Genomic DNA, 897,174 nt, shown 5'->3' with positions numbered 1-897,174 from the left:
CGAAGAACACATTGGCGACCATCGCCGTGCCCATCATCGCCCCGATATGCATATACGTCGCACGCGCATTGAACACGCGGTCGAGCAATATCGCCGCGACGAGCAGGAAGGCGAACCAGACGATTCCGAGCAGCCGGTTGTTCCTGCCCAGTGGCGAGCGGCACAGCAGATCGTAGAACAGCCAGCCGACCGCCAGCGCGGCCAGGCCGATGGCAATCGCCTCGGCGGGGCTGAGCGCTGCCTTGGCCGGATCGATCAGATAACTCTGCGCGCCGACATAATAGACCAGCACCAGCAGCGAGAAGCCGCTGATCCAGGTGAAATAGGCCTCCCATTTGAACCAGTGCAGGCGATCCGGCATCTGGCTCGGCGCGACCTGGTATTTCTGGTTGTGGTAGAAACCGCCGCCATGGACCGACCAGAGTTCGCCCGAGGCCTCGCCTTGCGCGGGCGGCGTCAGGTGATTGTCGAGCCAGACGAAATAGAAGGACGACCCGATCCAGGCGATGCCCGCCGTCAGATGCAGCCATCTGATCGCCAGGTTGAGCCATTCGGCGAGGTCGATCGTCATGGTCTCAGCTGCCCCGATAGGTTGAATAGCCATAGGGCGAGACGAGCAGCGGTACATGATAATGCCCGCCATCCGCCGCGATGCCGAAATCGACCACCACATCATCGAGAAAGGGCGGATCGGGCAGCGCGACGCCAAGGCCACGGAAATAATCGGCGACGGAAAAGCGGATCGCGTAGCGCCCCGCTACAAGGCCCTCGCGCATCAGCTCCGGGCAGCGGCCGTCCGCATTGGTCGTGCCGCGCGCGATCTCGCCATGCGGCCCGGTCAGCGCCAGGCTCAGCCCGGCGGCGGGCCTGCCGTGCATGGTATCGAGCACATGGGTGGAAAGACTGTTCATGCCATGTCCTTGAGGCGGAGGCGCACGATCTGGCCGATCTCGGCGATGGCAGTGGCGATCTCGGTCTCGCGGTCATTGCCCAGCCGCTGCTCCATCGCCGCGAGGATGCCGGCCTTGTCGGTCAGCCGCACGCAGAGGATGAAGGGGAAGCCGAAGCGCGCGCCGTACGCAGCGTTGAGGGCGTGGAAGCGATCGAACTCCTCTTGTGTCAGGCGGTCCAGACCCGCCGAGGCCTGTTCGGCGGCTGATTCCGCGGTGAGCGTCCGGTCGATCGCTGCCTTGCCGGCCAGTTCGGGGTGGGCGCGGATCAGCTTGAGCTGTTCCTCGGCCGTCGCCTCATGCACCACCGCCATCAGCCCGGCATGGACGTCGCCGAGCGGCAGTCGGGCGGCGGCACGCATCACCACCCAGGGGCTATGCTCGAACAGTCCCCCATAGTGGCGGATAAAGGCATCGGGATCGGTCTCGTCGATCATGACGTCGTCCCTTCGATCGAGACATGCGCTGAGACGATCTTCCAGCCATCAGCGCCCTTCACCCAGGCCTGGCTCTGGCGGCCGCGCCTGTCGCTACCTTCCCGGAAGAATTCGGCATTGGCGGTGGCGAAGCTGTCGCCATAGGTCGTGATCGCGACGCGGCCGAGCCGGCGCTGCGGCGATCCGCCCCGGCCCTTGCGGAATTCCCTGATCTCGTCCGCGCCGTAGAGCACTTCGCCCACGCCGTAGCGGATCGTGGTCGGCGCATCGGCGAACAACCGGTCCATCGCCGGGATATCGTCCGCCATCAACGCGCGTTCGTATTCGTGGAACGCGGCGGTCACTTCGGCCAGGATGCGGGGATCGTCGATCGTCATGCCGGGTACAGTTCGAGCCAGTGGCGGGCGATGTCGATGCGGCGCGCGACCCAGGCGTCGCCGCTTTCCAGCACATGATCGAGGAACTGCGCGACCGCGATGGCGCGACCGGGGCGGCCGGCGATGCGGCCGTGCAGGCCGACGGACATCATCCGACCGCCTTCCGCGCGGAGCTGCTCATAGGTGTCGACGAGGTAGCGGAAGAACTGCACACCCTCGGTGAAGCCGTTGAGCGCGACCATCTTCATGTCGTTGGCGTCGAGCGAATAGGGGACGATCAGCTGCGGCTTGCCGTGCCGGCGGTCGTAATAGGGCAGGTCATCGGCATAGCTGTCGGCATCGTAGAGGAAGCCACCTTCCTCGGTGACCAGCCGCGCGGTGTTGGGCGAGGTGCGGCCCTGGTACCAGCCGAGCGGGCGGGTGCCGGTCAGGCGGGTATGGAGATCGATGGCCCTGGTGATGTGCTCGCGTTCGATCTCTTCGGCGACATATTGATAATCGATCCAGCGATAGCCGTGACTGGCGATTTCCCAGTCGGCCAGGGCCATCGCCTCGACCGCGGCGGGGTTCATCTCCATCGCCGAGGCGACGCCGAACACGGTGATCGGGATCCGGCGCTCGGTGAACAGCCGATGGAGGCGCCAGAAGCCGGCCCTCGAGCCATATTCGTAGAGGCTTTCCATCGCCATCGCACGCGCCGGGTGGCTTTGCGCGCCGACCATGTCGGAGAGGAAGGCCTCGGAACCCTTGTCGCCGTTGAGGACGCTGTTCTCGCCGCCTTCCTCGTAGTTGAGCACGATCTGGACGGCGACGCGGGCGTTGTTGGGCCAGCGCGGGTTGGGCGGGGTCGGGCCGTAGCCGATGAGGTCGCGGGGAGCGGTCATGCGGAGCGGCACCAATTTCCCTCTCCCAGCGGGAGAGGGAGGGAGCCGCGAAGCGGCGGAAGGGTGAGGGTGATCATCCGGACGAGCGCTATCATTCACCCTCACCCTTCCCATGCCTCCGGCATGGGCCCCTTCCCTCTCCCGCTGGGAGAGGGAGATCGATGGCCCCCCTCACCGCCAGACCTCCAGCGCCGCATCCACGCCAGCGCCCGGCAGTGTCGCAAATCCTTCCGCCCGCAGCACCGCCTCCAGCGCACCCAGCGTGATCGCCACCTTATGCTTCATCGCATTGTAGCCCATCGCCCCGATCCGCCAGATCCTGCCCTGGAGCGGCCCGAACGCCGCGCCGATCTCGATCTCGAAATCCTCGCGCATGCGTCGCCGCACCGCTTCGCCGTCGACGCCTTCGGGCACAAATATACCGGTGACGTTGGTCATGCGGTGCGCGTCGTCGCCGAACACGGTCAGCCCCATCGCCCGCGCGCCGGCCACCACCGAAGCACCCGCGAGGCGATGCCGCGCGAACCGTGCCTCGAGCCCCTCGCCCAGCACCACGCGCGCGCATTCGCGGGCGCCGTAGAGCATGGTGGTCGCCTCGGTATGATGGTTGAGGCGTTTTTCGCTCCAATAGTCCATCACCATGGCGAGATCGAAATAATTGGAGCCGATCCGCGCACCGGAGCCGTTGGTGATGTCGTCGCGGACGATGCCCTTTTCGACATGGCGACGCGACGCGATATGCTCCGCCGCGCGGTCTGATATCGTGATCGGGGCCGAGCCCGAAGGCCCGCCCAGGCATTTCTGCAACCCGCCGGTGACCACATCGACGCCCCAGGCATCGGCCTCGATCGCCATGCCGCCGATCGTCGCGGTCGCATCGACATAGGAAAGCGCGCCCGCCGCACGGCACAGGGCGCCGAGCCCGGCGAGCGGCTGCGCCATGGTGGTGGAGGTGTCGCCATGCACCGCGGCCACGACCTTCGGCCCGGTCCGTTCGATCGCGGCGGCGATCGCCTCCATCGGCACCACTTCGCCCCAGGGCGCGTCGACCGTCTCTATAGTGCCGCCGATGCGTTCGACGATTTCGCGCAGCAGCAGCCCGAAGCGGCCGAAATTGACGATCAGGACGGTGTCGCCGGGCGCGATCAGGCTGACCAGAGCGGCCTCGATCGCGGCGCGCGCGGTGCCGTCGACCAGGAAGGTCCAGGGATTCTCGGTCCCGAAGATCGGACGGTAGAGCGCCATGACCTGATTCATATAGGCCGTCATCTCCGGGTCGAACTGGCCGAGCAGGTCAGCCGACATCGCGCGCAGCACGCGCGGATGGGCATTGACCGGACCGGGGCCCATCAGCAGCCGCTGCGGCGGATCGATCTCTCCGAAAAGGTCAGGCGTCAAAACTGTCTCCCAAGAAGCGTTCGCCGAGCCGGTCGATGAAGCCGAGCATCACCCGCCGCGCGATCTCCGCGTCAGCCGGATCAACGCTTTCTGCCGGGTTGTGGCTGATGCCGCCCGCGCAACGGACGAACAGCATAGCGGTCGGGCAGAGCGATGCCATCACCATCGCATCATGCCCCGCCCCGCTGGCGAGGCGGCGTTCCGGCTGCCCCTCTGCCGCCATGGCGTCGGACAGCAGATCCATCAGCGTCGCGTCACAGGGGCTCGCGGGCAGATCATGGACGCGGTCAGCCGAGACCGCGATCTTTCGCCGGGCGCCGATCGCCTCGATCTCGGCGAGAATCGCGCCCGCGACCGCGTCGCGGGCGGCCGGATCGAGCGCGCGAATGTCGATCGAGAAGGCGACATCGCCGGGGATGACGTTGACCGCGCCGGGCCTCGCCTCGAGCCGGCCAACCGTCGCAACGAGATCGGACGTTCCGCCGCTGCCGAGCCGCTCGATCGCCAGGACCATTTCCGACGCCGCCGCCAGCGCATCGCGGCGCAGGCCCATGGAGGTGGTGCCGGCATGACCCGCCACGCCTTCGACCCGGACATTATAGCGACGTTGCGAGGCGATGCCGGTGACCACGCCCACTGCAAGGCCGCCCGCCTCCAATGACGGGCCCTGTTCGATATGCGCCTCGAGATAGGCGATGACGGAGCCTCGGGCGCGTACGGCCCCACCAACACCGTTCGTGTCGAGCGTAGTCGAGACACAGGTTTCCCGACTTCGCTCGACACGAATGGGAGGAGCGTAAGCTCTCAATGCCTCTATAATCGACACGCCATCGCTGTCCGTTACGTCGAGCGCCTGCGGATCGAACGTCCCCGCCACCGCCCGGCTGGTCAGCATCGGGGCGGGGAAGCGCGAGCCTTCCTCGTCGCCGAACGCAATCACGTCGATCGCGAAAGGCAGGCGCCGGCCCGCCGCGTTCAGCGCGGCCACGCATTCGATGCCCAGCATCACGCCGAGCGGCCCGTCATAAGGGCCGGCATCACGCACGCTGTCGAGATGGCTGCCGATCAGCAATGCGGGGGCGCCGGGGGTCGTGCCTTCATAACGACCGATGAGATTGGTCGCGGCGTCGAGGCGGACGGCCATGCCTGCCTCAGCCATCCAGCCCGCGACCGCCTTCTGCGCGGCCGCGAAGGCGGGCGACAGCCAGGCGCGGAACAGGCCACCCTCCATATCGCTGAACGGCGCGACGCCCAGCGCGTCGCAGCGTTCCACCGCCCGCTGCCCGCTGCTCACCATGCCGACACCTGCCCGTCGCTGCGCGGATCGGTCGCGCCCTCCAGCATGCCGTCGGCATGGCGGACGATCGCGCCGGCATGGCCCATGGTCGCGGTGAAGGCCGGCATCAGCTCGACCTGATGGCCCGCGGCGACAAGGTCCTCGTACAGATCGGGCGCGAAGCGATCCTCGATCTTGAGCGTGGTGCTGTCATCGCCCCAGGTCCGCCCGAGCAGCCAGCGCGGGCGGCTGATCGCTTCCTGCAGGCCGATGCCGTAACGGGCATAGCGCGTGAAGATCGCCGCCTGAGTCTGCGGCTGCCCTTCCCCGCCCATCGTGCCATAGGCCATCACGCGCCCGTCGTCGAAACGCGCCAGCGCGGGGTTGAGCGTATGGAAGGGTTTGCGCCCCGGCCGCAGCGCGTTCCAGCCCTGCTCCGTCAGGCGGAAGCTGCTGCCCCGATTCTGCCAGGTGATGCCGGTCCCGGGCAGGACCAGGCCCGACCCGAATTCGAAATAGGTACTCTGGATCGCGCTGACGACGCGCCCCTCGGCATCGGCCACGCCGAACCAGCAGGTATCGCCTGCCGAGGCCGGCTGCGGCCAGGGCAGTGCGCGGGTGAGGTCGATCCGGGCCGCCAGCCGATCGAGCCCGGCCGGGTCATCGAGCAACGCCTGTGGATCGATCTCCATATAGGCAGGGTCGCCGACGTGCCGGTCGCGGATCAGAAAGGCCTGCTTGGTCGCCTCGACCAGGCCATGGACATGGTCGAACCCCTCAGCCCCGGCGGCATGGAGCCGGTCGAACAAAGCGAGGATCAGCAGCGAGGCGAGACCCTGGGTGGGCGGCGCGGTGTTGAACAGCCGCGCGCCCGCGATCGGCACGCTCAGCGGCGCGGGCCGGGTGGCGCGGTGCGCGGCGAGGTCGATCGCCGAAACAGGACTGCCGAGCCGGCCGAGATCAGCGGCGATCGATCGGGCCAGACCGCCCTCGTAGAAGCTTCCCAGGCCGTCGCGCGCCAGTATCGTCAGGGTCGCGGCGAGCTGGGGCTGGCGCAATATCTCGCCTTCGACCAGCGGCCGCCCCTGAGGCTCGAACGTTGCCGCCCAGGCGCCCGGCTGGTCGCGCAGTTCCGCGCCCTTGGCCGCGGCGATCTCCGCCCCGCCGCGCGTCACCGCGACACCGAATTCGGCATGGTGAATAGCATCGCGCAGCAGCCGCGCGAGCGGCAGACTGCCCCCGCTCGAGTCGAGCGCCGCCGCCCAGCCGGAGATCGTGCCGGCCACGGTATTGGCGGCGAGCGGCCCGCGCCAGGGGATCACCTCATGCCCGTTATAGAAGCCAAGGTTGGCGGCTACCGCTGCCCCGCCGCATGCATTGATCGCGTGCGTCCGCCCGTCGGGCTCGGCGATCAGCCAGAAGCCGTCGCCGCCGATGCCGGTCATGTGCGGATAGACCACCGCGAGGCACGCCGCGACCGCGACCGTCGCCTCGACCGCGTTGCCGCCATCCTGCAGCACGCCGAGCCCGGCCTGTGCCGCCAGATGATGGGGCGCGGTCACCATGCCGCGCAGGCTTCTCACTTCGTTACGCATCACGACGGCAACATGAACCTGTAATCATCCGGCCGCCAGCCATGCGAAGCGCAGGATGAACAGCGCCGCGAGTACCAGCAGCAACCAGTCGGTCTTCGTGATCTTGCCGCGCAGCAGCTTCAGCACGGCATGCGCGGTGATACCGAAGGCGAGGCCGTTGGCGATCGAGAAGGTCAACGGGATCAGCGCGACGGTCAGGAAGGCGGGGATCGCCACTTCCGGATCGTCCCACGCCACCTCGGCGAGCGGCATCATCATCAGCGCGCCGACCAGGATCAGCGCCGGCGCAGTGGCCGCGGCTGGAATGAGCTGGGCATAGGGCGCGACGAACATGGCTGCGAGGAACAACAAGCCGGTCACCACCGCCGTCAGCCCGGTGCGGCCGCCCGCCTCGACGCCCGCCGCGCTTTCGACATAGGAGGTGACGGTGCTGGTGCCGGCCAGCGCACCGATCATCGTCGCGATCGCATCGGTGAACAGCATGCGGTTGAGCCGGGGGATGCTGCCGTCGGGCGCGACCAGGCCGGCGCGCTTGGTCACGGCGACGAGCGTGCCGATATTGTCGAACAGGTCGACGAACAGGAACACGAACAGGATTTCGATCACGCCGAGGCCGTGCCTGCCATCGGCGCCGAACACGCCGCCGAGATCGAGCTTGAACGCCGTCTCGGTCAGCGCCTCGAACGAATAGGGCTGGGGCGTGAAGGTGACGAGGCCGAAGACCCAGCCGATCAGCGTGGTCGCGACGATGCCGATCAGCACCGCGCCGCGCACCCGCCAGACGCTGAGCACCGCGATCGTTACCAGCCCTATCAGCGCCAGCGCCGCGCTGGGCGCGTGGAGATCGCCGAGGGCAACGCTGGTCGCCGGATTGTTGACGACGATGCCGGCGTTCTTCAGCCCGATGAAACCGATGAACAGGCCGATACCGCCGGCGACGGCCGCGAGCAGGTGCGGCGGGATCGCGGCGAGGATCATCTGGCGGATGCCCGCCGCGGTGAGCAGCAGGAAGACCACGCCCGATATCAGCACGCAGCCGAGCGCGACGGGCCAGGGCACACCCATGCCCTGCACCACGGTGAAGCTGAAATAGGCGTTCAATCCCATGCCCGGCGCGAGCGCGAGCGGCACATTGGCGAAGCAACCCATCAGAATGCTGGCGACACCCGCGGCAAAACAGGTCGCCGCCGCCACCGCGGCGATCGGCATACCCGCCGCGCCGAGGATCGCCGGGTTGACGACGATGATATAGGCCATGGTGAGGAAAGTAGTGGCGCCGGCCAGCACCTCGGTCCGCACCGTCGTGCCGCGTTCGGCAAGCTCGAACCAGGCGGCGAGCCGTCCCGTCCTCTGCGTTTCCTCGGTCGTCGACATTGGCGGTCCCCCGGCTGCCCCAGATCCGCTCCCGTCCTTCCGGTCGGTGCCGGATCGGCCACGAGCATAGCGCGACTTTACGCGAGCGGAAGAGGGTTCAGGCGGGCGGGCTGAACCCGGTCAGGCCCTCCGCCTCGAGCCGCTCCGCCAGGGCGAACAAAGCGCCTTCGCGACCGGGCACGCCGACGAGTTGCAGCCCGAGCGGCAACCGGCCCGGCCGGCGCAGCGGCACCGCGATCACTGGCAGGCCGATGAAGCTGAGCGGCTGAGTCAGCCGGCCGAGATGGGCGCGGGCGGGCACGCGGGCGCCTTCGACGGTGATGAAAGGATCGTCGATGCGCGGTGCGACGTCGTCGACACAGGGTGCGATCAGTGCGTCGTGGCGTTCGAACAGGGCGTGTACGGCGGCGCGGAAGGTCTCGCGAAAGGCCTGGGCCGTCAGATAGTGCGGTGCGGGGAGCATCGCGCCGGCGATCAGCCGGTCGCGAGTTGCAGGGTCGAAGTCGAGCGGGCAGCGGCGCAATTCGGGCAGATGCCGCGCGCCGCCCTCGGCCGCGGTCATCAGAAAGGCGGCGGAACGGGCGCGGTCGACCTCGGGGAACTCGACGCGTTCCAGCCCGCCGAGATGCGCGTCCACCGCGTCGATCGCCGCTGTCAGCTCGGGCGCGATGGTGCGGTCGAACCAGCCGCCGAGCCGGGCGATGCGGGTTCCGGTCGCGCCACTGACGCCACCGAGAACTTCCCATACCAGCTTCAGGTCGGCGATCGAGGTGGCGAAGGGGCCGATATCGTCGAAGCTGTCGACGAACGGGTAGACGCCCTGCATCGGCAGGCTGCCATGCGCCGGCTTGAGTCCGTACAGCCCGCACAAGGCGGCCGGCACGCGGATCGACCCGTTGGTGTCGGACCCGAGCGTCAGCGGCAGCATGCCGCTCGCCACCGCCGCCGCCGATCCGCCGGACGATCCGCCGGCGAGACGATCCGTGTCGTGCGGGTTGCGCGTGGTGCCGAAGGCCGCGTTGACCGTCGCGAAGCCGTAAGCGAACTCGTCCATGTTGAGCGTCGCGACCAGCACCGCGCCTGCCGTGCGCAGGCGCACGATCGCTTCGGCATCGGCTTTCGCCGGCGGCGCATTGCGCAACATCGCCGCGCCCGCGGTAGTCGGCAGGCCGGCGACGTCGAACAGGTCCTTGACCCCGTAGGGCACGCCCGCCAGCGGCCCGGGATCGCCCCCAGCCGCGACGATCGCATCGACCGCCCGCGCCTCGACCAGCGCGCGTTCGTCGAGCAGCCGCGTTACCGCACCGATCGCCCCGTCGCGTTCGTGGATGCGTGCGATTGCCTCTTCCGCGACCGATACGGCCGATCGATGACCGCTGCGCACGGCCTGGGCGATAGCGAGGATGCTCTCAGTCATTGGACTGCTCGACCAGCTTCACATGCCCGGCCAGGACATCCAGGTTCGTCCGGACACCCGGCAGGCATTCCGGCGGGATATCGAGATCGAGCAGTGCGCGCGCCATCTCGACGATTGCTGTGTCGGTAAGGGGGGTATCGTCCATCGGGCCAGCTTACGGCCAATCTCCATCGGACGATATGCGGCTTTGCGGCCCCCTCACCTCCGGCGTCACCCCGGACTTGTTCCGGGGTCCATCGTGCCGCGAACGAAACGCCGGCGGCGCTTGCGGAAACATGGATGCCGGAACAAGTCCGGCATGACGAAGATGGGAATGTGGTCGCGCTCCACCACGCAAACCCATTGCGGCGTTTCGCCGATCGCGCGACACGGGCTGATGCTGAAACGTTTCCTCGTCATCTTCGAGCCGTTCATCCTGATGTTGATCGGCACGGTCGTGCTCGCCTCGATCCTGCCGCCGCGCGGCGCGGGCGTGCCGCTGTTCGGCGCCATCGCGGACATCGCGATCGTGCTGCTGTTCTTCCTCCACGGCGCCAAGCTGTCGCGCGAGGCAGTGCTGGCGGGGATGAGCAACTGGCGGCTTCACCTCGCCGTGTTCGCCGCGACCTACATTCTGTTCCCGCTGCTGGGGCTGGGCGTCGCGGCCCTGCCCTTCCTGACGCCGCCGGTCGCGATGGGCATGCTGTTCCTGACCTTGCTGCCCTCGACCGTGCAATCGTCGATCGCCTTCACCGCGATCGCGCGGGGCAATGTCGCGGCGGCGGTGTGCAGCGCGTCGATCTCCAACATCCTCGGTATCGTGCTGACCCCGGCGCTGACCGCGGTGCTGATCCATTCGAGCGGCAGCGCGGGCGTATCCTTGTCCTCGGTCGAATCGATCGTCGTCCAGCTCTTGCTGCCCTTCGTCGCCGGGCACCTGCTGCGGCCCTGGATCGGGGCCTTCGTGACGCGCCAGAAAAAGCTGCTGACCATCGTCGATCGCGGATCGATCCTGCTGGTCGTCTATACCGCGTTCGGCGCGGCGGTGGTCGACGGCATCTGGCACCGGCTCTCGGCGGAGGAGCTCGCCGTGATCCTCGCGGTCTGCGCGGTGCTGCTCGCGCTGGTGCTGCTCGCCACCTGGGGCGCGGGAAAGCTGATGGGCCTCAGCCGCGAGGACTCGATCGTACTGCTGTTCTGCGGGTCGAAGAAGAGCCTGGTGTCGGGCGTACCGATGGCCGGCGTGCTGTTCGCGCCCGCGCAGGTCGGCCTGGTCATCCTGCCGCTGATGCTGTTCCACCAGCTCCAGCTAATCGCCTGCGCGGTGATCGCGCGGCGATATGCGGACGATCCCGTACCTTTAGCAGCGCGGCAGGATGATTGAATCGATCGCCTGCGCCACGCCGTCCGCGTCGTTCGCGCCGGTGACGAAATCCGCCTTGGCGCGCACTGCTTCAGGCCCCTGCCCCATCGCGATCGACAGACCGGCACGGGCGAACATCGCCAGGTCGTTGCCCTGGTCGCCGAGCACTGCGGTCTGCGCGAGCGATGCGCCCAGCGCCTCGGCAAGGAGCGACACGCCGTCGCCCTTGTTGGCGGCAAGCGCCGTCACGTCGAGATAATAGGTCTGGGATTGCACCACGGTCGCCCGCGTGCCGAACGCCGCTGCCGCCCGTTCGGCCAGCGCACCGAGCAAGGCGGGATCGTCGCTGACGAAGGTGAGCTTGTCGGCCCGGTCGTACAAAGCGGCGAAGTCGGCGACGATCACCGGCGCCTGGTTCGACGAGACCCGCTCGGAATCGACATGGTGCCCCTGGTCGGTGCTGGCGTACCAGAGGTCGTCGGCGAACACCCAGATATCGACCGCCGCATCGCCGACCAGATCGAACACACCGCGAACCACGTCGGGGTCGATGCGGTGCTGCTCGATCACGGTGCCGTCGCGGCGGAAGATGGTGCCGCCGTTGAACGCGCCCATCACGTCATCGATCGCGAGCGCGTCGGCGATCGGCATCATGCCGGATCGCGGCCGGGCGCTGATGATGGTGAAGCCCACTCCGGCATCGCGCAGCCGGCCGACCGCCGCGATGGTCCCGGGAGTCAGTTTCTTCTGCTTGTCGACCAGGGTGCCGTCGAGATCGGAAACGACCAGCCGGATTGTTTCGCTCGGTCCGTTGCCCACTATTGGGGCATCTCGACATGGCCGCCGAACCCGAAGCGCATCGCCGACAGCAGCTTGTCGCCGAACGTATGATCGACCCGGCTGCGATAGCGCGCGAACAGGGCGGCGCTGAGCACGTTGACCGGCACCGCTTCCTCCATCGCCGCTTCGATCGTCCAATGGCCCTCGCCCGAATCGGCGACCTTGCCGGAATATTTGTCGAGCTGCTGATCCTCGGCGAGCGCCGAGGCGGACAGGTCGAGCAGCCAGGACGAGATCACGCTGCCGCGCCGCCATACTTCGGCGATGTCGGTCAGGTTGAGATCGAAGCGCTCGTCCTCGGGCAGCTTGTCCGAAGACTTGCCGGCGAGGATGTCGAAGCCCTCGGCATAGGCCTGCATCAGGCCGTATTCGATGCCGTTATGGACCATCTTCACGAAATGGCCCGAGCCGGGAGGGCCGGCATGGATATAGCCCTGCTCGGCGCGCGGATCCTCGCTCTTGTCGCCGCGATTGGGCGTGCGCGGGATCGTGCCGAGGCCCGGCGCCAGCGCGGCGAGGATCGGATCGAGCAGGTCGACAGCCTCCTTGTCGCCGCCGACCATCATGCAATAGCCGCGCTCCAGCCCCCAGACCCCGCCCGAGGTGCCGACATCGACATAGCGGATCTGCTTTTCCGCGAGTGCCTTGGCGCGGCGGATATCGTCCTTGTAGAAGCTGTTACCGCCATCGATGACGATGTCGCCGGGCTTCGCGAAACCGGCGATCGTCGCGATCGTATCCTCGGTAGGCGCGCCGGCGGGCAGCATCACCCAGAAGATCGCCGGGCTGGCGAGCTTGGCGTGCATGTCCTCGAGCGAGTCGGCACCGACAGCGCCGTCCTCGACCAGTTCGGCGATCGCCTCGGGCGAGCGGTCATAGGCGACCGTTTCGTGCCCGGCACGCATCAGCCGCCGCGCGATGTTGCCCCCCATCCGGCCGAGGCCGATCAGTCCGATACGCATGGCAATCTCCGGATGGGTCGTTGTGGACAGGTCTTGGATCAGTTCGCGGGTTCGGGATGCTTGGCGCCGATTGCCCCGAGCAGATCGTCGAACGCCTTGGAGAAGGACGCAACGCCTTCCTCGACCAGGGTATCCGTCACCCCGGTCAAATCGAGTCCGAGCCGCTCCGCCTCGGCGAGCGTGTGGCGGGCGCCGTCGACATCGGCCGTCAGCGTCTCGGCGGCAGTGCCGTGGTCGCGGAACGCATCCATCGTCTTGGGCGGCACGGTGTTGACCGTGTCCTTGCCGATCAGGGTGTCGAGATAGAGCGTGTCGGGATAATCCGGGTTCTTGGTGCCGGTCGATGCCCAGAGCAGCCGCTGCGGCATCGCGCCCCTGGCGGCGAGCGCCTGCCAGCGATCCGAGGCGATGAATTCCTCATACCAGGCATAAGCGAGCTTGGCATTGGCGATCGCGACCTTGCCGCGCACCGCCTTGAGCGCGTCGGATTCGGCATCGCCGTCCTTGACGCGCGCATCGATCTTGTCGTCGATCTTGCTGTCGATGCGGCTGACGAAGAAGCTGGCGACGCTGGCGATCCCGTCGACCGGCTCGCCGCGCGACGCCCGGTCCTCGAGGCCGTCGACATAGGCAAGCGCGACCGCCTTGTACGCCTCGATCGAGAAGAGCAACGTCACGTTGACGTTGATCCCGGCATCGATCGTCGCGGCGATCGCGGGCACGCCAGCGGGCGTGCCCGGGATCTTGATCATCAGGTTCGGCCGGTCGACCGCCGCCCACAGCTTCTTCGCTTCCGCGATGGTGCCGTCGGTGTCGTTGGCGAGATAGGGCGAAACTTCGAGGCTGACATAGCCATCCTTGCCGCCGAGCCGGTCATAGACCGGGCGCAGCGTATCGGCCGCGGCCTGGATGTCCTGGATGGCGAGATGCTCGTAGCGCTGCATCGCCGGCGCGCCGGGATGGTCGCGGTCGAACGCGGCGAGCGCAGCATCATAGGCGTCGCCGTGCCCCATCGCCTTTTCGAAGATCGACGGGTTGGAGGTGACGCCAGTCAGCCCGTCCTCGTCGACCAGCTTCTGCAAGCCCCCCTCGGCGAGGAACTTGCGGTCGACGAAATCGAGCCAGACGGCCTGGCCCAGGGCGGCGAGATCGTTGAGACGGCCCATGATCAATCCTTTCCGAGCAATGCGCGGGCGACCTTGACGACATTGTCGACGGTGAACCCGAATTTGTCCTGCAGCTTCGCGATCGGGGCGGAGGCACCGAAGGTCGACATGGTCACCGTCTTGCCGTCGAGCCCGACATACCGGTCCCAGCCGATCTCGCCGCCCATCTCGATCGCGATGCGGGCGGTGACGGCCTTGGGCAGGACCGATTCCTTATAGGCCTGATCCTGCAGTTCGTAGCGATACCAGCTCGGCATCGACACCACGCGAGAGCGGACGCCCTGTGCCGTTAGCGCCTCATGCGCCGCGACCGCCAGCGAGACCTCGCTGCCGGTGGCGATCAGGATCACCTCGGGGTCGGCGTCGCCGGCGAGAACATAGGCGCCCTTCATCAGCCCTTCGGCCGAAGCATATTTGGTGCGGTCGAGCGTCGGCAATGCCTGGCGCGACAGGACCAGGGTGGTCGGGCGATGCTTGTGCTCGAGCGCGGCGCGCCAGGCCCAGGCGGTCTCGTTCGCGTCGCCCGGGCGGATCGTGTCGAGGCCGGGAATCGCGCGCAAGGTCGCGAGATGCTCGATCGGCTGATGCGTCGGGCCGTCCTCGCCCACGCCGATCGAGTCATGCGTGAAGACGAAGATCGAGGGCAGTTCCATGATCGCGGCAAGGCGGATCGGCGGACGCATATAATCGGCGAAGACCATGAAGGTGGAGCCGTAGGAGCGCAGGTGCGACAGCGCCATGCCGTTGACCACGGCACCCATGCCATGCTCGCGCACGCCGAAATGGAAGTTGGAGCCGCCATAATTATCGGCCTCGAACGACGCCTTGCCCTTCACGTCGGTCTTGGTCGAAGGCGCGAGATCGGCCGAGCCGCCGATCAGGAACGGCACGCGGTTGGCAATGGCGTTGAGCACCTTGCCGCCCGCGTCACGCGAGGCCACGCCCTTTTCGTCCGCGTCGAACACCGGGATATCGGCATCCCAGCCTTCGGGCAGATCGCCCTTGAGCAGCAGGTCGAGTTCCGCGGCCAGATCCGCATTGTCCTTGCGATACTCGGCGAAATTCGCCTCCCATGCCTCGCGCAAAGGACGGCCGCGATCGGCGATCGACTTCTCGAATGCCTCGGCGACGCCGTCGGGCACCAGGAATTGTGCGTCCTCGGGCCAGCCATAGGCCAGCTTGGTTGCCTTGATATTGTCGGCGCCAAGCGGCTCGCCATGCGCCTTTTCGGTGCCGGCGCGCGGGGAACCCCAACCGATGATCGAATGCACGACGATGAAGGTCGGGCGGTCGTTGGTCGCCTTGAAGCTGGCGAACGCGTCGGTCAGCGCGCCGATATCATTGGCGTCGTCGACATGGATGACGTTCCAGCCATAGGCCTGGAAGCGCATGCCGACATCCTCGTCGAACGCGAGCGCGGTGTCGCCTTCGATGCTGATGTGATTGCTGTCGTAGATCCAGCACAGATTGGAGAGCTTGAGGTGGCCGGCGAGCGAGGCGGCCTCGGCCGAGACGCCCTCCATCATGTCGCCATCGCCGCACAGCGTGTAGACGTCATGGTCGAACAGGTCGAAGCCAGGCTTGTTGTAGCGCGCGGCGAGCCAGCGCTCGGCGATCGCCATGCCGACCGAATTGCCGCAGCCCGCGCCGAGCGGGCCGGTCGTGGTCTCGACACCGGTAGTGTGGCGATATTCGGGATGGCCGGGCGTCTTGGAGCCGAGCTGGCGGAAATTCTCGATGTCCTCGAGGCTGACCGCAAGATTGCCGGTGAGCTTGCCGTCGCGGTCGATCTCCTTGACGCCGGCGAGATGCAGCAGCGCGTAGAGCAGCATCGAGGCATGGCCGACCGAGAGAACGAAGCGGTCGCGATTGGGCCAGTCGGGCTTGTCCGGATCGGTGCGCAGGAATTGCGACCAGAGCGTGTGGCCGACGGGCGCGAGCGCCATCGGCGTGCCGGGGTGTCCCGAATTGGCCTTTTGCACTGCATCCATCGCGAGCGTGCGGATCGTGTCGATCGCCAGGCGTTCCGGCGAGCCGTCCTCGTGGAGGCCGTTGGCGGGCGAGCCGCCCTCGTGAGGGCCCTTGGCGGGTGCGCTGGCCGTGGCGGCATCGGACATGAGAGAAACTCGCTTTCTATCGGACAGTCGAGCGCTGTCCGTCGCTGGTGGTTGCCTTATCTTTCGAGCCGGATCACGCGGCCGCCCCCGCCGATATAGGCGCAATCCACCTCGTCAAGGAAAAGGCCATGCCCCAGAACGCCGGGGATCGCGGAAAGCCCCATGGCCAGGGCGCAAGGATCGGGCATTTCAGCGAAAAAACAGTCGATGATGATATTGTCCTGATCGGACAGCGCGACGCGCACACTCGTCTTCGCGCCGAGTCCCGCCAGCCGAGTCGCGACGAAGGCCCGGCCGAACGGCAGTATCTCGACCGGCAGCTTGGCCTTGCCGATACGCTCGACCCGTTTCGACGAGTCGGCGATGACGATCATCCGGCGCGAGGCCGCCGCCACGATCTTCTCGCGAAGCATCGCGCCGCCGGCGCCCTTGATCGCGAACAGCCGGTCGTCGATCTCGTCCGCACCGTCGATGGTGAGATCGACCGACTCGACCTCGGCGAAATCCAGCATCGGGATGCCGGCCATATGCGCCATGGACTCGGTGCGCCGCGACGTCGCCACGGCACGGATGTCGAGCCCGCCCCGCACCAGCTCGCCCAGCCGTTCGAGCGCAAAGGCAGCGGTCGAGCCCGTGCCGAGCCCGACCAGCATGCCCGGCCTCACCTCTTCCACCGCGGCGAGCGCCGCGGCGCGTTTGTCGTCATCGGTCATGGGCGGCCACTTCCTCTATCAAACGCCCGATACCACTACTCCGTTCGTCCTGAGTAGGGGCTGAGCGAAGTCGAAGACCCGTATCGAAGGACATGGGTGAGGCCTGTCCTTCGATACGCCATTTCGACGAGCTCAATGGCTACTCAGGACGAACGGCGTAGTTTCCGCAATCCCCTGCCTCACCATTTTTCCACTGGCGACACGCACCCTCTTCGTCGAAAGGGGGAACCCATGATCGAGAAAATCCTCGCGATACTCGCGACCTTCACCATCGCCGTGATCTCCAAGGGAGGGTATCTCGGCATCGTCCTGCTGATGGCGATCGAATCGGCCTGCATTCCGCTGCCGTCCGAGATCATCATGCCGTTCGCCGGCTATCTCGTCTCGATCGGGCGGTTCGACCTGTATCTGGCGGCGACCGCCGGGGCGATCGGCTGCAATCTCGGCTCGATCGTCGCCTATGAAGTCGGCAAGCGCGGCGGCCGTCCGCTGGCCGAGCGCTGGGGCAAATATGTCCTGATCGGCCCGGGCGAGCTCGACATGGCCGACCGCTTCTTCGATCGCTGGGGCAATCAGGCCGTGCTGATCGGCCGGCTGCTGCCGGTGATCCGGTCGTTCATCGCCTTTCCCGCCGGCGTCGCCCGGATGAAGCTGATCCCCTTCCATATATATACCTTCATCGGATCCTGGCCGTGGTGCTTCGGCCTGGCCTGGCTCGGCATGGTGCTGGGCGAAAAGTGGAACAGCGATCCGCGCGTGAAGGCAGCGTTCCACAGCGCCGACGCGCTGATCGGCGTGGTGCTGGTCGTGCTCGTCGGCCTTTATATCTGGCACAAGGTACATGGGCTGAAGGCCAAGCCGAAGGAATAGATCCGGGGCCGCTCCGGCAAGTATCGATAACCGACTTGCCAGTACCGAACTGATATCTCGGCCGTTTCCAGTCAAGTATTCGGGCATTTTTGCCAGCCAACGTCGACCCCGATTTTTCGGGTCGCGCGCGTGTGCCCGGGGGCGTTTTTCTGTCGGCGCGATACACGATATTTGGGGCTCGTCGATGGTTTCGACGATGTTTCGCTCAGCCTTCATGCGTTTTACGGACACGTTATTCGCCGAATTATGAGAATCGTATGATGAGATCATTGTCGGTTCTTACCTGAGCGAGCGGCGGTCGGAACGGAGGCCGCTGGCCACCCTTCGCCGTGATGATGCGACGGCCCGCCGGTAAAGTGAATCGGCGGCCAGCCATGATTGACGGGCGCCGCCTTTCGATCGGCCACTGAGCCTATATTTCGGCGCGTGGTTCGTATCGGCGCGATGGCGCGCGGCATAAGCCCCAAATCCAATTGGGGTCTCCACCGAGATAAGATGTTTTGTCGTGCGGGCGCCGCCGCGACATCGTCGCGGGAGCAATTGGGAGAGCGAGCGATGAAGTGGATGGTTTTCGGCGGCGTGGCACTGGCGTCAGTAGCGGCGATGGCCAAGGCGCAGGCGGACGATCCGCTGACCCGGCCGATCGCGCCCGAATCCGCCAGACGCTGGCTGGCGCCGCAGGCGCCGGTTCATGTGCATGGCAATTTCTATCTGGTCGGTTTCGGCGGCCTCAATGTCGGTCTGATCCGCACCAGCGCCGGGCTGGTCCTGATCGACGGTTCGGTGCCGCAGGCGGTGAAGGACGTCGAGGCGCATATCCGCCAGCTCGGGTTCAGGGTGAAGGACGTGAAGTTCATCCTCAGCACCGAGCCGCATTTCGACCATGCCGGCGGCATCGCCGCGCTCGCCCGCGACAGCGGAGCGCGGGTGATCGCCAGCCGGGCGGGCGCGCAGGCGCTCGGGCTCGGGCACAGCCTGGCTGACGACCCGCAATTCGGGCAGCTCGAGGCCTTTCCGGCGGTCGCCAATATCCGCACGCTGGAGGACGGCGAGAAGCTGCGCGTCGGCGATACCGTCATCACCGCGCGCGCCACGCCGGGTCATACCGCGGGCAGCATGAGCTGGACCTGGCGGTCCTGCGCCGGCGGCACCTGTCGCGACATGGTGTTCGGCTCCAGCCTCAATCCCATTTCGGCCGAAGGTTATCGTTTCTCCGATCCCGCCCATGCCGCGACAGTCGCACGATTCCGCAGGACCTTCGACGTCTTCGCCGCGCTGCCCTGCGACATCCTGGTCACCTCCCACCCCGACGCGTCGGGCGGCGACGTGAAGCTCGCCAGGTTCCGCGCGCGCCGGACACCCAACCCGTTCGTCGATCCGGGCGCCTGCCGCGCCTATGCGGACGAATATCGCGGCGTGCTCGACGCGAGGATCGCACGCGAGCGCGCTGGGTCGCCCGGCTGATCCCGGCCCCGCAGATGCGCCGGACTCAGGAGATGCGCGCCATCATCCGCGCCGCCGCTGCCTCGGTCCGCGCATCACGACCCGGCGCCGATTTCCCGGCCAGCGCCTGATACCGCGCCAGCGTCTCCGCGTCCGCCCGTTCGGGCGAGCCCGAATCGAACGGGGGCGACGGATCATATTCCAGGCTGAGCTGGACCAGCCGGGCATGTGCCTCACCCCGGATCGCGGCGGTCAGCGCGAGGCCGAAATCGATCCCCGCCGTCACCCCGCCCCCGGTCGCCCGGTCGCGGTCGATCACCACGCGTTCCTTGACCGGGATCGCCCCGAACGCAGCGAGGTGATGGTGCGACGCCCAGTGCGTCGTCGCGCGATAACCCCTGAGCAGCCCGGCCGCGCCGAGCAGCAGCGAACCGGTACAGACGCTGGTGACCCAGGTCGCGCCGGCCGCCGCCTGTTCGACCCAGGCGAGCGTCGGCGCAGTCTCCATCGCATCGTTCACGCCGAAACCGCCGGGGATGCAGAGGATATCGGGCTGTGCCGCATCCTCGAACGTCGCGGTCGGCAGCAGCGCGAACCCGGCATCGGTGGGCACCGGCGACGGATCGCGCGCGACGAGATCGATCGTGGCATTGCCCAGCCGCGACAGGACCTGGGCCGGGCCGGTCAGATCAAGCTGGGTGACGTTTGGGAAAAGCAGGAAGGCGACGCGGATCGGCGAGAGATCGGGCATGGTGACACTCCTTCGGATCGAGGGTCTGCCCAGGCGAGCGGCTTTTCAGGTCCCGCGCTTCCCCGTGGTGCTCCACGATTCGCCAGTCACGCGAGAGGTGTCGTGATATGCCGGGGCGGCGACGGCGACAAGATCGCCTGCCGGATCAGCCATGCCAGCAGCGGCAGCGCGACAACGAGATAGGGGATCAGCCCGAGCCAGGGCGTCCAGCCCCAATAGTCGCCGGCGATGGTGTTGACCTGGCCGTTGAAAAGATCGGTCATGACCGGGGCGACCAGCGGGAAACGATAGCCATGCGGCGCCGCGATCTCGCACGCCGCGACGGCGAAGTTGATAAAGATGCCCGAGGCGATGAGCCCGGCGATCCAGCCTTTGCCGGTCGCTTTCCACCCCTGCCAGAGCGGCGCGATGCCCAGGCAGAGGAACCCGATCATCGGCACTGAATGGCGTGGCCCGGTCGAGTGGCCACCATCCCAATAGACATAGGCGGCATTGTACAGCAGCACCGCGACGGTAATCGTGGTGCAGAGCCAGCCCAGGTCGCGCGTTCCGGGCGCGCGGATCAGCCGGACCAGCCCGAAGGGCGCGAGCAGCAGCACCGGCGCCAGCCAGAGCATGCCGCGTTCGGTGCCGAAGACGATCTGCCACAGCACCTCGGCCTTGGGATAGGTGAGGCCGAAGAACCCCTGTTGCATGCCAGTGAAGCCGACCACGCCCTGATAGCCCACCTTGAACGGCGTGCCGAAGGCGATGGTGTTGTAGGCAAGCAGCGGGAGCAGCGCGACCAGGCCCGCCGCCGCCGCGACGCCGAACAGCCGCGCGCGGACTGGCCAGGCGACTGCCCGCGTCCGCCACAGCACCCAGATTCCGATCGGAAAGGCCGGGATGACCGCCGGGAACTCCACGACCAGCGCCCAGCCGAGCGCAAGGCCCGCGATAACCGGATAGCGCAGCCGCGCGATCTCGCGCGCGTCCGAGGTGCCCCGCCAGATCGCCCAGGTCGCGATCAGCAGCAGCGCCCCGACCGGCGCATGGCCGAACAGGGTGGTCGACCAGCCCCAGACCGGGGTCGCCAGCGCATAGGCGAGCGCCGTGACCAAGCCGGCGCGCACGCTGCCGGTGATGCCGGTCGCGAGATCGAGCAGCAGCACCGCAGCGAGCGCCGTGAGCAGCGCGACCGTCATCGCCACCGCGATGCGCAGCCGCAGCCGCATATAATCCCAGAGATCCTTGTTGCCGATCTCCTTGGGCATGCGCGTCGCGGTCGTGCCGGTCATCACGTCGCCGAGCCACACCGCGGGCATCGCCATGATCGTCATGCCCGGCGCCTTGTCGAGATAGGTGTGCTTGCCGAATTCCGCCTTGTCGATCGTCAGGTCGCGGAACTCGTCGATCGTCGCGTCATGCTGCTCGACCAGCGAAATGGACGCGAACATCCGCGTCGCGTTGTTGGCATTATAGGGGGAGGACCCGAACCAGCTGACCGACATCCACACCAGGAGGAACAGGCCGAGCGCGAGCTTGTACGGCACGCGCACGGCCGTGGAGGACGTCGTCAGGGTCATGATGTCAGCCGAACAGCCAGGCGCCGAGCATGCGGCCGAAAGGGAAGGTGAAGAAGCCGGCGATGAGCAGCGCGCCCGTCACCATGCCGCGCACCATCCTGCGGTGCTGCCGGACATTGTGATTGCGCGCCGTCCACCAGATCAGCGGCGCGACGATGACGACATAGGCCGAGATGAGATGAATGATGCTGAAGCCGCCATGGTGACTCTCGCGCACGCCGAAGGAGACCAGGGCGGTCAGGAACATCGCCGCCACCCAGATCTTGCCGAGCAGCCGGTGGCGCGAGTCGCCGCGCGGGCGCAGCAGCATCACCGGCGTGAGCGCGAGCGCTGGCAGGATCGTCGCGAGATGCGCCCAGACCAGCGGCGGCACCGCACCCCAATGCGGATAGCCCCGCGCGAGCGCGACCAGCACCGTCGCCAGCAGGGCGATCGCGGCGACCGCCAGAAATTTCTCATATCCGTCGGCCGCGAGCGGCTTTGCCCGCACCGTTCCGGCCGTCACCGTCGCCATTGCCCTGCCCCTTAGCGGAATAAGGCGGAGTCCCTAACCGAAGCGTCGAGGCAAGGTCAAAGCCTCAGGCGTCTAAAGCAGCGTGCGGTAAATCTGAACCACCGCCGTTCGTCCTGAGTAGCCATTGAGCTTGTCGAAATGGCGTATCGAAGGACAAGCGTCACGCGCCACACCTGTCCTTCGATACGGGTCTTCGACAAGCTCAGCCCCTACTCAGGACGAACGGTTCTGATTTTACGCACGCGGCTCTAAGGCTCAGGGTAGCGAGTCCTCGAGTCGCTTCTGCTCGGCCTTTTTCTGCTGGCTCTCGCGCTTGGCCTGTTGCGCCTGCTGGAGGAAGCAGCCGCTCTGCCCGCCGGCACCCACCGTGGAACAGCTGCCTATGCCGCCAGCTACGGTCGGATCGTTGACCAGGCCCTGCGCCTTCACCGCCCAGCTCTGGTTCTCGGGCGTGATCTGCAACTCGCGCACGTCCTTGGGGATACGGAACTGCTCGCTCGGGTTGCCGCGCACGCACACCACCACTTCGGCGCCATCGGCATTGGTCGGGCAGCGCTCGTTGCCGAACAACGTGATGACGCCGTTGACCGGCGCGCTGCGCGAGACCTCGGCCGGGCCCTGCGGCACCACCACGCGCGGGCCCGGCAATGCCGGTCCGGCGACCTGGGCTGCGGCCGGGCCGGTCGCGACCAGCGCCAGCGCCGACGCCATGATCCTGACAATCATCACACTCTCCCGTCTAATCCGCTCAATCAGAGTCTTTTGGCGGTCGCGATCGCCGCCTTGCAGCCGAGGCGGATCAGTCCGCTCAACAGGGGATACCCCAGGGCACGCTCTGCCCCGGAAGCGAGCGCGGTGTCGCGATGCTCGACCTCCTCGGCCTGAAAATCCGCGATCGCCTCGGACAGTTCCGGATCGCTCTCGCCGAGCGCGGCGAGCTGTTCCGAATAATGCTTGTCGATCTCGGTCTCGACCGCGGCGGTGCAGGCCATCGCCGCCTCCGGCCCGAGCGCCGCCGTCACCGCGCCGAGCGCGAAACCGGCCACGTCCCAGAAGGGCTGGAGCAGGGTCGGCCGAACGCCGCGCCGGGCCATCATCGCATCGAAAAAGGCGCGGTGGCGCTCCTCCTGCCCGGCCATGCCGGCGATCTTCCGCGCGGCCGGGGTCCGGTCGCCCATCACGGCGAGCTGTCCGGCATAGATGCGCGTCGCGCCATATTCGCCCGCCTGATCGACGCGGATCATCGACTGCGTGGCGCGTTTCGCGTCGCCGGGCCGCCAGCCGTTCATTTCGCGAAGGCCGAAATCTTGCGCGGGCGGCGCAGCAGCCACAAGATCGCCAGGCCGCCAGCGAGCGAGAAGATCGCGTTGAAGCCCGCGAGCGAGACGCCGAACAGCGACCATTGCGGCACGTCGCAGCGCACGACCGGCGCATCCATGATCCGCTTGAGCATGTCCTGGACCGAGCCGCCGGTGCCCTGCATCGTCGTCGAACAGGCCGTGATGCCCTGCCACCAATGATATTCGACCCCGGCATGGAACACGCCGATCGCGCCGCTGACCAGGATGGCGAGCGCCGCGAGCACGACCAGCCCGCGCTTCAGGACGGCGCCCGGCACCACGAAGGCGAGCGCGGCCAGCACGATCGCGGTGTAATGCGGCCAGCGCTGCCAGTGGCACATCTCGCACGGGAACAGCCCGCCGATATATTGCGACCCCAGCGCGCCGGCCATCAAGCCGGCGGGGAGCAAAAGGGCGATCCAACGGGCGGTGGGGAAACGGTTCCGAGTCATGCCCCACGCACTCCGTCACCCTGAACTCGTTTCAGGGTCCAGGCGCGGCCAGTCGTTCCACGAGCGACGCCCTTGATGAAGCGACCGCGCGTGGATGCTGAAACAAGTTCAGCATGACATATGTGGCATGTGCTCACTTCTTCGCGACCGCCGCGACCTGGGGCGCCGGGGTCGTGGCGAGCCGGCCGATCGTCTTCAGCGCATAATCGAGCTGGAAATCCTCGATCCCCTTCTCCTTGAGCTGCTCCGGCGTGGCGGCGAAGCGCGGATCGGTCTTGGTGTCTTCCTCGAGCACCGAATTATCGGCCTTGACCTCGTTGATCAGATGGCGGCGCAGATCGGCCTCGCGGAACACCGGGCGCGACTTGTAGTCGACGTCGGAGATCTGCGGCACCTTGATGTCCGGCTCGATCCCGCCTTCCTGCACCGATCGGCCGGAGGGTGTGTAGTAGCGCGAGGTGGTCAGGCGCAGCGCGGTCGAATTGCCGAGATCGAGCACGGTCTGCACCGATCCCTTGCCGAACGAGCGTTCGCCCATGACGAGGGCGCGGTGATGGTCCTGCAGGGCGCCGGCGACGATCTCCGAGGCGGAGGCGGTGCCGGCATTGGTCAGCACGATCACCGGCAGGCCGCGGGCATAATCGCCATTATGCGCATAGAAGCGCTGGATGTCGTTCTTCTCCCGGCCGCGTTCGGAGACGATCTCGCCATAATTGAGGAAATTGTCGGCGACGCTCACTGCCTCGTCGCGCAGCCCGCCGCCATTGTCGCGCAGGTCGACGACATAGCCGAGCGGGGCATGGCCGAGCGATTTCTCGATGCCGAGGATCGCCGCCTTGGTCGCCTCGCCGGTATTTTCCGAGAAGGTGTTGATGTTGATGATGCCGATGCCGTTCTTCACTTCCCACTTCACCGGCTTCTGCACGATCTTCTCGCGCACCATCGACACCTCGATCGGCTTGTCGCGGCCGGGGCGGATCAGGGTCAGCTGGATCTTGCTGCCGGGGGGGCCGCGCATCTCGGTGATCGCTTCGTCGAGCGTCTCGCCATAGATCAGCTTGCCGTTGATATGGGTGATATAGTCGCCCGACTTGACGCCCGCGCGCCAGCCCGGCGTATCTTCCTGCGGCGAGATCACCTTGACCGCGCCGTCCTCCATCGTGACGGTCAGGCCGAGCCCGCCATAGCTGCCGAGCGTCTGGATGCGCAGATTGTCGTAATCGAGCCCGGTCTCATAGGCGCTGTGCGGATCGAGCGCGGCGAGCATGCCGGAAATCGCGCCCTTGATAAGCGTCTTGTCGTCGACCTTGTCGACATAATCGACCTTCACCCGGTTGAAGACGTCCATGAACTGGTCGATCTCGCGATAGGTATTGCTGTCGACTGTAGCCATCGCGCTGGTGCCGATGGGAATGATCGCAAGGACCGCGGCGATCGCGGTGGCCTGAAGAAGTGCACGTGACATAAGCTTTTACCCAAACCGGTTTGCGGGCATCGTAGCGCTCAAACGCCGCGGATGAAAGCGCGGCACGGCTGAACGGGAGGTGACTCCGCGTCTTTCCGCCGCCCGCGCGGGAGGCAGGCGTCCTTTTATCCCAGCAGCGGCGTCATATCGACCGCTCGGTCGCGCCGGCGCAGCTCGATAGTAATGCGCGCATCCTCGCCGGTGCCGGCCCGGCCGACCGGCGATCCCTGCGCCACCGTCTCGCCGACCCGGGTGGAAACCGTACCGAGCCCCGCGATCAGCGAGGTCCAGCCGCCGCCATGATCGATGATCACGATCGTGCCATAGCCGCGAAAAGGGCCCGCATAGGCGATCCGCCCCGCCGCCGGCGCGATCACCATCGCCTCGGCGGCGCTGGCGATGGTCAGTCCACGCGCACGCACGCCGGCGTCCGAGAGCTCGCCCAGCCCGGTCACCACCCGTCCCGCGACGGGCAGCCGGTAGGGCGGCGTGCCGCCCGACCAGGACAATGTCTCGATCGGCGAGGCGACTTCACCCGGGCGCGCCGGGCGCGGCAGCGGGCCGGGCAGCGACTGCAGCGCCTCCCGGGTCGCGGCCTGGTCGGCGAGCTGGTCCATCAGATCGACGATATCGCGGGCGCGCTCGCCCAGCGCGATCGCCCGGTCCGATTCGAACAGCGCGTCGCGCCCGAGCGCCTGCGCGCGCAGGCGGTGCGCGACCTCGAGCCGGGCGAGCGCGAGGCGCTGGTCCCGCAGCTGCGCCCTGCTTTCGGCGAGGCGCCGCGCGGCAAACGACGCGCCTGCCTGGAGCTGGCGGGTGCGGGCAAGGTCGGCGCGGACATCCGCTGTACGGGCGCGGACGAGTGGCAAGGTGCTTGCCAGCACCGCACGGACATGGACGATATCGCTGACCGATCCGGGCTGAACGATGCCGACCAGCGCCGGCCGCCGGGCCAGCGACTGCAGCGCCGCCATCAGCCGCGTGACCGGCCCCTGCCGCGATGCGAGCCGCGCGCGCTGCGACGCGAGCAGCCGGTCGATGATCGCGATCCGCGCCTGGCCCGCGGCGATATCCGCCTCGGCCTGCTGGATGCGCGCGGCGACCGCGGCCTCCTGCGCGCGCGTTCGGGCCGCCTCATCCTGTTCGCGCACTGCGTCCTGCGCGAGCCGGGCCGATCGCGCGGCGGCGGCGGCGGATTGCTGCCTTGCCGCGATCAGGCGCTGCTGCTCCGCGGCGGGTGTCTGGGCCGAGAGGGCCGCGATGCCGATGCCGGCCAGGGCGGCCGCAAGGGCGATCGATGCTATCCATGCCCGGCGCATGGCCTATCCTTCGCGGTGATAGGGATGGTTGGCAAGGATGCTCGTCGCCCGCCACAATTGCTCGGCGAGCATCGCGCGGGCGAGCAAATGCGGCCAGGTCGCGCGGCCGAAGGACAGCAGCAGATCGGCACTGGCGCGCTGCGCATCGTCGAAGCCGTCGGCCGCGCCGATCAGGAATCGCGCCTCGCGCACGCCGCCGTCGCGCCATTTCTCCAGCCGATCGGCGAAAACGCGGGAGGGCAGCACCTCACCGGTCTCGTCGAGCATGACGATGCGCGTACCCGGCTCGATCGCGGGCATCCTGCCGCCGGTATCGGGCAGTTCGGTCAGCTTCACCGGCCAGGCGAGCCGCTTCACATAACGATCGACCAGCTCGGCTTCGGGCCCGCGCCCGATCCGGCCGCGCGCGACGATATGGAGCAGCATGCCGGACCCCTAGCCCGTTCGCCCTGAGCTTGTCGAAGGGCTGATCTTCTTTTCCGGCGTCGAAAGAAAGAACAGTGCTTCGACAGGCTCAGCACGAACGGAAAGATGATTACGCGTCAGGCGTCGGCGTCGCGCCAGGCGAATCCGGGGTCGGCAGCGGCGCGTCGCCGAACGCCCACATCCGCTCGAGATTGTAGAAGCTGCGCACTTCCGGGCGGAACAGATGGACGATCACGTCGCCCGCATCGATCAGCACCCAGTCGGCAGTCGGCAGGCCCTCGATCCGGGTCGACCGGCCAAGCTCGCCCTTGATCTTCTCGGCGAGCTTCGATGCCATCGAGGCGACCTGGCGCGTCGAGCGGCCGCTCGCGATCACCATGTGATCGGCGATGCTGCTCTTGCCCGCCAGCGGGATCGAGATGGTATCGACTGCCTGGTCGTCGTCGAGCGACGCCAGGACGAGCTTGTGCAGCGCCTCCACCTCATCGGGTTCGGACGCACGATACGCAGGGGAAGATGAGGCCAAGACGATTCCTATGTTGAGGGTGTGAGGAGCACTGGTCGCGCAAAACGGCGCTGCCAGGCGGGATCGGCCAAACGAAGCCGGGTCGCAGAAGTCGGGTCGGGGCGGAATCGCAACAGCACGAGTGCCGGCATTCTCCACTTCGTCCAGCTCTTTGCCTGGTCCACGGGCCGGATGAAGCGCCGCAACCAACCCATCGCGGGGGCCGCGTGGGCAGCGCCATCATAGCCCGGACGGGCGACCACCGCAATCGGAACCTCGCGTGCTATGCCGCGCCAGTCCTTCCACCGGTCGAACTGGGCGAGATTGTCCGATCCCATCAGCCAGATGAAGCGTTTGTTGGGGTAGCGGCGCCTGAGCGTGCGGATCGTATCGATGGTGAAGCGCGTGTGCATGTCGAGCTCGATCGCGCTCGGCCGGATCGGCGCATGCCGTGCCATCCGCCGCGCCGACGCGAAGCGGATCGCAAAGGGCGCCATATCGCCCGCCGCCTCCTTGAGCGGATTGCCGGGCGAAACCAGCCACCACACTTCGTCCAGTCCCAGCGCGCGGATCGCGGCGAGGCTGATCGCGCGGTGGCCGCGATGCGCCGGATTGAACGAGCCGCCGAGGATGCCGATCCGGATCATTCGGCCAGCCAGTCCGCCGCGCCGTGCCTGACGCGACGAATCTCGATGTCGTCGCCGCGAACGACGTAGAGCAGCACGAATGGCGTGTGTCGTACACTCCATTTGCGGACATCGAGCGTCACCAGCGGCCGGCCGATATGGGGATTGGCCAACAGCACCGATGCGGCACCATCAATTCGATCGACGATCGCTTCGGCAAGGTCGGGATCGATCGCATCATAATAGTCGGCGATCGCAAAGACATCGTCGCGAGCGGGCCGCGACCAGAGGAGGCGCATCAGGCAGCGCGCTTCCGGCCAAGCTTCCAGCTCTTGATATCCGCGATCATTTCCTCATGGGTCAGATAATCGCCGCGGTCGATCGCATCCTCGCCTTCCTTGATGAAGGCACGAAACTCGGTTTCTTCCTTCACGTACCGCTGGATGGCCTTGGCGACGAGCCAGGCGCGCGTGCGTTCCTGACTTTCGGCCAGCGCGTCGAGGGATTGAAGCGTCTGTTCATCGACTCGCGCGGTGATCACTGCCGTCTTGCTCATGTATCGAACGTATACATCCGATACATCCTTATCAATCCCCGCGCGGCGGCTGCTTCAGCACATTGTCGCGATAGGTGGCCTGAAGCGCGGTCATCCAGCCGGGATATTCCGCCGGCAGCGTCGATACCGCATCCAGCGTCGCCAGCTCGTCGGCACTCAGCGCGACCCTGGTCGCCCCGAGATTGTCGTCGAGCTGGTCCTGCCGCTTCGCCCCGACGATCACGCTGGTGACGTGCGGCTGGTGGAGCAGCCAGGCGATCGCGATCTGCGCGACCGACACGCCATGCGCCCTGGCGATCGACCCGAGCGCATCGAGCACCTTGTCGCCGCGCGCCTTGTCGACCGGCGGGAAATCGCGCGTGGCACGGCGGCCGTCGCTGTCGCCATCGCGATATTTGCCCGAGAGATAGCCGCCGGCGAGCGGGCTCCACACCATCAGGCCCAGGCCTTCGGACTGCAGCATCGGCACCACCTCGCGCTCGAGATCGCGGCCGACGATGGTGTAATAGGATTGCACGCTCTGGAATTTCGCCGCGTTCAGCCGCTCGGCGATGCCCAGTGCCTTGGCGATCTGCCACGCCGCCCAGTTCGACACGCCGACATAGCGGACATGGCCCTGACGCACGAGATCGTCGAGCGCGCGCACCGTCTCCTCGATCGGCGTCAGCGCATCGAAGCCGTGGATCTGGTAGAGATCGATATGATCGGTGCCGAGCCGGGTCAGGCTCGCCTTGACCTCGTCCATGATGTGCCCGCGCGAATTGCCGCGGCTGTTGGGCCCCTCGCCCATCGGGCCCATCACCTTGGTGGCCAGGATCACCTCCTCGCGCCTCAATCCCAGATTCTTGATCGCCTGGCCGGTGATCTGCTCCGACAAGCCTTGCGAATAGACGTTCGCGGTGTCGATGAAGTTCACGCCGGCATCGACCGAGGCCCTGAGCAAGGCATCGGCCTCATCCTGCTTCACCTGGCCCATATAGGCGAAGAAGCCCTCGCCGCCGAAGGTCATGGTTCCCAGGCACAGTTCGGACACGAACAGGCCGGTGCGCCCGAGCGGATTGTAACGCATGCTTGGGTCCCCTTATCGATGCCACTCCCGTCGGCGCTGCGGATATGCGTATCCGTCGGCAGGGCGACAATGGGTTTGTTGAATAAGAGGGTTTGTTGAAATAATGGGCGGGCCTAGGGCCGCGTCTGCCCCGTCCCACGAACGATCCATTTGTAGGTCGTCAGCCCTTCCAGCGCGACCGGGCCCCGCGCGTGCAACCGGCCGGTGGCGATGCCGATCTCCGCGCCAAGGCCGAACTCGCCGCCATCGGCAAACTGAGTCGAAGCGTTCCACAGCACGATCGCGCTGTCGACGCCGGCGAGGAAGCGTTCCGCCACGCCCTCATTCTCCGCGACCACCGCATCGGTATGGTGGGATCCGTGCGCCGCGATATGCGCCATCGCGCCCTCCACCCCGTCGACCATCGCCACCGAGGCGATCGCGTCGAGATATTCGGTGTCCCAATCGGCCGCGTCGGCGGGCCTGGCAGTCGGCACCAGCGCGCGGATCGCCGCGTCGCCGCGCACTTCGCAGCCGGTATCGCCCAGCACCTTCACCAGCTCGGCCGTGTGCGCATAGGCGCGGTCGATCAGCAGGGTCTCCATTGCGCCGCACACGCCGGTGCGGCGCATCTTGGCGTTGACCGTGATCGCCTCGGCCATCGCCGGATCGGCCGAGGCGTCGACATAGACGTGATTGATCCCATCGAGATGCGCAAGCACCGGCACACGGGCCTCAGCCTGGACGCGGGCGACAAGGCTCTTGCCGCCACGCGGCACGACCAGGTCGATCATGCCCTCCGCGCCGAGCATCGCGCCGACCGCCGCGCGGTCGGTGATCGACACCAGCTGCACCACATCGCCCGGCACGCCCTCGCGTTCCATACCGGCGACGAGCGCGGCATGAATCGCACGGTTGCTCCCGATCGCTTCGGACCCGCCGCGCAGGATCACCGCATTGCCCGATTTGATGCACAGCGCCGCCGCGTCTGCCGTCACGTTCGGGCGGCTTTCATAGATGATGCCGATCACCCCGATCGGCACGCGCACCCGGCGCAGCACCATGCCGTTGGGGCGGCGGGTCTCGTCGATCAGCTGGCCGACCGGATCGCGCAGGCCGGCCACCGCGGCGACGCCCGCCGCCGTGGATTCGATCCGTCCGGCGTCAAGGCGCAGCCGGTCCAGCATGGCGCCCGACAGGCCCGCGGCCCTGGCGCGCGCCATATCCTCGTCGTTGGCGGCCGCGATCGCCGGCGCGGCCTCGCGAATCGCCTCGGCGGCGGAATCGAGCGCCCGCGCCTTGACCGCACTGGACAGGCCGCCGAGCACATGGGCGGCGGCGCGGGCGCGGCGCCCCATATCGGCGATCAGCGCAACGGAATCGGTTTGGACATCGGCCATGGCGGCGTCGCTACCACGAGCGTCGATCCTCGCCAAAGCGCTATCGCCTTTTGCCCCCTCAAGATGATATTCGCATCGCATGAGTGGGGGAATCGAAGCAGCCGGCGACATCGCCACCGGCGTCCTGATCGGGCGCGCCGTCGAACCGCATGCCGGCGAAGGCCATGCGCACGGCACCGGACATGGCCTGTGCCTCAATTGCGGCACGGCGCTGATCGGCGACTATTGCCATGCCTGCGGCCAGGCCGAGCATGTCCATCGGTCGCTCGCATCGATCGGGCACGACCTGCTCCACGGCGTGTTTCATTTCGAGGGCAAGATCTGGCGCACCCTGCCGATGCTGGTGACTCATCCCGGCGCGCTGACCCGGCGCTACATCGCCGGCGAGCGCGCGCGCTTCGTGTCGCCGCTGGCCCTGTTCCTGTTTTCGGTGTTCCTGATGTTCGCGTCGATCCACACTTTCGACGGCGACATCGAACCCCCTGGCAGCATCAGCCCGGCCAAGCGCCAGGAGCAGATCGCAGAGATCGACGGCCAGCTCGCCAAGGCGAAGGTCGAGCTGAAACAGGCCGAGGCCGCGCACAAGGACAATGGCATTCCGGACGGCGATCTGATCGCCGCCCGCGCCGTGGTCAGTTCGCTCACCACCGCGCGGCAGGGAATCCTGTCCGGGAAGGACGGCATCCCGGTCACCGATTTCGACACCAAGCTCGGCTGGCCCGCGCTCGAGCATGGCGTCAAGAAGTTCAAGGCAAATCCCGGCCTTGCGCTCTACAAGCTACAGTCGAGCGCCTATAAATATTCCTGGGCGCTCATACCCATCTCGGTGCCGTTCGTGGCGCTGCTGTTCCTCTGGCGGCGCCAGTACAAGCTGTACGACCATGCGATCTTTGTCACCTACTCGCTTGCCTTCATGATGCTGCTGGTCGTCACGCTCAGCATTGGCGGCACGCTCGGGCTATCCGGCGGCCTGATCGCGCTCGTCGCCATCGTGGCGCCGCCGGTGCACATGTTCGCGCAGCTGCGCGGCGCCTATTCGCTGCGCAAGAGATCGGCCTTGTGGCGGACCGTGGTGCTGCTCCACTTTGCGTTCATCGCGCTGCTGGCCTTCTCGATGCTGCTGCTGGTGCTCGGGCTGATGAAATGAAGACGCCCAGGAACAGGCGACTCAGGGACAGGGGACTCAGGGACAGGGGTACCGCTTGTCCATGAAGCTGTAGAAGGCGGTCTTCACGCTTATCCCGCGCTTTCCCTCCGGGAGGGTCTGGAAGGACGCGATCAACGTATTCGAATCGATCCTGGCCTGGCCCTTGGGCGGCGGGCAGCTGCGCGGCTTGCGGCCGGCCGCCTTGTCCGCGTCGATCTGGGCGCGATAGGCCTCGGCCGCGGTCGTCACCTCGCCGCGCAGCAGGCCGAGATCGGACGACATCATCGCCGCCATGCCCTTCGCCTTGAGTGCCGCCGCCTTGGCGAGAAATTCGTCGACCGTCATTGCCTGCGCCGCGACCGGCAACACCAACAGCGCCAGCGCGCCCGCCATCATCGATCTGCGCATTCCCATCCCCTCATCCGCACGCGCGCCCACGATGGCGGCCCAGCCGGTGAACCGAAAATGAACTGAAACGGGGCGCCCGGGCAATCCGGTGCTTCACCGCCGCGAGCCGTGCGGTTATGCGGTTGAAATCAGGGTGGGGACCAGCGCACGCGATGATCATCGGAATCGATCTCGGCACGACCAACAGTGCCGCGGCAGTGTGGAAGGACGGCGCGGCGACGCTGATTCCCAACCGCCTTGGCCAGACGCTGACGCCCTCGGCGGTCAGCATCGACGACAATGGCACGTTGCTGGTCGGCCTTGCCGCGCGCGACCGCCAGGCGAGCCATCCCAAGGCCACCGCCACTGCCTTCAAGCGCTATATGGGCACGAAGCGCACCACGCGGCTCGGTGGGCGCGATTACAGCGCGGAGGAGCTCTCCGCACTGGTGCTGCGCAGCCTGAAGGAGGATGCCGAGGCCTATCTCGGCGAGCCGGTCACCGAAGCGGTGATTACCGTACCCGCCTATTTCAACGACCAGCAGCGCAAGGCGACTCACCGCGCCGGCGAGATCGCCGGCCTGCGCGTCGAGCGGTTGATCAACGAGCCGACCGCCGCCGCGCTGGCATATGGCATCCACAATCTCGATCGCGAGGCACGTTTCTTCGTGTTCGACCTGGGCGGCGGCACCTTCGACGTCTCGATCGTCGAGATTTTCGAAGGCATTATCGAAGTCCGCGCCTCGACCGGCGACAATCAGCTGGGCGGCGAGGATTTCAACGAAGTGCTGATCGGCCTGATGCGGGCAAGGTTCGCCGACGACTGGAAACGGTTCGAGCGCGACGACGCGCTCTACCAGAAATTGCGCGAGGCGGCCGAGCGTGCCCGCCGCGACATGTCCGCCGCCCCGTCGGCCACGATGCGCCTGGTCTGGCAGGACATTCCCTATGAGATCGAGATCGAGACCGCCGCGTTCGAGACTCAGGCGGCCGCGCTGATCGAGCGGCTGCGCGAGCCGGTGCTCCGCGCGCTGCGCGACAGCAATCTCCGGCCCGAGGCGCTGTCCGACATCATCCTGATCGGCGGCGCGACGCGCATGCCGGTGGTGCGCCGCGCGGTCGCGCGCATGTTCGGCCGTTTTCCCAACGCGACGGTCAATCCCGACGAGGCAGTGGCGCTCGGCGCCGCGGTCCAGGCCGGGCTGAAGGCGCGCGATTCGGCGCTGAAGGAAGTCGTCGTTACCGATGTCTGCCCCTATTCGCTGGGCGTCGAGGTCAGCCGCCAGCTTCCCGGCGGCGGCTATGAGCACGGCCTGTTCGCGCCGATCCTGGAGCGCAACACGGTCATTCCGGCGAGCCGCATCCACAGCTTCTCGACCCTGCAGGCCAACCAGACCGACGTGGTGTTCGGCATCTATCAGGGCGAGGGGCGGCTCGTCCGCGACAATGTGAAGATCGGCGAGACCAGGGTGAAGGTGCCGCGCGGCCCGGCCGGCGAGCGGATCGACGTGCGTTTCTCCTATGACGTCAGCGGCTTGCTCGAGGTGGACATCCTGGTCGAGAAATCGGGGCTGCGCACGCAGCTGCTGATCAACGACGATCCGGGCGGCGACGAGAAGGCGATCGCCGAGCGCCGCGCCGCGCTCGCCGCGCTCAAGACGCATCCGCGCGAGGACGAGCTCAACCGCGCGGCGCTGGCGCGCGGCGAGAAATGCTTCGAGAATTTCCTCGGCGACGAACGCGCGGCGATCGATTACCTGATCTCGCAGTTCCAGCGCGTGCTCGACGGACAGGATCCGCGCGCCGTCGAGCATGCCCGGCAGGAATTCCACGAGGCACTGGACCGGATCGAGGGCGAGCGCTTCCTGTGAGGAGCGTCCGGCCATGAACAGCGTCTGGGACGTCCTGGAGATTCCCCGGGGCAGCGACCGCGACGCCATCCGCCGCGCCTATGCGAAAAAGCTGCGCGTCACGCATCCGGAAGACGATCCCGAAGGATTCAAGCAATTGCGCGAAGCCTATGAGGCAGCGCTCGAACAGCATGATTATGTCGCCCGCTGGGCCGATGATGAGGATGATGCGGACGGCGGGATAGAAGGCGACCCCGCCGAAGCGGCACCTCATGACTGGAGCGCGCGCGCGCGGCGCGATGATCCCGGCGATCCGGTCCCGGCGCCCGCGACGCCCGAGCTCGACGCAATGCTTGCCGGGCGCGAGGAGGAACTGGCGGCGCTGCGCGCGGCAATGGCCGATCTCGAAGCGGGGCTGCGCGGACCCTGGCGACCCGGCGACGCGGTGCTCGAGAAGCGGCTCGAGGCGATCCTGACGTCGCCCGCCATGGGCGAGATCCGTATCCGCGACGATGTCGAGCCCTGGCTCGCCGACCTGCTCGCCTCGACCATCCCGCAGAGCGACGCCGTGCTGATGCAATCGATCCAGGCGTTCGGCTGGGGCGGCGACGATCATCATCTGCGCGGGACGAGCTGGTCGATCTCCGCGGTGCTCGGCCGGCTCGACGAATGGCGGATCATCGAGGGGCTCAATCATCACAGCCATGCCTATCACCCGGCCTGGCGATCGCTGACCCGGCCACCCGGGGCGTGGTGGTCGTGGCGGCTGGACGCGTTCCGGCCCGGCATGATCGACGGGGTGGAGACGTTGCTGGGCGAGCATGGCGAGGTCGCACCCGGCCTGCATCATTCGTTCAAGAGCGATTCGGTCGCCCGCTGGCGGACCTTCCTCGCCAGGCCGCGCCTGACTCTCGGCATGCTCGCCATGATGCCGATCGCGTTCCTGGCCGCGCTGTGGCTCGGCTATGTCGTCGCCGGAACCGGCGTGGTGCGCGAAGCCTGGCTGATCGCGGGCATGGCCGCGATCGGCTTCGTGACGCCGGTGGCGATCCTGCTCCTTCTCGCGCCGGCGCGGAAACGCTGGCGCGCGGCGGAGCACCACCCGCGCTGGCAGCGCGAGGGTTGGCTTATCGCCTATGCGCTGCTCGGTTTCGTCGCGTCGGCGCTGCCGCGTCCGTGGTGGCCGGCGCTGATCCTGCTGCCCGCCATCGTCATCGCTGGCTGGGCCTATGTCGCGACCCCGCGCGCCGAACCGGGCCCGTTGCGGATCGGCGGCAGCGCCGTGACCTTTGCCATCGCAGGCTTTTTCGGCCTGGTGATGTTCGACCAGCTCGCGCCCGCCGAAGCCTTCGCGCTCGGGACGATGGCTGCGCTGCTGGTCTATCTGCGGATCGGGGCCTGGCCGGCGGTGCGGACCATGATCGAGGATCTGCTCTGGCAGCACCGCGAATGGATCATCCTGGGCAGTATCGTCGCCGGGCTCGGGACAGCCGTCGGCATCTGGCTGCTGCGCGAGCTGTGGCAGCCGGTCCTGCCCTTCTATCCGGTGGCGCTCGCCGCCATCGCGCTGGTGCCACTGGTCGGCGCGCCGGCACGCGGTTTTGGCGGGCCACCGCGCTGGATCGCGCGCACGCTGTTGATCCTCGCCTTTTTCTGGGCGTTCGGCGCATCGGTACCACCGTCAGAACCCCGGACGTCGACCAACGCCAGCGGCGTACCCTTTGTCCTGGGTGGCGACCTTGGGAATGCCGATGCGGATATGAGGCGGATGGAGGCCAATGTCAGCGGCTTCTCCCAGGTCCGGCAGGGCAATCCCGATCTTTACGACGCCATCCGCGCGGTGATGGTCCGGTATCGCAGCAACGAGATCACCCGCGATCAGGCCAATGCGCAGATCGGGACGCTCGTCACCGCGGAGCTTCGCGAAAGATTGCCCGAGGCGCAGACCGGCCCGCTGGTCGAATGGCTGCGAATCCGGATGGACCGGCTCGAGGCACTACGAAGGGCCAAGCCCGCCCTGTGCGCCTCGGAAAAGACCGCGATGGACGACGACATGGTACCCGAGCGGATTCGCCGGCGGGCCAGCGCCCAAACCTATGACATCGTCTCCACGACCTCGGCCACGCCCGAGGAGATGGCCCGGGGCCGGGTCATCAGCGGCAGCACGCTTGTCCGCCGGGCGTCGGCCGCGCTGCACATCGACCAGCGGGCGCTGATCGAGCGGCTCGACGGAAAGCGCGGCGACGTGCTCGCCTGCGACGCAAAGATCGCGCTGACTCAGACGCTGCTCGACAGCGACAGTCTCGACGATATCGCCGCGACCTTGCGGGCCGAATTCAGCCGCGCGCGGGATGCCAAGCCCGTCCCTGCGCCGGCGCAGGAAAAAGCCGGCGGCCGCAAGGTGCAGCCGCCGGCTTGAGATGGGGATCGTCCGGGCAACCCGCCCGGGCAGCTCAGGACCGTAGGATCTCAGGCGCCCTGGGGCGCCGGCGTTCCGAACGGGCCCTTGGGGCGCCGCGTGCGCGGGATCGAGGTGCCGCCGGTCGGCACCGCCGGGCCCTTGGGACCGCTGTCGATGCGGCCGATTTCCTCGCCGGCGATCAGCTTCTTGATCTCGTCGCCCGACAGAGTCTCATATTCGAGCAAAGCGCCGGCCAGCAGATGAAGCTGGTCGAGATGCTTGTGGAGCAGCTCCTTGGCGCGGTTGAGGCCGCCCTCGACGATCGTCTTGATCTCGTCGTCGATCAGTTGCGCGGTCTGGTTGGACATGCGCACCGGGCGGCTCGACGAATAGCCGAGGAAGCTTTCGCCCTCGGGCTCGGCATATTCGAGCGGGCCGAGCTTGTCGGACATGCCCCAGCGCGTGACCATGTCGCGGGCGAGGCCCGTGGCATATTGGATGTCGCTCGACGCGCCGGACGAGACCTTGTCATAGCCGAAGATCACTTCCTCGGCGACGCGCCCGCCCATCGAGACGGCGAGGTTCGCGTACATCTTGTCGCGGTGATAGCTGTAGCTGTCCCGTTCCGGCAGCCGCATGACCATGCCGAGCGCGCGACCGCGCGGGATGATCGTCGCCTTGTGGATCGGGTCCGATGCCGGCTCGTGGATCGACACGATCGCGTGGCCCGCCTCATGATAGGCGGTCATGCGCTTCTCGTCCTCGGTCATCACCATGGAACGCCGCTCGGCGCCCATCATGACCTTGTCCTTGGCTTCTTCGAACTCGGCCATGGCGACCAGCCGCTTGCCCTTGCGCGCCGCGGTCAGCGCCGCCTCGTTGACGAGGTTGGCGAGATCGGCGCCCGAAAAGCCCGGCGTGCCGCGCGCGATGACCCGCGGATCGACGTCGGGCGCCAGCGGCACCTTCTTCATATGGACCTGGAGGATCTTCACCCGGCCCTCGATGTCCGGACGCGGCACCACCACCTGGCGGTCGAAACGGCCCGGCCGCAGCAGCGCGGGATCGAGCACGTCGGGACGGTTGGTCGCGGCAATGATGATGATGCCTTCGTTCGCTTCGAAGCCGTCCATCTCGACAAGGAGCTGGTTCAGCGTCTGCTCGCGCTCGTCATTGCCATTGCCGAGGCCCGCGCCGCGATGGCGGCCGACCGCGTCGATCTCGTCGATGAAGACGATGCACGGCGCTGACTTCTTGGCCTGTTCGAACATGTCGCGCACGCGGCTGGCGCCGACGCCGACGAACATCTCGACGAAGTCGGAGCCCGAGATGGTGAAGAAGGGCACGCCCGCCTCACCCGCGATGGCGCGGGCGAGCAGCGTCTTGCCCGTACCGGGCGAGCCGACCAGCAGCGCGCCCTTGGGGATCTTGCCGCCAAGGCGGGCGAACTTGGTCGGGTCCTTCAGGAACTCGACGATCTCCTGCAGTTCCTCGCGCGCTTCGTCGATGCCGGCGACGTCGTCGAAGGTTACCTTGCCTTCGCGCTGAGTCAGCATCTTCGCGCGGCTCTTGCCGAAGCCCATCGCGCCGGAGCCCGAATTCTTCTGCATCTGGCGCAGCACGAAAAAGGCGATGCCCAGGAACAGCAGGAACGGCAGCGACTGGACCAGCAGATATTGCCAGATCGGCGGGCCATCCTCAGGCCGCGCCGTGATCGTCACATTCTTGTCGCGCAGGCGGTCGGTCAGCTTGGGATCGGCCGGCGCATAGGTGCGGAACTTGCTCGAATCCTTCAGCGTGCCGGTGATCACCTCGCCCGCGACGTTGACGTCCTGGACCGTGCCGGCCTCGACCTTGTCGAGGAACGTCGAATAGGGAATGGTGCTGCTCGCCACCGGCTGGGCGCGACCGTCGATCAGCGTCACGAACAGCGCAAGCGCGACGAGGATGCCGACCCAGATCAACAGGCTCTTCATCCAGGGGTTGCCGCCCCCGCTGTCCGGGCTCGGCTGCTTGTCATTCTCGTTCATGGGTATCCGGTACCTTTCACGCTACAAGATAAGCGGTGTGAGGTTAATGGCAATGGAACAACGCAATGCTTTCGTTGATCAGTGTGATCGGCGCGGCGGAGCCTCACGAAAGTGCCACAGATCACCTTTTGCCGACGCCATCACCTCGGCCTGGGTGGCGGCTTTTCCGGCTTCGAGCGCGTCGAGCAGCGATTCGATGTTGGTGGAACGGGACCAATGGCCCCCGCCCATGCCGTTCATCATGATCACATGGTCGATCGCCATCCGCGCCAGATAGCGGCGGATCACCCGAGGCAGGCCCCCGACATCGATCTTCGCCTCGAAATCCCCGGCGGGCAGCGCCCGCTCCTGCCATAGCCACTGGCTGATCGCGAGCAGATCGGCGTCAACGTCCGCCAGATAGGCCGCGGAGCGCCCGATCTGGACGGGATCGATCCACGGCGCGCCGGTCAACCACCGGCGAAAGCGCGTCCGGTCGAACCGGTCGTCGTCATTGCTCGGATCGTCCACGAATGGCAGCCCCATCGCCTCCGCCAGCGCCACCAGTTCCCGGTGACGCCAGCCAAGCAGCGGCCTGACGAGCAGCAGCGGCGCATAGGAGATCGCCAAGCCCATTTCTTCCTCGACGACCGACATCGGCACATCGAGCTCCTGCCGCGCGCGCACCGCGGCGAGCCCGGAAAGGCCCGCGCCCCGCGCCGCCCGCATCAGGAAGGTTTCGGCCTGATCATCGGCATGATGCGCCGTCGCCAGCGCGACCGCCCCCGATTCGATTGCCCAGCGCCGCAGCAGCACATATCGTTCCTGTCGCGCCCAGGCCTGGATATTGTCGCCGGCATCGGGTGGAACGGCGATGCGCAGGCTCCGGTGCGCAATGCCCGCGCCGGCACACCAGCCTGCCACCATCGCCGCCTCATCCGCGGATTCGGGCCGCAGGCCATGGTCGACCGTCGCCGCGATCGTCCGTCCGGGAAAGGCGGCAGCGGCGAGCGCGAGCATCGCCATGCTGTCGGGTCCGCCGGACACCGCCAGCGCGATCGGCTCGTTCAGCGCCGGGAGACGGCCCAGCACCGCGTCGACATCTTTGCGGAATCGATCGACCGAGGCGGAGTCCGGCGCGCTCACGCGCACTTGCTTAGCTGGATCCCGGCCTGCGCCGGGATGACCCGCCGGCGCGGGTCACTTGCACTTCGCCTCGGTCCGACCGCGCGCGATGTCGGCCTTCATCGTCGCGCTGATCTTCGCTGCATAGACGTCGCTCAGCTCGCCATAGACCTTGCAGGCATCGCCCGGCTTGCCGAGCTTCATCAGCGCCGATGCCAGATATAAAAGGCTGTCGGGCGCGCGCTCGCCATCGGGCATCTTCTTGTAATTGTCGTAAAAGGCGATCGAGGCGAGCGACGGCTTGCCCTCGTCGAGATAGGTGCGGCCGAGCAGGTTCTGCGCATAGCTGGCGCGCTTGTGCTTGGGATAGGTCGTGACGACCTTCTTCAGCTGCACCTCCGCCTCTGGATAGAATTGGCCCTGCCACAGGCGATAGCCATAGAGATAGGCATCCTCGGCCGGATCGTCGCTGACCGACTTCTCGACCGCCGCCAGTTTCTGGGCGCGCACCGGATCCTTGGCCGCGCTGGCAGGCGCGGGTGGCGTCGCGGCCGGGCGGCCCGGCGTCGCCGCCGGTGGCCGCGTGCTCGACCCCGCCCGCGGCGTCACCACCTCGGCCGTGCCGGCCACCGGCGCACCGACCGGGCCCGCACCCGGAGCACTGCTCGCCGACGAGGCATTGTCTTCCAGCGCGCGCAGCCGCGTATCGACCGTGCGCTTGTACGCCTCAAAGGCTTCCTCGACCTGGCGAATCCGGTACTGGCTGGTCTCGACTTGGCCGGTCAGGCTGGTGATCTGCGATTCGAGCGCGTTCACCCGCGCGACGAGATCTGCGACCGGGCTCGATGCCGGGCTTCCCGGGATGTCGGGATTTTGCTGAGGCGCGGTGATGTCGGGCTGGACGAACTGATCCCTGCCGCCCGGAAACACCTTGCGCTGCACCGCGCGCATCTCGCTCTCGAGGCGGCCGACGCGACCCTCGATCGCCGCCTGGCCCTGGGCGACACCCGGCACGAGGCCAACCCCCGCCACCATCATCGCCGTCGTCGCCATCATCACGAAATTACGCATCTACACGTCCCGCTATCCTGAGTGTCAGGCTATAGCTGACACCGACATTCTGTCGCCAGCCTTAAGGTGTCGCGGTCGGGGCGGGCGCCGGGGCGAAGGCCGGCGGCGCGGCAACGTCGGTCGGCGTCGGGGCCGGCTCGACGGTCGTGCTCCGCGCGCGCCGCGTCGGCGCCACTGCCGCCGGTGCGACCGGCAAGGGCGTGCCATTGGCCCGGGCCTGCAGCGCGGCCGCCCCGATCGGCACGTCCTTGATCGCCACCCTGCCGTCGCCGAGCGGCGCCACCAGCGACCCGTTGAGCATCACCTGCAGCTTGTCCGGCCGCCCGATATTGATCATCGGATTATTCGCATCGGCCGGCACGTCATAGCGGTCGCCCGGCTTCAGCGTGTTTTCGTAGAGCGTGGTGCCGGCCGCGTCATAGACCCGCATCCACACCTCGTCGGTTGCGGTCAGGGTCACCTGCCCGCTCGCGGCCGGCGTGGGCGTCGGGGCGGGCGCCGGCTGCTCTTCGGCGGTCTCGCTCAGCACAGGGGCGGGCGCCTCCTCCGCACGGAACAGGCTGGTACCGTACCAGAGCCCCCCGCCGATCGCGAGCAACAGCGCAAGGATGCACGCGATGATCGCGATGCCGGCAGTCGGCACCCGCGAGGCCTCGGCCACCGTATAGGTTTCATAATCGGTGCGGCGCACGCCCTGGTCGTTCTGACTGCGTACGTCGCGCGCGATCGCGACCTCGTCGGCGCCGACCGCCCGGGCATAGGCCTTGGCGAAGCCGACCGAATAGGTGATCGAGGGCAGCGCCGCGAAGTTGGATGCCTCGATCGCCTCGAGCTGACGAATCGGAATGCGGGTCCGCGCCGCGATCTCGGCCAGCGACAGGCCCTGCGCCTCGCGCGCCTCGCGCAGACGCTCGCCAGCGGTCTTGGGGAACAATGTCGCTTCTTCGCCGGAATCGGTGTCGGTCATGATCTTCTCCGGCGAGGCAGGTTGCGCCCTCTATGATTTTCCCGCGCCGCCGCGTGTCTCACAAAGGGACTGCGCTGAGTCAACGGCCTGCGGTGCTGCCTGTCACACTATCATGCCAGTTCGACGCCGCTTTTTGCCGCCCAGGCCGTCAGCGCCCCGCGCATGTCGCGCGGCGGCTTCGCCAGCAGCTCGTCCATGAACGCGACCAGCGCGGCGCGGTCGAGCGAACGGACCATCGCCTTGATCGGCCCGACCGCGGCGGGCGTGATCGACAGCCGGTCGATGCCGAGCCCTATCAGCGCCATCGCCTCGAGCGGCCGCCCGCCCATCTCGCCGCATACCGCGAGCTGGACGTTCGAGGCGCGCGTCGGCGCGACCAGCCGGCGCAGGAAGCGCAGGATCGCCGGACTCAGCCAGTCATAGCGTTCGGCAAGCCTCGGATTGGCGCGGTCCGCGGCGAACAGGAACTGAGTCAGATCATTGGTGCCGACCGACAGGAAATCGATATGGGGCAACAGCAGGTCGAGCTGCTCGGCCAGGGCCGGTACCTCAAGCATCGCGCCGTAGCGAATCTCGGCCGGCAGCTTGCGCCCGCGCGCCGCCATCCAGTCGCGCTGCGCCTCGAACAAACCGCGCGCCTCGTCGAACTCCCAGGGCTCGGAGACCATCGGAAACATCACGTTGAGCGTGCGCCCCGACGCCGCCTCGAGCAGCGCGCGGGCCTGAACCTTCATCAGGCCGCCGCGATCCAGCGCGAGCCGGAGCGCGCGCCAGCCCATCGCCGGATTCTCCTCGTCGGCATCTTCCTTGTTGAGATAGGGCAGGGCCTTGTCGCCGCCGATATCGACGGTGCGGAAGATCACCGGCCGGTCGCCCGCCGCGTCGAGCACGTCGCGATAGAGCCGCTGCTGCCGCTCGCGCGCCGGGAGCGTCGCCGAGATCAGGAACTGGAATTCGGTGCGGAACAGGCCGATGCCGTCAGCACCGGTCAGGTCGAGCGCGGCGACATCGTCGCGAAGACCCGCATTGACCATCACGGTCACCCGGTGTTCGTCCAGGGTGATCGGCGCTTCGGTCTTGAGCGCGGCGAAGGCGGCGCGGCGCTTCTGGCGAAGCTGCAGCTTGGTCTCGAACGCTTCCTCCATCGCGGCCGAGGGGCGCGCAAAGACGGTGCCTTCGGTCACGTCGAGCAGGAGCAGATCGCCCTCGCCGATCAGCTGGCGCACGCTCTTGACCCGACCCAGCACCGGCACGCCCATGGCGCGCGCGACGATCGTGACATGCGCGGTGAGCGAGCCTTCCTCGAGCACCACACCTTTCAGCCGGCGACGGTCATATTCGAGCAGTTCTGCAGGCCCGAGATTGCGCGCGATCAGGATGGTGTCCTGCCGCAATCCCATCTGCGCCGCGGTGCCCATCTGGCCGGAAACGATGCGCAGCAGCCGGTTGGACAGGTCCTCCAGGTCGTGCATCCGGTCGGCGAGCAGCGGATCGTCGATCTGTCGCATGCGCATCCGGGTGCGCTGCTGCACACGCTCGATCGCCGCCTCGGCGGTCAGGCCGGAATCGATCGCCTCGTTGATCCGGCGGCTCCAGCCCTCGTCATAGGCGAACATCTTGTAGGTCTGCAGCACCTCGTCATGCTCGCCACCCACGCCGAACTCCGCCTGCGCCGCCATGCGCTCGATCTGCTCGCGCATCTTGTCGAACGCGGCATAGACGCGGTGGCGCTCCGCCTCGGTATCGTCCGCGACGGTATGCTCGATGGTGATGCGCGGCTGGTGATAGACGGCATAGCCCGACGCCATGCCATCGACGAGCTTGAGGCCCGGGATGCGCATCGGCGCGGTGGACTGCGGACGCGCCGAGGCGCCGCCGCTCGCATCGGCGAGATCGGCATTGGCGATCAGCTCGCTCAGCACCATGGCGACGGTCTGCAGGGCTTCGATCTCGACATCGTCATATTTATGGGGATCGGCATGCTGGACACACAGCACACCCACCGCACGTTCGCGCCGGATGATCGGAACGCCGGCGAAGCTGTGGAATTTCTCCTCGCCGGTTTCGGGCTTGTAGGCGAAATCGGGGTGCGACGCGGCCTCGTCCAGGTTCAGCGTCTCGACTTCCTGCGCGATCGTGCCGACCAGGCCCTCGCCCATGGCGAGCTTGGTGACGTGCACCGCCTCCTGCGCCAGACCGCGCGTGGCGTAGAGTTCAAGCACGCCGTCGCGCAGCAGATAGATCGAGCAGACCTCGCTCGACATCGCCTCGCCGACGATCTGCACCACTGAATTGAGCTTTGCCTGCGCCGTGGTGCGCGACGCCATCAGGTCGTGGAGGCGGACGAGGATCTCACGGGCGGAGGCGGCGGCGCTGGGCATGATCTGGCGCTAACAGATTGTGAAGGGCTGGGCCATAATGCTGCGCAACATGATTGCTGTTCCGGGAAGAAGTGGCGATCACCGCTCGCCACGGCCCTGCTCGCCGCTGCGGATACCAGCCACACCGCGCTCAGGGCTTGGGCCTCCAGCATGATTTCAAGCGCGCGAGGCTATCCTCGACCCAGTCCGCAAGCGGCGTGCCGACATCGCTCGTCCACGTCATGCGGCTGAGCCCAAGCTGATCCTCGACCGGCATCGTGAGTCCATAGCCGATTCCGTCAACCAGAATTTCGGTCGGCGCGGGTCCGAGGCCGGGCGGCACGATCGCCGGCGGCTTCAGGGCGCGAAGCCGCGCCATCACCATATGTACGGCGGGGCAACTCCGGCTGTCGGCCCAAACGCGTGTGAGAGAGCCGTCACGAAAGCGCTGCGTCAGCCGCAGCTTATATTGCACGACGCCGCCCGCGTTCCCGTCGGTCCCGATATCAACCGTTTCGGTCCGATGCTCCAGCGTGGGGCTTCGCGAGAAGTGGCCCCAGGCACGATCTGCAAACGGGTCAATGGGCGGCGCAGCTATTTGCAGCACTATCGCCATCACTGTGAGCATCGCGAGTCCTCGGAATAGTCAAGAACGGATGGAGCGTAGTGGTAAAATCGCGAGGTCGACAGAGGCGTTCAACCGAGGACAAGCGCTCCAGGCTAGTCGAACAGCCCATCCTGCGTACTGGCCGGTGGATTGAGCCCAAGATGTTTCCACCCCCCCGCATTGAGCATCCGGCCCCGGGCGGTGCGCGCGATCAGGCCCAACTGGATCAGATAGGGCTCGATCACTTCCTCGACCGTGTCGCGCGGCTCGCTGAGGCCCGCCGCCAGCGTCTCCACCCCGACCGGCCCGCCGCGATAGACATCGGCGATCATCATCAGATAGCGCCGGTCCATCGCGTCGAGCCCGAGCTTGTCGACTTCGAGCCGGTTGAGCGCCGCATCCGCCGCCACCGCGTCGACCGTCTCGCGCCCGGCGACATTGGCGAAATCGCGCACCCGCCGCAGCAACCGCCCGGCGATGCGCGGCGTGCCGCGCGACCGGCGCGCGATCTCGTGCGCGCCATCGGGCGAGACATGCAGGTCGAGCAACGCCGCCGCCCGGGTGACGACCTTTTCCAGCTCTTCGACGGTATAGAAATGGAGCCGCACCGGAATGCCGAACCGGTCGCGCAACGGCGTGGTGAGCAGGCCTTGGCGTGTGGTCGCACCGACCAGAGTGAAGCGCGGCAGATCGATCCTGACCGAGCGCGCCGAAGGTCCTTCGCCGATCATCAGGTCGAGCGCACGGTCCTCCATCGCGGGATAGAGCACCTCCTCGACCGCGGGCGCGAGGCGGTGGATCTCGTCGATGAACAGCACGTCGCCGTCCTCGAGATTGGTCAGCAGCGCGGCGAGGTCACCCGACTTGGCGATGACCGGGCCGGAGGTGGCGCGGAACCCCACGCCCATCTCGCGCGCGATGATCTGCGCCAGCGTGGTCTTGCCGAGCCCGGGCGGGCCGAAGAACAGCACATGATCGAGTGCATCGCCGCGCGATCTCGCCGCCGAGATGAAGACGCGCAGATTCTCCCGCGCCGCCTTCTGCCCGACAAACTCGTCGAGCGACTTCGGACGCAGCGCCGCGTCGATATCCTCGGGCTTGCGTCCGGGCGTGATAAGGCGGTCGCTGTCACTCACTGAGCGGCGATAGCGCGCCGACGCTGGCGGGGGCAAGGCGCGCGCACTATGAGGGCGCAATGAACGACCTTCCCGACCTGTATCTCCCCGCCGCGATGGCCGGCCCCCTGATGGACGAGCTGGAAAAACGCTTCGTCGTGCACCGCGACAATCCGCCACCGACAACGCGCGCCATCGTCGGCGGCGGATCGGTGGTGGTCGACCAGGCGCTGCTCGACCGGCTGCCCGCGCTGGAGATCGTCTCGGTCAATGGCGTCGGCTATGAGCGGATCGATCTCGACGCGGTCCGCGCGCGCGGCGTGCGCGTGACGACCACGCTCGATATCCTCACCGACGACGTCGCCGATCTCGCCATCGGGCTGATGCTGGCGGTCGACCGGCGCCTCGCCTTCAACGACCGGACGGTTCGCGCAGGCGGCTGGAACGTCCCGCTTGGCCGGCGCTCCAGTGGTCGGCGAATCGGCATTTTCGGCTTCGGCACGATCGGTCAGGCGATCGCGAAGCGCGCCGCGGTGTTCGCCAGCGAAGTGCTTTATACCGCCCGGCACGAGCGGCCGGACTCGGGCTATCGTTTCGTGCCCGACATCGGCGCTTTGGCAGAAGCGTGCGACACGCTGATCCTGATCGCGCCTGGCGGCGACGCGACGCGCAACATCGTCAATGCCGATGTGCTGGCCAGGCTCGGCAAGGACGGCGTGCTGATCAACGTCGCGCGCGGCAGCCTGGTCGACGAGCCTGCGCTGATCGCCGCGCTGGAGGCAGGGACGATCCGTGGCGCGGGCCTCGATGTGTTCGCCGACGAGCCGCATGTCCCGGAAGCATTCCGGACTATGGATCAGGTCGTGCTCATCCCGCACCAGGGCAGCGCCACGGTCGAGAGCCGCACGGAAATGGCGGCGCTGGTGGTGGCCAATCTCGACGCGCATTTCGCGGGCAAGCCGCTGCTCACGCCGATCGCTTGAGCCCTGTTCCAGCGTTAGACGGGTCTTCCTCTCCCCGTTCGGGCTGAGCTTGTCGAAGCCCTGTTCTTTCTTCCGCCCAAGGGAAGAACAGCCCTTCGACAAGCTCAGGGCGAACGGGGGGTGAATCACCCTACCCGTCATGCAGCTCATAATGCGTGACGTGCGGCTCCAGCTCGATCAGGAAATCCCGGTCGAAGTCGTAATATTTCGCGACCTCATGATCTTCGCCCGCAAAGCGCCTGATCGCTTCCAGGTCCGGCCAGAAGCTCAGCATCTGGAAATGCACCACCGCGCCCTCGGCCCGGTGCAGGCACCAGGCGCCGAGATTGCCCGGCGTCGACTTATAGTCGGGAAGGGCAACCTCACGCATATGCGCCAGATAGGCCTCCGCCTTGGCTGCCGGGACGGCGCCATGCCACAGCCGCGCGATCACGCCCTGGACGCCTTGCGCAGCGCCAGCCGCACGAGCGCGTCCAGCGTGGCACCCGAACCCAGCTCTTCCTCCGCCGCGGCAACCGCGGCGCTGGCCTCCGCGGGGCGGAAACCGAGGTTGAGCATCGCCGAGATCGCATCCGCGCCCGCGCCGCTCGCCGCGACCGGGGTCGCCCCGCCGATCGCGATGCCGCCGATCCTGTCCTTCAGCTCGCGCACGATGCGCTCGGCGAGCTTCGGCCCGACGCCATTGGCGCGGGCGACCATCGCCTTGTCCTGCGCGGCGATGGCGCGGCTGAGGTCGGACGGGTCGAGCGCCGACAGGATCGCCAGCGCCACGCGCGCGCCCACGCCCTGGACGCCGGTCAGCAACCGGAACCAGTCACGCTCGCTCGCGGTGGCGAAGCCGACCAGGCGGATGAAATCCTCCGCGACCAGCATCTCGGTGTGCAGCATCGCCGCCTCGCCGACCGGCCCGATCGCAGCCAGGGTGCGGGACGACGCGCCGACGAGATAGCCGACGCCGCCGACATCGATCACCGCATGATCGATACCGAGGGAGTCGAGGCGGCCTTTGAGATGGGCGATCATGGGCCAAAAATCTTCCGTTCGGGCTGAGCTTGTCGAGCCGGAGGCCGGCCGCAGGCCAACCCCTGTTCTTTCTGGCTACCGTAGAGAGAAGAACAGTCCTTCGACAAGCTCAGGACGAACGGGAGAGGGAGCGCGCGCTCGCGATGTGATGCGCATGGCAGATCGCCACCGCCAGCGCGTCGGCGGCATCGGGGCCGTCGATTTTCACGCCCGGCAACAGGCGCCCCACCATGGCATGGACCTGCGCCTTTTCCGCCGCGCCGGTGCCCACCACGGCCTTCTTGACCAGTCGCGCGGCATATTCGCCGACCTCCAGCCCCGTCCGCGCCAGCGCACACAGCACCACGCCGCGCGCCTGGCCGAGCTTCAGCGTCGATTGCGGGTTGGCGTTGACGAACACTTCCTCGACCGCCGCCGCGTCGGGCGCGTGGTCGACGATCAGCGCGCCCAGCATCGCATCGAGGTGCGCCAGCCGGCGGGGGAGCGTCGCGGCGCTGTCGGTCTTCAGCCGGCCATTGGCGAGGTGCGACAGCCGGTTGCCATCGGCACGGATCAGCCCCCAGCCGGTCGTGCCGAGCCCGGGATCGAGGCCGAGGATGATCACTTCTGCTTCCCCTCCCGCTTGCGGGAGGGGACCGAGGGGTGGGCGCCCGGCCACCGCAAGCGGCTCGCTTGAGGAAAGCGCGAGCCCACCCCTCGATCCCCTCCCGTAAACGGGAGGGGAGGAAGGAAGGTCACCCTAATTTCTCCAGCACGGCGTCGGACACGTCGTAATTGCCCCATACCTGCTGCACGTCGTCATCCTCATCGAGGACATCGATCAGCTTGAACAACAGGCCGGCATCGTCCTCGCCGACCTCGACCATGGTCTGCGGCTTCCAGGCGAGCTTCGCGCCCTCGGGCTCGCCGAGCACCGGGGTCAGCGCCTTCACGACTTCGTGCAGCGCGTCGTTCGAGGTCCAGATCTCATGGCCGTCATCGCCCGATTCGACGTCCTCGGCACCCGCGTCGAGCGCTGCCTCGAACACTTTCTCGGCATCGCCCGCGCTCGCCGGATAGGAGATGAGGCCCATCCGGTCGAAGCCATGGCTGACGGAGCCGCTCGCGCCCAGATTGCCGCCATTCTTCGAAACGGCGGTGCGGACATTGGTCGCGGTGCGGTTGCGATTGTCGGTCAGCGCTTCGATGATCAGCGAGACGCCGCCGGGGCCGAACCCCTCATAGCGGATCTCTTCGTAATTCTCCCCATCGCCCCGCTCGGCCTTGTCGATCGCGCGCTGGATATTGTCCTTGGGCATCGACTGCGCCTTGGCGGCGTTGACCGCCGCGCGCAGCCGCGGGTTCATGTCCGGATCGGGCGTGCCCATCTTCGCCGCCACGGTGATTTCGCGGCTGAGCTTGGAGAAGGCGGCGGACCGTTTCTTGTCCTGTGCGCCCTTGCGGTACATGATGTTCTTGTATTTGGAATGGCCTGCCATGGGACGTCCTGAAAACTAACCGTTCGGGCTGAGCTTGTCGAAGCCCTGCCCTTGCTGCACCTGAGGTAGAAGAAAGAACAGTCCTTCGACAAGCTCGGGACGAACGGAAAAGGGTGGCTTAGTCGAGTCCGAGCGCTGCCTTGTAGGTGTCGAGCAGCATCTCGGCCTCGTCGCGGTGATGCTTTTCCATCTTGCGCAGCTTGACGATGGTGCGGATCGTCTTGGTGTCGAAGCCGGTCGATTTGCATTCGGCGTAGACGTCCTTGATGTCGTCCGCGATGCCCTTTTTCTCTTCCTCGAGCCGCTCGATGCGCTCGATCAAAAGGCGAAGCTGGTCGGCGGCGATCACGTCGCTCATGAAATAGTCCCCGGGGTTGATTCGTTGGAAAGGTGGGGGGCTTTAAGCCAGCGCGGCGCCCCCGTCACGCATTCTTCACGCATTCTTCGCGACGCTCTCCGCCATGCGCCGGAGCTGCTCGGGCGACGCCTCGCCCTGATGGTCCGCCTTCCACTGCGCATAGGGCATGCCGTAGATCGCTTCGCGCGCGCCCTCCTTGTCGAGCGTGCTGCCGGACGCCTCCTGCACCCAGTCGGACAGACAGTTGCGGCAGAATCCGGCGAGTCCCATCAGGTCGACATTCTGCGCGTCGCTGCGGTGGCGCAAATGCAGCACGAGCCGGCGGAAGGCGGCTGCCGCCACGGCATCGTCGATCGTCTCCAATTCGGCCATTTTACGCGCTCCACGGTTGATCCCCCCGTGATAGGGGTTAGAGCCAAGCGCGCACAAGCCGAGGAACGCGTTACATGACCAAGGCCATCAGCCCCCGATCGCGCAAGGTGCGCGTGCTCGCGACACTGGGGCCCGCCAGCAGCACCGCCGAGATGATCGGCAAGCTGTTCGAAGCAGGCGCCGACGCTTTCCGCGTGAACATGAGCCACGGCGACCAGGCCTCGAAGGTCGCGGTGATCCAGGCGATCCGCAGTCTCGAAAAGAAATATGGCCGCCCTACCACCATCCTCGCCGATCTGCAGGGCCCGAAACTGCGCGTCGGCAAGTTCGAGGGCGGCCGCACCGAGCTGGTCACCGGATCGACCTTCATCCTCGACCGCGACAAGACGCCGGGCGACGCGACCCGGGTCGAGCTGCCCCACCGCGAGATCTTCGAGGCGATCGAGCCGGGCGCACGGCTGCTGCTCGACGACGGCAAGCTGGTGCTGCGGGTCGAGAGCCATGAGGAAAAGAAGATCGTCACCACCGTGGTGGTCGGCGGTGCGCTGTCCAACAACAAGGGGCTGAACGTGCCCGACGTGGTCGTGCCGATGGCGGCGCTGACCGAAAAGGACCGCAGCGACCTGGCCTTCGCGATCGACCAGGGCGTCGACTGGATCGCCCTCAGCTTCGTCCAGCGCCCGGAGGACCTCGCCGAGGCGCGCAAGCTGATTCAGGGCAAGGCCGCGCTGATGGCCAAGATAGAGAAGCCGTCGGCGATCGACCGGCTGGAGGAGATCGTCGAGCAATGCGATGGCGTGATGGTCGCGCGCGGCGATCTCGGCGTCGAGCTGCCACCCGAATCGGTGCCGCCGCTGCAGAAGCGCATCGTCGAAACCGCGCGCCGCCTCGGCCGTCCGGTGATCGTGGCGACTCAGATGCTCGAATCGATGATCACCGCGCCGACCCCGACCCGCGCCGAAGTCTCCGACGTGGCAACCGCGGTCTATGACGGCGCCGACGCGATCATGCTGTCGGCGGAAAGCGCGGCGGGTGCCTGGCCGATCGAATCGGTCGCGATGATGAATTCGATCGGTGAAGCGGTCGAGCGCGACCCGATGCACGGCGACCGAATTCATTTCACCGTCACCCGCCCCGACCCCACCACCGCTGACGCGCTGGCCGAGGCGGCGAAGAACATCGCGGCGACCGTGACCGCGGCGGCGATCATCTGCTTCACCTCGTCGGGCTCCACCGCCCGCCGCGTCGCACGCGAGCGGCCTTCGGTGCCGCTGCTGGTGCTGACCCCGAAGATCGAGACGGCGCGGCGGCTCGGCCTGCTCTGGGGCACGCATGCGGTGCACACCCGCGACGTTGAATCCTTCGAGGACATGGTCGCCAAGGCCAAGCGCATGGCGATCCGCCACAATATCGCCAAGGCCGGCGACCGGCTGATCATCATCGCCGGTGTCCCGTTCCGCACGCCCGGCTCGACCAATGTGCTGCACGTCGTGCGGGTGATCGGCGACGAGTTGAAAGGCTATGGCGGCTAGTTCCTAAGGCGTAAGCGCCAAAGGGTGGCTGGCCAGCAACCGGTCACGGGTAAGCAGTTTGACGCCCAACTCCTGTGCCTGGATCAGCAGAATTTCTGCGAACGGGTCTCGGTGCGGTGTCGGATGCTTTAGCCATGCGACGGCCTGATCGGTTGTCAGGACCAGGATGCCGATGCCCAGGATATCGAGCCCCGCTCGAATCTCGACCGGATCGGCTGCCCCCTTTCTCGCACCCGAGGCCGTGACGCGCTCCCATTTGAGGCGCAACTCCCAGAGCGAGATCGCCGATACGAGGGAATCATTTTCTTCGATCGCTGCCAATTCCGCCGGACGCAACACGCTCGGGTCGCGGACGAGCCAGAGTGCGATATGCGTATCGAGCAGCAGTGTCATTGCGGTTCGACGTCAGGATTCCCATCAAGCATCAGTGCCCTGCGACTATATTCCGGATCGTTGAAATCAGCCGGCCACATTTCTTCGGCCGTAAGAGCGCCCCAACCCCGATCTTGGCGAAATCGTTCGAGTGCCCTCCAGTCCAGCGTCTTCCTTGCCGGAGCCGGACCGAGTTCCGCCACCGCAACGCCGTGTTTGGTGATCGTCACACGTTCGCCGCGTTCAACCGCGGCGAGAGCCCGCGCAAACTGCGCCCGTGCCTCGCGAACCGACATTTCCATGATCGCCTCCAGATATGTACACGGTGTACACAAATATGCGCATGCGGACAAGCAGCCTCGATTCAACGCAGGCGCCGATCATGAGAGCGTGACGCGGTCCGCAAGCCGGGCGCGCTCTTTGACATGGCTGGATGATGTTGGACGATAACCGCGCGGTGCCACGCCCCTGTTACGCGGAAAAACCGCGCCGTTTTCGACATTTTTTCGGCATTTTTTCCGCTGTTACGCCGTAACAGGGAAAAGCCACCTCAACCCGCTGGAATCGCTCGCCCAAATCGGCCCGGAATTCCAACATAACAGCGAAAGAAAAAAGGGGAGCGGCGTAACAGCAAAAAACCCGGGTCGCTGTTGGACGAATCAGGCGCGGAGTAGCCCCAGCGCGCTGAGCTGCCCGCGCAACGTCGGAGCGTCGACAAACTGCAGGCCGCGCATCCCGACTCCGTTCGCCGCGGCGACATTGTCCTCGCGGTCGTCGATGAACACCGCCTCGCCAGGCTGAAGACCGAAGCGGTCGAGCGCGAGGTGGTAGATGGCGGGATCGGGCTTCACCAGCCGCTCGTCGCCCGAGACCACGATATCGCGGAACCGGTCGAAGGTGGCGGCTTCACGGTCACGGAAGGGGCGCCAGAACTCGCCCGAGAAATTGGTGATGGCGAACAGCGGCACGCCGGCCGCGTCGATCTCCTCGACCAGCTCGCCCATGCCCGGCAGCAAGCCCGGGATCGTGTCGCTGAAGCGCGGCCCCCAAAGGGCGATCATCTCGGCATATTCCGGGTACAACGCGCTCAGCTCCGCCGAGGTCTCGGCGAAGGGGCGGCCCAGATCGTGCTGGAAATGCCATTCCTTGGTCGCGACATCGCGCAGGAATGCATCGAGCGCCCGATCGTCCTCGATCAGGCGCTCGTAAAGGAACCGGGGGTTCCAGTCATACAGGACGTTGCCGACGTCGAAGACGACGGCAGCCGGCCGGCTCACTTAGCCCTGGCGGGCCTTGAAGCGGCGGTTCGTCTTGTTGATGACATAGGTGCGGCCACGGCGGCGGATCACGCGGTTGTCGCGATGCCGGCCCTTGAGCGACTTCAGGGAATTGCGGATCTTCATGATCGATTCGCTTCTTTGATTCTCGGGTTTTGGAAAGAGGCGTCCGCATATGGACGAGCGGGTCCCAAGTCAACCCGCGCGACACGGAACCCGGATGCGTCTATCGTGCGTTATCGCTTACAGCGTTACAGTGACGCAACGATCGGTTCGAAGGACAGGCTAAGATGACGGGCAGCATGACGACGGCACGGACATTGTTCATCGCACTCGCGGCGACCAGCCTGGCAGGATGTGCGACGACCGTCAGCGGCCCGGTCCAGGTGACGCGCTTCCATCTCGGCGCGCCGCTCGAGCGCGGCACCGTCACGGTCGAGCCGCTGCCCGGCGGCGGGCCGGCGAGCCTCGAATTCGCGACCTATGCCTCGGCGGTCGAGGCCGAGCTGGTCCAGTCGGGCTATACCGCGGCGCCCGCCGACGTGCGCGGCCAGTATCTCGCCGTGGTCGGCTTCACCCGCACCACGCTGGAGGGACCACCCAAGCCACCGCCATTCAGCATCGGCCTTGGCGGCGGCTCCTATAGCGGCGGGCGTGGCGGCGGAGTCGGGGTCGGCGGCGGCGTTTCCTTCCCGATCGGCAAGGCGAAGTCGCGCTATGTCGTCGCGACGGAGCTGTCAGTGCAGATCCGCCGGCGCAGCGACGGCACGACCATCTGGGAAGGCCGCGCCCAGACTCAGGCCGACGACAAGGCGCCCGAGGCGCAGGCAAACGCGGCGGCGAGCAAATTGGCCCATGCCCTGTTCCTGGGGTTCCCCGGCGAATCCGGCCGTTCTATCACCGTCAGATGAGCACTCAGATCAACGCCGCCTTCGATGGCGGCAACATCCGCCTGGTCGCCATTGCCGGCGACCGGATCGACCTGGAGATCGTGCAGGATCACCAGTCGGACTTCTTCCAATGGTTCTATTTCCGCGTCGCCGGGGCGAAGGGGCGCAAGCTGACCTATCGCATCGTCAATGCGGGGTCTTCGGCCTATCCGTTCGGCTGGCCCGGCTACAAGGCACGCGTCTCGACCGACCGGATCGACTGGCGCATGACCGAGACGCGCTATGCCGACGGCGTGCTCGAGTTCGACTGGGAGGGCGATAGCGAGCTGGTCTGGTTCGCCTATTTCGCGCCCTATACGATGGAGCGCCACGACGCTTTGGTCGCCGCGACCGCACTGCAGCCCGGCGTGACTCACCGCCAGCTCGGCCAGTCGCTCGACGGCCGCGCGATCGACTATTTCCGCATCGGCGAGGGGCCGAAGCAGGTCTGGCTCTATGCCCGCCAGCATCCCGGCGAATCCATGGCCGAATGGTGGATGGAGGGCGCGCTGGAACGGCTGACCGACACCGAGGACGAAGTCACCGCCGCGCTGCTCGCCAAGGCGACCTTCCATGTCGTGCCGAACATGAACCCGGACGGATCTTTTCGCGGCCATCTGCGCACCAATGCCGCAGGCGTGAACCTCAACCGCGAATGGCACGCCCCGACGCCCGAGAAGAGTCCCGAGGTCCTGTGCGTGCGCAACGCGATGGACGAGACCGGGGTCGCCTTCGCGATGGACGTGCATGGCGACGAGGCGATCCCCGCCAATTTCCTCGCCGGCTTCGAAGGCATTCCGGGCTGGACCGACGACCTCGGGGAGAAATTCTACGACTATGCCCGCCGCCTCGCGGCCCATACCCCCGATTTCCAGATCGAGAAGGGTTATGAGAAGTCGAGCCCGGGCAAGGCCAATCTCACCATGTCGACCAACCAGCTCGCCGAACGCTTCGGCGCGGTGGCGATGACCTTGGAGATGCCGTTCAAGGACCATGATCCGAACCCGGACGCCGAGTTCGGCTGGTCGCCGGAGCGGAGCAAGCAGCTCGGACACGCCTGTCTCGAAGTGCTGGCCGAGGTGATCGACTCGATCTGAGGGAAGAGCGCTCTCATCCCGTTCGTGCTGAGCTTGTCGAAGCACTGCTCTTTCTTCTTAACCGCCAAAAAGAAGAGCAGCCCTTCGACAAGCTCAGGGCGAACGGGGAGGGTGGCGGTTCGCTAGAACAGCTCTGCCAGGAAGCCCTTCATCGCTTCCCAGCTCCGCCGGTCAGCGCGCTCCTCATAAGCCACCCCGGGCCGGGTGGAGGTTTTCGCCGCATGGTCGGTAAAGGCGTGGCCGGCATTGCCATAGACATGGATCTGCCAGTCGGCCCCGCCCTCGGTCAGCTCGCGGCTGAGCGCCACCATTGCATCGGCTGGCGCCAGCGGGTCGTCCCAGCCGTGGCAGACGAGCAGTTTCGGCTTGATCGGCACGGCGTTGGCATGGTCCGGGCGGTCGTACACGCCGTGGAAGCTGACACAGCCAAGCGTGTCGAGCCCGGCGCGCGCCATGTCGAGCACGCATTTGCCGCCGAAGCAGAAGCCGATCGCCGCGGTCTTTGCCGGATCGACCCGGTCGAACCCCTTCAACGCATCGAGCGACGCCTGCAACCGGTCGCGCAACAGCCCGCGATCGGCGTTCAGTTCGTTCATATAGACCGCCATGTCGGGTGACTCATGCGTGGTGCGCTTGCCCTGGCCGAACACATCGCAGGCGAACCCAACATAACCGAGCCTCGCCAGCGCCTCGGCCTTGAGTGTGTCGGCTTCCTTCTGCCCGCGGATGTTGGGCACGACGAGCACGCCCGGCCGCATCGTGGTGATCTCGTCCTCATAGGCGATCACGCCCTCGAACGGCCCGCCCGGCCCGTTATATACGAGTGTCTGCCGTACGATCGCCATGGAGAGTCTCCTTTTGCGGTCAATTGCCACGCCGGGAATGCACAGGGCAAGTTGCCTCATGGACATCAATCGTTAGAGACGGGCGCGTCATCGATAGCCCGGGAGAAACCATGCCCACCCTCGTCCTGATCCGCCACGGCCAGTCCGCCTGGAACCTCGAGAACCGCTTCACCGGCTGGTGGGACGTCGACGTGACCGAAAAGGGCGCCGAGGAAGCCCGTGCCGCCGGCCGGCTGATGAAGGAGAAAGGCCTGGACTTCGACCTGACCTTCACCTCGCTTCAGACCCGTGCGATCAAGACGCTCAACCTCGCGCTCGAGGAAATGGGGCGGCTGTGGCTACCGGTCGAAAAGGACTGGCATCTCAACGAGCGGCATTATGGCGGCCTGACCGGCCTCGACAAGGCCGAGACCGCGGCGAAGCATGGCGAGGAGCAGGTCCATATCTGGCGCCGCAGCTTCGACATCCCGCCGCCGCCGATGGAAGCGGGCGGGCCGTTCGACCTGTCGCAGGACCGCCGCTATGCCGGGATCGCCATTCCCGACACCGAGAGCCTGAAGGACACGATCGCGCGCGTGTTGCCCTATTGGGACGGCCGCATCGCCCCCGCGCTCAAGGCCGGGCAGCGCGTGCTGATCTCGGCGCACGGCAATTCGCTGCGCGCGCTGGTCAAGCATCTCTCGAATATTCCCGACGACGAGATCACCAGCCTGGAGATCCCCACCGGCCAGCCGATCGTCTATGAACTCGACGAGGCGCTGAACGCGACCGATCGCTATTATCTGAGCGAGCGCTGACCTTTTGAGTAAGTACGTTGCCCTTGCGGTGTCCCATGGTTAGGAAACCGCTCCTTTTTCACCGGGGTATTTCATGTCGGATCATCCCCTTGTCGGCATCATCATGGGCAGCGCGTCCGACTGGGACACGATGCGCCATGCCGCAGACGCGCTCGCCGCGCTGGGCGTGCCGCATGAGACCAAGGTGGTGTCGGCGCACCGCACCCCGCAGCGGCTTTACGACTATGCCGCCCAGGCCGAGCATCGCGGGCTGAAGGTGATCATCGCCGGCGCGGGCGGGGCCGCGCATCTGCCCGGCATGGCGGCCGCGATGACTCACCTGCCGGTGCTGGGCGTGCCGGTCGAATCCAAGGCGATGAAGGGGATGGATAGCCTGCTCTCGATCGTGCAGATGCCCGGCGGCGTGCCCGTGGGCACGCTCGCCATCGGCAAGGCCGGCGCGAAGAATGCCGGCCTGCTCGCCGCCGCGATCCTCGCCACCAGCGACGCGCTGCTCGCCGAGCGGCTGAAGAAGTGGCGTGCCGCACAGACGGACAACGTCGCGACCGACCCCGAATGACGATGCTTCCACCCGGCTCCACGATCGGCATCCTCGGTGGCGGCCAGCTCGGGCGGATGCTCGCGGTCGCGGCGGCACAGCTTGGCTATCGCACCCAGATCCTCGCGCCGGATGCCGAGAGCGTCGCCGCGCAGACCGCGTCGAGCTTCACCCGTGCCGATTATCACAGCCGTATCATCCTCGACGAGCTCGCCGCCTCGGCCGATGTCGTCACCTATGAGTTCGAGAATATCGCGATCGACCCGGTCCGCTATCTCGCGACCAAATTGCCGGTGCACCCTGCCCCCGCCGCCTTGGAAGTCGCGCAGGACCGCGCGACCGAGAAGAGCTTCGTCGACGGCCTCGGCGGCCGCACCGCCCCATGGCGCAAGGTCACCACGCTCGACGAGCTGAAACAGGCACTGGCCGAGATCGGCGCCCCGGCGATCCTCAAAACCTTGCGGCTCGGCTATGACGGCAAGGGCCAGGTCCGGCTCCGCACCGCCGACGATGCGGAAAGCGCCTGGGCCGAGATCGGCGCGCGTCCGGCGATCCTCGAAGGCTTCGTCACCTTCAGCCACGAATTCTCGATCATCCTCGCGCGCGGCGTCGACCGCGCGATGGTCAGCTATCCGCCGCCCTGGAACCAGCATGTCGCGGGCATCCTCGACCGTTCCTCGCTGCCCGCCCCCGCCGAGATCGCGCGCCACTGGGCCGAAGCGGCGGCGCTGGCCGGACGCCTGGCAGATACGCTCGGCTATGTCGGCGTGCTGACGCTGGAGTTCTTCGCGACCGAGGATGGTCCGGTGTTCAACGAGATGGCGCCGCGCGTCCATAATTCGGGGCACTGGACGATCGAGGGCGCGGTCACCTCACAGTTCGAGAATCATATCCGCGCGATCTGCGGCCTGCCGCTCGGCGACACCGGGCTGACCGCGCCGGGCGTCGAGATGGAAAATCTGATCGGCGAGGACGCCCATCGCTGGGCGGAGATCCTCGCCGAGCCGGGCGCGCATCTGCACCTGTACGGCAAGACGGTGCGGCCGGGCCGCAAGATGGGCCATGTGACCCGGCTGGCGCGCTCATAGAAAAAGCCCGCCTTCCTTGCGGAAAGCGGCCTCTTCATGTCACCAGAGCCGGCGGATCAGCCGGTGCGCGTGCCCGTCAGCGGGAAGCTGCCGAACGCGCCGGCGCCGACCGAGCCGGCCAGCGTGTCGCCGTCCGCGGTCGCGGTGCAGTCCAGCGTCATCGGCATCGGCACGGTGATGTTCATGCTCCAGTGGATGGTGTCGCCGTCCACGGTGCCGTTGATGTCGGTCGACCCCATCGCGCCGCTGTTGGTACCGGTGAAGGTGCCGCCATCGGTCTTGATCGTCAGCGTCATCTTCTGATCGCCAAGCGGCGACTTGACCGTCGCATCCCAGGTGCCGTCGATTCCAGCCATATCCGTCTCTCCATGAATCCCTAGCGCACGTCCGCGACGGACGCCGCGGGCACCACCTCAACCGGCAGCCCGAGGCTGTCAAGCTGGGGCCGAACTGTCTTCGCATCGCCCACGACCACCCAGATCAGCTTGGACGGATCGATTACCGCGCGTGCCGCAGCGTCAAGCTGGGCAACCTTCAGCCCGCGATAGACCTGGGGAAGTTTCGCATAATAATCGTCCGGCCGCTTGTAGAGGCTGTTCGACTGCATGCCCGACAGCACCGCGCCCGCCGTTTCGAAGTTTCCGGGCAGCGAGCGAATCGTGCCCGTGATCGTCCGGTCGAATTCGAGCGGGGTGATGCCCTTGGTCGTCAGGAAGTCTTGCACGTCAGCCCGAACCGCCGCGATCGAGGCGCCGGTCTTGTCAGCCTGGACGGGCGCCTGGATGACATAGGGCGCGGCGAATTCGGCACGCTGGAAGCCGCCGCCGGCGCCATAGGACCAGTGCTTGTCCTCGCGCAGATCCATGTTGATCCGCGACAGGAAGCCACCGCCAAGCGTGTCGTTGGCCGCGAGCAGCGGCACGAAATCGTCCGTGCCCTTCAGGCTGGTCGGGGTCGCGGCGTAGATCAGCGACTGCGGCGAATCGGGCCGGTCGATCAGCACGATCTTCGGCGCCGAGGGCGTCGACGGCGCGGAGAAATCCTTCACGCCCGCCGCACCGGTCGGGGTCCAGTCGCCGAATTCGGCGTCCAGTGCTGCCTTCACCTCGGCGAGCGGCCGATCGCTGACCACGAAGATGCGGGCCTTGTCCGGTCGGAGCCAGGCATGCTGGAACGCAATCAGATCGTCGCGGGTCAGCGCCGCGACGGCCTTGGGATCGCCGCTGCCGAACGATTTGGCATAGGGCGAGGCCGGGCCGTAGACGAGCCGCGGCATGACGCGCGTCGCGAGCCCACCCGGGTTGGTCAGCTCGGCCTGGATCTGCGCGAGCTGCTGGTTCTTGACCCGGTCGACCTCGGCCGGCGCGAAGGCCGGGTTGCGCACGATATCGGCGAACAGGTCGAGCGCCGGCACCAGGTTCGGGCTGGGCGCCGACAGGGTCAGGCTGGTGCGGTCGGAACTGGCGCCGGAGCCGATCGCGGCGCCGAGCCGCTCCTTCGCCTCGGCGATCTGGATCGAATCGAGCGTGGTCGTGCCTTCGTCCATCATGCCGAGGGTCAACTGCTGCGTGCCGAGCCTGGTCGCCGGATCGGCCGCCACGCCGGCATCGAAGCTGATCACCGCCTGGGTGATCGGCACGGCGCCGCGCTGGGCATAGATCAGCTCGATGCCGTTTTTCAGGCTGGTGTGCACCGCCGGCGGGAAATCGATGTCGGAGATATTGGCCACGCCGGGCATTGCGCCGCGCGTACCCTTGACCGGCACGTCCGTCGACGGCTTGGGCTCGACCGGCGCTGCCTCGGTATAGGCCTCGCGCGGGCCCGGCACGACGGTCAGCGCATAGACCGGGCGAGTCAGCCATTTGGCGGTCGCGGCCCTGACGCTCGCCGGCGTCGCGCCCGCCATGGTCGCGAGCTGTTTCTTGTAGAAGGCCGGATCGTTCGAATAGAGCGCGCCCTGCGCGAGCTGCGCCGCCTTGCCATTGCCGCCGCCGACCGACTCCAGGCCCTGGATCGTGCTGGTCACGCTGCCCGTGGCAACACGCTGCACTTCGTCGGCGGTGGGGCCCTTGGCGACCAGATCGGCCATCACCTCATCCAGTCGTTTCGCGACCAGCGCCGGATCGACACCCGGCTTCACATCGGCATAGACTTCGAACAGACCGATCTGCGCGAAGGTCTGGTTGCTGGCCGAAACGCGGACCGCGATCTTTTCCTTGCGCACCAGCGCATTGTCGAGCCGCGAGCTCGACAGCCCACCGAGCACGCCCGCCGTCACGTCGAGCAGCACGGCGTCCTTGTCGTTGACGCCGGGCACCGCCCACATGCGGTAGATGCGGGTGGTCGAGACCCGGTCCTTCATCACCTCCGCCTTGGCGGCGGCGAGGTCGGGGACGTCCGCCTTGGGCACGACGCTGACCGGGCCGCGCGGAATCGCACCGAAATATTTCTCGACGAGCGGCTTCGCCGTGGCGAGGTCGATATCGCCCGCCAGCGACAGGATCGCGTTGTTCGGCGCATAATGATCGTGGAACCAGTCCTTCACCGTGGCGAGGCTGGCGGCATCGAGATCGGCCATCGACCCGATCGTCGAGTGGCGATAGGGATGGCCCTCCGGGAAGAGGGCGTCGAGCTGGCTGTATTCGACCAGGCCGAAGGGCTGGTTGTCGCCCTGGCGCTTCTCGTTCTGGACGACGCCGCGCTGCTCGTCGAGCACGCCCTGCGTGACTGCGCCGGTGAGATAGCCCATGCGGTCGCTCTCGAGGAACAACGCGCGGTCGAGCGCGGGCGTCGGCACCGTCTCGTAATAATTGGTGCGGTCGAACCAGGTCGTGCCGTTCAGGTCAGTCGCGCCGACTTCCTTCATCGGCCCGAAATAATCGCCGGGCGCATTCTCGCTGCCATTGAACATCAGATGCTCGAACAGATGCGCGAAGCCGGTCTTGCCGGCTGGCTCGAACTTCGACCCGACATTGTACCAGACCGAGACCGCGACGATCGGGGCCTTGCGATCGGTATGGACGATCACGCGCAGGCCGTTGGCGAGGGTGAATTCCTGGTATGGAATGTCCACGCTCTTCGCGAGCACGGAGACGGGGGCGGGCTTGGCCGCAGCTGGTTTGGTCGCCGCCTGGGGCGGCGCCGCCACGACGGGAGTCGCCAGCGCGCCGAGCGCCACGCCCGCAAGCGCGAACAACTTGATGTTCATGAAAATGCGTCCTCGAAAAGCAATTATATTGCGCAGGTATAACGCGACGATTTCAGCGCGCAATCGGGGCGATCAGGGCCGGTAGACCCGCTCGATATGGCCCCTGAGCTGCGCCGGATCGAACCATACGGGTTTCAGCTGATGTCGGACGAACAACGGCGCCTGATCGGCATAATGCGGCGAATCGGGGCGCGTGGTGGCAGCGCCGAAGGGCTGGATCGACTGCGAGCTGACCCTGCCCTGCCTGTCCCAGGCAATGAACATGATGAAGCTGTCGCCATGCTTCACCGCCAGCCGGCCATCGGCCGCCTCGTCCCACAAGGCGGCGGCGCGGAGCACGTCGGGGCCGCCATCCATCGGCAGATCGACCTTGCCCTGGCGCACACGGAGCACGACGCCGAGCGGCGGATCGAGCCGCCCGAAATGTGTCGTCAGATAGGCAGCGGCAGTGGCGAGTTCCTCGCGCGGATCGGCCTCGGGCCTGCGCTGATAATGCCATTTGTTGCCGGCGCGCAGCAGCAGCGCGGCGATGGCGTCAGCCGGGCCCTTGCCGTCATAGTTCCAGTCCCATTTCGCCAGCAGCGCCTGGGCATCGACCAGCGTCTTGTCTCCTTTGGGGTCGACCGCCGCGATATCGGCGAACCATTTCGCCGCCCAGCTCACCCGGCTGACGCCGGTATCGAACTTGATGCGGTGCAGGTCGGCGTCGCTGATCGACGGATCGGCGCCCATCAGCTCAAGCGCGCGGGTCGCGCGGTTGGTCGTGTCGGTCTCGATACCGAGCAGCGGCGAATAGTCCGCCGGGTTCATCTCCGAGCCCGCCCCCGCCGCCTGGAAGGGCGTGTTGTTGGCGTTGACCAGGAAGCCCGAAGCGGGGTTCACGTTGCGCGGCACCTGCGCCCAGGGCACGGTGCCGGGCGCGAGGTCGCGCGAGGTGTCACCCGGCAGCGCCCCGGCATAATCGTAACCCGGCTTCCGGTTGAGGAAGCTGGCATTGTAGAAATAGGCGATGTTCCCGGCCGCGTCGCCATAGAGGAAATTGGTCGCCGGCACGCCCTGAATCGCCAGTGCCTTCTGCCACTCGGCAAAATCACGCGCGCGGTTCAGCCGATAATATTCCTCGACCATCTTCAACTGGTCGGCCCCGCCATAACGGAGCGCGAAGGCGCCTTTGGCATTCTCGACCACGGGGCCCTGCACCGCCCGCAGCACCGTCTTGGGCACCGGCAGCACGAACGGACCCCACAGCTTCACATGCAGCCACACCCGCGTTTTTTCGAGCGGGCGCCATTTCCCGTCGAAACGATAGGCGTCGCCCGCCGCGTTAAGCACCAGCTTGTAGACATCGATCAGATCGGGCCGGTTGACCGTGTTGGTCCAGCCGAGCGTGCGATTATGGCCGAGCAGCGGATAGGGCGCCCCGGGGAAGGTCGCGCCGGCGAAATCCCAGCCGGTCCGCGAATGCACCACCAGCTCATACCAGGCAGCGCCGCCGCGCCATGGCTGGTGCGAGTTGGAGACGAGCCGGGTGAAGCCGTCCGCCGACCGTTTCGGCGCGACGACAAAGGCGTTGGAGCCATTCTCGTTGCCGTTGGGGCCGATCGGCGTGATGTCCGGCGCGTCCGGCACCGGGCCGGCACTCTCCTTCGGCAGCGGCGTGTCGCCGGCGAGAGCGCCCAGCACGGCATCCAGCCCGAAGAAGAAGGGCGAGCGCAGCACGAAGCCGGTCGCGACATCCCGGCCCTCGACCGGGAAGAGCTTCGCCAGCCGCACCTCGCCCGGATGCTTCTCGGCATAATGGTTGAGGCCCGAGGCATAGCCGTCGAGCAGCGCGCGCACGTCCGCGGGCTGCTTCATGTAATCGCGTGCCACCGTCTCGCGCGCGCCGAGCAGATGAAGCACATAATCCGTCTTCGCCCCGTCTCCGCCGGTCATCGCGCCGAGCCGCCCGCGCGTCATCGCGAGCACTTCCTGCAGGGTCGAGAAATCATCCTCGGCATGGGCATAGGCGATGCCATAGGCGACGTCGGGGTCGGTCTTGCCGAAGATATGCGGCACGCCGAAAGTGTCGCGCGCGATCGTCACGTCATAGGCATGCGCCGGGGGCGCAGGCGGGGCGGACGCGGTCAGCGGTTCCCACACCGCGAGGCCGATGGCGAGCAGCAGAAGAAGTGCAAAAAGCCCAAGCCCGAGCCGCTTTACCATGGTCATTTCGACGTTCCTTCGGATGGCGCTCCCGAGCCGCCGATAAAGGCGATCTTGCCTACCCCCGCGTCCGCAATGACCTTTTCGATCGGCGCGACGCACTGATAGGTCGCGCTCAAGCTGGCCCGAAAATGGACATCCGCCCCTTCCGCGGCCCAAGCCGAAGACCTCGCGCGCAGCACATCGAGCATGATCCGCCGACCATCGAGCTTCAGGCGGCAGCGTCGGTCGACCTCGACGACGACGCGTCGTGGTGGCGGTTCGGATATGAAGCCGATCTTCGTGAAACCCACGGCTTGCAACGTGTAGATAACGCCGCCGATACACCGGTAAGGCGCGTCCACCTTCCCGTCGATGTGAATGCCTCGTTTCTTGTCCTCAGCCGACACTGTTCTTGCGCGGTCGAGCAACGCTTCGTCGTCGACAGTCTCACCATTCCAGATCGTGACGCACTTGCCTGATGAGTCGGCCAATATCCGGACATGAGGCGCACCACCGGAGGGATCGGCAGATAGCACTGCCAGCAACGCCACAATCGCCGTCATGCCCACCCCTGCCGTATGGCGCATCGTCAAGCGGCGCCAATCGCAATCAGGGTAGCAGGCTTTTGCCGGGCGTCGCTAGCCAATCGCCGCCGTTCCCACCCGAAGCGGGGAACGGCGGCGGCGTAGCGATCAGAAAGCGGTCTTCACCGTGACGAAGAACTGCTGCGGCGCGCCGGCGAGCAGCGTCTGGTTGTCGCCGCTGTTGCCGAACCCGTTCGACCCGATGGTCGAGACATATTTCTTGTCGAACAGGTTGGTCGCGTTGAGCTGCACCTCGACCTTGCGATCGCCCGGCAGGGTGACGCGGGCGCCGAGGGTCGCGTCGAAGATCACCTGGCCCGGCACCGACTGGTCGTTGGTGTAGGTGAAATAACGCCGGCTCATATAATTCGCGCCGAACCGGCCGAAGAACATGCCCTGGTCATAGGTGATCTCGCCCTTGGCGAGGTGCTTCGGGCTGTCGACGGTGGTCTTGCCCTTGGTCAGCACCGTCGCGCTGACATTGTCGCGATAGGTCGAGTCGTTATAGCTGTACGAGGCGAAGACGCCGAAGCCGTACGGCAGCTTCACTTCGCCCGCCGCCTCGAACCCGTAAGCGCGGACCGAGCCGACATTCTGCAGGATCACCGGATTGCCGACGATGCCGGCACCCGTCGTCACGCCGAGCAGGCGGTTGCGGAAATCGACATAATAAGCGGCGATCAGGCCGTTGAACCAGCGGTTCTTGAAGCGGCCGCCCAGCTCATAGGTATCCGATTCCTCGGGCTTGAGCTTGGCGGTGGTCAGCAGCGCATCGAACCCCGGCTGAGTCGTCGCGAACGGGCCGGTCGTGGCCGACGACACGAAGGCGCGCTTCACCTGCGTGAAATCGCCGAACAGCTCGGCGCTGTCGTTCAGCTTGTAGTTGAAGCCGGCATGCGGCTGGAACCAGTCAGTCACCTTGATCTTGCCGGCGGCGAGGCCACCCCCGATGATCGGCGCGGCCGCGTTGCGGACGTCGAAGCCCTTCCACCCGAAATCGAGCGTCAGGGCACCAAGCGCGATCTTGTCCTGGACATAATATTGGACCGTCTCGGTATCGTAATTGAAATCCCACTGGGTGAAGAAGGGATTGGTCTGGAAGTCGAGCGAATCCCGCGTCGAGACGTTGCGGCTGGTCAGGCCGTAGAAGCGCCGCGCCTGGCGGAAATCATTCTTCTCGTACCAGCCGCCAACGGTGATGTCGTTGAAGGCCAGCATGCCGCCGACCGAGCCGAACACGCCCTTGCGGCGGATGTCATATTCCGTGGTGCGCACGGAGAGCGGCGCGCCGCCGGGCGTCGCGGTGTACGGCGTGTACCAGATGCCCTGGCCATGGTTCGAATGATAATAGGCCTTGAGCATGCCGTGGATCGGCGCGTCCTTCGCCGTCTCGATGCCGAGCGACGCGAGATAGTCGACGCGGAGACCGGCGGCATCGAAATAGACGTCGTCGGCGGTGCCATAAGGTGCGGGATAGGGGATCGGCGCGGTCGGATGCGCGCTGTTATACGCCAGCGTATCGGCGATCACGACGGCGAGCGGATAATTGTTCGAGATATTGTCGTTACGCAGGCCGAGGCGGTGGATCATGTCGAGCGACAGATCCTGATAGTCGTTCTCGCGCCGGTCCGAGAAATCGAAGGTACCGACGAGCCGCATGGCGCCGACCGGGGCAGTGAACTTCGCATTGATCTGGTGCTGGCGCTGCGAGCCGAACCCCTTCCATTTGTCGGTGTCGAGGAAGCCGTAGGAGACATAGGCGCTCGGGCCGTTGTCGCCGAGCACGCCGGTGTCGAGCCGGCCAAAGGCGCGCACGGTGTTCTCGCTGCCATAGGTGCCGTTCAGCGTCATGCCGAAGACGGGCTTGGGGTCGCTCGACAGGAACTCGATGGTGCCGCCGAGATTGTTGGTCGCCTGAGTCCCGATCGACCCGGCGCCCTGCGACACGATCGTCTGGCCGATATTCTCCGACGAGATCGCGCGGCTGATGTGCAGGCCGTTGGTGTTGCCATAGCTGCCGTCGCCGAGCGGGATGCCGTCGAGCGTGAAGCCGATCTGGTTCTGATTGAAGCTGCGGATCGAGACGCGTTCCGACCATTCATAGGCGCCAAAGGCATCGGCCGACTGGAAATTCACGCTGGGCAGCTTGGCGATCGCCTTCAACGGGCTGGTGCCCGCCGGCAGGCGCTCGATATCGACCTGGCTGATACGCTGCACCTGGCGCGTTTCGCCGCGGCCGATGACGATGATGTCGGCGGTAGCGTCGTCGTCGGCCACGGGATCAGCCGTCGTCGCATCGGTCGCGGCGGCGGGCTTGTCTTCGATGACGGCGGCGTTCGCGGCGAAAGGCGAACACAAAGCGGTGCCAGCCAGCAGCCAGGCGTGAAGATGGCGCATGTCGATTGTCCCCCTTGGGCGTGAATTGGGCGTGTTTTTCCGCGGCGCCCCACTCCCGGCGCCTCGGAGCCGCCTAGGCGTTGTGCGTTGCACAATTATGGGAGGAACAAGTCATTACCGCGTGACTGGTGAGACAGGTTCGTGACACGTATCTATCTGTCGACAGCGAGGGCGAAAAAGTCGGGCGCAAGAGGCTTGTGTTGCATATATACAACACCATATCCGTGCCGGACCTGGAGGGACAACAATGAACCTGGAAAAATTCACCGACCGCGCAAAGGGCTTCCTGCAATCGGCACAGACCGTCGCGATCCGGATGAGCCATCAGCGCATTGCGCCCGAGCATATCCTGAAGGCGCTGCTCGAGGACGAGCAGGGCATGGCGGCAGGGCTGATCACCGCCGCCGGCGGCGACGCAAAGCGCGCGGCGACCGAGACCGACGCGGCGCTGGCAAAGGTGCCAGCCGTCTCGGGCGGCGGCGCACAACAGACGCCCGGCCTCGACAATGACGCGGTGCGCGTGCTCGACCAGGCCGAGCAGGCCGCGACCAAGGCGGGCGACAGCTTCGTCACGGTCGAGCGGCTGCTGCTCGCGCTTGCGCTCTCCACCACGACCACTGTCGGCAAGGCACTCGCCGCGGCGGGCGTGAAGGCCGATGCCCTGAACGCCGCGATCAACAAGATCCGCGCGGGCCGCACCGCCGACAGTGCGGGTGCCGAGGACCGGTTCGACGCGCTCAACAAATTCGCGCGCGACCTCACCCAGGCCGCGCGCGACGGCAAGCTCGACCCGGTGATCGGCCGCGACGAGGAAATCCGCCGCACCATCCAGATCCTTGCCCGCCGCACCAAGAACAACCCGGTGCTGATCGGCGAACCCGGCGTCGGCAAGACCGCGATCGCCGAAGGTCTTGCGCTGCGCATCGCCAATGGCGACGTGCCCGACACGCTGAAGGACCGGAAGCTGATGTCGCTCGACATCGGCAGCATGATCGCCGGCGCCAAATATCGCGGCGAGTTCGAGGAGCGGCTGAAGGGCGTGCTCGATGAAGTGCGCGCCGGCGAAGGCGACATCATCCTGTTCATCGACGAGATGCACACGCTGATCGGTGCCGGCAAGACCGACGGCGCGATGGACGCGTCCAACATGATCAAGCCGGCGCTGGCCCGCGGCGAGCTGCACTGCGTCGGCGCGACCACGCTCGACGAATATCGCAAATATGTCGAGAAGGACGCGGCACTGCAGCGGCGCTTCCAGCCGGTGTTCGTCGGCGAGCCGACAGTCGAGGACACGATCTCGATCCTGCGCGGGCTGAAGGAGAAATACGAACTTCACCACGGCGTGCGCATCACTGACGCCGCGATTGTCGCTGCCTCTACCCTTTCAAACCGATACATCACTGACCGCTTCCTGCCCGACAAGGCGATCGACCTGATGGACGAAGCGGCTAGCCGAATCCGCATGGAGGTTGAATCGAAGCCCGAGGAGATCGAGACGCTCGACCGGCGGATCATTCAGCTCAAGATCGAACGCGAAGCGCTGAAGCGCGAGACCGATGCGGCCTCGCGCGATCGCCTCGTCACGCTCGAGGCCGAGCTCGCCAATCTCGAACAACAATCGGCCGAGCTGACCACGCGCTGGCAGGGCGAGAAGGACAAGATCAACGCCGAGGCGAAGCTGAAGGAACAGCTCGACGCGGCGCGGCTCGAGCTTGAGCAGGCGCAGCGCGCCGGCGATCTCGCCAAGGCGGGCGAGCTGTCCTACGGCACCATCCCGCAACTCACCCGCCAGCTCGACGAGGCGCAGGCCACCACCAAGGGCGCGATGCTGCGCGAGGAAGTGACTGCCGACGATATCGCCGCCGTGGTCAGCCGCTGGACTGGCATCCCGGTCGACCGGATGCTGGAAGGCGAGCGCGCCAAGCTGCTCGGCATGGAAGAAGCGCTGGGCAAGCGCGTGATCGGCCAGGCCCAGGCAGTCCGCTCGGTCTCGACCGCGGTGCGCCGCGCGCGGGCCGGGCTGCAGGAGCCGAACCGGCCGCTCGGGTCCTTCCTGTTCCTCGGCCCGACCGGCGTCGGCAAGACCGAGCTGACCAAGGCGCTCGCCGAGTTCTTGTTCGACGACGCCAATGCGCTGGTCCGCATCGACATGAGCGAGTTCATGGAGAAGCACGCGGTCGCCCGACTGATCGGCGCCCCTCCCGGCTATGTCGGTTATGAGGAAGGCGGCGTGCTGACCGAGGCGGTGCGGCGCAGGCCCTATCAGGTCGTGCTGTTCGACGAAGTCGAGAAGGCGCATGGCGACGTGTTCAACATATTGCTGCAGGTGCTCGACGACGGGCGGCTGACCGACGGCCAGGGCCGCACGGTCGATTTCTCGAACACGCTGATCATCCTGACCTCGAACCTGGGCAGCCAGTATCTGTCGAGCCTGGGCGACGGGGAGGACGCGTCCTCGGTCGAGCCGCAGGTGATGGAGATCGTGCGCGGGCATTTCCGCCCGGAATTCCTCAACCGGCTGGACGAGATCATCCTGTTCCACCGGCTCGGGCAGAGCGAGATGGCACCGATCGTCGATATCCAGGTCTCGCGCGTGCAGAAGCTGCTGGCGGACCGCAAGGTGGTGCTGGAGCTGACCGATGGGGCACGCGCCTGGCTCGGCCGGGTCGGCTACGACCCGGTCTATGGCGCGCGGCCCTTGAAGCGGGCGGTGCAGCGCTATCTGCAGGACCCGCTGGCCGACCTGATCCTGCGCGGCGACGTGAAGGATGGGTCGACGGTGAAGGTCGATGAGGGCGACGGGAAGCTGGAGCTTGCGGTGGGGTGATGTCCCGGGCCCCGGCCCCGCAACACCGACGGACAAAAAAGGGGCGGATCCCGAAGGATCCGCCCCGATTTTTTCGTTCTGCGTGGCTTAGAAGTTGAACTTCGCGCCGGCGCGGAACTGACGGCCGAAGATGTTGTAACCGGCCTGAACCGGGTTGTAGAGATACGCACCATAGGTGACCGGATCGACATCCGGCATCGCATTGGTCAGGTTGAGCACGTTCGCATAGAAGGTGAACTGATCGTTGACCTTAACCGAGAGATTCGCGTCGACTGTGATGTACCTTGCGACACGGCAGCCCGTGTAGCCCGGCGACAGACCGCAGTCACCATACCCAGTGCCCTGGTCCATCGCCGACAGGTCATAGCCCGAAGTATAGTTCACGGTCCCGGTCAGAGCGAACTGGTTGTATTCCAGCGTGTTCCGCCAGTTGCCGCGCCAGCGGAACGTGCCCGAGCCAGCGGTCAGGTTGAAGTTGCCGAGCGTGTCGACATAGGTTTCCTTCGTGCCATCCGGGAAGGTCGTGCTGAGCTCCAGGATCAAGCTCGCGTCGAGGTTGGAGGTCCACTTGACCGCGCCAAGATCAAATTTCGCGTTGGCGCCGAAATCGATGCCTTCCGATTTGATCGTGTTGGCGTTGATCAGCGACGACTGAACGAACGCGATACGCGGCTTGACGGTCGGGTTGTTGATGTCCGGCGCATCAGCGATGACGTTATAGCCGGCCGGGATCGGCTGGCCGGCATAATAGGCCGCAAGGGCCGGTGCCGAGGACGGCGAGGTGATCGCGCCAGTCTTCTTGATGTTGTAATAGTCGACCGTGAACGAAACGTTGCGCATCGGCTCGAAGAGAATACCGGCGGTGAAGCTGCGCGACTTCTCAGGCTTCAGGTTCGGCGAGGCGAGCGTCGTCAGGCCGATCGAGTAGTTGGTGAGATAGGACGGGCAGGTGCTGGCATCCGCACCGCAACCATAAAGAGCGCGGAAGTTCGCCGGGATGTTGGCGGCAACCTGCGACACGTAACCGGTCGTCGGCAGGGCGTTGGCCTCGCCGAAGGACGGGATACGATAGCCCTTCGAATAGGTGCCGCGGAGCATGATCTGGCGGATCGGCTTCAGCTTCACGCCGAACTTCGGCGAGAATGCGCTCTGGCCCGACGAATAGTGATCGTAACGGCCCGAGGCGTTCAACTCGATCTGATCGATGATCGGGGCGTTCAACTCGTAGAAGGCCGAGGAAACGGTACGGTTACCCTTGGTGCCGAACGCGTTGAGCGTGAAATAACGCTGGGTCGGGCCATTGACGTCGGAGTTCGCGCTGGGCGCATCCACCGCCTCGTAATAGACCGATCCGCCAACGCCGAGCTGCAGGGGGCCGCCCGGGAGCTGCGCCAGTTCCTTGCCCAGGCTGATCTGCCCCTGGAACAGGTCGGACGACGAGTTCGTGACGTTGTCAGGCGTCAGGTAATCCTGCGCGGCCTGGCTGTTCGCACGGGGATTGACGAAGTTGTAGGACCCGTCGTTCACCACATCGAGCAGGTGCTGGATGTACACATAGCCACGCGACGTGCGCTTCAGGTCGGTGTGCATCGCCGTGAAGTCGACCTTGTAGCTGATGCCGTCGAACACATCGCCGGACACACCGGCAGCGGCGCGGTACACGCGGCTGCGCGTCAGGTTGCTGGTGACCTGCGGGATCGTGCCGATGACCAGCGCGCGCTGGCCGGCAGCCGCGAACGGATTGTTTGGATTGAGCGTACCGTTGGTGGCGGTGCAGGCCGCGATCGTGCCGCGCGGGCAGACATAGGTCGGCAGCGACAGGACGAACGAGCCGGGTGCACGGATCGCCGCGGCGCTCGACGTCGAGAACTGCGGATAGAAGATGCCGGTCGGCGCGTTGGCACGAATGCTCGGCGGGCCGCCGTCATAGGACGTGCTGGCCTGCTGGAAATTGCCCTGGAAATAGCCTTCCGTATTGTCGCCGAGCATCGCGGTGACCTTGAACGAGGCCCCGAAACGCTCGATGTGCGGTGCAACCGTGCCATAGTTGCTGACGCCGTCTTCGCGGCAGACGGTGGTCGGCAGGTTGGCGTTGAGCGACGGTACGCGATCCGCGGCAGTCGGGTTATAGGCAACGCCGGCGTTGCAGACGCCGGGGTTCAGCAGCTGGTACCGCGTTCCCGTGACTGCCGTGTTGGTCTGATCCGCCGGGCGGACATAGATGTTGGACAGGTTGAAGTTGCCGTCCGCCTGCGCGGTCAGCACGCCGTTATTGGGCAGCACGCCGTTTTCGAGGCCATAGGCCTGGCCGTTATGACCGCCGATGCCCGTCTGGTCCGACGAGTTGAACGGATATTTCAGGTCGCGATTCTCGACTTCCTCGGCGCGATAATAAAAGCCGCTGATATAGGCATTGAAGCCCTTCTCATCGAGATCGCCGATGCCGGCGGTCAGCGACAGGCGCTGGTTGCCGCCGAAGCCGCGCTCCGCGACGCCGGCTTCCGCGCGGCCCTGAACGCCAGTGACCGAACGCTTGGTGATGATGTTGACCACGCCCGCGATCGCGTCTGCGCCGTAGGACGAGGACGCGCCGTCGCGCAGCACTTCGATCCGCTCGACGATGTCGTCCGGGATGGTGTTGAGATCGACGAAGTTGCGCGAACCGTCATCGGCCAGCGGATAATAAGCGGCGCGCAGGCCGTCGAACAGAACCAGGGTCGAGTTGGTCGACAGGCCGCGCAGCGAGACCGACGACGCACCGCCGGCGAACGCGCCGTTGGCGGTGAAGGAGTTGCCGAGCGCCGGACCGTTGTTGGACGACAGCTGCTGGATCGCGTCCTGCACGGTGTTGATGCCGCGGGCGTCCATCGCCTCAGTCGTCACGACCGTGACCGGCGACACCGTCTCGGTGTCGGTGCGGCGGAACAGCGTACCGGTCACGACGATGTCGCTACCGTCGTCCGCAGCAGCCGTCTGGCCTTCCTGCGCGGCCGGAGCCGGGGTCTCCTGCGCGAACGCAGGGGTGGCCGCCAGCACCAGCGCGAACGGCGCAGCGGTGGCGAGCAGACGCGCCTTACGCGCGAAATTGTCTGGATTGATCACGAATTTTTCCCTCGCTTGACCCCTCCGGCCGCTTTGCGCGGTCCGGCAAGGTGATTGCCAAGCCCCCATCGGCCGCACGCAATACGGCCCCAAGAGACATGGCGATGTGATGGGGCAAGCCGTCAGTTTCTGTAAAGGTGGCATTCATCTTCGCTGCGCTGCTTTCGCCCTAGCTGTATCCAAAAAGACACAGAAACGACGCGTTTCGGCAGCAATCGGCCGGTATCGCAGGATACCGTGCTGCGCCTGCGAAGGCCTGACTTGCTATGGAGTAACCGGCATCGGACCCGCCACGAGCAGCGGATCGATGCGGGAATCGCGCCACTTCATCCCCCAGTGGAGATGGGGTCCGGAGGCCCGGCCGGTCATGCCGATCAGGCCGACGGGCTGGCCGCGCCGCACCTTGTCGCCGACCCGGACGGTGATCTTCGACAAGTGCAGGAACGCGGTGTTCAGGCCCATGCCGTGATCGATCATCAGCAGATTGCCCTCCAGCGTGAAGGGATGGTCCGCGGCGAGAATCACCACCCCGTCAGCGGGCGCGACCACGATGGTGCCGGTCGGACGGGCGATGTCGAGCCCGGAATGATAGCTGCCCGCTTCGCCATTCTTGTAGATGCGCTGCGACCCGAACAAGGTGGAGATGCGCCCCGTCACCGGCCAGATGAACGGCCCGCGCCAGCCGTCCGCATCCGTCCCGATCCCGCGCGCGGCGGTGATCTGGGCAAGCTCGGCCGGGCGCAGTTTCTCGAACTCGGGCTGCGGCACCGGATATTTGGGCACGGTGTCGAGCTTCGAAATGTCCCAGGCGCGCGGCGCGACCGTCAGTGTGTCGCGCACATCGCCGCCGCGGGCCAGAGTCGCCACCAGGCTGGCGGTCGGTTTCGCGTCGCGGTCGAACGCGATCAGGAACCGGCCGTCGGGCGCGACCGGGATGGCGGTGCCGTCGAAGGTGAGCTGGCTGGTGCCGGCGGGCGCGATGCCGATCACCAGGCCGCCCTGGATCATGCTGCCCGAATAGCTGAAGCGCGCCGGAACCGGGGTCGGCCAGGGCGGGACGGTCGGCGCGGCTTGCGGGCTTGCCACGGGCTGCCCGACCCCGGGCGCCGCCGGCGACGCCCTCACACAGCCTCCGGCGACGATCAGCGCGGCGATTCCAACCACACCGCGCCAGGCTGGCGTCATTGCGGCGCCATCGCCTGCATCGCCAGTTCCGGGGTCGCATAGGGCTCCTGCCGCGCGACGCTCCAGTAGCGCAAATCCTCGAGCGCGATCCGCTGGCCTGAGACCGCGCAGACGACATGGTCGCCGGTCGCGAGCACGCGGAAGCCATTGGCCATGTAATGAAGCCGCGCCGGGCGATCGCTGTTCGACATCAACATCGTATTTCCGCTCACAAAAGGCTCGGCTGTTCCGGGCTTGCCTTGTCATATGTCTTGCCGCCCGCCCGCTCAACCCGCGCATCGACGGGCCCGTCGCGGAAGTGGAGCGTGATGGCCCCCGCCGTGCGCGCGGCCGCGCTGGTGGTGACGACGGCGCCCGAGGGCCGCGCCGAGACGCGGACATAGCCGCGCTCCAGCAATTTGTCGGGATTGAGCGATTCGGCCAGTCGCCAGGTCCGGTCGAGCCGGGTCTGCGCATCCTCCAGCCGGCGCTCCAGCACCGACAGGCGGAGCGCGCCGGCCGAGCGGTCGAGCACGCCGCGCGCGAGGGTCACGCGCCGTTCGAGCCCGCGGTCGAGCCGTGCGCTAAGATCGTCGGCACGCTGGCGCTGCGGCCCGAGCAGCGCGTCGCGCTTCGGGATCACCCGCACCAGCGCCTCGAGCCGTTCGCGGCCGCGCTCGTGATAGCGCCGTGCGCAGCGTTCGGTCCGCTGGCCCATCGCCTCCAGCGTCAGGCGAAGATCGGCGAGGACCGGCACTGCCATCTCGGCGGCGGCGGTCGGCGTCGGGGCGCGCAGGTCGGCGGCGAAATCGGCCAGCGTCGTGTCGGTCTCGTGCCCGACCGCCGAGATGATCGGGATCGAACAGGCAGCGATGGCGCGCACCACCAGTTCCTCGTTGAACGCCCAGAGATCCTCGATCGAGCCGCCGCCGCGCGCGACGATGACCAGATCGGGGCGCGGCACCGGCCCGCCCGGCTGAATCGCGTCGAACCCGCGCAGTGCCGCGGCGACCTCGGCCGCTGCGCCGTCGCCCTGCACCTTGACCGGCCAGACCAGGACGCGGGTCGGGCAGCGATCCTCCAGCCGGTGCAGGATGTCGCGGATCACGGCACCGGTTGGCGAGGTGATGACCCCGATCACCCGGGGCAGATAGGGCAGCACCTTCTTGCGCGCATTGTCGAACAGCCCCTCGGCGGCGAGCCCGGCCTTGAGCTTCTCCAGCAGCGCCATCAGCGCGCCCTCGCCCGCCAGCTCCATGCGCTCGATCACGATCTGGTATTTGGAGCGGCCGGGATAGGTGGTGACCTTGCCGGTCGCGATCACCTCGATCCCGTCCTGCGGCTGGAACGGGATGAGCGCGACCTGGCCCTTCCAGATCACGCCGTCGATCACGGCGCTGTCGTCCTTGAGGCTGAGATAGGCATGGCCCGAGGCGACGCGCTTGTAGCCTGAAATCTCGCCGCGCAGCCGGACATGGCCGAACTCGCCCTCCACGACGCGCTTGAGCTTCAGCGCCAGTTCGCCCACGCCGAGCGGCGCGGCGTTGTCGCCCGGCATCTGCTCGGCTACGAGCCGCCCGGTCTTGTCGTCGAGATCGTCGTAAAAGGGGTCGGTCATGAATGTCCTGCTGATCGGCTCCGGTGGCCGTGAACATGCGCTCGCGTGGCGCCTCGCGCAATCGCCGCGCCTCGGCAAGCTGTTTGCGGCGCCCGGCAATCCGGGCATCGCCGAGCATGCCGATCTGGCCGATCTCGACCCGGCGGATCACCGCGCGGTGATCGATTTCTGCCACCGCCAATCGATCGGCCTGGTCGTGATCGGCCCCGAAGCGCCGCTGGTCGACGGGCTTGGCGACAATATCCGGATGATGGGCATTCCAGTGTTCGGCCCGAACAAGGCGGCAGCCCAGCTCGAAGGATCGAAGGGCTTTACCAAGGATCTGTGCGCGCGCGCCAACATTCCGACCGCCGGCTATGCCCGCGTCACCTCGCGCGACGTAGCGCAGGCGGCACTCAGCGAGTTCGGCCTGCCCGTGGTGGTGAAGGCGGACGGGCTCGCCGCCGGCAAGGGCGTGACGGTCGCGACCACCCGCGCAGAGGCCGAGGCAGCACTCGACGAGCTTTTCGCGGTGCGCGGCGCCGAAGCCGTCATCGAGGAATTCCTCGATGGCGAGGAAGCCAGCCTGTTCGTGCTCACCGACGGCGAGGCGATCCTGGTGTTCGGATCGGCCCAGGACCACAAGCGCGTCGGCGACGGCGATACCGGCCCCAATACCGGCGGGATGGGCGCGTACAGCCCGGCGCGCGTGCTGACGCCCGAGCTGGAGCAGCAGGCGATCGACACGATCATCCTGCCCACCGTGGCGGCGATGAAGGCGGCCGGCATGCCCTTTTCGGGCGTGCTGTTCGCAGGGCTGATGCTCACCGCCGACGGGCCCAAGCTGATCGAATATAATGCCCGCTTCGGCGACCCCGAATGCCAGGTGCTGATGACCCGGTTCGAGGACGACCTGCTCGACCTGATGCTCGACACCGCCGAAGGCCGGCTGGCCGGTCGCGCGCCGTTGCGCTTCTCGACCGACACCGCGCTGACCGTGGTGATGGCGGCCAGGGGCTATCCCGGCACGCCCGAGACGGGCGGCGCGATCGCCGGGATCGATGCCGCCGAGGCGCTGGGTGCGCGCGTCTTCCAGGCAGGCACGCGCCTCGACAAGGGCAGGCTCGTTGCCTCGGGCGGGCGCGTGCTGGCGGTCACCGCGACCGGCGCGGATATCGCGACGGCGCAGGCGGACGCTTATCGCGCGGTCGATGCGATCGACTTCCCGACCGGCTTTTGCCGCCGCGACATCGGCTGGCGCGAGGTCAATCGCGCCCGTTGATCTGATTGATGGTTGCGGCGGGGCATTTCTTACGATGCGATCATCCCTGTTCCGGGGAGAAAACAGGGAAGGACTTTTTTCCGTCCGAATTAGAGCCCTCTTTCGGGGCAAAATCGCCGTAATTCCTCTTTATAATCAGGTATTTGATGTCCGTTTCCCTGTTATTCGACAACAGGGAACGGGGGCCGGCGTAACAGCGAAATTCTACCGGCGAACAGGGAACCGCCCCTCCCCCGCAACAGAGTGCGTTCGACCAGGTCCGGACACGGAGAAAGCACCGCAGCGGCATCGCCCACCTCAGCCGTCACGCTGCGCTATTCCTGCGAAAAATTGAATCAAGGTCTCTGGATTTGCCGGATCGCTTGGCAACGTGCGTATTATGTCATACCATTACATAAAGGGAGAGTATGTAGGGAGAGAGCCCATGAGGTTTCGCCCCGCGATCGCTTCCGGTTCGATCAGTCTGTTGCTTACGGCCGGATTGATCAGCCTGTTGATCACCTCGTCATCGCGGCCGCCGATGCACGCGCGCTGGCGGGCAGCTAGCAGCACATCTGGCGGCAGGAATTCGTCAGGCTGACCCGCCTCGCCGACAGGAAGCGCGCGGGCGAGTGACGATCCGGTGGCGTTGCCCGGCCATCCTGCGATAGGGATGGGCGGCAACCCACGGAGCCGAAGCATGGAAACGACCGCCCTCCTGATCCTGATCGCGCTGCTCGCGATCGTCGTGATCGCCGGCATCATCTGGGGTATCAAGCTCCGGCGCGAGCGCCGCGCCGCCGACGATATCGTCACCGAGAACCGCGCCGCGGCCGAGCAAGGTTCGCCCGGATCGACCGTGCCGCCTGCTGTCGCGCCCAGCCCGCCGCCGCTCGCCAACGAGCCGATCGTGGCGGCCGCCGCGTTCGATGCGACGCCCGCCTCGATCGCGGTGGAGATGGCCGAACCGGTAGCCGAACCTGCCCCCGCTCCCGCACCGGCACCTGCCTCCGCCAACTTGACTCAGCTCAAGGGGCTCGGCCCCAAGCTGGTCACCACCCTGGCGGAGCTCGGCATCACCCGGATCGACCAGATCGCCGCGCTGACCCCCGAGGAGGCGCAGGATCTCGACGCGCGGCTGGGCAATTTCCGCGGCCGGCTGGCGCGCGACCGCTGGATCGAGCAGGCCCGCCTGCTCGCCGCGGGCGACCGCGCGGCCTATGAGGCCGAGTTCGGCAAGCTGGGTTAGAACAAGATAAATTCAGGTCGACCCGTTCATCCACTCGTCCGTTCGTCTTGAGAGACAGGTGGTGCCGCCCGGAACGGTGCCTCGATACGAGCCCTCGATACGCGCCTGCGGCGCTACTCGGTCTCTACTCGGCACGAACGGACGAGGAGACGGGCAGCCCAGCTGAAAGCCTTCCCGGCCTAGCGCTTCTTCTTCGCCTCGCTGACCAGCAGCTTGTCGATGCGCCGGCCATCGAGATCGACCACTTCGAATTTCCAGCCCTGCTCGATGAAGCTTTCGCCCTCGCCCGGCAGGTGGCGGAACACCGCGAGCGCGAGGCCGGCGACCGTCGCATAGTCGCGATCCTCGGGTAGATCGATGCCGAGCCGTTCGGCCAGCGCATCGACCGCCATCTGGCCCGCGACGAGCAGCGACCCGTCGTCGCGCTCGACCACCGACGGCGCTTCGTCCGGATCGGTGTCCGACGCGAACTCGCCGGCGATTGCCGCGAGCAGATCGGCGGGCGTCACGATGCCTTCGAAATGACCGTACTCGTCATGGATCAGCGCCATCGGGACTTCGGCCTGGCGCAGGGCATCGAGCGCGTCCATCGCGTCGATCTGGTCGATCACTACCGGCGCCTGGCGCATCAGCACGCGCAGATCGAGCGGCTCGCCCTTGAACAGCGCCACCGCGATGTCGCGCGCCTGGACCACGCCGATCACCGCATCGACCGATCCGTCGGCGACCGGCATGCGACTGTGCGACGCCGCCATCAGCGCGGCGCGGATGCCGGCATCGTCGAGCGTCGCGTCGATCCATTCGACATCGGTGCGCGGCGTCATCACTTCGCGTACCGGCCGGTCGGCCAGGCGGACGACGCCCGAGATGATCGAGCGCTCATGTTCCTCGATCACGCCCGACTTGCTGGCCTCGGCGACGATCAGATGAAGCTCTTCGGCCGTCACATGATCCTCGGTCTCGCGCTTCAGCCCCATCAGGCGGAACAGCGCGCCGCTCGACGAATCGAGCAGCCAGACCACCGGGGCGGTGCACCAGGCGAGAGTCAGGAGCGGACCCGCCATGAGCGCGGCGATCGGTTCGGGGGCCCGCAGCGCGATCTGCTTCGGTACCAGTTCCCCGACGACGAGCGAGGCATAGGTCGTGATGGCGATGACGATGCCGAAACCGACCGTCTGCGCGATCTCGTCCGACAGGCCGAGAAAGCCGAGGCGCGCCGCCACCGGCCCACCCAGGCTTGCGCCCGAATAGGCACCGGCGAGGATGCCGATCAGCGTGATGCCGATCTGCGTGGTGGAGAGGAACTTGCCGGGATCGGCCGCCAGGGCCAGCGCCGTACGCGCGCCGCGCTTCTTCGCGCGTGCCATCGCCTCGAGCCGCGCCTTGCGCGACGAGACGATCGCCAGCTCCGACATCGCGAAAACGCCGTTCAACACGATCAGCGCGAAGATGATCGCGACGTCGATCCAGGGGAAGGGGGGAAGCGGTGCCATGGCGCGCTCCAAGTCTTTGGCGGGTTTCTCGCGCCTGCACAACCGCCTGTGACACGGAAGTTCGAATCGGAGGCGGAACAAGCGGGCGGCCAGGCGTGTTGAAACGGGGCAAAGCGGCGCCTCAGCGCGCCGCGACAGGGAGAGAATCATGACGCTGTCACATCGGGCGCTCGCCGCCACCGCCCTTGCCGCCCTGATGGCGACGAGCGCCTGCACCACTGACCCGGTCACGGGCGAACGCCGCATCTCCAAGGCGGCGATTGGCGGAATCGGAGGGGCGCTCGGCGGTTATCTGCTCGGCGATATCGTCGGCGGCCGGCACGACCGGACCGAGAAGATCGTCGGCGCCGGCATCGGCGGCATCGCGGGTGCCGGGATCGGCGCCTATATGGACAAGCAGGAACGCGATCTGCGCGCACGCACCGCCGGCACCGATGTGCAGGTGATCCGGCAGGGCGACGACCTGATCCTCAACATCCCGTCGGGCATCAATTTCGCCTATAACAGCGCGGCGGTCGCGCCGCAGTTCCAGCGCACGCTCGATCAGGTCGGGCAGGTGCTCGGCCAATATGACCGCACCTATGTCGATATCTACGGCCATACCGATTCGACCGGCAGCGAAGCCTATAACCAGGACCTGTCGGAACGCCGCGCCGGATCGGTCGCCGACTATCTCGAGACGCGCGGCGTGAAGTCGGCGCGAATCGGCATCCGCGGTTTCGGCGAGCTGCAGCCGATCGCCTCGAACGATACCGAGGCAGGTCGCGCGGCGAATCGGCGCGTGGAGATCAAGATCGTGCCGATCTCCGAGAGCGATGTGCGGTAAAAGACTGCCTCTCCCGCCCGGTAGAGGCCGAGAACCGTCTTTCGAGAAGGGAGAGGGCTCGGTCGGAACCGGTCGTGAGGCTCGAACTGGCCGTTCCGACCGAGCCCTCTCCCTCGCTGCTGCGCAGCTTGCCCTCTCCCGAAAGGGAGAGGGCGATGATCAGCGACGTGCCGCGAAGAAATCCCTGAGCAGCGTGGCCGCCTCGCCTTCGCCGATCCCGGGATAGATTTCGGGCCGGTGGTGCACGGTCGGCTGGGCGAACAGCCGCGGGCCATGTTCGACCGCCCCGCCCTTGGGGTCGCCGGCGCCGTAATAGAGGCGCGCGATGCGGGCATGGGCGATGGCGCCCGCGCACATCGCGCAGGGCTCGAGCGTCACCCACAGATCGCAATCGGACAGGCGATCGCCGCCGATCGCCTCGGCCGCCGCGCGAATCGCCAGCATCTCGGCATGGGCGGTGGGATCGTGAAGCGCGCGCGGCGCGTTGGCCGCGACCGCCAGGATCTTTCCATCACAGACGATCGCTGCGCCGACGGGCACTTCCCCGGCGGCAGCAGCCTGGGCGGCGGCGTCGAGCGCGGCGCGCATCGGGGCAGGAATCGGGAACATGCCGCCCCTTTGCCTCAGCATCGCCGCCCGGGCCAGCCCGGCGGCGATGCTCAAGGGGCGCCGACGCTTACCGCGCGGTGTTGGTCGACGCGTCGACGGGCTTGTTCACATTCACCGTCGGCACGCTGATCGTCTTCTCCACGGTGGTGACCTTCGGCACCTCGATCGTCTTGTTCGCGGTGCCGACGCTCACGGTCGCGACATTGGCATCGACCGTTGGCGCGGCGCCCCCATTGACGCTGACCTGGGGCAGCGAGCCCGGCGTGGTCTTGAGCGTCAACAGGCCGAGCGACAACATCACGACGACGACGACGGCGGCGATTCCAACCAGAGCTAACAAGGCGCGCATTGGCATTCTCCAAAAACGAGGCAATCGAATCGTTACCGTAATCAACTGACGGGGGCGCACTAGGTTGCATCGGCGCATCAGGATGCACGGGAATGCGTGAATCGGTTGACGCATCGTCCCGTTGCGGCTATCCGCGCCGCCTTTACGGGACCAGCCAGCACGGTCTGGCCGAAACTCAGGAATACGACTCATGTCGCGCATTTGCGAACTGACCGGCAAGGGCCGGCTGGTGGGAAACAACGTCTCCCACGCCAACAACAAGACCAAGCGTACCTTTCTGCCGAATCTGCAGAACGTCACGCTGATGTCCGAAGCGCTGGGCACCAGCGTCAAGCTGCGCGTCTCCACGCACGGCCTGCGCTCGGTCGAGCATGTCGGCGGCCTCGACAACTGGCTGGTCAAGACCTCGGACGACAAGCTGTCGCTTCGTGCCCGTCGCCTGAAGCGCGACGTCCGCAAGAAGCTTGGCACCGTCGCGGTGGCCGCTTAACCTTTTCGATCGAATCGAAAAACGCCGGCCTGCTTCCCCTCGGGGAGCGGGCCCGTTGCGTTTCAGCCCAGCCCCCCGTCGAATCGGGGCGGCCGACTCGGGGTCGGCGAATCGGGCTCGAGCCTGAACTTGAGCAACAGGCTGCGCTGCAGGAACAGCTTATTGTCGTCGGACACGATCCAGACGATCGTCGCCTTGCCCTCCCGCGTCACCGCCATCCCTTCGAAATTATCGTGGACCATCGGGCTGGCCAACGTCGCGATCTCGCGTCCGCGCACGACAGCGCCCGGGCGAATCGCCCGTGAATCGATCAGGACCAGCTTGGTCGAAAAGGCGAACGGGACCGCGAATCGACGGTTGAGCACGAGCAGCCTGCCATCGGGCAGCACCGCCATGTCGCTCGGATCATAATGCGCCGGCGGGATATAGCTGAAACGAAAGCCGCGATCGGGCCGGTCGACCGGATCGCCCGAGAAGCGAATCGCCGCCCTGCCCCTGCGGCCGGGCCAGGGCTCCCGCTCCCCGATCACGATGAATCCGCCATCGGGCAGACGCGCCATGGCCTCGGCCCCCGAATTGACCGGCCAGTCGGCCATGGCGCGCGGAACGGCATGTGCCTCGCCGCGCGCCAGCCCCGGTGCAAAGCGCCAGATCGCGTTCGCCCGCTCGAACCCGACCCAGAACCGGCCGGTGATCGGGTCGGCCGTCATCGATTCGCTGTCGCGGTCTTCCTTCAGCCAACCAGTACCGGGCCCGGCAGCAAGATTGGCAAAGGATCGCTCGCTCAGGCGCCCATGCGAATCCAGGCGGAAGCGCACCACATTGCCGCCGTCGCTGAGCAGGGTGACGCGATCGCCCAGGACCGCCATCGCCGAGAACCCGCCAAAGGCCGGGTCAGGGCTCGTCAGTTCCACGCCGCCGAGCCAGGTCAACTGCCCCACGCGGTTCAGTGCGGGATTTGCCGGGTCCAGGGAAACGCGCTTTGCTTCGAACGCCGGGTCGCCGCCGAGCAGGGCCAGCCTCTTTTCCCCCATCCATGGCGGCGTCAGGAACAGCAGCAGCAGGACGGAAGTGAGGATGCGCATCGCCGCCGCCCTGATCGACCCGGCGCACCGGCGCAACCGCGATCGGCACCTGAACGTCCGCTAACGACTCCATTCAGGACGAGCTCAAACCGACTCACCCATAAGGGCTCCAACGACACGGCATTCAGAGGAGACTCGCCATGTTCAAGAAACTTTCCCTGGCCGGTGCGGCCCTCGCGATGAGTGCCACCGCCCTGATCCCCGCGACGCCCGCCGCCGCGCAGAATTACGACCGCCATTATCGCGGCGACCGCTACGACAACCGTTACGACAATGGCTATCGCGATTACGATCGCGGCTATCGCGACGATCGCGGCTACGACAATCGCCGGAGCTATCGCGGCTATAACCGCAGCTACCGCGCGCGCTGCAACAACGACACTGGCACGGTGGTCGGCGCGATCGCCGGCGGCCTGCTCGGCAACACCGTCGCCGGCCGTGGCGACCGCCTGCTGGGCACGGTGCTCGGTGCCGGTGCCGGCGCGCTCGCCGGCCGCGCGATCGATCGCTCGGACGATCCGCGCTACTGCCGCCGCTAACGGAATCCCTCGCGTGGTGTAACGAGGGCGAGGGCCGGTGCCGCAAGGTGCCGGCCCTCAACTTTTCGGGGGTGCCGGGTCCAGGCATATGAGCGGCACCTGATCGTAACTGCCCGCTGGAAGTCCCTTGTGTTCCCGCGAACAAGAAGCGCGCGCCGGCGGCAAAGCCGCCGTCGGTCGGGTTGGGCGAGCCCACCCGCCGGCCGTGCCGGGCGCTGCGCTTCGCGCATCGGGGTCGTCGTAACGACCCCTGCGCCCGTCAGTACATATGTTGCCCGCCATTGATCGACAGCGTCGACCCCGTCACGAACCCGCCTTCCTCCGAACACAGGAAGGCAACGCCCCGCGCGATCTCGTGGGCCTGGCCGAGCCGCCCTACCGGAATCTTCGCCACGATCTTCTCCAGCACATCGGCCGGCACCGCCGCCACCATGTCGGTGTCGATATAGCCTGGCGCGATCGCGTTGACCGTCACCCCGGCGCGCGCGCCTTCCTGCGCCAGCGCCTTGGTGAAGCCGTGAATGCCCGATTTCGCGGCGGCATAGTTCACCTGGCCATATTGGCCGGCCTGGCCGTTGATCGACCCGATATTGACGATCCGCCCCCATTTGCGCTCGCGCATGCCGGGGAACACCGCCTTGGCCATGTTGAAGCAGCCACCCAGATTGGTGTCCATGACTTCCTTCCACATCTGGTAGGTCATCTTCAGGATCGTGCCGTCGCGGGTGATGCCGGCATTGTTGACCACGACGTCGACCGGCCCGAGCTCCTCGGCGACTCTGGCGCAGCCCTCCTGGCAGGCATCGTAATCGCCCACGTCCCACTTGTACGCGGCGATGCCGGTGCGTTCGGTGAACTCCCGGGCGCGCTCGTCATTGCCGGCGTAATTGGCCGCGACGGTCATCCCCATGTCCTTGAGCGCGAGGCTGATCGCCTCGCCGATTCCTCGGGTGCCGCCGGTGACGATCGCGACGCGTGCCATATAGATCTCCTGGGGTTCAGATATCGTGGCGGAGGCTAGGCGGGCCGGTTCCAGCCTTCAAGCTCCCGTTGCAGCAATGTGCGCAACATTTCCATGCCCACCGCGCTGTCGTTGAGGCAGGGCAGATAGGCGAAATCAGTGCCCCCGGCAGCCAGGAAGCTCTCCCGCCCGCGAATGTTCAGTTCCTCCAGCGTCTCCAGACAGTCGGCGGAGAAGCCCGGCGAGACGATCGCAACTTTCGTCACGCCCTTGGCCGGCAATGCCTCGAGCGTGCGGTCCGTCGCGGGTTCGAGCCATTTGGCGCGGCCGAAGCGCGACTGGAACGCGACGATCAGCTCGCGCCCCATGGCCTCGCCCAGCAACCGCGCCGTCTTGCGGCAGTGGCAATGATAGGGATCGCCCAGCGCGAGCGTGCGCTGCGGCATGCCGTGGAAGCTGGCGACGATCGCCTGGGGTTCGAAATCGAGCGCGGCGAGCGACGCCTCGACCGACGCCTTCAGCGCGGCGATATAGGCCGGATCGTCATGATAGGGCGGCAGGGTGCGGATCGCCGGCTGCCAGCGCATGCCGGCAACGGCCGAAAAGGCCTTGTCGTTCGCAGTCGCCGTCGTTGCTGCGCAATATTGCGGATAAAGCGGCGCCAACAGGATCCGCTCGCAGCCCGCGTCCTTCAGCGCTTTCAGCCGGTCGGCGATCGCCGGATTGCCGTAGCGCATCGCCCAGTCGACCATCACCCCGGGGCCGAACGCGCCCTGAAGCGCCGTCGCCTGCGCCCGGGTGATCGCGGCGAGCGGCGAGCCGTCCTCGCGCCAGACCAGACCATAGGCATGCGCCGACTTTTTCGGGCGCGTATTCAGAATGATACCGCGCAATATCGGCTGCCACAGGACAGGCGATATCTCCACCACGCGGCGGTCGGAGAGGAATTCGCCCAGATAGCGCTTCACCGCCCCCGCATCCGGCGCGTCGGGCGTGCCAAGGTTGATCAGCAGCACGCCGATCCTGGGTTCGGGAATCGCCGGGTGTGCGGTGGGGAGGGTCATGCTTCGCCGGGCATCAGGGGGAGGGTGCGCATGCGGAAACCCGTAGAGGCCTGGAGCGCATTGGCAATGGCGGGGGCGACCGGCGGCACGCCCAGCTCGCCGACGCCGCCGGGATCGGCCTCGCTGCGGATCATCTCGATCGTGATGTCGGGGGTATCCGCGAGGCGCGGCAGGCCGAGATCGCCGAAGCTGCGGGCATCGCCGACATTCTCGGTGAAGGTCGTGGCGCCGCCCAGCGCCGCCGCCATGCCGAAGATCAGCCCGCCTTCGATCTGCTGGCGCACCACGTCGGGGTTGATCTGGCGCCCACAATCCACCGCCGCGACGATCCGGTCGACCACCGGCCGCTGGCCCTCGTCGATATGCGCCTCGGCCAGCACCGCGATATGGCTGCCGCGGAAGCTGTGACAGGCAATGCCCTGGCCGCTGCCCTGGATGCCGCCTTCCCAGCCGCCAAGCGATGCGGCGGTCGACAGGCACCGCGCCAGCCGCGCATCGCCGCCGAGCATGCCGATGCGGAACGACAGCGGCTCCGTCCCCGCGACATGCGCCAGCTCGTCGAGGAAACATTCCGTGAAGAAGCTGGTATAGCTGTGCGCGCCCGAGCGCCAATGGCCGGTCGGCACGCCGATCTCGGCCGGGTGATGATCGACCGCGTAGGACGGGATGCGGTAGAAGGGCCTGGCCCCGGCGACGGCATAAGCATCACCCACGCCCGGCAGCGCCAGCGCGGCCCGCGCCGCCTTGTCCGCGCCCATCAGCCGCCCGGCCAGCTCGCGCCCGGTGGTCGGGGCGGCGATCTTGGCGAGCCAGCCGAGGATCTGCCCATTGGGCCCGAGCCGCGCCGACATGCGCGCCGCGGCGGGCGGACGATAGCGGTCGTGCGTCAGATCCTCGCTGCGCGACCAGACGAGCTGGACCGGGCGCTTGAGCTTCTCGGCGAGGATCGCTGCCTGTTCGGCGGCGAGATGTTCGAGATTGGCGCCGAAGGAGCCGCCGATCAGCATCGGATGGACGACCACCTTGTCCTCGGCAATGCCAAGCACCGCCGCCGCCGCCGCGCGGGCAAGCCCCGGCGCCTGAGTCGGCAGCCATAATTGGAGCCGGCCGTCGCTGTAATGCGCGGTGGCGGTCATCGTCTCGACCGCGGCATGGACCGCGAGCCCGGCGCGGTATTCGGCGGTGACCAGGCGCGCGCCCTTGAACGCGGCCGAGAGATCGCCCGCGGTCGCCATACGCTCGCCGGGTCCATCGAGCGCCGCGGTCAGAGCATCGTCGATGCTGGTCGAATTGACGATCGCGCCGCGCGTCTCGAAGCGCGGGCGCATCGCCCCCAGCGCCTGGTTCGCCGCCCACCAGTTGTTGGCGATCGCCGCGACCCAATTGTCGTTGGTCGCGACGGACAGCACGCCCCGGATGCGATCGGCGGCGGCAAGATCGACGCTGAGCAGCTTCGTATCGCCGACCGGCCCCTGACGGATCGCGGCGAACACCATGTCGGGCAGACGGACGTCTCCCGCGAAATTGGCCGAACCATCCACCTTCGACGGTACGTCGAGCCGGGGCAGCGACTGGCCGAGCAGGCGATTCGTGTCGCCGCTGCGCAGCGGCAGCGGATTGGGCAGCGATCCGCCGACCGCCTCGGCGGCGAGGTCCCCGAAACGCAGCCGGTCGGCGCCGTGGATGACGAAGCCGCCGGCCGTGCCGCAGGCCTGCCAGTCGACCTTCCAGCGCTTCGCCGCCGCCTTGCACAACAGGACGCGCGCGGCGGCCCCGGCATCGCGCAGATCATTCTCGAACGCCCGGATCGACGTCGAGCCGCCGGTCAGCACCAGCGCGGTCCGCGCCGCATGGCCGGAGCGCAGCGGCGCCGGCAGCGCGTCGAACACGCCCTCGAACAGCACGTCCGCCGCCATCGCATTGGCGTAGAGCGGGTTGAGCGGCGCCGGCTGCACCGCGACGGTGCGCCAGTCGGCGCCAAGCTCGTCGGCGAGGATCTGCGGCAGGGTGGTATAGACGCCCTGGCCATGCTCGGCCTGCGGCACCGCGACGGTGACATGCCCGTCCGTGCCGATCTTCAGCCAGGCGCCGAAGATCGTCTCGCCCTTAGTCGCGGTGAGGTTAGGCGCGTAGCTGCGCGGCCAGACGCCCCAGGCGACCAGCAGGCCGACGCCAACGCCGCCCCCGATCAGCAGCGTGCGCCGGTCGATGTCGGGGAGTGCGTCGCGGACCGCCATCATGCTGCTCTATCGTGCGGCGAGTATTGGGGAAAGGCCCGCCCCCTCACCCGTTCGTTTCGAGCGCAGTCGAGAAACAGCCCCAGGTGCTTTCCAGGGTGTCTCGACTTCGCTCGACACGAACGGAAGGGGAGTCAGGCCGCCGCCTCGGCCGCCGCGATTGCCTGGTATTTGGCCCGCAGCCCGACCTTGTCGATCTTCTCGGTGCCCAGCCGGGGCAGTGGTACGGCCGAGGTCCAGATGCGCTGCGGCACCTTGAATGCGGCGATATGCGCGTAGAGATAGGCGCAGAGCTGGTCGGGCGTCAGTTCCGCGCCGTCGCGATATTTCACGACCGCGCCCGGCACTTCGCCGAAACGCTCGTCCGGCAGGCCGAACACCGCCGCCTCGGCGACGGCGGGATGTTCGTAGATCGCCGCCTCCACTTCCTGGCAGGAGATGTTCTCGCCGCCGCGGATGATGATGTCCTTCTTGCGGTCGACGATGAAGAGATAGCCTTCCTCGTCGAGATAGCCGATGTCCCCGGTCAGGAAATAGCGGTCGGCGGTGAAGGCGGCGGCAGTCGCCTCGGGCCGGTTCCAATATTCCTTGAAGTTCGCGACCGACCGGATCGCCACTTCGCCCCGCTCGCCCGCCGCGACGGGCCGGCCCAGCGCATCGAGGATGGCGAGATCGACCAGGGGCGCCGAGGCGCGGCCGGTCGAATTGGGCTTGGCGAGATAATTGTCGCGCCAGTTGCCGCAGCCGATGCCGTTGGTCTCGGTCAGGCCGTAACCGAGCAACGGCGCGCCGCCGCCCATCTCCTCCTTGATCCGCCGGACATGCTCGACCGGGCGCGGCGCCCCGCCGGCGGCGAAGTCGGTGACGGTCGACAGGTCGTAATTGGGGCGGTTGGGATGAGTCAGGATCTCGAAGCTCATCAGCGGCACGCCGACGAAATAGCTGATCGCCTCGGCCTCGATCAGCCGCATCGCTTCCTCGGCATCCCATTTCGGCATCAGCACCAGCTTGCGGCCCATCGCGAAGCTCTGGAGGAACACCGGAACCTCGGCCGTGACATGGAACAGCGGCACGTTGAGCAGGGTCGCGGGCTGGCCCTGGGGCGGGTTGCCGTCCTTCGTCGCGATACCGAGCATGACCAGCGCCTGGGCGAGATAGTTGAACACGGCTTGCAGCACCGCGCGGTGATCGCTGAGCGCGCCCTTGGACTGGCCGGTCGATCCCGAGGTGAACAGGATCGTCGCATTGTCGTCCCCGCTCAGCGCGGGCAGCGCAACATCGGGTGCGTCGCGGGTGACGGCGTCCATCGCCCTGGCCAGCGGCAGCGCATCGTCGATCTCGACCACCGGCACCGTCATAGCCTCGATCGCCGCGAGCCGCTTCGCGCGGGGCGGATCGGCGAACACCAGGGCGCAGTCGACGTCGGCGATCGCCTCGGCCAGCTCGGCCGATTGCCACCAGCCGTTGAGCAGGGTGGCGACTCCGCCCGCCATGGCGATGCCCATATAGAGCGTGATCCAGGACGGCGAGTTGCGCATCGCGATGCCGACGCGGTCGCCCGTTTTCAGCCCCTTACCGACCAGGCTCCGCGCCACCTTTTCGGCCTCGGCATGGACCTCGGCGAAGGTCAGCCGTTCCTCGCCCGCGACGAGGAAGGTCTTGTCCCGATGCTCGGCGGCATAATGCGCGAAATAATGCGGCAAGGCGGGCGGCACGGTCGCGATCAGCGGCAGGTCCACCCCATTCAACGCGATCGTGCCGAGCGCCAGCGGCGCCCCTTCTCCCGTGAGCCCGGCCAGCCCTTCGTCCATTCGGCGGTCAAGCTCAGTGCGCATGCTCTCTCCCCTTGGGTTTGTCGTTACTGGCCTTTATGGAGACGCGAACCCTTGGGGAAAAGCCTTGATCCTGACAACGCTCGCCAGCGCATCGAACCATATCCATTTCGAGAGCCTCGGCCTTCATCCGGTGGCCGTGCCGCTCGGCTTTTTCGACATCAAATGGTATTCGATCGCCTATATCTCGGGCATCCTGCTCGGCTGGTGGTATCTGCTCAAGCTGATCGCCCAGCCCGGCAGCCCGATGGCGCGGCGCCATGCCGACGATCTGGTGTTCTACGCGACGCTCGGCATCATTCTCGGCGGGCGGCTCGGCTATGCGATCTTCTACGCGCCGTCGATGTTCGCCAATCCGTTGCAGATCCTGAAGCTGTGGGACGGCGGCATGTCCTTCCATGGCGGGATGATCGGCACCTCGCTCGGCATCATCCTGTTCGCCCGGCGGCACAAGCTCGACTGGCTGCGCATCCATGATTATCTCGCCTGCTGCGTGCCCTTCGGCCTGTTCTTCGGGCGCCTCGCCAATTTCGTGAATGGCGAGCTGTGGGGCAAGCCGACCGATGTCGCCTGGGCGATCGTCTTTCCGCGCACCGTGGTCGGCGGCCTGGATCCGGCCCGCCATCCGAGCCAGCTCTACGAAGCGGGGCTGGAGGGGATCGTGCTGTTCGCCATCCTGTGGTTCGCCTTCTGGCGCACCAAGGCGCGCTACGACCCGGGCAAGCTGGTCGGCTTGTTCCTGCTGTTCTACGGCCTTGCCCGCTTCACCGTGGAATTCTTCCGCGAGCCTGATTCGCAGTTCGCCGGGACCTTCTTCGCCACGACGATCCATATGGGCCAGGTGCTGACCCTGCCGATGATCGTCGGCGGCATCTATCTGATCGCGACCTCGCAGAAGCGCCGCCAGCGCGTCGAGCCGATCGCAGGGAGCGAGAGCGTCGCCTGATCTTCCTCCCCTCCCGCTTGCGGGAGGGGCCGGGTGAGGGCATGTCGCCACTGAACCAATGGAACCCACAAGCCCTCCCCTAACCCCTCCCGCAAGCGGGAGGGGGATTGAAGCGCCGCTCGCCGATCGGCTCGCCCGCGCGATAACGCTGGCGGGGCCGATGTCGATCGCCCAGTTCATGTCGGCCGCCAACGCGCATTATTATGCGACGCGCGATCCGCTGGGGGCGGCGGGCGACTTCACCACGGCGCCCGAGATCAGCCAGATGTTCGGCGAGCTGATCGGCCTGTGGTGCGCCGATTTGTGGGACCGCGCGGGCCGGCCCGACATTGCCTGGGTCGAGCTCGGTCCGGGACGTGGCACGCTCGCCAGCGATGCGCTTCGCGCCATGGCCAGGGCCGGGCTCACCCCGGCGGTGCATTTCGTGGAGACCAGTCCGACGCTCCGCGCGGCGCAGGCGGAGCGGTTGCCCGCGGCAAGCTGGCATGACGACGTCTCCACCCTGCCCGGCGACCGGCCGCTGATCGTCATCGCCAACGAGTTCTTCGATGCGCTGCCGATCCGCCAGCTCGTCCGCGCGCTGGAGGTCTGGCACGAGCGCTTCGTCGCCTGCCAGGACGTGCTGTTCCTGCCGATCGCCGGCAAGCCGGTGCCGGCCGAGATCATCCCCGATGCCTTGCGCGATGCGCCGCCGGGCTCCGTGATCGAGACCTCGCCCGCCAGCGTCGCGGTGATGCGCGCGCTGGCCTCGACGATCGCGCGGCAGGGCGGCGCTATGCTGGCGATCGATTATGGCTATGAGGGGCCCGCGATCGGCGACACGCTCCAGGCGGTGCGCGGCCACCGTTTCGCCAATCCGTTCGATGCCCCGGGAGAGCAGGACCTGACCGCCCATGTCGATTTCGCGACGCTTGCCGCCGCTGCCCAGCTGGAGGGCGTGACAGCCTATGGCCCGATCGGCCAGGGCACGCTGCTGACCGCGCTCGGCGTGGACGCACGCGCCGCCGCGCTCGCCAAGGCCTCGCCCGACCGCGCCGAGTCGATTGCGGCCGATCGCGCGCGGCTGACCGTCGCGATGGGCAGCCTGTTCAAGGCGCTGGCGGTCACCGGCCCCGGATGGCCGATTCCGGCGGCCTTCGCATGATCACCTACCGCGATGCCCGGACGATCGACGGCCCGGCGCTGTCCGCCATGGCGCGACGGTCCTTCACCGAGACCTTCGGCAATCTCTATCGCCAGTCGGATCTCGCGGCGTTCCTCGACGATGCTTTCGGGGCGAATGGCCTGCCCTCGCAATTGTCCGATCCCGACTTCACCGTGCGGCTGGCGCTGGAGGACGGGGAGATCATCGGCTTCGCCAAGATGGGGCCGGTGACCTTTCCCGGCGAATGGCGGCCCGACGCGATCGAGCTCTATCAATTCTATGTGCTCGGCCCCTGGCAGGGCCAGGGCGTCGCGCCCGAGCTGATGGACTGGGCGCTCCAGCATTCACGCGATCACGGCGCGAAGGAGATCATCCTCAGCGTCTATGTCGACAATCACCGCGCCCGGCGTTTCTACGAGCGCTACGGTTTCCAGGAGATCGGCCGCTACGCCTTCCGGGTCGGCGAGACGATCGACGACGACCGCATCATGCGGCTGGTGCTGTGACGATCAGCTATCGCACCCCCGGCGAAGCGGACGGCCCGGTGCTGTCGGCGATGGCGCGCCAGGCGTTCGTCGACAGCTTCAAGGGCGTGATCGATCCCGAGCCGCTCGCCATCTATCTCGAGCAGGCCTATGGCCCCGCCGGCCAGATGCAGCGCGATCTCGGCGACCCCGCGATCGACTGGCGCGCCGCCTATCTCGACGGCGTACCGGCGGGCTATATCAAGCTCTCGGCGATGACCCTGCCGTTCGAGGCAGCACATCCGGACGCGATGGAATTGCGCCAGCTCTATGTCGTCGAAGCCTGCAAGGGCCGGGGCGTGGCCGATGCGCTGACCGAGTGGCTGATCGACACGGCGCGGTCGCGCGGCGCGCCGGAAATCTACCTCGCGGTGTTCGACCACAACCAGCGCGCCAAGAGATTCTATGCGCGGCACGGCTTTGCCGAGGTCGGGCGCTGCGATTTCGTCACCGGGCCGCAGGTCCATGACGACCGGATCTGGCGGCGCTCGCTATGAGCGTCGAGGTCATCCGAGCCAAGACGCTCGACGGCGTCGCGCATGGCTTTCTCGGGCGGCGTGGCGGCGTCTCGACCGGGCTGTATGCCGGGCTCAATGTCGGCATCGGATCGGACGACGATGCCGAGATCGTGGCGGAGAATCGCCGGCGCGCGAGCGAGGCCGTGTTGCCGGGCGTCCGGCTGCTGACGCTGTACCAGACTCATTCCGCCGATGTCGTCCGCGCGCTGACCGCGTTCGACGACCGCCCGTCGGGCGACGCGCTGGTGACTGAACGGCCGGGCCTGGCGCTGGGCATCCTGACCGCGGACTGCGCGCCGGTGCTGCTGGCCGACCGCGAGGCCGGCGTGGTCGGCGCGGCGCATGCCGGGTGGAAGGGCGCGATCGGCGGCGTGACCGACGCGACGATCGCGGCGATGGAAAAGATCGGCGCGCGGCGCGAGCACATCGCCGCCGCGGTCGGCCCGTGCATCGCCCGGTCGAGCTATGAGGTCGACGATGCGTTCGCCCGGCGCTTCGAGAGCGACGACCCGTCCAATGAGCGCTTCTTCGCGCCCGGCAAGCCCGGCCATCACCAGTTCGACCTCGAAGCCTATGTCGCGCACCGCCTCGCCAGGGCCGGGCTCACCCGCATCGAGATGCTCGGTCTCGACACCTATGGCGATGCGGACCGTTTCTTCAGCTTCCGCCGCGCGACTCATCGCGGCGAGCCGGGTTATGGCCGGCAGATCTCGATCATCGGCATCGCCGGCTGACCTTCGCCCTTCGTCCAACAGCCAGGCTGTTTTTCGACAGCTTTTTTCTTCCGCTGTTATGTTGGATTTTCGGGGCCCTTTTCCCCCGATAGTTCAGTGCGTTGCGGACCGTTTTCTCTGTTACGCGTAACAGCGGAAAAAATGCGTGCCTTTCCGCTGTTCCGGCCATAATTTTCCGCTGATCGACGGCGGAAACCGTCCAACATGCCTCACGATGTAAAAAGAGCAGGAGGACGCTGAAGCCACCCTCCGGCCCCTGATGCCGCGATCGCCGCGTCTCTTGAATCGGCGACATTCCCAGACGGCGACGGAACGAGCGCCGTATCGATCCGTTACCGCAACGACGGGCTAATGACGTCGCCTTGCCTGCCGAGCAGGAAAGTATCAAATGCGACTATTCGCGTCGGACGGCGCACTCTCTTACCCAGGACGCATCCATGGCGATCAAGAACGAAGACGAAGCCGACCTGACCGGCGTCGCGCCCCGCACCAAGCCCAAGCCTTCGGTGGAGAAGATCGGCGACCGCAAGCTGAAGCCGTCCACGCTGATGATGGGCCATGGCTATGACCCGATGCTGTCGGAAGGATCGCTCAAGCCGCCGATCTTCCTGACCTCGACCTTCGTCTTCCCCAATGCCGCCGCGGGCAAGCGGCATTTCGAAGGCGTGACCGGCAAGCGCCCCGGCGGCGCCGAGGGGCTGGTCTATTCGCGCTTCAACGGGCCGAACCAGGAGATCCTCGAAGACCGGCTGGGCATCTGGGAAGATGCCGAGGACGCGCTTGCCTTCTCCTCGGGCATGTCGGCGATCGCCACCCTGTTCCTGTCGATGGTCCGCCCGGGCGACACGATCGTCCATTCGGGCCCGCTCTATGCCGCGACCGAGACCTTGATCGCGCGCATCCTCGGCCGCTTCGGCGTCCATTGGCTCGACTTCCCGGCGGGCGCGACCCGCGAGGAGATCGACGCGGTGCTGAGCAAGGCGGCAACCGGCCGCGTCGCTTTGATCTATCTCGAAAGCCCGGCCAACCCGACCAACGCGCTGGTCGACATCCAGGCGGTCGCCGCGAGCCGCGACGCGATCTTCAAGAACGCCGCGGAAAAACCGCCGATCGCGATCGACAACACCTTCCTCGGCCCGCTCTGGCTCAAGCCGCTGGAGCATGGCGCCGACATCGTCGTCTATTCGCTGACCAAATATGCCGGCGGGCACAGCGACCTGGTCGCGGGCGGCGTGCTCGGCTCGAAGGAGCATATCAACACCATAAGGCTGATGCGCAACACGATCGGCACGATCTGCGACCCGCATACGGCGTGGATGCTGATGCGCAGCCTGGAGACGCTGGAACTGCGCATGAGCCGCGCGGGCGAGAATGCGGTGAAGGTGTGCGAATTCCTGCGCAGCCACCCCAAGGTCGAGCGGGTCGGCTATCTCGGTTTCCTGGAGGACACGCCCGGCATGGAGCGCCAGGCCGATATCTATCGCCGCCACTGCACCGGCGCCGGATCGACCTTCTCGCTGATCGTGAAGGGCGGCGAGAAGGAGGCCTTCGCGTTCCTCGACGCGCTGAAGATCGCCAAGCTGGCGGTGAGCCTGGGCGGCACCGAGACGCTGGCGAGCCATCCGGCGGCGATGACGCATCTGTCGGTGCCCGACGCGCGCAAACAGGCGCTGGGGATTACGGACAATCTGGTGCGGATTTCGATCGGGGTCGAGGATGCGGACGATCTGATTGCGGATTTCCGGCAGGCGCTGGATTCGATCTAAGAGTCGGCCGCCCCTATTTTCGTCATGCCGGACTTGTTCCGGCATCCATGGCTCCGCAAGCGCCGCAGTGGTTGCGTTTGCGGGACGATGGACCCCGGAACAAGTCCGGGGTGACGGCAGTGGTGGGGCAGGCGTCCCGACTCAGTGCAGCTTCAGCCTCGGCCGGATGATCGTGTTCACCCGGCCGATCACGATCAGCCCGATGCCGCGCAGCCAGCCATGGATCGCGATCAGGTGCATGCGGTAGAGCGAGACATAGACGAAGCGCGCCAGCCGCCCTTCGATCGCCATGCGCCCGCCGACGAGATTGCCCATCAAGCTGCCGACGGTCGAGAAGCGGCTGATCGACACCAGCGAGCCATGATCGTGATATTCGAACGGCTTCAATGGCCGGTCGTTCATCAGCCGCACGAGATTGTGGAACACGGCGGTCGCCATCTGGTGCGCCGCCTGGGCGCGCGGCGGGACCGGGCGGCCGGTCGCGGGATCGAGGCAGGAGCAGCAATCGCCCAGCGCGAAGATGCGGTCGTCGAGCGTGGTCTGCAGCGTCGGCTTGACCAGCAGCTGGTTGTTCCGGTTGGTCTCCAGCCCGCCGATATGATCGAGCGTCGCAGCGCCCTTGACCCCGGCGGCCCAGACGCGCAGCTCGCTGACGATGCGCTCACCACTCGCGGTGACGATCGCCTCGTCGGTCGCCTCGGTCACGCGCGTATCGGTCAGCACACGCACGCCGAGCATCTCCAGCTCGGCCTGCGCCGCCGCCGCGAGCTTCTCGGGAAGCGCGGGCAGGATGCGCGGCCCGGCCTCGATCAAGGTCACTTCGAGCCTTTTTTCATCGAACGTCTCCAGCCCGTAGAAACGCAGCGCTGCGGCTGAGTTGAACAATTCGGCGGTCAGCTCGACGCCGGTCGCGCCGCCGCCGACCACGGCAATGCGGACATGCTCGTCCGAGGCCGGATCGAGGCTCATCGCGCGGGACACGCGCAGGCAATGGTTGAGCAGCCGGTTGCGGAAGCGATCGGCCTGAGCGCGATCGTCGAGCACCATGCAATGCTCGCGCACCCCCGGGGTGCCGAAATCATTGGTGACCGACCCCACCGCCAGCACCAGATAATCATAGCGGATCGCGTGGCGGCCGATCAGTTCGCTGCCGTCGTCGTCGAGCAGGGGCGCGACCCAGAGCTCGCGCCTGTCCCGGTCGATGCTTTCGAGCGTGCCGAGGAAGAAGCGATAGCCCCAGCGATAGCAATGGCTGCGATAGCCGACCTCGTCGAGATTGGCGTCGAGCGACCCGGCCGCGACTTCATGCAGCAGCGGTTTCCAGATATGGGTGCGGTTGCGCTCGACCAGGATGATGTCGTGGCGCTTGCGGCCATATTTCGCGCCGAGCCGCCGGGCGAGCTCGAGCCCGCCGGCCCCGCCCCCGACGATCACGATCTGAATCTTGCGCTCGGTCATTCCTGTCCCCCGGATGCCTGGCCGAAGCCGCACGATAGCAGCCGGCCCGCAGCTGGCGAGGAAGATTTGGCTCTGAAGGCCTGCCCTTGAACTTCGCCGGAAAGGCGGCCAGCGTTCGGCGACGACGCGGGGGAGCAGCATGACATCAGCCGAACAGCCGGGCATCGACCCTCGTCCGTTGCTCGGCGACTTCACCAGCGACCTCTGGTTCCCGCATTATGCCCAGGGCGTCTGGGGTCCCTGGTCAGTGCGGATCATCGCGATGCCTTCCGCGCGGGGTTATTGGGGCCAGGTCTATCGCATGATGGGCACTGTGATCCTGACCGGGCCGGTCGAGCAGGGCGAGGTGAGCTGGATGTCGATCGTGCCGATGGAGGTCGAGAGCCAGGAGATCGGCATCGCCGCGGCACGCGGCCACACCGTGGTGCTGGGGCTGGGCATGGGCTGGTGCGCGGCCAATGTCGCGCTCAATCCGGCGGTCGACCGGGTGACGGTGGTGGAGCGCGACCCGCAGGTGATCGCGCTGATCGAGGCGCTGGGGATCTTCGCTCAATTGCCGGACGAGGCGCGCGGGAAGCTGCGCATCGTGCAGGCCGATGCGCTGGATTGGCGGCCGGACGCGCCGGTCGACAGCGTGCAGGCGGATATCTGGGCGAAGGTCGTCGAGCCGCGGAAATGGGCCGATGTCCGCCGCATGCAGGAGAATATCGGCGCGGCGAGCCTCTATTTCTGGGGACAGGAGATGGAATTGTGGCGGCTTGCCTGCCGGGAGGCGGGCGGGGTGCCCGAGGGAATCGATCGCGAGGGGATCGTGCGACTGATCGAGGGCACGGGTTTGCCGTTGGTCTGCCCCGACTGGCCCGATTATGGCGAGCGTATCGTGGCGGCCGCGCCGTGGTGGACGCCCAAGCGCGACGGTTGGTGGGACGAGGTTTAGGGAGAGCGATAAACCCGCCGTTCGTCCCGAGTAGCCATCGAGCTTGTCGAGATGGCATATCGAGGGACAAGCGTGCCGCGCCTCACCGATACCTCGATACGGGCCCTCGATACGGCTTTGCCTACTCGGTCCCTACTCGGCACGAACGGCGTGGGGATGAGGCGGGTAGAAAGTCTCAGCCGTCGCTGACGCGCTCGATATCGGCACCCACCGCGCTCAGTTTCTCTTCGAGCCGCTCGTATCCGCGATCGAGGTGATAGACGCGCTGGACCTGAGTCTCGCCCTCGGCGGCGAGGCCGGCGAGGATCAGGCTCATCGAGGCGCGCAGGTCGGTCGCCATCACCGGCGCGCCGAGCAGCTTCTCGACGCCGCGCACCACCGCAGTGCGGCCGCGCACCTGGATGTCGGCGCCCATGCGCGCGAGTTCCGGCACGTGCATATAGCGGTTCTCGAAGATCGTCTCGGTCAGCACGCTGGCGCCGTCGGCCAAGGCGAGCATCGCCATGAACTGCGCCTGCATGTCGGTGGCGAAACCGGGAAAGGGCGCGGTCGACAATGTGAGCGGGCCGAGCCGGCCGGTCGCCTCGACGAACAGGCTGTTGCCGCGTTCCTCGACCGTGACGCCCGCCTCGACCAGCGCGGCGACGGTCGCGCGCATATCGTCCATCGCGACGCCGACCAGTTCCAGCGCACCGCCGGTGATCGCGGCGGCACAGGCATAGCTGCCCGCCTCGATCCGGTCCGGCATCACCGCATAGGTCGCGCCGTGCAGCCGGTCGCGGCCTTCGATCTCGAGCGTCTCGGTGCCGATGCCCGAAATCGACGCGCCCATCGCGACGAGCATGTTGCAGAGATCGACGATCTCCGGCTCGCGCGCGGCATTCTCGATGATCGAGCCGCCCTTCGCGGTCGCCGCCGCCATCACCGCATTCTCGGTCGCGCCGACCGACACGATCGGGAAGGTCACCCGGCCGCCGGGCAGCCGACCGCCCGGCGCAGTTGCCTTCACATAACCCGCGGCCAGTTCGATCTCGGCGCCCAGCGCTTCCATCGCCTTCAAATGAAGGTCGATCGGGCGATTGCCGATGGCGCAGCCGCCCGGCAGCGACACGGTCGCCTCGCCGGCGCGGCCGATCAGCGGGCCGAGCACCAGGATCGAGGCGCGCATCTTGCGCACGATGTCATAGGGCGCCTCGGTCGCGGTCAGCTTGCCGGCGCGGATCGTCATCACCCGGCCGAAATCCTCGGGCCGCGCGCCCTCGATCTGGGTCGAGCAGCCGAGCTGGTTGAGGAGATGCCCGAAGCTGTCGACATCGGCGAGGCGCGGCAGGTTCCTCAGCGTCACCGGCTCCTCGGTGAGGAGCGCACAGGGCATGAGGGTGAGCGCCGCGTTCTTGGCGCCGGAGATGGGGAGGCGGCCCGAAAGCCGGTTGCCGCCGCGGATGAGGATACGGTCCATTGGCGGCTTCTATCGCCTGCGCGTGCCCACGCAAGTGGCGCCTTGCGTAAGTGTTACATGTTGCGTCGCGGTGACAGCGCTTGATCGACTTTAATGCACTGATTCTCCTGCAATGCTCTGGCTTGTCAGCGTTGGGGGGAATGTTGGCGTGCCGGGTAGTTGTTTCGCTGAACGATTGAGCGACATGGTCGCACTGACTCCTGGCGAGCACCGCGCACTGGAGCAGCTGGAGGACCGCGAGCGCAGCCTGCGCCGCGGCGCGACCTTGCAGCGCGAGAATGATCGCTGCAGCGAGCTGTTCATCCTGCGCAAGGGCACGATGATGAGCTCCGTGCTGCTCGACGACGGCAGCCGCCAGATCCTGCGTTTCCTGTTCCCCGGTGACATGATGGGGGTCTCGTCGCTGGTGTACAGCGAAGCGCCGGAGACGATCACCGCGCTGACCGATGCCGTGGTCTGTCCGTTCGAGCGCACCGCGATGAGCAAGCTGATCAGCGACCATCCCCGGCTCGCTGCGCTGATCATGGTCTATAACCAGATCGAGCGGGCGGCGCTGACCGACCGGCTGGCGGCGCTGGGCCGGACATCGGCCAAGGCGCGGGTGGCGGGGATCCTGCTCGAGATGCGCAACCGGATGCGCATGCTCGACAAGGCGACCAACACCAGTTTCACCCTGGGCCTGACCCAGGAGGAGATTGGCGACGCGACCGGGCTGACCGCGGTGCACGTCAATCGCATGCTGCGGCAGCTGGAGGAGGAAGGCATCATCGCCCGCGAGGGCGGCCGGGTGACGCTGACCGACGAAAGGTCGTTGCAGCGGGCGGCGAATTTCGTGGATCGCTATGCCGGGCTGGATCTGGCGTGGTTGCCGGCGGCGCGGTGAATTTTATTCCTCCCTCGCGAAGCGGGGGAGGGGGACCACGAAGTGGTGGAGGGGGCTTGGAGCGCGGCCACGTTGCCGCGCTCCAAGCCCCCTCCACCATTCGCAGAAGATGCGAATGGTCCCCCTCCCCAGTTCCTGGGGGAGGAATTAAGAGATCACGCTTTTTCCAGGGTGCATTGCAGGGGGTGCTGGTTCTGCCGGGCGAATTCGATGACCTGGGCGACCTTGGTTTCCGCCACTTCGTAGCTGAACACGCCGCACACCCCGACGCCCTTCTGGTGAACGTGGAGCATCACTCGCGTCGCAGCCTCCATGTCCATGCGGAAGAAGCGCTGGAGCACCAGCACGACGAATTCCATCGGGGTGTAATCGTCGTTGAGCAGCAGTACCCGGTACGGAGTCGGCTGCTTGGTCCGCGTGCGGGTGCGGGTGGCGATGCCGAGGCCAGTGCCGTCGTCATCGCCCCCTTCGCCGTCGCGGCGCTCGGCCATGGCCGTGATGCTAAGCTGGTTGATCATGAGAAGCGAAAATATGGCATGCCGCGGCCCAAGGGCAAGAGGGTGCGAACGATCAACCTCGTTTGTGGCGTCTTTCGACGCGCTGGCGCTGCCCTTGCCGACGCACGGCACCAATAAACGAAAAAGGGCGGCCCCGAAGGACCGCCCTTTTCCTATTCGACGATCGTGCGCGGCATTACGCGGCGATCTTCGCCTTCTCGGCGGCGAGCGCGACGCGGTTCGAGATCGGCTGAGCGACCTCGCCGGCGAGCTTCAGCATCGCTTCGGTGTTCTTCGAGGTCTGGGCGACGATCGAGTCGAACGACGAGCGGACATAGTCGCTCTGCAGCTTGAAGAAGTCGGTCGGCGACTTGATCGTCGACAGGCTCTTCAGCGCGGCGGTGGCGCCTTCGAACTGCTTGCGGCTGTAATCGGCAGCGTCCTGGCCGAAGGTCTCAAGGCCCTTGGCGGCAATCTTGCCGGACTCGACGATTGCTTCGATGTTGCCCTTCGAGAACTCATTGGCTTCCTCGAACAGCTTGGTGCCCTTCTCGACGGCGGCCTTGGCGCGCTCGTTTGCTTCAGCGAACAGGGTCTGCGCCTTTTCGGCGGCATTCTTCAGATTGGCTTCCATGGTCTTCACTTCCTTCTGGATCAGGGCGACCGGCGTTTCGACGACGGGCGTGATGGGTTCGATAGTCTTCACTGCGGTGTCGGCTGCTTTTTCGATCACCCGTTCGACCGCCGGTTCAACGGCGGCGACGGGCGCGGGCAGCTCGATCTTGGCGGCGACCGGCGGAACCGGCTGGGCCGCGACAAGTACCGGCGCGGCGACTGCCTTCACGGCGGCCGGAGCGACGGGCTTGGTGGCGGGCTTAGCGACAGTCTTCGTCGCTGCTGCCGCCTTTGGGGCTGTTGCCCTCGGCTTTGGCGCTGCCGCCTTGGCCGGACTTCCGGGCTTGGGACCCTTGCTGGCCATAAAGGCCTCCCTCACGTTACTTGTTGCACTGCAATATAGCGCATGCTGCGCGTTCCGCAAGGCTTTTTGTTGCACCGCAACATAAGCGTCATGCTACAGGTGTAGCGTAACGATTCGAAAGACTTAGCGCGCCCTCACATAGCTGCCGGGCGCGTCCTCGATCACCGTTAGGGGGCCTTCGCCCGGCTTGCGCGCGCCGCTGACCGGTACGGTCGAGTCGTCCTGCTGGTGCAGCCAGCCGAGCCAGTCGGGCCACCAGCTGCCCTTGGTCTCGGTCGCGCCCGCAACGAACTCGGCGAGCGTTTCGGCGGGCTTCGGATTGAGCCAATATTGATATTTGCCGAGCGCCGGCGGGTTCACCACCCCCGCGATATGCCCCGACCCGGCCAGCACGAACTTCACCGGGCCGGTGAAGATGTGCGTGATGTTCCACACGCTTTCGGCCGGGGCGATATGATCGTCACGGCCGGCCTGGATATAGGCGGGCGTCTTCACCCGGGTCAGATCGATCGGCGTGCCGCCGGCGGACAGCATGCCCGGCTTCACCAGCAGATTGTCGCGGTAGAGATCGGTCAGATAGCTCATATGCCACTTGGCAGGCAGGTTGGTGGTGTCGCCGTTCCAGTGGAGCAGATCGAACGGCGTATAATCCTGGCCGAGCAGGTAATTGTTGGTGACGTAATTCCAGATCAGGTCGCGCCCGCGCAGCAGGTTGAAGGTCAGCGCGAGATAGCGGCCGTCGAGGAAACCCTCGGGCGAGAGCGTGGCGATGGTCTTGAGCTGTTCGTCGTCGACGAAGTTGAGCAGTTCGCCGGCGCGAGAGAAATCGACCTGGGCGGTGAAGAAGGTCGCGCTTTTCACCTTGTCCGCCTGTTCCCGCGCGGCGAGCACCGCAAGCGTTGCGGCGAGCGTCGTGCCGGCGACGCAATAGCCGATGGCGTGGACCGCATCGACCCCGAGCCCCTCGCGCACCGAATCGATCGCGTCGATCTGCGCCGCGACATAATCGTCCAACACCACGTCGCTCATGCTGGCATCGGCGGATTTCCAGGAGACCATGAAGACGGTGATGCCCTGGTCGACCGCCCAGCGGATGAAGCTCTTCTCCGGCGTGAGATCGAGGATGTAGAAGCGGTTGATCCAGGGCGGGAAGATGACCAGCGGCGCGGCCAGCACCGTCTCCGTCGTCGGGGAATATTGAATCAGTTCGTAGAGCGGGGTGCGCCTGACCACCTTGCCCGGGGTGGTCGCGAGGTTGCGGCCAAGCTCGAACGCGTTGGGATCGGTGTGGGTGAGCTGGCCCTTGGCGATGTCGGCCAGCATGTTCTGCAAGCCCTTGAGCAGATTCTCGCCGCCCGTCTCGATCGTCTTTTCCAGCACCACCGGGTTGGTGACGGGGAAATTGCTCGGGCTCATCGCCTCGAGAAAACCCCTGGCGGCGAAGCGGAGCTGCTCCTTCTGGCGATCGTCCACCCCCGCCAGCGCATCGACATTGGCGAGCATGTGATCGGAGATCAGAAAATAGCTCTGGCGGATCCAGTCGAACAGCGGATTGTCGCGCCATTGCGGGGCGGCGAAGCGTTTGTCGCGGGCATGCCTGCCGTCATCGGCGGGCGGCGCCTGGGGATCGAGGAAGCGCTGCCAGAGCGTGAGGCTGTCCGTCCAGAAGGCTTCCGCGCGCGCGATCGTCGCGGGATCGTTGAGGCCGGGAATGACCGGCACACCGAGATCGCGCTGCTCGGCCGCGGCGGTCGAGAGGCCGCTTTCCAGCATCATCTGCTGCGCGCGGCCCATCACCCAGGTCCAGTGCTGGAGTTCCGCGAGGCTGGGCAGGTCGGGGGCGTCGGATTCGGCCATGGTTTCCTCGGGTGGCGAATTTCGACCACCCTAACGCACGAGGCGATGTCCGTCATTCCCGAGCGGGCGCAAATAAACTAAGGGTCGTCGCTCCTCCAACCGGAAGTGAGCCATGTCCGACGATTTCTACCGCATCAAGCGCCTGCCCCCCTATGTCATCGCCGAAGTGAATGCGATGCGGGCGGAAGCGCGCGCGGCAGGCGAGGACATCATCGACCTGGGCATGGGCAATCCGGACCTGCCACCGCCGCCGCACGTCATCGACAAATTGTGCGAAGTGGCGCGCAAGCCCGATGCGCATGGCTATTCGGCGTCGAAGGGCATCCCCGGGCTGCGCAAGGCCCAGGCCGGCTATTACCAGCGGCGTTTCGGCGTCGAGCTCAATCCCGATACCGAAGTGGTGGTCACGCTCGGCTCCAAGGAGGGCCTGGCCAATCTCGCCCAGGCGATCACCGCGCCGGGCGACGTCGTGCTCGCGCCGAACCCGAGCTATCCGATCCACACCTTCGGCTTCATCATCGCAGGTGCCACGATCCGCAGCGTGCCGACCACGCCCGACGAGCAGTATTTCGAGGCGCTGGAGCGGGCCATGGCCTTTACCGTGCCGCGTCCGAGCGTGTTGGTGATGGGCTATCCGTCCAACCCGACCGCCGAAGTGGTCGACCTGGCGTTCTACGAGCGGGTCGTGGCGTTCGCGAAGGAGCACAAGCTCTGGGTACTGTCCGACCTCGCTTATTCCGAGCTCTATTATGACGGCAAGCCGACACCCTCGATCCTGCAGGTGCCGGGCGCGAAGGACGTCGCGGTCGAGTTCACCTCGCTGTCCAAGACCTATTCCATGGCCGGCTGGCGGATCGGCTTCGCGGTGGGCAATCCGCAGCTCATCTCGGCGCTGACGCGGGTGAAATCCTATCTCGATTACGGCGCCTTCACCCCGATCCAGGCCGCCGCGGTGGCCGCGATCAACGGGCCGCAGGATATCGTCGAGCAGAATCGCCAGCTCTATCAGCGCCGCCGCGACGTGCTGATCGAGAGCTTCGGCCGCGCCGGCTGGGACATTCCGGCGCCCCGCGCCTCGATGTTCGCCTGGGCGCCGCTGCCGCCGGCACTGGCGCATCTCGGCAGCCTGGAATTCTCCAAGCAGCTGCTCACCCATGCCAAGGTCGCGGTCGCGCCGGGCGTCGGGTACGGCGAGAATGGCGAAGGCTATGTGCGCATCGCGATGGTGGAGAATGAGCAGCGGCTGCGCCAGGCGGCGCGCAACGTGAAGCGCTATCTCCAGAGCATGGGCGTGAACACGCCGGCGCGCACCGGCTGACCGCCGGCGAGCAGGGCGGGGGAGCGGGGCCGGGGGCGATCGGATTGACGGCGGGGCCGGCGCGGGCCATCGCCGCCGCATGACTCGCCCCGGCTTCGCCTTCTCCACCCGCCTCAAGGTCCGCTATGCCGAGATCGACGGGCAGAAAGTGGTCTTCAACTCGCGCTATCTGGAATATGCCGATGTCGCGGCAACCGAATTCTGGGACTGGACCGGGATCAGCGACACGCTGGGGGCCGCCTGGACCGAGACCGAATTCCATGTCCGCCGCACCGAGATCGATTATCTGAAGCCGTTCGTGTTCGGCGATTCACTCGACGCCTTCGTACGGATCGAGCGGATCGGCACGTCGAGCATGACTCAGCGGTTCGAGCTGTGCCATGCGGTGACGGGCGATCTGCACACGGTGATCGACATGGTCGTCGTCAATGTGCACCTGCCGACCGGCAAACCGGTCGCGATCGGCGCCCCAATCCGGGCGTTCCTGGAAGGGTTGCGGCAGGAGTAGGAACATGTTCCGTTCGGGCTGAGCTTGTCGAAGCCCTGCCCTTTCTCTGAAACGAAGAAGTGCAGCCCTTCGACAAGCTCGGGGCGAACGGGTGGTTTAAGTCCCCGCCCCCTATTCCGCCGCGCGCATCTCGGGTTCGTGCACGACATCCTCGGCGAGTGCCCAGAGCAGGTCCTGCTTGGTCAGCACCCGCCCGTCCCAGGCGCGCACCTCGATCGGGCCGATCGGGCGCATGTCGCGCGCGTCGACCAGCACCGGGGTGGCGGGCATGCCGGTCTCCCAGCGTTCGCCCCATTGCCGGAGCGCGATCATCGTCGGCAGCAGCGCCGCGCCCTTCTCGGTCAGGCGATATTCGATCTTGCGTCGATCCTCGGGCATCGCCTCGCGCGTCAGGATGCCATGCTCGACCAGCCGGGCGAGCCGGTTGGCGAGGATGTTGCGCGCGATGCCGAGTTCCGACTGGAACTCCTCGAAATGATGGAGGCCGTTGAAGGCGGCGCGCAGGATCATGAAGCTCCAGCGTTCGCCCATGGCCTCGAGCGCGGCAGGCAGGCTGCAAACGCTCAGTACTTCACGGATTTTACCGCCCATCTCGTTCCTCTCGACCCATGGAGCCTAACCCAAATCGCTCGTCATGGAAATGACATATAAGTTTTCAGTTGCAACTTACTACCTAATGCAGTAGGTAGTGATTCGCAACTGGATTCAAGGAGGACTAACAATGACCCGCATTCTTTCAATCGCTGCCGCGCTCGCCGGTTCCGTCATGGCGCTGTCGCCGACCGTCGGCATCGCGCAGGGCCCGGGCGGCTATTACACCGCGACCCCGGTCGCGCAGCCGGCCAAGACCAGCTTCATTACCAACAATGTGATGTGGAAATGGCGCGACACCAATTTCACCGCGAACAAGACCAGCGCGCGCGACAACATCGTCTGCCAGATGATCGTGCAGCGCGCCGGCGCGCTGAGCGAGTTCACCGCCGGCGGCCAGGCGTTCGACGCCGAGGCGCTCGCCAAGTGCAACGCCCGCGCGAAGTGATATCCCCTCGGCCGCGGCAATCGTACTGCCGCGGCCAGCTTTTTGTTGCAAAGCAACAGTTCGCGGCCCCATCTTAAGGCGTGCTGCGCCAATATGAACTTGTAGACCGGGTCCTCGACTATGACCCGCAAGCCGACGAGGCGCTGCTGAATCGCGCCTATGTCTTCTCGGTCAACGCGCACGGCACGCAGAAGCGCGCCTCGGGCGACCCCTATTTCAGCCATCCGATCGAGGTGGCCGGCATCCTGACCGAGCTGCATCTCGACGACGAGACGATCGCGACCGCGATCCTGCACGACACGGTCGAAGATACCGTCGCGACGATCGAGGAGATCGAACGGCTGTTCGGCCCCGCGGTCGCGCGGCTGGTCGACGGTGTCACCAAGCTGTCGAAGATCGAGGCGCAGACCGAGAATGAGCGCGCCGCGGAGAATCTGCGCAAATTCCTGCTCGCCATGTCGGACGATATCCGCGTGCTGCTGGTCAAGCTAGCCGACCGGCTGCACAATATGCGGACGCTCCACTACATCCCCAACCCCGACAAGCGCCGCCGCATCGCGCGCGAGACGATGGACATCTACGCCCCGCTCGCCGAGCGGATCGGCATGTACGAGTTCATGAAGGAGATGCAGACGCTCGCCTTCAAGGAGCTCGAGCCGGAAGCCTATGAATCGATCACCAAAAGGCTGACCCGGCTCAAGGAAGGCGGCGGTGACCGGATCGCCAAGATCGGATCGGGGCTGAAACTGCTGCTGTCCCGCCACGGCATCGACGCCGACGTCTCGGGCCGCGAGAAACACCCCTATTCGATCTGGAAGAAGATGGCCGAGCGGCACATCAGCTTCGAGCAGCTTTCCGACATCATGGCGTTCCGCGCAATCGTGCCGACCGAGGAGGCCTGTTACCAGGCGCTGGGCGTGATCCATCGCCGCTGGCCGATGGTGCCGGGGCGGTTCAAGGACTATATCTCGACCCCCAAGCGCAATGGCTATCGCTCGCTCCACACCAGCGTGATCCATGCCGACAATACCCGGGTCGAAGTGCAGATCCGCACCGAGGAGATGCATGAGGAGGCCGAGCTCGGCCTCGCCGCGCACTGGGCGTACAAACAGGACAAGGTACGCCCCGAGACTCAGGTGAGCTGGATCCGCGACCTGGTCGAGATTCTCGACAATGCCGAGAGCCCGGAAGAGCTGCTCGAGCATACGCGCATGGCGATGTACCAGGACCGGATCTTCGCCTTCACCCCCAAGGGCGAGCTGCACCAGCTGCCCAAGGGCGCGACGCCGATCGACTTCGCCTATGCCGTGCATACCGATCTGGGCGACCAGGCGGTCGGCGCGAAGATCAACGGGCGCGTGGTGCCGCTCAAGACCAGCATCGAGAATGGCGACCAGGTGCAGATCCTGCGCTCCAAGGCGCAGGAGCCCCAGGCCAACTGGCTGAGCTTCGCCATCACCGGCAAGGCCCGCGCCGCGATCCGTCGCCATTTGCGGTACAAGGAGCGCGAGGAGACTCAGGCGCTCGGCCGCAAAATCTATGACGAGATCCTGTCGCACCTGCCCGCGCCGCTGGCGGCAGGGGCGATCGGCGCGGCGCTGAAGCGGTTGAAGCTGCCCGACGAAGCCGCGCTGCTGGAGGCGATCGCACGCCGCCGCATCACCGACCCCGAAGTGATGGAGGCGCTGATGCCCGGCTCCGGCGGCACCGCGACAGCACGGGCGACGCCGATCCAGACCAGCGCGATCTCGATCAAGGGACTGACCCCGGGCGTCGCGTTCGACCTGGCCGAATGCTGCCACCCGGTGCCGGGCGACCGGATCGTCGGGCTGCGCCGCCCGAACGAGGGCATCGAGATTCATGTGATCAACTGCCCGCGGCTCGCCGACAGCGACGATGCCGACTGGGTCGATATCGCCTGGGGCGACAAGACCGAGGGCGCGACCGCGCGCATCTCGGTCGAGGTGAAGAACGAGCCCGGCGCGCTGGGCGTGATCGCGACGATCATCGGCGCGCAAAAGGCCAATATCGTCAACATGCGGCTCGACAATCGCGACACCGGATTCCACACCAACACGATCGATGTGGAGGTGCACGACCTGCATCACCTGACCCGGCTGATCGCAGCGCTGCGCGCGGCCGACGCGGTGAACATGGTGGAGCGGGTCTGACGATCGGCGACGCGCGCTTGGACGATCAAGTCCAGATATTTATGTTATATTTTAATGTCTTGAATTACGCCAGGACGTAACGACCAGCAGTCGCGAAAGCGGTGGGGATCGGAGCAGCGTGCCGTCAGGCCCCTCATCGCCACCAGTCTGTCGGTGCGACCGGAACAGCGACATCGAGCTGGCCGAGACGAACCAGCGGTATGCGGCGCTCCTCGCCTGGCAGCGCCAGCGTGACGGCGAAGCGGAGGACGGCCGGATCGTCCTGCGGCGGGGTGGCGGCATGCCAGTCAAGCAGCGCGTCGGTCACTTTCCGGCGGAATGCGTCGACCGGGACTGAGCCTTCCGACACGTCCGGGGACAATGCGAGGACGGCGTCCGCCAGGCATATCGGAACGCCGACGTCCGCCTGACTGTCGCCGATGCCCAGCGAGACCCGCCAGGACGCTTCGATGTCGATATGGATATCGCGAAGCGCGGGGCCCGTCGGCACCGGCTCGGGCAGCAAGGACGCGAACAGATCGCCCATCGCCTCCGACAGCGTCGCCGCCCCCGCTCCGATCCGGAAAGGATGCGATGGCAGATCGGCCAACGGAACCAGGGGTTCCAGCCCTTTCACCAGCGGCGTCGTGTGGATGAACGCCGGATCGACCAGGGTGCCGTCGGGCGAGTCGGGCGGCGCCAGATTGGCGTTGCGCCGCGCTTGAGCCGCGACATCGACCTTTCGCGCCTGGATCATGGGCGGCATGGCCCAGGTGAAGGTCAGCGGTCCGCCCGCAGGATGAGCGGCTAAGGCCCGATAGCTGTCGCAGGCCTGGCCGGGCCCGGCCGGCGCGACGAAGCCGGTGATCGCCGGCCATGGCGGCATCCCGTCGTCGCCGGGAAAGCGCGTGACGCGAAGGTCCGGCAGCGTCCGGAAATCGACGGCGTAGCGCCAGATGGCCGCGCCAGCGGATGCCGTGTCGACATCCGCGCGCTCGATCGGCAAGTCCCGCGCGCGCCAGTCCGGCCATGTCGAAACTACATCGCCGATCAGCGCGTCCCATCGTTCCAGCGCGGCGCGCGCCACGGTCGCGCTGCCGCCCGCCAATGCCGCCGCGAGCTGCGGTGCGATCTGCGGCCACTCGACGATTGTCCGGGCCAGCGCGTCGAACAGGGTCGTGGCCGCGGCCGCCCGGGGCATTATCGCCCCGATAGCCGGCCCCGTCGCCGGATCGACCGGAGACGGATCATTCATGATGAGAGACAGTAGCATCTCGTCCTGGGCGGCCTGCGAGGTTTCGATCGTGACCACGCAGTCCCATAAAAGTGCCGCCGCGATCGACACCGGCGCCGGCGCGGTGACGGCGCCCATGGCGCGGATCGAGGGCGGTCGCGGCCCGAACGGCAATGGGGCGCCGTTTCCATGCGGGGCATAGGCAGTGCCGAGACGGTCGAGCAGGGCCTGGCGGAAGAGCGCGCGCGCCTCTTCCATCGCGGGCACCTGACCGGGGACGACAAGGACGGGGAGCAGAGTCGATGCGAGGATGTCGGCGAGCTGTTGCTTGTGCCCGGCGAGCGAGGCCGCGCGATCGGGATCGAGCGCGACGATCGCCGCGCGCATGCCCGGCGCGAACAACCCGTCGACGGCGTCGAGGAAGATGGCGGCCCAGGCCGTCATGTCGATATCGGTAAAGGCATGCACGCGACCGGGCAGGAGGATATCGCTGTCGTCGCCGACCCAATCGTCCCCATAGCTGCGCACCGCCACGCTTCCCGACAACAAGCGCGTCGAAACCGGTGCCGGCGCAAAGCCCCCGGGTTGCGTCGCGCCGGGCGCGCCTTCATCCGATCGAGACATCATGATCCCCAGTTCGACGGCCAAGATTTATCGCATGTTTCCCGACCGCAGCCGCATGCTCATGGGCCCGAGCACAGTGTGATCATCCCACGGCCCGTGCAAGGGATATGGCGCCCCGGAGGCTGATCCTCAGGCCTCGTTCCAGGACAGCGGTTCGTCGAGCGTGGCGATCAGTTTTTCCGGAATGGGCGCGGCGCCACCGTCGCGGCCAGCGCGCCGTCAAGAGCCTGTCGCTCCTGACCCAGGCGAGCGACACCCCGCCGAACTGATTGCCCCGAAGATGCGATAGGCGGAGCCGTCCGCATCCTCGCCCACATGGAAGCCGACATGCGCGACGGGCCGGGCAATGCTCCCCCTTCCCCATTCCGGAAGGGCGGCGATCCGGCTCCCGCTTGATCCAGCGCAATCTTCCGATGACGGGGGGATGACTTGCCGTTAAACAGCGCGCCCATGCATCGTCCCGCTCTTTCCGTCGTCGTCCCCTGCTATAACGAGGCAGCCTGTCTCGACGCCCTGCACGCCCGCGTTTCCGCCGCCGCGCGCGCGGCCGTGGGCGAGAATTTCGAGATCCTGTTCGTCAATGACGGTTCGCGCGATGAAAGCTGGCAGGTGATGCAGCGGATCGCCGCCGCCGATCCGCGCCTCGTCGCGATCAACCTGTCGCGCAACCATGGCCATCAGCTCGCGCTGACCGCCGGCCTCGATCTCTGCGCCGGCGAGCAGATCCTGATCATCGACGCCGACCTGCAAGATCCGCCCGAGCTGCTCACCGACATGCGCAAGGCGATGACGGAGCAACAGGCCGACGTGGTCTATGCCGTGCGCCGCAAGCGCGAGGGCGAGAGCATCTTCAAGAAAGCGACCGCCGCGATCTTCTACCGCATGCTCGACCGCATCACCGACACGCCGATCCCGCTCGACACCGGCGATTTCCGGCTGATGAGCCGGCGGGCGCTCGACGCCTTCCTGTCGCTGCCCGAACAGGCGCGGTTCATCCGCGGCATGGTCGCGTGGATCGGCTTCCGCCAGATCCCGTTCGTCTATGACCGGGCCGAGCGCCATGCCGGCGAAACCAAATATCCGCTCGGCAAGATGGTCCGCTTCGCGCTCGACGCGGTGACCGGCTTCTCGACGGCCCCGTTGCGCTTCGCGAGCCATGTCGGGCTGGCGCTGACCGGCGCCTCGCTGCTGCTGTTCGTCTATATCGCGATCGGTTTCTTCACCGGCAGCGCCGTGCAGGGCTGGACCTCGACCATGCTGGTGGTGGTGCTGCTCGGCGCGGTGCAGATGTTCGTGCTTGGCATGATCGGCGAATATCTCGGCCGGCTCTATGTCGAATCGAAGCGGCGGCCATTGTATCTGGTCGCCGACATCGCCGGCCCGGTGCAGGGGCGGGCGACGCTCGGGTACCGGGCGGAGGTGGCTGCGCCAGCCGGGCGACCCGATGTCGCCGAGGGCCCGCCGAAGGGCGAGTAAGGCCGGATCGACACGGTCAGACCAAAACACTTCTTCGTCATGCCGGACTTGTTCCGGCATCCATCGTTCCGCAAGCGCCGCAGTCGTTGCGTGTGCGGAGCGACGGACCCCGGAACAAGTCCGGGGTGACGATCAGGGGATGGTCGCCGGAGCGCCTATTTCGCCGGCGACGCCAGGGTGATGATCGAGACGCCCGGTGACAGCGGCACGCGGCCGACGAGGTGGCGTTCGAAGCGGAAGATCTTTTCGAACAGGGTGTTGACGATCTTTGGCGGCGGCGAATCGTCGCTGTCATCCTTGCCGGTCAGCCGGCCGGCCAGCCGTGCCGCTGCGGCGAGCGGGAAGAGCAGCGAGTTGAAATAGCCGAGCTTGCGGGGCTCGAGCCCCGCCGCGCGGATGACCCTGACCAGCCCCGCCTTGGAATAGCGGCGATGATGATGGTTCACCACGTCGTGCGCGCTCCACATCCATTGATGCGCCGGCACCGTGATCAGGATCTTGCCGCCCGGCTTCAGACATTCGGCCATGGCCTTCAGCGCGCCGACATCGTCCTCGATATGCTCGACCACGTCGAGCACCGCGATCAGGTCATAGGCGCCGCGCTCCACGCCGGTCAGCGCCGGGAGCGGCGCCGCGCCGACCTCGCGGCCGAGCCGGGCGCTCGCGATCTCGCGCGCGGCGGGATCGATCTCGATCGCGTCGATGCGGCCGAAGGCGGCGAGCATCGGCAAATTGTGGCCGGTGCCGCAACCGATCTCCAGGATGCGGGCATTGGCAGGCAGATGGCCCTCGCGCGCCAGATACTCGGCCAGGATGTCGCGGCGCGCCCGGTACCACCAATGCGTGGAATCGTGCGCCGCCATGCGGTCATAGACGATTCTGTCCATATCAGCCGAACACCCACCAGCGATTGAGCGCAAAGGTCGCGAGCGGAATCACGAAGACCACGGGGATCAGCGGCACCCAGACCGGTTGATGCAGCAGGCCAGTGATCAGCCAAGTGAGCAGCGCGTTCAGCACCAGGCCGAAACCCTGCACCGCGACGAACTTCGCATGCTGGCGCCCGCTCGAATCGCGCGTGCCGTGCCCCTTGAAGCTCCAGGCGCTATGCAGGAAGAAACCCGCCGTCACCGCGACGGCGAAAGCGAAGGGGACCGCATAGACCGCCTGTCGCGCGGGGAATACCCAATGCGTCAGCGGCAGATAGACCGCCGAATAGATGACGGTCGAAATGCCCCCGGCAATGCCGAAGCGAATGAGCTGGCCGAGCATGCCGCTCGTCCGCCAGGTCTCGATCTGTCTGATAATCGCCGTCACGCGTACCTTGCCCTTTACGCGCGCCGCACTAGAGCGCGAACGTGACCGAGGGAAGCCCTTTGCAAAACACGACCGATCGTCCTCTTGTCCGCGAGCTGGACAGATATTGGCTGCGGCTGACCCTGATCGCCTGGCTGGCGGTCGGCATCTGGTTCATGATCGACCGGTGGAACGCGATCCACTGGCTGTCGCTGGGCGACACCGACGACAATATGCGGCTCGCCCAGGTGCGCGCGCTGATGAATGGCCAGGGCTGGTACGATCTGCGCCAGTACAAGCTCAATCCGCCGGGCGGGTTCGACATTCACTGGAGCCGGATCGTCGACCTGCCGATCGCCGCGCTGATCCTGCTGTTCAAGCCGTTCGTCGGCGTGGCGGAGGCGGAAAAGCTGGCCTGCGGCATCGCGCCGATCCTGCCACTGTCGATCGCGATGATCGGCATCGCCGCCACCGTGCGCCGGCTGGTCGGCGGGATTTCCTGGCCGCTCGCGCTGGTATTCCTGGTGGCGGGTTGCACCTCGACCATCCTGATGTTCATGCCCGACCGGATCGATCACCATGGCTGGCAGCTCGCCATGCTGAGCCTGACCGTCGCCGGCCTTGCCGACCGCATGGGCGCGCGCGGCGGGGCGATGGTGGGTGTCGCCAGCGCGGTCTCGCTGACCATCGGGCTCGAGCTGCTGCCCTATGCGGCGATGGCCGGGGCGATCATCGCGCTGCGCTGGATCCAGGACCGCGGCGACGTGCAGCGCATGACGGTCTATGCGCTGACGCTCGGCGGCGGCTCCGCGCTCGGCTATGCGCTGTTCGGCTCCTACGCAAACGAAGTGCTGCGCTGCGATGCGCTCACGCCGGTCTGGCTCAGCGTGATGGTCGCGGCGGGGGCGTTGCTGTTCGTGCTTGGCCGGATCAACCCCGAACAGCGCATGGCCCGGCTGTCGCTCGCCGTGGTGGCGGGCCTGATCATCGCCATCGGCTTCGCCCTGGTCTTCCCGCAATGCCTGGGGCGGCCCGAACAGGTCTCGCCTGAGCTTGCCCGCAACTGGCTGGACAATGTCCGCGAGGCCCGGCCGATCTACAAGCACGCTTTCCGCACCGCCTTCCCGATCGTGACCTTGCCGGTGATCGGCATCATCGGCGCCTGCATCGCCACCTGGCGCGCGCGCGGCACGCCCCGGTTCAACGGCTGGATGCCGGTGCTGCTGTTCTGCAGCTTTGCCGCGCTGATGCTGTTGTGGCAGGCGCGCGCCGGGCCGGCCGCGCAGCTGCTGGCAGTGCCGGGCGCGACCGCGCTTGCCTGGATCATCCTGCCCTGGTGCCTGGGCCATCGCTCCGTCCTGGTGCGTGTACTTGGCACCGTCACCGGGCTGCTGGCGGTGTCCGGCCTGTTTTCCGGCCTCGTCATCAAATATTTCAGGATCGATCCACCAAGCGCGCGGGTGCAGATCGTCAACAATGCCAGCGGCCGCTGCCCGACCATCCCGGCGCTCGCCCCGCTCGACAAGCTGCCGGCGCAGACGATCTTCACCTTTGTCGATCTCGGTCCGCGGCTGATCACCATCACGCACCACAGCGCGATCGCCGGCCCTTATCACCGCAATGGCGACGCGATCCTCGACGTGCAGCACGCCTTCAAGGGCACGCCGGAGAATTTCCGCGCGATCGCGAAGCGGCACGGCGCCAGCTTGCTGCTGATCTGCCCCAACATGGCGGAATCGACGATCTATCGCTCGCGCGCGCCGGGCGGCTTCTACGACCAGCTGGCGCATAACAAGGTGCCCGCCTGGCTCGAGCAGCTGCCGCTGCCGAAGAAATCGCCGCTGCGCCTGTTCCGGATCCATTATGAGGATGGGGCTGAACGCCCCGACTAGCCCCATTTCGGTTCGTGTCGAGCGACGTCGAGACACATTGGCTGGCGGTATCGCATGCCAGGTTTCTCGACTGCGCTCGAAACGAACGGTGAAGGGTACAACCGCCTGAGCGAAGCGGTTCTACAACAGGCTGATCCGTACCCCGTCGATCACGAACTGCACGGCGAGCGCCGCGAGGAGCACGCCGAGCAGCCGAGTGATCACCGCCTCGATCTTGACGCCGAGCACGCGCATGATCGGCCCCGCCGCGAGCAGGGCGAGCAAGGTCAGCGCCAGGATCGTCGCCAGCGCGGCGAGCACGACGAGGGTGCGCTCGATCCCGTCATTGCGGCTCATCAGCAGCATGACCGAGGCGATCGAGCCGGGGCCGGCGATCATCGGCATGGCCATGGGGAAGATTGAGACGTCCTCGACCTCGGGCGTCTCGGCGACCTTCGCCGCTCGGTCCTCGCGCCGCTGCGTGCGTTTCTCGAACACCATCTCGAGCGCGATCAGGAACAGCATGATGCCGCCCGCGATGCGGAAGCTCGCCAGGCTGATGCCGAGCGCGCGCAGCAGATCCTCGCCGAACAGCGCGAAGACGAACAGGATCGCCGAGGCGACCAGAACCGAGCGGACCGCCATGGCGCGGCGATGCGCCGGCGACGCGCCCTTGGTCAGGCCGGCATAGATCGGCGCGCAGCCCGGCGGATCGATCACCACGAAGAAGGTGATCAGCGAGGAGACGTAGAGCGCGATCAGGCCTGACGTGCTCACTGCGCCGCGATCCGGTCGGTCATGACCGGTTTCATGACGCGCCCGTCCCACAGCCAGACGTCGAAGCTGCGCGCGCCATCCGGGGCGACGTGCCAGCGCCAGGCGAGCGTGCGGTCTTCCGACTGGCCCTCGGCGGTCTCACCGTCGCGGTAGCGCACCGCGGCGACGGTGGAAGGGCTGCCCTTGCACGAGCCGCGGCGAATCTTCGGCGCGTCGCCGGCGGGGCGCGGTTTGGCGAGGCCATCGCCGCCGTCCATCGTCCATTTCCAGCCGCCATCGGCCTGACGCTGCCAGACGGTCGAAAAATAGCCGAACGCGTCGCCCTTCGGCCTGATCCACGGGCCGGTATTGACCGCCAGCGCGCCGTCGCACGAGACATAGCTGTCAGCCGCCCACCACATCAACGCGGCCGGCGGATCCTTGCGGTCCCTGAGAAAGTCCTGCGTCTTCACCGGCTGGGGCGCAAACATCACCGCATCCTCGGTCGCGTAGCGGCGGAACGCGGTCCATTGCCCCTCGGCCTGGGCGGCGTTGGCAAAGGCGCGCTCGGCCTGCGCCGCGGTCTGCGGCACCGCCGCGGCGAGGAGCAGGACGATCACAGCGCGTCCTTGTCGTAGGGCACCTTCATGCGGCGATGCGCCGAGACCAGCGTGTTACGCAGCAGCACCGCGATCGTCATCGGCCCGACCCCGCCGGGCACCGGGGTGATCGCGCCGGCGACGCTGGCGGCACCGGCGAAATCGACATCGCCGACCAGCCCATCCTCGGTCCGGTTGATGCCGACATCGATCACGGTCGCGCCGGGCTTGATCCATTCGCCGCGGATCATCTCGGGCCGGCCGACCGCCGCCACGACGATATCGGCGCGGCGCACCACGCTCGACAGGTCCTTCGTCCTGGAATGCGCGATGGTGACGGTGCAGCTTTCCTTGAGGAGGAGCTGCGCCATCGGCTTGCCGACGATGTTGGAGCGGCCGATCACCACCGCGTCGAGCCCGCCGAGATCGCCCAGCCGGTCCTTGAGCAGCATGATGCAACCGAGCGGAGTGCAGGGCACGAAGCCGTAAAGGCCGGTCGCGAGCCGGCCGGCATTGACCGGGTGGAATCCGTCGACATCCTTGTCCGGGTCGATCCGGGTGGTGACGACCCGCTCGTCGATATGCGCCGGCAAGGGCAGCTGGACGAGGATACCGTCGACATTCGCATCGGCATTGAGCCGGTCGACCAGCGCGACCAGTTCGTCCTGCGGGACATCGGCGGGTAGGCGATATTCGAAACCCGCCATGCCGGCGTCCTTCACCGCCCGGCCCTTAGAGCGGACATAGACGGCGGAGGCCGGATCGTCGCCGACCAGCACCACCGCGAGCCCGGGCGGGCGGCCGGCGGCGGCGACAAACGCCGTCACCTGCTCGGCGATGCGACCGCGCAGGGCCAGGGCAAAGGCTTTTCCGTCGATGATGTCAGCGCTCATGGCGCCGCCTCATAAAGACTGGCGGCGATTTTCGCCAGCAGCGCAGGCTCGCCCGCGATGGCAAGCCGCTTCAGCCGCGCAGTCTCTCCGGCGACCAGGCTGACGTCGCGTTTCGGCACGCCGAACGCCCTGGCGACAAGGGCGACCAGCGCCGCATTGGCCGCGCCCTCGACCGGCGGCGCGTTCAGCCGCGCCGCGAAATGATCGTCGGTTCCAGCCGCGAGAATGTCGCGGGAGGACCTGGGCGTGACACGAACCGCAATCGCGATGCCGTCCGGCCGGAGCGCCCAGGCGGGCATGGTTCAGACGACCGGCGCCGCGACGAGTTGGGCATAGATGGCCGGCACGATGATGTTGGACAGGATGTAGAGGATGAGCAGGACCACGAGCGGCGACAGGTCCAGCGCACCGAAATCGGGCAGAATCCGCCGGATCGGGCGATAGAAGGGCTCGGTGATTTTCCGCAGCGCTTCCCAGATTTGACGGACCGTGTCGTTATGGGTGTTGATCACGTTGAAGGCGATCAGCCAGGACAGGATCGCCTGGATCAGGATGATCCAGGTGGCGACGTTGAGAAGCACCTGAACGATCTGAAGAAGGACGAGCAAAAGGGCCAAGGCGGGTCTCCGGGTCGAGTGGAAGCCAAGCCTAGCGAAACGCGGTCGTTTCGAACAGGCCGTTCAGCGCCGAACCAGCGTGCCCGCACCGCGCCGGGTGAAGATTTCCAGCAGCATCGCATGCGGCACCCGGCCGTCGAGGATGACCGCGGCGTCGACCCCGCCCTCGACCGCGGCGACGCAGGTCTCGAGCTTCGGAATCATGCCCCCGCTGATCGTGCCGTCGGCACGCAGCGCAGCGATGGCGTCGGGATTCAGGTCCGTCATCAGCTCGCCCGACTTGTCGAGCACGCCGACCACGTCCGTCAGCATGAACAGGCGCTGCGCGCCCAGTGCCGAGGCGATCGCGCCGGCCATGGTATCGGCATTGATATTATAGGTCTGGCCGTCCGCCCCTTGCGCGATCGGCGCGACCACCGGGATGATGCCGGCGGTCGACAGGGTGTCGATGATCCGCCGGTCGACGCCGACCGGTTCGCCGACGAATCCGAGATCGACATGGCGCTCGATGCCCTGCAGCCGGTCGGGGGTGTTGCGGCCGACCTTCTCGGCGGTGACGAAACCGCCATCCTTGCCGGAGATGCCGACCGCGCGGCCGCCGGCCTGGCCGATCCAGCCGACGATTTCCTTGTTGATCGATCCGGCCAGGACCATCTCGGCGATCCGCGCAGTCTCCGCATCGGTGACGCGAAGCCCGTCGACGAAGCGCGATTCGACGCCCAGCCGCTTCAGCATCGCGCCGATCTGCGGCCCGCCGCCATGGACGACCACCGGGTTGATCCCGACCGCCTTCATCAGCACCACATCCTCGGCGAAATCGCGCGCCGCCTCGGGATCGCCCATGGCGTGGCCGCCATATTTCACGACGAAGGTCGCGCCGGCATAGCGCTGCATATAGGGCAGCGCCTCGACGAGCGTTTCGGCCTTGGCGAGCAGGGCGGGATCGGGGGAGTGATCGGTCATGCGGGCCCCATAACCGGAACGTCAGCTTGGTGAAAGCTACTACCCCTCTCCCTTCGGGGAGAGGCAAGCTGAGCAGCAGCGAGAAGGAGAGGGCTCGGTCGGAACGGGCCATGGGACCAAAGCCGGCCGTTCCGACCGAGCCCTCCCCTCGCCGGCTTCGCCGTGCGTCCCCTCCCCTACGGGAGGGGTTTAAGAGCGCGCTGCGTCCAGGCGGCGGCCGAGCCAGACGAAGAAGGTGATCAGGAACGGCACCAGCACGATCGACAGCACGACCTTGGCGAGCATCTGGCCGCCCATCAGGCCGAGGATCGGGCGTTCGCCGTAGAAGGATATCGAGATGAACAGCACGGTATCGACCACCTGGCTGACGATGCTGGCGATCATGCCGCGGAGCCAGAGCAGCTTGCCGGTGCCCTCCCGCAGCTTCGAGAAGATGAAGATGTTGAGCGTCTGCGAGATGCCGTAGGAGATCAGCCCCGCGATCATCATCCGCGCGCTTTGCCCCACCACGATCGGAAAGGCCTCGATCGCCGGCGGGTACATGCCCGGATCGGTCGGCAACGCCAGCACGACCTGAATCAGCGCCGCCGAGACGATCAGCGGCACGAAGCCGAAGCGGACCAGCATGTCGCCCGCCTTGCGGCCGTGCAGTTCGGTCACCGCGCTGCCCATTACGACCAGCAACAGGAAGCCGAAGATCCCGGCCTCGACCGCGAGCGGACCGAGCTGAACCTGTTTGACCCCGAGCACGCCCGCGATGCAGACCATGCCGCCATAGAAGATCGAATAGACGAAGAGCGAACGCGGGATCGCGGGAGGGGTCTGAGTCATCGCCGGGACGCTACCGCCTTTTACGCGCACGTCAAACCGCCACTAGCCCAATCGCGTCCGGCCTGTATGGTGGGTTCCCGCGCCGTCCCCCCGGGACTGCGTTGTCTTATTCGCAGGCGGGCGCCCTTCATGAACAGTTTTCCGATCGGTATCATCGGCATCGCCGTCATCCTGGCCCTGGCCTTCCTGCTGTCGACCAACCGGCGCGCGATCCGGCTGCGCGTCGTCGGCGCGGCCTTCGCGCTACAGGCCGGCGTCGCCGTGCTGGTGCTCTATGTGCCCGCCGGCAAGGCCGCCATCCTGGGCCTGTCGCACGGCGTCGCGGCGATGCTCGGCTATGCCGGAGAGGGTACCAAGGTCATCTTCGGCCCGCTCGCCACCGATCCGCGCTTCGGCACGTCGTTCGCCATCTCGGCGCTGCCGGTCGTGATCTTCTTCGCCGCTTTGGTCTCCGTCCTCTATCATCTCGGCATCATGCAGGTGATCGTGCGCTGGATCGGCGGCGCGATCGAATGGATGACGGGCGTCTCCAAGGTCGAATCGCTCTGCGCCGCCGCCAACATCTTCGTCGGCCAGAGCGAAGCCCCGCTGGTGATCCGACCCTATCTCGCGTCGCTTACGCCGCAGCAGCTGTTCGCGGTAATGACGGTCGGCATGGCCGGCGTCGCGGGCACGATCCTGGCCGCCTATGCCGCGTTGCTCGGGCCCGCGTCCCTCCCCTATCTGCTCGCCGCCTCCTTCATGTCCGCGCCGGGCGGCCTGCTGATGGCCAAGATCATCATGCCCGACGATCCCCATGTCGTCGAAGACGAACTGCCGCTCGGTGACGATATCGAGGCGCAGGTGATCCGCGTCGCCGAGGCCGCGATCGAGGAGGAACGAGCCGCCAACATCATCATGGCCGCCGCGATGGGGGCGCAGACCGGCGTGAAGATCGCGGTCGCGGTCGCGGCGATGGTGCTGGCCTTCGTTTCGCTGGTCGCGCTCGCCAACGGATTGCTCGGCGAGGTCGGCAGCTGGTTCGGCTATCCGACTCTGAGCTTCCAGGCGATTCTCGGTACGATCCTGTCGCCGGTCGCCTTCCTGCTCAGCATTCCGTGGAGCGAGGCGGGCACCGCGGGCGGTCTGCTCGGCACCAAGGTCGTGCTCAACGAGTTTGTCGCCTTTGCCGATCTCAGCCAGATCAAGACATTGTCGCCCCGCAGCACGGCGATCGTGACCTTCGCGCTGTGCGGTTTCGCCAATTTCAGCTCGATCGCGATTCAGATGGCCTCCGCCGGCAGCCTCGCCCCCAACCAGCGCTCGATGATCGCCAAGCTCGGCATCCGCGCGCTGGTCGCGGGTAGCCTGGCGAACCTGATGAGCGCCGCGCTGGCGGGCATGCTGATCAGCTAGGCGCGGGACTCACGCCCGGCGGCGGCAATACGCTCGCACCGGTCGGCATAGCGGTGGTGCAGCCATTGCACGGTTTTCGACAGGACGAAGATCAGGACGAGGCCGGCCGCCAGCATGGGCAGCAAGCGCCCGGCGGACAGGGCATCGCCGAACAGCCGCTCGATCCCATGGCCGAAACCATAGCCGATGCCAGTGAACAGGGCCGCCCAGATCGCCGCGGCGAGCGCGTTGAGCGGCAGGAAGGTGCGCGTGCGGAGATGCGAGGTGCCGATCGCGATCGGGCTGATGGTGCGCAGGCCGTAGAGAAAGCGGAAGCCCATCACGAACAGCACGGGATGCCGTTCCAGGGTGACCAGCGCCTTGGCGAAGCCGGGCTTCGCGGCCAGGCGCCTGACGCGCGGATGATCGCGGAAATAGCGGCCCGAGGCGAAGAACAGCTGGTCGGCGACGAACGACCCGGACGCAGCGGCAAACCACACTGCCCATAAGGGCAGCAAATGACGGTGCGCCAGCACCCCGCCGGCGACCACGCAGGTTTCTCCCTCGATCCCCGCGCCGAGGAAGATCGCGGCGAAACCATAGTCGGCGATGAGGGACTCGATCGTCATCCCGCCGATTCATGGCGGATCGCAGACGACCTGGCCAGCCCGGCGTCAGGCGCCGGGCTGCACCAGGCGAAGGTCGAGATCGGACAGTGGCGTGCCGGTCGCGCGATCGACCACGACCGCCTCGACCGACGCACCGCTGCCCTTTTCGACCAGGTGCGAGACGGGTGCGTCGCCAAAGTGGCGCGCGCCCCAGGCGCCGAAGGCGAACAGCACGGGGAGGAAATCGCGGCCGGTATCGGTCAGCAGATATTCGTCGCGCGGCGGATGTTGGCTGTAGCGATGGCGCTCGAGCAGTCCGCCTTCGACCAGCGCGCTCAGGCGGCGCGTCAGGATGTTCGGCGCGATACCCAGATTCTTCTGGAACTGGTCGAAACGCGTCGCGCCGCCGCCAGCGTCGCGCAGGATCAGCATGCTCCACGCATCGCCGACATGGCAGAGGCCACGAGCGACCGGGCAGGGTCCGTTCGAATATTTTTCGGTGTCCATTGCACAATGATAGTCACGTTCCTATCATTATGCAAGTCACCGGCACTACCCCTCTTTCAGGCGCCGGCGGAGCAAGGAGACACACCATGACGACTTCGACCTTGGGCACTGCCCTCATCACCGGCGCATCGACTGGCCTTGGCGCGGTCTATGCCGACCGCCTCGCCCGCCGCGGCTACGACCTGATCCTCGTCGCGCGCGACGCCGGGCGGATGGAGACGCTGGCCGCCAAGCTGGCCGCCGAGACCGGCCGTTCGATCGACGTGCTGCCCGCCGACCTGACCGACCGCGCCGATGTGGCGAAGGTCGAGGATCGCCTGACCTCCGACGCCGCGATCACGCTGCTGGTCAACAATGCCGGCATGTCGCTCAATGGCGGCCTGCTCGACAGCGAGGTCGCCCAGGTCGAGAAGCTGATCGCGCTCAACATCACCGCGCCGACCCTGCTCGCCGGTGCCGCCGGCAAGGCCTTCGCCGCGCGCAAGAGCGGTGGGATCATCAACATTGCCTCAGTGCTGGCGCTGCTCCCGGAGATGTTCGACGGCGTCTATAGCGGCTCCAAGGCCTATGTGCTGAACCTCAGCAAGTCGCTGGCCAAGCAGCTCGAGCCGCAGGGCGTGCGCGTCCAGGCGGTGCTGCCCGGCGCGACGCGCACCGAGATCTGGGAGCGCTCCGGCAAGGACGTCGACAGCTTCCCGGTCGAATGGGTGATGGAAGCGGGCGACTTGGTCGATGCCTCGCTGCTCGGCTTCGATCGCGGCGAGACGATCACCATTCCGCCGCTTACCGATGACGGCCAGTGGGACGCCTATGAGGCTGCGCGTCTGGCGATGGACGGCAAGCTTTCCAACCGCGAGGTTGCGCCGCGCTATCGTGAGGCCGTTGCGGCCTGAGCCGCGTGAGCGGGCGTGGCGCCATCAAGGGATATGGCGCCGCGCCCGCAAGCTTCTCAGAACCGGTCGGAAACAAGCCCGTCGACGGTCCGGTCCTTCAGCCAGCGGCTGCCGAAGCTGCGGAAATTGGTGACCCGGTCGAGCACGAAGCTCTCCCCCCTGGGCACGCGCAGGCGGAAGAAATCCGCCTCCGTCACATCGTTGAGATAGAAGGCCGCGCGGGGATCAGATTTCTCGACCGCAATCTCGACATTGCTCATCTCGATATTGCGCACGTCGCGGATGAAGAATCCGGTCGCGGGCACATCGCCGAACATGTTGGGTTCGGGATAAGCGAGCTCGTTGAGCGGCGGGCGCAGCGCTGCCATTGCCTCGGGCGCCCCCCCAATCTGGTGGAGGAAGACGTCGCTGATCTTCACGTCCTCGATCGGATGGCCGGGAATGCCGGCCAGGATCGAAGGCAGCCAGCCCGCGCCCGAGCTGACGATATTGCTGATCAGCACCCGCTTGAGCGTGCCGATCGGCGTACCCTTGGGCCCGCGCATGCGCCGGCCCAGCCGCATGAAGATCGGCGAGCTAAAGCTGCCGCGCATCGTGACGTTGGTGACCGTCACATCCTCGAAATTGGCGCCGTCGACGGTTTCCAGCGCGAGGCCCTGGCTGTCGTCGAACACGCAATTGCTGATGGTGATCTTTTTGAAACCGCCATTCGATTCAGTGCCGAACTTGATCCGGCCATGCACCGTATTGGCGAAGGACGCCGGCATCTTCTTCCAGGTGCCGTCGATTACCGAGCCGATCACGTAATTGCCCGTGACCAGGCAATTGGCGATCATCAGATCCTCGGTATCGCGGCGATAGCCGAGCGCGAAGCTGCTCTTGGGGCAGATCGCATCGTCCCAGGGCGAGTTGATCGTGCAGTTGGTGATGCGCACGCCGCGGCAGCAATCGATATCGAAACCGTCGCGGTTGGTGTCGACCAGCAGATTGTCGATCGTCAGATTGTCGACACCGGTCGCGAGCAGCGCGAACCAGCCGCCCTCGAGTATCTGGAAATCGCGCAGCAGCACGTTGCGGCACAGCTTCAGCGCGATCGCCTTGTTGCCGGTGCCGGGGCCGTTGGGGTCGCTGAGATACTTGTCCTTGCCGTCGCCGCGGCCAAGGCCCTTGCCCCAGATCAAGCCCGATCCGGTGATGGCGATATCGTGCAGACCCTCGCCCCAGATCAGGCTGTTGCGCCAATGGCCATGACCGAAATCCTGATAGGCGCCGTGATCGCCGATCGGCTCGGCATGGTCATAGCCGCCGCTGCCGGTCGTCGGCGCGGGCGCGGCGAGGATCGTCGCGCCCTGATCGAGATGGAGCGTGATCCGGCTCTTCAGGCGGATGGTGAAACAGGCGTAGGTGCCGGCCGGGAAAAACACCGTGCCCCCGCCGCGCGCCGCGGCGAAATCGATCGCCTTGTTGATCGCGATCGAATCGATCGTCGTGCCGTCACCCTTCGCGCCGAACTGGCGGACATCGACCCAGCCGCTCGTCCCGGCGAGGGGCAGCGCGCCCTGGCGTTCAGCGGCGAGCGCGGGGCTGGCGCCAGCCGCCGCGGTCAGGGCGGCCGAGCCGCCCAGGATCATCGAACGGCGATCGAGCGTCATCGAGCTTCCTCATGGTGGGGACGGAAAAGGGCAGCCGCCGGGGCGGCTGCCCCGCCCTATCAGAACTTCACCGTCGCGCCGATGAAGAGCTCGGTGCCGATCACGTCATAGGTCGCGGCGAAGGTATTCGCGCCGGGGCCCTGGGTCGAGACGGGAGGCTGCTTGCCGAACACATTGTTCGCGCCGCCGAAGAAGGTCAGGTTCTTCAGCACATCGAGGTTGAACGAGACGTCGAAATAATTCTGCGCCCCCAGCTTCGGATAGGCGAAGCTGCTCAGTGCCGGTGCGTTGGCGGCACCCGAGCGCAACGGCAGCAGGTAGCGGTCGGTCGTGACCGAACCGATATAGCGATGCCGGACGCTGAGGCTCAGCTTGTCCAGGTTCCAAGTCACCCGCGACGAGCCCCGCCAGGTCGGCAGCGGCTGGCCGCAGGTGGTGCCGAACGCGCCGGCGCAATGGTTCTGGATGTTCGGGAAGGCCGCAACCGGAGTCGAGGTGAAATCGTTGAGCCAGGTATAGTTGGTGCTGAAATCGAACGAGCTCGTCTCGCTCAGCCCCGGGAAACCGAAGCCGACATTGAGATGATAGCGCGCGGCGAAATCGATGCCCGAGGTCTTGAGCGAGCCGGTATTGGCGTTGCGGATCTGCGCGACATAGGGATCGTTGATTGCGCCCGAGTTCGGATCGCGCTTGATCGCCTGGCAATATTCGCTGTTCGCGTCCTGGATCACGTTGAAGCAAAGGTTCAGCGTGTTGGCGAGGCCGCCGCCGAGCGGCGAGATCGCGCCATCAAGCGTGATGTTGAAATAATCGATGCTGAGATAGAGCCCCTTGATGAAGCTGGGGGTCAGGACGACGCCCGCGGTGAAGGTATCCGACTTCTCCTCGCCGACATTCGGATTGCCGCCGAAATCGGCCGGGATGATGCTGTTCGGCTGGACACCGGCGGTGAACACCGCCGCCGCGGGCACGCCGTTCGCGACGCAGACCGCGCGGACCGCCGCCGTCTGCTGCGCCACCGGCACGCGATCCGAGCAAGGATCGGTCGCCGTGCCGACGACGCGGCTGGTGCCGCCGAACAGCTCGTTGACGTTCGGCGCACGGATCGCGCGCTGATATTGACCGCGGAACGCGATGTCCCGGTTCACGCGCCAGTCGAGCCCGCCGAGATAGGTCCAGACGCCGCCGATGCCCTTCAGGCTGTAATCGGAATAGCGGAAGGCGGCATTGGCGGTCAGGTTCTGGATGAACGGCGTGTTGTGAATCAGCGGTACGCGGATTTCGCCGAAGACTTCCTTCGCCGACACCTTGCCGCTGGTCGGCAGGCCGGGGTTGAACCCGGCGACGTCACCGGAGGAGAGGAAGGAATCCGGATTGAACTTCGCGCTCGATTCGCGCCACTCGACGCCGGTCGAGAAGCCGACCGGACCCGCCGGCAGCGAGAAGAGATTGCCGGTGAGGTTGGCGGAGGCGACCTGCAGTTCCGCTGTGGTCGAATTGGTCGCGCTGATCGAGATGGCGCTGGCGCAGGCGGCCGTGATGTTCTGCCCGAAGATGTTGCAGACCGGCGCCGCGCCGCCGACCGAGAGCAGTGACGCCTGCAGGCGGCTGCGCGAGATGGCGTTGCGCAGGAGGGTCGTCTCCTCCGTGCGGGCATAGGTGTAATAGACGTCGTAGGAGAGGTCGGTCAGGAAGCTGTCCGACGCGCTGCCCAGATCGCCACGGAAGCCCCAGGCGCCGCGGAAGGTGTTGCGGCGGGCATCGGCCTGACGGCGGCCGACTTCGAGATAGCGGCGCCCGGCGGTGACGACGGCGAGTCCGTCGCCGGCGACCGTGGTCCGCGAGGCGGAACCGCTGGTCACCGTCGTCGTACCGGTCTCGGCTAGATCGAGCTGGCGGAACACTTCGCGCAGCTGCGGCGTCAGATAGGGATTGTTGGTGTTGAACAGGGTCGGCACGCCGACATTGCTCGGCGCCAGCTGCGCGCTCACCAGATTGTTGGAGTAATGCAGCTCCATATAGCCGGTGATGTTGTCGCTGAAGTCGTAATGACCGAAGCTGTTGATCATCCAGCGTTCCTGCGGGATGATCAGGTAATTGTCGGGGCCGAGATTGAAATCGTCCTGCGGAGTCAGCGCCGGGCGCGCCGTCGTGCCTTCATTGTTGAAGGTGAAGCCGCGCGAGCCAAGGCCGCCAAGGCCCGCCGCGGTATAGGCGGCCTGAAGAGCCGGGCTGGCCGCACCGAAGGTCGGCAGGCCCGAGAAACGGCCATTGGGAATGTCGCCGCTGCCGCCGGCGATGAAGCCGAGCTGACCACCGGCCGAGGTGCAGGTCTGGCCGCCCGGGATCGCGAAAGGCGTGCCGGCGTGATTGGCGTTGCCGGTGCCGGGCACGATGCAGCCGTCGGACAGCGAATCATAGGCGAAGTCGCCGCGCTCGCCGCGAGTGATCGCGCCGCGCTTCAGATAGTTGCCTGACACGACCAGATTGCCGCGGCCTTCGGAGAAATTGCCGCCGAGCGTGACGTCGAACGTATAGGTCGGCGTGCTGGTCGGCGCGGCATAGTTCAGCTGCGCCTTGGCCTCCACGCCTTCGAAATCGTCGCGCATGATGAAGTTGACGACACCGGTGATCGCATCCGACCCATAGACCGCGGACGACCCGCCGGTGACGACTTCAGTCCGCGCGATCAGCGAGGTCGGGATAGTGTTGAGATCGGTGACCTGATCCGGGCCGTAGATCGCGAAGCGGCGGCCGTTGACCAGCACCAGGTTGCGGGTCGCGCCGAAGCCGCGAAGGTTGACGTCGGCGGTGCCGCCCGGAACGGTGTTCGAGGTGGCGCCGCCATTTTGCGACCCGACGAACTGCGGCGAATCGCTCAGTAGCTTCTCGATATTGACCGTGCCGGCAAGCTTGACGTCCTCGGCATTGATCACGCTGACCGGCGTCGAGGCGTCGAACTCGGCGCGCTTGATGCGCGATCCGGTGACGGTGATTTCCTGCTCCTGCCCGACCGTGGCTTCATCGGCCGGAACGGCGGGCGCCGCGCTCTGGTCGATGACCGGCTGCGCCGTTTGCGCCGAGGCGATCGAGGCAAAGCTCAGGCCGGCGGCGACGAGCGCCGATCCGCACAGGAAGCGCGCGCGGCGGCTGATGATCTGGGTATCTTTCATAGGTTCCATCCCCTCTTGCGGCCTCCCCAAGGGAAGCGCTTGTTTGTCCCGGTCCGCTTGCGCGGTCCTGCCGTTCGCCGATTACCGGTCTTGTTTGTCCGTTCGATCCGCGATGCCGTTCTGCCGAGTCCCGAACCCCGAAGCTGACCCCCAAGGTAGCGCTACCATTTTCGAACGTCATTATTTCTCATATTGTGGGATTGAATATTACAGAATGAGAAGTGGGGCGTCAATCGCAATTCGCGATCCTGTGGGACGCGTGTTCAAAGTTTGGAATTGCGTGTCCCGCAAGACACAGATTGTCCCGGACGTCAGGGCAGCGGCGCAATGCCTTCGGCCCGCACGCGCCACCCACGCTTCGGGAACCCCGGCGCCGCGCCGGTCGAACCGTCCCAGCCCGCCGCCATCATGCCAGTGACCAGCAACAGGCCGCCATTGGAGGGGAAATAGGTGTCGGCGACGCGGGTGTAACCGGGGCCGTCCGGACCGTTCTTCACCGCCGGATCAAAACCGACGCGCGGGGTCATGCCGCTGATACCCCATTGGTTGTTCGCGGTATCGCGGAACAGCCAGTCGATCGCCTTGTCGGGCTCGCCGAGCCGCGCCGCGGTCATCGCGATCATCGGATAATCCCAACCCCAGGTCTGGCGCAGATCCCAGTCCGCCTCGACCGCGCGGAGCGTGCGGCGCATCGTCTCGGGATCGACATGGTCGCCGCCGATCGCGCCATAGGCCATCAGGAAGGATGGATGGTCGCGGTTGAGGCAATCATGCCCGATCGCATTGCGCCGGCATTCGGCGGAGGCGACCTTCTTCCAGAAATCGGGCTCGCTCTCGACCGGGAGATACAGGCCGTCACGCTGCGGCACCGGGCCGAGCAGGTCGATCACCTTGTCCCAGTCGGCGACGCGCTTCAGCCCGCGCCGCTCACGCCAGGCCTGCGCCGTCTTCAGCCCCCAGCGGAAATATTCGATCTCATACGCCGGGTTCACCGTCGTCATTGGATCGTGATTTTCCTGCACCGGGATAATCGGCGGGCCGAGCACGAAACGCTTGCCCGTCTCGTCCCAGCGCGGCCAGGTGGCGAGCAGCCGCGCGGTCTGGTCGACCAGCTCGCCATAGCGGGCGAGCGTCGCGGCATCGGGATGCGCGCGGTAAAGCAGCTCCGCCATGTAGATCGGGTGCGGTTGCTGCCACATGATGAAGGGGTTGATCGGGCTCGGGCTGTTGCGCCCTTCCGGTCCCGACATCTTGGTCCACCAGGCGCCCTGTACCCCATGGCGCGCGGCCTCGGCCTTAGCCTGGGGCATGCGATCGAGATACCAGGCCATCGAGCGTTCGAGCAGCGCCGGCCGGCCCCAGAGCGCGAAATGCCCGGCGTGCCAGGGATGCACCTCGAGATGGAACTTGCCGTTCCAGCTGTTGGAGAAGAGCCCCTCCTCCTGCGGCGGCACATCGCCCGCCTGGTTGATCGCCGCGAGATACTGCGACAGCAGGATGCGGCGTTCTAGCTCCGGCGCGCGCGGATCGGTGCTGCCGGTGAAGTCGATCATGCCGCCTTTCGACCAGTAATCGCGCCAGTGTTTCGAGACGGCGGCGGTGGCGGCGACATAATCGGTGCGGGGCGCGGGCTTGCGGACCCGGTCGAAGCTGACGAACACCACCAGCCGGTCGCCGCGCCGGGCGACGACATGGACTTGGTGCGGGCCGGCCTGGGAGACGGTCGCCCCGGTCGCGGCGATCGCCGAATAGTAGATTGTGTCGTCGATCCGGTTGCTCAGCAGGAGCGCGCCAGGGCCGCGCGCAAGCACAGTGGTCCTGCGATCGGCGTCGTCGCGATAATCCGACGGATCGGGATTGAGGTTCCGCGACACCCCCGGGTAGCGCACGTCCACGCCGATCCGGCCGCTCGCGACCAGCGGCGAGCGGATTTCGACCATGATCATGTCGCGATCGGGGTGGACGCGAGTCGTCACCGTGACGGACTGGCCATCGAAGCGGAAGCTGCTGTCGAGCGCGCCGGTCCAGAGATCAAGATGCTGGCGCGTGGCCGACAGGGCCTCGAACGTCGCGGGCCTGCCGTCCCTGCCCTTGAGCGCCAGCGCGACCCGGCCCAGCGAGAAGCGGTGCGGGTTCTCGCGCAGCCAGACCAAAGACGGGTTGGTCTTCAGCAGATCGAAATCGCGCATATAGGAATAGGGCTGCGTGCTGCCCCCGGGCACGGGCACCTGCACCAGCCCGTTCGCTTCGGTATAGCCATGCGGGTTGGGGAAGCTGTGCCAGGCCCATTGCGCCATGGTCAGCAGCGGGGCGGTCTTCGCGTAGCGATCCGGGAAGGTCTGCAGCCCGGTGATGTCGGCGGTGAAGCCGATGCTGCCATTGCCCAGCATCAGCGGCGCATGCGGATCGACCTTGGTCAGCGTCACGTCGTGGCGTTTGACCAACGCCAGGCGGTCGATCGGCTGCGCGGTGGCGGGCGTGCCCGCGAGCAGCGCCAGCGCCGCCAGCCAGTAACCCCTCAAAGCGTCACGCCCCGCTTCCAGATCGCGATCTCGCGCTCGCCATTGCGTTCGGACGCGGTCTGCTTGCCTGAGGCGATGGCGCGGATCGTGTCGAGCAGCGCGTCGGCGGCCTGGTCCATGCCCTTGTCGAGCACCTGGCCGGCATCGAAATCGATCCAGTTGGGCTTGCGCTCGGCGAGCGGCGTGTTCGAGGCGATCTTGATCGTCGGCGCGGGGAAACCGAGCGGGGTGCCGCGTCCGGTGGTGAACAGGATCACGGTCGCGCCGGCCGCGGTCAGCGCCGTCGACGATACGGCGTCGTTGCCGGGCGCTTCGAGCAGGGTCAGCCCGGTGCGGCGCACGCGCTCGCCGTAATGGCGGACGTCGGTGACGGTCGCGTGCCCCGCCTTCTGCACCGCGCCGAGCGACTTCTCCTCGAGCGTGGTGATGCCGCCGGCAATATTGCCGGGCGAGGGGTTCTCAGACACCGGCTCGCCATGCTTGGTGAAATAGCGTTTGAAGTCGTTGACCAGCGCACCGATGCCGTCGAACACCTGCTCGTCCGCGGCGCGGTCCATCAGCAATTGCTCGGCGCCGAAGATCTCGGGGATTTCGGTCAGGATCGCGGTGCCGCCGGCGCGTGTCACCGCATCACTCATCCGCCCGACCAGCGGGTTGGCGGTCAGGCCCGAAAAACCGTCCGATCCGCCGCATTTCACGCCGAGCACCAGGTCCGACAGGGGCACCTCGGTCCGCGCAACTTTCGCCGCTTCCTCGACCAGTTCATCGACCAGCGTCAGGCCTTCCTCGATCTCGTCCCCGGCGAACTGCGCGGCGACGCTGCGGATCTTGCCGTGCAGCGCGGGATCGATCTCCTTCAACAGCCGGTCGAGCTGATTGGATTCGCAGCCGAGCCCGACCAGCAGCACGCCGCCGGCATTGGGATGCGCGGCCAGCGCAGCGAGGATCGAGCGCGTGCCGTCCAGATCGTCGCCGAGCTGCGAGCAGCCGAAGGGGTGTGCCAGCGCGAGCACGCCGTCGATGCGGTCGGCATGACGCCGCCCGGCGATCTCAGCGATCTTCTGCGCGGTGCGCCCGACACAGCCGACGGTCGGGATGATCCAGATCTCGTTGCGCGTGCCGACTCGTCCGTCGGCGCGGCGATACCCGGCGAAACCGGTGGCGGGCACCTTGATATCCGCCTGATGGACATGCGGGCGCCAGACATAGTCGTCGCTCGTCGCCAGCGCGGTCGCGACATTATGGACATGGACATGCTCGCCCGGCGCGATCTCGGCGGTGGCGATGCCGATTGGGAAGCCGAACTTCAACACCGGATCGCCGGTGTGAAGGGCGCGCAACGCAACCTTGTGCCCGCGCCCGATCGCCTGCGGCAAGGTCACCTCGACATCGCCGACCGTCGCGATGGTGCCGGCGTCCAGATCGTGGAGCGCGGTGGCGACCCCGTCCCGGGGATCGATGCGGAACAGCGGCAGGGTCATGCTATCGGCCTTATTGCAGGTTCACGAACGCGCCGCCGTCGACCAGCAAGGCCGCCCCGGTCACATAGTTCGCGAGATCGGAAGCGAGGAAGACGATCGGTCCGGCAAGGTCGTCGGGCTGGCCGAGCCGGCCCAGCGGGATTCGCCCTTCCATATAGGCCCGCTTGGCCGGATCGGCGAGATCGTCCTTGTTGATGTCAGTGAGGATCGTGCCGGGCAGTACCGAATTGCAGCGGATGCCGTGGCGGCCGAGCGCGATGGCGGCGGACTGCATCAGCGAATGCACGCCAGCCTTGGTCGGCGTGTAATGCGTCTGATACTCGCCGCCGACCAGTGCCGAGATCGACGAGACCGCGACGATCGACCCGCCCGTCCCTTGCGCGACCATCTGGTTCGCCGCTGCCTGGACCATGAAATAGGCGCCGTGGAGATTGACCTTCATGGTCCGTTCGAACGTCTCGACCGGCATGTCGAGAAAGGCGTGGAACGGGCAGATGCCGGCATTGTTGACGAAGATGTCGACCTTGCCCAGCGCGGCCACCGCACCGTCGACAAAGGCGCTGGCCGTCTCCGGATCGGCGACGTCGCCGTGCAGCGCGAAGGCGCGGCGGCCCAGCGCCTCGATCTCGGCGACGCAGCTCGCCGCACCCTCATCGTCGTGCAGATAGTTGATCGCCACATCGGCACCGTGCCGCGCGGCGCCGATCGCCGCGGCGCGGCCGATCCCCGCCGACCCGCCGGTGACGAGCATTGTCTTGCCCTGAAGCAGCACGAAACTCTCCTGTTCGATCTATCGACGCGAGCGCGGCGGGGTGCGGCGGACGGCGCCCTCGGACCAACCGAGATCGCGGCTGACCGCCATCGCCGTGGCGCGGACATCGTCCGACAAGGCCTGCATGCGATCGTCCGCCATATATTGCGCGGCGCTCGACACGCTGATCGCAGCGACGATCTGCCCGCTGACGCCGCGGATCGGCGCCGCCACGCAGCGGATCAGATCCTCATTCTCTTCCAGATCGAAGGCGCGGCCGACGGCGACATAGTCGCGCATCCGCTCTTCCCAGACCGCATAATCGGCGGGCGGGGAGCCGGCGGCCTGATCCTCCTCGAACAGCGTGCGCCAGTGCCGGTCATTGTCGTCGAGCAGCAGCGCCTTGCCGAGGCCGGTCGAGGTGAGCGGCTGGCGATCGCCCACACGGCTGCTGATCTCGACGCGGCGGCGGCCGGGAATCTTGTCGAGATAGAGCGCGCGTTCGCTGTCGAGCACGCCGAGATGCACTGTATCCTCGGTCGCGGCGGCGAGATCCTCCAGATGCGGCCGGGCGACCTGGACGAGATCGGTCTGCTGCTGGGCATGGAAACCGAGTTCGAGCAGCTTCGGCCCGAAATGATAGCCGAGCCGCGGCACGAACGTCAGATAGCGCCGGTCGATCAGCGCGGTCGCGAGCCGGTGCGTGGTCGAGCGGGTGAGGCCAAGCCTGGCGGCGAGATCGGCGAGCGTGATCGGGCCGTCGATGACCGCGTCGATCACGTCCAGGCCGCGCAGCAAGGTCTGGCTGCCCGGCTGGGATTTGGCGTCGCCGGTCGCATCCGATGCCTTTTCGGCCAAATCAGCATTTGACGGAGCGTTTCTCATCTAATAATATTCTTTCCCATATTCTGGAATTTATCAAGCGGTAAAACGCGAGAGAGGAGGCAGGCGTGCAATCTGATCCGCTTCAGGCGGCGTGTTTGCGTACCAAATGCTGGTACGCCGTGCCTATAGCTATCCTCGACACCGGGCGCGCCTGTTTGTCGATGGAGCCCGCATGACGCTGCCCCGTATCAAGCATGTCCGTGCCTTTGTGCTGCGCGGCGGCGGCGCCGATTATCACGACCAGGGCGACGGCCACTGGATCGACGATCACATCGCCACGCCGATGAGCCGCTATCCCGAATATCGCCAGTCGCGGCGCAGCTTCGGCATCAACGTGCTCGGCACGTTGGTGGTCGAGATCGAAGCCGAAGACGGCACGATCGGTTTCGCGGTGACGACCGGCGGCGAGCCCGCGGCCTTCATCGTCGAGAAGCATCTTGCCCGCTTCCTCGAAGGCCGCAGCCCGACCGACTATGAGAAGATCTGGGACCAGATGTACTTCTCGACTCAATATTATGGCCGCAAGGGACTGGTGGTGAACGCCATCTCCGGCGTCGACCTCGCGCTGTGGGACCTGCTCGGCAAGCTGCGGCAGGAGCCCGTCTATCATCTGCTCGGCGGCGCGGTGCGTGACGAGCTGCAATTCTACGCGACCGGCGCGCGGCCCGATCTCGCCAGGGAAATGGGGTTCATCGGCGGCAAGCTGCCGCTCCACCACGGCCCGGCCGAGGGCGAGGAAGGGCTCGACAAGAACATCGCCGCGCTCGCCGACATGCGCGCGAAATGCGGGCCGGATTTCTGGCTGATGCTCGATTGCTGGATGGCGCTCGACGTGAATTACGCGACCCGCCTCGCGATCCGCGCGCACGAGCATGGCCTCAAATGGATCGAGGAAGCGATCAGCCCCGACGATTATTGGGGCTATGCCGAGCTGAAGCGCAACGTGCCCAGGGGCATGCTGGTCACCACCGGCGAGCATGAGGCGACGCGCTGGGGCTTCCGCATGCTGCTCGAGATGGACTGCTGCGACATCATCCAGCCCGATGTCGGCTGGTGCGGCGGCGTGACCGAGCTGCTCAAGATTTCGGCGCTGGCCGATGCGGCGGGCAAGATGGTCGTGCCGCACGGATCCTCGGTCTATTCCTATCACTTCGTCATCACGCGGCATAACAGCCCGTTCGCCGAGTTCCTGATGATGCACCCCGGCCCGACCGAGGTGGTGCCGATGTTCGCCCCGCAGCTGCTCGGCGAACCAATTCCGGAAAAAGGCCGCATGCGCGCCTCGGCGCTCGACAAACCCGGCTTTGGTGTGGAGCTCAACCGCGATATCCCGCTCCACCGCCCTTATACTCACTGAGGAATCCTCCCCATGAAATTGCTGCGTTACGGCCCTATCGGCCAGGAAAAACCCGGTCTGATCGATAGCGACGGACATATCCGCGACCTTTCCGCGCATGTGACCGACATTGCTGCCGCCGAGATCTCGCCCGCCGGCCTGGCCAAGCTCGCAGCGATCGACCCGGCCTCGCTGCCGCTGGTCGAAGGATCGCCGCGTTACGGCGTGCCGGTTGCCGGCACGCGCAAATTCATCGCGATCGGCCTGAACTTCGCCGAGCATGCCGCCGAATCCAACCTGCCCGAGCCGGCCGAGCCCATCTTCTTCACCAAGGCGATCTCCTGCTTGCAGGGCCCGAACGACCCGGTGATGATCCCGCGCGGATCCGAAAAGACCGACTGGGAAGTCGAGCTGGGCGTCGTGATCGGCACCCGCGCTTCCTATGTCACCGAGGACAAGGCGCTTGACCATGTCGCCGGCTATTGCACGATCAACGACGTGTCGGAGCGTGCCTATCAGCTCGAGCGCGGCGGCACCTGGGACAAAGGCAAGGGGTGCGACACCTTCGGTCCGGTCGGCCCCTGGCTGGTGACGAAGGACGAGGTCGGTGACGTGCAGTCGCTCGGCATGTGGCTCGAGGTCAACGGCAAGCGCGTCCAGGATGGCAGCAGCAGCACGATGATTTTCGGCGTCGCGAAGCTCGTCTCCTATGTCAGCGAGTTCATGACCCTGGAGCCCGGCGACATCATCACCACCGGCACGCCCAAGGGCGTCGGCATGGGGCAGAAGCCAACCCCCTGGTTCCTCAAGGCGGGCGACGTGATCGAGCTTGGCATCGAGAAGCTCGGCCAGCAGCGCCAGGACGTGGTGGCATGGAACCCGAACGGAGCCGCCGCGTGACATCGTACCGGGGCCGATTCGACGGAAGGACCGCGATCGTCACCGGCGGCGCGTCGGGGCTCGGCCGTGAGGTCGCGCGCCGCATCGTCGCCGAGGGCGGGCGCGTCGTGCTATGGGATATGCAGGCGGACTGGGCGAACGAAGCGAAGGAGGATGTCGGCGCGGTCGCCGCCATCGCCTTCAGTGTCGCCGACAATGCAGCGGTGGAGCGCGCGGCCGAGGAGAGCATGAGCCTGCTCGGGCGGATCGACATCCTGGTGAACTCGGCCGGCATCACCGGCGCGACCGCGCCGGTCGAGGCCTATCCGATCGACAGCTGGCTGAGCGTGATCGACGTCAACCTCAACGGCCTGTTCTATTGCTGCCGCGCGGTCGTGCCGCACATGGTGGCGAACGGCTATGGCCGGATCGTCAACGTCTCCTCGGTCGCGGGCAAGGAAGGCAATCCCAACGCCTCGGCCTATTCCGCGTCAAAGGCCGCGGTGATCGGCCTGACCAAGTCGCTCGGCAAGGAACTGGCGACGCGCGGGGTGATCGCCAATGCGGTGACACCGGCGACCTTCGAGAGCCCGATCCTCGAGCAGCTCCCCAAGAGCCAGGTCGAATACATGCTGTCGAAGATCCCGATGGGCCGGCTCGGCGAAGTGCAGGAGACCGCGGCGATGGTCTGCTTCATGGCCTCGGAGGAATGCAGCTTCACCACTGCGTCGACCTTCGACACCTCGGGGGGGCGGACCACTTTCTGATCGTTTTCGGCCAGCCCCGCGACCGGCAAAGGCCGGCGCGGCCCATGAGGAATCAGGGAGAGGAATAAAGTGCGCGACCTGCCGTTCATCGACCCGCATGTGCATCTCTGGGACCTGTCCCGGGATCGCTATGCATGGCTGTCGCCGCCCTTCGCGGACAGCGGGCCCAACGGAAATACGCAAGGTATCGCGCGCAACCAGCTGCTCGACGATTATCTGGCCGAGGCCGCAAACTGGAATGTCGTCGGGATGGTGCATCTCGATGCCGGTGCCGCCAATCCGCTCGCCGAGACCGACTGGCTGCAGGACATGGCGGATAAACGCGGCATGCCCAACGGTATCGTCGCCAACGCCGCGCTGGACGATCCGGGCGTCGAAGCGCTGCTGGCCGACCATGCCCGCCGGCGCAATATGCGCGGCATCCGGCATATCGTGAACTGGCACAGCGACCCGGACCGGACCTATACCGCGCGGGACGTGACCGGCGACGAGGCCTGGGCTCGGGGCTTTGCACTATTGTCGAAGTACGGGTTGTCGTTCGACCTCCAGGCCTATCCGGGCCAGTTCGCCGGCCTTGCCCGGCTGATCGAGCGGCATCCCGACACGCCGGTGATCGTCAACCACACCGGCATGGGTGTCGATGGCGATGAGAGCTGGCGCGCGGCGATGAAGACGGTCGCGGCGCTGCCGCAGGTGTCGATCAAGATTTCCGGCCTCGGCTTCGTCTATCGGCCCTTCACCGCGGGCGCGGTGCGGGACCGGGTGCGCGAGGCGATCGACATCTTCGGGACCGACCGGGCGATGATCGCGAGCAATTTCCCGACTGACCGGCTGTTCGCCGATTTCGACACGACCCTGGGTGCGCTCGCGGATGCGGTCGCGGATTTCAGCGAGGACGAGCAGCGCGCGCTGTTCGCGCGCAATGCCAACCGGATTTATCGGCTTGGGCTGGATGTTTAGCACCGCCACCACTCCTTCCCCGGCGAAGGCCGGGGTCCAGTTGAGGGACGTTGGTGGCGACGTGCGCCGTCCGTTCCCTTGTGCCTCCCCACTGGACCCCGGCCTTCGCCGGGGAAGGAAGAAGGCTGGAACGACGGCGATTTATGGATCGGCCAGCCAGGCCACCGGGAGAACCACATGAACGCGAACCCGCTCCTCGGCGTCCTGTTCCACTGGCTGGGCGGGCTCTCCTCAGCCAGCTTCTACGTGCCCTATCGCGCGGTGAAGCGCTGGTCGTGGGAAATCTACTGGCTGACCGGCGGCATCTTTTCCTGGCTGCTCGCGCCGTGGTTCTTCGCGAGCATCCAGACCAACGACCTGCTGGGCGTGCTCGGCGCCGCGCCGACCCCGGTGATCGTCTGGCCGATCATCTTCGGGATGCTCTGGGGGTTCGGCGGCCTGACCTATGGTCTCACCATGCGGTATCTCGGCCTGTCGCTCGGCATGGCGGTAGTGCTGGGCCTGTGTACCGTGTTCGGCACCCTGATCCCGCCGCTGTTCCAGGGCGATTTCGCCGCCAAACTGCTCGATACGCCGAGCGGCAACATCGTCCTGCTCGGCCTCGCCATCACCATGGCCGGCATCATCGTCGTCGCCATGGCCGGCGCGCGCAAGGATGCCGCGCTCTCTCCCGAGCAAAAGGCCGCCGCGGTCGCCGAGTTCGATTTCCGCAAGGGCATCGCGGTCGCGGTCTTTTCCGGCATCATGTCCTCCTGCTTCGCCTTCGGCCTCGCCGCGGGCGAGCCGATCAAGGCGCTGTCGGCCGCAGCCGGTACCGGGCCGCTCTGGACCGGCCTGCCGATCCTGTGCCTCGTCATGTTCGGTGGGCTCATCACCAACGCGATCTGGTGCGCCTGGCTGATCGTGAAGAACCGCAGCGCGAACCAATGGGTCGGCGGCGGCGAAGCGGTCGGCGCGCCGCTGCTGGTCAATTTCCTGCTCTGCGCGGTCGCGGGCACGGCCTGGTATTTCCAGTTCTTCTTCTACACCATGGGCGAGAGCCAGATGGGGCGCTTCGGCTTCTCGTCCTGGACCTTGCACATGGCGTCGATCATCATCTTCGGTACGCTCTGGGGCTTTGCCTTTCGCGAATGGAAGGATGCCGCGCCGCGCATTCGGGCGACCGTATGGGCTGGCGTCGGGCTGCTGGTGCTGGCGACGATCGTCATCGGATATGGCAACAGCCTCGCGCTATGAGGCGCCTGCTCTCCTTCGCGGCGGCCGGGCTGCTCTCGTCGCTGGCGGGAGCTGCCGCCCCGCAGGCGACCTACACCAACCCGATCCTGTTCGCCGATTATTCGGACCCGGACATGATCCGGGTGGGCCGCGATTATTATCTGATTGCCTCGAGCTTCCATTTCTCGCCGGGCATTCCGATCCTGAAATCGCGCGATCTCGTCCACTGGACGATCATCGGCCATGTCCTGCCGAAACTGCCCTTCGCGCCCGAATACGACATGCCCGGCCCGCACACGCTGACCGACAAGATCTCCAAGCCGGTCGGCGGCACGCGGTATGCCGGCGGCGTCTGGGCGCCCTCGATCCGGCATCATGCGGGCAAATTCTACGTCTATTGGGCGACGATCGACGAAGGCGTGTTCATGGCGACCGCGACGCGCGCGGAAGGGCCGTGGAGCGCGCCGGTCAAGGTGATCGACCAGAAGATGCTGGAGGATCCCTGCCCCTTCTGGGACGATGACGGCCAGGCCTGGCTGGTCCATTCGCGCCACGGCGCGGGGCCGCTGATCCTCCACCGGATGAGCCCGGACGGCACGCGCGTGCTCGATGCGGGACAGGTGATCGTCGAGGACAAGGTCAACCTGCCGATCCTCGAAGGCCCCAAATTCTATAAGCGCAACGGCTATTACTACATCTTCGCGCCGTTCGGCGGGGTGGAGAAGGGCGCGCAGGTCGCCTTGCGGGCGCGCAATATCCGCGGGCCCTATGAACAGCGCGTCGTGCTCGAACAGGGCTCGACCAGACTCGAAGGGCCGCATCAGGGCGGCTGGGTAGAGACGCCGTCGGGCCAGGGCTGGTTCGCCCATTTCAACTCGACCGGCGCGTTCGGGCGGATCGTGCATCTCGAGCCCGTGACTTGGGTCGACGACTGGCCGGTGATGGGCGATCCGATCCCCGGCAAGACCAGCGGCCAGCCAGTGGCGACTCACGCCATGCCCGACACCGGCAGCCCGCCGACCCGCGACCGGCTGCAGGATTCGGACGCGTTCGCGACCGCGAAGCTCGGCCTGCAATGGGAGTGGAACCACAATCCGGACGACAGCGCTTGGAGCCTTACGAAACGCCCCGGCTATCTCCGCCTGAGCGCCGGCCCCGCCGAGCATCTCGTCACGGCGCGCAACACGTTGACCCAGATCCTGCAGGGTCCGAGCCGCATCACCACGCGGATCGACATCACAGGCATGAAGGACGGCCAGCGTGCGGGCCTGGCCCTGTTCGGCGTCCGCCCGAGCTGGATCGGCGTGGTGCGTGACAAAGGTGCGGCGCACATGACGCTCGCCACTGAAGGCGCCGAGACGCCGGGTCCGGCGGTTACCGCAAAAGCGATCGAGCTGCGCGCCGACGTCGGGATCGGGCAGACCGTCCGCTACAGCTACAGCCTCGACGGCAAGGCTTTCACCTCGATGGGGGGCGCCATTCCGCTCGCGCGTTTCTCTTGGTGGAAGGGATCGCGTTCGGCGCTGTTCAGCTTCAGCCGGGCCACAACAGGAAGTGCGCGCGGCTGGATCGATGCCGACTGGTTCCGGGTCGAGCGCTTGCCCGCAAAGGCCGAATAGGGAATCGGGATCGTGCCAGACGCTGGTCGATGGCTGCCGGTCGTCTACCCGATCCTCACCCCGTGCCGCGTCCCGGATGGCCGTAATAGACCTTGTTCGCGATCCGCCATTCGCCATCCACTTTCAGAAGCACGAAATAGTCGGTGAAGACCATCGCGCCGTGATCGAGCGTCGCCCTGGCCGTGGCAGCGTTCCCCGATATGTCGATGATATCGATGGTGCGTTTCCGTGTCGCTTCATCGCTCGCCGGACTTCCCTTGAACAGCACGCAATAGGCGTCGAGCGTCCAGGAGGTGAAGGCGCCGTTCCGGATTCCCTCGATATGCGCGGTCGGGAGGAAGGCCTTGCGGAAATGCGACGGGTCCCCCGTCGCATGGCCCTGGAAATAGGAACCGATCGCCTGGCTGATCCCGGCGCGCGCGGCCTCGTCCTGCTGGGCGGCCTGACCGGCCTCAGCCGGCGTGGCGGCCGCCGCGGGCGTCGACGCGATAAGTCCCCATGCGAGCAATGCGGAAAAGAGACGAGGGGTCATCACAGGTCCTCCCTTGTTGATCACGAAGGCTGGCGCGCCGTCGGGCGCGACAGGATCCACGCCGCGCAGAGCAGAAGCGCGATCGAGACCAGCCCGAGCACGACCAGTCCGGGATGGACGCCGACCACGAACAGCGCGAATCCGACGGCCATGCCGACACATGCCGCGATCTTGCCCCGACGGGGAATCGCCCGCTCCGCGCGCCAGGCACGCAGCCCCGGGCCGAACCGGGGATGATCGAGCAGCCTTGCCTCGAGCCGCGGCGACGAACGGGCGAAACAGCCCGCCGCCAGGATCAGGAAGATGGTGGTGGGCATCAACGGCAAGAGCGCGCCGATGATGCCGAGCGCGACGAACAGGAATCCCAGCAGCAGCCAGCCGATACGCAGCGCGCCAAAGGTCCGGTGCGATGGTTCCTGTTCGTTCAAAATGCCTGTCCGCCAGCTATTTCCGCCACGCTAAGCGGCTTGCGATTCATTCGCAACAACGGGTGCGACGGATCTCATCGGCGGGGTCCCTTGAGGGGCGTTCAACAGGTCATGCCAAAGGGAAAAATGGTGCTGCCGGTGAGGATTGAACTCACGACCTCAGCCTTACCAAGGATGCGCTCTACCACTGAGCTACGGCAGCATTTCCGGTCCGGGAGCCTTCACGGCCATCGGCGGAGCGCGCCTAAGAGACGAGGGCGGCGGGATTGTCAAGGCGAAGCGGCCACTGGATAAGGCGATATGGCCGACAAGGACGAGAAAGCGGCGCGCCTGGCCGCCGCGTTGCGCGAGAATCTGCGGAAGCGGAAGGCCCAGGCGCGGGCGAGCGATTCGCCGCCCGCACCGCGCGAGGATGAGCCTAGCCGATAGGCGCGCATTTCGCCTGGAGCCATGCCAGCTCGTCGCCCGTCATCTCAGGCCCCAGAATCTGCAGCACTTTCGCGTGATAGGCGTCCAGCCAGTCGCGCTCGGCCACCGTCAGCAGGCCGGGCACGATCAGCGCGCGCTCGATCGGGCAGAAGGTCAGCGTCTCGAAACCCAGCATCGGCTCGTCGCCGCCCGGGATGAGCCGCTCCTCGACCAGGATGAGATTCTCGATGCGGATGCCGTATTCGCCGGCCTTGTAGTAACCGGGCTCGTTCGAGATGATCATGCCGGCGCGCAAGGGTTCGGACGGACCGCCGCCCGGATAATTGGGCTTGGCGATGCGCTGTGGCCCTTCATGCACCGCCAGATAGGCGCCGACGCCGTGGCCGGTGCCATGCGCGAAATCGAGTCCCGCTTCCCAGAGCGGCCGGCGCGCGAACGAATCGAGCTGGCCGCCATTGGTGCCCGGCGGGAAGACCGCGGTGGCGAGCCCGATATGCCCCTTGAGCACCCGGGTGAAGCGATCGCGCATCTCCGCGCTCGGCGTGCCGATCGGCAGGACGCGTGTCACATCGGTGGTGCCGTCGGCATATTGCCCGCCCGAGTCGACCAGATAGAGCTGGCCCAACTCGAGCGGTGCGTTCGATTCGGGCGTCGAATGATAATGCGGGCTCGCCCCATGCGCGCCCGTCGCCGAGATGGTGTCGAACGAGGTATCGCGCAGCACGCCGGTTGCCTCGCGGAATGTCTGAAGCTTCGCCACGCAGGACAGTTCGGTCTGCCCGCCCTTGGGCGCTTCCTCCTCGACCCATTTCAGGAAGCGCGCCAGGGCCGCGCCGTCGCGCGCAGAAGCCGCGCGGTGCCCGGCGATCTCGACCGGGTTCTTCATTGCCTTGGCCAGCACCACCGGATCGCGGAAGCTCAGCACCGTCGCCCCGCCCGCTTCGAGCCGGGAGAAGATCGCCGACACCGCACGCTCCGGATCGGCAGCGACGCGCTTGCCGGCATAAGCGCCGAGCGCCTCGGCGAACTCCGCGCGATCCCGCACGCGCACTGCGTTGCCGAGATGCTGCAGCACCTCGTCGCCCACCTTTTCCGGCGCGATGAACAGGTCGGCGGTGCCATCGGCATCGACGATCGCATAGGCCAGCGCGACCGGCGTATGCGCCACATCCTGCCCGCGCACGTTCAGCGCCCAGGCAATCGAATCGAGCGCCGAGAGCACTACGGCGTCCGCCTTGCGCTCGGCGAGCCAGTCAGCGATCGCCGCGCGCTTCTCGGCCGAGGATTTGCCGGCGCGGTCATCGTCCTGCACCGCGAGCTTCGCATCGGACGGCTGCGGCCGGTCGGGCCACACCGCATCGACCGGATTGGTGTCGACCGCGACCAGCTCTGCCCCGCGCTCGGCCAGCGCCCTGCGTGCTTCCTCGACCCAGCCGCGCGTGTGCAGCCACGGATCATAACCCACGCGCGCACCGGCCGCGGCGTGCGCGCCGAGCCACATCGCGATGCTCGTCGCGGGCACCGACACATATTCCCAGTTTCTGCCATCGACCTGCTCGCGCACCTGCAGGGTATAGCGCCCGTCGGTGAAGATCGCGGCTTCTTCGGGCAGCACCACCGCGCTGCCGGCCGATCCCTGGAAGCCGGTCAGCCAGGCCAGGCGCTGCGCATAAGCGCCGACATATTCGCTCATATGCTCGTCGGTCAGCGGCACGACGAACCCGTCGAGCCGATCGCGCTTCAGCTGGTCGCGAAGGGCGGCAAGGCGATCCTGGTAGCTGGACATTGCAGTCTCCGTTCGCCCTGAGCTTGTCGAAGGGCTGTTCTTCCTCTTTAGACGGTTAGAAGAAAGGGCAGGGCTTCGACAAGCTCAGCCCGAACGGAGTTTGACTTGACCGATACGCCCACACCCCCCGTCGCCGAGACCCGTCCGCACAGCGTCACCACGCACGGCATCACGATCGAAGACCCCTATGCCTGGATCAAGGACCCCGGCTATCCCGAGGTCACCGACAAGCAGGTGCTTGCCTATCTCGAGGCGGAGAATGCCTATTTCGAAGCGGTGATGGCGCCGCACAAGCCACTGACCGACCGGCTCTATGAAGAGATGAAGGGCCGCATCAAGGAAGACGATTCCTCGGTCCCGCAGAAGGACGGCGACTGGCTCTACTGGACCGCGTTCGAGACGGGTGGCCAGTATCGCAAATGGTGGCGCAAGCCCGTGGCGGGCGGGCCCGACGAGCTGATCCTCGACGAGCCGGCCCTGGCCGAGGGCAAGGAATATTTCCGTCTCGGCGCCTTTTCGGTCAGCAATGACGCCAGGCTGCTCGCTTATGCGATCGACGATAATGGCTCGGAGCGGTTCGAGGTCCGGGTCAAGGACCTGACCACCGGCGAGCATCTGCCCGACGTCATCCCCGGCATGCTCTCCGAAATCGTCTGGACCGCTGACGACAGCGGCTTCCTCTACGGCCTCGCCAATGAGCAATGGCGCACCGACAATGCCCGGCTGCACAAGCTCGGCACGCCCATCGCCGACGATATCGAGCTGTTCAAGGAAGCGGACGAGGGTTTCCGCGTCGGCGTCAGCGAAACCAGCTCGCGCAAATACATCGTCATCGCCAGCGGCGACCATGTGACGAGCGAAGTCTATCTGCTTCCCGCCGACAATGTCCTCGCCACGCCAATCTGCGTCTCGCCGCGCAAGGCCGGCCGCGAATATGATGTCGACGAGCATGACGGCACGCTGTTCATCCACACCAATGACTTGGATCCGAACTTCCGCCTGTGCACCGCATCGATCGACAATCCAGGCGAATGGTCCGAGCTGATCGGCCCGTCGGCGCATTTCTACATGACCGGCGTCGACTGTTTCCGCGACTTCTTCATCGTCGACGGGCGCGAGGACGGTCTCGATCAGATCGAGATACACCGCTACGATTCGTCGATCGCCCCGCAGCGCATCGTTTTCCCCGAGGCGAGCTATGACGCCGGCCTCGGCAACAACCCCGAATATGCGATGGACGTGCTGCGCGTCGGCTATGAATCCATGGTCACGCCCGGCACCGAATATGATTACGACGTCGCGACCGGCATCCTGACTACGCTCAAGGTGCAGGAAATCCCCTCGGGCTACGACGCCGACAAATATCGCACCGAACGGCTGAAGATCAAAGCCCGCGACGGCACCGAGGTGCCGGTGTCGATCGTCTATCCGAAGGATTTCCCGAAGGACGGCTCGGCCCCGCTCTTCCTCTACGCATACGGCGCCTATGGCTATGCCATCCCGCCGGGTTTCTCGACCGGGCGGCTGAGCCTGCTCGATCGCGGCTTTGCCTATGCCATCGCGCATATCCGTGGCGGCGACGATCTCGGCCAGCAATGGTATCTCGACGGCAAGCTGGAGAAGCGCGAGAACAGCTTCAACGATTTCGTCGACGTGGCGAAGGGCCTGATCGCCGGCGGCTGGACCAGCGCGGGCAGGATCGCCATCGCCGGCCGCTCGGCCGGCGGCGAGCTGATGGGCGCGGTGGTCAACAGCGATCCCGAGCTATGGGGGGCGGTGATCGCGGACGTGCCGTTCGTCGACGTGCTCAACACGATGCTCGACGAGTCACTGCCGCTGACGCCGGGCGAATGGCCCGAATGGGGCAACCCGATCGAGGACAAGGCAGCGTTCGAGCTGATCCGTTCCTATTCGCCCTATGACCAGGTAGCCGCCCATGCCTATCCGCCGATGTTCATCTCGGGCGGCCTCAACGATCCGCGCGTGACCTATTGGGAGCCGGCCAAATGGGCGGCGAAGCTCCGCGCGACCAAGACCGACGACAATCTGCTGCTGCTCAAGACCAATATGGGCGCCGGCCATGGCGGCAAATCGGGCCGGTTCGAGAGTCTGCGTGAAGCGGCCGAGGAGCATGCCTTCGTGCTGTGGCAGATGGGGGTCGAGGGATAATGGTCTTCACCCTCGCCAGGACCGCGACCGAGGCCGACATCGACGAGCTCGGCCACGTCAACAATGCGGTATGGGTGAAGTGGATCCAGGACATCGCGGTCGCGCATTGGGCAGCGATCGCGACCGCCGAACAGCAGGATAGCCTTATCTGGGTCGTGACCCGGCACGAGATCGATTACCGCGGCAATGTCGGTCCGGGCGAGACGGTGACGGGCGAAACCTGGGTGCCCGAACCGCCCCGGGGCGCCCGCTTCGACCGCCATGTGCGGTTCACCGGCGCCGACGGCAAGGTGAAGGTGGAGGCGGTATCGACCTGGGCGCTGCTCGACCGGGCGACGGGGCGCTTGCTCAGGGTGCGGCCGGAGCTGGCGGCGCCGTTTCTTTCTTGATCCTCCCCGGAACGGGGAGGGGGACCGCCCGCTTCTTCAGCGGGTGGTGGAGGGGGTTCTCCACAAGCGCACCGTCTGCGGAAGCCCCCCTCCACCAGCTTCGCTGGTCCCCCTCCCCGTTCCAGGGAGGATTGTCAGCCCGAATTCCGCAGCGCCGTCGCGATCGCGTTGATCGACAGGAGAATCCCCTCGGCGATCCGCGCGTCCGTCTCGCCCGCGCGGTGGCGTTTCATTAGCTCGATCTGCAACAGGTTCAGCGGCTCGATATAGGGCAGCCGCAGCCGGATCGACGCATCGAGCGCCGGATGCTTCTCCAGCAGGCGCGACTGACCCGTCACTTCCAGCAGTCCGTCATGCGTCTGCCGCCAACCGCTGCGGATCGCCCCGAACACCGAATCCGCCAGCGCCCGGTCCTCGACCAGCGCGGCATAGCGCTCGGCAATGTCCATGTCGGACTTGGCGATCACCTGCTCCATATTGTCGAGCGTCGCGGCGAAGAACGGCCAGCCCTGCGCCATCTCCGCCAGCAACCCCTTGTCTTCGAACCCGGCGATCGCCTGGCCGACGCCGTACCAGCCCGGCAGCATCACCCGCGCCTGCGCCCAGCTGAACACCCAGGGGATGGCGCGCAGATCCTCGATCCGGTCAGACTTGGTCCGGCTCGCCGGGCGCGATCCGATCTTCAGGCCGGAGATTTCGGCGATCGGGGTCATCTGGCGGAAGAAGGTGCGGAAGCCCTCCGTGCCATAGACCAGATCGCGATACGCCCTGAACGCGTTCCCCGACAGCGCATCCATCGCCGCGCCGAACCGCGCGGCTTCCACCGGTGACAGCGCATCGGGCTCCAGGCTGGCGAGCAAGGTGGCGGAGGCCATCGCCTCCAGATTGGTCATCGCGCTCTCGCGCGTGCCATATTTGCCGGCGATCACTTCGCCTTGCTCGGTGATGCGGATGCGCCCCTGCACCGTGCCGGTCGGCTGGGCGCGGATCGCCGCAAAGGCCGATCCGCCACCGCGCCCCACCGCGCCGCCGCGGCCATGGAACAGCTGCATGCCCACCCTGGCTTTGTCGAACACGGGCTTCAGCGCGGTCGATGCCTTGGACAGCGACCAGGTCGAGGTGATGTACCCCCCGTCCTTGTTCGAATCCGAATAGCCGATCATCACTTCCTGGAAACCGCGCGCCCGGGTGATCGCACCGGCCTCGGGCAAAGCGAACCACTCCGTCATGATGCCCGGCGCCGCCTCCAGATCGCCGATCGTCTCGAACAACGGCACCGCCATGATCGCGGCGGTGGGGACCTTGCCGGGCCGGTACAGGCCGAATTCCTTCAGCATCACATTGACTTCGAGCAGGTCCGAGACGGACTGCGCCATCGAGACGATATGCTGGGTGATGCAGCTCGGCCCATATTTCGCATGCGCGTCGGCCGCGGCGCGAATGATCGCCAGTTCGGAATTGGTCTCGTCCGAATAGGGTTCGAACGGGCTCGACAAAGGCCGTGCGTTGGACAGTTCGTGGCGCAGCAGCGAGACGCGCTCGGACTCGCCGAGAGCGAGATAGTCGGATTCGACCCCCGAGACCTTGAGCAACTCCGCCACGACTCGCTCCAGCACGGCACTGTTCTGGCGCAGATCGAGCGTGGCGAGGTGGAAACCGAAGGTCTCGACCGCGCGGATCAGCCGCCCCAGTGCCCCGCCCGAGGCAAGCGCCCCGCCGCCGCCCTTGCGCAGCGCCCGGGCGATGGTGACCAGATCGGCGCGGAAGGCCTGGGGATCGGGATAAGGCTCGCCGTGCAATGCCCCCGGCCGCGGCGCGGGCTTGCCGGTCAGCGCCAGATGCGTCGCCGCGAGCCGCGCGTAGATGCCCGACAGCGCCCGGCGATAGGGCTCGTCCTCGCGGCTGGGGGCGCTGTCGCCGCTCACCGCGGCCAGCGCCTGCACGCCGTCATCGGCCTCGGTGATGCCGGTCGAGATCGACAGCTCGGCACCGAGCGCGTTCACGGCGTCGAGATAATGGCCGAGCACGGCCTCGCACGCCTTGGCCAGCGCGATCTCGAGCGAGTCGGCGGTGACGAAGGGATTGCCGTCGCGATCCCCGCCGATCCAGCTCCCGGGCCGCAGGAAACTCGGCGCGCGTTCGCCAAGCGCCCGGTCCCAGCGCTGATAGAGCGCCGGCAGCGCGGGCAGGAACACGTCGCGCAGATAGCTCAGCGCCGTTTCCACCTCGTCCGCCACGAACAGCCGCTCCTTGCGCAGCACGCGCGTCTGCCACAGCAAGGCGATCTGGCGCAGGATCGCTTCGTCCACCGCATCGCCCTCGGGCGTCTCGGCGAGGCCGGCATCCTTGAGCGTCATCAGCTCGGAGATGCGGTTGCGATGGTCGATCATGCTCTTGCGCCGTACCTCAGTCGGGTGGGCGGTCAGCACCGGGGCGATCAGCGCATGGTCGAGCAGCGCCATCACCGCGTCGTGATCGATCCCCTCGTCCGCCAGCCGCTTCAGCGCGGATTCGACATCCGCCCCCTTTTCCGCGGCGACGCCCTGCCGGTCCTCGGCGAGATTGGCGAGCATCGAAAACAGCATGAAGCCGCGCACGAAATCGAGCGTCTCGTCCAGGCTCAGCCGGTCGAGCCCGAGATCGACCGCATCCTTGCCCGCCACCCCGCGATGCCGGTCGACCGAGGCCGCGCGGATATATTCGGTGCGCCGGAATAGCGTCTCCCCGCCATAGGCGCGGATCACGTCGCCGAGCAGCTTGCCCAGGAAGCGGATGTCGGGATTGTTCGCGATGGAGGGGAGATCGGCCATGAGCGGATGCTGCATTGCGGTAGAGCCGGGGTCAACCAGAGACGAAGCCAGGGGCCCAAAACATCGGCCCATCCTCCGTCACCCCGGACTTGTTCCGGGGTCCATCGTGCAACCAACACCGTCAGCGCGGGAGGAGAAATGGATGCCGGAACAAGTCCGGCATGACGCTTGTGCCAAATGAAAGCGGAACCGACCTCAGGCCTCCAGCTCGACGTCCCAATAGAGCCAGTCGTGCCAGGTATCGTGCAGATAGTTGGGCGGGAAGCGCCGGCCATGTTCCTGCAGATGCCAGCTGGTCGGCCGGATCGCGCCGATGTGCAGCGGCATGCCTGCCTGTTTCGGCGTGCGCCCGCCCTTTTTCAGATTGCACGGCGCGCAGGCGGTGACGACATTCTCCCAGGTCGTCCGCCCGCCCTGGGCGCGCGGCACGACATGGTCGAAGGTCAGGTCGTTGCCCGCCCCGCAATATTGGCATTCGAACTTGTCGCGCAGGAACAGGTTGAACCGGGTGAAGGCCGGAAAGGCGCTCGGCCGGACATAGGATTTCAGCGCGATGACCGAGGGCAGCTTGATCTTGTGGTTCGGGCTGCGCACCTCGCGCTCATATTCCGCGACGATGTCGACCCGGTCGAGGAACACCGCCTTGATTGCGGTCTGCCACGGCCATACGCTGAGCGGATAATAGCTGAGCGGCGTATAATCGGCGTTCAACACAAGCGCAGGGCAACTGTCCGGATGACGGATCAGATCGGGATGGTACACGCGAACGACCCCCTTTGCTTCCTGGCGCGGCCATTGCCGACTAGGATGACGCCGTGATGACAGCACAGCCCGCGACTCGCGGTCAAGAGCCGGTTTGAGCGAAATCGTCGCCCGATTCGCGCCCAGCCCTACGGGGCTGTTGCACATCGGCCACGCCTGGTCGGCAATCCTCTCGCACGACCGCGCGAAAGGGGCAGGTGGGCGCTTTCTGCTGCGCATCGAGGATATCGACGGCACCCGCAGCCGGCCCGACTATATCGACGCGATCGAGCGCGATCTTGCCTGGCTCGGGCTCGATTGGGACGGGCCGGTGTTGCTCCAGTCGGGACGGCTCGGTGTCTATGCCGCGGCGCTCGACCGGCTGAAGGCATTGGGGCTGCTCTATCCCTGTTTCTGCACCCGTGCCGAGATCGCCGCGAGCCTGTCCGCCCCGCACGGCGACGCCGGGTCGCTCTATCCCGGCACCTGCCGCCATCTTGCGGAGGATGTGCGCGCGCGGCGGCAGGCGGACGAGCAGCATGCATGGCGGCTGGACATGGCGCGCGCGCTCGACCTGCTCTCCCCGGCGGCGGAGGAAATGCCCGACCAGTTCCGTCACGACGGTCGGTTGGTCTGGCATGACGAGCTCATCGGCGACATGGTCGCGACGCCGGAAATCCATGGCGACGTGATCCTCGCGCGCAAGGACGCGCCGGCCAGCTATCACCTCGCCGTTACCGTCGACGACGCGGCGCAGGGCATCACCCATGTGGTGCGCGGCCGCGACCTGTTCGCTGCCACGCATGTCCACCGGCTGCTCCAAGCGCTGCTCGGCCTGCCGGTGCCCGTCTATCGCCACCACGCCCTGCTCGCCGACGATCGTGGCGAACGGCTGGCCAAGCGCAACAAGGCGCCGACGCTCGAGGCGATGCGGGCGGCGGGGGTGGATGGGCGAGCGCTCGCCGACGACCTGCGCGCCGGGCACCTGCCCATTGGCTTTCGGGTGTCGGAAGCCTAGATAAAGCCGATGAGCACCTTCCTTTTCATCCTGCTGATCGCGGCGATGCTCGCGACCCTCGCCATGCTGGTCCGCGGCCTTGCGGTCTTCCTGCTCAATGCCAGTAATGAAGTGAAGGGTGATGGTGGCCCATCCAAGGCCGCGCTCCAGTCGAACAAGGCGATGCAATATCGCATCTTCTTCCAGGCGATCGCCATCGTGATCGTCGTGCTGATCCTGTTCCTCGCTGGCAAGACCTGACCGTCGGTCGACCGGCATGGTCAAGCTCAACAAGATCTACACCCGCACCGGCGATAACGGCACCACTGGCCTGGTCGATGGGTCGCGCGTCGCCAAGAACGATCCGCGCATGGCCGCGATCGGCGATGTCGACGAGACGAACAGCGCGATCGGCGTGGCGATCTCGGCGCTCGGGCCGGGCCGATATGCGACCGCGCTGACCCGCATCCAGAACGACCTGTTCGATCTCGGCGCGGATCTCGCCACCCCAGGCGAGGATTTCGCACCGACCGACATGAGCTTGCGCATCGTCGCGGCGCAGGTGGTGCGGCTGGAGGAGGAGATCGATGCGATGAACGCCGATCTCGCTCCGCTGACCAGTTTTATCCTGCCCGCCGGCACCGCAGGGGCCGCCGCGCTTCACCTCGCCCGCGCCATTTCCCGGCGCGCTGAGCGTACCGCCGTTGCCGCTGGGCAGATTGTCCCTTTGAATCCGCTCGCGCTTTCCTATCTCAATCGCCTGTCTGACTATCTGTTCGTCGCTGCGAGGCGCGTGAACAAAGACGCGGGTGGCGACGTTCTGTGGATTCCGGGTGCGTCCCGCGATCCGAAGGAGCCCTAGCCTGGCTTGACTTTGGCCGATGCGTTCTGGAAAGGGAACAGAATGCGAACAAACTCGGAGCCTCAGGCCGAAACGGACGCCCTCGCGACGCGCTTCGCGAAGGTCCGCGCGTTGACCGAGGCGCTGGTCGCCCCGCTTTCCGACGCAGACGCGACGGTCCAGTCGATGGACGACGCGTCGCCTGCCAAATGGCATCTCGCGCACACCACCTGGTTCCTCGAAACCTTCATCCTGCGCGATTTCGTCGCCGGCTATGAGCTGCACGACGATCGTTTCCCCTTCCTGTTCAACAGCTATTACGAAGCCGAGGGGCAGCGCCACAGCCGTGCGCGCCGCGGCATGATCACCCGGCCGAGCCTCGCCGAGGTGCTGGCCTATCGCGCCCATGTCGACGCCGCGATCCGCGTCGCGCTGCCCGGTCTGCCCGATGCGGCGCTCGATCTGCTGACGCTCGGCTGCCATCATGAAGAGCAGCATCAGGAGCTGCTGGTCACCGACATGCTCCATCTGATGGCGCAGAACCCGCTCGAACCGGCGATCTGGCCCGCCGGGCGCAAGGTACCGGTCGCCATGCCCGGTCCGATCGGCTGGATCGAGGGCAAGGCCGGGATCGTCGAGGTCGGCCATGGCGGCGACGGTTTCGCCTTCGATTGCGAAGGGCCGCGCCACGAGGCGCTGCTCACCCCGCACGCCATCGCCGACCGCACCGTCACCAATGGCGAATGGGCCAGTTTCATCGCCGATGGCGGCTATGCCGATCCGCACCACTGGCTGTCCGACGGCTGGGCCTGGGTGAAGGCGCAGGGAATCGTGGCGCCGCTCTACTGGGAACAGCAGGACGGTGTGTGGACGCGGTTCGGCCTTGATGGCCGCCGCCCGATCGACCCCGCCGCGCCGGTCACCCATGTCAGCTTCTACGAAGCGGATGCCTATGCGAGCTGGGCCGGCGCCCGCCTGCCGACCGAATTCGAATGGGAAGCAGCCGCTGCCGCCTTCGATCCATCGGGCGGCAACCAGCTCGACGGCGCCGGCCCGGTCGAGCCACGCCCGGCCACCGAAGGGCCGGCCTTTTTCGGCGATGTCTGGCAATGGACCGGCAGTGCCTTTCGCCCCTATCCCGGCTTCAAGCCCGCCGAGGGCGCGGTCGGCGAATATAATGGCAAGTTCATGAGCGGGCAGTTCGTCCTGCGCGGCAGCTCCTGCGCCACGCCGCGCGGCCATGCCCGCCCGAGCTACCGCAACTTCTTCTATCCCCACCAGCGCTGGCAATTCACCGGCGTGCGTCTGGCCAAGGATCTCTGACATGCTGAAACAGGAAATCGAGGACGGCGACGTCACCCTCGCCGACCCCGCCTTTCGCGCCGACGTGCTGCGCGGCTTCGAGACTCGGCCCCGCGCCATCCCCGCGCGCTGGTTCTATGACCGGCGCGGCTCGGAGCTATTCGAGGCGATCACCGAACTCCCCGAATATTATCCGACGCGCACCGAGACCGAGATCCTGCGCCGCGCCTGCCCGGAAGTCGCGACGCTTGCCGGCGAAGGCCGCGCCGTGGTCGAGTTCGGCTCGGGCTCCTCGACCAAAACACCGATCCTGCTGCGTAGCGTGAACCCCGCCGCCTATGTGCCGATCGACATTTCGGGCGATTTCCTGCGCGAATCCTCGGCGGGCCTTGCCGCCGCCTTTCCCGGCCTGCCGGTACTGCCGGTCGAGGCGGACTTCCTCCGCCCGATCGCCCTGCCCGCCTCGGTCGCCGACCTGCCCAAGCTCGGCTTCTTCCCGGGCTCGACCATCGGCAACATGATCCCGCACAGCTCGGTCGACCTGCTCCGCGCGATGAAGGAATCGCTCGGCACGGGATCGATGCTGCTGATCGGCATGGACCGGATCAAGGACGAGCAGGTTCTGGTCTCGGCCTATGACGACGCCCAGGGTGTAACCGCTGCGTTCAACCTGAACCTGCTCGAGCGGATCAACCGCGAGCTCGACGGCACCCTGCCGATCGAGGCCTTTCGCCACCGCGCGATCTGGAACGACGATCGCGCCCGGATCGAAATGCATCTCGAAGCGACCCGCGACATCAGCTTCACCATCGAAGGCCGCCCCTTCTCCATGGCGGCGGGCGAGACGATCCACACCGAGAACAGCCACAAATACGGCCAGCGCGACGGCCGCATCCTGCTCCGCGCGGGCGGCTGGACGCCGATCGCCGAATGGACCGACCCGGACGGCCTGTTCGCGGTGATCCTCGCCGAAGCCCAGCCGGCCCGCTTCGCGCCCTGATTCTCCCCTCCCGCTTGCGGGAGGGGTCGGGGGAGGGCCTGTCCACGATCGATAAACCTGACTGGGAGGACAGGCCCTCCCCTAGCCCCTCCCGCATGCGGGAGGGGTGTGCGTGCTGCGTCGTTCTCTCGTCGATTCAACTGCCTCGAAAATCCGCTAGCATCCTGATCCAGCCGGCCAGTCCCAACCGACCGGTGCTGGATCTTTCTCATCGTCGGTATGCGTAACAGAGCCTGGTCCGGCACCTCTTATCCACCTGTTCCTCACCTGTTATGCCGGTAACAGGCGAAGCAGGTTAAACCATTGAATTAGCATCGGAAATCCGGGCCCCAAATCCAACATAACAGGTGAAGAAGAAATCCGCCCGATGGATCAGGTGGAACGGGTCAGCGAACCGGCGTGGCCCGCCAGATCGTCAGCCAGTTGATCGACCCGCGGCACTCGCCCATCTGCGTCGCCTCGATCAGCCGGAACATCGTCCCGTCCCAGACATAGGTCTCGCTCGACCCGCAATCGCCCAGGCCTCGCGCCTTGGTGTAGCTGCCGAGCCGGCCGAGCTTCGCGTCCCAATCGGCATTGACCAGAGTCGGCGTGCCCTCGGCCAGCGTCCATCCGGGCGGCGAATCGAAGCGCGCGATCACCGGCTTGCCCGCGGCGACGACGAACGGCACGGTCGAGAAATTATACGCCCCCGCCCCGCATGGCAGCAGCACCAGCGTCTTGCCCCCGCCGATCGCATTGCCGATGATCGGATCGTTGCTCTGCCCGTCCTCGGTCTCGCACCCCGACAACGACTGCATCGTCCTGATCAGGGCCGGCGTGACCTTTGTCGCGACGCCCGACGGTGCGATCGAGCGCACTTTCGGCAACGCTGCGACTGGCGGCACGGCGCTGGCCGGCTTCGTGCCCTTGGCGACCGCCGCCGTCACCGTTCCCGCACGGCCCTGTTCGGCATCGATGAACCGCAGCGCGGCGGCGGAACCCGCGAGGGAGGCATGTGCCACTTCCTTGCCCGTCTTCCTGTTCAGGGTCAGTCTCTTGCCATTGGCCATTGCGGCGACGATCCGCTCCGCGGCGTCGCCGGCCAGCGTCATGCCATCGTTCGCGACATTGCCATCGACGATCCGCTTGCCGTCGATCCGCACCGATACCGGTCCGGCGACCCCGCCATTGGTCGATAGCTCGAAGAAGAATCCGCCGCCGGGGCCCGCCGCGCGCGCAATCGAGAAGGAAGCGCCCGAATCGCTGCCGTCGGACTCTTCGTTCTCGGGTATCAGCGATGTCATCTCGCACACCCGGACATTGTCGCAGGCGACGGCCCAGTCACCGAAGCTGTTGATGGGCCCGGCGCGCGGTGTCGCGGCATCGGCCGCGGCGAAGAGGAGGAACAATCCGATCATGCCATCATCCTAGCGGCACGGCGCGCGAGTCGATAGGAGCGGGGCAAATTCGGTATTCGGAGAGCAGGCAATGCAGACGGTGGGCGTGATCGGAGCGGGGCAGATGGGCGCGGGCATCGCGCAAGTCTCGGCGCAGGCAGGCTTCCATGTCCTGCTCACCGACGTCTCGAAGGAGCGCGCCGAGGCCGGCAAGGCGGGCATCGCCAAGGCGCTCGATCGGCTGGTGACCAAGGAGAAGATCGATGCCGCCGCGCGGGACCAGGCGCTGGCCCGGATCGAGCCGATCGACGGCGTGCACGGCATGTCCTCCTGCGGGCTGGTGATCGAGGCCGCGACCGAGCGCGAGGAGATCAAGCGCTCGATCTTCGCCGAAGTCGGCAAGGTGCTCGGCCATCAGGCAGTGCTCGCCTCGAACACCTCGTCGATCCCGATCACGCGCCTCGCCCAGGCCTCGCCCGACCCGAAGCGCTTCGTCGGCGTGCATTTCTTCAATCCCGTGCCGGTGATGGGCCTGATCGAGCTGATCCGCGGCCTCGCCACCTCGGACGAGACCGTCAATCTCGTCGAAGAGTACGCCAGGGCGCTCGGCAAGAAAGTGGTGCGCGCCAACGACGCGCCTGGCTTCATCGTCAACCGCGTGCTGATGCCGATGCTCAACGAAGCCTGCTTCGCGCTGGGCGAGGGCGTCGCGACCATTCCCGATATCGATATCGCCTGCCAGCTCGGCCTCAACCACCCGATGGGCCCGCTGACGCTCGCTGATTTCATCGGCCTCGATACCTGCCTGGAGATCACCCGGGTGCTGTTCGAAGGCACCGGCGACCCGAAGTTCCGCCCCGCGCCGCTGCTGGTGAAATATGTCGAAGCTGGCTGGTTCGGCCGCAAGACGGGCCGGGGGTTCTACGACTATTCGGGCGAGGAGCCCGTGCCGACGCGGTGACTTCTCAAGCCCCTCCCTTCAGGGGAGGGCTTTAAGAGGCCAGCGCCTCCAGCCACCGCTGGTGCCAGCGCTCCATCCGCGTCGGGAACAGCAGCCGCCCGACCCGCGAGACCAGCCCATATTGAGTCTCCTCGGTCAGGATCGAACACCCCGTCCCGGACGGCGTGATCAGCCAGGCGTGATAGGCCGTCACGCCGATCCCCTCCGCCACCCAGGCGATCCGCGTCTCCGGCTCGAATTCCTTCACTTCGCTGCGCAGCGCCACGCCGAAGGTCTTCCAACTGAACCGAGCGCCCGCGAACAGGTCCGCGCCGCCGCCCTCGATCGCCACGTCGCTCGCATTGGCATAGATCGCCGGCCAGCCCGCCGCATGGATCAGCCGCCGCCAGACGATCTCCGGCGCGGTCTCCGTCTCGATGCGGTTGACGACATGGATCGGCGCCTCGGCTGGCGCGAAGCCTTTCGGCCAGTGGATGCCCTCAGCCACCCACCCTCAGCCGTTTTGGGCGATCGGCGCGAAGCGCGCGACCTGGCGACCGACCAGGCAGAGCTGCTCGAACACCGCGGGGTCGCTGCTCCCGCCGTCATCGTCGAACTTGGTCAGTTGGGTGTTGATCGCCGCGGCGAACGGCGTCGGCCAGCCGCGCAGCGCATGGACGATCGAGCGCAGCGCCGCGATCGTGCTGCCCGTCGCCTGCCAGCCATAAGCGGTCGCGATCAGCCCGACCGGCATGTCCGCCAGATAGGGCCGTTCGTCCTTGGCCGTCTCTTCGAGCAGGTCGAGCGCGTTCTTGACCACGCCCGAGATGCTGCCGTGATAGCCCGGGCTGGCGATGATCAGCGCCGAGGCCTGGCGCACGGTATCGACGAACTCGCGCTCCTGCTCGGTCCGTTCGGTCGCGCGCGGATCGTAGAGCGGCAACCGCGCCATGTCGGCGCCACCGAACATGCGGGTACGAAACCCCTCCTTGCACGCCGCGTCGAGGGCGATGCGCAACGCCCGCTCGGTCGAGGAGGTGCCGCCGATCGTGCCGCCGATCCCCACGACGAGCGGCGATGCGGCGGTGGCGATATCGGTCATTCGGCATCCTTGTCGGTGCGGCGCTGCACCGCATCCAGATAGCCGCTGCACGGTACGGCCTCAATGCCCCTATGGTCGACGCTCGCATGACCGGGCCGCGCCTGCTAGGATGCGCATCATGTCGAACGCTTGCGGCAACTGTCATATTACGCTAACACACCTCCGGGCGGCGTAACCGGGAACGGACTGACAGGAGCCATGCGTCCTTATCCTTTCGAACCCGCGTCGTCGCAGGGCAATTCCTCGCTGGACCTGACCGAGGACCTGCCCCCGCCCGCCTATTCCGGCCGGTTCGACTATCCCGAGCAGCCCGAGCCTCGCCCGACCGACCTGCCGGGGGCGCCGCGACGCAATTACTGGCGCTGGTTCACCCGCGGCATCGGCGCGCTCATCATCCTGTTCGTGCTGGCGGTCGGCTGGCTCGCGGTCACCGCGCCGCTGTCGCAGTCGCTGAAGCCCCTGACGCCGCCGAGCATCACCCTGCTCGCCGATGACGGATCGCCGATCGCGCGGCGCGGCGCGATCATCGGCGCCCCGGTCGACGCGGCGAAACTGCCCAGGAACGTCACCAACGCCTTTCTCGCGATCGAGGACCGGCGCTTCCGCTCGCATTGGGGCATCGACCCCAAGGGCATCATCCGCGCCTTCGTCCACAATATGAGCCGGGGCCGGGTGCGCGAGGGCGGCAGCACCATCACGCAGCAGCTCGCCAAGAACGCCTTTCTCGATTCGGACCGGACGGCGGCGCGCAAGGTGCGAGAGGTGATGATCGCCTTCTGGCTCGAAGCATGGCTGTCGAAGGACGAAATCCTCTCGCGCTATCTGTCGAACGTCTATTTCGGCGACAACGTCTATGGCCTGAGCGCCGCGGCGAAGCATTATTTCAACCGTGATCCGCGCGCGCTGTCTATCGGCCAGGCGGCGATGCTTGCCGGGCTGGTCAAGGCGCCGTCAAAGCTTGCCCCGACCGTCAACCTCAAGGGCGCGCGCGACCGGCAGAAGCTCGTGGTCGGCGCCATGGCCGCGGCCGGCTTCATCGACAAGGCGACCGCCGCGGATGTCCGCCCGGCGCGCCTCGCCGTCGACCGGATCAAGCCGCTGCCCGATGGCACCTATTTTGCCGACTGGGTCCTGCCCGAGGCACGCGACCGCGCCGGCGAGATCGTCACCGAGACGACGGTGAAGACCACGCTCGACCGCCGCCTGCAGAATGCGGCCGAGCGCGCGGTCAGGCGTGCCGGCCTGCGCCAGGCCCAGATCGCCCTGGTGGCGATGCGCCCCGACGGCCGGGTGGTCGCGATGGTCGGCGGCAAATCCTATGCCGACAGCCCGTTCAACCGCGCCACCCAGGCGCGGCGCCAGCCCGGATCCGCCTTCAAGCTGTTCGTCTATCTGGCGGCGCTGCGCAGCGGCATGACCCCGGATTCGATGATCGACGATTCGCCGATCACCATCGCCGACTGGTCCCCCAAGAACAGCGACGGCCGCTATCTCGGCCCGATTACGCTGCGCCAGGCCTTTGCCAGGTCGAGCAACGTCGCGGCGGCCCGCCTGATCCAGAAGGTCGGCGTGGCGAACGTCATCAAGGCCGCGCGCGACCTCGGCATCACCACCCCGATTCCCAGCGAGGCGACGATCGCGCTCGGCACCTCGAGCATGTCGCTGCTCGAACTGACCTCCGCCTATGCGGCGTTCGCGGCCGAATCCTATCCGGTCGCTGCCCGCGGCCTGGAGGAAGTGCGCGACCAGAGCTGGTATGCGGCGCTGACCACGAGGTCGCGTCCGCTGACCGGCCGCATCCGCGACGACATGCTCGACCTGCTCTCGGCCTCGGCCGAATCGGGCACCGGGCGCCAGGCGGCGCTGTCGGTCGATACCTTCGGCAAGACCGGCACCACCCAGGACAATCGCGACGCGCTGTTCCTCGGCTTTGCCGGCGGGCTCATCACGGGCGTGTGGGTCGGCAATGACGACAACACGCCCAATCCCGGCCTGTCGGGCGGCGGCATCCCCGCACGGGTATGGCGCGACTTCATGCAGCAGGCGCTCGGCGTCGGCCCGGCCCAGGCCGCCGAACCAGCCGCCGACGAGGTCGATCCGGACGCGGAGAATGTCATCGATCCCGACGCGATCCTGTCTCCCGTAGAGGGGCAGCTGCAGGGGCTTGGGCTCGACCTGCATATCGGCCGCGACGGCAATATCGAGATCAATCGCTCGAACCGCGACAATGGCGATCCCCGCCCGCGCCGCGACGACCGCGCCCCGCCCCGCGATCCCGAGGACGAGGAGCCGCAATGAGCCTTGATCCGTCGGATGAACGATGGTCGTCACTAAAGGGCGGCTATCGTGTCCCGTATGACCCGCGCCCTGCCCTGCGGCGCATTGAAACGGGCGAGCCACCGGGTCCGGCCTGGGACGAATTGTGGGAAGAGCTATTCCATCAGGAAGATGTCGGCGAGGCATCCTATGCCGCGGTGCCCGAGATCGCCCGGTTGATCATGGACGGCCGGACCGCGGACTGGAACGGCTTTGCCCTGGTCGCGACGATCGAGGAACGGCGCGGCGTGGACGGCAACCCACCGCTTCCGGCATGGCTGATCGAAGACTATGAGGCGGCCTGGCAGTCGATCTTCGCGGCCGCCGTCAGCATGCTCGCGACGGCAACGGACGAGACCCTGCTGAATGCACTGCTTGGGGTGATCGCGATCCGCAAGAAACTACCGACACCGGGCCGTCTTGCACTTCGCCTCAGCGAAAATGAACGGCGCGCCCTGCTCGACGAAGTCGGCTGGGTCTAAGGTGAGTTGACGCGTCGCCCGACGCGCAGCAAGGCACCGGGCATGCGCTTCTTTTCCGATAACGCCGCTCCCGTCCATCCGGCCGTCATCGCCGCGCTGGCCGAGGCCAATGTGCTCGACACCGCCTATGACGGCGATGCCTGGAGCAAGCAACTCGACGGGCTGTTCTCCGACCTGTTCGAGGCTGATGTCCGTGCGCTCTGGGTGCCGTCGGGCACCTCGGCCAATTGCCTCGCGCTCGCCGCGTTGTGCCCGCCGCACGGCGCGATCGTCTGCCACCGTGACGCACATATCCAGAATGACGAATGCGGCGCGCCGGAATTCTATACCCACGGCGCCAAGCTGCTGCTCGCCGAGGGGCCAGGCGCGAAGCTCGATCCCGTCGCGATCCGGGCCGTGCTCGATGCCACCCGCGACGACGTGCACCAGGTCCAGCCGCACGCCATCTCGATCACCAACGCGACTGAATATGGTCTGGTCTATTCGCCCGACGACGTCGCCGCGATCGGCGATCTGGCGAAAGCCCGTGGTCTCGGCCTGCACATGGACGGCGCGCGTTTCGCCAATGCCGTCGCCCATCTCGGCTGCTCGCCCGCCGACCTGACCTGGCGGGCAGGCGTGGATGCGCTGAGCTTCGGCTTCGTCAAGAATGGCGGGATGAGCGCCGAGGCGCTGATCTTCTTCAAGCCCGATCTCGCCGCCGCCACCCTGTATCGCCGCAAGCGCGCCGGGCTGCTGCTGTCCAAGGGCCGCTATCTCGCCGCGCAGATCCTCGCGCTGCTCGCCGACGATCTGTGGCTCGACAATGCCCGCACCTCCAATGCCGGCGCGGCGCTGCTGGCGCGCGCCGCCGGCGACCGGCTGGTCAATCCGGTCGAGGCGAACGAGGTCTTCCTGCGCGTCTCGCCCGAGGAAGCGGCGAGTCTCCGCGCGCTGGGCTTCGATTTCTACGACTGGGGTCCCGGCGAGGCACGGCTGGTCATTTCGTGGAACCAGCGCGAAGAGGATATCCGGCCGCTCGCCGACGCGATCGCGGCGCTTTGATAGACGCAGCTTATCATCCGACAAGGAAATCGCCGGTGCCGCCCATATCGCGCCGGCGCTAGGGCAGGCGTATGTCCGATCAGCCCGCCCCGCAATCGACGCGCCTCGCGGTGCTGATCCCGTTCGGCATCGTCACCCTGATCTGGGGTTCGACCTGGATCGTGATCAACGACCAGCTCGGCGTTGTGCCGCTCAACTGGTCGGTCGCCTATCGCTTCACCGTGGGCGGGCTGACCATGCTGGCCTATGCGGCATGGAAGCGCGAGACGGTGCGCCTCGACGGACGCGGCTGGCTGTTCGTCACGGCACTGGCCTTCACCCAGTTCTGTCTCAACTTCAACTTCGTCTATCGTGCTGAGACCTATATCACTTCCGGCCTCGTCGCCGTGGTGTTCGCCCTGCTGCTCGTCCCCAACGCCGTGCTCGGCCGCGTCTTCCTGGGCCAGCGGCTGGGTCGGCAGCTCATCATCGGATCGATCATCGCAATGGCGGGAGTCGCGCTGTTGTTCGTGCATGAGGCCCGATTCGATCCGCATGGACCGCGCGCGGCGCTGACCGGCATCGGCGTCGCCCTGCTGGCGGTGCTCTCGGCCTCGACGGCCAATGTCCTGCAGGGCACCGAGACCGCCCGGCGCTATCCCATGGCGCCGACGCTCGGCATCGCCATGCTGCTCGGCGCAGCGATGGAGGCCGTCATCGCTTGGGCGGTCGCGGGCCCGCCGGTGATCGAGCCGCGCCTCTTCTATCTGCTGGGGCTGCTCTATCTCGGCATCGTCGCCTCGGCTCTGGCCTTCACGCTCTATTACGGGGTGCTGCGCGTGATCGGCCCGGCCAAGGCCGCCTATTCGAGCGTGATCATCCCGGTGATCGCCATGTTCTTTTCGACCCTGTTCGAGGGCTATCGCTGGTCACTGCTCGCCGGAGGCGGCGCGGCGCTGACCGGTGCCGGGCTGGTTATCGCATTGAGGGCGCGCAGGCCTGCCCGGTAATCCGGGTAAAGCGGGCGCCAGCCGAGTACCCGCTTCGCCTTGCCGTTCGCCACCCGGCGGTTCTCGTCGTAAAAGGCGCGCGCCGGGGGCGACAGGGTCTCGATCGCCACAAAGGGTGGCGGATCGCGCCCGAGCAACCGCGCCGCGCACGCCATCACGTCATTCTGACTCGCCGGCAGATCGTCCGCGAGATTATACGCGCCCGCAGGCGCGTCGAACCCGGCGATCACGCCCGAGACGAGATCGTCGACATGAATCCGGCTGAACACCTGTCCCGGCAGGTCGATGCGGTGCGCCCGCCCTTCGGCGATCCGGTCGAGCGGCGAGCGGCCGGGGCCATAGATGCCGGGCAGGCGAAACACACGAGCCCCCATCACCAGCCAGGACGCATCCGCCGTCGCCCGGGCGCCGCGCCGCCCGCCGCCGATCGGCGAACCCTCGTCCACCCAGGCGCCGCCGGCATCGCCATAGACGCCGGTCGAGGAGAGATAGCCGAGCCATGCGTCGGCCCCGGCCAGCGCCGGGCCATAGGCAGCCAGCACTGGATCTGCCTCACCCTCGGGCGGCACCGAGGACAGGATATAATCCGTCCCGGCGATCGCCGCCGTCACCGCCGCCCGGTCGCTGAACGCGATCGTTCCGGGCCGGCCATCGCGGCTGGTGCCGGTCACGTGCCAGCCCCTGGCGCCCAGCCGGGCGGCCAGCGCCCGGGCCGAATAGCCGAGGCCGAAGACGAGCAGCGCGGTTATTTCGCGCCGTACCCGTCATAGAGCAGGCCGAAGAAATCGCCCCTGTTCCAGCGCGGCCGCTGGTCGCCATCGGCGATTTCCCGCGCGATCGCATAGTTCGCGTCGACGAAGCGGATGCCCTGGCTCCAGTCGATCGGCTGCGACACCTCGTCCGAGGGCTGGTGATAGCGCTTGGCGAAGAACTCGGCCGTCGCGGCCTTGCCCGGCCCGGCCTGGCCCGGCCACAGGAACACCGAGGGCACGCCCTGCTGGACGAAGCGATAATGGTCCGACCGGACGAAGATGCCCTGCGCCGGATCGGGGTCCGGCGACATGGTCACGCCCACCGAAGCGACTGCCTTGCTCACGATCGGCCCGAGCGTCGACCGATCGGCACCGAACACCGTCATGTCCTCGAACCGATAGGTCAGGATCGGCATGTCGAGATTCACATCGGCGACGATGCGGTTCATCGGCACCGTCGGGTGCTTCGAGAAATAGTCGGAACCGACCAGCCCCTTTTCCTCGCCAGTGACGGCCAGGAACATCACGCTACGCCGCGGCGGCTTACCGCTCGCCTTGAAGCGCCTGGCTTCCTCGATCAGCGAGGCGATGCCGACGGCATTGTCCTCCGCCCCGTTGAAGATATTGTCGCCCTTCATGTCCGGGCGCACGCCGAGATGGTCGAGATGGGCGGAGAGCACGACCACTTCGGACCCGAGTTTCGGGTCGCTGCCGGGGATCATGCCGGCGATATTGCTGCTCATGCCCTGCTGGAACGCCGTCTTCACCGCGATCGCCAGGCTGCCGGGCAGCTGCTCCGCCTTGAACTTCGTCTCGGCATTGGTGGCGCGCTTCACGATGGCGTCCCAGGGTGTCTTCGCGCCTGCGAACAGCTTGGCCGCACCCATGTCGCTGATCGTCGCCAGCTGCGGCGCGCCCGGCGCATCGCCGGTGCCATCGGGTTTGCCCCAGGTCACGCGCGGGCGGTCAAGATTCTGCGCCGCCGCGCCGAGCGGGCGCGGCTGGATCAGGATCGTGCCGATCGCCCCGCGCGACTGGGCGTAGATCGCCTTGGTCGTGCCGCCGGAGAAATGCGCGCGCTCCTCGCTCTGGAAGCTCGACGGCGCGCCGCCGAGATAGGCGACGATCTTGCCCTTCACATCGACACCGGCATAGTCGTTGCGCTTATATTGCGGCGCGACGATGCCGAAGCCGACAAACACCACCGGCGCGTCGATCGCCGTCGAGGCGGCACCGGCATAGGCGCCCGGAACATAATCGTCGCCGAACACCAGCCGCTGCGGCTCGGCATCCTTGCGGGTCAGCACGAGATCACCCTTGTCGGCGGCGCGATAGGTGACGAGCGGCACCTTCTGCAGATAACCCCCATTGTCGCCCGCCGGGCGCAGGCCCGCCGCGTAGAATTGCGCCGCGACATATTCGGCCGCGATGTCGAATTCCGGGCTGCCCGCCTCGCGCCCGCGCATCGCGTCGGAGGCGAGGAACATGACATGCGCCTTCATCGCCGCTTGGTCGTCGGGGAGCACCGCGTTGACGATATCGTTGATGGCCTTCGCATCCTTCACCGGGGCGGTGGGAGGCGTCGGTGCCGGGGTCGTCTGGGCCAGCGCAGCGCCCGCAAAACTCATCAGCGCGATCGCGCCAACCGAACGAAACATGCCTTTTCCTTGTACCGTCAGGATCATGAACGACGGCCTAGCACCGCCATGCGCCTGCGCAAGTGCGGCAGGCCGGGCGGCGATTTCGGTGGCACGAGCGAAAGCGCGCCCCTACATCCAGCGACATGCTCGACGTCCAGACCGCCACCGCCCTGCCCCATGTCACGCGCCGCGAGGATTATGAGGCGCCCGACTGGCTGGTCCCGGAGATTTCGCTCGATTTCGACCTCGCGCCGGAGAAGACGCGCGTGCAGGCCGTGCTGCACATCATCCGCAACGGCGCGCACGACGCGCGGCTCCGCCTCGATGGCGGCGGCCAGACCCCCTTGTCGGTCAAGGTCGACGGCAAGACGATCAATGACTGGACGCTCGACGACGACACGCTCGTTATCCCGCTCTCCGGGTCGGCGCATACGATCGAGACCGAGGTCGAGATCGCACCCGATCGCAATACCCAGCTGATGGGGCTCTATGCCTCGGGCGGCAATCTCTGCACCCAGTGCGAGGCGGAAGGGTTCCGCCGCATCACGTTCTTTCCCGACCGGCCTGATGTGCTCAGCCGCTACAAGGTGCGCATGACGGCGGAGAAGGCACGCTTCCCGGTGCTGCTCGCCAATGGCGATCCTGTCGGGGAGGGGGATCTCGGCGACGGACGCCATTGGGCCGAATGGCACGATCCCTTCCCCAAGCCCTGCTATCTCTTCGCGATGGTCGCGGGCGACCTCGTCGCCAATCGCGGCAGCTTCGTCACAGGGTCGGGCCGCGAGGTCGCGCTCGGCATCTGGGTGCGCGCCGCCGACGTCGCCAAGACCGGCCATGCGCTGGAAGCGCTCAAGACCGCCATGGCCTGGGACGAGCGGGTCTATGGCCGCGAATATGATCTCGACGTGTTCAACATCGTCGCGGTCGACGACTTCAACTTCGGCGCGATGGAGAACAAGGGTCTCAACATCTTCAATTCGCGCTACATCCTGGCCGATCCCGATACCGCGACCGATTATGATTTCGACGCGATCGCCGCGGTCGTCGCGCATGAATATTTCCACAACTGGTCGGGCAACCGCGTCACCTGCCGCGACTGGTTCCAGCTCTCGCTGAAGGAAGGCTTCACCGTCTTTCGCGACCAGAGCTTCTCCGCCGACCAGGGTTCCGCCGCGGTCAAGCGCATCGAAGACGTACGCGGCCTGCGCGCCGCGCAATTTCCCGAGGATGCCGGCCCGCTCGCGCACCCGATCCGGCCGGACGAATATCTCGAAATCTCGAACTTCTACACCGCGACGATCTATAACAAGGGCGCCGAAGTCATCCGCATGATGGCGACCCTGCTCGGGCCCCAGCGTTTCCGGACCGCCACCGACCTTTATTTCGATCGCTTCGACGGCACCGCCGCGACCTGCGAGGATTTCGTCGCGTGCATGGAGGAAGGGGGCGAGATCGACCTGACTCAGTTCCGCCGCTGGTACAGCCAGGCCGGCACGCCGCGCGTCACCGCGTCGCTGGCGCATGAGGCCGGCAGCGGCCGCGCCACGCTGACCCTGTCACAGCGCATCCTCCCGACCCCGGGGCAGCCCGACAAGCTGCCGATGGTCCTCCCGATCAAGCTCAAGCTGTTCGGCGCCGACAGCGCCCGCCCGATCGGCCCGGAGCAGCTGATCCAGCTGACCGATGCCGAGGAGCGCATCACCTTCGAGACCGTCACCGAGCGCCCGGTCTTGTCGATCAACCGAGGCTTCACGGCGCCGGTCGTCATCGAGACCGATCGCTCCGCCGCCGATCTCGCTTTCCTCTCGGCGCATGACGACGATCCCTTCGCGCGCTACGAGGCGATGCAGCAGCTGATGCTCGACACCCTGGTGAGCTCGGTCAGCCAGGGTCGCGCCGATCATGCCCCGGTCATCGCCGCCATCGCCAATACGCTCGATGACCCCCATCTCGACCGCGCCTTTGTGGCCGAGGCAGTGCTGCTGCCGTCGGAAAGCTTCATCGGCGACCAGATGAAGCTGGTCGATCCCGAGGCGATCTATGCCGCGCGCGAAGCGCTGCGCCGCGACATCGGCCGTACGCTCGAGGCGAAATGGCGCGCCGAATATGAGCGCGCCCGGGCAACGAAGTTCGAATATTCGCCGCTCGCCAAGGGCCTGCGCCGGCTGCGCACCGTCGCACTCGGCTATATCGCGGCGGGTGGCGGCGACGAGGCCGCCGCGCTCGCCTTTGCCCAGTTCGAGGCAGCCGACAACATGACCGATCGCCAGGGCGCGCTGACCACGCTCGTCAACGGCAATTCGGACCGGCGGGTCGCCGCGCTCGACATCTTCTACAATCGCTATTCGGACAATGGCCTGGTCCTGGACAAATGGTTCTCGACTCAGGCGCTATCGTCGCGCGACGACACCTTGGCGAGCGTCAGGGAACTGGCGCGGCACCGCGACTTCACCCTCGCCAACCCGAACCGCGCCCGGTCGCTGGTCGGGGCGTTCAGCGTCAACCAGCGCGCCTTCAACGCCGTTTCGGGCGAGGGTTATCGTTTCGTCGCCGACCAGCTCATCGCGCTCGACAAGCTCAACCCGCAGACCGCCGCGAAGCTGATCCCGCCGCTCGGCCGCTGGCGCCGTTTCGACGAGGCACGCGGCACCTTGATGCGCGCGGAACTCGAGCGGATTGTCGCGACGCCGGGGCTGTCGAAGGACATGTTCGAACAGGCCTCGCGCAGCCTCGACGGCTAACCGGTCACGAGATCGCGCATCGCCAGCGCATTGCCGAGCGCAGCGCCTGACGCGGTATTATCGTAGATCGTCCAGCTCTCGACGTCCGCCGCGCAGGCTGCCGCCGCCTGCCGCTCGACCGCCGCGAGGTCATAGGCCGACCAATAGATGCGCGGCGCGCCGTGCAGCCGTGCGTAGCCGAGGCCAGTCCATCCGCCCGGCTCGCCGGCCCCGGCTACCGGCGCGGGATCGGCGGCGACTCGCGCCACCCGGTGCTTGACGAGCAGCGCATTGGCCTCGGGCGTGAACCAGCCGGCATGGCGCGGCTCGCACGCCATCGTTCCGCCCAGCAGGTCATGGACCAGGCTGAAGAACCGATCCGCGACCATGGCGTCGAAGGCGAGCTTGGGTGGCCATTGGACAAGGAGCGGCCCACGCTTCTCCCCGAGCCCCGCAACCTCTCCGGCGAAACGTGCAAGCAGGTCGTCGCAATCGATCAGCCGCCGCTCGTGCGTGATCGCCTTGGGCAGCTTCACGGCGAACCGAAAGCCCGCCGGCACGCTCGCCGCCCAGCGCGCATAGGTCTCCGGCTTGTGCGGCCGGTAGAAGCTCGAATTGATCTCGACGGCGTCGAAGGTCGCGGCATAGCGTTCGAGATGACTGCCCGTGTCCGGGAAGCGCCCGGCAGGCGGCTTGTACAGCGACCAGCCCGCCGTGCCGATGCGAATCCGCTGCCTGGAAGAGCCTGCCGCCATTGAGGAAGGGAACGCTCGAAGCGACCGGAACGACCCCGCTCCCGGCCGGATCAGACCTAGAAGTCGAAATCCACGTCGTCATATTCCTTGGGCGGGTTGATCCCCGTCATCCGTTCGGACAGCAATGGACGAAAGCTCGGCCGGCTCTTGAAGCCGCGATACCAGCGCGCCGTCTGCTCATGCCCCTTCCAGTCGATTCCGCCGAGATAATCGGCAACCGAGATCTGCGCGGCGGCGGCGAGATCGGCCAGGCTCATCGTCGCGCCGGCCACCCAGTTGTGATGGTCGAGCAGGTAATCGGTATAGTCGAGATGACGCTCGGCCGCCTTCATCGCTTCGCGCAGCACGCGCGCGTCGGGGGCGTCCCTGGTCACGATCCGCTTCATCATCCGCTCGCCGAGCAGCGGGGCGGTCACGTCCTGGAAGAATTGCGTATCGAACCATGCGGCCAGCCGGCGGATCTCGGCCCGGTTGACCGCGGTGCCGTTGATCATCGCCGCCTTGTCGACCGTCTCCTCGAGATATTCGCAGATCGCCATCGAATCCATGAGCAGGATATTGCGCTTGGGATCGACCATGACCGGCACCTGGCCGGCCGGATTCATGTCGAGGAATTCGTCGCGTCGGTCCCACGGATTCTCCAGGACGAGATCGTACCCGACGCCTTTTTCACCGAGCAGGAGCCGGACCTTGCGCGAGAAGGGGCACAGGGGGAATTGATAAAGCTGCCACATATGGCTCTGTTAGGCCGACAGGCCGGGCGGGGGAAGGCATGATGACGGACGATTTGGTCGAGGCGGTGGCGATCGTCTAAACCCATCCCGAAACCGCAATCCTTCCGTCGATACTGGCTATCGACGAAAACCGAGCCCGGCCACTTGTGTTCCCGCGAAGGCGGGAACCCAGCCTGGGCTCCCGCCTTCGCGGGAACACAAACTGGGCGTCCCGGCGCCTACTCCGCCGCCACCATCTCCGACCGGTCGTCCAACGGATGCGCCAGACGCGTCAGCATTTCCTTCGGCACGACCTGCCAGAAGCGGTCGATCGCCCGGCCCCAATCGTCGAGCAGCGCCGCCGACCATTTGCTGTCGGTCGCCGCATGGTGCGCGCGCACCAGGTTGAGCAGCACTGCCTCCCAATGCATCGACGACAGGCGCTGCCACACGATGTTCTCCGGGTTGGCGCGACGTTCGAAGCTGCCGTCGGCGTCATAGACAAAGGCCATACCGCCGGTCATGCCGGCACCGAAGTTCGCGCCGACCGGCCCCAGCACCACCGCGGTGCCGCCCGTCATATATTCGCACCCGTTCGCGCCGCAGCCCTCGACCACGACGGTCGCGCCGGAGTTGCGCACCGCGAAACGCTCGCCTGCCTGGCCCGCCGCGAACAGGCTGCCCGAGGTCGCGCCATAGAGCACGGTGTTGCCGATGATCGTGTTGTCCTGGCTGGCGAGCGGTGAGCTCACCACCGGGCGCACCGCGATGATGCCGCCCGACAGGCCCTTGCCGACATAGTCGTTGGCATCGCCGAACACTTCGAGCGTGATGCCCTTGCACAGGAACGCGCCCAATGACTGGCCGGCGGCGCCGCGCAGCCGGACATGGACATGCCCGTCGGCCAGCTTCGACATGCCGAAGGTGCGCGTGATCTCGCTCGACAGCCGCGTGCCGACGGCGCGGTGCGTGTTGCGCACCGAATAGGTCAGCTGCATCTTCTCGCCGCGCGAGAACACCGCTGCCGCATCCTTGATCATCTGCGCATCGAGGCTGTCGGGCACTTCGTTGCGCCACGCCGACAGGCTGAAGCGCCGCTGGTCGTCATCCGCATCGACCTTGGCGAGGATCGGATTGAGATCGAGATCGTCGAGATGCTCGGCGCCGCGACTGACCTGCCGCAGCAGCTCGGTGCGGCCGATCACCTCATCCAGGCTCTTGAAGCCCAGCCGGGCCAGAATGTCGCGCACTTCCTCGGCGATGAAGGTCATCAGGTTGATGACCTTTTCCGGCGTACCGGTGAACTTGGCACGCAGCCGCTCGTCCTGGACGCACACGCCGACCGGGCAGGTATTGGAATGGCATTGCCGCACCATGATGCAGCCCATCGCGACCAGGCTGAGCGTGCCGATGCCGAATTCCTCGGCGCCCAGAATCGCGGCGATCACGATGTCGCGTCCAGTCTTCAGCCCGCCATCGGTCCGCAGCTTGATCCGCCCGCGCAGCCCGTTGAGCGTCAGAGTCTGGTTGACCTCGCTCAGGCCCATTTCCCACGGCGTGCCGGCATATTTGATGCTGGTCTGGGGGGAAGCGCCGGTGCCGCCGACATGGCCGGACACCAGGATCACGTCCGCATGCGCCTTGGCGACGCCCGCCGCGACGGTGCCGATACCGGCCGACGAGACCAGCTTCACGCAGACGCGCGCGACCGGATTGATCTGCTTCAGGTCGTAGATGAGCTGCGCCAGATCCTCGATCGAATAGATATCGTGATGCGGCGGCGGGGAGATGAGCATCACCCCGGGCGTCGCGTGGCGGAGCTTGGCGATGAACTCGGTCACCTTGAAGCCGGGCAGCTGCCCGCCCTCGCCGGGCTTGGCACCCTGCGCGACCTTGATCTCGATCTCGTCGCAGGCGTTGAGATATTCAGCCGTCACGCCGAACCGGCCCGACGCGATCTGTTTCACACCCGAATTGGCATTGTCGCCGTTCGGATAAGGCGCGTAGCGCGCCTTATCCTCGCCGCCCTCGCCCGACACGGCCTTGGCGCCGATGCGGTTCATCGCGATCGCCAGCGTCTCGTGCGCCTCGGGGCTGAGCGCGCCGAGCGACATGCCCGGCGTGACGAAGCGCTTGCGAATCTCGGTGATCGCCTCGACCTGGTCGATGGCCACACCCTCATTGGGGTAGTTGAACTGGAACAGGTCGCGCAGATAGACCGGGGGCAGCGCCTCCACCCCGCGCGAGAATTGCAGATAGGTCGAATAGCTGTCGGTCGCGACCGCGGTCTGCAGCAAATGCATCAGCTGCGCCGAATAGGCATGCGTCTCGCCGGTATGCCGCTGGCGGTAGAAGCCGCCGATCGGCAGATTCACCACCACTTCGTCATAGGCGGCTTCGTGCCTGAGCGCCGCGTTGAGATGCAGCGAGGCATAGCCTTCGCCCGAGATCTTCGCGGGCATGCCCGGGAAGAGATCGTTGACCAGGCTGCGCGACAGCCCGACTGCCTCGAAATTATAGCCGCCGCGATAGCTGGAGATCACCGCGATCCCCATTTTCGACATGATCTTGAGCAGCCCCTCGTCGACCGCATGGCGATGGTTGGCGAGGCACTTTTCGATGCTCAGGTCGCCGAACAGCCCGCGCTGGTGCCGGTCGACGATCGACGCTTCGGACAGATAGGCATGCACCGTCGTCGCGCCGACGCCGATCAGCACTGCGTAATAATGCGTGTCGAGGCATTCCGCGGTCTGGATGTTGATGCTGGCATAGGAGCGCAGGCCGCGCCGGACGAGATGGGTGTGCACCGCCGCCGCCGCGAGCACGCCGGCAATGCCGACCCGGTCCGGCCCGATGTTCATGTCGCTCAGGAAGATCTCGCTCTTGCCTTCGCGCACGGCCTGTTCGGCCTCGGCACGAATGCGCGCGATCGCGGCACGCAGCGTCTCGGGCCCGCCGCCGCTTTCGAAGGTGCAGTCGATATCGGCGACCTTCGGCCCGAAAAAGCTCTTCAGCCGCGCCCAGTCGGCCCCGGTCAGCACCGGCGAATCGAGCACCAGCACACCGTCGCGCCGGTCCTCGGTGTCTAGGATGTTGGCGAGATTGCCGAAACGGGTCTTGAGCGACATCACGTGCCGCTCGCGCAGCGAATCGATCGGCGGGTTGGTGACCTGGCTGAAATTCTGCCGGAAGAACTGGCTGATCAGCCGGGGCTTGTCCGAGATGACCGCGAGCGGCGTATCGTCGCCCATCGACCCGATCGCTTCCTTGGCGCCCTCGACCATCGGCGACAGGATCAGCTCCATGTCCTCGAGTGTCTGCCCCGCCGCGACCTGGCGGCGGGTGAGGTCGGCGCGCTCGAACCGCACGGTCGAATCGCTCGGTGCCGGCGGCAGATCGTTCACGCCCAGGAAATTGCCGATCATCGTCGCGTAATCGGCCTCGCCGGCGATCTGGTCCTTGATCTCGCGGTCCTTGAACAGGACGCCCCGGTCCAGGTCGACCGCGATCATCTGGCCCGGCCCGAGCCGGCCCTTCTCGATGATGGTCGATTCGGGCACGACCACCATGCCGCTCTCCGAACCCACGATCAGCAGGCCGTCCGAGGTGCGGGTGTAGCGCAGCGGGCGGAGCGCGTTGCGGTCCATGCCCGCCACTGCCCAGCGGCCATCCGTCATCGCCAGCGCAGCCGGGCCATCCCACGGCTCCATCACGCTCGCGAGATATTTGTACATGTCGAGATGCGCCCTGGGCATCTCGCCCTTCGGGCCCCAGGCTTCGGGCACCAGCATCAGCTTCGCGGTCGGCGCGTCGCGGCCGGAGCGGCAGATCGCCTCGAAGGTGGCGTCGAGCGCGGCGGTGTCGGACGCACCGGCCGGGATCACCGGCTTGATGTCCTCTGAATATTCGCCGAACGCGAGGCTCGCCATCTTGATCTCGTGGCTGAGCATCCAGTTCTTGTTGCCGCGGATCGTGTTGATCTCGCCGTTGTGCGCAAGACAGCGGAACGGCTGCGCCAGCCACCATTGCGGGAAGGTGTTGGTCGAATAGCGCTGGTGGAAGATCGCGACGCGGCTTTCGAAGCGCTGGTCGGTCAGGTCGGGATAGAAGACCGAAAGGCTCTCCGCGAGGAACAGGCCCTTGTAGATGATTGATCGGCAGCTCAGCGAGCAGATGTAGAAACCCTGGATCTGCGCCGCGATCACGCGCTTCTCGATCCGGCGGCGGACGAGATAGAGATTCTTCTCGAACTCGGCGGCGCTCTGCTCCTCCGGCAGCGGCCCGGCGATCATGATCTGCTCGATCTCGGGGCGGGTCGCCTGCGCCTTTTGGCCGATCACCGACACGTCGACCGGCACCTGGCGCCAGCCATAGATGGTATAGCCTTCCTCGATGATCGCGCTCTCGACGATCGTCCGGCAATCCTCCTGCGCGCCGAGATCGGTGCGCGGCAGGAAGATCATGCCGACCGCGAGCCGGTTGGACATGGTCTTGTGGCCCGAGGCGCTGATCGCGTCGTCGAAGAACTTGACCGGCAGGTCGACATGCAGCCCGGCGCCGTCGCCGGTCTTGCCGTCGGCATCCACCGCGCCGCGGTGCCACACGGCCTTCAGCGCATCGATCGCCGACTGGACGACGCGGCGTGACGGCGTGCCGTCAGTCGCGGCGACCAGGCCGACGCCGCAGGCATCCGATTCGAATTCGGGGCGGTACATGCCGACCTCGGCGAGGCGGGCGCGTTCGGTATCCATCTTGGTCATGCCGCCTTCTTCCCTGCCTTGGCCTTCGCCTTCAGCCAGCTGTGCATCGTCGTCGCGACATCGCGGCCATCGCGGATCGCCCACACCACCAGGCTCGCGCCGCGCACGATGTCGCCCGCCGCGAACACGCCATCGAGCGAGGTCATCAAGGTCTTGTTGTCGACCAGCAACGTGCCCCAGCGCGTCACGCCGAGTTCCGGCGCACCGAACAGCGCCGGCAGTTCCTCGGCGTCGAAACCGAGCGCCTTGATCACCAGGTCGGCCGGCAGCGTGAAGCCGCTCTCGGGCTCCGCCTCGGGCGCGCGGCGGCCGCTCGCGTCGGGGGCGCCGAGCCGCATCTTCGTCGCGTGCACGCCCGTCACCGCCTCGCCCGCGTCGAATGCCTGGGGTGCGGAGAGCCAGACGAATTCGACGCCTTCCTCCTCGGCATTGGCGACCTCGCGCTGCGACCCCGGCATGTTGGCGCGGTCGCGGCGGTACAGGCACTTCACCGACGTCGCGCCCTGGCGGATCGCCGTGCGGACGCAGTCCATCGCCGTGTCGCCGCCGCCGATCACCACGACATTCTTGCCGGCGGCATCGAGCTTGCCATTGTCGAAGTCCGGCACCGCGTCGCCGAAGCCCTTGCGGTTGGATGCGGTGAGATAGTCGAGCGCCTCGACCACGCCCGCGCTGCCGACGCCCGGTGCCTTGATCGCGCGGGGCTTGTAGACGCCGGTCGCGATCAGGATCGCGTCGTGACGCTGGCGCAGCTGGTCCAAGGTCGCATCGCGGCCGACCTCGAAGCTTTCGTGAAACACGATGCCGCCGGCTTTCAGCCGATCGACCCGGCGCGTGACGACATGCTTCTCCAGCTTGAAGCCGGGAATGCCATAGGTCAGCAGACCGCCCGCCCGATCGTGCCGATCGTAGACATGCACATCATAGCCCATCACCCGGCAATATTCCGCGGCGGAGAGCCCGGCCGGCCCGGCCCCGATCACGCCGACCGACTGGCCGCGCGACGGACCCGGCACCAGCGGCTCGACCCAGCCTTCTTCCCAGGCGGTGTCCGTGATGAACTTTTCGACTGATCCGATCGTCACCGCGCCGTGCCCGGAGAATTCGATCACGCAATTCCCTTCGCACAGCCGGTCCTGCGGACAGATGCGGCCGCAGATTTCGGGCATGGTCGAGGTGGCATTGCTCAGCTCATAGGCCTCGCGCAGCCGCCCGTCGGCGGTCAGGCGCAGCCAGTCGGGGATATGGTTGTGCAGCGGGCAATGCACCGAACAATAGGGCACCCCGCATTGCGAGCAGCGCCCGGCCTGTTCCTCGGCGGCGGTCGGCGCATAGCGATCGGCGATCTCGCGGAAATCCTCCGCGCGCGGCTTGGCCGGGCGCTTGCCCGGATAGGACTGTGCCCGGTCCACGAACTTCAATGTGTTGCCGTCAGCCATGCTCGCCCGCCTCGTAAAATCGAGGTGGCGCTAGCGTTTCTCCAGGTGAATGTCACGAAGAATCCGCTATATAGGTAAGCTACACTGTCCTATTTCGCCGCATTTATTGCTGCGTTGACCTCTTTTCCAAATGTGACTGTGTATATTTGTTCCGTATCGGCCTTATATCAACAACCACGCCAGCGCCGCGGCGCCAACGATGATTCGGTACCAGGCAAAGGGCGCAAAGCCATGCCTGCCGACAAAGGAGACGAACCAGCGGATCACCAGTAGCGCGACGATGAACGACACGACGAAGCCGATCGCGATCGCGGTGAGGTGTGCGTCGCCCAGTTCATGCCGCCCCTTGTAGAGCGCGAGCGTGGTCGCCCCGAGCATGGTCGGAATCGCCAGGAAGAAACTATATTCCGCCGCCGTCTCGCGATCGACGCCGAGCATCAGCGCCCCCATGATCGTCGCCCCCGAACGGCTGACGCCGGGGATCATCGAGACGCACTGGATGACGCCGATGCCGAGCGCGGTCCGCCAGGTCATCGCCTCGACCGAGGCGGCGGTGACGCGCTTCGACAGCCGCTCGATAACGAGGATCAGCACGCCGCCGACGATCAGCGCGACGCACACCACGATCGGCGCGATCACCGGTGCCTCGAGCACTGCCTTGATCGAGCCATAAGCCAGCGCACCGACCACCGCCGAAGGCAGGAAACCGAGCAGGACGTTGCGGGTGAAATGGATCGCACCCGGATCGCGCTTCAGCAGCCCCTGCAACACGCCCATGAAGCGTCCCCAGAACAGCACCACCACCGCCAGGATCGCGCCGAGCTGGATGACGATGTCGAAGGTCGCATCCGCCTGGGGCAGGCCGAACAGCCGCCCGGCGAGGATGAGATGCCCGGTCGAGGAGACGGGGAGGAATTCGGTCACCCCCTCGACAATACCGAGCAGGATGATGATGATCAGGTCCACGCGCATTCCCCCTTTTGCGGCGGCCTGCCGCGACTGATTACCCGGCCAGAATCAGGTCACGCGGCGGCGCGCGTTCCGAATCGTCCATGACGGCGATATTGCACGAGCCAGGCCGGCGCGACCGCATCCATCGGCGTCGGCGACACGCCGAGTGCGGCAAGCCCTTCGGCGTCCGCCGCGACGACATTGTCCTGCTGCAGCATCTGCCATTGGTCGCGCGTGATCGGCGCGCCGGGCAGGAAGCCCCCCATCGCGATCAGGCCGCCGACAACATCCGGCACCTCGACGATCGACGGCTCGCGGCCGACCGCGCGGGCGATCCAGCTAATCAGCGCGCCCATGGTCAGGACGTCGGGACCGCCCAGCTCGAAGGTCTTGCCCTGCGCGCCCTCGCCGCCGAGCGCGTTGACCACGGCCCGCGCCACATCGGCGACATAGACCGGCTGGAGCTTCACGCCCGCGCGCAGCACCGGCACCACCGGCAAGGCGATCATGCCGGCGAATCGGTTCACGAACTGGTCCTCGCGGCCGAATATCAGCGACGGCCGCAGAATCGTCGCCGCCGGGAAGGCAGCACGCACCGCCGCCTCGCCCTCGCCCTTGGAGCGGCCATAGGCCGACGGGCTCGCGGGATCGGCGCCGATCGCGGAGACGTGCACCAGCGCCGGCACGCCCGCCGCGGCTGCGGCTTCGGCGACGGCCTGTGCGCCGTCGACATGCACCGCCTGGAAATTGCCCTTGAGCACGCCCACCAGGTTCACCACCGCATCGGCACCCTGCACCGCCCGCGCGATGCTGGCGGGCTTGCGCACGTCGACTGCGGCGAACTGGGTCTGACCGAGGCCGCCCAGCGGCTTCAGGAACAGCGCCTCGCGCGGATCGCGCTGCGCGATTCGCAGGCGCGCGCCGGCGGCGAGCAGTTCCTGCGCGACATAGCGGCCGAGAAAACCTCCGCCGCCGATCAGCGTAACCAGCCTGTTCTTCATGCCTCAGTGCCTTGCCATGCGTGAGCCGCCCCCATGCCGCGCGACACCCGAGTTGACAAGCCGCACAAGCGTCCCCTAAGGCCCGCGCCCTACCCCGTGCCCAGATGGCGGAATTGGTAGACGCACCAGCTTCAGGTGCTGGCGGTCGCAAGGCCGTGGAGGTTCGAGTCCTCTTCTGGGCACCATTTTCCCAGTCCGGTGACGTCCATGAGCGTCGCGTAAGTGGCTGGGTAAAAAGCCTTTTTCCAAATATCTTTCCGACGAGATTTGGGCGGGTCCGCCGAGATACCAACGCTTTTGTTGGTCTATTCCGGCCCTGGATCCACCCGTTTTCGGACGGAGATACCAACATGGCTCTTACCGCACTCGCGATCAGGAACGCCCAGCCCCGGGCCAAGGCCTACAAGCTCGGCGACGGTCGATCCCTCTACCTCCTGGTGATGCCCAACGGCGCCAAATACTGGCGCCTGAGCTACCGATTCCTCGGCAAGCAACGGGCGCTCGCCCTCGGTGTCTGGCCGGAAGTCAGCCTCGCCGAGGCGCGCGACAAGCGCGATTCCGCACGAAAGATGGTGGCCGACGGCATCGACCCCTTTGTCGAGAAGCAGCGTCGCAAGCTTCGCGCACAGATCGACGAGAACATCACCTTCAAGGGCGTCGCCGAGGAATGGTTCGTCAAGATCACCCGCGAGGAGCGGGCCGAGGTGACGCTCAGCAAGGTGCGCTGGCTGCTGGAGAAGGTCTATCCGTTTCTCGGGCATCTCCCGCTCCACGAGATCGAGGTGCAGGAAGTGCTGGCGGTCCTGCGCAAGATCGAGGCGACCGGCCGCTATGAGAGCGCGCGGCGGATGCGCAGCGTGATCAGCCGCGTCTTCCGATACGGTATCGCCACGGGGCGAGCGAAGGTCGACGTCGCCCGCGACCTGCGGGGCGCGATCATCGTCCCCAAGACCAAGCACTTCGCCGCGATCACGCGCCCGAAGGAAGTGGGCAAGCTCCTCCGCGACATCGACGATTGCCCCGGCTACGCGATCACGAAGCTCGCGCTGCGGATGACGCCGCACGTCTTCGTGCGCCCCGGGGAGTTGCGCCGGGCCGAATGGAGCGAGTTCGACCTCGATCGCGCCGTCTGGTCCATCCCGGCGGAGAAGATGAAGATGCGCTGGCCGCATCAGGTGCCACTGTCGCGGCAGGTGCTCGACCTGCTCGATGAGATACGGCCGCTGACCGGTCACAGCCCCTATGTCTTCCCGGCTTCCCATACCTGGAAGCGCCCCATGTCGGAAAACACCGTTACCTTCGCGCTTCGGCGGATGGGCTATAGCGGCAGCGAGATGACCGCGCACGGCTTCCGCGCGATGGCGGCGACGTTGCTCAACGAGATGGGACTATGGAATCCGGATGCCATCGAGAGGCAGCTCGCGCACATGGAGAACAACGGCGTGCGACGCGCCTATGCGCGCGGACAATATTGGGAGGAGCGCGTGCGGATGATGCAGCACTGGTCCGACTATCTCGACCAGCTTCGCCTGGGAGACGATGGCGTCAAACCGACGGGCGACGGCAAGGTGGTGACCGTCGATTTCGGCCATCGAAGCGCGCGAGGGCGATGATCAACGGTTCCGCAGGGCCCCGATGGCTTGGCGAGCGCGCCTTATGCCGCGTCCATGAAACAACAATCGGAATCAGGTCATGGAGTCATCATGTCCACGCCACTGAAAGCGCCTGAAGCAGGGGGCATCGCGATCTCGAGCCTTGCTCAGGCCAGGAAGCACAAGCGCCGCTACGACGCCGTCATCACATTGGAGGATCCCGGGTGCCGATTGCCGGATCGACTGCGTTTCTCGGCGCAGCCGATGCCGGCGCATCTGGTGCTGCAATTCGAGGATGTCGACGACGATAGCCTCGGAATTCGCGTGGCGACGCGACAGCAGGTTTCCGATGCGCTCGCCTTCGCGCAGGTGCAGAAGGCGGGCTCCCTGCTGGTGCATTGCTATCACGGCGTAGGCAGGTCGGCGGGGATCGGGCTCGCGATCCTGGCTTCGCGCCTCGGGAACGGTAGCGAGGCGAGAGCCCTGACCCAACTGCTGGAGATTCGGCCGGAGGCGACGCCGAATCTCGTCGTCGTGAAGCTCGCGGACGACATTCTGGGCAGAGATGGCGCGCTGGTGTCCGCAGTGGCCGAATGGGAAGCGCGAACCCCGCGCGTTCAGAAGGCCCGCCGGGATCGGGTCGCCTTCGTCCGCAGCGCACCGCATCTATATGCGCGGGTCCCTCCGATCGAAGGGCAGGAGCAGCAGTCGCCCTGAAAAGGAGCTGGCAATCCGGTCACTCGGACGGGCTAGCTTCGCTCCCGTGTGCGCGTGAAGGGGGGTGCCCCCATCTGGCGTAGAGCGCCGGCAGCACGAACAGCGTGAGCAATGTCGCGCTGACGAGCCCCCCGATCACGACCGTCGCGAGCGGCTTCTGCACCTCGGCGCCGGCGCCGTGCCCGAGCGCCATCGGCAGGAAGCCGAGACTGGCGACTAGCGCGGTCATCGCGACTGGCCGAAGCCGCGCAAGCGCCCCCTCGCGGGCGGCAGCCTTGGGATCATAGCCTTCCAGCGCGAGCTTCTGCATCGAGGTGAGCATCACCAGCCCGTTCAACACGGCAATACCGGAAAGCGCGATGAACCCGACCGCCGCCGAGATCGAGAACGGCATGCCGCGCAGTGCCAGTGCGAGCGCACCGCCGACCAGTGCCAGCGGCACGCCGGTGAACACGATCGCCGCGTCCCGAACGCTCCTGAGCGCGCCGTAGAGCAGCAACAGGATCAGCGCGAAGCAGGCCGGCACGACCAGCATGAGGCGGTCGCGCGCCGAGGCGAGATTCTCGAACTGGCCGCCCCATTCGAGCCAGCTGCCCGCCGGAACCTGCACGTCGCGCCCTATGGCCGCCCGCGCCTCGGCCACGACGCTTGCCACATCACGCCCGCGCACGTTCGCTTGGACGACGACGCGGCGCTTGCCGTTCTCGCGGCCGATCTGGTTGGGTCCGTCGATGATCTGGATCGCGGCAACACTGGCAAGCGGCACGAAGCTGCCCGTGGGCGTCGCCACCGGGATCTGGCCGAGCGATTCGAGGTCGGCGCGCGTGGTGTCGGCCAGGCGGATCACGACGGGGAAGCTGCGATCGCCCTCGTAGATGCGGCCGGCCTCGCGCCCGCCGACCGCGGTCGAGACGGTATCCGCCACATCCTGCGCGGAGACACCGACCCGGCTCGCCCGGTCCTGGTCATAGGCGATATCGAGCATCGGCAGGCCTTCGGTCTGCTCGACCTTCACGTCTTCGGCACCGGGGATGCGACGCAGCACTGCGGCGATGCGGCCCGCGGTCGCATTCATCTCGCCAAAGTCCTCGCCGAACACCTTGACCGCGATGTCCGAGCGGACGCCGGCGATAAGCTCGTTGAACCGCATCTGGATCGGCTGGGTCACCTCATAGGCATGGCCCGGCACCTGGGCGAGCCGCGCTTCGATCCGCTCGACCACGGCCGGCTTCATCTCGGAAGGATTTGGCCACTGCGCGCGTGGCTTGAGCATGATGAAGGTGTCGGTGGCGTTGGGCGGCATCGGATCCGATGCGACCTCGGCGGTGCCCGTACGCGAGAACACAGTCTTGATCTCGGGCATTCCGGCTAGCGCACGCTCGATCTGGAACTGCATCTTCTGGCTCTGCTCGACCGAAGTGCCGGGCACGCGGAACGCCGAGACCAGTACATCGCCCTCGTCGAGCTGCGGCAGGAACTCCTGGCCGAGCGTCGCGAAGGTCGCGCCGCCCAGCGCCACCGCGCCAAGCGCGAACCCGATCACCATCCTGGGCCGGCGAAGCGCGTGGTCGAGCCCTGGCTCGTAGCGGCGGCGCAGCCAGGCGATGATGCGGTTCTCCTTCTCGGCGACCGGCCGCGACAACATGCAGGCGATCGCCGCCGGCACGAAGGTCAGCGACAATACGAAGGCGAAGGCCAGCGCGATGATCACGGTCAGCGCCATTGGCTCGAAGGTCCGGCCCTCGACGCCGCTGAGCGTCAACAGCGGCACATAGACGAGCATGACGATCGCCTGCCCATAGACCGAGGGCTTGATCATCTCGCGCGCGGCCGCTGCGACCGCCTCCAGCCGCTCGGACAGGAGCAGCGGCCGGCCCTCGACATGCTGCCGGTCGGCGATACGCCGCAGGGCATTCTCGACGATGATGACCGCGCCATCGACGATCAGGCCGAAATCGAGCGCGCCAAGGCTCATCAGATTCGCCGACACGCCGACACGCAGCATCCCGAAGCCGGTCATCAGCATGGTGAGCGGGATGACAAGCGCCGCGATCAATGCCGCGCGGAAATTGCCGAGCAGCAGGAACAGCACCGCGATCACCAGCAGCGCGCCCTCGGCGAGATTGCGCGCCACGGTCGTGATCGTGGCATCGACCAGCTTGGTACGGTCGAGCACCGGCTCGATAACGATATCGCGCGGCAGCGACGGCGCGATCACCTTCAGCTTCGCATCGACCCCCGAGGAGACCGTCCGGCTGTTCTCGCCGATCCGCATGATCGCGGTGCCGGTGATCACCTCGCGCCCATTCTCCGATCCCGAGCCCATGCGGACGCCCTGGCCGAGCCGCACTTCGGCGACCTGGCCGAGTGTGATCGGCACGCCCTCGCGCGTCACGATCACTCGGTCGCGCAGCTGCGCGAGGCTGCGGATGCGCGCATCGGCGCGCACGGCAAGACCTTCGCCGCCCCGGTTCACGGTGCCCCCGCCGGTCGCGACGTTGTTGCGCTCCAGCGCGGTGGCGAGATCGGCCAGCGAGATCTTCAGAGCGGCGAGGCGCTGGACGTCGGGGACGACCAGATATTCCTTCTCGTATCCGCCGAGCGAATCGATCCCGGCCACGCCGTCGACCGTCTTGATCTGCGGCGCGACGATCCAGTCCTGCACGGTGTGGAGATAGGTCGCCTTGTCCGCCTCGTTCGCCAGCCTGTCGCCCTCTGGCGTAATGTAGCTGCCGTCCGGCTGGAGGCCCGGCTCGCCCGGGCGGTGCTGCTCATGCGCACGCTCGGCATAGCGCAGTGTCCAGACATAGACCTCGCCCAACCCCGTCGCGATCGGCCCCATCTCGGGCCGCACGCCGGGGGGCAGCGTTTCCTGCGCCGCGGTCAGCCGCTCCTGTACCTGGGCGCGTGCAAAATAGATGTCGGTGGCGTCACTGAATACCGCCGTCACCTGCGCGAAGCCGTTGCGGCTCAGCGAGCGCGTGCTCTCCAGCCCCTTGATACCAGCCAGCGCGGTCTCGATCGGGAAGGCGACCTGCTTCTCGATGAGCTCGGGCGACAACGCGGGCGCGAGGACGTTCACCTGCACCTGGTTGTTGGTGATGTCGGGCACCGCATCGATCGGCAGCCGGTAGAGGCTGATGCCGCCGACGATGGCGGCGATCAGCGTCAGAAGCAGGACGAGCCAGCGCTTGTCGACGGCCCAGGTGACGATGCGATCGATCATGTCAGTCGTCGTGCCCGGCTTCGGCTGCGCCGAGGGTGGACTTGAGCGTGAAGCTGTTGGCTGCGGCGATCTGCTCCGTACCGACGAGGCCGCCCGTAACCACCACCATCGCGCCGTCCTGGCGGCCGAGCGTCACGGGCACGGCACGGAAGCCATTACCTGTGCGAACGAACACGACCGTCTTGCCCTCGACGGTCTGCACCGCGGTGGTCGGCACGCGTACCGCGCCACCGGCGCTGCCAGGAAGCTGCACGGCCACGTGCACCGTCTCGCCGACGCGCCACTGGCCGCCGTGATTGTCGAGCCGGGCGATCGCCGGAACCTGCTTGGTCTCGGGATCGAGTGCCGGCGACACGAAGCCGATGCGCGCGGAGGCGCGTCGGCCGGCGGCTGTAATCTCAATAACGGTGCCAGGCGTGACGCGCGCCGCATCGGCCGGCGACAGCGACAGGGTGACGCTCAGCCGGCCCGTGTCCGCGATACGGAAAAGCTCGGTCTGCGCGGCATCGGCCATGAACACCTGGCCGAGCACGGCAGTGCGAGCGATGATGCTCCCCGAGATCGGCGCGGTGATGACGATCCGATTGAGGCTGCCGCCTTTCGCGCCCGAGGCGGCGACCTGCTGGCGCGCCAGGCGGAGGCTGGTCTCCGCTTCGGCATAGGCTGCGCGGGAGATCTCGACTTCGCGCAGGGGCCGGAACCCGCGCGTGTAGAGCGCTTCGTCGCGATTGCGCGTGGCGCGCGCCAGCTCCAGCCGCGTTCGCGCCTTCTCGACTTCGGCATGGAGCGAGGCGGCCTCGCGGCTCTCGATGATCGCCAGCGTCTCGCCCTTGCGGACGACGTCGCCGAGATTGCGGGTCAGCGCAACGATCCGCCCTTCGATCGGCGCGGCGACGACGCGGGTGGCGTCGGAATCGCTTTCGATCTGGCCCGGCAGCTCGATCGCGCCGCCGCTGCTGCCCATCGTCGGATGGACCAGCTCGATGCCGGCGGTCGCGATCTGTTGCGGCGTCAGCGGAACGACGCCTTCCTCGCCATGCGCCTCTTCGCCATGTGCATCGGCCTTGGCGTCCGTGGCGTTATCCGGGACTGACGATGCACCGCACGCCGAGAGCAGCAGCGCGAGCGCGATGAGAGCAGGTCTTGTCATTCCGATTTCCTTGGCGCTCATCGCAATACATCCGACGACCCCGGCCGCGCGTCGCGCCACGCCGGTATCGCGGCGCGCAGCACGCGCCATGCGGATCGCAGGAAGATGACCGCGATGATCCCCCCGACCGCGATGTCCGGCCAGTAGGAGCCGGTGAAGGCGACGAGACCGGCGGCCGCCAGCACGCCGATGTTGGACGCCACGTCGTTGCGCGAGCATTCGAAGGTGCTCGACATGTTCACGTTCTCACGCCGGAACCGCCACAGCAGCGCGAGGCAGGTGAGGTTGGCGGCCAGGGCTAGGCTGCCGAACGCGAGCATTAGGCCGGACGAAGGCGGCACGCCGTTCGCGATCTTGTCGGCGATCTCGACGATCACCGCGATCCCGAACAGCAGGATGATACCGCCCTTGGCCAGCGCCGCTCCCGCTTCCCAGCGCGGCCCGCGGTTCAGCGCATAGAGGCTGAGCGCGTAGACCACCGCGTCGCCGAACATGTCGACCGAGTCCGCCATCAGCGCCGAAGAACGCGCAGCCAGGCCGCCGCCGAACTCGGCCGCGAACATGACGAAGTTGATGATCATCACGATGCTCAGCACGCGCCGCTGCTCGGCTTTTCGGCCTAGTTCGGCGATCGTGTCGCCTTTTCGGGAGCAGCAGTCGTCTGCCATCGGGTCCGTCTCGATTGTTGAACGGACTCGCCCATGGACCCTCAAGCCACTAGAGGGTCAAGCATGAAAATCGGCGACCTCGCCCGCGCGACCCACACCAAGGTCGAGACGATCCGCTACTACGAGGCGGAAGGGCTGATCCCCGCGCCTGCGCGCAGCAGCGCCAATTACCGGGTCTATGAGCAGTCGCATCTCGATCGCCTGTCCTTCATTCGCCGCTCGCGCGACCTGGGTTTCACGCTTGATCAGGTGCGCGCGTTGCTTCGCCTTGCCGACGACCGGGATTCGCCTTGCGCCGAGGTGGATGCGATCGCCGTGGAGCATGTCGCCGAGATCGACCGCAAGCTCGCCGACCTGCAGGCCTTGCGCGGCGAGCTGGTGCGACGCCTCGATAGCTGCGCGCAGTCGACCATCGCCGACTGCCGGATCATCGAGGCGCTCGCACCGACCGTCGTTCGCGCGTGACCTTCGTCATCTACGCCGCCGCCGCGCTGGCGGAAATCGCCGGCTGCTTTGCGTTCTGGGCCTGGCGCTCTGTCTCGTCGGCGCGAGCGTGATCCTGTTCGCGCCCCATGCGCGCTGAGAACGCCGCGACGCGACGGGCAGGCTAGGCCGTGCAGCTTGCTCATCAGCTCCGCTCGAATAATCGCTTCAGGCTCGGATAGAGAATGAAGGTCGATCGCCCGATCTTGACCGTCTCGATCGTCCCATCGCCGATGAGCTCGTAGATGGTCGAGCGGCAGATGCCGGTCAGCTTCACGGCGGTGGAGATCCGCACGCTGATCGGCTCGAGGTTCACCTCCTCCGGTGGTATGCCGAGGCTCATTTCGACCTCCCCTTGCTGAAGGCGCGATCGCTTTCGAGGAATGCCGCGAGCATCGCCGGGATGAGATCCGCAACCGGCTCTTCCCGGCCATAAGCCTGGGCGTAGAGCGCGGCATAGTCGTTGAGCGCCTGGTGCAGGTCCGGCATCACCGAGATGCCGAGCTTGACCGGCGTGCGGTCGGGAAGTTGCGCGAGCTTGAGGTCGGGCATGTCATTGCTCCTGCCCGGGCCATGGCGCGAGGACGATGTCCTTGTGCACCACGACGCGGAGGGGCCAGCCGGGCCGCACCTTGATGGTCGGCTGGACGGTGAGGTTCTTGGTGACGATCTGGTCGCCGGCGCGCGACGTGCCCTGCTGGGCGGATTCGCGGATCGCGCGGACGAGGTCGCTTTCGCTGTCGCCCAGGCTCAGCTCGGTGCCGACGCCGAGGAGCGTCGACAGCGCCACGCCCTTGAGCAACTGCCAAGTGTGGGCATCGACCTTGTCGGCAAGGCCGGCATAGCCGGCCATGTCGGTCGCGGGCACGTTGTCGATCCGGATCGAGCTGGCGTTCGGCAGGACGATGCGCTGCCAGACGACCAGGGCCCGGCTTTGCCCATAGGCCACGACGCTGTCGTAGCTTCCGATCAGCCGGGCACCCTGCGGAACCAGCAGTATATGGCCGGTAGCGCTGTCATAGGCGTTCTCGGTCACCTGCGCGGTGACGAGCCCGGGCAGGTCCGAGTTGAGACCGGTGATCAGGCTGGCGGCGATGATGCTGCCCGCACTCAACGTGTAGGGTGATGGCGGTGCCGCCAGCGCATGCGGATTGACGTCGCCGGTCTGATCCTTGCCGGCGAGGAAGTCGGCCTTGCGCTGCTGGCTGCCCGGATCTCGCGCCGGATCGACCGCGATCGTCCCTGATGGCGCCTCCCGCGCCGGAACCGCGGCCGGTGCAGCGGAAGCTGGAGCAGCATCGGTTGCGTGCTCGGCAGCGCCGAGCTGCATCATGATGCCGGATTCGCGGGCCGTCTTGCGCTCGGCGACAAGCCGCTGTCGCTCGGCTTCGGCCGCCTGCGCGGCCTGGTCCGAGGGGCCAGCAGACGGCAGCCCGCCCAGTGCCTCCTGCCGGCGCAGGATCGGGCGCCCGAGATCGCCGGGGAGCGGCGGCCCGAGCCTGGGCACGTCGCCATAGCTTTTCGGCGCGCCGGCGAGCGCGTCGTCGGGCGCATGGTTGGCGATGTCCTTCTGGTCCTCGGCGCCGGCGACGATCCGGAAGGTCGCGGGCTTGAGCGCGACCCAGGTGACCCCGACGATCGCGGTCGATCCCAGCGCCGCGATCGCGATGATCGCGCCGCGGCGAAAGCGGATGATCCGGCTCGGGCGGCCGCGCAGCACCAGCGTCTCGGGGTCGAGCTTGGGCGAGGTCGCCGCGGCGGGCACGGTCTCGCTCATGATGCCCTCCGCTGCCGCCGGCTCCGGTCGGCGCCGGCCCGGCTGATGCGCACCACCGCCTGCTTCTTGCCGCCGAGGCGAAGCTCGGCGGCGTCGAACAGCCGGTCGACCACATAGAAGCGGCCGGACATGCGGTAGTTGACGAGTTGGGCATCGCCCCGGTCGCCGATGACGAACAGCGGCGGTGCCTCGCCGACGCCGACGCTCGCCGGGAATTCGACGAACGTCTGCCGCCCGTCGTCGAATGCGCGCAGCGGCCGCCAGGCAGGCCTGTCGCCGGTCACCGCATAGCCGAAGTTCAGCTGCTCGACAGCGAGGCCCGAAGCGACCGGCCTTGCCGCTTCCGCCGACGCCTGCTGGCGACGGATCGCGATCATCTCGTCCTGCGGATAGGTCCAGGACAAGGCGGCCATGGCGGTGGCCGGCGTGCTGTCGAGCTGCAGATGATAGGCGCGCCGATCGGTCGTGATGACGAGGTTGGTCGAGAGCCCGGCGGCGAACGGCTTCACGAGGATATGGACGCGCCTGCTCTCGCCGGAACCGCTGGTCGTGTCGCCGACGGTCCAGCGCGCCGTGTCGCCCGCCGCCACCGAGACGATCGCCTCTCCGGGCTGCAGGGCGATGTCGCTGACCCGCTCGGGCGCGGCGAACAGGCGGTACAGGATGCCCTCGCCATAGGGGTAGACCTGCACGGCGTTGACGAAGGCCGGGGCCGCAGGCTCCTGGGTCGCCTTCGCATTCGCCGTGCGAACCCGCAGTTCAGCCGGCGACGGTTTGTGGCGATGCGGTGCCACGGGGGGCACTGTCGAGGAGGGAGCGATGGCGGTCGCGACCGGCGGCGGGCTGGGACTCGCCGTGGCGGCCTGGGGTGGTTGGGGCGGCGAGGTTTGCGCGACGGCGGGCATCGCGACGAGCGCGCTCGCCGCAAGCAGGATGCGGTTCATGGACGGTTCTCCGGTTGGGCTTGGGAGGGCTGGCCGAGGCGGGGATCGAGCGGCGATCCGCTGGGCACGCCGGGATCCGGCACGGGCGTCGCCGTGCCCGGTGCATGGTCGGCCGGGGTCTCGAGCTCGCGGCTCCAGTCGATCGCGTCGACATAGAGGCCGAGCGGGTTCCTGCGCAGCGTGTCCGCATCGCGCGGCGGCTTGAGCAGGACGGTGACGATCGCGGTCCAGCGCGACGTGCCCGCGAGGCTCCCGCGGTCATAGGCGCGCTCGGACCATTTCACCTGGAAGCTCGTCGCGGACGCCCGGACCACGCTGGTCACCTGGACCGAGACGGTCCTGTCGCCGACGTCGGCGAACGGGTTCGCCGAGCGGGCATATTCGCCGAGGAAGATGGCGCCGCGCTTCGACGCGAAGTCATAGGCCTGGAGCCAGTTCTCCCGCATCAGCACCGCGTCGAGCGACCGCCCCCGGATATCGGTGACGAAGCGCGCCAGGAACCAGGCGAGCTGGGGGTCGGTCGGCCGGTATTCGGCGGTGGCGGGGGATACTGCCTGGGCCTGGCCGAGGCTGTCGACCGCAACGACATAGGGGACGACGCGGCTCTGCATCGACTGCCAGACCAGCGCGCCCGACAGGCCGGTGGTGAGCGCCAGCCCGCCGAACGCCATCAGCCGCCAGTTGCTCGCCTGGGCGCGGGCGGAGCCGATCCGCTCGTCCCAGAGCTGGCCCGCGCGGCGGTAGGGTGTCTCGGGTTCGTCCGTGCGCCCGTAGCGCTGGACGGCACGTTTGAAGCGCATCAGTCCTTCTCCTTGATGTCGGGGGTCGCGCCGCCGCCGCCGCGATCCGAACCCTGGAGGGCGTGGATCGCCGCTTGGCGATGGTGACGGCGGGATTGCGTGTTCTGGAGGTCGCGCGCCCAACCCGGCATGGCGGTAGACGCAGGAGCCGGCGCTCCCCCGGGGTTCGCCTGCGCGCCCGTCGTGCCGGCATTCCAGGCGGCGCGCTGGCCTTCGCCGGCTGCGGCGCGGAGCCCGAGCCCGCCGCCCATGCGCTGGGCGAGCGCGCCGCGGGCGGCGGTCGCGACACCGCCCATGCCGGCCGCGACCGACTTGGAGCCGGAAGTTTCCTGGCCGAGCTTGTACGCGGTCGACGCGGCAGACCCCATCGAGGTGCCGGCCCGGATCGCGCCGAGCCCGGCACCGGCCAGGCCCTTCGCCGCAGCCATGCCCGCGCCGCCGGCGACCGCGAGGCCGCCTGCCGCGAGCGCCGTGGTCGCGACCGCCGAGCCGGCGCCGAGCTGCGGCGCGCCGGAGACGAGCCCGGAGGCGATGCCCGGCCCGAAGATGCCGAGGCCGAACAATGCGAGGCTGGCGAGCACCAGGCTCATCGCCTGGCCGATATCGGGCTCCTTGCCCTGGAGCGCCGAGGCGAACTCGGTGAAGAAGCCCGAGCCGATGCCGACGATGACGGCGAGCACCATCACCTTGATGCCCGAGGAGATGACGTTGCCGAGCACGCGCTCGGCGAGGAAGCTGGTCCGGTTCCACAGCGCGAACGGCACGAGGATGAACCCGGCGAGCGTCGTCAGCTTGAACTCGAGGATGCAGACGAACATCTGCACGGCGAGGATGAAGAAGGCGACGATCACGATCACCCAGGCGATCAGGAGCACCATGATCGTCATGAAGTTCTCGAAGAAGGTCGTGAAGCCGAGCAGGTCGCTGGCCTGGTCGAGCAATGGCCAAGCGGCCTGGAATCCGGTGCCCGCGAGGCGGCCCGGGCGAAGCAGGTCGTCGGCGGAGAGCGTTCCCCCGCCGGCGGTCAACCCTGCCTGGGCGAAGGAGCGGAAAATGATGTCGGCGAGCGTGGAGAAGCGGTTCAGGATCAGCGCGAACACGCCGATATAGAGGATCTTCTTGAGGAAGCGGCCGATCATGTCGTCTTCGCCGCCCATCGCCCAGAACAGGCCGGCGAGCGTGATGTCGATGCCGATCAGCACGGATGTCAGGAAGCCGACATCGGGCCCGAGCAGGCCGAACCCGCTATCGATGTAGCGGATGAAGTCGGCCATGAACCGGTCGATCACGTTGAGGTCGTTCACGGGTTCTTCCTTGGATCTGGGTGCCGCGGGGCTCGGCCAGGGGGAGCGGGTGGCCGGGCCCCGCGGGCTGCGGCCGCGGCGGCAGGGGGCTTGGTCCGCCGCGGCCGGTCTCGCTATTGCCGGGGCGTGTAGGCGGTGCCGGTGCCGAGGAACTTGCGCGTCGCGGCGCGCGACGCCTCGGACTCGGTCAGCTGGCGCTGCTTCTCGAGCGCGTCGGCGCGGAACTGCGCGGCCATCATCTGCTGGAGGGCCATGCCCTGCTTGGCGGTGAGCGCGAGCAGCTGGTTGGTTGCCTGGCCGACGGCGAGCGCGCCCTCGGCGCCCTGGCTGTGTGCCGCGATCTCGGCCAGCGCCTCGGCATCCTCGTGCGCCTGTTGCACGATACCGCTCTGGACGGTCATCGTCCGGCGCAGGGCATCGGTGCTCGCGTCGTAGCGCGCACGGGCCGCCTGCAGCCGCTGGTCGCGTGTAGAGGCGGGATCGAAGCTGCGCGGATAGAGCGACTTCAGCCTGGCCTCGAGCTGGTCCACCTCGAAGTCGACGCTCTGGGCCTGCTTCATGAGCCGGTCGATGCCGTCGAGCTTGTCGAGCAGCGCCCGGAGCTGCGGAAAGGCGATGCCCTTCAGGTTCCTGTCCAGCCGGAGCAGCATCTGCGCCTCGTTCTGGAGCGACTGGATCTGGTTGTTGACCTGCTGGAGCGTGCGCGCCGCGGTCAGGACGGTCTGGCTGTAATTGGTGGGGTCGAACACCGTGATCTGCGCGTGTGCGCTGGTCGCGAAGCCCATCGTCAGCGAGCCCAGGGCGCCGAGGCCCAGCGTCGTCGCGATCAGGTTCTTGCGGGTGAGGATACGCATCACTTCTACTCCTTCGCTTGGGGATCGGGGAATTGGGCGAGCAGCGCCGCGGTCCAGTCGAGCCCGGCGTCTTCGAGGAAGCGCGCGGCGAATTCGGCCGGGCCGTACGCGGCGAGCAGCGCGTCGATGCGCGCCTGCGTGGCGGGATCGGAGGCGCCGCACAGCGCGAGCGCGACGGGCCCGAGGCCCAGCTCGAAGAGGCGGTTGCCGGCGGTCGACTGGAGGTAATAATGCCGCTTCGGCGTCGCGCGGCTGACGAGCTCGATCTGCCGGTCGTTGAGCCCGAACCGCTGATAGGCCGCGCGCCCCTGCGGCTCGATAGCCGCGGCATTGGGAAGCAGGATGCGCTGCGGGCAGCTCTCTATGATGGCGGGCGCGATGCCGCTGTCGGCGATGTCGGCGAGGCTCTGGCTCGCGAAGATCACCGCGACATTCTTCTTGCGCAGCGTCTTCAGCCACTCGCGGATGCGCGCGGCGAACAGCGGGTGGTCAAGGAACTTCCAGGCCTCGTCAAGGATCAGCAATGTCGGGCGTCCGGTGAACCGCGCCTCGAGCCGGTGGAAGAGATAGGTCAGGACCGGCGCGACCACGCTGCCGGCGCCCATCAGCGCCTCGGTCTCGAAGCACTGGACGTCCGCCATGCGCAGATCATCCTCGGCCGCGTCGAGCAGACGGCCGAACGGGCCTTCGAGCGTATAGGGCGCGAGCGCCGAGCGGAGCGCCATCGACTGGAGCAGCAGCGAGAGGCCAGTGAGCGTCCGCTCCTCGATCGGCGCGCTCGCCAGGCTGGTCATCGCCGACCAGACGGCTTCCTTCACCTCCGGCGTGACCGCCACCTTTTCGTGCGCGAGCAGCGCAGCGATCCATTCTGCCGCCCAGGCACGCTCGCCGGTATTGTCGATCCCGGCGAGCGGCTGGAACGCGATCGTCTCGCCGGCATCGCCGCCGAGGCCGAGTCCGTGATGCGCGCCGCTCATTGCGAGCGTGGCCGCGCGCGCCGAGCGGCCCATGTCGAAGAGGTAGAGCTGGCTGTCCGGGTAGCGGCGGAACTGAAGCGCGATCAACGCAAGCAGGACCGACTTGCCGGCACCGGTCGGCCCGACGATCATCATGTGCCCGACATCGCCGACATGGGTCGACAGCCGGAACGGGGTCGACCCGCTGGTCTCGGCGTGGAGAAGCGGCGGCCCGTCCAGATGCCGGTTGCGCGATGGTCCGGCCCAAACGCTCGAGAGCGGCATCAGGTGCGCGAGGTTGAGCGTATGGACGAGCGGCTGCCGGACATTGGCATAGACCTGCCCGGGCAGACTCGAGAGCCAGGCCTCGACCGCGTTCAGCCCCTCGCGGATGCAAGTGAAGCCGAGCCCGTTGACGATCCGTTCGACCGCGCGGACCTTGTCCTCGACGCGGGCGCGATCCTCGTCAGCGACGGTGATCGTCGTGGTGAGGTAGCCGAAGGCGACATGGTCGCCGCCGAGTGCCTGGAGCGCGAGATCGGCGTCGGCGGTCTTGTTGTCGGCGTCGCTGTCGAGCAGCTGGACCGGCTGGTTGTAGATCACCTCGCGCAGCATCGCGGTGACCGACTTGCGCTTGTTGAACCATTGGCGGCGCAGCCGCGTCAGCGCCCGGGTCGCGTCGGTCTTGTCGAGCGCGATGAACCGCGTGACCCAGCGATAGCCGAAGTCCTGGTGGTTGAGCGCGTCGAGGATCCCGGGCCGGCTGAGGCCGGGGAAGCCGAGGATGGTCAGCGTGCGCAGGTGCAACGACCCAAGCATCGGCTCGAGCCCGCCGGTCAGTGGCGTGTCGGCGAGCAGCCCGTCGAGATACATCGGCGTCTCGGGCACGCCCACGCCGTGGCGCCGCGTCGAGATCGTGCCATGGAGGAAGGCGAGCGTCTCCGCATCGTCGAGCGCGGCGATCTCCGGCATGAAGCCCGAGAACAGGTCGAGCGCGCGATCGGTCTCGGCAACGAACGTCGCAAGTGCCTGGCGCCAGTCCCGGCCCTGCGGCGCATCGGCACGCTCGACCAGCGCGCGGCCGGCGCTGTCCGCCTGGTCGGGTGGCGGCAAGAAGGTCAAAGTGAGATGGTAGCGGCTCTCGAAATGGGCACCCGCCGCCTCGAACGACGCACGCCGTTCCTCGTCGACGAGCCAGGATGCCGCGTCCGGGAAGTCGCTTGCCGGATAGCCCGGCGCCTCGCTGCGCTCGGCCTCGATGTGCAGCGCCCAGCCCGAGCCGAACCGCTTGAGCACATTGTTGGCGCGCGCGCAGGCGGAGACCAGTTCGGCCTCGGTTGCCGATTCGAGGTCGGGGCCGCGGAAGCGCAGCGTGCGCTGGAAGCTGCCGTCCTTGTTGAGCACCACGCCGGGCGCGACCAGCGCGGCCCAGGGCAGATGATCGGCCAGCCGGTCGGCGCGGCTGCGATATTCGCGCAGGTTCAGCATGCGAGATATCCCCGCTGCCGCAGGTGGCGCGCGAGCACCGGAGCGAAGTCCGGGTCGCGCTTCGCGGCGAACACCGCGATGGTGTGACCGACCGCCCAGACCAGCACGCCTGCGATCCATTGCTGGAGTCCGAGGCCCAGCGCTGCGGCGACGGTGCCATTGACGATCGCGATGGCGCGCGGCGCGCCGCCGAGCAGGATCGGCTCGGCGAGCGACCGGTGGAGCGGCGCCTCGAACCCGTCGAGATGCTGGCCGTCCCCGATCATGCCAGCAACGCCCCGCCGCCGAACGAGAAGAAGGACAGGAAGAAGCTCGAAGCGGCAAAAGCGATGCTCAGCCCGAAGATGATCTGGATGAGCCGGCGGAATCCGCCGGCCGTCTCGCCGAAGGCCAGCGTCAGACCGGTCACAATGATGATGATCACCGCGACGATCTTGGCGACCGGGCCCTGGACCGACTCCAGCACCTGCTGGAGCGGCTCTTCCCACGGCATGCCGGTCCCGGAGGCCCAGGCCTGACCGGCGGCCAGGACGGCAAGGGCGGCGCCGGCCAGCAGGCGCGGCTTGGCGGGCAGGTTCATGGTCTTCATGGTCAGGCTCCTTGGCTGGTGGGGAGATGGAAGGGGGCGAGCGCGTAGGCGCCGGTGTCCGGATCGACGCCGGCGACCCGCGCGATCGCGTCGACCGAGCGGTGGGCACCGCGTCCAGCGATGAAGACGACGAGGTCGATCGCCTCGGCGACGAGGCGGCGGGGTACGGTGACGACCGCTTCCTGGACGAGCTGTTCGACGCGGTAGAGCGCGGCCTCGGCCGAGTTGGCGTGGACGGTCGCGATCCCGCCGGGGTGCCCGGTGTTCCAGGCCTTGAGCATGTCGAGCGCCTCGGGCCCGCGGACCTCGCCGACGATGATCCGGTCCGGTCGGAGGCGTAGCGTCGAGCGCACCAGGTCGGTCATCGACACGCTTCCCGGGCGCGTGCGCAGCGCCACCGTGTCCGGCGCCGGGCTCTGCAGTTCGCGCGTGTCCTCGATCAGGATGACGCGGGCATCCACCCAGCGCATCTCGGCAAGGAGCGCGTTGGCGAGCGTCGTCTTGCCCGAGCTCGTCCCGCCGGCGATGAGGATGTTGAACCGCTGGGTGACCGCCGCCCGCAGCGCGTCCGCCATGGCCTCGGCCATGATCCCGTCGGCGACATAATCGTCGAGCGTGTAGAGGCGCTGGGCGGGCTTGCGGATCGAGAAGCAGGGGCCGGTCGAGACCGGCGGCAGCACCCCTTCGAAGCGTTCGCCGGCCCGGCCGTCGAGATGCGGCGGCAGCTCGGCCGAGATGATCGGCTGTCCGGCATGGACCTCGGCGCGCGCATGGCTCGCCACCAGCCGGACGATCCGCTCGACCTGCGGCGCATCGAGGACCACGCCCGTGTCGATCCGGCCCTCGCCGAGCCGGTCGAGGCGGAGCGATCCGTCCGGGTTGACCATGATCTCGATCACTCGGCTGTCGGCGAGAGCCGAGGCGATGTCGGGGCCCATCGCGGTGCGCAGCATCGCGCGCCGGCGATCGGACGAGAGGGTCTCGCTCATCGCTCGTCCTCCGTGGGAAGAAGCGTGCGCCTGCCCGTCGCGACGGCGCGGCCGACCTGGGTGACGAACGCCTCGAAGCGCTCGCGCGCCAGCGCGCGACCCGCCGCATCGTTCTCGGCGAGCGGCGCCTGGATGGCGAGCTCGAACCGGATGAACAGCGCGAGTGTCTCGAGTGCGACATGGCCATCGCGCTCGATGCGAGCGAGCGCATTGGACATCCGGTCGAGGCGGTGCGCGAAGCGGTCCTCGAGCTCGGACGCGCCGCGGCGGTTGAGCCAGGCGGTCACCGCATCGGCGAGGATCGCGGACTTGGTCGCGCCGGGTGCGGCGGCAAGCGCCTCGAGACGATCGCTGGTCGCTTTCGGCAGGAACAGCTGGTGGCGGACGCGCTCGGCCATCTCAGAAGTCCAGCTCGAGATTGCCGGGCCGCCTGTCGGCCATATCGAGGGCATAGGCGCGCCGCGCGGTGCCGACCGTGGCCTGGTCCATGGCGCGCTTGTCGGCGGCAGGGTCGCCCTCGTCCTCACCCAGCCCGAGCGGATCGGCAGGCGCCAGATCGACAGGTGCGGCGGCGATGATTTCCTGGGCGGGATGGCGCACCTGCTCGAGGCCGCCGGCCTCCTCCTCGTCTTCAGCCGCAGCCTCGGCGAGCCGCGCGTCGATGGGGCGGACACGGTCCTGCCAGTCATGGGCGCGGTAAGGCGGCAGGTCGGCTGCCTCGCTATGTCCGAGCGCCGGCGGCGGCAGCACGCGTGCCTTGAACGACGCATCCTCGAAGTAGCGCAGCTTCCGGGCGCGGACCGGCGGGTAGCCCGCGACCAGCACGACCTCGTCGGTCGGCGGCAGCTGCATGACCTCGCCGGGCGTCAGCAGTGCGCGGGCGGTCTCCTGGCGGCTGACCATGACGTGCGCGAGCCAAGGCGCGAGGCGGTGGCCGGCATAGTTGCGCATGGCGCGCTGCTCGGTCGCGGTGCCGAGCGCGTCGGAGATCCGCTTCGCGGTCCGCTCGTCGTTGGTCGCGAAGGCGACGCGGACATGGCAATTGTCGAGGATGGCGTTGTGCTCGCCGTATGCCTTCTCGATCTGGTTCAGGCTCTGCGCGATCAGGAAGGCGCGAACGCCATAGCCGGCGAGAAACGCGAGGCTGGTCTCGAAGAAGTCGAGGCGGCCGAGCGCCGGGAACTCGTCGAGCATCATGAGAAGCTTGTGGCGCCCGGGCACGCCGGCGGCGTGCAACTGCTCGGTCAGGCGCCGGCCGATCTGGTTGAGCACGAGGCGGATCAGCGGCTTGGTGCGGCTGATGTCTGAGGGCGGGACGACCAGGTAGAGCGATACCGGATGCCGTGCGGCGACCAGGTCCTCGACCCGCCAATCGGACGCGGCCGTGACCGCGGCGACGGTCGGATCGCGGTAGAGGCCGAGGAACGACATCGCCGTTGACAGCACGCCCGAGCGCTCGTTGTCGGACTTGTTGAGCACCTCGCGCGCCGCCGAGGCGACGACGGGATGCACCAGCGGCAACGCGTCGGTGCCGAGATGGTTGGTCGTCATCATCGCGCGCAGGGTTGCGACGAACGGGCGCGCGGGGTCTGACAGGAAGGTCGCGACGCGGGCGAGCGTCTTCTCCTCCTCGGCATAGAGGATGTGGAGGATCGCGCCGACCAGCAGCGAATGACTTGTCTTCTCCCAGTGGCTGCGACGCTCCAGCGCGCCTTCCGGATCGACCAGGATGTCGGCGATATTCTGGACGTCGCGCACCTCGTCGGCGCCGCGTCGGACCTCGAGCAGCGGGTTGTACCGCGCCGAGCGTGCGTCGGTCGGATTGAAGAGCAGGCAATGCGAGAAGCGCGCGCGCCAGCCGGCGGTCAGCTGCCAGTTCTCGCCCTTGATGTCGTGGACGACCGTCGAGCCGGTCCAGCCGAGCAGGGTCGGCACGACGAGACCGACGCCCTTGCCCGAGCGCGTCGGCGCGAACGCCATGACATGCTCCGGCCCATCATGGCGCAGGTAGCGCGACGCGGCGCGGCCGAGGAACACGCCGGCCTCTGCCGCCAGGCCAGCGGCTCGGATATCGCGAGCACCCGCCCAGCGCGCGGATCCATAGGTCGTGACATTGCGCTGCTGCCGTGCGCGCCAGACCGAGCCGGCGACCGCCGCACCGCAGCCCAACAGGCCGCCCCCGGCGGCGATCGCGCCGGCCTCGTCGAAGACGACCGGCGCATAGGCGTCGAAATGGAACCACCAGGGGAAGATCGACCACGGCGCATAGACGGGCGTTTCGCCGAGCCGGAACCAGGGCGTCCCGAGCTCGGGCTGATAGGCGAGCGACGCCGCCGCCCATTGCGTCGCGAACCAGATGCCCGCCACGACGATTGCGGCGACGATCAGCATCTGGCCAAGGAGGAGCTTCGTCGGTGTCATGCGGGCCTCCGCCCACACGACTCGATGGTATGGGCTCGGCCTCAAGGGTCGCTGTATCTCGACGCCAGCATCAGGCGCTCGCTGGTGACACCGGATACATATTTGGTGCCAATCGGATTCGGCTCCTCGCGACCGGGGCTCGCAGGATGCGATCGGCCCGATTCACGCGCGCTAGCGAGCACATCAATCCGATAAGGATTCCGATGGTACTGGACCGTCACGCGCGGCCAATCCAAAAAGGCAAGCGAGGGGGACAGATGCGAATCGCCGCGGAATCAACAATCGCTGCTTGCGAGCGAGCGTTGCGGGAACTCGCTGCCAGCGAACCGCTTGAGCCGCTTCAGTTGCCCAAAAATATTCGCTACCTGGCGGGTGGCGCCGAGGCAGCGCTTACACAGGTCATTGTTTCCTGGGCGCAACGCAAGCCCGGTGCTCGCCTCGAGACCTTTCTTTCCTCGGACGACCAAGTCTCCGATTTCGTGCGCCGACTTTCCGGGATCGTTGCAGGGCTAAGCGCATCGCAGGCAGTCGGACGCTCAGGGATCTCTATCCTAGCAGAGCTGCAGCTGGCGGCGCTTTCACGGCTGGAACGCCTCCAGGGAGATCGCCCTAAGATCGGTTATCGTGGATCTTCGGTTGAGATCGTCTGCGCAGACCATCTTGGCCGCGGCGCGCCATACCTGCTTTACCTTCCCAATCCTTCGGACGAACCGCAATTGCGTCCACGCGAGAATTTCCGGGACCTGGCGCACTGGCTGCTGCGGAGGACAATCCCACGCGAGTATCAGCATTTGTTCGACACGGAAGCGCCGGATGCCATCGGCGGCATGCTCTTCGAGATCTTTAAGAATACGGAGGACCACGCACTGGTCGATGCATCCGGAGATCTTCTCGATGTTTCGATACGGGCGATAAAGACCAACCACATTGCCGCTACGCCGGAGTCGCTAGAGCGAGTAGCCGAGAGCTTCCCCCCTTTAGCCACTTTCTCCTCCTCTCTGCGCCCTCCACGCGACGCGGCCCAGACTCACCTGTTCGAGTTGTCAGTGCTGGATTCCGGGCCAGGCTTCGCAACCACTTGGACGAAGACCCCGCTGCATCAGCTATCGATTGAGCAGGAAGAGCGAGCGGTGCGCGAGTGCTTCGGGCGCGGTAGCGCCAAGGGCGAGAGTAGGTTTGGCGAGGGCCTGCCGCACGTTCTGCGGCTACTCCGTCGGCAACGGGGCTTCCTGCGGCTTCGGACGGGTCGCTTGTCCTTACATGCGGACTTTTCGGGATCGCCGGATGGCGACGAAGACTCGCCCCTGACTCGTTACGTCCCGGAGAACGCATCCGAATTGGCTCCGGTGGCTGGCAGCTTGCTGACCATCCTGATCCCGATGCGGCGTTGAACCATGAACTCGATCTTCGCCTATCGCTTCGAATTACGCCGGAAGGCATCGACCCACGACGTGCTGATGGTCTTTGTCGCGACACCTGAGCTCGATGCGGAAGCACTCGCGACGGTGGTTGAGGCAGAAATCGAGACCAACCTGGTGCCGGACGAATTGCTCATTGTCGTCCGCGAGCCCAGTTTCGCCGCCACGCGAGCGGCTCTCGAAGAAAACTCACAGAATGAGGCCACGCTTGCTCGATTTCGTGGTCGCGCGAGCATTACGCTGTTGGGCTACAACGTACGTGGCAATGAGGCGAGCCGCGTTCCAATCGCCGGTCCGGCGCCTCGCCAAGCTCTCAAGTTCGACGATTTTAGACGTCGTGCCGTGACTAGCATCTTCAATACGCGGCATGGTTTCGTGGAGTCGACGTCGACCTACCATTTTGAGAATCCCTCGGGCCGACACACCGAGCGATTTATTCGGCTGTCGAACATACTGGTGCGTGGCGCCGAGATAGCCTTTATCGGCTTCTGCGCATTGCCATTCATTCCGACGACGGCCTCCATTGCTTATCTCGATACGCCGTCGCTCTACGCGGTCGTGGCCGCGATCAATGCGCAACGGGCGTCTTTTTCCGACGCGCCGTCTATCCTGGCGGACAATTTTTCATCCTATGCTGGCGTAGGAAGCTATCAGTTCACCCAGATCGAAGACGCCGTCGTCCTAATCTCAGCTTCGTCGAGCGGGACCCTTGCGACCGATCTCATTCGCGACCAGCATTTTTCGCCAGCACAGATTACCCATCTTCTCTTCCTTGGTAGCGACAAGAGCGGATCGAACATCGTGTGCGACCTGAGCCGCGACGCGGTGCGCAACGAAGACGGCGTCGCCACGTTTCCGGCCGTGGAGAAGGCGCTCGGGTGCCGACTGTGCGCGAGCGGGTCTCACGCGATCAAGCTCCAGGGCGATCAGTTCGAATTTGCCGGACCGCAGCAGGATTCGCTGCTTATCGGGAAAGCAGATGCTCCACCTGCGCTCCCGAAGCTCATGGAACGAACTGCAGGTGGGAACATATTCGGTGTGGGCTTGTCGCGTGCGACCGGCCGCCATCCTAGACTGTTCAACATCGACCCCGTCGCCCTGCTCGCCCATCAGCCTTTTGAGGCGCGCCTGGACTATGTGCTGCGTCGCTCAATCCCTAGCAGCATGCGACATGTGATCGCGATCGATGAGGACTCGGTACCGTTCGCGGAAAAAATTGGAGACTTCTCGGGAAATCAAGTGACGGTCGTCCGCCGTGATCAGATCGACACGATCGCTCGTGAAACCGACAGCGCGATCATGATCGCGGCAGTTGTGATCGAGAGCGGCCGGAGCTTGCTCGACGTCAGCCGCGACCTGCGGAGCATCGCACCCCATGCGCCGCTTCAGTATCTGGTCGGCTTTTCCAAGTCGACGGGTGCGCCGCGGCGTGATGCCCTTGACCGAACGCTCACGCAGACTGTGAACCCCTTTCCCTACGAAGTGACCGAAGTCGAAAAGATGGTTCTGCCGCTTTCTTCGGAGGCCAGCGCATGGGCTTCCGAATTGAAGCTGTTGATTGACCCGGCCGTGCAGGCACTGGCGCCCGCAACCGTGAGGCCGACGATCATCGCGCGCGTGGCGCGCCTGCGTAAAGCGTCACAAGCGATGTACGACGATCTATTCCTGGCGAATTCGCCCGACAGAAAGCTTCGTTTGCAGCCCGGCTTTGTTTTTTGGCCCGAAAGTACGCCGGAAAAGATTCATTCCCAGGCAGATGTGTTCTTCACTGTCGCGAGCGTTCTTCAGCAGTTGCGAGCTAATGCGCATCGCCTGGCCAAGTCGGCTATCAGGAGCAATTGGTTCCAGCAGACCATTCTGGCACCGGAGAACTTCGGTCGCTTCAACGACGATATCATTCAGGCGAGCATCCTGCGAGCAGCCTATCCCTTCGAGATGAATTTTGCGGACGCTCCTGCGGACAGCCGCGAGATCGCTCGCCTCGTGCGTCGAATCATCCTCGCGGCTTCCACGGATCGCGGCGGTGCGGCTGCAGAATTCCTGGTGGCCCTCGCAACGCGGCGCCTTCGGCTCTGCCCGACCGATCTAAAGATCGTCCTGGAGGCAAAGGCCGACGCAAGTCCCATGATCGCGTTCTTGCAGGACGTCTGTCGGGCAAACCTTCCGCACTCCGAGCCGATAGCTACGGGCGTGTAGCTTGAGCAGCTAGCTGACCTGAAGACCATGGTTGCGACCGAACTGCCAGCTGATGCCGTCGGTTCGCATGATGCCGGCCACCGGCTTGCCCAACTGCCGCTCGAGCACCGGCCGCCACGGGACCAGGCTGAACTCGCGGCTGCGCTCGACCAGCCCATAGCGCCCGCCCGCCAGCTCGACCCGGCGCGTCAGCCGGCCCTCGATCTTCTGGCCCCGGACCGGCTCGACAAATGCCTTGCCCAGCTCCTCGCGCAAGGCGTCCGCGACGCGGAGCAGCTCACGCCGCTGCAGTGCTGCGAGCACTCCTCGCTTCAGCCTGACGACACCGTCGCCCTCGGCATCGGCTAGCCCCTGCTCGACCAGCCATTGCCGCCGCGCGGCGAGCGCGCTCCGCACCTCGCGCCCGAACCCGGCATCGCGTGGCGCCACGAATTCGGCCTCGGCCAGCGCGCGGTCGAGCCAGGTGGCCGCGTCGACGCCGGGCAACCGGTCCAGCGGTACCGCGGACAGCGTCTCAATCGCGACCGGCCGGTCGCGAAGCTGGCGCGTCTCATAGGCGGCGGCCCGCTCCATATGATCCTCCGGGATGGCCCAGCTCCCGTCCACCAGCCGTTCGGAGAACCCCGCCCGCCGCATCGCCTCGAGGCGACGGACATGCGCCTCGGCGAACGCCCGGCTGGCCTGCGGGTCGTGCTCGAGATGGAGCGTCACTGAATATCGGCCACCATGCGCCTCGGCGATCGCGGCAATGGTCCGGTCGACCTCGCGCACCCCGGCCGCTCGCGGCGATACGCGGACGATCGCACCCTCCGGGGTCGGCTCGGTCGCGGTGGCGCGGCCGATGTCGAGATAGTGTGCGCGCCCGTCGATCCCGTCGACGATCAAGTAATGGCGGTCGCGATGCTCGTCGGAGAAGCCGCGACGGATGACGCGGCCGACGACCGGCGCGCGCAACTGCTCCTCGATCACGCGGTCGGCCTGCGCCCGCTCGAGACGTCGCGCCGTCAACTCGCGCTGCATCAGCCGGATGATGTCGCCACGCTCGCCCATGCGGCGTAGCGTCCCCTCCAGTCCGTCGGCGAGCCGCCAGCGGCCCCCGCCCAGATCCTCGGCCAGCCCCATGGCGGCGAGCTTGCGTAAGCGCCCGATGGCGACAGCCTGCTGGAACGGATCGTTGTGCGCAGGACCCGTGATCTGGTCGGCGTCCATCCGGCGAAACAGCCGGCGGTCGATCGTGGTCAGCCGCTCCTGCTCGATATCGCGGCGCAGCCGGTCCTGGATCTCGCGGTCGGTGCGCGGTCCCAGGTCGAGCGTGGCGAGTTCGGCGGCGCGCTCGCGAAGCCCGTGCGCGATATATTCGCGCGCGATGACGAGGTTCTGGCCCTGGTCGTCGACGCCGCGCAGCATGATGTGGGTGTGCGGATTGTCGGTGTTGAAGTGATCGACCGCGACCCAGTCGAGCCGGGTGCCGAGGTCGTGCTCGGCCTGCGCCATCAGCCGGCGGACATAGGGCTTGAGGTCGGGATATTCGGCGCCATCCTCGGCCGAGACGATGAAGCGGAACTGGTGGCGGTCGCCGGCACAGCGATCGAGGAACGCCTTGCCGTCGGCGGTATCGACGTCGCGCCCGTAAAGCTCGCCGGGAGCGCCCTCGCGCGTCACCCCGTCGCGCTGGATGTAGCGCAGGTGCGCGCGCGCCGCCGCCAGGCCGGTGCCGGCCATGCGCACCAGCCGCACCTTGACCATCGCGCGCCGCCCCCGGGCCCCGACGAACCGGTCACGGCTCGACAGTAGCCGGCCGATGCTCGCGCCGCGGCCGATCCGGCTCCCGTCGAAGCGCCGCGCCAGTACGCCGGTCTTGCTGCCCGCCAGGCGCGCGGCGGCAAGAACCCGCCCGCCATATCTGACGAGGCGCTTGCCGTCCTTGGCGCCGGGCTTGCCGAGCTTGGGCGTGAATTCGTCCTCGCTCACCGCCGGCCTCGCGGAGTCTCGCGGAAAGGCTGCAAAAACAGCGGATTTCCGCCAGTTGCCAAAAGCCTGTCTCGCGCCGTCGCCGCCGAGTCTCGCGAAAAAAGGATGTGCAGACAGACACTTAGGCAGGGTCGCGAGAGACTGCCTTTATCTTGTTTTCCCTTCTTCCCCTGCTTGCCTCCCACAAGGCGCAAAAAGAGAGCCGAGACACGCTGCCCGTGCCGCAGCGCATCCCGGCCCGAACCGAGGGACATTTCACGCATCCGCGAACGCCCTTCGTGCCTCGTCCCTGCGCCCGAAGCTGCGCTTGCCGAGCATGCCATGCGCGTTGCCATCGCCGTCGACGAGCATCACCGCGACGAACCAGCGCCCGTCGATCCGCCCGAGAATTCGCACCCGGTCGAGCTCGATTTCGCTCTCCTCACCGCCGGAATAGCAGCCGAGCCAGCGCTCCTCGACCCGTGCGTCCCAGAGAAAATCGGCCTCCTCCGCATCGAGGAAACGTTCCGCGAGCGCTGCGCCCGCCTGCCGTCCGAACTCGATCTCGAGCCCCGAAACCAGTGCCGCCATCACGCGATCGGCCGCGGCCGAGATGGATAGAACCTGTGCCATGATCAGTCTCCGCTTGCGGTCCTCACCATCGAGGACAGCGTCTCGAAGACGGACGGCGAAGCGGCGGTCAGGGCCGCCGGAGCGAACGCGGAGACGCCGCGAAGCGGACATGGGGGGAACCGATTTGCGCAGCAAATTGGGGGGCACCCATGGGCCTTGAGGGCCGCTTTGCCGCCCGTCATGCTGGGACTTCACGACGAGCCCTCCCACCCCATCCACGTCACGGCACCTCGCGACGGAGCACGAACATCGCCGGCGCCTGGCTCGCAGCGGGGACCGCGGTGCCCGGGGCTGGCGCTTCCCGGCGAACCAGGAACAGTGTTTCGCGTGCGGTGCTCGCGACCTGAGGCGGTGCAGGCGCAGCGCCGGTGACACGCCGCAGATAGACGATGGTCTCGGCCGGCAACTTCGCGTCGCCGGCAAGCCAGGCGGCGTAGCGCGCAGGTCCTGAATTGTACGCCGCGAACAGCCCGGGATAGCCGAAGCGGTCGTACATCCGCCGCAGATAGCAGGCGCCGGCGAGGATATTCTCGGCGGGCAGGTCGGGATCGTTGCCCAGGCCGAAGTCGCGCCGCAGCTCGTCCCAGGTCGCCGGCATCAGCTGCATCAACCCGATCGCGCCCCTGGGGCTGCGGATCGGCTGTCCGTCGAGCGTCGTCCGGCCGGCGCTCTCCGCCTGCATGACGCGTGCGATCCATTCCCGAGGCACGCCGCAGCGTGCCGCCGCCGCATCGATCTCCGCGAACCAGCGCCATGTCTCGGCGGGGGGATCGGCCAAGACCAGCGCGCCGGCGAGCGCAAGGTGGCTCAGCGCCGCCATATCAGCCTCGCCCGGCCGACCAGATCGCGCCCCGAACTGATCCCTAAATAGCGCCCGTCGAACGAGCCGGCCGCGTCCATCAGCAGCAGATATTCGCTCGGGAGCAGCCGTCGGCAGCCCTGCCACCAGGGCAGCGTGCGGCCGCTCGGATCGCGGGCGAGGCGGGTCGCGACGCGCACGCCATTGACCGCGACCGCAGGCCCGGAGGCGCAGACAAGGTCGCCGCGCGCGGCGGCGACGCGCTTGACCAGCGGGACATTGGCGGGGAGATAATGGCGCTCGGCAGCGAGCGCGCGCCAGCGCGGCGGCGCCCAGGCGATGGCCATCTCGCCGCGCGCGGGCGCGTCGCCCGGCCAAACCCAGTAGAACCCGACCGGCGCGCTCGCGCTGGCGTTCCACACCAGCCGCGGCGCCGGCCCATAGACCGGCGGCACCGCGAGCAGGACCAGCGCCGCGCCGCCGAGAATGACGAGGCGCAGCCGGCGGAGTTCGCGCTGGCGAAGGGAGTGACGGGCTTCGCCCCAGGCGAGCAGCGGCGCATCGCCGGACGGGCGGCGGCGGGTCATGACCGGATCCCGCGCGCGCTATGCTCGCGGCTCCAGGCGTCGAGGTCGTCGATATGATATTGGACGAAGCGGCAATGCCGGCGGAACACCGGCCCGTCGCCGCCCACCCGCATCCGCTTCAGCGAGCGGCTCGACAGGCCCAGATAGGCTGCCGCCTGCTCGGTGTTGAGAAAGGGCGAGCCGCGCCGCGCGCTGCTTGCCCGGTCGATATCGTCGCCGTCCATGCCGCAACTCCTCGGGTGCTTCGAACGGCACCGGGAATGACGGGACGGACACCCGGCGAAGAGTGTCGAAAACCGACCCGTGCGATTTCGACACCCCCTGCAAGGCTGCGTCCCGCGCCGGAGCGGCGCGGGACGCGAAGGGCTCAGCGCGACCAGATCAGGTTGTGGATGCCCTGCTCGCCCTCGACCAGGGTCGCGTAGATCGGCGCGGGCAGCGACGGATCGTCGAGCTTGACCGAGACATAGGGCCGGTCCTCGCGCGAGGTCTTGGTCCAGCCGGCGCCGAACTCGACATTGCCCGAGTTCATGACCCGGTAGTCGGGTGCCTTCTCATTGTCCTTGGTTGCGGGCCGGATGCTCGCCTTCACGTTGAGCGTCAGGGTCCGGATGGTGCCGGTGAACACGCCGGAATCGTCGCGGGTGAAGCTGCCGATGGTGGCCATGGATAGTCTCCTCATTCCCACGAAGCCGCGCCAGTGCGGCCTCGATGGCGTCGAGGCGGCACCGCCAGCGGCCGGCATGCACCCGGCCCCGCAGGGCCGGGCCGCAGCGACAGCGAAGGGCGGCCAAAGCCGGCTTTCTTGCCTCGCGAGGAAGGCGAAGGGGCGAAGCGCCGAGCCGGGGAAGAAAGCCGGCGACGCCGTTGCTGGCCGAGGCCGCGCGGTGCCAGACGGCCATCGTGGAGAGGCCGCATGCGGCTGCCGGGTGGATAGGAGGAGTGCGCCTGCCCATCCATGGCGCGTCGCCCCCGTGCCGATCGGCTCGCCGCAGCCCGGCTGCGCACCGCGCCCGTGCAGGCTATGAAGCCGGGTTCGAGGGGGAAGACATGACGGTATTGGACCAGGTCCGCGGACTGATCGAGCGGCTGGCGCCGGAGCCGGTGTGCGACGATTGCATCACCGAGCGGCTCGGCCTGAGCGTCCGGCAGCACGCCAACCACAAGACCCGCGAACTCGCCGGCCAGGGCGGGTTCGAGCGCAGGATCGATAGCTGCTCGCTGTGCGGCGCGACCAAGAAGGTGATCCGGCGCGCGGCGCACTGAGACCGGGACATGACGAAAACGGAGGGGATGCGGGGCGGCAGGGCCGCCCCGCGAGGATTCAGGCGGCCAGCGGCTCGGGCTGGGGCTCGGGGACAGGCGCGGGCCGCGCCGCCTCCGCCTTGGCAGCGGCAAGCACCGTGCCGACGCCGCCGCGCGTCGTGTAGGCCGAAGGCGGGAAGGACATCCAGCGCGGCACCCAATGCTCGACCTTAGCGCGGCCACCGACACCGCCGAGATGGTCGGTGACGATCTTCCTGAGCGTGGCGGTCTTCTCGCCGGTATTGGCGTTGGCGACGACGTTGCCCGCCACCTCGGCGACGATACAGGTCAGCACCTCCCTGTCGCGAACCAGCTCGAAGAAGGCGGCATCGGCCTGCCACCAGTTCGCCATGGCGACGCCCAGCTCGAGCCCGACCGCCTCGACCGCCGGACTCCCGGCGGCGAGCGTCTCGCCGATCAGCACCGCGATGACGTCCATCACCACGCGGTCGGGCAGGTCGAGCAGCGCGTGGAAGATCGCGGTGAGGCGATCCCCCTCGGCGCCTTCGACGTGTCCCTTGCAGATGGTCGGCATCTCGGGGTCGAAGCCGAGCGCGGCGAGCAGCGTGCGCCGCTTGGCGTCGAACAGCGTCTCGCCGCGACAGGTCTCGACCGACTCGGCGGTCGCGTCGTTGCGCGCCTGTTGTGGCTCGGCATCGACCCGCCACAAATGCGAGCCGGCAATGACATGCGCGACCATCAGCCGCAGCGCGACCTTGGGGCGCGAGAGCAGGGCCGCGCGGACAGCGGCATGGCGATGCAGGTCGATATAGGTCTGCATCGGCCCGGTGATCTCGGGCCGCGCGGCCTTGGGCTGGTCGCTCGGCGGCGCCTCGCCGCGCGCTAGGCGCTTGGCCTCCTTGCGGCTGAGATAGCCTTCGTGGAACACGACCTCGCCGCTCGCGCGCACGTCGATATAGACGCGACCACCCTTGCGCTTGGGCGCCTTCTCATGTTCCCAGTGCTGGAACTGCTCGGCCGGGCCGAAGATCTCGACGCCGGTCCAGCCCGCCTCCAGATAGGCGGCGCGGCGCTGCTCGATGGCCGCATTCTGCGCGGTCCAGAAGGCATCGGCATCGCCGACATAGCGCTGCTCGTTGAACAGGTCGGCGACCAGCGCCAGCGCATTCGCATCCAGGTCGAACAGCGCATAGGAGGCGCAGATCGCCTGCCCGCCGAACAGCCACCCGCGCAGCTGCCAGCCGGTCGGGCAATGCGTGTCGGGCGCATCCCACAGCACGAGCCAGTCCTTCTGCCGTGCCTTGCTGGCGAGGGTGAGGTGGCGCACCGTCGAGGCGTCGATCTTGTCGTGCCGGTAGAGGTCGCGGATGCGCGGCAACAGGTTGCCGAGCGCGAGCGTGCGCCGCACCGCCAGCACCGGCAGCGCGAAGGTGTCGGCGATCTCGTCCGGGGACTGGCCTTCCTTGACCAGCCGCACGAAGGTTTCCCAGCGCGTCACCTCGTCGGGGTCGAGCCGCGCCATGTTCTCAATCAGCGACGCCTCGACGGCGGCGGCATCGTCGCCGTCTTCGAGGATCGCGCAGGGGAAGAGGAACGGTTCGGGCGACTCCTCGCCCTCACCGATGCGCTCCCCGGCGATGATCTGCCCGGCGCGGAAGCGGCGGGCACCGGCGAGGATGCCGAAGCGGTCCTCCTCGCCGGGACGGACGATCAGGGTCTGGAGGATGCCGCGCTTGCGCACGCTCGGCAGGATGTCGGAGACATCCGGCGGGCGCTTGGCGAAGCGCATGTTCGCCTTGTCGACATAGAGCTTGTCGATTTCGATGAATTGGAGTTTCATGTGCCTGCTCCTTGTGAGCGCCGGCCCCGTGTATCGTGAGAAGTGCGCGGGACCGGTTTTCGGGATGCGGCGAAAGGCGCGCCGCGCGCCTTTCTCGCCCTCACTCGGAGGACGAAAACCGGTCAGCCAAGTCGGAGGCGGTGTCACTCGCGCGGCGCAGCAGCGTCTCCGCCCAAAGGATCGACCCCGCCTTGCGCGCCCATGCCGCCCAGTCGGACAGCGTCACCGTCGTGGAAAAATGCAGATCGCGCTCGATGCGCAGCCCGAAGGGCAGGCGCAGCGCCTCGATCTCACCCAGCGAGAAATAGCCGAGCTCCGGACAGCCGAAGCCGAGATCGGCCAGCCCGAACAGCGTGTCGCCGTCCGCGTCCAGCTCGCTCGCCAGCCATGTCGCGGCGCCCATCGGATTGAACAGCTTGACCAGCGGGCGCTTGTCCCCGGCATCGCTGTCAGCCTGTTCGCGCAGCGCCGCGCGAAGCTCGGGAGTGAGCACGCTCCTGCGCCCGCCACCCTCTCCCAAGTTCCCATGCCCATCCTTATTGCCCACGACCCATCCTCCTCACAAAAAAGCCGCACCCGGCCCCGGAAAGCGGGGTGGGCGGCGAGGAAGCCCGAAAAGGCCCGCGACCAGGGGCGGGGCGCACCGTAGGCAGGAACGCGAGTGGAGGACCCGGGCAGCGCCCGGGTTGCGCCCCGCCCGAGCGGGCCTAGAAGGGCGCGACGGCCATCCCGCTGACCGGGACCGGCCCAGCAGCGCCGGCGCGCCAGCGCGCCGACCGCATCAGCAAGCGCCAGCGATCGTCACCGTCAGGCCGGGACGCACCGCGGCCCGGCGGCGCGAAGCGCCGTAGAGCGCGGTCGCAGCGACGCGATGCAAAACGAACAACTGCACTCTTGCCGACACCGCAGGCGCGGCGGCGTGCGCGCGGGCCTGTGGGCCAGTCGCCGCCGCGTCCCCCGGTCCAAGGCGAGCGTGCCGCGCGGATAAAAAGGCGCGCGAACCCTGTCCGCTGCCTGCAGCGGCAGTGTGCGCACCGCAGATCCCGCGCACCTTCGGGCATCGCCTGCGAGGCGCCGGTGGGCGATCCTCGCCGCCTCCGCTATCGTTACCCCGCAAGGGGAGGACGCAATGCCAAAGCGCAATGCCGCGCAACGCACCGGCAGACGCGGCGAGAGCCATGTCGAGGACCTGATCGATTCCCATCCGCGGTGGGTGGCGCGCCGCCAGAGCGAGGACTTCGGCATCGACCTCGAGGCCGAGCTCGCGGATATGGTCGATAACGAGCAGATTCTGCTTGGCCGGATCGTCAAGATCCAGGTCAAGGCCAGGAGCCGGCTGCGCCGTGCGGACGGGCATATCCCCATATCGCTGGACCGGGAATGGATCGACTATGCCTGCGCGTTCCGCGTGCCGGTGATCCTGGTCGCCATGGAGCGCGACAGCCGGCGATGCTGGTGGATATGGATCCAGGAGTGGGCACTGGCCCATGAGGAGATGCTGGCCGGCAGCGACGCCAAGAGCCTCACCGTCCGCATCCCCATCGAGCAGCGGCTCGAGACCGGGCTCGACCATGCGCTTCCCGCGATCGCCGAGGGGCGCGCGCCCGCAGTGATGGTCCTGGCGCTGCGCAGCGTGCTCGAGGCGGCCAGCGGCTGGGAGAATCGCGCGATCGCCGAAGGCGTCGTCGACCTGCTCGGCCGTACCGATTTCCCGAGCCGCGACTGGACGATCCGCAAGATCGTCGACCAGCTCACGGCGCTCGGCCCGAATCCCGCCTTCTGGCGGGCCCAGCAATATCTGCCGATCCTGCTCGCGCTGATCGAGAAGGCGGGCGACACCCTGACCCGCAAGCAGGTCGTGCGGATCGTCCAGCGCGGCGAGGTCCATTCGCGCACCGGGATCAACGCGCTCAGCATGCTCTATGACGACTGGAGCGCGCATGCGGCATCGCTGGACCTCCCTGCCGCCTTCGCCGAGGCCGGCCTCGATGCCGCCGCCTGGTACGCCGCGATGCGCGAGCGCTTCCCGGGCAGAAAGATGTTCGGGCTGTTCCTGCTCGAGCTGCCCGATGGCGACCTGGTTCATGAAGGGGCAGTCCTCCGGATCGACGCGGAGTTGCGCGAGCATCTCATGATGAAATGGCCCAATCGCGGAGACGCGATGCTGCTCGACTGCCTGTTCTGGCCGGAGCTGGAACAGCGACAGGACGCGGGCCAAGGGTAGCCACACCGCCAGGCCACCCATCCCAGTCAGAAGGAGCATCGGAGGAAACAACCGAAACGGTGGTTTCGCCCGCTGACCGCCTTTCTGGCGGTCAAGCCCTCACGCTAGAAGATCGACACATGTCCGGACGCAAGCAGCATTTCATTCCGCAGAGCCTCCTCAAAGGCTTCGGCACCCGCGCGGCAAGTCGGTCTACGTGGTCGCCTACACACACGATCGCGGGATCTTCTCGCCCGCCACCGACGGGATTGCGGCCGAGCGTCATTTCTATTCCGAGCTTTCGGTCGATGGCGAGGCCGAGACGCTCGACGACCGGATCACCTCCTATGAGACACCCTTCGCCGGCGTGCTGGCGGAACTTCGCGGCCTGGGCAGCGGAGAGGCCGCCGATGCCGGCAAGGCGGCGGAACTCGCCACTCATCTCGCCATACGCAACGACAATTTCCGCAAGGCGATGACCGAGACGGGGACCACGATGATGCTGCACGCGGCCGGAGCAGCGTCGCAGGCCGATCGACTGCGCAGGATGTTCGGCGTGGACGGCGATGCGCCCTCGCCCTTCTTTGCCGCCAAACTGGCGGAGGCCTATCAGGAGCGCCGCGCCCTGCTCGCGCAGGTCGGCATGGACGAGGCGGCCTTCAACGCCTGGGCCTTCTCCATGCTGAAGGAGAATTTCGACGCCTATCAGCAGGAGTCCAGCACGGAATTCGTTATGCTGCTGGCCGCCCTTGTCGGGGAAATGCCGACGATCACGGCAGATGCGCAGCGCGGATCGCTGGAGAAGACGTTGGCGCCGGAGGAGCGCGTCGAGCGAATGAAAACCTATGCCTGGCGCGTGGAGCACCGGCAAGAGCCACTGATCCTGCCCGATTGCGTAACGCTCGGCTATCATGCGGACGGCAAGGCCGCCCCGCTCATGCTTACCGACCTGGACGCGCTCGAAACCATCTACCTGCCGCTCGCCACCAATCGGCTCCTCGTCGGGTATCGCGGCGAAGCCGGCGATGTCCCGGCCGATCTCAACGCCGTTTTCGCCGGATGCTCCTGGGATTTCTTCGTCGCGCGCGACCGGACACCGGAATTCGAGGCGCTGCGCGACAGTCTGCGCTCGCGCGTCGCGGGGTATCTCGATGATATCGTCGAGCAGTCTGTCGCCAGCTCCCTGCTGGAGGGCGATGGTTCAATCTGAGCGCCGAGAGGCAGAAGTGTGGCGCGGCGGAATTTACCGAATGACGCTACCGCCCTAGCAGCGCCCGCCAGCCCCCTGCTGCCATCGCCCGGGCCTCAGCGGCATGCCGGCGGACCCGCGACATGAGGAAGTCGGACCGTCCCTTCCATTCGGAGCGGACTAGGCCCTCGCCGTAGAGCGCAACGGCCATCTCGCGGTACGATGCGCCTGCCGCGATCGCATCGCCGACGCGCAGTGTCTCCAGCCGCCGCGGCAGGCCTGGCTCAGTCGGATAGAGCAATCGCGCGAAGCGGCCGGTGCGCCACAGGCCCAGCATGCGCCGCAGGGTCAGCACCGGCGCATCGACGCGGGTCAGCCCTGACAGCAGATAGTCGAGCCGGGCCGGCCCTTCCTCGACCAGGGTGCCTTCGACCACGTCGATCCGGATGCGGTGCCAGCCGTCGGACAGAGCGACATGCTCGCGGCCGCCGCCGCGCACGATCGTCGCCCAGCGCGCCAGGCGGGCGAGGTCGATCGCATCGGGATCCGAGCCTGCACTCGGCACCGCGCGGACCTGCAGCACGAAGGGGTCGAGGTCCGCATGCCACAACAGGCGCGCCTCGGGCGCCGGCCGGCCGGCATCCTCGGCGAAAGCACAGCCCGAAAGCCCGGGCATCCGCCTCCATCTCGAGATGCGGCGCCGTCCCGACCCCGACGCGCCGCAGCCGCGCGCTGATCGCCGCATAGGCGGGATCGCGGCGCAGCCATTCCCAGGCGAGCCCGGCGCGATCGATTCCCGCCAGCGCGCGGTAAGGCGCGCTGTCCCGCCAGTCGGGACGGCCGTCAGGCGCCGGCCCCATCGCCAATCCGGCGAGGCGTTGGGCTTGCAGCCGAGCGACTTAGCGAGGGTTGCTGCCATGCGAATTTGCCCAGCCTCCAGAATCGGATTAAACGCGACGCCTTATCGATCCGACCGCGGCGGCGACGGGAAAGCGCCGGGCGCGGACAGGGCAGGTGTCGGTCACGGACGCAGCAGCTTGGGGCGCGTCCTTCATCGGTATGGCGTTGCCCATGGTACTCGCGACAGCACAACAATTCGCCACTGCGGCCGAGGCCGCGGTAAATATCGCCGAGCTCGGCGCCCATGTGGACGCGATCACGCGCGAAATGGGCTTCCGCTATTTCGCGCTGGCGCATCATGTCGACATCGCGCGGACGCCGCAGCCGGCGATCCGCATCCACAACTACCCGGCCGAATGGGAGGCGTTCTTCGATGCCGAGGGGCTCGGCCGCTCGGATCCGGTGCACCGGGCCAGCCATCTGCGCAATCTCGGCTTTCCCTGGACGATGTTGCACCAGCTGATCGACCTGACCAGACGGGACCGGGAAATCATCGCGCGATCGAGGCGCGCGGGAATCGCCGACGGCTATACGGTGCCCGCGCACATCCCGGGCGAGTCGGAGGGCTCGTGCTCCTTCGCGACCGCCCATGGGAAGAGCTACCGTGTGGAATGGCTGCCGCTCGCGCAGTTCGTCGGCACCGCGGCGTTCGAGGCGGCGCGGCGCCTGTCGGGCGTGCGCCGGATCGATCTCGACCGGCCGCGGCTCAGCGATCGTCAGCGCGACTGCATCTACTGGGCGGCGCGCGGCAAGTCGGACTGGGCGATCTCGCAGATCCTCGGCATCGGACATGAGACGGCGATCCAGTACATGAAGGAGGCGCGGGGCCGGTATGGGGTCGCCAACCGGACCCAGCTCGCGATCCACGCCCTCTATGACGGGGCGCTTACCTTCACCGATGCGCTGTGGCGTTGAAACTCCCCATTTCGGGGGAATGGCCAGCGCCGGCCACCGGGCACAGCATCGGGCCTCCACGACCAGGGGAGCCCGGCCATGCTGTTCACCCACGACGACGAGAGCGCCGCCAGCGACGCGGTGATGCGCGCGATGTTCGAAGCCAGGAAGCGCGTCTTCGTCGACCTGCTCGGCTGGGATCTGCCGGTCCTCGCCGGCCGCTATGAGATCGACCAGTATGACGCCCCCCATGCGCGTTACCTGATCCTCGCCGACACCGACCAGAACCACCTGGCGTCGGCCCGGCTGCTGCCGACGACCCGGCCGCACATCCTCGGCGACCTGTTCGCCGGGCTGTGCGACGCCCCGCCACCCACCGGTCCCGCCACCTGGGAAATCACCCGTTTCTGTCTCGACCGGAACTTGCGCGCGGCCGAGCGCCGGCGCTGGCGCGACGCGCTGGTCACGGCACTCGCCCACTATGCGCTAGAGCACGGGATCACGAGCTATATCGGCGTCGCCGAGCAGGGATGGCTGGGCCAGATCCTCGCATTCGGCTGGCACGCCGAGTCACTGGGACTGCCTCGCACGATCGACGGGATGACGCTCGGGGCGCTTCGGATCGAGATCACGCCCGAGACGCCGAAGCTGCTCGCGGCCAATGGCATCCATGCTTCGGCAGAGCTCGAGCAGGAGGCAGCGTGATGGCGACGAAGCTCCAGCCCATCGCACTCGCGGCCCCCGATCCGATGCGGCAGCTGCTCGACCAGGGCTATTGCGTCCTGCCCAACGCTCTGCCGAGCACGACGATCAAGGCGCTCGACGAGGACCTTGCGCAGGCCTTCACCGAAACCCCGTTCTGCCAAGGCGGTTTCTATGGCGAGCGCACCAAGCGCTTCGGGCGGCTGCTCGCCCGCAGCCCCCATGCCGCAGAACTGGTCATGCACCCCGAGATCCTCGGTATCGCCGAGCAAGTCCTCGCCCCCGGGTGTGATTGCATCCAGCTCAACCTGACGCAGGCGATCGCGCTGCACCCCGGCGCGTTGCCGCAGCTGCCGCACCGCGACCAGGACATGTGGCGGGGACCCACCGGCACCATCGAATATCTCGTCAACGTGATGTGGGCGTTCACGCCCTATCGCGAGCTGAACGGCACCACGCTGCTCTGGCCCGACAGCCACGGCGCCAGGGCGCTCGAGCCGAACCCCGACACCGCGCCGATCGCGATCGAGCTCGATCCCGGCGACGCGCTCGTCTTCCTCGGATCGACGCTGCACGGCGCGGGCGGCAACCGCAGCTTCACTACCCGCCGCGGCGCGATCGTCAGCTACTGCCTGGGCTGGCTCAAGCCCTATGAAAACCAGTGGCTCGCGTATCCGCCCGACGTCGCGCGCCACTTCCCGCCCGAGCTCGCGGCACTAGTCGGCTACCGCCAGCACCGGCCCAACCTCGGCAACTATGAAGGCCAATGCCCGTCGATCCTGCTCCGCGACGCATCAATCCATCCGATCGGTGCGATCGACGCACTGCGCCCGGACCAGCAGGCGCTGATCGAGGCGCATGTCACCAGGCAGCGCGTCGGAGGATAAGCCATGAGCCCCGGCGCCACCTTCGAGCGGGTCTATCACGAACTCAAGCGCATGCTGGCCGAGGGCGAACTGCCTCCAGGCACCCCGATCGAGCCCGCACTGATCGGCAAGCAGATTGCCTCAAGCATAACGCCCATTCGCGACGCACTGCATCGCCTCACCGGCGAGCGGCTGGTCGAAGCGCCGAACCACAATGGGTTCCGCGTCCCGCTGCTCACAGAAGCGGCGCTCCGCGATCTCTATAACTGGAACTCGCAAATACTCCGTCTTGCCTCTCGGAGCATTGGAGCGGACGCATCGAAGATAAGTGGGCGGCAGACGGTCTCATCCGAGGGTATCGTTGCTAAGATTACGAATACATTTTCGGAGATTGCGCGAGAATCTGGCAACGGGGAGCATTTTAGTGCCATTCAACAAATTAACGATCGGCTTTCACCCTATCGTAGATTTGAAAGTGTTGTGCTCCCTGATGGCGATGAGGAACTAGCATTGCTAATTCACCAATATCGGCACGGTAACAAAAACCGTCTCGGCATATTACTTGCGCAATATCACCGCAGGAGGTCACGCGCAGCGTCGTTAATAGTCAAGGCTACTCTAGTATCGATTAGGCCTGACGGATAGCTGAAGCAATTAGGTTCTCATTCCCCGAGGGAGCTGCTATTCTGCAGATGCAATCAGCGCTACAAAATCAAGTGAAACCATTGGCTGATCGCGTTGACCGCGCTCTGCAGGGCGCCAATGATCTGCTTACCATAGATCGCACCAGTGCCGGCCACGGTGCCGACGACAATCTCGGCCGCCTTTTCCCGGCCTTTATCCTTAATTGTACCGGCAAACTTCCCGGCTTCGTCGCGAGCCGATAGAAGCATTCTCCAAATCCGCTGCAACACACCCGCGCCGCGTGCTACGGTCATGGGATCTGGCTGAATCTCGGCCATCTCGGCCCGTATGGCCGTAGCAGCACTATTGATTTCACCAGCAAGGATTTCGGGATCAGGCCCAATCGCTTCCGGGGGACGATTATGGCCGATCATGCCGAGTTGCGGCTTGATCGCTTCGATTTCTCGCTCCAGTGCGGCGATCCGCTCCAGCACCGTGAGACGCTGCGCGAGCTCTGCCTCACTACCGAATTGATGAGTCCGCTCAGGACTGGCGAGCGATGCAAGATCTACGTCTGGCGATGACGGTGTCAGCGGTGCAAGGTCGCCTGTGTGCGCCTGGTCCTTGTGGACAATGTAGGTGGCCAGACGGTCTGGACGTATCGCCACTGCCACCTCGTGGTTGCCTTTTTCTTGCGCCGCTACCCCATCTTGGCCAGCTTGGCTTAGCGTGCCTCCGCCAATCTGGATGGACGGAGATGCTCCGAGTGGTCGAGCATGGTGCGAGATATCAAACGCCGAGAAGACGCCAAAAGCGTCGCTCCACCCCAAGATCAACGTGACGCCTGCCGGCTCCGGCTTGAATTGGGAGACCTTGGTGATCTGGATGCGATATTCGTTGGGAGGGCGCTTGGCGCCGCCGCCATGGCTCATGTTCCAGATATAGGCCCGGACGATTTGCGTCACCTGCCCTTTGACCATTTCGAAACGAAAAGGGTGCTCGTTCGCCCCTGACAGCAACATAACTGTCCAACCATCACGCTCGATTGCTGCGCGAATGATGCCAAAGAGATTTGCTTTAGTCAGGCGCGCCATATTTCGTTTCCCCGGGACCACTTCGTCATTCGACGATTTAATCCAGCTTGAGCAGCCTAAGCGAAAAATTTCCTTCCTTCACTTAAAGGCGACTATCCATCATCATTCGGTGCGATGGGCTGGCTGCGCTTCTGTGCCATCACGCTCGTTGCATTCGATGCAACATGATCCAGGAGTACGCTAGGGCCCTTGTCGAGATAGCCGCGGACGATCGCGCCGTTCACCAGCAGGAACTGCAGGTGCGTCGCCTGGGTGATCTCGCGCGCATAGGCGATCGCCTCGCTCGAGAAGTCACTGGTAGTGACCACAGCAACGACATGCGCCTTGGAGTAGATCGCGAGGCCGACCTCCTTAGCCACGTCCCCAAGGCTCACCTTGCCGCTGACGCACTTGCACTGGAAGTTCCAGCGCGAGAACAGAAGGTTTTTGCCCTCTGCAGTCAGGTCCACCTCGGCATGCGCAGTGTCACGGCTGCGCAGCCTGAACGCGCGTGGCTCCAGGCCAATATCGAGGATCATCTTAAGAGCCAGGAGCTCGAGCCCCAAGCCCCGGTCATAGGTCTGGCCGCTGGCAAGCAGCCGCTTCACCTCAGCCGCTGGCAGGTCGATCTTCGCACGAAGATCGGCGGGGATCACCTGATCGAAGTCCGGAAGCACCGCGTTGATCGGGATGCCCAGAAGCTTCGCAGAGGGGATGATGGTACCGCTCTTGCCACCACGGCCGGCGCCGGAGGCAGCCGGCACCTCGATCCACCCGGCGTCAGCGAGCGGCTTGATTACCTTCGCACGGATCTGGTCCTCATCGAACCGAGCCCGATGGTCCCGAAGGCATTCATCGATGACCTGCTTGGCCGGAAGCTCAGCGCCGCCATTCGCGGTTGCGATGCGACGCAGCACCTGCAGGAAGATCTGCTGGCCCAAGGGAAGCTCCGCAAATCCCGACCGCTCCGAAGCAGAGATGCCGAGGACGGCCTTCATCACGGCCTCGTCAGGGATCGGGTTGGCGCGCCCCTCGCGGGTGAGAAGGCCGCCCTCGATCATCCAGTTGAGCAAGGTGGTATGGTCAGTCGTGGCATTGGACAGACCTTCGATTCCAATGATCTCCAGCTCACGCTTCAGGCTATCCTTGCTGAGCGTCTCACCCCGCGTGTTGAGCGAGCGAACCGCGTCGATGATCGCCATGCCGTTCCGGGTGTCCACCACGTGCCGGGCTAAGCGCTGCGCCGCGGAGACTGCATCGGGCGCAGCCAGGATCTCCTTGCCAGCATCGGTGAGCGCCAGCGGGACCCGCGTCATCAGGCCGAGACTGCCCAGCGTCGCGGGAATGTTTGTCCCAGCCCGCTTGTTGCCCGCGCTCGCGAAGAAGGCGCGATCCCATTCAGCAACCACCGCCGCCATGTCCGGTGCTAGCCGATCAAGGATCTCCAGCGGGCGCCGGACGTCACCGATGATGCCCGGCGAGAAGTCATTGAAGGACGGGAGCCGCCTCATGCGGCATCGCGAAGCGGCGTGCCGATCGCCTCCGCCACGCTACGGCCCACCGCTGCCGCCAGCATCGGGGGCACGGCGTTGCCGACCTGGCGCCATTGCTGCTCGATGGTTCCCGCGAGCTCGAAGTCGTCGGGGAAGGTCTGCAGCCGCTTGATCTCGGCGATCCTGAGGATCCGGCTGCGCCAATGAAACGGGCCCATGTTGTTCGAGCGGCGTGCCTGGATCGTCCAGGAAGGCATATTCGGGCTCAGCTTCAGCAGGAACGACCAATAGCGACCACGCCATTTGAACTGTGGGTTCGGATGACCGCGCTTCTCGGTGAAGTAGAGATAGTTGTCGCCCGGCGGCACCTGACGAAGCAGGCCATGATGCTGCCCGCCGGCGAAATGCCCTTCGTCCGAGGCATTCTCCTCGGTGTCGAGATCGGCAAGCACCTCGCCTGCCGTAACCCAGGGAAGGCGGCCATCGAGCTGGTCACGGGAATGGGTAGGCTTGGGCAGCGCAATCTTGCCGTCGAGCGATCCCACCACGAAGCAGCGCTCGCGAATCTGCGGCACGCCGAAGTCGGCCGCGTTGAGCACGTCCGTCGACACCTTGTAGCCGAGCTTCTCTGCCCGCTCGATGATCGTCTCGAGCGCGTCAGCGTGCACCTTGTACGCCAAGCCCTTCACATTCTCGAGGATAAAGGCGCGCGGACGCACCCATTCGAGCATGCGCAAATATCCATCGACCGTCTCCCAGCCATTGGGATCGTCCAGCGCGCGCGGCTTTTCCTTGCGGTAGAAACGGCTCTTGGAGAATGGCGGACACGGCGGGCCGCCCGCGACCAGGTCGATCTCGCCGATCGTGCCGCCCATCGCCTCGGCGACGTCGGCGCGCGTCCAGGCGCCGATGCGCCCCCCAAGGAACGGGACGCTCGGCATGTTGCGCCGCCAGGTCTCTGCGCAAAGCAACTCGAGATCGGAGGCAAGCGCCGTCCGAAACCCAACCTCATGGAGCCCAATATCCAGGCCGCCGCAGCCGCTGAACAAGCTGATGCTACGCATATCGGTTCCCAATCCCTAGCGATCGACGGTGGCAAGCACCGCCTCAACCATGCGCCGAGCGAGCGGCGGCGGCACCGCATTGCCCATCTGGCGCACCTTGTCCCGACGGCTGCCGACCAGGTTGTACCCCTCGGGGAAGCCCTGCAGCGCCGCCATTTCGACCGTGCGCAGCCGGCGGCTTGTCCAATGGAACGGGCCGGTCCAGGGGCCGGGCGACGCCGCAATTGTCCAGGACGGGCGATCGGGCGAGAGCTTGAGCAGGAAGTTCCAGAAGCGCGTCTCGGTTACGAAGCTAGGGTTGGGATGGCCAGCCCATGCCGTATGCGCCTTGTAGTTCCAGCCTGGTGGTACCGTGCGAAGATGCTCGGCCCACCGCCCAGTCACGAGCTCCTCGGGCTCGAAGAACTGCGGACGGTCAAAGCCCTCGAGCGCCTGACCTGCTGTCACCGCGGGCCGGCGACCAATCTCGCCTTTGAGCGTGTGGGTAGGCTCTGGCGCAACAGGCTTGCCGCGCTTGGCGCCGAGCAGGAACACGCGCTCGCGCGTCTGGGCAACCCCATGCTCGGCCGCGTTCGCAGTTACCTGGGTGACCTGGTAGCCAGCTGCCTCAGCTGCGTGGCGAAAGCCGTCGAGCACCGGGAGGTTGCGCGGATGCTTGATGCTGGGAACGTTCTCGAACACGAAACCGTCTGCGTTGGATTCGAAGATCAGCCGCCAGAACTCCTCGACCAGGGTGCGACGCGCATCAGCGCGTGCCTCGGTGGGCGCGGCCGGGCGCTCCATGGCGATGCCGGCCGCGCGAGCGCGGCGGTAGCGCGATTCCTCGCCATCCTCGACCCAATAGGCTGCCTTGGAGAACGGCTGGCAGGGCGCGCCGCCAACGACAATCAGCGGGTCACCCGGGGTGAGGCCAGCAGCCTCACGGAGATCGAGGCCGGTGATAGCTGCGACATCTGCCTCGAGCACTGCGCCATGATAAGATTCGTTGGCGCGCAGCGTCCGGCAAGCCATGGCGTCGAGCTCAACGCAAGCGCGAACCTCGCAGCCGGCATCGGTCGCGCCGATGCTTAGGCCGCCAGCGCCGGCAAATAGGTCGATGATAGGCATGCGCGCGCCGCGGCGCGGAACTGCGACAGTTGCGCCGCCGCCCGCGGCTGCGGGCAGGGCTTTCCCGTCAGGGTCAAGCAACATCGTCTAGATCCGCCGGCCGAAATCGAGGGGAAGCTGTGCCTCACGACCTTGCTCAACAAGGTGGTCGACAGCATAGCGAATGAGCCAAGCCACGCTGACCTTATGCTTGGCAGCGAGCTCCTTGAGCGCCTGCTCCTGGCCACGGGATAACGATGCCGTCACCCGGACCACCCCCTCGTCTGCAATAACCGCCACCGAGGACCTCCTGCTGCAACTTGCTGCAGACTTCTGCACGATGCACCACTATGACGCAAGGGAAGAACAGAAAGTGATCAGATAAAGCTGTGGATCCTTGCGTCAAGCGCGGCGTCATCACCGAGCTCGCATTCCCAGACGACGAGCAGGCGCGAGGCAAGCGCGCCTGCGGCCGCGTGATCCCGCGCCACGTTCCGCTCGAGCTTGGGTAGCCAATAGTCCTGCCGCGTCCGCGGCTTGGTCGCATGCCGGCATCCTGGACGATGGCGCCAGAAGCAGCCGTGCACCTAGATTACCGCGCGATGCCTTGGCAGGACAATGTCGGGCGTGCCGGGAAGGTCGCGCCGATGCAGGCGGAACCGAAAGCCGAGCGCATGGAGCCGCAGCCGAACCCGCATCTCCGGCTTGGTGTCCTTCTTGCGGATGGCCCTCATCGTTCTCGACCGAGCAGGGCTAGGTGGCTCGTACATCCTGGCTTGCTATCCCAACGTGACCCGCATGCGAACCTGATTGATGCAGCCTCGGGCTCAGCGCTCGACAGCGGTCTTGATCGGACTAGTGATATTACCGAAGCAACGGAGGATGCATGGCAACCATTGAATCGAATGATGAGACCGTCGCTGACGTGTTCAAGTCATTCTACGTCGTGCCGGACTATCAGCGGGAGTATGTCTGGGAGGAGTCCCAGGTCGATCAGCTGCTGCGCGACATCAGGACCGAGCAGCTTGAGGGCGGCGACGCGGAATATTTCATCGGATCGATCGTCGTCTGTCCGCGACGAGATGGCGCCTTTGACTTGATCGATGGCCAGCAGCGCACCACCACCCTATTCGTCACGCTATGCGCCATCCGCGACCGGCTGACGACGCTTGGCGAGACCCAGACCGCAAGCATATCGAAGCTGATCGCGGACACCGCGGCCGACGCGGAGGGCAATGACGTCTTCCGCGCGCGGCTCGACCCGCAATATGCCGACGCGGGCGATGTCTTCCAGAAGCTGCAGGACGGCGAGGTGCCGCCGGTAGCGGGCACACGCTCGATGCGAAACGTCGCGATCGCCTATGCATGTGCGCTGCGGTTTCTCGAGGAGGAGCTAGGGGCAGACCCTCAGGCCGTTCGCAAGTTCTATGGCTACCTTGTCGGCAAGGTTAAGCTGATACGGATCCGCACCGACAGCTTGGCCCGGGCGCTCAAGATATTCGAGACGATCAACGATCGCGGCGTCGGCCTCGACGCGATGGATCTGCTCAAGAACCTCCTCTTCATCCGGGCGGCGCCGGCCGAGTTCGAGAAGCTCAAGGATCGTTGGAAAGCGCTGACCGATGCGCTCTACGATGCGGGCGAGAAGCCGCTCCGGTTCCTGCGCTACTATATCTTTGCCACCTTTGGCGTGACCAAGCTGCGCGAGGACGAGCTCTATGCGTGGCTGAGCGCCAATGACGCTAAGGTTGGCTATGGCAAGGATCCGCTCGGCTTTGTCGATCGGCTGGCCGACGCGCTGGCGAGCTACCTCCATTTCCTCGACGGACTCGGCGCGGACGGCAAGCCGCATCCGCGGGTCCAGGCGATCTCGCTGCTCGCTGGGCGAGCGACCCGCCAACATCTCATCCTGCTGCTAGCTGCCCGCAAACTTCCCGCGGACATCTTCGACGCGCTGTGCCGCGACGTGGAGTCCCTGCTGGTGACCTATCTTGTAACCCGAACCACCAGCCGCGAGTTCGAGGCGCTCTTCCCGGAATGGGCAGTGTGGGTCGCGGCGGTCGCCAGCTTGGAGGAATATCGAGCCTTCGCTTCGGCGACGCTGGTCGCGCGGCGGCACGACCTGGCAGCGCGCTTCCATCGTGAGATGGCGTCCCTCAATGGCGCGAGCCTCAGGCAGTACCAGCTGCGCTATGTGCTCGCGAAGCTGACCCAGCATGTCGACCTCCTCGCCTACGGTGCGGAGAGCGAGGGGTGCCGCTGGCTGTCGCGCTACACGGATGGCTCGAACATCCATATCGAGCACATCCTTCCCCAGACTCCCGATGATCCCGTTCGCGTGGAATTTGGTGAGGGGGCGGACGATTATGATCTCCTCTGGAGCATCGGCAATCTTGCGCTGGCTGAGCGCTCGATCAACAGCTGGCTGGGACGGCGGCCTTTCTCGGAGAAGCGCCCGGTCTACCCCAAGTCGCAGCTGCTGCTGACCCGCGCCATCGCCGAGCAGCCCGGGATCGGAAATACTGCGATCGATCGGGCGGTGGCCGCTATGAAGCCGTTTGAGACCTGGAGCCGTGGCGATGTCATACAGCGGTCGCGGTGGCTGGCCGATCTTGCGATGGAGGTCTGGGACCTGCCCATGCCACCGGCTGCATCGGCGGCTTGAGATCGAGCTAGCCGTCCAGTTCCAGCTGTCCAAGCAGCTCAGCCAGCTTCTCGGGCGTCTCAAGCAGCTTATGGCCGTCCCCCTCGACATGCGCGTGCAGCGCGCGCAGCTTTGAGGCATCGGCAGCCGCCATCGCAGCTGTTCCGTGCGCTAGCCCGAGCGATCGTCGCAGCGCTCCCTCCTTGCGAGCGAGGACCATCCCTTCGGTTCCGTCGATGATCACCGCATGAGCTCGCTCATAGAACCAGTAGGTGAGCCCGCCTCGGCCGCCGAGATGGGCGCAGATGAAGCGGCGCGGCCACGCATCGACATCAGCCGCGCCCCACTCGCTGAATATGTCGCTGACGCTCCATCGCTTGATCGCGCTGCGCTCTTGGCGGGACAGGAGCCGCTCCGGGCGCGCATTGTCCTCCGCAATCAGCGCTTTGGCGGTGTCGTCGCGATGATTGATCGTCGATGTGCCTCTGCTGAGGACAAAGCCCACGCCGCGGAAGCGCGCTGGGTCGGCAATCATAGCGTCGAGCAGCGAGAGCGGGTTCCTTGCACGAGTCACCCCAGCCGGGGGCTTCGGTGGGCGCCAGCTGCTCTGGGCAAGCGCGATAGCATTGTCATCGACCTGCCTTGACCTGCGCCAAAGCTGCTCGAACCAGCGCTCGCCTTCGGCGAAGGCTGAGCTCCCAGAGGCGTGAAGCGTGCCTGCCTCGTGCAGCGATGCAGGCTTATCGAAGCCGACTCCTCCGCCCGAAGCGTTGGCGGAGCAAGCGACCATCCCGAGATCCGATAGATAGACCTTGGCGTGGAGCCCATCGACGCACCGCAACTTGCGATTGCCTGGCGCGCCTAGGTCGATGAGTGCCTGCGGGTTGGTACCGCCGAGCGAGACATCACAGATGATGCGAGCATCGCTTGGCAGCCCTGCCGTGCTGACCAGGCTTTCGGATCCCTTGCCCCAGAAGGCCACCGCGCACCGAGCTTGCCGGCCGCCTGAGACGCGCCGGATCGCGGCGCTGAGCTTCGCGCCGCTCAGGAAGCAGGGCTCACCTGAATCCACAGCTGCCTTCCTTGCCATGCTGGTCCTCGCGCCGCCCGCGTGCCGTCGGCGGCAAGGGGCCATCATGCGCCTCAAGGAAGCTTTACTTACCGAAGTCAAGAACTTGGTGCCTGCGTATTCGCTGATTCTTTGGTTGCACCAGTGGAGAACTTGCCCGACGATGGTTCTTGAGGGGAGGGCAGGCTTGAGCAGCACGCGCGCAGCGGCGCTAGATCGCTACCGGCGGTGGAATGGCGCAATCTACACGACGCTGTTTGGCGAGCCGCGCCCCCAGGCGCCTGCTTATCTCTATCTCGAGCCCGAGCTTCTGGCACAGGCGGCGGTTTCCGCGGAGGTGCCGCTGGAGGATGCGCGGTCCGAGTTGATCGGCGCAGTTCGCGGTGCGCTTGGCTGGGACCGGGTGGACAACCCGTTCCTCTGGCACCTCAGCGAGGCTGAGGCCTGGGCAGATGAGGGCATGCGGGACGCGCCGCCCTTTCTTGCTCTGCTCGCAGTGCTTGTGCTCGGTGCCGAGGCGATGGTCAGCGATGCCGAGCACGCGGCCCATAACTATTATGACCGGCTCCTTGGGCTGCTGGAGGCTGATGATTCGCTTGGAGCCCGCATTCGCCGCGGGTTCAAGGACACGGTTGAGCTCTGGCTGCTGCTCAATGACTGGCTTGCCCAATGGGATGGCGAGCTTGGCCTGCCCTCAGCCCAGATCACCGACCGCCGCGTCAATATCGGCTACCCGATCTCCCAGGCGCTGGTCAGCGCCCAGGATCGCAAGCGCCTAGCGGGCGCCTTTGAGGACTATGGCCTAAGGCCCGGGCGCCGCATGGCGCCGCTGGAGATGGAGCAATATCTGTCCCACTGGCTAGGCCATGCGAGCGCTCCCGCCAGGCTGCGGCGCGTGTGGGGCAATGAGGAGGCGCGCCGTCGCGTGGTTCAGATCGCGTGCGCCGAACTTGAGGCATGGGCCGGGCCAGCCGCCGAGGAAAGCTCGGATCGCAGCACCGCGGGCCGGGTTCCGCTGCTCTGGCGTGCCGACCTGAGCGGTGGGCTGCTGCCAGCAATAGACCTCTATCTCGCGTGCCAAGCCGACCCCGCTCGCGTCGAGGGACGCTACCAGATCGCCGCCTCAACCGACGCGACAGGCCGCGCCGGGCTTGCCGCATGCGAGCCATCGCTGTCGGTACGCCCGATCCCCGGAACCGAGCTCTGCGGGCTCGAGCCTTGGGCCGAACTGTCGCTTGGCGCCTTGCTCGCTGGCGCATTCACCCTCACGCGGCGCGAGATGCCCGCTGCGACCTTGGCGCGCTCCTCCAACCCCATCCTGGTCCTGGCGCATGACGATCGCGATAGCCTTTGGCACGAGGTCAGCCGGGCGCAGCTGCTCGAGCGATGCATCGTACTTGCGCATGCTGATGTGCTGACAAAGGTCGAGGCCCATCTGGGGCGCTATGCGCGCGCAGGATATAGGCAGCTGGATCACAGCCAGCTTGCTGGGCTGCCGTCTGGCTGGCGGGCGTTTCTAGATGTGGTGCTTTCCGATGCGCCCGAGGATGAGGCGGCGGGGGTCCTGGCGATACTTTCGCCGCTGCGCGCTGACGTGATCTCGATGGAAGGCGGCGTGCGCCTCGGCAGGCAGACCTGGCATGCCGACGCGCCGCCAGTAGTTGTAGCAACGCTCGCTGCCGAGAAGCGCCTGCAGCTAGCCGTCGAGCGCCGGCGCGCGCTTGATCTGGGCGGCCATGAGCAGCTGGCGCTCGGGGAGGATATCGGGCGCGCGTCTCGCTCCCTCGCTGGCACGGGCCTGCTCAGCGGCGACTATCTGGTGGGCTTGAGCGTATTGTCCAAGGATGGCGTGCGGCTGCTCGACCAGGTGCCCGTGCGGCTCCGGACCGCAAGCTTCCCCCGCCCCGCGAGGCTCAGTTCCCCTGACGCGGCCATCCATGTGCTCGAAGATGCGCAGGGTATCGTGTCGGCCTATCATGCGGAGGATGCCGGGCCTGCCGTGACCGGGGGGCTGCTCTTGGATGTGGATGACCCCGGCCATGCCGATGTCGCGCTGCGGCTGCCCGGGTCGATCCCGCCCGCCGAGCCGCTTGCCGAGAGCGCCAGCTCGCCGCCGCGACCGGACGAACGCACCTATGCCATGCCGTGCGCGGTGCTTGGCCACCACTATTGGATTGTCGACGCAGCCGAGCCGGGCGAGGATTGGCGGACGCTCAAGCATATGCGCTGCCGGGAGTGCCAGCGCGAGGAATGGACTCGCAACCGCGGGCGCCGGCCCCGCACCACGCCGCGTGGCCAGCGGCCGCGCCATGGCATCCGGGCCCCAGAGTCGCCACGGGCGCGATTGCCTGCGCTTGAGGCCTCGGCGGGGCAGAGGCCGGCATTGGATCTCATGCTCGACGCGATGAGCTATATGGGATCCGGAAGCTGGGCGGCGCTGCGCGAGATGGCGCAAGCGCTTCAGCCGAACCAGCCTTGGTTCGCCGCGGAGGCGGCACGTGCCTTCTCGGCGCTCGGGCACATTGATGTCGTCCTTGACCCCAGGACCCAGCGGCCTGCTAGCTGGCATATGGCACCCGCGACCTTGGTTGAGACCAGCGATGGCAGCTGGGTGCTAGCCGGAGCACGGTCCGATCGGCTTCTGGACGCCATGCTCGGCGCCAGCAGCGTCCGAACAGCGCGTCAGGGCGATGGCGAAGGTCTCACCGTGATCCGGGCCTGGCCTGCCGATGAGGATGCGCTGCTCGAGCTAGCTGCCCAGTTGGAGGCAAGCGGCGTGCTGATCGGCCTGAGCGAGCGCTTCTCCGAGCGCCTTGCCCGGCATCTCCCGCCGCTCGCGGGATTGCTTCGCAGCGGTGAGTCCTTCAGGCTGGGCAGCGCAGAGGTCGAGCGGCTTGACCTTCCGTCGCGACAGTGGGCAAGCGCAAGCGCAAGCGAGGAGCGCGCGCCGGGCGCCTACCGAACCCACCTCCATGGCAGGCTGCACGGCGTGATCGCTGGGGAGAATGCACCCGGCATCATGCGGGTGACCGACATGCTGAGCTCCAAGCACCTAGCCGCAGCGCAGGCTAGCGCTCCGTTGGTCGCCTATGATCGTGAGACGCAGCTGCTGACCGTCCCGATCGGGGCTGAGTTGCCGGGGCTGATCGACCGTGCAGCGACGCTCTGCTCCGGCGCGCCAGCCTTCATCCGGCGCGACACCTGGCTCGTCCATTATCCGTCCGTCCCCTCCTCGGTCGCTGGCCAGATCCAGCGCTGCCTTGGCCTCTAGCCTCAAGGATCCCGAATGCCTCGCGCGACACCGCTCAGCCTCTATCACGCGCTCAGGGAGGGCTATCTTCGCTATTTCGACACGGCATTCTGGCTGCGCGACCCGTTGCTGATGGCGGAGCGCAGCGCGCTTCTCCGCGAGGAAGGGCTAATTTTCCAGGAGCCGCTTCTCGAGACATTGCTGCCCTACCCGGACGGGCCAACCATTGCCGAAGCATGCGCAGCCGCAGGCGTGGACGAGCGCTCGGCCGAGCGGCTTTCCCATATGCTGTTCCCCGACGCGCCGGACCGGCGCCTGCGCCCCCATCAGGCTCAGTCGCTGCGCGTATCTCTATCTCGCAACCCCGAGGCCAAGCGCAATGTCGTGGTCACCACCGGCACTGGATCGGGCAAGACGGAGTGCTTCCTCCTGCCGATCCTTGCCCGGCTCCTCGTTGAATCGCGGGAATGGGGCATGCCCACCCCGATCAATCCCTGGTGGGAGGATGCTGGCGCGCAAGGGCCTTGGCGGCACCTGCGCGAGGCCGGGCAGCGGCCCAGCGCGCTACGTGCGATTGTGCTCTATCCGACCAACGCGCTGGTCGAGGATCAGGTGACGCGCCTCCGCCGCGCGCTCCAGGCCTCGGTGGAGAGTCCAGGCGCCCCCGCTTTCTACTTCGGCCGCTATACCGGTGTCACGCTTGGCAACCAGACGCTGCCGGCGCTGGCTGACAATTCGTCCACGCAGGAGGTTGCCCAGCAGATTCGTGCGATCGAGGCTGAACTGCGCGGCATCCGAGGGCGCGAGGCCGACCTCATCTCGCAATTCTCCGACCCGCGATCGGGCGAGATGCTCACCCGGTGGGACATGGTGAGCGCCGCGCCGGATGTGATGGTCACCAACTTCTCGATGCTCAACATCATGCTGATGCGCGATGCCGAGGAGCCGATGCTCGCCTCCACGAGGCGCTGGCTCGAGGAGGACCGCTCGCGCTGCCTGACGCTGGTTGTCGATGAGCTTCACAGCTACCGGGGCACCCAGGGCACCGAGGTTGCGCTTGTGGTGCGCAACCTCCTCCGTCGCCTGGGGCTGGCGCCCACCTCGCCTCAGCTGCGGTGCATCGCCACCAGCGCCAGCCTCGATGGCCAGGCAGGCCAGGACTATGTCGAGCAGTTCTTCGGCGTTCCACAGGAGACATTCGAGATCATCGAGGGGAATCCGGTGCCGCCGCCGGCGAATCGGCGACTCGCGGCAGCAGATCTTGCTGGGCTCAGCAGCCTGGGCAGCGAGGCACTGGCTCAGGCGGCGCAGGAGCGCGGGCTGATCGACGCGCTTGCAGGTGCGGCGCTAAGCGACGGGGATGACCGTCCCAAGCCGATCAGCGCGGTCCGCGATGCGCTGCTCCAGGACCCGGACGACGATCAGGCCATCGCGGCGATGGAGGGGCTGCTCGCGAGCATAGGCGAGGTCGATCCGGGCTTCACCTCGCCTCGGTTCCGCGCGCATGCGCTGGTGCGGATGATCCGCGGCTTCTGGGCCTGCAGCAACCCGGCATGCGACCAGGTGGAGGAAAGCTTCCGCAGCGCTGAGCGCCAGATCGGCAAGCTTTACCCAGCGCCGCGCGCGCGGTGCGGCTGCGGCGCGCGCGTGCTCGAGCTTCTCTACTGCTTCCAATGCGGCGAGCCCTTTCTCGGGGGCTTTGTAAGCAGCGACGGCAGCGCCGCCGCGCCCGCAGACGAATGGTACCTGAACGCGGGCCCGCGATCGGTTCCAGCACGCGAGGTCGAGCTCGTGTTCCGCCGGCGCTACGGGCAATATATGTGGTACTGGCCGCGCCCCGCGCCGTCGGGCTCGGGCTGGTCCAGGACGCCTCCTGGCGCGCAGGGCCCGGTCCGCTTCTCTTTCGACAATGCGGTGCTGGACCACGGGCTTGGGCTGCTGCGCAAGGCGAGACGCTCGGAGCAGCCTACCGGCTGCTTCATGCGGGTAGCGCGGCAGGCCGAGCACGACGCCGCAATTGTGCCTGCGCTGCCCGATCGCTGCCCGCATTGCAGCGAGAAGGGCTACAATCCTGACAGCCCGATCTTCTTCAGCGGCATCGTGCGCACCCCCATCCGTGCGCACACCACCGGCACCGGCCAGATCACCCAGATTCTCACGGACCGGCTCGTCGGCACGCTCGGCGAGCGAGGCACGCCCGCACGGACCATCGTTTTCACCGACAGCCGCGACGACGCCGCCAAGGTCGGCGCGGGGCTTGAGCATAATCATTACCGGGACCTGATGCGCCAGCTGCTCAGGCGCGCGATCGCGCCGCGGCAGCAGCGCTCGATCGCGATGCTGATGCGCGAGGGCGCTGCCGGCCTTCCGCTGGACCAGGCTGAAGCGGAGCGTCTAGCGCGCGCTAGAGCGCAGCATCCCGAGGCATGGGCAGCATACCGGCTGCAGGCGCGAGGGGTGGCGGAGCTCGAGGACGAGGCAGTGATCGCCCAGCTGGAGAGCGCCGTCGCCGCGGCGCCTGACCCCTCCTGGGGCGAGGTGCTTCATGAGATCGAGCGCGAGATGGTCGCGCTCGGCGTCAACCCGCCGGGACCCAAGGTATCGCTGCGCTCGATCCAAGGCATCGACTGGTGGCGCTTCTACGATCCTCCCGCCGGTGAATGGGATCGCCTTCCCCCAGGACCTCTCGATGCGCGCGCGCATCGCCACCAGCTTGTGCTGGCGCATGAGCTTGCCGATGTCATCTATGACCGCGCCGGCCGTGATCTGGAGTCGATCGGCGCAGCGTTCCTCGCGCCTGCCCAGACACTGGAGGGGCGGATCCCCCTTCCGGGCAGCGTAGCGAGCGAGGTCCTCGCCTCCGCGATCCGGATCATCGGGCTGCAGAAAGGCTATAATGAGGATCCGACAGCCGCGGCGGGCGGGTTCGTGCGCACGGACATGCCGCCCAGGCTGCGCGATTACCTCGAGGCGGTCGCGCTCCTGCATCAAGCTGACGCCGCGCAGCTGAAGCAGAAGGTTGAGCAGGCCCTTCAGGACACGGGCATTGTGAGCAGCGAGTGGAAGATCCGCACCGAGCGTACCGGCGACCTGCCGCTTGTGTTCCGCTTGCCGGCCCGCGAGGTCGCCTATCGCTGCACGCGATGCGCGCGCGTCCATTGCCATCGCAGCGCCGGCATCTGCACCAATCACGCTTGCCTTCGGTCGGAGCTGGCCGAGATCCCGCGCGAGGCTGACATCGACGACTATTATGGCTGGCTGTCGCGCCAGGAGGCGCACCGGCTGCGCGTCGAGGAGCTCACCGGCCAGACCAAGCCGCTCGAGGAGCAGCGCCGGCGCCAGCGCCAGTTCAAGGGCGCGCTGCTGGGTCCGCCGCGCGAGCATCCGCTGATCAGCAGCATCGACGTGCTGAGCGTGACGACGACGATGGAGGTCGGCGTCGACATCGGATCGCTGCAGAGCGTGGTGATGGCGAACGTTCCGCCGCAGCGCTTCAACTATCAGCAGCGCGTCGGCCGGGCAGGCCGTGCTGGCCAGCCATTCTCGTTCGCGGTGACGCTCTGCCGCGACCGGACGCATGACGACTATTATTTCAGCAATGCGCGGAGAATGACCGGCGACCCGCCGCCGCAGCCTTATCTTGACCTGCGCCAGGACGATATTGTGCGGCGCGTGATCGCGGCAGAACTGCTTCGGCGTGCCTTTCTCTCGCTACCTACCGACCAGCGGCCGGGGCGGACAAAGGACAGCAACCATGGCAGCTTCGGGCGCCGCGGCGATTGGCAGCAGCGCTATCGCGCCCCGGTCGCAGCCTGGCTTGCTGCAGCACCCGAGATCCCGGAGGTTGTCGAGGGCCTGCTCGCATGCAGCCCCGGGGACGTAGCTGCCCGCGCTGCCAGGATCATCGCCTGGGCGCGCAGCGAGTTGGTGGACAGGATAGATCAGGCAGTGCGTGATGATCGCCTGATCCAGGAGGAACTGAGCGAGCGGCTCGCGACTGCTGGCCTGCTGCCGATGTTTGGCTTCCCGACGAGGGTCCGCCCGCTCTACGAGCGCCCCCCGCGGAGCCGGCGCGATGACGAGGCAGCCAAGGTGTCGGACCGGCCGATGGACATGGCCATCTCAAGCTTCTCGCCGGGCGCGGAGACGCTCAAGGACAAGATGATCCACGTTGCCTGCGGGTTCGCGGCCTATGATTTTCGGGGGCCGAACGTGATCCCGATCGATCCGCTTGGCCAGGCGGTCACGCTGTCGCGCTGCCGCAGTTGCGACGCAACTGAGCTTGGCGCCAGCCAGCCAGGCCCGTGCACGGTCTGCGGCACAACAACCGAGATCATCCCGATGCACGAGCCGCGGGGATTCCGGACGCTCAATGAGCCGATCGACTATGATGAGCAGGCTGAGCGAGGGCCTATGCTGCCGCCGCCGCAGCTTGGGCTGATGCCGCCCGATGTGCCCGGCCTCACGCTGGGCGGCTTGGCGCTGCAGCCCATGCCCAGCGTCCCTGTCGTACTGCTCAACGACAATAATGGCCGCCTGTTCACAGCGACCCGGGATCGCGACAGCGTCAATGTGTGGGACCCGTCGCTCTACTCGCCGAAGGTCGATCTTGGCGGTCGCGCGATGCGGGATGACCTGCGCTTCGCGATCGGCAGCATCAAGACCACTGACATCCTGCTGATGGCCTTGCGGTCGGCGGAGGTTCCCGGGCCCGATGGCGTCATCGACGTCGCCGCGTTGCCAGCCGGCTTGGCCCTGATCTGGTCTTTCACCGAGCTTCTTCGGCGTGCGGCGGGGACCGTGCTCGACATCGACCCCGCCGAGCTTCAGGCGGGCCTTCAGCCGATGCGCGTCGGTGCCAGCCAGACGCGCCGGATATTCCTCGCGGACAGCCTCGAGAACGGCGCCGGCTATGCCCGGCAGCTGGCGCTGCCGGCGCGGATGGAGGAGGTGCTGGAGGCCATGCGGACAGGATCTGCAGCGCGCTTCATGAGCGCGAGGCACCGCCGCGACTGCGACAGTTCCTGCCCAGACTGCCTGCGCAGCTACGACAATCGTTTCCTCCATTCCCTGCTCGACTGGCGGCTCGCGCTCGACGCAGCGGATCTCGCCGCCGGACTTCCGCTCGATGCATCGCGCTGGCTTGGCGATCAGGACGCAGAGGCGGCGGCATTCGCCAGAACGATCGGGAGCGACCGGCTGCCGATCATCGCGCGGCGAGTTGGGCCGCTGATGACGCTGGAGGCACCCTCCACCGGCTCCGTCCTCATCCTCGCGCACCCCCTATGGCGAGGGATCAACGAGCTTGCCCACTGGACCATCGCGCAGCGCGAGGCGGTCGACGCGATCCTCGCTGAAGGGAACGATGTGACCATCGACTTCCTGGATATGTGGCAGCTTCGGCGCTCGCCGGAGAAAGCATTCCTGAAGCTCGCCCAGCCAGCAGGCTTCCCTGTATGATCGAGATCATCGGCCCGGAGGATCGTGAGGAGCGTCGTTACGCCGAGCGGCTAGCAGCACGGCTCCGCGAGGCTTGGCCGGACATTGAGGAGAGCGATGACCTGATCAAGATCGCCGCTTGCGCCAAGGTCTTCGGTGGCCGCGTGCAGGACATCGACCTTGTCGTGCTGGCGCGCCTCAATGGGCGTCGCTTCCGGCCTCGGCGGATTGTCACCATCCAGGAGCGCGAGGGCAACCAGGAGCATCTTGGCGAGATCGGCCTTCGCAACATTGTCCTGACCATCGAACTCAAGAGCCAGGATCCGCGCAATGTCCGGTTCGATGGCCTTGGCGTGTCGGTATTCTACCAGCGCGACGGCTGGAAGAGCGCGACCGAGCAGTCGGTTGAGCAGATGCACGCATTCCTCAGCGATTGCGAGCAGCGCATCCAGGCTACGCCATGGACGATCAACCTGGTCGCGCTCCAGAATGTGGAGGAGGCGGCATTGCCGCGCCGCCCGCATAACATCTTGGCAGGAAACCAAGGGCTGGCGTCGATCCTGACCGCGCTGGCCGAACTGAAGATGCCCTATCGCGGCGCCGGGCCGATCCCGCAGCTGTCCTGCTGCAGCGACGATATCGCCGACAAGCTCGAGCGGCTGCCCATCTTCACGCCGCTCAAGCCGACCCAGCTCGACCGACGTCGCATGGAGCGCCTGGCGCAGCGCGCGCCGCAGCTTGACGCCTTGGAAGGCGATTTGGGGCAGAACGCGTTCATCCTCCGCGGGCATGGAGGTACGGGCAAGACCAGCCTTCTGCTCAACCTCGCAAGCCGCTCCTACCAAGAGCGTGGCGCTCGCTCGCTGCTGCTGACCTACAACCAGGCGCTTGCCGCGGACCTACGGCGGTTGATGGCTCTCACCGCGACCCCTGGCTCCGACGATGCTGGTGGCATCCGCGTCGAGACGGTGATGACACTAGTGGGCCGGGTCCTGCAGCGCTTCGACCTGCTGCGCGAGGACGAGGACCTGCTGGCAGAATATGCTGCGCGAGCTAGGACGCTTGCCGAGTTGCTGGCGAGCGGCGACATCTCCGAAGAGGACCTGGCCGAGCTTCGCCGGCGCGAGCCAGACCTGTTCCGCTTCGATCATGTGCTGATCGACGAGGGCCAGGACTGGCCGCCGAGCGAGATCGAGATCATCCGCTCGGTCTTCGGACCGGAGCGAATCGTTGTAGCCGACGGGATTGACCAGCTTGTGCGCGGCGACCCGGCAAGCTGGCGCTACGGACCGGGCGGCGACCTCGTGAAAGTCGAGCGGCTGAAGCAGAGCTTGCGCATGAAGAGCAACCTCGCAACCTTCGCGAGATTCGTGGCGGCTGATCTTGGGGTCCCTGGCTGGGATCTTCGCCACAATGACGAAGCGCCCGGTGGAAAGGTGCTGCTGATTGAGGGCGACCTGCTTCGCGTGCCTGCGCTCCACCACGCCCTGCTTGCAGAGGCAGCTGCAGCCGGCAACAGCCCGATCGATTGCCTATATGTCGTCCCGCCTGAGCTCGCGCGGATCGGGGCAGATAGGCTGAGCAGGATAGCAAGCTTTCTCGCAGGCCAAGGCATCAGCTGCTGGGACGGCACAACCTACGACATCCGGCGAGACATGCCGCGCGATGTGATGGCGCCTCGTATCGTGCAGTATGAGAGTTGCCGCGGCCTCGAGGGCTGGACGGTATTCATGGCAGGTCTTGATCGCTTCTGGGAGTATCGCGTTGCGGCGGCCAAGGCGGGCGCAGCCGAAGCGCTAGCGCTCCCCGAGGAGGCAGCACGCCAGCGTGCGGCGCAATGGATGATGATCCCGCTGTCACGTGCAATGGATACGCTCGTCCTAAACGTCGCGCGTCGTGATAGCGAGATCGGCAGAATGCTGGAACGGGCTGCCCGTGCCATGCCTGACATTGTGAACTGGGCCGATTAGCCCTCTGCTCGAGGATAGGAGCGCTGCCCTTAAGCGCCCAGCCCCACGTAGCTTTCGGCTTTATCTACGACGAAGGCGGCAGCGACTCACCCTTCCCAGCTAGAGGTCGAATGGCACCCCAACGGTAAGCGCGCGGTGGTAAACCCTGTGGCAATTTGAGCAGAGGCACTTCAGGTCCTCAAGCTTGGTCTCATGCCCCTCGTCCATGTCCGAGACGTGGATGCGATGGTGGTGGACCTCAATGCAGGCCTCACCGGCCTTCTCACCATATGCCTGGATGGGGTCCAGCTTGCACTTCTCGCAGAACAGCCGACCATGCAGGCGCTTGAACGCTTCCCTCTTCTCGTGTGCAAGCCCTGGGCGACGCTCCCGCTTCAAATGGACTGCTATCTTCGGGTTGCCCTCGATCCAGGTACGCTCTTCATCAGTTGGCACTATTCCCGCGACCGCTTGCCTTATCTCGGCTTCAGGGCGAGCAGGTCGTTCGATGCCTTTTCTCTTTGGTACGATCCATAGCCCAGCCTCCTCCAGAATATCGAAGCACGGTGTGCCCCACCCGGCACTGAAGTGTCCTGGCCTGGCCTTGATCTGCAATGCTTCCTCCAGCGCCAGCCCGAACAGCTTCTTGGGGGCATATCGCTGGCCGCTTGCGGTCACGGCGTCGTAGTCTCGCGACGGGTCGAAGCTAGAGCTCGAGCCAGCATCATCGCGAGCGAGCCGCTCGAGCGCCGCGTGCACGTGCTCAGGCCGGACCTTTCGTAACTCAGTAGCGGAAAGCCTTTCGGCGAGGTCAGTCGTTGCAACGCCAGCGCGAGATGCCGATCCGTCGTTCCCCGATGCAAGGTCCGTATCCTGAACCACCCTTAACCGGCGCTTGATCTCCCGATCGGATAACGAGACATCGATCCGGATTTTCTTGTTCTGGTTTCCCTGGTGGGGAGGGGCGTTCTGGCTCCGCCCGAAATTTCGCATTGCCTTGCGAATCTGCCGCTTTACCTCGATCAGCACACCGGCCTCGAAGTCAGCACGTGTTGCGAGAACACGCTCGCTTTCCGGGAAACGCTGGGACGGCCCGCTATCCATAAGCACCTGATCAATCACGACATCAGGCACATTGATTCTGTCGAAGATCGCGTCAAACGCAGGCACATAGTCGGGATTTCGCTCCCCGCCGCCGGTCCGCTGCTTTCCACTCCTGCTGTGGAGCGTGATACGCCCATTCTCGATTCCTACCTGGGCTTTCAGCAAAAGACCCCCGGCACCTTTCAGTAAGTAGGCCACTTTCAGGCTCCGACACGGGTGATCTGGCAGCGGGCTGACTTTGCAGCGATCGTGCCTTGCGAAGATCGAGGCTCTTTGATTTCAGCTGAAATGTCGAGATTGAGCTCATGCCCGTACCGGAATAACTACCATGCTAAGGGCGGCCTTTGGGCCGTTAGGCGGCAGGCAGGTTCTGGCGGACACTAAAGAATGGCCGTCGTTCGACGACCATACGCTTGGCGCGCGATCAGCGTGTGGGAGATCTGCAAGACTATGACAACGCAAGTGCCGTCTGATGACGTCAAGGCAGGACTGGCGAAAATTCGCGGGGCTCTCGACTGGATCGACAGTAAGCTTCCCGACGTGAAGATCGAGGGCGACCATCGCCATCGCATTCCGGCTCAGCTCTACGATCTGGCGCTCGAACATGCCGCGAGCATTATCAACCTCATCGATACGTGCCGATACGCCAGTGCCTTTGCGCTGGTGCGCTGCGAATTCGAGTGCTTCGTTCGAGGAGCGTGGATTCACCACCGTGCGACCGACGACGAGATCGAGCAATTCGTCCACAAGGACGAAATCAAGCCCAAGATGTGGCAGCTTATAGAGGCGTTAGAACAACATCCTCCGTTCGAAGACAAGTTTCTGTCGAAAGTTAAGGAAAAGGCGTGGGCGCCGATGAACGGTTATACGCACGGCGGCATCCACCAAATAAGCCGCCGGCTCGTGGGTGATGTAATCGAACCTGCATTTGAAGACGAATCCCTGTTGGAGGTCATTCAGTTTGCGGGCGTTATGGGCTTGATCGCGTTCGGGGAGATCGCTGCGATGGCTGAGCGCAAGGATATTGTCGCCGAAGCGCAGGCGATGATGGACAGCGGCGCGGCTCAGGTACTTCACGCCTGATCGATCGAAGAACAGCCACTCGCGCAATAGCGCCAGACTCCCTAGATGCTTGGCGCCATGGTAAGAGAATATGTCTCATCTGAAACGATCAAGGAAGGCCTGCGGCAAGATGTCCTCTGGCTGCTGATCACAATCTACTCATATGTGACTCGCCGGCGCTTCGAGGGTCTCGAGAAAATGTCCCGTGAGGCGTTCGTGGTGGACTGCATCCTTCTGGAAAGCGCAGCTAGGGATATCGTGGGCCGGCTAACTGCGCTCGACGACGATACCAAAAACAATCGGTCATTCCAGACGCTGTTCGCGGCCTTGAAGCGTGAAGGGCTGGATCCCAAGCGCACCAAGGATCTCGATACCAAGATCAAGGCGTACCGCAAGCTGGTGAACGATCTTAAAGTCTCGCATCGCAACCGCTATATCGCCCATGTACATACGGACGTGGCAGTTGTTCCTCGCGTACTCGACGATCCGGTCTCTTTCGAGGCACCTGCCTCGCTGGCGGTGAATCTTCTCGACGACATCATCGGCCGTAGGGTTGGCTACACGTTCAGCATGGCTTCGGATCTCAAGGTCGACCTCCGCAAGGCGCTATCGAACAACCTGGAGGGCAACGAAGACCCAAGTTCGCTTGCTCTGCCCTGATGGACGAGCGAGCACGGGACCGGGACCTCGTTTGCGCCGCTTAATGTCCTCTTCCGGATGCGGTGATCAAGTCTGAAGCGGCTGAGATTGGCGCGAAAGTGTCCGGCGGCTCTCCTACTTGGAAATGGCTTACTCGGCGTTCGCTGAAGTCTCACGGTCGGCCCGGGAACGGCAGTTAAGGTTCAACCTCGGGCGTTCGGTGAACCTGCTGGTATTCCGATTGAACTGCTGCTTCCGGGATCGACCATTTGGCCGGCGAACGACAAAAATTAAGTCGCAAAACTGCCAAAGTTACGAGAGCTCTCGGCAGCGCCCGTTCGTCAAGCAGCAGCACTGCGTTCAAGTGCGGCGATATGTTCCTCGCAGATGACCTGCACGGTGCGGCCAAGCTCCTCCACGCGCTCGCCCAGCCAAGCCAAATCCTCGACGCTGATACGGTAGTGCTTCGAGTAGCGCGCCTTTACGTAGGCTTCTTTGAGCTTTTCGAAGCGTCCGCGGTCGGCGCGGGTATCGCGCGGCCAGGCGTCGATAAGGCGAGGATCAATCCGCTCGGCCTGCGTCCGGAGGAAACCGAGATTGTGAACGTGCGGTGTGTAGAAAGTGCAGACCAACAACACGCAGTGGTACAGAAATTCAGAAGTTTGATGGAGGTCGAACGCTGCTGGCTTTAGAAAGCCTCTCTCCATGCCCAGCTTGGCAAGTTCGAAGCGCTGCATGGATGCCGGGAACCACTCGTCAAAATACTCCTGCGCCATCGCCAGTGCCTGCTGCGGCGTCTTCGGCTTGGGCTCGTGCAGCTCGGTGCCATCGCTTTCGTACAGCGCGATCCCGTCCCGGGCGACGTCCATGAAGAAGTAGCGGCCGTGTGCCAGCCCGTCGTTCACCTCATGCAACGTATGCACGATGAAGTTGACCGGCGTGCGCAGCGTCTTGGTGACTGCCAGCTCGCGGTTCAACCGATCCTCGGCCGTCGACCAGAAGGCAGCGCGGTCCGTCAGCTTCTCGTGATTGACGATGATCAGCAGATCGAAATCCGACTGGTATCCCTTCGCCGTATGCGGCTCGTCGACCCAGCCTCCACGCGCATAGCTGCCATAGAGGATGACCTTGAGGATGCGCGCCTGGCGCTTCCAGTCGACCGTCGCAGTCGCGGTCGCGTCGCGAAATTCCTCGAACAGGATCTGCACCACGCGCTCGAGCTCGCGCTGCTTGGCGGGCGGCAGATGATCGAGATCGGTGCGCATCGGAGGAATCCTAGAGTGCCGGGGCGGCGATGCAACCGCCGGAAGCGCTATCAAGCGCCATTTCCGAGCGGTCGTCCATCAACGTCCACCGGCGCCGAAATCGCGACCCAGCCGCACGAGCGCGCTCGCGAGCAGTCGTTCGACCTCGTCCACGCCGATGCCGAGGCGGCCGGCGACGGTGGCAAAGTCGTGTTCGTCGACGGCATGGAGCAGAAACACCGTCTGCTCGGGTTCGGGCAGTGCAGCCACCGCGGCGCCTATGCGCGCAACCAGTCTGGCATCGATATCGGGCATCGAAAACGCTCCTTCCCGCCGGCCCGACGGGACCGGCAGCGACGCACACCGGGCGCGTCATCAGCGGCGGCCCGCACCGCAGGGCGAAGCGCGAGCGGAGCACCCGGCATCGCCGGGTTGCGGGGCGCCGCGGCGCGCCAGACACGCGGCGCCCGGTCCCGGCCGGCTAGGGAGCGGCTGACACGATCGATGCGGGTGTTGCGAACGTCTGCGAAGTGACGCAGACTCGCCCGTGCAGCGCGGTTTCGAGCCGGCAGCCCGCTGCGGACTGACCGCCAGGCATCAAGCGCTTCCGGCCATCACGGTCGGGGGTAATCTCCAAGGCACCGCCCGGCACGAGACAGGCTCTCGTGCGATCGACTTTCCTCGCCCGCGCACCGCGCGGCGGCAGCTGCTCGCGGTAGCGCGATGCGGCGGCCGAATGACGACCCTGACCAGTCGCCCGGTGGCGGCGGCAACGGCCAGGCACGCTTCGATGTGCTCTACCGCGAGCAGGCACCCCGCCTGCGGCGATGGCTCGACGCACGTCTGCGCTCGAGCGAGGAAGCCAACGACCTAGTGCAGGACGCATTCGCGCGCCTGCTCGGCTCGGGTGCGCGCGACGGCCTGCGCCAGCCCGAGGCGTTCCTCAACCGGATCGTGCGCAACCTGCTCATCGACCGATCGCGCCGCGTCTCGAACCGCACGCCGCACGTGCCGATCGACGAGGCGAACGAGCCCGCGACCCGCGCAACCCAGGAGGACGCCATCGAGCTCGCACAGATGCGGGAACGCTATCGGACCGCGGTCGACGCGCTGCCGCCGCGCACGCGGCAGGTGTTCCTGCTGCACCGGACGGATGGCCTGGGCTACAAGGACATCGCGACTCAGCTCGGCATCAGCATCCGCACCGTGGAATGGCATGTCGGCGAGGCGCTCGTGCGGATCGGCAAGGACCTGGGGCAATGACCATCGCCGACGGGCAGGCGGAAGATGGCGGCGATGCGCTCGCCCGCGAGGCCGCGCACTGGTTCGCCCGCATGCGAAGCCCCGATGCCGAGGACAGCCGCGCCGAGTTCGAGGCATGGCTCGCCGAGGACTCCCGGCACCGGGCCGCGTACAATCGCACCTCCGAGATCTTCACGATGGGGAAGCTGCTCGCGGAGCCGGACGAGCCCGTTTCACCTCCGGCGCCGACCCGGCGACGCGGCGTGCTGGCCGTGGCCGTGGCGACGGTCACCGCCTGTGCGATCGGCATCGGCGGATGGGCGGCCCTGCATCATTCGGGACCGGCACCGGACCAGCGCGAGACCGTTGCCGCCACGACTGACCATCGCAGGATCTCGACGATCGCCGGGGAGGTGCGCGTCGTGCGGCTCGCCGACGGCTCGACCGTGCGCCTCGCCGATGGGACCGTCCTCGATGTCGATATCGGCGGCCGGCAGCGCAGCCTGAGACTGTTGCAAGGCCAGGCGCGGTTCGAGGTCGCGCACGAGCCGCGCCCCTTCATCGTCTTTGCCGGCGGGGGAAGTGTGACCGCGCGCGGCACGATCTTCGAAGTCGCGCTGACGCGTTCGGGCAAGGTCGATGTCCGCCTCCTGCAGGGTGCCGTCGATGTGACGCTGCCCCGTGCGCCGGCTTCGCCGCAGCCGGCGATACGCAAGCTGGTGGCCGGCGAGGGCGTCTCGTTCGTGGCGCAGCCGGACGTCCCGGCGACGCCCGCGGCACCCGCCGGCGCAACGTCGGCGCCATCCGATGCGCGCGAGTTCGAGGCGACGCCCGTCGCCGAACTGGTCGCACTCGCGAACCATGGGGCTTTTCGTCCGATCCGGCTGGCCGACGCATCGCTCGCCGGCCAGCGCGTGTCCGGGCGGTTCCGGGTCGACGACACCGAGTTGCTGGCAAGGCGGCTTGGCGCGCTGTTCAACCGGAGCGTGGACACCAGCCGGGCCGGCGAAATCGTGCTGGCACCGGCAGGCGCCCCCATTCCCTAGGATATCGGTAGCGGCACCTGCGCTGGGAGAAAGCCGGCAACCGAGGCGGCCGGCCTGGCGAACCCCGCGATGATGATTAAGTCGATTTCGGAGTAATCGGCTTTTTCAGTCCGATATGGACAGTATATCATCTGGAAATAAAACTGTCACATAGATCAGTGCGGCCGGGTGGCCACCACTATGTCCAAGCCTCGCGGCCAAAGGTGGTGGCGCATGTTCCAAGACATGCTTTTCCCGCCCGGCTTCGATAGCGCAAGAAGCCTGGCTGAAAACAATCGGATTATAATTCGATTATAAACTACTCATATGTGACCAGCCCGGTACATTGGGTCTGGTCATGGCCATGACGTTTCTCGTGAATGGAGGAATGCCATGAAAAGCGAACAGACCATCGAGCTCGGTGTCGTGAGCACCGACACCAAGGGCCTTCCGGTCGGCGCCGCCGACACGGAGTTCGGTCACCGCAAGCAGATCGAGCTCAGCGACGACTGACGGACCTGGCGCGTGCCCGACGGGCACGCGCCCTTCCGGCGCATCCTCATGTCGCTCACCCTCCGCCCCGGTCTGTCATGGTGCGTCTGCGCCGGCCAGGCCGTATTCCTGGACCTGACGTCCAATCGCTATTTCCGCCTGCCGGAAATGCCCGACGAGCTCTTCCGGCGCTGGGCCGCCGGCGAGATGCTCGCCCCCGACGAGCTGGCGCCGCTTCTCGACTGTGGAGTCATCGAGGCGGGGGACGGCAGCCGCAAGGCCGCCACGACGCATCCCGCCGCCGCGCAGGACTACGCCCTCGGCAACGCGCGCGGAGGCGCGGCCATCGACGTGATGGCGGCGGTCACCGGCCAGCTTCGAGCGCGCTGGTGGCTGAAGCTGCGACCGATGGCCAGCATCGCCGCCAGCCTGGCGGGCGAGCGTCCCTCCACCGCTGGCGACGCGCAGGACGAGGCACGGCAGCGCCGGGTCGCGGGCGCGTTCGTGGCCAGCGCGATGCTGCTGCGCGCGGACGACCAATGCCTGCCCCGGGCGATCGCGGCGCGCCGGCTGTGCCAGCGGCACGGCCAGGAGGCGGCATTGGTCTTCGGGGTCCGCCTAGAGCCCTTTGCCGCCCATAGCTGGGTCCAGTGCGGCGACGCAGTGATCGTCGGCGAGCTGGAGAATGTGCGGCTCTACACTCCCATCCTGGTTCTGCCATGAGGCCGCGCTATCTCGTCCTCGTCTCGACCGGCGCCGAGGCCGCCGAAGGCGCGCAGCGCATCGCCGAGCAGACCGGCCTGAGGCTCGCGGGCTGCACGCCGCGCTTCGCGGTGCTGGTCAACAAGGCGTGCGGCTGCCTCGAGATCGATGGCGACGGCGTGGTGCTGGGCACGCTGTTCCACCGCCACGGGCCGGCGCGTGCCATCCAGGCGCTAGGCGATGCCGAGCGCAACGTGCTGGCGCGGGGCGGGACCGAGGCGCTGCTCAAAGCCTATTGGGGCGGCTATCTCGCCGTTCGGATACAGGGCGGGGCGGTCGAGATTCTGCGCGATCCCTCGGCGGCATTGCCCTGCTACCGCGTGCACGCCGGCGGCATGGCCATCCTCGCTTCCGACGTCGAGCTGCTGGAGATGGCCGGGGGCGCACCCGAGGGCGTTGCCTGGGATGCGCTCGGGCGGATACTCTATTCCTGCGGCCTCCCCACGATCGAGACCGCGCTCTGCGGCATCACGACACTCTTGCCGGGAAGCTGTGTCGCGCTGCAGGACGATACCGAGCGCGCGCGCCCGGGCTGGTCGCCCTGGGACTTCGTCGCGCCAAACGCCGAGGAAGAGGCAGCCACCACAGCCGAGCGCCTGCGCAGGGTGGTCGAGCAGTGCGTCGCCGCCTGGGCGTCGCTCTACCGGCACCCACTGCTCAGCCTGTCGGGCGGCCTTGATTCTTCGATCGTCGCGGCGTGCCTCGCCCGCGCCGGCAGCAGCGCGACGTGCATGACCATGTACACCGACGATCCGATCGGCGACGAGCGCGGCTTCGCGCAGACCGTCTGCACCGACCTCGGCCTGCCGCTGGTCGACGCCCGCTACGATCTCGATGCCGTCGATCTCGGTCACGCGCTCGGCGCGCATCTGCCACGCCCCCTGGGGCGGGCGGAGGCCCAGCCCTACGAGACGTCGCATCGCGAGGTCGCCTCCCGCATCGGCGCGGATGCGTTCTTCACCGGCAATGGCGGCGACAATGTCTTCGGCTTCTCGCAATCCGCCGTCGCGCTGGCGGACCGGGCCCTGCACGAGGGCCCCGGTGCCGGGGCGTTTGCCACGCTACGCGATATCTGTCGGCAGACCGGTGCCGGCCCGCTCAGGGTCACGCGGGCGGCGGTGGCGATCGCCAGGCGACCGCCCGCCTATCGGTGGAAGCCGAGCCCATCCTTTTTGCACCCCGGCCTTATCGCTTCGCTCCGGGATCTCGAGCTTTTGCATCCCTGGCTCGAGACTCCGCCCTGGGCGTTACCAGGCAGGGCGGTCCATATCGCCGGCTTGGTGCGTGCGCATCCGACGCTCGAGTCCGATCGCAGCCGGATTGCGCCGGTGATCAATCCGCTGCTGTCGCAGCCGATCATCGAGGCCTGTCTCGCCATCCCGAGCTGGCAGTGGCGCGAGGGCGGCCGCGACCGTGCGATGGCGCGGACCGCCTTTGCCGACCGGCTTCCGTCCGCGATCATCGAGCGCCGGGTCAAGGGCACGCCCGATCCGTTCTGCAGCGAGATCGTGCGGCGCAGGCGCGACGAACTGCGCGAGCGACTGATGGACGGGCAGCTCGCCAGCCATGGGATTCTCGATCCCGGCGCGATCGAGGAGGCTCTCCGGCCCGGGCGACCGACCGCCAGCGAGCAGAATGTGCGCCTGCTCGAGCTGGTCAATGTCGAGGCATGGGCAACCGCCTGGTCGCCCCGTCGCCGCGGCACGCCTGGCCAGCTCGGGTACCAATGACTGCACCAGCAAACAGGAGACTGAAGATGCATATCGAAGACAGGAAGATCGTCGAGCTCGGCAGCGTCAGCGCCGACACCCGCGGAGCCGTGATGGGTATCTCCGATCACGAGTTCGGATGGATGAAGCCCACCGGCTTGCACGACGACTGACGCGGGGCGAGCGGGCGCCCTGGCGCCCGCTCGAACCTGCCATATTCAGGGCGGCGGGGCGGTTGCCGTGGCGTCAGCCGAACCCGACATGCCGCGGCGAAGTGCCTCCCAATGCGAGACTTCTCCAGCGCGTCCGGGCGCCTTCACCCCATTCAGCCAATAGTCGAACCAGTCGATCGCCCGGGTATAGACCGCGAGCCGGTGCGCCGGCTGCCATTTGACGTGATGCTCGTCCGGGAAGACGTAGAGGTCGATCGGCCCGTCCAGCTCGCGCAGCGCCGTGACGCTCTGGAGTGCGACCCAATATTCGTCGTCCGATACCTGCGCGAGGACTGGCGCGTGGATATCCCGGGCATTTCGGGAGACGGAGAAGCCACGCCAAAATGCCCTGGCGGCTGCGTCGTCGTCGACGGTCCTGGGATAGCCCATCTGGTGGAACTGCCGCGCCGCCATCGGACCGACCCGGAGCGGTAGGCTGGTATCCCAGCAGCAGCTGCTCATCGCAAAAGCCGAGAACAGCTTGCTGTGGAGCAGCGCATACTGGACCGTGGACGCGCCATCGCTCAACCCGGTGATCCCGATCCGCCTGGGGTCGGCGATCCCGCGATCGATCGTCATGCGAACCGGGTTCTCGATCGCCTCGAGCACACTGCGCCGGTCGGCGAAGCCCTTGAGATTGATCTTTTCGGCCTCGACGGGGTCCGTGGTGGACTTGAGGCCGACCGAGCGCGGCCGATCGAAGCTCAGCACCGCGAAGCCCCGATTGGCGAAGGCCTGGATCGGATAGTCGTCGCCGGTCCCGCCGCGGAGGAAGCCGCGCGAGTTGTACTGGACGACGACGAGCGGGTAGCGCCGTCCCGGTACATAGCCGACCGGCAGGACGAGATCGGCGAAGGATTCCATGCCGAAGCTGTTGCGCGAGTGCAGCCGCTCGACATGACCCAGCTTGAGGCTCGCGAACTCGGGATTCGGGTCGAACAGCAGCGTGCGTCGTCCGCTGGCAGGGTCGAGCTGCTCGAGCCGTCGGGGCTGGAGCGATCCCTCGCGCAGGCAAATGAGCGTCGCATCCGTCGGTACGCAGCCAAGGAAAAGGTCCTCGGTCGCGTAGAGCCGGCGCACGCCGGGCGTGCCCGGCTTCCACTCGTAGATCGCGGTGACGCTGTTGGCCCAGCCTTCGCGGCGAACGAAGCGGACCTTGCCACCGACCCACCAGGGCTGGTTCGCCTCGCCGCATTCGGGCGCACTGCACGACAGCGTGCGTCCGCGCCTCGTCACCACCAGCCGGCCTCGCGAGGCATAGAGCGTCCGGGCCGGGACCTGCAGCCATGCCCGGTCGCCCACCGCGGAAGTCGCCTCGCTCCAGCTGCCCTCCTGCATCGCGCCCTTGTCGAGCAGCGCAGCCTCTCCGGGCGTCGCCGGGCGTACCGCCCGGCTGGCCAGGTCGAGATACCATGCCGTCCGCGCGATCGGCGCCAGCGGAAACGGACGATTGCTCGCCGCCGGCACGAAGCGGTCGTCATAGTGGAAGCCCGACAGCCCCTCCTTGTCGATCGTGGCCAATGCGTCGCGCAGGCCGGGCTTGGTCGCATAGACCAGCCCAAGGCCGTCGGCGGCAACCCGAAAGTCGTCCACGTCGTCGACGCTGTCCGTGACGGCTTCGCTGCCGCTGCCGTCCGCCCGGGCGCGCCACAGCTGCACGGCACCGCGGTCGCGCCGGCGATAGACGATCCATTTGCCGTCGGGCGACCAGCGCGGCGTGATCGGGTCGGCGAACCCGCTCGGGAAGCTCGCGACGCCGCGCGCATCGAAGCGAAGCCGGATGAAATCCCCGCCGCGATCGACCACGCGCACGGCGCCGGTACCAAGGTCCACCACCAGCATCGCCAGGCAGAAGCCGTTGGTGGCGGGATCGCCGCGCCGGAGCTGGAACGCTGCGTGTCGGCCGTCCGGCGAAACCGAGAACAGTCCCTCGTCCTGCTGGTTGGGATCGACCGGCCCGATGTCGCGCAGGCGGGCCAGATCCTCCGGCACGAGATTGCGGGCGGGGAAGCGTGCGCCGGACGGCAGCAGGTCGGTGCAGTCCGGGGCGGCACAGGCCGCCGCTGGCGCCAGGAGCGAGGCGGCGACGGCGAGCGCCATGCGAAGGCTCACCATTGCTTGGTCACCGAGAAGCTGACGAAGCGCCCGATCGGCGACTGGTTGGTCGAATCGAAGGGGATGGACGAGGCCGACGAGTTGCGGATCGGGTCGGGCTGCTCGCCCAGCACGTTCTGCAGATTGAGCCGGAATTCCAGGTTGGCAAGCGGGCCGTGCTCTATGGCGGGGCGAAACGCCCCGCTCAGGTCGAGCGTGGTGAAGGCACCGATCGTCTCGACCTGGGGGAAGCGATTGTCGAGGGTGCTGCCGACATAGTTCACCGAGGCCGAAACCTGATATTCGCGGCCCTGCCAGCTCGCCGAGCCATGGGCCCGGAAATGCGGCGGGGTGAAGATCAGGCCCGCACGCCCCTCATAGGGCTGGCCGGCGACGGGCTGACGCTTGCCGTCGAGATAGCTGGCGGACGCGGCCAGCTGGAGCTGGCTGCCGTCCCTGAGCGCCGTGCTATAGTCGATCGCGAGATCGACGCCGCGGGCATGCTCACGCGCGGTGTTGCGCAGGCTGGAATCCACTACCGCTGCGACCTGCGCCGGGTCATAGGCTTGGCTGCTCTGGTTATCGAGACCGAGCGGCGCCTGCGCGATCAGCTCCTGCAGAAGGGAGGTGCTGGGGGCGAAGGTAACGAAGTCTGCGGCGACCGGGTTGGTCAGCGCCGTCGTGAAATCGCTCACCGCCTCGGCGATCCGGCCGCGATAGTCGATGTCGAACCAGCTCGCCTCGATGCGCAGGCCCTTCAGGAGGCGCGGTTTGAACTCGATCGACAGCGTTGAGCTGGTCGCCCGCTCGGCACGCAGGTCGGGATTGCCGCCGGCCAGGAGCAGCACGGTCGAGCCTGGAGGCAGCGCCGGGGCGGGCTGCGGCGAGAACTCGCTCTCGTCCAGCAGGATGGCTTCGCGCGACTGGTTGACCTGCTGCAACGTCGGGATCTTGAACGAGCGGCCCCAGCTATATTTGAGGGTGACGTCGGGATGCGGCGCATAGACCAGGCCGAGCTTGGGGGTCGCGACCGCGTCGATCCCCTTATAGTCCTCGTAGCGGACAGCGGCGCTGAGGCACAGTGCGTCGACCAGCGGCATGCGATTGGCGGCGCCGACCAGCGGCACAGACAGTTCGCCATAGCCAAAGCGGCTTTCCCGCCGCTCGACCGCGTCGCGCATCACCTGCGTGACGCCGCCGCTGGTCGCCCGGACATTGAACGCGAGCCGGAATCGCCGATAGCCGCCGCCCAAAGCGAGCCGCACGTCGCCGCCCGGCAAGCGGACCAGCGGGCCCTCGGCGCTCGCCTCGAAGTTGGTGAGATAGTCGTCATAGGCGGTGCGACCGACCAGCAGGGCGCCGCCCGTGTAGCGCATCGCTGTGCTGACGGTGGCGCTCTCCCCCTGCGTCACCTCGAGCGTCGCCTCCCAGCCGCCGCCGGGCCGGAGATGCAGTGACGGCGTGATCGCATAGGAGCGCACGACCGGCAGGTTGACCTGCCCGAAATAGGTCGCCGGGTCGGTCACCGAGAAGGCGTTGGTCTTGCGCGCGCGGCGATCGGCGAGCTGGGCGTCGAGCTCCAGCGATGCCCAGCCGGCAAGGTCCTGGTGCGCGGCAAGCACGCCGCTGACCTGCCGCCCGCCGCTCGCGATCATCTGCGAAGGATGAAGGCCGCGCGAATAGTCGCGCTGGTCGGCGTAGACCGGCGTCGTCTTGCTATAGTCGAGCGCGGCCATGAACCCGCCGCCGGTCCAGCGCTTGCCGCCGACCCCGGAATATTGCTGCTGGACGTTGCCGCCTTCGGTCGAGGCGCCGACACGGGCGCTGGTCTGGAGGCCATCATAATCGCGGCGCAGGATGAGGTTGGCGACGCCGCCCACAGCGTCCGAGCCGTAGAGAGCGGAGGCTCCGTCGGTGATTACCTCGATGCGATCGAGCGCCGCCAGGGGGATGATCGAGATGTCGACGCCCTGATTGACGGCGTCGTAAGGAAGGCGGTGACCATTGATGAGCGTCAACGTCGCGTCCGAGCCCAACCCGCGAAGGTTGAGCGTCGTCGCGTTATTGATGTTATTGTATCCGCCCTGGTCACCGCCCCCCGCGACCCCGGGGTTTTGCCCTCCGGTGAAATTCTGCGGGATGATCCGCGAGATGCTTGCCATGTCGGGCAGGCCCTGTTCCTCCAATCCCCGCCGCGTCATCACGATGACCGGCGACGGGCCGCTGGCACCGCGGATGCGCGTGCCGGTCACCGTGATTGGCGTATCCGCGCTATCCTCCTCGGCCGCTTGAGGACGCACCCGCACGACCAGCGCCCCAGCCTGCTCCTCCACGATCAGATGGCTGCCGCCGATGGCGAGACGCACCGCCTGCTCGACCGTGAAGCTGCCCCGGACCGCCGCCGACCGGCGCCCGCGCACGTCCCCGTCCGCGAACAGGATCTCCCGACCACCCTGGCGTGCTACGGCGCGCAGCGCCGTAGCTAGGTCCTGTCCGGGCAGGTCGAAGGCCGTCGGCGCCTCCTGCGCGCAGGCCGGTAAGATAACCATGCCGGTGGGGAACGCGGTGGCGGCGAGCAGCGCGGCGCATAGCGCCTTTTTCGAGATCGTCATTCTTCCCTCCCATCGCCGGTTGTTCCGGCGTTGGGGGGATTGACGCGGCGCAGGATCAACTACGGGGCCGACACGAGAATATTTTTCGCTGGCCCTTGGACCGAGCACGACGGAAGCCTTGAGGCGAGCGGTAGCATGCACCCTCCGGGCTTTATGATGTTCCTTTTTTGTTCTAACGATCGGGCATGGATCGATTCGCACCCGACAGCGCGGCGCTCGGCGCCATCATTCTCGATGCGCCCGCCTGGGCGTTGATCGGACTCGCCATGCGCGATCTACGATTGCGGCAGCGCGCGGCGCAGGAGATCGCGGAGACCTTGTTGGATCGATTGGATCGACCCGTGCCCGTGGAGCACCCGGACCAGCTTCTGCTCGAACTGTGACGCTCGCGCAAATCGTTGGCTGGTTGCGCTCGCCTCTCCCTTGGAGGCTGGAGGTTCGGTTCACGAGCCGGCCCGATGCGGATGGCACTCGCACGGTATGGACAATACCTGCTCTAGCCCGCGCCTTCGCACCGGTGGTGGCCGGACTGGATCGCCCGATAAAGCTGATGAGCGTGGCGGTCTGCTGCGCGGCATTGGTTGCCATTCTCGATCTGGCTTTTGACCAAGGCCATCTGGTCTGGCGCTTTTTCATGCCGGAGCATGGCGAGGGACCGGAGTGGAGGGACCTCTTCCAGGCGTTGCTCTTGGTCTTCGGCCTGCCGATCGGCTTGATGCTCTGGCATTGGCGTGACCTGAGCGTCCGTCAGCAACTCGAGAATGCGCGCAAGGATACGACGCTCAAGGAGTTCAGCGAACTCCAGCTGCGCGCCGCCGGCGCGATCGACGAGAAGCTTCCCTTCGGTGCACGCGTTGCCCTTCAGGTCGCTGCGTTGCACCAGCTCCGGCCCTATCTTCGGGGCGAATATGGACCCAGCTTCCGCTTGGGCGCCTTCGAGCTCGTGCTTTCCGTCCTGGACGGACGGGTTCGCGACGCGTCCGGGGACAGCCAGGAGGAGGGGACGGCGGATATAGCGCAGTCCTCCGTCGTTTCGCGCCGAGTACATCAGGCTGTCCGCGATATCGTTTACGAAGAATGGAAGCATGTTTTCACGGAAGGCACCGTGTTCACGCGGCGGTCGCTGAAGGATCTTCGCCTCCCCGACTTTACGCTGCTGGAGAGGATCGATTTCGTCGAATGCGACCTGTCTGGCGCATCCTTCGCCGAGGTCGACCTGAGCGGTTGCAGGTTCACGAACTCCACCTTGGACGGCGTCAGCTTCCGAGCAGCGGAGATGAAAGGCTGCGAGTTCGACAAGTGCGAGATGAAGGAAACGAACTTTGTCGATGCGCGCCTGCACCATACGCGGATTGGTCACTGCGATTTGAGCGGAAGCGACTGGCATGACGCTGTGCTCCGCCGCGCGCAGCTGCATCACGACAACCTCGGTGGAGCCTTTATGGAGGACGTGCTGCTGCAGGAATCGATCGTCTACCGATGCAATCTGGAAGGGGCCGATCTCCGAAAAGCGCAGGTTGCATACTCGGCATTCGGCGCGGTCGATTGGAGTCTTCCGCTTGTCGACGGTTTCGCCTTCGATGCGGACACGGTTCTTGGCGGTGAGCTCTCGTATGACGAGCCGAGTTACCCGCCAATGGATGAGCAGCTACGTGTGATCTGGGCGGCGAAGCCAGAGGAAGAACGGGATCAAATGCGAAACCATCTCTATGAGAATTCCGCATCTAGGGAAGCGCCGGACATGTCTCGCCTCGACGAGCCTATACAGCGCAGTTCGATACCTTTCTGAGGAGGCCACGCTGCGCGAGGCGGAGAATGGCATGGGTGGTCGGTCCACGGCCCGGCGCCTGCGGCGGCTCTGCTCCGTTACCGGACACGCCCGTCTCGCTTGAGAAGGCGGGCAAGAGCCGCGTCAATCTCTTGTCGGCTCCAGCTCTGTCGCCCGCCGAGCAGGGCCGGGTTCGGCAGGATGCCGCGATATACTTCGCGGATGAACGCTGACTCGGACAGGTCGAGATAGGCGGCTGCCGTCCGCTGCCGCATCATTTCCGGCCAATCGGGAAAACGAAGGGCGATTTCACGATCAGACGGTGCCTCGCCCTCGGGGATGGCAAGGCCAACGACCCCGGCAACCTTGGCTGCCGCCTCGGCGCCCTTCTCGTTCGCCACCAGGGGCGGAGGCTTCCTCTCACCTATGCGCCGAGCAGGCGGCAATGGCGGCTTCCAGGGCTCGACTTCCGGCTCGGCGGCGAGCTGCGCATCGATCCAGGACTGAACCTCGCTTCCCAGCCACCGCCGGGCCTTCGCGCCGAGGCTGTGGCCGGGCGGGAAGGTGCCTTCCTGGATTTTGCGATAAATCGTCGATGTCGAGAGGCCGGTGCGCTGTCGCACCTCTTTCATGCGGAGAAAGTGATCTGGAGAAACGTCCGGCATAGTTCTGAGAACCTTCAAAGCGGTCATTGGCGAGCGGTGTGCGCCGGTCAGGCGCAATGCGGATGACGCACGGAATGGTCGAACCCCGGGGTTCGCGAGGTCGCCCGCACTCTCGAGCATCGCTTCCGGAACATTGCATTGCACCCGCGCGACATGCCGACGGGCGGTTTTGAAGTTACGCGACCTCAGTATCTTGACAGTGCGCGCTAGCGCATCCGTTCACACTCATATGGACAATAGCCCAAGATTACAGTATGGCTTGTTTGTCGGCAAAGATGAGTGAAAGGCCAACTCCGAAGGACTCGAACCATATTTTCGCTCTAAGCTTTAGGCGTATTTGTGGTGATATAATTGATATCAAATTCAGTTAGAGAAATCTTCTCAAATTGATATCTATATTTATTGGGTTCTCTTCTGGGCACCATTTTCCCCGTTCAGGGAACGGGTGAAGATTTGCGCTCGCTCGTTGACCGGAGTCGGTGTTAAGAACGGCACCCGAGAATAAGTATAAGCGTAAGGGTGGGATGACCAAGGTATTGGTGGCGGAGGATGATCCGCTCACTCTCTCAGGCATCGAGATCCTCCTCGACAAGTCAAATTTCGACGTGGTCGCCGCCGTGAATACCGGGGTGGCGGCGCTCGACGCGCTGGCGCACGCGCGGCCGGACATGCTGATCCTCGACAACAGCATGCCGGAGCGCACCGGGCTCGACGTGCTTCGCATCCTGCGGAACCGCGGCGACAACCGGCCCGTGATCCTGCTGACCAGCGGCATGAACGATCAGGCCGCGAAAGAGGCGATGCAGCTCGGTGTGAACGGCATCGTCATCAAATCGACCGCACCGCGCGACCTGCTGACCTGTCTCGAGACGGTGGTGCAGGGGCGGCGCTGGCTCGACCAGGAGGTGATGCAGCGGGCGATGGATCTGGCGATGTCGCCCGATACGGCGCGCGATCCGCTGGAAGCGCTGAGCGGGCGCGAGCGGGCGGTGACCTCGCTTGCCCAGCGCGGCCTGCGCAACAAGGAGATCGCCGACGAACTCGGGCTGACCGAGGGGACGGTCAAGGTCCATCTCCACAAAGTCTTCGAGAAGCTCGGCGTGCGCAGCCGGACCGAGCTGATCCTGTTGGTGCAGGGGCGCGAGGGATAGGGAGAATCCCGGGCGACTATATCGAAAGAGATAGGCGCTTTCGCCCGTTGGTAAGCGCGCTTCGCACCGCCGGTTGAATGGCCTCACGCGCGGGGCCGGCCCATCTGCCGCCAGACTGGCGGTATCGAACCGCCCCTCGACAGGCGGTTGATGACTCGGTTTTGCATGTTCGGACTGGCGATGCTGGTGGCGCTGTGCGCCATCATCCAGCCGGCGCATGCCCAGGTTACCGCCTATGCCGCCGGGCAGGGCGCGGTAAACAGCGTCGAAGTGGGGGTAGAGGTCCGGGCTTCCGTGCGCGGCCGTTGCGGCTTTGCCGCCGGGGGCGCGCCCACGGGCAGCATCGACCGCGCCGATTTCGACCAGACCGGGTTCAGCAAGGATTTCGCGATTCAGCTCAGTTGCAGCGGTGCCTCGCGGATCGCGGTGTCATCGGCCAATGGCGGGATGACCATGCAGGCGGGCACCGCCACGGCCGGGTATGAAACCAGGGCGCCCTATCAGGTCGCGCTGCGCGTCGTCGCCGACAACGGCACCAGCGCCTCGGCATCGTGCGACGCGGCGAACCTCGCCGCAGGCGGCACGTGCAGCTTCGCCGGGACGGCCAGCGCCGCCGGCCTGCGGCTGGGGGCTGCCTCCACCAAGGCCAATGGATCCTATCTGCGGGTCAGCGCGCCCGCCTATGCAGGCAATGCCCAGCTGATGGCAGGACGCTATTCCGACACGCTGACGATCACGGTCGGCATCGCTCCTTAAGATTCGGGTAAGTATCGCGCGCGATGGTTTGTTTACGGCTTCAGGTGTGTATGATGTCGCAGTATGAAATGGGGCCCTTCTCGTCGAGGTCGCACCCTGCCCTACGCAAGTTGGGCACTCTCCATTGTCGCGCCGTGCTTACCGGCTCTGGCATTGCCCGGCTCGGCCCGGGCGAACGATCGTGTGGATATTTATGGGCATGTCGCGCCGCGATGCTGGGCGACGGCCCCGGCGATAGCGTTGCCCGGCTCGGTCGCGCGCTCACCCGGGCTCGCCGTGACATGCAATCAGACGATGCCCCGGCTGCTGATCCGGATACTCGACGCCGACGGCACCGTCCGGGCGATCGAGACGGACCTCGCAACCGCTGCACAACTATCGGGTCGCACCGCGCTGGAGATTCTCGTATCACCTCCCTTATGAGGGTTCGGACGGCGGGAATTGCGATTACGGGCCTGATGTCCGCGCTGGGATATGCCTCGCCGGCAAGCGCCGACAGCCAGCTTTCGATCGTCTGCGGGGTGACCGGCAGCGCGACCGCGCCCGCCAGCATCACCTATGATCCCTTTTCGCCGACCGGGCTGTCCGAGGTGACGATTCCGCTGATACTCCGCCGCAACCGCGGGCTGCTTACCGGCCGGACCAACGAAGTGAGCCTGATCCTGACCGCCCCGTCCGGGACGCCACCCCTCGACGTGACCTATCGCGGCTATCCGGTGCTCTATTCGGAAGGGTCGACCGCCGGCCGGCCGCGATCGCTCGATTCGAAGGACAATGGCGCCGGCGCGGCCGGCGAGATCCGCTACGACTTCGGGAACCTGTTCGCGTCCGATCTGTCGACGCCGCTCAACCTGCGGGTCTCCGTCCCGCCGGGGACCGATCTGTCGGCCGGCGAGCCGATCATCTTCGACATTCTCTATATCTGCTCGGGCGAAGGGGGGCTGTTGAGCTTGCCGGTACCGGTGCGCGACAGCGCGGCGATCCGAATCAACGTCAACACCGTCAGTGCGCTCCAGGCCTATTATGCCGGATCGGCGCTGGACTTCGGCGAGATCGGGGATGCGACCACCGCCGCGGTCCAGGCGGCACCCGAACGCTTCACCACCTCGGCGGCCAACGCGCTGCGCGTGCGCAGCTCCGGCCCATTCGAGGTGAAGATGCGCTCGCAGAATGATTTCCGGCTGACCTTCCCGGGCGGCAACCTCGCCGATTCGGCCCAGACGATCCGCTACAGCGCCCGCTTCCTCGGCCGCGACGTCGCCTCCAACGCCGCGTTCGGCGCGCGCACCTGCGCCCGGGCCGGGATCGGCGGCGAGGCGGGCACGCTCGCGTTGCGCGCGACATTGCAGGAAGGCGGCGCCGGCAAGACCCCCGCCCCCAATTATGGCGACGTGATCAGCATCACCTTCACGCCGATCGTCACCGCCTCTGCCGCGACCAACTGCGCGGGTCTCTGAACGCCCCTGTTATATCCTTGGGTATAGCCGGTTGCGCTGGAAGTTAGGTCGCTTTTCACCGCCAGCTAAATGGGGTCGCGGGTCGATCCCGGGCAAATGAGCCTTGTCGGGGCGAGGGGCCCCAAGTGATCAAGGAGATTTGACATGAAGAAGCTCGTTCTTTCCGCCCTGACCATCGGTTCGGTTTTCGCTGCGGCACCTGCCTTTGCGGATGCGACCGGTTCGGTCGACGTGACCGGCACCGTTGCGGCACGCTGCTCGGCGGCCACCCCGATCTCCGGCGCCATCACGCTGGGCGAACTCGCCAAGACCGACGGCACCGTCGACCCCGCCTTCGCCGGCAATACGGGCGGCCTGACCCGCAACTTCACCATCAAGTGCAACGGCTCCAACCCGAAGATCTCGGTCGACGCCAAGCCGCTGGTGAACGCTGCCGCGACCAACTCGCCGAACGGCTACACCAACACCGTCCACTACACCGCGACCGTCGTTGCGATGGGCGCCAAGGGCGGCACCACCAGCGTAGCCGACCAGTCGCTGAGCACGGGCGCCACGTCGGGCCAGGTCGGCGACCGCCTCGCTTCGGTGTCGAACAACATCTCGCTGACCGTCGGCAGCGGCGTCACCGCTGACTCGACCGCTGTCCTCGATGCCGGCACCTACGCGGGCAAGGTCGAGATCACGATCGCTCCGACCGCGTGATCGGGTATTTCCGGCAAGCCCTTCCAGGGGCGGGGCTTGCCGGAAACCCCGTCTGTCGAATGGATCTGCAAAACCCCGAGGCCCTGGCGGCCGAACTTCGTGCACGGGCGCTCTGCGCCACCGGTGAGGAACGCGCCGACCTTCTTTTCCTGGCCGCCGAATATGAGCGGCTGGCGACGACGCTCGACGCCGGCGTTCCGCCGGACAAGGTCCGGGTCGTTTTGCCGAAATGACATCCTGCCGGGGGCGGTGAAAACCGCCCCCGCAGACACCTCAAGCAAGACCCGCGCTTTTCCTGCCTTGGCGGCGACGGCGCATGGGTCCATCATCCCGCCGCCGCGTCCGACGACAGGGTGCGAAGCGTGTAGGAGTAGGCTCGTGACGTTGCAGCGTAGATCTTTCATCGGCGGGCTGATCGCCCTGCTGGCGGTGCTGGGCATCTCCACGGCCGTTTATGCGATGACCGTTCAGCCAGTGGTGATCGATCTCACCACCTCGGGCCGGGGCATGAGCCAGGTGGTGACGGTCGAGAACAGCTTCGACAAGCCGCTGCCGGTCGAACTCCGCATCGAGACGCTCGAGCTCAATGCCGATGGCGTGAAGGCGACCGGCCATGACTCAGGAGAGCTTGCCGCCTTCCCGCCCCAGGCGCTGATCCAGCCCGGCCAACGCCAGAATTTCCGCGTGCAATATGTCGGAGATCCCGCGCTCGCGCAGAGCAAGCACTATTTCCTCACCGTCGCTCAGCTCCCCGTCCAGACCAACGAAACGCAGTCGAACATCCAGCTGCTGTACAATTTCCAGGTCCTGGTAAGCGTCTCGCCCGAAGGCGCCAAGCCGGCGCTGACGATCGCCTCGGCCGAGATCGGCAAGGGTGCCGACGGCAGCCCCGCGCCCGTGATCACGGTCACCAACAGCTCGGCGGCGCATGGCTATCTCTCGCATGGACGAGTCCGCATCGTGCAGTTCGCCCCTGACGGTCGCGAAGTGTTTCGCACCCAGCTCACCGGCCCCGATCTCCAGCAGACGATCGGCTATGGCCTGATCGGTGGCGGGCAGACGCGGCGCATGACCCTCGCCGTCCGGCTGCCGCAGGCGGACGGGCGAGTCGAAGCGCAGTTCACGCCCGATGCCTGAGGCATCGCTTACCGCATGAACCCGATGGTTGCCGCGGGAGCGCTCATGCTCGCCGCGCTCGTGTTCCCGGCTGCGGCGCGTGCCCAGACCGCCGATCCGGCGCAGGCGCGCGTGGTCCTCGATCCCGGGGCGGACGCGAGCGCGATCAACCCGACCGGCCGGGCGATCGTGCTGACCGCGCCGGTGATGGACGGGCAGGCCTATCTCGGCGACACCACCGTCACGCTCGATACGGCCGGCCGCGCCAGCTTCTCCGCCGATCGACTGCTGGCCCTGATCGAACCGCGCATCGCAGCGGCGCTGATCGCGACGCTGCGCGCCCGGCTCGCCGCGCGGCACGCGCTCGACCGCACCGATCTCCAGGGTATCGGTGTGGGCATCCGCTATGATCCGCAGGCCCTGCAGATCACGCTCGAGATCGCCGCGGCGAGCCGGGCCAGCCGGTCGGTCGCCCTGCGCGACAGCGACGCGCGCGGACCGGTAACCTATGTCGCGCCGGCCGGCCTCAGCGCCTATCTCAACATCCGGGGATCGCTTGACTGGGTGGAGCAGGGACCGGATTCGGGCATTGCCGCGCCGGTCACCTTCCTGGACGGGGCGATCCGCGCCGGCGGCGTGGTGCTGGAGAGCGAGGCGAACTGGCGCGCGGGCGGGGCCGGCCCCGACCTGCAGCGGCGCGGCACGCGGCTGGTCTATGACGACCGGCACAATCTGGTGCGCTGGAGCGGCGGCGACCTGCAGACGCTCGCACGCGGCTTTCAATCGGCGCCCGAGATTGCCGGCCTGTCGATCTCCCGGTTCTATTCGCTGCTCGATCCGCAGACGATCATTCGGCCGCGCGGCAATCGCAGCTTCCAGCTCGACCGGCGATCGACCGTCGAGGTGCGCGTCAACAACCAGCTGGTGCGGCGGCTCGAACTCGATCCGGGCAGTTTCGACCTGCGCGACTTCCCCTTCACCCAGGGCGCGAACGATGTCCGGCTCACCATCACGGACGATGCCGGGCGCACGCAGTCGTTCGACTTCGACATCTTCCTCGATCAGGCGCAGCTTGCCACCGGCCTGAGCGAGTTTGGCCTTTATGCCGGGACGCTCGCGCCGACCGGCGCACGAGGCCCGGTCTATAGCGGCGACCTTGCCTTTAGCGGTTTCTACCGCCGCGGCGTGAGCGACCGGCTGACGCTCGGCGCCAACGCTCAGGCCGACAACCGCGGATGGATGGGCGGGGTGGAGACGGTCGTGGCAACTCCGGTCGGGTCGTTCGGCGGCTTCGCCTCGGCCTCCCGGGTCAAGGGCGTGGGGCCGGGCTGGGCGGGGATCATGACCTTCCAGCGGACGATCACCCGCGGCGGCGACCGGGCCGATGCGCTGTCGGTGTCGTTCGAGGCGCGAAGCCGCCATTTCGCACCGATCGGCACCGGCGTGCCATTCAATCCCTACCGCTATATCGCCGGCATGAGCTACAACAGCGCGATCAGCGACGCGGTCTATGCCGGGCTGGACCTGCGCTATTCAAAGGGGCGCGACGGCGAGCCCAATGTCGGCAGCATCCGCGCGACCGGCGGCTGGCGGATCAGCCCGGATCTCAGCTTCACCGGAGACCTGAGCTATGAGCGCGACGGCCGCGGCCATCGCATCGGCGCGTTTCTCTCGCTCACCTACCGGCTCGACCGCGCCTCCAGCCTGCGATCCGACTATGACAGCCGCGACAATCGCGGCCGGCTGACCTACCAGACCTATAGCGGATCGGGCACCGGCGCGTATAATCTGAACGCCGATATCGAGCATAGCGACAGCGGTGCCGGGGCGAGCGTCAACGGCTCCTATTACACCAATCGGGCCGAGCTGGGGTTCAGTCATTTCAGCACGTTCGCGCCCGATCTCGCGCGTTCCACGGCACAGCGATCCTCGCTGCGCTTCGGCACCGCCTTGGCGATGGCCGATGGCGCCTTTTCGATCGGCCGCCCGGTCCAGGACGGCTTCGCCATCGTGCGCGCGCACCCCTCGCTGCGCGGCGCCGACGTGCTGGTCGATGCCTATGGCAAATTCTCCACCGCGGAAACGGGCGCGCTCGGCACCGCACTCCAGTCCAGCCTCAGCAGCTATAGCGAACGCAATGTCCAGGTGACCGCGCCCGATGCGCCGCTCGGCGCCAATCTCGGCGAGGGATCGTTCCGGCTCCTGCCGCCCTATCGCGGCGGATACCGGCTGACGGTGGGTTCGGACTATATGGCCAGCGCGGTTGGGCGGCTGCTCGGCGCCGACGGCGCACCGATCGCGCTGGTGGCGGGCACCGCGACCGAGGAAGCGCATCCCGAACGCGAACCGATTGCCCTGTTCACCAACGCCGCGGGCCGGTTCGGCGCGACCGGGCTGGCGCCGGGGCGTTGGCGGATCACGCTGACCGATACCGACAAGACCAGCTTCGAGCTCGTCATCCCGAAAGGCGCCGACGCAACGATCGCGGCCGGCGATTTGCGGCCCGAGCCGCGTTGAGCCCGGCGCGCCCCTAGGCTTGGGCGAGCTGCACGATCGCGTCGATCTCCACCGCCACACCGAGCGGGAGGACCGGCACCCCGACCGCGCTGCGGGCATGACGGCCCGGCTCACCGAACAGGGCGAACAACAGGTCCGAGGCGCCGTTCGCTACCTTGGCCTGGTCGGTGAAACCGGGCGCGGAGTTGACGAACACGCCGAGTTTCAGGATCCGCTCGACCCGGTGAAGCCCGCCCAGTGCGGCCTTCATCTGCGCGACGATCATCAGGGCGCAACGCTGCGCCGCCTCCTGCCCGAACGCCAGATCGACATCCTCGCCGAGCCGGCCGGTCATCAGCGCGCCGTCCCTGAACGGCAGCTGCCCCGATACGTAGAGGATGCCGTTCGATTCGACCGCAGGGACATAGGACGCGACCGGCGCGGCCGGGGCGGGAAGGCTGAGGCTGAGCTCAGCCAGCTTGCGGTCGATTCGATCGGTCATAAACAACGCCCCTTCAGTCTGGAGTATCGCCTCCGCGGATGCAGGAAAGACGCCGCCGCGACAAGCCGGGAGCCTCGACGCGATCAGTCCGCAGGCAACCCGGCGGCGAATCGCGCCGCGATCCATGCCTCGGCCTCGCGCCAGTCGTCGATCCGCGCATGCGCGGCCGCCGCCTTGGGCACGTTCGGCGCCATCGCCGGCTCGGAGATCATGTGCAGCCGGTGGACCTGCGGCGCGTGCTTCGCGACCGAATCATGATGCACGCCCAGATCGTCGACGAACACGGTGACCGGATCGCCATGCTCCGCGACCAGCCGCGCCACCGGGCCGCCCTTGCCGCCCTGGTTGCATTCGACGCGGTGCGCGATGCCGAACTTCGCCAATTGCTCGATGCGCGGCTGGCGGCAGATATCGGTGAGGTTGGTCAGGATGACCACATCGGCGATCTCCGACAGCGCGGCCAGCGCCTCCCGGGCGTGCGGCACCAGGGTCTGGCGGTCCATCTCGGCGGGGAAGAACTGGTCGAGCATGCCCCACATCTCCTCGCGGCTAGGCGCGGGCGTGCCGTCGCGACGCTTCATGTTCGTCGCGAAATCGGCGCCATCGGGCGTGAACTCGATATCGTGCGTCTCGCCCAGCCATACGCCGAAATGGCGGACCATGTGGAGCAGCACTTCGTCGCAATCGCAGATCAGCAGGGGTTTCATTCGGACTCCAGGGCGCGGCGGGCGGCGACGATCGCTTCGGGCTTCACCTGGAGACTCGCGGCGCAGGCGACAAGATCGGGCTCATAGGCTTCGAGAAAGACAAGCGTCGCGGCGAGCACCGCCGGGTCGGTCGCCCGGACGCGCAGCTCGGCCGGGTCGAGACCGGTCGTGTCGAGCAGCCGCTCCGCCCGGGCCGGCTCGCCCAGGGTCCAGACAAGCGCCTGCAGCGCAAGGGCGGCGGCATCGTGATTTGTCTCTGGCGCGCGCATTGCCTATCAGCGATCCGGAACAATGGGGAATGCGCGCACGTGGCAAAGAAGGTGCTCGTTGTCGAGGACAACGAACTCAACCTGAAGCTTTTCTGCGACCTGCTCCGCGCACATGAATATGTGACCGAGCCCGTGCGCGACGGCCGCGAGGCGGTCGAGCGCGCCCGCGATTTCATGCCCGATCTGATCGTGATGGACATCCAGCTGCCACATGTCAGCGGGTTCGAGCTGATCGGCCAGCTAAAGGCCGATGCGACGCTCAAGGCGATCCCGATCATGGCGGTGACCGCTTATGCCGGGCGCGAGGATGAGGAACGCATCCGGGCAGTGGGCGCCGACGCCTATGTGTCCAAGCCGATCTCGCTGGTCCGCTTCGTCGATGCGGTGGCGGCGCTTTTGTAGAAATGGAAAAAGCCGCGAGGCTTACGCCCGCGGCTCTGGATCCCGGCCTGCGCCGGGATGACCGATCGGCGGCTTACGCCGCCGGCAAGATCACTTGATCTTGGTTTCCTTGAACTCGACATGCTTGCGCACGACGGGATCGTACTTCTTGAAGCTGAGCTTCTCGGTCTTGGTACGCGGGTTCTTCTTCGTGACGTAGAAGAAGCCGGTGTCTGCCGAGCTGAGCAGTTTGATCTTGACGGTGGTCGGCTTTGCCATGACCTGAAATCCTGTATGCTGAAAAAGCAAAAGCGGCGAACAAGCCGCCGCTCTCAAGCGCTGCCCGATGGCGGAGAGTCGCCGATATGTCAACCCTAAGACGAAACCCGACACCCCGTTCGGGGCGATCGGGACGCGTTTTCTCCCCGAACGGGACGAGGGCCATGGGATTCCAAGCACCGCGTCTTATCTAGCGTATCGATTGCGGTGATCGGTACAAATACGGAAGCGAACGCGGAGCGTTTGCGCTATCGGACCGTTCTCGCAACGAAACCGAACCGAGGACAGACACCATGGCCGATCCCGCCGCTCCGCTGAAAACCCCCACCGACATCAAGAGCAACGCCGCCAAGACCGTCGCCGAGGCGCTGAACGGCATTCTCGCCGATTCGTTCGCGATCTATTTCAAGACCAAGAATTTCCACTGGCACGTGTCGGGGCCGCATTTCCACGATTACCATCTGATGCTCGACGCCCAGGCGGCGCAGATCTTCGCCACGACCGACGCCATTGCCGAGCGCGTGCGCAAGACCGGCAACACCACGCTGCGCTCGATCGGCGACATCTCGCGCCACCAGACGATCAAGGACAATGACGCGCCCTTCGTCTCGGCCGAGGACATGCTGGCCGAACTGCGCGAGGACAATCTCAAGCTGGTCGAGAGCCTGCGCGAGGCGAAGGAGATCGTCGACACCGCCAAGGACAATGCGACCAGCGGCATCCTCGACACCTGGACCGACGAAGCCGAGGAGCGTGCCTGGTTCCTGTTCGAGGCGAGCCGGAAGGGCTGATCGCGGAACAAGCCGGCCCGGCGGATCGTTTCGCTCTCATACTGAAGGAGAGTGACATGATTCGCTGGGCCATCATCTTCCTCGTCATCGGCGTGGTTCTCGCCCTGCTCGGCTTTGGCGGGCTGGGCGGCACGTTCATCGGCATCGCCAAGCTGCTGTTCTTCGTCGCGATCGCGGTGTTCGTCGTGCTGCTCGTGCTCGGCCTGCTCGCCGGCAAGGGCGTGAAGAACGCGATCGACTAGATCAGGCTCGCGGCGCCGGGCCCAGGGTCAGCACCCACAGGTCCGGCGCCGCGCCGAAACGGAGCGGCACCGCGCTGGTGCCAAGGCCGCCGGTCACCACGACCGTGCGGCCTTTTTCGTGGACGATGCCGCAACGATAGCGCGGTGCCGCAACATGCGTGACGGGCCCGTACAGCGGCAGCACGATCTGCCCGCAATGCGTGTGGCCGGCGAGCAGCAGGGCCATGTCGGCCGGTAGCTGAGGCGCGAGGTCGGGCGAGTGAGTCAGGATGATGCGGGCGCCGGCGAGAGGACGCATCGCCGCGCGCAGCGCCGGCAGGTCCTGATGCCGCGTATAGGCATCCCCGGCGCCGCCGATCGCGAGCGGCCCGCGTTGCACCGCCCGATTGTCCAGCACCGTCACGCCGGCCCCTTCAAGGGCGCGGCCGATCAGCGCGGGATCGGTCCAATGGTCGTGATTGCCGAGCGTTGCGATCACACCCAGGGGCGCGCGCAGGCCGGCGAGCGGCGCCAGCCCGTTCGCCATCGCCGCGGCGCGCGCCGGATCATCGCCCGAGGCGAAATCGCCGGCGATCAGCACGACATCCGGCTTCAGCGCATTCACCCGCCCGACGATGCGTGCCAGCCGGGCCGAGTCCATCGTCGCGCTGGCGATATGCACGTCGCTGAACAGAATCACGCGCACCGGCGGCGCGCCGGCCGGCCAGTCCGGCAGGGCGAGCGTCGCGCGGCGGACGACGGGATCGGCCCGCGCATTGAGGAAGCCCCAGCCGAACAGCAGGAGCGCAAGGACTAGGAGCGAGGCGAGGACGGGCAGGAGACGGCGCACCACCCGAGCATAAACGAGCCGCCGCGCGGCGCCAGCGCGATGATGCTGGCGGAACCCCGACGCCCGCGCCATGTTCCGCACCTGATGCGTGCCTTTGCCGACCTTCTCGACCGGCTGATCTACACCCGGTCCCGCAATGCCAAGCTGAAGCTGATCGCCGATTATCTGGCGGCGGCGCCCGATCCCGATCGCGGCTGGGCGATGGCGGCGCTGACCGGCGATCTCGACCTGCCCGCGATCAAGCCGGCAATGATCCGCGCGCTGATCGAGGAGCGCGTCGACCCCGTGCTGTTCCGCATGAGCCGCGACTATGTCGGCGACAGCGCGGAGACCGTCGCCCTGCTCTGGCCCGCGCCGGAGGCGCCGCCGAAGGACGGGGAGCCGCTGACCGTCGCGCAGGTCGTCGACCGGCTGGGCGCGCTTTCCCGCTCCGACGCGCCGGCCGCGCTGGCGGGCATGCTCGACCGGCTCGATGCCGACGAGCGTTTCGCGCTGCTCAAGATGGCGACCGGGGCGCTGCGCATCGGCGTCTCGGCGCGCCTCGCCAAGACCGCGCTCGCCCAGGCCTTCGGGCTCGATGTCGAGGCCGTCGAGGAAGTGTGGCACGGCATCGCCCCGCCCTATACGTCGCTGTTCGCCTGGGCCGAGGGCCGCGGAACGCAGCCGACCGCCGCGGACGTGCCGGTGTTCCGCCCGTTCATGCTCGCCCATCCGCTCGAGGACCTGCGCCTCAGCCTCGACGATTATGCGGCCGAGTGGAAATGGGACGGCATCCGGGTCCAGATCGTTCATGTCGGGGGCGAGACCCGGCTCTATAGCCGTGCGGGCGACGACATCACCGGCAGCTTCCCCGAGGTCGCGCGGGACTTCACCACGCCCGGCGTGCTCGACGGCGAGCTGATGGTGAAGGGGAGTTTCCAGGGCGGCGCGCTGGAGGAAGGCGGCGGCGCCGCCAGCTTCAACGCGCTGCAGCAGCGGCTCGGCCGCAAGATCGTCTCGGCGAAGATGCTGGCCGATTATCCCGCCTTTGTCCGGCTCTACGACATATTGTTCGACGGTGCCGAGGATCTGCGCGAGCTGCCCTGGTCGGCGCGGCGCCCCAGGCTGGAGACCTTCGCCACACAGCTCGACTCCGAGCGGTTCGATGTCAGCCAGGTCATCGACGCTGCCGATTTCACCGAGCTCGAAGGCATTCGCGCCGGCGCACGCGACGCCTCGATCGAAGGCGTGATGCTGAAGCGCCGCGATTCGCCCTATGTCACCGGCCGGCGCGTCGGCCTGTGGTACAAATGGAAACGCGATCCGCTGACCGCCGATTGCGTGATGATGTACGCCCAGCGCGGCAATGGCCGGCGGTCCTCCTTCTATTCCGACTATACTTTCGGCTGCTGGACCGACGAGGGCGAGCTGCTGCCGGTGGGCAAGGCCTATTCGGGCATCACCGACGAGGAGCTGAAGATGCTCGACGGCTTTGTGCGCGGCCATACGCTCAACCGCTTCGGCCCGGTGCGCGAAGTGGAGAAGACGCTGGTGCTGGAGATCGCGTTCGATTCGATCCACGAATCCAAGCGCCACAAATCGGGCGTCGCGATGCGCTTCCCCCGGATCGCCCGAATCCGCACCGACAAGCCCGCGGACGAAGCCGATACCGTCGCGGCGCTGCGGCGGCTGATCACCTGACGTTGCCCTGATATTGGCGGATAACAGCGAACGAACAGGGAAGGATTTTTTATTTCGCTGTTACGCCAAATTTTCCTGCAGAAATATCATTATATCTCACGCGCTTAATGATCGTTCCCTGTTCCTGGCTAACAGGGAACGGCTCGCACGGAACAGGGAAGGCCGACCCCGGAACAGGGAACGCGACCGCGGAACAGGGTCGGTTGGCATGGGCTGGGACATAAGAAGCGCACACAGGTCGACCCTCACGGGAAACAACGGCCGGGGTCGGGGCGCCCTGGCCGGTAGCGACGATGCCCGATTCGGCGCAGCGTTGAATCGACGCTGCACTTTCCCCTCTCGAGCTGGTGGAAGGGAAGTCGCCGCTGAACGGCTTTGCGTCTTCGCGCCTTCGCGTGATCCCCTGTTCTGCGCTTTTCGCGCCGCTCCATCCGCGATTGTCCGTCCGTGACAGGAGCGAGGCCAGACCGCTTGCCCGCGACCCCGCCACCCTGCATGGCGGCGCAATGCCCGCCTTCACGCTTGCCGCCCTGATGATGATCGCCTCCGGGTCGATCCATGCGGTGGTCAATGCGATCGTGAAGGGCGGGCGGGACAAGGCGGCGGGCCGCGCGGTCACTGACGGGACCAGCGCGTTGATCCTGCTGCCGGCCACGCTGTTCGTGCCGCTGCCGCACGGCGCCTGGGCATATCTCGCGGCCAGCGCGGCGATCCACGGCTTCTATCTCTATTTCCTCGTCCAGGCCTACCAGGCCGGCGATCTCTCCGCGGTCTATCCGGTGCTGCGCGGCACCGCGCCGCTGGTCACCGCCGGGGTGACGATCGGCCTGCTCGGCGAGCATGCCACGACCGGCCAGATCGCCGGGATCGCGCTGATCGGCGGAGCGATGTTCGTGATGATCGCCGGCCGGCACCTCGGCCGCGCAGCGCTGGGCTGGTCGCTGCTGACCGGCCTGTGCATCGCCGCCTATACCGTGGTCGACGCGATCGGCGTGCGCGCCGCGCCCAGCGCGACCAGCTATATCGTCTGGGTATTCGTCCAGATGGGCGCGGTGGTGGTCGCGATGTTCGGCCTGCTCTCGCGCGGCACGATGTTCGCCGCCGCCCGCTCGCAGTGGAAGCCGGGGGTGATCGCCGGTGCGCTGTCGATCCTGACCTATGGCCTTGCGCTTGCCGCCTTCGCGCTTGGCCCGACCGCGCCACTCGCCGCGCTGCGCGAGACCGGCATGGTCACGGCGCTGCTCATCTCGATCCTGTTCCTGAAGGAGCGCGCCACCGCCGGCCGGGTGGCCGGGGTGTTCGGCATCCTGGGCGGGGCGGCGCTGATCCTGGCGGGGTGAGGGTTGGATGGCGCTGCAACCAACCCATCCCGTTCGTCCCGAGTAGCCATCGACCTTGTCGAGAGGGCGTATCGAGGGACAAGCCTCACGCACGCGACCTGTGCCTCGATACGAGCTCTCGATACGCCTTGGGCTACTCGATCTCTACTCGGCACGAACGGATGGGGTGGACGTACAGCGGTACCGGATCACTTCGTCCAGCCGGCGAGCCAGTCGGCGAGCGCCTGGGGCGTCATGCTGCGCGCATCGGCCAGCGCGGCGGTATGGCCCTGGTTGACCAGCCGGTCAGTGCGCGGATCGACGATCAGCAGGCTCGGCACGCCTTCCAGCCGATCCCTGATGCCGTAATGCGCCGGGATGTCGAGATTCCTGTCGAACCGGCCGACATCGACGACCGCCACCTCATAATGGGCGGCGACGAATTTGCGGAGCTGGGGAATGTCCATCGTGCCGGCGAGCAACCGGCAATCGAGGCACCAGTTGCCGCCCAGATCGATCAACAGCAGCTTGTGCCTGGCCCTGGCACGCGCCTTGGCGGCGGCAACCACGGCCTGGGCATTGGCCTGCTCGTCATAGGGAAGCGGCAGCGGTTTGGCGAGTTGCTCGAAGCTGGCGACCGGCACAAGGGGCGCGCTTGCGGCACCGACAGGCGCGGCCAGCGCCAGGGAGAGCAGGGCGACAAGGGATGCGCGCATGACCGTTCCTCAATTCATAGCGATTCACTATGAATTAACGACGACTCGCGCTGAAAGACAATAAAGAAAAACCCGGCACGCCCAAAGGCATGCCGGGTCTTGATCGTGTCGCCTCGGTAACAGGTTTTGACCTGAGCCCTTATGCGATGGAGGTGAGGTTCACCGCTGCGTACTTGCCGCGACGATCGACCTCGAGCTCGAATTCGAGCCGGTCACCCTCGTTGAGGCTGGTCATGCCGCCGCGTTCGACCGCGGGATGTGCACGAACGCATCCTCATCACCATCGTCGCAGACGACGAAGCCGCTACCGCCGCCGAATGCCTGTGGTGTGTGGCGACAGATGGGAGCGATAGGGCGTTTGCACCGGCTGATTTCGGCTTTATCCTTCGGGGGATAGACAGACGGGAATCGGCAGGTGAAGAATGTCGATGGCGGGGGAAGAGGATCATGGACGACACATTCGAGTTCACTGAAGATCTGCGACTAGTTTCCATCGCCTTCTTCATCGCAAAACGATCACATCTTGAACTGTCACTGGACTGGGTCCGTTTCTTCGTGGACGGCGAGGAGATCAGCGTGACTCAATCGGGCGAGCTTCCGGCGACGCAAGGCCCGTGGATGTTGCTCGGACTGTTCGAGGAGGGCAGGGCGTTCGACCTGGACTGGTCATTTCGGACCGGTATTCGAGTTCCGGACGAGAGCGAGGTCGTGCTCGGCCATTTCCCCGACGGACGCCTGACGAAGGCGACGCGTTTCCAGCGGCTACAGCTCGAGCGATTCAAGACCTATCAAGGGAAGATCAGCATTACGGTCGTGAGGCCGTAACATATTCTCACGTCGCCAGCGCCGACAAGGCCGGCTTCATGCCGGACGGGCAAGGCGACCCAACGACATCATTGGCGGGAGCAACGTATGACCGATCAGGCATTTGATGGCGAACAAGGCAGATGATGCCAGCGCCTGGGCCACCATCTGGGTCAAAGGCGAATTATCGGACCTGTCCACCTATCAGAAAGTGACCGGGTACCTCGGCAACAGCGTCAAGGACCCGAATGGTGCCAAAGTGTTCCAGGGCACCGCCGATGGCGACCCCGCCGTGTACATCGTATTTCGCCAATAATTTCGAGGAGCGGATCATGCGCGAAGGCCCTGATGACATTACCGACGTTGAAATCCTCGAGGCCGAGCTGATCGACCCGGCGCAGGATTGCAACGGATCCGTCAGAAAGGAAGATCGCGGCAACGCCCAATATGCTTGGTGGTATCTCGTTAACGGTGCCGACCGGGATGCCACCGTGACGATCCGCCGAACATGGCGCTATGAAGGCCAGATCAGATCGGACACCAAGCAGCACAGCCTGTATCCGGGCGAGGAACGCGAGGTCTTCTCGTTCGATCGTGCCCAGGAACCCAAGCTTGCATTCGTGGCGTGCCGATTGAGCTGAGCGACAGGGTCCGGCGGAAGCGCAACCGCGGCATGGGTCCGCGGCAGTCACGGGATCGGGCCGGCTTACCCCGGCCGGAATGAGCGAGCAGACATTTCGTTTTCAACCGCGGTGGAAAGAGGAACTGGCGGTCTCTGCGGACGGCGGGTCCATCGTCCTGGAATTGCCGATGGGCGCCTTGGGCCTATCTCCCCCACCAAGACCCCATGTGGGTGCAACGCACAGGCATGGGCGCGGCCGCTATGGCCAGTGCTGAAGCGTGAACTGGAGCAATGGTGCCGGGAGAACAACGCGGCTTTCCCCATAGATTCGACCACGTCGGTGTACGCGCCCTGACGGGGTCGCCGCTGCTATCGCCGGCGCCGGACAGGCGGAGCATGGCGCGGATATAGAAAAACCCGGCACGCCTGCGCGTGCCGGGTCTTCTGTCACTCAAGATGGGGCAGGCCCCGACCCTCAGGCGATGGAGGTGAGGTTCACCGCCGCGTACTTGCCGCGACGATCGACCTCGAGCTCGAATTCGAGCCGGTCGCCCTCGTTGAGGCTGGTCATGCCGCCGCGTTCGACCGCGGAAATGTGCACGAACGCATCGGGCTGGCCATCGTCGCGCTGAATGAAGCCGAAGCCCTTCATCGCGTTGAAGAACTTGACGGTACCCGTCGCCTTCTCGCCGGTCAGCTGACGCGCCGGGCCTGCGCCGCCGGCGGGTGCACCACCGCGCGGGCCGCCCGGACCTGCCGCGTCACGGTCGCGCGGCGGGCCGCGGTCAGTGACGGGAAGAGGCTCGCCCTCGATCTTGAGATCAGTCGCCGAGATGCGGCCGCCACGATCGACCAGGGTGAAGCCGAGCGGCTGACCCTCGGCCAGACCGGTCAGGCCAGCCTGCTCGACCGCGGAAATGTGCACGAACACATCCTCGCCGCCATCGTCGCGAACGACGAAGCCGAAGCCCTTCTGCCCGTTGAAGAATTTGACCACGCCGGTGCCTTCGCCGACAACCTGCGGGGGCATGCCGCGGCCACCGCCGCCAGCACCACCGCCGCCGAAGCCGCCACCGCCGCCGCTGCGGAAACCACCGCCACCGCCACCGCCGCCGAAACGATCGCCGCCGCCGCCGAAGCGGTCACCACCGCCACCGAAACGATCGCCGCCGCCACCGAAACGGTCACCACCGCCGAAGCCGCCGCCACCGAAATCGTCACCGCCGAAACCGTCGCGCTTGTCGCGGCCACGCCCACCGCGATCCCCGCGGCGTCCTTTATCGAAACTCATGCCCTGTTCGTCTTCCCGGCTCGCCCAAATCGCCATGTCAACACGCCCGCGCTGGACGAAAAGCGCGGTTGTTCGAACGCCAAACCTATCGCGTCACCGAGTCGGTGTAGCGTAATTCCCTCTGGGCTGCGAATAAATTCGTCCGAATTGCGGCAGGCCTTGCTTGCTTAGCGACGGGTGAGGCGGCAGAGCCACACTATGTCGATTATCACGCTCTTTTCGGACCCCGCCACCTGGGCGGCGCTGGCCACCCTGATCGTGATGGAGGTGGTGCTCGGCATCGATAATCTCATCTTCATCTCGATCCTGTCGAACAAGCTGCCCGAGAGCCAGCGCGTGAAGGTGCGCCGAGTCGGCATCAGCCTGGCGCTGGTGCTGCGTCTCGGCCTGCTGTCCACCATCGCCTGGATCGCCAGCATGACCGTGCCGGTGTTCGACCTGGGGCTGACCGGGGGACTCGATTCGCACGGCGAACCGAGCTTCGAGACGGCCTTTTCGATCCGCGACCTGATCCTGATCGCCGGGGGCCTGTTCCTGCTGTGGAAAGCGACCAAGGAAATCCATCACAGCGTCGACCCCGACGAATCGGGGTCGACGCTCGACAAGAAGGGCCGGGCGGTGATGAGCTTCTGGTCGGCGATCATCCAGATCCTGCTGCTCGACATGGTGTTTTCGATCGATTCGATCCTGACCGCGATCGGCATGACCGACGATCTGCCGGTGATGATCATCGCCGTGGTCATCGCGGTCGGCGTGATGATGTTCGCGGCCAACCCGCTCGCCAATTTCATCGCGCGCAACCCGACGGTGGTGATGCTCGCGCTCGGCTTCCTGCTGATGATCGGCGCGGTGCTGATCGCCGATGGCTTCGGCGTGCATGTGCCCAAGGGTTATATCTACAGCGCGATGGCCTTTTCGGCGGGCGTCGAATCGCTGAACATCTGGTCGCGCAAGGCCCGCGAGCGGAAGAAGACCGGCGGCGGCGGGCATTGAGCATGAGCCCGTTCGCGTCTAGGCGGGCGTCATGACCGTTCATCTGCACGAAGAAGACATTCCCGCCGGCCTGTTCGAACCGGGCGTCGACATCGCCGTCGATACCGAGACCATGGGGCTGATCACGCCGCGCGACCGGCTGTGCGTCGTCCAGCTTTCCGATGGCGGGCCGGACGAGCATCTCGTGCGCTTTTCCCCCGGCAGCGACTATGCCGCGCCCAATCTGCGCGCGCTGCTCGCCGACCGGGACCGGGTGAAGCTGTATCATTTCGCGCGTTTCGATCTCGCCGCGATCAAGCATTATCTCAAGGTGGAGGCGGCGCCTGCCTATTGCACCAAGACCGCGTCGCGGCTGGTGCGCACCTATACCGACCGGCACGGCCTGAAGGAGCTGGTGCGCGAGCTGCTCGCCCAGGACATCTCCAAGGCGCAGCAATCGTCCGACTGGGGCGGCCCGGTCCTGTCCGACGCGCAGAAGGACTATGCCGCATCCGACGTGCGCTTCCTGCACAAGCTGCGCGAGGAACTCGACCGCCGTCTCGCCCGCGAGGGCCGGGCCGCGCTTGCCCAGGCCTGTTTCGACTTCCTGCCGGCGCGCGCCGATCTCGATCTGGCGGGCTGGCCCGAGATAGACATCTTCGCTCATGTCTGAGGTGGCGGCCAGCGTCCGCTCGGCGCGGCAGATCTGGGCGGCGCCCGGGAGCAGCCACGACCGGGTCGTGAGCAGCCTGCGCATCGTGCTGCCGCTGATGATCGGTGTGCTCTCCGCTTTCCTCGTGATGATGCCGCTCGCCGGCAGCGGCGATGTCAGCTTCCTGCTCGACAAGAACAAGGTCGACGTCGCCAAGGAGCGGCTGCGCCTCCAGTCGGCGACCTATCGCGGCGAGGACGGCAAGGGCCAGCCCTTCGCGCTCAACGCCGGATCGGCCGTGCAGAAGAGTTCCGCCGAGCCGATCGTGCAGCTCAGCCAGCTCTCGGCCGAGATCGGGCTGGCCGACGGGCCGGCGCGGCTCGTCGCCGACCGCGGCCGCTACAATATGGACAGCCAGCAGGTCATGGTCGACGGCCCGGTCCGCTTCAACACGACCGACGGCTATCAGCTCGACACGCATGACGCGACGGTCGATCTGAAGTCGCGCCGGCTGCAGAGCGGCGGCGCGGTGACCGGCAAGGTGCCGCAGGGCAATTTCAGCGCCTCGCGCCTGACCGCCGACCTCGAGAACCATATCGTCAAACTTGACGGTAACGCCCGCTTGCGGATCGTGCCGCGAAGGGCGAGATAGGCGAACCATGGCCATGATGACCCGCCTCCTCGCGCCTTGCGCGCTGTTCCTCGCCTCGGGCGCGGCCGCGCAGAGCCACAATTCGGCGGCGCCGATCGACTTCGGCGCTGACCATATCGAGCTGCAGGACAAGGCGAATCGCGCGATCCTGACCGGTAATGTCTCGGTCCGCCAGGCCGAGATGACGCTGAATTCGGCGCGGATGACGGTCGCCTATACCGGCCAGGTGGTCGACGGATCGCCCCAGGTCTCGCGCCTCGACGCGGCGGGCGGCGTCACCGTGACCCGGCCGCAACAGACCGCGCGCAGCCAATATGCGGTCTATGATCTCAACCGCCGGGTAATCACCATGCTGGGCGGCGTCTCGCTCCTCCAGGGCGGCAACACCGTCAATGGCGGGCGGCTGACGATCAATCTCGATACCGGGCGTGCCGTGATCGACGGGTCGGCGGTCGGCGGCGGCGGCGCGGCATCGGGCACGACGACGAGCCGCGGCGGGCGGGTGACCGGCACTTTCTCGGTGCCGAAGCGGAACTAGGCTCCCGCGGGCGTTCCTCTCAAGTCGAAGATGAGGTTCGCGGAGACGCGGAGGCGCGAAGATGGAGCGGCGCCGGCACGCATCTGCCCAATCTCCTTTGCGTCTTCGAACGCCGCGCTTCTTCGGAATTTCTCCGCGCCTCCGCGCGAATCCTGCCTCGGCCTCCTCTTGCGCTGCGTCCCGGGTGATAGTCAGCGGGAAGGGGGCTTGATTTTTAGACGTTTCGCCAGCGTTTTTTCGTCGCCTTGCCGCTCGCCCCTTCCCTTGTCCGGGCGTCTGGTGCAGGGATTTTTCCGCAACGTCATGCACAAAGCCTGCCAAACACCGTTCGGGCAGGCTTCCTGCTGACCATCCGATGCGAGCACGGGACGCAGAATGACCGATGTGACCACCCTCGATGACGTCGAGCCGATCGCCGAAGCGCCGGTGATGAAGGGCCTGTCGGTCGTCTCCATCGCCAAATCCTATGACAAGCGCGTCGTGCTTTCCGACGTCTCGGTATCGGTCGGGCAGGGCGAGGTGATCGGCCTGCTCGGGCCCAACGGCGCGGGCAAGACGACCTGCTTCTATTCGGTGATGGGGCTGGTGAAGCCCGATTCGGGCCGGATCATGCTCGACGGCGACGACATCACCGGCCTGCCCATGTATCGCCGCGCGATCCTGGGCCTGGGCTATCTGCCGCAGGAGACGTCGATCTTCCGCGGGCTCACGGTCGAGAAGAACATCCTGACCGTGCTGGAACTGGCCGAGCCCGATCCGGCGGCGCGCCAGACCAGGCTCGACACACTGCTGGAGGAATTCGGCCTGACCCGGCTGCGCGACGCGCCGGCGATGGCGCTGTCGGGCGGCGAACGCCGCCGTGCCGAGATCGCCCGCGCGCTGGCGGCCGACCCGTCGATCATGCTGCTCGACGAGCCCTTTGCCGGCATCGACCCGCTGTCCATCGCCGACATCCGCGACCTGATCTGCGAGCTGAAGAAGCGCGGCATCGGCGTGCTGATCACGGACCATAATGTCCGCGAGACGCTCGAGATCGTCGACCGCGCCTATATCATCTATGACGGCCGCGTGCTGTTCACCGGCTCGCCGGAAGAGCTGGTCGCCGACGCCAATGTCCGCCGGCTGTATCTGGGCGAGGGTTTCTCGCTCTAGCGCGTCATGAGTCTCGCCCCGCGCCTCGATCTGCGCCAGTCGCAATCGCTGGTGATGACGCCGCAGCTGCAGCAGGCGATCCGCCTGCTCGCGCTGTCGAATCTCGAGGTCGAGGGGTTCATCGCCGAGGAGATCGAGAAGAATCCCCTGCTCGAATCGAGCGCGCCCGAGGATGACGGCCCGACGCTGGAGCGCGACGCCCCACCGGAGCCGCGCGACGAGCCGGCCAGCGCCGACGAGTTGCTGATGGGCGGCGACAGCACCGGCGAGGCATCGCTCGACGTCGATTTCAACGCCGAGAGCTTCCACCATGACAGCCCGGCCGATGGCGGCGGCATGGACGGATCGCTCGGCCTGAACGGCACGGGCGGCGGGGCGATGGGCGAGGACGGGCCCGATCTCGACGCCTTCGCCGATACCGGCCTGAGCCTTGCGGATCACCTGCTCGCCCAGGCGGGGCCCGTGGTCGACGGTCCCGACATGTTCATCGCGGCGCATCTGATCGACCAGATCGACGAGGCGGGATATCTGACCGTGCCGCTGCTCGAGGTCGCCAACCGGCTGGGCGTTCCGCTCATCCGGGTCGAGCAGGTGCTCGGCATCATCCAGACTTTCGATCCGACGGGTGTCGGGGCGCGCTCGCTGTCCGAATGCCTCGCGCTCCAGGCGAAGGAAGCCGACCGTTACGACCCGTGCATGGCGCGGCTGATCGACAATCTGGAGCTCGTCGCGCGCGGCGACATGGCGCGGCTTAGGCGGATCTGCGACGTCGACGACGAGGATCTGGCGGACATGATCCGCGAACTGCGCAACTACGACCCCAAGCCCGGCTGCCGTTATGGCGGGGAAGCGATGCAGGCAGTGGTGCCCGACATCTTCGTCGCCAAGCGCAAGACCGGCTGGGCGATCGAGATCAACGCGGCAACTCTGCCGCGCCTGCTGGTCAATCGCGGCTATTATGTCGAGCTGTCCGCCGGGCAGCAGGACAGGGCGTCGAAGGCCTGGCTGTCCGAATGCCTGGCCAGCGCCAACTGGCTGGTCAAGGCGCTCGACCAGCGCCAGCGCACCATCATCAAGGTCGCGAGCGAGATCGTGAAGCAGCAGGAAGCATTCTTCGTGCACGGCGTGTCGCAGCTGAAGCCGATGACCCTGCGCCAGGTGGCGGACGCGATCGAGATGCACGAATCGACCGTCAGCCGGGTGACCAGCAACAAATATCTGAGCTGCGCGCGCGGGCTCTACGAGCTGAAATATTTCTTCACCTCGGCGATCCAGTCCTCGGACGGCGGCGACGCGGTGTCGGCCCAGGCCGTGAAGAGCGCGATCCGCGCGCTGATCGCGGCGGAGGAGCCCAAGGCGATCCTGAGTGACGACACCTTGGTCGAACTGCTCAATGCCAAGGGCTTCGACATCGCGCGGCGCACGGTGGCGAAATATCGCGAGGCGCTGGGCATCGGCAGCTCGGTACAGCGGCGGCGGCAAAAGGCGCTGGAGGGCGTGGGATAGTCCCGCTGGTCGGCGCGCTGGGCGATTCGCACCAAGAAGACAAAAGGGGAGAGCGCCATGATCATCGTCACCGGAAGCGTCACCGCACGGCCCGATTCGTTCGAGGAGCTGCGCCAGGCGAGCCTCGATCATGTCCATCGCTCGCGCACCGAGCCGGGCTGCGTCAGCCATTCGGTGCAGGTCGATTGCGAGGATTCGATGCGATTGTTCTTCTTCGAGCGGTGGAGCGACATGGCGGCGCTCAAAACGCATTTCGTCCAGCCCGGTTCGGTCCAGTTCATCGCCGCGGTCCGCCGGCTCGCCGCGTCGAGCGAGAGCATATCGATGTACGAGGCAAGCCCGGCGGGCTGAGGGATCAGTCGTCCTCGTCCTCATAGCCGAGCAGCGCCAGCGCCCGCGCCTTGATCTGGCGGGTCATGCACCAATGGACCAGCGCCTCTTCCCGGCCATGCGTGACCCAGACTTCCCGGGGCGCGATCTCGGTCAGCGTGTCGGTCAGCTCGTCCCAGTCGGCATGGTCGGAGAGGATCAGCGGCAGTTCGACATTGCGCTGCACCGCGCGCTGGCGAACACGCATCCAGCCCGAGGCCATGGCGGTGATCGGATCGGGCAGCCGGCGCGACCAGCGATCGTTGAGCGCGCCGGGCGGTGCCATGACGATCCGGCCCTTGAGTTCGGCCTTGGGCACCCCCGTCGCTGGGCGCAGCTCGCCGAGCGCGACGCCGTGCGCGACATAGAGATCGCACAGCCGCTGAAGCGCGCCGTGGAGATAGATCGGATCGTCGAACCCCCGCGCGCGCAACTCGGCGATCACGCGCTGCGCCTTGCCCAAAGCATAGGCGCCGACCAGCACGCAGCGATCGGGATTGGCGTGGAGCGCGGCAGTGAGCTTGTCGATCTCGTCGCCGGTATCGGGGTGGCGGAACACCGGCAGGCCGAAGGTCGCCTCGGTGACGAACACGTCGCAGGCGACCGGCTCGAACGGCGCGCAGGTCGGGTCGGGGCGGCGCTTGTAATCACCCGAGACGACGATGGTCTCGCCGCGATGCTCGAGCACGATCTGCGCCGAGCCCAGGACATGGCCGGCGGGCACGAAGCGGATATCGACCTCGCCCAAACGCATCGACTCGCCATAGGCGACCGGGTGGCCGGCCTGGGGGCCGTAGCGCGTCTCCATGATCGCCAGCGTCTCGGGCGTGGCCCAGACCGCCTCATGGCCGCCGCGCGCGTGATCGGCATGGCCGTGGGTGACGAGCGCCTTGGGCGTGGGGCGCGAGGGATCGATCCACGCATCGGCGGGCTTCACATAGATGCCGTGGGGTTGCGGATCGATCCAGTCGCCGAGTTTCGCCATCGTGCCTATATGGATGGGATGACCTTGAGTTCCCAGTGACGGATCTTCCCGCCCCCCTTGCCAACTGGTTCGCGACGCGTGGCTGGGCGCCGCGGAGCCATCAGCTCGACATGCTCGAGGTCGGCCGCGCGGGGCGGCACGGGCTACTCGTCGCTACGACCGGCGCGGGCAAGACGCTGGCCGGTTTCCTGCCGACTCTCACCGAGCTGATCGAGTCCCCGACCGAGGGCCTGCACACGCTGTACGTCTCGCCGCTCAAGGCGCTGGCGGTCGACGTGCAGCGCAATCTGCTGACACCGGTGGAGGAGATGGGCCTCGACATCCGCATCGAGACGCGCACCGGCGACACGTCGAGCGATCGCAAGGCACGCCAGCGCGTCCGCCCGCCGCAGATCCTGCTGACCACGCCCGAATCGCTCAGCCTGTTGCTGTCCTATCCCGACAGCATGCTGATGTTCGAGGGGCTGAAGACGATCGTGGTCGACGAAGTGCACGCGTTCGCCACGGGCAAGCGCGGCGACCTGCTGTCGCTGTGCATGGCGCGGCTGCAGCGGCTTGCGCCGGGGCTGCGCCGGGTGGCGCTGTCCGCCACCGTCGCCGATGCCGATGGCTATCGCGCCTGGCTCGCGCCCGACGGCGATATCGACCAGGTGACCCTGGTGAAGGGCGAGCCCGGCGCCGACCCGGACATCGCCATCCTGCTGCCCGAGGGCCGGGTGCCCTGGGCCGGGCATTCGGGGCGCTATGCCGCAGAGCAGGTGATGGCCGAGATCGAGACTCACCGGACCTCGATCGTGTTCTGCAATACCCGCAGCCTGGCCGAGCTGATCTTCCAGGACCTGTGGAAGGTCAACGAGCTGCAGCTGCCGATCGGCATCCATCACGGCAGCCTGTCGCTCGAGGCGCGGCGCAAGGTCGAGGGCGCGATGGCGGCGGGCAAGCTGCGCGCGCTGGTGGCGACCGCCAGCCTCGATCTCGGGGTCGACTGGGGCGATGTCGATTGCGTGATCCAGATGGGGGCGCCCAAGGGATCGTCGCGGCTGCTGCAGCGCATCGGCCGCTCCAACCACCGGCTCGACGAAGCCTCGGAAGCCGTGATCGTGCCGGGCAACCGCTTCGAATATCTCGAGGCGCGCGCCGCGCTCGACGCCGTGGTGGCGGGCGAGCTCGATCCCGATATCTTCCGCGCCGGTGCGCTCGACGTGCTCGCCCAGCATATCATGGCCTGTGCCTGCGCCGCGCCCTTCCGGCAGGAGGAGATGCTCGACGAAGTGCGATCCGCCCTGCCCTATTCGGCGCTCGACAGCGAGACGTTCGAGCGCGTGCTCGGCTTCATCCGCGACGGCGGCTATGCCCTGAAGGCCTATGAGAAGTTCAAGCGGCTGACTCAGGACAAGGACGGGACCTGGCGGGTCAGCCACCCCAGCTTCGTCGCGCAGCACCGCCTCAACGCGGGGATCATCGTCGAGGCGACGATGCTGACGGTGCGGTTCCGCAACGGCCGCACGCTCGGCAAGGTCGAAGAGGCCTTTGCCGCCTCGATGCGCCACGGCGACACCTTCTTTTTCGCGGGCATGAGCCTGGAGGTGGAGAAGATCGATACCGAGGATCTGATCGTGCGCGCCACGTCCCGGCCGGCCCGTATCCCGACCTATGGCGGCGCGCGCATGCCGATCTCGACCAACCTCGCCGACCGGGTGCGCGGCTTCCTGGCCGACCCCGAGGAGTGGCCGCGCTTCCCGGCGGATGTGCGCGAATGGCTCGAGGTGCAGTCCTACCGCTCGAAGCTGCCGACGCCGGGGCAACTGCTGGTCGAGACCTTCCCGCGCGAGGGGCGGCACTACATGGTCGTCTACAGCTTCGAAGGGTGGAACGCGCATCAGTCGCTCGGCATGCTGCTGACGCGGCGGATGGAGACCCAGGGGTACAAGCCGCTCGGCTTCGTCGCGTCGGATTATTCGATCGCCTGTTATTCGCTCGACCCCGTGACCGATCCCGCCGCGTTGCTCTCACCTGACATATTGGAGGACGAGTTCGTCGACTGGGTGCAGAGCTCGGCCCTGCTCAAGCGCGCCTTTCGCGAGGTCGCGGTGATCGGCGGGCTGGTCGAGCGCCAGCATCCGGGCAAGCGCAAGACCGGCAAGCAGGTCACCTTCTCGACTGACCTGATCTACGATGTGCTGCGCAAATATGAGCCGAGCCATTTGCTGCTCCAGGCCGCCTGGGCGGACGCGCGCGCCAAGATGACCGATGTCGGGCGCCTGGCCGATCTGCTCGACCGCGCCGCCGAGACGATGCTGCATGTCGATCTCGACCGCGTCTCCCCGCTTGCCGTGCCGGTGCTGACCCTGATCGGGCGCGAGCGCATCGCGATGGGGCTGGCCGACGACGCGCTGTTGATCGAAGCCGAGTCGCTGGCGGCGGAGGCAATGCGGCTGGAGTGATCTCGTCCGCTGAACGTCCCGTTTTTGCGGTCGAATAGCCCCTTGTTGAAGGTCCGCAACGGGCGTAACCTTGTCTCATGCGCGGAATAACCGCCCTTGCCATCGCTATCTCGGCCGCCGCCCCAGGGGCGTTGCCTGCGCGACAGGGCGAGCTCCCTCGGGCGCCGACCGAAACCACCCTCGCCTTCGACGATTCGGCCGAGCGGATGACGGTGCCGGTCACCATCGGCGCCACCGGGCCCTATTCCTTCATCATCGATACGGGCGCCGAGCGCACGGTGATCTCGCGCGAGCTCGCTGCCACGCTCGGCCTGTCGCGGGGCCCGGACGTGCGGATGACCGCGATGACCGGCACGAGCAATGTCGGCACGGTGGTGATCCCGTCGCTCAACGTCAGCAATATCGCCAGCCAGCCGATCGAGGCGCCCGCGCTCTATTCCGCGCATCTCGGCGCGCCGGGCATGCTCGGCATCGACACGCTGAGCGGCCATGCGCTGTCGATCGATTTCGAGACCAACCGCATGACCGTGCGGCCATCGACCAAGCGCAACCGCCCGACGGTCAGCAATGGCGACATCGTGGTTCGCGCACGGAGCCTCTACGGCCAGCTGATCGTCACTCAGGCCTATTACAAGGGCCGGCGCGTCAGCGTGATCATCGACACCGGATCCTCGGTCAGCATGGGCAATTCGGCGTTGCGCGCGCGGATGCGCAGCGAGCTGAAGACGCCGCTGCCGATCACGCTGACCAGCGTGACGGGCGATACGCTGGTCGCCGACTATACCCAGGCCACCCGCCTCGACATCGGCGGCGTCACCTTCAACCATCTGCCCATCGCCTTTGCCGACGTCGCGCCGTTCCGCCGGTTCGGCCTGACCGACCAGCCTGCCTTGTTGCTCGGCATGGATGCGCTGCGCCTGTTCCGGAAAGTCGATGTCGATTTCGCCAATCGCGAGGTCCGGTTCGCGCTGCCCAAGGGCTATCGCTACAATGGCTTTTGAGCCGCCTGCCAGTCCTCGCAGGGGCGGATACGCGTGGGGCGTGCGCCGGCTGATCTTTCCGCTCCTCGCCATCACCGCCGCGTCGCCCGGCGCCTCCGTCGCGCAGGACCCGGACGCGCCGCCGCCACCGCAGAAGGTGACGGTCCTCGACTTTGCCAACATGCAGGACCGGATGACCGTTCCCGTCTCGATCGGCAGCGACGGCCCCTATCATTTCGTCGTCGACACCGGCGCGCAGCGCACCGTCATCTCGCGCGAGCTCGCCAGCCGCCTGGGCCTGGTACCGGGCAAGAATGTCCGTCTCACCGCGATGACCGGATCGGCCGATGTCGGTACCGTCATGATCCCGATGCTGAGCGTGAGCACGATCGCCGGATCCAGCATCGAGGCGCCATCGCTCGAATCGCGCAATCTCGGCGCGCCCGGCATGCTCGGGCTGGATACGCTGCAAGGCCATGCGCTGACGATCGACTTCATCAAGGACGTGATGACGCTGAGCCCATCGACCAGACGCAAAAGGAGCCTTGCCCCGAGGCACGGCGAAGTCGTGGTGCGCGGCAAGGATCTCTATGGCGAGCTGATCGTCGCCGATGCGAAATATCGCGGCCGCAAGGTCAAGGTGATCCTCGACACCGGGTCCGGCCTGACCATGGGCAATATGGCGCTCCAGCGCCTCGTCGCGCGCACCAGCAAGCTGGTCCGGCCGATCTCCTTATGGGGCGTGACCGGCGAAGCGATGGTCGCCGACTATACGCAGATCGACAAGGTCGACTTCGCCGGCATCACCTTCTCACATCTGCCGGTCGCCTTTTCGGATGCCGAGCCGTTCCGCCATTTCGGGCTGCTCGACGAGCCAGCCCTGCTGCTCGGCATGGATTCACTGCGCCTGTTCGAGAAAGTGAAGATCGATTTCCCGAATCGCGAAGTCCGGCTGATGGTCACTGCCAACCGCGCCGCGACGGCGGGCGTGTCGCCCTTGGACTCGATACCACTTGGGCGCTAAGCTCGCCCCGCATCATCCAGCGGGGGCTAAGGCAATTCATCGACTGCAATTCCTGTGCACGGCGGCCGCGATCGCCGTACTGCCCGTCAGTGCCTCGGCCCAGACGCTCCGCCCCGACCAGCAGGCGTTCTTCGGCCTGTACAAGGAACTGATCGAGACCAACACGACCCTGTCCTCGGGCAGTTGTACCCAGGCCGCGGCGCAGATCGGCGCGCGGCTGAAGGCCGCGGGCTTCGCCGACGGCGACATCACCAATTTCGCGGTGCCGGACCATCCCAAGGATGGCGGCATCGTCGCGGTGCTGGCCGGATCGGACAAGAAGGCCAGGCCGATGCTGCTGCTCGGCCATCTCGACGTGGTCGAGGCGAAGCGCGAGGACTGGGTGCGCGACCCGTTCAAGCTGGTCGAGGAAGACGGCTATTATTATGCGCGCGGCACGGTCGACGACAAGGCGATGGCGGCGGTGTGGGCGGACAGCCTGATCCGTTTCAAGACCAGCGGCTACAAGCCGAAACGCACGATCAAGCTCGCGCTCACCTGCGGCGAGGAAACGACCTTCGCGTTCAACGGTGCGCAGTGGCTCGCGGCGAACAAGCCAGAGCTGATCGCCGCCGAGTTCGCACTGAACGAAGGCGGCGGCGGTCGCTACGATCCGGCCGGCAAGCCGCAGCTACTCGCCATCCAGGTCGGCGAAAAGGCAGCGCAGAACTATACGTTCGAGACGGTCAATCCCGGCGGCCACAGCTCGCAACCGACGCCCGACAACGCGATCTACGACCTGGCCGACGCACTGCAGGCAGTTCGTACCTACGAATTCCCGGTCAGGTTCACCGACACCACCCGCGCCTTTTTCGGCGCGACGGCGGCGGCGATGCCGGGGCCGGTGGGCGACGCGATCAAGCGCCTGCTGGCCAATCCCGGGGACAAGGACGCCGATGCGCTGATCAGCCGCGACAAGGCGATGCATTCGACCTTGCGCACGACCTGCGTCGCGACCCTGGTCAATGCCGGTCATGCCGAGAATGCCCTGCCGCAGCGCGCCACCGCCAATATCAATTGCCGCATCTTCCCGGGTGAAACCGTCGAGGCGACCTTCGCCAAGCTGCAGGAGCTGGCCGGGCCCAAGGTCAAGGTGACGATCAACCAGCCGATCCGCCCGACCGCGATCCCGCCCTCGCTCGACCCGAAGATCGTCGGCCCGGCCAAGGCCGTCGCGGCGAAATATTTCCCGGGCCTGCCGATGCTGCCGCTGATGTCGACCGGCGCGACCGACGGCATCTTCTTCCAGGCGATCGGCATCCCGGTATACGGCGCGCCCGGCATTTTCGTCGACACCGACCTGAACGGCATTCACGGCCTGAACGAGCGGATCAGGACCAGATCGCTCTACGAGGGCCGGGATTATCTCTACGATCTGGTCAAGGCGTATGCGGGCTGAACGCTCCGCGACTGCCTAACCCCGTTCGTCCCGAGTAGCGATCGAGCCTGTCGAGAGCGCATATCGAGGGACAGGCGTCACGCGCGCCACTTGTGCCTCGATACGAGCTCTCGATACGCCTTCGGCTACTCGATCTCTACTCGGCACGAACGGTTGTGAGAGGACGGCGGCGGCGCTTGTGGCTCTGGATCCCCGCCTTCGCGGGGATGACCGTCCGGGCGCGTTCCGCGCCTAGACGGTCACCTGCTCGCCCAGCTCGAGCACCTTGCCGGGCGGGATGCGGAGGAAATCGGTCGGGTCGCTGGCGTTGCGCTGCAGGAACATGAAGATGCGGTCCTGCCACATCGGCATGCCCTGGTTGGCGACCGGCTTCAGCGTGTTGCGGCCGATGAAATAGCTGGTCTTGGCCGGGTTGAGCAGCTTCTTCGCGCCCGCTTGTTCGAGGCCGAGATCGCGCGGCACGTCGGGCGATTCCATGAAGCCATAGGTCAGCACGACCGCACAGAAATTATCGTCGATCCGCGTCGTCCTTGCGCGCTCCTCGGGCGGCACGGTCGGCCGGTCGGCGGTGCGGATGCTGACGATCAGGTTGCGTTCGTGAAGCACCTTGTTGTGCTTGAGATTGTGCAACAGCGCGCCGGGCGCGCTTTCCGGATTGGCGGTGAGGAACACGGCGGTGCCCTCGACCCGCTCCGGCGGCCGACGGCTCAGCGCTGCGGCGAGATCGGCAAGCGGCACGCTCTGGCGTTGCTCGAACGCCCGGACGATGCCGCGCCCGCGCACCCAGGTGTAGATCAGCAACGCGATCATCGCGCCGACGACCAGCGACACCCAGCCGCCCTCGATCACGCGCAGGATGTTCGCGCCGAAGAAGATCGAGTCGAGCGCGAAGAAGGGCAGGATCACCGCGATCGCCAGCGGCCGCGACCAGTTCCAGCGGTGCCGCGCGACGATATAGGCAAGGCACGTGGTGACCACCATCGTACCGGTCACCGCGATGCCGTACGCCGCCGCCATCGACGAGGAGGTGCGGAACTGGATGACCAGCACCAGCACGCCGATCAGCAGCAGCCAGTTGATCGAGGGCAGGTAGATCTGCCCCGAATGCCGCGCCGAGGTCTGGCGGATGCGCAGGCGCGGGAGCAGGCCGAGCTGGATCGCCTGTTGAGTCAGCGAATAGGCGCCGGTGATCACTGCCTGGCTGGCGATGACCGTCGCCAGCGTCGCCAGGACGACCAGCCAGGGGCGGAAGGTGTCCGGGGCCATCAGGAAGAACCAGTCCTGATTGGCAAAGGCGACATGATGGCTCGACGCGGTTTCCAGCGCGTTGAGCGCGAAGGCGCCCTGGCCGAGATAGTTGAGCGTCAGCGCGGGGAAGACCAGGATGAACCAGCCCATGCGGATCGGCGCGGCACCGAAATGGCCCATGTCGGCGGTCAGTGCTTCCGCGCCGGTGACGGTGAGGAACACCGCGCCGAGTACGAACAGGCCGGTCACCCCGTGAGTCATCAGGAATTCGATGCCGTACCAGGGCGAGGCGACGCGCAGGATCGAGGGCTCATCCCAGATATGCCATAGCCCCATGCCGCCGATCGTCACGAACCACAGGACACAGACCGGCCCGAACAGGCTGGAGACATGGGCCGTGCCGCGCGCCTGGATCATGAACAGGGCGATCAGGATGGCGATGGTGAGCAACAGGATCGTGTGCTCGCCGACGACATGGCTCGCGCCCGGAATGGTGCGCAGCCCTTCGACCGCGGACAGCACGGACAGGGCCGGGGTGATGATCGCATCGCCATAGAACAGCGCCGCGCCCGCCGCGCCGAGCACCAGCGCGATGATCGAGCGGCGCCCGAGCGCGCGCCTGGCGAGCGCGGTCAGCGCCAGCACGCCGCCTTCGCCCTGATTATCGGCGCGCATCAGGAACAGCACATATTTGACGCTGACGACCAGCGTCAGCGTCCATAGCGCGAGGCTGAGCACGCCGAGGATTTCGCTCGCATCGATGCCGTCCTGCGCCGACTGGGCCAGCGCTTCGCGAAACGCGTAGAGCGGGCTGGTGCCGATATCGCCGAAGACGACGCCGATCGCGCCGATGGTGAGTGCCAGCATCGCCGGATGGGGGCGATGCGGGTGCCCCGAAGATTCAGGGACTGAGGACATGTGACTCTGGCCTGCCGAGAAGGACGGCGCGCTTTACGCCTGTTGCCGGGCAGCGCAAGCGGTTTTGTTGCACTGCCGCAAGCCGTTGATTTGGGGAGCCGATCGCTGCATAGCAAGACCATGGTTCCCTTTTCGTTCGCTGGCCACGATCTGCTCGCGCTGCCGCAGGGTGCGCTTTTCTGGCCTGTGCGGCGCGCATTGCTGGTCGCCGACCTGCATTTCGAGAAGGCGAGCTGGTTCGCGATTCGCGGCCAGATGCTGCCCCCTTACGACACGATCGCCACCCTGACCGCGCTTCGCGCGCTGGCGGTGCAGACCGACGCGGCCGAGATCTGGTGTCTCGGCGACAGCTTCCACGATTCGGCCGGGTGCGACCGGCTGCCCGCGGATGCGCAGGCGATGCTGCGCGCACTGACTCGCGAACGGCGCTGGGTCTGGATCACCGGCAATCACGACCGGACGATCGACCGGTGCGGCGGCGCGGTGATGGACGACGCGCTGGTCGACGGCCTGATGCTGCGCCACGAGGCCGATCCGCGCGAAACAAGGCCCGAGCTGTCAGGGCATTTCCACCCCAAGCTGCGGGTGCGGGTGCGCGGGCGGCAGGTCTCGCGCCGCTGCTTCGTCGCCACGCCGACCAAGCTGATTCTCCCGGCGTTCGGCGCCCTGACGGGCGGGCTGGATGCGGATCATCCGGAGATCATCCGTGCCGTGGGCGGCGGCGCCGAGGCGCTGGTGCCGGTCGAGGACAGGCTGTTGCGGTTCCCGCTGGCGGCCTGACATGCTTCTGCTCGAGCGACCCTGAAATGCCGCAACCGGCTCGCCATTGAGGGACGAGCCAGACAGGCTATAAATTCCCGATGCCGAGGACCGACCAGACCGAGATTCGCCTGCGGATCGTCATCGCGCAGCCGGTCGTCGGCGTGCTGCACAGCCTGCAGGCCGGGGACGACCAGCCGCTCGATCCGAAATCTTCCAGGGCGGGCGAGCCTTTGGCGTTCGATTTCCCGATCCGCATCGGGCCGGGCCCCACATTCTTCGGCGACCAGGTCCGGCGCGAGGGACCGGAGCGCCGGTTCGTCTATATCCGCATCGGGCAATTGGCCGGCGACCCGTCCTCGCCCTGGACCCGCCGCATGAAGATCGACATCCACGATATCGGGCAGGATCTGCTGGATCGCGCGGTGAACGGCGGCGGCGTCATCGAAATATCGGTCAACGGGACGGGCACGGACGGCACGCCCGCATGCGCCACGGTGCGGCCCACGACTCGACGGCTCGCATAGCGCGCTCAGCGCGCCAGGCTTGGAAAACCTGCCTTGAAGGCCGCGACCTTGGGCTTGTCCCACCGCACGATATACGGGTGGCCCGGGTTCCGGTCGTAGAAATTCTGATGATAGGCCTCGGCCGGATAGAAGCCGCCGTTTTCCAGCGTCGTCACGATCGGTGCCGGGAACACCCGCGCCTTGCCGAGCTGCGCGATATAGGCGGCGGCCACGGCGCGCTGCTGTTGCGTCTGCGGGAAAATCGTCGAGCGATAGCTCGGGCCGGTATCGGGGCCCTGGCGGTTGAGCTGGGTCGGATCATGCGCGATCGAGAAATAGACGCGGAGCAGGGTCGCGTAGCTGACCTGGGCCGGATCGAACACGATCTTCACCGCTTCGGCATGGCGCGTCGTCTCGGTGCTGACCTGATCATAGGTCGCGCTGTTCGCGGTACCGCCGGCATAGCCCGAGGTCACGGCCCGCACGCCCTTCACCCGCTCGAACACGGCCTCCATGCCCCAGAAACAGCCGCCGGCAAGGACGGCGGTCTGGAGCCCGGGCGCTTTCGGCACGTCTTGCGCCGCGACCGGGATCGGCACCGCGCGCTCGGCATTGGCGACGCCGCCAGTCAGCGCGGCAAAGGCAACGCCGCCGGCGGCGGCAACGGCTAACAGGGTCTTGAACATGGATCGCCTTTCGATGGGCATCGAGGCGGATATGGGTATTCCCGGCTGAACCGGAAGTGGACGGTCAGGGGCAGATGTGAATCGCCGTCGCCAGATTGTTCACCAGCCCCTTGGCCTCGGCGGGCTGGAGCACGAGCAGGCCGATCGCGCCGATCACGAAGCCGCCCGCGAACCGCCAGAAGAAACCATCTCTCAAAATAGTGCGCATCGCATCTACCTTCGTCAGTCCGGGCGTCGAAACGGCGCGGGGTCGACTGACCCCGGGGCCGATTCGTTACGCAGCCAGCTTTTTGCGTCGCCCGGATGAACGAAAGCTGGCTATTCCTATCGTACGGCCGCGCAGGCCGTCTGGATGCGCTCGCAGGCCTCGCGCAGCAGCTCTTCCGAGGTCGCGTAGCTGATCCGCATCGCCGGCGAGAGGCCGAACGCCGCGCCCTGCACCGCCGCCACCTTCGCTTCGTCGAGCAGATAGGCGACCATTGCTTCGTCGGTGTCGATGACCACGCCCTTGGGGGTCGACTTGCCGATCAGCGCCGAGAACTCCGGATAGACGTAGAAGGCACCCTCGGGCCGCGGGCAGGTGATGCCGTTCGCCTGGTTGAGCATCGACACCACCAGATCGCGGCGCGACTGGAACAGCGCGGCGTGATCCTTGAGGAAGCCCTGGTCGCCGGTCAGCGCCGCGACCGACGCGGCCTGGGCGATCGAGCAGGGATTGGAGGTCGATTGCGACTGGAGCTTGGCCATCGCCTTGATCAGCCAGGGCGCGCCGCCGGCGAAACCGATGCGCCAGCCGGTCATCGCATAGGCCTTGGAGCAGCCGTTCGCGGTCAAGGTGCGCTCGTATAGCGACGGGCAGACCTGGGCGATGGTGGTGAAGCGGAAATCGTCGAACACGATATGCTCGTACATGTCGTCGGCGAAGATCCAGACATGCGGATGCCGTTCCAGCACCTCGCCCAGCGCCTTCAGCTCGGCCTCGCTATAGGCGGCACCGGTCGGGTTGGAGGGCGAGTTGATGATGACCCATTTGGTCTTCGGCGTGATCGCCGCCTCGAGCTGTTCGGGACGAAGCTTGTATCCCTGATCGGCACCGGCCGCGACGAACACCGGGGTGCCGCCGGCGAACAGCACGACGTCCGGATAGCTCACCCAATAGGGCGCGGGCACGATCACTTCGTCGCCCGTATCGAGCGTCGCGACCATCGCGTTGAACAGGGTATGCTTGCCGCCGGCGTTGATCGTGATCTGGTCGGGCGTGTAGGTCAGGCCGTTGTCGCGCTGGAACTTGGCGACGACCGCCGCCTTCAGCTCGGGCGTGCCGTCGACATTGGTGTATTTCGTCTTGCCGTCGCGGATCGCCTGGATGCCGGCTTCCTTGATGAATTCGGGCGTGTCGAAATCGGGCTCGCCCGCGCCCAGGCCGATCACGTCGACACCCGCACGTTGCAGCTCCTGCACGCGCGAGGTGATCGCGAGCGTGGGCGAGGGCTTGATTCGAGCGAGCGCGGCGGATGGTTGCATGAATTGGGCGCCTTTGTCTGGAAGCGGCGCGGCTATAGACCCGGGCCGGTTCCGTTCGCAACCGCAACAATGGCGGGAATCAGCCCCCGCAGCGCATTTCCGACAAAAAAGCGACCGGTGAGATCGGCGACGGTCAGATCGCCCTCGATCGCCCGGCCGGTGGCGATCAGCTCGGCGCGCAGCACGCCGGGCAGCAGACCGCGCGCGAGCGGCGGGGTGACGAGCATGCCGTCCTCGCGCTCGACGAAGACCGAGGTGAATCCGCCCTCGGTCAGCCGGCCTTCGGGGTCGAGGAACAGCGAGTCGAAACAGCCGGCCGGTGGCGCGCCGTAAAAGGCGCGGTCGCTGGTCTTGTGGCGCAGCCGGAAATCGGACGGATCGACCGGCAACGGCGCGAGGCCAACCGTGACCGGTTCCGCCGGCGGGGCAGGCATGGGCGAGACCTCGATCGCGACCGCGCCGCTTTTCGCGAGCACCAGCCGGACGCGGCGCGGCTTGCGCAGGCGGAAGGTCGCGGCCTGGAGCTCGTTGCGCACCGCATGGCGATCGAACGGGAAGCCGAACAGCTCGGCACTCGCCTTCATCCGCGCGAGATGGCGTTCGAGCAGCGGTATGCCCGTTTCGGAATCGAACGCCATGGTCTCGATCAGATCGAAGGCGGTGGGGCTGGTCAGGAAATCACCCTTGGCAAGGCACTCGTCCCATTCCTGCTGTGCTTTCGAATCGGCGACGATGCCGCCGCCCACCCCGAATAGCGCCGGCGACACCGCCGCATCGCCGCGCCGGATCGCCAGAGTCCGGATTGCGACGTTGAACATCGCATCACCGTCCGCGTCCAGCCGCCCGATGGCCCCGGTATAGACGCCCCGCGGCGGACTGGCCCGTTCGACCTCGGCGATCGCCTGCATAGCGCGGATCTTCGGCGCTCCCGTCACCGAGCCGCAGGGGAAGAGCGCCGCCAGCACGTCGAGCGCGTCGCGATCCTCGGCCAGATCGGCGGTGACAGTCGAGACCATGGTATGGACGGTCGGATATGTCTCGACCGTGAACAGGGCCGGCACGGCGACGCTGCCCGGCCGGGCGATGCGTGACAGGTCGTTGCGCATCAGATCGACGATCATGAGGTTCTCGGCCCGCTGCTTCGGATCGGCGCTGAGCGCCGCGGCGAGCGCCCGGTCGGCGGCCTGGGTGGCGCCGCGCCTCACGGTGCCCTTCATCGGGCGGCAGGTGAGGCGGCGACCGTCGAGCGCGAAGAACAGCTCGGGCGACAGCGACAGCAGCATGTCCTGCCCGGTGTCGATCACCGCGCCGAATCCGGCGCGCGCGCGGGCGCGGAGCTGCGCGTACAGGGCAAGCGGGTCGCCGGCATGGCGGACGGTCGCGCGGTAGCTGAGATTGACCTGATAGACGTCCCCGGCCGCGATCAGATCGAGCACGCGGGCGAACTGCTCGCCATATCGGACCTGGTCGATCCCCGGCTCGGGCGGAGCGAGCCAGGCGCCGTCGGGATCCGGCAGCAGCGCGGCGACCTCGCCTGGCGCAATCTCCGCATAATCATGGAACAGGCCGAACCAGAGAAGCGGCCGGTCGTCGGTCCGCGGCGCGCCCAGCACCGGTTCGAACGCGGCACCCGCGTCATAGGAGACGAAACCCGCGGCATGGAGGCCCGCATGCCGCGCCGCGCGGAGCGCGTCGAGCGCCGGGAGGACCTCCGCAATCGTCCGTGCCTCCACCACGCGCGCTGGCCGGCGATAGAGCCGCGCGGGCGCGGCTTCCAGTCGGGCATCGTCCAGCAGAACGAAGGGGGCGGTTTCACGGGCAAGCATCAGGGAGCCGCCAAATGCAACCGGGAGGCGGAGACGGCAAGCCCGTGCTTCCCGAAGACGCGGGTAAGACGGCGGTAACTAAAGCCTGCCCGCGGACGCGGATATCCCACGCTTGCCCGCGGACGCGGGCGGGCTTACCTCGACACCATGGCTCTTCCCCCTCTTCGCGCGGCGATCGTCCCGGTCACGCCGCTCCAGCAGAACTGCTCGCTCATCTGGTGTACCGCCACGATGCGCGGTGCCTTTGTCGATCCGGGCGGCGACCTGCCCAGGCTGCGCGCCGCGGCGACCCAGCACGGCGTGACGATCGAAAAGATCATCCTGACTCACGGCCATATCGACCATTGCGGCGAGGCCAAGCCGCTGGCCGAGGAATATGGCGTGCCGATCGAAGGGCCGCACGAGGCGGACCGTTTCTGGATCGCGCGGCTCGACGAGGACGGCAGGAATTACGGTATTCGCGGCGTCGTGTTCGAGCCGGACCGCTGGCTGGTCGAAGGCGACACGGTGACGGTCGGCGACGTGGTTCTCGACGTCTATCACACGCCCGGCCACACGCCCGGCCATGTCGTCTTCCACCACGCGCCGTCGAAGCTGGCATTGGTCGGCGACGTGCTGTTCCAGGGATCGGTCGGCCGCACCGACTTCCCGCTCGGCAACCATCAGGACCTGTTGCGGTCGATCGTAGAGAAGCTCTGGCCGCTGGGCAACGACACCGCGTTCATCCCGGGCCATGGCCCGGCAAGCAATTTCGGCCATGAGCGGCAACACAACATGTTCGTCAGCGACCGGGCGATGGCGGCCTGACGATCAGCCCCTCCCCTGAAGGGAAGGGCTCAACGCCAAGGGCTTCTTATCCCGCCGCCGGGACGGTCTCGATCACGGTCGGCTTCGCCTCATGCTTGGCGATCAGCGGCAGGCTGATCGTGTAGAGGCCGAGGCCGAGCAGCAGCAGGAAGGTGACGCCGGTCCCGATCGAGCGGCCATATTTCATGCCGTCCATGCCGAGCGGATGGAGGATGCGGGCGACGAGGAACGCAACGCTCGCCACCCAGAGCCAGGTCGAGCTGCCGGCGGTGAATTCGATCAGCGCGATCAGGATCACGATGAAGGGCGCATATTCCGTGAAGTTCGCCTGGGCGCGCATGCGGCAGATCAGCGCCGCGTCGCCGCCGTCGCCGATGCTGACCTGGGCCTTTTGCCGCACGCCCCCGGTGCGGAGCGCCAGCCACAAGGCGATCAGGGCGGCGGCCCCCGCCGTCGTGAGCGTGATCGGCAGCATGATCGGATTCATTATCTCTCTCCCCCTGAATATGATGCGCGAGCGTGCCAGCCCTTCGCCGTGCTTGCAACGCTCGCCCGAATCGCTATAGGCGCACGCTTCGCGATGCGTCCGGCCGCTGGTGCCTACCGCGGCTGACGGAAGCGTCGGTTGCGTAGGCGTCCCTCCGGGCGTACCGCGCTATTGACCCAGACAAGACAAGGTTTCGCCGAAATGGCCGTCCCCAAAAGAAAGACTTCGCCGTCCAAGCGCGGCATGCGCCGCAGCCACGACTCGCTCAGCATCGACTCCTTCCAGGAGTGCCCGAACTGTGGCGAACTGAAGCGTCCGCATAACCTGTGCGGATCGTGCGGCCATTATAATGGCCGTGAGATCGTCTCGGTCGAAGGCTGAGCCAGACAGTCCAACAGGGGGCCAGCCGCGTGTCGAACAGCTCCCGGATCGCCGTCGATGCGATGGGCGGCGATGAAGGTTTGGCCGTCATGCTGGCCGGCGTCGCGCGTGCGCGCCGGCGCTTCGAGGACATGCGCTTCATCCTGGTCGGGGACGAGGCGCAGATTCGCGAGGGCCTGAAGACTCATCCCAACCTGACCGCGCATAGCGAGATCGTCCACGCCCCCGAGGTCGTCGGATCGAGCGACAAGCCGAGCCAGGCTATTCGCCGCGCCAAGACGACGTCGATGGGCGTCGCCATCGACATGGTGAAGCAGGGCCGCGCCGGCGCCGCCGTCTCCTCCGGCAATACCGGCGCGCTGATGGCGATGGCCAAGCTGTCGCTGCGCATGCTGCCCGGGATCGACCGCCCCGCGCTGGCCGCGATGCTGCCGACGCTCGGCGAAAACGACGTGGTCGTGCTCGATCTAGGCGCCAACACGGAATGCGACGCGCGCAACCTCGTCCAGTTCGCCGTCATGGGCGCGGCCTATGCGCGTACCAATCTCGACCTCGAATCGCCCCGTGTCGCGCTGCTCAACATCGGCAGCGAGGACCAGAAAGGCACCGAGGAGATTCGCGACGCCGCCCAGGCGCTGCGCGATGCGACTCACCTGCCGATGACCTTCACTGGCTTCATCGAGGGCGACCGGCTGTCGCGCGGCGATGTCGACGTCATCGTCTGCGACGGCTTTTCCGGCAATATCGCGCTGAAGACGGCGGAAGGCACCGCCCGATTCGTCGCCGACCTGCTCAAGCGCGCCTTTCGCAGCTCGACCCGGTCCAAGATCGGTTTCCTGATCTCGAAGCCGGCGACCGAGCTGCTGCGGCACCATCTCGACCCGAACAATCACAATGGCGCGGTCTTTCTGGGCCTGAACGGCATCGTGGTGAAGAGCCATGGCGGCGCCAACGAGCTCGGCGTGGCGACCGCGATCGCCGCGGCCGCCAAGATGGTGCGGGACGACCTGACCCGGCGCATCAGCGAAGACCTGGGGAATTTCGAGGCAAAGGCAGCGTGATTCGATCGATCATCACCGGCACCGGATCAGCGCTGCCCGCGCGCCGCGTGTCGAACGAAGAACTGGCCGAGACCGTGGACACGTCCGACGAGTGGATCGTCGAGCGCACCGGCATCCGCTTCCGCCATATCGCCGGCCCCGACGAGACGACGGGCACGCTGGCCGCCGACGCGTGCAAGGCGGCGCTGGCCGCGGCCGGCCGCACCGCGCAGGAGATCGACCTGATCGTGCTCGCCACCGCGACGCCCGACCAGACCTTCCCGGCGACCGCCACCAAGGTGCAGGCGATGCTGGGCATCAACGACTGCGTGGCGTTCGACGTCGCGGCGGTCTGTTCCGGCTTCCTCTACGCGGTGCAGGTCGCCGACAGCATGATCCGGGCCGGCGCCGCGCGCCGCGCACTGGTGATCGGCGCCGAGACGTTCAGCCGTATCCTCGACTGGGAAGACCGCACCACCTGCGTGCTGTTCGGCGATGGCGCCGGCGCGATCGTGCTCGAGGGAGAAGAGGGCCATGGCGCGCGCGGCATCCTCGCGACCCGCCTCCATGCCGATGGGCGCCACAACGAGCTGCTCTATGTCGATGGCGGCCCTTCCACCACCGGCACCGTCGGCAAGGTGCGGATGAAGGGGCGCGAAGTATTCCGCCACGCCGTCGTCAATCTGGCCGCGGTGATGACCGAGACACTTGCCGCCGCCGGCCTTGAATCAGCCGATGTCGACTGGGTCGTGCCGCACCAGGCCAATGCCCGGATCCTCGACGCGACCGCGCGCAAGCTCGGGCTAGATCCCGCGCAGGTGGTCGTCACCGTCGACCAGCATGCCAACACCTCGGCAGCCTCGGTGCCGCTCGCGCTCGACACGGCGGTACGCGACGGGCGGATCAGGCCGGGCCAGCTGATCGTGCTCGAGGCGATGGGCGGCGGCTTCACCTGGGGCGCCGCCGTCGTCAGGCTATAGCCTATAGGATCGGACGCCGTTCTCAGAGTGTAACAAAGCCCTTTCCGTCCGCTCCCTCATTGTGTTAGGTTAAGTTCTTACCACTCGGGGGAGGGTAGCGAATGGCACCTGCGGGCACGTTGACAAGAGCTGATCTGGCCGAGGCGCTGCACCATCAGGTGGGGCTGTCCCGGGCTGATTCGTCCAAGCTGGTCGAGCAGATTCTCGGTCATATGTGCGAGGCGCTGTCGAAGGGCGAGAACGTCAAGATCTCCGGTTTCGGGACCTTCGTGCTGCGCGACAAGGGCGAACGCGTCGGCCGCAACCCCAAGACCGGCGTCGAAGTGCCGATCGCGCCCCGCCGCGTGCTGACTTTCCGCGCCAGTCAAATGATGCGCGACCGCATCGTCAGCGCGGGCTGACCCCATCATGGCCGGCATGCCCGACAAGGCGGCCGGCGCGTTCCGGACGATCGGCGAGCTTTCCAGCGAGACCGGCCTGCCCCAGCATATCCTGCGCTATTGGGAAACGCGCTTTCCGCAGCTCCGGCCGCTGCAGCGCGCCGGCAAGCGCCGCTATTACCGGCCCGAGGACGTCGCGCTGGTGGCGCGGATCAACAGCCTGCTCAACCAGGAAGGCTATACGATCCGCGGCGTGCAGAAGCTGTTGTCCGACGAGCGCAAGCGCGCGCCGGCATCGCCCCGGGCGACCGGCGGCGCGGATATCGACGCGATCCGCTCGGTGCGCGACTCGCTTGCCGACGCGCTGGCGGACGATTCGAGCCGCGCCTGAGCAGGGTCGTTCGATCCAACACGACCCGGCATTTCCGTCCGCTTTTTTCCGCTGTTATGTTGGATTCCGCACCCGGATTCGGCGCTGCTTTTCAACGGGTTGAGCGCACTTTCCCGGTTATCGCGTAACAGCGGAAAAACGGACGCGGAACAGCGGAACAAGAGCGGTTTCCGCGCGTGAATCGGGCGGAAAACCATCCAACAAAGCTGACGATGAGAAAAAGCGGATCGCGGTTCCGGCCTGAATCCCGACCGTGCCACGCTGCCATGACGATTCGTGGCGTTGAATCGAGCCGCGCGTCATCATGCCGTTGCGCCCGGCGCTACCCTACACCGCGCTCGCATGGGACGGGCCGCCAAAAGCCGCCCCGCGCCTATTCGCCGTCGAACACGGCGGGCATGGCGGGTCCGTCGAACTGCGAGCCGATCTTGCCCAGCGTCGTCTCTTCGATCGCATGGGAGACCAGGGTCGGGCGGTGCCACGCGCGCTGGGTGTCCTGGGCAATCTGGTCGTTGATCTGAACCGTCGGCATTGGCCGTCCCCTTTTCCTGCAGAACGATGCGGGTGCCTGCCACGACGCGACGGCAGCCAGCCCCTTGGCACGAGCCTAAACCATGTTTGTTTTCGGGCATCAAGCACCTCTCCCAGGCACTTGGCCGAGACAGTTACCCGAAAATGCCGTGCCGCGGATATCGAAGCCGCTCAGCCGAAGCTGGCCGCGCGAACCGCCGCTCCGTCGTGATATCCGCCGCGTTCGCACAAGACGGACCGGCCAAAGCCGTCCCGACGCCTGTCAGCCGTCGAACAGAGCGGGCTGGGCGACTCCGTCGAAGTCCGAGCCGAGCTTGCCCAGCGTCGTCTCTTCGATCGCGTGGGAGACCAGGGTCGGGCGGTGCCACGCGCGCTGGGCGTCCCGGGCAATCTCGTCGTTGATCGGAACCGTTGGCATTGGCCTTTCCCCTTTCCTGCAGAACGATGCGCGTGCCTGCCATCACGTGAAGGCAGCCAGCCCCTCGGCACGAGCCTAAATCATGTTTGTTTTCCGGCATCAAGCATGTGCCCCGGGCACCTGGCCAAGACAGTTACCCAAAAATACCGCGCCGCGGATATTGAAGCCCCTTTGCCCTCGCAAGCGCCGAGTCGATCGGCTAGCGCCGCCGCGATGTCAGCGCTCTTCGGCTACTTCCTGCGCAAAGAAACCGGGCTTTCCCAGCGCCCTCGCCTTGAGGCGATCGGCCGCGGACGGCGCGGCGCCCCCGCCTGGGCCGACGCGGCGGTGACACTCTGGGGTACGGCCGTGGCCGATCCGGCCACGCCGCGCGCCATCGTTAGCGACGGTACGGTACACAACCGGCAGGAACTGGCGCACGCGCTCGGCGTCGGTCCGGGCCAGCCATGTGATGCGACGCTTTTGCACGCCGCTTTCGCGCGTTGGGGTGCCGCTGCGAGCGTGCGGATCCAGGGCGACTGGAGCGCCGCCATGTGGGACCCGCGCGAGCGCCGCCTGCTGCTCGCACGCGACCGGTTCGGCAGTACCGCGCTCTATTATCACGCCGCGCCGCACATCTTCGCCTTCGCATCGTCGCGCGCCGACCTGCTCGCGCTCGACCTCGCTCCCTCCGTGATCGACGAGTTGTATCTGGCGCAGGTGCTCGTCTCCTGGTTCGCTTATCATGGCGAACGGACCGCGGATCGGTCGATCGCCCGACTACCTCCCGCGCATCACCTGTCCGTGACGCCGGACCGGATCGACAGCCATTGCTATTGGCGGTTGGAGGACACTCCGGAAACGCGCCTGCCGCGGCGCGAAGATTATGCCGCGCGGATGCGCGAACTGCTCGATCAGGCGGTGCGGGACCGCCTGCCGCCGCATGGTGCGGTCGCAGCAACGCTGAGCGGCGGGTTGGATTCCGGCTCCGTAGCGGTGACCGCCGCGCCGATGCTGGCCAGCGACGGGCGCCGGCTATCGGCCTATGTTTCGACACCGGCCCATGATCCACGCCCCTATGTCGGGCAAAGTATCGGCGACGAAGGTGCCCTGGCGTCGGCCACCGCGCGCTCTGGCGGGACGATCGACCTCACGCGGATCGACGCGGCCGACGTCTCTCCGGTCGGCGCGCTGCGCGAGGCACTGGCGATCACGCGCGAACCGGAACACGCGGCCCCCGGATTTTTCTGGATGCTCGAACTGTTCCGCACCGCCGCGCGGGACGGCAACGGCGTGCTGCTGCTCGGCCAGATGGGCAATGGCGGCATGTCGTGGGACGGTGACCCGACATCCATGCCGCTGTGGCGCCAGATGGACCGCGGACGGGCCGTGGAGATGGCGAAGCTGCGGCTGCGGCGCGCGCTGCCCTGGCCCGCCGAGCGCGCCTATCGTCGGCTCCGCGCCCGCCCCGGCCATCCCACCTCGGCGATCCGAAGCGACTTCGCGGACCGGATCCGGCTCGATGAGCAGCGCGGCGACGATCCTTCCGAAGGCCCCTATCTGCCCGCGCTTGCGCAACGCCTCAGACTGATCCGGCCCGGCGCGCTCAAGGCCGGAGCGATGCAGGCCGAGCTTGGCGCGGCCGCGGGCATCGCGATCACTGATCCAACCGCCGACCCGAGACTGCTCGAATTCTGCCTGTCGATCCCCGATTCGGCCTATGTCGATCCCGAGACCGGCATGGGTCGCTGGCTGGTACGCGAGGCGATGAAGGGCCGGCTTCCCGACGAAGTCCGCCTCAACCGCTCGATCGGCCGCCAATCGGGCGATCTGGTCCCACGGCTGCGACAGGTCGCCGGCGATGTCGAAGACGCACTGGCCGAGATCGAGCATGGCCCCGGCGCCGGCTATGTCGATCTGCCAAAGATGCGCGAGGTCTGGCGACTGATGCAGACCGAGGACAGCCGCAGGGCGCTCGACCTTGGCGGAACATTGCTCCTGCGCGGGTTGATGGCCGGACTGTTCGTCAACGGCTTCGGCACTGACTATCGAGGCGGTCGCGACGCATGAGCCACCTCCACCTTGCGCATGGACTGGTGCTGTCGCTGCCCTTCGCGTGCGACGAATTTCCGCGCGCCGCCCCCGGAGCGGTGCCTGATGTCATCGTGCACGAGGGCCCCGTACCGGAGACGCTGATCGACGCGAGGTTCCGCGACCCGGCGCACGAGACGTCGCAGACCCGCTATCTGATGCGGGCCGGCGCGGCCGGACGGTTCCTCGCCGAAGGCGGCACCACCCTCCTTTTCCAGCGCGGACCGCAGTGCGAGGAATCGCTCTTCCGGCACATCCTGCTGAACCCGATGATGGCGGCGTTGCTGCGTCAGCGCGAGATGTTCGTGCTCCATGCCTCGGGCGTGGTGTCGCCGGATGGAGTGGTGTTGCTGTGCGGCGATTCGGGCGCGGGCAAATCGACGACCGCCGCGGCGCTGACCCAGCTTGGCTGGCCGTTGCAGACCGACGATGTCAGCGCACTTCGGCTCGACGGGAAGGATTCGATCGACGTTCCCGCCGGCGCGCGCCACGTCCATCTTTTCGAGGAATCGTCGAAAGCGCTCGACCTGGACACGCGAGGTCTCCCCCGCAATCCGTGGCACCGGATGAAGATGCCGGTGCCGGCGCTTGTCGAACCGGTCAGGCCGCCGCGCAGGCTCCGCCGGATCGTCCATCTCGAATGCGCGCACTCGCCCGGCATAGAGGTCGCGCGGGTGACCGGACGCGGTAAGCTGCCGCTTCTGATGGAGAGCGTCTACGGCCCCTATCTGGCCGAGACGGTCGCGGCGCGCGCGATGCTTGTCGGCCAGGCCCTGCGGAGCGTCGAGATGTTGCGCGTCAGGCGGCCTCGGACGAACTGGACGATGAGCGCGGTGCTCGACGCAATCATGTCATGAATGCTGTGATGACGGGGCGGATTCCCCCGGACACACAGAACCATATGGAAGAATAACCGGGGGTCTTGTCACTATGTCCAGCCAATCGCGGCCGATCGGGCCGGGGACGATCGTCGTGCGCGATTCAGCGCTGCCCGCCACGCCCGTGGACGACGACATCGTCATCCTCAACATCGCGACCGGACGCTATGTCGGGCTCGACGAGATCGGTCGGGACATCTGGGAGCGGATCGCCGAGCCAATCACGGTCGGCGACCTTTGCGCTGCGCTGGCCCCGCGATATCGCGCCGATGCGGACCGGATCGCCAAGGACGTCAGCGCCTTTATCCAGGAGCTGGCCGACGAGGCGCTGATCCGCATCGAGGCCTGAACGTCATGACCCGCCATGACGAGGCAGCCGCGCTGCTCGGCTGCCTGCGCTGGGATGCCGCGGGCGACAGCCGCCTGGCCGCGCTGACACAGGAGGAATGGCCTGGCTTACTTGCACAGGCCGAGCGGGATGTCGGCCTGTCGCTGCTTGCGCGGCGGCTGCGTCGTGCGTCTCTGCGCCCCCCGGCTCCGGTCGCCGCGCGGCTGCGCGCGCATGGCATGGGGGTGGCGGCGCGGACCATGCAGGCGCGCGCGCTGATCGGCGAGGCCATTGCGGCGACCGGGCGCCCGATGCTGTTGCTCAAGGGCATCGACCTTGCCGACCGGCTCTATGCCAATCCCGGGCACCGCCAGATGGGCGATGTCGACTTCCTCGTCAAAGACGAGGATGCGATGGCCTGTCACGCCTGGCTCATCGCACGCGGTTTCACCGCTGGCGCGGTGCCCGACGACGCGATGCGCGCGATCGACTGGCAACACCATCTGATCTACGCGCCACCGGGCGGATCGGGGCTTCCGTTCGAGCTCCACTGGCGGCTTGCCGGTGGGCGGCTGGACTCTGCGATCGACATGGACGGGGTCTGGTCGCGCAGTCTGCCTCATTCCGCCCTTCCCGACGGCGCACGGGTGATGGCGTCGGAAGATCTGTTCCTGCACCTCTGCCTGCATCTGCAGCACCATGTTTTCGAGGTGCCGCTGACGAGCCTGTGGGATATCGCCGAACTGGCGGACTGCCCCGCCCTGCCGCTTGACTGGCGTGTCATCCAGGAGCGTGCCGCGGCCTGGGGACTGTATGAGACGGTCACGGCGACACTTCACCTCGTCGAGCAAATGCTCGGAGCGCCCATGGCCCGTCACTGGGACAGCGTTCCCGATCCGGCGCTCGCGGCACTGCTGCCCGAGACAGCCGCCTCGCTCGGCAGCTTTCCGGCCATCATGCCCATTGCCGGGGCGCGGCTCGGCCAGGCGCTGGCGAGCGGCGCCGGGTGGCAAGTCCGGGGTGCGGCCCTGCTGCGCGGACTCGTCCCGCCGAGGCTCGAGGTACGGGGTCGTTATGGCAGGCCCGACCAGGGCCTGTGGGGCGACCTGCGTTGCTACGCCATCCGCTTCCGAACGATCTGGCGCAGCAAGCTTGCCGTGCTGTTGTCCTGGGCGAGCGGCAAAGATGACCTGCGCCACTCGATCGACCGGATCAACCGTCTGCGCGATCGTTTCGACCGGCAGCGTTGAGGTCCGGCTCGGCGCGTGCCGGCCGGTGGGTTCAGGGTTGGCGAGGCAGGCTGTCTACCCTCGGGCGACTCCTATGCCCCTGGCGAGCATCTCGGCGACCGAGTCGGCGACCTGATCGGGCGAGGCATCGTCTTCCCACACGCCGTAGCGCAGGCCGAGGAACACGTTCATGCCCATGATCGCCCAGGCATGGACTTCCGACACGTCGGCACGGATTTCGCCGCGCGCCGCCCCCGCCTTGAGCCGGGCGGCGATGCGATCGGCGGTGACCGCATAATGGAGGTGAAAGCTTTCCGGATCGACGAATTCGGATTCGTCGATGATCCGGTAGATTTCCTTGTGGCCGCGCACGAAGGCGATGAACTCGCGGAGACCGGCGCGCTCGGCCGCGATCTGGTCGGGCGCGGCGCGAATCGCCGGGGCGACGAAGTCACGCACCTGATCCGACATGTCGCGCACCAGCGCGCGGAACACCGCGTCCTTCGAATCGAAATAGGTGTAGAAACTGCCCAGCGCGACGCCGGCGCGGCGTGTGATGCCGCTGATCGAGGCCTCGTGGAATCCCTTTTCGCCGAACTCGATGGCGGCGGCGTCGAGGATCGAACGCAGCGTCTTGCGCCCACGCTCGGTGCGCGGGGCCTTGCCCTCGCTGGCCGCCAGCGCGGTATCGCCCCTTGAAAGACCTGTCTGATCCCTGGCCTCGACGCCAGTCCCGACCGTTGCCGGTTGGCCACGCTCACCCGCCATTTGCGGCTCCCTCCCATTCCCAAGTTGAAACCTGGTTCATGTTTCAGTATAGCGCCTTCGACTGGCGCACAACCCGGTAACAGACCGGGCGCATGCAAGCGGCGCCGCAGGAGGGGAGATCTTCATGACACGCCATTATTCCATGCGCACGCTGCTCAATGCCGGCGCCGCGATCGCCGCGCTGACGGCCGCGCCCGCCATGGCGCAGGATGCGCCGGCGGACCAGACCCAGGCAGCCGAAGCGCCCGGCGACGATGCCGACATCGTCGTCACGGCCCGCCGCCGCGAAGAGACGCTGCTCGACGTGCCGGTCGCGGTGACCGCCTTTTCGGCGGCGAAGTTGGAGCGCAACGGCGCGCTCGATCTCACCGACCTGCAGAACATCACCCCCAACACCACGCTGAAGGACGCGCGCGGCACCAACTCCACGCTCGCCGCCTTCATCCGCGGCGTGGGCCAGCAGGACCCGGTCCCCGGCTTCGAGGCGGGCATCGGCATCTATCTCGACGATGTCTATCTCAACCGCCCGCAGGCCGCGGTGCTCGACATCTATGACGTCGACCGGATCGAGATCCTGCGCGGACCGCAGGGCACGCTGTACGGCCGCAACACGATCGGCGGCGCGGTGAAATACGTCACCAAGAAGCTGCCCGACCATTTCGAGGCAAGCCTGAAGGCCACCTATGGCTCCTATGACCAGGCCGACGGCATCGTCAGCGTTTCCACCCCGATCGGCGACATGCTGAAGGTCGGCGTGTCGGGCGCGCGGCTGTCGCGCGGTGGCTTCGGCCAGAACACCAACCTGAACATCGACAATTACAACAAGGATATCTGGGCCGGCCGCGGCACCGTCGAGTTCAACTCGCCGGATTCGCGCCTGTTCGTCCGGATCACCGGCGATTACACGCATGACAAGTCGAACGCGCGCAACGGGTATCGCCTGATCCCGGGCCTGTTGTCGGGCGCGCCGGTGCAATCCAACGTCTATGACACGCGCGCCGGGCTCAACAATCCAAGGAACGACATCGAGGCCGGCGGCCTGTCGATGGCGGTGACGGCCGACCTGACCGACCATCTGACGCTGCGCAGCATCAGCGCCTGGCGCAAGGACAAGTCGCTGACGCCGATCGATTTCGACGCGCTGCCCGCGGTCGATGTGGATGTGCCCGCGGTCTATCGCAACGAGCAGACCAGCCAGGAATTCCAGCTCCATTACAAGAGCGAGAAGCTGAACGGCCTGATCGGCTATTATTATCTCGGCGCCAAGGCGAGCACGACCTTCGACGTGCTGCTGTCGACGACGCTCGCGAACTTCAACGCCAATACCAAGGGCGATGTCCGCACCGAGACCAGCTCGATCTATGGCGACTTCACTTATGATTTCACGCCGCAGATCAGCCTGTCGCTGGGCGGCCGATATACCTGGGACGAACGCCAGTCCTATGTGTTCAAGGCGAGCTATTTTGGCCAGAGCGCCGAATTTGGCGGCAACCCGACCATCGTCGGCGCCCCCTCCACGGATTTCCGCGGCAAGGCGACGTTCAAGCGCTTTACCCCCCGCGCATCGCTCAGCTTCAAGCCGGTCGAAGGCCATATGCTCTATGCGTCCTATTCGGAGGGCTTCAAGGGCGGCGGTTTCGACCCGCGTGGATCGGGCACCTCGTCGCCGATCGCCAACCCGGCGGTTGGCCGGACCTATCAGGACATCTACGATTATCTCTCCTTCGACCCCGAGGTGGTGAAGACCTATGAGATCGGCTGGAAGGGCGCGGCATTCGACCGCCGGCTGACCTGGGCGCTGGACGGCTTCTATTCCGATTACAGCGATGTGCAGGTGCCGGGATCGGTCGGCTGCGTAATCGGCGGCGTCCAGTCCTTCTGCGGCATCACCACCAACGCGGCGAAGGCGACGATCAAGGGCGTCGAGCTCGAGACCAACGCCACGCTGGCGCGCGACTTTGCCGGGCCGGGATCGTCGATCTATTTCGCCGGCACGCTCGGTTATATGGACGCCAAGTACAAGACGTTCATCGGCCCGACCGGCACTGACGTCGCCGCTGTCCGCGTGTTCCAGAACACGCCCGACTGGACCCTGTCGGGCACGCTCGGCACCAGCGTCCCGGTCGGTTCGGGCACGGTCAATGCGTCGACCGTCGTTTCCTATCGCAGCCTGACACATCAGTTCGAGACGGCGAGCCCGTTCCTCGACCAGCCGGCCTATACCTTGTGGGACGCGCATCTGACCTACAGCTTTGGCGAGCGCGGGCGCTATTCGATCGGCATCCACGGCAAGAACCTGACCAACAAGCACTACAAGACGGCGGGCTACCAATATATCCGCACCGACATTGCGGGTAACCCGATCAGCGCGACGAACGTGCCGGTGCCGAACGGGCCCTATGTGCCGACCCTGGGCAAGGAAGGCATCGCCACCGCCTTTTACGGCAATCCGCGGCAGATCTTCGGGACCCTGGCCGTGAAGTTCTGAACCGCGCGACGATAGACGGCATCGGGACCGGGCGCTCGGCACAGAGCGTCCGGTCTCGTCATTTCAGGTGCAAAGGCGATCGATGACCGACACCCAATCCCGCGGATATCGCGCGCTGGCGCTGGCGATGCTGCTGCTCGTCTACACCTTCAACTTCGTCGACCGGCAGATCTTCAGCATCCTGGTGCCGGCGATCAAGGCGGAGCTGAGCCTGACCGATACGCAGCTCGGCGTGCTGGGCGGGCTGGCCTTTGCCCTGCTCTATTCGACCCTCGCTATCCCGCTTGCCTGGATCGCCGACCGGACCAGCCGAACCTGGACGATCACGATCAGCCTAGGGGTGTGGAGCGGGTTCACCGCGCTCTGCGGTTGGGCGGGGAATTTCGCGCAATTGTTCGGCGCGCGGCTCGGTGTCGGCGTGGGCGAGGCCGGGGGTGTCGCGCCTTCCTACGCCGTAATCGCCGATACCTTTCCGCCGGAGAGCCGGGCGCGGGCTCTGGCAGTTTATTCCTTGGGCATTCCGCTGGGATCGGCGGCGGGCGTGCTGCTCGGCGGCTATATCGCGACGACGGTCGACTGGCGGGCGGCATTCGTCGTCGTCGGGCTGGCGGGCGTGGCGATCGCACCGCTGTTCCGCCTGCTGGTGCGTGAGCCGGTGCGCGACCGGACCGTCGCCGCAACCGAGCCGGTGCGGCGCGTGTTCGCGATCCTGGCGCGCAAGCCGAGCTTCTGGCTGCTTGCCTTCGGGGCCTCGGCCAGCTCGATGCTCGGCTACGGTCTCGCCTTCTGGCTGCCCTCGTTGCTCAAGCGGAGCTTCCATCTCGAGTTGCAGGACGTGTCCTATTTCTACGGCGCGATCCTGCTGCTCGGTGGCGTGCCGGGCGTGCTGCTCGGCGGGATGATCGGCGACAGGTTCGGCACGAAGGACCGAGCTGCCTATGCGCGGGCGCCGGCGATCGCCTTCGTCATCGCGGTGCCGCTGTTCGCCGCGGGCATCCTGTCGTCGTCGGTGACGGCGGCGTTCCTTTTCTTCCTGGTGCCCCAGGCGCTGGCCTATGTCTGGCTGGCGCCGGTGATCACCGCCGTCCAGCATCTCGTGCCGCCGCACATGCGGGCGACGGCGTCGGCGAGCTTCCTGTTCATCAACAATCTGATCGGGCTGGGAGCTGGGAGCTTTGCGCTGGGGGCTTTGTCCGACGGGCTGACCAGGCGGTTCGGGGACGAGGCGCTGCGTTATTCGATGCTGATCGGGCTGGTGCTGTATCTGGTGGCGGCGCTGCTGATGTGGCTGGCGGCGAAGCCGCTGCGCAAGGATTGGGTCGACTGACCCAGTTCGTCATGCCGGACTTGTTCCGGCATCCGTGTCTCGGCGAGCATTGCCCCTTATGACGACACGCGGCGCCTGATGCACGATGGACCCCGGCACAAGGCCGGGGTGACGTTCTGCTTGAGGCCTACCGCTCGCGCGTCGCGGCGAATTTTACCTTGGGGTAGCGGTCCGCCACGTACCCCACGTCCCAGGCCGTCTTCGCCATATAGACCGGGTTGCCGTCGCGGTCCTTGGCCATGGAGGAGCGGTTGAGATCCATGAACGCCTTGAGGTCGGCGGGATTCTCGGCCGAGACCCATCGGGCGGTGTCGAACGGCGCCATCTCCAGCCCGGCATCGACCTTGTACTCGGCGTCGAGGCGCGACAGCAGCACTTCAAGCTGAAGCTGGCCGACCACACCGATGATCCAGTTCGACCCGATCTCCGGATAGAAGACCTGAGTCACGCCCTCCTCCGCCATGTCGTCGAGCGCTTTCCGAAGCTGCTTGGTCTTGGTCGGATCCTTGAGCGCGACGCGGCGCAGGATTTCGGGGGCGAAATTGGGCAGGCCGGTGAAGCGGATCGTCGCCTTTTCGCTGAGCGTGTCGCCGACCCGCAACGTGCCATGGTTGGGGATGCCGATGATGTCGCCCGGGAACGCCTCGTCGGCGAGCTCGCGATTCTGCGCGAAGAACAGGATCGGCGAATGAATCGCGATCGGCTTGCCGTGCCCCGTCGGCGTCAGCTTCATGCCGCGTTTGAAAATGCCCGAGCAGAGCCGCATGAAGGCGATGCGATCGCGGTGGTTCGGGTCCATATTGGCCTGGACCTTGAACACGAAGCCGGTGACTTCGGCATAGTCCGGCGCGATCGCGTCGGGTTGGGCCGGCTGGGGCCGCGGGCCCGGCGCATGCTGGCCGAGCGCGCCGATCAGTTCGGCCACGCCGAAATCCTTCAGCGCCGAGCCGAAATAGATCGGGGTGAGATCGCCGCGGCGATAGGCCGCCGGATCGAAGGTGGAATAGCCGCCCTGCGCCAGTTCGGCCTCGTCGCGCAATTTCTGCAGGCCATCCTCGGAAAGGACCTTGGCCAGCGCGGGATCGTCCAGTCCGGTGAAACGCAGCGGCTTGCCCATAAATTCGCGCGACGGGCCTTCGGGCTGGCTCAGCGTATTGGCGTAGAGATCGTACACGCCCTCGAAATCGCTGCCCATGCCGACGGGCCAGCTCATCGGACAGACGTCGAGCTGCAGGATGTCGGCGACTTCGTCGAGCAGCTCGAACGGATCGCGGCCCTCGCGATCGACCTTGTTGACGAAGGTGATGATCGGCACCGAGCGCAGGCGGCAGACCTCGAACAGTTTCCGGGTCTGGGCCTCGATGCCGCGCGCGGCGTCGATCACCATCACCGCCGAATCGACCGCGGTCAGGGTGCGATAGGTATCTTCCGAGAAATCCTCATGGCCCGGCGTGTCGAGCAGGTTGAAGGTCAGGCCGTCTTTCTCGAAGGTCATCACCGAGGAGGTGACCGAGATGCCGCGCTGCTGCTCGATCTTCATCCAGTCCGAGCGGGCGCGCCGGTTCTGGCCTCGCGCCTTCACCTCGCCGGCGAGATGGATCGCGCCGCCGAAATAGAGCAGCTTTTCAGTGAGCGTCGTCTTGCCCGCGTCGGGATGCGAGATGATCGCGAAGGTGCGGCGGTCGGAAATTCCAGTCATCGCAGCGCCCCTAGCGGGTCAGGGGCGCAACGTCACGCCCAGTGCGCATGTCCAGCTGTCGCCGGGCGCGATCTCGAAGACGCCGGGCTTGTCGCGGAGCTCCCCGGTATAGCCTTCGGGGTCGGCGATGCCGTGCCATGGCTCGATGCAGAGGAAGGACGCGCCGGGCTTGGTCCAGATGCCGAGCTTTGCGGTGTCGGGAAAGGCGATGTCGAGCTGTGCGCCGATCGGCGCACCATAGGTGACCTGGCGCGATTGGACCGGATCCCAGATCAGTGCATCGTCGGTGAAGAGATTGTCGCGCAGCGCGAGGATGCGCCCGTCGAGCGGCGACGGGCGCGGAATGTTGCCGATCAGGCCACCGGGAACGATCTGCTTGAGCGAATCGGGCTCATCGCTGTCGAACAGGATGTGATGCGCCTCGCGCGGCTCGCCATAGGGTAGCGGCCAGGCAAAGGCCGGATGCCAGCCGAAGCTCGCCGGCATGGAAGCGCCTCCGCGATTTTCGATGCAGGCCTCGATGTGAAGCGTCGTGCCAGCGATCACGTAGGCCAGGTCGAGCGCGAAGGCGAAGGGATAGGCGGCGCGGGTTTCTTCGCAGTCCGTGAGGCGGAAAACGGCGCGGTCTGGCGCCCGTTCCAACACCGTAAAGGGCATGCGGCGGGCGAAGCCGTGCTGCTTCATCGGATAGTCGGTGCCGTCGATGCGGAGCACATCATTGTTCAGGCGGCCGACGATCGGGAAAAGGATCGGGGCGTGGCCGGTCCAGAAGGCCGGATCGGCATCGGTCATCAGCTCCCGGCCTTCGGCGTCGCGGAGATGGGTGAGTTCGGCGCCGAACGGGTTGATCGCGGCGGAGAGGCCCGACGAGGCGATGTCGATCAGATCCGTCACAAAACCTCCGTTCGCTTCGAGCGAAGTCGAGAAGCCTGACTATGAGGCCTGTTTCTCGACTTCGCTCGAAACGAACGGAAGAGGGAAACAGGCCTCGCTTAGCCAGATGCTTCAGCCCCGCAACACCGCCCCCAGCTTTGTCGCCGCCGCCACGACCTTGTCGGCGACGACCTTCAGTTCCTCGTCGGTGAAGCTCTTCTCACCGGGCTGGAGCGTGACTTCGAGCGCAAGGCTCTTCTGGCCCTCGTCGACGCCAGGACCGGTGAAGACGTCGAACAGCCGCACGCCAGTGATCGCCGCCTTGTCCGCGCCCTTCACGGCGCGGAGCAACGAATCGGCGCCGAGATCGACGGGCACGAGGAACGCGAAGTCGCGGCGCACGGCCTGCAGCGCGGGCGGCGCATAGGCCGGGCGCATGAAGCCGGCCGAGCGCTTGCCGGGGATCGCATCGAGATACAGCTCGACCGCGGCGACCGGACCGTCGAGATCGAAAGCGCGGGCGGTGAGCGGGTGGACCATGCCGAAGGCGGCGAGCACCGTCTTCGGGCCGAGGCGCAGGGTGCCGGACTGGCCGGGATGCCAGGCATCGCCCGACGCTTCGTCAATTGGCCCCATGACCTGGAGATTCTCCACCGGGGCGCCGGCCGCGGCGAGCAGCGCGAGCGCCTCCGCCTTGGCATCGAACGCGTCGAACGGGACGGCCTTGCCCTGCTGCCAGCCGCGCGGGCGGCCTTCGCCGGCGAGGACCACGCCGAGCGTCGGGCGTTCCTTGTCAGCCAGATAGCGGCGGCCGATCTCGAACAGGCGCACGGTCTGCGCACCGCGCTTCAAATTGCGCTCGGCTGCGGCGAGCAGGCCGGGGAGCAGCGACGGGCGCATGACCTTGAGGTCCTCGCTGATCGGGTTGGCGAGGCTCCATGCGCCACCGCCGAACGGCGCGGCTTCGGCCTCGGACAGGAAGCTCCACGTCACCGCCTCGTTGAGGCCGCGCGCGGCGGCCGCGCGGCGGGCGCGGCGTTCGAGCTTCTGCTCGGGCGTGGCCGTCGGCGTGGCGACGCCGGGGATGCGATCGAGCGGAACCGGCGGGACCTTGTCGATGCCCTCGATGCGGATGACTTCCTCGACCAGATCGGCCGAGCCGTCCACGTCGCGGCGCCAGCTTGGCACCGTCACGTTCCAGCCGGCATCGACCGCGAAGCCGAGGCTTTCGAGGATCGTCTTTTGCCGGTCGGGCGCGATGGCGAGGCCGCCCAACGTCTCGGCGCGGTTGGTGTCATAGGCAATGACGCGCGGCGTCACCGGCGGGGTGCCGGCGCGTGTCACGCTACTGGCCGTGCCGCCGCAAATGTCGGTCACGAGCCGGGTGGCGATGGCCAGGCCGTCTTCGAGGAAGGCTGGATCGACACCGCGCTCGAACCGGGCGCGGGCATCACTGGTCAGCCCCAGCTTCTGGCCGGTGCGGGCGATATGGTCGGGATCGAAGAACGCGCATTCTACCAGCACGTCGGTCGTTTCCGCCGACACGCCCGATTCCTCGCCGCCCATGATGCCGCCGATGTCATGGACATGGGCATCGTCGGCGATGACCGTCATGGTCTCGTCGAGTGCATAGGTCTTGCCGTTGAGCGCGAGCACGGTCTCGCCCGCCTTTGCCCGGCGCGCGACGAGGCCGCCCGACAGCTTGGCGCGATCATAGACGTGCAGCGGGCGGCCGAGATCGACCGACATATAATTGGTGATGTCGACCAGGGCCGAGATCGGCTTCTGCCCGATCGCGACGAGGCGCCGGCGCATCCAGTCGGGCGCCTCGCCATTGGTGACGCCGGCGACGGTCTGGCCGAAGAATGCCGGGCAGCCATCCGTGTCGTCGGTGCGCACGTCGGGGCCGGGACCTTCGCCCGCCACCGGATCGACCTTCAGCGGCTTGAGCGTGCCGAGGCCAGCGGCAGCGAGATCGCGCGCGATGCCGCGCACGCCCATGCAATCCTGGCGATTGGGCGTGATGGCGACGTCGATCACCGGATCGTTGAGGCCGGCATAATCCGGGAATGCGGTGCCGATCGGCGCGTCTTCGGGCAGCTCGATGATGCCGTCATGATCCTCGCCCAGCTCTAGCTCGCGCGTGGAGCACATCATGCCGTTCGATTCGACGCCGCGGATCGCCGCGACCTTCAGCACCATGCCGTTGGACGGCACGACCGCGCCGGGCAGGCCGAACACGCCGACCAGGCCGGCGCGCGCGTTGGGCGCGCCGCACACGACCTGAAGCGGGCCCTCGCCGGCGTCGACGGTGAGGACCTGGAGCTTGTCGGCCTGGGGGTGCGGGGCAGCGGTCAGCACTTTCGCCACCTTGAAGGCAGCGAGCTTCTCGCCCGGATTCTCCACGCCTTCGACCTCGAGACCGACACGGGTCAGCGCCTCGACGATCGTGTCGAGGTCTGCGGTCGTCTCCAGATGCTCCTGGAGCCAGCTCAGGGTGAACTTCATGCCCCGACTCCCCCGGACAAGGTGGGCACGTCGAGTGCCGCGAATCCATAATGTTTCAGCCAGCGGATATCGCCGTCGAAGAAGGCGCGCAGATCGTCCATGCCGTATTTGAGCATGGCGAGGCGATCGATGCCGCAGCCGAACGCGAAGCCCTGCCATTCGTCGGGATCATAGCCGCCGGCCTCGATCACTTTGCGGTGGACCATGCCGCTGCCGAGCACTTCCATCCAGCCGTCCGACCCGCCGATCACGCGCTTGCCGTTCACGAGGCTGAAGCCGACATCGACCTCGGCCGAGGGCTCGGTGAAGGGGAAATAGCTGGGGCGAAGGCGCAGGACGATGTCGTCGCGCTCGAAGAACGCCTTGAGAAAGGTCTCCAGGGTCCATTTGAGGTGGCCGAGGGTGATGCCCTTGTCGATCACCAGCCCCTCCACCTGATGGAACATCGGGGTGTGGGTGGCGTCGCTGTCCGAGCGATAGGTGCGACCGGGTGCGATGATGCGGATCGGCTTGTTGCCGCCGGCCGCTTGCATCGCGCGGATCTGCACCGGGGACGTGTGAGTCCTCAGCAGCATCCGCGAGGAACCGAGCGCGGCCCGCGGCGAGCCAAGCTCGCCGTCGGACGACGGGCTTTGCCCGTCGCCGGCCGTGCTCGCCTCCGGCTGCGCCGGGAAATAGAAGGTGTCGTGCATTGCGCGCGCCGGATGAGTCTCCGGGATGTTGAGCGCGGTGAAATTATACCAGTCGTCCTCGATCTCCGGGCCGGTCGCGACCGCGAAGCCGAGATCGGCGAAAATCTCCGCCAGCTCATCCATCACCTGGCTCACCGGATGGACGCTGCCCGCACCGACTCCGTCGGCCGGAAGCGTCATGTCGAGCGTCTCGCGGGCGAGGCGCGCGTCGAGATCGGCACGGTCGAGCGCCGCCTTCTTGTCGGCGATCGCGACCGTCACCGCTTCGCGCAACCCCTGGATGCGCGGGCCCTCGACGAGGCGCTGCTCGGGCGACATGCCGCCCAGGGTCTTGAGCAGGCCGGTGATCGTGCCCTGCTTGCCCAGCGCGCCGACGCGCACCGTATCGAGCGCGTCGAGCCCGCCCGACGCTTCCACGGCAGCGAGCAAATGGTCACGCAACTGGTCGAGATCGGTCATGCAGCCCTCTTCGTATCAAGGTCGATCGCCCAGAGAATGAGCGCGCCGTCCTCCGGATCGTCGCGCGTGCCGGTACGAACGAAACCGTTCTTTTCGAGCACGCGCTGCGAGCCCGGATTGTCCACGCTCGTCCCGGCGGTCAAGCCGGGATGTCCGTGTTCGCGCAGGATCGGCAGCAAGGCAGCCAGCGCCTGCGTCATCACGCCGCGACCTTCATGCGTCGGGGCGATGCCATAGCCGATCTCGTAGCGGCCATCCTCGTCGCGCCTGGTGAAGCTGGTCATGCCGACCACCATGTCGCCCTCGGCGATCAGCCAGGCAGTCGGCTTGTCCGTCGTCGCGGCGACCTGCGCCGTGACGCCGCGGAGCATGGCGCTGACCTCGGGCGGGGCGATGCCCCCTTCGCACTGGACCAGCCCGTCAGCGCGCGATTCCTCGCCCAGCAGCCAGGCATAGTCACGGTCAGTCATGGGGTGGAGCGTGATCATCAACTCGATTCCCAACGAAAAGGGCGCGGGTGGAAAACCACCCGCGCCCCAAATTTCGGTCGCTACAGGTCGCTCAGGCGGCCTGGGGCAGAGCCGCCTTCGCCTGCGCGATGATGGCGCTAAACGCAGCACCTTCGTGCATCGCGATGTCGGCCAGGACCTTCCGGTCGAGTTCGACGCCGGCGAGCTTCAGGCCGTGCATGAAGGTGCCATAGGTGAGGCCCTCAACGCGGACGGCCGCGTTGATGCGCTGGATCCAGAGCGCCCGGAACGAGCGCTTCTTCACCTTGCGGTCACGATAGGCGTACTGGCCGGCCTTTTCGACGGCCTGACGGGCGATGCGGATCGTGTTCTTGCGACGGCCATAATAGCCCTTCGCCTGATCGAGGATCCGGTTATGCTTTGCGCGGGTGGTTACACCCCGTTTTACGCGTGCCATTCTCTATATCCTCCAGTTCAGCTCAGACCGTAAGGCGCCCAGGCCTTCACGGTTGCGGTGTCTGCCTTGGACAGGACCGAGGTGCCGCGGTTCTGGCGGATATACTTGCCGTTGTGGCTGATCAGGCGGTGGCGCTTGCCGGCGACGCCATGCTTCAGCTTTCCGGTGGCAGTGAGCGTGAAGCGCTTCTTCACGCCGCTCTTCGTCTTGAGTTTGGGCATTTTCGTCTCCTCATATTCGCGACGATCTATGAACGGCCACGGCAGCCCATACCGGCCGGGCAGTTCCTCTTACTCGCGGAAAGGCGGGCGCATAGCGGCATGCCCCGTGGAATGCAACCTTTTGGAACTTGCGGCGTGCGCGAACGGTTGGAGGGCGATGGATTTGCCGCCTAAAACCAACCCCGCCGAAGAAACGGCTGCGGATAGGGTCGAAGAACCGCCCGTCGCGACCGAATCGGCCGCGGAAACGCCAAGTACCGGGCGGCGGCTTTCCAAGCCATGGCGAATCGTGCGCAACGTGGTGCTTGGCGTTATCGGCACGATCTTCCTTGCCTGGCTGATCCTGTACATCACCAAGGGCCGGTTCCTGAAGCATCCGTTCGAACGGACCGTCGCGGCGATGACACACCGCACGGTGAAGGTGCCGGGCGACTTCCAGCTCTATTTCGATCCGATCACCATCCATTTCGTCGCCGAGGGGATGACGATCTCCAATCCGGCTTGGGCGTCCAAACCCAATTTGTTCGAGGCAAAGCGAATCGATACGCGAATCGCCACCTTCCCGCTGATCTTCGGCAATCGCCGGATCCGGTGGCTCGACATGCTCGACGGCGCGGTGGATCTGGAATGGAGCAAGGACCGCAAGAGCAACACCTGGACGTTCAGCGAGGGCAAGGGAAAACCCTTCGAGATGCCGCTGATCCGCCGTGCGACCGTTTCGGGGACCACGCTGCGCTATGTCGATCCCAGGCTGCAGTTATCAGTCGATCTCGCTTTCCAGACGATCAAGGCGAGCGACACGCGGTTCGAGAATACGATCCAGTTCACCGGCAAGGGTATCGAGCGGACGACGCCCTTCACGCTGTATGGGGCGATGCTGACGCCGAACGCCACCGTGACCAACGGCAAGAACCAGCTCGAAATGCATATCAAGGCGGCGCGGACCGCAATCGACGTTTCAGGCACGCTCGACGCGCCGACGCGAATCGAAGGCGCGAACCTGAAGGTCACCGCGCGCGGCACCAACATCGCCGATCTGTTCAGCATCATCGGCGTGGCAGTGCCCGAGACCCGTTCCTATCGGCTCGATTCGGCGCTGACCAAGGTCGGCGACGAGTATCGCTTCACGGGGCTGAAAGGCCATTTCGGCGACAGCGATATCGGTGGCAAGCTGACGGTGGCGATGATCGAGCCCCGGCTGAAGATTACCGCGGCGCTGGCGACCCGCACCCTGGATATCGTCGATGTGGCGCCGTTCATCGGCTATAACCCGGATGAGGTCGCAGCCCGGGGCAAGGCGGGTGTGATCACGCAGGTCGGCGGCGCGCCGCGGCTGCTGCCCGATGCGACCCTGCGCGTCGAGGCGCTGCGCAATTTCGATGCGGCCGTGCAGTACAAAGTGCGGTCGCTGCGGGCGAAGAGCGTGCCGGTGTCGAACATCGACCTGACGCTCGGGCTCGACAACAGCCTGCTGACGCTATCGCCGCTGACCTTCGACATGGCGCGCGGGCATGTGTCGTCGGACATCAAGATCAATGCGCGCCAGCCGGTGGTGCACACCGATTACGATATCCGCCTGTCGCCGACGCCGATGGGCGTTCTGCTGGCTGGCTATGGGGTGGACGAGGCCGGCACCAGCGGCACGGTGAAGGCACGGATTCAGCTGACCGGGGACGGCGATACCGTCCACGAATCGCTGTCGACCTCGAATGGTCGGATCGCGATCATCATTCCGGCCGGCAGTTTCTGGACGCGCAACGTGCAGCTGTCCGAGCTCGATATCGGCACCTTTGTCCAGAAGATGTTCGAGGGGAAATTGAAGGAACCGGTGCGGATCAATTGCGGGCTGATCGCCTTTACCGTGCGACGCGGCATCGCGGCGGCGGACCCGATCCTGATCGACACGAAGAAGAACGTGATTCTGGGTCGCGGCGGATTCAGCTTCCGGAACGAATCGCTCGACCTCGCCTTCCGCGCGGATGCGAAGAAGTTCAGCCTGTTCTCCGCCCAGTCGCCGGTCGGGCTGAACGGCTATTTCGCCAAGCCGGCGATCGACGTGATCAGCCCGGAGCTGATCGGTCGAGCCGGCGCGGGGCTCGGCCTTGCGGTGGTGGCGAGCCCGATCGCGGGTATCCTGGCCTTTGTCGATATCGGCGATGCCAAGAGCGCGGCGTGTGGCCCGGTACTGTCGGGCGCGACCGCCAGAGCGCAACGCACCACCAAGGGGTTGCCGCGCGACGATGTCGGCCATGGCACCACGGCCAAGGCGGAAAGCGGGAAAAAGACGCCGCAGGAGCGCAAGGAGCAGAAGAAGAAGTTCCTGGGGATCTTCTGACGCGAACTCAGTGCCCGCGACAGGCCAGGGCTTCCAGAATATCCTCGATCCGTGCCGGATCGCCCGCCGCGACGACTTCGCCGATGCTGTCGGCGGTGAGCGGATCGCCCCACCAGTCGCACATGCGCCCGCCGGCGCCCTCGACCACGGGCACCAGCGCCGCGAAATCGTGCAGCTTCAGCCCGTCTTCGACGACGATGTCGAGCCAGCCCGAGGCGAGGCAGGCATAATTATAGCAATCGCCGCCGAGCACCGTGCTCATCACCGCCGAATCGAGATGTTCGAAGGCGTGGAGCTGATCGTCGCCGAACAGCGCCGGCGAGGTCGTCGCAAGCAGCGCCTTCGACAGTTCGGGGCAACTGCGCGTGGCCGCGGGCTTGCCGTTGAACAGGGTCGGGCGGCCGATCACGCCGAGCCAGCGCTCGCGCAGGATCGGCTGGTCGATCACGCCGAGCACCGGCCAACCATCGGCGACCAGCGCGATCAGGGTACCGAAGATCGGGCGGCCCGAGATGAACGCGCGGGTACCGTCGATCGGATCGAGCACCCAGGCGCGGCCGCTCGTGCCCTCGCGCACGCCATATTCCTCGCCGATGATCGCATCGTCAGGGAAGCGCGCCTCGATCGCCGCGCGCATCGCCGCTTCGGCGGCGCGATCGGCAAGGGTGACGGGCGAGGCGTCTTCCTTGGCCTCGAGCCCATGGCTGTTGCGGAAATAGGGCCGGATCGCCTCCCCGGCGAGGCCGGCAAGGGTTTCGGCAAAGGCGATCTCTGCATCGGTGACTCGCATGGCTATCGCCTAGCCGGGCCGCTCGCGCCGCGCCAGCCCGGTCAGTTCGGACTCGCGTCCGTAACAATCGGCTGGCAACACTTTGCGAATGCGCATCCTGACGATCCCCGCCGCCGCGACGATCTTGCTCCTCGCCGCCCCCGCAGCCGCTCAGCTCCGCCCGCTGGTCGAGCCGGTCGCCTCGGCCGAGGCCGCCCGGCAGGGCGTCGAGGTGTTCCTGCTCAACGAGGGCACTGCCGCGGCACCGGCCGAGGGCCCGGCCGAGATCGAGACCATCGCCAGGGACGGTGCCCATTTGCGGCTGATCATCACGCCCGACGCAGTGCTGACCGTGCAGCCCGGCGCATTCGCCAGGCTGCATTACCGGCTAGCCGCCGCCGCGCCGGCCCGGCCAGCCGAGACCGCCCAGGCCATTGAGGCGGACGCGCCCGTGACGCCCCCGGTTCAGGTCGCGACGGTCGAACGGGTCGTCACGGATTCCTCGGGTTCGTCGAGCGGCTTCTGGGATCGCTTCCGGCCGCACGAGCCGATTTACGGCGCGGCCGGCCTGGGCGATGCCGGCGCCAAGCTGCAATTCAGCTTCGCCTTCCGCGCGCTGGGCCGGGAAGACGGCCCCAATCTCACCTTCGCCTATACCCACACCATGTTCTGGGCGCTGGGGGAGCCCTCCGGCCCGTTCCGCGCGACCAATTACAGTCCGGAAGTCTATGTCGACATGCCGATCGACCCGACGACGACGGTCGGTGGCGGCTATCGCCACGATTCGAACGGGCTGGGTGTAGGCGGCTCGATCGACGTCAATCGCGTGTTCGTTCGCGCCGCCAAGGATTTCAGACTCGGCGACGGCTGGACCTTCCAGCTCGTGCCCCAGGCCTGGTTCTATGTCGGACAGCAGGGGGCCGCCCCCGATCTCGACCGCTATTGGGGCTATAGCACGCTCACTGCCTCGATCGGCCGGAAGGACGGCATCAAGCTGTCGGTGACCGGTCGCGGCAATCCGGGGACCGGCAAGGGCGCGGCGGAGGCCTATCTGTCCTATCCGCTCGCCTCCATTTCCGACGATTTGCCGCATATCTATCTCTTCGGCCAGGCATTCACCGGCTATGGCGAGGCGCTGACCGACTATAATCGCCGCGACACCCATGCCCGGATCGGCATCGCCTTCACCCGCTAGGCGCAATGCCCGCGATGGGCGGCCGCCCGAGCTAAAACCTGCCGCGCGCTGCGCATCAGGGACGCCAATTATTGGCGCAAAATCCCAATATCATTCCGCCGTTTTTCCGATTCCGGAAGAGGCCGGATAGCTTGACCCAGCAATTTCAATGCTTTGCGAGTTTGGCACGCTCGATGCAATCATCCTGGCATCGGCGGCCGGATGGTCCGGATCGCCAAGATCAGGGAATGAAACAATGTCCGTCCGTTTTCACAATGTCCAGAACCTCGCGCTCTCGTTCTTCGGTGCGCTGCTGTTCACCGCGCTGATGGTCAGTGCAGCCGTCCCCGTCGTCCCGGTCGTCTGAACCGGGACGCAGACCCAGAGAAAGACCGTAAAATGACTCGCTCCCTCGTGATCGGTTTCGCGTCCTTCGCGACAACCGCCCTCCTCATCCTCGGCCAGTACGCCGCCGTCGGCGCGATCGGCTGAGGACCCGCCCCGCCGCCCGCAGCGATAATGCGGGCGTAGCGGGGGCGAAGCGTGTAGCGTTCCGCCAGGGCATCCGCCCGATAAGGAACCGCCGCCATGGCCAAGAGCCAGAAAAAATCGAACAAGGAAGTCCGCAAGCCCAAGGCGGAAAAAGCCCCCAAGGCCAACGCGTCGAACCCTTCGAGCAAGGGCAAGGCCGTCGAAATGACCACGATCAAGAGCTGATCCATGGCCAGTGACGACGACGATTTCGTCTATGACGAAGCAAGCGGTGAATGGATCAGCGCTGCCGTTGCGCAGGCGCTATCGGCCGACGCCGATATCGTCGAAGTGCGCGACTCGGTGGGCAATCTGCTCGCCGATGGCGACCAGGTGACCTTGATCAAGGACCTGACCGTGAAGGGTGCCGGCCAGACGCTGAAGCGCGGCACCCTGATCAAATCGATCCGGCTGACCGGCGATCCACAGGAGATCGACTGCCGGTACGAGGGCATCAAGGGCTTGGTGCTGCGCGCGGAGTTCGTGCGCAAGCGCTGACGCGGACCGGCCGGGCCGGCCGGGCCGGCCCGCGCCGCCGTCGATCAGGCGTCGGCTTCGGCCAGCTCGGCCTGGGCGTTGAGCGTGCTTTCCGCCATCGCCGTCAGCTTCTCGTCGGTCGCCTTCTCTTCGGCCAGGGTTTCGGCGAGCACGCTCGCGCAGTCGGCGCGGCCAAGCTGTTTCGCCCAGGCGATCAAGGTGCCGTACCGCGTGATCTCATAATGCTCGACGGCCTGCGCCGCAGCGACCAGCGCTGCATCGAGCACCTGCTTGTCGGCAATATCGCCGGCGATCTCGTTGGCTTCCTTGATGATGCCGTCGATCGCCGGACAGGTCACTGCCTTCGGCTCCCGACCATGCATCTGGAAAACGCGCTCGAGCCGGGCGATCTGCCCTTCTGTCTCGCGCAGATGAGTCTCGAAGCCGGCCTTGAGGTCGGCTGCGGTCGCTTTTTCGATCATTTTGGGCAATGCCTTGGTGATCTGGTGCTCAGCGTAATAAATGTCCTGCAGGGTATGCACGAACAGGTCGTCGAGCGTCTCTATATCCTTGGTGAAAAGTCCCATGTCTCGTCTCCATTGATATTGGCCGGTCCGGCCACAGGGGGCGCCAAGCGGCAGCGGTGAAACGTCCACGATGCAATCAAGGTTGCGGGCGATATCAGCGGCTTGATCTGCATCAGTGCGATTCCGGAACCTCGCTAAGCTTGCCTGTGTTCTTATTATGTTCTATTCTGCGGGTATGCAGCAATGCTTCGATTTCCTGGCCGGGGATATCGTCCGCTGGCGCGACCGGCTTGGGCCGGTGCTGGACGGCCTGGGCCTCCCGGCACGCCGCAAGCCAACAGGTCAGTTCGTCAAATCGCTGATCAGCGGGCGAACGCGCGATCCGGTATCGCTGGCCGCCTATCATCGTCTGCGGGCCTGTTTCGGATCCGCATCCGGAATCGCCGCCGCCACGCCAGCTGAGGTGGAGGACATTATCGCCGACGTCACCTTCGCGCCGAACAAGGCCAGATGGCTGGTCGGCGCCCTCCGACAGATCGAGCGGGAACGCGGGAATTGCGACCTCGCCTTCCTGGGCCGACCACCGCTCGACGACGCTCTGGCGTGGCTCGAGCAGCTTCCGGGCGTCGGACGCAAGGTCGCCGCGTCGACGCTCAACGCCAGCACGCTTTCGCGGCCAGTGATGATTGTCGACAGCCATGTGCTGCGCATCCTGCAACGGCTTGGGTTCGTCACCGAAGCCGCGGATGCGCGGACGGCGAGCGAGACAGTGACCGCGGCCATGCCGGGCTGGAGCGGCGACGACTTCCTGTCCTTCCACATCGTCATGAAATATCTGGGCCAGACGATCTGCCGGTTCGATTCGCCCGAATGCGCTGCCTGCCCGCTCGCGGCCGACTGTCCGTCACGGCACGATTGACAGGCGCGGCCGGGTTCGGACATGCCGGGGGCCATGAGCGATGCGGTCAAACTCCATCCGAGCTGGCTCGAACCCCTCCGGCCCGAGTTCGACAGCCCCTATATGGCGGCGCTCAAGGCCTATCTCGTCGCGGAGAAGGCAGCGGGCAAGCGCATCTTCCCCAAGGGCAATGAGTGGTTCCGCGCGCTCGACCTGACCGCGCTCGAGGAGGTGCGGGTCGTGATCCTGGGGCAGGACCCCTATCATGGCGAAGGACAGGCGCACGGCCTGTGCTTCTCGGTGCAGCCCGACGTCCGGCCGCCGCCGAGCCTGGTCAACATGTACAAGGAAATGGCGAGCGATCTGGGCATCCAGCCGGCGCGCCACGGTTTCCTGGAGCATTGGGCGAAGCAAGGCGTGCTGCTGCTCAATTCCGTGCTGACGGTGCAGATGGGCATGGCCGCCTCGCACCGCGACCGCGGATGGGAGAAGTTCACCGACGCCGTCATCCGCCTCGTCAATGCGAAGCCCGAGCCGGTCGTGTTCATGCTATGGGGCAGCTATGCCCAGAAAAAGGCGGCGTTCGTCGACAGCGTGGATCGCGGCGGGCGGCATCTGGTGCTGAAGGCAGCGCACCCCTCCCCGCTATCCGCACATGCGGGTTTTTTCGGGTGCCGGCATTTCTCCAAGGCGAACGCCTTTCTCGAAAGCCATGGGCAGAAACCGATCGACTGGGCGTTGCCGGCCCTGAACTGACGCCGGCGCGGCCAGCGGCCAGCGACCGCACACGATATGCTGAGTCAGCCCGACCTTGCTGTGCACCAGCAACAGCTCGTCCGCCTGCCAGCTGATCGGCTCCACCTCCCAGTCGAACGCGTCGCCCTTGCGATAGACCAGGGTGAGATGCGGGCTGAAACGATAGGGCTGCCCGCGCAAGCGATCGACCCGCGCGATCGCGGCCGCGAGCCGCGCCTGCAGGTCGAACAGCGCCCCGATCCGCTCGCTCGGCCGCAGCACGACCGATCGGGCACTGCCGGTCATGCGATCCATCACGATCCGGAACGGCGGGACGGCAACGCACTCGCCGATCGCCTGCATCAGCGGAACGGCCCAGCCCGGCAGGCGCGGAAAATCCAGCTTGCACAGCGTGATGTGCAGATAGTCGGTCCGGACGGGCCAGCCGAGATCGAGCAGGCGGCGTTCCTGATCGATATGCGCCGCCACGGGTGCCGGCGGACGCAGCAGGAAGAGCAGGCGATCTGACCGTTCGAAGAACATGGCATGCGACTCGACAGTGTGTTCTCTTTATGTTCTATTCTTCGCAGCGTGTCCAGTCCCCGGTGGTGCTGGGCGCCTTGATTGAACCGGGCCAGCCCGACGATGGTTCAGTGCATTGCCTGAGGAGAGGAAGACATGACCAGGAGCCACCGCGGCGGATTCCACCATATCGACCTGACCGTCCGCGACGTCGCCGCGTCGAAGGCAGTGTACGGCCCGGTGCTCGAATATCTCGGCTATCGCTGCGTCAAGGACGAGCCCGAGGGGTGCGAATGGGATCTGGGCCCGTACGGGTCAGGCGCATCCCTGGGATTAAGGGCCTGCGACCCCGCGCTCGCGTCCCATGCTCATGAGCGCTACGCGCCGGGATTGCACCATCTCGCCTGGCGGGCGGCAAGCCGCGAGGATGTCGACCGGCTGCATGACCTGCTGATCGACCATGGGATGAGGGTGCTCGACGCGCCGGCGCATTATCCTGACTATTCGGGCGACTATTATGCGGTCTTCTTCGAAGATCCGGACGGCATGAAGCTGGAACTGGTCCACGCGCCCGGCTGGATCTGATCGACACGCCAGCGCGAATCAGCCGGCGTGCGCGCAGGTCTTTTCCGTTGCGTCGAGCCGATAGGACGCAGGATTCCTGCGCGATTCAGGTCTTTATGCATGAATTTGGCACGCGCGGTGCGTAAATCGCGCGGATTTGATGAGAAACAGCGTCAGCGATCTGATATCAACCATGATGCCCGGCGCGTCCCCGCGGCGCACCGGGAACCGAACAAACAAGATACATAAAATAACAGCAACGAGTCGCCGGCCACCAACTACATCCTATAGTATATTGCGGACAAGGCGCCTCGATGGCGCCTGCTCGTCTGGAATATCTTCGATTCATGCTCAACGATCGTTTATGGATAAGCCGCAACCATTGCGGTATGTTTCGGAGAGGCTTGCCGGGGGAGAATCGCTCTCTCCGAGAAAGGCACCGTGCCTTCCAGGGGACATGGCGGCATCGCCATGCACGCTGGTCGGCGATGAATTCGCCCTGTGCCGGGCCGACATAGCTCTTCGAGGAAGCAGATCATGCAGCGACGACCGGAAATGTGCATCGTCAACCGCGAGCTGGTGGAGGATCTGGAACCCCTGGTCGGATCGCAGGCCGAGGTGATGCAGCGGCTCGGCATCAGCTGGAACAGCTGGATCAAGATCGTCGCCGGGTTGCCGGTGCGCAAATCGGTCGGCCAGCGGCTGAAGGAGCGCGCCCTGGCCCAGGCCGCCACCGTGCAGGGCCTCAGGACGAAATTCCCGTGCAGCTCGGCGCCCGACGGCATCAACCGCGCGGCGCTGGAGAGCGTGTTCATGGCGCCCGCCGCCAATGACGCCGGGCCGGCGACGCGCCCTCCCGGCTATGGCCTGCGCGGCGTGCGGCAGGCGCGGTCGTTCGCGATGAGCGAGGGTGCGCCGGGGTGATCCCACGGCGCGAGCGCCGATGCCGTCATTTCCCACCACTGTCCGACCATCGGGCCGCGCGGATACATATCCCGCTTCTCCCATCCTCATTTCGCCGCGTGATCGAAGGGCGGCGACAGCGCGGATGAAGTAGTGGGCTAGCCTGCGGCGTGATTGAATCGACACGAAGACGGTGGTCGTGCGGGCGAATGTCAGTAGGGTCGCTGACATTGAAGGCAACAAGTCCGGCTGGCCGGAAATGGCCCCCGCCGCCCTCGCGGTCCACGCCTCTCTTTACAACTTGTTTACCATGTGGCCCGATAGTTTCCCGGACGATCCGGCGGGGAAAAGCCATGCGATCCAGTGTTTTCGGTGCCGCCCAGGCCGTCTGGCGGCGATGGTCGCCACCGCCGCCGGCCGAAATACGCGACAGCCTGGTCGCCTTTCAGTTCGCCAGCATCCACCGCCAGATTCCGACGCTCCACCTCGTCGCGCTGATCAACATCGCGCTGGTCGATTATGTGCTGTGGCATCAGCAGGTGCCGCTGCGCGACTATGGCTGGACGGTGATCGGGGTCGCGTTCAGCCTGTGGCGACTGGCCGAATGGCTCCGCCGGCCGGAGACCGGGGGCGACCCGGTCGCGATCGCCCGGTTCCTGAAGGGCACCCGCATCGCGGCGATCGCCTCGGTGGCGCTGGTCAGCGCGTTCAGCGCCGCAAGCTTCGCCGAAGGCGGCCTGGGCTATCCCCTGCTGATCCCGATCTCGCTCGCCTTCGGCACGTTCAGTATCGCGCATTGCCTGGCGCCGCTGCGCCTCACCTCGATCGCGACGCTGCTGATCGGCATCCTGCCCTCCGGCGCGGCGATGATCGTGTCGGGCGATTTCATGGCGATGGTGCTGGGCGTCAGCATGATCAGCGTCGCGCTGCTCAACATCGGCTTCCTGCGCGATTATCACCGCCAGATGATCGAGACGCTGATGCTGCACCGGCGCGTCGAGACACTGGCCAATGCCGATCCACTGACGGGCCTGCCCAACCGGCGCGCGATCTGCGAGGCGATCGAACGGGCGCTGGCCGAGGCCGGACGGAGCGGCGAGCGGGTGACGGTGGCGCTGGTCGATCTTGACGGGTTCAAGGAGGCCAATGACACGCACGGCCACCATGTCGGCGATTCACTGCTCAAGGTGGTGGCTAAACGCCTGACCCGGCATGCCGGACCGGGCGCGCTGGTCGGGCGGCTGGGCGGTGACGAATTCGTGCTGATGCTGCGCGAGGACGCGGGCGAAACGTCAGTCGACGCGCGGCTGGCCGGGGTGATCGCTCGGCTGTGCCGGCCGACGCAGATCGGGGAGCTGGATCTGCCGGTATCGGGCAGCCTCGGCTATGCGTCCTGCCCCGGGGACGGGCTCGATCTGGATGCGCTGCTGCAGGCGGCGGACGAGGCGCTGTACGCAGCGAAGCGCGGCGGCAAGGGGCGTGCGCTCCGGGTGGAGGCCGGCCGGCGGGTGGCCTGACGCTTGCGGAATCGCGCGCCGCGGCGCATTCATTGCGGCGGAGAGAGGGGTCGGGGGGCGCCGATGAAGCTGTTCTTGTCCGCTGCCGGGGCTATCGCCGCCTTGCTGGTGTCGTCGCCGGCCATTGCCCGCGACTATTATTATTTCAACAAGCCCGCGGTCGATCGCCAGACCTATCTGGAAGACCGGCTGGCCTGCGACGCACTCGCGGGCGGCGTGGCGCGCATCTCGCCCGACACGACCGAGATGAACCGGCAGATCTGGCAGAACAACAATCTGACCACGGGCCAGTCGGCCGCTGCGGCGGGCATCGCCAACCTGCTGGCCGGCTTGCTGGCGGGCAGCGAGACGCGGCGACTGCAATGGCAGGTCGAGCGCATCTGCCTGGCCGACAAGGGCTATCGCCGGTTCGAGATGGACAAGGCCGACTGGAAGGCGATCGAGAAGACCGGGGACGTCGCCGCGCGGATCGACAAATGGTTCACGCTCGCCTCCAGCACCGCACCACCGGGCAAGGAAATGTACGAATGAGGGCATTGATGCGCGCGGTACTGGCGCTGGCATTGCTGGTCGTGGCGCCCGCCGCGCCGGCGAAGATCACATCGACCGGCCAGCTCAAGGCCGACAAGGCTTATCTGCTCGTCCAGGTCGACCCGGTGGTGGTCAAACTGATGGGCACGAGCCGGATGGTCACCGGAATCCTCTTCGCGCCCTATGACGTGCAGGCGAGGCAGGTGCGTGCGGGCGTGACGGCGCAGAACGACCCGATCGCGAAAGACGGCAAGCGCCGCCTGTTCCTGCTGGAGATCGACCCCGGCACCTGGGTGATCGCCGGGACGGGCGGTAGCGGCGCGTCGCTGGGATCGGCGGATACGAGCTTTTCGCTGGGCAGCTATCATTTCCAGGCCAGGGCTGGCGACGTGCTCGACCTGGGCGTGTTCGAGCCGCAGCGCGAGGAGACGGACAATCCAGATGCCAAGCTGACCAGCGGCAAGCTGATCGGGATGATGTTCCTGCACCAGCGGATCGAGCCGGTGCCGAACCGACTGGAAATCCGCCCGCGGGCAGAGGGCGATATCGCAATACCGGCGTGGCTGGCTTCACGGCCGCTGGTGCAGCCGGCGTTCGTCTATGGCGGCACCTTCGGCAACAGCCTGGGCGGGCTGGTCAATCGCATCGACGGCAAGGAAGGGCGCGGCCGGGCGGTTGGCACGGCAAGCTATCTGTCGAAGCTGGGGCAGCCGGTGGCCGAGCCGGCCGGGGCGGCAGCTTCCGAGCCTTGAGGGGGCCGCAAGTCCGGCAGCTCTCGCCCGACAATCGATAACGGTTGCAAAATAGCACGACCGTTCGTACTAAAAATGCATGAAAGCGGATGCGACTCGTGCACGGGTGATCGAGGAAGGGCTGCAGAGCCTGAGCCAGGGCGGGCTTGCCGCCGTCACGATCGGGCGGCTGGCCGAGGCGACCAGCCTGTCCAAGAGCGGCCTGTTCGCTCATTTCCGATCGCGTGAATCGCTGGAGATCGCGCTGATCGAAGAGGCCGTCCGAGTCGCTCGGCACCATGTGGTGGAGCCCGCGATGCGCAATCCGCAGGGGCTGCCGCGGCTGATGGCGCTGGTGGGCCAGTGGTTCGGCTGGTCGGCCCGCGCGGGATTGCGCGGCGGCTGCCCGATTGCCGCCGCGCTGTTCGAGCTCGACGACGCGCCGGGCGCGGTGCGCGACCGGGTGGCGGCGCTGGACGCTGAGTGGCGCGGGCTGCTGCGCGCCGAGGCCGGGGCGGCGGTGGCGCTGGGCCATCTGCATGCGGACACGGATCTGGACCAGCTCGTCTGGGAACTATGCGGCATCTATCTCGCGCACCATAGCGCGATGCGTTTCCACCGCGACCCGGACGCCGACCGGCGCGCGCAGACGGCGCTGGTCGCGTTGCTGCGGCGAAGCGGTGCCGACCCTGCCGATCTCTAGCGCCGGAGCAACTCCATGGCCTCCTCTGCCGCCTCGTCGGCGATCATCGACGACCTCGCGCAGCTGCGGCGGCTGCGCCTCGCCTCCTTCGTCGAGGCGAGCACATTGCTGATCCTGCTGCTGGTCGCGGTGCCGCTCAAGCATGTCCTCGGCTATGCTATGGCCACGCGCATCATGGGGCCGGTGCACGGCGCGGCGTTCGTCGCCTATCTGTGGAGCATGATCGCCACCGTCTCGGGCGGCGGCTGGTCGCGGCGCGAGACGCTCCGGCTGGGCGTGGCCGCGTTCGTGCCGTTCGGTGGCTTCCTCAATGCCGGGCTGCTGCGCCGCAAGCGGGCGGCGCTCGCCGCCGGACTGGAGCGGCGGTGATGCCCTATCTCTGGGTGAAGGCAGCGCATGTCGCCGCTGTCCTGCTCTTCATCGGCGGGCTGTTCGCGCAGAGTGTCGCGGTGGCGGCCGGCCGGCTGGGCGAGCCGGCCATGGCGGCACTGGTTGCCACCTGGGACCGGCGCGTGACGGTGCCGGCGATGCTGCTGCTGTGGCTGACCGGTGCGACGATCGCGGTGCAGGGGGCGTGGTTCGGGAGCGGGTGGCTATGGGCGAAGCTGAGCGTCGTGGTGGCGCTCACGGGGCTGCACGGGGTTCAGTCTGGCAGGCTGCGGCGGCTGCGAAACAGGGCCGAAGTTGACGCGCGCCCGCCCGCCCTTGGTATCGCGACGTTCATCGCATGCGCGACCACGCTCATTGCGCTGCTGGTAGTCGTCAAACCGTTTTGAGACTGAGGCGGGGGCGGGCGTCGTATCGGCGCGTCAGCGCGGCGTGGGGCGCCGCACCGCGATCACGCCGGCGGCGATGAAGGCAATGAGCGCGAGGCCCTGGGCGATCGCGAAGGGCGGCTCGGTGCCGGTCGGCGCGAAGGCGTTGAGGAAGGGGATCTTCTGAAAGCCCTGCACGATCCCGACAAAGACGTTGAGATAGAGCGCGAAGACCGCGGTGATCGTATAGACGGGGCGCCAGATGCCCGCCCGCGCGAAGCCGTACAGCGCGACCAGCGCCACGGCGAGATCGACCAGCGAGATGGCGCCGACGATGTGCGGCGGGCCGATCACCTTGATCGGGAAGAAGAAGCCGGTAACGCTGGTCAAGATGGTGAAGACCAGGAAAGCGAGGTTCCAGCCCTTGAGCCATCGTCCGCCGAGCAGCGCCGCGAGGAAGACGAGCCCGGTCAGGATGCCGATCAGGCTGATGATCGTGTGAAGCTGCGTGAACGCCGGCACCGACAGTCCGAGAATCATTGGCCCACCCCCTAGTTTTGCGCAGAGTATATCGTGGGCGTGGCGTCGACGAGGGGTTTTGTGTCGGCAGCGGAATGAAAATTGTGCCGGATACGGAACGCGCCGTGGATGCGCGCAGTGGCTTCGGCACTCGGCCGAAAGCGTGCGGAACGGCATCTTCCCGCCCGGCGGCACCGAGACCTTGGTATGAGATCAACATTGCTGGTAATCCGCCATTGTCCTGACGACGCGGCAGGCATTTTTAGACAAGGTCCCTCGCATGACCGAAAAACGTCCGGATGGCATCAGGGACTATCACGAACCCGCGGGCGGTTGGGGTGCGCTCAAGGCGGTCGCGGTCGCCCTGAAACGCCAACAGGTGATCGTCCAGGGCAGCAAGACGCTGTTGAAGAACAACCAGCCCGATGGCTTCGACTGTCCAGGCTGCGCCTGGCCCGACCCCAAGCACACCTCCGCGTTCGAATTTTGCGAAAATGGTGCGAAGGCGGTCGCGTGGGAATCGACGGCCAAGCGCGTCGATCCGGACTTCTTTGCCGCGCACAAGGTCGCCGACCTTTGGGAGCAGCCCGACCATTGGCTCGAAGGCCAGGGCCGCCTCACCCATCCGTTGCGATACAATCCGGCGACCGACCATTATGAAGTCGTCGCCTGGGAAGAGGCGATCGCCGATATCGGCGCCAGGATGGCGGCGCTAGACCATGCGGACCAGGCGGAATTTTACACGTCGGGACGCGCCTCCAACGAAGCCGCTTTCCTGTTCCAGCTCTATGCCCGCGCGTTCGGCACCAACAACTTCCCCGACTGCTCGAACATGTGCCACGAGGCGACATCGGTCGGGCTGCCGAAGTCGATCGGCATCGGCAAGGGCACGGTCAGCCTCGACGATTTCGACCACGCCGATCTCATCCTGTCGATGGGCCATAATCCAGGGACCAATCACCCGCGCATGATGACGTCGCTGCACGACGCAGCGAAGCGCGGGGCGACCATCATCGTGCTCAATCCATTGAAGGAGCGCGCGCTCGAGCGTTTCCAGGCGCCGCAGGAACCGGTCGAGATGGTGACGATGCGCTCGACGCCGATCGCCTCGGCCTATTTCCAGGTCAGGATCGGCGGCGATGCAGCGGCGCTGCGGGGCATCTGCAAGGCCTTGATCGACATGGACCGCGCCGCCACGGCGGCCGATACCGCCCCGGTGCTCGATCACAGCTTCATCGCGGGGCACACCGCCGGCTTCGACGCCTTCGCCGCCGATCTCGACGTCATATCCTGGGCGGAGATCGAGCGCGGCAGCGGCCTGGCCCGGGCCGATCTCGAACAGGTCGCCAGGGCCTATGCCGCCGCCGAGGCAACGATCGTCTGTTATGGCATGGGGATCACCCAGCATCGCACCGGCACCTCCAATGTCCAGCAGATCGCCAACCTGCTCCTGCTGAAAGGCAATATCGGCCGCCGCGGCGCGGGCATCTGCCCGTTGCGGGGCCATAGCAACGTCCAGGGCGATCGCACCGTCGGCATTACCGAGATCCCGACCAAGGCGTTTCTCGACCGGATGGAATCGGTCTTCGGCTTCGTTCAGCCGCGCAAGCACGGCCATTCGGTCGTCGATGCGATCGCGGCGATGCGCGACGGGACCTCGAAGGCGATCATCAGCCTTGGCGGCAACCTCGCGGTCGCGGGTCCCGATCCGGCGGCCTGCTTTGCGGCGTTCCGCAATCTCGATCTGTCCGTCTCGCTCGCGACCAAGCTTAACCGCACGCACCTGCTCACCGGCAAGACGACCTATATCCTGCCCGTACTCGGCCGTACCGAGCTCGACGAGCAGGCGACCGGCGTCCAGTCGGTCACGGTCGAGGATTCAATGTCGATGGTGCACGCCTCGCGGGGTTTTCTCGCGCCGCCGAGCGACATGGTGCGATCGGAACCCTGGATCATCGCCCGGCTCGCGCGCGCGACTCTGGGCGACAAGGTGCCGGTTGACTGGGAAATGCTCGCCGGCGACTATGCCCTGATCCGCGACAGGATCGAAGCGGTCTTCCCCGATTTCGAGGCCTATAATGACCGCATCCGCCAACCCGGCGGCTTCCACCTGCCCAATTCCGCTGCCGAGCGGGTGTGGAAGACGGAGAGCGGCAAAGCCAATTTCCTGATCTTCCCGCATGGCGATGACGGCGTCGACACGGAGCAGCCCGACATCTTGCGCCTGACCAGCCTGCGCGCGCACGATCAGTACAACACCACCATCTATGGGCTGGACGATCGCTATCGCGGGGTATTCGGGCGGCGCGACGTCCTGTTCCTGAATGTCCGCGACATGGCGCGCCTTGGCTTTGCCGAGGGCGATGTGGTCGATGTCGAGACGGCGCTGACTCATGCCCATCCCGACCGCGTCGTGCGGGCGCTGACGATCGTCCGCTATGATCTGCCGGATGGCTGTTGCGGCGCCTATTATCCCGAAACACAGCCGCTGATCGCGCTCGAGGATCACGATCCGGCTAGCCTGACGCCGTCGTACAAATCGGTCCCGGTGCGGTTGCGACGCGCGTCTCCGGCGGACCTCGCCACCGCTACCGTTATTCGCGCGGGCCTGGTCGGGCGTGCGGACGACGCGTCTCGGGCGCGGGGATCCGTCGCGATGCAGCAATCGCCCGCCGATCCGTCCGAGCGGTGAGGGGTCGCCTTACCGGTCGGGTGAACGCCGCGTTCGCGAATGGCGATGTGGAAGATCGATGAATCGCTCCATACCCGGCACGTTCGACCGGATCGCCAGAAACGGCGATCGCGACCCCGTGACCCGCGCGGTTGCGGTGGAGAAGCCCATCGCGATCGAATTCAATGGCATCGGCTATGCCGTCATGATGGCTACGCCGCAGGATCTGGAGGATTTCGCGGTCGGCTTCGCCTTGAGCGAGCGGCTCATCGAAGACGATCGCGACGTTCTGGCGATCGACACGCATGAAGCGGCCGCCGGCGTCGTTCTTCGGGTTCAGCTCCCGGCCGCGAATGCCGCCAGAGTGGTCGACCGGGTCCGCCACCGGGTATCCGATTCCTCGTGCGGCCTTTGCGGGATCGACAATCTCGAACACGCCCTGAGGCCGCTCCCGCGGGTGACGGCAGCGAACGGCATCGCGGACCACGCGATGTTCGCTGCGCTGGAGCAGCTTGGCGACCACCAGCCGCTCAATCGCGCAACCGGTGCTGTCCACGCAGCGGCCCGATGTTCGGCGGATGGATCGATCCTCGACGTGCGGGAGGATGTCGGGCGCCATAATGCCTTCGACAAGCTGATCGGCGCCATGGTGAGGGCAGACATCCGGTGGGATGGAGGCTTTGCCTTGCTGTCGTCGCGCTGTTCCTATGAGCTGGTCGAGAAAGCGGCTCTCAGCGGGTGCCCGACGCTGGTGACGATCTCGGCCGCAACCGACCTTGCGATCGAGCGCGCTCGATCCTGTGGCCTGAGGCTGATGGTCCTGGCCCGACCGGATGCCGTGCTCTCGGTCGCTGGAGGGAGCGACGCGCCATGATTCTCGGTGCGGTTCTCGCCGGGGGCATGTCGCGGCGATTTGGAACGGACAAGGCCATGGCCCTGTGGCGCGGCCGGCCGCTGCTGTCGCATGCAGCGGAGGCGCTTGCCCCCCATTGCGATCTCGTCGCGGTCTCCGGCGGCAGTCGTGCCGTGATGGGCTTCCCGGCCATCCCCGATTGGCCACGCGACGATCTCGGCCCGCTGGGAGGGATTTGCGGCGCGATGCGGCACGCCAGCGACATGGGTTTCTCCACCGTCCTCACCATCGCCTGCGACACGCCTGTCGTCCCGGCATCCGTCTTCGTCAGCCTGCTCGCCGCGAAAGCGCCGGCGGTTGTCCGGGGGATGCCGGTTATCGGATGCTGGCCGGCGGACCTGGCCAGCGATTTGGCGGATTATCTGGAGCGGTCGCCGGAGCGGTCGATCATGGGCTGGGCGGAGCAGATGGGCGCGATCCAGATCGAGGTGGAGCGGCCTATTCCGAACGTCAATCGTCCGGATGATCTGGCTGGGCTCACAGCGCCTTGACGGCTTAGGTGCCGGTCAGGACGGGGCGAGTTTAGTATAGTGTCCCTGAGACTCCCAGGTCACAGGAGGTGCACTTCCAGCCTGCGCCGCGCAGGCGGTCCAGCGCGGAGGGGGCTTTTTACGGCCGAAGAATTTCATAGAGATTCTCGGTCATGACCAATGGCCTTTTCCGCCGTCTCGCTTGGGGAGGCCCCTCCACCATTCGCAAAGGGCGAATGGTCCCCCTCCCCCTGCTGCGCAGAGGGAGGAATGAGAGGGGCGCCTCACGTTCGCGTAAACCTCACTCGGCGGCCGGCAGGTAGATCTCCCCGCCAGTTTGACGGAATTTCTCGCTCATTTCATCCATGCCCTTTTCGGCATCGGCATTCGCAAAGCGCGCCCTTGCCGCATCCCCCTCCTGCGCCGGTGCGGCGGCAAGGAAGTTGTCTACGCCGCTGTTCTGCTTCGCCGCGAAGTCGCGCACCTCTTGCGTGATCTTCATCGAGCAGAATTTCGGCCCGCACATCGAGCAGAAATGCGCGGTCTTGGCGCCTTCGGCGGGGAGGGTCTGGTCGTGATATTGCTCCGCCGTGTCGGGATCGAGCGACAGGTTGAACTGGTCGCGCCAGCGGAATTCGAAGCGGGCGCGGCTCAGCGCGTCGTCGCGGAGCTTCGCGGCCGGGTGGCCCTTGGCGAGATCGGCGGCGTGGGCGGCGAGCTTGTAGGTGACGACACCCACCTTCACATCGTCGCGGTCGGGGAGCCCGAGATGCTCCTTGGGGGTGACGTAGCAAAGCATCGCCGTGCCGTACCAGCCGATCATCGCGGCGCCGATGCCGCTGGTGATATGGTCATAGCCCGGCGCGATATCGGTGGTGAGCGGCCCGAGCGTGTAGAAGGGCGCCTCGCCGCAAACCTCGAGCTGCTTGTCCATATTCTCCTTGATCTTGTGCATCGGCACATGGCCGGGGCCTTCGATCATGACCTGGACGTCGCTCTTCCAGGCGCGGTGGGTGAGTTCGCCGAGGGTATAGAGCTCGCTGAACTGCGCTTCGTCATTGGCATCGGCGATGCTGCCGGGGCGGAGACCATCGCCGAGGCTGTAGGCGATGTCATACGCCTTCATGATCTCGGTGATCTCGTCGAAGCGTTCGTAGAGGAAGCTCTCCTTGTGGTGCGCGAGGCACCATTTCGCCATGATCGAGCCGCCGCGGCTGACGATGCCGGTGACGCGCTTCGCCGTCATCGGCACGTACGCAAGGCGCACGCCGGCATGGATGGTGAAATAATCCACGCCCTGTTCGGCCTGCTCGATCAGCGTGTCGCGGAAGATATCCCAGGTCAGGTCCTCGGCGACGCCGCCGACCTTTTCCAGCGCCTGGTAGATCGGCACGGTGCCGATCGGCACGGGGGAGTTGCGCAGGATCCATTCGCGCGTGTCGTGGATGTTGCGGCCGGTCGACAGGTCCATCACCGTGTCCGCGCCCCAGCGGATCGACCAGACCATCTTGTCGACCTCCGCCGCGACGTTCGAGGCGACGGCGCTGTTGCCGATATTGGCGTTGATCTTGACGAGGAAGTTGCGGCCGATCGCCATCGGCTCGGATTCGGGGTGGTTGATGTTGTTGGGGATGATCGCGCGACCGCGGGCAACCTCGTCCCGGACGAATTCGGGCGTGACGTGATCGGGGATCGAGGCACCCCAATCCTGGCCGTCGCGGATCAGCTTCTCCTTGGCGGCGGCGCGGCCCATATTCTCGCGGATCGCGACATATTCCATTTCGGGCGTGATGATGCCGCGGCGGGCATAGTGCATCTGGCTGACATTGGCCCCGGCCTTCGCGCGCAGCGGACGCTTCACGACATTGGGGAATTGCGGCACGCCGGCGGAGCGATCCGGGCCGGACAGGCCGTTGTCCTCGGGCCTGATCTCGCGCGCGTCATAGCTTTCGACGTCGCCGCGGCCGATGATCCAGTCGCGGCGGAGCGACGGCAGGCCGGCGTTGATGTCGATGATCGCCTTGGGATCGGTGTACGGGCCCGAGGTGTCGTAGACGCGCAAAGGCACTTCACCGCTCGACGGCTCGAGCATGATCTCGCGCATCGCCACGCGCCATTCGCCGACATGGATCTTGCGCGAGCCGCGGATCGGGCCAGTGGTGACGCCGATTTCGGTGCGGGCGGGGATGTCGGCCATGGGTGTTCGCTCCAATATGCGGAGCGAGGACGGATTTCGGGTGAAAGCCGCTCCCTCCCTCCGCCGGTCTCAACCGGATCAGGTTCGGCGGGTCGGGGGCTGCAGCCCCCCTCTCAGGCGCGCATCAGCGCCCCCCCGGGGATGGGACGGACCCTAGGCGTGTCAGCGCACAAAGAAAAGGCCGCGCGACCCAAGGGTCGCGCGGCCTGTCTCTTTGCGATCCTGCCAGGTTCAGTTGGCGGCGCTGGTCTTGAAATAGGTGCTGATCACGCCGTTGGGGTAGAAACCCCCGCCGACCACCGCCGAAGAGGAGGTGTACAGCACATTGAGCGCCTGGCCGGGGGTACGGCCGAAGACGATGCCGTCGATATTGGTCGGCGTGACGTTGGCGGTGCTCGCATTGCCGGTGACCCCCTGATCATTGTCGCTGGCGCCGTCGAATGAATCCCGGGCGTTGCTGAGCTGATCGGTCGCCGAGCGCGCGGCGGTGCCACGGGCATAGAGCTGCGAGCGGACCATCGCGGCGTGGAAGGATTTCGTCGCCAGCGCGTCCGCCGCCGCGTTGAGATAGAGCAGGTTCGCGATCGACGGCGCCGTGCCGATATAGGCGCTGACGATGACGTCCTGCAGCAGGAAGGCGCCGAGCAGGAAGTTGGTCTCGCTCGAATAGGGATCGAACTGATCGGCGGGACCGATCAGGCCCGCCACGCGCGCCAGCCGGGTGAAGCCGCCGGTGATGCTGTTCGAGATGTCGATCACCGGCTGGGCGGAAACCGCCGCCGAGCCGATCGCCGAGCGCAGGAAACCGAGCAGGGCGAGCTCGCCCGCCGCGATCTCGCGCGCATATTGGCCGAGCAGGGCATCGGTGAAGGTCACCTGAGTGCCGCCCGTCACCGCGCCCTGGGTGCCGGTGCCGGTGAGCAGCGCGGCACCGCCGCCGGGCAGGGTGGCCGAGGCGGGGATCGCCTCGACACCGGTGCCGGTGGTCGCGCGGATGAAATATTGCGTGACGAGATATTGCAGCTGAAGCGTGAAGTTGAGGTAGTCGACGTCGAGCGCGACCGTGGAGGTCGAGGTGGGCGACGGCGTGGGCGTGACGGTCGAGGTGGGCGTCGGCGTTGGCGAGGTGTCGTTGCTGCCGCCACAGGCAGCCAGGCCCATCGCCACGGTGGCGCTGCCGGCGAGCAGCAGGAAGCGCCGGCGCTGCCCGAAGCTGCGGTCGTCGGCGGGGCCGGCCATGTCGAGCGCCGGGATCGGGGAGTCGGTATCGGTCATCGTGAAATCTTCCCTTTGGGGAGCACAGGTGCGATCAGTTCGCCGAGCTGGTCTTCACCGTGCCGTTGAGGCCGGCGGTGAAAAAGCCGCCCAGGCTGACGGCAGCGCTGTTCAGATAGAGAATGTTGAGCACCTGGCCGGTCGAGCGGCCGGCGATGAGGCCGTCCGCGCCGGCGGGCACGACGTTCGACACGATATTGCCGCTGACCGTGCTGGGCGAAATGCCCTGATCGAGATCTGCGGTGCCATCGAGCGTATCCCGGACGTCGGAGATCTTGTCAGCGTTCGTCCTGAGCGCCGGCGTCGCCACGCCCTTTGCATAGAGCAGCGACCGGATCACCGCGGTGTGATGCGAATGTGTCGAGACCAGGCCGAGGACCTTGCCGAGGAACGTCTTGTCCGAGATCGAGGCGGCGGCGCCGGCAAAGGCGGTGACGAGCACGTCCTCGAAGATATAAGCGCCGAGCAGGAAATTCTCGTCGCTGGCATAGGGATCGAACGCGCCCGCGGCAGCGATGCCGGCGGCGACCGCCATCTTGCTGAACGCACTGGTCGTGCCGGTGCCGAGATCGATCGCCGGCTGAGCGGTCGCACCGTCGGTGCCGAGCGTGGCGCGCAGGAAGGAGACATGCGCCGCCAGGTCCTGCTGGATCTCGCTGGCATATTGAGCGACGAGCGGATCGGTGAAGGTCACCTGACGCGCGCCGGTGGCGGCGCCGGCGGTACCGACCCCGGTCAGCATCGCGGCGGGAAGGCCGGCACCGGTGACGGCGAAGCTGTAATATTGCGCGGCGAGATATTCGAGCTGGAGCAGGAAATTGCCCATGTCGTTGTCGACGATCGTCGCGGCCGAGGCCGAGGTGGCGATCGACAAGGCACCGGCGCCCGCCGCGGTCGCCGCGGCGGCGCCGAGCGCGGCCCTGAAGAATTCGCGGCGCTCGTTACGCAGGTTGCTTTCCGGCTGGAGGGGCGACTCACTACCCTCGATCAGCTGCTGGTCGTCGGTCAAAATGACCTCTCCTTGAGATGGTGTCCCATGACAGGACGGATTCAGCCACCGTTTCCCGTCATTTGCATGACCGGGCATGTCGATTTCCGACCGGTTTCCGTCTTCGGGTAGCCGATGTGCGGGGGCGACAGCAACAGTCGTTCGCCCCCGATCCATCGCACATCCCTTCGGTCCACCTCAAAAAAGGGATCAGAAGGTGTAGCCGAGCCCGATCGCGCCGAACCACTGGTTGCGACTGCCGGCGATGCTGACCACAGGGCTGTCGGCATAACTGCCCTGCATCCGGGTGTAGGACCCCATCGCATAGATGCCGAGGCCGTGGAGCAGATCGCCGGTGAGCGAATGGCCGACGACCGTGCCGAAGCTCACGTCCTTCCACCCCTTGCCGCCGCTGAATACCGGCAGGCCGCTGCGTGCCGAGCCAGCGGCATCGACGTCGAAATAGGCGCGGGAATAACCGGCGCCGGCATAATCGGCCGAGACCGAAATGCCGACGAACGCCTTGCGGCTGAGTGGCGTGGTATATTCGATCGACGGCGTGATGACGTAGCTGCGATAGACCTTGCCGACATCATGGACATAGGCGACCTTGAGCGAGAGGCTGTCATAATCGCTGGTGATCACACCGGTCTTGGCGATGCCGACATAGCCGCCGGCCTCGAGCGCGATCTTGCGATTGCCCAGTGCCTTGACCTGCGGATCGGTGACGCGGCCGGTGCGGTTGAAGTTGAGGCCGACGATCGGGCCGAACTGAACATCGATGGACGGGCCCGACGGGTTCGGGATCAGATCGACATAGAGTTGGGTGCCGCGCGTCGAGAAGGCGAAGCCGGCGACCTTGCCGCGCGCCGCGACGGCGGGGGCGATGATATAGTCGTTCGACCCTTCATAGCTCGGCATCAGGGCCGCGCCGCCGCCGATGGTGAAGCTGGTGCGGTCGGCATCGGGGGCCTCTTGCTGCGAAGGGCCCTGGGCGGACACCGCCGGTATCTCCTGCGCGAAGGCGGGCGCCGCGGTGAAGCAGGACAAGGTTGCGGCGAGCAGGGCGATACGATTTTGTGCGGTCACAAGCATACTCCAGGAACGGGTCATCAGGGCGGCAAACGCGGCCTGCCGCGCTTTGGGTCCGCCGCCTCGATCCTAAAGCAGGTAAAGCATCCTCACCTGTTGCGCATCGGCATCACCGGAAACGGTGAAACGCGCCGCCTTGAAGCTGGGCGGGCCGAAGGTGATGACCGGGTTGCGCGAGAAGCCGAAACCCTCTTTCGGAATGCCGGCAAAGGTATCGAGCCGGCCATTGCCATTCTCGTCATGGATCACCGCGATGGCGTAATCGCCGCGCGGCAGGCCGTCAAAGGCGATGTCGTGGCGAGTCGCCGGCACCGACCGGGTCACCGCATGCCTGTCGTCGGTGCATTTGGGGAAGTTCGCGGGATCGGCGGTGAGGCAGATGCGGATCAGACCATGCGTCGAGCGCAGCTTCGCCACGTCGAGCGACAGGTCAGAGACCGGCGTCGCGCCCGGCAGCAGCGCCATCGCGACGATCGCCAGGCCCAATCGCCTTCCGACGCGCACGCGCATGGTCGCGGGCGAAATCGCCGACGCCGCGGTCCGTGCCGCAAAGGCGATCCCAGAAGCGGAAATAGAGCCCATAATTCCCCCCATATTGCTCATGGTGGCGCTGATGATGGCTCGCCGTGATGAGCCAGGCCCCCATTCGCCCCCGCCACATGAACGTAGGAAAAACCTCCCACCCCATATGGTTGGTAACCCCCATAACGGTCATCACGGTGAGCACCACCGCGAGCGCGTAGGGGTGGATCGGAATCACGAACACCAGTAGCGGAATTGCCACAGCGCCGGTGATCGCCTCGATCGGGTGAAACGCCATCGCCGCCCAGGCGGTGGGCGGGCGGCTGGCATGATGGACCGCATGCGCGAGGCGGAACGGCCGGGGCAGATGCATCCAGCGATGCGTCCAGTAGAACCAGGCGTCATGCGCGATCAGGTAAAGCAGCACCGAGACCGGCAGATACCAGAGGGGGAAGGCGTGGACGTCGCTGTAGATCCTCGTCCAGCCGCGATTCTGCCAGCCCCAGGCGATGATGCCGGCGGGCGCGCCGTAGATCGCGGCGGAGGCGAGGCTCCACCAGATCTCGCGCCGGATCTGCGGATCGAGCCCGGCGTAAAGGCCGGGATGCTTCGCGCGGGTCGCCAGATCGAAGGCGCCGCTGACGATCAGGTAGCGCACGCCGACGATCAGCGTCATCGCGACGGCGGAGAGCAGGATGGCGAAGGCGATAGTCATCGGCACCGCCTTACACGGCAAAGCCCCGGCTAGACCACCATCGCGGCGCAATCCCGCGCGATACGTTCCAGCGACTCGCGCGATTCGCCGGCGCGGGCCCGCACGCTGAGCGAATGCAGCGCGGAGGCGACGACCACGGCGGACGCGGCCGGGCGCGTGCTGCCCGCCTCCACCAGCAATGCCTCGATACAGCGATCCTCCATGGCGAGGAATCGCGCGAGCACCGCGCGTACCTCCGGATCGGCGGCGGCCTCCGCCGTGGCGGTCCCGACGAGCAGGCACCCCGACGGCCCCTTCTCGCCCGACATATAGCCGTTGATCGCCCCGATCAGCATGCGTTCGACCATCTCGCGCAGCGGCAGGCCGAGCCCGTGCAGCGTGCCGAAGGAACGCTCGACCCGCTCGATCAGCCGAGTCAGCGCGGCGACATAGAGCGCGCGCTTGTCGCCGAACGCGGCATAGAGGCTGGGGCGCGCGAGGCCGGTCGCTTCGGCCAGTTCGTCGAGCGAGGTGCCGGCAAAGCCGTGCGTGCGGAAGCGTTCCGACGCGGCCTTGAGCGCGACATCGGCATCGAAGCTGCGCGGGCGGCCGCGGGGGCGTTCTGACAAATCTGTACCGTTTCGCAAAGAATCATTGACGAACGACTATATTATGCGAAACAGTATAGAAATCAACCAAGGCCCGGGAGGTCCCCATGAAGCTCTATTTCATTCCCTTCGCCTGCTCGCTCGCCACGCGGATCGCGATCGAGGAAGCCGAGCTCGATGCCGAGTTCGTGCAGGTCCTGCCGGGCGGGCGTCTGCCCGACGGGCGGCCTTTCACCACGATCAGCCCGATGGGCTATGTCCCGGCGATGGAGACGATCGGCGGCCTCGCGCTGACCGAGGGGCCGGCGGTGCTGACCTATATCGCCGATCTCGCCGCCGAGGGCGTGCTGGCGCCGGCGCCCTACACCGAGGAGCGTTATCAGATGATGCGCTGGCTCAACTTCATCTCGACCGAGCTGCACAAGGCGGTATTCGTCCCGCTGATGAGCAAGTCGGCGCCCGAAGGTGCCAAAGCCTGGGCGCGCGCGCTGGCGACAAAGCGGCTCGACCTCTTGTCGGCCCATCTCGACGGCGCCGACTATCTGGGGGACAGCTTCAGCGTGGCCGATGCCTATCTGCTGAGTATCCTCAACTGGTGCGAGCATGCCGGCATGCCGATCGCCGACTGGCCGGTGCTGCTCGGCTGGCGGACGCGCATGCGCAAGCGCCCCTCGATCGCGCGGGCGATGGGAGCGGAGATGCCGCTGCTCCAGGCCGCCTGAGCCCGGAGGGACGGCGTCAGCGCTTTTTGGCACCGTCCTTCAGGTCGAGCGGCGAGATCTTCGTTCCTTCGACCATCCAGGCGGTGTCGTTTCCGGTCCCGACCGCGATCGGCTTGCCCATCCAGAGCGACAGATAGACATGGATCTCGGTCGGGTGCGGGTCGAGCAGGTGCGTGACGAAGCCCATGACGGCGTCCTTGGGCTGCGCCACGACGAGGCAGGTCTTGGCGAAATCGCGCGTGGCGGCGACCTTTCCGTCAGCGCCGATATCCACCTCGTGATGGCCACCGAACGGATAGGCGTTCTGCGTGACCATCGGGGTCAGGAGATAGACCGGGATAGTGCCGTCCGGCTGGGGTGGCAGGACCACGCTGTTATAAGGCCGGTCGACGCAGCCCTTGAGCTCCAGGTCCCGCGCGACCTCGAGCGCCGCGATCATGCGTTCGCCCTGGGCCGACAGCGCCTCGCGGGTCGCCGGCACGCGCTCGGCAGCGACCTTGCCGTCCGCATAATCCGCGGCGTAGATCGCATAGGGCTTCGTGCCGTCGAACCCGTAATAGGTGACGGTAAGGGCGTCGCCATGCGGTTCGACGACCCAGCCGCGGATCGCGGCCATGGTCTCGCCCGGCAATTTCTTCGCGACCATCGCGTCGGTGGTATACCAGGCGGCCTGATCGAAGGCGTAAAGCTGCGCGCCGCGCCGGCTCACCGTCTCCAGATCCGCGGTCTTGATCCGCTCCTGCGCCACGGCCGGCGACAGCGTCAGGGCAAGTGCGGCGATGGCGGCCAGGATATTCATGGATGATGTCCCCTCGGCCCCGATCCTAATCCACCATCGCAAAGGGACAAGCGGGCGATTTGCACAGCGAAGCGATTCCGCTACGCAACATCATGCCCGCGCCTCTCTCCTGCGATATCGCGATCATCGGCGCCGGACTGGCGGGCGGGCTGGTGACTCTGGCGCTGAAGAAGCGACGCCCCGATCTCGACATCCGGCTGATCGAGGAATCGGGCCGGATCGGCGGCAACCATCTCTGGTCCTTCTTCGCCAGCGACGTGGCGGAGGGCGACCGCTGGATCGTCGCGCCGCTGATCAGCCACGGCTGGGGGCGATATGACATCGCCTTTCCGGCGCACCGGCGCACGCTGAACACCGCCTATCATTCGATCGACTCCGCACAGCTGGATAGCGTCGTGCGCGCCGCACTGCCGGAAGGCGCGCTGGTGACGGGGCGCAGAGTGATCGAGGCCGGTCCGACCATGGTGGTGCTGGCGGACGGCGAACGCATCGCGGCAGGGGGCGTGATCGATGCCCGGGGGCCGGCCGATCTCGGCCTGCTGGATCTGGGCTGGCAGAAATTCCTGGGCCGCGAGCTCGAACTGGGCGCGGCGCACGACCAGCCGACGCCGCTGGTGATGGATGCGACCGTCGAGCAGATCGACGGATACCGGTTCGTCTATTGCCTGCCCTTCACGGCGACGCGGATGTTCGTCGAGGACACCTATTACAGCGACACCCCCGATCTCGACCGCGCCGCGCTGATCCGGCGCATCGACGGCTATGCGGCGCGGCGCGGCTGGCAGGTCAGACAGGTCCTGCGCGAGGAGACCGGTGTGTTGCCCGTCGCGATGGGCGGCGATTTCGAGGCCTATTGGCGCAGCGGGGGCGCCAGGGTCGCCAAGGCCGGCATGCGCGCCGGGCTGTTCCACCCGACCACCGGCTATTCGCTGCCCGATGCGGTGCGCACCGCATCGCTGATCGCCCGGGCGGCCGACCTGTCGGGCAGCGCGCTGCACGACCTGACCTATGACCTCGCCCGATCGACCTGGCGCCGGCGCGGCTTCTACCGCATGCTCGACAAGATGCTGTTCAGGGCTGCCGAGCCCGCCGAACGCTATCGCATCCTGGAACGCTTCTATCGACTCGATCCTCGTCTTATAGGCCGTTTCTATGCTGGAAAATCGACCCTATCCGACAAGGCCCGTGTCCTGATGGGCAAGCCCCCCGTACCGGTGGGTCGCGCGCTCGAAGCGATCGCCGGTTCCGCCATCCGCCCGGCCGCGCGCCGGAGCCCGGCATGAGCCGTACCGCCATCGTCATCGGCGCCGGGTTCGGCGGGCTCGCGCTTGGTATCCGCCTGCAATCGGCGGGCGTCGAGACGACCATCGTCGAGGCGCGCGACAAGCCCGGCGGGCGCGCTTATGTGTGGGAGAAGGACGGCTTCACCTTCGATGCCGGGCCGACCGTCATCACCGACCCGCCCTGCCTGCAGGAATTATGGGCGCTGACCGGGCGCAGCATGGCGGACGACGTGACGCTCACGCCCGTGCTGCCTTTCTACCGGCTCAACTGGCCCGACGGCACCAGCTTCGACTATACCAATGACGACGCCGTGCTGATGGCGGAGATCGCCAGGCTCAATCCGGAGGATGTCGCCGGCTATCGCAAGTTCCTCGACTATTCGGCCGGCGTTTTCCACGAAGGCTATGAGAAGCTCGGCCATGTCGCGTTCCTCGACTTCGCGTCGATGATCAAGGCGGCGCCGGCGCTGGCGAAATACCAGGCCTGGCGATCGGTCTATTCGATCGTGTCGAGCTTCGTGAAGGACGAGCATCTGCGCCAGGCGCTGAGCTTCCACACCTTGCTCGTCGGCGGCAACCCGATGACGACCAGCGCGATCTACGCGCTGATCCACAAGCTGGAGCGCGACGGCGGGGTGTGGTTCGCCAGGGGCGGGACCAACCGGCTGATCGCCGGCATGGTCACGCATTTCGAGCGGCTGGGCGGGGTACTGCGCCTGAACGATCCGGTGACCAGCATCGAGACCCTGGGCGACAAGGCGACCGGCGTGGTCACGGCGTCGGGCTGGGAAGGCACCGCCGACATGGTCGCGTGCAACGGCGACGTCGTCCATATCTATCGCGACCTGCTGAAATCCTCGCGCAGCGCGCAACGCACGGTGCCCAAGCTCGAGCGCAAGCGCTTCTCGCCGTCGCTGTTCGTGGTGCATTTCGGGATCAAGGGCACCTGGCCCGGCATCCCGCACCACATGATCCTTTTCGGCCCGCGCTACAAAGGCCTGTTGACCGACCTGTACGAGACCGGCGTGCTGCCCGAGGATTTCTCGCTCTATCTCCACCACCCGACCGTGACCGATCCGAGCCTGGCACCAGAGGGTCATTCGACCTTCTATGCGCTGGCACCGGTGCCGCATCTCGGCAAATTCCCGGTCGACTGGGCCGAGATCGGGCCGATCCTGGAGAAGCGCATCCTCGATGAGATCGGGCGGCGGCTGATCCCCGATATCCATGAGCGGATCGTGACCAAATTCCATTACGCGCCGAGCGATTTCGCGACTGACCTGAACGCGCATCTCGGCAGCGCCTTCAGCCTGGAGCCGATCCTGACGCAGAGCGCCTGGTTCCGGGTGCATAATCGCGACGACGAGATTCCGAACCTCTATTTCGTCGGCGCGGGCACGCATCCGGGCGCGGGGATTCCAGGGGTCGTCGGCAGCGCCAAGGCGACGGCGGCGTTGATGCTGGAGGGACCACGGTGAGTCGTGCGTGCCCCTGTTGCGGCCATCTGACCTTGAAGGAATCAGGCGCGTACGAGATCTGCGGCGTCTGCTTCTGGGAAGACGATGGACAAACGGCGTCGACCGCCGACGACAGTCACGGAGGACCCAACGGTTCACTCACCCTGACAATGGCTCAAGAAAATTATCGGGCCTTCGGTGCCAGCGATAGACGATACATCGTCAACGTGCGCCTGCCGTCCGCATCGGAGATCGCATGAAACGCCTTGCCGTTTATTGCGGATCGGCCAGCCCAGCCGATCCGGTTTACATCGAGTCCGCCCGCGCCGTCGGCCGCACGCTTGCCGAGCGCGGGATCGGCGTCGTCTATGGTGGCGGGCGGCTCGGGCTGATGGGGGCGATCGCCGATAGTGCGCTGGAGGCGGGCGGCGAGGTGATCGGGATCATCCCGACCGCGCTGGTGACCGCCGAGGTTGCGCATCGCGGGCTGACCGAGCTGCAGGTCGTCGACACGATGCACCAGCGCAAACAGGCCTTCACCGACCTGTCCGACGGCTTCATCAACCTGCCCGGCGGAACGGGCACGATGGACGAGTTGTGGGAAGCGCTGAGCTGGGCGCAGATCGGCTATCACGCCAAGCCGGTCGGGCTGCTCAACGTGGCGGGCTATTACGACCATCTCATCGCCTTTTACGAAAAGATGGGCGAAGTCGGTTTCCTGCGGCCGCAGCATCAGAACATCCTGCTGATCGACGACACGCTCGACGGGCTGCTCGCGAAGATGGCCGATCACACGCCGATCGAGACGATCACCAAGATGCGCGCCAAGGACCTGTGATTCCCGCATCCCCTCCGTTCGTATCGAGCGAAGTCGAGCAGCCCGTCCCTGACCAGGGTGTCTCGACTTCGCTCGATACGAACGGAGGGAAGGGGATTTCACGGTGACGACCGGTAACCTCCCCACACGCGACGCGATCGTCGCGACGGCGGCGGAATCGATCGCACGGGGATCGAAGAGCTTCGCGGCGGCGAGCCGGCTGTTCGACCGCAAGACGCGCGAACGCGCCTGGCTGCTCTATGCCTGGTGCCGCAAATGCGACGACATCGCCGACGGCCAGGACCATGGGCACGGCATGACGATCGTCGAGGATGCGCCGGCGCGGCTGGCGCGGATCTCGGCGATGACCGAGGCGACGCTCGCCGGCGACTGGGTCGGCGACCCGGCATTCGACGCGCTGCGCATCGTCGCGGCCGAGACGAACATGCCGCGACGCTTCGCGCGCGACCTGATCGCGGGATTCGCGCTCGATGCGGAGGACTGGCGGCCGCGCAGCGAGGATGACCTCTACAAATATTGCTATCATGTCGCCGGCGCGGTCGGCTGCATGATGGCGGTGGCGATGGGCGTGTCGCCCGATGACGACGCGACGCTCGACCGCGCCTGCGACCTCGGCATTGCCTTCCAGCTCGCCAATATCGCGCGCGACGTGGAGGAGGATGACCGGGTCGGGCGCTGTTATCTGCCCGAGGACTGGCTGGTCGAGATGGACATCCCGCCGGGCCAGCATATGAAGCCGCCCTTCCGCCAGCGGCTCGCGGTGCTGGCCAAAAGGCTCGCCGCACGCGCCGCCGACTATGAAACGAGCGCGCGGGCGGGGACCCCGGCGCTGCCCTTCCGATCCGCCTGGGCGGTGCTGGCGGCGGCGGGCATCTATGGCGCGATCGGGCGTGCGGTGGCCGAGCGCGGCGAACATGCCTGGGACCACCGCGTCACCACCTCGACCAGCGCCAAGATCGCGATGATCGCGCGGGCGGCGCGCGAGGCGACCCAGCGGCGGACGCTCTATCCGCCCCTGCCCCGCGACCCGAATTTGTGGACAAGGCCGCGCTGACGCTTCAGCCGAGCAACGGCTCCCCCGGATAGGGCTTGCGGTGCGCCCATATGCCGATCGCGCCGCCCACGATGGGCAGGGTCACCGCGCAGGCCTGCATCCACAGCGGGTGGGGCAGGGTGATGATGGTCGCGATATTGTCGGCGAGCACGACGAACGAGACGATCCATCCCGCGACGCGCCAGTCGCTGACACGAAGCGCGAGCCACGCCCCGGCCAGCGCGCCGACCAGCCAGCCCGCCACTACGACCAGCTTGGCGAAAACCGGCATGCCGCGGACGATCTCGGCCAACGCAGCGGAGTCGGCACTGTCCAGTTCGGACACTGGATACAGATAGCCCGTCACCCACAGCACCAGCAGTGCCGCGATCACGCCAAGAATAATGCCTAGAATCCTGCGCATCGCCCGCCCCGCCGCGTGTGACGGTCACCGTAGCAGCGACGCCTGAAAGCGGAAGGGCTTCAGCCGCCCCGGCGTTGCGGATTGGCCTGGACGAGTTGCGGGCGGTTGGAGCGGCATGCGGCGCTGATGACCGGGTAATCGATGTCGCTGTTGCGCTGGAGCATGGCGGGCATCGCGGCCTGGCATTGCGCGACCGAGGCATAACGCACGGGCACAACGCGCGCCTCCGCGCATTGAGTCGAACCGTCCGCGCAGCCCATGATCGCCATGACGAAGTAGAACGGTTCCATGCTTCGGCTCCCAGTCAAGGCATCAATCGACGAAGCGAGACTCTTGTTCCGTGAAATGCTTTCGATTGGAGGCAGCGTGCCTATATTGGCGACAATGCCCCCCATGACCGAACCGACCCGCATCGAGCGCCCGCTGATTCCGACACTCCGGCGCTTCCTGCCCTATCTGTGGCCGGCCGATGCCCCGATGTTGCGGCTGCGCATCGTCATCGCGCTGCTCCTCGTGCTCGCCTCGAAACTGGTGCAGGTTTATGGCGCGCCCTTCGCGCTGCAGGGCGCGATCGACGGCATGGGCGCGGGCGACCGCAGCGCGACCACGCTGATCCTGCTGCTGGTGATCGGCTATGCCGCCGCGCGCTTCGGATCGGTGGTGTTCGACAATCTGCGCAACGCCGTATTCGAGCGGGTCGGGCAGGAAGCGACGCGCCGGCTGGCGGCGGCGGTGTTCCGGCATCTCCACCAATTGTCGCTGCGCTTCCATCTCGAACGGCGCACCGGCGCCGTCACCAAGGTGGTCGAGCGCGGCACCAAGAGCATCGACACGATGCTCTATTTCCTGCTGTTCAACATCGCGCCGACGGTGCTCGAGCTGAGCCTGGTGCTCGGCATCTTCTGGACCAAATTCGGGCCCGGGCTGGTCGTCGGCACCCTGGTGATGGTCGCGGCGTACATCGTCTTCACCCGGTTCGTGACGGACTGGCGCGCGGCGCTGCGCTCCCGGATGAACGATCTCGACACCGGGGCCGTGGCACATGCGGTGGATTCGCTGCTGAATTTCGAGACGGTCAAATATTTCGGCGCCGAGGAACGCGAGGCCAGGCGCTATGACGAAGGCATCGCCGCCTATGCCAGTGCCGCGGTGATCAGCGAGAATTCGCTGGCCTGGCTGAATATCGGCCAGGCGCTCATCACCAATCTGATGATGGCGGGCGGCATGGCGCTGGTCGTGTGGGGCTGGAGCGAGGGGCGCTATACCGCCGGCAACGTCGTGCTGGTCAGCACGCTGCTCGCCCAGCTGTTCCGCCCGCTCGACCTGCTCGGCATGGTCTATCGCACGATCCGCCAGGGCGTGATCGACATGGGCGCGATGTTCGACCTGATCGACACGCCGTCGGAAGTGACCGATGCGCCGGGCGCCAAGCCGATGGTCGTCGGCGCCGGGCATGTGCGGTTCGAGGGTGTGCGCTTCGGCTATGATGCCGGGCAGCCGATCCTGAGGGGCATCGACCTGGACATTCCCGCCGGGCACACCCTGGCAGTGGTCGGGCCGTCAGGCGCGGGCAAATCGACGCTCGCGCGGCTGATGTACCGCTTCTACGACCTGACGGGCGGACGCATCACCATCGACGGGCAGGATATCGCGCAGGTGACGCAGGATTCGCTGCGCGCGGCGATCGGCATCGTCCCGCAGGACACGGTGCTGTTCAACGACACGATCGGCTACAATATCGCTTATGGCCGCGAAGGGGCGAGCCAGGAGGATATCGAACGCGCGGCGCGCGGCGCGGCGATCGCCGAGTTCATCGAGCGCCAGCCTTTGGGCTATGCGACCCGGGTCGGCGAGCGCGGACTGAAGCTGTCGGGCGGCGAGAAGCAGCGCGTGGCGATCGCCCGCACCCTGCTCAAGAACCCGCCGATCCTGATCCTCGACGAGGCGACCAGCGCGCTCGACAGCCGCACCGAAGCGGAGATTCAGGCGACGCTGGAGGATATCGGGCGGGGCCGATCCACGATCGTCATCGCGCACCGACTGTCGACCGTGGTCCATGCCGACGAGATCGTCGTGCTGGAGGCGGGACGCGTGGTCGAGCGCGGCAGCCATGCGGCGTTGCTGCGCAGGGACGGGCTCTATGCGGAGATGTGGAACCGCCAGGCGCAGGAACGCGAAGAGGGTGCACTGGCAGCCGAGTAAGGCTCAGGCCAGCGGTTCGGCCAGCAGATCCTGCCACTCCGGATGCCGTTCGATATAGGCCTTCACGAACTTGCAGACCGGCCGCACTTTCAGCCCGCGGGCGCGCACCTGAGCCAGCGCGCCCGAGATCAGCCGGCTGGCCACGCCATGCCCCTCCAGCGCCGGCGGGACGATGGTGTGGGTGAAGGTGATGACATCGCCGTCCAGCGTGTATTCGCTGAAGGAGAGATGGCGATGGACCACCAGCTCGAAGCGGTGGGCAGCGATATTGTCGCGAACTTCCTCGGTCATGCACACCCGCTAACAGGAAAGCACCGGGCTAGGCCAGCCACCTCGCACCACATATCCCAAGGTGCCGCATGGCTTTTTGAAGCGGCGGGATTATGTGAGGCAGCGTGAACGATCCGCTTCCCGTCCTGCAATCCACTTTCGGCTTTCCCGAGTTCCGCGGCGTCCAGCGCCAGGTGGTCGACCGCGTGCTGGCCGGGCAAAATACGCTCGCGGTGATGCCGACCGGTGCGGGCAAGTCGCTCTGCTATCAATTGCCGGCGGTGATGCTCGACGGCACCTGCGTCATCGTCTCGCCGTTGATCGCACTGATGCACGATCAGCTGCGCGCGGCGGAAGCGATCGGCATTCGCGCCGCGACCCTGACCTCGGTCGACACCAACCAGATGGAGACGATCGGCCGGTTCCGCGCAGGCGAGCTCGACCTGCTCTATGTCGCGCCCGAGCGGGCGTCGGGCGAGAGCTTCCGCAATCTGCTCGGCCAGGCGCGGCTGGCGCTGTTCGCGATCGACGAAGCGCATTGCGTGTCCGAATGGGGGCATGATTTCCGGCCCGATTATCGCCTGCTGCGGCCGTTGTTCGATCATTTCCCCGATGTGCCGCGACTCGCGCTGACCGCGACCGCCGATGCGCATACCCGCGCCGACATCCTCGAACAGCTCGGCATCCCGCGCGACGGCATGATCGTCGCCGGGTTCGACCGGCCCAACATCCGCTATCTGATCTCGCCCAAGGACAACACGACCCGGCAGATCGCCGATGTGATTGCCGAGCAGCCCGGCCCGGGCATCGTCTACGCCCAGACGCGCAAGGCGGTCGAACAGCTCGCCGAGAAGCTGGCGGCGACGGGCAGGTCGACCCGGCCCTATCATGCCGGCCTCGAACCGCATGTCCGCGCGCGCAACCAGGCTGATTTCGTCGCGTCCGAGGACATGGTGATGGTCGCCACGGTGGCGTTCGGCATGGGCATCGACAAGCCCGACGTCCGCTTCGTCGCGCATGCCGGGCTGCCCAAATCGATCGAGGCCTATTATCAGGAGACCGGCCGCGCCGGGCGCGACGGTGACCCGGCCATCGCGCATCTGTTCTGGGGGGCGGAGGATTTCGCCAAGGCGCGCCAGCGGATTTCCGAAGTGGAGCCGCATCGCCAGTCGGGCGAGCGCACCCGGCTGACCGCTTTGGGTGCGCTGGTCGAGACGGCGGGGTGCCGGCGGCGCATCCTGCTCAAGCATTTCGGCGACGAGTCGCCCGAGACCTGCGGCAATTGCGACAATTGCCTGAATCCGCCGAGCGCGGTGAATGCCACCGAGGTCGCGGTCAAATTCCTCTCCGCCGTGTTCCGCACCGGGCAGAGCTTCGGCGTGGGGTATATCGAAAGCATCCTGACCGGCCAGTCGAGCGAGCGCAGCCTGATGAACGGGCATGAGGCGCTGAAGGTGTTCGGTATCGCGTCGAGCCCCGAGGAAGCCGCGCTGATCAAGCCGGTCGCACGCGCGCTGCTGCTGCGCGATGCGTTGCGGGCGAATGATTTCGGCGGGCTCGAATTCGGGCCCGAGGCGCGGGCGATCCTGAAGGGCGAGTCCGAGGTGGCGCTGATCCTGCCGCCCAGGCGCGAGCGGCGAGGACGGCGCGGCGCGAATGCTGTGGCCAATCCGGTCGGCGATCCGCTGTTCGAAGCATTGCGGGCGAAGCGCCGCGAGCTGGCGCAGGAGGGGCAAGTGCCTCCTTATGTCATCTTCCACGATTCGGTGCTGCGCGAGATGGCGACGACCAAGCCGGGCAATCTCTCCGCGCTGGGACGGATTTCGGGGGTCGGGCAACGCAAGCTCGAAGCCTATGGCGATGCGTTTCTCAGTGTGATCCGTGATGGGGCGTGACGCAAAGCCCCTCTGCTTTTAGGAGAGGGGTTGGGGCGAGGTTGACCCATTTGCCGGCATCCGACCGGTAGCTGAGTCGCCCTCACCCTCCCATGCTGCGCATGGGCCCCTCCCTCTCCCGCTGGGAGAGGGGTTTTTATGAAGGTTCGGCATGCACATTCGCCCTATCGACGATTCGATCTCCGTCTCCCCCCAGATCACGCCCGAGGACGTGGCGGAGATCGCCGCGGCCGGCTTCACCGCGATCGTCAACAACCGGCCCGATGACGAGGAAGGCGGCCAGCCCGAAGGCGAGGCGATCCGCGCCGCGGCCGAGGCGGCCGGCCTGTCCTATACCGCGATCCCGATCACCCATGCCGGCTTCTCGGGCAACCAGGTCGATGCGATGGTCGCGGCGCTCGAAGGCGCGGACGGGCCGGTGCTGGCTTATTGCCGCTCGGGCACGCGCTCCTGCAATCTCTGGGCGCTGGCGCGCGCGAAGATGGGCGACAACCCCGATCGACTGATGTCGAAGGCCGCGGCCACGGGATACGACCTTACCGGCATCCAGCCCCTGCTCGACACGCTGGCGGGCGGCAGGTGAACTGGGTCCAGCTCGCCGGGTCGATCGTGGCGATCCTGGCGCTGGCCGGGGTCGCGCGGTGGCTGCGGCTGGGCGAAAGCCGGATCGCCAGCGCGGCCGAGGCGCGCGAGATCGCCGAGGACATGCTGGTGGGTTTCTATGCGCATGCCGCGCTGGTCAGCCAGGATGGCGGCGCGGCGATCGTCGCGGGCAATGGCGCGATCGCGGTGCTGAAGCGGCACGGCGCGCGCGTCGCGGCGCGGCGGCTGCTTGCACCGCTGTCGATCGGACCGGCGATCGAGGGCGTCACGGTCAGGACGGGCGAGCGGCTGTTCGGCGACGTGACCCTGCTCGGCGTGCTGGAATCGGATGTACGTGGGCTGGAAGCGTCGCTGACAAGAGTGTAAGCAGTCTGCATGACGCTGCCGAATCCCGTCGATTATGCGGTTCCGGCCTTTGTCCTGCTGGTGCTGGCCGAGATGCTGGTCGCCTGGGCGAAGGACCGCAAACGCTATGAGCCGAAGGACACGCTGACCTCGCTCGCGCTCGGCACGGGCAGCACCGTGGCGGGGGTGCTGACCGGCGGTTTCGTCTATACGCTGGCGGTGTGGCTGTCGCAGTACCGGCTCTTCGACATCGGCTATGCCTGGTACTGGTTCGTCCTGTGCTTCGTGATCGACGATTTCGCTTATTATGTGTTCCACCGGTCGGCGCACCGGGTGCGGTGGTTCTGGGCGAGCCATGTCATCCACCATTCGAGCCAGCATTATAATCTGTCGACGGCGCTGCGGCAGACCTGGACCGGCTTCATCTCGATCGGCTTCATCTTCCGGCTGCCGCTGTTCCTGATCGGCTTCCCGCCGGCGATGGTGTTCTTCGTGGGTGGGATCAACCTGATCTACCAGTTCTGGATCCACACCGAAGTGATCCACCGCATGCCGCGCTGGTTCGAAGCGGTGATGAACACGCCGTCGCACCACCGCGTCCATCACGCGACCAACCCGCGCTATCTCGACAAGAATTATGCCGGGGTGTTCATCGTGTGGGACAAATGGCTCGGTACCTACGAGCCCGAGCGCGACGACGACCGGCCGCGGTACGGCATCGTCAAGAATCTGGGCAGCTTCAACCTGGTCTGGGCGGCGTTCCACGAATGGGTGGGCATCGCCAGGGACGTGTGGGCGGCACCCGGGCTGCGCGCCAAGCTCGGCTATATCGTGCAGCCGCCGGGCTGGAGCCATGATGGCAGCCGCGACACGTCCGAAACAATCAAACAACGCTGGCTCGAAAAAGAGCAGGCACGAGAGGGGGTCGCGTGGAAGAAGCCGACATCGTCGTCATCGGGGGCGGATCGGGCGGAGCGGCAGCAGCCGGCCGGCTGAGCGAGGATGGGCGCTTCAGCGTTGCCCTGCTCGAGGCGGGAGGGCCCAACACCGGGTTCCGTACGCGAATCCCGGGCTTCATCGCTTTCCAGACGCCCAAGACCAACTGGCAGTTCGAGACGGTGCCCCAGGCCGGGCTGAACGGCAGGCGCGGATACCAGCCGCGCGGGCGCGGTCTCGGCGGGTCGAGCGCGATCAATGCGATGCTCTATCTGCGCGGCAACAAATGGGATTACGACAATTGGGCGGCGATGGGCTGCCCCGGCTGGTCCTATGACGAGGTGCTGCCGGTCTTCAGGCGCAGCGAGAGCAATGAGCGCGGCGCCGATGCCTGGCATGGCGCGGACGGGCCGCTGCATGTCAGCGACCAGTGCGATCCGCATCCGGGATCGATCGAATTCGTCGAGGCGGCGCGGCAGCTGCAGATCCCGATCAACGAGGATTTCAACGGTGCCCGGCAGGACGGCGTCGGCGTCTATCAGGTGACGCAGAAGGGCGGCGAACGCTGGAGCTCGTCGCGCGCCTATGTCGAGAGCGCGGCCGGACGGACCAACCTGCAGGTGCTGACCGAGGTAACCGTCGAGCGGATATTGTTCGACGAAGGCCGCGCCAGCGGCGTCGCCTATGTGCAGAACGGTCAGGCCAAGGTGATCCGCGCCCGCCGCGCGGTGGTGCTGGCGGGCGGGGTGTTCGGCACGCCGCAATTGCTGATGCTGTCGGGCATCGGGCCGGGCGAGCATTTGCGCGAGCAGGGCATTGCCGTGCGCATCGACCGGCCGATGGTCGGCGCGAACCTGCAGGACCATGTCGATTATGTCGCCGGGTTCGAGGTGAAGGGCAGCTATTTCATCGGCCAGTCGCTCAAGGGCACGCTCAAGTCCATGGGCGCGATCCTGCAGTGGATGCGGCACCGGCGGGGCGCGATGACCACGCCCTATGCCGAGACGGGCGGCTTCCTGACGGTCGACCCCACTTCCCCCGCGCCCGACATCCAGCTGCATTTCGTGCCGGTGGTGCTGGAGGATCATGGGCGGACCAAGGTGAGGAGCCACGGCTTTTCCTGCCATGTCTGCGTGCTGCGGCCGGAGAGCCATGGCACCGTCCGGCTCCAGTCGATCGATGCACGCGCCGCGCCGCTGATCGACCCCGCCTTTCTCAGCGACAGGCGCGATGTCGAGCTGCTGAAGAAGGGCGTGCGGGCGATGTACCGCATCCTCGAGACGCCGCCGCTCGCCGATCACAAGGGCCGCGACCGCTATCCGATCGACCTGAACGACGACGATGCGCTGGAGCGGCTGATCCGCGCCCGGGCCGACACCATCTATCACCCGGTCGGCACCGCGCGGATGGGATCGGACGATCTGGCGGTGTGCGACCCGACGCTGCGCGTGCGCGGCGTGGAGGGACTCTATGTCGCCGATGCCTCGATCATGCCCAAGCTGATCTCCGGCAACACCAATGCGCCGTCGATCATGATCGGCGAGCGCTGCGCCGATTTCGTGAAGGCCGATCTCGCGGGCTGACACCATTCATAACGCGCGCGTTCAGCATTTCGCGTGTAGCGCCGCCCGATGGACAGAAAGACCCTCAACCGCGTCGGCCTGGCGGCCGCGATCCTGCTCGTGCCGGGCGGCTTCATCCTGGGCGCGACCCTGGCCGCACGGCGCTATCGCAAGCAGCAGGGTGAGGGCGACGTCGCCTCCGAACCCGCGGATACCCATGAGGAAGAAACGCCTCCCGCTTCCTGACATAAAAAAGGGCCGGTGCGTTGCCGCACCGGCCTGAGGTCGTCCGCAGGAGGAACGAGAGGGGGGGCCGGCCCTATGACCGGCCCCGAACTTGTCAGTAGTTGTAGGCGCGCTCGCCATGCTCGCTGATGTCCAGGCCTTCGGCCTCGACATCTTCGCTCGGGCGAAGGCCGATGGTGTATTTGAGCAGCGTGAACAGGGCGAAGGACACGCCCCCGGACCAGACCAGGGTGATCAGGATCGCCTTGAGCTGCGTGATCATCTGCGCGCCCATGTCGTACTTGCCGGCAACCGCTGGCATGACGGTGTAGTCGAACCAGCCCTGACCGCCGAGGTTCGGATCGGCCATGATGCCGGTCGCCAGCGCGCCGACGATACCGCCGATGCAGTGGACGCCGAACACGTCGAGCGAGTCGTCATATTTCAGCGCGTTCTTCACGGTCGTCACGAACAGGAAGCAGATCGGCGAGACGACGAGGCCGAGGATGATCGACGTCATCGGCGCGCCGAAGCCCGAGGCCGGGGTGATCGCGACGAGGCCGGCGACGGCGCCCGTTGCCGCACCGAGGAGCGACGGTTTCTTGTGGACAATCTGCTCGATCACGGCCCAGGAAACGGCCGCGGCGGCAGTGGCGACGAAGGTGTTGATGAAGGCGACGCCCGTGACGCCGTTGGCTTCGAGGTTGGAGCCTGCGTTGAAGCCGAACCAGCCGACCCACAGCAGCGAGGCACCGATCATGGTCATGGTCAGCGAGTGCGGCGGCATCGGCTCTTTCTTGTAGCCGAGACGCTTGCCGATCACGAGGCAGCCCATCAGGCCGGCGATACCGGCGTTGATGTGCACCACGGTGCCGCCGGCGAAGTCGAGCGCGCCGATCCCGTAGAGATAGCCGAAGTCACCCGGCTGCTTGGGCAGGAAGTCCGGGCCGGCCCAGTACCAGACCATGTGGGCGATCGGGAAATAGACGATCGTCAGCCATGCAACCACGAAGATGATCAGCGGCGTGAACTTCACGCGTTCCGCGAACGCACCGACGATCAGCGCCGGCGTGATGCAGGCAAAGGTCATCTGGAAGCAGATATAGGCATATTCCGGGATATAGACCCCGTTCGAGAAGGTCGCCGCCAGGGTGGTGGCATCGACGCCCTTCAGGAAGAGCTTGGAGAAGCCGCCGACGAACGGCGCGGTCGCGCCCGAACCGGCGGTGAAGGCCATCGAATAGCCCCAGCAAACCCAGACGAGCGACGCGACGCAGACGATCATCAGGACCTGCATCAGCACCGACAGCATGTTCTTGGTGCGGACCAGGCCGCCATAGAAGAGCGCGAGGCCGGGCACCGACATCATCAGCACCAGCACCGACGAGGTGAGCATCCAGGCGGTATCGCCCTTGTTGGGTGCCGGCGGTGCGGCCGCTGCGGCATCCTGCGCCCAGGCAGGAAGAGCGGCGAAGAGCGCCGCCCCGAGACCGGCCCCGAGACCGGCGATGCCGGCGTATTTCAATGCATGCTTCATCACTGCCCCCTTACTCACAGCGCGGTTTCATCGGTTTCGCCGGTGCGGATGCGCACCGCCTGGCCGACATCGAGAACGAAGATCTTGCCGTCGCCGATCGCGCCGGTGTTGGCCGATGCCTGGATCGCCTCGACGACCTTGCCGGCGAGGTCCGCCGCGCAGACGATCTCGATCTTGATCTTGGGCACCATGTTGGTGCTGTACTCGGCCCCCCGGTAGATCTCGGTCTGGCCCTTCTGTCGGCCAAAGCCCTTCACTTCCGTCACGGTCATGCCCGCGACGCCGATCTCGGTAAGGGCCTCGCGGACCTCGTCGAGCTTGAATGGCTTGATGATGGCAATGATGAGTTTCACCGGCGCCCCCCTTGTGAGAATTGTCCCGGGGGAACATCAGCAATGGTCGTGCCAGAGTCGAAAACACGCGTTTCCGCGCCATTTTCTGAAAGGAAATGTTACCCGCAGGTAAATTTTTGTGCAGCCGCTAACGGCTGCCCAAGAATCAGGCAGTATCCGACAGGATTTTGCGGGCGGCCGCCAGATCCTCGTCATCGACCATCACGCGGACGGGAATGAACAGATAGCTGCCGTCCGCGATGCTCGCATTGCCGTCGAGCGCGAGTGCATCGATCCCTTCCGAATCGAGCCGGCCGATCACGATATGGGCTTCGTTGCGGTTGAAGCGGCCCAACTCTACCAACGCCACTATTGAGCGGCCCGGGTCGGATTGCGGACGGGCAGGCCGTCGATGCTGTGGGTGCGCCGGGCATATTTGCCGAACCGCTCCTCATCGCTCGACTTCGCATGATATTTGCTGAGCGTCTCGCGCTCGCGCTCGAAGCGCATATGCGGCACGCCCCAGCCGCAGCTGGTCTGCACCTGGTCGATCGCCACCTCGAAGATCTGGCGGGTGCCCGGGAGCAAGGTGAAATGCGCCGCCAGCACGGCCCAGCGATCGTCCTGCGGCAGGACCGGCACGCCCCGGCCATAGATACGGAAGATCAGCGCGGGGCTCTCGAAGGCGCAGAACATGATGGTGATGCGGCCGTCGGCGAGGAGATGCGCGTTGGTCTCGTTGCCCGAGCCGGCGACGTCGAGATACGCGACACGTTTGTCGTCCAGCACCCGGAAACAGTCCATGCCCTTCGGGCTGAGGTTGACCCGAGCCCCCTCGGCAGCTGTGGCGACGAAGAACACCGGCTGGCGCGCGAGAAAGGCGCGGTGGTCGTCGGTGAGGGCATCGAAGAACTCGGCCATGGGCGGTCCGTACCACAGCCGTTGCCGGTTCGGGAGGGGCGCGAGAAAGGAATATGTTCACGCGAAGACGCAAAGACGCGAAGAGGAACCCGATGGGCGCTCGTCCGCGACGGCACATCTTCGCGCCTTCGCGTGAAACGCCCTTCTTTCCAACGCGCGCCTGGGAAAGCTTGGAAGCTCAGACCTTGCGTGGCACCCGTGGCCGGCCAAGCGGGCATTCGAGCGCGTCGCGGTCCCAGCCGGCCAGGTCGGCGGCGGCATCATAGGTCGACTGGCAGAAAGCGAGCAGCGCCGCGTCGGGATCGGCGGCGGTGCGGACTGCGTCATAGGACAGGAGGAACTCGCCCATCTCGCTGCTGTAGACGGCTTCGGACGGTTCGACCCTGGCATCGCCATAGCCGGCGGGCGCCGGATAGGCATAGGCGTAGAAGGAGGCGTGCGGCCAGGCGTCGCTGCCGGGCCAGAAACCGACGCTCGATTCCTCATGGCTGTAGGCTTCGCACGTCACATCGTCAGGCAGGCCGGGCAAACCGCCGGGATGACGCGGCGCATCGCGGCCGGAGAAACGGGTCGAGGCGAGATCAAAGCTGCCCCAGAAGAAATGAGTCGGGCTGGCCTTGCCGAGGAAGCCGGTGCGGAACTGGCCGAACACCCGCTGCGCCTGGATCAGCGCACGCCAGAAGCGGCGCGCGGCCTCCCCATCATAAGGGCGATGCTCGCGATCCTCGGCGAAAGGCAGGGCGCCCGGCATCTCGCTGGGCGTGCCGTCGAACGACGTCGTGACGCCAAGGTCCCGGAGCGCCTCCACCACGGCAGCGTGGAAATCGGCGATGCTGCCGGCCGCGAGCGGAACGGTCTTCACGCCGCCGTCGCTGGCGGCGAAGACGACCCGGTCAGCGATCAGGTCGAAATCGATCTGCAGGATGCGGTCGCCGCACGGGATGGCCGAACTGCCCAAGCCGCGCGCGGTGACGTAGAGCGGGACGTGCCAGCTATGGTTGAGCCACGGCGTCAGCGCGAGGCGGACCTTGCCGATGATCTGGGTGCGAAGCTGGAGCCCGATCGCGGTCTCGCGCCACGAGAGCCAGTCGAGTTCAGGCCAGCCAGACATCATCTCTTCCTTGTTTCATCATCCCTCGCGCGGAGGGACGAAGATCACACCGCCGTGCCGCCCACCGTCAGCCCGCTGACCAGCAGGGTCGGCTGGCCGACGCCGGCGGGTACGCTCTGGCCGCCCTTGCCGCACATGCCGACGCCTTCGTCGAGCGCGAAGTCGTTGCCGATGCCGGTGACCTTGGTCAGCACGCTGGGGCCGTCGCCGATCAGCGTCGCGCCCTTGATCGGGGCGCCGAGCCTGCCATTCTCGATCTTGTACGCCTCGGTGCAGGAGAAGACGAACTTGCCCGAGACGATATCGACCTGGCCGCCGCCGAAGCTCTTGGCGAAGATGCCGTTCTTGACCCGCGAGAGGAGCTCGGCGGGATCGTCCTTGCCGGCGCGCATGAAGGTGTTGGTCATGCGGGGCATCGGAGCATGCGCGAAGCTTTCGCGGCGGCCATTGCCGGTCGGGGCGACGCCCATCAGCCGCGCATTGAGCCGGTCCTGGATATAGCCGCGCAGGATGCCGTCCTCGATCAGCACATTTTCCTGAGTCGGCGTGCCTTCGTCATCGATCGACAGCGAGCCGCGCCGGTCCGCGATCGAGCCGTCGTCGATCACCGTTACGCCCGGCGCCGCGACGCGCTCGCCGATCCGGCCGGAAAAGGCGCTGGTGCCCTTGCGGTTGAAATCGCCTTCGAGCCCGTGCCCGATCGCTTCATGCAGCAGGATGCCGGGCCAGCCCGGGCCAAGCAGCACGGTCATGTCGCCGGCGGGCGCAGCGACCGAATCGAGATTGACCACGGCCTGGGCCAGCGCCTCGTCGATCGCCCGGTTCCACGTCTCGGGCTGCATCAGCGTGTCGTAGAGATAGCGACCGCCAAGCCCGAAATTGCCTGTCTCGCGCCGGCCATTCTGCTCGACCACGATCGAGACGTTGAGACGGACGAGCGGGCGGATGTCAGTCGCGACGAAGCCATCGGCGCGGACGATCTCGACCACGCTCCAGCTTCCGGACAGCGATACCGAGACCTGCGCCACGCGCGGATCGCGCGCGCGGGCGGCGGCGTCGATCGTCTGGCAGAGATTCACCTTGTCGGCGAAGGGGATGAGATCGAGCGGATCGGCATCGGTATAAAGATGGCGGTTGGTCGCGCGCGGCGGCGGGGCCTTGGCCGCGGCGGACGGATCGATCAGCGCCATCGTCTCGGCGGCACGGCCGATCGCGGCGGCGCTCAGTTCATTGGCATGGGCGAAGGCCGTGGTCTCGCCCGAGACGGCGCGCAGGCCGAAGCCGGAATGCGTGTCGTAGCTGGCGGTCTTCAGCCGGCCGTCGTCGAAGCCGAACGCTTCCGACTTGCGATACTGGAGATAGAGCTCCCCGTCATCGGCCCTGGCGAGCGCCGACGCGGTCAGGCGTTGCGCCTCCGCGGGATCGAGCTGGCCATCGTGATAGAGGAACGAGCGGGGGTCTGTAAGGCTGGTCATGCCCGCCAATATAGGCAGGTCAGACGCTGGCGCCAGCCGGATGATCGGGAAGCGTCGACTGATCGACACCATCGGCGGGCCCGCCGATCAGCACGAAGCGGCGGTCGCAATAGCCGCAATCGACATAGCCATGCTCGTCGATCTCGAGGAACACGCGCGGATGGCCGAGCGCGGCGCCGCCGGGAATGTCGGTCGCGCCGTCACAGGCGACACGGCGATGGGAGACGCGGAGGGTTTCGGGCGGGGCGATCATGAGGTGGCGCGATAGCAAGGTGGGAGGTGGTCGACAATCCTCCCCGGCACGGGGAGGGGGACCGCGACGCGAAGCGGCGTGGTGGAGGGGGCGTGCCGCGAGCGTTCCGTCTGCGGCACGCCCCCTCCACCATCCTTCGGATGGTCCCCCTCCCCGTGCCGGGGAGGATTGAGGTTGCGCCTTGCCGCGCCTACAGGCTCCCCCATGACCGAAGCCGCGATCGTCATCGACTCCCTGTGTAAGACCTACAAGGGCGGCAAGCGCGCGCTTGACGATGTGTCCTTCGAAGTGCCGCGCGGGCAGATCTTCGGGCTGCTCGGGCCGAACGGCGCGGGCAAGTCGACCCTGATCAACATCCTGGCCGGGCTGGTCAACAAGACCGAGGGCAAGGCCTCGATCTGGGGCTTCGACATCGACCAGCATCCGCGCAATGCCAAGGCGTCGATCGGGATCGTCAACCAGGAGATCCTGTTCGACCCCTTCTTCACCCCGTTCGAGACGCTGGAGATTCAGGCCGGGCTCTACGGCGTGCCCAAGGCGAAGCGGCGGTCGATGGAGCTGCTCCGCGCGGTGCATCTGGAGGACAAGGCGAACGCCTATGCCCGCACCTTGTCGGGCGGGATGAAGCGGCGGCTGATGGTCGCCAAGGCGATGGTGCATACGCCGCCGGTGCTGGTGCTCGACGAGCCGACCGCGGGCGTCGACATCGAATTGCGCCAGCAGCTCTGGGCTTATGTCCGCGGACTCAACCAGCAGGGCGTGACGGTGGTGCTGACCACCCATTATCTCGAAGAAGCCGAGCAGCTGTGCGACCGCATCGCCATCATCAACCATGGCAAGGTGATCGCGAACGAGCCGACTCGCGAGCTGGTCGGCAAGGCGACCGAGAAGCTGGTCGAGGTGACGGTCGACCGCGACGTCGTGACGCCACCCCAGTCGGTGTGTTTCCAGAAGATCGAGCTGAAGGGCACGAGAACGCTCGCGATCACCTATGCCAAGGACCGGGTGAATGCCGGCGAAGTGCTCGCCGCGGTTCAGGCCGACGGCTACGGCATCGTCGACGTTTCGACCCGCGAGGCCGATCTGGAAGACGTGTTCCTGAACCTCACCCGGGCATCCAACGGGTAGCGACCGCTTGTTTTCCCTTCCGTTTCGGGCGTAGTCGCTGGAAACGCGGATCGAACGACTGGTCTCGACTTCGCTCGATACGAACGGAGTAGGCGTGCCGGACTTTCATTCAAGCGATGTTCTGATCATCGGATCCGGCGCGGCCGGGCTGACCGCCGCGCTCAATCTCGCCGACCGGGTCAAGGTGACCGTGCTCGCCAAGGGCGGGCTCAACGAGGGATCGACTGCCTGGGCGCAGGGCGGCATCGCCGCAGTACTCGAACCGGGCGACACCTTCGAAAGCCATATCGAGGACACGATGATCGCCGGTGCGGGGCTGAACGACCGCGAGACCGTCGAGTTCGTGGTCGAGCGCGCGCCCGCCGCCATCGCGCGGCTGGAAGAGCTTGGCGTGCCCTTCGCCACTGACGGCGACACCCTGCACCTGACGCGCGAGGGCGGGCACAGCCACCGGCGGATCGTGCATGTCGCCGATGCGACCGGCTGGGCGGTGCAGGAAGCGCTGCAGCGCGCCGCCGAGGCGCATCCCAACATCACCCTGGTGCCCGACATGGTCGCGATCGACCTCGCCACCGGCCGCCATGAGGAGCGCTATTCGGGATCGGGCCATGTCTGGGGCGTCTATGCCGTCAACCGCGCGACCGGGCGGGTCGAGCTCTGCACCGCGCGCGCCACGATCCTGGCGACGGGCGGGGCGGGGCGGACCTATCTCTTCTCCACCGCGCCGCGCGGCGCGACCGGCGACGGCATCGCCATGGCGTGGCGCGCGGGATGCCGGGTGTCGAACATGGAATTCATGCAATTCCACCCGACCTGCCTCTACAATCTGGAGGTCAAGAATTTCCTGATCACCGAGGCAGTGCGCGGCGAGGGCGGGCATCTGCTGATTCCCGATACGGGATACCGCTTCATGCCCGATTTCGACGAGCGCGCGGAGCTGGCGCCGCGCGACATCGTGGCGCGCGCGATCGACCATGAGATCAAGCGGCTCGGCCTCGATTATGTCCATCTCGACATCAGCCATCGCGGGCCGGAGTTCGTGAAGGAGCATTTCCCCAACATCTACGAAAAGCTGCTGGGGCTGGGCATCGACATGACGAAGGACCCGATCCCGGTGGTGCCGGCGCAGCATTATACGTGCGGCGGGGTCGTGATCGACCTGCACGGCAAGACCGACCTGCCCGGGCTCTACGCCGCGGGCGAGTGCAGCGAATCGGGCCTGCACGGCGCGAACCGGCTCGCCTCCAATTCCCTGCTCGAATGTTTCGTGTTCGGCGAGGCCGCGGCCGACCATATCCTGGAGCATTGGGACGAGCTGCCCGCGCCGCCCCCGATCCGCCCCTGGGATGAAAGCCGGGTCGAGGATTCGGACGAGGAAGTCGTGATCAAGCAGAACTGGACCGAGATCCGGCGCTTCATGTGGAATTATGTCGGGATCGTGCGCACGACCAAGCGGCTTGAACGCGCGCAGCACCGCATCCGGATGCTCACCGACGAGGTGAACGACTATTACGGCCATTTCCGTGTCACGCCCGACCTGATCGAGCTGCGCAACCTGCTCCAGACCGCCGAGCTGATCGTCCGGTCCGCGCTGCATCGGCACGAATCGCGCGGGCTGCACTATACGCTCGATTATCCCGCGATGCTGCCCGAAGCGATCGACACCGTCCTGATCCCCTGAGAACGCGCCCGGACCTGATCGAGCCGCAAGACTCGCGAATGGAATCAAAAGCCTGGTCCCGATTGCTGTCACCAGCATTTCACCTTGTGACAGCCGCGGTTCATCGCAACGCTGGCACATTGGGGATTCCTCAAGGAGATTCCGGGCCTAAGATCGGCACCGGGGTGGGACATGATTGGTGACGCAGATTCTGCCGTTTGATTTTCCAAGGCCGGTATCGGTCATCCTGCTCGCCGCAGCGCTCTGCGCGTGCGGCAATGACGCCAGCCGGCACCTCGCCCTGATCCCCCCCGCGCCGGCGCGCCCCAGCTATCAGCTGGTCGTTCCCGTTCCGCCGCCCGCACCTAGGCCGCTGCCGCCCGCGGCGCCCGAGGCGCTGGTCGCGAACATCGCGTCGCTCGCCCGCAACTTCAACGGCAAGGTCGGCATCGCGGTGCGCAGCATCGACCAGGGATGGACCGTTTCCAGCAATGGCGAGACCCGGCTGCCGCAACAGAGCGTGAGCAAGCTGTGGGTGGCGATGACCGTGCTGGACTATCGCGACAGCGGCCGGCTGACGCTCGACGATCCGGTCACGCTGACCCGGGAGGATTTCACCCTGTTCCACCAGCCGATCGCCGCGCTGGTGAAGGGCGACGGCTATCGCACCACGATCGGCGAGCTGCTGCGGCGCGCGCTGACGATGAGCGACAATACCTGCAACGACCGGCTGCTGCGCTATGTCGGCGGGCCGGCGGCGGTGCGCGATTTCATCCGCCGCAAGGGACTGGGCGACATCCGCTTCGGCCCGGGCGAGAAGCTGTTGCAGAGCGGAACGGCGGGGCTCGAGTGGAAGCCGGAATATGCCTATGGCAATGCCTTTGCAGTTGCCCGCGCGCGACTGCCCCAGGCCGCACGGACCGCTGCGTTCGACCGTTATGTCGCCGATCCGCCAGACGGTGCCGCGCCTGCCGCCATCGCGGGCGCGCTCGCCAGGCTCAAGACCGGCCAGTTACTCTCCAGGCAATCGACCGACTATCTGATCGGCACGATGGAAGCCTCCAAGACCGGCAAGCAGCGCATGCACGGCGCAGTGCCCGGCGACTGGAGCTTCGGCCACAAGACCGGCACCGGCCAGGATCTCGGCGGACGCACCGCGGGTTATAATGATGTCGGCCTGCTGATGGCGCCCGACGGCCGCAGCTATGCCGTCGCGATCATGATCGGGGACACGCCCAGGCCGATCCCGGCGCGCCAGGCGCTGATGCAGGCAGTCGTCACGGCGGTGGTAGGAAGCCATCGCGGGGGCGGTTATGCGGTTGCCAGCGGCGGCGGCACGGCCGATGCCGCGACCATCCTGAACAACTAGAGCCCAGGGCAAGTCGGGCTTGGGGCAAGCGCTCCACGCTGCTATCCACCCGCCATGCCTCATCTCTACCTCGTCGACGGCTCGGGTTATATCTTCCGCGCCTATCACCGGCTTCCCCCGCTGACCAACGTGCACGGCGAACCCGTCGGCGCGGTCTATGGCTATACCACCATGTTGTGGAAGCTCGCCGACGAGCTGCACAAGGCCGATGGGCCGACGCATATGGCGGTGATCCTCGACAAATCGAGCCATACGTTCCGCAACGAACTCTACGACAAATACAAGGCGCAGCGTCCGCCGCCGCCCGAGGACCTGGTGCCCCAGTTCCCGATGATTCGCGACGCCACGCGCGCCTTTTCGCTGCCCTGCATCGAGGAGGACGGGCTGGAGGCGGACGACATCATCGCCAGCTATGCCAAGGCCGCGCTGCGCGAGGGCTGGTCGGTGACCATCGTCAGCTCCGACAAGGACCTGATGCAGCTGATCGAGCCGGGGCTCGACCTGTACGACACGATGAACAACCGGCGGCTCGGGGCCGAGCATGTCATGGAGAAGTTCGGCGTGATGCCCGACCGGCTGGGCGATGTGCTGGGCCTGATGGGCGACAGCGTCGACAACGTCCCGGGCGTGCCGGGCGTGGGCCCGAAGACCGCGGCCAAGCTGATCCAGGAACATGGCGATATCGAAGGCGTGCTCGCCGCCGCCCCGTCGATGAAGCCGGGCAAGCTGCGCGACAATCTGATCGAACATGCCGACAATGCCCGCCTCTCGCGCGTGCTGGTCACCCTGAAGGACGATGCGCCGCTCGCCGAGCCGCTCGAATCGCTCGAGCTGCAGGGCATTCCCGCGGCGCCGCTGCGCGCGTTCCTGGAGCATCACGGCTTCAAGTCGCTGCTCGCCAAGCTTTCCGCCGTCGCCGATGCGCCGGTCGAAGCGCCGAAGAGCGTGCCGCAGGAGGAGGACCCGCCCTGCGATCACGACGGTTATGAAACGGTGATCGACGAGACGGCGCTCGACCGCTGGATCGCCGAGGCGCGGCGCCAGGGCTGGGTCGCGATCGACACCGAGACGACCGGCGTGGATGCGACGCGGGCCGAGCTGGTCGGGATCAGCATGGCGCTCGCCCCGAACAAGGCGTGCTACATCCCGCTCGCGCATGGCGGGACCGGGCTGTTCGCCGAGAAGCCCGACCAGCTCACGCCGGCCGTGGCGCTGGAGAAGCTCGGGCCGCTGTTCGAGGATCCCGGCGTGCTCAAGATCGGGCACAATCTCAAATACGACATGATCGTGCTCGGGCGGCTCGGCATCGACGTCGCGCCGCATGACGACACGATCCTGATGAGCTTCGATCTCGATGCCGGCCTGCACGGCCACGGCATGGACGAACTCGCCGCGACTCACCTGTCGCACAGCTGCATCGCGTTCAAGGACGTGGTCGGCACCGGCAAGAGCCAGTTGCAGTTCAACGAGATCGACCTGGCATCGGCCACCCGCTACGCCGCCGAGGACGCCGACGTCACCCTGAGACTGTGGCGCCGGTTCAAGCCGCGCCTGCCGGCCGAGGGCGCGACCCGCGTGTACGAGATGGTCGACCGGCCGCTCGCCCCCGTCATCGCCCGGATGGAACGGCATGGCATCAAGGTCGACCGCGAACGACTTGCCCAACTTTCCACCGAGTTCGCCCATTCGATCGCCGCGCTGGAGACCGAGATCCACGGCCTTGCCGGCGGCCCCTTCACCATCGGCAGCCCCAAGCAGCTGGGCGACGTGCTGTTCGAGCGGATGGGCATCAAGGGCGGGCGCAAGGGCAAGTCGGGCGTCTATTCGACGGACGTCAACGAGCTGGAGCGAATCGCCGCGGACTTGGACTCGCCGGGCAAGGAGATCGCCCGCCAGGTGCTCGAATGGCGCCAGCTGTCCAAGCTGAAATCAACCTATACCGACGCGTTGCAGGCGCAGATCAACCCGGAGACGGCGCGCGTCCACACCAGCTATTCGCTGACCGGCGCGCAGACCGGGCGCTTGTCCTCGACTGACCCCAACCTGCAGAACATCCCGATCCGCACCGAGATCGGCCGCCAGATCCGCGATGCGTTCGTCGCCGAATCGGGCAATGTCCTGCTCGCCGCCGATTATTCGCAGATCGAATTGCGGCTCGCCGCGCATATGGCGGACGTGCCCGCGCTGAAGGCAGCGTTCGCCAATGGCGACGACATCCACAGCCTGACCGCGCAGGAGCTGTTCGGCGAGGTCAATCGCGACACGCGCGGTCGCGCCAAGACGATCAACTTCGCGATCCTCTACGGCATCTCGCGCTGGGGCCTGGCTGGGCGGCTCGACGTCACCGCGGACGAAGCGCAGGGCATGATCGACCGCTATTTCGAGCGCTTCCCGGGCATCAACCATTATATCGTCGAGACGACCGAGAAGGCGCGCGAGAAGGGCTATACCGAAACGCTGTTCGGCCGGAAGACGCATTTCCCGCGGCTGAAATCCAAGATTCAGCACGAGCGCCAGGGCGCCGAGCGCGCCGCGATCAACGCGCCGATCCAGGGCACCAGCGCCGACATCATCAAGCGCGCGATGGTGCGGATGGGCCCGGCGCTGCTCGAAGCCGGACTGCCCAAGGTGCGCATGCTGCTGCAGGTGCATGACGAACTGGTGTTCGAGCTGCCCGAGGGCGACGTCGAGGCGGCCAAGCCAGTGATCGAGCGCGTCATGGCGACCGCGGCCGAGCCTGCCGTGGTGCTCAGCGTGCCGCTCGGGATCGAGATCGGCGTCGGCGCCAGCTGGGGAGCGGCGCATTGACCAATCCGGTCGCCGCCGATGACGGGGGCACCGAGGATCTGAAGGCGCTTGCCAAGGGCGGGCGGACCAACATCCTCGGCTTCGCATTGCGGCTGCTGGCGCGGCTGCCTTTCCTGTTCATCGCTGGCCGGGTCTATGGCCCGGACATCGTCGGCCGGTTCGCGCTGGCCGTGGTGGTGGTCGAGCTCGCCGCGCTGCTGGCGACGCTCGGGCTGAAGCGCGGGCTCGCCCAGGCGCTGTCCTCGTCCGAGCGGCCGCATGTCCATGTCGCCTGGGATGCGATGGCGGTGGCGTTCTGCGCCTCGCTGATCGCGAGCAGCGTGCTGATCGCCATCCCCGAGATCATGTTCCCCAACAGCCCGATCCAGGGAATGGACCGGTGGCTGCCGTGCATCGTCTTCGCCGTCGCCTGGTCCGATGTCAGCCTGGCGGCGCTGGCCTATCGCCGCAACGTGAAGGCGACCGTGACGGCCCGGGCGGTCGTCGAGCCTTGGACGATCAGCGTCGCGGCCTATGCCTTTTCCTTCGTCTCGCTGCGCGACGGGCTGTTTTATGCCTATATCCTGTCGATGGCGGCGGCGCTGGTCGCCTCGCTGATCCCGTTCATCCGCAGCTATGGCCTGCCCTATGGCTGGCGGCCGCGCGTGGTGCGGCTGTTCGCCATGGCCAGCCGCAACGTGCCGCTGGCGGGCGCCGATGCGATCGAATGGAGCACGCGCAACGTCGACCGCTTCATCCTGGGCGTGATGTTCGAACCGAAGATCGTCGGCATCTATTATATGGCGCAGCAGGTCGCCTCGCTGCCCGCCAAGCTGAAGACCAGCTTCGATCCAATCCTGGGGCCGGTGATCACCGCGAGCCTGGCCCGGGACGACCGCGAGGCAGTGGCAGCGCAGGTGCGCCAGGTCGGTTTCTGGATCATGGCGGCGCAGGCCGGCCTGGCATTGGTCGGGTCGATTCCGGGCGAGGCCGTGATGGGCGTGATCGGTCCGCAATTCGTCGCCGGCACCGCGGCGCTCGCCTTCCTGCTGACCGCCGAAGTGGCGGCATCGACTGGAGCAGTGTGCGAATCGGCGCTGGTCTATATCGCGCGGATGCGGAACCTGGCGATCTCGCTCTTCATGCTGGGCTTTCAGGTCGCGCTGAGCTTCGGCCTGATCTTCGGGATGCGGGCGATCGGCTGGCCGGTCAATTTCCAGGCGGCGGGACCTGCCGTCGCCTTGCTGATCTCGCTCGCGATCAGCTCGATCGTCAAGGCGAGCTTCCTGTCGCGCCTGCTCAAGGCGCGGGTATCGGGGTTCCGATGGCCCTTGCTCTGGGCCGCGGTCGCCGCGATCGCGGTCGGCTCGCTCTTCACCTCGCTGCCCAGGCGCTATGAATGGGCCGAGCTGATCATCGGCGTGCCGGTGATCCTCGCCACCTATGTGTTCGTGCTGCACCGCTGGGCGTTCGGCCCCGAGGACCGCGCGCTGTTCGGCAAGATCCCCGCGGCGGAAGACGCGCTGCCGACCTGAGGATCCCCGAAGATCAATGCCGGAAGTGGCGCATGCCGGTGAACACCATCGCCAGCCCCGCTTCGTCCGCCGCCGCGATCACCTCGTCGTCGCGGATCGAGCCGCCCGGCTGGATGACGGCGGTCGCCCCCGCCTCGACCGCAGCGAGCAGGCCATCGGCGAAGGGGAAAAAGGCATCCGAGGCGACGGCCGAGCCGATCGTGCGCGGTATGGCCCAGCCGGCCTTGTCGGCGGCGTCCTTTGCTTTCCAGGCGGCGATGCGGGCGGATTCGAGGCGGTTCATCTGCCCGGCGCCGATCCCAGCGGTGGCGCCGTCCCTGGCATAGACGATCGCGTTCGACTTGACGTGCTTGGCCACGGTCCAGGCGAAGCGGCAATCGGCGAGCTCGGCCTCGGTCGGCTGGCGCTTCGTCACCACCCTGAGCTCGGGCGCCGCGCCGTTATCGCGGGTCTGGACCAGCCAGCCGCCGGTGATCGACTTGGCCATAATGCCGTTGCGCGCCGCATCGGGCAGGTCACCGGTGAGCAACAGGCGCAGGTTCTTCTTCGCGGCGAAGATGGCGAGCGCGGCTTCGTCGGCATCGGGGGCGATCACCACCTCGGTGAAGATGCCCGAGATGGCGCGCGCGGTCGCTTCGTCGAGCGCGCGGTTGAGCGCGATGATGCCGCCAAACGCCGAGACCGTGTCGCAGGCAAAGGCCTCGGCATAGGCCTGTTCGATCGTCGCGGCAGTGGCGACGCCGCAAGGATTGGCGTGCTTGACGATGACCACGGTCGGCGCGGCATCGCGGAATTCGCTGACCAGCTCGAGCGCGGCATCGGCATCGTTGTAATTATTGTAGCTGAGTTCCTTGCCCTGCACCTGGCGCGCCTGGCCGACGCCGCGCGCGGCCGGGCCGGTGGCGGTGTAGAAGGCGGCCGACTGATGCGGATTCTCGCCATAGCGCAGCGTCGCGCCGCGCTTCAGCGTGATCGGCAGGGTTTCCGGAAAGGCCTCGCCCTGATCGGCGAAACCGAACCAGCTTGCGATCATGCCGTCATAGGCAGCCGTCGCGGCAAAGGCGCGCGCGGCGAGGCGCTTGCGCAGTTCCAGGGTGGTCGCGCCGGCGCCCGCGTCCATCTCGGCGATCAGCGCCTCGTAATCGGTGGGGTCAGTGACGATCGCGACGAACGCGTGGTTCTTCGCCGCCGAGCGGACCATCGACGGGCCGCCGATATCGATGTTCTCGATGATCTCGGGCCGGTCGGCGCCCTTCATCACTGTCTGGAGGAAGGGATAGAGGTTGACCACCACCAGGTCGATCGCGCCGATGCCATGCTCCTCCATCGAGGCGACATGCGCCGCATCGTCGCGCACGGCGAGCAGGCCGCCATGCACCTTGGGATGGAGCGTCTTGACCCGGCCGTCCATCATTTCGGGAAAGCCGGTCAGGTCCGAGATGTCGCGCACTGCGAGCCCGGCGTCGCGCAGCGCCGCAGCGGTGCCGCCGGTCGAGACCAGCTCCACGCCGTGGCGGGCGAGCGCCCGGCCGAGATCGACGATGCCGGTCTTGTCGGATACCGACAACAGGGCGCGGCGGATGGTGATGGCGGTCATGGGCACTCCGGGGGTAAGGATTGCGCGCCCCTCTGCCGCCTCAGGTCGCGCGCTTCAAGGTCCAGCTGACATTGGCGCCGCCGGCGGGCGATTCGCCGGAGACGACGAGCTGCTGGGTCGACTGGGGGCGGCCGTCGCCGTCGATCCACAGGCTGTCCTCGATCGTCAGCGTGCCGCCGCGGCAGCGGAACTGCCACAACACCCCACCCGGCAGGCGCAGAAGCGCGGCCATGCCGTCCGCCGTGGGCGAGACCGAGACGCCCTGGCCGAGATGGAAACGGACCGCGAAGGCCGTCGCGGCGAGCGCGCGCTTCTTGCTCGCGGGCAGGAGCATGTCCTCGCCGCGCACCTCGCGCCCGTCGCCGGTCATGACGAGCTGGCGGCGGTGGAGGAAGCCGTACCGCCTGGCATAGCCGTCATGGCTTGCCTCGATCCGGCTCGACGCCTCGCTTTCCTGGCGCGTCAGCTCGACTTCGGCGACACCCCGGCCGAGCGTCCCGTCGGCATGGATCGCGGTCGAATTGCTGTCGCCGACGACCAGGGTCGAATGCGCGGCGGTGGTGCGCAGGCCATCGGCGAGCGCGGCGGGCAGCTGCGCGACGGCAGCGCGGGCGCCGCCGCAATTGACGACGAGGCGGTGCGGCCCGTCGGAGAGTTCGAACGCGAGCGTCGAGGCGCAACCGCCCTCGACCAGCCGGGCGATCGGCGGGGGCGCCGCATCCATGATCAGCACCGCGGCACCGGCGGCGAGCCGCTGATAGCCCCAGTCGCGCGCCTGGCGGAGCGGCCGTGCGCGAATCCCGGTCGCGGCGATGATCGCGTCGAGCGTCTCGCCCCGGACAGGGCCCCCGCCCTGCCAGCTGGAAAGCCCGTGATCGCCGAGACACACGCCGAGCAGCGCCGGCACCATGCGCGCCAGCACCGCGGCGATGGCCGGCGGTTCGACCAGGCGGCGGGCGGCATAGACATGCTTCAGGCCGGTCAGCAGCATGATGATGTCGAGCTGTGCCGTGGGCGAGCGCGCCACGCTGCCGCCATCCTCGAACACCGAGACCGACAGCGCCTTGGCCAGCGCGGACTCAGCCGCGCCGCGCCGCGCATCGCCGCCCGGAATCAGCAGGCCGGCCGCGACCACGCCGCACAACGCCGCGACCCGGGGGGCGCCGGGCGGGAGCTTGTCCGCGCCGCGATCGATGTGGCGCGCGCCGCGGGCCAGCGTGTTGAGGACGAGGCTGCGATAGACCAGGTCAGTGCTCGACAGGATCAGCGGCGCATGGGCGGCCCAGAGCAGGATGCGGCGGCCCCACAGATCGGCGCGCCAGGCCGGCTCGCTGACCTTGTCGGCATGTGCGGCGAGCCAGCGGCGCATCAGATCCTCGGCGATCGGCGTCGCCTGGCGGCGCGGCGCGGCGGTGGAAAGGTCGCGCAGCCACAGGAAGCCGTGAAGATAATCGCCAAAGGCGCGCGAGAAATCGGGCGCGGCCAAATCGAGGTCGGCGATGACCCGGATTTCGCCACGCAGGTTCAGTGTTCCCTCGAGCATCGCCTGGCCGCGACGCGGATCGCCCGGAAAAGGATCGTCGGGCACCGCGATCAGCTTCAGCGGATGCCGGCCCTTCAGCCGCATGCCGTGGATCGGCGTCTTCCAGGTCAGGCGGTGGAGATATTCCGAGAGACGCTCGGCAAGCGACAGGCCCTTGTCGCCCCCCGATCGAATCAGCCGCTTGCCTTCTTCGATGCCGTCGGCGCCGGAATCGCGATCGTGGTCCTTCACCCGCCTCTCAAGGCAAGGATATTGGCGGCATAGGCCGAGGCGCCGCCGCGGAAGGTCGCGGTACCCGCCACCAGCGCGTCGGCGCCGGCGGCGATCGCCTCACGCGCGGTGACCGGATCGATGCCGCCATCGACTTCGAGATCGACGCTGAGCCCGGCCTTGTCGATCATCTTGCGCACGCTTTCGATCTTGCGCAGCGCGCTGGGGATGAAGCCCTGGCCGCCAAAGCCGGGATTGACGCTCATCACCAGCACCAGATCGACTTCCTCGAGCAGGTAATCGAGCGCCTTGGCCGGCGTCTGCGGCGTCAGCACCACGCCGGCGCGCTTGCCGAGCTTGCGGATGTGCTGGAGGCTGCGGTGCGTGTGCGGTCCGGCCTCGACATGGATGCTGATGGTGTCGGCACCGGCCTCGGCGAACTGGTCGAGAAAGGCATCGACCGGCGCGATCATCAGATGCACGTCGAGCGGCTTGGTCGTGTGCGGGCGAAGCGCCTTCACCACGGCCGGGCCGATCGTGATGTTGGGCACGAAATGGCCGTCCATCACATCGACATGGATCCAGTCGGCACCAGCCGCATCGATCGCGCGCACCTCCTCGCCGAGACGCGCGAAATCGGCGGAGAGGATCGAAGGGGCGATACGGACAGGCTGTTGCATGACCGATTCCTTAGCACGCATGAGTCGCGCGGCAAGGCAAGTCAGGCGGCACGGCGCAATCTGGCGATGAAGAAGCCGTCCAGGCCGCCTTCGTCCGCAAGCATGCCGGGCAAGGTCCGGACCCAGCCGCGCTGATGCGGCGCGATGCCCCTGGGCAATTCCTCGTCGCGGACCGGATCGATCGCGAAGTCGGGCTGCGCGGCGAGGAACGCCATGAGCTGCTCCTCACCCTCGGCGCGTTCGAGCGAGCAGGTGGCATAGACCAGAGTCCCGCCGGGCTTCACCCATTTGGCCGCGCGAGCGAGAAGTTGCGCCTGCACGCGGGCCATTTCGGCGATCACCCGCGGGTTCACGCGGTGAAGCACATCGGGATGACGGCGGAAGATGCCGGTCGCGCTGCACGGCGCGTCGAGCAGCACGGCATCGGCGGGCGCGTCGGGCGACCATTTGAGCAGATCGGCGGCGATGACCGTCGCGTCGAGATGCGTGCGCTCAAGATTCTCGCGAAGCCGCGCCAGGCGGTTGTCCGACGAATCCACCGAGGTCACGCTCCAGCCGGCGCTGGCGAGCTGCATCGTCTTGCCGCCGGGGGCCGAACAGAGATCGAGCGCGATACCCTGTCCCTTGCCGATCAGCCGGGCGGGCAGCGAGGCCGCGATATCCTGCACCCACCAGCCGCCCTCTTCGAAACCCGGAAGTTCCCGAACGTTAGTGCTGGCGAGACGGATATGGCCGGGGAGCAGCGAAATGCCCCCCACTTCCTCCGCCAACGCCTCGGTAGCGGCCGGATCGGCGAGGGTCAGATCGAGCGGCGGGGGGACGGCAATGGCGCGTTCGGCGGCGCCGACCTGGTCCTCGCCCCAGGCATTCTGCCAGCGCGCCTCGACATCCTCGGGCAGGGTCGGAAATTCCGGGAGCGTGGCGGCGCCGCGCATCAGGGTGCCGAACACGCCGTGGACCAGCTTGCGCGGGCCGCCATCGACCAGCGGCAGCACGGTGGAGATGGCGGCGTGCGGCGGCGTGCCGAGCGCCAGCGCCTGGACCAAAGCGATACGCAGGGCGAAGCGCGCCTTGGCGTCATCGGGCAGGCGGCTGCGCGTCGCCGAATCGATCAGCAGGTCGAGATCGGGCAGGCGGCGCAGCGTTTCGGCGGCGATGGCATGCGCGAGCGCGCGATCGTCGCTGCGATCGATCCCCTGAGTCGCGCGGTCGAGCGCTACCTCGAGCGGCAGGCCCTGGCGCAGCACCGCATCGAGCAGCTTCAGCGCGGCGCGGCGGGCGGGCACGCCTGGCGGATCGGCGGGGCGGTCGGAGGATTGGCGTGGAGGTCGGGTCAAATCGCTTGAACTCATGTCGTGACGGGTGGATGGGGTGGCAAGCAGCATCCGGGATGAACCGCCATGGGCCGCCGCCCGCCACATGTGAAGCCGCCAGCCTATCTTTCCAAGAGCCCGCCGGTGCCGAAACCCGATCCCCAGCCCGCGCCAGAGGCGGAAAACGACCCGCCCGGGCTCGATCCGACGCGCTATGGCGACTGGACGCTCAAGGGCATCGCAGTCGATTTCTGAGGCGATCGAGGTTCTCCTGATTGTCGATCCGCCCCAGCGCGGATCGGTAATCGACCAACCACCGTTCGTCCTGAGTAGCCATTGAGCTTGTCGAAATGGCGTATCGAAGGACAAGCGTACCACGCGCCAAGGTGCTTCGATACGGGCTCTCGATACGGCTTCGCCTACTCGATCCCTACTCAGCACGAACGGAAGGGTGAGATCGGGACAACGGCGGGAGAGTTCAGACGAGCAAGTCCCGCAGTTTTTGCACCGTATTCCAGTTGCGCATCGTCGCGAGCTTCGGGAATTTCACCTTCGCCATTGCCGGCAGCAGCTTCGAATGCCCGACATCCACCGGGAAATCGATGAACAGCTCGCGGTCGATCGCCTTCAGAAGCTCGGGTCCGTCATAGATGGCAGGGATTTTCTCGATCAGCCCGTCCGGCACCGGGTCGCGGTGGAACGACACCAGCAGATGGTTGGGATGGGCCTTTGCGGCGTCCGGAAAGGGGTTCGCGGCGATCACCGCTTCCAGTTCCTTCAGATTGCGCACCACGACCTCGGTCTTCAGGCCCCAGGCGGCGAGTGCCTCCTCCAGGGCCTTTTCCAGTTTCGCCCCGTCAGTCTCGGTGGCGGTAAAGACGACATTGCCCGAGGCGAGCAGCGTCTTGACGTCACGATGGCCGATCTTCTCGACCAGCGCCTTCAACTCGGTCATCGGGATCTTCTTGCCCCCGATATTGATCCCCTTGAGCAGGGCTGCCCAGCGCATCACTGATCCTCCCGGGTGAGCGGCCGCGCCAACAGCGCGCCGACGACTTCTCGCACGTCCGCGCCGTCGAGCAGCGCGCAGACGGCTTCGGTGACGGGCATGTCGGCCCCGACCTCGGCCGCGGCCTCGCGCAACACGGGCGCGGTGAAGGCGCCTTCCGCGACGGTGCGGCGATCCGCCATCAGGTCGCGCGCCGATTTGCCCTGGCCGAGCCCCATGCCGAGCGAGAAGTTGCGCGAGCTGGTCGAAGAGCAGGTGAGCACGAGATCGCCCAGCCCCGAAAGGCCGGCCAGCGTCTCTGCCCGCGCGCCGCGCGCCAGACCGAAGCGCGTCATCTCGGCGAACCCGCGCGCGATCAGTGCGGCACGGGCATTCTGGCCAAGCCCGGCGCCCTCGACCACGCCGCAGGCGATGGCGAGCACATTCTTGACCGCCCCGCCAATCTCCGCGCCGATGACGTCGGACGAGAAATAGGGCCGGAACGCCGGGCCGGCGAGACGATCGGCCAGGCGCGCGCCGAGATCCTCGCTGTCGCAGGCAAGCGTGACGGCAGTCGGCTTGCCCTGGGCGACCTCGAAGGCGAAGGTCGGGCCCGAGATCACCGCGATCGGCGCGTCGGGATGCACCGCGCGCGCGACCTCGCCGACCAGCAGGCGCGATCCGGCCTCGATGCCCTTGGCGCAGAGCACCAGCGGCGTGGCGCCGATCGGCATGGCGCCGAGGATGCCGCGGATATGCTGGGCGGGGACGACGATCAGCAACGCATCGCAGGCCGAGACGGCGTCGAGCGACCCGGTCGCCTCGATCGAGGCGGGCAAGGCGATGTCGGGCAGGAACAGCGGGTTCCGGTGCGTGGCGTTGACCGCCTCGACCACCTCGGGCTCGCGCGCCCAGAGCAGGACAGGCTCGCCTTCGCGCGCCGCGACGCTGGCGAGCGCGGTGCCCCAGGCCCCGCCACCGACGACTCCGATCCTCATGCCTTCACTCCCGCGCCGCGCACAGCCTCCGCCCCCGGATCGAGCGGCCAGCGCGGCCGCGCCGCCACGTCGAGCGGATCGGTGAAACCCATGGCGAAGCGCTCCGCCCCGGCCCAGGCGATCATCGCGGCATTGTCAGTGCAGAGCCACAGGGGCGGCGCGACGAAACGCAGGCCGCTGGCGGTCGCCAGACCCTGCAGCGCGGTGCGGACCGACCGGTTGGCCGCCACGCCGCCCGCGACGACCAGTGACGTCACGCCGTCAGCCCGGCCCAGCGCCTGCGTCGTCCGATCGATCAGGCAATCGACCACGGCCGCCTGGAAGGACGCGGCGATATCCTCCGCGCTCCAGGTGCCGGCATCGCGCGCGCGGGCGACCGCGCTCTTCAGCCCTGCGAAGGAGAAATGCGGCTCGGCCGAACCTCTCAGCGGGCGCGGCAGCAGCACGGCGGTCGGATCGCCGAGCTCGGCCGCCCGCTCGACCGCGGGGCCACCGGGGAAGCCGAGGCCGAGCAGCTTGGCGGTCTTGTCGAAGGCTTCGCCCGCCGCGTCGTCGATCGTGGTGGCGAGGCGGCGATAGGTCGCGACTCCCTCGACCAGTAGCAGCTGGCAATGGCCGCCAGAGACGAGCAGCAGCAGATAGGGAAAATCGAGATCGGGATCGGACAGGCGCGGCGACAGCGCATGGCCTTCCAGATGATTGACCGCGATGAGCGGCTTGCCGACCGCATGCGCCAGCGCCTTGCCGGTGACGAGGCCCACCATGACGCCACCGATCAGCCCGGGCCCGGCGGTCGCGGCGATCGCGTCGACGTCCGCCAAGGTCACGCCGGCATCGGCCAGCGCGCCTTCGACCAGCGGGATCAGCGCCTCGACATGCGCGCGTGCCGCGATCTCCGGCACGACACCGCCATAGGGGCGATGTTCCGCTTCCTGCCCGAGCAGGCGGTGGGCGAGGACGCGGCGGTCGCTGGTCACCAGAGCGGCGGCGGTTTCGTCGCAGCTCGATTCGAGGCCGAGGATGAGTGCCATCGCGCCTCCCTAACGGGTCGCCCCGAGCTTGTCGAAGGCCCGCTCTTTCTTCTAGGCCGGAAACGTTCAGTCCAACGGAGTCTGCCTTGTCCAATCCCCGCCTTCGCCTTGGTACCCGCGGATCGCCGCTTGCGCTCGTGCAGGCCGGCATGGTGCGGGGTGCCATCTGCGCCTTTCAGGGCTGGGGCGAGGACGCCGTCGAGATCGTGCCGATCAGGACGACCGGCGACAGGGTGCAGGACCGGGCGCTGGCCGAGATCGGCGGCAAGGCGCTGTGGACCAAGGAGCTGGACCGCGCCCTGATCGACGGCGAGATCGATTGCGCGGTGCATTCGATGAAGGATGTCGAGACGATCCGGCCGGCGGCGATCCGCATCGCGGCGATGCTGGCGCGCGCCGATGTCCGCGACCGGCTGATCGGCGCCGACAGCATCGACGCGCTGCGGCAGGGCGCGGTGGTCGGGACCAGCTCGCCGCGGCGCAGCGCGCAGCTCAAACGGATCCGGCCGGACCTGGAGACCGTGTTCTTCCGCGGCAATGTCGATACGCGGCTCGCCAAGCTGGCGGCGGGCGAAGTCGACGCCACCCTGCTCGCCGCGGCCGGGCTCGACCGGCTGGGGCGTTTCGATATCGGCGTGGCGATCCCCAATGACGTCATGCTGCCGGCCCCGGCCCAGGGCGCGGTGGGGATCGAGGCGCGGGCCGATGACGAACAGGTGATCGGCTGGCTGACGGGGATCGACCATGTCGACACGCATCGCTGCGTGCTGGCGGAGCGCGCGCTGCTCGCCGCGCTCCAGGCGGATTGCCATTCCCCGGTGGCGGCCCTGGCGACGATCCAGGGCGACCGGATGACGATCCGCGCGGAACTGCTGGCTGAGGACGGTAGCGGCCATGTTTCAGGCGAGACCAGCGGCGCGATCGGCGATACCGCCAGTGCCGATGAACTGGCGCGCGACCTGCTCGACCGGGCGCCGCCGGCAGTGCGGCGGCTGTTCGCGGCATGACGCCAGGCGTCGCGGTGCTGCGCCCGGAACCGGGCAATGCCGCGACCATCGGGCGGATCGAAACGCTCGGCCTTTGTGCGATCCGGCTGCCCCTGTTCGAGATTCGCGCGCTTGGCTGGACCGTGCCCAACCCTGCCGCGTTCGACGCGCTGCTACTGACCAGCGCCAACGCCGTCCGCTTCGCCGGGCCGGGACTGGAGGCGCTGCGGCATCTGCCGGTACTGGCCGTGGGTGCAAGAACCGCGGAGATCAGCCGCGCGGCGGGACTTGACGTCATGGTGTCGGGCACGTTCGACGCTGCGTCTCTGCTCGCCGGCGACCATGGCTTTACCCGTATTCTCCATCTCGGCGGGCGCGAGCGGTCGATCGAGACGGGCGGCGTGATCGCGCGCGCCATCACGGTCTATGCCAGCGAGCCGCTGCCGGTACCGGCGGCGGACCTCGCTGCCCTGAGCGGGTCGATCGCGCTGTTGCACTCGGCCCGCGCGGCCATCCGCCTCGGCGAACTGGCCGACGCGCATGGTCTCGCCCGATCATCGGTCGGTCTCGCTGCGTTCAGCCCCGCCGTCGCGGCGGCAGCCGGGATGGGCTGGGCGTGGATCGCCACTGCTGCCGCGCCCAATGACGCCGCGTTGATCGAGGCTGCGATCGCGACGCACGCGCGATTGACCGGGTGAGCATGCGCGGGGATAAGGCGGCATGAGCGACGACCTGCCGACCCCGACGGCTCCCCCCCGCAAGCTCGACTGGCGCACCGCGGCGATCCTGGGAGCAATCGCCTTCCTCGCCGGGCTCGGCGCGATGGCGCTGGGGCTCTACGCCTTTCCGCAATGGTTCGGCCACAAGCCGGTCGCCACCGTGACCCTGCCGCTTGCCGCCACCGCCGACGGCAAGCGCACCCCCGTGGTGATCGTGCCCGGCGACGCCACCACGGCCGCGCCGGCGATCGACCTCGACGCGCTGTCGACGCGCGAGACCGAGCTGGCCGCGCGCCTCGCCGACCTGGAAACGCGCACCGCGAGCGTCGGCGGGCAGGCACGCGCCGCCTCCGGCTATGCCACCCGCGCCGAGGGCCTGATGATCGCCTTCGCCGCGCGCCGGCAGATCGATCGCGGCCTGCCGCTCGGCTATATCGAGGAGCAATTGCGCGAGCGCTTCGGCCCGATCCAGCCCCAGGCGGTCGGCACGATCATCCAGGCGGCGCAGCAGCCGGTGACGATCGAGGATCTGCGCGTCGGGCTCGATTCGATCGCGCCCGAGCTGAAGACGGGCGCCGCGCGCGACGGCTGGCTGGCCAGCCTGGGCCGCGAATTCGGCAATCTGATCGTCCTGCACCGCGCCGACACGCCGTCTCCGCTGCCCGCCGACCGGCTCACCCGGGCGCGCCGCACGCTGGAGGCGGGGCATGTCGAGGCAGCCCTGGCCGAAGTGGCGCGGATGCCGGGTGCGTCAAGCGCCGAGCGCTGGACGACCGCCGCGCGGCGCTACATCGGCGCGCGCCAGGCGCTCGACACGATCGAGACGGCGGCGATCCTGGGGCAGGGTGCGGCCGTTCGGTAGAGCGGCGGCGAGCAGGAACTGTTCCCCGGCGAAGGCCGGGGCCCAGTTGGAGAGGTCGAGTAACGACCCGCAGCACAAGCCAAGAAACGTCCCCCAAACTGGGCCCCGGCCTTCGCCGGGGAAGCAGAGAAGGTGAAGGCGAGCACCGACTCCCGCCTTCTTTTGGTAGCCAGTATCAACCGTTGGCGTTGATCCGCTCCAGCAACGCCATCGCGCCGGCGGGCGCGCGCACTTTCGCGCCGTTGATGAAGAAGACGAAGGTGTCGCGCGGTTTTTTCGGCGGCTGTTCGGATGAAGCATAGGGCAGGCCGTCGGGCTGGCCGCCCGCCGCCCAGTCCTGCGCGACCTCCAGCCAGCGATCGAGTTCGGCGGGGATATAGCCGGTCGGCACGCTTTCGACCGCCTGTTCCAGCCGGGCATAGACGACATCGCCGGTGACATCGGCAATGGCGGGGTATTCGGCCGAATCGGCGAAGACGAGCGAGACGCCGGCGGCGCGCGCCATGGCGACGAATTCGGGCACATGGAAACTGTCGTGCCGGACCTGGATCGCATGGCGCAGCGCGACGCCCTCATGCGATGCGGGCAGCAGCTTCAGGAAAGCGGCGAAATCATCCGCGTCGAATTTCTTGGTCGCCATGAACTGCCACAGGATCGGACCCAGCTTGTCGCCAAGCTCGACGATGCCCTGGCCGACGAACTTCGCGATCGACTCACCCGATTCGGCCAGGACCTTGCGGTTGGTGCAGAAGCGCGAGGCCTTGAGTGCGAAGACGAAGCCATCGGGCGCGGTCTTGGCCCAGGACGCGAAGGTCGCCGGCTTCTGCGAACCGTAATAGGTGCCGTTGACCTCGATCGCCGTCACCGCGCGCGAGGCATATTCGAGCTCGCGCTTCTGGGCGAGGCCCTCGGGGAAAAACACCCCGCGCCAGGGCTCATAGGTCCAGCCGCCGATGCCGGTGCGAATCATGCCGTTGCTCATGCCCATTGCTCCTGGAGCATGATTCTAGGGCAGATCGACGGTCGCGTCATCGGTACGTTGCCGAGCGCGGGTCCGCCGTCAGGGGGGAGTGCCCTGCCTCAGCAGCAGGCCCTGCGCGATGGCCGCTTCGGTAAAGGCGTCGATATCCGCGACGATGTCGTCGGCCTTCACGCGAAAGTCGGTTGCTATCCGGTCAATCAGCATGGCCCGGTCCATCCCGGCGGCAATTCCCCGCCAGATCGCGGCGGCGGTGCCGTTCAGCAAATGATACCGGTCATCACGCTCGTCGAACAAGGCGAGATCGCCGTCGACATTCTGCCAGGCGATATAGCTCGGGATCGTCAGCATCGTGTTTCTACCCTGCGCGCTCATGGCCAGACACCAGCGGGCATCCCGGCCTGAAGCCGACGCTGCTCCCACAGGGCGAACGGCCGCGCCACCGTCGCCATGGCAAGCTTGCGCCACATCCGACGCAGCCTGAATTCGACGATGTCGTCCAGCACGAGCGAGAACAGGATCATGCCAAGCAACAAGGCGGCCACCAGCCACCATTTGTTCGCATCGGTTGCCCACCATGTCAGCATGATCGTGCCGATCTTGAAGTGAAGAAGGTAGAGCGGATAGGTGAAGGATCCGATCCGGCGTGCCCAGGGCAGGCGGATATCGCTGCCCCGCATCGCCAGAAAAAGGACGAAGACCCCCATCATCAGGACGATCCCGATCCAGGGATCGAATGGCATGCCGCGTGAGGCGATGATGATGGTCCGCGTGCCGAGCAGGGCAGTGACCGCGAGCAGCGCCAGGTTCAGCCTTTCGTTGCGGCGCTGGTACAGCAATCCCATCACACAGCCCGCGGCCAGGAAATAATAATCCGTCCCGAGCAACGGCGCCCGCGGAAAAAAGGGTGCGGCAACCACCTGAAGCGCGATCCACACAGCCACGACCGCCTGGATGTGCCTGAGCCACCCCAGCATCGCGACCGCGACGATCATCGCATAGAAAATGATCTCGACCCTCAGGGTCCAGTAGGAAGCGTCCGCCGGACGATAGCCGAACGCCTCGGCATTGATCGTCAGGTTGGCGAGATATTGCCAGAAGCCGACATGCATCCGGCCCAGTTCCCCGATTCCCAGCAAGCTGGTGAGCGACAGGCAGACGACAAAGGTCGGATAGATGCGCGTCACGCGGTGCGTGACGAAGGTCGACAATTTCTGGCGCTGGACGATCTGGACGATCATCATGCCGCTCATGATGAAGAAGGCGAACAGCGCGATATGCCCATAACTCGCCATATCGGAGATCAGGCCGAGATCGGTGTTCGTCAGGCCCGGTATCCTGGGCACGACGACAACGACATAGTGCGTCACCACGACCATGATCGCGCACAGCAGCCGCAGATAATCCAGCCAGTCGATTCTGCGTTCGGCGGATGCTGATGAATCGGCCACTTTGCTCTTCTTGCTGAACCTCGGTCCATGGCGATACGCCCTGCCCGGGCGTGGCGCCAGCCGCGCTTCGGCTGGCGTCGGCGGCACGATGGCAAGCCTGCCGCATTATGATAAACCAGCGGCATGGCAGGGAGAGTGACATGAGCCGCGGATCGACGTCTTCCGCCACGGAAATCTGCCTGGTCGTCCCGCCGTTCGATTCAATGCATTATCCGCAGCTCGGAACCGCGATCCTCAAAAGCGCCTGTACGGCGCGTGGCCTGGGCACGCGCATCTTCTATCCGGGGATGATGCTGGCGGGGCGGGTCGGGCTGGAGGCCTATGATGCGATCAGCCACGGCCAGAAAAAGGCGATGGTCGGCGAGCGGCTGTTCCGTCCACACGCCTATCCCCCCGACATCGTGGCCGCGCTCCCGCCGCTCGAAGCGCTGACGGACACGCAGGATGCCGATTACCACCGGGTGGTCGATGCGATCGCCCCGATGCTCGACGAGGCGATCGAACGGATTCTCGCGCTGCGCCCGCGCATCGTCGGTGTGTCGTCGACATTCGAGCAGAATATGGCGGCCTCCGCCATCGCACTGCGCGTGAAGGAGGCCGATCCGACGATCGTGACGGTGATGGGGGGCGCGAACGCGGCATGGCCCCTCAGCCTTGGCCTCGCCAAGGCCTTTCCGTGGATCGACCATTTCTTCGCGGGCGAGGCCGATATCGACTTTCCCGACTTCTGCGAAAACTATCTTCGCCATGGCGCGCGGGCGGCGGCGCGGGTGATCCACACCGAGCCGATCCGCGACATGCGCACCGTGTTCCCGCCCGACTATTCGGATTTCTTCGCGACGCTGCGCCCGCTACAGGCCGCCGGCGTCCTGCCCGAATGGCTGCCACGCTATCTGACGATGGAGACGTCGCGCGGGTGCTGGTGGGGCGCCAAGAACCATTGCACCTTTTGCGGGCTGAACGGCGAGGGCATGGCGTTTCGCGAAAAGCCGGCCGAGACGGTGATCGACGAGCTCGACGCGCTGGAGCATTGGGGCGTGGACCAGGTCTTCATGACCGACAATATCATGCCGATGCGTTATCTGCGCGAGCTTTGGCCCGATCTCGCCGCGCGCGGCCCGCGCGTGAAGATGTTCTACGAGGTCAAGGCAAACCTGACCGAGTCCCAGCTCGACACCATGGCCATGGGCGGCATCGTCTCCATCCAGCCAGGCATCGAATCCCTGTCGAGCGACGTGCTCAAGCTGATGCGCAAGGGCGTGTCGGCGCACCAGAACATCGCCTTGCTGCGACATTGTCGCGGGATCGGCATGCGGGTGCACTGGGGCATGATCTACGGCTTCCCGGGCGAGCAGGCCGCTGATTACGAAGCGATGATCGGCCTGATCCCCAAGCTCGTGCATCTTCACGGTCCGACTGGAAGCAACTCGATCCTGATCGATCGCTACAGCCCCTATTATAACGATCCGATCGGCCTGGGCATCGGCGAGCTCGCACCGTTCCCGGGCTATCGCCAGCTCTATCCGGCAGATGTCGGAGCGGACGAGGTCGGCTATCATTTCAGCGGTTCCTACACCACGCCGCTGCTGAGCGATACCGATCTGCTCGAGCGCCTTCGTGTCGTGATGGACGCCTGGAAACAGGCCTGGCGGCAGGAAAAGCTGCCCGCGCTCGAGCTGTTCGACGTCGGTGCGACACAGGCGGTGCTCGATACCCGCCCGCTGGCGCGCGCACCGCTCACGCCGTTGACGACCGGGCAGGCGGCGGTCCTGCTGGAGCTCGAAAAGCCGCTGCCCCGCCGATCGCTGGCCCCGGAAAAACTGGCCGATGCCGATTGGCTGATCGCGCGGGACTTCGTCATCGATTACGAGGACAGGCTGATGAGCATCGTCGTCCGGGCGCGGCACGAGGTGACCGCCCAGTCGCTGTTGCACAAGGCCGGCGCGCTCGAGGTAGCGGCATAGGCCTCGCACCCCACGTCGCGGCGCGGTGGCGGCCTCAGGATTTCAGGATCCCCTGCAGCAACGCGCCGACATCGGCGAGCGCGGCAAAGTCGTGGGGATAGCGGAGGCGGTAGCTTGGTACCGCCCTGACCGCGGCGTTCAGGCGCGCGAACCCGCGTACCCGGTCGGGCCGGGCCGGGTCGCCGGGGTCGAACTGCACCAGCATATGCGCCGCCGTCACCAGTGCCTCGGTTTCGCTCATCGGCTCGAGCACCGGGGCGATGTCGCCGTCGCGCCTGAGAAAGACGAGCGCGCGCAGCGGCACGGGCACTATGGCCGGTTCGCCGTCCGGTACGAAATGGGTCTTGCCGTGATAACCCGGCATCGGCCGGCATCGCTCGATCGGAAGGCCGAGCCCTTCGCGCGACGCAGGCCAGACGCACACGCCCTTTGCCGCAGGCGCGATCAGGGGCTCTTCCTGCCCCCACAGCACGGAGATATCGTCGCTGAGGATATGCCAGTCGGCATGACCCAACGCCGCGGTCATGGTGGATTTCCCCGCCCCGGACATGCCCAGCAGGAGAAGGCCGCCCTCCGGCCGCGCCAACGCCGCGGCATGGATGGCGCTCGCCCCGAACAGCGTTGCCACGCGGGGCAGCACGCGCCGGACCAGAACGTCGACACAGGCGTCGAAGGAGGCGCCAGGCGCGGCGATGCACCGCACCGTGCGCCGCTCCCTGCTGATCAGGAACGCCCCATCCAGCGCCGAGGTCATCAGCCATTCGTCGCCACAGGTGCCAATGACGAGCTCGTAACGGCCCGGCCAGCGATAGGACACCCGGTCGTGAACGGGCGGCTCCCCGGTTTCGAACGAAAGCGCGAGATCGGCCCAGCCATCGGCGTCGACAGGGCATGTCCGCAATTGATCGACCGGTATGGCCGAATGCAGCCGCAGCCCACCGAAACTGTAGATAGACGTCAACCCGTTCCCACCTTTCCTCGTACCGGCCAGCCGATTGCCAGGTCAGTGATACATGCTATGCCGAAACGCTGTCAGGCCGGACTGGAGACGAAATTGGGTGCCATTGCGGGCGCGGTCCATGTCGATGGCCGGGACATGACCGAGGCACTGCTTGCGTCCATTGTCAGGGCCGCCGTGCCCCGGGGCTTCGACGGCGTCAAGCATTGGCATGATGGCGCGGCGGGCCTGATCCGCTTCGCCCATGCAACCACGCCCGAGTCGCTCGGCGAAGTGCAGCCCTTTATCAGCGAACGCTCGGGCGCGATCATGGTGTTCGACGGCCGCCTCGACAATCGTGCCGATTTGATCGCCCAGCTCGGCGCGCAGGGCGAGGGGATGAAGGCCGCCCCCGATGGCGAAATCGCGCTGGCGCTGTTCGATCGACGGGGCGACGATTATGTCGCGTCGCTGGTCGGCGATTTTGCCATCGCCACCTGGCAACCGCGCGACCGGCGATTGCTGATGGTGCGGTCGCCCTATGGCTGGCGGCCGCTGGTGTGGACGTTTGACGGGACCACCTTCGGCTTCGCGACCGAACCACGCTCGCTCGTCGTCGGTCTGGGCATGGAGCGCAAGCTCAACGAACCCGCGATCGGAGAGTTTCTCTCCGCGCGCTTCGTCAGCCAGACGGATACGTTCTGGCAGGGGCTCAACCGGCTTCCGCAGGGCTCGGCGCTGGCTTTGGAAAAAGGCAGGGTCAGACAATGGCATTGGCATACAGGTCCGTTCGAGGATTGGTCCCGCCTGTCCGAGGCCGATCATGTCGCGCGTTTCCAGGAGCTGTTCGATCAGGCGCTGATCGCGACCACCCGCAGCGCGACACCCTTGTCGTCGCAGCTTTCGGGTGGGCTCGATTCCTCTTCGGTCGTGTGCCGGGCGACGGAACTCCACCGGGCGGGACGGATCGGCCGGCAAATCGGGGCGATCACGGCGCGCTTTCCCGGGGAGCCGCATGACGAGACGGAGTGGAGCAGCGCGGTAGAGGCGCATCTCGGTATCACCGCCAAAATCGTCGGGGCGCGGCCGTTCAGCGCGGATGCCGCGGCGGCGTGGTGCGCCGAAACGCTGCAACTTCCCCTGCGGCCCAATGTGCTCGACACCCTGGCGGAGGTCTGTATCCGCCTGCAGGCCGATGGGGAACGTGTGCTCCTGACCGGGGAGGGCGGCGACGACTGGCTCGCCGGGTCGCTGGCACATTGGCCGGACCTTGCCAGGACCGGTCGGTGGGGCGCGCTGCTCAGGACGGGTTTCGAGCAATTTCCCGACAAGCCGGCTTATGTTTCGGCGCGCCGAATCCTCTATCACGGCTTCGGGCCCCTGGTTCGCCCGCGCCACCGGGAGCGCCTGCTCCGGCCGCACCTCGATTTCGCCACTCAGGCACCCCCGTGGCTCAATGCCGATTGGGCGGAGCGGATCGGCCTGACCGAGCGATGGCATGCCGACGCCCTTCCCGTCGATCTTCCGGGCTTCGCGCAAAAGCAGCGCTACGGCGTGTTCGCACTGGCGCGGCGCCACGTGAACGTCGAGCCGGCGATGGCGTATAGCGCCAGCTTCGGCATCGAGCAGCGTCATCCGTTCCATGATCAGCGCCTCGCGCATTTCATGATGGGCGCGTCGGGCAATGTGCTGAACCGATATGGACAGAAGAAATACCTGCTCCGTCAGGCGATGAAGGGCACGTTGCCGGAAAAGGTCCGGACGCGGCAAAGCAAGGCGGCGTTCGTCGCCCATACCGTCGACGCGATCTCCGACCTGCTGCTTCGGCGCCCGGTCGAGCAATTGCTCTGCGCCCAGCTCGGCTGGGTGGAGGGCGCGAGGATCGGGGAAATGCATGCCGCCTTCCAGCGCTGGCGCGACCAGGGCTCGACCGGTCCCATTCCCGATCAACCCTGGGGACCGGTATGGTTCACGCTGGCGATGGACATGTGGCTGGAAAACGCCTTCAAGATCTGAACATCGTCCATGAGGAGCGGCGCGACCAATGCGAGCGAACGACATTGATGACGGCAGGATGGTCAGCCGCTGTGGGAACATGATCGCGGCGGACGTCGGCGACGAAGCGGTCATTCTCGATATCCAGAGCGGCTATTTCTTCCAGCTCAACCGCACCGCGGCCCAGGTCTGGGCATTGCTCGAATCGCAAATCTCCGTTGGCGAATTATGCGCGAAAATGGCCGAGGCCCATTCAGTCGATGCGGCGCTCTGTCACGACGATGTGATCGAATTCATCGCGGATATGCGCGACCGGGACTTAATCGCCGTCGCCTGACGATCGGCGCCGGCGCGCACGGTAAGCCCAGCAATTGACCGCGAAACGGGAATCGCCGAACGCGCCTGATGGGCATCGTACGGTGAGCACTTCGTGCGGCGCCCAGGACGGGAAGGCCACAAGATTGTTATGGTCCGGGGCGATATCCACACCCATGTCGCCGGGCACCGCGCCGATCCGATGCAGCCTGAGGCAGCCGCCCGAAAATGCCTTTGGCACGCGGTGAAAATAATAGACGGCGCTGAGCATCCGATCGCCCCTGGCGCTGCCCTCGCCCGTGTAGAGATCGCCGTGCAGGGCAAAATGCGCCCCGTCATTATGCGCAACCAACTCCAGCTCGATGTCGTCGGCGACGAAGGGCGTCACGCGCATCTGCTCGATCATGTCCGGCAAAATGGCGCGAACATGCGCCTCGAACAGGGCCGAGAACGGCCCGAGGTCCCGCAGGCTGAGCGAGCGGCGTATCGCCGGATCGACCAGCCCCTTGTCCAGCGCGGCGGGCCTGAAGCGCGCCTCGTTGTCGAGTGTCCAGCCAAGCAGATCGCGACATTGGTGCGGGGACAGCATGTCGCGTCGCACCTGCCATGGAGGCATGAGACCGCGAGAGGCGTTCACGACGTGCAGCCGCTCGCCCCGCGCGTGGCGTTCTCCCGCAGGAAGCGCAGCACCATCGCCTCGTTCCGCACGTCCGACTGGCGCTTCATGCGAACTGCCGGAACTGCCGCCTTGCTGCCGAGATGGCCGAGGAGGGACCCAATCACCGCGTCGTGATCGCGCGTCAGACCTTCATAGGTCACGCCATCGGGGACAGCGCCGATCGCCGCGAAAAAGCCGAGCCAGTGACGATGGCAGAAATCGGCATAGGCGATCAGCCGTTCGATCGTCGCAAAATCAAAACTCGGCGCCGTCGCTTCGGGCCGTTCGCCCATCTGCGGTATCTGGCGCCAGATGCCGGTCTGCACCGCGGCGGCGGCGGAGACCGCCTGCCGCACCCGGTCTCGCCGGACGAGATGGATATGGTGCGCGGCGGGGAAGAGCGGCGCGATCAGCCCGGCGATCTCGCGGTACGTGTCGGGCAGGGTTTCCTCCGGCCGACGCCCGTGCAAATCGTCGAAACGGCCGGGCTCGAGTTCCTCGGCCAGTTCGATCACATCGCGCCAGAACAGTTTCACGGACAGGGTGCCGGACACGTCGGTACGCCAGCGATGGACCGCCCGACCATAATCCGACAGACCGACGCATCCCCATCGCGCGGCGAGAACCGGACGGAACCCGGCATGGAAATATTCCAGCGGACAACCCAGGCCCCTGGCGAAATACAACGCCTCCCCGAGCAGCGTACTGCCAGATCGGGGATGAGTGCAGATCAGGATCGTGCGGAGCGGCGCGCCATCCCAGGCGGGATAGTCATGATCCGCCGTTGCGAGATCATATGGCCTGCTGGGCGGGTCCGCGCCAGGCGAACCTGCCACCACAGGAGAAGTCCCAGATCTCGGCGCGCCTGCCGTCCCAGGTCCGTCAGTCAACGTCCAAAAACAGCGCGTTGATCAGGTGAGGTTGCTGATGCCGTCGTTCGGCCGGTAGGAGATGCCTTCGGCGGCCTGAACCGGCGCGAAGGACGTGATCTCCGGCTTCACCCATTCCGGCTTGTCGACAACTTCAGTCTCGGGGACCGGTGCATCATTGTTCGTATCGTTCATGAGCTGATCCAACATTGCTTAACCCATTAGCGATGCGCCGAAATCGCCCGCAAGTCAAATCCGGTGGGGTTGCCACGCCAGATGCGGACGCGATTTCCCTCGTGGCATGCGCCGATCGCGAAGGATTCGCCGGGCGCCGACATGACCGGCACGGCAAAGGGCCAGAAGATCGCGCCCCAGCACGACGTCGCGCCTGGCCGGGGACTGTTTTCGTACCGTTCCCGATCGTCCAGGTCGAGCGCGATCCATTGCAACACGCCGCTCACGCGCCCGCCTTGCGAAGCGACAATGGTTGCGCGGCGCTCTCCCCGCCAGGGACCATTTGCGAAATCGAACGTGAACAAGTCGGTGGCGGCGCTGCGCAGCGCGATCGAAGCGTTACCGATCGGGATGTTGCGATAGGGCTGGCGCAACTTGTTGAACGCGCTCAGGTCGAAGGAGTCGATAAGGCCCAGATCCGCTTGCGCCGCGCCACCGTCGTCCACCAGCGCGATTCGGATCTGGCCACGCACCGGAATCACGGCACCGCCGGGTTTCAGAAGGCGCGGCACCGCATCCTCATGCGCCAGGAGCGTGCCTTCGCTCAGCATGTCGTTACTGACGATCTCGGACACGAGCACATCGGCCGGCCCGCCGACATCCGCGAGCTCGACCATGGTCGAGTGCTTGTTGACCACCGTGACGCGGTCGGCGAATCCATTGATGGCGATATTTTCGCGCGCCGCGGCAGCGACGGCCGAATCGGCTTCGCAGGTGACCACCCGCGCTGCGCCCGCGCGGGCGGCCATCATGGCGAGCAACCCCGTACCGGTGCCGATTTCAAGGACCGTGCAGCCTGGAAAAACCGCCCTACGCAGCGCCGCGTCATAGGCCTTGTTGCGCACCGCATCCCGAACGATCGAGAAGTGCCACGAATGCACGCCGTCGCTCAGCAACTCGGTGGCCAGAGCACGCACCTCTCCATCGCCGGGCTCCAGCGCCAGCGCGCACGCGATCAGATCGAGCGCGCTCGCGCGCTCACCGACCGTGGGCAGCTGACGCGCCAGCGCCAGCATCGCCATCGGCTTTCCCTCGACCAAGGGTCGCATGGCGAGTAGCTCCCGCGCGCGATCTCTCATCCGTCGTTCCTGTCTTTCCGCCCGAACCTGGGCACTGGAAAATAGCTGACCAAATGCGCTGCTACCCGCCAGGGTGTGTAAAGCCAGCGAAGCCTCCTGGGGAGCGGCAGATCGCGATAGGCTTGCCACGACGGGGTCAAGCTTCGCCCGACCGCCCGGGCACGGCGCCGCAGCCCCTTTCGCTGGCGCCATTCAACTGCGGTCGTCGCGAACCAGTCGCGCCAGCGGAACAGCCGATCAGCACCGCGGCTGTGCCGCTCGAGCTCGGGTGGCGCATGGTCCGGATGGAGAAACCTGATGCAATCCCGCGCCATCCTGTCCGCAAGCCCCGCATCGGCAGGCCAATGCCCCGCCACGGCGGCGGCGAGGAGCGCGGGCATGTCAAGGCACGCGAGGACCAGCTTTTCCAGTCCGGCGCGCTGCGCGCGCACGCGCACCACGGCGACATCGAAATCGGGCGCCGCGGCGATCCGCCCGAGATCGCCGATCCAGTGAAGGCGCGACCATCGATGGCGGCTGTGGTGATAGCAGATGTAGACGAACAGATCGGCGGTCGAGAAGACCGGCAATGTCTCGCCCCTGATCGCCACCGTCTCCGCCCGGTCGAGCAGTTGTTGGGTGGGAAAGTCGGCCCCGGTGAGATCCACGTTCTGATGAAGATCGACCATCTGGCCCGATGGCGCGCGCATCGAGACTTCCCGGTTCAGGCTGCACATCGCCTCGACATGCGCCGCATGGCTCTGTTGGTCCGCGGGCAGCTCGAACGGCTTGGTCAGGCGAAACCCCCGGGCGATCAGATGCGTCACCGTATCCGCGAACCCCTTGCTGCTCACCAGCAGGTCGAGGTCACGGCAGGACCGTCCGTTGACCGAGCCATAATAGCGTTGGGCCAGTGCCACCCCTTTGAAAACCGCAAAGCGGATTTGTTCCGGTCGGAACCAGGACCGATTGAGCTCGGCGGCGATCGCGCTGAGCTGAAGGGTATGGGCGGTCGCCACGATCACGGCGCGATCGAGTTCGGCCATGATCTCGGCCGGAACGCAGTCCCGGATCTCGACCAGTCGCTCCCGCAGCATGGGAAGCGACAGGTGGTGGGTCGCCTGCCGTAACATGGCCGGCCAGTCGCAGACCTCGCCTGCGAGGTGCCTCAGTTGAGGAGGTGGTATCAGAGCTGGATCAAGCGCGCAGGCGAGCAGAAGTCGTGCTTCCACCGGCAGGACGATCGGCGCACGGTCGCCCCCTGCGATCATGCCGGTGCCTTGCGTCGATATTTGTTCGGCAAGTTCCCAAACACTCCAAGAGACACCGTGGCGAACGGCCGAGGCACCGTCCAGTTGTGCTCTTTTTTGGAGGTCGATCATAGCGCGGCCAACGATACGCAGAACGAGCCCCCCGCCGAGCGCCGCAAAGACGGGCTCGTGAGCGCGGACGAAGCCGCTTTCGCGAAGGCGCGCGACCCTGCTAGAACCGGAATGGACCATGGCATGGGGAAGATGATGGCGACCGACCGGACCGAGATCGATCCGACTGATCCCTATGAGCGGACCGCGCAGACCTTTCCGGTGCTGGCCGAGGCGATGGTCGAGCGCATGATGGCCTATGGCCGCGAAGAATCGGTGGCCAAGGGCACCGCGCTCTATTCGCGGGGAGAGCGGGGCGTGGATTTCTTCGTCGTGCTGGATGGGTCGATCCAGGTGCTCGATATCGACGAGCATGGGGTGGCCAATATCTTCACCACGCATCATGCGCGGCAGTTCACCGGCGAGCTGGACCTGTTCAACAATCGCGCGATCCTGGTCACCGGGCGCACCGGCGAGGACAGCCGGGTGCTGCGGATCGGGCGCGTCGATTTCCGCCGCATGGTCTCGACCGAGGCGGATATCGGCGAGATCATCATGCGCGCCTTCATCCTGCGGCGCGTCGGACTGATCAAGCATGCGCATGGCGGCGCGACGCTGATCGGATCGGGCCATTCGGGCGATACGCAGCGGCTGCAGCGCTTCCTCGAGCGCAACGGCTACCCGCACCGGTTGCTCGACACCGACAGCGATCCGGATGCGGAGGGTTTCCTCGAATGCTTCTCGATCACGCCGGACCAGTTGCCGGTGGTGATCGCGCCGGGCGAATCGGTGCTGCGCAACCCGCCGACGGGCGAACTGGCCGATGCGCTGGGGCTGACCGAGACGCTCGACCCGACACGCGTCCATGACGTCATCGTGGTCGGCGCGGGGCCCGCCGGGCTGGCGGCGGCGGTCTATGCCGCGTCGGAAGGGCTCGACACGATCGTGCTCGAGGGGCTCGCGCCGGGCGGGCAGGCCGGGACCAGCTCCAAGATCGAGAATTATCTCGGCTTCCCGACCGGCATCTCCGGCCGGGCGCTGGCGGGACGCGCGCAGGTGCAGGCGCAGAAATTCGGGGCGCGGCTGGCGATCGCACGGCCGGCGACGGCGCTCGATTGCAGCCACGACCCCTATGTCGTGACGATGGAGGACGGGCAGCGCGTGTCCGGCCGGGCGGTGGTCGTCGCGAGCGGAGCCCGCTATCGCAAGCTCGACGTGCCCGATTATGACCGGTTCGAGGGCCAGGGCATTCATTATGCCGCCACCGCCATGGAATCCGGTCTGTGCGCCGGCGAGGAAGTGCTGGTCGTCGGGGGCGGCAATTCGGCGGGGCAGGCGGCGGTGTTCCTGTCGCGCACGGTGAAGCATCTCCACATCCTGGTGCGATCGCGCGGGCTGGCCGAGACGATGTCGGACTATCTCGTCCAGCGCATCCTCTCGTCGAGCCAGATCACGCTGCACACGCATTGCCAGGTCACCGGGCTCGAGGGCGATGGCTATCTGCGCCACGTGACCTGGACCAATGCGAAGACCGGCCAAGCGCAGCGCCACGACATCAGCAACATGTTCGTGATGATCGGCGCCGAGCCCAATACCGACTGGCTCGACGGCTGCCTGGCGCTGGACGACAAGGGATTCGTCAAGACCGGTGCCGACGCCGACGGATCGACCTCGCCTTACGCCACGAGCAAGCCGGGCATTTTCGCGATCGGCGACGTGCGCGCGGGATCGGTCAAGCGGGTCGCCTCGGGCGTGGGCGAGGGATCGGTGGTGGTCTCCTCGGTCCACCGCTTCCTGCACCCGATGGAGTGATGCCGGTCAGGCGTGCTCGACGAAGTTGTAGTGATCACGGATGCGGCGGTTGAAGAAGCCGCCTTTGGAGGCGGCGCGGCGCATCGCGTCGAACACCGATTCTGGCACGTCCAGATAGGAATAGCGCCGGCCGCTGACGAACTCGATGTCGAGCCGCTGCTCGACCGGGTCATAGTCATAGGAGCGAATGACGCTGGAAGGCATAAGCCTTCAACGTCGCACCGGCGTGGGGGTTGCCGCAGGATTCGCGCGAAAAGGCGCGTGCGAGGGACACGTCGGGCTTGTCGATCGTTACGGGGTTGGGCATTTCACCGGTGAGATGCCGCGCGAAGGGAATCCAGATGAACGAGGACACGCTCGAGGGTGAAGGCCGCAATCTCGCCGGCCAGGTGAAGGAAACGATCGGCAAGGCGACGGGCGATGCCGCCACGGAGAATCAGGGCGTCGCCGATCAGGTCGTCGGCAATTTGCAGCAAAGCTATGGCGCGGCACGGGATGCCGTGGTGCAGGGCGCCGGTCCGCTGGCGGACAAGGCCAAGGCATTTGCCAAGGAACGGCCCTGGGCGACGGCCGCTCTGGTCGGCACGCTCGCGCTGGCGGTGATCAACACGCTGCGCGGCAAGAAAGCCTGACCGCCAGACTCACCCTGCGGGCTGGTTCGGCGCCGCCGCATTCCCTATCTTCATGGGGGAACAGTCAAGCAGGGTGAGGCCGTGGCCGACTATCAGCTTTTCGATACGGAGAACGGCGTCGCGGGAATCGCGTGGGCCGACGCCGGGGTGGTGGGCTTTCGCCTGCCGGCGGACTCGGCCGACAGGACCGAGCGGGCGTTGCTGCGCCGCTTTCCCGACGCGGCGCGCCGTACGCCGCCGCCGGAGATTGCCGAAACCATCGCCGCCGCGCAGCGCTATTTCGAGGGCGAAGAAACCGATTTCTCCGCCGTCAGGGTCGATCTGGGCGAGCAGGCGCCGTTCTTTGTGCAGATCTATGACGCGGTGCGGCGGCTCGGCTGGGGTGAGACCACGACGTACGGCGCCGTGGCGAAGGAACTCGGCGCCGGCCCGGAATCGGCGCGCGCGGTTGGCCAGGCGATGGCGTCCAACCCGGTGCCGCTGATCGTGCCCTGCCACCGTGTGCTGGCAGCCGGCGGCAAGGTCGGCGGCTTTTCCGCGCCGGGCGGATCCGAGTCCAAGGTGAAGATGCTGGCGATCGAGGGTATCGACCTGTCGCCGCCCGAACCGGCCCAGCAGGGCTTTGGTTTCTAGATTTTCCGTCGCGTTTTCCGAGCCGCTGGCTGTTCCAGCCAGCTCGAAAATGCGCTGCCGACCATTACCCCGGATGTCAGTCGCCCTGGCCGTAACCCGCGGCGAAGGCGATGCGCAGCGCGTCCGAAAAGCTGCGTGCCTCGAACTTCGCCATGATGTTCGCGCGGTGCACTTCGACCGTGCGCGGCGAGATGCCGAGGTCGAACGCGATCGTCTTGTTCGGCAGCCCCTTGGCGAGGCCCTCCAGCACGTCGCGTTCGCGCGCGGTGAGCGCGCCGACCAGCACCGCGGCATCCTCCGCGCGCGCGGTGGCGGTCTCCGACTGGGCGATCCGATCGAACGCGGCGTCGATCGCGCGGAGCAGCGCGGCCTTTTCGAACGGCTTTTCCAGGAAATCGACCGCGCCCGCCTTCATCGCCCGCACCGCGATCGCAACGTCGCCATGCCCGGTCAAGATGACGACGGGCATGGTGATGCCGCGCTCGTTCAGGGCATTCTGCACCTCCAGGCCGTCCATCTCCGGCATGCGGATGTCGAGCAGGATACAGCCGGACTGGAGATGCTTGACCTCCTTCAGGAACGCCACGCCGGAAGGCCAGGTCTCCACCGCGAAACCCGTTGTCCTGAGCATGAAGCTGGCCGAACGCCGGATCGAGTCCTCGTCATCGACGATGTGAATCAGGCGCCTATCACTCATCTTCCACCTCCAGGCTCGTACCGACCAGCGTGAAATGGAAGCTGGTGCCGCCGCCGGGGCGCGGCTCCATCCAGATTCGACCGCCGTTCGCCTCCACTATCGTGCGACAGATCGACAGGCCAAGCCCCATGCCCTCGCTCTTGCTGCTGTTGAACGCCTGGAACAGGTTTTCCGCGATCTCGGGCGCGAGACCGGGGCCGGTATCCGAGACGGTCACCCGCACCGTGCCGGGCGTTTCCTGGCGCGTCGCAATGAGCAGCCGGCGTTCGTCGCTTTCCGCCATCGCATCGATGGCGTTGCGCAGCAGGTTGATGAGCACCTGCTGGATCTGGATCTTGTCGACCAGCACGGGCGACGTCACGGCCAGGTCGAACACCGTTTCGACCCCTTTTTGCGGCGCGCCGATCAGGCCGAGCTTCGCTGCCTCGTCGATCAGCGGCGGCAGATCCTCGATCGTCTTGTCCACTTCGCCGCGCGCGACGAATTCGCGCAGGCGCCGCACGATGTTGCCGGCGCGCATCGCCTCGCCCGCCGCGTCGTTCAGCGCCTCGCGAATCATCGGCAGGTCGTCCGGATCGGGGCGATCGAGCAGGTCGCGCACGCCTTCCATGTAATTGGCCACGGCGGTCAGCGGCTGGTTCAGTTCGTGCGCCAGAGTCGACGCCATGGTGCCCATCGCGCTCACCCGCGCGACATGGATCAGGCCGGAGCGAAGCTCCTCGATCTCGGCCTCGGCCCGCTGCTTCTCGCTGAGATCGCGCACGAAGCCAGTGAAGACCTGCTGGTCGCCGGCGAGCGCTTCGCCGACCGCCAGCTCCATCGGGAAATGGCTGCCGTCCTTGCGCATCGCGGTGACGACCCGGCCGATGCCGATGATGCGCCGCTCGCCCGTCGTCAGATAGCGGTCGAGATACCCGTCATGCGCCTCGCGATAGGGCGAGGGCATCAGGACGGACACATTCTTCCCGACCATTTCCGCTTCGCTGTAGCCGAAGGTGCGCTCTGCGGCGACGCTGAACGACATGATTCGCCCCCGATTGTCGATCAGGATCATGGCGTCCGGGACGGTGGAGAGGATCGACTGGAGGAGCGCGGCATTGGAACTCAGCTCGCGCTCGGCGGCGCGCTGCGCCGTCACGTCGCGGATGACCTTGCCGAAACCGCGCAGGACATTCTCGTTATCGTAAAGCGGCGTCACCGTCACATGCGCCAGGAACTCGGTCCGGTCCTTGCGCAGGCGCCAGTCCTCCTCCTCGAGCTTTCCGTGAAGGCGCGCGCGCTCCAGGTCGGCGTCAGGCTTGCCTGCGGCGACGGCGCTTTCGGGATAGAAGATCGCGCTGTGCTGGCCGACCACTTCCTCCTCGGTCCAGCCCTTCAGCCGTTCGGCGCCCTGGTTCCAGATCGTGACATGGCCGGTGGGGTCGAGCATGTAGATCGCATAGCCCGCCGCGCCGTCGATCAGCAGGTTGAGCTCGTCCGCGACCTCGCTGGCCGAGCGCGCGCGGGCGACGGCATGTTCCTCGGAGACCAGCGAGCGCCGCTTGAACCGCGACATCCGGTCGGCGATCACGATGACGAGCGCGCTCGCGACGACGAAGGCGGCGGGTTCGACAAGGCCGGCCGAGCCGCGCGGCAGGCCGCCGAGCGCGATCGCGAAGACGAGCGCCGCGATCGTCGCGGCGACCGCCGGGCCAGTCCCGCCAAAGGCGGCAGCGCCCAGCACCGCAACGATATAGAAGAGGAAATGGGCATCGGCCTGCAACCAGGGGTTGAGCATCACCTGGCCGACCGCACCGATACAAACGGCCAGGGCCGCCACGGCATAGCCAAAGATCGGTGATTCCTGCCGTTCCGCATCCGGGGCAGTCACCAGGGTCATTCGTCCGCCATCTTCCGCATGGCCCGCAGGGCTAATCGATCCGTCGCGGGCCCGCAATCTGCTCCTCATGCCCTCTCCATAAAGGCGGGAGGGCCAGTCCGATCCTAGGACCTTTACGTACAGCCGCGCGCTGCCCCGCCCCCTAGCAGTTTGACGACGATCAAGGGCCGCGAGCGCGGCGACCGTCATTCGGCACGCGCTGATGACCGTGGAAGGGTGGGCAATGGACGATATTCTATTCAGGGCTGGCGCCTGGCTGCTGCTGGGCCTGCTCGCGCTGCTCGCGGCGGCGAGCGCGATCGATCACGGTTTCGCCGTGCAGATGGGCATCGTCGCCGGCGCGGCGCTCATCGCCGCCGCGGGCACGATGCGCGGCGCGAGCAATCCCTATCCCGCGGCGGCACCGCGCAATCGCTATGACGACGAGGTCATCCGCTGGGGCGTGATCGCGACCGTGTTCTGGGGCGTGGTCGGGTTCCTGGTCGGTCTCGTCATCGCCTCGCAGCTCGCCTTCCCGCTGCTCAATCTCCATTCCGAATATAGCACCTTCGGCCGCCTCAGGCCGCTGCATACCTCGGCGGTGATCTTCGCCTTTGGCGGCAATGCGCTGATCTGCACCAGCTTCTACGTCGTCCAGCGCACCTGCCGCGCGCGCCTCGCCTTTCCCTGGCTCGCGCGCTTCGTGTTCTGGGGATATCAACTGTTCATCGTGCTGGCCGCGACCGGCTATCTGCTCGGCATCACCGAGGGCCGCGAATATGCGGAGCCCGAATGGTATGTCGACATCTGGCTGACGATCGTCTGGGTGTCCTATCTCGCGGTGTTCGTCGGCACGATCGTGCGCCGGTCCGAGCCGCATATCTATGTCGCCAACTGGTTCTATCTCGGCTTCATCATCACGGTCGCGCTGCTCCACCTGGTCAACAACCTGTCGATGCCGGTCAGCCTGGTCGGCTCCAAATCCTATTCCGCCTTTGCCGGGGTGCAGGATGCGCTGACTCAGTGGTGGTACGGCCATAACGCGGTCGGCTTCTTCCTGACCGCCGGCTTCCTCGGCATGATGTATTATTTCGTGCCCAAACAGGCGGAACGGCCGATCTACAGCTACCGGCTGTCGATCATCCATTTCTGGTCGCTGATCTTCCTCTATATCTGGGCCGGTCCCCATCATCTCCACTACACCGCGCTGCCGGACTGGGCGCAGACGCTGGGCATGGTCTTCTCGATCATGCTGTGGATGCCGAGCTGGGGCGGCATGATCAACGGGCTGATGACGCTCAACGGTGCGTGGGACAAGATCCGCACTGACCCGATCATCCGCATGATGGTCTTCGCGCTCGCCTTTTACGGCATGTCGACCTTCGAAGGGCCGATGATGTCGGTGAAGTCGGTCAACTCGCTCAGCCATTATACCAACTGGACGATCGGCCATGTCCATTCGGGCGCGCTCGGCTGGAACGGCATGATCACCTTCGGCGCGCTCTATTACATGACGCCGAGGCTGTGGGGCCGCACCCGCCTCTATTCGCTGCGCATGGTCAACTGGCACTTCTGGTGCGCGACGCTCGGCATCGTGCTCTACGCCTCGGCGATGTGGGTGGCGGGCATCACCCAGGGCCTGATGTGGCGCGAATATGGGTCGGACGGCTATCTCGTCTACTCCTTCGCCGAGGTCGTCCAGGCGATGCACCCCTATTACGTCATCCGCACCACGGGCGGGCTGCTCTACCTGCTCGGCGCCCTGTTCATGGTCTGGAACATCTGGATGACCATCGCGGGCAAGCTGCGCGACGAAGCGCCGATGTCGAGCCCCGCCTTCGATCCGGCCCGCGACGTGCCGGTCGTGCCCGCCGCCCAGCCAGCTCACGCCTGAGGACCAAGCCATGGCCAACGCCCTTTCCCGCCACAAGGCGATCGAGCGCAACGTCACGTTGCTCGCGGTCCTCGCCTTCATCACCGTCGCGATCGGCGGCATCGTCGAGATCGCCCCGCTGTTCTGGATCGACTCCACCGTCACCCGGACGGAAGGGGTGCGGCCCTATACGCCGCTCGAGCTCGCCGGACGCGACATCTATATTCGTGAGGGCTGTTATGGCTGCCACAGCCAGATGATCCGCCCGTTCCGCGACGAGACCGAACGCTACGGCCATTACAGTCTCGCCTCGGAGAGCATGTTCGATCACCCGTTCCAATGGGGATCGGAGCGCACCGGCCCCGATCTGGCGCGCGTCGGCGGGCGCTATTCCGACGAATGGCATGTCCAGCACCTCAAGGATCCGCGCTCGGTGGTGCCGGAATCGATCATGCCGCCTTATGCCTTCCTGGCCGAGCGGGATGTCGACACCAGCCATATCGCCGATCACCTGATCGCGCTGCGCCGGGTCGGCGTGCCCTATAGCGACGAGGATATCAAAAAGGCGGCCGAGGACATTGTCGGCCAGGGCTCGGCCGATGGCGACGCCGCCGCGATCGCGAAGCGCTATCCCAAGGCCCAGTCGCGCGATTTCGACGGCAATCCCGGCCGCCTGACCGAGATGGATGCGGTGGTCGCCTATCTCCAGGGCCTGGGCACGCAGATCGACCTCAAATCGGCGGCCCCGAGGGAGCAACAGAAATGAGCACCTACGACACGCTTCGGCATCTCGCCGACAGCTGGGGCCTGGTGATGATGGGCATCGTCTTCCTGGTCCTGGTCGGCTGGACCTTCCTGCGCGGCGTGGCCGAAAGCCACCAGCGCGCGGCCCTGAGCATCTTCGAACGAGAGGACGATATCGATGGCTGACGGAAAGCGCATCGACGAGGCGACCGGCACCCCGACGGTCGGCCACGAATGGGACGGGATCGAGGAACTCGATACCCCGATGCCGCGCTGGTGGCTCTACACCCTGTACGGGACGATCGTCTTCGCGATCGTCTATATGGTCCTCTACCCCGCGATCCCGATGCTGCACGGCGCGACGCAGGGCACGCTGGGCTGGTCGAGCCAGGCCCAGTTCGAACAGGAGGTCGCCGCCGACAAGGACCGCAAGGCCCCGGTGATGCTCGCCCTCGCGCAAATCCCGATCGAGCGGCTGCCGGCCGATTCGAAGCTGCTCCACGCGGCGGAAGAGGGCGGACGCGCCGCCTTCAAGGTCAATTGCGTGCAATGCCATGGCTCGGGTGCCACCGGCTTCAAGGGCTATCCCAATCTCAACGACGACGACTGGCTGTGGGGCGGCGACATCAAGGCCATCCAGCAGACGCTCACGCACGGCATCCGCCAGCCCGGCGACGACCAGACCCGCCTGTCGATGATGCCCGCCTTCGGTCGCGACGGCATCCTGAAGCCGGTCGAGATCGACGATGTCGTATCCTGGGTCCGCGTCCTGTCGAAACAGGAACCGGCCAGCCTTTCCGCCCGGCGCGGCAAGGCGCTGTTCGCGGCCAATTGCGCCGTCTGCCACGGCGATGCCGGCACCGGCAATCGCGCGGTCGGCGCGCCGAACCTGAGCGACGGCATCTGGCTCTATGGCGGCGACCGCGCCACTCTGACCGAGACCGTCACCAATGCGCGCTACGGCATCATGCCGGCCTGGGGCTCGCGCCTCGATCCGGTCACGATCAAGATGCTCGCCGCCTATGTCCATTCGCTCGGCGGCGGCGAGGCGATGGTGCCTGAAAAACCGGTGGGGCCGCCGGCGGCACCCGAGACGGGGGCGCCCATCCCGGTGAAGCAGAATGTCGCACCCTGACAGGATCCTCCTCCCGGGCGAGCAATTCTTCGAGGCGCGGCGCAAGGTCTTCCCCAAGGCCGTCGATGGCAGCTTCCGCCGCCTGAAATGGGCGATCATGGCGGTGACGCTGGCGATCTATTACGTGACGCCCTGGCTGCGCTGGGATCGCGGCCCCTTCGCGCCCGACCAGGCGGTGCTGGTCGATCTGGCGCACCGCCGCTTCTACATGTTCGCGATCGAGATCTGGCCGCACGAATTCTATTATGTCGCCGGTCTGCTGATCATGGCCGGGATCGGCCTGTTCCTCGTCACCTCCGCGGTCGGCCGCGCCTGGTGCGGCTATGCCTGCCCGCAGACGGTGTGGACCGACCTGTTCGTGCATGTCGAGCGGGCGATCGACGGCGATCGCAACGCGCAGCTCCGCCTGCAAAAGGCGGCCTGGGGCCCGGCCAAGATCCTGAAGCGCGTGTCGAAACATGCGATCTGGCTCATCATCGGCGCGCTGACCGGCGGGGCGTGGATCTTCTACTTCGCTGACGCGCCGGCCCTGTTGCGCGATCTGGCGCACGGCACCGCGCCCTATGCCGCCTATGCGACGATCGGCATCCTCACGCTCACCACCTATGTCTTCGGCGGGCTGATGCGCGAGCAGGTGTGCATCTATATGTGCCCCTGGCCGCGCATCCAGGGCGCGATGCTCGACGAGAAATCGCTGACCGTGACCTACAAGGCGTGGCGCGGCGAGCCGCGCACGCACGGGCTGAAGCGCGAGGCGACGGCGCTCGATCTCGATGCCGGCGGCATGCCGTCACTCGTCGCGCTCGCGGGCAACCCGTCGCTCGCGCCGCGCATCGGCGACTGCATCGACTGCAACGCCTGTGTCGCGGTATGCCCTACGGGCATCGATATCCGCGAAGGGCCGCAGATCGGCTGCATCACCTGCGGCCTGTGCATCGATGCCTGTGACGGCATCATGGCGAAGGTCGGCCGGCCGCCGCGACTGATCGGCTACACCACTGACCTGGACGGGCGGATCGCCGCGGCCGGCGGCACACCATCATCGCCGATCAAGCGCCTGCTCCGGCCACGCACGATCGTCTATTTCGCCGTCTGGGCGGGCATCGGGCTCGGCATGCTGTTCGCGCTCGGCAACCGGACGCGGATCGACATCAGCGTGCTGCAGACCCGCAATCCGCAATGGGTGCGCCTCTCCGACGGCAGCATCCGCAACGGCTATACCGTCAAGGTCCGCAACATGGAGGCGCGGCCGCGCGCGGTGGAAATCGGCATTTCCGGCGTGCCGGGCGTGATGTGGACCGAGGCGAGCGGGCGCAGCGGCGCCGGCCGGACCGTCCGCCTCACGGTCCCCGCCGATCAGGTCGCGAAAACCCAGGTCTTCGTCGCGGCACCCGCTGCGGGCGCGGCGCGCACTGACATGCGCTTCACCGTCCGCGCGATCGATGCCGAAGGCGGCGGCGCAAGCGACGACAGCTATTTCGAACGGCCGGAGCAAGGGCAATGACACGAGGTTTCACCGGCTGGCACATGACCGGCATCATGGTCGCCTTTTTCGGGGTGGTGATCGCGGTCAATTTCCTGATGGCGAGCTATGCGGTCGGCACCTTTGGCGGGACGGTGGTCGACAACAGCTATGTCGCCAGCCAGCAGTTCAACACCTGGCTGGCCGAAGCGCGCGCGCAGCGGGCGCTGGGCTGGTCGGTGACGGTGACGGCGGAGGCGGACCGCCTGGTGCGGATCGTCCCGACCGGGCCGCGCGGAGCGCTGACGGCCGCGACGGTGACCGCGACGGCCGCACATCCGCTCGGCCGCGTTCCCGCCCGCGCGCTCTCCTTCCGGCGCGGGCGGGATGGCCGCTTCGTCGCGACCGAGCCGCTGCCCACCGGCCGCTGGCTGCTCCATATCGAGGTGCGCGACGGCCGGCACGATGCGCGCTTCGACGACGAGGTGCGGCTGTGAACGCCGTCCTCCCGATCGCCCGCGCGCCGCGCGCCATGGAGACCAGCTTCACGGTCGACGGCATGCGCTGCGCCGGCTGCATCGCGACGCTGGAGGACGGGCTGGCAAAACTCCCCGGCGTCGCCTCGGCCCGGGTCAATTTCACCACCAGACGCGTACGCATCCTGCACGACGCGCTGGCCGAGGAGAGCCTGCAGGCGGCGATCGGACGCCTGGGCTTCACCGCGCATGTCTTTGCCGGCGACACCGGCGGCGCGGCGCGCGACGAGAGCCGGGCGCTCGTCCTGGCCATGGCGGTCGCCGGCTTCGCCGCGATGAACATCATGCTGCTCTCGGTGGCGATCTGGTCGGGCGCGGAAGGGCCGACCCGTACACTGTTCCACTGGCTGTCCGCGCTGATCGCGCTGCCGACGATCGCCTTTGCCGGCCGGCCCTTTTTCCGCAGCGCCTGGAGCGCGCTCCGCCATGGCCGCACCAACATGGACGTACCGATCTCGATCGGCGTGACGCTCACCGCGGCGATGAGCCTCTACGAAACCGCGACCGGCGGCCACCACGCCTATTTCGACGGCGCGGTGATGCTGCTGTTCTTCCTGCTCGCCGGCCGCTTCCTCGACAGTGCGATGCGCGCGCGAGCGCAGGACGGCGTCGCCGCGCTGATGCGCCGCGTGCCGGGCGACGTGCTGGTCCTCAGGCCCGACGGCACCACGCGGCGCCGCGCCGCCGCCGATGTCGCGCCGGGCATGAAGATCCTGGTCGCAGCCGGCGAGCGCATCGGCGTCGACGGCGTGGTCGAGCAAGGCCACAGCAATGTCGACCGATCGCTGGTCACCGGCGAAAGTCTGCCCGAATGCGCCGCCATGGGCAGCGTCGTGCTGGCCGGCACGATCAACCTCTCCGCCCCGCTGACGGTGCGGGTGACCGCGGCGGGCGACGCGACCGCGATCGCCGACATCGCGCGATTGATGGAAGCGGCCGGCCAGGGCAAGTCGCGCTATGTCCGCATCGCCGACCGCGCCTCGCGCCTTTATGCGCCCGCCGTCCACACCCTCGCCCTGCTCAGCTTTGCCGGCTGGCTGATCGCCGGCGCGGGTGTGCACCAGGCCGTGATGATCGCCGTCGCAGTGCTGATCATCACCTGCCCCTGCGCGCTCGGGCTGGCGGTGCCGATCGCGCAGGTGGTCGCGGCCGGCTCGCTGTTCCGCGCCGGTGTGCTGATCAAGGACGGCAGCGCGCTGGAACGGCTGGCCGAAGCCGATGCCATTCTGCTCGACAAGACCGGCACCGTCACGCTCGCCAGGATCGAACCCCGGTCCGGCCTGCCGGACGATCCGTTGGAGCGCGGCGCGCTGCTGCGGCTGGCGCAATCGAGCCACCACCCATTGTCGCGCGCGCTCTCGGCAAGCCTCGAACGCGATGGCGTCGTGCCGGTACCGCTCACCGACCTGGTGGAGCATGCCGGCCTCGGGATGGAGGGACGGTTCGGGGATCGCCTCGTCCGGCTGGGCCGGCCGGACTGGGTCGGCGGGTGCGGGGTGGCGGACACCGTGGCAACCGCCTTCGCCATGACCGGCGGTACCGCTCGTCTCATCCTGTTCGGCGACACGCCCAGGCCCGATGCCGCCGCGGCGGTGGCGCGGCTGAAGCGGCTGGGCTTCGCGCCCGAATTGTTGTCGGGCGATTCCGCGCCGGTCGTGACGGCGCTTGCCGATCGACTCGGCATCAGCGGGCGGGCACGGATGTCCCCTGCCGACAAATATCGCGCGATCGAAACGCTCCGGGCGGCCGGGCGCCATGTGCTGATGGTCGGCGACGGCCTGAACGACGGGCCCGCGCTGAAAAGCGCCGATGTCGCGATGGCGCCCTCGTCGGGCAGCGATGTCGGCCAGCTTGCCGCCGATGTCGTGTTTTTCGGCGACCGGCTGATGCCGGTGCCGATCGCCATCGCCGCGGCCCGGCGGACGATGGCGGTGGTGCGCCAGAATTTCGCGCTGGCGATCGGGTATAATGTCCTGGCGGTGCCGCTGGCCATGGCCGGGCAGGTCACGCCGCTGATCGCTGCCCTGGCCATGTCGGGATCGTCGCTGCTGGTGGTGGCCAACGCCCTGCGCCTGCGGAATGCCGCGCGATGAACGGTCTCGCCCTGCTGATCCCCGTCGCGCTCGGCCTCGGCCTGGCGGCGCTGGGTGCTTTTTTCTGGACGGTGCGGTCCGGCCAGTTCGATGATCTCGACGGTGCCGCGCTGCGCATCCTGATCGACGATGACGATACCGGCCCGCCATCGGCGCCGAGCGACGCGCTGAAATAACGCCCGATCCGATAGTCCCAAAGGAAAAGGGCCGGCATCGCTGCCGGCCCTTTCCTGTCCGCCGGATCGGATCAAAGGCGAATGCCGAAGCCCACACCGACCACGACCGGGTCGAGATGCACCTTCACCGTCTGGGTGCCGATTGCCGTCGTCCGCAGCGTCGCCTTGGTGTCCATGTCGATATATTTGACGTCGAGATTCAGGAAGACCCGCTTGGTCAGGTCGACATCGAGGCCGGCCTGCGCGGCCCAGCCGACGCTGTCCGACATGTGCACGCTGGTCGGGCCTACCGCGCTCTTCAGGCCGGTCGAGGCCTTTTCACTGTAGAACACCGTGTAGTTGATGCCGCCGCCGACATAGGGACGGATCTTGCCTTGCGGGTTCAGGTGATATTGCACCGTCAGCGTCGGCGGCAGCACCCAGGTCGAGGCGAGATCGCCAATGCCGCCGGTCGTCCCGGTCTTGCCCGACGCCGTGTGCTTGGTGGTCGCGGCGATCAGCTCGAACCCGATATTGTCCGTGGCCATATAGGTCAGGTCGACCTCCGGCATCACCGCGGTATCGACCGAAACCTTCTCGCCGGGGAAGGTCGGCGCGATGCCGCCCGATCCGCCCGTCGGCGCGACCAGGATGCCGCGAACGCGCAGCAGCACGTCGCCGGCCTCGATTCCCTGCCGTTCCTGCGCGCTGGCCGGCGCGGCCCATGCCATTGCGGCGACCAGCGTGACCGCGGCGATCGATATCATCTGTTTCATGTACAGCCTCCTTTGCGCTGGCCCGCTCCTAGGCGGCCGCGGCGCCGGGGCATTTGAGCGCAGGCAAGAAGTGGTTTGACCGGGGTCAAGGCATGGACCCCATGGGTGCCGCATCCGGGACGGCATGTGGCGTCATATCCCAGACCTGCTCGCGACCCCGGTCCCCCGCTATACGAGCTTCCCGACCGCGGCCGAATTCACCGACGGCGTCGACGCATCCGACATGGAAGGCGCGCTGGCCGCGGTCGGGCAGGACGCGCCCGTCTCGCTCTATCTGCACATCCCCTATTGCCGGGAGATCTGCTGGTATTGCGGTTGCAACACCGGCGCCGCCAACCGCAGCGCGCGGCTCGACGCCTATCTTCAGCGCCTCGGCGAGGAGATCGAGCTGGTCGCGGCGCATCTCGCGGGTCGGGGCAGGATTGCCCGCATCGCCTGGGGCGGCGGCAGCCCCAACGCGCTGGCGCCGGGTGCGTTCGACCGGCTGAACGACCGGCTGCTGGACGCATTCAACGACGTCGGCGCCGTCGCCTCGATCGAGGTCGATCCACGCGGCTTCGACCGGGCATGGGCCGCCAGCATCGCGCGCAACCATATCGGCCGGGTCAGCCTGGGCGTGCAGACCTTCGCGCCGCATATCCAGGCCGCGATCGGGCGGGTCCAGCCCGAGGCCGACATCGCCAGGACGGTGCGGCTGCTGCGCGAGGCCGGGGTCGAATCGATCAATTTCGATCTGATGTACGGCCTGCCGGGCCAGTCGACCGCTGACCTGGTCGACACGCTCGACCGCGCGATCGCCATGGGGCCGGACCGGCTGGCCGTGTTCGGCTATGCCCATGTCCCGCATCTGCTGCCCCGCCAGCGACGCATCGAGGCGAGTGCCCTGCCCTCGCCGCGCGAGCGCTTCGCCCAGGCGGGCATCGCCCATGAGGTGCTGACCGCCGCCGGTTATCAGCCGATCGGATTCGACCATTTCGCCCGGCCAGGCGACGCCATCGCGGTCGCGGCGCGCGCGGGAAAACTCCGGCGCAATTTCCAGGGCTTTACCGAGGACGCGTCGGACACGCTGATCGGTCTCGGCGCCTCGGCGATCAGCGCCTTTCCCGACCGGCTGCTGCAGAACGAGAAGAACACCGGGCGTTATCATCTGAAGATCGGCAGCGGGCGGTTCGCCACCGCGCGCGGCGTGCGGCGGTCGGCGCTGGATGCACGCACCGGCGCGGCGATCGAGCAGATCCTGTGCAACGGACGCGCCGATCTGTCCGGCCTGCCCCTCACCGCATCGACCGAGGCGGCGCTGGACCGTTTTCGCGCGCTCGGCCTTGTCGCCCGCGACAGCCATCGGCTGACCCTCGCGCCCGATGCCCTTCCTTATGCCCGCAGCATCGCCGCGACGCTCGACCCCTATCGCACGTCCAACCAGGTGAGGTTCAGCAATGCCGTCTAGCCTGTCCGCCCAGCTTTCCCTGGCGGCGGTCGCGGGACTCGCTTTGTCGGGAACGCCGCTCTGCGCGGCTGATCGTCCTGTCGTCCTGGTCGCGATCTGCGGCCAGCATGCCAGCATGCCCCTGCCGATCGGGCCGCGGTCGCCGGCGCGGGACCGCGATTGTCCCGTCGCCTGCCACGCCGCCTGCCCCCGCAAACAGGCCGGCGAGGTCGACTCCGGATAGTTACGTACAGCCGCGCCGCGCGGCCGCTGGCAATGGACGGACATGAACCCCGTCGTCGACCGCTGCCGATCCTGCCTGGTGCGCGAGCACGCCATCTGCGGGGGCCTCGCCGATCCCGAACTCCAGGCACTCAGCGCGATCGGCCGCCGCCGCACGATCGCGGCGGGCCAGGTGCTGAGTTGGGCGGGCGACGCCAATCTTGCCTGCGCCAATCTGGTGTCCGGCATCCTCAAGGTGACCAGCTCCACCGCGGACGGCCGCGAACAGATCGTCGGCCTGCTCTTCTCGGGCGATTTCATCGGCCAGCTCTTCCTGCAGGAAGCGACCCTCACGGTCACCGCGCTGACTGAATCCGACCTGTGCCTCTATCCGCGCGAGCGTTTCGAGGACGTACTGCGCGGCTCGCACGCGCTCGAACATGCCCTGCTGCGCCGGACCATGACGTCGCTCAACGATGCGCGCGAACGGATGCTCACCCTCGGCAAACGCGGCGCGCCGGAACGCATCGCCGGTTTCCTGCTCGATCTCGCGCACCGCGCCGCCAAGGATGGCGGCGGGGCGCTGGCCGCGTTGCAGATCCCGATCAGCCGCGGCGACATGGCGGATTATCTGGGGCTGACGATCGAGACGGTCAGCCGCCAGCTCACCCGGTTGAAGACGATGGGCGCCATCGCGCTGGCCAAGGGCGGCCGGAGCATCGACGTGACCGACATGGCGACGCTTCGGGCGATCGCCGACGCCGGCTGAGCTTCAGCTGGCACCCTGCTCCCGCTCGATACCGGCGCCGACCAGCAGCATCAGCGCCTCCTCCAGCGCGACCGCCCGGCGGCAGCCGTCGAAGAAGCAGCGCAGCATATAGCCGAGCTCCTCCGGGCGGGCCGCGCTGCCCCGTGCGGTCCCGTCCCACAAGGCCGCGACGACATCCTCGCCATGGACCGCGTCCAGCGCATGCATCCTCGTCAGCGAGTCGAACATCTGGCGCAGCACCGGATCGGTCCGGGCGGTCATGACATCGGCGAAGATCGTCTCGGCACGCCGGAAATACCGCGTCGTCACGAACTCGATATGGCTGCAGATGCGCCTGACGCGCCGCGGTGGCGGCAGGGCGGGCAGCATGTCGGCGAGGCGCTCCAGCTCGACGCAGAGCGCCAGCTGCGCATCGTGATCGTCGCGCAGCTGCCGGCCGAGCAGGTCGATCAGTTCCGCGTCCGCCGTCGCCCCGGGCGCCGCGTCGCGCAATGTCTGCGATTCAATCATGACACCGCGCTGTCGCCCGTCCGGCGGGAGCGCGCTTTGACGCGGGTCAAGCGGCGCGACCGATGCTCATCCGTAAACTTCCCAATGTTCCCGATCCGCTGCCAGCGCGACAAGGGCGCATCGATCAGGAGGCAATGCCATGAAGAACATCCTCGTCCTTATCCATGACGACAGCGGACAGAAGGCGCGTGTCCAGGCCGCGCTCGACGTGGCCCGCGGCGTCGGCGGGCATCTGCGCTGCGTCGATGTCGCGATCGTACCGGAGCTGGTAACCGACTATGCCTCGATGGGCGGCAGCGCGTTGCTGCGCGCCGACGAGGAAGTGAAGGAAGCGGCCAACCGTACTCGCCTGCGCGAGCGGCTGGAGAATGACGATGTGCCGTTCGACTGGATCGACGTCACCGGCGACCTGACCGAGTCGATCCTCGATGCCGCCGCGCTGACCGACCTGGTCGTGATCAATCGCGAACTCGAGACGAGCCTGTTCCCGAACGCGATCGAGCTGGCCGGTCGCTTGCTGGTCGAGGCCAGGCTTCCGGTGCTGGCCGTCCCGGAGACGGCAACCGGCCTCGATATTCGCGGCCACGCGCTGGTCGCCTGGGACGGCTCTCCCTCCGCCGAGGCGGCACTGCGGGCGGCCGTGCCGCTGCTCGGGCAAGCCGCCGCCGTCACGATCCTCTATGTCGACGATGGCTCCCTGAAGATCCCGGCCGAAGAGGCTGCGACCTATCTGTCTCGCCACGGTATCAAGGCGACGATCCAGCGCGAAAAGATCCTGATGGACCGCCCCGGCGCGGTGATCCTGTCGGCGCTGCAATGGTCCAAGGCGGACTATGTCGTGATGGGCGCTTTCGGCCGGGCGCGCGCGATCGAGGAACTGTTCGGCGGCGCGACGCAGCGGATGCTCACGGAAAGCCCGGTCCCGCTGTTCCTCGCTCATGGCCGCTGACCGCCGGACGATCTTACGCACATCTGCGTAGAGACCGCCGCGGGTGGCGGCTTCACAAGGGCAGCGACCTCATTTTCAAGGTGATCCATGCCTCGACCAGATTTTCCGACCGCTCCCCGCGAACAGGCCGTTCTCATCGAGGATGACGAAGGCGTGCGCCGGTCGTTGCAGCTGGTGCTCCACGCCCGCGGCTATGAGGTCCGCTCCTTCGCCTCGGCGCTGCCGTTCCTGGCCAATCTGCGCGCGGAGGAGATCGATCTGCTCGTGACCGACTATCGCTTGCCCGATGGCGACGGCCTCGGCGTGCTGCGGGCGCTGCGCCGCAATGGCTGGCACGGACGGTCGATCCTGGTGACGGCCTTTTCGTCGCCGACGCTGACCGCGAGCGCCAAGGCCTGCGGGTTCGACGCAGTGCTGGAAAAGCCGCTGCGGCCTAATGAACTGGCAGGCGCGATCACTGGCTGACCCGCTTGCCGTAACGCCGCCGACCGCATCCGCGCCGGCGCAGAGAGGGATGGACATGATGAAGAACATTCTCCTGCTGGTCCACGACGATGCGGGCCAGGAAGCGCGGCTTCAGGCCGCCCTGGATATCGGACGCGCCGTGAGCGGCCATGTCACCTGTCTGGACGTCGCCATCCTGCCCGCGATGCTCGGTACGGAATATGCGTGCGATGCGGCGTTCGGCGCCGAGATGTTGCTGGCCGAAGAGCGTGACCATGAAGCGGCGAACCGGACGAGGCTGGAGCAGCGTCTCGCCAAGGAAGACGTCACGTGGAACTGGCTGGACGCGACCGGTGAGATCGCGGCCTGCCTGAAGGACGCTTCGACCCTGGCCGACCTCATCGTGGTCAACCGCGAGCTCGACGAATTTCCCCTCCCCGACATGCGCACCGCCGCCGGCGCGCTGGTCGTCGGCGCGGGCAAGCCGATCCTCGCCGTGCCGGAGTCGGCCAAACGCCTGGATCTCGACAATGCCCTGGTCGCCTGGGACGGATCGTCTGCGGCCGCTGCCGCGCTCCGCGCCGCGGTGCCGCTCCTGAAGCTCGCCAGCCGGGTCGAGATCGTGGAGATCGACGACACTTCAGTCCACGCCCCGGCCGAGGACGCCGCCGCCTATCTCTCGCGTCACGATGTCCATGCGATGATCCGGCGATGGCCACGCGGCACGGGGACGACCGCGGACGCCTTGCTCGAGCGGGTCGCGACCGGCGCCTTCGATTATATCGTCATGGGCGGGTTCGGGCATCGCCGGTGGCTCGAGGCGCTGTTCGGCGGCGTGACCCGGGCGATGCTGACCAGGAGCCCGGTGCCCTTGTTCATGGCGCATTGACGCGTGCCCTTTGTCCGGAAGCTGGCCGCCCTGCTGTTGCTCGGGGCCGCGTCCATCGCCGCGCCCGCGGCCGCCGAGACAACTCGCTGGTCGACTACCGATGTGACGGCATTGATCGGGGAGGCGCAACGGAGCCAGGCCGAGGGAATCGGGGCCGGGCGCTACGACATTGCGGGCTTCGAGGCCCAGGCCGGGGCGGGCGCACCCGATCTCGACGCGCAGGCCGACCGCCTCGCGCTGTCGCTGGCGCATGACTATGCCGAGGGGTCGGCGACAGCCGCGGCGCGTGCCGGATGGGGCATCCCCCGCGATCGGATCGATTATGCCGCATGGCTCGCCGGAGCGCTGGCCCGGCATGACATCGCCTCGGCTCTCCACGCGCTGCTGCCGCGGGATGCAGCCTATGCGGGTCTGCGCGAGGCCCTTGGGCATTGCGATTCGCCCGCGCATTGCCTGACGATCCGGGTGAACATGGAGCGCTGGCGCTGGCTGCCGCGCGACCTGGGGACCAACCATATCCTGGTCAACCCGCCCGCCTTTCGGCTGGATCTCATCGAGCATGACGCCGTCATCTCAAGCCACCGCGTGATCGTGGGCAAGCCGGCGAGCCCGACACCGGTCTTCGCCGCCCAGGTGACCGGCGTCACCGCGAACCCCTGGTGGAACGTCCCGCAAAGCATCGTGGCCGAAAGTGTCGGCGCGCTGGTGCGCACCCAGCCCGCCGAAGCGGCCAGGAGAGGATATGTCGCGGCGCGCGGCGCCGGTGGGGGGCTGCAGGTCCGGCAGCGGCCCGGGCCGCGCAACGCGCTCGGCCTGGTGAAGCTGGAGATGCCGAACCCGCACAGCGTGTTCATCCACGACACACCGTCACGCGAGCTGTTCGAGCAGGACCGGCGTGCCCTGTCGCATGGCTGCGTGCGCACGGCGCGTCCCGACATCCTCGCCAAGATCCTGTTGTCGCCGGAAGGCGCCGCCGAGTTCGACGGCCTGATGGCGAGCGGCGTCAACCGCACCTTGAAGCTGACGACGCCAGTGCCGGTCTATATCGTGTATTTCACCGCGGAGCCGGATGCCGCCACGGAGGGTGGCGTTCGCTTCCTCGACGATCTCTATCGCCGCGACGGCCGCGTGGCCGCCGGGCTCTAGTTCAGTAGGACGGCACCAGCCCGTTCCCCCACCCGGCCTCCCATCCAGGATATTCTGTGGGAGGCCGGTTGGGGAGCGGGCTGGTGCCGATTCAGCGAAGCTGCAAACGACTCTAGGAACCCGTCTGGCCCAGTTCGAACAGATCGTCGAGCGCCTTTTCCCGATCCTCCGGGCTTCCCTCCACGCCGCCGACCAGGGTCTGGCGCACCGGCTTGATCCCGACCAGCTTCAGGATGTTGCGCTCGAAGCTCTTCACGCTGTGGGCGCCGAAATAGAAGCGATAGAAGATCGCCGGCATCCCCATCGTCACCACCAGCCGCGCCGATTTGCCACGCAACAGGCCACTGTTCAGCCCCGCCCCCTTCGGGTCGATCGCGAAGCCCGGACGCAATGCCTGCTCCAGAAAGGCCTTGAGCAGCGCGGGCATGTCGCCCAGCCAGAGCGGATAGAAGATCGCATAATGATCGGCCCAGGCGAGCGTCTCCTGCGCCGCCGCGATGGCTGGCGGCGGCGCATCCTTTTCCCAGGCGGCCCGCGACCGGAGGAGCGGGAAGTCGAGTGTGGCGAGCTCGATCAGCTTCACCTCATGCCCGCCATCGACGGCGCCCGCGCTGTAGCTGTCGGCGAGCGCATGGACGAAGCGGGCGCGATCGGGATCGGGATGGCCATCGATCACGGCAATATGCGTCATGGGATATCTTTCGAACAAAGAGGGTGGATCAGGCCGATTCGACCTTCCGGCGGACGGTGACTTCGGTCGAGCCGCTTTCGCCCGGAACGGCCTTGAAACCCGCCTCGCGTTCCAGCTTCAGGGCGGCATGATTGTCGCTGCTCTCGACCGATTCGACCGAGTCGATGCCTTCGGCGCGGGCATAGTCGAGCACGTGCTGGAGCAACGTCCAGCTGACGCCGCGCCCCTTGAAATCGGCGCGGACCGAGATCGCCAGTTCCGCGCGGACTCCGTCTGGGTCGCAGGCCAGCATCGCGGTGGCGATCAGCAGGCCGTCCCCGGCAAAGGCGAGGAAATTCATCGTCCGGCGATAATCGATCTGAGTCATCGCGGCGAGCCGGTCCCGGCCGACTTCCTGCAGGCCGGTGAGGAAGCGGAAGCGGAGATCCTCGGGCGTGACGTGGCGGAAGAACGCGGCGAGCGCTTCCTCGTCATCGGGCTTGACCGGGCGAACCTGCATCACCACGCCGTCGCGCGTGGTGAGTTCCCGCGCCCATTCCATCGGCACCGGGCGGATCACGGCGCGCGACGCGCGGGGCGCATCGGATATCCGGGCCCGCGCATCGACACCGATCACCCCCCGTTCGTCGGCGACGAGCGGGTTGATGTCGAGATCGACGATATCCGGAAAATCCAGGACGAGCGCCGACAGCGCATTGAGCACCGACACGATCGCGGTCCGGTTGGCCGCGGGCACGTCGCGATAGCCGTCGAGCAGCCGGGCGATCCGGGTCGAGGCGATCATCTCCCCGGCCAGCACATCGTCGAGCGGCGGCAGGCCGAGCGCCCGGTCGCGAACGAGTTCCACTGCCTTGCCGCCGGCACCGAAAGCGATGACCGGCCCGAATATGGCATCCTCGGCAATGCCGACCAGCAGTTCGCGGCCGTGCATAGGGGCGATCATCGGCTCGATCTCGAAACCGGTGATCGAGGCCTCGGGATGGTCCTGCCCGACACGGCGGATCATCGCCTTCGCGGCTGTAACCACCTCGCCAGCGCTCGCCAGATTGAGCACCACGCCGCCGATATCGGATTTGTGCGGATACTGCGGCGAGATGAGCTTCAGGACATAGGGCGGTTCGATGCGCGCGCAGACGGTCGGGATCGCCTCGACGGTGCGCGCCAGCCGCGCCTCTACCACCGGGATGCCGTACGCGGCGAGCATCGAGCGGACTTCGCATCCGCTGAGGATCGTGCGCCCTTCCGCCCGCGCCCCCGTCAGGATCGCCCGCACCCGGGCGCGATCCGCCTCGGCCACGGTGACGCGCGCCGGCGCGCGCATCAGCGCGTCCCGACCCCTGCCTGCCTGCAGCAGATAGCCGAAGCCGCGCACGGCATCGTCGAGATTGTCGAACAGCGGAATGCCCGCTGCGTCGAACTGCCCTCGCGCTGCCTCCGCATTGTGCGTGCCGAGCCAGCAGGCGATCACGGCCTTGGTCGCGGGAACATGACCCGCAATCGCGTCGATCACCGCACCCGCGATGTCGGCGCCGGTCGCCGCGGCCGTCGGGCAGTGCATGACCAGTACCGCGTCGACGCCCGGATCGGCCAGTGCCGCGCGCGTCGCCGCGGCAAAACGTTCGGGTCGCGCGTCGCCGACCACGTCGATCGGATTGGCGCGGGACCAGCTCGCCGGAAGCTGCGGATCGAGCGCGGCGATCGTGTCCGGCGACAAGGTCGCGAGCGTGCCGCCGGTCGCGGGCAGGGCGTCGGCCGCAAGCACGCCCGCGCCGCCGCCATTGGTGACGATGGCGAGCCGTTCGCCGCTGCGCGGCCGATGCCGGCTGAGCATCTGCGCCGCGTCGAACAGCTCCGACAGGCTGTCGACCAGGATGATTCCGGCGCGGCGGAAAGCAGCGGCGTGAACGTCATAGGCACCGGTCAGCGCGCCGGTATGCGAGGTCGCCGCCTTGCCGGCCGCCTCGGTCCGCCCGGCCTTGATCGCGATCACCGGCTTGATCCGCGAGGCGGCGCGGGCGGCCGACATGAACTTGGCCGGATTGGTGACGCCTTCGATATAGAGCAGGATCGCGTCGGTCTTCGGATCGGCCGCGAACAGATCGATCAGATCGCCGAGGTCGACATCGGCCATGTCGCCGACGGAGACGACGCCCGAAAAGCCGATATTCCTGGCCCCCGCCCAGTCGAGCATCGCGGTGACCAACGCGCCGCTCTGCGACACGAAGGCGAGCCGGCCCGGCAGCGCGACCCGGGGCGCGAACGACGCATTGAGCTTCGCATGGGGAAGCAGCGCGCCGAGGCAGTTCGGCCCGACGATCCGCAACAGATGCGGTTTGGCGGCATCCAGGATCGCCTGGCGCGTCGCCGGATCGTGCAGGCCGGCCGACACGATCACCGCCACCCTGGTGCCGAGCGCGCCGAGTTCCGCGACGATCGTCGCGACCGTCTCCGCCGGGGTGACGATGACGGCCAGGTCGGGCACGCCGGGCAGGTCGGCAACCGACGCCACCCACCACACGCCCTCCATCTCGACCGGCTTCGGGTTCACCGCGAACACCGTGCCGGCGAAACCGCCATCGACGATGTTGGTGAGCACCATTTCGCCCATCGAGCCCGGTCGCTGCGATCCGCCGATCACGGCGACGCTGCGCGGATGGAGAAGGCCGTCGAGATTGCGGACAGTCATGGGATCGCTCCTGTGCGGGACGGCGCGACGTGCGTTCCCGGCACCGTTGTTTTCCCACAGCAAGCCCCGGCCGAGACATCCGTATAGTTCCGCATATGGCCGTCGGGTCCGGCCGCTAGAGTCCGTGCATCCCATCCGGAGGACTCGATATGGCAACGGCCCTGCATGCCCTTTCCGACCGCGCGGCGACCTTCGCCGCCCGCCAGCCGCGCCTTGCCGTCGGCGGCTCCATTCTCTGCTGCATCGTCCTGGCGGAACTCGCGGCGGCCTTTGCGATCAACGGGGTCCTGTGATGTCCGTCGATCCGCACGACATCCGCCACCTGGTGATCCTCGGTCACCCCGCGCCGTGGAGCTTCAACGGCTCGGTCGCCGCCGATTATTGCGACGCGGTGCGCGGCTGCGACCAGACCGCGGTGCTCCGGAACCTTTATGAAATCGGGTTCGATCCGCTGCTCAAGAACGAGGAACGCCCCGATATGCCGGGTTTTGCGCCGGCGCCGGACGTTCAGGAGGAGATCGACCTGATCCGCGACAGCGCGGTGATCGTGCTCGTCTACCCGATTTGGTTCGGCATGCCCCCGGCAATCATCAAGGGGTATGTCGACCGCGTGATGGGCGCCGGGCTCGCCGCGCGCGACATCAAGACAGGCACCGGTCTCCGGCCGCTTGAGGGCAAGCGGCTGGTGATCCTCAGCTCCTCCGCCTCGACCATGCCGTGGCTGGAGGAGCATGGCCAATGGGCGTCGATGCGCCAGGCCTTCGACACCTATCTCACCACGATCTTTTCGATGGCGGGCAGCGCGCATGTCCATTTCGACGCGATCGTCGATGGCCGTGACGAACGGTTCGTGCGAGAAGATCTCGAGCGTGTCCGCGAACAGGCCCGATCGACCTGCGCCATGGTGCTGAGCGAACGGCACAAGATACAGACCCGGGCAATCGTACAGGGCAAGGGTGCTTGAGCGAGCATGACGTAGATGGATGATCTCGATCCGGTCACGCTTGATCCGGTCATGGCGGCGTCGCTGGGCTATGCCCTCGCCATCGGGCTGCTGATCGGCCTGGAACGGGGCTGGACGAGCCGGCGCGAGCGGGCGGGAACGCGGGTCGCGGGATTCCGCACCTTCGGGTTGCTCGGGCTGGCCGGTGGCGTCGCCGGCCTTTTGCCGGCGTTGGGCGCGATCGCGTTGCTGGGCAGCGCGAGCCTGATCATCCTGGTCGGCTATCTGCGCCAGAGCCGCGAGCCGGACGACCTGAGCGCGACCAGCGCGATCGCCGGCGTGGTCGTGCTAGCGCTCGGCATGCTGGCCACCTCCGGACAGCCGGCGATCGCGTTGGGCGCGGCGGCCGCGGCGACCTTGTTGCTGTCGATGCGTGGCCAGCTGCACGGCATCGTGCGCGGCCTGAGCGCGGCGGAGCTTCGCGCGGCGGCCCGGTTCGCGATCCTGGCGCTCGTCCTGCTGCCGCTGATGCCCGATCGCGCCATCGGCCCCTATGCGGCGCTGAACCCGCACAAGCTGATGCTGGTGATCATCTTCGTCACCGGCCTGTCCTTCGCCGGCTATATCCTGGCCCGCCGGGCAAGGGCATCGCGCAGCATGGTGCTGGTGGCGGCCTGCGGCGCGCTGGTCTCCTCCACCGCGGTAACGCTGGCGTTCGCGCGCAGGCTGGCGACCAGCCCGGCCGCGGCCGCCGCACTGTCGGCAGGGATCGCGCTGGCCTCGGCGATCAGCGTCGCACGAGTCTGCGTGCTCGTCGCCATCCTCGCGCCACGTGCGATCGGGCCGCTGGCGATCATCCTGGGGCCGGCGGTGGCCCTGCTGGCGGGCACGACCTGGTGGCGGCTTCGCCACGAAACGACGCAGCAGGAACAGGCCGTCGCACTGGGCAATCCGCTCGAACTCGGCGCGGCGCTCGTCCTGACAATGGTCGTCGCCATCTCCTCCATCGCCAGCCATTGGGCGTTGATCGCGTTCGGCGATGCGGGCGTCGCGGGGGTGCTGGCGGTGATCGGACTGGCCGATGTCGATGCGGCGGTGATCGCCTTCGGCGCCATGCCGCCCGACGCGATCGCGCCGCGCATGGCCGGCGTGGTGCTGGCGATGCCGGTGCTGCTCAACATGGTGCTGAAGACGGGGCTTGTGCTCGGCGTGTCGCGATCCCGCGCGCATCTCGTGGCAGCAGCGCCGCTGGGTGCTGCGACAGCGGCGATCGCGCTCGGAATCGGCGTTGCGCTATGGTGACTCGTCAGCTGTCCCCGCGATCGAGGTCGCGGGCAAGCAGCGCCATCGCCAGCGGAAAGACGACCAGCCAGATCGCCCCGACAAGGATCAGTTCCGGCCAGACGAGCTGGAAGAACAGCGCCGGCGCCAGCGCGCCATTGGCGAGCAGCATCCAGCGCAGCCATCCGCGCCCATAGGTCGTCGCGAGGAGCAGCAACGACAGGCACATATGAGTGTAGCCGAGCAGGTCGACCGTCGTGATCGGGGCGCGGAAGGTGCAGCAGGTAAAGTCGCTGAACGGTCCGATCTGCCCGGCCGCTTCGCGCGGCAGGACCGAACCGAGCTGGATGGCATAGGCGCTGCTGACCTGAGTCGCATAGACCACCGCCAGCGCCAGCGCCCCGAGCCGCCTGGCGCGATGCTCCGGCGCCGCCTGCGCGCTCGACGCCGCCATGGCGAGCACGAACAGCGGCGCCAGCGCGAGCGACGGCGCGAAGACGAGATAGCGGTCGAGCGGTGTCGGCAGCCATCCGGCCACCTGCAGGACCTGCGGCACGCCATAGGCGATGCTTGCCGCGCAGGCACCGATCGCCGCCCAATAGCCGAAGCGGCGGTCGGCCGGTGCGACCGCGCTCATGGCGCACTCGCGTCGATGATCACCTTGAGCGCGCTGGTTTCGGCGGCGCGGCCGAACACGTCATAGGCCTGGAGCACATCGTCCAGACTGAAGCGATGCGTGATCAGCCTGGTCGGGTCGAGCTTCTTCGACGTAACGGTCTTGAGCAGCATCGCGGTCGTCGCGGTATCCACCAGCCGCGTGGTAATCGAGATGTTCTGCGACCAGAGCGTCTCGAGATGCAGGTCGACCTTGGCACCATGCACGCCGATATTCGCGATCACGCCGCCCGGCGCGACGAGTTCTTCGCACAGCTCGAACGTGGCCGGGATACCCACCGCCTCGATTGCCGCATCGACGCCGCGGCCGCCGGTAATCGCCTTGACCGCCTCGACCGCGCCGCCATCGGCGCTGTTGATCGCATGGGTCGCCCCGAAACGACGCGCCACCTCGAGCCGGTTGTCGTCGAGATCGATCATGATGATTTCGGCCGGCGAGTAGAATTGCGCGGTGAGCAGCGTGGCGAGGCCGATCGGCCCGGCCCCGACGATCGCGACGCTCGAGCCGGGGGACACCTTGCCGTTGAGCACGCCACATTCGAAACCGGTCGGCAGGATGTCGCTGAGCATCACCAATGCTTCCTCGTCCGCGCCGGCGGGGATCGGATAGAGGCTGGTGTCGGCATGGGGGATTCGCACGAACTCGGCCTGGGTGCCGTCGATCATGTTGCCGAGGATCCAGCCGCCGGTGACGCAGTGCGAATACATGCCACGCCGGCAATAGTCGCAGCGTCCGCAAGAGGTGATGCAGGAGATCAGCACATGGTCGCCGGGCTTGAACGCCGTCACCCCCGCGCCGATCGCCTCGATGACCCCGACACCCTCATGGCCGAGGATACGGCCTGGCGCGCAGCTCGGCACGTCCCCCTTCAGGATGTGGAGGTCGGTGCCGCAGATCGTGGTCTTCGTGACGCGGACGATCGCGTCGCCGGCGTCGATGATGACGGGCCTGGGCCGTTCCTCCAATGCCTTGCGGCCGGGGCCCTGATAAACGAGCGCTTGCATGATGCGAGTCCTGCGACTGTTGGCGATGCGCGATCGATGCGACGTCCGCCGGCCCGGGCCTATTGGTAGAAATACGAAGCTGCCGCCGGCACGCGCGTTTGATCGCCGTCAACCCGGCGCGGTCGGCACGATGATAACCGCTGACGCGATCCGCTCGCCAGCGAGCTCAACCGGACCAGCCATTCCCATGCATCTTCGCCATCCCGCCCCACGTCGCGCCTTCTGGACGCAATCGCACCATCTCGACCGGATGACCCTTGGCGAGCTGGTGGCCGCCTATTTCGGGCATTACACGATCCTCAGCTATCTCGTGCTGACCATGGCCTCGATCGGCATCTGGCTGTGGCGCCCGGCGGCGGCGCTGCCGACGCTCGCGGCGATCCTGCTGGTGGTGCTGGCATATCCCCTGGTGTGGTACGCGCTGCACCGCTGGGTGCTGCACTGCCACTGGATGTTCAAGGTGCCGGCGCTCGCCGGGCTGTGGAAGCGCATCCATTACGACCATCACCAGGATCCCAACCATCTCGAGGTGTTGTTCGGCGCGCTCTACACGACACTGCCGACATTGCTGATCGTCTCGGCCCTGCCCGGCTGGCTGATCGGCGGGGTCGGCGGCGCCGCGGCAGGGTTCGCGACCGGCCTGCTCGCCACCTGCTTCTACGAATTCTTCCACTGCATCCAGCACCTCGCCTACAAGCCGCGCGTCCGGTGGCTGGCAGTGATGAAGCAACGCCATATGGAACATCATTTCCACGACGAGCATGGCAATTTCGGCATCACCAACTTCCTGTGGGATCGCCTGTTCGGCACGCTCTACAGCCGCAGCGAGCGGCCGGCGAAAAGCCCGACGGTGTTCAACCTCGGCTATACCGAGGAGGTCGCCGCGCGCTATCCATGGGTCGCCCGCCTGTCCGGCGGCGTAGCGACAGGGCATCCCCGCCGACGGGGCTGAGCGCGCATCCTTCAGGACGGCAAAGCCGAGGTCGCGGCACGCTCCTGCTCGAGATCCTGCACGATTGCGCGGGCCTGGGTTCGCACGTCTTCGAGATGTTGCCGGACCCAACGCGGATCCATGCCGGCAACGATCGACCCATAGTGAAAATGCCGTGACGGACCCATGGCGAACGCGTTCTGGAGATAATGATCGAAACAGGTGATCAGCGATTGCAGCTGCCCTTGCTCGTCGAGCCAGATGTCCTTCAGGCCCGACGAGGTGAAGCTCAGCATGCGTTTGCCCGCAAGCACGCCCTTGGCGGAGCGGCCCTGTACGTCGCCGGGGAGCACCCCGGTTCCGAGCACGCGCTCGATATATCCCTTCATCATCGCAGGCGGGGTGCCGAACCAGAGTGGATAGACCAGCACGAACACGGCCGCGGTGCTGAGGAGGGCCAGTTCGTCCTCGACATCAGCGAACTGCCGGAAGCCGGCTCCGGGGCGCTCCGCCGACTTCAACACCGGATGAAACCCCATGGCGTACAGGTCACGGACCAGCACCTCATGGCCGTGCCGGTTGACCTCGGTGCTATAGGCATGAGCGACCGACGCGTTGAAGCTTTCCTGTTCCGGGTGGCAGAGAATCACGACATGGCGAATCGCGGAGGACTGGGACTCATCGGTCATGCTGGATCTCCTTTCCCGGCCTTCTAGCGAGGCTGACGCCCAACCGCCCTCCGGAGATGTACGGAGCCCGGCGCGGTAGATGGGACGAATCGCGAAACCCGCGCGCCCGACATATGGAAAAGGCCGCTTGCGCGGCCAATCCAGGAAATTCGCTGATTCCCATTGGGAAAACTGGAGCGGGCGAAGGGATTCGAACCCTCGACCCCAACCTTGGCAAGGTTGTGCTCTACCCCTGAGCTACGCCCGCTCTGGCGCCTGACCGGTCGGTGGACCGGGCGGGTAAGGGGGCGGCCTCTAGCATCGGCTTTTCGGTCCGGCAACCCCCAGTCGTACAACCGACGAAAAGGGTTGGCTTGAGCGCCCGCGCACCCACATAAGGCGCGACATAGAAGCACGGGAGCGACACTTGGCCAGTTTGGGAATGACCGCCGCGGAGCGCGAGGCAGTCGAAGGGTTCCGGCGCGACGTCGTCGAGCCGTCGATGACGAAGCTCGTCATCATCGATTTCTGGGCCGAATGGTGCGGGCCGTGCAAGGCGCTGACCCCGGTCCTTGAAAAGGTCGCGGCCGACTATGCCGACAAGGGCGTGGTGCTGGCCAAGGTCGATACCGACAAGAACCAGTTCATCTCCGCCCAATTCCAGATCAAGTCGATCCCGACCGTCTATGCGATGTTCCAGGGCCAGCTGGTCGCCGACCTGACCAGCGCCCGTACCGAATCGCAGCTGAAGACGATGCTCGACCAGATCCTCCGCCAGCTGCCGGTGGAGAGCGAAGCGGCCAGCGCCGAGGCCGAGATCGAGCCGCTGATCGCAATGGGCGAGCAATTGCTGGCGGATGGCGACACTGATCGGGCGCTGTCCGTGTTCGAACAGATCGGCGAGATGGTGCCGGAGCACCCCGCCATATTGTCGGGCCGGGTGCGCGCGCTGGTCGCGGCGAATCGGATCGACGAGGCCGAGGCGGCGATCGCGGCGCTGCCCGAGGAGCTCGCCAAGCTGCCCGAGATCGAGCGCGCGAAATCGGCGTTGGCGCTGGCGAAGGATGCCAAGCCGGTCGACGACCTCGCGGGCCTGGCGGCCGAAGTCGCGGCCAACCCCGATGATCTCGACAAGAGATTCGAGCTGGCCGGCGGCCAGATGGCGGCGGGCGACCGAGATGCGGCAGCCGATTCGCTGCTCGGCATCATCGCCGTGGACAGGGACTGGAACGAGGGCGCGGCGCGCCAGCAGCTGCTGAAGCTGTTCGAGGTGGTCGGACTCGAAGACCCGTGGGTTTCGGCGCAGCGGCGGCGGTTGTCGGCGATCCTGTTCGGATGACCGAAGCGCCGACCACCACTCGGCTCTCGATCTTTCCGCTGGGTGGCGCGCTGCTGTTTCCCGGCATGCACCTGCCGCTCCACATCTTCGAGCCGCGCTACCGTGCGATGATATCCGATTCGATGGCGCGCGACCGGCGGATCGGCATGATCCAGCCGCGCCCCGGCCCGCTGGCGCCCGGCGAGGCGCCGGCGCTGTTCGAGATCGGCTGTGTCGGGAAGATCGCCGAGTTCGAGGCTAGCGAGGACGGACGCTATAATCTGGTGCTGGAAGGCGTCGCGCTGTTCCGCATCATCCGCGAGCTCGACGTGACGACCGCGTTCCGCCAGGTCGAGGCGCTGTTGCTGCCGTTGTCGGCCGAGGCCGAGATCTTGTCGCTGTCGCGGCGATCCTCGCTCGAGATCGAATCGCGCCGCTTCGCCGATGCGCAGGGCTATGCGGTGGACTGGGAGGCGGTGACCCGGCTCGACGACGAGGCATTGGTCAACGGCATCGCCCAGATCGCGCCGTTCGACGTGGCGGCGAAACAGGCGCTGCTCGAAGCGCCGGGGATCGAGGACCGGGCCGAGCTGATCATCCAGCTGATGCAGTTCTTCGGCCGCCACGACGGCGAGGATTCGGTGACGCTGCAATAGGGTTGGGCAGTGAGAGTTTCGGCCTAAACCGTCAGCCCTTGCAACAGCTTCGGCACGTCGCCCGATTCGCCCCGCGCCTCGGCCATGAAGCGGTCCTTGAGCGGTGGCAGCTTCTGCACCGCCGACAGGCCGAACCGTCGCACGGCGGAGGCCGTGCGACCGGGAATGCCGAACAGGCGCGTCAGGCCGTCGGTGGCGGCGGCGACCATGAAGGTGTCGAGGCTGCGCCAGCGTTCGTAGCGGGCTAGAAGCTGCGGATCGCCGAGATCGAGGCCGAGGCGTTTACCGTCGACCAGCACCTCCACCAGCGTCGCCACGTCGCGGAAGCCGACATTGACGCCCTGACCGGCGATCGGGTGGATGCCGTGCGCGGCATCGCCGACCAGAGCGAGCCGGTCGGCGGTGATCGTCGCGGCGTGATGGAAGCCGAGCGGATAGCTCGAGCGCGCGCCGAGCGGGCCGAGCTTGCCGAGGAAGCCACCCATCCGCTTCTCCGCCTCGGCGAGGAAACCGCGATCGGAGAGTTTGAGCATGCCCGCCGCTTCGTCTCGGCGCACCGACCAGACGATCGCCGAGCGATGGCCCTGGGCGTCGTCGTTCAGCGGCAGGATCGCGAACGGGCCCTTCGGGTAGAAGATTTCATAGGCGATATTGTCGTGGCTATGCTCGTGGTGAAGCGAGGTCACCAGCGCGGCATGATCATAGGTCCAGCGCGCGACCTTCAGCCCGGCCGATTCGCGCGTCGGCGAGTTGCGGCCTTCGGCGGCGATCAGCAACGGGGCGGTGACGACCGCCCCCGAATCGAGCGTGACGGTAACGCCGTGCGCGCCGCGATCGACCGCGACGGCGCGCGTCTTCATCCGCACGTCGACGCCGGGTGCCGCTTCGGCCGATTCGAGCAACGCGCCGCGCAGCCGCCGATTCTCGAACATGTGACCGAGCGCGCCGCTTTCCGCATCGGGCTCGAAATCGAGCGCGCCGGGTTCGAGCCCGTCGCTGACCCGGATGCCCTGGATCGGGCAGCCATGGCCGCCCAGCCGGCCCACCACGCCGATCGTCTCCAACATGCGATAGGGCGCGCTGGCGATCGCCGAGGCGCGGCCGTCGAAGTCGGCGGCGAGGATCACCTGCGGATCGGCAATGTCGATGACGATGGCAGTGAGGCCGTGCGCGTCGAGCGCCACGGCGAGTGCGCTGCCGACCAGGCCACCGCCCAGAATGATGACGTCCGCTCTATCCATGCCCTCGCTCTAGCGTGCGTCGGGCACGGTGCCAATGCGCCCGCCCAATGGCTTAACCTTGACGTCGGACTCGCCAGGAGCGATGATTCCGCGCGTACAGACAGCGAACAATCGAGGACCAGATCATGGCTAGCCGGGCGCAGCCGCCCTTGTGGCGCGAGACGGTGAAGGCAGGTGCCGCGCGAAGCGGCGCGCTGATCGGCGCGATGGCCATCGCCATCGTCGCTTTGCTCCTGTTCGTCGCGCTGATCACCTATCATTCGGGCGATCCGTCGCTGAACACCGCCTCGGGCGGGCCGGCCGAGAACTGGCTGGGCACGCCGGGCGCCTGGACCGCGGATATTCTATACACTGTATTCGGCGTGTCGGCGTTTGCGGCGTTGCCGATCGTCATGATCCTCGCGATGCGGCTATGGGCCGATGTGCCGGTCGGCCGCTGGAGGCTGATGCTGGCGGCGTCGCTGGGCGGCATCCTGTTGGCCGATACGACCATTGCCCTCATTTCCAGCGCTGCGGTACACGGCTTCCCCGCCGGATATAGCGGCGCGATCGGCCTCGGAATTGCCGATCTGCTGCGCTGGGGCATGAGCTTTATCGGCGACCCGAATATGATCCTGTGGACATCGCGTGCCGTGGCGGTGATCTTCGCGCTGGCCGGTGCCGCGGTGTGGGCGCTCAGCTTCATCATCGATATCGGCGATCGTCCGCGCCGCATGCCCAGGCCGAAACCGGTCAAGGCGGAGCGGCGCACAACCGAACAGGAAATCCTGGCGCCCGAGCCGGTGCGCAAACCCACGCCGCGGGCCGTCGCAACCCCCGATTCGCGGCCCGGGCCCGTCATCGCCGAACGCAATCTCGCGCCGTCGGTGGCCAAGCCCAAGGCCAAGCAGGCGTCGTTCGACCTCGGCGACAATTCGCAGCTTCCCCCGCTCGACCTGCTGAAGCCGGCGCCGCCCGCACCGGGCGGGCCGGTCGACAAGGCCGCGCTGGAACGCAATGCCCGGCTGCTCGAATCGGTGCTCGACGATTTCCACGTCAAGGGATCGATCATCAACATCCGGCCCGGCCCGGTAGTGACGATGTACGAGCTGGAGCCGGCATCGGGCATCAAGGCGAGCCGGGTGATCCAGCTTGCCGACGATATCGCGCGCAACATGTCGGCGATCTCGGCGCGCGTCGCGACCATCCCGGGGCGCACGGTGATCGGCATCGAGCTGCCCAATGTCCGGCGCGAGACGGTCGGGCTGCACGAGCTGATCGGATCGCAGTCATTCGACGACCAGTCCGCCTCGTTGCCGCTGGTGCTCGGCAAGAACATCGCGGGCGACCCGGTCATCGCCGATCTCGCGCCGATGCCGCATCTGCTCGTCGCCGGCACGACCGGATCGGGCAAGTCGGTCGGCCTGAACTGCATGATCCTGTCGCTGCTCTACCGGCTGCGCCCGGACCAGTGCCGGATGATCATGATCGATCCCAAGATGCTCGAACTGAGCATGTACGAGGACATCCCGCATCTTCTCTCCCCCGTCGTCACCGATCCGGCCAAGGCGGTCCGTGCCCTGAAATGGGCGGTCGAGCAGATGGAGGAACGCTATCGCATGATGTCCTCGGTCGGGGTGCGCAGTCTCGCCAGCTTCAACGAGAAGGTGCGCGCGGCACGGACCAAGGGCCAGCCGCTCGGGCGGCGCGTTCAGACCGGCTATGACGCGGAGACCGGCCAGCCGATCTATGAGGAAGAAACGCTCGATTTCCAGCCGCTGCCGCAGATCGTGGTAATCGTCGACGAACTCGCCGACCTGATGATGACCGCGGGCAAGGAAGTCGAATTCCTGATCCAGCGGCTCGCGCAAAAGGCGCGCGCGGCGGGCATCCACCTGATCATGGCGACTCAGCGGCCCTCGGTCGACGTCATCACGGGCGTGATCAAGGCGAACCTGCCGACCCGCATCAGCTTCCACGTCACCTCCAAGATCGATTCGCGCACCATTCTGGGCGAACAGGGCGCCGAGCAGCTGCTGGGCAAGGGCGACATGCTCTACATGCCGGGCGGCAAGGGCATCGTGCGCGTGCACGGGCCGTTCGTCAGCGACGACGAAGTCCGCGCGGTGGCGGATCACTGGCGCGCGCAGGGACGGCCCGACTATATCCAGTCAGTCACCGAGGAGCCTGAGGATGGCTTTGCGCTCGACGGCGCGCCCGATGGCGAGGATTCGGCCGAGGACCAGCAATATCGCGCCGCCATCCAGCTCGTCGTGGAAAGCCAGAAGGCATCGACCTCGTGGCTGCAGCGCCAGCTCCGGATCGGCTATAACAGCGCCGCACGGCTGATCGAGCGGATGGAAAAGGACGGCATCGTCAGCCGCCCCGACCATGTCGGCCGGCGCGACGTGCTGCGCGACCGGGACGGGAACCCGCTGTAGGACTCGTGGTTCAGAAGGGGTTCAACCCGGCGTGCCTAGCGCCGGGACCTGTCTCGGGAGAATATCGTGATCCTTCGCAATCTGTCGGTGCTGGCGGCGCTCGCCGTCCCGGCACTGGTCGCAGCGGCCCCGGCCACCGGCGATCTCGCGCTCGTCCAGAGCCATCTCCAGTCGGTGCAGAGCCTGACCGCCGCGTTCAGCCAGTCCGACCGTGCCGGCAAGGTGCTGACCGGCACCCTGACGCTGAAGAAACCCGGCAAGGTCCGCTTCCAGTACGAAAAGGGCGTGCCGATCCTGATCGTGGGCGACGGCAGGGCGCTGACCTTCATCGATTATTCGGTGAATCAGGTGCAGCGCTGGCCGATCGGCAATTCGCCGCTCAGCATATTGCTCGATCCCAGCAAGGACATGACGCGCTTCGCCAAGGTCGTGCCGGGGTTCGACCCACGCATCATCTCGGTCGAGGCGAATGACCCCAAGCATCCCGAATATGGTCGCATCACCATGATCTTCCTCCGCGACGCGAGCGCGCCGGGCGGGCTGATGCTGCAGGGCTGGGTCGCACTCGATTCGCAAAACAACCGCACCACGATCCGCCTGTCGAATCAGCGCTTCAACGCAGCCGTGAGCGACAGGACGTTCAATTGGAAGGACCCGCGGCGAAGTTTGGGCCGAAATTGACCCTTCGTTCATAGTGGCGACAGGTTCGCCGCCCTAGAAAGACATTGCGGATGTGGGGCGGCCCGAGATTTTCCCCCTGTTGCTCGGACGACCTGCTTCCCGCCTGCGTGACGAACGCTAGGTCGGCCCTCGCTCCATGCCCCCGGAGCGAGGGCCTTTCCATTTCCGGTTCTTTCCCCTTCCGTCGCTTTCCTTGTCGGCACCGACTCCCGCCGCTACATCGCCTTGATGGCGCTCAAGATCGTTTCCTGGAACATCAACTCGGTTCGGTTCCGTATCGAGATTGTCGAACGTTTTCTGCGTGAAGTGTCCCCCGACATTTTGTGCCTTCAGGAAACCAAGGTGATCGACGGGGATTTCCCCACCGCGCCGTTCCGCGCGCTGGGCTATAACCACATCATCCTGCACGGGCAGCGCATGCACCACGGCGTGGCGATCATCAGCCGCGTGCCGCTGGTCGAGGACGACCGGTTCGACTGGCAGGCCAATCGCGAGGCGCGGCATGTCGGCGTACGGCTGAACAACGGCGTGCGGCTGGAAAATGTCTATGTGCCCGCCGGCGGCGACGTGCCGGACCGCGACGTGAACCCGAAATTCGGCCAGAAGCTCGATTTCGTCGAGCGGATGACGCGCTGGTCGGAAGGCTTGAACGTACCGACGATCCTGGTCGGGGATTTCAATATCGCGCCGCTCGAATCCGACGTGTGGAGCCACAAACAGCTGCTCGACGTGGTCAGCCACACCCCGATCGAGGTCGCGGCGCTCGACGGGCTAAAGGCATCGAACGACTGGGTCGATCTCGGCCGGCATTTCGTGCCGGCGCCCGACCGGCTGTTCACCTGGTGGAGCTACCGCGCGAAGGACTGGCTCGCCTCGGACCGCGGGCGGCGGCTCGACCATATGTGGGCTACCACCGATGTCGCGAAGACGGCCGTGGGCCACACGGTGTTCGAGGATTGCCGAAGCTGGCTGAAACCCTCCGACCATATCCCCATCATGACCGAGTTCGCAGTGTGACCGACGCACGAAGGACGGCAGAAGCAATCGACGCCTTGCGGCGCGGATGGCCGATCGCGATCGCGGGGGCCGACGGCACGCTCGCCTTGCTGCCGATCGAGACGACCGACCCGACGCGGCTGGCCGCGTTCGATCCGGATGGGCGGGCATCGGTGCTGCTCACCTCGGGTCGCGCGGCGACCCTGAAGCTCGCCAACCAGCGCGAGGCAGCGGCGCCCGACTGTCCGGTGCTGGTCGAGCGTGCGCCCTGGCTGGATTTCGCCGCGGCAACCGCGCTGGCCGATCCGCAATTCGACCTTCGGACCCCGCTGAAAGGCCCGTTCCGCGCGATCGCGGTCGAAGCGCCCGACGCCGCCACCGCCGCGCTGCGGCTGGCGCGGATCGGCGGCGTATTGCCGGCCTTTTTCGCCAACCCCAGCGCGACGGCCCAGGTGACGCTGACGCCGGCGGATATCGATGCGCATGAGGATGCGGCGCGGCTGATCATCGCGACGCGCGCGCGTCTGCCGGTGTCGGGGGCCGAGGATACCGAGATCGTCGCCTTTCGCACGCCCGAGATGCCGGGCGAGCATGTTGCGCTGCTGATCGGCGCACCGAACGGACAGCCGCCGCTGGTGCGTCTGCACAGCGAATGCCTGACCGGAGACGTGCTCGGCAGCCTGAAATGCGATTGCGGACCGCAGCTCGATGCGGCGATCCGCGCGATCTCGGACAGCGGCTGGGGCATCTTGCTCTATCTGCGCCAGGAAGGGCGCGGGATCGGGCTGATCAACAAGCTGCGCGCCTATGCGCTGCAGGATCAGGGGTTCGACACGGTCGATGCAAACACGCGGCTCGGCTTCGCGGTCGATTCGCGCAATTTCGCGGTCGCGGCGCGGATGCTCGAACTGCTCGGCCAGCGATCGGTGCGGTTGCTGACCAACAATCCGGAAAAGGTCGCGCAGCTCGAGGGCGCAGGAATCAAGGTGGTCGAACGCGTGCCGCATATCCTGCCGGCCAACCCCTTCAACGAACGTTATCTGGCGACCAAGCGCGACCGCACCGGGCACCAGTTCTAAGGTGCGCTATTTCCTCGACGTCGAATTCAACGGGTTCGGTGGCGAGCTGATCTCGCTCGCACTGGTGCCCGAGGCCGATGACGTGCCGCCCTTTTACGAAGCGGTGCGATGCGACCGGCCGACGCCATGGGTCACCGACCATGTCCTGCCGGTGCTTGGTACCGTGCCGGTGGATCGCGCGACGATGGCGCGCCGGTTCGAGACCTATCTGGGCAACGACCCCGATCCCCTGCTGGTCGCCGACTGGCCGGAGGATATCGCCCACGCAGCGATGCTGATGGTCATCGCGCCGGGGCGGCGCATGGCGCTTGACCGGATCCGGTTCGAAATGCTCGATTCGATCGGCTTCGATTCAGCCGCGATGAGCGCCGTGCCGCACAATGCCTATCATGATGCGATGGCGCTGCGGACCTACACGCTCGCGCGCGAACGCTAGGCGAGCAACCGGGCGACCTCGTCGAAATCCGTCGCGATGTCGCGCACGCCGAGCGCCCTGAGCCTGGCGGCGTGATCCGGCCCGCAATGCGTGCCACCGCAAAAGCCGATGACCCAGGCGCCGGAGGCGACCGCGCCGGTCGCGCCTACGGGCGAATCCTCAAGGATCGCGCACCGCCCGATATCGACGCCCAGCGCCGCCGCGGCATGAAGATAGAGATCGGGCGCGGGCTTGCCGCGATCGACATGCTCGCGCCCCGAGAAGATCCTGTCGCCGAACGCGTCGCGGATGCCGAGATGCTCGAGATGGCGCTCGATCCAGCGCGTCGTGCTCGAAGAGGCGATGGCGCGGGGGAGGTCAGCGGGCAGGCCGCGCACGAAGGCGACCGCGCCGGCAACTGCATCCAGCCCTTCGCGCATCGCCCGGTCGTCCTCGGCCTTGCGTGCCACGTGGAAATCGTCGGGCACGGCCCGGCCGATCCAGCGCTCGATCGCCGCGAGGAAATCGCCGCCCGCCAGCCCCATGAAATTGGCCATGGATTCCTCGGCCGTGGTCGGATGGCCGGCGCCGGTGAGATAGTCGGCGATCTGCTTGTTGCCGGCATATTCGCTTTCGAGCAGCACCCCGTCGAAATCGAAGATCAGTGCGTCAACCTTCATGCGCGCGCGCCGAACAGGGCAGTGCCGATACGGACATGAGTCGCGCCAAGCGTTACCGCCGTCTCGTAATCGCCCGACATGCCCATGCTGAGTTGGTCGAGACCATTGTCTCGCGCCAGCTTGGCGAGCAACGCGAAATAGGGTGCCGGCTCCACGTCGGCCGGGGGCACCGCCATCAGGCCGACGATCGGCAGCCCCGCATCTCGCGCTTCGGCGAGCAGGGCCGGCAGGGCGTCGATCGCGCAGCCGCCCTTCTGCTCCTCATCGCCGATATTGACCTGAAGGAAGCAATCGGGCCGCCGGCCTTGCCGCTCCATCGCGCGGGCGAGCGCGGCGATCAGCGAAGGCCGGTCGACCGAGTGAATCGCATCGAACAGCGCGACCGCTTCCTCGGCCTTGTTCGACTGAAGCTGGCCGACCAGGTGCAGGCGCACATCGGGCCAGGCCTCGCGCAGCATTGGCCATTTCGCCTGAGCCTCCTGAACGCGATTCTCGCCAAACACGCGCTGGCCCGCCGCGAGCAGCGGCTCGATCTCATCGGCGTTCCTGGTCTTCGATATGGCGATAAGGGTCACCGCATCGGCCTTGCGGTCGGCAAGCCGGGCGGCGCGGGCGATCGCCTCGCGCACAGTAGTGAGGCGGGTCTCGGGGTCGTCGGGCTGCATCGGCAGCGCTATAGGCAGGGGCGTGCCGCACCGCCACCCCAAGCGCCCGCCGATTCCGACGCTGTGGCTGATGACCGACGAACGGATGGGCGACGATCTATGGGCGGCGATTCATGCCCTGCCGCGCGACGCGGGGATCGTGTTTCGCCACCACGCGACAGGCCTGGCGGAACGTCGCGCCCTGTTCGCGCGGGTGGCGCGTCTGGCCCGGCGCAAGCGGCTGACCCTGATCCGGGCGGGATCCACGTCGTTCGCGAACGAGGCCGGCGTCCATGGCCGTGGCAGGCGCCTGCCCGGCGGCGTCCGTAGCTGGGCGGCGCATAACCGGGCCGAGGCGATCGCCGGCAAGCGCGCCGGTGCGGATATGCTGTTCGTGTCGCCGGTCTATCCGACCCGCTCGCATCCCGGTGCAGGCGCGCTGGGCCCGGCACGCGCCGCCGCCATCATGCGCGGACTCGGCATTCCCTCGATCGCGCTGGGCGGCATGGACGCGCGGCGATTCAGGACATTGCGGAGGCTGGGATTTCACGGCTGGGCGGCAATCGACGCCTGGCTACCCGATCAGAAGCGGAACGCCGTCCCGATATAGACTGCCTGGCTGTCGCGGCGATCGTCCGGCGCGGGCTGGAGGCGATAATCGCGCTCCGCCTTGTAGCGCACGCCGGCCGTCACATCGAGGTTGCGGGTCAGGCGATAGGAGCCGCCGACATCGAGCGAATAGGCAGGCGCTTCCTCGACCAGCTTCGGCCCGTTCGGCAGCGGCCGATCGGCCCCCGCCTTCACGCGGCCGGTGAAGCGATTGCCGGAATAGCTGACGCCGACATCGACTGCCTCGCGGCTGCCCGGCATGCCGGCAAGATCGACCTTGGCGACGTCACCCGACAGCGCGAACCGGCGCCAGCCGACGGCGACGCCCAGATTATAGGCGATCGGCGCGATGCTGACCGAGGACGGCGTATCGATGATCGAGCCAGAGCGCTCGGCGGCCATCGCGGTGCGAGTCGACCGCGCACGGACCGCGACCGTGACGGCGCGGTTGCCGTTGCGGCGCGAATCGGTCGGCGTGAAACGGAAACTGCTGGTGTCGAGCCCGCTCCGCGCGAAGACCGCCGCGAGCTTCGGATCGGCCGCGGCCGGCGTGAAGGAATTGATGTCGCCCACGTTCAGCGGCGCGATGCGCTTGAGCGGCAGGCGGGAATCGCCCGGAGCGCCGATCGCCGGTGCCATGGCGAAGCCGGCGGCGACGAGCGCCCCCACCCCGATTCCGGACATCCAACGCCTTGAAAACACGTGCGACCCCTTCAGTGCCCGGATTCGGCACCTCACTCTAAATGGCGCCTATCACGATTCGATCCAGCCCTGCCACTGTCTTGACGCATTTTCCCCCGAAGTGTTGCTCGCGGCACACAGGCCGCCCGCGCGCGCCATGCTTGCGGCAGGCGCGAGACCATCTATAGATGCCCGAGATTCTCATGAAACCGTCCAGGAAACCGCCGATGAACCGCCTTTTGCGTACCGCGATTGTGGTTTCGCTTGCCCTTCCGCTCATGGCCTGTGGCCATCGCGGCAAGGATCGCGCCGCCCCCGATCTGGCCGCCGCCAAGGTGACCACGATCGGCGTGAACTCCTATCTCTGGCGCGCGAGCCTCGACACGCTGAGCTTCATGCCGCTGCTGCAGACCGATTCGAACGGCGGCGTGATCGTGACCGACTGGTATGTGAACCCGGCCGCCCCGACCGAGCGCATGAAGGTGACCGTGACGATCCTCGACCAGGATCTGCGCGCCGACGGCCTGCGCGTCGCGGCGCTGCGCGAAGTCAACCAGGGCGGGCAATGGGTCGCGTCGCCCGTCGCGGCCGCGACCGTGCAGAAGCTCGAGGATATCATCCTGACGCGGGCGCGCGATCTGCGCCGTGCCGCCATCGCCAACTAAGGGCGTTCTCCTCATGGCGTCACGCTTCAACGCGCTGAAGGCGGACGCGGCTTGGCAGAAGGTGTGGGACGACCGCAACACCTTCGCCGCGCGCGACGATTCGGCCAAGCCGCGTACCTATGTGCTCGAGATGTTTCCGTATCCTTCGGGGCGGATCCATATCGGCCATGTCCGCAATTACACGATGGGCGACGTGCTTGCCCGGTACCGCCGGATGACCGGGCACGAAGTGCTCCATCCGATGGGCTGGGACGCGTTCGGCATGCCGGCCGAGAATGCGGCCATGGAAAAGGGCGTGCACCCCGGCGGCTGGACCCGCGCCAATATCGCGACGATGAAGGCGCAGCTGAAACGCCTGGGCTTCGCGCTCGACTGGACGCGCGAGCTGGCGACCTGCGAGCCGGACTATTACGGCCACGAACAGGCGCTGTTCCTCGACCTGTTCGCGTCTGGCCTGGTCTATCGCAAGGAATCCTCGGTCAACTGGGATCCGGTCGACATGACCGTGCTCGCCAACGAGCAGGTGATCGACGGCCGTGGCTGGCGATCGGGCGCGCTGGTCGAGCGGCGCAAGCTGAGCCAGTGGTTCCTGAAGATCACCGATTTCGCCGACGAGCTGCTGGAAGGCCTGGAGGGGCTGGAGCATTGGCCCGACAAGGTGAAGCTGATGCAGGAGAACTGGATCGGCAAGAGCCAGGGCCTGACCTTCCGCTTCGCGCTTTCCGACGGCGAGCAGGTCGAGGTGTTCACCACCCGGCCCGACACGATCTTCGGATCGAGCTTCGTCGCGGTCGCGGCCGACCATCCGATCGCGCGGGCACTGGCCGAGCGCGATCCGGCGGCGGCGGCGTTCATCGAGCTGTGCAAGCGCGGCGGCACGACCGCGGCCGAGATCGAGACTCAGGAGAAACTGGGGTTCGACACCGGGCTGCGCGCGACGCATCCGTTTGATTCGGAATGGAAACTTCCAGTCTACATCGCCAATTTCGTGCTGATGGAATATGGCACTGGCGCCGTATTCGGCGTGCCAGCGCATGATCAACGCGATCTCGATTTCGCGCGGAAATACGACCTGCCGGTGCGCCGCGTCGTCTCCGAGGGCGATGTCACCGATCCCGTATTCAAGGGCGACGAGGCCTATACCGGGCCCGGCACGCTGGTGAACTCGCACTTCCTCGACGGCATGGATGTCGAGGATGCCAAGCGCACCGTGATCCGCCGCGCCGAGGAAGATGGCTGGGGCACCGGCTCCACCGTGTTCCGCCTGCGCGACTGGGGCGTCTCGCGCCAGCGTTACTGGGGCACGCCGATCCCGATCATCCATTGCGACGCCTGTGGCGCCGTGCCGGTGCCGCGCGAGCAATTGCCGGTCGTGCTGCCCGAGGATGTCAGCTTCGACATTCCCGGGAATCCGCTCGACCGCCATCCGACCTGGAAAAATGTCGATTGCCCGAGCTGCGGCGGTAGCGCGCGGCGCGAGACCGACACGCTCGACACCTTCGTCGATTCCTCCTGGTATTTCATTCGTTTCGCCAGCCAACCGGGCAATGCGCCGTTCGATCGCGCGGTGGCCGAGAAATGGCTGCCGGTCGCGCAATATATCGGCGGTGTGGAGCATGCGATCCTGCACCTGCTCTATGCGCGGTTCTGGACTCGGGCGCTGCGCCATATCGGCATGCTCGACGTGGCCGAGCCCTTTGCCGGGCTGTTTACGCAGGGCATGGTCACGCACGAGACCTATTCGCGCGGCGAAGGCGGCGAGCGTGTCTGGTACGGGCCCGACGACGTCTCGCTCGGCGGCGGCAAGGCCATACTGAAGGCGGACGGCGAACCGGTGGCGATCGGCCGCGTCGAGAAGATGTCGAAGTCGAAGAAGAACACCGTCGATCCGACCGGCATCGTCGACCAGTACGGCGCCGATGCGGTGCGCTGGTTCATGCTTTCCGACAGCCCGCCCGAGCGCGACCTGCCGTGGAGCGAGGCCGGCATCGAAGGCTGCTGGCGCTTCATCCAGCGCCTGTGGCGGCTGTTCGACGGACTGGCCGAGGCCGAAGCGAGCGATGCCCGCGATACCGCGCTCGACCGCAAGACGCATCAGACCATTGCCGGCGTCGCCGCCGATATCGAGGCTTTGTCGTTCAACAAGGCCGTTGCCAAGCTGTACGAGCTGGTCAACGCGATCGAGCGCGCCGGCGCTTCCGCCTCGCGCGTCGAGGCCATCCGCATCTTGATGCGGCTGGTGTCGCCGATGGCACCGCATCTCGCCGAGGAAGCCTGGGCGGCCAATGGCGGCGAAGGCCTTATCGCCGATGCGCCTTGGCCCGAAGTCGACCCTGCCCTGCTGGTCGAGGACGAAGCGACCATCGCGATCCAGGTCAACGGCAAGCTGCGCGATACCGTGAAGGTCGCCAAGGGCACGCCGCGCGAGGCGATGGAGACGATCGCCTTGGCCAATGCCAATGTGCAGCGTATCCTGGACGGCGCTTCCCCCAAAAAGGTGATCGTCGTGCCCGACCGTCTCGTGAACATCGTCGCATGAAGCGTTTCGCGCTTCTCGCCGCCCTGGCGTTGGCGTCGTTGGGCACGCTGTCGGGCTGCGGGCTGCACCCGCTCTATGCGGGCGGCGGATCGGGCGCGGTGGCAACGACCCTGACCAGGGTCGAGGTCGGCCCGATCGAGGGCAAGGCGGGCTGGCTGATGACCAATGCGCTGAAAGACCGGCTCCAGGCCAGCGGCTCGCCGCTGTACCGGCTCGAGATCAAGCTGGACGACCAGATCATCGGGCTCGGCGTGCGACGTGACGACAGCGTCTCGCGCGAGCGGCGGACCCTGCGCGCGCGCTATCAGCTGGTCGACCTGTCCAAGGGCACGGTATTGCTGGATGCGACCGCTGGATCGGATGCCGGTATCGACGTGGTCAATTCCGAATATGCGACGATCGCCGCGGAGAATACCGCGCTCGAGCGGCTGTCCGACATCGTTGCCGACCAGATCGTCGCGCGTGTCGCGCTTTACGCGCAGCGGACCGCAGCGCCCGCGCAATGAGCTCCTCGGCGTGAAAGCCAACGCCAACCAGATTCGCGCCGCGATCGATGCGGCGAGCCCCGATATCCGCCTCTATCTGCTCCACGGCCCCGATGAATCGGGGGCGCAGGAGATCGCGGCGCGGCTGGCGCGGACGATGGGGCCCGATGCCGAACGCGTGGACCTCGAGCCGTCGGCCTTGAAGTCGAATCCCGGCCGCCTGGCCGATGAGGCGGCGTCCATGTCGTTGTTCGGCAGCGCGCGCCACATCAGGATCAGCGGCGCCGGTGACGATTGTTTCGAGGCTTTCACCCTGCTGCTCGACGCGGAACGGGCGGGTAACCCCGTCGTCGCCATCGCTCCCTCGCTCAAGGCGACGTCAAAGGCAGTGAAGCTTGCATTGGGCGCGGCGCGCGCGATGAGTTTCGCCTGCTACCTGCCCGAGGGAGGCGACGCCGAAAAGCTCGCCACCGCGATCGCGCGCGAACAGGGTCTGCGCACGACCGGCGATACCGCGGCACGGCTGGCCAACGCCACTGGTGGGGACCGGGCCGTAATGACGCGCGAGCTGGAGAAGCTGGCGCTCTATCTCGACGCCTCGCCGGAACGTCCGCGCGAGCTGGACGATTCGGCGCTGGACGATGTCGGCGCCGACCTCGGCGACTCGGAAATGAGCCGCGCCATCGATGCGGCGATCGACGGCCGCCCGGATGCGTTGGGCAGCGAACTCGCCAGGCTGGAAGAAGCGGGCGTGTCGCCGATCCCGGTGCTGCGCCAGCTCGTCCGCCGCCTGATGACCCTCGCCGAGCTGCAGGCCGAGATCGATGCCGGGGCAAGTCCCGGCACCGTGATCGAGCGCGTCTTCTTCCGCGAGCGTGCCTCGACCGGGCGCGCGCTGCGCACTTGGTCAGCGCCGAAGATCAGCGAAGCGATTCAGCGCGCCCGGCTGGCGGAGCGGGCCATCATGAGCTCGGCAAATGCCGGGACGGTGCTGGCCCAGTCGGCGATCGTGGCGGTAGCCCGGATGGCGGCGCGACAGCGCTGACCAAAATACTATATTATCAACTAGTTACGGTTTAAATTCGTTCGCCGGTCAGGCGCTGGCAAACCATGTCGAGCTGATCCAGCGTCGAATAGGACAGAGTCAGCGCGCCGCCCTTCGGGCCATGGGCAATACGCACCGCGAGGCCCAGCAGGTCGGCGAGATGATGCTCCAGCGCCGCCAGATCGGCGTCGCGCGCCTGATCGCCGCTGCGAATCCGCGCCTCTGCCGGCTTGGCCGCGCGCGCCAGACGCTCGGTGTCGCGCACCGACAATCCCTTGGCGATGACCTGATAGGCAAGCTGCTCGATATCCGGCGCGCCGATCAGCGCGCGGGCATGGCCCATGCTGAGGCTGCCATCGATCACCTTGTCCTGCACCGGTTTGGGCAGATCGAGCAGACGCAGCAGATTGGCGATATGGCTGCGCGACTTGTGGACCAGCTTGCCCAGCGCATCCTGGGTGTGACCATAATCATCGATCAGGCGATGATAGGCCTCGGCTTCCTCGATCGCGTTGAGATCCTGGCGCTGGATATTCTCGACCAGTGCGATCTCGAGCGTTTCCGCATCGTCGAACTCGCGAACGATGACCGGCACTTCATGGAGGCGCGCGCGCTGCGCCGCACGCCAGCGGCGCTCGCCGGCGACGATCTGATAACCCTTGCCATGCGGCCGCACGACGATCGGCTGGATCATCCCGCGCGCGGCGATCGATTCCGCCAGCTCCTCCAGCGCCGCTTCAGCGAAATGGCGGCGGGGCTGGCCGGGATGCGGCGTCAGCGACCCGACCGGCAAAGTGCGTACGCCGCTCGACAGGGACTCGCCGCCGCGAACCGGTTCCTCGCGCGCGATATCCCCCATCAGGGCATTGAGGCCGCGGCCTAGGCCGGCCCGGGGCTTGGGCCGCGCAGGCGGCGGCGTCTGATCAGCGGCTTGGTCGGTCATGCGGCTCTGGCTGGTTCCTGTGGTCGGTCGGGCAGACGGGCGATCAGCTCGCGAGCGAGCGCGATATAGGCTTCCGACCCGGCGCAACGATAATCGTAGATCAGGGCGGGCAACCCGTGACTCGGCGCTTCGGAAAGGCGCACGTTGCGCGGGATTACGGTGTCGAACACAACTCGGCCAAGCACCGCCCTGACATCGGCTGACACCTGGTCTGTCAGGCGATTGCGGCGATCATACATGGTCAGCGCCACGCCGAGGATGGACAAGCCCGGGTTGAAGCGCTCGCGGACGCGCTCGACCGTACTAAGCAATTGGCTCAAACCTTCGAGCGCGAAAAATTCGCACTGCAACGGCACCAGCAGCGAATTGGCGGCGACCATCGCGTTCAGCGTCAACAGACCCAGCGACGGCGGGCAATCGATCAGCACCACGTCCCAGCGCTGGTCCGAGCGGGCCAGCGCCCGGTTGAGGCGGTGGGTGCGCTCCTCATAATCGATCAACTCAATCTCGGCGCCGGAAAGATCCACCGTCGCCGGAACGATCTCGAGATTGGGCACGCAGGTCGGTACCGCGGCCTCGGCGACCGGCATCTCGCCGAGCAGGATATCGTAGCTGGATTTGTCACGCTCGGCGCGGTTGATGCCGAGGCCGGTCGAGGCATTTCCCTGCGGGTCGAGATCGATGATCAACACGCGGGAACCGGTCGCGGCGAGCGCCGTTCCGAGGTTGATCGCGGTGGTGGTTTTTCCCACCCCGCCCTTTTGATTCGCGAGGGCAATGACGTTCATCGGCGTGACACCCCTTTGGCGAGGACGATGAGAGATTCGGGATCGGTGATGCTATGTTCCACGTGAAACACACCATGCCATGTCTGCTGGGCCACCGCCACCTCTTCGCGCGCGGTTCGTCCTTTTGGGAGAACCCATAGCGTTTTGCGACGACTGCATTGAAGCGCCGATGCGAACAGGGCGCTGAGTTGTGCGACGGCACGCGCGGAGATCACGGCGACCGGTTCGCTGACCGTCTCGACCTTGCCGCCGATGACGGACACCCGATCCCCGATACCCAACGACCGGGCCGTCGCTTCGAGAAATTCGACTCTGCGTTTGCGCGGCTCGACCAGCAGAACACGGCGCTCGGTCAATGCGGCCACGACCAGCCCGGGAAAGCCCGCGCCGGTACCGATGTCGAGCCAGTCCCCCTCCTGCGCCGCGGCGAAGCCGATCAGCTGCGCCGAATCGACGATGTGACGCGACCAGATCGCGTCAAGCGTGGACGGCGCGATCAAATTCTGCCGGGTGGATTCCGCGATGACCAGCTCCACGAAGTCCGCCATCCGCCGCTCGCCTGCCGCGCCGAAGCGATCGCGAATCCATTCCCTCGCTTCGTCCTCCGTCATGCCGCGCGGCGCCGGGCGTGGAGGAGAATGGCGGTCAGCGCCGCCGGCGTGATGCCGCGAATACGGCTCGCCGCGCCGAGCGTAGCGGGGCGCACGCGCGTGAGTTTCTCGACCATCTCGGTCGAAAGGCCGGGGATGCCGGCATAGTGCAGATCGTCCTGGAGCGGGATCGAGTCGTTGGCGCGGAGCTGCGCTACTTCCTCGTCCTGGCGCCGCAGATAGGGCGCGTAACGCGCATCCTCGGCGATCTCGGCGACCAGCGCGGGATCAAACGCCCCGATCAGGCCCGGCGCGACATGGTCGATCGTCACGCCGGCAAAGCGCAGCCAATCTGCGCCCGAGCGCTTCTGCGTGTCGAGCGGGCCCGCAGCGCCATTGGCCAGCACCGTCGCGGCGGAGAGCGGCGTTTCAAGCACCGCCTCGATCTCCCGACGCTGGGCCGAACGCCCGGCCAGCCGCGCGGACCGGACCGGACCAAGGCATCCGATCGCATCGGCAAGCGGGCCGAGCCGGGTTTCGGCATTGTCGGCGCGCAGTCTCAGCCGGTATTCGGCGCGCGCGGTCAGCATGCGATAGGGTTCGGTAATACCCTGCAGCACCAGATCGTCGATCATCACGCCGAGATAACTGGACGCGCGGTCGAGCACGACGGGGTCGGCGCCGAGCGCTGCGGCGGCAGCGTTGAGGCCCGCGATCAGGCCCTGCCCCGCTGCTTCCTCATAACCGGTGGTGCCGTTGATCTGTCCGCAGCAGAACAGACCCCGCAAGGCGCGCACTTCCAGGGTCGGATCGAGCGCGCGCGGATCGATATGATCATATTCGACCGCATAGCCTGGCGTGATGATCCTTGTAGCCCCGAGCCCCGGGATCGAGGCGATCATCGCGGCCTGCACATCCGCCGGCAACGAGGTGGAGATGCCGTTGGGATAGATGGTGGCGTCGTCCAGTCCTTCGGGCTCCAGAAAAATCTGGTGACCGTCTCGATCGCCGAAACGGTGGATCTTGTCCTCGATCGACGGGCAATAGCGCGGACCCGGCCCCGCAATCGCGCCACCGAACAGCGGCGAGCGGTCGATCGAGGCGCGGATGATCGCATGCGTCTCCTCGGTGGTGCGGGTGATCGCGCAGAACAGCTGCGGCAAGGCGCGGCCGGACGAGAGCGGCGACATGGTCCAGGGGTCGTCGTCGCTGCGTTGCTCGGCAAGCCGGCTCCAGTCGATCGTGCGACCGTCGAGCCGGGGCGGCGTGCCGGTTTTCAGCCGCGCCATCGGGAGGCGCGCCGCACGAAGCTGAGTCGCCAGCAGCGATGCGGCTGCCTCGCCGATCCGCCCGCCCGTCAGCCGTTCCTCGCCGCAAAAGATGCGACCGCCCAGAAACGTTCCGGTGGCGAGCACCACCGCCCGCGCTGCGAGAACGGTGCCATCGGCCAGGCTGATCCCGGCCACCGCGCCGGAGGAATCGAGCAACAGCGCCGCCGCTTCGCCGCCAAGGATTGTGAGATCTTGCTGGGCCGCGAGCATGCGCTGGATGGCGGCCGCGTACAGCCGCCGGTCAGCCTGAACACGCGGGCCCTGTACCGCGGCGCCCTTGCTGCGATTGAGCATGCGGTAGTGGATACCAGCAGCGTCAGCCGCGCGGGCGATCAGGCCGTCAAAGGCATCGACCTCGCGGACCAGATGTCCCTTGCCCAACCCGCCGATCGCCGGATTGCACGACATGGCGCCGATCTTCGTCGGATCGAAACTGATCAACGCCGTACGCGCGCCACGGCGCGCGGCCGCGGCTGCGGCCTCGGTACCGGCATGGCCGCCGCCCACCACGATCACATCGAATTCCATGAGCGTTCCGCTAGGTCTGGCCGGGGCGCCTGTCAAAGCCTGTCGGCGATTCGGACGTCAGGTTGTTTCACGTGGAACATCGGTCATGTTCCACGTGAAACATTATTTGCCGAGGCAGAAGCGCGAGAAGAGCGCATCGAGCATGGCTTCCGTGTCGCTGCGGCCGACGAGCTGGTCCAGCGCCTTCATGGCCAGCCGCACCTCTTCCGCAAAGACGATCAGGTCGCCCTGCCCGCTCGCCGCGTCCAGGCTGGCCGCGCATTGGGCAAGCAGGCCACGCTGGCGGCGATTGACCGCCAGCGTATCCTCACGCGGCAACAACGCCGCTGCGCGATCGCGAAGCATTTGCCAGAGATCGCCGATGCCCTCCCCCGTCGCAGCCGACAAAGCGACGTCGGATCCGTCGGGCGGCGTGGCGCGGCCGGGGATATCGATGCGCGCGTGAATCCGGATGGCTTCCGGTACCGGCGCCGGGCCGTCTCCGAGCCACAGGACCAGGTCGGCCGTTTGCATTGCCTCTTCCGCACGGGCAATGCCGATCCGCTCGATGGGATCAGCCGTCTCGTCCAGCAGGCCCGCCGTATCGGTGAGGACATAAGCGATTCCGTCACGGATGATGGGCGCCTCGATCCGGTCGCGCGTCGTGCCCGAGATCGGGGAGACGATCGCCGCGTCGCGTTCCGCCAGAATATTGAGCAGGGTCGACTTGCCGCTGTTCGGCGGGCCGGCGATCACCGCGCGTACCCCGTCCCTGAGCCGCTCCACCGGCGGCGTTGCCAGCAGCACCCGGATCTCGTCGGCGAGCGCCCGTGCCTCATCCGCGAAACTCGCCGGTGCCGCCTGATCGACCTCGTCCTCTTCGGCAAAATCGAGCTGCGCTTCGACCTGAGCGGCCAGCGCCACCAGCCGGTCAGCCCAGTCCTCCGCCTTCCGGCGCAAACCGCCTTCGGCCATCGTCAGCGCCGCCCGGCGCTGCCCTTCGGTCTCCGCCGCGAGCAGATCGCCAAGCCCCTCGGCCTCAGTCAGGTCGATCCGGCCATTGGCGAGCGCGCGCCGGGTGAATTCGCCGGGCTCGGCCTGGCGCAGCCCAGGCTGCGCCGCCAGCGCCGCCTCCACCGCGCGCACGACTGCCCGGCCGCCATGAAGATGCAATTCGACCAGGTCCTCGCCCGTCGCACTGTCGGGGCCGGGAAAGACCAGGACCAGCGCCCGGTCGATCGCCTGCCCGTCACCACCGCGCAACACGCGCAGCCCTGCCCTGCGCGGCACCGGGAGCGCGCCCGCAAGCGCGGACGCCGCCACAAGGGCATGGTCGCCGCTCACCCGGACGATCCCGATCGCCGCGGGCGGCGCACCGCTCGAGACGGCAAAGATGGTGTCCATGGCTATTTCGACGAGGTCTCGAACATCTTGCGCCAGAAACTCATCCCGGCCTCGCCCATCGGCGACCAGCTCTTCATCATATTCTCGATCATCTCGGGCGGAACGGCACCGTCCATCGCACCCATCACACCCTGGATATATTTTTCGTGGACCGGTGTGAAATCGGGCAACCCCATGACGCGGCGTGCTTCTTCCGGGGTGCAATCGACTTCGACATTGATCTTCATTGGTCATCTCCGCTTGAGCGGGCGACGGCCGCGCTGCATAAGCTTGAGCCCTGTATGCGCGCGACTTGGGCCGGACCGCAACGCCCATCGCCGCCTGCGGATTTCGGGCGCTCCGCCCCTTCAGCCGAGGACAGTCATGACCGCAACGATCACGATCGACACGCTCGACGGCACGGGTGATTTCACCGCCTATTGCGCAGAACCCGCCGGCCCGCCGCGCGCGGCGATCGTCGTGATCCAGGAAATCTTCGGGGTGAACGCCGGCATCCGCCGAAAATGCGACCTGCTGGCCGAGGACGGCTATCTCGCCATCGCGCCCGACCTGTTCTGGCGGCTCGAACCGGACACGCAGCTCGATCCCGATATCCCCGAGGAATTCCAGCAGGCCCTGGCGATGATGGGGCAGTTCGACCAGAATGTCGGCATCCAGGATATCGAAGCGACGATCCGCACCGCGCGCAAGATGCTCGGTGCGGAGGGCAAGGTCGGCGCAGTGGGCTATTGCCTCGGCGGGCGCCTCGCCTTCATGACGGCCGCGCGCACCGATGTGAACGCCAGCGTCTGCTATTACGGCGTCGGCATCGACGGCCTGCTCGGCGAAAAGCACGCGATTGCGCATCCGGTGCTGCTGCACGTGCCGGAGGAGGATCATTTCGTCGACAAGGCGGCGCAGCAGCGCATGCATGACGGCCTCGACGATCATCCCAAGGTGACGATCTTCGATTATCCTGGCGAGGACCATGGCTTCGCGACCGAATTCGGACTGCGTCGGTCGGATGCGTCGGCGACGCTCGCGGACGAGCGGACGGCGGCGTTTTTCGCGGAGAATCTTGGCTGATTTCAGCCCTTTATCTGCATCTAAAACTTTATTGCCGTACCCACCGCAAGGAGCAGCCACGCACGGTGGATGCGGAACAATTCCCGGTTTGGTGGTGACCTCAGACCAGCAGGTGCAGAATACCCACGTCGTTATCCACGATCCCGTGGTAAATCATTGATCCCGATACATAAAGTATCACGGCCAGGCCGATATAGGCGATCCAGTGATAGCGTTCGATCAGCCGCGCGATATAATTCGCGGCGACCGCCATCAGCGTCACCGACAGGATCAGCCCGAACAGCAACACGGTAGGGTGCTCGCGCGCGGCCCCGGCGACGGCAAGGACATTGTCGAGGCTCATCGAGAGATCGGCGATGGCGACCTGGATCGCCGCACGCAGGAAGGTCTTGGTCGGCTTGACGCCTTCGACCGCGGTGGTCGCAGGATCATCGACCGGCACCGCGGCCGGCGCCGGGTGGAGCTCGCGGAACAATTTCCAGGCGACCCAGAGCAGCAATATGCCGCCGCCGAGCAGCAGGCCCACGACATGGAGCAGCTTGGTCGCGATCAGCGCGAAGCCGATCAGGCAGACCATCGCGATGACCACGCCGAAGCCGAGCACCTGCTTGCGCTGCCTCGCCGGCAAGCCGGCCGCGAGCGCGCCCAGCACCATGACGTTGTCGCCCGCCAGCATCAGGTCGATCATGATCACCTGGCCGAGCGTCGCGAGGCCGGCGGCAGTGAACACATCGGCGAAATTGATCACAGACTCTCTCCGAAATAGGTCACGGCCGGCATCGGCTCATAAAAGACATGGAGCAGCGCGCGCCACTGCGCATAACGCGCCGACGCGCGAAATCCCTCACGGTGGCTGGCGATGTCGTCCCACTCCACGAGCAACAGATAGCGATCGGGGCTTTCACAGGCCCTTCGCACCGCGATCGAGCGGAAGCCGGGAGACGCCGCGATGAGCGGGCGAGCCTGGGCCATGGCGGCTTCGAACGCCGCGGACTGGCCGGGTTTAATGGCGAGGAGGGCGTGTTCGAGGATCAAGGACGCGCTCCCGACACACAAGCGGCGCGGGCAAAGCCCGCGCCGTCGACCGGGGCTTTGCCCCGTCGGCCGTGCTTGTGCGAGTCTTGCGGCAGCATGCCGCAAGCCGCACTGCTCACTGATTCATCGAGTCGAAGAAGTCCTCGTTGGTCTTCGAATCCTTCATCTTGTCGAGCAGGAACTCCATCGCGTCGATGGTACCCATCTGCATGAGGATGCGGCGCAGCACCCACATCTTGGAGAGCTTGCTCTTGTCGACCAGCAGTTCCTCCTTGCGGGTGCCGGACTTGCCGACGTCGAGTGCCGGGAAGATACGCTTGTCGGCGACCTTGCGATCGAGCACGATTTCCGAGTTGCCGGTGCCCTTGAACTCTTCGAAGATGACTTCGTCCATGCGGCTGCCGGTGTCGATCAGCGCGGTGGCGATGATCGAGAGCGAGCCGCCCTCCTCGATGTTGCGCGCGGCGCCGAAGAAGCGCTTCGGGCGCTGCAGGGCGTTCGCGTCGACACCGCCGGTCAGCACCTTGCCCGAGCTGGGCACGACCGTGTTGTAGGCGCGGCCGAGGCGCGTGATCGAATCGAGCAGGATCACGACGTCCTTCTTGTGCTCGACCAGGCGCTTGGCCTTTTCGATGACCATTTCGGCGACCTGGACGTGGCGCGTCGCGGGCTCGTCGAAGGTGGAGGACACGACCTCGCCCTTCACCGAACGCTGCATGTCGGTCACTTCCTCGGGCCGCTCGTCGATCAGCAGCACGATCAGGAACACTTCGGGGTGATTGTCGGTGATGGCCCGCGCGATGTTCTGCAGCAGCACCGTCTTGCCGACGCGCGGCGGGGCGACGATCAGGGCACGCTGGCCCTTGCCCTGCGGGCTGATGATGTCGATCACCCGCGCCGACTTGTCCTTGATCGTCGGATCCTGCGGATCGAGCGTCAGCTTCTCTTCGGGATAGAGCGGGGTGAGGTTATCGAAATTGACGCGGTGGCGAACCGCATCGGGATCGTCGAAATTGACCGAGGTCAGGCGGGTCAGCGCAAAATAGCGTTCGCCATCCTTCGGCCCGCGAATCTCGCCCTCGACCGTGTCGCCGGTGCGCAGACCGAATTTGCGGACCTGGTTGGGCGACATGTAGATATCGTCCGGGCCAGCGAGATAATTCGCCTCCGGGCTGCGCAGGAAGCCGAAGCCATCGGGCAGTACCTCGATCGTGCCCAGACCCATGATCTGTTCGCCATTTTCCGCCTGGACCTTGAGGATCGCGAACAGAAGATCCTGCTTGCGCAAGGTCGACGCGCTTTCGACGCCGAGCTCCTCGGCCATCGCGACCAGCTCGGCCGGGCTTTTCTTCTTGAGGTCTTTGAGATGCATGGGGGGCGTCCGGACGTGAGATGGTGCTGGGGTTAGCGTCTGTCGGCGAAAGGGAAAACGCGACGATGCTGGAGGAGGGTGCCGCGGCCCGGAACGCATGGCTCCGCGCGCTTCGACAGCCTCGGACCTAGGTGTCGGTCTTGCTCAAGTCAAGTCGCGAACACCGATTCAGAAGGGTCGGACGATCACCAGGATGACGATCAGCGCGGTCAGGATCGCCGGCACCTCGTTGATCAGGCGGAGCTGCTTGCCCGTCAGCGTCGGCTTGCCGGCCGCAAGCTTCTTGGCATAGCCGACCGCCCAGCCATGATAGCCACTGAGGATCACCACCAGCAGCAGCTTGGCGTGGAGCCAGCCCAGGCCGCCGACACCGGCGAACAATCCCGCGTTCACGGCCAGCATCAGGCCGAGGATCCACACGAGGATCATCGACGGCGTCAGGATCATGGTGCGGAGCCTGGTTTCCCGCTCGACCCACTTTTGTGCCTCGGCCGACCCCGGCTGTGCCTCCTGGTGATATACGAGGTAGCGCGGCAGCATGAACATGCCGGCCATCCAGAAGATGACGAAGACGACATGCGCCGCCTTGACCCAGAGATAGGCGTTTCCGAGGAAATTCATCGCGCTCTCCGCACATGCGCCAGGAGGCGCTCGACATGGGCGATCGGCGTATCCTGCAGGATGCCATGCCCCAGATTGAAGATATGCGGCCGATCGGCCAGCGCCTCAAGGATTCGTGTCGCCGCGGCGTCGAGCGCGTCGCCGCCGGCGATTAGGGCAAGCGGATCGAGATTGCCCTGCACCGGTAAACCGTCCGGCAGGCTGGCATGCGCCCAGACCGGGTCGACCGTCTCGTCCAGTCCGATCGCGTCGGCGCCCGTCTCCCGCGCATAAGCCGGCAGCTTGCCGCCGGCGCCCTTGGGAAAGCCGATCACGGGTGTACCCGGATGCATTTCATGCAGCGCGGTGACGATCTTCGCGGTCGGCGCGATCACCCAGCGTTCGAACTGTGCCGGGGACAGGCTGCCCGACCAGCTGTCGAACAGCTGCACCGCCTCGACCCCGGCCCGGATCTGGCGGGAGAGATAGGCAATCGTGCTGTCGGCGATCGCATCGATGATCTCGGCAAAGGCCCTGGGATCGGTATAGGCGAAACGGCGCGTCTCGCCCTGATCGCGGCTGCCATGGCCGGCGACCATATAGGTGGCGACCGTCCAGGGACTTCCCGCAAAGCCGAGAAAGCTGGTTTCGGCCGGTAGCATCGCGGCGACCTTCGCCACCGTGGCATAGACCGGCTCGAGCCGCTCAGGGGCCGCCTGGAGCCCCGCCAGCGCATGATCGACCAGCGGCGGGGCCAGAGCAGGCCCTTCACCCGCGCCGAAGCTCAGCGCCTGTCCCAGCGCCCAGGGAACCATGAGGATATCGGAGAAGAGGATCGCGCCGTCGAAGCCGAAGCGGCGGATCGGCTGGAGAGTCACTTCCGCCGCGGCGTCGGGATCGGTCGCGAGCGCGAGGAAGCCGCCTTTCTCCGCCCGGAGCGCGCGATATTCGGGAAGATAGCGCCCGGCCTGGCGCATCAGCCAGACGGGCGGAACGTCGTGCCGGACACCCTTGAGGGTCGCGAGCAGGCGCTTTTCGGTCACGGGAGTCGGGATCGCGAGAGTCCTTCTATCTGATAAGAAGAGAATCTAAAAAGGATGTAGCGGTGGTTGGCGCGTGGATGGCGGGGCTTATGCGTTCGTCCCCGAAATGCCAACAGCTTGACGCGGCGGGGGCCGCAGACTCGACCGGAGTCGGCCGGACGATCCCCATTATCCACAGGCTGTGCGCGAAACCATCGGGGTGTGGGCGCGATTGTGGGAAACTCCGGACTTTTCCACCGATGGCGATCGCTTTGCGTGGCGGGAAAGTTGCGCTAGCGATTTTCCGGATGTTCTCCACAGCTCCATCCCCAACTGGTTTTTTCGCTCGCGGTGCGCGGCCATAATGCGGCTGCATCTCCATCTTCTGTCGGATTCCACCGGCGAGACGCTCGAGAATATCGCGAAGGCGGCGCTCGCCCAATATGACGATGTCGAGACGATCCGCCATTTCTGGCCGATGGTCCGCACCGAAGCCCATCTCGAGCGAATCCTGCAGGAGATCGCGCAAAATCCCGGGCTGGTGGTGTTCACTCTGGTCAACAGCGCGACGCGGCGTACGCTGGAGACGCGGTGCCGCGCACTGGGGCTGCCGGCGGTCGCGCCGCTCGATCCGGTGACCGACGCGCTCTCCAGCCTGCTCGGCCAGCAGGCCAAGGCGCGGCCGGGGCGCCAGCATGTGCTCGACGCCGCCTATTTCGCCCGGGTCGACGCGATCCAGTTCACCATGGCGCATGATGACGGGATCAACTGGGAGGATTGGGAGGAAGCCGATATCGTGCTGGCGGGCGTGTCGCGCTCGTCCAAGACGCCGACTTCGATCTATCTCGCCAATCGCGGCTTCAAGACCGCGAATATCCCGATCGTGGTGGAAAGCCCGCCGCCGACGGCGCTGTTCTCGCTCCGGCATCCCTTGGTGGTCGGCCTGACCACCAGCGCCGACCGGCTGATCCAGGTGCGGCGCAATCGCCTGCTCTCGCTCAATCAGGCGCCCGAGACATCCTATGTGGATCAGGAGGCCGTCACGCGTGAGGTCGCCTTTGCGCGGCGGATGTTCGCCGACAATGGCTGGCCGGTGATCGACGTGACGCGCCGGTCGATCGAGGAGACGGCGGCGGCGATCGTGCAACTGGTCAACGAGCGGGATTCGGCATGAGACTGATCCTGGCGTCGAACAGCGCGTCGCGTCGCGCGATGCTGAGCGCGGCCGGCGTGCCGTTCGAGGCGATGTCGGCTAATGTCGACGAGGAGTCGGCCAAGGTCGCGATGCGCGCCGAGGGCGTCGCGCCACGCGACCTGGCGGACCGGCTGGCCGAGCTTAAAGCGCTGCGCGTATCGCACCGCGAGCCCGAGGCGCTGGTGCTGGGCAGCGACTCGGTGGTGGCGCTCGAGGACGGATCGATGCTCGATAAACCCGGCGATCGCGCCGAGGCGGCCGAGCACCTCCGCCGCCTGTCGGGCAAGCGCCATGAGCTGATCAGCGCCGCGGTGATGGCGGTCGATGGCCGGCCGGTCTGGCGCGTGGTCGACCGTGCGAAGATGTTCGTCCGCACCCTCTCCGACAGCTTCATCGAGCGCTATCTCGATGAGGAATGGCCGGAGATTTCGGGCTGCGTCGGCTGCTACCGCATCGAGGGACCAGGCGCGCAATTGTTCAGCCGGATCGAGGGGAGCCAGTTCACCGTACTGGGCCTGCCGCTGCTGCCGGTGCTCGATTATCTACGGGTCAGGGGTATTTTGACGTCATGACGGCACCGTATGCCGAGGTGATCGGCGATCCGATCAAGCACAGCAAATCGCCGTTGATCCACCGTTTCTGGATTGAGGCGCTGGGTCTGGACGCGGATTACCGGGCGCATCATGTGACGCCCGACGCGCTCGCCGCCTATTTCGACGCGCGCCGCGCCGACCCGGCCTGGCGGGGATGCAACATCACCCTGCCGCACAAGGAGGCAGCGCTCGATCTGGTCGAGGATCGCGGCGGCGTGCGCGCGACGATCGGCGCGATCAACCTCGCGATGCGGGCTGAGGACGGCGTGCTGATCGGCACCAATACCGATGCGGGCGGCTTCTACGCGCCGATCGCCGATCTCGATCTGGCCGGCGCGCCGGTGGCGGTGATCGGGGCGGGCGGCGCGGCGCGGGCGATCCTGTTCGCGCTGTCGCGGATCGGTGTCGGCGAGGTGACGATCCTCAACCGCAACGTGCTGAAGGCGGCGGCGCTGCTCTCCACCTTCGGGCTGAAGGGCAAGGCGTTGCCACTGAGTGCGCCGCTGCCGGCGGCGGCGCTTCTGGTCAACACCAGCTCGCTCGGCATGACCGGCCAGCCGCCGCTCGAGCTGGACCTGTCGCCGCTTCCCGAGGATGCGGTGGTCTATGAGATCATCTATGCGCCGCTCGAAACCGCCTTGCTGAAGGCGGCGCGGGCGCGCGAGCTGGATGTCGTCGATGGCCTCGACATGCTGATCGGCCAGGGCGCACTGGCGTTCGAGCTGCTGTTCGGCGCGGAGCCGCCGCGCGACCGCGACGAGGAACTTCGCGACCTGTTGATGTCATGACGTCATGCTGACCGCGCCCCCCCTGACTCTGGGTCTCACCGGATCGATCGGCATGGGCAAGTCGACCGTCGCCGCGATGTTCGAGGATCTCGGCGTGCCGGTGTTCGATTCGGATGCGGCGGTGCACCGGCTCCAGGGCCAAGGCGGGCGGCTCGTCGCGGCGATCGAGGCGATGTTTCCCGATACGACCGGGCCGAAGGGCGTCGACCGCACCCTGCTCGGCGAAGCGGTGCTGGCCGATCCGCGCGCGCTGAAGCGGCTCGAGGCCCTGATCCATCCCGCGGTCGGCGAGGAGCGGGCTGCCTTCCTCGCCGCCCACGCCGATGCGCCGCTGGTCGTGTTCGACGTGCCCTTGCTGTTCGAAACCGGTGGCGAGACGCGAGTCGACAAGGTCGCCGTGGTCTCGGCACCGGGCGATGTCCAGCGCGCCCGGGTGCTGGCGCGGCCAGGCATGACCAAGGCCAAGCTGGAGGCGATCCTCGCGCGGCAGATGCCCGATGCGGAGAAGCGCGCGCGGGCCGATTTCGTCATTCCGACCGGGGGTAGCCTCGCGGAGACCCGCGCTGCGGTCGAGTCATTGGTCTCTTGCCTCAGGCCCTCGCAATCCCGATAACATATGTAATGCGCGAGATCGTCTTCGACACCGAAACTACCGGCTTCAGCTTCGCCGACGGCGACCGGATGGTGGAGATCGGCTGTGTCGAGCTGGTCAACCGGGTCGAGACCGGACGCACCTTCCACGCCTATTTCCATCCCGAACGGACCATGCCGGCCGAGGCGCAGCGCGTGCACGGGCTGAGCGATGCCTTTCTGTCAGACAAGCCGTTGTTCGGGCACGGCGTCGACGATCTGCTCGAGTTCCTCGGCGATGCGCCGCTGGTCGCGCACAATGCCAGCTTCGATTTCGGCTTCCTCAATGGCGAGCTCGTCCGCTGCGGGCGCAAGGCAGTCCATCTCGACCGGATGGTCGACACGATCGTGCTGGCGCGCACCCGCCATCCGGGCGCCAAGCACAGCCTCGACGCGCTGTGCGGCCGCTATGGCATCGATCGCAGCCACCGCGTCGTGCACGGCGCATTGCTCGACGCGCAGCTGCTGTCGCAGGTCTATGTCGAGCTGACCGGCGGGCGCCAGATCGGGCTGACCCTGGTCAGCGAGACGATCGAGGTCCAGACCAGTTTTCAGCCGGCCTCGGCGCCGGCGATCGTGCGGCCTGCCCGGCTTTTCGAGGCAAGCGCCGCGGAACTCGCGCGCCACGCGGCGTTTATGGAGAAGATCAAGAATCCGCTTTGGGGGGTCGAGGCGTCCGGTTGACGCAGGTACGGGGCCAGGCCTAGCTGCCTGGTTTCCGTTGAAGGAGAATGCTCATGGATATCCGGATTTCGGGCCATCAGGTCGCTACCGGCGACGCACTGAAAAGCCATGTCGAGACTCGGCTCCAGGGTATCGCCGCGAAATATTTCTCTCGGGCGATTTCGGCCCAGGTCACTTTCGGCAAGGGGCCGCACGACAATGGCTTCACCTGCGACATCGTCGCGCATGTGATGCAGGGCCTGGTGCTGAAGGGCAGCAATGACGGGATGGACGCGCATGGCGCGTTCGACGGCGTGGCCGACAAGATCGAGAAGCAGCTGCGCCGCTATATGCGCCGCCTGAAGGACCGCAATTCGAGCCAGGCCGCCGCCGCCGATGGGGCCGAGGCGGCGGACGACAATGCCGGTTATACCGTGTTCCGCGAAGCCGATGAGGAAGCGGCCGAGGATTTTCCGCTGATCGTGGCGGAGACACGGGTCGACGTGCCTGACGCAACGGTTTCCGATGCCGTCATGATGCTCGATCTGCGCAACACCACCGCCCTGTTGTTCCGCAACGCCGGCTCGGGCGCGTACAACATGGTCTATCGTCGCGGTGACGGGACGATCGGCTGGGTCGAGCCGCACCGCGCGGCCTGACGGCCGAGCTATCGCACGGCGCCAAATGGCGCTATGGGCGCCCCCCGGGTGGGGGTGCCCAAGGATGACGATGACCGACCTGAGCGATCTGTTGCTGCCGGAAACCGTGCTCGAACGGCTCGCGGTGACCAACAAGAAAACCCTGTTCCAGCAGCTCGGCATGGCTGCGGCGGCGGCCTATGGGCTCGATGCCACCGCGGTCGCCGATGGCTTGGTCAAGCGCGAGAAGCTGGGGTCGACGGGATTCGGCAGCGGCGTCGCGACGCCGCATGCGCGCCTTGCCGGTCTCAATCACGTCGTCGGCGTGTTCGCGCGCCTGGCCCAGCCGATCGACTTCCAGGCAGTCGACGATCTGCCGGTCGACATCGTGTTCATGCTGTTGTCGCCGGTCGATGCCGGTGCGCTGCACCTGAAGGCGCTTGCCAGGGTGTCGCGCCGGCTGCGCGAGCGCGGATTCGTCGACAAGCTGCGCGGTGCCGGGTCGCGCGACGCGATCTATGCCTTGCTGACCGCCGACGAGGCACGTGACGCCGCCTGAGTCTCCCGCGCAGGGCGAGGAAGCGCATTTCCGCGCGCTCGAATCGCTGTACGCGGCGGCGCCGATCAACCGCCTGTTCGAATCAAGGCTGGAGATTCCGGCCGCGGGCGTCGCGCGGATCCACTTCCTGATCGACGAGCGCTATTATCATGCCGGCGGCGCGGCGCACGGCACGAGCTATTTCAAGATGCTCGACGACGCGGCCTTTTATGCCGCCAACAGCCTGGTCACCGACCGTTTCCTGCTGACCACCGCGTTCAACCTGCTCTTCACCAAGCCGCTCAAGGCCGGCCCCGTCGTCGCCGAGGGGCGCTGGATCAGCGGGCAGCGGCGCGTGTTCGTCGCCGAGGCGCGGCTGATCGACAGCGAGGGCGAGGAAGCGGCGAGAGGCACCGGCACCTTCATGCGCAGCCGGATCGCGCTGGCGGGCCTGCCCGGATATCGGACGGCACCGTGAGCGCCCGGCGATGAGCGCCCGGCGATGAGCGAACGCCTGCCAAGCGGGCTGCTGGTTGGCGCCATGCTCCGGCGGGTGAACGATGCCGGCGGGATCGGCACGGTGCTCGCCAGGGGCGATGCCCAGGCGGGGGCGATCCTCATCATCGCGTTGGAAAAGGGAGTCAATTCCGGCGCGTTCGAGCGCGGAATCGGGCCGGACGGGGCCGTTCAGCTGCTTCGTGTTGGGCCACAAACCATTGAAGATCCAACGGAAATAACCGAATATTGGCGGCGGAGACGCAGCCGCGATCCCGATTTATGGGTGATCGAACTGGATATCGCGTCGGCGGAACGATTCGCCGCAGAAACGATGTTGTCGGGTTGACTTGAAGGCCCCCGGCACCGAAAGCCCGCGCTCAGTCACGCGCGTTGTGCCGTGCCGGGTGCGATCCGGCTAGGTTACGCAGTCGGGGGGACGTCCGGGGCGATCGCATTTTCTTGATCCGATCAGCTTCCGCACACCACCGCATTTTTCGAAGTTTTAATGACGTTTTTCACTCGCGCCGCAGCCATCGCGGCGATGTCCCTGACCATCACCAGCCTGATCGGCGCCAGCACGCCGGGCTTTGCCTTCGAGCTCGACAGGTCCCTTAAACTCCCGACCGTCGTTCCAGTTCCCGTTGCCAGCCCCACGCCCGAAGCCGCCGCCACGCCGGCGCCGCTCGCGGAAGCTGCCGATTCCGTCGCCAAGACCGACGCCGATATTCCCGCCATTGTCCCTGCCGAGCAGGCGGATGAAGACTATGACAGCCTGGCCGAGGCCGTTGCCGCGCAGGATACCGATGCGCGCGACCGTGACCTGACCTGCATGGCGGGCGCCATCTATTTCGAAGCGAAGGGTGAGCCGCTGTCGGGCCAGCTCGCGGTCGGCGAGGTCATCCTCAACCGCACCAAGTCGGGCCGCTTTCCCAAGTCGATCTGCTCGGTCGTGACTCAGCCGGGCCAGTTCTCGTTCGTTCGCGGCGGCCGTGTGCCGGTCATCGCCAACAATGCCGCCTATCGCACCGCCGTGGCCGTCGCCCGCGTCGCGATGGCCGATGCCTGGGACAGCCCGGCGCCGAACGCGATGTACTTCCACGCCCGCCGGGTTTCGCCGGGCTGGCGCATGACCAAGATCGCCGCGATCGGCAATCACGTCTTCTATCGCTGAGGCGATAATACTCCCTTCAACGATGCGCGGATTTGACCCGCGTTCGTGAAATGTTCTAGATCGGGGGGATGCTGCAGCGTCCCCCCGAATCATGTGTAGACGCCCCCGGATCGCCGCTCTGCGCGGCGGATGTGGCCCGGGGCACGGTGCGCATGCTGCTCCGCCACGATCTGGTCGCCATGGCCGAGGTGCCGCTCGACGGCGGCCGGCGCGCCGACCTGATGGCGCTCGATTCGCGCGGCAATATCATCATCGTCGAGATCAAGGTGTCGCGCGCCGATCTGCTCGGCGATGGCAAATGGATGGATTATCTCGCCTGTTGCGATCGTTTCTACTGGGCGATCCCGGCCGGCTTCGATGCGTCGCCGCTGGACGGCGAGGCCTTCCTGCCGGCGCGTACCGGCGTGATCGTCGCCGATCGCTACGACGCGGCGATCACCCGCGAAGCGCATACCGACCCGCTGTCCAGCGCGACCCGCAAGCGCAACACGCTCGCCTTCGCGCGGCGCGCCGGCCGGCGATTGACCGGATTGATCGACCCCGAGGCCGGGGCGCTGCTGTGAGAATATTCTAGAGGCTGGGTCCCGATACGGCGCGGCGGGCCTTTTTGGGGTTCTCGGCCATCAGCTTGGCCATCGCCGTGGATCGCGCGTCTTCCGTCGCATAATCGCGCGCCGATTTGCCGGCAATGACGTCGGCCTGGTCGGGATCCGCCCCGGCGGCGAGCAAGGTGCGCGCCAGGCCGAGATCGCGCCGCTGGACGGCGCGGATCAGCGGGGTCTCGCCGCTCGAATTGGCGAGATTCACATTGGCCTTCTTGTCGAGCAGCGCCTGGATCAGATCCACCTCGCCAAGGCTCGCGGCCACCAGCAACGGGGTATTGCCCTTGCCATCGCGGATATTGGGGTCGGCGCCCTGCGCCAGCAGATAGCGAAGATAGGTCGCGTCGCTGCGCTTCACGACGATGTGCAGCGCGCCCTCTCCGGTCGAAATGTCACGCGTGTTGAGCACCGTCGTACCTGGCACCCGCAGCATCTTCTCGACATCGGAACCCTTGGCGTCCTTCACCGCCTGGAGGAATTTATAGCCTTCGGACTGGTTCTGCGCCTGAGCGGGAATGGCGGTGCCGAGCAACGCGACGGTAAACGCGATGCCGAATGTACGAGCGATCATCTGGTGGACGGGCCCCTGTAATGCCGGAGGCGCCTTGCGATGGCGCCTTCGGGTCCAACTTGCGCGGAGGCCCTTAACAGATCATGGCTGGCCACGCCATGAACGAGATAGCCCGCGTGCCCGCAATCATCCTCCGCCGAACCCTCGTCGCCCTGCTGCTGATCGCGCCCCTCGCCGCCTGTTCGGGTTCCGGCGCGCCGGCCAGGCCGCCGCTCGACGGCGCGCGCATTGGGGGCCCCTTCACCCTGACCAATCAGGACGGCAAGCAGGTCACCGACCGCGATTTCGCGGGCAAATACCGCATCGTCTATTTCGGCTACACTTTCTGCCCGGACGTCTGCCCGGTCGACGCGCGCAATATCGGCCTCGGCCTGAGCGCGGTCGAGAAGAGCGATCCGGCGCTGGGCGCGAAGATCGTGCCGCTGTTCATCACGATCGATCCGGCGCGGGACACGCCCGACGTACTCAAGAGCTTCGTCGCCAATTTTCACCCGCGCATGGTCGGGCTGACCGGCAGCGCGACCGCGATCGACGCGACGGCGAAGGAATATGCGGTCTATTACAAGAAGGGCGAGTTGAGTCCGGGCGGCGGCTATATGGTGGATCACAGCCGGGTCGCCTATCTCATGGACCCCGAGGGCAAGCCGATGGCATTGCTGCCGCAGGATCAGTCGCCCGAGGCGATTGCGACCGAGATCAAACGCTGGGTGAAATGAGCGACCGCTTCTGGGAAACGACTCCGATCGACGCGCTGGACCGCGGCCAGTGGGAGGCGCTGTGCGACGGCTGCGGCAAATGCTGCGTCCACAAGCTGGAGGATGAGGAAACCGGCGAGCTGATGGCGACCAACGTTTCCTGCCGCCTGCTCGACCGCAAGACGGCGCAATGCTCGGATTACCGGCATCGCCACGCCTATGTCAGCGAGTGCGTGCGCCTGACGCGCGACAATGTCCGCGAGATCGACTGGCTGCCTTCGACCTGCGCCTATCGTCTGCGGGCGGCGGGCGAAACGCTGCCCCGCTGGCATTATCTGGTCTGCGGGGATCGCGACGCCGTTCACCGGGCCGGTGAGTCCGTGAAGGGCTGGACCGTCTCGGAAGACGATGTCGGCGATCTGGAGCATCATCTGATCGACCGCCAATTGTGAGCGCGCCGGTCGAGGTCGTCCGCAACGCCCGGGCTCGCCGCGCGAAGCTGTCGGTCGATCCGGCCAGCGGCCGGGTGCGGCTTACCTTGCCGACTCGCGCGCCGGTCAAGCCGGCGCTGCTCTGGGCCGAAGGGCAGAAGGCCTGGATCGATGCCCAGCGTGCGCGCCTCCCGAGTCCGAGGCCGCTCGCGCCGGGCGGCGTGGTGCCGTTCGGCGATAGCTGGTTGACGATCGACTGGAGCGAGGGCGGGCCCCGGCGAATCGAGCGCGACGGCGATATCCTGCGGTGCGGTGGCTCTCGCGAGGGTCTGTCGCGCCGGATCGAGACCTGGCTCAAGCGTGAGGCGCTGCGTATCCTGAGCGCCGAGACCGCCGAATTCGCGGCGCGCGCCGGCGTTGGCGTCACCAGGGTCGCGATCGGCGATCCCCGCGGACGCTGGGGAAGCTGCACGTCAAGCGGGGCGATCCGGTACAGCTGGCGGCTGATCCTGGCGCCGGACTTCGTGCGGCGGGCGACCGTCGCGCATGAGGTCGCGCACCGGGTGCACATGAATCACGGACCGGATTTCCACGCGCTGGTCGCACGGCTGGACGAGAGCGATCCGGCACGGTCCCGGGCATGGCTGCGCGCTAACGGCGCCGCGCTTCACTGGATCGGGCGCGAATCCTGAGGCCGCTCGGTCGGCCGGTCTGACGGCGGTATCACAGGGGCGCGTTCGCGTTGTGGTGCGGGCCGCCCGGGCGGCGGGGTGCGGCCAAGCGCACGATCCATCCATTCCTGGTCGAGCCGCTCGGGTCGTTCCTCCGGCCGGGCGGTACGTGCGGCGCGTTCCTGTTGATCCGGCGGCAACGGGTTGCCGTCGGGGTCGACCAGGGGCGGCCCCGGATCGGACGGCGCGGTCGTGCCGGGTTCGACCGGATTGCCGTCCTCATCGACGAACAGGCCGTTATCGGGTTCGCCGAAATAGGATTCCTGATCCGGTTCGAGCTGCCATTCGGGCAGAGTCACCTGCGTGTCGAACGCTTCGACCGGGCGATTGGCGACGGCAGGTTTCATGAAGGCGGCAAAGGCGCGCGCTGGCGCAGTGCCGCCCTGCAGGCCCGGGACCGCCTTCGCATCGTCGCGTCCCATCCAGACGCCGGTGGTGAGGCCGCTGGAAAAGCCCAGGAACCAGCCATCCTTGTTCGACGTGGTCGTGCCGGTCTTGCCGGCAACCGGACGGCCGATCTGCGCTGCCTTGCCGGTGCCCGTATTGACCGCGGTCTGCAGCAGGTCGGTCATCTGCGCCGCGACATAGGGCGCGACCAGCACATGGCTGCGGTCGACCTGCTGGGCATAGATCGTCTCGCCATTCGCGGTCACCTTGGTGATGCCATAGGGCGTCACGGCGACGCCCTTGTTGGCGACGCTGGCAAAGGCGCGGGTCATGTCGAGCAGCCGCACGTCCGAGGTGCCGAGCACCATTGCCGGGTGCGTGTCGACCTTCGTCGTGATGCCGAAGCGGCGGGCCATGTCGGCGACGGTGCTGAAGCCGACTTCCTGGCCCAGCTTGGCGGCGATGGTGTTGACTGAATAGGCGAAGGCGGTGCGGATCGTCATCTCGCCGCGATTGGCGCCCGAGCTGTTGCGCGGGCTCCAGCCATTGATCGAGATCGGTTCGTCGACCAGCGTATCCTCGGGCTTGTGCCCTGCCTCGAGCGCCGAGAGATAGACGAACAGCTTGAACGCCGATCCCGGCTGGCGGACCGCCTGAGTCGCGCGATTGTAGATCGACGAGACATAATCCTTGCCGCCGACCATTGCGCGCACCGCGCCGTCGCGGTCGATCGCGACCAGCGCGCCCTGGGCGTTGGCCGGCGCGTTGGCGCGGATCGCTGTATCGGCATCGCGCTGCATGTTGAGGTCGAGCGTGGTCCACACCTCTAGCGGCCGGCTCGTCTCGTCGATCAGCAGCTCGAGCTGGGGCAAGGCCCAGTCAGTGAAATAGCGCACGCTGTTCTGTTTGGGCTCGGGCGCCAGCGCGACGCTCTTCGGATCGGCCGACGCGGCTTCGGCGGCGGTGATCTTGCCCGTTTCCTGCATCAGGTCGATCACCACGCCGGCGCGGCCCACCGCGGCCTCGGCATCGGCGGTCGGCGAATAGCGCGAGGGCGCCTTGACCAGGCCGGCGATCACCGCGGCTTCGGACAGGGTCAGCTTGTCGGCGCCATGGCCGAAGAATTTCCGCGCGGCGGCATCGATGCCATATGCGCCACCGCCGAAATAGACCTTGTTGAGATAGAGTTCGAGGATCTGGTCCTTGGTGAACTTGCGCTCCATCGCCAGCGCGAGCAGCGCTTCGCGCGATTTGCGGCCGACATCATATTTGTTCGACAGGAAGATGGTGCGCGCGACCTGCTGGGTAATGGTCGACGCCCCCTGGAAACGCCGGTCGGTGCCGCGATTGACGAAGGCGAGCTTCACCGCGCGCATGACGCCGATCGGGTCGATGCCGAGATGCGAGCGGAACCGGCGATCCTCCACCGCGACCATCGCATCGCGCATGACCGGCGGAATCCGGTCATAGGGCAGCCATTCGCCATAGCTTGGCCCCATCGACACGATCACCGTGCCGTCGGCGGCATGGACGCGGATCATCTGGCCGTTGGGCGAGGACTTCAACTCCTCGAAGCTCGGCAGCTGCCCGCGCTGGACATAGACCGCGACGACCAGGGCGATCAGCCCCAGCAGGATGAGCACGCCCGAGATGCGCAGCGCCAGCATCAGCCGGCGACGCCAGATCGGGGACGGGGATGGTCGGGAACGGCTGGCCATGGGGCTCCGCGGGGATAGGCTCTATTGAGGAAGCAAACAAGCGGCCTGCGCGTGAGCATGTGGTGCAGGCGCGATGAAGCGCGGGTGAACTGATTTCGTCAGGCGACCGAGTCGCCACCGTTTTCCGGCGTGCGACCGCGGAAATCGAGGCTGAGCGAGTTCATGCAGTAGCGCAGGCCGGTCGGCGGCGGGCCATCGGGAAAGACATGCCCGAGATGCCCGTCGCAGCGGGCACAACGTGCCTCGGTCCGGATCATGCCGTGGCTGACGTCGCTATGTTCGGTGACGCGTTCGGGTGCGATCGGCCGGGTGAAGCTGGGCCAGCCCGATCCCGACTCATATTTATCGGCGCTGTCGAACAGCGGCGTGGCACAACCGGCGCAGCGATAGATGCCGTCGGCCTTGTTGTTGGTGTAGCGGCCGGAAAAGGCGGGTTCGGTGCCGGCCTCGCGCAGGACATGATATTGTTCGGGGCTGAGCCGCTTGCGCCACTCGCCCTCGGAAAGAGTGAACTGATCCATGGTCCTCAGCTTTCCCGCGCGGCGGCGGGGCGGTCAAGGTGCGAATGGTTGATCCGGGTCAGCCGCGCGACAACATCGATCAGCAGCGGCATGCTTCGCGCGACCGGGACCATTGTGGCGGCCATGCCGGGGCGTTCGGCGAGGGTGCGAATCAGGCCGGCAAGACCGATCGGCCGGGCGAGGTCGCGGGCGAGCCGATGCTGGAAGGAAATCGCGGCCGCCGCGCCGCCGCCTTCATGGGCCCGCGCGGCGCGGACGCCGCTTGCGATGGCGATGCCCATGCCTTCGCCGGCCAGCGAGGGAATCACACCGGCCTGGTCGCCCAGTCGGAACAGGCCCGCCACGCCCTCGCGGACGCGCCAGCCATAGGGAATGTTGGCGACCGCATCGATCGTCTCGCCGCCGCGGCGCCAGACGAGCCGTTCGGCCAGTCTCGGCGATTCCGCCGCGAGCGAATCGAGCAGCCGCTCGGGGTCGCCCGACTCGGCCAGGCGGGACCGGTGGACCGCCATGCAGCAATTGGCGCTGCCATCCTCTTGCAGCACGATTCCCATATAGCCGCGGTCGAACAGATGCAGTTCGATCGCGTCGCCGATCAGCCGGTCGAGTGCCGGCGCGGGGGACAGCCGGATGCGCAGGCCCAGGCTCGGATCTCCGCCGCGCGCTTCGGCCGGGCGCGCAAGGCCGCGGATGTCGTGCTTGCCGCTGGCCAGGAACAGCGCGTCCGCCGCGACCGTGCCACCGTCCTGCAGCCGGGCGGTGGTCCCCTCGATTGCCTTGACGGCGACGCCGCGCTCAATGGCTGCGCCGGCGCGTGCCGCCCGGTCGAGCAGCAGCGAATCGAGATGGCGGCGCGACACCCCGATCGCCGGACGCGGCAGGCGCGCTTCCGCCGTCCGCGCGCCGGCGAACAGCCGGACCCGGGTGACGCGGGCCTGGCCGAGCGCGTCGGGCTCGATCCCCAGGCTGCGCAGCGAGTCGAGCGTCCGCCAGCTGAGGAAACCGCCACACAGCGCGTCGCCGGTTTCGCGGCTGCGCTCAACCAGCAGATGCGGGATGCCCGCGCGGGCAAGCAGGATCGCCGCGCTCGCCCCTGCCGGCCCACCGCCGACGATCAGCGCAGGCGTTCGACGCACAGCCTGAAGGGAAAGGCGCGGTAGATGCGGGCCTCCACCCCAGCCTCGGCAAGGATCGGCGGCCATTCCGACGGCCGATAGGACCGGGCGATCGACAGCGTGCCGTCGAGTCGCACGATCCGGTGCCAGCCCGCGATCCGGGCGAGGATCGGGAAACCCCAATGCGCGAAGCCGTGGCGGTGGAGATCATTGACCAGCCAGCCGCGCCGGGTCTCGCTGTCCATGAAACGGAGAAAGGCGATCAGCTGAGCATGAGTCATGTGATGCGCGACCAGGCTCGAGACAACGAAATCCCAGTTGCCGCCGGCAAGGCCGGCATAGTCGCCGGTGACGTAGTGGATGCCTAGATCGGCGGGCGTATGAGCGGTCGCGGCGAGCGCGCTGCGCGGGTTGAGGTCAACGCCCGTCAGGTCGGCGGCGAGGCCCCGCTTCCGCGCCCAGCGCGCGATCCGGCGGAGCATGTCGCCGTCGCCGAAACCCACATCGAGCAGGCGGAAGGAGGTCATGCCCCGCGTCGCGCGGGTCAGGAAATCGAGTGTCGGGCGCCCGGCCATGGTGACGATATTGACCTTCGCGAGGTCGCCCACGACCTCGGCATAGGTCGCCGGGTCGAGGTCGTCGGCGTCCATCAGCTCCTCGGCGATGGCCCGGGTCGCGAGGCTCATGCCGCGCTCCGGAAGCCGAAACCCTCGGCGGCGAGGCCGGGGCCGAAAGCAAGCGCGACGCCGTCCCTGACCGGCGGACCTGCCAGCAGCCGCGCCAGCACGAACATCAGGGTGGCGGAGGACATGTTGCCATTGTCGGCCAGCACGCCGCGGGAGGCGGCCAATGCTTCCGGCGACAGGCCAAGGCTGTGTTCGACCGCGTCGAGGATCGAGCGTCCGCCGGCATGGACCGCCCAGCCATCGATCTCCCCCGGCGCACGTCCGCCGGTCGCGGCCGAAGCGAAACGGGGATCGGCGAGGCCGGCGGCGATCCGGCCGGGCACTTCGCCCGACAAATGCATCGCAAAGCCGCTGTCGGTCACGTCCCAGCGAATCAGGTCCTGCGAATCGGGCAGGGTGGTGGCGAAGGGCTGGCCAATCATGAAACCCGTCGGTTCAGCGGTGACCATCGCCGCGGCGGCGCCGTCGCCGAATTGCAGCATCGCCAGCAGCGGCTCGACCGCGCTTTCCGCCTGGAGGTGGAGCGTCGAGAGCTCCACGCACAGCACAAGCACCCGCGCGTCGGGCTCGGACCGGACGATGTGACGCGCCGTCCGCAGCGCCGCGACCGCCGCGTAGCAGCCCATGAAGCCGATCAGCAGCCGCTCGGTGGAGGCCGGCAGGCCGATCCGCCGCGCGATGATCTGGTCGACACCGGGCGCGACGAAACCGGTACAGCTGGCGACGACGAAATGCGTGATGCCGGCGATCGGCCGCTGCGCGGCGAGCGCTTCGATCGCGGCGATGCCCAGCGTCGGCGCCTCCTCGGCATAGAGTCGCATGCGCTCGGCGGTGCCGGGCAGATGCGGCTTGGCATAAAAGCCCTCGGCTGAAACCGGCGATCCGCCGCCATTGGTACGCCTCAAGACCGACCAGCGATGCTCGATGCCCGATCGTCCCGCCATGCGCGCAAACAGCTTCGCGGCGCGTTCATCCTCGATCCGGCCCTGCGCCCAGGCGATGAAGGCGTGGTGGATGTCGTGATCGGGGACGGCAGTGCCGATCGCATTCAGATAGGCGGCTTCGGACAAGATCGGCTTTCGAGGAGCGCGAAGGGATCGCGCTTTCAGTTGCACAACGCCACTCTATCGTGGACGATCCGTTGACGCCAAAGCATTATACGAAGGTTCGGGGCCGGCCAAATCGGCCGGGTCGACCATGCCGGAGAACGGGAAAGGGACGGACAAATGTCCGTCCCCGCCGATCAGGGTCTGGCCCTGCAGAAGAAAGTGGTGCGGCCGAGAAGACTCGAACTTCCACGGGCTTTCGCCCACAACGACCTCAACGTTGCGCGTCTACCAGTTCCGCCACGGCCGCACGTGAAACACCGCCGGACAAGCCCCGGCAGCTGGTAGGGGAGCGCCCCTAGCAAGGCATTGCGGCAATGGCAACTGCTCTATCCCGCACAGCGTTCGATCGCTAGCAGGGCGCGATGCCCGGCTCGCCCCTCTCCTATCCGATCGGTGACGAAACGCGGCGAATCCTCGGCCTTGCCTGGCCGGTGATGCTGACCAGCCTCAACTGGACGATCCTCCACGTCACCGATGTGGTCGTGGTCGGGCTGGTCGGCACGGAAGAAGTCGCGGCCCTGGGCGCGAGCCGGTCGCTGACCTTCGTCGCGATCGTCGCCGGGCTCGCGGCCTTGTCCGGGGTGCTGGTCCACGCCTCGCGCGCTGACGGCGCGGGCGATCTCAGGCGCACCGGCGCGGTGCTGCGCGAGGGCCTGTTGCTCGCGCTGGTGCTGGGCAGCCTGGCCGGGCTGGCGCTGTTGCTCTTTGCCGCGCCGATGCTGGCTGGCATGGGGGTGGCGGATGCGCTGGTCCCCCGGGCGGCGCGCGTCGTCCAGGTGATGGCGCTTTGCTTTCCGTTCCAGCTGATCATCGTCGCGGCCAGCTTCTTCCTCGAAGGGGTCAGCCGTCCGCGCCGGGTGACGACGGTCAATCTCGCGATTCTCCCGCTCAATGCCGTACTCGCCTGGGCGCTGTCCGGCGGTCATCTCGGGCTGCCGGCGCTGGGCGCGGTCGGGGCGGCGGCGGCGACCGCGATCGCGTCGGCGATCGGCGCCTTCGGCATGATCGGCGCTGCCTGGACCTTGCCGCGGGCGACGCTGCGCGGCGTGCACGACCTCTCGCTCGCGGCATGGCGGGGCGTCCCCGCCGGCGCGGTACGGCTGGCGGCGTTCGGGGTGGTGCCGGCGATCGCGTCGGGGCTCGAGCTGGCGGGCTTTTCGATCCTGATCGCGCTGTCCACCCGGCTCGGCGATGCGGCGGCCCATGCCTTCCAGATCGTGTTCGCGATCCACAACGTCACCTTCTCCGTCGCGCTCGGCCTGGGATCGGCGACGGGCGTGCGAGTCGGCAATGCGGTCGGCGAGGGCGTGCCGCGCCAGGCCCTGCCGCGCACGGTGATCGCCGCGTCGATCGCGGCGCTGCTCACCGCGCTGCTCGCCCTGCTGCTGGTGATCGGGCGCGCCGGTGTCGTCGCGTTGTTCCCGGCGACGGGCGAGGTGCACATGCTGGCGCTGGCGATGGTGCCCTTATGGGCGCCGTTCATCCTGTTCGACGGGGTGCAGGTGGTGTTTGTCTATGCGCTGCGCTCGCTCGGCGACCAGGTCGTGGCCGGGGCCAACAGCATCATCGCCTTCTTCCTGGTGACGGGCGGGGCGGGCTGGGGGTTGATCCATCTCGGATGGGGCCTGACCGGGCTGGTCTATGCGTCGGGCATCGGCATGGTGGCGGCGACCTTGCTCCACGGCGGTCGCTTCGCCCTGGTCAGTTGGCGGATTCGCCGGAAAAGCTCAGCACCAGCTGCTTCGAATTGACCGGCACGTCGAGCTTCGCGCTGTTGAACTCGACCGAGCCGTGCGGGGCCAGCGACATCGTTTCCGGCCGGATGACCCAGCTATAGACCAGCCGTTTCTGGGCGTCCTTCAGCTCCACCCGGATATCGGGGACGCGCTGGCGCTGGTCCGTCGGGTTCACCACCTTGCCGCTGATCGCGAACATCTCGCTGCCATTGGCGAGGTGGCGGCGGTCGATCGGATTGTTGACGATCCTGAGCGGCGTTTCCGGGGTGACGATCGGCAGGCCGAATTGCTGGGCGAGCCCCGGTGCCCCGAGATAGAGGATCGCGGCGGCCCCCGCCAGGATCGCCAGACCCGCCACGAGGGCGGCCAGGATCCAGCGCTGCGCGCTGCTGCGGCGCCGGGTGAAGGGCGGCTGGTGCGCGAAGGCATCATAGTCGGGCGCGGTGCCCGGCGGCGCGATGTCGACGTCCGGTTGAATGGGGGCGTGAACGGCGGGTTGAACGGGCGGCACGGCGGCAGCGGCGCGGGCCGGGCCGCCGGGGGCGAGGCGCGGCGCCGGCGCGTCGGCCGCTTCGGCGCGCGCGACCAGATCGAGCACCTGGCCCGGCTGGAACCAGCTATGCTTGCAGCTCGCGCATCGCACGGTCCGGCCTTCGGCACCGATCGCTGAATCGGGGACCATGTAGCGGGAATGGCATTGAGTGCATTCGAGGATCATCTTGGCCGCTTCCGGCGCTGCGGAGGGCGCCGCGCCTGTCCCGAATCTAAGCACGCACCAGCGCGTCGTGGCAAGCCTTTCGGGCGAGGGCGCTCATGCCCATGCTTGTGGCGCGCGCCCGGAACGTGCGATGGCGGGCCGGGGCATCAGTCATGAAGCGAGCGTTGCGCCGGTAATGGCGAATATCGTCCAGTTCGAAAATGTTGGGCTGCGCTACGGCACCGGCCAGGAGACGTTGTCCGACGTCAGCTTCACGCTGTCGACCGGCGCCTTCTATTTTCTCACCGGCACGAGCGGCGCCGGCAAGACCTCGCTGTTGAAGCTGCTCTACCTCTCGCAACGCCCGACCCGGGGGATGATCCGGCTGTTCGGCGAGGACGCGGTGACCCTGCCGCGCAAGCGGCTGCCGGGTTTCCGGCGGCGGATCGGGGTGGTGTTCCAGGACTTCCGGCTCGTCCCGCACCTCTCGGCCTATGACAATATCGCGCTTCCCCTGCGCGTCTCCGGCGTGCCCGAAAGCGATATCGAGGCGCCGGTGCGCGAGATGCTCGCCTGGGTCGGCCTGTCCGACCGGGTCAAGGCCAGGCCGCAGACCCTGTCGGGCGGCGAGCAGCAGCGCGTGGCGATCGCCAGGGCCGTGATCGGCCGGCCCGAGATCCTCGTCGCCGACGAGCCGACCGGCAATGTCGATCCGGACATGGCGGAACGCCTGCTCCACCTGTTCGACTCCCTCAACCGTCTCGGCACCACGGTGGTCGTCGCGACGCATGATTTCCATCTGCTCAGCCGCATCCCCAATGCGCATATGATGCGGCTCGACAAGGGGCGCCTGCTCGATCCCACCGGATCGCTGCGCTTCCCGCCGCCGGCGGAGCCCGCATGAGCGTCCGGCTGATTTCCTCCTCCGCCGATCGCCGCCTGCTCGACGCGCGCCGGGGCACGCGCGCAATGATTTGGATCATGGCGATCATGCTGTTCCTCACCGTGCTCGCGGCCGCGCTGGGCCTCGGCACGCTGAGCGCCGCGAAGGGGCTCGACCGGCAGCTCGCCGGGCGGCTGACGGTGCAGATCGTCGAACCGGGCGACCGCGCCCGTGACGATCAGACGAAAGAGCTACTGGCTGCGCTGCGCCGCCTGCCCGACGTCGCGCGCGCCGTCGAGGTTAGCCGTGCCGAACTGTCGCGATTGCTCGGACCCTGGCTCGGGGCGGACGGGGCCGATCCCGATCTGCCGATGCCGGCGATGATCGATGTCGACCTCCGCGCCGCCAGCGACGCCGCCACCGCCCGGGTGACGAGCGCGGTGCGCGCGGTCGCGCCGGCGGCCCGGGTCGACCGGCACGAACGCTGGATGTCACCGGTCAGCGATGTCATGACCATGGTCACCTGGCTCGCCGTCGGGCTGGTTATGCTGATCGCCGCCGCCACCGCCGCCGTCGTCATCCTCGCGGCGCGCGCCGGGCTGGAGACGCATCGCGACACGATCGAGGTGCTGCACATGCTGGGGTCGACCGACGCACAGGTCGCGCGCCTGTTCCAGCAGCGGATCGCGCTCGATACGTTGCTCGGCGGCGCGTTCGGGACGCTGGTCGCCGCGGGGATCGTGCTGCTGGTCGGGATGCAGCTGGCGGCACTGGGATCGGACCTGCTGGGGGAGATGCAGCTGTCGACGAGCGACTGGTTTCTGCTTGCCATGCTGCCGCTCGCCTTTGCCCTCCTCGCGGCCCAGGCGGCGCGGTTCGCGGTGCTCGGCGCGCTGAGGCGAATCCTGTGATCATCCGCACCCTGGGCGTGCTGGCGCTGCTTTGGGCACTGGGCTTCGGGCTGTTCCTGCTCGCCATGCCCAAACCGCTCGACCATTCGAAGACCGATGCCATCGTGGTGCCGACTGGCGGTGCGGGCCGGATCGACCGGGGCATCGTGCTGCTCAAGGCCCATGCCGCGAAACGCATGCTGGTGACCGGCGTCGCGCCCGAAGTGCGGCCGGTCGAGCTCGCCCACGAATATCGCGAGGCGCCGTCGCTGTTCGCCTGCTGCATCGATCTCGGGCGCGAAGCGGTCGACACGCGGTCCAATGCCGAGGAGACGGCGGCCTGGGTGAAGCGGCACGGATATAAATCGGTGCGGCTGGTCACGTCGGACTGGCACCTCGCCCGGGCACGGCTGGAACTGACCAACGCGCTGGACGGCGATGTCGTGGTGCTGGGGGACGGCGTGCCGAGCCATCCGCGCTTCGGCCTGCTGGTCGCCGAATACAACAAGCTGCTGCTTCGGCGCGTGGCGCTCTGGCTGGGGATCGGGACATGAGCTGGCTTCGCACGATCCTGTTCATGATCGTCTTTTACGGCCTTTCGGTGCCGATCGTGCTGCTGACCCCGATCACGGCGCTGTTCGGCCGCGAGGCGCTGATCGTCCACACCCATTTGTGGACGAAGCTCCATGGCTGGGCGACCGAGCACATCCTGGGCATCCACCGCCGGGTGGAAGGCACCATGTTCGCGTCCGGTCCGGTCATCTATGCCGCCAAGCACCAGGCGATGTACGAAACGCTCGAGCTGGGCCGCCTGCTGCGCACGCCCGCGATCGTGATGAAGCAGGAACTGGCCTCGATTCCGGTCTGGGGCTGGGCGGCGCGGCGTTACGGCGTCATCGTCGTCGATCGCGAGGCATCGGCGGGCGCGCTCCGGCGGATGGTGCGCGAGGGCCAGGCCGAGCTGGCGCTGGGGCGCTCGATCCTGATCTTTCCCGAGGGCACCCGCGTGCCGCCGGGCGAGCAGCCGCCGCTGCGGGCGGGTTTTGCCGGCCTGTACCAGATGCTCAAGATACCCGTGATTCCGGTCGCGATCGACAGCGGCAAGGTCTGGCCCAAGCACGGCCCCAAGCTGCCCGGCGTGGTGACCTTCCGCTTCGGCGAGCCGATTCCGCCGGGGTTGCCCCGCGCCGAGGCCGAGCGCCGGGTGCACGAGGCGATCAACGCGCTCGACAGATAGGATCAGTCGTGGGTGCGGCCGAAATCGGGCGCGGGGTCGTCCTGGCCCTGCTCGATGATACCGCGCCGGATCGCCCGGGTCCTGGTGAACAGGTCGAACAGCTCGTCGCCCTTGCCCCAGCGGATCGCGCGCTGCAGCGCCGACAGGTCCTCGGAAAAGCGCTGGAGCATGTCGAGCACCGCCTCGCGATTGGCGAGGAACACGTCGCGCCACATCGTCGGGTCGGACGCGGCGATGCGGGTGAAGTCGCGAAAACCGCCGGCCGAATATTTGATCACTTCGCTGCGGGTGACCTCTTCCATGTCGGAAGCGGTGCCGACGATGGTGTAGGCGATAAGGTGCGGCAAATGGCTGGTGATGGCGAGCACGCGGTCGTGATGGCCGGGCTCCATCGTCTCCACCTCCGCGCCCAGCCGTCGCCAGAATTCGCTGACGCGCTCGACCGCGACCGGATCGGCGCCCTCGGGCGGGGTGACAATGCACCATCTTTTGTGGAACAGGGTGGCGAACCCGGCTTCGGGCCCGCTGCGCTCCGTGCCCGCGACGGGGTGCGCCGGAACGACCGTCGCGCCGGGCAGCGCCTCGGCCAGGGCGCGGACGACATCCTCCTTGCACGATCCGACATCGCTGACGACGGCATCGGCGGGCAGGTCGGCGGCGATCTCCCTGCCCACCGCGCCCATCGCCCCGACCGGCACGCACAGGATGACCAGGTCGGCATCGATCACTGACGCGCCGGCGGTGTCGGTGATGTCGTCGAACAGCTGGAGCCGGTCGGCGATCGCGCGCACCTCGCCATCGGCGTCATGGCCGGTCAGCCGCACCGTCGGCATCTGGGCGCGCACGGCGCGCGCGATCGAGGAACCGATCAGGCCGATGCCGATGATGGTGACGCGGGCGAAGGGAAGCATGGGCGTCCGCATGGCTCATGGCTTGCGCCAACGCAAGCTGACGCTCGATCGCGTATCTGTTACGGAGGCGACGAAGCGAGGGGATGATCATGCGGGGCAGCACGGTTTTCTGGCAGGCACTGGAATCGGCGCGCCGGATGAATCTGGCGGCGGCGGGGGAGAAACCGCCGGTCGAGGGCGCGCCGGGCATGAGCCGGCGCGCGCTGCTCAAGGCGATCGGCGCGGCCGGCCTGGTCGCCGCGGTACCACGCCCGCTTCGCGCCGCGCCCATCCATGGGCCGGTCGCGATCATCGGCGGCGGTATCGCCGGGCTGACGGCCCTGTGGCATCTCGCCGAGGCCGGCGTCGACGCACGCCTTTATGAGGCACGCCCGCGCCTCGGTGGGCGCATGTTCACGCACCGTCCGGCGGACGGCGTGCCGATGGAGATCGGCGGCCAGCTGGTCAACACCGACCATGACGACATGCACAAGCTGGCCAAGGCGTTCGGCATCGGCCTGATCGACCGCAAGGCCGAGGCGCACCGCACCATCGTGCTCGCCAACGGCGCCGTGCTGTCGACGGCGGTACTCGCCGAGGCGTTGCGCCCCATCGCGGCGCAGATCGCGCTGGATTCGGCTCGGCTCGACAAGGATTATGACCGGACGGCGCGCGAACTCGACCGCCTCTCGATCGCCGGATATCTCGACCAGCATGCCGAAAAATTGCCGGTGCCCTGGGTCCGACAGCTGATGGAGGCGACCAGCCGCACCGAATATGGCGTGGAGCCGGGCCAGGCTTCGGCGATCGAGCTGGTGTTCAACCTGCCGACCGTGGATGGCGAACAGGTCGATGTGCTCAGCCATAGCGACGAGCGCTATCTGATCGAGGGCGGCAGTGGTGCGCTGATCGCGGCGATGCAGGCGAAGCTCGCCAGCCGCATCGAGAACGGCAAAAGGCTGTTGCGGATCGACGCGCAGGGCGCCGGGGCGCGCCTGACCTTCCTCGACGGCACCGCCGCCAGCGCCGGGGCCGTGATCGTCGCGGTGCCGGCGCCGCTGATGCGCCAGATCGATTTCCACGTGCCGCTGCCGCCGCTGTGGCGCCGGTTCATCGCCGAGGTGGAGCTGGGCCATAACGAGAAGGTCCAGGCGGTCATGACGTCGCGCCCCTGGGAGGGGCCGATGGGGCGCGGCGGCGAACTGTGGCAGACCGACGCCTCGGCCGGTGCGGCGCTCGGCTGGGACGGCGGCATTCGCCCGGCAGCCGATGCCGGCAGCGTGTGGACCTGGTTCCTCGGTGGCGACGAAGTCAGCGCGGCCGATGCGATGGACCCCGGCCAGCTCGCCCGGCGCTTCGCCACGATGGCGGAAGGAGGCGTTCCCGGCTTCGGCGCGGCGATGAGCGGCGTGGTGCGGCGTACCGGCTGGCACCGTGATCCGCTGACGCTCGGCGCCTATGTCAATTTCCGGCCGGGCCAGCTCACCCGTTTCGGGGAACTGATCTGGGTCGAGGGCGAAAGCGGGCCGAGGCACCATGCGCTGTCCGGCCGGCTCCAGTTCGCCGGCGAGCATCTGTCGGATGCCTATCCGGGCTATATGAACGGTGGCGCGCAGACCGGCCGGATGGCGGCCCAGGCGATCATGGCCGCGCAGCACGCCTGAACAGCAGAGCCTGAACGCCAAAGCTTGAATGGTGCCGCGTCGCGGCCTAACGCACTTCCTCCGTTCGCCCTGAGCTTGTCGAAGGGCTGTTCTTCTATTCGACGCAGGAAAAGCAGTGCTTCGACAAGCTCAGCACGAACGGGTCGGGGAATTGGCCGTCGGTTTGCGGAAATCAGATGACGGCTGATCAACGTTTCGGTCTGGATCGCCATGTCACCCTGCCCGGGCCGTTGAAGCTCGATGGCGGCGCGCTGCTGTCGCCGGTCGATATCGCGTACGAGACCTATGGCACGCTCGACGCGGACGGCGGCAACGCGATCCTGATCTGTCACGCGCTGACCGGTGACCAGAATGTCGCGAGCAACCATCCGATCACGGGCAAGGCCGGCTGGTGGACCCGGCTGGTAGGGCCGGGAAAGCCGGTCGACCCCGATCGTCATTTCATCATCTGCAGCAATGTGCTCGGCGGCTGCACTGGCTCCTCGGGACCGGCGACGGTCAATCCGGCGACCGGCAAGCCCTGGGGGATGAGCTTCCCGGTCATCACCATCCGCGACATGGTGCGCGCGCAGGCGATGCTGCTCGACCATCTCGGCGTCGACAGCCTGGCGGCCGTAATCGGCGGATCGATGGGCGGCATGCAGGCGCTGAGCTGGTCGGCGACCTTCCCCGAGCGGGTGAAGGCAGCGATCGTCATTGCCTCGGCGGCACGCCATACGGCGCAGAATATCGCCTTTCACGAAGTCGGTCGCCAGGCGGTGATGGCCGATCCGAACTGGCGCGGCGGCGACTATTACGAGAATGGCGATCCTCCCGCAGCCGGGCTCGCCGTCGCGCGCATGGCCGCGCACATCACCTATCTGTCGGAAGCCGGGCTGACCGAGAAATTCGGCCGCCGCCTGCAAACGCGCAGCGCCAAGAGCTTCGGCTTCGACGCCGATTTCCAGGTGGAAAGCTATTTGCGGCACCAGGGGATCAGCTTCGTCGACCGGTTCGACGCCAATTCCTATCTCTATATAACCCGCGCGACCGACTATTTCGATCTCGCGGAGGAACATGGCGGCCTGCTCGCCAATGCCTTTCGCGCGAGCACGGCGCGCTTCTGCCTGATCAGCTTCGACACCGACTGGCTCTACCCCACGGCCGAATCGCGGTCGATCGTCCACGCGCTCAACGCGGCGGGCGCGCCGGTCAGTTTCGTCGAACTCAACAGCCCGTTCGGGCATGACGCCTTCCTGCTCGATTCGCCCGGCATGAACCGGGTGATCGACGGCTTCCTGAGGGCGGGCGCATGACGACATTCCGCCTGTCGACCGATCGCGCCGAGATGCAGGCGGACGCGATCCATGCCTATCTCGTCACGAGCTATTGGGCCGCCGGCATTCCGCGTGACGTGGTGGAACGGGCGATCCGCGGCTCCTTCTGCATCGGTGCCTTCGACGGCGACGCGCAGATCGGCTTCGCGCGCGTTGTCAGCGACGGGGCGACCTTCGCGTACCTCGCCGATGTCTATGTGCTCGAACCCTATCGCGGCCAGGGTATCGCGCGCGCGATGGCGGCGGCGCTTCAGGCGCTGCCCGATCTTCAGGGGCTGCGGCGCTGGCTTCTCGCCACGCGCGACGCGCATGGCGTGTACGAGACGCTCGGCTGGGAGCGGGTGACCGATACGGCGCTGTTCATGCAGCGCCATCGTCCCGACGTGTATGGGGCAACGACATGAGTCCGCGCTTCGATCCTTCTTTCCCTCTCCCCCTGTGGGAGAGGGAAGGGGCCTACGCCGAAGGCGTGGGAAGGGTGAGGGGGACACTCGCGAGCGTCTCGAACCTCATTCCCCCTCATCCGGCGCTTCGCGCCACCTTCTCCCACAAGGGGAGAAGGAAGAAATGAGCCTCCGTCCCGATCTCGCGATCATCGCCGACAATGTCGCGCCGGGCAGCCGCATTCTGGATGTCGGCTGCGGTGATGGGGCATTGATGGCCGCGCTGCGCGATGGAAAAGGCGTCGATGCGCGCGGGCTCGAGATCGACGCGGGCAATGTCGCCGCCGCGGTCTCGCGCGGACTGTCGGTGATCCAGGGCGACGCGGATTCGGACCTGGCGGGCTATCCCGAGGCCAGCTTCGACTATGCGATCCTCAGCCAGACGCTGCAGACGACGCGGCGCCCGGACGTGGTTCTCGATCATCTGCTCCGGATCGGTCGGCGAGCCTTTGTGTCCTTCCCCAATTTCGCGCACTGGCGCGGGCGCACCTCGCTGATGTGGGGTGGGCGGATGCCGGTGACCCGGCTGCTGCCCGAACAATGGTACGACACGCCCAATATCCACCATGTCACGATCGACGATTTCCGCGCCTTCGTGAAAGGCCGCGGCATCACGGTCGAGGGGGCGTGGTTCCTCTCGGGCGACAAGCGCACGACCTCGGCAGCGGCCAATTTCTTCGCGGAACATGCAGTATTCCTGCTGAAGAATTGATTTCGATCAGGAACTCTTTGGTGCCGTCAGGTGTTCGCGGCAGGAAACCTTAGAGGAATCCATGCCGACTACCGCCCTTATCGTTGAAGACGAGATCTTTGTGGCGCTCGATCTCGAGCGAATCCTCACGGATGCCGGCTATCATGTGAAGGCGATCGCGGCTGATCGCAGCGGTGCGATCGAAGCCGCCGACGACTGTCATTTCGCCTTGGTCGACGTGAACCTGCGCGACGGCCCGACCGGGCCCGATCTCGCCGCCACGCTGGCGCGGGATTACGGCGTGAAGGTGATTTTCGTGACCGCCAACCCGGCCCAGATCGGCGCGGGCGAAGGCGCGCTCGGCTATATCCGCAAGCCCTTTTCGGAGGCGGCGATCCTGGCCGCCGCGGCGATGGCCAGCGCCGGCACGCCGCATGGCGCGGCGGCCAATGACGATCTGGTGCTGCTGGACCGCGACATCAGCGGCGGCTGAACGCGCGCGCCGGCACCTTTATCGTCACCACCAGGCCCTCCGGCCGCCAGTCGCGGTCGATCGTGCCCCCCAGCTGCCGTACCGCGCTCATTTCCATCAGCTGCGATCCGAAACCCGTCATCCCGTCGGGTGACGTCACCGCAGGCCCGCCGCTTTCCCTCCAGCGCAGGACCACGCCCGCCTCCCCGGTCGCGATGTCGAGGAAGATTCGGCCGGTGTCGTTGACCAGCGCGCCATATTTGGTCGCGTTGGTCGCGAGTTCATGGAACAGCAGGGCGAGCGGTGTCGTCGAACGATCGTCGATCTCCACATCGCTGCCGCTGATGACGATGCGTTTCTGATTGGCCGACTGATAGGGACGAAAAAGCTCGCCCAGCAGGCCATGCAGGCTGTCCTGCGCTACCGCCGGCCGTGACTTCGCGCTGTGCGGCCGGACGAAATCATGCGCCCGGCCGAGCGCGGTGATCCGCGCACGCAGATCCTCGGCAATACTCGCCAGTTCGGGCTTGGTCCGCGCGGCGAAGCCGACCAGCCCGGCGATCACGGCGAAGATGTTCTTGATACGGTGGCTCAGCTCCTGCGCGATCACTTCGCGCTCCTCGCTGGCTTCCTTCTGCTCATGGATATCGGTGCAGGTGCCGAACCAGCGCACGATCGCATCCGATTCGTCGCGTAGCGGCAAGGCGCGGCCGAGCGTCCAGCGATAGTCGCCATCGGCGCGGCGCAGACGATATTCGATCTGATAGGGATCGCCCGTCGCGAGCGAATGACGCCAGGACTCCCAGGCGCGGGGCTGGTCTTCGGGGTGGAACATGCCGTTCCACTGCTCGCCGTCGGTCGACCCTTCGGGCATGCCGGTAAACTCGTACCAGCGTGCATTGTAATAATCGTGATAGCCGTCGGGCAATGTCGACCAGACCATTTGCGGCATGGCATCGGCGAGCACGCGGAAACGGTGTTCGCTTTCGTTGAGCGCGCGGCTGGCGGCGCTCTCGCTGGCGCGCCAGGCCGCGGCGTCGCGACTGTCGCGCAGACGCGCCATCACCGCGTCGGCCAGGGTGGCGAGCCCCTGATGCTGCAATGACGTCAGTCCGTCACGGGGGTTGGTGTCGATCACGCACAGCGCGCCGAGCGGTACGCCGTCATCCGAGAGCAGCGGCACGCCGGCATAGAACCGGATGAACGGCGCGCCGATGACCTGCGGATTGTCGGCGAAGCGGGGATCGCGCGTCGCGTCGGGCACCACCATGATGCCCCGCGCCCGCATTGTGACGGTGCAGAAACTCGTCTCGGGCGGGCCTTCGGGCGCGTCATAGCCGGTGCGGGCGATGAAATGCTGGCGGTGCCGGTCGACCAGATTGACCAGGGCGACCGGCGCCGCGCACAGCGCCGCGGCGAAATCGGTGATCCGCTTCAGCTCCTCGCTGTCGCGCAGCGATTCGATGTCATGCGCGGCGATCGCGCTGTCGCGCACCGTCTCGTCGATCGTCCCGGTGGATGGTGCGGCCGACCGGGCCGATGGTGTCTCGCTCATGAACCGATGAACGCGCGAAACGCTCAGAAGGGCACGTCGTCGTCGAGATCGTCCGCAAAGCTGCTGCTGCCGCGATTGGCGGGCGCGCCGCCGCCACGGCTCGCGCCGCCTCCATAGCCGCCCGACGATCCGCCGCCGAAATCGTCATTGCCGCCGAAATCGTCGCGCTGGCCGCCACCATAGCCGCCGCCGCCCGAACCGCCGCCGCCACCGGGCGCGCCGTCGAGCATGGTCAGCACGGAGTTGAAGCCCTGCAGCACGATTTCGGTCGAATATTTGTCCTGGCCCTGGGCGTCCTGCCACTTACGGGTCTGCAGCGCGCCTTCGATATAGACCTTGCTGCCCTTGCGCAGATAGCGCTCCGCGACGTTCGCAAGACCTTCGTTGAAGATCGCGACCGAATGCCATTCGGTCTTTTCCTTGCGCTCGCCGGTGTTCTTGTCCTTCCAGGTATCGGAGGTGGCGATGCGCAGGTTCACCACCTTGCCGCCGTTCTGGAAGGAGCGGCTCTCGGGGTCGCGCCCCAGATTGCCGACGAGAATGACCTTGTTGACGCTGCCCGCCATATGCTTCTTCCTACAAACCGAGTCCGATAGCGGCCCAATAGGTCGCCCCTGCAGCGATGTAGGCGAGCGCGAACAAATAGCCAACCATGAACGCCGGCCATTTCCAGCCATTGGTCTCGCGTCGGGTAACCGCGATGGTCGAGATGCACTGCGGCGCGAAGACGAACCACATCAGGAAGGCGAGCGCCGTCGGCAGGCTCCAGCGGCCGCGCAGGCGATCCGCCAGCCTGATCTTGCCCGCCACATCCTCGGGATTGTCGATCGAATAGACCGTGGCGATCGCGCTGACCGCTGCCTCGCGCGCCGCCATGGCGGGCAGCAGGGCGAGGGCGATGTCGTGATTGAAGCCGATCGGTTTCACCACCACTTCGATGCCCGAGGCGATGCGCCCGGCGATCGAATAATCGCTCTGCCTCTGTCCGGCCGGGGCGACCGGATAGCTCGCCAGCGCCCAGAGCAGCACCACCGTCAGCGCGATGGTGGTGCCGGCGCGCTTCAGGAAGATGAGTGCCCGGCTCCACAGGCCGATCAGCACGTCGCCCAGCCGCGGCCATTGATATTTCGGCATCTCCATCATGAAGCCGGACGAGGCGCCTTTGGTCACGGTCCGCCGCAGCACCAGCGCGGCGACGAACGCCCCGACGATGCCGAGCACGTACAGGCCGAACATCACCAGCCCCTGCAGCCCGACGAACGGCAGCACCTGGGTGTTGGGAATCAGCGCGCCGATGATCAGCGTATAGACCGGCAGCCGGGCCGAGCAGGTCATCAGCGGCGCGATCAGGATAGTGGTCAGCCGGTCCTTCTCGTCGTCGATCGTGCGGGTCGCCATGATGCCGGGTACGGCGCAGGCGAAGCTCGACAGCAAGGGGATGAACGCACGGCCGGACAGGCCGACATGCGCCATCAGCCGGTCCATCAGGAAGGCGGCGCGGACCATATAGCCCGATGCCTCGAGCACCAGGATGAAGGTGAACAGGATCAGGATCTGCGGCAGGAACACCACCACCGCGCCGACGCCGGCGATCAGCCCGTCGACGACGAGCGAGCGCAGGAATCCGCCGGGCAGTTCGCTGCTCGCCAGGGTGGAAAGCCAGGCCATGCCCGCTTCGATCCAACCGATCGGCGCCTGGGACCAGGCGAATACCGACTGGAACATGACGAACAACAGGCCGAGCAGCAGGATCGGCCCGACCACCGGGTGAAGCGCGATCGCGTCGAGCGCATGGCCCCAGCGCCGCGTTGGCGTTTCGGACACCGTCGCCGCCACTGCGATGGTGCGGGCGCGGCGCTGCAGGGTGACGATGTCCTCCTGCATGCGCCCGTCGCCTGCGCGCAGCGGCGTGGCCGCGCCGTGCACCAGGATGTCGCCCAGCCGCGCCTTGAGATCTTCCAGCCCGCGGCGCCGGACCGCGACGGTCGGCACCACCGGCACGCCCAGCTCGCGCGACAGCCGTTCGGGATCGAGGATCAGCCCGTCGCGCTCGGCCAGGTCGAACATGTTGAGCGCGACCACCACCGGCAACCCGAGCGCGATCAGCTGGAGCGTGAAGCGCAGATGATTGTCGAGATTGGCGGCATCCACCACCACCACCAGCGCATCCGGTAGCCGCTCGCCCTCCTGCGTGCCGGTCACCACGTCGCGCGTGACGCGTTCGTCGGGGCTGGACGGATCGAGGCTATAGGCGCCGGGCAGGTCGACCAGCTCGACCGGACGGCCGTCGGGCAGGGCGAGGCGGCCCGAATGCCGCTCTACCGTCACGCCGGGATAATTGCCGACCTTCTGGCGCGCACCGGTCAGCGCGTTGAACAGGGCACTCTTGCCGGCATTGGGATTGCCGACCAGCGCCACCAATGGCGCAGCGTTCATGGGATGCTCAATCTAGCCGGCGATGGGGGAAACATGGATCGCGCCCGCCACGGCGCGGCGGAGCGCAACGGTCATCCGGCCGATGCGACAGGCGATCGGGCCCTTGCCCAGGGTCGCGCGGTGCAGCACCTCGACGCCGACGCCTTCGTCGAAGCCAAGCTCGCGCAGGCGCCGTGCCTCGGGCACGCTCAACTCGGTCCAGGCGATCGCGGCGACGGTCGCGCGTTGCCGATGCGGCAATGATTCGAGGCTGAGGGGCGTTGACACCAGTCCGCAATAAGGCCGTTGCGATTGATTATCAATAACCAGTCGCGCGATTCACACGACCGGGTAACGGAGGCGTCCGATGAAGCGCGACAGGCTCGGCCGGTGCTCGGTGCGCGCCAGGAAACCGGCCTTGGCCTTTTCGAAGCGCATGATCCCCTCGATCCGCCGGCCGAGAAAGGCGCGGGTGTCGGCCCAGCCATCGCTGTCGTCGTCGAGGAACACGGTCAGCGTCGCGGCGTAGACGCCCGCCAGGATGGTGCGCTTGGTATAGTGATTATAGTCGGTCGCGGCATCGCCGGCCGCGCGCCACATCAGGTCGGCCGCGCGCCAGCCCAGCGCCGCGCCGCGCACGAGATTCTGCGGCATGGCGAGGATCGCCAGCGCCCGGCGCAATGCTTCGCGATTGGGCGCGGCCTCGGCGAGGCGGGCCTCGACCAGCGCGGTGATCTTCGCGCGGATCTTCATCGTGGCGAGGCGCTCGGGCGGCAGTGCGGCGGCCATCGCCGCGTCGATATCGGCGAACCAGGCATCGATCATGTCGACCGCGCCGCCGGGAAAGGCGACCTTCGCCACGTCACGGTCGACGCCGGCCGACTCTGCGGCGGCGTCGCGCGCGGCGTCGTTCCAGCCGTCGAACGCGGCATTGGCCGCGATCAGCGGCGCCAGTGCCGCGCGAATCTCGTCGAGCGTCGGGTCCTTGGGCAGGGCAGCCATCATGCGTCTCCTCGCCCCCTATCTAGACCCGGCCCGTGCCGGCGCAAGCGGCGCCGGCCTGTCGCGCACCAGCACCAGCGCAACCGCGACGAGCACTGCCCCGACCAGGTCGGGCAGGCCGAGCCGCTCCTGATAGACGACCCAGCCGACCGTGGCGGCGACGGCGGGCTGCACCAGCAGCGCGATGCCGACGATCAGCGGCGACATCCTGCCCAGCGCATAGATCAGCAGCCCCTGCCCCAGCACCTGGCTGACCAGCGCCATCGCGATCAGTGGCGCCCAGTCGTGCGGCCAGATGCGCTCGCCCATGGCCAGCGCGATGGCCAGCAGCGGCAGGATGCTGGCGCCCGTCGCCAGGCCCAAAGCCGGCAATGACGCCATGCCGTCGCGGATACGCAGCATGAAGACCAGATAGACGGTGTAGAGCAGGCCGGCGAACAGGCAGAGCAGGTCGCCGACCAGATTCCTCGGATCGAGCTGATAGGATCGTCCCATCAGCAGCGCCGCGCCGATCGTCGCAAGGGCGAGCGCGATCCCCTGCATCCGGGTCGGCAGCGCGCGTGCCGCGAGAAAGCCATAGACCGGGAAGAACAGCGTCGCGGAATTGCCGAACAGGGTCGCATTGGCCAGGGTCGTCTTGAGGATGCCGATATGCCAGGCGCCGAGATCGGCGGCGAAGCAGATTCCGGCCAGCACGAACAACAGGCCCAGCCCCCTGCCGATGCGGTGCGGCCGCCCGCCGCCCGCGACGGCGGCGGCGAGCAGGATCGGCGTCGCCAGCGTGATGCGCCAGAAGGCCGAGGCGACCGGCCCGGTATCCGCCATGCGCACGAACCAGGAGCCGAAGGCGAGCATGATATTCGCAGCAATCAGCGCGGCAAACGCCAGCCGCGGAGAGCCCGGACTTTGTGCTGCGACAGTTTTTCTTGGAGAGGCGGGCTGGTGCATGCGGCCCCTTAGCGTTCTATGTCTGGCGCGTCAGGTAGCAAAAGGAAACTCAGTTTCATGCCCAGCCTCTTCGATTCGATTCAGCTCGGCGCAATCCACGCGCCCAACCGCGTGCTGATGGCCCCGCTCACTCGCGGCCGCTCGACCCGCGAGCATGTGCCGCAGCCGCTGATGGGCGAATACTACGCCCAGCGCGCCGGTGCGGGGCTGATCATCTCCGAGGCGACCGGCATTTCGCGCCAGGGCCTTGGCTGGCCCTTCGCGCCGGGCCTGTGGACCGACGAGCAGACCGAAGCCTGGAAGCCGGTCGTCGCCCAGGTCCATGCCGCGGGCGGGCGGATCGTCGCCCAGCTCTGGCACATGGGCCGCATCGTCCATTCGAGCCTGATCGGCGCGCAGCCGGTCTCCGCTTCGGCGACGACCGGGCCGGGCCAGGCGCATACTTATGACGGCAAGCAGGATTATGAGGAGGCGCGGCCGCTCCGGCTCGACGAATTCCCCGGCCTGCTCGACGATTACGAGCGCGCAACGCGCAACGCGCTGGTGGCGGGCTTCGACGGCGTGCAGATCCACGCCGCGAACGGCTATCTGATCGACCAGTTCCTGCGCGACAATTCCAACTTCCGCGACGATCATTATGGCGGCCATCCCGAAAATCGCGTGCGCCTGCTGCGCGAAGTGACCGAGCGTGTCGCCAGCATCGCCGGGGCCGACCGCACGGGCGTGCGCCTCTCGCCCAACGGCAATTCGCAGGGCGCGAAGGACAGCAATCCGGAAGCCGTGTTCGTGCCCGCCGCGAAGATGCTGTCCGAGATCGGCATCGCCTTCCTCGAACTACGCGAGCCCGGCCCCGACGGCACGTTCGGCCGGTCGGACCAGCCCAAGCTCTCGCCCGAGATTCGCCAGGCCTTTTTCGGTCCGCTGGTGCTCAACTCGGATTATCTCGGCGATGATGCCCAGGCAGCGCTCGATTCCGGCGTGGCCGACGCGATCAGCTTCGGCCGCACCTTCCTCGCCAATCCCGACCTGCCGGTCCGCCTGCAACAGGGTGCGCCGCTCAATCCGGACAATATGGCGACCTGGTACAGCCAGGGGCCGGAGGGCTATACCGACTATCCGGCGCTCGAGGACGTCGCGGCGGAGTAAAATTTCCCTCCGTTCGTGCTGAGCTTGTAGAAGCACTGCTCTTCGTTCCGACGGTGGAGAGAAGAGCAGCCCTTCGACAGGCTCAGGGCGAACGGTGGTGGGTGGTCACCCCAGCGGCACGAACCGCACCGGCAGCCCATCCTTCGGCCGGGGAATCGGCCAGGCCTGCCACTCGGCGCCCGCCCCCTCGTCCAGCTCGATCCGGTAGCGGCTCAATAGCTGCGCCATCAGGATGCGGATCTGCATCGTCGCGAAATGCAGGCCGATGCACATATGCGCGCCGCCGCCGAACGGCACCCAGGCATATTTGTGCCGGCCCTTGCTGACCTCCGGCGAGAAGCGCATCGGATCGAATGTCTGCGGGTCGGGCCAATGCTCGGCCATCTTGTGGGTGAAGGCCGGGCTGATGCCGACCATCGTCCCGGCCGGGATATGATAGCCGCCAAAGTCGAAGGCCTTCACCGCGCGCCGCGGGATCGACGGAACCGGCGGCACCAGCCGCAGCGCTTCCTTGAAGGCATACTCCGTCAGCACCAGCCGGTCGAGCTGGCCGTACGGCAGCCCTTCCGCGTCGTTGAGCCCCAGCCCGGCAATCTCCTCGCGCAGGCGGTCCTGCCATTCGGGGTGGCGGCCGAGCAGCATGACCAGGCTCGTCGCTGACGAGGTGATCGTGTCGTGCGCCGCCATCATCAGGAAGTTCATATGGTCGGCGATCGCGTCGTCCGACAGCGGCTGGCCCGCCTCGTCGGTCGCGCGGCAGAATTGCGAGAAGAAATCATGTCCCTCCCCGCTGCGCCTGTTGGGGATCTCGCGCCGGAACAGCTCGACCAGATAGGCGCGCGCCTTCACACCCCTGCTCATGATCGTGCCGGGCAGCGGCACGCGGATCGGCGCGACCGATGCCTGGACCTCGTCGACGAACGCCTGGTTGATCCGGTCGGCTTCCGGCCCGAGCGGCATGCCGAGAAAACTGTCGGCGGCGAGGTCGAGCGTCAGTGCCTTGATCGCGTCGTAGAATCGCAGCGGCCGGTTCGCCCAGCCGGTAACGGTCCTCGTGATGCCGCTATTCAGCGCCTCGGCATAATGGCGCATCGGTTCGGGCTTGAACGCGACCGACATCACCTTGCGGTCGGCGCGGTGCTTCTCGAAATCCATCAGCATCAGCCCGCGCGGGAAGAGCAGGTTGAGCATCGGGCCCCAGCCCTGTTCGGACGAGAAGACCTTGTCGCGGTCGAACAGCACCAGTTCGTTGGCGTCGGCGCCCATCAGGGTGACGGAAGGGCCGCCAAAGGCATGGTTGCGATAGACGGTGCCATATTGCGCCACCATGCGATGACCGAATCCGACCGGATCGCGCAGCAGTTTCAGCGTGTTGCCGATGAAAGGCAGCCCATTCTCGCCCGGAATCGCGGCGATCGCCTGCGGCTTCTGCCGCGGCAGCCAGTGGGGATTCGCCTTGAAAGTGTGGGCCAACGCCATCGCCGAATCTCCCTTACTTACATTAGTATAAGTAAGGGTGGGACTTCGCTCAACCTGCCTTTTCGAGGGCGTCGAGCCAGCGCGTGATCGCCGGGCGCGCAGTGGTGTTGGCGTTGCTCGCGATCATGCCGACCAGCACAAAGGCGACGACGAAGCCCCATGGCGTGGCGAACATCACCACCGCCATCGCCATTGCGGCCAGCGCCGCGCCGAGCAGCCAGCGCCCGAGCCGTTTCGCGCCGGCGGGTGCGAGCACGATGTCGCGCGGGCCGTTGACGTCGTAATAATTGGCGGTGGTCAGGATCGGGTTGCCCGTGCTGTCGGTCGATCCGGCACAGAGCCCGAGGACGAGGATGGCACCCAGTGTCTCGATCAACCCGCCAGTCGGCAGGCGTGGCACGCCGGTGCCGGCCGGCCGGCCAGCGGTAGCCGGCAATGACCGCTTCGGAGTCCCGGGCATCGACACCATCGACGCTTCCGATCGCGGCGGCCTCTTCTCCGCCCAGGTGTCAGTGACGATCAGCCGGCCGTTGCGCTCGACGATGCGATAGCGCGGCGGGGGCGGCTGCATGTCGGCCATGGTCAGCCGAAGCGGTCCTTCAGCGCCAGCATCGCCAGCGCCGCCTTGGCCGCTTCGCCGCCCTTGTCCTTCTCGGTGCGCCGCGCCCGGGCCAGTGCCTGGGCTTCGTTCTCGACGGTCAAGATGCCGTTGCCGATCGCCACGCCGTCCATCGACAGCGCCATCAGGCCGCGCGCGCTTTCGCCGGCGACGATCTCGAAATGATAGGTCTCGCCGCGGATCACCACGCCCAGCGCGACGAACGCGTCATAATCGTCGGTCTCGGACGCGAGCGCGATCGCACCCGGAATCTCCAGCGCGCCCGGGACGGTGATCGTCTCGTGGCGATGCCCGGCTTCCTCGATCGCGGCACGCGCGCCCTCGAGCAGCAGGTCGTTGAGATGGTCGTAGAAGCGTGCTTCCACGATCAGGATTTTCGCCATCATTCGCCTCCGGTGCCGGGGATTGCCCGTTCGCCGACGATCGACAGGCCGTACCCGTCAAGCCCGACCAGGGTGTGGTGGGTATTGGTCAGCAGCACCATGTCCTGCACGCCCAGTTCGGCGAGGATCTGCGCGCCGACGCCGTAATCGCGCAGCTCGGCGGCCTCCGGCGTTCCGATCGTCTTGCCCTCGGCGCGCAGCCTGATCACGCGGGTGATCGAATCCTTCATCGGCCGGTTGATCACGACGATGACGCCGGCACCTTCCTCGGCGATGGTCTCCATCGACTGCGCGAGCAGGCCGGAGCGCTCGGATTCCTCGCCGAACGCATCGGCGAACATCGACAGGCTGTGCATGCGCACCAGGGTCGGCTTGTCCGGGTCGATCTTGCCCTTGACCAGCGCGATCTGCTCGTCGCCGGTCGCCTTGTTGAAGAAGGTCATCGCCTTCCAGTCGCCGCCCCATTTGCTGTGGAACACCATCTCGGCGCGCTTCTCGACGAGATGGTCGTGGCGGCGGCGATAGGCGATCAGGTCGCGGATCGTGCCGATCTTGAGATTGTGGAGCTGCGCGAAGGAAACGAGATCGTCGAGGCGCGACATCGTCCCGTCCTCGTTCATGATCTCGCAGATCACGCCCGAGGGGTTGAGGCCGGCCAGCCGCGACACGTCGACCGCGGCCTCGGTATGGCCGGCGCGGACCAGCACGCCGCCCTCGCGTGCGACCAGGGGGAAGACATGGCCGGGCGTCACGATTTCCTCGCGGCTCTTCGACGAATCGATCGCCACCGCGACGGTGCGGGCGCGGTCGGCGGCGGAAATGCCGGTGGTCACGCCGTCGCGTGCCTCGATCGAGACGGTGAAGGCGGTCTCGTGGCGCGTGCCGTTGTGGCGGCTCATCAGGTCGAGCCCGAGCTCGTCGACGCGCTTCTTGCTCAGGGCCAGGCAGATCAGGCCGCGGCCATGCCGCGCCATGAAGTTGATCTTTTCGGGCGTCGCCATCTGGGCGGGGATGACCAGGTCGCCCTCATTCTCGCGATCCTCGTCATCGACCAGGATGAACATCCGGCCGTTGCGCGCTTCGTCGATGATTTCCTCAGGGCTGGAGAGGAAGCCGTGACGCAGGCGGGCCAGCTCAGGCTTTTGCACGATAATGCTCCATGCGTTGCAGGTAGCGGGCGAGCACGTCGATCTCGATATTGATCGGATCGCCGGCCGCGAGGCTGCCGAAAGTGGTGACGGCCGCGGTATGCGGGATGATATTGACGCCGAAGGTCACGCCGGCGGGCGAATCCTCAACATCGTTGACGGTCAGCGAGACGCCGTCGAGCGTGACCGATCCCTTGGGCGCGATGAACGGGGCGATCTCGGCGCCGGCCGTGATCCGCACGCGGTGCGATCCGCCTTCCTCGACCACCGAGGTGACTTCGCCGATGCCGTCGACATGGCCGGTGACGATATGGCCGCCCAGTTCCTCGCCCAGCTTCAGCGCGCGCTCCAGGTTGAGCTTGCGCCCCTCGGTCCATTGCCCCTGCGCCGTGCGGCTGATGGTTTCGCCCGACACGTCGACGGCAAACCAGTTGGAGCCCCCACCCGCGGATTTGTCGATGACGGTCAGGCACACGCCCGAACAGGAGATCGAGGCACCGAGATCGATCGTCGCGGTGTCATAGCTGGTGCCGATCACGACGCGCGTGTCGGCCAGCGCCTCGACGCGCTCGACGGTGCCGATATCGGTGACGATTCCAGTGAACATCAAACCTGTCCTTTGGCGCGCTCGTAGACCTCGACTCGGTCGCTGCCAAGCCGCCGCGCGTCGTGCAGCGTCCAGCGGCCATGCGCCGCGGCGAGATCGGCCAGGCCGATATCGGGCAAGGTGCGGCCCGCCCCGATCAGGATCGGCGCGCGGTACAATAACAGCCGGTCGACCAGGTCGGCGGAAAGGAACGCCGCCGCCGTCGCCACGCCGCCCTCGACCAGCAGATGGTCGATGCCCTTCAACTGGTGAATATCGGCGGGATCGTGCAGCACTTCCCAGCCGTCGGGCGCATTACCATGCGACAGCAGCAGCCGCCGCGGGCTCCGCCCCTCCAGCCCCGCCAGGCGGACATCGAGCGTCGGCGCATCCGCCGTCAGGGTCGCGTGCCCGACCAGGATCGCTTCGTGCCGCGCCCGCTCGACATGGGCATGCGCGCGCGCCTCGGTGCCGGTGATCCATTTGCTGGTGCCGTCGCCCATCGCCACCGCGCCGTCGAGCGACAGAGCGAGCTTCAGCGTCACCTGCGGCCGTCCCAGCGCCTGGCGGATCAGGAATCCGGCCATCGCGCGTCGCGCGTCGCCGTCGCGAAGATCGGTCGTGACCTCGATCCCCGCGCCGCGCAGCCGCTCGATGCCGTCGCCGTCGGTGCGGGGGTCGGGATCGCCGAGCGCGATGATCACGCGCGCCACCCCGGCCGCGATCAGCAGGTCCGAACAGGCCGGGCCGCGGGGCGATTGATGCGCGCAGGGTTCCAGGGTGACGTAGCAGGTCGCGCCGCGCGCTCTGTCGCCGGCTTCGGCCAGTGCCATCGCCTCGGCGTGCGGACGCCCGCCCGGCTGAGTCCAGCCGCGCCCGACGACGCGCCCGTCCCGCACGATCAGACAGCCGACATTGGGGTTGGGCGCGGTCAGCCCCTTGCCGCGCTCGCTCAGCGCGAGCGCCGCCCCCATCCAGCGCGCGTCGGCAATCGTCAGAATCCGTACTTCTTCAGCTTGTCGTCAAGGCGCTTATAGGCAGCCTGGGTCTCGGCCTGCTGCTTCTTCACCTCGTCGGCTTCGGCTTTTTCCTTCGGGCCGTCGATCTTCTGCTGCGCGATGATCTGCTCGTCGGTGCGGTTGGCGGGCCATTGCTCCGCATAGACGATGTTCGGGCGATATTCCTTCTGGACCTCGGAATTGTTCGCGATGGCGAACATGATGGTCCAGGTCACGATGATCGCCAGGACCAGGAAGACCAGCTCATAGGTCTTGCGCGACGCCAGATACTGGCGGAGGTCGCGATAGGCGCGCAGGGGCGAGATGGTGCGCAGGAAACTCATCGCGACAAGATAGGCGCAGGGCCGGCGGGATGCCAGCCCTGCAAGGTCTCCCGATCGTGCCGGACGTCCAAGGTTATGCCCGGCGCGATCGGAAGGGGGTCATTCGTCGTTCATCACGAAGCTGACGGCCATGGTGCGCCAGGCCTCGACCGCGACGCCGTCGCGCGTGCCCGGGGTCAGGCGCCATTTCTCGAGCGCGCGACGCCGCGTCGCCTCGAAGAAGGAGTCGCTCGCGGCGCTGACCTTCTCGACCTGCTTCACCCGGCCGTCGGTGCCGACCAGCACGCGGACCACCACCCGGCCCTCGCGACCGAGGCGTCGCTCGTCGCTGGGATAGTCGGGCTGATAGTTGAAGCGTGGGTTGATCCCGGGCGCGACGATCGCCGGCGGTTTGGGCGGGACAGTGAGTATTTCGCCGACGGTGCCGCTGGTCGTGCCTTCGGTGATGTCGACCGTGTTCGTGCCGGGGGTGATCGTGAAGCCTTTCGGCGTGTCGATCGTGACTTCCTGGCGCGGCGGGACGATCTGCGTTTCCGCCTTCTTCAGCACCTCCTGCTTCTTCGGCAGGGGCTCGGGGTTGGGTGGCGGCGGCGGTGTCTCGGTGATCGGGTAGAGCGTGATCGACGTTGGGATCTTCTTCACGAAATCGGGCGCCGAGAAGATCATCCCGGTCATGATCCCGCCGACCAGCAGCGCCGAGAGGCCAAGGCTGGCCGGGTCCAGTTTCTTCTGTTTGGTATAACGGTCTGCGTACATCGCCTGCCTCCATCGTCTCCTTGGTGGGCGGTCGAGTCTGTCGCTCGATCTCGGCGGCGATGATACAACATTACTATTTAGATACAAGATATCATTTCACGCCGGTGGCCAACACCATGTCGCCTTCCCCGGCGAAGGCCGGGGCCCAGTCGGGGGACGATCATGGCGAGGCGCTGCGCGCCGTTACAACAACCTGTCCGACTGGACCCCGGTCTTCGCAAGGGGAAGCAGGAAGGGACCTGCCAAAGCGTCGCGGCGAACTCAGCCCGTCAGCCGCTCGACCGCCCGCTCGCGCCCGATCAGCGGCAGCAACGCCTTCATGTCCGGCCCATGATCGAGCCCGGTCAGCGCGCGCCGCAACGGCAGGAACAGCGCCTTGCCGCTCCGACCGCTCGACTGTTTCAGCGCCCCGGTCAGCGCATGCCAGGGGTCGGCGGCCCAGTCGATCGAGCCCGCCACCCGCGCCGCCTCGGCCAGGAAATCCGCGTCCGCCGGGTCGGCCACTGAGTCGACCGGCCCTTCGATCACGCGCCACCAATCGCCTGCCTCGGCCACCACGGTGAGATTGGGCCGCACTGCTTCCCACTCGATCCGCCCCATGCCGGCGGGCAGCCGCCCGGCGACCGAGTCGAAATCGAGCTGATGCACGATCCGCGTATTGACCGCGCTCAGCTCCGCTTCGTCGAACCGCGCCGGCGCGCGTCCGAAGCGCCCGAAATCGAACGTCTCGATCAGCCTGGCCGTGTCGACCAGCGGCTCGACCGGATCGCTCGTGCCGATCCGCGCGAGCAGCGCGCGCACCGCTTCGGGCTCGATCCCGGCCTCGCGGAACTGGTCGACCCCGACCGATCCGAGCCGCTTGGACAATTTGCCCTCGCTCCCGACCAGCAACGCCTCATGCGCAAAGGCAGGCGGCGCGCTGCCCATCGCGGCGAACATCTGCAGCTGCAACGCGGTATTGGAGACATGATCCTCGCCGCGCACGACATGAGTCACGCCCATCTCGGCATCGTCGATCGCCGAGGGCAGCATATAGAGCCAGGACCCATCGGCGCGGCGGATCACCGGGTCGCTCATCGTCGCCGGATCGAACCGCTGGTGCCCGCGGATCAGGTCGTCCCATTCGATCGCGGCGCCATGGTCGAGCTTGAAGCGCCAGTGCGGCGCGATTCCCTCGGCCTCGAACGCCGCGCGCTGGGCGTCGCTCAGCGCCAGCGCGGCGCGGTCATAGACCGGCGGCAGACCACGTCCCGCCGCGATCTTGCGCTTCAGGTCCAGCTCCTGCGCCGTTTCATAGGCGCGATAGACATGGCCGGCCTCGCGCAGCGCCGCGAAGCGCGCCTCGTAGAGCGAAAAGCGCGCCGACTGCCGCTCCTCCCCGACCGGGTCCAGGCCGAGCCAGGCGAGGTCGGCACGGATCGAGTCGACAAAATGCTCCTGGCTGCGCTCGGCATCGGTATCGTCGATACGCAGCATGAAGCGCCCGCCATGCTTTTGCGCCCATAGCCAGTTGTGGAGCGCAGTGCGGATATTGCCGACATGCAGCCGGCCGGTCGGGCTCGGCGCGAAACGGGTGAGAACGGTCATGACAGCGGCTGTAGACGCCCCGCCGGGCCGCAACAACCGGGACGCTGGGCCCCGGTCATGGTACGATGCGCAAAGGGAGAGCCGTTTCGGGACGGGTGCCATGCATCAGATCGACACCATCGCTGGCCGTTTGCCATGCAATTCGTGCCGTTCGGGGCTGGTCATCGGACTCTGGGCGTGAGCGTCGGCGCGCGACCCGGCGTGCAACGGGCCTTTCCCCTTAGCGCAGTGCTGGCTAAGAGCGCCCGGCAACGGCCAGGTCCGCCGGTGAGGATATGCGTATGAAACTGATGACGGGCAATTCGAACCTGCCGCTGGCGCGGGCGATCTCGGACTATCTCGAAATCCCCCTCACCAATGCGAGCGTGCGCCGCTTCGCCGATGAGGAAGTGTTCGTCGAGATCCAGGAGAATGTCCGCGGCGAGGACGTGTTCGTGCTCCAGTCGACCGGCTATCCGGCCAACGACAATCTCATGGAGCTGCTGATCTGCATCGACGCGCTCCGCCGCGCCTCGGCCAAGCGCATCACTGCCGTGATCCCCTATTTCGGCTATGCCCGGCAGGACCGCAAACCCGGGCCGCGCACCCCGATCTCGGCCAAGCTGGTCGCCAATCTGATCACCGTCGCGGGGGCCGACCGCGTGCTCTCGGTCGATCTCCATGCCGGACAGATCCAGGGTTTCTTCGATATCCCGACCGACAATCTCTACGGCGCACCGGTCATGTCGGCCGACATCCTGACGCGTTTCGGCGACCGCAACCTGATGGTCGTGTCGCCTGACGTGGGCGGCGTGGTCCGCGCCCGCGCGCTGGCCAAGCGGCTCGACAACGCCCCGCTCGCGATCGTCGACAAGCGCCGCGAACGCGCCGGCGAATCCGAGGTGATGAACATCATCGGCGAAGTGGAGGGGCGTTTCTGCATCCTGATCGACGACATCGTCGATTCGGCCGGCACCTTGTGCAACGCCGCCGCCGCGCTGAAGGAAGCGGGTGCCGAGGGCGTGGTCGCCTATGTCACGCACGGGGTCCTGTCGGGCGGCGCGGTGGCGCGGGTCGAAGGGTCGTCCCTCGAGGAACTGGTCATCACTGATTCAATCGGCGGCCATGATGTGGTGATGAACGCGAAGCGCATCCGCCACTTGACCATCGCGCCGCTGCTGGCCGAGGCGATCAAGCGGATCGCGGACGAGACCTCGGTCTCGTCGCTCTTTGACTAGGTGAAGAAAGCGACGCCCGGTCGGGCGATGACGGGCGGAATCCGCGTCAAATAAAGCGCACAGTAATGCCGATAGGGGTCGCGTAATTCCGCGACTATTCGCGGATCGACTGCAAGTGGGTGCGATCCGACGCCCGGGAACTCGGCCGCCGCCCGCCATGACGTCGCACTGTAACGCTGTTGGACCGGTCGACAGCACGCAAGATCAGCCCCGATTCAGCCCCCTCGCAAGTGGGTCGCGAAATTCGACGGATATTGGGCGGTCTCCCAATAACGAGGCGCGGAAGAGGCTCGTGTGACTGTCGGATAGAGGCGCCGTTGCTTCAGGCGAGGCCGTCCCAGACGAGTTTTACGCCGACCAGCACCATCAGCAGATAGATCGCGGTGTAGAAGCGCGTCGGGGACACGCGTCGCACCAGCCACACGCCCGCCAGGGTCGAGGCGATCGCCACCGGCAGCAAGGTCGTCGCCGCCAGCAGATTCTCGCGGCTGAATTGGCCGAGCGCCCAATAGGCCGGCACCTTCAGCCAGTTGGTGACCGCGAAGAAGATCGCGGTGGTGCCGACCAGCACGTCGCGCTCGAGCCGTTTCGGCATCACCCAGATCTGGAAGGGCGGCTGTCCGGCATGGGCGATCTGGCTGGTGAAGCCCGAGGCAATGCCGAACAGGGTGCCGACCCAGCCGGGCGATCGTGCCGGTGCCGCGATCGCCCCGCGCCGGTCGACCCATAGCCGATAGGTCCCGAACAGGATCGAGATCGCGCCGACCACGCCCAGCACCGCGCTTTCCGACACCCGCGCCGCGAAGAACCAGCCGAGCGCAATGCCGATCAGCGATCCCGGCAGCATCCAGCCCAGCACATGCCCGTCCCATTGCTTGCGGAACGCCCACACGCCGACCACGTCCTGCACGATCAGGATCGGCAACAGGATCGCCGCCGCCCTGACCGGGGAGATCGCCAGCGCCAGGATCGGCAGCGACAAGGCGCCCATGCCGACGAACCCGCCCTTGGACAGACCGATCAGCGTCACCGCCGGCACCGCGAGCGCGTAGAAATACCAGTCGGGAATGGTTCAGCTCCGCTCGGCGATGCGGGCGAGATGTGCGGTGATGCGCAGCAGCACGATCAGGATCGCCGCGGCGAAGCCGGCGAGCGCCAGCACGGCATAGGTCAGCGCCTCGAGCAGTTGCGCGCCGGCATCCTGCGCCGCGGCGCCCGGCACCGCGACGCGCTGGAGCGGCTGGCCGGCGGGGACCGGCGTTCCGGGCTCCGCACCGCCCGGCGCCGGCGCTTCCCGCACGGCTTCGGGCGGTGGCGCGCGGGGATCGGGCGCGCTTTCGGCCGGCGGCATGCCGCTGCGCAGGGTGCCGTTGCCGCGCGAGGCGGATTCGAGCGAGGCCAGGATCGCGAAGGTGGCAAGCCCGCTCAGGACCAGCAACAGGGTGCGGCCGATCCAGTCGAACATCTAGCGCTCCGCTCCCTCGCCCGCCGGCGCGCGCATTCCCGCATGGCCGCGGCGTTTTAGCTCCGCCTTCAGCGCCTCGGGCTTCGGCGCCCAGAGGAAGCCGAAGCTGACCGTGCCGGCCTTGGTCTCGACGACATGGTGCAGCCGGTGCGCCTGGATGATGCGCTTCATATAGGTCGATTTCGGCAGATAGCGGTGGTTCAGCCTCTTGTGGACGATGACGTCGTGAAACCCGAAATAGATCGCGCCATAGGCCGCGATCCCCGCGCCGATCCCGGCGAAGCCCGGCCACCAGCCGAGCTGGACCCCGCCGAGCAGCAGCACGAAGGAGGGCACGGCGAAGATCGCCGCGTAGAGATCGTTCAGCTCCCAGGCGCCGGTGCGCGGGCGATGATGGCTCCTGTGCAGGAACCAGCCCGGTCCGTGCATGATCCAGCGGTGCGCGACATAAGCGAAGCCCTCCATCCCCAGAACGGTGGCGAGGAACAGGATCAGGCCGATTGTCCAATGCATGCGGTACGATATAGCCGTGCCCGACCGGAGTTGCACGACAGGATGGATGAAATGCGCTTCTTGCCGATCGGCGTCTTGCTGCCGCTGCTGATATCGGGCTGCTCGACGCCGGAGACGATGACGCGCGAGGGACTCGTCAGTGCCGGCATCTCGCAGCCGGTCGCCGGATGCATGGCCGCCCGCATGGTCGATCGCCTGTCGCTGCTGCAGCTTCGCCGCCTCGCCGGGCTGGGCAAGGCGGAGCGCGCACGCGATCTCGACGAGTTTCTCTACCGGGTGCGCTCGCTCCGGGACCCGGAGATCGTCGGCGTGACGGCCAGCTCGGCCGCGCTTTGCGTCACTGGTCTGGCCCGCTGATGCTTGCGGGGGTGGATTCGCCGTCCACCCTGTGCTTAAGGCTCCAGCATCCCCGATCTTCGAAAGGCATGTGAGCCCCATGAACATCCACGAATACCAGGCCAAAGAGCTTCTCGCGAAATTCGGCGTGCCCGTCCCGGCAGGCTTTGCGGCGCTCAGCGTGGATGAAGCAGTGGCCGCGGCAGGCAAGCTGCCCGGGCCGCTCTATGTGGTGAAGGCGCAGATTCACGCCGGCGGCCGCGGCAAGGGCAAGTTCAAGGAGCTCGGCCCCGACGCCAAGGGCGGCGTCCGGCTCGCCCGCACTGCCGACGAAGTCCGCGCGGCGGCGACCGACATGCTCGGCAACACGCTGGTGACGATCCAGACCGGCGAGCACGGCAAGCAGGTCAACCGCCTCTACGTCACCGACGGCGTCGACATCGCCAAGGAATTCTACCTCGCGCTCCTCGTCGATCGCGCCACCGGCCGAGTCGCTTTCGTGGTGTCGACCGAGGGCGGCATGGACATCGAGACCGTCGCGCATGACACGCCGGAAAAGATCCAGACCTTCGACGTCGATCCCGCGACCGGCTTCATGCCGCATCACGGCCGCGCCGTGGCGAATGCGCTCGGGCTCAAGGGCGATCTCGCCAAGCAAGCCGCCAATGTCGCGTCGAAGCTGTACGACGCCTTTATCGGCACCGATGCCTCGCAGATCGAGATCAACCCGCTTGCCGTCACCGACGACAACAAGCTGCTGGTGCTCGACGCCAAGGTCGGTTTCGACACCAATGCGCTGTTCCGCCACAAGGACCTGATGGAGCTGCGCGACGAGACCGAGGAGGATCCTTCGGAGCTCGAAGCGTCCAAGTACGACCTCGCCTATATCAAGCTCGACGGCGATATCGGCTGCATGGTCAACGGTGCCGGCCTCGCCATGGCGACGATGGACATCATCAAATTGAACGGCATGTTCCCGGCCAACTTCCTCGATGTCGGCGGCGGCGCCAACAAGGAGAAGGTGACGGCGGCGTTCAAGATCATCCTCGCCGATCCGGCGGTGAAGGGCATCCTGGTCAACATCTTCGGCGGCATCATGAAGTGCGACATCATCGCCGAGGGCATCGTCGCCGCGGCGAAGGAAGTGAACCTCTCGGTGCCGCTGGTCGTTCGGCTCGAAGGCACCAATGTCGAGGAGGGCAAGAAGATCCTTTCGACGTCCGGTCTCGCGATCGTCCCCGCCAATGATCTGGGCGATGCCGCCCGCAAGATCGTCGCCGAGGTGAAAGCGGCCGCCTGAACCTTTTCCCTCCCCGGGAAGCGTTCGGTCACAGGAGTGGATTGCAATGAAGGTGCTGGTCCCGGTCAAGCGCGTGCTTGACTATAACGTAAAGCCCCGGGTGAAGGCCGACGGGACGGGGGTCGACCTCGCCAACGTCAAGATGAGCATGAACCCGTTCGACGAGATCGCGGTAGAAGAGGCGATCCGCCTGAAAGACAAGGGCGTCACGGAGATCGTCGTCGTCTCGATCGGCGAGCAAAAGGCGCAGGAAACGCTGCGCACCGCGCTCGCCATGGGCGCCGACCGCGCGATCCTGGTCGTCTCGGAAGAGAAGGTCGAGCCGCTCGGCGTGGCCAAGCTGCTTGCCAGGATCGTCGAGGAGGAAAAGCCCGATCTGGTGATCCTCGGCAAGCAGGCGATCGACGACGACAACAACCAGACCGGCCAGATGCTCGCCGGCCTGCTCGGCGTCGGTCAGGCGACCTTTGCCTCGAAGGTCGAGCTGACCAGCGACTCGGTCACCGTGACGCGCGAAGTCGATGGCGGCTCGGAGACCGAGACGCTGAAGCTTCCCGCGATCATCACTACCGATCTTCGCCTCAACGAGCCGCGTTATGCCTCGCTGCCCAACATCATGAAGGCCAAGTCCAAGCCGCTCGCGCAGAAGACGCCCGCCGATTACGGCGTCGACATCTCCCCGCGCCTGACCACGCTGAAGGTCGTCGAGCCCGCCAAGCGTTCGGCCGGCGTCAAGGTCGCCGATGTCGATGAACTGGTGGCCAAATTGAAGGCGATGGGAGTGGCGAAATGAAGACGCTCGTCTGGGTCGAACATGACGGCAAGGCCGTCAAGGACGCCACGCTCGCCGTGGTCACCGCCGCGTCGAAGCTCGGTGACGTCCATCTGCTCGTCGCGGGCCAGGGCGTCGATAGCGTCGCTGCCGAAGCCGCGAAGATCGCCGGCGTGGGCAAGGTCCATCTCGCTGACGACGCTGCCTATGTGCATGCGCTCGCCGAGAATGTCGCGCCGCTCGTCGTCGAGCTGATGGGACATCACGACGCCGTGCTGTTCCCGGCTACCTCGAACGGCAAGAATATCGCGCCGCGCGTCGCTGCGCTGCTCGACGTGATGCAGATCAGCGACATCCTGTCGGTCGAAGGGCCGGACACGTTCACGCGTCCGATCTATGCCGGCAACGCCATCGCCACGGTGCAGACGAAGGACGCCAAGCTGGTCATCACCGTGCGCGGCACGGCGTTCGACAAGGCAGCGACCGAAGGCGGTTCGGGCACGATCGAGGCCGTCGCTTCGACGGGCGATACGGGTCTGTCGACCTTTGCCGGCGCCGAGATCGCCAAGTCCGAGCGTCCCGAGCTGACCAGCGCGAAGATCATCGTGTCGGGCGGCCGCGCGCTGCAGAACTCGGAGAATTTCCACTCGATCATCGAGCCGCTCGCCGATAAGCTCGGCGCGGGTGTCGGCGCCTCGCGCGCCGCGGTGGACGCGGGCTATGTGCCCAACGACTATCAGGTCGGCCAGACCGGCAAGATCGTCGCCCCCGAAGTCTATATCGCGATCGGCATCTCCGGCGCGATCCAGCATCTGGCGGGCATGAAGGACTCCAAGACGATCATCGCGATCAACAAGGACGAGGACGCCCCGATCTTCCAGGTCGCGGACATCGGCCTGGTCGGCGATCTGTTCAAGATCGTGCCGGAGCTGACGGAGAAGCTCTGATATTATCGATGGACACGGACCGCCTGTTCGTTCTCACAGGCGGTCCGGGTTCGGGCAGGCAAGACGACGCTGATCGAGGCGCTCGCCACGGCGGGCGTCGCGACCAGCCCCGAAGTCCGCCGCGCGTCGGGCCGCACTGGCCCCGTTTTTCATTATGCTCGCGCGCGCACCGAAATCCTGACAGTCCAATCTACCAGGGCAGCGGGGAACCGTCTGTATTGACGAAGCAGCCATTGAGCGCGGGCGTCGCCACCTCTTCCACGAAGTTCACAATCTCCACCGCCGCTTCATCGGGGCTCAGAGGCGCCTGCTCGCCTCCCATATCGGTCCTGACCCAGCCGGGATTTAGAGCTGTCGCCACGAAACCCTCTGGACCCCACTCGGCCGCGAGGTTGCGGACAATCTGGTTGAGCGCGCTTTTGCTTGCCCGATACGCCAGCATTGATCCGTCGGTGTTTCCAGACAGGGAGGCGTTGCCGGTGCTCATCATGACTATCAGCTTCCCCTCGGCAGCTAGCAACTGATGCCGCAAGGATTTCGCCAAGACCATCGGCGCTACGACGTTGACAGACAAAGTCGCTACAAAATCGTCGGGATCGAACTCACGTGTGTGGAAGGCGCGTGGTCCGAAACTCGCCGCGTTGCAGATGAGGACGTCAACAGGCCGTTGGATGCTGGCGCAGGCCGTCTCCACAGCTTTGTGATCGGCCATGTCGCAATGATGGAAGGATAGGCGCTCATGTTCCTCCGTTGCCCATGGTGGGGGGGAACGCCCAATGCCCACCACAAACCATCCAGCGCGCAGAAAAGCGCGTGCGACAGCCTCCCCAATGCCTCGATTTACTCCGGACAGAACAACCGTTTTCATGCGTTTTCAGGCAACAGCTCAAGGGCTCCCGCCTCACCGCGGCTGTCGTAATAAGCGACAGCGCCTTTCGCGAAATAATGACTCACGATCGAGAGGCGTGTTTTCTCCCGGTCGATGCGCGGACTGCCACCGTGTACAAGATTCTCATGCCAGACAAGTATCTGTCCAGCTTTGGGTCGATAGGCCGCACGTTCGTAGCCGCCTTCCTCCAACAGTCGGCGTACCTCCGCGTCAAAGATTACATAAGAGGAGTAATCTTGATCCACCTTCTCCAAGCCTAGGTCGCCGGCCCGTAACCTCTGGGATTTGTGGCTACCAGGATAAACGAACAACTCGCCCGAGTCCGGCTGAACGTCTTCCAACGCGATCCAGACACCGCACATAAAGCCGGCAGGATAGGGCGTGAGATGAATCGTGTCCTGATGAGCGTTCTGCTCCGAACCATTTACATAGGTTAAAGTCTGGCAAGCACTAGGCGTGTCGCGAAAGTGCGACTTAAGAAATGCCATAACTTCCGGATAAAGCCATATCTTTCTGCCAGCTTCAAGTCGGTGTGCTTCGTGGATGCGCTGGCTGGTCCCTTTCTCGTAATGCAGGCGGCCACTTTCGATTGCTTCGTCAAGCTCGATCGTGAACTCCTCGATCAGATCCGGTGGCAGCTGTTCGGGCAGAATGCAAAAGCCCCACCTCTCTAAATGGCGGTGCGCCCTTTCCATGTCGGCGGGTGGATCGAAGCTCAAGGGAACCTCGATAGGCTCAATTTCGTCAAACCACGCCCTGGCCCTGCCCTTCTCGTAAGGGAAGATCTTGCTATCGATCACGCGCGGTTGGATCGCGCCGGTGCCGTGAGCGCGCAGATCTTCCGCAACCTGGGCACCCAGCGGAGTATTGTTGTTCACAATGAGCGGCTTTGCGGGAAATGCCGCCCTGCTGCCGTCCGCGAAATCAACCGACACTATAGCGTTCGCAGGGCCGTTCGGCAGTAGATGCGTCATCAGATTGACTTCGATGCGCAAATCGCTCGGCGAGGAAGAGACAACGCACTCTGCCGCTCCGAACGAAGCTTCGGAACCACCTACCGAAACATTGATGCGCACTGGATCGGAGCTGGCTTCCCAGACGTGGCCCACCAGCCTTATAAGTCCAAACACCCGCACTTGATCCGACCTGTTCCCTATCCCGAGACCAGACATTCCAGGCGTGCCCATCGTGGCATTCTCCATTTGAGGTGTCTTTTTGTTTGACGGGACAGTGCTACGCAATCGCCGCAGCAAACCCAACTTCACACCATTTCTACCATGTATCCGCGCTCCTAAAGCAGCAAGCCCTCCGCCAGCTAACATTTCGAAAATCGATGAATCCGTCGGTATAGGGATCGGAAAAGCCTGCTGTAGATCGACCCGATATCGATAAAGGACGCGATATGAGTTATCAATCGTTCTACGTCCGCAAGCTTGGCGTAAATCTGCTTGAGCGCTGTCGCCCGGCCCTTGCGGTCCTTCCAGGAGGCGAAGTCATCTCGCGCAGAAAGTCCGCATCCGGGCTCTTCCGCAGAAACGCTTGCAGGTCCATCGTGTCGTTGGTCATCGGGATCTCCGCTGGTTCGAGTGTCGCAATCCAACCCTAATCGAGATCATCGACGGCCGCCTGCGCCTGCCGTGAGCACGCCGTCGACGGTCTGGCGGCGCCGTATGGTTGCGGCGGTCGCGCATCGCGTCGGCACAGGCGAGCGATCGCCCAGCACCCCCGTCTCCGCGCCGGATCAGCCCGGCTTGCGGAACTTGTAGATGAACTGGTCGGTGTGGCCGCGGATCTTCTCGTCGAACACCGGCAGGCTGTGGTCGTCGGCCGGATTGTTCAGCACCTTGCTCTCGCCGACGAACTTGAAGCCGGCGGCGATCACCTGGGCCTTCACGGCCGCGCCGTCGATGCGATGCAGCGTCTTGGTGGTGGTCAGGCCGGTGCCGGCGGCGCTGGCATGGTCGATCACGAGATAGGTGCCGCCGGGCTTCAGCAGGTTGAACACCCCCTTGTTCACTGCCGCGAGCGCGGCCTCGCCACCCGAATTGGCGACGTCGTGGTAATTCTCGACCGTCATGAACAGGTCGACCGGCGTGTCGCTGCTCGGGATGTCGGTGGCCCCGACCACGGGCGTCACGTTCGCCAGGTTCTTTGCCTTCAGCGCGTCGATCGTCGCGGTTGCCCTCGCGCCGGAGACGGCCGGCCACATCGGGTAGACATGGCCCTTGGGGCCGACCACGCCGGTCAGGATGCGAGTCCAATATCCCCGGCCCGGCAGATAATCGATCACCGTGTCGCCCGGCCCGACGCCGGCGAAGATCAGCGTCTCGGCTGCCTTGCGCCGGGCATCGTCGACGGCCTGGTCGGTCCGAGCCGGATCGGCGAGGGCGGCGGTGACGGCCTTTCTGGTCTCGGCCGCCGGATGGTCCTTCGCGATTGCCGCCGTCGCCATCAGCGCCACGATCGCGGCGCCCGTCAATGCTACCCTCATGCCCGTCTCCCTAGATTTGGATCTTCTACACGTCCAGATTCACCACGCTCAGCGCATTGTCCTGAATGAACTCCCTGCGGGGCTCAACGACATCGCCCATCAGCCGGGTGAAGATCTCGTCGGCCACATCGGCCTGCTCGATCTCGACGCGGAGCATCGACCGGTTCTGCGGATCGAGCGTGGTTTCCCACAGCTGCTCGGCGTTCATCTCGCCCAGGCCCTTGTAGCGCGAGATCGCCAGACCCTTGCGGCCGGCAAGCAGGATCGCGTCGAGCAACTGGCTCGGCCGGGCGACCATCGTCTCGCCCTTGCCGAGCGCGACGGGGGCGTCATCCTCTTCCTCGGCCGCGTCCGCTTCGGCCTGCGCCGCCGCGGCAGCTTTGGTCGAGACGAGCTTGGCGGTCTGTACGAACGCATCACCCTGTTCGGCGGCCAGTGCATGCAGCTTGCGCGCTTCGGCCGAGCCGAGGAATGCTGCCTCGATGATGTGATGATCGGTCACGCCGCGCCAGATGCGCTTGAACTGGATGCTGCCTTCCTCAGTGACCGAGGCCGACCAGCGCGCGTCCGCATCCGCCGCGTCGAGCCCACGCACCACCGTTTCGAGCAGCACGCCGCGCGCCTGGTTGGACAGGGTCGGATCGAGCACACCGCTCATCGCCAGTGCTTCGACCATGGTCGGGTCGTACCGGCGCGGAACGTACCGCATCAGCGTGCGCATGCGCCGGGCATGATCGACCAGCGAGCGCAGATCGGCGCCGCTGCGAGCGCCGCCCGCGCCTTCCAGCACGCTCGACGCAACGCCATTCTCGACCAGATATTCGTCGAGCGCGTTGTCGTCCTTCAGATAGACTTCGGATCGACCGCGCGTCGCCTTGTACAGTGGCGGCTGGGCGATGAAGAGGTGCCCATTGGTGATGATCTCGGGCATCTGCCGGTAGAAGAAGGTCAGCAACAGGGTGCGGATATGCGCACCGTCCACGTCGGCGTCGGTCATGATGACGATCTTGTGGTAGCGCAGCTTCTCGACGTTGAAATCGTCGCGGCCGATGCCGGTGCCCATCGCCTGGATCAGCGTGCCGATCTCGCGGCTCGACAGCATCCGATCGAAGCGCGCGCGTTCGACGTTCAGGATCTTGCCGCGCAACGGCAGGATCGCCTGGAAATGCCGGTCGCGGCCCTGCTTCGCCGATCCGCCGGCCGAGTCGCCCTCGACCAGGAACAGCTCGGACTTGGCCGGATCGCGCTCCTGGCAGTCGGCGAGCTTGCCGGGCAGAGAGGCGATGTCCATCACCCCCTTGCGCCGGGTCAGCTCGCGCGCCTTCTTGGCGGCCTCGCGGGCAGCGGCGGCATCGATGATCTTGGCGACGATCGACCGGCCATGCCCGGGATTCTCCTCGAGCCACTCGGCCAGCTTGTCCGCCATCAGGCTTTCCAGCGGCTGGCGCACTTCAGACGAGACCAGCTTGTCCTTGGTCTGTGAACTGAACTTGGGATCGGGCAGTTTGACCGAGACGATCGCGGTAAGGCCCTCGCGCATGTCGTCGCCGGTCAGCGTGACCTTCTCCTTCTTCAGGAGCCCGGACTTCTCGGCATAATTGTTGAGCGTTCGTGTCATCGCGGCGCGGAACGCGGCGAGGTGCGTGCCGCCATCGCGCTGCGGGATATTGTTGGTGAAGCAGAGGACATTCTCGTAATAGCTGTCGTTCCACTCCAGCGCGACGTCGATCGTCACATCGTCGCGGGTGCCCGAGATCGCCACCGGGTCCGGCATCAGCGGAACCTTGTTGCGGTCGAGATATTTCACGAACGCCGCGATACCGCCCTCGTAGAACAGCTCGATCGTCTTCAGCTCTTCGTGCCGCGCGTCGTTCAGGAACAGGCGCACGCCCGAATTGAGGAAGGCGAGCTCGCGGTAGCGATGTTCGAGCTTCTCGAAATCGAACTCGACGATCTTGAAGGTGGCGGGGCTGGGCAGGAAGGTCACCCGCGTGCCCTTGCGACCCGGCGCCGGGCCAACGATCTTGAGCGGCGCCACCGCGTCGCCGAACGCAAAGCGCATATAATGCTCGGTCTCGTCGCGCCAGATCGTCAGGTCGAGCCATTCGCTGAGTGCATTGACCACCGAGACGCCCACGCCGTGCAGGCCGCCGGATACCTTATAGGCATTGTCGTCCGAGGTGTTCTCGAACTTGCCGCCGGCATGGAGCTGAGTCATGATGACCTCGGCCGCCGACACGCCCTCTTCGGAGTGGATGCCGGTCGGAATGCCGCGGCCATTGTCGGTCACCGAGACTGAGCCGTCGGGGTTGAGCGTGATGTCGATCCGGTCGCAATGACCGGCCAGCGCCTCGTCGATCGCATTGTCGGAAACCTCGAACACCATGTGGTGGAGGCCCGAACCATCGTCGGTATCGCCGATATACATGCCGGGACGTTTGCGGACCGCGTCGAGGCCCTTCAGCACCTTGATTGAATCAGCGCCGTAATCGTTCGTGTTGGGATCTTCTGCCATGCCAAGCATATAGGGATTGAGGCGCGGAAACGGAAGCAAAATGCCATGTTGGGACGGCCGCCCGCGCCCGGCGGACGACCGTCCCGAAACATCCGGTTTTCAGCAGCTTAATCGGCGCGGGCGAAGCGGTCCGCACGCTGGCCGAGCAAGGTCACTTCGACCCGGCGATTCTGCCGCATGCCGGCTGCCGTGGCATTGGTGGCGACGGGATCCGCCTCGCCATGCCCGACCACCGCGAACCGCGCCCGCGTCACGCCCAGCTCGTCAAAGGCGGTGCGCACGCTGGCCGCGCGACGCTCCGACAGGTCCTGATTGTGCGCATCGGTGCCGCGGCTGTCGGTATAGCCGTCGATCGCGACGCGCACACCCGGTTCGGCGCGCAGATAGGAAGCGAGCGGCCGCAGCTTCTCGATCGCGCCGGGGCGCAGCACCGCGCTGTCGGTCTTGAACAGCACGTCTTCCTGCAGCCGAAGCGTGGCGCCGCGCGACGTCTGGCGGAAGCCATAGCCGCGCATCGCGCCGCGATCCCATCCGCCGCCACGTTCCTCGACCACGACGGTGCGGTCGCGCGAGCTCCAGTCGAACCGGTCGCGACGCTGGCCGGCGACCTGCGCAAAGGCGCGATTGGCGGCGTTGGCCTCGCGCGGGCTGACCCGTCCGTCATGGTTGAAGTCGAAATTGCGCATCACGAAGGCGCGGCCGCGATTGGTCGCGCGCAATTCGCGATAGAGGATCGGCACGCCGGCGCCGACCAGGCCGTATTCGCGGTCGCCCTGGCGTCCGCCGCCCCAATCCCAGCGATCCTGGGCAAGGGCGGGGCTGGAGCCCGCGGTAAGCGCGGTCGCGGCGATCGCTATGGCTTTCATTGGGTTCTTCACTGTTCTTCTCCATGGCCCCCGCCATGAAGAGGTTTCTGCCATCCGGCGCTTGAACGCGGTGTGAGCCGACCCGACAGGCGAGGTTCAGCGTGCGCCCTGGCCGATCGTCATGCGGAACGCGTCGGGCCCGACCTCGTCGAACAGGGCGGATTCAGTGCCCGTCATCCATATCTGGCCCTTGCCCGCGAGCCGCTCGAACAGCGCGGCGCGGCGGAACGGATCGAGGTGCGCGGCGACTTCGTCGAGCAACAGGATCGGCGCCTGGCCGGTGCGCTCCGCGACCAGATCGGCATGGGCGAGCACCACGCCGAGCAGCAGCGCCTTTTGCTCGCCGGTCGAACACAGGGCCGCTGCCTGGCCCTTGCCGAGATGGGTGACCGCGAGGTCGGTGCGATGCGGGCCGACCAGCGTGCGCCCGGCAGCAGTGTCGCGGCGGCGGCCCTGGGCGAGATCGACGGCGAGCGTATCGCCCGCGCCGGTCCATCCTTCCAGCGCGAGGCCTGCGCGGGCGAACGGGCCCTCCGGCTGATCCGCCAGCCTTTCGGCCAGCGCAGCGACCGCATCGCGGCGTGCCGAATCGATCGCCACGCCATGCTCGGCCATCTGCGCCTCGAGCGCGTTCAGCCATTCCGGGTCGGCCGCGCGCGCGCCTTCGTTCGCTTCGGCAAGCAGCCGGTTGCGCGCCCGCATCGCCGCTTCGTAGCGGTTGGAATGGACCGCATGGCCGGGGTTCAACGCGAGAGTCAGCCGGTCGAGGAAACGCCGACGTTCGCTCGCTGGTTCGACGAACAAGCGGTCCATCGCCGGGGTCAGCCACAGGATGGTCAGCCATTCGGCGAGCGCGGTCGCGGCAACTGGCGCGCCCTGGATTCGGACGATGCGGCGCTCGGGTGCGGAGGGCTGGGCGCCGGTGGCGATACTGACCTCCCCTCCCGCTTGCGGGAGGGGTCGGGGGAGGGCCTGTCCAGTTAAGACGACGTCTGTTGACATGCCCTCCCCTAGCCCCTCCCCTAGCCCCTCCCCTAGCCCCTCCCGCAAGCGGGAGGGGGACGGAGAAACCGATAGAAGCGTTGCCGCTACGCCAAACCCGCCGCTACCCCCCTGCCGCGCCATCTCGCCCAGCGCCGCGCGCCGCAGCCCGCGCCCGGGGGCAAGCAGCGACACGGCTTCCAGGATATTGGTCTTGCCCGCGCCATTCTCGCCGGTCAGCACGACGAAGCCCCGCCCGGGCTCGATCGCGGTGTCGGCGTGATTGCGGAAATCAGTGAGGACCAGGCGCGACAGCATTGCCAGCGCCTTAGCCCAGTTCGTAGCCAGCTAGCGAGTGCCGCGGATCAGGCGGCGAGTTGCTCAGCGGCGGCCTTTTCCTTGCGCGCGCTGAGATAGGACGCCATTTCCGCACCCAGCTGGCGCTGCGCATGCAGATAGGCGGTCGGCGTCACGATGCCGAGCCGGGCCCGCGCCGCATCGAGCGGTTCGTGCATCAGCTTCAGATAATCCTCGCCGGAGATCCACTTGGCCTTGCGGCCGTTGCGATAGCCCTCGATCACCGCCTTGGCGAACAGCGTGCCGCCGGTGACGCGCAGGCTCTTCAGCGCCGCCGCGCCGCCGATGAATGCCCAGCCTAGCCCGCCGACCTGGGCATAGCTGAACGCGACCAATGCCGCCTCGCCCATGCTTTCGTCGGCCTTGTAGCCGGTCAGCACATGCCAGATGTCGTGGGTGTCGCGCGTCCGCCGCCCGAACCAGGCATAGGGGTGGCGCATGTCCTCTTCGCGATTGATCTTGCTGATATCGGCAAGGCCATCGGCGGAGTAACCGGTCGTCTCGAGGAAGGTGCGATAGGCCGCGCCGACCGTGCCCGGCGCGAACGACGCGACAAAGGCCTTGTCGATGAAACGCTCGGCCAGTTCGACCCGCTCATAGGCCATGCGCCCGCCTTCTTCGGTGGCGATGAAACGTCCGTAATTGTTCGCGGTGCTGCCGACATTCAGGGCGCGCATGATGCGGAACACCTGAGTCGTGTCATCGCCATTGGCCAGCAACTTGCGGATCGCGTCGAACGCCGTCCGCCAGTCGCGACGTCCGGTGGTACCGGGAAAGGGAGGAAGCTTAGCCATCGACTCGATCCTTACTGACAAGAGTGTCAATAGCTCGCCGGAGCCGACGGGTCAAGCTGCCCCCGAGTCGATGTGCACGAAGACGCAAAGGGACATTGTGAGCGGATGGGCCGCCATGAAACGACTCATCTTCATGCCGTCGCGTGATCCATTCCGAACGTATCTGACACGACGCGGCCAGTCAGGACGGATTGAGTTCCAACACCTACCCGGCCAGCGAGAATGTCACAGCATCATCGGCCCCGGAATCGGTCAGGGGCGACGAACAAGCAGAGATTACGCTATAGCGCAGATGCCCGCGGTCACACCCGCATCGGCATCAATACGTACAGCGCGGACGACTTGTCGTTCTCGCGGATCAGGGTCGGCGCGGCGGCGTCGGCGAGGTGGACCTCGATCGTGTCGCCGTCGAGCTGGCCGAGAATGTCGAGCAGGTACCGGCTGTTGAAGCCGATCTCGAACGGCATCGCGGCGTAATCGCCCGGCACTTCCTCGGCGGCGGTGCCGTTTTCGGGGCTCGTCACCGACAAGGTGATCTTGTCGCGGTCGAGCGCCATCTTCACCGCGCGTGTCTTCTCGGTCGCGATGGTCGACACGCGGTCGACGCCTTCCTCGAAGCTGCGCGGATCGATCTTCAGGATCTTGTCGTTGCCGGTCGGGATGACGCGGCTGTAATCCGGGAAGGTGCCGTCGATCAGCTTCGACGTCAGCAGCGCCTGGCCCAGGTCGAAACGGATCTTGGTCGGCGACAGCGATACGCCGACCGATCCGTCGATCTCGTCGAGCAGCTTGCGCAGCTCGGCGACGCATTTCCGCGGGATGATCACGTCGGGCATGCCCTCGGCGCCGTCAGGGCGCGGCATGGTCACGCGGGCGAGGCGGTGGCCGTCGGTCGCGGCTGCCTTCAGCACTGGCAGCGGGTCGTCCGAGACGTGCCAGAAGATGCCGTTGAGGTAATAACGCGTCTCTTCGGTCGAGATGGCGAAGCGGGTCTTGTCGATGATCTGCTTCAGGGTTTCGGCGGGCAGCTCGAACGAGACGGGCAGTTCCCCTTCCGCGATCACCGGGAAATCGTCGCGCGGCAGGGTGCCGAGCTGGAACCTGGCGCGGCCGGCCATGATCGTCATCTTGCCGTCGGCGGCGGCGAGGCTGACCTGGCTGCCCTCGGGCAGCTTGCGCGCGATGTCGAACAAGGTGTGGGCGGAAACGGTGGTCGCGCCGGGCTGGTCGACCGCAGCGGAAACGGTCTCGTTGATCTGCAGGTCGAGGTCGGTCGCCATCAGCTTGAGGCCGCCGTCCGACGTCGCTTCGATCAGCACGTTGGACAGGATCGGGATCGTATTCCGGCGCTCCACCACTGACTGAACGTGGCTGAGGCCCTTCAACAATGTCGCGCGTTCGATCGTCGCCTTCATCTCATTCCCCCGGGCCGCCGCCCATTTCCGTCCCTCCGAGCATGCGCACCGGGGGCAATCCTACGTCTCCTTTCCTTAACGATAAAAGGGGCCGGGGCAAGCGCCCCGACCCCTTGTTTTACGCCTGTAAACAGACGGATTGAGTCGGAAAGGTCAGAAACGATAGCCGATACCGGCCAGCACCTGATTGCGGTTGGCGTCGATGTCATAGTCCTTGGCTTCGCTGTAATGCGAGTAGCGGTATTCCGCCTTCACATAGGCCCGCGGGGTGACATTATATTCGACGCCGGCGCCGAGACGGTAGCCGTCGAGGTTGGTATGATCCTCGATGCGGGCCGTGCCGACGGTATAGTCGGTGTTGATCCGGGCGTTGGTGTAACCGGCCTTGGCGTAGATCAGCGCACGGGGCGACGCGACGAAGCCGATGCGGCCGCCGGCATAAAGGTCGCGACCGGCACCGATGCGGATTCGGTCGCCCGCGGTCAGGATGTCGGTGGCACGGACCTTGGTGGTCGAACCGGTGATCTCACCCTCGACGCCGAGCACGACACCGCCGACCTGCGCGTCATAACCGAGCGCGCCGCCATAGACGAAGCCGTCCTTGCCGGTCGAATCGTCGCCGCCGCCGCTGAGATTGTCGTAGCCGCCGAGCGCTTCGACACGCACGCCGGTGAAGGGGGCCTTTTCCGAATCCTGGGCGAAGGCGGGGGCTGCCAGGCCAAGACCGAGAGCGGCGGTGGCGGCGGTGAGAACAAGCTTACGCATACGATGACTCCATTGGACAGCCGGCGATGTTGAGCCGGGAAGCGTCAAATAGGGGGGCGCGACCGAGCTTGCATGAACCTCAGATAAACAAGGAAATCCGTTGCTTTTGCGCCACACGGGGTTGAAATGCGGCCCATGGATTCCAAGGCAGCGGGCGCTCCGAGACGACGGGGCAGGGACTTTATCGCGCGGCACGGCGAAACCGTGTTCAACATCGCGGGAAGATTGCAGGGCGATCACCTTCATACGCCGCTGACGCGCGCCGGATTCGCTCAGGCCGACGAAATGGGCCGGGCCTTGCGCGCCGAACTCGGCCCGAAACCCGCGCTCACTCTGTGGGCCTCGTCGACCGGCCGGGCCCTGCAGACCCTTGCGGTGATTTGCGAGCATCTCGAGCTCGACTGGCATCAGGCAAGGACCGATGCGCGCCTCGTCGAGATCGGCATGGGCAGCTGGGGCGGGCGCTATTACACCGATGTGGTGGCCGAGGTCGGGCCGGTGTTCGATCCGGTGCACCAGATGCTGGCGCCCTCGCCGGACGGCGAAGTCTATCATCAGATCGTCGAGCGCGTCTCGGGCTGGCTGACCGATACCGACCAGGATCCGGGCGACCGGCTGGTGATCATGCACGGCATCTCCAGCCGGGTGATGCGTGGGGTGATGACGGGCGCGCCGGATATTCCCGCCCTCGGCGCCCCCGCCGCGCCGGGCCTGCCGCAGGGATCGGTGGTGATGGTCGAAGGCGGCGTCGAGACGGTCGTCCATACCGGCACGGGCTATTCGCCGGCGTGAAACGGGCGCTGTTCCTGCTCCTGCTGGTGGCTGCGCCCGCCGCCGGGCGCGAGTCGCTCGGCATTTTCGACCATTGGGGCGCCTTTTCCGATGCCTCGCCCCGGCGCTGCTTCGCGATCGCCGAACCGATGGCGCGGGGCCACGCGGCCGGCTGGCGACCTTTTGCCAGCATCGCGACCTGGCCGGGCCGGGCCGCGCGCAACCAGCTCCATGTCCGCCTCAGCCGCGAACGCGATCCGCGCGCCCGGGTGACGCTGTCGGTCGGGGAGCGCCGCTTCGAGCTGATCGCCGGCAATGCCGATGCCTGGGCGCCGGATTCGCGCACGGACGCGGCGGTCGTGGCGGCGATCCGCTCGGGCCGGAGCATGAGCGTCGAGACCCTGGGCAAGGGCGGCCAGCCCTTTGCCGATGTCTATCCCTTGCGCGGTGCCGCGACGGCGATCGACGCCGCGACCCTGGGCTGCGCGCGCAGATAATCGATCAGCCCCTCGGCCAGATGGTCGAAGGTCGCCCTGATCCGCGCCACGCCGCGCATGTCCTCGTGCATCACCACCCAGGTATCGAGATCGAGGTCGAACGCGTCGGGCATCACCCGGGCCAGCGCGGGATCGCGTGCGGCGAGCGGGATCTGGCAGATGCCGATGCCGATCCCGGCGCGAATCGCGGCAAGCTGGGCGAGGTCGCTGTCGCTGCGGAAGATGAAGTCCTCGCGGCCGATCCGGTACCGGGCCTGTAGGGCGCGCAGCGTGGTGTTGTCATGCTCGACCCCGATGATGCCGATCGCGCGGAGCTCGTCGAACGTTCGCGGCGTGCCGTGTGCCGCGAGATAGTCGGCGCGGGCGTGCAGCCCCAGCGGCACCGCGCCGATCCGCCGTGCGACCAGCGCATTCTGGGTCGGGCGGACCATGCGGATCGCGATATCGGCCTCGCGGCGCAGCATGTCCTCGTTGCGGTTGCTCGGCGACAGTTCGAACACCAGCGCGGGATGCATGCGGCGCAGCGATGCGAGGATCGGCGGCAGCACCTCGACCGCGATGATTTCGCTGGCCGAGATGCGCACCGTGCCCCCGATCTCCTGCGCGCCCGCCGATCCGGCACGCACAAAGGCATCGGCGGCCATCGCCATCGCTTCGGCATGATCGCGCAGCGCCATCGCTGCCTCGGTCGGCTGTAAGCCGCCGGCCGAGCGGGTGAACAGCGGCACGCCGAGCGACGCCTCCAGCTCCTCGATTCGCCGCCGCACCGTCGGCTGCGCGACCGACAATGCGCGCGCCGCGGCGGAAAGGCTGCCCTCGCGCAGCACGGCGAGAAAAGCGCGCTGGCGCTCCCAATCGATGTTCATCAAAAATGTATAGGCCGACTCTATCTCCCTGACAATTTTCAATGAGGTCGAGTCGCCGCATATCACCGCCATCAACGTGATGGAGGCAGCAATGACGAACGGAAAGACGGCCCTGGTGCTCGGCGCAACGGGCGGCGTGGGCGGTGAGACGGCACGCGCGCTGATCGCGCATGGCTGGACGGTGCGTGGCCTGACCCGCACGCCGCGCTCGAGCGACGACGGCATCGAGTGGATCACCGGCGACGCGCTCGACCGCGACGCGGTGATGCGGCCGGCCAGGGGCGTCTCGGCGATCGTCCATGCGGTGAACCCGCCGGGTTATCGCGACTGGGAAAAGCTGGTGATGCCGATGCTCCACAACAGCATCGCGGCGGCCGAAAGCGCCGGCGCCCGGCTGGCGCTGCCAGGCACCATCTACAATTACGATCCGCGCTCGATACCTGTCGCACGGGAAGATTCGCCCCAGCGGCCGAACACAAAAAAGGGCGCGTGGCGCGTCGAGATGGAGCGGGCGATCGAGCAGGCGTGCGATCGCAGCATGCGCGCGGTGATCCTGCGGGCCGGCGACTTCTTCGGGCCGCGGCCGGGCAATAGCTGGCTGTCGCAGGGGCTGGTAACGCCGGGCAAGCCGGTGAAACGCATAATGTATCCCGGGTCGCGCGGCGTCGGCCATGCTTGGGCCTATCTGCCCGATGTCGCGGAGACCTTTGCGCGGCTGCTCGATCGCGATGCCGATCTGCCGGCCTTTGCCCGCTATCATTTCCGCGGCGTCTGGGATGGCGACGGCACCGTCATCGTCGAGGCGATCCGCGCCGCCACGGGCAATCCCGGCATCAAGCAGGGCGGCTTTCCCTGGGCGCTGCTGCCGCTGATCGCGCCGTTCAACGCCACGATGCGCGAGATGATCGAGATGCGGCCCTATTGGCAACACCCGGTCGAACTCGACAATCGGGCGCTGGTCGAGATGCTGGGCGAGGAGCCGCACACGCCGCTGGCCGAGGCAATGACGACGACCCTTCGGGCACTGGAATGCGGGGTGGAGTAGAAAAACCCGACGAAATCGCCTATGTGCGCCGCCATGCTTGATATCCCGACGCACTCCATGCCCATCCCCGGGCACATCGACCCCGTGCCCGTCCCCCGCGCGCCGACCCTGCGCGAGGACGGCAAGGTCGACCTGATCGGCCTGCCGCGCGAGGCGATTCGTGCCGCGCTGGAAGAAGCGGGCATGGAACCGAAACAGGCCAAGCTGCGCGCCAAGCAGCTGTGGCACTGGATGTACAATCGCGGCGTGACCGAGTTCACGACGATGACCGACATCTCCAAGACTCAGCATCCCTGGTTCGCCGAACGCTTCGTGATCGGCCGGCCCGAGGTGGTCGAGGCACAGGTCTCGACCGACGGCACGCGCAAATGGCTGCTGCGCTCGCCCGACGGGCAGGATTACGAGATGGTGTTCATCCCCGATGCGGATCGGGGGACGCTCTGCGTGTCGAGCCAGGTCGGCTGCACGCTCAACTGCCGCTTCTGCCACACCGGCACGATGCGGCTGGTGCGCAACCTGACCGCGGGCGAGATCGTCGGCCAGGTCATGCTCGCGCGCGACGGCCTGGGCGAATGGCCGAGCCAGCCCGAGGGGCGCATGCTCACCAACATCGTGATGATGGGCATGGGCGAGCCATTGTATAATTTCGATGCGGTGCGCGACGCGCTGAAGCTGGTGATGGACGGCGACGGGCTTGCCCTGTCGAAGCGTCGCATCACCCTCTCCACCTCGGGCGTGGTGCCGATGATGGCGCGTGCCGGCGCCGAGATTGGGGTGAACCTCGCCGTCTCGCTCCACGCCGTGACCAAGGAAGTCCGCGACGAGATCGTCCCGATCAACCGCAAATACGGCATTGAGGAATTGCTCCAGGCCTGCGCCGATTATCCCGGTGCCAACAATGCCCGGCGCATCACCTTCGAATATGTCATGCTTCGCGACAAGAACGACAGCGATGCCGATGCGCATGAGCTGGTCCGGCTGATCCGCCATTACCGCCTGCCCGCCAAGGTGAATTTGATTCCGTTCAACCCCTGGCCCGGCGCGCCCTATGAATGCTCGACGCCCGAGCGGATCCGCAGCTTCTCGAGCATCATCTTCGAAGCCGGCATCTCGGCCCCGGTGCGCACGCCGCGCGGGCGCGACATCGACGCCGCCTGCGGCCAGCTCAAGACCGCGTCGGAGAAGAAGAGCCGCGCCGAGCTCGATCGCCAGGCCGAGGAAAAGCTCGCGGCGCTTGGCTGACCTTTTGCGTCAATATCTTCCGTTCGTGCTGAGCTTGTCGGGCCGAAGGCGGCCGGAGGCCAACCACTGCTCTTCCTTTGCCGGCCGCGGAAAAGAAGAGCAGCCCTTCGACAAGCTCAGGGCGAACGGAGGGTGATGGTGCCTGCGCTAACCTCTCTGGCCCTCGCCGCCGGTGCCGGGCTGCTCGCCGGCGCGATGAACGCGCTGGCCGGCGGGGGCACCTTCGCCACCATGCCGACCCTGATCGCCCTCGGCCTGCCCTCCCCCGTCGCCAATGCGACGAGCAACGTCGCGCTTCAGCCCGGGCTCGGCGCCAGCGCCTGGGCCTATCGCAAGGATCTGGGGCCGCTCGCCGGTTTCTCCATGCCGGTGCTCGCCGCGATCACCTTTGCCGGGGGCCTGGCCGGCAGCCTGTTGCTCGTCGCGACGCCGGCGCGGCTGTTCGACATGGTCGTGCCCTGGCTGCTCCTGCTTGCCACGATCGTGCTCGCCTTTGGCCAGCGCGCGGCGGTGGCGCTGCACCGGCGCGTCACGATCGGCCCGAAGACGCTGGTCATCGCGCAGATCCTGCTCGGCATCTATGGCGGCTATTTCGGCGGCGGGGTGGGGCTGATGATGACGGCGGCGTTCGGGCTGCTCGCGCATCAGGAACCGCACAAGATGGCCGGCGCGCGCACCCTGATGGTGGCGACCGCCAATGCGGCGGCGGCGCTGATCTTCATCATCGCCGGCATGGTGCGCTGGATCTACTGCATTCCGATGCTGATCGGCGCGATCGTCGGCGGCTATCTCGGCGCGCGGCTCGGGCAGATCCTGCCGCCGCTGGTCATCCGGATCTGGACCCTGCTGATCACCGCGGTGACGACGGCGGTGTTCTTCTGGCGCGCCTACGCCTGAGCGGCGGGCGCGGCGGCGAAGAACATCAGATGGACCAGCCGGCCATTGTCCGGCCGGTCGCCGAAGGCGGCGCCCGAATTATGGAACATCCACGGGCTGAACAGGATCAGCCGGTTGAAGCGCATCGGCACCGTCATGGTCTTTTCCCACCGTGAGGGCTTCAGCGTGTCCTGGTTGACCACTTCCTCGATCAGCCGGTTGATGTCGGTATAGCCCGCGGCAAACACACCGGCCTCGGTCTGGGGCACGCGTTCGAGCCCGGTCGGGCGATGGCTGAAGAAATCGGTGCCGCCGCGGCAATGCTCGGGCAGCGAGAGATAGAGGATGCCCGAATAGAAACAGGGATCGATATGGACGCCGCTCGCGCCCTTGTCGCCTTTCAGGGTCAGGCGGCAATGCTGGTGCGTCGTCCCGGCAGCGGGTTGTAACCGAACGCCCGTCCGCGACGAAACAGCATCGTCGAGGCCGGCGATCGGCAGCGGCCGGGTGGAGAGAAGCCCCGGATAATTGCCCTTCTTGAAGGCCGGATCATAATCGAGCGCCAGCGCCTGGGCGCGAAAGCTCAGGGGATCGCGCAGGAAATCATCGATGACCATCAGCGACGGCAGCATGGCCATGGCATGGCAGATTTGCCCACCTCGGGGAACGCCGGTTTTTCCCTGCTATCGAGCGATAACAGCGAAAGAACAGGGAAATATTTTATTTTCTTGTTTTTCGGGCACGAAAACCGTCATTTTTCACGATATTATTCTGCTAAAACAACGGGATATGCTACACTTCCCTGATGTGCGGAACAGCGAAATCCGATGCGGGAACAGGGAAAATTCCGGAACAGCGTTAAGCCCTGAACGCGTTTGACGATGAGAAACAGCAGCGCGGGCCGAAGATCTCGCGCGGTGCCCCCGTTGCACAAAGAGTGACGCGATTGAATCGACCCGGGCCCGATTGCGGCTCTACAACGGGCCCGAAATAAGGATATGCAACCGCCATGGATGATGCGCCCTTATCCCCCGAGACCGAGGCCGCGCGGCCAACAGGGGTGATCTACCGCCATGGGCTGGCGACGCGGCTGTGGCACTGGGTCAACGCCGTCACGATCTTCATCCTGCTCGGCAGCGGGCTGATGATCTTCAACGCGCATCCGCATCTCTATTGGGGTCTCTACGGCGCGAATTACGATCATGCCTGGCTGACCCTGCCGCAATGGCCCGGCTGGCTGACCATCCCGGCGAACTACAATCTCGCCATCGCCCGGCGCTGGCATTTGCTGTTCGCGCTGCTGTTCGGCTTCGGCCTGTTGTTCTTCATGGTGGCGAGCCTGATCAACCGGCATTTCCAGCGCGACCTGCGCGTCCGGGCCACCGAGTTGACGCCGCGCAGCCTGCTCCATGACCTGCGCGAGCATGTCGCGCTGCGCTTCCACGATCCGGAAAATCCGGGCGCGTTCAACATCTTCCAGAAGCTGTCCTATGTGCTGGTGATCTTCGTGCTGATCCCGCTGATGATCCTGACCGGCCTGACCATGTCGCCGGGCATGAACGCGGCCTGGCCCTGGCTGCTCGACCTGTTCGGCGGGCGGCAATCGGCGCGGTCGATCCATTTCATCGTCGCGGCCGCGCTGACCGGGTTCATCATCGTCCATCTCGCGCTCGTGATCATCGCCGGGGCCTGGAACGAAGTGCGATCGATGATCACCGGTCGCTGGACCATCCCGGAGGATGAGGCATGAGCCGCATCATCACCCGCCGCGCCCTGATCACCAGCGCGGCCGTCGGCGGCGCCGGCCTGCTGACGGGTTGCGACAAGGTCGCGAACGACCCGGGATTTCGCAAGATCCTGTTCGCGGGCGAGAAGATGAACCTGGGGCTGCAGCGCGCGCTGATGAATCGCGACGCGCTCGCCCCTGAATTCCGCCCCGACCAGATGTCGCCGCGCTTCCGCACCAATGGGACGCGCAACCCCAATACGCCCGATTATACCGCGATGCTGGCGGAGCGTTTCGCGCAGTGGCGGCTCCAGGTCGGCGGGCTGGTCGCGCGCCCGCTCAGCCTGTCGCTGGCGCAGATCCGCGCGATTCCGGCCCGAACCCAGATCACCCGGCACGATTGTGTCGAAGGGTGGAGCGCGATCGGCAAATGGCATGGGCCGATGCTCGGCACGATCCTGAAGGCAGCGGGGCTCAGGTCCGATGCGCGCTATATCGTGTTCACCTGCGCCGACCTGTTCAGGGGCAAGAATTATTACGAATCGATCGACGTGATCGATGCCTTCCATCCCCAGACCATCCTCGCCTGGGCGATGAACGATGCGGTGCTCGATGTCGGGCACGGCGCGCCGATTCGCCTGAGGGTGGAGCGCCAGCTTGGCTACAAGCACGCCAAATATGTCATGCGCATCGATGCGGTCGCTTCGCTGGCCGGAATCGGCAAGGGCAAGGGCGGCTATTGGGAGGACAATGTCGATTACGATTGGTATGCTGGCATCTGATTGTTAGGAGCCCATTTTATATGGCTCTGATCGATCGATTCCTCGCCGCTCGCGTCAAGCGCGGACAGCTTACCGTCCATCACGCCAACGGCACCGTCAGGGTGTTCGGCAAGCCGGATCCCGATCCGGATTTCCCGAACGTGACGATCCGCTTCACCGACAATGGCGCGGCCAATTTCATCACGCGTCATCCCAGCCTGGGGGCGGGGGAGGCCTATATGCAGGGCCGGATGGCGGTGGATGGCGAAGACATCATGGGCCTGGTCAAGCTGATGACCGCCAATGACCTGTGGGAACATGGCCTTGGCGGCCTCCATCCCAGCCGCGCCCGCCGAGCGGTCGGCGCGGTCACCCACCGCATCAGCCGAATCAACATGGCGCGCCGCTCGAAGAAGAATGTCGCGCACCATTATGATCTCAGCGACCGGCTGTACGATCTCTTCCTTGACGCCGACCGCCAGTACAGCTGCGCCTATTTCACGGATCCGGCCAATAGCCTTGAACAGGCCCAGGCGGACAAAAAGGCGCATATCGCTGCCAAGCTCGCGCTGAAGCCGGGCATGACGGTGCTCGATATCGGCTGCGGCTGGGGCGGCATGGCGCTCTACCTGCACGAGAAGACCGGCGCCAGCGTGCTCGGCGTCACCCTGTCGGAGGAGCAACTCAAGGTTGCCCGGCGCCGTGCCGAGGAAGCCGGCGTCGCCGACAAGGTGACGTTCGAGCTGATCGATTATCGGCACGTGACGGGCAAGTTCGACCGCATCGTCTCGGTCGGCATGTTCGAACATGTCGGCCCGGCGCACTACCGGACCTTCTTCAGGCAGTGCCGCAACCTGCTGACCGATGACGGCGTGATGCTGCTCCACACGATCGGCCGCGCAGGTGGGCCGGGCGTGACCGACGACTGGACCGCGAAATATATCTTCCCGGGCGGCTACAACCCGGCCTTGTCGGAGATCGTGCGGGCGCATGAGGGGCTGCGGTTCTTCCTCACCGACGTCGAGGTGCTGCGGCTGCATTATTCCTACACGATCGACCACTGGTACGAACGCACCGTCGCGGCGCGCGACGCCATCGTCGCGCTGTATGACGAGCCCTTCTATCGCATGTGGCAATTCTACCTGGCCGGTGCTTCCTGTGCGTTCCGCTATGGCGGCATGGTCAATTACCAGCTGCAATATGCCAAGAATCGCCACGCCTTGCCGATTACGCGCGACTATATGATCGAGGGCGAGCAGGCGATGCGGACCTAGAGCAAACTTAGCTGGCTGGCGTCACATCTTCCCGTTCGCCCTGAGCTTGTCGAGCCGAAAGCGAGCGAAGCTCAACGGCTGTTCTTTCTTCCGAGCAAGCGAAGAGCAGGGCTTCGACAAGCTCAGCCCGAACGGGGGTGGTGGATCAATCCAGCTCGAAAACGCGCTGGAGGTTTCGGTTCGCTTACCGCTTTTCCAGCCTGGCCTTCAGATCGGCCAGCCCGGCAAGCGCGCCGAGCGGCTTTGCCTCTTCCTCGCTGATCACGCCGGCTTCCTTCAGTACCGCCGCCGCGTTCGGCCCGCGCGGAAAGGGGTCGAGCGCGAGCGCCATGGTCTCTGCCGCCGCTTCGCCCAAATCGATCGCGGCGCCATCGAAGCTCATCGTGTCGAGCGCATCCTCGCTGAGCTCGACCTCGTCGCTTTCAGGCTCGTTCCCGGCGACGAAGCGAAGCGCGACGGGTTCGTCGACCGAGACGGGAATCGGATCGTCGGTGACGACACAGGCCTGAACCACCGCGGCCACCACTTTTCCGTGCGCGACCACTCCGGCCGCATCGCGGCGGAGACGGAAAATGCCTTCCAGCCGGTCGATCGCCTTCAGCCCGAAGCGTGCCGCGAGCGCCGCCCGTTCCTCCGGCGTTGCGGACACCGAAACCTCGCGTTCGCCCTCGCCGATCGTGTCGATCCGTTCGGGCCGGGAGAATTCGGGCGCGGTCATGGCAGCTCGCCGGCGAGCAGGACGCCGGTCGGCGTCGCCGTCAGCGACTCGCGCAGCGCGAGCAGCGATTCGCGCGCATGAACCAGCGCCGTCGTTTCGGGCGCCGCGCCGCGATACAGGTTGCGGACAAGCGCGGCGTCCAGATCGGCCACGGTCGCCGCGTCGCGATAGGCACCGAGCCGGCCGCCGAGCATGCTCATCATCTTGCCGATATGCTTGCCGACGACGATGTCACCGATGCCGATCTCGCGCAGTTGCCCGTCCATGTCGTCGACGAAGCGCTCCGTCAGCTTCGCGCTGGGGCCGGCGGCGACAGGATCGCCCTCGAGCCGCAGCAGCACGAAGGAAAGGATGGTCGCGACCATGTCGAACCGGCCGTCGATCGAGTCGGGGACCCCGCCCTTTTCGTACCAATGGGGCAGGCGCGCGCGCGTGATGACCGCATTATAGAGCGGCAGCGCCTCGTCATCCCGGCTACCGAACAGCTTCGCGATCCATTGCACGTCTCAAGGTCTCCCGCGCGTGCCCTTGTTTGGCCGCGTTCATCCGCATATTGAGGCTGGCGGCGCATGATGCAATGCACTCGCGTTGCCGCGCCGGCGTGCCTGGAGAGTATGATGAGTGTGATTTCCGCCCGCTTGATGATGGGCGCCGCCCTGGGCCTCGCGACGATCGCCGCCGGTGGCTGCACGCCGCTGCGCATGCACCAGGGCTATGTGGTCGACGCCGACCTGGTCAATTCGGTGCAGCCGGGCGTCGACAATCGCCAGTCGGTGCTCCAGGTGCTGGGCAAGCCGAGCTTCGCCAGCCAGTTCAACCAGGGCGAATGGTATTATGTCTCCCGCGACACGCGCAATTTCGCGTACAACAACCCCAAGGTGACCAGCCAGACGACCCTGCGCGTCAGCTTCGACGCCAAGGGCAATGTGACCGCCGTGACCCGGACCGGCGCCGAGCAGATCGCAAAGATCAGCCCGTCGGGCGAAAAGACGCCGACGCTCGGCCGCAAGCGCAGCATCTTCGACGAGCTGTTCGGCAATATCGGCACCGTCGGCGCCGCCGGCATGGGCCCGGCGGGTGGCGACAATGGCGGCCGCGACACGCCGTAAACAGCCATTCCGGGCGGAACCCAACGCGCCTTCATCCTTTCTATCGCCTGACTGGGTGGTTCGCACCCCGTTCAGCGCGACCCGACCAGAAGGGTCGCGCGGCGGCACCCCTTTTCGGGTGTTTCCGGGAGAGAATGGAGAATATCATGCGTAAATTCATCATGCTGACGCTGATGGCGGCGACGGTGTTGCCGACGACCGCAATGGCGCAGTCGAACCGCGAAGTGCGCCAGGACCGGCGCGACCTTCGCCAGGAACAGCGCGAGCTGAACGATGCCCATCGTCGTGGCGACCGCGGCGACATTCGCGACCAGCGCCGCGACGTGCGCGAGGCCCGGCAGGAGCTGCGCGAGGACGTTCGCGACCGCAACCGCCGCTGGGGCCGCAACGACTGGAACAGCTATCGCAACCAGAATCGCGCGCTTTATTCGCGCGGCAACTGGCGCGCGCCGTTCGGATACAACGCGTTCCGCCCGGGCGTGCGCATCCGGTCCAGCTATTACGGCCCGCGCTATTTCATCAACGATCCGTGGCGCTATCGCCTCGCGCCGGTCGGCTACAACCAGCGCTGGGTGCGGCACTATAACGACGTGCTGCTGGTCGACACCCGCCGCGGCATCGTGATCGACGTGATCCGCAACTTTTACTGGTAAGATCCTCGTCACGCCCCGGGCGGCATCGCCGCCCGGATATGGCCGCGTCCGCCCTCGGGTGGGCGCGGCCTTTTATCTGATGGTGAAGAGTGTCTGGTCCACCACCCGGCCGCTGGCATCGATCAGGCGCAGCCGGTGCTGGCCGGGCGCGGCGAGGATCTGGGGCTGCGAATCGGCCGCGCCGAGATCGCGCCGGTCGAGCAGCAGGCGGTGCGCGGTGACGTCGCCCGAGACGCCGACCGCAAGGCGCTGGCGGTCGGGCGGAATGTCGGGGTCGATCGCATAGACGCTGCCCGCGACCGGATTGACGATGCGCGGGCGGCGCGCGGCCTGGGGCGCGGCGGCGATCTCGCTCTGCGCGGTGCCGGCCAGGAAATATTCGAGGCGCGGCTGTTCGACATGGTTGGCGAAGCGGATCGCGCGCTGCTCGATGCCGGCGGGGCGCGGCGGCGCGACCATCTTGCGATCGGCGTTCAGCGCCAGCATCAGATCGCGCCACACCGGCGCGGCGCCGCTGGTGCCCGAGACGGCGCGCATCGGATCGCCCTCCAGATTCCCGACCCAGACCGCGACGGTGTATTTGTCCGAAAAGCCGATGCACCAATTGTCGCGCATCGCCTTGGACGTACCTGTCTTCACCGCCGCCCAGAAAGGCAGGCGCAGCGCCGAATCGAGGCCGAAGGTCGCGGCGCGGGCATTGGGATCGGCCATCATGTCGGCGACGATCCAGGCGGCCTGGGGTGTGGTTACCTTGCGCGGCGCCTCCTGCGGTGCATCGGCGGTGAGGCGCAGCGGCGACCAGCGGCCGCCATTGGCGAGGCTGCGATAGGCATCGGCCTGTTCGAGCAGGGTGACCTCGGCTGAGCCGAGCGCGAGCGAGAAGCCGTAATATTGGCCATCCTCGGTCATGCCGCGATAGCCCGAATCCCACAGCCGGTCGCGGAACGGATCGACCCCGACGAGCAGCAGGGTGCGTACCGCGGGCACGTTGAGCGAGCCGGCCAGCGCCGAACGCGCCGAGACCTGGCCCTTGAAGCCGCGGTCGTAATTCTGGGGCACGTACAGGCCCGAGGCAGTGTCGAGCTGGACCGGCGAATCGTCGAGGATCGAGGCGGGGGTGAGATATCCCTTCTCGATCGCCTGGGCGTAGAGAAAGGGTTTCAGGGTCGAGCCGGCCTGGCGATAGGCGTTGGCGCCATCGACCGACGGCGCGGTCGAGGCACCGCCGATGCCGCCGACATAAGCGAGCACGTCGCCGCTGGCATTGTCGAGCACCACCACCGCGCCGTCGCGGGCGCGGGCGCCGCCAAGGCCCTGGAGCTGACGCTTCAGCGCGGTGATGGCAAATAGCTGGATGCGCCGGTCGAGTGTCGTCCTGATGCGCAGGCCGGGTTTCCTGAGCAGGCGATCGGCGAGATGCGGGGCGAGGCCGGGGTCGAGCGCGAGGCTGCGCGTCGGGCCGAGCATCGAGGCGGCCTCGCCGGCGAAGCGGGCGCAATCCTTTTCGTGCGACAGGGCGCAGGCGCGGCGCCCGACCCGGGTCGAATCGGCCTGGGGGTCGGGGAGAAGCGCGGCGAGCAGCAGCGCATCGTCTCGGGCGAGCGCGTCGGGCGTCTTGCCGAACAGGCCGAGCGCCGCCGCGCCGATGCCCTGCGCCTCGCCGCGGAAACCGGCGAGGTTGAGATATGCTTCGAGGATCTGGTCCTTGGTCCAGCTGCCTTCCAGCGCCCAGGCGGCGCGCATCTGGCGGATCTTGTCCCACCAGCGGCGCGAGCCGGGCGCGGCGAGACCGGGCGCGAGATAGCCGGCGAGCTGCATGGTGATGGTGCTGGCGCCGCGGGCGCGCTCACCCTGGGCCCTGTCGCGCGCGACACCCGCCAGCGCGAGCAGATCGACGCCGCCATGGCCGAAGAAGCGACGGTCCTCGGCGTTCATCAGCGTTTCGCGGGTGACGGCGGAGACCTTGTCGAGCGGCGTCCAGCCGAGCCGGCGCGCGGCGAAATCGACCCGCGCGCTGTCGATGAGGTTGCCGTCGCGGTCATAGAGCCAGGCTTCGGAGGGGTGCCATGCCGTGCGGACCTGAACATAGCCGGGAAGCGGCGGGGGCAGGGTGGCATAATCGATCGCCGCATAGATCAGGGCGACCAGGCCGATCCCGGCGAAGGTCATGCCTGCCTTGGTGCGCAACGCCGCCCACCACCGCTCGGGCTGAATCCGACGCAGCCTCGCCCGTCCCATCTCAACCCGGTCGAGAAGGTAAGAACGGCCCTTCGACAAGCTCAGGGCGAACGGTATTGGGCGTCGTGGCTCTTCCATCCGGTCACCGCTGCGCCACCGTCATCGGCGCATTGGGCAGCTGGGCGCGGATCGCGGGCGAGTACATTGCCTCGACGCGCGACGGCGGTAGGTTGAACTGGCCCGCGCCGTTGAGGCGGACCAGATAGCTGACCGTCAGCTTGCCCCTGGGCAGCCAGGAGAAGAAGGCGCGCCACGACTCATTGCCGCGCTCGACATAAGCGAGCTGGGCGCCGACCTCGACGTTCCACAGCTTGCCCTCGCCATCGAGCGCGACGAAGTCGACGCCGCCGCCATTGCTGCCCTGGTCGGCAAGGATCTTCGACTGGCCGCCGAGATCGCCGATGATCGTGCCGCCCGCGGGAATCGGATCGTCGATCACCACCCAGTTACGCTCGGCGGTCGCCTCGACCGTGATCGTCACCTTCACGACATCGCCGCGGGTCAGCACGCCCCTGGTGCGCGCCTGCACCACATCGACCTTGCGCGCCATGCGATAGCCCGCGTTGAGCGGCTTGGTCAGCGGCACCGCGGCCGAGACCGAGACGCTCGCCCATGGCCCCGCACCGCCCGATTGCGAGAGGCGGAGCGGCGTCTGCGTTGCGGGCAGCGGGAAGCTCGCCCGGCGCAGGTCGACCGTGAGCGGCCAGGCTTTCGAGACGGTGCGGCTGCCCAGTATGAGCGAGGTCGTGCCGGTGATCGCCTCGGCCGGGTAGAGCGTCGCGAATTTGCGCGCGGCGACGGTGCCCCAGGCATTGGCGGTGGTCGTGTCCCAATGGCCGCGGATCTGGCGCAGCGACACGCCGACCATCATCTTCGGCGCATCGTCCTGCCAGCCGGGCCGGCCGAGCGTGGCGAGCAGCGCCTTGATCGAGGCCTCGTCGCTCGACGACATCAGCCACCAGGCCGAGCTCGACGCATCGGTCAGATCGAGCCTTGTGCCCTCATAGGCGATGCGCGAGCGGATCACGCCTTCCGCAGCCGCCTTCAGCGCGGTGCCGTTGGCGAGGCCGGGGATCTTGTCGAGCGCCATCAGATAATCCGCGACGCTGGCGGTCGGCATCTCTTTCGGCGTGATGCTGATCTGGCCGAGCATCGCCGGCGTCGCCGCGCCGGCCCGGGCCAGCGCGGTGAAGGCAGCGACCTTTTCCAGGCGGACATCGCCATAGGTCTCGTGCCGCAGCCGGCCGTCGAGCACTGCCTTCAGCCCCTCGATCATGCGCGTGCGCGATGCCTCGGGGATGGGCAGGCCGGCATCCGCCGTCAGCGACAGGACATAGGCGGTGAGGATCTCCGATCCTTCCAGCGAGTCCGACGGCCAGAAGCGCAGCAGCCCGTCCGGCGCCTGATAGGTCGGGATCGCGCCGGCCAGCGCGGTCCAGCCCGCCGAATCGCCCAAAGCGACGATGCGCGACAGGCGCTGTTCGAAACAATCATAGGGATAGGCCGACATGAAGGCGCGCACCCCCGCGAGCGGCGGGGCGAGCGTGTCGTCCAGCTTGATGTCGACCAAACCGCGACCCGGCAGCGCGCCGGCGGGCGGGGCGATGGGGATCATCGTATCAGTCCCGACCCGGGCGAGCGTCGCCGCCCAGACTTCGACCGGCACCGCGGGTACGACGTCCTGGTTGACGGTGAGCTGGTCGGCCGCCTTGCCATTCTCCGCCCTGGCGCTGACGTGCCAGCGGAGATTGGCGACATTGCCCGGCGCGGTGAGGTTCCAGGCAACCGGCGTCGCGCCGCCCGCCGGGATGATGACGGTCAGCGGTTTGCCCTGCGCGACGCGTGGGGTGACGTCGATCGTGGCGGTGACCTTCATCGGCTTGCCCGAGCCGTTCCGCAGCGTGAAGCCCGCCGCGAAATAATCGCCGGTGCGCACCAAAGGCGGCAGGCCGGCGAAGATCGACAGGTCCTGCGCGGTCCTGACGCTCGCCATGCCGGTGCCGAAGAGTTGCGCGCCGTCGGTCGCGATCGCGACCAGCTTGAACGAGGACAGCGCGTCGCTCATCACCACCGGAATCCGGGCATGGCCGTTGGCATCGAGCGCGACGCGGCCCTTCCACAAGAGCACCGGCTGGAAATTCTCGCGGTTGAGACCCGACATGTCGTTGCCGCCGCCGCCGCCCGCCTCGACCGCCTTGCGGCCGTAATGGCGCTTGCCGACGACCTGCATCTGCGCGGTCGACGTGAGCACCGAGAGCGAGCGTTCGCCCATCATCGCGGTCAGCACGTCCCAGCTTTCATTGGGCGCGAGCTGGAGGATCGCCTCGTCGACCGCGGCGAAGGCGACATCGGCGGTGGCCGCCGGCTTGCCGTCGGGAGTCTTCACCTGCACATCGACCTGCGCGGTGTCGCGCGCGGCATATTTCTCCCTGTCGGCCTTGACCGCGACCTGGAGCTGATGCGCTTCCCAGCCGACCTTCACCTTGGCCATGCCGAGGCGGTAGGCGGGCTTGGCGAGATCGACCAGCGCGGTCGGCTCGGGCGCGGCGGGCGGGCCGCTGGCGAGGCCGAGGCTCTGCGCGATGCCGTGGACCCAGCTCCAGAAGCCGCCCTCGACGCGCCCGCGCACCGCCATGACCGAGACGAACACGTCGGGCGCATAGCTACCCGGCATCTTCACTTCGACCACCGGGTCAGTGCCCGACAAGGTCGTCACATAGGAGGACAGCACGCCCTCCCGCTCGACCGTAACGAGCGCCGTCGCCTCGCGGAACGGCATGCGCACCTGGAAGCGCGCGGTCTCGCCGGCCTTGTAGCTGGTCTGTTCGGGCACGACGTCCATGCGGTCGCCATTGTCGCCGCCGAACCACCAGTCATCGTCGCCGGCAAGCCAGACCGAACGGGTGGCGCGCGCCACATTGCCGTTGGCGTCGGTCGTCGTCGCGACGGCATAGACCTCGCCCGAGACGCCGGGATCGGCCTTGCACTGGGCCAGCCCCTGCGCGTCGGTCGTCGCGGTGCAGGTGCCCGCGAGCTTCTCGGTCTTCATCTGGTTATCGTACGCGTAGAAGCCGCCGATCAGCCGGCGCCGCGCGGTCAGGATCTTGCGGCTGTAGAGCGCGACCGAGATCTTCTGGTTGGCGATCGGCTTGCCCGAGGTGTCGAGCGCGACGAAGCGCAGGCGCAGATCGTCCTGCTTCATCAGCCAGCCATCGGTCTTGATGCCGATCTGCACCGCCGAGGGGAAGATCGGGATGCGGCGCGACGCAGTCAGCACTTCGCCGTTCGCATCCTGATAATCCATCTCGACCAGCATGTCGGTCGCGCCGTCGAGGCCCTGCGGCACCTCGATCACCGATTTGGTCGTGCCGTCGCCGCCAAGCGTGGCGGGCAAGGTCTGAGTCGGCGGGAGCGGCGTCTGCTCCTCCTCGCCGTCGCCGTCGAGCGGCTTGGTCCCTTCCTGCACGGCGTTGCCGCCGAAGCTATAGCCCTCATAGCCCTCGGGCGTGGCGCTTCGCCCGAAATAGCCGACGCGCAGGTCGACCGGCAGGTTGGAGGCCCCACCCCCCGAGAGATAACCGACGAACAGGTCGAGCGGCAGCGTCTTTGGTCTGACCGCGGCGTCCTTCGGCCCGCTGACCGTCGCGCGCATGGTCGGCAATTTGTAGACGTCGACCTTGAACGACTGCGACGTGTAGATCGTCTTGTCGCCGACGATCACCTGCAGGTCGTAATCGCCCATTGGCGCGCCCTGCGGCGCGGTCCAGCTCGATTCGCCGATGCCGTTGGCGTCGATCTTGAGCGGCAGGTCGAACTGCGTGTCCGATCCGCGATGCGACAGACGCAGCGTCCCGTCGAGCGCCGGCGCCATGCCGAAGCCCGCGCCGATCGAGGTGCGCAGGATATGCTTCATGTTGATCGTCTCGCCCTGGCGGACCAGCGCGCGATCGAACACGGTGTGGAGGATGTCGCCCTTGGCCTGATACCCGTAAGGCAGGTCGAAATCATAGGGCCGGATGCCCTCGCCCCAGGCGGTGAGGGTGAAGCTGAAATCATCGCCTTCGCGCGCCGACACCATCAGCGGATGCGAACTGCCATTCTCGCAGCTGCCATAGGTTTCCGGCTCGGGCAGGCCCTGCGGCACGAACACGCCGCCGCTGGCATCGGTGGTGCCGCGCGCGAACAGTTCGCCGGTGCAGCTGTCGGTGATGCGCACCGCGGCGCCCGCGACCGGCTTGCCGGTGTCGAGATGCGTCACCCAGGCAAGGCTTCGTTCTCGGCCCCATTTGAAATGCACCGCCATGTTGGTGACGAGCGCGGCGGAGGCGACATAGCGCGGCGCCTTGCGGCCGAGCAGGGCCTGGCCCAGCACCGGGCTGGCGAGCTCGACCACATAGAAGCCGGGCTTGCCGAGCGGAATGCCGACGACCTCGAAATCCTTGCCCTTGCCGGGCAGGCCGACCTGGAGCGGCGCCCCGCCGGCATCGGCGAGAATCGATTTCGAGCCGGTATCGTTGATCGTGATCGATTCCTTGCCCCGCTTCTCCTGATGGCTCTCGTAATCGTCGGCATCCGCGACGGTGCGCAGCCATTCGGCGACCTTGCCGTCGGAGCCGTCGACGCGCAGCGACGTGCCGGCGATCGCGGTGCTGAGCCCCCGGAGCGAGGGCTCCACATTGCGGACCGTGACGGGCAGCACGCCCTGTTCCTTCGCCTCGAGAATGCCGAAGGGCGCAGCGAACTTCACCAACGGCGGCGCCTCGTCGAAACGGACCTCGAGCGGGAAGCGCTCGGCATTGGCCAATATCCGGCCGCTCTCGTCCTTGACCCCAGCGGGCAGCGTCAGCTTCGCGACGGTCGCCGGCGGCAGCGGTGCCGAGAAAGTGATGTCGCTGATCGTCGCCTTCTTCTTTTCGTCCTTGTCGAACACCGGCGCGATCGCCTTGCCATCGGCTGTGGTGATGCGGATCTGCTCGGCGAGGCTCATCGCGATCGGCGCGGTGAAGCGGACATGCGCTGCCTCGACCGGGCTGCACCCGGCCTGGGCATTGACGCGCGAACATTCGAAGCGTGCGGTGAAGGGTTTGCGCACGGTATAGTCGAAACGCTGCTCGGCGCCGGCGAGCTTGCCGCCCGCGCCGGCGATGTTCGCGCCCCAGACCAGCGCCATGTCGCGCCCCGGCGGCAGCGGACGGCGGCACTTCAGCGCGGTGACGCTCGCATAGGCCCTTTGCCTGTCGGCGGCGTTGGCCGGCACCGCCGCGGGCAGGCCGGCGCTTTCCAGGAAGCTGCGGACATTCCAATTGTCCGTGCCCATCTCGCCGAGCAGCTTGCCGGGCAGGTCTGCCGCGAGCACGTCGACCGGAATCTTCTCGCCGATGCCGTCGACCGCGCAATAGGCATTGGCGCCGACCGAGGAGACGGTGGCGGGCATATTGGCGGCGATCAGGAACACCTGATCCTCCTCGATCTCCCCGCCATATTGTCCGGGCAGCACGGCGCGCGCGACCGGACCGCCGGCATCGACCTTGAATTCCTGCTGGCCGGTCACGGCATAGCCGGAGACGCTTTTCAGCCCGCTCTTCACCGCGAAACTGCAGCTCGTGCCGCCGGGCAGGCCGCTGCTGAAGTCATAGACATAGGTCTGCGGATCGACCCAGCGCCCCTCGCCCTCCACGGCGCAGGTGACGCCGAATGGCGACGGCGCGCGGGGATCGCCGAGCGGCACCATCGGCTGGCTGAAACGCGCGGTGAAGGACCGGATCGCGCCGCCATCGCCGACACCGGGCGTCGCCATCACGACCTGGGGGCTGTTGTCGCCAAGTGCGGTGACAGGCGCGAGCGCGAGACCGAGGAGTGCCAGACGCAGTGCGAGCTTCATCGAACTCTCCCGAAAGCGGCTTGCACGCTAAGGCCCGATCCCACTTCAAGTCCAGCCGGAACTAGCGGTCTTCTGAGGGCAATATCCGGACAATTCTGCCGCCGATTGCCGGTGACGCCGCTCGATTCGCCGCGCCGGCCGATATTCTCCGCGTCGCGCTTTCCGCGGCGCCCCGAACAGGATATCCGCCTTGGGCAATGGACATCTATCTGCCCATCGCCAACCTCTCGGTGAACGCGCTCGTCATCGTCCTGCTCGGCGGGGGCGTCGGGCTGCTGTCGGGCATGTTCGGGGTCGGCGGCGGATTCCTGACGACGCCGCTGCTGATCGTCTATGGCATCCCGCCCACGGTCGCCGCCGCCTCGGCCGCGAGCCAGGTGACGGGCGCCAGCGTGTCGGGCGTGTTCGCGCATTTCCGGCGCGGCGGGGTCGACACCAAGATGGGCGGCGTGCTGGTCGCGGGCGGCCTGGTCGGGTCGCTGTTCGGCGGCTGGCTGTTCAAGCTGCTCCAGGCGAGCGGCCAGATCGATACGGTGATCGCGATCGTCTATGTGCTGATGCTCGGCTCGATCGGCGGGCTGATGGCGCAGGAGAGCTGGACCGCGATTCGCGCCAGCCGCACGGGGGCGCCGCCGCGCCCGCGCAAACGCCGGCACCATCCGCTGGTCGCGGCGCTGCCGCTCAGGACGCGCTTCTACCGGTCCGGTCTTTATATTTCGCCGCTTGCCCCGCTGCTGCTCGGCTTCTTCGTCGGCATCCTGACCATATTGCTGGGTATCGGCGGCGGTTTCATCCTGGTGCCCGCGATGCTGTATCTGCTCGGCATGACCACGCAGGTCGTGGTCGGTACCTCGCTGTTCCAGACCCTGTTCGTCACCGCGATGGCGACGATGGTCCATGCCACCACGACCAAGGCCGTCGATATCGTGCTGGCCGCGCTGCTGCTGCTCGGATCGGTTGCCGGGGCGCAGGTCGGCGCGCGCTTCGCGACCAAGGTGAAGCCGGAATATCTCCGCCTCGCGCTGGCGATCATCGTGCTGCTCGTCGCCTTCCGCATCGGCCTCGGCCTGGGCTGGCGGCCGGACGAGATCTATTCGGTCGAGCTGTCGTGAAGCGGTTGCTCCTCCTGCTGCTCGTGCCGCTGCTGATGGGCCAATCCAAGCCAGTGCTGGTACCCGACGTCTCGCAGCGCGACATCGAGATCGCCTATAGCTTCACCGGTGCCGAACTGCTGCTGTTCGGGGCGATCCTCTATCCCGGCGGGCGGCTGCCGGACGACGACAAGCCGACCGACATCGTCGTGGTGGTGAAGGGGCCGGTCCAGTCGATCCTGGTGCGCGAGAAGGAGAAGGTGGCCGGCATCTGGGTCAATGCGGCCCGGCTGCGCTATCGCTCCGCGCCGAGCTTCTACGCCATTGCTTCGTCGCGGCCGGTTGCCCAACTGGTCGATCAGCGGACTCAGGCGATCTACGAGCTTGGCCTGAACAGCCTGCAGCTTTCCCCGGCAAGCAGCGCGCCGGCCGACGAGCAGGACCGGTTCGCGCGCGGCCTGGTCGACCTGAAGCGCCGGTCCGGCCTGTATTTCGAGGCGCCGGGCGCGGTCGAGATCACCGACGGGGTGCTGTACCGCGCCCGCGTGACCATCCCGGCACGCGTGCCGGTCGGGCGCTTCACCGCGGAAACCTTCCTGATCCGCGACGGCCGCGTATTGGCGGCGGCGACCCGCGACATCGACATCCGCAAATCGGGGTTCGAGCGCTTCGTCGCCCGCTCGGCCGATCGCTGGTCCTTCACCTACGGCCTGACGGCCGTGGCCCTGTCGATCCTGTTCGGCTGGACCGCCGGATGGGTCGCCCGGCGCTTCTAGGAGCTCGGCGGCACCCCGCCGGCACACGCAATATTTACCAGTCTTCGGCATAGCTCGGATGAACGACACCGGGGGAAACCGAGGAATGACCGAGATACTGGGCAGCCATGCTTTCGAGAATGCCGCGCCCGCCGGTACCGGTGTCGCGCTGCCCGAAGCAGCGGGTGACGCCATCGGGTTCGTGTTCGAGATATCCGGATCGAGCAGTCAGGTGATGCTGGATGCGCGCGCGCTGGAAAACGCGTCGCGGCATAGCGACCCCGTTGCGGCAAGCGCCGGCCAGGTCGGCAGCCAGATCAAGATGCGGGTCGGCACCGCCTGGCTGATCGCCAATATTCGCTCGCTGAAGCTGGCCGATGGCGCGGGCGACCGCATCGCCGCGCAGGTCGATTTCCTGGGCGAGGGCGATGAGGAAAGGCTGACCGGCAAGCTGTACAAGTTCCGTCGCGGCGTGACGCGCTATCCCACCCCGGGCTGCCGTATCTTTCCGGTGACCACCGCCGACCTGAAGCAGATCTACGCCGCGGATGACCGCGCCAATATCGAGATCGGCACGGTCTATCCGACCAGCGACATCCGCGCCGCGCTGTATGTCGATGCGATGCTGGGCAAGCATTTCGCGCTGCTGGGATCGACCGGTACGGGCAAATCGACCAGCGCTGCGCTGATCCTCCACCGGATCTGCGATCTCGCGCCGCAGGGCCATATCGTGATGGTCGACCCGCACGGCGAATATAGCGCGGCGTTCAAGGACAATGGCGCGCTGTTCGACGTGTCCAACCTGCAGATGCCCTATTGGCTGATGAATTTCGAGGAGCATTGCGAGGTGTTCGTCACCTCGAGCGGCTCCGAGCATCAGATCGACGCGGACATTCTCGCCAAATGCCTGTTGATGGCCCGCGCCAAGGGCCGGCTGGGCCAGGAAATCACCAAGCTGACGGTCGACGCGCCGGTACCGTATCTGCTGAGCGACCTGACCAATCTGATCCAGCTCGAAATGGGCAAGATGGACCGTGCCGGCGACACCGCGCCCTATCTGCGGCTGAAGACCAAGATCGACGAGATCAAGGCCGATCCGCGCTACAGCTTCATGTTCTCCGGCATGCTCGTCGCCGATACCATGGCAGGCTTCATCGAACGCATCTTCCGCCTGCCCGGCGGGGGCAAACCGATCTCGATCATCGACGTGTCGGGCGTACCGTCGGAGATCACGTCCGTCGTGGTCGCGGTGCTGAGCCGCATGGTGTTCGACTATGCGATCTGGTCACGCGGCGAGGCGCAACGCCCGATCCTGCTCGTGTGCGAGGAAGCGCATCGCTACATCCCGAACGAGCGCAACGCCGACAGCTCCTCGGTCGGCCGCATCCTGAGCCGGATCGCCAAGGAAGGCCGCAAATATGGCGTGTCGCTGGGCCTGATCACCCAGCGTCCGTCGGACCTTGCCGAAGGCGTGCTGTCGCAGCTCGGCACGATCATCTCGATGCGCCTGAACAATGATCGCGACCAGGCATTCGTCCGGGCGGCCATGCCGGAGGGCGCGCGCGGTTTTCTCGATTCGATCCCGGCACTGCGCAACCGCGAATGCATCATCTGCGGCGAAGGCGTCGCCATCCCGATCCGCGTGTCGTTCGACGGGCTGGAAGAGAGCAAGCGCCCGGCCTCCGAGGACCCGCTCTTCTCCGAGCTCTGGCGCGAAGTCGGCAACGAAGACCTGATCATCGGCCGAACCTTGAAGCGCTGGCGCTCACAGGGGCGCTGACATTCTCCCCCTCCCTGACAAGGGAGGGGTATCAGCGGGCGCCGGGCTTTACCGCCATCAGGCTGGCATAGCGCGCCTTGAACGCGCGCAGCGCGTCGCCCGAGAGCTGCGCGATACTGGTGAAGGACATGGAGCGCGGATTGACCGCGATGCCGTTCTTCCAGACCTCCCAATGGAGGTGCGGGCCAGTCGACAGGCCGGTCGAGCCGATATAGCCGATGACCTGCCCCGCGGCGACGCGGGTGCCGGAGCGGACCGCGATCCGGCTCATATGGCCATATCCGGTGCCGATGCCGCCGCCATGCGCCAGCTTCACGAAATTGCCGTACCCCGCATTGCGCCCGGCAAAGGCGACGATACCGGCCATTGCCGCATGGATCGGCGCGCCATAGGGGGCGCCGATATCAAGCCCCTTGTGCATGCGGGTGAAGCCGAGCAGCGGATGGCGGCGCAGGCCGAAGGTCGAGGTGACATGGCCCGCGACGGGCATGCCCATGGTGCCGCGCCGCTCATACTGGCCCGACGCCTCATACCATTGGCCGTCATTCCATTTGATCAGCCGCGTCTTCTTGCGGGCCTGGTCGAGCCCGGCGAACATCAGGCCACCGATCTGGACTTCGCCGGTCGCCGCGCGGGCCTGTTCGACGATGATGTCGAACGTGTCGCCGGCGCCGACGTCGCGGCCGACCGAGAGGCGCGTCGCCATCGCCTTGATATAGGCCTCGACGATCTTGGCGGGCACGCCGGCGGCGCGCGCCGAACGATAGAGGCTGCGCCCGGCCAGCCCCTGGAAACGGGCCGGGGTGTGATCGATCACGATCGGGTGGCGCGTCAGGACAAGCGCGCCGTTCACGCGCGACACGCTGAGATTGAGATCGAAGCGCGCGCGGAAGGACAGGAGCTCGAGCGGGCGGGCGACGGTGCGGTTCGGGCGGCGCCCGAGCGTCATGTCGATCGGCGTGCCGGGCTTGAGCTCGGCGGTGCCGACCGCGCCCGAGACGAGCTGCGCGGTGGTCGACGCTTCGCCTTCGGACACGCCGGCGCGCCGCAGCACGCGCGTGAAACTGTCGCCGGTGCCGAACAGGGTCGTGACGTCGATGATCGGGCGTTCGGGCGTTTCGGACAGCGGCGCGACCAGATCGTTCGCGGCCATGTGCCGCCCGGTATCGGCGCCCCAGGCGAGCGGCGCGATCGATTGGGCGCGCGCCTCGTCCCAGTCGGCGCCGTCGAGCGCGGGCGGCGCGATACCCGGAATCGTCCTGTCGAAGCCGGGCGCGAACATCCAGGTGGCGGCGCAGAGCGCGGCACAGGTCGCGGCGCCGCGCCACCAGTCGAGCGAGCCGATCCGCGATCCGAGATCGGGCGTCCAGTCGATCCGGCCGATCGCGTCGCGCAGGCGATCGATCGTCCGTGGTTCCGCCACGGGGACGATCGCCCGGCCGAACGACAGGGTTGCGGTGCCCCCCGTCAGATCCGAGCCATGATCACTGCGCAAGAACAAAGGCTGTCCGCCCCCAAGGTCGCGGCGCCGACTGAAATGACTGAACCCCCCGGCGCGAGGCCGCATGACTGTGGCGGCATTGTCCTAAAGTCAAATTAAGGAACGTTTCCAGGCAGGGCGGGCGCGGCGAAACGTGGCGGCCCTGCGACGATTCGCCATAGGGGTCGCGCATCCCGAATCCATCAAGCATTCGATATGGTTAGGGCAGTTTTCGATTGTCGCAGGTTGCGCCGGCGCGATCGGCACGCGATGTTGGTTTCACGATGAGGCGTGACACCGACATTCCGGTCACCGCGGTGCTGGGCCCGACCAATACCGGCAAGACCCATTTGGCGGTCGAGCGGCTGTGCGGCCATTCGAGCGGCATGATCGGCTTTCCGCTGCGGCTGCTCGCCCGCGAGGTCTATGACCGGGTGGTCAAGATCAAGGGCGCCAACCAGGTCGCGCTGATCACCGGCGAGGAGAAGATCGTCCCGAAGGACGCGCGCTGGTTCCTCTGCACCGTCGAGAGCATGCCGGTCGACCGGGACCTGGCCTTTGTCGGGATCGACGAGGCGCAACTGGGCGCCGACCCCGAGCGCGGGCATGTCTTCACGGACCGTATCCTTCGCGCGCGCGGCCGCGAGGAGACGATGATCCTTGGTTCCGAGGCGTTGCGGCCGATGCTCAAGGCGCTGGTGCCGGGGATCGAGATCCTCAACCGGCCGCGTTTCTCGACCTTGAGTTATGCCGGCGCGCGCAAGATCTCGCGCCTGCCCAAGCGCTCCGCGATCGTCGCCTTCTCGGCCGAGGAAGTCTACGCCGTCGCCGAGATGCTGCGCCGGCTGCGCGGCGGCGCCGCCGTGGTGATGGGCGCGCTTTCCCCGCGCACGCGCAATGCCCAGGTCGCGATGTTCCAGGCGGGCGAGGTCGATTATCTCGTCGCGACCGACGCGATCGGCATGGGGCTGAACATGGACGTGTCGCATGTCGCCTTTGCCAGCCTCGACAAGTTCGACGGGCATCGCCAGCGCCGGCTGACCGTGGCCGAGATGGCGCAGATCGCCGGGCGCGCCGGGCGGCACCAGCGCGACGGGACCTTCGGCGCGCTGGTCGATGAAGGGCCGGGCGCGTTCACGCCCGAAGAAGTGCTGGCGATCGAGGAGCACCGCTTCCCGCGGCTCGACTTCCTCTACTGGCGCGACGGCGCCCCCGACATGGCAAGCGTGGATGCGCTGATCGCCAGCCTGGAAGCGCGTCCGGCAGAGCGCGTGCTGCGCGCGGCGCCGCAGGCGACCGACCTCGCGGTGCTCAAACGCCTGGCCGAAGAGGCGTGGGTGCGCGACCGGGTGCGCTCGCCGGCGATGGTCAAAAGGCTCTGGGCGGCGGCGGGCCTGCCCGATTTCCGCAAGCTTGGCGTCGATCCGCATGCCCGTTTCGCCGGGCGCGTGTTCGGGCATCTCAGCGAAGGCAGCGGCCATATCCCGCACATCTGGTTCGCCGAGGAGATCGCGCGGCTCGACAATGTCGCGGGCGATGTCGAGACTCTGGCCGGGCGGATCGCGGCGGCGCGGAGCTGGGCCTATATCGCGAACCGGCCCGACTGGCTGGCCGACCCGGCGCACTGGGCGGCGCGGGCGGCGGCGGTCGAGGAGCGGCTGTCGGACGCGCTGCATCTCAGCCTGACTCAGCGTTTCGTGGACAAGCGCACGACGATGCTGCTGCGCCAGATCGGTGCCGACAAGGGGGCCCTGCCGGTGACGATCGGGCCCGAGGGCGAAGTGATGGTCGAGGAGCATGCGATCGGGCGGCTCGACGGCTTCCGCTTCACCGTCGCCGCCGACGCGCGGCATGGCGACAAAAGGCTGTTGCTGGCGGCGGCCGAACGCCGGCTGGGCGATGAGCGGGCGCGGCGAGGGGAGAAGCTGGCGGCAGCCGAGGATGCGGCGCTGGCGATCGACGACAGCGCGCGACCGGCGATCCTGTGGGAGGGGCTGCATGTCGCCGAACTGAGCCCCGGCCCTTCGCTGGCACGGCCGCGTCTCAAGCTGGATCGCGCGCTCGACTGTCTTGAACGGGGCTTGCAGGCGCGGGTACGGGCACGGCTGGAGGCGTGGCTGGCCGGCCAGATCGCGCGGCGCCTGCCGGGGCTGGTCGCGCTCGACGACACGCAGCGCGATCCGGCCGCCGCGCCGCCGCTCCGCGCGGTCGCGGCGGCGCTGGTCGGGGCGGGCGGGATCGTCGCGCGCGGCGGGATCGATGCCGCGGTCGACGCGCTCGACGCGGGCGCCCGCAAAAGGCTGCGCACGATCGGGGTGACGATCGGCGCGCTGGACCTGTTCGATCCGCGATTGCTGAAGCCCGGGCCGGCGCGGTGGCGGCGCATGTTGATCGCGGCGCAGGCCGGAGGCGCGCCGGATTCGGCGCCGCCCGAGGGTGCCAGCGTGCTGGCGCGTGGCGCACAGGGCGCGACGCTCGCCCATGGCTATCGCCCGCTCGGCAACCAGGCAGTGCGGGTCGATCTGGCCGAGCGGATCGCGCGGGCAGCGCATGACGCGCGCGCGGGGCGCAAGCCGTTCGCGCCTGACCCGGCGCTCGCCACCTCGATCGGCGTGACGCCCGAGACGCTGGCGCGACTGATGGCGGCGCTCGGTTTCCGCACCGCGCCGGCGCAGGAAGGCGCGCCGCGCTGGGTGTGGCGCGGGCTGACCAGGGCAAAGGTGGCGCCGCCGCCGCGCGACAATGCCTTCGCCGCGCTCGCGGGCCTTCGGTCCACGCATGGCTAGCGGCGCGGCGGAAGGCGCGACGATGCGGCTCGACCGGTTCCTTTGGTTCGTGCGCCTCGCCAAGACCCGCAGCGCCGCCCAGAAGATCGCCGGCGAAGGCCGTTTGCGGCTCGACGGCCGGGCAATCGACCGCGCTCATGCCAGTGTGCGCGTCGGCAGCGTGATCGCTTTTGTCCAGGGCGCGCGGGTGCGCGCGATCAGGGTCGAGGCACTGCCGTCACGGCGTGGGCCAGCGCCCGAGGCGCAGGCCTGCTATACCGACCTGGTCATTGAGAACGTCTCGCATCAGGCGTCCGAAGATTGACGAGGGCGGCGACCGGGCATAGCAGACGGGTCGTTTCGTCGGACCCTTGGCGTTCCGAACTGGGGAGTATGCAATGACCTACGTCGTCACCGATGCCTGCATCAAGTGCAAGTACATGGACTGCGTCGAGGTCTGTCCGGTCGATTGCTTCTACGAAGGCGAGAACATGCTGGTGATCAATCCCAGCGAGTGCATCGATTGCGGCGTGTGCGAGCCCGAATGCCCGGCCGAGGCGATCCTGCCCGACACCGAGAGCGGTCTCGAGAAATGGCTGGAGCTGAACAACACTTTCTCGTCGCAATGGCCCAACGTCACGCGCAAGAATGATCAGACCCCGGCGGATGCCGACGAACACAAGGGCGAAGACGGCAAGTACGACAAATACTTCTCGCCGGAGCCCGGCTCGGGCGACTGATTGCCGGCATTTTTAGTCGTTTCCGTACGATTTTTCGCGGGGGTTGCCCGCAATGGGCGTGCTGCGTCTGGTAATTTTATTACGACTCTGCTACATGAGGTAGGACGGAGGCGCGGATTCGCGTCATCCGGCTGGAGACGTTTAAATCAACACCCCCTTATCGCGCGCACGCAGCCCCGCTGCCGCCGCGCACCCTCAGGGGAACCAGTCCACGGAAAGGCTCAACGGAATGGCTGCCAAGGCGCTGTCCTTCGACGTCGGCGATTATGTCGTTTACCCCAAGCACGGCGTTGGCCGTGTCATCGAGCTGCAACGGCAGGAAATCGCCGGCATGCAACTCGAACTCTATGTCCTTCGCTTCGAAAAGGAGCGCATGACGCTCCGCGTACCGACCAACAAGGCTGAAAGCGTCGGCATGCGCAAGCTGTCGTCGGACAAGACGCTTCGCGAAGCGCTCGATACCCTGACCGGCAAGCCGCGCGTCAAGCGGACCATGTGGTCGCGCCGTGCCCAGGAATATGAAGCGAAGATCAATTCGGGCGACCTGGTGTCGATCGCCGAAGTGGTCCGCGACCTGTTCCGCGCGGACGACCAGCCCGAGCAGAGCTATTCGGAGCGCCAGATCTTCGAAGCGGCGACCAGCCGCCTCGCGCGCGAACTCGCCGCGATGGAGCAGGTCGACGAGCCGACCGCGCAGGAAAAGATCCTGGAGATCCTCCGCAAGGCGGCGGCGATCCACAACAAGGACAAGACCCCCGCCTGATCGCGGGAGTCCGAACTCCACACGGAAGGGGCGGCCGGCAACGGCCGCCCCTTTTCATTTGCATGGCCTGCCACGGTGTGTTATTAAACCAATACACACAAGGAGAATTCCATGCGCTTCGTTGCCCTGATCCTGGCCCTGCCGCTGGCGGCAGTCCCGCTCACGGCCTGCTCTTTCTCGTCGAGCGGCGAAGAGTCGAAACCCGGGATCGCCGGGTCGGGCAGCGGCGCCACGCGCAGCTATTCGGTGGCCGATTTCACCGGCGTCGAGCTGCGCGGCTCGGACGATGTCGATGTCCGTGTCGGCACCGGCTTCTCGGTGCGCGCGGAAGGGCCCTCGGAGCAGCTCGACAAGCTCAAGATCGAGAAGGTCGGCGATACGCTGCGGGTCGGGCGGATCGACGGCAACAATTTCAGCTGGGGCAGCGGCGACCACAAGGGCGTGAAGATCTTCGTCACGATGCCGCGTATCGCCGAGGCAAGCATCACCGGTTCCGGCGACATGGCGGTCGACCGGGTCGAGGGCCAGCGCTTCGACGGGTCGAGCGCGGGATCGGGCACGCTCGATGTCGCCGCGATCAATGTCGAGACCGGCAAATTCTCGATCGCTGGATCGGGCGACATCAGCCTGAAGGGCAGCGCCAAGAAGCTGACCATCGACATCGCCGGATCGGGCGGCGTCGATGCGCCCGGCCTGACCGCCCAGGGCGCCGAAGTGTCGATCGCCGGCTCGGGCAACGTGCGCGCCGCGGTGAAGGGTGGTGCCACGGTGTCGATGATGGGATCGGGCGATGTCGATCTCGGCCCGGACGCCAAATGCGCAACCTCGAAGATGGGGTCGGGCGAGGTGAAGTGCGGCGGCTGAACCGCGGATCGCCGCTCTTGCCTGAAAGCGCGATTGGGGCGATGCCGGACGAATGATCCGGTTCCTGCTCGCGCCCCTGCTGCTGTCCCTGCCGGTTACCGCCGGTGCCGCCGAACGGACCTATGCGGTCGGCAGCTTCGACCGGATCCGTATCGACGGACCGTTCCAGGTCCAGCTCCTGACCGGCAAGTCGCCCGGCGCGCGGGCCTCGGGTGACGCGCGCGCGATCGAGGGGCTCGATATCAGGGTCGAGGGGACCACGCTGATCGTCCGCGCCGGCATCAATGGCTGGGGCGAGCAACCCGTCGCCGGCAGCAAGGGCGCGCCGGCGATCACCGTGTCGACCCTGGCGATCCGCAGCGGGATCGTGGTGGGCGGCGGGCGGCTGAGCGTCACCGGCCTGGTCCGGGGCCAGCGCATCGATCTGTCGGTGACCGGCAGCGGCGCGATCGACGCCGGCGCGATCGAGGCCGATCAGTTCAACGCGACGATGCTCGGATCGGGCAGCATGAAGCTGGGCGGGCGCGCCGCGAGGGTTCAGCTGACCGCCAACGGATCGGGCGGGATCGACGCGACGGCGCTGAACGCTGGAGACCTGGTCCTGCTGCTCGACGGCCCGGGCGAGATGCGGGCGACCGCGCGCTTTACCGCGAAGGTGACCACGACCGGCCTCGGTGCCGCCACCGTCTATGGCAAGCCAGCCTGCACCGTGAAGGCAGTCGCCGGCGGGCCTGTAAGCTGCGGCAAGCTGCCGGCGCCTTAAATCAGCCCCAGCCCGGCGAGCTTGCCCATCAGCGCCGCCGGCATCTGATCGCCCACCACCATGTCGCCGTCGAGATCGGCCGGCGCGTCTGCGTCTTCGAGATAGCGCCAGCCCTGATGGGCGCGCTTGGGCCGGGCCTGAGTCAGGATCAGTTTCGAGTCGATATGGATGGCGACGCGTCCTCCCTCCGCCTCGCCGAAACGAAGGATCGGCGAGCGCGCGATGAGCTGGTGCTTGACGATCCAGAACAGCGAGCCCTGTCCCGCAATCTCCTCGTGCCGCTTGGGCAGATAGCGTGTGGTGAGGAATACCGGCCCGGCCTCGGCGCGCAGCAGCAGCCGTTCGGCGAGATGGTCGACGCCAGTAGCGGCAAACGCGACCTTGGTAAGATGCAGCGGCATTTCAGCGATTTGGGTAGTCGTGGGTCAGCCGCCAAGACCCCATAGGGTGGCAAGGCCGAGGAACGAGAAGAATCCCATCACGTCCGTCATCATCGTCACGAACACCGCCGAGGATACCGCCGGATCGACCCCGGCGCGCTCCAGCCCGACCGGGACCAGTACGCCCGACAGCCCGGCGATCAGGTTGTTGATCACCATCGCCATGGCGATGACGATGGCGAGATCGCTATTGCCGAAGATGACATAGGTGCCGAGCCCGATCAGCACGCCGAGCATCGAGCCATTGGCGGCGGCGATGGTGAATTCGCGCATGATCATGCGCCGCGTGTTGGAACTGGTGAGCTGGTTGGTGGCGAGCGCGCGCACGACCACCGCCAGCGTCTGGGTGCCGGCATTGCCGCCCATGCCCGAGACGATCGGCATCAGCACGGCGAGCAGGGCGAATCGTCCGATCTCGCCCTGGAACAGCCCGACCACCGAGGCCGCGAGCATCGCCGTGCCGAGATTGACGATCAGCCAGGTGATTCGCGTGCGTACGGTCAGCTGGATCGGCTCGTTGATGTCGCCATCGCCCGCGCCAGACAGGCGCAGCACGTCTTCGCCGGCTTCCTGCTGAATGATGTGGACCACGTCATCCACCGTGATCATGCCGACCAGCCGGCCACTGGCATCGACCACGGCGGCCGAGATCAGCGCATATTTCTGGAACCGCAGCGCGACTTCTTCCTGGTCCATGTCGACCGGGATCAGCGTCTGCTCGCGCTTCATCACGTCGCCGATCGAGACGGTGCGCGGCGTGCGGAGAATCCAGGAGAGCTGGCAGGTGCCGACCGGCTTGTGCGCCGGGTCGACCACGAAGATCTCCCAGAAATCGGTCGTCAGCTCCTCATGGCCGCGCAGATAGTCGATCGCGTCGCCCACGCTCCAATGCTCGGGCACCGCGATCAGCTCGCGCTGCATCAGGCGGCCGGCGGATTCCTCGGGATAGGAGAGCGCTTCCTCGATCGCGGCGCGGTCATCCGGGTCGAGCGCGCGAAGCACGGCGCGCTGGTCGTCCTCCTCCATGTCCTCGATGATCGCGACGGCGTCGTCGGTATCGAGCTCGGAGGCGATGTCGGCGACCTGGTGCGGCTCGAGCGCGTCGATCAGGTCCTCGCGGACATAATCATTCATCTCGGCGAACACGTCGGCGTCGAGCAGGTCGGTGATCGCCTTGGCGAGATCGGCGCGCTCTTCGTGCGGCGTCAGCTCGAACAGATCGGCGATGTCGGCGGGATGCAGCGGCTCGACCAGTGCGCGCGCCGCCTCGGGATCGCCCGCATCGACCGCGTCGAGCACGGCCCTGACGAATTCCGGCTTCAGCCGGTCATCCTCGTCGAGCTGGCCGGTCTCGGTGTCCGACTCGGGCTGGGTCAGTTCGGTCTCGCTCATCCTGACCTCCCAAAGCCGTCGCGATGCCCGCCTCTACCCTCGCCGGGCGGCAAAGCCAAATCAACAAGACAGCGTCGGCGGGCCGCGCCTCGAATTCACGCCGCCATTGCGGATATCGAAGACCGCCCCTAGGTGCGGGGACCCATTTCTTCAGGAGCCCGACATGGCCGATTCCCCCGAAACCCTGACGCTGACGCTGGACGGCGGCGACGTGACGATCAAGCTGCGCCCCGATTTGGCGCCCCAGCATGTCGCGCGCATCGTCGAGCTGGCCAATGACGGCTTTTACGACGGCGTCGTCTTCCACCGTGTGATCCCGGGCTTCATGGCCCAGGGCGGCGACCCCACCGGCACCGGCATGTCCGGATCCGACAAGCCCAACCTGCCGGCCGAGTTCTCGCGCGAGCCCCATGTCCGCGGCGTGTGCTCGATGGCGCGCTCGCAGAGCCCGAACAGTGCCAACAGCCAGTTCTTCATCTGCTTCGACGACGCGCGCTTCCTCGACGGCCAATATACCGTGTGGGGCGAAGTGACGTCGGGCATGGAGCATGTCGATGCGCTGCCCAAGGGCGAGCCGCCGCGCGAGCCGGGCAAGATCGTCACGGCACGCGCCGCGTAATCTTCTAAAGCCCCTCCCCTCCCGGGAGGGGCTTTTCTCACACGCCCGGATCGCCGATCGTTTCGATCAGCCAGTCGTGGAACAGGCGCACCGGGCGCTGCGCGAGGGCGCGGGGCCGGCAGGCGAACCAGTAGCTGTACGGGCTCTCCACCTCGATATCGAACAGCTTGACCAGCCGGTCGTCATGCGCGTCCTCGAAATGGCTTTCGTGCATGAAAGCGATGCCGAGTCCCTGCGCTGCCGCTTCGAGCATCAGCGCGCCCGAATCGAAATGGTCGATCGCCAGCGGTTCGAGATCGTCAAGCCCCGCGGCGCGGCGCCAGGCGGTGAAGGTGTCGGGCATGTCGCGGTGGACCAGCGCGGTGAGCCCGGCCAGCTGTTTCGGCCGGGTGATGGGATCGGCCCGCTCGACCAGGTCGCGCGCGCCGATGACATAGACCGAATTGCGATCCAGCCGCTTGCCGTAAAGTGCCGGGTCGATCTCCCGCGCCAGGGCGATCACCGCGTCGAGCCCGTCGCCCAGCCTGGCAAGGCCATGCGCCGCCGTATCAATGTCGAGATGGAGCTCGGGATGCTTGGCGCGCAATTCGGCGAGCCGGGGGAACAGCCGCTGCGACGCGAACAGCGGCAGGATGCCGAGCCGCAGGCGCAGCACATCGGTACCGCTGGTCATCACCTCGACCGCGTCGGACAGGCTGTCGAGCGCCGGCGCGATCTGCGCCAGCAGGCGTTCGCCATCGGCATTGAGCACGACCGCCTGATGCCGGCGATCGAACAAGGGCTTGCCGATGAAGCGCTCGAGCGCCTGGATCCGGCGGCTGAGCGCGGGCGGGGACAGAGCGAGTTCCTGCGATGCGGCCTTGATCGAGCCGAGGCGCGCAACCTGCACGAACGCCTCGATCGCGGTCAGCGGCGGCAATCTGCGCATGATAAAAACGCTCCCTTTACGGCCGCATTGTGCGCCGCGTCATATACCCTGCGTTCCAAATCTACCATCGTCCCTCGTGTAATTGCCAGCCCCGATTGCACCAAACGCAATTGCACCGACTCTTTTCGCACTTGCAGCATAAACCGCTGCGCCGCATATAGAGCAGGCCTTTCAGGCATCCTCTCCTAAAACTTTCAAGGCCGGCCCTTTGGGGTCGGCCCTTTTTTTGTCTGCTTCCAGTGGCTTATCCGAAGCAGGCAATGCTCCCCTCGTATCTGCGGAACAACGATCCTATCTCGCGCGCTCAGCGTCGAGTTTCTCGAGGGGATACCATATGGCCGATGGCGAAGCGCCGGTTCGGAAATTGCAGGTTGCCAATGCCAGGCCCGAAGACAGTGGTCGCGGCCTGGCGCATATGCCGCGCGCGCTGATGGCGGCGCTGGGCATCGGCGAAGGCGATGTGATCGAGATCGTCGGCAAGTCGACCACGCCGGCGCGCGCCGTCGCGCCCTATGCCGAGGACGAAGGGCTCGAGATCATCCGCATCGACGGCCTGCAGCGCGCCAATGCCGGTGCCGGCTCGGGCGATTTCGTCGAGGTGCGCAAGGTCGAGTCCAAGCCGGCGACGCGCGTGGTGTTCGCGCCGGCGCAGCAGAATCTGCGGCTCGAGGGATCGTCCAACGCGCTGAAACGGACTTTTTTCGGCCGGCCGCTGACTCAGGGCGATGTCGTCGCGACCGCCGGGCAGCAGCGCGTCGACAATATGCCGCCGGGCGTGCAGCAATTCCTCCGCGCCCCCGCCTATGCGCTGCAGGAGATTCGTCTCGCGGTGATCGGCACGACGCCCAAGGGCGTCGTCCATGTCGACGAGAATACCGAGATCGAGCTGCGCCCCGAATATGAGGAGCCGAAGGAGGCGCGCCGCGCCGACGTCACCTATGACGATATCGGCGGCATGGGCCCGACGATCGACCAGCTGCGCGAGATGGTCGAGCTGCCCTTGCGCTATCCCGAGCTGTTCCAGCGCCTGGGCGTCGATCCGCCCAAGGGCGTGCTGCTGCATGGGCCGCCCGGTACCGGCAAGACCCGCCTCGCGCGGGCCGTCGCCAATGAAAGCGCCGCCGAATTCTTCCTGATCAACGGCCCCGAGATCATGGGGTCGGCGTACGGCGAATCCGAGGGCAAGCTGCGCCAGGTGTTCGAGGAAGCGGCGAAGAACGCGCCCTCGATCGTGTTCATCGACGAAATCGATTCGATCGCGCCGAAACGCGGCCAGGTGTCGGGCGAAGCGGAAAAGCGCCTCGTCGCGCAGCTGCTGACCCTGATGGACGGGCTGGAGGCGCGCGCCAATGTCGTCGTCATCGCCGCGACCAATCGCCCCGAGGCGATCGACGAGGCACTCAGGCGTCCCGGCCGGTTCGACCGCGAGATCGTGGTGGGCGTGCCCGACGAGCGCGGACGGCGCGAGATCCTCGGCATCCACACCCGCGGCATGCCGCTGGGCGACAAGGTCGACCTCAACGAGCTGGCGCGGACCACCTATGGGTTCGTCGGTGCCGATCTCGCCGCGCTCGCCCGCGAAGCGGCGATCGAAGCGGTGCGCAAGATCATGCCGCGCCTCAACCTCGCCGAGGGCACCATCCCGCCCGAAGTGCTCGACACGCTCGCCGTGACGCGCGAGGATTTCCTCGATGCGCTGAAGCGCGTCCAGCCGAGCGCGATGCGCGAAGTGATGGTCGAGGCGCCGCGCGTCCGCTGGGAGGATGTCGGCGGGCTCGACAAGGCGCAGGCGCGCCTGAAGGAAGGCGTCGAGCTGCCGCTCAAGGACCCGGACGCCTTCCGCCGACTCGGCATCCGACCAGCCAAGGGTTTCCTGCTCTATGGCCCGCCGGGGACCGGCAAGACCCTGCTGGCCAAGGCCGTCGCGCGCGAGGCGGAGGCGAATTTCATCGCCACCAAATCGTCCGACCTGCTGAGCAAATGGTATGGCGAATCCGAGCAGCAGATCGCCCGGCTGTTCGCCCGCGCCCGGCAGGTGGCGCCCTGCGTGATCTTCATCGACGAGCTCGATTCGCTGGTTCCCGCACGGGGCGGTGGCCTGGGCGAGCCACAGGTGACCGAGCGCGTGGTCAACACGATCCTGTCCGAGATGGACGGACTGGAGGAGCTTCAGTCCGTCGTGGTGATCGGCGCGACCAACCGGCCGAACCTGATCGACCCGGCGCTGCTGCGCCCGGGCCGGTTCGACGAGCTGGTCTATGTCGGCGTGCCGGACAAGGCCGGTCGCCGCCGTATCCTGGCGATCCAGACCGGCAAGATGCCGCTCGCGCCGGACGTCGATCTCGACGAGATGGCCAGCCGCACCGAGCGCTTCACCGGCGCCGACCTGGAGGATCTGGTGCGCCGGGCGGGCCTGATCGCGCTGCGCCAGTCCTTGTCGGCCGCCGAAGTGACGATGGCGCATTTCGAGGAAGCGCTGCAGGATTCGCGCGCCTCGGTGACGCCGGACATGGAGCGCGAATATGAGCAGATGGCGGCACGGCTGAAGCAGGAAGCCTCAGCCATCCAGCCGATCGGCTTCATCACCCCCGGACAGCTTCGTCCGCATGGGCCGAAGGGCAGCGACTGACGGTTCGCGCAGCGCGAACCAGCAATAGCCGAGCAGCAGGATGAGCGCGGCACCCGCTGTCAGATAAGGCAGCGCGTGCCGCGCCTCGTACAGCCCGACTCCGATCGATGGCCCGAGCACGAAGGACGCGCCGTTGATCGAGGTGACCTTGCCGGCGACGGAGCCCTGCGCCGCATGCCCGACGGCAAGCGACGCGCCGGCGGTGAAGCCGGGGCGGGTGAAGCCGAAACCGATCGAGGCCAGCGCATAGGCCGTGGCGATGCCGTAGAGCGACGTCGCGAGACCGGTCAGCGCGCAGCCGGCAGCGCCGATGACCAGGCCGACCAGCATCAATTGCCGCGGCTTCATGTCGAGCAGCGGGATGATGCCCCATTGGACCAGCAATGCTGCCCCCGCGCCCATCATCAGTACGATGCCGGTCGGCTGGAGCGCGTCGGTCGGCGCGAGCTGGAGCCGGTCGATGACGAGGAAGCCGATCGCCTGGCTGGTCATCGCCTGGGCATGGCCCATCACCAGCCCGGCGATCATCCACGCACGGACGCGCGGATCGAAATAGCCGACGCGTTCGCTGTGCGGCTCGATCGCGGCGGTAATGCTGGCGCCGCTGCTCTGCCCGCCGATCGAGGGATAGGCGTTGGCGGCGCCGTGCGTGCCGGGCTGCGGCGTCCGGTCGTTGGGCAGCCGTTTGACCACCGCGACATAGATGAAGGCGGCGAACAGCGCGAAGAGGAAGGCCGGGCCCGACAGCCCGATCTCGACCGCGCCGATGCTGCCGAGGATGAGGAACGGGGCGATCGCCGGCCCCAGGATCGTGCCCAGCCCGAACGCCGACCCGAGCAGGGTCAGCGCGCGCGTGCGCTCCTCGCGGCTGGTGCGCCCGGCGACCAGCGCCTGGACCGCCGGGGGCGCCGCGGCGCCGAAGGTCCCGTAGATCAGCCGGCCGCCGATGAAGCAGATAAAGGCGGCGGTGCCGCTGATCCAGCCATTGATTCCGGCGGCGAGGAACAGGCCGCACAACAGCAGCGAGACGCAGAAACCCCCGATGCCGAGCAGGATCATCGCCCGCCGGCCATGCCGGTCGGAGCGATTGGCCCAATAAGGCGCGGCGATCACCCAGAGCAGGGCCGACACCGAAAAGGCGGCGGCGACCGCGCTGTCGGGCACTTTCAGCGAGCGGCCGAGCGCGGGCAGGATCGATTGCAGCGCGGTGTTGCCCGCCGCGATGGTGAGCATCACCAGGAACAGGAGCGCGAAATCGCGATTGACCCCGGGTGCCTTCACCCTTTGATCCAGCCATAGGAGCGCTGTGCCGCGCAGACGATGACGTCGTAGCTTTCATACCAGCGCTCGCGCCCGCCGTCGCGGATCGCCTTGTGCTCGGGATGGTCGCGCCAGGCGAGCGCGCTGGCCTCGTCGGCCCAGAAGCTGAGCGTGATGCCAAACCCGTCGGGCCCGCGCGTGCTTTCGATTCCGCGATAACCGGGCTGGGTCCTTGCCAGCGACTCCATCGCCTCGGCGGCGGCGGCATAGCCGGCATCGTCGACGGCGGTGCGCCGCGAGAGGAAGATCACCACGATCTGGCCGGTCCGGTCGTCGCGCATGCGCCTCGCTTAGGCGCTTCGCGGCGGCGCGCAACCCTGAACGGGACGCCCATGGCCTTTGCGGCGGACCCTAAGACTTGAATGTTCGTTACACTATTGCGACAGATGCTCGTGACTCATCAAAACAAGGATCGCCAGTGACCGTTTCCACCACTGCAGCGCGGCGCCAGCGCCGGGCCGCCGCCGGAGTGTCCTCACCCTGGGCCATGTTCCTGAAAGGGTTCATGAAACATCCGGTCATGGTCGGATCGATCGTTCCCTCCTCGGGCAAGCTGATCCGCAAGATGCTGGGTCCGGTGGACTGGCAGAACACGAAGCTGTTCGTCGAATATGGGCCGGGTGTCGGCACTTTCTGCCCGCATATCCTGGAGCGGCTCGCGTCGGACGCGACCTATATCGCGATCGACACCAACCCCGACTTCATCCGCTATCTGCGCCACGAGATCACCGATCCGCGGTTCCTCGCGGTCGGCGGGTCTGCGGCAGACGTGCGCCAGATCGTCGAGGACCATGGCTTCGACCATGCCGATTATGTCCTGTCGGGCCTGCCCTTCTCGACCCTGCCCGCCGGCGTCGGCGACGCGATCGGCCAGGCGACGGCCGATGTGCTGCGCCCGGGCGGCGCCTTTCTGGTCTATCAATTCTCGCCCAAGTGCCGCGATTTCATCGAACCCTATCTTCCGAAAATCGACCACGACATGGAGTGGTGGAACGTACCGCCCGCCCAGCTTTACTGGGCGTGGAAGGAATAGGGGTCAGGGCCTTTTCGCGAGCCGCTTGCGCGGCCCGAAATTGAGCCCCTTCGTCACATTATAGTCGAGCACGGTCATCACGAAGAAGGCGGCTGCCTGTTTCAGGCGCACCCACCAGGTGGTGCGTGCCTTGTACAGGGCGGCGGTGATCCGCTCGGACTGGTCGACCTCGCCGTCGACATAGGCGCGCACATGCGCGGCAAAGGCCTTGTCGTCGATCCGCAGCATCATCTCCAGGTTCAGGAACAGGCTGCGGATGTCGTAATTGGCCGAGCCGATATAGACCACGTCGTCGATGACGAAGAGCTTGGTATGCAGCTTGGTCGGCTGATATTCGTAGATCTCGACCCGTTTCCGGAGCAGCCCGGCATAAGTGAAGCGCGACGCCCAGATCGCCGCGCCATGATCGTTCTTCGACGGTAGCACAATGCGCACCCTGCCGCGCATGCCCGCCCGGTCGAGCCGTTTCAGCATGCCGGCGCTGGGCGCGAAATAGCCGGCGATGATGTCGATCGCCTGGGCACCTTCCAGGTCCCGCTTCACCGCGCGCGCCCAGGGGGACAGGCGCCGTGTCGGGCCGCCGAACAGCCAGCGCGTCCCGCCCTCGGGCTCGCTCCAGGTGCCGAGCGCGCGACGCAGCGAGCGGAGCGGCGCCCGAGGTTGCTTCGACCAGCGCGACAGCGCGTCGAAATAGCCGGCGATATGCCGGGCCGCGGGGCCGACCACCAGCAGCCCCAGGTCGCGCCACGCCTGTTCGGCGGGCGTGCCGAAATAACTGTCCTCGACGTTGAAGCCGCCGATGATCGCGCGGGCCTCGTCGGCCAGCGCCAGCTTCTGGTGGTTGCGCAGCAGATAGCGTCGGCCCCAGCGCGGCACGAAGCGGCAGACATCGACCCCGGCATCGCGCAGCGGCTCGAAGAAACGATGCTGCTCGGCATGCTCGCTGCCCAGGCCGTCGACCACGAGCGACACCGTCACCCCGCGGGCCGCCGCGTCGAGCATCGCCTGGCGCACCCGGGTGCCCGCCGCGTCGTCGACATAGATGTAATAGATGATGCGCAGGGTGCGCTCGGCGCCCGCGATCAGGTCGATCAACGCATCGAGCCGGCGCGGCCCGGTATCGAGCATGGTCAGCTGGTTGCCGTCGACGGTGAAGCTCGGCTGGACGGCGGGTTCGGTCATTCCGCTGATGTGGCCGCGCGGAGTGACGGGGGCAAGCCGGATTCCTTGACTCCTGGCAGGTTGCGCCCTAGATCGCCGGTCTTCATTCTATCGTTGTTTGCGAAGGAAGCCGTTCATGGCGCGCGTCACTGTCGAGGATTGCGTCGACAAGATTCCCAACCGGTTCGATCTGGTGCTGTTCGCGGCGCAGCGTGCCCGGCAGATTTCCGGCGGTGCCGACCTGACGATCGACCGCGATCGCGACAAGAACCCGGTCGTCGCGCTGCGCGAGATCGCCGAGGAGACGGTGCGCCCGAATCACTTGGAAGAGGCAGTCGTTTCCGGCCTGCAGCGCGTCCAGGTCGATGACGAGGACACGCCCGACGAGATCGGCTCGCTCGCCGCTTCGGCCGAGGCGCTGCGCCTCACCGCCGCCGCGCCGCCGCGCAACCAGAATCTGGGCGGCGACTACGAGGGCTGAGCCCTTCGAGTCCGACGAATACCAAAAAAGCCCGCGGAGCGATCCGCGGGCTTTTTGTTTTCATTGGCGACGTCGGCCAGCCACGCCAACCGTCACCCAGGACTTTTCTGGGGCCATCGCGCCGCACCGGTGCCAGCGCGAGAGGAGGAATGGATGCCGGAACAAGTCCGGCATGACGGCTATTCCTCGGATACCGTTTCTCGCCGTCCCTTGAAGCCTTGCGCCACGACATACCATTCGGACGAGCCCTTGCGGCTCGCGGGCGGCTTGGCGTGCTTCACCGTCTTGAAATTGCGCTTCAGCTCCGCGACCAGCGAGGCGTCGGCGCCGCCGGCGAACACCTTGCCGACGAACACCCCGCCCGGCTCGAGCACATCGACCGCAAAGGCCAGCGCCGCCTCGACCAGCGCCATGGTGCGGAGCGCGTCGGTCTGCGGATGGCCGACCGTATTGGCCGCCATGTCCGACAGCACCAGGTCTGGGGCGCCGCCCAGCGCCTCGGTGAGCTTGTCCGGCGCGGCATCGTCCATGAAGTCCATCTGGAAGATCGTGACGTCGTCGATCGGGTCGACCGGCAGCAGATCGATGCCGACGATCGCCGTCTTGGGCGAGCGCCGCCGCACCACCTGGCTCCAGCCGCCGGGCGCGATGCCGAGATCGACCACCCGCCTCACCCCGCGCAGGAAACCGAATCGCTCGTCCAGCTCGATCAGCTTGTAGGCGGCGCGGCTGCGATAGCCCTCGGCCTTGGCGCGCTTCACATAGGGATCGTTGAGCTGGCGATCGAGCCAGCGCGTCGATTGCGGCGTCCGCCGCCGCGCCGTCTTGACCCGGACCCGAAGCCCGCCACCATCCTTGCTCATAAGGCTTTCCCACCGATCAGCCGGCGCAATATGCCTTCGCGGATACCGCGATCGGCGACGCCGAGCCGTTCGGCCGGCCAGAGATCCAGAATCGTCTCGAGGATCGCACAGCCGGCCACGACCAGATCAGCCCGCTCATTGCCGATACAGGGCATGGTGGCGCGTTGGGCAAGGCTCATCCGCGACAGGTCGCTGCTGATCCTGCGCATCGAGGCGGCCGGCACGATCAGCCCGTCGACCGCCGAGCGGTCATAATGCGACAGGCCGAGATGGACGCTGGCCAGGGTGGTGACCGTGCCGCTGGTGCCGAGCAACCGCGGCCGCTCCATTCCGGTCGGCAGGCGGGCGGCGAAACCGGCGAAGCTGTCGGCGACGAGTCCGCGCATCCGCGCATAGGCCGCGGCCAGGCCGTCAGGGCCGGTCCCGCCGCCCGCGCTCTCGGTGAGCGAGACGACGCCCCAGGGCGCGCTGTGCCAGTCGAGCACCACCGGGACCTTGGGCCGCGTGTCGACCAGCACCAGCTCGGTCGATCCGCCGCCGATGTCGAACACCAGTGCGGGGTCCTCGCCGGGCTCGATCAGCGCATGGCAGCCGAGCACGGCAAGCCGGGCTTCCTCCTCGGCGGAAATGACGTCGAGATGAATGCCGGTTTCGGCATAGGCGCGGGCGATGAAATCGGGGCCGTTGCTCGCCCGCCGGCACGCCTCGGTCGCAACGGAGCGCGACAGGGCGACGTTGCGGCGCTTCAGCTTGTCGGCACAGACCTTCAGCGCGGCGAGGGTGCGGTCGATCGCGGCGTCGCTCAGGCGACCCGTCGCCGCGACACCTTCGCCCAGCCGGACGATTCGCGAAAAGGCGTCGACCACGGCGAATCCATCGCCCTGAGGCCGTGCGATCAGCAGCCGGCAATTATTGGTGCCGAGGTCGAGCGCGGCGAAGTGACGCGCCTCCGGCCAACGCGCGCGTCCCGCCCCGGGATTCTTTCCGGGAGTTGGCGCCGAACGGGCAGGTCTGTCCTGCCGGTACGGCATCTTGGGCGATTGATCCCCCATGCCGTGTGTACTCGCTTTTATGTTCTGCCGTCGCGTCGGCCCGGGGGGCCGCCGTTCGGTGCTTGGGGAAAGCGTAGCGCAGGCAATGCCATGCGGCAAGCAGCACACCTGCGGTCGGTTGACAGCCCCGGCGCGGCCCCCTAGATCGCGGGCCGCGTTGCCCCGTCGTCTAATGGTAAGACTACGGACTCTGACTCCGTCTATTGAGGTTCGAATCCTCACGGGGCATCCATTTCCCCACCTTGAGCATGTGGGGAGCCATCAGCTCTCAGCATGTTAGTCGCCGGACCGCCAACGAACGGCGCCACCGGATCGCACTTGGCTGCGTTGGTCGGAAATCCTTGCCGGCAGCCGAGGCACGTCCGTGTCGAGCCGGTCACCGACCCATATTTGATCAGTTGTCGTCATCTCCCAGCGGTGTGGCCCTGAGGACACAGTCTGACGAAGACCGTGCTCGTGGCGGGATCATATTGCAGTTCAGACGGTTAACGCCTCGCCTTAACACGAGGACAGTAAACATGCGTACCATATTGCTTATCGCGGCCGCGTCGGCCGCGTTGATTTCCGGCGGCGCTTCCGCTCAGGACAATCCCACATCCTTTCGCGGCATTCGCATCGAGGGAAATATTGGCGGGGACCGCTTCCAGTCCCAGGGCGTCCATAACGACAAGCTCGGTTATGGCGGCACGGTGGGCTTCGACGGTGTGATCGGTGACAGGATCGTGATCGGCCCGGAGGGCAGCTACTGGCGCGCCAATGACTGGACGGAGAACTGCACCTCCGCAAGCAACGGATCAACCTGCCACAAATCCTTCGAGGAATGGGGTGCCGCGGTTCGGGCGGGCGTTCTTGTAACACCGCGCGCGCTGGTATTCGCCAAGGGCGGCTATGTCAGCAATGAACAGCGCAAGCGCTTCACCGCGGGGCCGGGTGGCGGCTCCTTTTATGACCATTTCCGTACTGACGGCTATCAGGTCGGCGGTGGCGTGGAGTATACGGTCACTGAAGGCCGGGTGCCCGCCTATGTGAACGTGCAATATGTCTATTCGCAATATAACGATCATACGTCGCGCCAGCGCCTGATGGCAGGCGTGGGTATCCGCTTCAAATAGGCCTCACGACCAGCGGGAGGCACGTCCTCCCGCTGGTTCGTCCCAATGGGTCAACGCAACTCGGACTATAGTTCGCGGCGCGGCCCGCCGCTGCGCGGCTCTGACGGGACGCGACCCGCCATGCGCGCCGACGCTTCTTCCATGCGGATGCGCGAACGCTCCAGATGGACCCGCATCGCCGTCTCGGCCGCCGCCGGATCGCGCGCGAGCAGCGCGTGGATGATCTCGGCATGCTCCTGCGCTGCTTCCTGGGGCGCATTGGTGTTGAACAGGAAGCGGAAGATGTGGAGGTGCATGTGCAGCCGCTCGATCGTCTCGGCGATCAGATGGTTGCCGCTGCCGGTCGCGACCAGGCTGTGCAGCATCGCATCCGCCTCGGCGAAGCGGGCATAGGCGACGCCGGTTTCCGCCTGGATCCGGTCCATCTCCTCTTCCATCGCCGACAGCTGGCGCAGCATGTCGTCGTTCATCGATTCGGCGGCGCGCGCGGCGGCATAGGGCTCGATCAGCTGGCGCAGCACATACAGGTCGCTGACCTCGGCGGGCGTCATCTGCGCGCTCGCATGATAGCCGACATTGGGGACCTTGATGACGAGCTTCTCGGCCTCGAGCCGGCTCAGCGCCTCGCGGATCGGGGTCTGCGAGATGCCGAGCTTGCGCGCGACGGCATCGATCCCGATGCGCGTGCCCGGCGCGATCTCCATCGACACCAGCATCGACAGGAGATGCTCGTGCGCCCAGGCGACCAGGGTCGGCACCGGGGCTGGCCGCGGCGAGCGATAGCCGGCGGGGAAGGCAAGGGGGGAGTCGGTGGTGTCCATCTAGGTCTCGAACTGCAACGGCGCCGTGGCGTCTATGCAACACCTATAGGATATCGGATCACCGCGGGAAAGGACGATCGCGGTGCATAGGGTAACAATGGGCCTATCGCCCGTCCCCGCAGGCCAGCCCAGGCGTCATCAGCGGCGGCGCTACCAGCCTATTTCCAGTATTTGCCGGCGAACTGGATGAAATAGGGCCAGTTGGGGTTGGGGGTGTGGCCTTCGGTGTGCTGGCGGTACCCGATATCGCCCGTGCCGAGATAGGTGAGGATCGGCGGGAACGTTGCGGTCTGCAGCCCCTTCCTGCCAAGCAGCGTCCAGACCGGGCTGGCCGCCGCCGAGGCCATGAACATGCCACGCGCATCGACCCAGCCATCACCGGGCACCGCGGAGGGCGGCGTCATGATCAGCGCGCCGCCGCCGATGAACAGCGGCCGGGGCGCGACCATCGCGATCAGCTCGTGGCTGTCGACCGACATCTCGCTGGCATTGTGGCCGATGGCCGCGAATTTGAGGAAATTTCCCGCGAACCAGTGGAATTCACTGACCGCCGCCAGATTGGGAATGCCCTCGCCGAAATTGCGGCGATAAAGCGCGGCACCGCCCGCGCCCGAGGAGGAAATGAAGCCGGTGGCGAAGCGCTGGTCGTACGCGAGCGCGACGAGCGCTGCCTTGCCGCCGCGCGAATGGCCGAAGATCGCGACCTTCTTCGCATCCACCTGCCTGTCGGTCGCGAGATAATCGAGCCCCCGGCTCGCGCCCCAGGCCCAGGCGCGCAGCACGCCCCAATCCTCCAGGCTGCGCGGCTGCCCCTTGTTGACCAGGCCGATAATGCCTTGCGTCAGGCCCGCCGCATTGTCGGCCTGCACGCTATTGGTGTCGAGCGTCGCGAAACCCCAATTCTTCGCCAGCAATTGCTCGCGGTAATCGGGGCCCGGCGGCAGCGCCGGCGCGCCCGGTGGCCGCGGGCGCGGATTGACCGAGCCGAACGACATCACGACCGGCACGCGCTTGCCCCGGGCGGATGCCGGCGTCGACAGGTTCATCAGGATATCGACGGTGATGGCGGGCGCCGCCGCGTTGTCGACATGGCCGACCAGCTTCCGGGTGACGACAGCGGTCGCGCCGATCGTCTCCTCCACGGTTTCGGCGACACGCCAGGTCACCATCGGCACATTGGCCGGCACCCGGCCATAGACCTCGCGGTCGAACAGCTCGGCAATCTCGGCACGGCGGGCGGGCCATTGTGATGCCCTGGTCAGCTTGACCCCGGCGTTGCTGGTCAGCGGATCGGGGAGATTGGGGAAAGGGTTGGCCCGCGTCTCATCGAAATTGGCGAAATCGGGCTTGCTCGGATCGCGCGCCGAGACGGTCGGGGTCAGCGCGGTTATTCCCAGCAGGTGCATCTCGCGGGTCCGTTCCGTCGCGGATTCGGCCGTGATGCGATCGCGCTCCGGATCGGCCGGCGGGGCCGCCGGCGCGGGTGGCGTCTGCGCGGCGCGGATCGATGGGGCCGCCAGCGCGGTGGAGATCAGCAGGAGCGCTGCAACGGAAAGCCTTCCCTTCACGATCTTCTCCTGGGCCGGTGATAAAAAGGCGGAGCGGCGCCGAAGCGACGCCCCGCCAGGTGTCCCGCGCTCGGGAGCGACGGGAGGGGTAGGGTAAGCGCCGGGCCGATCAGCGCTTGTACAGCGGTGGCGACCCGGCAACCTTGGTCCGGAGACGGTAGATGCTGGTCGAGCCGGTGAAATAGAGATCCTTGCCGTCGGCCCCGCCCCAGGCGAGGTTGGCGGCGACTTCGGGCAGCTTGATCTGGCCGAGCAGCTTGCCCTGCGGCGAGATGATTCGAATGCCGCCCGGGCCAGTGCTCCAGACATTGCCGGCGACATCGGTCTTCAGCCCGTCCGGGCCGCCCCGGCCCATGCTGCGGTCATAGGTGAACAGCACGCGCGGGTTGGACAGCGCGCCGTCCTTGCCCACGTCATAGGCGCGGGTGAACATCTCCGGCCCATAGCTGTTGACGTAGAAGGTCTTGCCGTCGTTCGAGAAAGCGAGGCCGTTGGGCAGCTTCAGGTCGGTGACCATCGGGGTCAGCTTGCCGTTGGCATAACGATAGACCGCGGCGAAGGGCTGCTCGAGCGGCGGCGACGGCTCCATGTTCATCGGGCCGAAGGGCGGATCGGTGAACCACAGCGCGCCGTCCTTGGCAAAGACCAGATCGTTCGGGCTGTTGATCTTCTTGCCGTCATAGGTGCTGAGAAACGGCTTGATCGCAAGCTTGGCGTCAAGCCGCGACAGGTTGCGGCCGCCCTGCTGGGCATAGACGATCGTGCCGTCCTTGTCGGTGGCCATCGCGTTCGGCCCGAGCGTCTTGCCCGGCTTCGGGTTGGGATAACCGCCGGCATGATCGACCAGCAGCTCGACCTTGCCGTCGGGCGTGACCGCGCGGATTTCCTCGCCGCCGACATCGGAGAACCACAGCCGCCCTTCACGCCACATCGGGCCTTCGACGAACTTGAAGCCGGTCGCGACCTTTTCGATCTGCGCATCGGGCGCAATCAGGGCGTCGAGCGCGGGGTCGGCCCGCACCACCTCGGACTCGGGTGCGGCGGGCGGCGTCTGCGCGGACGCGCTGATCGCCGCGATCCCGGCACTCATGACAAGGGCGTATTTCAGCACGGACTTCATCGCTTTATCCCCTCCAGGGTTATTCTCGTTCGGCCGGGAAAACCCGGCCGCAAGTCTCACTTCGCGGCGGGCTTGGTCGGTTCGGGGCCGAAATTCGTCGCGAGATAACCGATCACCATGGTCATATCGTCGGGCGTGAGATCGGCGCCGCGATCGACCATCAGCTGCACCGTCGCTGCCCAGTCATCGGCGCTGCGGCGCTGGTTGAACACGCTCGCGGTCGAATGGCAGGTGCTGCAGCGTTCGTTGATCACGACCAGCGCCGGGCCGGGCGGCGGCGTGGGGGCGGTGCTCGCCGCCGCCGGCGCCGGCGGCGCGCTCTGCGCCTCCAGTCCACGAGTCGCCACGACCGCAAAGGCCAGGCCCATCACACTCAACGTTATCTTCCGTGCAGACATCTCGACCCGATACTCCAGTTACAAACCTACTTCGGCAGCGCGAAGGCCAGCACTGCATCGCTCGATACCGGCGAGCCGTTGAACCCGCCGGTATCGACCGCCGCGACATATTGGCGGCCGCTCTTGCCGGCATAGCTGATCGCCGAGCCATAGATCGCCGCGGGCAAGGTCGCGGTCCACAGCACCTTGCCGGTGCGGGTATCGAAGGCGCGCATCTTGTTCTCATCGGTGCCGCCGAAAAAGGCGAGGCCGGTCGCGGTGACGATCGGCGCCCCCGAGCTCAGCCGGCCGGTGTCGCGCATGCCCTCCGGCAGGGTGTCGGTCGTGCCGAGCGGCACGCGCCACGCGATCTTGCCGCTGTTGACGTTGACCGCGACCATCTCGCCCCAGGGCGGCGGGCCGCACGGCGTGCGCGTCTCGCGATCCCAGAAATAGACATAGCCGCGCGCGAGGCCCCAGGAACCGTCCGCCTGCTTGGCGAGCTGTTGCGGGCTGGCCAGCGAGTTGACATTGGTGATGTAGAGCCCCTGTTTCGGATCGAACGCGCCCCCTCCATAATCGATGCCGCCCAGACTGCCGGGGAAAAAGGCGACAGCCGAGTCCGCCCGGAACGGCTGGAACATCTTGCTCGAGACGATCTTGTAATCGTCGACCACTTTCTGGCAGCGCTGCTTCACGTCGGGTGTCATCGCCGCCATTTCCGACATGTCGAACGACAGGCGAGTCAGTGGCGGCGGCGTCGATGGCATCGGCTGAGTCGGTGACGGGACTTCGCCCGGGATGTCGGTGTCGGTCGGAACCGGCACTTCCTTTACGTCGTAGATCGGCTTGCCGGTGACGCGGTCGAGGATGAACATGATCGCCATCTTGCTCATCACGGCGATCGCCGGGATGGTCCGGCCGTTCTTCTTCACGTCCATCAAGGTCGCGGCGGGCAGGTCGACGTCCCAGATGTCATGATGCACGACCTGGAAATGCCAGAGATATTTGCCGTTATTGGCATCCACCGCGACGATCGAATTGCCGTAGAGATTGTCGCCCTTGCGGTCCCCGCCCCAGCGATCGAAGCTGGGCGCGGCGATCGGCAGATAGGCGATGCCGCGCTTTTCATCGACGACGATCTGCGTCCAGACATTGTTGCCCGACCGGTTCTTCCAGCTATCGCCTTCCCAGCTGCCGAAGTTCTTCTCGCCGGGCTGCGGCACCGTGTGGAAGGTCCAGACCAGCTTTCCGGACCGCGCGTCCCAGGCACGCACATCGCCGCGCGCACCGAGCGAGGGGGTTTCCTGCACGCGCGACCCAGTGATGATCAGATCACCATAGATTGCCGGCGGACCCGACATGCCGAACTGCGTGTTCGGATTGCCGTTGGTGATCTCCGGCGTCTTCATGTTGACCACGCCGTTCTCGCCGAAGCCGGGCACCGGCACGCCGGTGGCGGCGTCGAGCGCGATCAGCCGGCCCGAGCGGGTGCCGAACACGATCTCCGGCCTGGCCTTGCCCGAGCCGGGCCAATATTGGACGCCGCGCGTCGAGGCCTGGTCGCGTTCGGGCATCTGGTAGGCCCAGAGCTCCTTGCCGGTATCGGCATCGAGCGCGACGACCTTGCCGTAGGGCGAGGGGAAATACATCACGCCGTTCATCACGATCGGCGTCGCCTGCGACGAGGAGAAGCGCGGTCGTGGCGGTGGCGGCGTGTTGGCCGGTGCCTCGGGGTTTACCGGGAAGGCAGGCACGACGAAATTCGACGGCTTCATGTTGTAGGTCCAGGCGACCTGAAGCTTGTCGACATTCTGCGGCGTGATCTGCGTCAGCGGCGAATAGCGCGACGCCCCCTGGTCATTGCCATAGCTTGGCCAATCCTTGCCGGCGGGAGCGGCGTTGAGGTTGGTGGCGGCGGACGCGGCGATCGTCGCGGCGCCCGCGAGCAGCAGCGCGATCCTCAACGGGCGGTCCTCGGACGAGCGGCCTGCGCGGCCATGTACGACGCCTTGGACGCGAGGTCCTTCGCTACACCGATCACCATCATGTCGAGGGGAGCCGCTCCTGTTGATCGAATCGACCGGGACTGGCCCAGGTCGACGGGGATGACATCCCCGGTGTGAATAGCCGCTGTCTCGGATCCCACGGTTGCTTCGCCGTCGCCCGAGATGACCAGATAGACCTCGCTCATTTCCGCCATGGTCCGGGCACCGACCGAGGCGCCCGTCGGGATGCGGAGATGATCGACATAGGACCAGGGAGTCGAGAACACGCTCGGCTCGAACGCGCGGCGATACTGCACCGTGCCGGTGCCGCCATCCATGCCCGCGACCGCGCGGAGCTGGGCCGGATCGAAGCGCGCCGAGATGAACTGCGGGATCGGGTCGAGCGTCACATTGGTGCGCGGATCGTTCAGGTTGAACGCGTCATAGGTCTTGGTCAGCCCAACATTGATATTGACCCATTGCACAGGCTTGTCAGTGGGATTGTAGATGCCGTGCGCCTGACCCATGCGGTCGGGCACCGCGGCGGGGCCCTTGATGAGTGAGGTATGGCCGTTGATCGTGAACTGCGCCTCGCCGTCCAGAATGACGAACATTTCCTCGCAACCATTGTGGAAATGCTCGCCGATGCCGCTTTTCGGCGCGATCACCCCGCGATGGACGAAGATCAGATTGGTGCTGAGCGCATCGGCGCCGAAGATCTGGCCGAACTCCATGGATCCGGCGCCGGCATGAACGCCTTCGCTGTGACGGAACTTGGTCGGATCAGTGTGCCCGATGCGCTGCGCCAGCGGTTTGGCGGATGGGGCCGGAGCAGCGGACTGCCCATGGGCGGCAGCGACAATGAGCATCGGCGCGACGATCGCGCACGCCAGATAATGCTTCCTCAATCCAGATCTCCCCTCGGCGTCTCCGCCGGCTCCTTGCGGGGCCGGCTCAGACGTTGTTCTTTGTTTCGACGGATGCTAGCAGGGTGCAATATCATATACAATATGATCCGGAGCCATTTGGCGACAGGGCGCGGATTAGCGAGGGGATAGACCATGATGACGGAAGCGAGGCGCTCGCGAGTGCGGGTCTTATTGATTTTCCTGCTTTTTATGCTGAGCGCAGTCGCGTTCCTCGACCGGACCAACATCTCGGTCGCGGGCGTGCAGATGCGTCAGGAATATGGAATCGACCAGATTCACCTGGGCTGGGTCTTCAGTGCCTTCCTCATCGGCTATGCCGCCTTCCAGGTTCCGGCCGGTTGGCTCGCAGTCAGGATCGGGCCGCGCAAAGCCCTTACTTATGGCGTCATCTGGTGGGGTCTCTTCTCCGCCGCGACCGCTTTGGTCTCTCCCGCCTTCGGCAGCACCGTATTGCAGCTGATCATCGTCCGGTTCCTGCTCGGGGCGGGTGAAGCGGTGATCTATCCGGCGGGCAACCAGCTCCTGTCGCGCTGGATCCCGATCCAGGAGCGCGGCAAGGCCAATGGACTGATCTTCGCCGGCGTCGGCGCGGGTTCCGGCCTGACCCCGCCGCTGATCACCGCGCTCATCGTGTTCGGCGGCTGGCGCCTGTCCTTCTATGTCTGCGCGCTGATCGGCATCATCGTCGGTGCCATCTGGTATGCGCTCGCGCGCGACAAGCCGGAAGATCACCCGGCCGTCTCCGCATCCGAGCTCGCCCATATCCGGGCGGGCCTGCCCGCCCTGTCGACCGCTCCGACGCCCGCCACGCCCTGGGGCACGATCCTGACCGATCGTAACGTCTGGGGCCTGTTCATCAGCTATTTCTGCTTCGGCTATGTCGCCTGGCTCTTCTTCAGCTGGTTCTTCATCTACCTGGCCGAGGTGCGCCATGTCGATCTGAAGACGAGCGCGCTGTACAGTTCGATGCCGTTCATCGCGATGACCATCTGCTGCCTGAGCGGCGGCGTCGCGAACGACCGGATCGCCAGGAAATATGGCCTGTTCTGGGGCCGCAGCGGCCTGGCTGTGGTCGCCTTCATCCTGACCGCTGGTTTCCTGGCCGCGGGATCGCAGGTGACCAGCACCGGCCTGGCCGTGGTGATCCTGGCGGGCGGCGCAGGCGCGCTCTATCTGTCGCAAAGCTCGTTCTGGTCGGTCACCGCCGATATCGCCGGGCCCTATACCGGGGTCGTCTCGGGCTTCATGAACATGGGTTGCCAGATCGGCGGCGCGATCACGGCATCGCTGACGCCGTGGATCGCGGCGGAATATGGTTGGATCGCGGCCTTTGGCACGGCCGCCGCGCTCGCGGTGGTCGGGGCGATCGCCTGGTGTTTCGTGCGGCCTGACCGGCTGATCGTTGCCGAGCGGCCGGCCGCGCCCCATCTCGAGGCGGTTGCCGCCTGACTTTTCGCCGACGGGCAATCATCACTATAGTGCCGTCGGCGGGCGGCGAGAATGAAGGAAGACATTGAATGACGACGCTGCCGCTTTCCGGCATCCGGGTGCTCGATATCACCCAGGTCATGGCAGGCCCGTTCTGCTGCATGCTGCTGGGCGACATGGGCGCCGACGTGATCAAGATCGAGCCGCCCAAAACGGGCGATTCGACGCGTCATTCAATGGGTTTCCGGCTGAAGGGGGAGGACAGCCCCGGCTTCCTCGCACTCAACCGCAACAAGCGCAGCATCACGCTCGACCTGAAGAACGAGGCCGATCGCGACGTGCTCTATGCCCTGGTCAAGACCGCCGATGTCGTGGTCGAGAATGCCCGGCCGGGCGTCGCCGCCCGGCTCGGCATGGGCTATGACACGCTCAGCGCGATCAACCCGCGGCTGATCTATGCCAGCATCTCGGGCTTCGGCCAGACCGGCCCCTGGGCGCAGCGCCCCGGCTTCGACCTGATCGCCCAGGCGATGTCGGGCGTGCTCAGCTCGAATGGCTTTCCCGGCATGGAACCGGCCAAGAATTCCATCGCCGTGGCCGATCTCGGCGCGGGGCTGTTCTCGGTCTATGCGATCCTGAGCGCGGTGATCGGCCGCGAAAAATCGGGCGTCGGCCAATATATCGACGCCTCGCTGCTCGAGGCCGCGATGGGGCTGTCGATCTGGGAGACGACCGAGCTGTGGGGCACCGGCAAGTCGCCGACCCCGATCGGCTCCGCCAACCGCATGTCGGGCCCGTATCAGGCCGTGCTGGCCAATGACGGCTGGTTCGTCATCGGCGCGGCCAATCAGGGCCTGTGGCTGACCTTCCTCAAGATCCTCGGCCGCGAGGAATTGCAGGACGTGCCGGAATATTCGACCAACGCCGCGCGCGTCGCCAACCGGATCGAGCTGATCTCGGAGCTGGCCCCGACCTTCCTGACACGCACCAGCCAGGAATGGATCGACGCGCTGCTCGGCGCCGGCGTGCCCGCCGCGCCGATCCTCGATTACGAGCAGGCGATGGCGAGCGAGCAGGCCGTTGCGCGCAACATGGTGATGGATGTGGCGCACCCGGTCGAGGGGACGTTCAAATCGCTCGGCTTCCCGGTGAAGATGATGGGCACGCCGCAGGAAGTCCGCCTGCCGCCGCCACTGATCAACGAGCATGGCGAGGAGATCCGCCGCGAGCTGCGCGAACGCGGCCTGCTGCCGGCGGCGCCCCGGGCGGAGGCGGCGGAATGAGCGGCCAGACCATCCTCGAGCGGGACGGCGCGATCGCCCGCGTCCGGTTCGACAACGTCCCCGCGCACAATGCGCTGACTCACCAGATGTGGGTCGACCTGCACGATATCTGCGTGCAGCTCGCCAATGATCCGACAGTGCGCGTCGTCACGTTCCGCGGCACTGGCGGCAAGGCCTTCATCTCGGGCACCGACATCTCCAGCTTCGCGCATTTCGACAAGGGCCAGGACGGCGTCGATTACGAAAACGAGATCGACATCTTCATGCGCTCGATCGACAAGATCCCCGCCACGACGATCGCGATCGTCGAGGGCTGGGCCGTCGGCGGCGGCATCAACATCTCCTCCGCCTGCGACTTCCGGATCGCGACGCCCAATGCGAAGTTCGGCTCGCCGATCGGCCGCACCATCGGCAATTGCCTGTCGAGCAGCAGCTATGCCCGCGTCGGCGGCGCCGTGGGCATCCAGATCGCCAAGCGCATGGTCCTGCTCGGCGAGATGATTACTGCTCAGGAACTGCTAAACAGCGGCTTCCTCTACAAGATGGTGGAACCCGAGGAGCTCGACGCCGCGGTCGAGGCGCTTGTCCAGCGCGCGGCGGAAAACGCGCCGCTGACCACGCGGACGACCAAGGAAGCGATCCGCCGGATGACCTTCGACAACCTTCCCGACATCCAGGACCTGATCGCCAACGTCTATGGCAGCAACGACTTCCGCCGCGGCGTGCACGACTTCCTGGCGAAGACCAAAAAGACCCCGATCTGGACGGGCGATTGAGCGTTACGGCGGTTCAGACCGCGCCTTAAACCCACTCATTACCGTCACCCCGGACTTGTTCCGGCATCCATCGTTCCGCAGACACCGCAGCCGTTGCGTTCGCGGGACGATGGATGCCGGAACAAGTCCGGGGTGACGTTTGGGCCTAAGCGTTACCTACCAACAAAAACGGCCGCCTCCTTCCGGAAGCGGCCGTCTTGCGATCCGCCAAGCCGTTACCAGCTGACGGCGATATATTTCGCTTCGGTATATTCGTGCAGGCCGTGGTGCGAGCCCTCGCGGCCCAGGCCGCTCTGCTTCACGCCGCCGAACGGCGCCGCCGCGTCCGACACCAGGCCGCGGTTGAGCGCGACCATGCCGGCCTCGATCCGCTCCGAAATGGCGAGGCCCTTTTTCAGGTCGCCGGTGAAGACATAGGCGGCCAGGCCGAACTCGGTGGCATTCGCCAGGCGGATGGCGTCCTCGACATCGTCGAACACGGTGATCGGCGCGACCGGCCCGAACACCTCGGTCGTCAGGATCTCGGAGTCCGGATGGATGTCGGCGATGACCGTCGGCGGGTAGAAGAAGCCGTCACCATCCGGGGTCTCGCCCCCGATCAGGACACGCGCGCCCTTGGCCTTGGCGTCCTCGACCAGCATCTCGATCTTGTCGATCGCTTCCTGGTTGATCATCGCGCCGCATTCGGTCGCCGATTCATAGCCCGGCCCGACCTTCAGCGCGCCCATCTTCTCGACCAGCTTGGTCGTGAACGCCTCGTAGATGCCGCGCTGGACATAGAAGCGGTTCGCTGCGGTGCACGCCTCGCCGGCGTTGCGCATCTTGGCGACCATCGCACCTTCGATCGCCGCGTCGAGATCGGCATCGTCGAGCACCAGGAACGGGGCATTGCCGCCCAGTTCCATCGAGGCGCTGAGCACCTGATCGGCGCATTCGCGCAGCAGGATGCGGCCGACCTCGGTCGATCCGGTGAAGCTGAGCTTGCGTACGCGCGGATCGTGCAGCATCGCGCGGCACACGCCCGGCGCGTCGCTGGTGTTGATGACGTTGACGACGCCCGCCGGAACGCCGGCCTCGAGCATGATCTGCGCGACGGCAAGCGCGGTCAGCGGCGTCTCCGCCGCCGGCTTCAGGATGACGGTGCAGCCCGCCGCCAGCGCCGGCGCGATCTTGCGCGTCGCCATCGCCGCCGGGAAATTCCACGGCGTGATCAGCAGCGAGATACCGATCGGCTGATACTGGACCAGGATGCGGTTGTTGCCGGCCGGCGAGATCGCCAGCTCGCCGTTGATGCGCACGGCTTCCTCGGCATACCAGCGGAAGAACTCGGCGGCATAGCCGACCTCGCCGCGCGCGTCGGGCAGCGACTTGCCGTTCTCCAGGCTGATCAGCTGGGCGAGCCATTCGGCGTTCGCCATCATCTTTTCCCAGCACGCCATCAGGATCGTGGCGCGCGCACGGGGCGCGGTGGCGGCCCAGGCGGCGGCGGACGCCTCGGCGGCGTCGACACAGGCGATGCCGTCCTCGACCGTGCCGTCGGCGATGGCGGTCAGCACGCCGCCGGTCGACGGATTGACCACCTCGATGCGGGCGCGGGCACGGCCCTCGACCCAGGAAGCGCCGATCAGCAGATCGGTCGGGATGTCGAACGGCGCTTCATGCTCGCCGGCTGCGGGGGCTGCGTAACTGTTGAGGGATTCCATCATTCTGCCTTTTGGAGGTTCAGATTCACGCGATCCATGAGCATCGAGCGGTCGCCCGCATAAGCGGCGCCGGTGATGCTGCGCATCGCGTCGAGATCCAGGGGACGGGGGTTGTTCTTGACGAGGCGTTGCGCCTTCAGGCCATTCTCCGCCACATATTCCTGCATGTCTTCGGCCAGGCCGAGCTGCTTGAGCGAGGTGGGGATGCCGACCGAAGCGAACAAGTCGGCGATCCCGTCGATGAAGAGCTGCGACAGCACGTCCTCATCATCGTCCGGCGAGCCCAGCCCGACGACACGGGCGAGCTCGGCAAAGGCCGGAACGGCGGCCGGACGGTTGAACTGCATGACATAGGGCAGGAGCGCCGCGACGCCGTCGCCATGCGCGGTGTGAGTCAGGTTTCCGACCGGATATTGCAGCGCATGCGCCGCCGCCGTGCCCGCCACGCCGAAGGCGCAGCCGGCGGCGAGCGAGCCGAGCATCAGCTGCTCGCGCGCGACCATGTTGCCGCCATCGTCATATCCCGCCTTGAGGCTGTCCCACACGCATTTCACCGCAAGCTTGGCGAAATGATCGGACAGCGCGTTCTTGCCGACAAAGACATGTTCCTGAGTCAGCATCGCATCGATCGGCCGGGAGAGCGCGGTATAGGCCTCGACCGCGTGAGTCATCGCGTCGGAGCCGGAACAGGCGGTCAGCCCCCTGGGGCAGGTGACGGTGAGCTCCGGGTCGCAGATCGCGGCCATCGGGATCAGATAGGGGCTGGCGATGCCGACCTTTGCGCCGAGTGCGTCGTCGGACACCACGGCGACGGGCGTCACCTCGGAGCCGGTGCCCGAGGTCGTCGGCACGGCGACCAGCGGCAGGACCGGGCCGGGCACCTTGAACTCACCATAATAGTCACTGATCGCGCCGCCATGCGCGAGCAGCACGGTGACCACCTTGGCCAGATCCATGCAGCTGCCGCCGCCGATGCCGAGCACCACATCGGCGGTGAAGCCGCGAACCTGCTCGACGCATTCGAGGATGGATTCGACCGGCAGATCGGGCTGAGTCTGGTCATAGACATGAGTCTCGACCCCTGCTTCCGCCAGGTCGGCGAGCATCGTCTCGAACATCGGATCGGCACCGAGACGCGCATCCGTGCAGATCAGCGCGCGTGTGCCGAGCTGGGCGGTCACCTTGCCGATGGCGCGGCGCTGACCGACGCCGAACAGGACCGAGCGGGGGAGACGCATGGCGCCAAAAATATTCATTTTATGCCTGCCGAACGAGAGAGTGAAAGGATACGCATCAGGTTATTTCTTCGCGCTGTTCTGCTTGAGATAGGCGATCACATCCGCCTGATCCTGCGGCTTGGGGAGGCCGATAAAGATCATCTTGGTGCCCGGGACCGCCTGGCGGGGCCCGGCGAGGAAGCGGGCGAGGTTCTGGTCGTTCCAGACCAGCCCCGACGCCTTCATCGCCGGCGAATAGTTGAAGCCGGCGACCATGGCCGCCTTGCGCCCGGCCACGCCGCGCAGATTGGGGCCGAGGCCGCTCGCGCCCGTCGGATCGACGCTGTGGCACGACGCGCATTTCTTGAAGATCACGGCACCGTTCACGGCATCTCCCGGCGGCGCGGCCGAGATCGCGGCCGCCGCACCCGCCATCATGACAAACGTTGTCAGACCCACAAGATACTTCATTCCGAACCTCCAGCGGACAGGGCTGCAGCCCTTGTACCGAAATATTTGTCCTTGCCGTCGCCGCGCCCCCGGATGCCCATATGCCCGTCACTCATGCGCGGGTTCGGGGATGAGCGGGCGCGACGCGTCGATCGTGAACATCAGCAGGGCGGCCGCCACGCACAGGCCGGCCAGTACGCCGAACGCGGCGCCCCAGCCGCTCGCCGAGACGATATAGCCGGTCAGCGTCGCTGCGACAAAAGCGCCGAGATTGCCGATCGTGTTCATCACCGCCGACACCGATCCGGCGAACTCGCCGCCGATATCGAGCGTGACGGCCCAGGACACGCCGACGGTCAGTTCGAGGCCGAACAGCGCGAGGCAGAAACAGGCGATGCTGATAATGTGATTGTCCGACGCGGTGGCGAGCGGGATCATGACGGCGGCGATCGCGAAGCCGACCACCGACACCCAGCGCCGCGCGAACAACAGGCCGCGCCCGCGCTTCACCAGATGGTCCGAGAACCAGCCCCCGGCAAGATCGCCGACCACGCCCGCCATCAGCGGCAGGCTGGCGAACAGGCCCATCAGCGCGATGTCGTAACCGCGCGCGTCATGCAGATATTTGGGGAACCAGGTCAGGAAGATGTTGATGCAATAAGCGTAGCAGAAATACATCGCCGACAGCAGCCAGAGCTGCGGCCGTGCGAGCAGCCTGGCCCAGGGCACGCTTGCCTTGGTCCGGCCTTCGCCGAGCGCTTCCTCGATCATCACGCGCTCGGCGTCGTTCACGGACGCATGCTCGCGCGGGCTGTCGCGGTAGAACCAGAACCAGAAGAGCGCCCAGGCGACGCCGACCGCCGCGAAGGCGAGGAACGGCATGCGCCAGCCGAAATCGACGATCAGCAGCGCGACGAACACCGGTGTCACTGCGCCACCGAGCCGCGCGCCGGCATGAGTCAGGCCCTGCGCCCAGCCGCGCTCGGCCGGGAGCATCCAGCGCGAGAGCGAGCGGGTGGCGATGGGGAAAGCGCCGGCCTCGCCCATGCCGAACAGGAAACGCGTGACGATCATCGAGCCGGACGACCAGGTCAGTGCGGTGGCGGCGGTGAAGGTCGACCACCAGAGCACCACGCCGGTCAGCGCGCGGCGCGGCCCGAACTTGTCGCCGAGCCAGCCCCCCGGAATCTGGAACAGGGCATAGGAGATGGAGAAGGCGCCGAAGATCCAGCCCATCGTCACGTCGTGAAAGCCGAATTCCTTCTGGATCGACGGCGCCGCGGTCGAAATGACCACGCGGTCCATATAGGTGATCAGATAGGCAAGCACCGTCAGCCACAGCACCTTGTGCCGGACGAGCGTGGGCCGCGCGGCCCGCACGCCTGGGGCGGTATCGCTCATTTAGGGCGGCCGGCGCAGGCGTCGGCGGCACGACCGGTGCAGGTCTGCCAGATCGTCGGGACCTGCTCGCCGGCGAGATAAACGCTGTCGATCGCCCGAGTGTTGCGGATGTCGACGGTCGGATCCTTGTCGAGCACCAGCAGGTCGGCCGCCTTGGCCGGCGCGATGGTGCCGACATTGGTCGCGCCCATGAACTTCGCGTTGCTGCCGGTCGCGGCGGTCAGCGCCTGGAGCGGCGTGATGCCCGACTTGACCATCAGCTCGAGCTCCCAATGCGCGAAATAGCCGGGGAAGCGTGCCGAAGGGCCGCTGTCGGTGCCCATGCCGTAGGGGATACCCGCCTTCGCCTCGCGCCCGAAATTCTCCATCGCGTATTTCAGGACCGCCGGATATTTCGGGAAGGTCGGCGAGGAGGACAGGCGCGTGCGCCGCTCGGGGTTCTTGAGATCGGCGATCACCTGTGGGGTCACGCCGCGCGAGAAGAAGGGATCGTCGACAAAGGGCAGCAGGTCATAGGTGAAGCTGGCTTCGCGGCTGAGCGTCGCCGCGATCTGCCAAACGCCCTTCGCCTTCATCGCCGACAGCAACGGCGCATCGACCGCGCGGTCGCGGACCGAATGCGCAAAGCCGTTGACGCCCTCGCGAGTCAGCTCCCTGGCATTGTCGTAATAGAAGACATGGGCGACGGCTTTCTTGCCGTCCTTGTGCGCCTCGGCGATCACCGCCGTGCTGATATCGGCCGGCATACGCTCGGCGATCGTGCCGAACTCGTCATCGACCCATAGCTTGATGAAATCGGCGCCCTTGGCTACCTCGCGATCGACCATCGCGACGGCCTCGGCAGGCGTCGCGACCTGCGCCGGAAGCCCGACGACGCCGCCATAGCTGCCCTTGAACACCACGCCGCGCCCAGCAGTCCATACCCGCGCCCGGCCCGCCGGATCAGCGCGGATATCGCGGACGATGTCGTGGATCTCGTCCTTGTCGGTGCCGAGCACCTGGACCGAGGTGACGCCGTACGCCGCATAGAGCTTCAACTGCCGCTCGACGCTTTCGCGGGTGTAATATTTCAGGTCCTGGGTGATGCCGTCGACCAGCCCGAGATGGACATGGCTGTCGATGATGCCGGGCATGACGAACTTGCCGGTCAGGTCCCTGACCTTGACGCCCTTGGGCGCCCTGAGCTTCGCCGCCGGGCCGACCCAGCTGATCTTGCCGTTGGTGATGATCATCGCGGCATTCCTGACCGGCGCGCGGCCGGTGCCGTCGATCAGCGTGAAATGCGAGAGCGCCACGGTCTTTGCCATGGCCGGCGCCGCGGTCAGCGCCCCCGCCATCAGCGCCGCACCAGTCATCCAGCCACAAACACGCATACGACGCGCTCCATTGTTGTTCCGGACGTTTGCCGTCCTTCTTTCTGTTGCCTTCGGCATCAACGGGCCGAAGCTCGCGACAGGCCGTGATCCGGCATGATGGGAATGGCCGCCATGCGGCCGCCGCCAGGCTTCGGCCCGTTCGGGGCCAGCGCGGGCGCGAAATGCAAAGAGATGGAAACCCGTCGAACGGGAGGTCGTACGGCCGCGCGGTCGGCGCCGGGGAGTATCCCCTTGCGTATCCGTTCCCGCTTGCTGCTCGTCATGACCGTCTTGTTCCGCTTGGTAGAGAAAAGGTCCCGCCCGACCCCGAAGGGACGGGCGGGAGAGGAGGATCAGAACTTGGTACGCAGGCCCACGGCGATCAGGCGACCGAGCGGGTTCGACACGAAGCCGTTATACCCCCAGGCGCCGCCAAGGATGCCGTTGGTGTTGCCGTTGTAGAAAGGTGGTTCCTTGTCGAACAGGTTCTTCACGTCGACATAGGCCTGCCAGCCGTTGAACATGCCTTCGTTCCGGACCGTGTACTGGACGTGTAGGTCGAAATTATTGTCCGCCTTCACCTTGTCGCCACCGCCCGTCGGGTTGCCGACCGAGTTGGTCGTGATCGGCACCACCGAGGTGCTGATCCAGTTCCGGTAGGAGCCCGTGTGGTTCCAGAACAGGTCGGCCGAGAAGCCGCCCAGTTCCCAACCGAGCTGGGCACGGTGCTTGTACTGAACCGACGGGAAGGTCGTGTTGTAGCCCGAGGTGTTCAGGATGCTGAACGACGTACCGCCACCGAAGTTCTGCGTGAACTTCGTGAAGTAGGTGCCGCTCATGCCGACCGTGAAGGTGCCGAGGTCGCCGATCGGGGCACGATAGGCAGCCTGGAAGTCGATGCCTTCGACGGTCAGGTTCAAGGCGTTACGCGAGCTCTGATCCAGGAAGAAATAGATCTTGTCCGGGATCGCACCAGAGATGGTCGAACCGTTCGCGATATTGGCGAAGGTATCGATCTGCGACTGGCTGCAGCTTCCGTCCGCATTCGCGCCCGGCGTGCCCGGGCAGATGGTCAGCAGGTTGCGCAGGCCCGCCGAGTTCACGATCGCGGTCGGGCTCGGCGAGCTGACGCCGCCGATGAACTGGTTGTGGAACCAGGTCACCGCCGCGGTGAAGCCGGGCAGAAAACGCGGCGCCAGATCGAGGCCGAACGAATAGCTCGTCCCCTTCTGCGGCACCATGTTCGAGAAGCCGCCGCCAAGCTGGCGACGCATGCCCGGGTTGGCCGCGAGGCCGATCGTGCAGGTCGCTGCGGAAGCCGTGCAGGGGGTGCTGGTGTTGGTCACCACCGCGCCCGGCACCTGAACCACGGTGGGGTAATTGGCCACGGGAACGACCAGCTGGCCCTGGTTGCCGACGCTGCCCGAGGCATAGAGATAGCCCTGGCTGGGATCGCCGATCACCGCGAGCGGCGGCGCCACAAAGGCCGTCGCATAGTTGCCGCGGAGCTTGACGCCTTCGAACAATTCCCAGTTCGCCGCAAACTTCGGGTTCGTGGTGTCGCCGACGTCGCTATAGCTATCGTAACGGCCCGAGATATCCAGGTCGACCTTGCGGAAGAACGGAATCTCCATGTCCGGCGAGATCACCGGAATGACGATTTCGCCATAGGCCGAATTGACCGTGCGTTCGTACATATATTGCCGGAAGGTCGCCCCCGTCACCGACGGGCCTGTGCCGTTGGCGCCGTTGATCTTCTGGGTTTCGTCGGCCCAATAATGCTCGCCGCCGAACGCGATCTTCACTTCGCCCGCGGGCAGATTGAAGATGCCGCCCTGGAAATCGAGCTTCATCTGGTTGAACGTGTTGAAGTTGGTGTTCTGGCTGTCCGCGCCATAGAGCGAGCGGAGCACCGCCGCCGAGGTGCGGTTGGCCGTGCCCGTCCGCCACACGTCGAGCGCGTTCGCCGTGGTGAGCGGCAGGTTGAGCGCGATGACATTCTGGCCGGCCACATCGGTGGTCGTCGTGCTGCCGCTGAGCTGCCCGGTGCCGTTCAGGGCGAGCAGGGCGCAGGAGCTGCAGAAGCCGTCGATCGTGTTGAGTGCCGAACGGTTGCGGCCGAACGCGTCGCTGAACTTGACGCTCCAGCTGTCGCTCAGATCATATTCCGCGACGAAGGTGGCGTAGATCGAATCCGCTTCGGATTCGCCATAGCCGTAATTGCCGTCGTCCCGCAGCGCCAGCCAGCTCAACGATTCCTGGTTCGCGGTCGGCGAGCCCGCCGGCGCGACGAAGAAGGGGTTGACCTGCGGGAAGGCCGTTACGGTGCCGTTGGGCGCGGTATAGGAAGCAATGCCACGGCCGGGGCCATAGGCAGTCGCGTTGGTGATGGTGCCCGGGCCGTTCGGCGACGTCGTCTTCTGGATGTTGTAGTTCAGCATCGCGGTGATGCGGAACTTGTCGCCGAATTCGTTATACACCTTCATCATGGTGTTGGCGCGCCACTGGCCAGAGACCAGAACGCCATAGACCGAGTTGTTGCACGGCGCGTTGACGGCGGTGTTGGCCACGGTCGTCGTCGCGCTGGGCGACAGATAGACGCCGGACACGGCACCGCCATCCGATCGGTTGGTCACCTGGATCGTCGCCGGGCTGCAGGCATAGCTGTTGGTGTTGGTGCCGCCGACCGGGCGGAAATCGCCCAGGCTCGCAAAGGGGCGATCGCGGTTATAGAGCGTGCTGCCCTTGCTGTACGATCCGGCGATATAGACGCCGCCGGTATCCCATTTGGTGCCCCAGATGCCGTTGATGTCGTAATTGTGGTAATTATCGGCAAAGCCGTACCGGGCATTCACCTCGAGGCCGTCATAGGTCCGGCGGGTGATGAAGTTGACCACCCCCGCGACGGCGTCCGAACCATAGACCGAGGACGCGCCGTCGGCGAGCACCTCGACGCGCTCGACCGCGCTCACCGGAATGATGTTGGGATCGGTCTGGGCGAACTGCGTGCCGCCGCCCGGCAGGCGCAGGCCGTCCATGATGACCAGCGTGGTGTTGGACGACGAGCCGGCGAGGCTGTGGATCTGTGGCGAATAATAGGAATAGGCATTCTCACCCTGGGACAGCGAGCCCGAGGTGGTGATGGCGGGCACGGTGTTGACCAGCTGCGACACGTTGATCGGCGCGGTCTTCTCGATCGTCGCCTGGCCGACGGACACGAGGTTCGACCCGATCGGGGCGACGCCCTTGATGCTGGTGCCGGTGACGACGATGTCCTTGCCGAGATCGGCGGCCGAGCCGTCCGACAGGGTTTCCTGCGGCAGCGTGGCATCTTCGGCCGGAGCCGGCACGGTTTGTGTGGTTGACGGCGTGCTCTGCGCGAAAGCCATGCCCGGCGCGAAAATCATCGCCGTCGTCAGTGCAATCACGGAACCGCTTAGTTTGATCTTGGACGAGCGCATCCCCGTTCCCCCTTTCAGACTGGTTATCCTCTCAACTCCCGATCCGATCTTATTTGTGATTTGATATGATATAGGATCGGGAATTACCGGCATTCCTACGGTTGGTTCCCGCGGTCGTCAAGCGAGTCGATGGGATGCCGGGCCCGGCCCGGGTCAGTGATTCGGGGGCTGATGCAAAAATGGCACGGATTCGGCCCTATTCGTTCCGAAGGGCCTTGAAGTGCCGCAACAAGGGCTGGGTCCCGCGCGAGCGTGGCGGCGGGCGGCGGCTTTCCGTCGAATGTCGCGATCGTTGGGCGCGCTTCGCGGTCAGCGCGCCTCGGCGAGCAGCTTGCGGGCGCTGGCGGTGGTCCAGTCCATGCCGCCAGTCATGCGCCACACCTCATGGCCGGTCGAATCATAGAGGATGCTGGTCGGCAGCTCGGCGTTCAGCGCGACGCTGAGGCCCACCTTGGGGTCGAGATAGGGCTGGAGCTGCTTCAGTCCGGCCTTGGCGAAAAAGGGTGCGACCTTTTCCGCGCCGCCGATATCCTGGCTGACCGCCACCACCTTCATGGTCTTCGCCAGCGCGTCGAGCGTCGGCATTTCCGCCACGCACGGCGCGCACCAGGTCGCCCAGAGATTGAGCAGCACCGGCTTGCCCGCAAAGGCCGCCATCGTCACCGGCTTGCCCGCCGGATCCTGGAAAGCTGCGACGGGAGCCGCCTCGCCCTTGTGGCTGCGGTCGAGCGTGCCGATCGTCTCGGCCGCCGCCGCAGGTGCCGGTACGGCGGGCGAGGGCTTTGCTTGCTCCGGCGCGGAGACTTGCCTATCGCAGCCGCCGATCAGCAGCGCCGTGGCCAGGAGAGAGACGATCGTCGAGCGGAAGGACATGTCGGACCTATCCAATGCCATGTGGGGCGGCCGCTTCGCCGAGGGGCCGGCAGCGGTGATGCGCGAGATAAATGCCTCGATCCCGTTCGACAAGCGCTTGTGGAAACAGGATGTCGCCGGCTCCAGGGCTCATGCCGCCATGCTCGGTGCGCAGGGCATCGTCTCGGCCGAAGACGTTGCGGCGATTGTCGCCGGGCTCGATCAGGTCGCTAGCGATTATGAGACGAATGGCGTGGCCGAGGATATGGTCCTCGAAGACATCCATATGCAGACCGAGGCGCGGCTGGCCGAGGCGATCGGCCCGGCGGCCGGGCGGCTGCACACCGCCCGATCGCGCAACGATCAGGTCGCGACGGATTTCCGGCTCTGGGTCCGCGACGCGATCGACTCGGTCGATGCAGGCCTCGCGCATTTCCAGCAGGCGCTGCTGACCCGTGCCGAGGAACATGCCGACAGCGTGATGCCCGGCTTCACCCATCTGCAGAGCGCCCAGCCGGTGACGCTCGGCCATCATCTGATGGCCTATCACGAGATGGTCGCGCGCGACCGCGGCCGCTTCGCCGATGCACGCGCGCGGATGAACCGGTCGCCGCTCGGCTCGGCGGCGCTCGCCGGTACCGGCTTCCCGATCGACCGGGAAATGACGGCGGCGGCGCTCGGTTTCGACGGGCCGATGCGCAACTCGCTCGACGGCGTGTCCGACCGAGACTTCGCGATCGAATATCTGACCGCGGCGGCCCAATGCGCGCTGCACCTGTCGCGCCTGGCCGAGGAGTTCATCCTCTGGGCATCGCAGCCCTTTGGCTTCGTCTCGCTGTCGGACCAATGGTCGACCGGATCGTCGATCATGCCGCAGAAGCGCAATCCCGACGCGGCCGAGCTGGTGCGCGGCCATTCGGGGCGGATCATCGGCTGCCTGACCGCGCTGATGATCACGATGAAGGGCCTGCCGCTCGCCTATTCGAAGGACATGCAGGACGATAAGCCGCCGGTGTTCGAGGCGCACGACCTGCTCGGCCTGTCCATCGCCGCGATGACCGGCATGGTGGAAAGCGCGACCTTCCGCACCGAGCGGATGCGCGGCCTGGCCGAGGCCGGCTTCTCCACCGCGACGGACCTGGCCGACTGGCTGGTGCGCGAAGCGGGCGTGCCGTTCCGCGAGGCGCATCACATCACCGGCCGCGCGGTGAAGCGGGCGGAAGAGCTGGGCATCGCGCTCGACGCGATTCCGCTGCCGGACCTGCAGGCAATCGATGCGCGGATCGATCAACGCGTCTATGACGTGCTCGGTGTCGATGCGTCGGTGGCCAGCCGGACCAGTTTCGGCGGTACCGCGCCGGCGCGGGTAAGGGCCGCGATCGCGGCGGCCAGGAAGGAAAGCGGATCATGAAACGCGCCATGCTATTGGGGGCGGCCCTGGCTGCGATCACCCTGGCCGGCTGCGGCGTGCGGCAGGACCTGAAGCCGCAGAAAGGCGAGGCACTGCCGGTGGCGCCCTATGGTGCCGCTAAAGCGCCGACCCCCCAGGAATTGCTCAAACCGAGCAACCAGGCACGCCCCGCCCGCAGCGACGAGCTCCTCCGCAATTCCGAGGACCGCCGCAGCGACGATTACGACCTCCCACCGAATTGAGCAGATGGACCATTTCAGTCTTGTCGACGGCGCGATGCACGCCGAGGGCGTTCCGTTGGAGCGCATCGCCGATGCGGTCGGCACCCCCGTCTATGTCTATTCGCGCGCTACGCTGACGCGGCACGCGCGCGTGTTCCGCGAGGGACTCGCCGGCGTCGAGCGCGCCCATTTCGCTTATGCGATCAAGGCCAATCCCAATCTCGCGGTGCTCAAGGTGCTGGCGGATGAAGGATACGGCGCCGATGTCGTGTCGGGCGGCGAGCTCGCCCGCGCCCTGGCCGCCGGCATGAAGGCGGAAGACGTGGTGTTTTCCGGAGTCGGCAAGACCCGGGTGGAATTGCTGCGTGCGCTCGATGCCGGCCTCGGCCAGTTCAACCTCGAGCTCGAGGAAGAGGGCGAGGCGCTGTCCGGCCTTGCCGCCGGGATGGGCATCCGCGCCAATGCGACGCTTCGCGTCAACCCCAATGTCGATGCCGGCACGCATGCCAAGATCTCGACGGGCAAGAGCGAGAACAAGTTCGGCGTGCCGATCGATCAGGCGCCGGCGATCTTCGGCCGGCTCGCCGCGCTGCCCGGCCTCGCGATGCGGGGCGTCGCCATCCATATCGGCAGCCAGCTGTTCGATCTCGCCCCGCTCGAGGCGGCGTACACCCGAGTCGGCGAACTGGTCGCGCAGCTGCGTGCCGCCGGCCATCCGATCGAGCGGGTCGATCTCGGCGGCGGCCTGGGCGTGCCGTACAAGGCCGGCGACAATCCGCCGAGCCCGGCCGATTATGGCGCGATGGTGGCGCGGGTGACCAAGGGCTGGAACGTCACGCTGATGTTCGAGCCGGGGCGCGTCATCGCGGGCAATGCCGGCATATTGCTGACCAGGGTGATCTGGGTGAAGCCCGGCGTGACCAACCCCTATGTGATCGTCGATGCGGCGATGAACGATCTCGCCCGTCCCGCCCTGTACGATGCGTGGCACGACTTCGCGGCGGTCCGCCCGACCGGCGAGCGGATGATCGCCAATATCGCGGGGCCCGTCTGCGAGAGCGGCGATACCTTCGCGATGGGGCGCGAGATCGACGCCGTGAAATCGGGCGACCTCGCGATCTTCCGTACCGCCGGCGCTTATGGCGCGACCATGGCCAGCACCTATAACAGCCGGGCGCTGGTGCCCGAGGTGATGGTCGATGGCGACAGATTCGCGGTGGTCGCCGACCGGATCGATCCCGAGACGATCATCGCCGCCGAACGGTTGCCGGAGTGGCTGACCGCGTGACCCTGCACAGCCTGCCGCTGTTCGTGCGGCTGGCGGGCCGGCAGGTCATCCTGCTGGGGGAGGGCGAAGCGGCCGATGCCAAGCGGCGTCTGCTCGGGCGCGCCGGCGCGGTGATCGGCGGCGAGGACGCCGACGCGGCGCTGGCGATCGTGGCGATCGCCGACGAGGCACTCGCCGCGGCAGCAGTGGCGCGGTTGAGGGCGCGGGGTATCCTGATCAACGCGGTCGACCGGCCCGAATGGTGCGATTTCACCCTGCCGGCGATCATCGACCGGGATCCGGTGCTGATCGCGATCGGCACCGGCGGCGCATCGGCCGGGCTCGCCGCAGCGCTGCGCCAGCGGATCGAGACGATCCTGCCCGCAAGTCTGGGCGGCCTGGCGACCGCGCTCCACCATGCGCGCGCCGCGCTCCGGCGGAAACTGCCGGCGATCGACGACCGCAGGCGCGCGCTCGGCGCGGCGCTTGCGCCGGGCGGCGCGCTCGATCCGCTGGCCGCCACGGCGGACATGGTGCCGGAATGGCTGGCTGGAGGCGGTTTGGCGCCCGGTGATCGCCTGGTGTCGATCCGCCTGCGCTCGACCGACCCCGACGATCTCACCATCGGCGAGGCGCGCCTGCTTGGCCTGGCCGATCGCATCTACCATCGCGCCGACATTCCGGCGGCGATTCTCGATCGGGCACGGGCCGATGCGGTCCGGACCCTTTGCACCACATCGCCGGTTGAGCCCGGTCCGGGACTCGTGATCTATATGGAGCTGGCATGAGCGGATTTGCGTATCGCGTGCGGAGCGGAAAGGCCGAGCGGATCGAGATCAAACAGGCCCTGGCCAGTGAGGCCGACCTGATCTGGGTCCATCTGACCACCAACAACGAGCATGCCCAGACATGGCTGGTCGAGGAAGCCAAGGCGCCCGACTATATCGTCGACGCGCTGACCGCGACCGAGACGCGTCCGCGCTGCGATGCGCTGGGCAATGGCGCCTTTCTCAACCTGCGCGGCCGATCGAGCGAGGAGACGCTGTCGTCGGAACCGCTCGCCTCGGTGCGGATCTGGGCGACGAAGGGCCGCGTGATCTCGGTGACGCGGCGCGCCCTGATCGCGGTCGACGATGTGGTGGAGACGATCGAGAGCGGCCAGATCCGCGACCCGGGCGACCTGATCGCCGAATTCGCGTCCGCGATCACCCGCAATCTCGACCCCGAAGTCGCCGATCTGGGCGATACGCTGGACGATTGCGAAGCCGATCTCGACGCCGACAAGGTGTTCGAGCTGCGCCGCCACGTCACCAAGGTGCGCGTCGCCGCGATCGGCTATCGCCGCTTCCTCGCGCCGCAGCGCGCAGCGATCGAAAAGCTGGCGGCGCTGCCGTGCGACTGGCTGCAGGATGACGACCGGCTGCACCTCAACGCCGCGGCCGACCGTGCCGCCCGCATGGCGGAAGAGCTCGAGAGCATTCGCGAGCGCGCCGCGCTGATGCACGAGGCGCTGACCGATCTTCGCGCCGAGCAGATCGACAGCCGGGCGCTGATCATCTCGATCGCGGCGATGATCTTCCTGCCGCTGACCTTCATCACCGGCCTGTACGGAATGAACGTCAAGGGGCTGCCCTATGCCGAGGAGCCCTGGGCCTTCGATGCGATCATGGCGGGGTGCACCATCGTCTCGGTCGCCATCGTCATCTATTTCATGCGCCGGCACTGGTTCGGGCGCGGGTGACCGCGACGGTTGGAAAGCGCCGCCGCCACGCCTAGTTAGGGCGGGTGAGCAAGTCCGCCGTTACCGCCCGAATCGCCAACGGCGTCTCCTCGATCCGGGCTGAGGACTGGAATGCGTGTTCCGGCACGGCCAATCCCTTCGTCACCCACGACTTCCTCTCGATCCTCGAGGAATCCGACAGCGCGGTCGCCGAGACCGGCTGGCAACCCATCCCGATCGTCATCGACGGCGCCGACGGAAAGCCCGCCGCGATCGCCCCGGCGTACGGCAAGAGCCATAGCCAGGGCGAATATGTCTTCGACCATGGCTGGGCCGATGCCTGGGAACGGGCCGGCGGGCGCTATTACCCCAAACTCCAGGTCGCCGTGCCCTTCACCCCGGCGCCGGGTCCGCGCCTGCTGTTGCGCGACCAGGCGCTGGCGCCCGCCCTCATCGCCTCGATCGAGGCAGTGACGGATCAGCACGATCTTTCCTCCGCGCACGCGACCTTCGTCGCGTCCGACCAGCTGCCCTTGTTCGAGGCGGCCGGTTGGCTGATTCGGGCGGGCACCCAGTTCCACTGGCACAATCAGGGGTTTGCCGGGTTCGACGATTTCCTCGGCGAACTGGCCAGCCGCAAGCGCAAGGCGATCCGCAAGGAGCGCAGCAATGCGGTCGACGGCCTGACCATCCGGCACGTCACCGGCGCCGACATCACCGAGGCCGACTGGGACGCCTTCTGGATCTTCTACCAGGACACCGGCTCGCGCAAATGGGGCCGGCCCTATCTGACCCGCGCCTTCTTCTCCCTGCTCGGCCAGCGCATGGCCGACAGGGTGCTGCTGATCCTGGCCGAGCGGAACGGCAGCCCGATCGCCGGCGCGCTCAACCTGATCGGCGCCGACACGTTGTATGGCCGCTATTGGGGCTGCACCGAGGAAGTGCCCTTCCTCCATTTCGAGCTCTGCTATTACCAGGCGATCGACGCGGCCATCGCGCTCGGGCTGAAGACGGTGGAGGCCGGCGCGCAGGGCGAGCACAAGCTGGCGCGCGGCTATGTGCCCGAGCCGACCTGGTCGGCCCATTACATCCCCGATCCCGGTTTCAGGAAGGCGGTCGCGCACTTCCTTGAGCAGGAGCGGCAGGCAGTGGCGTCGGACCGGGAGTGGCTGGGGGAGGCGACGCCGTTCCGCCGAGGGCCCTGAGCCGCTCGAGCGCTTGCCGCCGCGCGCGGATCTCCAGCGCGCGTACTTCCTCCGGGAACAGCGGCACCGGCTCCAGCATCGCCTGGTGGTCGACGCGGAACAGCGCGCTGTTGCCGTCGCGCCAGATCTCGACCAGACCGGCATTGTATTTCGCATCATAGGGCGGCGGCTGGATCAGCCAGACATAGTCGAAGGCATCGCGCGGAAAGCGCGCCAGCGACAGCGAGATGGTCCGCCACCATTCGCCCCGGCAATATTTCTCCGTGACGATCTGCGACGCGTCATGCGCGAAGTTGCGCGCCGGCGCATAGCGCGTGGTCAACAGCTGCGCGCCCGCCATCGACCATTGGTCATTGGTATAGGCGAGCTTCCGCACCAGCCCCATCGCCGGCAGATGCTCCAGCCGGGTCATGAACCAGGACGGCCGGCATTCGGTGCCGACGAAGCTGATCACCTTGGCGCCTACCGGGATATGGTCCAGCGCCTTGAGCTCGCGGTCATAGGTCCGGTCGAACATCCAGAAGCTCGCCGTCGTCGCGCCGATGCGGACGAGAAAGAAGCCGAGACCGAGCAATGCGACCAGTGCCGCATGCCGGATCGGCACGCCCGGCCGCGGCCGCAACGCGATGACCGCGATACCGATCATGAACGGCGCGAGCCGCATATCGGCATAGGCGGACCCGAAGACGATGCGCGGCAGCAGGATGAACACCGCCAGCAGGAACAGTGCCGACAGGCCCAGATTGCGCGAATATTCGATCGTCGGATCGCGGAAACCCTTGAACAGGATCAGGTAGAGGATCGCGGCCGAAGCGATGTCGAACAGCTGCCAGCGATCCTTCAGGACCATGGTCAGCCACATGATCTTGGCGCGCCAGTTGAACCAGTCGCCGGTCTCGCCACCGACATGATGGCCGCTGCGCCACATCACCATCAACACCATCGGCAATGCGAGGGGCAAACAGCTGAGGCCCGCCCGGATCCAGGCGTTGAGCCAGCGATGGCCCTTGTCGTGCTGCCGCACCATCTCCGCCGAAAAGGCGAGCACGCCGAGCACGCCCCAGCCGAAGGTGTGGCAGACCCAGAGCGCGCAGGACAGCGGTACGAAGATCGCCGCGCGAAGCCCGAACCTGCCTTGCCGGGCCAGCCGCAGCCACAGGGCGAACATGTTGAGCGCCAGCGCCATCGCCAGCGCGAAGTTCACGAAGCCGAAATGGAAGGGATAGCTGTAGGCGATCGGCAGCGCGAACAAAGCGGTCGCCGGGATACGCCCGTGCACCTCGCGGGCGATCCACAGGAAACCGGTCACCGTCAGCGCCGGGATGGTGATGACGATCAGCTTCACCGCCAGCTCCAGCCCGACCAGCTTGGCGAGCGGGATGATCAATATGTCGATCCCGAGATTGCCGATCAGCTGCCAGCTGAAATTATACCATTCACCCAGCCAGGGCGCCTGGTGCATGTCGAGCTGGACCCGGTAGCGCCCGAGATGCCCGGGCAGGTCGACCAGGGGCGGAATATCGGGCTTGAGCAGCGGAAGGATCGCGACGAACGCCGCCAGTGCCACGAACCAGCGCGTCTGCCACCAATGTAGCTTGTCGACATCCCCCTGCATGGGTGGGCCTTACCGCGATGCGGGCTGCGTAAACAAGCCGCGTTCGACGCGGTACAGCGCAAGCCCGGCAGGGGGGACCGCGACGGGATGGAGCCAGGCCGGGTGCCGCCCTGCGCGCAGCTGATTGACCAGCTGCACGCCCCCGCTCGCGTCGTCGCCCAGCTCGGCGAAGCTGTCGGGGCAGAGCGCGACATAGTCGATCCGCCATTCCTGGCCGATGACGGCGGCATCCTCGGGCGTGCCGAGAAAGAAGCGATAGACCGCGAGATTGCCGGCATTGTTGCGGTGATAGGGTGCCCCGACCACCTCCAGCGGGGTCGCGGCCAACGCATAGGCGCCCAGATCGAGCGGTGCGAGCAGCCGGCCCCGCGGCAGCCGCGCGAGCGTCGCCAGTGCCTCGGGCGAGGTGCAGCTTCCCGCCGGACGATCGCCGGCAGGCATCGGCTGGTGCGGGGTCAGCGCATCGGCCGCCAGCGGATAGAGCATGCCGGCCGAAGCAAGCCAGGCCCCGGTGAGCCAAGCTGCTCCCCGCCGCCTTGCGGCGGCGATGACGGCGGCAAGCGCCGGGGCGGCCAGGATGGCGCCGGCATAGGCGCCGCGAAGCTGGAAACAGGTCAGGCCCAGGGCGGCGAACTGGATGACGAGCAACGCCGCCCAGCGGGTATCGCGCGTCGCGTACAGCCGCCACAAGCCGGCGGCGATGCCGGCGATCATCACGCCGGCATAGCCGATCGCGACGCCGGTCGGGGCATCGGACAGGGGCTGCGCCTCGCCGACCTTGCCCAGCCATAGCCGCGCCAGCAGCGGATCGACCATGGCATAGGGCCGCAGGCATTGCGGCGTCAGCGCAATCACACCGCCGCCGATCGAGCCCACGACCAGCAGGGCGAGCAGCGCGCGCGTCGCCGGCCTGGTGATGTCGCGTGCCGCCAGCGCCATCAGCATCGGCGCGAAGGCGGCGATGACGGCGCCGCGCCAGGCGGTGGCGGTAAAGCCGTCACAGCCGGGATAGCCCCATTGGCTTGTCTTGAAGACGATCGTCGCGCCAAGCAGTCCGGCCCCGAGCGCGATGCCGAAGCCCATCATCCGGTCGTCGGCGGCATGGCGGGCGAACAGCCATTCGATGGCCATGACCAGGCCGGCGGCGGCAAGCAGGGGCGCCGTCTCCATGCCGATCACCAGGCTGGCCGCCGCGGCCAGCCCGGCGGTGAGGCCGTGCCCAAGCGTGGGCGGGCTGATCAGCGTACGCATGACGAGCAGCAACAGCGCGATCTGCGCGCCGTGATGATCGATTCGCCCGGGCAGGAAGATCGTCGTGACGGGAAAGGCGATCGCGGCCACCACGACGGCGGTGCGCGCCACGTCCGGACCGCCGATCGCGCGCGCGATGCGGGCGACGAGGAACAGCGCCGCGGCGAACAACAGCGTTGGCCAGGCGACGACGGCGACGATTTCGGCCTGGTGCGCGCCGATCCACGGCGTCAGCGCCGCGATGATCGCGCCGGGCGCCAGATCGGGCAGGCGCGACCAGTGCATCGCGAGGCCCGGCGCCGCGCCCAGGCGGTGCTGCGAAAGATCGTTGAAGGACTGCCCCGCCAGCCAGTCGCGAATCTGCTGCAGGCGCACGGCATCGTCGGTGTCGGGCAGGCGAAGCGCCGACAGCTGGTGCCAGTCGCGAAAGGCCCAGACCGTCGCGAGCAGGCAGGCGAGCAGAATCGCCACGAGCGCATCGCCATAGACCTGCCGTCGTTCGGTGCCCGTCCCCATGAGACGGGCCTAGCGCGGTCAGGTTAAGGCGGAGTTAGGGGCGATGACGCTGGGCCGATCGTCGCCCGGCGCCCGGATCACTCCCGGTCGCGGCGCCCGAGCAGGCGCAGGCGCAGCGCGTTGAGCTTGATGAAGCCCGCCGCGTCGCGCTGGTCATAGGCGCCCTGATCGTCCTCGAAGGTCACGACCTTCTCCGAATAGAGCGAATTGGGCGACTTGCGGCCGACTACATAGACCCCGCCCTTGTAGAGCTTGAGCCGGACGGTGCCCGCCACCTTCTCCTGGCTATGATCGATCGCCGCCTGGAGCATCTCGCGCTCGGGCGAGAACCAGAAGCCGTTATAGATCAGCTCGGCATAACGCGGTGCCAACTCGTCCTTCAGATGCGCCGCGCCGCGATCGAGCGTGAGCTGCTCGATGCCGCGATGCGCGAGATAATAGATGGTGCCGCCCGGCGTCTCGTACATGCCGCGCGACTTCATGCCGACGAAGCGATTCTCGACCAGGTCGAGCCGGCCGATGCCGTGCTTGCGCCCGAGATCGTTGAGCTTCGCCAGCAAGGTGGCGGGCGACATCGCCTCGCCGTTCACCGCGACGCCGTCGCCGCGCTCGAAATCGATCGTGATGAATTCCGGCTGGTCGGGCGCATCCTCGGGATTGACGGTGCGCGAATAGACGTAATCCGGCACCTCCTCCCACGGATCCTCGAGCACCTTGCCCTCGGACGAAGTGTGCAGGATGTTCGCGTCGGTCGAGAAGGGCGCTTCGCCGCGCTTGTCCTTCGATACCTGGATCTGGTGCTGCTCGGCGAATTCGATCAGCCGGGTGCGGCTGGTCAAATCCCATTCGCGCCACGGCGCGATCACCTTGATGTCGGGCGCGAGCGCATAATAGCCGAGCTCGAAACGGACCTGGTCGTTGCCCTTGCCGGTCGCGCCATGGCTGACCGCGTCGGCGCCGACCAGCTTCGCGATCTCGATCTGGCGCTTGGCGATCAGCGGCCGGGCGATCGAGGTGCCGAGAAGGTAGAGGCCTTCGTATAGCGCATTGGCGCGCATCATCGGGAAGACGTAGTTGCCGACGAATTCCTCGCGCAGGTCGTCGATAAAGATATGCTCGGGCTTCACGCCGGCAGCTTCGGCCTTGCGGCGCGCAGGCTCGAGCTCCTCGCCCTGGCCGAGATCGGCGGTGAAGGTCACCACCTCGCACTGATAGGTCTGCTGGAGCCATTTCAGGATCACGCTGGTGTCCAGCCCGCCCGAATAGGCGAGGACGACGCGGTTGATCTTGTCGGTCATAAAGGCGGCTCCAAAGGTGCTGGGAAATCGGCCCGCGCTCTAAGGAGGGAATGCCGTCTCCGCAACTCGCGCGTCGTACCGAGCCATCGGTTTTCGCGACGGTCACACAGGAGTCACGATCTGGTCGCTGGCGAGTCGCCGATCGACGGTAAACGCAGCACAGGTCGATGGCGTTGTTCGCGACTCGGCCCGACCGACAGACCTGGAAAAGCGGCGTGCTTCGCTCTTTTTCAGAAAAGACTCGGTCGATTGACATCGCCTTCCCGCGCCAAGGCAGGGAATTGTCGAGGCGGAATAGGTGTTTGGCGGCGCCAAGGCGGGCACATTGGTCAAGTGGACCTCTAGCGAGGAGCCTTGTCATGATGTCTATCGAGAATAAGATCGGCGGGAAGGATAAGGCGGGCTACACGGAGCCGCTGATCATCGAGATTCCCGATTTTCGCAGCGAAATGAGACGCATCGAAGAGAATGTGCACCATCGCGACGCAGTGCGGAGCCGCCTAGCAACTCGCCTTTTTCTGCTCATAGCGACCTTGACCGTCGCGATCCTGATAGGTGTGGTCACCGGAAGGCTGGAAATCGAGACCGCAAAGGATCTCGGCCTGGTAGTGCTCGCACCGGTCGTCGCCATTTTTGCGAGTGTCATCGGCTTCTTCTTCGCATCCGAAAACGCCGCGCGCTAACGGAGAATCAACTCGCGCTGATCACCCGTCTGGCGATTTTCAAGGACAATCATCTCGCCGTTGCATTGCTGCTGCAGCAGATATTTCTCGGTCGCTACGGCACGACGAATAACGTCGGTCAGCGGAATTCCGCCATATTGCCTGGAAATCCACTGCAAGTCCGATGTCGCCTCAGCACCCAAGAGAAGCGTGACCTGCCTACCCTCAGGACGGGAACTGCTCATCGCGATATTCCTAGCTGAGGGTCCGATTGGACCGGAACATTCAAATAAACTGTGCCCGGAATCCCGTCAATGCGAAGCAGAGACAAAAACGCCGGAAATGGCGGGTGCGCCGCTTTTGGTAGCACCCTTTCCGTAGCGTCAGTCTTCCGTTCGGAGGCTCTCAAGCAGACCGGGCAGATGCCACCCGAGTGCCCCGGCGCGGTAGAGATAGCCCCCCAGGAACGCCCACCAGATGCCAGTCTCGCCCAACGGCCGGAACAGCAGGTCGGTAGCAATATACAGACAGGTCGCCAGGATCGCCGCGTTGCGCAGCGCCTTGCCGCGGGTGGCGCCGATGAAGATGCCGTCGAGCAGCCAGGCAGGCACGCCGATCGCGGGCACGATCGCGGCGAACGGCAACAGCGCCATCGCCTGCGCCCGCACCGCCGCATTGGTCGCGAAAAACCCGATCAGCGCCGGGCCCGCCGCGAAGAAGACCAGCGCGAAGCCGATTCCCGCCAGCAGCGAGAATTCGCCGGTCAGCCGGATTGCCCGGACCATCGCCGGTCGAGACCGTGCGCCGATCGCCTGCCCGACGCGCGACTCGGCGGTGAAGGCGAAGCCATCGAGCACGAAGGCGGCGACGCTGACGAACTGCAACAGCACATAATTAGCCGCGAGCGCGGTTTCGCCCAGCCGCGCGCCGGCATTGGTGAACCACAGGAACAGCGACAGCAAAGCAATGGTGCGGATCATGATGTCGGCATTGACCGCGAACAGACGCCTGAGCGCCCCGCCGCCGAACAGCGCCGGCGAGAGCATGCGCCGCCAGTCGATGCCGCGCCCGGCGATGACCAGCCCGACCGCCAGCGAGATCCATTCGGCGCTGGCCGTGCCGAGCCCGACACCGCGCGCACCCAGATGGAAATGCCACACGAACAACAGGTCGAGCGCGATATTCACGAGGTTCATCACGATCTGCAGCACCAGCGCGGCGCGCGTTCGGCCCAGGCCGAACAGCCAGCCGTTGATCGCGAACACCGCCAGGCTCGCCGGCGCCCCCAGGAAACGCGCGCTGACATAGCCATGCGCCGCCGCGTCGAGCGCCCCGCCGCCCGCCATCGTCTCCAGCGCAAGCGGGATCAGCACGATCTGGAGCGCGAACAGCGCGACACCCAGCAGGAACCCCGCCGCCACCCCGCGCAGCAGCATGGCCTCGACCTCTGGCGCGTCCCCCGCGCCTTCGGCCTGCGCGGTCATCCCGGTCATGCCCATGCGCAGGAAGCCGAAGGTCCAGAAGATCAGGTTGATCACGACCGTGCCGAGCGCGACCCCGGCGAGCGCGGCGGCATCGCCGGTCCGCCCGATCACCGCGGTGTCGACCAGCCCGACCAGCGGCACGGTCGTCTGGCCGAGCATGATCGGCCAGGCCTGGGCGAAGATCGCGCGACGGGTCAGCATTATGGCCATGCGCGCTTCGGATAGGCACCGCGGGACCATCACGCTAGCCTTGCGTCCGCACGACTCGGATGAGGTGACCCATGGCCGAGAACAAGACTCAGGCGACCGACGCGAACGTCGACGCCTTTCTGGCAAAGGTCGAACCCGAACAGCGCCGGGCCGACGGACGCGTCCTGCTCGACATGATGGCGCGCCTCACCGGCGAACCGGCGATATTATGGGGACCGTCGATCATCGGCTTCGGCAGCGTGCATTACCGTTACGAGAGCGGGCGCGAAGGCCATATCTGCCGGATCGGCTTCTCGCCGCGCAAGGCGCAGCTCGTGCTCTATCTCGCCGCCGGCCTGCCCGGCCGCGATGCGCTGCTGGCCAAGCTCGGCAAGCATTCGCTCGGCAAGGGCTGCCTCTACATCAGGACGCTGGCCGATGTGGACTGGGCGGTGCTGGAGGAGCTGATCGCCCGGTCCTGGGCCTTCAAATCGGCGGCCTAAGAGGGCCCTCCCTTCGCCTCCGGACTTGTGTGGCGAAGATAATGACCCTTCGGCTCAATCCAGGTCCGGCCCCAGTGCCGGATCCAGGTCGCGCGGCCGCACGAACAGCGCCAGCGACGCACCGCCGGCTGCGATATCCCGCCACGACTCCACCTCGAAACATAATTGCGCGGTGCTCGCGGTCGGGAACTTCGTCTCGACATCGTCGCGCAGCGGCTGCTCGTCCGAATCGGGCACCAGCAGCAGCACCAGGTCCTCCAATCCCGGATTATGGCCGATCAGCAGCGCATCGTCGGCGCCTTCGGGCAGCTCATGCACCACGTCGAGCAAGGTTGTCGCGGAGGCGAGATAGATGCGCCGGTCCCAGGCGGGGGCCAGTGCCGCGCCGTAACCGGTCGCGACCTGCTCGATCGTTTCCATCACCCGCACGGCGGGGGAGGCGACGACCTGGTCGAAACGCAGCCCCAGGGTCCGCCAGTTGCGCCCGACCAATTGGGCGGCACGCTTGCCCTTACCGTTGAGCGGCCGATCGAAATCGCGCAGCACCGGATCGTCCCAGCCCGATTTGGCATGGCGAAGGAGCGTCAGCGTCTTCATCCCGGCAAGCGTCTCCGTCAGGCTTCCTCGCGCGCCTCATGCCCTAGCTGCGTGAAGGAAGGAAGACGGCCCGCACGCACCACCGCTTCATCGAGGGTGACGCGAGACACCGATACGCCGGGCGGAAAGGCGGTCAGCAGCCGCGACGGCATCGCCGCGGAGAGCAGGACGAACATGCCATGATCGTCGGCGCGCCGGATCAGCCGGCCGAACGCCTGGGCCAGCCGGGCGCGCACGATCCGGTCGTCATAGGCGCTGCCGCCCCCCGCCAGCCGCCGCGCCGCATGCAGCACGGTGGGTTTGGGCCAGGGCACGCCCTCCATCACCACAAGCCGCAGCGACCGGCCCGGCACGTCGACACCGTCGCGCAGCGCATCGGTGCCGAGCAGTGAGGCGGAGGCATCGTCGCGAAAGATATCGACCAGGGTACCCGTATCGATCGGGTCGACATGCTGGGCGTAGAGCGGCAGCCCGTCACGGGCGAGCCGGTCGGCGATGCGTGCATGCACCCCGCGCAGCCGGCGAATCGCAGTGAACAACCCCAGCATGCCGCCGCCCGACGCGACGCCGAGGCGCGCATAGGCATTGGCCAATGCCCCCATGTCGCCGCGCTTCACGTCGGTGACGATCAGCACTTCGGCCTGGGACGCATAGTCGAACGGGCTGACTGCCTCGAACCGGCTCGCCCCGCGGATCAGATGCTGCGCCCCGGTGCGCGCCTCGGCCACCTCCCAGTCGCCGCCGCCGCGTAACGTGGCCGATGTGACCAGCGCGCCATGCGCCTGTTTCAGCACCGTCTCGGCAAAGGGCTTGCTCGGGTCGAGCCAGTGGCGGTGCAGCCCGATATCATATTCGCGCCCCTCGATCCGGTCGACCGCCAGCCAGTCGACATAATCGGGTGTCGCCGGCCCGCCGATCCGCGCGAGCAGTGACAGCCAGGCGGCCACTGTCTCGGCCCGCCAGCCGATCGAAGCGATCGCGCCTTCGATCCGTGCCCGGGCTGGCCCGTCCATCCAGTCGGGCGCTTCCGCCAGCACGGCTTCGAGCCGCCGGCCCAGCGTGACGAGTGGCCGCACCAGCGCATCGAGCGCATGCGCGGCGGGTGCTGCGGCTTCGATCAGCGCCGGATCGGGCTCGGCAAGTTCGGTCTCCAGCCCGTATCCCGCATCGCCCCCCGCCTCGGCACGGGCATAAGCGAGGCCGCGCACCGCCGCGAGCAAGGTCTCGATCGGCCCGAACGGCGCGCCTTCGCTCAACCGCTGCAGCCAACCGTCCGCGGCGAGCGCGCCCGCGGCCTTGATCGCCTCGGCGATGGCGATGCCGCCACCTTCATCATAGCTCGCTACGTCGGAGAGGCGCGCTGCCAGCCCGCGCCGCCGCCCGCGTCCACCCGATTCGGGGCCGAGGATCCAGCGCCGTAGCTCGATCGTCTCCTGCCCGGTCAGCGCGGTCGAAAACATCGAATCCGCGGCGTCGAAGATGTGGTGGCCCTCGTCGAACACATAGCGGGTCGGCCTGGTCGCCAGCTCGCGGCCGCGCGCGGCGTTGACCATCACCAGCGCATGGTTGGCGATGACGATATCGGCCTCGGCGCTCGCCCGGGCGGCGCGCTCGATGAAGCATTTCCGGTAATGCGGGCAGCCGGCATAGACGCATTCGCCGCGCCGGTCAGTCAGCGCGGTCGATCCGTTGCGCCGGAACAAGGTGGGCAGCCAGCCGGGCAAATCGCCCCCGACCATGTCGCCATCGGCACTATACGCCGCCCAGCGCGCGACCAGTTGCGCCAGGATCGCCGCGCGCCCGGCGAAGCCGCCCTGCAGCGCATCCTCCAGGTTGAGCAGGCAGAGATAATTCTCCCGCCCCTTGCGCGTGACGACCTTGGCCTTGCGGATTTCGGCATCGGGGAACAGCCGCGCGCTCTCATGCCCCAATTGGCGTTGCAGCGCCTTGGTGAAGGTCGACACCCATACCGCGCCGCCCGCCTTTTCCGACCAGAGCGAGGCGGGGGCGAGATAGCCGAGCGTCTTGCCGATCCCCGTGCCTGCTTCCGCAAGCACCATGTTCGGCGCGTCGCGCACCATGCGCGGGCCGAACGCCTCCATCGCCGCCTGGGCGAAGGCGCGCTGGCCGGGGCGCTGCTCGGCGCCATTGCCGGTCAGATGCGCCAGCCGGGCCTGAGTCTCCTCCGGATCGAGCGTGATCGTGCGCGGCGCCGGGCGCGGCGCGACTTCGGACCATTCGGGCAGCTTCGAGAATAGCCAGCGCTCGGCGGTTGCGGGTTTCGCCAGCCGGTCGGCAACGACCGGCGCCCAGGTCCAGCGCAGCCGGAACAGCGATTGTGCCGCCGTCCAGGCCCCTTCGCGCTCGGGCCAGTCGCCCTTGGGCATGTCGAGTAATGTCTCGGCGGCACGGCGCAGGAAAGCGGCGACCTCTGCGTCGGTCGCGGGCGCCTCAAGCCCGGTCTCCCGCGCCAGCCCGCGCGGCGTCGGCACCATGAAGCGCGCCGGGCAGAGGAACGCGAACAGCTCGAGCACATCGAGCCCCGACAGATCGGCATAGCCCAGCCGCTGCGCGATCAGCGGCGCATTGAGCACGATCACTGGCGTGTCGGCCGCGATCCGGATCGCCTCGCCCCGCCCGATCGGCCGCGTGCCCTCGGCATCGGCGATCCAGATGCCGCTATGGCTGGCATACAGCGCGGGATGGGGGAGGGAGACCACGCCATCCCATCGCGCGAATGGAACGAAATGGCAACGGCGACCCGTCGCATTGGGTGGGCGCCCAACCCCCTTGCCTTCCCCGGCGGAGGCCGGGGTCCAGTTGGGAAGGCCGTAGTTCGACGCGCAACGCCCATCGTTGACGTCCTCCAACTGGACCCCGGCCTTCGCCGGGGAAGCGCTGGCGTCAGATGTTACAGGATTCCATTCGTCTCGATTGAGAGGTTGGGCAGTGTCGCGCTCTGCAGTGGCTGGCCCACCGCGACGGACCGGCTGTTCCGGAATCCGCTTTCCACGGGTTGCCAGAGCTGATGAATCTGCGCCGCGGGCAGATCGACGACCCAATATTCCGGGATTCCATGTGCGGCATAGACCATCGCCTTGGTGCCGAGATCGTAGCTGATCGTGCTGTCGGACACCTCGATCAGCAGCGCGACCGACTCGAGCGGAACATAGCCATCGCCTTGCGGGGCGCTGGTGAGCACGACATCGGGCTCGGGCGCGCCATAGGGCGGTAGCGCCACCGTCGTTTCGCTCTGCGCCGAATAGGGAGAGCCCAGCGCCTCCAGCGCGCGGCGCAGGCGATAGGTCAGTTCGTTCTTCGCAAAGGAATGCCGTCGGTACTGCGCGTTCGTCTCGACGATCACCCCCTCGATCAACTCGGTCTTCGCAAGATGGGAAAAGCTGCCGGCGCGCAGCAACAGCTCATAGTCCTCGATCCGGAGTTTGACCGGCTGCGGCACATTGAGGGGAGCGATCAACGTCACGCGGTGAGTATAGCATTTGCGGCAGCGGCCCCAAATCGGCAAAGAGCCCGCATGACTGCACCCGAACTCCGCCCCGCCGACCTCAGGTCTGCTGCCCTCGAGTCCAAAGCCTGGCCCTATGAAGAGGCGCGCAAGTTGCTCAAGCGCTATCCGGATGGCAAACAGGGTGCGCCGATCCTGTTCGAGACCGGCTACGGCCCCTCGGGCCTGCCGCATATCGGCACGTTCAACGAAGTGCTGCGCACGACGATGGTGCGCAACGCCTTTCACGCGCTCAGCGATACGCCCACCCGCCTCGTTGCCTTTTCGGACGACATGGACGGGCTTCGGAAAGTGCCGGACAATGTCCCGAACAAGGCGATGCTGACCGAATATCTCGGCAAGCCGCTGACCAGGGTGCCCGATCCGTTCGAGAAGTTCGAAAGCTTCGCGCACCACAACAACGCGATGCTGCGCGATTTCCTCGATCGTTACGGCTTCGACTACGAATTCCTGTCCTCGACCGTGGAATATGCCTCGGGCCGGTTCGATCCGACCCTGAAGCTGATCCTGCAGCGCTACCAGGCGATCATGGACGTGATGCTGCCGACGCTCCGCGCCGAGCGCGCCGCGACCTATTCGCCGATCCTGCCGATCAGCCCGAAATCGGGCATAGTGCTGCAGGTGCCGGTCGAAGTGGTCGATGCCGAGGCCGGCATTATCGCCTTCATCGATGAGGGCGACCGGATCGAGCAGTCGGCGCTGGGTGGCATGGCCAAGCTGCAATGGAAGGTCGACTGGGCGATGCGCTGGACCGCGCTTCAGGTCGATTACGAGATGTCGGGCAAGGATCTGATCGACAGCGTCACTCAGGCCTCGAAGATTACCCGCGTGCTCGGCGCCCGGCCGCCCGAGGGCCTCACCTATGAGATGTTCCTCGACGAAAAGGGCGAGAAGATCTCGAAGTCCAAGGGCAACGGCCTCAGCCTCGACGACTGGCTGACCTATGGCCCGGAGGAGAGTCTCGCCTTCTATATCTACCGCGAGCCGCGCAAGGCCAAGTCGCTGCACATGGGCGTCATTCCGCGCGCGGTGGACGAATATTGGCAGTTCCGCGGCAATTATGCCGGGCAGGAACTGAAGGAGAAGCTCGGCAATCCGGTCCATCATATCCATGACGGCAAGATGCCGACCGGCGAACTGCCGGTGACTTTCGGCCTGCTGCTCAACCTGGTCGGGGTGATGGGTGACGCGACCAAGGAGCAGGTGTGGAGCTATCTCTCCAATTACGTGCCCGATGCCACGCCCGAGGCCTATCCCGAGCTCGACCGGCTGATCGGCCACGCGCTCGCTTATGGCCGCGATTTCGTTGCCCCGACGCTTCAGCGCCGCGCGCCCGAGGGGGTGGAAGTGGCGGCGCTGCAGCAGCTCGACGCCGATCTCGCCGCGCTGCCGCCCGAGGCGAGCGCCGAGGAGATCCAGAATCTGGTCTATGAGATCGGCAAGACCGGCGGTTTCGAGAATCTGCGCGACTGGTTCAAGGCGCTGTACGAAACCCTGCTCGGCTCGAGCCAGGGCCCGCGCATGGGCAGCTTCATCGCGCTTTACGGCATCGAGAACAGCCGCAAGCTGATCGCCGAAGCACTGGCGCGCTGACGACAGGCTCATGCTGATCCGGCCGGCCCGGGCGGAGGACGCCGCGGCGATCTGGTCGATCATCGGCCCGGTCATCCGTGCTGGCGAAACCTATGCGCTGGACCGCCTCATGCCAGAGGCCGACGCGCTCGCTTATTGGCTGGCTACCGACAAGGAGACGTTCGTGGCCGAGGAGGGCGGCCGGGTGCTCGGCACCTATTATCTCCGGGCGAACCAGGCCGGCGGCGGCGGGCATGTCGCCAATTGCGGCTATATGACTCACGCCGATGCGCAGGGCCGCGGGCTCGCGCGGTCCATGGCTGAGCATTCCCTCACTCACGCACGGTCGCGCGGCTTTCGCGCGATGCAGTTCAACTTCGTGGTGAGCAGCAACATACGGGCGGTGCGGCTCTGGCTGTCGCTTGGCTTCGACATCGTCGGAACGCTGCCATTGGCCTTCGAGCATCCGACAGACGGGTTCGTCGACGCCTTCGTGATGTTCCGGCAGCTTTGACGCCATCTCTCCCTCTCCGCTTGTGGGAAGGGTGAGGGGGAGTGAGGCTCGGAACACGAGCCAGTGCCCTCTCACCCTTCTCTCTCCCACAGGGCGAGAGGGAGATTGCCGCCGCTTCCGCTTGCGAGCGGGACCCAGAAACCGCCATAACCTTCCCCGAAAGGAATGCGCAGATGGCCGGAAAGCGACGATCCCCCGCCTCGGTCCTGCGCGATTTCCTCGCCGATGAGGCAGCGGGCGGCATCCTGCTGATCGCGGCGGCGGCGCTGGCGATGATCGCCGCCAACTCGCCGCTTGCTCATGACTATTTTCACCTGCTGCATGTCGAGACGGGGCCCGTGCTCGCGCCGGCGATCGGGCCGATGACGGTCCATCTCTGGATCAACGATGCATTGATGGCGCTGTTCTTCCTGCTCGTCGGGCTCGAGATCAAGCGCGAGCTGGTCGACGGCCAGCTCGCCAGCGCGGAGCGACGCCGCCTCCCGATCATCGCTGCTGCGGCGGGCATGACCTGCCCGGCGATCCTCTATCTCGCCATCACCGGCGGCGCGGCCGATCTGCGCGCCGGCTGGGCTATCCCCGCCGCGACCGACATCGCCTTCGCGATCGGGGTGCTGGCGCTGCTCGGACCGCGCGTGCCCGCTTCGCTCAAGCTGTTCCTGACCACTGTCGCGATCGTCGACGATATGGGCGCGGTCGCGATCATCGCGGTCTTCTACAGCCACGGCCTGGCGCTGCTGGCGCTGGCCGGCGCGGCGATCGTCGCGGGCGGCATGGGGGGAATGAACCGTTTCGGCGTGGTGCGGCTCTGGCCTTATCTGATCGGTTTCGCCCTGCTCTGGCTGCTGGTGCTGATGTCGGGCGTGCATGCCACCATCGCCGGCGTCGTCGCGGCGATGACGATTCCGATCCGCCGCTCGCCCGGCGCGCCCGATCATCACAATTCCCCGCTCCACCGGCTCGAACATGCCCTCAATCCCTGGGTCGCATACGGGGTGGTGCCGCTGTTCGGCTTCGCCAATGCCGGTGTGTCGCTGGCCGGGCTCGGCCCGTCGATCCTGGTCGAGCCGCTCGTGCTGGGCATCGCGCTGGCGCTGTTCTTCGGCAAGCAGATCGGCATCTTCGGCAGCATCTGGCTCGCGGTTCGCATGGGGCTGGCCAGGCCGCTCGGCGGAGCGAGCTGGGTGCAGGTCTACGGCGTCGCGCTGCTCGCCGGGATCGGCTTCACCATGAGCCTGTTCATCGGCGGCCTCGCCTTTCCCGGCAATGCCGCGATCATGGATGAAGTGAAGATCGGCGTGCTGGCGGGCTCGATCCTGTCGGCGGTGGGGGGATTCCTGCTCCTGCGCTTCGCGCCGCCTGCAAGGGGAAAATAATGCGCCGTTTCTTCGATCCTCGCCAGCTCGCTCATGCGCCGCTCAAGGAGCTGCACAATGGCGGCTTCACCGACTATGCCGAACGGCCCATCCGCGCCGAAGCGATCGCGCAGACGCTCGGCGCGCTGGAGGCACCCGTCGATCACGGCGATGCCGCGATCCGTGCGGTGCACGACGCGGGCTATCTCGATTTCCTCAAAGAGGGGCCGGCGCGCTGGGCCGCGGCGGGGCGGCCGGGCGACGTGATCGGTTATATCTGGCCGATCGTTGCCAGGCGGGCGCTCAAGCTCGACCGGATCGACGCGCTTGCCGGCCGCTACAGCCTCGACGCCTCCACGCCGCTGACGGCGGAAACCTGGGACGCGGCCTATTGGAGCGTTCAGTCGGTCCTCTCCGCGCTCGACGCCGTGCGCGGCGGGGACCGCGCCGCCTTTGCCTTGTGCCGGCCGCCCGGCCATCATGCCGGCGCCGACTATCTCGGCGGCTATTGCTACCTCAACACTGCCGCTATCGCCGCCCAGGCGGCGCGCGATGCGGGGGCCGAGCGGGTCGCGATCCTCGATATCGACTATCACCACGGCAACGGCACGCAGGACATTTTCTGGACGCGCGGCGACGTCTTCTACGCCTCGATCCATGCCGATCCAGCGACTGACTATCCCTTTTTCTGGGGCCATGCCGACGAGATCGGGGAGGGAGAGGGGGATGGCGCGACGCTCAACCTGCCGCTCCCGCAAGGCTCGGGACTCGAGACCTTCCGGGCGGCGCAAAGCGCGGCGCTCGATGCCATCGCGCGCTTCGCGCCGGACCTGCTGATCGTCAGCTTCGGCGCCGATACCTGGGAGGGCGATCCGATCTCCTTCTTCCGGCTGGCGACCGCCGATTATGCCCTGCTCGGCCGGGATATCGCCGCGCGCGGCTGGCCGACCGTGATCGCGATGGAGGGCGGCTATGCCGTCGATGCGCTCGGCGGCAACGTCGCCAGCCTGCTTTCCGGCTTTTCCGCCTGATCAGCCCTGCTGCGCTTCCGCGTCGGGGACCGTGATCACTGAGAGGAACAGCCCGAGCTGGCGGATTGCCTGGGCGAAGTTTTCGTAATTGACCGGCTTGGTGATGTAGACGTTCGCGCCGAGATCATAGCAGCGGTCGGTCTCGGCCTTGTCGTCGGTGGTGGTGAGCACGACGACGGGGGTGCGCCGCAGCGCCGGCGCGCCCTTGATCTGTGCCAGGACGTCGGTGCCGTTCATGTCCGGCAGGTTGAGATCCAGCAGGATCAGCGCCCGGCCACCCAGTGACGGGCCGTTCTCATGGTGGAGCAGATAGTCGAGCGCGCTTGCGCCGTCCGTGAAATGGACGATGTCGTTGAGAATGCCGGCACGACGGATATTCTTCTCGATCAGCCGGGCATGTCCTTCGTCGTCTTCGATCATCACGATGCTGACGGAGTGATGATCTTTCATCTATTGCCCCTGTGTTTCGGCGAGCGCCGCGGGAAGCGACAGTCGAAAGGTCGCGCCCGTGCCCGGCTCCGATCGTACATCGATAACGCCGCCGAGGCGGTAGGCCAAGGTACGCACATGTGCCAGGCCGATGCCCTCGCCCGGTTGGTCTTGATTTCCGGATCGGCGGAACAGATCGAAGACCCTGTTATGGTCTGAGGGTGCGATGCCGCGGCCATTGTCGCTGACCTCGAGCGTCACGCGCGCGCCATGCCGCGCGCCGCGCACCTCGATCAGGCCGGGCTGGCCGGGGCGAAGATATTTCACGGCATTTTCGATCAGGTTCGCGAAGATCTGCTCGAGCGCCAGCCGATCGCTGACGATGTCGGGCAGCGTGCCATCGATCACCAGCCGGGCCCTCTGATCATCGAGCAGATGCTGCAGGCTCGCACCGACCGAGGCGATCAGGACATTCATGTCGATCCGTTCGGGGGCGATCACGCGGCGCCCCTCGCGCGATAGTTTGAGGATGGCGTTGATCAGCCGCTCCATCTTCTCGCTCGAGGTGCGGATGAAGCGGATCGCCTCGGGCAGGTCCAGCCGCGCGGCGACGCGGGCCTCTTCGGTGACGACGGCCGGTGCATCCGTCTCGGCGCGATCGATCATCGCGACGATCGCGGCGGCGGCGGCATCCAGTTCGGCGGTGAAGCCCATGATGTTGACCAGAGGCGCGCGCAGATCGTGGCTGACGATATAGGCGAAACGCTGGATCTCCTCGTTCGCGCGAGTCAGGTCGGCGGTGCGCTCGGCGACCAGCTCCTCGAGCGATTCGGCGAAGTCGCGCAACGTATCGCGCGAGGTGGCGAGATCGCGGGTATAGCGCAGCACCGTCAGCAGCGATGCCATGGCAACGAACAACAGCAGCGCGCCCGCGATGCCGATCGTCACGTAAAAGGTCCGCACGCTCGCCTGTTGATCGGCATCGCGGTCCGCGAGCAGCCGTTGTTCCTCGCTCTCCATCGCCTTGCCGAGATCGCGGATGCTGCGCATCCGGCGCGCGGTGGTCTCGTCGGTGAAGGCGCGGATCGCTTCCTCGACCCGTCCGGTCTCGACCAGGGCGTTGGTGACGTCGCGGCGTCGCTCGATCGCGGCGACCAGTCTGCGCAAACGCGAGAGATTGGCGTTTTCCCGCGGGTTGTCGGCGGTCAGCGCATCGATCCGGCGCAGTGCATCGGGAATCTGCGCGGCGATCGTCTTGTAGCTCGCCAGATATTCCGCCTGGTTCGCGATGATATAGCCGCGCCGCACCGATTCCGCCTGCTCGACCAGAATGTTGGCGCGAGCGATCGCCAGCTGGACCTCATAAGTGTGGTTGACCGCGCGGATATGCTCCTGGTTGCGGCCGGTCGACCAGATGGCGGCAATGCCGGCGGCGCTCAGGCTGGCGAAGCCGATCACCATGCACCCGATCAGGAACCGGCCCATCGACTGGTTCGCCCACCCCAAGCGGCGGGCAATCCCTTCTAGCATCGGCTTTTCCACCATGGATGTTTTCTAGAGTCGACGATCCCGGAACACCAGAACCAGCGGCACTACATTAATCAAGGTCATTTCGGTTCTAGAACAAGGCGCCCTGCAGCGTCGTCCGCCCGACCGCGCCGCCACCGCGGCGCCGCGCCAGTTCCGTCTCCGCGGTGAAGCGCACGTCGATGTCGCGGTCGCCGAGAAAGCGCGCGAGCGATTCATCCTCGATCTCGCGCCAGTCCTTACCGCGATCGGGGCCCTGGCGCACGCGGGGCAGCAGGCCGGGCTGGTTGGACCATTCGATCAGCTGCGGCAGCCCGACCTGGTTGAGCATGTCGCGCAAATGGAAGGCGGTGACATAGGCGTCGGGAAAGGCGCGGTGCGCGGGCAGGCCGCGCTCATGCTCGATCCCCTCGGGCTTGCGCCAGTAACGCAGCACCTGGTTGGAGAAGCTCGGGCAATCGGGCCAGAGCCTCATCGCGCATTTCCAAGTGCACACCCAATCCGCGTTTCGTGTCAAAGCGGGCGTGCAGAATTCAAGCTCAGCGGTGGAGCGGTGCGCGGCCAGCGCCAGACGGCGCGGCCAGGGATCGAGCACGGCACGCGCCACGTCGTGCCAGTAGGGCGCATCGGCGACCTGCTCGTCGAGGATATGGTGGATCGCCTGCGTGATCGGCGGGATTTGCCGGCCCGGATTGACCAGCCGGCTACCGCCCTCGCCGTGCAATTCCCAGCGCCCATCGGCACCGAGCGCGACATCCTGCCATCCGATCTCGCACACGCCGTGCGCCGGCGGGGCCGGACCGGTGGTCTCGAGATCGACGACACGGATAAGCTGGGGCGGCGGGGGAGGCATCGCCCTTACGTGGCGGTTTGGGCCGCGGAATGCGAGTCCCTAAAGCCCCTCCCCGTGAGGGGAGGGGCCCGGAAAAGGCTCAATGTCCCGCCTGTTCCCCGCGCACGATCCCGCTCGCGGCAAGCTGCGCGTCGATCATCGCCATCAGCCGGTCGAGCCCGGCCTGGTCCTTCGCCTCGGCCCGCGCGACCAGCACGTCCTGGGTGTTGGAGGCACGCAACAGCCACCAGCCGTCCGGCGTGTTGACCCGCGCGCCGTCAGTGCGATTGACCTCGGCGCCCTCGGCCTCGAGCCGGTCGAGCACTTCGTCGACCACCGCGAACTTGCGGCTCTCATCGACCTGGAACCGCATTTCGGGCGTGTTGACCATCGCCGGCATCGCGCCGCGGATCTCGGTCATCGACTTGCCGATCATGTGCACGGCGCGGATCAGTCGGACTGCGGCATATTGCGCATCGTCGAACCCGTAATAGTCATGCGCGAAGAAGATATGCCCGCTCATCTCGCCGGCCAGCGGGGAGTCGGTCTCCTTCATCTTCATCTTGATCAGGCTGTGGCCGGTCTTCCACATCAACGGTTCGCCGCCGAGTTCCGCGATCCGGTCGTAGAGCGCCTGGCTCGCCTTCACATCGGCGATGATCGTCGATCCGGGCAATTCCTTCAGCACCGGCTCGGCAAGGATCGACAGGAGCTGGTCGCCCCAGATCACCCGGCCCTCGCCGTCGATCGCGCCGATCCGGTCGCCATCGCCATCGAAGGCGAGCCCGAAATCGAGCTGCTTCTCGGCAACGAGACGCTTCAGGTCGGCGAGGTTCTTTTCCTCGGTGGGATCCGGATGGTGGTTGGGGAAATTGCCGTCCACCTCGGTGAACAGCAGGTGATGCTCGCCCGGCAGCAGCTTGGTCAGCTTCTCGATCACCGGGCCGGCGGCGCCGTTGCCCGCGTCCCAGCCGATCCGGTAGGCGCCGCCGGCATAGCCCGCCATCAGGCGCCCGACATAATCGTCTTCGATGTCGAAGTCGGAAACGGTGCCTTCGCCCTCTTCCCAATCGCCCTCTTCGGCCAGCTTGCCCAGATCCTGGATGTCGGCGCCGAAAAACGGCGCATGCTGCAGCACCATCTTGAAGCCGTTGTAATTGCCCGGATTATGGCTGCCGGTGATCTGGACACCGCCATCAACCTCCAGGATCGCCTCGGCATAATAGAGCATCGGGGTCGGCCCCATGCCGACGCGCACGACATCGACGCCGCTCGCCGTCAGGCCGGCGATCAGCGCTGCCTCGAGTTCGGGCGAGGAGATGCGGCCGTCATAGCCGACCGCGACGCGGGTGCCGCCGGCGCGCCGCACCCGCGTGGCGAAACCGCGGCCGATCGCATTGGCATCGGCCGGGCCGAGCGTTTTTCCGACAATGCCTCGAATGTCATATTCGCGCAGGGACGTGGGGTCGAAGCGGTGCGTCATCGGTCCTCCTGTTCATCATGTTCTGCGCCCAATAGCGAAGCGCCGGAAAAGGTCATTGCAAGAAAAGGGTTCAGCCGCGCTTTTTGAGCAGCACGTCGCGCGCCGCATTGATCCGCCGCGCCAGCTCGACCGATCCCCCGCGATCGGGGTGGACGGCGGCGACCAGCCGGCGATGGGCGGCGCGGATCGCGTCGGCGTCGGCGGTGCGGTCGACGCCAAGGATGGCGCGCGCCTCCTTCTCGTCGACCGTCGGCGCCGGCTGAGTCTTGCGCAACAACAGCCACAGGCCGAACAGCACCGCGCCGATAAAGAGGATCTTCGCCATCAGGCGAACAACGGCATCGCGGGCTCGGGCAGGCCGAGCGCCGCCATCATCTCGCGCAGCTCCTGCCGCGCGGCGACATGGGCCAGGCCCATTTCGCCGAATTCCCGCGCGTCGAGCATGGTCAGGCCCTTGGGGAACAGCTCACGGTAGATCACGCGCTCGCCCAGTCCGGGGATGATGCGGAAACCGACCCGCTTGGCCAGCTGGTCGAGCGCCTCGGACACGCGGCGCATGTTGCGCGCCTCGATATGCTGGAGGCGGTTGCGCAGCACGACCCAGTCGATCGTCGATCCGTCGGCCTTCGCCCTTGCCTTGCGCGCGTCCCAGATGAGTTCGGCATAGAAGCTCGGGCGCGTGACCTTGTAGGTGACCGGGTCGACCTGGCCGATCAGGTCGAAATCGACGAAGCTGTCGTTCATCGGCGTGACCAGCGTGTCGGCCTTCTGCGCCGCCATCCGCGCGAACCGGTCGTCGCGGCCGGGCGTGTCGATCACCAGGAAGTCGGTGCCGCTGGAAAGCGCATCCAGCGTCTCGGTGAAGCGCGCCAGGCTTTCCCCGTCATGCGTCGCGTGGCGGGGGACGTTCAGCTCGCGCCCGGTGCGCTTGGCGGTCGCCTCGCGGTTGTCGAGATAGCGGCCCATGGTCCGCTGCCGATGATCGAGATCGAACGCCGAAACCCGCGCGCCGCGGGCCTCCAGCGCGATCGCGACATGGACGGCGGTCGTCGATTTGCCGGTCCCGCCCTTCTCGTTGGCGAACACGATGATATGTGGCTTCTGTGCAACCGTCGACAAGTCGCTCGTGTCCCTGATGAATGGCCGTATTGATCGGTCGCGCCACCCCCCATAGAAGGCCCGGCCCGTCACCCCGTCCTTATCGAAGGCCCTTCACGCGTGCAAACCATCCGTCACCTCGATCTGCTCCGTGCCGAGATTGCGGCGTTCCGCGGCGAAGGGGCGGTGATCGCGCTGGTCCCGACCATGGGCGCGCTGCATGCCGGCCACATGTCGCTGATCGAAGCGGCCAGGCGGCCCGGCACGCGCGTCGTCGCGTCGATCTTCGTCAATCCGAAGCAGTTCGGGCCCAATGAGGACCTGTCGCGCTACCCCCGCAAGGAGACCGCCGACACGCGCATGTTGAAGGAGGCCGGCTGCGATCTGTTGTGGATGCCCCCGGTCGAGGCGATGTACCCGGAAGGCTTCGCCACCAACGTCTCGGTCGCCGGCGTCAGCGAAGGGCTCGATGGCGCCGCGCGGCCCGGCCATTTCGACGGGGTCGCGACGGTCGTGGCGAAGCTGTTCAACCAGGTCCGGCCCGACATCGCCTGGTTCGGCGAGAAGGATTATCAGCAGCTCGCGGTGATTCGCCGCATGGTCGCCGATCTGGATTTCGGGATCGACATCATGGGCGTGCCCACCCAGCGCGAGGATGACGGCCTCGCGCTCTCGTCGCGCAACGTCTATCTCGACGACGAGCAGCGCAGCCGCGCGGTGGCGTTGCCGCGCGCGCTCGGCGTCGCGGCGAAGGGCATCGACAAGGGCGACGACGTCGCGGCCGTGCTGGCCACCGCGCGCGACTCGCTGAGCGCCGCCGGGTTCGAGGTCGATTATGTCACGCTGGTCGATGCCGAGACGCTGAGGGAAGCGCCCGGTCCGGATCGCCCGCGCCGCCTGCTGGCCGCGGCGAGGATGGGCACGACGCGTCTGATCGACAATATCGCGGTGTGATCGACGTTCGGCCGGAAACGGCATAGCATCGCCTCCGCAACGATGACGGAGGGGACGATGCAACTCACGATCACCGCGCTCACCGCGGCCGCGCTCGCGCTGCTGCTGGTCTTTCTGTCGGTCACGACGATCCGCATGCGCATGAAGCACAGCGCCTCTTATGGCGATGCCGGCCAGCACGACCTGAATTGCGCCATCCGCGCGCATGGCAATCTCACTGAATATGCGCCGGTGGGGATACTTCTGATCGGCCTGCTCGAGATCGGCGGGGCCAATGCCACCGCGTTGTCGGTCGCCGCCGCCGCCTTTGTCGGCGCGCGCCTGCTCAACGCCATCGGCCTGTTCAACCCGCCCGGGCCGCCCAGGCCGGCGCGCTCGATCGGCATCGTCGTCACCTTGCTGATCCTGCTCGGCCTGGCGATCTGGCTCGCCTTGCGGGTGCTGGTGCCCGACATGGGCTGACCCAGATCCAACGTCACCCCGGACTTGTTCCGGGGTCCATCGGCCCGCAACCGCACCATCGGTTGCGTTCGTGGCACGATGGATGCCGGAACGAGTCCGGCATGACGATTATTTGGCGGCAACCTTCTTGGCGGGCGTCTTCTTCGCCGCTGCTTTGGGCGCCGCCTTCTTGGCGGGGGCCTTTTTCGCCGCCGGCTTCTTCTTGCCCTTCTTGGCCGGCGCCGCCGCGGCGCGCGCGTCGATCAGCTGGGCCGCTTCCTCGAGCGTCAGCTGGTCCTGCGGGATCGACTTGGGCAGGGTCGCGTTGGTTTCGCCGTCCGTGACATAGGGGCCGAACCGCCCTTCCATCAGCTTGATCTCGGCGTCGGAGCGCGGATGCTTGCCCAGGATCTTCAATGGCTCGCGGCTGCCGCGCTGCGGGCGTCCGCCGCCGGCGGCTGCCTCGGCCAGCTTGACCACGGCGGCGTTCATGCCGGTTTCGAACACGTCGGCGGTCGAGGTCAGCCGGGCATATTTGCCGTCATGCGCCAGATAGGGGCCATAACGCCCGATCGAGGCCGTAATCGGGTTGCCGCTTTCCGGGTGCGTGCCCACGGTGCGCGGCAGGCTGAGCAGCTTCAGCGCCCATTCCAGCCCGAAATCCTCGGCCGGCACGTCCTTGGGGATCGAGGCGCGCTTGGCGTCCTTGCCCTCGCCCAGCTGGACATAGGGGCCGAAGCGCCCGCTGCGCCTGGTCACCTCGGTGCCGGTCTCCGGATCCTGGCCCATCACCTCGGGCCCGGTATCGCCGGTATCGCCCTCGCTGCCGGGCTGGCCGAAGCGGCGGGTATATTTGCAGTCGGGATAGTTGGAGCAGGCGACGAACGCGCCGAACTTGCCGCCGCGCAGCGCCAGATGGCCCTGGCCGCAATTGGGGCAGAGCCGCGGGTCGCCGCCATCCGCCTTGGCCGGAAAGAGATAGGGTTCGAGGAACTTGTCGAGCGCCGCGGTCACTTCGGACGGCTTCTGCTCCATCACCTCGGTGGTGCGCGGCTTGAAATCCTTCCAGAAGGATTCGAGTACGGCCTGCCACTGCGCCCGGCCGCCCGAGACTTCGTCGAGCTCGTCCTCGAGCCCGGCGGTGAAATCATAGCCGACATATTTCTCGAAAAAGCGCTCGAGGAACGCCGTCACCAGCCGCCCGCTCTCCTCGGCGAAGAAGCGGTTCTTCTCGACGCGCACATAAGCGCGGTCCTTCAGCGTCTTGATGATCGAGGCATAGGTCGAGGGGCGCCCGATGCCGAGCTCCTCCAGCCTTTTGACCAGCGACGCTTCGGAGAAGCGCGGCGGCGGCTGGGTGAAATGCTGCTCGGCATTGACCGCCTTCTTGGCCGGCGCATCGCCTTCGCGCAGGCGCGGCAGGCGGCGGCTGTCCTCGTCGGCGCTGTCGTCGGTCCCTTCCTCGTACAGCGCCAGATAGCCGGGGAAGAGTACGACCTGGCCGGTCGCGCGCAGGCCGGTCTGACCGCTGCCGTCGGTCAGCTCGACCGTGGTGCGCTCCATCCTCGCCGACGCCATCTGGCTGGCGAGCGCGCGCTTGAAGATCAGGTCGTAGAGCCGGGCATGGTCGCCGCCGCCCAGCTTGTCCTTGCCGAAATCGGTCGGGCGGATCGCCTCATGCGCTTCCTGCGCATTCTTGGCCTTGGTCTGGTACAGACGCGGCTTGTCCGGGACATAGCCGGCGTCATAGCGGTCGGCGATCGCCTTGCGCGCCGCCGAGATGGCCGATCCGTCCATCTGCACACCGTCGGTCCGCATATAGGTGATCGCGCCGTCCTCATAGAGGCCCTGGGCGATGCGCATCGTATGGTCGGCCGAGAAGCCGAGCTTGCGCGACGCCTCCTGCTGCAGGGTGGAGGTGGTGAAGGGCGGCGGCGGATTGCGCGTGGCCGGCTTGACCTCGACCGTCTGGACGCTGAAGCGGCCTTCCTCGACCGCCTTTTTGGCGCGCAGCGCGGTGCCATCCTCGCCGATCGACAGCCGGTCGAGCTTCTTGCCCTCGAAGGTGACGAGCCGCGCGGTGAAAGGCGTGCCGTCCTGCTCCATATCGGCCGTCACCGACCAATATTCCTGGGCGCGGAACGCCTCGATCTCGCGCTCGCGGTCGACGATGATGCGCAGCGCGACCGACTGGACGCGTCCAGCCGACTTCGCACCGGGCAGCTTGCGCCACAGCACCGGGGACAGAGTGAAGCCGACCAGATAGTCGAGCGCGCGGCGGGCGCGATAAGCGTCGATCAGGTCGGTATCCAGCTCGCGCGGATGCTTCATCGCCTCGGTCACCGTCGCCTTGGTGATGGCGTTGAAGGTGACGCGCTCGACTTCCCTGGGCAGCGCCTTGCGGCCGCGCAGCACTTCCTGAACGTGCCAGCTGATCGCTTCGCCCTCGCGATCAGGGTCAGTCGCGAGGATCAGCCGATCGGCCTTCTTGGCCTCGTCGGTGATCGCTTTCAGCTGCTTCGCCTTGTCGGCGTAATTTTCCCATTCCATCTCGAATCCATGGTCCGGATCGACCGATCCGTCCTTGGCCGGCAGGTCGCGGACATGGCCGTAGCTCGCGAGAACGCGATAGTCGGAGCCCAGATATTTCTCGATGGTCTTCGCCTTGGCAGGCGATTCGACGATGACAAGCTGCATGGGTTTTTGATGCGTCCTTACGTGTACGCGCGAGGATGGAGAGGTGTTCGGGGCGGCGTCAAGCGGTGGAAGGGCGATGCCGGGATAGCGACTCTTTCCGCGAGTTGAATCGATGTCATGGAATCAGGTTGGCGAATCTGGTTGGCCGTCGCGCTCAAATCAAGCTCACCCTCGCGCCGGCATGACGCTCCAGCCGCCCGGCGAGTTCCAGTTCGAGCAGCACGGTCTGCACGATCGCCGGCGCCAGGCCCGATTGCCGGATGATTTCGTCGATCGCCACCGGCACGGGACCGAGCAGCCCGATGACCTCGCGCCGCTCGGCATCGCTGGCATCGTCGAGTGGCGGCCCGTCGAAGCGCGATCCGGGCGCGCGCACCATGCGCGGGTCGATCGGCCGGATCAGCTCCAGGATATCCGCCGCCGACTGGATCAGCGTCGCGCCGTCGCGGATCAGGCCGTTGCAGCCCTGTGCGCGCGGATCGAGCGGGGATCCGGGCACCGCCATCACTTCCCGGCCCATCTCCCCGGCCAGCCGCGCGGTGATCAGCGACCCCGATTTCGGTGCAGCCTCGACCACCACTGTGCCCTGCGCCAGCCCGGCGATGATGCGGTTGCGATAGGGGAAGTGGCGCGCGCGCGGCTCCGTGCCGGGCGGCTGCTCGGCGATCAGCAGGCCGCGCGCGGCGATGGCATCCTGCAGCGCGGCATTCTCCGGCGGATAAGCGATATCGATGCCGCCGGCGATCACGGCGATGGTGCCGCTGTCGATCGACCCGACATGCGCGGCGGTGTCGACGCCGCGCGCGAGCCCCGACACGATTGTGACGTCCTCGCGCCCCAGCTCGACCGCGAGCTGCCGCGCGAACCGGCACGCGGCGGCGGACGCATTGCGCGCGCCCACCATCGCGACGGTCGGGCGCCGCGCCAGGCCGATATCGCCGCGCACCATCATCGCGGGCGGCGCGTCGTCCAGCTCGGCCAGCAGCGCCGGATAATCGGCGTCGTCGACGAACACGTGGCGCGCGCCGAGCTTCGCCGCCATCGCCAGCTCGCGTTCGGCCATCGCCACGGGGGCAATGACGGGTCCCTTGCCCCCGCCCCGCGCCGCGAGCTCGGGCAGCGCGTCGATGGCGGCGGCCGCGTCGCCGAAGCGCTCGACCAGCTGGCGATAGGTGACGGGCCCGATCTGCGGCGTGCGGATCAGGCGCAGGCGCGCGACCGCGGCCGCCGGGTCGTTCGGCGGATCGTCACGCACTCCGGGCGCCGACCTTCGGCTCGGTGCCGTTCAGCAGCCGCTCGATATTTTCGCGATGCTTCCACAGCACGAGCAGCGCCAGCGCGAGCAGCGGCAGCACGATGTCGAACTCGGAAAAGAAGGCGGCGCTGAGCGGCGCGCTGAACGCCGCCGTCATGCCCGCCACCGAGGAGAAGCGCAGCAGCGCGAGCAGGCCGAGCCAGACGACCGCGAACACCAGCCCGCAGGGCCAGTGCAGCGCGAGCACGATGCCCATCATCGTCGCCACGCCCTTGCCGCCGCGGAATTTGAGCCAGACCGGATAGACATGGCCGAGAAATGCCGCCGCCGCAGCGAGCACGCCGTTGCCGGGCCACAGCGCCTCGACGATCGCGACCGCCGCGAAACCCTTGGCCGCGTCGAGCAGCAGGGTCGCTGCCGCCAGGCCCTTGCGGCCGGTGCGCAGCACATTGGTTGCGCCGATATTGCCCGATCCGATCTTGCGCAGGTCGCCGGCGCCAAAGGCCCGGGTGAGAATCAGCCCGAACGGAATCGATCCGAGCAGATAGCCGAGCACCAATGCGCCAGCCGGCGCCATCCAGACAATTTCGGTCGGCAAAACGGATCAGCCCCCATGTACATGGCACCATAGCCCAGTCCGGGTAGGCCGCCAACAATCTCTGTTAGGTCGTTCCGGCGGGTCGCGGTTCAAGTGCCGGCGACATTGTCAAACCCCGCGTCCGCGCTACATCGCGAGTGTGACGGACACGCGACCCATCCTGTTTTTCGATTCCGGGGTGGGCGGGCTTTCGGTGCTCGGGCCAACCCGCGCCCTGCTGCCCCGGGCGCCCTTCGTCTATGTCGCCGATTCGGCCGGCTTTCCCTATGGCACCAAGAGCGAGGCGGAGATCGCCGCGCGCGTGCCGGCGCTGCTGGGGCGGCTGGCCGAGCGCTATCGTCCGCGGCTGATCGTCATCGCCTGCAACACTGCCTCGACCATCGCGCTCGCGGCGGTGCGCGCGGCGCTCGACCTGCCGATCGTCGGCACCGTGCCCGCGATCAAGCCTGCCGCGGCCTTGAGCAGGACCCGCGCGATCGGCGTGCTCGGCACTGACGCGACGGTGCGCCAGCCCTATGTCGATGATCTCGCCGCGCGTTTCGCCGGCGATTGCCTGGTGCTGCGCCACGGATCGGCCGAACTGGTCCAGCTCGCCGAGGCGAAGCTGCGTGGAGAGGATACGCCGCCCGACCGCTACCGCGCGATCCTTGCCGGCCTGTTCGATCAGCCGGGCGGCGACCGCATCGACGTGATCGTCAATGCCTGCACGCATTTCCCGCTGGTGGTCGAGGAACTGGCGGCTGTCGCTCCGCACAGGGTCGATTTCGTCGACGGGTCGGAAGGCATTGCGCGCCGAGTCGCTTTTCTCACCCAGGGCCAGTCATGGCCGGACAGCCCGGGTGACGGAGTCGCGGTGTTCACGGGCCATGCCGATCACGGCCCGCTTGCCCCCGCGCTCGCACGGTACGGCCTCAGCCGGATCGAGTCGCTCTAGGCTGCTCGGCCGGCATCTCCACCGACTCGGCGGCCAGCACGGCATAACGACTCGCCAGCTCGGCATGGACTCGCCGTGCCGAACGATCCCCGCTCCGCCCGGCAAGCTCGCGTTCCTGCGCTGCCCGGCGCGCGAAATAGTCCCGTTTTCCGTCACTTGAAATGGTATCGGCCATGATCAAAGCTCCATGCGTCAAAGCGGGAGCGCATCGCGTCTCTCGGTCGCGGGCATGCTTCGAGCAGAAGCCCGGCGATGCCGCCTTATAGCACGCAACGCGCCGGCGGCGCATGATCGAGGACAAGAATCTCGCCGGCGATGGGACGATATCCGGATATATCCCTAGAGCAAAACGCTGGAAATCCTTGGCGCCGCGCGCTAGGGCGGCCCGCATGGAAGCGGACGGAACGGCGCTGCGGGGAGTGGACTACTCGCGCATCTTCACCCAGGCGATCGATCGCCTGCATGTCGAAGGGCGCTACCGCGTCTTCATCGATATCCTGCGCAACAAGGGCGCGTTTCCGAACGCGCGCTGCTTTGCCGGGCATAACGGGCCGAAGCCGATCACCGTGTGGTGCTCGAACGACTATCTCGCCATGGGCCAGCATCCGGCGGTGATCGCCGCGATGGAAGAGGCGCTGCACGATGTCGGCGCCGGCTCGGGCGGCACGCGCAACATCGGCGGCAACACCCATTACCATGTCGATCTGGAGGGCGAGCTCGCCGATCTCCACGGCAAGCAGGGCGCGCTGCTGTTCACCTCGGGCTATGTCTCGAACGAGGCGACGCTCGCCACCCTCGCCAAGATCCTGCCGGGCTGCATCATCTTCTCCGACGAGATGAACCATGCCTCGATGATCGCGGGCATCCGCAATTCGGGCTGCGAGAAGCATGTCTTCCGTCACAATGATCTCGAGCATCTGGAAGAGCTGCTCGCCGCCGTCGACCCGGCCGCGCCGAAACTGATCGCGTTCGAGAGCGTCTATTCGATGGAGGGCGATATCGCCCCGATCGCGGCGATCTGCGATCTCGCCGACAAGTACAGCGCGCTGACCTATCTCGACGAAGTCCATGCGGTCGGCATGTACGGCGCACGGGGCGGCGGCATCTCGGAACGCGACGGCGTCGCTGACCGGCTGACCATCATCGAAGGCACGTTGGGCAAGGCGTTCGGGGTCATGGGCGGTTACATCACCGCCGATCAGACGATCATCGACGTGATCCGCTCCTATGCGCCGGGCTTCATCTTCACGACCAGCCTGTCGCCCGTGCTGGTCGCCGGTGCCCTGGCCAGTGTGCGCCACCTCAAGGCCTCCGGCGTCGAGCGCGAGGGGCAGCAGGCCGCCGCGACCCTGCTCAAGACGATGATGGCCGAGGCCGGGCTGCCGGTGATGAATTCGACCACGCATATCGTGCCGCTGATGGTCGGCGACCCGGTCAAGGCCAAGAAGATCAGCGACATCCTGCTCGCCGAATATGGCGTGTACGTCCAGCCGATCAATTACCCGACGGTGCCGCGCGGCACCGAGCGGCTGCGCTTCACCCCGGGCCCCGCCCATGACGAGGCGATGATGCGCGAGCTGACCGGGGCGCTGGTCGAGATCTGGAGCCGGCTCGACCTGCGCATGGCCGCCTGAGGCCTGCCGCCCGGCAAGAGCTGCGTCGATTCAACATTGGTGAAGCCGCGCTATCGTTGCGCGCGATCGGAATGGCGCGCCATTCCGGACGCGCTCTTTCTTTTTGTCATTGAAACGGTCATCGAAAGACGGGGCCCTGTTCGGCCATCCGGGCTTCCCTGTTATCGCAGCGATTTTCCCTGTTCCGCCATTAACAGGGTAATCGCCCAATAAGCCTTTGCTTAACCGATCGAATTTTGCAGCGGATTTCCAACATAACAGGGAAATTCGCGCCAAAAAAATAATTGGCCCATTATCAGGGTGGAACAGGGTCGGCGCGGCACGCGCGGGAGAGGCCTTCAGCCAATCCCACCCATGCCGCGACGTCCGTCAGGCCCTCACGTCACCCCGTGCATCCACTTCTTCAGCGGCCAGGACAGCAGAAGGAGCAGCAGCCCGAGGCCGATCGCGATATAGGAGATCGTCGTGAACACGCCGGTATAGGTCTCCAGGCTGACCTTCAGATTGGTCACCTGCCCGCCGACCGTCTCGACGCTCGCCACCTGCGCCACCGCGCCCGCGACATATTGCGCGACCGAGATCGAGAGGAACCACACGCCCATCATCATGCCGACGATGCGCGCGATCGACAATTTGGTGATCATCGACAGGCCGACCGGCGAGATGCAGAGCTCGGCGATCGAATGGATCAGATAGAGCCCAGCGAGCCAGGCCATGCCGACCTTGAAGTCGGTCCCGACGAATTGCGTGCCCCAGACCAGGAACAGAAAGCCCGCGCCGACCCCCATCAGCGCGATGGCGAACTTGATCGGGATCGACGGCTCCAGCCCGCGCCGAGCCAGCGCATTCCACAACACGCTGAAGATCGGCGCGAAGATGACGATGAACAGCGCGTTGAAGATCTGGGTCTGTCCGGCCGGCATGACATAGACCGGTTCGCTGCCGAAGCCGTGCGTGCGCGCGACATGCATGCCGATCAGGCCGGCCACCGCGACCACGGTGAAGCCGATCGCCATGATGCGCCGCGTCTCCGGCAGCTCGCCCGAGGCGAAGAACCAGAAGGCCAGCCAGGAGACGCCGCCGATCACCGCGGCGAAGAACAGATAATAGCTGATCGGGGTCGCCTGGAACATCGCGAACAGCGGCGCGGTCCAGCCGATTTCGAGCACGGTGTTGCGCGCCGCGAACAGGGTCAGCGAGGATCCGGCCTGCTCGAACAGGGTCCAGAACACCACGTTGAAGATGATCAGCACCATCGCCGCCATCATCATCTGGAACTCGGCCTTGCTGCCCTTGAGATAGGACCAGACCAGGATGGCGGGCACGCCGATCAGGAAGGTGCCGAACAGCGCCTTGCCCATGATCGGCAGGTTGAGCACATAGCCGATCACGCCCGACCCTTCCGGCGGCGCGACATAGTTCATCAGGTTCCAGAACAGGAAGATGACGAGCGGCACGGTGACGATCGCGCCGCCATAGATCCACCAGTCGCGGTCCTTCGGCGCATCGGATGGGCGTTCGCCATAGCCGGTCAGCCGGCCGCCATCGAACTGGAACAGCAGCCAGGAACAGGTCATGCCGATCGCGGCGAGGCCGAAGCCGGCCCACCAGCCCACGCCCTCGGCGAGGATCGGGCAGAAGAATTGCGAGATCAGCGAGCCAAGATTGATGCCCATATAGAACATCGTGAACCCGGCATCGCGCCGCCGGTCGCCGCCCGCATAGAGCTCGCCGACCATGGTCGAGATGTTGGGCTTGAAGAAGCCGTTGCCGACGGTGACGAGCGACAGGCCGAGCAGCATGATGAACACGAAGAAGGGTGAGCGCTGGCCGTCCGACTTGAAGCCTTCCGGTGCGATCTTGCGGATTTCCTGACCATCGTTGCCGAGCAGCGAGACGCTCTTGTCGTCATTGCCGCGAATCTGCAGTCGCTGGCCCTTGTCGATCAGGAACTGCCTGCCGGCATCGCCCTTGCCTTCGACCACCACCTCATAGCGCTGGCCGTCGATCGTCGCGAAGGGCGTGGCCCCGCTGCCGCCGAAACAGAGCGTGAAATAGCCGGCCGCCATCATGATCGCACCGAACTTCACGGTGCGTTTGGAACCGAGATACTGGTCGGCGATCAGGCCGCCGACCAGCGGCGTCAGATAGACCAGGGCGGTGAACCCGCCATAGATGCCGGTCGAGGTCTGGTCGTTGAACAGGAAATGGTTGGCGAGATAGAGCGTCAGGATCGCCCGCATGCCGTAATAGCCGAAGCGTTCCCACATCTCGGTGGTGAACAGCCGCTTGAGCTGTGGCGGATGGCCGAACCAGACGGCGTCGCTGACCGGGTTTACATGGGTGATATCCGGTTCTCGCGGGCTGTCCGCGGTCGGGGTGTCCACCATTTTTGTTCGCTCCCTCAATAACTTCCCGCCGTCGATTGCAGCGGTGCTGATGGCGTGAACCTAGCGGCATCCGCCGGGGTGTAAATATACCCGGCAAGCCCCTAGATGGCGGCCATGTTCAACGACACCAGCAGCCCGCTCGCGCTCCTCGCCACCCGCCGCTCGGGCAAGCCCCGCGATCTCGTCGCGCCCGGGCCCGACCAGGCCCAGCTCGACCATATCCTGGAGATCGCGGCGCGCACGCCCGATCACGGCAAGCTCGCGCCGTGGCGCTTCGTGGTGGTGCCGTCCGATCGGCGCGATGCGCTGAGCGACCTCATCGTCACTGCCTATCGCGCCGAGCGCCCCCAGGCCTCGCGGCTCGAGATCGAGGCGATGGATCAGTTCGCGCGCCAGGCGCCGGGCCTCGTGGTGGTGCTGTCGTCGCCCAGACCCGAAAGCCATATTCCCTTGTGGGAGCAGGAGCTGTCGGCCGGGGCTGCCTGCATGAACCTGCTCCACGCCGTGCATGCCAGCGGATTCGCCGGCGGATGGCTCACCGGATGGGCCGCCTACAGCGATACGGTGCGCGACGCCTTCGGGGCGGCACCCGAAAAAATCGCGGGATTTGTGTTCATTGGAACGCCGTCCAGGCCGCTCGACGAACGGCCGCGTCCGGAATCGGACAAAATCGTCCGATATTGGACATAGCATTGGACTCAGGGGGTAATTGGTGTATTATTGCACCATGACAGCCCTGAACAGCGACGACAGTCCCGTTTACATCAAGCTGCGCGGCACGATTTCAGCCGCAATCCTGCGCGGCGACTATCGCGCGGGCGACCAGCTTCCCTCGGTCCGCGCGCTCGCGGCCGAGCACGGCGCCAATCCGCTGACGGTGGCCAAGGCCTATCAGAGCTTCCAGGACGACGGCTATGTCGAGGTCCGTCGCGGCGTCGGCATGTTCGTGCTGCCGGGCGCCGCCGAACGACTCCGCCTCGCCGAGCGCGATCATTTCATCCGCGAAAGCTGGCCGCGCATCCGGGCGCACATCACCCTGCTCGGTCTGAATACCGATGAATTGCTGGAGCGCGAAGAGGCGTAAGCCCCTTGTGTTCCCGCGAAGGCGGGAACCCAGTCTGGGCTCCCGCCTTCGCGGGAGCACATCGGATGTCAGGCCGCGAACGCTTCCGCCGGCACCGAATACAGCAGTTCCGCTTTGGCCATGGCAGCCGCCCTGAGGCCGATCGCCTCGGGCACGATCTGCTCGACATAGAAGCGCGCGCTGGCTGCCTTCATCGCCAGAAAGGCCGGATCGCCGCTCGCCTCCGCCGCCGCGCGGCCCTGCCGCTCCATCAGCCAGCCGCACACCGCGGTCGAGAGCATGGTGAGGAACGGATAGCTCGCCGCCAGCCGGTCATCGGCGTCGCGGCTCATCAGGTCGCGGCCGATCGCGTCGCACGCTTCGACCAGCGCGATCAGCCCTTCATCCTTCGCTTCGGCGCGCATGTCGGCGATCAGCCGCGCGAACACGCCACCATTGTCCAGCCCGAGCTTGCGCCCGACCAGATCGGCTGCCTGGATGCCGTTGGTGCCTTCATAGATCGGCGTGATCCGCGCATCGCGGAAGAACTGGGCGGCGCCGGTCTCCTCGATATAGCCCATGCCGCCATGCACCTGGATACCGATCGAGCTGACCTCACAGCCGATATCGGTGCCATGCGCCTTGGCGAGCGGGGTCAGCAGGTCGAGCCGCTCCTGCGCGCCGACCTCGCCGATCGCGGCGCGGTCGACATGGCTCGCGGCATAATAGACCAGCGCGCGCGCCGCCTGGGTCTGCGCCTTCATCCGCAGCAGCATGCGGCGGACATCGGGATGCTCGATGATCGCGACGCTCTCCTTGCTGGCCGAGCCGGCGCGCGGCGACTGGATGCGCTCGCGGGCATAGGCCACCGCTGCCTGAGTCGCGCGCTCGGCGACCTGCGCGCCCTGCAGGCCCACGTTCAGCCGCGCATTGTTCATCATCGTGAACATCGCGCGGATGCCGCCAAACTCGCCGCCGATCAGCTCGCCGACACAATCGTCATGGTCGCCGAAGCTCAGCACGCAGGTGGGCGAGGCATGCAGCCCCATCTTGTGCTCGATCGAGACGACGCGGACGTCGTTCAATTCGCCCGGATTGCCCTCGGCATCGAGCCGGTATTTGGGCACGAGGAACAGCGAGATGCCCTTGGTCCCGGCCGGCGCATCGGGGGTGCGGGCGAGAACGAGATGGACGATGTTGGGCGCCATGTCATGGTCGCCGAACGAGATGAAGATCTTGGTGCCCTTGATGCTCCAGGTCCCGTCGCCGCGCGGCCTGGCCTGGGTGCGCAGCGCGCCGACGTCGGATCCGGCCTGGGGTTCGGTCAGGTTCATCGTGCCGGTCCAGGCGCCGGTCGCGAGATGCGGCAGATAGAGCGCCTGCTGCTCGGGCGATCCGTGATGGATCAGCGCCTCGATGGCGCCGACCGTCAGGGTGGGGGCGAGCGCGAGGCCCATATTCGCCGCGCCGAGCGTATCGAGCACCGCCGTCTGGATCGCGAAGGGCAGGCCCTGGCCGCCAAAGGTCTCGGGCACGCCGATCGTGCCCCAGCCGCCCTCGACATAGTCGCGATACGCCTTGCCGAAGCCTTCGGGCATGACGACGCCGTCGGGCGTCCATGTCGCGCCGACCGTGTCGCCCTCGCGCAGTAGCGGCGCCCATTCGCCGGCCGCGAAATCGCCGATCCCCTCCAGCACCGCCTCGACGACATCCTCGGTCGCGGCGGCGAAGCGTTCGGAATCGGCGAGCGCGCCGATGCCGACGACATGGTCGAGCACGAAGCGCTGGTCGGCGGTGGGGGCGGTGAAACTCATGATATTTTTCTTCCTGCGGTCGCCCGCGCTATAGCCGCGCCTGATGACCGTGCAAAACCCGCCCATAGTCACGCGTACCTTACCCTACGGCGAGGCCGCGATCGCCGAGGCGGCCGCGGTCGTCGCGGCGGGCCAGCCGGTCGCGATCCCGACCGAGACGGTCTATGGCCTCGCCGCCGACGCGACCGATTCGCGCGCAGTCGCCGGCATCTATGCCGCCAAGGGCCGGCCGAGTTTCAACCCGCTGATCGTCCATGTGCTCGACCGTGCGGCAGCGGAGACGATCGCGCGTTTCGATGACGCTGCGAGCGCGCTGGCCGCTGCCTTCTGGCCCGGGCCGCTGACCCTGGTGCTGCCGCTCCGCCCGGATGCGGGGATCGCGGCGCTGGTGACGGCCGGGCTCGACACCATCGCGATCCGAGTCCCGGCGCACCGCGCGATGCGGGCGCTGTTGCAGGCGACGGACAAGCCGCTCGCCGCGCCCTCCGCCAATGCCAGCGGCGCGATCAGCCCCACGCGAGCGGAGCATGTGCTGGCAAGCCTGGGCGGGCGGATACCGCTGATCGTCGATGATGGGGCGACCGAAGCGGGGCTGGAATCGACGATCGTGATGACGGGCAACGGCGTACAGGTGCTGCGCCCCGGCCCGATCACGGCAGAAGCGATCCATGATCTCTTCCCCGGCGAAGGCCGGGGCCCAGTTACGATGACCTCCGATGCTGGGCCCCGGCCTTCGCCGGGGAAGCAAGTGGTAACGGCGCCCGGCCAACTCGATAGCCACTACGCCCCCTCCAAACCCCTCCGCATCAACGCATCGTCACCCGCCCCGGACGAATGGTCGATCGGATTCGGTTCCATCTCCGGCGACGACACCTTGTCCGCGACGGGCGACCTGACCGAAGCAGCCGCGGCGCTGTTTTCCGCCCTGCACCGCGCCGACGCCTCGGCGAAACCGCGCATCGCGGTCGCGCCCGTCCCCCAGACCGGGCTCGGCGCCGCGATCAATGACCGGCTGCGCCGCGCCGCGCACCGCGACTGACGTCTTTACGGCACCGTAACGGCCGCTACCCTCCTCCTCGGGTACGACTCGCACAGGAGTGGAAGGCCATGGTGACGAACACGCAGCGGGGGCTCGCGGAGTTCCTCGGTACCTTCTGGCTCGTCTTCGGCGGCTGCGGCAGCGCGGTACTGGCGGCGGGCTTTCCGGACGTCGGCATCGGCTTTGCCGGCGTCTCGCTCGCCTTCGGCCTGACCGTGCTGACCATGGCCTATTCGATCGGCCATATCTCGGGCTGCCACCTCAACCCGGCGGTCACGCTCGGCCTGTGGGCCGGTGGGCGCTTTTCGGGCAAGGACATTCCGCTCTATGTGATCGCCCAGGTGCTCGGCGCGATCGTCGCGGCCTATGTCCTGTACTTTATCGCCAGCGGCGCGCCGGGCTTCACCCTGCCGGCCAACGGCCTCGCGGTGAACGGGCTCGAATCGCTCTCGCCCGGCCATTATTCGCTGGTCGCGGGGCTCGCCATCGAGGTCGTGCTGACCTTCTTCTTCCTGCTGGTGATCATGGGCTCGACCGACACCCGCGCGCCCGCCGGCTTCGCGCCGATCGCGATCGGCCTCGCACTCACCCTGATCCACCTGATCAGCATCCCGGTCACCAACACCTCGGTGAACCCGGCGCGCAGCACCGGCCCGGCGCTGGTGGTCGGCGGGCTGGCGTTGCAGCAGCTCTGGTGGTTCTGGCTCGCGCCGATCGTCGGCGGCGTGCTCGGCGGCCTGGCGTACAAGACGCTCGGCGCGGATGCATCGAAGAAGCCACCGATCGAAGGCGAAGCGCTCTGATCCAGCGGCCCCCTCGCCGTCAGGCGAGGGGGTTGCGAAGTCAGAGGCTGAACTTCAGCGTCGCGCGGATGTCGCGGCCGGCGAGCGGCGCGAAATCCTTGAGGAAGCTCGCCGATCGCCGCGCATCGACATCGAAGATGTTGTTGGCGCTGATCGTCAGCATGGTCTTGTTGCCGGGGCCGAACGGCTTGATCCCGACCGAGGCGTTGACCATCGTATAGCCGTCGGTCGGCGTCTCGAACGCGGCGATCCGGTTCTGGTCGAACGCATGCTCGAGCTCGAGGCGGCCGTTGAGCGTCTCGCCCTGCGCCTCGATCCCGCCGAGCACGCGCGCCGGCGGGATGCGCGGCAGCGGGCCCTGGTCGACGATCGAGGCATGGACATAGTCGCCCAGCGCATCGACGTTGATCTTGTAGCCGCCGATCTGGGCGAGCAGCACCGATGCCTCGGCTTCGACGCCATAATAGGTCGCGTCGGTCTGCACTGACTGGAAACAGGGGAAGTCGACGGTGCGTCCGCTCGGTGCGGCAGCCGCTTCGCACACCGCCTGCGCGACCTGGATCTCGGCGATATAGTTGCTGAAGCGGTTATAATAGGCCGACGCATCGAAGCTGAAGCCATTGCCATGCGCGTGCAGCGTGCCTTCGATCCCCCAGCTCTTCTCCAGCTTGAAGTCGGGATTGCCCAGCTCATAGGCCTGGGTGCCGGCATGGGCGCCATTGGCGAACAGCTCCTCGGCGGACGGCGCACGCTCGGTCCGCGACAGGTTCAGGCCGAACCGCACCGCATCGCTGATCCCGTAGGACGCGCCGAGCGAGCCCGACAGCGCCTCATAATGCCGCTGCCCGGCAAAGAAGCGATCGTCGCCCAGCGGCGTGCGCGCCGCGACGTCGGTCAGCTCGTAGCGCAGGCCCGCCTCGGCCTTGAACTTGCCCAGGTCGAGCTGCTGCAAGGTGAACAGGCCAGTCTGGTTGGTCTCGTTCTTGGGCAGGAAGGCCTCGTCGCCGACCACGTTGAACACGCGGTTGAAATATTGCACGCCCGACGCGCCCAGCCAGGCGCCCTTCTTGGCCTGGACCAGCTCGAGCCGCGCCTCGGTGCCGTTATTGTAGAAGGCGGTGCCGACCGATCCGTCCGGCGCCAGCTCGAAGTGGCGATAGGTCGCATGGCCCGCGCGGATGCGGATCTTGTCGAGGAAGCCCCCGCCGGTATCGACTTCGCCGCGCAGGTCGAACCGGTTCTGCACGATGTCGAGACGCGGCGCTTCCTGGCCCTGGTCGGGCAGGGTCGCATAGCGGATCGGCACGCCGTACAGGCTGTCATAATGGCTGTAGGAGATGCCGAGATTGCCGGTGTCGGTGATGATCGAGGCGCCGACGCCCGCGGTACAGGTCTCCGCCGCCGAATTGGGCAGCGTGCCGCGGATCGCGGCGTTGGCGGCATAGTCGATCGGGTCCTCGCCGGGCACGGGCGCCGCCGGCGGCAGCTGGCTGGTGGCGATCGCTTCCTGCCGGCGCTGCGCGGTCAGCGCATAGCCGCCGATATGGAGGTCGTCGCTCTTCGAATAGGATCCGTCGGCATGCAGCACGAGATGCTCGCCGACCGCCACGTCGCCGGCCAGGCCGCCCGACCGCTCGTTCGCGGCCGAGCCATAGGTGGCGATCCCGTCGAGCCGATAGCCCTTGGCCGGGATCGCGCGGGGAATGCGCGTGTCGATCACATTGACCACGCCGCCAACCGCCGACGAGCCGAACAGCAAGGCGGAAGGACCGCGCAGCACCTCGATGCGCTCGGCCAGCAGCGGATCGATGATCACCGCATGGTCGACCGAGGTGTTGGAGACGTCGATCGATCCGATGCCGTCGGTCAGCACCCGGACCCGCTCGCCCTGGAAGCCGCGCAGGATCGGGCGCGACGCGCTCGGGCCGAACGAGGTGGCGGACACGCCCGGCTGCTTCGCCAGCGTCTCGCCGATGGTCGGCTTCAGGTCGCGGGTCAGCTCCTCGCCGCTCACCACCGAGGTGCCCGACAGCACGTCGGTCTCGCTTTGCCGGAACGGTGCAGTGACGATCACGTCATGCCCCTGATCGGCCGGCGCGATGTTGTCGGTGGTCGGCGCCGAAGGCGCGTCCTGCGCATAGGCCGGCCCGGCGAACATCAGGGCGGTACCGGCGAGCAGGGCGATCTTCAGCGTCATGGCATACTCCAACTGGGCGTTGTGCAGCGCAGTATATACGATGTTATAAAGTATCAAGGCGGTTCGTCGCCGCGACCGCACGCTTCGCCGATGAGATGCGTGTTACAGCGTCGCGACCCGCATGTTACGGCGCGTAGACGACCGACGCGCCGGCGCGCTTGAGTCGCAACCAGGCGCCGAGTGCCCACCACGCCAGCGCCCAGAGCGTTCCGAAGCTCCACCCGGCGATCACGTCGCTCGGCCAATGGACGCCGAGATAGACCCGGCTGAACCCGATCGCGATCACCAGCAGGCCGGCGACAATCAGGATATAGCGACGTGCGCGTTGCTCCTCGACGATCTGGACGGTCAGCAGGGCAATGGTGAGATAGATGATCGCGCTGTTCGCCGCATGGCCGCTGGGGAAGCTTGCGGAGCTCACCTCGACGAGATGATCGGTCAGCGCCGGGCGGGCGCGGCCGATCAGCGCCTTGGCGATGGCGACCGCGATCGATCCGCTGATCGTCCCGCCCAGCACCAGCCAGAAGGTCAGCCACTGGCGCTGGACCGCCAGGAACCCGGCGACGATCGTCACCAGGATCACGAGCGCGGTCTCACCGCCCAGCGCGGTTACGTCGATCATTGCCTGTTTCAGCCAGAACGGGCCGATCGGCGTGCCGTGCATCGTGCCGCCGCGCATCGCGAGCAGGATGCGGCTGTCGAAACCGAACTGCCAGCCGCGATCGATCAGGGTGCCGACCAGGCCCAGGATCAGCACCGAAGCGGCAACCGCGCCGGCGCCAAGCCTCAGCCATGGGGGATGCCGGATATCGTCGGGGATGCGCCCGCCCGTATCGGCGCCCTCGGCGTGGAGAGGATCGTCGGAAAGGGGGGCGTCTGGCGTCACCCGCCTATCACTGGCCGGGTTCGGTCAGCCGATCAACCTGCGCGCGCACGACCGCGCCCGCTTTCTTCACGGAAAGCCCCTGTTCCATGCGCAGCCTTTGCCATGTCTCGAAGCTCAGCATCAGGTCGATCGCCTCGAAGGTCAGTGCATCGGACGCGATCTCCTCGGGCAGGATCGACTTCAGCTTGGCGCGCATGAAGGCCAGGGCACGGGCATGCTCCGTCTGGATCGCCGCGGATTCGTGCCGGTGCGCATCGCCGGCGCGCTTGAACGGCATCAGCTTCTCATAGGTGGTCAGCCGCCGGTCGGTCGTCTCGCTCAGCTGCCCGCGCCAGTCAGTCGCGGTATAAGGGACCAGCCACATCTCGTACTGGCGGGCAAGCCGGGCGGTGATCGCGGCATAGAGGCTCTCCATGTCCTTGAAGTGCCGGAACACGCTGCGCAGCCCGACAGACGCACGGCCGGCGACCTGTTCGGCGCTCGGCGTGATCTGTCCCTCGGCGACAAGGGCCAGCATCGCCTCGACGATCTTGTCGCGGCTCGATTCCGACCGTCTCCTGCGCCCGTCGGCCGAGCGCCCCTTTTGCTGATCCATCAATTCGCCCAATAGATATAAGTCTCGCCCGGTTTGGGTCTGGTGCCCAATGGCCGGTCGATCGCGATCGGCGATCGGATCAGCGATGGCCAGGCCGGCTTGACGCTGCTCCTATCATGATCCGCGAGCAATGCCTTTAATCGCGCGACGAGGGCGGGTTGCTGCGCGGCAAGGTCATGCTGCTCGGTCGGGTCGTTCCGCAGATCGAACAGCAAGGCCTTGCGCGGCAGGTCGAGCATCTGCAGCTTCCAGTCACCGTCCCGCACCGTCCGATAGGCACCGTCGCGCCAGAACAGGATCGGGTGCGGGTTCCCCGCCTGCTTGCCCTCGACGAACGGCAGCAGGTCAACACCGTCCACCGCGCGGTCGCCCGGCATGGCGATTCCGGCGGCCTTGCCGGCCGTCGCGAAGATGTCGAAATGGCTGACCGGTCCGTCGATGCGCGTGCCCGGCCTGATCTGCGCCGGCCAGCGCATGAAGAACGGCACTTTCACGCCGCCTTCGAAAAAGGTCGCTTTCCAGCCGCGATAAGGCCGGTTGATGTCGGGCAGGCCGATATAATGCGCGCCGCCATTGTCGCTGGTAAAGATGACGAGCGTGTTTCGGTCGAGCCCCTGCGCCTTGAGTTCGGCCGTCACTCGCCCGACGCCGCGGTCGAGCGCGCGGATCATCGCGGCATAGACCCGGGTGCGATGGTCGGCGATCTGCGGCAGCGCGTCGTAATCCGCCTTCAGCGCCTGGAGCGGCGTGTGCGGGGCGTTATAGGCGAGGTAGAGGAAAAAGGGCCGGTTGCGATTGGCCTTGATCGTGTCGACGGCCTGGTCGGTCAGATAATCGGTCATGTAGCGGTTCGGCCGGAACGGTACGCTGCCGTTATACTGGACGCTGAACGGCAGGTTCGCCCATAGATATTTGTCGATCGGGTCGAAATCCTGTTTCGAATTGACGACGTTCGGGTCGTTCTCCGGCAGGAACATCTGCGCGCCGATGATGAAGCCCAGGCTCTCGTCGAACCCCTGGTCCTCGGGCCGCATGCCCCTGGCGCCGCCGAGATGCCATTTGCCGAGATGCAGCGTGTGATAGCCCTTGCCGCGCATCAGCTCGGCGATGGTCAGCTCCGATCCCGGCACGCCCTTGTCGTCGGCCGGCGGATCGGTCCGCGCCGCCTCCTCGTCGAAGATCGTGCGCTTGTCCCAGCTGGTCGGGAAGCCGGCGATGGTGCGCGCGAAGCGCGTGTCGGTCGGCGTGAACTCGAAGCCGAACCGCGTCGGATAGCGCCCGGTCATCAGCGCCGCGCGCGACGGCGCGCAGGTCGCGTTGCCGGCATAGCCGTCGGCGAAACTGACGCCGTCGCGGCCCAGCGCATCGATATGGGGGGTCTTGAGCAACCCGCCCGCCACGCCGCCGCCATTGAAGCTGATATCATTATAGCCGAGGTCGTCGGCGACGATCAGGATCACATTGGGCGGGCGCTTGTCGGCCGGCAGCTGCGCCACGTCCGGCCCGCTCTGCCAGGCGACCGGGTGGTTGGGATAGACATGCGGCGCCATCCATCCCGCCAGATGCAGCAGAACATAGTCCCTGGCGAGATAGCCGCCGACCAGCAGCAGCGCGACCGTTCCGAGCAGGATTTTCAGCCATGTCTTCACGGGGTCGGCCCTCAGTGCGGGGTGGACAGGATGTGGCGCCCCGCGAGCAGGATCGCGATCATCGCCGCTTCGGCGACCACCGGCTCATGCGCGGTCGGCGACGCCCCGTCGATGGCGATGCCGATACAGCGCCCGATCAGCGCGAGGGCGAGCAGCAGCAGCGGCGTGCTCAGAGGCTCGGCCCGACCGTGCCATGCGCCGTACAGCGCGAAGGCGCCGCCGGTCATGAAAAAGGCCGTGAAATCGGCGCGCATCGTCGCCAGTCCCTGGATGCTGGCAGGCAACAGGAAGAAATTGGCGCCGAGCCGCGCGGGGTCGATCAGAAAGCCAAGCCCGATTGCCAGGTTGAACAGCCCGACCAACGCGATCGCGGCGCGAATTGCCTTTCGTATGACGGCCTCCCCTTTGATTCGCGGCATCGTATCAGCCGCGCGGGTCTTTGCAACATTTCGGCATTGATAATGCCATTATCCGGGCGCATCCTAGGGCAAGGGGGAAGATGTCGATGCGCAGGCCCTGGAAATCAGTGTTCGCGAGTCTCGCCCTGCTCGCGACGTTCACACTCGCTTCCGGCACATCGGCGGCGGAGCGGAAGCGGCCCAATATCGTCGTCCTGCTCGCCGACGATTGGGGCTTCAGCGATGTCGGTAGTTTCGGCAGCGAGATCCGCACCCCCAATATCGATGCGCTGGCCGCCGCAGGGGTGCGCTTCTCCAACTTCCATGTCGCCGGCACCTGCTCGCCGACGCGCGCGATGCTCCAGACCGGGGTCAGCAATCACCGCGCCGGCCTGGGCAATATGCCCGAGACGATCCCGCCCGACCATGTCGGCAAGCCGGGCTACGACACCGTGCTCAACGACCGGGTGGTGACGCTGGCCAGCCTGTTCCGCGACGGCGGCTACCGCACCTATCTCACCGGCAAATGGCATCTCGGCCGCACCCCGGACAAGCTGCCCACCGCGCGCGGCTATGATCACGCCTTCTCGCTGGCCGACGCGGGTGCCGACAATTTCGAACAGCGCCCGATCGAGGGCCTCTACGAGACCGCCGACTGGACCGAGGACGGCAAGCCCGCGACCCTGCCCGGGGATTATTATTCCTCGCGCTTCGTGGTCGACCGGATGATCGACTATATCGATCGCGGGCGATCCGGCGGAAAACCCTTTTTCGCCTCGGTGAACTTCCTCGCCAACCATATCCCGGTCCAGGCACCCGACGCCTATATCGTGCGCTATCGCACGGCCTATCGGAGCGGCTGGACCGCACTGCGCACCGCGCGGCGCGACCGCGCGGCGGCGCTCGGCATCATTCCCGCCGGCGCGCCGATGGTCGCCATGTCCACGACCCGCGACTGGAACGCCCTCCCGCTTGGGGAACGTGCCGCGCAGGCCCGCGCCATGGCGGCCTATGGCGGCATGGCCGAGGCGGCGGATGTCGAGATCGGCCGGCTGGTCGCGCATCTCAAGGCAACCGGCGACTATGCGAATACCGTCTTCATCTTCCTGTCGGATAACGGCGCCGAGCCGACCGATCCGATGGCGACCTGGCTCAGCGCGCTCAACAGCCGGGTGCATTATGATCTCGCACCGGACTCGCAGGGCCGGCGCGGCTCCTTTACCGCGATCGGCCCCGGCTGGGCCAGCGCCGCCGTCGCTCCCTTGCGCGGCTATAAATTCTCCGCGACCGAGGGTGGCCTGCGCGTGCCGCTGATCATCGCCTGGCCGGGCAATCCGGCGATGAGGGCGGGCATGATCGCCGGCCGCTTCGCCTATGTGACGGACATCGCCCCGACCCTTCTCGCGCTCGCCCGGGTCCCCGGCCATGGCGGCACGTATCGCGGCAAGCCGGTCGAGCCGATGACCGGCGCGAATCTCTGGCCGGTGCTGAGCGGGGCGACCGACAGCGTGCATCCCGCCGACCAGGCGATCGGCTATGAACTTTCGGGCAACGCCGCGGTGTTCCGCGGCGACTATAAGCTGGTCAAGAATCTGCCGCCGACCGGCACCGGCGAATGGCACCTTTACGATATCGTCCGCGATCCCGGCGAGACGCGCGATCTGGCGGGCACGATGCCGACCTTGTTCAAGGCGCTCCAGGCCGATTACGCCGCCTTCGCCCGGCGCGATCAGGTGCTGCCGATGCCCGCCGGCTATACCGCCGCGGCGCAGATCAACCGCAACGGCTTCAACCGGAGCGTGCGGCCGAAGCTGCTTCGGTTGCTGGCGGGGCTTTTGGCGTTGGGAGCGCTCGTGACGGGCGTGCTGTGGTGGCGGAGGAGGCGGGCGTGATCCTCCCCGTGCCGGATCGGGAGGATTCAGCGCTTCGCCAGCCCGCTTTGCGCCATCCGCCATTTGAGCTGGTCGAACCGGTCCTGCCCGAAGAACGGTTCGCCCTCGAACACCATCAGCGGCACGCCGTAATGCCCCCCGGCGCGCTGCGCTTCCTGATTGGCCTCGACCACCGCCGCATAATGGTCCGGATCCGCCGCGACCGCCGCATCCATCTCCGCCAGGTCGAGCCCGGCGCGTTCCGCCGCCCGGGCGAGATGATCGCCGAGATGCCAGTCGGTCACCGCCCCGCCCCAGATCAGCCGGCTCACCTCGTCCAGAAACGCCAGCCCCCGGCCGCGCTCCGCCGCCGCCACGCCGAGATGCGTCAGCCGGTGGATATAAGGCTGCTCCTTCGGATAGGTCCGCGTCGCCATGTCCATCGTCACCGGGTCGGGCGACGCCCAGCGGAACGGCAGCCCGACGAAGTCGGCGCTCCGCCCGATGTCGCGCAGGAAATAGCTTAGCCAGAGCGGATCGTTGTTGGCGAAGAAATCGGGTTGCCGCACCGCGATCGGATAGACCGGGCGCACGCGCGCCATGACGTCATGGTCGCGTTCGAGCTCGACCAGCCGGGGCGTCACCAGATAGGAATAGGGTGAGCGGAATGACCAGTAGAGATCGTAGCTCAGGGTCACCCGCCCAGCGCCTTGGTGCGGATGTTGAGCTGCCCGGCAAGCCCGGCGATCCGGTGCTTCTCGATCGCCTGATACTCGGGCGACGCCACCATCGCCATCATCGCCGCGCGCGAGGGGTATTCGGCCAGCGCCACCATGTCCCACAGCTCGTCCGCCTCGCCGAGCATCAGCTCGGTGACGTCCCCCGCATAGACCGACCTTGCGCCGACCGAGGCCAGGCAGGCGAGCACCGCCTTGCCATAACGGCGATAGGCCTCGCGTCCGCTCAGCTCCGGCTCGGAGCCATCGGCATAATCGGCGCGCTCCCTGAACTTCAGCAAATTGACCATCACGAACGGCCCGTCCTCGACCCCGCCGAAAAACGCCGCGGCCTGTTCGGCGCCCGGGAAGACGGTGTTGGTGACCTTCATGCGACGCCTCCAGCCGTGATATTGGCACAATACGTGTCATATCATGGCAGGCGGGTCAATGACGCGGCGGCACCGGCCGGTCGGCGACCAGACGCACCCCGATATGATCGGTACCGAGCCCGCGTTCCTGGAACTGGCGCGCGGCAGGGCGGTAGCGCGCGCAATAATTGCCCGCGCAGAGATAGGATCCGCCCTTGATGACATGCATGTCGCCCTGCGGCCCGCCGGGGTCGCTGGTCCATTCCCACACATTGCCGATCATGTCGTACAGGCCGAAGGCGTTGGGCTTGAAGCACCCCACCGGCGCGCGGCCCTTATAGCCGTCGAGCGCGAGATCGCGCTGCGGGAAGACGCCCTGATAATAATTGGCCTGGGGACGGCCCTCGCCATCCACCGGCTCGGGCAACGCCTTCTGCCCGGCGCGCGCGGCATATTCCCATTCGGCCTCGGTCGGCAGGCGCTTGCCTGCCCAGCGCGCGTAGGCCTGGGCATCCTCGAACGCGATCTGCACCACCGGCTCCCGGTCGCGTCCGACGATCGATTCCGCCGGCCCCGACGGATGCCGCCACTGCGCCCCGACCGACCAGCGCCACCAGCGCGGATCGTCCTGGCTCGGCACGCTGAAAACGGCGGACCCTGGCACCAGCATCTCGGGCGGCGCGCCGGGCAATTTTGGCGGATCGCGTTCCGCCATGGTCGTGTAGCCGGTCGCCTTCACAAAGGCGGCGAACTCGGCATTGGTCAGCTCGTGCGTATCGATCCAGAAGGGTTTGACCGACACCCTGCGCGGTGGCCCCTCCTCGGGGTAGAGCGGGTCGTCGCCCATGGTGAAACTGCCGCCGGGGATGGCGACCATCGGGGCCTTCGACAGGTCGGTGCAGACGGATGCCGGCTGTTTCGATGTGCAGGCGGTGGCCAGCAACGGGAGCGCAACGGTGGAGAAGAGCAACCGTGCCCAGGTACATTTCACCTTCCCCGGCGAAGAGTTCCGGGTCGGATCGTCCCCCGGACGATCCTTGAACATACGGGGTATGTTCAACCCGGAACTGGGTCCAGTTGGGGGAGCTGTGAAATGGCCGCCCCGCCCGTTTCCTTCTGCCTCCCTACTGGGCCCCGGCCTCCGCCGGGGAAGAAGAAAAACGCGCCTCATCATCCCGCCCCAAGCTCGCACGCCTCACCGATCGCGGCATAGATCAGGTCCAGATCCCCATCGTCGATACAATAAGGCGGCATGACATAGACGGTGTTGCCGAGCGGCCGAAGCAGCAGATCCCTGCCCCGGAAAGAAGCGAGCAGGCGCGGGCCGATCGACGACAGATAATCGCCCTGTTCGTCGGCGATCTCGATCGCCGTGATCGTGCCGATCTGCCGCGCGTTGCGCACCGTCGGCAGTGCGGCGACCTTCGCCAGCCGCGCCTGCTGGCGCCGGGCCAGATCGGCGATCCGCTCCAGCACCGGCTCCTCGCGCCAGATGGCGAGATTGGCGTTGGCCGCGGCGCAGGCGATCGGGTTGGCGGTGTAGCTCGACGAATGGAAAAACATCGTCGCCCGGTCCTGCGACCAATGCGCGTCGTAGATCGCCTCGCTCGCCATGGTCACCGCCAGCGGCACCGCCCCGCCGGTCAGCCCCTTCGACAGGCACAGGATGTCGGGCACGATCCCGGCCTGTTCGCACGCCAGCAAACTGCCCGTCCGCCCCCAGCCCGTCATCACTTCGTCGGCGATGAACACCACGCCGTGCCGCGCGCAGATCGCACGCATCTCGGCCAGCACCCGGGCCGGATAGATCAGCATGCCGCCTGCGCCGAGGATCAGCGGTTCGACGATCAGCGCGGCGGGCCTGGCGTGGCAGGCGGCTTCCAGCTCGTCGAGCGTGTCCTGCTCGCGCCCCGCGGCGGGGAATGGCAGGGTGCCGACATCGAACAGCAACGGCGCATAGGCCCGGTTGAACACCCCGCGCGCGCCGACCGACATCGCGCCGATCGTATCGCCGTGATAGCTGTGCTGCATCACCAGCACGCGGTGCCGCGGCTCGCCGCGATTTGCCCAGAACCCCAGCGCCATCTTCAGCGCGACCTCGACGCTGGTCGATCCCGAATCGGAGAAGAACACCCGGCTCAGTTCGGCGGGCATCATCTCGATCAGCCCGCGCGCGAGCGTCTCGGCCGGCTCATGCGTCCAGCCGGCAAAAATGATCTGGTCGAGCCTGGCCGCCTGCTCGGCGATGGCGGCCATGATGCGCGGGTTGCGATGCCCATGCGTCGTCACCCACCAGGAGGAGATCGCATCGACGATCCGCCGCCCGTCTTCGGTGAACAGCGCCGCGCCCTCGGCATGCGTGACGAGCGGGATCGGCTCGCCCAGCCCATGCTGCGTGAAGGGATGCCAGATCGGCGATCTCTTCACCGGAAATCCGCCAGATTGAAATGCGCGGCAAAGGCGGCGGCGAGCGTGCCCGCATCGAGCGGCGCCAGATGCGGCAGCCGGCCGAGCCTTTTCACCCCGCCGATCCGCGCGATGGTTACCTCGCTATGCTCGACCGCATCGCCGGTGAACGCCACGCCCAGGATCCGCACGCCGCGCGACCGCAAGGCCTCGATCGACAACAGGCTGTGGTTGATCGTGCCGAGCGTCGTCCGCGCGACCAGCACCACCGGCAGCGCCCAGCGCGCGAACAGATCGGCAAAGACCAGCTCGCCCGTTACCGGCACCAGCACCCCGCCCGCGCCCTCGATCACCAGCGGACCGTCGAGCACCGGCGGCACCAGCCGCGCCGGATCGATCGTTACCCCGTCGATGGCCGCCGAACGGTCGGGCGAGCAGGGCGTGGTCAGCCGATAGGCCTCGGCCAGGATATGCTCCGGCGCCAGCCCGCTCAGCCGCGCGACGGTCGCGGCATCGCCGCCGTCCTCCAGCCCGGCCTGGACCGGTTTCCAATAGGACGCGCTCAGCGCCCCGGCGAGCGCGGCGGCGAACACCGTCTTGCCGACATCGGTATCGGTCCCGGTGACGACGATCCGCGCCGTCACGCGATCGCCCCCGCAATCGCATCGGCCAGCGCATCCACATCCGCCACCGTCAGGTTGAGCGTCAGCGAGATGCGCAGCCGCGAACTGCCCTGCGGCACCGTCGGTGGCCTGATGCCGCGCACGTCGAACCCGGCCGCCTGCACCGCGGCGGCGACGCGCATCGTCCGCGCATCGTCGCCCAGCACCAGCGGCAGGATCTGCGATCCGGTCGGCGCCACGCCGCAGCGGTCGAGCGCCTGTTCGGCCGCGCCGACCAGATCCCACAAGCCGGCGCGCCGTTCTGGCTCATCGGCCAGGATGCGTAGACTCTCGCGCACGGCGCTCGCCATCAGCGGGGACGGCGCCGTCGAGAAGACGAAGCCGCGCCCGCGATTGACCAGGAAATTGCGCACCACCTGCGGGCCGCAAACCAGCGCCCCTTCGCACCCCATCGCCTTGCCGCAGGTATGGAGCGTGACGACATTCTCGCGCCCATGGAGCGCCGCCGCGAGACCGCGCCCCTGCGCGCCGAACACGCCGGTGGCATGCGCTTCGTCGATCAGCAGCATCGCATCGTGCCGTTCGGCCACCGCCGCCAGCGCGTCGATCGGCGCCCGGTCGCCGTCCATGCTGTACAGGCTCTCCACCGCGATCCACGGTCGCCCGGTGCCGCCGGCGCGGCGCCATCCGGCAATGGCGGTCTCGAACGCCTCGGGGTCGTTATGCGTCGCGGCGACGGCATCGGCCCGGCTCAGCCTCATGCCCTCATGCGCGCTGGCATGGATCAGCGCATCATGCACGATCAGGTCGCCCCGCTGCGGCAGGGTCGCGAACAGCGTGGCGTTGCCGGTATAGCCGCTCGAGAAGAACAAAGCCGCCTCGCTCCCGAAAAACGCCGCCGCTTCCGCCTCCAGCGCTTCATGCTCCTCGTGATTGCCGCGCAACAGCCGCGATCCGCCCGATCCGACCGGTACCCCGCGTTCGACCGCCTGCGCCACCGCCCGCGCCAGTCGCGGCGAGGTAGCGAGCGCCAGATAGTCATTGGAGGAAACATCCACCCCGCGCCGCGGCACCAGCGTGCGCAACCGGTCCTGCGCGGCAAGCCGGGTCAGATCGTCTGCAAGGGCCTCGAGCGCCGACATGGGCGGCGCTCTAGCGGCATCGCGCGGCGATGACGATAGAGCGCGGCTTGCGCCGCGTGCCCGCCGGGCGCAGGAGCGCGGGCAATGACTCAGCCTTTCCCCGACCGCCACTTCGCCGCTTTCCTGTTCGACATGGACGGCACGATCCTCACCTCGATCGTCGCCGCCGAGCGGGTCTGGGCTGGCTGGGCACGCCGTCACGGCCTCGACGTCGAGGCCTTTCTGCCGACGATCCACGGCGTGCGCAGCGTCGAGACGGTGCGCCGTCTCGCGCTGCCCGGCGTCGATCCGGAGGCCGAGGCCGCCGAGATCACCCGGCTGGAGATCGAGGATGTCGAGGGTGTGGAAGCGATCGCCGGTGCCCATGCCTTCCTCGCCGCGCTGCCGGCGGATCGCTGGGCGATCGTCACCTCCGCCCCGCGCGCGCTGGCGACGCGGCGGCTCGAAGCGGCCGGCCTGCCCATACCGCCGGTGATGATCACCGCCGAGGATGTCGACCGCGGCAAGCCCGCGCCCGACTGTTTCCTGCTCGCCGCCGACCGCCTCGGCGTCCCCGCCGATCACTGCCTGGTGTTCGAGGATACCCCCGCCGGCATCGCCGCCGCCGAGGCCGCCGGCGCGGCGGTGATGGTGATTACCGTCACTCACGCCCATCCGCTGGAGACACCGCATCCCGGGGTGCCGGATTATGCTGCGTTGGGGGCGCGGGTTGGCCCGGAGGGATTGGAGATCATTGGTCGGTAGAGCGTTGTTCGGGTCGACGTACCTTCCCTCCGTTCGCCCTGAGCTTGTCGAAGGGCTGTTCTTTCTTCCGTGGAAGAGAAGAGCAGGGCTTCGACGAGCTCAGCCCGAACGGGGTAGAGGGAAGTCCTTGGCAAAAAGCCCGGGCGGTCGGGGGCGGACCGCCCGGGCTGGCTGGCACGGCCGGGGGTCAGGCGGCCAGCGCTTCCCTGATCGGTACAACTTCCGATTCGCGCGCACTCAAGAGTGCCCAATCGAGCGCATAATCGGCCACGTTTTCCCAGCCCGCATCGATCCCGGTCCAGTGCGAGCGCCCTTCGAAGATGCGCAGCTCGGTCTTCGACGGTGCAAGGCTCTGCTTGCGATAGATCGCCCGGGTCATGCTCGCATCGGCGATCAGGTCGAGCGAGCCGCCGATCAGCAGCAACGGCGCGCGCTCGGGATTATCCCAGCGGATCCTGCCGGCCCGCAGGAAGATGCCGTCCCAATAAACCTTGCCCGGGGTCGGCACGATATAGCGGTCGTACAGCGCATCGGCCTGGTCCTTCGGCGCGGTCTGCGCGAAACGCGTCCGGAAGAATGTCCGCGACATCACCTTGGCCTTGCGCCAGCTGAACAGGTCGCCGAGCACCGGCAATGCCGACCAGATCGCCTGCGGCCCGAGCGGCACGCCCGGGGTCGGCGCCGGATCGATCGCCACGCCCACCGCGCCCAGCCCGCGATCGAGCAGATGCTGGACGATCACCCCGCCGAAGCTATGGCCGATCAGGATCGGCGCCTCGGCAAGCCCGCGGATCAGCGCGTCGTAATGATCGATGATCTGCAACTGCCCCAGATGCTTCAGCTCCTCGCGCGGGCTGTCGCGCAGCTCGCCCGGCGCGCGGTCGTCATAGGGCCAGTCGGGCGCGATCACGGTAAAGCCCCGCGCCTCGTACCGCGCCTTGAAACCTTCCCAGGCCAGCGCATTCAGCCAGGCGCCGTGGATGAGCATGATGGTGTTCGACATGTCCGATCTCCCGCTTCGATGCGGACGGCCGCGGCAGCGTCGTCCCTGTCCGAAACATGCCGGGTAGGACGCGCGCGCGACATTCTACGCGGGTGTGCCGGGGTACGACCTTGGTATTAGGGTTGAACGCAAGTCGAGTTGCCGACGTCTCTACTAAGCCCCTCCCCTTCAAGGGAGAGGGCAGGGGTGGGGCAGCGTCGATCGGGGCTCGATGCCCCGATCGACGCTCCGGTGCCTGGTGAAACGGTTCTTTTGAGCGCGCAGACGCGCGCCCCACCCCTCAACCCCTCCCCTTGAGGGAGGGCAATCACCTATGGCGCGGCACGGTGGGGAAGGGGGCAGAGCATGAGTTCACGCGAAGGCGCGAAGACGCAAAGATGTTCGAATGCGGTCAAGCGGACCGCTTATCACGGACAGACTATCTAACTTCGCGTCTTCGCGCCTTCGCGTGAACCCACTTTTCCTTCCTCCAGGCCGAAACAAACGTGATGCGCTGATAGGCGATTGCCCTGCCCTTCAGGGGAGGGGCTGTTCAGACCGGTCGGATTCGACTCTACTGTGCTGAAGGTCGTTTGATGAATATTTGAATGTCGTCATGAACGAACTTCCGGTTCGGGACACTGGAGCATGAGGTGTGGGGAGAATCCGGCGTGAATGGGTGCCTGCGCATTGCGATCCCGATCATCGTTCTGATCGCGCTCGCAATATATTGTTCCTTCCCGCACCCTATTCATGACCAGACGAAATTGATGGCAATAAAGGCCGAATCCCAACGCCTGATCGCGGCTTATCCGCTCATTCGGCCCGAGCAATCTGTTGACGTTCCGAAAGACAAATGGCCGCCCGTCATCGCTGGCCTGAAGCCTTTTTCGGTGATCGTCCGCCACGGGATGGTAGATATCACGACGAAGCCATATTTCGACGGCGGCTGGGATATGGCTTCGCCTTGGACAAGCGGGACCTGCCCATGCTTGTAGAATGCTGGTCGGCGTTAGGCCAAGGCGTATATTGGCACGGCCCCTGCTGATCAGACATTGGTGCGTCCTGCGGGCCGGAGGGCGGGGGCATCAATGCGCATGACCGATGATGCCTCACTTGCGCCCGTTACGGGCCCATGTCCGCATACTCGATTGCGGACATGCAGCGGCGACTTGGCAGCGTAGCCAATCCCACATGCCAAGGTTGCCCTTCAATTCCCCTGGGCGGGCAGGGAGCGAGGCGCGAAGCCGACGGTGGAGGGACCTCCCCGAGCAACGCTGCCACGGCCGGCGGGAGACCTTGGCCGACGAATTTCGAGGAGGGTTCGAGCTTCCTTTCGTTCCTTCGCACTACGACGAAACCCGAACCCTCCTCAGTTACAACCAGAAATGTTCACCATAGACGATGATGAATGGAGATGTCTTCAAGACCTGATGAACGAGAGCAGGTCAGGGTTGAGAACATCTGCATATGTGGTCAGCATGCCATGGGGGTAGCCGGGATAAGTCTTCAGCGACCCGTGCTTGAGCAGGTCGACCGCGCGCGGCACGGAACTGGCGAACGGGACGACTTGATCGGCCTCGCCATGCATCACCAGCACCGGCACGGTGATCTTCTTGAGGTCTTCGGTATAATCTTCGAGCCAGGAGTCGACCGTCGCGTAATGTGCGAGAGCACCGCCGGCCATGCCTTGGCGCCACCAGTTCGCAATGACTGCCTCCGAAGGCTTGGCCCCATCCAGGTTGTAGCCGTAGAACGGATTCTCGGGGACGAAACGGTAGAACTCCGCCCGGTTGCCCAGCACGCCTGCCCGGATCGCGTCGAACCACTCCGGCGGTTGACCGGACGGGTTGTCCTCGCTCCGGTACATGTTTGGCGTCAGGGAAGCGACCAGTACCGCCTTCGCGACGCGCTCCTGGTGGCGAGCGACATAGCGGGCCACCTCACCGCCACCTGTCGAGTGCCCGATATGGATCGCGTCGCGCAGGTCGAGATGTTCGGTCAGGGCCGCGAGGTCGGCGACCCAGTGGTCCATGTCGTTGCCGGTGCCGGGCTGGTCTGACCGGCCGTGCCCGCGCCGGTCATGGGCGATCACCCGGTAGCCGTGACGAAGGAAGAAGGTCATTTGGGCGTCCCAGTCGTCGGCCGACAGCGGCCACCCGTGGCTGAAGACGATCGGCTGACCCGATCCCCAATCTTTGTAAAAGATGTTTACGCCGTCCGTTGTCGTGATCGTAGGCATTGCTCAGTCCTTCACAATGTGCCGCGGATGAGGATTCATCACTCGCTGGCGCGGCGTTCCAGCGATGATCCGGCAAAAGGACATGACCAGTCGTCTATTAATTGGTCAAAATATTTAGGCCAGCAAAGAGGGCAAAACAAAGCGCTCGAAGCTGTCAAAGGGCGCCCGGCTACGTTCGACCTTGGCCCGCATGACCGCCCCTTCGAACGTGTCGATCAGTGCGACAGCAAGCTGCTCAGGATCCTTTCCGGCCGATAATTCCCCTTTCTCCTGCGCTTCCCGCAAGCATGAGGCGAGCGCGGCGGACCACTCGCGATAGATCGCTGCGAGCTTGATTCGCACGTCCTCGCTCGTCGGCGTCACCTCCAGCGCCATGTTCCCGATCAGGCAGCCGACCGCATAACGGCGGCGCTCGTGAAACTCTGCCAGGCCCGCGAAATAGCGGGCGATACGCGCGAGCGGCGCCATGTTGCGATCGGCCAGGATCGGGCCGTAGGTGGCAACCACCGAATCCCAATACTCGGTCAGTACTTCGACCGCGAAGGCTTCCTTGCTGTCAAAGTAATTATAGAACGATCCCTTGGGCACGCCGGCTGCCGCGGTGATCTCCTGCACGCCGGTGGCGTTGAAGCCTTGGGTGCTCACAAGGTCTCCCCCCTTTTCGAGGAGGCGCGATCGCGTTTCGGGATTGGCTGGTCTGGGCATGGGTTTATATATGACCGGTCGTCTTATAATCGTCAAGCTCTTTTAAAAAGTGTGTTGTCAGTGTGTTGGCCTGTTCCTTTGCATTCAACCTAAACCGAAGCTGATCAACAGCGCCGATCCCGATGTCGAGTCTCCCGCCCCCTCCGCTGAACGGCAGGATCGCGTTCCGCCAGGCTCCGCTCGTGCGCATGACCGCTAACGCCCCTTTTCTGGCAATCGCACATGCCCCCCGAAAGCCGCACTGCTCTGGACTAGCTGTGCCAGCCACCCATATTCCAGGGGGAAAGGGGACGACGATGGTCAGCACATCCAACGACGGCATCATGTCCGAGTATCTCGTCAAATACGCTCTGGTGAAATCAGGCGAGCGCGAACGTCCGACGGAGCTGCTTGAAACGCTCTACATGTCCGAGCGCTTTCAAGCGGGAGACGATCTGAAGTCCGTTCGCGAACACTATGATCACGCTGTATGGAATGGTGTTCCGGCATCGGAAATAGATCGCCGCCTGGCTGCGCTGGACGATTTCATGAAGGACCTTGCCCGCAATCGGGCCGCGATGTGGGGCCTCGCCTGATTGACTGAGGCGCGGGCGGATCGTGTCGAACAGGGCATAGAGCGCTACCTTGTCCGTCGGCGGCGTCGTCCTGTCCGAAAGATACTGGGTCGTGCGCGGGGTGATATTTCGCGCGGGCGTGCCCGCATACTATCTCGGACTCAGAATCGGGACTCATCGATGCGCACGACCGCCAACGCCTCAATAGCGGACACTTCGGGAACCAGCTAAACGGGTGGAATGAGCGAGACAGGTTTCGACGCGCTGATGCTCACTGCGTGCGTCGTTTGGGGGTTCTGCGGGTGCATGAAGCGTGGAGAGCCACTTCATGTTTCGAACATCATTCCGCCAAGTGGACCGGTTCATGCGAGACAGTTCGCTGAATGGCTTCTGCTCGCCGACAACGTGAACCCAAACTTGCCTCAATATGAGCGCCACAGAGAGGCGCTGACCGCCGCTTTCATCGCTCACATGGGGAGCGAAGTTGTTGATGCGGCCCAACTTCGATGGAGTGATGCCGAAGCGGACGCTGATCAGCCGGAATTGAAGTTTCGGGGCAGGATCGCTGACGAGCAGGACGATCTTGCGAACGGCACGTAACCACCAACTTTCGGCCATTCGCGGTTTGTGACTCTATGGCTCAGCCCTTCGCGGTAACGGGACGTCGGAACAGATAGTCCGCCGGCAACGCCATCCGCCGCGAGGCCTGCACCGCCGCGCTCGACGGCAGGATCAGCCGGTCGGACAGCCGCACCGCGCCCTTGAGCAAGGTCGCCTGGCCCGGCCGAAGCCCGTGTTCCGGCCCGAGGCCGACCCGATCCCGCACCCAGCCCGGCACCAGATCCACCGCGGCGCGCACCAGCATGCGCTGCAACGGCCGCAGCGGTGCGGGGAAAGCCGGCGCCGCGCGGACGATGTCGAGAAACTCGAACAGGATCGGCGAGGCTTCGAGGCGCGGGCGCATCGTGCCGAACAGGGCGTAGAGCGCCGCTTCGTCCGCCGGCGGCGCCACCGCGCCGTAGAGCTGGGCGGAAGGCGCCGCCTCGGCGTAGAATCGATCGCGCTCAGCCTGGCTCAGCCTGTGCGCGTAACGATGATAGGCTTCGCAGAAACCGTAACTCGCGGTCGCCTGCACCCAGGTCAGCAGCACCGGATCGTTGGCCTGATACGCCTCGCCGCCGGGCGTGGCGCCCGACACAGCCGCATGCCGGCGCACCACGCCTGCGATCATCGCTTCGGCCTGGCTGCGCGCGCCATAGACCGTCATCATCGCCGCCAGGCCAGTGCGCTGCAGCCGCGTGACCGGGTCGCTGCGGAACGAAGAATGCTCCCACACCCCGGTACGTACCGCAGGTTCTGCCAGTTCGAGGATGACCGCCGCGACACCGCCGATGAACAGGCTCAGCGGGTTCTTGAACACCCGCCACGAGATCGAATCCGGCGGCACCAGCGCGGCTTCTCCCGGGGGCTGCGTGAAATCCACGTCAGGCCCGGAGGGCGGCCGCATCAGCGCCGATGCCGAGGCATCGAGCCGTCGCTGGACGGAGGGCAGGGCGATGATCGGGTCGATCAGCGACGGGTGAAACATGCGTGGTCCTTCATTGGCTTTCCCGTCCTCAACGCCCCGGCGCCGCTTTGGGCCCGGATGGTCGCGCCGCTGGGATATCGATCCCGCGCAACGCGTTGTTGCATCAGTCCATTTCACCAGGAGAAGATCATGCCTCGTGGAGACAAGAGCGCCTATACCGACAAGCAGAAGCGCAAGGCCCAGCATATCGAGGAAGGCTATGAGCATCGCGGCGTGCCCAAGGAAGAGGCCGAGAGCCGCGCCTGGGCCACCGTCAACAAGGAATCGGGCGGCGGCAACAAATCCGGCTCGGGCCGGGGCAAGCCCGACACCCATGTGTCGTCGTCGCGCGGCGGCCGGGCGCACAAGTCCGGCTCGGCCGAGCAGCGCTCGGCGGCGGCGCGCAAGGGCTGGGACACGCGGCGCAGAAACGCATCGGCCTGACGGTCGCGGCGGTGGTGTCGGGCGGGGTCCGCGCGCTATGAAGGCGCGTGATCCGCACCCGAACCATCGCGGCCCTCGCTGCGCTCGCCCTTGCCTCCCCCGGCGTCGCCCGGGACAGGGACGTGCGGCCTCCCTGGCCTGACTCGCCGCTCGCACGGGCCGGCGCGCTGGCGCTGGTGCAGACGCTCAACGCCGAGCTGCTCAGCCATGACAGCGCGACCCTCACCTTGGACGGCTGGTGCGCCCGCCGCGCGCTCGCGCCGACGGGCAGCAGGATCGTCGCCGAGCGCGTTACCGGTCAGGACAAGCCGGTAACGCCGGAAGTGCGGGCGACCCTGCAGGTCGGCGCGGAAGAGTTGGTGCGCTATCGCCGCGTCCGGCTGCGCTGCGGTGACCGCGTGCTGTCCGAGGCCGACAATTGGTACGTCCCGTCGCGTCTCACGCCGGAAATGAACGCCCTGCTCGATACCAGCGACACCGCCTTCGGCCGCGCGGTGCAGGCACTGCACTTCCGCCGCCAGACCATCAGCGCGACGTTGCTATGGTCGCCCCTGCCCAATGACTGGGACGTCTCGCGCCTCGCCTTGCCGCGAGGCACCGGCGGCAGGCTGGCCATTCCGGACAAGGTGATCGAGCACCGCGCGGTGCTGCGCCTACCGGACGGCACGCCGTTCAGCCAGCTGGTCGAAACCTATACCGGCGACGTGCTCGGTGCCACGCCCCCGATGGTCGCGCACCGATGATCTCGATCCGGTCATGATGAACCCTCCTGCCCCTGCGCACGTTCAGGCGCCCGACCCCCCAACAAGGAATCTTGATGCTTCAGGCTGAATCCGTGCTCGACCATCACGACCTGATCCTGCGGCCCGATCCGTCGCGCACCGTCGTCCGGCCGTTCGAGCTGGAATATCCGGGCCGGTTCCGCGTCGAGGGCCATCCGCGCGCCCAGGCGATCGTCGACCGGATCCTGACGCTGGACGAGGCGTCGCTCGAAAGCGAGCTCCAGCTGCTCACCCATTCACTCGACGAGCGGCACCGCGATGTCGACGACATGCTGCGCCGCCGCTTCGACGAGGTCGCCAGGCTCCTGCCCGAGCAGATCGCGGTCAACGATCCGCAACGGCGCCTGATCGGCGCCTATTTCAGCGAGGAATTCTCGTTCGAGGCCGCCGCCCTGTTCAATCCCAGCGCGGTGGCGGCGCCCGATCAGTCGGGCGTGCCGGAAGGCGCGGTGCGCTTCATCCTGTCGCTGCGCGGCATCGGGGAGGGCCATGTCTCCTCGGTCACCTTCCGCACCGGCGTCTGGATGCCGGGCGGCCAGATCAGCGTCGATCCTGCCAGTCCGGCCGCCGTGCCGCCGACCATCGACGATGCGCGGGACGATTCGATCGCCGCGGTGACGCTCAATTGCGGCGGCAGCCGCACGATCTCGGAAACCGTGCTGTTCCCGATGCTGCCGAGCCAGCGCCAGGGGATCGAGGATCTGCGCCTCGTCCGCTTCACCGACGATGACGGCAGCGTCCTTTATTACGGTACCTATACCGCGTTCAGCGGCGCGGCGGCGCGGCCGGAACTGCTGTCGGGCACCGATTTCCGCAGCTTCCGCATGTGTGCGCTCACCGGCGACGCGGCGGGTGCCAAGGGCATGGCGCTGTTCCCGCGCCGGATCGACGGGCGTTACGTCATGCTCGGCCGGCAGGACAGCGAGAGCATCTGGCTGCACAGCTCCGACAATATCCTCCACTGGGAGGGCGGCGGGAAAATCGTCTCGCCGCGCTACCCGTGGGAATTCGTCCAGATGGGCAATTGCGGCTCGCCGATCGAGGTCGACGAAGGCTGGCTGGTGCTCACGCACGGCGTCGGCACGGTGCGCAATTATTGCATGGGCGCCTGTCTTCTCGACAAGGCCGATCCGTCGAAGCTGCTGGCGCGCACGCCCGAGCCGATCCTGATCCCGAGCCCCGACGAGCGCGACGGCTATGTCCCGAACGTGGTCTATAGCTGCGGCGCGCTGCTCCAGGGCCGCGAGCTGATGATCCCTTATGGCGTGGCCGACAATTTCGCGGCCTTCGCGACGACCACGGTCGATCGGCTGCTCAAGTGCATGGAGTAGCGGTCGATTCAAACGGCCGGCGGCTTCGGGCAGCGTCGCGCCGCCCGGACCATCGTCAGCCGGTCCCGGCGGCTCTTTGACATGACTGGAATGTTGGACGGAATCTCGCATCCTAACAGCGGTAAATAGCGCTGTTTTGCCGCACTTTTTCCGCTGTTGTGGCCGTTCGGTTCATAACAGCGAAAACGCCGCTTTAGGGGCTGATCCTGTTCGGGAAAAAACCGGCCGAAATCCAACATAACAGCGGACGAAAAAAACGAGTCGGAAAAACGGCGAAATGTTGGAGGGTTCGGCGGGCCCTCAGCCCAGCGCCGGCAGGGTCACGACGAACCGGGCGCCGCCCGCCGCATTCTCGCCGCCGATCTCCCCGCCATGCGCTTCGACGATGGTGCGGCAGATCGGCAGGCCCATGCCCATGCCGTTCGCCTTGGTGGTGAAAAAGCTGTCGAACAGCCGGGCGGGGTCGGGCGGCAGGCCCGGGCCGCTATCCTCGACGGTCAGCGTCACCCGGCCGTCGGGCAGCGTGCCCGTCGCGAAGCGCAGCATGCGCTCCGGCACGCCTGCCTCGGCCATCGCCTGGACCGCGTTGACCGCGAGGTTGACGATGACCTGCTGCAACTGAGTCCGGTCGCCCGACACTGTGGCGAGGTCGGGCTGCAGGTTCAGCTCGATGCCCACGTCCTGCGCACGCAGCTCGTGCGCCAGGAAGGTGCGGACGTCCTCGACCAGCGCGTTGAGCGACAACGCGATGCGCTCTGGTTCGCGCCGCTCCGCCATCGCCCGCACCCGCGCGATGATCGATGCCGCGCGCCGCGCATCGGCGACCATGCGGCCGGCAAGCCCGCGCACCTCCTCCAGGTCGGGTTCGTCATTGGCCAGCCAGCGCAGGCTCGCCTCGCCGCTGGTGGTGATCGCGGCGAGGGGCTGGTTCACCTCATGCGCGATCGACGCGGTCAGCTCGCCGAGCATCGAGACGCGCGCGGCATGCGCGAACTCCGCCTGGAGCCGCTGCAGTGCGCCCTCCGCCTGCTTGCGCGCGGAGATGTCGACCACCCCGATCAGCAACACGCCGCGTCGCCGGTTCTCCTGCGACAGCGATACGGTGAACAGCACGTCGATCGGCATGCCGTCGAGGCGGAGCAATTGAGTCTCGGTGACGAGGTGCGGCTCGCGCGTCATGGTCGCGACCAGCGCGTCGATATAGGCGGGCTCGCTGTCGCGCGGCCAGAAGCGCGCCGCAGGCTGGCCGACCACGCTGTTCGCGTCGGTCGCGCCGAACAGTTCCAGCGCCTTGGTGTTGACGTCGGCGACGATCGCCTGCTCCATCGTCGCGCGCACGAAGTCGCGATTGGCGTGGAGATAGGCGCCCAGATCGGTCACGCCCTGGTCGCGCAGCGGGATCAGCATTGCGCCAACGCCGGTGAAGTCGACCTCCCAGAAAGCGACCGCCATCGCCTCGAACATGTTGCGATAGCGATATTCGCTGATCCGCAGCGCATCCTCGGCGGCCTTGCGCCGGGTGATGTCGCGGGCCGTTTCGATGATCCGCACCAGCGTGCCCGCCACGTCGCGCTCCGCGCTCCAGCGGATGTCGACCACCCGTTCCTCGCCGGTGGCGGTGGTCCGCACGACCTCGCCTTCCCAGCGCCCCTCGGCCAGCAGCCGCGCCTCCACCTCCTCAACCGGCAGGTCATGGCGCGATTTCAGCAGCATGTGAAGGTTGCGGCCCAAAGCGTCGACGCGGGGCCAGCCATACAGCTCCTCCGATGCCGCGTTCCAGGAGAGCACGCGCCCGCCCGCATCGCGCGTCACGACGCTCTCATGGATCAGATCGAGGATGTCGGCCGGTGCCCCCACCAGGCCCTTGTCGGCAAAGCGCGCTCAGGAGTCCAGCGCGCGCCGGATGCAGGAGACGAGATCGTCGGCTTCGAACGGCTTGCGCAGCAGGCAGAACAGCCCGGCCGCTTCGCCGCGCTCGTCGATCGATTTCTCGGTGCGCGCCGTGACCAGGATCACCGGCAGTGGCCGCACCCGCGCCCCGCCCAGCCGCGCGGCGAGGTCGAGACCGCTGATGCCCGGAAGCTGGAAATCGGTAACGAGGCAATCGGCCCGCTCGAGGGCGTCCGCCGCCAGGAACGCCTCGGCCGAGGCGAAGCCCGCGCCGTCATAGTTGAGCGACCGCATCAGCCCCACCAGCGCGGGACGCAGCGATTCGTCGTCCTCGACGATGGCGATCAGGGGTTTGCCGGGCACGCTATTCGATCCTTCCACTCGGGGAAGCTCGACACACCGCCATCCCTGCCGCCATCCCTGCCAGAGCGGGCGGGACCGCGCCATAATCCGATCGTATTACGGACCTAGGGCGCCTTCACGCCCAGCTTTTCCGCCATGCGCACCAGATCGGGGAGGGTGCGGGCGCCCATCTTGCGCATCGCCGCGCCGCGATGGATCTTCACCGTGACCTCGCTCAGGCCGAGCTCATAGGCGGCCTGTTTGTTCATTCGCCCGGCGGTGACCAATGCCATCACCTCGCGCTCGCGCGGCGACAGGGTGGCGTGGAGCGTCTTCAGCCCCGCATCGTCGCTTTGTGCCGCCCGGCGCGCGCTGTCCCGCTCGATCGCGATGGCGACCGCGTCGAGCATGTCCTGATCGCGGAACGGCTTGACCAGGAAGTCGATCGCGCCGGCCTTCATCGCGCGCACCGACATCGGGATGTCGCCATGCCCGCTCATCAGCACCGCCGGCAGGGTTATGCCCAGCTCGTCGAGCCGGTCCTGGAAATCGAGTCCGCTGATCCCGGGCAGGCGGACGTCGAGCACGAGGCAGCCGGGCACATCGTCGCGCGGGGCATCGAGGAACGCGGCAACCGAGCCATGGCCGCGCGCCTTGAGCCCAACCGACCGGAACAGGCTCTCCAGCGCACTGCGCAGCGACTCGTCGTCATCGACGATATGGATGATCGCGGTTTCCCCCATATCGGACGAATAGTGTGGCCCCATCGGAGCGGCAAGGCAGCTTTGGGGCGCTGCCGTCATACCAATGGTTGACTGGCCAGGAGCCTACCGGTCGACGAAATGAGGGTACGCAGCGATCCACCTCACTGAAAGGCTCTCCGATGTTCACTCGCCTCAAACTCTCGGCCGCGCTCACGCTCGGCATCCTCGGTTTCGCCGCGACGGCGCAGGCGCAGGCGCAGTCCGCGGACTCGGCGGTCAAGCCCACCATCGTGCTGGTACACGGCGCCTTTGCCGACTCCTCGAGCTGGAATGGTGTGATCGCGAAACTCATCCATGACGGCTACCGCGTCACGGCGGCTGACAACCAGTTGCGTAGCGTTCAAGGTGATGCCGCCGAGGTCTCGGCGATCCTGAACAGCATTACCGGGCCGGTGGTGCTGGTCGGCCATTCCTATGGTGGCACCGTGATCAGTGAGGCTGCCGCGGGTCACGCCAATGTGAAGGCGCTGGTCTATGTCGCGGCGTTCATGCCGGCAGCCGGCGAGACCAGCCTCGGTCTCAGCGGCAAGTTCCCGGGATCGACGCTGGGTGGCACGCTGGCGCCGCCGGTGCCGGTCGCTGACGGCAACCAGGACCTGTATATCAGCCAGGACAAGTTCCCGGCCCAGTTCGCAGCGGATGTGCCGCACGACCAGGCCGTTCTGATGGCCGCGACGCAACGTCCCGTCACCCAGGCTGCCTTGACCGAGCCGTCGAAAAACGCTGCCTGGCAGGCGATCCCGTCCTGGTCGATCTACGGCGCGGCCGATCTCAACATCCCCGCCGCGGCCCATGCCTTCATGGCCGAACGCGCCCATGTCCGGCGGGTCGTCGTGGTGCCGGGCGCTTCGCATGTCGTGATGATATCGCACCCGGCCGAAGTCGCGGCACTGATCGAGGATGCTGCCCTGGCGAAATAACGGGATCGGGCCGGACTGTCGGGCTGGCTAGTTCCCGCTCGACAGGTCGGCCCAGTCCTGGTTGGCGCGGCGGATCAGCCAGGCGTGGATCGCTTCCGCATCCTCGTTGCCCAGCACGTCGCCGAAGCTCGCCATGCCCTTTTCGCGCCGCTTGCCGTGCAGCACGATGTCGAGGAACTCGGCATGGGTGGCGGGGCTCATGCGGCGCAGGTCCTTGATGCCGCCACGCGCCTGTTCGGCATGGCAGGTCGCGCAATGCTGGGCATAGAGTTGCTCGCCGCGCGCGATGGTCTCGGGGCTCGCGGTCGTGTCGGCGGGTTTCACCAGCGCTGGGCCGGCGCCTGCCAGCGCCGGCAGCCTGGCGGTCCCGCCCAGCTTGAACACCAGCAGGCGCGGCGTCGAGAGCGGGAAGCCGAGCGACTTGGCGCTGGTCGAATGGGCCAGCCCGCCGCCCCAGCCGGCATTGACCGCCACATATTGCTCGCCGTCGAGCATATAGCTGATCGGCGCCGCGATCGGCACCTGCTGGACGGGTGTTTCCCACAGCTTCTTGCCGGTGTCGGCGCTGTAGGCAGCGAAGGTGCCGCCGACCGTGCCCTGGAAGACGAGGTTGCCCGCGGTCGCCAGCAGCCCGCCGCTGCCGCGCTGCGGATAGGGTACGCGCCAGCGTTCCTTCTGCGCGACCGGATCCCAGGCGGTCAGCCAGGTCTTGTTGTTCGCCGCCGCGTAATCGGCCGCCGCCTTGCGGGTCAGGTCATAACCGGTGGTCGAGATACCGAGCTGGCTCATATTGCCCGGCGACTGCTTGAACGCCGGGTTGAGCGAATAGGCCATGGACATCTCCGTGACCGGAAAATAGGCGAGGCCGGTCTGCGGGCTGTACGCCATCGGGTTCCAGTTATGCCCGCCGCCCGGGCCGGGCGTGACGATCACCGGAACCTCGCCATAATGCGCCTCCGGGTTCATGTTGGGCCGGCCAGTCGCCATGTCGATGCCGTTCGCCCAGTTCATCGCGACGAAGGGCTTGGCCGAGATCAGCTTCCCCGTCGCGCGGTCGAGCACGTAAAAGAAACCGTTCTTGGGGGCCTGCATCAGCACCTTGCGGACCTGGCCGCCGATGGTGAGGTCGGCGAGGATCATCGACTGGGTGGCGGTATAATCCCACTGTTCGCCGGGCGTGGTCTGATAGTGCCAGACATAATCGCCCGTATCGGCCTTCAGCGCGACGATCGAGGACAGGAACAGATTGTCGCCGCCGCCCGGGCTGCGATAGGCCTGCACCCAGGGGCCGCCATTGCCGACCCCGAGATAGACCAGGTCGAGATCGGGATCATAGACGATCGAATCCCACACCGTGCCGCCACCGCCGCGTTTCCACCATTCGCCGGTCCAGGTCTTCGCGGCCATGTCGAGGATCTTGTTGGGCTGTGGCTTGGACGGGTCGCCGGGCACGGTGTAGAAACGCCAGAGCTGTTTGCCTGTGTCGGCGTCATACGCCGTCACATAGCCGCGCGCCGCGCCCTCCGCCCCGGCATTGCCGATCAGGACCTTGCCGTCGAACACGCGCGGTGCGCCGGTGATGGTGTAGGGCCAGACCGGCTCGAAGGTGTTCACGCTCCACACCGGCTTGCCGGTGCGGGCATCGAGCGCGATTAGCCGCCCGTCGAGCGTGGCGAGGATGATCCTGCCATTCCACGCCGCGACGCCGCGCGTCACGATGTCGCAACAGGCGAGCTTGCCCGTGTCGCGATCGACCTTCGGGTCGAAGCGCCACAGCTCCCTGCCGGTCCTGGCGTCATAGGCGACGGTGACGTTCCACGGCTCGATATTGTAGAGCACGCCGCCGATCATCAGCGGCGACGCCTCGACGCCGCGATCGACCGGCAGGTCGGCATACCAGGCAAGTCCCAGCCCGGCGACGTTGCTGTCCCTGATCCGGTCGAGCGGGCTGAAGCGCTGCTCGTCATAGGTGCGCCCGGGTGCCATCCACTCGCCCGGCGTGCGATCAGCGGAAAGCAGGCGCGCCTGATCGACATTGGCGGGCTTGCCGCGCTGCGGGGCAGCCTGGCTCAATCCCTGGGCGGCGACCGCCGCGCAGCCGAATGCGAGCGCGATACGCCAGAAGGTCAATGCCATCCCCAATTCCCTCCTGTCGAACCGCGCACGGCCCTTTATCAGCCTGTATGATATTTGGACGAGTCCGGCCGGTCAACGAGCCGCCCGTCCGGATCGGCGAGCAGCCGCCGGTGCAGCGCCACCAGTTCGTGCCGGCTGCCGACGCCCAGTTTGCCATAAGCGCGCCGGCGATAGGTGATGATCGTGGCGAGCGAGAGCTGCCTGGCCTGGGCGATCCGCTCCTGCGTCTCGCCCAGGATCATCGCGGCGGCGACCTCGGCCTCGCGCGTGCTCAGCCCGCATTCGAGCGCGAGCAGGGTCTCGACCAGGGCCCCCTCGTTGAGCAGATGCCCCGCCGAGGCGTCGGCGCGGAGATGCTGTTTGAGCGTCGCGATCAGCAGCCCGGCATAGCGTTCCAGCCGCGTGACGTCGCTGGTCGAAAAGGGTGTGCTGGCCACGGTGCGATAGCCATTGGCGATGAAGCCGGGCTGTCCGGGCCAGAGGATCGACAGGCGCTCGATCACGCCCGCGCGGTCGTAACAGGCGGCTCGATAGTCCGGGTCGGCGATCTCGGCGGCGCGGCGGCGCACGATCACCGGCACCCGGCCCCGGCTGCGCGCCAGCCGCGTCAATTGCGCATCGGAGCGCCAATAGCCGCGCGCATAGTCACGCGAGGCCTTGAGCGGGAAATCCGGCAGCGGCGAACGCTCGCCCTCGGCAAAGATCAGTCGCACGCCTTCGCGATCGCGCCGGAATACCGAGCAGAGCTCGACCCCGGCCAGCACGCGCATCGCCGCAAGGAAACGCGCCGGGAAGGCGCCGCTGCCGATCGCCGCGACCAGATCGGCCAGCGCGTCCGCCGTCGCGCGCTCGTCCGGCTCGCCCCGCCCGCGCCACCGGGCGCCGGCTTCCGGACCGCTGGGGTGAGCGAGCGTCGCCATCATGCCTCGAGCAGCGCCTTGCGCCGGCTCCAGTCGATCACGGCGTCGATGCAGCGCGCGAGCAAATCGGGCTGGCCGAGATAATAGTGCGTGGCACCTTCGAGCCGGAGATATTCCTTGTCGGGCGTCGCCAGCGCCGCGAAGATCGCCGGGTTGTGCGTCGACGGCACTGCTTCGTCGGCGGTGTTCTCGATCAGCAGCACCGGCGTCTTATGGATCTTCGCGGCATTGAGCGGACCCTTGGCGTTCGACTTGTCATAGCTCCACTGGCTCAGCCAGGAGCGAAGCGTGGTGTAGCGCGCCAGCCCGACCGGGCCGACATTCACCGCGAGCGGATCGCCCATATAGGTCCAGTTGGGCCGCCGGTCCGACGGATCGACCGTCGGATCGAGCCAGCGCACGTCACACATCGTGCGGTGCACGACGAAAGCGCGCTCCTGCTCGGCGGTGCCCAAGGCCTTCAGGCGGGCCAGCTGGCTTTCGGCCCAACTGGTGATCCGCCGGTTGCGCGCGCGCTGCGCCTCGCGGAAGCGCGCGACGAACTCGGGCGTATAAGGCGGCTGATGGGGGCAATCCGGCGAGTAGATGTCGAATTCCGGATCGCGGTGGTCGGGATCGAGCTCGTCGGTTACCGACGGGTCGAGCCATTCAGTCAGGGTTTCCGCGCGCGAGAGATGCGCGGCGATGAAGATCACGCCGTCGGCCGGCTGGAGGCCGGCGGAGATCAGGTCGACCGGATCCCCCGCCGGCGTGTGCGTGATGCTCGGGCTTTCGGCCTGGGCCTGGTAGAACAGCGACAGCGACCCGCCGCCCGACCAGCCGAGCAGCACGACCTTGTCATAACCGAGCGCGGTGCGCGCATGCGCGATCCATTTGCCGAGATCGATCGCCACCTTTTCCTGGATCAGCGCGCTGTCGTTGCGCGGATAGCGGCTGGCCGCGCAGAGCACGTCGAGTCCGGCATCGGCCAGCGCGATCGGCATCGGCAAAAGGTGCAGCACCGAAGTGGGGTGCATGAAGACATAGACGGTGCGCGATGTGGAGTCGGGGCTGCGCATCAGCTGCCCCTCCAGGTTCACATGCCCCGAATTTCCGGCAAAGCCATAGGTCTCGTTGAATTTCGGATTATCCGGGAAGGACAGGATCAACGGGGTGCGCGTCCACGCGGCTCGGCTTCCGCTCGATGGCACCACCGCGCTCACGCCGTCGTCACCGGGCTGTCGGCGAGCGGCACGCGCGTCGCGTCGTAGCGGAACAGCCATTCATAGCGGTCGACCACCTTGTCGGCGGCCCATTGCTCGTCGACATAGATTTGCGCGCCTGCCGGGTCGGCGAGCGTCGGATTGTGGAAGCGCTCGGTATTGGCATAGGCGCCCTGCACCGCGCGCGTGGTGCGCGGGATGCGTGCCTGCTGGTACCGGTCGAGCGCTTCGTCGATGGTGTCGAATTCCTCGAACGCGCGCGCCAGGATGCAGGCGTCCTCCAGCGCCATCACCGCGCCCTGCGCCAGGAACGGCAGCGAGGGGTGGCAGGCGTCGCCCAGTAGCGCGATGCGGCCCTTGACCCATTGCTGCATCGGTGGCCGCGCGATCAGCGCCCATTTGAAGGGCTGGGGGATCGCCGCGATATAGGCGTGCACATCGGCATGCCAGCCCGGATAATCGTCATGATATTCCTGGTTGGTACCGGGGGTCGACCAGGATTCGATCGTCCAGTCCTGCCGCTCGATCACGCTGGTGAAGTTGATCAGCTCGCCGCGCCGGATGGGGTAGTGGATGACATGGCCGCCCGGCCCGACCCAGTTGGTGCCGATCGGCCGGGTCAGCCGCTCGGGCAGCAATTCGGCGGGGATGACGCCGCGCCAGGCGACGATGCCGGTGAACTTGGCCGGACCCGATCCGAACAACAACTCGCGCATCTTCGAATGCACGCCGTCCGCGCCGATGACCACGTCGAAACTGGCTGAAGGCTTGCCGTCAAAGGCGATCGTCACCCGGCCGTCATTGCGGTCGACGCTGGTGAAGCGATGGTCGAGATGGATCGATCCCGGCGCTGCCTGCTCCACCGCCTTGACCAGGATCTGGTGCAGGTCATTGCGATGGATGGTGATGTAGGGGAAGCCGTAACGCGCCTGCGATTCGACGCCCAGGTCGAAGAGCTTCCAGGTGTCGCCCGTGTTCCAGAGGCGGATTTCCTTGCCCTCGGGCTCGAAGCAGACCTGGCGAATCTCGCGTTCGAGCCCAAGCTCGAACAGCACGCGCACGCCGTTGGGACTGATCTGCAGGCCGGCCCCCACTTCCTGCAACTGGCTGGCCTGTTCGTAGATCGAAACCTCGTGGCCCTTGCGCAGCAGTGCGAGCGCCGCGGTCAATCCGCCAATGCCGCCGCCAACGATTCCGATCCCCGTGCTCTTAGTCAAAACGGATACCCCTTAGTTTTTATGCGCACTCGATATTTCTGACGAATGGCATTCGTCAATAACAGATGTGGCGAAAACCGGCCCTTTCTGTCGTCGTGCTGCTCATGGTGATGGGAAAACGGTCGTGTCGCGTTCAGAGCGCGATCGCGATCGCCTTGGTTTCGGTATAGGCGTCGATGCCCTCGCGCCCATTCTCGCGCCCCCAGCCCGATTGCTTGAAGCCCCCGAATGGTAGCGCCGGATCCAGCCCGCCGCCGTTAACGCGCACCGTGCCCGCCTTGAGCTTGCGCGCGAGCCGGTGCGCGGCGGACAGATTGTTGGTCCAGATCACCGCGCCCAGGCCATAGTCGGTCGCATTGGCGTCGGCGGCGATGCGGTCGAGATCCTCGTCGCCGAACGACATCGCGCAGAGTACCGGCCCGAAAATCTCCTCATGACGCACCGCCATGGCCGGTTCGGTGCCGGTAAGGATGGTCGGCGAGACGAAATAGCCGTCGCCGCCGACCTCGCGTCCTCCCGCGCGCAGGGTTGCGCCGGCATCGACGCCCTGGCGCACATAGCCGCGCACCCGGTCGCGCTGCGCCTGGGAGATGACGGGTCCCATCTGCGTGTCGGTGTCGAGCCCCGACCCGATCTTCATCGAGTCGGCAATCCGCGCCACGCCCTCGACCACTTCGTCGAAATGCCGCTCATGGATGAACAGTCGGGAGCCCGCGTTGCAGACCTGGCCCGCATTGGTGAAGATCGACCGTGCCGCGCCCTCCACCGCGCGGGCGGCATCGGCGTCGGGCAGCACGATCACTGGTGTCTTCCCGCCCAGTTCCAGTGTCACGCGCTTGAAGTTGCCGCCCGCGGCGCGAAGGATCAGCCTGCCGACTTCCGTCGATCCAGTGAAGGTCACCTTGTCCACCCCCGGATGCGCGGTCAGCGCCGCGCCGGCGGTCTCGCCGAAGCCGGTGAGCAGGTTGAACACACCGTCCGGGAAGCCGATCTCGGCGACCAGATGCGCCAGACGCAGTGCGGTCAGCGGCGTCTCTTCCGCCGGCTTGAGGATCACCGCGCAGCCCGCCGCGAGCGCCGGTGCGATCTTCGATGCGGCCATGGCCAGCGGCGCGTTCCACGGCACGATCTGCGCCACCACGCCGACCGGCTCGCGCACGGTATAGGCATGCCAGGTACCGGGACCGGAGAGCGAGATCGACTCGCCGTTGAGCTTGGTCGCCCAGCCGGCATTGTAGCGCAGCACCTCGATCGCGTGCGGAATGTGGAAGAAGCGCGCGTCACGCACCGGCATGCCGTTGTCGAGCGTCTCGAGCGCGGCGAACTCGTCGATATTCGCCTCCAGCGCGTCGGCGAGGCGATTGATCAGCCGCGCGCGGACCGCTGGCTTCATCTCGGTCCATTCGGGATTTTCCATCGCGCGCCGCGCGGCGGCGACCGCCGCATCGGCGTCCGCCTCGCGCGCCTCGGCGATATCGGCAAGGCGCGCGCCGGTCGCCGGGTCGTGCGTCTCGAAACGCCCGCCGTCGAGCGGTTCGACCCACTGCCCGCCAATGAACAGCTGATGCCGGCTCGCGGCAAAGGCCCGTGCCTTGTCCAGCGCAGGCACAAGCGGTCGATCCAGTATTGCGGCACCCGTCATCGTAGAAACCTCTCCCAGAGCCACCCGGATTCGTGGTCCGAGCCGGCGTCGCGACATGCATCATAACCAACGGCATTATATCTTGTCGAACGCTATTTGTCATGTCACAACGCTGTTCAACAAATTGCCGGGGGCATGGATGCCGGAAATCGGATTGGAATCGGTGGCAGTTGCGGCGAAACAGCGACGCTGAGATGCAACAGGAATTCGACTATATCATCGTTGGCGCCGGCTCGGCCGGTTGCGTGCTCGCCAACAGGCTGAGCGAAGACGGCCGGGTGTCGGTGCTGCTGATCGAAGCGGGCGGCAAGGACGACAGCTGGCTGTTCCGCATGCCGCTCGGCTTCATGATGACCGCGGCTAACCCGACCTATGACTGGGGCTATGCGAGCGAGCCCGACGCCAAGCTGGCGGGCCGCTCGCTGCCAGTCCCGCGTGGCCGGGTCCATGGCGGGTCGTCCTCGGTGAACGGCATGATCTACATGCGTGGCCACTCGAGCGACTATGACGGCTGGCGCCAGATGGGCGCCGCCGGCTGGAGCTATGCCGATGTGCTCCCCTATTTCCGGCGGATGGAGTCGAGCTGGCGCGGGGCAGGGCGTTATCATGGCGATAGCGGGCCGCTCGCCGTCACGCCGGTCGATGGCAGGCATCTGCTCGGCGACCCGATCCGCCGGTCAGTGGTGGCCGCCGGGCACGAGGAAAGCGCCGATCTAAGCGGCGCGCGGCAGGAAGGGTTTTCGGCATGCGAAGTGACGGTCGACCGCCGCGGCCGCCGCGCCAGCACGGCCGCCGCCTATCTGCGCCCTGCGCTCGCGCGGCCCAATCTGACGATATTGTCGGGCACGCAGGTGACCCGGGTACTGATCGAGCATGGCCGAGCGGTCGGCGTCGAATATCGGCAGGGAACGGCGCCGGCGCAGGTGCGCACGCGCAAGGAAGTGGTGCTGAGCGGCGGGGCCTATAATTCGCCCCAGCTGCTGATGCTCTCCGGCATCGGGCCGGCCGCGCAGCTGGCGCGGCACGGCATCCCCGTGCTGGTCGACGCGCCGGGTGTCGGCCGCGACCTTTCCGAACATCCCCTGGTCTATATGACCTTCGCCGCACGCGAGCCGAGAAGCTTCCTGAACGCGCTGCGCTTCGATCGTGCCGCGCTGTCGGTGCTGCGCTGGGCGATGACCGGCAAGGGCGCCTTTGCCAGCCAGATCACCAGCGGCGTGCTGATGCTGCGCACCCGGCCCGAGCTCGAACGGCCCGACATCCAGCTCGTCTTCCTGCCCGTCAGGCTCGATGCGAAGCTGTGGTATCCGTTCGGCAAGCGGCAGTCGCACGTGCTCTCGGTGATGGTGATGCAGCTCCATCCCGAGAGCCGCGGCACGGTCGACCTGCGCTCGGCCGATCCGCTCGACAAGCCGCGCATCGACCTCAACCTGCTCTCGACGCCGACCGATTTCGCCGACATCCGCGGCGGCATCGCCGCGGTGCGTCGCATCTTCGCGCAACCGCCGCTCAGCGATATGGTCGAGGCCGAGATCGCGCCGGGGAGTCAGGCGGACCTCGACGATTTCATCCGCAACAATCTGAAGATCACCCAGCATCCGACGGGCACCTGCCGCATGGGCGAGGATCCGGCGGCGGTGGTCGACAGCCATCTCCGGGTGAAGGGCGTATCGGGCCTGCGCGTGGTCGACGCTTCCGTAATGCCGAGCGTGCCCGGCGCCAATATCAACGCGGCCGTGATCATGGTCGCCGAGCGCGCGTCCGATCTGATCCGCGGCATCGCGCCGCTGTCGCCCGAGGCCTGAGCCTCGGAGACTCAGCCCTGACGCCTGGTGACGACGTCGAGCAGAAGGCGGGAGGCGGTCACCGAAGCGGGCCAGGACGCGTAGAAGGCGAGGTGAAGCAGCGCCTCACCCAGTTCCTCCTGCGTGACCCCATTGTCGAGCGCCAGGCCCAGATGTGCCTCGAGCTGCTGGTGCCGATTGGCGGTCATCAGCGCCGCCACGGTGAGCAAGGACCGGTCGCGCTTGGACAGGCCCTCGCGCTCCCAGACCTCGCCGTACAGGACACGGTCGGTCATCTCGACGAACGCCGGCACAACGCTGGCGAGTTCGCTGCCCTTGGCGGCGCTGGGTCGTTCCACCGCGTCTATTCCTTGTCGCGCGAATAATTGCCCATGCCGGGCTTGAACGTCTTTTCGTCGAGGAACTGAGTCAGCCCCTTTTCGCGCCCGCGTTCGGGATCGACGAAATGAGTCTGGTCGCCCTTGGCGGTGAGATATTCGGCCGCCTGTTCCCAGTTCATCTCGCGGGCATATTTATAGGCCATGCGCGCCTGGCGCAGCACCGTCGGGTTCTTGCCCAGCAGGTTGCGGGCCAGCTCGCGGGTGCGCTCCTTCAGTTCGGCCCCGGGCACCGCCTGGTTGACCAGGCCGAGCTCGGCGGCACGACGCCCGTCGAACTTCTCGCCGGTCATGACGTAATACAGCGCCTCGCGGTCGCCCATCAGGGTCGAGATCGCCTTGGAGACGACGCCGCCGGGGATGATACCCCAGTTGATCTCCGACAGGCCGAACACCGCGTCCTCGTCGCTGATGGCGAGATCGCAGCAGATCAGCGGCGTGAAGGCGCCGCCGAAGCACCAGCCATTGACCATCGCGATGGTCGGCTTGGCGTAGTACATCAGGGTGCGCCACTGCCAGGCGCGCGTTTCGCGATAGGCGCGGTGGCGTTCGACGTCCGACACCTTGTCGGTGGCGCGGAAGAAATCCTTCAGGTCCATGCCGGCCGAAAAGGCCTCGCCGCTGCCGGTGAGCACGATCACGCCGCAGCGATCGTCGATCTCCAGCGCGTCGAACACGGCGTTCATCTCGCGCGCCAGGCCGACGCTCATCGCGTTGCGCTTGTCGGGCCGGTTGAGATGGACCCAGGCGATTCCGTCCTCGAATTCGACCAGCACGTCCTTGCCGCCTGGGATCGGCCTCGTGTCGCTATCCTGCATCGTCATGTCCATTTCGTTCCTCAGCCTTCATGCACCGGTGACGATCAGCGCGTCGAGCGCGATCGCGCCCTCGCCTTCCGCCATCACCATCAGCGGATTAATGTCGATTTCCTCGATCTTCAGCCCGGCGCGCATCGCCGCGCCGACCTTGACCACCACATCGGCGACGGCATCGACGTCGCGCGCCGGCCGGCCGCGAAAGGCGCCGAGCATCTTGGCGCCGCGCAGGCCGCGGATGCGCTCGACCGCCCGCGCGTGCGAGATGTCGGCGGGCAGCAGCTCGGCGGCATCGAGCGCTTCGATCAGCACGCCGCCCAGCCCGACCATCACGGACGGTCCCCATTGGGGGTGATTGCGCGCGCCGACGACCAGTTCGAGCCCCGGCGCCGACATCTGTTCGACCAGCACACCGTCGAGAGCGACGCTGCCGAGATTGCCCATCAGCAGGTCCCAGCCGGCGCGAAGCTGCTCCTCATCGGTCAAGCCCAGGATCACCCCGCCTGCGTCGCTCTTGTGGCTGAGCGCCACGGCCTGCGCTTTGAGCACGACCGGAAAACCGATCCGCGCTGTGATGCCGATCGCGTCTTCCAGCGTGGCGGCAAGCCCGCCCTCGGGCGTCCGCACGCCGATTTGCCGGAGGAATTCCTTGCCGGCATATTCGGGCTTCACGCCGGCTTCCGCCCAGCCCGACAGGCCGGTCGCGGCGGGCGCCCGGTCGCCGACCTCGGCCAGCGCCGCGGCATAGCGACCCACTGCCGCGAAGGCGCGCATCGCGCGCTCGGGCGATCGGAACAAGGGTGTCTCGCTGTCGCGCATCGCCGCGACGAAGTCGGGGTCGAGCGGTGAATCGTCGCCGGTGATCGCCACGGCAAGCGGCTTGGTCGCGGCCAATGCCTCGGGAATGATCGCTCCGGCCTTGGCGCGTTGCTGCGAGGGGCCGCCGCCCGCCATCGGCAGCAGCACCCCGCCGACCGCCGGATCGGCGAGCATCGCCGCGGTCGACAGGCCGAAAATGTCCGCCTTGGCGAAGCCGGTGGTACCGACGTCGAGCGGATTGTCGATCTCCATGCCCGCCGGCAACAGCGCAGCGAGCCGTTCGCGCGTGACGTCGGCGATATCGGCGATCGGCAGTCCGATCGCCTCGGCGAAGTCGAAGGCCATGCCGCGGATCGCGCCCGAATTGGTCACCACGCCCAGCGCACCCGGCGGCGGGGCGGGGAAGCGGTGGAGGATCGCGACGGCATCGAACAGCTCATCCATCGTGGCGACGGTGACCACTGCCTCGTTCTCGACCGAGGTCTGCATCAGCGCATAGTCGCCGACCATCGATCCGGTATGCGATTGTGCCGCTTCCTGTCCGCGCTTGCTGCGCCCCGGATGCATCATCACGACCGGAATGCCGGCATCGCGCGCCTTGCGCACGGCGGAAAGGAACGCGGCGGGATCGCGGATCTGCTCGACATAGAGCGCGATCGCGCTGGCCTGCCGCTCGGCGACGATGAGGTCGATCAGGTCGCTGGCGCGGACGACCGCCTCATTGCCCGTCGCCACCTGCAGGGCGACCGCAATGCCCCGGCCCTGCATGGCGGCGCGAATGCCCGACGCGGTGGCGCCGCTCTGCGCGATGACGGCCACGCTGCGGCGCTTGCCCATCGGTTGGGGATGGACCGGCTCGAAGGTCAGCGCCGCGCCGCCGACATAATTCGCATAGCCCATGCAATTGGGTCCGAGCAGCGCCATGCCCGCCGCGTGGCAGATCGCGGCGATCTCGTCCTGTTCACGCCGCCCGTCCTCGCTGCCCTCGGCGAAGCCGGACGCGAAGACGATCACGCCGCCGACGCCGCGCCGCGCGGCTGCTTCCACCGCCGGGAGGATCGCCGCGCGCGGCACGTTCAACACGAGCGCGTCGACGCCGTGGGGCAGATCGTCGACCGACCGCACGCAGCGGCGTCCATCGATCTCGTCGCGGGTCGGGCTGATGAGGTGGATCTCGCCGGCAAAGCCGAAACGCTCGCAATTGGCCAGGATCACGCCGCCCATCGTCGCCGGATCGGGCGAGGCGCCCGCGATGGCGATCGAGCGGGGGCGCAGCAGCCGCGCCAGCCCCGCCGCGCCGTCGCGGGCCGGATCGACCGGCCGGTCGGCTACCGACACGCTGCCATCATCGAATGGATCCCTTTGCGGCAAACCTGTCCTCCCCGGCGCGGCCGAGAATTCGGCTCGCGGCCAATTTGGCGCTCGGCGGCGTCAGGTCCAATGCCAATTTTAGCGGCTTACGATAGGATCACGATATGAGTCTCATCCAGGTAATCCGATACTTCCACGGTATTGGGCGTTCCCCGATAAGGAATTAGACGGCGGGCGTCCGGCCGCTGTAGATATAAGCCATGGTGCGAACGACTTGCCGGCAACACGGGGAGCGAATCGCGTGAGGAGAGCCGATGTACGGGCGTGACGATCTGAGGACCAGCCTCGTTCCTTTGGCAAAGGCGCCGGCACCGACCAGCTTCAAACAGGCAAGTTATGCCCGTTTCTACGCAGAGCCGCCCCGGGAACGATCCGACCTGGCCGAGACCTGGTATGCGCGCGGGCAGACGATGATCGTCGCCTATAGCGAGGCGAAGGCAGGCGCGACCTTCAGCCGGACCGACCAGCCCGACGAATATGCCATCGTCCTGCCCGACGACGATGCCGAGATCGAGATCAGCATCGACGAAGGCACTGAAGTGGCGAGGGGCCGCAGCGTCGTGTTCGTGCCGGCCGGGGCCAGCGCGGTCACCGTGCTGAAGGGCGGCCGGGTGCTCCGGCTGTTCACCACCCGGTCCACCGACCTGGTCGATCTGTGCTCCAACGCGGGCGATTATGCCGTGGCCGATCCCAACGTGCCGCCGCTCCAGGCCTGGCCCGAGCCGGTCGGCGGGCGCAAGGTCCGGGTCTATCCGGGCGATGTCGCGCCGGAACAGGGGCGGTTCGGGCGGATCTATCGCGGCCAGAATATCATGGTGAATTTCGGCGACGGGCGCGTGGGGCCGCGCGCGGCGGACAATCTCTCGCCGCATCATCATGACGATTTCGAGCAATATTCGATCGCGCTCGACGGCGACTATATCCACCATCTGCGCTGGCCCTGGATCAGCGATTCGACCAAGTGGCTGGAGGACGATCACGAGCGCTGCGCCGCCCCGTCGGTCGCGGTGATCCCGCCTCCTTCCACCCATACCTCGCAGGGCATCGCGCCGGGGCTGAACCGGCTGCTCGACGCCTTTTGCCCCCCGCGCATGGATTTTTCGGCCAAACCCGGCTGGGTGCTCAACGCGGCCGATTATCCGATGCCCGAGCACGGAGACCTCCAGTCCAAGGAAGACGCACAATGAGCGACCGGATCTCCGAGCTGTTGAAGGGCGCGATCGACCTTCATTGCCATAGCGGGCCTTCGGTGATGCCGCGCCGGCTGAACCATGTCGAGGCGATCAAGGAGGGAGAGGCAGCCGGGCTGCGCGCGATCCTGTTCAAGGACCATTATTATTCGGTCACGCCGGTCGCCGCTTTGCTCGACGAGATCATGCCGGGCAAGGTCAAGCTGCTCACCGGCGTGCCGTGCAACAACACGACCGGCGGCCTCAACCCCTATGCGGTGGAGCATGGCTTCAAGCTGGGTGCGCGGCTGGTATGGATGCCGACCTTCTCGGCCGCGAACCATATCCGCCATTCGCATCGCCGGCAGTTCCTGCCGACCAAGGAGAAGATGCTCGACCCGACCATGCTCACCGTGGTCGACGAGCGCGGCAAGCTGAAGGACGAAGTGAAGCTGATCCTCGACCAGATCGCCGACTATGACGCTGTGCTGTCGGCCGGGCACCTCCATATCAGCGAGATCTGGCCGTTGTTCGCCGAGGCCAAGGCGCGCGGCGTCACCCGCCTGCTGGTCAACCATCCGACCTTCCTGATCGACTGCAGTACCACGGACATGGCCGAACTGGCGAAGATGGGGGCCTATCTCGAACATAGCTGCTGCATGTGGGCGGGCGTCCAGGGCAGGAACTACACCAAGGACAGCCTCAAGATGTGCATCGAGGCGGGCGGCGTGCCCAATACGATCATCGGATCGGACCTGGGCCAGGTGGGCAATCCCACCCCGGTCGAGGGGCTGCGCTACGTGATCCAGATGCTGATCGATCTGGATTATGACGACGCCGCCATCCGCCTGCTGATCGGCGGCAACGCGGCGAAGCTGGTCGGGCTCGAGGATATCGAGACCGCCGACGTCGCGCCCTCGCACGAGACGGTGTCGGCCTGATGGCGCGGGACTATCATCTGCTGATCGACGGCGCGCTGGTCCCCGGCGCGTCCAGCTTCGACGTGATCAATCCCGCCACGGCGGCGCCCTTCGCGCAATGCCCCAAGGCGGATGCGACCCTGATGGAAGCCGCCGTGGCGGCGGCAAAACGGGCCTTTCCCGGCTGGGCGGCGACGCCGATCGGGGAGCGCGCCGCGCTGGTCGAGGCGCTCGCCGGCGCGCTCGAGGCGCGCGTCGCCGAATTCGCCGCCCTGCTCACCGCGGAACAGGGCAAGCCGCTCGACCAGGCGACCAAGGAAATCCTCGGCGGCGTATTCGTGCTGCGCGCCTTTGCCGGCATGCGGATCGAGCCGCGCGTGCTGCGCGATCAGGGCGGCAATCTCATCACCGAGCATCGCACGCCGCTGGGCGTGGTCGCCGCGATCACGCCGTGGAACTTCCCGCTGATGCTGCTGGTCAACAAGGTCGGACCGGCGCTCGTCGCGGGCAACACCATGATATGCAAGCCGGCACCGACCACGCCGCTCACCACCTGCCTGTTCGGCGAGCTCTGCCAGGCGATCCTGCCGCCCGGCGTGGTCAACATCCTCTGCGACGAGAACGAACTCGGCCCGGCGCTGACCGCGCATCCCGATATCGCCAAGATCGCCTTCACCGGGTCGACCGCCACGGGCAAGAAAGTGCTGGCGGCGGCCTCGGGCACGCTCAAGCGGGTCACGCTGGAACTGGGCGGCAACGACGCGGCGATCGTGCTCGACGATGTCGACGCGATTCAGGTCGCCGGCAAGGTGTTCGAAGGCGCGATGCGCAATGCCGGGCAGATTTGCGTGGCGATCAAGCGTGCCTATGTGCCCGAGCCGCTCTACGACGAATTTTGCGGCGAACTTGCCCGGCTGGCGGACGAGATGGTGATCGACGACGGCGCCAATCAGGGCGCGCAGATCGGGCCGGTGCAGAACCGGCTCCAGTACGAGAAGGTCTCGGCGCTGATCGAGGACAGCCGTACGCGCGGCACGGTGATCGCCGGCGGCGAGCCGCTCGACCGGCCGGGCTATTTCATCCGGCCGACGATCGTGCGCGACATCGACGACGATGCGCCACTGGTCCGTGACGAGCAGTTCGGGCCGGTGCTGCCGGTGCTCAAATATGACGACCTGGACTCGCTGATCGAGCGGGTGAACGGAACCGATTACGGGCTCGGTGGCACGGTGTGGGGCACCGACCTTGCCCGCGCGACCCAAGTGGCGCAGCGCGTCACGTCGGGCACGGTGTGGATCAACCAGCTGATGGCAATCGATCCGCGCATTCCGTTTCGCGGCCTGAAACAGTCCGGCATGGGCACCGAGATGGGCCAGGAAGGCTTGGAGGAATATACCCAGGCGCAGGTCATCAACGCCGTGCCGCTCGCCGCAGCTTGACCCTCCTGCCGGGATTTCCGGGTGCGATGCCATGGCGGCGCAATAGTCGGGCGGACAGGCCAATTGAATCGAACGGCGGCGTTGTTCAAAATGTCATGAGGGCCACTGACATTTTGGCCGAACGTTGTACAAGTTCCCGTACAATGTTCGGCGCCTGTACCCCGGTCTTCGCCGGCGAACGGGTCAGAAGAAGTAGAAGCGCAACGCGGCGTCGGACATGAGGCGCCGGTCGCGTGCGTCGGGGACGATGCGGTAGAAGGTGGCGAGCGTGTCCGCGAACGACACACGGTCCTCCGCGCCGACGAAGGGCGCGTCGCTGCCCCAGAACAGGAGCTCGGGTCCAGCCTCCGCCAATAGCCGCCGCGCATAACCTTCCAGCCGGTCGGCGGGCAGGCGGAAGCCGGCCGATATCTTCACCCGGGTGCGGCCGATCGCGACCGAGCGCAGCAGCGCGGTAAAGCCCGGGCCTTCCATCTCGCCTTCGCTGCGGAGCAGACCGAAATGATCGACCACGACCGGCACCGGATGGTCGGCCAGCGCGGGCAGCATCTGCGACAGCTGTTCGCCCCCGAGATTGAGCTCGAGGTGCATCCCCGCATCCGCCAAACGGGTGACGAAGCGGCGGAAACCATATCCCTTCACATCGGGCAGCGGCGCGCTCAGCGGAATCTGGAACCGTACCCCGCTCACCCCTTGCACCTTCAGCGCCGACAGCTCGGCCGCGCCGGTGCCGGGATCGAGCATCACGGTCGCGCGCAGCCTTTTGTGCCGGGCCAGCGCGGCGAGGCTATAGTCGTTATAGTCGCCGAACAGGCTCGCCGCCGTGATCACCCCGAACGAGATGCCGTGCGCATCGAGATCGGCCAGATAGGCATCGACCGGATAATCATAATCGGGCCGAGTCCAGGCCGTGTCGGTGAACGGCATCGCCCGCGTGAAGACATGGGCGTGGGCGTCGATGACGGGCGGTTCGGGCGCCGGCTGCCTGGGGGACGCGCTCACCGCGCGGGGCGGCCAGCGAACAACCGGCGGCCGTTGGTCTCCAGCATCTTCTCGCGTTCGGCGTCGGTCAGCAGCCAGGTCGCCGCGAGGGCCTGCTCGACCATCTCGAGATAGGTCGTCTTGGTATTGCCGAAGTCCGACCCCCACATCACCCGGTCAGCGCCATAGGTATCGACCAGCAGCCGAACGAACTCGGCCGAATCGATCCCGGTTTCAGCGAAGCGGTTGACGTTGATCTGCGTGAATTTGAAATGGACGTTCGGCACGTCGACCAGCTCGAGATGCTCGGGCCCGATCGTGCCCTTCACGCCGCCTTCCACCCCGGGCCATCCGCAATGATCGAGCGCGATCACCGTGTCGGGAAAGCGCCGCGCCAGCGCGATGATCCGCCGCAGCGCGGCGTGCGACGGCTTGCCCGGCGCGTACATCACGATCATGCGAAGGCCGAGCGACGCGGCCACTTCCCAGGTCTCGATCGCCGCGGGCGAATCGAGCCACGGGTAATTGCCCGCCTCGTCGGGATAGCCGAACAGCCTGAGGCCGCTGACATTGTGGCGCGTCGCGAGCAGGCGCAGCTGTTCGGGCGTGCCGGGTGCCGCGGCGTTGAGGATCAGCACCGCGGAGACGCGGTCGTGATGCGCATCGGCCACGGCCAGGGTGTAGCTGTTGTCGGTCTTGTAGACGGTGTTGTACTGCACCGCCGCGCCGCCGGTGACGCCGCATTCGTCCCACAGGGCCAGCACGCGCTCGGCCGTCGCCGGATCGCTTTCCAGCCGCTTGAGCATGGCCTCGCTGCCTTCGCGCGCGCCGGTCAGGTCGACCGGATAGCGGGTCGTGTCGCTGGTGAAGAAATGGGCATGGGTATCGAACAGTTTAAAGTGCGGGCTCGGCATCAAGGGCTCCTGGCGAGAAAGTATCGGCGGACCGTGGCCTGCGCGCCATGGCGCGATTGGCGAAATGCATCGCGACAACCGGGATCACCGCGATCGCCGAGAAGACGAAATAGGTGTCCATCCGGGTGAGGCCGGCGCTCAGCAGGAACCCGCCGATGATCGGCCCGACGATCGCGCCGATCCGCCCGAACCCCACCATGAAGCCGACCCCGGCATTCTGGATGCGCGGCGGATACATCACCACCGCGACCAGGAAGAGCCCGGTATAGGCTCCCACCACGAAGAAGGTCGTGATGCCCGCCGTCGCGAGCAGCGGAATCGGGTCGGGCGGCTGGATCCCGAAAATCACCAGGGTGATCGCCGCCATGCCGAAGAAGATCACGGTCAGCCTGCCTTCGCCGACGCGGCGGCCGAACACGCCCATGGCGAGATGCCCCATCGCGCCGCACGCGCCGGTGATGATGCCGCTGGCCGCCGCCAGCGTCGGGGTCAGCCCGGCATTGGCGAGGATCGTCGGTTTCCAGTTGAGCAGGAAATAGCCGACGATCGCATAAGTAAGCGAGGCGACCCAGAACAGAATGGTCTGGGTACGCATCTCGGGCAGCAGCATTGTGCGCACCGCGGCACCGCGATCCCTCGTCTTCGCCGGCTTGGGCGGCATCGCGGTGAGCTCGGCGATCCGCATGCGGCGGTGAATCCGATTGAGCCAGGCCAGGTCGCCCCGGGCCTGGCGGCGGAGCAGGAACTCGCGCGATTCGCCGAGCAGGAACAGGCTGACCAGGAAAGTCACGACGTTGAGCGCGCCGGCGAAGAAGAAGATCGGGCGCCATCCCCCGGTTTCCTGAAGCACCAGGGCGGCAATGCCGCTGCCCAGCATCATGCCCAGGGTGAAGCCGAGATGAACCAGGGCCATCGCGATGTTGCGCGCCTTCTCGCTCGCATTCTCGGCGGCGGTGGTATTGAGGCAGACGACCAGGGTGCCGAGTCCGATCCCGGTGACGAAGCGCAGGAGCAGCAGCTGCCAGATGGTCGCGCTGATGCCGGTGAGCAGCAGCATCGCCGCCAGCGTGCCGAGCGCGCCCAGCATGATCGGACGCCGCCCGATCCGGTCGGCGAAGGGGGCGACGACGAACGCACCGATCACCAGCCCGACGGCGACCGCGCTGAACATGGTGCCCAGTACCGCCGGATCGACATGCCAGTCCTTCGACAGCACCGGCGCGGCGACCGAGAGCGACACCACGTCGAACCCGTCCGCCACGTTGGTGAGACAGCACAGGATCACGATCGCCCATTGATACGGGCTCATCCGGTCGGGGGCTTCCGCCATCCTGTCCTGATCATTGGCAGCCAATGTCGCTCTCCTGTCCCGCGCATTCCGGGCTTTGCGTCCCGCCATCCCATGCGCTTATATCTAATGACGTTCGTCAATAACCGATTTTTTGAGTGTCGCCTAGCGGGATCTGCGGCTTGCGCCACCCCGCAGCCCCAGCTCAATAGGCGTCGATTTCCTTCAGCGCCTCGGCGGCGAGCGCCCAGCTTTCGACGCCGCCCGCGACGCCGATATAGAGCGTGGTCTGGAGCAGCACCTCGCGGATTTCCTCTTTGGTCGCGCCGTTGACGACCGCGCATTTGACCAGGCGCTTGAGCGGGGTGTGGCGGTTGAGCGCGGCGCAGATCGCCATGGTGACGAGGCTCCGTTCACGCAGCGTCAGGCCGGGGCGAGTCCAGGTTTCGCCGAAACACGCCGAGGTGACGTAATTTTCCAGCGGCTCGTGGAAATCGTCCGCCGCGTCGAGGCGCTCGATGCTGGCATCGCCAAACAGCTGCCGGCGCAGCTCGCGGCCGGCCTGGAATGCGGGGTCGTCGGTCTTGAGAGTCATGAGCCTGTCCTTGCGTTGAGATGGTGTCGAAATGCCGCGCCCAGCCACTGCATCTCGTCGCGCGCCGGCTGGGAGAAACGAACGGCGCGCAGGAAGCCGTGGCACATGCCCGGGGCGATTCGCTCCTCGACGGCGATGCCGGCGTCGCGCAACCGCGCCGCATAGTCGCCTCCCTCGGCCAGCAGCGCGTCGTGCTCGGCACCGAGCAGGATCGCGGGCGCCAGGCCCGAAAGATCGTCGAGATGCAGCGGCGCGGGCAAGGGTTCCCGGCTGCGCGCGTCGCAGGCGCGATAGGTCGCGATCATCGACTCGATGACCGGGCGCGCCAGGGCGGGGTCGCGTGCCGCCGCATAGGCCGGACGGTCCGGATGGAGATCGTACAGGCCATAGCAGAGCAGCTGGCAGGCCAGGGTCGGGTCGCCGCGATCGCGCGCCAGCACGGCAAGCTGCGTGGCGAGGAAGGCGCCGGCGCTGTCACCCGCGACCGCGATCCGCGCTGCGTCGATCCCGAGGGTGTCGGCCAGGCGGAAAGCCCAGCGCAGCACGGCGTGACATTGCTCGATCGTCTCGCGCGGCGTTGCCTCGGGCAGGCGGGCATAATGGACGCTGATAACCGTCGCCCCCGTCGCGTCGGCAAGGGCGCTCGCGAGGCAGTCATAGCTTTCGATGCTGCCGGTGGTGAAGCCGCCGCCATGAAAATAGAGAATGGCCGGACTCAGCCCTTCGCCCGTCGGGCGATAAAGCCGGACGGGCGTCTCCATGCCGCGATCGACGACATAGCTGTTCGATACCGTCATGCCCGCAGGGCGGGGCCAAGCGATGCGGTGCGCGTCGCGATCGGCGATCAGGCGCGCCGTTTCGAGCGGCGGCGGCGGGCCGGCCGGCCGGCGTACGGCGGCGAGATACTCGGCCAGTCCTTCGGCAAGCAGGGGGCCGTCAGTCACGATCAGCCCGGGACGCGCATCGCGGGCGATGCGGAGCCGCCGACCTGCGTCACGCTGCGATCCAGGCTGCCCTTCACCTACTCTCCTGTCGTGGCCTGCGCCGGCCTCTGCTATCAACGCTTGGCTTATACCGGTTGCGGTGCCATGCTGAATGGCGTTTGTAAATAGCAACTGAAGGCGGAGGGACGAGGCGTTGTTCAACAGCATGGTGAAGCAGAAGCTGGAGGCCGGCGAGACGGTGTTCGGCAGTTTCTTCAAGGTCGATTCGCCGCAGCTCGCGGAGCTGTTCGGCCTTGCCGGTTTCGACTTCCTGATCGTCGATGCCGAGCATGGCTGCTTCACCCATGGGCAGATCGAGAATCTGATCCGCACCTGCGAACGGATGGGCATGAGCAGCGTGATTCGCACCCCCGACGCCGAGGAAGCAAACATCCTGCACGTGCTCGACAGTGGCGCGAGCGGCATCCAGGTACCCTCGCTGAAGAGCGCCGCGGAGGTCCGCGAGGTGATCCGCAAGGCCAAATACTGGCCGCTCGGCGAGCGTGGTTCGGCGCGCGCGTGCCGCGCGGCGGGCTATGGCACCGTCGCCGATTACGAGCAGCGCGCCAATCGCGAGACGCTGGTCAGCGTGCATGTCGAGAACAAGGAAATGGTCGAGGATATCGAGGCGCTGTGCGCCGTCGACGAACTCGACGTGCTGTTCATCGGACCGGGCGACCTCAGCGCGTCGCTGGGCCATCCCGGCAATGCCGGCCATCCCGATGTGGTCGCGGCGATCGACCGGGTGATCGAGGTCGCGGCGGGGCGCAAGCATATCGGGACGGTGGTCGGCAATGCGGCCCAGCTCGAATCCTATGTCGCGCGCGGCGTGCACTATATCGCCTGGCTGTCGGACCTGGGCATGCTGCGCGGGGCATTGAGCGCCGCGGCGGGCAACTTCGCCCGTTATCGCGCGTCGGGAGAGACGAAATGAAGAGACCCTCGGGCGGCCGCGGCCGCGAACTGGCCGGCGTCGCGCCACTGCTCGACGAACTTACCCAGGACATCCTGTACGACAAGGTCTGGGAGCGTAGCGAACTTTCCCCGCGCGATCGCAGCCTGATCACGGTGACGTGCCTGATCGCGCTCAACCGGGAGCAGGCGCAGGGCCATATGGAGCTCGGGCTGGAGAACGGCCTTACCGTGGAGGAACTGGGCGAGGCGATCGCCCATATCGCCTTTTATGCCGGCTGGCCGGTGGCGGTGAGCGCGGCGCGCAAGCTGAAGAACATCGTCGATGCGAAGGGGAAGGAATAGCGGGGATGGGCTATCGCCAGGCTCCCCTCTTTTTTGCTCCCCGGCGAAGGCCGGGGCCCAGTTGGGAAGGCCTCAGTGACAGCACGCGCGCTTCGTTACCGCTGTCCCCCAACTGGGCCCCGGCCTTCGCCGGGGAACATGAGGAGCTTGCGGCTTCTGCCTTATCCCCGGCCGAGGAACGGGATCTTGTTCTGGACGAGCAGCGCTTCGTAGAAATTGAGGTGATCGGGAATGTCGGCCATGTGCACGACGATACTGGCCGCATCTTCAGGCTGCGCGACGAGATCGTCGGGCAGGCTTCGCACGCCGCCTGACAGCTCGGTCGCGACGATGCCGGGATGGAAGACCGAGACGGCGATGTTGTGCGCCCGCCCGTCGATCGCCAGCGCCCGGGTGAGCCCGTCCAGGCCCCATTTGCTCGCGGTATAGGCCGGGCTTTCCGCGCGGGGAACGCGGGCGGAGATCGACCCGACATTGATGATCCGGCCATGCCCCTGCTGCTTCATGAGGCGGAACGCCGAGCGCGCACACAGAAAGGCTGAGGTCAGGTTGGTATCGATGACCCGGTGCCACAGCGCGAGTTCAAGCGAGTCGACCGCCGTGCTGTCGGCGATGCCCGCATTGTTGACCAGTACATCGACCCGGCCGAACCGTTCGACCGCGCGGGCGAAGAGATGCGCGACCGCCGCTTCGTCGGTGACGTCGGTCGCCACCGCCAGGGCGTCGCAACCCATGGCCTCGATCTGGGCCACAAGCGCCTCCAGCCGTTCGGCCCGCCGCGCCGCCAGCACGACCCTGGCGCCCTTTTCGGCAAAAGCGATCGCACAGGCTTCGCCAATGCCCGAACTCGCGCCGGTGATCACCACCACCCGCTCGCGCAAGATGCTCAATGCCGTTCCTCCCGTCCCTATAAAGGATCGCGGCCGGTTACTGGCCCGCCGCCTTTTCCGCCTGATTCGATACCAGAGCGAGCGGATCGTCGGCGACCACGGCGAGCCCGCCGCCGCGATCCGAGCGCACATTCTCGAACGTCCCGGCTTCCTTCTTGCGCAGGCCATAGGAGCGGACCAGTTCGATCTCGTCCTTCTCGATCGGCGCCATGCGCGGCTTCCGGGCGAGCGCCGCCTCGATATAGGGCGCCAGCTCGGCCTGCTTTGTCGCCAGCCGTTCCTCTTCGCCCTGCTTCAGCCGCGGCATCGCGGTGGTGGCGAACAGCTCGAGCGATTCGCAGATGTGGTCGTGATTGGCCGGGCCGGTCTGCTGGACGAAGATGATCTGGTCGACGCCGACATCGGCATAGGCCTTGCAGTGCTGATAGACCTGTTCGGGCGTGCCGATACCGCCATTGCCGTGATTGTCCTCGATCGAGGCCTCGGCCTTTTTGAAGTCCTCCCACAGCGTCGAATGGCCGGGCTTCAGCTTGCCGAACGACGCGTAGAAGCCGAGCGAATAGCCGAAATATTTGAACCCCTCGGTACCGCGGTCGATCGCGACCTGCTCGTCCTCGTTCACCGACAGGGCGGTGACGATCGCGAAGTTCGCGTTCACCGCATGGCCGATCGGCACGCATTCGTCCGACTTGATGATGTCGTAATATTCCTGGACCCATTTGCCGGCCTGTTCGGGGGCGGCGAAGCCGAACACCAGGGCGCCCATGCCGTTGCGCGCGGCATGCAGGATGGTGTCGCGGCGCGAGCAGGCGACCCAGAGCGGCGGGTGCGGCGCCTGGACCGGCTTGGGCACGATGTTGCGCGTCGGCATCGAGAAATGCTCGCCCTGGAAACCGGGATAGGGCGTCATGGTGAGCATGTTGGCGCATTGCTCGGTCGCTTCGCGCCACATGCCCTTTTTCAGGTCGGGATCGACGCCGAAGCCCTCCAGCTCCATCGCGGTGCCGCTTTCGCCGGTACCCCATTCGACCCGGCCGTTGGACAGCAGGTCGAGCGTCGCGATCCGCTCGGCGACGCGGGCGGGGTGGTTGATCCTGGGCGGCATGACGCAGATGCCATGGCCGAGCCGCATCCTTTTAGTCCGCTGGCTGAGCGCGCCGAGGAACACTTCGGGTGCGGAGCTGTGCGAATATTCCTCGAGGAAATGATGCTCGACCAGCCAGGCATAGTCGTAGCCGAGCCGGTCGGCGAGCTCCAGCTCGTCGAGCGCGTTGTGGAAGATCTGGCGGTCCTTTTCGGCGGTGAAGGGCGCGGGTGACTGATGCTCGTAAAACAAGCCGAACTGCATGGCGACTTCCCTCGTTCCTCTCCCGCCCGGCTCTTGCGGCCACGGCGCGACTGTGAATGACAGCCGGTCTTATAACAGCCTAGCTGATATAAAGAAAGAGTAGTTGTGACGCCGCCCGGGGCGCCGTCGCGGATCGGCCGTCACTTGTCGCCGTCGGGCCGATTTGCTATCGATCCGGCAAGGCACGGCCCGTGCCTCCCCCCACCAACGGGGAAGCATGCGACATGCGGGGCGCCCTGGTCTTTCGAACCATCCCGTTCGGGCATGCGCATGAGGTGGGATTGCGAACATCGCTCGAAAGAGGAGGTTCTCGATGACGTTATCCGCCCCGATCTTCCGACTGAAGCGTCAGGCCAGGTTGCTTGCGCGCATGTCCGACGTTCCGCTTCACGCAGCGCTCGACCAGCTGGCCCGAAAGGAAGGCTTCCGAAGCTGGAGCCATCTGACCGCGTCGGTACCCGGCCAGCGACCGACCGGCAAAATGCTCGCGCAGTTCGATCCAGGCGATCTGGTGCTGCTGGGCGCGCGTCCCGGCCATGGCAAGACGCTGATGGGCCTCGAGATCGCGGTCGAGGCGGTCCGGACCGGCAGGCCAGCCTTTTTCTTCACGCTGGAAGACCATGAAGGCGTGGTGTTCGATCGCCTGCAAGGACTCGGCAACCACGGTGAAAGGATCAGGGACAGGCTGATCGTCGATACGTCCGATGCGATCTGCGCCGAGCATATCATCGATCGGATCGGCAGCGGCAACAGCGGCGCCGTGGCGATCATCGACTATCTCCAGCTGCTGGATCAGCGGCGGCGCAACCCGGAACTAGCCGTCCAGGTGCAGGCGTTGAAGCTGTTCGCGGCCGCGACGGGATGCATCATCGTGGCGCTGTCCCAGATCGATCGCGCTTTCGAGACGACGGGGAGAAACCTCCCGGCGCTGGCGGACATCCGTTTGCCGAATCCGTTCGACACCAGCGCCTTCACCAAGGCGTGCTTCCTGCACAATGGCGAAGCCCGTCTCGAGCAACTGGCCTGACGTCGTCGGCGGAGCGGCCCCGCGGGCGTCTCGGCATGATTCCAGGCTCGATCGTCAGGAAAGCCGGGCCGCCCGCGCATAGCCGCCGTCGAGATAGATCAGCGGATCGACCTCCCCCGAGTAGTCGACCTCACGCACCGCGCCGATCACCACGGCGTGCGTGCCATATTCGACATGCGTCTCATATTCGCAGATGAAATGGGCCTGTGCCTCGTGCAGATAGGGCGTGCCGCAGGCGCCCGATCCCCAGCTGCCCTCGCTGAACCGTTCCTCGCCCTTCATCGCGCCGCTACAGGCCTTCGATACGTCGAGCTGATCGGCGTGCAGGATGTTGACGCAGAAATTGGCGCCGGCGGTGAGCGGCCCGTACAGGCTGGCGTTCCTGTTGACGCAGACGAGCAGCGACGGCGGATCCATGCTGAGCTCGCTCACCGCGGTCGCGGTCATCGCCCAGCGTCGTTCTTCGTGCCAGCAGGTGATCACCACCACTGCCTTGCCGAGCCGGCGCAGCCCGGCGCGCAGCTGCTCCGCGATACTCGGCGCGCTTGCCAGTTCCGTCAGGTCAGTCATGTCCGCCCAGCCCTTCCCTGCCGACGATGCGTAGTCCGTATCCCTCGATGCCCGACAGGCGCGCTTCGCTCTCGGTGAGCAGCACGATATCCTTGACGCCCAGATCGAGCAGGATCTGGGCGCCGACGCCGTAATCGCGGATGCGCTGGTCGCGCGTCGGCGTGGATCCGTTGCTGCGCCGCTCGGAGATCGCGCTGGTCGAGGGATCGCGGATGAAGACGATCACCCCCGGGCTGTCGCTCAGCCCGATCCGGGTCAGCGCGCGCTCGACATAATGGCGCCGCTCGGTCGGCGGGCCGAGCATGTCGGACACGAAATCGAGCCGGTGCATGCGCACCAGGGTCGGCAGTTCGGGCGCGATCCGCCCGCGCCAGAGCGCGACATGCTCGACATGGTCGATCATGTTGCGGAACACGGTGAGGCGGAAATCCGTGCCGTAGATCGTTTCGAACGCTTCCTCATGGACTCGCTCGACGCAGCGTTCGGTGCGGCGGCGATAGCTGATCAGGTCGGCGATCGTGCCGATCGGCATGTCGTGCGCTTCCGAGAAGCGGATCAGATCCGGCAGGCGCGCCATGGTGCCGTCGTCGTTGAGGATCTCGCAGATCACGCCGGCGGGCATCAGCCCGGCGAGGCGTGACACGTCGACCGCGGCCTCGGTATGACCCGCGCGCACCAGCACGCCGCCGGGACGCGCAACGAGCGGGAAGACATGGCCGGGCGAGACGATGTCGGCGGCACCCTTGGAAGGGTCCATCGCGACGGCGATGGTATGCGCGCGGTCCTGCGCCGAGATGCCGGTGGTTACGCCTTCGCGCGCCTCGATCGTGACGGTGAAGGCAGTGCGGTGGCCAGAGAGATTCTCGGCGACCATCGGCGGCAGGCGCAGTTCGCTCGCGCGCTCCTCGGTGATCGCGACGCAGATCAGGCCGCGGGCGTGGCGCGCCATGAAATTGATCTGGTCGGGCGTGGCGAACTGGGCGGGGATGATGACGTCGCCCTCATTCTCCCGGTCCTCGGCGTCGACCAGGATATAGGGGCGGCCGTTGCGCGCCGCCGCGATGATGTCCTCGATCGGCGAGATCGCACGGTGGATGCTCGCCGGTGTCGGCTCGAGCAGGGCGGACTCAATAGGCATCGGCGTCCTGCAATGTCTCGCGTGCGTGGCGCCAGCTGTCCGACCCGGCGGGCAGGCCGACATAGAGCGTGGTGTGGAGCAGGATCTCACGGATCTCGTCCTTGGTCACGCCATTGGCCAGCGCGCCGTTGATATGGTTGCGCAGCTGGTCGGGGCGCGACTGGCCGATCAGGATCGCGATGGTGAGCATGCTGCGGGTCTTGCGATCGAGCCCGGGGCGGCTCCACACATCGCCGAAGCACAGGCGCGTCACCAGGTCCTGCAGCGGCTCCTGGAAATCGTCGGTATTGTCGAGGCTGCGAACCCCGGGCTCGCCGAACATCTCGAAGCGCATCGCGCGGCCGCGGTCGTAGGAATCGTCTTTTTCCATCATCTGGTCTTTCAGCTGTCGGTGGGATGCAGCAGCGGCCGTACCGCGTCCGCCGCCCGGGCAAGTTCGGCACGCGCATCGGGCGAGACGCCGACGGCGCGCAGGAATCCGTGGATCATGCCGGTCGCGTGCTGGAACGAGGTGGGCACGCCCGCCGCGTCGAGCCGCTCGGCAAGCTCCCGCGCTTCGCCGTACAAGGGATCGAGCGCGGCGGCGACGATATGGGTGAAGGGCAGGCCGGCCAGGTCGTCCCGGTCGACCGGCGCCGCGTGGTGGTCGAGCCCGCCGCACCGCCGGAACAGCGCGATATAGGAGCGAACGCGGTCGCCGCTGAGCAGCGGATCGCGGCTGGCGGCATAGTCGGCCCGGGCCGGGTCCATCGCGAAGGTGCCGTAGAACAGCATCAGGCAGACGGGCAGCGCACCGCCCGCATCCCGCGCCTTGGCGGCGCAGGCGAGCGCGAGCAGTGCCCCGGCGCTGTCGCCGGCCAGAGCGAGGCGCGTGGGATCGACGTTCAGCGCGTCCGCCTGGCGCGCGAGCCAGGCAAAGGCCTGGTCGCAATCGTCCTGCGCGGCGGCATAATCCGCCTCGGGCAGCCGGCGATAGCCGATGCTCGCGACCAGCGCGCCGGTCGCGTCGGCAAGCGCGGCGCAGGCAATGTCGAAGCTCTCGATGCTGCCCAGCGCGAAGCCGCCGCCATGAACATAGCAGATCGCCGGGCGCGGGCCGTCCCCGCCCGGATCGTAGAGGCGCAGCGGAATCTCGCGGCCCGGCGCCGCGATGGCGCTGTCGAAGCGCTCGACCCCGTGCGCCAGGCCCTGGGCGAAGCGGTGCGCGCTCAGGTCGCCGGCCAGCCGCATCGTCTCCAAATCGGCCGCCAGAGGCTGGGCGCGGAACAGCTCGACATAGCGCGCGATGCCCGGTCCGGGCTCGTCTGCAATCACGCGCGAATCAGCCCACGGCCTCATAACGGACCTCGAGCGGCAGCTCGGTCAGCTCGGCCAGCCGCGGCGCGACCTCGCGTGCCACCAGGGTGAGATTGTCGACCGTGTCCTGATGGTCGAGCTCGCCCGCCTGGCCCATCATCAGCAAATTGCCGAAGCCGCCGGTCTCGCCATGGAATTGCGCGAGCTGGTCATAGACGTCGTCGGGCGTGCCGACGAAGAACAGGCCGGCATCCATATATTGTTCGATCGAGCCGTCGACCGGCAGCGGCTGGCCGTTGCGCATGCGCGGGCGCATCGCCGAGGAGCCGGCCTGCAGCATGCGGATATTGGCCTCGACCGGGTTGAAGCCCCAGGGATTGCGGAACTGGGGCTCGAGCCGCGCGGCGGTGGTGAAATAGCTCTTCATTTCCTCGGCGCGGCGGAACGCGGTGGCGCGGTCGTCGGCGCAGGCGACAAGGGCCAGATAGGCGAGCTTGTCCTGCCCCGGCTGCCGGCCATGCGCCGCGGCATAGGCTTCGCGATAGCCAGTGAAGACCGATCGCGCGACGGCGCCGGAGAGGAAGGTCGCGCAGGTATAGCCGCGCAGCCCATAATCGCGCGCGCTGGTCGCGCTCGAGGCGGTCATCCAGAGCGGCGGATGCGGCTGCTGGATCGGGCGCGGCCACATGCTGACCGTGCGGTAATGGAAATGCTCGCCTTCCCAGGAGAAGACCTCGCCCTGGTTCGACAGGGCGGCGAGGATCAGGTCGTGCGCTTCCCAGAACCGGTCCATGAAGCCGGTCGGCTGGCGGTTCGACATGAACAGCTCATAGGCCGCGCCCTTGACCAGCCCGACCTCGAGCCGCCCCCCCGAGAGCGCATCGACCATCGCGATCTCCTCCGCCACGCGTAGCGGGTTGGACCGGTTGGCGAGCGGGATGCCGAGCGCGAGCAGCCGCGCCTTGCTGGTCTGGCGCGCGAGGATCGCGAGCGTGGTCATGCAGGAAGTCGACATGCAGGTGGCGGCGGCATGGTGCTCGTTCACCATGATGTTCAGCCCCAGCTCGTCGGCCAGCATATATTCGTCGAGATAGCGGTTGAGCAGCCTCCCCGCCTCGTTCGGGTCGCAATGATGCTGCGGCAGGGTGACTCGCATCGAGCCCGGTACCGGGAAGGCGGGGTGATAGGCCTGTTCAGTGAAATGCCAGATCTTCATGCTTGGTCTCCGGCCGCGCGGTCAGGCGGCGGCAAAGGCCGCGATACGGGCGGCGAGCGTGGCGGGCTGATCGGCATGGAGCCGGTGGCCGGCGCCGGCGAATGTCTCGACCTCGGCCTGGGGCAATGCCTCGCGCCAGGCCGCGCGATAGGTGTCACTGACGATCGCATCCTCGGCGCCCCAGGCGACCAGCGTCGGCACGCCGATCCGGTGCAGCCGGTCGACCAGCTTCGGGTTCGACATATAGGGGGTCCAGCCATAGAGGCTCGCGGCTTCGTCGTTGCGCATCAGCCGGCGGATCCGCTCCTCGGGCAGCCTGGTGAGCCTGGCCATGTCATTGCCGGCCTCGGCCGGGCCGACCTGCAGGCGGGCGCCCAGTTCCTGGCGCGAGAGCATGAAGATATCGGCGACATGCTGCTCGCGGCGATGCGCGGTGGGCAGGCCCAGCGGCGAGACCAGCACGAGCCGCGCGGCGCGGTCCGGCTCCTTGGTCAGCGTCTCGGCCGCCACCCAGGCGCCGAACGAGCTGCCCACCACCACCGGCTGCGCCAGCGACAGCAAGTTCATCATGTCGAGATAGAAATAGCCAAGGTCGTCGACCCGATCGAGCCGCGCGGGCCGGGCGGAATTGCCGAAGCCGGGGTGCGAGGGGGCGTGGACGGTGAAGTCCCGCGCCAGGTCGCGCAGCAGCGGCGCGGCGCCTTCGAGGCCATCGAGCCCGTGCAGAAACAGCAGCGGCGCGCCGCTCCCGGCGGTGAACAGCTCGACCTCGGTGCCGAGCACGTCGATCGACGACAGCGTGCCGAAATTCAGCTCGTCAAGGCACCCCGTTTCCATCGCTCTCCACTCGTCCTGTTCGTGCCATGGACAGTGTTTCCCGGGGACTGATACGTCCAATTCTTTGTTCTTGAGCGTCCGATACCCTGCAAGTATGGGTTGCCGATGGAACTGAGGCATTTGCGATATTTCCGCGCGATCGGCCGCGAGCAGCATTTCGGGCGTGCCGCGGTCACGCTCCGCGTGGCGCAGCCGGCGCTTACCCGCCAGATCCGCGACCTCGAGGCCGAGCTGGGGGTCGAGCTGTTCGAACGGCTACCTCGCGGCGTGCGCCTGTCCAGCGCCGGCCGCGTGTTCCTCGACGAGGTCGAGGAGATCCTCTCGCAGGTCGATCGCGCGGTCGACCGCGCGCGGCGGATGGGCAGCGGGCATCTCGGCACGATCCGGGTCGGGCTGAGCGAGATCATCACGGCGTACGATTTCATTTCCTACGGCCTGCTGCATTTTCGCGAGAACGAGCCGCTGGTCGCGCTCGACCTGCGTTCGATGGGGTCGATGGCCCAGATCGCCGCGCTCCGGGAAGGCACGCTCGATGTCGGCCTGGTCTATGACGCGCACATCGACGAGCGCGATGACGAGGGGCTCGACCGCGCGCCGATCGGCACGGGCAAGACGATGCTGGCGGTGCATGAGAGCCACCGGCTCGCGGGCCGGGAGTCGATCACCATGGCCGAGATCGTCGAGGAGCCCGTGCTCGGCCCGGCGCGCGCCACCGCGCCCGGCTATTATGATCGGCTGATGGCGGCCTGCATCAGCAGCGGCAGCGCGCCGCGCTTCGTGCAGGAATGCACGACCAATTCGATCCTGTTCAGCCTGGTCGCGGTCGGCATGGGGGTCGGCCTGGTGACGGCGGGCGGGCCGCTCTCGCCTGGCCACAATATCCGGCTGATCCCGATTGCCGATCTCGGGCTGGAGCTTCAGGTCCTGCTGGTCTGGCGCGCGCGAGACCGCTCGGCGGCGCTGCACCGGTTCATCGACATGATGGTAAAGCATGCAGGTACCGCCGGCTGAGCGGCGACGACGGTTCGCCTCGTCCTCCCGCGAGGATGACGGCGCGCCGTTTCGATCCTGCTATCATCCGGGGGAGAGGAGCGCATCATGACTGACGCACGGCCGCTGAACGGCTTGTACCATTTCGCCTATCCCTGCCGCGATGCGGAGGAGACGCGCCATTTCTATGAAGATATTCTGGGCCTGCCGCTGGTCAATTGCATGATGTCCGAGCGCGTGCCCAGCACGGGCGAGGAACAGCCCTATGTCCATTTCTTCTTCGAGCTCGGCGACGGATCGTATATCGCCTTTTTCGACCTGGGCGGTGAGGAGAAACCCGCCCCGTCGCCCAACACGCCCGACTGGGTCCAGCATTTCGCGATCGAGACCAATTCGGTGGCGGATGTCGACGCGATGCGTCTGCGGCTCGCCGAACATGGCGTAAAAACCACGCCGCTGGTCGATCATGAATTCGTGCGCTCGATCTATTTCTTCGACCCGAACGGCCTCAGGCTCGAAATCGCGGCGCGGACCGAGGAGCCGGGCTTCCTGGCACAGGCAGCAAGCGAGGCACACGCCACGCTGGCGACTTGGAACAAGCGCAAGCACGGCTGACCTTGTCGGTCCCAGGTCTTCGATCGGCCGGCGTCCATTACCTGTCGCATGGACAGAAGGGCGCCCGGTTGGCAGGAAGATCGCCGGGAAAATGACAAAAGGTTGAGCATCGCATGGCAGACACCGAACAATCGCGCCGGCGAGTCCAGTCGATCGAAGTCGGGTTTAGAGTGCTCAGGGTCCTGCGCATGGCGGAAGGTGCACTGCCGCTGCGCGAGATCGCCGCGCGCGCGAGCATGCCGCCGAGCAAGGTGCACCTCTATCTGGTCAGCTTCGTTCGCGAGAACATGGCCTATCAGGATCCGCAGAACGGCTATTACGGGCTTGGCTCCTTTGCCATCCAGCTCGGCCTCGCCGCGATTCGGCAGCTCGACGTGGTGACGATCGCCGCCGACTCGATGACCGAGTTGCGCGACAAGACCGATTGCGCGATCTATCTCTCGCTCTGGGGCGATCGCGGGCCGTGCATCGTGGCCAAGGCCGACGGCAGGCTCCAGGGCGCCTTTTCAGTGCGCCTCGGCTATATCCTGCCGATGACGAGCACGGCGACCGGCCTCGTCTTCCGGACGCATTTGCCGCCATATGAAACCGCGCGCGCTCTGGAGGCACAGGCGGCGTACGACGCCTCGGGCAACGCCCGCCTGCCCACCGAAGAAGAGGTGGCGGAGAGCATCGAGAAGATCCGCAGCCTGGGCTATGCGTCGACGGTCGGCATGCTCAATCGCAACTTTGCCGGCATGGCCGCGCCGATCTTCGATTACAGCAACAAGATCGCCGCCACGCTGACCCTGCTGGGTCCAAGCGAGTTCATGAGTCGTCCGCGCCACAAGGAGTTCGTCAAGCTGCTGCTCGACGCGACTCAGGGCATATCGCAGCGGCTGGGCGCAGCGCCGGGCAAGGAATAAAGCCCTAGGTGCGGACGAAATCGGGCGCGCGGCGGCCCGCGGCGGCGGCGTCGAGCCGCAGCCTGCGGGCCTCGGCACGTTTAGCGTCATCGAGCCACGCGCGCTCATGGCCCCACAGGCTCGGGCCGTAATCGCATTCGAACGGCTCCCACCGCGCCGGATCGATCGATCGCCCGCCCCAGCCATATTCGATCATGAAGCCGGACGGCGTGCGCGCATAGAAGGAAGTCATGAAATCATTGGTGTGGCGCCCGAGCGTCACGCCGATGCGCCCCTCTTCGAGCTGCGCCAGGTCGTAGCCCTGGCCGACATCGTCGAGCGAATCGAGTTCGACCATCAGATGATGGAAGCCGTTCATCCCGGTCTCGATCGCCGCGAAGCTGTGGTGGCGGCTGTTGAGATGGAAGAAGAACGCCTTGAACGGGCGCAGCGCATAATCGCTGAGCCGAAAGCCGAGCAGGTCGGTGTAGAAAGGCAGTATCGCATCGATCGACGTGACCGTCAGCACGACATGGCCGAGCCCGAGCGGCCCGGTGCGGAACCCGCTGATCGCGCGACCCGGCGTGAAGGGGGTGGCCGCGGCGGCGGCGCCATGGAAGAATTCGATCCGGTTGCCCGCCGGATCCTCGCCAATGATCAGTGCGGCCACGCGGCGCTGCTCCGCTTCGATCCGGGTTCCCGGGCGGACCGGGTGACCGGCATCGGAGAGCTGCGCCGCGAGCTGTGCGAGCGCAGCGGCATCGGCGACTTCCCACCCCATCGCGCTCACCCCTTCCCGCGCGCCTTTCTCGACGAACAGCCGCCCCGCGCGCCCGTCGGTGCGTAGGGCAAAACCGCTCCCATTCCGGTCAGCGACCTGCATCCCGAGCAGGCCCGTCGAGAAATCCGCCCAGGCATCGGCCTGTGCCGTCGAGACTCCGATATAGCCGAGCGACTGCAGCAGCATGGGCGTGAGCAATCCAGCAGAAACGAATGACGCTCGACACTACCGGATGCTGGGCCGCCCGCTAGCCCAAAAGAGCGACTTCAGAGGCGCTGCACGCCCGGGCGGCGATATTCCGGCGTCAATTCCTCGATGTCGCCCCCTTCGTCCGGGGCAGTGGAGGAACTGAGCGAGTCGAGCAGGATGAGGAGATGGCCGCGCAACGCGGCCTGCTGGTCGGCGCTGAGTGGTTTCAGCAGCTCGCGCTCGAGGTCGCGCGTGTCCTTCTGGAGCTGCTTGAGCGCGGACGCACCGGTCTCCGTCAGGCTCAGCTCGAGCAGGCGCTTGTTGGCGTCACTGACCCGCCGGTCGATCAGGCCCTTGGTTTCGAGCAGGGCGATCTGCTTGATCATCGTCTGAGGCTTGACGTCGTACAGCCGGGCCAGCTCGGCCGAGGACATGTTGGGCCGCGTCGACAGGGTGGTCAGGATCCGGAACTGGACCGCGGTGACCCCGAGCGGGTTCAGGACCGATTCGAGTTGCACATAGGCCTTGTACTGAACCTGCTTGACCAGATGCAGGATCGAGTGCGTGCTTCGATCGGCGTTTGCGCGAGCGGCTTTCCCCATCCGCCCTTAGTGTCCGATCCTTGCCGGGCTGTCCAGCGACCCCGGGAAGCGGACTGCCATGGCCGCGCCCCGCCGCGCATTTCGACATGACAATTTTTTTATCCGAAACCGATCTGGACGGCTTCACATTACTAAGCCAAGCTGACATTCACCATCGGGCTTTCGTTTGTATATATCGAATGCCGTATGATATGATGATCGACAATCCGATGCCGATTCAATCGGCCGGACCATGACTGCGACAGTCAGGGGAGGGAAACAGGCTATGGTGACCGAGGCGCGGGCAATCGACGTTGACAGCTTTCTCGATGGGCTGAAATTCAGCCGCTTCCATCTCATCATCCTCATTCTGTGCACGTTCCTGGCCGCGATCGACGGTTATGAGATCTATGTCGTCGGCTGGGTCCTGCCGGACCTGGCCAGGGATTTCGGCGTGCCGACCACCGCCATCACGTCGGCGATGATCGCACAGCAAGTGGGCATGCTCGCTGGCGCCTTCCTCATCCCGCCGCTCGCCGACCGCGTCGGGCGGCCGCGGCTGCTGCTGTTCTGCTATACCGGCATGATGCTGAGCGCGCTCGCGATCCTGTTTACCACCTCGCTGACACCTTTCACCATCTGCCGTTTCGTCGCCGGCTTTTGCGGCACCGCGATGATACCGATCCTCGTCACCCTGGCGTCCGAGACGGCGCCGAAGCGGCTGCGCGCGACGATGAGCGCGATCACGGTCAGCGGCACGATGATCGGGGCGCTGCTCGGCGCGCTGATGCAGGGCTTTGTGCTCGAGCCGTTCGGCTGGCGCGGCGCCTTCTGGATCGCGGTCGCATTGCCGGCGATCATGCTGCCCTTCATCTATTTCTTCCTGCCCGAATCGCTGCGCTCGCTCGCCGCGCGCAACCCGGACGATCCGGCGATCCAGACGCTCGCGCACCGGATGCAGCCGGCGCTCGAGGCGCCGGTGACGCTGGTCGCCGCGCCCCGGCCGGAACGGCCCGCGCTCGCCATCCTGTTCACTGATATCCTCGGACCCGGCCAGCGGCTGAAGACGTTCCTGATGTGGGCGATCACCATTTCCAGCTTCGTGTTCATCACCGCCGGCGTGTGGAAGACGACGATCTTCAAGGATGTGATCGGCCTGCCCTGGCAGCAGGTGGCGCTGATCAACGGGACCAACACGGTCGCCGGGTTCATCGGCATGCTCAGCATCGGCTTTTTCATCGACCGGTTCGGCTTCAAGCTGGTGATGACCTCTACCTTTCTGCTCGCTGCTCTGGGCGCGGTGATGGTCGGCCTGCTTGCGCCCGGTTTCGGCATGTTCGTCGCGGTCGCGCTGATGGCGGTGTTCCAGCATGGCGGCCAGGCGAGCATCGCCGCGCTCGCCGCCTCGCTCTATCCGCCGAGCAGCCGCGCGACCGGTGTGGGCTGGGCCTATGGCGCGGGGCGTGTCGCGTCGATCTTCGCGCCGCTGTTCGGTACCTTCGTGCTGACCGAAGGCTTCGGCCCGATCGGTATCTTCGCCATGCTCGGCGTTCCGCTGGCCTGCGGTGGCATCTTCACCTTCTGGCTGATGAGCCTGAAGGGCGCGCCGCAACCGGTGCGCACCGGGCATGGCCATGGGTGACGAGCGGGCGTCGCCCGTACCGCCGCCGGCGGTCGACGCTCACGCCCATATCTTCACGCGCGCGATGCCGTTCGCCCCGGACGCACATTCGCGTCCCGACTATGACTATTCCGTCGAAACCTATCTCGCCGATCTCGACCGTCACGGTATCGCCAGGGGCGTGATCGCGGCGGCGAGCCTGTTCGAGGACGGCAACGCCTACACGCTCGCGGCACTCGCGGCGTATCCGAGGTTGCGCGCGACCGTCCTTCTGCCGCCGGACACGGGCCTTGCGACGCTGCGCGACCTGGTGGCGCGCGGCGTGGTGGGGGTCAGGTTGCAGTGGCGCCGGCTGGCGGATCTGCCCGATCTCGCGGTCGAGCCATGGCGCGGCTTCCTGCACCGGCTGGCCGAAAGCGGAATGCATGTCGAGCTGCTTGCCGGCGGCGCAGTGCTTCCGGCGCTGCTGCCGCGCTTCGACGCGAGCGGCGTGTCACTGGTGATCGATCATTTCGGGGTTCCCCCGCGCGAGCCGGTGGAGCGGCGCGCGGGCACTGAGGCGTTGCTCCGGGCGATCGATACCGGCCGCGCCTGGGTCAAGATCTCGGCCGGATTCCGCATGCCGTTCGAGATCGCCGCCGAGGTTGCCGCGCGCCTGCTCGACGCAGCCGGGCCCGGGCGGCTGCTCTGGGGCAGCGACGCGCCCTTCGTGAACCATGAGGCAAAGACCAGCTTTGCCGACTCGCTCGACCTGTATCGCCGCCTCGTCCCCGATGCGGCGACGCGGGCGGCGATCGACCGGACGGCGCTGGCATTGTTTTTCAATCAGGAGAGCCACGCATGAATCGCACGGAACGCGCCATGGCCACCGCCGAGCTCGAAATGGGGCTCGCCGATTTCTGGCACGACGTCGACACCAATTGGGGCCGCAGCGCCGGCGACTATTATGCGCCCGACGCGGTCTATAGTTCGGGCCGGCTTCACCTCGAAGGGCGCGAGGCGATCCAGAATTTCTACAGCTGGCGCGAGGCGCGGGGCGCGCGCGTCGCGGTCCATGCGTTCAGCAACTTCCGCGCCGATTTCGACGGGGCGGGCGGCGCCACGGCGCATTGGTACATGCTGCTATGGGCGGCCGATGGCGAAGCGCCCCAGGAAAGCACGTCGCCCGCCCGGATCAGCCGGGCGACCGAAAGCTTTCGCTGGGACGAGACGGCGCAACGCTGGCTCTGCACCCGGCGCGAACTGGTCAACCTGTTCCGCGGTGGGGCGCAGCTCAATTTCACCTGAACGGGCCTGTCGGCCGGAGACAAAAAGGGCGCCCGTGACGGGGCGCCCTTTGTTGTTGAAGGTACGGCGGATCAGAAGCGCACGCGCGCGCCGAGCGTGAAATTGCGTCCGACCTTGTCGTAATATTGCCCGTTCACCGGGCCGTTTAGAATGATGTAGGGCGTCGCCGGCGGATCCTTGTCGAGCAGGTTGTTGACCGCCCAGAACAGCTCGAACCGCTTGTTGTCGCCGACGAACACCTTGCCGAACAGGTTGAAATAAACGACCGCCGGTACGTGATTGTCGTTGATCGTGTTGGTCGGCAACGTGTTGTAGGTGTTATCCTGCGTGCCTTTGCTGATGAAGATCGTCTGCAGGGTGAGTTCCCAGGCATTGTTGCCGATCGTGTTCGACAGGTTGCCGCGGAAGCGCGGGATAGAGCCGAGGTTCGCCCAGCCATTCTCCCCCGCGCGATCGACCGGTGCCGCGCCCGTGCCCGAATCCACAAAGGCGTGGAGGATATAGGTGCCGCTGGCGGCCGTGCTGAACCGGCCGCCGTCGCCGAGGAAGCCGGCCGAGGTGGCGTAGTTGAGCGTCATGTCGATGCCCTCCTGCTCGAAGGCGCCCACATTGAGCGATCCCGCGACCAGGCCGGTCTGGATGCGATCGTTCGGCGCGGGCGTGCTGGTGTCCGGCGCATAGGAGAACAGGCCGCAGAAATATTGTTCGCCCGCGCTGCACAGGCCGGCGATGTTGGCGGTCGACAGGTTGGTGATCGCGTCCTTGATCGTGATATGGTAATAATCGACCGACAGGCCGAGGCCGCGTAGCGCGCCCTGTCCGCGATACGCGAACCCCGCGGTTAAGGTGTTCGCGAATTCAGGCCCGACATCCGGATTGCCCAGGCTGGTATTCTGCGGGATCACCGCGTTCTTGGTCACGCCATCGACCACCAGGGTGACGTTGTTGCTCACGTTGCTGCCGGGGCTGTACAGCTCGTTGATCGCCGGCGCGCGGATGTCGCGCGACCGCGCGACGCGGATGTTGAACCCCTGAACCGGCTCCCAGACTCCGCCGACCTTCCACGCATTCTGCCCGCCGACGGTGTTGTAATTGGCGTAGCGAAAGGCGCCGTTGAGGCTCAGGCTGTGCAGGAACGGCGTGTCCCGTGCCAGTGGCACGGTGGTCTCGACATAGGCTTCCTTGACGTCGAATGCGCCGCCATAAGGCACCGCGTTGCCGGCTGTCAGAAAGCCGTTCGAGGCGCCTACCGCATCTGCGGTCAGCTTTTCCGTCTCGCGGCGATACTCGCCGCCAATCGCGACCGAGACGGGGCCGGCCCAGGTCGAGAAGGGTTCGCCGACCAGGTTCGCGGCGAAGGTCAGCTGGTCGTACTTCACCTTGGCCAGGCCTTCGCCCCAGATATAGTCGCGGGCCGCCGCGGTGGAGTTGCCTTCGCCGAACAGGTTGAGCGGCTGGCATCCGGCGGCGGCCGGATTGTTCTGCAGCACGCCGCGGCACACGATGTTGCCGGTTGCCGGATCGCGCACGGCGTCGATCGCGAAGTTTAGGTTGGCCGTCACCGGGTTGTTGGTCGTCGCCGAGGCATAATTATTCACGCCGTAGGACGCGTGGGCATCCCATTTCCAGGACCCGCCGAGCTTGCCCTCGAGGCCGACCACGCCGTGCGGCGTCTCGTTGATGATGTCATAATGGTTGATGCCGATATCGTTGCCGATCCGGCTGATGTTGAAGCTCTGGGTCGCCGGCGGCAGCAGCGCGAGCACCGCGGCCGGGATATAGGGGTTGTCGCGGCGGATCGTCTGGCTCGCCAGGCGGATCGCGACGCCGTCGAGAAAGCCACGCGAGCGCGAATAGCCGCCCTCGACATAGCCCGTCACCGAATCCGAGAAATCATAATAGATGCTGCCATAGGCAGTGAAGCGCTCGACGTCGGGGACCAGCGCGGTGCCGGTGATGATCGACCCGCCTTCGCCGCCGATCATCGTCGAGCCACCGAAGATCGCGCCCTTCTGGAACGGACGGATGGAGCCGTTCGGATTGAAGGTCATGTTGGTCAGGCCGGGGATCGTGCTGATGATGACGCTGCCGGCACCGAGAGAATTGTGGACGTTATCGGCCAGAATGAACGCCGGCAGGCCGTTGGCGGCCCGCTGTCCGTTGCTGACGATCATTTGCTCCTTGCGGCCCCAATCGCGCGTATAGATGTCGCCGACGCCGTTATTGGTCGAATAATCGGCGCTGAGCACGACATTGCCCCGGTCGTCGCCAAAGCTGGTGCCCGCGATGAAGCCCACGCGCTGGGTACTATAGTCGCCCAGCTGGGAAATGCCGCCCTGGCCGGTGATCTCGATTCCGTGATATTTCTTCTTCATGATGATGTTGACGACGCCCGACACGGCGTCGGAGCCGTAAAGCGCGGAGGCGCCGCCGGTGACGACATCGACGCGCTCGATCATGAGTGTCGGGAAGAGATTGAGGTCGGTGGTGGTCGGCACGCCGAGGTTGCTGGCGGGCGCGAAGGGTACCACGCGGGACTGGTTGACCAGCACCAGGGTGCGCTGGCCGCCCAGCGCGCGCAGGTCGGCGGTCGCCTGGGCCGGACTGGACGTGTTGGTAGCGTTGGCGCCCGGCGAGCGCGTCGCCTTGAAGGCGGGGTTCTGGTTGAGCACTTCCATGACGGTGGTCACCGCCTGCTTCTGGATCACGTCGGCCCCGATGACCTGAGTCGGGGTCGGCGCCTGAAGCCCGTTCTGCGCGGTGCGCGACGCGGTGACGATGATGTCCTGCGCCGCCGTTTCCTGCGGCTCGGCGGCGGGCGCCGGCTGGGCTGGCACATCCTGTGCGAAGGCTGTGCCACCCACGAACGTAGCGCCGGTCAACGCGGTGGTAACCATCATGTGATGCAGCCACGACACTGAACGGCGATTCTTCAAACGCGCCATATCGGCTTCCCCTCTCCCTGAAGCGGGACCGGCTGTTGCCGTTTCCCGAATTCCATCTTTCGACCTTTCCGGCGGGGCCGCGCACCCGAATCCGGGTTCGGCGGCCACTTCGGCTTGTTCCGGTCCATTCCGGATTAACGAACGTTAGTTGTTTATGACAGATAGAAATCCCGGCACAACCCACAAAATCCAACAAGCCACCCTGAGTCCGGCGGCAGATCGCGTGACGGCGTCATTGTTGCCGCGCCTCTTCCAGCACGCTCCCATCGACCAGCCGGGAAAGCGTTTCACGCGAGCGCGGCACACGACCATCCTGCGCGGCCAGCCATTGCTCTTCGGCGATGAGCACATCGATCAGGTCAGGCGGCAGTGCGGCGGTAAAGGCGAGCAAGGGCCATGCGCGTGCCACTTCTTCGGCCGAAAAGCCTGTGCTCGACGCGACCAGTGTTCTTGCCGGCGCGCCATCGGTGCGCATCGCGATCGCGGCGTCGAGGGTCGCGCGCACGAAACGCACGATCCTGCGCCGCATCACCGGATCGGCGAGCTTGTCAGCGGTCGTATTGAGGTTGAACAATTCGCGGTACACGCCGTCGCCGACGAATTCGATGCGGTCGGCCTCCAGCGTACGCGCCGCATTGCCGGCATGCGGCTCCCAGATGGCGACGGCGTCGACCTCGTGCCGCGCGAGCGCCGCGGCCATGTCCTTGAGCGGGGAGAGTCGCACCGGTTCGATATCGGCGAAGCCCAGCCCCGCCGTCGCCAGCATCCTCGCCAGGAAATAGCCGGCGGAGGTGGTCGCGAGTGTCGCGATCCGCTTGCCCCTGAGGTCGGCCAGACTGGCGATGCCGGCCGATCGGCGCGCGACGATGCGGTATCGTCCTTCCGTGACGGTCAGGATGATGCGGATCTCCGGATGCCCGACCGAATAGCGTAACGCCTGGGTTTCGGCATGAGTCGCGACATCGGCCGTTCCGCCGATCAGGTCCGCAATCCCGCCATTGGTGACGATCGCGCCCGGCGGATAATGGTCGCGGGCCGCGAGCAGCACCGGGGCGATTTCGACCGTCGCCGTGCTGCCACGGACTGCCAGAGGCGTCGTCAGGGGCCGGCCGGCGTCATGCGCGCATCCCGGAAGAAGCACGGCAAGCATGGCCGACAGCGGCGCAATGCGTCCTGGCCAGCGCACCATGATCCTCCCTCTCCTTATCAGCCAAGTTGATATCACTTGCTGGCCATGACAGCCAGCCTAATATAAGCATGGGTGATAAATGTGGCGCGTCGGGCTTGCCTTGAGGGAGGGGGAATCTTGCAGGAAACGGATGCAGGCTCGGGCATCGCGGACCGGAGGCGGTTGCGCGAGATTCTCGGCGTCGAACTGGCGCGCTTCACCGATGTCGTGCCGGACATGATGGCGCATGAGCTGCTTCGCGACGATCGCGGCTTCATCGCGCGCTATCAGTTGAGCGAGGTGTTGCTGAGCCGGCTGCGCCCCGACATGCGTGGCTGGACGACGCCCGACGTGCTGCGCACGCTCGATCCCGACCGGCCGCTCGCCAGAAACCGGATGCAGGCGATCGCCGGCGCGCTGGCCGCGCTGTCGTGCCAGGCCTTTCCGGCGTTCAGTCACTATGCCTATGTGCCGATGGGCCATGTCGCGGCGGGATTGACGGAGGCGCCGCTGATCATCGCGGTGCACGGGTCGAGCCGCAATCCGAAGGATCTGCGCGACGCCTATGCGACGTTCGCCGAACGGCTCGGCTGCTTCGTGCTGGCGCCGCTCTTCCCGCTCGATCTCACCGTGTCGGTCCCGGACGAGGAATATAAGCAGCTGATCGGGGACAAGATCCGTTACGATCAGGTGATCTGGTCGATGGTCGAGGAATTCGCCGCGGTGACCGGGACGCGCTTCTCCCGGGTGCTGCTGTTCGGCTTTTCGGGCGGCGCGCAATTCGCGCAACGGCTGCTCTATGTCGATCCCGGCCGGCTCGATGCGGTCTCGCTCGGCGCGCCGAGTTATGTGACGCTGCCCGATCCCGGCATGGGCTGGTGGACCGGCATCGGGGATGTCGAGCAGCGCTTCGGCAAGCCGGTCGATCTCGACGCCGTGCGGCGCGTGCCCGTCCAGCTGTTGTGCGGCAGCGAGGACTGGCTCGATTTCGAGATCTACCGTCCGGACGAAATGGGTCTGGATGCGGATGGCTATGCGCGATACGGGCGCAACCGCCGGGACCGCCTGTTCATGCTGCGCGATGCCTATGCGCAGGCTGGAATCGCCAGCGAGATCGCGCTGGTGGAAGGCGCGGGCCACGCCTTTGGTCCCCTGCTCGAGGCGTCTAAGCCCTTTTTCGAACGAGTCCTCCAGGCTGGTTGAAGGCGGAGGACTCGTCCGAAGGGGTGGTCAGAGCGTCTCGCGCACCAGGGTCGCGCCCTCGACCATCGCGCGCATCTTCGCGAAGGCGATGTCGCGCGGGACATATTTGAAGCCGCAATCCGGGGCGACGATGATCTTGTCGACCGGCACCTCGGTCATCGCGCGACGGATTCGCTCAGCGACCTTTTCCGGCGTCTCGACCGTCGGATCGTTCAGGTCGATCACGCCGACCATGATGTGTTTGTCCCTGAGCGGCCGCAGCTCGGCCGGATCGAGGTTCGGCTGGGCCGTCTCGACCGATACCTGGTCAAGCCGCGTGCCCGCCAGTTCGCCGAGATAATCATATCCCTTGGGCCGGTCGCCATGGATGATCGCGGCATAGCCGAAGCATAGATGCAGCGCGGTAACGCCTTCGATCCCCTGCAAGGCGCGATCGATCGCCTGCGGCCCATATTGGCGCGCCTTTTCCGCGCGGGCCTGCAGATAGGGCTCGTCGATCTGCACGATGTCCGCACCCGCGGCAAAGAGATCCCGGATCTCCTCATTGACCGCCGCCGCATAATCGAGCGCCATTTCCTCCTCGCTGGCGTAGAAGTCGTTCTGCGCCTGCTGAGTCATGGTGAACGGGCCCGGCACGGTGATCTTGATCGGGCGATCGGTGTGACGGCGCAGGAACTCGACGTCGCGCACTTGCACCGCATGCTTGCGACGGATCTTGCCCGTCACGCGCGGCACCGGATTGGGATGGCCGCTGCGGTCGAGCGCGGTGCCGGGATTGTCGAGATCGACGCCTTCCAGCGCGGTCGCAAAGCGATTGGAATAGCTCTCGCGCCGCATCTCGCCGTCAGTGATGATGTCGAGCCCGGCGCGTTCCTGCATGTGGATCGCCATGATCGTGGCGTCGTCCTGCGCCTCTTCCAGGAATTCGGGCGCTGGCCGCCAGAGTTCCAACGCGCGCACCCGGGGCGGGAATCGCCCGGCGAGCCGCGCGCGATCGATCAGCCATTCAGGCATCGCGTAGGATCCCACCAAAGTGGTGGGCAGCAACCTGGCCATCTCTCTCTCCCTCTCATCTCGGCATTATTATCAGCCCAGCGAATAATAGAGTGTCAGCCAGGCGAATAATAGCGCTGAAATGCCGCCACCGGCGCTTCAATTGCCTTTTGGGTGATGCAGGGTCGGCATCGAATACCGCGCCGGCATCAATCCCGAGTCCATAAAGAATTGGACTATTCGTCAATGTCGAACAGAATATGTCTACTACAAAAATAACCTTAAGGGGAGTGATAGTGAAGCACGAATTGCCGCGGGAAACCACGGTGCGGAGCGCGAACGCGTGGCCGGAACGCCTGTCGCGGCGCACGCGCATGGCGATCAGGCCATTCCACGCCAGCGCCCTGTTCGCCGTCATGGCGGGCGTGCCGATGCTGTTGGTGCCATTCTCGGCGCAGGCGCAGGACGCGCCCCGCACTCCCCCCGCCGCCGAAGCCGCCGCCCCGCAGGATCCGACACCCGCCGACGAGGCGGAAACCCCCGAGGTTACCGTCACCGGCACGAGGATCAGCGGTTTCACCGCGCCGACGCCGCTGACCACGCTGGGCGCGGCCGAGCTCGAATCCAAGGCGGTCAGCACCGTTGCCGATCTGCTCGACGACGTTCCCCAGCTGCGCATCAACCAGAATATCGGCAAGTCGAGCGAGCCGGTCGGCGGCTCCAATGCCGATCTGCGCGGCCTGGGCACGCAGCGCACGCTGGTGCTGGTCGACGGGCGCCGCGTCGCCTTCACCGATCCGGCCGGCACGATCGACACCAACATCGTGCCCGTGGCGCTGATCAACAGCGTCGAGATCGTCACCGGGGGCGCCTCGGCCGCCTATGGGTCGGATGCCGTCGCTGGCGTGGTCAACTTCGTGCTCGACAAGAAATTGAAGGGGCTGAAGCTCGATCTTTCCTATGGCCAGACGATCTATGACGATCATCACCGCCCCACCATCAGCGGCGCCTATGGCACCAGCCTGCTCGACGACCGGCTGCAGCTGACGGTCGCGGGCGATTATCTGCACAATGACGGCCAGACGGCGCAGGGCGCGCGCCCCTGGGGCCGCAACGAAACCGCGTTGCTGACCAACCCGGCTTACACGACCACCAACGGCCAGCCGCGCCTGCTCATCGTCGACAATTCGCGCTTCACCCAGATGACGGCGGGCGGCGTGGCGACACGCGCCAACGGCCTCGCCCTCGCGCAGCGCCTCGGCTTCGCCGCCGGCACCGGCGTCCAGTTCGACCGCAACGGCAACCCCGTCCCGTTCAATTACGGCACCAATATCGGCGGCACCTTCATGACCGGCGGCGACGGCGCGTCGGTCGAGGACGATGGCAACATCATGCCCGAGATCGAGCGCTATACCGCTTATGGCGCGGTGCGGTTCGCGCTGACGGACAATATCACTCTGTTCGCGGACGGGCTCTATTCGCGGGTCAATGTCGAGTCGGATCTGACGCCGAACCCCGACAATGGCGGTCTCATCATCCGCAACGACAATGCCTTTCTGGCAAGCTCGGTGCGCACGGCCATGGGCCAGGCCGGGCTGACCAGTTTCACCATCGGCCGGATGAATTACGAGGACGGCAATTCGCTGTTCGTCAACGCGACTCAGGTCCGCCGCTTCACCTTCGGTGCCGAAGGGAAATTCGGCGAAGGCTGGAGCTGGGATGTGTCGGGTCAGATCGGGCGGAACAGCTATCAGTCGATCAGCTACAACAACCGCATCAACAGCCGCTGGACCAATGGCCTGGACAGCGTGATCAACCCCGCGACCGGCCAGCCGACCTGCCGCGCGCTGCTCACCAACCCCAATCCGACCGATGCGCAGGACCCGTATCGCGACATCCGCGATTGCGTGCCGATCAATCCGTTCGGTGCCGGCGCGGTCAGCGAACGGGCGCTCGATTATTACCGGGGCACGTCCTGGACGCGCTCGCGCCAGGAACAGGATGTGTTCGCGGCCAATCTCTCGGGCAGCCCCTTCGCCACCTGGGCCGGTGATGTGAAGGTCGCGGTCGGCGCCGAATATCGCCGTGAAAAAACGGTGCAGACCGCTGATCCGGATTCGGCCGCGCGGCGCTGGCGCTCGGTCAACTCGCAACCCTTTACCGGCGCGTTCAACGTCAAGGAAGGCTATGCCGAGATTGTAGTGCCGCTGGCCAAGGGCGTCCGCTTCGCGGACAGCCTCGATCTCAACGGGGCGATCCGCTACACTGATTATTCGCTCAGCGGCGGCGTCACCACCTGGAAGGTCGGGCTCAACTATTCGCCGATTCCCGACATCCGCTTCCGCGGGACGGTCTCGCGCGATATCCGCGCGCCGAACAATTACGAGCTGTTCTCGCGCGGCAACCAGGTGATCAACGCGATCATCGATCCCCGCACCAACACCTCGCGCCAGACGGTGCAGATCACCAGCGGCAATCCCGCGCTGACGCCGGAACGGGCCGATACCTTCACCGGGGGCGTCATCTTCCAGCCCGGCTGGCTGAAAGGATTCAAGGCCTCGGTCGATTATTATTCGATCTCGATCAAGCAGGCGATCTCGACCGTGGCGCCGCAGAGCATCGTCGATTTCTGCCAAGCCGGACGGACTGAATTCTGCAGCGGCGTCATCCGCGACCCGAACACGCAGATCATCACTCAGGTGAACGTGATTCCGTTCAATGCCGATTCGCTCAAGACCAGGGGCGTCGACGTCGAGCTGCAATATCGCTTCGGCCTGCTGGGCGGTGAACTCGGCCTGCGCGGCCTGGCCAATTATGTGGCGGAGCTGTCGACCACGTCGAACGGCGTGACCAACGATTATGTCGGCCTGGCCGGCATTTCGCCGCCGCCCCAGGGCCTGCCGGAATGGCGCGCCAATCTCGACGCCAATTATTCGGTCGGCGGCTTCAAGTTCGGGATCGGCTATCGCTATATCGACGGGGGCAAGTTCGATACGCGTTTCAACACCACGACGCTCGACCTGGCGGACAACAATGTCTCGGGCCGCAGCTATGTCGATCTCTCGGCATCGTACAAGGTCACCTCGGCCGTCGAGGTCTATGGCCGCGTCGAGAATCTGTTCAATGTCTATCCGCCCATCACGCCCAACGGCATCACCCAGCCGACGGTCGCCAACGGGACCTTTTTCGACCGGCGCGGAACCTTCATGGCGGTCGGGGCCCGCCTGAAGCTCTGACCGGCCGGCGGGAGGGGGCGCCGCCCCTTCCCGCCGTGCTCGCCGTCATCGGCCATGGCTCGATCGGCCGGCGGGCCGTTGCAACTATCGCGAGATCATCCCCTGGCGGACAGAGCGTGCACGAAAGCGCGCGCATTGGCGCCGACATCGGCGGCGCTCATGCCGGGTTTGTACAGCGCCGAGCCGAGCCCGAAGCCGGCGGCGCCGGCTGCGGTCCATGGGGCCATGGTGTCGGGCGCGATGCCGCCGACCGGCAGCAGCCGCGCCTCTTTCGGCAATACGGCGCGCATCGCCTTCACCACGGCGGGGCTGGCCGCCTCCGCCGGGAACAGTTTCAGCGCGGTCGCCCCCGCCTCGAGCGCGGCAAAGGCTTCGCTCGGCGTGGCGATGCCGGGCAGCGAGATCAATTTCGCCGCCGCGCTCGCCGCGATCACGCGAAGATTGGCGTTGGGCGAGATGATCATCGTGCCGCCCGCCGCGCTCACTGCCGCGACCTGATCCTCGCGCAGCACCGTGCCCGCGCCAATGACTGCCCGGCCGGCGAAGCGCTTCGCAAGCCGCGCGACGCTGTCGAGCGGATCGGGCGAATTCATCGGCACTTCGATCAGGGTGAAGCCCGCCTCGACCAGCGCCTCACCGATCGCCTCGACCTCGTCCGGCCTGACGCCGCGCAGGATCGCGATCAGCGGGCAGCGGGCAAAACCGGCGTCGAAGGAGGCGATATGGCTCATGCTCTTGCTCCGATGGCGATGATTCCGGCACTGAACGCGGTCTGGCTGTCGACCAGCCGCGCCGTGCGGCCATGCGCCTCGATCGCCGCGGCATAAAGGCCGCCCAGCGCCGGGTCCGCCAGAATGTGGACGATCTCATGCCCCGGCGCCTCGAGCCGTGCCGCGACATCGGTGCCGATCAGCAGCCCGCTGGCAAAGCTCGCCGCATCCCTGTCGTCGCGTTCGCCCAGCAGCTTCGCCGCGCGGATGCCGAACAGCGACGCGGCAAGGTCGCGCTTGCGCCCCTCTTCGACGCCATCGCGAAAGGCCGCGCCCAACGTCACGTCTCCGCCGATCTGCGCCGCGAGCAGCCCATGCGCCCGCAGCAAGGCGAACAGCTCGCCGGTCATCGCGGTGGTGAAACCGGCGATGCGTCCGGCGACCATCTCGACCCATTTGCAATGCGTGCCGGGCTGCACCAGCAGCGCGTCGCGCGGGACCAGCCCGGCCTCGACCGCGCCGATCAGCTGCACCTCCTCGCCGCGCATCACATCGGCGGGGCCGGTGGTCGACACACCGGGCACGATCGCGGTGCGCCCATCGATCCACAACAGGTTGGCGGCAAGCTCCGCGGTTCCAGCGGGTGCGGGAACATAAGGCGCCACCCGCCAGCCGATGTTCGACCCGACCATCCCCGCCATCAGCAGCGGCAGGTCGCCGAAAGAACCGCGAATCGATTCAGCCTCGACCTCGAAATCCTCGACCGTCGTCACGCCGTTGCCGTCACGTTCGCTGCGCGCGACGCGGCCGCCCTCGATCAGGAAGACGCGTCGGTTGGTCGTCCCCCAATCGACGGCAAGGAATCGGTCTGCAAAGCTCACCACCAGGTCGCGTAGAGCGCGATCAGGATCAGGACAACGCCCACGCCGCCGATATTGAACGCGGTCGTCGTACGGAAGCTCACGCCCTCCATCGTCACCCGGTTCGCATCGCCCCGGCCCTTCACCAGCAGCGAGATCGCCATTGCGAGGAACAGGCTGACCAGAAATACGAACATCATGCGGTTCATGAACGGGAAGAGATAGGCATTGAGCGCCTCGGGCAGCCAGGGCGAGGGGATGCCCATCTTGAGGACATAGGAGAGCAGGACCGAGGTGATCGCCGCGACGATCGCGCCCGCCTCGGTCGCCGGCTTCCAGAACAGGCCGAGCAGGAAGATGACGGTGATGCCCGGTGTGAAGAAGCCGGAGAATTCCTGGATGAACTGGAACGCCTGATCCGAATTGCCGAGCAGTGGCCGCGCCGCGATCAGCGCGATCACCACGGCGAGCGCGGCAACGATGCGGCCGACCAGCACGAGATGCTTTTCCTGGCCTTCCACCTGGCCGTCCTCGCCCCGCGTCCTGATGCCGCGCGCCTTCGCGTAGAGATCGAGCGTGAAGATCGTCGCGATCGAATTGATCTTGGACGCGGTCGACGCGATGATCGCCGCGATCAGCGCCGCGAAGACCAGGCCGAGCAGGCCCGAGGGCAGCAGCTTCATCATCGTCGGATAGGCTTCGTCGGGCTTTACCAGATCGGGTGCGAGTACGACGGCGGCGATGCCCGGCAGCACGATGATCGCCGGCATCAGCAACTTCAGCCAGGCCGCGAACATCACGCCCTTCTGCGCTTCGGCGATGTTCTTCGCGGCCAGCGCGCGCTGGATGATGTACTGGTTGAAGCCCCAATAGCTGAGGTTCGCGATCCACATCCCGCCGACCAGCACCGCGATGCCGGGCAGGTCCTTGTAAAAGGGATGGTCCGGGCTGAGGATCATGTCGAAATGCCCGGGCACGCGCTCGGTGAGCGTGGTGAAGCCGGCGATCACGCCGTGTCCTCCGCCGACCTGGTTCAAGGTCAGATAGGAAATCACGAGGCCGCCGAACACCAGCAAGGTGACCTGGACGATGTCGGTCAGCGCCACCGCCTTGAGGCCACCATAGAGCTGATAGAGCAAGGCGAAGGCGCCCAGCGCGACCAGTGCCGTGTCCTGGTCGACCCCAGCGACCTTGTTCACCGCGATCGAGCCGAGCCAGATGATCGACGTCAGGTTCACGAAGACGTAGAGCGCCAGCCAGAATAGCGCCATCAGCACCGGCAGTACGCGGCCGTACCGCTGCTCCAGGAACTGCGGCATGGTGTAGATGTGGTTCTTCAGGAAGATCGGCAGGAAATATTTGCCGACGATCAGCAGGGTCAGCGCCGCCATCCACTCATAGGACGCAATCGCCAGCCCAAGCGCATAGCCCGAGCCCGACATGCCGACGATCTGTTCCGCGGAAATGTTCGCCGCGATCAGCGACGCGCCGATCGCCCACCAGGGAAGCGACTTGGAGGCGAGGAAATAGTCGGACGAGTCCTTCGCATGGCCGGCCTTTTCGCGGCTCACCCATTGCGCAAGGCCGAAAATGCCGATGGCATAGGCAATGACAACGATGACATCGATCTGCGACAGGCTCGTCATGCTGCTCCCCCTCGGTGCCTGCGGGCGCGAGGCTCCAGCAGCGTTGTCGCCTGTCTATCCAGATTTTTCGGCCTGATCCAGCCGATCCGCGCTCCCCGTTGACCGCGGTTCCAGGTTGCGAGGGTCGCAAAATCGGCCTTGGTTCGCTGGTCTTCTGATCCTCCAGCCAGGCGCGCCGGCCGCCGAAAAAATTTTGCCGAACCTTGTCGATTTCCGACAAGCTCGTTCGTCGTCCCGATGAGACGCCAACAGGGGCCGGCTCAAGCAAGGAGACTGACGATGCGCGTGATGGTGTTTGCAATGGCCAATGAGGGGGTCGATCCGGGCCTGGAGCCCACGCCCGAAATGCTCGAGGCGTTCGCGGCGATGGACCGTTTTACCGAGGAACTGGTCCAGGCCGGCGTCATGGTGGCCGGTGCTGGGCTCAAGCCGACCGCCGAGGGCAAGCGAATCGTCTGCGAGGGCGCCGGCCGCACCGTCATCGACGGGCCGTTCGCCGAGGGGCGCGAGATCGTCGCCGGCTTCTCGATCTGGGAGGTCAAGGACATGGACGAGGCCGTGGCCTGGGCGAAGCGCGCGCCCAATGTCATGCCCGGGCGAAGCGAGATGCAGATCCGGCCGTTCTACGAGGCGGCGGATCTGGCCGATTTCATCACGCCCGAGGAATTGGCGACGCCGCGCGAGGGCGAGCGCGGGAAACTCGGCGTCGCCTGATAGCGCCGGCGGGGGCCGGCGACGGCGCCGGCTTGCCTCTCTAGCGGGCCTGACCGAAAAGGCAGCGTGACCGCAGGCGAGACCCACCAGGCGATTGAAGCGACGTTTCGCATCGAACGGGCCAGGCTCATCGCGGGCCTGGCCCGCATGGTGCGCGATATCGACCGGGCCGAGGAGCTGGCGCAGGACGCGCTGGTTACGGCCCTGGCCGAATGGCCCAGGACCGGCGTCCCGGCCAATCCGGGCGCCTGGCTGATGACCGCTGCCAAACGACGCGCCATCGACCTGTTTCGGCGCGACAGGATGCGCACGCGCAAGCACGAGGAGATCGCGCGGACGCTGGACGAGACCTCGGACGATGCGGCCGAGGCGATCGACGCCGCGATGGACGATGATCTGGGCGACGAACTGTTGGGCCTGATCTTCACGGCCTGCCACCCCATGCTGTCGCCCGATGCCCGCGCGGCACTCACCCTGCGGGTGGTCGGCGGTCTTACCACCGACGAGATCGCCCGCGCCTTCCTGTCGAGCGAAGCGGCGATCGCGCAGCGAATCGTCCGCGCGAAAAAGGCCATCGCAAGGGCCGGATTGACCTTCGAGGTGCCGCGGGGCGCGGAACGCGCGGCGCGGCTGCCCTCGGTGCTCGAGGTCATCTACCTCATCTTCAATGAAGGCTATGCGGCCACGGCGGGCGACGATCTCGTCCGGCCGGGCCTGTGCCTCGAAGCGCAACGCCTCGGTCGCATCCTGGCCGGGCTGATGCCCGGGGACGCCCCCGAAAATGCCGAAGTGCTCGGCCTCCTGGCGCTGATGGAGATCCAGGCGTCGCGCCTCGGCGCGCGCACCGGGCTGGACGGCGCTTTCGTTCCGCTCACCGAGCAGGATCGCGCGCGTTGGGACCATTTGCTGATCCACCGCGGCCTCGACGCGCTGGCCCGCGCCGAAGCGGCCGGTGGCGACGGACCCTATGTACTGCAAGCCGCGCTCGCCGCCTGCCATGCGCGCGCGCGCCGGGCCGCCGATACCGACTGGCGGCGCATCGCCGCGCTCTATGACCGGCTGCGCGTCGTAGTGCCCTCGCCCGTGGTCGATCTCAATCGCGCGATCGCCCACAGCATGGCCTTCGGGCCCGAAGCAGGCCTCAGACTGGTGGACGAGATCGCCGATGCCGACGCGCTGCGCCATTATGCGCCCCTGCCGGCGGCAAGGGGCGACTTCCTGTTTCGCGCCGGCCGGCTGGCCGAGGCGCAGTCGGAATTCCAGGCTGCCGCCACGCTTACCCGCAATGCGCGGGAACGGGCCTTTCTCCTCGCCCGGGCGGATGCCTGTGGCGGCGAGCAGTGATCCCGCTTTCCGGGCGCAAGCCCTGGTTGGTCAGGCCTCGGCATTTGCGAGGCCTCAGCGCGAGCTTGGGACGTCATCCGACACGTCATGGCCTTCCGTCTCGATCGCGGGTGCCAGACCCTGTTCATTGCCGAAGAGGTCCCACACCGCCATGAACAGGGCGGCGATGACCGGACCGATCACGAACCCATTGAATCCCATCAGTTCGAACCCGCCCAGCGTCGCAACCAGGACGACATAATCAGGCATCCGCGCGTCACGCCCGACCAGGATCGGGCGGACGACATTGTCGACGCTGCTGATGATGAAGAAACCGCACAGAAAAAGAACGCTGCCCTGCCAGATAGCGCCCGTGGCCAGCAGATAGACGGTCACGGGTACCCAGATCAGACCCGTCCCGATTGCCGGGAAGAGCGAAAACACCCCCATCGCGACGCCCCAGAGCAGTGCGCCGGGTATTCCGAGCAACCAGAAGGTGAGGCCGCCGACCGTGCCCTGCAACAGGGCGACGATCAGGCTGCCCTTGATCGTCGCGCGGATCACCATGACGAATTTCGCGACCAGGATCGCGCGTTGTTCGGCGCGCAGCGGGATGCTCCGCTCGATCCGCGCCGCCAGATCGTGCCCATCCCGCAGAAAGAAGAATGTCAGGTACAGCATCACGCCGAGAGCAAGAAAGAAGCCGAACGCCCCTTGGCCAATGTTCAGGATTTGGCCGGCAACCGACTGGAAGCTGCTTGCGAAACCCTGGCCCAATTTGGTGCGCAGACCACCGACGTCGCCCAGGCCGATGTCGGTGAGCCAGCCCCTGGCCCAGTCCGGCAAATGGCTCTGCGTCTCGACGAACAGACGTCCGAAATCGATCTCGCCATTGCGGACGCGGGCATAGAATGCGGCGGCTTCGCTCAGCAAGGCTGCGCCGAGCAGCATCGCCGGCACCACCACGACGCAGACGATGACGAGCAATGTCGCCACCGCCGCGCCGTTGCGACGACGCGGCATCGCGCTGAGCAGCCGCGTGTTGAAAGGCTCGAACAGAACGGCCGCGATCACGGCCCAGAGGATCGCGCCCGAAAAGGGCGCGGCCAGCCACAGAAAGGCGAGCGTGGCGAGCGCGACCAGCGACAGGAGGAACAGGTGCGACCGGTTCATGCTGAACGACATATCGTCGCTCACGAGCCGCTGCCAGCGCGCATCGGGATCGGCGCAATGCGCTCCGTGAGGCGCCGGACGAGGGGCTTGCAGCCTTCAAGCAGCAACAAAAGGACAACGCCAAGGCCGAGGGCCAGCACCATGTCGCTCCATGCGATCGATCCGAACTTCAGCAAGGCCTGCGCTGAAGGCAGGAACAGGATCAGGGCGGTCACGCCAGTGATGTTAAGGGCGATATAGCGCAGCGCCGCATTGTGCCGGACGAGCGCTTGCCGGAGCGACGCGCCGAACGATCGATTGACCAGGATCAGCGCGACGATCTGGGCGACCAGCGCGAAAAAGGTCAGCGCACGCAGCTCGGTCTCGGGCATGCCGGACCAGCTCTCGACCAGGAAGGCCGTCGCCAGCATCGCGAAGGCGAGACCGCCCTGGAACACGCTCCATATGATCATCGGCAGGGAGAACAGGGCTTCCGACGGGTCGCGCGGGTGACGGCGCATGATGTCGTCCTCCTCGCGCTCGGCTTCGAACACCAGGGCGCAGACCGGGTCGATCACCATTTCGAGCAGCGCGATGTGCACGGGTCCGAACAGGATCGGCAGGCCGAAGAACAAGGGTAGCAACGCCAGGCCGGCAATGGGCACATGCACCGCGAAGATGAACGCCATCGCCTTGCGGATATTGTCGTAGATTCGCCGGCCGAGCCGGACCGATTGCACGATCGACCCGAAATCGTCCTCGAGCAGGACCATGGCCGCGGCCTCGCGCGCGACATCGGTACCGCGCTTGCCCATGGCGATGCCGATGTGCGCCGACTTGAGCGACGGCGCGTCGTTGACGCCGTCGCCGGTCATCGCGACGATTTCGCCATCCGCCTTGAATGCCTGGACGATGCGCAGCTTCTGCTCGGGCATGATCCGGGCGAAGACGGTGACGGTTTTCAGGCGCCCTGCAAGCGTGGCGTCGTCGAGCCTGGCCAGGTCAACGCCGGTCAGCACGTCGCCGTCAGCGATCCCCGCCTGGGTGGCGATCGACCGCGCGGTCGCCGCATAGTCGCCGGTGATCATGACGACGCGGATGCCCGCGTTGCGACACTCGGCGACCGCGCCGGGCACGCTGGCGCGGATCGGATCGGCCAGCCCGACCAGCCCGACCAGTGTATAGTCATAATCAAGCTGCGTCTTGGCCCAGGCCCGATCGCGTGGTGTGGCGGTCGCGACACCGAGCACGCGGATGCCACGCATCGCCATTGCCTCAACCGCGACGGTCATCGCCGCATGGCCTTGCACAGGCAGACGACACAGGCTGGCGATTGCCTCGGGTGCGCCCTTGGCGGAAAGGGTCAACGCATCGCCATCGTCCCAGATATTGGACATCGCCAGAAGCTCGGGGCGAAGCGCATAGGCATGCGCCAGCGCGCCGCTGGACAAAGCCGTACCCAGGACCGTGCCCTGGGCATCGTGCAGCGCGATCTCCATAGGATCGGTCGGCTCGGCCGCGCTGGCCAGCGCGGCCGTCCGGATCAGGCCATGATAGGCTGCGGGAACGCGCAGGTCCGGCCCAACCGCGAGCGTGTCGCCCGACGGCAGCCAGAACTCGGCGACCGACATGCGATTCTCGGTAAGGGTGCCGGTCTTGTCGGTGCACAGCACGGTTGCGGAACCGAGTGTCTCGATCGCCGCCGCGCGACGGGTGAGCACGCCGACCTTGCCGATTCGCCACGCGCCCATCGCAAGGAACACTGTCAGGACAACGGGGAATTCCTCAGGTAACATCGACATGCCGATCGCGATGCCGGCCAGCACCGCGTCGATCCAGCCGCCGCGCAGCAGGCCGAACAGCAAGACCACAAGCAGCGCAACCGCGCCCCCGCCGATCCCGCACCAGGTGACGATCCGCGTGGTTTCCCGGCGCAGGCGCGGCGCTTCGGTATCGAGCGTCGCGAGCGACTGGCCGATCCGGCCGATTTCGCTGCGCGGCCCTGTCGCCAGCACGCGGGCGATGCCGGTGCCGCGCGTGACGAGCGAGCCCGAATAGACAAAGGGCTGGCCCTCGCCGCCGGGGCGGAACGTCGCGGTGGGAGCGCCCGCGTTCGCGACCGTCTTGCCGACCGGTAGCGATTCACCCGTCAGCAGCGACTCGTCGGTCTGAAGATCGGCTGCCTCGACCAGCATCGCGTCGGCCGCGATCCGGTCGCCCTGTTCGAGCACGAGCAGATCGTCGCGTACCACGTCGCGCCCGGCAATGCGCAGGCGCACGCCATCGCGGAGGACCAGCGCGCGCGGCGCCGACAGGTCGCGCAGTGCCTCGAGCACATGCTCGGTGCGGGTTTCCTGGATGACCGTGACAGCGACGGAGAAGGACGCGAAGCCAAGCAGGATCAATGCTTCGGCCAGGTCCCCAAGCAGGAGATAGGTGACCCCGCCCGCCAGCAGCAGCGCCAGCATGGGCTCGTGTAGGACCTCGATCGCGATGCGCGCGATGGACCGTTGCCCGGCACGCGGCAGCTCATTAGGTCCATCCGCTGCCAGGCGCGCGCGCGCCGTCTCGGCGGTCAGGCCGGCCGATCGGCTCCCGTCAATCATGAATCCTCCCGCTTGGGACCGCATTCAGCTTTATCGGCGCGGTGCGCAATTGAAGACATGCGGGCACGGGCAAGCTTCTCCAGCGCGCCCAGGCCCTTCTTCACTACTTGGCGATATGCACCGCGCCCGCACAGCCGATACACAGTGCAGTCGCTGGCAGCGCGTTCAGCCGGTCGGCCTCGATGGCGTTGCCGCAACGGGTGCAGATTCCATAGCTGCCCGCGTCAAGCCGCGCGATTGCCTTTCTGGTCAGTTCGATTTCTGCGAGCGCAGCGCTTTCCAGCGTGTCCAGCGCCTGGTCACCCTCCCGCTCGACTGCCTGTTCGGCAAAGTCGTCGTCGAGCGGTCGGCCCAGTTCGCCTTCGATACGCCCAACCTCCGTCACCAACTCGGCGAGTCGCCCCGTTAGGCGGGCACGAGTCTCAATCTTGTCCGGCATCAGGCCACCTTCCCATCAGTGGTCATCGCCGCAATCCCATCGACCAGGCCGAGCCGTTGCTTCTTCACCGTCCTGAAACAGGTCTCCGGTGACGAGCACCTGCGCCGAATCGCCACTAGGAGAGCCTGGTAGCTGTTGACGAACTGGCGGTGGATCAACCGCGCCTCGCCACTTTTCGCGATTTGACTCAAACGCCGATGCGCACGCGCTCGCTTGAGCAGATAGGGAATTTCAAGTGCGTCCATGAATCACCTCCGCAAGAGGACGGTGCCATCCATGCGATACGGAGTCGCTACGGGATTCTCCGGACCATGGGCGTGGCGTGATGAGCCCGATGGCCGTCGACAAATGCTCATGGCTGATGTCGCCGGGCCGATCCTTCCGCGCGGGCATGCTTATAGCGCTCAAGCACCGCGCGCATATCCGCAACGGCATGCTCGCGAGCCCTTATATCCTCGATTTGCGCGAGCTCCTGTTTCAGTTTCGTGGCGAAATCGGCATAGCTGTTCTGCCAGTCCGGCCCGATCACGTCCTGAAGTTTCGGATCGGCGGTCCTGATTCGCGCGGCGGGCGTCGCGGGCTCGAGATGGTAGGCCTCCCCGATCTCCGGCACGAGGATCGAGGGCGCGATCCGTCTGCTTTGGGCGAGCTGGCGCAGCGCTTCGATCGACGAGGCTTCTCCATGGCCGAGGAAGAGGCTGCCACCAACCGGACGGCGAGCTCCCATCCAGGCGAGCAGGCCGTCCTGGTCGGCATGCGCGGAATAGGTGTCGATGTGGCGGATCTGAGCGCGCACGACGATATCCTCGCCCCAGATACGCACGCGTTCTGCCCCTTCGAGGATTACGCGGCCCAACGTCCCCTCGGCCTGGAAGCCGACAAACAATATCGTCGCTTCGCGCTTGGACAGATTGTGCTTGAGGTGATGCCGGATGCGCCCCGCCTCACACATGCCGGATGCAGCCAGGATGGTCGCTCCCGAGACACTGTTCAACCGGATCGACTCCGCAGTGGCGTCAACGAAATGGAACGCCGTGTTCCGGAAGATATTCTCGCCGTTCATGTCCTCGAGCGTATCTGCATATTTCGCGAAGACGGCCGTCGCCCTGTTGGCGAGGGGCGAATCCACGAAGATCGGCAGGGACCGGATACGTTTCGCGTCGATGAGCGCCGCCATATCGAGCAGCAGTTCCTGCGTCCGTTCAAGCGCGAACACCGGGATGATGAGGTTTCCGCCGCGCGCCAGCGCCTGCGTGATTTCGTTTTCCAGGATGGTGCGGCGCTCGAAGATCGTCACGTCATCCCTCTTGCGGTCACCATAGGTGGACTCGCAGATGACATGATCGAAGCCGGCGGGGCTTTCAGGGTCGGGATGGAAGGCCTTGTGCTCGGGTCCGATATCGCCCGAGCAGAGGATATGGGTGCCACCGACCAGCAACTCGACCGAGGCTGATCCCAATATGTGTCCGGCGTTCCACAGGCGCGCCTTGAAACCGGGAACGGGTTCGAACCACTCCTTGAGGGCGACCGCTCGGGCCTGCCTCCAGGCAGTCATCGCGTCCTGCTCAGTGTAGATTGGTTTGATATCGGGCAGGTCCGCGCGGTCCTTGCGTCGGTTGCGCCGGGCAGCGTCGCCCTCCTGGATGCGGCCCGCATCGGCAAGCATGAACTCGAGCAGCGCCGCGGTCGGCTCGGTGCACCAAATGTCGCCGGTGAAGCCTTCGGCAACCATCCGGGGCAGCAAACCGCTATGGTCGATATGCGCGTGGGTGAGGATGACCGCATCGACGTGGCGCGCGTCGAACGCGAATGCGCCGTGATTCAGTGTCTCCAGCGTACGCGAGCCCTGGAAGAGGCCGCAATCCACGAGAATGCGCTTCCCCCGATGCGTGAATTCCATGCAGGAACCCGTGACTGTGCGCGCCGCTCCGTGAAAAGCGAGAGTGATTTTCTCCGTCATGTCGGCGTACTGCTGCTCTGGTCCATCGAACGCTGCTACGCCGGCCCACCGACGCCGAAACTTGGTAAGTCTACGTATCCCCGACTTTCACTCGGGCCAGCCCACTTGCCGACTAAGTACCCGGACTGAACGATTTTGAAATAATACAATAAAATCAAGGTGTTTGGCGGAGCGGGAGGGATTCGAACCCTCGATACGCTTTTGACGTATACTCACTTTCCAGGCGAGCGCCTTCGACCACTCGGCCACCGCTCCGCATTCCCCGGAACGCAGCCCCCTAGAGGGTGACGGGCAGGCGCGCAAGCCGCTGGGACGATTGCGCGGGCGCGGGGCTTCATGCCAGGATGGCGTCATGTTGATCCCCTTCTTTGCGCTGCTCGCCGGCGCCCAGGCCGCGCGCCCGCCCGCGGTGTTGCCGCTTCCCTCCGATGCGATCCCCGCCGACTGGCGACCGATCCCCGATGACGAGCTGATGATCGTCACCCTGGCCGGCGACCGTATCGTCGTGATCCGGCTCGCCCCACGCTTCGCCCCCGAGCATGTCGCCAATGTTCGCAAGCTCGCCCAAGCGCATTGGTGGGACGAGACCAGCGTCTACCGCGTTCAGGAAAACTGGGTGACCCAATGGGGCGACGCCACCGAGAAGAAGCCACTGCCCGCCGACGTAGTAGAGCCGGTGGTGACGGAATTCGATGTTCCGGGGTTCGGCGCGGCGCAGCGCCTCAGCCGCAGCGATGCCTATTCGACTGCATCCGGCGTTACCGCCGATGGCTGGCCGATCGCCACCGACGGCAAGGCAGCCTGGGTGCCGCATTGCTACGGCACGGTGGGCGTGGCGCGCGATGCCCTGCCCAAGACCGGCAGCGGGGCTGAATTGTTTACTCCGATCAGCGGTGCCGCGCGCCGGCTCGACCGCAACTACACCATTGTCGGGCGCATCATCGAAGGCATGAAATATATGGCAGCGATGCCGCGCAGCGACGCGGCGATGGGCGTCTATGCGACCGAGCCGGAACGCACCACGATCATTTCGGTCAGGCTCGCCAGTGAGATGCCGGTCGCCGAACGCCCGAAGTTCGAATATCGTGCGACCGATAACACACGCTTCGCCGCCTATATCAAGCTGCGCGAGAATCCGGCCCCGCCGATGGTCGGCTTCGGCGGCATCGATATCTGCGATCTGCCGCTGGCGACCCGCCGCGTCGGCGCGAAATGAAGCGGGCTCGATTCAACGTTCCCGGGCTGTCGCCAGGATCATGCCCGACTGGGCCTCGCCTTGCGCGGGTCGAGTAGGGCTCCGTCGCAATCTGATATCAGGCGCCAGTTGCTCGAACAGATGCCGTCCGTCAGCGGCCGACCCAGTCGGCGACCTCCGCCGCGACCTGGTTGGCCGCCTGGTTGATCGCGACGCCCGCAGGGCCCGGCTCGATCGCCGAGACCGGCACGCGCGCCTCGAACCGGCGCTTCTCCACAACATTGCCGTCCTTGCGCGTCAGCGCGGCGTCATAGGTCACCACTGCCTGGAACGATGCGGCGTCAAGCCCGAAGGCGCGGAGCTCGCCGGACAGGTGCGCGCCGGGATCGATCATCGACTGGGCGCCGAGCACCACGCGCCCGGTCTTGGCGCTCACCGTGTCCGACAGCAGCCGCGCGAACAGTCGTGCGGGCGGCTCGGCCCATTGCGCGTTGACGACATAGGCAAGGTCGGTCGCGCTGGTCTGGACCGGCACGCGCTGGGTGGCGAGCGCCTGCGAGACGGCGGGCACCAGGATGACGATGGTTCCCCCCGTGGCGGAGGACTGGGTCTGCCCGGCGGGAATCGACGCTGCAGAGGTGATGGTCAGCAGCGAGGGCGGCGGCTTGGCACCGAAGCTGATGCAGCCGGCGAGTGGCGCCGTCGCCAGCAGCGCGAACATGAGGGTGCGGATGCGCATCATTTCGTCTTGCCCTTGTAGTCCGGGAGTTTCGGTCCTCCGACCAGCGAGCCGGCGCCGCCCTGGTCGATCTTCTCGGCGACCGAGGTGAGCGCGGCCGACATCACACGCAGGTCGCGGACGAGCTGCCCGACCTCCGGCATGGTCTGTTTGGAGAAGGACTGGATGCCGGGCCGCGCCTCGTTGATCGCCGAATCGAGCGATTCCATGCTGTGCTGCGCGGAGGCGACGGCCTTGTTGAGATTCTGCATCGCCGGGTGGACGTCATTGGCCATCACGCCATTGGTCGTGTCGGCAAGCTGGCCGATCTGTTGCGCGGCGTCGCCGGCCTTCTGGATCGCCGCGCGGGTCTCGGCGATCGTCGCCGCGATTTCCGGCCCGCGATCGGCCAGGGCCCCGGTCAATCGGTTGGTATTGGCCAGGATGCCGCTGATCGAGGCCTGGTTCTTGTCCGACAGCATCTCGGTCAGCCGCTCGGTCAGGGTCGACAGCCGCTCGAGCAACTTCGGTGCCGAGTTGAGCAACGCGCCGAGCCCGCCCTGTTTGGGCGGGATGACCGGGACGCCGAACGGGCAGTCATTTTCGGGATGGACCTCTGGGCAGGCGATCGGCGGCGCACCCTTGACCGCGCCGTCGAGCTGGATCTCGCTGACGCCGGTAAAGCCGACGCCCTGGATCGTCGCGGTGGTGCCCTGCAGCACGGGCGTTTCGTCGTTCACGCTGATGCGCACCCGGACGAACTGGGGATCGGGCTTCCACAGTGCGATCTCCTTCACCTGGCCCGAGGGCACGCCCGAAAAGGCGACTGACGATCCCTTGTTCAACCCGTCGACCGACTGTTTGAAGAAGATATCATATTCCTTCTCGGAGCTGCCGCTCAGCCGCGCGATCCACACGGTGAAGATGGCCAGCACCAGGAGCAGGATCAGCACGACGGCGCCCACCAGGACATGGTTCGATCGGGTTTCCATCAGTCCTCAGCCCCTGTGTGTTCCGTCGCCCTTTGCGCTGCCTGCTCCGCATGCAGCTTGTGCTCAAGCGTTGCGGTCGCCGCCCGGCCGCGCGGGCCCCTGAAATATTCCTGGATCCATGGGTGATCCAGCGCGAGAAGTTCGTCGATCGTGCCCACCGCGATCACCTTCTGGTCGGCCAGCACCGCGACACGGTCGCAGATCGCGTAGAGCGTATCCAGATCGTGCGTGATCAGGAAGACCGTCAGCCCCATGGTCTTCTGCAGCGACGCGATCAGCTCGTCGAACGCCGCCGCGCCGATCGGATCGAGTCCGGCGGTCGGCTCGTCGAGAAACAGCAATTCCGGGTCGAGCGCCAGGGCACGGGCCAGCCCCGCGCGCTTGCGCATGCCGCCCGACAGCTCGGCGGGGAATTTCGGCCCGGCATCGGCGGGCAGGCCAGTCATCACTACCTTGTACGCGGCAATCTCGTCGAGCAGCGCCTGGTCGAGACCGGGATAGAATTCGCGCAGGGGAACCTGGGTATTCTCGGCGACGGTCAGGGTCGAGAACAGCGCGCCGCCCTGGAACAGCACGCCCCAGCGCTTGCGGATATTGACCGCTTCATTCTCGTCGAGGTTGACGGTGTTTTCGCCGAACACGGTGATCTCGCCTTCATCGGGCACCTGTAGCCCGATGATCGATCGCATCAGCACCGATTTGCCCGTGCCGGAGCCGCCGACCACGCCGAAAATCTCGCCGCGCTTCACCTCCAGCTCGAGCCCGTCATGAACCACCTGCTCGCCGAAGCTGTTCTTCAGTCCGTGCACGGAGATGACGGTCTCGCCGCTCTTGTTGCCGCTTTTGTTGGGGCTCATGTCCAGCCGATCCAGGTGAAGAACACGGCGAAAAACGCGTCGAGCACGATCACCAGGAAGATCGCCTGAACCACGGCGGCCGTGGTGCGCATGCCGACCTGTTCGGCATCGGCCTCGACCTGCATGCCCTGGAAGCAGCCGGCGATGGCGATGATCGCGCCGAACACCGGTGCCTTGACCAGCCCGACCCACAGGTCAGTGATCGGCACGACCTCGCGGATGCGCTGGACGAAGGTGATCGGTGGGATGCCGAGCGAGATCCAGCAGAACAGCCCGCCGCCAATGATCGAGATGAGCGAGGCGTAGAAGCCGAGCAACGGCATCATCACCACGGCGGCGATGACCCGGGGCAGCACCAGCGCTTCCATCGGCGATACGCCAATCGTGCGCATCGCGTCGATTTCCTCGGTCAGCTTCATCGTGCCGAGCTGCGCGGCGAACGCGGAGCCCGACCGGCCGGCGACCATGATCGCGGTCATCAGCACGCCGAGCTCGCGCAGGGTGATTCGGCCGATCAGGTTGATCGTGAACACCTCGGCGCCGAACTGGCGGAGCTGGACGGCGCCCTGCTGGCCGATGACGATACCGATCAGGAAACTCATCAGCCCGATGATGCCGAGCGCGGTGACGCCGACCACCTCGAAACGCTGGACCGTCGCGTTGAAGCGGAAGCGGCGATAGCGGATGACGTTGCCGAACGCGATCACCGTCGCGCCGAGAAAGCCGAGCAGACCGTAGAGCGTCTTCAGCCCGATGACGATGGCGTCGCCGACCTCGCCGACCACGCGGATCAGGCCCGATTCGACCGCCGGCCGCATCGCGACATGCTGGTCCGCCGCCTCGACCTGCTGGAGGAGATGCGTGCCGTCGGGATTCAGCCCCTCGATTCGGGCGCTGTGCTGGGCCGCGAAGCGATGGATCAGCCAGGCGCCGATCGTGTCGATCCGGTCGATCCCGCTCAGGTCGATCACGTCGACCGGGCCGCCATAACCGCGCAACCGCTCCGGCAGGTCGCCGATCTGCGCCAGCGACAGATTGCCGGTGAAACGCAGCACATCGCCGTTACCGGCGCTGTCGTGCGAGAAGGCGGCCATCTCGTTCATATCGCACACCATTGGTGCAATCGCGCTGGATCGGCAAGCCGCGCCGTGCATAGGATGAAGCGATGCAGACGCCTTTCCCGCACAAGCTTGCCATCTACGACATGGACAAGACCATCACGCACGCGCCGACCTGGACGAACTTCCTCATCCAGACGGCGCGGCGCCAGGCGCCCTGGCGGCTGGCCCTGCTGCCACTCGCCGGCATCGCGGCGGCCGCCTATGCCGTGAAGGCGATCGATCGCGCCCGGCTGAAGCAGATCACGCAGCGCCTGCTGCTCGGTCACGCGATGCGCGACAGCGAGGCCCGACGCGCAGCGGCGCGTTTCGCCGATTCGGTCGTCGCCTCGGGCATCTTCGCCGGCGCCCGCGCGCAGATCGCGGCGGACAAGGCGGCGGGATACCGGCTGGTGATGGCGACCGCGTCCTACCGCTTCTATGCGAGCGCGATCGCCGATCGGCTCGGTTTCGACGACGTGATCGGTACTGAGGTGGAGCGTGTCGAGGACCGGCTGCGCGCCCGGATCGCGGGGGAGAATTGCTACGGTCCGGCCAAGCTCCGCATGATCCAGGCCTGGATGGCGGTGAACGGCATGGAGCGGGCCGATGTGGCGATCCGCTTCTACTCTGATCACGTGTCGGACGCGCCAGTGCTCGACTGGGCCGACGAAGCGTTCGCGGTCAACGCGCATGGGCCGCTCAGGGCCCTCGCTCGGGAAAAGGGCTGGCCGATCGTCGACTGGGAGCGATAGCGGATCACAGCAGCATATCCACGCTGTGGATGATCAGGCCGACCAGCCCGCCGACCAGCGTGCCGTTGACCCGGATATATTGCAGGTCCTTGCCGACCGCATTCTCCAGCCGCGTGGTAATGGTGCGGGCATCCCAGCCGCGCACTGTCTCCGAGACGAGGCGGACGATGCCGTCGCCATAATCGGCGGCCATACCGACCGCGGTGCGGCGGACGAAACGGTTGATCGTCGCGCGCAGCATCTCGTCGTGTTGCAGCGTGTCCCCCAGCTGGCGCAGCGCTTCGCCGAGCTGGCCGGTGAGTGCTGCGTCAGGGTCGCGCGCGATACGCAGCATGCCGGCGCGCGCGCTCTCCCACAGGCCGTCGAGCCAGCGCTGCATGGCGGGGTTCTCGATGATCTCGGCTTTCAGCGCCTCGACCCTAAGGCGCATCTTCTCGTCATGCTGCAGGTCATGGGCGAGCGCGACGAGGCCCTCCTCGGCCTTGGCTCGCAAGGGATGCTCCGAATCCTCGGCCATATCGTGGAGGAGGTTGTCGAGGCCATCGATGATCTTGTTGGCAAGCGTTTCGTCCAGCCCGGTCCAGCGCATCACCGATCCGGCGCGCTCATGCACCATCGCGCGGATCATGTGTTCGTTTGCCGCCAGCACCTTGGCCGCCCAGCGGATGATGCCGTCGAGCAGGGGGGCGTGACGCCCCTCGGCGATCGCGGCGGTCAGCGCTTGGCCGAGCAGGGGCGCGACGTCGAGCGCGCGCAGGCGCTGGCCGATCGTGGTCTTGACCATGCCGCCAAGCCGCTGCGGGTCGAAGGCCTCGAGCATGTTGGCGACGAGGCGCGAGGCGCCCTTGCGTAACCGGCCCTGCGTGCCGGCAGGGCTAGCCAGCCAGCGGCCGGCGGCGCCGGCGACATCGAGTTGGCGCATGCGCCGCGCGACGACGCCCGGCACGAGAAAATTGTCGCGCAGAAACGCCGCCAGCGTTTCGCCGATGCGATCCTTGTTGCGCGGGATGATCGCGGTGTGCGGGATCGGCAGGCCGAGCGGATGACGGAACAGCGCGGTGACGGCGAACCAGTCGGCCAGGCCACCGACCATCGCCGCCTCGGCAAACGCCCGGACGAAGCCGATGACGGGATGGACCGGGCCGATCGCGCGCGCGCCCAGGAAGATCGCCGCCATCAGCACGAGCAGTCCGGTCGCGATCCAGCGCATCCGGCGTAGGCCCGCAGGGGTCGGTTCCCCGTTACGAGGTGCGCGGGCGAGCAGCTTCATGCCCGAAACAATCCCCGAAACCCGGGATTGTTCAAGTGGAGAGTCGATTTGGCGTCCGGCCCGGACGAATGATGGAGCCGGACCGACGCCTCATTCGGCTGGCTGGGGTTCGTCTTCACCGGGCCGGTGCACGATGGTCGTCGGCTTCGGCCCGATCCGGTGCGGCCCCGGATCATGGTCGATGACCGGCCGGCCGTCGTCGCCCGGGCGATAGGTGAGCAGGCGACGGCCAAGCTTCGGCCCGATCCAGCGTTCGATGCCGACGGCCAGGCTGAAGCTCGCCGGAACGATCAGCAGCGTCAGCACGGTCGAGAGGGTGAGCCCCCCGATCACAACGATGCCCATCGGCGCACGCCACGATCCGTCGCCGCTCAGCGACAGGGCGGTCGGCACCATGCCGGCGACCATCGCGACCGTGGTCATGACGATCGGCTGGGCACGCTTGTGGCCGGAATCGATGATCGCGGTGACGGTCTCGACGCCCTTGTTGATCTCCTCCAGCGCGAAGTCGATCAGCAGGATCGAGTTCTTGGCGACAATGCCGAGCAGCATCAGGATACCGATATAGACCGGCATCGACACGGGATTGCCCGTCACCAGCAGGCCGAGCAAACCGCCCAGCGGTGCCACCAGCAGCGAGAGCATGTTGACGAAGGGCGGGAGCAGGCGGCGGTACAGCAGCACCAGCACGGCGAAGACGAGGAAGATGCCCGCCACCACCGCGACGATGAAGTTGTTGACCATCTCCGCCTGCCATTTGGCCTGGCCGAGCGTCAATTCGCTGATGCCGACCGGCAGGTTCTTCATCGCCGGCAGGGCGTGGATCTGCTTCATCGCTTCGCTGGAGACGATCTGCTTGCCGTTCTTGTCGTTGCCGCGATCGGCGCCGATCGTGATTTGACGCTGCTGCGCGACCCGATCGATCTTGGTCGGGCCGGCACCGAAGCCGATCTGGGCAACCAGGCTGAGCGGGACGGAGCCGCCGGTCGCGGTCTGCACCGGCAGGTTCTGGATCGTGGACAGCCGTTGACGCGCGTTCTGATCGAGCGCGACGCGGATCGGAATCTGGCGATCCGACAGCGAGAATTTCGCGCTGTTCTGGTCGATGTCGCCCAAGGTCGCGATGCGGATCGCCGAGGAGAGTGCCTGAGTCGTGACGCCGAGATTGGCCGCCAGGTCCATGCGTGGCTGGATGACGATCTCGGGCCGCTTCAGGTCACCGGTGATGCGCGGCGCGACGAGCGAGGGCAGCTTGCCCATCTGCTCGACGATCTTCACCGCCGTCGCGGTCAGCTGCACGGGATCGTCGCCGCCCAACGTGATGGTCAGGTCGCGGCCACTGCCGCCCCAGCCATTGTTCGATCGGAACGAGACCCGAGCATCGGGGATCTGCGCGAGCGTCGGAGCGAGCGAGCGCTCGAACTCCGTGCTCTTCATCGACTTCTTTTCCTTGTAGATCGCGGTGACCCGGCCGTTGCCGACAAAGGCGCGCGAATAGACCGATTCGACATCGGGCTGCTTCTGCAGGAAGTCGGCGACGCGCCGGACGACGACCTTGGTCTCATCGAGCGTGGTGCCGGGCACCATCTCGACGTTGACCGTGCTGGCGTCCTGGTCCTGGTCGGGCTGGAAGGTCATCGGCAAGGTGCCGAACAGCACGATGGTCAGCGCGAACGACGCCACGCCGCCGACGATCGCCGACCAGCGATGCCTGAGCGTCCATTTCAGCGTGGACATGTACATGTCCATCAGGCGGCCTTCGCCATGCTTGGCTTCGCCATGCGCCTTCAGGAAATAGGCGGCGATCATCGGCGTCACGAGACGCGCTACGGCAAGGCTCATCAGCACCGAAACCACGACGGTCAGGCCGAAATTCTTGAAGAACTGACCCGAGACACCCGGCATCAGACCGACCGGCAGGAACACCGCGACGATCGACATGGTGGTGGCAAGCACCGCCAGGCCGATCTCGTCGGCGGCGTCGATCGACGCCTGATAGGCCGTCTTGCCCATGCGCATGTGCCTGACGATGTTCTCGATCTCCACGATCGCATCGTCGACCAGCACACCGGCCACCAGGCTCAGCGCGAGCAGGGTCATCTGGTTCAGGTTGAAGCCGAGAAGATCCATGAACCAGAAGGTCGGGATTGCCGACAGCGGGATGGCCAGCGCGGAGATGATCGTCGAGCGCCAGTCACGCAGGAACAGAAAGACGACGAGCACGGCGAGCACCGCGCCCTCGACCATCGCTTCCATCGCCGAGTGATATTGCTGCTCGGCATATTTCACTTCGTTGAAGATCAGCTGGAAATGGACCTTCGGGTTGCGCTTCTCGAGCGCGGCCAGCTTCTCCTTGGCGCCCTGGTAGACCGAGACGTCCGACGCCCCCTTGGAGCGCTGGAAGTCGAAGCTCAGCACCTGGCGGCCGTTCATCTCCGAGGCGGAACGCTGCTCGGCATAGAGATCGCGGACCTGCGCGATGTCGGACAGCTTGACGGTGCGGCCGCCGCCGACGGCGATCTGGGTCTGGCCGAGCTCATAGGCGTTCTTGGCGTTGCCGAGCACGCGGACCGATTGTTCGGAGCCCGCGATCTCGGCGCGGCCGCCCGCGGCGTTGAGGTTCACCTGGCGCAGCTGCTGGTTGACCTGGCTTGCGGTCAGGCCCTGCGACTGGAGCTTGGCGGGATCGAGGATGATGCGGATTTCGCGATCCACGCCGCCATTGCGGCTGACCGTCGCCATGCCCGGAACCGCGAGCAGTTCCTTCGCGACATTATTGTCGATGTACCAGCTCAGCTGCTCGATCGTCATGTCGGTGCCGACCGCGGCATAGCTGGCGAGATCGTCGCCGGAGGTATTGGCGCGCGACACCTGCGGCTCGAGGATGCCGTCGGGCAGGTCGGAACGGATCTGCTGCACCGCGCTGCGCACATCCTCGACCGCGCGGTCGATCGGCGTGCCGATGTTGAGCTGGACGATCGTCGTGGAGCTGCCCTCGGTCACGGTCGAGTTGATCTCGTCGATGCCCTGCAGGCTGCGGGCCGCGGACTCGACCTTCTGGGTGACCTGGTTCTCCAGTTCGGTCGGCGCCGCGCCCGGCTGACTGATCTGGATGATCACCACCGGGAAATCGATGTCCGGGTTGTTGTTCACCTCCATCGTGCTGAAGCTGACGATGCCGGCGACCGTCAGCATGAAGAACAGCACGATCGACGGAACCGGGTTCCGGATCGACCAGGCGGAGATGTTGCGAAAGCTCATGAGGTAAGACCCTTAGCCTTGCGTTTTCTGGAGGACGGGCTTGATCTTCTGTCCGGCGTTCAGGAAGGCACCGGCCGAGAGCACGACGCGCTCATTGCCGGCCAGGCCTTCGGCAATCGCGACGCCGCTGTCGGAGACCTCACCGAGCTTCACTGCGCGCCGGACGACCTTGTTGTCGTTGCCGACGACGTACACGAAATTGCCCTTGGTGTCGCTCTGGATCGCGGAGTTGGGCAGCTGCGGCAAGTCAGTGGAGCCGCGGCGGATCGTCGCCGAGGCGAAGCCGCCGGGCTTGAGCGCCGGATTGTAGCTGAGCGCAATACGGGCGATGCCCTGGCGGGTGTTCGGGTCGATGACTGGCGAAACCTGCCAGACCTGACCCGAAAAGGCGGTGTCACCGCCCACGGGCACGACCTCAGCGCTCACGCCGAGGGGGAGGCCGACCAGGTCGGCTTCGCTCAGCTGCGCGCGCATTTCCATCTCACCGCCCTTGGCCATGCGGAACAGCGTGCCGGAGCCGGAGCTGATCACCATGCCGGGCTCGACGGCGCGGGTCAGCACCAGGCCGGCGGCTGGCGCGCGGATGTCGAGGCGGCCGGTCCGGGCTTTCTGCTCGGCCAGCTGCGCCTGAGCGACGCGCACGCGCGCCACCGCTGCGTCGCGGGTGGCGGCCTTGCGCTCGAGATCGGCCTTGGAGATGAAGCCGCGATTGACCAGCGCCTGGGCGCGGTCGAGCTCTGACTGGGCGATGGCCGCGTCGGACCGCGCGACATTGACCTGCGCGGCAAGCGAGGCCCCGGTCTGGACCTGCACGGCGCGGTCGACCGTCGCGAGCACCTGGCCCGCGCCGACCCACTGGCCCGGCTCGACCAGCACGCGCGTGACCATGCCGCCTTCGCCGGCGACACCGACCGGCATTTCGCGCCGCGCGGCGAGCGATCCCGTCGCGGAGATGATTCGCGCCGAGGCCTGGCGGCCGGGAATGGCGACCGAGACGGTCGGCAGCTGCTCGGTCTTGCCGCCCGCGGCGGCGGCGGCCGCGCCGTCCTTCTTGCCGCTCGACATGGCGAAATAGACCCCGATGACGATGAGAACCGCCAGGATTGCCGCGCCGATGATCCACCAACGGCGCTTCGACCGACCCTCGCCCGGCAGCGCCAGGGGATCGTCTGAACCGAAGGTCGGCTGCCCGTAATTCATGTGCGTCACTTTCCCCGTCCCGCCCGATCGGCGTCGTGTTATCGTTCTACTGTATTATAGAAATAAGTCACCGACCTCAAGGGGTCGTTTGCGCCGCAGCGGCCATGGCCGTTTCGGGCCGTTTTCGCAAGTGCGGCGCCTCGTCATCGCGAAGAAATCGTTGCATATCACCGATCTGGGTCCAGCGTCGGATCGACCGTTCAGCTCAGGTTGGCAGACGTGGCGCAGGAAAGATGTGCGGGCCAGATCGGCCCGGTCGATTCGGGAGTATTATTGATGCGTTACCTTGCGACCGCCGTGGCGCTCGCCGCCTTGCCGCTCAGCCTGTCGCCCGCCGCGGCTCAGGTGACCCCAACCATCGTTGCCGATGGCGCGATCCTCGACGTCACTGCCCAGGGCGAAACCACCCGCGTGCCCGACGTCGCGACGATCCGCGCCGGCGTGGTGACCCAGGGCGCGACGGCCGCCGCGGCCCTTGCCGAAAATGCCAGCCGCATGGCGGCGGTGCTCGACGCGTTGAAGCGCGCCGGTGTGGCCCCGCGCGACAACCGGACGGCGAGCGTGTCGCTCAGCCCGCAATATCGCTACACTGATGGCCAGCCCCCGATCGTCACCGGCTATCAGGCAAGCAACAGCGTCTCGATCCGTTTTCGCGACATCGCCAAAGCGGGCGCGATCCTCGATGCGCTGGTGACGCAGGGCGCCAACCAGATCGACGGCCCGACCCTCTCGATCGACCAGCCCGAGGCGGCGCTGGACGAGGCGCGGGCGGATGCGGTGAAGCGCGCCCGCGCGCGTGCCGAGCTCTATGCGCGCGCCGCCGGTCTCTCTGTGTCGCGGATCCTGTCGATTGCGGAAGCCGGCCAGAATGACGGCAGCACGCCGCAGCCGATCATGTTCAGCAATCGCGCGGCGGCGGGCATGGACGCCTCGACCCGAGTGGTGCCGGGCGAGACGGAGGTGACCGTTTCGGTCAATGTCCGGTTCCTGCTGAAATGAACGAAACGGGCCGCCCGGTTGCCCGGGCGGCCCGCCTTGATGCTGGTCTGGCGCTTAGCGGACGGAGCCGCGGCGAACCAGATTGACGATTGCGAGCAGGATGATCGCGCCGATCAGCGAATAGACGAAGGTCGTCACCGTGATGACCTGGTTGATCCCGCCTCCGAAAAGGAAGGACGCGATCACTGAACCGATGATGCCGACCACGACGTTCAGAATGATACCCTGCTGCCCGTCGGTACGCATGACCATGCTGGCGAGCCAGCCGACGACGCCACCCACCACGAGCCAAACAATAAGACCCACCATGTTTCCCTCCGTTGCTCCCGGCTAGTCCGGGTTCCGACGGGAAAGACTCATGACTGCTTGGATTTGTTCCGCGAGCGTTTCGCTCGATTCAGCGACGCGGCCCGTCCAGCGTCAATAATTCTGCTGGCGCTCGTACAGCGACCGATAATGCTGGATGCGTGTCACCCGCAGCCCGGGCATGCCCGAACGGTCGATCGCCCGCTGCCAGCCCGCGAATTCCTCCACGGTCAGGCCGTAACGGTCACACACTTCGTCGACCGACAACAGCCCGCCATTCACGGCGGCCACGACCTCGGCCTTGCGGCGGACGACCCAGCGGGTCGTCTCGGGCGGGGGCAGCGTGTCGAGGGTCAGCGGTTCGCCGAGCGGGCCGATGACTTTGGCGGGGCGAATCTTCTGGTTTTCGATCATCTATCAACCTCGATCGGGGCAGCGGCCCCATCTTTTCTGCACCATCACTACCCGGCGGACTTGAACGCCGGCTAAAGCGGCTCAGTAAATAACGGGTTCATTCCTTCATGTTCCCGAGTCATCATGTCGGCGACCGCCGGATTGAACGCGCCATGGTCCGGGGCGAACCAGTGGCGCCGGCTCGGCGCCGGCACGAGATGGGCCTGGTGCCGCGCCGTCGGGCTCGCGGCCTGGCGCGCGGCGATTCCCACCATCAGCACCGCCAGGTCGGGCGGGAGGACGGTGACGCTGGCGTCAGCCTCGAACCGGGAAAAACTCAGATCCATAGCGCCCTTTCCGGCGTCGGAGACTCGATCAACGCCCGGCTTAGGCAAAGGGTCTGAAATTCTGGTAAAGCCGATTCAAACGGCGCGAAAAGATCCGCGGCTTTGCATCGCGGGCCCTGCGCGCCTATCTGGCGCGCATGATGACCGAGGGCGATTTCCAGCTGGGGCCGGACCTGACCGGCAGGCGCATCGTCGTCGCGATGTCGGGCGGCGTGGACAGCTCTGTGGTGGCGGCGCTCGCCGCGCGCAGCGGCGCCGAGACGATCGGCGTGACGCTCCAGCTCTACGACCATGGCGAGGCGGTGGGCCGCGCCGGCAGCTGCTGCGCCGGCCGCGACATCCGCGATGCGCGCGCCGTCTGCGACCGGCTGGGCATCGCGCATTATGTGTTCGACCATGAATCGAGCTTTCGCGATCAGGTGATCGACGGCTTCGCCGACGAATATCTGCGCGGCCGCACCCCGATCCCCTGCGTCCGCTGCAACATGGGCCCGAAATTCACCGACCTGTTCCAGGTCGCGCGCGACCTCGGCGCGGATTGCCTGGCGACCGGTCATTATGTCCGCCGGGTCGAAGGCGCCGCCGGGGCCGAGTTGCACCGCGCGGTCGATCCGGCGCGGGACCAGAGCTATTTCCTGTTCGCGACGACGCAGGACCAGCTCGACTATCTGCGCTTCCCGCTGGGCGGGTTGCCCAAGACCCGGGTGCGCGAGCTGGCGGCGGAACTGGGGCTGGGCGTCGCGGCCAAGCCCGACAGCCAGGACATCTGCTTCGTGCCCGATGGCGACTATGCCTCGCTGGTCAAGAAGCTCCGGCCCGAGGCCGATACCAGCGGCGAGATCGTCGACGAGGGCGGACGGACGCTGGGCAAGCATCGCGGGCTGATCCACTTCACCGTGGGCCAGCGGCGCGGGCTGGAGATCGGCGGGACGCCCGAGCCGCTCTATGTCGTACGGCTCGAGCCGGAGAGCCGCCGGGTGGTGGTCGGGCCGAAGGCCGCGCTGGCGGTCGAGGCGGCGCGGCTGTCGGAGATCAACTGGATCGGCGGCGATCATCACGGGCCGCTCACCGCCAAGGTGCGCTCGCTCGCCAAGCCGGTGCCGGCGCGGCTGATCGGCGACCGGGTGGTGTTCAACGCGCCCGAATATGGCGTCGCGCCGGGCCAGGCGGCGGTGCTCTATGCCGGCGAGCGCGTGCTCGGCGGCGGGTGGATCGAGGAAACGGAGCGGGCCGTCGCGCGCGAAGCTGCCTGAAATCCTACTCCCGTGCGGGATAGGGAGTTAGCGGACTTTCAGCGGCGTGCCTTTGAACGGTTCGGGCTGGCAGCCGAGCACCGGATCGTAGGTCGCCGAGCGGCTGGCGATCAGGGGGACATAGGCGGTGACCGTTTTCGTCGCCGGATCGTCGGCCAGGCGGATCGCTTCCATGCCGGGTTCGAAATCGGCGCGGCAGCTCTGCAGGTCGCGGTTGCCGATATAGCGGCAGGCGCAGGCGACGCGGGCGGCATAGCCGGTGCCGAGCTCGAGCTGGGGCGTGAGCGAACGGGCGTAGAGGAAAGCCGCGGCGAGCAACGCCAGCAGCAGCACTCCCAGACCTGCCATGATGCGCCTTGCCTTCATGGGCGTGCACCCTATCGTGGTGGCGATGCTGCGCAAGGCCGCCTTTCTCGCGCTGGTGCCGGTGCTCCTGGCGAGCGCCGATGGTGCGCCGCAGGCGCGACCGACCTACACCGCTACGTCCTGCCCCGGCGCCGACCTGGCGAAGTCGATGGCGCCGATCCGTTTGTTGTTTTCCGACCACCCCGAAACCCGCGCCGTGCTGGTGACCACGGACGGATGCCCGGCGCTCAAGGCCTATGCGCCGGGTTATTCGGACCGCAACCGCTTCATCAGCTGGTCGATGGCGAAGACGGTGACCGGCATGCTGGTCGGCGCGCTGGTGACCGACGGGCGGCTGACGCTCGACGCGCCCGCCCCGATCGCCGAATGGCATGGGGCCGGCGATCCGCGCGCGGCGATCACCTTGCGCCAGCTACTGCAGATGTCGTCGGGGCTGCAGCATGTCGAGGTGGGCGACCCGGTCGAGAGATCGGATACCAACCAGACGCTGTTCGTGAGCCATACCGCCGCCATGGCCATGGCGGCGATCGACCATCCGCTCGAGACCAGGCCCGGCACCACATTCCGCTATAGCTCGCTGACCAGCATCATCCTTGCCGAGATCGTGTCGCGGGCGCTGACCGCCAGCCATGATCCGCGGGTGCGGGCAAAGGCTTACACCGACTTTGCCGAGGCCCGGCTGTTTCGGCCCGCGGGCATCACCAGCGCGGTGCTCGAATATGACGGCGCCGGCACGCAGATCGGCGGGTCGATCCTGCACATGACGCTCGACGACTGGGGCCGGATCGGCGGGCTGCTGCTCGACGGCAAGGCGGCCGACGGGCGGCAGGTGGTCGATCCGGCCTGGCTGGCCTTCATGAAGACGCCCTCGCCGACCGATGCCGAATATGGCGCGCAGACCTGGCTCAACCGGCGGGGCGGGGCCGAGGGCAAGGCGACTCTGTTCCCCGGCAAGGGCCCGGCGAGCGCGGTCGCGGCGGACGGGCATCTCGGCCAGCTGGTGATCGCCAGTCCGGACAGCGGGCCGGGGCGCGGGATCGTCGTGGTGCGGCTGGGCAATACGCCGGACAAGCGCAATGCGGCGCTGATGCAGACGCTCGGCGATGTCGTCGCCGGATTCGACCGGCCGGGAGGGACATGATGATCGGGACGATGCTGGTTGCCGCCATGCTGCAGGCGGCGGCGCCGTCGACCGAGGCCGAGCTGCTCGGCCGGCGGCTGGCCGATGCGGGGACGCTCGCGGTGCTGGTGCCGCTGCTAACGGCCAAGGAGACCGAGGAGCTGGTCGCGGAGCACAAGGAGCTGAGCGACGCCGAAAAGGCCGAGCTGCGCGCCACGGCCAAGGCGGTCGCCGCGGCGGAAACCGGGCGGCTGCTCGATGCCGAGGGCCATGCCTATGCCGCGGCGCTGTCGGTCGAGGACCTGCGGGCGCTGGTCGCCGCGGTCGAAACCAGCGCGGCCGTCCGTCAGCGCACCGCGATGCCCGGCGTGATTGCCGCGACGATGACGTCGATCGGCAAGCTCGACTTCAAGGGCGACGTGCTCAAGCTGTTCTGCGCGAACACCGGCAAGGCCTGCGCCCCGGCCGGGTAGTCGTTGCGGCGCACATACCTCCTTCAATGCTTCCCCGGCCTTCGCCGGGGAAGCAGAAAGAATAGCCGAAGCGATCTAGGCCTTGCCGGCGCGCAGTAACTCGACCGCATGGTGCGCGCCGCGCGCCGACATCGCCATATAGGTCAGCGACGGGTTCTGGCAGCCGGACGAGGCCATGCACGACCCATCGGTGACGAACAGGTTAGGCACGTCATGTGCCTGGTTATAGCCGTTGAGCACCGAGGTCTTCGGGTCCTTGCCCATGCGGGCGGTGCCCATTTCATGGATGCCGAGGCCCAGCCCGCCATAATGTCTGGTCTGGGTGATATCGGTGCAGCCGGCGAGCTCCAGCATCGCCTTGGCATCGGCACTGGCCTGGTCGATCATCTTCAGGTCCTGCGGCCCGAGCGACACGTCGATATGAAGGATCGGGATGCCCCATTTGTCGGTGCGGGTCGGGTGAAGCGTGACGCGGTTCTCCGGCCGGGGCAGCATCTCGCCAAAGCCATTGAGGTTCAGCGTCCATGGCCCGGGCTTGCGCAGTTTCGTCTTGAGCGCTGCGCCCGTGCCGGGTTCGCCGATGCCGCGCTGCCAGCTCGAGCGCAGCCCGCGTCCCTGGAAGCCGAAGCCGCGGGTATAGCCGTCGCCGGGCTCGGTCACGTTGCGATAGCGCGGGACGTAGAAGCCGTTCGGTCGGCGACCGTGATGATAGATATCCTCGAAACCGGGATAGGTGCCGGCCGCGCCCATGCCACTGATATGATCGGTCACGTTGCGCCCGACCATGTCGGAGCGGTTGGCGAGGCCGGTCGGAAAGGCCTCCGAGGTCGAATTCAGCAGAATCTGCGCGGTGCCGAAGGTCGAGGCGCACAGGAAGATCAGCTTCGCCTCATGGACGGTGCCGACCTTCGTGTTCTGGTCGATCACGCGCACGCCCGATGCCTTGCCGGTCTTGGGGTCGTAGACGATGCTGTGCGCGATCGCGTCCGTGACGATGGTCAGGTTGCCGGTGTTCTTCGCCGCCGGCAGGGTTGCGCTGAGGCTGGAGAAATAGGCGCCATAGGAGCAGCCACGCTCGCACAGCGACCGGTATTGGCAGGCGCCGCGGCCGAGTGCTTCATGCTCGGGCGTCGGCGCGGTGAGATGCGCGCAGCGCCCGGTGATCAGCTTCCGGGTGGGAAAGGCCGCTTCCATCTTGCGGCCGAATTCCGCCTCGACCGGGGTCAGCGCCATGGGAGGGAGATATTTGCCGTCCGGCAGTTGCGACAGCCCCTCCAGCGACCCGGAGATGCCGGCAAAGGTCTCCACATGGTCGTACCATTTGGCCATGTCGGGATAGCGGATCGGCCAGTCGGTGCCATAGCCGTCCTTCGCATTGGATTCGAAATCCATCTCGCTCAGGCGGTAGGATTGCCGTGCCCACATCAGCGATCGGCCGCCGAGGTGATAGCCGCGGATCCAGTAAAAGGGCTTGTCCTCGGGCGTGGTATAGGGGTGGTCGCTGTCCTTCGCCCAGAAATGCTTGTTGGCGGTGGAGAAGGCATAGCATTTGCTCTGCACCTCATAATCGGCCTCGATTTCGGACTCCGAGACCTGGCCGTAATTGTCGAGCTCCCAGGGCGAGAGCGAGTCGGTGTAGTCGCTGCCATGCTCGATATGCCGGCCACGCTCGATCACCAGCGTCTTGAGGCCGCGTTCGGTCAGTTCCTTGGCGGCCCAGCCGCCGCTCATGCCCGATCCGATGACGATCGCGTCGAAGCTCATTGCCGTCCCCCGATGATCCCCGAAATCGTCATGTCACACCGCCCAGGCGCGGGTGTCGGGACCCATCTTCACCGCTGGCTCCCACGCGCCCGGCACCAGTTCGTAGCGAAGTTCCTGAGTCGCGCCGGGCTCCGACAGATAATAGCCGGTCAGCGCGAGGCTCTTGAACCGGCGCCAGTCCCAGTCGTTTTTCGCGAAAGCGGCGGCGTCGAGCGCGGCAAGGCGGGTATCGCGCTCGGTTGCCGTGAGCGCGGCGAAACCCTTGCCGGTTTCCGTGCGGGCGGCATTGTCGATATTGGCCAGCACCGAGCGGAAGCGTTCGGCCGTCTTCGGCGCTGCCCAGTTGGTCATCATCGCATCGATGAAGGCAGGCACGCCGGCCTCGAGCGCGCCGGGCGTATCGGTGCGCGGGATCAGGGCGGCGCAGACCGAATCGAGCACAGCGCGTTCTCCGGCAGTGAAGAAGGCCCTGGTGGGAGCGGTCGCAAAGGCGATGTCGGGCAGGCCGGCGATGGTGCCGCCGACGAGCAGGATCGCGCTGCGCAGGAGCGCACGGCGATCGAGTGCTGTGCTGTCGAGCCCGGGGCCGTCGACCATTCCACCATCCTCTGCATCTGGGCGCTTGTGCGCCTCCAGCTTGCAGGCCAGACTGCCGGGCGGAGTGGACCTTGTCCAGCCTTTAGCGTTAGCGGTACCAAGCTGGAGAGCGCGGGCCGTGGGGAGGATCGATGATGAGACATGTGCTTCGCCTGCTGGCGATCCTCCTGGGCGCGCTGACCCTGGTCGGTGGCGGTGCTGCCTGGGCAAAGGAAGCGCCGCGCGTCCTGATCTTCACTTACTCGACCGGCTATCGCCATGCCTCGATCGAACCGGGCGTGGCGGCGCTGCAGGCGATGGGCAAGAAGATGGGCGTGACGATGGTCGCGAGTGCCGATCCCGACGTTTTCAGCGCCGAGGGGCTGAAGGGCGTGGAGGCGATCATCCTGATCAGCAACACCAGCAGGAAAAGCGATCCGACCTCGGAATGGCTGACCGGCAGCAAGCGCGACGCGCTCCAGGCCTTTGTCCATCGCGGCGGCGGGATCGTGGGCATCCATGCCGCGGCGGATTCGCACTATAACTGGCCGTGGTACGGCCGGATGATCGGCGGCTATTTCCAGCGCCACCCCAAGGGTACGCCCGAGGGGACGGTGACCGTGGTGGATTCGAAGCATCCAGTGACCAGGGGCCTCGCGCCGATCAGCCGGCATGTCGACGAATGGTATTATTACGACGATTACGACCCGCGGCTGCATCTGCTGGCGACGGTCGACCCGGGATCGATCGGCGAGGCGGACGTAAACCCCAATCCGGTGGCCTGGGTGCATGAGTTCGAGGGCGGACGGGTGTTCTACACCGCGATGGGGCACGGCGCCGAGGCGTATCAGGACCCGTGGTTCCTGCGCGAGCTGCAGAATGGGCTGAACTGGGTGTTGCGGCGGTAGGGTCTTCTCAGCGGTAGCGCGGCTCTCTTTTTCTCCCCTCCCTGGAAGGGAGGGGAGTGCGGCAGCTCTTGGCCCTGTCCGGGGGACAGGGCTGCTGCCGCACTGGGTGGGTTCCGCCGAGGCACTCGGCGGTTTCCGACAGAATGTGCTCGGCGGCGCCTTCCGGATTGGTCACGACGTCGCTGTTCCAGAGACGGATGACGCGCCAGCCCAGTGCTTAGAGCGTGGCAGCGCGTTCCGCGTCATAGTCCGTCTGGTCGTGATGTTGGCTGCCGTCGAATTCGACCGCCAGCTTTGCTGTTCGGCAGGCCAGATGGACAATGTAGCGATCGACGACGAGTTGGCGTGTGAAGGCGGGCCGGTAGTGGGAGACCAACTGCCAGAGTGCGCGTTCGGCCGGCGTCGCTTCCCGGCGGAGCGATCTGGCTCGGTCTGTCATCAGCTTCGGGACGCGGCGCATTTGGCTAGCGTAGAGCGGCGAGCTTCGCTCGCCAACCCACCCCCGGCCCCTCCCTTTCAGGGAGGGGAGAAGTTAGTCCCGCTCCAGCCCCAAAATCCGCCGGTTCCTCGCCGCATCCGGCGCTGTCCCGGCAAAGTCGTCGAACGCCCGGTCGGCCTTGCGGATCATGTGCGCTTCGACGAACGGCGCGCCTTCGGCGGCGCCCTGTTCGGGGTGCTTGAAGCAGCATTCCCATTCGACCACCGCCCAGCCGGCATAGTCATATTTGGTGAAGGCCGAGAAGATCGCGCCGAAATCGATCTGGCCATCGCCGAGCGAGCGGAAGCGGCCGGGGCGGTCGGCCCAGTCGGCATAGCCGCCATAGACGCCGGCGCGGCCATTGGGGCGGAACTCGGCGTCCTTCACATGGAACATGCGGATGCGGTCGTGGTACCGGTCGATGAAGTCGACATAATCGAGCTGCTGCAGCAGGAAATGGCTGGGATCGTAGAGGATGTTGGCGCGGGGATGCTCACCGACCGCGGTCAGGAAGCGCTCCCAGCTGATCCCGTCATGCAGGTCCTCGCCGGGATGAATCTCGAAGCATGCATCGACGCCATTCTCCTCGAACACGTCGAGCAGCGGTAGCCAGCGTGTCGCCAGTTCCCTGAAGCCTTCCTCGACCAGGCCGGCGGGGCGCTGCGGCCAGGGATACATGGTGTGCCAGAGCAGCGCGCCGGAGAAGGTGGCGTGCGCGTTGAGCCCCAGGCGGCGGCTGGCGCGGGCGGCCATGCGGACCTGTTCCTTGGCCCATTCAGTGCGCTCGGCCGGCTTGCCATGCACTTCGGCGGGGGCGAAGGCGTCGAACAATTCGTCATAGGCGGGGTGCACCGCGACGAGCTGGCCCTGGAGATGAGTCGACAGCTCGGTGATCGCGACCCCGGCTTCCGCGCACACCCCGGCGACCTCGTCGCAATAATCCTGGCTTTCGGATGCCTGTTTCAGGTCGAACAGCCGCGCATCCCATGTCGGGATCTGTACCCCGGCATAACCGAGATCGGCCGCCCATCTGGCGATCGCGCCAAGCGAATTATACGGCGCCGTGTCGCCGGCAAACTGCGCCAGGAAGATGGCGGGACCCTTCATGCATCGTCTCCAAGATCGGTCCCAAGATGGGTCCAAGTGCCGCCGCCCGCGCTGCTGTCACAAGCGGCCTGGATGAAGCGCATGCCGGCGACGCCATCGGCGAGGCTGGCATAGCAGGGCGAGGCGGGCGCGTTGCCGCGCACTGCGTCGGCAAAATCGCGATAGATATTGGCGAAGGCCTCGAGATAACCCTCGGGATGGCCCGAGGGCACGCGCGTCACGCGCATCGCCGCCTCGCCGAGATAGGTCCGGTCGACGCCGGGCGTCCAGATCTCCTCCGGCCCGCCGCGCCGCGCGACGCGCAGATGGTTGGGATGCTCCTGATGCCAGTGCAGCCCGGCCTTTTCGCACCAGACCGATATCTCCAGCCCGTTCGAATCGCCGGTGCAGATCTGGCTGGCGACCAGGGTACCGCGCCCGCCGCCCGAGAGATGGAACATCGCGGCGCCGTCATCGTCGAGCAGCCGGCCCGGCACGGCGGCGCGCAGTTCCGCCGAGAGGCGGGTCATGCGCTCGCCGGTGAAATATTCGACCAGGTTAAAGGCATGCGTGCCGATATCGCCGAACGCGCCAGCCAGGCCCGAGCGCGCCGGATCGATCCGCCATTCCGCTTGCTTGCCGACCGCGTCGCCGGCCCCGGCCAGCCACCCTTGCGTGTAACGCACCGCGACGCGCCGCACCGCGCCAAGATCGCCCGCCGCAACGAGCGCGCGGGCCTGCCGCACCATCGGATAACCGAGATACGTATGCGTGACGCCGACCAGCCCGCCGGTGCGCGTGGCCGCTGCCCGGAAAGCGAGCGCGGCGTCGAGCGTGTCGGTCAGCGGCTTGTCGGTGAGCACGGGAAAGCCCGCCTCCAGCGCGGCGATGGCGACGGGCGCATGGACATGGTTGGGGGTGACGATCGCGATGAATTCGGCGCGCTCGTCCTCGGGCAGTGCCTTCTCGCCGTCGAGCAGCGCCTGGTAGCTGGCATAACTCCGCTCTGGCGCGATGCCCGCCGCGACGCCGGAGCGTTTCGCGCGCTCGGGATCGCTGCTCAGCGCACCCGCGACCAGCCGGCAATTGCCGGCGATGGCGGCGGCGGTGCGGTGAACCGGGCCAATGAACGCGCCCTCGCCCCCGCCGACCATCGCATAGCGGACCGGATCCGTCATGCGGCGAGGGTCTTCAGATAGGCCATGCTCTCGGCGATCGCGGCAAGCGGGGGCTGGACCCATGGCGGTTCCTGCTCGACGAACCAGCTCTTGATCGGTGCGGCCTTGGCGGCGGCGAAGACCGATGGCCAGTCGATGCTGCCCTTGCCGATCGGCACGGTGGTCAGGTCGTCGGCGATCCGCCCGGCCTTGCGTTCCTTCGTCGCGATGTCCTTGACGTGGAGCAGCTCGATCCGCGCGCCATGCTCCTTCAGCACATGCGCCGGATCATGCCCGGCCGCGGCGGCCCAGCCGAGATCGAGCTCGAACGCGACGAGCGCGGGATCGGTGTGCTCGAGCAATTCGTGGAACGCGACCTTGCCGTCATAGGCAAGGAATTCGGCCGGATGGTTGTGATAGGCGAAGCGCATGCCGAGCGCTTTCGCGCGCGCGCCGATCTCGTTCATCCGCGCGGCGTTGCGGCGCCAGTCGTCGAGCGTCATCGCCTCGGCGACGGCCTGGATCCAGGGGCGCTTCGGATCGAGCGGTTTCGCCGAGGCGGGGGAAGAGGCCACGAAAAATTTTACGCCGACCTCGCGCGCGGCGGCGAGCTTGGTTTCGAATTCGTCCATCAGATCGCGCATCGAATAATGGCAGGAGACGCAATCGAGCCCGGCGGCGGCCACGCCCTTGCGAAAATCGGCCGGCGACAGACCGACCCAGCCGGCGGCCTCGACCCGGTCATAACCGATCGCCTTGACCGATTTCAGCGTGCCGGCGAAATCCTTCGCCAGATCGTCCTTCACTGCCCAGAGCTGGAGCCCCGGCGGAAGCCCTAGCGGCATGGCATGGGCATCGGCCGGCAGAAACGCGGTGGCAATGGCAGCGCCTGTGGCACCGAGAAAAGTACGGCGATCGAGCATCGGACCCCTCCATCGGGAGTCGCGGGCTGGCGCCGCTTCCTTCGCACCTTGTTGTGCGCTCCCATCCTATATGATTGACCGGGAGGCGCGGCGATGCAAGCCGCAACAACAGCCGCCGGTCGCGCCATGCGACCGCGCGGCCAGGTCAGAGTGCGCCGCTCCACACCCCGATCATGATGACGAGGGGAAAGCTGGCGAGGATGAGGGGCATGATCTGCTTCACGGGATGTCTCCTGCGCGCGGGACAGCGCCGGACGACCGGCGCTGCCCTTTTGCGGTGAGTGGAAAGGCGGGGGTCGTTCAGAAACGATAGCCCGCGCCGAGCAGGACCTGGTGACGCGAAACATGGTCGCCATAGTCGCTGTAGCGATATTCGGCCTTGGCATAGAGATGGTCGCCAAGCATCTGCTCGACGCCGGCACCGATGCGGTAGCCATCTTCATTGGTGCTCACCGTGGAGACGGTGTTGCCGGTGGTGCCGCCAAGCGTGGTGCGCAGGCGGAACTGACTGTTGGCATAGCCCGCCTTGACATAAAGCAAGGTGCTCGGCGCGACCTTGGCGCCCAGGCGCAGCGACACGTCGATGTCGCGGCCGGTGGTCAGGTGAAAATTGGTGGTGCCGATCGACGCGTCGGCGCTGCCCGAAACCTGTCAGCCGATGCCGGCCTCGGCGCCGATCGTGAAACGGGAGCCGATCGGCAGATCATAGCCGACCGCGCCGCCGATCCGCAGGCCATCGACACTGTCCTGATCGGACGGAACGCCGACATCGGCGTGCGTCGAATCATAGCCGAAGGTCGCTTCGACGCGGGGACCGGTGAAGCTGTGCGCCTCATCCTGCGCACAGGCAGGGGTAGCCGCGAGCGCGGCGGCGAGAGCAAGAACGAAGAGAGTGGTACGCATTACTAGTCTTTCCTTGAATATTCCCCGGTCCTTTGCCGGGTGACGTCGGCGGCCTGGATTGGCCGCGCTGAGGGCCGCTAACGGGAACGGTTGCGCAATGAACCCGCCGCGCGACCGGTGCGACTAATCGTCGTCGAGCATGGCGGATTGCCCGACGAATGAGACCGGAACGGGCTTATTGCCCCTTGTTGCCGGCGCGCGCGGCTGCCGTCGGCGAAAAAAGGGAAGGAACCGGGCCCCAACGCAAATCGACCACCCGAACCCATGGTCCGGATGGCCGATGCCGGCGCCGCCAGTGAGGGGCAAAGGCGAACGCTGCGTACCGTCATCGCCGGGGGGCTTGGTTAGACGGTACGGCAGCCTGTCTGACGCATTCGCCTTTCAATGTCCGCAACGTTGCGACGGGGGTGCGACCAACCTGTTGCGGTGCGGCATGGCGCCGTAGAGCGGGCAAGAAGAGGATTCACGCGAAGACGCGAAGGCGCGAAGAAGTTGCGCGAGAGGTGAACCGTACGGCTCCCACGGCCGCGGGTTGACCCATTTCTCCGGCGATCGGGCGAGCTGCCCGCCCCAAAACCCCTTCGCGCCTTCGCGCCTTCGCGTGAATCTCCTCGCGGCCCGTCGAAGCCGGCCGCCCGATGGCGATCCGGCTACGCCTTCAACCGGTGCCGCACTTCGCCCCAATGCCGCGGGCCGACGCGGACGACGGCGCCCGATTTCAGCTCGAGCACCATGTGCCGCCCGATCGCGCTGATCCGCAGCACCGAGCCCGGCCGGACAAAGGCGGAGCGGTGGACCCGGATCATGTGCGCCGGATCCAGCCCCTGTTCGAGCGCGCCCATGGTGATGCGGATCATGTGGCTGCGTTCCGGCGTATGGAGCAGCGCATAGTCCTTGGCCGCCTCGATCCACTCGATCGACTCCACCGGCACGCGAATCTCGCCGCGCGAGGTGGGGATCCAGAATTCCTCCTGATAGGCGCCGCGTGGCGCGGGCGCGGAATCGTCCGCCTCGTCGTCATTGTCGGCGACGCCGGCGACCGGCGTTTCGGCCGGGGCAGTCGCGGCCAGCCGCCGCAGCACCGAGCGGATGCGCGCCAGCAGCTCGCGCGGCTCGAACGGCTTCATGATATAATCGTCGGCGCCCAGCTCCAGCCCGACGACGCGGTCGATCACGTCGCGGCGCGCGGTGAGCATGACGATGCCGATGGTCGGGTTCAGCGCGCGCAGCCGGCGCGCGATGCTGAAGCCGTCCTCGTCGGGCATGGTCACGTCGAGCACGACGAGCGTCGGCATGCCGCGCCCGAGGATGATATCGAGATCGGCGCCGCCGCCGGCCTCGTCCACGTCCATGCCCTGCTCGCGCAGATAGGCGGCGACCGGCTCGCGCAGGTCTTCCTCGTCGTCGACGACAACAATGTGCGGATTGGCTGGGGTGGTCATGCGAGATCCATCTGCTTGAGGAACCGGTGCACCGCATCGGGCATGAAGGGCTTTTCGAGGACGGGACGCTTGACCTCCTCGAGGAACCGGGCGGCCGCGACGCCCAATGTATCGCCGGTGGCGAAGGCGACGCGGTCGAGCAGGTCGGGCCGCTCGGCCGCGATCCAGGCATGGAGCTGCGGCCCGTCGATGCCGGGCATGCGCAGGTCGCTGATCACGAGATCATAATATCCCGTGGCGAGCTTTTCCTGCGCCGCGCGGCCGCCGACGGCGATGTCGCAGGCAAAGCCCTCGATCGACAGGAAGTCGGCGAGCGATTCGGCGATTTCGAGCTCGTCGTCGACGACCAGGGCCTTGCGTGCCGGAGCCTCGACCGCGGGCGCGGGGTCCTCCGCGACGGCCGGCTGGGCGCGCTCGGCGTCGATCGGCAGGGTCAGGCGGAAACAGGCGCCGCGCGCGGCGGGCACCAGCTCGAGCCGGCCGCCATGCGCCTCGGCCAGGCCTTGCGAGAAGGACAGGCCGACGCCGGTGCCCTGGCCCTGCGGCTTGGTGGTGAAGAAGGGCTCGAAGATGCGGCGGCGCGCCTCTTCCGGAATACCCGGGCCATTGTCGGCGACGTCGAGGATGACGGTGCCCGGCTCGTGGCCGATCCTGGTGCGCACGGTCAGCGCGCGGTCGGGCACGCCGGCCTCGACCAGAGCCTGTTGCGCATTGACGATCAGGTTGATGATGATCTGGTGGAGCTGGTCCGAATCCGCCGAGATGTTGGGCAAAGCGGGGGCAAGATCGCGGGTAGCGGCGATGCCGTCGTTGCGCAGGCCATATTCGGCAAGGTCATAGGCGGCATTGGCCACCGCGTTGAGATCGACCGGCTCGCGCTCGGGCCGTTTCTGGCGCGCCATGGCGAGGAAGGTCTGGACGATGCGGGCGCAGCGATCGGCGGCGCGGCGAATCTTCTGCGCGCGCTCGGCGAGTTCGCCGCCGCGCGACTGGCGCTCCATCATCACCGCCTGGGCGACGACGATCGACAGCGGGTTGTTGAGTTCGTGACTGACCCCGGCGAGCAGCGAGCCGAGCGCCGACAGTTTCTCGGTCTGGTAGAGCGCTTCGCGCGAGCGGGCCAGGTCCGCCTCGGCGCGCTTGCGCTCGGTCAGGTCGAGGGTGAAGCCGCCGGTGCGCGCGACCCCGGCGCCGGTGATTGGGAAGACCATCGACAGGACATGGGCGATGTCGCCCATGCCGGTGAGCGCGATCTCGGCGCTGGCGACCTGGCCGTCCTGGGCAAGTTGCTCCAGCCGGTTCAACTCGGCGGTGATATCCGCCGGGAAGATCTCGTCGGTATGCGCGCCGTACAGCTCCTCCGGGCTGCGGCCGAGCGCCTTGGCGAATTCGGGATTGACCCGGATATAGCGCCCCTCGCCATTCTTCAGGTGCATTGCGACCGGCGCGTTTTCGAGAAAGGCGGAGAGCTGCGCCTCGCTTTCGGCGAGCCGTTCTTCCGAATGGGCGCGTTCCAGCACGGCGAGCGTGCGGTCTGCGAGATCGCGGACCAGGTCGACTTCGCTGTCGGTCCAGATCCGGGGCCTGTCCTGCTGCACCGAGAGCACCGCCACGATCACGCCCGCCCGCATCATCGGCAGGGTCAGCACCGCCGCGATCTGCAGCGAGTCGAACAGCGGCCGGTTCTGCTCGTCGAACCGCGGGTCGGTCGCGACGTCATTCACTCGCACCGGCAGGCCGCTCATATGCGCCGCGGCCAGCTTCGTGCCGAGCGCGGCGGAAGGGTAGCGCTGGTTGACGATGCTGGGCAGGCCGGTGGTCCATTCCTGGAGAACGCACAGCGCGGCGCCGTCGTCTTCGGCCTCGGCGAAATTGGTGCGCATCGCGCCGAGATGCTCGCCCAGCGCCGCGAGCGTCTCCGCCAGGATGTCGCGCGCGTTGGTATGCTGGCGGATCCGGTCGTTCCAGGACAGCAGGAACGCCTGGTTGCGCTCGCGTTCCTGCAGCGCGGCCTGGGCATGGGCGCGTTCGAGCGCCACCCAGGTGCGCTCCGCGATGTCGCAGATCAGCTGGATCTCGCCGTCATGCCAGCGCCGTGCTTCCTTGTGCTGCACCGACAGGGCGGATCGCATGCGGCCGCCCTGCACCAGCGGCGCGCTGACAAAGGCCCGGATATCGGCGTCGAGATAGCGCGCGACCGCGGCCGGTTCGAGCCGCGGGTCGTTCGCGACATCCTCGTAGCGGATGATTTCGCCGGCGGTCCATTCGCGGTCGACCGCGGCGCCGACGCTCTGCAGCAGGAAGCTGTTGCCGCGGATGCTGGAGACGGCGTCCCGCCACTCCCCCGTCACGGTGAACATCTTTCCCGTCGGGTCGCATTCGGCATAGGTGGTGCGCGTGGTGCCGAGGTGCCCGCCCAGCCATTCGAGCGTGGTCGCGATGATCGCGTCGGGCGAGGCCTCGCCGCGAATCCTGTCGCTCCAGTCGATCAGAAAGGCCTGGTGGCGTTCGCGTTCGAGCAGCTCGGCTTCGGCGCGGGCGCGTTCGAGCATCACCCAGACGCGCTCGGCGACGTCGCGCAACAGCTGGATCTCACTGTCGCGCCAGTGCCGCGGGGCGTTGTTCTGTACCGAGAGGGCGGAGCGGACCTTGCCGTTCTCGACCAGCGGAATGCTGACGAAGGCCTGGATTTCGGTGGCGAGATAGGCGGGCACGCGCCCTTGCTCGATGCGCGGATCGGTGACGATATCGTCATAGCGCACGATCGCGCCCGCGATCCATTCCTGCTCCACCATGTCGCCCACATCGTCGAGCGAGAAGCTGCCGCCGGCGATGCTGATCACGTCGGCGCGCCATTCGCCCTGGATATGGAAGACGCGGCCGCTGTCGTCGCTTTCGGAAAAGGTCGCGCGGGTGACGCCGAGATGACGGCCGAGTGCCTCCAGGGTGGTCTGCATGATCGCGTCGGGCGAGGCCTGGCCGCGCACCCTGTCGCTCCAGGCGAGCAGAAAGGCCTGGTTGCGCTCACGCTCCTGCAGCGCCGTCTCGGCGCGCGCGCGGGACAGGGTTGCCCAGACCCGCTCGGCCAGCTCCTCGCACAATTCGATCTCGTCGCGAGTCCAGATGCGGACCGCGGTGTCGAGCACCGCCAGCATGGCGACGGGCCGGCCTTCCTTCACGATCGGTACGTTGATGCTGGACCGCACGCCCATCAGGTCGGCGGCGCGCTGCACCGGGTCCTCCGCCGAGCGGCCGAGCAGGTGATTGTCCTCGACGACCCGGCTCTCGTTCCAGTCATAACGCTCGGCAAGGCTGGCAAAGGCCTTGTTCAGCCCGAACCGGTCGGCGGCGCCGCGCTGGGGCACGCCGCCCATCGCGTGGAACACGTCGAGCGTGTCCGCGTCGCCACCCTCGGTCTCGCCATAGAGCATGTGCGGGATGCCGAGATGCTCGGCCAGGATGCGCGACAGGCCGGTCAGGATCGCGTCGGCATTGCTCAGGTCGCGCGACTGGTCGTGAAAAGTGCGCAGCACCGCCTGGCGCCGGTCGTGCGCCTGCTTGTCGCTGAAATCGATCTGCACCCCGCACCAGCGCACGACGGTGCCGCTCGAGTCGCGGATCGGGACGGCCTTGCTGAGGAAGGGACGGTAGGAACCGTCGGGGCAGAGCATGCGCAGCACCACGGTCGAGGTCTCGCCCGCATCCCAGGACTGTTTCCAGGTCTTCAGCGCGAGCGGCAGATCGTCGGGATGGCAGATCCCGCTCGGGTCGCCCTGCTCAGCGCTGGTCCCGCCGAACATCTCGTACCACTGGCTGTTGGCCCAGCGCAGCACGCCATTCTCGTCGCCGACCCAGCACAGGCCGGGCAGATTCTCCGCGAGCATGCGGAACTGCTCTTCGCTTTCGCGCAGCTCGGCGACGGCGCGCAGCTGCGACAGCGTGTCGGCCGGATAGCGGTCGCGAATGGCGTCGGTGCCGGGTCTGTCCTGCATGCTGCTCTGCCCCTCTTGTCCGACATGATAGCGCCATTCCGGTGCTTTGCAGAAGAGCGGGCCTGCAGCCCGGTCGCGGGCAATGTCGGATTCGTCGCAGCTTCGTCGCATTCGTCGCAAGCCGCAGCCGTTAAGCTGCTGGATCGCGCAGGATTAATGCCATGGAAAGTGTATCCGCCGGCTCCGGCATCAATGCACCAAAGGGCGGAGAATCCCTTCGAAATCTCGCCGTGGGGTGTTTTGCGTCGATCTGCCGCGACCGGCTGGCCGACGAGCTGCTGGTTTTTTCGCGCAGCCGGCCGGACGTCGACATCGGCGTGCACGAAATGCAGCGCGGCGCGCTGCTGCCGGCGCTCCGGAACGGCAACCTGTCGCTCGCGGTGCTGCCGGGCAAGCCAGAGCCCTACACGCATTCGATCGGCCTGTGGCACGACCGGGTGCTGGTGGCGATGCCGCCCGGCCACCGGCTGGCCGCTTCGGCGACGGTCAGGCCGGCCGATCTGCGCGACGAGATCTTCCTGACCTCGCAGCAGCAGTTCGGCGGCGACATGCACCGGTTCCTGGCCCAGCGAATCCTGCCGATCGGGCCAGCGCTGAACACGACGATCATCGATCTCGGCCCGCCCCGGATCCTCGCCCGCGTCGCCCAGGGCGAGGGTATCGCGCTGATCAGCGGCAGCCATGAGGAATTGCTGGGCGACGGGCTGGTGGTGCGGCCGGTCGATGCGGTCGGCGCGCTGTTCCCGGTGCGGGCCTATTGGATCCAGGAGGACCCGGCCGAGCCGCTGGCCGGCCTGATCGCCAGCCTGAAGGCGCGCGCCGGGCCGTTCATTGCGCGCTAGCGCCGGATGGTGGTGGGCCCGTCGGGATTCGAACCCGAGACCTACAGATTAAAAGTCCGTTGCTCTACCAACTGAGCTACGGGCCCCGACCAGGGACGCGCGTTACGAGCGGCGCGGGCGGCGGTCAACCGCGCGTGCGCGTGTCGCGAGCTGACGCACCGTCAGCCCGGTTGCCGGATCGCGCCAGGCGGGGACCAAAGCGGCGAGCGGATCGAGCACGAAGCGGCGCTGGCGAAAGGCGCGGTGCGGCACCGTCAGCGCGGCACCGGACCAGATGCCGCCCGACCACAGGATGATGTCGAGATCGATCACCCGGGCGCCCCAGCGGCGGCCCGGGCGGCGGCCGAAAGCGCGTTCGATGGTTTTCAGCCGGGCGAGCAGTTCTGGCGGCGATTCGGGCGAATCGAGGATCAGCGCGGCATTGGCGAAGCGGCGCGACGAGGGGCCGAGCGGCGGCGTGGCGAAGAATCGCGACACCGCGGTGACCGGCCCGAGCGCGGCGATCGCGGCGCGCAGTTCCGCCTCGGGCGGGCCGTGGCGGCCCGGGCGGTTCGATCCGATCGCGATGGCATATCTTGTTATCGGCACGCGGACGTGCGTAGCGCCCTATGATGTTCGCCCCAAGCCCGATCCCCGATACCGAGCCCTCGCACGATTGCCCGCTCTGCCCGCGCCTCGCGGCGTATCGTGAGACGGTCCGGGCCGAGCAGCCCGACTGGTGGAACGCGCCGGTGCCGGCCTGGGGCGATCCCGGGGCGTGGCTGGTGATCGTCGGGCTCGCGCCGGGCAAGCAGGGTGCGAACCGTACCGGGCGGCCCTTTACCGGGGACGGATCGGGGGCGCTGCTGTTCGGGGCGCTCGCCAGATATGGGCTCGCCAGCGGCGATTATGAGGGCACGCCCGAGGATTCGCTGAAGTTGCACGGCGCGATGATCCTCAACGCCGTCAAATGCCTGCCGCCGCAGAACAAGCCAGTGCCCGAGGAGATTCGTACCTGCCGGCATTTCCTGGAAAGCCAGGTCGCGGCTTTGCCGAAAGCGCGTGTGTTCGTGGCGCTGGGGCAGGTCGCGCATCAGTCGGCCGTGAAGATCCTGGGCGGCAAGCTGCCGAAATGCCGCTTCGCGCATCTCGCCGAGCACCGCGTGCCCGACGGGCGGCTGCTGATCGATAGCTATCATTGCTCGCGCTACAATCAGAATACCGGCCGGCTGACCGACGAGATGTTCGACGCCGTGTTCGCCCGGGCGCTGGAGCTGAAGCCGGCCTGAGTCGACCCTCCAGTTTCGCCGTTCGTTTCGAGCGAAGTCGAGAAACCTGCTCCCTCGTCGACCGGTGTCTCGACTTCGCTCGACACGAACGGAAAGAAGCGGACTCGTTTCGGTGGAAATCTAGATCGCCAGCACCAGCACCGCGACGACCAGGGTGACGATGCCGAGCAGGAAGGTGCGGTCGGCCCACCCCTCCCAGCGATCGAGCTCGAGCGGGGAGCGGATCGACAGATAGGACAGGCCGCAGCTCATGCTGAAGCAGACCGCGCTGAGCCAGGCGACTTCGTCGGCCAGCGATTTCTGCGCCTGGTTGGTGATGTGCAGGCCGGCGATGATGAGCAGGGTGATGCCCAGCAGGTTCGACGCGGCGTTCAGGATGTGCGTTGTCTTCTGCATGGGCGCGGCCATGGGCGCTCCAATGTGAACTCAGCCGAAACGGCGTGGATTGCGGGTGAAATCGCGCCTTTCCATGATAGGATGGATAATCATCGAGGAGAGTCGCCATGCGTATCGTTGCGATCCTTGCCCTGCCGGTCATGATGGCCGCCGCGCCGGCGCCTGACCCGGCTCCGGAGTCGGGCGGCGTCAAGCCCGTCTGCCAGAACAGCGCTGTCCAGAAGGTCGAGCAGCGCAAAGTGCCGGTCCGCCCGCACAAGCTGACGGCCGAGCCGCCCGCGAAGCAGGTGCTGACCGTGCTTCGGACGGTGGATGGCTGTTCGCAGCCGGTGGTGATCCGCGAGGACGTGGGCGAGGCGCCGCGGCCTTAGGGCGGCGTGACCCTGATCTCACTCGGCGACAACATATACGCTTCCCCGGCGAAGGCCGGGGTCCAGTTGGGGGACCTTTGAAAGGGTCGCTCCGGCCGTTTCCTTCTGTTTCCCCACTGGGCCCCGGCCTCCGCCGGGGAAGAAGAAAAATATAATCGCCCAAGCGTTTCGGTGTGACGGCTACTTCGACGGAAGCCCGCCCCTAGATATCCTGCGTCAGCCGCCCGTACAGTTCTGGCCGGCGATCGCGGAAGAAGCCGAAGGCGGCGCGGTGGCGCTTGATGCGGTCGAGGTCGAGTGTCGCGACCAGCACGCCGGTTTCCTCCGCGCCGAACTCCGCGATCAGGTCGCCGCGCTCGTCGGTGATGAAGCTGTGGCCGTAGAAATGCTGGCCATGTTCAGTGCCGATGCGGTTGGCGGCGACCACCGGCACGACGTTCGACACGGCATGGCCGACCATCGCGCGGCGCCATAGCCGGCTGGTGTCGAGATCGGCGTCATGCGGCTCGCTGCCGATCGCCGTCGGGTAGAACAGCACCTCGGCGCCCATCAGCATCATCGCGCGTGCGGTCTCGGGATACCATTGGTCCCAGCACACCCCGACGCCGAGCGTCGCGGACGGGCCGGGCCAGACCTTGAAGCCGGTATTGCCGGGTCGGAAATAGAATTTCTCTTCATAGCCCGGGCCGTCGGGGATGTGGCTCTTGCGGTAGACGCCCATCAGCCCGCCATCGGGGCCGATCATCGCCAGGCTGTTGTAATGATGCGGGCCGTCCGCCTCGAAGAAGCTGGTCGGGATGGTCACGCCCAGTTCGGCGGCGAGGCTTTGCATGGCGAGCACTGCCTTGTGCTCGCCGACTGGCCTGGCATTGGCGAACAGGCCTTCGTCCTCGACCCGGCAGAAATATTCGCCCTCGAACAGCTCGGGCGGCAGGATGACCTGCGCGCCTTTCGACGCGGCCTCGCGGACCAGTTCGGAGACATGGGCGATGTTCGCGTCGATATCGTTCGAAAAGGCGAGCTGGAGCGCGGCGACGGTGATTTCGGTCATGCGGGAGCCCTTAGCGACTTGGCGGCAAAACGTCAGGCCGGAATCTGCTGGCTGATGCAGTGGAAGCTGCCGCCGCCGGTGAGAATCGCGTCTGCCCGCAGGCCGACGACATGCCGGTCGGGGAACAGCGCCTGGATCGCCGCCACGGCCAGCGCATCGTTCGCCGCGCCATATTGCGGGACGACCACGGCGGCGTTGCCGATATAGAAGTTCATATAGCTGGCGGGGATGATCTCCTCGTCGCGCAGCACGCGGCCGGGCGAGGGCAGGCGCACGATCTCGACATCGTGGCGCGCCGCGTCGCGCGCCGCATGCTGATAGACCAGCCAGTTGGGGTCGTCCTCGGCGGGCTCGGGAATGGCGAGCCGGCCCGGCGCGACGAAGCGCGCGAGATTGTCGACATGGCCGTCGGTATGGTCGTGCAGCAACCCGTCGCCGAGCCAGATCACCCGGGAATAGCCGAGATCCGCGTCAAGCCGTGCCTCGATCTCGGCTCGGGACAGATCGGGGTTGCGGTTCGGGTTGAGCAGGCATTGCGCAGTGGTGACGACCAGCCCGGTGCCGTCGCCGTCGATCGCGCCGCCTTCGAGAATCCAGTCGCAGCTGTCGGTCGGGATCCGGCGCTCCGCGGCGAGGCGCAGGCCGATATCGTCGTCGCCGGGCAGGTCGTATTTGCCGCCCCAGCCGTTGAAACGGAAATCGCGCGCGCGGCCGTCGCCGGTGACGATCGCGGCGGTATCGCGCAGCCAGATGTCGCCGAACGGCTCGACCACCACCTGCGCCGCGTCGCCGGCCAGCGCCCGGGCGGCATCGGCCGCTTCCTCATCGGCGGCGACGAGCAGCACGCGCTCGCCCTTGCCCTCGGCATGGACGGCGCGCGCAAAGGCGGCGACTTCCTCGCGCGCGGGTTCGAGATCGTCCTCCCACAGATCGGGATGGCTCGGAAAACCGATCCAGACGGCCTTGTGCGGCGCCCATTCGGCGGGTGGGGTAAGGGTGTTCACTTTGCCTCCGCGCGACTCTTGTCGCGAACCGCGCGGAATTCGGCGGTCGGATACCAGTTAGGCCATGATGCGCCGTCCGCAAGGGTGCGGCCCATGGTGTAATAGAGCTTCACGTCCTGCAGCGCGGCGCCCCAGTCCCAGGCGGGATCATATTCGTCCTGCGGCTTGTGATAGCGGTTGGTGTTGTAATCGTCCGCCGCCGCCTTGCCGGCGGCCGGGCCGCCGACGACCAGGTCCTCGCCCGCGCTGCCGTCGAGCATCGGCACGCCGAGCTTGGCGAAGCTGAAATGGTCGGACCGATAATAATAGCCGCGCTCGGGCGAGGGTTCGGGCGCGATGCGCCGGCCCTGCGCCGCGACCATCGGCCTGACCATGTCCTCCAGCTCCGACTTGCCCGCGCCGGTGATGACGAAGTCCTTTGCTTGCGGGTAGATCTTCAGTGCGTCCATATTGACTCCGCCGACCGTCTTGCCGAGCGGATAGACGGGGTTCTCGGCATAGAATTTGGAGCCGAGCAGGCCCGATTCCTCAGCGGTGACGGCGAGGAACACCTGGGAGCGCTTCGCTGGACCCGCCTTGCTGTTGGCCTCGGCCATGGCGACCAGGGCGGCGACACCCGAGGCATTGTCGACCGCCCCGTTGCAGATGTCGTCGCCCTTGACCGCGTCGCAGCGGCCGAGATGATCCCAATGCGCCGAATAGAGCACGACCTCATCGGGCCGCGCGGTGCCGGGCAGGATGCCGATGACGTTCTTCGAGGCCTGGCGGCGGATCGTGTTGGCAAAGCTGACATTGGCCTTCACGCCGAGCGGCACGGCCTTGAAGCCCTTGACCTTCGCGGCGGCGGAGAGCGCGACGAAATCCTTGCCGGCGCTGGCGAACAGTGCCTCGGCCGCCGGCTTCTGGATCCAGCCGATCGCTTTCGACTGGTCCATATGGTCGCCGGGCGTATCCTGCTGAAGCTGCGGGCCGGTCCAGCTCGACTGGACGACGCCCCAGCCATAGGCAGCCGGCTCGGTATCATGGACGATGATCGCGGCGGCGGCGCCCTGGCGGGCTGCTTCCTCGAACTTGTAGGTCCAGCGGCCATAATAGGTCATCGCGCGACCGCCGAAATCGCCGTCGAGCGTCATGGTCTGCCAGTCGGGGTCGTTGACCAGGATGACGACCGTCTTCCCCTTCACGTCGAGTCCGGCATAGTCGTTCCAGCCGCGCTCGGGCGCGTTGATGCCGTAGCCGACGAACACGACCTCGCTGCCCTTCACCTCCGCTTTGGGCACGACCTGATAGGTCGCGATGACCATGTCGGTGCGATAGGCGAGGCTGACCGGCGTCTTGCCCCCGGTGAAGCTGAGCGGTGAGACGTTCTGGCCGGTGATCTCGACCAGCGGCACGTCCTGGAACCAGCTGCCCTTGTTGCCTGGCTTCAGGCCCGCGGCCTTGAAGCGCTCGACGATATAGGCGGTGGTCTTGTCCTCGGCCGGTGTGGCGGGCGCACGACCCTCGAAATCGTCGGACGACAGCGTCTTGGTCACGTCCTTCAGCGTCTGTAGCGGGATTTCGGGCGAATCGGGCGCCGCGGCAGTGAGGATGAAGGCGGCGGACAGCAGGAGAAGGGCGCGCATCTTGGTTCCTTGCAGGCCTTGGGACGGGCGGCGTTCTGGCAGCGCGCCGGGACCGGCGCAAGCGGTGGGGGATAGAACCAAAATGGAGGGAACCCGTGTTTGCGCCGCTTGGGTGGCGCGCTACTGTTCCAGTAACGTGTTGAATCGGGGGTATCATTGAAACATTGGCTTCTGGCGGCGGCCCTGGCGTCCGCATCCTATCTTGGCGCTCAGCCGGCGATGGCGGCGAGTGAGGCGGCAGTGAAATTTGGCGCACGGCAGGCGGTGGAGCAGATCAGTCTGGCCCCGGACGGCAAGTCGATTGCCCTGATTCAGCCGGGGCCTGGCCGCAGCGCGCTATTGTATGTCGTAAATCTGGTCGGCAAGCCGGAGATGAAACCTATCCTGGCCTCCACAGGCGAACCGGAGCGGTTGACGGATTGCCGTTGGTCCACTGGTACGCGGCTGATCTGCCGGTTTTTTATTATAGAGAAGATCGGAGGGGAGCTCCGCGCTTATACCCGCCTCGTCACCCTGAAATCCGATGGCTCGGACATGAAGCCATTGAGTGCGCGTAGCACGTCCAATTCTCTTGGTATCGCCTCTGGAGGCGGTGGCGTGGTCGATTGGCTGGGTGACGACACAGGCAACGTCCTCATGGCGCGAACCTTTGTACCCGAGGAAACCGTCGGATCAATGCTGCGAAGTTCACGTAACGGGCTTGGCGTCGAACGAGTGGATACGACGACCTTGGTACGCAAGATCGTCGAAGAGCCGAAACCCAGTGCATCGGAATATATCTCGGATGGTCGCGGCACGATCCGCGTCATGGCCATCCAGCCAGACACGAGCACGGGGATGATAGGAAACCGGACGATATATAGTTATCGTAAACAGGGGAGTCGCGAGTGGTTGCCGTTAAGCACGGTGATCTATGACGGCGGCTTGTCGAAAGGGTTCGAGCCTTACGCCGTCGATCCCGATCTCAACGTCGCCTATGGTCTTGATAATGAGAGCGGCCGTACCGCGCTGTTCAAGGTTGCCCTCGATGGCAGCCTGAAGAAGGAGCTGGTGTTCGAGCATCCACACGTCGATGTCGACCAACTTGTCCAGATTGGCCGTCAGGCGAGGGTTGTCGGCGTCGGCTACAGCGAAGACAAGCCCCGGACCGCGTTTTTCGACCCGGCGCTCAAGGCGTTTGGCGCATCCCTGGCCAAGGTTTTGCCGCCTCAGTCGATGGTGAGTTTCGTTGACGCGAGCGCCGATGAGAAGAAGCTGTTGCTGTGGGCAGGAAGCGACACCGATCCAGGCCGGTTCTACTTGTTCGACAAGACGACGAAAGGCCTGACGGAGATATTGGCGGTCCGGCCCCAGTTGGCGAAGACGGTGCTTGCTCAGGTGAAGCCGATTACCTTCCCCGCCGCGGATGGAACGATGATACCGGGCTATTTGACATTGCCCCCGGGGAGTGATGGCAAGAACATTCCCGCGATCGTATTGCCGCATGGCGGTCCCGAGGCTCGGGACGAATGGACGTTCGATTGGCTCCCGCAGTTCTTCGCCAATCGCGGTTTTGCGGTGCTCCAGCCGAATTATCGCGGATCGACCGGCTATGGCGAAGCCTGGTTCATGAAGAATGGCTATCAATCCTGGCGCACCGCCATTGGCGACGTAAACGATGGGGGCCGATGGCTGTTGAAGCAGGGGATTGCGGCGCCGGACAAGATCGCGATCGTCGGCTGGTCCTATGGCGGCTACGCAGCATTGCAATCGGAGGTTCTTGATCCGGGCCTGTTCAAGGCAGTTGCCGCGGTCGCGCCGGTTACCGACCTCCAAGCGCGCCTCGACAGGGCAAAGGAATATACTGATTACAAGCTGGTCGAAGCCAGGATCGGCAAAGGTCCGCACGTTATCCAGGGTTCGCCCGCACGAAATGCCGAGCGCATTCAGGTGCCCGTATTGTTGTTCCACGGCGACCGGGATCTCAACGTAGAGGTCGAGCAGTCGCGAATCATGGAGTCACGACTCAAGGCAGCTCACGGCAGAGTGGAATATATCGAGTATAAGGGTCTCGATCATCAGCTGGTCGATGACAAGGTGCGAGCCGAGGTGCTCGACAAGATCGATACGTTCCTGCGCAAATCCATGGACATCGCCAGTACGGCCAATTGATCGGATTCGAACCGCGTCCGCTCAGCGAGGGGCGGCAGTAGAGAGTGGACAACTTGAACCAAAAGAAAGGGCGGCCCCTTGCGGGGCCGCCCTTGTTTCCGTGATCCGAAGACCGATCGATCAGCGCGAGTAGAACTCGACGACCAGGTTCGGCTCCATCTTCACTGGATAGGGAACTTCGTCCAGCGTCGGCACGCGGGTGAAGGTCACCTTGGCGGTGCCGTCCGGCGCGACATAATCGGGGATGTCGCGCTCGGCGAGGCTCTGCGCTTCCATCACCAGCGCCATTTCCTGCGCCTTGGAACCCAGCGTGATCTCCATGCCCGGGAACACGCGGCGCGACGCGATGTTGCACTTCACGCCGTTGACCTTGATGTGGCCGTGGCTGACGAGCTGGCGCGCGGCGAACACGGTCGGCGCGAACTTGGCGCGGTACACGATCATGTCGAGGCGCTGCTCGAGCAGGCCGATCAGGTTCTGGCCGGTATCGCCCTTCATGCGGGCGGCCTCATGGTAGCATGCCCGGAACTGCTTCTCGGTCACATCGCCATAATAGCCCTTGAGCTTCTGCTTGGCGCGCAGCTGGATGCCGAAATCGGAAACCTTGCCCTTGCGGCGCTGGCCGTGCTGGCCGGGGCCGTATTCGCGCTTGTTCACCGGGGACTTCGGACGACCCCAGATGTTCTCGCCCATACGGCGATCGAGCTTGTACTTGGCGCTGGAGCGCTTCGACATGTATATTACCTTTGCAAGTGCCAACAACAAGACCGGCACCCGAAGGCGCCGATCGATATCCGGTCATCGCTCTGCCCCATGATTCGGAATCGAGGATTCGAGAATCAGGCAGGGCCGCCGCTTCACCGGAGTGCGGGGCCTTTTGCGAAGGGGCGGCCTCTTGCAGAAAGAGTCGCCGCGGTCAACCTTATAACGCCCGCGTCAAAGCGGGCCGGTGCCCATGCCGACACGACGATCGGTGAACCTGCGCGCCGCATCGGCATTCGCCTCGTCGATGCTCTTCCATTCCGCCTTAGTGTGGCACTGGCGCTTGCCGCCGAGGATCGAGCCGGTGGTTTCGGTGCGGCGGCAGATCTTCTTGTCGGGATCGGCGGGCTTGTCGTCCTTGGCGAATGCCGGAGTGGACGAGAGCATGAGACAGCTTAGCGCCAGGGTGGCAAAGAGACGCATGGTAGATTTTCCTCAGGAGACACAATCGAGTCGCAATTCGCCGCAGTGCAGCGTTGCCGGAGAGGTAGCTTTAACTAGGCTTACTCGCAAGACCCCAGAAAATGGCGATTTAGTGACAGAATAGTTGGTTCCAGAACGGCCATTTAGTGAGCGGCGCTGCAGCGCTGGACACCTGTCCCAGTGGCGTTATCAGGCCATATGACCGAGACGATCCTGCCAGGCGCCGATTGTTCCAATATGGTCGAGGTGCGCGCCGGCGTCGACCAGGTCGACCTTGAGCTGATCGCCCTGTTCGCGCGCCGTTTCGCCTATATGGACGCGGCGGCCCGCATCAAGACCGAACGCGGCGCGGTGCGCGACGAGGCCCGCAAGGCGCGGGTGATCGCCAACGCCCGCGCCGCGGCCGAAGCGGTGGGCCTGCCCGGCACCGTGATCGCCGATCTGTGGGACCGGCTGGTCGAGGCCTCGATCGCGTATGAGATGGCGGCGTTCGACCGACGGAAAGATTAGCTGGAAGGTCGCGGGGGCCAGAATCCGCCCAGACGCCATGGCGGGTTCGGCGGGGCCTCCGGATCGGGCAGGGCGAAGTTGAGATAGCCGAAATAGGAGGCGATCAGCCGCCCGTCGCGCGGCACCACCGCCGTCCGTCCGTGCAGGAAGCGCGTATTGTCCAGCATCAGGATATCGCCGCGCCGCCATGCCACCGCCGCGGTAATCTCCTCGCCCATGTCGCGGACGAGATGAGTCCAGGCGGGCGGGACGAGCGTGCCGTCGTCGAACAGCGGAAAATCCCAGCGATCGATGCTGTAGCGCGCGAACAGCAGGAAATTGCCAAAGGCCAGTCGATCGGTGAACATCGGCTTGTGCAGGAAGGGGCGGCTGAAGCTGCGCCGGATCTGGTCGCCGTCTAGCCGGAACGTGAAGGGGCAGCGCGCGGGCGGATTGGCCAGTTGCGCATTGGATGGTTCCGTCGTGCCGAACCAGGTGATCAGCTCGTCCTGTGTCGTATGTCGCGTGTAGCGCAGCCGCCGCGCGGCCATCTCTGCGCGCAGCGCAGACGGCAGCCGCTCGACCAGCGCACTACCGTCGCAGACCGTCGTCGCCCCCATCCGCCGCGGCGGGTGGAGGCAGGCGAAGAAACACACGTCCGGCTTCCACGGCTCGCGCGACAATTCGGGGTGGAGCGGGAACGCCGCGGTGCCCAGGCTGACTGACTGGATATTGCGCGCATCGTCGAGCAATTGCCGGCCGCGGCTTTCGTTGAAGACCGAGCCAGAGCAGAACTGCGCGGTGAAACGACCAAAAACGTCGAGGTCAGTGGTGAAGCCGCGCAGCAGCAGCGCGCCATGATGCTTGTAGGCTTGGATGATCGTGTCGGTCGGAATCTCGAGCGGGCTCTTCTCGCCCTTGGCCCGGATGGTGAGATAAGGGGTGGCCGCATCGGGCGGAATCAGGTCGGCCATCGGCGGGCGTCGCGCTCTTGTTGGGGCGATGAACATGTCCGGCATAATCGCAATCGGCGGTCCGGCATAGCCGGTGCGCTGCCCTGCGTTCAGGATTGGCGCGGCGCCTTCGATCGCTTCGCGCCGGCAAGGGCCGACAACACGCCGCGCATCGTCCGCACTTCCTGGCTCGACCAGCCTGGTTTGGTCAGCAGGGTGCGCAGCGTCCGCTTCGTCACTGGCGTGCGATCGGGCGGATAGAAGAAATGCGCTGCCTCCAGCATGGCGTCGAGTTGCAGGATCATGCCCTCCAGCTCCTCATGCTCTGCCGGTTCGGGCATTTCGGTCTCGGGCGGGGAGGCGAGCGCGATGCCCTTCGACCATTCATAAGCGACGAGGATCACTGCCTGGGCAAGGTTGAGCGACCCGAACTCGGCATTGATCGGCACGGTGATGATCGTGCGGGCAAGCGCGACGTCGTCGCTTTCGAGCCCCGACCGCTCCGGCCCGAACAGGATGGCGGTGCGCGCGGTGGAGGCATGGATCGCCGTCGCGGCTTCGTCCGGGGTGACGACGGGCTTGGTCACCCCGCGCTTGCGCACGGTGGTGGCATAGACATGAGCGCAATCGGCGACGGCATCGGCGACACTGTCGAACACCTGCGCCTGTTCGAGCACCACATCGGCGCCCGACGCGGCCGGGCCGGCCGAGGGATTGGGCCAGCCGTCGCGCGGGGAGACGAGGCGCATCTCGGTCAGCCCGAAATTGAGCATCGCGCGCGCCGCCTTGCCGATATTCTCGCCGAGCTGTGGGCGGACAAGGACGATGACGGGGGGCGGGGCGAGCGATGGAAGGGGCATCTCCTCCCCGTTCGTCCTGAGCAGGGGCTGAGCTTGTCGAAGACCCGTATCGAAGGACTTGCGCGCGAGGACCCGAATGGCCTCCCAATCTCCCGCGATCAACGCCTCCTTCTTGGCACGCGTCCAGCCTTTGATCTGGCGTTCGGCTTCGAGTGCCTCAAGGCGGGAGGGAAAATCCTGCGACCAGGCGAGAGACACCGGACGCCGATTCTGGGTATAGCCCTCGACTTCGCCGCGATCATGATGCCCCAGGCGCTGCTCGAGATTGTCGGTATGGCCGGCATAATAGCTGCCGTCGGAGCAGCGCAGGATATAGGCGTAGAAGCTCAAAACCTGTCCTTCGATACGCGTCTTCGACTTCGCTCAGCCGCTACTCAGGACGAACGGTGGTGAGAAGGCAAGCCTTCAACCCAACTCACCCCTTGCCCACCTCGTTCACATTGCCGGCGAATTCCTCGAAGTCCCTGGCCTCGCGGAAATCCTTGTAGACGCTGGCGAAGCGGATGTACGCGACCGAATCCAGGCCCTTCAGCCCCTCCATTACCATCTCGCCGATGCGTTTCGAGGGCACCTCGTTCTCGCCCTGGGTCTCGAGCTGGCGCTGGATGCCGGAGACCAGCTTCTCCAGGCGCACCGCATCGATCGGGCGCTTGCGTGCCGCGATCGAGACCGAGCGGAGCAGCTTCTCACGGTCGAACGGCTCGCGCTTGTCCTCGCTCTTGATGACATAGAGCTCGCGCAGCTGGATGCGCTCGAAGGTGGTGAACCGCGCGGCGCAGCCCTCGCACTGGCGGCGCCGGCGGATCGCGGCGCCGTCTTCGGTCGGACGGCTATCCTTTACCTGGCTGTCTTCATGGCCGCAGAACGGACACCTCAAATCACACGCCTTCCGGATAGATCGGGAAGCGCGCGCACAAGGCCAGCACGCGCTCGCGCACCGCCGCTTCGACCTGGGCGTCGCCCTGCTCGCCATTCTTGCGCAGGCCATCGAGCACATCGGCGACCATGTTGCCGATCTCGCGGAACTCGGCGGGGCCAAAGCCGCGCGTGGTGCCCGCGGGCGAGCCGACGCGGATGCCGCTGGTCTTGGTCGGCGGCAGCGGATCGTTGGGGATGCCGTTCTTGTTGCAGGTGATGCCGGCCCGCTCCAGCGCTTCGTCGGCATCCTTGCCGGTCACGCCCAGGGGGGTGAGGTCGATCAGCGCGAGATGCGTGTCGGTGCCGCCCGAGACGACCTCGGCACCGCGCTCCTTGAGCGTGGCCGCGAGGATCTTGGCGTTCTCGACGACCGCGGCGATGTAGCTCTTGTATTCGGGCTGGAGCGCCTCGCCGAACGCGACCGCCTTGGCGGCGATGACATGCATCAGCGGGCCGCCCTGAAGCCCCGGGAACACCGCCGAGTTGATCTTCTTGGCGATCGCTTCGTCATTGGTCAGCACCATGCCGCCGCGCGGCCCGCGCAGGGTCTTGTGCGTGGTGGTGGTCACGACATGCGCATGCTCCAGCGGCGAGGGATGCAGGCCGCCTGCGACGATGCCCGCGAAATGCGCCATGTCGACCATGAAGATCGCGCCGACCTCGTCAGCGATGGCGCGGAACTTCGCGAAATCGATCTGGCGCGGATAGGCGGAGCCCCCCGCGATGATCAGCTTCGGCTTGTGCTCGCGCGCCAGCGCCGCGACCTGGTCGAAATCGATCAGGTGGGTGACCGGATCGACGCCGTAGGCGACCGCGTTGAACCATTTGCCCGACATCGCTGCCTTGGCGCCGTGCGTCAGATGCCCGCCCGCGTCGAGGCTGAGGCCCATGATCGTCTCGCCCGGCTTGACCAGCGCCAGCATCACCGCGCCGTTCGCCTGCGCGCCCGAATGCGGCTGGACGTTGGCGAAGCCGCAATCGAACAGCTTCTTGGCGCGCTCGATCGCCAGCGTCTCGACTTCGTCCGAAGGTTCGCAGCCCTGATAATAGCGCTTGCCCGGATAACCCTCGGCGTATTTGTTGGTGAACACCGAGCCCTGCGCCTGCAGTACTGCCTTGGAGACGATGTTCTCCGAGGCGATCAGCTCGATCTGGGTCTGCTCGCGCTTCAGCTCATGCTGCACGCCGCCGAACACCGCCGGATCCGCCTCGGCGAGGCCGCGGGTGAAGAAGCCGTCCGGCTGGACGTCATTGAGGCTGCGGGGATTGGTGCTCATGCGGGTTCCTTCGCGAAGCTGGGGGCGCCGAGCATCTCGACGCGCGGGGTGTGGCGGCCACCGGCGAATTCGGTGGCCAGGAAAGCGGTGACGCAGGCCTTGGCCATGTCCTCGCCCGTCAGCCGGGCGCCCATGGCGAGGATGTTGGCGTCGTTATGTTCGCGGCAGAGCGCCGCCGACAGTGGCTCGCCGACCAGCGCGCAGCGGGCGCCGGGATGGCGGTTGACCGCGATCGAGATGCCGATGCCCGAACCGCACAAGGCGATACCGCGCTCGGCCTTGCCCGCCGCGACATGCGCGGCAAGCGCAAAGCCATAATCGGGATAATCCACGCGCGCGTCAGAATGCGGTCCGAGATCGGCGACCTCATGACCCTGTTCCCCAAGCCACGCGACCAGCATGTCCTTCAGCGCGAAGGCGGCGTGATCGGATGCTATGGCGATGCGCATAAACGACGCGCTCCTTCTCGGCGAAAGCGGATGCGGCGGCCTTTACGCAAAGCGCGCGGCGAACGCTACCCGCTAGCCGATGCTTTATCGCCGGACACGCAGCCAGCCCCGGTCGCGGGCCGTGGCGGCGAAGCTGGCGCTGACCGGAATCTCGGCGCCATCGGCGAGCAGCAACACCCAGCGCCGCCCGTCGCGCCGCGCGCCCGCGATGCCGTTTGCCGCGACCCAGGCACCGCGATGCACCTGCGCGCCGTCATAATCCGCGACTTCGGCCAGCGCGTCGCCGAAGCGGTGCAGGACAAGCAGGCTGCGGCCGCCCGCAAGGTGCAAACGGCAATAATGATCCTCCGCCTCGATCGCATGGAGCGCTGAAGGATCGGTTAGCCCGGCGCGATCGAGCAACCCGTCGGGCATCACGGCCGACGGGGTGGCGACCAGAGGGGCGGGGGGCGGATTCATTCGCCGACTGATCCCGGCGATGAGCAGGACGAGGAAGATCGCCCCGCTGATCGCCAGCGCCTCGGACCAGGTGCGCGCGGGATCGGCGGCATAGTCTACGCCGAACAGGCGCAGCGCCAGCGAGATTTCGATCGGCAGCGGCAGGTTGAGGATGATCGTGCCGATCGCGGCGGCGCGGGACCAGTCGGCGGTGCGGTGGACCAGCAGGGCGAACCAGAGCTGCCATTTCAGCACATTCCAGCCGAGCAGCACTGCCCAGAAGGCGATGCGGGTGCCGAGCGGCATCTCACCGGTGCCGAACGCGCCGACCACGACCATCAGGATGCCTCCCGCCAGGCCGGCAATGGGCAGAACCGGGAAACCCGGCAGGGCCATGGCGCGATTCGCGAAGTTTCGGGCGTGCTTCGCGAAGCCGGCGTTGCGGGGCGCGGTCGGCAGACGGAAAGCGGGGCGGGCGCTCGGCATGGCGCAAGGCTGCCATCCCGGCCGGGCCTACGCAATCGAAGAAGGAGCATGGCGTGACGAGACAATTCTGGATGCGCGCCGCGGCGCTGGTGCTGGCGGCAACCCCTCTCACCGGCGCGGCGGCGCAGGCGGTCGATCCGGCCACGATCGAGGCGCAACGCGCCGCGATCGCCAGACTGAGCTGGATGGACGGCACCTGGCGCGGCCCCGCCGTAACGCAGGGCCCTGGTGGCGAGCACCGGGTGACCCAGACCGAGCGGATCGGCAATTTCCTGGGCGGCACGATCAAGGTGATCGAGGGCAAGGGTTTCAATCCCGACGGCTCGATAGGCTTCAACGCGTTCGCGGTGATCTCCTATGATCCGGCGACCAGCGCCTATACCTTCCGCTCCTATGCGCAGGGACGCGCCGGGACCTTCTCGATCGTGCCGGCGGCCGGTGAGGGTGTGCGGGGTTATGTCTGGGAAATCCCGGCAGGCCCGGCGACGATCAAATATACCGCCACGCTGGAGAACGGGAAATGGCATGAGGTGGGCGACCGAATCATGCCAGGCCAGCCGCCGCAGCGCTTCTTCGACATGCAGCTGACCCGGGTGGGCAACACCGACTGGCCGGTCGCCGGCGGCATGACCGAGAAATAACGACTGGCGGGTATGCGCGGGATTGCCGTGCATACCCGCCGGGGCTGGAGCACGTCGACCAAGGTCGAAGTGCTCCCGTTTTTTTTGGTTGTCGCGTTTTCCGAGCCGCGGGCTGTTCCAGCCAGCTCGAAAACGCTCTAGCGTCCCGATCGTGACGGATTCGCCCCAAGCCGCCCTGCAACAGGCCAGTGACGCGCGCCTGAAACTGGTCGAGGCGCTGGTCCGGACGGGGCATGAGGACCGTGCGGCCTTTCGCGATCTCTATGCGCTCACCTCCGCGAAGCTTTTCGGCATCTGCTACCGTATCTGCGGCGAAAGGCAGGCGGCAGAAGATGTGTTGCACGACGTGTATCTGACGATCTGGAAGCGGGCGGGCGCCTATGAGCCGCACCGCGCGAGCCCGATCACGTGGCTTGCGACGATCGCGCGCAACCGGGCGATCGACTGGCGTCGTGCGCAGGGCGTGCGGCGAGCGACTCCGATCGAGGATGCGCCGCCGATCCTCGACGAGGCGCCGCTTGTCAGCGACACGCTGGTCGCCGACGAAGAAGCGCACCGCCTTCACGGCTGCCTCGAAGCGCTTGAGGATCGCCAGCGCGGCGCGATCCGCACCGCCTTTTTCGACGGCGTCACCTATGCCGAACTGGCCGAGCGCGAATCCGTGCCGCTGGGCACGATGAAGAGCTGGGTCCGCCGCGGCCTCGCCAAGCTCCGGGAATGCCTCGAGCGATGAGCGACGATATCGATCTGGATACGCCGGACGTGGAGGCGGCCGAGCTGGCACTGGGCATCCTCGACGGCGAGGAACGCGCTGTCGCGCTGCGCCGCGTGCTCGCCGAGCCCGGCTTCGCGCAGCAGGTCGAGCGGTGGCGCCACTATCTCGCGCCATTATTCGATCTCTGGCCGGCGATGACGGCGCCCGCCGGCGTGCTCGAGCGAGTCGAATGGACGATCGACGGCCCTGCGGCGATGGACGTGCCGACGCCGCCCAATCGCCGCTTCTTCTGGCCGGCGGCGGCTGGCATTTCGAGCGTCGCGGCGGCGGCGCTGCTGCTGTTCATCGTGCTGCGGCCGATCGACTACACGCCGCGCCCGGCACCGACTCAAGCCGCCGTGCCCGCGACCATGCTCGTCGCCTCGATTGCGCCGGTCGAAAAGGGTGCGCCGGTGACGGCGGTCTATGATCCGGCGAGCGGTGCGCTGCGGCTGACCGCCGCCGCCCTGGCCGATGCGCGCCGCAGTGCGGAACTATGGGTGATCGGCGGCGACGGCGTGCCGCATTCGCTCGGCCTGTTGCGCCCGAGCGGCGCATCGAGCCTTGCGGTCGACCAGGCCAACCGCGCGCGCCTGGCGGCGGGCGCGACGCTTGCCGTCTCGCTCGAACCGGTGGGCGGCTCGCCGACCGGGCTGCCGACCGGCCCGGTCGTCGCGACGGGCGCGCTTTCGCCGGTCTGAGTTCCGGCACGCGGAAATAAATTTTCGCCGTCGTGCGTCCGACCGGACTCGACGGGCGTATTAGCTCCGTCTTTCCTTCCCAAGCGAAAGGCGAGTAACCCGGGCGCCGCCATTCCCCCTCCTTTGCGGCGCCATGCGTACGGACCTGCCGGCCCCCCTTTCGCCGGCAGGTCCATTACGGTGCGGGCACGAACGTGGCCGATGGCGGCTTCCCCGAAATCAATCGTTCACGGGCAATGCGGGCCGGTAGCGGAGAGTTGGTTTCAGGCGCGGTCAGCGTTGCTTCTTGGCCGTGGTCGCGGTGAAATCCGGGTCCTTCTTCGCGACCCAATCGACGAATTTGCGCACATTGGGGTTGGCCAGCAGAGCGTCCACATCCATCCCGTGGCGCTGCAGTTCGGCATTGGTGAAATTGGCGATCAGCGTCTGCTGGCAAATCGGGTGCATCGGCACGACGTCACGCCCGCCCCGGCTCTTGGGCACGGGATGGTGCCAGACGATGGTCTTGCCGGTCGGCCTGCCGCAGAGCCAGCAGACTACGACTTCCGCCGGAGCTTCCTCCTCGCGGTGCAGGTCTCCATAGGGATCTTTTCTGGAATGCCTGCGGGTCATGCGTCGATCTGAATGCCTGAAGATGCGCTGCTCGCCTATAGCGATGCGGTTGGCAAGCTATCTGATCGGGACGCCTGAACCTCAACCGCCGGCAAAAGGCGCGAGAGCCCGCCGCTCCGCCACCCCTACCCATCCCGACACTCTATCATTTTAGTCGCGGGGCCGTCATGGAAGCGTCATCGGATTGTCCTAGCGGGGCGTGGGCCCCGCTTGCCACAGGTCCGCGAGGAGAGTTTGTCATGGCTGTCGCCGATCGATCGCCCGCCGCTTCCAAGAACAAGGCCGTGCGCGCCGCCGTGCACCGGCACGATCATCTGTCCAAGCAGGGCCTGCTCGAACGCGCCTTCACTTTCGCCTTTCGCGGCCTTGTCTATGCGCAGATCTGGGAAGACCCGGCGGTCGATATGGAGGCGCTGGCGATCACGCCCGACAGCCATGTCGTCACCATCGCGTCGGGCGGCTGCAACGTGCTCTCCTATCTCACCGCCAATCCGCGGGCGATCACCGCGGTCGATCTCAACACCGCGCATATCGCGCTCAACAAGCTGAAGCTCGCCGCCGCCCGGCAGTTGCCGGATTACGAGGCATTCCATCGCTTCTTCGGCAACGCCAACAGCCGCGCCAACATCCAGGCCTATCGCACGCATGTGCGCCCGCATCTCGACGAGACTACGCGGCGCTATTGGGAGGGGCGCGACATGATTGGCCGCCGCCGCATCGGCGGCTTCGCCCGCGGCGTGTACAAGCGCGGGCTGCTCGGCAATTTCATCAGCGCCGCCCATATCCTGGCGCGGCTGAACGGGCTCAACCCGAAGGTGCTGCTCAAGGCCAACTCGATCGAGGAGCAGCGCGAGATCTTCGACCGCGAATTCGCGCCGATGTTCGACAAGGCCTTTATCCGCTGGCTGACCGACCAGCCGGCCTCGCTGTTTGGCCTGGGCATCCCGCCCGCGCAGTACGAAGCGCTGGCCGGCGACGAGAAGATGGCGACCGTGCTGCGCGAGCGGCTCGAAAAGCTCGCCTGCGATTTCGACCTGAAGGACAATTATTTCGCCTGGCAGGCGTTCAACCGCGGCTATGGCGATGGCCCGTCGGCGCCGCTGCCGCCCTATCTGCAGCGCGAGCATTATGAAGAGATCGTCGAGCGCGTCGACCGGATCGAGGTGCGCCACGTCAACTTCACCGATTATCTGCGCAGCCGCGAGGACGCGTCGCTCGATCGGTATATCCTGCTCGACGCGCAGGACTGGATGACCGACGAGCAGCTGACCGACCTGTGGACCGAGATCACGCGGACCGCCAAGCCCGGCGCGCGCGTGCTGTTCCGCACCGCCGGCACGGCGACGATCCTGCCCGGGCGCGTGCCCGATGACGTGCTGGTCCGCTGGGATTACCGCGCCGAGGAGTCGCTGGACTATACGAAGCGCGACCGCTCCTCGATCTATGGCGGCGTGCACCTGTACGTGCTGGGCTGAGCATGGATGCAGGCCATGCGGGGCACATGGATGCGATCTACCGGACGCAGCGCCATTTCTACGACCTGACCCGCAAATATTATCTGCTCGGCCGCGACCAGCTGATCCGCGAGCTCGCCCCGCCGCCGGGCGGCAGCGTGATCGAGATCGGCTGCGGCACCGGGCGCAACCTGATCGTCGCGGCAAGGGCGTGGCCGAACGCGCGTTTCTACGGGATCGATATTTCCGAGGCGATGCTGGAGACCGCGCGCGGGAATGTCGCGAAGGCCGGGCTGGCCGACCGTATCGTCTTCGCGCAGGGCGACGCGACCGCGTTCGACGCGCAGGCGCTGTTCGGCGTCGCGCAGTTCGACCGGGTGTTCCAGAGCTATACCCTGTCGATGATCCCGGACTGGCTCGGCGCGATCCGCGAAGGCGCGGCCAAGCTGGCGCCGGGCGGGCGGCTCGACATCGTCGATTTCGGCCAGCAGGAGGGCCTGCCCCGGGCGTTCCACCGGCTGTTGCTCGCATGGCTCGCCCGGTTCGACGTTTCGCCGCGCGCGACCCTGCGCGGTGCGGTGGAGGAAATTGCCACCGCGCAAGGTCTCCACGCCGACTTCCGCCCGCTCTATCGCGGCTATGCCTGGACGGCGCGGCTGAGCCGGGCCTAGCGCAAAAACTGGGTGTCTGGAATTACCTCTCCCGTTCCGCCCCGGACTTGACCCGGGGGTTGCCGAGCCCTGTCATTCTTTCCCCGGGAAGAAAGAGCGGCCCTTCGACAAGCTCAGGGCGAACGGAAGGGAGGATAACGCGACCTGGAAAGCTCTCCAGCGCGGTCCCGACGATCAGCGCCGGAAATCCACGATCGCCGGTGTCTTGGTCGTTGCCGGATCCTGGTACAGCCCGGCACGCGGCACGCGGCTGACCTCGCAGGCGCCGGCGGCGCAGTTCAGCACCCGCGCCATTTGTGCGGCGATCGCCTCGGTCGCGCAGGCACCCGCCTCGTCGACCACCAGCAATTGCAGCGTGTCGCGGCCTCGCGCGTCGAACCGCAACTGCAGCTGGAAGCCGTCGGCCGCGCTGACCAGCGGCGCGATCAGGTCCAGGTCGAAGGTCATCTCGGCGAACTGGAAGGATCGGCTGTCGCGCCCGCGCAGCTCGAGGAAGCGCTCGCCGTCGCGTTCGACCAGCCGGCCGACATCGCCGACGCGGTAGCGGAACACCGGAAAGCGAGTCCGAAAGCCGTTGGTGACGGCGAGCGGGCCGAAGCCGTCTTCGTCCGGCGCCAGAATTTCCACCACCAGACCCGGCAGGATCCGGAACAGGCCGGGATGGCGGCTGGCGTCGCACCATGCCCAGATGCCGGTCTCCGCCCCGCCATAGAGCGACCAGATCTGTTCCGTGCCGAAGGTCGCGCGCAACAGTGCGAGGGTCGTGTCGCGCAGCGGCTCGCCAGCATAGAGAAGCTGCGGAATCGGCAGCGTCTCGCCTGCATCGGTCAGGAAATGCGCGAACAGGATGAGCTTCGACGGCGTGCCGAGCAGATGCGTCGGCCGGAAACGCCGCGCGATCGACAGCATGTCCTCGTACCGCGCATGCGCGCTCATCGGCAGGGTCGTCGCGTCGCAGCGTTCGAGCAGGTCGTCGAGGATCGCGGCGGTACGGTACAGGTCCGAATAGCCGAAGATGTTGAGCGCGACCGTCCTGGCGTCGAACACGCCGTGCGTCGTCAGGCATGCCGACAGCGCCTGTCGCTGGGCGAGATTCTCGGCGATGTCGACCGGGAAGATCAGCGGCCGCTGCGTGCTGCCGCCGGAGCGCACCAGATAGACGCCGCGCGGCTCGTCGCCCGGCGCGAAGTCGCTCAGTTGCTCCAGCAGCACCTTCTTGTCGGTGGCGGGGGCGTCGCGCCAGTCGGATAAGCCGCTGAAATGCGCGCGGTAGAAGCCATGCTCGCGTGCGCGGCGGAAACAATCGCGCATCAGCGTCGCGTCGTCGGGCGGGGTCATGCTGCGCTCATGTTCATCTGCAGCAGCAGATCCTCGTGATGCACGAGGAACAGCGCCTTCTGGTCGTCGGGCAGGGTCGACAGGGCATGGGCCAGCCAGCGATCGGCCAGCATGCGCGCGACCGCGCGGTCATGCGGGTCGCCGCTGTCCCGGTACCGGTGCACGATCGGCGGCACCTCGAGCGTGCGCCAGTCACGATGCGCGCGGTGCGACAGGCTATCGCCGGAAATGCGGAACCGGATCAGCGGCGCGGCGAACAGCCCGACCCGGCCGCCGCCCGCCACGATCGACCGGGCGACGCGGTACCACAGGTCGATCCCTTCGTTCAGCCGCGCCGCCGGATGATAGCGATGCGCCCCGATCGCGTCGCGGCGCACGACCACATTGCTCGCCCGGCCCATGAGGAAATCGGGATTCGCGGCGGCGCGCAGCGGATCGGCGAGCAGCAGGACGTCGCCCGCCAGCGGGGTGAGCTCCCCGGCCAGGGCATTTATTTCCGGAAACACTTCGCCCGGCGGATCGCTCGCATAGCCGAGCACCATCATCGCCAGCGCATGGTCGCGCATCGCCTCGCGCATCCGGCGCAGCGCATCGGGGCGCAGGGCGTCGTCCGCATCCAGGCAGAGGATCAGGTCGGTGTCGGCACGGTCGAGGCCGGTGTTGCGCGCCGCGCCGGGCCCGCCGTTGCGCGGGCGCCGGACCAGCGCCACCCGTGCCGGGCGCAGCGCGTCGGCATGATCGGCGAGCGCCTGTTCCGCGGCTTCGGTGCTGCCGTCGGTGCTGGCGTCGTCGACCAGGATCAGTTGGTCGGGCGGCATGTCCTGCTGCGCCAGCGACGCGATCGCCTCGCCGATAAAGGCGCGCTTGTCGAACAGCGGAATGATGACGGACAGCGTCGTCACGGCGCGATCAGCGGGACATAGATGTGGCCGCGCCGGCCATGGACGTTGATGATCTTCTCGTCGGATCCGCGAAACACGCCGGCGCCATAGCTGGTGTCGTCGCGGCACAATTGCATGCCGACCAGGTGAATTGGCGCAGCTTCGCCGGGCGCGGCGAATGCCCGTTGCGGAAGATAGAGCTGGTACATGTCCTCCGCCCATCCCGCGCGCACCCGCTCGCGCCACGCAGCCTCGCCGCATTCACTCCGCACCAGCGCGTCGATGCCGCGGCCGCCGCTGCTGCGCTTCGCGATCATGTCCTCGTCGCGCGCGAGCAGCGCGTCGCAGCCGGCCTGGTCGGCGATCGTCCATGACGGGATCAGGAAGGATCGGAGCGCCGCATTGTCCTCCGCGGTCAGCAGGTCGCGCATGATCGTGTCGTCCCACAGCACGGCCAGCGTGCGCTTGTCATGGACCAGGATCAGGGTGCGGACATCGTTGAAATAGGCGCCGCTGTCGATCAGGTGCCGCAGTGCCTCCGGCGAGATCAGCGGCACTTCGCTGCGATCCATTTCCAGGATGCAGTGATCGGCCGGGGCGCCGCCGGCGAGGAGGCGGCCGTCCTGCACGGCCAGCATGGCAGGATGCGCCCGGACGAACGCGATGCCGCGATCGCGCAACGCCTGGGCGAGCAGGAAGATCTCGGTGCCCGCCTCGCGCGCATGCACCATCACGACGGTCTCGCCCGGGCGATAGGCGGCGCACAGATCGTCGAGGAACCGGCCCTGCCCGGCCTGGACCGCAAGCCCCGCGCGCGCGACGTGCGGCGCATAGCTTTCGCCGGCGCGCAGGCTGAGCATCCAGCCGTTGAGCGGATAACGCGCGCCGATCTCGCAAAGACGTGGGCCGCCTGCCAGGTCGTAGACGAAATCGGGGCGATAGAAGCCGGTCCGGTACGGCCGCCCATGCGCCAGGCGCAGGATCGCCTCGAGCGCTTCCGGCAGGGCATAGACCGCGCGAATGCGGGGATCGTCGGCATAATGCGTCACGATCGCGCGCAGCGCGCGGTCGAGCAGCTGGTTCAGGTCGCGCAGCCGCTCGAGATAGGCAGCGGTGCAGATCACCGGCGCGGAGGCGAGTTGCGCGACCGCCACCACCGGCGGGTCGCCGAGCGCCGCGGCGAGCGCCGGCCGCGGATCGGGGGTGAAGTCGCAGTCCGCAATCCACAGCATCGGCGCGTCCGCGTCGCGCGCGGCGATGGTCAATGCACGGGCTCGAGTTCGGCCATGGCCTCCCGGCAGACATGATCGAGCACGGCCGCCTTCTTCTCGAGATAGGTGCCGACGATCTCGTCGAGCGAATAGTCGCTGATATCGGCGTCCATCGCGTCGCCATAATGCCGGATCGCATCGAGCGCGTGGAAGAAATGATTCCGTTCGGTCGGCCCGCAATGCACGCTGATCCAGTCGAGCGTCCGGCGGCATTCGGATGATGGGACGCCATAATCCTCGCGTAGCCAGCGCGTGAACAGCGGGAGGATGAACTCGACCTCGCCATGCGTGTAGATCTCGTGGGCGAGCGTGGTCAGCAGCGACACGAGCAGGTCGGGGCTGCGCAGCGCCGCCTGGTCCTTCCACGCCTTGAAGTCGATCGCGGAAGGATGAAGATAGCGCCGCAACAACCATTTGTCGTCGCCGACGATGTCCGTCGCCATCCTGTAGTACATTTCCGAATGCAGGACCTTGTGGGTGACCGCCAGATCTTCGTCGATGATCCGGTCAAGGCTGGTCATCGCGCGCAGCAGCGCCTTCGTGTCGGGAACGTCCTTGTTACGGTGCAGGAGCAGGGTGAGACGGTTGCCGATCCCCGCCGTCGTCATCGCGCTGTTATTGGTCTGCGCCCAGCTCTGGAAGAAATGGCGCAGCGCTTCCGGGTCTTGCCGCCGTGCGGTCAGGGACCGGAACGCCGTCTCGATCCTGCCGAAATGATGTCTGTGGCGCGAAAAGGATCCGATCAATTCGTTCTTCAGATGCGAGTCCGGCATAGACGCCAGGACAGGCATGATGATGTCGTGAAGAGAGATCAAGTTCAGCGACCTTTTGACGATCTTTTAAGATTTGCACGCTACACTTGCCCGTAATCTCACGACCCGGGTCTAATCGCCGGATTGAGTGCCCGGACGGTGTTCGCCCGTCAAGCGGGCCGGACAGCATTTGCCGGCGTTTTGGTTCTATTTCCCCGTCCTCTCGATTCAATCGTCCGGAGCGCCGCGACTAGGCGCGTCGCCCGGTCAGGCGCAGGCACGCGCGGTCCCGGCACACACCCTATTCCCCGACTATTCCCGGAGCAGTGCGTCGCCCTCCGTCTCCGGGACGCCGCCGGTGCGCGCCGAGACCGTCACCGTCGTCGCCAGGTCCATCGTCACATTGCCGAGCGTTCTGAAGATGTCGGGGATGGTCTCGACCGCGACCAGCAGACCGAGCGGGGCGACCGGCACGCCCATCGCGATGCAGATCGGCGCGATCGAGGTGACGAAGCTGATCTGCCCCGGCAGGCTGACGGCGCCCATGGTGGTGATCGCGGCGACGGCGACGCCGGCGGCGAGCTGCGCCGGCCCGAGCGGCACGCCGAACCAGTAAGCGACATAGATCGCGACCGCGAGGTTCATCGGCGGGCCGGTCACCCGGAAGATGGCGACCGCGAGCGGCAGCACCACGCCCGACGTCGCGACGGGTACGCCCAGCCCCTCGGCGCCGCGCAGCATCGCGGGCAGCGAGGCAAGCGAGGATTGCGTGCTGATCGCCACTGCCTGGGCCGGGCCGGTCGCGCGGGCAAAGCGGGCAAGGCCGATCCGCCCGCCGATCGCGCCGATCGGGTAAGCCGTCATCCACACCAGGATGCCGATCCCCGAGACGATCACGACATAATGAAGCAGCGCGCCGAACGCCGCCGTGCCGGCCTTCGCGCCGACGACATAGGCCAAAGCGAGCACGCCGATCGGGGCGAGCCACAGGATCCAGCCGATGATGATCAGCATCACGTCCGCGACCGCCTGGAAGAATTTCGTCAGCAGCTCGCGCGGCTCGGTGGGCAGGCGGGTGAGCGCGAAGGCGAACACCATGGTGAAGACGATCAGCGGCAGGAAGGCATTGGTCGCGGCGGCGGTGACCGGGTTGGTCGGCACGATCGAGACGATGAAGTCGGCAAAGGGCGGTACCGGGCCGACCGGCGCCGTCGTGCCGAGCGCGGCGCGGAGTGCCGTGGCGGCCTCGGTCGGCAGCGGGAACCAGCCGAGCAGCAATGGGGTGACGATCGCCGCGAAGGCGGAGAAGAACCACAACAGCCCGATGAACAGGCCGAGCGCGCGGCCGGCGACCTGGCCGGCGCGTGCCGCCTCGGCGGTCGCAGCAACGCCGGTGATGAGCAGCGACACGACCAGCGGCACGATCGTCATCTGCAGCGCATTGAGCCAGGCAGTGCCGATCGGCTGCGCGACGATCAGGCCGCTTTCGGCCGAGCCCGGCGACCAGGTCGCGAGACCGATGCCGATGGCCAGCCCCAGAACCAGGGCCAGGAGAATGCGGGTTGCTTGCGACATGCTCGCCCTTCGACTTATCCGGCGCTATCACGCCGCTTCACTGAATTGGGCTGCATAGCGGAACGGACGCGCTGACATGGCAAGAAAATATTTCGGCACCGATGGGATTCGCGGGGCAACCAACCTCTCCCCGATGACGGCAGCGATGGCGATGAAGGTCGGTATGGCGGCCGGCGCGCATTTCGTGCGTGGCGAGCACAAGCATCGCGTCGTGATCGGCAAGGACACCCGGCTGTCGGGGTATATGCTGGAGAATGCGATGGTCGCGGGCTTCACCAGCGTGGGCATGGACGTGGTGCTGGTCGGCCCGATGCCGACGCCCGCGGTCGCGATGCTCACTCAGTCGATGCGCGCCGATCTCGGCGTGATGATCTCGGCCAGCCACAATCCCTATGCCGATAACGGCATCAAGCTGTTCGGGCCGGACGGCTACAAGCTGTCCGACGCCGACGAGCTGGCGATCGAGGCGCTGATCGACGGCGAGGTGCCACTGGCGGCCTCGCCCGATATCGGCCGGGCGCGCCGCGTCGAGGATGCGCGCGGGCGCTATATCCATTTCGCGAAATCGACCTTCCCCGAACATCTCCGGCTCGATGGTCTCAAGATCGTGGTCGATTGCGCCAATGGCGCCGCCTATCAGGTCGCGCCCGCCGCGCTGTGGGAACTGGGCGCCGAGGTGATCGCGATCGGCACCTCACCCAATGGCAAGAACATCAATGACGGGGTCGGCTCGACCGCGCCGCAGGTGCTGTGCGAGACGGTGGTGGCTTCCGGCGCGGCGATCGGCATCGCGCTCGACGGCGATGCCGACCGGCTGATCGTCGTCGACGAGCAGGGCCATGTCGTCGACGGCGACCAGCTGATGGCGACGATCGCTAGCGGCTGGGCGCGGCGCGGGCAGTTGGCCAATGGCGGGCTGGTCGCGACGGTGATGTCGAACCTGGGGCTGGAACGGCATCTCGCGACTCAGGGCATCAAGCTGATCCGGACCAAGGTCGGCGATCGCTATGTGCTCGAGGCGATGCGTGCCCAGGGCTATAATGTCGGCGGCGAACAGTCCGGTCACATCATCCTGTCCGATTACGCCACCACCGGCGACGGGCTGGTCGCGGCGTTGCAGATCCTCGCCGAGCTGGTCGAGACCGGCCTGCCCGCCAGCGAGCTGCTCCATCGTTTCGAGCCGCTGCCGCAACTGCTCAAGAATGTGCGCTTCAAGGGCGGCAAGCCGCTCGAAGCGGAAGCCGTGAAGGCCGTGATCGCCGAGGCCGAGGCCGAACTCGAGGGCAAGGGCCGGCTGGTGATCCGCCCCTCCGGCACCGAGCCGGTAATCCGGGTGATGGCCGAGGGCGACGACCCCGACCAGGTCCAGCGCGTGGTCGACCGGATCTGCGACGCGGTACGCGTGGCGGCTGCGTAGCAAATTTCCCTCCCGCTTGCGGGAGGGGTTAGGGGAGGGCATGTCGCGGCGACACCTGTAAGGACAGGCCCTCCCCCGACCCCTCCCGCAAGCGGGAGGGGAGAAGAAGACGGAACTGACCCATGCTTGAAATGCGCCCCGATTGCGAACGCTGCGGCACTGACCTCCCCGCCGACGAGGCGGGCGCGTTCATCTGCTCGTTCGAATGCACTTTCTGCGCCCCCTGCGCCGAGGCAATGGACGATCGCTGCCCCAATTGCGGCGGCGAGCTGATGGACCGGCCGGCGCGGGTGGACGATGCGCTGCTGCGCTATCCGGCGTCGACCGAGCGGAAGTTCAAGGGGCGCGCGTGACCCCGCGCATCCTCATCATCGCCGGCTCCGATTCCGGCGGCGGCGCGGGTATCCAGGCCGATATAAAGACCGTCACCATGCTCGGCGGCCACGCGATGACCGCGATCACGGCGATCACCGCACAGAATACCCTCGGCGTGCAGGGCGTGCATCCGATCCCGACCGACATGGTCATCGCCCAGATCGATTCGGTCGTCTCCGACATCGGCGTCGATGCAGTGAAGATCGGCATGATCGGCTCGGCCGAAACCGCCAATGCCGTGGCGGATCGGCTGGAAGCGATGCCGATCGTACCGGTGGTGTTCGATCCGGTCATGGTCGCGACGAGCGGTGCCACTTTGGCGGATGACGCCACGATCGCCGCCTTCGCGCGGCTGATGCGCGTTGCCTGGGTGACTACGCCCAACCTGCCCGAGCTGGACGCGCTGGGAGGCGAGGGTGGGGTTCACGCCAACGCCGCGGCGTTGCTGGTGAAAGGCGGACATGCAGATGCCGCCGAGGTGGTTGACCGGCTGCTATTCGCCGATGGCGGCGAGATTCGCTGGGCCGATCCGCGTATCGAGACGCGGCACAGCCATGGCACAGGCTGTACCTTGGCAAGCGCCATCGCGACCGGCCTTGGGCGCGGCCTGACCCTGGCGGATTCGATTGCCAGGGCGCGGTTGTTCGTGCGGCTGGCGTTGCGCGAGGCGCCCGGCTTCGGCGGCGGCCACGGACCGATGGGCCACCAGGCGGTGCGGCTCGACAGCGATCTCGGCGGGGCGATGCTCAACCAGGTCACCCTGCCGCTCGCCGATTACGACGCGAGCGCTGCCTTTTACCGGCTGCTCGGCCTGCGCCAGATCGTCGAATCAGCGCCACGTTATGCCCGGTTCGAAAGCGCGGGCGGCGCCACGCTGTCGATCGAGACGCCCGACGAGATCGCGGGCAAGCCGGTGCTGTTCCTGGAATGCGGCGATCTGGACGCTTTGGTCCTCCGCCTGCGCGAGGGCGGCATCGCCGTATCCGATCCCGTCCTGGAGCGTTGGGGCTGGCGCGAGGCGCGACTCGCCGACCCCGCGGGCAATGCGATCTGCCTCTATCAGGCTGGCGAGAATCGGCGTTTTCCGCCATGGCGCTTGCCGTGACACGCCCTTCGCTCAAGCATGAAAAGCTCTGCCTCGCGCCGGTCGCCGGCGTCGACGAGGCCGGGCGCGGGCCGCTTGCCGGGCCGGTGGTCGCAGCGGCGGTAATCCTGCCGGCCAGGGGCGTCCCGCGCGGCATCGACGATTCGAAGAAGCTCAGCGCAGCCGAGCGCCAGCGGCTGCACGACCGGCTGCGCGACTGCGCGACAGTCGGTGTCGGTATCGTCGAGGCCGACGAGATCGACCGGCTCAATATCTATTGGGCGACGATGAAGGCGATGACCTTGGCGGTCGAGGCGCTCGGCCTGTTGCCGGCGCATGTGCTGGTCGACGGCAACCGTCTGCCGCGCTGGACGCATCAGGCGACCGCGATCGTGTCGGGCGATGCGATCTCGCTGTCGATCGCCGCGGCGTCGATCATCGCCAAGCACACCCGCGACACGATCATGATCGCCCATGCCGAATCGCACCCGCTTTATGGATGGCATTCGAACAAGGGCTATGCCTGCCGCGCGCACCTTGATGCCCTGCGCGCGCATGGCCCGTCGCCCCTGCACCGGCGCAGCTTCGCGCCGGTCGCCCAGGCCTGGCTCGATTTCTAGGCCAAATCTTGGTTCGTGAGTCTTTTTGGCCACACACCATGGATTGAGTCCCTGTGGATAACTCGACTCAACATCTGGGCAGCTTCCTAAAATGTTCCGGTTTGTTAAGAATTTGGCAAGCGTTCCCGTTAACTAAACTCTGCTTGACCCGAGTCCGTACATCCGCAGGGATGCACCGCTCTTCAATGGGGGTAGCTGGTAATGGGTGTGATCGAGAAGGTTAGGGCGCGCGCGACGGCGCCAGTGGCGGACACGCTGCCGGGCGCCGAGCTGCCGCTCGACAGCATCATCATGCAGGATTGCATCACCGCGATGCGGGCGCTGCCGGCCAAGTCGGTCGACCTGATCTTCGCGGATCCGCCCTATAACCTCCAGCTCGGCGGCGATCTCAGCCGGCCCGACGGCAGCCATGTCGACGCGGTGACCGACGACTGGGACAAGTTCGATTCGCTCGCCATCTACGACAAGTTCACCCGCGCCTGGCTGACCGAGGCGAAGCGCATCCTGAAGGACAATGGCGCGATCTGGGTGATCGGCAGCTATCACAACATCTTCAAGGTCGGCAGCGCGATCCAGGACCTGGGCTATTGGATCCTCAACGACATCGTGTGGCGCAAGGCCAATCCGATGCCGAACTTCAAGGGCACCCGCTTCACCAACGCGCATGAGACGCTGATCTGGGCATCGATGGGCGAGAAGGCGCGCTACACCTTCAACTATCGCAGCATGAAGACCTTGAACGACGAGCTGCAGATGCGCAGCGACTGGGAATTCCCGATCTGCGGCGGCCAGGAACGGCTGAAGCGCGACGGCGTGAAGGTGCACCCGACGCAGAAGCCCGAGGCACTGATCTATCGCATCCTGCTCGCCTGCACCAAGCCGGGCGACGTGGTGCTCGATCCGTTCTTCGGCACCGGTACCACGGGTGCGGTCGCCAAGCGGCTCGGGCGGCGCTGGATCGGCATCGAGCGCGAGGCGGGCTATTGCGCCGCGGCGCTGGAGCGGATCGAGGCGGCGCTGCCGCTCGACGAATCCGCGCTGGTGACGATGCAGTCGCCCAAATCCGCGCCGCGCGTGGCGTTCGGCACGATCGTCGAGAACGGCATGCTGGTGGCGGGCACCGTGCTGACCGACAGCAAGCGCCGCTTCCGCGTGACCGTCCGCGCCGATGGCTCAGTGATGAGCGGCGATATCACGGGCTCGATCCACAAGCTCGGCTCGACCCTGCAGAATGCACCGGCCTGCAATGGCTGGACCTTCTGGCACTACGAGACGCCTGAGGGCCTCAAGCCGATCGACGCGCTGCGGCAGGAATATCTGCTGGCGACTCAGCCTTAACCAGACGTCACCCCGGACTTGTTCCGGGGTCCATCGTGCCGCAGGAGCCCAACGCGCAAGATGTGCGGAACGATGGATGCCGGAACAAGTCCGGCATGACGAAAGAGGATCGATGACCAGGCTCCACCTCCGCCCCGTCCAGTTCGTCGACACGCCCATAGGCCGGGACGGCGAGGTCGCGCGGCTGGCGGGCGGGATGACGTGGTTCTCCGCTTATGAAGTAATCGAGGGCGGCAAGCGCCGCACCGTGCCGATCGCCGCCTTCGAGAGCGACCTGGGCGGGAACGAGCGGGCGGCCGGGCTGCATGCCGCGATCACCGCGCCCCGCCCGGCGCTGACCCTTGGTGAGCGCGTGCTGCGGTTCGACCAGCCGACGGTTGCCGCCATCCTCAACGTGACGCCCGACAGCTTCTCCGACAGCGGCAAGCTGACTGACCCGGCCGCGGCAGCCGAGGCCGGCTTCGACCTTTCGGTCAAGGGCGCGACGCTGATCGACATCGGGGGCGAATCCACCCGGCCCGGCGCGCCTCTGGTATGGGAAGGCGATGAAGTGAAACGCGTCGTGCCCGTCATCGAGCGGCTGGCGAAGAGCGGCGCGCTGATCTCGGTCGACACGCGCAAGGCGGTGGTGATGGAGGCGGCGCTGGCCGCTGGCGCGGCGATCGTCAACGACGTGTCGGCCTTGCTGTGGGACGACCGCGCGCTGGACGTGGTCGTGCGGACTGGCTGTCCGGTGATCCTGATGCATTCGCCCGACCCCAAAAAGGGCCCGCATGGCGGCGAAGGCTATGGCGACGTGCTGACCGACGTGTTCGACTGGCTCGAGGCGCGCGTCGCAGCAGTGGCGGCGGCGGGGGTCGATCGGGCGAAGATCATGATCGATCCCGGCATCGGCTTCGGCAAGTCGCTGCAGGACAATCTGGCGCTGCTCAACGGGCTCGCGCTGTTCCACGGCCTTGGCTGCCCGATCATGCTCGGCGCCAGCCGCAAGCGAATGATCGGGGCGCTGTCCAACGAGGCGCCGGCCGACCAGCGGCTGGGCGGGTCGATCGCGCTGGCATTGAAGGGCATCGAGTCGGGCATGCAATTGCTCCGCGTCCACGACGTGGCGGAAACGGTACAGGCGCTGCGCGTATGGCGCGGGCTAAAGGACGCGGCGCTGGTCGCAGCGCGCTAGGCGGGCAAATCCACCACGGCCGCCGGATCATGGGCGCGCCTGTAGCCCCAGTCGGTCTTCACCGTCGCGCCGCCCTTTGCCACCGATTCCAGGATCGCGGTCATCAGCCGAACGTCCTGCAGGCCTTCCTCGCCCGGGGTGACCAGAGGCACCTTGCCGCGCACGACATCGGCCATCCAGTCCATCTCGCGTTCGAACTGGTCGATCTCGGTGATCTTCGGCGCCCCCTGCGCGGCCGGCACGCCGATCAGGCTGAGCTTGTTGCCGCCATAGAAGCAGCCTGGATCGGCCACCAGCCGGCCATTCTCGCAGAACACCTGATAGGCCATGGTCCCGGCGCAGGAGAAGGAGGTGGTGCCGTTGGCGATCGTGCCCGAGGGGAAGCGGAACTGCCAGGAGACGACATCCTCGACGGTCCTGAAGCGCGGATCGGTGCGGTCGGTCTTCGCCCAGGCGCGGACCTCGACTGGTTCCTCGTTGAGCAGATAGCGCGACGCGTTGATGCCATAGACGCCCATATCGGCCAGCGCGCCGCCGCCCGACATCTTCATGTCGAGCCGCCACGCGTCGGACGGATCGGACAGGGTCGATTGCCGGCCCATATCGGTGGTGACGATGCGCGGCTTGCCGAGCGAGCCCGAGCGGAGCCGGCGCATCGCGGCCAGATTCAGCGGCTCGTAATGGCAGCGATAGGCGATCATCAGCTTGCGGTCGGCGGCTTTCGCGGCGGCGATCATCGCCTCGCAATCGGCGACACTGGTCGCCATCGGCTTTTCGCACAGCACATGCTTGCCGGCTTTCAGGGCTCGAATGGTGTATTCGGCGTGCATCGAATTGGGCAGGACGATGTAGACGACCTGGATGCGCGGGTCCTTCGCCATGCGATCGTAATCAGTGTAGTTGTAGATCGCATCGGTGGGCAGTCCGTTCTCCGCCGCGATGCGCCTGGCCTTGGCGGGATCGCCGCTGACGACGGCGACCAGCTTGGCGCTCTTCGCCGTCTTCAGGCCGGGGATGATCTGGCCAAGGGCGAGCTTGCCCAGGCCGACGACCGCGAAGCCGATCTTGTCCCCGTCAGGCAGCGCCGGCCTGTCCTGGGGTTGAGGAAGTGGGTTGCCGCCGGGCCTGGCGACCGCTGCTCCCGCGACGGCGACGGATGCACCGGCAAGGCCGAGCTCGATCAGGGTGCGGCGCGACATCTCGTTCGACATTCGGATCTCCCCCGGCTTCACGCGGCGACACGTCGCGGGCCGTGGAGAATCCTATAGCATATCGAAGGCGATGGTGACGAGATGATAGCGGTAACGGCGCTTTCAGGCGACGTTGTCGATGCCCAGCTCGCTGAGCTTGCGGTAGAGCGTCGACCGCCCGATCCCGAGCCGGCGGGCAGCCTCGGTCATGCGGCCGCGATAATGGCCGATGGCGAGACGGATCACATCCCCTTCGATGTCCTCCAGCGCGCGCAGATTGCCGTCGGGGTGAAAGAGGGTGATCCCGCCGCTGGGCGCCAAGGGCGAAGGCCCGGCCGGGCCATGACGCCGCGAGCCAAACGCGGTGATCTCCGGGAAATCGAGCCGGGTAAGGGCATCGCCATCACACAGCATGGCGGCGCGGAACAGCGCGTTCTGGAGCTGGCGGACATTGCCCGGCCAGTCATAGCTCCCGAGCAGGGCCAGCGCATCCTCGGTGATGCCGAGTTCGCGCAGGCCGGGCTGCTCGGCGATTCGCGCGAGGAAGTGGCGGGTCAGCGCCGGGATATCGCCGGCGCGCTCCCGCAGTGGCGGGATCGTCACATGGACGATGTTGAGGCGGTAATAGAGATCCTCGCGAAAGCGATCGGCCTCCACCGACCCGATCAGCCGCTGGTTGGTCGCGGCGATGATCCTGACATCGATTTCGCGAACATGGCGCGCGCCGATCGGCTGAATCTCGCCCGATTGCAGCACGCGCAGCAATTTGACCTGGGCGTCGAACGGCATCTCGCCGACCTCGTCGAGGAACAGCGTGCCGCCGTCCGCTTCCTGGAAACGGCCGATCCTGCGGTCGAACGCGCCGGCAAACGCGCCTTTTTCATGCCCGAACAGCTCGGACTCGATCAGGTTGGCGGGGATCGAACTGCAATTGACCGAGATCATCGGCTTCTTGCCGCGCGGGGAGGCGGCATGGATCGCCTCGGCCACCATTTCCTTGCCCACGCCGCTTTCGCCCTCGATCAGCACCGGGACCCGGGCGCGGGCTGCTTTGGCGGCGATGGCGAGGGCCGCGCGAAAATCGGGGGCGGAACCGACGATCTCGTCAAAGGCGAGCGTGGCGCGGACTTTTTCCGTCAGCGGGCGCAACTCGCCCGCTGCCCTTGGGGCGACCGCCGCGTCGAGTGCGCAGAGCAGCCGTTCCGGGGCGAGCGGTTTCACGAGGAAGTCGCTCGCGCCGGCGCGCATCGCCGCGACGGCATGCGCCACCGAGCCGTTGGCGGTCAGCATCAGGAGGGGCAATGCCGGGCAGCGCCGGCGAATTTCGGCAATCAGCGATGTCGCGTCGGCGTCCGGCGACCAGTGATCGAGCAGGATGGCGTCGAGCGCCACATCGTCCTGCCCGTCGAGCATGGCGATCGCCATCTCGCCGTCATCGGCGAAGATCGCGCGCCATCCCCGTCGCGCGGCGAGCGCCGCGACGAGACGGCGCTGCGCCGGTTCGTCATCGATCAGCATCAACAGCCGCTGCCGGTTGCGCGTCATCCCGCCCGTTCCAATGTCCCCGGATCGAGCGGTAACCATAGGGCGCAGATGTAAAGGGCGCCTTAACCGTCTCAAGGCGGGACTTGAGGGACGGCGCGGCGCCCGCTAAGCAGCCTGCACAAGTTTACAGGCAGGGGACGACCGATGGCCGGAGACGGCGAGATCAAGGTTCACGAAGCGACCTATCACAAGGTGATCGGGATGCTGAAATGGGGCGCCGTTGGCTGTTTCCTGATCGCCTTTCTGGTGATCTGGCTGATCTCCGGCAAGTAGCGCCGGGTGAAGATCGCGGTCCTCAAGGAGCAGGCCGCAGGGGAAAGCCGCGTTTCAGCGACCCCCGAAACGGTCAGGAAATTCATTGCGCTCGGCGCCGCGATGGCGGTCGAATCGGGTGCCGGCGAGGCCGCGTCCTATGCCGATGCCGACTATGCCGTGGCGGGCGCGACGGTCGGGTCGCGTGCCGACACGCTGAAGGATGCCGATATCGTGTTCGGCGTTCAGGGCCCCGATCCGGCGAGCCTGAGCGGCGCGGCGCCCGGCGCCTGGATCGTCGCGAGCCTCAACCCGTTCGGTGAGCGCGCCCGGATCGATGCCTATGCGGCGGGCGGCTATGAAGCGCTGGCGATGGAATTCATGCCGCGCATCACGCGCGCGCAGTCGATGGATATCCTGTCCTCGCAATCGAACCTGGCCGGCTACAAGTCAGTGCTCGATGCGGCGGCCGAATATGGCCGGGCCTTTCCGATGATGATGACCGCGGCGGGCACGGTCTCCGCCGCGCGCGTGTTCGTGATGGGCGTCGGCGTCGCCGGCCTCCAGGCGATCGCCACCGCGCGGCGCCTCGGCGCGCAGGTCTCGGCGACCGATGTGCGCTCGGCGACGAAGGAGCAGATCCAGTCGCTCGGCGCGAAACCGATCTTCGTCGAAAATGTCGTCGGCATCGAGGGCGAGGGATCGGGCGGCTATGCCGGTGAGATGTCGCCCGAATATCAGGCGGCGCAGGCCGAACTGGTCTCGGGCCATATCGCCAAGCAGGACATCGTCATCACCACCGCGCTGATTCCCGGACGCTCGGCCCCGCGCCTCATCTCGGCGGCGCAGGTCGCGTCGATGAAACCGGGCAGCGTGATCGTCGACCTCGCAGTCGAGCAGGGCGGCAATGTCGAGGGCGCGGTCGCGGGCGAGGTCGTGACCGTTTCGGGCGTGAAGATCGTCGGGCACCGCAACGTGGCGGGCCGCTTGGCGGCGGATGCCTCGGCGCTCTTCTCGCGCAACCTGTTCAACTTCCTCAGCGCCTTCTGGGACAAGGAAGCGGGCAAGCCGGTGCTCGACGCGGAGATCGGCGACGCGATCCGGCTGACCAGGGACGGAGCCGTTGTGAACGTGCGGCTGCTCGGATGATCCTCCCCGGCACGGGGAGGGGGACCAGCGAAGCTGGTGGAGGGGGGCTTCCGCACATGCTGCGCCCTGAAGTATCGATCGCCCGCAAACTCCGCCGCGAGATGAGCCTGCCGGAAGTCCAGCTCTGGCAGCGGTTGCGTGGCAAGGTCGGCGGCCTCAAATTCCGGCGCCAGCACCCGATCGGCCCCTATGTCGTCGATTTCTACTGCCGCGAGGCATCGCTCGTCATCGAGATCGACGGTGAAGCACATTCGCGCGGCGATCGGCCGGTACGCGACGAGCTGCGAGATCGCTTCCTGAGCGAGAACGGCTTGCGTATCCTTCGGGTCGCGGCCGCGCGAATCCTTCGCGACCCGGACGCTGCCGCTGCCGCGATCGCTGCATATGCGGCACGCCCCCTCCACCAGCCTGCGGCTGGTCCCCCTCCCCGTGCCGGGGAGGATTAAGGAAGAGCCATGGACTTCATCTCGATCCTGTCGATCTTCGTCATGGCCTGTTTCGTGGGCTATTATGTCGTCTGGTCGGTCACGCCAGCGCTGCACACGCCGCTGATGGCGGTGACCAATGCGATTTCCTCGGTGATCATCGTCGGCGCGCTGATCGCCAGTTCGGCGGCGGCGGGCGGGTCGGCCTCGTCGAAATGGCTGGGGCTGCTCGCGGTGGTGTTCGCCAGCGTGAACATCTTTGGCGGCTTCGCCGTCACCGAGCGGATGCTCGCCATGTACAAGAAGAAGGACAAGCCCGCGGCGAAGTGAGCGGCGTGAGGGTTTTGGGGGTTTAGCACATGCACGAAGCAGCACCGGTCAATCCCTGGGTAGCGCTGGCGTACCTGATTTCGGGCGTCTGCTTCATCCTGGCGCTGCGCGGCCTGTCGTCGCCCGCCAGCTCTCGGCGCGGCAATCGCTACGGCATGATCGGCATGGCGCTCGCCGTGGGCACCACGCTCTTCACGCATGAGATCGCGTCGCTGCCGGAAATCCTGATCGCGATCGCGATCGGCGCCGCGATCGGCGTGGTCACCGCGCGGAAGATCGCGATGACCGACATGCCGCAGCTCGTCGCCGCCTTCCACTCGCTGGTCGGCATGGCGGCGGTGCTGGTCGGTGTCGCGGCGTTCCTCAATCCCGAAGCGTTCGGGATCATGGGTGCCGATGGCGAGATATTGACGGTCAGCCGGATCGAGATGGGCCTTGGCGTCGCGATCGGCGCGATCACCTTCTCGGGTTCGGTCATCGCTTTCCTAAAGCTCAACGGGAACATGGGCGGCAAGCCGATCATGTTGCCCGGCCGCCATGTCATCAACCTTGGCGTGCTGGCGGGCATCCTCGGGCTGATCGCGTATTTCACCCAGGATCAGAGCCCCTGGATCTTCTGGACGGTCACGCTTCTTAGCTTCGCGATCGGCTTCCTGCTGATCATCCCGATCGGCGGGGCGGACATGCCGGTCGTGGTGTCGATGCTCAACAGCTATTCGGGCTGGGCCGCGGCGGCGATGGGTTTCACCTTGCACAACACGGCGATGATCATCACCGGCGCGCTGGTCGGGTCGTCGGGCGCGATCCTCAGCTACATCATGTGCCGCGCGATGAATCGCAGCTTCATCAGCGTGATCGCGGGCGGCTTTGGCGGCGACAGCGCGGCCAGCGGTGCCGCGGCGGCGACGGATCGGCCGTGGAAGCGCGGATCGGCCGAGGACGCTGCCTTCCTGATGCAGCAGGCGGAGCAGGTCATCATCGTGCCCGGTTACGGCATGGCGGTGGCCCAGGCGCAGCATGCGCTGCGCGAGATGGCGGACAAGCTCAAGGAGCATGGCGTTCGCGTGAAATACGCGATCCACCCCGTGGCGGGACGCATGCCCGGCCATATGAACGTGCTGCTCGCCGAAGCGAATGTGCCTTATGACGAGGTGTTCGAGCTGGAGGACATCAACAGCGAGTTTGCCCAGACGGATGTCGCCTTCGTGATCGGCGCCAATGACGTGACCAATCCGGCGGCGAAGACCGACAAGACCTCGCCGATCTATGGCATGCCCGTGCTCGACGTGGAAAAGGCCAAGACCGTGTTGTTCGTGAAGCGCAGCATGGGCGGTGTCGGCTATGCCGGCGTCGACAATGATGTTTTCTATATGGACAACACGATGATGCTGCTGGCCGATGCGAAGAAGATGGTCGAGGAGATCGTGAAGTCCCTGGATTGAGCTCGGCGCCTGATACTGGTCCAATCCGGCACATTGCCTGGTCGCTCCGCTTGACCATCGATTGCATCCATTTCGGTCGAAGTGCAGCGGCGATGCAGTCGCCTATTGAGCCATTTCGGGACTCATGCCTCCAATATGGATGTACTCATGACTAACCCATTCTTCATAAGTGGGTATTTCTGCCGCATTCCGGGCCGAGGGGGCGACCGGACCGTATGACGGTGGGGGCAATGACAGATTCGGCGACGGAGGCGACCTACGCCACGACCGTCCCCGCGTTGATCGTTGCTGACGACGACGGGGCAGCACTGGCCGCGCTGGACGCGGTCACGCTTGCCGGTGGTCGCCCGCTCGGCCGGGTCGGCTGGGCGCAAGCCGCAGAGCGCCTCCTTCAGCACAGCACGCTGGGCCTGCTGGTCGTCGAAGCCGAGGATGTTCCCGATGCCACGATTGATGTCATTCTGCCGCACCTCGATGCCCTTGCACGCGCCGTCGACGCGCGCGTCGTTGTCTCGTTCGCCCGCCATCAGCTCGACCTGGTCACGGCCCATTTGCTCGGCGGCCATGTCGACCTGCTCTGCGCGCCGTCGGTCGCCGACCGGGTCGCAACCTATGCGGTCGCACTGATGCCGCGCACTGGCCGGCTCAACGATTCGCGGCGCGACGCCGACTCGGCGCGCTTGCGGCGGCTGAACAGGGAGATTGCCCGGATCGCCGAGATCATCGCGCGCCTGAATCACGAGGATGAAGGTAATGCGATAGATGGTGGAGCGGGTCTGAAGGGCCGTCCGGCCGAGCGCGATGCGGCGCCCGACCATGAACCATCGCCAGTCACATCGCGCGACGTGCGCGAGGTGATCCGAGCGCGGCGGCTGCGCGAGCAGTTCTTCGATCGCGGTCTGTTCGAGGATCCCGCCTGGGACATGTTGCTCGACCTGTTCGTGGCGGATCTGGAACGGACACGGGTTTCGGTATCGAGCCTGTGCATTGCCGCTGCTGTCGCACCCACCACCGCGCTGCGCTGGATCGCGAAGATGACCGAGGCGGGTGTGTTCGAGCGCCATGCCGATCCCTTCGACAAGCGCCGCGCCTTCATCGCGCTGTCGCCCGGCGCGCGTGACGGGATGCGCGACTATTTCGCGGCGATGAAGCGGGCCGGCCCGATTACCTGACCATCATGCCTTACTTCAGCAGTGCGCCCGATGCGGTTCTACTCAACACGGGTAGCGAATCCTGCCGCTAGTGCTTCTCAATAGATCCAGGTTGCCGACAGACGAGTAGCGTTGTGCTAAGCTGTTGGGAGGAGAAGATGATTCGTGAGGCGCCCGATCCAGGAGGGGGATGAGGTATGCGCTTTTTGCAGCTGTTTCGGTGTTTGGTGGGGAAGCACCATCGCAACCGTCGGCGAGTTAAATTTGACGGCGAGAATTATCGCACCGTTTGTATCGGATGTGGTGCGCCCATGATCAAGGCTCACCACGGTTGGGAATTGGCGCGCGCCGAGTAGCTGGCGCGTTTTTCAACGATCGCGTGCATCTTTTTACGCGCTTGATGCGTACAGCGCCTCATGGAACCTCGTCTTATCGTCGCTTACATCATTATTTCTGTCCTCGCGCTCGGTGTAGCGATTGTGGCTCGGCGCGGCTACCGAGCGCACCGGCGCCGTTGGTATGGAGAATGAGCCGCGACCTTCTGGGGCGGTGATACCCGGTCTCGCCTGGGCATCCGCGATCAGAAAATAACGCGGGTTTACGCGAACCACGTTCCCGACTATCTCGCCACCGCGCGAGAAGTGCTGCCGCAGCCTTCCCAGCGTCTCGCGAGAGCGAGGGCGATTAGCTCAGTTGGTAGAGCGTCTCGTTTACACCGAGAATGTCGGCGGTTCGAGCCCGTCATCGCCCACCACCCTTTCCATCGGCACCGGCCTGCGCAGCAAGGTCGGCTGGCGAACAGGAGGCAGTGATCATGAGCACGTCCGACGACCGGCTGAACAAGCTGCTGGAAAACTTCATGGGGCATGTGATTTCGCTCGATGGCGTGCGCATGGCGCACCGCCATGTCATCGCGGAACTGCTCGCCCGCCTGCCGGACAGCGATTTCGTCGATGAATTGATTGCCGGTGCCGATGCGAACGAAGCAGAGCCAGGCGAGATGCGGCGCATGGCCGCCTATCGGGCCGAACTCGACGCGCTGGTCGAGGAAGCCCGCGCCACACGCGAGCAACGCGGCGAAAGCTAAGCGCTCAGAGCGATCTCAGTAGCCGTACCGCCCGGGCGATCCAGGGCGGATCTGCGACCACTTGCTGGCGCGTGCCGGCGCCCAGTGGCAGGATCTGAAGCTTGCCCTCCTCGCGGCCGATCAGGCGACCGAACAGGAAGCGGCCGGCCGGGCGCGGCACCAGGACATCGCGGTTGAGCGCGCGGACATAGGCGTCCGGTGCCAATGTCTCGCACCATAGCTCGTCGCCGGCGCGGTAGTCGCCGATACCGGCGGCGATCGTCACCGCGATCAGGCCGGGCGCGGGCAAGGGCGGCGCGACCGTAGCCGGGCGTCTGGGGGCATTCGCGCCGCCCGCGTCGAGTATCGCCGCCACGGCGATCTCGGCGCGCTCGGGCAACCTGACCAGGTCGGCCGCGGTGACGCCCAGCGCATCGGCGATGCGGTTGAGCCAGCCGACCGATACGGTGCGCGTGCCGGTCTCGAGCCGCCCGATGGTCTGCGCGGTGGTAGGCGGTGCGCAGCGCCGGGCGACATCGTCGAGCGTCAGCCCCTTGGCCCTGCGGACTTCGCGGATCGCGGTGATCATACCCCTCTCCTAACCATATCGGTTTCCCCTATCTCTCAAATGCGCCAGCGCGGCAAGGTTGCGGCATTTCGTGCCGGATTGGGCATCAACGGGGCTGGCGTCCGAGCCTTTGCGCCATCATGATGCGTGCCGCGCCGGTGGGGCGGCGCGAGGGAGGCCGGGGATGCCCGTGAAGCGTGAGATGATGGTCCGGCGCGACGATCTGAGCCAGACTGCGATCAACGAGACGTTGGTGTCGGAGCCGAAGGACGGCGAGATCCTGCTCGAGATCGAGGCCTTTGCGGTCACCGCGAACAACGTGACCTATGCCGTGGTGGGCGATCAGCTCGCTTACTGGAATTTCTTCCCGGCGCCCGAAAGCTGGGGCATCGTGCCCGTCTGGGGCCATGCGCGCGTGACCACGTCGCGGCACCCGGACATCGCGGTCGGCGAGCGGGTCTATGGCTATCTGCCGATGGCCTCGCATCTGATCGCCCAGCCGGGCAAGATCGCGGCGGACGGGTTCCGCGACATGGCGGCGCACCGCCAGCCGATGAGCCCGATCTACAACCAGTATCGCCGCCTCGCCGCCGACCCGGCGCACGATCCCGCGCGTGAGGAGGCGCGCATGTTGTTCGCGCCGCTCTTCACCACCAGCTTCCTCATCGGCGACCAGCTGCGGCGTGCCGACTGGCATGGTGCGGGCACGCTGATCGTGACCAGCGCATCGAGCAAGACGGCGATGGCAGCGGCGCATGTCGCGCGGGCCGACAGCCCGGGCGTACGGCGGATCGGGCTGACCGGGGCGTCCAATGTCGCCTTCGTCGAAGGGACCGGCTTGTATGACGAGGTCGTCGCCTATGATGCGCTCGATGGGCTGGCGGTGACGGGCAGCGCAGTGCTGGTCGATTTCGCCGGCAATGGCGCGCTGCTCCAGGCGCTCTACGAACAGCTGCCCGGCCAGCTTGCCTATGTGCTGCGTGTCGGGGTGACGCATCATGACGAGCGTGGCGATGCCGGGGAACTGCCCGGGCCGAAGCCGATATGGTTCTTCGCGCCCGACGCGGCGACCGCGCTGATCGGCGAGATCGGACCGGCGGCGTTCAACGCCGCGCTGGCCGAGCGCTGGGCCGGCTTCGTCGCCGAGGCGGAGGGCTGGGTGAGCGTCGAGAAGGGCGCCGGCGCCGAAGCCCTGCAGCGGGTGTGGCGCGACCAGCTGGCCGGCCGCGCCCCGCCGCAAAAGGGTTATGTGCTGAGGCTCTGAACCGCGACGAAGCGGCGATAGGCCCAGCTGATCGCGATCAGCGCGATGCCGAGCCCGAGGAAGGAGAGGATCCGTAATATCCCCTCCAGGATCGCCGCGTCGATCAGGAACACCTTGAAGGTCACCAGGAACAACAGGCCGAGGCCGGCGACGCGCAGGTCGCCCAGCCCCTGGCGGATGCCATGGGTGAGCCAGACCAGCGCCAGCCCGAGGAAAGCGGCGGAATAGAGCCAGTTCTCGGTCCGGCCGATCGGGCCGGTAAGGATATCGCCATGCGTCGCCTGGCGCACCGTCGCCGCGAGGGCGACGATGACCGCGGCAAGCATTGCCACGCGCCACCAGCGATCGGCACGCTGCGGCCAGAGCCAGGCGGCGACCAGGGTCGCATCGAGCGTTGCCAGGTTGAGCAGCGGGATCGAGCCGACCGATTGCGGCACGAGCACCGGGCACAGGATCGCCAGGTCGAACCAGACGAATCGGGCGAGCGCGATAGCCAGCAGGCCGGTTGCGATATTTCGCCGATAGCGCGCGGCGAGCCAGGCGGCGGCGAAGAAGAGCTGGGTGATCGCCACGCGCTCGAGGAAGCCGAGCGCTTCGAATCGATCGAGATCGGCGATCGCAAGCGGCGCCTTGGCGAGCGTGTAGATGGTGATGGCGGCGATGCCCGCCAGCACCGCGACGGCGCGGTTTCGCCATGGGCCGGGCAGGCCGGGCGTTCGCAGCAGGGCGATGCCGATCAGGCCGCCGGACAGAGTCAGCTCGCGCAGGATCCTCGGCAGCGACGGCAGATAGAGATAGGTCAGCCGGCTTCCGCCGACCGATCCGACGGCCATCCAGAGAAGCGCGCCGATCAGCGGGATGGCGCTGGCCAGGGTGGCGAGTCCCGCAGCGACGGCCCAGCGGCGCGGGGCGGGGCGCCAGAGGATCAGCGCGCCGGTCGCGGCGGCGAGGCCTGGCGTGTGCCAGGGGGCCGGCAGCAGCGCCGGGATGAAGCCGAGCGCCAGCGCGAGCGCGATCCAGCCAAGCGCGATGCGTATCCGTCCGGGCAGGAGCAGCCAGGCAGTCGCCGCGACGAGGCATGCCGGCAGCAGGCCGATCGCGACGAGGTCGGGCAACGCCGGCATGGGATCGGTCAGCAGCACGCTGGACAGATAGTGGGCGAACCGGTCGAGCTCGATCATCATCGCCGCGCCCGTCACCAGCAACGGTGCCGGTGCGAGATAGGTGAGCGACAGGTCGCGCGTTCGCCGCGACCAGGCGGCGATCGCCACGCCGATGACGAGCCAGACGGGCCAACGCCATGGTTCAGCGATCACCTCAGCCACTGCCAGCCCAGCGAGCAGCGCGGCGACGGCCGTGCCGCCGGTCAGTCCGATCGAGGGTGTCAGCGTCTCGCGCGCTGTGTCGCGCGACCGCCAGGCGAGCGAGGCCCCAGCCAGTGCGGTCAGGCTCAACAGGCCCGCCCAGACGGCGGGCGGGAGCAGCTGGTGGGCGAGGGCGAGCGTCAGCAGCACTGGCCCGGCGGTCGCGCCGAGTGCGATCCCTGCCCAGAGCGTGCCGCGCCGGGCGAGCAGATGCCCGGGAATGCCGAAGAGCAGGGTGACGGCGATCGCCGTCAGTGGGGCATGAGCCAGCTCGTGCGCGTCGAGCGCAATGCCAAGCAGGGCAAGCACCAGCACCAGCGCCGCGGCAGGCCCGGGCACCAGCGCCTCGTCGCGCCAGCCGAGCCAGAGCGCGGCGGTGCTGAGCAGCAGGTACAGCCCCCAGGCAAGCGGCCCGAAATCGAGCGCGGGCGCGAGGATCAGCAACTGGACGAAACCCGCGACCAGCGGGAGCAAACGCAGCCATGACCGCGTGGTGCCGGTGCGCGGCAGCGCCAGGGTCGCGCCGATTGCCAGCAGCACGACGAAGCCGCCGACTCCGGCGAGCTCGCGCCCGGTGACCATGGCGATCAGGATATTGACCCAGGCGAAGCCGCCGCCGCACGCCGCGACCGCGAGCCACACCCAGCCGCGCCGGATCGCCAGCCCGAACAGCGCAGCGACGAGCAGGCCGAGATAGATCAGCAACGGCCCGATATTGCCCGGATCGAAGCTGGATACGAGCGGTGCAGCGAAGCCGCCGATCAGCGCCATGATCGCCGTCGGCGGGCCGTGGCGCAGCGCAAGGCCGAGGCCGGCCGCCGTGACTACCACCATGATCGCAAAGGCCGGGGCGGCGCCGAGCAGATGATAGAGCTGTGCTGCGATGTAGAGCGTGCCGTACAGGCTCGCGATGCCCGCGCCGGCGAGCACCTGACCGACCCGCTTGTCGTCGCGCGTGGCGGGCAGCCGGCGGGCAACCTCGCTGGCGGCGACCAGCAGCAGCCCGAACAGTCCGGCGATAATCGTCCGCGCCGTCGGCCCGAGCAGCCCGTTCTCGATCGAATAACGCACCAGGAAGAAAGCGGAGAGGACCAAAGCCGCGCCGCCGACCCAGATCGGCAGCTTGGCGCCGACGATGTTCTCGAACCCGATCCGCACGGTTTCGCGCGTGGGAGCTCGGCGGGTTTCGGCCGGGGCCTCGACTGGTTCAGGCGCGACCGGCTCGGGTGGTATCGGCGGTTCCGGCACGATTGCGGGCGGTGGCGGCGCGGCGGCGGCCTGCGCTCGCTCCATGGCAGCGGCTTGCTGAGGCTCGGTCGGTTCGGCGCGGTGAGTCACCTCGCGGGCACCGAGGCGGATCAGCCGGTCCTCCAGCTCGACGACATGATGCTCGAGCCGCCGCAGTCGCGTGACGAGCCGCTCCAGCACGACCCCGAGCGCGACGATGGCGATGAACAAGATGACCGTCACGCGCGACTCCCCCGCTTCGCAGCCATGGCGATGTGCCACAGTGTCCGCCGCGTGTCTCGTCTCCCGGCCCCAGGATTGGTTGCAACATGCAACTGATATGCTAGGGTGTTCCCAACAAGAAAAATGGACCGGGAAAGGGAGCTCAGCGATGATCGTCTATGGATCGAGCATGTCGCCGTTCGTGCGCAAGGTACTCGCTTTCGGGATCGAGAAGGGCATCCCGCTGGAACTGTCGCCTGCCGGCATGGGGCGAGGCGGCCCGGCGTTCGAGGAATGCAGCCCGTTCGGCAAGATGCCCGGCTTTCGCGATCCCGGTGCCGATAACGGCCGGGATTTCTGCATCTCGGATTCGACCGCGATCATCACCTATCTCGAGGCGAAGTTCCCCGAGCCGAACATGATTCCGACCGACCCGATCGCACGGGCGCGGACGATTTGGTTCGAGGAATTCACGGACACGATCATGTTCGCGATGGCCGGCAAGGTGTTCTTCAACCGCTTCGTGGCGCCCAAGGTGCTGAAGCAGCCCGGCGACGATGCCCTGGCCGATGCGGCGGTGGAAATCGAATTGCCGCCGTTGCTCGACTATCTGGAGACTCAGGTCACCGCGAGCGGTTATCTGGTCGAGGATCGCATCACCCTGGCGGATATCGCCGTGGCGAGCCCGTTCGTGAATCTGGGCCATGTCGGCTGCCCGATCGACGTGGCGCGCTGGCCGAAGACGGCGGCCTATGTGCGCGGCATCCTGGCCCGGCCGAGCTTCGCGCCGATCGTGGCGGCGGAACAGGCGTTCATCGCGCGAGTAGCCTGATCAGGCTGGCCGGAAACGCCCCCACCAGCGCCGCGCGGCGACGATCGCCCAGACGCCTTCGACGAGCCCGAACGGCCAGGCGCCCTGCAGGAATCCGTACGCCGAGCCGAGCAGGCAGAACAGGGCGAAACCGAGCCCCCACCAATGTGATCGCGCGTCGAACGCATAGCAGATCAGCATGCCGGTGACGGCGAAGAGCCCGAACGCAGTGAGCAGATCCATCGCCGTCCTCCTGTCGCTAGCGCGGTTCGATCATCGCCCCGCATCGGCCGCGGCGATGGTGGAGCATCGCCGCGATTTCGGCTAGGACGCCGCCCATGAACTTCGACTTCATCAAATGCCATGGTTCGGGCAATGATTTCCCGCTGATCGACGCGCGCGAGATCGACCTCGACGACGCGGTCTGGGCCGGTGTCGCGCGCGCGCTGGCGGATCGGCGCGGGCCGGTCGGCGGCGACGGGCTGTTGCTGCTGACGCCGGGCGACAAGATCCACGCCTTCGGCATGCGTATGTTCAATTCGGACGGCAGCGAAGCGGAAACCTGCCTCAACGGGCTGCGCTGCGTCGCCCGGCTCGGGTTCGAGCGGCAGGGCATCGACCGCGCCTTGGTGCGCCTCAAGACCAGCGCGGCCGAGGCGGCGCGCGATGCCGACATCGCGCCGGGCGTGATGACGATCCGCGAGACGGCAGGCCCCGCCGATCTCGACGTGACGCGCTGGCCGCTCGGGATCGACGCGCATGAGATCGTGCAGCAGCCGATCGCCCTGTTGCCGACGACCCGCAGCTTCACGGCGGTGGCGATGCCCAACCCGCATCTGGTGAGCTTCGTCGACTCGGTGGACGAGGCCGAACTGGTCGCGGTAGGGGAGGTGTGCGAGGCGGCGCCCGACTGGCTGCCGAACCGGGCCAATGTCTCCTATGTCGAGATGCGGCCGACCGGTCTGTTCGTGCGCACCTTCGAACGCGGGGTCGGCCTGACCGACAGCTGCGGCAGCGCCATGGCGGCCTCGACCTTCGCTGCCTGCCTGACCGGCCGGGCCGAGTTCGGCGCCGAGTTGACCGTGTTCAACCGCGGCGGGCTGGTCCGCGCCCAGGCGGAGAGCGACGGCATGGTCCGCCTGTCGGGCAATGCGACCTTCGAATGGGAAGGATCGGCCGAGGTCGACTGGGAGCGCGGGCTGGCGGGCGACCTGATCGTCGCGCGGCATTTCGACGCCGAGATCGCTGCCTGGGCCGGGGTGGTCGAAGCGATCGGCTAGCATTCGGCCCCTCCCGCCTTCTATTTCACGCGGATTTTTCTTCACCTGCTATGCCGATAGCAGGTGGAGAACAGGTGCCCGACAGGAGCGCCAGCGGGATCGGATCTTTTCCAGCCGACCGCCCGCGATGCTGGCAGCGCACCGAGGATGTTGAATCGACGTTGCAGCATTCTTGCCAGCTGTTTTCGTCGGAAACCTGTACCTAAGCCGACAAGCATGTTCAGCAACCATGCTCGAACTGGGGCGTATTCCTCCTCATCGCCCGATACATGGGCATGAGAGGAGTTGTCATGAAGATCACCACCATGCTTGCCGCCGCTGGCATCGCCGTTGCGTCGATGGGCGTCAGCACGAGCGCCATGGCGCAGAGCTGGGGCCATGACCGGGACGGTTATCGCGACGGGTACCGCGACCGCGACCGCGATGGCTATCGCGACCGTGGCGGGTACCGTGATCGGGACCGGAATCACGATCGCGGCCGTCACTATGGCTATGACCGCCGCCATTATGGCTGGGATCGCCACCGCAGCCATTGCCGGACGATCTGGCGCTATGGCCACCGGGTCCGCGTCTGCCGCTGATCAGCGACGCATGAGGGGCGGCGACCATGGTCGCCGCCCTTTATTGTCGCGTCGCCGGGTTGCAACCTTGCAACGTTAGGCCATGTCGCTCGTTCTGCACACGTAACATCATCCGGAGAGCATCAATGAGTCGCTTCACCAAGATCGTCGTCATCGCGGCCACCAGCTGCCTGGCGATCGCAACGCCGAGCTTCGCGCAGACCGCGCAGGACGATGCCCGTTTCCGGCAGGCGCAGCAGCGGTTCCAGAACGAGCTGCAGATATTCCAGCAGGAATTCGACCGCTACCAGCAGGCATCGCGCAACCGCGGTGGCTATGGCGGACCGGGCGGCGGCTATGATCGCGGCCCGGGCGGCCCCGGCGGCTATTATAACGACGATCGGGTCGAGAGCGACTACGAGCCGTCGCGCTATTATCGCGACGGGCCGACCTATCGCGAGCGCGTGCTGAGCGCCGACGAGCGCGTTTATCGCGGCAATGACGGGCGTTATTATTGCAAGCGCAACGACGGCACGACTGGCCTGATCGTTGGCGCCGTCGGCGGCGGCATCCTGGGCAATGTGATCGACGGCGGACACTCGCGCGGCGTCGGCACGATTCTTGGCGCGATCGTCGGCGGCGTCGCCGGCAAGTCGATCGACCAGAACAACCAGCAGGTGAAGTGCCGCTGATCCGCTGCTGGGTGCCGCCGCGCGCGGCCCCCTCGCTCTGAAATGCCTTAACCGGATCGGCGCTGGATTCGACAGAATTCCGTGCCGGTCCGGTTCGCTTCTATTGTGCCTAGATGAACCGCGGGATCGGCCGCGGATGCGGCGTCATGCGATCCGACAGGTCGAAATCGACTTCGTCGACATAGCACCAGCCCCAGCCTTCGGGCGGGTCATAGCCTTCGATGATCGGATGTCGGGTCGCGTGGAAATGCGCGGTGGCGTGGCGGTTGGGCGAATCGTCGCAACAGCCGACATGGCCGCACGTGCGGCACAGGCGCAGATGGACCCACCAGTCACCCGTCTTGAGACACTCCTCGCACCCGTCCGCGCTCGGCGCGACGTCGCGGATGCCGTCCAGATGCGTACATGACTCGCTCATGCCGATACGGTAGCGCAATTGTCGCCGCCGCCAACCCTGTACGGCCAACCCTGTAAGGAAGTGCGGCACATCAGGACGAAAGAGCGGCAATGGTTCCCCGGATATTGATCGATACGACGCAGGTCCCGGGCGGCGGTGAGCTGCGGCTGTTCCGGCGCGGCGATGAATTCTCGATCATGCTCGGCGCGAACGAGCTGATGAACAATCGCGTTTCGGGCTCCGAAGAAGCCCTCGCGACGCTGGTGTGCGGGAGGCTGGTTGCCGTGAAGGCGCCGCGGCTACTGATCGGCGGTCTCGGCATGGGCTTCACCCTGGGCGCAGCGCTCGGCCGGGTCGGGCCGGACGCGTCGGTCACCGTGGCGGAGCTGGTGCCGGCGGTGGTGGCCTGGGCGCGCGGGCCGATGGCGTCGATCTTCGAGGGGAGCCTCGATGATCCGCGCGTGACCATCGCCGAAGAGGACGTCGCAGCGCTCATTACCGCGGCGCCGGGGGCCTGGGATGCGATCCTGCTTGATGTCGACAACGGGCCTGACGGGCTGACCCGGCACGGCAACAACCGGCTCTACAGCGCGACCGGCCTCGACGCGGCGCGATCGGCGCTTCGACCGGGCGGGATCCTTGCGGTGTGGTCGGCGGCGCCCGACGCGAAATTCGTCCGGCGCCTGGAGACGGCCGGGTTCGCGGTCGATGAGGTCGTCGTCAAGGCGCGGGGCGCACGGGGCGCTCGGCACCTCATCTGGCTGGCGAAAAGGCCCTGACGATTGCTGGCGCCCGGCACGCGCGCCTCGGCACATCTCGTCCCTGCACGATAGTCCGATCGAATATAGAGCCACGCCTGCCGGCCGCTCCGGAACAATATGGGGATAACTGTTACTCACGCGGAACATAATGGCTTGGAAGGCCTGCGGGGCTGGCATAGGCTTACGGCGAGAGGAGAGAGACCATGGCGACCGGAACGGTAAAGTGGTTCAACGACGCAAAGGGTTTCGGCTTCCTGACCCCGGACGATGGCGGCGAGGATTTGTTCGTCCATTTCTCCGGCATCAACATGCCGGGCTTCAAGACACTCGCGGAAGGGCAGCGGGTGTCGTTCGACGTGATCGAAGGGCCCAAGGGCAGGCAGGCGGCGAATATCCAGGCAGTCGACGCGGGGTGAGGCGTCGCGGCCGCCGGGGCAGGCCATTGGCGCCCCCCGGGTTTAAGCAGACATCGCGCCGATAATCCGCCCGATCGGCGGTTTCGCCGCAGCGGCGGCGAACTATAGCCAAAACGGGCTTAATATCCTTCGCAGGCGCAGCATCGGCGCCGCTCGGACACGGGCCGATCCTGGGCCGCTCTCGCGTGGAGACCTGGCCGGCGCGCGCCGGCCAGGCAGGGTGCATCTGCGTCGTTTGTGGGCCGCACGGGCGTGACCGCCCGGTCCGACGCTCCTTTTTCGGAGAGCCGCAGATCATCGAGATCGGCAAAAAAACCGCCAAAGCTGTTGCGCTTCGGCAACAGCCCCCGGAATTTGTTCGCTTGCGCGGAAACCTTCCTTTGGGTAGGGAGTTTGCGCTGTCCGAGTGACAACGAAGAAAGGGGATTTTTATGCGGAAGCTTGCCGTTGCTATGGCGCTTGCCTCCACCGCTCTCGCCACACCTGCCCTGGCCCGCGATGATTCGTGGTATGTGGGTGTCGAAGGTGGTGCGCTGCTCGTCGAAGATATGCATTTTGATATCGGCGCGCTTTCCGACGCAGCGACTGTCGACCATCATTATGGTTATGATGTCGACGGCGTGATCGGTTATGATTTTGGCGCGTTCCGCGTTGAAACCGAAGTCGGCTACAAGAGCTCGACCGTCGACGCCTATTCGTCGACGACGACCACCCCGATCCGGAACGCCGCCGGCGTGCCGATCAATGCTCCGGCGGGCACTTATGACTATGCCGGTGGCCGCACGACCGCCCTCAGCTTCATGCTGAACGGCCTGCTCGACTTCGGCGACGATGACGGCATCCAGGGCTTTGTCGGCGGCGGTGTCGGTGTCGCTCGTGTCAAGACCCGCATCGGTCTGAACACGTTCAGCAACTTCATCGACGATTCGGACACGGTCTTCGCATGGCAGGGTATCGCCGGTCTGCGCGCTCCGCTGACCAGCCATCTCGATGCGACGTTCAAATATCGTTTCTTCAACGCCGACAATGTCAAGCTGGTGGACGTTTCGGGCCGTGCGATCGATACCCGCTATCGTTCGCACAGCATCCTGGGTGGCCTGACCTACAACTTCGGCGCGCCGCCGCCGCCCCCGCCGCCCCCGCCGCCCCCGCCGCCTCCCCCGCCGCCGCCTCCGCCGGAGCCGGTTCCGGTCGTGGCGCCGCCGGTCTGCTCGCCTGGCCCGTTCATCGTGTTCTTCGAATGGGACAAGTCGGACATCACGCCGGACGCGTCGTCGATCCTCGACAACGCCGTCACCCAGTATCAGAACTGCGGCAATGCGCAGGTCATGCTGGCCGGCCACGCCGACCGCTCGGGTTCGCCCGCATACAATGTGGGTCTCTCGCAGCGTCGTGCGGACTCGGTGAAGTCGTATCTGTCCGCACACTCGATCCCCGAGGGTGTGATCTCGACGGAAGCGTTCGGCGAAAGCCGCCCGCGCGTCGCGACTGCCGACGGAGTCCGCGAGGTTCAGAACCGCCGCGTGGAAGTCACCTACGGACCTGGTTCGGGCAACTAAGCCCGGCCTTCAGTTCGGAAGAATCGAGAGGGAGATCGGCTTGCCGGTCTCCCTTTTCGTTTGCGCCCGACATGTCGTAGCGGCGATGCCGATCCGACATGGGCCATGGCCCGCCGGCAGGGCTGGCAATCACTTCCTGTTCCGCTAGAGGAAAGCGGTCCGGGTGGCGGCGCCACCACATATCAAACAGGGTATCAGGCATGCGGATTACGATGATCGGTTCGGGCTATGTTGGCCTGGTATCGGGCGCCTGTTTTTCGGATTTCGGCCATGAGGTGATCTGCGTCGACAAGGACGCCAGCAAGATCGCCGCGCTCGAGGCCGGCAAGATGCCGATCTTCGAACCTGGCCTGGACACGCTCGTGGCGACCAATGTCGCTGCCGGCCGGCTGAGCTTCACCACCGACCTCAAATCAGCCGTCTCCGGTGCCGACGCCGTGTTCATCGCGGTGGGCACGCCGTCGCGGCGTGGCGACGGCCACGCAGACCTGACCTACGTCTTCGAGGCCTCGCGCGAGATCGCCGCGGCGATCGACGGGCCGATCGTGGTCGTCACCAAGTCGACCGTGCCGGTCGGCACCGGCGACAAGGTCGAGGAGATCATGAAGGAGGTCGCCGGCGATTATGAGATCGCCGTCGTCTCCAACCCCGAATTCCTGCGCGAGGGCGCCGCCATCGGCGACTTCAAGCGCCCCGACCGCATTGTCGTCGGGACCGAGGATGCGCGTGCGCAACAAGTGATGCGGGACATCTATCGTCCGCTCTACCTCAACGAGAGCCCGATCCTGTTCACCGGGCGCCGCACGTCCGAGCTGATCAAATATGCGGCGAACGCGTTCCTCGCGACCAAGATCACGTTCATCAACGAGATCGCCGATCTCTGCGAGGCGGTCGGGGCGAATGTGCAGGACGTGTCGCGCGGCATCGGGCTCGACAACCGCATCGGTTCCAAATTCCTCCATGCCGGCCCGGGCTATGGCGGCTCGTGCTTCCCCAAGGACACGCTGGCGCTGCTCAAGACGTCCGAGGATTACGAGACGCCGATCCGGATCGTCGAGGCAGTGGTGCAGGTCAATGACAACCGCAAACGGGCGATGGGCCGCAAGGTAATCAAGGCGCTGGGCGGCGATGGCAAAGGCAAGACGGTCGCGATCCTCGGCCTGACCTTCAAGCCGAACACCGACGACATGCGGGACGCGCCCAGCCTGGCGATCGTACAGAGCCTGCTCGATGCTGGTGCGACCGTGCGGGCACACGACCCCGAAGGCATGGAGGTCGCGAAGAAGATGATGCCGAGCGCCACCTATTGCAGCGATGCCTATGAGGCGGCCAAAGGCGCCGACGCCGTCGTGATCGTAACCGAATGGGATACCTACCGCGCGCTCGATCTTGGCCGGCTCGCGGGTGTGATGAACGGCAAGGTGATGGTCGACCTGCGCAATGTCTATCGCGCGCGCGAGGTCGAGAAGGCCGGTTTCGCGTACAGCTCGATCGGGCGTTGAGAATCAGGCTGTGAGGGCTGCCTGAAGCCAGGGTGGCGTGATCGCGTCACCCAGCGCCTCGACCCGGCGCAGTTCCACCATCAGCCCCAGATCGGGATAGGTGACGCGCGTACGGTCGCCCGGCTCGGCGATCGGCGCGACCACCAGCCGACGATTGACCTTGGCGCGGTGGTGCATGCGCGCGGTATTCTCCTGGCCGACATAACAGCCCTTGGTGAAGCTGACGCCGCTCAGTTCGCGCGCATTGGCTTCGAGCCAGAGCGTCTTGTCCGAGCCCAGTTCCTCGACGCCCTCGGTGACTCCCAGCGACAGGCGGTGCGCTTTCCACCCGATGGCCGCTTCGCCCGCATCGCCGAGCCAGCGGCGGCCGAGGTCGGAAAGGCGCGGATCGGGCACGCCGCGATCTCCACCGACCGACCAGTGAACCGCGCCGGCGATCCGCTCGATCGTGATCGCGCGGCGCAGGCGGTAGAGCGTCAGGCGCCGGGCCAGGGCGTCGGCAGCCTCCGCTTCGCAATCGATCAGGATCGCGTCGCCATCCGCCCAGAGCAGGAAATCGAACAGCGCCTTGCCCTGCGGCGTCAACAGGCCCGCCCAGCGCGGCGCCGAGGCGTCGAGCGTCGCCACGTCCTGCGTGATCAGGCCCTGCAGGAAACCGCGGACATCCTCGCCGGCGATCCGGATCAGCGCGCGATCGGTAAGCATCGTGGCATGCGGGGTGGTTTCGCTCATGGCGAACAGGTAGGAGGTCGGCCGGGCAAGCGGAAGAGCCGGAGGCGATCGTGACAGCAACCTATGACCTGAAGCTGACGGGCGGCACCGTCCACACGCCCGCCGGCCCGATCCGGGCCGATATCGGCGTGCGCGGCGGGCGGATCGTCGCGATCGGCGGTATGGGTGATGCCGGGGAGACGATCGAGTGTACCGGCCTCGATATCCTGCCCGGCGTGATCGACACCCAGGTCCATTTCCGCGAGCCGGGGCTGGTCCATAAGGAGGATCTGGAGAGCGGCAGCCGCGCCGCGGTGCTCGGCGGAGTGACCGCGGTGTTCGAGATGCCCAACACCAAGCCCAATACCGACAGTGCCGAGGCGATCCAGGACAAGCTGACTCGCGCGCATCACCGCATGTGGTGCGACCATGCCTTTTATGTCGGCGCGACCAACCACAATGCCGCGGCCTTGGCCGAGCTCGAACGGCTGCCCGGCACGGCGGGCGTGAAGATCTTCATGGGCGCCTCGACCGGCGACCTGCTGGTGGCGGAGGATTCGTCGCTCGCCGACGTGCTGGCGTCGGGCCACCGGCGGGTCGCGATCCACGCCGAGGACGAAGCGCGGATGAACGCGCGCGCCGGGGAGCGCGTGCCGGGCGATGCCTCTTCCCACCCGGTGTGGCGCGACGACGAGAGCGCGCTGCTGGCGACGAAGCGCATCCTCAAGCTGGCGCGCGACGCGGGGCGCCGCATCCATGTGCTGCACGTGACGACGCCGGCCGAGCTCGAATTGCTCGGCCAGCACAAGGATATCGCTACCTGCGAGGTGACGCCGCAGCACCTGACCCTGGCCGGCGAGGAAGCCTATCCGCGGCTGGGCACCCTGGCGCAGATGAACCCGCCGATCCGTTCGGGCGCGCACCGCGACGGGCTGTGGCACTGGCTGCAACAGGGTGTGCCCGACATTCTCGGCTCGGACCATGCGCCGCACACGCTGGAAGAGAAGGGCAAGCCCTATCCCGACAGCCCGAGCGGCATGCCGGGCGTCCAGACCATGCTGCCGCTGATGCTGAACCATGTGGCGGAAGGACGCACCACGCTCGCCCGGGTGATCGACCTGACCAGCGCCGGGCCGCAGCGCGTGTTCGGCATCATCGGCAAGGGGCGGATCGCGATCGGCTACGACGCCGATTTCAGCATCGTCGACCTCAAGGCGCGCTGGACGATCGAGCAAAGCTGGCTCGCCTCGCGCAGCGGCTGGTCGCCCTTCACCGGCATGACGCTGACCGGCAAGCCGATCGGCACGATCGTGCGCGGCCGGCGCGTGATGTGGGACGGTTCGCTCGCCGATGCGGCGCTCGGCGAGCCGATCCGGTTCGAGGCAGTCGAGTTCGGCTGACACGAATGGGTGATCGAAGGGGTCGGCGGCGGCTGACGGCATCGCTCCCGCCGGCCGCCTCATCGTCTCAGAAGGGTAGCCATTTCGATGTGTGGCTGAACTTCATGTACCCGACATTCACGCCTTGCCGCCAGCCGACGCCGAGGCGGATCGGGATCAGCACGATGTCGCCGCGCCGCAAATAGGTCGCGGCGAATCCGCCGACGAAATAGAGCCGGCCCTCGCCGGCCGGGAAGCGGCGATAGAGCTCCTCCGAATCATGGAGATTATAGACCAGCACGAACACCTTGTTGGCGTCGCCGCCCAGATCGAAACCCACTGACGGGCCGGTCCAATAGACCGGCATCTGCCCCTCGATCTTGTGGAACATCGTGCCGCTGCCATAACGCAGGCCGACGACCACCGCGCCCGAAGCCTCGCGGCCGGAGATATAGGCGTTGGGCTCGCCCTGCTCCTTGAGCGTCCGCTCCAGGATGCCGGCCAGGCCCGACGCACCCTTGCCGAAGGTGCCTTCGGCGGCGATCAGCAGCTCCTCCCGCTTGAAGGTCGTGCCCCGCGCGGCGTCCGCATTGGCATCGGTCAGCGCCGTATTGGCCCCGGCCGGCGCGGACTGAGCGCGATCACCGCTGGCCGGCATGTTCGGGTTGCTCGGATCATAAGGCGGATATTGCTGCGATCCCGATGCAGCGGGCGCGTCGCGATAGGCCGGCTGGCTGTCGGCCGGCACCGCGGTATCCGGCTCGGCGGGCGGCGGCGGGGTCTGCCCACGCTGCAGATCGCTGTCGATCGCCTGGTTGGGATCGATCGTCCGCACCTGGGCCAGTGACGGCGCGGGGCCGATACCGATGGCGGTTGCCACCAGCAACAGGATTAGAAGGGCCTTGCGCATCGTCATACTCCCCCGGCGCTTAATGGGCCAGTGTTGCCCCTGCGCGGCTTGACCCACAATGAACCGCGCGACGACCCGAGTCGAATTCGCGCCGGACGGCATGTTGCAAGGCCGGTTGATCGAAGCCACACCCCTCGCTATAGCCGCGCTTCGCCGCCAAGCCGGAGACGTGGGTGAGTGGCTGAAACCAGCGGTTTGCTAAACCGCCGTACGGGGTTTACTCGTACCGAGGGTTCGAATCCCTCCGTCTCCGCCAGGGGTGATCCCGGCCTTCGCCCCAAGATCGCCGCCGCCGGCGTCTTGTGTTGGTGAGATGACCGCGAAGTTCGGCTCTTTATTCCCCGTTCTTTCCAATTTCGCGGCAGACCGTCCGTAGCGACTCGCCAACGGCGCGGATTTCGCTGATATATCCGGCATCTCGACACCTTCTCAGTCGCAACAGGGCATCATGAAGCGTTTTCTCGACTTGCCCTATATTCGGCGACCGCTGACGACCGCGCTGGGCGCGAGTCTCGCGATCAATCTTCTGACCCTGGTGTCGCCGCTCTATTTGACTCAGCTCTACGACCGGGTGATCCCGTCGCGCAGCGGCGTCACGCTGATCGCGATCACCGGCATCACGCTGGTCGCGGTGGGGCTGACCGCCCTGTTCGAGATGCTGCGCGGGCTGGTGTTCGCGCGGGCCGGTGCCGCGCTCTACGCGGAAATGGAGGCCGATGTGCTGGCGGTGTCGCGCAAGGCCGCGCTGGCCGGAGCGCCGGGGCGCCGGGCGCGGGCGTTCGAGGATCTGGAGCAGGTTCGTGGTTTCGTCACCGGGCCGATCCCGGCGGCGCTGATCGACCTGCTGTTCGTGCCGCTGTTCGTGATCGTGCTGTTCATCGTCCATGTCACGATCGGCCTGCTCAGCCTGGCCTGCGCGGCGGCGCTGATGATCGCCGCCTGGTTCAGCCGTCGTGCCATGGCCCGCACCGCCGACGAGATGGTGACGCGCCAGCGCCAGGCGAGCGACGCGCTCGAGGCGCATCTCGATTCGGCCGAAAGCGCGACTGCGATGGGCTATGCCGGTCGCGCCGAGGGGCGCGCGGCCGAGCTCAACCGGCTGGCGCTGACCGCGCAGATCACCGCGACCGTCTCGACCAGCGGGGTCGCCTCGGTGGTGCGGGGCATCCGTTCGGCCAGCCAGACGCTGATCCTCGGCCTCGCGACCTGGCTCGCGGTCCAGGGTTCGGTCAGCATGGGCTCGATCATTGCCTGTTCGATCGTCTTCTCCAGGGCGCTGGGCCCGGTCGACCAGATCCTCGCCTCGTGGCGCCAGGTGTTCACGGTGCGCAGCGCCTGGGCCCGCCTGACCGCGCTGGGCGACCAGTCGGCCCCGCCGGTCACGCTGAGGCTGCCGGCGCCGACGGGCGTGGTGACGTTCGAGAATGTGATCGCGACCGCGCCGGCCGGCACGGTGCCGATCCTCAAGGGCATTTCCTTCGCGCTCGCGGCCGGCGAATCGGTCGGCATTATCGGCCCCTCCGGTTCGGGCAAGTCGACGCTTGCCCGGCTGATGGTCGGCGCCTGGCCGGTCAGCCGCGGGTCGGTGCGGATCGACGGGGCCGATATCAGCCAATATTATCCCGAGGATCTCGGACGCCATATCGGTTATCTGCCGCAGAATGTGACGCTGCTGCCGGGCACCGTCGCGGACAATATCGGGCGCCTGACCGAGCGCGACGACAAGGCGATCGTCGCGGCGGCGCGGGCGGCGAACGCACACGACATGATCCTGGGCCTGCCCAAGGGCTATGACACGCCGGTCGCGGCGGCGGGTTTCGGCCTGTCCGGCGGCCAGCGCCAGCGCATCGGCCTGGCGCGTGCGCTCTACGGCGATCCGATGCTGGTCGTCCTCGACGAGCCGGAGACCGGGCTGGATGGCGAGGGCGAGGCAGCGCTCAAGGCAGCGATCGCCGAAGTGCGCCGGCGCGGCGCGACGCTGGCGGTGATCGCGCATCGCCCGGCGCTGGTGCACGGCCTGGACAAGATCCTGGTGCTCAAGGCCGGCGCCATCGCCCGGTTCGGTGCGGCCAGCGAGTTGCTGCCCCAGCTCTTGCCCAATGTCGGTGTGGGAGCGCGGGCATGAACGCGATGACCCCGGTGCCGCGCACGGCCGAGGAGCGCGAGGCGCTCGCCAACGTCCTCACGCGGCCGATCGCGCCGGTGATCCGGCGGCTGGCGATAGGGCTGGGGGTGGTCGTCACGGTGATCGTCCTGTGGGGTACGCTGGTGCCGATCATGAGCGGCGTCGTGGCGCAGGGGCGGGTCGCGGTCGAAAGCAAACGCAAGACCGTGCAGCATCTCGACGGCGGCATCGTCCACTATATCGCGGTGCGCGACGGCACGCGCGTCAGGGCCGGCCAGCTGCTGATCCAGCTCAATGACGGCGATGCCGGGCTGCAGGTGCAGGTGCTCCAGGCGCGCGCCGATTCGCTGCGGGCCGAACAGGCGGCACGCGAGGCGGAACTGGCCGGGCGCGACAGCATCGCCTTTCCGCCCGATCTCCTCGCCCGCTCCTCCTCGCCCTCGGTGCAGGCGGCGATCGCGACGCAGCGCGCCGCCTTCGCCGCGCGCAAGGCCGGCCGCGGCGGGCAGGAGACGGAGATCGACCAGAAGCTCGTCCAGTTCGGCCAGGACGTGCATAGCTCGACCGCGCAGTCGACCGCCGGTGGCGAGCAGCTCGCGCTGCTCGAACGCGAGATTCGCGACACCAGCGCGCTGGTCGAAAAGGGTTATGCGACCCGCCCCAGGCTGCTCGCGCTTCAGCGTGCCGCGGCGCAGTTGCGCGGGGAACAGCGCTCGATGAACGCGCAGGCGGAACGTGCCCGCGCCCAGATCGCCGAAGCGCGCATCGCGCGACGCCAGGTCGGGCGCGAGGGCGGGGTGACCGCCGCCGAGGCGCTGCGATCGGTCCAGTCCGAGCTGGTCGAGGTGACCGAGAAGCTCTCCAACGCGCGCGAGGTGCTGGCGCGCAAGCGGATCGTCGCGCCGGTGGACGGCACGGTGGTCGGCCTGGCGGTGACGACCATCGGCGGCGTCGTGCGCCCGGGCGAACCGCTGCTCGATATCGTGCCGTCATCGCCCCGGATGGTGGTCGAGGCGCAGCTGACCCCGGCGCATGCCGATGACGTCCGGCCCGGGCAGCCGTCCTTCGTGCGGCTCGAGGCGGGCGGGTCGCGCACGGCGCCGGTGGTCGAAGGCGTGGTGCGCACGGTGTCGGCGGACGCGCTGACCGATCAGCGCACCGGCGAGCGCTATTTCACCATGATCGTCGAGATCACCCCGTCGGCGCATGTGCCCGCGTCACTGGTCAAGCCGGGCCTGCCGGCATCGGTGCTGGTCCGCACGGGCGAGCGGACCCTGTTCGGCTATCTGCTCGAGCCGATCAATCGCGTGACGTTCGAGGCGATGCGGGAATGACCGCCTGATCGCCCGAAGGCGGTGCGAGGCTCCGCAATATGGGCTCGAACGCCGGCGCGACGAAGAGCGCGCCGCGCTCGCTCAGATGATTGCCGTCGAAATAGAGCGGGTAGCCCGCATCGGTGATCCTGCACGTCCGCGGGCCGCACAACAGGCGGGACGGATCGATCACGCCGATCAGCCCGCGCCGTTCGAGATCCGATGCAATGGTGCGGAAGGCGGCATCGCGGCGCAGATGCTCCGTGCGGGACGGTTCGATCCGGTGCATCACCCCCAGCAGCTGTGCCTTGGCCAGGCGCCGGGGTTCGGCGAGCGGCGCGTCGGGTACGTCCTGCACCACCTGCACCGCAATGCCGAGCGCGCGCAATTGCCGTATGCCCTGCTCGAAGGCATGCGCGTCGCCGCCCGGCTCTTCCGGATCGGGGTGCAGGCCGCCGCCATAGACGCTCCAGTGCGCCGCCAGCAGCACCATCCGCGGCCGCTCCTCGGCGAGGAAGCGCATCACCGCCGCGTTGCGCGCGATGCAGTCGCGTTTCTTTGTCGGGCTGAACATCCACTGGTTCGCCTTTTCCTCGTTCGCCCGGACCGGCAACAGCGGCGGGCAGCCGAGCGAGGTGAGGTCGTATCCCGCCACGCGATGGCGGCGGGCGAGCATGTCGAGTGCGGGCAGGTAGACGGCCGCATGGGAATCGCCCCACAAGATGAAGCTGGGGCGTCTTACCGCACCGCCGATGCGGCAGCGCGTCTCGTTGCGGATCGTATCGACCGGCTGGCCCGCACATCCATAGTCGGGCTCCGGCCCGCGCTCGTTCAGCCGCTGAACCGCTGCATCGAAGCGCCATGGCAAGCCGTTCAGAAAATAGATGCCGGCACCATAGAGCGCGAGCAAGCCGCTCGCGCCGAGCGCGCTCAGGAACAGCGTGCGCCGCGACAGCAGCAGCCGGGGCTTGCGAAAGGGCAGCTCGATATAGCGCCAGGACAGCCAGGCCAGGGGAAAGGCCAGCAGCACCATCGCCAGCCGGACAAAGCGGTACGGCCCGAGCAGATAATAATTGCCGAACACGATCAACGGCCAGTGCCAGAGATAGAGCGAATAGGAGATCAGCCCGATCGCGACGAGCGGCCTGGCGCCCAGCACCCGCGCCACGCGCGAGCCCTGCGCCTGGGTGCCGTGGAGGATCGCGGCGGCGGCCAGTACCGGCTCGACCGCGTTTACGCCCGGAAAGGCGGATCGTTCGGACAAGGTCCAGATCGCATGGCCGATCGCGACCAGGCCGAGCAGCGCGATCATGTCGCCCAGCCATCGCCGGCGCGGCGCGGGCAACAGCCCGGCGGCGAGCAGTGCGCCGGCGATGAACTCCCAGGCGCGCGACAGCGGCGAATAAAAGGCCGCACCGGGATCGGCCTGCACTGCCCAGACGCCATAGGCGAAGGAAACCAGCCCGCCCGCGAGCAGCGCGCTGCGCAGCGCAAAGGCCTGGCGCCGCACCAGCAGGAGCAGTGCCGGGAACAGGATGTAGAATTGCTCCTCCACCGCCAGCGACCAGGTATGGAGCAGCGGCGTCGCTTCGGTGGTCAGGCTGAAATAGCCTTGCCACCCCCAGAACAGCAGGTTCGATCCGAACAGCGCGATCGCTGCCAGGCTCTGGCCGAAGTCGCGGAAATCCGCCGGCAGCAGGATCCAGCCCGCCAGCCCCGAGGCCATGAGCATCGCGAGGAGCGCCGGCAGGATACGTCGCACCCGCCGTTCGTAGAACCCGATCAGGGTGAAGGTGCCGCCCGCACTTTCGCGCAGGATCAGCTGCGTGATGAGATAGCCCGAGATGACGAGGAAGATATCGACCCCGACGAACCCGCCGGGGAAGCCGCGGATGCGCGCATGGAACAGCACCACCGCCAGCACCGCGATCGCCCGCAGCCCGTCGATCTCGCGCCGGTAGGTCGAAATCTGCTCCGTACCCGTCAGCTATCCGCTCCCCTCGATCCGCCAGCACGGCAAATCGAGGGGCGAGTCAAGCCGCGGGTCAGGCCATCATGTTGCGGCCGCGGGCGATGCTCGCGCTGTGGCCGATGCTGCCTTTGGCCGACGGCGTCCTGATCGTGTCGACCATGATCCAGTCGTTGGTCACCCGGTCGGGCGTGATCGTCATCGCCATATAGCCGCGCCGGCTGGTGTCGCACCATTTCAGCTCGGGATTGGCCTCGACCAGCGCCGCCGCGAGAATTTTCGGATCGACGCCCAACCCGGCTTCGTAACCCGGCGACGTCACGGCATGGCCAGCGAACTCGACGCCGGCGGGCTTGCCGTCCCGCGCCAGATCATACGCCCAGGCATTATGGCTGTCGCCCGAGATGACGACGAGGTTTGCCCCCAGCGCTTGCGACGATGCCAGGAACCGGCGGCGTGCCGCGGGATAGCCACCCCAATTATCGAAGTTGAACGGCAGGCCGGCTTTCGCTGCGGCGATGCCGGCAGCGACATAGGCACGGGCCCCGGCGCTCGCATCCGGCGCCAGCCAGCCGCCAGCGGCGAGCGGCATCACCGTTTCGCCCATGATCGTGCCGAAGCCGACCACCTGCCAGCGCTGCCCGGCGCGGACCGAGGCGCGCATCGCATGGGCGAGCCAGTCCTCCTGCTGTGATCCCATCATGGTCGCGGCGGCGTCCTGCCAGGCGCCGTCACGAAATGCCTTCAGTGCGGCCATCGGATCGGCCTGTTTGAACAGCGGGCCAATATCGGGCTGCTCGGTCCGCGCGAGCAGCCGGGTCTCGGTACGGAACAGAGTCGCGAGCGTGCCGATGTCATAGGCCTTCCACGGCTCGTCGGAGACCGGCATCCATTCGCGAAACACCTGGATCGAGGCGGCGCGCCGGGCGTTCCAGTCGCCCTCGTCGGCCTGGTGATTCTCCGCGCCGCCCTCCCAGCTGTCGTTGGCGGATTCATGGTCGTCCCATTGCACGATCATCGGGACGAGGCTGTGCAGCTTTTGCAGGTCCGGATCGGCGCGGTAGCTGGCGTAGCGCAGCCGGTAATCGGCGAGATGGATCATCTCGGTCACGGGCTCGATCCGGCGGCCAGGGACAGTCTCCTTCGCCGTGGGATAGGTGCCGACCGGATATTCGTAGAGATAGTCGCCGAGATGCACCGCGAGATCGATGTCGTTCCGTGCCGCGGCATGGGCATAGGCGTTGAAATAGCCGAAGGGCAGGTTGGAGCAGGAGAAGATCGCCGCGCGGAAGCTGCCGACGGCGCCCTCGGGCAGGGTCTTGGTCCGGCCGGTGGGCGAGACGCTGCCATCGGGCGCGATGAAGCGGAAATGATAGGCACGGCCCGATGCCAGCCCGCCCACGGTGATCTTCGCCGTATGGTCGCGCCAGGGCCCCGTGATCTGCACGCCGCCCGCGACGATCTTCGCGAAATCGGCGGTTTCGGAGAGCTCGACCTTCAGCTCGACCGCGTCGCCATGGGCGGGGACATAGCGCGTCCACAGCAGGATCGAATCGGCCATCGGCTCGCCGCTGGCGACCGAATGGGTGAAGCCGCGTCCCCCGGCGACGCTCGGCACTTGGGCGAAGCCGGGAATGGCGAAGGCGCCAAGCCCCAGCGAACCGGTCAGCATGAACGAGCGGCGATCGATCCGGTGGTACATGGTCGTTTCCTTCTACCTGAACCTCGCCCTTGCCCTTGCTTGATGGCGGCTCCGTGACAGCCGGCGGCATCGCTTCTAAGGGCCGGGAACGATGTTGCGACTTTTCACTCTGGCCGCCGACCGGCTGACGACGCCGATGGCGCCCGGCCGGCGATGGCCGATCATCCTGCTGGTCGCGATCCTCGCCCGCGCGATCACCTTCGGCAATCCGATCATCCATGTCGACGAGGAATTCTATTTCGTCGCGGCCCAGGCCTGGACTCACGGTGCCCTGCCTTATGTCGATGTGTGGGACAGGAAACCGATCGGGCTGTTCCTGATCTATCTGCCGGCGGCGGCGCTCGGCATGCCGCTCGGTACCTGGGCCTATCAGGCGATGGCGCTGGCCAGCCTGGTCGCGACCGCCCTGCTGATCGCGCGCCTGGCCGATCGCGCCGGCTGGCACAGGGGTGCGCTGGCCGGTGCGCTCGCTTATGTCCTGTGGGTCGATTTCGTCGACGGACAGGGCGGCCAGTCCCCGATCTTCTACAATCTGCTGATCATCGCGGCCGCCGCGCTGATTGCCCCCCGTCCAGTGGAAAGCTCGCCCCGCCTGCGCGGCGTCGCGGCGATGGCGCTGGTCGGGCTCGCGCTCCAGGTCAAATATTCAGTGGTGTTCGAAGGCATGTTCTTCGGCCTGTGGCTGTTGTGGTGCGCATGGCGGGCCGGGCAGCGCTGGACGATCCTGCCCTATGGCGCAGGGCTGGTCGTGATGGCGCTGCTGCCGACCCTGCTGTCCTGGCTGGCCTTTGCCGCGATCGGCGCAAGCGACGCGTGGTTCTTCGCCAACGTCACGTCGATCCTCGGTCGCCGGCCCGATCCGGTGTTCGAACAGATCGGGAATCTTGCCCAGATCCTGCTGATCACCTCACCCCTGATCGCCGCGGCGATCCTTGCCGTCCGGTCGGGCGGCGTAACGTCGCCGGAAACGCGCGCGGTCCGCCTCTGGCTATTCGCCTGGGCAAGTTCGGCGGCGTTCGGCCTGCTCGTCTTCGGGTCCTGGTTCAACCATTATGCCTTGCCGCTGATGCCGCCGCTGGCCGTCTGTGCCGCGGGTTTTTTTGGCGATCACGTCACCGGGCGGCGCGTCGCGCTGCCGGTGCTGCTGATCGCCCTGGTCGGAGGCCAGGCGACGCTGATCACCACACGGTACACGCGCGGCACGCCGGCGCAGTTCCACGCGATCGTCGATGCGATCGGCCACGCGCCGGGTTGCCTCTATGTCTATTCGGGCGACGCCGCGCTCTACCCGGCGACGGGCCGCTGCGCGCTGACTCGCTATCTTTTCCCGAGCCATCTCGGGCGCGTGCGCGAAACCGGGGCGATCGGGGTGGATCAGCGCGCCGAGATCGTGCGCATCCTGGCGATGAAGCCAGCCATCATCGTCCTGCGGCCCGCCTATCGCGGCGAACGTGCCGACACGCGCGCGCTGGTGATGGAGGAGGTGCAAAAGGCTTATCGCCTGCGGGCGGCCAGGCCGCTCGGTAACCAGACGATCCAGATCTTCGAGCGACTCTAGGCGGCGGTGCCGCTCTGGCGGCCTTCGCGCCGCGCCGCGACCAGCTCGGCATAATAGGCCATCAGCTCGACCGTATGCTCGCGATCGCTGCGCACCTTGCCGGCGGCGACCTTCGCGGCGCGTCGCAGCATGGCGGGATCGCGCTCGAACAGGCGATGGATCGCCAGCGCGGCGGACTGCGCATCGCGGGCGGTATAGAGCTCGGAGCAGAGCGGATCGGCGATCTCCGCGCAGCCGCCGGTGTCGGGCGCGATCAGCGGCAGCCCGGCGGCCATCGCTTCCGAGGCGACCAGCCCGAACGGCTCGGCCTCCGATCCATGGATCAGCGCGTCGCAGCTCGCCACGATCCGGGCGAGTCGCTCGCGGTCATAGACCGGTCGGAACATGCGGATATGCGGCGATCCTGCGATCCTTTTCTCGATTGCCCGGCTCTCGATGCCCGCGCCGAGCAGGATCAGCCCGACCGGCAGGTCGGCGCCGGCACGCTCGGCCGCGTCGATCACCAGCCGCCAGCGCTTCTCCGGATGGTGCCGGCCGAGACCGAGCAGCAAATGGCCCTCGGGCGGCAGGCCGCATTGCGCGAGCAGCGCCGCCCGCAGCGTCTCGTCGCGCAGCGCCGGCGAGAAATGGCCGCGCTCGATACCGAGCGGCATGGCCGCGTCGATCCGCACGCCGCGCGCCTTCAGCCGCTTTTCCAGCGCCGGGCCGTTGGTCACCACCGCGTCGTAATTGTCGAGGAAGCGGCTCATATAGCGGCTGTACCAGGCAAAGGCGCGTTCGATCCGGTCAGGCGCGGCCAGCCCCTCGAACCAGCGCATCGCGTAGGCAGCGACATTGTCGTTGTGCATGAAGAACACCTTGGCGGCGTCCCCTTGCCATTGCCCGACGATCCAGGCGGGGCGCCACGGCGACGATGCCTCGACCAGGTCTGGCTTCAGCGCGTCGAGCAGCTTGGTGACCGGCGCCGCATCCCAGAACAGGCCGTAATTCTTGTCGAAGATCAGGCGCGAGGCCTTGACGTAAATGATCTTGCCGCCGCCCGGACGCTCCTCGACCTCGTCCTGGCGGCCCGGGGCGATCACAATCAGCTCATGCCCAAGTTCGGACATGATTCCCATCTTGCGGTCGATATAGGTCCGCACCCCGCCGCCGGTCGGCGAGTAGAACTCGTTGACGTCGACGATTCGCATGGCGACCCTCAGTCCTTCGGCTTGATCGGCCCGAAGCCGCCAAGGCCGCGCAGATATTGCGCCTGGATATCGGTGGTGGTCACGCCGGAGCCGACATTGATCGTCGCCATGTTAAGCTTGGGGCGCGTGCGCCCCAGCTTCACGTTGCTGGGGAAGCCGGCGCCGTCGCTCCAGAAATCGAACTTGTTCTTTCCATCCCGATTATGGGTGAACAGCAGCGCATATTGGCCCGGCGCCGGCGCCTTGATGCACATGATCACGGCGCCCGCCTGCGGTGTCGGCACGCGCACCCGGCGGAAGAACTTGCCTTCCTTCAACAGGTCACGGTCGTCCTTCAGGAAATCCGCGTCGGTCGCCGGATACAACTCCAGCTTCAGTTCGCCGACACGATCCTTCAGCCCGCTGACATTGACCCGGATTGCCGGGCCGTTGCCATTGATGCAGGCAGGGCTGTCCGGACCGAGCACACCGGCCTGGGCCTCGACCGTCAGGGGGATCAGCATCGCACCGCTCAGGGCGATGCCCGCGATAAATTTATGCAACGACATTCTTCGTCCTCAGCAAACCATGCAGGCTGAAGGAAGCGATCAGGGCGATGTGCACGAGCAATACGAGGGCCGCGGTCATCGCCATCAATTCCGAAAGCTCTGCATCCTGCCCGATCAATAGGATCGCGAAATTGGCGAAAAGAAGGTCCTTGTTCGGCACCAATGGGAGGCGCGAGACCAGCAGCCGCGCCGCGCCGAGGATCAGCCACATGCCGATGGAGACGGTAGGCAGCGCGTAATGCCAGGCGAAGGCGAGGAAGATCGATCCCGAGATCAGGCGGATGCAATGGACCATGAAGATCCACCACAGGGTCCCCCGCGGCAGCGAAAAGACCCGCTTCGAGAAGATCAGGAAGGGCAGCGACATCGCGAAGGTGATCGCCGCCGAGGTTTCTACCGTGTGGAGCTGAAGCGGGGTGAGCAGGCCCGTGCCAAGCGGCAGCGCGAGCGCGATCATCGCCAGCGTGACGGCATTGCCGGCGATGGCGGACAGGATGGAAACGTCCTTCACTGCGCCGAACGGTGCCGCCACCATCTGCGCGCGCTGCCGCGCCCAGGCGTAGAAATAGGCTTCGCCCGAATAGCCGAGCACCACGTCGTTCGCGATCCGCTTCTTCAGCAGCGCGGTCAGTCCTGACAGCGGGATGCGCCATAGCCGCCTGAAAATGATATAGTCGCCCACCGGCGGCGCGAGATAGAGCAGCGCGAACGCGACATAGAAGAGCGGATTGTGCGGCACGGCGCGGCTCAGGCCCGCGAGCCCCGATCCGAACAGCTCGCGGCCCAGCCCGGCGATCATTGCGATCGTCACGATCGCCCCGATCACCATCGGCCAACGCCGCTTCAGCGTCTGCACGGGCTCCAGCCCGGCGAGGTCGGGGACCGTCACCAGCGGCGCTTTGGCATTGTCCATCATAGGAATTTTAGATCCCAGTCCGTCCACATTAGACCCGTTTTTTTCTGTTTCCGGTCTCGACCGGGTAGGCGCGCCCTAGTTAAATTGCGTGTCCAGGGCAATTTTCAACCTGCACCAAAATAATGTCCGTATTGTGCTGCGCTGCGAAATTTTCGCCGCAATAAGGGCTTATGGTGTTCTTTCCGATGCTGAAACCCTCGCCCGAAGCGGCCAGCATTCTGGCCTATGCGCAGACGCTGAACGGCGGCGGGGTGGAACGGGTGCTGTTGCGACTCGCCCGCAGCTGGGGCGATCTGGGGCGTCGCGTGACGCTGGTGATCGGCGAGGCAAGCGGGCCCCTCGCGGCGGAACTGCCCGCCAATGTGGATGTCCGGATCCTGGGCGATCCGTCCCATATCGGCCTGCGTGCGGTCGCCGGAATCGCCCGGAGCGTGACGCCCGATCTGATCTTCTGCCCCGGCAATCATTATACCGGCATCGCGCTCCTCCTGCGCGCGCGGCTGGGCCGGCGCTGCCCGCCGATCGTCGCCAAGGTATCGAACCGGCTCGACCGGACCGATCAGGGCGCGCTCGTCTCATTCGGCTATCCCCTTTGGCTGCGCCTCCATCCGCGCTTCATCGACCATGTCGTCGCGATGACGCCGGCGATGCGCGAAGAGGCGATCGCGGCGATGGGGATCGTGCCCGACCGCGTCAGCGTCATCGCCAATCCGCCGGCACCGGGATCGTCCGGGGAGCTACCTTCATGGCTGCCGGCTGGCCGTTTCCTGCTCGGCGTGGGCCGGCTCGCGCCGCAGAAGCGCTGGGACCGGATGATCGCGGCGCTGCCCCGGCTTGCCTCCGACGACGTACATCTGGTGATCCTGGGCGAGGGCGCCGAACGGTCCGCGCTCGAAGCCCAGATCGCCGCGCTCGGGCTGCGGCGCCGCGTTCACCTGCCGGGCTATGTCACCGAGCCACGCTCAGCGCTGGCCCGCGCGGCCGCGGTGGTGCTGACGTCCGATTTCGAGGGCGTGCCGGGCGTGCTGCGCGAGGCGCTGGCCGAGGGCACGCCCGTCATCTCCACTGAATCGAGCGTCGCCGTGCGCGAGATCGTGAGCGACCCGACCCTGGGCAGCGTCGTGCCGCCCGGCGACGACCAGGCGCTCGTCGCGGCGCTGGATCACTGGCTCGCGCCGGGTCGCGCCCGTCCCGCGCCGACGCCCGAACCGGGCGTCGATTCGGGGCAAGCCTATCTCGACCTGTTCGATTCGGTCGTGGCGGACGTCAGGCGGCGGGCCTGACCCTGTCGGGATGCGCGGCCGCGATCTCGGCGATCGCATTGGCCGCTGCGTCCGCCGCCACCAGCCGCGGAAACGCGTCGAGCGTCACCTCCAGGCGGCGCGCATTGAACATCTGCGGCACCAGGCAGACATCGGCGAGATTGGGCGCGTCGCCGCCCAGCAACGGCCCGTCACCCGTCTCGGCGAGTTTCTCCAGGGCCGTGAAACCCTCCACGATCCAGTGGCGATACCAATCGTCCTTCGCCGCCTTGTCGGCACCGAACTGGCTCTCCAGCCGCTTCAGGATGCGCAGATTGTTCACCGGGTGGATGTCCGCCGCGATCACCAGCGCCTGAGCGAGCACGCGCGCGCGGGCAAGGGGATCGTGCGGCACCATCGGCGGATCGGGGTAGAGCGCGTCGAGATAATCGATGATCGCGAGGCTCTGCGTGATCGGCACGCCGTCCATGTCGAGCGTCGGCACGAAACCCTGCGGGTTACGCGCGAGATTCTCCGGCGCGCGGTGCACGCCCTCGAGCAGCGCGATATCCTGGCTCTGATAGGGCACGCGCTTCAGGTTGAGCGCGATGCGCACGCGGTACGCTGCCGAGGAACGCCAATAATCATAGAGCTTGATCATGTGCCGCCCGAATCCTCCGCGATGGCGCGTTCCGAATTGCGCTCGAGCGCGACCTTGATCATCGCGACGATCGGGTCGGCCAGCGCAAGCCCGAGCACGCCGAACAGGGTGCTGGCCAGGATCTGCGACGACAGGGTCAGCGCCGGGGGCAGGTCGACGGTCCGCCGCGCCACCATCGGGATCACGACATAGCCGTCGAAAGTCTGGACGCCGAAATAGACCGCGATCGCCCATAGCCCGGTATCGACCCCGGCGCTGAAGCCGACCGCGACCATCAGCACGCCGCTGGTGAAGGCGCCGATATTGGGAATGAAGGCAAGCATGCCGGTCAGGATGCCGAGCAGCAGGGCCATCGGCACGCCGACCGCCCACAGGCACAGCCAGGTCAGCACGCCCTCGAACAACATGCCGGCCAGGCGCCCGGCAAGCAGCCGGCGCATCGTCGCGGCCATGCGCTCGATCGTAATGGCGAATTCGGCGCGCACGTCGGACGGCACCATCCATTGCAGCCCGCGATCATAGATGCGCGGCTCCATCGCCACGAACAGGCCGATCACCACCACCATGAACAGGCTGGTCAGCGCGCCGACCGCGGTGCCGACCCAGGACGTGAGCTTGCCGAACGAGCCCATCGCCTGCTGGGCCAGCCCGTTCAGGTCGGCCCGGCGCGGCATCAATCCGCTGGCCGACGCCCAGTCGATCAGGCGGTTCGCCTGCACCTCCAGGGTCACGCGCAGCTGCTCGGCCTGTGCCGCGACCTGGACGCCGGTCATGTAGAAGACGCCGAGGATGAAGGCCACGGCGCAGACCATCACGATCATCAGCCGCAGCCCGCGTCCGATCGGCAGGATCCGCCCGAGCAGCCGCACGCCGCCATCCAGCATCGCGGCGAACACCAGGCCCGCGAAGATGATCAGCAAGGGCTGGATCAGCAGCACCACCAGCGCCATCGCCGCGGCGAGGCCCAGCCATACCGTGGCGCGCTTCAGCTCCTTGCGGACAAAGGGATCGCGCAGCTCGTTCGGGCCGGGTTCGGGATCGATCGGGGCTGACGCCTGCTCCATCGTCATTCCTTCGGATTGTCCCGCGCCGCGTGAAGCGAGGTGCCCGCGCGGCCCGGCCGGAAGCTCTGGCCCCAGGTGAAGGGGTTCCAGCTGCCATTGCCGCTCTTCGAGAAGGTGATGAATTCGGCGCGCCCGCCCAGATTCTCCCAGGGCACGTCGCCGCCCAGGCCCATCGCGGCAATGGCGAAGCGGCTGTCGGCGCTATGGTCGCGATTGTCGCCCATCAGGAACACATGGTCCGGGCGGATCGTGATCGGGCCGTAATTGTCGCCGTCGCTCGGGCCGCTCTCGACCGTGTCGTAATGGCGGCCATTGGGCAGGGTCTCGGTGACCAGCGTCAGGCGGCAATATTGCCTGCCGTCCGTGCCGGTTTCGAGCGCGCCGGGATATTGCTCGGGATCGCACACCGTCTTCTTGTCGACCGGGATCAGCGAATCGTGCGGGGTCCCGCGCTTCACCGCCACGCCGTTGATGAACACGGTGCCGTCGATCACCTGCAACCGGTCGCCCGGCAGGCCGATCAGCCGCTTGATATAATCGGTGTTGCGGGTCGGCGGGGTGACGATGACGACATCGCCGCGCTCGGGCATCTTCCCGAACAGGCGGCCATGGATGAAGGGCAGCTGCACGCCCCAGCTCTCGACTTCCTGGTGCAGCACCAGGCTGCGGAACATCGCCACCGGATTGGGGATGGTCGGCGAGACGAAGGACCAGCCATAGGCATATTTGGTCACGATCAGCTGATCGCCGACCTGAAGCCCGGGCAGCATCGATTCCGACGGAATGTAAAAGGGCTTGGCGATGAAGCTGTGGAAGCCCAGCACCGCCAGGATCAGCCACAATATGCCCTTCACTTCGCCCCACCAGTCAGTGGTCGGGCGCTTCTCCACGGTATCCGGCGCGGGTGCGGCCTCCTGATCGGGCACTCCCTGCAACGCCAACTCCTCACTCATGTATCGTCCTACTCGGTCCTGATCGCTTCGATCACCACAAAGGCCTGCGCCCAGGGATGGTCGTCCGTCAGCGTCAGATGCACATGGGCGACGTGGCCTGCGGGGGTCAGCGCGTCAAGCCTCGCCCGGGCGCCGCCGGTCAGCGCCAGCGTGGGCGCGCCCGAGGGCGCGTTGATCACGCCGATATCCTTCATGAACACGCCGCGCTTGAAACCGGTGCCCACCGCCTTGGAGAAAGCCTCCTTCGCGGCGAAGCGCTTGGCCAGCGTGCCGGCCTTGGTGAAGGGACGGCGGTCGGCCTTGGCACGCTCGATCTCGGTGAAGACGCGCTGCTCGAACCGCGCGCCGAATCGATCGAGCGACGCCTGGATCCGCTCGATATTGCAGAGGTCCGAGCCGAGGCCGATGATCACTTCAATTCCCCTCCCGCTTGCGGGAGGGGTTAGGGGAGGGCATGTCGTCAAGGGGGTCGCCATCGGAACAGGCCCTCCCCCGACCCCTCCCGCAAGCGGGAGGGGAGAAGGCGCGTCGCCCCCTCACCGCGCCGAATCCATCGCGGCGCGCATCGTGCGCACTGCCGCGCCCAGCCCGACGAACATCGCTTCGCCCACCAGGAAATGGCCGATATTCAGCTCGCGCACCTGCCGGATCGCGGCGATCGGCGCGACATTGTCATAGGTCAGGCCGTGCCCGGCATGCACTTCGATGCCGTTCTTCGCGGCGAGCGCGGCCGCGTCGGTAAGCCGGCGCAGCTCCTCCGCCTGCGCCTCGCCCTCCAGCTCGGCATAGCGGCCGGTATGCAGCTCGACCACTGGCGCGCCGAGGCGCAGCGCGGCCTCGATCTGGCGCGCATCAGGCTCGATGAACAGCGAGACGCGGATCTTCGCCGCGCCCAGTTCGCTGACCAGCGACGCGAGCTGGTTATGCTGCCCCGCCGCGTCCAGCCCGCCCTCGGTGGTGCGCTCCTCGCGTTTCTCGGGAACGATGCAGGCGGCATGCGGGCGGTGGCGCAGCGCGATCGCGAGCATCTCGTCGGTCGCCGCCATTTCGAGGTTGAGGGGGATGGTCAGCTGTTCGGACAGCCGCGCGATATCGTCGTCGGTGATATGACGCCGGTCCTCGCGCAGATGCGCGGTGATGCCGTCGGCGCCTGCCTCGGCCGCGACGATCGCCGCACGGACCGGATCGGGATAGCCCGCGCCGCGTGCGTTGCGGACGGTCGCGACATGGTCGATATTGACGCCGAGCCGCAGGAAATCGCTCATGCCGCTGCCCGGCTGCCCGGCTTGATCGCGGGCAAGGCCGCCAGCTCGGGCGGCAGCGATTCGGCATTATAGGTCGGCACGTCGACCCGAATCAGCGGGAAGAAGGGCACGCCCAGATCGGCGGTCCCGCCCGACCGGTCGACCAGCGCCGCCGCCGCGATCGTCTCGCCCCCGGCGCGCCCGATCGCCGCGATCGCCTCACGGGATGAGAGACCGGTGGTGACGACATCCTCCATCATCAGCACTTTCGCACCCGGCGTCAGGCGGAAACCGCGGCGCAGCTCGAACACGCCCTCGGGGCGTTCGAGGAACATCGCCTCGACCCCCAGCGCCCGCGCCATTTCGTGCCCGGCGATCACCCCGCCCATCGCGGGCGACACCACCACGTCGATGCGCGAGCGGATCGCGGTGGGGATGCGCGTCGCCAGCTCGGTGGCCAGGCGTGCGCCGCGCGCGGGATCCATCAGCACGCGCGCGCATTGCAGATAACGTGAAGAGCGCAGCCCCGAGGACAGAATGAAATGCCCTTCCAGCAGGGCGTCGGCGGCACGGAACTCGGCCAGGATCTCGTCGTCGGTCATCAACACGGTCTTTCGTGAAAGCGAGCGGTTGATAGGAGCCCCATAAGGGCCGTGCAACGCCCACAACCCATGGTGTGTCAAAAAACGACCCGACACGCTTGAGACACCAGCACCTCCCGCGTATAGGCCCATCGCAACGAGCGTATTCCCGCTCGCGCGCCGTGGATGGAAAGGCGCAATCAGGGGTGACGAGACGCATGCGCAGTAAGGGGTTGAAGTCGATCGTGCTGGCGGCAGGACTCGCGTTAGCGGGTATCAGCCACGCCGCGGCACCGGCGCCACAGGCGGCCACGCCTACCACCACGGCGGCTCCGGCGACGACCAGCGCTGCACCGACGACCGCGGCGCCGGCGGCGGCTGTGCCGACCGATCCGATGCTGGCGCTCGACGGCGGTCCGGACGTGAAGCCGAAATTCGGTGTCGGCATGCCGGTCAACGGCCACTGGACGCTGCAGGATCAGGTGACCCCCAATGGCCGCCGCGCCCACTGGTTCCATGACGCCATCCTGTTCCCCGTGATCGTCGTCATCTCGCTGTTCGTGCTGTTCCTGCTGATGTGGGTGATGTTCCGCTATCGCCGCTCGGCGAACCCGGTGCCGTCCAAGACCTCGCACAACACCTTTATCGAGATCATCTGGACCGGCGTCCCCGTCATCATCCTCGCGCTGATCGCCGCGCCCTCGATCGGGCTGCTGGCGGCGCAGTTCAAGCCGGCGCCGGCCAATGCCGTCACGCTCAAGGCGATCGGCAACCAGTGGTACTGGAGCTATCAATATCCGGATCATGGCGGGTTCGAGATCACCGCGAACATGCTGAAGGAGAAGGACCAGGTCCAGCCGGGCGAGCGTTCGCGCACTGACGCCGACGGGCCGAAGCTGCTGGCGACCGACAACCGCGTCGTGCTGCCGATCAACACGCCGATCCGCCTGATCACCACCGCGAACGACGTGATCCATAGCTGGGCGATCCCGGCCTTCTGGATCAAGCTCGACGCCGTCCCCGGTCGCCTGAACGAGACGAGCTTCACCATCGAGAAGGAAGGCGTCTATTTCGGCCAGTGCTCGGAGCTGTGCGGCGCGCGCCATGGCTTCATGCCGATCACCGTCGTGGCGGTGAAGCCCGCGGTGTTCGCTGCCTGGGTGAAGGCGAAGGGCGGCACCATGCCGGCCCCGGGCGGCGCCAAGCCGTCCGACGCCGAACTGGCGCCGCCGGCGGACAACGCCGCCGCCAACACCGCCGGGCCGGTCGAGAATGCGACCGCCGCCGTTCCCGAGACCAATCAGGCTGCCACGGCGAACCCCGCCGGCGCCGGCAACGCTGGACAGTAAGCAATGACCGACACCGCCCTTCACCCGTCCGCGTTCGACGCGCATCATGACGATCATGCGCATCACGATGCGGATCACAAGCCGGCGTTCTTCGCGCGCTGGTTCATGTCGACGAACCACAAGGACATCGGCACCCTTTACCTGATCTTCGCGATCGTCGCGGGCATCGTTGGCGGCGGCATTTCGGGCCTGATGCGCCTCGAACTGGCTGCGCCGGGCATCCAGTATCTCGGCGCCTGGGCCAGCTGGTTCCATGGCAGCCCGCAGAGCCTCGACGAATCGCTCCACTTCTGGAACGTGCTGATCACCGCGCACGGCCTGATCATGGTGTTCTTCATGGTCATGCCCGCCATGATCGGCGGCTTCGGCAACTGGTTCGTGCCGCTGATGATCGGCGCGCCGGACATGGCGTTCCCGCGCATGAACAATATCAGCTTCTGGCTGCTGGTTCCGGCGTTCATCCTGCTCTTCTCCTCGCCCTTCTTTGGCGGGGCGGGCACCGGCTGGACGGTCTATGCGCCGCTTTCCACTTATGGTGAGCCCGGGCCTTCGGTCGACATGGCGATCCTCTCGCTCCATCTCGCGGGCGCCAGCTCGATCCTGGGCGCGATCAACTTCATCACCACCATCTTCAACATGCGCGCGCCGGGCATGACCCTGCACAAGATGCCGCTGTTCGTCTGGTCGGTGCTGGTGACGGCGTTCCTGCTGCTGCTCTCGCTGCCGGTCCTCGCCGCGGCGATCACCATGTTGCTGACCGACCGCAACTTCCACACCACCTTCTTCGATCCGGCCGGCGGCGGCGACCCGATCCTGTACCAGCATCTGTTCTGGTTCTTCGGTCACCCCGAGGTGTACATCATGATCCTGCCGGGCTTCGGCATGATCAGCCACATCATCTCGACCTTCTCGAAGAAGCCGGTGTTCGGCTATCTCGGCATGGCTTATGCCATGGTCGCGATCGGGGTGGTCGGCTTCGTCGTGTGGGCGCACCACATGTTCACCACCGGCCTCAGCGTGAACGTGAAGATGTACTTCACCGCCGCGACGATGGTCATCGCGGTCCCGACCGGCATCAAGATCTTTTCCTGGATCGCGACGATGTGGGGCGGCTCGCTCAGCTTCAAGACGCCGATGGTCTGGGCGATCGGCTTTATCTTCATGTTCACCGTGGGTGGCGTGACCGGCGTCGTGCTCGCCAATGGCGGCGTCGACGACGTGATGCAGGACACCTATTACGTGGTGGCGCACTTCCATTACGTGCTGTCGCTCGGCGCGGTGTTCAGCCTGTTCGCCGGCTTCTACTACTGGTTCCCGAAGATGTCGGGCCGGATGTACAACGAGTTCCTCGGCCAGCTGCACTTCTGGGTGTTCTTCATCGGTGTGAACGTCATGTTCTTCCCGATGCACTTCCTAGGCGTGCAGGGCATGCCGCGGCGTATTCCGGACTACAATCCGGAATATGAGTATTTCAATCACATGGCCTCGATCGGCTATATGATCATGGGGCTGTCGATGCTGGTGTTCTTCGCCAACATCATCTGGTCTCTGTTCGCGGGCAAAAAGGCAGGCGACAATCCCTGGGGCGACGGCGCGACGACGCTCGAATGGACCCTGTCGAGCCCACCGCCCTACCATCAGTTCGAGACGCTGCCGCGGATCGACTGACGCGCGGGGCCGCCTGTGGCGGCATCACCAACCGATAGCGGCGCCGGATTCGACCGGCGCCGCTGCGCATTGAAATGACGATGAACACGACGACCGCACAGCCACTCCTGCTTCCCGCCGACTGGCGCGATTTCCTCGCGCTCACAAAGCCGCGGGTGATGACGCTCGTCGTCTTCACCGGCCTGTGCGGGATGCTGGCGGCGCCGGTCGGGATCGATCCGGTGCTCGGGTTCACCGCGATCCTGTGCATCGCGCTCGGCGCGGGTGCGGCGGGCGCGCTCAATCAATGGTATGAGGCCGATATCGACGCGGTGATGAAGCGCACCGCCAGGCGGCCGCTTCCCGCCGGCCGCATGGACCGGCAATCGGCGCTGCATTTCGGCGTTGGGCTGGCGGCCTTTTCGGTGATCCTGATGGGGTTGGCGGTGAACCTGATCGCCGCCGCGATCCTGACCGTATCGATCCTGTTCTACGTCCTGGTCTATACCGTCTGGCTGAAACGCCGGACGCCGCAGAATATCGTCATCGGCGGCGCCGCGGGCGCCTTTCCACCGCTGATCGGTTGGGCCGCCGCGACCGGTGACGTCGCGACCCTGCCGGTGCTGCTGTTCACCCTCGTCTTCCTCTGGACCCCGCCGCATTTCTGGGCGCTCGCGCTGTTCATGAAGTCCGATTACGCCGCTGCGGGCGTGCCGATGATGCCCGTCGTGGCGGGCGAGCGCACCACCCGGCTGCAGATCGGGCTCTACACCATCCCGATGGCGGCGGTGGCGATCGCGCCCTGGGCGCTCGGCCTGACCGGGGCGATCTATGGCGGCGTCGCCGTCGTGACCACCCTGGTCTTCGCCGCGCTGGCGCTGCAGGTCAGCCTGCGCACCACCGGCACGGGCGATGCGATGAAGCCGGAAAAGCGGCTGTTCGCCTGGTCGATCCTCTATCTTTTCATTCTTTTCGGCGCGCTGGTCGTCGACAGATGGGTCGGCTGATGCAGAATGACGACGATCAGATCCGCGCCCGCCAGCGTTCGCGCGCGGTCGTCATGGCCCTGTTGCTCGGCGCCTTCGTCATCCTGGTGTTCGCCATCAGCATCGTGAAGATCAAGGCGGGGGTCGCGCATTGACCCGTACGCTGCGCACCGCGATCCTCGCCGGCATCGGCGTCTGCTGCATGACCGGGCTCGGCTATGCCAGCGTGCCGCTGTACCGCATGTTCTGCGAGGCGACGGGGCTCAACGGCACCACGCAGCGCGGGCTGGTCGCGCCGGGCGCGGTCGGCGACGCGCAGGTGCGCATCGATTTCGACACGAACGTGTCGCCCAAGCTGCCCTGGACCTTCAAGCCCGAAGTGCCGTCGGAGACGATCGCCATCGGCGCGCGCGACATGGCGTTCTTCACCGCGACCAACAAGAGCGACAAGCCCGTCACCGGCACCGCGACGTTCAACGTCACGCCGGCCCAGGCAGGCAAATATTTCACCAAGATCCAGTGCTTCTGCTTCACCCAGCAGACGCTGAAGCCGGGTGAGACCGCGCGCATGCCGGTCATCTTCTTCGTCGACCCGAAGATCCTCGCCGATCCGGACGCGGCCGACGTGAAGAATATCACCCTCAGCTACACTTTTTACCCTGTGGATTCCGCGAAAGCCGCAAGCTAGAGCGTTGTCGACAGCCTAATAACGGGGACCGAAGAATGGCCGGCGCCAAGAACCACGACTACCATATCCTGCCACCCGATATCTGGCCGTTCGTCGGCGCCTTCTCGGCGCTCACCATGGCGATCGGCGGCATCATGTGGATGCACTCCGCGGCCGTGTTCGGCATCGGCGGCGGTGTCGTCTTCTTCATCGGCGTCGCGGCGGTGCTGCTCACCATGTTCTCCTGGTGGGGCAATGTGATCAAGGAAGCGCATGCCGGCGATCATACGCCGGTGGTGCAGCTCCACCTGCGCTACGGCATGATCCTGTTCATCGCCTCGGAAGTGATGTTCTTCGTCGGCTGGTTCTGGGCGTTCTTCGATTTCTCGCTGTTCCCGGCGCCGGTGCAGCTCGCCGACGGCACCGTCAGCCTGATCGCCGATGCCGCGCGCGGCACCTGGCCGCCCAAGGGCCTCGAGGTGATCGACGCCTTCAAGTTCCCGCTGCTCAACACGATCATCCTGCTCACCTCGGGCACGACGGTCACCTGGGCGCACCACGCGCTGATCCACAATCAGCGTGGCGGCGAAAAGACTGGCCTGTGGGGCCTGCTCGGCGTGGGCAACCGCGACGGCGTGCTCAAGGGCCTGTGGCTGACGATCATACTCGGCCTGCTCTTCTCGTCGATCCAGGCCTATGAATATGCCGAGGCGCCCTTCCCCTTCCAGGGGATCAACTATGGCGCGTCCTTCTTCATGGCGACCGGCTTTCACGGCTTCCACGTCATCATCGGCACGATCTTCCTGATCGTCTGCCTGATCCGCGCCTATAAGGGCGACTTCACCCCGCGCCAGCATTTCGGCTTCGAAGCCGCCGCCTGGTACTGGCATTTCGTCGACGTGGTGTGGCTGTTCCTGTTCGTCTCGATCTATGTCTGGGGCGGCTGGGGCGCACCGGTCCACGGCGGCTAAGGCCGGCGTGACGTCGCGCTGGCATCTTGCCCAGGTCAATATCGGCCGGCTCGTCGCGCCGGCCGATGATCCGCAGGTCGCCGGCTTCTTCGAGCAACTCGACCGGATCAACGCGCTGGCCGAGGCGAGCGCGGGATTCGTCTGGCGGCTGAAGGGCGAGGGCAACAGCGCCACCGATCTTCAGCCGACCCCCGATCCCAGGCTGATCGTCAACATGTCGGTCTGGGCGGATGCCGAATCGCTGTTCGACTATGTCTATCGCAGCGCCCACACGCCGGTGATGGCGCAGCGCAGGGCCTGGTTCGGCCGGTTCGACGGGGCCTATCAGGCGCTGTGGTGGATTCCCGCGGGCTCGACCCCCACTGTCGACGAAGCCTTCGCCCGGCTCTGGCTGCTCGACCGCTTCGGCCCGAGCGAGCGGGCCTTTACCTTCAAGCTGCGCCATCCCGCGCCCGATGCGCCGGGCCTGCCCGTCGACATGCGGCCCGATCCATGGTGCATCGGTCACGCCTGAGCCCGTCTCCTCGCCGCGCCCCGCGCCCGCTGACGTGGCGATCAAGGGCCTGTGTCCCCAGTGCGGCAGCCGGACCTTGTTTGCCGGCATGACGAAATTCGCGGATCGCTGCACCGTTTGCGGACTCGATCTCACCCGGTTCAATGTCGGCGACGGGCCGGCCGCCTTCCTCACCCTGATCGTTGGCGGGCTGCTCGTCGGCGTGGCGGTGACCCTGCAGCTGACGGTCGAGCCGCCGCTCTGGCTGCTGGCGCTGATCCTCATCCCGCTGGCGGCGGTCGCCGTGACGGGATCGCTGCGTATCGCCAAGGGCGCGCTGCTCGCCTTCGAATATCGCAACTCGGCGCACGAAGGCCGGATCTCCGACTCGTGAAGCCGCGCTTCCCCATCGTCGCGACCATCCTGGTCGGCCTCGCCATCGCGGCGATGATCGCGCTTGGCGTGTGGCAGCTGGAGCGCAAGGGGCAGAAGGAAGCGCTGCTCGTGCGCCTTGCCGCCAATCGCGCGCTGCCGCCGATCGCCTTTCCGCGTATTCCGGTCGACGATACCCTGCTGTTCCGCCGCGCCAGCGCCTTCTGCCTCCAGGCGGTCAGCTTCAAGGTCGAGGGCGGTCGCAACGCCGCGGGCCGGACCGGCTGGCGCCAGATCGCCCAGTGCCGCACCGGCGCCGAGGGCCCCGGCCTCACCGTGCTGATGGGCGTGGCCAAGGCGCCCGACGCCAAGCCGGCTTGGGGCGGCGGCGAAGTGACCGGCTATATCAGCCATGCGCCCGATCACCGGCCGATGATCGCCACCTGGTTCTCGCGCCAGCCCAAGACCCTGATGCTGGTCGCCGATCCGCCGGTGGCCGGGCTCGACGCCAATCCGCAGCCCGATCTTGCCTCGGTCCCCAACAACCATCTCGCTTATGCCGTGCAATGGTTCCTGTTCGCGCTCGTCGCCGGGGTGATCTACGGGATAGCGCTGCGTCGCCGCCTGAAAGTTTGATCCGCTTGTGACTTTGCCGCGCCGCGGTTAGGCGCAACGGCCATGCGCTATATCAGCACCCGTGGGGCGGCTCCCGTCCTGGACTTCGAACAGGTCACGCTCGCCGGCCTCGCCAGCGATGGCGGCCTTTACGTGCCCGAGACCTGGCCCACCCTGAGCGCCGACGAGATCGCCGGGCTGCGCGGCCTGTCCTATGTCGACACCGCCGTCGCGGTGATGGCACCCTTTGTCGAGGGCACGCTTTCCCGCGAGGAGCTGCGTGATCTGTGCGTCCAGGCCTATGGCCGGTTCTCGCACAACGCCGTCACGCCGCTCGTCCAGCTCGACCACCGGCACTGGCTGCTCGAGCTGTTTCATGGCCCGACCCTCGCCTTCAAGGATGTCGCGCTGCAGCTGCTCGGCCTGTTGTTCGAGCGGTTCCTGGCTGGCTCCGACAAGCATGTCACGATCGTCGGCGCGACCTCGGGCGATACCGGCTCGGCCGCGATCGACGCGCTGGCCGGTCGCACCGGCGTCGACGTGTTCATGCTTCACCCGAACGGCCGGGTGTCGGACGTGCAGCGCCGCCAGATGACCACGGTGCTTGCCCCCAACATCCACAATATCGCGATCGACGGCAGCTTCGACGACGCCCAGGCGCTGGTGAAGGCGATGTTCAACGATCCCGGCTTTTCCGGGAAATTCCAGCTCTCGGCGGTCAATTCGATCAACTGGGCCCGGCTGATGGCGCAGGTGGTCTATTATTTCTACGCCGCCGTCCGCCTCGGCGCGCCCGACCGTCCCGTCGCCTTCTCGGTCCCGACCGGCAATTTCGGCGACGTCTTCGCCGGCTATGTCGCGGCGAGGATGGGCCTGCCGGTGGCGAAGCTGGTCGTCGCGACCAACGTCAACGACATCCTCCACCGCGCGCTCGCGCACGGCGATTATTCGCAAGGCACGGTGGTGCCGACGCCCAGCCCGTCGATGGACATCCAGGTCTCGAGCAATTTCGAACGGCTGTTGTTCGATCTCGGCGGCCGCGACGGCAACGCGACTCGCGAACAGATGCGCGGTTTCGAGGCAAGCAAGGCGATGCGCCTGACCAACGCCCAGCGCGAAGGCGCCGCCGGCCTGTTCGTCAGCGACCGCATCGATCTCGACGACATGGCGCTGGCGATGCGCTGGGCCTGTGACGGCTCCGGCCAGGTGATCGATCCGCACACCGCGATCGGCCTCGCCGCCGCGCGCCGCGCCGATCTTGCCGCCGACATACCGGTGGTCACCCTGGCGACCGCGCACCCGGCCAAGTTCCGCGAACCGGTCGAGCGCGCGACTGGCGTGCGCCCGTCGCTCCCGGCCCGTATCGGCGACCTGTTCGACCGGCAGGAGCGCTACGCGACCCTGCCCGGCACCTTCGACGCGGTCACCGGCTATATCGCCGAACGGGCGGTGGCGAAGGCGTGATGATGTTCTCCCCGTTCGTTTCGAGCGAAGTCGAGAAACAGGTACCAGGCGCAGGTTTCTCGACTTCGGCCCGAAGGGCCGAAGCCTGTCCTGAGCGCCTGCCTACGCGGGCAGTCGAAGGGCTCGAAACGAACGGAGAAGGGGTGTGAACCTAGTAACACTCATCGGCGAGCCCTGGGCTGACTATGGGCTGATCGACTCCGGCCATGGCCGCAAGCTCGAACGCTATGGCCGCTTCCGGTTCATCCGCCCCGAGGGCCAGGCGCTCTGGGCCCCGGCGCGCGACGACTGGCGCGCCCAGGCGGAGTTCGTGCCCGGATCGGACGAGGAAGGCGGCGGCCGCTGGGAATTCGCCGAACCGGTCCCCCGCGATGGCTGGCCGCTCAAATGGGATCAGGTCAGCTTCCAGGCGCAGACCACGCCGTTCCGCCATCTCGGCTTCTTCCCGGACATGGCGCCGGTATGGAGCTGGATGCGCGAGCAGGTCGCCGGGATGGAAGCGCCCGAATGCCTCAACCTGTTCGGCTATACCGGCGTCGGTACGCTCGCCATGGCCGCCAAGGGCGCGAAGATGGTCCATGTCGACGCCTCGAAGAAATCGGTCGAGGCGGCCCGCGCCAATGCGGTGCTCTCCGGCATGGCCGACAAGCCGATCCGCTGGATGACCGACGACGCGACCAAGTTCGTCGCCCGCGAAGTCCGTCGCGGCCGGCGCTATGACGGCATCCTGCTCGATCCCCCCAAATTCGGCCGCGGGCCGGAGGGCGAAGTGTGGAAGCTGGAGGAAGGCCTGCCCGGCCTGATCGCCGATTGCCGCAAGCTCCTCGACGGCGAATCGCGCTTCCTGTTCCTTACCGTCTATGCGGTGCGCATGTCGGCGCTGGCGATCGGCGAGCTGCTCAATCAGGCGCTGGGCGATCTCGGCGGCAGGGTGGAAGCCGGAGAACTGGCGGTACGCGAAGAAGCGCGCGGGCTGCTGCTACCAACGGCGATCTGGGCGCGGTGGTCGCGATAAATTCCTCGGGACGATCCCAACTTCCCGTTCGTTTCGAGCGAAGTCGAGAAACAGGCACCAGGAGCAGGTTTCTCGACTTCGCTCGAAACGAACGGGGGAAAGACGCTTCCTGCCCGAAGTAATCTCACTCCATCCCCGCCCGCATTGCTGCCCCCGCCACGAACGGCGCCCCGGCCACCAGCATCAAACTCACCGCCGCGAGCAGCTTCACCGCCCCCATCCCCCCATCGATCGATCCGGCCCCGAAGATCAGCAACGGCACCGCCAGCGGCAGCATCACCAGCCCCGCGACCGCCCCGGCCCCTCTTAATCCCGATACCAAAGCCGATGTCGCGACCGCCAAAGCCGCCAGCCCCGGCGTCCCGATCAGCAACCCCAGTTCCACCTGCAACACGGTCTCGCCCGACAGGTCCAGCAGCCCCGCCGCGATCACCGCCGCCAGCATCAAGGGCGGCCCGAAGGCGAGCCAATGCCCCACCATCTTCGCCGCCGCGACGCTCGCCATGCTCAGCCCCCGCACCGCGAACTGATCGAGCACCCCGCTCTCGGCATCCGGCCCGATCAGCCGCTCGACCGGCATCAGCGCCGCCAGCAATGCGGCCGCCCAGATCACCCCGCCGCCGACCCGCGCGAGCAACGCCACATCGGGCCCGATCGCAAAGGGAAACAGGATCGCGACGAGCAGGAAGAAAGCGAGCGTATAGGTCACGCTCCCCCCGGCCCAGGCCCGGGCGAGGTCGCGCGCGACCAGGGTGAGGAACGGTTTCATGCGGCGCCCAGTTCGATCGGCATCGCGCCCGGCACCTCGATCGGCAGGTGCGTCGCGACCAGCGCGGTCCCGCCGCGCGCACGATGCGCGGCGATCAGAGTCTCCAGCACCCGCACGCTCGCATCGTCCAGCCCATTGGCCGGTTCGTCGAGCAGCCAGAGCGGTGCCCCGCTCGCCACCACCCGCGCCAGCGCGGCACGGCGACGCTGTCCGGTCGAGAGCAGCCGCACCGGCACCTCGGCCAGCGCGGTCAGCCGGGTCGCCTCCAGCGCAGCCGCGACGCGCGCGCCCGGATCGCCGTCATCGTCGTCCAGCGCCGCCCAGAAGCGCAGCGCGCTGCCCAGTCGCCGCTCCCCGTCGAGCGCCGCAGCCTCGGCCATCAATGCCCGCGCGGGCGGTCCTTCGACGTCGCCCGCCGCCGGTTTGAGCAACCCCGCCGCGACCCGGATCAGGCTGGATTTGCCGACCCCGTTCGGCCCGGTCACCAGTGCCGCGCCGCCGGCCGGAATCGCGAAGGACAGGCGCTCGAACAGCACCCGCCCACCACGCGCGCAGGTCACCTCGCGGAACGCGAGCGTCACGCGTCCCCCACCATATCCTCCAGCGCATGCATATCGTCGTCGGACAGGCCGAAATGATGCCCCACTTCATGGATCATCACATGCGCGACCAGCTCGTCCAGCCCGACGCCGGTCTCGATCCATTCCTCCAGGATCGCGCGGCGATAGAGATGGATGCGGTCGGGCAGCGACCCCGATTCCATCGAGGATTTCTCACCCACCGGCCGGCCGTGATACAGCCCGGTCAGGTCGAGCGGATGCTCGATGCCCAGCGCGTCGAGCGTTTCCTCATCGGCGAACTCCTCGACGATCAGCACGACATCGCCGAGATGCGCGCGGAATTCGGCAGGCAGCGCATTGAGCGCCTTCAGCGCGATCGCGCGGATCGCATCGGCATCGGGCGCGCTACGCGGTTGAACGGATGCTGGCATGGGCTATGCCTTAAGGCCAAGGCGCGGAGTGCGCCAGCAGGAGGAAATGGTGCCGATCGAGCAACTGACCGAGGAAGAGCGCACGGACGCGCTGGACGAGCTCGACGAATGGGATTTCGACGAAGCCCGCGACGCGATCACCCGCACCTTCACCTTCGCCGATTTCAGCGAGGCCTTCGCCTTCATGACCCGCGTCGCGCTGCTCGCGGAAAAGGCGGATCACCATCCCGAATGGTCGAACATATGGAACCGGGTCGAGATCCTGCTGACCACCCATGACGCGGGCGGCCTCTCCCAGCGCGATGTCGACATGGCCGAGGCGATCGATTTGCTGATGGGCTGACTCGTAAGGACCCGCCCCCTCAAACAGACCAGTCTCCCATGGTCTGTGGCGCGCTGGACGAGAGGGTCGAGAAGGGATTCGCGCAGAGGCGCTGAGGCGCAGAGAGTCCCTTCACCACGCGGGCTCGCTCAATTGCGTCTCATCCTCTCCGCGCCTCAGCGTCTCCGCGCGAACTTCCTTTTCTCTACGAAACAAGCGCGGGATGCGCATAGGTGAGAGCCCCGAAGAGGAGGGGTTAAATCTCAATGGCCTCCGGTAACCCCCCGCCGCATCATCTTGCGCAGCGCGCCGGGTGCCCAGCGGGCCGCGAACGCCATGCGCCGCGCGGTCTTGCCCACATAGCTATGCAGCCGGTCGCCATGCACGGCGTCCCACGCCGCCTGGGCGACCGCGCTCACCGGCGTCAGCTCGAGCCCAGCCGCGGTCACCGTTTCGCGGATCGACCGGTTCGATCCCCCCGCGGGCGAATTGAGCAGCGGTGTCTCGATGAAGCTCGGCACCAGGTCGCGCACCTTGATGCCGGCGCCATGCCATTCGCCGTCCAGCGCCTCGGTCATCGCGCGCACGCCGAACTTGGTCATCGAATAGGGTACCAGCCCGGACGAGCCGTAGATCGCCGAGGCGGAGGCGGTGTTGAGCAGGCACGATCCCGGGGTCCGCGCGAGATAGGCATAACCGATCCGCGCCCCGTTGAGCACGCCGGTCAGGTTGATCGCGACGGTCCGGTCGATATCCTCGAAGCTCATCTCGGCGAGCGGTCCGCCCGTCCCGATCCCGGCATTGTTGAACAAGACGTCGAGCGTGCCGCCGGCGGGCGCGGTGAAGGCGTCGAGACTCGCTACCCAGGCATCGCGGTCGCGCACGTCCATCTGATAGGTCTCGGCCATGCCGGCGGGCAGCATCGCCGCGGTCTCGGCAAGGCCCTTCGCATTGACATCGGCCAGCCCGACGCGCCAGCCCTGCGCCGCGAACAGCTTCGCCGTCGCCTGGCCGATGCCCGATCCGCCGCCCGTGATGAAGATCGATTTCTGCGCCGCGTCCGCCATGCTGCCCCTCCCGTCGCCGTTTGACGTTCGCGGCATCCTCCCGCACAAACTGCGCCGATGCCAGAACAATCGCCCGGTCCCTCGGTCGCCTTTGAAGGCGTCACCAAATCCTATGGCGGCACGATCGCGCTCGCCGGCGTCTCGCTGGAGATCGCGGGCGGCAGCTTCGTCGCGCTGGTCGGTGCGTCGGGGTCGGGCAAGTCGACCCTGCTCAAGATGGTCAACCGCCTGATCGAGCCGAGCGCCGGCCGGATCGCCATCGCCGGCGAGGAAGCGACCAATGCCGAGCCCTGCGCGCTGCGCCGGCGGATCGGCTATGTCTTCCAGAATATCGGCCTGTTCCCGCATATGAGTGTCGCCGAGAATATCGGCATCGGTCTGCGCCTCGCGGGCGAGAAGGATCGCGCCGGCCGCATCGCCGATCTGCTCGATCTGGTCGATCTGCCGCGCGATTTCGGCACGCGCATGCCCGACGCGCTCTCCGGCGGGCAGCGCCAGCGCGTCGGCGTCGCCCGCGCGCTCGCCACCGCGCCCGGCCTGATGCTGATGGACGAGCCGTTCGGCGCGCTCGATCCGGTCACCCGCGATCAGCTCGGCGCCGCGATCCGCGCGCTGCATGACCGGCTCGGCCTCACCACCATCATGGTCACGCACGACATGGCGGAGGCGCTGCTGCTCGCTGACCGCGTGCTGGTGATGGCCGCCGGAAGGATCGTCGCCGACGCGACGCCCAGGGCGTTGCTCGCGGGGGAGGGCGGGGCGGAGGCCGATGCCCTGGTCGCCGTCCCGCGCGAACAGGCCCGCCGGCTCCACGCGCTGGAGGGTGGCGCATGAGCCCCTTTCTCGAAGCGCTCTCCCGCGTGCCCGATCTGCTCGCCGCGCATCTGCTGCTCGCTGCGTCGGCGCTCGCGCTCGGCCTGGTCATCAGCCTGCCGCTCGCCATCTGGTCGGCGCGCCACCCGACCGTCGCCCGCGTCGCGCTCGGTTTCGCCAGCCTAGTCCAGACCATTCCGTCGCTGGCGCTGCTCGCGCTCTTCTATCCGCTGCTGCTGTCGCTCTCGACGCTGGTCGGCGGCGGCATCCCCGCGCTCGGCTTCCTGCCCTCGCTGCTCGCGCTGACGCTCTACGCGCTGCTCCCGATCCTGCGGAACGGCGTCACCGGCCTCAACGGCATCGACCCGGCGGTGATCGAGGCGGCGGACGGCGTCGGCATGACGGCCTGGCAGAAACTCCGCCTGGTCGAGGCACCGTTGGTCGCGCCGATACTGATGGCCGGCATCCGCACCGCCGCGGTCTGGACGATCGGCGCGGCGACGCTCTCCACCACGGTCGGCCAGCCGAGCCTCGGCGACATGATCTTCGCCGGCCTCCAGACGCAGAACTGGGCGCTGGTGCTTGCCGGTTGCCTCACCGCGGCGGCGCTGGCGCTGGCGGTCGACGCCTTGCTCGGCGTGATCGAGCACGGCATCGCCGCGCGCCGCCCGCTACGGGTATGGATCGCCACCGCCATCCTCGCGGTCGGCGTGCTCGCGGCGCTCGCGCCGCTCTGGCCGAAGGGCGGGCAGACTGTCGTGGTCGGGGCCAAGGGTTTCTCCGAGCAATATATCCTCGCCCGCGTCATCGGCCACCGGCTGGAGAAAGCGGGCTACCGCGTCGAGTATCGCGAAGGGCTCGGCTCGGTCGTCGCTTTCTCGGCGGTCGCCGGCGGCGATATCGATGTCTATGTCGACTATTCCGGCACGATCTGGACCAACGGCATGAAACGCACTGACGTGCCGCCGCGCGCTGCGATCGTGAAGGGCGTGGCCGACTGGGCGCAACGGTATCACGGCGTCCGGCTGCTCGGGTCGCTCGGGTTCGAGAACAGCTATGCCTTCGCCATGCGCGGCGACGATGCCGCCCGGCGCGGTATCCACAGCATCACCGATTTGGCACCGCTCGCGCCGCAATTGCGCCTCGCCACCGATATCGAATTCCTCGAACGCCCCGAATGGGCCGCGGTGAAACGCGCCTACGGCCTGCGCTTCAGGGAGGCGCATCCCTATCAGCCGACCTTCATGTTCCGCGCGCTGACCAGCGGCACGGCGGACGTCATCCCCGCCTTCTCCTCGGACGGCCGCATCGCGGCGGACAAGCTCGCCGTGCTGACCGACCCGAAGGGCGCGATCCCGGGCTATGACGCGATCCTGCTGGTCTCACCCAAACGCGCAAGGGACCGCGCCTTTGTCGATGCCGTGACGCCGCTGATCGGGCACGTGCCCGTAGAGGCGATGCGTGAGGCGAATTACATGGTCGACCGCGACGACGATAAGGCCTCGCCCGAAGAAGCGGCGCGCTGGCTGGAGAAGAAGCTGGGCCTCTAATTTTTTCTTCCCCGGCGGAGGCCGGGGCCCAGTTGAGAAAGCTTTAATGGTCGATCGAGAGGTTCGCCCAACTGGACCCCGGCCTCCGCCGGGGAAGGGCAAGGTTCGAACAGCTCAGCCCCGAACCGCCGTCACGAAATAATCCAGCTTCATATCGTCCGACACGACGAACCCCTTCGCCACCGAAAAACTCAGCCCGCGCGTCTCGACCAGCTTCAGCCCCGCCGCTTCGACCAGCGCCACCAGCTCGTCAGGCGTCAGGAACTTCCCCCAGTCATGCGTGCCCGTGGGAATCTGCCCCGTGCCCTCGCCGATCGTGATCAGCGCCAGCCGTGACAATGCCGTGCGGTTGGGTGTCGACAGGACCATCAGTCCCCCGTCCGCCAGCGCCCCCGCCAGTCCGGCGATGAACGCGCCCGGATCGGTGACATGCTCGATCACTTCCATGCTGGTCACCAGATCGAAGCGCGCCGCGCCCAGCCCCTCGATCCCGCCGGTGCGGTAATCGATCGTCAGCCCCGACAGCTGCGCATGAGCATGCGCCGCGGCGATATTCTCCGCCGCCGCGTCGATCCCGGTCACCGCCGCGCCCAGTCGCGCGAGCGGCTCGCACAACAGCCCCGCACCGCACCCGACGTCCAGCGCAGTCTTGCCCGCCAGCGGCGTGAACCCCGTCTCGTCCAGCCCCCAATGCTGGTCGATCCGCTCGCGCAAATAGCCCAGCCGCACCGGGTTCAGCCGGTGGAGCATCGCCGACGATCCCTTCGGGTTCCACCACTCCGCCGCCATCGCGCCGAAATGCGCGGCTTCGTCGGGATCGATCGTCGTTACGGGGTCGCTTGCCATCACCATGCGGCCTTCCTATCAGGGCGCCCCGCTCACCCCAAGGAATTCTGCACCTCCATGGCCCGTATCGTGATGAAGTTCGGCGGCACCTCCATGGCCGGGATCGAGCGGATCCGGAGCGTCGCCGCGCGCGTCAAACGCGAGGTGGAGGCAGGCAACCAGGTCGCGGTGGTCGTCTCGGCCATGGCGGGCGAGACCGACCGGCTGGTCAATTTCTGCCGCGAGGCCTCGTCGCTCTACGATCCGCATGAATATGACGTGGTCGTCTCGGCCGGCGAACAGATCACCAGCGGCCTGCTCGCGGTCGCATTGCAGGCGATCGGCGTGCCCGCGCGCAGCTGGCTCGGCTGGCAGCTCCCGATCCGCACCTCGGACGGCCATGGCTCGGCGCGCATCGCCGACATCGACACCACCGCGCTCAACGTCTCGCTGGCCAAGGGCGAGGTCGCGGTCATCCCCGGCTTCCAGGGCGTCGCCTCGGGCGAACGCGTCACCACGCTGGGCCGCGGCGGCTCGGATACCTCGGCGGTCGCGATGGCGGCGGCGATGAAGGCCGATCGCTGCGACATCTATACCGATGTCGACGGCGTCTACACCACCGACCCCCGCATCGTGCCGCGCGCGCGCAAGCTGAAGCGGGTCACCTATGAGGAAATGCTCGAGCTCGCCAGCGTCGGGGCCAAGGTGCTCCAGACGCGCTCGGTGGGTCTTGCGATGAAGGAACAGGTCCGCGTCCAGGTGCTCTCGTCCTTCACGGGCGAGGACGCACCGATGGCGGACACATTGCCCGGTACGATGATCGTGGGCGAAGAGGAGATCGACGATATGGAACGCCAGCTCATCACGGGCATCGCGCACGACAAGAACGAAGCGAAGATCACCCTGACCGCGGTGCCGGATCGCCCCGGCGCGGTCGCCTCGATCTTCACGCCGCTGGCCGACGCCAACATCAATGTCGACATGATCGTGCAGAACGTCGCGCATTCGACCGGCTCGACCGACGTGACCTTCACCGTGCCCGGCGCCGATCTCCCGCGCAGCCTCGAAGTGCTCGGCAATGCGCAGGGCGATATCGGCTATGCCACCCTCGTCCACGACACCCGCGTCGCCAAGATCTCGGTGGTCGGCGTCGGCATGCGCAGCCATGCCGGCGTCGCTGCGACCATGTTCAAGACCTTGGGCGAGCGCGGTATCAACATCCAGGCGATCACCACCTCCGAGATCAAGGTCTCGGTGCTGATCGAAGAGGATTATACCGAGCTGGCGGTGCGTGTGCTGCACACGGCTTACGGGCTGGATGCCGAGGACGCGGCCTGACTAAATCCCCCTCCCGCTTGCGGGAGGGGCTAGGGGAGGGCATGTGCGCCACATGACCGATACCATCGCACATGCTGACACGCCCTCCCCCAACCCCTCCCACTCCGTGGGAGGGGAGAGATTGACTCGCCGCATGGCGCGGGGCGCCGCCTTCCTCGGCTCCGAAACCGCCATCCTCTGCGGTGCCATGTCCTGGGTGTCGGAGCGCAACCTCGTCTCCGCCATCTCGAACGCGGGCGGCTTCGGCCTGATCGCGTGCGGCGCGATGACGCCCGAACTGCTCGATGCGGAGATCGCCGGCACCAAGGCGCTCACCGACAAGCCGTTCGGCGTGAACCTGATCACCATGCACCCGATGCTGTTCGACCTGATCGAGGTCTGCAACAAGCATAATGTCGGCCATGTCGTGCTCGCGGGCGGCCTGCCGCCGACGGGCTCGATCGACGCGATCAAGGCGAATGGCGCCAAGCTGATCTGCTTCGCCCCCGCGCTGTCGCTCGCCAAGAAGCTGATCCGATCGGGCGTCGACGCGCTCGTCGTCGAGGGCATGGAGGCCGGCGGCCATATCGGCCCGGTCTCGACCAGCGTGCTCGCGCAGGAGATTCTGCCCGAAGTGTCGGAGCAGGTGCCGGTGTTCGTCGCCGGCGGCATCGGCCGGGGCGAGGCGATCGCGGGCTATCTCGATATGGGCGCGGCGGGCGTGCAGCTCGGCACGCGCTTCGTCTGCGCGACCGAATCGATCGCGCATCCCAATTTCAAGAAGGCGTTCCTGCGCGCTTCGGCCCGCGACGCGGTGGCGAGCGTGCAGATCGATCCGCGCCTGCCGGTCATCCCGGTGCGCGCGCTGAAGAATGCCGGCGGCGAACTGTTCACCGCCAAGCAGCGCGAAGTCGCGCAGCTGCTCGACGAGGGCAAGGTCGAGATGGCCGAGGCCCAGCTCCAGATCGAGCATTATTGGGCCGGTGCGCTGCGCCGCGCGGTGATCGACGGCGATGTCGAGCATGGCAGCCTGATGGCCGGCCAGTCGGTCGGCATGGTGACGAAGGAAGAGCCGGTCGCCGAGATCATCGCGTCGCTGATGGCCGAGGCGGCGCACGCGCTGGAAAAGCGCGCGGCCTGATCGGGACGCGGGAGCGTCGATTCGACATCGCCGCGACAGGGTTCAGCTTGGGGCGGCCGGCACGATAGGCGTGTGCCGCGCCGCTCTTTCTTATTGTTGGAACGAATCGGGTCGCGTTTCGCGGCCGGAACAGCGGAAAATGACGTCGTTTTTCCGGTAAATCGTCACAAGCCATTGACTGCAATCAGGAATTTTCCGCGGAAAATCCAACATAACAGCGAAGAAAAAACGGTGACGGGGTGACAGCGGAAAACCCGAGTCGCTGTTGGAGAATCTTGCCCGGCTATTCCTTGATCGGAGACCCGACCGACCGGAGATGCCCCAACGGATCGGTCTGACAGTGGCGCCCGCCGCGACCGCGCGCTCGGCACGAACCGAGCCCGGGTAGGACGAACCGCGCGCTCGTCAGTCGAGAAAATAGACCGAAACCGCCGCCAGCCCGCCGACGATCATCGCGACGATGATCGACAATATGCCGCCGACGACGGAGCCGGAGCGGCGGCGGGCAAAGGCGCTGCGTTGTCCCGGCTTGCCCAGCTTGAGTTCGATGAGGCCGGCCGCGCCGCCGCCGATCACGGTGCAGACCAGGGTCACCAGCGCGCCGAGCGGGGTCTGGAGCGCGATCGCGACCGGCAGGATCATCCCCATCGGCGCCGCCATGGCGAAGGCGGCCATCAGCTTGACCCGGTCGATCGCTGCCTTGGTCACCGGGGCGACCGCAATCAGGTCGGGCGCATCCTCGGCCGAGACGGTCAGCCAGGCGAAGCTGCCGACCAGCTGGCCGGCGAGCAACACGCTGGCAAAGGCCAGGCCCGGCGCCAGCGGTACGGCATTGCCCCTTCCGAACGCGATGAACACGACCGGCGCCAGATAGATCAGCCGAAGCAGGATCTGGAAGGCGAGCGCGGGATCGCGCGCGAGCAGCCGCCATTCCTTGGCGAAGACCGACCGGAACAGGCTGGCATGGAACAGCCGACCGGTCGCGCGTCCGGTCGGCTTCGCCCGCGACAGGCGCGTGGCGCCGTCCTGATAGCCGCTGAGGAACATCCGCTGGAGCGTCACCCCGGCCAGCGCGAACAGCAGCAAGCCGATGCCGAGCAGCACGAGGATCGCGACCGGATCGCCGAATGCGGCATGGCCGGGCAGGCCGGACAGGCCGCTATTGCCTACCCCGTCCTCGGTGAAGCGATCGAACAGGATCGACACGCTCGACTGGCGCTTGTCGCCATGGCTGGCGAGCTGGGAGATGATGAAGAAGGCGCCGCCGAGCAGCGCCGCGGCGATCTGGCCGACGGTGCGCGCCGCGCGCGGCCCCGCCAGCTTCGCCAGGGCGAGCGTGATGCCCAGCCCGATCGCCGCCGCCGCCAGCGCCAGCGCGGCGAGCAGGGCAACGAACCCGAACAAGGGGGGATGCCCGAGCACCGCAATCGGCACCACCAGCGTCAGCAACAGCACCGCATAGGTCAGCGCGATGGTGCCGGTAATGCCGAGCAGCTTGGCGAGCAGCACCGTCCGCCCCTCGATCGGGGCGGAGAAGAGCAGGTCGAGATCGCCATTCTCATAGAGGGTGCGCTGGCTGCCGATGATCGCCTGAGTCGTCATGAAAGTGAAGGCGATGATGCTGCCCGCCAGCACGCCGGTCATGATTTCGGGCAATGGGGGGATTGGCTGGTCACGCAACACCCAGCCGAGGAAACAGCCGAACGCCAGCCACGCCAGCATCAGCACATAGCCGATCCAGCGCGTCGCGCCCTTCTTCGGCCGCATCCGCCAGGCCAGCCGAATCTCGTGCAGCGCAAGCCAGGCGAAGCTGCCCGGCGCCGGGCGCAATCCGGGCATCAGGCGCCGCTCGTCAGGCGAATGAACGTATCCTCCAGCGTCTGGCCTTCAGTGCCGGCGCTGGTTCGCAACTCCTCCAGCGTCCCCTCGGCGAGCAGCCTGCCGCCGGCGATGATGCCGATCCGGTCGGCCATGCGCTCGGCCACCTCCAGGATGTGCGTGGTGACGATCACCGTCTTGCCCGCATCGACCTGCGCGCGCAGCGCATCCTTCACCGCGCGGGCCATGGCGGCGTCGAGCCCGGTCAGCGGCTCGTCGAGGATCAGCAACTTGGGATCGTGGATCAGCGCGCCGGCCAGCGCGACTTTCTGCTTCATGCCGCGCGAAAAGCCCTCGCACCGCGTGTCGCGCTCGTCCCATAGGTCGAGCCAGTGAAGCAGCCGCTCGGCTTCCTCCGCCGCGACGTGCGGGTCCATCCGCCACAGCCCGGCGACAAAGGCGAGATATTCGCTCGGCGTCAGCTTGTCGTACAGCATCGGCTCGTCGGGCAGCCAGGCCGTGATCGCCTTGGCCTCGTTCGGATGCTGCCGCGCGCTGATGCCATAGATATGGATGGTGCCGGCATCCGGCCGGGTCAGGCCGGTCACCATGCGCAACGTGGTGGTCTTGCCGGCCCCATTCGGGCCGAGCAGGGCGTAAAGCTGGCCCGCGCCGATCTCCAGGTCGAGACCGGTGATCACCGGCTTGTCGAAACTCTTGGAAAGGCCGCGAATCCTGAGGGCGGGTTCGGTCATGCGCGGCAGCGTATAATAAAGTACGGCTTCGTCCAGATGGCGCGCCGATCAATCTTCCGGGCCAAGCTGAAAGATATCCTCGACCGCCCTGCCCAGCGCGCGCGCGAGCTTCAGCGCCAGGGTGGTGGAGGGGATGAACACCCCGTTCTCGACCGTGTTGATCGTCTTGCGGCTGACCCCGACCCGGTCGGCCAGCTCGGCCTGGGTCAGGGCGAGCCGGGCACGCTCGTCCTTCAGGCTGTTGAGCAGCCGATCAGCCATCCTTCAGGGCCCGCCGCTCGAGCGTGCCGAAGCGCAGCAGGGCAAGTGCGATCGAGAGGGTGATGATCAGCCGCGCGCCTTCGCGCGCCGAGATCGGCTCGTAGAAGCTGATGGCATAGACCAGGGCGGCGGTGCCGATCGCCCCCCAGAAGCCGAGCGCCATCGCTCGTTTGCGGTGGTCGAGCGTCGTCTCGTCGTTCAGCAGCGCGCGCATCCGCGGGCCACGCAACAGGCCGCCGGCAAAGGCAAGGAAAAACAGCAGCGCTGCGGCCCATACGATCCAGGCGGTGAGATGGATGGTCTGCGGGCGGTTGAGCGGTGCGTCCGGAAAACTGCCGGCCTGCGCCGCGACGAAGACGACCGCCATCACGGTCGCGGCGCGGGCGCGGCCCCAGGCGATGCGGTCGGCAAGATTGGTCTGATCGGTCATGTCGAATCCCCGTTTGTAACTCTGAGGTTACATGTAACCCATGGGTTACTTCGTTGTCAAGCGGTGGCATATGCGCGGCGAACGGGGTTCCTTCCGGTGAATCGCTCGGTTAGGACGATGGGACATGGTGGCGCCGCAACAGGATCAACCGGTCGAAGGCCGCTTCGACGGGATCGAGCATCGATTCCCGGTCCGCGTCTATTTCGAGGACACCGATCTGTCGGGCGTGGTCTATCACGCCAATTATCTGCGCTACATGGAACGCGCCCGGTCGGACATGCTTCGGCTTGCCGGGATCGACCAGCGCGCGACGCAGGAAGCGGGCGAGGGCGCCTATGCCGTCAGCAGCCTCGCGATCCGCTATCGCCGACCCGCGAAGCTCGACGATGCGCTGATCGTGGTGACCAGCGTGATTCAGGTGCGCGCCGCATCGGTCGATATTCATCAGAGAGTCATGAACGGTGCTGAGATACTGGCTGAAGCGGACGTGACCGCGGCGCTGGTCGCGCCATCGGGCAAGCCGAAACGGCAACCAAAGACATGGGTCGAGGCTTTTCGGCGCCTCGTTGACCAAGGGGACCAGCAAGCGTGAGCACTTTGTTCTTCAATACCGACGCGACGACCATGTCGCCGATCGCGCTCTTCCTCCAGGCCGATCTGGTGGTGAAGGTCGTGATGCTGGGCCTGTTGCTCGCCAGCATCTGGACCTGGGCGATCATCCTCACCTTCTGGCGCCGGATCGGGAGCACGCGCCGCAAGATCGAGAAGTTCGAGCGCGATTTCTGGAAGGCCGAGGATATCGATGCCTTTCACCGCATCCAGGGCGACAGCGACTTGCCGATCGCCCGGGTCTTTGCGGCTGGCGTCAAGGAATGGCGCCGCTCCACCGCGAGCGGCACGATCGATCGCGGGGGCACGCGCGATCGCCTCGCCACCGCGATGGGATCGATGGTCGCGAGCGAGATCGACACGCTGTCGGACCGGCTGAACATCCTCGCCACGGTCGGCGCGGTCGCGCCGTTCGTCGGGCTGTTCGGCACCGTCTGGGGCATCATGCGCAGCTTCACCGGCATTGCGTCGGCGCAGAATACGTCGCTAGCCGTGGTCGCGCCGGGCATCGCGGAGGCCCTGTTCGCCACCGCGATCGGCCTGTTCGCCGCCATCCCGGCGGTGATCGCCTACAACCGCTTCAGCCACGGCATCAACCGGGTCGAGGCGCGGCTCAACCGTTTCGCCGACGGGTTCCACGCGACGCTCAGCCGCCAGCTCGAGACGGACGGGCGGGGGGCCTAGATGTCGATGCAGCTCCCCTCCCAGCGCGGGCGCGGCCGGCGGGCGCCGATGGCGGAGATCAACGTCACGCCGCTCGTCGACGTGATGCTGGTGCTGCTGATCATCTTCATGGTCACGGCGCCGCTGCTCACCGCGGGCGTGCCGGTGAACCTGCCCGACAGCCGCGCCAAGCCGCTCGACCAGGATCAGAAGCCCGTGCAGATCTCGATGGAGGCCGACGGCAAGATCCATGTCGATCAGGACGAGGTCAGCCAGGACCAGCTGCCCGATAGATTGCAGCAGCTCGCGTCGAAGGCGGAGGGCGGCAAGCCGCCGCAGATCTTCCTGCGCGCCGACAAGAACCTCGATTATGGCCGCGTGATGCGTGTGATGGGCGAACTCAATCGCGCGGGCCTCAACCGCGTAGCGCTGGTGACGATTGGCGACGACGGCAACTGATCTGCGCCTCGGCGGCGGGACCGGCGCGATGCGGCGCTCGGACGCGATTGCGCTTGGCGTCGCGCTGATCGGCCATGTCGTCCTGTTCGGCCTGCTGTCGGCCGGTTTCCTCACGCCGCCCAAACCGGCGACGCCGATACAGGCGCCGATCGACGTCTCGCTGGTCGATGAGGTTGGCCTCGTCGCCAAGGCACCCCAAGCGGTGACGCCGCCGGCCGAATCGCGCGCGCCCGATCAGGGGCCGCCGGAAGACGCGGCACCCGCCGCGCCGAGGGAGGAGCCGCAGCCCGATCCCGCGCCCCCCAAACCTCAGCCCAGGGCCGCGCCGCCGCCCAAGCCAGCCCCCAATGCGGTGCCCGAGCCGAAGAAGCCGGTCGCGCCGACCCCGGACAAGTCGAAAAAACCGCCGACGCGCGAGGCGGCGCCAACCACTCGCGCCACCGCTTCCACGGCGCGGGCGACGGGCACTGACGCGGCGTCGGCCAGGGAGCGGCCGCGCGGCTCCCGGCTCGGGAATGATTTCCTGAAGGGCCTGTCCGACAAGCCCTCGACCAGCAAGTCGGTCGTGCCGCAGGCCGCGGTGATGAGCCAGCAGGCGGCGGCCGATATCGGCTCGGCGATCCGCCGCCAGGTCCAGCCCTGTGCCGATCGCCAGGTCAAGCCCGGGCCCGGCGCGGAGCGGATCATCGTGACGATCCGGCTGCGGATGGATCGCGACGGGTCACTGATCGGCAACCCGCAGGTGATCGGCCATAGCGGCATCGATGCCGAGAATGGCCGATACCAGGACCGGGTCGACGACAATGCGATCGCCACCTTCAAGGGCTGTTCGCCGCTGCGCGGGTTGCCGGCCGAGCTTTATGATGTTCCCAATGGCTGGAGTGTCTTCAGCCTGCGCTACAAACTTCCGGGATGAGAACCATGATGACATCTTCCCCTATCGGTCTGCTGGCCGCCATGTTCGCCCTGTTGTCGCCGCTCGTGGCGCGGGCGCAGGATGCCCCCGTGGCGCCGCCGCCGGTGTCGGCGGCCCAGACGCCACCCGCGCAGGATGGCGGCCTTGTGGTCGATGTGGTCGGCGGCACCTCGGCCCCGCTGGGGATCGCGATCCCGCCCCTGCCGACCGCCGCGGTGGTCAACACGCAGGCGGGCCCGACGGACAAGCTCGGGCGCGACCTCGCCCAGATCATCACCAACGACCTGAAGAATAGCGGGCTGTTCAAGCCGGTCCCGCCGTCCGCGCTGCGGGACGTCGGCGTTCCTGAAGTCACGGCCCCTTCATTCGATTTCTGGGGCGGGGCCGGCGCGCAGACTCTGGTCCAGGGCTATGTCCGCGCCAATGGCGACGGCACGCTGACGGTCGGCTGCTATCTCTACGACGTGTTCGCGCGCAGCGAGCTGACCCGGCAGGGCTTCGTGGTGCCGCCCAGCGACTGGCGCCGCGCCGGGCACAAATGCGCCGACATGGTCTATCAGAGGCTTACCGGCGAAGGCGCCTATTTCGACAGCCGTATCCTCTATGTCTCCGAAACCGGCCCCAAGGCGAAGCGCTTCAAGCGGCTCGCAATCATGGATCAGGACGGCGCGAATCATCGTTTCCTGACCAACGGCCAGTCGACCGTGCTGACTCCGCGCTTCTCGCCGGACCAAAGGTCGATCGTCTATATGAGCTATCTCAACGACCGCCCGGCCATCTATGTCTACGATATCGCCTCGGCCAGTCAGCGCCTGCTGGTCAACAATCCCAGCCTCACCTTTGCGCCGCGCTATTCGCCCGACGGGCGCTGGATCGTCTTCTCCATGGCGGTGGCCGGGAATACCGACATCTACCGCGTCCAGGCGTCGGGCGGCTCGCCGCAGCGCCTGACCAATGCGCCCGGCATCGATACCGGCGGCAGCTATTCGCCCGACGGCAGCAAGATCGCCTTCGAGAGCGATCGGTCGGGTAGCCAGCAAATCTATGTGATGAACGCCGACGGATCGAACCAGCAACGCATCAGCTTCGGCGGCGGGCGCTATGCGACGCCGGCCTGGAGCCCGCGTGGCGACCTGATCGCCTTCACCCGAATCTCCGGCGATTTCCGCATCGGCGTGATGAACCCGGGCGGCGGCGGCGAGCGCCTGCTGACCGACGACTGGCAGGATGAGGGGCCCAGCTGGTCGCCCAATGGCCGCGTGCTCACCTTCTTCCGCTCGCATCGTGGCGGGGCCGGCAATGCCGATCTCTGGTCGGTCGATCTGACCGGGGTCAACGAACGGAAAATTCCGACGCCGCTCGACGGATCCGATCCCGCCTGGGGACCGTTACGCCCCTGAAGCAATTTTGCGTCGCACGATTGCTGCACCGGCGTTGACTCCCATTCACCCTGGGGCAATGCCGGTGGGACGAGACGCAAGCGAAACGACTTTTTGATCGAAGGAGAAGCCACATGGCCAGACTGACGACCACGTTCATCGTTGCCGCTGCGCTCGTCGCGACCGCGGCATGCAGCCCCAAGCCGAAACAGATTCCGCCCGCCCCCGGCGTGGATACCGGCGTCGGCACCAATCCGGTCAACCAGGACAATGTCGTCCCCGGCTCGCGCGCCGACTTCGAGCGCTCGGTCACGAGCAACACGATCAACTTCGCGCTCGACAAATATGACATCGATTCGCGCGCCCGCGAGATTCTGGACAGCCAGGCCGCGTGGCTCGCCAAATGGCCCAATGTGCCGGTCAGCCTCGAAGGCCATTGCGACGAGCGCGGCACGCGCGAATATAATCTCGCGCTCGGTGATCGCCGCGCCAATGCCGCGAAGAACTATCTCGCGGCACGCGGCATCAACCCGGCGCGCATCTCGACGATCAGCTATGGCAAGGAGCGCCCGATCGCGCTCGGCTCGGACGAGCAGAGCTGGGCGCAGAACCGGCGCGCGGTGACCATCGTCCTCAACTAGCCCGCTCGCGGGCCATCCCATTCTTCACTGGCGCCGTCGGATCACCCGATCCGGCGGCGCTTCCGATTCCGCTTGCGGGTTCCCGAATACCGATATAAATGTGATATCACATTAACGGGAGGGTCCCATGTCGGATTCAGTTGCCAGGAACACGGCGCTCACCTTGTCGAGCGAGCGCACCGCCGCGACGTCGAGCGGCTATCTCATGTTGCTGCTGATGCTGCTGGCCATCGCAGCCGGCGTGTACGCCGCCACGCTCATGCAGGATGATCCGGCGCTGGGCGGGGGGATCATCACGATGGCGGTGCTTGCCTTCGTGTTCATCCTGTGCGGCTTCTACATGCAGCAGCCCAACCAGGCGACGGCGATCACCCTGTTCGGATCGTACAAGGGCACCGATCGCAACACGGGACTGCGCTGGCTGCTGCCGTGGCTCGGCCGCAAGAAAGTGTCGCTCCGCGCGAACAACATGATTTCGGAACGGCTGAAGGTGAACGATCTGCGCGGCAACCCGATCGAGATCGCGGCCCAGGTTGTCTGGCGCGTGACGGACACGGCCCAGGCGCTGTTCGACATCGACGACTATAAGGCCTTCGTGATCGTTCAGATCGAGGCCGCCGTGCGCACCATCGGCGCACGCTATCCCTATGACGATTTCGAGCATCAGGAAGTCACGCTGCGCGGCAATCACGAGCAGGTCGGCGCCGAGCTGCGCACCGAGCTGATCGCCCGGCTTGCCGTTGCCGGCATCACCGTCGACGAATGCGGCTTCACCCATCTTGCCTATGCCCAGGAGATCGCCGGCGCGATGCTCCGCCGGCAACAGGCCCAGGCAGTGGTCGCCGCGCGCAAGACGCTGGTCGAGGGCGCCGTCGGCATGGTCGAGATGGCGCTGGAGATGTTGTCGGAGAAGAACGTCGTCGAACTGGACGACGAGCGCCGCGCGGCGATGGTCTCCAACCTGATGGTCGTGCTGTGCGGCGAACGCGATACCCAGCCGGTCGTCAATACCGGCTCGCTCTACCAGTAAGCCGGTCGCGTGAGCGTTCCTCCCAAGAAGGCGTTTCCGCTGCGCCTCGACGCCGCGCTCTATGCGGCGGTCGAGCGCATGGCGGCGGCCGACCTGCGGAGCGTCAACGCCCAGTTCGAATGCCTGCTGCGCGAAGCGCTGTCGAAGCGTGGTGTGAAGCTCGAAGCGCCGGTCCGCGCTAAACGCGGGCGGCCGGCGAAAACCCAGGATGAAGGAGATACGGAATGATCGGCATGCTCACGACACGCGCGCGGCGGCCCTGGCTGGTTGCGATCTCGCTCGCGCTGATCGGGCTTGGCCTGCTCGTGCGGTTCGGCTGAAGGAGGCGATGATGGTGTTCGAGGCTCTCAAGCGCTTCTATCAGGTGCGCGACGGCTATTGGTTCGTGCCCAAGCTGTTCGGCCTGGGCGCGACGCCGGTGACCTGGCAGGGCTGGTTGTTGACGCTCGGCTTCTGCGCCACGCTGCTGCTCGATGTCCGGTTTCTTCCCGGGCTCGTGCCGAAGCTGGTCGTCGGCATCGCGCTGGTCGCCGCCTTCACGACGATCGCCGCGCGCAAGACCGATGGCGGCTGGCGCTGGCGCTGGGGATCGCGCGACTAGAGTCGATACCGCTCATATCGGTGCGCTGCCCTTTGATCCTCTTACCCCGTTCGTTTCGAGCGAAGTCGAGAAACCGGACTTGGCGCTCCATCAATGTTTCTCGACGTCGCTCGAAACGAACGGAAAGGGAGGGGCTGATCAGCGCGAATCGACGCTAGGAAAAGGCCTGGTCGAGCAGCTTGGCGAGGCGCAGGCCGCCGCGTTCCACCTCGAGCCGGGCGACCGGCACCAGCGACTCGATCGTCGCATCGTCAAGGGTGGAGCGCTCCGGCGTCGGCGCGCAGGGATCGCCCTTCATCGCGCTGGTGTAGACGCTGTCGTGCGCAACCTGCCAGCTCTCACGGCTCCAGTCGGTCACAGAGCCCGCCGCCATCGCCCGACGCTCGGCAGCGGAATAGCGGCGGACCAGCGACGGCGGCGCGGAGATCGCGCGCTCGGCGAGATAGCCGTCCCAGATCGAGTGCAGGTTGAGCCGCGGCGTCGACAGGATGCCATAGGCGGCCTTGGCATCGTTGCCGCCCTTGTCGGTCTTGTCGCCGGCATGAAGCGGCTGGTGCAGATCGCCGACGAAATGGATCAGGAAGACAAGCGCCTGGACCCGGTCCTTCCTTGGCGTCGCCTTGTCGCGCAGCAGCTTCACGTCGCGTTCGATCTGCGCCGACACGCAATTGCCGTCCTTGCACGGCTCGACCAGGCTGAACGGCTGGCAGATGTTCACGTTCTGATAGTGCCAGCTATAGGCGAAATCGAACGGGCGCTTGCCGTCCGAATCCTTGATCGTCTTGATGCAATCGGCCCAGATGCTGGCATCCTCGATCGTGCGCGCCGGGCAGGTCGGCGTGCCGAGCAGCTTCGACTGGCGCAGCAGCCGGTCGACCGCGATCCGGGTCGATGGCTTCACGTTCGCCCGCGCGATCTGGGCGATGGTCTGATGACCATATTCCCAATAGGCGGCGGCAGGGGATGCGGTGGCGGCGAGCGCGACGGCGGCGAGAGCGGGGAGGAGGCGACTCATGGCCGCCGCTCTACCCGGTCGCACATACTTGCGAAAGCGGCGCGCGGCCTATTCGTCGCCGTAGATCGCAACGGTCCATACGCCGTCCGATCCGGCCCTGGCGCGGAACATGCCGGCGGTGTTGAAGCTCCACACGGCCTCGCCGCCGGGCCCGGCGACGATCACGCCGCCCTTACCGCCCAGGGCCTTCACATCGTCCATCACCGCATCGGCCGCGGCCTGGAGCGGCACGCCCGCCAGCCGCGCCCGGGCGCAGATCTCGTGCGCGACGCCCGCGCGGATGAAATATTCGCCCGACCCGGTCGCGGAGACGGCGCCCGCCCGGTCGTCGGCATAGGTGCCGGCACCGATCAGCGGCGAATCGCCGATCCGGCCCCAGCGCTTGCCGGTCACCCCGCCGGTCGAGGTCGCGGCGGCGACATGGCCGGCCGTATCGCGCGCCACCGCGCCGACCGTCCCATATTTCATGTCGACGTCGAACGCGTCGGCACCGCGCGCCTGCAGTTCCTCCAGCTGACGGCGGCGCTCGGGCAGGACGAGCCAGTCCTGGCCCGCCTGTTCGAGCCCATGGTCGCGCGAAAACAGGTCGGCGCCTTCGCCGCCGAGCAGCACGTGCCGGCTCTGCTCCATCACCGCCCGGGCCAGGCTCACCGGATGGCGCGTGCCGGTCACCCCGGCGACCGCGCCGGCGTCCCGCCCGGTACCTTCCATGATCGCCGCGTCGAGCTCGGCCACGCCTTCGTAAGTCAGCGCAGCACCGCGACCGGCGTTGAAATGGGGATCGTCCTCGAGCACGCGTACCGCCGCCTCGACCGCGTCGAGCGCCGAGCCGCCGTCCGACAACACCGCCGATCCGGCGTCCAGTGCCCGTCCGAGCGCCTTGCGCGCGCCTTCATCCTGTTCCGGCGTGATGCGATCGCGCGTCATCATGCCCGCGCCGCCATGGATCACCAGAGTCCAGGTCACGACAGGCTTTCGACCGGCGTGAGCGAGACGGGACGCGCCGCATGCCGCGGTGGGATGAAGCCGCGCAACCCGATCAGCGGCCGCAGCCAGCCGACCTCGCGCCCGACCAGATAAAAGGCCCAGCATCCCGCGACCGTCGTCGTGACGAGGATCACGAACTCCGCGAGTGGCGGCAGGCCATAAGGCAGCAGCACCCATTCGACCGCGACGATCACCGTCTGGTGGATGATGTAGAAGGGGAACACGGCTTCGGTCAGCGTACGGCGCCAGGGGTGGTCGCGGTTCCAGTAACGCTCCGCGATGCCGACCAGCGCGATGATCGCGCACCAGCCCTGGATCGCGCGCGCCGTCGCGAAGATATAGCCATAGGGCTGCGGCATGGCGCTACCCGGCCAGCGCAGTTCGATCGCGGCGACGATCGCATAGCTGAGCACCGCGAGGATTCCGGCCGCCTTCCACCAGCGCCCGATCGCCGCCATCGCTGGACCCGACCGGGCGAGCGCAAAGCCGAACAGGAAGCCGGGCAGATAATGGGCATGCGCGATCGCATCGTTGAGCACGTCGTGCGTCTCGCGGCCGCCGGGCAGCAGATACATGTCGGCGAAGAGCAGCCAGGCGATTGGCAGGATCACGATCGTGGCCGTGCCGAAGATCCCGTCGAACAGCCCTTGCAGGCTGCGCCCGCGCATCAGCCACACCGCCACGGCGAGCGCGACCGTGTAGAACCAGAGATAACCGACGAACCACATATGCTGCCAGGTCGGCAGGATCAGGTTATGGAAGGTACCGAAGCGAAAATAATCGTGCAGCCAGAACCAGCCGAAGCCGCCGTCATAACCATGCTGGGTGGTCAGCTCGACCCAGGGCTGGATCGGGATGATGATGGTCATGCCGAATAGCAGCGGAATCAGCAGCCGTTTGTTGCGCGATCCGATGAACGAACCCGGACTCTCGCTCTTGGCGAGCAGCGCGCGGCTGGCATAACCCGACACGACGAACAGCAGCATCAGCCGCCAGCTGTTGGTCGCGTGCATCGGGATCGCCACCCAGTCGATCGGATGGGCGGTCTTCACATGGAAGTCCCACGGCACGAAGACCATGCCGACATGATAGAAGATGAGCAGGCCAAAGGCGCCGATACGGAGCCAGTCCAGGCCGTAATGCCGTTCCATGCGGGGCCATGTAGCGTTTCCTGAGCCAATGGCTAGTCAGACGGCGTGTCCGGAACGGCAGGCGGTGGCCCGGGCGGGGCGGTCGCCCCGGCCGGGATTCAACGGCCGCTAGGCGGTCTGGAGGTCGGCGGCGGCCGTTTCCGCTTTGGCGCGGACCTTCCGTCGCAGGCCGATCAGCGGCCGTAGCCAGCCGATTTCGCGGCCGATCAGGTAGAAGGCCCAGCATCCCGCCACCGTCGCCGGCACCAGGATGACGAACTCGGCGACGGGCCCGATGCCGAGCGGCTTCAGCCAATATTCGACGACGATGATCACCGTCTGGTGGATGAGGTAGAAGGGGAAGACCGCCTCGGTCAGCATCGGCCGCCATGTGCTGTCGCGATTCCAGAAGCGCTCCGCCACGCCGATCAGTGCCGCGATGCTGGCCCAGCATTGCACTTCGCGCGCGACATGGAAGGCTTGGGTAATCGGGCGCGATGGCATGGCGAAACCGGGATAGGCGATCTCGACCGAGGCGACGACGGCATAGCCCGCCACCGCCAGCACCGCCGCCGGCACCCAGAAGCGCGCCAGCGCCGCCCGCGCCGGGTGCGATCCGGCCAGGCCGAAGCCGAACAGGAAGGCGGGGAAATATTGCAGATGGGCTACCCCGTCAGTGAACAGGTCGTGGGTATCCTCGACCCCCGGGAATAGCGCCATGCGCAGCACGAGCAGCCAGACGGTCGGCACCCACAGCACGCCGGCTCCGCCGAACACACGGTCGAACAGCGCCTGCGCGCCGGACAGCTTCGGGCTCAACAGCAAGGCGAGCACGAGCGTATACACCCAGAGATAGACGACGAACCACAGATGGTTCCAGGTCGGCAGAATGATCCCGTCGAGCTTGCCGAAACGGAAATAGTCGTGGGTGAGGAACCACAGGAAACCATGCGTATAGCCATGCTGGGTGACCAGCTCGACCCAGCTTTGCGGCGGTACGACCAGGGCAATGCCGAAGACTAGCGGCAGCAATAGCCGCGCATTGCGGTTGCGCAGGAAGCCGCGAATGCCGGCGGATTTGGCGAACAGCGCCCGGCTGGCGAAGCCCGACACGACGAACAAAAGGCTCAGCCGCCAGGCATTGGTCAGCAACATCGGGACCGCGACCCAGTCTGCCGGGTCAGCGGTCTTCACATGAAAGCCCCAGGTCACGAAGACCATGCCCACATGATAGAAGATCAACAGGCCGAACGCGCCGATGCGCAGCCAGTCCATTCCGTAATGTCGTTCCATCGCGTCTCTCCATGGTCGATCAGCAACGGCTAGCGAGCGCCTGTTCGGCCCGGTATCGGGAAGGGGCGGAAGGCGGTACCACTGGGACGATGGCGACGATGACGGGGACGAGCGGCGGCGGGGGCGGGATGAGTGGTGCGCAGCGCCGGCTCGCGCTCCTGCTGGTCGCCGGCTTCGTGCTCACCCTCGCTACGGTCATGGTGGCGGACGTCGAATCGACTTTGAGCGACTTCGCCCTTGCCGGCATCCACGAGACCCGGACTCATGTCTGGCTGTGGGAAGCGACCAGCATCCTCGCCTGGCTGACGACGGCGCCCGTCATCTGGTGGCTGGTCAGCCGCGTCGGCCCGCCCCGCTTCTCCTGGCCGGTGGCGGTCATGCTGATCCTCGCCGCCAGCATACCGCTGTCGCTCTGGCATATCGGCCTGATGGTCGAGCTCCGGAAGCTTTATTATGCCGCCGAGGGCAGCGAGTACCGGTTCTTCAGCAAGGTCTCGGACCGCCTGCTCTATGAATATCGCAAGGACCTAGCCTCTTATCTCCAGTTCGTCGGGTTCGCCGCGGTCAGCCGGTGGCTGGTGATGCGCGCCGCCACGCCCCAGCATGCCCCGGCGCCGCCGCGCATCCTGAAGGTGGCCGACGGCGCGGTGACGCATCAGGTGCCGGCCGAGGAGATCGATCACGTCAACGCAGCGGGCAATTATGTCGAGCTGGCGTGGGCCGGGCGCACCCTGTTGCACCGCGCGACCCTGGCGGCGGTCGCGGGCGAACTCGGGCCGGGCTTCGTCCAGATTCATCGCAGCCGCCTCGTCCGTCGCGCCGCGATACGCCGGGTCGAGACTGACCGGAGCGGCGACTTCATCGTGACGCTCGCCGACGACACGAACCTGCGCGGCAGCCGCCGCTATCGGGATTCGGTGCAGGATTGAGGCTCGCGCTTTCGCAGGCGCGAAGGCGACGCTATATGGCTCGGTGAAACGAGGTAATCCCATGTCCATTCGTCCGTGGCGCGACATCATGCGCCGTCAGAGCCGCCAGATCATGGTCGGCAATGTGCCCGTCGGCGGCGATGCGCCGGTCACCGTGCAGACGATGACCAACACGCTCACCTCCGACGCCCGGGCGACGATCGACCAGATCCGCCGCTGCGAGGATGCCGGCGTGGACATCATCCGCGTGTCCTGCCCCGATGTGGAAAGCACCGCCGCGCTCAGGCAGATCGTCCGCGCCAGCCGCGTGCCGATCGTCGCCGACATCCATTTCCACTACAAGCGCGCGCTCGAAGCGGCTGACGCGGGCGCTGCCTGCCTGCGTATCAACCCGGGCAATATCGGCTCGTCGGATCGCGTCCGCGAAGTGGTCAACGCCGCCAAGGCCAATGGCTGCGCGATCCGGATCGGCGTGAATGCGGGATCCCTCGAAAAGGACCTGCTCGAAAAATATGGCGAGCCCTGCCCCGAGGCGCTGGTCGAATCCGCGCTCGACCATATCAAGATCCTGCAGGACCATGACTTCCACGAATATAAGGTCGCGGTGAAGGCATCGGACCTGTTCCTCGCGGTCGCGGCCTATCAGCAATTGGCCGAAGTGGTCGATTGCCCGCTGCATCTCGGCATTACCGAGGCGGGCGGCTTCGTCGGCGGCACGGTCAAGTCGGCGATCGGCATCGGTTCGCTGCTCTGGTACGGCATCGGCGACACGATCCGCGTCTCGCTCTCGGCCGAGCCCGAGGAAGAAGTCCGCGTCGGCTTCGAGATCCTCAAGAGCCTCGGCATCCGCAACCGCGGCGTGCGTGTCGTCTCCTGCCCGAGCTGCGCGCGTCAGGGCTTCGACGTGATCCGAACGGTGCAGGCGCTGGAAGAACGGCTCCAGCATATCCGCACGCCGATGTCGCTCTCCGTGCTTGGCTGCGTCGTCAACGGCCCGGGCGAGGCGCGCGAGACCGATATCGGCCTCACCGGCGGCGGCAATGGCAAGCACATGGTCTATCTGTCCGGCGTCACCGATCACACCGTCCAGAGCGAGGACATGATCGAGCATATCGTCAAGCTGGTCGAGGCGAAGGCCGCCGAGATCGATGCCGCCGACGAGGCACGCGCCGCCGCGTGAGGCGGCGTTCAGCGGGGGACGCATCATGGACAAGCTGAGTGCGCGCGGCCGCGTGGCGCAGGCGCTGGTCGGAGTCGCGGCCCTGGTGGTGCTTGCCCTGCTCACCGGGAGCACCCCGCGCGACAGGCGGGCGACGTGAGCGTGCCATCCAGATATTCGACATCGACCACCGCCTTCGCGGTCGCGACCCTCGGCATCGCCACCTATGCGATGATGGACACCTTCATGAAGGGTCTCAGCATCGCCAGCGGCGCCTATAGCGCCGTCTTGTGGCGCTCGCTCGCCGGCGCTGCGCTGACCGGGACGATCTTCCTTCTCCGCGGCAATGCCTGGCCGGAGCGCGCCGCATTGAAGCTGCATGCCACGCGCGGCCTGGCCGCGGGCGTGTCGGTGCTGCTGTTCTTCTGGGGGCTGGTCCGCGTGCCGATGGCGCAGGGCGTCGCGCTGACCTTCCTCGCGCCGCTGATCGCCTTGTACCTCGCGGCGGCGATGCTCGGCGAGCGGGTCCGGCGCGCCGCGATCCTGGGATCGGCCATCGCCAGCATCGGCGTGTTCGTCATCGCCCTGGGTCAGGCCAGGGCGGGTGCCAGCAACGACACCTTGATGGGGTCGGGCGCGATTATCCTGGCTTCCTTTCTCTATGGCTACAGCCTCGTCCTGCTGCGCAGGCAGGCGCAACTCGCCGATCCGATCGAGGTGACGCTGTTCACCGGCGGCGTCATCGGCATGCTGCTGCTCATCGGCGCGCCGTGGTTCGCCGTGATGCCGACGATCGCGCAACTGCCCGCGATCGGCGCGGCGGCCCTGCTCGGCACGTTCTCGGCCGCCGCGCTGGCCTGGGCCTATGGCCGGGCGGAGGCGCAGATCCTCGCGCCGGTCGAATATACCGCCTTCCTCTGGGCCGCGATCCTTGGCTGGCTGGTTTTCGGCGAGCATGTCTCGCTCTATACCGTGGCGGGGGCCGGGCTGATCATCGCCGGGTGCCTCGCTGCCATTCGCGGCACCGCCGCTCCCGCCCCACAGACAGAGGCTGCCGCATGACCGAACTCCGTTTCGCCACTCCCGACGATGTCGCCACCATCATGCGTTTCGTCCGCGAACTGGCCGAGTTCGAGCGCGAGGCCGACAAGGTCGTCGCGACCGAGGAGCTGCTGCACGACGCGATGTTCGGCGACCGTCCCGTCGCCGAGGCCGTGATCGCGGAGCGCGATGGGACGCCGCTCGGCATGGCGCTGTTCTTCCACAATTTCTCGACCTGGACTGGGTGGCGTGGCCTGTATCTGGAGGATCTGTACGTGACGCCGGAAGCACGCGGGCAGGGCGTCGGCGCGGCCCTGCTGCGGCATCTCGCGGCCATCGCGGTCGATCGCGGCTGCTCGCGCTTCGAATGGGCGGTGCTCGACTGGAACGAGAAGGCGATCGAGTTCTACAAGGCGATGGGGGCGGTGCCGATGGATGACTGGACGGTAAACCGCGTGTCGGGCGACGCGCTGACCAAACTCGCGGGGCGCGGCTGAGATGGCCTGGCTGCTGCTGGTCGTCGGCGGGCTGTTCGAGATCGGCTTCACCACTTGCCTGCGCCATGTCGATGGTTTCCGGAACCTGCCCTGGACGCTCGGCTTCCTCGCCTCGGTCGCGCTGTCGATGGGATTGCTCGAAGCGGCGGCGCGCTCGATTCCGATGGGCACGGCGTATATCATCTGGGGCGGCATCGGCGCGCTCGGCACGGTGGTCGTCGGCATCGCCTGGTACGGCGAATCGGCCGGGCTGGTGCGGCTGCTGCTGATGCTCGGCGTGGTGGCGTGTATCGCCGGGCTGAAGCTGACGGCGCAGGGTTAGCCCTGATTTCACACTCACACCTGTTCGTTTCCAGCGAAGTCGAGAAACATTGATGGAGCGCCTGGTCCGGTTTCTCGACTTCGCTCGAAACGAACGGAGAGATTTGAATGCAACTTTGAGGACTCGCTGAGGGAGGAGCAAGGCTGATGGCATTCGACCGGGGACTGGTGGACTGGATCGCCGAGGCGATGGAGCCGATCGGCACCGTCACCATGCGCAAGATGATGGGCGGCGCGACCTTATATTGCGACGGCACCATCTTCGCGATCGTCTCCGATGAAGGGGCGTGGTTCAAGTCCGATGCGGTCAGCGATGCCGAATGGGACGAGGCCGGCTGCGCGCGCTTCTCTTATGAGATGAGCGAAGGCCGGGTTGAATCGATGAACTACCGGCGTGCGCCAGACGAGGTGTATGACGACGCCGACGACCTCAGGCGCTGGGCGTCGCTGGGGCTGGCGGCGGGGCAGCGTGCGCCGCGAAAGGCGAAGGCCAGAAAGAAGCAATAAGCCCTGCGATCAGCAGGGTGACCCAGGCCAGCAGGAAGCCAGTCATCATCCAGCTACTCGGCATCGTCATCAGCCCGGTCAGGGCGAACAGGCCTCCCATCGCGATGAAGCCGGCGAAGAGGCGCGCGAGCCGCCGCCCGCGCGTCATGATCTCGGCGATGCCGATCGTGCCCAGCGCCAGCAGGGCGAACTTCACATGCACTGCCCACCACAGGGCGCCGAGCAGGGCGGGCGTGCCCGGCAGATCGCGCAGGATCGCATAGAGCAGCGCGCCCTCGATCTGGTCGCTGACGGCGGCGACCATGAAGATCGCGATCATCGCCAGCTGCACTCGCCGCCGCGATCCCGCGGCGATGGCGGCGAGGATCAGGAACGCGGTGTAGAAGGGAATGAACCCCAGCGCGTCGAGCAGCAGCCCCGTCTTCTGCGCTGCGACCAGCGTCGACGTGCAGGGCTCGCTGCCGAACAGGGTAACGATATCGGCGGGGGTCCGCGCGAATTCGAAGCTCATGATCGGCCCGAGCCCGTTATCCGGGCCGCACGAGGCCATGCCGGGGATGCGCCCGAACGACGAGGAGCAGATGAAGGCGACGATCCCCGCCGCCGCGCATCCCCTCCAGGCCGTCCGGGGCATCACCTGCCGATCATCCCTTTTTGGCTTTCTTCGCCTTTTTGGCGGCCTTGGCCGCAGCGATTGCCTCGATCACGATGCGCCGTGCTTCCTCGGCATCGCCCCATTGGCCGATGCGCACCCATTTCTCGGACTCCAGGTCCTTGTAGTGCTTGAAGAAATGCTCGATCTGCGCGAGCACGATCGAGGGCAGATCGCCGCGCTCGCCCACGTCCGAATAATAAGGGAAGGTGGTGTCGACCGGCACGCAGACCAGCTTCTCGTCGCCGCCGGCTTCGTCTTCCAGCTTCAGCACCGCGATCGGGCGGGCGCGCACGACGCAGCCCGGCACGAAGGGCGAGCGCGCGATGACCAGCGCATCGAGCGGGTCGCCATCGGGCGACAAAGTGTGCGGCACGAAGCCGTAATTCGCCGGATAGCGCATCGGCGTGTGGAGGATGCGGTCCACGAACAAGGCGCCGGATTTCTTGTCGAACTCATATTTCACCGGCTCGCCGCCGACCGGTACTTCGATGATGACGTTGAGGCTGTTGGGCGGATCATCGCCAATCGAGATCAAGTCGATATTCATGTCTGTCCCTGGCTTTCGTGGGCGTCCGGCCGGGTCGGCCGGGGCGCGAAAGCCCCGGCAAGCCCGGATCGAGCGGTGTTGGGGTGCCCCCCTCCTATTTCGCCGTCAGCAGCGTATCGAGGCCACCCTCGCCGCTGCCGATCTTTTCAAGGCGCGGATAGCGCAGGCCGCCATGATAGTCGATGCTCACCGGCGCGATGCGGTCATTCGCCTTGACCAGCAGCACGATCGGCTCCTTGCCCGTCTTCGCCGCGGTGACGGCATCCTTGATCGCCTGGGCCGACCAGGCCTGGCCATTGACCGCGACGATCGTGTCGCTGACCGTCATGCCCGCCTTGAACGCCGGGCTGTCCCAGGTCACGCCCGTCACCGCGCCTTCATTGTTGAGCGCGAGGCCGAGCGAATAGCTGAGGTCGGTGCGCTTGCCCGTCGTCTCGGCCTGCTTGAACGAGGGCGTCGGCTCGTCGGTGTAGATCAGCTTGTAGCCATTGTTGATGAAGCCCTGGAGCGGGGCGGGCTCGCCCGTCTCGGTGATGCGCTTCTTCAGGAAGCCCGACCAGTCATAGGGCTGAATGCTGTTCAGGGTCGCTGCGACATCGTCGAAATTATAGGTGACCTGGCCATAATCGCCGTCCCTGCCGCGGAAGAAGGTGCCGGCGAAATCGTCGATCGATTTGGTGCCGCCCGACAGTTTGCGCAGGATCGAATCGACCTCCATCCAGATCAGCAGGCCTTCGTTGTAATAATCCTCCGACCGCTGGTTGCTCAGCCAGCCCTTGGGCCGGCGCTGCGAGATGACGGGATCATTGGTGGTGTCGACCATGTTGCGCCAGTTGCGCGCCGGGCGATTGTCCAGCGCCGCCATGATCGCGGCATATTGGTCGAGCGTGTCCTGCTTCGACACCAGGCCGGAACGCGCCTGCAGGACATAGCCCCAGAATTGCGTCTGGCCTTCATAGACCCACAGCAGCGACCCGCGCATCGGCGTACGGTAATCGGGCGTCCACAGATCGGCGCCGCGACGATATTTGCCGTCCCAGCTATGGGTATATTCGTGCGGCAGCAGGTTGCGCGATCCCGGGCCGTCCTTCCATTTCAGGAAATAGCCGAGCTTCACTCCGTCCTCGGAGCTGCGGTGATGCTCGAGGCCGATGCCGCCCATCTGGTCCGACAGGGAGAGCAGGAATTCATATTTGTCGTAATGCTGGGTGCCGAACAGCTTCACCGCCTGGTCGACCAGGCGCTTGTGCGCGTCGATCTGCTCGGGGGTAGCGGCCAGTTCCTCGGCATTGTCGGCATAGACGTTGAGGTTGACGCGCGGGCTGAGCGGCCATTGCCTGTAATAGCGGCCGGCCAGCACGGGCGAGTCGACCAGCACTTCGTAATTGGTCGGCTCATAGGTGTAGGTCGATCCCACCGCCCTGGACGGCAGGCCGGACGAGGCGTGCCAGCCCTCCGGATATTTCACCGTCGCCTTCACCGGGATCGCCCTCGTGAAATAGCCGGCGGGATAGAGGCTCATCGAGTTGAACTGGAGGCGCAGCATGTCCGGCGAGACGACGATCGATCCCTGGTCGCTCGCGGTGGCGGAGGCGAATTGCAGGCCGATATCGAGCGTCCTGGCGCCCGAGGGCACGTCGATATGATAGGCGAACACATCGACCGGATCGCGCGTCCAGTGAATCTCCTTGCCGTTCGCGCGGATGTGCAGGTTCACTACCTTGTCGAGCTCGCCGCGCGGCGAATGCGCGCCGGGCAGCCATTTCGGGAAGAGCAGGACCATCGGACCGGACCTGGCGACGGGTATGGTTTGCTTCGTCGTGAAGATGCCGTGCCTGATGTCGGTCGCGTCGACATCGATCGTCATCGTGCCCGGATAGGGAATGTCGCGCGCGTCCGGGATGGTGTTCACATAAGGCACCGGCTGCGGCTTCGAATTCTCGGCGAGCGCAGGGCCAATGAGAAGAGGGCCGGCGGACGCGAGCAGGGACACGAACAGGACGCGACGGATCATCAAGGATGGCCTTTCGGCAAGAGAGGAGATGAAGCGGCTTAATGGGCTGAGGCGGCCCGAGTCCAGCGCCGGGAACCGGCGTTCGAGGGGAATTCCGTAGCGTTCGCGATGTGGATCTGGCCCGGCGTAATTTTGTGGCCTTGGGTTGGACGGTGACGACATTTTCGATGGCGAGCGGCCAGTCGCTCGTGACAGTAAAAGACAAGAAATCCAGTTGGCACCTGCATCGCGTCGACGATTCCGGTCCAGTAATATTCGATTTATGCGACCCACCTGCCTGCGGGGCGAAATCGGGCGCTTCTTGGGCGTTGCACGGGTTTTATTGAAGAATGAGAGCGTGAGGCGTGCAGCTACTTGCCGAGAAGCGCGGTGGCGCGTCGCGCTAGTTTTGGACATAGTGTCGATGATCTTGCCGAATTCCGCGAGGGGTATCAGATTTTCAATGAGCGTTACTGCGAACGAAAAAGCGATACTTGGCATGCTGGTGGTCCGGTTGCGACGGGAGGGGCTCCCGGCGATTCAAGCATGATCGCCGCTGCGGTTGAATCAGTCGCGAATCAGCGCCGGCAGATCGACCGGACGGCGGAATGCTATCCAGCCTGAGGGTCGATCGCGCGCCGGATGAAGGCGGCACCCGCCGTGCACGCCGCCGCCGCTTCCTCGCTCAGCCAGTCGCGGAAGCTGGCGATCTTGCCGCTGTGCTGCCGCGCCACCGGATAGGCCAGCCAGAAGGCGCGGCCGTCGCTCGCCACCATGTCATGCGCGGGCACGAGGCGGCCCGCGTCGATCTCGCCGCGGAACAGGATCGGCGACGCGATGGCGATGCCGTGCCCGGCCAACGCCGCCGCCACATCCATATGCTCATGAGCCAGGCTGGTGCCGAAGTTGGCGGGTGGGGGCCCTTCGACAAAGCCGAGCGCGCGGTACCACAAAGTCCACCAGTCGGGGCGCCCGAGCAGCGGCACCTCGCTCGGGCGGCGCGGATCGCCGAGGCCGGCCGCGGCGTCCTTCAGGGCCGGCACACAGAGCGGCATGAAGAGGCTCGGCATCAGCCGGATCGAGCGGAGCCCGGTCCAGCGGCCATGGCCGTTGCGGATCGCTGCGTCGAACCGTCCGGCGGCGAGATCCTCGGCGACCGCCGACAGGTCGAGATCGAGCGATATCTCGGGATGCCGCGCGCGGAACCGCCCGAGCCGGGGTGTCAGCCAGCTCGTGCCGAAGGTGGGAAGCGCGGTGAGCGACAGTCGTGCCTCGTCCATATCGGCGGCACGTACGAAGCTGGCGCGCAGGCCGGCGAACGCGTCGATCGCCTCACGCGCGACGACCGCGCCGGGCTCGGTCAGCTCGACGCGGTGCGGGTGGCGGCGGAACAGCGCGACGCCGATCTGCGCCTCGAGCTGGCGCACATGATAGCTGACCGAGGCGGCCGAGGTGCCGAGTTCCTGCCCTGCTTTCGTAAAGCTTCCCAGGCGCGCCGCCGCCTCGAACGCGCGGATCGATGAGAGCGACGGAAAGCGGTGGTCGACCATAAGGTTGACTTAGCCTCTTGCCGCCATCTTCGCCTAGTCAATTGCGCTGCCGCTGCCATCCTGCCCCGCATGGCCATGAGGCGGGAGTGAGCGATGGAGAGGGAATCGAGCCAGCCGGCGCGGCGCGAGATCGTCGCGGCCCTGGCGGCAATGGGCGGTATTGCGGCGTGCGGCCTGCCCGGCCTTGCCGCGGCGCAGGGCGATCTTGCCGCCCGGGCGCATGACTGGGACTGGCTGATCGGCAACTGGGACGTGTGGCACCGCCGCCTGCGCGACCGGCTCGCCGGCAGCACCGAATGGGACGAATTCGCCGGCAGGAGCGCGCTGTGGCTGACCCTGGCCGGGCTCGGCACGATCGACGACAACAGCCTCGATCTGCCCGGCGGGATCTATCGCGGGCTCAGCATCCGGGCGTTCGATCCGGCGGCGGGCACATGGTCGATCTGGTGGCTCGATTCGCGTTACCCGACCGCGATCGACGCGCCGGTGCGCGGTGGGTTCAACGGGGATAGCGGGACCTTCATCGGCGAAGACATGTTCAAGGGGCGCCCGGTCACCGCGCGTTTCCGCTGGTTCGAAACGCATGGCCGCCGGCCGCATTGGGAACAGGCGCTGTCGACCGATGGCGGCAAGAACTGGGAAGTGAACTGGGTCAATTTCTTCACCCGCACTGCCGCGACGCCCACCCCGCTGCCGCCCTCCGGCGTGGCGCCGCATGACTGGGATTTCCTGGTCGGAAGCTGGGACGTGCGGCACCGCAAGCTGAAGCGCCGGCTGGCCGGCAGCAATGACTGGGACGCGTTCGGCGGCACTCTGGTCAACTGGCCGGTGCTGGGCGGGCAGGGCAATGTCGGCGACAACAGGATGGACTTCCCCGCCGGCCATTACCGCGGCGTCGGCATACGCGCCTTCGATCCGGTGACGCGGCTCTGGTCGAGCTGGTGGCTCGACGGCCGCAATCCGGGAACGATCGCGCCGCCGGTGCGCGGCGGTTTCGCCGGTGGCGTGGGGACCTTCATCGGCGACGATGTGCAGGACGGCCGCCCGGTCAAGGCGCGCGTGCTGTGGTCGCGGATCACACCCACATCGGCGCGCTGGGAACAGGCGCTGTCGGTCGATGACGGGAAGAGCTGGGAGACCAACTGGGTCAGCGACTTTACGAGGCGCGCATGAGGGCCGTCACGCTGCTGGCTTGTGTGCTGCCCCTGCTGCTCGGTGCCGCCGCGCCGCTCGAGATCGTCGGCGAGGCGACCCTGTTCGCGCCGGGCATTGCCTCGACCGATTATTCGGAGGTCCGGCTGACGATCAGTCCCGACGGGCGGACGGCCTTGTGGTTCAGCCGGAACCGGCCCGGCGGCCCGGGCGGCTACGACATCTGGATGTCGCGGCGCACTGGAACAGACTGGGGCGCCGCCGAGCCGGTGCCATTCAATGCGCCGGTCCGGGATTTCGATCCGGCTTTTTCGGCTGACGGACGCTTCGTCTATTTCTGCTCGGACCGGCCGGGCGGGATGGGCGGCGACGATCTCTACCGCGTGGCCGTCACCGCCGGCGGCTTCGGCGCGGTCGAATCGCTCGGCGCCCCGAACAGCAGGGGCAACGAGTTCGCCCCGATGCTGTCGCCGGACGGGTCGACCCTGCTCTTCTCGAGCGACCGGCCCGGCGGCGCAGGCCGTCACGACCTTTATGTCGCGACCCGGAAAGGCGCCGGCTTCGCGCCGGCCCGCCCGGTGGCGGGCGCGATCAACACCAGCGGCGACGAGTTCGACGCGACCTTCCTGTCCGACGGCACCACCATCGTCTTCGCCCGGGCAGGCGATTTCCGCACTGATCGGGTTGACCTGTTCCACGCCTCGGCGAGACGAGGGCGGTACGACGCGGGCACCCCGCTGCCCGGAAGCGTCAACAGCGGCGCCGAAGGGAAGGGGGACAGTTACGGCGCGATGCTGGACTGGTCCCGACCCGCCAGCCTTGCCTTCTCCGCCCGGCGGCCCGGCGCGAAGGGCATGGACCTCTACACGGTTCCCTATCGCCTTGAGCAGGGCTCCTGACGGCGCGGCCGCTCAATCCGCCGCGGCGAAGTGCGCCATCTGGTCGGCATGGGCCTTGGCGAAGGCGGGCCGTGCCGTGGCGCGGGCGACATAGGCGCGGACGGAGGGGAATGCCGCCAGCCCGTCGAACCGGTCGACCAGACGCAACACGTCCGACATCATGATGTCGGCGATGGAGAAGCTCCCGGCCAGCCATTCGCGTCCGGCCAGCACTGGCTCGAGGTGCTTGAGCCGGTGCTGGTCGAGGAACCCGCTGAACAGCTTCCACGCCGGGGACTCGCGGTCCTCGCCCGTGAACACCAATAGCGACCAGGGCAGGCTCGCCATCTCGACGGAGTTGAGCGCCGCGAACAGCCATTGCTTGGCGTCGCTGCGTGCCTGCGGGTCAGCCGGCAGCAGCGCCTCGCTCCTCTCGCCCAGGTGAAGCAGGATCGCGCCGCTCTCGAAGATCGAGATGTCGCCATCGGTCAGCCATGGCGCCTGGCCGAAGGGCTGGTGCGCGAAATGCTCGGCCGTGCGGTCGCCGAACGGCACGCTCTCGACACGATAGGGCAAGCCTGCCTCTTCCAGCGCCCACCGTACCCGGAGGTCGCGAACATAGCCGCGCGGCGCCTCGGGAACCCAGTCGAACGTGGTGATAGTCAGGTCGCCCATCCGGCATCTCCATCCGTCGTTGCTCGTGCCGAACGCGTAGACCGTTCGTCTCGGACGTTGCCAGGGGCCGCGCCGGGCGTTTCATAAATGCTGCCCGACGTCGCGCGCTGTCGCCCATCCTAGCCGTCGACCGTCACGGTCGCAAATTGCCGGACGACCCGGTCGATGGCCCGGCGCGCGAGATCGCTTCGAAGGGCCTGCCCTCCGGGCAGGCCCTTTCCTGGCTCAGTCGGTATGGGTTGCCGCGAACGGCGCGCGGACCGGCTAGGCGCCGAACGCGCCGTCGATCGTGTGCATCGCGCCTGTCACGAAACCCGCCTCGGGCCCGGCAAGCCATGCCACCATTCCCGCGACCTCTTCGGGCCGTCCGTGGCGCTTGATCGCCATGAAGCTGTGCATCAGATCCTTCATCGGCCCGTCCTCCGGGTTCGCATCCGTGTCGATCGGCCCGGGCTGCACGACGTTGATCGTGATGCCGCGTGGCCCGAAATCCCGCGCAAGCCCGCGTGCCATGCCCTGCAGGGCGGACTTGCTCAGCGCATAGGATGCCATGCCCGCGACGGGCATCCGATCCCCGTTGACGGAACCGATCACGATGATCCGTCCACCTTCCGGCATCTGCCGAGCCGCCTCGACCGAAGCGTGATAGGGGGCATGGACGTTGACCCGAAACAGCCGGTCGACGGCGTCCGGGTCCTGTTCCAGCGCATCGCCAAAAATGGCAAACCCGGAATTGACGACCAGTATGTCGAGCGGCCCGGTGTCGCGCACGCGCGCTATCACTGCGTCGCGGTCGGCGCTGTCGGTCAGGACGGCCGTGCTGCCGGTCTCCGCCGCCAGTTGCTCGGCCGCATCGCGCGACCCCGCATAGGTGAAGGTCACTGTCGCACCTTCGGTTGCGAAGCGCCGCACGATCGCGGCTCCAATTCCTCGGCTACCGCCGAGCACCAGAACTGATTTTCCTTGAAACGCAGCCATCGGGTCCTCCTTGAGGTTTAATGTAGGGCGCGCTACATAAAACTCCGAAGGGTCGAGTCAAGGGATTATGTAATCGTGACTACAAATATATTGCGCCGGCGCGGACGCCCCCGGCGCTTCGATCCCGACGAGGCTGTCGCCACCGCTCAGCATCTCTTCCACGCTCGCGGGTATGACGCCGTCAGCGTCGCGGACGTCACTGAGGCGCTGGGCATCAACCCGCCGAGTTTCTACGCTGCCTTTGGCAACAAGGCCGGCCTCTACACCCGCATTCTGGATCACTGGGCGGGCACTCGGGCGATTCCCCTCGACGAGATCCTGCGCCCCGACCGCCCCGTCGCCGAAGCCCTTGCGGCCTTGCTGGAAGAGGCTGCCCGCCGCTACGCCGCCGATCCCGCGGCGGGCGGCTGCCTGGTGCTGGAGGGCACTCGCTGCAACGATCGGGAGGCGCGCGAGGTTGCCCGCGCGTTCAACCTCGCCGCGGAGGACGCCATCCAGCGCTATATTGCCGCCCGCCACCCGGAAGAGGCCGAGCGTCTGATGAATTTCGTCAGCACCACGATGTCCGGCCTCTCGGCCAAGGCCAGGAACGGGCATGGCCTGGACCAGCTCCTTGCCACTGCCCGCCTTGCCGGCACGGCCGTCGCCCTGGCCCTTCCGGCCTGAACGCCGAGCTTGGCTCAGCCGGCGCCCCATAGGCTCGCCGGCACCATGACCTCGCCATCCTTGTAAAGGCTCGTGGCGAGCGGGTCGTCGGCAAGGAACCAGGGGCCGTCGAGGTCGACCACGTCGCAGAGCTGGGCGAGGATAAAGGCGGGCGCAGTCGACAGCGTCGCACCGGCCATGTTGCCGACCATCACCTTCAGCCCAAGCCGGCGGGCATGATCGGCCATCAGCAGTGCCTCGGTGAGGCCGCCGCATTTGTCGAGCTTGATGTTGATCACCTGGAAGCGGCTGCGCTGCGCATCGATCTCCGCCAGGTCCTGCACGCTTTCGTCGGCGGCGACCGGGATGGGCGACTGCCAGCCGTCGAGCAGCGCCTCCGCGCCGCGGCGGACCGGCTGTTCGAGCAGCGCGACATCGTTGTCGACCAGCATGGCGACCAACCCGTCGAGATCTTCGCCGCCATAGCCCTGATTGGCATCGACCCCGAGCCAGACCTGCGGGCGTGCCCGGCGCACGACGCGGACGCGTTCGGTATCGGTGGCGAGATCGCCCTCGAGCTTGAGCTTGATCGCGAGCGCGGTCGGCAGCGCCGCGAGACGCTTGAGGATTTCGGCCGGATCGTCGGCGGGCAGGGTGAAGGTGGTGATGCGCGGTTTGGGCGGGCCGACGCCGGCGAGCTGCCAGACCGGCACGCCGGCGCGACACGATTCGAGTTCCCACAAGGCACAGTCGAGCGCGTTGCGCGCGCCGCCCGGGGGCAGGAGGTCGCGCAGGCCCTGGCGATCGATGCCCGCCTCGATCGCGTCGCGGCACCGCTCGATCTCGCCTTCGATATGGGCGGGGTCGTCGTCGAGATAATAGACCCCGGCGGCTTCGCCCCGGCCGGCATGCGCGCCGTCGGAGAGCGTGGCGATCACCGCCGGCATCGATTCGAACAGATAGCCCGAGATACGGAACGGCTCGCGCATCAGCATCGCGTCGCGGCGATGGGTGAGGTTGAGCGGGCGGGCGCGCGTCGTCGCGGTCGGGGTCTCCATGCCCCGTCACATCACATGAAAGCGCTCACGTTTCAATATGAGAAACATCGTTCCCGGATAACGAACCCGATTCGTCGGAGGAGATGAGATTCCAGCTTTTCCCGGCAGACTGTACCACGCGTTGCATGCCCGGGCCGGCGCACACCGCCAGCACGCGGCACGGCTCCTCGCCAACCAGCGCATAGCCGTGCGCCATGCCCGAATCGAAATAGACCGAGTCGCCCTCGGTCAGCAGCAGGGGCGCGTAGAGATCGGAATGCAGCTCCATCGCGCCCTGCAATATATAGAGATATTCCTCGCCCGAATGGCGCACCAGCCCGCCCAGTTCGTCGATGCTGCGCGCCTTCACCTCAATGATGATCGGCACCATCATCTTCCCCAGCAGATCCGACGCGGGATAGTGATGCGTGTGGCGTTCGGAGCTGGCGCCGGGCAGTTTCCCGGCGCGTTGCACGCTGCGGCGGCCCAGTGCGGCGGGGGCCTGTGGGGTTGCCGCAGTGCCGGCCACGAGGCTGCCCATGTCGATACCCAGGCCCTGCGCCAGGCGCACGAGCTTGTCATAGGTCATGGCCATCTTGCCGTTCTCGAGCTTGGACAGCGTCGAGAACGGCATGTCGATCTTCGCCGCGAGCGCGCGCAGCGTCAGCCCCTGCTCGATTCGCGCCGCGCGCAGCGCGAGGCCGGGGTGCGGACTGTTGGTGCTTGCCTTCTTCGCCATATGCCCTCTCGCCCGGACGCTAGCGCAAAGCCGGGGGGTTGGGAATGCTCGTCGCTCGATAAGAAAACAGTTGCCATAAATGAAACACTCGTCATGATGACGCCCATGTTTCGAAGGGATTGGGCGATGGCGTTTCAATCAAGGGCGTTGTGGCTGGCAGCCACGGCGATGGCGGCATGGGTACCGGCGGCGCAGGCGGCGGAAGCGGCGCAGGACGCCCGGACGCCGGCGGCGGAGGACCGCGAGGGCTGGGGCGAGGATATCGTGGTGACCGCCCAGAAGCGGAGCCAGAACCTGATCGACGTGCCGCAGTCCATCTCGGTCGTCTCGAGCAAGGTGCTCGAGCAACGGCACGCGACGAGCCTGGTGGATTATGCAGCGCTCGTTCCCGGCCTGACTCTGCAGCAGCAGAATGCCGGCGAAACGCGCGTCATCCTGCGCGGCATCAACACCGGCGGCGCCAGCCCGACCGTCGCCATCTATATCGACGATACCCCCTTCGGATCGAGCACCAGCCAGACCAATGCCGCGCATCTTGCGGGGGACATCGACCCGTTCGACATCGAGCGGATCGAAGTCCTGCGGGGCCCGCAAGGCACGCTTTACGGGGCGAATTCGCTGGGCGGGATGCTCAAATATGTGACCGCGACGCCGAAGTTCGACCGTTTCTCCATCCGCGGCCAGGCCGGTGTCGAGACGGTCGACGGCGGCGGCACCGGCTGGTCCGGCAATGGCGTGGTCAATGTGCCACTGAGCGATACGCTCGCCGTCCGCGTCAGCGGCTTCTACCGCAAGACGCCCGGCTATATCGACGCGGTCGGCATCCCGGACCGCGATATCAACGATTCCGCCAGCTATGGCGGCCGCGCCTCGCTGCTGTTCAAGCCGAGCGACAGCTTTTCGGTCCGGCTGACTGCGATCGCGCAGAATATCCGCGCGCATGGCCGGGACGCCGTCGATGCCGATCCGCAGACGCTCACGCCGATCACGGCCGACCCCTTTACCGGGGCGGCGGGGGACGGCCTGGTTCGGTATCAGACGTTGCGGGAGAGCAACTCGGTCGATTACCGGCTTTATTCCGGTACGCTGGACTATGATTTCGGGCCGCTCAGCCTGACCTCGGTCACCAGCTACGCCACGTTGCGCCAGCATGAGGACATCGACGCCACGCCGTTGTTGGGCGACATCGCTCCCTTCTACGGCGCGGCGACGCCCTATGGCACGGACCAGCCGTCCAATATCAGCCAGAAGAAGTTCGCGCAGGAAGTGCGGCTGACATCCGCCAAGTCGGACAGTTTCGAATGGCTGATCGGCGGCTATTACACCCGCGAGCCGGGCCAGATCTATCAGCTCTACCGGCCGTTCGATCCCGCGACGGGGGCGTTCCTTCCCGAGGCCGGCACCATTCCGCAGGATCTGTTCGGTCCGGGCGTTCCCGCCAGCCCGCTTCCTTTCACCCATTTCCTGACGGCGCAGCTGGATTCGGTATACAAGGAATATGCGGCGTTCGGCAGTGCGACATGGCATGTCACCCCGGCTTTCGATATCACCGGCGGGGTCCGGTACAGTCACAATGAGCAGCGCACGACCCAGAGCCTGGGGGGTGGATTCGCCGTGTTGCAGGGCGCCGACGCGACGCTGCTCGGCAACTCTTCGGAAGGGGTGTGGACCTGGTCGGTATCCCCCCGATACGAGTTCAACGACCGGGTCGCGGTCTATGCGCGCGTCGCCAAGGGCTATCGGCCGGGTGGCCCCAATGTCGTTCCGCCCGGGGCGCCCGCCGATTATCCGGCGCAGTTCAGGGCCGATACGCTGATCAGCTATGAGGCCGGCGTGCGCGCGGAGACGGCCGACCGGACGTTCGGCATCGATGCCTCGGTCTATTATCTCGACTGGAAGGACACCCAGATCACGACCACCTTCGACACCGCGATCGGCCCGGTGACGGCGGACGGGAATGGCGAAGGGGCAAAGAGCTATGGCGCGGAAGTGACCGCGACGCTCCGGCCGATCCGCGGTATGTCGGTGGTCGGTTCGGTCACCTACAACCACACCGAGCTCAAGGGGGATATCCTGGTGGGCGGATCGGACGGCGACCAGCTTCCTTATGCGCCGCGCTGGAATGCCAGCGTGTCGGCTGACTATGACTGGGCGCTCAACGACCGGATGAACGCGTTCGTCGGTGCATCGATCATGCTGGTGAGCGATCGGCCCGCTGATTTCGATTCCGGCTATCAGGCCGCATTCGGCCATCGCCTCATGCTCGACGGTTATGACAATGTCGATCTGCGCGCCGGCATCGAGATGAAGCCGGTCACGCTGAGCGTCTATGCCAAGAACGTCACCAATTCTCGCGGACAGACCTATGCCGGTATCTATAGCGGTCGCTATGCCGGGTTGATCGACCTCGCGATGATCCGCCCGCGCACCATCGGCCTCAGCCTGGGATTCGATTTCTGATGCATATTGGATTGATCGACCTCGCCACGCGCCTGCTCCGGCACGCGCTCCCGTCCCTGTTGCTGGTGGCGGTGCCGATCGCCGCGCAGGCACCGACCCAGCTCGACCCCATCAAGCCGCCTGCGTCCGAACAGCCTGCCGGCCCGGCGCCTGGCGTGCTTCCGGCAACGGGCGGCGCGCCGCTGACCGCGACCGATGTCGATGCCTGGCTCGACGGGCTGATGCCCTACGGCCTCGAATCCGGTGGCATCCCCGGCGCGGTGGTCGTGGTGGTCAAGGACGGCAAGGTCCTCACGCAGCGCGGCTTCGGCAAGGCGGACATGAAGACGGGCAAGCCGGTCGATCCGGCCGCGACGCTGTTCCGGCCCGGCTCGGTCTCGAAGCTGTTCACCTGGACGGCGGTGATGCAGCAGGTCCAGGCGGGCAAGCTCGATCTCGACAAGGACGTGAACACCTATCTCGACTTCAGGATTCCGCCCGCCTTCGGCAAGCCGATCACGCTTCGGAACCTGATGACGCACACGTCGGGCTTCGAGGAGACGGCGAAGTTCCTGATCACGACCGATCCGAAGGCGGTCAAGCCGCTCGGCGACGTGCTGAAGCGCTGGGTGCCGCACCGCATCTATGCGCCGGGCAGCACCGCGTCCTATTCCAACTATGGTGCGTCGCTGGCCGGCTATCTGGTCGAGCGCGTGTCGGGCGAGAAGTTCGAGGATTATGTCCAGCGCCACATCCTGACGCCGCTCAACATGCGCCATTCGAGCTTCGCCCAGCCGCTGCCGGCCGCGCTCGTACCCGGCATGGCGCAGGGGTATGAGGTCGCCTCGGGCGAGCCGCAGAAATTCGAGATCATCCCGATGTCGCCGGCCGGCGCGCTCTCCGCGACGGGCGCCGACATGGGGCAGTTCATGATCGCGCATCTCGCCCAGGGCGGGCCGCTGCTCAATCCGCAGACCGCGGCGCTGATGCATGCGACGGCCAACACCCCGATCCCGGGGCTGCCGGGCATGGCGCTGGGTTTCTATCATGAGGACGCCAATGGCCTGAACATCGTCGGGCATGGCGGCGACACCAATTTCTTCCATTCCGACCTGCACCTCTATCTCGACAAGAATGTCGGCGTGTTCGTGTCGTTCAATGCGGGCGGCAAGGCGGGGGCGGCGCATATCCTGCGCGGCAAATTGTTCGACAGCTTCACCAACCGCTATTTTCCGCAAACCAAACCACCGCTGCCGACCCTGGCCACCGCGGCCGAGCATGGGCGGACCCTGGCGGGCCATTATGTCAGCAGCCGCGGGTCGCTGACCAACTGGCTGCGCCTGGTGACTCTGCTCGGCGAGACGACGGTCGCGCTCAACGACGACAATACGATCACCGTTGCCGCCCTGACCGATGCCGCCGGTGCGCCGAAGCGCTGGCGCGAGGTGGCGCCCTGGCAGTGGCAGGAAGTCGGCGGCGAGGGCCGGCTCGGCGCGCTGGTCAAGGACGGCAAGGTCGTCAGCCTGTCTCCTGCCGAGTTCGCCCCGATCATCCTGTTCCTGCCGGCGTCCGGCTCGCTGAATGCCGGGTGGATCATTCCCATGCTGCTCGCCGCGCTGGCGGTGATGCTGGTGACGGCCCTGTCCTGGCCGATCGTGGCGCTGGTCCGGCGGCGGTACGGCTATCGCCCACAGATCGCTGGACGGCCGCTGATGCTGCACCGCGCGACGCGGGTCACCGCATGGATCGCGGTGATCGTGGCGGGGGGCTGGATGGCGATGGTCGGCGTGCTGAGCAGCAACCTCGAGGCGCTCGACGGCCGGCTCGATATCTGGATGCGCCTGTTGCAATTGCTGACGCTCGTCGCCGTCGCCGGCACGGTCCTGACCCTGTGGAACGCCTGGACGATGGCGCGCAGCCCGGAGCGCAAGCGGCTGGCGACGGCATGGACGGTGCTGGTCGCGCTCTCGGCGGTCTATCTGGTCTGGCTGGCGTTCAGCCTCAAGACGATGACCTTCGGCCTGAACTTCTAAGGCATGGCATCAGGCACATCGGTTCCGGCGGGGAAGACGCTGTTCGGTCACCCGCCGGGCATGACCGTGCTATTCATGACTCAGATGTGGGCCGAATTCTCCTATTTCGGGCTGCAGGCACTGCTGGTCTATTACATGACTCAGCATCTCGGTTTCAGCCAGGGCAAGTCGTCGCTGATCTACGGCACATATGGCGCGGCCGCGTTCTTCAGCCCGTTCTTCGGGGGGATCATTGCCGATCGCTGGCTGGGCCGGAAGCGCAGCGTAGTGCTGGGCGGCGTGCTGATGATGCTCGGCCATTTCGCCATGGCGTTCGAGGCGCTGCTGTTCCCGGCGTTGGCGCTGGTCGCGATCGGCAACGGGCTCTTCATCCCGCCCCTGGCCGTCCAGGTCGGCAATCTTTACGCCGACAAGGATCCGCGCCAGACCCAGGCGTTCAGCGCTTATTATATGGGGATCAATCTCGGCGGGCTGCTCGCGCCTTTGGTGTGCGGCACGCTGGGCGAAATCTATGGCTGGCACTGGGGTTTCGCGGCGGCCGGCTTCGGCATGCTGGTCGGGCTCGCCGTGTATCTCGGTTTCGGGCATTTGCTGCCGCCCGATCCGCCGACGCGGTCGCGATCGCCGGGGGGCGTTCCCGTCGCGCTGACGAAGCCGGAATGGCGCAACCTTCGCCTGCTGGTGGCGATCGTCGCGGTCGTCGTGCTGTTCCGCATCGCGTACGAGCAGAGCGGCAACGTCATTGCGCTGTGGGTCGAGCATCAGACCGACCGGCATATCGCGCTGCTCGGATCGGGCGTCGAGATTCCGGCGACCTGGTTCCAGTCGATCAATCCGCTGCTGATCATCCTCGCGACGCCGTTCCTGATCCGCTTCTGGGCGAAGCGCGCCGAACGGCGCGGGCCGGCGAACCTGTTGCAGCGGATGAGCCTGGGCTGCGCGGTGGCGACGCTGGCGATGCTGGTGATGGTCGTCGCGGCGGCACTGAATGCCGAGACCGGCCAGCGCGTCGGGGCGGAATGGGTGACGGCCTATTTCATCCTGCTCACCCTGGGCGAACTGATGGTGATCCCGGTCGGGCTGACGCTCGTCGGCGCGCTTTCGCCGGTGCAGGTCGCGGCGATGGCGATGGGCGCCTGGTATATCGCGAAGTTCCTCGGCAGCCTGCTCGCCGGCGCGATGGGGGCGTGGTGGGGCGCCATCCCGGCGACGCTGTTCTTCGGTGCAGGCGCGCTTTCGGTCGCGCTCGCCGCGGTGGTGCTGTTCGCGATGAGCCGCAGGACGCCGATCGAGATCGGCTGATGCCCTTTTGAAGGCAATCTCCGGGGTGTGTCGATCCGCCCGCGGGGCCATGTCAAGATCCGCAAGAACGGAGCGATGACATGAGCATTTTCTACAAGACGATCCCGTCGCCGGTCGGCGCGCTGAAGCTGGTCGCGAGCGACACCGGGCTGGCCGCCATCCTGTGGGAGAATGACCGGCCGGGCCGCGTGCGGCTGGGCGCGATGATCGAGGATCGCGACCATCCCGTGCTGGTCGAGACCGAGAAGCAGCTCGGCGCCTATTTCGCCGGCACGCTGACGGCCTTCACCGTCCCACTCGATTTTACGGGCACCGATTTCCAGAAGAGCGTGTGGCACGCGCTGCTGACCATCCCGTTCGGCGAGACGCGCAGCTATGCCGAGATCGCGCGGCAGATCGGCCGGCCGAGCGCGGTGCGGGCGGTGGGCGCGGCGAATGGGAAGAACCCCATCTCGATCATCGCGCCCTGCCATAGGGTGATCGGATCGAACGGCGCGCTGACCGGCTTTGCCGGCGGGCTCGCCGCGAAGGAGCGGCTGCTCGGGCTCGAAAGCGGGCAGGCGGCGTGATCGAGGGGATCGACTGGGAGGCGGTGCGGACGGATCTGGACAAGCAGGGCTGGGCGATCCTGCCCGGCCTGCTTTCCGCTGCCGAGTGCGACGCGACGGCCGCGCTCTACGGCCCGGGGCCGATGTTCCGCAGCCATGTGGCGATGGCGCGGCACGGCTTCGGGTCGGGCGAATATCGCTATTTCGCCTATCCCCTGCCGCCGCTCGTGGCGGGCCTGCGCGCGGCGCTCTATCCGCGGCTCGCGCCGATCGCCAATCGCTGGAACGAGCGGATGGGGATCGATATACGCTTCCCTGACGCGCATGCCGATTTCCTCGACCGCTGCCATGAGGCGGGACAGGTCCGGCCGACGCCGCTGCTGCTCCGTTACGGCGCGGGCGACTATAACTGCCTGCACCAGGACCTGTATGGCGAGCATGTCTTCCCGCTGCAGGTCGCGATCCTGTTGTCGGCGCCGGGCGAGGATTTCACCGGCGGCGCGTTCGTGCTGACCGAGCAGCGCCCGCGCATGCAGTCGCGCGCCGACGTCGTGCCGCTGGCCAAAGGCGATGCCGTGGTCTTCGCGGTCAGCCAGCGGCCGCACCGGGGTTCGCGCGGCGACTACCGCGTGACGATGCGGCATGGCGTCAGCACGTTGCGGTCGGGGCATCGCCACACGCTGGGCGTCATCTTCCACGATGCTCACTGATGGCGAGGCGATCCTAAACCAAGGTGTGGATTATATCGTCCCGGCCAAAGCCTATCTGACGAGGCGGGCGGCACCTGCCGTCCCCGACTTCGAGGAGACGCTTGATGACCAGCCCGACCATCGCCGAACGCTTTCTGGGGACCCCGACCGATCTCGGCACCGAGGCGACGCGCGACATTTCCGCCGGGCTTGCCGGGCTGCTCGCCGATGTGTTCGCGCTCTACCTCAAGACCAAGAATTTCCACTGGCACATGAGCGGTCCGAATTTCCGGGATTATCACCTACTGCTCGACGAGCAGGGCGACCAGATCTTCGCGATGACCGATGCGATCGCGGAGCGCGCGCGCAAGATCGGCGGGACGACGATCCGCTCGATCTCCGACATCGCCGGCCGCCAGCGCATCCTCGACAACAATGCCGATTATGTCGACCCGCAGGACATGCTGGCCGAGCTGCACGGCGACAACAAGCAGCTCGTCGCCGAGATGCGCCGGGTACACGCGCTGTGCGACGACTATGCCGATGTCGCGACCGCCAGCCTGCTCGAAGTCTGGATCGACGAGACCGAGCGCCGCAGCTGGTTCCTCTATGAGAGTTGCCGGTCCCCAGTCTCCCGCTGAGGGACGGCCGCGGCGGCGCGCCTTCCCTCCCCCCGGTCCGGGCGCGTCGCCGCGAAACTATTGGAGCGAAATTTGCGGCGGCGGGCCTGGCTCGTCGCCAATTCCTTGCGTGTGGGCTGAGCCGAAACATCCCCTTTCCGTTCGTGTCGAGCGACGTCGAGACACTTGGTTGGGTTCGACGCAGGTTTCTCGACTTCGCTCGACACGAACGGAAAGGGGGATTGTAGACGGCTGGACTAATTCGCCGCCCGCTCGATCGCCTCGATCAGCGCATCCGGATCGATCGGCTTGGACAGGAACGCCACGGCCCCCGCCGCCAGCGCCTGGTCCCGCGCCGCGTCGGTCGGATAGGCGGTCATCACGATCACCGGATGGCGCCACCCGCGCCGCACGATCTCGGCCTGCAGTTCGAGGCCGGTCATGCCTGGCATGTGCAGGTCGGTCACGATGCAGGCGATCTGGCCTTCCAGCCCGCAGCCGAGCAGCGCCTCGCCGCCGGAAAAGCATCGCGGCGTCAGGCCGGCCGACCGCATCAGGCTGTTCAGGCTGCCCCGCACGCCCGGATCGTCGTCGACGATCGCGATGAGGGGGGATGCGGTCACGGTGGATACTCCAGTCACGATAAGGGCCTAACGCCGGGGTCAGTCCTCCGGATGCGCCGCGCCGAAGAATTCCACCATTATACTCAGGCGTTAAACCGGTGGATCGACTCGTCGCGCACGCCGAGCTGTTCGGCCATGCGGACGAGGTCGGCGAGCGACTGCGCCTCCATCTTGCGCATCACATTGCCGCGGTGGATCTTCACCGTGATCTCCGACAGGGCCAGCCGGCCGGCGACCTGCTTGTTCATCAGGCCAGTGACGACCAGCCCCATCACTTCGCTCTCGCGCGGCGTCAGCGAGGCGTAGAGTTGCTTCAGCCGCTCGCTGCCGGCCGATTCGGCGCGCCGCGCCCGGTCGCGCTCGATCGCGGCGGCGACGGCTTCGAGCATCTGGTCCTCGCTGAACGGCTTGGGCAGGAAATCGACCGCGCCCGCCTTCATCGCGCGCACCGTCATCGGGATATCGCCATGCCCGGTGATCAGGATCACCGGGATATGGATTCCCCGCGCGGCAAGGCCCTCCTGGAAATCGAGTCCGTTCTCGCCCTTGAGCCGGATGTCGAGCACCAGGCAGGAAGGAAGGCCCGGCACGCCCGCGGCAAGGAAGGAAGCGGGCGACTCGTGAAGCGCGACCGCGAGCCCGGTCGAGCGGAACAGGCTGCCGAGCGCGCCGCGTACATCATCGTCGTCGTCGATGACGCACACACAGCCCTGGTCGATGCTCATGCCACGGCCCTTTCGTCGTCGGCGACAGGGAGGCGGAAGCGAAAGCTCGCGCCGCCCTCGGGGTTGTTGCCGGCGGTCAGGCTGCCGCCATGCTGCTCCAGGATCGACCGGCAGATCGACAGGCCCATGCCCATGCCGTCCGCCTTGGTGGTGAAGAAGGGGCGGAACAGCGCCTCTGGATCGTCGCCGGCAATGCCGGGGCCGCAATCGCGCACCGCCACCGTCACGCCGGTGGCGTCGTTCTCGGCGTCGAGGCACAGGTCGCGGCGGTCGAGCGGGTTCTCGCCCATGGCCTGCTCCGCGTTGAGCATCAGGTTCATCAGCACCTGCTGGATCTGCACCCGGTCGCCCGTCACTTCGGGCAGGCCCGCCGGGATCGCGGCCTGGACCGTCACATGGTTCGCCTGGAAATCGCGGTCGAGCAGCGCGATCGTCTCCTCGATCAGCGCGGCAAGATCGATGCGGCTCTGCTTCGGCTCGGCCCGGCGGGCGAGATTGCGGATGCGCTCGATCACGCTCGCGGCACGCGTGCCGTTGGAGGCGATATGGTCGAGGCAGTCGGACACTTCCGCTGCGCGCGGCGCCTCGCGCGCCAGCCAGCGCTTGCCCGATTTGGCATAGGTGATGATCGCCGACAGCGGCTGGTTGACTTCATGCGCGATCGAGGCGGCGAGCTGGCCGAGCGTGGTGATCCGCGCGACGTGCGTCAGCTCGGCCTGGGCCTGGGCGAAGCGCGCCTGGGCGCGGTTCCGCTCGGTGACGTCGAGCGCCATGAGCAGCACGCGCGACCAGCCCCGATTGTCCTGCGGCAGGGTTACGCGCAGCACCACGTCGACGGTCTCGCCCGACAGCGTGCGGAACTGCGATTCCTCCTCGATCCATTCCTCGCCGCGCTTCAATGCGTTGAAGATGCGGATCAGTGCCACGCCGCCGAGCGGCGTATAGTGGCGAAAGATGCCGCCGGCGATCAGCGTCTCGCGGTCGGGCAGGCCGAACATCAGTGCGGCGGCCAGGTTGGCGTCGCGCAGGCGCGCGCCGCGTGCCGCCTGTTCGACCAGCTCCTGGTCGGCCTCTCGTCCATCCCGCAACAGGGCAAAGGCGGTCGACCAGTCCGATTCCCAGATCGGGAAGCCGGCGGCGTTGAAGATGGTGCGATAGCGTTCCTCGGACCGGCGCCGCGCCTCGATGTCCGACAGATGCCGCGCCGACAAGATGGTGGTGATGCCGATCGCGACGAGGCTGACGACGAGCCGCATCGCGGGGGAACCGAGCGGCTCGGCCCAGTGGCTCATGACATAGCCGATCATGGCGAGCAGCGCGCAGAGCAGGCCGGAGGCGATCACCATGATGCGATCGTTGCTGCGCGAGGCGATCAGCACCACCGTGGTGTAGAGCACGGCGACCGCGCCTTGCAGCGGGCTCAATATGTCCAGCGCCAGGATGACGAGCGCGACGACCATCGCCGTCGCGGTGCGCAGGCGGGCGGCCAGTCGCCTTCCCTCCCGGTCTCCGCGCATCATCGTCTCCCGCCACCGCCGGGGCCATCCCGACCAGACTGGTTCCACGCTGAACGAGAGGGTGCGCGAGCGCAACAGTTCCGATTGGTGGGACCAGGGGATCATCGCGCCCCGACGCACAGTTCGAAACAGGTGCCGGGATTGGCGTCGAGCCAGGCGTGATGACCGCCCAGCCGCGCCGCCATCATGCCGACCAGCCGGCCGCCCAGGCCGGTTCCCCTTGCGGCCTGGTTCGGGTCGCGACCCCGGCCGCAATCCTTGACCTCGAGCAGATAGCCGCCGCCCGCGCCCACGCGCAGCACGACGCTGACGATGCCGGCTTCACCCGGCGCATAGGCGTGCTTGAAGGCGTTGGTGACGATCTCCGACACGATGATGCCGATCGACGTGGCCTCATCCGCCGGCACGTGCACGCCGGCGGCGTGCACGATCACGAAGCGGCCGGCGGCGCTATCGGCGACGCTTTGCTCCAGCTCGCCGCCAAGCTCGTCGAGATAGGTGCCGAGATTGACCATGGCCGCCTGGTGCGACCGGTAGAGCTGGCGATGGACACCGGCGATCGCGCCGATCCGGCGGAGCGTCATATCGAACGCGGCGGCGGCGACCGGATCCTGGATGCCGCGCGCTTCCGCCGAGACCATCGCGGAGAGCAGCTGGAGACTGTTCGCCACGCGGTGGTTGACCTCGTCGGCGGTGCTGGGTTCGGGCGCCGGCGGCAGGACGGTCACACGGGCATCCTGCGCAATGCGGTCGATGGTGGTCATCATCATGACGGTCCCCTCCGGGCAGCACTCCCGCTGCCGAGGACTGCAGTGATCCCCGATCGTCGCCGGGCGGGCCATCATACGGTGGTTTAGGGTCGGACCACCCCTTGGTATGATGGCAACAGCCCATCGTGCGGCAGATATCCGGCGTCATCATAACCGAGAGGAATAATGTCATGATGGATCGCCGGACTTTCACCCTGACCCTGGGTGCCGCCATGGCGAGCGCCGCGCTTGCGCCGGTCGCCCGCGCCGCCGCGCCCGCCATCTGTAACGTCGTTCTGGTGCACGGCGCCTATGCCGACGGATCGAGCTGGAGTGCGCTCATCCCGCTGCTCCAGGCGGCGGGCATGAAGGTGACCGCGGTGCAGAACCCGCTGACCTCGCTCGCCGACGATGTCGCCGCGACAAGGCGGGCGATCGCGTTGCAGGACGGGCCGGTGGTGCTGGCGGGCCATAGCTATGCCGGCATGGTGATCAGCGAAGCGGGTGTCGATCCCAGGGTCGCCGCCCTGGTCTATGTCGCCGCCCGCGCGCCCGATGCGGGCGAGGATTATCCGGCGCTGACGAAGCAGTTTCCGACGCCGCCCGCATCGGCCGGGCTGACTCATGCCGGTGGCTTTGCCCAGTTGAGCGAGGAAGCGTTCCTGCGCGACTTCGCCAATGGCGTCGATCCAGTGCGCGCGCGTGCGCTCTACGCCGTGCAGGGGCCGATTGCCGACACCTTGTTCGACAGCCGCACCACCCAGGCGGCGTGGCGCAGCAAGCCGAGCTTCTATGCCGTGTCGCGCAACGACCGCACGACCAATCCCGACCTGGAGCGCTTCCTCGCGCGGCGGATGAAGGCGACGACCATCGAGCTCGACTCAGGTCATTTGTCGCTCGTCACCCATCCGCGCGAGATCGCCGGGCTGATCCTGCGCGCCGCCGATGGCGGCGCGGCCTGATCGCCGGTTAGTCGAGCCGGTTCTCAGAACCGCTCGCCGACCATCTCCTCGCTCTTTGCCCAGAGCGCGCGGGCATGGTCGGGGTCGAGCGCATAGGCGCGCACGCCGCCGCGAATGCCTTCGCCCTCGACGATCTCGGCGACATGGCAATCCTCGCAATATCTGCCGCCGACCTCTTCCGGGGCGGCGACGATCGCCGCCCAGACCGAGGTCGCGGCGCCTTGCGGGATGGTCTTGAAGCGGAAAGCCTCGGCGCCTGCCGCCTTCTGGGCTTCGTTGATCGATGCGATCAGTGTCTCCATCGCCTCCTGCGTCATGTGGCGCGCGAGCTCGGTATGGATGCCGCCGGGATGGACCGCCGTCGCGCGGATGCCCTGGTCCTTGTGACGCCGGTCGAACTCGACCGCGAACAGCGCATTGGCGGTCTTGGACCGGCCATAAGCGACGAACTCGGCATAGGGCGTATGCTCGAAATTCGGATCGTCGAGATCGACATCGGCGAAGCGGTGCCCGGCCGAGGACAGGTTCACCAGCCGCCCGCCCGGATTGATCAGCGAGACGATGCGATTGACCAGCACGAAATGACCGAGATGATTGGTACCGAACTGAGTCTCGAAGCCGTCGGCGGTTTTGCCCTGCGGGGTGGCCATCACGCCCGCATTGGCGATCACCACGTCGAAGCGGCGGCCGTCGGCGAGCAGCGCATCGGCGCAGGCGCGCACGCTGGCGAGGTTCGCCAGGTCGAGCTCGACCAGGTCGAGGCCGCCGCCATTGGCGGCCTGCTCGCGCACCACCTCCGTCGCGCGGTGCGCCTTGTCGAGGTCGCGGGCGGCGCCGACCACCTGCGCGCCGTGCGCGGCAAGCGCGCGCGCGGTCTCGACGCCGAGGCCGGCCGAGACGCCGGTCACCAGGATGCGCTTGCCGCGCAGGGATACGCCGTCGAGGACCTCGTCGGTGGTCGTGGTGTCGCCGAAAATGCTGCTCATGGGAGATTTCCTTGGAGAGGGGGCATTGCGGCGCCTATCTGGTCGCCGGACGCGCGAACCGGACGCCCGATCGTGTCGAGTTCTTGCCTGATCCTCTCAGTCCGCCGTTCGCGGCGCTTGTTTCGCGGGCCGCGCGCGCCATGTTGAGTCCATGCGGGAACAGCTCGATCGATTGTGCGCCCTCGCGCTGCGGCACCAGGGCGATGGCGAGCGCGGCAGAGTCATTCCGCGCCTCGGCATTCATGTCAGCGGCGCCCCCACCGGCGCTTTGCCCGGCATGTACGAACCGATGATCTGCATCGTGCTGCAAGGAGAAAAGCAGGTGATGATCGGCGACCGCCTGCTCCAATATGGTGCCGGGGATCAGCTGATCGCCTCGATCGACCTGCCGGTATCGGGGTGCATCGTGAAGGCGAGTCCCGACCGGCCCTATATCGTCGTCGGCATGGCGCTGAACCAGGACATGGTGACGTCGCTGTTGTCGGAGCTGCCGCCCCGGGCGGAGGAGCCGACCGCCGGCTTCGCCGTCGGCGCGGCGAGCCCGGCCTTGCTCGACAGCTGGGGCCGGCTGCTCGCGCTGTTCGAGACGCCGGAGGACGTGCCGGTGCTCGCGCCGATGCTCGAGCGCGAGATCCTGTACCGAATCCTGCAGGGGCCACAGGGCGGCATGCTCCGCCAGGCGGCGATCACCGACAGCCGCCTGTCGCAGATACGCGCCGCGATCGGCTGGATCAGGAGCCATTTCGACAAGCCGCTCCGGATCGAGGCGCTCGCCGATATCGCCGGGATGAGCCTCGCGTCCTTCCACCGGCACTTCAAGGCGGCGACGGCGATGAGCCCGCTGCAATATCAGAAGTCGCTCCGCCTTCATCAGGCGCGGCGCCTGCTGATCGCCAGCGCCGACGCGTCGCGCGCGGCCTATTCGGTCGGTTATGAAAGCGCCTCGCAGTTCAGCCGGGAATATGCGCGGATGTTCGGCTGCCCGCCGGCGCGCGACGCGGAGCGGCTGCGCGGGCAGGGGCTTGTTCAGGCCATCGTCGCGGCGTGAGTCGCACGGCAGCTATGGCGTCGGCCTGTCCGGCGCGCTAGGGTTTGTGGATTATATATCCTATAGGAGCGGGTTCGGTGACAATCAGCATATGTCGGTCGGCGGCACTTTCGGCCGCCCTGGTTCTCGGCGGCGTCGCGGCGGTGCCGGCCCAGGCGCAGGATTGCCGGTCGATCGCCGATCCGACTCAGCGCCTCGCCTGTTACGACCGGCAGCAGGGCGTACCGGCCGAGGTGCCCGCACCGGCCGCCGAGCCGGCCCAGCCGGTCAACCGCACCGGCCTGCGCGAGGCCAAACCGCCCAAGCCGCCCAAGGCTGCCAAGGCGGCGCAGGCGAAATCCGGGTTCACCAGCACGATCGTCGGCATCTCGCCGCTGAACTTCGGCCTGTTCGAGCTGCGCCTGGCGGACGGCAGCGTGTGGAGCACCACGACCAGCAGCGGCCGCCGGCCGGTGGTAGGCGACGTCGTATCCTATCGCCGCAGCATGCTCGGCGCGCATTTCTTCGACATCAAGGGCCAGGGCCCGGTGACGGTGCGCCGCGAGCGGTAAAGCAATAGCTCCCCTCCGTTCGGGCTGAGCTTGTCGAAGCCCTGCTCTTCTCTTCCTGGGAAGAAAGAACAGCCCTTCGACAGGCTCAGGGCGAACAGAGGGATTTCAGCCACCCCCCAGCACGTTGATCGAAAACGCCAGCACGCCGATGTTGAACACGAAGGCGGCGAGGCAGTGGCCGATCACCACGCGGCGGATGCGCGGCGACGTTATCTGGCTGTCGGACGTCTGGAAGGTCATGCCCAGGGTGAAGCTGAAATAGACGAAGTCCCAATAATCGGGCTCCTTGGTGTCGGGAATCTCGATGCCCCCGGCATCCCCGCCGCCGCCGCCGCGCGAATAGTACATATGCGCATAATGCAGTGCGTAGATGGTGTTCGAGAACAGCCAGGCCAGCACCAGGGTGGCGACGAGCAGGGCCGTGGTGAGCGGACTGCCCTTGCCGTTCATCATCTCGCTCGCGACCGAGACGAGCACGACCAGCGAAACCACGGCGCTCAACCCCAGCAACAACGCGCGATTGGCGTCATTGTCCTTGGCGCGCTGTCGCATATCGTCTGCGCGGTGACGCAGCAGGGGGGCGACGATCACCAGGAACAATGCGCTGGCGATGTCGAACGCGGCCATGGTGCCCAGGCCCTTGCCCATCCGCGGGATGAGGATCGCGAGGCCCGCCACGAACACCAGCACGAAGATGACGAATCGGGTCGGCGCGATCTTCCTGCCGAGCTGCATGGCATCATCCTCGAATATGCGCCGTCGGGTCTGATGCGCGTTTATCCAGAGGCTAGCGCTTGACGCCGCCGTCGCATAGATAGCGCGCCCTTATGGCCCGTATCGAAACCCCCAAACGCATCCGCGGCACGCAGGACATCTTCGGCGACGAGCAACGGCGCTTCGCGCGCGTGCTCGAGGCGTTCGAGACGGTGCGGCGCCTCTATGCTTTCCGCCGCCTTGAAATCCCGGTCTTCGAGGCGACCGAGGTCTTCTCCCGCTCGCTCGGCGAGACGACTGACGTCGTGTCGAAGGAAATGTACACGTTCGAGGACAAGAGCCAGCGTTCGATCACGCTGCGGCCCGAATTCACCGCCGGGATCGCGCGCGCCTATCTGACCGAGGGCTGGCAGCAATATGCGCCGCTGAAGCTGGCGACCGCCGGGCCGGTATTCCGTTACGAAGCGCCCCAGGCCGGCCGCTATCGCCAGTTTCACCAGATCGATGCCGAAGTGATCGGCGCGGCCGAACCGATGGCGGATGTCGAATTGCTGGTGCTCGCTGACCAGCTGCTGCGCGAGCTGGGCATTTCGGACGGCGTCACGCTCCAGCTCAACACCCTGGGCGATGCCGAGACGCGCGATGCCTGGCGGGCCGCGCTGATCAGCCATTTCGGACAGCATCGTGCCGATCTGTCCGCGGAAAGCCAGGACCGGCTGGACCGCAATCCGCTCCGTATCCTCGACAGCAAGGATCCGAGGGACCGGCCGATCGCCGAGGCTGCGCCCGATATCGACGCCTTCATGACGAGCGAGGCCGGCGCGTTCTTCGACAGCGTGACCAAGGGCCTCGACGCGGCCGGCGTCGCCTGGACGCGCAACGCGCGGCTGGTGCGCGGGCTCGATTATTACCGGCACACCGCGTTCGAGTTCGTCACCGACCGGCTCGGCGCGCAGGGTACGGTGCTGGCCGGCGGGCGCTATGACGGGCTGATCGGCGCGCTGGGCGGCAACGAGACGCCCGGCGTGGGCTGGGCGGCCGGCGTCGAGCGGCTGGCTATGCTGATCGACGAGCCAGTGGCCGAGCGGATCGACGCGGTGATCGTGCCGATGGGCGAGGCGGCCGAGGCGCGCGCCATCGGCATCCTCGCCGATCTGCGCCGCGCAGGGATCGCGACCGACATGGCGTTCAAGGGCAATATGAAGCGGCGCATGGCCAGGGCCGATGCGCAGGGCGCGCGCTTCGCGGTGATCATCGGCGATGACGAACTCGCCAAGGGCGTCGCTTCAGTCAAGCTGCTCGGTGCGGGCACGCAGAGCGAGGTGGCGTTCGACGATCTCGCAAGGGTATTGAGAGCCTGATGACGACGATCTCGGCGGAGAGGATCGCGCAGATCGAAGCGCGGCGGGACGAGTTGCAGGCGCTGATGGCGACCGGCGATCTGCCGTCCGAGCGATTCGTCGCCGTCTCCAAGGAATATGCCGAACTCGAGCCGGTCGCGCGCGCCGCGGGCGAGGTGCGGCGGCTGCGCGCCGAGCTGGGCGTGCTGGCGGGCATGGAGAGCGAGACCGATCCCGAGATCCGCGCGATGGCGCGCGAGGAGATCGATTCGATCCGCGAGACCCTGCCGCTCGCCGAGCGCGGGCTGGCGCTGTCGCTGCTGCCGCGCGACTCCGCCGACGAGCGCGCCGCGATGCTCGAAATCCGCGCCGGCACCGGCGGCGACGAAGCGGCTTTGTTCGCCGGCGACCTGTTCCGCATGTATCAGCGCTATGCCGAATCGCAGGGCTGGAAGGTCGAGCTGATCTCCGCCTCCTCGTCCGAATCGGGCGGCTTCAAGGAAGCGATCGCCTCGGTCGAGGGCAAGGGCGTGTTCGCCAAGCTGAAGTTCGAAAGTGGCGTGCACCGCGTCCAGCGCGTGCCGGTCACCGAAGCGGGCGGGCGCATCCACACTTCCGCCGCGACCGTCGCCGTGCTGCCCGAGGCGGAGGAGGTCGACGTCAAGATCGACGACAAGGATCTGCGCATCGACATCTACCGGTCGTCGGGGCCCGGCGGGCAATCGGTCAACACGACCGATTCCGCGGTGCGTATCGTGCATATCCCGACGGGCCTGGTGGTGATCCAGCAGGACGAGAAATCGCAGCACAAGAACAAGGCCAAGGCGATGAAGGTGCTGCGCACCCGCCTGTACGAGCTGGAGCGCGACCGGCTGCACACCGAGCGCGCCGGCGCGCGCAAGTCGATGGTCGGGTCGGGTGATCGGTCGGAGCGGATCCGCACCTATAATTTTCCGCAGGGGCGCGTGACGGATCACCGCATCAACCTGACCCTGCATCGCCTGCCGGAAATCCTGCAGGGCGAGCTGGACGAGCTGATCGGCGCGCTGATCGCCGAGGACGAGGCGGAACGCCTGGCCTCGCTGGATGGCTAAAATCCCCCTCTCGCTTGCGGGAGGGGAGTGCGGCGGCTCTTTGCCCTGCCCGGGGGGCAGGGCTGCTGCCGCACTGGGAGGGCCTGTCCTCCCCGGTCCGCTACTGTGACAAGCCCTCCCCCAACCCCTCCCGCAAGCGGGAGGGGAGTAAGGCAGGCGCTTGCCGAAGCCGCCACCTCCTTCACTACCCTCTCCCAAACCCCCCGCCTCGACGCCGAACTCCTCATGGCGCACGCCCTCGGCACCACGCGCGAATCCCTGCTCCTCCGCCATCTCGACGACCCGGCCCCTGCCACCTTCGCTCCGCTCGTCGTCCGCCGCCTGAAGCACGAGCCGATCGCCTATATCACCGGCACCCGTGCCTTCTGGACGATCGAGCTGCAAATCGGCCCCGGTGCGCTCGTGCCCCGCGCCGACAGCGAGACGCTGATCGAGGCGGCGGTCGAGTATTTCGCTGACCGCGCGCCGAGGACGATCCTCGATCTCGGCACAGGCCCTGGCACCCTGCTGCTCGCCGCGCTCGACCAATGGCCGGGCGCGACCGGCCTCGGCGTTGACGCGTCGGACGTCGCGCTGGACATGGCGATGGCCAATGCCGCGCGCCTCGGCATGGAAAAGCGCGCGCGTTTCGAGCCGGGCAATTGGGCGGACGGCATTAATGGCGCTTTCGACCTGATCCTCGCCAACCCGCCCTATATCGGCACCGGCGAGGCGCTGCCCGCCGAAGTGCGCGACCATGAACCCGCCTCGGCCCTGTTCGCCGGAGCCGACGGCCTCGACGACTATCGCTGCATCGCGCCCCAGCTCCCGCGCCTGCTCGCACCCGGCGGCGCCGCGATCCTGGAGATTGGGTCGACTCAGGCGGAGGCTGTCACCGCGCTGCTCGTCGCGCAGGGCCTGTCGGTCATGCTGCGCTGCGATCTGGGTAATAACCCCCGCGCGCTCATCGCGACTTGAATCAGCACAAAAACGTCACAATATTCTGCTTGGAGATTGCGTCGCCAGCCGCTATTGAGCGGAGCAGGGGCACGCGTTTTCATCATAACCGGTTGAAAACGGGCTGTTGCCCGCCTCCTTCGTCATGCAGTCGCTGCCGTCCGGCGACCGTGGCAGGCACGTATCGCCGATGATCGGCGACGACGAGCCAAGGAGCATGCATCCACATTTCTGGAGCACGACCGGGTTGGTTACGAACGACAGGACACACAAGAATTGATCAATAATCGTCAGGCCGGCCGCCGTCGCGGCCGTGGCGGGCAGCAGCAGCGCCCGCAAGGTAATTCGGGCCGTCAGGATAACGGCAACCGCATCGACAATCGCGCGCGCGGCAACGCCGCCCAGTTGCTCGAGAAATACAAGACTCTCGCCCGCGACGCGCAGATGCAGGGGGATCGGGTCAACACCGAATATTACCTGCAGTTCGCGGATCATTATTTCCGCGTGCTCGCCGAGACGCGCTCGCGCTTCGAGGAGAACCGGCGCCAGAATGGCGGCGCGGCGTTCGACGAGGACGAGCAGGAATATGACGAGGACGGCGAGCCGATCGCCCGTGAGCCCGTTCGCGAATCCCGTCAGGGCAATGGCAATGGTCAGGATCGGGGCCAGGATCGCGGCAACGAGGATCGCGGCAACCAGGCCGGCCAGTATGACGACGAGCGTCCGCGCTCGCGTAATGGCAACGGCAATGGTGATCGCGGCGACCGCAACGGCAACAGCTATGGCGACAATGCCAATGGTAACGGGGGCAACAACGGCAATGGCCGTTATGCCCGCGAGGACCGGAACGGCAACGAACGCAACGGCAATGACCGGGGCGACCGGAACGATCGCGGCAACCGTGGCGACGATCGCGGCAATCGCGCGGCCTATGTCTCGGACGAGGATGTCCGGCAGGAAGCGCCCCGCCAGGAAGCCCCGCGCGCTGAAGTCGCCGCCGAGCCGGTAGCCGAACGCCCGCGCCGCGGCCGTCCGCCCCGCCGCCCGGTGGAGGAAGAAGCTCCGGCCATGTTCGAGGCCAATCTGCTGCCGCCGTCGCTGAGCATCTCGGCGGTGACGGTCGAGGAAGAGCCGGCCGAAAAGCCCAAGCGCCGTCGCGGCCGTCCGCCCGCGAGCGAGACGACGACGGCCGGCTGATCCGGGTCGAAGCGACGAGAACAGGCCGGTCCCGCGAATGCGGGGCCGGCCTTTTTCATGCCTCGCCCGGCAGCGAGGGATCAGTGGAAATCATGCGAGCGGATCGGGATCACCTCCTCCATCTCGGTCTCGAACAACGGCAATCTCCGCCGGTCGCGCGGATCGATCGTGCCGCCATGAGTCGCACCGTCGCCCGGCATCGTCATGTTGGGCAGATCCAGGCCGCCGATCCCGCGCAGCAAAGGGGTGTGATCGACGATCCGGTCGGCAACGACATGGATCACGCCGCTTTCCGATTGCACGCGGCCGACCACACTGATCATCGATGCCGACATCAGGATGCGGCGCTGCGCCTCGAACCGGTCCTTCCACAGGATCGCGTTGGCGATGCCGGTCTCGTCCTCCAGGGTCACGAACACCACGCCCTCGGCGCTGCCCGGTCGCTGCCGTACGAGGATGATTCCCGCCACCTCGACCCGCGCCCCGTCCTTCATCGTCTTGAGGTCGGCGCATTTCCGGATGCGTAGTCGGTCGAGTTCGCCGCGCAGGAAATGGAGCGGGTGGTTGCGCAGGGTGAGCTGAGTCGCCCGATAATCCTCCACCACCTCCCGCCCGGCGGTGAGCGGGGTCAGCGCGACGCCCGGCTCGCGCGCTTCGGGAATGATCGCGCCCGCCCGATTGTCGGCGGCGGTCAGCAGCGGCAGGGGCGCCTGGCCCAGCCCCTTGATCGCCCAGAGCGCCTGGCGCCGGTTGAGGCCGAGGCACTGGAACGCATCGGCCCGGGCGAGCTTTTCGAGCGCCGCCGGCTTCACGCCCGAGCGGCGCCAGGCATCCTCGACCGAGGTGAAGGGCCCGGCTGCGCGGGTTTCCACGATCCTGCCGGCATCCTCCTCGCTGAGCCCCAGCACGATGCGCATGCCGAGCCGAAGCGGCAACAGGCTTTGCCAGTCCGCGTCGGTGCCCCAGAACCGCTCATCGCGCGGCCTGGCATTCGGCGTCCCCGGTACGACGATCGTGTCCCAGTCGCTCCGGTTGATGCACACCGGCAGTGCCTCGACGCCATGCTCGCGCGCATCGCGGACGATCTGCGCCGGCGCGTAGAAGCCCATGGGCTGCGCGTTGAGCAGGGCGGTACAGAAGATCTCGGGATGATGGCACTTCATCCAGGACGAGGCATAGGCGATCTTCGCGAAGCTCGCGGCATGGCTCTCGGGAAAGCCATAGCTGCCGAACCCTTCGATCTGCTTGACCAGCCGCTCGGCGAAATCGAGCGTGATGCCGTTCGCCAGCATGCCCGAGATAAGCTTGTCTCTGAATTCGCCGACACCGCCGGTCTGCTTGAAGGTCGCCATCGCCCGGCGCAGCCTGTCCGCCTCTCCCGCGCTGAAACCGGCTCCAACAATCGCGACCTGCATCGCCTGTTCCTGGAAGAGTGGCACCCCCAGTGTTTTCTTCAGCACTTCTTCAAGTGCGGGGCTGGGATATTCGATATCCACCTTGCCTTCACGCTCCTGTTCCCGGCGCTTGAGATAGGGGTGGACCATGTCGCCCTGGATCGGCCCCGGACGGACGATCGCGACCTGAATGGCGATGTCGTAGAAATTGTCGGGACGCATGCGCGGCAGCATCGACATCTGCGCCCGGCTCTCGATCTGGAACACGCCGAGCGTATCCGCCGTGCAGATCATCGCGAAGGTTTCAGGGTCCCGGTCCTGCAGCACTGCATTGTCGAGCCGCAGATCGATATGCTTGTGCGCGCGCAGCAGGTCGAAGGTGCGCCGCATGCAGCCGAGCATGCCGAGGCCGAGGATATCGACCTTCATCAGGCCAAGCTCCTCCACGTCGAGCTTCTCCCACTCCACCACGCGACGATCGACCATCGCAGCGGGCTCGATCGGCAGCAATTCGTCGAGTCTGTCATGGGCCAGAACGAACCCACCGGGGTGCTGCGACAGATGCCGGGGTGTGCCGATCAACTGAGTCGCCAGATCGAGCGTGAGGGCGAGGCGCGGCTCGGTGGGGTCGAGGTTGAGCGCCTCGACATGGGCTTGCGGCACGCCGTCACTCGACCATCCCCAGACCTGGCCCGCAAGCGCCGCCGTCATGTCTTCGGACAGGCCCAGCGCCTTGCCGACTTCGCGCACGGCACCGCGCGTGCGGAACCGGCTGACCACTGCCGTCATCGCAGCGTGGTTCTCACCGTAAGTCTCGTAGATCCACTGGATCACTTCCTCGCGCCGCTCATGCTCGAAATCGACATCGATATCGGGCGGCTCGTGGCGTTCGGTCGAGATGAAACGCTCGAACAGCAGCTTGTGGAAGACCGGATCGATCGAGGTGATGCCGAGCACGAAGCAGATCACTGAATTGGCGGCCGACCCGCGGCCCTGGCACAATATCTCCTGGCTGCGCGCGAACCGCACGATCGAATTCACCGTCAGGAAATAGGGCGCGTATCCCATCTGCTCGACCAGCGCGAGTTCATGCTCGAGCAATGTCGTATAGGCAGGAGGGATCGGTTCGGGCGCGAAGCGTTCCGCCAGCGCGGTGCGCGCCATCTTCGCCAGCGCGTCCTGCGGTGACCTGCCGCTGATCACCACTTCGTCCGGATAGCGATATTGCTCCCTCAGCTCGCGCAACGAAAAGGTGCAGCGCTCCACGATCGCCTCGCTGGCCGCGATCGCCTCGGGATAGCGCTTGAACCGCCGCGCCATTTCCTCGGGCGATTTCAGATGCCGGTCGGCGCTGCGTTCGCGCCGGAAGCCGAGATCGTCGATCGTGCAGGTGTTGCGGATCGCGGTGACGACATCCTGCAGCATGCGCCGCTCAGGCCTGTCGTACAGCACGTCCCCGGTGGCGAGCGGGGCCAGGCCGAACGCCTGCGCCTTTTCCGCCAGCATGTGCAGCCGCAGCGGATCGCCCGGCCGGCGATGCTGCGTCAGGCACAGATGCCCGCGCGCGCCGAACACATCCGTCATCCAGCGCAGCGCGAGCTGATCTTCCGCGAAGGTCTCGGTCATGCCGGGCACCAGCGCGCCGATCAGTCCCGTTGCATGCGCCGCCACGTCTTCCCAATGCAGGAAGCATTGCCCTTTCTCGCCCTTCTGCGCATCGGCGCGCCCCTTGCCGAGCGTCAGCAGGCGGGTGAGCCGGCTCCACGCCGCCCGGTCTTCGGGCCAGACGAGCAGGGAGGTGCCGTCGACCAGGTCGAGCCGGCAGCCGGCGATCATGCGGATCGGGTAGCCCTGTTTGGAAATCTCCTCCGCGGCGACCAGCGCGCGCACTACCCCGCCGACCGAATTGCGATCGGTGATGCCCAGCGCCGGCATGCCCGCCAGCGCGGCAGCCGCAAACAATTGCTCGGGGGAAGAGGCGCCGCGCAGGAAGCTGTAATGCGTCGTCACCTGCAGTTCGGAATAGGTCATTGGCGATGCGGCACGAAATGACTATATGAGATGTACAGGTCGGAGGTAGCGATGACGAAATATGTAGGGGCTGCCGAATTCAAGGCGAAATGCCTCAAGCTCATCGATGAGATGCAGGCCGATGGTGAATCGATCACCATCACCAAGCGCGGCAAGCCAGTGGCAACGATGTCGGTCATCAAGGAAGAGAAGCGATCGCTCGAACCTTTGTTCGGAGCCCTCAAAGGATCCGTCTTGAAGTATGAGGATCCCTTCGAGCCGGTCGATCCCAATTGGGAAGCCGAATGGGACGCCAATAATCCCGCGGAGCTATACCAGAAGCAATGATCGTCCTCGATACGCACGCCCTTGTCTGGTTGATGGATGGGGATGACAAGCTGGGCAATGCGGCGCGTGCCTTGATCGAAGATGCCCGGGCGGAAGAAGGTGCGTTCATTTCGCCGATAACGCCGTGGGAAATTTCCATGCTGGTGGACAAGCGGCGCATCCATCTGGCAATGCCGGTCGATGACTGGATGGACTTTGTCTTCAACGCGAAGGGTGTAAAGCTTGCGCCGTTGAAGCCAGCGATGGGTGTCGATGCAGGAAGGCTGCCCGGCACCATTCATGGTGATCCAGCCGATCGCATCGTGATTGCGACGGCCCGAGCGTTGAGATGCCCGCTGCTGACGTCCGATCGCAAAATCCTGCGCTATGCCGACGAAGGGCATGTGCGCGTCATCGACGCCGGGAAATAAACGGTCATTGGGATTGTTCACCCGAACGCCCCATGCATGAACCAGGCGAGATCGCCCGTCTCGGTGCGCTCGCCATCGCCGCGGCGGAACAGCCAGAAGCGCTGGCCCGCCTCGTCCTCCACCCGGAAATAATCGCGCACCGAATGCCGTTCGGTCGCGCGTTTCCACCATTCGCCGTGAACGCGCTCGGGACCATCGGCGCGCACCACCTTGTGCGTCGTGCCGCGCCAGGTGAAGCGGCGCGGCGGCTGGTCGGGCAGCTCGGCGATGACGTGATCCAGCAGCTCGGGCCGGCGCAGCATGCGCACCGGGCGCGGCCAGCGATGGTGCCAGGGATGGAGATCGGGCGTGCGGTCGAGACGCCGGACATCGGCCGGCTTGAGCGGTGCCGCGGCGCGTTCGGGCGGGTCGAGCGCCGGCGCGGGCTCGACCGATCGTTCGGGCACGTCGCTTTCCACCGGCCTTGTGCGCCACAGCCGCGCCGCGCCGATGCGGTTGGCCAGCGTATCGACCAAAGGGGCGATGTCGGGCGGGCTATCCTCGAGCCGCTCCTCGAACGGCACGGGGCCGAGCGGATCGGCGCGGCGCACATGCAGCGCGAGCGCGTCGATGCCGAATCCCGGCGCGATCTCCTCGATCCGGCGCACCATCAGCCGCAGCAGATGCGCGGGGTCGCGATTGGGTCGGGCAAGGCCGATGCGCAGCCGCTGCGGCACGCCGTCGATCCGGTCGGCGACCAGCTCGATCGCGCGCGCGCCCTGGCCTGACTGCGCCAGCGCGGTGACGAGGCGTGGCATCAACAGGGCCAGCCAATGCTCGATCGCCTCGGCGGTCGCGATCGGCTCGGCGAAACGCTGGATCACGGCGATATGCTCGGGCGGCATGACCGGGCGAAGCGGCTCGCCGATCCGCCCGCTTGCCTGGTCGAGCCGCAGCACCAGCATCTTGCCGAACCGGCGCGCGAGCGGCGCGCGCGGCATGGCGGCAAGTTCCCCGATCGTCTCGACGCCCAACCGCTTGAGCAGTTCGATCGCGCCGGGCTCGGCCCGCAGCGCGGCAATGGGCAGGGGGGCGATGGCGGAATCCTGCGCGCCTGGCGGACAAATCGTCACCCCATTGTGCGGCTGGTGGCCGTAACGCGCCAGCGCCCAGGCCGCGCCCGTGCTGTCCGCCACGGCGATCCGCGCTCGCACACCCATGCGTGCGAGCAGCCGCACGATCCGCCGCGCCATCCTCTCCTCGCCGCCGAACAGATGGGCAGTGCCGGTCAGCTCGATGAACAGCCCGTCCTCGCCCGACAGCGCGACGATCGGCGACCAGCGCCGCGCGGCAATGAGGGCGAGGCGTTCGAGATCGGCGCGGTCGCCCTCGGGATCGGCCGGACGGATGTCGAGATCCGGCACTTGTGCGCGCGCCTGAGTCACCGCCATGCCGGCGCGGATGCCGAGCAGATACGCGGCATGGCTGGTCGCAGCGACCAGGATCCTGCTGCCCTCGCGGATCGAGGTGACGAGAGGGGCACTTAATTCCTCCCCCGCAGGGGGAGGGGGACCAGCGAAGCTGGTGGAGGGGCTGGCTTGGCGAGACCGTGCCGCGCTCCAAGCCCCTCCACCGCGCAAGCGCGGTCCCCCTCCCCGTGCCGGGGAGGAATTGGAGGAGGAACCGGGTGCCCCATCGTCACTTCTCAATCGCGGCAGCGTCGGCCCATCCTCCCCCCGAGCCCAGCGCGCACCCGGGCGCCAGCCACCGTCGCGCGGGGCTGCCTTGATATCGATGACCGGCTGAGTGGTCCGGCGCGCGTCAGGCGGCGCGGCGGTGCGTTCCGCCCGCCGCAGCCGATCGATCGGCCAGTCGGGCAGGTAGAGCGAGGCGACCCGTTTCATCGCATGCCTCCATCGTCCATTTATGAGGTTCGCCGCCGCGCTGACGGACCAGTTCGATCCGCCAGCGCGGGCAACCGACACCCTCGACCGGGAGCGGAGTCGAGGGCGCGGCGGCGATTCGCCAGCGTGTTACCGCGGCCGAGGGCACGGCGAGCGGATTGCCGCCCTCGCGCGCATGGCGCTTGAGCAGCAGTGCGATCGTCTTGCCGCCTTCGGCCGCGAGCTGCAGCCGGCGGCTATTGGCCATCGAGGCGCTCTTCACCTCGCCGATCACGGCGCCCAGCCCGCGGTGGCGCAGGCCTTCCTCCATCAGCGCGAGCAGCTCGGCATCGTCGCCTGCTTCGGCATAGAGGATGCGCTCGGGCGCGAGCCCGGCCTGGTACAGTCCCGGCGCGAACAGGTCGCGCCGCCGCACCACCCACAGGACCGGGCCCCAGGCGCGCGCGGCGATGCCGGCCATGAACAGGGTCGCCGCGGCATCGTCGCCCATGCCGGGGCTGGCCGCGGCGATCTCGTGCAGCGCGCCGAGCGTGAGGCCGCCCGTCGCCAGCCGCGAATCGATCGGGCCGATCCCGAAGGGCAGCACGGCACGACGGCGCAGCCCATCCCCCTCGATCGCGCGAAGCGTATCGCGTAAGGCGGAAAGGGCGGCGGCAGACGACAAACACACGACTCGCTGAATGAGGGTGTTCCTATTTTGTTCCTATCGGCGCCGGAGTCAATCCGCGACGGGAGCGCGGCAGGCGGACATGTGCGGCAATGCGCGTTCCTCGGTCCACAAACGCCCGATTGGCCTGCATTTTTGCACGTGCCGTGGCACGGGCGTCCACAAAGGCCATTTGCCGCGGAAAACACCTGCTTGAGCCTGGGGGGCGCACTACCGCCATCACCCGCCCAGACCCTCGCCAAGCGCTTTGAAATTTTATAACAAGGCCCGAATGGCGAATCCGCGCGTTGCTCTCATGCGAACGCGAACGAAACGCACAATGATCGGAGAGAGCATGGCAAGCGACAGTCCGCGCGCCAATTTACAACCCCTGTCGCTCTACGTGCCGGAACCCAGGTTCCGCCCCGGCGATACGGTCGACTTTACCGAGGTCGCCATTCCAGCGGCTGGCGATACCCGCCGCCCCGACACCGCCGATCGCGCCGGGACCTTCACCGACCTCGCATACCAACTGGTCCGCGTGCTGGATGACGAGGGCAATGCCGTCGGCCCATGGAACCCGCGCCTGTCGCCCGATACGCTGCGCGCGATGCTCCGTTCGATGGTGCTGGTCCGCGCCTTTGACGAGCGCATGTTCCGCGCCCAGCGCCAGGGCAAGACCAGCTTCTATATGAAATGCCTTGGCGAGGAGGCGGTCGCGGTTTCCGCTGCCTTCGCGCTCGATTATGAGGACATGTGTTTCCCGTCGTACCGCCAGCAGGGCCTGCTCATCGCGCGCGGCTGGTCGATGGTCGACATGATGAACCAGATCTATTCGAACAGGGGCGATCGGCTTCAGGGCAAGCAGCTGCCGATCATGTATTCGGTCAAGGAAGCCGGCTTTTTCTCGATCTCCGGCAATCTCACCACGCAATATCCCCAGGCGGTCGGCTGGGCGATGGCGTCGGCGGCGAAGGGCGACACGCGGATCGCCGCCACCTGGTGCGGCGAGGGCTCGACGGCGGAGGGCGATTTCCATTCCGCCTGCACCTTCGCCAGCGTCTACCGCGCGCCGGTGATCTTCAACGTCGTCAACAATCAATGGGCGATCTCGAGCTTCTCGGGCTTTGCCGGGGCCGAATCGACCACCTTCGCGGCGCGTGCCATCGGCTATGGCATCGCCGGCCTGCGCGTCGACGGCAATGACGCGCTCGCGGTCTATGCCGCGACTGCCTGGGCGGCCGAGCGCGCCCGGACCAATCAGGGCCCGACCCTGATCGAGCATTTCACGTACCGCGCCGAAGGCCATTCGACCTCGGACGATCCGGGCCAATATCGCTCGGCCGGCGAACCCACCGCCTGGCCGCTGGGCGATCCGATCAAGCGGCTGAAGGACCATTTGATCCATATCGGCGAATGGGACGAGGATCGCCACGCCGCGCAGGATCTCGAACTCGCCGAGCAGGTGAAGCGCGCGCAGAAGGAAGCCGAGCAGAACGGCATCCTCGGCCACGGCCTGCATCAGCCGCTGGATACGCTGTTCGACGGCGTGTTCGAAGAGATGCCCTGGCATCTGCGGGAACAACAGGCACAGATGCTCGCGGAAGAAACCGCCTCGGGCCGGCCATGGGCACGCAAGTCATGAGCGACATTACTGATCCCGCCGACATCATCACGCCCGAGGCTGGTCCCGGCGACGTAGTCGCCCCTGAAGGCGGTCCAGACGGCAATGCCCGCATGAACATGATCCAGGCGATCAACTCCGCCATGGACGTGATGATGGCGCGCGATCCCGACGTCATCGTGATGGGCGAGGATGTCGGCTATTTCGGCGGCGTGTTCCGCGCGACCGCGGGCCTGCAGGCGAAATATGGCAAGACCCGCGTGTTCGACACGCCCATCACGGAATGCGGCATCATCGGCGTCGCGGTCGGCATGGGCGCGTACGGGCTTCGGCCGGTGCCGGAGATTCAGTTTGCCGACTATATCTATCCCGCGCTCGACCAGCTCGTGTCGGAGGCGGCGCGGCTGCGTTACCGCTCGGCCGGCGAGTTCACCTCGCCGATCACGGTGCGCTCGCCCTTCGGCGGCGGCATCTTCGGCGGCCAGACGCACAGCCAGAGCCCCGAGGGCATCTTCACGCATGTCTCGGGCGTGAAGACGGTGATTCCCTCGACCCCCTATGACGCCAAGGGCCTGCTGATCGCCGCGATCGAGGACAATGATCCGACGATCTTCTTCGAGCCCAAGCGCATCTATAACGGCCCGTTCGACGGCCATTGGGATCGTCCGACGAAGAACTGGTCGCAGCATCCCGCGGGCGAGGTGCCGACCGGCTATTACAAGATCGAGCTGGGCAAGGCGAAGATCGTCCGCGCCGGGGAGGCGCTGACCATCCTGGCCTATGGCACCATGGTCCATGTCTGCCTGGCGGTGGTCGAGGAGGCAGGGGTGGACGCCGAGATCATCGATCTGCGCACCCTCGTCCCGCTCGACATCGGGACGATCGAGGCGTCGGTGAAGAAGACCGGCCGCTGCATGATCGTGCACGAGGCGACCCGCACCAGCGGCTTCGGCGCCGAGCTGTCGGCGCTCGTCCAGGAACGCTGCTTCTACCATCTCGAAGCGCCGATCGAGCGCGTGACCGGTTTCGACACGCCCTATCCGCACAGCCTGGAATGGGCCTATTTCCCGGGCCCGGTCCGCATCGGCGAAGCGCTGAAAAAGGTAATGAAGGACTGATTTCGATGGCGCTGCCATCCCCGTTCGTGTCGAGCGAAGTCGAGACACCTGCGCGGCCCCCTGTTTCTCGACTTCGCTCGAAACGAACGGATTAGACTAATGGCACGCTTCACCTTCAAACTGCCGGATATCGGCGAAGGCATCTCCGAAGCGGAGATCGTCGCGTGGCACGTGGCCGTGGGCGACCGTGTGGAAGAGGACCAGGGCATCGCCGACATGATGACCGACAAGGCGACGGTGGAGATGGAATCCCCGGTCGCCGGCACGGTGGTCGAGCTGGCCGGCGAGGTCGGCGATCAGGTGTCGATCGGCGCCGCCTTGGTGGTGATCGAGACCGATGCGGTTGAAGGCGCGATCGAACCGTCGCCGGAGACGGTGGCGGATGTCGCGCCGGGGGATTTGCCGGAAGAGACCAAGACCGAGGAAGTCGAAGAGCAGATCGAGGCGGAAACGCCGGGTGAGGAGGGCATCGAATCCCCTCAACCGTTCGTTTCGAGCGTAGTCGAGAAACCGGCCCCGGCAGTTGAGCCAGGTGTCTCGACTTCGCTCGACACGAACGGTGAGAATAAGGCCGCCGCGCCCCACGCCCATGTCCTCGCCTCCCCCGCGGTCCGCGCCCGCGCGGCCGATCTCGGCGTCGACCTCGCCTCGGTAAAGTCGGAAGGTGACCGCATCCGTCACGCCGATCTGGACGCCTTCCTGCGCTACGGCAGCGGACAGGGCTATCACGCCCCGCACGCATCGCGCGCTCGCGCCGATGAGGCGATCAAGGTCATCGGCATGCGCCGTCGCATCGCCGAAAACATGGCTGCCTCGAAGCGCGCCATCCCGCACTTCACCTATGTCGACGAAATCGACGTCACTGCGCTCGAAGACATGCGCGCCGATCTCAACGCAAATCGCGGCAACCGGCCCAAGCTGACCATGCTGCCGCTGATGATCGTCGCGATCTGCAAGTCGATCCCCGACTTCCCGATGATCAACGCGCGCTATGACGACGAGGCTGGATTGGTCACCCGCCATGGCTCGATCCATCTCGGCATGGCGACGCAGACGCCGGCCGGCCTGATGGTCCCGGTGATCCGCGACGCACAGGATCTCAATGTCTGGCAGCTCGCGACCGAGATCGCCCGCCTCGCCGAGGCCGCCCGCACCGGCAAGGCGAAGTCGGAGGAACTCAGCGGCTCCACCCTCACCATCACCTCGCTCGGGCCGCTCGGCGGCATCGCCACCACGCCGGTGATCAACCGGCCCGAGGTCGCGATCATCGGCCCGAACAAGATCGTCGAGCGCCCCGTCTTCCGCGGCGACGACATCGTCCGCGCCAAGCTGATGAATCTTTCGATCAGCTGCGATCACCGCGTGGTCGACGGGTGGGATGCGGCAAGCTCTGTGCAGGCGCTGAAGAAATATCTCGAGACGCCCGTGCTGCTCTTCGCCGACTGACCATGTCGAACCGCCTTGTCCCAGGGTCGATCGAGGCGCAGCAGCGCGCGCTCGCGATGGGCGTGGTGCTCGCTTTGCCTGTCGCCATCGGGCTGTGGTTCTTCATCGATCGTTCCATGCCGCCCGTCCCGGGCATGGCGACTCAGACCGCGCGCTTCTTCTTCGCGCTTCACTGCGTCGGCATCGCGACTCTGCTCGCCCTGCTGCCGGGGATCGAGGCGGTCGCGCACGAAAGGCTGGTGACCCCCGCGATCGATCCGCTGGCCGGCGCCGAATCGCGGCGGATGCGGGTCAACCAGCGTTATGTCCAGAACACGATCGAGCAGCTCTGGCTGTTCGTCCCCGGCCTGCTCCTGCTCGCCGTCCAGGCGCGCGACGGCGCGTCGATGCGCGCGGTCGTCGCCTGTACCATCGTCTGGGTGATCGCGCGCTGGGTGTTCTGGATCGGCTATCTGCTCGCGCCCCGCTTCCGCTCGGCGGGGCTGGTCGGGATGGTGCAGAGCATGATGGTGCTGCTCTATTGCGTCGGCCGGTTCGGTTATCTCTGGCTCGGCTGGTGGGGCGCGGTCGCGCTGGTCGCGCCCTTTGTCGCCGCGGAGCTGTTTATCATGCTCCTGCTCCGCTGGGAACATTGGCGGGCCGAAGAGGCCGCCTGACGCATCCCGCCTGTCCCCTCGCGCGTTTCAGCGGCGAAGAGGAGACAGACCATGTCCGAACCGCTCACTGACTGGAAGGTCCTGCCGCACGGCCGGCTGGCCGAGGTCGCGCCGAACATCCTCACCGTCACCGGCACGATCCACATGCCGATCGGGGATTTCCCGCGCCGCATGACGATCGTCCGGCTGCGCGACAGCCGGCTGGTGGTGTTCAGCGCGATCGCGCTCGACGAGGAGCAGATGCGCGAGATCGAGGCGTTCGGCGATCCCGCCTGGCTGATCGTGCCCAATGCCCATCACCGCCTCGACGCCGGCATCTGGAAAAAACGCTACCCCTCGCTCTTGGTCATCACCCCGCCCGCCGCGCGGGAAAAGGTCGCTCAGCTGGTGCCGGTCGATGCCACCAATGTCGATTTTGGCGATTCTGCGGTGACGTGGATCGTGGTGCCCGGCACGCATCAGGGCGAATCGGCGCTGCGAGTCGATGGGACGGACGGCACGACGCTGATCCTCAACGACATCATCGGCAATATCCGCGACGCGCACGGCTTCAGCGGCTGGCTGCTCAAGCTGATGGGCTTTGCCGGCGACGAACCGCACGTGCCCGGACCGGTCAAGCTGGGCATGGGCAAGAGCAAGGCCGATCTCGCGGCGCAGCTTCGCGCCTGGGCCGCCGTGCCCGGATTGAAGCGCATCATCGTGTCGCATGGCGACACGATCGAGCACGATCCGCGCGGTGCCCTGGTCGCGCTGGCCGAGGCGCTGGAATGACCGCGCCGCCGGGCGCCGCGCCGCTCCGCGACCTTATGGCCGCCGCAGCAGCGATACCGTGCCGTGCCCGCCATCGGCGCAAACGCTGACCACCGCCCAGGTGCCGCTCGGCTTGTCCCACAGCTCCTTCACGGCCTGGCTGAGGTCGCGCGCGCCGGTCGCGGCGAAGGGATGGCCGATCGCCACCGATCCGCCGTTCGGGTTGACCCGATCCCAGGGGAAGGGCCCGAAATCGAAATCCACGCCGGCACGGTCGCGCGTCCAGCCCGGCTTCTCCAGCGCGGCGACATTGGCCAGCACCTGCGCCGAAAAGGCCTCATGGATCTCCCATAGCGCGACGTCCTCGTAACGCAGCCCGTGCCGCGCCAGCAGCCGGGGAATGGCGAAGCTCGGCGCCATCAGCAGCCCATCCTCGGCATGGTCGACCGCCGCGGTTTCGTGGTCGACCAGCTCGGCGTGGAAAATGCCGTCGGGCAGTTTCTTCAGCCCGGCTCCGGTCGCGACCCAGCAGCCGGCGGCGCCATCCGTGATCGGCGAGCTGTTGCCCGCGGTCAGCGTGCCCGTGCCGCTGGTCTTGTCGAAGGCGGGCGGCAGGGTAGCGAGCTTCTCGGCCGAGGTGTCGGCGCGCGGATTGGCGTCGCGGGTGATTTCGGGCAGCGGGATGACCAGGTCGTCGAAAAAGCCGTTCTCCCAACCGGCGACGGCGCGCTGGTGGCTCTTCAGCGACCAGTTGTCCTGCGCCTCGCGCGAAATTCCCCAGATCTTCGCCGTCTCCTCCATATGGTCGCCCATGGTGCGCCCCGTGATGCGGTTGGCGAAACCCTTGATCGGCAGCACCAGGTCGTTCGGGGTCAACGCCTGCAGCGCGGCGAGCGCGGCAGCGGGGTCGGTGCGGAACAGCTTCACGATCCGCTTCGACGCGTCGAGCTTCAGCCCGATCGGCGGGTTGCTCATCACTTCGGACCCGCCGACCAGCGCCAGATCCTTGTCGCCGCCGAGCATGCCCGCGGCGGCGAAGGCCGCGACCATCGAGGTCGAGCAGGCCAGCACCGCCGAGAAGGACGGCACGGTCGGGTCGAGTCCGGCATCGAGCCAGATTTCGCGCCCGATATTGCTCCAGCCGAGGCTCGGGATCACCGTACCCCACACGAACAGGTCGGGCCGCGCGACTGCCGCCATCGCCTGGGCGACCGGCACTGCCATGGTGATCGCGTCATGATCGGCGAGCGCCCCGCCGCCACGTCCGAACGGCGTTCGAAGACCGGCCGCGATATAGATGGGCTGGGCGAAGCGCTGCATTTCCGGTCTCCTTCGTTTCGACCCCGAATCTGATGTCGCGGGCCCGCGCCTGCAAGGCCGCGAGGCGAAGAAGAATTATTCAACCGATTAGTTGACAGTTTGGGCTTGCTCGGCAATATTAAACCACATGGTTGAACGACTCGACATCACCTTCGCCGCCCTCGCCGACCCGACCCGGCGTGCAATGCTCGCCAGCCTGTCCGGCGGCGAGCGCAGCATTAGCGAGCTCGCCGCGCCGCATGCGATGAGTTTCGCCGGCGCCTCGAAACATGTCCAGGCGCTGGAGCGCGCCGGGCTGGTCGAACGCCGCAAGGCCGGCCGGCAACAGCTGTGCCGGTTGAAGGCGGAGCCGCTGCGCGAGGCCCAGGCCTGGCTGCGCCAATGGGAGGCGTTCTGGACCGGGCGGCTCGACATCCTCGACGAACTGCTCAAGGCCGAGAAGGAGAGAGCAGAATGACCGCACCCGTCATCCTCACCATCACCCGCGATTTCGACGCCACGCCGGAGGCCGTGTTCGATGCGTGGCTCGACCCCGAAAAGGCGGGGCAGTTCCTGTTCAAAACACCTGATGGCGAGATGTGCACGGTCGAGATCGATGCCCGTGTCGGCGGCCGCGCGCTGATCGTCGAGCGTCGCGCTTCGGGCGATGCCCATCACCGCCTCCGCTATGAAGAGATCGATCGCCCGCGCCGCCTGGTCTTCCTGTTCGCGGCGGATCCGGCGGAAGAAGGCGAATGGACCCGAGTATCGATCGACATCGTGGCGAAAGGGCAAGGCGCAACGCTGACCCTCACGCACGAGATGGACCCCGCATGGTCCGCCTATGAGGAACAGACCCGCAAGGGCTGGACCATGATTCTCGACTCGCTCGCCACGGCTCTGGAGGAATGACCATGCCTGCCATCGAAAAGACTGCCCCCGGCACGATCCGCCTCGAACGCGTGCTCGACGCGCCGATCGACACCGTGTGGAAATATCTGGTCGATGCCGATCTGCGCGCCTTGTGGTTCGCCGGCGGCACGCTCGAACCGCAGGTCGGCGGCCAGGTCGAGCTCGTTTTCGATCACGACAATCTCTCGGCGGACGACGTGTCCTATCCCGAGAAATATTGCGCGCATCGCGGCGCCGTGTCGCACGAGCGGGTGACGGCGTTCGAGGCGCCGCATCTGGTCGCCTGGAGCTGGGACGGCGGCAAGGAAGGCGAGGCCCGGTTCGAACTGACCGCGATGGGTGACAAGACCCGGCTGGTGCTGACGCATAGCGGCATTTCAGGCCCGGCCGGCATGGTCGATTTCGGCGGCGGCTGGCACGCGCATCTCGCGGTGCTGATGTCGAAATTCACAGGCGAACCGGTCCGCGATTTCTGGGCGCTCCACGCGGCCTCCGAGGTCACGGTCAGGGAAGCGCTTGGCGGGAATGGGTGAAGCCTTCAGCCACAGGGCCGTTGAATGAGGGCGGAAATTTGCAGTGCCGAGTTTACCTTTCCGATAATTTGCCTGATAGAACATGACGGTCCCGTGACAGAACCGATAGTGGTTCCTGTCTTGGGGATGGCGGGCAAAGGGGTGGCTTGATGGTCGCGTCAAGGGGTGGCTTCGGCAAGGGCTGCGCCGCGCGTCCTGTCCAGGCGATATCGGCCCTGTCCAACCGGGCTGTTCGATGAGCATGGCGATCAGCGCCATTGCTGCCCTGCTGCTGACCGGCATCTCTTCAAGCCCCGACCCGATCCAGCCCGCGACAGCGCCGGCGACCATCGCCGTCGTCGATCAGGATGCGCCCGTCCCGCCTGCGCCGGTGGCATCTCCGGCGACGGAACAGGATGTCACGACGGCTCCGGGAACGCCCAGGCCCTCGGCCGCGACCCCGCCCGCGCCGCATTCCACCACGCAAGGCGGCGATATCGTGGTCACCGCGCGTCCACATGTCGTCGCCGGAGATCCGCTGCAGCAGGTGAACGCCGATTCCTTCGCCGCCACCCAGAAGGTCGACCGGGCTCTGGTCGGGCCGGTGGCGCTGACCTACAAGCGCGCCGTCCCCAAACCGATTCGTAGCGGCCTGCGCAACGTTCTCAACAATCTGCGCGAGCCGGTGGTGTTCCTGAACTTCCTGCTCCAGCTCAAGCCGGGCAAGGCCGCGGAAACGGCCGGGCGTTTCGCGATCAATTCCACCATTGGCATCGGTGGACTGGTCGATGTCGCGAAGCTCCAATCGATCAACCTGCCGCGCCGTCCGAACGGGTTTGCCAATACGCTCGGCTATTATGGCGTGAAGCCAGGCCCCTTCCTGTTCGTGCCGCTGATCGGGCCAACGACCCTGCGCGACCTGATCGGAGGCGGCGTCGACCGCCTCGTGCTGCCCATCGCCGTGGGCACGCCATTCGACAAAACCTATTATTCCATTCCGAGCGGAGTCCTCAGCGCGGTCGATTATCGCGCCGAGTTCGACGAGCAACTCAACAAGCTGCGCGAGGATTATCCCGATCCCTATGCGGCCGCGCGCGCTTATTATCTGAACCGTCGCCAGGCCGAGATCGACGCATTGCATGGCAAGGGCGGCAAACAGCCTCGCCCGGCGATCACCCCCGTCGAAGCGGTCTTCCCGCAATCGACGCCGGTGCCTCCTGCCGCGCCGGCACCGGCGGACGATCCCGCCGCCGCGCCAGCGGATCCACCGTCCGAACCACCATCGGCCGCGCCGCCCCAGCCGTAACGCCGGGCCCCCTCGACGGGGTATCGCCCCGTTCAGACGATCTCGAACAACCCCGCCGCGCCCATGCCGCCGGCAGTGCACATCGACACCACGACATAACGCACCCCGCGCTTGCGCCCTTCGATCAGCGCATGGCCGACCAGCCGCGACCCGGTCATGCCGAACGGATGCCCCACCGCGATCGCGCCGCCATTGACGTTGTATTTCTCCGGATCGATGCCGAGATGATCGCGGCAATAAAGGCACTGGCTGGCGAACGCCTCGTTCAGTTCCCACAACCCGATATCCGCGACCGACAGCCCGGCCCGCGCCAGCAGCTTGGGGATCGCGAAGATCGGGCCGATGCCCATCTCGTCCGGCCCGCACCCGGCCGCCTGGAAACCGCGATAGATGCCGAGAATCTCCTTGCCCTCGGCCTCGGCGGTCGCCCGGTCCATCAGGATCTGCGCCGAGGCGCCGTCGGACAGCTGGCTGGCATTGCCCGCGGTGATGTTCGATCCCGGCCCGGTGAATTCGCCGCCGGACCACACCGTCTTCAGCCCGCGCAGCGCCTCTACCGTCGTCCCGGCGCGAATGCCCTCATCCCGCGACACGGTCACTGTCTCGGTGCCGGTGCGGTTGCCCTCCTTGTCGAACACGGCCTTGTCGACCGTGATCGGGGCGATCTCCTCAGCGAACGCACCCCGCTCCAGTCCGGCTGCCGCGCGTTGCTGGCTCTGCGCGCCATAGGCGTCCTGCGCCTCGCGGCTGATGCCGTAACGTTCGGCGACGATCTCGGCGGTCTCGATCATCGGGATATAGGCGGCCGGCTCCTTCGCGATCACTGACTTGTTGATGAAGCGCGGCGCGTCCTTGGTCACCGTCAGGCTGATCGATTCCATGCCCCCGGCCAGCGCCACGTCCATCTCGTCGCACATGATCGATCGCGCCGCGAGCGCCACCGCGGTCAGCCCCGATCCGCATTTCCGGTCGAGCGAAAAGGCCGGCACGCTTTCGGGCAAGCCGCCGGCGAAGATCGCCATCCGCCCGGCATTGCCGCCCTGCGTGCCCCATTGCCCGCCGACGCCCCAGAATACTTCGTCGATCCGCGCCGGATCGATCCCGGCACGCGCCACCGCGGCGTTCATCACATGCCCGGCCAGCACCGGCGCCTCAGTGATGTTGAACGCCCCGCGATACGCCTTGCCGATCGGGGTACGGGCCGTGGCGACAATGGCAGCTTCACGCATGGAGAGTCCTTTCGAGGATTGGGTATGGCGAGCGCTCTAGGCGGGATGGAAGGATTTGGGAAGGCCGCGCCTCTGCACGATTTCTCCACATGCGCCGGATGAGGCGTCGATGGAGCCCGCCTAGACCAGATCGGGCATGACGAAGGATTGAGCCGTTGACCGCTAGCGCGACAGGACCACAATGAAACCCATGAGCCACCGCATCCTCGTCGTCGACGACGATCCCCATATCCGCGAGCTGCTCGTCTTCGCGCTGGGCAAGGCCGGCATGCGGCCGAGCGAGGCGGCGGACGGCCAGGAAGCGTTCGAGACGATCGGCCGCGAGATGCCCGACCTGATGGTGCTCGACATCAACATGCCACGCCTGAACGGCCTGGACCTGTGCCGCCGGCTGCGCGCCGCGGGCGGGGCAGGGGCAGCGTTGCCGATCCTGTTCCTTTCCTCGCGCGACGACGAGATCGACCGGATCGTCGGCATCGAGATCGGCGGCGACGATTATGTCGTGAAGCCCTTCTCGCCGCGCGAAGTGGTCGCCCGGGTCGGCGCCATCCTTAAGCGCGGCGCGCCGCCGCCCGAGCCCGAGAATGTGACCCGCAACCGCCTGACGCTCGATACCGAGGGCTGGGAAGCGCGCTGGGACGGCGCGCCGGTGCCGCTGACCGCCACCGAATTCCAGCTCCTGCTGCTGCTCGCCGCCAATCCGGCCAAGGTCTATACCCGCGATGCGATCATCGACCGGCTGCACGGCCCCGGCTTCGCCATTACCGACCGGACGATCGACAGCCATGTCCGCAACCTGCGCGCGAAATTCGGTGCGGCCGACCTGATCGAGACGCGCGCCGGCATCGGCTACCGGATCGGCGCCTGTCGTTGATCGGAGCGCTCAAGAGCTTTGCCAAAGCGCATTGGCCGAAGCTCAGGCTGCGCTCGATCCTGCTCGGCACCCTGTTGTTCGTCGCCGCGCTTCCCGGCGTCGCCGCCCTGTTCCTGCGCGTCTATGAAAACACCATCGTCCAGCAGACCGAGGCGGAGCTGATCTCGCAAAGCGTGGTGCTGGCCTCGGCCTATAAATCGGCGTGGCGGGGCGGCGTGCCCGATCCGTCGCGCCGCCTGCTCGCGCCGGAAAGCCCGACGATCGACCTGCGCACCATGCCCGTCCTGCCGGCGCGCCCGGCCGAGACGCGGCGCGGCATGCCGGATCGCCATGCCGCGATGGTCGCCCGTACCCTGATGCCGATGGCGAGCGACGCGGCGGCGGTGACCCTGACCGCGACTCGTCTGCTCGACGCGAACGGTTTGGTCGTGCTCGGTCGCGACGATGTGATGGTGAATTACGACAATCTGCCCGAAGTCCGCACCGCGCTGGCCGGCAGCCCGCGCACCGTGCTTCGCGAGCGCAGTCGTTATGAAGCGCAAAGCTGGCTCGCTTTATTCAGCCGGGCCTATGCCATCCGGGTCCACCATGCGCGGCCGGTGATCGACCAGGGCAGGGTGATCGGCGTGGTCATGCTGTCGCGCACCCCGCGCGGCCTGTTCGTCGGGCTCTATCAGGATCGCGGCAAGATCCTGCTCGGCATCGGGCTGATCTTCACGACGCTGCTGGTGCTGGTCGCCCTGCTGTCGCGCGGCATCGCGCGCCCGATCGACGCGCTGGCCCGGGCCAGCGAGGATATCGCGCGCGGCCGGGTCGCGGTGCCGGAGACGCCGGTCACCGCCGCGATCGAGATCGCGCAGCTTTACGACAATTTCCGGGCCATGGCCGACCGGATCGAGCGCCGCTCGCGCTACCTCAAGGATTTCGCGGCGGCGGTCAGCCACGAATTCAAGACGCCGATCGCCGGCATCCGCGGCGCGCTCGAACTGCTCGACGAGCATGGCGAGGAAATGAGCGAGGAGGAACGCCGCCGCTTCATCGCCAATGCCTCGGCCGATGCGGAGCGGTTGGCCCGGCTGGTCCAGCGGCTGCTCGATCTCGCCCGCGCCGACATGGCGAGCATCGATGCCGCCGCGCGGGCCGACATCACGGCGTCGGCCCGGCGCGTGGCGGATTCCTTCCGTTCGGACCGCTTCGCGGTCGATGTCGCCGCCGCCGACGCGCCGATGGCGCGCATCACGCCGGAGGTGGTCGAGACGCTGCTCGAAACCCTGGTCGAGAACAGCCGCCAGGCTGGCGCGCGGCGGGTGAGCATCCGTATCGAGCCGGCGGACAGCGAGGTGATCCTGTGGGTCACCGACGACGGCCCCGGCATCGCGGTTGCCGATCTGGAACGGATCTTCGAACCCTTCTTCACGGGTCGGCGCGAGGCGGGCGGCGCCGGGCTCGGCCTCGCCATCGCGCGGTCCTTGCTGGCCGCGACCGGCGGCACGATCGTCGCGAAGGAAGTGCCCGCGGGCGCGTGCTTCCGGCTGAGGCTGCCGGTGGCGTGACTTCTTCTTCCCCTCTCCCAGCGGGAGAGGGGTGGCCTGCGCAGCAGGTCGGGGTGAGGGCGACCGGCCTTGTCACCCTCACCCTTCCGCCGCTACGCGGCTCCCTCCCTCTCCCGCCGGGAGAGGGATTCAGGTAGCGCTCGTCTTTAATGACCAACCCCCAACCCTATGACACGATCATCCTCGGCGCCGGCGCCGCCGGCCTGATGTGCGCGCTCACCGCCGGCCAGCGCGGCAGGCGGGTGCTGCTGCTCGATCACGCGGAGGAGCCGGGCAAGAAGATCCTGATCTCTGGGGGCGGGCGCTGCAACTTCACGAACGTGAACACCGGGCCCGACCGCTACCTCTCTGCCAATCCGCATTTCGCCAAATCGGCGCTGGGGCGCTATTCGGCGCAGGACTTTATCGACCTGGTCGATCGCCACGGCATCGCCTGGCACGAAAAGACCCTTGGCCAACTCTTCTGCGACGGTTCGGCGAAGCAGATCGTCGCGATGCTGCTCGACGAATGCGATGCCGGCAATGTCACCATCGGCCTCGGCCAGCCGATCCGCGAGGTCGACCATGCCGACGGCCAGTACCGCGTCACTTTCGGCGATCGCACCGCCACTGCGCCTGCTCTGGTCATCGCCACTGGTGGCCCCTCAATCCCGAAAATGGGTGCGACCGGTTTCGCCTATGATCTCGCCCGCCGCTTCGGCCTGAAAGTCGTCGAGCCGCGCCCCGCGCTGGTGCCCTTCACGCTTGGTGGTGAAGAAACCCTGTTCCGCTCGCTCTCCGGCGTCGCGGCGGAGGTCGTCGCGCGCTGCGGCAAGACCGCTTTTCGCGAGGCGGCGTTGTTCACGCACAAGGGTCTGTCCGGTCCCGCGATCCTGCAAATCTCTTCCTATTGGCGCCACGGCGAGTCGATCAGCATCGATTTTTTGCCGGACCTGAAACCTGCCTGGCTGGCCGAGGCGAAGCGGGCCAATCCGCGCACCGCTTTCCGCAAGTTGCTGGCCAGCCAACTCCCCGCCCGCCTCGCCGAAACCCTTGCCGACCGGCTTGGTGTCGAGGGCGATCTCGGCGCCCAGACCGACAAGCGCCTCGACGAGGCCGCCCGCCGCCTCGCCGACTGGCGTTTCACGCCCAACGGCACTGAAGGCCTGGCCAAGGCAGAAGTCGTCGCCGGCGGCATCGCGACGGACGGGCTGTCCTCGCAGACCATGGAGGCCCGGAAAGTCCCCGGCCTCTACGCGATCGGCGAAGCGGTCGACGTCACTGGCTGGCTCGGCGGCTATAATTTCCAATGGGCCTGGGCCAGCGGCTGGGCGGCGGGGCAGGTCGTTTGACGCGGGCTCTCGCTCCGGCCCGCCGAATTCCGGGTCGAAGCGGCCGCGATTTACGGCCTCATTTCTGGCACGCGACGATCGCGGCGATCACTGACAAGGTATCTTCGGGATCGCGCACCCGCACCGTGTCCAGTCCGAGCTCCTTGGCCGGGTAATCATTGCCGCCCGGGAAGATCGCGTCGCCGATGAACATCATCGCGTCCAGCTCGATGCCGCTCGCATCGCGCAGCTTCTTCAGGCCATAGGCCTTGTCCACGCCCTCGCGCGTGATGTCGATCGAGGTGGCGCCGCCCATGTTGATCGACAGGCCGGGCAGGCGTTTGCGCAGATCGGCCTGGATCACCTTGCGCTTGGCGAAATCCGGGTCCCAATGTTCCTTCGCGTCGAGCGGCGCCTGCTGGCCGAGCGCGGAAAAAGTGATCTGGCTGCCGCGGTCCTCGATCCGCTCGCCCCAGGTCTGTTCAGGTACGAATCCGGTCGCCTTCAGCGACGCGTCGAACGCGGCGAAGATGGCCTGCTTCTGCGCGTCGTCGAACAGCTCGGCATATACCGCATACCAGGCATTGTCGTACCGGTAGAGCTTGGTGCCCGTCGTCGGCATCAGCCATAGCCGGCCCAGGTCGGCCCGGGCGGGCAGACGGCTTGCCACCTGCTTCTCGAACTGCGGCCAGTCCCCGCCCGAGATGACCGCGACATGCGCCACGCCGAGCAGATCGGCCAGCGCTTCGCCCATCGGCTCCTGCAGCGGCTGCTTGCTCTCGGCGAGCGTTCCGTCGAGATCGAACGCAACCAGCTGCTTCATTCCTGGGCTCCCTGAAGATGGATTTGCCGCGGTGCGGCGAGACGGGATGCAAGCGCCCGATCCCGCCGGAAGTTCCCTCGCGATTCACGCGCCGATTTCACATGGGCGTGGAACCGTTATGGAATCGCATCGTTCGTTCCCCAACAACAGGGGGCATCATGTCGACGCAGAATCTCTTCGCCTGGTCCGGTCGTACCCAAACCGGCCTCGCCCTGTTCGCGGCTTCGCTTCTCTATCTCGCGGTCGCCGCGCCCAACGCCGTCGCGATCGCCTTTGCGGTCGGTGCGGGGGCATGCCTCGCCCTGTTCGGCATTACCGGCTCGCGCTTCTGGCTGACCATCGTCACCGTGCTGATGCTCGCCGTTTCGGCCACCGGACTGTTCGCCGCCCTGGTCGTCGGCAGCTATGTCCTGCTTCCCGTCGCCTTCGCCCAGATCGTGGCGGTCTCGCTGATCGAGGGCCGGCGCGAGAGCGACTGGGTCAGTGACGCGAGCGCCCGGCCCGGGCTGCTCGCGGCATGGAAACGGCAGCGCATCTGACCCATTTTCGCCATGGGCGTGCTTTAATCCGGATTATCTGCTAGGGCCCCGCTTTGCCGCGACGCCGCGTGCCCCCATATCCGGAATATCATGCCCTTCTCAACGCTGCCCCCGCTTCTCGCCGAAGCGCTCTCCGCCCGTGGTTACGCCGCGCCGACTCCCGTGCAAGCCGCGGTAATCCAACCCGAAGCCGAAGGCCGAGACATGATCGTCTCGGCGCAGACCGGCTCCGGCAAGACCGTCGCCTTCGGCCTCGCCATCGCGCCCCAGCTGCTCGGCGAGGAAGGCACGCTGCCGCCGGCGCGCGCGCCGCTCGCCCTCGCCATCGCGCCGACTCGCGAACTCGCGCTCCAGGTCAGCCGTGAGCTTGCCTGGCTCTATGAAAAGGCCGGCGCGAAAATCGCCACCTGTGTCGGCGGCATGGACGCATCGAGCGAACGCCGTGCCCTGTCGCGCGGCGCGCATATCGTGGTCGGCACGCCTGGACGGCTGCGCGACCATATCGAACGCGGCGCGCTCGATCTCGGTGCATTGAAGGCGGTCATCCTCGACGAAGCCGATGAGATGCTCGACATGGGTTTCCGCGAGGATCTCGAGCAGATCCTCGACGCGACGCCCGACCAGCGCCGCACGCTCCTGTTCTCGGCGACCATGCCCAAGCCGATCGTCGCACTCGCCAAGCGCTACCAGCGCGACGCGCTGCGCATCTCCACCGTCGGTGAGGATCGCGGGCATGGCGACATCAGCTATCAGGCCGTCACCGTCGCCCCGGCCGATATCGAAAATGCCGTGGTCAATCTGCTGCGCCTGTACGAGGCCGAATCGGCGATGCTGTTCTGCGCGACGCGCGACAATGTCCGCCATCTCCATGCCAGCCTGGTCGAGCGCGGCTTCGCCGCCGTCGCCCTGTCCGGCGAGCATAGCCAGAATGAGCGCAACGCCGCGATGCAGGCGCTGCGCGACAAGCGCGCCCGGGTCTGCGTCGCGACTGACGTCGCTGCGCGCGGCATCGATCTGCCCTCACTCAGCCTGGTCATCCATGTCGAGTTGCCGCGCGATGCCGAGACGCTGCAGCACCGCTCGGGCCGCACCGGCCGCGCGGGCAAGAAGGGCACGGCGGTCCTGATCGTCCCGTTCCAGCGCCGTCGCCGGGTCGAGATGATGCTGCGCGGCGCGCGTATCGCGGTGGAATGGGTCAACGCCCCGACCGCCGACGACATCCGCAAGGCCGATCACACCCGCCTGCTCGAAATGCTGCTCGAGACGGTCGAGGTCGACGACGACGACCGCGCGCTCGCCGCGACCTTGATGGCGCAGAAATCGCCCGAGGATATCGCGGCTGCCCTGGTCAAGACCTATCGCGCGCGCCTGCCCGCCCCGGAAGAGATGCTGACCCAGGGGGCTGCCCAGCCCGCTGGCAAGGAGCATCACCGCGAGGGCTTCGACGATATCGTGTGGTTCCGCATGGACATCGGTCGCCGCCAGAACGCCGATCCGCGCTGGATCCTGCCGCTGATCTGCCGCCGCGGGCACATCACCAAGAATGAGGTCGGCGCGATCCGGATCGGTCCGAACGAGACCGCGTTCCAGATCCCGCGCGCCATCGCCGGCAAGTTCATGGCCTCGGTCAAGCGCACCGTCGGCGAAGAAGCCGAAGGCGGCGTCCAGTTCGAGGTGATGGAAGGCGGCCCGGAACAGGCCTCGCGCGAGCCGCGCCGCCACAACGGCCCGGCCCCCGTCCGTCATCAGCCGCGCCCGACCCTGCGCAAGCGCCCGCGGAACTGACGACTCGCCGTTACCCCGGAACGGCCCCGGGGTAACGGCGCGGACATCGGCAACTTTGCTGTTCCAGTCCGGCCGGAATCCTTCTAGTGCCCGCGCCCATGAGCAAATCAGCCACCGACGTGATGCAGGACATCGTCTTTTCCGCCGTCATCGATTCGATCGGGGCGTTGAAGGCCGCGTCGAAGGGCGTGCCCAACACGCTCCTCCGCGATCTGAATTCGGTGCACGCCAACACGACGCTGGCCGATCTGCCGCCCGAGCTTCAGGCAGCGATCGCGACCAATGTGCGCGCAGCGTTCACGCGCCTGCTCAAGGAAGGCTATAATGTCGCGCCGGCGGGTTCGGCGGTACCCCGCACCCCGCCGCCGCCACGCCCCGTTTCGCGCGACGCCCAGCGCCATCGCCGGCCCAACGCGCCCCCGCCCAAGCCCGGCGGCAATGATCCGGCCAAGCCTCGCGGCCCGCGCCCGAATCGTCCGCCGAAACCGCGCGACTGACTTTCGCCTGCCTGCGCGGCACCATGGCATTGCGGAGCGCGGGGATCGACCTTAGGGCACCCGCATGACCGCACCGAAACCCAAAGACTGGATCATGGCGATCGCCCCCTATGTGCCGGGGCGTTCCACCACTGATGCCGGCGCGCCGATCGCCAAGCTGTCGTCCAACGAGAACCCGCTCGGCACCAGCGACCAGGCGCGCGCCGCCTTTTCGGGGCATGTGGGCGATCTTTATCGCTACCCGGATGCGAGCGCGGCCGAGCTGCGCGAGGCGATCGCGGAATATCACGATCTCGATCCCGCCCGGATCATCTACGGCACCGGTTCGGATGAAGTGCTCCATCTCGCGGCGGGTGCCTATGCCGGTCCGGGCGACGAAGTGATCTTCGTCCACTACGGCTTCGCGGTGTACGAGATCGCCGCGCGCCGTGTCGGCGCCAGGCCGGTGGTCGCGCCCGACAAGGATTATGCGACCGATGTCGACGCGATCCTCGCCTGCGTCACCGATCGCACCCGCATCGTGTTCATCGCCAACCCGAACAACCCGACCGGCACCTATGCTCCGCGCGGCGAGATCCTCCGTCTTCACGCCAACCTGCCGTCGGACGTGATGCTGGTGATCGACCAGGCCTATTCCGAATATCTGACGCCGGAAGAGGATGACGGCGGGCTCGATCTCGCGCGCCACGCGCCCAACGTGATCGTCACGCGCACCTTCTCCAAGATCCACGGCCTCGCCGCCGAGCGGATCGGCTGGGGCTATGGCTCGGCCGAGGCCGTCGCCGCGATGCACCGCATCCGCGCGCCCTTCTGCATCACCACCGCCGGCCAGAAGGCAGCGATCGCCGCGCTCGGCGCGACCGATTTCATCGAACACAGCCGTGCCCACAATATCCAATGGCGTGCCTGGCTCGCCGACGAGATCGCGAAGCTCGGCAATGCGGGTCTCCGCGTCGTGCCCAGCCATGCCAATTTCCTGCTCGTCCTGTTCGAAGGCAAGCTGACCGCCGAGGTCGCCTACCGCCTGTTGATGGAACGTGGCATCATCGTCCGCTGGCTGCCGGGGCAGGGGCTCGCCCAGGGCCTGCGCATGACGATCGGTACCGAGCAGGAAACACGCGTGCTGGCCGATGCCCTGCGCGAGATCGTCGACCAGGAAAGTTGATGGCGGCGCCGATCGAGGCGCTGGCGTTCGACGTGTTCGGCACGGTGGTCGACTGGCGCACGAGTATCGCGCGCGAGGCGGCGGCCGTCTTCGCTGGTCTCGGCCGCCCCGACATCGACCCCGCCGCGTTCGCCGATGAATGGCGGGGGCTCTATCAGCCGGCGATGGAGGAATGCCGCGCCGGCAGGCGACCTTTTGTGCGGCTGGACGTGCTCAACCGCGAAACGCTCGACACCCTGCTCGACCGCCATAGCGTGACCGGCATGGACGAGGCTGCGCGCGACCATTTCGCGCATGCCTGGCGCCGGCTCGATCCCTGGCCCGACACGGTCGAAGGGCTGATCCGGCTGAAGGCGCGCTATCCGATCTTCACGCTGTCCAACGGCAATATCGCGCTGATGCTTGAGATGGCCCGGCGCGGCGGCCTGCCCTGGGATGCGATCCTCGGCGCGGAAGTGACGGGCGCCTACAAGCCCGAACCGCGCGCCTATCTCGGCACCGCCGAAGTGCTCGGCATCGATCCAGCGGCGCTCTGTCTCGTCGCCGCCCATCACAGCGATCTCGCCGCCGCGCGCGCCTGCGGTCTCGCCACTGCCTATGTCGATCGCCCGATGGAACATGGCGGACGATCCGCGCCAGACCGGCATTGCCGGCAGGATTGGGATTATCTCGCCGACAGCATCACTGGTCTCGCCACCCGGCTCGGGTGCTGATGTACTGGACTTGTTCGCGCTGACGTGATCCTGCGTTCTCCTGTCACAAAAATGACATACGGAGCCAAGCCAGATCGACCAGATTGCCGCCCTTCCCTATCGCATCAGGCCCGATGGCAGCGCCGAGGTGATGTTGATCACCTCGCGCGATTCGGGGCGCTGGGTGATTCCCAAGGGCAACCCGATCAAGGGACTGGCGTCGCACGAGGCGGCGGCCGAGGAAGCGTTCGAGGAAGCCGGGGTGCGCGGCATCGCCTGTCCCTCGCCGATCGGGCGCTTTTCCTATCTCAAGCGTCGCCGCACCGGGCAGGACCGCGACCTGGTGGTGACGGTCTATCCGGTCGCCTTTGTCGAGCAGGTCGACGACTGGCCCGAGCGCCATCAGCGCGATACCCGCTGGTTCGATCTGCCCCGCGCCGCGGCGGCGGTCGACGAACCCGAGCTGAAGACGCTGATTGCCGCTTTCCGGGCACCGGTGATTCCGGCTAGTCTGGCGCAGCGCGTCCTTCCCGCGTTCCGGACCCAGGCAAGAAAGAGAATACCGATGGTCGCGTGGTTTCAGGCGCTGATGCCCAAGCAGGGGCGGTTCTTCGATCAGTTCGAGGCGCATGCCGCGACGCTGGTCGCCGGCGCGGACGCGCTCGCGCGCCTGCTGCACAATCAGGGTCCGATCGCCGAGAATATCGCCGCGATCGTCGATCATGAACATGCCGCCGACGATATCACGCGCGAGGTTCTTCAGGATGTGCGCCGCGTGTTCGTCACGCCGTTCGATCGCAGCGCGATCACCAGCCTGATCGGCGTGATGGACGATGCGATCGATCAGATGAACGGGACCGCCAAGTCGATCGAACTATATGAAGTCACCAGCTTCGAGCCGCAGATGCGCGACATGGCCGGCATCGTGGTCGAGGCGGCGCGCATCACGGCGGAGGCGATCCCCTTGCTCCGCTCGCTTGGGCAGAATTCCGGCCGCCTGCACGATCTCACCGCCCGGCTGATCAGGATCGAGGGCGATGCCGACGATATCCATGATGCCGGGTTGAAAGCCTTGTTCAAGGCGCATGGCCCCAATGCACCGATGGACTTCATCGTCGGGCGGGAAATCTACAGTCACCTGGAAAAGATCGTCGACCGCTTCGAGGATGTCGCGAACGAGATCCAGGGTCTCGTGATCGACCACGCCTGATCCCGCGGTGACGCTTTCCCTTCCCCTGCTGATCGCCCTGATCGGCGTCGCCCTGCTGTTCGATTTCTTGAACGGCCTGCACGATGCCGCCAATTCGATCGCCACCGTCGTGTCGACCCGCGTGCTGAAGCCGCATCACGCGGTGCTATGGGCCGCATTCTTCAACTTCATCGCCTTTGCCGTGTTCGGCCAGCATGTCGCGCAGACTGTCGGCACCGGCATCATCTCGACCCAGATCGTCGATCCGCAGGTGATCTTCGCCGCCCTGATCGGCGCGATCGTGTGGAACGTCATCACCTGGATGCTCGGCATCCCGTCGAGCAGCAGCCACGCGCTGATCGGCGGCCTGCTCGGCGCCGGCATCGCCAAGGCGGGGCTCAGCGTCGTGGTGTGGGGCGGCGTGCTGAAGACGGTGGTCGGCATCTTCGCCTCGCCCGCGGTTGGCCTGGGGCTTGCGCTCGTGCTGGTGCTGATCGTCGCCTGGACCAGCCTCAAGCTCACGCCGATGGGCGTCGACAAGCGCTTCCGCAAATTGCAGCTTCTCTCGGCCGCGGCCTATTCGCTCGGGCATGGCGGCAATGATGCGCAGAAGACGATGGGCATCATCACTGTCCTGCTTTTCTCGCAGGGCATCTATCACGGCGCTTTCCATGTGCCCTTCTGGGTGGTGCTCGCCTGCCAGGCGGCGATGGCGCTCGGCACCATGTCGGGCGGGTGGAAGATCGTCCACACCATGGGCTCGAAGATCACGCGACTGACCCCAGCCCAGGGTTTCTGCGCGGAGACCGGCGGCGCGATCACCCTGTTCATGGCGACTTTCGGCGGCGTGCCGGTGTCGTCGACGCACACCATCACTGGCGCGATCGTCGGCGTTGGCGCCGCGCGGCGCTTCTCCGCGGTGCGCTGGAACATCGCCAGCAATATCGTCGTCGCCTGGTTCGTGACCTTGCCGGCGGCTGCTCTGGTCGCCGCGCTGACCTGGTGGATTACCGGGCTGTTTCTTTAGAGGCTTCGGTCAGGTTCCCGAGACGGGGCATTTGCCATCGCACATCCCGATGCCACGCCGCGACAACGCAGAACCGGCACTTTCCTCGGTCTGGTTGTTCATGTCTTTCCACTCCTGCTTGGTCAGGCAGAAGCGCTTCGCCATGATCGATCCGGTCGGGACGATCATCCGGCAAATCTTCTTGTCCGCGGGCGCTGGGGTCTGCCCCGACGTGGCGGCCTCTTGGGCAACCGCGCCTGAGGTAGCAAAGGCCGCGGCCGCGGCGATCATGGACAACAATGCATAGGCCATTTGATATCTTTCCCGTTCTTCCTGCCGAGCGCCGAAATACCGCGGCACGCGGTATCCAGCTCATGTCCTTTTAGAAGCCCCCCATTCCCCCCGGGGTCGTGGAGCATTTTCCGTCGCATTTCCCCGCCCCGCTACGGGCAAGCGTTGCATTGGCGCTCTCCTCCGTTCGCGTGTTCATGTCTTTCCACTCCTGCTTGGTCAGGCAGAAGCGTTTGCCCATGATCGATCCGGTGGGCACGATCATCCTGCAGATCTTCTTGTCCGCGCCGACTTGCGGCTCCGCCGCACCTTGGGCCGGCCCATCTACTGGAGCATAGGACGCAACGGCGATCAGGATGGAAAGCAACGCATATGCCATTTTTGTGTCTTTCCCCCTTCTCGATTCTGCCGATCTTCTCATGCAATATCGTCGGGAGCAAGCGACAGCTTCAGCACTTCTGTTGTCGAATAATAATAGGTCCGAATAGGATCTATATTTCGTCACTTTTCGGGGAGAACAGGGGGCTTTGTCGACCAGGTCGCTTCGACGGCGCGATACCCCGGTGGAAGCGGAACGGAAAACGCGCCCGGCCGCTTTGCGGTGGTCGACATGCATCAGCGGAACGAACTCAATGGACAATGTTGCCGTCGCGCGAATCTGGTCCGGCATCTGACACGATGGATATCGCCCGCGCCCTGGCTCAGCCGATCCCGCCGATGGAGGCGCGGCTCGTTTCGGACTTGCCGGAAGGCCCGGACTGGCAGTTCGAGCCCAAATGGGACGGTTTCCGCGCTATCGCGGTGAAGCGGGATGGCGAGGTCGCGATCTGGTCCAAATCCGGCAAGCCGCTCGGCCGGTATTTTCCGGAGCTGGTCGCGCTGCTCGGTGCCAACATGTCCCCGCGCTTCATCCTCGACGGAGAGATCATCGTGCCGCTCGGCGACACCCTGTCCTTTGGCGCGCTCCAGGCGCGGCTCCACCCGGCGCCGAGCCGCATCACCCGCCTCTCGCAGGAGACGCCGGCGCTGATGGTGTTGTTCGATACACTGGAACTGGAGGGGAGGAATCTCACCGGCGATCCGTTTGAGCGTCGCCGCGCCGCGCTCGAGGATTTTCACCGCCATCACGGCAATGACAGGCTGCGTCTGTCGCCAAGCACCGCCGATGCGGCGGATGCCCGCGCCTGGCTGCGCGAAGCGGGCGGCGCGCTCGACGGCGTCGTCGCCAAGCGGCTCGGCCTGCCCTATCTCGCCGGCGAACGCGCCATGGCCAAGGTCAAGCAGCTGCGCACGGCCGATTGCGTGGTCGGCGGCTTCCGCAAGACGGCGGACGGCAAGGGTGTCGCGTCGCTGCTGCTCGGCCTTTACGACGATGACGGAAAGCTCGACCATGTCGGCTTTACCTCCGGCATGCCCGCCGCGGATCGACCGGCATTGCTGAAGAAACTCTCTCCCCTCGTCGAAGCACCAGGCTTCACCGGAAAAGCTCCCGGCGGTCCCAGCCGCTGGGCGACCGAACGTTCCACCCGATGGAGTCCGCTCAGGCCCGACTGCGTGGTCGAAATAGTGTACGACCAGATCACTGATGGCCGCTTCCGCCATGGTACACGGCTGCTCCGCTGGCGACCCGACAAGGCACCCGCGCAGTGCACCCGCGACCAGCTGGTGCGCGAGATCAGCCCGACGGAACTGGAGGAAATCATCAACGCCGCCGGCTCCCCGCCGGCGCACCGCTGACGTCGCTCACCGGCCCCTAGCCGCCATCGCGTTAGCCCGATACGTTCCGGCCGAAACCGACACGGGGCGATCATGATTCAGGCGACACGGCGCGAACTCCTCACCGGCGCGGGCGCGCTCGGCCTCACCGTGGCACTCCCCGCCTGGGCCGCGGCCGCGCCCGCCGACGCAAGCGCCCAAAAACTGCTCTTGACGCTGGCCGAGGACCTTCTGGCCGACTCGCCCGAATATGCCCTGTCGCTCGGCCTCGACCGCGGCGAGCGTGCCGCGCTGCACGGGCGATTCATGGATCGGAGTATCGCCGGCGATCTCGCCCGGTCGCGTCGTTGCACTGCCCGGCTCGGGCAGATGCGCAAGCTCGATCGCACCGGC

General features: G+C 66.8%; 876 protein-coding genes, 9 tRNA genes, 3 pseudogenes and 2 riboswitches (2 of these 890 running past the window's edge). Of the genes and pseudogenes, 418 read left to right on the top strand and 470 right to left on the bottom strand.

Translation table 11 applies throughout. The features are described from left to right. The 11 genes from ACZ1I5_RS23305 to ACZ1I5_RS23255 all read right to left on the bottom strand — a co-directional run. Positions 1–571, bottom strand: the 5' portion of a protein-coding gene (locus ACZ1I5_RS23305) for a urate hydroxylase PuuD (protein ID WP_465171603.1). Its footprint begins 641 nt before the window's first position; 571 of the gene's 1,212 nt are visible here — the first part of the coding sequence; the start codon lies at positions 569–571; its stop codon lies beyond the left edge, outside the window. A gap of 4 nt (positions 572–575) precedes the next feature. Continuing rightward, positions 576–911, bottom strand: a complete 336-nt coding sequence (uraH, locus tag ACZ1I5_RS23300; protein ID WP_465171602.1) for a hydroxyisourate hydrolase — start codon at positions 909–911, stop codon at positions 576–578. After that, a complete protein-coding gene (uraD, locus tag ACZ1I5_RS23295) occupies positions 908–1,387 on the bottom strand; it encodes a 2-oxo-4-hydroxy-4-carboxy-5-ureidoimidazoline decarboxylase (protein ID WP_465171601.1) in 480 nt (159 codons plus the stop codon). The genes uraH and uraD overlap by 4 nt, the downstream gene beginning before the upstream one ends. Then, positions 1,384–1,764 (bottom strand): oxalurate catabolism protein HpxZ, encoded by a 381-nt coding sequence (hpxZ, locus tag ACZ1I5_RS23290; protein WP_465171600.1) that lies wholly within the window; start codon positions 1,762–1,764, stop codon positions 1,384–1,386. Before hpxZ ends, uraD begins: the two co-directional genes overlap by 4 nt. Further along, on the bottom strand, positions 1,761–2,648 hold the full coding sequence (gene puuE, locus ACZ1I5_RS23285) for an allantoinase PuuE (RefSeq protein WP_465171599.1): 888 nt from the start codon (positions 2,646–2,648) through the stop codon (positions 1,761–1,763). Before puuE ends, hpxZ begins: the two co-directional genes overlap by 4 nt. A 171-nt stretch (positions 2,649–2,819) precedes the next feature. Beyond that, the gene (locus ACZ1I5_RS23280; RefSeq protein ID WP_465174034.1) at positions 2,820–3,998 is read right to left on the bottom strand and encodes a pyridoxal-phosphate-dependent aminotransferase family protein; all 1,179 of its coding nucleotides are present in this window, start codon (positions 3,996–3,998) and stop codon (positions 2,820–2,822) included. Between the two features lie 37 nt (positions 3,999–4,035). Beyond that, positions 4,036–5,343, bottom strand: a complete 1,308-nt coding sequence (locus tag ACZ1I5_RS23275; RefSeq protein WP_465171598.1) for an allantoate amidohydrolase — start codon at positions 5,341–5,343, stop codon at positions 4,036–4,038. Beyond that, positions 5,337–6,917 (bottom strand): gamma-glutamyltransferase family protein, encoded by a 1,581-nt coding sequence (locus ACZ1I5_RS23270; RefSeq protein ID WP_465171597.1) that lies wholly within the window; start codon positions 6,915–6,917, stop codon positions 5,337–5,339. Before ACZ1I5_RS23270 ends, ACZ1I5_RS23275 begins: the two co-directional genes overlap by 7 nt. A 24-nt stretch (positions 6,918–6,941) precedes the next feature. Continuing rightward, positions 6,942–8,291, bottom strand: coding sequence for an NCS2 family permease (locus ACZ1I5_RS23265; protein WP_465171596.1), 1,350 nt, complete (start codon positions 8,289–8,291; stop codon positions 6,942–6,944). 97 nt (positions 8,292–8,388) lie between these two features. Continuing rightward, positions 8,389–9,708 carry an AtzE family amidohydrolase gene (locus ACZ1I5_RS23260; RefSeq protein WP_465171595.1) on the bottom strand — a complete coding sequence of 440 codons (1,320 nt, stop codon included), beginning with the start codon at positions 9,706–9,708 and terminating at the stop codon, positions 8,389–8,391. Then, a complete protein-coding gene (locus ACZ1I5_RS23255) occupies positions 9,701–9,853 on the bottom strand; it encodes an AtzG-like protein (protein WP_465171594.1) in 153 nt (50 codons plus the stop codon). The genes ACZ1I5_RS23260 and ACZ1I5_RS23255 overlap by 8 nt, the downstream gene beginning before the upstream one ends. 231 nt (positions 9,854–10,084) lie before the next feature. Between ACZ1I5_RS23255 and ACZ1I5_RS23250 the strand changes: the two genes are divergently transcribed. Next, positions 10,085–11,071 carry a bile acid:sodium symporter family protein gene (locus tag ACZ1I5_RS23250; RefSeq protein ID WP_465174033.1) on the top strand — a complete coding sequence of 329 codons (987 nt, stop codon included), beginning with the start codon at positions 10,085–10,087 and terminating at the stop codon, positions 11,069–11,071. Here the strand turns inward: ACZ1I5_RS23250 and ACZ1I5_RS23245 are convergent. From ACZ1I5_RS23245 to rpiA, 5 genes and pseudogenes are all read right to left on the bottom strand, one after another. Continuing rightward, positions 11,048–11,869 (bottom strand): Cof-type HAD-IIB family hydrolase, encoded by an 822-nt coding sequence (locus ACZ1I5_RS23245; RefSeq protein ID WP_465171593.1) that lies wholly within the window; start codon positions 11,867–11,869, stop codon positions 11,048–11,050. The genes ACZ1I5_RS23250 and ACZ1I5_RS23245 overlap by 24 nt on opposite strands. Further along, positions 11,869–12,897, bottom strand: a pseudogene (gene gnd, locus ACZ1I5_RS23240) (phosphogluconate dehydrogenase (NAD(+)-dependent, decarboxylating)); the annotation flags it as partial. The pseudogene gnd and the gene ACZ1I5_RS23245, both read right to left, overlap by 1 nt. After that, positions 12,891–14,018: a transaldolase gene (tal, locus tag ACZ1I5_RS23235; RefSeq protein ID WP_465171592.1), complete on the bottom strand. Its 1,128-nt coding sequence runs from the start codon at positions 14,016–14,018 to the stop codon at positions 12,891–12,893. The gene tal and the pseudogene gnd, both read right to left, overlap by 7 nt. A 2-nt stretch (positions 14,019–14,020) precedes the next feature. Further along, complete coding sequence (tkt, locus tag ACZ1I5_RS23230; protein WP_465171591.1) at positions 14,021–16,135, bottom strand: transketolase; 2,115 nt, start codon at positions 16,133–16,135, stop codon at positions 14,021–14,023. Positions 16,136–16,191: 56 nt separating this feature from the next. Continuing rightward, the gene (gene rpiA / locus ACZ1I5_RS23225; protein ID WP_465171590.1) at positions 16,192–16,848 is read right to left on the bottom strand and encodes a ribose-5-phosphate isomerase RpiA; all 657 of its coding nucleotides are present in this window, start codon (positions 16,846–16,848) and stop codon (positions 16,192–16,194) included. Between the two features lie 231 nt (positions 16,849–17,079). On the opposite strand from rpiA, the gene ACZ1I5_RS23220 reads away from it, so the two are divergent. Then, positions 17,080–17,718, top strand: coding sequence for a DedA family protein (locus ACZ1I5_RS23220; protein WP_465171589.1), 639 nt, complete (start codon positions 17,080–17,082; stop codon positions 17,716–17,718). Between the two features lie 555 nt (positions 17,719–18,273). Next, positions 18,274–19,182, top strand: coding sequence for a subclass B3 metallo-beta-lactamase (gene bla, locus ACZ1I5_RS23215; protein ID WP_465171588.1), 909 nt, complete (start codon positions 18,274–18,276; stop codon positions 19,180–19,182). A gap of 25 nt (positions 19,183–19,207) precedes the next feature. On the opposite strand, the gene ACZ1I5_RS23210 is transcribed toward bla, so the two are convergent. The 15 genes from ACZ1I5_RS23210 to ACZ1I5_RS23140 form a co-directional block, all read right to left on the bottom strand. Then, a complete protein-coding gene (locus ACZ1I5_RS23210; protein WP_465171587.1) occupies positions 19,208–19,912 on the bottom strand; it encodes a DJ-1/PfpI family protein in 705 nt (234 codons plus the stop codon). Between the two features lie 20 nt (positions 19,913–19,932). Next, a riboswitch (ZMP/ZTP riboswitch) is annotated at positions 19,933–20,012 on the bottom strand. Next, complete coding sequence (locus ACZ1I5_RS23205) at positions 19,999–21,477, bottom strand: hypothetical protein (RefSeq protein WP_465171586.1); 1,479 nt, start codon at positions 21,475–21,477, stop codon at positions 19,999–20,001. It overlaps the preceding riboswitch by 14 nt. Positions 21,478–21,481: 4 nt before the next feature. Then, positions 21,482–21,991, bottom strand: a complete 510-nt coding sequence (locus ACZ1I5_RS23200) for a DUF2306 domain-containing protein (protein WP_465171585.1) — start codon at positions 21,989–21,991, stop codon at positions 21,482–21,484. Positions 21,992–22,246: 255 nt separating this feature from the next. Continuing rightward, on the bottom strand, positions 22,247–22,717 hold the full coding sequence (locus tag ACZ1I5_RS23195) for a hypothetical protein (RefSeq protein WP_465171584.1): 471 nt from the start codon (positions 22,715–22,717) through the stop codon (positions 22,247–22,249). A gap of 26 nt (positions 22,718–22,743) precedes the next feature. Beyond that, entirely contained in the window at positions 22,744–23,280 is a 537-nt protein-coding gene (locus ACZ1I5_RS23190; protein ID WP_465171583.1) for a demethoxyubiquinone hydroxylase family protein, read from the bottom strand. Beyond that, positions 23,277–23,783 (bottom strand): disulfide bond formation protein B, encoded by a 507-nt coding sequence (locus tag ACZ1I5_RS23185; RefSeq protein WP_465171582.1) that lies wholly within the window; start codon positions 23,781–23,783, stop codon positions 23,277–23,279. Before ACZ1I5_RS23185 ends, ACZ1I5_RS23190 begins: the two co-directional genes overlap by 4 nt. A 133-nt stretch (positions 23,784–23,916) precedes the next feature. Beyond that, a complete protein-coding gene (locus ACZ1I5_RS23180; RefSeq protein ID WP_465171581.1) occupies positions 23,917–25,248 on the bottom strand; it encodes a S41 family peptidase in 1,332 nt (443 codons plus the stop codon). Between the two features lie 125 nt (positions 25,249–25,373). Beyond that, complete coding sequence (locus tag ACZ1I5_RS23175) at positions 25,374–26,567, bottom strand: murein hydrolase activator EnvC family protein (protein ID WP_465171580.1); 1,194 nt, start codon at positions 26,565–26,567, stop codon at positions 25,374–25,376. 3 nt (positions 26,568–26,570) lie between these two features. After that, entirely contained in the window at positions 26,571–26,993 is a 423-nt protein-coding gene (locus ACZ1I5_RS23170; protein ID WP_465171579.1) for a 23S rRNA (pseudouridine(1915)-N(3))-methyltransferase RlmH, read from the bottom strand. Positions 26,994–27,102: 109 nt separating this feature from the next. Further along, positions 27,103–27,519, bottom strand: coding sequence for a ribosome silencing factor (gene rsfS, locus ACZ1I5_RS23165; RefSeq protein WP_465171578.1), 417 nt, complete (start codon positions 27,517–27,519; stop codon positions 27,103–27,105). Between the two features lie 8 nt (positions 27,520–27,527). Next, positions 27,528–28,145, bottom strand: a complete 618-nt coding sequence (locus ACZ1I5_RS23160) for a nicotinate-nucleotide adenylyltransferase (protein WP_465171577.1) — start codon at positions 28,143–28,145, stop codon at positions 27,528–27,530. Next, a complete protein-coding gene (locus tag ACZ1I5_RS23155; protein ID WP_465171576.1) occupies positions 28,142–28,423 on the bottom strand; it encodes a type II toxin-antitoxin system RelE/ParE family toxin in 282 nt (93 codons plus the stop codon). The genes ACZ1I5_RS23160 and ACZ1I5_RS23155 overlap by 4 nt, the downstream gene beginning before the upstream one ends. After that, the gene (locus ACZ1I5_RS23150; RefSeq protein WP_465171575.1) at positions 28,423–28,680 is read right to left on the bottom strand and encodes a CopG family ribbon-helix-helix protein; all 258 of its coding nucleotides are present in this window, start codon (positions 28,678–28,680) and stop codon (positions 28,423–28,425) included. Before ACZ1I5_RS23150 ends, ACZ1I5_RS23155 begins: the two co-directional genes overlap by 1 nt. Before the next feature lie 31 nt (positions 28,681–28,711). Next, complete coding sequence (locus ACZ1I5_RS23145) at positions 28,712–29,749, bottom strand: aldo/keto reductase (protein ID WP_465171574.1); 1,038 nt, start codon at positions 29,747–29,749, stop codon at positions 28,712–28,714. A 113-nt stretch (positions 29,750–29,862) separates the two neighbouring features. Then, positions 29,863–31,128, bottom strand: a complete 1,266-nt coding sequence (locus tag ACZ1I5_RS23140) for a glutamate-5-semialdehyde dehydrogenase (protein WP_465171573.1) — start codon at positions 31,126–31,128, stop codon at positions 29,863–29,865. 79 nt (positions 31,129–31,207) lie between these two features. On the opposite strand from ACZ1I5_RS23140, the gene ACZ1I5_RS23135 reads away from it, so the two are divergent. Next, positions 31,208–32,275: a DUF3667 domain-containing protein gene (locus tag ACZ1I5_RS23135; RefSeq protein WP_465171571.1), complete on the top strand. Its 1,068-nt coding sequence runs from the start codon at positions 31,208–31,210 to the stop codon at positions 32,273–32,275. Positions 32,276–32,311: 36 nt separating this feature from the next. Here the strand turns inward: ACZ1I5_RS23135 and ACZ1I5_RS23130 are convergent, their stop codons facing one another. After that, positions 32,312–32,683 carry a hypothetical protein gene (locus ACZ1I5_RS23130; RefSeq protein WP_465171570.1) on the bottom strand — a complete coding sequence of 124 codons (372 nt, stop codon included), beginning with the start codon at positions 32,681–32,683 and terminating at the stop codon, positions 32,312–32,314. Between the two features lie 152 nt (positions 32,684–32,835). On the opposite strand from ACZ1I5_RS23130, the gene ACZ1I5_RS23125 reads away from it, so the two are divergent. Together ACZ1I5_RS23125 and ACZ1I5_RS23120 are read left to right on the top strand one after the other, a co-directional pair. Next, the gene (locus ACZ1I5_RS23125; protein ID WP_465171569.1) at positions 32,836–34,533 is read left to right on the top strand and encodes an Hsp70 family protein; all 1,698 of its coding nucleotides are present in this window, start codon (positions 32,836–32,838) and stop codon (positions 34,531–34,533) included. A 13-nt stretch (positions 34,534–34,546) separates the two neighbouring features. Next, positions 34,547–36,931, top strand: coding sequence for a hypothetical protein (locus tag ACZ1I5_RS23120; protein WP_465171568.1), 2,385 nt, complete (start codon positions 34,547–34,549; stop codon positions 36,929–36,931). A gap of 50 nt (positions 36,932–36,981) precedes the next feature. On the opposite strand, the gene ftsH is transcribed toward ACZ1I5_RS23120, so the two are convergent. The 7 genes from ftsH to ruvB all read right to left on the bottom strand — a co-directional run bounded on the left by ftsH (position 36,982) and on the right by ruvB (position 46,188). Then, complete coding sequence (gene ftsH / locus ACZ1I5_RS23115; protein WP_465171567.1) at positions 36,982–38,943, bottom strand: ATP-dependent zinc metalloprotease FtsH; 1,962 nt, start codon at positions 38,941–38,943, stop codon at positions 36,982–36,984. Positions 38,944–39,021: 78 nt separating this feature from the next. Then, the gene (tilS, locus tag ACZ1I5_RS23110; RefSeq protein ID WP_465171565.1) at positions 39,022–40,068 is read right to left on the bottom strand and encodes a tRNA lysidine(34) synthetase TilS; all 1,047 of its coding nucleotides are present in this window, start codon (positions 40,066–40,068) and stop codon (positions 39,022–39,024) included. A 54-nt stretch (positions 40,069–40,122) separates the two neighbouring features. Beyond that, entirely contained in the window at positions 40,123–41,118 is a 996-nt protein-coding gene (locus ACZ1I5_RS23105) for a tetratricopeptide repeat protein (protein WP_465171564.1), read from the bottom strand. Between the two features lie 61 nt (positions 41,119–41,179). Beyond that, on the bottom strand, positions 41,180–42,085 hold the full coding sequence (locus tag ACZ1I5_RS23100; RefSeq protein ID WP_465171563.1) for a helix-turn-helix domain-containing protein: 906 nt from the start codon (positions 42,083–42,085) through the stop codon (positions 41,180–41,182). A 110-nt stretch (positions 42,086–42,195) separates the two neighbouring features. Further along, entirely contained in the window at positions 42,196–44,466 is a 2,271-nt protein-coding gene (ptsP, locus tag ACZ1I5_RS23095; RefSeq protein ID WP_465171562.1) for a phosphoenolpyruvate--protein phosphotransferase, read from the bottom strand. 130 nt (positions 44,467–44,596) lie between these two features. Beyond that, complete coding sequence (locus tag ACZ1I5_RS23090; RefSeq protein WP_465171561.1) at positions 44,597–45,073, bottom strand: hypothetical protein; 477 nt, start codon at positions 45,071–45,073, stop codon at positions 44,597–44,599. A 92-nt stretch (positions 45,074–45,165) separates the two neighbouring features. Beyond that, positions 45,166–46,188, bottom strand: a complete 1,023-nt coding sequence (gene ruvB, locus ACZ1I5_RS23085) for a Holliday junction branch migration DNA helicase RuvB (protein WP_465171560.1) — start codon at positions 46,186–46,188, stop codon at positions 45,166–45,168. Between the two features lie 59 nt (positions 46,189–46,247). Between ruvB and ACZ1I5_RS23080 the strand changes: the two genes are divergently transcribed. Further along, entirely contained in the window at positions 46,248–47,150 is a 903-nt protein-coding gene (locus tag ACZ1I5_RS23080; RefSeq protein ID WP_465171559.1) for a 2-hydroxyacid dehydrogenase, read from the top strand. A 130-nt stretch (positions 47,151–47,280) separates the two neighbouring features. Here the strand turns inward: ACZ1I5_RS23080 and ACZ1I5_RS23075 are convergent, their stop codons facing one another. The 6 genes from ACZ1I5_RS23075 to ACZ1I5_RS23050 form a co-directional block, all read right to left on the bottom strand. Then, complete coding sequence (locus tag ACZ1I5_RS23075) at positions 47,281–47,583, bottom strand: antibiotic biosynthesis monooxygenase family protein (RefSeq protein WP_465171558.1); 303 nt, start codon at positions 47,581–47,583, stop codon at positions 47,281–47,283. Next, positions 47,580–48,173 (bottom strand): Holliday junction branch migration protein RuvA, encoded by a 594-nt coding sequence (ruvA, locus tag ACZ1I5_RS23070; protein ID WP_465171557.1) that lies wholly within the window; start codon positions 48,171–48,173, stop codon positions 47,580–47,582. Before ruvA ends, ACZ1I5_RS23075 begins: the two co-directional genes overlap by 4 nt. 109 nt (positions 48,174–48,282) lie before the next feature. Continuing rightward, on the bottom strand, positions 48,283–48,777 hold the full coding sequence (gene ruvC / locus ACZ1I5_RS23065; RefSeq protein ID WP_465171556.1) for a crossover junction endodeoxyribonuclease RuvC: 495 nt from the start codon (positions 48,775–48,777) through the stop codon (positions 48,283–48,285). Between the two features lie 130 nt (positions 48,778–48,907). After that, positions 48,908–49,651: a YebC/PmpR family DNA-binding transcriptional regulator gene (locus ACZ1I5_RS23060; RefSeq protein WP_465171555.1), complete on the bottom strand. Its 744-nt coding sequence runs from the start codon at positions 49,649–49,651 to the stop codon at positions 48,908–48,910. A gap of 118 nt (positions 49,652–49,769) precedes the next feature. Next, positions 49,770–50,009, bottom strand: coding sequence for a DUF2312 domain-containing protein (locus tag ACZ1I5_RS23055; RefSeq protein ID WP_465171554.1), 240 nt, complete (start codon positions 50,007–50,009; stop codon positions 49,770–49,772). Positions 50,010–50,084: 75 nt separating this feature from the next. Further along, positions 50,085–50,381 carry a DUF1244 domain-containing protein gene (locus ACZ1I5_RS23050; RefSeq protein WP_465171553.1) on the bottom strand — a complete coding sequence of 99 codons (297 nt, stop codon included), beginning with the start codon at positions 50,379–50,381 and terminating at the stop codon, positions 50,085–50,087. 74 nt (positions 50,382–50,455) lie between these two features. Between ACZ1I5_RS23050 and pyk the strand changes: the two genes are divergently transcribed. Beyond that, positions 50,456–51,913: a pyruvate kinase gene (pyk, locus tag ACZ1I5_RS23045; protein ID WP_465171552.1), complete on the top strand. Its 1,458-nt coding sequence runs from the start codon at positions 50,456–50,458 to the stop codon at positions 51,911–51,913. Between the two features lie 3 nt (positions 51,914–51,916). On the opposite strand, the gene ACZ1I5_RS23040 is transcribed toward pyk, so the two are convergent. The 4 genes from ACZ1I5_RS23040 to ykgO all read right to left on the bottom strand — a co-directional run bounded on the left by ACZ1I5_RS23040 (position 51,917) and on the right by ykgO (position 53,688). Beyond that, positions 51,917–52,306 carry a type II toxin-antitoxin system VapC family toxin gene (locus tag ACZ1I5_RS23040; protein WP_465171551.1) on the bottom strand — a complete coding sequence of 130 codons (390 nt, stop codon included), beginning with the start codon at positions 52,304–52,306 and terminating at the stop codon, positions 51,917–51,919. Continuing rightward, positions 52,303–52,587 carry a type II toxin-antitoxin system Phd/YefM family antitoxin gene (locus tag ACZ1I5_RS23035; RefSeq protein ID WP_465171550.1) on the bottom strand — a complete coding sequence of 95 codons (285 nt, stop codon included), beginning with the start codon at positions 52,585–52,587 and terminating at the stop codon, positions 52,303–52,305. Before ACZ1I5_RS23035 ends, ACZ1I5_RS23040 begins: the two co-directional genes overlap by 4 nt. A gap of 357 nt (positions 52,588–52,944) precedes the next feature. Then, the gene (locus ACZ1I5_RS23030; RefSeq protein ID WP_465171549.1) at positions 52,945–53,562 is read right to left on the bottom strand and encodes an HAD family hydrolase; all 618 of its coding nucleotides are present in this window, start codon (positions 53,560–53,562) and stop codon (positions 52,945–52,947) included. Beyond that, on the bottom strand, positions 53,563–53,688 hold the full coding sequence (gene ykgO, locus ACZ1I5_RS23025; RefSeq protein ID WP_004210176.1) for a type B 50S ribosomal protein L36: 126 nt from the start codon (positions 53,686–53,688) through the stop codon (positions 53,563–53,565). Positions 53,689–53,852: 164 nt separating this feature from the next. Between ykgO and ACZ1I5_RS23020 the strand changes: the two genes are divergently transcribed. Both ACZ1I5_RS23020 and ACZ1I5_RS23015 read left to right on the top strand, forming a co-directional pair. Further along, positions 53,853–54,473, top strand: a complete 621-nt coding sequence (locus ACZ1I5_RS23020) for a DUF4136 domain-containing protein (RefSeq protein ID WP_465171548.1) — start codon at positions 53,853–53,855, stop codon at positions 54,471–54,473. After that, positions 54,470–55,588: a M14 family metallopeptidase gene (locus ACZ1I5_RS23015; RefSeq protein ID WP_465171547.1), complete on the top strand. Its 1,119-nt coding sequence runs from the start codon at positions 54,470–54,472 to the stop codon at positions 55,586–55,588. The genes ACZ1I5_RS23020 and ACZ1I5_RS23015 overlap by 4 nt, the downstream gene beginning before the upstream one ends. Positions 55,589–55,710: 122 nt before the next feature. Here ACZ1I5_RS23015 and ACZ1I5_RS23010 read toward each other — a convergent pair whose 3' ends face one another. Further along, a complete protein-coding gene (locus tag ACZ1I5_RS23010) occupies positions 55,711–56,433 on the bottom strand; it encodes a dienelactone hydrolase family protein (protein ID WP_465171546.1) in 723 nt (240 codons plus the stop codon). Positions 56,434–56,543: 110 nt separating this feature from the next. On the opposite strand from ACZ1I5_RS23010, the gene gpmA reads away from it, so the two are divergent. The 3 genes from gpmA to ACZ1I5_RS22995 all read left to right on the top strand — a co-directional run bounded on the left by gpmA (position 56,544) and on the right by ACZ1I5_RS22995 (position 58,856). Continuing rightward, positions 56,544–57,230 carry a 2,3-diphosphoglycerate-dependent phosphoglycerate mutase gene (gene gpmA, locus ACZ1I5_RS23005; RefSeq protein ID WP_465171545.1) on the top strand — a complete coding sequence of 229 codons (687 nt, stop codon included), beginning with the start codon at positions 56,544–56,546 and terminating at the stop codon, positions 57,228–57,230. A 73-nt stretch (positions 57,231–57,303) separates the two neighbouring features. Then, complete coding sequence (purE, locus tag ACZ1I5_RS23000; protein WP_465171544.1) at positions 57,304–57,789, top strand: 5-(carboxyamino)imidazole ribonucleotide mutase; 486 nt, start codon at positions 57,304–57,306, stop codon at positions 57,787–57,789. Beyond that, the gene (locus ACZ1I5_RS22995) at positions 57,786–58,856 is read left to right on the top strand and encodes a 5-(carboxyamino)imidazole ribonucleotide synthase (RefSeq protein ID WP_465171543.1); all 1,071 of its coding nucleotides are present in this window, start codon (positions 57,786–57,788) and stop codon (positions 58,854–58,856) included. The genes purE and ACZ1I5_RS22995 overlap by 4 nt, the downstream gene beginning before the upstream one ends. 56 nt (positions 58,857–58,912) lie before the next feature. Here the strand turns inward: ACZ1I5_RS22995 and ACZ1I5_RS22990 are convergent, their stop codons facing one another. The 5 genes from ACZ1I5_RS22990 to ACZ1I5_RS22970 all read right to left on the bottom strand — a co-directional run bounded on the left by ACZ1I5_RS22990 (position 58,913) and on the right by ACZ1I5_RS22970 (position 67,232). Continuing rightward, positions 58,913–59,212 (bottom strand): hypothetical protein, encoded by a 300-nt coding sequence (locus ACZ1I5_RS22990; protein ID WP_465171542.1) that lies wholly within the window; start codon positions 59,210–59,212, stop codon positions 58,913–58,915. A gap of 20 nt (positions 59,213–59,232) precedes the next feature. Beyond that, entirely contained in the window at positions 59,233–62,064 is a 2,832-nt protein-coding gene (locus ACZ1I5_RS22985) for a M16 family metallopeptidase (RefSeq protein ID WP_465171541.1), read from the bottom strand. A 72-nt stretch (positions 62,065–62,136) separates the two neighbouring features. Continuing rightward, on the bottom strand, positions 62,137–64,269 hold the full coding sequence (locus ACZ1I5_RS22980; RefSeq protein WP_465174032.1) for a penicillin acylase family protein: 2,133 nt from the start codon (positions 64,267–64,269) through the stop codon (positions 62,137–62,139). 2 nt (positions 64,270–64,271) lie between these two features. Continuing rightward, positions 64,272–64,814 carry an ExbD/TolR family protein gene (locus ACZ1I5_RS22975; protein ID WP_465171540.1) on the bottom strand — a complete coding sequence of 181 codons (543 nt, stop codon included), beginning with the start codon at positions 64,812–64,814 and terminating at the stop codon, positions 64,272–64,274. 129 nt (positions 64,815–64,943) lie between these two features. Further along, on the bottom strand, positions 64,944–67,232 hold the full coding sequence (locus tag ACZ1I5_RS22970; protein WP_465171539.1) for a TonB-dependent receptor: 2,289 nt from the start codon (positions 67,230–67,232) through the stop codon (positions 64,944–64,946). A 247-nt stretch (positions 67,233–67,479) separates the two neighbouring features. On the opposite strand from ACZ1I5_RS22970, the gene clpB reads away from it, so the two are divergent. Next, positions 67,480–70,059 carry an ATP-dependent chaperone ClpB gene (gene clpB, locus ACZ1I5_RS22965; protein WP_465171538.1) on the top strand — a complete coding sequence of 860 codons (2,580 nt, stop codon included), beginning with the start codon at positions 67,480–67,482 and terminating at the stop codon, positions 70,057–70,059. A gap of 87 nt (positions 70,060–70,146) precedes the next feature. Here the strand turns inward: clpB and ACZ1I5_RS22960 are convergent, their stop codons facing one another. The 4 genes from ACZ1I5_RS22960 to xseA form a co-directional block, all read right to left on the bottom strand. Beyond that, a complete protein-coding gene (locus ACZ1I5_RS22960; protein WP_465171537.1) occupies positions 70,147–73,161 on the bottom strand; it encodes a TonB-dependent receptor domain-containing protein in 3,015 nt (1,004 codons plus the stop codon). Between the two features lie 264 nt (positions 73,162–73,425). Then, positions 73,426–74,346: a M23 family metallopeptidase gene (locus tag ACZ1I5_RS22955; RefSeq protein ID WP_465171536.1), complete on the bottom strand. Its 921-nt coding sequence runs from the start codon at positions 74,344–74,346 to the stop codon at positions 73,426–73,428. Next, entirely contained in the window at positions 74,343–74,543 is a 201-nt protein-coding gene (locus tag ACZ1I5_RS22950) for a DUF2093 domain-containing protein (protein ID WP_465171535.1), read from the bottom strand. Before ACZ1I5_RS22950 ends, ACZ1I5_RS22955 begins: the two co-directional genes overlap by 4 nt. A gap of 11 nt (positions 74,544–74,554) precedes the next feature. Then, complete coding sequence (xseA, locus tag ACZ1I5_RS22945) at positions 74,555–75,943, bottom strand: exodeoxyribonuclease VII large subunit (protein ID WP_465171534.1); 1,389 nt, start codon at positions 75,941–75,943, stop codon at positions 74,555–74,557. On the opposite strand from xseA, the gene purD reads away from it, so the two are divergent. Next, positions 75,942–77,204, top strand: a complete 1,263-nt coding sequence (gene purD, locus ACZ1I5_RS22940) for a phosphoribosylamine--glycine ligase (RefSeq protein ID WP_465171533.1) — start codon at positions 75,942–75,944, stop codon at positions 77,202–77,204. The genes xseA and purD overlap by 2 nt on opposite strands. Positions 77,205–77,594: 390 nt before the next feature. Here the strand turns inward: purD and ACZ1I5_RS22935 are convergent, their stop codons facing one another. Beyond that, positions 77,595–77,885: a hypothetical protein gene (locus ACZ1I5_RS22935; protein ID WP_465171532.1), complete on the bottom strand. Its 291-nt coding sequence runs from the start codon at positions 77,883–77,885 to the stop codon at positions 77,595–77,597. Here ACZ1I5_RS22935 and ACZ1I5_RS22930 point away from each other — a divergent pair. Continuing rightward, a complete protein-coding gene (locus ACZ1I5_RS22930) occupies positions 77,884–78,432 on the top strand; it encodes a helix-hairpin-helix domain-containing protein (protein WP_465171531.1) in 549 nt (182 codons plus the stop codon). The two genes, ACZ1I5_RS22935 and ACZ1I5_RS22930, sit on opposite strands and share 2 nt — an antisense overlap. A gap of 179 nt (positions 78,433–78,611) precedes the next feature. Here ACZ1I5_RS22930 and ACZ1I5_RS22925 read toward each other — a convergent pair whose 3' ends face one another. After that, a complete protein-coding gene (locus ACZ1I5_RS22925) occupies positions 78,612–79,925 on the bottom strand; it encodes a hemolysin family protein (RefSeq protein WP_465171530.1) in 1,314 nt (437 codons plus the stop codon). 148 nt (positions 79,926–80,073) lie between these two features. On the opposite strand from ACZ1I5_RS22925, the gene ACZ1I5_RS22920 reads away from it, so the two are divergent. Next, a complete protein-coding gene (locus tag ACZ1I5_RS22920) occupies positions 80,074–80,751 on the top strand; it encodes a YiaD family glycine zipper/OmpA-like lipoprotein (RefSeq protein ID WP_465171529.1) in 678 nt (225 codons plus the stop codon). A 159-nt stretch (positions 80,752–80,910) separates the two neighbouring features. Here the strand turns inward: ACZ1I5_RS22920 and ACZ1I5_RS22915 are convergent, their stop codons facing one another. Next, positions 80,911–81,339, bottom strand: coding sequence for a nucleoside deaminase (locus tag ACZ1I5_RS22915; protein ID WP_465174031.1), 429 nt, complete (start codon positions 81,337–81,339; stop codon positions 80,911–80,913). Positions 81,340–81,427: 88 nt separating this feature from the next. Beyond that, positions 81,428–81,709, bottom strand: coding sequence for a hypothetical protein (locus ACZ1I5_RS22910; RefSeq protein WP_465171528.1), 282 nt, complete (start codon positions 81,707–81,709; stop codon positions 81,428–81,430). Positions 81,710–81,899: 190 nt separating this feature from the next. Here ACZ1I5_RS22910 and rpmB point away from each other — a divergent pair, with 190 nt between their 5' ends. Continuing rightward, positions 81,900–82,199, top strand: a complete 300-nt coding sequence (gene rpmB, locus ACZ1I5_RS22905) for a 50S ribosomal protein L28 (RefSeq protein ID WP_272624386.1) — start codon at positions 81,900–81,902, stop codon at positions 82,197–82,199. A gap of 62 nt (positions 82,200–82,261) precedes the next feature. Here the strand turns inward: rpmB and ACZ1I5_RS22900 are convergent, their stop codons facing one another. Continuing rightward, positions 82,262–83,284: an esterase-like activity of phytase family protein gene (locus tag ACZ1I5_RS22900; protein ID WP_465171527.1), complete on the bottom strand. Its 1,023-nt coding sequence runs from the start codon at positions 83,282–83,284 to the stop codon at positions 82,262–82,264. A 140-nt stretch (positions 83,285–83,424) separates the two neighbouring features. Between ACZ1I5_RS22900 and ACZ1I5_RS22895 the strand changes: the two genes are divergently transcribed. Further along, positions 83,425–83,823 carry a glycine zipper 2TM domain-containing protein gene (locus ACZ1I5_RS22895; RefSeq protein ID WP_465171526.1) on the top strand — a complete coding sequence of 133 codons (399 nt, stop codon included), beginning with the start codon at positions 83,425–83,427 and terminating at the stop codon, positions 83,821–83,823. 259 nt (positions 83,824–84,082) lie between these two features. Here the strand turns inward: ACZ1I5_RS22895 and phbB are convergent, their stop codons facing one another. The 4 genes from phbB to ACZ1I5_RS22875 all read right to left on the bottom strand — a co-directional run bounded on the left by phbB (position 84,083) and on the right by ACZ1I5_RS22875 (position 89,920). Beyond that, complete coding sequence (gene phbB, locus ACZ1I5_RS22890) at positions 84,083–84,805, bottom strand: acetoacetyl-CoA reductase (RefSeq protein WP_465171525.1); 723 nt, start codon at positions 84,803–84,805, stop codon at positions 84,083–84,085. Between the two features lie 35 nt (positions 84,806–84,840). Then, the gene (gene hemH, locus ACZ1I5_RS22885; RefSeq protein ID WP_465171524.1) at positions 84,841–85,848 is read right to left on the bottom strand and encodes a ferrochelatase; all 1,008 of its coding nucleotides are present in this window, start codon (positions 85,846–85,848) and stop codon (positions 84,841–84,843) included. Continuing rightward, positions 85,845–88,085, bottom strand: a complete 2,241-nt coding sequence (locus ACZ1I5_RS22880; protein WP_465171523.1) for a xanthine dehydrogenase family protein molybdopterin-binding subunit — start codon at positions 88,083–88,085, stop codon at positions 85,845–85,847. Before ACZ1I5_RS22880 ends, hemH begins: the two co-directional genes overlap by 4 nt. A 134-nt stretch (positions 88,086–88,219) precedes the next feature. Further along, positions 88,220–89,920: a class I adenylate-forming enzyme family protein gene (locus ACZ1I5_RS22875; protein WP_465171522.1), complete on the bottom strand. Its 1,701-nt coding sequence runs from the start codon at positions 89,918–89,920 to the stop codon at positions 88,220–88,222. Between the two features lie 64 nt (positions 89,921–89,984). On the opposite strand from ACZ1I5_RS22875, the gene lgt reads away from it, so the two are divergent. From lgt to ACZ1I5_RS22845, 6 genes are all read left to right on the top strand, one after another. Further along, positions 89,985–90,863, top strand: a complete 879-nt coding sequence (lgt, locus tag ACZ1I5_RS22870) for a prolipoprotein diacylglyceryl transferase (protein WP_465171521.1) — start codon at positions 89,985–89,987, stop codon at positions 90,861–90,863. A gap of 160 nt (positions 90,864–91,023) precedes the next feature. Continuing rightward, a complete protein-coding gene (locus ACZ1I5_RS22865; RefSeq protein ID WP_465171520.1) occupies positions 91,024–92,007 on the top strand; it encodes a class I SAM-dependent methyltransferase in 984 nt (327 codons plus the stop codon). Next, on the top strand, positions 92,004–92,513 hold the full coding sequence (locus ACZ1I5_RS22860) for an N-acetyltransferase family protein (RefSeq protein ID WP_465171519.1): 510 nt from the start codon (positions 92,004–92,006) through the stop codon (positions 92,511–92,513). The genes ACZ1I5_RS22865 and ACZ1I5_RS22860 overlap by 4 nt, the downstream gene beginning before the upstream one ends. Next, entirely contained in the window at positions 92,510–93,028 is a 519-nt protein-coding gene (locus tag ACZ1I5_RS22855; RefSeq protein WP_465171518.1) for a GNAT family N-acetyltransferase, read from the top strand. Before ACZ1I5_RS22860 ends, ACZ1I5_RS22855 begins: the two co-directional genes overlap by 4 nt. Next, positions 93,025–93,783 carry a peptidoglycan editing factor PgeF gene (gene pgeF, locus ACZ1I5_RS22850; RefSeq protein WP_465171517.1) on the top strand — a complete coding sequence of 253 codons (759 nt, stop codon included), beginning with the start codon at positions 93,025–93,027 and terminating at the stop codon, positions 93,781–93,783. Before ACZ1I5_RS22855 ends, pgeF begins: the two co-directional genes overlap by 4 nt. A 437-nt stretch (positions 93,784–94,220) precedes the next feature. Further along, positions 94,221–95,549, top strand: coding sequence for a cystathionine gamma-synthase family protein (locus tag ACZ1I5_RS22845; protein WP_465171516.1), 1,329 nt, complete (start codon positions 94,221–94,223; stop codon positions 95,547–95,549). A 141-nt stretch (positions 95,550–95,690) separates the two neighbouring features. Here ACZ1I5_RS22845 and ACZ1I5_RS22840 read toward each other — a convergent pair whose 3' ends face one another. Further along, positions 95,691–97,007 (bottom strand): NAD(P)/FAD-dependent oxidoreductase, encoded by a 1,317-nt coding sequence (locus tag ACZ1I5_RS22840; RefSeq protein ID WP_465171515.1) that lies wholly within the window; start codon positions 97,005–97,007, stop codon positions 95,691–95,693. A gap of 139 nt (positions 97,008–97,146) precedes the next feature. Here ACZ1I5_RS22840 and ACZ1I5_RS22835 point away from each other — a divergent pair, with 139 nt between their 5' ends. After that, the gene (locus tag ACZ1I5_RS22835) at positions 97,147–97,944 is read left to right on the top strand and encodes a hypothetical protein (RefSeq protein WP_465171514.1); all 798 of its coding nucleotides are present in this window, start codon (positions 97,147–97,149) and stop codon (positions 97,942–97,944) included. Positions 97,945–98,119: 175 nt separating this feature from the next. On the opposite strand, the gene murA is transcribed toward ACZ1I5_RS22835, so the two are convergent. Continuing rightward, positions 98,120–99,403: a UDP-N-acetylglucosamine 1-carboxyvinyltransferase gene (gene murA / locus ACZ1I5_RS22830; RefSeq protein WP_465171513.1), complete on the bottom strand. Its 1,284-nt coding sequence runs from the start codon at positions 99,401–99,403 to the stop codon at positions 98,120–98,122. A 184-nt stretch (positions 99,404–99,587) separates the two neighbouring features. On the opposite strand from murA, the gene ACZ1I5_RS22825 reads away from it, so the two are divergent. Then, on the top strand, positions 99,588–100,286 hold the full coding sequence (locus ACZ1I5_RS22825) for a Crp/Fnr family transcriptional regulator (RefSeq protein WP_465171512.1): 699 nt from the start codon (positions 99,588–99,590) through the stop codon (positions 100,284–100,286). 155 nt (positions 100,287–100,441) lie between these two features. Here ACZ1I5_RS22825 and clpS read toward each other — a convergent pair whose 3' ends face one another. From clpS to ACZ1I5_RS22810, 3 genes are all read right to left on the bottom strand, one after another. Next, a complete protein-coding gene (clpS, locus tag ACZ1I5_RS22820) occupies positions 100,442–100,777 on the bottom strand; it encodes an ATP-dependent Clp protease adapter ClpS (protein ID WP_465174030.1) in 336 nt (111 codons plus the stop codon). Positions 100,778–100,979: 202 nt separating this feature from the next. Next, positions 100,980–101,762, bottom strand: coding sequence for a phasin family protein (locus tag ACZ1I5_RS22815; RefSeq protein ID WP_465171511.1), 783 nt, complete (start codon positions 101,760–101,762; stop codon positions 100,980–100,982). 123 nt (positions 101,763–101,885) lie between these two features. Continuing rightward, complete coding sequence (locus ACZ1I5_RS22810; RefSeq protein WP_465171510.1) at positions 101,886–103,619, bottom strand: PHA/PHB synthase family protein; 1,734 nt, start codon at positions 103,617–103,619, stop codon at positions 101,886–101,888. Positions 103,620–103,731: 112 nt separating this feature from the next. On the opposite strand from ACZ1I5_RS22810, the gene ACZ1I5_RS22805 reads away from it, so the two are divergent. Together ACZ1I5_RS22805 and ACZ1I5_RS22800 are read left to right on the top strand one after the other, a co-directional pair. Next, entirely contained in the window at positions 103,732–104,937 is a 1,206-nt protein-coding gene (locus ACZ1I5_RS22805; protein ID WP_465171509.1) for an LL-diaminopimelate aminotransferase, read from the top strand. A gap of 79 nt (positions 104,938–105,016) precedes the next feature. After that, the gene (locus ACZ1I5_RS22800) at positions 105,017–105,445 is read left to right on the top strand and encodes an acyl-CoA thioesterase (protein ID WP_465171508.1); all 429 of its coding nucleotides are present in this window, start codon (positions 105,017–105,019) and stop codon (positions 105,443–105,445) included. Between the two features lie 111 nt (positions 105,446–105,556). Here ACZ1I5_RS22800 and ACZ1I5_RS22795 read toward each other — a convergent pair whose 3' ends face one another. Continuing rightward, positions 105,557–106,036 (bottom strand): winged helix-turn-helix transcriptional regulator, encoded by a 480-nt coding sequence (locus ACZ1I5_RS22795; protein ID WP_465171507.1) that lies wholly within the window; start codon positions 106,034–106,036, stop codon positions 105,557–105,559. A 130-nt stretch (positions 106,037–106,166) separates the two neighbouring features. Here ACZ1I5_RS22795 and ACZ1I5_RS22790 point away from each other — a divergent pair, with 130 nt between their 5' ends. Together ACZ1I5_RS22790 and ACZ1I5_RS22785 are read left to right on the top strand one after the other, a co-directional pair. Then, positions 106,167–106,484: a CC_3452 family protein gene (locus ACZ1I5_RS22790; protein ID WP_465171506.1), complete on the top strand. Its 318-nt coding sequence runs from the start codon at positions 106,167–106,169 to the stop codon at positions 106,482–106,484. Positions 106,485–106,564: 80 nt separating this feature from the next. After that, on the top strand, positions 106,565–108,655 hold the full coding sequence (locus tag ACZ1I5_RS22785) for a RelA/SpoT family protein (RefSeq protein ID WP_465171505.1): 2,091 nt from the start codon (positions 106,565–106,567) through the stop codon (positions 108,653–108,655). A 133-nt stretch (positions 108,656–108,788) separates the two neighbouring features. On the opposite strand, the gene ACZ1I5_RS22780 is transcribed toward ACZ1I5_RS22785, so the two are convergent. After that, a complete protein-coding gene (locus ACZ1I5_RS22780; RefSeq protein ID WP_465171504.1) occupies positions 108,789–110,495 on the bottom strand; it encodes a hypothetical protein in 1,707 nt (568 codons plus the stop codon). Positions 110,496–110,942: 447 nt separating this feature from the next. Here ACZ1I5_RS22780 and ACZ1I5_RS22775 point away from each other — a divergent pair, with 447 nt between their 5' ends. Continuing rightward, positions 110,943–111,968, top strand: coding sequence for a glycosyltransferase family 2 protein (locus ACZ1I5_RS22775; RefSeq protein WP_465171503.1), 1,026 nt, complete (start codon positions 110,943–110,945; stop codon positions 111,966–111,968). Positions 111,969–112,123: 155 nt separating this feature from the next. Here the strand turns inward: ACZ1I5_RS22775 and ACZ1I5_RS22770 are convergent, their stop codons facing one another. Both ACZ1I5_RS22770 and ACZ1I5_RS22765 read right to left on the bottom strand, forming a co-directional pair. Beyond that, positions 112,124–112,855 (bottom strand): class I SAM-dependent methyltransferase, encoded by a 732-nt coding sequence (locus tag ACZ1I5_RS22770; protein ID WP_465171502.1) that lies wholly within the window; start codon positions 112,853–112,855, stop codon positions 112,124–112,126. Position 112,856: 1 nt separating this feature from the next. Next, positions 112,857–113,240, bottom strand: coding sequence for a GtrA family protein (locus tag ACZ1I5_RS22765; protein WP_465174029.1), 384 nt, complete (start codon positions 113,238–113,240; stop codon positions 112,857–112,859). A 104-nt stretch (positions 113,241–113,344) separates the two neighbouring features. Between ACZ1I5_RS22765 and ACZ1I5_RS22760 the strand changes: the two genes are divergently transcribed. After that, positions 113,345–115,156: an AcrB/AcrD/AcrF family protein gene (locus ACZ1I5_RS22760; protein ID WP_465171501.1), complete on the top strand. Its 1,812-nt coding sequence runs from the start codon at positions 113,345–113,347 to the stop codon at positions 115,154–115,156. 120 nt (positions 115,157–115,276) lie between these two features. Here the strand turns inward: ACZ1I5_RS22760 and ACZ1I5_RS22755 are convergent, their stop codons facing one another. The 7 genes from ACZ1I5_RS22755 to ACZ1I5_RS22725 all read right to left on the bottom strand — a co-directional run bounded on the left by ACZ1I5_RS22755 (position 115,277) and on the right by ACZ1I5_RS22725 (position 119,794). Next, positions 115,277–115,897 (bottom strand): MarC family protein, encoded by a 621-nt coding sequence (locus tag ACZ1I5_RS22755; protein WP_465174028.1) that lies wholly within the window; start codon positions 115,895–115,897, stop codon positions 115,277–115,279. A gap of 11 nt (positions 115,898–115,908) precedes the next feature. Beyond that, positions 115,909–116,511 (bottom strand): Cif family virulence factor, encoded by a 603-nt coding sequence (locus ACZ1I5_RS22750; protein WP_465171500.1) that lies wholly within the window; start codon positions 116,509–116,511, stop codon positions 115,909–115,911. Next, positions 116,508–117,383, bottom strand: a complete 876-nt coding sequence (folD, locus tag ACZ1I5_RS22745; protein WP_465171499.1) for a bifunctional methylenetetrahydrofolate dehydrogenase/methenyltetrahydrofolate cyclohydrolase FolD — start codon at positions 117,381–117,383, stop codon at positions 116,508–116,510. The genes ACZ1I5_RS22750 and folD overlap by 4 nt, the downstream gene beginning before the upstream one ends. After that, complete coding sequence (locus ACZ1I5_RS22740; RefSeq protein WP_465171498.1) at positions 117,380–117,682, bottom strand: DUF167 domain-containing protein; 303 nt, start codon at positions 117,680–117,682, stop codon at positions 117,380–117,382. Before ACZ1I5_RS22740 ends, folD begins: the two co-directional genes overlap by 4 nt. A gap of 3 nt (positions 117,683–117,685) precedes the next feature. After that, the gene (locus ACZ1I5_RS22735) at positions 117,686–117,991 is read right to left on the bottom strand and encodes a YggT family protein (protein WP_465174027.1); all 306 of its coding nucleotides are present in this window, start codon (positions 117,989–117,991) and stop codon (positions 117,686–117,688) included. Positions 117,992–118,063: 72 nt separating this feature from the next. Further along, complete coding sequence (argB, locus tag ACZ1I5_RS22730; protein WP_465171497.1) at positions 118,064–118,963, bottom strand: acetylglutamate kinase; 900 nt, start codon at positions 118,961–118,963, stop codon at positions 118,064–118,066. A 189-nt stretch (positions 118,964–119,152) separates the two neighbouring features. Beyond that, positions 119,153–119,794, bottom strand: a complete 642-nt coding sequence (locus ACZ1I5_RS22725) for a queuosine precursor transporter (RefSeq protein ID WP_465171496.1) — start codon at positions 119,792–119,794, stop codon at positions 119,153–119,155. Between the two features lie 129 nt (positions 119,795–119,923). Between ACZ1I5_RS22725 and ACZ1I5_RS22720 the strand changes: the two genes are divergently transcribed. Next, on the top strand, positions 119,924–121,189 hold the full coding sequence (locus ACZ1I5_RS22720) for a NupC/NupG family nucleoside CNT transporter (protein ID WP_465171495.1): 1,266 nt from the start codon (positions 119,924–119,926) through the stop codon (positions 121,187–121,189). On the opposite strand, the gene ACZ1I5_RS22715 is transcribed toward ACZ1I5_RS22720, so the two are convergent. Further along, a complete protein-coding gene (locus tag ACZ1I5_RS22715) occupies positions 121,186–121,797 on the bottom strand; it encodes a DedA family protein (protein WP_465171494.1) in 612 nt (203 codons plus the stop codon). The two genes, ACZ1I5_RS22720 and ACZ1I5_RS22715, sit on opposite strands and share 4 nt — an antisense overlap. A gap of 45 nt (positions 121,798–121,842) precedes the next feature. Then, the gene (locus tag ACZ1I5_RS22710) at positions 121,843–122,283 is read right to left on the bottom strand and encodes a winged helix-turn-helix transcriptional regulator (RefSeq protein WP_465171493.1); all 441 of its coding nucleotides are present in this window, start codon (positions 122,281–122,283) and stop codon (positions 121,843–121,845) included. An 86-nt stretch (positions 122,284–122,369) separates the two neighbouring features. On the opposite strand from ACZ1I5_RS22710, the gene ACZ1I5_RS22705 reads away from it, so the two are divergent. Beyond that, positions 122,370–123,176 carry an SDR family NAD(P)-dependent oxidoreductase gene (locus ACZ1I5_RS22705; RefSeq protein ID WP_465171492.1) on the top strand — a complete coding sequence of 269 codons (807 nt, stop codon included), beginning with the start codon at positions 122,370–122,372 and terminating at the stop codon, positions 123,174–123,176. 56 nt (positions 123,177–123,232) lie between these two features. On the opposite strand, the gene ACZ1I5_RS22700 is transcribed toward ACZ1I5_RS22705, so the two are convergent. The 6 genes from ACZ1I5_RS22700 to ACZ1I5_RS22675 all read right to left on the bottom strand — a co-directional run bounded on the left by ACZ1I5_RS22700 (position 123,233) and on the right by ACZ1I5_RS22675 (position 133,640). Continuing rightward, positions 123,233–124,828, bottom strand: a complete 1,596-nt coding sequence (locus ACZ1I5_RS22700) for a rhamnogalacturonidase (protein WP_465171491.1) — start codon at positions 124,826–124,828, stop codon at positions 123,233–123,235. A 59-nt stretch (positions 124,829–124,887) separates the two neighbouring features. Continuing rightward, complete coding sequence (locus tag ACZ1I5_RS22695; RefSeq protein WP_465171490.1) at positions 124,888–128,001, bottom strand: TonB-dependent receptor domain-containing protein; 3,114 nt, start codon at positions 127,999–128,001, stop codon at positions 124,888–124,890. Positions 128,002–128,312: 311 nt separating this feature from the next. After that, on the bottom strand, positions 128,313–130,523 hold the full coding sequence (locus ACZ1I5_RS22690) for a hypothetical protein (RefSeq protein ID WP_465171489.1): 2,211 nt from the start codon (positions 130,521–130,523) through the stop codon (positions 128,313–128,315). Further along, complete coding sequence (locus ACZ1I5_RS22685) at positions 130,520–132,004, bottom strand: UxaA family hydrolase (RefSeq protein ID WP_465171488.1); 1,485 nt, start codon at positions 132,002–132,004, stop codon at positions 130,520–130,522. Before ACZ1I5_RS22685 ends, ACZ1I5_RS22690 begins: the two co-directional genes overlap by 4 nt. A gap of 10 nt (positions 132,005–132,014) precedes the next feature. Further along, positions 132,015–132,776 (bottom strand): SDR family NAD(P)-dependent oxidoreductase, encoded by a 762-nt coding sequence (locus tag ACZ1I5_RS22680; protein ID WP_465171487.1) that lies wholly within the window; start codon positions 132,774–132,776, stop codon positions 132,015–132,017. 18 nt (positions 132,777–132,794) lie between these two features. Next, entirely contained in the window at positions 132,795–133,640 is an 846-nt protein-coding gene (locus ACZ1I5_RS22675; protein ID WP_465171486.1) for an IclR family transcriptional regulator, read from the bottom strand. 172 nt (positions 133,641–133,812) lie between these two features. On the opposite strand from ACZ1I5_RS22675, the gene rhmD reads away from it, so the two are divergent. From rhmD to ACZ1I5_RS22645, 6 genes are all read left to right on the top strand, one after another. After that, on the top strand, positions 133,813–134,997 hold the full coding sequence (rhmD, locus tag ACZ1I5_RS22670) for an L-rhamnonate dehydratase (protein ID WP_465171485.1): 1,185 nt from the start codon (positions 133,813–133,815) through the stop codon (positions 134,995–134,997). A 12-nt stretch (positions 134,998–135,009) separates the two neighbouring features. After that, on the top strand, positions 135,010–135,876 hold the full coding sequence (locus ACZ1I5_RS22665) for a fumarylacetoacetate hydrolase family protein (RefSeq protein WP_465171484.1): 867 nt from the start codon (positions 135,010–135,012) through the stop codon (positions 135,874–135,876). Then, positions 135,849–136,622 (top strand): SDR family NAD(P)-dependent oxidoreductase, encoded by a 774-nt coding sequence (locus ACZ1I5_RS22660; RefSeq protein ID WP_465171483.1) that lies wholly within the window; start codon positions 135,849–135,851, stop codon positions 136,620–136,622. The genes ACZ1I5_RS22665 and ACZ1I5_RS22660 overlap by 28 nt, the downstream gene beginning before the upstream one ends. 69 nt (positions 136,623–136,691) lie before the next feature. Continuing rightward, positions 136,692–137,582 (top strand): amidohydrolase family protein, encoded by an 891-nt coding sequence (locus ACZ1I5_RS22655; RefSeq protein WP_465171482.1) that lies wholly within the window; start codon positions 136,692–136,694, stop codon positions 137,580–137,582. Positions 137,583–137,759: 177 nt separating this feature from the next. Continuing rightward, positions 137,760–138,818 (top strand): L-rhamnose/proton symporter RhaT, encoded by a 1,059-nt coding sequence (rhaT, locus tag ACZ1I5_RS22650; RefSeq protein WP_465171481.1) that lies wholly within the window; start codon positions 137,760–137,762, stop codon positions 138,816–138,818. Next, positions 138,815–140,416: a glycoside hydrolase family 43 protein gene (locus ACZ1I5_RS22645; RefSeq protein WP_465171480.1), complete on the top strand. Its 1,602-nt coding sequence runs from the start codon at positions 138,815–138,817 to the stop codon at positions 140,414–140,416. Before rhaT ends, ACZ1I5_RS22645 begins: the two co-directional genes overlap by 4 nt. Before the next feature lie 55 nt (positions 140,417–140,471). Here ACZ1I5_RS22645 and ACZ1I5_RS22640 read toward each other — a convergent pair whose 3' ends face one another. The 3 genes from ACZ1I5_RS22640 to ACZ1I5_RS22630 form a co-directional block, all read right to left on the bottom strand. Next, a complete protein-coding gene (locus ACZ1I5_RS22640; RefSeq protein ID WP_465171479.1) occupies positions 140,472–140,948 on the bottom strand; it encodes a nuclear transport factor 2 family protein in 477 nt (158 codons plus the stop codon). A gap of 20 nt (positions 140,949–140,968) precedes the next feature. Further along, complete coding sequence (locus tag ACZ1I5_RS22635; RefSeq protein WP_465171478.1) at positions 140,969–141,376, bottom strand: YbaN family protein; 408 nt, start codon at positions 141,374–141,376, stop codon at positions 140,969–140,971. A 127-nt stretch (positions 141,377–141,503) separates the two neighbouring features. Beyond that, positions 141,504–141,578: transfer RNA gene (locus ACZ1I5_RS22630), tRNA-Thr, on the bottom strand. Between the two features lie 98 nt (positions 141,579–141,676). Here ACZ1I5_RS22630 and ACZ1I5_RS22625 point away from each other — a divergent pair. Continuing rightward, positions 141,677–141,805: a hypothetical protein gene (locus ACZ1I5_RS22625; RefSeq protein ID WP_465171477.1), complete on the top strand. Its 129-nt coding sequence runs from the start codon at positions 141,677–141,679 to the stop codon at positions 141,803–141,805. Here ACZ1I5_RS22625 and ACZ1I5_RS22620 read toward each other — a convergent pair. Then, a complete protein-coding gene (locus ACZ1I5_RS22620; RefSeq protein ID WP_465171476.1) occupies positions 141,795–143,591 on the bottom strand; it encodes an aminopeptidase P family protein in 1,797 nt (598 codons plus the stop codon). The genes ACZ1I5_RS22625 and ACZ1I5_RS22620 overlap by 11 nt on opposite strands. A 105-nt stretch (positions 143,592–143,696) precedes the next feature. On the opposite strand from ACZ1I5_RS22620, the gene ACZ1I5_RS22615 reads away from it, so the two are divergent. Continuing rightward, the gene (locus tag ACZ1I5_RS22615; RefSeq protein WP_465171475.1) at positions 143,697–145,760 is read left to right on the top strand and encodes a S9 family peptidase; all 2,064 of its coding nucleotides are present in this window, start codon (positions 143,697–143,699) and stop codon (positions 145,758–145,760) included. Continuing rightward, a complete protein-coding gene (locus ACZ1I5_RS22610) occupies positions 145,760–146,149 on the top strand; it encodes an acyl-CoA thioesterase (RefSeq protein ID WP_465171474.1) in 390 nt (129 codons plus the stop codon). The genes ACZ1I5_RS22615 and ACZ1I5_RS22610 overlap by 1 nt, the downstream gene beginning before the upstream one ends. Positions 146,150–146,283: 134 nt before the next feature. Here the strand turns inward: ACZ1I5_RS22610 and ppc are convergent, their stop codons facing one another. Further along, entirely contained in the window at positions 146,284–148,959 is a 2,676-nt protein-coding gene (gene ppc / locus ACZ1I5_RS22605) for a phosphoenolpyruvate carboxylase (RefSeq protein WP_465171473.1), read from the bottom strand. 195 nt (positions 148,960–149,154) lie between these two features. Beyond that, positions 149,155–149,721: an HNH endonuclease gene (locus ACZ1I5_RS22600; RefSeq protein WP_465171472.1), complete on the bottom strand. Its 567-nt coding sequence runs from the start codon at positions 149,719–149,721 to the stop codon at positions 149,155–149,157. 94 nt (positions 149,722–149,815) lie between these two features. Here ACZ1I5_RS22600 and gluQRS point away from each other — a divergent pair, with 94 nt between their 5' ends. The 5 genes from gluQRS to egtD are packed head-to-tail and all read left to right on the top strand — an operon-like array spanning position 149,816 to position 153,840. Further along, entirely contained in the window at positions 149,816–150,718 is a 903-nt protein-coding gene (gluQRS, locus tag ACZ1I5_RS22595) for a tRNA glutamyl-Q(34) synthetase GluQRS (RefSeq protein ID WP_465171471.1), read from the top strand. A gap of 9 nt (positions 150,719–150,727) precedes the next feature. After that, positions 150,728–150,958 (top strand): twin transmembrane helix small protein, encoded by a 231-nt coding sequence (locus ACZ1I5_RS22590; RefSeq protein WP_465171470.1) that lies wholly within the window; start codon positions 150,728–150,730, stop codon positions 150,956–150,958. 16 nt (positions 150,959–150,974) lie between these two features. Continuing rightward, positions 150,975–151,559: a cob(I)yrinic acid a,c-diamide adenosyltransferase gene (locus ACZ1I5_RS22585; RefSeq protein WP_465171469.1), complete on the top strand. Its 585-nt coding sequence runs from the start codon at positions 150,975–150,977 to the stop codon at positions 151,557–151,559. Between the two features lie 42 nt (positions 151,560–151,601). Then, positions 151,602–152,861 carry an ergothioneine biosynthesis protein EgtB gene (gene egtB, locus ACZ1I5_RS22580; RefSeq protein ID WP_465171468.1) on the top strand — a complete coding sequence of 420 codons (1,260 nt, stop codon included), beginning with the start codon at positions 151,602–151,604 and terminating at the stop codon, positions 152,859–152,861. 1 nt (position 152,862) lies between these two features. Beyond that, positions 152,863–153,840 carry an L-histidine N(alpha)-methyltransferase gene (egtD, locus tag ACZ1I5_RS22575; RefSeq protein WP_465171467.1) on the top strand — a complete coding sequence of 326 codons (978 nt, stop codon included), beginning with the start codon at positions 152,863–152,865 and terminating at the stop codon, positions 153,838–153,840. Between the two features lie 386 nt (positions 153,841–154,226). On the opposite strand, the gene ACZ1I5_RS22570 is transcribed toward egtD, so the two are convergent. Further along, the gene (locus ACZ1I5_RS22570) at positions 154,227–155,240 is read right to left on the bottom strand and encodes a DUF1176 domain-containing protein (protein WP_465171466.1); all 1,014 of its coding nucleotides are present in this window, start codon (positions 155,238–155,240) and stop codon (positions 154,227–154,229) included. Between the two features lie 70 nt (positions 155,241–155,310). Between ACZ1I5_RS22570 and ACZ1I5_RS22565 the strand changes: the two genes are divergently transcribed. Beyond that, entirely contained in the window at positions 155,311–156,180 is an 870-nt protein-coding gene (locus ACZ1I5_RS22565; protein WP_465171465.1) for a 3-hydroxybutyryl-CoA dehydrogenase, read from the top strand. A 31-nt stretch (positions 156,181–156,211) separates the two neighbouring features. On the opposite strand, the gene ACZ1I5_RS22560 is transcribed toward ACZ1I5_RS22565, so the two are convergent. Both ACZ1I5_RS22560 and ACZ1I5_RS22555 read right to left on the bottom strand, forming a co-directional pair. Further along, positions 156,212–156,667 carry an SRPBCC family protein gene (locus ACZ1I5_RS22560; RefSeq protein WP_465171464.1) on the bottom strand — a complete coding sequence of 152 codons (456 nt, stop codon included), beginning with the start codon at positions 156,665–156,667 and terminating at the stop codon, positions 156,212–156,214. A gap of 6 nt (positions 156,668–156,673) precedes the next feature. Then, on the bottom strand, positions 156,674–157,261 hold the full coding sequence (locus ACZ1I5_RS22555; protein WP_465171463.1) for an NADPH-dependent FMN reductase: 588 nt from the start codon (positions 157,259–157,261) through the stop codon (positions 156,674–156,676). A gap of 198 nt (positions 157,262–157,459) precedes the next feature. Between ACZ1I5_RS22555 and ACZ1I5_RS22550 the strand changes: the two genes are divergently transcribed. From ACZ1I5_RS22550 to ACZ1I5_RS22535, 4 genes are all read left to right on the top strand, one after another. After that, positions 157,460–159,559 carry a transglycosylase domain-containing protein gene (locus ACZ1I5_RS22550; protein WP_465171462.1) on the top strand — a complete coding sequence of 700 codons (2,100 nt, stop codon included), beginning with the start codon at positions 157,460–157,462 and terminating at the stop codon, positions 159,557–159,559. Next, positions 159,556–160,059: a hypothetical protein gene (locus tag ACZ1I5_RS22545; protein ID WP_465171461.1), complete on the top strand. Its 504-nt coding sequence runs from the start codon at positions 159,556–159,558 to the stop codon at positions 160,057–160,059. Before ACZ1I5_RS22550 ends, ACZ1I5_RS22545 begins: the two co-directional genes overlap by 4 nt. A 42-nt stretch (positions 160,060–160,101) precedes the next feature. After that, the gene (locus tag ACZ1I5_RS22540) at positions 160,102–161,103 is read left to right on the top strand and encodes a threonine aldolase family protein (RefSeq protein WP_465171460.1); all 1,002 of its coding nucleotides are present in this window, start codon (positions 160,102–160,104) and stop codon (positions 161,101–161,103) included. Between the two features lie 71 nt (positions 161,104–161,174). Further along, complete coding sequence (locus ACZ1I5_RS22535; RefSeq protein WP_465171459.1) at positions 161,175–162,092, top strand: DMT family transporter; 918 nt, start codon at positions 161,175–161,177, stop codon at positions 162,090–162,092. Here the strand turns inward: ACZ1I5_RS22535 and ACZ1I5_RS22530 are convergent. Together ACZ1I5_RS22530 and ACZ1I5_RS22525 are read right to left on the bottom strand one after the other, a co-directional pair. After that, positions 162,002–162,841, bottom strand: a complete 840-nt coding sequence (locus ACZ1I5_RS22530; RefSeq protein WP_465174026.1) for a Rossmann-fold NAD(P)-binding domain-containing protein — start codon at positions 162,839–162,841, stop codon at positions 162,002–162,004. The two genes, ACZ1I5_RS22535 and ACZ1I5_RS22530, sit on opposite strands and share 91 nt — an antisense overlap. Further along, positions 162,838–164,502, bottom strand: coding sequence for a M28 family metallopeptidase (locus tag ACZ1I5_RS22525; protein WP_465171458.1), 1,665 nt, complete (start codon positions 164,500–164,502; stop codon positions 162,838–162,840). The genes ACZ1I5_RS22530 and ACZ1I5_RS22525 overlap by 4 nt, the downstream gene beginning before the upstream one ends. A 125-nt stretch (positions 164,503–164,627) precedes the next feature. Between ACZ1I5_RS22525 and pepN the strand changes: the two genes are divergently transcribed. Further along, the gene (pepN, locus tag ACZ1I5_RS22520) at positions 164,628–167,225 is read left to right on the top strand and encodes an aminopeptidase N (protein ID WP_465171457.1); all 2,598 of its coding nucleotides are present in this window, start codon (positions 164,628–164,630) and stop codon (positions 167,223–167,225) included. On the opposite strand, the gene ACZ1I5_RS22515 is transcribed toward pepN, so the two are convergent. The 6 genes from ACZ1I5_RS22515 to ACZ1I5_RS22490 form a co-directional block, all read right to left on the bottom strand. Then, the gene (locus tag ACZ1I5_RS22515; protein ID WP_465171456.1) at positions 167,222–167,959 is read right to left on the bottom strand and encodes a DUF72 domain-containing protein; all 738 of its coding nucleotides are present in this window, start codon (positions 167,957–167,959) and stop codon (positions 167,222–167,224) included. The two genes, pepN and ACZ1I5_RS22515, sit on opposite strands and share 4 nt — an antisense overlap. A gap of 56 nt (positions 167,960–168,015) precedes the next feature. After that, positions 168,016–168,693: a glutathione S-transferase family protein gene (locus ACZ1I5_RS22510; protein WP_465171455.1), complete on the bottom strand. Its 678-nt coding sequence runs from the start codon at positions 168,691–168,693 to the stop codon at positions 168,016–168,018. A 218-nt stretch (positions 168,694–168,911) separates the two neighbouring features. Further along, on the bottom strand, positions 168,912–173,432 hold the full coding sequence (gltB, locus tag ACZ1I5_RS22505) for a glutamate synthase large subunit (RefSeq protein WP_465171454.1): 4,521 nt from the start codon (positions 173,430–173,432) through the stop codon (positions 168,912–168,914). Next, positions 173,429–174,871, bottom strand: a complete 1,443-nt coding sequence (locus tag ACZ1I5_RS22500; RefSeq protein ID WP_465171453.1) for an NAD(P)-dependent oxidoreductase — start codon at positions 174,869–174,871, stop codon at positions 173,429–173,431. Before ACZ1I5_RS22500 ends, gltB begins: the two co-directional genes overlap by 4 nt. Before the next feature lie 162 nt (positions 174,872–175,033). Continuing rightward, a complete protein-coding gene (locus tag ACZ1I5_RS22495; RefSeq protein ID WP_465171452.1) occupies positions 175,034–175,837 on the bottom strand; it encodes an undecaprenyl-diphosphate phosphatase in 804 nt (267 codons plus the stop codon). 56 nt (positions 175,838–175,893) lie between these two features. Further along, on the bottom strand, positions 175,894–176,823 hold the full coding sequence (locus ACZ1I5_RS22490; protein ID WP_465171451.1) for a complex I NDUFA9 subunit family protein: 930 nt from the start codon (positions 176,821–176,823) through the stop codon (positions 175,894–175,896). Between the two features lie 98 nt (positions 176,824–176,921). Here ACZ1I5_RS22490 and ACZ1I5_RS22485 point away from each other — a divergent pair. The 3 genes from ACZ1I5_RS22485 (at position 176,922) to ACZ1I5_RS22475 (ending at position 179,132) form a co-directional block, all read left to right on the top strand. Next, positions 176,922–177,008: transfer RNA gene (locus tag ACZ1I5_RS22485), tRNA-Leu, on the top strand. Between the two features lie 165 nt (positions 177,009–177,173). Further along, positions 177,174–178,436 (top strand): tyrosine-type recombinase/integrase, encoded by a 1,263-nt coding sequence (locus ACZ1I5_RS22480; RefSeq protein WP_465171450.1) that lies wholly within the window; start codon positions 177,174–177,176, stop codon positions 178,434–178,436. Between the two features lie 90 nt (positions 178,437–178,526). Then, entirely contained in the window at positions 178,527–179,132 is a 606-nt protein-coding gene (locus tag ACZ1I5_RS22475; protein WP_465171449.1) for a tyrosine phosphatase family protein, read from the top strand. 19 nt (positions 179,133–179,151) lie between these two features. On the opposite strand, the gene ACZ1I5_RS22470 is transcribed toward ACZ1I5_RS22475, so the two are convergent. From ACZ1I5_RS22470 to ACZ1I5_RS22460, 3 genes are read right to left on the bottom strand one after another with little or no spacing between them, the layout of a single operon-like run. Continuing rightward, positions 179,152–182,358, bottom strand: a complete 3,207-nt coding sequence (locus ACZ1I5_RS22470; RefSeq protein ID WP_465171448.1) for an efflux RND transporter permease subunit — start codon at positions 182,356–182,358, stop codon at positions 179,152–179,154. Between the two features lies 1 nt (position 182,359). Continuing rightward, positions 182,360–183,508: an efflux RND transporter periplasmic adaptor subunit gene (locus ACZ1I5_RS22465; RefSeq protein WP_465171447.1), complete on the bottom strand. Its 1,149-nt coding sequence runs from the start codon at positions 183,506–183,508 to the stop codon at positions 182,360–182,362. Between the two features lie 17 nt (positions 183,509–183,525). Continuing rightward, complete coding sequence (locus ACZ1I5_RS22460; RefSeq protein WP_465171446.1) at positions 183,526–184,176, bottom strand: cation efflux transmembrane domain-containing protein; 651 nt, start codon at positions 184,174–184,176, stop codon at positions 183,526–183,528. Between the two features lie 63 nt (positions 184,177–184,239). Between ACZ1I5_RS22460 and ACZ1I5_RS22455 the strand changes: the two genes are divergently transcribed. Next, positions 184,240–184,641 (top strand): MerR family transcriptional regulator, encoded by a 402-nt coding sequence (locus ACZ1I5_RS22455; protein WP_465171445.1) that lies wholly within the window; start codon positions 184,240–184,242, stop codon positions 184,639–184,641. A 163-nt stretch (positions 184,642–184,804) separates the two neighbouring features. Here ACZ1I5_RS22455 and ACZ1I5_RS22450 read toward each other — a convergent pair whose 3' ends face one another. The 13 genes from ACZ1I5_RS22450 to ACZ1I5_RS22390 form a co-directional block, all read right to left on the bottom strand. Beyond that, a complete protein-coding gene (locus ACZ1I5_RS22450) occupies positions 184,805–185,002 on the bottom strand; it encodes a helix-turn-helix domain-containing protein (RefSeq protein WP_465171444.1) in 198 nt (65 codons plus the stop codon). Then, the gene (locus ACZ1I5_RS22445; protein WP_465171443.1) at positions 184,999–185,211 is read right to left on the bottom strand and encodes a DUF2274 domain-containing protein; all 213 of its coding nucleotides are present in this window, start codon (positions 185,209–185,211) and stop codon (positions 184,999–185,001) included. The genes ACZ1I5_RS22450 and ACZ1I5_RS22445 overlap by 4 nt, the downstream gene beginning before the upstream one ends. A gap of 1 nt (position 185,212) precedes the next feature. Continuing rightward, a complete protein-coding gene (locus tag ACZ1I5_RS22440) occupies positions 185,213–186,436 on the bottom strand; it encodes a TraB/TrbI/VirB10 family type IV secretion system protein (RefSeq protein WP_465171442.1) in 1,224 nt (407 codons plus the stop codon). Further along, positions 186,433–187,380 (bottom strand): P-type conjugative transfer protein TrbG, encoded by a 948-nt coding sequence (gene trbG / locus ACZ1I5_RS22435; protein ID WP_465171441.1) that lies wholly within the window; start codon positions 187,378–187,380, stop codon positions 186,433–186,435. Before trbG ends, ACZ1I5_RS22440 begins: the two co-directional genes overlap by 4 nt. After that, positions 187,377–188,180 carry a conjugal transfer protein TrbF gene (trbF, locus tag ACZ1I5_RS22430; protein WP_465171440.1) on the bottom strand — a complete coding sequence of 268 codons (804 nt, stop codon included), beginning with the start codon at positions 188,178–188,180 and terminating at the stop codon, positions 187,377–187,379. The genes trbG and trbF overlap by 4 nt, the downstream gene beginning before the upstream one ends. After that, a complete protein-coding gene (gene trbL / locus ACZ1I5_RS22425) occupies positions 188,180–189,484 on the bottom strand; it encodes a P-type conjugative transfer protein TrbL (RefSeq protein ID WP_465171439.1) in 1,305 nt (434 codons plus the stop codon). Before trbL ends, trbF begins: the two co-directional genes overlap by 1 nt. A 113-nt stretch (positions 189,485–189,597) precedes the next feature. Beyond that, the gene (gene trbJ, locus ACZ1I5_RS22420) at positions 189,598–190,338 is read right to left on the bottom strand and encodes a P-type conjugative transfer protein TrbJ (protein WP_465171437.1); all 741 of its coding nucleotides are present in this window, start codon (positions 190,336–190,338) and stop codon (positions 189,598–189,600) included. Between the two features lie 5 nt (positions 190,339–190,343). After that, complete coding sequence (trbE, locus tag ACZ1I5_RS22415; RefSeq protein ID WP_465171436.1) at positions 190,344–192,782, bottom strand: conjugal transfer protein TrbE; 2,439 nt, start codon at positions 192,780–192,782, stop codon at positions 190,344–190,346. Next, complete coding sequence (locus ACZ1I5_RS22410) at positions 192,776–193,048, bottom strand: VirB3 family type IV secretion system protein (RefSeq protein WP_280279463.1); 273 nt, start codon at positions 193,046–193,048, stop codon at positions 192,776–192,778. The genes trbE and ACZ1I5_RS22410 overlap by 7 nt, the downstream gene beginning before the upstream one ends. Further along, positions 193,045–193,371 carry a TrbC/VirB2 family type IV secretion system protein gene (locus ACZ1I5_RS22405; RefSeq protein ID WP_465171435.1) on the bottom strand — a complete coding sequence of 109 codons (327 nt, stop codon included), beginning with the start codon at positions 193,369–193,371 and terminating at the stop codon, positions 193,045–193,047. Before ACZ1I5_RS22405 ends, ACZ1I5_RS22410 begins: the two co-directional genes overlap by 4 nt. Before the next feature lie 2 nt (positions 193,372–193,373). Next, a complete protein-coding gene (gene trbB / locus ACZ1I5_RS22400; RefSeq protein ID WP_465171434.1) occupies positions 193,374–194,360 on the bottom strand; it encodes a P-type conjugative transfer ATPase TrbB in 987 nt (328 codons plus the stop codon). Further along, positions 194,357–194,758: a CopG family transcriptional regulator gene (locus tag ACZ1I5_RS22395; protein ID WP_465171433.1), complete on the bottom strand. Its 402-nt coding sequence runs from the start codon at positions 194,756–194,758 to the stop codon at positions 194,357–194,359. The genes trbB and ACZ1I5_RS22395 overlap by 4 nt, the downstream gene beginning before the upstream one ends. Before the next feature lies 1 nt (position 194,759). Further along, positions 194,760–196,781 carry a conjugal transfer protein TraG gene (locus ACZ1I5_RS22390; protein WP_465171432.1) on the bottom strand — a complete coding sequence of 674 codons (2,022 nt, stop codon included), beginning with the start codon at positions 196,779–196,781 and terminating at the stop codon, positions 194,760–194,762. Between the two features lie 257 nt (positions 196,782–197,038). On the opposite strand from ACZ1I5_RS22390, the gene ACZ1I5_RS22385 reads away from it, so the two are divergent. Together ACZ1I5_RS22385 and ACZ1I5_RS22380 are read left to right on the top strand one after the other, a co-directional pair. Further along, complete coding sequence (locus tag ACZ1I5_RS22385; protein ID WP_465171431.1) at positions 197,039–198,172, top strand: hypothetical protein; 1,134 nt, start codon at positions 197,039–197,041, stop codon at positions 198,170–198,172. Positions 198,173–198,175: 3 nt separating this feature from the next. Continuing rightward, positions 198,176–200,395, top strand: coding sequence for a hypothetical protein (locus ACZ1I5_RS22380; RefSeq protein WP_465171430.1), 2,220 nt, complete (start codon positions 198,176–198,178; stop codon positions 200,393–200,395). Between the two features lie 9 nt (positions 200,396–200,404). Here ACZ1I5_RS22380 and rlxS read toward each other — a convergent pair whose 3' ends face one another. The 6 genes from rlxS to ACZ1I5_RS22350 form a co-directional block, all read right to left on the bottom strand. Next, entirely contained in the window at positions 200,405–202,366 is a 1,962-nt protein-coding gene (gene rlxS, locus ACZ1I5_RS22375) for a relaxase/mobilization nuclease RlxS (protein ID WP_465171429.1), read from the bottom strand. A gap of 255 nt (positions 202,367–202,621) precedes the next feature. After that, positions 202,622–202,978 carry a hypothetical protein gene (locus ACZ1I5_RS22370; RefSeq protein WP_465171428.1) on the bottom strand — a complete coding sequence of 119 codons (357 nt, stop codon included), beginning with the start codon at positions 202,976–202,978 and terminating at the stop codon, positions 202,622–202,624. 220 nt (positions 202,979–203,198) lie between these two features. Beyond that, a complete protein-coding gene (locus tag ACZ1I5_RS22365; RefSeq protein ID WP_465171427.1) occupies positions 203,199–203,798 on the bottom strand; it encodes a lytic transglycosylase domain-containing protein in 600 nt (199 codons plus the stop codon). Beyond that, positions 203,786–204,364 carry a S26 family signal peptidase gene (locus ACZ1I5_RS22360; protein ID WP_465171426.1) on the bottom strand — a complete coding sequence of 193 codons (579 nt, stop codon included), beginning with the start codon at positions 204,362–204,364 and terminating at the stop codon, positions 203,786–203,788. Before ACZ1I5_RS22360 ends, ACZ1I5_RS22365 begins: the two co-directional genes overlap by 13 nt. Further along, a complete protein-coding gene (locus ACZ1I5_RS22355) occupies positions 204,361–204,588 on the bottom strand; it encodes a helix-turn-helix domain-containing protein (RefSeq protein ID WP_465171425.1) in 228 nt (75 codons plus the stop codon). Before ACZ1I5_RS22355 ends, ACZ1I5_RS22360 begins: the two co-directional genes overlap by 4 nt. Positions 204,589–204,731: 143 nt before the next feature. Continuing rightward, positions 204,732–205,031: a DUF736 domain-containing protein gene (locus ACZ1I5_RS22350; RefSeq protein ID WP_465171424.1), complete on the bottom strand. Its 300-nt coding sequence runs from the start codon at positions 205,029–205,031 to the stop codon at positions 204,732–204,734. Positions 205,032–205,414: 383 nt separating this feature from the next. Here ACZ1I5_RS22350 and ACZ1I5_RS22345 point away from each other — a divergent pair, with 383 nt between their 5' ends. Continuing rightward, positions 205,415–205,630: a hypothetical protein gene (locus ACZ1I5_RS22345; RefSeq protein ID WP_465171423.1), complete on the top strand. Its 216-nt coding sequence runs from the start codon at positions 205,415–205,417 to the stop codon at positions 205,628–205,630. 58 nt (positions 205,631–205,688) lie between these two features. Here ACZ1I5_RS22345 and ACZ1I5_RS22340 read toward each other — a convergent pair whose 3' ends face one another. Together ACZ1I5_RS22340 and ACZ1I5_RS22335 are read right to left on the bottom strand one after the other, a co-directional pair. Next, positions 205,689–207,470 carry a ParB/RepB/Spo0J family partition protein gene (locus ACZ1I5_RS22340; RefSeq protein WP_465171422.1) on the bottom strand — a complete coding sequence of 594 codons (1,782 nt, stop codon included), beginning with the start codon at positions 207,468–207,470 and terminating at the stop codon, positions 205,689–205,691. A gap of 100 nt (positions 207,471–207,570) precedes the next feature. Beyond that, positions 207,571–207,963, bottom strand: a complete 393-nt coding sequence (locus ACZ1I5_RS22335; RefSeq protein ID WP_465171421.1) for a DUF2958 domain-containing protein — start codon at positions 207,961–207,963, stop codon at positions 207,571–207,573. Between the two features lie 636 nt (positions 207,964–208,599). On the opposite strand from ACZ1I5_RS22335, the gene ACZ1I5_RS22330 reads away from it, so the two are divergent. Both ACZ1I5_RS22330 and ACZ1I5_RS22325 read left to right on the top strand, forming a co-directional pair. Next, positions 208,600–209,694: a DUF4365 domain-containing protein gene (locus ACZ1I5_RS22330; RefSeq protein ID WP_465171420.1), complete on the top strand. Its 1,095-nt coding sequence runs from the start codon at positions 208,600–208,602 to the stop codon at positions 209,692–209,694. A gap of 196 nt (positions 209,695–209,890) precedes the next feature. Next, positions 209,891–210,883 (top strand): hypothetical protein, encoded by a 993-nt coding sequence (locus ACZ1I5_RS22325; RefSeq protein ID WP_465171419.1) that lies wholly within the window; start codon positions 209,891–209,893, stop codon positions 210,881–210,883. Positions 210,884–210,929: 46 nt separating this feature from the next. Here ACZ1I5_RS22325 and ACZ1I5_RS22320 read toward each other — a convergent pair whose 3' ends face one another. Both ACZ1I5_RS22320 and ACZ1I5_RS22315 read right to left on the bottom strand, forming a co-directional pair. After that, positions 210,930–211,538 carry a DNA -binding domain-containing protein gene (locus ACZ1I5_RS22320; protein WP_465171418.1) on the bottom strand — a complete coding sequence of 203 codons (609 nt, stop codon included), beginning with the start codon at positions 211,536–211,538 and terminating at the stop codon, positions 210,930–210,932. 31 nt (positions 211,539–211,569) lie between these two features. Then, positions 211,570–211,722, bottom strand: a pseudogene (locus tag ACZ1I5_RS22315) (transcriptional regulator domain-containing protein); the annotation flags it as partial. 211 nt (positions 211,723–211,933) lie between these two features. On the opposite strand from ACZ1I5_RS22315, the gene ACZ1I5_RS22310 reads away from it, so the two are divergent. The 4 genes from ACZ1I5_RS22310 to ACZ1I5_RS22295 all read left to right on the top strand — a co-directional run bounded on the left by ACZ1I5_RS22310 (position 211,934) and on the right by ACZ1I5_RS22295 (position 214,869). Further along, positions 211,934–212,677 (top strand): LuxR family transcriptional regulator, encoded by a 744-nt coding sequence (locus ACZ1I5_RS22310; RefSeq protein ID WP_465171417.1) that lies wholly within the window; start codon positions 211,934–211,936, stop codon positions 212,675–212,677. A gap of 78 nt (positions 212,678–212,755) precedes the next feature. Further along, positions 212,756–213,361 (top strand): acyl-homoserine-lactone synthase, encoded by a 606-nt coding sequence (locus tag ACZ1I5_RS22305; RefSeq protein WP_465171416.1) that lies wholly within the window; start codon positions 212,756–212,758, stop codon positions 213,359–213,361. Beyond that, positions 213,361–214,245 carry a phytanoyl-CoA dioxygenase family protein gene (locus tag ACZ1I5_RS22300; RefSeq protein ID WP_465171415.1) on the top strand — a complete coding sequence of 295 codons (885 nt, stop codon included), beginning with the start codon at positions 213,361–213,363 and terminating at the stop codon, positions 214,243–214,245. The genes ACZ1I5_RS22305 and ACZ1I5_RS22300 overlap by 1 nt, the downstream gene beginning before the upstream one ends. 3 nt (positions 214,246–214,248) lie before the next feature. Then, entirely contained in the window at positions 214,249–214,869 is a 621-nt protein-coding gene (locus ACZ1I5_RS22295; RefSeq protein WP_465171414.1) for a GntR family transcriptional regulator, read from the top strand. Positions 214,870–214,928: 59 nt separating this feature from the next. On the opposite strand, the gene ACZ1I5_RS22290 is transcribed toward ACZ1I5_RS22295, so the two are convergent. From ACZ1I5_RS22290 to ACZ1I5_RS22265, 6 genes are all read right to left on the bottom strand, one after another. Continuing rightward, on the bottom strand, positions 214,929–215,942 hold the full coding sequence (locus ACZ1I5_RS22290; protein WP_465171413.1) for a hypothetical protein: 1,014 nt from the start codon (positions 215,940–215,942) through the stop codon (positions 214,929–214,931). Between the two features lie 92 nt (positions 215,943–216,034). After that, positions 216,035–217,432: a restriction endonuclease gene (locus ACZ1I5_RS22285; protein ID WP_465171412.1), complete on the bottom strand. Its 1,398-nt coding sequence runs from the start codon at positions 217,430–217,432 to the stop codon at positions 216,035–216,037. Further along, positions 217,429–218,478, bottom strand: coding sequence for a DNA cytosine methyltransferase (locus ACZ1I5_RS22280; protein WP_465171411.1), 1,050 nt, complete (start codon positions 218,476–218,478; stop codon positions 217,429–217,431). The genes ACZ1I5_RS22285 and ACZ1I5_RS22280 overlap by 4 nt, the downstream gene beginning before the upstream one ends. A 15-nt stretch (positions 218,479–218,493) precedes the next feature. Beyond that, positions 218,494–219,585, bottom strand: coding sequence for a DNA cytosine methyltransferase (locus ACZ1I5_RS22275; RefSeq protein WP_465171410.1), 1,092 nt, complete (start codon positions 219,583–219,585; stop codon positions 218,494–218,496). Between the two features lie 87 nt (positions 219,586–219,672). Next, a complete protein-coding gene (locus ACZ1I5_RS22270; RefSeq protein ID WP_465171409.1) occupies positions 219,673–219,864 on the bottom strand; it encodes a ribbon-helix-helix protein, CopG family in 192 nt (63 codons plus the stop codon). A gap of 287 nt (positions 219,865–220,151) precedes the next feature. Next, positions 220,152–220,334 carry a hypothetical protein gene (locus tag ACZ1I5_RS22265; RefSeq protein ID WP_465171408.1) on the bottom strand — a complete coding sequence of 61 codons (183 nt, stop codon included), beginning with the start codon at positions 220,332–220,334 and terminating at the stop codon, positions 220,152–220,154. A 116-nt stretch (positions 220,335–220,450) separates the two neighbouring features. On the opposite strand from ACZ1I5_RS22265, the gene ACZ1I5_RS22260 reads away from it, so the two are divergent. Beyond that, positions 220,451–222,229, top strand: coding sequence for a DUF262 domain-containing protein (locus tag ACZ1I5_RS22260; RefSeq protein WP_465171407.1), 1,779 nt, complete (start codon positions 220,451–220,453; stop codon positions 222,227–222,229). Positions 222,230–222,236: 7 nt separating this feature from the next. Here the strand turns inward: ACZ1I5_RS22260 and ACZ1I5_RS22255 are convergent, their stop codons facing one another. Beyond that, complete coding sequence (locus ACZ1I5_RS22255) at positions 222,237–223,298, bottom strand: phospholipase D-like domain-containing protein (RefSeq protein WP_465171406.1); 1,062 nt, start codon at positions 223,296–223,298, stop codon at positions 222,237–222,239. Between the two features lie 46 nt (positions 223,299–223,344). On the opposite strand from ACZ1I5_RS22255, the gene ACZ1I5_RS22250 reads away from it, so the two are divergent. Genes ACZ1I5_RS22250 through ACZ1I5_RS22240 form a run of 3 tightly spaced genes read left to right on the top strand, consistent with a single transcriptional unit; the run spans position 223,345 to position 233,936 of the window. Beyond that, positions 223,345–226,548, top strand: a complete 3,204-nt coding sequence (locus ACZ1I5_RS22250; RefSeq protein ID WP_465171405.1) for a hypothetical protein — start codon at positions 223,345–223,347, stop codon at positions 226,546–226,548. A 15-nt stretch (positions 226,549–226,563) separates the two neighbouring features. After that, positions 226,564–231,987, top strand: a complete 5,424-nt coding sequence (locus ACZ1I5_RS22245; protein ID WP_465171404.1) for a DEAD/DEAH box helicase — start codon at positions 226,564–226,566, stop codon at positions 231,985–231,987. Continuing rightward, a complete protein-coding gene (locus tag ACZ1I5_RS22240; RefSeq protein ID WP_465171403.1) occupies positions 231,984–233,936 on the top strand; it encodes a DEAD/DEAH box helicase in 1,953 nt (650 codons plus the stop codon). Before ACZ1I5_RS22245 ends, ACZ1I5_RS22240 begins: the two co-directional genes overlap by 4 nt. 99 nt (positions 233,937–234,035) lie before the next feature. Here ACZ1I5_RS22240 and ACZ1I5_RS22235 read toward each other — a convergent pair whose 3' ends face one another. After that, on the bottom strand, positions 234,036–235,217 hold the full coding sequence (locus ACZ1I5_RS22235) for an HNH endonuclease (protein ID WP_465171402.1): 1,182 nt from the start codon (positions 235,215–235,217) through the stop codon (positions 234,036–234,038). Between the two features lie 252 nt (positions 235,218–235,469). Here ACZ1I5_RS22235 and ACZ1I5_RS22230 point away from each other — a divergent pair, with 252 nt between their 5' ends. Together ACZ1I5_RS22230 and ACZ1I5_RS22225 are read left to right on the top strand one after the other, a co-directional pair. Further along, on the top strand, positions 235,470–236,102 hold the full coding sequence (locus tag ACZ1I5_RS22230) for a DUF6988 family protein (protein WP_465171401.1): 633 nt from the start codon (positions 235,470–235,472) through the stop codon (positions 236,100–236,102). Positions 236,103–236,147: 45 nt separating this feature from the next. Beyond that, a complete protein-coding gene (locus tag ACZ1I5_RS22225) occupies positions 236,148–236,741 on the top strand; it encodes an AbiU2 domain-containing protein (protein ID WP_465171400.1) in 594 nt (197 codons plus the stop codon). 320 nt (positions 236,742–237,061) lie between these two features. Here ACZ1I5_RS22225 and ACZ1I5_RS22220 read toward each other — a convergent pair whose 3' ends face one another. Beyond that, on the bottom strand, positions 237,062–237,985 hold the full coding sequence (locus tag ACZ1I5_RS22220) for a HEPN domain-containing protein (protein ID WP_465171399.1): 924 nt from the start codon (positions 237,983–237,985) through the stop codon (positions 237,062–237,064). 78 nt (positions 237,986–238,063) lie between these two features. Then, positions 238,064–238,279: an RNA polymerase sigma factor gene (locus ACZ1I5_RS22215; protein ID WP_465171398.1), complete on the bottom strand. Its 216-nt coding sequence runs from the start codon at positions 238,277–238,279 to the stop codon at positions 238,064–238,066. A 408-nt stretch (positions 238,280–238,687) separates the two neighbouring features. On the opposite strand from ACZ1I5_RS22215, the gene ACZ1I5_RS22210 reads away from it, so the two are divergent. From ACZ1I5_RS22210 to ACZ1I5_RS22190, 5 genes are all read left to right on the top strand, one after another. Then, entirely contained in the window at positions 238,688–239,227 is a 540-nt protein-coding gene (locus tag ACZ1I5_RS22210) for an RNA polymerase sigma factor (protein ID WP_465171397.1), read from the top strand. Further along, a complete protein-coding gene (locus tag ACZ1I5_RS22205) occupies positions 239,224–240,252 on the top strand; it encodes a FecR family protein (RefSeq protein ID WP_465171396.1) in 1,029 nt (342 codons plus the stop codon). The genes ACZ1I5_RS22210 and ACZ1I5_RS22205 overlap by 4 nt, the downstream gene beginning before the upstream one ends. Positions 240,253–240,792: 540 nt before the next feature. Beyond that, a complete protein-coding gene (locus tag ACZ1I5_RS22200) occupies positions 240,793–241,446 on the top strand; it encodes a lasso peptide biosynthesis B2 protein (protein WP_465171395.1) in 654 nt (217 codons plus the stop codon). Then, positions 241,443–243,215 carry an asparagine synthase-related protein gene (locus ACZ1I5_RS22195; protein WP_465171394.1) on the top strand — a complete coding sequence of 591 codons (1,773 nt, stop codon included), beginning with the start codon at positions 241,443–241,445 and terminating at the stop codon, positions 243,213–243,215. The genes ACZ1I5_RS22200 and ACZ1I5_RS22195 overlap by 4 nt, the downstream gene beginning before the upstream one ends. Positions 243,216–243,241: 26 nt before the next feature. Beyond that, a complete protein-coding gene (locus ACZ1I5_RS22190; RefSeq protein ID WP_465171393.1) occupies positions 243,242–243,367 on the top strand; it encodes a hypothetical protein in 126 nt (41 codons plus the stop codon). A 45-nt stretch (positions 243,368–243,412) separates the two neighbouring features. On the opposite strand, the gene ACZ1I5_RS22185 is transcribed toward ACZ1I5_RS22190, so the two are convergent. Continuing rightward, complete coding sequence (locus ACZ1I5_RS22185; protein ID WP_465171392.1) at positions 243,413–245,521, bottom strand: Atxe2 family lasso peptide isopeptidase; 2,109 nt, start codon at positions 245,519–245,521, stop codon at positions 243,413–243,415. Beyond that, complete coding sequence (locus ACZ1I5_RS22180; protein ID WP_465171391.1) at positions 245,515–248,112, bottom strand: TonB-dependent receptor domain-containing protein; 2,598 nt, start codon at positions 248,110–248,112, stop codon at positions 245,515–245,517. The genes ACZ1I5_RS22185 and ACZ1I5_RS22180 overlap by 7 nt, the downstream gene beginning before the upstream one ends. 185 nt (positions 248,113–248,297) lie before the next feature. Between ACZ1I5_RS22180 and ACZ1I5_RS22175 the strand changes: the two genes are divergently transcribed. Then, on the top strand, positions 248,298–248,495 hold the full coding sequence (locus ACZ1I5_RS22175; RefSeq protein ID WP_465171390.1) for a DUF6771 family protein: 198 nt from the start codon (positions 248,298–248,300) through the stop codon (positions 248,493–248,495). Positions 248,496–248,662: 167 nt separating this feature from the next. Further along, the gene (locus tag ACZ1I5_RS22170; protein ID WP_465171389.1) at positions 248,663–249,901 is read left to right on the top strand and encodes a pentapeptide repeat-containing protein; all 1,239 of its coding nucleotides are present in this window, start codon (positions 248,663–248,665) and stop codon (positions 249,899–249,901) included. A gap of 77 nt (positions 249,902–249,978) precedes the next feature. On the opposite strand, the gene ACZ1I5_RS22165 is transcribed toward ACZ1I5_RS22170, so the two are convergent. After that, positions 249,979–250,572, bottom strand: coding sequence for a helix-turn-helix transcriptional regulator (locus ACZ1I5_RS22165; protein ID WP_465171388.1), 594 nt, complete (start codon positions 250,570–250,572; stop codon positions 249,979–249,981). Between the two features lie 497 nt (positions 250,573–251,069). Between ACZ1I5_RS22165 and ACZ1I5_RS22160 the strand changes: the two genes are divergently transcribed. The 7 genes from ACZ1I5_RS22160 (at position 251,070) to ACZ1I5_RS22130 (ending at position 258,244) form a co-directional block, all read left to right on the top strand. Beyond that, positions 251,070–251,696: a response regulator transcription factor gene (locus tag ACZ1I5_RS22160; protein ID WP_465171387.1), complete on the top strand. Its 627-nt coding sequence runs from the start codon at positions 251,070–251,072 to the stop codon at positions 251,694–251,696. Positions 251,697–251,846: 150 nt separating this feature from the next. Then, on the top strand, positions 251,847–252,452 hold the full coding sequence (locus ACZ1I5_RS22155; RefSeq protein ID WP_465171386.1) for a hypothetical protein: 606 nt from the start codon (positions 251,847–251,849) through the stop codon (positions 252,450–252,452). 458 nt (positions 252,453–252,910) lie between these two features. Continuing rightward, positions 252,911–253,909, top strand: coding sequence for a hypothetical protein (locus ACZ1I5_RS22150; protein WP_465171385.1), 999 nt, complete (start codon positions 252,911–252,913; stop codon positions 253,907–253,909). A gap of 144 nt (positions 253,910–254,053) precedes the next feature. Beyond that, positions 254,054–254,611 carry a hypothetical protein gene (locus tag ACZ1I5_RS22145; RefSeq protein WP_465171384.1) on the top strand — a complete coding sequence of 186 codons (558 nt, stop codon included), beginning with the start codon at positions 254,054–254,056 and terminating at the stop codon, positions 254,609–254,611. Then, entirely contained in the window at positions 254,608–254,844 is a 237-nt protein-coding gene (locus ACZ1I5_RS22140; protein ID WP_465171383.1) for a hypothetical protein, read from the top strand. The genes ACZ1I5_RS22145 and ACZ1I5_RS22140 overlap by 4 nt, the downstream gene beginning before the upstream one ends. 145 nt (positions 254,845–254,989) lie before the next feature. After that, positions 254,990–255,748: a fimbria/pilus periplasmic chaperone gene (locus ACZ1I5_RS22135; RefSeq protein WP_465171382.1), complete on the top strand. Its 759-nt coding sequence runs from the start codon at positions 254,990–254,992 to the stop codon at positions 255,746–255,748. A gap of 45 nt (positions 255,749–255,793) precedes the next feature. Continuing rightward, positions 255,794–258,244, top strand: coding sequence for a fimbria/pilus outer membrane usher protein (locus tag ACZ1I5_RS22130; RefSeq protein WP_465171381.1), 2,451 nt, complete (start codon positions 255,794–255,796; stop codon positions 258,242–258,244). 13 nt (positions 258,245–258,257) lie between these two features. Here ACZ1I5_RS22130 and ACZ1I5_RS22125 read toward each other — a convergent pair whose 3' ends face one another. The 3 genes from ACZ1I5_RS22125 to ACZ1I5_RS22115 all read right to left on the bottom strand — a co-directional run bounded on the left by ACZ1I5_RS22125 (position 258,258) and on the right by ACZ1I5_RS22115 (position 259,701). Then, entirely contained in the window at positions 258,258–258,725 is a 468-nt protein-coding gene (locus tag ACZ1I5_RS22125) for a RidA family protein (RefSeq protein ID WP_465171380.1), read from the bottom strand. 83 nt (positions 258,726–258,808) lie between these two features. Further along, positions 258,809–259,432: an HAD family hydrolase gene (locus tag ACZ1I5_RS22120; RefSeq protein ID WP_465171379.1), complete on the bottom strand. Its 624-nt coding sequence runs from the start codon at positions 259,430–259,432 to the stop codon at positions 258,809–258,811. Next, entirely contained in the window at positions 259,429–259,701 is a 273-nt protein-coding gene (locus ACZ1I5_RS22115) for a DUF3572 family protein (RefSeq protein ID WP_465171378.1), read from the bottom strand. Before ACZ1I5_RS22115 ends, ACZ1I5_RS22120 begins: the two co-directional genes overlap by 4 nt. Before the next feature lie 39 nt (positions 259,702–259,740). Between ACZ1I5_RS22115 and ACZ1I5_RS22110 the strand changes: the two genes are divergently transcribed. Further along, complete coding sequence (locus tag ACZ1I5_RS22110) at positions 259,741–260,103, top strand: response regulator (protein ID WP_465171377.1); 363 nt, start codon at positions 259,741–259,743, stop codon at positions 260,101–260,103. 90 nt (positions 260,104–260,193) lie between these two features. Here ACZ1I5_RS22110 and rpmG read toward each other — a convergent pair whose 3' ends face one another. After that, the gene (gene rpmG / locus ACZ1I5_RS22105) at positions 260,194–260,361 is read right to left on the bottom strand and encodes a 50S ribosomal protein L33 (protein ID WP_034157855.1); all 168 of its coding nucleotides are present in this window, start codon (positions 260,359–260,361) and stop codon (positions 260,194–260,196) included. A 293-nt stretch (positions 260,362–260,654) separates the two neighbouring features. Here rpmG and ACZ1I5_RS22100 point away from each other — a divergent pair, with 293 nt between their 5' ends. Both ACZ1I5_RS22100 and ACZ1I5_RS22095 read left to right on the top strand, forming a co-directional pair. Next, the gene (locus tag ACZ1I5_RS22100; protein WP_465171376.1) at positions 260,655–261,152 is read left to right on the top strand and encodes a Dps family protein; all 498 of its coding nucleotides are present in this window, start codon (positions 260,655–260,657) and stop codon (positions 261,150–261,152) included. 56 nt (positions 261,153–261,208) lie between these two features. Beyond that, positions 261,209–261,394 carry a DUF1328 family protein gene (locus ACZ1I5_RS22095; RefSeq protein WP_465171375.1) on the top strand — a complete coding sequence of 62 codons (186 nt, stop codon included), beginning with the start codon at positions 261,209–261,211 and terminating at the stop codon, positions 261,392–261,394. Position 261,395: 1 nt separating this feature from the next. Here ACZ1I5_RS22095 and ACZ1I5_RS22090 read toward each other — a convergent pair whose 3' ends face one another. Continuing rightward, complete coding sequence (locus ACZ1I5_RS22090; RefSeq protein WP_465171374.1) at positions 261,396–262,295, bottom strand: metallophosphoesterase; 900 nt, start codon at positions 262,293–262,295, stop codon at positions 261,396–261,398. Positions 262,296–262,307: 12 nt separating this feature from the next. Here ACZ1I5_RS22090 and ACZ1I5_RS22085 point away from each other — a divergent pair, with 12 nt between their 5' ends. Together ACZ1I5_RS22085 and ACZ1I5_RS22080 are read left to right on the top strand one after the other, a co-directional pair. Continuing rightward, positions 262,308–263,903, top strand: a complete 1,596-nt coding sequence (locus tag ACZ1I5_RS22085; RefSeq protein WP_465171373.1) for a cisplatin damage response ATP-dependent DNA ligase — start codon at positions 262,308–262,310, stop codon at positions 263,901–263,903. Between the two features lie 506 nt (positions 263,904–264,409). After that, positions 264,410–265,243 (top strand): EamA family transporter, encoded by an 834-nt coding sequence (locus ACZ1I5_RS22080; RefSeq protein ID WP_465171372.1) that lies wholly within the window; start codon positions 264,410–264,412, stop codon positions 265,241–265,243. Positions 265,244–265,431: 188 nt separating this feature from the next. Here the strand turns inward: ACZ1I5_RS22080 and ACZ1I5_RS22075 are convergent, their stop codons facing one another. Then, on the bottom strand, positions 265,432–265,938 hold the full coding sequence (locus ACZ1I5_RS22075; protein WP_465171371.1) for a thioredoxin family protein: 507 nt from the start codon (positions 265,936–265,938) through the stop codon (positions 265,432–265,434). A gap of 139 nt (positions 265,939–266,077) precedes the next feature. Further along, positions 266,078–266,247: pseudogene (locus ACZ1I5_RS22070) on the bottom strand (cold-shock protein); the annotation flags it as partial. A 138-nt stretch (positions 266,248–266,385) separates the two neighbouring features. Here ACZ1I5_RS22070 and ACZ1I5_RS22065 point away from each other — a divergent pair. The 3 genes from ACZ1I5_RS22065 to ACZ1I5_RS22055 all read left to right on the top strand — a co-directional run bounded on the left by ACZ1I5_RS22065 (position 266,386) and on the right by ACZ1I5_RS22055 (position 267,383). Continuing rightward, on the top strand, positions 266,386–266,763 hold the full coding sequence (locus ACZ1I5_RS22065) for a hypothetical protein (RefSeq protein ID WP_465171370.1): 378 nt from the start codon (positions 266,386–266,388) through the stop codon (positions 266,761–266,763). Between the two features lie 106 nt (positions 266,764–266,869). Next, entirely contained in the window at positions 266,870–267,058 is a 189-nt protein-coding gene (locus ACZ1I5_RS22060; RefSeq protein WP_465171369.1) for a hypothetical protein, read from the top strand. Positions 267,059–267,074: 16 nt separating this feature from the next. Next, positions 267,075–267,383 carry a hypothetical protein gene (locus ACZ1I5_RS22055; RefSeq protein ID WP_465171368.1) on the top strand — a complete coding sequence of 103 codons (309 nt, stop codon included), beginning with the start codon at positions 267,075–267,077 and terminating at the stop codon, positions 267,381–267,383. 456 nt (positions 267,384–267,839) lie between these two features. Here ACZ1I5_RS22055 and ACZ1I5_RS22050 read toward each other — a convergent pair whose 3' ends face one another. Continuing rightward, a complete protein-coding gene (locus tag ACZ1I5_RS22050; protein ID WP_465171367.1) occupies positions 267,840–268,655 on the bottom strand; it encodes a cold-shock protein in 816 nt (271 codons plus the stop codon). A gap of 198 nt (positions 268,656–268,853) precedes the next feature. Here ACZ1I5_RS22050 and ACZ1I5_RS22045 point away from each other — a divergent pair, with 198 nt between their 5' ends. The 7 genes from ACZ1I5_RS22045 to ACZ1I5_RS22015 all read left to right on the top strand — a co-directional run bounded on the left by ACZ1I5_RS22045 (position 268,854) and on the right by ACZ1I5_RS22015 (position 274,478). Next, positions 268,854–269,648, top strand: coding sequence for a TerC family protein (locus ACZ1I5_RS22045; RefSeq protein WP_465171366.1), 795 nt, complete (start codon positions 268,854–268,856; stop codon positions 269,646–269,648). 31 nt (positions 269,649–269,679) lie between these two features. After that, on the top strand, positions 269,680–270,300 hold the full coding sequence (locus ACZ1I5_RS22040; RefSeq protein ID WP_465171365.1) for a ribonuclease D: 621 nt from the start codon (positions 269,680–269,682) through the stop codon (positions 270,298–270,300). Beyond that, positions 270,293–270,931, top strand: coding sequence for an LPS export ABC transporter periplasmic protein LptC (gene lptC, locus ACZ1I5_RS22035; RefSeq protein WP_465171364.1), 639 nt, complete (start codon positions 270,293–270,295; stop codon positions 270,929–270,931). The genes ACZ1I5_RS22040 and lptC overlap by 8 nt, the downstream gene beginning before the upstream one ends. A 7-nt stretch (positions 270,932–270,938) precedes the next feature. Then, the gene (locus ACZ1I5_RS22030) at positions 270,939–271,469 is read left to right on the top strand and encodes an LptA/OstA family protein (protein ID WP_465171363.1); all 531 of its coding nucleotides are present in this window, start codon (positions 270,939–270,941) and stop codon (positions 271,467–271,469) included. Between the two features lie 375 nt (positions 271,470–271,844). Then, positions 271,845–272,621: an LPS export ABC transporter ATP-binding protein gene (gene lptB, locus ACZ1I5_RS22025; protein WP_465171362.1), complete on the top strand. Its 777-nt coding sequence runs from the start codon at positions 271,845–271,847 to the stop codon at positions 272,619–272,621. 6 nt (positions 272,622–272,627) lie between these two features. Next, positions 272,628–274,127 carry an RNA polymerase factor sigma-54 gene (rpoN, locus tag ACZ1I5_RS22020; RefSeq protein WP_465171361.1) on the top strand — a complete coding sequence of 500 codons (1,500 nt, stop codon included), beginning with the start codon at positions 272,628–272,630 and terminating at the stop codon, positions 274,125–274,127. A gap of 57 nt (positions 274,128–274,184) precedes the next feature. Beyond that, a complete protein-coding gene (locus ACZ1I5_RS22015) occupies positions 274,185–274,478 on the top strand; it encodes a putative quinol monooxygenase (RefSeq protein WP_465171360.1) in 294 nt (97 codons plus the stop codon). Positions 274,479–274,482: 4 nt separating this feature from the next. Here ACZ1I5_RS22015 and ACZ1I5_RS22010 read toward each other — a convergent pair whose 3' ends face one another. Beyond that, a complete protein-coding gene (locus ACZ1I5_RS22010) occupies positions 274,483–275,481 on the bottom strand; it encodes a ligase-associated DNA damage response exonuclease (RefSeq protein ID WP_465171359.1) in 999 nt (332 codons plus the stop codon). 35 nt (positions 275,482–275,516) lie between these two features. Here ACZ1I5_RS22010 and ACZ1I5_RS22005 point away from each other — a divergent pair, with 35 nt between their 5' ends. From ACZ1I5_RS22005 to ACZ1I5_RS21990, 4 genes are all read left to right on the top strand, one after another. Further along, entirely contained in the window at positions 275,517–277,925 is a 2,409-nt protein-coding gene (locus ACZ1I5_RS22005) for a ligase-associated DNA damage response DEXH box helicase (RefSeq protein WP_465171358.1), read from the top strand. 131 nt (positions 277,926–278,056) lie between these two features. After that, positions 278,057–278,926, top strand: a complete 870-nt coding sequence (locus ACZ1I5_RS22000) for a retroviral-like aspartic protease family protein (protein ID WP_465171357.1) — start codon at positions 278,057–278,059, stop codon at positions 278,924–278,926. 40 nt (positions 278,927–278,966) lie between these two features. After that, complete coding sequence (locus tag ACZ1I5_RS21995; RefSeq protein ID WP_465171356.1) at positions 278,967–279,929, top strand: aspartyl protease family protein; 963 nt, start codon at positions 278,967–278,969, stop codon at positions 279,927–279,929. A 52-nt stretch (positions 279,930–279,981) separates the two neighbouring features. Next, complete coding sequence (locus tag ACZ1I5_RS21990) at positions 279,982–281,367, top strand: M20/M25/M40 family metallo-hydrolase (RefSeq protein WP_465174025.1); 1,386 nt, start codon at positions 279,982–279,984, stop codon at positions 281,365–281,367. Positions 281,368–281,598: 231 nt separating this feature from the next. Here ACZ1I5_RS21990 and ACZ1I5_RS21985 read toward each other — a convergent pair whose 3' ends face one another. Continuing rightward, positions 281,599–283,482 (bottom strand): potassium transporter Kup, encoded by a 1,884-nt coding sequence (locus tag ACZ1I5_RS21985; RefSeq protein WP_465171355.1) that lies wholly within the window; start codon positions 283,480–283,482, stop codon positions 281,599–281,601. Positions 283,483–283,653: 171 nt separating this feature from the next. Here ACZ1I5_RS21985 and pdeM point away from each other — a divergent pair, with 171 nt between their 5' ends. Both pdeM and ACZ1I5_RS21975 read left to right on the top strand, forming a co-directional pair. Next, entirely contained in the window at positions 283,654–284,313 is a 660-nt protein-coding gene (pdeM, locus tag ACZ1I5_RS21980; RefSeq protein ID WP_465171354.1) for a ligase-associated DNA damage response endonuclease PdeM, read from the top strand. 80 nt (positions 284,314–284,393) lie between these two features. Next, positions 284,394–284,819, top strand: a complete 426-nt coding sequence (locus tag ACZ1I5_RS21975; protein ID WP_465171353.1) for a DUF5990 family protein — start codon at positions 284,394–284,396, stop codon at positions 284,817–284,819. Positions 284,820–284,824: 5 nt separating this feature from the next. On the opposite strand, the gene msrA is transcribed toward ACZ1I5_RS21975, so the two are convergent. From msrA to pabB, 4 genes are all read right to left on the bottom strand, one after another. After that, positions 284,825–285,484: a peptide-methionine (S)-S-oxide reductase MsrA gene (msrA, locus tag ACZ1I5_RS21970; protein ID WP_465174024.1), complete on the bottom strand. Its 660-nt coding sequence runs from the start codon at positions 285,482–285,484 to the stop codon at positions 284,825–284,827. Positions 285,485–285,548: 64 nt separating this feature from the next. Beyond that, a complete protein-coding gene (locus tag ACZ1I5_RS21965) occupies positions 285,549–285,692 on the bottom strand; it encodes a hypothetical protein (RefSeq protein ID WP_465171352.1) in 144 nt (47 codons plus the stop codon). A gap of 116 nt (positions 285,693–285,808) precedes the next feature. After that, on the bottom strand, positions 285,809–287,008 hold the full coding sequence (locus ACZ1I5_RS21960; RefSeq protein ID WP_465171351.1) for a pyridoxal phosphate-dependent aminotransferase: 1,200 nt from the start codon (positions 287,006–287,008) through the stop codon (positions 285,809–285,811). A gap of 32 nt (positions 287,009–287,040) precedes the next feature. After that, on the bottom strand, positions 287,041–288,834 hold the full coding sequence (pabB, locus tag ACZ1I5_RS21955; protein ID WP_465171350.1) for an aminodeoxychorismate synthase component I: 1,794 nt from the start codon (positions 288,832–288,834) through the stop codon (positions 287,041–287,043). Positions 288,835–288,981: 147 nt separating this feature from the next. Between pabB and ACZ1I5_RS21950 the strand changes: the two genes are divergently transcribed. Then, the gene (locus tag ACZ1I5_RS21950; RefSeq protein WP_465171349.1) at positions 288,982–289,641 is read left to right on the top strand and encodes an MBL fold metallo-hydrolase; all 660 of its coding nucleotides are present in this window, start codon (positions 288,982–288,984) and stop codon (positions 289,639–289,641) included. A 46-nt stretch (positions 289,642–289,687) separates the two neighbouring features. Here ACZ1I5_RS21950 and ACZ1I5_RS21945 read toward each other — a convergent pair whose 3' ends face one another. Next, the gene (locus ACZ1I5_RS21945) at positions 289,688–290,128 is read right to left on the bottom strand and encodes an MAPEG family protein (RefSeq protein WP_465171348.1); all 441 of its coding nucleotides are present in this window, start codon (positions 290,126–290,128) and stop codon (positions 289,688–289,690) included. Positions 290,129–290,329: 201 nt separating this feature from the next. Between ACZ1I5_RS21945 and rpmF the strand changes: the two genes are divergently transcribed. From rpmF to ACZ1I5_RS21920, 5 genes are all read left to right on the top strand, one after another. Next, positions 290,330–290,509 carry a 50S ribosomal protein L32 gene (rpmF, locus tag ACZ1I5_RS21940; protein WP_272623741.1) on the top strand — a complete coding sequence of 60 codons (180 nt, stop codon included), beginning with the start codon at positions 290,330–290,332 and terminating at the stop codon, positions 290,507–290,509. Between the two features lie 29 nt (positions 290,510–290,538). Then, entirely contained in the window at positions 290,539–291,570 is a 1,032-nt protein-coding gene (plsX, locus tag ACZ1I5_RS21935; RefSeq protein ID WP_465171347.1) for a phosphate acyltransferase PlsX, read from the top strand. Then, the gene (locus ACZ1I5_RS21930; RefSeq protein WP_465171346.1) at positions 291,567–292,529 is read left to right on the top strand and encodes a beta-ketoacyl-ACP synthase III; all 963 of its coding nucleotides are present in this window, start codon (positions 291,567–291,569) and stop codon (positions 292,527–292,529) included. The genes plsX and ACZ1I5_RS21930 overlap by 4 nt, the downstream gene beginning before the upstream one ends. Positions 292,530–292,630: 101 nt before the next feature. Beyond that, positions 292,631–292,930, top strand: coding sequence for an integration host factor subunit alpha (locus ACZ1I5_RS21925; RefSeq protein WP_465171345.1), 300 nt, complete (start codon positions 292,631–292,633; stop codon positions 292,928–292,930). A 7-nt stretch (positions 292,931–292,937) separates the two neighbouring features. Continuing rightward, the gene (locus ACZ1I5_RS21920; protein ID WP_465171344.1) at positions 292,938–293,300 is read left to right on the top strand and encodes a MerR family transcriptional regulator; all 363 of its coding nucleotides are present in this window, start codon (positions 292,938–292,940) and stop codon (positions 293,298–293,300) included. 117 nt (positions 293,301–293,417) lie between these two features. Here ACZ1I5_RS21920 and ACZ1I5_RS21915 read toward each other — a convergent pair whose 3' ends face one another. The 3 genes from ACZ1I5_RS21915 to ACZ1I5_RS21905 form a co-directional block, all read right to left on the bottom strand. Next, positions 293,418–293,606, bottom strand: a complete 189-nt coding sequence (locus ACZ1I5_RS21915; protein WP_465171343.1) for a hypothetical protein — start codon at positions 293,604–293,606, stop codon at positions 293,418–293,420. Positions 293,607–293,673: 67 nt separating this feature from the next. Next, positions 293,674–293,832 (bottom strand): hypothetical protein, encoded by a 159-nt coding sequence (locus tag ACZ1I5_RS21910; protein ID WP_465171342.1) that lies wholly within the window; start codon positions 293,830–293,832, stop codon positions 293,674–293,676. A 261-nt stretch (positions 293,833–294,093) separates the two neighbouring features. Next, positions 294,094–294,249, bottom strand: a complete 156-nt coding sequence (locus ACZ1I5_RS21905) for a hypothetical protein (protein WP_465171341.1) — start codon at positions 294,247–294,249, stop codon at positions 294,094–294,096. Positions 294,250–294,462: 213 nt separating this feature from the next. Between ACZ1I5_RS21905 and ACZ1I5_RS21900 the strand changes: the two genes are divergently transcribed. The 4 genes from ACZ1I5_RS21900 (at position 294,463) to ACZ1I5_RS21885 (ending at position 298,775) form a co-directional block, all read left to right on the top strand. Continuing rightward, the gene (locus tag ACZ1I5_RS21900; protein WP_465171340.1) at positions 294,463–296,298 is read left to right on the top strand and encodes an asparagine synthase-related protein; all 1,836 of its coding nucleotides are present in this window, start codon (positions 294,463–294,465) and stop codon (positions 296,296–296,298) included. Next, complete coding sequence (locus tag ACZ1I5_RS21895) at positions 296,295–297,176, top strand: hypothetical protein (protein WP_465171339.1); 882 nt, start codon at positions 296,295–296,297, stop codon at positions 297,174–297,176. Before ACZ1I5_RS21900 ends, ACZ1I5_RS21895 begins: the two co-directional genes overlap by 4 nt. Positions 297,177–297,249: 73 nt before the next feature. Further along, on the top strand, positions 297,250–297,546 hold the full coding sequence (locus ACZ1I5_RS21890; protein WP_465171338.1) for a PqqD family protein: 297 nt from the start codon (positions 297,250–297,252) through the stop codon (positions 297,544–297,546). 5 nt (positions 297,547–297,551) lie between these two features. After that, the gene (locus ACZ1I5_RS21885) at positions 297,552–298,775 is read left to right on the top strand and encodes a nucleotidyltransferase family protein (RefSeq protein ID WP_465171337.1); all 1,224 of its coding nucleotides are present in this window, start codon (positions 297,552–297,554) and stop codon (positions 298,773–298,775) included. Between the two features lie 54 nt (positions 298,776–298,829). On the opposite strand, the gene ACZ1I5_RS21880 is transcribed toward ACZ1I5_RS21885, so the two are convergent. Continuing rightward, positions 298,830–299,522, bottom strand: coding sequence for a TetR/AcrR family transcriptional regulator (locus tag ACZ1I5_RS21880; protein ID WP_465171336.1), 693 nt, complete (start codon positions 299,520–299,522; stop codon positions 298,830–298,832). A gap of 124 nt (positions 299,523–299,646) precedes the next feature. Between ACZ1I5_RS21880 and ACZ1I5_RS21875 the strand changes: the two genes are divergently transcribed. Then, a complete protein-coding gene (locus ACZ1I5_RS21875; protein WP_465171335.1) occupies positions 299,647–302,010 on the top strand; it encodes a TonB-dependent receptor in 2,364 nt (787 codons plus the stop codon). 82 nt (positions 302,011–302,092) lie between these two features. Continuing rightward, on the top strand, positions 302,093–303,337 hold the full coding sequence (locus tag ACZ1I5_RS21870; RefSeq protein ID WP_465171334.1) for a spinster family MFS transporter: 1,245 nt from the start codon (positions 302,093–302,095) through the stop codon (positions 303,335–303,337). Between the two features lie 127 nt (positions 303,338–303,464). Here ACZ1I5_RS21870 and ACZ1I5_RS21865 read toward each other — a convergent pair whose 3' ends face one another. The 7 genes from ACZ1I5_RS21865 to rpmI form a co-directional block, all read right to left on the bottom strand. Continuing rightward, positions 303,465–305,036, bottom strand: a complete 1,572-nt coding sequence (locus tag ACZ1I5_RS21865) for a peptide chain release factor 3 (RefSeq protein ID WP_465171333.1) — start codon at positions 305,034–305,036, stop codon at positions 303,465–303,467. A gap of 18 nt (positions 305,037–305,054) precedes the next feature. Further along, positions 305,055–305,930: an aldose 1-epimerase family protein gene (locus tag ACZ1I5_RS21860; RefSeq protein WP_465171332.1), complete on the bottom strand. Its 876-nt coding sequence runs from the start codon at positions 305,928–305,930 to the stop codon at positions 305,055–305,057. A 111-nt stretch (positions 305,931–306,041) separates the two neighbouring features. After that, complete coding sequence (pheT, locus tag ACZ1I5_RS21855) at positions 306,042–308,417, bottom strand: phenylalanine--tRNA ligase subunit beta (protein ID WP_465171331.1); 2,376 nt, start codon at positions 308,415–308,417, stop codon at positions 306,042–306,044. After that, on the bottom strand, positions 308,414–309,568 hold the full coding sequence (gene pheS / locus ACZ1I5_RS21850; RefSeq protein WP_465171330.1) for a phenylalanine--tRNA ligase subunit alpha: 1,155 nt from the start codon (positions 309,566–309,568) through the stop codon (positions 308,414–308,416). The genes pheT and pheS overlap by 4 nt, the downstream gene beginning before the upstream one ends. Continuing rightward, positions 309,565–310,056: a GNAT family N-acetyltransferase gene (locus ACZ1I5_RS21845; protein WP_465171329.1), complete on the bottom strand. Its 492-nt coding sequence runs from the start codon at positions 310,054–310,056 to the stop codon at positions 309,565–309,567. Before ACZ1I5_RS21845 ends, pheS begins: the two co-directional genes overlap by 4 nt. A gap of 73 nt (positions 310,057–310,129) precedes the next feature. Continuing rightward, a complete protein-coding gene (gene rplT / locus ACZ1I5_RS21840) occupies positions 310,130–310,495 on the bottom strand; it encodes a 50S ribosomal protein L20 (RefSeq protein WP_272623763.1) in 366 nt (121 codons plus the stop codon). Positions 310,496–310,512: 17 nt separating this feature from the next. Beyond that, positions 310,513–310,716 carry a 50S ribosomal protein L35 gene (gene rpmI / locus ACZ1I5_RS21835; RefSeq protein ID WP_272623764.1) on the bottom strand — a complete coding sequence of 68 codons (204 nt, stop codon included), beginning with the start codon at positions 310,714–310,716 and terminating at the stop codon, positions 310,513–310,515. 157 nt (positions 310,717–310,873) lie between these two features. Here rpmI and ACZ1I5_RS21830 point away from each other — a divergent pair, with 157 nt between their 5' ends. Beyond that, positions 310,874–313,051: an AsmA family protein gene (locus tag ACZ1I5_RS21830; RefSeq protein ID WP_465171328.1), complete on the top strand. Its 2,178-nt coding sequence runs from the start codon at positions 310,874–310,876 to the stop codon at positions 313,049–313,051. Between the two features lie 7 nt (positions 313,052–313,058). Here ACZ1I5_RS21830 and hisN read toward each other — a convergent pair whose 3' ends face one another. Continuing rightward, on the bottom strand, positions 313,059–313,841 hold the full coding sequence (hisN, locus tag ACZ1I5_RS21825; protein WP_465171327.1) for a histidinol-phosphatase: 783 nt from the start codon (positions 313,839–313,841) through the stop codon (positions 313,059–313,061). 88 nt (positions 313,842–313,929) lie between these two features. Here hisN and ACZ1I5_RS21820 point away from each other — a divergent pair, with 88 nt between their 5' ends. From ACZ1I5_RS21820 to ACZ1I5_RS21810, 3 genes are all read left to right on the top strand, one after another. Beyond that, positions 313,930–315,015 carry a phospholipase A gene (locus tag ACZ1I5_RS21820; RefSeq protein WP_465171326.1) on the top strand — a complete coding sequence of 362 codons (1,086 nt, stop codon included), beginning with the start codon at positions 313,930–313,932 and terminating at the stop codon, positions 315,013–315,015. 567 nt (positions 315,016–315,582) lie between these two features. Beyond that, the gene (locus ACZ1I5_RS21815; protein ID WP_372856315.1) at positions 315,583–315,711 is read left to right on the top strand and encodes a hypothetical protein; all 129 of its coding nucleotides are present in this window, start codon (positions 315,583–315,585) and stop codon (positions 315,709–315,711) included. A 3-nt stretch (positions 315,712–315,714) separates the two neighbouring features. Further along, a complete protein-coding gene (locus tag ACZ1I5_RS21810; protein ID WP_465171325.1) occupies positions 315,715–316,023 on the top strand; it encodes an alkylphosphonate utilization protein in 309 nt (102 codons plus the stop codon). A 44-nt stretch (positions 316,024–316,067) separates the two neighbouring features. Here ACZ1I5_RS21810 and ACZ1I5_RS21805 read toward each other — a convergent pair whose 3' ends face one another. Next, the gene (locus tag ACZ1I5_RS21805; protein WP_465171324.1) at positions 316,068–316,589 is read right to left on the bottom strand and encodes a YciE/YciF ferroxidase family protein; all 522 of its coding nucleotides are present in this window, start codon (positions 316,587–316,589) and stop codon (positions 316,068–316,070) included. A gap of 175 nt (positions 316,590–316,764) precedes the next feature. Here ACZ1I5_RS21805 and ACZ1I5_RS21800 point away from each other — a divergent pair, with 175 nt between their 5' ends. Both ACZ1I5_RS21800 and ung read left to right on the top strand, forming a co-directional pair. Next, positions 316,765–317,448 (top strand): endonuclease III domain-containing protein, encoded by a 684-nt coding sequence (locus tag ACZ1I5_RS21800; RefSeq protein WP_465171323.1) that lies wholly within the window; start codon positions 316,765–316,767, stop codon positions 317,446–317,448. Between the two features lie 33 nt (positions 317,449–317,481). Beyond that, entirely contained in the window at positions 317,482–318,183 is a 702-nt protein-coding gene (gene ung, locus ACZ1I5_RS21795; protein ID WP_465171322.1) for a uracil-DNA glycosylase, read from the top strand. On the opposite strand, the gene ACZ1I5_RS21790 is transcribed toward ung, so the two are convergent. Continuing rightward, positions 318,073–318,705, bottom strand: a complete 633-nt coding sequence (locus tag ACZ1I5_RS21790; RefSeq protein WP_465171321.1) for a 2'-5' RNA ligase family protein — start codon at positions 318,703–318,705, stop codon at positions 318,073–318,075. The two genes, ung and ACZ1I5_RS21790, sit on opposite strands and share 111 nt — an antisense overlap. Before the next feature lie 135 nt (positions 318,706–318,840). Between ACZ1I5_RS21790 and ACZ1I5_RS21785 the strand changes: the two genes are divergently transcribed. From ACZ1I5_RS21785 to ACZ1I5_RS21750, 8 genes are all read left to right on the top strand, one after another. Beyond that, positions 318,841–319,269, top strand: a complete 429-nt coding sequence (locus tag ACZ1I5_RS21785) for a VOC family protein (protein ID WP_465171320.1) — start codon at positions 318,841–318,843, stop codon at positions 319,267–319,269. A gap of 516 nt (positions 319,270–319,785) precedes the next feature. Further along, positions 319,786–320,172 (top strand): hypothetical protein, encoded by a 387-nt coding sequence (locus tag ACZ1I5_RS21780; RefSeq protein ID WP_465171319.1) that lies wholly within the window; start codon positions 319,786–319,788, stop codon positions 320,170–320,172. A gap of 332 nt (positions 320,173–320,504) precedes the next feature. Next, the gene (locus ACZ1I5_RS21775; protein WP_465171318.1) at positions 320,505–321,668 is read left to right on the top strand and encodes a diguanylate cyclase domain-containing protein; all 1,164 of its coding nucleotides are present in this window, start codon (positions 320,505–320,507) and stop codon (positions 321,666–321,668) included. 63 nt (positions 321,669–321,731) lie between these two features. Next, positions 321,732–322,199, top strand: a complete 468-nt coding sequence (locus ACZ1I5_RS21770) for a hypothetical protein (RefSeq protein ID WP_465171317.1) — start codon at positions 321,732–321,734, stop codon at positions 322,197–322,199. Then, positions 322,196–322,951, top strand: a complete 756-nt coding sequence (locus ACZ1I5_RS21765) for a hypothetical protein (protein WP_465171316.1) — start codon at positions 322,196–322,198, stop codon at positions 322,949–322,951. Before ACZ1I5_RS21770 ends, ACZ1I5_RS21765 begins: the two co-directional genes overlap by 4 nt. Before the next feature lie 79 nt (positions 322,952–323,030). Next, positions 323,031–323,633, top strand: a complete 603-nt coding sequence (locus ACZ1I5_RS21760) for a TetR/AcrR family transcriptional regulator (RefSeq protein WP_465171315.1) — start codon at positions 323,031–323,033, stop codon at positions 323,631–323,633. Between the two features lie 15 nt (positions 323,634–323,648). After that, entirely contained in the window at positions 323,649–324,002 is a 354-nt protein-coding gene (locus ACZ1I5_RS21755; protein WP_465171314.1) for a DUF3817 domain-containing protein, read from the top strand. Then, the gene (locus tag ACZ1I5_RS21750) at positions 324,002–324,409 is read left to right on the top strand and encodes a CopD family protein (RefSeq protein ID WP_465171313.1); all 408 of its coding nucleotides are present in this window, start codon (positions 324,002–324,004) and stop codon (positions 324,407–324,409) included. The genes ACZ1I5_RS21755 and ACZ1I5_RS21750 overlap by 1 nt, the downstream gene beginning before the upstream one ends. Before the next feature lie 33 nt (positions 324,410–324,442). Here ACZ1I5_RS21750 and ACZ1I5_RS21745 read toward each other — a convergent pair whose 3' ends face one another. Next, the gene (locus ACZ1I5_RS21745) at positions 324,443–324,928 is read right to left on the bottom strand and encodes a hypothetical protein (protein ID WP_465171312.1); all 486 of its coding nucleotides are present in this window, start codon (positions 324,926–324,928) and stop codon (positions 324,443–324,445) included. Positions 324,929–325,187: 259 nt separating this feature from the next. Here ACZ1I5_RS21745 and ACZ1I5_RS21740 point away from each other — a divergent pair, with 259 nt between their 5' ends. Genes ACZ1I5_RS21740 through ACZ1I5_RS21730 form a run of 3 tightly spaced genes read left to right on the top strand, consistent with a single transcriptional unit; the run spans position 325,188 to position 328,982 of the window. Continuing rightward, complete coding sequence (locus ACZ1I5_RS21740) at positions 325,188–327,599, top strand: FdhF/YdeP family oxidoreductase (protein ID WP_465171311.1); 2,412 nt, start codon at positions 325,188–325,190, stop codon at positions 327,597–327,599. A 58-nt stretch (positions 327,600–327,657) separates the two neighbouring features. Then, positions 327,658–328,452 (top strand): formate dehydrogenase accessory sulfurtransferase FdhD, encoded by a 795-nt coding sequence (gene fdhD, locus ACZ1I5_RS21735; RefSeq protein WP_465171310.1) that lies wholly within the window; start codon positions 327,658–327,660, stop codon positions 328,450–328,452. Continuing rightward, positions 328,449–328,982: a molybdenum cofactor guanylyltransferase gene (locus ACZ1I5_RS21730; protein WP_465171309.1), complete on the top strand. Its 534-nt coding sequence runs from the start codon at positions 328,449–328,451 to the stop codon at positions 328,980–328,982. Before fdhD ends, ACZ1I5_RS21730 begins: the two co-directional genes overlap by 4 nt. Positions 328,983–329,262: 280 nt before the next feature. On the opposite strand, the gene thiC is transcribed toward ACZ1I5_RS21730, so the two are convergent. From thiC to ACZ1I5_RS21695, 7 genes are all read right to left on the bottom strand, one after another. Further along, positions 329,263–331,158 (bottom strand): phosphomethylpyrimidine synthase ThiC, encoded by a 1,896-nt coding sequence (gene thiC / locus ACZ1I5_RS21725; RefSeq protein ID WP_465171308.1) that lies wholly within the window; start codon positions 331,156–331,158, stop codon positions 329,263–329,265. Positions 331,159–331,196: 38 nt separating this feature from the next. Beyond that, positions 331,197–331,305: riboswitch (TPP riboswitch) on the bottom strand. An 84-nt stretch (positions 331,306–331,389) separates the two neighbouring features. Then, entirely contained in the window at positions 331,390–332,433 is a 1,044-nt protein-coding gene (locus ACZ1I5_RS21720; RefSeq protein WP_465171307.1) for a ferritin-like domain-containing protein, read from the bottom strand. A 34-nt stretch (positions 332,434–332,467) separates the two neighbouring features. Further along, on the bottom strand, positions 332,468–333,442 hold the full coding sequence (locus ACZ1I5_RS21715) for a ferritin-like domain-containing protein (protein ID WP_465171306.1): 975 nt from the start codon (positions 333,440–333,442) through the stop codon (positions 332,468–332,470). A 189-nt stretch (positions 333,443–333,631) separates the two neighbouring features. Further along, a complete protein-coding gene (locus tag ACZ1I5_RS21710) occupies positions 333,632–334,510 on the bottom strand; it encodes a MipA/OmpV family protein (RefSeq protein ID WP_465171305.1) in 879 nt (292 codons plus the stop codon). Between the two features lie 72 nt (positions 334,511–334,582). Next, positions 334,583–334,978, bottom strand: coding sequence for a DUF2141 domain-containing protein (locus ACZ1I5_RS21705; protein ID WP_465171304.1), 396 nt, complete (start codon positions 334,976–334,978; stop codon positions 334,583–334,585). After that, a complete protein-coding gene (locus ACZ1I5_RS21700; protein ID WP_465171303.1) occupies positions 334,944–335,750 on the bottom strand; it encodes a sterol desaturase family protein in 807 nt (268 codons plus the stop codon). Before ACZ1I5_RS21700 ends, ACZ1I5_RS21705 begins: the two co-directional genes overlap by 35 nt. A gap of 29 nt (positions 335,751–335,779) precedes the next feature. Beyond that, complete coding sequence (locus ACZ1I5_RS21695) at positions 335,780–336,358, bottom strand: TetR/AcrR family transcriptional regulator (protein WP_465171302.1); 579 nt, start codon at positions 336,356–336,358, stop codon at positions 335,780–335,782. 86 nt (positions 336,359–336,444) lie between these two features. Here ACZ1I5_RS21695 and ACZ1I5_RS21690 point away from each other — a divergent pair, with 86 nt between their 5' ends. Then, positions 336,445–337,059 carry a glutathione binding-like protein gene (locus ACZ1I5_RS21690; RefSeq protein ID WP_465171301.1) on the top strand — a complete coding sequence of 205 codons (615 nt, stop codon included), beginning with the start codon at positions 336,445–336,447 and terminating at the stop codon, positions 337,057–337,059. A 16-nt stretch (positions 337,060–337,075) separates the two neighbouring features. Here ACZ1I5_RS21690 and ACZ1I5_RS21685 read toward each other — a convergent pair whose 3' ends face one another. Continuing rightward, positions 337,076–337,858: a hypothetical protein gene (locus ACZ1I5_RS21685; RefSeq protein WP_465171300.1), complete on the bottom strand. Its 783-nt coding sequence runs from the start codon at positions 337,856–337,858 to the stop codon at positions 337,076–337,078. Positions 337,859–337,950: 92 nt separating this feature from the next. Between ACZ1I5_RS21685 and crtY the strand changes: the two genes are divergently transcribed. The 5 genes from crtY (at position 337,951) to ACZ1I5_RS21660 (ending at position 342,490) form a co-directional block, all read left to right on the top strand. Beyond that, positions 337,951–339,141, top strand: coding sequence for a lycopene beta-cyclase CrtY (crtY, locus tag ACZ1I5_RS21680; RefSeq protein ID WP_465174023.1), 1,191 nt, complete (start codon positions 337,951–337,953; stop codon positions 339,139–339,141). Then, complete coding sequence (locus tag ACZ1I5_RS21675) at positions 339,138–340,619, top strand: phytoene desaturase (protein WP_465171299.1); 1,482 nt, start codon at positions 339,138–339,140, stop codon at positions 340,617–340,619. The genes crtY and ACZ1I5_RS21675 overlap by 4 nt, the downstream gene beginning before the upstream one ends. Then, the gene (locus ACZ1I5_RS21670; RefSeq protein WP_465171298.1) at positions 340,616–340,858 is read left to right on the top strand and encodes a CPCC family cysteine-rich protein; all 243 of its coding nucleotides are present in this window, start codon (positions 340,616–340,618) and stop codon (positions 340,856–340,858) included. Before ACZ1I5_RS21675 ends, ACZ1I5_RS21670 begins: the two co-directional genes overlap by 4 nt. Next, entirely contained in the window at positions 340,855–341,436 is a 582-nt protein-coding gene (locus ACZ1I5_RS21665) for an LOG family protein (protein ID WP_465171297.1), read from the top strand. Before ACZ1I5_RS21670 ends, ACZ1I5_RS21665 begins: the two co-directional genes overlap by 4 nt. Positions 341,437–341,539: 103 nt before the next feature. Next, the gene (locus tag ACZ1I5_RS21660) at positions 341,540–342,490 is read left to right on the top strand and encodes a phytoene/squalene synthase family protein (protein WP_465171296.1); all 951 of its coding nucleotides are present in this window, start codon (positions 341,540–341,542) and stop codon (positions 342,488–342,490) included. A 4-nt stretch (positions 342,491–342,494) separates the two neighbouring features. Here the strand turns inward: ACZ1I5_RS21660 and ACZ1I5_RS21655 are convergent, their stop codons facing one another. Together ACZ1I5_RS21655 and ACZ1I5_RS21650 are read right to left on the bottom strand one after the other, a co-directional pair. Beyond that, on the bottom strand, positions 342,495–342,893 hold the full coding sequence (locus tag ACZ1I5_RS21655) for a hypothetical protein (RefSeq protein WP_465171295.1): 399 nt from the start codon (positions 342,891–342,893) through the stop codon (positions 342,495–342,497). A gap of 59 nt (positions 342,894–342,952) precedes the next feature. Beyond that, on the bottom strand, positions 342,953–343,183 hold the full coding sequence (locus tag ACZ1I5_RS21650) for a hypothetical protein (protein ID WP_465171294.1): 231 nt from the start codon (positions 343,181–343,183) through the stop codon (positions 342,953–342,955). Between the two features lie 94 nt (positions 343,184–343,277). Here ACZ1I5_RS21650 and ACZ1I5_RS21645 point away from each other — a divergent pair, with 94 nt between their 5' ends. Further along, complete coding sequence (locus tag ACZ1I5_RS21645) at positions 343,278–345,095, top strand: ABCB family ABC transporter ATP-binding protein/permease (protein WP_465171293.1); 1,818 nt, start codon at positions 343,278–343,280, stop codon at positions 345,093–345,095. A gap of 3 nt (positions 345,096–345,098) precedes the next feature. Here the strand turns inward: ACZ1I5_RS21645 and ACZ1I5_RS21640 are convergent, their stop codons facing one another. Then, entirely contained in the window at positions 345,099–345,386 is a 288-nt protein-coding gene (locus ACZ1I5_RS21640) for a GNAT family N-acetyltransferase (RefSeq protein ID WP_465171292.1), read from the bottom strand. Positions 345,387–345,490: 104 nt separating this feature from the next. Between ACZ1I5_RS21640 and recQ the strand changes: the two genes are divergently transcribed. The 6 genes from recQ to ACZ1I5_RS21610 all read left to right on the top strand — a co-directional run bounded on the left by recQ (position 345,491) and on the right by ACZ1I5_RS21610 (position 350,952). Beyond that, complete coding sequence (gene recQ / locus ACZ1I5_RS21635) at positions 345,491–347,260, top strand: DNA helicase RecQ (RefSeq protein WP_465171291.1); 1,770 nt, start codon at positions 345,491–345,493, stop codon at positions 347,258–347,260. Positions 347,261–347,411: 151 nt separating this feature from the next. Continuing rightward, positions 347,412–347,843, top strand: coding sequence for a protein tyrosine phosphatase family protein (locus ACZ1I5_RS21630; protein WP_465171290.1), 432 nt, complete (start codon positions 347,412–347,414; stop codon positions 347,841–347,843). Next, positions 347,840–348,229: a hypothetical protein gene (locus ACZ1I5_RS21625; protein ID WP_465171289.1), complete on the top strand. Its 390-nt coding sequence runs from the start codon at positions 347,840–347,842 to the stop codon at positions 348,227–348,229. The genes ACZ1I5_RS21630 and ACZ1I5_RS21625 overlap by 4 nt, the downstream gene beginning before the upstream one ends. Positions 348,230–348,238: 9 nt before the next feature. Continuing rightward, entirely contained in the window at positions 348,239–349,204 is a 966-nt protein-coding gene (locus ACZ1I5_RS21620) for a sterol desaturase family protein (protein ID WP_465171288.1), read from the top strand. Further along, positions 349,138–350,727, top strand: coding sequence for a GMC family oxidoreductase (locus tag ACZ1I5_RS21615; protein WP_465171287.1), 1,590 nt, complete (start codon positions 349,138–349,140; stop codon positions 350,725–350,727). The genes ACZ1I5_RS21620 and ACZ1I5_RS21615 overlap by 67 nt, the downstream gene beginning before the upstream one ends. A gap of 48 nt (positions 350,728–350,775) precedes the next feature. Next, positions 350,776–350,952, top strand: coding sequence for a hypothetical protein (locus tag ACZ1I5_RS21610; protein ID WP_465171286.1), 177 nt, complete (start codon positions 350,776–350,778; stop codon positions 350,950–350,952). A gap of 94 nt (positions 350,953–351,046) precedes the next feature. On the opposite strand, the gene ACZ1I5_RS21605 is transcribed toward ACZ1I5_RS21610, so the two are convergent. From ACZ1I5_RS21605 to ACZ1I5_RS21575, 7 genes are all read right to left on the bottom strand, one after another. Then, a complete protein-coding gene (locus tag ACZ1I5_RS21605) occupies positions 351,047–352,468 on the bottom strand; it encodes an ammonium transporter (RefSeq protein ID WP_465171285.1) in 1,422 nt (473 codons plus the stop codon). Between the two features lie 14 nt (positions 352,469–352,482). Then, complete coding sequence (locus tag ACZ1I5_RS21600) at positions 352,483–352,821, bottom strand: P-II family nitrogen regulator (RefSeq protein ID WP_372856643.1); 339 nt, start codon at positions 352,819–352,821, stop codon at positions 352,483–352,485. A gap of 145 nt (positions 352,822–352,966) precedes the next feature. Then, on the bottom strand, positions 352,967–353,170 hold the full coding sequence (locus tag ACZ1I5_RS21595; protein ID WP_465171284.1) for a putative signal transducing protein: 204 nt from the start codon (positions 353,168–353,170) through the stop codon (positions 352,967–352,969). Next, positions 353,170–353,721 carry a pyridoxamine 5'-phosphate oxidase family protein gene (locus ACZ1I5_RS21590; protein WP_465171283.1) on the bottom strand — a complete coding sequence of 184 codons (552 nt, stop codon included), beginning with the start codon at positions 353,719–353,721 and terminating at the stop codon, positions 353,170–353,172. Before ACZ1I5_RS21590 ends, ACZ1I5_RS21595 begins: the two co-directional genes overlap by 1 nt. A gap of 178 nt (positions 353,722–353,899) precedes the next feature. Next, positions 353,900–354,832, bottom strand: coding sequence for a DUF5996 family protein (locus ACZ1I5_RS21585; protein WP_465171282.1), 933 nt, complete (start codon positions 354,830–354,832; stop codon positions 353,900–353,902). Between the two features lie 44 nt (positions 354,833–354,876). Further along, on the bottom strand, positions 354,877–356,307 hold the full coding sequence (gene tldD / locus ACZ1I5_RS21580) for a metalloprotease TldD (protein WP_465171281.1): 1,431 nt from the start codon (positions 356,305–356,307) through the stop codon (positions 354,877–354,879). A gap of 19 nt (positions 356,308–356,326) precedes the next feature. After that, positions 356,327–356,560, bottom strand: coding sequence for a zinc-finger domain-containing protein (locus ACZ1I5_RS21575; RefSeq protein WP_299904562.1), 234 nt, complete (start codon positions 356,558–356,560; stop codon positions 356,327–356,329). A gap of 204 nt (positions 356,561–356,764) precedes the next feature. On the opposite strand from ACZ1I5_RS21575, the gene ACZ1I5_RS21570 reads away from it, so the two are divergent. The 5 genes from ACZ1I5_RS21570 to ACZ1I5_RS21550 all read left to right on the top strand — a co-directional run bounded on the left by ACZ1I5_RS21570 (position 356,765) and on the right by ACZ1I5_RS21550 (position 365,039). Beyond that, positions 356,765–357,688: an ABC transporter ATP-binding protein gene (locus tag ACZ1I5_RS21570; protein WP_465171280.1), complete on the top strand. Its 924-nt coding sequence runs from the start codon at positions 356,765–356,767 to the stop codon at positions 357,686–357,688. A gap of 94 nt (positions 357,689–357,782) precedes the next feature. Beyond that, positions 357,783–359,369: an L-aspartate oxidase gene (gene nadB, locus ACZ1I5_RS21565; protein ID WP_465171279.1), complete on the top strand. Its 1,587-nt coding sequence runs from the start codon at positions 357,783–357,785 to the stop codon at positions 359,367–359,369. A 175-nt stretch (positions 359,370–359,544) separates the two neighbouring features. After that, on the top strand, positions 359,545–360,717 hold the full coding sequence (locus ACZ1I5_RS21560; protein WP_465171278.1) for a serine hydrolase: 1,173 nt from the start codon (positions 359,545–359,547) through the stop codon (positions 360,715–360,717). A gap of 54 nt (positions 360,718–360,771) precedes the next feature. Next, the gene (gene polA / locus ACZ1I5_RS21555; RefSeq protein WP_465171277.1) at positions 360,772–363,525 is read left to right on the top strand and encodes a DNA polymerase I; all 2,754 of its coding nucleotides are present in this window, start codon (positions 360,772–360,774) and stop codon (positions 363,523–363,525) included. Next, complete coding sequence (locus tag ACZ1I5_RS21550) at positions 363,522–365,039, top strand: lipopolysaccharide biosynthesis protein (protein ID WP_465171276.1); 1,518 nt, start codon at positions 363,522–363,524, stop codon at positions 365,037–365,039. Before polA ends, ACZ1I5_RS21550 begins: the two co-directional genes overlap by 4 nt. A 13-nt stretch (positions 365,040–365,052) precedes the next feature. Here ACZ1I5_RS21550 and purH read toward each other — a convergent pair whose 3' ends face one another. Genes purH through ACZ1I5_RS21530 form a run of 4 tightly spaced genes read right to left on the bottom strand, consistent with a single transcriptional unit; the run spans position 365,053 to position 370,421 of the window. Next, a complete protein-coding gene (gene purH, locus ACZ1I5_RS21545; RefSeq protein WP_465171275.1) occupies positions 365,053–366,636 on the bottom strand; it encodes a bifunctional phosphoribosylaminoimidazolecarboxamide formyltransferase/IMP cyclohydrolase in 1,584 nt (527 codons plus the stop codon). A 40-nt stretch (positions 366,637–366,676) separates the two neighbouring features. Next, the gene (locus ACZ1I5_RS21540; protein ID WP_465171274.1) at positions 366,677–368,410 is read right to left on the bottom strand and encodes a heparinase II/III family protein; all 1,734 of its coding nucleotides are present in this window, start codon (positions 368,408–368,410) and stop codon (positions 366,677–366,679) included. Continuing rightward, positions 368,407–369,069, bottom strand: a complete 663-nt coding sequence (gene rpe / locus ACZ1I5_RS21535; protein WP_465171273.1) for a ribulose-phosphate 3-epimerase — start codon at positions 369,067–369,069, stop codon at positions 368,407–368,409. The genes ACZ1I5_RS21540 and rpe overlap by 4 nt, the downstream gene beginning before the upstream one ends. Positions 369,070–369,110: 41 nt before the next feature. Continuing rightward, positions 369,111–370,421 (bottom strand): RsmB/NOP family class I SAM-dependent RNA methyltransferase, encoded by a 1,311-nt coding sequence (locus ACZ1I5_RS21530; RefSeq protein ID WP_465174022.1) that lies wholly within the window; start codon positions 370,419–370,421, stop codon positions 369,111–369,113. A 48-nt stretch (positions 370,422–370,469) separates the two neighbouring features. Here ACZ1I5_RS21530 and ACZ1I5_RS21525 point away from each other — a divergent pair, with 48 nt between their 5' ends. Further along, positions 370,470–370,637, top strand: a complete 168-nt coding sequence (locus ACZ1I5_RS21525; protein ID WP_465171272.1) for a DUF1674 domain-containing protein — start codon at positions 370,470–370,472, stop codon at positions 370,635–370,637. A gap of 223 nt (positions 370,638–370,860) precedes the next feature. On the opposite strand, the gene ACZ1I5_RS21520 is transcribed toward ACZ1I5_RS21525, so the two are convergent. Genes ACZ1I5_RS21520 through tsaD form a run of 3 tightly spaced genes read right to left on the bottom strand, consistent with a single transcriptional unit; the run spans position 370,861 to position 373,399 of the window. Continuing rightward, positions 370,861–371,391, bottom strand: coding sequence for a DUF1697 domain-containing protein (locus tag ACZ1I5_RS21520; protein WP_465171271.1), 531 nt, complete (start codon positions 371,389–371,391; stop codon positions 370,861–370,863). Then, complete coding sequence (locus ACZ1I5_RS21515) at positions 371,391–372,368, bottom strand: NAD(P)H-dependent glycerol-3-phosphate dehydrogenase (protein ID WP_465171270.1); 978 nt, start codon at positions 372,366–372,368, stop codon at positions 371,391–371,393. Before ACZ1I5_RS21515 ends, ACZ1I5_RS21520 begins: the two co-directional genes overlap by 1 nt. Continuing rightward, positions 372,365–373,399 carry a tRNA (adenosine(37)-N6)-threonylcarbamoyltransferase complex transferase subunit TsaD gene (gene tsaD, locus ACZ1I5_RS21510; protein WP_465171269.1) on the bottom strand — a complete coding sequence of 345 codons (1,035 nt, stop codon included), beginning with the start codon at positions 373,397–373,399 and terminating at the stop codon, positions 372,365–372,367. Before tsaD ends, ACZ1I5_RS21515 begins: the two co-directional genes overlap by 4 nt. An 86-nt stretch (positions 373,400–373,485) precedes the next feature. Between tsaD and hemC the strand changes: the two genes are divergently transcribed. Genes hemC through ACZ1I5_RS21495 form a run of 3 tightly spaced genes read left to right on the top strand, consistent with a single transcriptional unit; the run spans position 373,486 to position 375,966 of the window. Further along, positions 373,486–374,406: a hydroxymethylbilane synthase gene (gene hemC / locus ACZ1I5_RS21505; RefSeq protein ID WP_465171268.1), complete on the top strand. Its 921-nt coding sequence runs from the start codon at positions 373,486–373,488 to the stop codon at positions 374,404–374,406. Next, on the top strand, positions 374,403–375,083 hold the full coding sequence (locus ACZ1I5_RS21500) for a uroporphyrinogen-III synthase (protein ID WP_465171267.1): 681 nt from the start codon (positions 374,403–374,405) through the stop codon (positions 375,081–375,083). The genes hemC and ACZ1I5_RS21500 overlap by 4 nt, the downstream gene beginning before the upstream one ends. A 22-nt stretch (positions 375,084–375,105) precedes the next feature. Continuing rightward, complete coding sequence (locus ACZ1I5_RS21495; protein WP_465171266.1) at positions 375,106–375,966, top strand: hypothetical protein; 861 nt, start codon at positions 375,106–375,108, stop codon at positions 375,964–375,966. Positions 375,967–376,141: 175 nt separating this feature from the next. Here the strand turns inward: ACZ1I5_RS21495 and ACZ1I5_RS21490 are convergent, their stop codons facing one another. The 3 genes from ACZ1I5_RS21490 to ACZ1I5_RS21480 all read right to left on the bottom strand — a co-directional run bounded on the left by ACZ1I5_RS21490 (position 376,142) and on the right by ACZ1I5_RS21480 (position 378,396). Beyond that, complete coding sequence (locus tag ACZ1I5_RS21490) at positions 376,142–376,948, bottom strand: DUF72 domain-containing protein (RefSeq protein WP_465171265.1); 807 nt, start codon at positions 376,946–376,948, stop codon at positions 376,142–376,144. Between the two features lie 78 nt (positions 376,949–377,026). Next, positions 377,027–377,296, bottom strand: coding sequence for a PqqD family protein (locus tag ACZ1I5_RS21485; RefSeq protein WP_465171264.1), 270 nt, complete (start codon positions 377,294–377,296; stop codon positions 377,027–377,029). A 20-nt stretch (positions 377,297–377,316) separates the two neighbouring features. Next, on the bottom strand, positions 377,317–378,396 hold the full coding sequence (locus tag ACZ1I5_RS21480) for an acyltransferase family protein (RefSeq protein WP_465171263.1): 1,080 nt from the start codon (positions 378,394–378,396) through the stop codon (positions 377,317–377,319). 140 nt (positions 378,397–378,536) lie between these two features. Between ACZ1I5_RS21480 and ACZ1I5_RS21475 the strand changes: the two genes are divergently transcribed. Next, the gene (locus ACZ1I5_RS21475) at positions 378,537–380,360 is read left to right on the top strand and encodes a RiPP maturation radical SAM C-methyltransferase (RefSeq protein WP_465171262.1); all 1,824 of its coding nucleotides are present in this window, start codon (positions 378,537–378,539) and stop codon (positions 380,358–380,360) included. Between the two features lie 34 nt (positions 380,361–380,394). On the opposite strand, the gene ACZ1I5_RS21470 is transcribed toward ACZ1I5_RS21475, so the two are convergent. Further along, positions 380,395–381,261: a hypothetical protein gene (locus ACZ1I5_RS21470; RefSeq protein WP_465171261.1), complete on the bottom strand. Its 867-nt coding sequence runs from the start codon at positions 381,259–381,261 to the stop codon at positions 380,395–380,397. A gap of 153 nt (positions 381,262–381,414) precedes the next feature. Here ACZ1I5_RS21470 and ACZ1I5_RS21465 point away from each other — a divergent pair, with 153 nt between their 5' ends. Then, positions 381,415–383,313, top strand: coding sequence for an asparagine synthetase B family protein (locus ACZ1I5_RS21465; RefSeq protein ID WP_465171260.1), 1,899 nt, complete (start codon positions 381,415–381,417; stop codon positions 383,311–383,313). A 58-nt stretch (positions 383,314–383,371) separates the two neighbouring features. Beyond that, entirely contained in the window at positions 383,372–383,629 is a 258-nt protein-coding gene (locus ACZ1I5_RS21460) for a PqqD family protein (RefSeq protein ID WP_465171259.1), read from the top strand. On the opposite strand, the gene ACZ1I5_RS21455 is transcribed toward ACZ1I5_RS21460, so the two are convergent. The 5 genes from ACZ1I5_RS21455 to ACZ1I5_RS21435 all read right to left on the bottom strand — a co-directional run bounded on the left by ACZ1I5_RS21455 (position 383,612) and on the right by ACZ1I5_RS21435 (position 387,808). Continuing rightward, the gene (locus ACZ1I5_RS21455) at positions 383,612–384,196 is read right to left on the bottom strand and encodes a 2OG-Fe(II) oxygenase (protein WP_465171258.1); all 585 of its coding nucleotides are present in this window, start codon (positions 384,194–384,196) and stop codon (positions 383,612–383,614) included. The genes ACZ1I5_RS21460 and ACZ1I5_RS21455 overlap by 18 nt on opposite strands. Before the next feature lie 44 nt (positions 384,197–384,240). Beyond that, a complete protein-coding gene (locus ACZ1I5_RS21450; RefSeq protein WP_465171257.1) occupies positions 384,241–385,101 on the bottom strand; it encodes a Stf0 family sulfotransferase in 861 nt (286 codons plus the stop codon). A 75-nt stretch (positions 385,102–385,176) separates the two neighbouring features. Beyond that, the gene (locus ACZ1I5_RS21445; protein WP_465171256.1) at positions 385,177–385,329 is read right to left on the bottom strand and encodes a hypothetical protein; all 153 of its coding nucleotides are present in this window, start codon (positions 385,327–385,329) and stop codon (positions 385,177–385,179) included. 26 nt (positions 385,330–385,355) lie between these two features. Beyond that, on the bottom strand, positions 385,356–386,390 hold the full coding sequence (locus tag ACZ1I5_RS21440) for a 50S ribosomal protein L11 methyltransferase (RefSeq protein ID WP_465171255.1): 1,035 nt from the start codon (positions 386,388–386,390) through the stop codon (positions 385,356–385,358). 53 nt (positions 386,391–386,443) lie between these two features. After that, entirely contained in the window at positions 386,444–387,808 is a 1,365-nt protein-coding gene (locus ACZ1I5_RS21435; RefSeq protein ID WP_465171254.1) for a nucleotidyltransferase domain-containing protein, read from the bottom strand. A gap of 123 nt (positions 387,809–387,931) precedes the next feature. Between ACZ1I5_RS21435 and ACZ1I5_RS21430 the strand changes: the two genes are divergently transcribed. Beyond that, positions 387,932–389,599, top strand: a complete 1,668-nt coding sequence (locus ACZ1I5_RS21430; RefSeq protein ID WP_465171253.1) for an FAD-dependent oxidoreductase — start codon at positions 387,932–387,934, stop codon at positions 389,597–389,599. A 6-nt stretch (positions 389,600–389,605) separates the two neighbouring features. Here ACZ1I5_RS21430 and ACZ1I5_RS21425 read toward each other — a convergent pair whose 3' ends face one another. Beyond that, positions 389,606–389,803, bottom strand: a complete 198-nt coding sequence (locus ACZ1I5_RS21425) for a KTSC domain-containing protein (protein ID WP_465171251.1) — start codon at positions 389,801–389,803, stop codon at positions 389,606–389,608. Between the two features lie 137 nt (positions 389,804–389,940). Here ACZ1I5_RS21425 and ACZ1I5_RS21420 point away from each other — a divergent pair, with 137 nt between their 5' ends. Both ACZ1I5_RS21420 and ACZ1I5_RS21415 read left to right on the top strand, forming a co-directional pair. Beyond that, positions 389,941–390,231: a CsbD family protein gene (locus ACZ1I5_RS21420; RefSeq protein ID WP_465171250.1), complete on the top strand. Its 291-nt coding sequence runs from the start codon at positions 389,941–389,943 to the stop codon at positions 390,229–390,231. An 81-nt stretch (positions 390,232–390,312) separates the two neighbouring features. Beyond that, entirely contained in the window at positions 390,313–390,864 is a 552-nt protein-coding gene (locus ACZ1I5_RS21415) for a methylated-DNA--[protein]-cysteine S-methyltransferase (RefSeq protein ID WP_465171249.1), read from the top strand. A gap of 76 nt (positions 390,865–390,940) precedes the next feature. Here ACZ1I5_RS21415 and ACZ1I5_RS21410 read toward each other — a convergent pair whose 3' ends face one another. Both ACZ1I5_RS21410 and ACZ1I5_RS21405 read right to left on the bottom strand, forming a co-directional pair. Continuing rightward, a complete protein-coding gene (locus ACZ1I5_RS21410; RefSeq protein WP_465171248.1) occupies positions 390,941–391,561 on the bottom strand; it encodes a response regulator transcription factor in 621 nt (206 codons plus the stop codon). Continuing rightward, positions 391,554–393,440: a PAS domain S-box protein gene (locus tag ACZ1I5_RS21405; RefSeq protein ID WP_465171247.1), complete on the bottom strand. Its 1,887-nt coding sequence runs from the start codon at positions 393,438–393,440 to the stop codon at positions 391,554–391,556. The genes ACZ1I5_RS21410 and ACZ1I5_RS21405 overlap by 8 nt, the downstream gene beginning before the upstream one ends. 223 nt (positions 393,441–393,663) lie before the next feature. Between ACZ1I5_RS21405 and ccoN the strand changes: the two genes are divergently transcribed. The 8 genes from ccoN to ccoS are packed head-to-tail and all read left to right on the top strand — an operon-like array spanning position 393,664 to position 401,438. After that, positions 393,664–395,313 (top strand): cytochrome-c oxidase, cbb3-type subunit I, encoded by a 1,650-nt coding sequence (gene ccoN / locus ACZ1I5_RS21400; RefSeq protein WP_465171246.1) that lies wholly within the window; start codon positions 393,664–393,666, stop codon positions 395,311–395,313. A gap of 10 nt (positions 395,314–395,323) precedes the next feature. After that, a complete protein-coding gene (ccoO, locus tag ACZ1I5_RS21395; RefSeq protein ID WP_465171245.1) occupies positions 395,324–396,058 on the top strand; it encodes a cytochrome-c oxidase, cbb3-type subunit II in 735 nt (244 codons plus the stop codon). Continuing rightward, positions 396,055–396,222 carry a cbb3-type cytochrome c oxidase subunit 3 gene (locus ACZ1I5_RS21390; protein WP_465171244.1) on the top strand — a complete coding sequence of 56 codons (168 nt, stop codon included), beginning with the start codon at positions 396,055–396,057 and terminating at the stop codon, positions 396,220–396,222. Before ccoO ends, ACZ1I5_RS21390 begins: the two co-directional genes overlap by 4 nt. Next, positions 396,215–397,171: a cytochrome-c oxidase, cbb3-type subunit III gene (ccoP, locus tag ACZ1I5_RS21385; protein ID WP_465171243.1), complete on the top strand. Its 957-nt coding sequence runs from the start codon at positions 396,215–396,217 to the stop codon at positions 397,169–397,171. Before ACZ1I5_RS21390 ends, ccoP begins: the two co-directional genes overlap by 8 nt. Beyond that, positions 397,158–398,675: a cytochrome c oxidase accessory protein CcoG gene (gene ccoG / locus ACZ1I5_RS21380; protein WP_465171242.1), complete on the top strand. Its 1,518-nt coding sequence runs from the start codon at positions 397,158–397,160 to the stop codon at positions 398,673–398,675. The genes ccoP and ccoG overlap by 14 nt, the downstream gene beginning before the upstream one ends. Continuing rightward, complete coding sequence (locus tag ACZ1I5_RS21375) at positions 398,672–399,130, top strand: FixH family protein (RefSeq protein WP_465171241.1); 459 nt, start codon at positions 398,672–398,674, stop codon at positions 399,128–399,130. Before ccoG ends, ACZ1I5_RS21375 begins: the two co-directional genes overlap by 4 nt. 35 nt (positions 399,131–399,165) lie before the next feature. Beyond that, positions 399,166–401,262 carry a heavy metal translocating P-type ATPase gene (locus ACZ1I5_RS21370; protein ID WP_465174021.1) on the top strand — a complete coding sequence of 699 codons (2,097 nt, stop codon included), beginning with the start codon at positions 399,166–399,168 and terminating at the stop codon, positions 401,260–401,262. Then, entirely contained in the window at positions 401,259–401,438 is a 180-nt protein-coding gene (ccoS, locus tag ACZ1I5_RS21365; protein ID WP_465171240.1) for a cbb3-type cytochrome oxidase assembly protein CcoS, read from the top strand. The genes ACZ1I5_RS21370 and ccoS overlap by 4 nt, the downstream gene beginning before the upstream one ends. A 71-nt stretch (positions 401,439–401,509) precedes the next feature. Here ccoS and ACZ1I5_RS21360 read toward each other — a convergent pair whose 3' ends face one another. Continuing rightward, positions 401,510–402,193, bottom strand: a complete 684-nt coding sequence (locus ACZ1I5_RS21360) for an OmpW/AlkL family protein (protein ID WP_465171239.1) — start codon at positions 402,191–402,193, stop codon at positions 401,510–401,512. 124 nt (positions 402,194–402,317) lie between these two features. On the opposite strand from ACZ1I5_RS21360, the gene hemN reads away from it, so the two are divergent. Together hemN and ACZ1I5_RS21350 are read left to right on the top strand one after the other, a co-directional pair. Further along, on the top strand, positions 402,318–403,640 hold the full coding sequence (hemN, locus tag ACZ1I5_RS21355) for an oxygen-independent coproporphyrinogen III oxidase (protein ID WP_465171238.1): 1,323 nt from the start codon (positions 402,318–402,320) through the stop codon (positions 403,638–403,640). Positions 403,641–403,905: 265 nt separating this feature from the next. Then, positions 403,906–404,610 carry a Crp/Fnr family transcriptional regulator gene (locus ACZ1I5_RS21350; protein ID WP_465171237.1) on the top strand — a complete coding sequence of 235 codons (705 nt, stop codon included), beginning with the start codon at positions 403,906–403,908 and terminating at the stop codon, positions 404,608–404,610. Between the two features lie 3 nt (positions 404,611–404,613). Here ACZ1I5_RS21350 and ACZ1I5_RS21345 read toward each other — a convergent pair whose 3' ends face one another. Further along, positions 404,614–405,120 carry a hypothetical protein gene (locus ACZ1I5_RS21345; RefSeq protein WP_465171236.1) on the bottom strand — a complete coding sequence of 169 codons (507 nt, stop codon included), beginning with the start codon at positions 405,118–405,120 and terminating at the stop codon, positions 404,614–404,616. A gap of 139 nt (positions 405,121–405,259) precedes the next feature. On the opposite strand from ACZ1I5_RS21345, the gene ACZ1I5_RS21340 reads away from it, so the two are divergent. The 4 genes from ACZ1I5_RS21340 (at position 405,260) to ACZ1I5_RS21325 (ending at position 408,548) form a co-directional block, all read left to right on the top strand. Then, positions 405,260–406,069 (top strand): universal stress protein, encoded by an 810-nt coding sequence (locus tag ACZ1I5_RS21340; protein WP_465171235.1) that lies wholly within the window; start codon positions 405,260–405,262, stop codon positions 406,067–406,069. Positions 406,070–406,156: 87 nt separating this feature from the next. Then, positions 406,157–406,534, top strand: a complete 378-nt coding sequence (locus ACZ1I5_RS21335) for a response regulator (protein WP_465171234.1) — start codon at positions 406,157–406,159, stop codon at positions 406,532–406,534. A gap of 58 nt (positions 406,535–406,592) precedes the next feature. Then, positions 406,593–407,402 (top strand): universal stress protein, encoded by an 810-nt coding sequence (locus ACZ1I5_RS21330; RefSeq protein WP_465171233.1) that lies wholly within the window; start codon positions 406,593–406,595, stop codon positions 407,400–407,402. A gap of 3 nt (positions 407,403–407,405) precedes the next feature. Next, complete coding sequence (locus ACZ1I5_RS21325; RefSeq protein WP_465171232.1) at positions 407,406–408,548, top strand: L,D-transpeptidase family protein; 1,143 nt, start codon at positions 407,406–407,408, stop codon at positions 408,546–408,548. Between the two features lie 112 nt (positions 408,549–408,660). Here ACZ1I5_RS21325 and ACZ1I5_RS21320 read toward each other — a convergent pair whose 3' ends face one another. After that, the gene (locus ACZ1I5_RS21320) at positions 408,661–409,239 is read right to left on the bottom strand and encodes an NAD(P)H-dependent oxidoreductase (protein ID WP_465171231.1); all 579 of its coding nucleotides are present in this window, start codon (positions 409,237–409,239) and stop codon (positions 408,661–408,663) included. Between the two features lie 28 nt (positions 409,240–409,267). Then, on the bottom strand, positions 409,268–411,925 hold the full coding sequence (locus tag ACZ1I5_RS21315; protein ID WP_465171230.1) for a bifunctional acetate--CoA ligase family protein/GNAT family N-acetyltransferase: 2,658 nt from the start codon (positions 411,923–411,925) through the stop codon (positions 409,268–409,270). 149 nt (positions 411,926–412,074) lie between these two features. Here ACZ1I5_RS21315 and ACZ1I5_RS21310 point away from each other — a divergent pair, with 149 nt between their 5' ends. From ACZ1I5_RS21310 to ACZ1I5_RS21300, 3 genes are read left to right on the top strand one after another with little or no spacing between them, the layout of a single operon-like run. Then, on the top strand, positions 412,075–412,218 hold the full coding sequence (locus ACZ1I5_RS21310) for a hypothetical protein (RefSeq protein ID WP_465171229.1): 144 nt from the start codon (positions 412,075–412,077) through the stop codon (positions 412,216–412,218). Continuing rightward, positions 412,218–412,889 carry an NAD(P)H-dependent oxidoreductase gene (locus tag ACZ1I5_RS21305; RefSeq protein WP_465171228.1) on the top strand — a complete coding sequence of 224 codons (672 nt, stop codon included), beginning with the start codon at positions 412,218–412,220 and terminating at the stop codon, positions 412,887–412,889. The genes ACZ1I5_RS21310 and ACZ1I5_RS21305 overlap by 1 nt, the downstream gene beginning before the upstream one ends. Before the next feature lie 15 nt (positions 412,890–412,904). Next, positions 412,905–414,170 (top strand): MgtC/SapB family protein, encoded by a 1,266-nt coding sequence (locus ACZ1I5_RS21300; protein ID WP_465171227.1) that lies wholly within the window; start codon positions 412,905–412,907, stop codon positions 414,168–414,170. Between the two features lie 4 nt (positions 414,171–414,174). Here the strand turns inward: ACZ1I5_RS21300 and ACZ1I5_RS21295 are convergent, their stop codons facing one another. Together ACZ1I5_RS21295 and ACZ1I5_RS21290 are read right to left on the bottom strand one after the other, a co-directional pair. Then, complete coding sequence (locus ACZ1I5_RS21295) at positions 414,175–414,786, bottom strand: hypothetical protein (protein WP_465171226.1); 612 nt, start codon at positions 414,784–414,786, stop codon at positions 414,175–414,177. Next, complete coding sequence (locus ACZ1I5_RS21290; RefSeq protein WP_465171225.1) at positions 414,783–415,829, bottom strand: zinc-dependent alcohol dehydrogenase family protein; 1,047 nt, start codon at positions 415,827–415,829, stop codon at positions 414,783–414,785. Before ACZ1I5_RS21290 ends, ACZ1I5_RS21295 begins: the two co-directional genes overlap by 4 nt. Before the next feature lie 187 nt (positions 415,830–416,016). On the opposite strand from ACZ1I5_RS21290, the gene ACZ1I5_RS21285 reads away from it, so the two are divergent. Further along, complete coding sequence (locus ACZ1I5_RS21285) at positions 416,017–416,781, top strand: sterol desaturase family protein (RefSeq protein WP_465171224.1); 765 nt, start codon at positions 416,017–416,019, stop codon at positions 416,779–416,781. 11 nt (positions 416,782–416,792) lie between these two features. On the opposite strand, the gene ACZ1I5_RS21280 is transcribed toward ACZ1I5_RS21285, so the two are convergent. Beyond that, on the bottom strand, positions 416,793–417,449 hold the full coding sequence (locus ACZ1I5_RS21280) for an NAD(P)H-dependent oxidoreductase (protein ID WP_465171223.1): 657 nt from the start codon (positions 417,447–417,449) through the stop codon (positions 416,793–416,795). Positions 417,450–417,621: 172 nt separating this feature from the next. Then, positions 417,622–417,696: transfer RNA gene (locus ACZ1I5_RS21275), tRNA-Gly, on the bottom strand. Between the two features lie 174 nt (positions 417,697–417,870). Between ACZ1I5_RS21275 and ACZ1I5_RS21270 the strand changes: the two genes are divergently transcribed. Further along, positions 417,871–418,767, top strand: a complete 897-nt coding sequence (locus ACZ1I5_RS21270; protein ID WP_465174020.1) for a tetratricopeptide repeat protein — start codon at positions 417,871–417,873, stop codon at positions 418,765–418,767. Further along, a complete protein-coding gene (locus ACZ1I5_RS21265; protein ID WP_465171222.1) occupies positions 418,764–419,402 on the top strand; it encodes an LON peptidase substrate-binding domain-containing protein in 639 nt (212 codons plus the stop codon). Before ACZ1I5_RS21270 ends, ACZ1I5_RS21265 begins: the two co-directional genes overlap by 4 nt. Positions 419,403–419,425: 23 nt before the next feature. Here the strand turns inward: ACZ1I5_RS21265 and ACZ1I5_RS21260 are convergent, their stop codons facing one another. Beyond that, positions 419,426–420,643 carry a UbiH/UbiF/VisC/COQ6 family ubiquinone biosynthesis hydroxylase gene (locus tag ACZ1I5_RS21260; RefSeq protein ID WP_465171221.1) on the bottom strand — a complete coding sequence of 406 codons (1,218 nt, stop codon included), beginning with the start codon at positions 420,641–420,643 and terminating at the stop codon, positions 419,426–419,428. Positions 420,644–420,768: 125 nt separating this feature from the next. Between ACZ1I5_RS21260 and ACZ1I5_RS21255 the strand changes: the two genes are divergently transcribed. From ACZ1I5_RS21255 to ACZ1I5_RS21235, 5 genes are all read left to right on the top strand, one after another. Then, positions 420,769–423,063 (top strand): DNA translocase FtsK, encoded by a 2,295-nt coding sequence (locus ACZ1I5_RS21255; RefSeq protein WP_465171220.1) that lies wholly within the window; start codon positions 420,769–420,771, stop codon positions 423,061–423,063. Between the two features lie 66 nt (positions 423,064–423,129). After that, positions 423,130–423,744, top strand: coding sequence for a LolA family protein (locus tag ACZ1I5_RS21250; protein ID WP_465171219.1), 615 nt, complete (start codon positions 423,130–423,132; stop codon positions 423,742–423,744). Positions 423,745–423,972: 228 nt separating this feature from the next. After that, the gene (locus ACZ1I5_RS21245) at positions 423,973–424,761 is read left to right on the top strand and encodes an exodeoxyribonuclease III (RefSeq protein ID WP_465171218.1); all 789 of its coding nucleotides are present in this window, start codon (positions 423,973–423,975) and stop codon (positions 424,759–424,761) included. Next, positions 424,758–425,819, top strand: a complete 1,062-nt coding sequence (ribA, locus tag ACZ1I5_RS21240) for a GTP cyclohydrolase II (protein WP_465171217.1) — start codon at positions 424,758–424,760, stop codon at positions 425,817–425,819. Before ACZ1I5_RS21245 ends, ribA begins: the two co-directional genes overlap by 4 nt. 1 nt (position 425,820) lies before the next feature. Continuing rightward, a complete protein-coding gene (locus ACZ1I5_RS21235) occupies positions 425,821–426,255 on the top strand; it encodes a hypothetical protein (protein WP_465171216.1) in 435 nt (144 codons plus the stop codon). Here ACZ1I5_RS21235 and ACZ1I5_RS21230 read toward each other — a convergent pair. Beyond that, the gene (locus ACZ1I5_RS21230) at positions 426,252–426,914 is read right to left on the bottom strand and encodes an HAD family hydrolase (RefSeq protein ID WP_465171215.1); all 663 of its coding nucleotides are present in this window, start codon (positions 426,912–426,914) and stop codon (positions 426,252–426,254) included. The two genes, ACZ1I5_RS21235 and ACZ1I5_RS21230, sit on opposite strands and share 4 nt — an antisense overlap. Further along, on the bottom strand, positions 426,911–427,579 hold the full coding sequence (locus tag ACZ1I5_RS21225; protein WP_465171214.1) for a YggS family pyridoxal phosphate-dependent enzyme: 669 nt from the start codon (positions 427,577–427,579) through the stop codon (positions 426,911–426,913). The genes ACZ1I5_RS21230 and ACZ1I5_RS21225 overlap by 4 nt, the downstream gene beginning before the upstream one ends. A 22-nt stretch (positions 427,580–427,601) precedes the next feature. On the opposite strand from ACZ1I5_RS21225, the gene ACZ1I5_RS21220 reads away from it, so the two are divergent. Beyond that, positions 427,602–428,168 carry a thiamine phosphate synthase gene (locus ACZ1I5_RS21220; RefSeq protein WP_465171213.1) on the top strand — a complete coding sequence of 189 codons (567 nt, stop codon included), beginning with the start codon at positions 427,602–427,604 and terminating at the stop codon, positions 428,166–428,168. Here ACZ1I5_RS21220 and ACZ1I5_RS21215 read toward each other — a convergent pair. Then, complete coding sequence (locus ACZ1I5_RS21215) at positions 428,141–428,851, bottom strand: porin (protein WP_465171212.1); 711 nt, start codon at positions 428,849–428,851, stop codon at positions 428,141–428,143. The two genes, ACZ1I5_RS21220 and ACZ1I5_RS21215, sit on opposite strands and share 28 nt — an antisense overlap. Positions 428,852–429,075: 224 nt before the next feature. Between ACZ1I5_RS21215 and ACZ1I5_RS21210 the strand changes: the two genes are divergently transcribed. From ACZ1I5_RS21210 to holA, 4 genes are read left to right on the top strand one after another with little or no spacing between them, the layout of a single operon-like run. Continuing rightward, positions 429,076–429,513, top strand: a complete 438-nt coding sequence (locus tag ACZ1I5_RS21210; protein ID WP_372856407.1) for a DUF3576 domain-containing protein — start codon at positions 429,076–429,078, stop codon at positions 429,511–429,513. Positions 429,514–429,526: 13 nt separating this feature from the next. After that, a complete protein-coding gene (gene leuS / locus ACZ1I5_RS21205; protein WP_465171211.1) occupies positions 429,527–432,052 on the top strand; it encodes a leucine--tRNA ligase in 2,526 nt (841 codons plus the stop codon). After that, on the top strand, positions 432,049–432,558 hold the full coding sequence (lptE, locus tag ACZ1I5_RS21200; protein ID WP_465171210.1) for an LPS assembly lipoprotein LptE: 510 nt from the start codon (positions 432,049–432,051) through the stop codon (positions 432,556–432,558). The genes leuS and lptE overlap by 4 nt, the downstream gene beginning before the upstream one ends. 10 nt (positions 432,559–432,568) lie before the next feature. Continuing rightward, complete coding sequence (holA, locus tag ACZ1I5_RS21195) at positions 432,569–433,582, top strand: DNA polymerase III subunit delta (RefSeq protein ID WP_465171209.1); 1,014 nt, start codon at positions 432,569–432,571, stop codon at positions 433,580–433,582. Between the two features lie 31 nt (positions 433,583–433,613). On the opposite strand, the gene ACZ1I5_RS21190 is transcribed toward holA, so the two are convergent. The 6 genes from ACZ1I5_RS21190 to ACZ1I5_RS21165 form a co-directional block, all read right to left on the bottom strand. Continuing rightward, complete coding sequence (locus ACZ1I5_RS21190) at positions 433,614–434,525, bottom strand: ParB/RepB/Spo0J family partition protein (protein ID WP_465171208.1); 912 nt, start codon at positions 434,523–434,525, stop codon at positions 433,614–433,616. Beyond that, on the bottom strand, positions 434,522–435,313 hold the full coding sequence (locus tag ACZ1I5_RS21185) for a ParA family protein (protein ID WP_465171207.1): 792 nt from the start codon (positions 435,311–435,313) through the stop codon (positions 434,522–434,524). Before ACZ1I5_RS21185 ends, ACZ1I5_RS21190 begins: the two co-directional genes overlap by 4 nt. Then, complete coding sequence (rsmG, locus tag ACZ1I5_RS21180; protein ID WP_465171206.1) at positions 435,310–435,924, bottom strand: 16S rRNA (guanine(527)-N(7))-methyltransferase RsmG; 615 nt, start codon at positions 435,922–435,924, stop codon at positions 435,310–435,312. Before rsmG ends, ACZ1I5_RS21185 begins: the two co-directional genes overlap by 4 nt. Beyond that, entirely contained in the window at positions 435,921–437,762 is a 1,842-nt protein-coding gene (gene mnmG / locus ACZ1I5_RS21175) for a tRNA uridine-5-carboxymethylaminomethyl(34) synthesis enzyme MnmG (protein WP_465171205.1), read from the bottom strand. Before mnmG ends, rsmG begins: the two co-directional genes overlap by 4 nt. Before the next feature lie 102 nt (positions 437,763–437,864). Beyond that, entirely contained in the window at positions 437,865–439,145 is a 1,281-nt protein-coding gene (gene mnmE, locus ACZ1I5_RS21170) for a tRNA uridine-5-carboxymethylaminomethyl(34) synthesis GTPase MnmE (RefSeq protein ID WP_465171204.1), read from the bottom strand. 2 nt (positions 439,146–439,147) lie between these two features. Next, the gene (locus ACZ1I5_RS21165) at positions 439,148–439,372 is read right to left on the bottom strand and encodes a DUF6489 family protein (protein ID WP_465171203.1); all 225 of its coding nucleotides are present in this window, start codon (positions 439,370–439,372) and stop codon (positions 439,148–439,150) included. Between the two features lie 136 nt (positions 439,373–439,508). On the opposite strand from ACZ1I5_RS21165, the gene ACZ1I5_RS21160 reads away from it, so the two are divergent. Continuing rightward, positions 439,509–440,210 (top strand): dienelactone hydrolase family protein, encoded by a 702-nt coding sequence (locus ACZ1I5_RS21160; RefSeq protein WP_465171202.1) that lies wholly within the window; start codon positions 439,509–439,511, stop codon positions 440,208–440,210. Positions 440,211–440,310: 100 nt separating this feature from the next. Here ACZ1I5_RS21160 and ACZ1I5_RS21155 read toward each other — a convergent pair whose 3' ends face one another. The 5 genes from ACZ1I5_RS21155 to hemE all read right to left on the bottom strand — a co-directional run bounded on the left by ACZ1I5_RS21155 (position 440,311) and on the right by hemE (position 444,260). Further along, entirely contained in the window at positions 440,311–440,958 is a 648-nt protein-coding gene (locus ACZ1I5_RS21155; protein ID WP_465171201.1) for a YjbE family putative metal transport protein, read from the bottom strand. Continuing rightward, entirely contained in the window at positions 440,955–441,245 is a 291-nt protein-coding gene (locus tag ACZ1I5_RS21150; RefSeq protein ID WP_465171200.1) for an antibiotic biosynthesis monooxygenase family protein, read from the bottom strand. Before ACZ1I5_RS21150 ends, ACZ1I5_RS21155 begins: the two co-directional genes overlap by 4 nt. A gap of 115 nt (positions 441,246–441,360) precedes the next feature. Next, the gene (gene rho / locus ACZ1I5_RS21145; RefSeq protein WP_372856418.1) at positions 441,361–442,617 is read right to left on the bottom strand and encodes a transcription termination factor Rho; all 1,257 of its coding nucleotides are present in this window, start codon (positions 442,615–442,617) and stop codon (positions 441,361–441,363) included. Positions 442,618–442,785: 168 nt separating this feature from the next. Next, entirely contained in the window at positions 442,786–443,238 is a 453-nt protein-coding gene (locus tag ACZ1I5_RS21140; protein WP_465171199.1) for a CopD family protein, read from the bottom strand. Then, positions 443,235–444,260, bottom strand: a complete 1,026-nt coding sequence (hemE, locus tag ACZ1I5_RS21135; RefSeq protein WP_465171198.1) for a uroporphyrinogen decarboxylase — start codon at positions 444,258–444,260, stop codon at positions 443,235–443,237. Before hemE ends, ACZ1I5_RS21140 begins: the two co-directional genes overlap by 4 nt. Before the next feature lie 343 nt (positions 444,261–444,603). On the opposite strand from hemE, the gene ACZ1I5_RS21130 reads away from it, so the two are divergent. The 11 genes from ACZ1I5_RS21130 (at position 444,604) to ACZ1I5_RS21080 (ending at position 451,516) form a co-directional block, all read left to right on the top strand. Further along, positions 444,604–445,413, top strand: coding sequence for a pyruvate, water dikinase regulatory protein (locus ACZ1I5_RS21130; RefSeq protein ID WP_465171197.1), 810 nt, complete (start codon positions 444,604–444,606; stop codon positions 445,411–445,413). Continuing rightward, a complete protein-coding gene (locus ACZ1I5_RS21125) occupies positions 445,410–446,006 on the top strand; it encodes a Maf family protein (protein ID WP_465171196.1) in 597 nt (198 codons plus the stop codon). The genes ACZ1I5_RS21130 and ACZ1I5_RS21125 overlap by 4 nt, the downstream gene beginning before the upstream one ends. Next, positions 446,003–446,815 carry a shikimate dehydrogenase family protein gene (locus tag ACZ1I5_RS21120; protein ID WP_465171195.1) on the top strand — a complete coding sequence of 271 codons (813 nt, stop codon included), beginning with the start codon at positions 446,003–446,005 and terminating at the stop codon, positions 446,813–446,815. Before ACZ1I5_RS21125 ends, ACZ1I5_RS21120 begins: the two co-directional genes overlap by 4 nt. Before the next feature lie 4 nt (positions 446,816–446,819). Next, positions 446,820–447,428, top strand: a complete 609-nt coding sequence (gene coaE, locus ACZ1I5_RS21115; RefSeq protein WP_465171194.1) for a dephospho-CoA kinase — start codon at positions 446,820–446,822, stop codon at positions 447,426–447,428. Between the two features lie 8 nt (positions 447,429–447,436). Continuing rightward, positions 447,437–448,129: a DNA polymerase III subunit epsilon gene (gene dnaQ / locus ACZ1I5_RS21110; protein ID WP_465171193.1), complete on the top strand. Its 693-nt coding sequence runs from the start codon at positions 447,437–447,439 to the stop codon at positions 448,127–448,129. A gap of 53 nt (positions 448,130–448,182) precedes the next feature. Beyond that, entirely contained in the window at positions 448,183–448,767 is a 585-nt protein-coding gene (hpf, locus tag ACZ1I5_RS21105) for a ribosome hibernation-promoting factor, HPF/YfiA family (protein WP_465171192.1), read from the top strand. A gap of 70 nt (positions 448,768–448,837) precedes the next feature. Further along, positions 448,838–449,305 carry a PTS sugar transporter subunit IIA gene (locus ACZ1I5_RS21100; protein WP_465174019.1) on the top strand — a complete coding sequence of 156 codons (468 nt, stop codon included), beginning with the start codon at positions 448,838–448,840 and terminating at the stop codon, positions 449,303–449,305. Beyond that, positions 449,292–449,762, top strand: coding sequence for a PaaI family thioesterase (locus ACZ1I5_RS21095; RefSeq protein WP_465171191.1), 471 nt, complete (start codon positions 449,292–449,294; stop codon positions 449,760–449,762). The genes ACZ1I5_RS21100 and ACZ1I5_RS21095 overlap by 14 nt, the downstream gene beginning before the upstream one ends. Positions 449,763–449,786: 24 nt before the next feature. Beyond that, on the top strand, positions 449,787–450,128 hold the full coding sequence (locus tag ACZ1I5_RS21090) for a DUF1491 family protein (RefSeq protein ID WP_465171190.1): 342 nt from the start codon (positions 449,787–449,789) through the stop codon (positions 450,126–450,128). 159 nt (positions 450,129–450,287) lie between these two features. Then, on the top strand, positions 450,288–450,953 hold the full coding sequence (locus ACZ1I5_RS21085) for a cell wall hydrolase (protein WP_465171189.1): 666 nt from the start codon (positions 450,288–450,290) through the stop codon (positions 450,951–450,953). Positions 450,954–451,021: 68 nt separating this feature from the next. Beyond that, positions 451,022–451,516, top strand: a complete 495-nt coding sequence (locus tag ACZ1I5_RS21080) for an MmcB family DNA repair protein (protein WP_465171188.1) — start codon at positions 451,022–451,024, stop codon at positions 451,514–451,516. Between the two features lie 7 nt (positions 451,517–451,523). On the opposite strand, the gene ACZ1I5_RS21075 is transcribed toward ACZ1I5_RS21080, so the two are convergent. Next, on the bottom strand, positions 451,524–452,126 hold the full coding sequence (locus ACZ1I5_RS21075; protein WP_465171187.1) for an ankyrin repeat domain-containing protein: 603 nt from the start codon (positions 452,124–452,126) through the stop codon (positions 451,524–451,526). A gap of 98 nt (positions 452,127–452,224) precedes the next feature. On the opposite strand from ACZ1I5_RS21075, the gene ACZ1I5_RS21070 reads away from it, so the two are divergent. From ACZ1I5_RS21070 to ACZ1I5_RS21060, 3 genes are read left to right on the top strand one after another with little or no spacing between them, the layout of a single operon-like run. Further along, a complete protein-coding gene (locus ACZ1I5_RS21070; RefSeq protein WP_465171186.1) occupies positions 452,225–452,842 on the top strand; it encodes an SCO family protein in 618 nt (205 codons plus the stop codon). Continuing rightward, on the top strand, positions 452,839–453,273 hold the full coding sequence (locus tag ACZ1I5_RS21065) for a YcgN family cysteine cluster protein (RefSeq protein WP_465171185.1): 435 nt from the start codon (positions 452,839–452,841) through the stop codon (positions 453,271–453,273). Before ACZ1I5_RS21070 ends, ACZ1I5_RS21065 begins: the two co-directional genes overlap by 4 nt. Next, positions 453,270–453,944 (top strand): M48 family metallopeptidase, encoded by a 675-nt coding sequence (locus ACZ1I5_RS21060; protein WP_465171184.1) that lies wholly within the window; start codon positions 453,270–453,272, stop codon positions 453,942–453,944. Before ACZ1I5_RS21065 ends, ACZ1I5_RS21060 begins: the two co-directional genes overlap by 4 nt. Here ACZ1I5_RS21060 and ACZ1I5_RS21055 read toward each other — a convergent pair. From ACZ1I5_RS21055 to ACZ1I5_RS21030, 6 genes are all read right to left on the bottom strand, one after another. Further along, complete coding sequence (locus tag ACZ1I5_RS21055; RefSeq protein WP_465171183.1) at positions 453,920–456,088, bottom strand: transglycosylase domain-containing protein; 2,169 nt, start codon at positions 456,086–456,088, stop codon at positions 453,920–453,922. The genes ACZ1I5_RS21060 and ACZ1I5_RS21055 overlap by 25 nt on opposite strands. Before the next feature lie 98 nt (positions 456,089–456,186). After that, positions 456,187–456,609: a peptide-methionine (R)-S-oxide reductase MsrB gene (msrB, locus tag ACZ1I5_RS21050; protein WP_465171182.1), complete on the bottom strand. Its 423-nt coding sequence runs from the start codon at positions 456,607–456,609 to the stop codon at positions 456,187–456,189. A gap of 5 nt (positions 456,610–456,614) precedes the next feature. Continuing rightward, a complete protein-coding gene (locus ACZ1I5_RS21045; protein WP_465171181.1) occupies positions 456,615–457,745 on the bottom strand; it encodes an NAD(P)/FAD-dependent oxidoreductase in 1,131 nt (376 codons plus the stop codon). Continuing rightward, positions 457,724–458,410 (bottom strand): methyltransferase domain-containing protein, encoded by a 687-nt coding sequence (locus ACZ1I5_RS21040; RefSeq protein ID WP_465171180.1) that lies wholly within the window; start codon positions 458,408–458,410, stop codon positions 457,724–457,726. Before ACZ1I5_RS21040 ends, ACZ1I5_RS21045 begins: the two co-directional genes overlap by 22 nt. Beyond that, complete coding sequence (locus ACZ1I5_RS21035; RefSeq protein WP_465174018.1) at positions 458,407–459,483, bottom strand: type III polyketide synthase; 1,077 nt, start codon at positions 459,481–459,483, stop codon at positions 458,407–458,409. Before ACZ1I5_RS21035 ends, ACZ1I5_RS21040 begins: the two co-directional genes overlap by 4 nt. Before the next feature lie 196 nt (positions 459,484–459,679). After that, positions 459,680–459,766, bottom strand: a tRNA-Leu gene (locus ACZ1I5_RS21030). A 115-nt stretch (positions 459,767–459,881) separates the two neighbouring features. On the opposite strand from ACZ1I5_RS21030, the gene ACZ1I5_RS21025 reads away from it, so the two are divergent. After that, positions 459,882–461,270 (top strand): MATE family efflux transporter, encoded by a 1,389-nt coding sequence (locus ACZ1I5_RS21025; RefSeq protein WP_465171179.1) that lies wholly within the window; start codon positions 459,882–459,884, stop codon positions 461,268–461,270. Here ACZ1I5_RS21025 and ACZ1I5_RS21020 read toward each other — a convergent pair. Further along, a complete protein-coding gene (locus ACZ1I5_RS21020; protein ID WP_465171178.1) occupies positions 461,221–461,973 on the bottom strand; it encodes an MJ0042-type zinc finger domain-containing protein in 753 nt (250 codons plus the stop codon). The genes ACZ1I5_RS21025 and ACZ1I5_RS21020 overlap by 50 nt on opposite strands. Before the next feature lie 175 nt (positions 461,974–462,148). On the opposite strand from ACZ1I5_RS21020, the gene ftsE reads away from it, so the two are divergent. From ftsE to ACZ1I5_RS21000, 4 genes are read left to right on the top strand one after another with little or no spacing between them, the layout of a single operon-like run. Further along, positions 462,149–462,856: a cell division ATP-binding protein FtsE gene (gene ftsE, locus ACZ1I5_RS21015; RefSeq protein ID WP_465171177.1), complete on the top strand. Its 708-nt coding sequence runs from the start codon at positions 462,149–462,151 to the stop codon at positions 462,854–462,856. After that, the gene (locus tag ACZ1I5_RS21010; RefSeq protein ID WP_465171176.1) at positions 462,853–463,746 is read left to right on the top strand and encodes a cell division protein FtsX; all 894 of its coding nucleotides are present in this window, start codon (positions 462,853–462,855) and stop codon (positions 463,744–463,746) included. Before ftsE ends, ACZ1I5_RS21010 begins: the two co-directional genes overlap by 4 nt. Next, positions 463,743–464,279 (top strand): YdcF family protein, encoded by a 537-nt coding sequence (locus tag ACZ1I5_RS21005; protein ID WP_465171175.1) that lies wholly within the window; start codon positions 463,743–463,745, stop codon positions 464,277–464,279. The genes ACZ1I5_RS21010 and ACZ1I5_RS21005 overlap by 4 nt, the downstream gene beginning before the upstream one ends. Beyond that, the gene (locus ACZ1I5_RS21000) at positions 464,276–464,962 is read left to right on the top strand and encodes a lysophospholipid acyltransferase family protein (RefSeq protein WP_465171174.1); all 687 of its coding nucleotides are present in this window, start codon (positions 464,276–464,278) and stop codon (positions 464,960–464,962) included. The genes ACZ1I5_RS21005 and ACZ1I5_RS21000 overlap by 4 nt, the downstream gene beginning before the upstream one ends. A gap of 2 nt (positions 464,963–464,964) precedes the next feature. Here ACZ1I5_RS21000 and ACZ1I5_RS20995 read toward each other — a convergent pair whose 3' ends face one another. Then, the gene (locus ACZ1I5_RS20995; protein WP_465174017.1) at positions 464,965–465,873 is read right to left on the bottom strand and encodes a prephenate/arogenate dehydrogenase family protein; all 909 of its coding nucleotides are present in this window, start codon (positions 465,871–465,873) and stop codon (positions 464,965–464,967) included. Between the two features lie 89 nt (positions 465,874–465,962). Between ACZ1I5_RS20995 and ACZ1I5_RS20990 the strand changes: the two genes are divergently transcribed. The 5 genes from ACZ1I5_RS20990 to ACZ1I5_RS20970 all read left to right on the top strand — a co-directional run bounded on the left by ACZ1I5_RS20990 (position 465,963) and on the right by ACZ1I5_RS20970 (position 470,459). Beyond that, complete coding sequence (locus tag ACZ1I5_RS20990) at positions 465,963–467,516, top strand: flavin monoamine oxidase family protein (protein WP_465171173.1); 1,554 nt, start codon at positions 465,963–465,965, stop codon at positions 467,514–467,516. Between the two features lie 176 nt (positions 467,517–467,692). Further along, positions 467,693–468,811, top strand: coding sequence for a homoserine O-acetyltransferase MetX (metX, locus tag ACZ1I5_RS20985; protein ID WP_465171172.1), 1,119 nt, complete (start codon positions 467,693–467,695; stop codon positions 468,809–468,811). Beyond that, positions 468,808–469,236 carry a GNAT family N-acetyltransferase gene (locus tag ACZ1I5_RS20980; RefSeq protein WP_465171171.1) on the top strand — a complete coding sequence of 143 codons (429 nt, stop codon included), beginning with the start codon at positions 468,808–468,810 and terminating at the stop codon, positions 469,234–469,236. Before metX ends, ACZ1I5_RS20980 begins: the two co-directional genes overlap by 4 nt. A 163-nt stretch (positions 469,237–469,399) precedes the next feature. Continuing rightward, positions 469,400–469,987, top strand: coding sequence for a methionine biosynthesis protein MetW (gene metW / locus ACZ1I5_RS20975; protein ID WP_465171170.1), 588 nt, complete (start codon positions 469,400–469,402; stop codon positions 469,985–469,987). Positions 469,988–470,048: 61 nt separating this feature from the next. Further along, complete coding sequence (locus ACZ1I5_RS20970) at positions 470,049–470,459, top strand: response regulator (protein WP_465171169.1); 411 nt, start codon at positions 470,049–470,051, stop codon at positions 470,457–470,459. On the opposite strand, the gene ACZ1I5_RS20965 is transcribed toward ACZ1I5_RS20970, so the two are convergent. The 6 genes from ACZ1I5_RS20965 to ACZ1I5_RS20940 are packed head-to-tail and all read right to left on the bottom strand — an operon-like array spanning position 470,446 to position 476,358. Further along, positions 470,446–471,993 (bottom strand): sensor histidine kinase, encoded by a 1,548-nt coding sequence (locus ACZ1I5_RS20965; protein ID WP_465171168.1) that lies wholly within the window; start codon positions 471,991–471,993, stop codon positions 470,446–470,448. The genes ACZ1I5_RS20970 and ACZ1I5_RS20965 overlap by 14 nt on opposite strands. A gap of 23 nt (positions 471,994–472,016) precedes the next feature. After that, complete coding sequence (gene ssb, locus ACZ1I5_RS20960) at positions 472,017–472,559, bottom strand: single-stranded DNA-binding protein (protein WP_465171167.1); 543 nt, start codon at positions 472,557–472,559, stop codon at positions 472,017–472,019. Positions 472,560–472,569: 10 nt separating this feature from the next. Beyond that, positions 472,570–474,429: a ferrous iron transporter B gene (feoB, locus tag ACZ1I5_RS20955; protein WP_465171166.1), complete on the bottom strand. Its 1,860-nt coding sequence runs from the start codon at positions 474,427–474,429 to the stop codon at positions 472,570–472,572. Positions 474,430–474,441: 12 nt separating this feature from the next. Beyond that, a complete protein-coding gene (locus ACZ1I5_RS20950) occupies positions 474,442–474,696 on the bottom strand; it encodes a FeoA family protein (RefSeq protein WP_465171165.1) in 255 nt (84 codons plus the stop codon). Positions 474,697–474,747: 51 nt separating this feature from the next. Next, entirely contained in the window at positions 474,748–475,410 is a 663-nt protein-coding gene (locus tag ACZ1I5_RS20945; protein ID WP_465171164.1) for a COQ9 family protein, read from the bottom strand. Between the two features lie 18 nt (positions 475,411–475,428). Beyond that, the gene (locus ACZ1I5_RS20940; RefSeq protein ID WP_465171163.1) at positions 475,429–476,358 is read right to left on the bottom strand and encodes a DMT family transporter; all 930 of its coding nucleotides are present in this window, start codon (positions 476,356–476,358) and stop codon (positions 475,429–475,431) included. Between the two features lie 57 nt (positions 476,359–476,415). On the opposite strand from ACZ1I5_RS20940, the gene ACZ1I5_RS20935 reads away from it, so the two are divergent. Next, positions 476,416–477,504, top strand: a complete 1,089-nt coding sequence (locus ACZ1I5_RS20935; RefSeq protein WP_465171162.1) for an alkene reductase — start codon at positions 476,416–476,418, stop codon at positions 477,502–477,504. A 105-nt stretch (positions 477,505–477,609) separates the two neighbouring features. On the opposite strand, the gene ACZ1I5_RS20930 is transcribed toward ACZ1I5_RS20935, so the two are convergent. The 9 genes from ACZ1I5_RS20930 to gltX all read right to left on the bottom strand — a co-directional run bounded on the left by ACZ1I5_RS20930 (position 477,610) and on the right by gltX (position 485,404). Beyond that, positions 477,610–478,983 (bottom strand): cytochrome P450, encoded by a 1,374-nt coding sequence (locus ACZ1I5_RS20930; protein ID WP_465171161.1) that lies wholly within the window; start codon positions 478,981–478,983, stop codon positions 477,610–477,612. A gap of 49 nt (positions 478,984–479,032) precedes the next feature. Then, positions 479,033–479,563: a hypothetical protein gene (locus tag ACZ1I5_RS20925; RefSeq protein WP_465171160.1), complete on the bottom strand. Its 531-nt coding sequence runs from the start codon at positions 479,561–479,563 to the stop codon at positions 479,033–479,035. Positions 479,564–479,565: 2 nt separating this feature from the next. Then, positions 479,566–479,985, bottom strand: a complete 420-nt coding sequence (ribH, locus tag ACZ1I5_RS20920; RefSeq protein WP_465171159.1) for a 6,7-dimethyl-8-ribityllumazine synthase — start codon at positions 479,983–479,985, stop codon at positions 479,566–479,568. After that, the gene (gene ribB, locus ACZ1I5_RS20915; RefSeq protein ID WP_465171158.1) at positions 479,985–481,133 is read right to left on the bottom strand and encodes a 3,4-dihydroxy-2-butanone-4-phosphate synthase; all 1,149 of its coding nucleotides are present in this window, start codon (positions 481,131–481,133) and stop codon (positions 479,985–479,987) included. The genes ribH and ribB (ACZ1I5_RS20915) overlap by 1 nt, the downstream gene beginning before the upstream one ends. Then, positions 481,120–481,740 carry a riboflavin synthase gene (locus ACZ1I5_RS20910; RefSeq protein ID WP_465171157.1) on the bottom strand — a complete coding sequence of 207 codons (621 nt, stop codon included), beginning with the start codon at positions 481,738–481,740 and terminating at the stop codon, positions 481,120–481,122. Before ACZ1I5_RS20910 ends, ribB (ACZ1I5_RS20915) begins: the two co-directional genes overlap by 14 nt. Continuing rightward, entirely contained in the window at positions 481,740–482,693 is a 954-nt protein-coding gene (ribD, locus tag ACZ1I5_RS20905; RefSeq protein WP_465171156.1) for a bifunctional diaminohydroxyphosphoribosylaminopyrimidine deaminase/5-amino-6-(5-phosphoribosylamino)uracil reductase RibD, read from the bottom strand. The genes ACZ1I5_RS20910 and ribD overlap by 1 nt, the downstream gene beginning before the upstream one ends. A 20-nt stretch (positions 482,694–482,713) precedes the next feature. Beyond that, positions 482,714–483,061: a hypothetical protein gene (locus tag ACZ1I5_RS20900; RefSeq protein ID WP_465171155.1), complete on the bottom strand. Its 348-nt coding sequence runs from the start codon at positions 483,059–483,061 to the stop codon at positions 482,714–482,716. Positions 483,062–483,160: 99 nt separating this feature from the next. Then, on the bottom strand, positions 483,161–483,817 hold the full coding sequence (locus tag ACZ1I5_RS20895; protein WP_465171154.1) for a TonB family protein: 657 nt from the start codon (positions 483,815–483,817) through the stop codon (positions 483,161–483,163). A 261-nt stretch (positions 483,818–484,078) separates the two neighbouring features. After that, entirely contained in the window at positions 484,079–485,404 is a 1,326-nt protein-coding gene (gene gltX / locus ACZ1I5_RS20890; protein WP_465171153.1) for a glutamate--tRNA ligase, read from the bottom strand. 281 nt (positions 485,405–485,685) lie between these two features. Between gltX and ACZ1I5_RS20885 the strand changes: the two genes are divergently transcribed. Continuing rightward, on the top strand, positions 485,686–486,621 hold the full coding sequence (locus tag ACZ1I5_RS20885) for a ribose-phosphate pyrophosphokinase (RefSeq protein ID WP_465171152.1): 936 nt from the start codon (positions 485,686–485,688) through the stop codon (positions 486,619–486,621). Between the two features lie 322 nt (positions 486,622–486,943). Here ACZ1I5_RS20885 and ACZ1I5_RS20880 read toward each other — a convergent pair whose 3' ends face one another. Genes ACZ1I5_RS20880 through ACZ1I5_RS20870 form a run of 3 tightly spaced genes read right to left on the bottom strand, consistent with a single transcriptional unit; the run spans position 486,944 to position 488,599 of the window. Beyond that, on the bottom strand, positions 486,944–487,651 hold the full coding sequence (locus ACZ1I5_RS20880; protein WP_465171151.1) for a sulfite exporter TauE/SafE family protein: 708 nt from the start codon (positions 487,649–487,651) through the stop codon (positions 486,944–486,946). 42 nt (positions 487,652–487,693) lie between these two features. Continuing rightward, on the bottom strand, positions 487,694–488,086 hold the full coding sequence (locus ACZ1I5_RS20875) for a hypothetical protein (RefSeq protein WP_465171150.1): 393 nt from the start codon (positions 488,084–488,086) through the stop codon (positions 487,694–487,696). Continuing rightward, positions 488,087–488,599 carry a sterol desaturase family protein gene (locus ACZ1I5_RS20870; RefSeq protein WP_465171149.1) on the bottom strand — a complete coding sequence of 171 codons (513 nt, stop codon included), beginning with the start codon at positions 488,597–488,599 and terminating at the stop codon, positions 488,087–488,089. 51 nt (positions 488,600–488,650) lie between these two features. Between ACZ1I5_RS20870 and ACZ1I5_RS20865 the strand changes: the two genes are divergently transcribed. From ACZ1I5_RS20865 to ACZ1I5_RS20850, 4 genes are all read left to right on the top strand, one after another. After that, on the top strand, positions 488,651–488,956 hold the full coding sequence (locus ACZ1I5_RS20865; protein ID WP_465171148.1) for a hypothetical protein: 306 nt from the start codon (positions 488,651–488,653) through the stop codon (positions 488,954–488,956). 79 nt (positions 488,957–489,035) lie between these two features. After that, entirely contained in the window at positions 489,036–490,235 is a 1,200-nt protein-coding gene (gene sucC / locus ACZ1I5_RS20860) for an ADP-forming succinate--CoA ligase subunit beta (RefSeq protein ID WP_465171147.1), read from the top strand. 46 nt (positions 490,236–490,281) lie between these two features. Beyond that, on the top strand, positions 490,282–491,028 hold the full coding sequence (locus ACZ1I5_RS20855; RefSeq protein ID WP_465171146.1) for an electron transfer flavoprotein subunit beta/FixA family protein: 747 nt from the start codon (positions 490,282–490,284) through the stop codon (positions 491,026–491,028). Beyond that, on the top strand, positions 491,025–491,954 hold the full coding sequence (locus tag ACZ1I5_RS20850) for an electron transfer flavoprotein subunit alpha/FixB family protein (RefSeq protein ID WP_465171145.1): 930 nt from the start codon (positions 491,025–491,027) through the stop codon (positions 491,952–491,954). The genes ACZ1I5_RS20855 and ACZ1I5_RS20850 overlap by 4 nt, the downstream gene beginning before the upstream one ends. Positions 491,955–492,144: 190 nt before the next feature. Here ACZ1I5_RS20850 and ACZ1I5_RS20845 read toward each other — a convergent pair whose 3' ends face one another. The 9 genes from ACZ1I5_RS20845 to ACZ1I5_RS20805 all read right to left on the bottom strand — a co-directional run bounded on the left by ACZ1I5_RS20845 (position 492,145) and on the right by ACZ1I5_RS20805 (position 503,027). Then, the gene (locus tag ACZ1I5_RS20845) at positions 492,145–492,822 is read right to left on the bottom strand and encodes an SDR family NAD(P)-dependent oxidoreductase (protein ID WP_465171144.1); all 678 of its coding nucleotides are present in this window, start codon (positions 492,820–492,822) and stop codon (positions 492,145–492,147) included. Next, positions 492,819–494,045 carry a phytanoyl-CoA dioxygenase family protein gene (locus ACZ1I5_RS20840; protein ID WP_465171143.1) on the bottom strand — a complete coding sequence of 409 codons (1,227 nt, stop codon included), beginning with the start codon at positions 494,043–494,045 and terminating at the stop codon, positions 492,819–492,821. Before ACZ1I5_RS20840 ends, ACZ1I5_RS20845 begins: the two co-directional genes overlap by 4 nt. 539 nt (positions 494,046–494,584) lie before the next feature. Then, positions 494,585–495,334 (bottom strand): class I SAM-dependent methyltransferase, encoded by a 750-nt coding sequence (locus tag ACZ1I5_RS20835; protein WP_465171142.1) that lies wholly within the window; start codon positions 495,332–495,334, stop codon positions 494,585–494,587. 25 nt (positions 495,335–495,359) lie between these two features. After that, positions 495,360–497,849, bottom strand: coding sequence for a DNA topoisomerase (ATP-hydrolyzing) subunit B (gene gyrB, locus ACZ1I5_RS20830; RefSeq protein WP_465171141.1), 2,490 nt, complete (start codon positions 497,847–497,849; stop codon positions 495,360–495,362). A 107-nt stretch (positions 497,850–497,956) separates the two neighbouring features. Further along, entirely contained in the window at positions 497,957–498,715 is a 759-nt protein-coding gene (locus ACZ1I5_RS20825) for an OmpA family protein (protein WP_465171140.1), read from the bottom strand. Between the two features lie 96 nt (positions 498,716–498,811). Then, the gene (locus ACZ1I5_RS20820; RefSeq protein WP_465171139.1) at positions 498,812–500,014 is read right to left on the bottom strand and encodes a DNA replication/repair protein RecF; all 1,203 of its coding nucleotides are present in this window, start codon (positions 500,012–500,014) and stop codon (positions 498,812–498,814) included. Positions 500,015–500,061: 47 nt separating this feature from the next. Then, positions 500,062–500,847: a Coq4 family protein gene (locus ACZ1I5_RS20815; protein ID WP_465171138.1), complete on the bottom strand. Its 786-nt coding sequence runs from the start codon at positions 500,845–500,847 to the stop codon at positions 500,062–500,064. Between the two features lie 302 nt (positions 500,848–501,149). Then, complete coding sequence (dnaN, locus tag ACZ1I5_RS20810; protein ID WP_465171137.1) at positions 501,150–502,262, bottom strand: DNA polymerase III subunit beta; 1,113 nt, start codon at positions 502,260–502,262, stop codon at positions 501,150–501,152. A 153-nt stretch (positions 502,263–502,415) separates the two neighbouring features. Continuing rightward, a complete protein-coding gene (locus ACZ1I5_RS20805; protein ID WP_465171136.1) occupies positions 502,416–503,027 on the bottom strand; it encodes an outer membrane protein in 612 nt (203 codons plus the stop codon). Between the two features lie 135 nt (positions 503,028–503,162). Between ACZ1I5_RS20805 and ACZ1I5_RS20800 the strand changes: the two genes are divergently transcribed. Together ACZ1I5_RS20800 and ACZ1I5_RS20795 are read left to right on the top strand one after the other, a co-directional pair. Beyond that, positions 503,163–503,819, top strand: coding sequence for a histidine phosphatase family protein (locus ACZ1I5_RS20800; RefSeq protein ID WP_465171135.1), 657 nt, complete (start codon positions 503,163–503,165; stop codon positions 503,817–503,819). Beyond that, the gene (locus tag ACZ1I5_RS20795; protein ID WP_465171134.1) at positions 503,816–504,295 is read left to right on the top strand and encodes a hypothetical protein; all 480 of its coding nucleotides are present in this window, start codon (positions 503,816–503,818) and stop codon (positions 504,293–504,295) included. Before ACZ1I5_RS20800 ends, ACZ1I5_RS20795 begins: the two co-directional genes overlap by 4 nt. Here ACZ1I5_RS20795 and ACZ1I5_RS20790 read toward each other — a convergent pair. After that, positions 504,232–505,161, bottom strand: a complete 930-nt coding sequence (locus ACZ1I5_RS20790; protein WP_465171133.1) for a LysR family transcriptional regulator — start codon at positions 505,159–505,161, stop codon at positions 504,232–504,234. The two genes, ACZ1I5_RS20795 and ACZ1I5_RS20790, sit on opposite strands and share 64 nt — an antisense overlap. Before the next feature lie 91 nt (positions 505,162–505,252). Between ACZ1I5_RS20790 and ACZ1I5_RS20785 the strand changes: the two genes are divergently transcribed. The 3 genes from ACZ1I5_RS20785 to ACZ1I5_RS20775 all read left to right on the top strand — a co-directional run bounded on the left by ACZ1I5_RS20785 (position 505,253) and on the right by ACZ1I5_RS20775 (position 508,345). Then, complete coding sequence (locus ACZ1I5_RS20785) at positions 505,253–506,206, top strand: NAD-dependent epimerase/dehydratase family protein (protein ID WP_465171132.1); 954 nt, start codon at positions 505,253–505,255, stop codon at positions 506,204–506,206. A gap of 57 nt (positions 506,207–506,263) precedes the next feature. After that, on the top strand, positions 506,264–507,448 hold the full coding sequence (gene rlmN, locus ACZ1I5_RS20780; protein ID WP_465171131.1) for a dual-specificity RNA methyltransferase RlmN: 1,185 nt from the start codon (positions 506,264–506,266) through the stop codon (positions 507,446–507,448). Between the two features lie 135 nt (positions 507,449–507,583). Continuing rightward, a complete protein-coding gene (locus ACZ1I5_RS20775) occupies positions 507,584–508,345 on the top strand; it encodes a sulfite exporter TauE/SafE family protein (RefSeq protein WP_465171130.1) in 762 nt (253 codons plus the stop codon). Here ACZ1I5_RS20775 and ACZ1I5_RS20770 read toward each other — a convergent pair. Then, positions 508,336–508,962 (bottom strand): DUF6445 family protein, encoded by a 627-nt coding sequence (locus ACZ1I5_RS20770; protein WP_465171129.1) that lies wholly within the window; start codon positions 508,960–508,962, stop codon positions 508,336–508,338. The genes ACZ1I5_RS20775 and ACZ1I5_RS20770 overlap by 10 nt on opposite strands. On the opposite strand from ACZ1I5_RS20770, the gene ACZ1I5_RS20765 reads away from it, so the two are divergent. From ACZ1I5_RS20765 to ACZ1I5_RS20750, 4 genes are all read left to right on the top strand, one after another. Then, on the top strand, positions 508,934–509,203 hold the full coding sequence (locus tag ACZ1I5_RS20765; protein WP_465171128.1) for a hypothetical protein: 270 nt from the start codon (positions 508,934–508,936) through the stop codon (positions 509,201–509,203). The two genes, ACZ1I5_RS20770 and ACZ1I5_RS20765, sit on opposite strands and share 29 nt — an antisense overlap. Before the next feature lie 130 nt (positions 509,204–509,333). Beyond that, positions 509,334–510,074, top strand: a complete 741-nt coding sequence (locus ACZ1I5_RS20760; protein WP_465171127.1) for a cytochrome b/b6 domain-containing protein — start codon at positions 509,334–509,336, stop codon at positions 510,072–510,074. Next, positions 510,071–510,832: a molybdopterin-dependent oxidoreductase gene (locus ACZ1I5_RS20755; protein ID WP_465171126.1), complete on the top strand. Its 762-nt coding sequence runs from the start codon at positions 510,071–510,073 to the stop codon at positions 510,830–510,832. Before ACZ1I5_RS20760 ends, ACZ1I5_RS20755 begins: the two co-directional genes overlap by 4 nt. 20 nt (positions 510,833–510,852) lie before the next feature. Beyond that, the gene (locus ACZ1I5_RS20750; protein WP_465171125.1) at positions 510,853–512,085 is read left to right on the top strand and encodes a class I SAM-dependent methyltransferase; all 1,233 of its coding nucleotides are present in this window, start codon (positions 510,853–510,855) and stop codon (positions 512,083–512,085) included. Between the two features lie 184 nt (positions 512,086–512,269). Here the strand turns inward: ACZ1I5_RS20750 and ACZ1I5_RS20745 are convergent, their stop codons facing one another. Both ACZ1I5_RS20745 and ACZ1I5_RS20740 read right to left on the bottom strand, forming a co-directional pair. Beyond that, on the bottom strand, positions 512,270–512,803 hold the full coding sequence (locus ACZ1I5_RS20745; RefSeq protein ID WP_465171124.1) for a YceD family protein: 534 nt from the start codon (positions 512,801–512,803) through the stop codon (positions 512,270–512,272). Beyond that, the gene (locus ACZ1I5_RS20740) at positions 512,800–513,306 is read right to left on the bottom strand and encodes a ubiquinol-cytochrome C chaperone family protein (protein ID WP_465171123.1); all 507 of its coding nucleotides are present in this window, start codon (positions 513,304–513,306) and stop codon (positions 512,800–512,802) included. Before ACZ1I5_RS20740 ends, ACZ1I5_RS20745 begins: the two co-directional genes overlap by 4 nt. Before the next feature lie 114 nt (positions 513,307–513,420). Between ACZ1I5_RS20740 and ACZ1I5_RS20735 the strand changes: the two genes are divergently transcribed. Together ACZ1I5_RS20735 and ACZ1I5_RS20730 are read left to right on the top strand one after the other, a co-directional pair. After that, positions 513,421–513,912, top strand: coding sequence for an outer membrane protein assembly factor BamE (locus tag ACZ1I5_RS20735; protein WP_465171122.1), 492 nt, complete (start codon positions 513,421–513,423; stop codon positions 513,910–513,912). A 146-nt stretch (positions 513,913–514,058) separates the two neighbouring features. Further along, entirely contained in the window at positions 514,059–514,565 is a 507-nt protein-coding gene (locus ACZ1I5_RS20730) for an RcnB family protein (RefSeq protein WP_465171121.1), read from the top strand. 72 nt (positions 514,566–514,637) lie between these two features. Here the strand turns inward: ACZ1I5_RS20730 and pbpC are convergent, their stop codons facing one another. After that, positions 514,638–516,734, bottom strand: coding sequence for a penicillin-binding protein 1C (gene pbpC, locus ACZ1I5_RS20725; protein WP_465174016.1), 2,097 nt, complete (start codon positions 516,732–516,734; stop codon positions 514,638–514,640). 151 nt (positions 516,735–516,885) lie between these two features. After that, the gene (locus tag ACZ1I5_RS20720) at positions 516,886–522,684 is read right to left on the bottom strand and encodes an alpha-2-macroglobulin family protein (protein WP_465171120.1); all 5,799 of its coding nucleotides are present in this window, start codon (positions 522,682–522,684) and stop codon (positions 516,886–516,888) included. A 197-nt stretch (positions 522,685–522,881) separates the two neighbouring features. Here ACZ1I5_RS20720 and ACZ1I5_RS20715 point away from each other — a divergent pair, with 197 nt between their 5' ends. The 3 genes from ACZ1I5_RS20715 to ACZ1I5_RS20705 all read left to right on the top strand — a co-directional run bounded on the left by ACZ1I5_RS20715 (position 522,882) and on the right by ACZ1I5_RS20705 (position 526,310). Further along, the gene (locus ACZ1I5_RS20715; RefSeq protein ID WP_465171119.1) at positions 522,882–523,796 is read left to right on the top strand and encodes a sulfite exporter TauE/SafE family protein; all 915 of its coding nucleotides are present in this window, start codon (positions 522,882–522,884) and stop codon (positions 523,794–523,796) included. Positions 523,797–523,831: 35 nt separating this feature from the next. Beyond that, positions 523,832–524,551 carry a TIGR02186 family protein gene (locus ACZ1I5_RS20710; protein WP_465174015.1) on the top strand — a complete coding sequence of 240 codons (720 nt, stop codon included), beginning with the start codon at positions 523,832–523,834 and terminating at the stop codon, positions 524,549–524,551. 85 nt (positions 524,552–524,636) lie between these two features. Next, positions 524,637–526,310 carry an ATP-binding protein gene (locus tag ACZ1I5_RS20705; RefSeq protein ID WP_465171118.1) on the top strand — a complete coding sequence of 558 codons (1,674 nt, stop codon included), beginning with the start codon at positions 524,637–524,639 and terminating at the stop codon, positions 526,308–526,310. A 31-nt stretch (positions 526,311–526,341) separates the two neighbouring features. On the opposite strand, the gene ACZ1I5_RS20700 is transcribed toward ACZ1I5_RS20705, so the two are convergent. After that, on the bottom strand, positions 526,342–527,811 hold the full coding sequence (locus tag ACZ1I5_RS20700) for a peptidoglycan DD-metalloendopeptidase family protein (protein WP_465171117.1): 1,470 nt from the start codon (positions 527,809–527,811) through the stop codon (positions 526,342–526,344). A 263-nt stretch (positions 527,812–528,074) separates the two neighbouring features. Here ACZ1I5_RS20700 and ACZ1I5_RS20695 point away from each other — a divergent pair, with 263 nt between their 5' ends. The 6 genes from ACZ1I5_RS20695 to ACZ1I5_RS20670 all read left to right on the top strand — a co-directional run bounded on the left by ACZ1I5_RS20695 (position 528,075) and on the right by ACZ1I5_RS20670 (position 533,685). After that, complete coding sequence (locus ACZ1I5_RS20695; protein WP_465171116.1) at positions 528,075–530,576, top strand: helicase-related protein; 2,502 nt, start codon at positions 528,075–528,077, stop codon at positions 530,574–530,576. Beyond that, positions 530,569–530,880 (top strand): RNA-binding S4 domain-containing protein, encoded by a 312-nt coding sequence (locus ACZ1I5_RS20690; RefSeq protein WP_465171115.1) that lies wholly within the window; start codon positions 530,569–530,571, stop codon positions 530,878–530,880. Before ACZ1I5_RS20695 ends, ACZ1I5_RS20690 begins: the two co-directional genes overlap by 8 nt. A 73-nt stretch (positions 530,881–530,953) precedes the next feature. Next, the gene (fdxA, locus tag ACZ1I5_RS20685) at positions 530,954–531,295 is read left to right on the top strand and encodes a ferredoxin FdxA (RefSeq protein ID WP_465171114.1); all 342 of its coding nucleotides are present in this window, start codon (positions 530,954–530,956) and stop codon (positions 531,293–531,295) included. Between the two features lie 229 nt (positions 531,296–531,524). Beyond that, a complete protein-coding gene (locus ACZ1I5_RS20680; protein WP_272624218.1) occupies positions 531,525–532,058 on the top strand; it encodes a CarD family transcriptional regulator in 534 nt (177 codons plus the stop codon). Positions 532,059–532,169: 111 nt separating this feature from the next. Continuing rightward, a complete protein-coding gene (locus ACZ1I5_RS20675; RefSeq protein WP_465171113.1) occupies positions 532,170–532,922 on the top strand; it encodes a head GIN domain-containing protein in 753 nt (250 codons plus the stop codon). A gap of 52 nt (positions 532,923–532,974) precedes the next feature. After that, a complete protein-coding gene (locus ACZ1I5_RS20670) occupies positions 532,975–533,685 on the top strand; it encodes a GIN domain-containing protein (RefSeq protein WP_465171112.1) in 711 nt (236 codons plus the stop codon). Here ACZ1I5_RS20670 and ACZ1I5_RS20665 read toward each other — a convergent pair. Continuing rightward, on the bottom strand, positions 533,682–534,086 hold the full coding sequence (locus tag ACZ1I5_RS20665; protein ID WP_465171111.1) for a DUF1489 family protein: 405 nt from the start codon (positions 534,084–534,086) through the stop codon (positions 533,682–533,684). The genes ACZ1I5_RS20670 and ACZ1I5_RS20665 overlap by 4 nt on opposite strands. Positions 534,087–534,110: 24 nt before the next feature. Further along, positions 534,111–535,517 (bottom strand): magnesium transporter, encoded by a 1,407-nt coding sequence (gene mgtE / locus ACZ1I5_RS20660; protein WP_465171110.1) that lies wholly within the window; start codon positions 535,515–535,517, stop codon positions 534,111–534,113. Positions 535,518–535,680: 163 nt separating this feature from the next. On the opposite strand from mgtE, the gene ACZ1I5_RS20655 reads away from it, so the two are divergent. Next, entirely contained in the window at positions 535,681–536,136 is a 456-nt protein-coding gene (locus tag ACZ1I5_RS20655) for a peptidylprolyl isomerase (protein WP_465171109.1), read from the top strand. A gap of 37 nt (positions 536,137–536,173) precedes the next feature. Here the strand turns inward: ACZ1I5_RS20655 and ACZ1I5_RS20650 are convergent, their stop codons facing one another. Then, entirely contained in the window at positions 536,174–537,064 is an 891-nt protein-coding gene (locus tag ACZ1I5_RS20650; protein WP_465171108.1) for a LysR substrate-binding domain-containing protein, read from the bottom strand. A gap of 334 nt (positions 537,065–537,398) precedes the next feature. Between ACZ1I5_RS20650 and ACZ1I5_RS20645 the strand changes: the two genes are divergently transcribed. After that, the gene (locus ACZ1I5_RS20645; RefSeq protein WP_465171107.1) at positions 537,399–539,693 is read left to right on the top strand and encodes a CDC48 family AAA ATPase; all 2,295 of its coding nucleotides are present in this window, start codon (positions 537,399–537,401) and stop codon (positions 539,691–539,693) included. Here the strand turns inward: ACZ1I5_RS20645 and ACZ1I5_RS20640 are convergent. Further along, positions 539,622–540,926, bottom strand: a complete 1,305-nt coding sequence (locus ACZ1I5_RS20640) for an MFS transporter (RefSeq protein ID WP_465174014.1) — start codon at positions 540,924–540,926, stop codon at positions 539,622–539,624. The two genes, ACZ1I5_RS20645 and ACZ1I5_RS20640, sit on opposite strands and share 72 nt — an antisense overlap. A gap of 44 nt (positions 540,927–540,970) precedes the next feature. Beyond that, positions 540,971–541,294 (bottom strand): antibiotic biosynthesis monooxygenase family protein, encoded by a 324-nt coding sequence (locus ACZ1I5_RS20635; RefSeq protein WP_465171106.1) that lies wholly within the window; start codon positions 541,292–541,294, stop codon positions 540,971–540,973. Positions 541,295–541,431: 137 nt separating this feature from the next. On the opposite strand from ACZ1I5_RS20635, the gene ACZ1I5_RS20630 reads away from it, so the two are divergent. Then, positions 541,432–542,046 (top strand): class I SAM-dependent methyltransferase, encoded by a 615-nt coding sequence (locus ACZ1I5_RS20630; protein ID WP_465171105.1) that lies wholly within the window; start codon positions 541,432–541,434, stop codon positions 542,044–542,046. Between the two features lie 3 nt (positions 542,047–542,049). Here ACZ1I5_RS20630 and ACZ1I5_RS20625 read toward each other — a convergent pair whose 3' ends face one another. Next, on the bottom strand, positions 542,050–543,228 hold the full coding sequence (locus ACZ1I5_RS20625) for a phospholipase D-like domain-containing protein (RefSeq protein WP_465171104.1): 1,179 nt from the start codon (positions 543,226–543,228) through the stop codon (positions 542,050–542,052). A gap of 115 nt (positions 543,229–543,343) precedes the next feature. On the opposite strand from ACZ1I5_RS20625, the gene rpoZ reads away from it, so the two are divergent. Continuing rightward, positions 543,344–543,688 (top strand): DNA-directed RNA polymerase subunit omega, encoded by a 345-nt coding sequence (gene rpoZ, locus ACZ1I5_RS20620; protein ID WP_272624204.1) that lies wholly within the window; start codon positions 543,344–543,346, stop codon positions 543,686–543,688. A 179-nt stretch (positions 543,689–543,867) separates the two neighbouring features. Here rpoZ and ACZ1I5_RS20615 read toward each other — a convergent pair whose 3' ends face one another. Together ACZ1I5_RS20615 and ACZ1I5_RS20610 are read right to left on the bottom strand one after the other, a co-directional pair. Next, positions 543,868–544,551, bottom strand: coding sequence for an RlmE family RNA methyltransferase (locus ACZ1I5_RS20615; RefSeq protein WP_465171103.1), 684 nt, complete (start codon positions 544,549–544,551; stop codon positions 543,868–543,870). After that, positions 544,548–545,603: a Ppx/GppA phosphatase family protein gene (locus ACZ1I5_RS20610; RefSeq protein ID WP_465171102.1), complete on the bottom strand. Its 1,056-nt coding sequence runs from the start codon at positions 545,601–545,603 to the stop codon at positions 544,548–544,550. Before ACZ1I5_RS20610 ends, ACZ1I5_RS20615 begins: the two co-directional genes overlap by 4 nt. 158 nt (positions 545,604–545,761) lie before the next feature. On the opposite strand from ACZ1I5_RS20610, the gene ACZ1I5_RS20605 reads away from it, so the two are divergent. After that, positions 545,762–545,835 (top strand) — tRNA-Gln (locus ACZ1I5_RS20605). A gap of 286 nt (positions 545,836–546,121) precedes the next feature. Beyond that, positions 546,122–546,715, top strand: coding sequence for an outer membrane protein (locus tag ACZ1I5_RS20600; RefSeq protein WP_465171101.1), 594 nt, complete (start codon positions 546,122–546,124; stop codon positions 546,713–546,715). Between the two features lie 65 nt (positions 546,716–546,780). On the opposite strand, the gene ACZ1I5_RS20595 is transcribed toward ACZ1I5_RS20600, so the two are convergent. The 6 genes from ACZ1I5_RS20595 to ACZ1I5_RS20570 form a co-directional block, all read right to left on the bottom strand. Further along, positions 546,781–547,536 carry a GntR family transcriptional regulator gene (locus tag ACZ1I5_RS20595; protein WP_465171100.1) on the bottom strand — a complete coding sequence of 252 codons (756 nt, stop codon included), beginning with the start codon at positions 547,534–547,536 and terminating at the stop codon, positions 546,781–546,783. A 158-nt stretch (positions 547,537–547,694) separates the two neighbouring features. Next, entirely contained in the window at positions 547,695–549,104 is a 1,410-nt protein-coding gene (locus ACZ1I5_RS20590; protein ID WP_465171099.1) for an alpha/beta hydrolase family protein, read from the bottom strand. Positions 549,105–549,213: 109 nt separating this feature from the next. Continuing rightward, entirely contained in the window at positions 549,214–550,224 is a 1,011-nt protein-coding gene (locus tag ACZ1I5_RS20585; RefSeq protein WP_465171098.1) for an SMP-30/gluconolactonase/LRE family protein, read from the bottom strand. Between the two features lie 56 nt (positions 550,225–550,280). Beyond that, positions 550,281–550,601, bottom strand: coding sequence for a c-type cytochrome (locus tag ACZ1I5_RS20580; protein WP_465171097.1), 321 nt, complete (start codon positions 550,599–550,601; stop codon positions 550,281–550,283). A 47-nt stretch (positions 550,602–550,648) separates the two neighbouring features. Further along, on the bottom strand, positions 550,649–552,568 hold the full coding sequence (locus tag ACZ1I5_RS20575) for an outer membrane protein assembly factor BamB family protein (RefSeq protein WP_465171096.1): 1,920 nt from the start codon (positions 552,566–552,568) through the stop codon (positions 550,649–550,651). Further along, positions 552,565–553,497 carry a cupin domain-containing protein gene (locus tag ACZ1I5_RS20570; RefSeq protein WP_465171095.1) on the bottom strand — a complete coding sequence of 311 codons (933 nt, stop codon included), beginning with the start codon at positions 553,495–553,497 and terminating at the stop codon, positions 552,565–552,567. Before ACZ1I5_RS20570 ends, ACZ1I5_RS20575 begins: the two co-directional genes overlap by 4 nt. A 210-nt stretch (positions 553,498–553,707) precedes the next feature. Between ACZ1I5_RS20570 and ACZ1I5_RS20565 the strand changes: the two genes are divergently transcribed. The 3 genes from ACZ1I5_RS20565 to ACZ1I5_RS20555 all read left to right on the top strand — a co-directional run bounded on the left by ACZ1I5_RS20565 (position 553,708) and on the right by ACZ1I5_RS20555 (position 557,005). After that, on the top strand, positions 553,708–554,967 hold the full coding sequence (locus ACZ1I5_RS20565) for an MFS transporter (RefSeq protein ID WP_465171094.1): 1,260 nt from the start codon (positions 553,708–553,710) through the stop codon (positions 554,965–554,967). A gap of 68 nt (positions 554,968–555,035) precedes the next feature. Then, complete coding sequence (locus ACZ1I5_RS20560; RefSeq protein ID WP_465171093.1) at positions 555,036–556,229, top strand: CaiB/BaiF CoA transferase family protein; 1,194 nt, start codon at positions 555,036–555,038, stop codon at positions 556,227–556,229. Then, positions 556,226–557,005, top strand: coding sequence for an enoyl-CoA hydratase (locus tag ACZ1I5_RS20555; RefSeq protein WP_465171092.1), 780 nt, complete (start codon positions 556,226–556,228; stop codon positions 557,003–557,005). The genes ACZ1I5_RS20560 and ACZ1I5_RS20555 overlap by 4 nt, the downstream gene beginning before the upstream one ends. 215 nt (positions 557,006–557,220) lie before the next feature. Here the strand turns inward: ACZ1I5_RS20555 and ACZ1I5_RS20550 are convergent, their stop codons facing one another. The 7 genes from ACZ1I5_RS20550 to ACZ1I5_RS20520 form a co-directional block, all read right to left on the bottom strand. Beyond that, positions 557,221–558,711, bottom strand: a complete 1,491-nt coding sequence (locus tag ACZ1I5_RS20550; RefSeq protein ID WP_465171091.1) for an NAD-dependent succinate-semialdehyde dehydrogenase — start codon at positions 558,709–558,711, stop codon at positions 557,221–557,223. Beyond that, the gene (locus ACZ1I5_RS20545; protein WP_465171090.1) at positions 558,708–559,946 is read right to left on the bottom strand and encodes an iron-containing alcohol dehydrogenase; all 1,239 of its coding nucleotides are present in this window, start codon (positions 559,944–559,946) and stop codon (positions 558,708–558,710) included. Before ACZ1I5_RS20545 ends, ACZ1I5_RS20550 begins: the two co-directional genes overlap by 4 nt. Positions 559,947–560,006: 60 nt before the next feature. Then, on the bottom strand, positions 560,007–560,396 hold the full coding sequence (locus ACZ1I5_RS20540) for a c-type cytochrome (protein ID WP_465171089.1): 390 nt from the start codon (positions 560,394–560,396) through the stop codon (positions 560,007–560,009). Positions 560,397–560,483: 87 nt separating this feature from the next. Then, on the bottom strand, positions 560,484–561,776 hold the full coding sequence (locus ACZ1I5_RS20535) for an MFS transporter (RefSeq protein WP_465171088.1): 1,293 nt from the start codon (positions 561,774–561,776) through the stop codon (positions 560,484–560,486). Beyond that, positions 561,773–563,149, bottom strand: coding sequence for an amidohydrolase family protein (locus ACZ1I5_RS20530; protein ID WP_465171087.1), 1,377 nt, complete (start codon positions 563,147–563,149; stop codon positions 561,773–561,775). The genes ACZ1I5_RS20535 and ACZ1I5_RS20530 overlap by 4 nt, the downstream gene beginning before the upstream one ends. Before the next feature lie 335 nt (positions 563,150–563,484). Continuing rightward, positions 563,485–566,559, bottom strand: coding sequence for a TonB-dependent receptor domain-containing protein (locus ACZ1I5_RS20525; RefSeq protein WP_465171086.1), 3,075 nt, complete (start codon positions 566,557–566,559; stop codon positions 563,485–563,487). A 342-nt stretch (positions 566,560–566,901) separates the two neighbouring features. Continuing rightward, positions 566,902–567,465 (bottom strand): TlpA family protein disulfide reductase, encoded by a 564-nt coding sequence (locus ACZ1I5_RS20520; RefSeq protein ID WP_465171085.1) that lies wholly within the window; start codon positions 567,463–567,465, stop codon positions 566,902–566,904. Positions 567,466–567,484: 19 nt separating this feature from the next. Here ACZ1I5_RS20520 and argH point away from each other — a divergent pair, with 19 nt between their 5' ends. The 6 genes from argH to ACZ1I5_RS20490 are packed head-to-tail and all read left to right on the top strand — an operon-like array spanning position 567,485 to position 573,268. Next, the gene (argH, locus tag ACZ1I5_RS20515; protein ID WP_465174013.1) at positions 567,485–568,855 is read left to right on the top strand and encodes an argininosuccinate lyase; all 1,371 of its coding nucleotides are present in this window, start codon (positions 567,485–567,487) and stop codon (positions 568,853–568,855) included. Further along, positions 568,852–569,097, top strand: a complete 246-nt coding sequence (locus ACZ1I5_RS20510; protein WP_465171084.1) for a hypothetical protein — start codon at positions 568,852–568,854, stop codon at positions 569,095–569,097. Before argH ends, ACZ1I5_RS20510 begins: the two co-directional genes overlap by 4 nt. 4 nt (positions 569,098–569,101) lie before the next feature. Then, positions 569,102–570,364: a diaminopimelate decarboxylase gene (gene lysA, locus ACZ1I5_RS20505; protein ID WP_465171083.1), complete on the top strand. Its 1,263-nt coding sequence runs from the start codon at positions 569,102–569,104 to the stop codon at positions 570,362–570,364. After that, a complete protein-coding gene (locus ACZ1I5_RS20500) occupies positions 570,361–571,131 on the top strand; it encodes an NAD(P)-dependent oxidoreductase (protein WP_465174012.1) in 771 nt (256 codons plus the stop codon). Before lysA ends, ACZ1I5_RS20500 begins: the two co-directional genes overlap by 4 nt. Next, positions 571,128–572,084, top strand: coding sequence for a zinc transporter ZntB (locus ACZ1I5_RS20495; protein ID WP_465171082.1), 957 nt, complete (start codon positions 571,128–571,130; stop codon positions 572,082–572,084). Before ACZ1I5_RS20500 ends, ACZ1I5_RS20495 begins: the two co-directional genes overlap by 4 nt. A 44-nt stretch (positions 572,085–572,128) precedes the next feature. After that, the gene (locus ACZ1I5_RS20490) at positions 572,129–573,268 is read left to right on the top strand and encodes a GNAT family N-acetyltransferase (RefSeq protein ID WP_465171081.1); all 1,140 of its coding nucleotides are present in this window, start codon (positions 572,129–572,131) and stop codon (positions 573,266–573,268) included. Here ACZ1I5_RS20490 and ACZ1I5_RS20485 read toward each other — a convergent pair. From ACZ1I5_RS20485 to ACZ1I5_RS20475, 3 genes are all read right to left on the bottom strand, one after another. After that, positions 573,168–574,883 carry a hypothetical protein gene (locus ACZ1I5_RS20485; protein ID WP_465171080.1) on the bottom strand — a complete coding sequence of 572 codons (1,716 nt, stop codon included), beginning with the start codon at positions 574,881–574,883 and terminating at the stop codon, positions 573,168–573,170. The two genes, ACZ1I5_RS20490 and ACZ1I5_RS20485, sit on opposite strands and share 101 nt — an antisense overlap. 9 nt (positions 574,884–574,892) lie before the next feature. Beyond that, positions 574,893–576,650, bottom strand: a complete 1,758-nt coding sequence (locus ACZ1I5_RS20480) for a hypothetical protein (protein WP_465171079.1) — start codon at positions 576,648–576,650, stop codon at positions 574,893–574,895. 77 nt (positions 576,651–576,727) lie between these two features. Further along, positions 576,728–577,948, bottom strand: a complete 1,221-nt coding sequence (locus tag ACZ1I5_RS20475) for an argininosuccinate synthase (RefSeq protein ID WP_465171078.1) — start codon at positions 577,946–577,948, stop codon at positions 576,728–576,730. Between the two features lie 359 nt (positions 577,949–578,307). Between ACZ1I5_RS20475 and ACZ1I5_RS20470 the strand changes: the two genes are divergently transcribed. Continuing rightward, positions 578,308–578,631 carry a hypothetical protein gene (locus ACZ1I5_RS20470; RefSeq protein ID WP_465171077.1) on the top strand — a complete coding sequence of 108 codons (324 nt, stop codon included), beginning with the start codon at positions 578,308–578,310 and terminating at the stop codon, positions 578,629–578,631. On the opposite strand, the gene ACZ1I5_RS20465 is transcribed toward ACZ1I5_RS20470, so the two are convergent. Both ACZ1I5_RS20465 and ACZ1I5_RS20460 read right to left on the bottom strand, forming a co-directional pair. Beyond that, positions 578,628–578,855 (bottom strand): hypothetical protein, encoded by a 228-nt coding sequence (locus ACZ1I5_RS20465; RefSeq protein WP_465171076.1) that lies wholly within the window; start codon positions 578,853–578,855, stop codon positions 578,628–578,630. The two genes, ACZ1I5_RS20470 and ACZ1I5_RS20465, sit on opposite strands and share 4 nt — an antisense overlap. Positions 578,856–578,993: 138 nt before the next feature. After that, the gene (locus ACZ1I5_RS20460) at positions 578,994–580,304 is read right to left on the bottom strand and encodes an MATE family efflux transporter (RefSeq protein WP_465171075.1); all 1,311 of its coding nucleotides are present in this window, start codon (positions 580,302–580,304) and stop codon (positions 578,994–578,996) included. Positions 580,305–580,375: 71 nt separating this feature from the next. Between ACZ1I5_RS20460 and ACZ1I5_RS20455 the strand changes: the two genes are divergently transcribed. Beyond that, positions 580,376–580,786: a DUF1801 domain-containing protein gene (locus tag ACZ1I5_RS20455; protein WP_465171074.1), complete on the top strand. Its 411-nt coding sequence runs from the start codon at positions 580,376–580,378 to the stop codon at positions 580,784–580,786. Positions 580,787–580,840: 54 nt separating this feature from the next. On the opposite strand, the gene ACZ1I5_RS20450 is transcribed toward ACZ1I5_RS20455, so the two are convergent. The 3 genes from ACZ1I5_RS20450 to ACZ1I5_RS20440 all read right to left on the bottom strand — a co-directional run bounded on the left by ACZ1I5_RS20450 (position 580,841) and on the right by ACZ1I5_RS20440 (position 584,867). Beyond that, positions 580,841–581,383 (bottom strand): SixA phosphatase family protein, encoded by a 543-nt coding sequence (locus ACZ1I5_RS20450; RefSeq protein WP_465171073.1) that lies wholly within the window; start codon positions 581,381–581,383, stop codon positions 580,841–580,843. A 17-nt stretch (positions 581,384–581,400) separates the two neighbouring features. Then, on the bottom strand, positions 581,401–584,103 hold the full coding sequence (locus tag ACZ1I5_RS20445; protein ID WP_465171072.1) for an ATP-dependent DNA helicase: 2,703 nt from the start codon (positions 584,101–584,103) through the stop codon (positions 581,401–581,403). Positions 584,104–584,294: 191 nt separating this feature from the next. Further along, positions 584,295–584,867: a Uma2 family endonuclease gene (locus tag ACZ1I5_RS20440; RefSeq protein WP_465171071.1), complete on the bottom strand. Its 573-nt coding sequence runs from the start codon at positions 584,865–584,867 to the stop codon at positions 584,295–584,297. Between the two features lie 51 nt (positions 584,868–584,918). Between ACZ1I5_RS20440 and ACZ1I5_RS20435 the strand changes: the two genes are divergently transcribed. The 4 genes from ACZ1I5_RS20435 to ACZ1I5_RS20420 all read left to right on the top strand — a co-directional run bounded on the left by ACZ1I5_RS20435 (position 584,919) and on the right by ACZ1I5_RS20420 (position 589,381). After that, positions 584,919–586,502 carry a lysine--tRNA ligase gene (locus ACZ1I5_RS20435; RefSeq protein WP_465171070.1) on the top strand — a complete coding sequence of 528 codons (1,584 nt, stop codon included), beginning with the start codon at positions 584,919–584,921 and terminating at the stop codon, positions 586,500–586,502. Between the two features lie 10 nt (positions 586,503–586,512). After that, positions 586,513–586,995 (top strand): N-acetyltransferase family protein, encoded by a 483-nt coding sequence (locus ACZ1I5_RS20430; protein ID WP_465171069.1) that lies wholly within the window; start codon positions 586,513–586,515, stop codon positions 586,993–586,995. Positions 586,996–587,168: 173 nt separating this feature from the next. Then, entirely contained in the window at positions 587,169–588,371 is a 1,203-nt protein-coding gene (nhaA, locus tag ACZ1I5_RS20425) for a Na+/H+ antiporter NhaA (RefSeq protein WP_465171068.1), read from the top strand. Next, positions 588,371–589,381 carry a histone deacetylase family protein gene (locus ACZ1I5_RS20420; RefSeq protein WP_465171067.1) on the top strand — a complete coding sequence of 337 codons (1,011 nt, stop codon included), beginning with the start codon at positions 588,371–588,373 and terminating at the stop codon, positions 589,379–589,381. Before nhaA ends, ACZ1I5_RS20420 begins: the two co-directional genes overlap by 1 nt. Here the strand turns inward: ACZ1I5_RS20420 and ACZ1I5_RS20415 are convergent, their stop codons facing one another. From ACZ1I5_RS20415 to ACZ1I5_RS20390, 6 genes are all read right to left on the bottom strand, one after another. Next, on the bottom strand, positions 589,382–589,831 hold the full coding sequence (locus ACZ1I5_RS20415) for a response regulator (protein ID WP_465171066.1): 450 nt from the start codon (positions 589,829–589,831) through the stop codon (positions 589,382–589,384). It abuts the gene before it with no gap. Beyond that, positions 589,832–591,340: a sensor histidine kinase gene (locus ACZ1I5_RS20410; RefSeq protein WP_465171065.1), complete on the bottom strand. Its 1,509-nt coding sequence runs from the start codon at positions 591,338–591,340 to the stop codon at positions 589,832–589,834. It abuts the gene before it with no gap. An 88-nt stretch (positions 591,341–591,428) separates the two neighbouring features. Continuing rightward, positions 591,429–592,190, bottom strand: coding sequence for a 3'-5' exonuclease (locus ACZ1I5_RS20405; RefSeq protein WP_465171064.1), 762 nt, complete (start codon positions 592,188–592,190; stop codon positions 591,429–591,431). Between the two features lie 79 nt (positions 592,191–592,269). Continuing rightward, positions 592,270–593,652, bottom strand: a complete 1,383-nt coding sequence (gene pgmG, locus ACZ1I5_RS20400) for a phosphoglucomutase/phosphomannomutase PgmG (protein WP_465171063.1) — start codon at positions 593,650–593,652, stop codon at positions 592,270–592,272. Positions 593,653–593,722: 70 nt separating this feature from the next. After that, positions 593,723–593,977, bottom strand: a complete 255-nt coding sequence (locus ACZ1I5_RS20395; RefSeq protein ID WP_465171062.1) for a J domain-containing protein — start codon at positions 593,975–593,977, stop codon at positions 593,723–593,725. Further along, positions 593,977–594,771: a division plane positioning ATPase MipZ gene (locus tag ACZ1I5_RS20390; protein ID WP_465171061.1), complete on the bottom strand. Its 795-nt coding sequence runs from the start codon at positions 594,769–594,771 to the stop codon at positions 593,977–593,979. Before ACZ1I5_RS20390 ends, ACZ1I5_RS20395 begins: the two co-directional genes overlap by 1 nt. A 99-nt stretch (positions 594,772–594,870) precedes the next feature. Between ACZ1I5_RS20390 and panC the strand changes: the two genes are divergently transcribed. Continuing rightward, entirely contained in the window at positions 594,871–595,704 is an 834-nt protein-coding gene (panC, locus tag ACZ1I5_RS20385) for a pantoate--beta-alanine ligase (RefSeq protein WP_465171060.1), read from the top strand. Positions 595,705–595,761: 57 nt separating this feature from the next. Next, on the top strand, positions 595,762–596,166 hold the full coding sequence (locus tag ACZ1I5_RS20380; protein ID WP_465171059.1) for an MAPEG family protein: 405 nt from the start codon (positions 595,762–595,764) through the stop codon (positions 596,164–596,166). A gap of 108 nt (positions 596,167–596,274) precedes the next feature. Here ACZ1I5_RS20380 and topA read toward each other — a convergent pair whose 3' ends face one another. The 3 genes from topA to plsY all read right to left on the bottom strand — a co-directional run bounded on the left by topA (position 596,275) and on the right by plsY (position 600,674). Beyond that, positions 596,275–598,842 carry a type I DNA topoisomerase gene (gene topA, locus ACZ1I5_RS20375; protein WP_465171058.1) on the bottom strand — a complete coding sequence of 856 codons (2,568 nt, stop codon included), beginning with the start codon at positions 598,840–598,842 and terminating at the stop codon, positions 596,275–596,277. Between the two features lie 154 nt (positions 598,843–598,996). After that, entirely contained in the window at positions 598,997–600,097 is a 1,101-nt protein-coding gene (gene dprA, locus ACZ1I5_RS20370) for a DNA-processing protein DprA (protein WP_465171057.1), read from the bottom strand. Further along, positions 600,090–600,674 (bottom strand): glycerol-3-phosphate 1-O-acyltransferase PlsY, encoded by a 585-nt coding sequence (gene plsY, locus ACZ1I5_RS20365; RefSeq protein ID WP_465171056.1) that lies wholly within the window; start codon positions 600,672–600,674, stop codon positions 600,090–600,092. The genes dprA and plsY overlap by 8 nt, the downstream gene beginning before the upstream one ends. 160 nt (positions 600,675–600,834) lie before the next feature. Here plsY and murI point away from each other — a divergent pair, with 160 nt between their 5' ends. Continuing rightward, positions 600,835–601,629: a glutamate racemase gene (gene murI / locus ACZ1I5_RS20360; RefSeq protein WP_465171055.1), complete on the top strand. Its 795-nt coding sequence runs from the start codon at positions 600,835–600,837 to the stop codon at positions 601,627–601,629. On the opposite strand, the gene ACZ1I5_RS20355 is transcribed toward murI, so the two are convergent. Then, on the bottom strand, positions 601,607–601,804 hold the full coding sequence (locus ACZ1I5_RS20355; protein ID WP_465171054.1) for a hypothetical protein: 198 nt from the start codon (positions 601,802–601,804) through the stop codon (positions 601,607–601,609). The two genes, murI and ACZ1I5_RS20355, sit on opposite strands and share 23 nt — an antisense overlap. 214 nt (positions 601,805–602,018) lie before the next feature. On the opposite strand from ACZ1I5_RS20355, the gene hemA reads away from it, so the two are divergent. Further along, on the top strand, positions 602,019–603,263 hold the full coding sequence (hemA, locus tag ACZ1I5_RS20350) for a 5-aminolevulinate synthase (protein ID WP_465171053.1): 1,245 nt from the start codon (positions 602,019–602,021) through the stop codon (positions 603,261–603,263). 377 nt (positions 603,264–603,640) lie between these two features. On the opposite strand, the gene ACZ1I5_RS20345 is transcribed toward hemA, so the two are convergent. Next, a complete protein-coding gene (locus ACZ1I5_RS20345; protein WP_465171052.1) occupies positions 603,641–605,653 on the bottom strand; it encodes a peptide MFS transporter in 2,013 nt (670 codons plus the stop codon). 114 nt (positions 605,654–605,767) lie between these two features. On the opposite strand from ACZ1I5_RS20345, the gene ACZ1I5_RS20340 reads away from it, so the two are divergent. Together ACZ1I5_RS20340 and ACZ1I5_RS20335 are read left to right on the top strand one after the other, a co-directional pair. Beyond that, positions 605,768–606,343: a nitroreductase family protein gene (locus ACZ1I5_RS20340; RefSeq protein WP_465174011.1), complete on the top strand. Its 576-nt coding sequence runs from the start codon at positions 605,768–605,770 to the stop codon at positions 606,341–606,343. 37 nt (positions 606,344–606,380) lie between these two features. Further along, the gene (locus ACZ1I5_RS20335) at positions 606,381–606,737 is read left to right on the top strand and encodes a GntR family transcriptional regulator (protein ID WP_465171051.1); all 357 of its coding nucleotides are present in this window, start codon (positions 606,381–606,383) and stop codon (positions 606,735–606,737) included. A gap of 68 nt (positions 606,738–606,805) precedes the next feature. Here the strand turns inward: ACZ1I5_RS20335 and ACZ1I5_RS20330 are convergent, their stop codons facing one another. Then, a complete protein-coding gene (locus ACZ1I5_RS20330) occupies positions 606,806–608,530 on the bottom strand; it encodes an acyl-CoA dehydrogenase (RefSeq protein WP_465171050.1) in 1,725 nt (574 codons plus the stop codon). Between the two features lie 43 nt (positions 608,531–608,573). Here ACZ1I5_RS20330 and ACZ1I5_RS20325 point away from each other — a divergent pair, with 43 nt between their 5' ends. Beyond that, positions 608,574–609,569: an L-threonylcarbamoyladenylate synthase gene (locus ACZ1I5_RS20325; protein ID WP_465171049.1), complete on the top strand. Its 996-nt coding sequence runs from the start codon at positions 608,574–608,576 to the stop codon at positions 609,567–609,569. Between the two features lie 68 nt (positions 609,570–609,637). Next, the gene (gene aqpZ / locus ACZ1I5_RS20320; protein ID WP_465171048.1) at positions 609,638–610,372 is read left to right on the top strand and encodes an aquaporin Z; all 735 of its coding nucleotides are present in this window, start codon (positions 609,638–609,640) and stop codon (positions 610,370–610,372) included. Between the two features lie 40 nt (positions 610,373–610,412). On the opposite strand, the gene ACZ1I5_RS20315 is transcribed toward aqpZ, so the two are convergent. The 5 genes from ACZ1I5_RS20315 to ACZ1I5_RS20295 all read right to left on the bottom strand — a co-directional run bounded on the left by ACZ1I5_RS20315 (position 610,413) and on the right by ACZ1I5_RS20295 (position 616,118). Then, entirely contained in the window at positions 610,413–612,569 is a 2,157-nt protein-coding gene (locus ACZ1I5_RS20315) for a TonB-dependent receptor (protein ID WP_465171047.1), read from the bottom strand. A gap of 124 nt (positions 612,570–612,693) precedes the next feature. Further along, a complete protein-coding gene (locus tag ACZ1I5_RS20310; protein ID WP_465171046.1) occupies positions 612,694–613,455 on the bottom strand; it encodes a phosphatase PAP2 family protein in 762 nt (253 codons plus the stop codon). A 7-nt stretch (positions 613,456–613,462) separates the two neighbouring features. After that, a complete protein-coding gene (locus ACZ1I5_RS20305; protein ID WP_465171045.1) occupies positions 613,463–614,050 on the bottom strand; it encodes a TetR/AcrR family transcriptional regulator in 588 nt (195 codons plus the stop codon). Continuing rightward, on the bottom strand, positions 614,050–615,699 hold the full coding sequence (locus tag ACZ1I5_RS20300) for a sulfatase-like hydrolase/transferase (RefSeq protein WP_465171044.1): 1,650 nt from the start codon (positions 615,697–615,699) through the stop codon (positions 614,050–614,052). Before ACZ1I5_RS20300 ends, ACZ1I5_RS20305 begins: the two co-directional genes overlap by 1 nt. An 11-nt stretch (positions 615,700–615,710) precedes the next feature. Continuing rightward, on the bottom strand, positions 615,711–616,118 hold the full coding sequence (locus ACZ1I5_RS20295; RefSeq protein WP_465171043.1) for a hypothetical protein: 408 nt from the start codon (positions 616,116–616,118) through the stop codon (positions 615,711–615,713). Between the two features lie 86 nt (positions 616,119–616,204). On the opposite strand from ACZ1I5_RS20295, the gene ACZ1I5_RS20290 reads away from it, so the two are divergent. Further along, complete coding sequence (locus tag ACZ1I5_RS20290; RefSeq protein ID WP_465171042.1) at positions 616,205–617,989, top strand: arylsulfatase; 1,785 nt, start codon at positions 616,205–616,207, stop codon at positions 617,987–617,989. A 26-nt stretch (positions 617,990–618,015) separates the two neighbouring features. Here ACZ1I5_RS20290 and ACZ1I5_RS20285 read toward each other — a convergent pair whose 3' ends face one another. From ACZ1I5_RS20285 to ACZ1I5_RS20260, 6 genes are all read right to left on the bottom strand, one after another. Continuing rightward, positions 618,016–618,666, bottom strand: a complete 651-nt coding sequence (locus ACZ1I5_RS20285; RefSeq protein WP_465171041.1) for a DsbA family protein — start codon at positions 618,664–618,666, stop codon at positions 618,016–618,018. Next, complete coding sequence (locus ACZ1I5_RS20280) at positions 618,663–619,076, bottom strand: DUF1330 domain-containing protein (protein ID WP_465171040.1); 414 nt, start codon at positions 619,074–619,076, stop codon at positions 618,663–618,665. Before ACZ1I5_RS20280 ends, ACZ1I5_RS20285 begins: the two co-directional genes overlap by 4 nt. 55 nt (positions 619,077–619,131) lie before the next feature. After that, positions 619,132–619,932 (bottom strand): formylglycine-generating enzyme family protein, encoded by an 801-nt coding sequence (locus ACZ1I5_RS20275; RefSeq protein ID WP_465171039.1) that lies wholly within the window; start codon positions 619,930–619,932, stop codon positions 619,132–619,134. Between the two features lie 293 nt (positions 619,933–620,225). Then, entirely contained in the window at positions 620,226–621,482 is a 1,257-nt protein-coding gene (locus ACZ1I5_RS20270; protein WP_465171038.1) for an adenosylmethionine--8-amino-7-oxononanoate transaminase, read from the bottom strand. Continuing rightward, positions 621,479–622,105: a dethiobiotin synthase gene (bioD, locus tag ACZ1I5_RS20265; RefSeq protein ID WP_465171037.1), complete on the bottom strand. Its 627-nt coding sequence runs from the start codon at positions 622,103–622,105 to the stop codon at positions 621,479–621,481. Before bioD ends, ACZ1I5_RS20270 begins: the two co-directional genes overlap by 4 nt. Beyond that, positions 622,102–623,226: an 8-amino-7-oxononanoate synthase gene (locus ACZ1I5_RS20260; protein ID WP_465171036.1), complete on the bottom strand. Its 1,125-nt coding sequence runs from the start codon at positions 623,224–623,226 to the stop codon at positions 622,102–622,104. Before ACZ1I5_RS20260 ends, bioD begins: the two co-directional genes overlap by 4 nt. A gap of 84 nt (positions 623,227–623,310) precedes the next feature. Here ACZ1I5_RS20260 and ACZ1I5_RS20255 point away from each other — a divergent pair, with 84 nt between their 5' ends. Next, positions 623,311–623,970, top strand: a complete 660-nt coding sequence (locus tag ACZ1I5_RS20255) for an HAD-IA family hydrolase (protein WP_465171035.1) — start codon at positions 623,311–623,313, stop codon at positions 623,968–623,970. 187 nt (positions 623,971–624,157) lie between these two features. On the opposite strand, the gene ACZ1I5_RS20250 is transcribed toward ACZ1I5_RS20255, so the two are convergent. Next, on the bottom strand, positions 624,158–624,973 hold the full coding sequence (locus tag ACZ1I5_RS20250; RefSeq protein WP_465171034.1) for an alpha/beta hydrolase: 816 nt from the start codon (positions 624,971–624,973) through the stop codon (positions 624,158–624,160). Between the two features lie 632 nt (positions 624,974–625,605). On the opposite strand from ACZ1I5_RS20250, the gene ACZ1I5_RS20245 reads away from it, so the two are divergent. After that, positions 625,606–625,950 carry a hypothetical protein gene (locus ACZ1I5_RS20245; protein ID WP_465171033.1) on the top strand — a complete coding sequence of 115 codons (345 nt, stop codon included), beginning with the start codon at positions 625,606–625,608 and terminating at the stop codon, positions 625,948–625,950. 425 nt (positions 625,951–626,375) lie between these two features. On the opposite strand, the gene ACZ1I5_RS20240 is transcribed toward ACZ1I5_RS20245, so the two are convergent. Both ACZ1I5_RS20240 and ACZ1I5_RS20235 read right to left on the bottom strand, forming a co-directional pair. After that, positions 626,376–627,194 carry an alpha/beta fold hydrolase gene (locus ACZ1I5_RS20240; protein ID WP_465171032.1) on the bottom strand — a complete coding sequence of 273 codons (819 nt, stop codon included), beginning with the start codon at positions 627,192–627,194 and terminating at the stop codon, positions 626,376–626,378. Positions 627,195–627,308: 114 nt separating this feature from the next. Continuing rightward, the gene (locus ACZ1I5_RS20235; RefSeq protein ID WP_465171031.1) at positions 627,309–627,839 is read right to left on the bottom strand and encodes a TetR/AcrR family transcriptional regulator; all 531 of its coding nucleotides are present in this window, start codon (positions 627,837–627,839) and stop codon (positions 627,309–627,311) included. Positions 627,840–628,195: 356 nt separating this feature from the next. Here ACZ1I5_RS20235 and ACZ1I5_RS20230 point away from each other — a divergent pair, with 356 nt between their 5' ends. Both ACZ1I5_RS20230 and ACZ1I5_RS20225 read left to right on the top strand, forming a co-directional pair. Further along, positions 628,196–628,474: a hypothetical protein gene (locus ACZ1I5_RS20230; RefSeq protein WP_465171030.1), complete on the top strand. Its 279-nt coding sequence runs from the start codon at positions 628,196–628,198 to the stop codon at positions 628,472–628,474. A gap of 219 nt (positions 628,475–628,693) precedes the next feature. Beyond that, positions 628,694–629,053, top strand: coding sequence for a hypothetical protein (locus ACZ1I5_RS20225; RefSeq protein ID WP_465171029.1), 360 nt, complete (start codon positions 628,694–628,696; stop codon positions 629,051–629,053). Between the two features lie 40 nt (positions 629,054–629,093). Here the strand turns inward: ACZ1I5_RS20225 and ACZ1I5_RS20220 are convergent, their stop codons facing one another. Next, a complete protein-coding gene (locus tag ACZ1I5_RS20220; RefSeq protein ID WP_465171028.1) occupies positions 629,094–630,041 on the bottom strand; it encodes an oxygenase MpaB family protein in 948 nt (315 codons plus the stop codon). Between the two features lie 129 nt (positions 630,042–630,170). Here ACZ1I5_RS20220 and ACZ1I5_RS20215 point away from each other — a divergent pair, with 129 nt between their 5' ends. From ACZ1I5_RS20215 to ACZ1I5_RS20205, 3 genes are all read left to right on the top strand, one after another. Further along, positions 630,171–630,464 carry a plasmid stabilization protein gene (locus tag ACZ1I5_RS20215; RefSeq protein ID WP_465171027.1) on the top strand — a complete coding sequence of 98 codons (294 nt, stop codon included), beginning with the start codon at positions 630,171–630,173 and terminating at the stop codon, positions 630,462–630,464. A 47-nt stretch (positions 630,465–630,511) separates the two neighbouring features. Further along, a complete protein-coding gene (locus ACZ1I5_RS20210; protein WP_465171026.1) occupies positions 630,512–631,207 on the top strand; it encodes a hypothetical protein in 696 nt (231 codons plus the stop codon). A 74-nt stretch (positions 631,208–631,281) separates the two neighbouring features. After that, positions 631,282–632,577 (top strand): glycoside hydrolase family 130 protein, encoded by a 1,296-nt coding sequence (locus ACZ1I5_RS20205; protein ID WP_465171025.1) that lies wholly within the window; start codon positions 631,282–631,284, stop codon positions 632,575–632,577. A gap of 300 nt (positions 632,578–632,877) precedes the next feature. Here the strand turns inward: ACZ1I5_RS20205 and ACZ1I5_RS20200 are convergent, their stop codons facing one another. From ACZ1I5_RS20200 to ACZ1I5_RS20190, 3 genes are all read right to left on the bottom strand, one after another. Next, the gene (locus ACZ1I5_RS20200; protein WP_465171024.1) at positions 632,878–634,434 is read right to left on the bottom strand and encodes a PAS domain-containing sensor histidine kinase; all 1,557 of its coding nucleotides are present in this window, start codon (positions 634,432–634,434) and stop codon (positions 632,878–632,880) included. A gap of 24 nt (positions 634,435–634,458) precedes the next feature. Beyond that, positions 634,459–634,830 (bottom strand): response regulator transcription factor, encoded by a 372-nt coding sequence (locus ACZ1I5_RS20195; protein ID WP_465171023.1) that lies wholly within the window; start codon positions 634,828–634,830, stop codon positions 634,459–634,461. Positions 634,831–634,934: 104 nt separating this feature from the next. Beyond that, positions 634,935–635,552, bottom strand: a complete 618-nt coding sequence (locus tag ACZ1I5_RS20190) for a response regulator transcription factor (protein WP_465171022.1) — start codon at positions 635,550–635,552, stop codon at positions 634,935–634,937. 140 nt (positions 635,553–635,692) lie between these two features. Between ACZ1I5_RS20190 and ACZ1I5_RS20185 the strand changes: the two genes are divergently transcribed. After that, a complete protein-coding gene (locus ACZ1I5_RS20185; RefSeq protein ID WP_465171021.1) occupies positions 635,693–636,493 on the top strand; it encodes an alpha/beta fold hydrolase in 801 nt (266 codons plus the stop codon). A gap of 27 nt (positions 636,494–636,520) precedes the next feature. Here ACZ1I5_RS20185 and ACZ1I5_RS20180 read toward each other — a convergent pair whose 3' ends face one another. The 5 genes from ACZ1I5_RS20180 to ACZ1I5_RS20160 all read right to left on the bottom strand — a co-directional run bounded on the left by ACZ1I5_RS20180 (position 636,521) and on the right by ACZ1I5_RS20160 (position 643,610). Beyond that, the gene (locus tag ACZ1I5_RS20180; RefSeq protein ID WP_465171020.1) at positions 636,521–638,629 is read right to left on the bottom strand and encodes a PQQ-dependent dehydrogenase, methanol/ethanol family; all 2,109 of its coding nucleotides are present in this window, start codon (positions 638,627–638,629) and stop codon (positions 636,521–636,523) included. A gap of 38 nt (positions 638,630–638,667) precedes the next feature. Next, on the bottom strand, positions 638,668–639,549 hold the full coding sequence (locus ACZ1I5_RS20175) for a helix-turn-helix transcriptional regulator (protein ID WP_465171018.1): 882 nt from the start codon (positions 639,547–639,549) through the stop codon (positions 638,668–638,670). After that, positions 639,549–640,811: an alpha/beta hydrolase gene (locus ACZ1I5_RS20170; protein WP_465171017.1), complete on the bottom strand. Its 1,263-nt coding sequence runs from the start codon at positions 640,809–640,811 to the stop codon at positions 639,549–639,551. Before ACZ1I5_RS20170 ends, ACZ1I5_RS20175 begins: the two co-directional genes overlap by 1 nt. After that, positions 640,748–641,968 (bottom strand): FAD-dependent monooxygenase, encoded by a 1,221-nt coding sequence (locus ACZ1I5_RS20165; RefSeq protein WP_465171016.1) that lies wholly within the window; start codon positions 641,966–641,968, stop codon positions 640,748–640,750. The genes ACZ1I5_RS20170 and ACZ1I5_RS20165 overlap by 64 nt, the downstream gene beginning before the upstream one ends. A gap of 133 nt (positions 641,969–642,101) precedes the next feature. After that, a complete protein-coding gene (locus ACZ1I5_RS20160; RefSeq protein WP_465171015.1) occupies positions 642,102–643,610 on the bottom strand; it encodes an aldehyde dehydrogenase family protein in 1,509 nt (502 codons plus the stop codon). Positions 643,611–643,804: 194 nt separating this feature from the next. Between ACZ1I5_RS20160 and ACZ1I5_RS20155 the strand changes: the two genes are divergently transcribed. After that, on the top strand, positions 643,805–645,415 hold the full coding sequence (locus tag ACZ1I5_RS20155) for a GMC family oxidoreductase (RefSeq protein ID WP_465171014.1): 1,611 nt from the start codon (positions 643,805–643,807) through the stop codon (positions 645,413–645,415). Between the two features lie 11 nt (positions 645,416–645,426). Here the strand turns inward: ACZ1I5_RS20155 and ACZ1I5_RS20150 are convergent, their stop codons facing one another. Genes ACZ1I5_RS20150 through ACZ1I5_RS20140 form a run of 3 tightly spaced genes read right to left on the bottom strand, consistent with a single transcriptional unit; the run spans position 645,427 to position 648,764 of the window. Beyond that, a complete protein-coding gene (locus ACZ1I5_RS20150) occupies positions 645,427–645,753 on the bottom strand; it encodes a carboxymuconolactone decarboxylase family protein (protein WP_465171013.1) in 327 nt (108 codons plus the stop codon). 5 nt (positions 645,754–645,758) lie between these two features. Beyond that, positions 645,759–646,616 carry a p-hydroxycinnamoyl CoA hydratase/lyase gene (locus ACZ1I5_RS20145; protein WP_465171012.1) on the bottom strand — a complete coding sequence of 286 codons (858 nt, stop codon included), beginning with the start codon at positions 646,614–646,616 and terminating at the stop codon, positions 645,759–645,761. A gap of 21 nt (positions 646,617–646,637) precedes the next feature. Further along, complete coding sequence (locus ACZ1I5_RS20140) at positions 646,638–648,764, bottom strand: acetate--CoA ligase family protein (protein WP_465171011.1); 2,127 nt, start codon at positions 648,762–648,764, stop codon at positions 646,638–646,640. A gap of 287 nt (positions 648,765–649,051) precedes the next feature. On the opposite strand from ACZ1I5_RS20140, the gene ACZ1I5_RS20135 reads away from it, so the two are divergent. Genes ACZ1I5_RS20135 through ACZ1I5_RS20125 form a run of 3 tightly spaced genes read left to right on the top strand, consistent with a single transcriptional unit; the run spans position 649,052 to position 652,325 of the window. Beyond that, entirely contained in the window at positions 649,052–649,984 is a 933-nt protein-coding gene (locus tag ACZ1I5_RS20135) for a cupin domain-containing protein (RefSeq protein WP_465171010.1), read from the top strand. Next, complete coding sequence (locus tag ACZ1I5_RS20130) at positions 649,981–650,907, top strand: DUF6282 family protein (protein ID WP_465171009.1); 927 nt, start codon at positions 649,981–649,983, stop codon at positions 650,905–650,907. The genes ACZ1I5_RS20135 and ACZ1I5_RS20130 overlap by 4 nt, the downstream gene beginning before the upstream one ends. Beyond that, on the top strand, positions 650,907–652,325 hold the full coding sequence (locus ACZ1I5_RS20125; RefSeq protein WP_465171008.1) for an aldehyde dehydrogenase family protein: 1,419 nt from the start codon (positions 650,907–650,909) through the stop codon (positions 652,323–652,325). The genes ACZ1I5_RS20130 and ACZ1I5_RS20125 overlap by 1 nt, the downstream gene beginning before the upstream one ends. Positions 652,326–652,508: 183 nt before the next feature. On the opposite strand, the gene ACZ1I5_RS20120 is transcribed toward ACZ1I5_RS20125, so the two are convergent. The 5 genes from ACZ1I5_RS20120 to ACZ1I5_RS20100 form a co-directional block, all read right to left on the bottom strand. After that, positions 652,509–653,327, bottom strand: coding sequence for an amidohydrolase family protein (locus tag ACZ1I5_RS20120; RefSeq protein WP_465171007.1), 819 nt, complete (start codon positions 653,325–653,327; stop codon positions 652,509–652,511). After that, positions 653,324–654,220, bottom strand: a complete 897-nt coding sequence (locus ACZ1I5_RS20115; protein ID WP_465171006.1) for an amidohydrolase family protein — start codon at positions 654,218–654,220, stop codon at positions 653,324–653,326. The genes ACZ1I5_RS20120 and ACZ1I5_RS20115 overlap by 4 nt, the downstream gene beginning before the upstream one ends. Next, complete coding sequence (locus tag ACZ1I5_RS20110) at positions 654,201–655,574, bottom strand: MFS transporter (protein WP_465171005.1); 1,374 nt, start codon at positions 655,572–655,574, stop codon at positions 654,201–654,203. Before ACZ1I5_RS20110 ends, ACZ1I5_RS20115 begins: the two co-directional genes overlap by 20 nt. Before the next feature lie 139 nt (positions 655,575–655,713). Further along, positions 655,714–656,103, bottom strand: coding sequence for a carboxymuconolactone decarboxylase family protein (locus ACZ1I5_RS20105; RefSeq protein WP_465171004.1), 390 nt, complete (start codon positions 656,101–656,103; stop codon positions 655,714–655,716). Further along, a complete protein-coding gene (locus tag ACZ1I5_RS20100) occupies positions 656,100–657,047 on the bottom strand; it encodes an alpha/beta hydrolase (protein WP_465171003.1) in 948 nt (315 codons plus the stop codon). The genes ACZ1I5_RS20105 and ACZ1I5_RS20100 overlap by 4 nt, the downstream gene beginning before the upstream one ends. Positions 657,048–657,240: 193 nt before the next feature. Between ACZ1I5_RS20100 and ACZ1I5_RS20095 the strand changes: the two genes are divergently transcribed. Together ACZ1I5_RS20095 and ACZ1I5_RS20090 are read left to right on the top strand one after the other, a co-directional pair. Beyond that, on the top strand, positions 657,241–658,020 hold the full coding sequence (locus ACZ1I5_RS20095) for an HpcH/HpaI aldolase family protein (RefSeq protein WP_465171002.1): 780 nt from the start codon (positions 657,241–657,243) through the stop codon (positions 658,018–658,020). Beyond that, positions 658,017–658,343 (top strand): carboxymuconolactone decarboxylase family protein, encoded by a 327-nt coding sequence (locus ACZ1I5_RS20090; RefSeq protein ID WP_465171001.1) that lies wholly within the window; start codon positions 658,017–658,019, stop codon positions 658,341–658,343. The genes ACZ1I5_RS20095 and ACZ1I5_RS20090 overlap by 4 nt, the downstream gene beginning before the upstream one ends. Positions 658,344–658,504: 161 nt before the next feature. On the opposite strand, the gene ACZ1I5_RS20085 is transcribed toward ACZ1I5_RS20090, so the two are convergent. Both ACZ1I5_RS20085 and ACZ1I5_RS20080 read right to left on the bottom strand, forming a co-directional pair. Next, on the bottom strand, positions 658,505–659,233 hold the full coding sequence (locus ACZ1I5_RS20085; protein WP_465171000.1) for an SDR family oxidoreductase: 729 nt from the start codon (positions 659,231–659,233) through the stop codon (positions 658,505–658,507). 37 nt (positions 659,234–659,270) lie between these two features. Continuing rightward, the gene (locus tag ACZ1I5_RS20080; protein WP_465170999.1) at positions 659,271–660,581 is read right to left on the bottom strand and encodes an LLM class flavin-dependent oxidoreductase; all 1,311 of its coding nucleotides are present in this window, start codon (positions 660,579–660,581) and stop codon (positions 659,271–659,273) included. A gap of 313 nt (positions 660,582–660,894) precedes the next feature. On the opposite strand from ACZ1I5_RS20080, the gene ACZ1I5_RS20075 reads away from it, so the two are divergent. Further along, complete coding sequence (locus tag ACZ1I5_RS20075) at positions 660,895–661,608, top strand: DNA helicase (RefSeq protein WP_465170998.1); 714 nt, start codon at positions 660,895–660,897, stop codon at positions 661,606–661,608. A gap of 54 nt (positions 661,609–661,662) precedes the next feature. On the opposite strand, the gene ACZ1I5_RS20070 is transcribed toward ACZ1I5_RS20075, so the two are convergent. The 6 genes from ACZ1I5_RS20070 to ACZ1I5_RS20045 are packed head-to-tail and all read right to left on the bottom strand — an operon-like array spanning position 661,663 to position 666,665. Further along, complete coding sequence (locus tag ACZ1I5_RS20070; protein ID WP_465170997.1) at positions 661,663–662,178, bottom strand: flavin reductase family protein; 516 nt, start codon at positions 662,176–662,178, stop codon at positions 661,663–661,665. Then, positions 662,171–663,316 (bottom strand): 3,4-dihydroxy-2-butanone-4-phosphate synthase, encoded by a 1,146-nt coding sequence (gene ribB / locus ACZ1I5_RS20065; RefSeq protein ID WP_465170996.1) that lies wholly within the window; start codon positions 663,314–663,316, stop codon positions 662,171–662,173. The genes ACZ1I5_RS20070 and ribB (ACZ1I5_RS20065) overlap by 8 nt, the downstream gene beginning before the upstream one ends. After that, a complete protein-coding gene (locus tag ACZ1I5_RS20060; protein WP_465170995.1) occupies positions 663,306–663,686 on the bottom strand; it encodes a carboxymuconolactone decarboxylase family protein in 381 nt (126 codons plus the stop codon). The genes ribB (ACZ1I5_RS20065) and ACZ1I5_RS20060 overlap by 11 nt, the downstream gene beginning before the upstream one ends. Positions 663,687–663,697: 11 nt before the next feature. Then, a complete protein-coding gene (locus tag ACZ1I5_RS20055; protein ID WP_465170994.1) occupies positions 663,698–664,630 on the bottom strand; it encodes an alpha/beta hydrolase fold domain-containing protein in 933 nt (310 codons plus the stop codon). Between the two features lie 7 nt (positions 664,631–664,637). Continuing rightward, positions 664,638–665,828, bottom strand: coding sequence for an LLM class flavin-dependent oxidoreductase (locus ACZ1I5_RS20050; RefSeq protein ID WP_465170993.1), 1,191 nt, complete (start codon positions 665,826–665,828; stop codon positions 664,638–664,640). Positions 665,829–665,849: 21 nt separating this feature from the next. Continuing rightward, a complete protein-coding gene (locus ACZ1I5_RS20045; RefSeq protein WP_465170992.1) occupies positions 665,850–666,665 on the bottom strand; it encodes an alpha/beta fold hydrolase in 816 nt (271 codons plus the stop codon). A 105-nt stretch (positions 666,666–666,770) separates the two neighbouring features. Here ACZ1I5_RS20045 and ACZ1I5_RS20040 point away from each other — a divergent pair, with 105 nt between their 5' ends. From ACZ1I5_RS20040 to ACZ1I5_RS20030, 3 genes are all read left to right on the top strand, one after another. After that, positions 666,771–667,676: a LysR family transcriptional regulator gene (locus tag ACZ1I5_RS20040; RefSeq protein WP_465170991.1), complete on the top strand. Its 906-nt coding sequence runs from the start codon at positions 666,771–666,773 to the stop codon at positions 667,674–667,676. 87 nt (positions 667,677–667,763) lie between these two features. Continuing rightward, positions 667,764–668,270 (top strand): VOC family protein, encoded by a 507-nt coding sequence (locus ACZ1I5_RS20035; RefSeq protein ID WP_465170990.1) that lies wholly within the window; start codon positions 667,764–667,766, stop codon positions 668,268–668,270. 113 nt (positions 668,271–668,383) lie between these two features. Beyond that, complete coding sequence (locus tag ACZ1I5_RS20030; protein ID WP_465170989.1) at positions 668,384–669,175, top strand: IclR family transcriptional regulator; 792 nt, start codon at positions 668,384–668,386, stop codon at positions 669,173–669,175. A gap of 4 nt (positions 669,176–669,179) precedes the next feature. On the opposite strand, the gene ACZ1I5_RS20025 is transcribed toward ACZ1I5_RS20030, so the two are convergent. Together ACZ1I5_RS20025 and ACZ1I5_RS20020 are read right to left on the bottom strand one after the other, a co-directional pair. Next, entirely contained in the window at positions 669,180–670,121 is a 942-nt protein-coding gene (locus tag ACZ1I5_RS20025; protein WP_465170988.1) for a VOC family protein, read from the bottom strand. Positions 670,122–670,201: 80 nt separating this feature from the next. After that, the gene (locus tag ACZ1I5_RS20020; protein ID WP_465170987.1) at positions 670,202–670,726 is read right to left on the bottom strand and encodes a MarR family winged helix-turn-helix transcriptional regulator; all 525 of its coding nucleotides are present in this window, start codon (positions 670,724–670,726) and stop codon (positions 670,202–670,204) included. A 232-nt stretch (positions 670,727–670,958) separates the two neighbouring features. Here ACZ1I5_RS20020 and ACZ1I5_RS20015 point away from each other — a divergent pair, with 232 nt between their 5' ends. The 3 genes from ACZ1I5_RS20015 to ACZ1I5_RS20005 are packed head-to-tail and all read left to right on the top strand — an operon-like array spanning position 670,959 to position 673,613. Then, positions 670,959–672,347 carry an MFS transporter gene (locus ACZ1I5_RS20015; protein WP_465170986.1) on the top strand — a complete coding sequence of 463 codons (1,389 nt, stop codon included), beginning with the start codon at positions 670,959–670,961 and terminating at the stop codon, positions 672,345–672,347. Next, the gene (locus ACZ1I5_RS20010; RefSeq protein WP_465170985.1) at positions 672,334–673,170 is read left to right on the top strand and encodes an amidohydrolase family protein; all 837 of its coding nucleotides are present in this window, start codon (positions 672,334–672,336) and stop codon (positions 673,168–673,170) included. The genes ACZ1I5_RS20015 and ACZ1I5_RS20010 overlap by 14 nt, the downstream gene beginning before the upstream one ends. Continuing rightward, the gene (locus tag ACZ1I5_RS20005) at positions 673,167–673,613 is read left to right on the top strand and encodes a nuclear transport factor 2 family protein (RefSeq protein ID WP_465170984.1); all 447 of its coding nucleotides are present in this window, start codon (positions 673,167–673,169) and stop codon (positions 673,611–673,613) included. The genes ACZ1I5_RS20010 and ACZ1I5_RS20005 overlap by 4 nt, the downstream gene beginning before the upstream one ends. A 71-nt stretch (positions 673,614–673,684) precedes the next feature. On the opposite strand, the gene ACZ1I5_RS20000 is transcribed toward ACZ1I5_RS20005, so the two are convergent. Then, positions 673,685–676,558, bottom strand: a complete 2,874-nt coding sequence (locus ACZ1I5_RS20000; protein WP_465170983.1) for a TonB-dependent receptor plug domain-containing protein — start codon at positions 676,556–676,558, stop codon at positions 673,685–673,687. 232 nt (positions 676,559–676,790) lie between these two features. Next, complete coding sequence (locus ACZ1I5_RS19995; RefSeq protein WP_465170982.1) at positions 676,791–677,747, bottom strand: ABC transporter substrate-binding protein; 957 nt, start codon at positions 677,745–677,747, stop codon at positions 676,791–676,793. Positions 677,748–677,864: 117 nt separating this feature from the next. Here ACZ1I5_RS19995 and ACZ1I5_RS19990 point away from each other — a divergent pair, with 117 nt between their 5' ends. Beyond that, complete coding sequence (locus tag ACZ1I5_RS19990) at positions 677,865–678,929, top strand: hypothetical protein (protein ID WP_465170981.1); 1,065 nt, start codon at positions 677,865–677,867, stop codon at positions 678,927–678,929. 27 nt (positions 678,930–678,956) lie between these two features. On the opposite strand, the gene ACZ1I5_RS19985 is transcribed toward ACZ1I5_RS19990, so the two are convergent. Beyond that, positions 678,957–679,985: a 5-methyltetrahydropteroyltriglutamate--homocysteine methyltransferase gene (locus tag ACZ1I5_RS19985; RefSeq protein WP_465170980.1), complete on the bottom strand. Its 1,029-nt coding sequence runs from the start codon at positions 679,983–679,985 to the stop codon at positions 678,957–678,959. Between the two features lie 233 nt (positions 679,986–680,218). On the opposite strand from ACZ1I5_RS19985, the gene ACZ1I5_RS19980 reads away from it, so the two are divergent. Next, positions 680,219–683,158 carry a TonB-dependent receptor domain-containing protein gene (locus ACZ1I5_RS19980; protein ID WP_465170979.1) on the top strand — a complete coding sequence of 980 codons (2,940 nt, stop codon included), beginning with the start codon at positions 680,219–680,221 and terminating at the stop codon, positions 683,156–683,158. Between the two features lie 95 nt (positions 683,159–683,253). Here the strand turns inward: ACZ1I5_RS19980 and ACZ1I5_RS19975 are convergent, their stop codons facing one another. Genes ACZ1I5_RS19975 through ACZ1I5_RS19965 form a run of 3 tightly spaced genes read right to left on the bottom strand, consistent with a single transcriptional unit; the run spans position 683,254 to position 686,374 of the window. Then, positions 683,254–683,889, bottom strand: a complete 636-nt coding sequence (locus tag ACZ1I5_RS19975) for a 2-dehydro-3-deoxy-6-phosphogalactonate aldolase (RefSeq protein WP_465170978.1) — start codon at positions 683,887–683,889, stop codon at positions 683,254–683,256. Beyond that, positions 683,886–684,755, bottom strand: a complete 870-nt coding sequence (locus ACZ1I5_RS19970; protein WP_465174010.1) for a 2-dehydro-3-deoxygalactonokinase — start codon at positions 684,753–684,755, stop codon at positions 683,886–683,888. Before ACZ1I5_RS19970 ends, ACZ1I5_RS19975 begins: the two co-directional genes overlap by 4 nt. Further along, a complete protein-coding gene (locus ACZ1I5_RS19965; RefSeq protein WP_465170977.1) occupies positions 684,746–686,374 on the bottom strand; it encodes a sodium/sugar symporter in 1,629 nt (542 codons plus the stop codon). Before ACZ1I5_RS19965 ends, ACZ1I5_RS19970 begins: the two co-directional genes overlap by 10 nt. Before the next feature lie 279 nt (positions 686,375–686,653). Between ACZ1I5_RS19965 and ACZ1I5_RS19960 the strand changes: the two genes are divergently transcribed. Together ACZ1I5_RS19960 and ACZ1I5_RS19955 are read left to right on the top strand one after the other, a co-directional pair. Beyond that, positions 686,654–687,088: a YciI family protein gene (locus ACZ1I5_RS19960; RefSeq protein ID WP_465170976.1), complete on the top strand. Its 435-nt coding sequence runs from the start codon at positions 686,654–686,656 to the stop codon at positions 687,086–687,088. A 66-nt stretch (positions 687,089–687,154) separates the two neighbouring features. After that, a complete protein-coding gene (locus ACZ1I5_RS19955; protein ID WP_465170975.1) occupies positions 687,155–688,432 on the top strand; it encodes an RNA polymerase sigma factor in 1,278 nt (425 codons plus the stop codon). A 54-nt stretch (positions 688,433–688,486) separates the two neighbouring features. On the opposite strand, the gene ACZ1I5_RS19950 is transcribed toward ACZ1I5_RS19955, so the two are convergent. The 6 genes from ACZ1I5_RS19950 to ACZ1I5_RS19925 form a co-directional block, all read right to left on the bottom strand. After that, entirely contained in the window at positions 688,487–689,584 is a 1,098-nt protein-coding gene (locus tag ACZ1I5_RS19950) for an AI-2E family transporter (protein ID WP_465170974.1), read from the bottom strand. Positions 689,585–689,604: 20 nt separating this feature from the next. Next, positions 689,605–692,169, bottom strand: coding sequence for a cation-translocating P-type ATPase (locus ACZ1I5_RS19945; protein WP_465170973.1), 2,565 nt, complete (start codon positions 692,167–692,169; stop codon positions 689,605–689,607). 103 nt (positions 692,170–692,272) lie between these two features. After that, positions 692,273–692,608, bottom strand: coding sequence for a TraR/DksA family transcriptional regulator (locus ACZ1I5_RS19940; RefSeq protein ID WP_465170972.1), 336 nt, complete (start codon positions 692,606–692,608; stop codon positions 692,273–692,275). After that, positions 692,608–692,853, bottom strand: a complete 246-nt coding sequence (locus tag ACZ1I5_RS19935) for a hypothetical protein (protein WP_465170971.1) — start codon at positions 692,851–692,853, stop codon at positions 692,608–692,610. Before ACZ1I5_RS19935 ends, ACZ1I5_RS19940 begins: the two co-directional genes overlap by 1 nt. Before the next feature lie 107 nt (positions 692,854–692,960). After that, positions 692,961–694,508, bottom strand: coding sequence for an MBL fold metallo-hydrolase (locus ACZ1I5_RS19930; RefSeq protein WP_465170970.1), 1,548 nt, complete (start codon positions 694,506–694,508; stop codon positions 692,961–692,963). 224 nt (positions 694,509–694,732) lie between these two features. Continuing rightward, a tRNA-Ser gene (locus ACZ1I5_RS19925) sits at positions 694,733–694,823 on the bottom strand. A gap of 97 nt (positions 694,824–694,920) precedes the next feature. On the opposite strand from ACZ1I5_RS19925, the gene ACZ1I5_RS19920 reads away from it, so the two are divergent. Continuing rightward, the gene (locus tag ACZ1I5_RS19920) at positions 694,921–695,784 is read left to right on the top strand and encodes a peptidylprolyl isomerase (RefSeq protein WP_465170969.1); all 864 of its coding nucleotides are present in this window, start codon (positions 694,921–694,923) and stop codon (positions 695,782–695,784) included. 130 nt (positions 695,785–695,914) lie between these two features. Here the strand turns inward: ACZ1I5_RS19920 and ACZ1I5_RS19915 are convergent, their stop codons facing one another. Genes ACZ1I5_RS19915 through ACZ1I5_RS19900 form a run of 4 tightly spaced genes read right to left on the bottom strand, consistent with a single transcriptional unit; the run spans position 695,915 to position 699,433 of the window. Then, positions 695,915–696,505 carry an ABC-type transport auxiliary lipoprotein family protein gene (locus ACZ1I5_RS19915; protein ID WP_465170968.1) on the bottom strand — a complete coding sequence of 197 codons (591 nt, stop codon included), beginning with the start codon at positions 696,503–696,505 and terminating at the stop codon, positions 695,915–695,917. Then, complete coding sequence (locus ACZ1I5_RS19910) at positions 696,502–697,473, bottom strand: MlaD family protein (protein ID WP_465170967.1); 972 nt, start codon at positions 697,471–697,473, stop codon at positions 696,502–696,504. Before ACZ1I5_RS19910 ends, ACZ1I5_RS19915 begins: the two co-directional genes overlap by 4 nt. Further along, on the bottom strand, positions 697,473–698,330 hold the full coding sequence (locus tag ACZ1I5_RS19905) for an ABC transporter ATP-binding protein (protein WP_465170966.1): 858 nt from the start codon (positions 698,328–698,330) through the stop codon (positions 697,473–697,475). Before ACZ1I5_RS19905 ends, ACZ1I5_RS19910 begins: the two co-directional genes overlap by 1 nt. Then, a complete protein-coding gene (locus tag ACZ1I5_RS19900) occupies positions 698,327–699,433 on the bottom strand; it encodes an ABC transporter permease (protein WP_465170965.1) in 1,107 nt (368 codons plus the stop codon). The genes ACZ1I5_RS19905 and ACZ1I5_RS19900 overlap by 4 nt, the downstream gene beginning before the upstream one ends. Before the next feature lie 62 nt (positions 699,434–699,495). Between ACZ1I5_RS19900 and ACZ1I5_RS19895 the strand changes: the two genes are divergently transcribed. Continuing rightward, positions 699,496–700,182: an HAD family hydrolase gene (locus tag ACZ1I5_RS19895; RefSeq protein WP_465170964.1), complete on the top strand. Its 687-nt coding sequence runs from the start codon at positions 699,496–699,498 to the stop codon at positions 700,180–700,182. 4 nt (positions 700,183–700,186) lie between these two features. On the opposite strand, the gene ACZ1I5_RS19890 is transcribed toward ACZ1I5_RS19895, so the two are convergent. From ACZ1I5_RS19890 to ACZ1I5_RS19880, 3 genes are all read right to left on the bottom strand, one after another. Then, the gene (locus ACZ1I5_RS19890; protein ID WP_465170963.1) at positions 700,187–701,452 is read right to left on the bottom strand and encodes a DUF445 domain-containing protein; all 1,266 of its coding nucleotides are present in this window, start codon (positions 701,450–701,452) and stop codon (positions 700,187–700,189) included. Between the two features lie 90 nt (positions 701,453–701,542). Further along, complete coding sequence (locus tag ACZ1I5_RS19885; protein WP_465170962.1) at positions 701,543–704,713, bottom strand: efflux RND transporter permease subunit; 3,171 nt, start codon at positions 704,711–704,713, stop codon at positions 701,543–701,545. A 12-nt stretch (positions 704,714–704,725) separates the two neighbouring features. Further along, a complete protein-coding gene (locus ACZ1I5_RS19880; protein ID WP_465174009.1) occupies positions 704,726–705,913 on the bottom strand; it encodes an efflux RND transporter periplasmic adaptor subunit in 1,188 nt (395 codons plus the stop codon). Between the two features lie 276 nt (positions 705,914–706,189). Between ACZ1I5_RS19880 and ACZ1I5_RS19875 the strand changes: the two genes are divergently transcribed. Further along, entirely contained in the window at positions 706,190–706,912 is a 723-nt protein-coding gene (locus tag ACZ1I5_RS19875) for an SIMPL domain-containing protein (RefSeq protein ID WP_465170961.1), read from the top strand. A gap of 54 nt (positions 706,913–706,966) precedes the next feature. On the opposite strand, the gene ACZ1I5_RS19870 is transcribed toward ACZ1I5_RS19875, so the two are convergent. The 3 genes from ACZ1I5_RS19870 to ACZ1I5_RS19860 form a co-directional block, all read right to left on the bottom strand. Further along, entirely contained in the window at positions 706,967–707,218 is a 252-nt protein-coding gene (locus ACZ1I5_RS19870; protein ID WP_465174008.1) for a GlsB/YeaQ/YmgE family stress response membrane protein, read from the bottom strand. Positions 707,219–707,332: 114 nt separating this feature from the next. Beyond that, complete coding sequence (gene sciP, locus ACZ1I5_RS19865) at positions 707,333–707,632, bottom strand: CtrA inhibitor SciP (RefSeq protein WP_465170960.1); 300 nt, start codon at positions 707,630–707,632, stop codon at positions 707,333–707,335. Between the two features lie 71 nt (positions 707,633–707,703). Beyond that, complete coding sequence (locus tag ACZ1I5_RS19860) at positions 707,704–707,958, bottom strand: hypothetical protein (protein ID WP_465170959.1); 255 nt, start codon at positions 707,956–707,958, stop codon at positions 707,704–707,706. Positions 707,959–708,098: 140 nt separating this feature from the next. On the opposite strand from ACZ1I5_RS19860, the gene mnmA reads away from it, so the two are divergent. Continuing rightward, a complete protein-coding gene (mnmA, locus tag ACZ1I5_RS19855; protein ID WP_465174007.1) occupies positions 708,099–709,211 on the top strand; it encodes a tRNA 2-thiouridine(34) synthase MnmA in 1,113 nt (370 codons plus the stop codon). A gap of 27 nt (positions 709,212–709,238) precedes the next feature. Here mnmA and ACZ1I5_RS19850 read toward each other — a convergent pair whose 3' ends face one another. After that, positions 709,239–709,559 carry a hypothetical protein gene (locus tag ACZ1I5_RS19850; protein ID WP_465170958.1) on the bottom strand — a complete coding sequence of 107 codons (321 nt, stop codon included), beginning with the start codon at positions 709,557–709,559 and terminating at the stop codon, positions 709,239–709,241. Between ACZ1I5_RS19850 and ACZ1I5_RS19845 the strand changes: the two genes are divergently transcribed. Next, complete coding sequence (locus ACZ1I5_RS19845) at positions 709,558–710,718, top strand: serine hydrolase domain-containing protein (protein WP_465170957.1); 1,161 nt, start codon at positions 709,558–709,560, stop codon at positions 710,716–710,718. The two genes, ACZ1I5_RS19850 and ACZ1I5_RS19845, sit on opposite strands and share 2 nt — an antisense overlap. Next, on the top strand, positions 710,718–711,170 hold the full coding sequence (locus ACZ1I5_RS19840) for a hypothetical protein (protein WP_465170956.1): 453 nt from the start codon (positions 710,718–710,720) through the stop codon (positions 711,168–711,170). Before ACZ1I5_RS19845 ends, ACZ1I5_RS19840 begins: the two co-directional genes overlap by 1 nt. 75 nt (positions 711,171–711,245) lie before the next feature. On the opposite strand, the gene ACZ1I5_RS19835 is transcribed toward ACZ1I5_RS19840, so the two are convergent. Together ACZ1I5_RS19835 and ACZ1I5_RS19830 are read right to left on the bottom strand one after the other, a co-directional pair. Then, entirely contained in the window at positions 711,246–712,934 is a 1,689-nt protein-coding gene (locus ACZ1I5_RS19835) for a GMC oxidoreductase (protein WP_465170955.1), read from the bottom strand. Between the two features lie 33 nt (positions 712,935–712,967). Next, the gene (locus ACZ1I5_RS19830) at positions 712,968–713,531 is read right to left on the bottom strand and encodes a gluconate 2-dehydrogenase subunit 3 family protein (RefSeq protein ID WP_465170954.1); all 564 of its coding nucleotides are present in this window, start codon (positions 713,529–713,531) and stop codon (positions 712,968–712,970) included. A 134-nt stretch (positions 713,532–713,665) separates the two neighbouring features. Here ACZ1I5_RS19830 and ACZ1I5_RS19825 point away from each other — a divergent pair, with 134 nt between their 5' ends. Then, complete coding sequence (locus ACZ1I5_RS19825; RefSeq protein WP_465170953.1) at positions 713,666–714,418, top strand: ThuA domain-containing protein; 753 nt, start codon at positions 713,666–713,668, stop codon at positions 714,416–714,418. Positions 714,419–714,635: 217 nt separating this feature from the next. Here ACZ1I5_RS19825 and ACZ1I5_RS19820 read toward each other — a convergent pair whose 3' ends face one another. The 8 genes from ACZ1I5_RS19820 to ACZ1I5_RS19785 all read right to left on the bottom strand — a co-directional run bounded on the left by ACZ1I5_RS19820 (position 714,636) and on the right by ACZ1I5_RS19785 (position 724,399). Beyond that, the gene (locus tag ACZ1I5_RS19820; RefSeq protein ID WP_465170952.1) at positions 714,636–714,878 is read right to left on the bottom strand and encodes a DUF559 domain-containing protein; all 243 of its coding nucleotides are present in this window, start codon (positions 714,876–714,878) and stop codon (positions 714,636–714,638) included. Between the two features lie 72 nt (positions 714,879–714,950). Then, positions 714,951–716,003 carry a sugar phosphate isomerase/epimerase family protein gene (locus tag ACZ1I5_RS19815; protein WP_465170951.1) on the bottom strand — a complete coding sequence of 351 codons (1,053 nt, stop codon included), beginning with the start codon at positions 716,001–716,003 and terminating at the stop codon, positions 714,951–714,953. After that, the gene (locus ACZ1I5_RS19810) at positions 716,000–717,160 is read right to left on the bottom strand and encodes a Gfo/Idh/MocA family protein (RefSeq protein ID WP_465170950.1); all 1,161 of its coding nucleotides are present in this window, start codon (positions 717,158–717,160) and stop codon (positions 716,000–716,002) included. Before ACZ1I5_RS19810 ends, ACZ1I5_RS19815 begins: the two co-directional genes overlap by 4 nt. Further along, entirely contained in the window at positions 717,157–718,062 is a 906-nt protein-coding gene (locus tag ACZ1I5_RS19805) for a sugar phosphate isomerase/epimerase family protein (RefSeq protein WP_465170949.1), read from the bottom strand. The genes ACZ1I5_RS19810 and ACZ1I5_RS19805 overlap by 4 nt, the downstream gene beginning before the upstream one ends. A 300-nt stretch (positions 718,063–718,362) precedes the next feature. Continuing rightward, positions 718,363–718,647 (bottom strand): outer membrane protein, encoded by a 285-nt coding sequence (locus tag ACZ1I5_RS19800; protein ID WP_465174006.1) that lies wholly within the window; start codon positions 718,645–718,647, stop codon positions 718,363–718,365. Between the two features lie 66 nt (positions 718,648–718,713). Next, complete coding sequence (locus tag ACZ1I5_RS19795; RefSeq protein WP_465170948.1) at positions 718,714–718,965, bottom strand: hypothetical protein; 252 nt, start codon at positions 718,963–718,965, stop codon at positions 718,714–718,716. A gap of 650 nt (positions 718,966–719,615) precedes the next feature. Further along, complete coding sequence (locus ACZ1I5_RS19790) at positions 719,616–720,407, bottom strand: response regulator (protein ID WP_465170947.1); 792 nt, start codon at positions 720,405–720,407, stop codon at positions 719,616–719,618. Continuing rightward, positions 720,404–724,399, bottom strand: a complete 3,996-nt coding sequence (locus ACZ1I5_RS19785; RefSeq protein WP_465170946.1) for a GAF domain-containing protein — start codon at positions 724,397–724,399, stop codon at positions 720,404–720,406. The genes ACZ1I5_RS19790 and ACZ1I5_RS19785 overlap by 4 nt, the downstream gene beginning before the upstream one ends. Before the next feature lie 161 nt (positions 724,400–724,560). Between ACZ1I5_RS19785 and ACZ1I5_RS19780 the strand changes: the two genes are divergently transcribed. Continuing rightward, on the top strand, positions 724,561–725,241 hold the full coding sequence (locus tag ACZ1I5_RS19780; RefSeq protein WP_465170945.1) for a LysR family substrate-binding domain-containing protein: 681 nt from the start codon (positions 724,561–724,563) through the stop codon (positions 725,239–725,241). Positions 725,242–725,251: 10 nt separating this feature from the next. Here ACZ1I5_RS19780 and ACZ1I5_RS19775 read toward each other — a convergent pair. Further along, positions 725,252–725,327, bottom strand: a tRNA-Lys gene (locus ACZ1I5_RS19775). A gap of 16 nt (positions 725,328–725,343) precedes the next feature. Beyond that, positions 725,344–725,829: a 2-amino-4-hydroxy-6-hydroxymethyldihydropteridine diphosphokinase gene (gene folK / locus ACZ1I5_RS19770; RefSeq protein WP_465170944.1), complete on the bottom strand. Its 486-nt coding sequence runs from the start codon at positions 725,827–725,829 to the stop codon at positions 725,344–725,346. A 20-nt stretch (positions 725,830–725,849) separates the two neighbouring features. Here folK and ACZ1I5_RS19765 point away from each other — a divergent pair, with 20 nt between their 5' ends. Further along, positions 725,850–726,509, top strand: a complete 660-nt coding sequence (locus ACZ1I5_RS19765; RefSeq protein WP_465170943.1) for a uracil-DNA glycosylase — start codon at positions 725,850–725,852, stop codon at positions 726,507–726,509. Between the two features lie 120 nt (positions 726,510–726,629). Here ACZ1I5_RS19765 and ACZ1I5_RS19760 read toward each other — a convergent pair whose 3' ends face one another. Further along, positions 726,630–726,905, bottom strand: coding sequence for a hypothetical protein (locus ACZ1I5_RS19760; protein WP_465170942.1), 276 nt, complete (start codon positions 726,903–726,905; stop codon positions 726,630–726,632). 107 nt (positions 726,906–727,012) lie between these two features. Here ACZ1I5_RS19760 and ACZ1I5_RS19755 point away from each other — a divergent pair, with 107 nt between their 5' ends. After that, the gene (locus ACZ1I5_RS19755; protein WP_465170941.1) at positions 727,013–727,276 is read left to right on the top strand and encodes a hypothetical protein; all 264 of its coding nucleotides are present in this window, start codon (positions 727,013–727,015) and stop codon (positions 727,274–727,276) included. Between the two features lie 202 nt (positions 727,277–727,478). Here ACZ1I5_RS19755 and aguB read toward each other — a convergent pair whose 3' ends face one another. From aguB to ACZ1I5_RS19740, 3 genes are read right to left on the bottom strand one after another with little or no spacing between them, the layout of a single operon-like run. Next, on the bottom strand, positions 727,479–728,327 hold the full coding sequence (aguB, locus tag ACZ1I5_RS19750; protein WP_465170940.1) for an N-carbamoylputrescine amidase: 849 nt from the start codon (positions 728,325–728,327) through the stop codon (positions 727,479–727,481). A gap of 32 nt (positions 728,328–728,359) precedes the next feature. Further along, positions 728,360–729,331, bottom strand: coding sequence for an agmatine deiminase family protein (locus tag ACZ1I5_RS19745; protein ID WP_465170939.1), 972 nt, complete (start codon positions 729,329–729,331; stop codon positions 728,360–728,362). Continuing rightward, complete coding sequence (locus tag ACZ1I5_RS19740) at positions 729,328–730,956, bottom strand: M28 family peptidase (RefSeq protein WP_465170938.1); 1,629 nt, start codon at positions 730,954–730,956, stop codon at positions 729,328–729,330. Before ACZ1I5_RS19740 ends, ACZ1I5_RS19745 begins: the two co-directional genes overlap by 4 nt. A 156-nt stretch (positions 730,957–731,112) precedes the next feature. Here ACZ1I5_RS19740 and ACZ1I5_RS19735 point away from each other — a divergent pair, with 156 nt between their 5' ends. Continuing rightward, positions 731,113–733,107 carry an alpha/beta hydrolase family protein gene (locus ACZ1I5_RS19735; RefSeq protein ID WP_465170937.1) on the top strand — a complete coding sequence of 665 codons (1,995 nt, stop codon included), beginning with the start codon at positions 731,113–731,115 and terminating at the stop codon, positions 733,105–733,107. 120 nt (positions 733,108–733,227) lie between these two features. Here ACZ1I5_RS19735 and rpsD read toward each other — a convergent pair whose 3' ends face one another. Together rpsD and ACZ1I5_RS19725 are read right to left on the bottom strand one after the other, a co-directional pair. After that, on the bottom strand, positions 733,228–733,842 hold the full coding sequence (gene rpsD, locus ACZ1I5_RS19730) for a 30S ribosomal protein S4 (protein WP_372857725.1): 615 nt from the start codon (positions 733,840–733,842) through the stop codon (positions 733,228–733,230). A gap of 201 nt (positions 733,843–734,043) precedes the next feature. After that, positions 734,044–734,292 carry a hypothetical protein gene (locus ACZ1I5_RS19725; protein ID WP_465170936.1) on the bottom strand — a complete coding sequence of 83 codons (249 nt, stop codon included), beginning with the start codon at positions 734,290–734,292 and terminating at the stop codon, positions 734,044–734,046. A gap of 198 nt (positions 734,293–734,490) precedes the next feature. Between ACZ1I5_RS19725 and ACZ1I5_RS19720 the strand changes: the two genes are divergently transcribed. Beyond that, on the top strand, positions 734,491–734,802 hold the full coding sequence (locus ACZ1I5_RS19720; RefSeq protein WP_465170935.1) for a chorismate mutase: 312 nt from the start codon (positions 734,491–734,493) through the stop codon (positions 734,800–734,802). Here ACZ1I5_RS19720 and ACZ1I5_RS19715 read toward each other — a convergent pair. The 6 genes from ACZ1I5_RS19715 to ACZ1I5_RS19690 all read right to left on the bottom strand — a co-directional run bounded on the left by ACZ1I5_RS19715 (position 734,799) and on the right by ACZ1I5_RS19690 (position 740,162). After that, positions 734,799–735,755 carry a TauD/TfdA family dioxygenase gene (locus ACZ1I5_RS19715; RefSeq protein WP_465170934.1) on the bottom strand — a complete coding sequence of 319 codons (957 nt, stop codon included), beginning with the start codon at positions 735,753–735,755 and terminating at the stop codon, positions 734,799–734,801. The genes ACZ1I5_RS19720 and ACZ1I5_RS19715 overlap by 4 nt on opposite strands. An 89-nt stretch (positions 735,756–735,844) precedes the next feature. Next, positions 735,845–736,924 carry a TrmH family RNA methyltransferase gene (locus ACZ1I5_RS19710; protein ID WP_465170933.1) on the bottom strand — a complete coding sequence of 360 codons (1,080 nt, stop codon included), beginning with the start codon at positions 736,922–736,924 and terminating at the stop codon, positions 735,845–735,847. Positions 736,925–737,009: 85 nt separating this feature from the next. Continuing rightward, positions 737,010–737,471: a transcriptional regulator NrdR gene (gene nrdR / locus ACZ1I5_RS19705; RefSeq protein WP_465170932.1), complete on the bottom strand. Its 462-nt coding sequence runs from the start codon at positions 737,469–737,471 to the stop codon at positions 737,010–737,012. Between the two features lies 1 nt (position 737,472). Further along, on the bottom strand, positions 737,473–738,789 hold the full coding sequence (gene glyA, locus ACZ1I5_RS19700; RefSeq protein ID WP_465170931.1) for a serine hydroxymethyltransferase: 1,317 nt from the start codon (positions 738,787–738,789) through the stop codon (positions 737,473–737,475). Next, a complete protein-coding gene (rpiB, locus tag ACZ1I5_RS19695; RefSeq protein ID WP_465170930.1) occupies positions 738,786–739,238 on the bottom strand; it encodes a ribose 5-phosphate isomerase B in 453 nt (150 codons plus the stop codon). Before rpiB ends, glyA begins: the two co-directional genes overlap by 4 nt. An 84-nt stretch (positions 739,239–739,322) precedes the next feature. Beyond that, positions 739,323–740,162, bottom strand: coding sequence for a LytTR family DNA-binding domain-containing protein (locus ACZ1I5_RS19690; protein ID WP_465170929.1), 840 nt, complete (start codon positions 740,160–740,162; stop codon positions 739,323–739,325). 53 nt (positions 740,163–740,215) lie between these two features. On the opposite strand from ACZ1I5_RS19690, the gene ACZ1I5_RS19685 reads away from it, so the two are divergent. From ACZ1I5_RS19685 to ACZ1I5_RS19675, 3 genes are all read left to right on the top strand, one after another. Continuing rightward, the gene (locus ACZ1I5_RS19685; protein WP_465170928.1) at positions 740,216–740,803 is read left to right on the top strand and encodes a DUF1579 domain-containing protein; all 588 of its coding nucleotides are present in this window, start codon (positions 740,216–740,218) and stop codon (positions 740,801–740,803) included. A gap of 151 nt (positions 740,804–740,954) precedes the next feature. After that, entirely contained in the window at positions 740,955–741,536 is a 582-nt protein-coding gene (locus tag ACZ1I5_RS19680) for a sigma-70 family RNA polymerase sigma factor (RefSeq protein ID WP_465170927.1), read from the top strand. Then, entirely contained in the window at positions 741,533–742,258 is a 726-nt protein-coding gene (locus tag ACZ1I5_RS19675) for an anti-sigma factor (RefSeq protein WP_465170926.1), read from the top strand. The genes ACZ1I5_RS19680 and ACZ1I5_RS19675 overlap by 4 nt, the downstream gene beginning before the upstream one ends. Positions 742,259–742,531: 273 nt before the next feature. Here ACZ1I5_RS19675 and ACZ1I5_RS19670 read toward each other — a convergent pair whose 3' ends face one another. Then, on the bottom strand, positions 742,532–742,870 hold the full coding sequence (locus tag ACZ1I5_RS19670) for a hypothetical protein (protein WP_465170925.1): 339 nt from the start codon (positions 742,868–742,870) through the stop codon (positions 742,532–742,534). 239 nt (positions 742,871–743,109) lie between these two features. Between ACZ1I5_RS19670 and ACZ1I5_RS19665 the strand changes: the two genes are divergently transcribed. Next, positions 743,110–744,345: a BtaA family protein gene (locus ACZ1I5_RS19665; RefSeq protein WP_465170924.1), complete on the top strand. Its 1,236-nt coding sequence runs from the start codon at positions 743,110–743,112 to the stop codon at positions 744,343–744,345. A gap of 2 nt (positions 744,346–744,347) precedes the next feature. Next, on the top strand, positions 744,348–744,995 hold the full coding sequence (locus ACZ1I5_RS19660; protein WP_465170923.1) for a class I SAM-dependent methyltransferase: 648 nt from the start codon (positions 744,348–744,350) through the stop codon (positions 744,993–744,995). 174 nt (positions 744,996–745,169) lie between these two features. Here ACZ1I5_RS19660 and ACZ1I5_RS19655 read toward each other — a convergent pair whose 3' ends face one another. From ACZ1I5_RS19655 to ACZ1I5_RS19635, 5 genes are all read right to left on the bottom strand, one after another. Next, entirely contained in the window at positions 745,170–746,333 is a 1,164-nt protein-coding gene (locus ACZ1I5_RS19655; RefSeq protein ID WP_465170922.1) for a phenylacetate--CoA ligase family protein, read from the bottom strand. After that, positions 746,330–747,235 carry a glycosyltransferase family 2 protein gene (locus ACZ1I5_RS19650; protein WP_465170921.1) on the bottom strand — a complete coding sequence of 302 codons (906 nt, stop codon included), beginning with the start codon at positions 747,233–747,235 and terminating at the stop codon, positions 746,330–746,332. Before ACZ1I5_RS19650 ends, ACZ1I5_RS19655 begins: the two co-directional genes overlap by 4 nt. Next, entirely contained in the window at positions 747,232–748,479 is a 1,248-nt protein-coding gene (locus tag ACZ1I5_RS19645) for a hypothetical protein (protein ID WP_465170920.1), read from the bottom strand. Before ACZ1I5_RS19645 ends, ACZ1I5_RS19650 begins: the two co-directional genes overlap by 4 nt. Then, positions 748,476–749,258, bottom strand: a complete 783-nt coding sequence (locus ACZ1I5_RS19640; RefSeq protein WP_465170919.1) for a hypothetical protein — start codon at positions 749,256–749,258, stop codon at positions 748,476–748,478. The genes ACZ1I5_RS19645 and ACZ1I5_RS19640 overlap by 4 nt, the downstream gene beginning before the upstream one ends. Before the next feature lie 291 nt (positions 749,259–749,549). Next, positions 749,550–750,812 carry a dicarboxylate/amino acid:cation symporter gene (locus ACZ1I5_RS19635; RefSeq protein WP_465170918.1) on the bottom strand — a complete coding sequence of 421 codons (1,263 nt, stop codon included), beginning with the start codon at positions 750,810–750,812 and terminating at the stop codon, positions 749,550–749,552. Positions 750,813–750,888: 76 nt separating this feature from the next. Between ACZ1I5_RS19635 and glmM the strand changes: the two genes are divergently transcribed. From glmM to folP, 6 genes are all read left to right on the top strand, one after another. Then, positions 750,889–752,229, top strand: coding sequence for a phosphoglucosamine mutase (gene glmM / locus ACZ1I5_RS19630; RefSeq protein WP_465170917.1), 1,341 nt, complete (start codon positions 750,889–750,891; stop codon positions 752,227–752,229). Positions 752,230–752,351: 122 nt separating this feature from the next. Further along, complete coding sequence (locus ACZ1I5_RS19625; protein ID WP_465170916.1) at positions 752,352–752,582, top strand: DUF1272 domain-containing protein; 231 nt, start codon at positions 752,352–752,354, stop codon at positions 752,580–752,582. Continuing rightward, positions 752,579–753,709 (top strand): bifunctional hydroxymethylpyrimidine kinase/phosphomethylpyrimidine kinase, encoded by a 1,131-nt coding sequence (gene thiD / locus ACZ1I5_RS19620; protein ID WP_465170915.1) that lies wholly within the window; start codon positions 752,579–752,581, stop codon positions 753,707–753,709. The genes ACZ1I5_RS19625 and thiD overlap by 4 nt, the downstream gene beginning before the upstream one ends. After that, complete coding sequence (locus ACZ1I5_RS19615; protein WP_465170914.1) at positions 753,694–754,308, top strand: ribonuclease HII; 615 nt, start codon at positions 753,694–753,696, stop codon at positions 754,306–754,308. The genes thiD and ACZ1I5_RS19615 overlap by 16 nt, the downstream gene beginning before the upstream one ends. A 201-nt stretch (positions 754,309–754,509) precedes the next feature. Beyond that, positions 754,510–755,646 (top strand): DNA methyltransferase, encoded by a 1,137-nt coding sequence (locus ACZ1I5_RS19610; protein WP_465170913.1) that lies wholly within the window; start codon positions 754,510–754,512, stop codon positions 755,644–755,646. A 112-nt stretch (positions 755,647–755,758) separates the two neighbouring features. Beyond that, positions 755,759–756,823, top strand: coding sequence for a dihydropteroate synthase (folP, locus tag ACZ1I5_RS19605; protein ID WP_465170912.1), 1,065 nt, complete (start codon positions 755,759–755,761; stop codon positions 756,821–756,823). Here folP and ACZ1I5_RS19600 read toward each other — a convergent pair. Together ACZ1I5_RS19600 and ACZ1I5_RS19595 are read right to left on the bottom strand one after the other, a co-directional pair. Beyond that, entirely contained in the window at positions 756,820–758,034 is a 1,215-nt protein-coding gene (locus ACZ1I5_RS19600) for a Gfo/Idh/MocA family protein (RefSeq protein WP_465170911.1), read from the bottom strand. The two genes, folP and ACZ1I5_RS19600, sit on opposite strands and share 4 nt — an antisense overlap. 102 nt (positions 758,035–758,136) lie before the next feature. Next, complete coding sequence (locus ACZ1I5_RS19595; RefSeq protein WP_465170910.1) at positions 758,137–759,558, bottom strand: sigma-54-dependent transcriptional regulator; 1,422 nt, start codon at positions 759,556–759,558, stop codon at positions 758,137–758,139. Between the two features lie 144 nt (positions 759,559–759,702). Here ACZ1I5_RS19595 and ACZ1I5_RS19590 point away from each other — a divergent pair, with 144 nt between their 5' ends. The 8 genes from ACZ1I5_RS19590 (at position 759,703) to ACZ1I5_RS19555 (ending at position 765,394) form a co-directional block, all read left to right on the top strand. After that, complete coding sequence (locus ACZ1I5_RS19590; RefSeq protein ID WP_465170909.1) at positions 759,703–759,831, top strand: aa3-type cytochrome c oxidase subunit IV; 129 nt, start codon at positions 759,703–759,705, stop codon at positions 759,829–759,831. Positions 759,832–759,837: 6 nt separating this feature from the next. Then, positions 759,838–760,959 (top strand): NAD(P) transhydrogenase subunit alpha, encoded by a 1,122-nt coding sequence (locus ACZ1I5_RS19585; protein WP_465170908.1) that lies wholly within the window; start codon positions 759,838–759,840, stop codon positions 760,957–760,959. A gap of 56 nt (positions 760,960–761,015) precedes the next feature. Continuing rightward, positions 761,016–761,405 (top strand): endonuclease domain-containing protein, encoded by a 390-nt coding sequence (locus tag ACZ1I5_RS19580; protein ID WP_465170907.1) that lies wholly within the window; start codon positions 761,016–761,018, stop codon positions 761,403–761,405. A 9-nt stretch (positions 761,406–761,414) separates the two neighbouring features. Beyond that, entirely contained in the window at positions 761,415–761,714 is a 300-nt protein-coding gene (locus ACZ1I5_RS19575) for an NAD(P) transhydrogenase subunit alpha part 2 (RefSeq protein WP_465170906.1), read from the top strand. A 29-nt stretch (positions 761,715–761,743) separates the two neighbouring features. After that, positions 761,744–763,156: an NAD(P)(+) transhydrogenase (Re/Si-specific) subunit beta gene (locus tag ACZ1I5_RS19570; RefSeq protein ID WP_465170905.1), complete on the top strand. Its 1,413-nt coding sequence runs from the start codon at positions 761,744–761,746 to the stop codon at positions 763,154–763,156. Positions 763,157–763,386: 230 nt separating this feature from the next. Next, positions 763,387–764,328 (top strand): hypothetical protein, encoded by a 942-nt coding sequence (locus ACZ1I5_RS19565; RefSeq protein WP_465170904.1) that lies wholly within the window; start codon positions 763,387–763,389, stop codon positions 764,326–764,328. A 657-nt stretch (positions 764,329–764,985) separates the two neighbouring features. Further along, positions 764,986–765,061, top strand: a tRNA-Val gene (locus ACZ1I5_RS19560). Between the two features lie 60 nt (positions 765,062–765,121). Continuing rightward, the gene (locus ACZ1I5_RS19555; protein ID WP_465170903.1) at positions 765,122–765,394 is read left to right on the top strand and encodes a hypothetical protein; all 273 of its coding nucleotides are present in this window, start codon (positions 765,122–765,124) and stop codon (positions 765,392–765,394) included. A 4-nt stretch (positions 765,395–765,398) separates the two neighbouring features. On the opposite strand, the gene ACZ1I5_RS19550 is transcribed toward ACZ1I5_RS19555, so the two are convergent. Next, complete coding sequence (locus ACZ1I5_RS19550) at positions 765,399–765,962, bottom strand: helix-turn-helix domain-containing protein (protein WP_465170902.1); 564 nt, start codon at positions 765,960–765,962, stop codon at positions 765,399–765,401. 163 nt (positions 765,963–766,125) lie between these two features. On the opposite strand from ACZ1I5_RS19550, the gene ACZ1I5_RS19545 reads away from it, so the two are divergent. Next, a complete protein-coding gene (locus tag ACZ1I5_RS19545; protein WP_465170901.1) occupies positions 766,126–767,205 on the top strand; it encodes a DUF2855 family protein in 1,080 nt (359 codons plus the stop codon). On the opposite strand, the gene ACZ1I5_RS19540 is transcribed toward ACZ1I5_RS19545, so the two are convergent. Beyond that, positions 767,187–770,039, bottom strand: coding sequence for a DUF2339 domain-containing protein (locus tag ACZ1I5_RS19540; RefSeq protein WP_465170900.1), 2,853 nt, complete (start codon positions 770,037–770,039; stop codon positions 767,187–767,189). The two genes, ACZ1I5_RS19545 and ACZ1I5_RS19540, sit on opposite strands and share 19 nt — an antisense overlap. Positions 770,040–770,187: 148 nt before the next feature. Between ACZ1I5_RS19540 and ACZ1I5_RS19535 the strand changes: the two genes are divergently transcribed. After that, positions 770,188–770,850: a glutathione S-transferase family protein gene (locus tag ACZ1I5_RS19535; RefSeq protein WP_465170899.1), complete on the top strand. Its 663-nt coding sequence runs from the start codon at positions 770,188–770,190 to the stop codon at positions 770,848–770,850. Here the strand turns inward: ACZ1I5_RS19535 and ACZ1I5_RS19530 are convergent, their stop codons facing one another. Continuing rightward, entirely contained in the window at positions 770,851–771,072 is a 222-nt protein-coding gene (locus tag ACZ1I5_RS19530; protein ID WP_465170898.1) for a hypothetical protein, read from the bottom strand. 95 nt (positions 771,073–771,167) lie between these two features. On the opposite strand from ACZ1I5_RS19530, the gene dapF reads away from it, so the two are divergent. From dapF to ACZ1I5_RS19515, 3 genes are all read left to right on the top strand, one after another. Continuing rightward, on the top strand, positions 771,168–772,109 hold the full coding sequence (gene dapF / locus ACZ1I5_RS19525) for a diaminopimelate epimerase (RefSeq protein ID WP_465170897.1): 942 nt from the start codon (positions 771,168–771,170) through the stop codon (positions 772,107–772,109). Positions 772,110–772,399: 290 nt separating this feature from the next. After that, positions 772,400–772,690, top strand: a complete 291-nt coding sequence (locus tag ACZ1I5_RS19520; RefSeq protein ID WP_465170896.1) for a hypothetical protein — start codon at positions 772,400–772,402, stop codon at positions 772,688–772,690. 125 nt (positions 772,691–772,815) lie between these two features. Beyond that, positions 772,816–773,361 carry a glycine zipper 2TM domain-containing protein gene (locus tag ACZ1I5_RS19515; protein WP_465170895.1) on the top strand — a complete coding sequence of 182 codons (546 nt, stop codon included), beginning with the start codon at positions 772,816–772,818 and terminating at the stop codon, positions 773,359–773,361. Between the two features lie 109 nt (positions 773,362–773,470). Here ACZ1I5_RS19515 and ACZ1I5_RS19510 read toward each other — a convergent pair whose 3' ends face one another. Continuing rightward, the gene (locus ACZ1I5_RS19510) at positions 773,471–773,779 is read right to left on the bottom strand and encodes a UBP-type zinc finger domain-containing protein (RefSeq protein ID WP_465170894.1); all 309 of its coding nucleotides are present in this window, start codon (positions 773,777–773,779) and stop codon (positions 773,471–773,473) included. Positions 773,780–773,868: 89 nt separating this feature from the next. On the opposite strand from ACZ1I5_RS19510, the gene ACZ1I5_RS19505 reads away from it, so the two are divergent. The 4 genes from ACZ1I5_RS19505 to ACZ1I5_RS19490 all read left to right on the top strand — a co-directional run bounded on the left by ACZ1I5_RS19505 (position 773,869) and on the right by ACZ1I5_RS19490 (position 777,996). Beyond that, entirely contained in the window at positions 773,869–774,537 is a 669-nt protein-coding gene (locus ACZ1I5_RS19505; RefSeq protein ID WP_465170893.1) for a spermidine synthase, read from the top strand. Between the two features lie 185 nt (positions 774,538–774,722). Further along, the gene (locus ACZ1I5_RS19500; RefSeq protein ID WP_465170892.1) at positions 774,723–774,935 is read left to right on the top strand and encodes a cold-shock protein; all 213 of its coding nucleotides are present in this window, start codon (positions 774,723–774,725) and stop codon (positions 774,933–774,935) included. A 431-nt stretch (positions 774,936–775,366) separates the two neighbouring features. After that, positions 775,367–776,494 (top strand): OmpA family protein, encoded by a 1,128-nt coding sequence (locus ACZ1I5_RS19495; protein ID WP_465170891.1) that lies wholly within the window; start codon positions 775,367–775,369, stop codon positions 776,492–776,494. Positions 776,495–776,694: 200 nt separating this feature from the next. After that, positions 776,695–777,996: a UDP-glucose dehydrogenase family protein gene (locus ACZ1I5_RS19490; protein ID WP_465170890.1), complete on the top strand. Its 1,302-nt coding sequence runs from the start codon at positions 776,695–776,697 to the stop codon at positions 777,994–777,996. Positions 777,997–777,999: 3 nt separating this feature from the next. Here the strand turns inward: ACZ1I5_RS19490 and ygfZ are convergent, their stop codons facing one another. Then, on the bottom strand, positions 778,000–778,728 hold the full coding sequence (gene ygfZ / locus ACZ1I5_RS19485; RefSeq protein WP_465170889.1) for a CAF17-like 4Fe-4S cluster assembly/insertion protein YgfZ: 729 nt from the start codon (positions 778,726–778,728) through the stop codon (positions 778,000–778,002). 50 nt (positions 778,729–778,778) lie between these two features. On the opposite strand from ygfZ, the gene ACZ1I5_RS19480 reads away from it, so the two are divergent. Further along, entirely contained in the window at positions 778,779–780,107 is a 1,329-nt protein-coding gene (locus ACZ1I5_RS19480; protein ID WP_465170888.1) for a dihydroorotase, read from the top strand. A 67-nt stretch (positions 780,108–780,174) separates the two neighbouring features. Here the strand turns inward: ACZ1I5_RS19480 and ACZ1I5_RS19475 are convergent, their stop codons facing one another. Continuing rightward, positions 780,175–781,002: a DUF1134 domain-containing protein gene (locus tag ACZ1I5_RS19475; protein WP_465170887.1), complete on the bottom strand. Its 828-nt coding sequence runs from the start codon at positions 781,000–781,002 to the stop codon at positions 780,175–780,177. Positions 781,003–781,159: 157 nt separating this feature from the next. Between ACZ1I5_RS19475 and ACZ1I5_RS19470 the strand changes: the two genes are divergently transcribed. The 3 genes from ACZ1I5_RS19470 (at position 781,160) to ACZ1I5_RS19460 (ending at position 784,455) form a co-directional block, all read left to right on the top strand. Further along, positions 781,160–781,252, top strand: a tRNA-Ser gene (locus tag ACZ1I5_RS19470). Positions 781,253–781,444: 192 nt separating this feature from the next. Beyond that, entirely contained in the window at positions 781,445–783,121 is a 1,677-nt protein-coding gene (locus ACZ1I5_RS19465; RefSeq protein WP_465170886.1) for a type I secretion system permease/ATPase, read from the top strand. After that, positions 783,118–784,455, top strand: coding sequence for an HlyD family type I secretion periplasmic adaptor subunit (locus ACZ1I5_RS19460; protein WP_465170885.1), 1,338 nt, complete (start codon positions 783,118–783,120; stop codon positions 784,453–784,455). Before ACZ1I5_RS19465 ends, ACZ1I5_RS19460 begins: the two co-directional genes overlap by 4 nt. Here the strand turns inward: ACZ1I5_RS19460 and ACZ1I5_RS19455 are convergent. Further along, entirely contained in the window at positions 784,421–786,373 is a 1,953-nt protein-coding gene (locus tag ACZ1I5_RS19455; RefSeq protein ID WP_465174005.1) for an acyltransferase family protein, read from the bottom strand. The genes ACZ1I5_RS19460 and ACZ1I5_RS19455 overlap by 35 nt on opposite strands. Positions 786,374–786,479: 106 nt before the next feature. Beyond that, positions 786,480–788,105: an alkaline phosphatase D family protein gene (locus tag ACZ1I5_RS19450; protein ID WP_465170884.1), complete on the bottom strand. Its 1,626-nt coding sequence runs from the start codon at positions 788,103–788,105 to the stop codon at positions 786,480–786,482. 91 nt (positions 788,106–788,196) lie between these two features. On the opposite strand from ACZ1I5_RS19450, the gene ACZ1I5_RS19445 reads away from it, so the two are divergent. Then, complete coding sequence (locus ACZ1I5_RS19445) at positions 788,197–789,663, top strand: hypothetical protein (RefSeq protein ID WP_465170883.1); 1,467 nt, start codon at positions 788,197–788,199, stop codon at positions 789,661–789,663. On the opposite strand, the gene ACZ1I5_RS19440 is transcribed toward ACZ1I5_RS19445, so the two are convergent. The 3 genes from ACZ1I5_RS19440 to ACZ1I5_RS19430 are packed head-to-tail and all read right to left on the bottom strand — an operon-like array spanning position 789,660 to position 792,314. After that, the gene (locus ACZ1I5_RS19440; protein WP_465170882.1) at positions 789,660–790,853 is read right to left on the bottom strand and encodes a glycosyltransferase; all 1,194 of its coding nucleotides are present in this window, start codon (positions 790,851–790,853) and stop codon (positions 789,660–789,662) included. The genes ACZ1I5_RS19445 and ACZ1I5_RS19440 overlap by 4 nt on opposite strands. Positions 790,854–790,861: 8 nt before the next feature. Further along, complete coding sequence (locus tag ACZ1I5_RS19435; RefSeq protein ID WP_465174004.1) at positions 790,862–791,356, bottom strand: DUF2141 domain-containing protein; 495 nt, start codon at positions 791,354–791,356, stop codon at positions 790,862–790,864. Between the two features lie 31 nt (positions 791,357–791,387). Further along, positions 791,388–792,314, bottom strand: a complete 927-nt coding sequence (locus ACZ1I5_RS19430) for a hypothetical protein (protein ID WP_465170881.1) — start codon at positions 792,312–792,314, stop codon at positions 791,388–791,390. Positions 792,315–792,502: 188 nt separating this feature from the next. Here ACZ1I5_RS19430 and ACZ1I5_RS19425 point away from each other — a divergent pair, with 188 nt between their 5' ends. Then, positions 792,503–793,600 (top strand): glycosyltransferase, encoded by a 1,098-nt coding sequence (locus ACZ1I5_RS19425; protein ID WP_465170880.1) that lies wholly within the window; start codon positions 792,503–792,505, stop codon positions 793,598–793,600. On the opposite strand, the gene maiA is transcribed toward ACZ1I5_RS19425, so the two are convergent. The 6 genes from maiA to pyrE form a co-directional block, all read right to left on the bottom strand. After that, positions 793,584–794,219 (bottom strand): maleylacetoacetate isomerase, encoded by a 636-nt coding sequence (gene maiA, locus ACZ1I5_RS19420; RefSeq protein ID WP_465170879.1) that lies wholly within the window; start codon positions 794,217–794,219, stop codon positions 793,584–793,586. The genes ACZ1I5_RS19425 and maiA overlap by 17 nt on opposite strands. Continuing rightward, on the bottom strand, positions 794,216–795,289 hold the full coding sequence (locus ACZ1I5_RS19415) for an AI-2E family transporter (RefSeq protein WP_465170878.1): 1,074 nt from the start codon (positions 795,287–795,289) through the stop codon (positions 794,216–794,218). The genes maiA and ACZ1I5_RS19415 overlap by 4 nt, the downstream gene beginning before the upstream one ends. Continuing rightward, positions 795,286–796,236: a signal peptidase I gene (gene lepB / locus ACZ1I5_RS19410; protein WP_465170877.1), complete on the bottom strand. Its 951-nt coding sequence runs from the start codon at positions 796,234–796,236 to the stop codon at positions 795,286–795,288. The genes ACZ1I5_RS19415 and lepB overlap by 4 nt, the downstream gene beginning before the upstream one ends. Before the next feature lie 8 nt (positions 796,237–796,244). Then, a complete protein-coding gene (acpS, locus tag ACZ1I5_RS19405; RefSeq protein WP_465170876.1) occupies positions 796,245–796,649 on the bottom strand; it encodes a holo-ACP synthase in 405 nt (134 codons plus the stop codon). A gap of 123 nt (positions 796,650–796,772) precedes the next feature. After that, positions 796,773–797,501 carry a pyridoxine 5'-phosphate synthase gene (locus tag ACZ1I5_RS19400; RefSeq protein WP_465170875.1) on the bottom strand — a complete coding sequence of 243 codons (729 nt, stop codon included), beginning with the start codon at positions 797,499–797,501 and terminating at the stop codon, positions 796,773–796,775. Next, positions 797,498–798,082, bottom strand: coding sequence for an orotate phosphoribosyltransferase (gene pyrE, locus ACZ1I5_RS19395; RefSeq protein ID WP_465170874.1), 585 nt, complete (start codon positions 798,080–798,082; stop codon positions 797,498–797,500). Before pyrE ends, ACZ1I5_RS19400 begins: the two co-directional genes overlap by 4 nt. 197 nt (positions 798,083–798,279) lie before the next feature. Here pyrE and coxB point away from each other — a divergent pair, with 197 nt between their 5' ends. From coxB to ACZ1I5_RS19340, 11 genes are all read left to right on the top strand, one after another. Then, positions 798,280–799,410 carry a cytochrome c oxidase subunit II gene (gene coxB, locus ACZ1I5_RS19390; protein WP_465170873.1) on the top strand — a complete coding sequence of 377 codons (1,131 nt, stop codon included), beginning with the start codon at positions 798,280–798,282 and terminating at the stop codon, positions 799,408–799,410. Between the two features lie 3 nt (positions 799,411–799,413). Then, positions 799,414–801,078 (top strand): cytochrome c oxidase subunit I, encoded by a 1,665-nt coding sequence (ctaD, locus tag ACZ1I5_RS19385; RefSeq protein ID WP_465170872.1) that lies wholly within the window; start codon positions 799,414–799,416, stop codon positions 801,076–801,078. An 80-nt stretch (positions 801,079–801,158) separates the two neighbouring features. Beyond that, positions 801,159–802,064 carry a heme o synthase gene (locus ACZ1I5_RS19380; protein WP_465170871.1) on the top strand — a complete coding sequence of 302 codons (906 nt, stop codon included), beginning with the start codon at positions 801,159–801,161 and terminating at the stop codon, positions 802,062–802,064. After that, complete coding sequence (locus tag ACZ1I5_RS19375) at positions 802,064–802,198, top strand: hypothetical protein (protein WP_465170870.1); 135 nt, start codon at positions 802,064–802,066, stop codon at positions 802,196–802,198. The genes ACZ1I5_RS19380 and ACZ1I5_RS19375 overlap by 1 nt, the downstream gene beginning before the upstream one ends. Then, positions 802,195–802,731, top strand: coding sequence for a cytochrome c oxidase assembly protein (locus ACZ1I5_RS19370; RefSeq protein WP_465170869.1), 537 nt, complete (start codon positions 802,195–802,197; stop codon positions 802,729–802,731). Before ACZ1I5_RS19375 ends, ACZ1I5_RS19370 begins: the two co-directional genes overlap by 4 nt. 35 nt (positions 802,732–802,766) lie before the next feature. Further along, complete coding sequence (locus tag ACZ1I5_RS19365) at positions 802,767–803,681, top strand: cytochrome c oxidase subunit 3 (RefSeq protein WP_465170868.1); 915 nt, start codon at positions 802,767–802,769, stop codon at positions 803,679–803,681. Positions 803,682–803,688: 7 nt separating this feature from the next. After that, complete coding sequence (locus tag ACZ1I5_RS19360) at positions 803,689–804,195, top strand: DUF3291 domain-containing protein (protein WP_465170867.1); 507 nt, start codon at positions 803,689–803,691, stop codon at positions 804,193–804,195. Continuing rightward, complete coding sequence (locus tag ACZ1I5_RS19355) at positions 804,137–804,568, top strand: DUF983 domain-containing protein (RefSeq protein ID WP_465170866.1); 432 nt, start codon at positions 804,137–804,139, stop codon at positions 804,566–804,568. The genes ACZ1I5_RS19360 and ACZ1I5_RS19355 overlap by 59 nt, the downstream gene beginning before the upstream one ends. Positions 804,569–804,621: 53 nt before the next feature. Beyond that, on the top strand, positions 804,622–805,182 hold the full coding sequence (locus tag ACZ1I5_RS19350; protein ID WP_465174003.1) for an SURF1 family protein: 561 nt from the start codon (positions 804,622–804,624) through the stop codon (positions 805,180–805,182). 42 nt (positions 805,183–805,224) lie between these two features. Continuing rightward, positions 805,225–806,625, top strand: coding sequence for a threonine synthase (gene thrC / locus ACZ1I5_RS19345; RefSeq protein ID WP_465170865.1), 1,401 nt, complete (start codon positions 805,225–805,227; stop codon positions 806,623–806,625). 145 nt (positions 806,626–806,770) lie between these two features. Then, complete coding sequence (locus ACZ1I5_RS19340) at positions 806,771–807,640, top strand: class I SAM-dependent methyltransferase (RefSeq protein ID WP_465170864.1); 870 nt, start codon at positions 806,771–806,773, stop codon at positions 807,638–807,640. Positions 807,641–807,764: 124 nt separating this feature from the next. On the opposite strand, the gene ACZ1I5_RS19335 is transcribed toward ACZ1I5_RS19340, so the two are convergent. Genes ACZ1I5_RS19335 through ACZ1I5_RS19325 form a run of 3 tightly spaced genes read right to left on the bottom strand, consistent with a single transcriptional unit; the run spans position 807,765 to position 809,400 of the window. Beyond that, the gene (locus ACZ1I5_RS19335; RefSeq protein WP_465170863.1) at positions 807,765–808,409 is read right to left on the bottom strand and encodes a heme exporter protein CcmB; all 645 of its coding nucleotides are present in this window, start codon (positions 808,407–808,409) and stop codon (positions 807,765–807,767) included. Beyond that, positions 808,406–808,990, bottom strand: coding sequence for a heme ABC exporter ATP-binding protein CcmA (ccmA, locus tag ACZ1I5_RS19330; RefSeq protein WP_465170862.1), 585 nt, complete (start codon positions 808,988–808,990; stop codon positions 808,406–808,408). The genes ACZ1I5_RS19335 and ccmA overlap by 4 nt, the downstream gene beginning before the upstream one ends. After that, the gene (locus ACZ1I5_RS19325) at positions 808,987–809,400 is read right to left on the bottom strand and encodes a metallopeptidase family protein (RefSeq protein WP_465170861.1); all 414 of its coding nucleotides are present in this window, start codon (positions 809,398–809,400) and stop codon (positions 808,987–808,989) included. Before ACZ1I5_RS19325 ends, ccmA begins: the two co-directional genes overlap by 4 nt. 49 nt (positions 809,401–809,449) lie before the next feature. On the opposite strand from ACZ1I5_RS19325, the gene ACZ1I5_RS19320 reads away from it, so the two are divergent. Continuing rightward, entirely contained in the window at positions 809,450–809,743 is a 294-nt protein-coding gene (locus tag ACZ1I5_RS19320; RefSeq protein ID WP_465170860.1) for a 4a-hydroxytetrahydrobiopterin dehydratase, read from the top strand. 242 nt (positions 809,744–809,985) lie between these two features. Here ACZ1I5_RS19320 and ACZ1I5_RS19315 read toward each other — a convergent pair whose 3' ends face one another. Beyond that, on the bottom strand, positions 809,986–810,789 hold the full coding sequence (locus ACZ1I5_RS19315; RefSeq protein ID WP_465170859.1) for an SDR family oxidoreductase: 804 nt from the start codon (positions 810,787–810,789) through the stop codon (positions 809,986–809,988). A gap of 57 nt (positions 810,790–810,846) precedes the next feature. Here ACZ1I5_RS19315 and ACZ1I5_RS19310 point away from each other — a divergent pair, with 57 nt between their 5' ends. Both ACZ1I5_RS19310 and ACZ1I5_RS19305 read left to right on the top strand, forming a co-directional pair. Beyond that, positions 810,847–811,623, top strand: coding sequence for an ATP-binding cassette domain-containing protein (locus ACZ1I5_RS19310; protein WP_465170858.1), 777 nt, complete (start codon positions 810,847–810,849; stop codon positions 811,621–811,623). Beyond that, a complete protein-coding gene (locus ACZ1I5_RS19305; protein ID WP_465170857.1) occupies positions 811,620–813,152 on the top strand; it encodes an ABC transporter permease/substrate-binding protein in 1,533 nt (510 codons plus the stop codon). The genes ACZ1I5_RS19310 and ACZ1I5_RS19305 overlap by 4 nt, the downstream gene beginning before the upstream one ends. A 114-nt stretch (positions 813,153–813,266) precedes the next feature. Here ACZ1I5_RS19305 and ubiG read toward each other — a convergent pair whose 3' ends face one another. After that, a complete protein-coding gene (gene ubiG, locus ACZ1I5_RS19300) occupies positions 813,267–813,998 on the bottom strand; it encodes a bifunctional 2-polyprenyl-6-hydroxyphenol methylase/3-demethylubiquinol 3-O-methyltransferase UbiG (protein ID WP_465174002.1) in 732 nt (243 codons plus the stop codon). A 57-nt stretch (positions 813,999–814,055) separates the two neighbouring features. On the opposite strand from ubiG, the gene ACZ1I5_RS19295 reads away from it, so the two are divergent. After that, positions 814,056–815,315 (top strand): aspartate kinase, encoded by a 1,260-nt coding sequence (locus tag ACZ1I5_RS19295; protein WP_465170856.1) that lies wholly within the window; start codon positions 814,056–814,058, stop codon positions 815,313–815,315. 133 nt (positions 815,316–815,448) lie between these two features. After that, the gene (locus tag ACZ1I5_RS19290; protein WP_465174001.1) at positions 815,449–816,435 is read left to right on the top strand and encodes an NAD(P)H-dependent flavin oxidoreductase; all 987 of its coding nucleotides are present in this window, start codon (positions 815,449–815,451) and stop codon (positions 816,433–816,435) included. A 405-nt stretch (positions 816,436–816,840) separates the two neighbouring features. Here ACZ1I5_RS19290 and ACZ1I5_RS19285 read toward each other — a convergent pair whose 3' ends face one another. Genes ACZ1I5_RS19285 through ACZ1I5_RS19270 form a run of 4 tightly spaced genes read right to left on the bottom strand, consistent with a single transcriptional unit; the run spans position 816,841 to position 819,699 of the window. Beyond that, on the bottom strand, positions 816,841–818,274 hold the full coding sequence (locus ACZ1I5_RS19285; RefSeq protein WP_465170855.1) for a hypothetical protein: 1,434 nt from the start codon (positions 818,272–818,274) through the stop codon (positions 816,841–816,843). Then, positions 818,274–819,008: an ABC transporter ATP-binding protein gene (locus ACZ1I5_RS19280; protein WP_465170854.1), complete on the bottom strand. Its 735-nt coding sequence runs from the start codon at positions 819,006–819,008 to the stop codon at positions 818,274–818,276. Before ACZ1I5_RS19280 ends, ACZ1I5_RS19285 begins: the two co-directional genes overlap by 1 nt. A 48-nt stretch (positions 819,009–819,056) precedes the next feature. After that, positions 819,057–819,269 carry a helix-turn-helix transcriptional regulator gene (locus ACZ1I5_RS19275; protein ID WP_465170853.1) on the bottom strand — a complete coding sequence of 71 codons (213 nt, stop codon included), beginning with the start codon at positions 819,267–819,269 and terminating at the stop codon, positions 819,057–819,059. Then, a complete protein-coding gene (locus ACZ1I5_RS19270) occupies positions 819,262–819,699 on the bottom strand; it encodes a hypothetical protein (RefSeq protein ID WP_465170852.1) in 438 nt (145 codons plus the stop codon). Before ACZ1I5_RS19270 ends, ACZ1I5_RS19275 begins: the two co-directional genes overlap by 8 nt. A 124-nt stretch (positions 819,700–819,823) precedes the next feature. On the opposite strand from ACZ1I5_RS19270, the gene ybgC reads away from it, so the two are divergent. The 9 genes from ybgC to ACZ1I5_RS19225 all read left to right on the top strand — a co-directional run bounded on the left by ybgC (position 819,824) and on the right by ACZ1I5_RS19225 (position 825,997). Then, positions 819,824–820,291, top strand: a complete 468-nt coding sequence (gene ybgC / locus ACZ1I5_RS19265; protein ID WP_465170851.1) for a tol-pal system-associated acyl-CoA thioesterase — start codon at positions 819,824–819,826, stop codon at positions 820,289–820,291. Between the two features lie 32 nt (positions 820,292–820,323). Then, a complete protein-coding gene (gene tolQ / locus ACZ1I5_RS19260) occupies positions 820,324–820,992 on the top strand; it encodes a protein TolQ (protein WP_465174000.1) in 669 nt (222 codons plus the stop codon). Continuing rightward, positions 820,993–821,430 (top strand): protein TolR, encoded by a 438-nt coding sequence (tolR, locus tag ACZ1I5_RS19255; protein WP_465170850.1) that lies wholly within the window; start codon positions 820,993–820,995, stop codon positions 821,428–821,430. It abuts the gene before it with no gap. Continuing rightward, complete coding sequence (locus ACZ1I5_RS19250; protein WP_465170849.1) at positions 821,411–822,346, top strand: cell envelope biogenesis protein TolA; 936 nt, start codon at positions 821,411–821,413, stop codon at positions 822,344–822,346. The genes tolR and ACZ1I5_RS19250 overlap by 20 nt, the downstream gene beginning before the upstream one ends. 8 nt (positions 822,347–822,354) lie before the next feature. Then, positions 822,355–823,746 (top strand): Tol-Pal system beta propeller repeat protein TolB, encoded by a 1,392-nt coding sequence (gene tolB / locus ACZ1I5_RS19245; RefSeq protein ID WP_465170848.1) that lies wholly within the window; start codon positions 822,355–822,357, stop codon positions 823,744–823,746. Between the two features lie 113 nt (positions 823,747–823,859). Then, complete coding sequence (gene pal, locus ACZ1I5_RS19240) at positions 823,860–824,366, top strand: peptidoglycan-associated lipoprotein Pal (protein WP_465170847.1); 507 nt, start codon at positions 823,860–823,862, stop codon at positions 824,364–824,366. A 127-nt stretch (positions 824,367–824,493) separates the two neighbouring features. After that, the gene (locus ACZ1I5_RS19235; RefSeq protein WP_465170846.1) at positions 824,494–825,396 is read left to right on the top strand and encodes an SPFH domain-containing protein; all 903 of its coding nucleotides are present in this window, start codon (positions 824,494–824,496) and stop codon (positions 825,394–825,396) included. 9 nt (positions 825,397–825,405) lie between these two features. Then, positions 825,406–825,624 carry a type II toxin-antitoxin system antitoxin gene (locus ACZ1I5_RS19230; protein ID WP_465170845.1) on the top strand — a complete coding sequence of 73 codons (219 nt, stop codon included), beginning with the start codon at positions 825,406–825,408 and terminating at the stop codon, positions 825,622–825,624. Between the two features lie 103 nt (positions 825,625–825,727). Beyond that, entirely contained in the window at positions 825,728–825,997 is a 270-nt protein-coding gene (locus ACZ1I5_RS19225; protein ID WP_465170844.1) for a hypothetical protein, read from the top strand. A 154-nt stretch (positions 825,998–826,151) separates the two neighbouring features. On the opposite strand, the gene ACZ1I5_RS19220 is transcribed toward ACZ1I5_RS19225, so the two are convergent. From ACZ1I5_RS19220 to ACZ1I5_RS19205, 4 genes are all read right to left on the bottom strand, one after another. Next, positions 826,152–827,012 carry a S1/P1 nuclease gene (locus tag ACZ1I5_RS19220; protein ID WP_465170843.1) on the bottom strand — a complete coding sequence of 287 codons (861 nt, stop codon included), beginning with the start codon at positions 827,010–827,012 and terminating at the stop codon, positions 826,152–826,154. Between the two features lie 48 nt (positions 827,013–827,060). Beyond that, entirely contained in the window at positions 827,061–827,978 is a 918-nt protein-coding gene (locus ACZ1I5_RS19215) for an isoaspartyl peptidase/L-asparaginase family protein (RefSeq protein WP_465170842.1), read from the bottom strand. Next, positions 827,975–829,150: an acyltransferase family protein gene (locus ACZ1I5_RS19210; RefSeq protein ID WP_465170841.1), complete on the bottom strand. Its 1,176-nt coding sequence runs from the start codon at positions 829,148–829,150 to the stop codon at positions 827,975–827,977. The genes ACZ1I5_RS19215 and ACZ1I5_RS19210 overlap by 4 nt, the downstream gene beginning before the upstream one ends. A 108-nt stretch (positions 829,151–829,258) precedes the next feature. Further along, positions 829,259–830,422 carry an acyltransferase family protein gene (locus ACZ1I5_RS19205; protein WP_465170840.1) on the bottom strand — a complete coding sequence of 388 codons (1,164 nt, stop codon included), beginning with the start codon at positions 830,420–830,422 and terminating at the stop codon, positions 829,259–829,261. An 89-nt stretch (positions 830,423–830,511) separates the two neighbouring features. On the opposite strand from ACZ1I5_RS19205, the gene ACZ1I5_RS19200 reads away from it, so the two are divergent. From ACZ1I5_RS19200 to ACZ1I5_RS19175, 6 genes are all read left to right on the top strand, one after another. Continuing rightward, entirely contained in the window at positions 830,512–831,351 is an 840-nt protein-coding gene (locus ACZ1I5_RS19200; RefSeq protein ID WP_465170839.1) for a LytTR family DNA-binding domain-containing protein, read from the top strand. Positions 831,352–831,412: 61 nt separating this feature from the next. Continuing rightward, positions 831,413–832,531: a flavodoxin-dependent (E)-4-hydroxy-3-methylbut-2-enyl-diphosphate synthase gene (ispG, locus tag ACZ1I5_RS19195; protein ID WP_465170838.1), complete on the top strand. Its 1,119-nt coding sequence runs from the start codon at positions 831,413–831,415 to the stop codon at positions 832,529–832,531. 135 nt (positions 832,532–832,666) lie between these two features. Further along, complete coding sequence (locus tag ACZ1I5_RS19190) at positions 832,667–833,572, top strand: DMT family transporter (protein WP_465170837.1); 906 nt, start codon at positions 832,667–832,669, stop codon at positions 833,570–833,572. Continuing rightward, positions 833,569–834,048 carry an N-acetyltransferase family protein gene (locus ACZ1I5_RS19185; RefSeq protein WP_465170836.1) on the top strand — a complete coding sequence of 160 codons (480 nt, stop codon included), beginning with the start codon at positions 833,569–833,571 and terminating at the stop codon, positions 834,046–834,048. Before ACZ1I5_RS19190 ends, ACZ1I5_RS19185 begins: the two co-directional genes overlap by 4 nt. Before the next feature lies 1 nt (position 834,049). Next, positions 834,050–834,370 carry a DMT family transporter gene (locus ACZ1I5_RS19180; RefSeq protein WP_465170835.1) on the top strand — a complete coding sequence of 107 codons (321 nt, stop codon included), beginning with the start codon at positions 834,050–834,052 and terminating at the stop codon, positions 834,368–834,370. Between the two features lie 146 nt (positions 834,371–834,516). After that, positions 834,517–834,876 carry a TfoX/Sxy family protein gene (locus tag ACZ1I5_RS19175; protein WP_465170834.1) on the top strand — a complete coding sequence of 120 codons (360 nt, stop codon included), beginning with the start codon at positions 834,517–834,519 and terminating at the stop codon, positions 834,874–834,876. Here the strand turns inward: ACZ1I5_RS19175 and ACZ1I5_RS19170 are convergent. The 4 genes from ACZ1I5_RS19170 to ACZ1I5_RS19155 all read right to left on the bottom strand — a co-directional run bounded on the left by ACZ1I5_RS19170 (position 834,800) and on the right by ACZ1I5_RS19155 (position 839,621). Continuing rightward, entirely contained in the window at positions 834,800–835,510 is a 711-nt protein-coding gene (locus tag ACZ1I5_RS19170) for a hypothetical protein (RefSeq protein ID WP_465170833.1), read from the bottom strand. The two genes, ACZ1I5_RS19175 and ACZ1I5_RS19170, sit on opposite strands and share 77 nt — an antisense overlap. A 10-nt stretch (positions 835,511–835,520) precedes the next feature. Beyond that, positions 835,521–836,078: an inorganic diphosphatase gene (ppa, locus tag ACZ1I5_RS19165; RefSeq protein WP_465170832.1), complete on the bottom strand. Its 558-nt coding sequence runs from the start codon at positions 836,076–836,078 to the stop codon at positions 835,521–835,523. A gap of 94 nt (positions 836,079–836,172) precedes the next feature. Next, entirely contained in the window at positions 836,173–838,092 is a 1,920-nt protein-coding gene (locus tag ACZ1I5_RS19160; protein ID WP_465170831.1) for a M61 family metallopeptidase, read from the bottom strand. 590 nt (positions 838,093–838,682) lie between these two features. After that, the gene (locus tag ACZ1I5_RS19155) at positions 838,683–839,621 is read right to left on the bottom strand and encodes a LysR substrate-binding domain-containing protein (RefSeq protein WP_465170830.1); all 939 of its coding nucleotides are present in this window, start codon (positions 839,619–839,621) and stop codon (positions 838,683–838,685) included. A 93-nt stretch (positions 839,622–839,714) separates the two neighbouring features. On the opposite strand from ACZ1I5_RS19155, the gene ACZ1I5_RS19150 reads away from it, so the two are divergent. Together ACZ1I5_RS19150 and ACZ1I5_RS19145 are read left to right on the top strand one after the other, a co-directional pair. Further along, the gene (locus ACZ1I5_RS19150; RefSeq protein ID WP_465170829.1) at positions 839,715–840,794 is read left to right on the top strand and encodes a hypothetical protein; all 1,080 of its coding nucleotides are present in this window, start codon (positions 839,715–839,717) and stop codon (positions 840,792–840,794) included. Beyond that, positions 840,791–841,672 carry a TolB family protein gene (locus ACZ1I5_RS19145; protein ID WP_465170828.1) on the top strand — a complete coding sequence of 294 codons (882 nt, stop codon included), beginning with the start codon at positions 840,791–840,793 and terminating at the stop codon, positions 841,670–841,672. Before ACZ1I5_RS19150 ends, ACZ1I5_RS19145 begins: the two co-directional genes overlap by 4 nt. Positions 841,673–841,684: 12 nt before the next feature. On the opposite strand, the gene ACZ1I5_RS19140 is transcribed toward ACZ1I5_RS19145, so the two are convergent. Further along, positions 841,685–842,326, bottom strand: coding sequence for a glutathione S-transferase family protein (locus ACZ1I5_RS19140; protein WP_465170827.1), 642 nt, complete (start codon positions 842,324–842,326; stop codon positions 841,685–841,687). A 264-nt stretch (positions 842,327–842,590) separates the two neighbouring features. Next, complete coding sequence (bdcA, locus tag ACZ1I5_RS19135) at positions 842,591–843,304, bottom strand: SDR family oxidoreductase (RefSeq protein WP_465170826.1); 714 nt, start codon at positions 843,302–843,304, stop codon at positions 842,591–842,593. Between the two features lie 75 nt (positions 843,305–843,379). On the opposite strand from bdcA, the gene ACZ1I5_RS19130 reads away from it, so the two are divergent. Then, a complete protein-coding gene (locus ACZ1I5_RS19130; protein ID WP_465170825.1) occupies positions 843,380–843,970 on the top strand; it encodes a TetR/AcrR family transcriptional regulator in 591 nt (196 codons plus the stop codon). Between the two features lie 14 nt (positions 843,971–843,984). Here ACZ1I5_RS19130 and ACZ1I5_RS19125 read toward each other — a convergent pair whose 3' ends face one another. After that, positions 843,985–845,007: a dipeptide epimerase gene (locus tag ACZ1I5_RS19125; RefSeq protein WP_465170824.1), complete on the bottom strand. Its 1,023-nt coding sequence runs from the start codon at positions 845,005–845,007 to the stop codon at positions 843,985–843,987. A 25-nt stretch (positions 845,008–845,032) separates the two neighbouring features. Next, positions 845,033–845,725, bottom strand: a complete 693-nt coding sequence (locus tag ACZ1I5_RS19120) for a helix-turn-helix domain-containing protein (protein WP_465170823.1) — start codon at positions 845,723–845,725, stop codon at positions 845,033–845,035. Positions 845,726–845,851: 126 nt separating this feature from the next. Here ACZ1I5_RS19120 and ACZ1I5_RS19115 point away from each other — a divergent pair, with 126 nt between their 5' ends. The 6 genes from ACZ1I5_RS19115 to ACZ1I5_RS19090 all read left to right on the top strand — a co-directional run bounded on the left by ACZ1I5_RS19115 (position 845,852) and on the right by ACZ1I5_RS19090 (position 853,377). Next, entirely contained in the window at positions 845,852–848,185 is a 2,334-nt protein-coding gene (locus ACZ1I5_RS19115; RefSeq protein WP_465170822.1) for a TonB-dependent receptor, read from the top strand. Then, positions 848,185–850,197, top strand: coding sequence for a serine hydrolase domain-containing protein (locus ACZ1I5_RS19110; protein WP_465170821.1), 2,013 nt, complete (start codon positions 848,185–848,187; stop codon positions 850,195–850,197). Before ACZ1I5_RS19115 ends, ACZ1I5_RS19110 begins: the two co-directional genes overlap by 1 nt. Before the next feature lie 3 nt (positions 850,198–850,200). Further along, positions 850,201–851,499: a peptide MFS transporter gene (locus ACZ1I5_RS19105; RefSeq protein WP_465170820.1), complete on the top strand. Its 1,299-nt coding sequence runs from the start codon at positions 850,201–850,203 to the stop codon at positions 851,497–851,499. An 80-nt stretch (positions 851,500–851,579) separates the two neighbouring features. Then, positions 851,580–852,068, top strand: coding sequence for a methylated-DNA--[protein]-cysteine S-methyltransferase (locus tag ACZ1I5_RS19100; protein ID WP_465170819.1), 489 nt, complete (start codon positions 851,580–851,582; stop codon positions 852,066–852,068). Next, positions 852,065–852,757, top strand: coding sequence for a 2OG-Fe(II) oxygenase (locus ACZ1I5_RS19095; protein ID WP_465170818.1), 693 nt, complete (start codon positions 852,065–852,067; stop codon positions 852,755–852,757). The genes ACZ1I5_RS19100 and ACZ1I5_RS19095 overlap by 4 nt, the downstream gene beginning before the upstream one ends. Before the next feature lie 104 nt (positions 852,758–852,861). Further along, positions 852,862–853,377: a Dps family protein gene (locus ACZ1I5_RS19090; RefSeq protein ID WP_465170817.1), complete on the top strand. Its 516-nt coding sequence runs from the start codon at positions 852,862–852,864 to the stop codon at positions 853,375–853,377. Between the two features lie 236 nt (positions 853,378–853,613). Here the strand turns inward: ACZ1I5_RS19090 and ACZ1I5_RS19085 are convergent, their stop codons facing one another. The 4 genes from ACZ1I5_RS19085 to ACZ1I5_RS19070 all read right to left on the bottom strand — a co-directional run bounded on the left by ACZ1I5_RS19085 (position 853,614) and on the right by ACZ1I5_RS19070 (position 856,991). After that, positions 853,614–853,979 carry a response regulator transcription factor gene (locus ACZ1I5_RS19085; RefSeq protein ID WP_465170816.1) on the bottom strand — a complete coding sequence of 122 codons (366 nt, stop codon included), beginning with the start codon at positions 853,977–853,979 and terminating at the stop codon, positions 853,614–853,616. Positions 853,980–854,062: 83 nt separating this feature from the next. Further along, the gene (locus tag ACZ1I5_RS19080) at positions 854,063–854,704 is read right to left on the bottom strand and encodes a response regulator transcription factor (protein ID WP_465170815.1); all 642 of its coding nucleotides are present in this window, start codon (positions 854,702–854,704) and stop codon (positions 854,063–854,065) included. Further along, positions 854,701–856,221: a sensor histidine kinase gene (locus ACZ1I5_RS19075; RefSeq protein ID WP_465170814.1), complete on the bottom strand. Its 1,521-nt coding sequence runs from the start codon at positions 856,219–856,221 to the stop codon at positions 854,701–854,703. The genes ACZ1I5_RS19080 and ACZ1I5_RS19075 overlap by 4 nt, the downstream gene beginning before the upstream one ends. Before the next feature lie 101 nt (positions 856,222–856,322). Next, on the bottom strand, positions 856,323–856,991 hold the full coding sequence (locus ACZ1I5_RS19070) for a sensor histidine kinase (protein WP_465170813.1): 669 nt from the start codon (positions 856,989–856,991) through the stop codon (positions 856,323–856,325). Positions 856,992–857,164: 173 nt separating this feature from the next. Between ACZ1I5_RS19070 and ACZ1I5_RS19065 the strand changes: the two genes are divergently transcribed. Further along, the gene (locus ACZ1I5_RS19065) at positions 857,165–857,932 is read left to right on the top strand and encodes an alpha/beta fold hydrolase (RefSeq protein WP_465170812.1); all 768 of its coding nucleotides are present in this window, start codon (positions 857,165–857,167) and stop codon (positions 857,930–857,932) included. A 23-nt stretch (positions 857,933–857,955) separates the two neighbouring features. Here the strand turns inward: ACZ1I5_RS19065 and ACZ1I5_RS19060 are convergent, their stop codons facing one another. Next, the gene (locus ACZ1I5_RS19060; protein WP_465170811.1) at positions 857,956–858,918 is read right to left on the bottom strand and encodes an SDR family NAD(P)-dependent oxidoreductase; all 963 of its coding nucleotides are present in this window, start codon (positions 858,916–858,918) and stop codon (positions 857,956–857,958) included. Between the two features lie 151 nt (positions 858,919–859,069). Between ACZ1I5_RS19060 and ACZ1I5_RS19055 the strand changes: the two genes are divergently transcribed. Further along, positions 859,070–859,966 carry an AraC family transcriptional regulator gene (locus ACZ1I5_RS19055; protein WP_465170810.1) on the top strand — a complete coding sequence of 299 codons (897 nt, stop codon included), beginning with the start codon at positions 859,070–859,072 and terminating at the stop codon, positions 859,964–859,966. A 77-nt stretch (positions 859,967–860,043) separates the two neighbouring features. Further along, on the top strand, positions 860,044–860,517 hold the full coding sequence (locus tag ACZ1I5_RS19050) for a hypothetical protein (protein WP_465170809.1): 474 nt from the start codon (positions 860,044–860,046) through the stop codon (positions 860,515–860,517). A 105-nt stretch (positions 860,518–860,622) separates the two neighbouring features. Here the strand turns inward: ACZ1I5_RS19050 and ACZ1I5_RS19045 are convergent, their stop codons facing one another. Continuing rightward, a complete protein-coding gene (locus tag ACZ1I5_RS19045; protein WP_465170808.1) occupies positions 860,623–861,252 on the bottom strand; it encodes a DUF1345 domain-containing protein in 630 nt (209 codons plus the stop codon). 92 nt (positions 861,253–861,344) lie between these two features. Between ACZ1I5_RS19045 and hisS the strand changes: the two genes are divergently transcribed. From hisS to ACZ1I5_RS19025, 4 genes are all read left to right on the top strand, one after another. Continuing rightward, positions 861,345–862,592, top strand: coding sequence for a histidine--tRNA ligase (gene hisS, locus ACZ1I5_RS19040; RefSeq protein WP_465170807.1), 1,248 nt, complete (start codon positions 861,345–861,347; stop codon positions 862,590–862,592). Continuing rightward, on the top strand, positions 862,592–863,665 hold the full coding sequence (prfA, locus tag ACZ1I5_RS19035; protein WP_465170806.1) for a peptide chain release factor 1: 1,074 nt from the start codon (positions 862,592–862,594) through the stop codon (positions 863,663–863,665). The genes hisS and prfA overlap by 1 nt, the downstream gene beginning before the upstream one ends. A gap of 105 nt (positions 863,666–863,770) precedes the next feature. Next, on the top strand, positions 863,771–864,622 hold the full coding sequence (gene prmC / locus ACZ1I5_RS19030; protein WP_465170805.1) for a peptide chain release factor N(5)-glutamine methyltransferase: 852 nt from the start codon (positions 863,771–863,773) through the stop codon (positions 864,620–864,622). A gap of 255 nt (positions 864,623–864,877) precedes the next feature. Beyond that, complete coding sequence (locus tag ACZ1I5_RS19025; RefSeq protein ID WP_465170804.1) at positions 864,878–865,798, top strand: DUF4167 domain-containing protein; 921 nt, start codon at positions 864,878–864,880, stop codon at positions 865,796–865,798. Positions 865,799–865,878: 80 nt separating this feature from the next. Here the strand turns inward: ACZ1I5_RS19025 and ACZ1I5_RS19020 are convergent, their stop codons facing one another. After that, a complete protein-coding gene (locus tag ACZ1I5_RS19020; protein ID WP_465170803.1) occupies positions 865,879–869,223 on the bottom strand; it encodes an error-prone DNA polymerase in 3,345 nt (1,114 codons plus the stop codon). A 51-nt stretch (positions 869,224–869,274) separates the two neighbouring features. On the opposite strand from ACZ1I5_RS19020, the gene ACZ1I5_RS19015 reads away from it, so the two are divergent. Together ACZ1I5_RS19015 and ACZ1I5_RS19010 are read left to right on the top strand one after the other, a co-directional pair. Beyond that, positions 869,275–869,550 carry a type II toxin-antitoxin system Phd/YefM family antitoxin gene (locus tag ACZ1I5_RS19015; protein ID WP_465170802.1) on the top strand — a complete coding sequence of 92 codons (276 nt, stop codon included), beginning with the start codon at positions 869,275–869,277 and terminating at the stop codon, positions 869,548–869,550. Beyond that, on the top strand, positions 869,547–869,960 hold the full coding sequence (locus ACZ1I5_RS19010) for a type II toxin-antitoxin system VapC family toxin (RefSeq protein WP_465170801.1): 414 nt from the start codon (positions 869,547–869,549) through the stop codon (positions 869,958–869,960). Before ACZ1I5_RS19015 ends, ACZ1I5_RS19010 begins: the two co-directional genes overlap by 4 nt. Positions 869,961–869,977: 17 nt before the next feature. Here ACZ1I5_RS19010 and ACZ1I5_RS19005 read toward each other — a convergent pair whose 3' ends face one another. Then, positions 869,978–871,843 carry a Y-family DNA polymerase gene (locus tag ACZ1I5_RS19005; protein WP_465170800.1) on the bottom strand — a complete coding sequence of 622 codons (1,866 nt, stop codon included), beginning with the start codon at positions 871,841–871,843 and terminating at the stop codon, positions 869,978–869,980. Continuing rightward, positions 871,761–872,507, bottom strand: a complete 747-nt coding sequence (locus tag ACZ1I5_RS19000) for an ImuA family protein (RefSeq protein ID WP_465170799.1) — start codon at positions 872,505–872,507, stop codon at positions 871,761–871,763. Before ACZ1I5_RS19000 ends, ACZ1I5_RS19005 begins: the two co-directional genes overlap by 83 nt. A 337-nt stretch (positions 872,508–872,844) precedes the next feature. Between ACZ1I5_RS19000 and ACZ1I5_RS18995 the strand changes: the two genes are divergently transcribed. The 5 genes from ACZ1I5_RS18995 to ACZ1I5_RS18975 all read left to right on the top strand — a co-directional run bounded on the left by ACZ1I5_RS18995 (position 872,845) and on the right by ACZ1I5_RS18975 (position 878,104). Continuing rightward, complete coding sequence (locus tag ACZ1I5_RS18995) at positions 872,845–874,134, top strand: thiamine pyrophosphate-dependent enzyme (protein ID WP_465170798.1); 1,290 nt, start codon at positions 872,845–872,847, stop codon at positions 874,132–874,134. Between the two features lie 92 nt (positions 874,135–874,226). Next, positions 874,227–875,231 carry an alpha-ketoacid dehydrogenase subunit beta gene (locus ACZ1I5_RS18990; protein ID WP_465173999.1) on the top strand — a complete coding sequence of 335 codons (1,005 nt, stop codon included), beginning with the start codon at positions 874,227–874,229 and terminating at the stop codon, positions 875,229–875,231. Between the two features lie 99 nt (positions 875,232–875,330). Further along, positions 875,331–876,677, top strand: coding sequence for a dihydrolipoamide acetyltransferase family protein (locus ACZ1I5_RS18985; RefSeq protein WP_465170797.1), 1,347 nt, complete (start codon positions 875,331–875,333; stop codon positions 876,675–876,677). Between the two features lie 2 nt (positions 876,678–876,679). Further along, positions 876,680–877,333: an MAPEG family protein gene (locus ACZ1I5_RS18980; protein WP_465170796.1), complete on the top strand. Its 654-nt coding sequence runs from the start codon at positions 876,680–876,682 to the stop codon at positions 877,331–877,333. Between the two features lie 51 nt (positions 877,334–877,384). Continuing rightward, the gene (locus ACZ1I5_RS18975; protein WP_465170795.1) at positions 877,385–878,104 is read left to right on the top strand and encodes a hypothetical protein; all 720 of its coding nucleotides are present in this window, start codon (positions 877,385–877,387) and stop codon (positions 878,102–878,104) included. Between the two features lie 33 nt (positions 878,105–878,137). Here the strand turns inward: ACZ1I5_RS18975 and ACZ1I5_RS18970 are convergent, their stop codons facing one another. Then, the gene (locus ACZ1I5_RS18970; RefSeq protein WP_465170794.1) at positions 878,138–879,403 is read right to left on the bottom strand and encodes a thiolase family protein; all 1,266 of its coding nucleotides are present in this window, start codon (positions 879,401–879,403) and stop codon (positions 878,138–878,140) included. Between the two features lie 127 nt (positions 879,404–879,530). On the opposite strand from ACZ1I5_RS18970, the gene ACZ1I5_RS18965 reads away from it, so the two are divergent. The 4 genes from ACZ1I5_RS18965 (at position 879,531) to ACZ1I5_RS18950 (ending at position 882,112) form a co-directional block, all read left to right on the top strand. Continuing rightward, entirely contained in the window at positions 879,531–879,860 is a 330-nt protein-coding gene (locus ACZ1I5_RS18965; RefSeq protein WP_465170793.1) for an ArsR/SmtB family transcription factor, read from the top strand. Next, positions 879,857–880,294, top strand: a complete 438-nt coding sequence (locus ACZ1I5_RS18960) for an SRPBCC family protein (protein ID WP_465170792.1) — start codon at positions 879,857–879,859, stop codon at positions 880,292–880,294. Before ACZ1I5_RS18965 ends, ACZ1I5_RS18960 begins: the two co-directional genes overlap by 4 nt. 2 nt (positions 880,295–880,296) lie before the next feature. Next, on the top strand, positions 880,297–880,827 hold the full coding sequence (locus ACZ1I5_RS18955) for an SRPBCC family protein (RefSeq protein ID WP_465170791.1): 531 nt from the start codon (positions 880,297–880,299) through the stop codon (positions 880,825–880,827). A 235-nt stretch (positions 880,828–881,062) separates the two neighbouring features. After that, complete coding sequence (locus ACZ1I5_RS18950) at positions 881,063–882,112, top strand: MlaA family lipoprotein (RefSeq protein ID WP_465170790.1); 1,050 nt, start codon at positions 881,063–881,065, stop codon at positions 882,110–882,112. 32 nt (positions 882,113–882,144) lie between these two features. On the opposite strand, the gene ACZ1I5_RS18945 is transcribed toward ACZ1I5_RS18950, so the two are convergent. Continuing rightward, the gene (locus ACZ1I5_RS18945; RefSeq protein WP_465170789.1) at positions 882,145–883,341 is read right to left on the bottom strand and encodes an acetyl-CoA C-acyltransferase; all 1,197 of its coding nucleotides are present in this window, start codon (positions 883,339–883,341) and stop codon (positions 882,145–882,147) included. Between the two features lie 181 nt (positions 883,342–883,522). On the opposite strand from ACZ1I5_RS18945, the gene ACZ1I5_RS18940 reads away from it, so the two are divergent. From ACZ1I5_RS18940 to ACZ1I5_RS18930, 3 genes are all read left to right on the top strand, one after another. Continuing rightward, entirely contained in the window at positions 883,523–884,215 is a 693-nt protein-coding gene (locus ACZ1I5_RS18940; RefSeq protein WP_465170788.1) for a response regulator transcription factor, read from the top strand. Beyond that, positions 884,212–885,768, top strand: coding sequence for a sensor histidine kinase (locus ACZ1I5_RS18935; protein WP_465170787.1), 1,557 nt, complete (start codon positions 884,212–884,214; stop codon positions 885,766–885,768). Before ACZ1I5_RS18940 ends, ACZ1I5_RS18935 begins: the two co-directional genes overlap by 4 nt. A 149-nt stretch (positions 885,769–885,917) precedes the next feature. Further along, a complete protein-coding gene (locus tag ACZ1I5_RS18930) occupies positions 885,918–887,099 on the top strand; it encodes a BaiN/RdsA family NAD(P)/FAD-dependent oxidoreductase (protein WP_465170786.1) in 1,182 nt (393 codons plus the stop codon). A 58-nt stretch (positions 887,100–887,157) separates the two neighbouring features. Here ACZ1I5_RS18930 and ACZ1I5_RS18925 read toward each other — a convergent pair whose 3' ends face one another. Then, complete coding sequence (locus ACZ1I5_RS18925) at positions 887,158–887,901, bottom strand: HAD-IIB family hydrolase (RefSeq protein WP_465170785.1); 744 nt, start codon at positions 887,899–887,901, stop codon at positions 887,158–887,160. Between the two features lie 158 nt (positions 887,902–888,059). Here ACZ1I5_RS18925 and ACZ1I5_RS18920 point away from each other — a divergent pair, with 158 nt between their 5' ends. The 7 genes from ACZ1I5_RS18920 (at position 888,060) to ACZ1I5_RS18890 (ending at position 894,795) form a co-directional block, all read left to right on the top strand. Beyond that, complete coding sequence (locus ACZ1I5_RS18920) at positions 888,060–888,440, top strand: hypothetical protein (protein WP_465170784.1); 381 nt, start codon at positions 888,060–888,062, stop codon at positions 888,438–888,440. A gap of 90 nt (positions 888,441–888,530) precedes the next feature. After that, entirely contained in the window at positions 888,531–890,225 is a 1,695-nt protein-coding gene (locus tag ACZ1I5_RS18915) for a DEAD/DEAH box helicase (RefSeq protein ID WP_465170783.1), read from the top strand. Between the two features lie 98 nt (positions 890,226–890,323). Then, positions 890,324–890,722 carry a hypothetical protein gene (locus tag ACZ1I5_RS18910; RefSeq protein ID WP_465170782.1) on the top strand — a complete coding sequence of 133 codons (399 nt, stop codon included), beginning with the start codon at positions 890,324–890,326 and terminating at the stop codon, positions 890,720–890,722. 64 nt (positions 890,723–890,786) lie between these two features. Then, positions 890,787–891,887, top strand: a complete 1,101-nt coding sequence (gene hisC / locus ACZ1I5_RS18905; RefSeq protein WP_465170781.1) for a histidinol-phosphate transaminase — start codon at positions 890,787–890,789, stop codon at positions 891,885–891,887. After that, on the top strand, positions 891,887–892,600 hold the full coding sequence (locus ACZ1I5_RS18900) for a haloacid dehalogenase type II (RefSeq protein WP_465170780.1): 714 nt from the start codon (positions 891,887–891,889) through the stop codon (positions 892,598–892,600). The genes hisC and ACZ1I5_RS18900 overlap by 1 nt, the downstream gene beginning before the upstream one ends. 73 nt (positions 892,601–892,673) lie before the next feature. Beyond that, on the top strand, positions 892,674–893,789 hold the full coding sequence (locus ACZ1I5_RS18895) for a DUF47 family protein (protein WP_465173998.1): 1,116 nt from the start codon (positions 892,674–892,676) through the stop codon (positions 893,787–893,789). Between the two features lie 7 nt (positions 893,790–893,796). After that, positions 893,797–894,795 (top strand): anion permease, encoded by a 999-nt coding sequence (locus tag ACZ1I5_RS18890; protein WP_465170779.1) that lies wholly within the window; start codon positions 893,797–893,799, stop codon positions 894,793–894,795. A 9-nt stretch (positions 894,796–894,804) separates the two neighbouring features. Here ACZ1I5_RS18890 and ACZ1I5_RS18885 read toward each other — a convergent pair whose 3' ends face one another. Next, on the bottom strand, positions 894,805–895,086 hold the full coding sequence (locus ACZ1I5_RS18885; RefSeq protein WP_465170778.1) for a hypothetical protein: 282 nt from the start codon (positions 895,084–895,086) through the stop codon (positions 894,805–894,807). Between the two features lie 70 nt (positions 895,087–895,156). Further along, entirely contained in the window at positions 895,157–895,735 is a 579-nt protein-coding gene (locus ACZ1I5_RS18880) for a hypothetical protein (protein WP_465170777.1), read from the bottom strand. Between the two features lie 8 nt (positions 895,736–895,743). Between ACZ1I5_RS18880 and ACZ1I5_RS18875 the strand changes: the two genes are divergently transcribed. Together ACZ1I5_RS18875 and ACZ1I5_RS18870 are read left to right on the top strand one after the other, a co-directional pair. Continuing rightward, positions 895,744–896,802, top strand: a complete 1,059-nt coding sequence (locus tag ACZ1I5_RS18875; protein WP_465170776.1) for an ATP-dependent DNA ligase — start codon at positions 895,744–895,746, stop codon at positions 896,800–896,802. A 72-nt stretch (positions 896,803–896,874) separates the two neighbouring features. Then, positions 896,875–897,174, top strand: the 5' portion of a protein-coding gene (locus tag ACZ1I5_RS18870; RefSeq protein ID WP_465170775.1) for a DUF885 domain-containing protein. The gene runs 1,539 nt beyond the window's last position; the window shows 300 of its 1,839 coding nt (coding positions 1–300); the start codon lies at positions 896,875–896,877; its stop codon lies off the right edge, out of view.

It is taken from the genome of Sphingomonas sp. BL-S-30 (genome assembly GCF_055521475.1).
This window is presented reverse-complemented; position numbering and strand designations above follow the sequence as displayed.

Bases quoted from the DNA above. Each gene is read 5' to 3' on its own strand.
- ACZ1I5_RS20610 (WP_465171102.1), bottom strand. From the start codon at position 545,603: ATGGGGGATCAATCGCCCAAGATGCCGTACCGGCAGGACAGACCTGCC.
- ACZ1I5_RS20945 (WP_465171164.1), bottom strand. From the start codon at position 475,410: ATGGCTGCCCTGCCCAAGGACCCGACGCTCGACGAGATTCGCGCGGCA.
- ACZ1I5_RS19495 (WP_465170891.1), top strand. From the start codon at position 775,367: ATGCGGAAGCTTGCCGTTGCTATGGCGCTTGCCTCCACCGCTCTCGCC.
- ACZ1I5_RS20815 (WP_465171138.1), bottom strand. From the start codon at position 500,847: ATGGCTAAGCTTCCTCCCTTTCCCGGTACCACCGGACGTCGCGACTGG.
- ACZ1I5_RS20735 (WP_465171122.1), top strand. From the start codon at position 513,421: ATGAGTGTGATTTCCGCCCGCTTGATGATGGGCGCCGCCCTGGGCCTC.
- ACZ1I5_RS19655 (WP_465170922.1), bottom strand. From the start codon at position 746,333: ATGACCCCGCCCGACGACGCGACGCTGATGCGCGATTGTTTCCGCCGC.
- ACZ1I5_RS22160 (WP_465171387.1), top strand. From the start codon at position 251,070: ATGACCAAGGTATTGGTGGCGGAGGATGATCCGCTCACTCTCTCAGGC.
- ACZ1I5_RS18930 (WP_465170786.1), top strand. From the start codon at position 885,918: ATGACCAACCCCCAACCCTATGACACGATCATCCTCGGCGCCGGCGCC.
- ACZ1I5_RS18925 (WP_465170785.1), bottom strand. From the start codon at position 887,901: ATGAAGCAGCTGGTTGCGTTCGATCTCGACGGAACGCTCGCCGAGAGC.
- ACZ1I5_RS20930 (WP_465171161.1), bottom strand. From the start codon at position 478,983: ATGGCGTTGGCCCACACTTTCAAGGCGAATCCCCACTGGCTGCCGCGG.
- ACZ1I5_RS19825 (WP_465170953.1), top strand. From the start codon at position 713,666: ATGAGACATGTGCTTCGCCTGCTGGCGATCCTCCTGGGCGCGCTGACC.
- ACZ1I5_RS21620 (WP_465171288.1), top strand. From the start codon at position 348,239: ATGACGCTGCCGAATCCCGTCGATTATGCGGTTCCGGCCTTTGTCCTG.
- ACZ1I5_RS19760 (WP_465170942.1), bottom strand. From the start codon at position 726,905: ATGCAGAAGACAACGCACATCCTGAACGCCGCGTCGAACCTGCTGGGC.
- ssb (WP_465171167.1), bottom strand. From the start codon at position 472,559: ATGGCGGGCAGCGTCAACAAGGTCATTCTCGTCGGCAATCTGGGGCGC.
- ACZ1I5_RS19665 (WP_465170924.1), top strand. From the start codon at position 743,110: ATGGCTGTCGCCGATCGATCGCCCGCCGCTTCCAAGAACAAGGCCGTG.
- lptE (WP_465171210.1), top strand. From the start codon at position 432,049: ATGAAGCGTTTCGCGCTTCTCGCCGCCCTGGCGTTGGCGTCGTTGGGC.
- ACZ1I5_RS20550 (WP_465171091.1), bottom strand. From the start codon at position 558,711: ATGATGGAATCCCTCAACAGTTACGCAGCCCCCGCAGCCGGCGAGCAT.
- ACZ1I5_RS22610 (WP_465171474.1), top strand. From the start codon at position 145,760: ATGGTCTTCACCCTCGCCAGGACCGCGACCGAGGCCGACATCGACGAG.
- ACZ1I5_RS18985 (WP_465170797.1), top strand. From the start codon at position 875,331: ATGGCACGCTTCACCTTCAAACTGCCGGATATCGGCGAAGGCATCTCC.
- ACZ1I5_RS21075 (WP_465171187.1), bottom strand. From the start codon at position 452,126: ATGATCGCTCGTACATTCGGCATCGCGTTTACCGTCGCGTTGCTCGGC.
- ACZ1I5_RS20185 (WP_465171021.1), top strand. From the start codon at position 635,693: ATGTTCACTCGCCTCAAACTCTCGGCCGCGCTCACGCTCGGCATCCTC.
- purE (WP_465171544.1), top strand. From the start codon at position 57,304: ATGTCGGATCATCCCCTTGTCGGCATCATCATGGGCAGCGCGTCCGAC.
- ACZ1I5_RS19945 (WP_465170973.1), bottom strand. From the start codon at position 692,169: ATGATTGACGGGAGCCGATCGGCCGGCCTGACCGCCGAGACGGCGCGC.
- ACZ1I5_RS22275 (WP_465171410.1), bottom strand. From the start codon at position 219,585: ATGCCTATCATCGACCTATTTGCCGGCGCTGGCGGCCTAAGCATCGGC.
- ACZ1I5_RS19725 (WP_465170936.1), bottom strand. From the start codon at position 734,292: ATGCGTCTCTTTGCCACCCTGGCGCTAAGCTGTCTCATGCTCTCGTCC.
- ACZ1I5_RS19635 (WP_465170918.1), bottom strand. From the start codon at position 750,812: ATGTCGCAAGCAACCCGCATTCTCCTGGCCCTGGTTCTGGGGCTGGCC.
- ACZ1I5_RS20935 (WP_465171162.1), top strand. From the start codon at position 476,416: ATGCCCAGCCTCTTCGATTCGATTCAGCTCGGCGCAATCCACGCGCCC.
- ACZ1I5_RS19460 (WP_465170885.1), top strand. From the start codon at position 783,118: ATGAACGCGATGACCCCGGTGCCGCGCACGGCCGAGGAGCGCGAGGCG.
- ACZ1I5_RS21000 (WP_465171174.1), top strand. From the start codon at position 464,276: ATGAGCTGGCTTCGCACGATCCTGTTCATGATCGTCTTTTACGGCCTT.
- rhaT (WP_465171481.1), top strand. From the start codon at position 137,760: ATGAACGCGAACCCGCTCCTCGGCGTCCTGTTCCACTGGCTGGGCGGG.
- pgeF (WP_465171517.1), top strand. From the start codon at position 93,025: ATGAGCGTCGAGGTCATCCGAGCCAAGACGCTCGACGGCGTCGCGCAT.
- ACZ1I5_RS22810 (WP_465171510.1), bottom strand. From the start codon at position 103,619: ATGGCCGAATCCGACGCCCCCGACCTGCCCAGCCTCGCGGAACTCCAG.
- ACZ1I5_RS22915 (WP_465174031.1), bottom strand. From the start codon at position 81,339: ATGCGCGCCGCGCTCGACGCCGCCGCCCAGGCTGCTGCCGCCGGGGAA.
- ACZ1I5_RS19670 (WP_465170925.1), bottom strand. From the start codon at position 742,870: ATGACCCGCAGGCATTCCAGAAAAGATCCCTATGGAGACCTGCACCGC.
- ACZ1I5_RS22245 (WP_465171404.1), top strand. From the start codon at position 226,564: ATGCCTCGCGCGACACCGCTCAGCCTCTATCACGCGCTCAGGGAGGGC.
- ACZ1I5_RS22305 (WP_465171416.1), top strand. From the start codon at position 212,756: ATGCTGTTCACCCACGACGACGAGAGCGCCGCCAGCGACGCGGTGATG.
- ACZ1I5_RS18990 (WP_465173999.1), top strand. From the start codon at position 874,227: ATGAACATGATCCAGGCGATCAACTCCGCCATGGACGTGATGATGGCG.
- ACZ1I5_RS19425 (WP_465170880.1), top strand. From the start codon at position 792,503: ATGCTGAAACCCTCGCCCGAAGCGGCCAGCATTCTGGCCTATGCGCAG.
- ACZ1I5_RS20395 (WP_465171062.1), bottom strand. From the start codon at position 593,977: ATGGCGAAGATCCTCTTTATCGGCGCGGTGCTGTTCGGCCTGTGGCTG.
- ACZ1I5_RS21245 (WP_465171218.1), top strand. From the start codon at position 423,973: ATGGCGCTCAAGATCGTTTCCTGGAACATCAACTCGGTTCGGTTCCGT.
- ACZ1I5_RS20260 (WP_465171036.1), bottom strand. From the start codon at position 623,226: ATGTCGGCGCTCGAGGCCCTTGCAGACGATCTGACCCGGCTTGCCGCG.
- hemH (WP_465171524.1), bottom strand. From the start codon at position 85,848: ATGACCCTCCCCACCGCACACCCGGCGATTCCCGAACCCAGGATCGGC.
- ACZ1I5_RS20925 (WP_465171160.1), bottom strand. From the start codon at position 479,563: ATGGCCGACATGCAGCCGCCCCCGCCGCGCTATCGCATCGTCGAGCGC.
- ACZ1I5_RS19115 (WP_465170822.1), top strand. From the start codon at position 845,852: ATGGCGTTTCAATCAAGGGCGTTGTGGCTGGCAGCCACGGCGATGGCG.
- ACZ1I5_RS19830 (WP_465170954.1), bottom strand. From the start codon at position 713,531: ATGGTCGACGGCCCCGGGCTCGACAGCACAGCACTCGATCGCCGTGCG.
- pgmG (WP_465171063.1), bottom strand. From the start codon at position 593,652: ATGACGCACCGCTTCGACCCCACGTCCCTGCGCGAATATGACATTCGA.
- ACZ1I5_RS23220 (WP_465171589.1), top strand. From the start codon at position 17,080: ATGATCGAGAAAATCCTCGCGATACTCGCGACCTTCACCATCGCCGTG.
- ACZ1I5_RS21605 (WP_465171285.1), bottom strand. From the start codon at position 352,468: ATGAAGCATGCATTGAAATACGCCGGCATCGCCGGTCTCGGGGCCGGT.
- coxB (WP_465170873.1), top strand. From the start codon at position 798,280: ATGCGCAGTAAGGGGTTGAAGTCGATCGTGCTGGCGGCAGGACTCGCG.
- ACZ1I5_RS19595 (WP_465170910.1), bottom strand. From the start codon at position 759,558: ATGACGCGCAACCGGCAGCGGCTGTTGATGCTGATCGATGACGAACCG.
- ribH (WP_465171159.1), bottom strand. From the start codon at position 479,985: ATGGCGAAAATCCTGATCGTGGAAGCACGCTTCTACGACCATCTCAAC.
- ACZ1I5_RS20555 (WP_465171092.1), top strand. From the start codon at position 556,226: ATGAGCGGCCAGACCATCCTCGAGCGGGACGGCGCGATCGCCCGCGTC.
- ACZ1I5_RS20050 (WP_465170993.1), bottom strand. From the start codon at position 665,828: ATGAAGATCTGGCATTTCACTGAACAGGCCTATCACCCCGCCTTCCCG.
- ppa (WP_465170832.1), bottom strand. From the start codon at position 836,078: ATGAATATCGACTTGATCTCGATTGGCGATGATCCGCCCAACAGCCTC.
- ACZ1I5_RS22050 (WP_465171367.1), bottom strand. From the start codon at position 268,655: ATGAGTTTCGATAAAGGACGCCGCGGGGATCGCGGTGGGCGTGGCCGC.
- ACZ1I5_RS19380 (WP_465170871.1), top strand. From the start codon at position 801,159: ATGAACACGACGACCGCACAGCCACTCCTGCTTCCCGCCGACTGGCGC.
- ACZ1I5_RS22585 (WP_465171469.1), top strand. From the start codon at position 150,975: ATGGTCAAGCTCAACAAGATCTACACCCGCACCGGCGATAACGGCACC.
- ACZ1I5_RS19225 (WP_465170844.1), top strand. From the start codon at position 825,728: ATGGTGTTCGAGGCTCTCAAGCGCTTCTATCAGGTGCGCGACGGCTAT.
- ACZ1I5_RS20745 (WP_465171124.1), bottom strand. From the start codon at position 512,803: ATGACCGCGCCCGAATTCTCCCGGCCCGAACGGATCGACACGATCGGC.
- ACZ1I5_RS21790 (WP_465171321.1), bottom strand. From the start codon at position 318,705: ATGTTCTTCGAACGGTCAGATCGCCTGCTCTTCCTGCTGCGTCCGCCG.
- ACZ1I5_RS20565 (WP_465171094.1), top strand. From the start codon at position 553,708: ATGCTGAGCGCAGTCGCGTTCCTCGACCGGACCAACATCTCGGTCGCG.
- ACZ1I5_RS20520 (WP_465171085.1), bottom strand. From the start codon at position 567,465: ATGTCCTTCCGCTCGACGATCGTCTCTCTCCTGGCCACGGCGCTGCTG.
- ACZ1I5_RS19015 (WP_465170802.1), top strand. From the start codon at position 869,275: ATGACGAAATATGTAGGGGCTGCCGAATTCAAGGCGAAATGCCTCAAG.
- ACZ1I5_RS20545 (WP_465171090.1), bottom strand. From the start codon at position 559,946: ATGCGTCTCCCCCGCTCGGTCCTGTTCGGCGTCGGTCAGCGCCGCGCC.
- ACZ1I5_RS22490 (WP_465171451.1), bottom strand. From the start codon at position 176,823: ATGAAGAACAGGCTGGTTACGCTGATCGGCGGCGGAGGTTTTCTCGGC.
- ACZ1I5_RS21905 (WP_465171341.1), bottom strand. From the start codon at position 294,249: ATGCCAACGGTTCCGATCAACGACGAGATTGCCCGGGACGCCCAGCGC.
- ACZ1I5_RS21370 (WP_465174021.1), top strand. From the start codon at position 399,166: ATGGAGACCAGCTTCACGGTCGACGGCATGCGCTGCGCCGGCTGCATC.
- pal (WP_465170847.1), top strand. From the start codon at position 823,860: ATGGCCAGACTGACGACCACGTTCATCGTTGCCGCTGCGCTCGTCGCG.
- ACZ1I5_RS22780 (WP_465171504.1), bottom strand. From the start codon at position 110,495: ATGATGTCTCGATCGGATGAAGGCGCGCCCGGCGCGACGCAACCCGGG.
- ACZ1I5_RS19840 (WP_465170956.1), top strand. From the start codon at position 710,718: ATGATCGGGACGATGCTGGTTGCCGCCATGCTGCAGGCGGCGGCGCCG.
- ACZ1I5_RS22805 (WP_465171509.1), top strand. From the start codon at position 103,732: ATGTCCGACGATTTCTACCGCATCAAGCGCCTGCCCCCCTATGTCATC.
- nhaA (WP_465171068.1), top strand. From the start codon at position 587,169: ATGGCCGGAAAGCGACGATCCCCCGCCTCGGTCCTGCGCGATTTCCTC.
- folP (WP_465170912.1), top strand. From the start codon at position 755,759: ATGACCAGGCTCCACCTCCGCCCCGTCCAGTTCGTCGACACGCCCATA.
- ACZ1I5_RS20940 (WP_465171163.1), bottom strand. From the start codon at position 476,358: ATGCACCAGCCCGCCTCTCCAAGAAAAACTGTCGCAGCACAAAGTCCG.
- ACZ1I5_RS19070 (WP_465170813.1), bottom strand. From the start codon at position 856,991: ATGATGATGACCACCATCGACCGCATTGCGCAGGATGCCCGTGTGACC.
- ACZ1I5_RS20020 (WP_465170987.1), bottom strand. From the start codon at position 670,726: ATGGGGAAAGCCGCTCGCGCAAACGCCGATCGAAGCACGCACTCGATC.
- ACZ1I5_RS20155 (WP_465171014.1), top strand. From the start codon at position 643,805: ATGCAACAGGAATTCGACTATATCATCGTTGGCGCCGGCTCGGCCGGT.
- ACZ1I5_RS19005 (WP_465170800.1), bottom strand. From the start codon at position 871,843: ATGAAACGGGTCGCCTCGCTCTACCTGCCCGACTGGCCGATCGATCGG.
- ACZ1I5_RS23195 (WP_465171584.1), bottom strand. From the start codon at position 22,717: ATGATTGTCAGGATCATGGCGTCGGCGCTGGCGCTGGTCGCGACCGGC.
- ACZ1I5_RS22715 (WP_465171494.1), bottom strand. From the start codon at position 121,797: ATGACGATCGAGTCCCTCATCGCCGACTATGGTTTCGCCGCGATCTTC.
- ACZ1I5_RS21460 (WP_465171259.1), top strand. From the start codon at position 383,372: ATGGTCAGCCGCTGTGGGAACATGATCGCGGCGGACGTCGGCGACGAA.
- ACZ1I5_RS21830 (WP_465171328.1), top strand. From the start codon at position 310,874: ATGGATTTGCCGCCTAAAACCAACCCCGCCGAAGAAACGGCTGCGGAT.
- ACZ1I5_RS21770 (WP_465171317.1), top strand. From the start codon at position 321,732: ATGAAGCTGTTCTTGTCCGCTGCCGGGGCTATCGCCGCCTTGCTGGTG.
- ACZ1I5_RS19755 (WP_465170941.1), top strand. From the start codon at position 727,013: ATGCGTATCGTTGCGATCCTTGCCCTGCCGGTCATGATGGCCGCCGCG.
- ACZ1I5_RS21870 (WP_465171334.1), top strand. From the start codon at position 302,093: ATGACCGACACCCAATCCCGCGGATATCGCGCGCTGGCGCTGGCGATG.
- ACZ1I5_RS20015 (WP_465170986.1), top strand. From the start codon at position 670,959: ATGACTGCGACAGTCAGGGGAGGGAAACAGGCTATGGTGACCGAGGCG.
- ACZ1I5_RS21140 (WP_465171199.1), bottom strand. From the start codon at position 443,238: ATGAATTTCCTCGGAAACGCCTATCTCTGGGTCAAGGCGGCGCATGTC.
- ACZ1I5_RS22875 (WP_465171522.1), bottom strand. From the start codon at position 89,920: ATGCGCACTGAGCTTGACCGCCGAATGGACGAAGGGCTGGCCGGGCTC.
- ACZ1I5_RS20480 (WP_465171079.1), bottom strand. From the start codon at position 576,650: ATGGGGACGGGCACCGAACGACGGCAGGTCTATGGCGATGCGCTCGTG.
- ybgC (WP_465170851.1), top strand. From the start codon at position 819,824: ATGGTGGCGCCGCAACAGGATCAACCGGTCGAAGGCCGCTTCGACGGG.
- fdhD (WP_465171310.1), top strand. From the start codon at position 327,658: ATGAATCGCTCCATACCCGGCACGTTCGACCGGATCGCCAGAAACGGC.
- ACZ1I5_RS21610 (WP_465171286.1), top strand. From the start codon at position 350,776: ATGGACAGAAAGACCCTCAACCGCGTCGGCCTGGCGGCCGCGATCCTG.
- ACZ1I5_RS19940 (WP_465170972.1), bottom strand. From the start codon at position 692,608: ATGCCGGACAAGATTGAGACTCGTGCCCGCCTAACGGGGCGACTCGCC.
- ACZ1I5_RS22765 (WP_465174029.1), bottom strand. From the start codon at position 113,240: ATGCTCGGCCAGCTCATTCGCTTCGGCATTGCCGGGGGCATTTCGACC.
- ACZ1I5_RS21880 (WP_465171336.1), bottom strand. From the start codon at position 299,522: ATGGCGGGTGAGCGTGGCCAACCGGCAACGGTCGGGACTGGCGTCGAG.
- ACZ1I5_RS19355 (WP_465170866.1), top strand. From the start codon at position 804,137: ATGCGCCGGGCCTGCCCGTCGACATGCGGCCCGATCCATGGTGCATCG.
- pheT (WP_465171331.1), bottom strand. From the start codon at position 308,417: ATGAAGTTCACCCTGAGCTGGCTCCAGGAGCATCTGGAGACGACCGCA.
- ACZ1I5_RS21900 (WP_465171340.1), top strand. From the start codon at position 294,463: ATGTCAGCGCTCTTCGGCTACTTCCTGCGCAAAGAAACCGGGCTTTCC.
- ACZ1I5_RS21085 (WP_465171189.1), top strand. From the start codon at position 450,288: ATGACGTTTTTCACTCGCGCCGCAGCCATCGCGGCGATGTCCCTGACC.
- ACZ1I5_RS21745 (WP_465171312.1), bottom strand. From the start codon at position 324,928: ATGATTCTCGGACTGTCGGTGCCGGCGTTCACGCAGCTTCACACGATC.
- ACZ1I5_RS19600 (WP_465170911.1), bottom strand. From the start codon at position 758,034: ATGTCGAACGAGATGTCGCGCCGCACCCTGATCGAGCTCGGCCTTGCC.
- uraD (WP_465171601.1), bottom strand. From the start codon at position 1,387: ATGATCGACGAGACCGATCCCGATGCCTTTATCCGCCACTATGGGGGA.
- ACZ1I5_RS21785 (WP_465171320.1), top strand. From the start codon at position 318,841: ATGACCAGGAGCCACCGCGGCGGATTCCACCATATCGACCTGACCGTC.
- ACZ1I5_RS23130 (WP_465171570.1), bottom strand. From the start codon at position 32,683: ATGCGCAGATCGATGATGGCGGGCGCGCTGGCGCTGTTGGTGTTGCCG.
- ACZ1I5_RS20455 (WP_465171074.1), top strand. From the start codon at position 580,376: ATGGCCGAGAACAAGACTCAGGCGACCGACGCGAACGTCGACGCCTTT.
- ACZ1I5_RS19160 (WP_465170831.1), bottom strand. From the start codon at position 838,092: ATGATCCGTCGCGTCCTGTTCGTGTCCCTGCTCGCGTCCGCCGGCCCT.
- ACZ1I5_RS22565 (WP_465171465.1), top strand. From the start codon at position 155,311: ATGCAGACGGTGGGCGTGATCGGAGCGGGGCAGATGGGCGCGGGCATC.
- ACZ1I5_RS20990 (WP_465171173.1), top strand. From the start codon at position 465,963: ATGCGGGGCAGCACGGTTTTCTGGCAGGCACTGGAATCGGCGCGCCGG.
- ACZ1I5_RS20820 (WP_465171139.1), bottom strand. From the start codon at position 500,014: ATGCTGTCGCGCCTGGTCCTCACTGATTTCCGCAATCACGCCGACACC.
- ACZ1I5_RS18995 (WP_465170798.1), top strand. From the start codon at position 872,845: ATGGCAAGCGACAGTCCGCGCGCCAATTTACAACCCCTGTCGCTCTAC.
- dnaN (WP_465171137.1), bottom strand. From the start codon at position 502,262: ATGAAGGCGACGATCGAACGCGCGACATTGTTGAAGGGCCTCAGCCAC.
- ACZ1I5_RS21260 (WP_465171221.1), bottom strand. From the start codon at position 420,643: ATGGATAGAGCGGACGTCATCATTCTGGGCGGTGGCCTGGTCGGCAGC.
- coaE (WP_465171194.1), top strand. From the start codon at position 446,820: ATGCTGACCGCGCCCCCCCTGACTCTGGGTCTCACCGGATCGATCGGC.
- ACZ1I5_RS21305 (WP_465171228.1), top strand. From the start codon at position 412,218: ATGTCCGTCGATCCGCACGACATCCGCCACCTGGTGATCCTCGGTCAC.
- ACZ1I5_RS19890 (WP_465170963.1), bottom strand. From the start codon at position 701,452: ATGAAGCTGCTCGCCCGCGCACCTCGTAACGGGGAACCGACCCCTGCG.
- ACZ1I5_RS19200 (WP_465170839.1), top strand. From the start codon at position 830,512: ATGGCGACGATGACGGGGACGAGCGGCGGCGGGGGCGGGATGAGTGGT.
- ACZ1I5_RS20840 (WP_465171143.1), bottom strand. From the start codon at position 494,045: ATGGAGAATGCCACGATGGGCACGCCTGGAATGTCTGGTCTCGGGATA.
- dapF (WP_465170897.1), top strand. From the start codon at position 771,168: ATGAACTTCGACTTCATCAAATGCCATGGTTCGGGCAATGATTTCCCG.
- ribB (WP_465170996.1), bottom strand. From the start codon at position 663,316: ATGCCTATTGAGTCCGCCCTGCTCGAGCCGACACCGGCGAGCATCCAC.
- ACZ1I5_RS20190 (WP_465171022.1), bottom strand. From the start codon at position 635,552: ATGGGGGAAACCGCGATCATCCATATCGTCGATGACGACGAGTCGCTG.
- rpmB (WP_272624386.1), top strand. From the start codon at position 81,900: ATGTCGCGCATTTGCGAACTGACCGGCAAGGGCCGGCTGGTGGGAAAC.
- ACZ1I5_RS22410 (WP_280279463.1), bottom strand. From the start codon at position 193,048: ATGATCGGGGACGGCCAGCATCTCGACGGGTTCGAGGCGCCGCTCCAC.
- ACZ1I5_RS23055 (WP_465171554.1), bottom strand. From the start codon at position 50,009: ATGAGCGACGTGATCGCCGCCGACCAGCTTCGCCTTTTGATCGAGCGC.
- ACZ1I5_RS22065 (WP_465171370.1), top strand. From the start codon at position 266,386: ATGGACGACACATTCGAGTTCACTGAAGATCTGCGACTAGTTTCCATC.
- ACZ1I5_RS20060 (WP_465170995.1), bottom strand. From the start codon at position 663,686: ATGGAAAAAGACGATTCCTACGACCGCGGCCGCGCGATGCGCTTCGAG.
- ACZ1I5_RS22045 (WP_465171366.1), top strand. From the start codon at position 268,854: ATGTCGATTATCACGCTCTTTTCGGACCCCGCCACCTGGGCGGCGCTG.
- ACZ1I5_RS19500 (WP_465170892.1), top strand. From the start codon at position 774,723: ATGGCGACCGGAACGGTAAAGTGGTTCAACGACGCAAAGGGTTTCGGC.
- ACZ1I5_RS22900 (WP_465171527.1), bottom strand. From the start codon at position 83,284: ATGCGCATCCTCACTTCCGTCCTGCTGCTGCTGTTCCTGACGCCGCCA.
- ACZ1I5_RS22195 (WP_465171394.1), top strand. From the start codon at position 241,443: ATGAGGCCGCGCTATCTCGTCCTCGTCTCGACCGGCGCCGAGGCCGCC.
- ACZ1I5_RS22675 (WP_465171486.1), bottom strand. From the start codon at position 133,640: ATGAGAAACGCTCCGTCAAATGCTGATTTGGCCGAAAAGGCATCGGAT.
- ACZ1I5_RS20250 (WP_465171034.1), bottom strand. From the start codon at position 624,973: ATGTCGAACACCATCATGCTCATCCACGGCGCCTGGCTGAATGCGCTG.
- ACZ1I5_RS20030 (WP_465170989.1), top strand. From the start codon at position 668,384: ATGGCAGACACCGAACAATCGCGCCGGCGAGTCCAGTCGATCGAAGTC.
- ACZ1I5_RS20675 (WP_465171113.1), top strand. From the start codon at position 532,170: ATGCGCTTCGTTGCCCTGATCCTGGCCCTGCCGCTGGCGGCAGTCCCG.
- ACZ1I5_RS20460 (WP_465171075.1), bottom strand. From the start codon at position 580,304: ATGGCCATAATGCTGACCCGTCGCGCGATCTTCGCCCAGGCCTGGCCG.
- ACZ1I5_RS19400 (WP_465170875.1), bottom strand. From the start codon at position 797,501: ATGAGCGATTTCCTGCGGCTCGGCGTCAATATCGACCATGTCGCGACC.
- ACZ1I5_RS19170 (WP_465170833.1), bottom strand. From the start codon at position 835,510: ATGCCCCGGACGGCCTGGAGGGGATGCGCGGCGGCGGGGATCGTCGCC.
- ACZ1I5_RS20885 (WP_465171152.1), top strand. From the start codon at position 485,686: ATGAAACTGATGACGGGCAATTCGAACCTGCCGCTGGCGCGGGCGATC.
- ACZ1I5_RS22555 (WP_465171463.1), bottom strand. From the start codon at position 157,261: ATGACCGATATCGCCACCGCCGCATCGCCGCTCGTCGTGGGGATCGGC.
- leuS (WP_465171211.1), top strand. From the start codon at position 429,527: ATGGCGTCACGCTTCAACGCGCTGAAGGCGGACGCGGCTTGGCAGAAG.
- ACZ1I5_RS22795 (WP_465171507.1), bottom strand. From the start codon at position 106,036: ATGGGCGGTAAAATCCGTGAAGTACTGAGCGTTTGCAGCCTGCCTGCC.
- ACZ1I5_RS21120 (WP_465171195.1), top strand. From the start codon at position 446,003: ATGACGGCACCGTATGCCGAGGTGATCGGCGATCCGATCAAGCACAGC.
- ACZ1I5_RS19430 (WP_465170881.1), bottom strand. From the start codon at position 792,314: ATGGACAATGCCAAAGCGCCGCTGGTGACGGTCCCCGACCTCGCCGGG.
- ACZ1I5_RS22865 (WP_465171520.1), top strand. From the start codon at position 91,024: ATGTCGATCGCCCAGTTCATGTCGGCCGCCAACGCGCATTATTATGCG.
- ACZ1I5_RS22950 (WP_465171535.1), bottom strand. From the start codon at position 74,543: ATGTTGATGTCGAACAGCGATCGCCCGGCGCGGCTTCATTACATGGCC.
- rhmD (WP_465171485.1), top strand. From the start codon at position 133,813: ATGACGCTGCCCCGTATCAAGCATGTCCGTGCCTTTGTGCTGCGCGGC.
- ACZ1I5_RS21100 (WP_465174019.1), top strand. From the start codon at position 448,838: ATGACCGACCTGAGCGATCTGTTGCTGCCGGAAACCGTGCTCGAACGG.
- ACZ1I5_RS22620 (WP_465171476.1), bottom strand. From the start codon at position 143,591: ATGTCCAGCTACCAGGATCGCCTTGCCGCCCTTCGCGACCAGCTGAAG.
- ACZ1I5_RS22205 (WP_465171396.1), top strand. From the start codon at position 239,224: ATGACCATCGCCGACGGGCAGGCGGAAGATGGCGGCGATGCGCTCGCC.
- ACZ1I5_RS23125 (WP_465171569.1), top strand. From the start codon at position 32,836: ATGATCATCGGAATCGATCTCGGCACGACCAACAGTGCCGCGGCAGTG.
- ACZ1I5_RS21760 (WP_465171315.1), top strand. From the start codon at position 323,031: ATGAAAGCGGATGCGACTCGTGCACGGGTGATCGAGGAAGGGCTGCAG.
- ACZ1I5_RS20090 (WP_465171001.1), top strand. From the start codon at position 658,017: ATGAAGAGACCCTCGGGCGGCCGCGGCCGCGAACTGGCCGGCGTCGCG.
- ACZ1I5_RS22980 (WP_465174032.1), bottom strand. From the start codon at position 64,269: ATGGTAAAGCGGCTCGGGCTTGGGCTTTTTGCACTTCTTCTGCTGCTC.
- ACZ1I5_RS18880 (WP_465170777.1), bottom strand. From the start codon at position 895,735: ATGCCGGACCAGATTCGCGCGACGGCAACATTGTCCATTGAGTTCGTT.
- ACZ1I5_RS21965 (WP_465171352.1), bottom strand. From the start codon at position 285,692: ATGCGCACTATTTTGAGAGATGGTTTCTTCTGGCGGTTCGCGGGCGGC.
- hemA (WP_465171053.1), top strand. From the start codon at position 602,019: ATGGAAGCGGACGGAACGGCGCTGCGGGGAGTGGACTACTCGCGCATC.
- ACZ1I5_RS19510 (WP_465170894.1), bottom strand. From the start codon at position 773,779: ATGAGCGAGTCATGTACGCATCTGGACGGCATCCGCGACGTCGCGCCG.
- ACZ1I5_RS19120 (WP_465170823.1), bottom strand. From the start codon at position 845,725: ATGGCGAAGAAGGCAAGCACCAACAGTCCGCACCCCGGCCTCGCGCTG.
- ACZ1I5_RS22990 (WP_465171542.1), bottom strand. From the start codon at position 59,212: ATGGCTGGAATCGACGGCACCTGGGATGCGACGGTCAAGTCGCCGCTT.
- ACZ1I5_RS21080 (WP_465171188.1), top strand. From the start codon at position 451,022: ATGCTGCAGCGTCCCCCCGAATCATGTGTAGACGCCCCCGGATCGCCG.
- ACZ1I5_RS22740 (WP_465171498.1), bottom strand. From the start codon at position 117,682: ATGCCCGCCTGGGCGCTCCGGCCGGACGGCATCGCGATTGCGGTTCGT.
- egtB (WP_465171468.1), top strand. From the start codon at position 151,602: ATGCGAACAAACTCGGAGCCTCAGGCCGAAACGGACGCCCTCGCGACG.
- ACZ1I5_RS19415 (WP_465170878.1), bottom strand. From the start codon at position 795,289: ATGACGATGGAGCAGGCGTCAGCCCCGATCGATCCCGAACCCGGCCCG.
- ACZ1I5_RS23020 (WP_465171548.1), top strand. From the start codon at position 53,853: ATGACGGGCAGCATGACGACGGCACGGACATTGTTCATCGCACTCGCG.
- ACZ1I5_RS19275 (WP_465170853.1), bottom strand. From the start codon at position 819,269: ATGGCTGATCGGCTGCTCAACAGCCTGAAGGACGAGCGTGCCCGGCTC.
- dnaQ (WP_465171193.1), top strand. From the start codon at position 447,437: ATGCGCGAGATCGTCTTCGACACCGAAACTACCGGCTTCAGCTTCGCC.
- ACZ1I5_RS19590 (WP_465170909.1), top strand. From the start codon at position 759,703: ATGGCCGGAGACGGCGAGATCAAGGTTCACGAAGCGACCTATCACAAG.
- mnmA (WP_465174007.1), top strand. From the start codon at position 708,099: ATGACCGAGGGCGATTTCCAGCTGGGGCCGGACCTGACCGGCAGGCGC.
- ygfZ (WP_465170889.1), bottom strand. From the start codon at position 778,728: ATGAGCGAAACCACCCCGCATGCCACGATGCTTACCGATCGCGCGCTG.
- ACZ1I5_RS21490 (WP_465171265.1), bottom strand. From the start codon at position 376,948: ATGAGCAACGGCATGATTCGCACCGGCATCGGCGGCTGGACCTATGAG.
- ACZ1I5_RS19885 (WP_465170962.1), bottom strand. From the start codon at position 704,713: ATGAGCTTTCGCAACATCTCCGCCTGGTCGATCCGGAACCCGGTTCCG.
- ACZ1I5_RS21435 (WP_465171254.1), bottom strand. From the start codon at position 387,808: ATGATCGACCTCCAAAAAAGAGCACAACTGGACGGTGCCTCGGCCGTT.
- ACZ1I5_RS20075 (WP_465170998.1), top strand. From the start codon at position 660,895: ATGACGTTATCCGCCCCGATCTTCCGACTGAAGCGTCAGGCCAGGTTG.
- ACZ1I5_RS22115 (WP_465171378.1), bottom strand. From the start codon at position 259,701: ATGCGCGCGCCAGAGACAAATCACGATGCCGCCGCCCTTGCGCTGCAG.
- ACZ1I5_RS22385 (WP_465171431.1), top strand. From the start codon at position 197,039: ATGCGAATCGCCGCGGAATCAACAATCGCTGCTTGCGAGCGAGCGTTG.
- ACZ1I5_RS19375 (WP_465170870.1), top strand. From the start codon at position 802,064: ATGCAGAATGACGACGATCAGATCCGCGCCCGCCAGCGTTCGCGCGCG.
- ACZ1I5_RS20600 (WP_465171101.1), top strand. From the start codon at position 546,122: ATGCGTACCATATTGCTTATCGCGGCCGCGTCGGCCGCGTTGATTTCC.
- ACZ1I5_RS20775 (WP_465171130.1), top strand. From the start codon at position 507,584: ATGGTGCCTGCGCTAACCTCTCTGGCCCTCGCCGCCGGTGCCGGGCTG.
- ACZ1I5_RS21740 (WP_465171311.1), top strand. From the start codon at position 325,188: ATGACCGAAAAACGTCCGGATGGCATCAGGGACTATCACGAACCCGCG.
- maiA (WP_465170879.1), bottom strand. From the start codon at position 794,219: ATGATCAAGCTCTATGATTATTGGCGTTCCTCGGCAGCGTACCGCGTG.
- ACZ1I5_RS20540 (WP_465171089.1), bottom strand. From the start codon at position 560,396: ATGAAGTATCTTGTGGGTCTGACAACGTTTGTCATGATGGCGGGTGCG.
- tsaD (WP_465171269.1), bottom strand. From the start codon at position 373,399: ATGGCACTCATCCTCGGCCTCGAATCGAGCTGCGACGAAACCGCCGCC.
- ACZ1I5_RS20535 (WP_465171088.1), bottom strand. From the start codon at position 561,776: ATGAGCGATACCGCCCCAGGCGTGCGGGCCGCGCGGCCCACGCTCGTC.
- ACZ1I5_RS20970 (WP_465171169.1), top strand. From the start codon at position 470,049: ATGCCGACTACCGCCCTTATCGTTGAAGACGAGATCTTTGTGGCGCTC.
- ACZ1I5_RS22075 (WP_465171371.1), bottom strand. From the start codon at position 265,938: ATGCGCGCATCCCTTGTCGCCCTGCTCTCCCTGGCGCTGGCCGCGCCT.
- ACZ1I5_RS20475 (WP_465171078.1), bottom strand. From the start codon at position 577,948: ATGACCGACAAGATCAACCGCGTCGTCCTCGCCTATTCGGGCGGGCTG.
- ACZ1I5_RS21270 (WP_465174020.1), top strand. From the start codon at position 417,871: ATGACCGCCGCGGAGCGCGAGGCAGTCGAAGGGTTCCGGCGCGACGTC.
- ACZ1I5_RS21345 (WP_465171236.1), bottom strand. From the start codon at position 405,120: ATGATTGAATCGCAGACATTGCGCGACGCGGCGCCCGGGGCGACGGCG.
- ACZ1I5_RS22570 (WP_465171466.1), bottom strand. From the start codon at position 155,240: ATGATCGGATTGTTCCTCCTCTTCGCCGCGGCCGATGCCGCGACACCG.
- ACZ1I5_RS22265 (WP_465171408.1), bottom strand. From the start codon at position 220,334: ATGTACGAGCCACCTAGCCCTGCTCGGTCGAGAACGATGAGGGCCATC.
- ACZ1I5_RS22465 (WP_465171447.1), bottom strand. From the start codon at position 183,508: ATGACAAGACCTGCTCTCATCGCGCTCGCGCTGCTGCTCTCGGCGTGC.
- ACZ1I5_RS20255 (WP_465171035.1), top strand. From the start codon at position 623,311: ATGACTCAGCCTTTCCCCGACCGCCACTTCGCCGCTTTCCTGTTCGAC.
- ACZ1I5_RS19835 (WP_465170955.1), bottom strand. From the start codon at position 712,934: ATGAGCTTCGACGCGATCGTCATCGGATCGGGCATGAGCGGCGGCTGG.
- hemN (WP_465171238.1), top strand. From the start codon at position 402,318: ATGTGGCGTCATATCCCAGACCTGCTCGCGACCCCGGTCCCCCGCTAT.
- ACZ1I5_RS20145 (WP_465171012.1), bottom strand. From the start codon at position 646,616: ATGACGATGCAGGATAGCGACACGAGGCCGATCCCAGGCGGCAAGGAC.
- ACZ1I5_RS19810 (WP_465170950.1), bottom strand. From the start codon at position 717,160: ATGACGGATCCGGTCCGCTATGCGATGGTCGGCGGGGGCGAGGGCGCG.
- ACZ1I5_RS20710 (WP_465174015.1), top strand. From the start codon at position 523,832: ATGGGCCAATCCAAGCCAGTGCTGGTACCCGACGTCTCGCAGCGCGAC.
- ACZ1I5_RS21925 (WP_465171345.1), top strand. From the start codon at position 292,631: ATGGCACCTGCGGGCACGTTGACAAGAGCTGATCTGGCCGAGGCGCTG.
- ACZ1I5_RS20040 (WP_465170991.1), top strand. From the start codon at position 666,771: ATGGAACTGAGGCATTTGCGATATTTCCGCGCGATCGGCCGCGAGCAG.
- ACZ1I5_RS21350 (WP_465171237.1), top strand. From the start codon at position 403,906: ATGAACCCCGTCGTCGACCGCTGCCGATCCTGCCTGGTGCGCGAGCAC.
- ACZ1I5_RS19045 (WP_465170808.1), bottom strand. From the start codon at position 861,252: ATGCAGCTCGGCAGGAAGATCGCGCCGACCCGATTCGTCATCTTCGTG.
- ACZ1I5_RS22225 (WP_465171400.1), top strand. From the start codon at position 236,148: ATGCTTGGCGCCATGGTAAGAGAATATGTCTCATCTGAAACGATCAAG.
- ACZ1I5_RS18940 (WP_465170788.1), top strand. From the start codon at position 883,523: ATGAAACCCATGAGCCACCGCATCCTCGTCGTCGACGACGATCCCCAT.
- ACZ1I5_RS20650 (WP_465171108.1), bottom strand. From the start codon at position 537,064: ATGCGCAGATTGCCGCCGCTGACCGCGATCGAGGCGTTCGTGCAGGTT.
- ACZ1I5_RS22445 (WP_465171443.1), bottom strand. From the start codon at position 185,211: ATGCCCGACCTCAAGCTCGCGCAACTTCCCGACCGCACGCCGGTCAAG.
- ACZ1I5_RS19280 (WP_465170854.1), bottom strand. From the start codon at position 819,008: ATGACCGAACCCGCCCTCAGGATTCGCGGCCTTTCCAAGAGTTTCGAC.
- ACZ1I5_RS19020 (WP_465170803.1), bottom strand. From the start codon at position 869,223: ATGACCTATTCCGAACTGCAGGTGACGACGCATTACAGCTTCCTGCGC.
- ACZ1I5_RS22155 (WP_465171386.1), top strand. From the start codon at position 251,847: ATGACTCGGTTTTGCATGTTCGGACTGGCGATGCTGGTGGCGCTGTGC.
- ACZ1I5_RS19640 (WP_465170919.1), bottom strand. From the start codon at position 749,258: ATGCCGGACTCGCATCTGAAGAACGAATTGATCGGATCCTTTTCGCGC.
- ACZ1I5_RS21390 (WP_465171244.1), top strand. From the start codon at position 396,055: ATGAGCACCTACGACACGCTTCGGCATCTCGCCGACAGCTGGGGCCTG.
- ACZ1I5_RS18950 (WP_465170790.1), top strand. From the start codon at position 881,063: ATGAGCATGGCGATCAGCGCCATTGCTGCCCTGCTGCTGACCGGCATC.
- ACZ1I5_RS22955 (WP_465171536.1), bottom strand. From the start codon at position 74,346: ATGACGCCAGCCTGGCGCGGTGTGGTTGGAATCGCCGCGCTGATCGTC.
- ACZ1I5_RS22895 (WP_465171526.1), top strand. From the start codon at position 83,425: ATGTTCAAGAAACTTTCCCTGGCCGGTGCGGCCCTCGCGATGAGTGCC.
- ACZ1I5_RS22340 (WP_465171422.1), bottom strand. From the start codon at position 207,470: ATGAAACTCCAATTCATCGAAATCGACAAGCTCTATGTCGACAAGGCG.
- ACZ1I5_RS20290 (WP_465171042.1), top strand. From the start codon at position 616,205: ATGCGCAGGCCCTGGAAATCAGTGTTCGCGAGTCTCGCCCTGCTCGCG.
- rsmG (WP_465171206.1), bottom strand. From the start codon at position 435,924: ATGACGGAGGACGAAGCGAGGGAATGGATTCGCGATCGCTTCGGCGCG.
- ACZ1I5_RS21590 (WP_465171283.1), bottom strand. From the start codon at position 353,721: ATGGCCGAGTTCTTCGATGCCCTCACCGACGACCACCGCGCCTTTCTC.
- ACZ1I5_RS18965 (WP_465170793.1), top strand. From the start codon at position 879,531: ATGGTTGAACGACTCGACATCACCTTCGCCGCCCTCGCCGACCCGACC.
- ACZ1I5_RS22590 (WP_465171470.1), top strand. From the start codon at position 150,728: ATGAGCACCTTCCTTTTCATCCTGCTGATCGCGGCGATGCTCGCGACC.
- gpmA (WP_465171545.1), top strand. From the start codon at position 56,544: ATGCCCACCCTCGTCCTGATCCGCCACGGCCAGTCCGCCTGGAACCTC.
- rpoN (WP_465171361.1), top strand. From the start codon at position 272,628: ATGAGTCTCGCCCCGCGCCTCGATCTGCGCCAGTCGCAATCGCTGGTG.
- ACZ1I5_RS20450 (WP_465171073.1), bottom strand. From the start codon at position 581,383: ATGAAGACGCTGACGCTCCTTCGCCATGCCAAATCGGGCTGGGACGAT.
- ACZ1I5_RS20770 (WP_465171129.1), bottom strand. From the start codon at position 508,962: ATGGCCATGCTGCCGTCGCTGATGGTCATCGATGATTTCCTGCGCGAT.
- ACZ1I5_RS20435 (WP_465171070.1), top strand. From the start codon at position 584,919: ATGACTGCACCCGAACTCCGCCCCGCCGACCTCAGGTCTGCTGCCCTC.
- ACZ1I5_RS19965 (WP_465170977.1), bottom strand. From the start codon at position 686,374: ATGACGAGCCTGTCGCAGATCGATGTCATCGTTGTCATTGCCTATGCC.
- ACZ1I5_RS19150 (WP_465170829.1), top strand. From the start codon at position 839,715: ATGGAGAGGGAATCGAGCCAGCCGGCGCGGCGCGAGATCGTCGCGGCC.
- ACZ1I5_RS21445 (WP_465171256.1), bottom strand. From the start codon at position 385,329: ATGAACGATACGAACAATGATGCACCGGTCCCCGAGACTGAAGTTGTC.
- ACZ1I5_RS21685 (WP_465171300.1), bottom strand. From the start codon at position 337,858: ATGAATATCCTGGCCGCCATCGCCGCACTTGCCCTGACGCTGTCGCCG.
- ACZ1I5_RS22380 (WP_465171430.1), top strand. From the start codon at position 198,176: ATGAACTCGATCTTCGCCTATCGCTTCGAATTACGCCGGAAGGCATCG.
- ACZ1I5_RS22365 (WP_465171427.1), bottom strand. From the start codon at position 203,798: ATGGCGGCGCTGAGCCACCTTGCGCTCGCCGGCGCGCTGGTCTTGGCC.
- ACZ1I5_RS20230 (WP_465171030.1), top strand. From the start codon at position 628,196: ATGGTCAGCACATCCAACGACGGCATCATGTCCGAGTATCTCGTCAAA.
- ACZ1I5_RS19845 (WP_465170957.1), top strand. From the start codon at position 709,558: ATGATGCGCCTTGCCTTCATGGGCGTGCACCCTATCGTGGTGGCGATG.
- ACZ1I5_RS20720 (WP_465171120.1), bottom strand. From the start codon at position 522,684: ATGAAGCTCGCACTGCGTCTGGCACTCCTCGGTCTCGCGCTCGCGCCT.
- ykgO (WP_004210176.1), bottom strand. From the start codon at position 53,688: ATGAAGATCCGCAATTCCCTGAAGTCGCTCAAGGGCCGGCATCGCGAC.
- ACZ1I5_RS21285 (WP_465171224.1), top strand. From the start codon at position 416,017: ATGCATCTTCGCCATCCCGCCCCACGTCGCGCCTTCTGGACGCAATCG.
- ACZ1I5_RS21820 (WP_465171326.1), top strand. From the start codon at position 313,930: ATGCGCATCCTGACGATCCCCGCCGCCGCGACGATCTTGCTCCTCGCC.
- ACZ1I5_RS23185 (WP_465171582.1), bottom strand. From the start codon at position 23,783: ATGACTCGGAACCGTTTCCCCACCGCCCGTTGGATCGCCCTTTTGCTC.
- ACZ1I5_RS19580 (WP_465170907.1), top strand. From the start codon at position 761,016: ATGCTGCGCCCTGAAGTATCGATCGCCCGCAAACTCCGCCGCGAGATG.
- ACZ1I5_RS22665 (WP_465171484.1), top strand. From the start codon at position 135,010: ATGAAATTGCTGCGTTACGGCCCTATCGGCCAGGAAAAACCCGGTCTG.
- ACZ1I5_RS22260 (WP_465171407.1), top strand. From the start codon at position 220,451: ATGGCAACCATTGAATCGAATGATGAGACCGTCGCTGACGTGTTCAAG.
- ACZ1I5_RS20900 (WP_465171155.1), bottom strand. From the start codon at position 483,061: ATGAGTTTCCTGCGCACCATCTCGCCCCTGCGCGCCTATCGCGACCTC.
- ubiG (WP_465174002.1), bottom strand. From the start codon at position 813,998: ATGGCAAGCGACCCCGTAACGACGATCGATCCCGACGAAGCCGCGCAT.
- ACZ1I5_RS21500 (WP_465171267.1), top strand. From the start codon at position 374,403: ATGACGCCAGGCGTCGCGGTGCTGCGCCCGGAACCGGGCAATGCCGCG.
- ruvA (WP_465171557.1), bottom strand. From the start codon at position 48,173: ATGATCGCCCATCTCAAAGGCCGCCTCGACTCCCTCGGTATCGATCAT.
- ACZ1I5_RS20125 (WP_465171008.1), top strand. From the start codon at position 650,907: ATGGCGCGGGACTATCATCTGCTGATCGACGGCGCGCTGGTCCCCGGC.
- ACZ1I5_RS21310 (WP_465171229.1), top strand. From the start codon at position 412,075: ATGGCAACGGCCCTGCATGCCCTTTCCGACCGCGCGGCGACCTTCGCC.
- ACZ1I5_RS19565 (WP_465170904.1), top strand. From the start codon at position 763,387: ATGACAGATTCGGCGACGGAGGCGACCTACGCCACGACCGTCCCCGCG.
- tldD (WP_465171281.1), bottom strand. From the start codon at position 356,307: ATGACCAGCCTTACAGACCCCCGCTCGTTCCTCTATCACGATGGCCAG.
- ACZ1I5_RS21750 (WP_465171313.1), top strand. From the start codon at position 324,002: ATGCCCTATCTCTGGGTGAAGGCAGCGCATGTCGCCGCTGTCCTGCTC.
- hisN (WP_465171327.1), bottom strand. From the start codon at position 313,841: ATGCGAGTCACCGATGCAGAGATCGCCTTTGCCGAAACCCTTGCCGGC.
- ACZ1I5_RS21515 (WP_465171270.1), bottom strand. From the start codon at position 372,368: ATGAGGATCGGAGTCGTCGGTGGCGGGGCCTGGGGCACCGCGCTCGCC.
- ACZ1I5_RS22330 (WP_465171420.1), top strand. From the start codon at position 208,600: ATGCCAAAGCGCAATGCCGCGCAACGCACCGGCAGACGCGGCGAGAGC.
- ACZ1I5_RS21525 (WP_465171272.1), top strand. From the start codon at position 370,470: ATGGGCCGCCGCCCGCCACATGTGAAGCCGCCAGCCTATCTTTCCAAG.
- ACZ1I5_RS21280 (WP_465171223.1), bottom strand. From the start codon at position 417,449: ATGACCGATGAGTCCCAGTCCTCCGCGATTCGCCATGTCGTGATTCTC.
- ACZ1I5_RS20980 (WP_465171171.1), top strand. From the start codon at position 468,808: ATGACGACATTCCGCCTGTCGACCGATCGCGCCGAGATGCAGGCGGAC.
- ACZ1I5_RS20615 (WP_465171103.1), bottom strand. From the start codon at position 544,551: ATGAGCAAGGATGGTGGCGGGCTTCGGGTCCGGGTCAAGACGGCGCGG.
- ACZ1I5_RS20965 (WP_465171168.1), bottom strand. From the start codon at position 471,993: ATGAGCGAGACACCATCGGCCCGGTCGGCCGCACCATCCACCGGGACG.
- ACZ1I5_RS21025 (WP_465171179.1), top strand. From the start codon at position 459,882: ATGCCCGGCTCGCCCCTCTCCTATCCGATCGGTGACGAAACGCGGCGA.
- ACZ1I5_RS20345 (WP_465171052.1), bottom strand. From the start codon at position 605,653: ATGGTGGACACCCCGACCGCGGACAGCCCGCGAGAACCGGATATCACC.
- pheS (WP_465171330.1), bottom strand. From the start codon at position 309,568: ATGACCGATCTCGACCAGTTGCGTGACCATTTGCTCGCTGCCGTGGAA.
- ACZ1I5_RS22545 (WP_465171461.1), top strand. From the start codon at position 159,556: ATGAGCCTTGATCCGTCGGATGAACGATGGTCGTCACTAAAGGGCGGC.
- ACZ1I5_RS19985 (WP_465170980.1), bottom strand. From the start codon at position 679,985: ATGGCCAGGTTGCTGCCCACCACTTTGGTGGGATCCTACGCGATGCCT.
- ACZ1I5_RS21875 (WP_465171335.1), top strand. From the start codon at position 299,647: ATGACACGCCATTATTCCATGCGCACGCTGCTCAATGCCGGCGCCGCG.
- ACZ1I5_RS22395 (WP_465171433.1), bottom strand. From the start codon at position 194,758: ATGGCCGAGCGCGTCCGCCACCAGCTGTTCCTGCCGAAAGCGACCAGC.
- ACZ1I5_RS22775 (WP_465171503.1), top strand. From the start codon at position 110,943: ATGCATCGTCCCGCTCTTTCCGTCGTCGTCCCCTGCTATAACGAGGCA.
- ACZ1I5_RS19125 (WP_465170824.1), bottom strand. From the start codon at position 845,007: ATGGAGACCCCGACCGCGACGACGCGCGCCCGCCCGCTCAACCTCACC.
- ACZ1I5_RS21215 (WP_465171212.1), bottom strand. From the start codon at position 428,851: ATGTCCGGAATCGGGGTGGGGGCGCTCGTCGCCGCCGGCTTCGCCATG.
- ACZ1I5_RS22440 (WP_465171442.1), bottom strand. From the start codon at position 186,436: ATGAGCGAGACCGTGCCCGCCGCGGCGACCTCGCCCAAGCTCGACCCC.
- ACZ1I5_RS21630 (WP_465171290.1), top strand. From the start codon at position 347,412: ATGCACATTCGCCCTATCGACGATTCGATCTCCGTCTCCCCCCAGATC.
- ACZ1I5_RS20045 (WP_465170992.1), bottom strand. From the start codon at position 666,665: ATGGAAACGGGGTGCCTTGACGAGCTGAATTTCGGCACGCTGTCGTCG.
- ACZ1I5_RS20180 (WP_465171020.1), bottom strand. From the start codon at position 638,629: ATGGCATTGACCTTCTGGCGTATCGCGCTCGCATTCGGCTGCGCGGCG.
- ACZ1I5_RS20170 (WP_465171017.1), bottom strand. From the start codon at position 640,811: ATGGCTGTTCCGCTACGACGCGACGCGCGTGCCGCTCGCCGACAGCCC.
- ACZ1I5_RS22470 (WP_465171448.1), bottom strand. From the start codon at position 182,358: ATGATCGATCGCATCGTCACCTGGGCCGTCGACAAGCGCTGGCTCGTC.
- puuE (WP_465171599.1), bottom strand. From the start codon at position 2,648: ATGACCGCTCCCCGCGACCTCATCGGCTACGGCCCGACCCCGCCCAAC.
- ACZ1I5_RS22255 (WP_465171406.1), bottom strand. From the start codon at position 223,298: ATGGCAAGGAAGGCAGCTGTGGATTCAGGTGAGCCCTGCTTCCTGAGC.
- ACZ1I5_RS20805 (WP_465171136.1), bottom strand. From the start codon at position 503,027: ATGCGTAAGCTTGTTCTCACCGCCGCCACCGCCGCTCTCGGTCTTGGC.
- ACZ1I5_RS21915 (WP_465171343.1), bottom strand. From the start codon at position 293,606: ATGATGACGCGCGGCTCGATTCAACGCCACGAATCGTCATGGCAGCGT.
- ACZ1I5_RS20070 (WP_465170997.1), bottom strand. From the start codon at position 662,178: ATGACTGACCTGACGGAACTGGCAAGCGCGCCGAGTATCGCGGAGCAG.
- ACZ1I5_RS23210 (WP_465171587.1), bottom strand. From the start codon at position 19,912: ATGCCCGATCTCTCGCCGATCCGCGTCGCCTTCCTGCTTTTCCCAAAC.
- ACZ1I5_RS21290 (WP_465171225.1), bottom strand. From the start codon at position 415,829: ATGCAAGCGCTCGTTTATCAGGGCCCCGGCCGCAAGGCATTGGAGGAA.
- ACZ1I5_RS21010 (WP_465171176.1), top strand. From the start codon at position 462,853: ATGAGCGTCCGGCTGATTTCCTCCTCCGCCGATCGCCGCCTGCTCGAC.
- ctaD (WP_465170872.1), top strand. From the start codon at position 799,414: ATGACCGACACCGCCCTTCACCCGTCCGCGTTCGACGCGCATCATGAC.
- ACZ1I5_RS22120 (WP_465171379.1), bottom strand. From the start codon at position 259,432: ATGAAACCCCTGCTGATCTGCGATTGCGACGAAGTGCTGCTCCACATG.
- pepN (WP_465171457.1), top strand. From the start codon at position 164,628: ATGCTCGACGTCCAGACCGCCACCGCCCTGCCCCATGTCACGCGCCGC.
- ACZ1I5_RS20670 (WP_465171112.1), top strand. From the start codon at position 532,975: ATGATCCGGTTCCTGCTCGCGCCCCTGCTGCTGTCCCTGCCGGTTACC.
- ACZ1I5_RS22190 (WP_465171393.1), top strand. From the start codon at position 243,242: ATGCATATCGAAGACAGGAAGATCGTCGAGCTCGGCAGCGTCAGCGCC.
- ACZ1I5_RS23170 (WP_465171579.1), bottom strand. From the start codon at position 26,993: ATGCTGCTCCATATCGTCGCGCGCGGCCGGATCGGGCGCGGGCCCGAA.
- ACZ1I5_RS21690 (WP_465171301.1), top strand. From the start codon at position 336,445: ATGAAGCTCTATTTCATTCCCTTCGCCTGCTCGCTCGCCACGCGGATC.
- ACZ1I5_RS20175 (WP_465171018.1), bottom strand. From the start codon at position 639,549: ATGGCGACGCTCGCTCACCCCAGCGGTCCGGAAGCCGGCGCCCGGTGG.
- ACZ1I5_RS19815 (WP_465170951.1), bottom strand. From the start codon at position 716,003: ATGAAGGGTCCCGCCATCTTCCTGGCGCAGTTTGCCGGCGACACGGCG.
- ACZ1I5_RS22535 (WP_465171459.1), top strand. From the start codon at position 161,175: ATGTCCGATCAGCCCGCCCCGCAATCGACGCGCCTCGCGGTGCTGATC.
- msrB (WP_465171182.1), bottom strand. From the start codon at position 456,609: ATGGATCAGTTCACTCTTTCCGAGGGCGAGTGGCGCAAGCGGCTCAGC.
- ACZ1I5_RS23265 (WP_465171596.1), bottom strand. From the start codon at position 8,291: ATGTCGACGACCGAGGAAACGCAGAGGACGGGACGGCTCGCCGCCTGG.
- ACZ1I5_RS20340 (WP_465174011.1), top strand. From the start codon at position 605,768: ATGTTCAACGACACCAGCAGCCCGCTCGCGCTCCTCGCCACCCGCCGC.
- ACZ1I5_RS21765 (WP_465171316.1), top strand. From the start codon at position 322,196: ATGAGGGCATTGATGCGCGCGGTACTGGCGCTGGCATTGCTGGTCGTG.
- ACZ1I5_RS22880 (WP_465171523.1), bottom strand. From the start codon at position 88,085: ATGGCGGTCCGCGACGCACTCCCCGACATCGACCGGCGCACGCTGCTG.
- phbB (WP_465171525.1), bottom strand. From the start codon at position 84,805: ATGGCACGCGTCGCGATCGTCACCGGCGGCACCCGAGGAATCGGCGAG.
- ACZ1I5_RS19305 (WP_465170857.1), top strand. From the start codon at position 811,620: ATGAGCCCCTTTCTCGAAGCGCTCTCCCGCGTGCCCGATCTGCTCGCC.
- ACZ1I5_RS22080 (WP_465171372.1), top strand. From the start codon at position 264,410: ATGCCCGCCTTCACGCTTGCCGCCCTGATGATGATCGCCTCCGGGTCG.
- ACZ1I5_RS23140 (WP_465171573.1), bottom strand. From the start codon at position 31,128: ATGGCCGATGTCCAAACCGATTCCGTTGCGCTGATCGCCGATATGGGG.
- ACZ1I5_RS23275 (WP_465171598.1), bottom strand. From the start codon at position 5,343: ATGGTGAGCAGCGGGCAGCGGGCGGTGGAACGCTGCGACGCGCTGGGC.
- trbB (WP_465171434.1), bottom strand. From the start codon at position 194,360: ATGAGCGAGACCCTCTCGTCCGATCGCCGGCGCGCGATGCTGCGCACC.
- ACZ1I5_RS22700 (WP_465171491.1), bottom strand. From the start codon at position 124,828: ATGACGCTCGATCGCCGTTCGATGATCCTGGGCGGCTCGGCCGCCCTG.
- ACZ1I5_RS19325 (WP_465170861.1), bottom strand. From the start codon at position 809,400: ATGCCAGCATCCGTTCAACCGCGTAGCGCGCCCGATGCCGATGCGATC.
- ACZ1I5_RS21125 (WP_465171196.1), top strand. From the start codon at position 445,410: ATGAGACTGATCCTGGCGTCGAACAGCGCGTCGCGTCGCGCGATGCTG.
- ACZ1I5_RS20585 (WP_465171098.1), bottom strand. From the start codon at position 550,224: ATGAAGTCCGTGCTGAAATACGCCCTTGTCATGAGTGCCGGGATCGCG.
- ACZ1I5_RS22280 (WP_465171411.1), bottom strand. From the start codon at position 218,478: ATGCGTAGCATCAGCTTGTTCAGCGGCTGCGGCGGCCTGGATATTGGG.
- ACZ1I5_RS20825 (WP_465171140.1), bottom strand. From the start codon at position 498,715: ATGAAAGCCATAGCGATCGCCGCGACCGCGCTTACCGCGGGCTCCAGC.
- ACZ1I5_RS22835 (WP_465171514.1), top strand. From the start codon at position 97,147: ATGACATCAGCCGAACAGCCGGGCATCGACCCTCGTCCGTTGCTCGGC.
- ACZ1I5_RS21265 (WP_465171222.1), top strand. From the start codon at position 418,764: ATGACCGAAGCGCCGACCACCACTCGGCTCTCGATCTTTCCGCTGGGT.
- ACZ1I5_RS22240 (WP_465171403.1), top strand. From the start codon at position 231,984: ATGATCGAGATCATCGGCCCGGAGGATCGTGAGGAGCGTCGTTACGCC.
- ACZ1I5_RS22475 (WP_465171449.1), top strand. From the start codon at position 178,527: ATGTCCACGCCACTGAAAGCGCCTGAAGCAGGGGGCATCGCGATCTCG.
- ACZ1I5_RS22390 (WP_465171432.1), bottom strand. From the start codon at position 196,781: ATGACACCGACGAAGCTCCTCCTTGGCCAGATGCTGATCGTCGCCGCA.
- ACZ1I5_RS22145 (WP_465171384.1), top strand. From the start codon at position 254,054: ATGAAGAAGCTCGTTCTTTCCGCCCTGACCATCGGTTCGGTTTTCGCT.
- ACZ1I5_RS19110 (WP_465170821.1), top strand. From the start codon at position 848,185: ATGCATATTGGATTGATCGACCTCGCCACGCGCCTGCTCCGGCACGCG.
- ACZ1I5_RS19910 (WP_465170967.1), bottom strand. From the start codon at position 697,473: ATGGAAACCCGATCGAACCATGTCCTGGTGGGCGCCGTCGTGCTGATC.
- ACZ1I5_RS21845 (WP_465171329.1), bottom strand. From the start codon at position 310,056: ATGATCACGCTCCACCCCATGACTGACCGTGACTATGCCTGGCTGCTG.
- ACZ1I5_RS20275 (WP_465171039.1), bottom strand. From the start codon at position 619,932: ATGGTCGCCATCCCCGGCGGCAGTTTCACCATGGGCGACGACCCGCTC.
- ACZ1I5_RS21315 (WP_465171230.1), bottom strand. From the start codon at position 411,925: ATGACTGTCCGCAATCTCGACGGCCTTCTCCATCCGCGCAGCGTCGCC.
- ACZ1I5_RS20035 (WP_465170990.1), top strand. From the start codon at position 667,764: ATGACTGACGCACGGCCGCTGAACGGCTTGTACCATTTCGCCTATCCC.
- ACZ1I5_RS22350 (WP_465171424.1), bottom strand. From the start codon at position 205,031: ATGGCCACCATCGGCAGCTTCACCCGCGACGATTCCGGCGTGTTCACC.
- ACZ1I5_RS19055 (WP_465170810.1), top strand. From the start codon at position 859,070: ATGCGGGAACAGCTCGATCGATTGTGCGCCCTCGCGCTGCGGCACCAG.
- ACZ1I5_RS20410 (WP_465171065.1), bottom strand. From the start codon at position 591,340: ATGCTAGAAGGGATTGCCCGCCGCTTGGGGTGGGCGAACCAGTCGATG.
- ACZ1I5_RS21405 (WP_465171247.1), bottom strand. From the start codon at position 393,440: ATGACCCTGGTGACTGCCCCGGATGCGGAACGGCAGGAATCACCGATC.
- ACZ1I5_RS20760 (WP_465171127.1), top strand. From the start codon at position 509,334: ATGGATGATGCGCCCTTATCCCCCGAGACCGAGGCCGCGCGGCCAACA.
- ACZ1I5_RS19075 (WP_465170814.1), bottom strand. From the start codon at position 856,221: ATGCGCGGAGACCGGGAGGGAAGGCGACTGGCCGCCCGCCTGCGCACC.
- ACZ1I5_RS20105 (WP_465171004.1), bottom strand. From the start codon at position 656,103: ATGACTCTCAAGACCGACGACCCCGCATTCCAGGCCGGCCGCGAGCTG.
- ACZ1I5_RS22705 (WP_465171492.1), top strand. From the start codon at position 122,370: ATGACGACTTCGACCTTGGGCACTGCCCTCATCACCGGCGCATCGACT.
- metW (WP_465171170.1), top strand. From the start codon at position 469,400: ATGAGCCTCCGTCCCGATCTCGCGATCATCGCCGACAATGTCGCGCCG.
- ACZ1I5_RS19100 (WP_465170819.1), top strand. From the start codon at position 851,580: ATGAGCATTTTCTACAAGACGATCCCGTCGCCGGTCGGCGCGCTGAAG.
- ACZ1I5_RS21190 (WP_465171208.1), bottom strand. From the start codon at position 434,525: ATGACCGACCAAGCCGCTGATCAGACGCCGCCGCCTGCGCGGCCCAAG.
- ACZ1I5_RS22345 (WP_465171423.1), top strand. From the start codon at position 205,415: ATGACGGTATTGGACCAGGTCCGCGGACTGATCGAGCGGCTGGCGCCG.
- ACZ1I5_RS20225 (WP_465171029.1), top strand. From the start codon at position 628,694: ATGAGCGAGACAGGTTTCGACGCGCTGATGCTCACTGCGTGCGTCGTT.
- ACZ1I5_RS20495 (WP_465171082.1), top strand. From the start codon at position 571,128: ATGAGCGGATTTGCGTATCGCGTGCGGAGCGGAAAGGCCGAGCGGATC.
- tkt (WP_465171591.1), bottom strand. From the start codon at position 16,135: ATGTCCGATGCCGCCACGGCCAGCGCACCCGCCAAGGGCCCTCACGAG.
- ACZ1I5_RS19960 (WP_465170976.1), top strand. From the start codon at position 686,654: ATGCGCGTGATGGTGTTTGCAATGGCCAATGAGGGGGTCGATCCGGGC.
- lptC (WP_465171364.1), top strand. From the start codon at position 270,293: ATGTCTGAGGTGGCGGCCAGCGTCCGCTCGGCGCGGCAGATCTGGGCG.
- ACZ1I5_RS19715 (WP_465170934.1), bottom strand. From the start codon at position 735,755: ATGGCCGACCTGATTCCGCCCGATGCGGCCACCCCTTATCTCACCATC.
- ACZ1I5_RS22030 (WP_465171363.1), top strand. From the start codon at position 270,939: ATGGCCATGATGACCCGCCTCCTCGCGCCTTGCGCGCTGTTCCTCGCC.
- ACZ1I5_RS21230 (WP_465171215.1), bottom strand. From the start codon at position 426,914: ATGAAGGTTGACGCACTGATCTTCGATTTCGACGGGGTGCTGCTCGAA.
- ACZ1I5_RS22405 (WP_465171435.1), bottom strand. From the start codon at position 193,371: ATGAAGACCATGAACCTGCCCGCCAAGCCGCGCCTGCTGGCCGGCGCC.
- ACZ1I5_RS19805 (WP_465170949.1), bottom strand. From the start codon at position 718,062: ATGCTCGATCGCCGTACTTTTCTCGGTGCCACAGGCGCTGCCATTGCC.
- ACZ1I5_RS21945 (WP_465171348.1), bottom strand. From the start codon at position 290,128: ATGAATCCGATCATGCTGCCGATCACGCTCACGACGGCGGGGGCCGCC.
- ACZ1I5_RS21530 (WP_465174022.1), bottom strand. From the start codon at position 370,421: ATGAGTTCAAGCGATTTGACCCGACCTCCACGCCAATCCTCCGACCGC.
- ACZ1I5_RS21495 (WP_465171266.1), top strand. From the start codon at position 375,106: ATGAGCGACGACCTGCCGACCCCGACGGCTCCCCCCCGCAAGCTCGAC.
- ACZ1I5_RS23250 (WP_465174033.1), top strand. From the start codon at position 10,085: ATGCTGAAACGTTTCCTCGTCATCTTCGAGCCGTTCATCCTGATGTTG.
- ACZ1I5_RS22060 (WP_465171369.1), top strand. From the start codon at position 266,870: ATGGCGAACAAGGCAGATGATGCCAGCGCCTGGGCCACCATCTGGGTC.
- ACZ1I5_RS20800 (WP_465171135.1), top strand. From the start codon at position 503,163: ATGGATTCCAAGGCAGCGGGCGCTCCGAGACGACGGGGCAGGGACTTT.
- ACZ1I5_RS22290 (WP_465171413.1), bottom strand. From the start codon at position 215,942: ATGGCGCGCCTGACTAAAGCAAATCTCTTTGGCATCATTCGCGCAGCA.
- ACZ1I5_RS22250 (WP_465171405.1), top strand. From the start codon at position 223,345: ATGCGCCTCAAGGAAGCTTTACTTACCGAAGTCAAGAACTTGGTGCCT.
- ACZ1I5_RS20130 (WP_465171009.1), top strand. From the start codon at position 649,981: ATGAGCGACCGGATCTCCGAGCTGTTGAAGGGCGCGATCGACCTTCAT.
- ACZ1I5_RS21090 (WP_465171190.1), top strand. From the start codon at position 449,787: ATGAGCGAACGCCTGCCAAGCGGGCTGCTGGTTGGCGCCATGCTCCGG.
- ACZ1I5_RS19740 (WP_465170938.1), bottom strand. From the start codon at position 730,956: ATGCGCGCCCTTCTCCTGCTGTCCGCCGCCTTCATCCTCACTGCCGCG.
- ACZ1I5_RS21430 (WP_465171253.1), top strand. From the start codon at position 387,932: ATGGGGAAGATGATGGCGACCGACCGGACCGAGATCGATCCGACTGAT.
- ACZ1I5_RS23135 (WP_465171571.1), top strand. From the start codon at position 31,208: ATGAGTGGGGGAATCGAAGCAGCCGGCGACATCGCCACCGGCGTCCTG.
- ACZ1I5_RS19490 (WP_465170890.1), top strand. From the start codon at position 776,695: ATGCGGATTACGATGATCGGTTCGGGCTATGTTGGCCTGGTATCGGGC.
- ACZ1I5_RS22095 (WP_465171375.1), top strand. From the start codon at position 261,209: ATGATTCGCTGGGCCATCATCTTCCTCGTCATCGGCGTGGTTCTCGCC.
- murA (WP_465171513.1), bottom strand. From the start codon at position 99,403: ATGGACCGTATCCTCATCCGCGGCGGCAACCGGCTTTCGGGCCGCCTC.
- ACZ1I5_RS23080 (WP_465171559.1), top strand. From the start codon at position 46,248: ATGAACGACCTTCCCGACCTGTATCTCCCCGCCGCGATGGCCGGCCCC.
- ACZ1I5_RS21455 (WP_465171258.1), bottom strand. From the start codon at position 384,196: ATGCTGTCCCCGCACCAATGTCGCGATCTGCTTGGCTGGACACTCGAC.
- ACZ1I5_RS21360 (WP_465171239.1), bottom strand. From the start codon at position 402,193: ATGAAACAGATGATATCGATCGCCGCGGTCACGCTGGTCGCCGCAATG.
- ACZ1I5_RS22625 (WP_465171477.1), top strand. From the start codon at position 141,677: ATGGCCGACAAGGACGAGAAAGCGGCGCGCCTGGCCGCCGCGTTGCGC.
- ribD (WP_465171156.1), bottom strand. From the start codon at position 482,693: ATGGGGGCGGCGCTCGCGCTGAGCGAGCGCGGCAAGGGGCTGACCGCG.
- ccoO (WP_465171245.1), top strand. From the start codon at position 395,324: ATGGCCAACGCCCTTTCCCGCCACAAGGCGATCGAGCGCAACGTCACG.
- ACZ1I5_RS20785 (WP_465171132.1), top strand. From the start codon at position 505,253: ATGACGAACGGAAAGACGGCCCTGGTGCTCGGCGCAACGGGCGGCGTG.
- ACZ1I5_RS20330 (WP_465171050.1), bottom strand. From the start codon at position 608,530: ATGAGTTTCACCGCCCCCACCGCCGACCAGCGCTTCGTGCTCGACCAT.
- ACZ1I5_RS21705 (WP_465171304.1), bottom strand. From the start codon at position 334,978: ATGGCGCTGCTGCCGGGCGCGACGCCGGTCTCTGACCTGTCGCTCGAC.
- ACZ1I5_RS22310 (WP_465171417.1), top strand. From the start codon at position 211,934: ATGGTACTCGCGACAGCACAACAATTCGCCACTGCGGCCGAGGCCGCG.
- ACZ1I5_RS18945 (WP_465170789.1), bottom strand. From the start codon at position 883,341: ATGCGTGAAGCTGCCATTGTCGCCACGGCCCGTACCCCGATCGGCAAG.
- ACZ1I5_RS22645 (WP_465171480.1), top strand. From the start codon at position 138,815: ATGAGGCGCCTGCTCTCCTTCGCGGCGGCCGGGCTGCTCTCGTCGCTG.
- ACZ1I5_RS19145 (WP_465170828.1), top strand. From the start codon at position 840,791: ATGAGGGCCGTCACGCTGCTGGCTTGTGTGCTGCCCCTGCTGCTCGGT.
- ACZ1I5_RS21890 (WP_465171338.1), top strand. From the start codon at position 297,250: ATGTCCAGCCAATCGCGGCCGATCGGGCCGGGGACGATCGTCGTGCGC.
- ACZ1I5_RS19450 (WP_465170884.1), bottom strand. From the start codon at position 788,105: ATGTACCACCGGATCGATCGCCGCTCGTTCATGCTGACCGGTTCGCTG.
- ACZ1I5_RS21895 (WP_465171339.1), top strand. From the start codon at position 296,295: ATGAGCCACCTCCACCTTGCGCATGGACTGGTGCTGTCGCTGCCCTTC.
- ACZ1I5_RS20205 (WP_465171025.1), top strand. From the start codon at position 631,282: ATGCTTCAGGCTGAATCCGTGCTCGACCATCACGACCTGATCCTGCGG.
- metX (WP_465171172.1), top strand. From the start codon at position 467,693: ATGACGGCTGATCAACGTTTCGGTCTGGATCGCCATGTCACCCTGCCC.
- ptsP (WP_465171562.1), bottom strand. From the start codon at position 44,466: ATGCCCAGCGCCGCCGCCTCCGCCCGTGAGATCCTCGTCCGCCTCCAC.
- glyA (WP_465170931.1), bottom strand. From the start codon at position 738,789: ATGAGCACCAATCCCCGCAGCCTCAATGACGTCCAGCCGGACGGCTTC.
- ACZ1I5_RS20415 (WP_465171066.1), bottom strand. From the start codon at position 589,831: ATGAAAGATCATCACTCCGTCAGCATCGTGATGATCGAAGACGACGAA.
- ACZ1I5_RS20680 (WP_272624218.1), top strand. From the start codon at position 531,525: ATGGCTGCCAAGGCGCTGTCCTTCGACGTCGGCGATTATGTCGTTTAC.
- ACZ1I5_RS20305 (WP_465171045.1), bottom strand. From the start codon at position 614,050: ATGGATCAGCAAAAGGGGCGCTCGGCCGACGGGCGCAGGAGACGGTCG.
- ACZ1I5_RS22790 (WP_465171506.1), top strand. From the start codon at position 106,167: ATGACCCGCATTCTTTCAATCGCTGCCGCGCTCGCCGGTTCCGTCATG.
- ACZ1I5_RS20855 (WP_465171146.1), top strand. From the start codon at position 490,282: ATGAAGGTGCTGGTCCCGGTCAAGCGCGTGCTTGACTATAACGTAAAG.
- ACZ1I5_RS20470 (WP_465171077.1), top strand. From the start codon at position 578,308: ATGATGTCTATCGAGAATAAGATCGGCGGGAAGGATAAGGCGGGCTAC.
- ACZ1I5_RS20835 (WP_465171142.1), bottom strand. From the start codon at position 495,334: ATGAGGGTAGCATTGACGGGCGCCGCGATCGTGGCGCTGATGGCGACG.
- ACZ1I5_RS20665 (WP_465171111.1), bottom strand. From the start codon at position 534,086: ATGCCGCTGCATCTTACCAAGGTCGCGTTTGCCGCTACTGGCGTCGAC.
- ACZ1I5_RS22515 (WP_465171456.1), bottom strand. From the start codon at position 167,959: ATGGCGGCAGGCTCTTCCAGGCAGCGGATTCGCATCGGCACGGCGGGC.
- ACZ1I5_RS21780 (WP_465171319.1), top strand. From the start codon at position 319,786: ATGCAGCGACGACCGGAAATGTGCATCGTCAACCGCGAGCTGGTGGAG.
- ACZ1I5_RS19220 (WP_465170843.1), bottom strand. From the start codon at position 827,012: ATGAGTCGCCTCCTCCCCGCTCTCGCCGCCGTCGCGCTCGCCGCCACC.
- folD (WP_465171499.1), bottom strand. From the start codon at position 117,383: ATGAGCGCTGACATCATCGACGGAAAAGCCTTTGCCCTGGCCCTGCGC.
- ACZ1I5_RS22320 (WP_465171418.1), bottom strand. From the start codon at position 211,538: ATGCCCGGGCTTTCGGGCTGTGCTTTCGCCGAGGATGCCGGCCGGCCG.
- rpoZ (WP_272624204.1), top strand. From the start codon at position 543,344: ATGGCGCGCGTCACTGTCGAGGATTGCGTCGACAAGATTCCCAACCGG.
- msrA (WP_465174024.1), bottom strand. From the start codon at position 285,484: ATGTTCAAGACCCTGTTAGCCGTTGCCGCCGCCGGCGGCGTTGCCTTT.
- thrC (WP_465170865.1), top strand. From the start codon at position 805,225: ATGCGCTATATCAGCACCCGTGGGGCGGCTCCCGTCCTGGACTTCGAA.
- ACZ1I5_RS19180 (WP_465170835.1), top strand. From the start codon at position 834,050: ATGGCCTGGCTGCTGCTGGTCGTCGGCGGGCTGTTCGAGATCGGCTTC.
- ACZ1I5_RS20280 (WP_465171040.1), bottom strand. From the start codon at position 619,076: ATGAAGGTCACCAACACCGTCTTCCCGGGCGCCGAACAGGCCGCGGCG.
- ACZ1I5_RS21320 (WP_465171231.1), bottom strand. From the start codon at position 409,239: ATGACGCATATTGCCGTGATCGATGGCCATCCCGATCCCGATCGCGCC.
- ACZ1I5_RS18885 (WP_465170778.1), bottom strand. From the start codon at position 895,086: ATGGCCTATGCATTGTTGTCCATGATCGCCGCGGCCGCGGCCTTTGCT.
- ACZ1I5_RS20295 (WP_465171043.1), bottom strand. From the start codon at position 616,118: ATGCCGCGAATCAAAGGGGAGGCCGTCATACGAAAGGCAATTCGCGCC.
- ACZ1I5_RS22125 (WP_465171380.1), bottom strand. From the start codon at position 258,725: ATGACCGATCGAATCGACCGCAAGCTGGCTGAGCTCAGCCTCAGCCTT.
- ACZ1I5_RS21665 (WP_465171297.1), top strand. From the start codon at position 340,855: ATGAAACGCCTTGCCGTTTATTGCGGATCGGCCAGCCCAGCCGATCCG.
- ACZ1I5_RS22550 (WP_465171462.1), top strand. From the start codon at position 157,460: ATGCGTCCTTATCCTTTCGAACCCGCGTCGTCGCAGGGCAATTCCTCG.
- ACZ1I5_RS22130 (WP_465171381.1), top strand. From the start codon at position 255,794: ATGCTCGCCGCGCTCGTGTTCCCGGCTGCGGCGCGTGCCCAGACCGCC.
- ACZ1I5_RS22175 (WP_465171390.1), top strand. From the start codon at position 248,298: ATGGATCGATTCGCACCCGACAGCGCGGCGCTCGGCGCCATCATTCTC.
- lepB (WP_465170877.1), bottom strand. From the start codon at position 796,236: ATGAGTGAGGAGTTGGCGTTGCAGGGAGTGCCCGATCAGGAGGCCGCA.
- ACZ1I5_RS21335 (WP_465171234.1), top strand. From the start codon at position 406,157: ATGCCTCGACCAGATTTTCCGACCGCTCCCCGCGAACAGGCCGTTCTC.
- ACZ1I5_RS23105 (WP_465171564.1), bottom strand. From the start codon at position 41,118: ATGCGTAATTTCGTGATGATGGCGACGACGGCGATGATGGTGGCGGGG.
- ACZ1I5_RS21185 (WP_465171207.1), bottom strand. From the start codon at position 435,313: ATGAACGTCATTGCCCTCGCGAATCAAAAGGGCGGGGTGGGAAAAACC.
- ACZ1I5_RS22210 (WP_465171397.1), top strand. From the start codon at position 238,688: ATGCGGCGGCCGAATGACGACCCTGACCAGTCGCCCGGTGGCGGCGGC.
- ACZ1I5_RS21910 (WP_465171342.1), bottom strand. From the start codon at position 293,832: ATGCCGACGGTTCAGATCAACGACCAGATTGCCCAGGACACCCAGCGC.
- ACZ1I5_RS22510 (WP_465171455.1), bottom strand. From the start codon at position 168,693: ATGTGGCAGCTTTATCAATTCCCCCTGTGCCCCTTCTCGCGCAAGGTC.
- ACZ1I5_RS22695 (WP_465171490.1), bottom strand. From the start codon at position 128,001: ATGAAAGATACCCAGATCATCAGCCGCCGCGCGCGCTTCCTGTGCGGA.
- ACZ1I5_RS19920 (WP_465170969.1), top strand. From the start codon at position 694,921: ATGTTGATCCCCTTCTTTGCGCTGCTCGCCGGCGCCCAGGCCGCGCGC.
- ACZ1I5_RS19315 (WP_465170859.1), bottom strand. From the start codon at position 810,789: ATGGCGGACGCGGCGCAGAAATCGATCTTCATCACGGGCGGCGGATCG.
- ACZ1I5_RS19465 (WP_465170886.1), top strand. From the start codon at position 781,445: ATGAAGCGTTTTCTCGACTTGCCCTATATTCGGCGACCGCTGACGACC.
- ACZ1I5_RS21675 (WP_465171299.1), top strand. From the start codon at position 339,138: ATGAGCCGTACCGCCATCGTCATCGGCGCCGGGTTCGGCGGGCTCGCG.
- ACZ1I5_RS21730 (WP_465171309.1), top strand. From the start codon at position 328,449: ATGATTCTCGGTGCGGTTCTCGCCGGGGGCATGTCGCGGCGATTTGGA.
- polA (WP_465171277.1), top strand. From the start codon at position 360,772: ATGCCTCATCTCTACCTCGTCGACGGCTCGGGTTATATCTTCCGCGCC.
- purH (WP_465171275.1), bottom strand. From the start codon at position 366,636: ATGACCGCCATCACCATCCGCCGCGCCCTGTTGTCGGTATCCGACAAG.
- ACZ1I5_RS19895 (WP_465170964.1), top strand. From the start codon at position 699,496: ATGCAGACGCCTTTCCCGCACAAGCTTGCCATCTACGACATGGACAAG.
- argH (WP_465174013.1), top strand. From the start codon at position 567,485: ATGTGGGGCGGCCGCTTCGCCGAGGGGCCGGCAGCGGTGATGCGCGAG.
- bdcA (WP_465170826.1), bottom strand. From the start codon at position 843,304: ATGGCTGCGTTTCAAGGAAAATCAGTTCTGGTGCTCGGCGGTAGCCGA.
- ACZ1I5_RS20530 (WP_465171087.1), bottom strand. From the start codon at position 563,149: ATGCGTGTTTGTGGCTGGATGACTGGTGCGGCGCTGATGGCGGGGGCG.
- ACZ1I5_RS19535 (WP_465170899.1), top strand. From the start codon at position 770,188: ATGATCGTCTATGGATCGAGCATGTCGCCGTTCGTGCGCAAGGTACTC.
- ACZ1I5_RS21055 (WP_465171183.1), bottom strand. From the start codon at position 456,088: ATGGCCAGCCGTTCCCGACCATCCCCGTCCCCGATCTGGCGTCGCCGG.
- ACZ1I5_RS22085 (WP_465171373.1), top strand. From the start codon at position 262,308: ATGCGTGCCTTTGCCGACCTTCTCGACCGGCTGATCTACACCCGGTCC.
- ACZ1I5_RS23120 (WP_465171568.1), top strand. From the start codon at position 34,547: ATGAACAGCGTCTGGGACGTCCTGGAGATTCCCCGGGGCAGCGACCGC.
- plsY (WP_465171056.1), bottom strand. From the start codon at position 600,674: ATGGCGCCGGCTGGCGCATTGGTGCTCGGCTATCTGCTCGGATCGATT.
- clpB (WP_465171538.1), top strand. From the start codon at position 67,480: ATGAACCTGGAAAAATTCACCGACCGCGCAAAGGGCTTCCTGCAATCG.
- lptB (WP_465171362.1), top strand. From the start codon at position 271,845: ATGACCGATGTGACCACCCTCGATGACGTCGAGCCGATCGCCGAAGCG.
- ACZ1I5_RS21255 (WP_465171220.1), top strand. From the start codon at position 420,769: ATGGCTAGCCGGGCGCAGCCGCCCTTGTGGCGCGAGACGGTGAAGGCA.
- ACZ1I5_RS19520 (WP_465170896.1), top strand. From the start codon at position 772,400: ATGAAGATCACCACCATGCTTGCCGCCGCTGGCATCGCCGTTGCGTCG.
- ACZ1I5_RS22215 (WP_465171398.1), bottom strand. From the start codon at position 238,279: ATGCCCGATATCGATGCCAGACTGGTTGCGCGCATAGGCGCCGCGGTG.
- ACZ1I5_RS21485 (WP_465171264.1), bottom strand. From the start codon at position 377,296: ATGCTGACGATCCCGAGCTATATCGCCTGGCAGAATGTCGACGGCGAT.
- ACZ1I5_RS19155 (WP_465170830.1), bottom strand. From the start codon at position 839,621: ATGGTCGACCACCGCTTTCCGTCGCTCTCATCGATCCGCGCGTTCGAG.
- ACZ1I5_RS22825 (WP_465171512.1), top strand. From the start codon at position 99,588: ATGGTCGCACTGACTCCTGGCGAGCACCGCGCACTGGAGCAGCTGGAG.
- ACZ1I5_RS21960 (WP_465171351.1), bottom strand. From the start codon at position 287,008: ATGCAACCATCCGCCGCGCTCGCTCGAATCAAGCCCTCGCCCACGCTC.
- ACZ1I5_RS21975 (WP_465171353.1), top strand. From the start codon at position 284,394: ATGCCGAGGACCGACCAGACCGAGATTCGCCTGCGGATCGTCATCGCG.
- ACZ1I5_RS23280 (WP_465174034.1), bottom strand. From the start codon at position 3,998: ATGGGCCCCGGTCCGGTCAATGCCCATCCGCGCGTGCTGCGCGCGATG.
- ACZ1I5_RS20910 (WP_465171157.1), bottom strand. From the start codon at position 481,740: ATGTTCACTGGAATCGTCACCGATATCGGCACCGTCGAGCGCGTCGAG.
- ACZ1I5_RS19475 (WP_465170887.1), bottom strand. From the start codon at position 781,002: ATGACGATGCGCAAGGCCCTTCTAATCCTGTTGCTGGTGGCAACCGCC.
- ACZ1I5_RS19820 (WP_465170952.1), bottom strand. From the start codon at position 714,878: ATGCGCCGCGTCCCGAAGCTGATGACAGACCGAGCCAGATCGCTCCGC.
- ACZ1I5_RS22525 (WP_465171458.1), bottom strand. From the start codon at position 164,502: ATGTTTCGTTCGGTTGGCGCGATCGCGCTGATGAGTTTTGCGGGCGCT.
- ACZ1I5_RS20420 (WP_465171067.1), top strand. From the start codon at position 588,371: ATGCGCCGTTTCTTCGATCCTCGCCAGCTCGCTCATGCGCCGCTCAAG.
- hpxZ (WP_465171600.1), bottom strand. From the start codon at position 1,764: ATGACGATCGACGATCCCCGCATCCTGGCCGAAGTGACCGCCGCGTTC.
- ACZ1I5_RS19555 (WP_465170903.1), top strand. From the start codon at position 765,122: ATGAGCACGTCCGACGACCGGCTGAACAAGCTGCTGGAAAACTTCATG.
- topA (WP_465171058.1), bottom strand. From the start codon at position 598,842: ATGCAGCTTGTCATCGTCGAATCGCCTGCCAAGGCGAAGACCATCGAG.
- ACZ1I5_RS19350 (WP_465174003.1), top strand. From the start codon at position 804,622: ATGATCGCGCTTGGCGTGTGGCAGCTGGAGCGCAAGGGGCAGAAGGAA.
- ACZ1I5_RS19935 (WP_465170971.1), bottom strand. From the start codon at position 692,853: ATGGACGCACTTGAAATTCCCTATCTGCTCAAGCGAGCGCGTGCGCAT.
- argB (WP_465171497.1), bottom strand. From the start codon at position 118,963: ATGACCGATCACTCCCCCGATCCCGCCCTGCTCGCCAAGGCCGAAACG.
- ACZ1I5_RS21070 (WP_465171186.1), top strand. From the start codon at position 452,225: ATGAACGAGATAGCCCGCGTGCCCGCAATCATCCTCCGCCGAACCCTC.
- ACZ1I5_RS19690 (WP_465170929.1), bottom strand. From the start codon at position 740,162: ATGCCGAGCGCCCGCCCCGCTTTCCGTCTGCCGACCGCGCCCCGCAAC.
- ACZ1I5_RS22540 (WP_465171460.1), top strand. From the start codon at position 160,102: ATGCGCTTCTTTTCCGATAACGCCGCTCCCGTCCATCCGGCCGTCATC.
- ACZ1I5_RS18900 (WP_465170780.1), top strand. From the start codon at position 891,887: ATGGCGGCGCCGATCGAGGCGCTGGCGTTCGACGTGTTCGGCACGGTG.
- ACZ1I5_RS18955 (WP_465170791.1), top strand. From the start codon at position 880,297: ATGCCTGCCATCGAAAAGACTGCCCCCGGCACGATCCGCCTCGAACGC.
- ACZ1I5_RS22925 (WP_465171530.1), bottom strand. From the start codon at position 79,925: ATGGCACCGCTTCCCCCCTTCCCCTGGATCGACGTCGCGATCATCTTC.
- ACZ1I5_RS19290 (WP_465174001.1), top strand. From the start codon at position 815,449: ATGGCGCGGGGCGCCGCCTTCCTCGGCTCCGAAACCGCCATCCTCTGC.
- ACZ1I5_RS19995 (WP_465170982.1), bottom strand. From the start codon at position 677,747: ATGGTGCGCTGGCCAGGACGCATTGCGCCGCTGTCGGCCATGCTTGCC.
- ACZ1I5_RS20430 (WP_465171069.1), top strand. From the start codon at position 586,513: ATGCTGATCCGGCCGGCCCGGGCGGAGGACGCCGCGGCGATCTGGTCG.
- ACZ1I5_RS21655 (WP_465171295.1), bottom strand. From the start codon at position 342,893: ATGCGCAGGATTCTAGGCATTATTCTTGGCGTGATCGCGGCACTGCTG.
- ACZ1I5_RS22165 (WP_465171388.1), bottom strand. From the start codon at position 250,572: ATGACCGCTTTGAAGGTTCTCAGAACTATGCCGGACGTTTCTCCAGAT.
- ACZ1I5_RS23200 (WP_465171585.1), bottom strand. From the start codon at position 21,991: ATGGCGACGGTGACGGCCGGAACGGTGCGGGCAAAGCCGCTCGCGGCC.
- ACZ1I5_RS19905 (WP_465170966.1), bottom strand. From the start codon at position 698,330: ATGAGCCCCAACAAAAGCGGCAACAAGAGCGGCGAGACCGTCATCTCC.
- hisC (WP_465170781.1), top strand. From the start codon at position 890,787: ATGACCGCACCGAAACCCAAAGACTGGATCATGGCGATCGCCCCCTAT.
- ACZ1I5_RS22800 (WP_465171508.1), top strand. From the start codon at position 105,017: ATGACTCGCCCCGGCTTCGCCTTCTCCACCCGCCTCAAGGTCCGCTAT.
- ccoP (WP_465171243.1), top strand. From the start codon at position 396,215: ATGGCTGACGGAAAGCGCATCGACGAGGCGACCGGCACCCCGACGGTC.
- ACZ1I5_RS21650 (WP_465171294.1), bottom strand. From the start codon at position 343,183: ATGGAACCGTTCTACTTCGTCATGGCGATCATGGGCTGCGCGGACGGT.
- ACZ1I5_RS21130 (WP_465171197.1), top strand. From the start codon at position 444,604: ATGCGGCTGCATCTCCATCTTCTGTCGGATTCCACCGGCGAGACGCTC.
- trbF (WP_465171440.1), bottom strand. From the start codon at position 188,180: ATGCGCTTCAAACGTGCCGTCCAGCGCTACGGGCGCACGGACGAACCC.
- ACZ1I5_RS22500 (WP_465171453.1), bottom strand. From the start codon at position 174,871: ATGGCTGACGGCAACACATTGAAGTTCGTGGACCGGGCACAGTCCTAT.
- lysA (WP_465171083.1), top strand. From the start codon at position 569,102: ATGGACCATTTCAGTCTTGTCGACGGCGCGATGCACGCCGAGGGCGTT.
- ACZ1I5_RS20695 (WP_465171116.1), top strand. From the start codon at position 528,075: ATGAGGCGTGACACCGACATTCCGGTCACCGCGGTGCTGGGCCCGACC.
- ACZ1I5_RS20995 (WP_465174017.1), bottom strand. From the start codon at position 465,873: ATGCTTCCCTTCGCCCGCGTCACCATCATCGGCATCGGCCTGATCGGT.
- ACZ1I5_RS19900 (WP_465170965.1), bottom strand. From the start codon at position 699,433: ATGAACGAGATGGCCGCCTTCTCGCACGACAGCGCCGGTAACGGCGAT.
- ACZ1I5_RS20510 (WP_465171084.1), top strand. From the start codon at position 568,852: ATGAAACGCGCCATGCTATTGGGGGCGGCCCTGGCTGCGATCACCCTG.
- ACZ1I5_RS19720 (WP_465170935.1), top strand. From the start codon at position 734,491: ATGACCGAGACGATCCTGCCAGGCGCCGATTGTTCCAATATGGTCGAG.
- fdxA (WP_465171114.1), top strand. From the start codon at position 530,954: ATGACCTACGTCGTCACCGATGCCTGCATCAAGTGCAAGTACATGGAC.
- ACZ1I5_RS19060 (WP_465170811.1), bottom strand. From the start codon at position 858,918: ATGAGCAGCATTTTCGGCGACACCACGACCACCGACGAGGTCCTCGAC.
- ACZ1I5_RS19440 (WP_465170882.1), bottom strand. From the start codon at position 790,853: ATGCGAATCGTCGACGTCAACGAGTTCTACTCGCCGACCGGCGGCGGG.
- ACZ1I5_RS19550 (WP_465170902.1), bottom strand. From the start codon at position 765,962: ATGATCACCGCGATCCGCGAAGTCCGCAGGGCCAAGGGGCTGACGCTC.
- ACZ1I5_RS20690 (WP_465171115.1), top strand. From the start codon at position 530,569: ATGGCTAGCGGCGCGGCGGAAGGCGCGACGATGCGGCTCGACCGGTTC.
- ACZ1I5_RS22640 (WP_465171479.1), bottom strand. From the start codon at position 140,948: ATGACCCCTCGTCTCTTTTCCGCATTGCTCGCATGGGGACTTATCGCG.
- ACZ1I5_RS21985 (WP_465171355.1), bottom strand. From the start codon at position 283,482: ATGCTGGCACTCACCATCGGCGCGATCGGCGTCGTCTTCGGCGATATC.
- pabB (WP_465171350.1), bottom strand. From the start codon at position 288,834: ATGCTTGCCCGTGAAACCGCCCCCTTCGTTCTGCTGGACGATGCCCGA.
- ACZ1I5_RS20010 (WP_465170985.1), top strand. From the start codon at position 672,334: ATGGCCATGGGTGACGAGCGGGCGTCGCCCGTACCGCCGCCGGCGGTC.
- ACZ1I5_RS23035 (WP_465171550.1), bottom strand. From the start codon at position 52,587: ATGGAAATGTCGGTTCGCGAGGCACGGGCGCAGTTTGCGCGGGCTCTC.
- ACZ1I5_RS19880 (WP_465174009.1), bottom strand. From the start codon at position 705,913: ATGAATTACGGGCAGCCGACCTTCGGTTCAGACGATCCCCTGGCGCTG.
- ACZ1I5_RS20080 (WP_465170999.1), bottom strand. From the start codon at position 660,581: ATGCAGTTCGGCTTGTTTTACGAGCATCAGTCACCCGCGCCCTTCACC.
- thiC (WP_465171308.1), bottom strand. From the start codon at position 331,158: ATGGCCGACATCCCCGCCCGCACCGAAATCGGCGTCACCACTGGCCCG.
- ACZ1I5_RS23150 (WP_465171575.1), bottom strand. From the start codon at position 28,680: ATGAGCAAGACGGCAGTGATCACCGCGCGAGTCGATGAACAGACGCTT.
- ACZ1I5_RS21755 (WP_465171314.1), top strand. From the start codon at position 323,649: ATGGCCTCCTCTGCCGCCTCGTCGGCGATCATCGACGACCTCGCGCAG.
- ACZ1I5_RS19875 (WP_465170961.1), top strand. From the start codon at position 706,190: ATGCGTTACCTTGCGACCGCCGTGGCGCTCGCCGCCTTGCCGCTCAGC.
- ACZ1I5_RS19270 (WP_465170852.1), bottom strand. From the start codon at position 819,699: ATGACCGATCAGACCAATCTTGCCGACCGCATCGCCTGGGGCCGCGCC.
- ACZ1I5_RS19285 (WP_465170855.1), bottom strand. From the start codon at position 818,274: ATGCCCGGATTGCGCCCGGCGCCGGGCAGCTTCGCCTGGCTTGCGCTG.
- ACZ1I5_RS20850 (WP_465171145.1), top strand. From the start codon at position 491,025: ATGAAGACGCTCGTCTGGGTCGAACATGACGGCAAGGCCGTCAAGGAC.
- ACZ1I5_RS19235 (WP_465170846.1), top strand. From the start codon at position 824,494: ATGTCGGATTCAGTTGCCAGGAACACGGCGCTCACCTTGTCGAGCGAG.
- ACZ1I5_RS22170 (WP_465171389.1), top strand. From the start codon at position 248,663: ATGAGCGTGGCGGTCTGCTGCGCGGCATTGGTTGCCATTCTCGATCTG.
- ACZ1I5_RS19090 (WP_465170817.1), top strand. From the start codon at position 852,862: ATGACCAGCCCGACCATCGCCGAACGCTTTCTGGGGACCCCGACCGAT.
- rho (WP_372856418.1), bottom strand. From the start codon at position 442,617: ATGCATCTCAAAGACCTCAAGAAGAAAAGCCCGGCCGAGCTGGTCGCG.
- ACZ1I5_RS23015 (WP_465171547.1), top strand. From the start codon at position 54,470: ATGAGCACTCAGATCAACGCCGCCTTCGATGGCGGCAACATCCGCCTG.
- ACZ1I5_RS20355 (WP_465171054.1), bottom strand. From the start codon at position 601,804: ATGGCCGATACCATTTCAAGTGACGGAAAACGGGACTATTTCGCGCGC.
- ACZ1I5_RS22040 (WP_465171365.1), top strand. From the start codon at position 269,680: ATGACCGTTCATCTGCACGAAGAAGACATTCCCGCCGGCCTGTTCGAA.
- ACZ1I5_RS18915 (WP_465170783.1), top strand. From the start codon at position 888,531: ATGCCCTTCTCAACGCTGCCCCCGCTTCTCGCCGAAGCGCTCTCCGCC.
- ACZ1I5_RS23050 (WP_465171553.1), bottom strand. From the start codon at position 50,381: ATGGCCGAATTGGAGACGATCGACGATGCCGTGGCGGCAGCCGCCTTC.
- ACZ1I5_RS20220 (WP_465171028.1), bottom strand. From the start codon at position 630,041: ATGTTTCACCCGTCGCTGATCGACCCGATCATCGCCCTGCCCTCCGTC.
- ACZ1I5_RS19660 (WP_465170923.1), top strand. From the start codon at position 744,348: ATGGATGCAGGCCATGCGGGGCACATGGATGCGATCTACCGGACGCAG.
- tolB (WP_465170848.1), top strand. From the start codon at position 822,355: ATGACATCTTCCCCTATCGGTCTGCTGGCCGCCATGTTCGCCCTGTTG.
- rpmF (WP_272623741.1), top strand. From the start codon at position 290,330: ATGGCCGTCCCCAAAAGAAAGACTTCGCCGTCCAAGCGCGGCATGCGC.
- ACZ1I5_RS20380 (WP_465171059.1), top strand. From the start codon at position 595,762: ATGCAACTCACGATCACCGCGCTCACCGCGGCCGCGCTCGCGCTGCTG.
- ACZ1I5_RS22840 (WP_465171515.1), bottom strand. From the start codon at position 97,007: ATGACCGAGCGCAAGATTCAGATCGTGATCGTCGGGGGCGGGGCCGGC.
- ACZ1I5_RS20625 (WP_465171104.1), bottom strand. From the start codon at position 543,228: ATGACCGAACCCGCCGTCCAGCCGAGCTTCACCGTCGACGGCAACCAG.
- ACZ1I5_RS19175 (WP_465170834.1), top strand. From the start codon at position 834,517: ATGGCATTCGACCGGGGACTGGTGGACTGGATCGCCGAGGCGATGGAG.
- ACZ1I5_RS21160 (WP_465171202.1), top strand. From the start codon at position 439,509: ATGACCGCAACGATCACGATCGACACGCTCGACGGCACGGGTGATTTC.
- ACZ1I5_RS20115 (WP_465171006.1), bottom strand. From the start codon at position 654,220: ATGCCGAGCCCGCACTTTAAACTGTTCGATACCCATGCCCATTTCTTC.
- ACZ1I5_RS21340 (WP_465171235.1), top strand. From the start codon at position 405,260: ATGAAGAACATCCTCGTCCTTATCCATGACGACAGCGGACAGAAGGCG.
- ACZ1I5_RS20845 (WP_465171144.1), bottom strand. From the start codon at position 492,822: ATGAAAACGGTTGTTCTGTCCGGAGTAAATCGAGGCATTGGGGAGGCT.
- ACZ1I5_RS19795 (WP_465170948.1), bottom strand. From the start codon at position 718,965: ATGCGTACCACTCTCTTCGTTCTTGCTCTCGCCGCCGCGCTCGCGGCT.
- ACZ1I5_RS19915 (WP_465170968.1), bottom strand. From the start codon at position 696,505: ATGATGCGCATCCGCACCCTCATGTTCGCGCTGCTGGCGACGGCGCCA.
- mgtE (WP_465171110.1), bottom strand. From the start codon at position 535,517: ATGAGCGAGACCGAACTGACCCAGCCCGAGTCGGACACCGAGACCGGC.
- ACZ1I5_RS19065 (WP_465170812.1), top strand. From the start codon at position 857,165: ATGGATCGCCGGACTTTCACCCTGACCCTGGGTGCCGCCATGGCGAGC.
- pbpC (WP_465174016.1), bottom strand. From the start codon at position 516,734: ATGACCTTCGCCGGGATCGGCCTGGTCGCCCTGATCTATGCGGCGATC.
- ACZ1I5_RS20160 (WP_465171015.1), bottom strand. From the start codon at position 643,610: ATGACGGGTGCCGCAATACTGGATCGACCGCTTGTGCCTGCGCTGGAC.
- ACZ1I5_RS22455 (WP_465171445.1), top strand. From the start codon at position 184,240: ATGAAAATCGGCGACCTCGCCCGCGCGACCCACACCAAGGTCGAGACG.
- ACZ1I5_RS22480 (WP_465171450.1), top strand. From the start codon at position 177,174: ATGGCTCTTACCGCACTCGCGATCAGGAACGCCCAGCCCCGGGCCAAG.
- ACZ1I5_RS19765 (WP_465170943.1), top strand. From the start codon at position 725,850: ATGATGTTCGCCCCAAGCCCGATCCCCGATACCGAGCCCTCGCACGAT.
- ACZ1I5_RS22845 (WP_465171516.1), top strand. From the start codon at position 94,221: ATGGCGATCAAGAACGAAGACGAAGCCGACCTGACCGGCGTCGCGCCC.
- ppc (WP_465171473.1), bottom strand. From the start codon at position 148,959: ATGGCCGATCTCCCCTCCATCGCGAACAATCCCGACATCCGCTTCCTG.
- ACZ1I5_RS22220 (WP_465171399.1), bottom strand. From the start codon at position 237,985: ATGCGCACCGATCTCGATCATCTGCCGCCCGCCAAGCAGCGCGAGCTC.
- trbJ (WP_465171437.1), bottom strand. From the start codon at position 190,338: ATGCGTATCCTCACCCGCAAGAACCTGATCGCGACGACGCTGGGCCTC.
- ACZ1I5_RS22010 (WP_465171359.1), bottom strand. From the start codon at position 275,481: ATGGCGAAACTCGGCGACTGGATCGATCCGCAACCCCACGGCATCTAT.
- ACZ1I5_RS22055 (WP_465171368.1), top strand. From the start codon at position 267,075: ATGCGCGAAGGCCCTGATGACATTACCGACGTTGAAATCCTCGAGGCC.
- ACZ1I5_RS19435 (WP_465174004.1), bottom strand. From the start codon at position 791,356: ATGCTGATCCCCCTGACGGTCGAGGCCCAGGCCGGTGTGCTCGGTCCG.
- ACZ1I5_RS18980 (WP_465170796.1), top strand. From the start codon at position 876,680: ATGTCGAACCGCCTTGTCCCAGGGTCGATCGAGGCGCAGCAGCGCGCG.
- clpS (WP_465174030.1), bottom strand. From the start codon at position 100,777: ATGGCCGAGCGCCGCGACGGCGAAGGGGGCGATGACGACGGCACTGGC.
- ACZ1I5_RS22660 (WP_465171483.1), top strand. From the start codon at position 135,849: ATGGAACCCGAACGGAGCCGCCGCGTGACATCGTACCGGGGCCGATTC.
- ACZ1I5_RS20135 (WP_465171010.1), top strand. From the start codon at position 649,052: ATGTACGGGCGTGACGATCTGAGGACCAGCCTCGTTCCTTTGGCAAAG.
- ACZ1I5_RS19930 (WP_465170970.1), bottom strand. From the start codon at position 694,508: ATGGAATTCACGCATCGGGGGAAGCGCATTCTCGTGGATTGCGGCCTC.
- ACZ1I5_RS19505 (WP_465170893.1), top strand. From the start codon at position 773,869: ATGGTTCCCCGGATATTGATCGATACGACGCAGGTCCCGGGCGGCGGT.
- ACZ1I5_RS21645 (WP_465171293.1), top strand. From the start codon at position 343,278: ATGCCCCCCATGACCGAACCGACCCGCATCGAGCGCCCGCTGATTCCG.
- ACZ1I5_RS21020 (WP_465171178.1), bottom strand. From the start codon at position 461,973: ATGATCCTCGAATGCACTCAATGCCATTCCCGCTACATGGTCCCCGAT.
- ACZ1I5_RS19105 (WP_465170820.1), top strand. From the start codon at position 850,201: ATGGCATCAGGCACATCGGTTCCGGCGGGGAAGACGCTGTTCGGTCAC.
- ACZ1I5_RS21950 (WP_465171349.1), top strand. From the start codon at position 288,982: ATGGCTCTTCCCCCTCTTCGCGCGGCGATCGTCCCGGTCACGCCGCTC.
- ACZ1I5_RS23100 (WP_465171563.1), bottom strand. From the start codon at position 42,085: ATGACCGACACCGATTCCGGCGAAGAAGCGACATTGTTCCCCAAGACC.
- ACZ1I5_RS22355 (WP_465171425.1), bottom strand. From the start codon at position 204,588: ATGGACGGCGACGATATCGACCGGGCAAGCAGCGCGCGGCGCGGCTCG.
- ftsE (WP_465171177.1), top strand. From the start codon at position 462,149: ATGGCGAATATCGTCCAGTTCGAAAATGTTGGGCTGCGCTACGGCACC.
- ACZ1I5_RS23160 (WP_465171577.1), bottom strand. From the start codon at position 28,145: ATGATCCGGATCGGCATCCTCGGCGGCTCGTTCAATCCGGCGCATCGC.
- ACZ1I5_RS22150 (WP_465171385.1), top strand. From the start codon at position 252,911: ATGTCCGCGCTGGGATATGCCTCGCCGGCAAGCGCCGACAGCCAGCTT.
- ACZ1I5_RS21570 (WP_465171280.1), top strand. From the start codon at position 356,765: ATGACCGAAGCCGCGATCGTCATCGACTCCCTGTGTAAGACCTACAAG.
- ACZ1I5_RS19850 (WP_465170958.1), bottom strand. From the start codon at position 709,559: ATGGCAGGTCTGGGAGTGCTGCTGCTGGCGTTGCTCGCCGCGGCTTTC.
- ACZ1I5_RS22930 (WP_465171531.1), top strand. From the start codon at position 77,884: ATGGAAACGACCGCCCTCCTGATCCTGATCGCGCTGCTCGCGATCGTC.
- ACZ1I5_RS19860 (WP_465170959.1), bottom strand. From the start codon at position 707,958: ATGGATCTGAGTTTTTCCCGGTTCGAGGCTGACGCCAGCGTCACCGTC.
- ACZ1I5_RS22200 (WP_465171395.1), top strand. From the start codon at position 240,793: ATGTCGCTCACCCTCCGCCCCGGTCTGTCATGGTGCGTCTGCGCCGGC.
- ccoG (WP_465171242.1), top strand. From the start codon at position 397,158: ATGTCGCACCCTGACAGGATCCTCCTCCCGGGCGAGCAATTCTTCGAG.
- ACZ1I5_RS21225 (WP_465171214.1), bottom strand. From the start codon at position 427,579: ATGCAGCCCGACGACCCCGAGACCCGCCTCACTACTGTGCGCGAGGCG.
- ACZ1I5_RS21440 (WP_465171255.1), bottom strand. From the start codon at position 386,390: ATGGCGATGCTGGCGCTGGCGCGTCAGCTGCCCACGGTCGGTGAGCGC.
- ACZ1I5_RS21720 (WP_465171307.1), bottom strand. From the start codon at position 332,433: ATGACCGATACCGACTCCCCGATCCCGGCGCTCGACATGGCCGGCCCC.
- ACZ1I5_RS20000 (WP_465170983.1), bottom strand. From the start codon at position 676,558: ATGGCGCGTTTGAAGAATCGCCGTTCAGTGTCGTGGCTGCATCACATG.
- ACZ1I5_RS22100 (WP_465171376.1), top strand. From the start codon at position 260,655: ATGGCCGATCCCGCCGCTCCGCTGAAAACCCCCACCGACATCAAGAGC.
- tolR (WP_465170850.1), top strand. From the start codon at position 820,993: ATGTCGATGCAGCTCCCCTCCCAGCGCGGGCGCGGCCGGCGGGCGCCG.
- ACZ1I5_RS21425 (WP_465171251.1), bottom strand. From the start codon at position 389,803: ATGCCTTCCAGCGTCATTCGCTCCTATGACTATGACCCGGTCGAGCAG.
- trbG (WP_465171441.1), bottom strand. From the start codon at position 187,380: ATGAACCGCATCCTGCTTGCGGCGAGCGCGCTCGTCGCGATGCCCGCC.
- ACZ1I5_RS18970 (WP_465170794.1), bottom strand. From the start codon at position 879,403: ATGCAGCGCTTCGCCCAGCCCATCTATATCGCGGCCGGTCTTCGAACG.
- ACZ1I5_RS20635 (WP_465171106.1), bottom strand. From the start codon at position 541,294: ATGCGCGACGACCGGACCGGCCAGATCGTGGTGATCTTCCTCTCGCGG.
- ACZ1I5_RS21330 (WP_465171233.1), top strand. From the start codon at position 406,593: ATGAAGAACATTCTCCTGCTGGTCCACGACGATGCGGGCCAGGAAGCG.
- uraH (WP_465171602.1), bottom strand. From the start codon at position 911: ATGAACAGTCTTTCCACCCATGTGCTCGATACCATGCACGGCAGGCCC.
- ACZ1I5_RS21815 (WP_372856315.1), top strand. From the start codon at position 315,583: ATGGCCAAGAGCCAGAAAAAATCGAACAAGGAAGTCCGCAAGCCCAAG.
- gyrB (WP_465171141.1), bottom strand. From the start codon at position 497,849: ATGGCAGAAGATCCCAACACGAACGATTACGGCGCTGATTCAATCAAG.
- ACZ1I5_RS21065 (WP_465171185.1), top strand. From the start codon at position 452,839: ATGAGCGACCGCTTCTGGGAAACGACTCCGATCGACGCGCTGGACCGC.
- ACZ1I5_RS21775 (WP_465171318.1), top strand. From the start codon at position 320,505: ATGCGATCCAGTGTTTTCGGTGCCGCCCAGGCCGTCTGGCGGCGATGG.
- ACZ1I5_RS23270 (WP_465171597.1), bottom strand. From the start codon at position 6,917: ATGCGTAACGAAGTGAGAAGCCTGCGCGGCATGGTGACCGCGCCCCAT.
- ACZ1I5_RS19515 (WP_465170895.1), top strand. From the start codon at position 772,816: ATGAGTCGCTTCACCAAGATCGTCGTCATCGCGGCCACCAGCTGCCTG.
- ccoN (WP_465171246.1), top strand. From the start codon at position 393,664: ATGGACGATATTCTATTCAGGGCTGGCGCCTGGCTGCTGCTGGGCCTG.
- ACZ1I5_RS23175 (WP_465171580.1), bottom strand. From the start codon at position 26,567: ATGCGCCGGGCATGGATAGCATCGATCGCCCTTGCGGCCGCCCTGGCC.
- ACZ1I5_RS19575 (WP_465170906.1), top strand. From the start codon at position 761,415: ATGGACTTCATCTCGATCCTGTCGATCTTCGTCATGGCCTGTTTCGTG.
- ACZ1I5_RS20870 (WP_465171149.1), bottom strand. From the start codon at position 488,599: ATGCATTGGACAATCGGCCTGATCCTGTTCCTCGCCACCGTTCTGGGG.
- ACZ1I5_RS22815 (WP_465171511.1), bottom strand. From the start codon at position 101,762: ATGGCCAGCAAGGGTCCCAAGCCCGGAAGTCCGGCCAAGGCGGCAGCG.
- ACZ1I5_RS21520 (WP_465171271.1), bottom strand. From the start codon at position 371,391: ATGCGCTGGGCAGCCCTGCTCAAGGGGATCAATATCGGGGGCAAGAAG.
- rpiA (WP_465171590.1), bottom strand. From the start codon at position 16,848: ATGACCGATGACGACAAACGCGCCGCGGCGCTCGCCGCGGTGGAAGAG.
- pdeM (WP_465171354.1), top strand. From the start codon at position 283,654: ATGGTTCCCTTTTCGTTCGCTGGCCACGATCTGCTCGCGCTGCCGCAG.
- ACZ1I5_RS21865 (WP_465171333.1), bottom strand. From the start codon at position 305,036: ATGACTGGAATTTCCGACCGCCGCACCTTCGCGATCATCTCGCATCCC.
- ACZ1I5_RS22935 (WP_465171532.1), bottom strand. From the start codon at position 77,885: ATGCTTCGGCTCCGTGGGTTGCCGCCCATCCCTATCGCAGGATGGCCG.
- ACZ1I5_RS23180 (WP_465171581.1), bottom strand. From the start codon at position 25,248: ATGTCACGTGCACTTCTTCAGGCCACCGCGATCGCCGCGGTCCTTGCG.
- gltB (WP_465171454.1), bottom strand. From the start codon at position 173,432: ATGACCAAGATGGATACCGAACGCGCCCGCCTCGCCGAGGTCGGCATG.
- ACZ1I5_RS22725 (WP_465171496.1), bottom strand. From the start codon at position 119,794: ATGACTCAGACCCCTCCCGCGATCCCGCGTTCGCTCTTCGTCTATTCG.
- ACZ1I5_RS20465 (WP_465171076.1), bottom strand. From the start codon at position 578,855: ATGAGCAGTTCCCGTCCTGAGGGTAGGCAGGTCACGCTTCTCTTGGGT.
- trbE (WP_465171436.1), bottom strand. From the start codon at position 192,782: ATGCTGAACCTGCGCGAATATCGCAGCCGCGCCGACCGGCTGGCCGAT.
- ispG (WP_465170838.1), top strand. From the start codon at position 831,413: ATGTCCATTCGTCCGTGGCGCGACATCATGCGCCGTCAGAGCCGCCAG.
- ACZ1I5_RS20405 (WP_465171064.1), bottom strand. From the start codon at position 592,190: ATGCCTCCCCCGCCGCCCCAGCTTATCCGTGTCGTCGATCTCGAGACC.
- ACZ1I5_RS18875 (WP_465170776.1), top strand. From the start codon at position 895,744: ATGGATATCGCCCGCGCCCTGGCTCAGCCGATCCCGCCGATGGAGGCG.
- ACZ1I5_RS22015 (WP_465171360.1), top strand. From the start codon at position 274,185: ATGATCATCGTCACCGGAAGCGTCACCGCACGGCCCGATTCGTTCGAG.
- ACZ1I5_RS18910 (WP_465170782.1), top strand. From the start codon at position 890,324: ATGAGCAAATCAGCCACCGACGTGATGCAGGACATCGTCTTTTCCGCC.
- ACZ1I5_RS21885 (WP_465171337.1), top strand. From the start codon at position 297,552: ATGACCCGCCATGACGAGGCAGCCGCGCTGCTCGGCTGCCTGCGCTGG.
- ACZ1I5_RS20655 (WP_465171109.1), top strand. From the start codon at position 535,681: ATGGCCGATTCCCCCGAAACCCTGACGCTGACGCTGGACGGCGGCGAC.
- feoB (WP_465171166.1), bottom strand. From the start codon at position 474,429: ATGAACGCTGCGCCATTGGTGGCGCTGGTCGGCAATCCCAATGCCGGC.
- ACZ1I5_RS20240 (WP_465171032.1), bottom strand. From the start codon at position 627,194: ATGCCTACGATCACGACAACGGACGGCGTAAACATCTTTTACAAAGAT.
- ACZ1I5_RS22185 (WP_465171392.1), bottom strand. From the start codon at position 245,521: ATGGTGAGCCTTCGCATGGCGCTCGCCGTCGCCGCCTCGCTCCTGGCG.
- ACZ1I5_RS22985 (WP_465171541.1), bottom strand. From the start codon at position 62,064: ATGAACATCAAGTTGTTCGCGCTTGCGGGCGTGGCGCTCGGCGCGCTG.
- ung (WP_465171322.1), top strand. From the start codon at position 317,482: ATGAGCGATGCGGTCAAACTCCATCCGAGCTGGCTCGAACCCCTCCGG.
- ACZ1I5_RS20485 (WP_465171080.1), bottom strand. From the start codon at position 574,883: ATGCAGGGGGATGTCGACAAGCTACATTGGTGGCAGACGCGCTGGTTC.
- ACZ1I5_RS23205 (WP_465171586.1), bottom strand. From the start codon at position 21,477: ATGACCCTGACGACGTCCTCCACGGCCGTGCGCGTGCCGTACAAGCTC.
- tolQ (WP_465174000.1), top strand. From the start codon at position 820,324: ATGTCGCCGATCGCGCTCTTCCTCCAGGCCGATCTGGTGGTGAAGGTC.
- ACZ1I5_RS22180 (WP_465171391.1), bottom strand. From the start codon at position 248,112: ATGACGATCTCGAAAAAGGCGCTATGCGCCGCGCTGCTCGCCGCCACC.
- ACZ1I5_RS21575 (WP_299904562.1), bottom strand. From the start codon at position 356,560: ATGATCGCCCCGCCCGAAACCCTCCGCGTCTCCCATCGCCGTGTCGCC.
- ACZ1I5_RS20025 (WP_465170988.1), bottom strand. From the start codon at position 670,121: ATGCTGCTGCAGTCGCTCGGCTATATCGGAGTCTCGACGGCACAGGCC.
- ACZ1I5_RS21585 (WP_465171282.1), bottom strand. From the start codon at position 354,832: ATGTCTGGCTGGCCTGAACTCGACTGGCTCTCGTGGCGCGAGACCGCG.
- ACZ1I5_RS22975 (WP_465171540.1), bottom strand. From the start codon at position 64,814: ATGACGGCGATTGTGGCGTTGCTGGCAGTGCTATCTGCCGATCCCTCC.
- aguB (WP_465170940.1), bottom strand. From the start codon at position 728,327: ATGACCGAAATCACCGTCGCCGCGCTCCAGCTCGCCTTTTCGAACGAT.
- rlmN (WP_465171131.1), top strand. From the start codon at position 506,264: ATGCCCATCCCCGGGCACATCGACCCCGTGCCCGTCCCCCGCGCGCCG.
- mnmE (WP_465171204.1), bottom strand. From the start codon at position 439,145: ATGGACACCATCTTTGCCGTCTCGAGCGGTGCGCCGCCCGCGGCGATC.
- ACZ1I5_RS19780 (WP_465170945.1), top strand. From the start codon at position 724,561: ATGGAAAGTGTATCCGCCGGCTCCGGCATCAATGCACCAAAGGGCGGA.
- ACZ1I5_RS20755 (WP_465171126.1), top strand. From the start codon at position 510,071: ATGAGCCGCATCATCACCCGCCGCGCCCTGATCACCAGCGCGGCCGTC.
- ACZ1I5_RS19205 (WP_465170840.1), bottom strand. From the start codon at position 830,422: ATGGAACGACATTACGGAATGGACTGGCTGCGCATCGGCGCGTTCGGC.
- ACZ1I5_RS22230 (WP_465171401.1), top strand. From the start codon at position 235,470: ATGACAACGCAAGTGCCGTCTGATGACGTCAAGGCAGGACTGGCGAAA.
- ACZ1I5_RS22285 (WP_465171412.1), bottom strand. From the start codon at position 217,432: ATGAGGCGGCTCCCGTCCTTCAATGACTTCTCGCCGGGCATCATCGGT.
- ACZ1I5_RS22770 (WP_465171502.1), bottom strand. From the start codon at position 112,855: ATGGACAGAATCGTCTATGACCGCATGGCGGCGCACGATTCCACGCAT.
- ACZ1I5_RS19140 (WP_465170827.1), bottom strand. From the start codon at position 842,326: ATGGGCGACCTGACTATCACCACGTTCGACTGGGTTCCCGAGGCGCCG.
- ACZ1I5_RS23090 (WP_465171561.1), bottom strand. From the start codon at position 45,073: ATGCTCACAGTGATGGCGATAGTGCTGCAAATAGCTGCGCCGCCCATT.
- ACZ1I5_RS23155 (WP_465171576.1), bottom strand. From the start codon at position 28,423: ATGCGCCTCCTCTGGTCGCGGCCCGCTCGCGACGATGTCTTTGCGATC.
- ACZ1I5_RS20705 (WP_465171118.1), top strand. From the start codon at position 524,637: ATGACCGAGATACTGGGCAGCCATGCTTTCGAGAATGCCGCGCCCGCC.
- ACZ1I5_RS22090 (WP_465171374.1), bottom strand. From the start codon at position 262,295: ATGGCGCGGGCGTCGGGGTTCCGCCAGCATCATCGCGCTGGCGCCGCG.
- ACZ1I5_RS21800 (WP_465171323.1), top strand. From the start codon at position 316,765: ATGCAGCAATGCTTCGATTTCCTGGCCGGGGATATCGTCCGCTGGCGC.
- bla (WP_465171588.1), top strand. From the start codon at position 18,274: ATGAAGTGGATGGTTTTCGGCGGCGTGGCACTGGCGTCAGTAGCGGCG.
- xseA (WP_465171534.1), bottom strand. From the start codon at position 75,943: ATGACCGACCCCTTTTACGACGATCTCGACGACAAGACCGGGCGGCTC.
- ACZ1I5_RS20560 (WP_465171093.1), top strand. From the start codon at position 555,036: ATGACGACGCTGCCGCTTTCCGGCATCCGGGTGCTCGATATCACCCAG.
- ACZ1I5_RS20325 (WP_465171049.1), top strand. From the start codon at position 608,574: ATGACCGTGCAAAACCCGCCCATAGTCACGCGTACCTTACCCTACGGC.
- ACZ1I5_RS22970 (WP_465171539.1), bottom strand. From the start codon at position 67,232: ATGCGCCATCTTCACGCCTGGCTGCTGGCTGGCACCGCTTTGTGTTCG.
- sucC (WP_465171147.1), top strand. From the start codon at position 489,036: ATGAACATCCACGAATACCAGGCCAAAGAGCTTCTCGCGAAATTCGGC.
- purD (WP_465171533.1), top strand. From the start codon at position 75,942: ATGAATGTCCTGCTGATCGGCTCCGGTGGCCGTGAACATGCGCTCGCG.
- ACZ1I5_RS20715 (WP_465171119.1), top strand. From the start codon at position 522,882: ATGGACATCTATCTGCCCATCGCCAACCTCTCGGTGAACGCGCTCGTC.
- ACZ1I5_RS20790 (WP_465171133.1), bottom strand. From the start codon at position 505,161: ATGAACATCGATTGGGAGCGCCAGCGCGCTTTTCTCGCCGTGCTGCGC.
- ACZ1I5_RS19210 (WP_465170841.1), bottom strand. From the start codon at position 829,150: ATGGAACGGCATTACGGCCTGGACTGGCTCCGTATCGGCGCCTTTGGC.
- ACZ1I5_RS21375 (WP_465171241.1), top strand. From the start codon at position 398,672: ATGACACGAGGTTTCACCGGCTGGCACATGACCGGCATCATGGTCGCC.
- ACZ1I5_RS23010 (WP_465171546.1), bottom strand. From the start codon at position 56,433: ATGGCGATCGTACGGCAGACACTCGTATATAACGGGCCGGGCGGGCCG.
- ACZ1I5_RS23145 (WP_465171574.1), bottom strand. From the start codon at position 29,749: ATGCGTTACAATCCGCTCGGGCGCACCGGCCTGTTCGTGTCCGAACTG.
- ACZ1I5_RS19080 (WP_465170815.1), bottom strand. From the start codon at position 854,704: ATGAGCATCGACCAGGGCTGTGTGTGCGTCATCGACGACGACGATGAT.
- ACZ1I5_RS19335 (WP_465170863.1), bottom strand. From the start codon at position 808,409: ATGAAACCGTTCCTCACCCTGGTCGCGCGCGACCTCGCCCGGGCCTGG.
- ACZ1I5_RS18960 (WP_465170792.1), top strand. From the start codon at position 879,857: ATGACCGCACCCGTCATCCTCACCATCACCCGCGATTTCGACGCCACG.
- ACZ1I5_RS19010 (WP_465170801.1), top strand. From the start codon at position 869,547: ATGATCGTCCTCGATACGCACGCCCTTGTCTGGTTGATGGATGGGGAT.
- ACZ1I5_RS19975 (WP_465170978.1), bottom strand. From the start codon at position 683,889: ATGAGCCATATCGCCTCCTTCGACGCCGGTTTTGCCCGCTGCCCGCTG.
- ACZ1I5_RS18920 (WP_465170784.1), top strand. From the start codon at position 888,060: ATGTCGACGCAGAATCTCTTCGCCTGGTCCGGTCGTACCCAAACCGGC.
- ACZ1I5_RS22910 (WP_465171528.1), bottom strand. From the start codon at position 81,709: ATGCGCGCCTTGTTAGCTCTGGTTGGAATCGCCGCCGTCGTCGTCGTC.
- ACZ1I5_RS21165 (WP_465171203.1), bottom strand. From the start codon at position 439,372: ATGAAGATCAATGTCGAAGTCGATTGCACCCCGGAAGAAGCACGCCGC.
- gltX (WP_465171153.1), bottom strand. From the start codon at position 485,404: ATGACCGTTCTCACCCGTTTCGCGCCGAGCCCGACCGGCCGGCTGCAT.
- ACZ1I5_RS19310 (WP_465170858.1), top strand. From the start codon at position 810,847: ATGCCAGAACAATCGCCCGGTCCCTCGGTCGCCTTTGAAGGCGTCACC.
- ACZ1I5_RS22685 (WP_465171488.1), bottom strand. From the start codon at position 132,004: ATGACCCTGCCGCTGTTCCGCATCGATCCCCGGGACGGGGTCGCCACC.
- ACZ1I5_RS20335 (WP_465171051.1), top strand. From the start codon at position 606,381: ATGACAGCCCTGAACAGCGACGACAGTCCCGTTTACATCAAGCTGCGC.
- ACZ1I5_RS19675 (WP_465170926.1), top strand. From the start codon at position 741,533: ATGAGCGACGATATCGATCTGGATACGCCGGACGTGGAGGCGGCCGAG.
- aqpZ (WP_465171048.1), top strand. From the start codon at position 609,638: ATGGTGACGAACACGCAGCGGGGGCTCGCGGAGTTCCTCGGTACCTTC.
- ACZ1I5_RS22460 (WP_465171446.1), bottom strand. From the start codon at position 184,176: ATGGCAGACGACTGCTGCTCCCGAAAAGGCGACACGATCGCCGAACTA.
- ACZ1I5_RS20875 (WP_465171150.1), bottom strand. From the start codon at position 488,086: ATGTTCGACTGGATCGGCCGCACCCTGTTGCTGGTCCTGAGCGGGCTT.
- ACZ1I5_RS20730 (WP_465171121.1), top strand. From the start codon at position 514,059: ATGCGTAAATTCATCATGCTGACGCTGATGGCGGCGACGGTGTTGCCG.
- ACZ1I5_RS23060 (WP_465171555.1), bottom strand. From the start codon at position 49,651: ATGGCAGGCCATTCCAAATACAAGAACATCATGTACCGCAAGGGCGCA.
- rpmG (WP_034157855.1), bottom strand. From the start codon at position 260,361: ATGGCAAAGCCGACCACCGTCAAGATCAAACTGCTCAGCTCGGCAGAC.
- ACZ1I5_RS19185 (WP_465170836.1), top strand. From the start codon at position 833,569: ATGACCGAACTCCGTTTCGCCACTCCCGACGATGTCGCCACCATCATG.
- pyk (WP_465171552.1), top strand. From the start codon at position 50,456: ATGACCAAGGCCATCAGCCCCCGATCGCGCAAGGTGCGCGTGCTCGCG.
- rplT (WP_272623763.1), bottom strand. From the start codon at position 310,495: ATGGCACGCGTAAAACGGGGTGTAACCACCCGCGCAAAGCATAACCGG.
- ACZ1I5_RS19950 (WP_465170974.1), bottom strand. From the start codon at position 689,584: ATGAACCGGTCGCACCTGTTCCTCCTGTCGCTGGTCGCGCTCGCCACG.
- pyrE (WP_465170874.1), bottom strand. From the start codon at position 798,082: ATGACCGACGACGAGATCCTGGCCGAGTTCCGTGCCGCCGACGCCCTG.
- egtD (WP_465171467.1), top strand. From the start codon at position 152,863: ATGCTGAAACAGGAAATCGAGGACGGCGACGTCACCCTCGCCGACCCC.
- ACZ1I5_RS21475 (WP_465171262.1), top strand. From the start codon at position 378,537: ATGAGCCGCGGATCGACGTCTTCCGCCACGGAAATCTGCCTGGTCGTC.
- ACZ1I5_RS22295 (WP_465171414.1), top strand. From the start codon at position 214,249: ATGAGCCCCGGCGCCACCTTCGAGCGGGTCTATCACGAACTCAAGCGC.
- ACZ1I5_RS22370 (WP_465171428.1), bottom strand. From the start codon at position 202,978: ATGGCACAGGTTCTATCCATCTCGGCCGCGGCCGATCGCGTGATGGCG.
- rpe (WP_465171273.1), bottom strand. From the start codon at position 369,069: ATGCAACAGCCTGTCCGTATCGCCCCTTCGATCCTCTCCGCCGATTTC.
- ACZ1I5_RS19790 (WP_465170947.1), bottom strand. From the start codon at position 720,407: ATGACCACCCCAGCCAATCCGCACATTGTTGTCGTCGACGACGAGGAA.
- ACZ1I5_RS22920 (WP_465171529.1), top strand. From the start codon at position 80,074: ATGACGCTGTCACATCGGGCGCTCGCCGCCACCGCCCTTGCCGCCCTG.
- ACZ1I5_RS20215 (WP_465171027.1), top strand. From the start codon at position 630,171: ATGCCTCGTGGAGACAAGAGCGCCTATACCGACAAGCAGAAGCGCAAG.
- prfA (WP_465170806.1), top strand. From the start codon at position 862,592: ATGACGACGATCTCGGCGGAGAGGATCGCGCAGATCGAAGCGCGGCGG.
- ACZ1I5_RS22860 (WP_465171519.1), top strand. From the start codon at position 92,004: ATGATCACCTACCGCGATGCCCGGACGATCGACGGCCCGGCGCTGTCC.
- ACZ1I5_RS22450 (WP_465171444.1), bottom strand. From the start codon at position 185,002: ATGAGCCTCGGCATACCACCGGAGGAGGTGAACCTCGAGCCGATCAGC.
- ACZ1I5_RS21040 (WP_465171180.1), bottom strand. From the start codon at position 458,410: ATGAGCCTCGCGACCCGGGCCATCGCCGAGGAGCTGATGGACGCCGAC.
- ACZ1I5_RS21700 (WP_465171303.1), bottom strand. From the start codon at position 335,750: ATGACTATCGCCTTCGCCATCCTGCTCTCCGCCGTCGCGATGACGCTG.
- ACZ1I5_RS20640 (WP_465174014.1), bottom strand. From the start codon at position 540,926: ATGCTCACCATCGCGGCGGGCAACACCGCGCTGCAATCGATCCTGCCC.
- ACZ1I5_RS19445 (WP_465170883.1), top strand. From the start codon at position 788,197: ATGTTGCGACTTTTCACTCTGGCCGCCGACCGGCTGACGACGCCGATG.
- ACZ1I5_RS19570 (WP_465170905.1), top strand. From the start codon at position 761,744: ATGCACGAAGCAGCACCGGTCAATCCCTGGGTAGCGCTGGCGTACCTG.
- ACZ1I5_RS23190 (WP_465171583.1), bottom strand. From the start codon at position 23,280: ATGAACGGCTGGCGGCCCGGCGACGCGAAACGCGCCACGCAGTCGATG.
- ACZ1I5_RS23260 (WP_465171595.1), bottom strand. From the start codon at position 9,708: ATGACTGAGAGCATCCTCGCTATCGCCCAGGCCGTGCGCAGCGGTCAT.
- ACZ1I5_RS22710 (WP_465171493.1), bottom strand. From the start codon at position 122,283: ATGGACACCGAAAAATATTCGAACGGACCCTGCCCGGTCGCTCGTGGC.
- ACZ1I5_RS21810 (WP_465171325.1), top strand. From the start codon at position 315,715: ATGGCCAGTGACGACGACGATTTCGTCTATGACGAAGCAAGCGGTGAA.
- ACZ1I5_RS20645 (WP_465171107.1), top strand. From the start codon at position 537,399: ATGGCCGATGGCGAAGCGCCGGTTCGGAAATTGCAGGTTGCCAATGCC.
- ACZ1I5_RS20315 (WP_465171047.1), bottom strand. From the start codon at position 612,569: ATGACGCTGAAGATCGCCCTGCTCGCCGGTACCGCCCTGATGTTCGCC.
- ACZ1I5_RS21210 (WP_372856407.1), top strand. From the start codon at position 429,076: ATGAACCGCCTTTTGCGTACCGCGATTGTGGTTTCGCTTGCCCTTCCG.
- ACZ1I5_RS22720 (WP_465171495.1), top strand. From the start codon at position 119,924: ATGAACAGTTTTCCGATCGGTATCATCGGCATCGCCGTCATCCTGGCC.
- ACZ1I5_RS21295 (WP_465171226.1), bottom strand. From the start codon at position 414,786: ATGAGCGCGGTCGCACCGGCCGACCGCCGCTTCGGCTATTGGGCGGCG.
- ACZ1I5_RS19625 (WP_465170916.1), top strand. From the start codon at position 752,352: ATGCTTGAAATGCGCCCCGATTGCGAACGCTGCGGCACTGACCTCCCC.
- ACZ1I5_RS19545 (WP_465170901.1), top strand. From the start codon at position 766,126: ATGCCCGTGAAGCGTGAGATGATGGTCCGGCGCGACGATCTGAGCCAG.
- ACZ1I5_RS20750 (WP_465171125.1), top strand. From the start codon at position 510,853: ATGGCTCTGATCGATCGATTCCTCGCCGCTCGCGTCAAGCGCGGACAG.
- ACZ1I5_RS22360 (WP_465171426.1), bottom strand. From the start codon at position 204,364: ATGACCCGCCGCCGCCCGTCCGGCGATGCGCCGCTGCTCGCCTGGGGC.
- rpmI (WP_272623764.1), bottom strand. From the start codon at position 310,716: ATGCCCAAACTCAAGACGAAGAGCGGCGTGAAGAAGCGCTTCACGCTC.
- ACZ1I5_RS22300 (WP_465171415.1), top strand. From the start codon at position 213,361: ATGGCGACGAAGCTCCAGCCCATCGCACTCGCGGCCCCCGATCCGATG.
- ccoS (WP_465171240.1), top strand. From the start codon at position 401,259: ATGAACGGTCTCGCCCTGCTGATCCCCGTCGCGCTCGGCCTCGGCCTG.
- rpiB (WP_465170930.1), bottom strand. From the start codon at position 739,238: ATGCGCATCGCCATAGCATCCGATCACGCCGCCTTCGCGCTGAAGGAC.
- ACZ1I5_RS21640 (WP_465171292.1), bottom strand. From the start codon at position 345,386: ATGACCGAGGAAGTTCGCGACAATATCGCTGCCCACCGCTTCGAGCTG.
- crtY (WP_465174023.1), top strand. From the start codon at position 337,951: ATGCCCGCGCCTCTCTCCTGCGATATCGCGATCATCGGCGCCGGACTG.
- mnmG (WP_465171205.1), bottom strand. From the start codon at position 437,762: ATGGAATTCGATGTGATCGTGGTGGGCGGCGGCCATGCCGGTACCGAG.
- tal (WP_465171592.1), bottom strand. From the start codon at position 14,018: ATGGGCCGTCTCAACGATCTCGCCGCCCTGGGCCAGGCCGTCTGGCTC.
- ACZ1I5_RS19295 (WP_465170856.1), top strand. From the start codon at position 814,056: ATGGCCCGTATCGTGATGAAGTTCGGCGGCACCTCCATGGCCGGGATC.
- ACZ1I5_RS18975 (WP_465170795.1), top strand. From the start codon at position 877,385: ATGTCCGAACCGCTCACTGACTGGAAGGTCCTGCCGCACGGCCGGCTG.
- sciP (WP_465170960.1), bottom strand. From the start codon at position 707,632: ATGATCGAAAACCAGAAGATTCGCCCCGCCAAAGTCATCGGCCCGCTC.
- hisS (WP_465170807.1), top strand. From the start codon at position 861,345: ATGGCCCGTATCGAAACCCCCAAACGCATCCGCGGCACGCAGGACATC.
- ftsH (WP_465171567.1), bottom strand. From the start codon at position 38,943: ATGAACGAGAATGACAAGCAGCCGAGCCCGGACAGCGGGGGCGGCAAC.
- ACZ1I5_RS19610 (WP_465170913.1), top strand. From the start codon at position 754,510: ATGGGTGTGATCGAGAAGGTTAGGGCGCGCGCGACGGCGCCAGTGGCG.
- ACZ1I5_RS22995 (WP_465171543.1), top strand. From the start codon at position 57,786: ATGACGATGCTTCCACCCGGCTCCACGATCGGCATCCTCGGTGGCGGC.
- ACZ1I5_RS21805 (WP_465171324.1), bottom strand. From the start codon at position 316,589: ATGGGACTTTTCACCAAGGATATAGAGACGCTCGACGACCTGTTCGTG.
- ACZ1I5_RS23040 (WP_465171551.1), bottom strand. From the start codon at position 52,306: ATGACACTGCTGCTCGATACGCATATCGCACTCTGGCTCGTCCGCGAC.
- ACZ1I5_RS19785 (WP_465170946.1), bottom strand. From the start codon at position 724,399: ATGCAGGACAGACCCGGCACCGACGCCATTCGCGACCGCTATCCGGCC.
- ACZ1I5_RS19615 (WP_465170914.1), top strand. From the start codon at position 753,694: ATGGCGCTTGCCGTGACACGCCCTTCGCTCAAGCATGAAAAGCTCTGC.
- ACZ1I5_RS21920 (WP_465171344.1), top strand. From the start codon at position 292,938: ATGGCCGGCATGCCCGACAAGGCGGCCGGCGCGTTCCGGACGATCGGC.
- ACZ1I5_RS21420 (WP_465171250.1), top strand. From the start codon at position 389,941: ATGAACGAGGACACGCTCGAGGGTGAAGGCCGCAATCTCGCCGGCCAG.
- rpsD (WP_372857725.1), bottom strand. From the start codon at position 733,842: ATGTCGAAGCGCTCCAGCGCCAAGTACAAGCTCGATCGCCGTATGGGC.
- hpf (WP_465171192.1), top strand. From the start codon at position 448,183: ATGGATATCCGGATTTCGGGCCATCAGGTCGCTACCGGCGACGCACTG.
- ACZ1I5_RS21410 (WP_465171248.1), bottom strand. From the start codon at position 391,561: ATGAGTGATAGGCGCCTGATTCACATCGTCGATGACGAGGACTCGATC.
- ACZ1I5_RS21300 (WP_465171227.1), top strand. From the start codon at position 412,905: ATGGATGATCTCGATCCGGTCACGCTTGATCCGGTCATGGCGGCGTCG.
- ACZ1I5_RS20765 (WP_465171128.1), top strand. From the start codon at position 508,934: ATGACCATCAGCGACGGCAGCATGGCCATGGCATGGCAGATTTGCCCA.
- ACZ1I5_RS23255 (WP_465171594.1), bottom strand. From the start codon at position 9,853: ATGGACGATACCCCCCTTACCGACACAGCAATCGTCGAGATGGCGCGC.
- ACZ1I5_RS20595 (WP_465171100.1), bottom strand. From the start codon at position 547,536: ATGGACACCACCGACTCCCCCCTTGCCTTCCCCGCCGGCTATCGCTCG.
- ACZ1I5_RS20895 (WP_465171154.1), bottom strand. From the start codon at position 483,817: ATGTACGCAGACCGTTATACCAAACAGAAGAAACTGGACCCGGCCAGC.
- glmM (WP_465170917.1), top strand. From the start codon at position 750,889: ATGGCAAGAAAATATTTCGGCACCGATGGGATTCGCGGGGCAACCAAC.
- ACZ1I5_RS19365 (WP_465170868.1), top strand. From the start codon at position 802,767: ATGGCCGGCGCCAAGAACCACGACTACCATATCCTGCCACCCGATATC.
- ACZ1I5_RS20865 (WP_465171148.1), top strand. From the start codon at position 488,651: ATGCGCTTCTTGCCGATCGGCGTCTTGCTGCCGCTGCTGATATCGGGC.
- ACZ1I5_RS20005 (WP_465170984.1), top strand. From the start codon at position 673,167: ATGAATCGCACGGAACGCGCCATGGCCACCGCCGAGCTCGAAATGGGG.
- ACZ1I5_RS19530 (WP_465170898.1), bottom strand. From the start codon at position 771,072: ATGGATCTGCTCACTGCGTTCGGGCTCTTCGCCGTCACCGGCATGCTG.